This is a genomic window from Bradyrhizobium sp. USDA 4503 (assembly GCF_054055815.1).
This window is the reverse complement of sequence record NZ_JBSRXS010000001.1, coordinates 2324797-3227486: the sequence shown is the minus strand read 5'-3', so window position 1 is coordinate 3227486 and position 902690 is coordinate 2324797. Positions and strand designations below refer to the sequence as shown.

872 protein-coding genes, 5 tRNA genes, 18 pseudogenes and 3 riboswitches (2 of these 898 only partly in view) are annotated in these 902690 nt (G+C 63.3%); of the genes and pseudogenes, 540 read left to right on the top strand and 355 right to left on the bottom strand.

The window, feature by feature from the left end:
- From fliD to ACVMIH_RS15805, 9 genes and pseudogenes are all read left to right on the top strand, one after another.
- Nucleotides 1-470, top strand: the 3' end of a protein-coding gene (fliD, locus tag ACVMIH_RS15845; protein WP_456862468.1) for a flagellar filament capping protein FliD. It extends 1228 nt beyond the left edge of the window; only the last 470 of its 1698 coding nucleotides appear in the window; its start codon lies beyond the left edge, outside the window; the stop codon is at nucleotides 468-470.
- The gene (locus ACVMIH_RS15840; RefSeq protein ID WP_057020582.1) at nucleotides 470-913 is read left to right on the top strand and encodes a flagellar export chaperone FliS; all 444 of its coding nucleotides are present in this window, start codon (nucleotides 470-472) and stop codon (nucleotides 911-913) included. Before fliD ends, ACVMIH_RS15840 begins: the two co-directional genes overlap by 1 nt.
- Nucleotides 914-1016: 103 nt before the next feature.
- Complete coding sequence (locus ACVMIH_RS15835; protein ID WP_433994856.1) at nucleotides 1017-1523, top strand: hypothetical protein; 507 nt, start codon at nucleotides 1017-1019, stop codon at nucleotides 1521-1523.
- A gap of 237 nt (nucleotides 1524-1760) precedes the next feature.
- A complete protein-coding gene (locus ACVMIH_RS15830; RefSeq protein ID WP_057020581.1) occupies nucleotides 1761-2417 on the top strand; it encodes a flagellar hook assembly protein FlgD in 657 nt (218 codons plus the stop codon).
- Nucleotides 2418-2436: 19 nt separating this feature from the next.
- Nucleotides 2437-3727, top strand: a pseudogene (flgE, locus tag ACVMIH_RS15825) (flagellar hook protein FlgE).
- Nucleotides 3724-3978, top strand: a complete 255-nt coding sequence (locus ACVMIH_RS15820; RefSeq protein ID WP_057020579.1) for a hypothetical protein — start codon at nucleotides 3724-3726, stop codon at nucleotides 3976-3978. Before flgE ends, ACVMIH_RS15820 begins: the two are co-directional and overlap by 4 nt.
- Nucleotides 3979-3997: 19 nt before the next feature.
- Nucleotides 3998-4453, top strand: a complete 456-nt coding sequence (locus ACVMIH_RS15815) for a hypothetical protein (protein ID WP_057020644.1) — start codon at nucleotides 3998-4000, stop codon at nucleotides 4451-4453.
- Between the two features lie 27 nt (nucleotides 4454-4480).
- Nucleotides 4481-6256, top strand: a complete 1776-nt coding sequence (gene flgK / locus ACVMIH_RS15810; RefSeq protein ID WP_057020643.1) for a flagellar hook-associated protein FlgK — start codon at nucleotides 4481-4483, stop codon at nucleotides 6254-6256.
- 16 nt (nucleotides 6257-6272) lie between these two features.
- Nucleotides 6273-7181, top strand: coding sequence for a flagellin (locus tag ACVMIH_RS15805; RefSeq protein ID WP_057020578.1), 909 nt, complete (start codon nucleotides 6273-6275; stop codon nucleotides 7179-7181).
- Between the two features lie 12 nt (nucleotides 7182-7193).
- Here ACVMIH_RS15805 and ACVMIH_RS15800 read toward each other — a convergent pair whose 3' ends face one another.
- The 3 genes and pseudogenes from ACVMIH_RS15800 to ACVMIH_RS15790 form a co-directional block, all read right to left on the bottom strand.
- Nucleotides 7194-8150, bottom strand: a complete 957-nt coding sequence (locus ACVMIH_RS15800; protein WP_057020577.1) for a substrate-binding periplasmic protein — start codon at nucleotides 8148-8150, stop codon at nucleotides 7194-7196.
- A complete protein-coding gene (locus ACVMIH_RS15795; RefSeq protein ID WP_229188856.1) occupies nucleotides 8147-8434 on the bottom strand; it encodes a c-type cytochrome in 288 nt (95 codons plus the stop codon). The genes ACVMIH_RS15800 and ACVMIH_RS15795 overlap by 4 nt, the downstream gene beginning before the upstream one ends.
- Nucleotides 8435-8513: 79 nt before the next feature.
- A pseudogene (locus tag ACVMIH_RS15790) lies at nucleotides 8514-10179 on the bottom strand (methanol/ethanol family PQQ-dependent dehydrogenase).
- A 663-nt stretch (nucleotides 10180-10842) separates the two neighbouring features.
- On the opposite strand from ACVMIH_RS15790, the gene ACVMIH_RS15785 reads away from it, so the two are divergent.
- From ACVMIH_RS15785 to ACVMIH_RS15770, 4 genes are all read left to right on the top strand, one after another.
- A complete protein-coding gene (locus ACVMIH_RS15785) occupies nucleotides 10843-11238 on the top strand; it encodes an EF-hand domain-containing protein (protein ID WP_057020575.1) in 396 nt (131 codons plus the stop codon).
- A 335-nt stretch (nucleotides 11239-11573) separates the two neighbouring features.
- Nucleotides 11574-11654 carry a pyrroloquinoline quinone precursor peptide PqqA gene (gene pqqA, locus ACVMIH_RS15780; RefSeq protein WP_009031067.1) on the top strand — a complete coding sequence of 27 codons (81 nt, stop codon included), beginning with the start codon at nucleotides 11574-11576 and terminating at the stop codon, nucleotides 11652-11654.
- Between the two features lie 223 nt (nucleotides 11655-11877).
- Nucleotides 11878-12762, top strand: coding sequence for a hypothetical protein (locus tag ACVMIH_RS15775; protein WP_375167067.1), 885 nt, complete (start codon nucleotides 11878-11880; stop codon nucleotides 12760-12762).
- Between the two features lie 117 nt (nucleotides 12763-12879).
- Nucleotides 12880-13116 carry a hypothetical protein gene (locus ACVMIH_RS15770; RefSeq protein ID WP_057020573.1) on the top strand — a complete coding sequence of 79 codons (237 nt, stop codon included), beginning with the start codon at nucleotides 12880-12882 and terminating at the stop codon, nucleotides 13114-13116.
- A 5-nt stretch (nucleotides 13117-13121) separates the two neighbouring features.
- On the opposite strand, the gene ACVMIH_RS15765 is transcribed toward ACVMIH_RS15770, so the two are convergent.
- The 4 genes from ACVMIH_RS15765 to ACVMIH_RS15750 are packed head-to-tail and all read right to left on the bottom strand — an operon-like array spanning nucleotide 13122 to nucleotide 15888.
- Nucleotides 13122-13475: a hypothetical protein gene (locus ACVMIH_RS15765; RefSeq protein WP_057020572.1), complete on the bottom strand. Its 354-nt coding sequence runs from the start codon at nucleotides 13473-13475 to the stop codon at nucleotides 13122-13124.
- A gap of 40 nt (nucleotides 13476-13515) precedes the next feature.
- Nucleotides 13516-14226 (bottom strand): ABC transporter ATP-binding protein, encoded by a 711-nt coding sequence (locus tag ACVMIH_RS15760; RefSeq protein ID WP_057020571.1) that lies wholly within the window; start codon nucleotides 14224-14226, stop codon nucleotides 13516-13518.
- Nucleotides 14216-14953 (bottom strand): ABC transporter permease, encoded by a 738-nt coding sequence (locus tag ACVMIH_RS15755; RefSeq protein WP_057020570.1) that lies wholly within the window; start codon nucleotides 14951-14953, stop codon nucleotides 14216-14218. The genes ACVMIH_RS15760 and ACVMIH_RS15755 overlap by 11 nt, the downstream gene beginning before the upstream one ends.
- A gap of 2 nt (nucleotides 14954-14955) precedes the next feature.
- A complete protein-coding gene (locus ACVMIH_RS15750) occupies nucleotides 14956-15888 on the bottom strand; it encodes an ABC transporter substrate-binding protein (RefSeq protein WP_168856108.1) in 933 nt (310 codons plus the stop codon).
- A gap of 149 nt (nucleotides 15889-16037) precedes the next feature.
- On the opposite strand from ACVMIH_RS15750, the gene ACVMIH_RS15745 reads away from it, so the two are divergent.
- A complete protein-coding gene (locus ACVMIH_RS15745; protein WP_371852187.1) occupies nucleotides 16038-16379 on the top strand; it encodes a hypothetical protein in 342 nt (113 codons plus the stop codon).
- A 124-nt stretch (nucleotides 16380-16503) separates the two neighbouring features.
- Here the strand turns inward: ACVMIH_RS15745 and ACVMIH_RS15740 are convergent, their stop codons facing one another.
- Together ACVMIH_RS15740 and ACVMIH_RS15735 are read right to left on the bottom strand one after the other, a co-directional pair.
- Nucleotides 16504-17328 carry a quinoprotein dehydrogenase-associated SoxYZ-like carrier gene (locus ACVMIH_RS15740; protein ID WP_057020568.1) on the bottom strand — a complete coding sequence of 275 codons (825 nt, stop codon included), beginning with the start codon at nucleotides 17326-17328 and terminating at the stop codon, nucleotides 16504-16506.
- A 43-nt stretch (nucleotides 17329-17371) separates the two neighbouring features.
- Nucleotides 17372-18298 (bottom strand): quinoprotein relay system zinc metallohydrolase 2, encoded by a 927-nt coding sequence (locus tag ACVMIH_RS15735; protein WP_456862462.1) that lies wholly within the window; start codon nucleotides 18296-18298, stop codon nucleotides 17372-17374.
- A 167-nt stretch (nucleotides 18299-18465) separates the two neighbouring features.
- On the opposite strand from ACVMIH_RS15735, the gene ACVMIH_RS15730 reads away from it, so the two are divergent.
- Nucleotides 18466-19347, top strand: coding sequence for a substrate-binding domain-containing protein (locus tag ACVMIH_RS15730; protein WP_057020566.1), 882 nt, complete (start codon nucleotides 18466-18468; stop codon nucleotides 19345-19347).
- On the top strand, nucleotides 19344-19898 hold the full coding sequence (locus ACVMIH_RS15725) for a PQQ-dependent catabolism-associated CXXCW motif protein (RefSeq protein ID WP_253607696.1): 555 nt from the start codon (nucleotides 19344-19346) through the stop codon (nucleotides 19896-19898). The genes ACVMIH_RS15730 and ACVMIH_RS15725 overlap by 4 nt, the downstream gene beginning before the upstream one ends.
- Before the next feature lie 27 nt (nucleotides 19899-19925).
- Here the strand turns inward: ACVMIH_RS15725 and ACVMIH_RS15720 are convergent, their stop codons facing one another.
- The 6 genes from ACVMIH_RS15720 to ACVMIH_RS15695 form a co-directional block, all read right to left on the bottom strand.
- Entirely contained in the window at nucleotides 19926-20222 is a 297-nt protein-coding gene (locus ACVMIH_RS15720) for a copper-binding protein (RefSeq protein WP_456862460.1), read from the bottom strand.
- 142 nt (nucleotides 20223-20364) lie between these two features.
- The gene (locus ACVMIH_RS15715; RefSeq protein ID WP_076834158.1) at nucleotides 20365-20982 is read right to left on the bottom strand and encodes a hypothetical protein; all 618 of its coding nucleotides are present in this window, start codon (nucleotides 20980-20982) and stop codon (nucleotides 20365-20367) included.
- Nucleotides 20979-21827: an ABC transporter permease gene (locus ACVMIH_RS15710; RefSeq protein ID WP_028336929.1), complete on the bottom strand. Its 849-nt coding sequence runs from the start codon at nucleotides 21825-21827 to the stop codon at nucleotides 20979-20981. The genes ACVMIH_RS15715 and ACVMIH_RS15710 overlap by 4 nt, the downstream gene beginning before the upstream one ends.
- The gene (locus tag ACVMIH_RS15705; protein ID WP_456862458.1) at nucleotides 21824-22645 is read right to left on the bottom strand and encodes an ABC transporter ATP-binding protein; all 822 of its coding nucleotides are present in this window, start codon (nucleotides 22643-22645) and stop codon (nucleotides 21824-21826) included. The genes ACVMIH_RS15710 and ACVMIH_RS15705 overlap by 4 nt, the downstream gene beginning before the upstream one ends.
- A complete protein-coding gene (locus tag ACVMIH_RS15700) occupies nucleotides 22642-23619 on the bottom strand; it encodes a YVTN family beta-propeller repeat protein (RefSeq protein WP_253589711.1) in 978 nt (325 codons plus the stop codon). The genes ACVMIH_RS15705 and ACVMIH_RS15700 overlap by 4 nt, the downstream gene beginning before the upstream one ends.
- A gap of 5 nt (nucleotides 23620-23624) precedes the next feature.
- Entirely contained in the window at nucleotides 23625-24806 is a 1182-nt protein-coding gene (locus ACVMIH_RS15695; protein ID WP_456862456.1) for an ABC transporter substrate-binding protein, read from the bottom strand.
- 146 nt (nucleotides 24807-24952) lie between these two features.
- On the opposite strand from ACVMIH_RS15695, the gene ACVMIH_RS15690 reads away from it, so the two are divergent.
- Nucleotides 24953-25471, top strand: a complete 519-nt coding sequence (locus tag ACVMIH_RS15690; RefSeq protein ID WP_156436536.1) for a DUF3280 domain-containing protein — start codon at nucleotides 24953-24955, stop codon at nucleotides 25469-25471.
- Between the two features lie 186 nt (nucleotides 25472-25657).
- On the opposite strand, the gene fghA is transcribed toward ACVMIH_RS15690, so the two are convergent.
- The gene (gene fghA / locus ACVMIH_RS15685; RefSeq protein ID WP_057020561.1) at nucleotides 25658-26497 is read right to left on the bottom strand and encodes an S-formylglutathione hydrolase; all 840 of its coding nucleotides are present in this window, start codon (nucleotides 26495-26497) and stop codon (nucleotides 25658-25660) included.
- Between the two features lie 30 nt (nucleotides 26498-26527).
- A complete protein-coding gene (locus ACVMIH_RS15680) occupies nucleotides 26528-27148 on the bottom strand; it encodes a response regulator transcription factor (protein ID WP_016847801.1) in 621 nt (206 codons plus the stop codon).
- 181 nt (nucleotides 27149-27329) lie between these two features.
- On the opposite strand from ACVMIH_RS15680, the gene ACVMIH_RS15675 reads away from it, so the two are divergent.
- Nucleotides 27330-28694 carry a histidine kinase gene (locus tag ACVMIH_RS15675; protein WP_456862453.1) on the top strand — a complete coding sequence of 455 codons (1365 nt, stop codon included), beginning with the start codon at nucleotides 27330-27332 and terminating at the stop codon, nucleotides 28692-28694.
- Here ACVMIH_RS15675 and ACVMIH_RS15670 read toward each other — a convergent pair.
- Nucleotides 28691-29125, bottom strand: a complete 435-nt coding sequence (locus ACVMIH_RS15670) for a YkvA family protein (protein ID WP_456862451.1) — start codon at nucleotides 29123-29125, stop codon at nucleotides 28691-28693. The two genes, ACVMIH_RS15675 and ACVMIH_RS15670, sit on opposite strands and share 4 nt — an antisense overlap.
- 30 nt (nucleotides 29126-29155) lie before the next feature.
- A complete protein-coding gene (locus ACVMIH_RS15665) occupies nucleotides 29156-30130 on the bottom strand; it encodes a helix-turn-helix domain-containing protein (protein ID WP_016847804.1) in 975 nt (324 codons plus the stop codon).
- A 420-nt stretch (nucleotides 30131-30550) separates the two neighbouring features.
- On the opposite strand from ACVMIH_RS15665, the gene xoxF5 reads away from it, so the two are divergent.
- From xoxF5 to ACVMIH_RS15630, 7 genes are all read left to right on the top strand, one after another.
- Nucleotides 30551-32356: a lanthanide-dependent methanol dehydrogenase XoxF5 gene (gene xoxF5, locus ACVMIH_RS15660; protein ID WP_028336921.1), complete on the top strand. Its 1806-nt coding sequence runs from the start codon at nucleotides 30551-30553 to the stop codon at nucleotides 32354-32356.
- A gap of 123 nt (nucleotides 32357-32479) precedes the next feature.
- Nucleotides 32480-32962 (top strand): c-type cytochrome, methanol metabolism-related, encoded by a 483-nt coding sequence (locus ACVMIH_RS15655; protein ID WP_038376554.1) that lies wholly within the window; start codon nucleotides 32480-32482, stop codon nucleotides 32960-32962.
- 49 nt (nucleotides 32963-33011) lie between these two features.
- Nucleotides 33012-34121, top strand: coding sequence for an S-(hydroxymethyl)glutathione dehydrogenase/class III alcohol dehydrogenase (locus ACVMIH_RS15650; RefSeq protein ID WP_024580243.1), 1110 nt, complete (start codon nucleotides 33012-33014; stop codon nucleotides 34119-34121).
- 33 nt (nucleotides 34122-34154) lie between these two features.
- Nucleotides 34155-34718, top strand: coding sequence for an S-(hydroxymethyl)glutathione synthase (gfa, locus tag ACVMIH_RS15645; RefSeq protein WP_016847312.1), 564 nt, complete (start codon nucleotides 34155-34157; stop codon nucleotides 34716-34718).
- 137 nt (nucleotides 34719-34855) lie between these two features.
- Complete coding sequence (locus ACVMIH_RS15640; protein WP_456862449.1) at nucleotides 34856-35809, top strand: hypothetical protein; 954 nt, start codon at nucleotides 34856-34858, stop codon at nucleotides 35807-35809.
- A gap of 310 nt (nucleotides 35810-36119) precedes the next feature.
- Complete coding sequence (locus tag ACVMIH_RS15635; RefSeq protein WP_456862447.1) at nucleotides 36120-37259, top strand: epoxide hydrolase family protein; 1140 nt, start codon at nucleotides 36120-36122, stop codon at nucleotides 37257-37259.
- Nucleotides 37260-37325: 66 nt separating this feature from the next.
- Nucleotides 37326-39044 carry a metallophosphoesterase family protein gene (locus ACVMIH_RS15630; protein WP_456862445.1) on the top strand — a complete coding sequence of 573 codons (1719 nt, stop codon included), beginning with the start codon at nucleotides 37326-37328 and terminating at the stop codon, nucleotides 39042-39044.
- Here the strand turns inward: ACVMIH_RS15630 and ACVMIH_RS15625 are convergent.
- Nucleotides 39041-40075: an AI-2E family transporter gene (locus tag ACVMIH_RS15625; protein ID WP_456862443.1), complete on the bottom strand. Its 1035-nt coding sequence runs from the start codon at nucleotides 40073-40075 to the stop codon at nucleotides 39041-39043. The genes ACVMIH_RS15630 and ACVMIH_RS15625 overlap by 4 nt on opposite strands.
- An 86-nt stretch (nucleotides 40076-40161) precedes the next feature.
- Nucleotides 40162-40626, bottom strand: a complete 465-nt coding sequence (locus ACVMIH_RS15620) for a GNAT family N-acetyltransferase (protein WP_456862441.1) — start codon at nucleotides 40624-40626, stop codon at nucleotides 40162-40164.
- Nucleotides 40627-40916: 290 nt separating this feature from the next.
- Here ACVMIH_RS15620 and ACVMIH_RS15615 point away from each other — a divergent pair, with 290 nt between their 5' ends.
- Nucleotides 40917-41549 (top strand): invasion associated locus B family protein, encoded by a 633-nt coding sequence (locus tag ACVMIH_RS15615; protein WP_057020553.1) that lies wholly within the window; start codon nucleotides 40917-40919, stop codon nucleotides 41547-41549.
- A 694-nt stretch (nucleotides 41550-42243) separates the two neighbouring features.
- Here ACVMIH_RS15615 and ACVMIH_RS15610 read toward each other — a convergent pair.
- On the bottom strand, nucleotides 42244-43038 hold the full coding sequence (locus tag ACVMIH_RS15610; protein ID WP_456862439.1) for a class II aldolase/adducin family protein: 795 nt from the start codon (nucleotides 43036-43038) through the stop codon (nucleotides 42244-42246).
- 192 nt (nucleotides 43039-43230) lie between these two features.
- On the opposite strand from ACVMIH_RS15610, the gene ACVMIH_RS15605 reads away from it, so the two are divergent.
- A complete protein-coding gene (locus tag ACVMIH_RS15605) occupies nucleotides 43231-43563 on the top strand; it encodes a hypothetical protein (protein ID WP_057020551.1) in 333 nt (110 codons plus the stop codon).
- Nucleotides 43560-44570: a glutathione S-transferase N-terminal domain-containing protein gene (locus ACVMIH_RS15600; protein WP_057020550.1), complete on the top strand. Its 1011-nt coding sequence runs from the start codon at nucleotides 43560-43562 to the stop codon at nucleotides 44568-44570. Before ACVMIH_RS15605 ends, ACVMIH_RS15600 begins: the two co-directional genes overlap by 4 nt.
- Nucleotides 44571-44609: 39 nt before the next feature.
- Here the strand turns inward: ACVMIH_RS15600 and ACVMIH_RS15595 are convergent, their stop codons facing one another.
- From ACVMIH_RS15595 to ACVMIH_RS15575, 5 genes are all read right to left on the bottom strand, one after another.
- Nucleotides 44610-45239, bottom strand: coding sequence for a DsbA family protein (locus ACVMIH_RS15595; RefSeq protein WP_456866492.1), 630 nt, complete (start codon nucleotides 45237-45239; stop codon nucleotides 44610-44612).
- A gap of 507 nt (nucleotides 45240-45746) precedes the next feature.
- Nucleotides 45747-47669 carry a flavin-containing monooxygenase gene (locus tag ACVMIH_RS15590; protein WP_057020549.1) on the bottom strand — a complete coding sequence of 641 codons (1923 nt, stop codon included), beginning with the start codon at nucleotides 47667-47669 and terminating at the stop codon, nucleotides 45747-45749.
- Nucleotides 47670-47678: 9 nt separating this feature from the next.
- Nucleotides 47679-48452 (bottom strand): SDR family NAD(P)-dependent oxidoreductase, encoded by a 774-nt coding sequence (locus ACVMIH_RS15585; RefSeq protein WP_057020548.1) that lies wholly within the window; start codon nucleotides 48450-48452, stop codon nucleotides 47679-47681.
- On the bottom strand, nucleotides 48449-49093 hold the full coding sequence (locus tag ACVMIH_RS15580; protein WP_456862436.1) for a TetR/AcrR family transcriptional regulator: 645 nt from the start codon (nucleotides 49091-49093) through the stop codon (nucleotides 48449-48451). The genes ACVMIH_RS15585 and ACVMIH_RS15580 overlap by 4 nt, the downstream gene beginning before the upstream one ends.
- Complete coding sequence (locus ACVMIH_RS15575) at nucleotides 49090-50586, bottom strand: AMP-binding protein (protein ID WP_456862434.1); 1497 nt, start codon at nucleotides 50584-50586, stop codon at nucleotides 49090-49092. The genes ACVMIH_RS15580 and ACVMIH_RS15575 overlap by 4 nt, the downstream gene beginning before the upstream one ends.
- Before the next feature lie 171 nt (nucleotides 50587-50757).
- Between ACVMIH_RS15575 and ACVMIH_RS15570 the strand changes: the two genes are divergently transcribed.
- The 10 genes from ACVMIH_RS15570 to ACVMIH_RS15525 all read left to right on the top strand — a co-directional run bounded on the left by ACVMIH_RS15570 (nucleotide 50758) and on the right by ACVMIH_RS15525 (nucleotide 59709).
- Nucleotides 50758-52017 carry an ABC transporter substrate-binding protein gene (locus tag ACVMIH_RS15570; protein ID WP_456862432.1) on the top strand — a complete coding sequence of 420 codons (1260 nt, stop codon included), beginning with the start codon at nucleotides 50758-50760 and terminating at the stop codon, nucleotides 52015-52017.
- Nucleotides 52018-52115: 98 nt separating this feature from the next.
- Complete coding sequence (locus ACVMIH_RS15565) at nucleotides 52116-53018, top strand: branched-chain amino acid ABC transporter permease (RefSeq protein WP_057020545.1); 903 nt, start codon at nucleotides 52116-52118, stop codon at nucleotides 53016-53018.
- Nucleotides 53015-54043, top strand: a complete 1029-nt coding sequence (locus ACVMIH_RS15560) for a branched-chain amino acid ABC transporter permease (RefSeq protein ID WP_057020544.1) — start codon at nucleotides 53015-53017, stop codon at nucleotides 54041-54043. Before ACVMIH_RS15565 ends, ACVMIH_RS15560 begins: the two co-directional genes overlap by 4 nt.
- Nucleotides 54040-54819 carry an SDR family NAD(P)-dependent oxidoreductase gene (locus ACVMIH_RS15555; protein WP_057020543.1) on the top strand — a complete coding sequence of 260 codons (780 nt, stop codon included), beginning with the start codon at nucleotides 54040-54042 and terminating at the stop codon, nucleotides 54817-54819. The genes ACVMIH_RS15560 and ACVMIH_RS15555 overlap by 4 nt, the downstream gene beginning before the upstream one ends.
- Nucleotides 54820-54821: 2 nt before the next feature.
- Complete coding sequence (locus ACVMIH_RS15550; RefSeq protein ID WP_057020542.1) at nucleotides 54822-55580, top strand: ABC transporter ATP-binding protein; 759 nt, start codon at nucleotides 54822-54824, stop codon at nucleotides 55578-55580.
- Nucleotides 55577-56293 (top strand): ABC transporter ATP-binding protein, encoded by a 717-nt coding sequence (locus ACVMIH_RS15545; protein ID WP_038383499.1) that lies wholly within the window; start codon nucleotides 55577-55579, stop codon nucleotides 56291-56293. The genes ACVMIH_RS15550 and ACVMIH_RS15545 overlap by 4 nt, the downstream gene beginning before the upstream one ends.
- 110 nt (nucleotides 56294-56403) lie before the next feature.
- Nucleotides 56404-57603, top strand: a complete 1200-nt coding sequence (locus ACVMIH_RS15540; protein ID WP_057020541.1) for a CaiB/BaiF CoA transferase family protein — start codon at nucleotides 56404-56406, stop codon at nucleotides 57601-57603.
- 16 nt (nucleotides 57604-57619) lie between these two features.
- A complete protein-coding gene (locus tag ACVMIH_RS15535; protein WP_057020540.1) occupies nucleotides 57620-58396 on the top strand; it encodes an enoyl-CoA hydratase/isomerase family protein in 777 nt (258 codons plus the stop codon).
- Nucleotides 58396-58851 (top strand): MaoC family dehydratase, encoded by a 456-nt coding sequence (locus ACVMIH_RS15530; RefSeq protein ID WP_016847346.1) that lies wholly within the window; start codon nucleotides 58396-58398, stop codon nucleotides 58849-58851. Before ACVMIH_RS15535 ends, ACVMIH_RS15530 begins: the two co-directional genes overlap by 1 nt.
- A gap of 3 nt (nucleotides 58852-58854) precedes the next feature.
- Nucleotides 58855-59709 (top strand): HpcH/HpaI aldolase/citrate lyase family protein, encoded by an 855-nt coding sequence (locus ACVMIH_RS15525; protein WP_057020539.1) that lies wholly within the window; start codon nucleotides 58855-58857, stop codon nucleotides 59707-59709.
- Between the two features lie 77 nt (nucleotides 59710-59786).
- Here the strand turns inward: ACVMIH_RS15525 and ACVMIH_RS15520 are convergent, their stop codons facing one another.
- From ACVMIH_RS15520 to ACVMIH_RS15510, 3 genes are all read right to left on the bottom strand, one after another.
- Nucleotides 59787-60938: an OpgC domain-containing protein gene (locus ACVMIH_RS15520; protein ID WP_057020538.1), complete on the bottom strand. Its 1152-nt coding sequence runs from the start codon at nucleotides 60936-60938 to the stop codon at nucleotides 59787-59789.
- 164 nt (nucleotides 60939-61102) lie between these two features.
- On the bottom strand, nucleotides 61103-61378 hold the full coding sequence (locus ACVMIH_RS15515; RefSeq protein WP_456862427.1) for a hypothetical protein: 276 nt from the start codon (nucleotides 61376-61378) through the stop codon (nucleotides 61103-61105).
- A gap of 161 nt (nucleotides 61379-61539) precedes the next feature.
- On the bottom strand, nucleotides 61540-62178 hold the full coding sequence (locus ACVMIH_RS15510; protein ID WP_057020536.1) for a LexA family transcriptional regulator: 639 nt from the start codon (nucleotides 62176-62178) through the stop codon (nucleotides 61540-61542).
- 127 nt (nucleotides 62179-62305) lie between these two features.
- On the opposite strand from ACVMIH_RS15510, the gene ACVMIH_RS15505 reads away from it, so the two are divergent.
- The 4 genes from ACVMIH_RS15505 (at nucleotide 62306) to ACVMIH_RS15490 (ending at nucleotide 65859) form a co-directional block, all read left to right on the top strand.
- Nucleotides 62306-62866, top strand: a complete 561-nt coding sequence (locus tag ACVMIH_RS15505; protein WP_057020535.1) for a GcrA family cell cycle regulator — start codon at nucleotides 62306-62308, stop codon at nucleotides 62864-62866.
- 94 nt (nucleotides 62867-62960) lie between these two features.
- Entirely contained in the window at nucleotides 62961-63533 is a 573-nt protein-coding gene (locus tag ACVMIH_RS15500) for a DUF6456 domain-containing protein (protein ID WP_057020534.1), read from the top strand.
- Between the two features lie 343 nt (nucleotides 63534-63876).
- Nucleotides 63877-64299, top strand: coding sequence for a GFA family protein (locus ACVMIH_RS15495; protein WP_026193083.1), 423 nt, complete (start codon nucleotides 63877-63879; stop codon nucleotides 64297-64299).
- A 297-nt stretch (nucleotides 64300-64596) separates the two neighbouring features.
- Nucleotides 64597-65859: a CaiB/BaiF CoA transferase family protein gene (locus tag ACVMIH_RS15490; protein WP_057020533.1), complete on the top strand. Its 1263-nt coding sequence runs from the start codon at nucleotides 64597-64599 to the stop codon at nucleotides 65857-65859.
- A 249-nt stretch (nucleotides 65860-66108) separates the two neighbouring features.
- On the opposite strand, the gene ACVMIH_RS15485 is transcribed toward ACVMIH_RS15490, so the two are convergent.
- Nucleotides 66109-66267 (bottom strand): hypothetical protein, encoded by a 159-nt coding sequence (locus tag ACVMIH_RS15485; RefSeq protein ID WP_225645895.1) that lies wholly within the window; start codon nucleotides 66265-66267, stop codon nucleotides 66109-66111.
- Nucleotides 66268-66319: 52 nt separating this feature from the next.
- Between ACVMIH_RS15485 and ACVMIH_RS15480 the strand changes: the two genes are divergently transcribed.
- Nucleotides 66320-66502: a hypothetical protein gene (locus tag ACVMIH_RS15480; RefSeq protein ID WP_016847357.1), complete on the top strand. Its 183-nt coding sequence runs from the start codon at nucleotides 66320-66322 to the stop codon at nucleotides 66500-66502.
- A gap of 25 nt (nucleotides 66503-66527) precedes the next feature.
- Here ACVMIH_RS15480 and ACVMIH_RS15475 read toward each other — a convergent pair whose 3' ends face one another.
- From ACVMIH_RS15475 to ACVMIH_RS15460, 4 genes are read right to left on the bottom strand one after another with little or no spacing between them, the layout of a single operon-like run.
- Nucleotides 66528-66848: a cupin domain-containing protein gene (locus tag ACVMIH_RS15475; protein WP_057020532.1), complete on the bottom strand. Its 321-nt coding sequence runs from the start codon at nucleotides 66846-66848 to the stop codon at nucleotides 66528-66530.
- On the bottom strand, nucleotides 66845-67585 hold the full coding sequence (locus ACVMIH_RS15470; protein WP_229188818.1) for a YqcI/YcgG family protein: 741 nt from the start codon (nucleotides 67583-67585) through the stop codon (nucleotides 66845-66847). The genes ACVMIH_RS15475 and ACVMIH_RS15470 overlap by 4 nt, the downstream gene beginning before the upstream one ends.
- 40 nt (nucleotides 67586-67625) lie before the next feature.
- On the bottom strand, nucleotides 67626-68918 hold the full coding sequence (locus ACVMIH_RS15465) for an MFS transporter (RefSeq protein ID WP_057020530.1): 1293 nt from the start codon (nucleotides 68916-68918) through the stop codon (nucleotides 67626-67628).
- A complete protein-coding gene (locus ACVMIH_RS15460; RefSeq protein ID WP_082654035.1) occupies nucleotides 68918-69652 on the bottom strand; it encodes a hypothetical protein in 735 nt (244 codons plus the stop codon). The genes ACVMIH_RS15465 and ACVMIH_RS15460 overlap by 1 nt, the downstream gene beginning before the upstream one ends.
- Before the next feature lie 42 nt (nucleotides 69653-69694).
- Between ACVMIH_RS15460 and ACVMIH_RS15455 the strand changes: the two genes are divergently transcribed.
- The 3 genes from ACVMIH_RS15455 (at nucleotide 69695) to ACVMIH_RS15445 (ending at nucleotide 72360) form a co-directional block, all read left to right on the top strand.
- Entirely contained in the window at nucleotides 69695-70714 is a 1020-nt protein-coding gene (locus ACVMIH_RS15455; protein ID WP_018272820.1) for a GlxA family transcriptional regulator, read from the top strand.
- Between the two features lie 165 nt (nucleotides 70715-70879).
- The gene (locus tag ACVMIH_RS15450) at nucleotides 70880-72013 is read left to right on the top strand and encodes an alpha-hydroxy acid oxidase (RefSeq protein ID WP_057020528.1); all 1134 of its coding nucleotides are present in this window, start codon (nucleotides 70880-70882) and stop codon (nucleotides 72011-72013) included.
- 143 nt (nucleotides 72014-72156) lie between these two features.
- The gene (locus ACVMIH_RS15445; RefSeq protein WP_057020527.1) at nucleotides 72157-72360 is read left to right on the top strand and encodes a hypothetical protein; all 204 of its coding nucleotides are present in this window, start codon (nucleotides 72157-72159) and stop codon (nucleotides 72358-72360) included.
- Between the two features lie 13 nt (nucleotides 72361-72373).
- Here the strand turns inward: ACVMIH_RS15445 and ACVMIH_RS15440 are convergent, their stop codons facing one another.
- Nucleotides 72374-72559, bottom strand: coding sequence for a hypothetical protein (locus ACVMIH_RS15440; protein WP_018272817.1), 186 nt, complete (start codon nucleotides 72557-72559; stop codon nucleotides 72374-72376).
- A 218-nt stretch (nucleotides 72560-72777) separates the two neighbouring features.
- On the opposite strand from ACVMIH_RS15440, the gene ACVMIH_RS15435 reads away from it, so the two are divergent.
- Nucleotides 72778-73131 carry a phasin gene (locus tag ACVMIH_RS15435; protein ID WP_016847366.1) on the top strand — a complete coding sequence of 118 codons (354 nt, stop codon included), beginning with the start codon at nucleotides 72778-72780 and terminating at the stop codon, nucleotides 73129-73131.
- Between the two features lie 27 nt (nucleotides 73132-73158).
- On the opposite strand, the gene ACVMIH_RS15430 is transcribed toward ACVMIH_RS15435, so the two are convergent.
- Nucleotides 73159-73419, bottom strand: a complete 261-nt coding sequence (locus ACVMIH_RS15430; RefSeq protein ID WP_057020526.1) for a hypothetical protein — start codon at nucleotides 73417-73419, stop codon at nucleotides 73159-73161.
- A 213-nt stretch (nucleotides 73420-73632) separates the two neighbouring features.
- Here ACVMIH_RS15430 and ACVMIH_RS15425 point away from each other — a divergent pair, with 213 nt between their 5' ends.
- Nucleotides 73633-73935 (top strand): hypothetical protein, encoded by a 303-nt coding sequence (locus ACVMIH_RS15425; RefSeq protein ID WP_057020638.1) that lies wholly within the window; start codon nucleotides 73633-73635, stop codon nucleotides 73933-73935.
- A gap of 102 nt (nucleotides 73936-74037) precedes the next feature.
- On the opposite strand, the pseudogene ACVMIH_RS15420 reads toward ACVMIH_RS15425, so the two are convergent.
- A pseudogene (locus tag ACVMIH_RS15420) lies at nucleotides 74038-74223 on the bottom strand (hypothetical protein).
- A gap of 714 nt (nucleotides 74224-74937) precedes the next feature.
- Here ACVMIH_RS15420 and ACVMIH_RS15415 point away from each other — a divergent pair.
- The 9 genes from ACVMIH_RS15415 to ACVMIH_RS15375 all read left to right on the top strand — a co-directional run bounded on the left by ACVMIH_RS15415 (nucleotide 74938) and on the right by ACVMIH_RS15375 (nucleotide 80345).
- Nucleotides 74938-75099, top strand: coding sequence for a hypothetical protein (locus tag ACVMIH_RS15415; protein ID WP_156436535.1), 162 nt, complete (start codon nucleotides 74938-74940; stop codon nucleotides 75097-75099).
- Nucleotides 75100-75354, top strand: a complete 255-nt coding sequence (locus tag ACVMIH_RS15410; protein WP_456862421.1) for a hypothetical protein — start codon at nucleotides 75100-75102, stop codon at nucleotides 75352-75354. It abuts the gene before it with no gap.
- Nucleotides 75355-75569: 215 nt separating this feature from the next.
- Entirely contained in the window at nucleotides 75570-75839 is a 270-nt protein-coding gene (locus ACVMIH_RS15405) for a hypothetical protein (RefSeq protein ID WP_057020524.1), read from the top strand.
- Nucleotides 75840-76469: 630 nt separating this feature from the next.
- Nucleotides 76470-76706: a hypothetical protein gene (locus ACVMIH_RS15400; RefSeq protein ID WP_456862419.1), complete on the top strand. Its 237-nt coding sequence runs from the start codon at nucleotides 76470-76472 to the stop codon at nucleotides 76704-76706.
- Nucleotides 76707-76710: 4 nt separating this feature from the next.
- A complete protein-coding gene (locus tag ACVMIH_RS15395; RefSeq protein WP_199805365.1) occupies nucleotides 76711-77004 on the top strand; it encodes a hypothetical protein in 294 nt (97 codons plus the stop codon).
- Nucleotides 77005-77086: 82 nt separating this feature from the next.
- Nucleotides 77087-77515: a GNAT family N-acetyltransferase gene (locus ACVMIH_RS15390; protein WP_057020523.1), complete on the top strand. Its 429-nt coding sequence runs from the start codon at nucleotides 77087-77089 to the stop codon at nucleotides 77513-77515.
- 406 nt (nucleotides 77516-77921) lie between these two features.
- Nucleotides 77922-79097: an acyl-CoA dehydrogenase family protein gene (locus tag ACVMIH_RS15385; protein WP_456866490.1), complete on the top strand. Its 1176-nt coding sequence runs from the start codon at nucleotides 77922-77924 to the stop codon at nucleotides 79095-79097.
- 10 nt (nucleotides 79098-79107) lie between these two features.
- Nucleotides 79108-79662, top strand: coding sequence for a flavin reductase family protein (locus ACVMIH_RS15380; RefSeq protein WP_456862417.1), 555 nt, complete (start codon nucleotides 79108-79110; stop codon nucleotides 79660-79662).
- The gene (locus ACVMIH_RS15375) at nucleotides 79659-80345 is read left to right on the top strand and encodes a TetR/AcrR family transcriptional regulator (protein WP_057020520.1); all 687 of its coding nucleotides are present in this window, start codon (nucleotides 79659-79661) and stop codon (nucleotides 80343-80345) included. Before ACVMIH_RS15380 ends, ACVMIH_RS15375 begins: the two co-directional genes overlap by 4 nt.
- 6 nt (nucleotides 80346-80351) lie before the next feature.
- Here ACVMIH_RS15375 and ACVMIH_RS15370 read toward each other — a convergent pair whose 3' ends face one another.
- Both ACVMIH_RS15370 and ACVMIH_RS15365 read right to left on the bottom strand, forming a co-directional pair.
- Nucleotides 80352-81227 (bottom strand): polysaccharide deacetylase family protein, encoded by an 876-nt coding sequence (locus ACVMIH_RS15370; RefSeq protein ID WP_456862415.1) that lies wholly within the window; start codon nucleotides 81225-81227, stop codon nucleotides 80352-80354.
- Between the two features lie 12 nt (nucleotides 81228-81239).
- Nucleotides 81240-82337, bottom strand: coding sequence for an LLM class flavin-dependent oxidoreductase (locus tag ACVMIH_RS15365; RefSeq protein WP_456862413.1), 1098 nt, complete (start codon nucleotides 82335-82337; stop codon nucleotides 81240-81242).
- A gap of 169 nt (nucleotides 82338-82506) precedes the next feature.
- On the opposite strand from ACVMIH_RS15365, the gene ACVMIH_RS15360 reads away from it, so the two are divergent.
- The 8 genes from ACVMIH_RS15360 to ACVMIH_RS15325 all read left to right on the top strand — a co-directional run bounded on the left by ACVMIH_RS15360 (nucleotide 82507) and on the right by ACVMIH_RS15325 (nucleotide 90987).
- Nucleotides 82507-83388: an FAD binding domain-containing protein gene (locus ACVMIH_RS15360; protein ID WP_456862411.1), complete on the top strand. Its 882-nt coding sequence runs from the start codon at nucleotides 82507-82509 to the stop codon at nucleotides 83386-83388.
- A complete protein-coding gene (locus ACVMIH_RS15355) occupies nucleotides 83385-83870 on the top strand; it encodes a (2Fe-2S)-binding protein (protein ID WP_229188835.1) in 486 nt (161 codons plus the stop codon). Before ACVMIH_RS15360 ends, ACVMIH_RS15355 begins: the two co-directional genes overlap by 4 nt.
- Nucleotides 83867-86257, top strand: coding sequence for a xanthine dehydrogenase family protein molybdopterin-binding subunit (locus ACVMIH_RS15350; protein ID WP_456862410.1), 2391 nt, complete (start codon nucleotides 83867-83869; stop codon nucleotides 86255-86257). Before ACVMIH_RS15355 ends, ACVMIH_RS15350 begins: the two co-directional genes overlap by 4 nt.
- 67 nt (nucleotides 86258-86324) lie before the next feature.
- Nucleotides 86325-87578 carry an ABC transporter substrate-binding protein gene (locus ACVMIH_RS15345; RefSeq protein WP_456862409.1) on the top strand — a complete coding sequence of 418 codons (1254 nt, stop codon included), beginning with the start codon at nucleotides 86325-86327 and terminating at the stop codon, nucleotides 87576-87578.
- 53 nt (nucleotides 87579-87631) lie between these two features.
- Nucleotides 87632-88516 (top strand): branched-chain amino acid ABC transporter permease, encoded by an 885-nt coding sequence (locus ACVMIH_RS15340; RefSeq protein WP_038377831.1) that lies wholly within the window; start codon nucleotides 87632-87634, stop codon nucleotides 88514-88516.
- A 9-nt stretch (nucleotides 88517-88525) separates the two neighbouring features.
- Complete coding sequence (locus ACVMIH_RS15335) at nucleotides 88526-89512, top strand: branched-chain amino acid ABC transporter permease (RefSeq protein WP_310880002.1); 987 nt, start codon at nucleotides 88526-88528, stop codon at nucleotides 89510-89512.
- The gene (locus ACVMIH_RS15330) at nucleotides 89509-90279 is read left to right on the top strand and encodes an ABC transporter ATP-binding protein (protein WP_456862407.1); all 771 of its coding nucleotides are present in this window, start codon (nucleotides 89509-89511) and stop codon (nucleotides 90277-90279) included. The genes ACVMIH_RS15335 and ACVMIH_RS15330 overlap by 4 nt, the downstream gene beginning before the upstream one ends.
- A 3-nt stretch (nucleotides 90280-90282) precedes the next feature.
- The gene (locus ACVMIH_RS15325) at nucleotides 90283-90987 is read left to right on the top strand and encodes an ABC transporter ATP-binding protein (protein ID WP_310880003.1); all 705 of its coding nucleotides are present in this window, start codon (nucleotides 90283-90285) and stop codon (nucleotides 90985-90987) included.
- Between the two features lie 36 nt (nucleotides 90988-91023).
- Here ACVMIH_RS15325 and ACVMIH_RS15320 read toward each other — a convergent pair whose 3' ends face one another.
- Nucleotides 91024-92175 carry a zinc-dependent alcohol dehydrogenase gene (locus tag ACVMIH_RS15320; protein WP_456862405.1) on the bottom strand — a complete coding sequence of 384 codons (1152 nt, stop codon included), beginning with the start codon at nucleotides 92173-92175 and terminating at the stop codon, nucleotides 91024-91026.
- A 194-nt stretch (nucleotides 92176-92369) separates the two neighbouring features.
- Here ACVMIH_RS15320 and ACVMIH_RS15315 point away from each other — a divergent pair, with 194 nt between their 5' ends.
- The 5 genes from ACVMIH_RS15315 to ACVMIH_RS15295 are packed head-to-tail and all read left to right on the top strand — an operon-like array spanning nucleotide 92370 to nucleotide 96922.
- Nucleotides 92370-93377 (top strand): ABC transporter substrate-binding protein, encoded by a 1008-nt coding sequence (locus ACVMIH_RS15315; RefSeq protein WP_456862403.1) that lies wholly within the window; start codon nucleotides 92370-92372, stop codon nucleotides 93375-93377.
- A 38-nt stretch (nucleotides 93378-93415) separates the two neighbouring features.
- Nucleotides 93416-94231, top strand: a complete 816-nt coding sequence (locus tag ACVMIH_RS15310; protein ID WP_456862401.1) for an ABC transporter permease — start codon at nucleotides 93416-93418, stop codon at nucleotides 94229-94231.
- Between the two features lie 4 nt (nucleotides 94232-94235).
- The gene (locus tag ACVMIH_RS15305) at nucleotides 94236-95021 is read left to right on the top strand and encodes an ABC transporter permease (protein ID WP_456862399.1); all 786 of its coding nucleotides are present in this window, start codon (nucleotides 94236-94238) and stop codon (nucleotides 95019-95021) included.
- The gene (locus ACVMIH_RS15300; RefSeq protein ID WP_456862397.1) at nucleotides 95018-96082 is read left to right on the top strand and encodes an ABC transporter ATP-binding protein; all 1065 of its coding nucleotides are present in this window, start codon (nucleotides 95018-95020) and stop codon (nucleotides 96080-96082) included. The genes ACVMIH_RS15305 and ACVMIH_RS15300 overlap by 4 nt, the downstream gene beginning before the upstream one ends.
- Before the next feature lie 3 nt (nucleotides 96083-96085).
- Entirely contained in the window at nucleotides 96086-96922 is an 837-nt protein-coding gene (locus ACVMIH_RS15295; protein ID WP_456862395.1) for a phosphodiesterase, read from the top strand.
- 217 nt (nucleotides 96923-97139) lie between these two features.
- On the opposite strand, the gene ACVMIH_RS15290 is transcribed toward ACVMIH_RS15295, so the two are convergent.
- Entirely contained in the window at nucleotides 97140-97292 is a 153-nt protein-coding gene (locus tag ACVMIH_RS15290; RefSeq protein ID WP_225645868.1) for a hypothetical protein, read from the bottom strand.
- Here ACVMIH_RS15290 and ACVMIH_RS15285 point away from each other — a divergent pair.
- Together ACVMIH_RS15285 and ACVMIH_RS15280 are read left to right on the top strand one after the other, a co-directional pair.
- A complete protein-coding gene (locus ACVMIH_RS15285; protein WP_229188843.1) occupies nucleotides 97282-97953 on the top strand; it encodes a Crp/Fnr family transcriptional regulator in 672 nt (223 codons plus the stop codon). The two genes, ACVMIH_RS15290 and ACVMIH_RS15285, sit on opposite strands and share 11 nt — an antisense overlap.
- Nucleotides 97954-98073: 120 nt before the next feature.
- Nucleotides 98074-98355: a hypothetical protein gene (locus ACVMIH_RS15280; RefSeq protein ID WP_456862393.1), complete on the top strand. Its 282-nt coding sequence runs from the start codon at nucleotides 98074-98076 to the stop codon at nucleotides 98353-98355.
- A gap of 64 nt (nucleotides 98356-98419) precedes the next feature.
- Here ACVMIH_RS15280 and ACVMIH_RS15275 read toward each other — a convergent pair whose 3' ends face one another.
- The 3 genes from ACVMIH_RS15275 to ACVMIH_RS15265 all read right to left on the bottom strand — a co-directional run bounded on the left by ACVMIH_RS15275 (nucleotide 98420) and on the right by ACVMIH_RS15265 (nucleotide 101371).
- Nucleotides 98420-99514: an amidohydrolase family protein gene (locus ACVMIH_RS15275; RefSeq protein WP_456862391.1), complete on the bottom strand. Its 1095-nt coding sequence runs from the start codon at nucleotides 99512-99514 to the stop codon at nucleotides 98420-98422.
- 103 nt (nucleotides 99515-99617) lie between these two features.
- A complete protein-coding gene (locus tag ACVMIH_RS15270) occupies nucleotides 99618-100610 on the bottom strand; it encodes a Bug family tripartite tricarboxylate transporter substrate binding protein (RefSeq protein WP_229188845.1) in 993 nt (330 codons plus the stop codon).
- A gap of 23 nt (nucleotides 100611-100633) precedes the next feature.
- Nucleotides 100634-101371 carry a cyclase family protein gene (locus ACVMIH_RS15265; protein ID WP_456785452.1) on the bottom strand — a complete coding sequence of 246 codons (738 nt, stop codon included), beginning with the start codon at nucleotides 101369-101371 and terminating at the stop codon, nucleotides 100634-100636.
- Between the two features lie 112 nt (nucleotides 101372-101483).
- Here ACVMIH_RS15265 and ACVMIH_RS15260 point away from each other — a divergent pair, with 112 nt between their 5' ends.
- Entirely contained in the window at nucleotides 101484-102290 is an 807-nt protein-coding gene (locus ACVMIH_RS15260; RefSeq protein WP_456862388.1) for an SDR family NAD(P)-dependent oxidoreductase, read from the top strand.
- On the opposite strand, the gene ACVMIH_RS15255 is transcribed toward ACVMIH_RS15260, so the two are convergent.
- Together ACVMIH_RS15255 and ACVMIH_RS15250 are read right to left on the bottom strand one after the other, a co-directional pair.
- Entirely contained in the window at nucleotides 102287-102994 is a 708-nt protein-coding gene (locus ACVMIH_RS15255) for a molybdate ABC transporter substrate-binding protein (RefSeq protein WP_057020499.1), read from the bottom strand. The two genes, ACVMIH_RS15260 and ACVMIH_RS15255, sit on opposite strands and share 4 nt — an antisense overlap.
- Before the next feature lie 40 nt (nucleotides 102995-103034).
- Nucleotides 103035-103955 carry a tripartite tricarboxylate transporter substrate-binding protein gene (locus tag ACVMIH_RS15250; protein WP_375166682.1) on the bottom strand — a complete coding sequence of 307 codons (921 nt, stop codon included), beginning with the start codon at nucleotides 103953-103955 and terminating at the stop codon, nucleotides 103035-103037.
- A 205-nt stretch (nucleotides 103956-104160) separates the two neighbouring features.
- Between ACVMIH_RS15250 and ACVMIH_RS15245 the strand changes: the two genes are divergently transcribed.
- The 3 genes from ACVMIH_RS15245 to ACVMIH_RS15235 all read left to right on the top strand — a co-directional run bounded on the left by ACVMIH_RS15245 (nucleotide 104161) and on the right by ACVMIH_RS15235 (nucleotide 108315).
- Nucleotides 104161-105231 carry a substrate-binding domain-containing protein gene (locus ACVMIH_RS15245; RefSeq protein WP_038386991.1) on the top strand — a complete coding sequence of 357 codons (1071 nt, stop codon included), beginning with the start codon at nucleotides 104161-104163 and terminating at the stop codon, nucleotides 105229-105231.
- A gap of 125 nt (nucleotides 105232-105356) precedes the next feature.
- Complete coding sequence (locus tag ACVMIH_RS15240) at nucleotides 105357-107456, top strand: molybdopterin oxidoreductase family protein (protein WP_456862385.1); 2100 nt, start codon at nucleotides 105357-105359, stop codon at nucleotides 107454-107456.
- Nucleotides 107457-107535: 79 nt separating this feature from the next.
- Complete coding sequence (locus tag ACVMIH_RS15235) at nucleotides 107536-108315, top strand: enoyl-CoA hydratase/isomerase family protein (protein ID WP_057020636.1); 780 nt, start codon at nucleotides 107536-107538, stop codon at nucleotides 108313-108315.
- A 248-nt stretch (nucleotides 108316-108563) separates the two neighbouring features.
- On the opposite strand, the gene ACVMIH_RS15230 is transcribed toward ACVMIH_RS15235, so the two are convergent.
- The 3 genes from ACVMIH_RS15230 to ACVMIH_RS15220 all read right to left on the bottom strand — a co-directional run bounded on the left by ACVMIH_RS15230 (nucleotide 108564) and on the right by ACVMIH_RS15220 (nucleotide 112867).
- Complete coding sequence (locus ACVMIH_RS15230; RefSeq protein WP_057020496.1) at nucleotides 108564-108992, bottom strand: GlcG/HbpS family heme-binding protein; 429 nt, start codon at nucleotides 108990-108992, stop codon at nucleotides 108564-108566.
- Nucleotides 108985-111963 (bottom strand): FAD-binding and (Fe-S)-binding domain-containing protein, encoded by a 2979-nt coding sequence (locus tag ACVMIH_RS15225; RefSeq protein WP_456862383.1) that lies wholly within the window; start codon nucleotides 111961-111963, stop codon nucleotides 108985-108987. Before ACVMIH_RS15225 ends, ACVMIH_RS15230 begins: the two co-directional genes overlap by 8 nt.
- 151 nt (nucleotides 111964-112114) lie before the next feature.
- Nucleotides 112115-112867: a GntR family transcriptional regulator gene (locus tag ACVMIH_RS15220; RefSeq protein WP_456862381.1), complete on the bottom strand. Its 753-nt coding sequence runs from the start codon at nucleotides 112865-112867 to the stop codon at nucleotides 112115-112117.
- Nucleotides 112868-112999: 132 nt separating this feature from the next.
- Here ACVMIH_RS15220 and ACVMIH_RS15215 point away from each other — a divergent pair, with 132 nt between their 5' ends.
- The 10 genes from ACVMIH_RS15215 to ACVMIH_RS15170 all read left to right on the top strand — a co-directional run bounded on the left by ACVMIH_RS15215 (nucleotide 113000) and on the right by ACVMIH_RS15170 (nucleotide 125048).
- The gene (locus tag ACVMIH_RS15215; protein WP_456862379.1) at nucleotides 113000-114202 is read left to right on the top strand and encodes a pyridoxal-phosphate-dependent aminotransferase family protein; all 1203 of its coding nucleotides are present in this window, start codon (nucleotides 113000-113002) and stop codon (nucleotides 114200-114202) included.
- Nucleotides 114203-114247: 45 nt separating this feature from the next.
- Nucleotides 114248-115531, top strand: coding sequence for an MFS transporter (locus tag ACVMIH_RS15210; RefSeq protein ID WP_456862377.1), 1284 nt, complete (start codon nucleotides 114248-114250; stop codon nucleotides 115529-115531).
- Nucleotides 115532-115659: 128 nt separating this feature from the next.
- Entirely contained in the window at nucleotides 115660-116853 is a 1194-nt protein-coding gene (locus tag ACVMIH_RS15205) for a pyridoxal-phosphate-dependent aminotransferase family protein (protein ID WP_456862374.1), read from the top strand.
- 48 nt (nucleotides 116854-116901) lie between these two features.
- Nucleotides 116902-117699, top strand: coding sequence for an enoyl-CoA hydratase/isomerase family protein (locus ACVMIH_RS15200; RefSeq protein WP_456862372.1), 798 nt, complete (start codon nucleotides 116902-116904; stop codon nucleotides 117697-117699).
- Between the two features lie 334 nt (nucleotides 117700-118033).
- Complete coding sequence (locus ACVMIH_RS15195; RefSeq protein WP_456785505.1) at nucleotides 118034-119278, top strand: IS4 family transposase; 1245 nt, start codon at nucleotides 118034-118036, stop codon at nucleotides 119276-119278.
- Between the two features lie 363 nt (nucleotides 119279-119641).
- Nucleotides 119642-120619 (top strand): Bug family tripartite tricarboxylate transporter substrate binding protein, encoded by a 978-nt coding sequence (locus tag ACVMIH_RS15190; RefSeq protein WP_370144256.1) that lies wholly within the window; start codon nucleotides 119642-119644, stop codon nucleotides 120617-120619.
- A gap of 259 nt (nucleotides 120620-120878) precedes the next feature.
- Nucleotides 120879-121754, top strand: a complete 876-nt coding sequence (locus ACVMIH_RS15185) for an S-methyl-5'-thioadenosine phosphorylase (RefSeq protein WP_456862370.1) — start codon at nucleotides 120879-120881, stop codon at nucleotides 121752-121754.
- 40 nt (nucleotides 121755-121794) lie between these two features.
- The gene (gene mtnA / locus ACVMIH_RS15180; RefSeq protein ID WP_456862368.1) at nucleotides 121795-122895 is read left to right on the top strand and encodes an S-methyl-5-thioribose-1-phosphate isomerase; all 1101 of its coding nucleotides are present in this window, start codon (nucleotides 121795-121797) and stop codon (nucleotides 122893-122895) included.
- Nucleotides 122896-122971: 76 nt separating this feature from the next.
- A complete protein-coding gene (locus tag ACVMIH_RS15175; RefSeq protein WP_456862366.1) occupies nucleotides 122972-123514 on the top strand; it encodes a tripartite tricarboxylate transporter TctB family protein in 543 nt (180 codons plus the stop codon).
- A gap of 22 nt (nucleotides 123515-123536) precedes the next feature.
- Nucleotides 123537-125048 (top strand): tripartite tricarboxylate transporter permease, encoded by a 1512-nt coding sequence (locus tag ACVMIH_RS15170; protein WP_456862364.1) that lies wholly within the window; start codon nucleotides 123537-123539, stop codon nucleotides 125046-125048.
- A 55-nt stretch (nucleotides 125049-125103) separates the two neighbouring features.
- On the opposite strand, the gene ACVMIH_RS15165 is transcribed toward ACVMIH_RS15170, so the two are convergent.
- Nucleotides 125104-126297 carry a CaiB/BaiF CoA transferase family protein gene (locus ACVMIH_RS15165; RefSeq protein ID WP_456862362.1) on the bottom strand — a complete coding sequence of 398 codons (1194 nt, stop codon included), beginning with the start codon at nucleotides 126295-126297 and terminating at the stop codon, nucleotides 125104-125106.
- Between the two features lie 298 nt (nucleotides 126298-126595).
- On the opposite strand from ACVMIH_RS15165, the gene ACVMIH_RS15160 reads away from it, so the two are divergent.
- The 7 genes from ACVMIH_RS15160 (at nucleotide 126596) to ACVMIH_RS15130 (ending at nucleotide 134419) form a co-directional block, all read left to right on the top strand.
- Entirely contained in the window at nucleotides 126596-128149 is a 1554-nt protein-coding gene (locus tag ACVMIH_RS15160) for a lipopolysaccharide biosynthesis protein (protein WP_456862361.1), read from the top strand.
- Nucleotides 128150-128151: 2 nt separating this feature from the next.
- A complete protein-coding gene (gene asnB / locus ACVMIH_RS15155) occupies nucleotides 128152-129990 on the top strand; it encodes an asparagine synthase (glutamine-hydrolyzing) (RefSeq protein ID WP_456862359.1) in 1839 nt (612 codons plus the stop codon).
- Nucleotides 129991-129993: 3 nt separating this feature from the next.
- Nucleotides 129994-131088: a glycosyltransferase family protein gene (locus tag ACVMIH_RS15150; RefSeq protein WP_456862357.1), complete on the top strand. Its 1095-nt coding sequence runs from the start codon at nucleotides 129994-129996 to the stop codon at nucleotides 131086-131088.
- A gap of 147 nt (nucleotides 131089-131235) precedes the next feature.
- Entirely contained in the window at nucleotides 131236-132030 is a 795-nt protein-coding gene (locus tag ACVMIH_RS15145) for a methyltransferase domain-containing protein (protein ID WP_456862355.1), read from the top strand.
- Nucleotides 132031-132075: 45 nt separating this feature from the next.
- Nucleotides 132076-132645 (top strand): acyltransferase, encoded by a 570-nt coding sequence (locus ACVMIH_RS15140; protein WP_057020481.1) that lies wholly within the window; start codon nucleotides 132076-132078, stop codon nucleotides 132643-132645.
- On the top strand, nucleotides 132635-133486 hold the full coding sequence (locus ACVMIH_RS15135; RefSeq protein ID WP_057020480.1) for a class I SAM-dependent methyltransferase: 852 nt from the start codon (nucleotides 132635-132637) through the stop codon (nucleotides 133484-133486). Before ACVMIH_RS15140 ends, ACVMIH_RS15135 begins: the two co-directional genes overlap by 11 nt.
- A 15-nt stretch (nucleotides 133487-133501) precedes the next feature.
- Complete coding sequence (locus ACVMIH_RS15130; protein WP_456862353.1) at nucleotides 133502-134419, top strand: NAD-dependent epimerase/dehydratase family protein; 918 nt, start codon at nucleotides 133502-133504, stop codon at nucleotides 134417-134419.
- Here ACVMIH_RS15130 and ACVMIH_RS15125 read toward each other — a convergent pair.
- Entirely contained in the window at nucleotides 134386-134793 is a 408-nt protein-coding gene (locus tag ACVMIH_RS15125) for a hypothetical protein (protein ID WP_456862351.1), read from the bottom strand. The genes ACVMIH_RS15130 and ACVMIH_RS15125 overlap by 34 nt on opposite strands.
- 60 nt (nucleotides 134794-134853) lie before the next feature.
- Between ACVMIH_RS15125 and ACVMIH_RS15120 the strand changes: the two genes are divergently transcribed.
- The 25 genes from ACVMIH_RS15120 to wecB all read left to right on the top strand — a co-directional run bounded on the left by ACVMIH_RS15120 (nucleotide 134854) and on the right by wecB (nucleotide 165550).
- Complete coding sequence (locus ACVMIH_RS15120) at nucleotides 134854-135600, top strand: glycosyltransferase (RefSeq protein ID WP_456862349.1); 747 nt, start codon at nucleotides 134854-134856, stop codon at nucleotides 135598-135600.
- A 170-nt stretch (nucleotides 135601-135770) separates the two neighbouring features.
- A complete protein-coding gene (gene asnB, locus ACVMIH_RS15115; protein WP_456862347.1) occupies nucleotides 135771-137585 on the top strand; it encodes an asparagine synthase (glutamine-hydrolyzing) in 1815 nt (604 codons plus the stop codon).
- Between the two features lie 8 nt (nucleotides 137586-137593).
- Nucleotides 137594-138685: a glycosyltransferase gene (locus ACVMIH_RS15110; protein WP_456862345.1), complete on the top strand. Its 1092-nt coding sequence runs from the start codon at nucleotides 137594-137596 to the stop codon at nucleotides 138683-138685.
- Nucleotides 138682-139899, top strand: a complete 1218-nt coding sequence (locus tag ACVMIH_RS15105) for a glycosyltransferase family 4 protein (RefSeq protein ID WP_057020475.1) — start codon at nucleotides 138682-138684, stop codon at nucleotides 139897-139899. The genes ACVMIH_RS15110 and ACVMIH_RS15105 overlap by 4 nt, the downstream gene beginning before the upstream one ends.
- A 138-nt stretch (nucleotides 139900-140037) precedes the next feature.
- Nucleotides 140038-140679, top strand: coding sequence for a winged helix-turn-helix transcriptional regulator (locus ACVMIH_RS15100; protein ID WP_028343100.1), 642 nt, complete (start codon nucleotides 140038-140040; stop codon nucleotides 140677-140679).
- Nucleotides 140676-141200, top strand: a complete 525-nt coding sequence (nusG, locus tag ACVMIH_RS15095) for a transcription termination/antitermination protein NusG (protein WP_245311782.1) — start codon at nucleotides 140676-140678, stop codon at nucleotides 141198-141200. Before ACVMIH_RS15100 ends, nusG begins: the two co-directional genes overlap by 4 nt.
- 118 nt (nucleotides 141201-141318) lie before the next feature.
- Nucleotides 141319-142260 (top strand): Gfo/Idh/MocA family oxidoreductase, encoded by a 942-nt coding sequence (locus tag ACVMIH_RS15090; RefSeq protein WP_050383810.1) that lies wholly within the window; start codon nucleotides 141319-141321, stop codon nucleotides 142258-142260.
- Nucleotides 142257-142853: an acyltransferase gene (locus ACVMIH_RS15085; RefSeq protein ID WP_082654031.1), complete on the top strand. Its 597-nt coding sequence runs from the start codon at nucleotides 142257-142259 to the stop codon at nucleotides 142851-142853. The genes ACVMIH_RS15090 and ACVMIH_RS15085 overlap by 4 nt, the downstream gene beginning before the upstream one ends.
- A gap of 87 nt (nucleotides 142854-142940) precedes the next feature.
- Nucleotides 142941-143747 (top strand): ABC transporter permease, encoded by an 807-nt coding sequence (locus ACVMIH_RS15080; protein ID WP_082654030.1) that lies wholly within the window; start codon nucleotides 142941-142943, stop codon nucleotides 143745-143747.
- On the top strand, nucleotides 143734-145251 hold the full coding sequence (locus ACVMIH_RS15075; RefSeq protein ID WP_063790179.1) for an ABC transporter ATP-binding protein: 1518 nt from the start codon (nucleotides 143734-143736) through the stop codon (nucleotides 145249-145251). Before ACVMIH_RS15080 ends, ACVMIH_RS15075 begins: the two co-directional genes overlap by 14 nt.
- 8 nt (nucleotides 145252-145259) lie before the next feature.
- The gene (locus ACVMIH_RS15070; RefSeq protein ID WP_199805362.1) at nucleotides 145260-146714 is read left to right on the top strand and encodes a hypothetical protein; all 1455 of its coding nucleotides are present in this window, start codon (nucleotides 145260-145262) and stop codon (nucleotides 146712-146714) included.
- A 201-nt stretch (nucleotides 146715-146915) separates the two neighbouring features.
- Nucleotides 146916-147833 carry a class I SAM-dependent methyltransferase gene (locus ACVMIH_RS15065; protein ID WP_057020470.1) on the top strand — a complete coding sequence of 306 codons (918 nt, stop codon included), beginning with the start codon at nucleotides 146916-146918 and terminating at the stop codon, nucleotides 147831-147833.
- Between the two features lie 91 nt (nucleotides 147834-147924).
- Nucleotides 147925-149871 (top strand): asparagine synthase (glutamine-hydrolyzing), encoded by a 1947-nt coding sequence (asnB, locus tag ACVMIH_RS15060; protein ID WP_057020469.1) that lies wholly within the window; start codon nucleotides 147925-147927, stop codon nucleotides 149869-149871.
- 78 nt (nucleotides 149872-149949) lie between these two features.
- Complete coding sequence (locus ACVMIH_RS15055; RefSeq protein WP_082654027.1) at nucleotides 149950-151548, top strand: glycosyltransferase; 1599 nt, start codon at nucleotides 149950-149952, stop codon at nucleotides 151546-151548.
- 15 nt (nucleotides 151549-151563) lie between these two features.
- A complete protein-coding gene (locus tag ACVMIH_RS15050; RefSeq protein WP_156436533.1) occupies nucleotides 151564-152757 on the top strand; it encodes a glycosyltransferase family protein in 1194 nt (397 codons plus the stop codon).
- A 21-nt stretch (nucleotides 152758-152778) separates the two neighbouring features.
- Nucleotides 152779-154689, top strand: a complete 1911-nt coding sequence (gene asnB, locus ACVMIH_RS15045) for an asparagine synthase (glutamine-hydrolyzing) (protein ID WP_456862339.1) — start codon at nucleotides 152779-152781, stop codon at nucleotides 154687-154689.
- 22 nt (nucleotides 154690-154711) lie between these two features.
- Nucleotides 154712-155950: a glycosyltransferase family 4 protein gene (locus ACVMIH_RS15040; protein ID WP_310880036.1), complete on the top strand. Its 1239-nt coding sequence runs from the start codon at nucleotides 154712-154714 to the stop codon at nucleotides 155948-155950.
- A gap of 61 nt (nucleotides 155951-156011) precedes the next feature.
- Nucleotides 156012-157025, top strand: a complete 1014-nt coding sequence (locus ACVMIH_RS15035) for a class I SAM-dependent methyltransferase (RefSeq protein WP_035632531.1) — start codon at nucleotides 156012-156014, stop codon at nucleotides 157023-157025.
- Between the two features lie 143 nt (nucleotides 157026-157168).
- Nucleotides 157169-159085, top strand: coding sequence for an asparagine synthase (glutamine-hydrolyzing) (asnB, locus tag ACVMIH_RS15030; protein WP_456862336.1), 1917 nt, complete (start codon nucleotides 157169-157171; stop codon nucleotides 159083-159085).
- 117 nt (nucleotides 159086-159202) lie between these two features.
- Nucleotides 159203-160486 carry a nucleotide sugar dehydrogenase gene (locus tag ACVMIH_RS15025; protein ID WP_456862335.1) on the top strand — a complete coding sequence of 428 codons (1284 nt, stop codon included), beginning with the start codon at nucleotides 159203-159205 and terminating at the stop codon, nucleotides 160484-160486.
- Between the two features lie 8 nt (nucleotides 160487-160494).
- Entirely contained in the window at nucleotides 160495-161511 is a 1017-nt protein-coding gene (locus tag ACVMIH_RS15020) for an NAD-dependent epimerase (RefSeq protein WP_456862333.1), read from the top strand.
- A 36-nt stretch (nucleotides 161512-161547) separates the two neighbouring features.
- Nucleotides 161548-162495 (top strand): NAD-dependent epimerase/dehydratase family protein, encoded by a 948-nt coding sequence (locus ACVMIH_RS15015; RefSeq protein WP_057020459.1) that lies wholly within the window; start codon nucleotides 161548-161550, stop codon nucleotides 162493-162495.
- A 14-nt stretch (nucleotides 162496-162509) separates the two neighbouring features.
- The gene (locus ACVMIH_RS15010) at nucleotides 162510-163442 is read left to right on the top strand and encodes an NAD-dependent epimerase/dehydratase family protein (protein ID WP_057020458.1); all 933 of its coding nucleotides are present in this window, start codon (nucleotides 162510-162512) and stop codon (nucleotides 163440-163442) included.
- Between the two features lie 2 nt (nucleotides 163443-163444).
- The gene (locus ACVMIH_RS15005) at nucleotides 163445-164503 is read left to right on the top strand and encodes an NAD-dependent epimerase/dehydratase family protein (protein WP_057020634.1); all 1059 of its coding nucleotides are present in this window, start codon (nucleotides 163445-163447) and stop codon (nucleotides 164501-164503) included.
- Nucleotides 164504-165550 (top strand): non-hydrolyzing UDP-N-acetylglucosamine 2-epimerase, encoded by a 1047-nt coding sequence (gene wecB / locus ACVMIH_RS15000; protein ID WP_057020457.1) that lies wholly within the window; start codon nucleotides 164504-164506, stop codon nucleotides 165548-165550. It begins immediately after the preceding gene.
- 47 nt (nucleotides 165551-165597) lie between these two features.
- Here the strand turns inward: wecB and ACVMIH_RS14995 are convergent, their stop codons facing one another.
- Nucleotides 165598-166992: a hypothetical protein gene (locus ACVMIH_RS14995; protein WP_057020456.1), complete on the bottom strand. Its 1395-nt coding sequence runs from the start codon at nucleotides 166990-166992 to the stop codon at nucleotides 165598-165600.
- A gap of 465 nt (nucleotides 166993-167457) precedes the next feature.
- Between ACVMIH_RS14995 and ACVMIH_RS14990 the strand changes: the two genes are divergently transcribed.
- Genes ACVMIH_RS14990 through ACVMIH_RS14980 form a run of 3 tightly spaced genes read left to right on the top strand, consistent with a single transcriptional unit; the run spans nucleotide 167458 to nucleotide 170099 of the window.
- Nucleotides 167458-168519, top strand: coding sequence for a Gfo/Idh/MocA family protein (locus tag ACVMIH_RS14990; RefSeq protein WP_050383792.1), 1062 nt, complete (start codon nucleotides 167458-167460; stop codon nucleotides 168517-168519).
- Nucleotides 168516-168983 carry an acyltransferase gene (locus ACVMIH_RS14985; protein WP_057020455.1) on the top strand — a complete coding sequence of 156 codons (468 nt, stop codon included), beginning with the start codon at nucleotides 168516-168518 and terminating at the stop codon, nucleotides 168981-168983. Before ACVMIH_RS14990 ends, ACVMIH_RS14985 begins: the two co-directional genes overlap by 4 nt.
- Before the next feature lie 18 nt (nucleotides 168984-169001).
- Nucleotides 169002-170099, top strand: a complete 1098-nt coding sequence (locus tag ACVMIH_RS14980) for a DegT/DnrJ/EryC1/StrS family aminotransferase (protein ID WP_057020454.1) — start codon at nucleotides 169002-169004, stop codon at nucleotides 170097-170099.
- 35 nt (nucleotides 170100-170134) lie between these two features.
- Here the strand turns inward: ACVMIH_RS14980 and ACVMIH_RS14975 are convergent, their stop codons facing one another.
- The gene (locus ACVMIH_RS14975; RefSeq protein ID WP_141343003.1) at nucleotides 170135-170665 is read right to left on the bottom strand and encodes an HAD family hydrolase; all 531 of its coding nucleotides are present in this window, start codon (nucleotides 170663-170665) and stop codon (nucleotides 170135-170137) included.
- 104 nt (nucleotides 170666-170769) lie between these two features.
- The gene (locus tag ACVMIH_RS14970) at nucleotides 170770-171993 is read right to left on the bottom strand and encodes a phenylacetate--CoA ligase family protein (protein WP_057020453.1); all 1224 of its coding nucleotides are present in this window, start codon (nucleotides 171991-171993) and stop codon (nucleotides 170770-170772) included.
- A gap of 95 nt (nucleotides 171994-172088) precedes the next feature.
- Here ACVMIH_RS14970 and ACVMIH_RS14965 point away from each other — a divergent pair, with 95 nt between their 5' ends.
- On the top strand, nucleotides 172089-173240 hold the full coding sequence (locus ACVMIH_RS14965) for an AGE family epimerase/isomerase (protein WP_456862328.1): 1152 nt from the start codon (nucleotides 172089-172091) through the stop codon (nucleotides 173238-173240).
- Nucleotides 173241-173304: 64 nt separating this feature from the next.
- On the opposite strand, the gene ACVMIH_RS14960 is transcribed toward ACVMIH_RS14965, so the two are convergent.
- The 4 genes from ACVMIH_RS14960 to ACVMIH_RS14945 form a co-directional block, all read right to left on the bottom strand.
- Nucleotides 173305-174144: an ABC transporter ATP-binding protein gene (locus ACVMIH_RS14960; RefSeq protein ID WP_038380790.1), complete on the bottom strand. Its 840-nt coding sequence runs from the start codon at nucleotides 174142-174144 to the stop codon at nucleotides 173305-173307.
- 166 nt (nucleotides 174145-174310) lie between these two features.
- Nucleotides 174311-175594 carry an ABC transporter substrate-binding protein gene (locus ACVMIH_RS14955; protein WP_050383787.1) on the bottom strand — a complete coding sequence of 428 codons (1284 nt, stop codon included), beginning with the start codon at nucleotides 175592-175594 and terminating at the stop codon, nucleotides 174311-174313.
- Nucleotides 175595-175654: 60 nt separating this feature from the next.
- Nucleotides 175655-176728 carry a branched-chain amino acid ABC transporter permease gene (locus tag ACVMIH_RS14950; protein WP_057020451.1) on the bottom strand — a complete coding sequence of 358 codons (1074 nt, stop codon included), beginning with the start codon at nucleotides 176726-176728 and terminating at the stop codon, nucleotides 175655-175657.
- A 3-nt stretch (nucleotides 176729-176731) separates the two neighbouring features.
- Complete coding sequence (locus ACVMIH_RS14945) at nucleotides 176732-177625, bottom strand: branched-chain amino acid ABC transporter permease (protein WP_057020450.1); 894 nt, start codon at nucleotides 177623-177625, stop codon at nucleotides 176732-176734.
- Between the two features lie 107 nt (nucleotides 177626-177732).
- Here ACVMIH_RS14945 and ACVMIH_RS14940 point away from each other — a divergent pair, with 107 nt between their 5' ends.
- Nucleotides 177733-178098 (top strand): endonuclease domain-containing protein, encoded by a 366-nt coding sequence (locus ACVMIH_RS14940; RefSeq protein WP_057020449.1) that lies wholly within the window; start codon nucleotides 177733-177735, stop codon nucleotides 178096-178098.
- 62 nt (nucleotides 178099-178160) lie between these two features.
- Here the strand turns inward: ACVMIH_RS14940 and ACVMIH_RS14935 are convergent, their stop codons facing one another.
- Together ACVMIH_RS14935 and ACVMIH_RS14930 are read right to left on the bottom strand one after the other, a co-directional pair.
- Nucleotides 178161-180089 (bottom strand): long-chain fatty acid--CoA ligase, encoded by a 1929-nt coding sequence (locus tag ACVMIH_RS14935; RefSeq protein ID WP_057020448.1) that lies wholly within the window; start codon nucleotides 180087-180089, stop codon nucleotides 178161-178163.
- Complete coding sequence (locus tag ACVMIH_RS14930; RefSeq protein WP_028338338.1) at nucleotides 180086-180907, bottom strand: ABC transporter ATP-binding protein; 822 nt, start codon at nucleotides 180905-180907, stop codon at nucleotides 180086-180088. Before ACVMIH_RS14930 ends, ACVMIH_RS14935 begins: the two co-directional genes overlap by 4 nt.
- A 399-nt stretch (nucleotides 180908-181306) precedes the next feature.
- Between ACVMIH_RS14930 and ACVMIH_RS14925 the strand changes: the two genes are divergently transcribed.
- The 4 genes from ACVMIH_RS14925 to ACVMIH_RS14910 all read left to right on the top strand — a co-directional run bounded on the left by ACVMIH_RS14925 (nucleotide 181307) and on the right by ACVMIH_RS14910 (nucleotide 185242).
- Nucleotides 181307-181981, top strand: a complete 675-nt coding sequence (locus tag ACVMIH_RS14925; RefSeq protein ID WP_028343069.1) for a Crp/Fnr family transcriptional regulator — start codon at nucleotides 181307-181309, stop codon at nucleotides 181979-181981.
- Between the two features lie 140 nt (nucleotides 181982-182121).
- Nucleotides 182122-183222, top strand: coding sequence for a GDP-mannose 4,6-dehydratase (gene gmd, locus ACVMIH_RS14920; RefSeq protein WP_456785415.1), 1101 nt, complete (start codon nucleotides 182122-182124; stop codon nucleotides 183220-183222).
- Nucleotides 183203-184147: a GDP-L-fucose synthase gene (gene fcl / locus ACVMIH_RS14915; protein WP_057016737.1), complete on the top strand. Its 945-nt coding sequence runs from the start codon at nucleotides 183203-183205 to the stop codon at nucleotides 184145-184147. Before gmd ends, fcl begins: the two co-directional genes overlap by 20 nt.
- Before the next feature lie 117 nt (nucleotides 184148-184264).
- Nucleotides 184265-185242 carry a tripartite tricarboxylate transporter substrate binding protein gene (locus ACVMIH_RS14910; RefSeq protein WP_456862325.1) on the top strand — a complete coding sequence of 326 codons (978 nt, stop codon included), beginning with the start codon at nucleotides 184265-184267 and terminating at the stop codon, nucleotides 185240-185242.
- 97 nt (nucleotides 185243-185339) lie between these two features.
- Here the strand turns inward: ACVMIH_RS14910 and ACVMIH_RS14905 are convergent, their stop codons facing one another.
- Nucleotides 185340-186185 (bottom strand): uroporphyrinogen-III synthase, encoded by an 846-nt coding sequence (locus tag ACVMIH_RS14905; RefSeq protein WP_057016735.1) that lies wholly within the window; start codon nucleotides 186183-186185, stop codon nucleotides 185340-185342.
- A 135-nt stretch (nucleotides 186186-186320) separates the two neighbouring features.
- Here ACVMIH_RS14905 and purU point away from each other — a divergent pair, with 135 nt between their 5' ends.
- Entirely contained in the window at nucleotides 186321-187184 is an 864-nt protein-coding gene (gene purU, locus ACVMIH_RS14900; protein ID WP_057016734.1) for a formyltetrahydrofolate deformylase, read from the top strand.
- A 56-nt stretch (nucleotides 187185-187240) separates the two neighbouring features.
- On the opposite strand, the gene ACVMIH_RS14895 is transcribed toward purU, so the two are convergent.
- Nucleotides 187241-187519, bottom strand: coding sequence for a hypothetical protein (locus tag ACVMIH_RS14895; protein ID WP_057016750.1), 279 nt, complete (start codon nucleotides 187517-187519; stop codon nucleotides 187241-187243).
- A gap of 378 nt (nucleotides 187520-187897) precedes the next feature.
- Here ACVMIH_RS14895 and ACVMIH_RS14890 point away from each other — a divergent pair, with 378 nt between their 5' ends.
- The 6 genes from ACVMIH_RS14890 (at nucleotide 187898) to ACVMIH_RS14865 (ending at nucleotide 193805) form a co-directional block, all read left to right on the top strand.
- Nucleotides 187898-189079: an ABC transporter substrate-binding protein gene (locus ACVMIH_RS14890; RefSeq protein WP_057016733.1), complete on the top strand. Its 1182-nt coding sequence runs from the start codon at nucleotides 187898-187900 to the stop codon at nucleotides 189077-189079.
- A 209-nt stretch (nucleotides 189080-189288) separates the two neighbouring features.
- Nucleotides 189289-190158, top strand: a complete 870-nt coding sequence (locus ACVMIH_RS14885) for a branched-chain amino acid ABC transporter permease (RefSeq protein WP_057016732.1) — start codon at nucleotides 189289-189291, stop codon at nucleotides 190156-190158.
- Nucleotides 190159-190165: 7 nt separating this feature from the next.
- Nucleotides 190166-191197, top strand: coding sequence for a branched-chain amino acid ABC transporter permease (locus ACVMIH_RS14880; protein ID WP_456862323.1), 1032 nt, complete (start codon nucleotides 190166-190168; stop codon nucleotides 191195-191197).
- The gene (locus tag ACVMIH_RS14875; RefSeq protein WP_057016730.1) at nucleotides 191194-191946 is read left to right on the top strand and encodes an ABC transporter ATP-binding protein; all 753 of its coding nucleotides are present in this window, start codon (nucleotides 191194-191196) and stop codon (nucleotides 191944-191946) included. The genes ACVMIH_RS14880 and ACVMIH_RS14875 overlap by 4 nt, the downstream gene beginning before the upstream one ends.
- Nucleotides 191939-192655, top strand: a complete 717-nt coding sequence (locus tag ACVMIH_RS14870; RefSeq protein WP_057016729.1) for an ABC transporter ATP-binding protein — start codon at nucleotides 191939-191941, stop codon at nucleotides 192653-192655. The genes ACVMIH_RS14875 and ACVMIH_RS14870 overlap by 8 nt, the downstream gene beginning before the upstream one ends.
- Nucleotides 192656-192686: 31 nt before the next feature.
- Nucleotides 192687-193805, top strand: coding sequence for a cobalamin-independent methionine synthase II family protein (locus ACVMIH_RS14865; protein WP_016840262.1), 1119 nt, complete (start codon nucleotides 192687-192689; stop codon nucleotides 193803-193805).
- Between the two features lie 129 nt (nucleotides 193806-193934).
- On the opposite strand, the gene ACVMIH_RS14860 is transcribed toward ACVMIH_RS14865, so the two are convergent.
- Entirely contained in the window at nucleotides 193935-195668 is a 1734-nt protein-coding gene (locus ACVMIH_RS14860) for a caspase family protein (RefSeq protein WP_456862321.1), read from the bottom strand.
- Nucleotides 195669-195865: 197 nt separating this feature from the next.
- Between ACVMIH_RS14860 and ACVMIH_RS14855 the strand changes: the two genes are divergently transcribed.
- The 3 genes from ACVMIH_RS14855 to ahcY all read left to right on the top strand — a co-directional run bounded on the left by ACVMIH_RS14855 (nucleotide 195866) and on the right by ahcY (nucleotide 200032).
- Nucleotides 195866-197221 carry a hypothetical protein gene (locus ACVMIH_RS14855; RefSeq protein ID WP_016843649.1) on the top strand — a complete coding sequence of 452 codons (1356 nt, stop codon included), beginning with the start codon at nucleotides 195866-195868 and terminating at the stop codon, nucleotides 197219-197221.
- Between the two features lie 60 nt (nucleotides 197222-197281).
- Nucleotides 197282-198478 carry a methionine adenosyltransferase gene (metK, locus tag ACVMIH_RS14850; protein WP_057016728.1) on the top strand — a complete coding sequence of 399 codons (1197 nt, stop codon included), beginning with the start codon at nucleotides 197282-197284 and terminating at the stop codon, nucleotides 198476-198478.
- Nucleotides 198479-198604: 126 nt separating this feature from the next.
- On the top strand, nucleotides 198605-200032 hold the full coding sequence (gene ahcY / locus ACVMIH_RS14845) for an adenosylhomocysteinase (protein WP_057016727.1): 1428 nt from the start codon (nucleotides 198605-198607) through the stop codon (nucleotides 200030-200032).
- Nucleotides 200033-200300: 268 nt separating this feature from the next.
- On the opposite strand, the gene ACVMIH_RS14840 is transcribed toward ahcY, so the two are convergent.
- The 3 genes from ACVMIH_RS14840 to ACVMIH_RS14830 form a co-directional block, all read right to left on the bottom strand.
- Complete coding sequence (locus ACVMIH_RS14840; RefSeq protein WP_057016726.1) at nucleotides 200301-201095, bottom strand: IclR family transcriptional regulator; 795 nt, start codon at nucleotides 201093-201095, stop codon at nucleotides 200301-200303.
- A gap of 236 nt (nucleotides 201096-201331) precedes the next feature.
- Nucleotides 201332-203050 carry an FAD-dependent oxidoreductase gene (locus tag ACVMIH_RS14835; protein WP_456862319.1) on the bottom strand — a complete coding sequence of 573 codons (1719 nt, stop codon included), beginning with the start codon at nucleotides 203048-203050 and terminating at the stop codon, nucleotides 201332-201334.
- A 10-nt stretch (nucleotides 203051-203060) separates the two neighbouring features.
- Complete coding sequence (locus tag ACVMIH_RS14830) at nucleotides 203061-204263, bottom strand: ABC transporter substrate-binding protein (protein ID WP_433994802.1); 1203 nt, start codon at nucleotides 204261-204263, stop codon at nucleotides 203061-203063.
- A gap of 351 nt (nucleotides 204264-204614) precedes the next feature.
- Between ACVMIH_RS14830 and ACVMIH_RS14825 the strand changes: the two genes are divergently transcribed.
- On the top strand, nucleotides 204615-205544 hold the full coding sequence (locus tag ACVMIH_RS14825; RefSeq protein ID WP_456862317.1) for an aspartyl/asparaginyl beta-hydroxylase domain-containing protein: 930 nt from the start codon (nucleotides 204615-204617) through the stop codon (nucleotides 205542-205544).
- A 90-nt stretch (nucleotides 205545-205634) separates the two neighbouring features.
- On the opposite strand, the gene ACVMIH_RS14820 is transcribed toward ACVMIH_RS14825, so the two are convergent.
- Entirely contained in the window at nucleotides 205635-205790 is a 156-nt protein-coding gene (locus tag ACVMIH_RS14820; RefSeq protein WP_016843659.1) for a hypothetical protein, read from the bottom strand.
- Nucleotides 205791-206116: 326 nt separating this feature from the next.
- Between ACVMIH_RS14820 and ACVMIH_RS14815 the strand changes: the two genes are divergently transcribed.
- The 4 genes and pseudogenes from ACVMIH_RS14815 (at nucleotide 206117) to ACVMIH_RS14800 (ending at nucleotide 211781) form a co-directional block, all read left to right on the top strand.
- Nucleotides 206117-207814 carry an NAD-dependent malic enzyme gene (locus tag ACVMIH_RS14815; RefSeq protein WP_076825783.1) on the top strand — a complete coding sequence of 566 codons (1698 nt, stop codon included), beginning with the start codon at nucleotides 206117-206119 and terminating at the stop codon, nucleotides 207812-207814.
- 298 nt (nucleotides 207815-208112) lie between these two features.
- Nucleotides 208113-209751 (top strand): annotated as a pseudogene (gene ggt / locus ACVMIH_RS14810) (gamma-glutamyltransferase).
- Nucleotides 209752-210038: 287 nt separating this feature from the next.
- Nucleotides 210039-211385: an MFS transporter gene (locus ACVMIH_RS14805; RefSeq protein ID WP_016842171.1), complete on the top strand. Its 1347-nt coding sequence runs from the start codon at nucleotides 210039-210041 to the stop codon at nucleotides 211383-211385.
- A gap of 21 nt (nucleotides 211386-211406) precedes the next feature.
- Entirely contained in the window at nucleotides 211407-211781 is a 375-nt protein-coding gene (locus ACVMIH_RS14800; RefSeq protein ID WP_229191981.1) for an SPW repeat protein, read from the top strand.
- A 91-nt stretch (nucleotides 211782-211872) separates the two neighbouring features.
- Here the strand turns inward: ACVMIH_RS14800 and ACVMIH_RS14795 are convergent, their stop codons facing one another.
- Nucleotides 211873-212145: a hypothetical protein gene (locus ACVMIH_RS14795; RefSeq protein WP_456862315.1), complete on the bottom strand. Its 273-nt coding sequence runs from the start codon at nucleotides 212143-212145 to the stop codon at nucleotides 211873-211875.
- A 209-nt stretch (nucleotides 212146-212354) separates the two neighbouring features.
- Here ACVMIH_RS14795 and ACVMIH_RS14790 point away from each other — a divergent pair, with 209 nt between their 5' ends.
- Entirely contained in the window at nucleotides 212355-212579 is a 225-nt protein-coding gene (locus ACVMIH_RS14790) for a hypothetical protein (protein WP_057016719.1), read from the top strand.
- A 67-nt stretch (nucleotides 212580-212646) separates the two neighbouring features.
- Here ACVMIH_RS14790 and ACVMIH_RS14785 read toward each other — a convergent pair whose 3' ends face one another.
- Nucleotides 212647-213348, bottom strand: coding sequence for a fumarylacetoacetate hydrolase family protein (locus ACVMIH_RS14785; protein WP_076825777.1), 702 nt, complete (start codon nucleotides 213346-213348; stop codon nucleotides 212647-212649).
- A 152-nt stretch (nucleotides 213349-213500) separates the two neighbouring features.
- Here ACVMIH_RS14785 and ACVMIH_RS14780 point away from each other — a divergent pair, with 152 nt between their 5' ends.
- The gene (locus ACVMIH_RS14780) at nucleotides 213501-214679 is read left to right on the top strand and encodes a dipeptidase (RefSeq protein ID WP_456785405.1); all 1179 of its coding nucleotides are present in this window, start codon (nucleotides 213501-213503) and stop codon (nucleotides 214677-214679) included.
- A 6-nt stretch (nucleotides 214680-214685) separates the two neighbouring features.
- Here ACVMIH_RS14780 and ACVMIH_RS14775 read toward each other — a convergent pair whose 3' ends face one another.
- Both ACVMIH_RS14775 and galE read right to left on the bottom strand, forming a co-directional pair.
- On the bottom strand, nucleotides 214686-216497 hold the full coding sequence (locus tag ACVMIH_RS14775; protein WP_057016717.1) for an ABC transporter ATP-binding protein: 1812 nt from the start codon (nucleotides 216495-216497) through the stop codon (nucleotides 214686-214688).
- A 109-nt stretch (nucleotides 216498-216606) separates the two neighbouring features.
- The gene (gene galE, locus ACVMIH_RS14770; protein WP_456862313.1) at nucleotides 216607-217620 is read right to left on the bottom strand and encodes a UDP-glucose 4-epimerase GalE; all 1014 of its coding nucleotides are present in this window, start codon (nucleotides 217618-217620) and stop codon (nucleotides 216607-216609) included.
- Nucleotides 217621-217752: 132 nt separating this feature from the next.
- On the opposite strand from galE, the gene ACVMIH_RS14765 reads away from it, so the two are divergent.
- Entirely contained in the window at nucleotides 217753-218799 is a 1047-nt protein-coding gene (locus tag ACVMIH_RS14765) for a glycosyltransferase family 4 protein (RefSeq protein WP_456862311.1), read from the top strand.
- Here ACVMIH_RS14765 and waaF read toward each other — a convergent pair.
- On the bottom strand, nucleotides 218781-219845 hold the full coding sequence (gene waaF, locus ACVMIH_RS14760; RefSeq protein ID WP_456862309.1) for a lipopolysaccharide heptosyltransferase II: 1065 nt from the start codon (nucleotides 219843-219845) through the stop codon (nucleotides 218781-218783). The two genes, ACVMIH_RS14765 and waaF, sit on opposite strands and share 19 nt — an antisense overlap.
- Before the next feature lie 135 nt (nucleotides 219846-219980).
- Here waaF and rfaD point away from each other — a divergent pair, with 135 nt between their 5' ends.
- The 6 genes from rfaD (at nucleotide 219981) to ACVMIH_RS14730 (ending at nucleotide 227940) form a co-directional block, all read left to right on the top strand.
- Nucleotides 219981-220961, top strand: coding sequence for an ADP-glyceromanno-heptose 6-epimerase (gene rfaD / locus ACVMIH_RS14755; protein ID WP_456862307.1), 981 nt, complete (start codon nucleotides 219981-219983; stop codon nucleotides 220959-220961).
- An 18-nt stretch (nucleotides 220962-220979) separates the two neighbouring features.
- Entirely contained in the window at nucleotides 220980-222452 is a 1473-nt protein-coding gene (gene rfaE1 / locus ACVMIH_RS14750; RefSeq protein WP_057016713.1) for a D-glycero-beta-D-manno-heptose-7-phosphate kinase, read from the top strand.
- Between the two features lie 8 nt (nucleotides 222453-222460).
- Nucleotides 222461-223741, top strand: coding sequence for an O-antigen ligase family protein (locus ACVMIH_RS14745; RefSeq protein ID WP_229192727.1), 1281 nt, complete (start codon nucleotides 222461-222463; stop codon nucleotides 223739-223741).
- 84 nt (nucleotides 223742-223825) lie between these two features.
- Nucleotides 223826-225739, top strand: coding sequence for a nucleoside-diphosphate sugar epimerase/dehydratase (locus ACVMIH_RS14740; RefSeq protein ID WP_229192728.1), 1914 nt, complete (start codon nucleotides 223826-223828; stop codon nucleotides 225737-225739).
- Nucleotides 225740-225787: 48 nt separating this feature from the next.
- On the top strand, nucleotides 225788-227002 hold the full coding sequence (locus ACVMIH_RS14735; RefSeq protein WP_229192729.1) for a glycosyltransferase family 4 protein: 1215 nt from the start codon (nucleotides 225788-225790) through the stop codon (nucleotides 227000-227002).
- Nucleotides 226999-227940: an NAD-dependent epimerase/dehydratase family protein gene (locus ACVMIH_RS14730; protein WP_057016709.1), complete on the top strand. Its 942-nt coding sequence runs from the start codon at nucleotides 226999-227001 to the stop codon at nucleotides 227938-227940. The genes ACVMIH_RS14735 and ACVMIH_RS14730 overlap by 4 nt, the downstream gene beginning before the upstream one ends.
- 5 nt (nucleotides 227941-227945) lie before the next feature.
- Here the strand turns inward: ACVMIH_RS14730 and ACVMIH_RS14725 are convergent, their stop codons facing one another.
- Together ACVMIH_RS14725 and ACVMIH_RS14720 are read right to left on the bottom strand one after the other, a co-directional pair.
- The gene (locus ACVMIH_RS14725; RefSeq protein WP_057016708.1) at nucleotides 227946-228956 is read right to left on the bottom strand and encodes an MraY family glycosyltransferase; all 1011 of its coding nucleotides are present in this window, start codon (nucleotides 228954-228956) and stop codon (nucleotides 227946-227948) included.
- A 10-nt stretch (nucleotides 228957-228966) separates the two neighbouring features.
- Complete coding sequence (locus ACVMIH_RS14720) at nucleotides 228967-229953, bottom strand: lysylphosphatidylglycerol synthase transmembrane domain-containing protein (RefSeq protein WP_057016707.1); 987 nt, start codon at nucleotides 229951-229953, stop codon at nucleotides 228967-228969.
- A gap of 354 nt (nucleotides 229954-230307) precedes the next feature.
- Between ACVMIH_RS14720 and ACVMIH_RS14715 the strand changes: the two genes are divergently transcribed.
- From ACVMIH_RS14715 to ACVMIH_RS14690, 6 genes are all read left to right on the top strand, one after another.
- Nucleotides 230308-231720: a mannose-1-phosphate guanylyltransferase/mannose-6-phosphate isomerase gene (locus ACVMIH_RS14715; protein ID WP_456862303.1), complete on the top strand. Its 1413-nt coding sequence runs from the start codon at nucleotides 230308-230310 to the stop codon at nucleotides 231718-231720.
- 250 nt (nucleotides 231721-231970) lie between these two features.
- Nucleotides 231971-232987: a Gfo/Idh/MocA family protein gene (locus ACVMIH_RS14710; protein WP_092089548.1), complete on the top strand. Its 1017-nt coding sequence runs from the start codon at nucleotides 231971-231973 to the stop codon at nucleotides 232985-232987.
- Between the two features lie 33 nt (nucleotides 232988-233020).
- Nucleotides 233021-234172, top strand: coding sequence for a DegT/DnrJ/EryC1/StrS family aminotransferase (locus tag ACVMIH_RS14705; protein ID WP_092089550.1), 1152 nt, complete (start codon nucleotides 233021-233023; stop codon nucleotides 234170-234172).
- A gap of 43 nt (nucleotides 234173-234215) precedes the next feature.
- Nucleotides 234216-235745 carry a murein biosynthesis integral membrane protein MurJ gene (gene murJ, locus ACVMIH_RS14700; protein ID WP_057016703.1) on the top strand — a complete coding sequence of 510 codons (1530 nt, stop codon included), beginning with the start codon at nucleotides 234216-234218 and terminating at the stop codon, nucleotides 235743-235745.
- 128 nt (nucleotides 235746-235873) lie between these two features.
- A complete protein-coding gene (locus ACVMIH_RS14695; protein ID WP_456862300.1) occupies nucleotides 235874-238183 on the top strand; it encodes a xanthine dehydrogenase family protein molybdopterin-binding subunit in 2310 nt (769 codons plus the stop codon).
- 100 nt (nucleotides 238184-238283) lie between these two features.
- Complete coding sequence (locus ACVMIH_RS14690) at nucleotides 238284-238730, top strand: c-type cytochrome (protein WP_057016701.1); 447 nt, start codon at nucleotides 238284-238286, stop codon at nucleotides 238728-238730.
- A gap of 106 nt (nucleotides 238731-238836) precedes the next feature.
- Here ACVMIH_RS14690 and ACVMIH_RS14685 read toward each other — a convergent pair whose 3' ends face one another.
- Nucleotides 238837-239259, bottom strand: a complete 423-nt coding sequence (locus ACVMIH_RS14685; RefSeq protein WP_057016700.1) for a CHRD domain-containing protein — start codon at nucleotides 239257-239259, stop codon at nucleotides 238837-238839.
- A 166-nt stretch (nucleotides 239260-239425) separates the two neighbouring features.
- Between ACVMIH_RS14685 and ACVMIH_RS14680 the strand changes: the two genes are divergently transcribed.
- Entirely contained in the window at nucleotides 239426-240355 is a 930-nt protein-coding gene (locus tag ACVMIH_RS14680) for a c-type cytochrome (RefSeq protein WP_057016699.1), read from the top strand.
- A 121-nt stretch (nucleotides 240356-240476) separates the two neighbouring features.
- On the opposite strand, the gene ACVMIH_RS14675 is transcribed toward ACVMIH_RS14680, so the two are convergent.
- Nucleotides 240477-240722 (bottom strand): Lrp/AsnC ligand binding domain-containing protein, encoded by a 246-nt coding sequence (locus ACVMIH_RS14675; RefSeq protein ID WP_016845986.1) that lies wholly within the window; start codon nucleotides 240720-240722, stop codon nucleotides 240477-240479.
- 195 nt (nucleotides 240723-240917) lie between these two features.
- Between ACVMIH_RS14675 and thiD the strand changes: the two genes are divergently transcribed.
- The 4 genes from thiD (at nucleotide 240918) to ACVMIH_RS14655 (ending at nucleotide 244913) form a co-directional block, all read left to right on the top strand.
- Nucleotides 240918-241715, top strand: coding sequence for a bifunctional hydroxymethylpyrimidine kinase/phosphomethylpyrimidine kinase (thiD, locus tag ACVMIH_RS14670; RefSeq protein ID WP_229192315.1), 798 nt, complete (start codon nucleotides 240918-240920; stop codon nucleotides 241713-241715).
- A 251-nt stretch (nucleotides 241716-241966) separates the two neighbouring features.
- Entirely contained in the window at nucleotides 241967-242779 is an 813-nt protein-coding gene (locus ACVMIH_RS14665; RefSeq protein ID WP_026193024.1) for a UDP-2,3-diacylglucosamine diphosphatase, read from the top strand.
- Entirely contained in the window at nucleotides 242776-243867 is a 1092-nt protein-coding gene (locus tag ACVMIH_RS14660; RefSeq protein ID WP_456862298.1) for a glycosyltransferase family 4 protein, read from the top strand. Before ACVMIH_RS14665 ends, ACVMIH_RS14660 begins: the two co-directional genes overlap by 4 nt.
- A gap of 56 nt (nucleotides 243868-243923) precedes the next feature.
- On the top strand, nucleotides 243924-244913 hold the full coding sequence (locus ACVMIH_RS14655) for a threonine/serine dehydratase (RefSeq protein ID WP_456862296.1): 990 nt from the start codon (nucleotides 243924-243926) through the stop codon (nucleotides 244911-244913).
- 137 nt (nucleotides 244914-245050) lie between these two features.
- On the opposite strand, the gene ACVMIH_RS14650 is transcribed toward ACVMIH_RS14655, so the two are convergent.
- Complete coding sequence (locus ACVMIH_RS14650; protein ID WP_456862294.1) at nucleotides 245051-246343, bottom strand: hypothetical protein; 1293 nt, start codon at nucleotides 246341-246343, stop codon at nucleotides 245051-245053.
- Between the two features lie 75 nt (nucleotides 246344-246418).
- Here ACVMIH_RS14650 and ACVMIH_RS14645 point away from each other — a divergent pair, with 75 nt between their 5' ends.
- Complete coding sequence (locus tag ACVMIH_RS14645; protein WP_057016694.1) at nucleotides 246419-247591, top strand: MFS transporter; 1173 nt, start codon at nucleotides 246419-246421, stop codon at nucleotides 247589-247591.
- On the opposite strand, the gene dgcA is transcribed toward ACVMIH_RS14645, so the two are convergent.
- The gene (dgcA, locus tag ACVMIH_RS14640) at nucleotides 247588-248589 is read right to left on the bottom strand and encodes an N-acetyl-D-Glu racemase DgcA (RefSeq protein WP_456862292.1); all 1002 of its coding nucleotides are present in this window, start codon (nucleotides 248587-248589) and stop codon (nucleotides 247588-247590) included. The two genes, ACVMIH_RS14645 and dgcA, sit on opposite strands and share 4 nt — an antisense overlap.
- 141 nt (nucleotides 248590-248730) lie before the next feature.
- Here dgcA and ACVMIH_RS14635 point away from each other — a divergent pair, with 141 nt between their 5' ends.
- The 3 genes from ACVMIH_RS14635 (at nucleotide 248731) to ACVMIH_RS14625 (ending at nucleotide 251621) form a co-directional block, all read left to right on the top strand.
- Nucleotides 248731-249864: an MlaE family ABC transporter permease gene (locus ACVMIH_RS14635; RefSeq protein WP_057016692.1), complete on the top strand. Its 1134-nt coding sequence runs from the start codon at nucleotides 248731-248733 to the stop codon at nucleotides 249862-249864.
- A gap of 2 nt (nucleotides 249865-249866) precedes the next feature.
- Complete coding sequence (locus ACVMIH_RS14630; RefSeq protein ID WP_168855021.1) at nucleotides 249867-250637, top strand: ABC transporter ATP-binding protein; 771 nt, start codon at nucleotides 249867-249869, stop codon at nucleotides 250635-250637.
- 117 nt (nucleotides 250638-250754) lie between these two features.
- On the top strand, nucleotides 250755-251621 hold the full coding sequence (locus ACVMIH_RS14625; RefSeq protein WP_018272595.1) for an MlaD family protein: 867 nt from the start codon (nucleotides 250755-250757) through the stop codon (nucleotides 251619-251621).
- A 222-nt stretch (nucleotides 251622-251843) separates the two neighbouring features.
- On the opposite strand, the gene ACVMIH_RS14620 is transcribed toward ACVMIH_RS14625, so the two are convergent.
- The gene (locus ACVMIH_RS14620; protein ID WP_057016690.1) at nucleotides 251844-257861 is read right to left on the bottom strand and encodes an apolipoprotein A-IV repeat region-like domain-containing protein; all 6018 of its coding nucleotides are present in this window, start codon (nucleotides 257859-257861) and stop codon (nucleotides 251844-251846) included.
- A 383-nt stretch (nucleotides 257862-258244) separates the two neighbouring features.
- Between ACVMIH_RS14620 and ACVMIH_RS14615 the strand changes: the two genes are divergently transcribed.
- Both ACVMIH_RS14615 and ACVMIH_RS14610 read left to right on the top strand, forming a co-directional pair.
- Nucleotides 258245-258622, top strand: a complete 378-nt coding sequence (locus ACVMIH_RS14615; RefSeq protein WP_456862290.1) for an Hpt domain-containing protein — start codon at nucleotides 258245-258247, stop codon at nucleotides 258620-258622.
- 161 nt (nucleotides 258623-258783) lie between these two features.
- A complete protein-coding gene (locus ACVMIH_RS14610; RefSeq protein WP_016841525.1) occupies nucleotides 258784-259104 on the top strand; it encodes a 2Fe-2S iron-sulfur cluster-binding protein in 321 nt (106 codons plus the stop codon).
- Between the two features lie 6 nt (nucleotides 259105-259110).
- Here the strand turns inward: ACVMIH_RS14610 and ACVMIH_RS14605 are convergent, their stop codons facing one another.
- Nucleotides 259111-259572: an acyl-CoA thioesterase gene (locus ACVMIH_RS14605; protein ID WP_076825837.1), complete on the bottom strand. Its 462-nt coding sequence runs from the start codon at nucleotides 259570-259572 to the stop codon at nucleotides 259111-259113.
- 164 nt (nucleotides 259573-259736) lie between these two features.
- On the opposite strand from ACVMIH_RS14605, the gene ACVMIH_RS14600 reads away from it, so the two are divergent.
- Together ACVMIH_RS14600 and ACVMIH_RS14595 are read left to right on the top strand one after the other, a co-directional pair.
- Nucleotides 259737-260765, top strand: coding sequence for an NAD(P)/FAD-dependent oxidoreductase (locus ACVMIH_RS14600; RefSeq protein WP_057016688.1), 1029 nt, complete (start codon nucleotides 259737-259739; stop codon nucleotides 260763-260765).
- Between the two features lie 138 nt (nucleotides 260766-260903).
- On the top strand, nucleotides 260904-261470 hold the full coding sequence (locus ACVMIH_RS14595) for a DUF2147 domain-containing protein (RefSeq protein ID WP_057016746.1): 567 nt from the start codon (nucleotides 260904-260906) through the stop codon (nucleotides 261468-261470).
- A gap of 166 nt (nucleotides 261471-261636) precedes the next feature.
- Here the strand turns inward: ACVMIH_RS14595 and ACVMIH_RS14590 are convergent, their stop codons facing one another.
- Both ACVMIH_RS14590 and ACVMIH_RS14585 read right to left on the bottom strand, forming a co-directional pair.
- The gene (locus ACVMIH_RS14590) at nucleotides 261637-263604 is read right to left on the bottom strand and encodes a hypothetical protein (RefSeq protein WP_456862288.1); all 1968 of its coding nucleotides are present in this window, start codon (nucleotides 263602-263604) and stop codon (nucleotides 261637-261639) included.
- A gap of 101 nt (nucleotides 263605-263705) precedes the next feature.
- Nucleotides 263706-264782 (bottom strand): lysylphosphatidylglycerol synthase transmembrane domain-containing protein, encoded by a 1077-nt coding sequence (locus ACVMIH_RS14585; RefSeq protein ID WP_028337716.1) that lies wholly within the window; start codon nucleotides 264780-264782, stop codon nucleotides 263706-263708.
- Between the two features lie 617 nt (nucleotides 264783-265399).
- Here ACVMIH_RS14585 and ACVMIH_RS14580 point away from each other — a divergent pair.
- Complete coding sequence (locus ACVMIH_RS14580) at nucleotides 265400-266788, top strand: MFS transporter (protein ID WP_456866488.1); 1389 nt, start codon at nucleotides 265400-265402, stop codon at nucleotides 266786-266788.
- Between the two features lie 147 nt (nucleotides 266789-266935).
- Nucleotides 266936-269338: an EAL domain-containing protein gene (locus tag ACVMIH_RS14575; RefSeq protein ID WP_229191182.1), complete on the top strand. Its 2403-nt coding sequence runs from the start codon at nucleotides 266936-266938 to the stop codon at nucleotides 269336-269338.
- 14 nt (nucleotides 269339-269352) lie between these two features.
- On the opposite strand, the gene ACVMIH_RS14570 is transcribed toward ACVMIH_RS14575, so the two are convergent.
- Nucleotides 269353-269787, bottom strand: coding sequence for a hypothetical protein (locus ACVMIH_RS14570; RefSeq protein WP_168855013.1), 435 nt, complete (start codon nucleotides 269785-269787; stop codon nucleotides 269353-269355).
- A gap of 82 nt (nucleotides 269788-269869) precedes the next feature.
- On the opposite strand from ACVMIH_RS14570, the pseudogene ACVMIH_RS14565 reads away from it, so the two are divergent.
- Together ACVMIH_RS14565 and ACVMIH_RS14560 are read left to right on the top strand one after the other, a co-directional pair.
- Nucleotides 269870-270473, top strand: a pseudogene (locus ACVMIH_RS14565) (hypothetical protein).
- Nucleotides 270474-270559: 86 nt separating this feature from the next.
- Nucleotides 270560-270916, top strand: coding sequence for a hypothetical protein (locus ACVMIH_RS14560; protein ID WP_156436156.1), 357 nt, complete (start codon nucleotides 270560-270562; stop codon nucleotides 270914-270916).
- Nucleotides 270917-271006: 90 nt separating this feature from the next.
- On the opposite strand, the gene ACVMIH_RS14555 is transcribed toward ACVMIH_RS14560, so the two are convergent.
- Nucleotides 271007-272350 carry an aminotransferase-like domain-containing protein gene (locus ACVMIH_RS14555; RefSeq protein WP_456862286.1) on the bottom strand — a complete coding sequence of 448 codons (1344 nt, stop codon included), beginning with the start codon at nucleotides 272348-272350 and terminating at the stop codon, nucleotides 271007-271009.
- A 182-nt stretch (nucleotides 272351-272532) separates the two neighbouring features.
- Here ACVMIH_RS14555 and ACVMIH_RS14550 point away from each other — a divergent pair, with 182 nt between their 5' ends.
- A complete protein-coding gene (locus tag ACVMIH_RS14550; protein ID WP_456862284.1) occupies nucleotides 272533-272769 on the top strand; it encodes a DUF1127 domain-containing protein in 237 nt (78 codons plus the stop codon).
- 294 nt (nucleotides 272770-273063) lie between these two features.
- Complete coding sequence (locus ACVMIH_RS14545; protein ID WP_456862282.1) at nucleotides 273064-275604, top strand: sensor domain-containing protein; 2541 nt, start codon at nucleotides 273064-273066, stop codon at nucleotides 275602-275604.
- Between the two features lie 247 nt (nucleotides 275605-275851).
- Here ACVMIH_RS14545 and ACVMIH_RS14540 read toward each other — a convergent pair whose 3' ends face one another.
- Nucleotides 275852-278353 (bottom strand): arylsulfatase, encoded by a 2502-nt coding sequence (locus ACVMIH_RS14540; RefSeq protein ID WP_456862280.1) that lies wholly within the window; start codon nucleotides 278351-278353, stop codon nucleotides 275852-275854.
- A gap of 403 nt (nucleotides 278354-278756) precedes the next feature.
- Here ACVMIH_RS14540 and ACVMIH_RS14535 point away from each other — a divergent pair.
- Nucleotides 278757-278873 (top strand): annotated as a pseudogene (locus ACVMIH_RS14535) (transposase); the annotation flags it as partial.
- A 128-nt stretch (nucleotides 278874-279001) separates the two neighbouring features.
- On the opposite strand, the gene ACVMIH_RS14530 reads toward ACVMIH_RS14535, so the two are convergent.
- From ACVMIH_RS14530 to ACVMIH_RS14520, 3 genes are all read right to left on the bottom strand, one after another.
- A complete protein-coding gene (locus ACVMIH_RS14530; RefSeq protein ID WP_456866486.1) occupies nucleotides 279002-280642 on the bottom strand; it encodes an arylsulfatase in 1641 nt (546 codons plus the stop codon).
- A gap of 13 nt (nucleotides 280643-280655) precedes the next feature.
- Nucleotides 280656-281654 (bottom strand): formylglycine-generating enzyme family protein, encoded by a 999-nt coding sequence (locus tag ACVMIH_RS14525; protein ID WP_456862279.1) that lies wholly within the window; start codon nucleotides 281652-281654, stop codon nucleotides 280656-280658.
- A 354-nt stretch (nucleotides 281655-282008) separates the two neighbouring features.
- Entirely contained in the window at nucleotides 282009-282374 is a 366-nt protein-coding gene (locus tag ACVMIH_RS14520; RefSeq protein WP_456862277.1) for a hypothetical protein, read from the bottom strand.
- A 483-nt stretch (nucleotides 282375-282857) separates the two neighbouring features.
- Here ACVMIH_RS14520 and ACVMIH_RS14515 point away from each other — a divergent pair, with 483 nt between their 5' ends.
- Nucleotides 282858-283949, top strand: a complete 1092-nt coding sequence (locus ACVMIH_RS14515) for a SphA family protein (protein WP_456862275.1) — start codon at nucleotides 282858-282860, stop codon at nucleotides 283947-283949.
- Here the strand turns inward: ACVMIH_RS14515 and ACVMIH_RS14510 are convergent.
- Genes ACVMIH_RS14510 through ACVMIH_RS14490 form a run of 5 tightly spaced genes read right to left on the bottom strand, consistent with a single transcriptional unit; the run spans nucleotide 283895 to nucleotide 288675 of the window.
- Entirely contained in the window at nucleotides 283895-284224 is a 330-nt protein-coding gene (locus ACVMIH_RS14510; RefSeq protein ID WP_199805218.1) for a hypothetical protein, read from the bottom strand. The genes ACVMIH_RS14515 and ACVMIH_RS14510 overlap by 55 nt on opposite strands.
- Nucleotides 284225-284773: a hypothetical protein gene (locus ACVMIH_RS14505; RefSeq protein ID WP_141340719.1), complete on the bottom strand. Its 549-nt coding sequence runs from the start codon at nucleotides 284771-284773 to the stop codon at nucleotides 284225-284227.
- A gap of 25 nt (nucleotides 284774-284798) precedes the next feature.
- Nucleotides 284799-286727, bottom strand: coding sequence for a DUF3604 domain-containing protein (locus tag ACVMIH_RS14500; protein ID WP_456785380.1), 1929 nt, complete (start codon nucleotides 286725-286727; stop codon nucleotides 284799-284801).
- Nucleotides 286724-287734, bottom strand: a complete 1011-nt coding sequence (locus ACVMIH_RS14495; RefSeq protein WP_456866484.1) for a HupE/UreJ family protein — start codon at nucleotides 287732-287734, stop codon at nucleotides 286724-286726. Before ACVMIH_RS14495 ends, ACVMIH_RS14500 begins: the two co-directional genes overlap by 4 nt.
- 56 nt (nucleotides 287735-287790) lie before the next feature.
- A complete protein-coding gene (locus tag ACVMIH_RS14490) occupies nucleotides 287791-288675 on the bottom strand; it encodes a peptidylprolyl isomerase (protein WP_456862273.1) in 885 nt (294 codons plus the stop codon).
- 277 nt (nucleotides 288676-288952) lie between these two features.
- On the opposite strand from ACVMIH_RS14490, the pseudogene ACVMIH_RS14485 reads away from it, so the two are divergent.
- Nucleotides 288953-289255, top strand: a pseudogene (locus ACVMIH_RS14485) (IS5 family transposase); the annotation flags it as partial.
- Nucleotides 289256-289612: 357 nt separating this feature from the next.
- Here the strand turns inward: ACVMIH_RS14485 and ACVMIH_RS14480 are convergent.
- The gene (locus tag ACVMIH_RS14480; RefSeq protein ID WP_016840840.1) at nucleotides 289613-290038 is read right to left on the bottom strand and encodes a universal stress protein; all 426 of its coding nucleotides are present in this window, start codon (nucleotides 290036-290038) and stop codon (nucleotides 289613-289615) included.
- A 157-nt stretch (nucleotides 290039-290195) separates the two neighbouring features.
- The gene (locus ACVMIH_RS14475) at nucleotides 290196-290738 is read right to left on the bottom strand and encodes a SixA phosphatase family protein (RefSeq protein WP_456862271.1); all 543 of its coding nucleotides are present in this window, start codon (nucleotides 290736-290738) and stop codon (nucleotides 290196-290198) included.
- Between the two features lie 95 nt (nucleotides 290739-290833).
- Between ACVMIH_RS14475 and ACVMIH_RS14470 the strand changes: the two genes are divergently transcribed.
- The 5 genes from ACVMIH_RS14470 (at nucleotide 290834) to ACVMIH_RS14450 (ending at nucleotide 298738) form a co-directional block, all read left to right on the top strand.
- Nucleotides 290834-292330 (top strand): NAD(P)/FAD-dependent oxidoreductase, encoded by a 1497-nt coding sequence (locus tag ACVMIH_RS14470; RefSeq protein ID WP_456862269.1) that lies wholly within the window; start codon nucleotides 290834-290836, stop codon nucleotides 292328-292330.
- 76 nt (nucleotides 292331-292406) lie between these two features.
- Nucleotides 292407-292907, top strand: a complete 501-nt coding sequence (gene msrB, locus ACVMIH_RS14465; protein WP_456862267.1) for a peptide-methionine (R)-S-oxide reductase MsrB — start codon at nucleotides 292407-292409, stop codon at nucleotides 292905-292907.
- Between the two features lie 183 nt (nucleotides 292908-293090).
- Nucleotides 293091-294923, top strand: coding sequence for a flagellar hook-basal body complex protein (locus ACVMIH_RS14460; protein WP_057016673.1), 1833 nt, complete (start codon nucleotides 293091-293093; stop codon nucleotides 294921-294923).
- 46 nt (nucleotides 294924-294969) lie between these two features.
- Entirely contained in the window at nucleotides 294970-296847 is a 1878-nt protein-coding gene (gene flgK / locus ACVMIH_RS14455; protein ID WP_168855002.1) for a flagellar hook-associated protein FlgK, read from the top strand.
- Nucleotides 296848-296854: 7 nt separating this feature from the next.
- Complete coding sequence (locus ACVMIH_RS14450; protein ID WP_456862265.1) at nucleotides 296855-298738, top strand: flagellar protein; 1884 nt, start codon at nucleotides 296855-296857, stop codon at nucleotides 298736-298738.
- 136 nt (nucleotides 298739-298874) lie between these two features.
- Here ACVMIH_RS14450 and flbT read toward each other — a convergent pair whose 3' ends face one another.
- A complete protein-coding gene (gene flbT / locus ACVMIH_RS14445) occupies nucleotides 298875-299306 on the bottom strand; it encodes a flagellar biosynthesis repressor FlbT (RefSeq protein ID WP_028337700.1) in 432 nt (143 codons plus the stop codon).
- A 227-nt stretch (nucleotides 299307-299533) separates the two neighbouring features.
- Nucleotides 299534-299686: a hypothetical protein gene (locus ACVMIH_RS14440; protein WP_159109478.1), complete on the bottom strand. Its 153-nt coding sequence runs from the start codon at nucleotides 299684-299686 to the stop codon at nucleotides 299534-299536.
- Between ACVMIH_RS14440 and ACVMIH_RS14435 the strand changes: the two genes are divergently transcribed.
- The 3 genes from ACVMIH_RS14435 to ACVMIH_RS14425 all read left to right on the top strand — a co-directional run bounded on the left by ACVMIH_RS14435 (nucleotide 299673) and on the right by ACVMIH_RS14425 (nucleotide 301809).
- Nucleotides 299673-300842, top strand: a complete 1170-nt coding sequence (locus ACVMIH_RS14435) for a flagellin N-terminal helical domain-containing protein (protein WP_028337699.1) — start codon at nucleotides 299673-299675, stop codon at nucleotides 300840-300842. The genes ACVMIH_RS14440 and ACVMIH_RS14435 overlap by 14 nt on opposite strands.
- 207 nt (nucleotides 300843-301049) lie before the next feature.
- Entirely contained in the window at nucleotides 301050-301415 is a 366-nt protein-coding gene (gene flaF / locus ACVMIH_RS14430) for a flagellar biosynthesis regulator FlaF (RefSeq protein WP_016846762.1), read from the top strand.
- A 28-nt stretch (nucleotides 301416-301443) separates the two neighbouring features.
- Nucleotides 301444-301809 (top strand): hypothetical protein, encoded by a 366-nt coding sequence (locus ACVMIH_RS14425; RefSeq protein WP_016846761.1) that lies wholly within the window; start codon nucleotides 301444-301446, stop codon nucleotides 301807-301809.
- An 18-nt stretch (nucleotides 301810-301827) separates the two neighbouring features.
- Here ACVMIH_RS14425 and ACVMIH_RS14420 read toward each other — a convergent pair whose 3' ends face one another.
- The 4 genes from ACVMIH_RS14420 to ACVMIH_RS14405 all read right to left on the bottom strand — a co-directional run bounded on the left by ACVMIH_RS14420 (nucleotide 301828) and on the right by ACVMIH_RS14405 (nucleotide 304378).
- A complete protein-coding gene (locus ACVMIH_RS14420) occupies nucleotides 301828-302214 on the bottom strand; it encodes a hypothetical protein (RefSeq protein WP_076825676.1) in 387 nt (128 codons plus the stop codon).
- Between the two features lie 160 nt (nucleotides 302215-302374).
- Nucleotides 302375-302878, bottom strand: a complete 504-nt coding sequence (locus tag ACVMIH_RS14415) for a hypothetical protein (protein WP_076825674.1) — start codon at nucleotides 302876-302878, stop codon at nucleotides 302375-302377.
- Between the two features lie 19 nt (nucleotides 302879-302897).
- Complete coding sequence (gene flgJ / locus ACVMIH_RS14410) at nucleotides 302898-303254, bottom strand: flagellar assembly peptidoglycan hydrolase FlgJ (protein ID WP_168854999.1); 357 nt, start codon at nucleotides 303252-303254, stop codon at nucleotides 302898-302900.
- The gene (locus tag ACVMIH_RS14405; RefSeq protein WP_038385504.1) at nucleotides 303254-304378 is read right to left on the bottom strand and encodes a flagellar basal body P-ring protein FlgI; all 1125 of its coding nucleotides are present in this window, start codon (nucleotides 304376-304378) and stop codon (nucleotides 303254-303256) included. Before ACVMIH_RS14405 ends, flgJ begins: the two co-directional genes overlap by 1 nt.
- A gap of 268 nt (nucleotides 304379-304646) precedes the next feature.
- On the opposite strand from ACVMIH_RS14405, the gene ACVMIH_RS14400 reads away from it, so the two are divergent.
- Nucleotides 304647-305060, top strand: coding sequence for a flagellar assembly protein FliX (locus ACVMIH_RS14400; protein WP_057016669.1), 414 nt, complete (start codon nucleotides 304647-304649; stop codon nucleotides 305058-305060).
- 51 nt (nucleotides 305061-305111) lie between these two features.
- On the opposite strand, the gene ACVMIH_RS14395 is transcribed toward ACVMIH_RS14400, so the two are convergent.
- Complete coding sequence (locus ACVMIH_RS14395) at nucleotides 305112-305498, bottom strand: winged helix-turn-helix transcriptional regulator (RefSeq protein ID WP_456785375.1); 387 nt, start codon at nucleotides 305496-305498, stop codon at nucleotides 305112-305114.
- 104 nt (nucleotides 305499-305602) lie between these two features.
- Here ACVMIH_RS14395 and ACVMIH_RS14390 point away from each other — a divergent pair, with 104 nt between their 5' ends.
- The 3 genes from ACVMIH_RS14390 (at nucleotide 305603) to ACVMIH_RS14380 (ending at nucleotide 307834) form a co-directional block, all read left to right on the top strand.
- Complete coding sequence (locus tag ACVMIH_RS14390) at nucleotides 305603-306214, top strand: NAD(P)-dependent oxidoreductase (RefSeq protein WP_456785374.1); 612 nt, start codon at nucleotides 305603-305605, stop codon at nucleotides 306212-306214.
- A gap of 209 nt (nucleotides 306215-306423) precedes the next feature.
- The gene (gene dksA, locus ACVMIH_RS14385; protein ID WP_170991616.1) at nucleotides 306424-306789 is read left to right on the top strand and encodes an RNA polymerase-binding protein DksA; all 366 of its coding nucleotides are present in this window, start codon (nucleotides 306424-306426) and stop codon (nucleotides 306787-306789) included.
- Nucleotides 306790-307027: 238 nt separating this feature from the next.
- Complete coding sequence (locus ACVMIH_RS14380) at nucleotides 307028-307834, top strand: phytanoyl-CoA dioxygenase family protein (RefSeq protein WP_057016667.1); 807 nt, start codon at nucleotides 307028-307030, stop codon at nucleotides 307832-307834.
- A gap of 30 nt (nucleotides 307835-307864) precedes the next feature.
- On the opposite strand, the gene ACVMIH_RS14375 is transcribed toward ACVMIH_RS14380, so the two are convergent.
- Nucleotides 307865-308293, bottom strand: coding sequence for a winged helix-turn-helix transcriptional regulator (locus tag ACVMIH_RS14375; RefSeq protein ID WP_156436155.1), 429 nt, complete (start codon nucleotides 308291-308293; stop codon nucleotides 307865-307867).
- A gap of 98 nt (nucleotides 308294-308391) precedes the next feature.
- Between ACVMIH_RS14375 and ACVMIH_RS14370 the strand changes: the two genes are divergently transcribed.
- Both ACVMIH_RS14370 and ACVMIH_RS14365 read left to right on the top strand, forming a co-directional pair.
- Nucleotides 308392-309420, top strand: coding sequence for an SDR family oxidoreductase (locus tag ACVMIH_RS14370; protein ID WP_057016666.1), 1029 nt, complete (start codon nucleotides 308392-308394; stop codon nucleotides 309418-309420).
- 108 nt (nucleotides 309421-309528) lie between these two features.
- Nucleotides 309529-310314 carry a 2-keto-4-pentenoate hydratase gene (locus ACVMIH_RS14365; protein WP_057016665.1) on the top strand — a complete coding sequence of 262 codons (786 nt, stop codon included), beginning with the start codon at nucleotides 309529-309531 and terminating at the stop codon, nucleotides 310312-310314.
- Nucleotides 310315-310426: 112 nt separating this feature from the next.
- On the opposite strand, the gene ACVMIH_RS14360 is transcribed toward ACVMIH_RS14365, so the two are convergent.
- On the bottom strand, nucleotides 310427-311179 hold the full coding sequence (locus ACVMIH_RS14360) for a carbonic anhydrase (protein ID WP_057018635.1): 753 nt from the start codon (nucleotides 311177-311179) through the stop codon (nucleotides 310427-310429).
- A gap of 779 nt (nucleotides 311180-311958) precedes the next feature.
- On the opposite strand from ACVMIH_RS14360, the gene ACVMIH_RS14355 reads away from it, so the two are divergent.
- From ACVMIH_RS14355 to ACVMIH_RS14335, 5 genes are all read left to right on the top strand, one after another.
- The gene (locus ACVMIH_RS14355) at nucleotides 311959-312282 is read left to right on the top strand and encodes an ArsR/SmtB family transcription factor (RefSeq protein WP_057018634.1); all 324 of its coding nucleotides are present in this window, start codon (nucleotides 311959-311961) and stop codon (nucleotides 312280-312282) included.
- Complete coding sequence (locus ACVMIH_RS14350; RefSeq protein WP_057018633.1) at nucleotides 312279-312710, top strand: SRPBCC family protein; 432 nt, start codon at nucleotides 312279-312281, stop codon at nucleotides 312708-312710. The genes ACVMIH_RS14355 and ACVMIH_RS14350 overlap by 4 nt, the downstream gene beginning before the upstream one ends.
- A gap of 199 nt (nucleotides 312711-312909) precedes the next feature.
- On the top strand, nucleotides 312910-313143 hold the full coding sequence (locus ACVMIH_RS14345) for a hypothetical protein (protein WP_057018632.1): 234 nt from the start codon (nucleotides 312910-312912) through the stop codon (nucleotides 313141-313143).
- 72 nt (nucleotides 313144-313215) lie between these two features.
- Nucleotides 313216-313647 (top strand): DUF1801 domain-containing protein, encoded by a 432-nt coding sequence (locus ACVMIH_RS14340; protein ID WP_057018631.1) that lies wholly within the window; start codon nucleotides 313216-313218, stop codon nucleotides 313645-313647.
- A 34-nt stretch (nucleotides 313648-313681) separates the two neighbouring features.
- On the top strand, nucleotides 313682-314179 hold the full coding sequence (locus ACVMIH_RS14335; protein WP_057018630.1) for a GNAT family N-acetyltransferase: 498 nt from the start codon (nucleotides 313682-313684) through the stop codon (nucleotides 314177-314179).
- 30 nt (nucleotides 314180-314209) lie between these two features.
- On the opposite strand, the gene ACVMIH_RS14330 is transcribed toward ACVMIH_RS14335, so the two are convergent.
- The 7 genes from ACVMIH_RS14330 to flgF all read right to left on the bottom strand — a co-directional run bounded on the left by ACVMIH_RS14330 (nucleotide 314210) and on the right by flgF (nucleotide 319218).
- A complete protein-coding gene (locus tag ACVMIH_RS14330) occupies nucleotides 314210-314530 on the bottom strand; it encodes a hypothetical protein (RefSeq protein ID WP_057018629.1) in 321 nt (106 codons plus the stop codon).
- A 153-nt stretch (nucleotides 314531-314683) separates the two neighbouring features.
- Complete coding sequence (locus ACVMIH_RS14325) at nucleotides 314684-314977, bottom strand: hypothetical protein (protein WP_026193017.1); 294 nt, start codon at nucleotides 314975-314977, stop codon at nucleotides 314684-314686.
- A gap of 95 nt (nucleotides 314978-315072) precedes the next feature.
- Entirely contained in the window at nucleotides 315073-315405 is a 333-nt protein-coding gene (locus ACVMIH_RS14320) for a hypothetical protein (protein ID WP_371852101.1), read from the bottom strand.
- Between the two features lie 427 nt (nucleotides 315406-315832).
- Nucleotides 315833-316585, bottom strand: a complete 753-nt coding sequence (flgH, locus tag ACVMIH_RS14315) for a flagellar basal body L-ring protein FlgH (protein WP_028337175.1) — start codon at nucleotides 316583-316585, stop codon at nucleotides 315833-315835.
- A 5-nt stretch (nucleotides 316586-316590) separates the two neighbouring features.
- A complete protein-coding gene (flgA, locus tag ACVMIH_RS14310) occupies nucleotides 316591-317646 on the bottom strand; it encodes a flagellar basal body P-ring formation chaperone FlgA (protein WP_168854987.1) in 1056 nt (351 codons plus the stop codon).
- 2 nt (nucleotides 317647-317648) lie between these two features.
- Nucleotides 317649-318437, bottom strand: a complete 789-nt coding sequence (gene flgG, locus ACVMIH_RS14305) for a flagellar basal-body rod protein FlgG (protein WP_028337173.1) — start codon at nucleotides 318435-318437, stop codon at nucleotides 317649-317651.
- A 16-nt stretch (nucleotides 318438-318453) separates the two neighbouring features.
- Nucleotides 318454-319218, bottom strand: coding sequence for a flagellar basal-body rod protein FlgF (gene flgF, locus ACVMIH_RS14300; RefSeq protein ID WP_057018627.1), 765 nt, complete (start codon nucleotides 319216-319218; stop codon nucleotides 318454-318456).
- 382 nt (nucleotides 319219-319600) lie between these two features.
- Between flgF and fliL the strand changes: the two genes are divergently transcribed.
- Genes fliL through ACVMIH_RS14280 form a run of 4 tightly spaced genes read left to right on the top strand, consistent with a single transcriptional unit; the run spans nucleotide 319601 to nucleotide 322583 of the window.
- Entirely contained in the window at nucleotides 319601-320089 is a 489-nt protein-coding gene (fliL, locus tag ACVMIH_RS14295; RefSeq protein ID WP_057018626.1) for a flagellar basal body-associated protein FliL, read from the top strand.
- Between the two features lie 18 nt (nucleotides 320090-320107).
- Nucleotides 320108-321310 (top strand): flagellar motor switch protein FliM, encoded by a 1203-nt coding sequence (gene fliM, locus ACVMIH_RS14290; RefSeq protein ID WP_057018625.1) that lies wholly within the window; start codon nucleotides 320108-320110, stop codon nucleotides 321308-321310.
- On the top strand, nucleotides 321307-321774 hold the full coding sequence (locus tag ACVMIH_RS14285) for a DUF6468 domain-containing protein (protein ID WP_168854985.1): 468 nt from the start codon (nucleotides 321307-321309) through the stop codon (nucleotides 321772-321774). The genes fliM and ACVMIH_RS14285 overlap by 4 nt, the downstream gene beginning before the upstream one ends.
- On the top strand, nucleotides 321771-322583 hold the full coding sequence (locus ACVMIH_RS14280) for a MotE family protein (RefSeq protein WP_057018623.1): 813 nt from the start codon (nucleotides 321771-321773) through the stop codon (nucleotides 322581-322583). Before ACVMIH_RS14285 ends, ACVMIH_RS14280 begins: the two co-directional genes overlap by 4 nt.
- A gap of 40 nt (nucleotides 322584-322623) precedes the next feature.
- On the opposite strand, the gene ACVMIH_RS14275 is transcribed toward ACVMIH_RS14280, so the two are convergent.
- Nucleotides 322624-323931: a glycosyltransferase family 87 protein gene (locus ACVMIH_RS14275; protein WP_245311611.1), complete on the bottom strand. Its 1308-nt coding sequence runs from the start codon at nucleotides 323929-323931 to the stop codon at nucleotides 322624-322626.
- A 253-nt stretch (nucleotides 323932-324184) separates the two neighbouring features.
- On the opposite strand from ACVMIH_RS14275, the gene ACVMIH_RS14270 reads away from it, so the two are divergent.
- A complete protein-coding gene (locus ACVMIH_RS14270; protein WP_156436343.1) occupies nucleotides 324185-325402 on the top strand; it encodes a glycosyltransferase family 87 protein in 1218 nt (405 codons plus the stop codon).
- A gap of 12 nt (nucleotides 325403-325414) precedes the next feature.
- Here the strand turns inward: ACVMIH_RS14270 and ACVMIH_RS14265 are convergent, their stop codons facing one another.
- Nucleotides 325415-325543, bottom strand: a complete 129-nt coding sequence (locus ACVMIH_RS14265) for a hypothetical protein (RefSeq protein ID WP_274612881.1) — start codon at nucleotides 325541-325543, stop codon at nucleotides 325415-325417.
- A gap of 161 nt (nucleotides 325544-325704) precedes the next feature.
- Entirely contained in the window at nucleotides 325705-326673 is a 969-nt protein-coding gene (locus ACVMIH_RS14260) for a phosphatase PAP2 family protein (RefSeq protein WP_057018620.1), read from the bottom strand.
- 368 nt (nucleotides 326674-327041) lie between these two features.
- Here ACVMIH_RS14260 and ACVMIH_RS14255 point away from each other — a divergent pair, with 368 nt between their 5' ends.
- Complete coding sequence (locus tag ACVMIH_RS14255) at nucleotides 327042-330851, top strand: tetratricopeptide repeat protein (protein WP_456862264.1); 3810 nt, start codon at nucleotides 327042-327044, stop codon at nucleotides 330849-330851.
- A 12-nt stretch (nucleotides 330852-330863) separates the two neighbouring features.
- Here ACVMIH_RS14255 and ACVMIH_RS14250 read toward each other — a convergent pair whose 3' ends face one another.
- Complete coding sequence (locus ACVMIH_RS14250) at nucleotides 330864-331673, bottom strand: glyoxalase superfamily protein (RefSeq protein WP_433994830.1); 810 nt, start codon at nucleotides 331671-331673, stop codon at nucleotides 330864-330866.
- 336 nt (nucleotides 331674-332009) lie between these two features.
- Here ACVMIH_RS14250 and ACVMIH_RS14245 point away from each other — a divergent pair, with 336 nt between their 5' ends.
- The 6 genes from ACVMIH_RS14245 (at nucleotide 332010) to ACVMIH_RS14220 (ending at nucleotide 337190) form a co-directional block, all read left to right on the top strand.
- Nucleotides 332010-333326, top strand: coding sequence for an ISNCY family transposase (locus tag ACVMIH_RS14245; RefSeq protein WP_456862262.1), 1317 nt, complete (start codon nucleotides 332010-332012; stop codon nucleotides 333324-333326).
- Nucleotides 333327-333527: 201 nt separating this feature from the next.
- Nucleotides 333528-333764 carry a hypothetical protein gene (locus tag ACVMIH_RS14240; RefSeq protein WP_057018325.1) on the top strand — a complete coding sequence of 79 codons (237 nt, stop codon included), beginning with the start codon at nucleotides 333528-333530 and terminating at the stop codon, nucleotides 333762-333764.
- A gap of 25 nt (nucleotides 333765-333789) precedes the next feature.
- Entirely contained in the window at nucleotides 333790-334755 is a 966-nt protein-coding gene (locus ACVMIH_RS14235; protein ID WP_057018326.1) for a LysR family transcriptional regulator, read from the top strand.
- 87 nt (nucleotides 334756-334842) lie between these two features.
- Nucleotides 334843-335553: an SDR family NAD(P)-dependent oxidoreductase gene (locus ACVMIH_RS14230; protein ID WP_057018327.1), complete on the top strand. Its 711-nt coding sequence runs from the start codon at nucleotides 334843-334845 to the stop codon at nucleotides 335551-335553.
- A 22-nt stretch (nucleotides 335554-335575) separates the two neighbouring features.
- Nucleotides 335576-335827 carry a tautomerase family protein gene (locus ACVMIH_RS14225; RefSeq protein WP_038385470.1) on the top strand — a complete coding sequence of 84 codons (252 nt, stop codon included), beginning with the start codon at nucleotides 335576-335578 and terminating at the stop codon, nucleotides 335825-335827.
- Between the two features lie 121 nt (nucleotides 335828-335948).
- The gene (locus tag ACVMIH_RS14220) at nucleotides 335949-337190 is read left to right on the top strand and encodes a YbfB/YjiJ family MFS transporter (RefSeq protein WP_456862260.1); all 1242 of its coding nucleotides are present in this window, start codon (nucleotides 335949-335951) and stop codon (nucleotides 337188-337190) included.
- Here the strand turns inward: ACVMIH_RS14220 and ACVMIH_RS14215 are convergent.
- From ACVMIH_RS14215 to ACVMIH_RS14200, 4 genes are all read right to left on the bottom strand, one after another.
- A complete protein-coding gene (locus ACVMIH_RS14215) occupies nucleotides 337187-338338 on the bottom strand; it encodes an aminotransferase class V-fold PLP-dependent enzyme (RefSeq protein ID WP_456862258.1) in 1152 nt (383 codons plus the stop codon). The two genes, ACVMIH_RS14220 and ACVMIH_RS14215, sit on opposite strands and share 4 nt — an antisense overlap.
- A 55-nt stretch (nucleotides 338339-338393) precedes the next feature.
- Nucleotides 338394-339281, bottom strand: a complete 888-nt coding sequence (locus tag ACVMIH_RS14210) for a hypothetical protein (RefSeq protein WP_456862256.1) — start codon at nucleotides 339279-339281, stop codon at nucleotides 338394-338396.
- An 87-nt stretch (nucleotides 339282-339368) separates the two neighbouring features.
- Nucleotides 339369-340121, bottom strand: coding sequence for a flagellar type III secretion system pore protein FliP (fliP, locus tag ACVMIH_RS14205; protein ID WP_063709685.1), 753 nt, complete (start codon nucleotides 340119-340121; stop codon nucleotides 339369-339371).
- Nucleotides 340118-341059: a flagellar biosynthetic protein FliO gene (locus tag ACVMIH_RS14200; RefSeq protein WP_456785358.1), complete on the bottom strand. Its 942-nt coding sequence runs from the start codon at nucleotides 341057-341059 to the stop codon at nucleotides 340118-340120. Before ACVMIH_RS14200 ends, fliP begins: the two co-directional genes overlap by 4 nt.
- A 359-nt stretch (nucleotides 341060-341418) precedes the next feature.
- Here ACVMIH_RS14200 and flgB point away from each other — a divergent pair, with 359 nt between their 5' ends.
- The 9 genes from flgB (at nucleotide 341419) to ACVMIH_RS14155 (ending at nucleotide 349662) form a co-directional block, all read left to right on the top strand.
- On the top strand, nucleotides 341419-341829 hold the full coding sequence (flgB, locus tag ACVMIH_RS14195; RefSeq protein ID WP_028337153.1) for a flagellar basal body rod protein FlgB: 411 nt from the start codon (nucleotides 341419-341421) through the stop codon (nucleotides 341827-341829).
- Between the two features lie 39 nt (nucleotides 341830-341868).
- Nucleotides 341869-342294 carry a flagellar basal body rod protein FlgC gene (gene flgC, locus ACVMIH_RS14190; protein WP_018272466.1) on the top strand — a complete coding sequence of 142 codons (426 nt, stop codon included), beginning with the start codon at nucleotides 341869-341871 and terminating at the stop codon, nucleotides 342292-342294.
- A gap of 26 nt (nucleotides 342295-342320) precedes the next feature.
- Nucleotides 342321-342632 carry a flagellar hook-basal body complex protein FliE gene (fliE, locus tag ACVMIH_RS14185; protein WP_057018333.1) on the top strand — a complete coding sequence of 104 codons (312 nt, stop codon included), beginning with the start codon at nucleotides 342321-342323 and terminating at the stop codon, nucleotides 342630-342632.
- Nucleotides 342633-342777: 145 nt separating this feature from the next.
- Nucleotides 342778-343041, top strand: coding sequence for a flagellar biosynthesis protein FliQ (fliQ, locus tag ACVMIH_RS14180; protein ID WP_016844766.1), 264 nt, complete (start codon nucleotides 342778-342780; stop codon nucleotides 343039-343041).
- 18 nt (nucleotides 343042-343059) lie between these two features.
- On the top strand, nucleotides 343060-343830 hold the full coding sequence (gene fliR, locus ACVMIH_RS14175; protein ID WP_016844767.1) for a flagellar biosynthetic protein FliR: 771 nt from the start codon (nucleotides 343060-343062) through the stop codon (nucleotides 343828-343830).
- Between the two features lie 11 nt (nucleotides 343831-343841).
- Nucleotides 343842-344915, top strand: coding sequence for a flagellar biosynthesis protein FlhB (flhB, locus tag ACVMIH_RS14170; protein WP_057018335.1), 1074 nt, complete (start codon nucleotides 343842-343844; stop codon nucleotides 344913-344915).
- 142 nt (nucleotides 344916-345057) lie between these two features.
- Entirely contained in the window at nucleotides 345058-347628 is a 2571-nt protein-coding gene (gene cckA / locus ACVMIH_RS14165; protein ID WP_456866483.1) for a cell cycle histidine kinase CckA, read from the top strand.
- 242 nt (nucleotides 347629-347870) lie between these two features.
- A complete protein-coding gene (locus tag ACVMIH_RS14160) occupies nucleotides 347871-348833 on the top strand; it encodes a Tim44 domain-containing protein (RefSeq protein ID WP_456862254.1) in 963 nt (320 codons plus the stop codon).
- A gap of 151 nt (nucleotides 348834-348984) precedes the next feature.
- A complete protein-coding gene (locus ACVMIH_RS14155; RefSeq protein ID WP_018272461.1) occupies nucleotides 348985-349662 on the top strand; it encodes a hypothetical protein in 678 nt (225 codons plus the stop codon).
- 119 nt (nucleotides 349663-349781) lie between these two features.
- Here the strand turns inward: ACVMIH_RS14155 and ACVMIH_RS14150 are convergent, their stop codons facing one another.
- A complete protein-coding gene (locus ACVMIH_RS14150) occupies nucleotides 349782-350189 on the bottom strand; it encodes a DUF3606 domain-containing protein (protein WP_456862252.1) in 408 nt (135 codons plus the stop codon).
- A gap of 153 nt (nucleotides 350190-350342) precedes the next feature.
- Between ACVMIH_RS14150 and ACVMIH_RS14145 the strand changes: the two genes are divergently transcribed.
- A complete protein-coding gene (locus ACVMIH_RS14145; protein ID WP_456862251.1) occupies nucleotides 350343-351050 on the top strand; it encodes a glutathione S-transferase in 708 nt (235 codons plus the stop codon).
- A gap of 101 nt (nucleotides 351051-351151) precedes the next feature.
- Here the strand turns inward: ACVMIH_RS14145 and ACVMIH_RS14140 are convergent, their stop codons facing one another.
- On the bottom strand, nucleotides 351152-351508 hold the full coding sequence (locus ACVMIH_RS14140; RefSeq protein WP_057018339.1) for a GFA family protein: 357 nt from the start codon (nucleotides 351506-351508) through the stop codon (nucleotides 351152-351154).
- Between the two features lie 9 nt (nucleotides 351509-351517).
- Nucleotides 351518-352192 carry a methyltransferase family protein gene (locus ACVMIH_RS14135; protein WP_456785354.1) on the bottom strand — a complete coding sequence of 225 codons (675 nt, stop codon included), beginning with the start codon at nucleotides 352190-352192 and terminating at the stop codon, nucleotides 351518-351520.
- A 146-nt stretch (nucleotides 352193-352338) separates the two neighbouring features.
- Between ACVMIH_RS14135 and ACVMIH_RS14130 the strand changes: the two genes are divergently transcribed.
- From ACVMIH_RS14130 to ACVMIH_RS14120, 3 genes are read left to right on the top strand one after another with little or no spacing between them, the layout of a single operon-like run.
- Nucleotides 352339-352665, top strand: a complete 327-nt coding sequence (locus ACVMIH_RS14130; protein WP_028339820.1) for an ArsR/SmtB family transcription factor — start codon at nucleotides 352339-352341, stop codon at nucleotides 352663-352665.
- Entirely contained in the window at nucleotides 352665-352964 is a 300-nt protein-coding gene (locus tag ACVMIH_RS14125) for an SRPBCC family protein (RefSeq protein ID WP_456862249.1), read from the top strand. Before ACVMIH_RS14130 ends, ACVMIH_RS14125 begins: the two co-directional genes overlap by 1 nt.
- A 29-nt stretch (nucleotides 352965-352993) precedes the next feature.
- Nucleotides 352994-353104, top strand: coding sequence for a hypothetical protein (locus tag ACVMIH_RS14120; RefSeq protein WP_456862247.1), 111 nt, complete (start codon nucleotides 352994-352996; stop codon nucleotides 353102-353104).
- Here ACVMIH_RS14120 and ACVMIH_RS14115 read toward each other — a convergent pair whose 3' ends face one another.
- Nucleotides 353105-353566 (bottom strand): hypothetical protein, encoded by a 462-nt coding sequence (locus ACVMIH_RS14115; RefSeq protein WP_016844779.1) that lies wholly within the window; start codon nucleotides 353564-353566, stop codon nucleotides 353105-353107. It lies immediately after the preceding gene.
- Nucleotides 353567-353669: 103 nt separating this feature from the next.
- Nucleotides 353670-353987 carry a Kazal-type serine protease inhibitor family protein gene (locus ACVMIH_RS14110; RefSeq protein WP_057018342.1) on the bottom strand — a complete coding sequence of 106 codons (318 nt, stop codon included), beginning with the start codon at nucleotides 353985-353987 and terminating at the stop codon, nucleotides 353670-353672.
- Nucleotides 353988-354218: 231 nt separating this feature from the next.
- On the opposite strand from ACVMIH_RS14110, the gene ACVMIH_RS14105 reads away from it, so the two are divergent.
- Together ACVMIH_RS14105 and ACVMIH_RS14100 are read left to right on the top strand one after the other, a co-directional pair.
- Nucleotides 354219-355874, top strand: a complete 1656-nt coding sequence (locus tag ACVMIH_RS14105; protein ID WP_057018343.1) for a fumarate hydratase — start codon at nucleotides 354219-354221, stop codon at nucleotides 355872-355874.
- A 9-nt stretch (nucleotides 355875-355883) separates the two neighbouring features.
- On the top strand, nucleotides 355884-356555 hold the full coding sequence (locus tag ACVMIH_RS14100) for a DUF429 domain-containing protein (protein ID WP_456862245.1): 672 nt from the start codon (nucleotides 355884-355886) through the stop codon (nucleotides 356553-356555).
- Here ACVMIH_RS14100 and ACVMIH_RS14095 read toward each other — a convergent pair.
- From ACVMIH_RS14095 to ACVMIH_RS14075, 5 genes are all read right to left on the bottom strand, one after another.
- Nucleotides 356552-357496 (bottom strand): SH3 domain-containing protein, encoded by a 945-nt coding sequence (locus ACVMIH_RS14095; protein WP_456862243.1) that lies wholly within the window; start codon nucleotides 357494-357496, stop codon nucleotides 356552-356554. The genes ACVMIH_RS14100 and ACVMIH_RS14095 overlap by 4 nt on opposite strands.
- A 19-nt stretch (nucleotides 357497-357515) precedes the next feature.
- Nucleotides 357516-357812 carry a hypothetical protein gene (locus tag ACVMIH_RS14090; protein WP_028337138.1) on the bottom strand — a complete coding sequence of 99 codons (297 nt, stop codon included), beginning with the start codon at nucleotides 357810-357812 and terminating at the stop codon, nucleotides 357516-357518.
- Nucleotides 357813-357930: 118 nt separating this feature from the next.
- Complete coding sequence (locus ACVMIH_RS14085) at nucleotides 357931-358485, bottom strand: inner membrane-spanning protein YciB (RefSeq protein ID WP_456862241.1); 555 nt, start codon at nucleotides 358483-358485, stop codon at nucleotides 357931-357933.
- A gap of 46 nt (nucleotides 358486-358531) precedes the next feature.
- Nucleotides 358532-359107 (bottom strand): hypothetical protein, encoded by a 576-nt coding sequence (locus ACVMIH_RS14080; RefSeq protein WP_176936999.1) that lies wholly within the window; start codon nucleotides 359105-359107, stop codon nucleotides 358532-358534.
- A gap of 243 nt (nucleotides 359108-359350) precedes the next feature.
- On the bottom strand, nucleotides 359351-360754 hold the full coding sequence (locus ACVMIH_RS14075) for a carotenoid oxygenase family protein (RefSeq protein WP_456862239.1): 1404 nt from the start codon (nucleotides 360752-360754) through the stop codon (nucleotides 359351-359353).
- A gap of 112 nt (nucleotides 360755-360866) precedes the next feature.
- On the opposite strand from ACVMIH_RS14075, the gene ACVMIH_RS14070 reads away from it, so the two are divergent.
- Complete coding sequence (locus ACVMIH_RS14070; RefSeq protein ID WP_225164241.1) at nucleotides 360867-361592, top strand: TetR/AcrR family transcriptional regulator; 726 nt, start codon at nucleotides 360867-360869, stop codon at nucleotides 361590-361592.
- A 178-nt stretch (nucleotides 361593-361770) separates the two neighbouring features.
- On the opposite strand, the gene ACVMIH_RS14065 is transcribed toward ACVMIH_RS14070, so the two are convergent.
- Nucleotides 361771-362343, bottom strand: coding sequence for a hypothetical protein (locus tag ACVMIH_RS14065; RefSeq protein ID WP_229190930.1), 573 nt, complete (start codon nucleotides 362341-362343; stop codon nucleotides 361771-361773).
- Between the two features lie 195 nt (nucleotides 362344-362538).
- Between ACVMIH_RS14065 and ACVMIH_RS14060 the strand changes: the two genes are divergently transcribed.
- Nucleotides 362539-363210 carry an SET domain-containing protein gene (locus tag ACVMIH_RS14060; RefSeq protein WP_057018454.1) on the top strand — a complete coding sequence of 224 codons (672 nt, stop codon included), beginning with the start codon at nucleotides 362539-362541 and terminating at the stop codon, nucleotides 363208-363210.
- A gap of 19 nt (nucleotides 363211-363229) precedes the next feature.
- Here ACVMIH_RS14060 and ACVMIH_RS14055 read toward each other — a convergent pair whose 3' ends face one another.
- Both ACVMIH_RS14055 and ACVMIH_RS14050 read right to left on the bottom strand, forming a co-directional pair.
- Nucleotides 363230-363520, bottom strand: a complete 291-nt coding sequence (locus ACVMIH_RS14055; RefSeq protein WP_057018349.1) for a DUF6522 family protein — start codon at nucleotides 363518-363520, stop codon at nucleotides 363230-363232.
- Complete coding sequence (locus tag ACVMIH_RS14050) at nucleotides 363517-363951, bottom strand: RrF2 family transcriptional regulator (RefSeq protein WP_057018350.1); 435 nt, start codon at nucleotides 363949-363951, stop codon at nucleotides 363517-363519. Before ACVMIH_RS14050 ends, ACVMIH_RS14055 begins: the two co-directional genes overlap by 4 nt.
- An 83-nt stretch (nucleotides 363952-364034) precedes the next feature.
- Here ACVMIH_RS14050 and ACVMIH_RS14045 point away from each other — a divergent pair, with 83 nt between their 5' ends.
- The gene (locus tag ACVMIH_RS14045; protein ID WP_456862237.1) at nucleotides 364035-364496 is read left to right on the top strand and encodes a group III truncated hemoglobin; all 462 of its coding nucleotides are present in this window, start codon (nucleotides 364035-364037) and stop codon (nucleotides 364494-364496) included.
- A complete protein-coding gene (locus tag ACVMIH_RS14040; protein ID WP_199805292.1) occupies nucleotides 364493-364651 on the top strand; it encodes a hypothetical protein in 159 nt (52 codons plus the stop codon). Before ACVMIH_RS14045 ends, ACVMIH_RS14040 begins: the two co-directional genes overlap by 4 nt.
- Nucleotides 364652-364706: 55 nt before the next feature.
- On the opposite strand, the gene ACVMIH_RS14035 is transcribed toward ACVMIH_RS14040, so the two are convergent.
- Together ACVMIH_RS14035 and ACVMIH_RS14030 are read right to left on the bottom strand one after the other, a co-directional pair.
- Nucleotides 364707-365105 (bottom strand): hypothetical protein, encoded by a 399-nt coding sequence (locus ACVMIH_RS14035; protein ID WP_253623708.1) that lies wholly within the window; start codon nucleotides 365103-365105, stop codon nucleotides 364707-364709.
- A 32-nt stretch (nucleotides 365106-365137) separates the two neighbouring features.
- A complete protein-coding gene (locus ACVMIH_RS14030) occupies nucleotides 365138-365362 on the bottom strand; it encodes a hypothetical protein (protein WP_456862235.1) in 225 nt (74 codons plus the stop codon).
- A gap of 94 nt (nucleotides 365363-365456) precedes the next feature.
- Between ACVMIH_RS14030 and ACVMIH_RS14025 the strand changes: the two genes are divergently transcribed.
- From ACVMIH_RS14025 to ACVMIH_RS14015, 3 genes are all read left to right on the top strand, one after another.
- Entirely contained in the window at nucleotides 365457-366281 is an 825-nt protein-coding gene (locus ACVMIH_RS14025) for a helix-turn-helix domain-containing protein (protein WP_038385984.1), read from the top strand.
- 62 nt (nucleotides 366282-366343) lie between these two features.
- Nucleotides 366344-367009, top strand: a complete 666-nt coding sequence (locus ACVMIH_RS14020) for a DsbA family oxidoreductase (protein ID WP_057018354.1) — start codon at nucleotides 366344-366346, stop codon at nucleotides 367007-367009.
- 86 nt (nucleotides 367010-367095) lie between these two features.
- A complete protein-coding gene (locus ACVMIH_RS14015; protein ID WP_057018355.1) occupies nucleotides 367096-367734 on the top strand; it encodes an NIPSNAP family protein in 639 nt (212 codons plus the stop codon).
- Nucleotides 367735-368012: 278 nt separating this feature from the next.
- Here ACVMIH_RS14015 and ACVMIH_RS14010 read toward each other — a convergent pair whose 3' ends face one another.
- Together ACVMIH_RS14010 and ACVMIH_RS14005 are read right to left on the bottom strand one after the other, a co-directional pair.
- The gene (locus tag ACVMIH_RS14010; protein ID WP_456862232.1) at nucleotides 368013-369197 is read right to left on the bottom strand and encodes a GNAT family N-acetyltransferase; all 1185 of its coding nucleotides are present in this window, start codon (nucleotides 369195-369197) and stop codon (nucleotides 368013-368015) included.
- Between the two features lie 164 nt (nucleotides 369198-369361).
- Nucleotides 369362-369814 carry a hypothetical protein gene (locus ACVMIH_RS14005; protein WP_057018357.1) on the bottom strand — a complete coding sequence of 151 codons (453 nt, stop codon included), beginning with the start codon at nucleotides 369812-369814 and terminating at the stop codon, nucleotides 369362-369364.
- A 159-nt stretch (nucleotides 369815-369973) separates the two neighbouring features.
- Here ACVMIH_RS14005 and ACVMIH_RS14000 point away from each other — a divergent pair, with 159 nt between their 5' ends.
- The 3 genes from ACVMIH_RS14000 to ACVMIH_RS13990 all read left to right on the top strand — a co-directional run bounded on the left by ACVMIH_RS14000 (nucleotide 369974) and on the right by ACVMIH_RS13990 (nucleotide 373874).
- A complete protein-coding gene (locus ACVMIH_RS14000) occupies nucleotides 369974-370201 on the top strand; it encodes a hypothetical protein (RefSeq protein WP_456862230.1) in 228 nt (75 codons plus the stop codon).
- 129 nt (nucleotides 370202-370330) lie between these two features.
- Nucleotides 370331-371779, top strand: coding sequence for a caspase family protein (locus tag ACVMIH_RS13995; protein WP_456862228.1), 1449 nt, complete (start codon nucleotides 370331-370333; stop codon nucleotides 371777-371779).
- A 70-nt stretch (nucleotides 371780-371849) separates the two neighbouring features.
- Nucleotides 371850-373874 carry a pyrroloquinoline quinone-dependent dehydrogenase gene (locus ACVMIH_RS13990; RefSeq protein ID WP_456862226.1) on the top strand — a complete coding sequence of 675 codons (2025 nt, stop codon included), beginning with the start codon at nucleotides 371850-371852 and terminating at the stop codon, nucleotides 373872-373874.
- A gap of 400 nt (nucleotides 373875-374274) precedes the next feature.
- On the opposite strand, the gene ACVMIH_RS13985 is transcribed toward ACVMIH_RS13990, so the two are convergent.
- Complete coding sequence (locus tag ACVMIH_RS13985) at nucleotides 374275-376830, bottom strand: hypothetical protein (RefSeq protein WP_456862224.1); 2556 nt, start codon at nucleotides 376828-376830, stop codon at nucleotides 374275-374277.
- A 1187-nt stretch (nucleotides 376831-378017) separates the two neighbouring features.
- Here ACVMIH_RS13985 and ACVMIH_RS13980 point away from each other — a divergent pair.
- Complete coding sequence (locus ACVMIH_RS13980; protein WP_050387706.1) at nucleotides 378018-378311, top strand: HdeA/HdeB family chaperone; 294 nt, start codon at nucleotides 378018-378020, stop codon at nucleotides 378309-378311.
- 139 nt (nucleotides 378312-378450) lie between these two features.
- On the opposite strand, the gene ACVMIH_RS13975 is transcribed toward ACVMIH_RS13980, so the two are convergent.
- From ACVMIH_RS13975 to ACVMIH_RS13960, 4 genes are all read right to left on the bottom strand, one after another.
- A complete protein-coding gene (locus tag ACVMIH_RS13975; RefSeq protein WP_456866482.1) occupies nucleotides 378451-378753 on the bottom strand; it encodes an integrase core domain-containing protein in 303 nt (100 codons plus the stop codon).
- Nucleotides 378754-378879: 126 nt separating this feature from the next.
- A complete protein-coding gene (locus ACVMIH_RS13970; RefSeq protein ID WP_456862221.1) occupies nucleotides 378880-379443 on the bottom strand; it encodes a helix-turn-helix domain-containing protein in 564 nt (187 codons plus the stop codon).
- A 267-nt stretch (nucleotides 379444-379710) separates the two neighbouring features.
- A complete protein-coding gene (locus ACVMIH_RS13965) occupies nucleotides 379711-380175 on the bottom strand; it encodes a PaaI family thioesterase (RefSeq protein ID WP_456862219.1) in 465 nt (154 codons plus the stop codon).
- Nucleotides 380176-380208: 33 nt separating this feature from the next.
- Complete coding sequence (locus ACVMIH_RS13960; RefSeq protein WP_456862217.1) at nucleotides 380209-381684, bottom strand: amidase; 1476 nt, start codon at nucleotides 381682-381684, stop codon at nucleotides 380209-380211.
- A 218-nt stretch (nucleotides 381685-381902) separates the two neighbouring features.
- Here ACVMIH_RS13960 and ACVMIH_RS13955 point away from each other — a divergent pair, with 218 nt between their 5' ends.
- The 3 genes from ACVMIH_RS13955 to ACVMIH_RS13945 all read left to right on the top strand — a co-directional run bounded on the left by ACVMIH_RS13955 (nucleotide 381903) and on the right by ACVMIH_RS13945 (nucleotide 382841).
- The gene (locus tag ACVMIH_RS13955) at nucleotides 381903-382034 is read left to right on the top strand and encodes a hypothetical protein (protein ID WP_057018364.1); all 132 of its coding nucleotides are present in this window, start codon (nucleotides 381903-381905) and stop codon (nucleotides 382032-382034) included.
- A gap of 176 nt (nucleotides 382035-382210) precedes the next feature.
- The gene (locus ACVMIH_RS13950; RefSeq protein ID WP_076828393.1) at nucleotides 382211-382513 is read left to right on the top strand and encodes a hypothetical protein; all 303 of its coding nucleotides are present in this window, start codon (nucleotides 382211-382213) and stop codon (nucleotides 382511-382513) included.
- Between the two features lie 97 nt (nucleotides 382514-382610).
- On the top strand, nucleotides 382611-382841 hold the full coding sequence (locus ACVMIH_RS13945) for a hypothetical protein (protein ID WP_016848527.1): 231 nt from the start codon (nucleotides 382611-382613) through the stop codon (nucleotides 382839-382841).
- Nucleotides 382842-382951: 110 nt separating this feature from the next.
- On the opposite strand, the gene ACVMIH_RS13940 is transcribed toward ACVMIH_RS13945, so the two are convergent.
- The 3 genes from ACVMIH_RS13940 to ACVMIH_RS13930 form a co-directional block, all read right to left on the bottom strand.
- The gene (locus ACVMIH_RS13940) at nucleotides 382952-383155 is read right to left on the bottom strand and encodes a hypothetical protein (RefSeq protein ID WP_028337111.1); all 204 of its coding nucleotides are present in this window, start codon (nucleotides 383153-383155) and stop codon (nucleotides 382952-382954) included.
- A 1028-nt stretch (nucleotides 383156-384183) separates the two neighbouring features.
- Nucleotides 384184-384423, bottom strand: a complete 240-nt coding sequence (locus tag ACVMIH_RS13935) for a hypothetical protein (protein ID WP_028337110.1) — start codon at nucleotides 384421-384423, stop codon at nucleotides 384184-384186.
- A 702-nt stretch (nucleotides 384424-385125) separates the two neighbouring features.
- Entirely contained in the window at nucleotides 385126-385362 is a 237-nt protein-coding gene (locus ACVMIH_RS13930; RefSeq protein ID WP_063790118.1) for a hypothetical protein, read from the bottom strand.
- Nucleotides 385363-385793: 431 nt separating this feature from the next.
- Between ACVMIH_RS13930 and recA the strand changes: the two genes are divergently transcribed.
- Nucleotides 385794-386882 (top strand): recombinase RecA, encoded by a 1089-nt coding sequence (gene recA / locus ACVMIH_RS13925; RefSeq protein WP_028337774.1) that lies wholly within the window; start codon nucleotides 385794-385796, stop codon nucleotides 386880-386882.
- 144 nt (nucleotides 386883-387026) lie between these two features.
- Nucleotides 387027-388013: a hypothetical protein gene (locus ACVMIH_RS13920; protein WP_456862215.1), complete on the top strand. Its 987-nt coding sequence runs from the start codon at nucleotides 387027-387029 to the stop codon at nucleotides 388011-388013.
- A gap of 39 nt (nucleotides 388014-388052) precedes the next feature.
- Here the strand turns inward: ACVMIH_RS13920 and ACVMIH_RS13915 are convergent, their stop codons facing one another.
- From ACVMIH_RS13915 to gcvT, 4 genes are all read right to left on the bottom strand, one after another.
- Nucleotides 388053-388484: an acyl-CoA thioesterase gene (locus tag ACVMIH_RS13915; RefSeq protein WP_225164343.1), complete on the bottom strand. Its 432-nt coding sequence runs from the start codon at nucleotides 388482-388484 to the stop codon at nucleotides 388053-388055.
- A 177-nt stretch (nucleotides 388485-388661) separates the two neighbouring features.
- Entirely contained in the window at nucleotides 388662-391535 is a 2874-nt protein-coding gene (gene gcvP / locus ACVMIH_RS13910; protein ID WP_456862213.1) for an aminomethyl-transferring glycine dehydrogenase, read from the bottom strand.
- Between the two features lie 23 nt (nucleotides 391536-391558).
- Nucleotides 391559-391924, bottom strand: coding sequence for a glycine cleavage system protein GcvH (gene gcvH, locus ACVMIH_RS13905; protein WP_057018368.1), 366 nt, complete (start codon nucleotides 391922-391924; stop codon nucleotides 391559-391561).
- A 19-nt stretch (nucleotides 391925-391943) separates the two neighbouring features.
- A complete protein-coding gene (gcvT, locus tag ACVMIH_RS13900) occupies nucleotides 391944-393089 on the bottom strand; it encodes a glycine cleavage system aminomethyltransferase GcvT (protein ID WP_168854950.1) in 1146 nt (381 codons plus the stop codon).
- A 141-nt stretch (nucleotides 393090-393230) separates the two neighbouring features.
- Nucleotides 393231-393319, bottom strand: a riboswitch (glycine riboswitch).
- A 202-nt stretch (nucleotides 393320-393521) separates the two neighbouring features.
- On the opposite strand from gcvT, the gene alaS reads away from it, so the two are divergent.
- Entirely contained in the window at nucleotides 393522-396209 is a 2688-nt protein-coding gene (gene alaS / locus ACVMIH_RS13895) for an alanine--tRNA ligase (protein WP_456862211.1), read from the top strand.
- An 11-nt stretch (nucleotides 396210-396220) separates the two neighbouring features.
- The gene (locus tag ACVMIH_RS13890) at nucleotides 396221-397471 is read left to right on the top strand and encodes a cyclic nucleotide-gated ion channel (RefSeq protein WP_456866480.1); all 1251 of its coding nucleotides are present in this window, start codon (nucleotides 396221-396223) and stop codon (nucleotides 397469-397471) included.
- Nucleotides 397472-397563: 92 nt separating this feature from the next.
- Here the strand turns inward: ACVMIH_RS13890 and ACVMIH_RS13885 are convergent, their stop codons facing one another.
- The 3 genes from ACVMIH_RS13885 to ACVMIH_RS13875 all read right to left on the bottom strand — a co-directional run bounded on the left by ACVMIH_RS13885 (nucleotide 397564) and on the right by ACVMIH_RS13875 (nucleotide 401270).
- Nucleotides 397564-398070 carry a DUF3455 domain-containing protein gene (locus ACVMIH_RS13885; RefSeq protein WP_456862209.1) on the bottom strand — a complete coding sequence of 169 codons (507 nt, stop codon included), beginning with the start codon at nucleotides 398068-398070 and terminating at the stop codon, nucleotides 397564-397566.
- 30 nt (nucleotides 398071-398100) lie between these two features.
- A complete protein-coding gene (locus tag ACVMIH_RS13880) occupies nucleotides 398101-399315 on the bottom strand; it encodes an NADP-dependent isocitrate dehydrogenase (RefSeq protein WP_016848511.1) in 1215 nt (404 codons plus the stop codon).
- Nucleotides 399316-399542: 227 nt separating this feature from the next.
- Nucleotides 399543-401270: an alpha/beta hydrolase family protein gene (locus tag ACVMIH_RS13875; RefSeq protein ID WP_456862208.1), complete on the bottom strand. Its 1728-nt coding sequence runs from the start codon at nucleotides 401268-401270 to the stop codon at nucleotides 399543-399545.
- 349 nt (nucleotides 401271-401619) lie between these two features.
- Between ACVMIH_RS13875 and ACVMIH_RS13870 the strand changes: the two genes are divergently transcribed.
- Entirely contained in the window at nucleotides 401620-402819 is a 1200-nt protein-coding gene (locus tag ACVMIH_RS13870) for a TrmJ/YjtD family RNA methyltransferase (protein WP_456862206.1), read from the top strand.
- A 338-nt stretch (nucleotides 402820-403157) separates the two neighbouring features.
- On the opposite strand, the gene ACVMIH_RS13865 is transcribed toward ACVMIH_RS13870, so the two are convergent.
- The 3 genes from ACVMIH_RS13865 to ACVMIH_RS13855 form a co-directional block, all read right to left on the bottom strand.
- A complete protein-coding gene (locus ACVMIH_RS13865; RefSeq protein WP_456862204.1) occupies nucleotides 403158-404003 on the bottom strand; it encodes a class I SAM-dependent methyltransferase in 846 nt (281 codons plus the stop codon).
- Nucleotides 404004-404191: 188 nt separating this feature from the next.
- Nucleotides 404192-404428 (bottom strand): hypothetical protein, encoded by a 237-nt coding sequence (locus ACVMIH_RS13860; RefSeq protein ID WP_456862202.1) that lies wholly within the window; start codon nucleotides 404426-404428, stop codon nucleotides 404192-404194.
- 178 nt (nucleotides 404429-404606) lie between these two features.
- Nucleotides 404607-405299, bottom strand: coding sequence for a glutathione S-transferase C-terminal domain-containing protein (locus tag ACVMIH_RS13855; RefSeq protein ID WP_456862201.1), 693 nt, complete (start codon nucleotides 405297-405299; stop codon nucleotides 404607-404609).
- 190 nt (nucleotides 405300-405489) lie between these two features.
- Here ACVMIH_RS13855 and ACVMIH_RS13850 point away from each other — a divergent pair, with 190 nt between their 5' ends.
- The gene (locus ACVMIH_RS13850) at nucleotides 405490-405936 is read left to right on the top strand and encodes a YybH family protein (protein WP_456862199.1); all 447 of its coding nucleotides are present in this window, start codon (nucleotides 405490-405492) and stop codon (nucleotides 405934-405936) included.
- A 99-nt stretch (nucleotides 405937-406035) separates the two neighbouring features.
- Here ACVMIH_RS13850 and ACVMIH_RS13845 read toward each other — a convergent pair whose 3' ends face one another.
- Nucleotides 406036-407274, bottom strand: coding sequence for an ABC transporter substrate-binding protein (locus ACVMIH_RS13845; RefSeq protein ID WP_456862197.1), 1239 nt, complete (start codon nucleotides 407272-407274; stop codon nucleotides 406036-406038).
- A gap of 245 nt (nucleotides 407275-407519) precedes the next feature.
- Between ACVMIH_RS13845 and ACVMIH_RS13840 the strand changes: the two genes are divergently transcribed.
- A complete protein-coding gene (locus ACVMIH_RS13840; RefSeq protein WP_456862196.1) occupies nucleotides 407520-408248 on the top strand; it encodes an SDR family oxidoreductase in 729 nt (242 codons plus the stop codon).
- A gap of 16 nt (nucleotides 408249-408264) precedes the next feature.
- On the opposite strand, the gene ACVMIH_RS13835 is transcribed toward ACVMIH_RS13840, so the two are convergent.
- The 3 genes from ACVMIH_RS13835 to ACVMIH_RS13825 all read right to left on the bottom strand — a co-directional run bounded on the left by ACVMIH_RS13835 (nucleotide 408265) and on the right by ACVMIH_RS13825 (nucleotide 410306).
- Nucleotides 408265-408876 (bottom strand): diguanylate cyclase domain-containing protein, encoded by a 612-nt coding sequence (locus ACVMIH_RS13835; protein WP_456862194.1) that lies wholly within the window; start codon nucleotides 408874-408876, stop codon nucleotides 408265-408267.
- Complete coding sequence (locus tag ACVMIH_RS13830; RefSeq protein ID WP_456862192.1) at nucleotides 408870-409481, bottom strand: hypothetical protein; 612 nt, start codon at nucleotides 409479-409481, stop codon at nucleotides 408870-408872. Before ACVMIH_RS13830 ends, ACVMIH_RS13835 begins: the two co-directional genes overlap by 7 nt.
- Nucleotides 409482-409640: 159 nt before the next feature.
- Nucleotides 409641-410306: a TetR/AcrR family transcriptional regulator gene (locus tag ACVMIH_RS13825; protein ID WP_456785334.1), complete on the bottom strand. Its 666-nt coding sequence runs from the start codon at nucleotides 410304-410306 to the stop codon at nucleotides 409641-409643.
- 255 nt (nucleotides 410307-410561) lie between these two features.
- Here ACVMIH_RS13825 and ACVMIH_RS13820 point away from each other — a divergent pair, with 255 nt between their 5' ends.
- The 7 genes from ACVMIH_RS13820 (at nucleotide 410562) to cynS (ending at nucleotide 417408) form a co-directional block, all read left to right on the top strand.
- Nucleotides 410562-411104 (top strand): OsmC family protein, encoded by a 543-nt coding sequence (locus ACVMIH_RS13820; RefSeq protein ID WP_456862190.1) that lies wholly within the window; start codon nucleotides 410562-410564, stop codon nucleotides 411102-411104.
- Nucleotides 411105-411140: 36 nt separating this feature from the next.
- Entirely contained in the window at nucleotides 411141-412292 is a 1152-nt protein-coding gene (locus tag ACVMIH_RS13815; protein ID WP_253589901.1) for an acyl-CoA dehydrogenase family protein, read from the top strand.
- A gap of 125 nt (nucleotides 412293-412417) precedes the next feature.
- A complete protein-coding gene (locus ACVMIH_RS13810; protein ID WP_057018379.1) occupies nucleotides 412418-413296 on the top strand; it encodes a sulfurtransferase in 879 nt (292 codons plus the stop codon).
- Nucleotides 413297-413403: 107 nt separating this feature from the next.
- Nucleotides 413404-414795, top strand: a complete 1392-nt coding sequence (locus ACVMIH_RS13805; protein ID WP_456862187.1) for an ABC transporter substrate-binding protein — start codon at nucleotides 413404-413406, stop codon at nucleotides 414793-414795.
- A gap of 160 nt (nucleotides 414796-414955) precedes the next feature.
- Nucleotides 414956-415795, top strand: coding sequence for a nitrate ABC transporter permease (gene ntrB, locus ACVMIH_RS13800; protein WP_456862185.1), 840 nt, complete (start codon nucleotides 414956-414958; stop codon nucleotides 415793-415795).
- 193 nt (nucleotides 415796-415988) lie between these two features.
- Entirely contained in the window at nucleotides 415989-416900 is a 912-nt protein-coding gene (locus ACVMIH_RS13795) for an ABC transporter ATP-binding protein (protein ID WP_456785331.1), read from the top strand.
- A 19-nt stretch (nucleotides 416901-416919) separates the two neighbouring features.
- The gene (gene cynS / locus ACVMIH_RS13790; protein ID WP_456785330.1) at nucleotides 416920-417408 is read left to right on the top strand and encodes a cyanase; all 489 of its coding nucleotides are present in this window, start codon (nucleotides 416920-416922) and stop codon (nucleotides 417406-417408) included.
- A gap of 67 nt (nucleotides 417409-417475) precedes the next feature.
- Here the strand turns inward: cynS and purB are convergent, their stop codons facing one another.
- The 3 genes from purB to ACVMIH_RS13775 all read right to left on the bottom strand — a co-directional run bounded on the left by purB (nucleotide 417476) and on the right by ACVMIH_RS13775 (nucleotide 421107).
- Nucleotides 417476-418906, bottom strand: a complete 1431-nt coding sequence (purB, locus tag ACVMIH_RS13785) for an adenylosuccinate lyase (protein WP_456862183.1) — start codon at nucleotides 418904-418906, stop codon at nucleotides 417476-417478.
- A 166-nt stretch (nucleotides 418907-419072) separates the two neighbouring features.
- Nucleotides 419073-419963, bottom strand: coding sequence for a hypothetical protein (locus ACVMIH_RS13780; RefSeq protein ID WP_225647254.1), 891 nt, complete (start codon nucleotides 419961-419963; stop codon nucleotides 419073-419075).
- 316 nt (nucleotides 419964-420279) lie between these two features.
- Nucleotides 420280-421107 (bottom strand): isocitrate lyase/PEP mutase family protein, encoded by an 828-nt coding sequence (locus ACVMIH_RS13775; protein WP_456862181.1) that lies wholly within the window; start codon nucleotides 421105-421107, stop codon nucleotides 420280-420282.
- Nucleotides 421108-421219: 112 nt separating this feature from the next.
- Here ACVMIH_RS13775 and ACVMIH_RS13770 point away from each other — a divergent pair, with 112 nt between their 5' ends.
- The gene (locus ACVMIH_RS13770) at nucleotides 421220-422164 is read left to right on the top strand and encodes a LysR family transcriptional regulator (protein WP_057018384.1); all 945 of its coding nucleotides are present in this window, start codon (nucleotides 421220-421222) and stop codon (nucleotides 422162-422164) included.
- Between the two features lie 29 nt (nucleotides 422165-422193).
- On the opposite strand, the gene ACVMIH_RS13765 is transcribed toward ACVMIH_RS13770, so the two are convergent.
- On the bottom strand, nucleotides 422194-422517 hold the full coding sequence (locus ACVMIH_RS13765) for a DUF1476 domain-containing protein (RefSeq protein ID WP_050387668.1): 324 nt from the start codon (nucleotides 422515-422517) through the stop codon (nucleotides 422194-422196).
- A 349-nt stretch (nucleotides 422518-422866) separates the two neighbouring features.
- On the opposite strand from ACVMIH_RS13765, the gene purC reads away from it, so the two are divergent.
- The 7 genes from purC (at nucleotide 422867) to ACVMIH_RS13730 (ending at nucleotide 428458) form a co-directional block, all read left to right on the top strand.
- Nucleotides 422867-423634, top strand: a complete 768-nt coding sequence (purC, locus tag ACVMIH_RS13760) for a phosphoribosylaminoimidazolesuccinocarboxamide synthase (protein WP_016843454.1) — start codon at nucleotides 422867-422869, stop codon at nucleotides 423632-423634.
- Between the two features lie 15 nt (nucleotides 423635-423649).
- Complete coding sequence (gene purS, locus ACVMIH_RS13755) at nucleotides 423650-423892, top strand: phosphoribosylformylglycinamidine synthase subunit PurS (RefSeq protein WP_092088518.1); 243 nt, start codon at nucleotides 423650-423652, stop codon at nucleotides 423890-423892.
- Nucleotides 423893-423903: 11 nt separating this feature from the next.
- Nucleotides 423904-424158 (top strand): hypothetical protein, encoded by a 255-nt coding sequence (locus tag ACVMIH_RS13750; RefSeq protein ID WP_456862179.1) that lies wholly within the window; start codon nucleotides 423904-423906, stop codon nucleotides 424156-424158.
- Complete coding sequence (gene purQ / locus ACVMIH_RS13745; protein ID WP_057018388.1) at nucleotides 424155-424856, top strand: phosphoribosylformylglycinamidine synthase subunit PurQ; 702 nt, start codon at nucleotides 424155-424157, stop codon at nucleotides 424854-424856. Before ACVMIH_RS13750 ends, purQ begins: the two co-directional genes overlap by 4 nt.
- A 63-nt stretch (nucleotides 424857-424919) precedes the next feature.
- On the top strand, nucleotides 424920-425879 hold the full coding sequence (locus tag ACVMIH_RS13740) for a tripartite tricarboxylate transporter substrate-binding protein (protein WP_057018389.1): 960 nt from the start codon (nucleotides 424920-424922) through the stop codon (nucleotides 425877-425879).
- Nucleotides 425880-426009: 130 nt separating this feature from the next.
- Nucleotides 426010-427614 carry an ABC transporter substrate-binding protein gene (locus tag ACVMIH_RS13735; RefSeq protein ID WP_456862178.1) on the top strand — a complete coding sequence of 535 codons (1605 nt, stop codon included), beginning with the start codon at nucleotides 426010-426012 and terminating at the stop codon, nucleotides 427612-427614.
- Nucleotides 427615-427861: 247 nt separating this feature from the next.
- Nucleotides 427862-428458, top strand: coding sequence for an invasion associated locus B family protein (locus tag ACVMIH_RS13730; protein WP_456862176.1), 597 nt, complete (start codon nucleotides 427862-427864; stop codon nucleotides 428456-428458).
- A gap of 42 nt (nucleotides 428459-428500) precedes the next feature.
- Here the strand turns inward: ACVMIH_RS13730 and ACVMIH_RS13725 are convergent, their stop codons facing one another.
- The gene (locus ACVMIH_RS13725; RefSeq protein ID WP_057018461.1) at nucleotides 428501-429478 is read right to left on the bottom strand and encodes a DMT family transporter; all 978 of its coding nucleotides are present in this window, start codon (nucleotides 429476-429478) and stop codon (nucleotides 428501-428503) included.
- Between the two features lie 235 nt (nucleotides 429479-429713).
- Between ACVMIH_RS13725 and pstS the strand changes: the two genes are divergently transcribed.
- On the top strand, nucleotides 429714-430700 hold the full coding sequence (pstS, locus tag ACVMIH_RS13720; protein ID WP_456866478.1) for a phosphate ABC transporter substrate-binding protein PstS: 987 nt from the start codon (nucleotides 429714-429716) through the stop codon (nucleotides 430698-430700).
- 77 nt (nucleotides 430701-430777) lie between these two features.
- On the opposite strand, the gene ACVMIH_RS13715 is transcribed toward pstS, so the two are convergent.
- The 3 genes from ACVMIH_RS13715 to ACVMIH_RS13705 form a co-directional block, all read right to left on the bottom strand.
- The gene (locus tag ACVMIH_RS13715; protein ID WP_057018393.1) at nucleotides 430778-431788 is read right to left on the bottom strand and encodes a methyltransferase; all 1011 of its coding nucleotides are present in this window, start codon (nucleotides 431786-431788) and stop codon (nucleotides 430778-430780) included.
- Nucleotides 431789-432036: 248 nt separating this feature from the next.
- The gene (locus ACVMIH_RS13710; protein ID WP_057018394.1) at nucleotides 432037-434271 is read right to left on the bottom strand and encodes an alkaline phosphatase family protein; all 2235 of its coding nucleotides are present in this window, start codon (nucleotides 434269-434271) and stop codon (nucleotides 432037-432039) included.
- Between the two features lie 250 nt (nucleotides 434272-434521).
- On the bottom strand, nucleotides 434522-435001 hold the full coding sequence (locus ACVMIH_RS13705) for a PaaI family thioesterase (RefSeq protein WP_057018395.1): 480 nt from the start codon (nucleotides 434999-435001) through the stop codon (nucleotides 434522-434524).
- A 172-nt stretch (nucleotides 435002-435173) separates the two neighbouring features.
- On the opposite strand from ACVMIH_RS13705, the gene purL reads away from it, so the two are divergent.
- Nucleotides 435174-437405, top strand: a complete 2232-nt coding sequence (purL, locus tag ACVMIH_RS13700; RefSeq protein WP_456862173.1) for a phosphoribosylformylglycinamidine synthase subunit PurL — start codon at nucleotides 435174-435176, stop codon at nucleotides 437403-437405.
- Between the two features lie 104 nt (nucleotides 437406-437509).
- On the opposite strand, the gene ACVMIH_RS13695 is transcribed toward purL, so the two are convergent.
- Both ACVMIH_RS13695 and soxR read right to left on the bottom strand, forming a co-directional pair.
- The gene (locus ACVMIH_RS13695) at nucleotides 437510-437770 is read right to left on the bottom strand and encodes a GlsB/YeaQ/YmgE family stress response membrane protein (RefSeq protein WP_016843463.1); all 261 of its coding nucleotides are present in this window, start codon (nucleotides 437768-437770) and stop codon (nucleotides 437510-437512) included.
- Nucleotides 437771-437877: 107 nt separating this feature from the next.
- Nucleotides 437878-438354, bottom strand: a complete 477-nt coding sequence (gene soxR, locus ACVMIH_RS13690) for a redox-sensitive transcriptional activator SoxR (protein WP_057018397.1) — start codon at nucleotides 438352-438354, stop codon at nucleotides 437878-437880.
- A gap of 131 nt (nucleotides 438355-438485) precedes the next feature.
- Between soxR and ACVMIH_RS13685 the strand changes: the two genes are divergently transcribed.
- Both ACVMIH_RS13685 and ACVMIH_RS13680 read left to right on the top strand, forming a co-directional pair.
- Nucleotides 438486-439601: an efflux RND transporter periplasmic adaptor subunit gene (locus ACVMIH_RS13685; RefSeq protein WP_456862171.1), complete on the top strand. Its 1116-nt coding sequence runs from the start codon at nucleotides 438486-438488 to the stop codon at nucleotides 439599-439601.
- 33 nt (nucleotides 439602-439634) lie between these two features.
- Nucleotides 439635-442715, top strand: a complete 3081-nt coding sequence (locus ACVMIH_RS13680; protein WP_456862170.1) for an efflux RND transporter permease subunit — start codon at nucleotides 439635-439637, stop codon at nucleotides 442713-442715.
- A 99-nt stretch (nucleotides 442716-442814) separates the two neighbouring features.
- Here ACVMIH_RS13680 and ACVMIH_RS13675 read toward each other — a convergent pair whose 3' ends face one another.
- The gene (locus ACVMIH_RS13675) at nucleotides 442815-443999 is read right to left on the bottom strand and encodes an acyltransferase family protein (protein WP_057018399.1); all 1185 of its coding nucleotides are present in this window, start codon (nucleotides 443997-443999) and stop codon (nucleotides 442815-442817) included.
- Nucleotides 444000-444186: 187 nt separating this feature from the next.
- Here ACVMIH_RS13675 and ACVMIH_RS13670 point away from each other — a divergent pair, with 187 nt between their 5' ends.
- Nucleotides 444187-444360, top strand: a complete 174-nt coding sequence (locus tag ACVMIH_RS13670) for a DUF1328 domain-containing protein (protein WP_024582607.1) — start codon at nucleotides 444187-444189, stop codon at nucleotides 444358-444360.
- 123 nt (nucleotides 444361-444483) lie between these two features.
- Here the strand turns inward: ACVMIH_RS13670 and ACVMIH_RS13665 are convergent, their stop codons facing one another.
- Nucleotides 444484-444843, bottom strand: a complete 360-nt coding sequence (locus tag ACVMIH_RS13665; RefSeq protein ID WP_057018401.1) for a DUF427 domain-containing protein — start codon at nucleotides 444841-444843, stop codon at nucleotides 444484-444486.
- A 187-nt stretch (nucleotides 444844-445030) separates the two neighbouring features.
- On the opposite strand from ACVMIH_RS13665, the gene ACVMIH_RS13660 reads away from it, so the two are divergent.
- Together ACVMIH_RS13660 and ACVMIH_RS13655 are read left to right on the top strand one after the other, a co-directional pair.
- Nucleotides 445031-445267, top strand: coding sequence for a BolA family protein (locus tag ACVMIH_RS13660; RefSeq protein ID WP_016843470.1), 237 nt, complete (start codon nucleotides 445031-445033; stop codon nucleotides 445265-445267).
- Between the two features lie 33 nt (nucleotides 445268-445300).
- Nucleotides 445301-446482 (top strand): low temperature requirement protein A, encoded by a 1182-nt coding sequence (locus ACVMIH_RS13655; protein WP_456785320.1) that lies wholly within the window; start codon nucleotides 445301-445303, stop codon nucleotides 446480-446482.
- Nucleotides 446483-446491: 9 nt separating this feature from the next.
- On the opposite strand, the gene ACVMIH_RS13650 is transcribed toward ACVMIH_RS13655, so the two are convergent.
- The 3 genes from ACVMIH_RS13650 to egtB are packed head-to-tail and all read right to left on the bottom strand — an operon-like array spanning nucleotide 446492 to nucleotide 449188.
- Nucleotides 446492-446887, bottom strand: coding sequence for a DUF4345 domain-containing protein (locus ACVMIH_RS13650; protein WP_076828465.1), 396 nt, complete (start codon nucleotides 446885-446887; stop codon nucleotides 446492-446494).
- Between the two features lie 25 nt (nucleotides 446888-446912).
- Nucleotides 446913-447881, bottom strand: a complete 969-nt coding sequence (egtD, locus tag ACVMIH_RS13645) for an L-histidine N(alpha)-methyltransferase (protein WP_057018404.1) — start codon at nucleotides 447879-447881, stop codon at nucleotides 446913-446915.
- A gap of 53 nt (nucleotides 447882-447934) precedes the next feature.
- The gene (gene egtB / locus ACVMIH_RS13640) at nucleotides 447935-449188 is read right to left on the bottom strand and encodes an ergothioneine biosynthesis protein EgtB (protein ID WP_057018405.1); all 1254 of its coding nucleotides are present in this window, start codon (nucleotides 449186-449188) and stop codon (nucleotides 447935-447937) included.
- Between the two features lie 292 nt (nucleotides 449189-449480).
- Between egtB and grxD the strand changes: the two genes are divergently transcribed.
- The 4 genes from grxD to ACVMIH_RS13620 all read left to right on the top strand — a co-directional run bounded on the left by grxD (nucleotide 449481) and on the right by ACVMIH_RS13620 (nucleotide 453060).
- Nucleotides 449481-449813, top strand: coding sequence for a Grx4 family monothiol glutaredoxin (gene grxD, locus ACVMIH_RS13635; protein ID WP_168858985.1), 333 nt, complete (start codon nucleotides 449481-449483; stop codon nucleotides 449811-449813).
- Nucleotides 449810-450361 (top strand): O-acetyl-ADP-ribose deacetylase, encoded by a 552-nt coding sequence (locus ACVMIH_RS13630; protein ID WP_456866476.1) that lies wholly within the window; start codon nucleotides 449810-449812, stop codon nucleotides 450359-450361. Before grxD ends, ACVMIH_RS13630 begins: the two co-directional genes overlap by 4 nt.
- Nucleotides 450362-450410: 49 nt before the next feature.
- Nucleotides 450411-451694, top strand: a complete 1284-nt coding sequence (locus ACVMIH_RS13625) for a serine hydrolase domain-containing protein (RefSeq protein WP_456862168.1) — start codon at nucleotides 450411-450413, stop codon at nucleotides 451692-451694.
- A gap of 103 nt (nucleotides 451695-451797) precedes the next feature.
- Nucleotides 451798-453060, top strand: a complete 1263-nt coding sequence (locus ACVMIH_RS13620) for a serine hydrolase domain-containing protein (RefSeq protein ID WP_456862166.1) — start codon at nucleotides 451798-451800, stop codon at nucleotides 453058-453060.
- Between the two features lie 51 nt (nucleotides 453061-453111).
- Here ACVMIH_RS13620 and ACVMIH_RS13615 read toward each other — a convergent pair whose 3' ends face one another.
- The 6 genes from ACVMIH_RS13615 to murI form a co-directional block, all read right to left on the bottom strand.
- Complete coding sequence (locus ACVMIH_RS13615) at nucleotides 453112-454179, bottom strand: threonine aldolase family protein (RefSeq protein ID WP_456862164.1); 1068 nt, start codon at nucleotides 454177-454179, stop codon at nucleotides 453112-453114.
- Between the two features lie 92 nt (nucleotides 454180-454271).
- Nucleotides 454272-454889, bottom strand: coding sequence for a 30S ribosomal protein S4 (gene rpsD, locus ACVMIH_RS13610; RefSeq protein ID WP_057018409.1), 618 nt, complete (start codon nucleotides 454887-454889; stop codon nucleotides 454272-454274).
- Nucleotides 454890-455158: 269 nt separating this feature from the next.
- Nucleotides 455159-455944, bottom strand: a complete 786-nt coding sequence (locus ACVMIH_RS13605; RefSeq protein ID WP_168858982.1) for an acyltransferase — start codon at nucleotides 455942-455944, stop codon at nucleotides 455159-455161.
- 119 nt (nucleotides 455945-456063) lie between these two features.
- Nucleotides 456064-456453, bottom strand: coding sequence for a cupin domain-containing protein (locus tag ACVMIH_RS13600; RefSeq protein WP_168858981.1), 390 nt, complete (start codon nucleotides 456451-456453; stop codon nucleotides 456064-456066).
- Nucleotides 456454-456744: 291 nt separating this feature from the next.
- Complete coding sequence (locus ACVMIH_RS13595) at nucleotides 456745-457521, bottom strand: HpcH/HpaI aldolase family protein (RefSeq protein ID WP_057018410.1); 777 nt, start codon at nucleotides 457519-457521, stop codon at nucleotides 456745-456747.
- 60 nt (nucleotides 457522-457581) lie between these two features.
- Nucleotides 457582-458379 (bottom strand): glutamate racemase, encoded by a 798-nt coding sequence (murI, locus tag ACVMIH_RS13590; protein ID WP_456862162.1) that lies wholly within the window; start codon nucleotides 458377-458379, stop codon nucleotides 457582-457584.
- Nucleotides 458380-458563: 184 nt separating this feature from the next.
- Here murI and ACVMIH_RS13585 point away from each other — a divergent pair, with 184 nt between their 5' ends.
- Both ACVMIH_RS13585 and ACVMIH_RS13580 read left to right on the top strand, forming a co-directional pair.
- Nucleotides 458564-459136 carry a cytochrome b gene (locus ACVMIH_RS13585; protein WP_456862160.1) on the top strand — a complete coding sequence of 191 codons (573 nt, stop codon included), beginning with the start codon at nucleotides 458564-458566 and terminating at the stop codon, nucleotides 459134-459136.
- On the top strand, nucleotides 459133-460173 hold the full coding sequence (locus ACVMIH_RS13580) for an agmatine deiminase family protein (protein ID WP_456862158.1): 1041 nt from the start codon (nucleotides 459133-459135) through the stop codon (nucleotides 460171-460173). Before ACVMIH_RS13585 ends, ACVMIH_RS13580 begins: the two co-directional genes overlap by 4 nt.
- A 55-nt stretch (nucleotides 460174-460228) precedes the next feature.
- Here the strand turns inward: ACVMIH_RS13580 and ACVMIH_RS13575 are convergent, their stop codons facing one another.
- The 3 genes from ACVMIH_RS13575 to ACVMIH_RS13565 all read right to left on the bottom strand — a co-directional run bounded on the left by ACVMIH_RS13575 (nucleotide 460229) and on the right by ACVMIH_RS13565 (nucleotide 463610).
- Nucleotides 460229-461401, bottom strand: coding sequence for a M20 aminoacylase family protein (locus ACVMIH_RS13575; protein ID WP_076828489.1), 1173 nt, complete (start codon nucleotides 461399-461401; stop codon nucleotides 460229-460231).
- A gap of 168 nt (nucleotides 461402-461569) precedes the next feature.
- Nucleotides 461570-462238 (bottom strand): response regulator, encoded by a 669-nt coding sequence (locus tag ACVMIH_RS13570; RefSeq protein ID WP_456862156.1) that lies wholly within the window; start codon nucleotides 462236-462238, stop codon nucleotides 461570-461572.
- Between the two features lies 1 nt (nucleotide 462239).
- Nucleotides 462240-463610 carry a histidine kinase gene (locus ACVMIH_RS13565; protein WP_456862154.1) on the bottom strand — a complete coding sequence of 457 codons (1371 nt, stop codon included), beginning with the start codon at nucleotides 463608-463610 and terminating at the stop codon, nucleotides 462240-462242.
- 244 nt (nucleotides 463611-463854) lie between these two features.
- Here ACVMIH_RS13565 and ACVMIH_RS13560 point away from each other — a divergent pair, with 244 nt between their 5' ends.
- From ACVMIH_RS13560 to ACVMIH_RS13530, 7 genes are all read left to right on the top strand, one after another.
- Complete coding sequence (locus tag ACVMIH_RS13560; RefSeq protein WP_057018416.1) at nucleotides 463855-464637, top strand: MotA/TolQ/ExbB proton channel family protein; 783 nt, start codon at nucleotides 463855-463857, stop codon at nucleotides 464635-464637.
- Nucleotides 464634-465308, top strand: a complete 675-nt coding sequence (locus ACVMIH_RS13555; protein WP_026192978.1) for a hypothetical protein — start codon at nucleotides 464634-464636, stop codon at nucleotides 465306-465308. The genes ACVMIH_RS13560 and ACVMIH_RS13555 overlap by 4 nt, the downstream gene beginning before the upstream one ends.
- Nucleotides 465301-465909 carry a hypothetical protein gene (locus ACVMIH_RS13550; RefSeq protein WP_016843143.1) on the top strand — a complete coding sequence of 203 codons (609 nt, stop codon included), beginning with the start codon at nucleotides 465301-465303 and terminating at the stop codon, nucleotides 465907-465909. Before ACVMIH_RS13555 ends, ACVMIH_RS13550 begins: the two co-directional genes overlap by 8 nt.
- Nucleotides 465910-466532: 623 nt before the next feature.
- Nucleotides 466533-466667, top strand: a complete 135-nt coding sequence (locus tag ACVMIH_RS13545) for a hypothetical protein (RefSeq protein WP_016843141.1) — start codon at nucleotides 466533-466535, stop codon at nucleotides 466665-466667.
- A complete protein-coding gene (locus ACVMIH_RS13540; RefSeq protein WP_076828498.1) occupies nucleotides 466664-467257 on the top strand; it encodes a TetR family transcriptional regulator in 594 nt (197 codons plus the stop codon). The genes ACVMIH_RS13545 and ACVMIH_RS13540 overlap by 4 nt, the downstream gene beginning before the upstream one ends.
- Nucleotides 467258-467364: 107 nt before the next feature.
- Nucleotides 467365-468105 (top strand): metallophosphoesterase family protein, encoded by a 741-nt coding sequence (locus ACVMIH_RS13535; protein ID WP_438072549.1) that lies wholly within the window; start codon nucleotides 467365-467367, stop codon nucleotides 468103-468105.
- A 5-nt stretch (nucleotides 468106-468110) separates the two neighbouring features.
- Nucleotides 468111-469589, top strand: coding sequence for a serine/threonine protein kinase (locus ACVMIH_RS13530; RefSeq protein WP_456862152.1), 1479 nt, complete (start codon nucleotides 468111-468113; stop codon nucleotides 469587-469589).
- Nucleotides 469590-469602: 13 nt separating this feature from the next.
- Here ACVMIH_RS13530 and rpe read toward each other — a convergent pair whose 3' ends face one another.
- On the bottom strand, nucleotides 469603-470304 hold the full coding sequence (rpe, locus tag ACVMIH_RS13525) for a ribulose-phosphate 3-epimerase (protein WP_456785311.1): 702 nt from the start codon (nucleotides 470302-470304) through the stop codon (nucleotides 469603-469605).
- A gap of 252 nt (nucleotides 470305-470556) precedes the next feature.
- On the opposite strand from rpe, the gene ACVMIH_RS13520 reads away from it, so the two are divergent.
- Nucleotides 470557-471348, top strand: a complete 792-nt coding sequence (locus tag ACVMIH_RS13520; RefSeq protein WP_456862150.1) for an EF-hand domain-containing protein — start codon at nucleotides 470557-470559, stop codon at nucleotides 471346-471348.
- A gap of 158 nt (nucleotides 471349-471506) precedes the next feature.
- Here the strand turns inward: ACVMIH_RS13520 and ACVMIH_RS13515 are convergent, their stop codons facing one another.
- The 7 genes from ACVMIH_RS13515 to ACVMIH_RS13485 all read right to left on the bottom strand — a co-directional run bounded on the left by ACVMIH_RS13515 (nucleotide 471507) and on the right by ACVMIH_RS13485 (nucleotide 478304).
- Nucleotides 471507-472502 (bottom strand): P1 family peptidase, encoded by a 996-nt coding sequence (locus ACVMIH_RS13515; RefSeq protein WP_456862148.1) that lies wholly within the window; start codon nucleotides 472500-472502, stop codon nucleotides 471507-471509.
- A gap of 181 nt (nucleotides 472503-472683) precedes the next feature.
- Nucleotides 472684-473802, bottom strand: a complete 1119-nt coding sequence (locus ACVMIH_RS13510; RefSeq protein ID WP_028339917.1) for a branched-chain amino acid ABC transporter substrate-binding protein — start codon at nucleotides 473800-473802, stop codon at nucleotides 472684-472686.
- A 166-nt stretch (nucleotides 473803-473968) separates the two neighbouring features.
- A complete protein-coding gene (locus ACVMIH_RS13505; protein WP_028336790.1) occupies nucleotides 473969-474703 on the bottom strand; it encodes an ABC transporter ATP-binding protein in 735 nt (244 codons plus the stop codon).
- Nucleotides 474700-475092 (bottom strand): endonuclease domain-containing protein, encoded by a 393-nt coding sequence (locus ACVMIH_RS13500; RefSeq protein ID WP_229190542.1) that lies wholly within the window; start codon nucleotides 475090-475092, stop codon nucleotides 474700-474702. The genes ACVMIH_RS13505 and ACVMIH_RS13500 overlap by 4 nt, the downstream gene beginning before the upstream one ends.
- A gap of 128 nt (nucleotides 475093-475220) precedes the next feature.
- Entirely contained in the window at nucleotides 475221-476054 is an 834-nt protein-coding gene (locus ACVMIH_RS13495) for an ABC transporter ATP-binding protein (protein WP_141339995.1), read from the bottom strand.
- Nucleotides 476051-477376: a high-affinity branched-chain amino acid ABC transporter permease LivM gene (gene livM / locus ACVMIH_RS13490; protein WP_057018422.1), complete on the bottom strand. Its 1326-nt coding sequence runs from the start codon at nucleotides 477374-477376 to the stop codon at nucleotides 476051-476053. The genes ACVMIH_RS13495 and livM overlap by 4 nt, the downstream gene beginning before the upstream one ends.
- Nucleotides 477377-477386: 10 nt before the next feature.
- Nucleotides 477387-478304, bottom strand: a complete 918-nt coding sequence (locus ACVMIH_RS13485; protein ID WP_076828509.1) for an ABC transporter permease subunit — start codon at nucleotides 478302-478304, stop codon at nucleotides 477387-477389.
- Nucleotides 478305-478672: 368 nt separating this feature from the next.
- Between ACVMIH_RS13485 and ACVMIH_RS13480 the strand changes: the two genes are divergently transcribed.
- The gene (locus tag ACVMIH_RS13480; protein ID WP_456862146.1) at nucleotides 478673-478843 is read left to right on the top strand and encodes a hypothetical protein; all 171 of its coding nucleotides are present in this window, start codon (nucleotides 478673-478675) and stop codon (nucleotides 478841-478843) included.
- 70 nt (nucleotides 478844-478913) lie between these two features.
- Here the strand turns inward: ACVMIH_RS13480 and ACVMIH_RS13475 are convergent, their stop codons facing one another.
- Together ACVMIH_RS13475 and ACVMIH_RS13470 are read right to left on the bottom strand one after the other, a co-directional pair.
- A complete protein-coding gene (locus tag ACVMIH_RS13475) occupies nucleotides 478914-479672 on the bottom strand; it encodes a hypothetical protein (protein WP_092090100.1) in 759 nt (252 codons plus the stop codon).
- Nucleotides 479673-479682: 10 nt separating this feature from the next.
- Nucleotides 479683-479883, bottom strand: coding sequence for a hypothetical protein (locus tag ACVMIH_RS13470; protein ID WP_456862143.1), 201 nt, complete (start codon nucleotides 479881-479883; stop codon nucleotides 479683-479685).
- Between ACVMIH_RS13470 and ACVMIH_RS13465 the strand changes: the two genes are divergently transcribed.
- A complete protein-coding gene (locus ACVMIH_RS13465) occupies nucleotides 479852-480379 on the top strand; it encodes a hypothetical protein (protein WP_076828512.1) in 528 nt (175 codons plus the stop codon). The two genes, ACVMIH_RS13470 and ACVMIH_RS13465, sit on opposite strands and share 32 nt — an antisense overlap.
- Here the strand turns inward: ACVMIH_RS13465 and ACVMIH_RS13460 are convergent.
- The gene (locus ACVMIH_RS13460; protein ID WP_456862141.1) at nucleotides 480359-480751 is read right to left on the bottom strand and encodes a carboxymuconolactone decarboxylase family protein; all 393 of its coding nucleotides are present in this window, start codon (nucleotides 480749-480751) and stop codon (nucleotides 480359-480361) included. The two genes, ACVMIH_RS13465 and ACVMIH_RS13460, sit on opposite strands and share 21 nt — an antisense overlap.
- A 174-nt stretch (nucleotides 480752-480925) precedes the next feature.
- Here ACVMIH_RS13460 and ACVMIH_RS13455 point away from each other — a divergent pair, with 174 nt between their 5' ends.
- The gene (locus ACVMIH_RS13455) at nucleotides 480926-481954 is read left to right on the top strand and encodes an IS110 family RNA-guided transposase (protein WP_057016162.1); all 1029 of its coding nucleotides are present in this window, start codon (nucleotides 480926-480928) and stop codon (nucleotides 481952-481954) included.
- Between the two features lie 484 nt (nucleotides 481955-482438).
- Here ACVMIH_RS13455 and pcaD read toward each other — a convergent pair whose 3' ends face one another.
- Together pcaD and ACVMIH_RS13445 are read right to left on the bottom strand one after the other, a co-directional pair.
- On the bottom strand, nucleotides 482439-483221 hold the full coding sequence (gene pcaD, locus ACVMIH_RS13450) for a 3-oxoadipate enol-lactonase (protein WP_456866474.1): 783 nt from the start codon (nucleotides 483219-483221) through the stop codon (nucleotides 482439-482441).
- 83 nt (nucleotides 483222-483304) lie between these two features.
- Nucleotides 483305-484660, bottom strand: a complete 1356-nt coding sequence (locus ACVMIH_RS13445) for a 3-carboxy-cis,cis-muconate cycloisomerase (protein ID WP_456862139.1) — start codon at nucleotides 484658-484660, stop codon at nucleotides 483305-483307.
- 210 nt (nucleotides 484661-484870) lie between these two features.
- On the opposite strand from ACVMIH_RS13445, the gene ACVMIH_RS13440 reads away from it, so the two are divergent.
- The 9 genes from ACVMIH_RS13440 (at nucleotide 484871) to ACVMIH_RS13400 (ending at nucleotide 492347) form a co-directional block, all read left to right on the top strand.
- Nucleotides 484871-485317, top strand: coding sequence for an SRPBCC family protein (locus tag ACVMIH_RS13440; protein WP_016840413.1), 447 nt, complete (start codon nucleotides 484871-484873; stop codon nucleotides 485315-485317).
- Nucleotides 485318-485472: 155 nt separating this feature from the next.
- Nucleotides 485473-485958: a (2Fe-2S)-binding protein gene (locus ACVMIH_RS13435; protein WP_028336799.1), complete on the top strand. Its 486-nt coding sequence runs from the start codon at nucleotides 485473-485475 to the stop codon at nucleotides 485956-485958.
- Nucleotides 485959-485994: 36 nt separating this feature from the next.
- Nucleotides 485995-486801, top strand: coding sequence for an FAD binding domain-containing protein (locus ACVMIH_RS13430; protein WP_057018428.1), 807 nt, complete (start codon nucleotides 485995-485997; stop codon nucleotides 486799-486801).
- A gap of 48 nt (nucleotides 486802-486849) precedes the next feature.
- Nucleotides 486850-487755 (top strand): AAA family ATPase, encoded by a 906-nt coding sequence (locus tag ACVMIH_RS13425; protein ID WP_456862137.1) that lies wholly within the window; start codon nucleotides 486850-486852, stop codon nucleotides 487753-487755.
- Nucleotides 487756-487860: 105 nt separating this feature from the next.
- On the top strand, nucleotides 487861-489063 hold the full coding sequence (locus ACVMIH_RS13420; RefSeq protein ID WP_456785306.1) for a vWA domain-containing protein: 1203 nt from the start codon (nucleotides 487861-487863) through the stop codon (nucleotides 489061-489063).
- Between the two features lie 28 nt (nucleotides 489064-489091).
- Entirely contained in the window at nucleotides 489092-489415 is a 324-nt protein-coding gene (locus tag ACVMIH_RS13415) for an XdhC family protein (RefSeq protein WP_018272401.1), read from the top strand.
- Nucleotides 489416-489417: 2 nt separating this feature from the next.
- Complete coding sequence (locus ACVMIH_RS13410; protein WP_456785305.1) at nucleotides 489418-490119, top strand: XdhC family protein; 702 nt, start codon at nucleotides 489418-489420, stop codon at nucleotides 490117-490119.
- A complete protein-coding gene (locus tag ACVMIH_RS13405; protein ID WP_141339988.1) occupies nucleotides 490116-491720 on the top strand; it encodes an NTP transferase domain-containing protein in 1605 nt (534 codons plus the stop codon). The genes ACVMIH_RS13410 and ACVMIH_RS13405 overlap by 4 nt, the downstream gene beginning before the upstream one ends.
- A gap of 276 nt (nucleotides 491721-491996) precedes the next feature.
- Entirely contained in the window at nucleotides 491997-492347 is a 351-nt protein-coding gene (locus ACVMIH_RS13400) for a DUF4189 domain-containing protein (RefSeq protein WP_371852140.1), read from the top strand.
- Between the two features lie 45 nt (nucleotides 492348-492392).
- Here the strand turns inward: ACVMIH_RS13400 and ACVMIH_RS13395 are convergent, their stop codons facing one another.
- Nucleotides 492393-493610: an NAD(P)/FAD-dependent oxidoreductase gene (locus ACVMIH_RS13395; protein ID WP_057018433.1), complete on the bottom strand. Its 1218-nt coding sequence runs from the start codon at nucleotides 493608-493610 to the stop codon at nucleotides 492393-492395.
- Nucleotides 493611-493920: 310 nt separating this feature from the next.
- On the opposite strand from ACVMIH_RS13395, the gene ACVMIH_RS13390 reads away from it, so the two are divergent.
- Entirely contained in the window at nucleotides 493921-494331 is a 411-nt protein-coding gene (locus tag ACVMIH_RS13390) for a DUF2000 family protein (protein WP_456862135.1), read from the top strand.
- Between the two features lie 28 nt (nucleotides 494332-494359).
- Here the strand turns inward: ACVMIH_RS13390 and ACVMIH_RS13385 are convergent, their stop codons facing one another.
- On the bottom strand, nucleotides 494360-495112 hold the full coding sequence (locus ACVMIH_RS13385) for a bestrophin-like domain (protein ID WP_456866471.1): 753 nt from the start codon (nucleotides 495110-495112) through the stop codon (nucleotides 494360-494362).
- Between the two features lie 387 nt (nucleotides 495113-495499).
- Between ACVMIH_RS13385 and ACVMIH_RS13380 the strand changes: the two genes are divergently transcribed.
- The 6 genes from ACVMIH_RS13380 (at nucleotide 495500) to ACVMIH_RS13355 (ending at nucleotide 501662) form a co-directional block, all read left to right on the top strand.
- A complete protein-coding gene (locus ACVMIH_RS13380) occupies nucleotides 495500-496234 on the top strand; it encodes a TetR/AcrR family transcriptional regulator (RefSeq protein ID WP_456862133.1) in 735 nt (244 codons plus the stop codon).
- Entirely contained in the window at nucleotides 496231-497016 is a 786-nt protein-coding gene (locus tag ACVMIH_RS13375; protein WP_038388292.1) for an HlyD family secretion protein, read from the top strand. Before ACVMIH_RS13380 ends, ACVMIH_RS13375 begins: the two co-directional genes overlap by 4 nt.
- On the top strand, nucleotides 497013-497972 hold the full coding sequence (locus ACVMIH_RS13370) for an ABC transporter ATP-binding protein (RefSeq protein WP_057018437.1): 960 nt from the start codon (nucleotides 497013-497015) through the stop codon (nucleotides 497970-497972). Before ACVMIH_RS13375 ends, ACVMIH_RS13370 begins: the two co-directional genes overlap by 4 nt.
- A gap of 18 nt (nucleotides 497973-497990) precedes the next feature.
- A complete protein-coding gene (locus tag ACVMIH_RS13365) occupies nucleotides 497991-499154 on the top strand; it encodes an ABC transporter permease (protein ID WP_229190555.1) in 1164 nt (387 codons plus the stop codon).
- A gap of 112 nt (nucleotides 499155-499266) precedes the next feature.
- Entirely contained in the window at nucleotides 499267-500580 is a 1314-nt protein-coding gene (locus ACVMIH_RS13360; protein WP_456862131.1) for an adenylate/guanylate cyclase domain-containing protein, read from the top strand.
- A 164-nt stretch (nucleotides 500581-500744) separates the two neighbouring features.
- Complete coding sequence (locus ACVMIH_RS13355; protein WP_456862130.1) at nucleotides 500745-501662, top strand: PhzF family phenazine biosynthesis protein; 918 nt, start codon at nucleotides 500745-500747, stop codon at nucleotides 501660-501662.
- Here ACVMIH_RS13355 and ACVMIH_RS13350 read toward each other — a convergent pair.
- Nucleotides 501659-502120 (bottom strand): DUF488 domain-containing protein, encoded by a 462-nt coding sequence (locus ACVMIH_RS13350; RefSeq protein WP_057018441.1) that lies wholly within the window; start codon nucleotides 502118-502120, stop codon nucleotides 501659-501661. The genes ACVMIH_RS13355 and ACVMIH_RS13350 overlap by 4 nt on opposite strands.
- A gap of 10 nt (nucleotides 502121-502130) precedes the next feature.
- Nucleotides 502131-502964: a DUF72 domain-containing protein gene (locus ACVMIH_RS13345; RefSeq protein WP_456862128.1), complete on the bottom strand. Its 834-nt coding sequence runs from the start codon at nucleotides 502962-502964 to the stop codon at nucleotides 502131-502133.
- A 139-nt stretch (nucleotides 502965-503103) separates the two neighbouring features.
- Here ACVMIH_RS13345 and ACVMIH_RS13340 point away from each other — a divergent pair, with 139 nt between their 5' ends.
- From ACVMIH_RS13340 to ACVMIH_RS13310, 7 genes and pseudogenes are all read left to right on the top strand, one after another.
- Nucleotides 503104-503475 (top strand): hypothetical protein, encoded by a 372-nt coding sequence (locus tag ACVMIH_RS13340; RefSeq protein ID WP_456862126.1) that lies wholly within the window; start codon nucleotides 503104-503106, stop codon nucleotides 503473-503475.
- 67 nt (nucleotides 503476-503542) lie between these two features.
- Nucleotides 503543-503749: a hypothetical protein gene (locus ACVMIH_RS13335; protein WP_057018442.1), complete on the top strand. Its 207-nt coding sequence runs from the start codon at nucleotides 503543-503545 to the stop codon at nucleotides 503747-503749.
- A gap of 248 nt (nucleotides 503750-503997) precedes the next feature.
- Nucleotides 503998-505131 (top strand): glycosyltransferase, encoded by a 1134-nt coding sequence (locus ACVMIH_RS13330; protein ID WP_456785296.1) that lies wholly within the window; start codon nucleotides 503998-504000, stop codon nucleotides 505129-505131.
- A gap of 7 nt (nucleotides 505132-505138) precedes the next feature.
- Nucleotides 505139-506641, top strand: coding sequence for a glycosyltransferase family 39 protein (locus tag ACVMIH_RS13325; protein ID WP_456862124.1), 1503 nt, complete (start codon nucleotides 505139-505141; stop codon nucleotides 506639-506641).
- Between the two features lie 78 nt (nucleotides 506642-506719).
- Nucleotides 506720-507414, top strand: a pseudogene (locus ACVMIH_RS13320) (DUF899 family protein).
- A gap of 426 nt (nucleotides 507415-507840) precedes the next feature.
- Nucleotides 507841-508983, top strand: a complete 1143-nt coding sequence (locus tag ACVMIH_RS13315) for a DUF2778 domain-containing protein (protein WP_430641164.1) — start codon at nucleotides 507841-507843, stop codon at nucleotides 508981-508983.
- A gap of 122 nt (nucleotides 508984-509105) precedes the next feature.
- Nucleotides 509106-510602 (top strand): AMP nucleosidase, encoded by a 1497-nt coding sequence (locus tag ACVMIH_RS13310; protein ID WP_168858042.1) that lies wholly within the window; start codon nucleotides 509106-509108, stop codon nucleotides 510600-510602.
- Between the two features lie 23 nt (nucleotides 510603-510625).
- Here ACVMIH_RS13310 and ACVMIH_RS13305 read toward each other — a convergent pair whose 3' ends face one another.
- Complete coding sequence (locus ACVMIH_RS13305; protein WP_168858043.1) at nucleotides 510626-511219, bottom strand: cysteine hydrolase family protein; 594 nt, start codon at nucleotides 511217-511219, stop codon at nucleotides 510626-510628.
- 123 nt (nucleotides 511220-511342) lie between these two features.
- Here ACVMIH_RS13305 and ACVMIH_RS13300 point away from each other — a divergent pair, with 123 nt between their 5' ends.
- The 6 genes from ACVMIH_RS13300 (at nucleotide 511343) to ACVMIH_RS13275 (ending at nucleotide 518679) form a co-directional block, all read left to right on the top strand.
- Nucleotides 511343-512182 (top strand): LysR family transcriptional regulator, encoded by an 840-nt coding sequence (locus ACVMIH_RS13300; RefSeq protein WP_057018447.1) that lies wholly within the window; start codon nucleotides 511343-511345, stop codon nucleotides 512180-512182.
- 204 nt (nucleotides 512183-512386) lie between these two features.
- A tRNA-Phe gene (locus ACVMIH_RS13295) sits at nucleotides 512387-512458 on the top strand.
- 2 nt (nucleotides 512459-512460) lie between these two features.
- Nucleotides 512461-512527, top strand: a tRNA-Ile gene (locus ACVMIH_RS13290).
- 338 nt (nucleotides 512528-512865) lie between these two features.
- Nucleotides 512866-514017 carry a slipin family protein gene (locus ACVMIH_RS13285; protein WP_168858044.1) on the top strand — a complete coding sequence of 384 codons (1152 nt, stop codon included), beginning with the start codon at nucleotides 512866-512868 and terminating at the stop codon, nucleotides 514015-514017.
- Between the two features lie 225 nt (nucleotides 514018-514242).
- Nucleotides 514243-517605 carry an adenylate/guanylate cyclase domain-containing protein gene (locus ACVMIH_RS13280; protein ID WP_456862121.1) on the top strand — a complete coding sequence of 1121 codons (3363 nt, stop codon included), beginning with the start codon at nucleotides 514243-514245 and terminating at the stop codon, nucleotides 517603-517605.
- Between the two features lie 279 nt (nucleotides 517606-517884).
- Nucleotides 517885-518679 (top strand): Crp/Fnr family transcriptional regulator, encoded by a 795-nt coding sequence (locus tag ACVMIH_RS13275; RefSeq protein ID WP_229193328.1) that lies wholly within the window; start codon nucleotides 517885-517887, stop codon nucleotides 518677-518679.
- A gap of 18 nt (nucleotides 518680-518697) precedes the next feature.
- On the opposite strand, the gene ACVMIH_RS13270 is transcribed toward ACVMIH_RS13275, so the two are convergent.
- The 4 genes from ACVMIH_RS13270 to groES all read right to left on the bottom strand — a co-directional run bounded on the left by ACVMIH_RS13270 (nucleotide 518698) and on the right by groES (nucleotide 521865).
- Nucleotides 518698-518895 carry a hypothetical protein gene (locus ACVMIH_RS13270; protein WP_057018449.1) on the bottom strand — a complete coding sequence of 66 codons (198 nt, stop codon included), beginning with the start codon at nucleotides 518893-518895 and terminating at the stop codon, nucleotides 518698-518700.
- Between the two features lie 40 nt (nucleotides 518896-518935).
- On the bottom strand, nucleotides 518936-519151 hold the full coding sequence (locus tag ACVMIH_RS13265) for a hypothetical protein (protein ID WP_028352345.1): 216 nt from the start codon (nucleotides 519149-519151) through the stop codon (nucleotides 518936-518938).
- Nucleotides 519152-519864: 713 nt separating this feature from the next.
- Nucleotides 519865-521505 carry a chaperonin GroEL gene (groL, locus tag ACVMIH_RS13260; RefSeq protein WP_076830236.1) on the bottom strand — a complete coding sequence of 547 codons (1641 nt, stop codon included), beginning with the start codon at nucleotides 521503-521505 and terminating at the stop codon, nucleotides 519865-519867.
- Between the two features lie 45 nt (nucleotides 521506-521550).
- Nucleotides 521551-521865 (bottom strand): co-chaperone GroES, encoded by a 315-nt coding sequence (groES, locus tag ACVMIH_RS13255; protein ID WP_021077770.1) that lies wholly within the window; start codon nucleotides 521863-521865, stop codon nucleotides 521551-521553.
- Nucleotides 521866-522260: 395 nt separating this feature from the next.
- On the opposite strand from groES, the gene ACVMIH_RS13250 reads away from it, so the two are divergent.
- Together ACVMIH_RS13250 and ACVMIH_RS13245 are read left to right on the top strand one after the other, a co-directional pair.
- Complete coding sequence (locus ACVMIH_RS13250; protein ID WP_026192965.1) at nucleotides 522261-522551, top strand: usg protein; 291 nt, start codon at nucleotides 522261-522263, stop codon at nucleotides 522549-522551.
- Between the two features lie 100 nt (nucleotides 522552-522651).
- Complete coding sequence (locus ACVMIH_RS13245; protein WP_057019108.1) at nucleotides 522652-523218, top strand: cupin domain-containing protein; 567 nt, start codon at nucleotides 522652-522654, stop codon at nucleotides 523216-523218.
- 305 nt (nucleotides 523219-523523) lie between these two features.
- On the opposite strand, the gene ACVMIH_RS13240 is transcribed toward ACVMIH_RS13245, so the two are convergent.
- Nucleotides 523524-524486 (bottom strand): HWE histidine kinase domain-containing protein, encoded by a 963-nt coding sequence (locus ACVMIH_RS13240; RefSeq protein WP_246786681.1) that lies wholly within the window; start codon nucleotides 524484-524486, stop codon nucleotides 523524-523526.
- Between the two features lie 391 nt (nucleotides 524487-524877).
- On the opposite strand from ACVMIH_RS13240, the gene ACVMIH_RS13235 reads away from it, so the two are divergent.
- Together ACVMIH_RS13235 and ACVMIH_RS13230 are read left to right on the top strand one after the other, a co-directional pair.
- On the top strand, nucleotides 524878-525267 hold the full coding sequence (locus tag ACVMIH_RS13235) for a response regulator (protein WP_057019106.1): 390 nt from the start codon (nucleotides 524878-524880) through the stop codon (nucleotides 525265-525267).
- A 5-nt stretch (nucleotides 525268-525272) separates the two neighbouring features.
- Nucleotides 525273-525683, top strand: a complete 411-nt coding sequence (locus tag ACVMIH_RS13230; protein WP_168858046.1) for a response regulator — start codon at nucleotides 525273-525275, stop codon at nucleotides 525681-525683.
- Nucleotides 525684-525732: 49 nt separating this feature from the next.
- On the opposite strand, the gene ACVMIH_RS13225 is transcribed toward ACVMIH_RS13230, so the two are convergent.
- A complete protein-coding gene (locus ACVMIH_RS13225; RefSeq protein ID WP_456814566.1) occupies nucleotides 525733-526044 on the bottom strand; it encodes a hypothetical protein in 312 nt (103 codons plus the stop codon).
- Between the two features lie 348 nt (nucleotides 526045-526392).
- On the opposite strand from ACVMIH_RS13225, the gene ACVMIH_RS13220 reads away from it, so the two are divergent.
- Both ACVMIH_RS13220 and ACVMIH_RS13215 read left to right on the top strand, forming a co-directional pair.
- Nucleotides 526393-526533: an MGMT family protein gene (locus ACVMIH_RS13220; RefSeq protein ID WP_456862119.1), complete on the top strand. Its 141-nt coding sequence runs from the start codon at nucleotides 526393-526395 to the stop codon at nucleotides 526531-526533.
- Nucleotides 526466-526624 carry an MGMT family protein gene (locus ACVMIH_RS13215; RefSeq protein ID WP_456866468.1) on the top strand — a complete coding sequence of 53 codons (159 nt, stop codon included), beginning with the start codon at nucleotides 526466-526468 and terminating at the stop codon, nucleotides 526622-526624. Before ACVMIH_RS13220 ends, ACVMIH_RS13215 begins: the two co-directional genes overlap by 68 nt.
- Before the next feature lie 95 nt (nucleotides 526625-526719).
- Here the strand turns inward: ACVMIH_RS13215 and ACVMIH_RS13210 are convergent, their stop codons facing one another.
- Nucleotides 526720-527976, bottom strand: a complete 1257-nt coding sequence (locus ACVMIH_RS13210) for a NupC/NupG family nucleoside CNT transporter (protein ID WP_456862117.1) — start codon at nucleotides 527974-527976, stop codon at nucleotides 526720-526722.
- Between the two features lie 116 nt (nucleotides 527977-528092).
- On the opposite strand from ACVMIH_RS13210, the gene ACVMIH_RS13205 reads away from it, so the two are divergent.
- Complete coding sequence (locus ACVMIH_RS13205; RefSeq protein WP_456862115.1) at nucleotides 528093-529316, top strand: MFS transporter; 1224 nt, start codon at nucleotides 528093-528095, stop codon at nucleotides 529314-529316.
- Between the two features lie 365 nt (nucleotides 529317-529681).
- On the opposite strand, the gene ACVMIH_RS13200 is transcribed toward ACVMIH_RS13205, so the two are convergent.
- Nucleotides 529682-530443, bottom strand: coding sequence for an SDR family oxidoreductase (locus tag ACVMIH_RS13200; protein ID WP_016846385.1), 762 nt, complete (start codon nucleotides 530441-530443; stop codon nucleotides 529682-529684).
- A 12-nt stretch (nucleotides 530444-530455) separates the two neighbouring features.
- The gene (locus ACVMIH_RS13195) at nucleotides 530456-531217 is read right to left on the bottom strand and encodes a hypothetical protein (RefSeq protein ID WP_057019101.1); all 762 of its coding nucleotides are present in this window, start codon (nucleotides 531215-531217) and stop codon (nucleotides 530456-530458) included.
- A 297-nt stretch (nucleotides 531218-531514) separates the two neighbouring features.
- Here ACVMIH_RS13195 and ACVMIH_RS13190 point away from each other — a divergent pair, with 297 nt between their 5' ends.
- Entirely contained in the window at nucleotides 531515-533125 is a 1611-nt protein-coding gene (locus ACVMIH_RS13190; RefSeq protein WP_456862113.1) for an ABC transporter substrate-binding protein, read from the top strand.
- Nucleotides 533126-533313: 188 nt separating this feature from the next.
- Here the strand turns inward: ACVMIH_RS13190 and ACVMIH_RS13185 are convergent, their stop codons facing one another.
- Together ACVMIH_RS13185 and ACVMIH_RS13180 are read right to left on the bottom strand one after the other, a co-directional pair.
- Entirely contained in the window at nucleotides 533314-533607 is a 294-nt protein-coding gene (locus ACVMIH_RS13185) for a GYD domain-containing protein (RefSeq protein WP_456862111.1), read from the bottom strand.
- Between the two features lie 352 nt (nucleotides 533608-533959).
- Nucleotides 533960-534178: a hypothetical protein gene (locus ACVMIH_RS13180; protein WP_057019099.1), complete on the bottom strand. Its 219-nt coding sequence runs from the start codon at nucleotides 534176-534178 to the stop codon at nucleotides 533960-533962.
- A 221-nt stretch (nucleotides 534179-534399) separates the two neighbouring features.
- Here ACVMIH_RS13180 and pdhA point away from each other — a divergent pair, with 221 nt between their 5' ends.
- From pdhA to ACVMIH_RS13165, 3 genes are read left to right on the top strand one after another with little or no spacing between them, the layout of a single operon-like run.
- Complete coding sequence (pdhA, locus tag ACVMIH_RS13175; protein ID WP_083715114.1) at nucleotides 534400-535446, top strand: pyruvate dehydrogenase (acetyl-transferring) E1 component subunit alpha; 1047 nt, start codon at nucleotides 534400-534402, stop codon at nucleotides 535444-535446.
- On the top strand, nucleotides 535439-536419 hold the full coding sequence (locus ACVMIH_RS13170) for an alpha-ketoacid dehydrogenase subunit beta (protein ID WP_057019116.1): 981 nt from the start codon (nucleotides 535439-535441) through the stop codon (nucleotides 536417-536419). Before pdhA ends, ACVMIH_RS13170 begins: the two co-directional genes overlap by 8 nt.
- A 20-nt stretch (nucleotides 536420-536439) precedes the next feature.
- Nucleotides 536440-537537 carry a dihydrolipoamide acetyltransferase family protein gene (locus tag ACVMIH_RS13165; RefSeq protein WP_456862109.1) on the top strand — a complete coding sequence of 366 codons (1098 nt, stop codon included), beginning with the start codon at nucleotides 536440-536442 and terminating at the stop codon, nucleotides 537535-537537.
- Between the two features lie 30 nt (nucleotides 537538-537567).
- On the opposite strand, the gene ACVMIH_RS13160 is transcribed toward ACVMIH_RS13165, so the two are convergent.
- The 4 genes from ACVMIH_RS13160 to ACVMIH_RS13145 all read right to left on the bottom strand — a co-directional run bounded on the left by ACVMIH_RS13160 (nucleotide 537568) and on the right by ACVMIH_RS13145 (nucleotide 541745).
- Nucleotides 537568-537993 carry a carboxymuconolactone decarboxylase family protein gene (locus ACVMIH_RS13160; protein ID WP_057019097.1) on the bottom strand — a complete coding sequence of 142 codons (426 nt, stop codon included), beginning with the start codon at nucleotides 537991-537993 and terminating at the stop codon, nucleotides 537568-537570.
- A gap of 184 nt (nucleotides 537994-538177) precedes the next feature.
- Nucleotides 538178-539020 carry a transglutaminase family protein gene (locus ACVMIH_RS13155; RefSeq protein ID WP_168858053.1) on the bottom strand — a complete coding sequence of 281 codons (843 nt, stop codon included), beginning with the start codon at nucleotides 539018-539020 and terminating at the stop codon, nucleotides 538178-538180.
- Between the two features lie 191 nt (nucleotides 539021-539211).
- Entirely contained in the window at nucleotides 539212-540156 is a 945-nt protein-coding gene (locus ACVMIH_RS13150; protein ID WP_057019095.1) for an alpha-E domain-containing protein, read from the bottom strand.
- Nucleotides 540157-540326: 170 nt separating this feature from the next.
- A complete protein-coding gene (locus ACVMIH_RS13145) occupies nucleotides 540327-541745 on the bottom strand; it encodes a circularly permuted type 2 ATP-grasp protein (protein WP_456862107.1) in 1419 nt (472 codons plus the stop codon).
- 225 nt (nucleotides 541746-541970) lie between these two features.
- Here ACVMIH_RS13145 and ACVMIH_RS13140 point away from each other — a divergent pair, with 225 nt between their 5' ends.
- The 3 genes from ACVMIH_RS13140 (at nucleotide 541971) to ACVMIH_RS13130 (ending at nucleotide 544034) form a co-directional block, all read left to right on the top strand.
- The gene (locus ACVMIH_RS13140) at nucleotides 541971-542723 is read left to right on the top strand and encodes a competence/damage-inducible protein A (protein WP_076830204.1); all 753 of its coding nucleotides are present in this window, start codon (nucleotides 541971-541973) and stop codon (nucleotides 542721-542723) included.
- 6 nt (nucleotides 542724-542729) lie between these two features.
- Nucleotides 542730-543257 (top strand): xanthine phosphoribosyltransferase, encoded by a 528-nt coding sequence (gpt, locus tag ACVMIH_RS13135; protein ID WP_057019092.1) that lies wholly within the window; start codon nucleotides 542730-542732, stop codon nucleotides 543255-543257.
- A 153-nt stretch (nucleotides 543258-543410) separates the two neighbouring features.
- Entirely contained in the window at nucleotides 543411-544034 is a 624-nt protein-coding gene (locus tag ACVMIH_RS13130; protein ID WP_456862105.1) for a hypothetical protein, read from the top strand.
- Between the two features lie 16 nt (nucleotides 544035-544050).
- Here ACVMIH_RS13130 and ACVMIH_RS13125 read toward each other — a convergent pair whose 3' ends face one another.
- Entirely contained in the window at nucleotides 544051-545073 is a 1023-nt protein-coding gene (locus tag ACVMIH_RS13125; protein ID WP_456862103.1) for a methionine synthase, read from the bottom strand.
- 99 nt (nucleotides 545074-545172) lie between these two features.
- Between ACVMIH_RS13125 and ACVMIH_RS13120 the strand changes: the two genes are divergently transcribed.
- The 4 genes from ACVMIH_RS13120 (at nucleotide 545173) to ACVMIH_RS13105 (ending at nucleotide 548621) form a co-directional block, all read left to right on the top strand.
- Nucleotides 545173-545877, top strand: a complete 705-nt coding sequence (locus ACVMIH_RS13120; RefSeq protein ID WP_076830192.1) for a glutathione binding-like protein — start codon at nucleotides 545173-545175, stop codon at nucleotides 545875-545877.
- A gap of 99 nt (nucleotides 545878-545976) precedes the next feature.
- The gene (locus tag ACVMIH_RS13115; RefSeq protein WP_028342912.1) at nucleotides 545977-546588 is read left to right on the top strand and encodes a 2-hydroxychromene-2-carboxylate isomerase; all 612 of its coding nucleotides are present in this window, start codon (nucleotides 545977-545979) and stop codon (nucleotides 546586-546588) included.
- Nucleotides 546588-547565, top strand: coding sequence for an NADPH:quinone oxidoreductase family protein (locus ACVMIH_RS13110; RefSeq protein ID WP_456814560.1), 978 nt, complete (start codon nucleotides 546588-546590; stop codon nucleotides 547563-547565). Before ACVMIH_RS13115 ends, ACVMIH_RS13110 begins: the two co-directional genes overlap by 1 nt.
- A gap of 129 nt (nucleotides 547566-547694) precedes the next feature.
- Nucleotides 547695-548621 (top strand): ketopantoate reductase family protein, encoded by a 927-nt coding sequence (locus tag ACVMIH_RS13105; RefSeq protein ID WP_456862101.1) that lies wholly within the window; start codon nucleotides 547695-547697, stop codon nucleotides 548619-548621.
- Here ACVMIH_RS13105 and ACVMIH_RS13100 read toward each other — a convergent pair.
- The 10 genes and pseudogenes from ACVMIH_RS13100 to ACVMIH_RS13055 all read right to left on the bottom strand — a co-directional run bounded on the left by ACVMIH_RS13100 (nucleotide 548618) and on the right by ACVMIH_RS13055 (nucleotide 561320).
- Complete coding sequence (locus tag ACVMIH_RS13100) at nucleotides 548618-549304, bottom strand: esterase/lipase family protein (RefSeq protein ID WP_456862099.1); 687 nt, start codon at nucleotides 549302-549304, stop codon at nucleotides 548618-548620. The genes ACVMIH_RS13105 and ACVMIH_RS13100 overlap by 4 nt on opposite strands.
- Entirely contained in the window at nucleotides 549301-550191 is an 891-nt protein-coding gene (locus ACVMIH_RS13095; protein ID WP_018272348.1) for a crotonase/enoyl-CoA hydratase family protein, read from the bottom strand. Before ACVMIH_RS13095 ends, ACVMIH_RS13100 begins: the two co-directional genes overlap by 4 nt.
- Before the next feature lie 141 nt (nucleotides 550192-550332).
- On the bottom strand, nucleotides 550333-551751 hold the full coding sequence (locus ACVMIH_RS13090) for an amidase (RefSeq protein ID WP_456862097.1): 1419 nt from the start codon (nucleotides 551749-551751) through the stop codon (nucleotides 550333-550335).
- Nucleotides 551744-552916 (bottom strand): M20 aminoacylase family protein, encoded by a 1173-nt coding sequence (locus tag ACVMIH_RS13085; RefSeq protein ID WP_016846360.1) that lies wholly within the window; start codon nucleotides 552914-552916, stop codon nucleotides 551744-551746. Before ACVMIH_RS13085 ends, ACVMIH_RS13090 begins: the two co-directional genes overlap by 8 nt.
- Nucleotides 552917-552922: 6 nt before the next feature.
- Nucleotides 552923-554442 (bottom strand): annotated as a pseudogene (locus tag ACVMIH_RS13080) (M81 family metallopeptidase).
- Between the two features lie 222 nt (nucleotides 554443-554664).
- Nucleotides 554665-556314 carry an ABC transporter ATP-binding protein gene (locus ACVMIH_RS13075; protein WP_253608010.1) on the bottom strand — a complete coding sequence of 550 codons (1650 nt, stop codon included), beginning with the start codon at nucleotides 556312-556314 and terminating at the stop codon, nucleotides 554665-554667.
- A gap of 141 nt (nucleotides 556315-556455) precedes the next feature.
- Entirely contained in the window at nucleotides 556456-557343 is an 888-nt protein-coding gene (locus ACVMIH_RS13070; protein ID WP_456785277.1) for an ABC transporter permease, read from the bottom strand.
- 3 nt (nucleotides 557344-557346) lie between these two features.
- The gene (locus ACVMIH_RS13065; protein ID WP_028336105.1) at nucleotides 557347-558288 is read right to left on the bottom strand and encodes an ABC transporter permease; all 942 of its coding nucleotides are present in this window, start codon (nucleotides 558286-558288) and stop codon (nucleotides 557347-557349) included.
- 160 nt (nucleotides 558289-558448) lie between these two features.
- Nucleotides 558449-559807, bottom strand: a complete 1359-nt coding sequence (locus ACVMIH_RS13060) for a D-amino acid dehydrogenase (protein ID WP_456862095.1) — start codon at nucleotides 559805-559807, stop codon at nucleotides 558449-558451.
- A 65-nt stretch (nucleotides 559808-559872) separates the two neighbouring features.
- Nucleotides 559873-559987, bottom strand: a riboswitch (glycine riboswitch).
- A 3-nt stretch (nucleotides 559988-559990) separates the two neighbouring features.
- Nucleotides 559991-560097: riboswitch (glycine riboswitch) on the bottom strand.
- Between the two features lie 92 nt (nucleotides 560098-560189).
- Entirely contained in the window at nucleotides 560190-561320 is a 1131-nt protein-coding gene (locus ACVMIH_RS13055; RefSeq protein WP_456862093.1) for a M20/M25/M40 family metallo-hydrolase, read from the bottom strand.
- A 265-nt stretch (nucleotides 561321-561585) separates the two neighbouring features.
- Between ACVMIH_RS13055 and ACVMIH_RS13050 the strand changes: the two genes are divergently transcribed.
- Nucleotides 561586-563205, top strand: coding sequence for an ABC transporter substrate-binding protein (locus ACVMIH_RS13050; protein ID WP_057019080.1), 1620 nt, complete (start codon nucleotides 561586-561588; stop codon nucleotides 563203-563205).
- Between the two features lie 70 nt (nucleotides 563206-563275).
- Here the strand turns inward: ACVMIH_RS13050 and ACVMIH_RS13045 are convergent, their stop codons facing one another.
- Complete coding sequence (locus ACVMIH_RS13045) at nucleotides 563276-563419, bottom strand: hypothetical protein (protein WP_156436404.1); 144 nt, start codon at nucleotides 563417-563419, stop codon at nucleotides 563276-563278.
- 72 nt (nucleotides 563420-563491) lie between these two features.
- On the opposite strand from ACVMIH_RS13045, the gene ACVMIH_RS13040 reads away from it, so the two are divergent.
- Nucleotides 563492-563911 carry a hypothetical protein gene (locus ACVMIH_RS13040; RefSeq protein WP_156436403.1) on the top strand — a complete coding sequence of 140 codons (420 nt, stop codon included), beginning with the start codon at nucleotides 563492-563494 and terminating at the stop codon, nucleotides 563909-563911.
- Between the two features lie 61 nt (nucleotides 563912-563972).
- Here the strand turns inward: ACVMIH_RS13040 and ACVMIH_RS13035 are convergent.
- Nucleotides 563973-564059: transfer RNA gene (locus ACVMIH_RS13035), tRNA-Leu, on the bottom strand.
- A gap of 224 nt (nucleotides 564060-564283) precedes the next feature.
- Between ACVMIH_RS13035 and ACVMIH_RS13030 the strand changes: the two genes are divergently transcribed.
- The gene (locus ACVMIH_RS13030; RefSeq protein ID WP_283070599.1) at nucleotides 564284-564718 is read left to right on the top strand and encodes a twin-arginine translocation pathway signal; all 435 of its coding nucleotides are present in this window, start codon (nucleotides 564284-564286) and stop codon (nucleotides 564716-564718) included.
- A gap of 39 nt (nucleotides 564719-564757) precedes the next feature.
- On the opposite strand, the gene ACVMIH_RS13025 is transcribed toward ACVMIH_RS13030, so the two are convergent.
- Entirely contained in the window at nucleotides 564758-565960 is a 1203-nt protein-coding gene (locus ACVMIH_RS13025; protein WP_456862090.1) for an FAD-dependent monooxygenase, read from the bottom strand.
- Nucleotides 565961-565967: 7 nt separating this feature from the next.
- The gene (locus ACVMIH_RS13020) at nucleotides 565968-566213 is read right to left on the bottom strand and encodes a zinc-finger domain-containing protein (RefSeq protein WP_018272338.1); all 246 of its coding nucleotides are present in this window, start codon (nucleotides 566211-566213) and stop codon (nucleotides 565968-565970) included.
- Nucleotides 566214-566447: 234 nt separating this feature from the next.
- Between ACVMIH_RS13020 and ACVMIH_RS13015 the strand changes: the two genes are divergently transcribed.
- Both ACVMIH_RS13015 and ACVMIH_RS13010 read left to right on the top strand, forming a co-directional pair.
- Nucleotides 566448-567581, top strand: coding sequence for a hypothetical protein (locus ACVMIH_RS13015; RefSeq protein WP_456862089.1), 1134 nt, complete (start codon nucleotides 566448-566450; stop codon nucleotides 567579-567581).
- 57 nt (nucleotides 567582-567638) lie between these two features.
- The gene (locus ACVMIH_RS13010; protein WP_076830251.1) at nucleotides 567639-568391 is read left to right on the top strand and encodes an alpha/beta fold hydrolase; all 753 of its coding nucleotides are present in this window, start codon (nucleotides 567639-567641) and stop codon (nucleotides 568389-568391) included.
- On the opposite strand, the pseudogene ACVMIH_RS13005 reads toward ACVMIH_RS13010, so the two are convergent.
- Nucleotides 568392-569771 (bottom strand): annotated as a pseudogene (locus tag ACVMIH_RS13005) (hypothetical protein); the annotation flags it as partial.
- A 195-nt stretch (nucleotides 569772-569966) separates the two neighbouring features.
- Here ACVMIH_RS13005 and cysE point away from each other — a divergent pair.
- Both cysE and ACVMIH_RS12995 read left to right on the top strand, forming a co-directional pair.
- On the top strand, nucleotides 569967-570794 hold the full coding sequence (gene cysE / locus ACVMIH_RS13000; RefSeq protein WP_076830155.1) for a serine O-acetyltransferase: 828 nt from the start codon (nucleotides 569967-569969) through the stop codon (nucleotides 570792-570794).
- A gap of 193 nt (nucleotides 570795-570987) precedes the next feature.
- Nucleotides 570988-571200: a DUF3126 family protein gene (locus ACVMIH_RS12995; protein ID WP_021077729.1), complete on the top strand. Its 213-nt coding sequence runs from the start codon at nucleotides 570988-570990 to the stop codon at nucleotides 571198-571200.
- Nucleotides 571201-571318: 118 nt separating this feature from the next.
- Here ACVMIH_RS12995 and ACVMIH_RS12990 read toward each other — a convergent pair whose 3' ends face one another.
- Nucleotides 571319-572029 (bottom strand): hypothetical protein, encoded by a 711-nt coding sequence (locus ACVMIH_RS12990; protein WP_168856765.1) that lies wholly within the window; start codon nucleotides 572027-572029, stop codon nucleotides 571319-571321.
- Between the two features lie 219 nt (nucleotides 572030-572248).
- On the opposite strand from ACVMIH_RS12990, the gene ACVMIH_RS12985 reads away from it, so the two are divergent.
- Both ACVMIH_RS12985 and ACVMIH_RS12980 read left to right on the top strand, forming a co-directional pair.
- Entirely contained in the window at nucleotides 572249-572578 is a 330-nt protein-coding gene (locus tag ACVMIH_RS12985; protein WP_028336117.1) for a DUF6949 family protein, read from the top strand.
- A gap of 192 nt (nucleotides 572579-572770) precedes the next feature.
- A complete protein-coding gene (locus ACVMIH_RS12980; protein WP_057019072.1) occupies nucleotides 572771-573301 on the top strand; it encodes a gamma carbonic anhydrase family protein in 531 nt (176 codons plus the stop codon).
- 4 nt (nucleotides 573302-573305) lie between these two features.
- Here the strand turns inward: ACVMIH_RS12980 and ACVMIH_RS12975 are convergent, their stop codons facing one another.
- A complete protein-coding gene (locus tag ACVMIH_RS12975) occupies nucleotides 573306-573578 on the bottom strand; it encodes a hypothetical protein (protein WP_057019071.1) in 273 nt (90 codons plus the stop codon).
- 87 nt (nucleotides 573579-573665) lie between these two features.
- On the opposite strand from ACVMIH_RS12975, the gene ACVMIH_RS12970 reads away from it, so the two are divergent.
- The 3 genes from ACVMIH_RS12970 (at nucleotide 573666) to ACVMIH_RS12960 (ending at nucleotide 575160) form a co-directional block, all read left to right on the top strand.
- Nucleotides 573666-573980 carry a hypothetical protein gene (locus ACVMIH_RS12970; protein WP_057019070.1) on the top strand — a complete coding sequence of 105 codons (315 nt, stop codon included), beginning with the start codon at nucleotides 573666-573668 and terminating at the stop codon, nucleotides 573978-573980.
- Nucleotides 573981-574135: 155 nt separating this feature from the next.
- Nucleotides 574136-574639: a hypothetical protein gene (locus tag ACVMIH_RS12965; RefSeq protein WP_057019069.1), complete on the top strand. Its 504-nt coding sequence runs from the start codon at nucleotides 574136-574138 to the stop codon at nucleotides 574637-574639.
- Between the two features lie 371 nt (nucleotides 574640-575010).
- Nucleotides 575011-575160 (top strand): hypothetical protein, encoded by a 150-nt coding sequence (locus ACVMIH_RS12960; protein ID WP_156436402.1) that lies wholly within the window; start codon nucleotides 575011-575013, stop codon nucleotides 575158-575160.
- Nucleotides 575161-575618: 458 nt separating this feature from the next.
- On the opposite strand, the gene ACVMIH_RS12955 is transcribed toward ACVMIH_RS12960, so the two are convergent.
- The 3 genes from ACVMIH_RS12955 to ACVMIH_RS12945 all read right to left on the bottom strand — a co-directional run bounded on the left by ACVMIH_RS12955 (nucleotide 575619) and on the right by ACVMIH_RS12945 (nucleotide 577493).
- Nucleotides 575619-576110, bottom strand: coding sequence for a hypothetical protein (locus ACVMIH_RS12955; RefSeq protein ID WP_225160275.1), 492 nt, complete (start codon nucleotides 576108-576110; stop codon nucleotides 575619-575621).
- A gap of 189 nt (nucleotides 576111-576299) precedes the next feature.
- Nucleotides 576300-576830 (bottom strand): bifunctional 3-hydroxydecanoyl-ACP dehydratase/trans-2-decenoyl-ACP isomerase, encoded by a 531-nt coding sequence (fabA, locus tag ACVMIH_RS12950; RefSeq protein WP_057019113.1) that lies wholly within the window; start codon nucleotides 576828-576830, stop codon nucleotides 576300-576302.
- Between the two features lie 33 nt (nucleotides 576831-576863).
- Nucleotides 576864-577493, bottom strand: coding sequence for a TetR/AcrR family transcriptional regulator (locus ACVMIH_RS12945; protein WP_057019067.1), 630 nt, complete (start codon nucleotides 577491-577493; stop codon nucleotides 576864-576866).
- Between the two features lie 99 nt (nucleotides 577494-577592).
- Between ACVMIH_RS12945 and ACVMIH_RS12940 the strand changes: the two genes are divergently transcribed.
- Nucleotides 577593-577931: a hypothetical protein gene (locus tag ACVMIH_RS12940; protein WP_057019066.1), complete on the top strand. Its 339-nt coding sequence runs from the start codon at nucleotides 577593-577595 to the stop codon at nucleotides 577929-577931.
- Between the two features lie 290 nt (nucleotides 577932-578221).
- Here the strand turns inward: ACVMIH_RS12940 and ACVMIH_RS12935 are convergent, their stop codons facing one another.
- From ACVMIH_RS12935 to ACVMIH_RS12915, 5 genes are all read right to left on the bottom strand, one after another.
- A complete protein-coding gene (locus ACVMIH_RS12935) occupies nucleotides 578222-578836 on the bottom strand; it encodes a transglutaminase-like cysteine peptidase (protein WP_026192955.1) in 615 nt (204 codons plus the stop codon).
- 333 nt (nucleotides 578837-579169) lie between these two features.
- Nucleotides 579170-579787 (bottom strand): PilZ domain-containing protein, encoded by a 618-nt coding sequence (locus ACVMIH_RS12930; RefSeq protein ID WP_057019065.1) that lies wholly within the window; start codon nucleotides 579785-579787, stop codon nucleotides 579170-579172.
- Nucleotides 579788-579844: 57 nt separating this feature from the next.
- Nucleotides 579845-581464, bottom strand: coding sequence for an FAD-dependent monooxygenase (locus tag ACVMIH_RS12925; RefSeq protein WP_082653942.1), 1620 nt, complete (start codon nucleotides 581462-581464; stop codon nucleotides 579845-579847).
- A gap of 273 nt (nucleotides 581465-581737) precedes the next feature.
- Nucleotides 581738-582697 (bottom strand): acyl-CoA desaturase, encoded by a 960-nt coding sequence (locus ACVMIH_RS12920; protein WP_456862086.1) that lies wholly within the window; start codon nucleotides 582695-582697, stop codon nucleotides 581738-581740.
- 161 nt (nucleotides 582698-582858) lie between these two features.
- Nucleotides 582859-583536 (bottom strand): hypothetical protein, encoded by a 678-nt coding sequence (locus ACVMIH_RS12915; protein WP_141343026.1) that lies wholly within the window; start codon nucleotides 583534-583536, stop codon nucleotides 582859-582861.
- Nucleotides 583537-583624: 88 nt separating this feature from the next.
- Here ACVMIH_RS12915 and ACVMIH_RS12910 point away from each other — a divergent pair, with 88 nt between their 5' ends.
- The 4 genes from ACVMIH_RS12910 to plsY all read left to right on the top strand — a co-directional run bounded on the left by ACVMIH_RS12910 (nucleotide 583625) and on the right by plsY (nucleotide 588726).
- Nucleotides 583625-584776 carry a zinc-binding dehydrogenase gene (locus tag ACVMIH_RS12910; protein WP_456862084.1) on the top strand — a complete coding sequence of 384 codons (1152 nt, stop codon included), beginning with the start codon at nucleotides 583625-583627 and terminating at the stop codon, nucleotides 584774-584776.
- Between the two features lie 119 nt (nucleotides 584777-584895).
- On the top strand, nucleotides 584896-586839 hold the full coding sequence (locus ACVMIH_RS12905; protein WP_456862082.1) for a patatin-like phospholipase family protein: 1944 nt from the start codon (nucleotides 584896-584898) through the stop codon (nucleotides 586837-586839).
- Nucleotides 586840-586897: 58 nt separating this feature from the next.
- A complete protein-coding gene (locus tag ACVMIH_RS12900) occupies nucleotides 586898-588037 on the top strand; it encodes an amidohydrolase/deacetylase family metallohydrolase (protein ID WP_141343029.1) in 1140 nt (379 codons plus the stop codon).
- Between the two features lie 35 nt (nucleotides 588038-588072).
- Nucleotides 588073-588726, top strand: coding sequence for a glycerol-3-phosphate 1-O-acyltransferase PlsY (gene plsY / locus ACVMIH_RS12895; protein WP_076830239.1), 654 nt, complete (start codon nucleotides 588073-588075; stop codon nucleotides 588724-588726).
- Between the two features lie 296 nt (nucleotides 588727-589022).
- On the opposite strand, the gene ACVMIH_RS12890 is transcribed toward plsY, so the two are convergent.
- The 4 genes from ACVMIH_RS12890 to ACVMIH_RS12875 all read right to left on the bottom strand — a co-directional run bounded on the left by ACVMIH_RS12890 (nucleotide 589023) and on the right by ACVMIH_RS12875 (nucleotide 593715).
- Nucleotides 589023-590216, bottom strand: a complete 1194-nt coding sequence (locus tag ACVMIH_RS12890) for an aspartate kinase (protein ID WP_141343030.1) — start codon at nucleotides 590214-590216, stop codon at nucleotides 589023-589025.
- Nucleotides 590217-590255: 39 nt separating this feature from the next.
- Nucleotides 590256-591377 (bottom strand): hypothetical protein, encoded by a 1122-nt coding sequence (locus ACVMIH_RS12885; RefSeq protein ID WP_456862079.1) that lies wholly within the window; start codon nucleotides 591375-591377, stop codon nucleotides 590256-590258.
- 454 nt (nucleotides 591378-591831) lie between these two features.
- Nucleotides 591832-593220: an alpha/beta fold hydrolase gene (locus tag ACVMIH_RS12880; protein ID WP_057019060.1), complete on the bottom strand. Its 1389-nt coding sequence runs from the start codon at nucleotides 593218-593220 to the stop codon at nucleotides 591832-591834.
- A gap of 261 nt (nucleotides 593221-593481) precedes the next feature.
- Entirely contained in the window at nucleotides 593482-593715 is a 234-nt protein-coding gene (locus ACVMIH_RS12875; protein ID WP_057017590.1) for a DUF1127 domain-containing protein, read from the bottom strand.
- Nucleotides 593716-593853: 138 nt separating this feature from the next.
- Here ACVMIH_RS12875 and ACVMIH_RS12870 point away from each other — a divergent pair, with 138 nt between their 5' ends.
- Nucleotides 593854-595416 carry a winged helix-turn-helix domain-containing protein gene (locus ACVMIH_RS12870; protein WP_057017589.1) on the top strand — a complete coding sequence of 521 codons (1563 nt, stop codon included), beginning with the start codon at nucleotides 593854-593856 and terminating at the stop codon, nucleotides 595414-595416.
- Between the two features lie 666 nt (nucleotides 595417-596082).
- Here ACVMIH_RS12870 and ACVMIH_RS12865 read toward each other — a convergent pair.
- Nucleotides 596083-597680, bottom strand: a pseudogene (locus tag ACVMIH_RS12865) (ABC transporter substrate-binding protein).
- A gap of 315 nt (nucleotides 597681-597995) precedes the next feature.
- Here ACVMIH_RS12865 and ACVMIH_RS12860 point away from each other — a divergent pair.
- From ACVMIH_RS12860 to coaA, 5 genes are all read left to right on the top strand, one after another.
- The gene (locus tag ACVMIH_RS12860) at nucleotides 597996-598454 is read left to right on the top strand and encodes a hypothetical protein (protein ID WP_141341559.1); all 459 of its coding nucleotides are present in this window, start codon (nucleotides 597996-597998) and stop codon (nucleotides 598452-598454) included.
- Between the two features lie 254 nt (nucleotides 598455-598708).
- Nucleotides 598709-599569, top strand: coding sequence for an FAD binding domain-containing protein (locus tag ACVMIH_RS12855; protein ID WP_141341576.1), 861 nt, complete (start codon nucleotides 598709-598711; stop codon nucleotides 599567-599569).
- A gap of 4 nt (nucleotides 599570-599573) precedes the next feature.
- Nucleotides 599574-600056, top strand: coding sequence for a (2Fe-2S)-binding protein (locus ACVMIH_RS12850; protein ID WP_057017586.1), 483 nt, complete (start codon nucleotides 599574-599576; stop codon nucleotides 600054-600056).
- Nucleotides 600053-602311, top strand: coding sequence for a xanthine dehydrogenase family protein molybdopterin-binding subunit (locus ACVMIH_RS12845; RefSeq protein ID WP_141341556.1), 2259 nt, complete (start codon nucleotides 600053-600055; stop codon nucleotides 602309-602311). The genes ACVMIH_RS12850 and ACVMIH_RS12845 overlap by 4 nt, the downstream gene beginning before the upstream one ends.
- A gap of 225 nt (nucleotides 602312-602536) precedes the next feature.
- Nucleotides 602537-603469, top strand: a complete 933-nt coding sequence (gene coaA, locus ACVMIH_RS12840; protein ID WP_076831663.1) for a type I pantothenate kinase — start codon at nucleotides 602537-602539, stop codon at nucleotides 603467-603469.
- Between the two features lie 120 nt (nucleotides 603470-603589).
- On the opposite strand, the gene ACVMIH_RS12835 is transcribed toward coaA, so the two are convergent.
- Complete coding sequence (locus tag ACVMIH_RS12835; RefSeq protein ID WP_057017584.1) at nucleotides 603590-604534, bottom strand: ornithine cyclodeaminase family protein; 945 nt, start codon at nucleotides 604532-604534, stop codon at nucleotides 603590-603592.
- Between the two features lie 159 nt (nucleotides 604535-604693).
- On the opposite strand from ACVMIH_RS12835, the gene ACVMIH_RS12830 reads away from it, so the two are divergent.
- Nucleotides 604694-605434: a bestrophin-like domain gene (locus ACVMIH_RS12830; RefSeq protein ID WP_456862076.1), complete on the top strand. Its 741-nt coding sequence runs from the start codon at nucleotides 604694-604696 to the stop codon at nucleotides 605432-605434.
- Between the two features lie 259 nt (nucleotides 605435-605693).
- Nucleotides 605694-606080, top strand: a complete 387-nt coding sequence (locus tag ACVMIH_RS12825) for a COG4315 family predicted lipoprotein (protein WP_456862074.1) — start codon at nucleotides 605694-605696, stop codon at nucleotides 606078-606080.
- A 167-nt stretch (nucleotides 606081-606247) separates the two neighbouring features.
- On the opposite strand, the gene ACVMIH_RS12820 is transcribed toward ACVMIH_RS12825, so the two are convergent.
- A complete protein-coding gene (locus tag ACVMIH_RS12820; RefSeq protein WP_057017581.1) occupies nucleotides 606248-606829 on the bottom strand; it encodes an HdeD family acid-resistance protein in 582 nt (193 codons plus the stop codon).
- Between the two features lie 245 nt (nucleotides 606830-607074).
- On the opposite strand from ACVMIH_RS12820, the gene ACVMIH_RS12815 reads away from it, so the two are divergent.
- Nucleotides 607075-607296 (top strand): dodecin, encoded by a 222-nt coding sequence (locus ACVMIH_RS12815; RefSeq protein WP_026192947.1) that lies wholly within the window; start codon nucleotides 607075-607077, stop codon nucleotides 607294-607296.
- 343 nt (nucleotides 607297-607639) lie between these two features.
- On the opposite strand, the gene ACVMIH_RS12810 is transcribed toward ACVMIH_RS12815, so the two are convergent.
- The 4 genes from ACVMIH_RS12810 to ACVMIH_RS12795 all read right to left on the bottom strand — a co-directional run bounded on the left by ACVMIH_RS12810 (nucleotide 607640) and on the right by ACVMIH_RS12795 (nucleotide 612632).
- Nucleotides 607640-608200, bottom strand: a complete 561-nt coding sequence (locus ACVMIH_RS12810) for a GNAT family N-acetyltransferase (RefSeq protein WP_141341544.1) — start codon at nucleotides 608198-608200, stop codon at nucleotides 607640-607642.
- Between the two features lie 18 nt (nucleotides 608201-608218).
- The gene (locus ACVMIH_RS12805) at nucleotides 608219-610576 is read right to left on the bottom strand and encodes an Orn/Lys/Arg family decarboxylase (protein ID WP_456862072.1); all 2358 of its coding nucleotides are present in this window, start codon (nucleotides 610574-610576) and stop codon (nucleotides 608219-608221) included.
- Between the two features lie 106 nt (nucleotides 610577-610682).
- A complete protein-coding gene (locus ACVMIH_RS12800; RefSeq protein WP_456862070.1) occupies nucleotides 610683-611834 on the bottom strand; it encodes a DJ-1/PfpI family protein in 1152 nt (383 codons plus the stop codon).
- A gap of 201 nt (nucleotides 611835-612035) precedes the next feature.
- Nucleotides 612036-612632, bottom strand: a complete 597-nt coding sequence (locus ACVMIH_RS12795) for a tetratricopeptide repeat protein (RefSeq protein WP_456862068.1) — start codon at nucleotides 612630-612632, stop codon at nucleotides 612036-612038.
- Nucleotides 612633-612889: 257 nt separating this feature from the next.
- Here ACVMIH_RS12795 and ACVMIH_RS12790 point away from each other — a divergent pair, with 257 nt between their 5' ends.
- Entirely contained in the window at nucleotides 612890-613276 is a 387-nt protein-coding gene (locus ACVMIH_RS12790) for an ester cyclase (RefSeq protein WP_456862066.1), read from the top strand.
- Nucleotides 613277-613304: 28 nt separating this feature from the next.
- Here the strand turns inward: ACVMIH_RS12790 and ACVMIH_RS12785 are convergent, their stop codons facing one another.
- Nucleotides 613305-615038 (bottom strand): adenylate/guanylate cyclase domain-containing protein, encoded by a 1734-nt coding sequence (locus ACVMIH_RS12785; protein ID WP_456862064.1) that lies wholly within the window; start codon nucleotides 615036-615038, stop codon nucleotides 613305-613307.
- A gap of 129 nt (nucleotides 615039-615167) precedes the next feature.
- Nucleotides 615168-615722, bottom strand: a complete 555-nt coding sequence (locus ACVMIH_RS12780) for a PAS domain-containing protein (RefSeq protein ID WP_057019672.1) — start codon at nucleotides 615720-615722, stop codon at nucleotides 615168-615170.
- A 486-nt stretch (nucleotides 615723-616208) separates the two neighbouring features.
- On the opposite strand from ACVMIH_RS12780, the gene ACVMIH_RS12775 reads away from it, so the two are divergent.
- Together ACVMIH_RS12775 and ACVMIH_RS12770 are read left to right on the top strand one after the other, a co-directional pair.
- Nucleotides 616209-617006 (top strand): rhomboid family intramembrane serine protease, encoded by a 798-nt coding sequence (locus ACVMIH_RS12775; RefSeq protein ID WP_057019671.1) that lies wholly within the window; start codon nucleotides 616209-616211, stop codon nucleotides 617004-617006.
- 191 nt (nucleotides 617007-617197) lie between these two features.
- Entirely contained in the window at nucleotides 617198-617626 is a 429-nt protein-coding gene (locus tag ACVMIH_RS12770; protein ID WP_057019670.1) for a CBS domain-containing protein, read from the top strand.
- A 3-nt stretch (nucleotides 617627-617629) separates the two neighbouring features.
- Here the strand turns inward: ACVMIH_RS12770 and ACVMIH_RS12765 are convergent, their stop codons facing one another.
- Complete coding sequence (locus ACVMIH_RS12765; protein WP_057019669.1) at nucleotides 617630-618676, bottom strand: patatin-like phospholipase family protein; 1047 nt, start codon at nucleotides 618674-618676, stop codon at nucleotides 617630-617632.
- Nucleotides 618677-618954: 278 nt separating this feature from the next.
- On the opposite strand from ACVMIH_RS12765, the gene ACVMIH_RS12760 reads away from it, so the two are divergent.
- On the top strand, nucleotides 618955-620031 hold the full coding sequence (locus tag ACVMIH_RS12760; protein ID WP_028342693.1) for a hypothetical protein: 1077 nt from the start codon (nucleotides 618955-618957) through the stop codon (nucleotides 620029-620031).
- Nucleotides 620032-620209: 178 nt separating this feature from the next.
- The gene (locus ACVMIH_RS12755) at nucleotides 620210-622693 is read left to right on the top strand and encodes a putative bifunctional diguanylate cyclase/phosphodiesterase (RefSeq protein WP_456862062.1); all 2484 of its coding nucleotides are present in this window, start codon (nucleotides 620210-620212) and stop codon (nucleotides 622691-622693) included.
- Between the two features lie 109 nt (nucleotides 622694-622802).
- Here ACVMIH_RS12755 and ACVMIH_RS12750 read toward each other — a convergent pair whose 3' ends face one another.
- Both ACVMIH_RS12750 and thrS read right to left on the bottom strand, forming a co-directional pair.
- Entirely contained in the window at nucleotides 622803-623366 is a 564-nt protein-coding gene (locus ACVMIH_RS12750) for a nitroreductase family protein (protein ID WP_057019692.1), read from the bottom strand.
- 84 nt (nucleotides 623367-623450) lie between these two features.
- A complete protein-coding gene (thrS, locus tag ACVMIH_RS12745) occupies nucleotides 623451-625499 on the bottom strand; it encodes a threonine--tRNA ligase (RefSeq protein WP_456862060.1) in 2049 nt (682 codons plus the stop codon).
- Between the two features lie 227 nt (nucleotides 625500-625726).
- Here thrS and ACVMIH_RS12740 point away from each other — a divergent pair, with 227 nt between their 5' ends.
- On the top strand, nucleotides 625727-627025 hold the full coding sequence (locus ACVMIH_RS12740; RefSeq protein WP_456862058.1) for an ATP-dependent Clp protease proteolytic subunit: 1299 nt from the start codon (nucleotides 625727-625729) through the stop codon (nucleotides 627023-627025).
- Nucleotides 627026-627131: 106 nt separating this feature from the next.
- Entirely contained in the window at nucleotides 627132-628268 is a 1137-nt protein-coding gene (locus tag ACVMIH_RS12735) for an MFS transporter (RefSeq protein WP_456866466.1), read from the top strand.
- Nucleotides 628269-628349: 81 nt separating this feature from the next.
- On the opposite strand, the gene ACVMIH_RS12730 is transcribed toward ACVMIH_RS12735, so the two are convergent.
- The gene (locus tag ACVMIH_RS12730) at nucleotides 628350-628517 is read right to left on the bottom strand and encodes a hypothetical protein (protein ID WP_016843922.1); all 168 of its coding nucleotides are present in this window, start codon (nucleotides 628515-628517) and stop codon (nucleotides 628350-628352) included.
- 149 nt (nucleotides 628518-628666) lie between these two features.
- Nucleotides 628667-628978: a membrane protein insertion efficiency factor YidD gene (gene yidD / locus ACVMIH_RS12725; protein WP_057019665.1), complete on the bottom strand. Its 312-nt coding sequence runs from the start codon at nucleotides 628976-628978 to the stop codon at nucleotides 628667-628669.
- A gap of 282 nt (nucleotides 628979-629260) precedes the next feature.
- Between yidD and ACVMIH_RS12720 the strand changes: the two genes are divergently transcribed.
- Nucleotides 629261-630184, top strand: a complete 924-nt coding sequence (locus ACVMIH_RS12720) for a COG3904 family protein (protein ID WP_057019664.1) — start codon at nucleotides 629261-629263, stop codon at nucleotides 630182-630184.
- A 126-nt stretch (nucleotides 630185-630310) separates the two neighbouring features.
- Here ACVMIH_RS12720 and ACVMIH_RS12715 read toward each other — a convergent pair whose 3' ends face one another.
- Nucleotides 630311-630757: an iron-sulfur cluster assembly scaffold protein gene (locus ACVMIH_RS12715; RefSeq protein ID WP_057019663.1), complete on the bottom strand. Its 447-nt coding sequence runs from the start codon at nucleotides 630755-630757 to the stop codon at nucleotides 630311-630313.
- 240 nt (nucleotides 630758-630997) lie between these two features.
- Between ACVMIH_RS12715 and folE the strand changes: the two genes are divergently transcribed.
- From folE to ACVMIH_RS12665, 10 genes are all read left to right on the top strand, one after another.
- Complete coding sequence (folE, locus tag ACVMIH_RS12710) at nucleotides 630998-631678, top strand: GTP cyclohydrolase I FolE (protein WP_016843918.1); 681 nt, start codon at nucleotides 630998-631000, stop codon at nucleotides 631676-631678.
- A 28-nt stretch (nucleotides 631679-631706) separates the two neighbouring features.
- The gene (gene hisI, locus ACVMIH_RS12705) at nucleotides 631707-632135 is read left to right on the top strand and encodes a phosphoribosyl-AMP cyclohydrolase (protein ID WP_057019662.1); all 429 of its coding nucleotides are present in this window, start codon (nucleotides 631707-631709) and stop codon (nucleotides 632133-632135) included.
- A 202-nt stretch (nucleotides 632136-632337) separates the two neighbouring features.
- On the top strand, nucleotides 632338-632949 hold the full coding sequence (locus ACVMIH_RS12700) for a c-type cytochrome (RefSeq protein WP_082190604.1): 612 nt from the start codon (nucleotides 632338-632340) through the stop codon (nucleotides 632947-632949).
- Nucleotides 632950-632962: 13 nt separating this feature from the next.
- The gene (locus tag ACVMIH_RS12695) at nucleotides 632963-634213 is read left to right on the top strand and encodes a c-type cytochrome (protein WP_057019661.1); all 1251 of its coding nucleotides are present in this window, start codon (nucleotides 632963-632965) and stop codon (nucleotides 634211-634213) included.
- A gap of 115 nt (nucleotides 634214-634328) precedes the next feature.
- Nucleotides 634329-634508, top strand: a complete 180-nt coding sequence (locus ACVMIH_RS12690; RefSeq protein ID WP_016843914.1) for a hypothetical protein — start codon at nucleotides 634329-634331, stop codon at nucleotides 634506-634508.
- Nucleotides 634508-635071 carry a cupredoxin domain-containing protein gene (locus ACVMIH_RS12685; RefSeq protein WP_057019660.1) on the top strand — a complete coding sequence of 188 codons (564 nt, stop codon included), beginning with the start codon at nucleotides 634508-634510 and terminating at the stop codon, nucleotides 635069-635071. Before ACVMIH_RS12690 ends, ACVMIH_RS12685 begins: the two co-directional genes overlap by 1 nt.
- A complete protein-coding gene (locus ACVMIH_RS12680; RefSeq protein WP_456862057.1) occupies nucleotides 635061-636686 on the top strand; it encodes a cbb3-type cytochrome c oxidase subunit I in 1626 nt (541 codons plus the stop codon). The genes ACVMIH_RS12685 and ACVMIH_RS12680 overlap by 11 nt, the downstream gene beginning before the upstream one ends.
- Nucleotides 636683-637474, top strand: a complete 792-nt coding sequence (locus ACVMIH_RS12675; RefSeq protein WP_316398052.1) for a c-type cytochrome — start codon at nucleotides 636683-636685, stop codon at nucleotides 637472-637474. The genes ACVMIH_RS12680 and ACVMIH_RS12675 overlap by 4 nt, the downstream gene beginning before the upstream one ends.
- A 92-nt stretch (nucleotides 637475-637566) precedes the next feature.
- On the top strand, nucleotides 637567-638571 hold the full coding sequence (locus tag ACVMIH_RS12670; RefSeq protein ID WP_456862054.1) for a transglycosylase SLT domain-containing protein: 1005 nt from the start codon (nucleotides 637567-637569) through the stop codon (nucleotides 638569-638571).
- 162 nt (nucleotides 638572-638733) lie between these two features.
- Nucleotides 638734-639915, top strand: coding sequence for a DUF2336 domain-containing protein (locus ACVMIH_RS12665; RefSeq protein ID WP_141341505.1), 1182 nt, complete (start codon nucleotides 638734-638736; stop codon nucleotides 639913-639915).
- Nucleotides 639916-639983: 68 nt separating this feature from the next.
- On the opposite strand, the gene ACVMIH_RS12660 is transcribed toward ACVMIH_RS12665, so the two are convergent.
- The 3 genes from ACVMIH_RS12660 to ACVMIH_RS12650 all read right to left on the bottom strand — a co-directional run bounded on the left by ACVMIH_RS12660 (nucleotide 639984) and on the right by ACVMIH_RS12650 (nucleotide 642002).
- The gene (locus ACVMIH_RS12660; RefSeq protein ID WP_016843908.1) at nucleotides 639984-640562 is read right to left on the bottom strand and encodes an Hpt domain-containing protein; all 579 of its coding nucleotides are present in this window, start codon (nucleotides 640560-640562) and stop codon (nucleotides 639984-639986) included.
- A gap of 9 nt (nucleotides 640563-640571) precedes the next feature.
- Nucleotides 640572-641117 carry a response regulator gene (locus ACVMIH_RS12655; RefSeq protein WP_028336173.1) on the bottom strand — a complete coding sequence of 182 codons (546 nt, stop codon included), beginning with the start codon at nucleotides 641115-641117 and terminating at the stop codon, nucleotides 640572-640574.
- Nucleotides 641118-641222: 105 nt separating this feature from the next.
- Nucleotides 641223-642002: an NAD kinase gene (locus ACVMIH_RS12650; RefSeq protein ID WP_253639530.1), complete on the bottom strand. Its 780-nt coding sequence runs from the start codon at nucleotides 642000-642002 to the stop codon at nucleotides 641223-641225.
- Nucleotides 642003-642165: 163 nt separating this feature from the next.
- Here ACVMIH_RS12650 and ACVMIH_RS12645 point away from each other — a divergent pair, with 163 nt between their 5' ends.
- Entirely contained in the window at nucleotides 642166-643782 is a 1617-nt protein-coding gene (locus ACVMIH_RS12645) for a S10 family peptidase (RefSeq protein WP_456862053.1), read from the top strand.
- A gap of 277 nt (nucleotides 643783-644059) precedes the next feature.
- On the opposite strand, the gene ACVMIH_RS12640 is transcribed toward ACVMIH_RS12645, so the two are convergent.
- Nucleotides 644060-644956: a DUF2189 domain-containing protein gene (locus tag ACVMIH_RS12640; RefSeq protein WP_456814525.1), complete on the bottom strand. Its 897-nt coding sequence runs from the start codon at nucleotides 644954-644956 to the stop codon at nucleotides 644060-644062.
- A gap of 546 nt (nucleotides 644957-645502) precedes the next feature.
- Between ACVMIH_RS12640 and ACVMIH_RS12635 the strand changes: the two genes are divergently transcribed.
- From ACVMIH_RS12635 to ACVMIH_RS12600, 8 genes are all read left to right on the top strand, one after another.
- A complete protein-coding gene (locus ACVMIH_RS12635; RefSeq protein WP_076831602.1) occupies nucleotides 645503-646336 on the top strand; it encodes a cytochrome c oxidase subunit II in 834 nt (277 codons plus the stop codon).
- 83 nt (nucleotides 646337-646419) lie between these two features.
- Nucleotides 646420-648195 carry a cytochrome c oxidase subunit I gene (gene ctaD, locus ACVMIH_RS12630; RefSeq protein WP_057019653.1) on the top strand — a complete coding sequence of 592 codons (1776 nt, stop codon included), beginning with the start codon at nucleotides 646420-646422 and terminating at the stop codon, nucleotides 648193-648195.
- On the top strand, nucleotides 648192-648896 hold the full coding sequence (locus tag ACVMIH_RS12625; RefSeq protein WP_057019652.1) for a cytochrome c oxidase subunit 3: 705 nt from the start codon (nucleotides 648192-648194) through the stop codon (nucleotides 648894-648896). Before ctaD ends, ACVMIH_RS12625 begins: the two co-directional genes overlap by 4 nt.
- A gap of 14 nt (nucleotides 648897-648910) precedes the next feature.
- Nucleotides 648911-649633 (top strand): heme-copper oxidase subunit III family protein, encoded by a 723-nt coding sequence (locus ACVMIH_RS12620; protein WP_057019651.1) that lies wholly within the window; start codon nucleotides 648911-648913, stop codon nucleotides 649631-649633.
- Between the two features lie 8 nt (nucleotides 649634-649641).
- Nucleotides 649642-650049, top strand: coding sequence for a cytochrome C oxidase subunit IV family protein (locus ACVMIH_RS12615; protein WP_050384760.1), 408 nt, complete (start codon nucleotides 649642-649644; stop codon nucleotides 650047-650049).
- Nucleotides 650050-650189: 140 nt separating this feature from the next.
- Nucleotides 650190-651098 carry a heme o synthase gene (locus tag ACVMIH_RS12610; RefSeq protein WP_057019650.1) on the top strand — a complete coding sequence of 303 codons (909 nt, stop codon included), beginning with the start codon at nucleotides 650190-650192 and terminating at the stop codon, nucleotides 651096-651098.
- A gap of 450 nt (nucleotides 651099-651548) precedes the next feature.
- Complete coding sequence (locus tag ACVMIH_RS12605; RefSeq protein ID WP_168856726.1) at nucleotides 651549-651713, top strand: hypothetical protein; 165 nt, start codon at nucleotides 651549-651551, stop codon at nucleotides 651711-651713.
- Between the two features lie 150 nt (nucleotides 651714-651863).
- Complete coding sequence (locus ACVMIH_RS12600; RefSeq protein WP_057019648.1) at nucleotides 651864-652301, top strand: DUF5658 family protein; 438 nt, start codon at nucleotides 651864-651866, stop codon at nucleotides 652299-652301.
- Nucleotides 652302-652379: 78 nt separating this feature from the next.
- Here the strand turns inward: ACVMIH_RS12600 and ACVMIH_RS12595 are convergent, their stop codons facing one another.
- From ACVMIH_RS12595 to ACVMIH_RS12585, 3 genes are all read right to left on the bottom strand, one after another.
- Nucleotides 652380-652886, bottom strand: a complete 507-nt coding sequence (locus ACVMIH_RS12595) for a hypothetical protein (protein ID WP_245311720.1) — start codon at nucleotides 652884-652886, stop codon at nucleotides 652380-652382.
- 24 nt (nucleotides 652887-652910) lie between these two features.
- Complete coding sequence (locus tag ACVMIH_RS12590) at nucleotides 652911-653120, bottom strand: hypothetical protein (protein ID WP_156436474.1); 210 nt, start codon at nucleotides 653118-653120, stop codon at nucleotides 652911-652913.
- A 134-nt stretch (nucleotides 653121-653254) separates the two neighbouring features.
- Complete coding sequence (locus ACVMIH_RS12585) at nucleotides 653255-654136, bottom strand: LysR substrate-binding domain-containing protein (RefSeq protein ID WP_057019646.1); 882 nt, start codon at nucleotides 654134-654136, stop codon at nucleotides 653255-653257.
- A 181-nt stretch (nucleotides 654137-654317) separates the two neighbouring features.
- Here ACVMIH_RS12585 and ACVMIH_RS12580 point away from each other — a divergent pair, with 181 nt between their 5' ends.
- The 14 genes from ACVMIH_RS12580 to ACVMIH_RS12515 all read left to right on the top strand — a co-directional run bounded on the left by ACVMIH_RS12580 (nucleotide 654318) and on the right by ACVMIH_RS12515 (nucleotide 668505).
- Nucleotides 654318-654779, top strand: coding sequence for a (2Fe-2S)-binding protein (locus ACVMIH_RS12580; RefSeq protein WP_057019645.1), 462 nt, complete (start codon nucleotides 654318-654320; stop codon nucleotides 654777-654779).
- 3 nt (nucleotides 654780-654782) lie between these two features.
- Nucleotides 654783-656960, top strand: a complete 2178-nt coding sequence (locus ACVMIH_RS12575; protein WP_456862051.1) for a molybdopterin cofactor-binding domain-containing protein — start codon at nucleotides 654783-654785, stop codon at nucleotides 656958-656960.
- Nucleotides 656961-657047: 87 nt separating this feature from the next.
- The gene (locus tag ACVMIH_RS12570) at nucleotides 657048-657449 is read left to right on the top strand and encodes a hypothetical protein (protein ID WP_057019643.1); all 402 of its coding nucleotides are present in this window, start codon (nucleotides 657048-657050) and stop codon (nucleotides 657447-657449) included.
- Between the two features lie 99 nt (nucleotides 657450-657548).
- On the top strand, nucleotides 657549-657950 hold the full coding sequence (locus ACVMIH_RS12565; RefSeq protein WP_057019642.1) for a FixH family protein: 402 nt from the start codon (nucleotides 657549-657551) through the stop codon (nucleotides 657948-657950).
- An 11-nt stretch (nucleotides 657951-657961) separates the two neighbouring features.
- Nucleotides 657962-659404 carry an efflux RND transporter periplasmic adaptor subunit gene (locus ACVMIH_RS12560; protein WP_456862048.1) on the top strand — a complete coding sequence of 481 codons (1443 nt, stop codon included), beginning with the start codon at nucleotides 657962-657964 and terminating at the stop codon, nucleotides 659402-659404.
- Nucleotides 659401-662568, top strand: a complete 3168-nt coding sequence (locus ACVMIH_RS12555; protein WP_057019641.1) for an efflux RND transporter permease subunit — start codon at nucleotides 659401-659403, stop codon at nucleotides 662566-662568. Before ACVMIH_RS12560 ends, ACVMIH_RS12555 begins: the two co-directional genes overlap by 4 nt.
- Nucleotides 662569-662695: 127 nt before the next feature.
- Nucleotides 662696-663148, top strand: coding sequence for a hypothetical protein (locus ACVMIH_RS12550; protein ID WP_456862046.1), 453 nt, complete (start codon nucleotides 662696-662698; stop codon nucleotides 663146-663148).
- Between the two features lie 77 nt (nucleotides 663149-663225).
- A complete protein-coding gene (locus ACVMIH_RS12545; RefSeq protein ID WP_456862044.1) occupies nucleotides 663226-663537 on the top strand; it encodes a hypothetical protein in 312 nt (103 codons plus the stop codon).
- A gap of 9 nt (nucleotides 663538-663546) precedes the next feature.
- Nucleotides 663547-664974, top strand: a complete 1428-nt coding sequence (locus ACVMIH_RS12540; RefSeq protein WP_456862042.1) for a TolC family protein — start codon at nucleotides 663547-663549, stop codon at nucleotides 664972-664974.
- A 12-nt stretch (nucleotides 664975-664986) separates the two neighbouring features.
- Nucleotides 664987-666342 (top strand): multicopper oxidase family protein, encoded by a 1356-nt coding sequence (locus ACVMIH_RS12535; protein WP_456862040.1) that lies wholly within the window; start codon nucleotides 664987-664989, stop codon nucleotides 666340-666342.
- Between the two features lie 41 nt (nucleotides 666343-666383).
- The gene (locus ACVMIH_RS12530) at nucleotides 666384-666857 is read left to right on the top strand and encodes a cupredoxin domain-containing protein (protein ID WP_057019639.1); all 474 of its coding nucleotides are present in this window, start codon (nucleotides 666384-666386) and stop codon (nucleotides 666855-666857) included.
- 29 nt (nucleotides 666858-666886) lie between these two features.
- Nucleotides 666887-667189, top strand: a complete 303-nt coding sequence (locus ACVMIH_RS12525; protein ID WP_057019685.1) for a copper-binding protein — start codon at nucleotides 666887-666889, stop codon at nucleotides 667187-667189.
- 198 nt (nucleotides 667190-667387) lie between these two features.
- Nucleotides 667388-668080, top strand: a complete 693-nt coding sequence (locus tag ACVMIH_RS12520; RefSeq protein WP_456866464.1) for a cation transporter — start codon at nucleotides 667388-667390, stop codon at nucleotides 668078-668080.
- Nucleotides 668081-668226: 146 nt separating this feature from the next.
- Entirely contained in the window at nucleotides 668227-668505 is a 279-nt protein-coding gene (locus ACVMIH_RS12515; RefSeq protein WP_057019637.1) for a hypothetical protein, read from the top strand.
- A 181-nt stretch (nucleotides 668506-668686) separates the two neighbouring features.
- Here the strand turns inward: ACVMIH_RS12515 and ACVMIH_RS12510 are convergent, their stop codons facing one another.
- Nucleotides 668687-669235, bottom strand: a complete 549-nt coding sequence (locus ACVMIH_RS12510; protein WP_141339741.1) for a tetratricopeptide repeat protein — start codon at nucleotides 669233-669235, stop codon at nucleotides 668687-668689.
- A 283-nt stretch (nucleotides 669236-669518) separates the two neighbouring features.
- Between ACVMIH_RS12510 and ACVMIH_RS12505 the strand changes: the two genes are divergently transcribed.
- The 5 genes from ACVMIH_RS12505 (at nucleotide 669519) to ACVMIH_RS12485 (ending at nucleotide 673549) form a co-directional block, all read left to right on the top strand.
- Nucleotides 669519-669839, top strand: coding sequence for a His-rich protein BRANT (locus ACVMIH_RS12505; RefSeq protein ID WP_225160213.1), 321 nt, complete (start codon nucleotides 669519-669521; stop codon nucleotides 669837-669839).
- 230 nt (nucleotides 669840-670069) lie between these two features.
- A complete protein-coding gene (locus ACVMIH_RS12500; RefSeq protein WP_456862038.1) occupies nucleotides 670070-670495 on the top strand; it encodes a hypothetical protein in 426 nt (141 codons plus the stop codon).
- Nucleotides 670496-670856: 361 nt separating this feature from the next.
- Nucleotides 670857-671573 (top strand): outer membrane protein, encoded by a 717-nt coding sequence (locus tag ACVMIH_RS12495; RefSeq protein WP_057019633.1) that lies wholly within the window; start codon nucleotides 670857-670859, stop codon nucleotides 671571-671573.
- Nucleotides 671574-671823: 250 nt separating this feature from the next.
- The gene (locus ACVMIH_RS12490; protein WP_057016162.1) at nucleotides 671824-672852 is read left to right on the top strand and encodes an IS110 family RNA-guided transposase; all 1029 of its coding nucleotides are present in this window, start codon (nucleotides 671824-671826) and stop codon (nucleotides 672850-672852) included.
- Between the two features lie 457 nt (nucleotides 672853-673309).
- Nucleotides 673310-673549, top strand: a complete 240-nt coding sequence (locus ACVMIH_RS12485) for a DUF6719 family protein (RefSeq protein WP_026192929.1) — start codon at nucleotides 673310-673312, stop codon at nucleotides 673547-673549.
- 57 nt (nucleotides 673550-673606) lie between these two features.
- Here ACVMIH_RS12485 and ACVMIH_RS12480 read toward each other — a convergent pair whose 3' ends face one another.
- Nucleotides 673607-673858, bottom strand: coding sequence for a hypothetical protein (locus ACVMIH_RS12480; protein WP_076831552.1), 252 nt, complete (start codon nucleotides 673856-673858; stop codon nucleotides 673607-673609).
- Nucleotides 673859-674352: 494 nt separating this feature from the next.
- Here ACVMIH_RS12480 and ACVMIH_RS12475 point away from each other — a divergent pair, with 494 nt between their 5' ends.
- From ACVMIH_RS12475 to ACVMIH_RS12465, 3 genes are all read left to right on the top strand, one after another.
- Nucleotides 674353-674721, top strand: a complete 369-nt coding sequence (locus ACVMIH_RS12475; RefSeq protein ID WP_456862037.1) for a hypothetical protein — start codon at nucleotides 674353-674355, stop codon at nucleotides 674719-674721.
- Nucleotides 674718-675566, top strand: a complete 849-nt coding sequence (locus ACVMIH_RS12470; protein WP_456862036.1) for an alpha/beta fold hydrolase — start codon at nucleotides 674718-674720, stop codon at nucleotides 675564-675566. The genes ACVMIH_RS12475 and ACVMIH_RS12470 overlap by 4 nt, the downstream gene beginning before the upstream one ends.
- 101 nt (nucleotides 675567-675667) lie before the next feature.
- Nucleotides 675668-676828, top strand: coding sequence for a DUF2652 domain-containing protein (locus tag ACVMIH_RS12465; RefSeq protein WP_456855816.1), 1161 nt, complete (start codon nucleotides 675668-675670; stop codon nucleotides 676826-676828).
- A 35-nt stretch (nucleotides 676829-676863) separates the two neighbouring features.
- Here the strand turns inward: ACVMIH_RS12465 and ACVMIH_RS12460 are convergent, their stop codons facing one another.
- The 9 genes from ACVMIH_RS12460 to ACVMIH_RS12420 form a co-directional block, all read right to left on the bottom strand.
- Nucleotides 676864-677397 carry a hypothetical protein gene (locus ACVMIH_RS12460; RefSeq protein WP_076831546.1) on the bottom strand — a complete coding sequence of 178 codons (534 nt, stop codon included), beginning with the start codon at nucleotides 677395-677397 and terminating at the stop codon, nucleotides 676864-676866.
- 134 nt (nucleotides 677398-677531) lie between these two features.
- Nucleotides 677532-677852 carry a hypothetical protein gene (locus ACVMIH_RS12455; RefSeq protein WP_456862035.1) on the bottom strand — a complete coding sequence of 107 codons (321 nt, stop codon included), beginning with the start codon at nucleotides 677850-677852 and terminating at the stop codon, nucleotides 677532-677534.
- Nucleotides 677853-677900: 48 nt separating this feature from the next.
- Nucleotides 677901-678080 carry a hypothetical protein gene (locus ACVMIH_RS12450; RefSeq protein ID WP_141339738.1) on the bottom strand — a complete coding sequence of 60 codons (180 nt, stop codon included), beginning with the start codon at nucleotides 678078-678080 and terminating at the stop codon, nucleotides 677901-677903.
- Nucleotides 678081-678135: 55 nt separating this feature from the next.
- Nucleotides 678136-678324, bottom strand: a complete 189-nt coding sequence (locus ACVMIH_RS12445; protein WP_141339737.1) for a hypothetical protein — start codon at nucleotides 678322-678324, stop codon at nucleotides 678136-678138.
- Nucleotides 678325-678498: 174 nt separating this feature from the next.
- Nucleotides 678499-678744: a hypothetical protein gene (locus ACVMIH_RS12440; RefSeq protein ID WP_076831538.1), complete on the bottom strand. Its 246-nt coding sequence runs from the start codon at nucleotides 678742-678744 to the stop codon at nucleotides 678499-678501.
- 68 nt (nucleotides 678745-678812) lie between these two features.
- A complete protein-coding gene (locus ACVMIH_RS12435; RefSeq protein ID WP_168856709.1) occupies nucleotides 678813-679046 on the bottom strand; it encodes a hypothetical protein in 234 nt (77 codons plus the stop codon).
- A gap of 14 nt (nucleotides 679047-679060) precedes the next feature.
- Nucleotides 679061-679318 (bottom strand): hypothetical protein, encoded by a 258-nt coding sequence (locus ACVMIH_RS12430; protein WP_028335372.1) that lies wholly within the window; start codon nucleotides 679316-679318, stop codon nucleotides 679061-679063.
- A gap of 588 nt (nucleotides 679319-679906) precedes the next feature.
- Nucleotides 679907-679981: transfer RNA gene (locus tag ACVMIH_RS12425), tRNA-Thr, on the bottom strand.
- Between the two features lie 162 nt (nucleotides 679982-680143).
- Nucleotides 680144-680614, bottom strand: a complete 471-nt coding sequence (locus tag ACVMIH_RS12420; protein WP_456862033.1) for a hypothetical protein — start codon at nucleotides 680612-680614, stop codon at nucleotides 680144-680146.
- A 194-nt stretch (nucleotides 680615-680808) separates the two neighbouring features.
- Between ACVMIH_RS12420 and ACVMIH_RS12415 the strand changes: the two genes are divergently transcribed.
- The 3 genes from ACVMIH_RS12415 (at nucleotide 680809) to ACVMIH_RS12405 (ending at nucleotide 682906) form a co-directional block, all read left to right on the top strand.
- Entirely contained in the window at nucleotides 680809-681549 is a 741-nt protein-coding gene (locus ACVMIH_RS12415) for a sulfite exporter TauE/SafE family protein (protein WP_057019619.1), read from the top strand.
- 365 nt (nucleotides 681550-681914) lie between these two features.
- Nucleotides 681915-682388: a hypothetical protein gene (locus tag ACVMIH_RS12410; protein WP_057019618.1), complete on the top strand. Its 474-nt coding sequence runs from the start codon at nucleotides 681915-681917 to the stop codon at nucleotides 682386-682388.
- A 95-nt stretch (nucleotides 682389-682483) separates the two neighbouring features.
- Nucleotides 682484-682906 carry a hypothetical protein gene (locus tag ACVMIH_RS12405; protein WP_194295396.1) on the top strand — a complete coding sequence of 141 codons (423 nt, stop codon included), beginning with the start codon at nucleotides 682484-682486 and terminating at the stop codon, nucleotides 682904-682906.
- A 60-nt stretch (nucleotides 682907-682966) separates the two neighbouring features.
- Here the strand turns inward: ACVMIH_RS12405 and rlmB are convergent, their stop codons facing one another.
- On the bottom strand, nucleotides 682967-683791 hold the full coding sequence (gene rlmB, locus ACVMIH_RS12400) for a 23S rRNA (guanosine(2251)-2'-O)-methyltransferase RlmB (RefSeq protein WP_057019616.1): 825 nt from the start codon (nucleotides 683789-683791) through the stop codon (nucleotides 682967-682969).
- 309 nt (nucleotides 683792-684100) lie between these two features.
- On the opposite strand from rlmB, the gene ACVMIH_RS12395 reads away from it, so the two are divergent.
- Nucleotides 684101-684186 (top strand) — tRNA-Tyr (locus tag ACVMIH_RS12395).
- A gap of 15 nt (nucleotides 684187-684201) precedes the next feature.
- Here the strand turns inward: ACVMIH_RS12395 and ACVMIH_RS12390 are convergent.
- Entirely contained in the window at nucleotides 684202-684660 is a 459-nt protein-coding gene (locus ACVMIH_RS12390) for a hypothetical protein (protein ID WP_456862031.1), read from the bottom strand.
- Between the two features lie 359 nt (nucleotides 684661-685019).
- Between ACVMIH_RS12390 and ACVMIH_RS12385 the strand changes: the two genes are divergently transcribed.
- From ACVMIH_RS12385 to ACVMIH_RS12365, 5 genes are all read left to right on the top strand, one after another.
- Nucleotides 685020-685226: a helix-turn-helix domain-containing protein gene (locus tag ACVMIH_RS12385; protein WP_456866462.1), complete on the top strand. Its 207-nt coding sequence runs from the start codon at nucleotides 685020-685022 to the stop codon at nucleotides 685224-685226.
- Between the two features lie 226 nt (nucleotides 685227-685452).
- Nucleotides 685453-687195 (top strand): hypothetical protein, encoded by a 1743-nt coding sequence (locus ACVMIH_RS12380; RefSeq protein WP_456862029.1) that lies wholly within the window; start codon nucleotides 685453-685455, stop codon nucleotides 687193-687195.
- Between the two features lie 822 nt (nucleotides 687196-688017).
- Entirely contained in the window at nucleotides 688018-688929 is a 912-nt protein-coding gene (locus ACVMIH_RS12375) for a response regulator transcription factor (RefSeq protein WP_456862027.1), read from the top strand.
- Between the two features lie 284 nt (nucleotides 688930-689213).
- Entirely contained in the window at nucleotides 689214-689777 is a 564-nt protein-coding gene (locus ACVMIH_RS12370; protein WP_456862025.1) for a DUF5625 family protein, read from the top strand.
- 30 nt (nucleotides 689778-689807) lie between these two features.
- Entirely contained in the window at nucleotides 689808-699341 is a 9534-nt protein-coding gene (locus ACVMIH_RS12365) for a calcium-binding protein (RefSeq protein WP_456862023.1), read from the top strand.
- 192 nt (nucleotides 699342-699533) lie between these two features.
- On the opposite strand, the gene ACVMIH_RS12360 is transcribed toward ACVMIH_RS12365, so the two are convergent.
- Together ACVMIH_RS12360 and ACVMIH_RS12355 are read right to left on the bottom strand one after the other, a co-directional pair.
- Entirely contained in the window at nucleotides 699534-700166 is a 633-nt protein-coding gene (locus ACVMIH_RS12360) for an alpha/beta hydrolase family protein (RefSeq protein ID WP_456862021.1), read from the bottom strand.
- A complete protein-coding gene (locus ACVMIH_RS12355; protein WP_456862019.1) occupies nucleotides 700163-701170 on the bottom strand; it encodes a hypothetical protein in 1008 nt (335 codons plus the stop codon). The genes ACVMIH_RS12360 and ACVMIH_RS12355 overlap by 4 nt, the downstream gene beginning before the upstream one ends.
- Before the next feature lie 432 nt (nucleotides 701171-701602).
- Here ACVMIH_RS12355 and parS point away from each other — a divergent pair, with 432 nt between their 5' ends.
- Nucleotides 701603-702082 (top strand): type II RES/Xre toxin-antitoxin system antitoxin, encoded by a 480-nt coding sequence (parS, locus tag ACVMIH_RS12350; RefSeq protein WP_456862017.1) that lies wholly within the window; start codon nucleotides 701603-701605, stop codon nucleotides 702080-702082.
- Between the two features lie 235 nt (nucleotides 702083-702317).
- Here parS and ACVMIH_RS12345 read toward each other — a convergent pair whose 3' ends face one another.
- From ACVMIH_RS12345 to ACVMIH_RS12320, 6 genes are all read right to left on the bottom strand, one after another.
- A complete protein-coding gene (locus tag ACVMIH_RS12345) occupies nucleotides 702318-702488 on the bottom strand; it encodes a peptidoglycan-binding protein (RefSeq protein WP_456862016.1) in 171 nt (56 codons plus the stop codon).
- A 602-nt stretch (nucleotides 702489-703090) separates the two neighbouring features.
- The gene (gene hxsC, locus ACVMIH_RS12340) at nucleotides 703091-704266 is read right to left on the bottom strand and encodes a His-Xaa-Ser system radical SAM maturase HxsC (RefSeq protein WP_456862014.1); all 1176 of its coding nucleotides are present in this window, start codon (nucleotides 704264-704266) and stop codon (nucleotides 703091-703093) included.
- Nucleotides 704257-705732, bottom strand: coding sequence for a His-Xaa-Ser system radical SAM maturase HxsB (gene hxsB / locus ACVMIH_RS12335; RefSeq protein ID WP_456862012.1), 1476 nt, complete (start codon nucleotides 705730-705732; stop codon nucleotides 704257-704259). Before hxsB ends, hxsC begins: the two co-directional genes overlap by 10 nt.
- The gene (locus ACVMIH_RS12330; protein ID WP_456862010.1) at nucleotides 705729-706031 is read right to left on the bottom strand and encodes a hypothetical protein; all 303 of its coding nucleotides are present in this window, start codon (nucleotides 706029-706031) and stop codon (nucleotides 705729-705731) included. Before ACVMIH_RS12330 ends, hxsB begins: the two co-directional genes overlap by 4 nt.
- Before the next feature lie 428 nt (nucleotides 706032-706459).
- Nucleotides 706460-706696: a PLP-dependent transferase gene (locus ACVMIH_RS12325; protein WP_456862008.1), complete on the bottom strand. Its 237-nt coding sequence runs from the start codon at nucleotides 706694-706696 to the stop codon at nucleotides 706460-706462.
- 368 nt (nucleotides 706697-707064) lie between these two features.
- Nucleotides 707065-707487 (bottom strand): hypothetical protein, encoded by a 423-nt coding sequence (locus ACVMIH_RS12320; protein ID WP_456862006.1) that lies wholly within the window; start codon nucleotides 707485-707487, stop codon nucleotides 707065-707067.
- A gap of 566 nt (nucleotides 707488-708053) precedes the next feature.
- Here ACVMIH_RS12320 and ACVMIH_RS12315 point away from each other — a divergent pair.
- From ACVMIH_RS12315 to ACVMIH_RS12305, 3 genes and pseudogenes are all read left to right on the top strand, one after another.
- The gene (locus ACVMIH_RS12315) at nucleotides 708054-708296 is read left to right on the top strand and encodes a hypothetical protein (RefSeq protein WP_456862004.1); all 243 of its coding nucleotides are present in this window, start codon (nucleotides 708054-708056) and stop codon (nucleotides 708294-708296) included.
- 227 nt (nucleotides 708297-708523) lie between these two features.
- Nucleotides 708524-708709: pseudogene (locus ACVMIH_RS12310) on the top strand (helix-turn-helix domain-containing protein); the annotation flags it as partial.
- 15 nt (nucleotides 708710-708724) lie between these two features.
- Nucleotides 708725-709432: a substrate-binding domain-containing protein gene (locus tag ACVMIH_RS12305; protein ID WP_456866460.1), complete on the top strand. Its 708-nt coding sequence runs from the start codon at nucleotides 708725-708727 to the stop codon at nucleotides 709430-709432.
- Between the two features lie 276 nt (nucleotides 709433-709708).
- On the opposite strand, the gene ACVMIH_RS12300 is transcribed toward ACVMIH_RS12305, so the two are convergent.
- Nucleotides 709709-710596 carry a thioesterase family protein gene (locus ACVMIH_RS12300; RefSeq protein WP_456862002.1) on the bottom strand — a complete coding sequence of 296 codons (888 nt, stop codon included), beginning with the start codon at nucleotides 710594-710596 and terminating at the stop codon, nucleotides 709709-709711.
- A gap of 363 nt (nucleotides 710597-710959) precedes the next feature.
- Here ACVMIH_RS12300 and ACVMIH_RS12295 point away from each other — a divergent pair, with 363 nt between their 5' ends.
- Nucleotides 710960-712057, top strand: a complete 1098-nt coding sequence (locus tag ACVMIH_RS12295; RefSeq protein WP_456862000.1) for a pyridoxal phosphate-dependent aminotransferase — start codon at nucleotides 710960-710962, stop codon at nucleotides 712055-712057.
- A gap of 599 nt (nucleotides 712058-712656) precedes the next feature.
- Nucleotides 712657-713571: a LysR family transcriptional regulator gene (locus ACVMIH_RS12290; protein WP_456861998.1), complete on the top strand. Its 915-nt coding sequence runs from the start codon at nucleotides 712657-712659 to the stop codon at nucleotides 713569-713571.
- A 256-nt stretch (nucleotides 713572-713827) separates the two neighbouring features.
- Here the strand turns inward: ACVMIH_RS12290 and ACVMIH_RS12285 are convergent, their stop codons facing one another.
- The 3 genes from ACVMIH_RS12285 to ACVMIH_RS12275 are packed head-to-tail and all read right to left on the bottom strand — an operon-like array spanning nucleotide 713828 to nucleotide 716969.
- Nucleotides 713828-714745 (bottom strand): efflux RND transporter periplasmic adaptor subunit, encoded by a 918-nt coding sequence (locus tag ACVMIH_RS12285; protein WP_456861996.1) that lies wholly within the window; start codon nucleotides 714743-714745, stop codon nucleotides 713828-713830.
- 20 nt (nucleotides 714746-714765) lie between these two features.
- Nucleotides 714766-714969, bottom strand: a complete 204-nt coding sequence (locus tag ACVMIH_RS12280) for a DUF1656 domain-containing protein (RefSeq protein ID WP_456861995.1) — start codon at nucleotides 714967-714969, stop codon at nucleotides 714766-714768.
- The gene (locus tag ACVMIH_RS12275; RefSeq protein WP_456861993.1) at nucleotides 714966-716969 is read right to left on the bottom strand and encodes an FUSC family protein; all 2004 of its coding nucleotides are present in this window, start codon (nucleotides 716967-716969) and stop codon (nucleotides 714966-714968) included. The genes ACVMIH_RS12280 and ACVMIH_RS12275 overlap by 4 nt, the downstream gene beginning before the upstream one ends.
- Before the next feature lie 65 nt (nucleotides 716970-717034).
- On the opposite strand from ACVMIH_RS12275, the gene ACVMIH_RS12270 reads away from it, so the two are divergent.
- The gene (locus ACVMIH_RS12270) at nucleotides 717035-717343 is read left to right on the top strand and encodes a hypothetical protein (protein WP_456827700.1); all 309 of its coding nucleotides are present in this window, start codon (nucleotides 717035-717037) and stop codon (nucleotides 717341-717343) included.
- Between the two features lie 203 nt (nucleotides 717344-717546).
- On the top strand, nucleotides 717547-718443 hold the full coding sequence (locus ACVMIH_RS12265) for a LysR substrate-binding domain-containing protein (protein WP_456861991.1): 897 nt from the start codon (nucleotides 717547-717549) through the stop codon (nucleotides 718441-718443).
- 56 nt (nucleotides 718444-718499) lie between these two features.
- Here the strand turns inward: ACVMIH_RS12265 and ACVMIH_RS12260 are convergent, their stop codons facing one another.
- Together ACVMIH_RS12260 and ACVMIH_RS12255 are read right to left on the bottom strand one after the other, a co-directional pair.
- Nucleotides 718500-719426 carry an RNA polymerase factor sigma-32 gene (locus tag ACVMIH_RS12260; protein ID WP_456861989.1) on the bottom strand — a complete coding sequence of 309 codons (927 nt, stop codon included), beginning with the start codon at nucleotides 719424-719426 and terminating at the stop codon, nucleotides 718500-718502.
- 802 nt (nucleotides 719427-720228) lie between these two features.
- Nucleotides 720229-720675 carry a PaaI family thioesterase gene (locus tag ACVMIH_RS12255; RefSeq protein ID WP_456861987.1) on the bottom strand — a complete coding sequence of 149 codons (447 nt, stop codon included), beginning with the start codon at nucleotides 720673-720675 and terminating at the stop codon, nucleotides 720229-720231.
- On the opposite strand from ACVMIH_RS12255, the gene ACVMIH_RS12250 reads away from it, so the two are divergent.
- From ACVMIH_RS12250 to ACVMIH_RS12200, 11 genes and pseudogenes are all read left to right on the top strand, one after another.
- Nucleotides 720674-720979 carry a hypothetical protein gene (locus ACVMIH_RS12250; RefSeq protein ID WP_456827697.1) on the top strand — a complete coding sequence of 102 codons (306 nt, stop codon included), beginning with the start codon at nucleotides 720674-720676 and terminating at the stop codon, nucleotides 720977-720979. The two genes, ACVMIH_RS12255 and ACVMIH_RS12250, sit on opposite strands and share 2 nt — an antisense overlap.
- Before the next feature lie 127 nt (nucleotides 720980-721106).
- Nucleotides 721107-721367: pseudogene (locus ACVMIH_RS12245) on the top strand (acyl-CoA dehydrogenase family protein); the annotation flags it as partial.
- A 47-nt stretch (nucleotides 721368-721414) separates the two neighbouring features.
- Nucleotides 721415-723205: an acyl-CoA dehydrogenase gene (locus tag ACVMIH_RS12240; protein ID WP_456861985.1), complete on the top strand. Its 1791-nt coding sequence runs from the start codon at nucleotides 721415-721417 to the stop codon at nucleotides 723203-723205.
- A 116-nt stretch (nucleotides 723206-723321) separates the two neighbouring features.
- Complete coding sequence (locus ACVMIH_RS12235; protein WP_456861983.1) at nucleotides 723322-723780, top strand: PaaI family thioesterase; 459 nt, start codon at nucleotides 723322-723324, stop codon at nucleotides 723778-723780.
- Between the two features lie 54 nt (nucleotides 723781-723834).
- Nucleotides 723835-724659 (top strand): isocitrate lyase/PEP mutase family protein, encoded by an 825-nt coding sequence (locus ACVMIH_RS12230; RefSeq protein ID WP_456861981.1) that lies wholly within the window; start codon nucleotides 723835-723837, stop codon nucleotides 724657-724659.
- 7 nt (nucleotides 724660-724666) lie between these two features.
- Complete coding sequence (locus ACVMIH_RS12225) at nucleotides 724667-725281, top strand: N-acetyltransferase family protein (protein WP_456861979.1); 615 nt, start codon at nucleotides 724667-724669, stop codon at nucleotides 725279-725281.
- 96 nt (nucleotides 725282-725377) lie between these two features.
- Nucleotides 725378-726631 carry an ABC transporter substrate-binding protein gene (locus ACVMIH_RS12220; RefSeq protein ID WP_456861977.1) on the top strand — a complete coding sequence of 418 codons (1254 nt, stop codon included), beginning with the start codon at nucleotides 725378-725380 and terminating at the stop codon, nucleotides 726629-726631.
- A gap of 134 nt (nucleotides 726632-726765) precedes the next feature.
- A complete protein-coding gene (gene cysK, locus ACVMIH_RS12215; RefSeq protein WP_456861975.1) occupies nucleotides 726766-727695 on the top strand; it encodes a cysteine synthase A in 930 nt (309 codons plus the stop codon).
- Between the two features lie 435 nt (nucleotides 727696-728130).
- The gene (locus tag ACVMIH_RS12210; RefSeq protein ID WP_456861973.1) at nucleotides 728131-729036 is read left to right on the top strand and encodes a LysR family transcriptional regulator; all 906 of its coding nucleotides are present in this window, start codon (nucleotides 728131-728133) and stop codon (nucleotides 729034-729036) included.
- Nucleotides 729037-729487: 451 nt separating this feature from the next.
- Complete coding sequence (locus ACVMIH_RS12205; protein ID WP_456861971.1) at nucleotides 729488-730030, top strand: N-acetyltransferase family protein; 543 nt, start codon at nucleotides 729488-729490, stop codon at nucleotides 730028-730030.
- Between the two features lie 218 nt (nucleotides 730031-730248).
- Nucleotides 730249-731829, top strand: a complete 1581-nt coding sequence (locus ACVMIH_RS12200) for a fatty acyl-CoA synthetase (RefSeq protein ID WP_456861969.1) — start codon at nucleotides 730249-730251, stop codon at nucleotides 731827-731829.
- Nucleotides 731830-731861: 32 nt separating this feature from the next.
- Here the strand turns inward: ACVMIH_RS12200 and ACVMIH_RS12195 are convergent, their stop codons facing one another.
- Complete coding sequence (locus tag ACVMIH_RS12195; protein WP_456866457.1) at nucleotides 731862-733103, bottom strand: MFS transporter; 1242 nt, start codon at nucleotides 733101-733103, stop codon at nucleotides 731862-731864.
- Nucleotides 733104-733340: 237 nt separating this feature from the next.
- Here ACVMIH_RS12195 and ACVMIH_RS12190 point away from each other — a divergent pair, with 237 nt between their 5' ends.
- The 17 genes from ACVMIH_RS12190 (at nucleotide 733341) to ACVMIH_RS12110 (ending at nucleotide 751882) form a co-directional block, all read left to right on the top strand.
- Nucleotides 733341-733943: an antibiotic biosynthesis monooxygenase family protein gene (locus ACVMIH_RS12190; protein ID WP_456861967.1), complete on the top strand. Its 603-nt coding sequence runs from the start codon at nucleotides 733341-733343 to the stop codon at nucleotides 733941-733943.
- 233 nt (nucleotides 733944-734176) lie between these two features.
- A complete protein-coding gene (locus tag ACVMIH_RS12185; RefSeq protein WP_456827687.1) occupies nucleotides 734177-734551 on the top strand; it encodes a cupin domain-containing protein in 375 nt (124 codons plus the stop codon).
- Between the two features lie 114 nt (nucleotides 734552-734665).
- Entirely contained in the window at nucleotides 734666-735925 is a 1260-nt protein-coding gene (locus tag ACVMIH_RS12180; protein ID WP_456861966.1) for an aminotransferase-like domain-containing protein, read from the top strand.
- Nucleotides 735926-735983: 58 nt separating this feature from the next.
- Nucleotides 735984-736175 carry a hypothetical protein gene (locus tag ACVMIH_RS12175; protein WP_456827685.1) on the top strand — a complete coding sequence of 64 codons (192 nt, stop codon included), beginning with the start codon at nucleotides 735984-735986 and terminating at the stop codon, nucleotides 736173-736175.
- A 195-nt stretch (nucleotides 736176-736370) separates the two neighbouring features.
- On the top strand, nucleotides 736371-737405 hold the full coding sequence (locus ACVMIH_RS12170; protein WP_456861964.1) for an alpha/beta fold hydrolase: 1035 nt from the start codon (nucleotides 736371-736373) through the stop codon (nucleotides 737403-737405).
- 411 nt (nucleotides 737406-737816) lie between these two features.
- Nucleotides 737817-739199, top strand: a complete 1383-nt coding sequence (locus ACVMIH_RS12165; RefSeq protein WP_456866454.1) for an aminotransferase-like domain-containing protein — start codon at nucleotides 737817-737819, stop codon at nucleotides 739197-739199.
- A 91-nt stretch (nucleotides 739200-739290) separates the two neighbouring features.
- Nucleotides 739291-741036: a cytochrome c biogenesis protein DipZ gene (locus ACVMIH_RS12160; protein ID WP_456861962.1), complete on the top strand. Its 1746-nt coding sequence runs from the start codon at nucleotides 739291-739293 to the stop codon at nucleotides 741034-741036.
- Nucleotides 741037-741157: 121 nt separating this feature from the next.
- Complete coding sequence (locus ACVMIH_RS12155) at nucleotides 741158-741898, top strand: response regulator (RefSeq protein WP_456827682.1); 741 nt, start codon at nucleotides 741158-741160, stop codon at nucleotides 741896-741898.
- Between the two features lie 26 nt (nucleotides 741899-741924).
- The gene (locus ACVMIH_RS12150; RefSeq protein ID WP_456861960.1) at nucleotides 741925-743220 is read left to right on the top strand and encodes a HAMP domain-containing sensor histidine kinase; all 1296 of its coding nucleotides are present in this window, start codon (nucleotides 741925-741927) and stop codon (nucleotides 743218-743220) included.
- Nucleotides 743221-743523: 303 nt separating this feature from the next.
- A complete protein-coding gene (locus ACVMIH_RS12145; protein WP_456827680.1) occupies nucleotides 743524-743955 on the top strand; it encodes an acyl-CoA thioesterase in 432 nt (143 codons plus the stop codon).
- Nucleotides 743956-744267: 312 nt separating this feature from the next.
- Nucleotides 744268-745920 carry a long-chain-fatty-acid--CoA ligase gene (locus tag ACVMIH_RS12140; RefSeq protein ID WP_456861958.1) on the top strand — a complete coding sequence of 551 codons (1653 nt, stop codon included), beginning with the start codon at nucleotides 744268-744270 and terminating at the stop codon, nucleotides 745918-745920.
- Nucleotides 745921-746346: 426 nt separating this feature from the next.
- Nucleotides 746347-746721 (top strand): nuclear transport factor 2 family protein, encoded by a 375-nt coding sequence (locus ACVMIH_RS12135; protein WP_456827678.1) that lies wholly within the window; start codon nucleotides 746347-746349, stop codon nucleotides 746719-746721.
- Between the two features lie 227 nt (nucleotides 746722-746948).
- Nucleotides 746949-748157 (top strand): NADH:flavin oxidoreductase/NADH oxidase, encoded by a 1209-nt coding sequence (locus ACVMIH_RS12130; RefSeq protein WP_456861956.1) that lies wholly within the window; start codon nucleotides 746949-746951, stop codon nucleotides 748155-748157.
- 136 nt (nucleotides 748158-748293) lie between these two features.
- A complete protein-coding gene (locus ACVMIH_RS12125; protein WP_456861954.1) occupies nucleotides 748294-748938 on the top strand; it encodes an FMN-binding negative transcriptional regulator in 645 nt (214 codons plus the stop codon).
- A gap of 136 nt (nucleotides 748939-749074) precedes the next feature.
- Nucleotides 749075-749875 carry a shikimate dehydrogenase family protein gene (locus ACVMIH_RS12120; RefSeq protein WP_456861952.1) on the top strand — a complete coding sequence of 267 codons (801 nt, stop codon included), beginning with the start codon at nucleotides 749075-749077 and terminating at the stop codon, nucleotides 749873-749875.
- Between the two features lie 60 nt (nucleotides 749876-749935).
- Nucleotides 749936-750994 (top strand): NAD-dependent epimerase/dehydratase family protein, encoded by a 1059-nt coding sequence (locus ACVMIH_RS12115; RefSeq protein WP_456861950.1) that lies wholly within the window; start codon nucleotides 749936-749938, stop codon nucleotides 750992-750994.
- Nucleotides 750995-751099: 105 nt separating this feature from the next.
- Nucleotides 751100-751882: an enoyl-CoA hydratase-related protein gene (locus tag ACVMIH_RS12110; protein WP_456861948.1), complete on the top strand. Its 783-nt coding sequence runs from the start codon at nucleotides 751100-751102 to the stop codon at nucleotides 751880-751882.
- A 426-nt stretch (nucleotides 751883-752308) separates the two neighbouring features.
- On the opposite strand, the gene ACVMIH_RS12105 is transcribed toward ACVMIH_RS12110, so the two are convergent.
- Nucleotides 752309-752434, bottom strand: a complete 126-nt coding sequence (locus ACVMIH_RS12105; protein ID WP_456861946.1) for a hypothetical protein — start codon at nucleotides 752432-752434, stop codon at nucleotides 752309-752311.
- A gap of 568 nt (nucleotides 752435-753002) precedes the next feature.
- Here ACVMIH_RS12105 and ACVMIH_RS12100 point away from each other — a divergent pair.
- The 14 genes from ACVMIH_RS12100 (at nucleotide 753003) to ACVMIH_RS12035 (ending at nucleotide 766638) form a co-directional block, all read left to right on the top strand.
- Nucleotides 753003-754166: an ABC transporter substrate-binding protein gene (locus ACVMIH_RS12100; RefSeq protein ID WP_456861944.1), complete on the top strand. Its 1164-nt coding sequence runs from the start codon at nucleotides 753003-753005 to the stop codon at nucleotides 754164-754166.
- An 87-nt stretch (nucleotides 754167-754253) separates the two neighbouring features.
- A complete protein-coding gene (locus ACVMIH_RS12095) occupies nucleotides 754254-755135 on the top strand; it encodes a branched-chain amino acid ABC transporter permease (protein WP_456861942.1) in 882 nt (293 codons plus the stop codon).
- A gap of 10 nt (nucleotides 755136-755145) precedes the next feature.
- Nucleotides 755146-756051, top strand: coding sequence for a branched-chain amino acid ABC transporter permease (locus tag ACVMIH_RS12090; RefSeq protein WP_456861941.1), 906 nt, complete (start codon nucleotides 755146-755148; stop codon nucleotides 756049-756051).
- Nucleotides 756044-756787 carry an ABC transporter ATP-binding protein gene (locus ACVMIH_RS12085; RefSeq protein ID WP_456861939.1) on the top strand — a complete coding sequence of 248 codons (744 nt, stop codon included), beginning with the start codon at nucleotides 756044-756046 and terminating at the stop codon, nucleotides 756785-756787. The genes ACVMIH_RS12090 and ACVMIH_RS12085 overlap by 8 nt, the downstream gene beginning before the upstream one ends.
- Complete coding sequence (locus ACVMIH_RS12080; protein WP_456828449.1) at nucleotides 756787-757509, top strand: ABC transporter ATP-binding protein; 723 nt, start codon at nucleotides 756787-756789, stop codon at nucleotides 757507-757509. Before ACVMIH_RS12085 ends, ACVMIH_RS12080 begins: the two co-directional genes overlap by 1 nt.
- Entirely contained in the window at nucleotides 757506-758453 is a 948-nt protein-coding gene (locus tag ACVMIH_RS12075; RefSeq protein ID WP_456827667.1) for a branched-chain amino acid ABC transporter permease, read from the top strand. Before ACVMIH_RS12080 ends, ACVMIH_RS12075 begins: the two co-directional genes overlap by 4 nt.
- Before the next feature lie 32 nt (nucleotides 758454-758485).
- On the top strand, nucleotides 758486-759394 hold the full coding sequence (locus ACVMIH_RS12070; protein ID WP_456861937.1) for a branched-chain amino acid ABC transporter permease: 909 nt from the start codon (nucleotides 758486-758488) through the stop codon (nucleotides 759392-759394).
- Complete coding sequence (locus ACVMIH_RS12065; RefSeq protein ID WP_456861935.1) at nucleotides 759387-760121, top strand: ABC transporter ATP-binding protein; 735 nt, start codon at nucleotides 759387-759389, stop codon at nucleotides 760119-760121. Before ACVMIH_RS12070 ends, ACVMIH_RS12065 begins: the two co-directional genes overlap by 8 nt.
- Complete coding sequence (locus tag ACVMIH_RS12060) at nucleotides 760109-760741, top strand: FixH family protein (protein ID WP_456861933.1); 633 nt, start codon at nucleotides 760109-760111, stop codon at nucleotides 760739-760741. Before ACVMIH_RS12065 ends, ACVMIH_RS12060 begins: the two co-directional genes overlap by 13 nt.
- Before the next feature lie 168 nt (nucleotides 760742-760909).
- On the top strand, nucleotides 760910-762559 hold the full coding sequence (locus ACVMIH_RS12055; RefSeq protein ID WP_456861931.1) for an L-lactate permease: 1650 nt from the start codon (nucleotides 760910-760912) through the stop codon (nucleotides 762557-762559).
- 76 nt (nucleotides 762560-762635) lie between these two features.
- A complete protein-coding gene (locus ACVMIH_RS12050; protein WP_456861929.1) occupies nucleotides 762636-763820 on the top strand; it encodes an alpha-hydroxy acid oxidase in 1185 nt (394 codons plus the stop codon).
- A 39-nt stretch (nucleotides 763821-763859) separates the two neighbouring features.
- Entirely contained in the window at nucleotides 763860-764243 is a 384-nt protein-coding gene (locus tag ACVMIH_RS12045; RefSeq protein ID WP_456827661.1) for a hypothetical protein, read from the top strand.
- A 189-nt stretch (nucleotides 764244-764432) separates the two neighbouring features.
- Nucleotides 764433-765374: a 2-dehydropantoate 2-reductase gene (gene panE, locus ACVMIH_RS12040; RefSeq protein ID WP_456861927.1), complete on the top strand. Its 942-nt coding sequence runs from the start codon at nucleotides 764433-764435 to the stop codon at nucleotides 765372-765374.
- A gap of 88 nt (nucleotides 765375-765462) precedes the next feature.
- A complete protein-coding gene (locus tag ACVMIH_RS12035) occupies nucleotides 765463-766638 on the top strand; it encodes an isovaleryl-CoA dehydrogenase (RefSeq protein ID WP_456861925.1) in 1176 nt (391 codons plus the stop codon).
- 157 nt (nucleotides 766639-766795) lie between these two features.
- On the opposite strand, the gene mmsB is transcribed toward ACVMIH_RS12035, so the two are convergent.
- Nucleotides 766796-767686: a 3-hydroxyisobutyrate dehydrogenase gene (mmsB, locus tag ACVMIH_RS12030; RefSeq protein ID WP_456861924.1), complete on the bottom strand. Its 891-nt coding sequence runs from the start codon at nucleotides 767684-767686 to the stop codon at nucleotides 766796-766798.
- A 579-nt stretch (nucleotides 767687-768265) separates the two neighbouring features.
- Between mmsB and ACVMIH_RS12025 the strand changes: the two genes are divergently transcribed.
- Nucleotides 768266-769945, top strand: a complete 1680-nt coding sequence (locus tag ACVMIH_RS12025; protein ID WP_456861922.1) for a methyl-accepting chemotaxis protein — start codon at nucleotides 768266-768268, stop codon at nucleotides 769943-769945.
- A 70-nt stretch (nucleotides 769946-770015) separates the two neighbouring features.
- Here ACVMIH_RS12025 and ACVMIH_RS12020 read toward each other — a convergent pair whose 3' ends face one another.
- Nucleotides 770016-770831 (bottom strand): acyl-CoA thioesterase, encoded by an 816-nt coding sequence (locus tag ACVMIH_RS12020; protein WP_456861920.1) that lies wholly within the window; start codon nucleotides 770829-770831, stop codon nucleotides 770016-770018.
- 738 nt (nucleotides 770832-771569) lie between these two features.
- A complete protein-coding gene (locus tag ACVMIH_RS12015; protein WP_456861918.1) occupies nucleotides 771570-771791 on the bottom strand; it encodes a hypothetical protein in 222 nt (73 codons plus the stop codon).
- Nucleotides 771792-772080: 289 nt separating this feature from the next.
- Here ACVMIH_RS12015 and ACVMIH_RS12010 point away from each other — a divergent pair, with 289 nt between their 5' ends.
- A complete protein-coding gene (locus tag ACVMIH_RS12010) occupies nucleotides 772081-772731 on the top strand; it encodes a TetR/AcrR family transcriptional regulator (protein ID WP_456861917.1) in 651 nt (216 codons plus the stop codon).
- Between the two features lie 63 nt (nucleotides 772732-772794).
- On the opposite strand, the gene ACVMIH_RS12005 is transcribed toward ACVMIH_RS12010, so the two are convergent.
- Complete coding sequence (locus ACVMIH_RS12005) at nucleotides 772795-773508, bottom strand: helix-turn-helix domain-containing protein (protein WP_456861915.1); 714 nt, start codon at nucleotides 773506-773508, stop codon at nucleotides 772795-772797.
- Between the two features lie 388 nt (nucleotides 773509-773896).
- Here ACVMIH_RS12005 and ACVMIH_RS12000 point away from each other — a divergent pair, with 388 nt between their 5' ends.
- Nucleotides 773897-774682, top strand: a complete 786-nt coding sequence (locus ACVMIH_RS12000) for an alpha/beta fold hydrolase (RefSeq protein ID WP_456866452.1) — start codon at nucleotides 773897-773899, stop codon at nucleotides 774680-774682.
- A gap of 800 nt (nucleotides 774683-775482) precedes the next feature.
- Here the strand turns inward: ACVMIH_RS12000 and ACVMIH_RS11995 are convergent.
- The 5 genes from ACVMIH_RS11995 to ACVMIH_RS11975 all read right to left on the bottom strand — a co-directional run bounded on the left by ACVMIH_RS11995 (nucleotide 775483) and on the right by ACVMIH_RS11975 (nucleotide 781450).
- Nucleotides 775483-776004, bottom strand: a complete 522-nt coding sequence (locus ACVMIH_RS11995; protein WP_456861913.1) for a hypothetical protein — start codon at nucleotides 776002-776004, stop codon at nucleotides 775483-775485.
- Nucleotides 776005-776426: 422 nt separating this feature from the next.
- Entirely contained in the window at nucleotides 776427-777890 is a 1464-nt protein-coding gene (locus ACVMIH_RS11990; protein ID WP_456861911.1) for a tetratricopeptide repeat protein, read from the bottom strand.
- A gap of 465 nt (nucleotides 777891-778355) precedes the next feature.
- The gene (locus ACVMIH_RS11985) at nucleotides 778356-779621 is read right to left on the bottom strand and encodes a DUF4238 domain-containing protein (RefSeq protein WP_456861909.1); all 1266 of its coding nucleotides are present in this window, start codon (nucleotides 779619-779621) and stop codon (nucleotides 778356-778358) included.
- Nucleotides 779622-779730: 109 nt separating this feature from the next.
- Nucleotides 779731-780498: a tyrosine-type recombinase/integrase gene (locus ACVMIH_RS11980; protein WP_456861907.1), complete on the bottom strand. Its 768-nt coding sequence runs from the start codon at nucleotides 780496-780498 to the stop codon at nucleotides 779731-779733.
- A gap of 34 nt (nucleotides 780499-780532) precedes the next feature.
- On the bottom strand, nucleotides 780533-781450 hold the full coding sequence (locus ACVMIH_RS11975; RefSeq protein WP_456861905.1) for a LysR family transcriptional regulator: 918 nt from the start codon (nucleotides 781448-781450) through the stop codon (nucleotides 780533-780535).
- 118 nt (nucleotides 781451-781568) lie between these two features.
- On the opposite strand from ACVMIH_RS11975, the gene ACVMIH_RS11970 reads away from it, so the two are divergent.
- The 21 genes and pseudogenes from ACVMIH_RS11970 (at nucleotide 781569) to ACVMIH_RS11870 (ending at nucleotide 798623) form a co-directional block, all read left to right on the top strand.
- On the top strand, nucleotides 781569-781931 hold the full coding sequence (locus ACVMIH_RS11970; RefSeq protein WP_456861903.1) for a DUF485 domain-containing protein: 363 nt from the start codon (nucleotides 781569-781571) through the stop codon (nucleotides 781929-781931).
- Nucleotides 781928-783520: a solute symporter family protein gene (locus tag ACVMIH_RS11965; protein WP_456861901.1), complete on the top strand. Its 1593-nt coding sequence runs from the start codon at nucleotides 781928-781930 to the stop codon at nucleotides 783518-783520. The genes ACVMIH_RS11970 and ACVMIH_RS11965 overlap by 4 nt, the downstream gene beginning before the upstream one ends.
- Nucleotides 783521-783541: 21 nt before the next feature.
- Nucleotides 783542-783805, top strand: a pseudogene (locus ACVMIH_RS11960) (tautomerase family protein); the annotation flags it as partial.
- Nucleotides 783806-783862: 57 nt separating this feature from the next.
- On the top strand, nucleotides 783863-784087 hold the full coding sequence (locus ACVMIH_RS11955; RefSeq protein ID WP_456827648.1) for a tautomerase family protein: 225 nt from the start codon (nucleotides 783863-783865) through the stop codon (nucleotides 784085-784087).
- An 836-nt stretch (nucleotides 784088-784923) separates the two neighbouring features.
- Nucleotides 784924-786135 (top strand): oxidoreductase, encoded by a 1212-nt coding sequence (locus ACVMIH_RS11950; RefSeq protein ID WP_456861899.1) that lies wholly within the window; start codon nucleotides 784924-784926, stop codon nucleotides 786133-786135.
- 94 nt (nucleotides 786136-786229) lie between these two features.
- Nucleotides 786230-786436, top strand: a complete 207-nt coding sequence (locus ACVMIH_RS11945) for a rubredoxin (protein WP_456861897.1) — start codon at nucleotides 786230-786232, stop codon at nucleotides 786434-786436.
- Between the two features lie 72 nt (nucleotides 786437-786508).
- The gene (locus ACVMIH_RS11940; protein ID WP_456861895.1) at nucleotides 786509-787153 is read left to right on the top strand and encodes an FMN-binding negative transcriptional regulator; all 645 of its coding nucleotides are present in this window, start codon (nucleotides 786509-786511) and stop codon (nucleotides 787151-787153) included.
- A 244-nt stretch (nucleotides 787154-787397) separates the two neighbouring features.
- A complete protein-coding gene (locus ACVMIH_RS11935) occupies nucleotides 787398-787538 on the top strand; it encodes a hypothetical protein (protein ID WP_456861893.1) in 141 nt (46 codons plus the stop codon).
- 28 nt (nucleotides 787539-787566) lie between these two features.
- Nucleotides 787567-787950 (top strand): Rid family hydrolase, encoded by a 384-nt coding sequence (locus ACVMIH_RS11930; RefSeq protein WP_456861891.1) that lies wholly within the window; start codon nucleotides 787567-787569, stop codon nucleotides 787948-787950.
- 108 nt (nucleotides 787951-788058) lie between these two features.
- Nucleotides 788059-788265, top strand: coding sequence for a hypothetical protein (locus tag ACVMIH_RS11925; RefSeq protein WP_456861889.1), 207 nt, complete (start codon nucleotides 788059-788061; stop codon nucleotides 788263-788265).
- Entirely contained in the window at nucleotides 788262-789482 is a 1221-nt protein-coding gene (locus ACVMIH_RS11920; RefSeq protein WP_456861887.1) for an NAD(P)/FAD-dependent oxidoreductase, read from the top strand. Before ACVMIH_RS11925 ends, ACVMIH_RS11920 begins: the two co-directional genes overlap by 4 nt.
- A gap of 450 nt (nucleotides 789483-789932) precedes the next feature.
- Nucleotides 789933-790688: an ABC transporter ATP-binding protein gene (locus ACVMIH_RS11915; protein ID WP_456861885.1), complete on the top strand. Its 756-nt coding sequence runs from the start codon at nucleotides 789933-789935 to the stop codon at nucleotides 790686-790688.
- A complete protein-coding gene (locus tag ACVMIH_RS11910) occupies nucleotides 790681-791427 on the top strand; it encodes an ABC transporter ATP-binding protein (RefSeq protein ID WP_456861883.1) in 747 nt (248 codons plus the stop codon). Before ACVMIH_RS11915 ends, ACVMIH_RS11910 begins: the two co-directional genes overlap by 8 nt.
- Nucleotides 791428-791457: 30 nt before the next feature.
- Nucleotides 791458-792675, top strand: coding sequence for an ABC transporter substrate-binding protein (locus ACVMIH_RS11905; RefSeq protein ID WP_456861881.1), 1218 nt, complete (start codon nucleotides 791458-791460; stop codon nucleotides 792673-792675).
- 93 nt (nucleotides 792676-792768) lie between these two features.
- Complete coding sequence (locus ACVMIH_RS11900) at nucleotides 792769-793656, top strand: branched-chain amino acid ABC transporter permease (protein ID WP_456861879.1); 888 nt, start codon at nucleotides 792769-792771, stop codon at nucleotides 793654-793656.
- Nucleotide 793657: 1 nt separating this feature from the next.
- Nucleotides 793658-794677, top strand: coding sequence for a branched-chain amino acid ABC transporter permease (locus tag ACVMIH_RS11895; protein WP_456861877.1), 1020 nt, complete (start codon nucleotides 793658-793660; stop codon nucleotides 794675-794677).
- 154 nt (nucleotides 794678-794831) lie between these two features.
- The gene (locus tag ACVMIH_RS11890) at nucleotides 794832-795605 is read left to right on the top strand and encodes an SDR family NAD(P)-dependent oxidoreductase (protein WP_456861875.1); all 774 of its coding nucleotides are present in this window, start codon (nucleotides 794832-794834) and stop codon (nucleotides 795603-795605) included.
- Nucleotides 795606-795607: 2 nt separating this feature from the next.
- Nucleotides 795608-796639, top strand: a complete 1032-nt coding sequence (locus ACVMIH_RS11885) for a phosphotransferase (RefSeq protein ID WP_456866450.1) — start codon at nucleotides 795608-795610, stop codon at nucleotides 796637-796639.
- 19 nt (nucleotides 796640-796658) lie between these two features.
- The gene (locus ACVMIH_RS11880; protein ID WP_456861873.1) at nucleotides 796659-797366 is read left to right on the top strand and encodes a CoA transferase subunit A; all 708 of its coding nucleotides are present in this window, start codon (nucleotides 796659-796661) and stop codon (nucleotides 797364-797366) included.
- Between the two features lie 2 nt (nucleotides 797367-797368).
- Nucleotides 797369-798007, top strand: a complete 639-nt coding sequence (locus tag ACVMIH_RS11875) for a 3-oxoacid CoA-transferase subunit B (protein ID WP_456861871.1) — start codon at nucleotides 797369-797371, stop codon at nucleotides 798005-798007.
- Between the two features lie 253 nt (nucleotides 798008-798260).
- Nucleotides 798261-798623: a hypothetical protein gene (locus ACVMIH_RS11870; protein ID WP_456861869.1), complete on the top strand. Its 363-nt coding sequence runs from the start codon at nucleotides 798261-798263 to the stop codon at nucleotides 798621-798623.
- Nucleotides 798624-799178: 555 nt separating this feature from the next.
- Here the strand turns inward: ACVMIH_RS11870 and ACVMIH_RS11865 are convergent.
- The 3 genes from ACVMIH_RS11865 to ACVMIH_RS11855 all read right to left on the bottom strand — a co-directional run bounded on the left by ACVMIH_RS11865 (nucleotide 799179) and on the right by ACVMIH_RS11855 (nucleotide 802078).
- Nucleotides 799179-799613 (bottom strand): cupin domain-containing protein, encoded by a 435-nt coding sequence (locus ACVMIH_RS11865; RefSeq protein WP_456861867.1) that lies wholly within the window; start codon nucleotides 799611-799613, stop codon nucleotides 799179-799181.
- 83 nt (nucleotides 799614-799696) lie between these two features.
- Complete coding sequence (locus tag ACVMIH_RS11860; protein WP_456861865.1) at nucleotides 799697-800716, bottom strand: LLM class flavin-dependent oxidoreductase; 1020 nt, start codon at nucleotides 800714-800716, stop codon at nucleotides 799697-799699.
- Nucleotides 800717-800866: 150 nt separating this feature from the next.
- Complete coding sequence (locus ACVMIH_RS11855) at nucleotides 800867-802078, bottom strand: YbfB/YjiJ family MFS transporter (RefSeq protein ID WP_456861863.1); 1212 nt, start codon at nucleotides 802076-802078, stop codon at nucleotides 800867-800869.
- Between the two features lie 109 nt (nucleotides 802079-802187).
- Between ACVMIH_RS11855 and ACVMIH_RS11850 the strand changes: the two genes are divergently transcribed.
- Nucleotides 802188-802769, top strand: coding sequence for a TetR/AcrR family transcriptional regulator (locus tag ACVMIH_RS11850; RefSeq protein ID WP_456861861.1), 582 nt, complete (start codon nucleotides 802188-802190; stop codon nucleotides 802767-802769).
- Nucleotides 802770-802923: 154 nt separating this feature from the next.
- Nucleotides 802924-805479, top strand: coding sequence for an ATP-binding protein (locus ACVMIH_RS11845; protein WP_456861859.1), 2556 nt, complete (start codon nucleotides 802924-802926; stop codon nucleotides 805477-805479).
- A 476-nt stretch (nucleotides 805480-805955) separates the two neighbouring features.
- Here ACVMIH_RS11845 and ACVMIH_RS11840 read toward each other — a convergent pair whose 3' ends face one another.
- Nucleotides 805956-806759, bottom strand: coding sequence for an SDR family NAD(P)-dependent oxidoreductase (locus tag ACVMIH_RS11840; RefSeq protein ID WP_456861857.1), 804 nt, complete (start codon nucleotides 806757-806759; stop codon nucleotides 805956-805958).
- A gap of 180 nt (nucleotides 806760-806939) precedes the next feature.
- Here ACVMIH_RS11840 and ACVMIH_RS11835 point away from each other — a divergent pair, with 180 nt between their 5' ends.
- Nucleotides 806940-807395 (top strand): winged helix-turn-helix transcriptional regulator, encoded by a 456-nt coding sequence (locus tag ACVMIH_RS11835; RefSeq protein WP_456861855.1) that lies wholly within the window; start codon nucleotides 806940-806942, stop codon nucleotides 807393-807395.
- A gap of 906 nt (nucleotides 807396-808301) precedes the next feature.
- Here ACVMIH_RS11835 and ACVMIH_RS11830 read toward each other — a convergent pair.
- From ACVMIH_RS11830 to ACVMIH_RS11810, 5 genes and pseudogenes are all read right to left on the bottom strand, one after another.
- Nucleotides 808302-808424, bottom strand: coding sequence for an SDR family oxidoreductase (locus ACVMIH_RS11830; RefSeq protein WP_456861853.1), 123 nt, complete (start codon nucleotides 808422-808424; stop codon nucleotides 808302-808304).
- 89 nt (nucleotides 808425-808513) lie between these two features.
- Nucleotides 808514-808861 (bottom strand): annotated as a pseudogene (locus ACVMIH_RS11825) (SDR family NAD(P)-dependent oxidoreductase); the annotation flags it as partial.
- Nucleotides 808855-809019, bottom strand: coding sequence for an SDR family NAD(P)-dependent oxidoreductase (locus ACVMIH_RS11820; RefSeq protein ID WP_456866448.1), 165 nt, complete (start codon nucleotides 809017-809019; stop codon nucleotides 808855-808857). The pseudogene ACVMIH_RS11825 and the gene ACVMIH_RS11820, both read right to left, overlap by 7 nt.
- 159 nt (nucleotides 809020-809178) lie before the next feature.
- On the bottom strand, nucleotides 809179-809757 hold the full coding sequence (locus ACVMIH_RS11815; RefSeq protein ID WP_456861851.1) for a cupin domain-containing protein: 579 nt from the start codon (nucleotides 809755-809757) through the stop codon (nucleotides 809179-809181).
- 184 nt (nucleotides 809758-809941) lie between these two features.
- Nucleotides 809942-810502 carry a TetR/AcrR family transcriptional regulator gene (locus tag ACVMIH_RS11810; RefSeq protein ID WP_456861849.1) on the bottom strand — a complete coding sequence of 187 codons (561 nt, stop codon included), beginning with the start codon at nucleotides 810500-810502 and terminating at the stop codon, nucleotides 809942-809944.
- A gap of 138 nt (nucleotides 810503-810640) precedes the next feature.
- Between ACVMIH_RS11810 and ACVMIH_RS11805 the strand changes: the two genes are divergently transcribed.
- The 5 genes from ACVMIH_RS11805 to ACVMIH_RS11785 all read left to right on the top strand — a co-directional run bounded on the left by ACVMIH_RS11805 (nucleotide 810641) and on the right by ACVMIH_RS11785 (nucleotide 817199).
- The gene (locus ACVMIH_RS11805) at nucleotides 810641-810850 is read left to right on the top strand and encodes a hypothetical protein (RefSeq protein ID WP_456861847.1); all 210 of its coding nucleotides are present in this window, start codon (nucleotides 810641-810643) and stop codon (nucleotides 810848-810850) included.
- A gap of 194 nt (nucleotides 810851-811044) precedes the next feature.
- Nucleotides 811045-814239: an efflux RND transporter permease subunit gene (locus ACVMIH_RS11800; RefSeq protein WP_456861845.1), complete on the top strand. Its 3195-nt coding sequence runs from the start codon at nucleotides 811045-811047 to the stop codon at nucleotides 814237-814239.
- Nucleotides 814240-814394: 155 nt separating this feature from the next.
- Nucleotides 814395-815438 (top strand): efflux RND transporter periplasmic adaptor subunit, encoded by a 1044-nt coding sequence (locus ACVMIH_RS11795; RefSeq protein ID WP_456861843.1) that lies wholly within the window; start codon nucleotides 814395-814397, stop codon nucleotides 815436-815438.
- A gap of 118 nt (nucleotides 815439-815556) precedes the next feature.
- Nucleotides 815557-816297 carry an alpha/beta fold hydrolase gene (locus ACVMIH_RS11790; RefSeq protein ID WP_456861841.1) on the top strand — a complete coding sequence of 247 codons (741 nt, stop codon included), beginning with the start codon at nucleotides 815557-815559 and terminating at the stop codon, nucleotides 816295-816297.
- 50 nt (nucleotides 816298-816347) lie between these two features.
- Nucleotides 816348-817199 (top strand): haloacid dehalogenase type II, encoded by an 852-nt coding sequence (locus ACVMIH_RS11785; protein ID WP_456861839.1) that lies wholly within the window; start codon nucleotides 816348-816350, stop codon nucleotides 817197-817199.
- Between the two features lie 244 nt (nucleotides 817200-817443).
- Here the strand turns inward: ACVMIH_RS11785 and ACVMIH_RS11780 are convergent, their stop codons facing one another.
- Entirely contained in the window at nucleotides 817444-817917 is a 474-nt protein-coding gene (locus tag ACVMIH_RS11780) for a MarR family winged helix-turn-helix transcriptional regulator (protein ID WP_456861837.1), read from the bottom strand.
- Nucleotides 817918-818359: 442 nt separating this feature from the next.
- Between ACVMIH_RS11780 and ACVMIH_RS11775 the strand changes: the two genes are divergently transcribed.
- From ACVMIH_RS11775 to ACVMIH_RS11760, 4 genes are all read left to right on the top strand, one after another.
- Nucleotides 818360-819667, top strand: coding sequence for an MFS transporter (locus ACVMIH_RS11775; RefSeq protein ID WP_456861835.1), 1308 nt, complete (start codon nucleotides 818360-818362; stop codon nucleotides 819665-819667).
- A gap of 88 nt (nucleotides 819668-819755) precedes the next feature.
- Nucleotides 819756-820595, top strand: coding sequence for an alpha/beta fold hydrolase (locus ACVMIH_RS11770; protein WP_456861832.1), 840 nt, complete (start codon nucleotides 819756-819758; stop codon nucleotides 820593-820595).
- A gap of 144 nt (nucleotides 820596-820739) precedes the next feature.
- Nucleotides 820740-821672 carry a haloalkane dehalogenase gene (locus ACVMIH_RS11765; RefSeq protein ID WP_456861830.1) on the top strand — a complete coding sequence of 311 codons (933 nt, stop codon included), beginning with the start codon at nucleotides 820740-820742 and terminating at the stop codon, nucleotides 821670-821672.
- 55 nt (nucleotides 821673-821727) lie between these two features.
- Nucleotides 821728-822120: a hypothetical protein gene (locus ACVMIH_RS11760; protein ID WP_456861829.1), complete on the top strand. Its 393-nt coding sequence runs from the start codon at nucleotides 821728-821730 to the stop codon at nucleotides 822118-822120.
- Nucleotides 822121-822339: 219 nt separating this feature from the next.
- Here the strand turns inward: ACVMIH_RS11760 and ACVMIH_RS11755 are convergent, their stop codons facing one another.
- From ACVMIH_RS11755 to ACVMIH_RS11735, 5 genes are all read right to left on the bottom strand, one after another.
- Entirely contained in the window at nucleotides 822340-822933 is a 594-nt protein-coding gene (locus tag ACVMIH_RS11755; protein ID WP_456861827.1) for a DUF1127 domain-containing protein, read from the bottom strand.
- Between the two features lie 129 nt (nucleotides 822934-823062).
- On the bottom strand, nucleotides 823063-823788 hold the full coding sequence (locus tag ACVMIH_RS11750) for a response regulator (RefSeq protein ID WP_456861825.1): 726 nt from the start codon (nucleotides 823786-823788) through the stop codon (nucleotides 823063-823065).
- Nucleotides 823789-824327: 539 nt separating this feature from the next.
- Entirely contained in the window at nucleotides 824328-824936 is a 609-nt protein-coding gene (locus ACVMIH_RS11745) for an NIPSNAP family protein (protein ID WP_456861823.1), read from the bottom strand.
- Complete coding sequence (locus ACVMIH_RS11740) at nucleotides 824933-826384, bottom strand: amidase (protein ID WP_456861822.1); 1452 nt, start codon at nucleotides 826382-826384, stop codon at nucleotides 824933-824935. Before ACVMIH_RS11740 ends, ACVMIH_RS11745 begins: the two co-directional genes overlap by 4 nt.
- Before the next feature lie 499 nt (nucleotides 826385-826883).
- Nucleotides 826884-827567: an ion channel gene (locus ACVMIH_RS11735; protein ID WP_456861820.1), complete on the bottom strand. Its 684-nt coding sequence runs from the start codon at nucleotides 827565-827567 to the stop codon at nucleotides 826884-826886.
- A 382-nt stretch (nucleotides 827568-827949) separates the two neighbouring features.
- On the opposite strand from ACVMIH_RS11735, the gene ACVMIH_RS11730 reads away from it, so the two are divergent.
- Both ACVMIH_RS11730 and ACVMIH_RS11725 read left to right on the top strand, forming a co-directional pair.
- Nucleotides 827950-828759 carry a hypothetical protein gene (locus ACVMIH_RS11730; protein ID WP_456861818.1) on the top strand — a complete coding sequence of 270 codons (810 nt, stop codon included), beginning with the start codon at nucleotides 827950-827952 and terminating at the stop codon, nucleotides 828757-828759.
- A 14-nt stretch (nucleotides 828760-828773) separates the two neighbouring features.
- Nucleotides 828774-828992: a hypothetical protein gene (locus ACVMIH_RS11725; RefSeq protein ID WP_456861816.1), complete on the top strand. Its 219-nt coding sequence runs from the start codon at nucleotides 828774-828776 to the stop codon at nucleotides 828990-828992.
- A 343-nt stretch (nucleotides 828993-829335) separates the two neighbouring features.
- On the opposite strand, the gene ACVMIH_RS11720 is transcribed toward ACVMIH_RS11725, so the two are convergent.
- The 6 genes from ACVMIH_RS11720 to ACVMIH_RS11695 form a co-directional block, all read right to left on the bottom strand.
- Complete coding sequence (locus ACVMIH_RS11720) at nucleotides 829336-830649, bottom strand: DUF2130 domain-containing protein (protein ID WP_456866446.1); 1314 nt, start codon at nucleotides 830647-830649, stop codon at nucleotides 829336-829338.
- 285 nt (nucleotides 830650-830934) lie between these two features.
- On the bottom strand, nucleotides 830935-831144 hold the full coding sequence (locus ACVMIH_RS11715) for a KTSC domain-containing protein (RefSeq protein ID WP_456861814.1): 210 nt from the start codon (nucleotides 831142-831144) through the stop codon (nucleotides 830935-830937).
- A 150-nt stretch (nucleotides 831145-831294) separates the two neighbouring features.
- Entirely contained in the window at nucleotides 831295-833040 is a 1746-nt protein-coding gene (locus ACVMIH_RS11710) for an ATP-binding protein (RefSeq protein WP_456861812.1), read from the bottom strand.
- A 27-nt stretch (nucleotides 833041-833067) separates the two neighbouring features.
- Nucleotides 833068-834282 (bottom strand): SIR2 family protein, encoded by a 1215-nt coding sequence (locus ACVMIH_RS11705; protein WP_456861810.1) that lies wholly within the window; start codon nucleotides 834280-834282, stop codon nucleotides 833068-833070.
- A gap of 100 nt (nucleotides 834283-834382) precedes the next feature.
- Nucleotides 834383-835084 (bottom strand): antibiotic biosynthesis monooxygenase family protein, encoded by a 702-nt coding sequence (locus tag ACVMIH_RS11700; RefSeq protein WP_456861808.1) that lies wholly within the window; start codon nucleotides 835082-835084, stop codon nucleotides 834383-834385.
- A 946-nt stretch (nucleotides 835085-836030) separates the two neighbouring features.
- On the bottom strand, nucleotides 836031-836195 hold the full coding sequence (locus tag ACVMIH_RS11695; RefSeq protein ID WP_456861806.1) for a hypothetical protein: 165 nt from the start codon (nucleotides 836193-836195) through the stop codon (nucleotides 836031-836033).
- Nucleotides 836196-836714: 519 nt separating this feature from the next.
- Between ACVMIH_RS11695 and ACVMIH_RS11690 the strand changes: the two genes are divergently transcribed.
- On the top strand, nucleotides 836715-837320 hold the full coding sequence (locus ACVMIH_RS11690; protein ID WP_456861804.1) for a Uma2 family endonuclease: 606 nt from the start codon (nucleotides 836715-836717) through the stop codon (nucleotides 837318-837320).
- Between the two features lie 124 nt (nucleotides 837321-837444).
- Here ACVMIH_RS11690 and ACVMIH_RS11685 read toward each other — a convergent pair whose 3' ends face one another.
- Together ACVMIH_RS11685 and ACVMIH_RS11680 are read right to left on the bottom strand one after the other, a co-directional pair.
- The gene (locus ACVMIH_RS11685) at nucleotides 837445-837981 is read right to left on the bottom strand and encodes an endonuclease domain-containing protein (RefSeq protein WP_456861802.1); all 537 of its coding nucleotides are present in this window, start codon (nucleotides 837979-837981) and stop codon (nucleotides 837445-837447) included.
- An 18-nt stretch (nucleotides 837982-837999) separates the two neighbouring features.
- Complete coding sequence (locus ACVMIH_RS11680) at nucleotides 838000-838494, bottom strand: hypothetical protein (protein ID WP_456861800.1); 495 nt, start codon at nucleotides 838492-838494, stop codon at nucleotides 838000-838002.
- A gap of 970 nt (nucleotides 838495-839464) precedes the next feature.
- Here ACVMIH_RS11680 and ACVMIH_RS11675 point away from each other — a divergent pair.
- Together ACVMIH_RS11675 and ACVMIH_RS11670 are read left to right on the top strand one after the other, a co-directional pair.
- Nucleotides 839465-839674: a Myb-like DNA-binding domain-containing protein gene (locus ACVMIH_RS11675; protein ID WP_456861798.1), complete on the top strand. Its 210-nt coding sequence runs from the start codon at nucleotides 839465-839467 to the stop codon at nucleotides 839672-839674.
- A gap of 710 nt (nucleotides 839675-840384) precedes the next feature.
- Nucleotides 840385-840969 carry a helix-turn-helix domain-containing protein gene (locus tag ACVMIH_RS11670; RefSeq protein ID WP_456861796.1) on the top strand — a complete coding sequence of 195 codons (585 nt, stop codon included), beginning with the start codon at nucleotides 840385-840387 and terminating at the stop codon, nucleotides 840967-840969.
- 398 nt (nucleotides 840970-841367) lie between these two features.
- On the opposite strand, the gene ACVMIH_RS11665 is transcribed toward ACVMIH_RS11670, so the two are convergent.
- Nucleotides 841368-841676, bottom strand: coding sequence for a hypothetical protein (locus ACVMIH_RS11665; protein ID WP_456861795.1), 309 nt, complete (start codon nucleotides 841674-841676; stop codon nucleotides 841368-841370).
- 427 nt (nucleotides 841677-842103) lie between these two features.
- Between ACVMIH_RS11665 and ACVMIH_RS11660 the strand changes: the two genes are divergently transcribed.
- The 6 genes from ACVMIH_RS11660 to ACVMIH_RS11635 all read left to right on the top strand — a co-directional run bounded on the left by ACVMIH_RS11660 (nucleotide 842104) and on the right by ACVMIH_RS11635 (nucleotide 849542).
- Nucleotides 842104-843168: a Rieske 2Fe-2S domain-containing protein gene (locus ACVMIH_RS11660; RefSeq protein ID WP_456861793.1), complete on the top strand. Its 1065-nt coding sequence runs from the start codon at nucleotides 842104-842106 to the stop codon at nucleotides 843166-843168.
- 37 nt (nucleotides 843169-843205) lie between these two features.
- Entirely contained in the window at nucleotides 843206-843490 is a 285-nt protein-coding gene (locus ACVMIH_RS11655) for a hypothetical protein (protein WP_456861791.1), read from the top strand.
- A 256-nt stretch (nucleotides 843491-843746) separates the two neighbouring features.
- Nucleotides 843747-845954 carry a molybdopterin-containing oxidoreductase family protein gene (locus ACVMIH_RS11650; protein ID WP_456861789.1) on the top strand — a complete coding sequence of 736 codons (2208 nt, stop codon included), beginning with the start codon at nucleotides 843747-843749 and terminating at the stop codon, nucleotides 845952-845954.
- 131 nt (nucleotides 845955-846085) lie between these two features.
- Complete coding sequence (locus ACVMIH_RS11645) at nucleotides 846086-847744, top strand: long-chain-fatty-acid--CoA ligase (RefSeq protein ID WP_456861787.1); 1659 nt, start codon at nucleotides 846086-846088, stop codon at nucleotides 847742-847744.
- Nucleotides 847745-847883: 139 nt separating this feature from the next.
- Nucleotides 847884-848075, top strand: a complete 192-nt coding sequence (locus ACVMIH_RS11640) for a DUF3311 domain-containing protein (RefSeq protein WP_456861785.1) — start codon at nucleotides 847884-847886, stop codon at nucleotides 848073-848075.
- Nucleotides 848076-848081: 6 nt separating this feature from the next.
- Nucleotides 848082-849542: a sodium:solute symporter family protein gene (locus ACVMIH_RS11635; RefSeq protein WP_456861783.1), complete on the top strand. Its 1461-nt coding sequence runs from the start codon at nucleotides 848082-848084 to the stop codon at nucleotides 849540-849542.
- 246 nt (nucleotides 849543-849788) lie between these two features.
- On the opposite strand, the gene ACVMIH_RS11630 is transcribed toward ACVMIH_RS11635, so the two are convergent.
- The 4 genes from ACVMIH_RS11630 to ACVMIH_RS11615 form a co-directional block, all read right to left on the bottom strand.
- A complete protein-coding gene (locus ACVMIH_RS11630) occupies nucleotides 849789-850250 on the bottom strand; it encodes a MarR family winged helix-turn-helix transcriptional regulator (protein WP_456861781.1) in 462 nt (153 codons plus the stop codon).
- A 505-nt stretch (nucleotides 850251-850755) separates the two neighbouring features.
- Nucleotides 850756-852081 (bottom strand): acetamidase/formamidase family protein, encoded by a 1326-nt coding sequence (locus ACVMIH_RS11625; protein ID WP_456861779.1) that lies wholly within the window; start codon nucleotides 852079-852081, stop codon nucleotides 850756-850758.
- Between the two features lie 218 nt (nucleotides 852082-852299).
- Complete coding sequence (locus tag ACVMIH_RS11620) at nucleotides 852300-852716, bottom strand: organic hydroperoxide resistance protein (protein ID WP_456861777.1); 417 nt, start codon at nucleotides 852714-852716, stop codon at nucleotides 852300-852302.
- Nucleotides 852717-852812: 96 nt separating this feature from the next.
- Complete coding sequence (locus ACVMIH_RS11615) at nucleotides 852813-854150, bottom strand: epoxide hydrolase family protein (protein WP_456861775.1); 1338 nt, start codon at nucleotides 854148-854150, stop codon at nucleotides 852813-852815.
- A 359-nt stretch (nucleotides 854151-854509) separates the two neighbouring features.
- On the opposite strand from ACVMIH_RS11615, the pseudogene ACVMIH_RS11610 reads away from it, so the two are divergent.
- The 4 genes and pseudogenes from ACVMIH_RS11610 to ACVMIH_RS11595 all read left to right on the top strand — a co-directional run.
- Nucleotides 854510-854638, top strand: a pseudogene (locus ACVMIH_RS11610) (transposase domain-containing protein); the annotation flags it as partial.
- A 345-nt stretch (nucleotides 854639-854983) separates the two neighbouring features.
- Nucleotides 854984-855478, top strand: a complete 495-nt coding sequence (locus ACVMIH_RS11605) for a hypothetical protein (protein ID WP_456861773.1) — start codon at nucleotides 854984-854986, stop codon at nucleotides 855476-855478.
- Between the two features lie 388 nt (nucleotides 855479-855866).
- The gene (locus ACVMIH_RS11600) at nucleotides 855867-856595 is read left to right on the top strand and encodes a hypothetical protein (RefSeq protein WP_456827620.1); all 729 of its coding nucleotides are present in this window, start codon (nucleotides 855867-855869) and stop codon (nucleotides 856593-856595) included.
- 131 nt (nucleotides 856596-856726) lie between these two features.
- Nucleotides 856727-857482 (top strand): DUF3800 domain-containing protein, encoded by a 756-nt coding sequence (locus ACVMIH_RS11595; protein ID WP_456827619.1) that lies wholly within the window; start codon nucleotides 856727-856729, stop codon nucleotides 857480-857482.
- 43 nt (nucleotides 857483-857525) lie between these two features.
- Here the strand turns inward: ACVMIH_RS11595 and ACVMIH_RS11590 are convergent, their stop codons facing one another.
- On the bottom strand, nucleotides 857526-858002 hold the full coding sequence (locus tag ACVMIH_RS11590; protein WP_456861771.1) for a hypothetical protein: 477 nt from the start codon (nucleotides 858000-858002) through the stop codon (nucleotides 857526-857528).
- Nucleotides 858003-858556: 554 nt separating this feature from the next.
- On the opposite strand from ACVMIH_RS11590, the gene ACVMIH_RS11585 reads away from it, so the two are divergent.
- Nucleotides 858557-859393: an IS5 family transposase gene (locus ACVMIH_RS11585; protein ID WP_076824982.1), complete on the top strand. Its 837-nt coding sequence runs from the start codon at nucleotides 858557-858559 to the stop codon at nucleotides 859391-859393.
- 134 nt (nucleotides 859394-859527) lie between these two features.
- Nucleotides 859528-859710: a hypothetical protein gene (locus tag ACVMIH_RS11580; RefSeq protein ID WP_456861769.1), complete on the top strand. Its 183-nt coding sequence runs from the start codon at nucleotides 859528-859530 to the stop codon at nucleotides 859708-859710.
- Here ACVMIH_RS11580 and ACVMIH_RS11575 read toward each other — a convergent pair.
- The gene (locus ACVMIH_RS11575) at nucleotides 859667-859771 is read right to left on the bottom strand and encodes a hypothetical protein (protein ID WP_456828446.1); all 105 of its coding nucleotides are present in this window, start codon (nucleotides 859769-859771) and stop codon (nucleotides 859667-859669) included. The genes ACVMIH_RS11580 and ACVMIH_RS11575 overlap by 44 nt on opposite strands.
- 302 nt (nucleotides 859772-860073) lie before the next feature.
- On the opposite strand from ACVMIH_RS11575, the gene ACVMIH_RS11570 reads away from it, so the two are divergent.
- Entirely contained in the window at nucleotides 860074-861210 is a 1137-nt protein-coding gene (locus ACVMIH_RS11570) for a DUF2235 domain-containing protein (RefSeq protein WP_456861767.1), read from the top strand.
- A 474-nt stretch (nucleotides 861211-861684) separates the two neighbouring features.
- Here ACVMIH_RS11570 and ACVMIH_RS11565 read toward each other — a convergent pair whose 3' ends face one another.
- The 5 genes from ACVMIH_RS11565 to ACVMIH_RS11545 all read right to left on the bottom strand — a co-directional run bounded on the left by ACVMIH_RS11565 (nucleotide 861685) and on the right by ACVMIH_RS11545 (nucleotide 866644).
- Complete coding sequence (locus tag ACVMIH_RS11565; RefSeq protein ID WP_456861765.1) at nucleotides 861685-863193, bottom strand: hypothetical protein; 1509 nt, start codon at nucleotides 863191-863193, stop codon at nucleotides 861685-861687.
- 523 nt (nucleotides 863194-863716) lie between these two features.
- Nucleotides 863717-864301, bottom strand: a complete 585-nt coding sequence (locus tag ACVMIH_RS11560) for an anthranilate synthase component II (RefSeq protein ID WP_456861763.1) — start codon at nucleotides 864299-864301, stop codon at nucleotides 863717-863719.
- On the bottom strand, nucleotides 864298-865692 hold the full coding sequence (gene pabB, locus ACVMIH_RS11555) for an aminodeoxychorismate synthase component I (protein WP_456861761.1): 1395 nt from the start codon (nucleotides 865690-865692) through the stop codon (nucleotides 864298-864300). The genes ACVMIH_RS11560 and pabB overlap by 4 nt, the downstream gene beginning before the upstream one ends.
- A gap of 81 nt (nucleotides 865693-865773) precedes the next feature.
- Nucleotides 865774-866097: a Dabb family protein gene (locus tag ACVMIH_RS11550; RefSeq protein WP_456827611.1), complete on the bottom strand. Its 324-nt coding sequence runs from the start codon at nucleotides 866095-866097 to the stop codon at nucleotides 865774-865776.
- Between the two features lie 442 nt (nucleotides 866098-866539).
- The gene (locus ACVMIH_RS11545; protein WP_456861759.1) at nucleotides 866540-866644 is read right to left on the bottom strand and encodes a hypothetical protein; all 105 of its coding nucleotides are present in this window, start codon (nucleotides 866642-866644) and stop codon (nucleotides 866540-866542) included.
- A gap of 310 nt (nucleotides 866645-866954) precedes the next feature.
- Between ACVMIH_RS11545 and ACVMIH_RS11540 the strand changes: the two genes are divergently transcribed.
- The 6 genes from ACVMIH_RS11540 to ACVMIH_RS11515 all read left to right on the top strand — a co-directional run bounded on the left by ACVMIH_RS11540 (nucleotide 866955) and on the right by ACVMIH_RS11515 (nucleotide 871985).
- On the top strand, nucleotides 866955-867242 hold the full coding sequence (locus ACVMIH_RS11540) for a helix-turn-helix domain-containing protein (RefSeq protein ID WP_456861757.1): 288 nt from the start codon (nucleotides 866955-866957) through the stop codon (nucleotides 867240-867242).
- Nucleotides 867243-867443: 201 nt separating this feature from the next.
- The gene (locus ACVMIH_RS11535; protein ID WP_456861755.1) at nucleotides 867444-868232 is read left to right on the top strand and encodes a hypothetical protein; all 789 of its coding nucleotides are present in this window, start codon (nucleotides 867444-867446) and stop codon (nucleotides 868230-868232) included.
- Between the two features lie 318 nt (nucleotides 868233-868550).
- Nucleotides 868551-869042, top strand: coding sequence for a hypothetical protein (locus ACVMIH_RS11530; protein WP_456861753.1), 492 nt, complete (start codon nucleotides 868551-868553; stop codon nucleotides 869040-869042).
- A gap of 1237 nt (nucleotides 869043-870279) precedes the next feature.
- Nucleotides 870280-870522 (top strand): hypothetical protein, encoded by a 243-nt coding sequence (locus ACVMIH_RS11525; protein ID WP_456861751.1) that lies wholly within the window; start codon nucleotides 870280-870282, stop codon nucleotides 870520-870522.
- 193 nt (nucleotides 870523-870715) lie between these two features.
- Complete coding sequence (locus tag ACVMIH_RS11520; RefSeq protein ID WP_456861749.1) at nucleotides 870716-871456, top strand: hypothetical protein; 741 nt, start codon at nucleotides 870716-870718, stop codon at nucleotides 871454-871456.
- Nucleotides 871457-871757: 301 nt separating this feature from the next.
- Nucleotides 871758-871985 carry a hypothetical protein gene (locus ACVMIH_RS11515; RefSeq protein ID WP_456861747.1) on the top strand — a complete coding sequence of 76 codons (228 nt, stop codon included), beginning with the start codon at nucleotides 871758-871760 and terminating at the stop codon, nucleotides 871983-871985.
- A 166-nt stretch (nucleotides 871986-872151) separates the two neighbouring features.
- Here ACVMIH_RS11515 and ACVMIH_RS11510 read toward each other — a convergent pair whose 3' ends face one another.
- A complete protein-coding gene (locus ACVMIH_RS11510) occupies nucleotides 872152-874290 on the bottom strand; it encodes a recombinase family protein (protein ID WP_456861745.1) in 2139 nt (712 codons plus the stop codon).
- Nucleotides 874291-874677: 387 nt separating this feature from the next.
- Between ACVMIH_RS11510 and ACVMIH_RS11505 the strand changes: the two genes are divergently transcribed.
- Entirely contained in the window at nucleotides 874678-875415 is a 738-nt protein-coding gene (locus ACVMIH_RS11505; protein ID WP_456861743.1) for a hypothetical protein, read from the top strand.
- Here the strand turns inward: ACVMIH_RS11505 and ACVMIH_RS11500 are convergent, their stop codons facing one another.
- A complete protein-coding gene (locus ACVMIH_RS11500) occupies nucleotides 875416-875634 on the bottom strand; it encodes a hypothetical protein (protein WP_456861741.1) in 219 nt (72 codons plus the stop codon).
- 215 nt (nucleotides 875635-875849) lie between these two features.
- Between ACVMIH_RS11500 and ACVMIH_RS11495 the strand changes: the two genes are divergently transcribed.
- Nucleotides 875850-876044, top strand: coding sequence for a hypothetical protein (locus tag ACVMIH_RS11495; RefSeq protein WP_456861739.1), 195 nt, complete (start codon nucleotides 875850-875852; stop codon nucleotides 876042-876044).
- Nucleotides 876045-876540: 496 nt separating this feature from the next.
- On the opposite strand, the gene ACVMIH_RS11490 is transcribed toward ACVMIH_RS11495, so the two are convergent.
- From ACVMIH_RS11490 to ACVMIH_RS11475, 4 genes are all read right to left on the bottom strand, one after another.
- Entirely contained in the window at nucleotides 876541-876807 is a 267-nt protein-coding gene (locus ACVMIH_RS11490) for a hypothetical protein (RefSeq protein WP_456861737.1), read from the bottom strand.
- 100 nt (nucleotides 876808-876907) lie between these two features.
- Nucleotides 876908-879034: an AAA family ATPase gene (locus tag ACVMIH_RS11485; RefSeq protein WP_456861735.1), complete on the bottom strand. Its 2127-nt coding sequence runs from the start codon at nucleotides 879032-879034 to the stop codon at nucleotides 876908-876910.
- A gap of 203 nt (nucleotides 879035-879237) precedes the next feature.
- Complete coding sequence (locus ACVMIH_RS11480) at nucleotides 879238-879630, bottom strand: hypothetical protein (RefSeq protein WP_456861733.1); 393 nt, start codon at nucleotides 879628-879630, stop codon at nucleotides 879238-879240.
- A 717-nt stretch (nucleotides 879631-880347) separates the two neighbouring features.
- A complete protein-coding gene (locus ACVMIH_RS11475; protein WP_456866444.1) occupies nucleotides 880348-880575 on the bottom strand; it encodes a helix-turn-helix domain-containing protein in 228 nt (75 codons plus the stop codon).
- 388 nt (nucleotides 880576-880963) lie between these two features.
- Between ACVMIH_RS11475 and ACVMIH_RS11470 the strand changes: the two genes are divergently transcribed.
- From ACVMIH_RS11470 to ACVMIH_RS11440, 7 genes are all read left to right on the top strand, one after another.
- Nucleotides 880964-881224 carry a BrnT family toxin gene (locus ACVMIH_RS11470; protein ID WP_456861731.1) on the top strand — a complete coding sequence of 87 codons (261 nt, stop codon included), beginning with the start codon at nucleotides 880964-880966 and terminating at the stop codon, nucleotides 881222-881224.
- Nucleotides 881205-881486: a BrnA antitoxin family protein gene (locus tag ACVMIH_RS11465; RefSeq protein WP_456861729.1), complete on the top strand. Its 282-nt coding sequence runs from the start codon at nucleotides 881205-881207 to the stop codon at nucleotides 881484-881486. The genes ACVMIH_RS11470 and ACVMIH_RS11465 overlap by 20 nt, the downstream gene beginning before the upstream one ends.
- Nucleotides 881487-882481: 995 nt before the next feature.
- Nucleotides 882482-883708, top strand: coding sequence for a hypothetical protein (locus ACVMIH_RS11460; RefSeq protein WP_456861727.1), 1227 nt, complete (start codon nucleotides 882482-882484; stop codon nucleotides 883706-883708).
- A 1181-nt stretch (nucleotides 883709-884889) separates the two neighbouring features.
- Nucleotides 884890-885426: a 30S ribosomal protein S5 gene (rpsE, locus tag ACVMIH_RS11455; RefSeq protein ID WP_456866442.1), complete on the top strand. Its 537-nt coding sequence runs from the start codon at nucleotides 884890-884892 to the stop codon at nucleotides 885424-885426.
- Nucleotides 885427-885545: 119 nt separating this feature from the next.
- Nucleotides 885546-886898 carry a hypothetical protein gene (locus tag ACVMIH_RS11450; protein ID WP_456861725.1) on the top strand — a complete coding sequence of 451 codons (1353 nt, stop codon included), beginning with the start codon at nucleotides 885546-885548 and terminating at the stop codon, nucleotides 886896-886898.
- Nucleotides 886899-887414: 516 nt separating this feature from the next.
- Nucleotides 887415-888338, top strand: a complete 924-nt coding sequence (locus tag ACVMIH_RS11445; protein ID WP_456861724.1) for a hypothetical protein — start codon at nucleotides 887415-887417, stop codon at nucleotides 888336-888338.
- Nucleotides 888339-888799: 461 nt separating this feature from the next.
- Nucleotides 888800-889090, top strand: a complete 291-nt coding sequence (locus tag ACVMIH_RS11440; RefSeq protein WP_456866440.1) for a hypothetical protein — start codon at nucleotides 888800-888802, stop codon at nucleotides 889088-889090.
- Nucleotides 889091-889261: 171 nt separating this feature from the next.
- Here ACVMIH_RS11440 and ACVMIH_RS11435 read toward each other — a convergent pair.
- Both ACVMIH_RS11435 and ACVMIH_RS11430 read right to left on the bottom strand, forming a co-directional pair.
- Nucleotides 889262-889402 (bottom strand): annotated as a pseudogene (locus tag ACVMIH_RS11435) (IS66 family transposase); the annotation flags it as partial.
- A gap of 34 nt (nucleotides 889403-889436) precedes the next feature.
- A complete protein-coding gene (locus ACVMIH_RS11430; protein WP_456861722.1) occupies nucleotides 889437-889679 on the bottom strand; it encodes a hypothetical protein in 243 nt (80 codons plus the stop codon).
- A 99-nt stretch (nucleotides 889680-889778) separates the two neighbouring features.
- Here ACVMIH_RS11430 and ACVMIH_RS11425 point away from each other — a divergent pair, with 99 nt between their 5' ends.
- Nucleotides 889779-890018, top strand: coding sequence for a hypothetical protein (locus tag ACVMIH_RS11425; protein WP_456861720.1), 240 nt, complete (start codon nucleotides 889779-889781; stop codon nucleotides 890016-890018).
- 25 nt (nucleotides 890019-890043) lie between these two features.
- On the opposite strand, the pseudogene tnpC reads toward ACVMIH_RS11425, so the two are convergent.
- Nucleotides 890044-890679, bottom strand: a pseudogene (gene tnpC / locus ACVMIH_RS11420) (IS66 family transposase); the annotation flags it as partial.
- Between the two features lie 191 nt (nucleotides 890680-890870).
- Entirely contained in the window at nucleotides 890871-892403 is a 1533-nt protein-coding gene (locus ACVMIH_RS11415) for an integrase arm-type DNA-binding domain-containing protein (protein ID WP_456861718.1), read from the bottom strand.
- Between the two features lie 1098 nt (nucleotides 892404-893501).
- Between ACVMIH_RS11415 and ACVMIH_RS11410 the strand changes: the two genes are divergently transcribed.
- Nucleotides 893502-894572 carry a glycosyltransferase family 87 protein gene (locus ACVMIH_RS11410; RefSeq protein WP_456861716.1) on the top strand — a complete coding sequence of 357 codons (1071 nt, stop codon included), beginning with the start codon at nucleotides 893502-893504 and terminating at the stop codon, nucleotides 894570-894572.
- A gap of 40 nt (nucleotides 894573-894612) precedes the next feature.
- On the opposite strand, the gene ACVMIH_RS11405 is transcribed toward ACVMIH_RS11410, so the two are convergent.
- Both ACVMIH_RS11405 and ACVMIH_RS11400 read right to left on the bottom strand, forming a co-directional pair.
- Nucleotides 894613-895473 (bottom strand): sterol desaturase family protein, encoded by an 861-nt coding sequence (locus ACVMIH_RS11405; RefSeq protein ID WP_245311717.1) that lies wholly within the window; start codon nucleotides 895471-895473, stop codon nucleotides 894613-894615.
- A 164-nt stretch (nucleotides 895474-895637) separates the two neighbouring features.
- On the bottom strand, nucleotides 895638-896564 hold the full coding sequence (locus ACVMIH_RS11400; protein ID WP_057019614.1) for a LysR family transcriptional regulator: 927 nt from the start codon (nucleotides 896562-896564) through the stop codon (nucleotides 895638-895640).
- Nucleotides 896565-896682: 118 nt separating this feature from the next.
- Between ACVMIH_RS11400 and ACVMIH_RS11395 the strand changes: the two genes are divergently transcribed.
- The 3 genes from ACVMIH_RS11395 (at nucleotide 896683) to ACVMIH_RS11385 (ending at nucleotide 900817) form a co-directional block, all read left to right on the top strand.
- A complete protein-coding gene (locus tag ACVMIH_RS11395; RefSeq protein ID WP_057019613.1) occupies nucleotides 896683-898038 on the top strand; it encodes an MFS transporter in 1356 nt (451 codons plus the stop codon).
- 33 nt (nucleotides 898039-898071) lie between these two features.
- Entirely contained in the window at nucleotides 898072-899316 is a 1245-nt protein-coding gene (locus ACVMIH_RS11390) for a metal-dependent hydrolase family protein (protein WP_057019612.1), read from the top strand.
- 310 nt (nucleotides 899317-899626) lie between these two features.
- A complete protein-coding gene (locus ACVMIH_RS11385) occupies nucleotides 899627-900817 on the top strand; it encodes an adenylate/guanylate cyclase domain-containing protein (protein WP_076831515.1) in 1191 nt (396 codons plus the stop codon).
- 72 nt (nucleotides 900818-900889) lie between these two features.
- Here ACVMIH_RS11385 and ACVMIH_RS11380 read toward each other — a convergent pair whose 3' ends face one another.
- Entirely contained in the window at nucleotides 900890-901090 is a 201-nt protein-coding gene (locus ACVMIH_RS11380; RefSeq protein ID WP_057019610.1) for a hypothetical protein, read from the bottom strand.
- Nucleotides 901091-901429: 339 nt separating this feature from the next.
- Nucleotides 901430-902690 carry the 3' portion of a chloride channel protein gene (locus ACVMIH_RS11375; RefSeq protein WP_057019609.1) on the bottom strand. Its footprint extends 53 nt past the window's final position, so the window shows 1261 of its 1314 coding nt (coding positions 54-1314); its start codon lies beyond the right edge, outside the window — the gene reads right to left on this strand; the stop codon is at nucleotides 901430-901432.

Sequence of the window (902690 nt, the reverse complement as noted above, 5' to 3'; positions counted from 1 at the left end):
TCAGCGTGGTCAATACCGGCACGTCGCCGCAATCCTTCACGCTCGACCTCACGGTGGACTCCACCGGTACGCTGACCGGAGCCTCGGTCGGCGGCGACAGCTCCGGCTTTTCGGTGGTCGGCAACACCATCATCGGCAATTCAGGAACGATCTACGCCGGTATGGCCTTCACCTATACGGGCTCGACCTCGCAATCGATCACGGTGACATCGTCGTCCGGTCTGGCGACGCAGCTCTACCAGCTCGCGCACACCAGTTCCGGAACCAGCGGTCAACTCCAGACCATGATCACCAACTTGCAGTCGCGCGACACCAACCTGCAGTCCCAGGTCAGCGACATTCAGAGCAATGCGGCGACGTTCAAGGCTCAGCTGCAGGTTCAATACGCCAATTACCAGGCGGCCATCGAAAGCGCGAACAATACGCTGGGCTACCTGAAAGCACTCCTAGACGCAGCATCGAGTAACTAATGACCCAGAACGCGACCGCCTGCCACGCCAACAATGCCTATCGATCCGCCGCGGTGGCGGTGCCGCCGCTGAAGGCGGTGGTGATGCTGTGCGACGGCGCGATCACGCTGTTGCAGAAGGCGCTGGACGCGCACGAGGCGAAGCGCTTCGAAGAGGGGCACATCTATCTGACACGGGCGACCGCGATCCTGCGCGGGCTGAGCCACAATCTCGATTTCACCCGTGGCGGCGCGACGGCCGATCGTCTCTACCGCACTTATAACGCCCTGATCATGGCGTGCCTGCGCTCCTATGGCCGGCCGCAGGCCAGGGAGAATTTCCGGCGCATCATCGCGAGCCTGGCGGAACTGCGCGACGCCTGGAAGTTCGTCGAGGCGACCGCCGGCAAGGCCGCCAAGGCCAGGGCACTCGACATGACGCTCGAATCAGCCGCCGGCCGCTGAGCCCGGAGAGGGCCGCGAATCACCCGGCGAGGGCGCTTAGCTGGCGCAGCAAGGGCCTGGGCGGGCGCTCCCGGTTGGGGAAAATAGCCATGCGGCAAGCACCATGCTGGACCTGATGCGGCAGCGGCGGAAATTGATTTCCGCCGTCCCGCGAATGCTTTATGACAGCCTTGGCGACGAGGCTGGATCTGCGCGCGCGATGGACGTTGCGACATTCGAAGACCTGATCGACCGGCTGGGGGAGGATCTGTCCCGCTGGCCCGACGATCAACGTCTTGCCGCCGTCCAGCTCCTGGCATCTTCGGCCGAGGCGCGGACGCTCTACGAGGAGGCGAGTGCGGTACGCGGCGGGCTCGCGGCGCCGCCGGTTCGCGCACCCAAGGGTCTTGCCGACCGCATCGTGACCGCGGCGGTGAAGTTGCCCCAGAAGCCCGCTTCGGGGCCGGCCTCGGCTGACGATCAGCCGAACGATGCACAAGCACCGGGCCGATCCGCACAGCAAGGCAAGGTGCTGCCGGCGCTGCTGCTGGCCCTTTGCCTGTTGCCCGCATTGACGCCGCCGGCGTTGATGCTCGGCGAGCCGGATCTGCCGATCAGCCTCTCGCTCTAAGACGTTCCGCATTGCCATTGCAGCTGTCCGCGTGCCTTCGCGGCGAGATGCTTGCGCGCGCCTGCGAGCCATGAGCCCGCAACGGACACGGCAAATTCTGCCGATTCATCAAGTGATTCCGGGCGGATGAATCCGCGCCTGAAATCGGCGCGTCATCCGTTTTATCTGCGAACGACATCACGACCCCAATGTTCCACCGCGTTCCGTCGCGCATCCCGCGGCGAAGAGAGCCTTGTCATGACCGTTTCCTCGGCAACTGCTGCAACTTCCACCACGTCGAGCTCGTCGTCGAGTGCGTCGATGGGGATGAGCTCGACCGATTTCCTCAACCTTCTCGTCAGCGAGCTGCAAAACCAGGATCCGCTGAACGCCACCAGCACGACCGACTTCATCAACCAGCTCACCTCCTACGCCAACTTCACCGAGCAGCAATCGACCAACGCCAGCATGACGTCGCTGGCGAGCTCGTTCTCGAGCCTCGTGACGCTCAACTCGGTCAACTATATCGGCCACACCGTCGAGGCGAAGACGAACACGGCGGAGCTGACCAACGGCTCGGCGACCTTCGGCTACTCGCTCACCTCGGCTGCGTCCAACGTCGCGATCACGATCCAGGACTCCTCGGGCAACACGGTGTGGAGCGGCAAGGGGACCGGAACCGCCGGCTCCAACACCTTTACCTGGAACGGTCAGACCTCCGACGGCACCCAGCTCAAGGACGGCGGCCAGTACACGATTCAGGTGACTGCGACCGACTCCGCCGGAAACTCGCTGCTCAGCTACACCACGATGACGGGAACGGTGACCGGCATCGATGCCTCCGGCTCGACGCCCTCGCTGCTCGTGAACGGCGTCCCCGTCAGCGCCGCCAACATTATCGGCGTCACGTCCTGATTGCCTCCGGAGTCATATCATGAGTCTTACTGGTGCTCTTTCCTCAGCGATCTCGGCGCTCAATGCGCAGAGCCAGTCGCTGGCAATGATTTCCGACAACATTTCCAACGCCGATACCACGGGCTACAAGACTACGTCGGCAATGTTCCAGGATCTGGTGACGGCGTCGAACAGCGCCACCTCATACACGTCCGGCGGCGTCACGGTGTCCGGCCGCGCCAACATCACCCAGCAGGGCTTGCTGTCCGCGACCACCAACGCCACCGACGTCGCGGTTCAGGGAAGCGGCTTCTTCGTCACAACCAACGCGACGTCCGGCGGCACCACCTCCTATACACGCAACGGCGCGTTCACCACCGACAATCTGGGCTATCTCGTCAACAACGGCAATTACCTCGAGGGCTGGCGCACCGACGCTGACGGCAACATCGTCGGCAATGCCTCTGCCGCGAGCCTCGGACCTATCAACACGCAGGTGGCGTCCACCAGCGGCAGCGCCACCACCAAAACCACGGTCGCGGCGAACCTGCCGGCCGATGCCGCCGTCGGCGCGACCTTCAATAGCTCGATGACGGTCTACGATTCGCTTGGCACGGCGAGCACGATCCAGATCGACTGGAAAAAGACCGCCGACAACAGCTGGCAGGCCAGTTTCGAGACGCCAAAGCTCGCGTCGGACTCCACGACAGACAGTGCCAGCGCGATCACCGATACGGTGGATATCACCTTCAACAGCGACGGCTCGCTCGCCTCGACCAGCCCGAGCCCTCCCGTCATCTCGGTGACGGGTTGGAAGGATGGGGCGGCCGACAGTTCTGCCGCCAACGGCACGGCCATCACGCTCAATCTCGGTACGGCCGGCAAGACCGACGGCCTGACGCAGTATTCATCGGGCGAGACCACGCCAGCCGTCGATCTCACCAGCATCACGTCGGACGGTCTGCCCTATGGCAAGCTGAGCAGCATTTCGATCGGCAAGGGGGGCGTGGTCGACGCCACCTACTCCAACGGGCAGACGATCGCGATCTACAAGATTGCGGTCGCGACCTTCAGCGACCCCAACGGATTGAGCGCGGCTAGCGACGGCATGTTACTCCGCGACGGCAGCTTCCGGCAACGCCACGCTGCAGACCTCGGGCACCAACGGCGCCGGCACGATCTACGGCAGCGAGCTGGAGTCGAGCACCACCGATACCAGCGGCCAGTTCTCCAACATGATCTCGGCGCAGCAGGCCTATTCGGCGGCCTCGCAGGTGATCACCACAGTCGACAAGATGTTCGATACGCTGATCTCGGCGGTGTCGCGATGATGACCGAAAAGCAAAATGACCGCTTGCTGGTCAGGCTTCAGCGGCTGAAGGCGAAGGCCGCTGCGGTCCGGCCGGACGATCGCGCGCAGCTTCGTGCGTTGCTCGACGATGTCGGAACGTTGCGGGACCAGCTAATGCGCGAATGCGCGCGGCTCGACCATGAACTCAACCGGGCCGCGGTCCGGGTAACGGCAATCACCGCGTACGGGCGCAGCGCACAATCGGTTCGCGCCCTGCGTCGCGGACACTAGCTTGAACGGGAGCGATGACATGACACCGGAACGCAACATCAAGATCAATCCCGCGGGAAATGACGAGCGCGCAAGGTCGTTGATCGCGCTGATCGACAATCTGATCGCGATCGTGAACGAGGAGAATGTCGAGCTCGCCAAGGGCTTGCCGGCCTCGCGGCTGAAGCAGGTCGACGAGAAGCATCGACTTGCCACCCTGTTCGAGCAGTGTGTGGCGGAAGCGGTCGGCAAGACGGCAAATCTCAACGTCCAGGACCGCGTGCTGCGCGAGCAGCTGATGGACCGGATCGTGAAGCTGCGCATGGCGATGGACGAGAATGTGATGCGGCTACGCGCTGCGATCGATGCCAGCAATCGTAGGATCGAGGCGATCATGCAGGCGATCCGCGAGCAGATCGCCAACGTATCGCCTTATGGCGCCGGCGGTCGTCGCGTCACGCCGGCGATGTCCTATGGCACCAACGTGCGGGCCTGATCGGGCCGGCGCCGGAGGGAGTTGGTCGTGTCGTCGCTCGATATCGCACGAAGAATCGCATTCAGCGGGCTGTCAGCCACGCAGGTGCAGATCAGCGTAGCTTCGGCCAATATCTCCAATGCCGACACCAAGGGCTATACCGCGAAGACCGCCAACCAGAGCAGCAGCGTCACTTCCGGTGTCGGTACCGGTGTCACGATCACGGGGATCAGCAGCGCGGTCGACGAGCTGCTCCTGAAGTCGCTGGTCGGGGCCGATTCTGATCTCGGCGCCGCCGATACCACCAACAGTTTTCTGACCGAGCTCCAGCAGCTCTATGGCAGCACCTCGAGCTCGGACAGCTCCACAACGGGCACCTCGCTGGCCAACACGATCGCGGCATTCGAGTCGGCGTTGTCGTCGCTGGCGAGCACGCCGAGCAGCGCGTCGCTACAATCGAACGCCGTCAGCGCGCTTGCGGCGATAACGACGCAGCTGCAGCAGACCTCGAACGGCATCCAGACGCTGCGCTCCAATGCCGACCAGGACATCGAGTCGTCGGTCACCGATATCAATTCCGACCTGCAGCAGATCTCCGACCTCAACAAGCAGATCAAGCAGCAGGCGGCAGCCGGGCAGTCGACGGCCGATCTGGAGGACCAGCGCAACAGCGCGCTGCAGGATCTCGCGTCGATGATGAATGTGAGCTATTTCACCACGTCGACCGGCGATCTGCAGGTCTATACCGGATCGGGACAGGCGCTGGTCGATAGCACGGCGCATCCGCTGAGCTATACGGCGCTGCCCAGCGTCACGGCGTCGACGACGTACAGCGCGGGATCGTCAAGCGGTTTCAGCGGCATCTCCGTCAACGGCGTCGACATCACCTCGCAGATCTCCTCGGGCAAGGTCAGCGCGCTAATCACGCTGCGCGACCAGACGCTGCCGGCGGCGCAGTCGCAACTCGATGAGCTGGCCAGGCAGCTTGCCGCGAGCGTCAACGCGGTGTCGAACCAGGGCACGTCGGTGCCGCCGCCGGCCAGCCTCACCGGAGCCGCCACCGTGAGCAGCACGACGCCGCTGTCGGCAACCGGCACGGTGCGCATCGCGGTTGCGGACAAGAGCGGCAATATGGTGTCCTACCAGGATCTCGATCTGTCGTCCTACGCTACGGTCGGTGATCTCGCCACCGCGATCAACGGCATCTCGGGGCTGTCAGCTTCGGTCGATGCCAACGGACACTTGTCGATCTCGACGACCACATCCGGCAACGGCGTTGCGATCAACGAGATGACGAGCGCGGTCGGCAGTGCGGCTCAGGGCTTTTCGGATTACTTCGGGTTCAACGACCTGATCACGGGGACCGGCGCGTTCGACATCGCCGTTCGCAGCGACATCCTCAATGGCTCGGCGGCGCTGCCGACGGCGACGCTCGATGCGTCGTCCACGCTGACCGCCGGAAACTCGGTGCTGTCGCCGGGCTCGGCAACGGTGGTGAACGCGCTCTCGAGCGCGCTGACGGGGGCGACCAATTTCGGCATGGCCGGCGGCCTCGGCGCGACCACAGGCTCTTTCACGGACTACGCGGCCGCTATCGTCGCCAACGCCGCTGGCAAGGCGACCCAGGCGTCGGCGGTCTACACCGCCAAGCAAACCGCGCAGTCGACCTATGCGAATTCGCTGTCGTCGCAGTCTGGCGTCAACATTGACGAGGAATCCGCAAATCTGAGTGCGTTGCAGAACAAATACGCCGCCGCGTCCCAGATCATTACCGCCATCAATGCCATGTTCTCGGCGCTGATGACCGCGATGAGCGCCAGCTGAACCCGAGGCCGTCGTCATGATGATGCGCGTTGCCACCTTTGCACAGTCGGACCAGATGATATCAAACGCGTTGCGGGTGCAGGCGGTGATGGCCAACGAGCAGGTGCAGGAGTCCTCAGGGCTGCAATCCGAGGATTTCGGCGGCTACGGTTCCGGCGCCGGGCGCGTCATCAATTTGCAGGTGTCGGTGACGCGCGCGCAGTCCTATATCGATGCCAGCCAACTCGCCGATAACAAGGTGCAGGTGATGTATTCGGCGGTCGGGTCGATGACCGACATCATCACGCAGCTGCGGACCCAGCTCAGCGCGGCCACCACCGGCAGCAGCACGGCGACGGCATCGGTGATCAACTATGCGCAGCAGGCCATGGCGCAGATGCAGGAGCTGCTCAACACCCAGTATGACGGCGAATATGTCTTCAGCGGCACCCGCACCAACACCGCGCCGGCGGACCTGTCGAGCTATGGGACGGGCACCGGATCGCTGACGACATCAGACACCAGCTACTACAAGGGCGACGGCGAGATCGCGTCCGTGCGTGTGTCGGACAGCCAGTCGATCTCGTACGGCGTCACCGCCGACAATCCAGCATTCGAGCAGGTCATGCGGTTGCTGAAATACGTCGGCAACAGCACGACGCTGTCGTCGAGCGACATCACGCAGGCGCTCGACCTCGCGAGCAATGCGCTGGATGCCACATCCACCGTGCAGGCAAAGTTGTCGGCCGCGGCGTCGCAGATCGAGACCGCCAGCACAAACCAGAGCGATTACCAGAATTTTGCGAAAACGCTGTCGACGGACCTCACCAGCGTCGATGTCGCGGCCGTGACGGCACAGCTTTCGACCTATCAGGCGCAGCTGACGGCGTCCTATTCGGCGATCTCCAAGATCCAGAGCATGAATCTGGCGAGCTATTTGCGATAGCTATCGCCGGCATCACCGGTTCAGAATCTTCAGCCAGACATCGCCGAGAATGATCGGCTCGCGCGGCGGAAGCCAGGTGAGGCCGGCGGCCTTGCCGAGCTCCGCGATGGTACCCTTGGCCTGCAGGTCGGTGAGGACCTTGTTGACAGATTCCAGCAGGACCTTGTCGGTTTCGAGCGCAACGTAACCGCGGTTGGCGCCGATCGGATAATAGTAGCCCGAGGCCGTGATCCTGGTGTCGGGATGTTCAGCGCGGTAGGCGTCGAAGCGGCGCAGGTCGAGCAATGTGGCGTCGAATTCGCCGCGTTCCAACTCTCCGAGTAGGTCGCTGCGCCCCGGAACGAGGTGCGTGATGTCGTCGATCAGCTTTCCCTTGTCGAAGGTCATCAGGATGGCGTCGCCCAGCGTGCCGCTTTCGATCGTCAGGCGAAGGCCGGCGAGATCGCCGATATCGCTGATCTTGCGCTCCTTGATCTTGTCTTTGGCCTTGGGACCGAGCACGACGGTCATCGGCGAATAGATGTAGGGCTGGCTCGGCGCCAGCACGCCGATCGGGATCCGCCGGCGGCGATCCTCGCGGGTGGCGCCGTCGAAGTCCGGCAGCTTGGCCGTCGTGACGCCGGGCGCCTTCAGCGAGTCCGTGGTAAGCGCGTAGCCGCCGACCAACGAGCAGCGCCCGTCCGACAGCAGCGCATTGGCTTCGAGCGCCGGGCTTGCGGTGTCATCGAGCTTGCTTTCGAACCACTGGATCTCGAGCTTGCGGCCGAGCCGCCCGGTTATTGCCTGCGCGAGCGCAACGTCGAAGCCCGAGGCGGGCTTGCCGCGATGATGCACGGAAAACGGCGGCAGGTCCTCGTCGAGACAGACTCGGAGCGGCTCGTCGGCCGCGCGTGCCGCGGTCACGCCGGCAAGCGTCGAGATCAGTGCGAAGCCGAGAGCGGCGGCTAGCGCCGCGGTCCAGGCCCTCATGGCTTTCTCCGGCTTGCGACGAAGGCCCAGAGATCCGATATCTCCTCGTCGCTCAGGATGTCGCCCCACGGCGGCATCTTGCCGTTCTTGCCCTGCTTCACCGTGGTGACGAACCGTGTCTTGTCATCGGGATGGGTACGAAGGTCCGGCGTGACCGTGCCCGAATTGACCATGTTCGGACCATGGCAGTGCGAACACTTCTGGGCGTACGTGACTTTGCCCTTGTCGATCGTGGCCTGATCGCCGTCGGCATTTGCTTGCTGTGCGATGGCAGGCATCGTCATAGTCGCGATGCCCGTCATCGCGGCGGCGGTGAACACCGCCGCCGTCCAGATCGATACTGTCTTCACGTGCGATCCGCGCTCACTGCTTGACGGCGAAGACCCAAAGGGACCCGCCCGTCGGCACTTTCGCAAGGCGCTCGTCGCCGGAGAAGATCGAGTACACTCCGCCGTAGCCGCTGGTAACGGCGATATACTGAACGCCATCTTGCTGCCAGGTCACCGGCTGGCCTTCGATGCCGGAGCCGGTCTGGAAGCTCCACAGCTTCTTGCCGTTCTCGGCGTCGAACGCATCGAATTCACCGGTCAGCTGGCCGGAGAACACGACGCCGCCGGCGGTCGAGAGCACACCCGAGAAGCGCGGGATGTCGCTCGCCACCTCCCACTTGCTCTTTCCAGTCATGGGCTCGATGGCCTTGAGATAGCCGCGCGCTCCGTTGGGCCAAGCCCAGGGATCGGTGAGGTCCATGCCGAGATACCATTCGCCCTGCTTGTAGGTCGCGGGCTCGGCCTTGTAGTTGCCGCCGATATTGAGCGTATTGGCGTAGGCTAGGCCGGTCTGCGGATTGTACGACATCGGCTCCCAGTTCTTGCCGCCAAGGATCGACGGTTGCACCAGGACTTTCTTGCCGTCGCGCGCATCCTTGGAGATGTCGGTCTCAATCGGACGGCCGGTTTTCAGATCGATGCCGCTCGCCCAGTTGACCGTCACGTAAGGATTGGCCGCGAGCAGCTTTCCATTGGTGCGATCGAGCACGTAGAAGAAGCCGTTGCGGTTGGCGTCCATCAGCACCTTGGTCGGCTTGCCCTCGACGGTCATGTCGGCGAGCACCATCTCGGCAACCGAGTCATAGTCGAACGGGTTGTTCGGCGAGAACTGGTAGTGCCACTTGATCTTGCCGGTCTTTGGATCCAGCGCGAGCACCGAGCAGGTGTAGAGGTTGTCGCCGGGACGTACCGCCGAATTGAACGGTCCGGGGTTGCCAATACCCCAATAGACGGTGTTCAGCTCGGCATCGTAGGAGCCGGTGATCCAGGTCGATCCGCCGCCGAGCTTCCAGGTGTCGCCCTTCCAGGTGGTCGCCACCGGGTTCGTCCGGGGACGGGATGGTATGGGTGCGCCATAGATGCTTGCCGGTTGCGGGATCCCAGCCGTCGATGAAGCCGCGGGTGCCGAACTCGGCGCCCGAGATGCCGGTGATCACGACGCCGTCGGCGACCAGCGGGGCCACCGTCATCGAGTAGCCTTCCTTGATATCCGCGGCCTTCTGGCGCCACAGCTCCTTGCCGGTCTTGGCATCGAGCGCGATCACATTGGCGTCGAGCGTGGTGCGGAACACCTTGCCATCGAACAGCGCCGCGCCGCGGTTGATGATGCCGCAGCAGACGATGCGCGGTGTTTCGGCGGGATATTCGACCTTGGTCTTCCACACCTGCTTGCCGGATTTGGCGTCAATCGCCATCGTGGCGTTGTGCGTGGTGAGATAGATGGTGCCCTGGTAGATCAACGGCTGCGATTGCTCGCTGCGATCGTCGGCGAGACTGTAATTCCAAACGGGAACGAGATTCTTGACCGTGTCCTTGTTGATCTGGTTCAGCGTCGAGAAGCGCTGAAGATTGTAACCCATGCCGTAATTGAGAACGTTCGAAGTATCAGTCGCCCCCTTGACCAACTGCTCGTTGGTCTGGGCGCTTGCACCATACGATGCAAGAATCACGAGGCTTGCGGCCAGCGCAATGCGTCTCATCCTATCCTCCCAATGAACCTTTTTCGCACGCCTATTCCTGACGTTGCGGACGGAACCATCCGCCTGAAACCAAAACGGGTCAATACGAAAACGTGAACGAGCGCCCGCTAACCGCAAGAGACTGATCGAAAGCGTCAGGTCTTTCGCAGATGCGTTCGTGGCTTGCCGCGTGGAATACGCTACACCAGCGCGGCCCGCCGTGATGCCGCGGCGCGAACGGTCAGCTGGACGGCGTCGGAGGACAGACACTCGGCCGCGGTTTCGCGCCCCGCTTGTCCGGCGGCACATTGCAATTATCGATACGCTGCTCGTCGGTCCATTTGCGGCCGAGCCGTTCCTTGCCGGTGAGAACGCGCTGCTGGACCGCCTCCGCCGATGGGGCAGGGTGCCGGGTCTGCGCGGACACGGGCGCGATAAGACCGAATGCAATGAGGCAGCCCAATGCGTTCTTGCAAATGCTGGTCATGGGTCACCTCGCTCGTTGTGGTGCAATCGAGAGCGCCACAGATGGCCCGTGAGGCAACCGCTTTCCACCCGAATCCCGACAGGATTTCGCCGCATACACGAACCGTGGGAAGCCCCGCTGAAGCTGCTATGGTAGGGTAGGGTCGGATCGCAGGCGCTCCGTGTCTTCGCCGGAGCGGCACTTACGGGAGACGAACGATGATTTCGCGCCGATCGCTTGCTCTGACTTTGGCCATGGCCGTCCTGTCGGCGCCCGCCCTGGCGGCCGGCCGCAAGGGCGCGCTGAAGATGCTCGACCCCGATAATGACGGCACGGTCGACCTTGCCGAAGCCAAGAAGGCTGCCGCCAATCTGTTCGCGAAGCTCGATCCCGACCATGACGGCACGCTCGACGCGCGCGAATTGCGTGGACGGCTGACCGCGAAAGAACTGGCCGCTGCCGATCCCGATCACGACGGCACCCTGACGCTCGACGAATATCTCGCGGTCGTCGAGCAGCGCTTCAAGGCCGCAGATCCCGACAATGACGGAACGCTGGATGCGAAGGAGTTGAACTCGCGCGCCGGCCGGGCCCTGCTGCGCCTGCTCAAATAAGTTGCCAGCCGGCGAACTTTGCCGGGCGGATTTGCCGGATATTGACGCAGAATTCCGCGCATAACAAAAAAAGTTGCGATTTCGCTCTTGGGCAAGACGCGGCTGGATGAATCGGGTCTCCTTACCCACGCGTCGCCGCCCGGCAGCCGGAAAATGCCCGACAGATCAGTGTCGGAGTTCCCAATGCCGGGCAGATGTCAGCGAGCCGTCGTCCGCTTCGGCATGTCCAGCAGCGAAGTCGGGTCCTTACCCGGCCGGCTTGCGCCCTGGAAAAGGCAGCCCTAGCTTGCCGCGCGGCGCGAGGCTTGCGCCAACTTATGACTTGGGAGAAGGAAATGGCCTGGAAAACACCGAAGATCGTCGAAGTGCCGGTGGGCATGGAAATCAACATGTACGCCTGCGCAGCGCGCAAGTAATCTTAAGACAAGTAACGCGAGACAGCCTGCCCGGCTCGTGCAGCGCGCTGCATCGAGCCGGGCAGGCGTCTTTTGTCGAACGTGTCTTTCTCGGGCGCTGCGGCCGCTCGGACAGCTTCTCTCATACCCTTCCCACAAGACCTTGAGACCGACACCACCTGCGCGATTGGCGGGCCTAGCTGCTTTGTCCTACAGTGTGGCCTGAGGCGGTGGTGCGGGGACGATGAATCCAAAACTCAAGACCGGGCGTTGGGCGGGGATGCTGTGCGCGGCGATTGCCGGCATCGCGGCGGTGTTGCCGCCTGGCGCATATGCCGAGGACTTTGATACCGAGCACATCTTCGGCTTCATGATCGGCTCCGACGTGGGCAATGTCGGTGAGCGCGAATTCCAGAGCCAGACCACAGGGCGCTTCGCCAAGGACGGCGGCCGGTATCGCACGCTCAATCAGGAAATGGAGCTCGAGCTCGTGCCCGCGCAGAATTTTCGTGTCGAGCTCGGAACGTCATTCGGCGCATACGACATCAACCGCGTTCCGGGTCTTGACGATCGGCGCCAGCTGTCGTGGCAGAGCGTCTCGGTCGATTTCCGCTATCGCTTTCTGAATCGCGAGACGGCGCCCTTTGGCATGACGGTCGCGCTGGAGACGCGTGCCGATCGCGTCGACGAGACGACGGCCGCAGCCGTCCGTAGTTATGGCACCGAACTCACGGTCGCGTTCGACCGCGAGGTGATCCCGAATTTTGTCATCGCGGCCCTCAACCTAAGCTATGAGCCCGAATGGACGCGCACGCCGCGCACCGGCGCTGCGGATCAGGATGCCACCATCGGTGCCGCATTCGGCCTGATGGCCAGGGTGAAGCCGGATATCCTGATCGGCGGCGAAGCGCGCTATTTCAGGAAGTACGAGGGAATCGGCCTGGATGAACTGTCCGGGCAGGCGCTGTTCATCGGACCGACCGCCTATTTCCAGCTCTCCGAACGTTCACGCCTGACCGCGACCTGGAGCGTCCAGGCCTGGGGGCAGCGGGCCGGAAGCAATGCCGCCCTCGACCTCGTCAATTTCGAGCGCCATCAGGCGCGGCTGGTGTACGGTTTGAACTTCTAGAGCGTGAAGCCTCCCGGACCGGGTTCCCCAACCTCTCACGGGGCTGTGAAACCCGGACGTGGCTGATTACGTATTTCGCCGTGTTATCTATTGCATGAGCACGCTTAGGGATCGCGCATGAACCCGATTGATCTGATCGTCACGGTATGTGCCGTGCTGTCGCCCGCCACCTGCGAGGAGCAGCATCTGGTGTTCAACTGGAACGGCTCGCTGCAGCAATGCGCCATGGCCGCGCCGCCTTACATCGCGCGGTGGGTCGGCGAACATCCGAAATGGACCGCGGTGCGCTGGCGTTGCGAATATCCGCACCGCAACGATCGGGCCGGCGCGGGCGGCGAGCTGCCAGCGGGTTAGCCTTCCTATTTGTTGCAGTCCTTCAAGTCCTTGTCGGATACCGAAAACACGGCGTCGGCCTTGATCTCGATGTCGCGAACGAAGCACTGCCTGGCGCCGCTGTAGCCGACCTTGGCGTCGTAGCGGCCGGGCTCGACGCCGGTGATCCGCAGGCGCTCGTCATGGTCGACTTCCTTGTCCTTGTCGTTGAGCGTCTGGTTCGGACCCCACTCGTTCTTGCCTGCCGGCGACAGCGCGAAGCTCGAAATCGTGGCGCTGGTCAGATTCCACAGCCGAATGCCTTTGCCCTTGCTTTGGGCGAGCACCGTCGCCGGCAGCACAAGCGACGCAACACCAACAGCGATCAACGCGCGCGACATCCAGCCTCTCCTTTATGCTTCGTCCAAGGATGACGGCGTCTCACATATTTGCAAGGTCCAACTGTGAGAGTTGCCGCTTGATTTCGTCGATCTCGGGTTCGCCGCGCGTCGCGCGTGGTGTGGCAATGGTCTCGACGTGGAGGATTCGGGCCGGCCGCGATGACAGGAAGAACAGGCGATCGCCGAGGCGAACGGCGTCGTCGAGATCGTGGGTGACGAGCAAGGTCATCATTTTCCGGCTCGCCACCAGCGTCGCGACCTGGTCGCGCAGCCGCCCCGCGAGCGCATTGTCGAGCGAGGCCAGCGGCTCATCGAGGATCAGGAAATCGGGCTCGATGGCGAAGGCGCGGGCCAGCGCGACGCGGCGGGCGAGGCCGAGCGACAGCTCCGCGGGAAAATGGTTGCGGTGCGCGCCCAGTTCGAGCACCTCGAACAGCGCAGAGAGCGTGCTGTCGTCGACATGCGGCGCGGCCAGCCGCACATTTTCCTCGACCGTGCGCCAGGGCAACAGCCGCGGCTCCTGGAAGACCATGCCAAGGCGCATGCCCGGCGACTGCGCGACATGGCCCCGGTAGTTGGCGTCGAGCCCGGCGAGGATCCGGAGCAAGGTGCTCTTGCCGCAGCCTGACGGGCCGAACAGCACGCCGACCTCGCCAGCGTTCAGCGTGAAGGTGACGTTGTCGAGCACGTCGTGCCGCTTCCCGGCCGCGCTCTCAAAACTCTTGCCGGTGATATTGACTTCAAGCTGCACGGAGCCGCCACCGCGTTAGCCTGGTTTCAAACGGCTGCACCAGCAGGGTTTCGATGATGAGCACGACACCCGCAAAGCTCAGCGAATAGGCAAGCAGCAAGGGGATGTCGAACAGCTGGAAGGCAACCCCGATCTCGAAGCCGACGCCGTTCGGCCGGCCGAGATATTCGGCGACCAGCACGATCTTCCAGACTAGCGAGAGCCCGGAGCGCGCAGCGGCCGCGATGTAGGGCGCAAGCTGCGGCAGGATCACATGACGGAAGGCGCGGCCGCGCGGAAAAGAAAACGCTGTCGCCATTTCGTCGAGCGCAGGGTCGAGCGCGCGGGCGCCCTCGCGCAGGGTGACGACGGCGGTCGGCAGCTTGTTGATGGCGATGGCGGCGATCGCGGCGACCTCGGTCAGCCCGGCCCAGATGTAAGCGAGCACGATGACGACGAGCGCCGGCAGGTTGAGCAGCAGGATCAGCCAGGGATCGCCAAGGCGATTGGCAAGCGAGACACGGCCCATCAAATAGCCGATCGCCGAGCCGAGCGCCATGGCAAGCGTGAAGGCCAGCGCGACCCGGGCCAGGGTTGCGCCGAGATTGACGAACAGCGCGCCCGATCGGGCTTCGGCGACGAGCACCGACAGCACCGCCGGCGGCGCCGGCAGCTTCGCATCGCCGATCAGCAGCGAGGCGATCCACCAGGTCGCGATGAACAGCGTGAATGAGAGGAGACGCAGCACCGCTAGTCTCCCGGGATCGCTTGGTAGAAGGTGCCGGGATCGAGCTCGGTTGCCGTGCCGACCAGATCGCGGCCGCCGAGCTGCGCCAGCACCCGGTAGAGCACGCGCGCATCGGCCTCTTCGTCCGCGATCGGACGGCGCGGGATGCCTTCGCGGTAGCGCTCACGATAGGCATGCAGGGTTGCGGGATCCTGCGCGCCGGTGAGCGGCGCGATCGCGTCCCATTCGGCATCCGAGGTCGCCAGAATCTCTTTCGCTGCGCGGGTCACCGCGATGAAGCGGGCCACCAGATCCTTGTTGGCATTGGCCCAGGCTTCGTCGAACACGTAGCCGATCATGGCGATGCGGCCCTTGCTGCCGAGCTTTTGCAGGATCTCTTCCATCCCGGCGAGCCGGCGAAAGCCCTTGGCTTCGAGCGCGGCGCAGAAATTCCAGTAATTGAGCGTCGCGTCCATCTCGCCGCCGAGCGTCTTGGCGGCGAGCAGCGGCGGCGCGCCGTAGACGATGGTCGCCTGCGACTTCAGGTCGACGCCGTCCTGCTTCGATGCGGCTTGCAGCAACAGCCAGTTCTTGTCGATCGCCCCGCCGGCAATAGCAAGCTTCCGCCCCTTGAGGTCCGCGAGCGTCTTGACCGGCGAGGAGGCCGGGACCATCACGGCGCCCAGCGCGCTCGAATAGGGATAGAATTGCAGCTTGGCGCCGAGCGACCGCTCGCGCGACACCCAGGGCCAGTCCGATACCATCACGTCGGCCGTGCCGGCGCGCAGCGCGATCTTGCCGGCCTCGGGGCTGGCCAACTCGACGACGTCGATCGACAGATTGGCCTTCTTGTCGAGACCATGGGAGCGAATGACGGCCAGTTCCCAGGCCAGCGTTCCGGTCTTCTGCGCTGCAACGCGGATGGTCTGCGCGTAGCACGAGGTGCCGAACTGCATGACCGCCAGAACTGCCGCAGCCAACACCGTGCGTACAGAGATGATCATCGTTTCTTGAGCCACTTCCCCGAATGTTTTCTTTTCTGATCAACATCCATAGCATAGCTTGCGGAAAGAGAAGAGGAAGCAGGACCATGGCAGGAGCTGGCATGCTACGACCGATTGTCGCCATCCTGGTGCTGGCCGGGACGGCGGTCAGCGTGCGGGCCCAGGAGATCAACGACTATCCGACCTCGGCGCGGGCGGAATATGTGTTCGGCTGCATGAAGGCCAATGGCGAATCCCGGCAGTCGATCGAGCAATGTTCCTGCTCGATCGACGTCGTCGCCTCGATCATCCCCTATGATCGCTATGTCACCGCCGAGACCGTGCTGAGCATGGCGCAGGTGCGGGGCAATCTGGGCGGCCAGTTCCGCTCGTCCGAGCAGGCCGCGAACGCGCTTAACGACCTCAGGCGCGCCCAGGCCGAAGCCGAAGTCAGGTGCTTCTAGAGCATGATCCGGAAAAGTGCGAAGCGGTTTTCCGGAAAGATCATGCTTAAATACCGGGCTAAGGCGCGATAGCGATCCAACCTGATCTCATTGCATTTTGCGTCCGTCGTGAGATCGCGAGGCGTCAGGTGCCGGGATTCTCGACCTTCCATTCGTGCTCGAAGATATGCCCTTCGGTGTCCTTGGCTTCGGCACGGAAGCGCTTGGCGCCATTCGAGACGTAGGTGAAGCGGATATTGGGATCCTCGGAAATCGAGATTCCGCCCTCCATCGCCAGCACCGGACTGTCGTCCTGCCAGATGTGCAACTCGTTGACGAAGAAGGCCGGGATATAGAGCTGCGTGACCTGGTCCATCTGCAGGCCTGAATTATTCGGATGCCCGATCATGATCTGGGCTTCCCGCGTGCTGGTCGCAGGTCCCTGTTCGGACTTGGTGAATTGCCGGTAGCGCATCTGGCCGAGGCGGTTCTTGGCTTCCTCGACGTTCTTGCCGGCGGGCGCTGAGCAGCCGCCGGACGCCTTGACATAGACCTTGCTGACATAGAGCTTGCCGTCGCTGAGCTCCGCGACGGCGTGCACATTGGTGTAGTTGTTGACGCGGACACGAGTCGAGATCTCGGTGACGTTGGCGGCCGGCCCCAGCGTGAACTTCGCGGCCATCGGCGCCGGATTCTCGTCGATCACAAGCGTGATCGCGACGACGCGGCGGCTGTCGCTCGGCTGCAGCTTGGTGCGCAGCGTCACTGGCACGATCGCGGCGTCTTCCGCGCGCATCGGCATCTCGATGCCGATGACATCATTGCCGTCATTCATCGGGCGGCTGCTGAAGATGTCCTGGACAAGACCCGGCCAGGGATCATAGGCCTCCGCGGCGGACGCAGCCGGTGTGCCCAGCGCGATCGTGAGCAGGCTTGCGATGCAAAGCAGGCGGGCGCGATGTCCGGTCATGTTCGCGAAATCCTATGCAGCCGCGTAAGTATAGGACGAACAGCTATTCCCATTCAATTTCCGAGAATGCTGCAGTTGCGTTGCGGGCGTTGTAATCGTCGAACAATTGCCAGCGCGGCCGCTCGGCGGCTGCCGCGTGCTCCGCCGCGGCCGTGATCGGCTTGCCGCTTGCGACCAGTGCGCGCACGTCCGCGGCCAGCACCCCAAGATAACGCCGCTCGTCGGCAAGCGCGGCCGGCCACGCGCTCACGGGCCCGTGACCGGGAACCACGCGCTCGGCGGAGATCGCCATGAGTTCGTCGAGCGCACGCAGCCAGCCCTTGAGGCTGCCGTCGACCACGGGAATATGGATGAGAAACACCATGTCGCCGGCGAACAGGGTGCTGGTTTGCTCGTCGAGGACCGTGAGGTCGTTATCGCTATGGGCGGGCGGCCACGCCTTCAGGGTGAGGGCCCGGCCGCCGAGGTCGAGCCTCAGCGTGTCCGCGACGAGCACGGTCGGGGGGATGATCTTCACCTCGTCGATCAACGCGTCGCCCATGCTCCGGCGAAACCCGTCGAGGTAGAATTGTCCGCGCGCGGCCAGCGCGCGTGGCAGGGACTTATGGCCGACGAAGCTGGTCCCGTCGCCGACGAAAGCCGCATTGCCGAAGCTGTGATCCGGATGCGCGTGGGTGTTGATCACGTAGCGGATCGGTTTGTCGGTACGGCTGCGGATCGCGGCGAGCAGCTGTCGTCCTTCGCGGACGCTGCCGCCGGTGTCGATGACGGCGACGGCGCTGTCGCCGATCACGAATCCCACATTGGCGATTGCGCCTTCGTTCTCGCGCGTCATCAATGCGGTGACCCCGGTGTGAACGAATATTCCGGGAGCGACTTCGCTTACAGGCAATTCCACCTCTTGCGCCCGCGCTATGGTCGGCGCCCAAAGCATCAGGAGCAGCGCAAGCACCGAACCGCCATGAGCCATGTTTCCGCCTCAGTTACTCCGCGACGCGCGATCGATGTCGTCGCGTTCCAGTTTGCGCTGCAGCAAGCAACGCGGCGTGGTCGCGATCATTATTCCTGTTGCACGTCATGGTACGCCGGGCAATTGCTGGATGGCGGCGATCGATCCGATCAAGAGGAGACCGCGTAATGAGAATTGTCGGATGCCGTCCTGTTCTGCTCGCGCTTGTCGGTTTCATCGCCTGTCTGGCCGGCCGCGACATCGCACGCGCGCAGGTCAACGATCAGGGCGAACTGTCCATCGAGCTCATCGATGCCCGCGTGCTGCGCATCTGTGCCGATCCCCGCAACCTGCCGTTCTCTAACGACAAGGGCGAGGGGTTTGAGAACAAGATCGGCGAACTGCTGGCCGGAAAGCTGCAAAAGAAGCTCGACTACATGTTCTTTCCGCAGGCGACCGGCTTCGTGCGGATGACGCTCGGCGCGCATCGCTGCGACGTGATCATGGGCTTTCCGCAGGGCGATGACCTCGCGCAGGGCACCAATCCCTATTACCGCACAGCCTATGCGATCGTCGCCAAGCCGGGCAGCGGGCTCGATGAGGTCACGACGCTCGAGGACCAGCGGCTGAAAGGCAAGCATATTGGCATCGTGGCGGGAACGCCGCCCGCGACCAACATGGCCATCAACGGCCTGATGACCAATGCGAAGCCTTATCCGCTGATGATCGATACGCGGTACGATTCATCGGCCGAGGCGATGATGAACGATCTCGCCAAGGGCGAGATCGACGCCGGCATCCTGTGGGGGCCGATGGCGGGCTTTTACGCCAAGAAGGCCAACCCGCCGCTGCGCATCACGCCGCTGGTCAAGGAGACCACGGGACCGAAGCTGATCTATCGCATCGGCATGGGCGTGCGGGCGTCCGACCAGAACTGGAAGCGCCAGCTCAATCGCCTGATCCAGGAGAACCAGCCCGAGATCAACAAGATCCTGCTCGACTACGGCGTCCCGCTGCTCGACGAGAACGACCGTCCAATCGGGCCGGAGACCGCGACCAAATCACCATGATCAGGCTTGCGGCCATGCTTGCGGTGATGCTCGTCGCCGCTTCGCCTGTCCGCGCGCAAGACCCACCCGCAGAGCCGGAGGGCTATCGCACCGAGGACTACCGCGCTCCGGTGCCGGTGACGCTTGCCGGCGCACGGGTGCTCACCACCGCGGAAGCGGAAGCGATCTGGCGCGACAAGTCCGCCGCCTTCGTCGACGTGCTGCCGCGTGCGCCGAAGCCAAATCTGCCCGCCGGCACGGTGTGGCGCGAACGGCCGCACCTCAACATTCCCGGCAGCATCTGGCTGCCTGACACCGGCTACGGCAAGGTCGCAGCGCCCACGGAGGACTACCTGCGACGCGGGCTCGTCCGCGCCTCAGGCGGCGACGCCACCAGATTGCTCGTGATCTACTGCCAGGAGAATTGCTGGATGTCGTGGAACGCGGCCAAGCGCGTGCTGTCCTACGGCTACCGCAACGTGGCGTGGTATCCGGAGGGAACTGACGGATGGGAGCGTGCCAAATTGCCGCTGGCGGATGCCGAGCCCGAGCCGCGCGAGGGAGAGCAGTAAGCCCGTCCTCGCGCGCCACGCGGGCCGTTACTTCTGCTTGTCGAGCTTGTTGATGGTCTTGCCGCTGTCGCTGTCCGTTGTGGTGAACGAGACCTTGTCACCGGCGTGGAAGGCCTCCAGCGATTGTCCCTTCGGCACCTTGTATTCCTGGATCGCGCCGCCGGACGCGCCCACTGTGCCGCCTTGCGTCTGCTGGATCGAGATGGTTCCACTCAGTCGGTCAATCTTGGTGACCATTCCCGACATGGATTGCTGGGCCAAAGCCGCTGCGGTGACCAGGCTCGCGGCGGCAAGGCTGGTCATGACGATCTTGGCTGCTTTCATGGAGGTCTCCCAAGTTCAGATATAGTTGGAGACAACGAGCGGGCAGTGCAGTTTGTTCCGGATCGGCGTGGCCCAACAGACTGTTACCCAAAAGACCGTCAAAACGGCGCGTTGACGATCCCGGGGCGTTCGGTCGCAGGCCTCAATCGAGCTCCTGCTGGATGGTGCGGCCGAGCGCGAACAGGCGCTGATCGATCGCGGTCGGCACCTCGCAGACGAATTTCACCACGCGCCCGCGGTCCTCGAAGATGCGGGTCTCCCAGACCAGCTGGTTGCCGAGCTCGTCGACCTTGGCCTGATCCGGCGGTGTCGCGTCCTGGAGCGCCTGCAGCTTGAGCGTGTCGTCGCGGATCTTCTCCGCGGCCTCGCGCTGCTTGCGCATCACGCGCTCGAGCCCGTTCATGACCGAGGCGCGCTGTCCGTTCAGCGTATCGAACAGACCGGCAAACAGCAGTTTCCCCGCATTCGCCTTGTCGGCCGCGGCCGCTGACAGGAATTCGGTGATTTCCTTCTGCGCTTCTTCGAGCGGAACGCGGCGCGCCGCGAGCTTGATTGCGAGCGCGCTGACTTTCGGGTCGTCCTTCCACTTGGTCTCGGCATCGCCGAGCGGCGGCCCGGCCCAGACTGCGGCGAGCGAGATCTCGGGCACCTTGGCCTGTTGGCAGGGCCAGTCCGGATAGCGCGGGTCGGCAGCCGATGCGGCCTGGTTCGACAGAACCATCGCGAGCAGCGCGCCCAGTCCTGTTCGCCAGCCTGTCATGCCTCGCCTCCGCCGGGTCCGCGGCGCACCAGGCCGCGCGATGGATCGTAAGCCAGGATCGCGCCGATCATGAAGACGACGGTGCAGCCGCCGACCACCGCGAGCGAAACCCAGTTCATCTTGCCGTACAGCGCAAACCGGATCAGCTCCACCGCATGCGTGAACGGATTGCACTGGCAAATATAATACAGCATCGGGCTGCCTTCCTGCACGCGCCACAGCGGGTAGAGGGCCGACGATGCGAAGAACATCGGGAAGATCACAAAGTTCATCACGCCGGCGAAATTTTCCAGCTGCTTGATGCTGGCCGAGATCAGCATGCCCAGTGCGCCGAGCATCAGGCCCGACAGCACCAGCGCCGGAAGCACGGTGAGGTAGCCGATGGTCGGCGGCGCGATGTCCCAGAACCACGCGATGACGAGGAAGGCATAGACCTGGAGCAGCGACACCGCCGTGCCGGCGAGCAGCTTGCAGAACAACAGATAACCGCGCGGCAGCGGGCTGACCAGCAGCGTGCGCATGTTGCCCATCTCGCGGTCGTAGACCATCGACAGCGAGGACTGCATGCCGTTGAAGAGCTGGATCATCGCCATCAGGCCGGGCGCGATATAGACCTCGTAGAGGATGTAGGTCTCGTAGGGCGGAATGATCGAGATACCGAGCACCTGCCGGAAGCCGGCCGCGAAGATGAACAGCCAGACCAGCGGCCTGACCAGCGCCGACACGAAGCGCTCGCGCTGATGCAGGAAGCGCAGCGCCTCGCGCCACACGATGCCGTTCAGGCAGACGATGTATTCCGACAGCGAGAAGCCGCTTCGCTCAGGCGTAACCGTCGTGCTGGTCATGACGGCGGTCTCCCCGCGAGTGTTGCCGTTCCGGTCAGGCGCATGAACGCGGTGTTGACGTCCTGGGCGCCTGCGTCCGCGATCACCCGTGACATCGGGCCGTGCGCCAGCATTCGGCCCTGATGCAGCACGACGAGGTCGTCGTTTGGCATGATCTCGTCGAACAGATGCGTCGCCCAGAGCACGCCGATGCCCTGTTCGGTGACGAGCTGCCGGACATGGTCGAGAATGTCGGCGCGCGCCTTGACGTCGAGCCCGACCGTGGCCTCGTCGAGCAGCAGCAGCCGGGGCCGGTGCAGCAGCGCGCGGGCGATCTCAAGCCTTCGCATCTGGCCGCCCGAGAGATCGCGCACCTTGCTGACGGCGCGGTCGGCAAGCCCGATGCGGCCGAGCACCTCGGCGCTGCGCAGCCGCGCCTCGCGCCGCGAGATGCCGTGCAGCGCGGCGTGATACAGCAGATTCTGCGTCAGCGAGAGGTCGAGATCGAGCGTGCGCGGCTGGAACACCACGCCCATCAGCCGCAGCGCTTCACCCGGCGTCCGGCTGATATCGTGGCCGAATATCTTGATCTGGCCGTTCTGGATGCCGAACAGCCGCGTCACCAGCGAGAACAGCGTGCTCTTGCCGGCGCCATTGAGACCCAGCAGCGCGGTGAAGCTCGCAGGCTGGACCGTGAAACTGACATCGATCAAAGCGCGGCGCGGACCGTAGCTGTGGCTGACATTGCCGATCGACAGGGCCGGCTGCACGGCCGCGGCTGTTTCAGGGCCTGCATCCGGCGAGAGCTGGTTCGCGATATGGGCGTCGGTTGAGGTCATGGCTGCGCGATCGTGATCCCCCAGGGCAGTTCGCCGACCTGAATGGTCTTGATCACCTTCTGGGCCGAGACGTCGATGACCGAGACGTCGTTGGAGACGCCGTTGGTGACCAGCAAATATTTTTCGTCCGGGGTGAAATCCATGTGCCAGACCCGCTGGCCGACCAGCAGATATTTGAGGACCTTGTGGGTCACACCGTCGACGACAGCGACGCGGTTGGCGGGGCCGAGCGCAATGAATGCGGTCTTGCCGTCCTTAGTCATGCCGATGCCGACGGGCTGGATCGCCTCGTTGCGCAGGCCCGGAATTTCGAAGGTGATCTTGCCGGTCACCTCGCGCTTGACCGGATCGATGATCGACACGGTGCCGCCGATCTCGGAGGAGACCCACAATTCGGAGCCGTCACGCTTGAACTGGGCGAAGCGCGGTCGCGAATCGACCAGCACATTGGCGACGATCTGGCGCGTCGACGTGTCGATGAAATGCGCCATGTTGGTGGTCTCGGAGGTGTTGATCAGGATCTTGCCGTCCGGGCTGATCGTCATGCCCTCAGGCTCGACGCCGACCTGGATGTCGCCAATCCGGGCGCGCTTTTCGAGGTCGATCACGGTGACCGTGTTGTCGTTCTCGTTGGCGACATACATGGTCTTGCCGGCGGCATCCTGGGTGAACAATTCAGGGTCGGGACCGGAGGGCAGGGTGTCGACGATCTCCTGGGTCTTGGTATCGATCACCTGGATCGTGTCGTCGTCGCCAACCGCAACCATCACGAACTTGCCGTCGCGCGAGAACTCGATGCCGCGCGGCCGCTGGCCGACCTTGATGGTTTTGGTCACCGTCCAGCTGCCGGTGTCGATCACCGTGACGGTGTTGCCCTTCTCGTTGGAGACGTAGGCAACGAAGGCGGACGCCGGTGTCGCGGCAAGCCAAACGAGCATCCCGGTCAACAGACAGCGGCGCCACATGCGTTTCATCTCCCTCACTGCAGCTTGCACTTCGTTTCAGGCCGGTCAACTCCGAGCGTGTCGAGTTCGGAGACCTGATGCAGGAAACCTTCCTGCGGCGAGACCGAAACGACCATACGACCATCGGCCAGCAGGATCGGCTGGCGGAGCTGCAGATTCCAGTCTCGCAGGGTCAATCGTGTGCCCTTGAAGGCGGCAATCGAGAAATCCTTGCCCTTGAGGAAGGCGATGACCTTCTTGGGGTCCCCCGAATTGGTGCGGGATGTGGCTTCCCCGATCATGCGCGCGGCGGTCCAGGCCTGCATGTCGAGTGCGGTCATGCGGCGCATGTTCAGCTTGACGAAGCGGTTCTGGATCTGGACCGCGCCCCACTGGTCATGCGCCGCGTCCCAGCTGGTCGGCACGAGGCCCGCCGAGCCCGCCACCGGACGCGGGTCCCAGGTGCGATACGGCAGATAGTTCGCGAACACCTCGCTCTCGTCGGCGGCGACCAGCACGTCGTAAGCCGGCGCCTGCTGGGTGAACACCGGCATCTGGCGCTGGATCAAGGTCACGCCGCTGTCGGTGCGGCGCGCGCCGCCAGTGTCCTCGAAGGTCCGTTCCTGGACGATCTTGGCGCCGAAGCGGGTCGCGGCGCGGCGCAGCGCGTCGGCGTAAAGCTTGTCCTGATCATGCGAGCCGACCACCAGCAGCCAGCGTTTCCACTGCTTCCACACCAGATATTGGCCAAGCGCATCCGCCAGCATCGAGCGGGTGGGTGCGATGTGGATGACATTGACGCGGCAGTCCTGCTCGCGCAGCCGATCGTCGATCGCGCCGGCATTGAGCAGCACGGTGCCGCGGTCGCGCAGCGCGTCGGCGACCTTGAGCAAGGCGTCGGCGGGCAGGTCGGTGATGATATAGTCGTTGCGTCCGGCGAGGTCGGTCGCGACCTTGGCGACATCGTCGCTATCCTTGACCTTGACCTTGTCGAGCACGAAGCGCTGGTTGAGGAATTTGCCGGTCGTGTTGTTGTCCTCGATCGCAAGGCTCGCGCCTGCGATGCCGTCATTGTCGGCGGGCTGCTCGACCAGCGAGAGCGTCGATTTGACGCCGGCATGACCGAGATAGCCGATATGAACCTCGACGGGATCAGCCGCCAGCGCGCAGGTCGCCACCATGCTGAGCGCGATCGTGCCGATCAGCCATCGCAACATAACTCCTCCCGCAGTCTTTTTTCACTCGGCATGGCGTTCGGAAATCCGGCCTCCATGCTGTTGACTTGCAAGATGCCGGAATTGGCCTAGCTTGCAACCCCGCTTTTTGTCGTTGCGACGTTACAAATTACGATTGGTTCACAATCATGAGATCAGCGTTTGCCTTCGCCGTTTCTTTGCTGGTGGTGTCTGCGGCGGCAGCGCGCGCCGAGCCGCCCAAGCTCGCGGTGTTCGACCTCGAGATGATCGACACCAGCCTGCAGGGGGAAGTGAGCGGGCCACGCAGTGATGAGCAGGCGCGGCTGCTCCGGGCCGGCGATCGGGTGCGCAAGGAGCTCGCGGACTCCGGCAAGTTCCGCGTGCTCGACATCGCGCCGGTCAATGCTGCGGCGCATGGCAGCAATCTTCAGGCCTGTGGCGGCTGCGATGTGAAGCTGGCCGGCGAGTTGGGCGCTGATCTCGTGATGACGGGCGTGGTGCAGAAGGTCTCCAACCTCATCCTCAACATCAATCTCTATTTGCGCGACGTGCGTAGCGGGCAATTGCTGGCGGCAGCGAGCGCCGACATGCGCGGCAACACCGACGAATCCTGGTCGCGTGCCACCGACTACCTCGTGCGCAACCGCCTGCTCGCGCCGAACTACGGCGTGCCGAAGGCGCAGTAGCCTGCGCTCACGAATGGACCTCCCTTATCCTGAGGTGTGAGCTTTGCGGCGCAATTGCGCCGCTGAGCGCGCCTCGAAGGATCGGCTCGGTTACAGCCACACGTAGCAAATTCGGGCCGTGAATCCTTCGAGACCGGCCGCTTCGCGGCCTTCTCAGGATGATGGGATGAACGGACTGCGTGACGCTCACGCCTTCAGCCGCGCGGCGTGCCAGCGCAGATGATCGGCCATGAAGGTCGAGATGAAGTAGTAGCTGTGGTCATAGCCCGGCTGACGCCGCAGGGTGAGGGGGATGTTGGCCTTCTCGCAGGCGGCCTTCAGGAGTTCGGGCCGCAGCTGCTCGGTGAGAAAGCCGTCGGCATCGCCGTAGTCGACCAGCAGATCGGAGAAGCGGGCACCGTCCTCGATCAGGGCGACGGCGTCGTGCTTGCGCCACGCTTGCTTGTTGCTGCCGAGATAGCCGCCGAGCGCCTTGTTGCCCCATGGCACCTGCGACGGCGCCACGATCGGCGCGAACGCGCTCGCCGCCCGATAACGATCGGGATGGCGCAGCGCCACCGTCAGCGCGCCATGGCCGCCCATGGAATGACCGAGGATCGACTGCCGCGTCGTGTCGACCGGAAATTGCTCGGCGATCAGCTTCGGCAATTCCTCGGTGACGTAGCTCCACATTCGGTAATTGGTCGCGAACGGCTGCTCCGTCGCATCGACGTAGAAGCCCGCGCCGAGCCCGAAATCGTATGAGTTGGCGGGATCGCCGGGGACGCCTTCGCCGCGCGGGCTGGTGTCGGGCGCGACGAAGATCAGGCCGAGCTCGGCGCATGCCTGGCGGAATTCGCCCTTCTCGGTGACGTTGGCGTGGGTGCAGGTCAGGCCCGACAGGTAGGTGACGACGGGCAGCTTGGCGCCGGCCGCATGCTCAGGGACGAACACCGAAAAGGTCATGTCGGTCTTGGTCTCGCGGCTTGGATGCCGATAGACGCCTTGCGTGCCGCCATGCGACTTGTTCTGGGAAACGGTCTGCATTGTCGTATTCCTCTTGGTTGGAGCGCTGCGTCAGGCGACGCCGCTCTCGATCGCCAGCCGCACCAGCTCTGCCGAAGTGCGCACGCCAAGCTTCTGGCGCATGATCGATGACGTGTTTGCGACCGTCTTGTATGATGAATGCACCAGCCAGGCGATCTCCGACAGGCTCTTGCCTGAGCTGAGCAGGCGCAGGATCTCCATCTCGCGTGAAGTGAGCTTGGAGAGCGGATTTTGCGCAAAGCCCGGCCGCGCAAACGCCACGTTGCGCGCGATCGCTGGCGGCAGATAGACGCCGCCATTGCCGACCTCGCGCACTGCTTCCACCAGATCGTTGGGATCGCCGGTCTTCGAAACGTAACCCTTGGCGCCGATGTCGATGGCGCGGGCGGCGAACACCGGGTCATCGTTCATGCTGAACATGATGAGGCGCGCAGACGCATCATGCGTCAGGATGCGGCGCGCCAGCTCGAAGCCGGAGACCGTCGGCAGGTTGATGTCGATCACGCAGAGATCGGGCTTCTCCGCGACGAACGCCCGTTCGCCGCTTTCGGCATCCGCGGCTTCCAGCAGCGTGATCTCGGGATCGTCGGCGAACACGGTGCGGCAACCGGAGGCAACGATGGGATGATCGTCAACGATCAGAATGCGCATGGCGTTGTTCCGGCGACCTGCTTCGATTCACTCATCATCACATCGGTTTGCGCGAAGGACAGGTCGGTTCCGACCGGTTGTGCACCTCGTGCGGGATTGCGATAGGGTGCGATTAGATAGCCGGGCAAATTTGGCTGTCAACGATCCTCTCGGAGGAGGGATCGCGGTCGGGGGCAACGTCATGTGGCAAAAGCTATCCTTGCGCGCACGGATCAACCTGCTGCTGGCGCTGATCCTGGCGCTTGGCCTCGGCATCAATATTGCGCGGCTCGTGCTGGAAGCGGGACCGCGTGTCCAGGCCGAGGACCAGAGCGTGATCCGCCTGGCGCGTGAATTCGTTGCGACGATCGTGGCCGGTCTCGACGAGGCGCCGGATCTCGATGCGCGGCTCGACCAGATCGTCCAGGACCTCAGCCGGCTGCGTCACGTGAGCATCACGCGGCAGGATGGCGCGACCGCAAAATCTCCTGATCGCCCCGAGGACGCCGGCGATCAACGCGCTCCGCCGCAGTGGTTCGTCGCGCTGGTTCATCCCGAGCAGACCTCGGTGCGGGTGCCGATCTCGGTGCACGGCAAGCCGCAATCGCTGGTCATCACCTCGCATCCCGACGACGAAATCGCCGAGATCTGGGACGGCATCGTCACCCAGCTCGAGGTCGGCTCCGCGATCGCGGTAGCGCTGCTTCTGGTCACCATGCTGGTGGTCGGCCGCGCGCTGGCGCCACTGGAGGCACTGTCGCAGGCCATGACCGGCATCGAGGCCGGGGATTACGATGCCCGCGTCGAGCCCGGCGGATCGCCGGAATTGGCCGCCATCTGTGCCAAACTGAACCATCTGGCGGCGACCCTTGGCGATGCCGTCGAGGGCAAGCGGCAGCTCGCCGAGCGCGCGGTCTCGCTGCAGGATTCCGAGCGCAAGGAGATCGCGCGCGAATTGCACGACGAGTTCGGGCCCTATCTGTTTGCCTTGCGCGCGCATGCCGGCGCGCTAACCCGGCTGGCGGAAGTCGAAAAGCCGGACCCTGCGGCATTGCGCAAGCACGGCAACGCCATCCTCGAGCAGGTCAACGCGCTCCAGCAGTTCACGCGCCGGATTCTTGAGCGATTGCGGCCGGTCGGCCTGGCCGAGCTCGGGCTTGCGGAAGCGCTCGGCGCGCTGGTGCGGCTATGGAGCGAAACGCACCCGGAGGTGGAGATCGAGAGCCGCATCTCGCCGGCGCTCGGCGATACCGGCGAGATGGCCGACCTGACGATCTATCGCATCGTCCAGGAAGCGCTCACCAACGTATTTCGCCATGCCGGCGCGACGGCGGTCGATATCACGATCGAACCGGTGGACCGGCAGGCCGGCCTACGCGGCAGCCGCGACTGCGCGTTGGTGCGGGTTCGCGACAATGGCCGTGGCTTGCTAAGGGATCACAGGCTTGGCCGCGGATTGACCGGGATGCAGGAACGAATCCTCGCGCTCGGCGGCACGCTTAGCATCAATTCCAGCGATGATGGCGTGACGGTCGAGGCGCTCGTGCCAAAGGCCGCACGGTCCTAGACGATTGGCTGTCGCCAATATCTGAAAGCCGCCCAAGCCAGCGCCACTGCGCCGGCGATCCAGAGCGCGACGATCGCGATCATTCCCGCCCGGCTGGTCGGACGCTGCAAGACGGCGCTCGCCTTGGCACGGCATTCCGTCATCACCTCGTCCGGCACGAGCGAGATCGCAAGCCAGATGCCGAGCGGCAGCAGGATCAGATCGTCGAGATAGCCGATCACCGGAATGAAATCTGGGATCAGATCGATGGGAGACAGTGCATAGGCCGCGACGGCGACGGCAAGGACCTTGGCATACCAGGGTACGCGCGGATCACGCGATGCGAGATACAGCGCAACGCTGTCCCGCTTGAGGTTGCGCGCCCAAACCTTGATCGAGGACAGCTTGATTGAGGACAACTTGGTTGGAGAAAGTCTGTCGGCGGACGGCATGGCGCAACGCCTGCGCGTCGGATGGAACCGCTATTCGAGCACCACATCCGCCGGCATACCGCCGTGCAGGCCCTTGTGGACGGAGGAGGGCGCGATGCCGAAATACTTCCGGAAGACGCGGCTGAAATGCGACGAGCTCGAGAAGCCCCAGGAGAACGCGACGTCCGTGATGGTCTTGCCGTTCTGGGACTCCAGCTCCTGCCGGCAGTTCTGCAGCCGGGCCTTCCAGATGTAGTCGCTGACCGTCATGCCGCGATCGCTGAACAGCATGTGCAGATAGCGCTTCGAGCAACCGAGCGCCGCGGAAATGCGGTCGATGCAGAGATCCGGATCGCGCAGATGCTCGCGGATGAAGCCCTGGGCACGCACATAGGTGGCCTCGGCGCTGCCGCGGTCGAACATGGCGCCGGTCTCGCGCAGCGGCAACAGCAGCAAGTCGATCAGCGCATCAGCCACGCCGACGGCGTTGACCGGCGTCAGCGTCGGTGCCTCGCCGAAGGCGGCATGGACGAAATCATAGGCGATGCGGCCGGTGCCGTTGCGCGCCGACAGCTTGCACGGCGCCATCTTGGAGAGCTGGAAGCCGCGCTCCTTGAGCAGGTCCTTTGGAACGATGACAACCTCGTGCCGCGTCAGCGACGGGCTGATGATGGTGTGCGGACACGACACGTCGTAGGCGAAGCAGTCGCCCGGCATGATGTCGAAGTGCAGGCCGTCTTGCTCGAAATGCGAGACGCCGTGGGTCTGGAACACGATCTTAATATAGGGGTGCTCGCTCAGCTTGATGCGCGAGATGGTATGCGCGATCCGGTGCTGGCTTGCCTCGATCTGACACAGCTTCAGGCGCGATACCGTCGTGAAATTGACCCGGGCTTCGAGCGAGGATCCTTCCAGCGCATCGACGTCGAACTGGCCGCAAAGGTCAGTGAGCGCATCCGACCAGCGCTGAATCTGCCGCTTGGGCGTCAATCCGTTCGTGCTGAGAGAATGGACTGTATCGGACATCTTTCCAGCCACCGATTCGATCCCCACGTGACTGCTCACCGAGCTTAAGTCTGGCCCGGGATGATGCGCCTTCTCCCTGATTCTGAATAGCTTAGGGAGGCGGCGGGATTTCTTCCCGGTTAATGTCGGGTGATCCTCCGACTTAGTTCTGGGCTCGTCAAGCGCAACCTTAGCACGCGTCAATCTGGCATCCGGATCGCGCCGGCCGCGATTGATGCCTTGCAACATGAAGCAAGCTTTCCAGCCAATTCAGGGCCGGGCGACAAAAATCTGACGAAGCTTCGCTTTTGAGCAAACGGCTCTTCTCTTTTGGGCAAGTCAGCGCGCTTCGAGAGGACTACGACTGGGGCACCAAAATGGAAGAAGTGGGGCCGTTTCGGCGGAAACCCTTGAGCTCTTGAACCTGGGAGGAAATCCACGATGCGCAAGATGCTTTACGCGACCGGCCTTGGGGCAATGGCGGTATTTGCCGCCGGAGCGGCCAACGCCAATGACGAACTCCACAAGATGTCGCAGAACCCGAAAGACTGGGTGATGCCGGCCGGAGACTACGCCAATCAGCGTTACTCCAAGCTGAATCAGATCAACGCCTCGAACGTCGGAAAGTTGCAGGTCGCCTGGACGTTTTCGACCGGCGTGCTGCGCGGCCACGAGGGTGGCCCGCTGATCATCGGCAACATCATGTACGTCCACACCCCGTTCCCGAACAAGGTCTATGCTCTTGACCTTTCGCAGGACAACAAGATCGTCTGGAAGTACGAACCGAAGCAGGATCCGAACGTCATTCCGGTGATGTGCTGCGACACGGTCAACCGTGGCGTTGCCTATGGCGACGGCAAGATCTTCCTGCACCAGGCCGACACCACACTGGTGGCGCTCGATGCCAAGACCGGCAAGGTGGAATGGACGGTGAAGAACGGCGATCCCAGCAAGGGCTCGACCGGTACCTCCGCGCCGCTGGTGGTCAAGGACAAGGTGCTGCTCGGCATCTCCGGCGGCGAGTTCGGCGTCCAGGCTCATGTGACCGCTTACGACATCAAGACCGGCAAGCAGGTCTGGCGCGGCTTCTCGGAAGGCCCGGATGACCAGCTCCTGGTCGACGACAAGACCACCGAGCTCGGCAAGCCGATCGGCAAGGATTCGAGCTTGAAGACCTGGCAGGGCGATCAGTGGAAGATCGGCGGGGGCGCGACCTGGGGCTGGATCTCCTACGATCCCGAACTGAACCTCGTCTATTATGGGTCGGGCAATCCCTCGACCTGGAATCCGAAGCAGCGTCCCGGCGACAACAAGTGGTCGATGACGATCTGGGCGCGCAACCCGGATACCGGCGTCGCCAAGTGGGTCTACCAGATGACGCCCCATGACGAATGGGATTATGACGGCGTCAACGAGATGATCCTCTCGGATCAGACGATCGACGGCAAGGCGCGCAAGCTGCTGACGCATTTCGATCGCAACGGCCTCGGCTACACGCTCGATCGCGCCACCGGCGAACTGCTGGTCGCCGAGAAGTACGATCCGAAGGTGAACTGGACCTCCGGCGTCGACATGAAGAAGGACTCGCCGACCTATGGTCGTCCGAAGGTTCTTGATGCCGCGTCGACCGACAAGGCCGGCGAGGACGTCAACGTCAAGGGCATCTGCCCGGCAGCGCTCGGCTCGAAGGACGAGCAGCCGGCAGCCTACTCGCCGGACACGCAGCTGTTCTACGTGCCGACCAACCACGTCTGCATGGACTACGAGCCGTTCAAGGTGAGCTACACCGCAGGTCAGCCCTATGTCGGCGCGACGCTGTCGATGTATCCGCCTCCCGGTGAGACCAACATGGGCAACTTCATCGCCTGGGACGGCAAGACCGGCAAGATCGTGTGGTCGAACAAGGAGCAGTTCTCGGTCTGGTCGGGTGCGCTCGCGACCGCCGGCGGCGTGGTCTTCTACGGCACGCTGGAAGGCTACCTGAAGGCTGTCGACGCCAAGACGGGCAAGGAGCTCTACAAGTTCAAGACCCCGTCCGGCATCATAGGCAACGTCACCACCTATGAGCATGGCGGCAAGCAGTACGTCGCCATTCTGTCGGGTGTTGGCGGTTGGGCAGGCATCGGCCTCGCGGCTGGTCTGACTGATCCGACGGCCGGTCTCGGTGCAGTCGGCGGCTATGCCGCGCTGAGCAACTACACTGCGCTCGGCGGAACGCTCACCGTGTTCTCGCTGCCGCAGCAGTGAGCTGAGCAACCTCGTTCCGGCGCATGGAGCGATCTCCATGCGCCGGTCCGTCTTCAATCTGCACGCGAGGATATGCTTTTGCGTAAGATCTGGTTTGTGAGTGCTGCGATCTTTGTCGTGGCAATGGGTGGAGTTGCCTCCGCCGAGGACGCTGGCGACCCGACCGCCGTCAAGTCCGAGGACGGCAAGTATCTCGACAAGGATGGAAACCCGACGTTCAAGGTTACGGCCGACGGCACGACGGACTGGTACACCTACTCCGGCTATCGCCGCTATCATTCGGAGTGCCATGTCTGCCACGGCCCCGACGGCATGGGATCGACCTATGCGCCGGCGCTGGCGAATTCGCTGAAGACCATGAGCTACGCGGATTTCATGGGCGTGGTCGCGAGCGGACGCAAGAACGTTTCCACGGCGCAGGAGAACGTGATGCCGGCGTTCGGCGATAACCCCAACGTTGCCTGCTACATGGACGACCTCTATGTCTACCTGCGCGCCCGCGCCAATGACGCGGTTGGGCGTGTTCGGCCGGCCAAGCACGAAGACAAGTCGGAAGCCTATGGAAAGGCGGAAGACGCCTGCATGGGGCACAACGACAAGAAGTGAGCCCGTCCGTGCGAACGAGAAACCTGTTTGACGTTTTGTGGAGACCAAGATGAAGACCCGCGCCGCAGTCGCATTTGAAGCAAAGAAGCCGCTTGAGATCGTCGAGCTCGATCTGGAGGGTCCCAAGGCCGGCGAGGTCCTGGTCGAGATCAAGGCGACGGGCATCTGTCACACCGATGCCTACACGCTCGACGGCTTCGACAGCGAGGGCATCTTTCCCTCGATCCTCGGGCACGAAGGTGCGGGCATCGTTCGCGAGGTCGGCGCCGGCGTGACGTCGGTCAAGCCGGGCGATCATGTGATCCCGCTCTACACGCCGGAATGCCGGCAGTGCAAAAGCTGCCTGAGCCAGAAGACCAATCTCTGCACCGCGATCCGCGCCACCCAGGGCAAGGGCGTGATGCCCGACGGCACCTCGCGCTTCAGCTACAAGGGCAAGACGGTCTTCCACTATATGGGCTGCTCGACCTTCTCGAACTTCACCGTGCTGCCCGAGATCGCGGTGGCCAAGATTCGCGAGGACGCGCCGTTCGACAAGAGCTGCTACATCGGCTGCGGCGTCACCACCGGTGTCGGCGCGGTCGTCAACACCGCCAAGGTGACGCCGGGCTCCAACGTGGTCGTGTTCGGCCTCGGCGGCATCGGCCTCAACGTGATCCAGGGCGCCAAGATGGTCGGCGCCGACAAGATCATCGGCGTCGATATCAATGACTCCAAGGAGGCTTGGGGCAAGCAGTTCGGCATGACGCATTTCGTCAACCCGACCAAGGTGGGCGGCGACATCGTCCAGCACCTGGTGGGCCTGACCGATGGCGGTGCCGACTACACCTTCGACTGCACCGGCAACACCAACGTGATGCGGCAGGCGCTGGAAGCCTGCCATCGCGGCTGGGGCGTCTCGGTGGTGATCGGTGTCGCGGAGTCCGGCAAGGAGATCGCGACCCGGCCGTTCCAGCTCGTCACCGGACGGGTCTGGAAGGGCACGGCCTTCGGCGGCGCGCGCGGCCGCACCGACGTGCCGAAGATCGTCGACTGGTACATGGGCGGAAAGATCCAGATCGATCCGATGATCACCCACGTGCTGAAACTCGACGAGATCAACAAGGGCTTCGACCTGATGCACGAGGGAAAATCGATCCGTTCGGTCGTCGTATTCTGAAATCAAAACACCAAGCACTAGGAGGATAGGTCAATGACTGTTCATATCCACCCGTCGGTCGACAATGGCGTCAAGCAAGGCTCCGGCAGTTTTGCCGGCGGTACGCTGGTCTGCAAATGCGCGGACAAGCCGGTCAAGGTCGGCATCAAGGGCGACGTCGCCCACAACCACGCCTGCGGCTGCACCAAGTGCTGGAAGCCTTCGGGCGCCACCTTCTCGGTGGTCGCGGTGGTGCCGCGCGAGAACGTCACCGTGTTGGAGAACGGCGACAAGCTGAAGATCGTCGATGCCGCGGCGGTGATCCAGCGCCATGCCTGCACCGGATGCGGCACCCACATGTACGGCCGGATCGAGAACAAGGGCCATCCGTTCTATGGCCTCGACTTCATCCATCCCGAGCTGTTCCAGGAGTCCGGCTCGGCAGCGCCCGGATTTGCCGCCTTCGTGTCGTCGGTGATCGAGTCCGGCGTCAAGCCGGCCGATATGGCCGGGATCAGGTCGCGGCTCAAGGAGCTTGGGCTCGAGCCCTATGACTGCTTGTCGCCGCCGCTGATGGATGCGATCGCTACCCACGTGGCGAAGTCCAAGGCGGCCTGACGACGGCACCGTGACAAAGGCGGCCTGACCGGCTCGCCTTGACGAGATCCTGCGCCGGCAGAGGGTTTGCCGGCGAGGGATATGCTGGTAGTACCCGTGACCTTGAACCTTGCATGCCCTGCGGACGACCACAGGGCATGCATTTTATTTTCCGCTTTGCCCTCGTCCTTTCCCCGATCCTGCTGCTTTCGCCGGCCCGCGCCGCGTCACCGGAAGACCGCTATATCGCCGCGCGTGACGCTGCGATCGCCAAATTCGCCAAGCTGTCGAACGACAACAAGATCAATGAGGCCGTCGACAAGGCCGAGGTGGCCGCGCGCGACGAGCTGAAGGGGCAGCTGACGGCCATCCTGTCCCAGCCCGCCCGGCCGGGCTTTGCTCCGGCCCAGCTCAACCTCGACACTCTATATAAGGGCGATACGGGGTTCGGCATGCTGGACGGCCTGCGCTTCGATGCCGACACCGGCAGGGACGGGGCAAAGATCGGAGAAAAACGCGCCGACGGCAGCTTCGTCGAGCCGAAAGCCCATATCATCGTCACCACCGAGCCTCTGTTCACGCGCTGGCTGCACGAACACAAGTCCTGGTGGGACAAGGGCAGCAAGAACGTGCCGCAGCAGGTCGATGCCGCCCTGAAGTTCGAGGGCCTCTACACCCAGGCGATCTCGACCGATGCCGCGGTGGTCAATTTCGACGACCTACCGATCGCCAAGCCGGCGTCGGCCGCCCTGGCTTACGGCTTCCTGGCCGGCCGCACCCAGGATTCGTTCCCCGACAAGGCCGACGAGGTGTTCGTGGCGGCGCTCGCCGGCGGCAAGATGTATGTCGCCTATGGCGAGATCGAGCCGGCGGTGCAAGTGCCGGCCTGCACCGCGATCCGAACCGACTACAACAAGAAGGCCGATGCGGCGGCCGAGAGGCTCGAGCGCAAGCAGATCACCAGGCAGGCCTATGACAAGCTCGGTGACCTGTGCCAGCAGGGCGAGGATGCGTTCAAGCGCTGCTTCACCGAGCGCGCGCCGCAACAGCCGGCCTTCGCCGCGGCCACCAGGCAGGCCCAGGCGCTGCTCGAGGTGGCGATCGGCAAATAGCTCGGCGAGCTATTGACCAGCGGCAATCCCAACTTCAGCACGGCATCTTGTCTGTCATGGATGCTAATCAGATAGATTGCCACAACAAGCTCCGTCCTCTGCGACATCAGCGCTTCGATCGCCTGCGCGTGATGTCGATCTATTGTGGCCGATGTCTTAGCAAGATCGCGGTGCCGATGATGGTTCTTGTCGTCAGATTTCGCGGCTAGTCGTGCAGGGTTCGTGCAGGCGGGGTTTGCGGCGCGGGGTTTGATCGGCGACCCGCGCCAGCCTATCTTCCCCGAAAGTTCAGCATCCCCGTGGAGACGCCATGACCGCCATCAGCCCGTTCCGCATCGCCGTCAGCGACGATGTCCTCGAGGATCTGCGTAATCGGCTGCGCCGGACCCGCTGGCCGGAAGCCGAACTGGTCGACGACTGGAGCCAGGGCGCGCCGCTGCAATGGATCAAGGACGTCTGCCACTATTGGGCCGAGACCTATGACTGGCGGCAGCGCGAGGCGCGGCTCAACCGCTTCAGCCAGTTCACCACCGAAATCGACGGGCTCGACATCCACTTCATCCATGTCCGCTCGAAGCATCCGGAGGCGCGGCCCTTGATCATCACCCATGGCTGGCCGGGATCGGTGGTCGAATTCCACAAGGTGATCGAGCCGCTGACCGATCCGACCGCGCATGGCGGCCGCGCCGCCGATGCCTTCCACGTGGTGTGCCCGTCATTGCCGGGCTTCGGCTTCTCGGCCAAGCCTATAGCGACGGGCTGGGGCGTCGACCGGATCGCGACGGCCTGGGCCGTCCTGATGCAGCGGCTCGGCTACGCCATCTATTTCGCGCAAGGCGGCGACTGGGGCTCCGCGGTCACGACCGCGATCGGCGGGCAGGATGCTGCACATTGCGCCGGCATCCACATCACGCTTGCGATGTCGACCCGGCCCAATGTCGAGGGGCAGCCGACGCCGGAGGAGACGAGGGCGCTCAACGGCATCAAATATTATGCCGACTGGGATTCCGGCTATTCCAAGCAGCAGTCCACGCGGCCGCAGACGCTCGGCTATGGCCTGACGGATTCGCCCTGCGGGCAGGCGGCCTGGATTCTCGAAAAGTTCTGGGCCTGGACCGATTGCGACGGCCATCCGGAAAACATCCTCAGCCGCGACGAACTGCTCGACAACGTCATGCTGTACTGGGTCACCGCGACGGCTGCGTCATCGGCGCGGCTCTATTGGGAAAGTTTTGGGCCGGACAAGCGAACTCCGCACAAGGTGAGCGTGCCGACCGGCGTTGCCGTGTTCCCCAAGGAGATCGTCACGCCGGTCCGCAAATGGATGGAGACAAATTTCACCAACATCCAGCACTGGAGCGAGATGCCGAAAGGCGGACATTTCTCGGCATTCGAGCAACCCGAGCTGTTCATCGGCGAGGTGCGCGAGTTCTTCGGGAAGCTGCGCTAAGCCTGACGCGTATGTTGGTCTGAAGCGGTTTGTGACAGAATGCGCCGTGCAACGGAGGACGTCGGCGTGCTGCTTGATCCCCGCCTCGGCGACTTTGAGGACAATGCCGCCAGCCCGGAACAGCGTTCGTTGTTCGCGATCTTGGGTAGCCTTCTGGTTGAGATAAGCCCGGCGAAACTGTTGTTCGCCTGGACGGTCTCGCTTCTGCTTCCGGGCGTACTGCTCGGCCTTGCGCCACTTGTCGCATCCGCCTGGATTTCGAGCCTTTCGCAACACGCTCTTGCCCTGTCCGAAGTGGGCGCCGTGCTGATGCTGATTGTGATCGCGGCCTTGGGATGGCTCGGCGGACGACCGCTGCTTCAAATCGCCGAAACAAGCTTCTGGTCGCTGAACGCGCTCGCGGTCCAACCGAGTTATGCCTTCACGCGCGAGGCGCTGGGCCATCTGGCGGAGCTGCTTTGGCGCACCGGCGCAACTCCTGCTTCTCGCACGAGGCTGCGCCGCGGTTGCTCGGTCGGCGCCGGCATACTGCTCTCCGCGGGGGCGTCATTGATCGCGGCCCTGGCCTGGCCTGCCTCGCAATGGACTGCGACCGTCAATGACCTTGTTCTGATCCATTGTCTGGTGTTGCCGACGTTCGCGAACGCCGTAGTGCTGGTGTCCTGCTATCTTGCGGTCGCATCACTGGCCTGGAGCGTGGCCGACGCCAGTATGGAACAACCGGCCGACCTGGCCGGATTCGACGCGACGCCGTCCGGAGGCCGCTGCTGGCGCGTTGCGCATCTGTCCGATCTTCACGTGGTCGGTGAGCGGTACGGCTTCCGCATCGAAAGCGGAACCGCCGGTCCGCAGGGAAACGAGCACTTCAATCGCGTGTTGGCTCGCCTTGCCGAAATTCACACCATTGATCCGCTCGACCACGTGCTGATCAGCGGCGATATGACGGACGCTGGTCGGCCCGGCGAATGGGCGGAATTTCTCGATGCATTGGCAGGTCATCCCGAGCTTGCAGCACGCACCATCATGCTCCCGGGCAATCATGACGTTAACGTCGTGGATCGTGCCAATCCTGCGCGCCTCGACCTGCCGTTCAGCCCAGGCAAGCGGCTACGGCAGATGCGTACCCTGTCGGCGATCGCGGCCGTCCAGGGCGATCGCGTGCGCGTCATCGACGGTTCCGGCAAACCGTCGGCCACGCTGAACCAGGCGCTGGCCCCTTATCATGATCGGATAACACAATTTGCGCAGCACGGGGGCGTGCGCCGCGCAGCGGCGCTCCGTGGCCTGTTTGATGATCAATTCCCAATGATCCTGCCGCCGGACCAGGACGGTGGCCTCGGGATCGCCATTCTCAACTCCAACGCCGAAACCCACTTCTCCTTCACCAACGCGCTCGGTTTGGTTTCGGAAGCGCAAACGCGGCGGTTGGAGGCTGCGATCCGTCATTTTCCGACGGCATGCTGGACCATCGCGCTACATCATCACGTCATGGAATACCCCATGCCGGTGAAGACATTTGCCGAGCGCATTGGGACAGCCTTGATCAACGGCAGCTGGTTTGTACGCAGGTTGCAAAGGTTTTCCGATCGCTCGGTGGTGATGCACGGTCACAGGCATATCGATTGGATCGGTACATGTGGTGCGTCGAGGATCGTCTCGGCCCCGTCGCCGGTGATGGGGGCCGACGATGCAGCCAGCTATTTCTATATCCACAAGATGATGGTCGGCCCGAACCGGAAGCTCTGCCTCGCCGAGCCCGAGCGGGTTGAGATTGCCGCAAGCTAGGACGCTTCCGGTTTGTCTTGGTGCGATCCGCCACACAGATCGGCTATCCATGCGGCCGACGGACTTTCGGCACAGAAGGTCAGAATAGCGAGCGTGATCGGTACGCCGATGAAGGTCCCGAACAAGCCCCAAAGAGAGCTCCAGAAGAAGATCGCAAACAGCACCAGAAACGGCGAGATCGACAATGTCGAACCGGCCACCCGCGGTTCGATATAGCTGCCGACCACGAACTGGATGACGTTGAGACAGGCGAACACGCCAAACACCGCGGGCCAGCTCTCGAACTGCGTCATAGCCAGCAGCGTGGGGAACAGCGTCGCGATGAAAGGACCGACGAAAGGAACGTAGTTGAGGACAAAGGCGATCACGCCCCATTCGAATGCGAATGGCAGCCCGGTCACAGCGGCGAACAGGCCGACCAAGAGACCCGTGACCGCGCTCATCTGCGTCCGCACCAGCATATATTTACGAAACTTGGCGGCCGTCGCTTTGCTGCCCTTGAGCAGGACGCGGGCAGCTGTGCGATTCTCCAACCGCTGGATTCGTTGACCAGCGTCTTCGACCTCGAGAAGTCCCAGCACGACATAGACCAGCGCGATGAGCCAGAAACTCAACGTGGTGTTGACGCGCCCCGTGACGTATTGCGTGGTGCGCAGCAGCCAGCCGACATTGAAATGCTCCGCCCAGACGCCGGCGAACGAGACGCCATGGCCGTCGAGCCAGATCACCGCGGCATCGTAGAAGGCCTGATACCGCGCCGCATCCGCGATCAAGGAGCGCCCGACGCGGCCAAACCCCCATGCTGCCAGCGAGGCAAACGCGATGCAGGTGGCAACCGTAACAACGACAGTGATGGCGAGTGCGAGGAGCTTCGGCAGCCACGACTGAAGCCGTTGCTGAACGGGCCAGACGATCGCGATGATGAACAGGGCGGCCGCAAGCGGGGCGAGCACGCTGCGCGTCTGAGCCACCGCCGCAATGACCAGCACCGCGGCGATGATGCCGGTCGTGATCTTCAACCCGCCAGCCATCCTTGGGTTACCCGATCTCCGTGAACGCAGACATTGTCAGTCTGTCTCGTCGCGCGACAAGACCGGAAATGGGACTTGCGGCGCAGCTACAGCAATCCTCGATAGATCCCCGGCGCGGAGCCTTCGATGGCCACTGCGCCGACAGCTTTCGTATAGAATTCCGCCGGCCCGACGCCGCCGATGATGGCGTAGCCGAACCCCTGGTGCTTCATGTCCTCGAGGCAGGCAAACAGCAGCGCCTTGCCGATTCCGCCGTGCTGCGCCTTCGGCGCGACACCGGTCGGGCCAAAGAAGTTGCGACAGGCTGCGTCGTGGCAGGCAAATCCCACGATCTTCTTTTGCTGGATCGCGATGAAGCAGGAGACCGGTTGGCGGCTGAACGCGACCTCGGCTTCGCTGGCCCACGCCTCGCTGAATGTCTCCCGCACCCAGGCCACGACCTTGTGCTTTTCAGGCGCGAGCGCGCGGCGCATCACAATTCCGACCTTGAGCAATCGATCATAGGCGGGCCGGGAATCGGGCAGGGCGTAGAGCTTGACGAGCATGTCCATCCGGCGAGCTTAGTTGAAAACGCGTCCCGCGGGCAAATCACGGGAGCAAGGTGACGGCGCCGGACTACCATTTGCGTTGTCGCTTGTTCGCGGTCGTCCTGACTTCACGTGCAATTGCCCAGAATACCCGCCGCAGAATGCAACAATCGCGACAATTACACCGGCAGCGATCAGCTCTTGCATATCCGCGGTTCTCCAAGTAGACGTATCTCGTTTGCGTGGGAATTATACCCACGAATACGCCGAAGAGGCAAATCGGTTTCGGGACGTAACGAGGCGGAGTGAATGCAATGGTGACGGTCAGCGCAGCAGACAGGCGTCTTCGGGCGATCGTTGCTCTCGTCGTCATGGTCGGCGTCGGTTCGGCGCAAGCCGCCCGAACTCCCGATGTGTCGGATGCGAGTGGGAGCACCGTCTCCATGCCGATCGACACACGGAGCCAGACGTCCGCGATGGACGGCGTAGTCCGCGCCGTCCAACTTCCCAAGGGCGCTTCCGCGATCAGCGAGACCTACGGAGACTGGATCGTCAAATGCCAGCTCGACGGCGGGGCCAAGCTGTGTACCCTCGGGCAGACACAGCTCGCCAAGGAAACCAATCAGCAAATCTTCGCCATCGAACTGATTCCCAGGGACGGAAAGGCCGAAGGCAACATCTTGATGCCGTTCGGGCTGAAGTTCGACGCCGGGGCCGTCCTCAAGCTTGACGGCAAGGATCTCACACAGACGCGCTTCTCCACCTGCACGGCGCAAGGCTGCTTGCTGCCGGTATCCTTTCCCACGGCCGTGACCGACACCATCAGCAAGGCCAAAATGCTCACCGTTGCCGCACAGAGCATCAGCAACGGGCAGGCTGTCGTCTTTAACGTCCCCCTCAACGGCTTCGCCGCGGCGCTGGAGCGCACCATTCAGCTCGGAAGCTGAGCGGCACGACGCTCCGTGGTCCACCGCACGATGGCTGCGACAAATCACCCCGACGGGCAAAATCCCGCTTCCGTCGTCGGGCAAATCAGTGATCCAATTCCGCCCGTCTCACCCGATTGAGGGGCGCTTCGCGGTCGTCATGAACGCGGTGTGAGATGCGGTGGACGCCGAGCGTGGTACTGACGAGAGCACGCGAAGCGGACGGCGAAGTCGTGTGGTCCTGACGCCCTAGCGGCAGGTGTCTTTTCCGATTGCGCAGTGCGCGTTGCGAAGACGGTGACAAAAAAGCCCAGTCTCGCCGGGGAGAGCACGAAATAAGCCGTAGCCCATCGCGCAGGGAAAGCCGGATTGCTCCGGTTACACCTGTGGTCCTACCCCCGAGCTTTCTACCCATTGCTCGGGGCCCATGGGTGCGATCGGCACCCGGCTTTCCCTGCGCCCTCTGTTCAAGAGAGGGCGGAACGAAGAGCAAAGCTCGGGCGAAACACGCCGCGAGAATGCGGATGTGTGACCCACAGATCGTGCAACAAATTTCAGCGTCGCCCCCGGCGAAGGCCGGGACCCATTGCCACGAATGCGAATTGTTGCGCGACGCTGGGGCCACGGCCTGTTTTTCAACAACGCTACCCTGTGGTTATGGGTCCCGGCCTTCGCCGGGACGACGAATGGAGAAAGCCTGCGCCGGCTTTCGCTTTCAATCCCGATACGATGGATCCGCCCGGTCGAGCTTGCGCAGCAGCGCGGGCCAGGCGAGTTCGCCGTTGCGGGCGGCGCGGCCCGGCTTCGGCAGCATCCGCTCATAAGTGTCTTCGAGGATATTTTGCGGCGGATAGATCAGCTTGGTGTTGCAGGACAGCGCCATCACCTGGGTCTGGCAGGCGCGCTCGAGGCGGAACAGCACGTTGAAGGCGGCGGGCACGGTACGGCCGACGACCAAGAGGCCATGATTGCGCAGGATCATCGCCTCGTTGTCACCGAGGTCGCGGACCAGGCGTTCGCGCTCGTCGACATTGTCGGCGATGCCCTCGAAGTCGTGATAGGCGATGTGCAGGAAGCGCATCGAGGTCTGCGCCAGCGGCAGCAGGCCGCATTCCATCGCCGAGACCGCCATGCCGGCCGGGGTATGGGTGTGCGCGACGCAATCCATGTCGTGCTTGGCCATGTGGATGGCGCTGTGAATCACGAAGCCGGCGACATTGACGTCGTAGTCGGTCGCGTTGAGCAGCGTGTTGCCCTCGACGTCGACCTTGATCAGGCTGGAAGCGTCCATCTCCTCGTACAGCATGCCGTAGGCATTGATCAGGAACTGGTCGCTGGTGCCGGGCACGCGGCAGGAGATGTGGTTCGCGATCATCTCGGTCATGCCGTACATCGCCGTGAGCCGATAACAGGCGGCAAGATCGACGCGGGCCTGCCACTCCTCGGCGCTCACCTGCTCGCGGACGGATTTGACGACCTTGATCGCGGGCGAGCTGACGGGGGGATTCATGGCGTTCTCTCCTCGAGATATCTGCGGGACCAGGGCCCGATTGTTGCGGCGGACCATAGCAGAATCCGCGCGGCGGCAAGCTGCGCTGCGCCTCCGTATTTGCAGGTCTGGCGGGCAAAAACCGAATGCGGAGCGGATTGGCGCGCCGCGCCTTCAATGCCACAATGCGGAAAACATCCGAGGCGCACCAAAATGAGCGATCGCTATGGCCAGTTCTGGGTCTGCGTGCGCTTCGGCCGCGACAATGTGCTGATCCTGTCCACCTATCTGGTGCAGGTCATGGAGCCGTTCTCGCTGAAGGCCCTGGTGCCCGACATCGGCGCCTTCGACGTGATGGCGATCAAGTCGCGGGTCCATTTCCGGCGCGGCTTCGACGACAATGGATTTGCCAAGACGATCCTCCTGGTCGAGCCCGACGAGCCGTTCCTCGGTACCACGCGTCTCGACAAGCTGCCGTACAAGAACGTCGATCTCGCGCAGTTCTATCCGTACGGCAATCCGGCATTTTCGGAGGTATCGTCATGACGGAGAACCGCTATCGCCTGATCGGCTCGACCGCCTCGCCCTATGCGATCAAGTTGCGCGCGCTGATGCGCTACCGCCGGATCCCACACGACTGGGTGATCATGACCAAGGCGCTTCGCGAGGCAACCGCGCATCTGAAGCCGATGCTGATCCCGGTGCTGCAATATCCCGACGGCAGCTACCGCGGCGAGACCACGACGCTGGCCTATGATCTGGAGGCGCGACATCAGGGACGGTCGGTGATCCCCGAGGACAGGGCCATCGCTTTCATCTGCGATCTGCTCGAGGACCTCGCCGACGAATGGGCGGTGAAGCCGTTGTTTCTCTATCGCTGGTGGGATCCGGAAGATCAGGCCTATGTCTCGCGCTGGGCCGGCGAGGAGTGGTCGACATCGGAGGCCGAGGCCGGCAGCCGCGAGGAAATCGAAGAGTTCCGGCAGCGGCAGATTTCGCGCATGGTCATTCTCGGCGCGACGGATGAGAACAGACCGCTGCTGGAGGAGAGCTACCGGCGGACGCTTGCAGCGTTCGAGCCGCATGTCGGCATGAGCAACTATCTGTTCGGCAGCCGGCCGTCGCTGGCGGATTTTGCCTGGTTCGGCCAGCTCAGCGAGATGGCGACCGACCCGACCCCGATGCGGATCATGCGCGAGCGCGCGCCGTTCACCGATCACTGGGTACGGCGGCTCGACGATGCATCAGGTGTCGAGGGTGACTGGTATCCTCGTGAGCAGGCGCTTGGCGGGTTCGTCGAGGCGCTGCTTCGGATCGCCGGCGAACTTTATCTGCCGTTCCTTGCGGCCAACGCGGATGCCTTCGCCAAGGGCCTCGAACGGCTCGAGATCAACGTCTGGGGACTGCCCTACGCGCTGGCGCCGTTCAAATATCAGGTCAAATGCCTGCAGCAGCTGCGCCAGAAGTTTACTGCGCTCGATGCCGGCGATCGCGCGGCGTTGAAACCCGTGCTGGAACGCACCGCGTGCTGGGCGATCCTGAACGGAGGCTGATCGATCAGCGACGATAGGCCGATTCGAAACGGTCGGCGCCTACGTCCGGTGCCGGCCGCCAAGCGCGATCGCAATCGTCTCCGGCTGCTTGATCCGCTCGATCAGCATATCGATGCGGTCGCCGCCCCAGAACAACTCGCCGTTGAACACCATGCTGGGCACGCCGAACACGCCGAGGGCTTCGGCCTCGTCGATGATGCGACCATGTTCGGCGCGGGCAGGGCCGCGAACATAGGCCTCGAAGGCGTCGGCGGAACCACCGATCGCCGTGATCACGCCGGCTATCTCCGCCAGCTCGTCGATTTCCAGCTCGTGGTTCCAGAATTTCCGGAACACCGTATCGTGATAAGGCCGGAACAGCCCGTGACGCTGCGCGAACAGCATGCCGGCGCTGGCGTAGAAGGCGTCGTAGATCCGGCGCGGCCCCTTCATGGTCAGTCCCTGCGCGTTGGCGAACCGGCGCGCATCCATGTAGGCGTAGCGCACCTTGCGCCAGAAGTGCGGTGTACGCTCCTCGACCGTGCCCATGAATTCGGGAATGCGCAGCGTGTAGGGCAGCCATTCCAGCTCGACGCCGTATGTCTCCTCGAGTTCGAACAGCCGCTTGTTGGCGACATAGGCATAGGGAGACTTGTAGTCGGTGTAGATTCGGACCCGCGGCTTTTCCATCATCATTCCCCATCTCGTCGCGACAATTGTTCCCGATCCCGTGCGGTGGCGCAATGCGGCGTGACGAAGGGGAGATCGCGGGCAAACGAACGGGCCCCGGTGCAGTCAAGCATCGCGGGGCCCTGCTACTTCGTTTTAGCGAAGGATGTCTGGTATCGACCAGTCGTGTTTCGGGACCTAAAAGCGCGTGGCCTTTGCGCTCCTGTCCTGCGGATATGTTCAGATTGTCGGTGGCGCACGCGGCTAGCAGCTGCTGTTTGCCTCAACGTGCACCGAGACCTTGCCGCTGAGCAAGGTCGCTGGCTTGCGCCGGTGGCGTCATGCTCCTCTCCAAGGGGTGGTCCGACGGACATCTGTCCGCTTCTGCTGCCTGACGGCCGATCCCATAATCGTCCATCAATTCCTGCGACGCGAGGAGCAAGCGCTCCAGCACCCCAACAGGTGCAGTCAGCGAAATGCTGCGGCAGTTATGGCCATCTGTCAAGTTAACGAACGAGGGAATTCAGGTCAGGAGTCCTGTCGCGACTTGGTCGTTCGATATTGGGTGAAGTCCGGATCGTGCGTCATCTTCCAGTAGTCGACGAACCGCCACGGCATCGCCGAGAACACCCGGCCGCTTCTGTTGCGGTAGTAGGTCGTCATGCCCGGATGCGTCCAGATCAGTTGCTCGTGCTCGGCGTCGACGTCGCGGATATACGCGTCATGCGCGTCGGGATGCACGTCGATCGCGGCGATGTCGTTCTCGATCATCTCGACAAGGCAGGCGGAGATGTAGCGGCTCTGGCACTCCGACTGGAAGATGACGCTGCCGCCATGCGCAGGGCCCGAATTGGGACCGAGCATCAGAAACAGGTTGGGGAAATCAGGCACGGTGAGGCCGAGATAGGCGGTCGGATTGTCGTCGCGCCAGGTCTGCTTGAGGTTCTTGCCGTTACGCCCGGTGATGTTGAGCCGCGCCGCCATCTCGGAGACCTTGAAGCCGGTCGAGATCACGACGACGTCGTGCTGCCGCGACGTGCCGTCGGCCGTGACGATTCCGTGCCGATCGAAATGGTCGATCTTGTCGGTGACCAGCTCGACATTCGGTTTGGTCAGCGTCTTGAACCAGTTGTTGTCGAGCAGGATGCGCTTGCCGTAGGGCGGATAGGTCGGCATGCATTTCTCGATCAGGTCGGGGCGATCCTTCAGCTCGGACAGGATGAAGTCGGCGAGCTCCTGGCGATGCCGGTCGTTGCCCTTGTTGACGGCGCGGTCCGGATGCGGCCAGGCCGGATCCTTGCGCAGGAACGGCAGCAATCCGTCGCCGTAACGCCAGAACATGTTGAAGCGATACCACTGCACATAGAACGGCAGATGGGCGAGCAGCCACTGCGCGCCTTCGGTGATCGGATCGGAATAGCCCTTCACCGGCCGCGCCCACTGCGCGGTGCGTTGGTAGACGGTGACCGAGGCGACGCGGTCGGCGATCGACGGCACCAGCTGCATCGCGGTCGCGCCGGTGCCGATCACGGCGACATGCCTGCCGTCGAGCTTGATATCATCGGACCACAGCGCCGAATGAACCTTCAGACCGGTGAAGGCCTCGTCTCCCTCAAAGCGGGCAGGCAAGGGATCATTGAGCTGGCCGATCGCACTGACCAGCGCGGTGGACTCGAAGGTCTCTTCGCCGCGGGCAGTCTTCAGCGTCGAGATCCAGCGCCGCTTGCCTTCGTCCCAGCGCGAGGCTACGAGCTCGGTATTGAGGCGGACGTGCTTGCGAATGTCGTATTCGCGCACGACCTTGAGCAGATAATCGAGCAGCTCCTGGCGCTGCGCGAAATAGCGGGTCCACGGATTGCGCGCGCCGAACGAGAAGGAATAGGAGTGGTTCGGCGTATCGACGCCGCAGCCGGGATAGCGGTTGACGTACCAAGTGCCGCCGATCTCGTCCTGCCTCTCGACAATCGTATAGGGGATGCCGAGCCGGCCGAGCGCGACGCCAAGCGCGATCGCGCAGACGCCGGCGCCGACGATCAGCACATGCTGCTGCGCCAGCTTCTCGCCAGAAGGGCGCTCGCGCCAGCGCGCGTCGCGTGGGATGAAGCCCATCTCCTCCCGCATCAGCGGCGCATATTCCGGCGCGACATTGTCGCCGAGCGTCGCGCGCATCATCCGTAGCATCAGCTCATTGCCGGGATCGGTGATGACGGGCTTCGGGGTGCCGTTCGCGAACAGGTTCAGGACCGCCGCGCGAATCTCGTCCTGGATCTCCTGAGGCACACCGGCGTCGGGATCCGGGATCAGACGGACGTCGCGCTTCGGCTTGTAGGGCGGCTCGAGCCACTTCTCGTCGCCGGTCATATGCACGAGCACCATCAGCAGCACGCGGATGTCACCCTCGGCGATGGCGGAGGACAGATCGAGGTGTTTGCGCGGAAGCTCGATATTCATGCGTTGTCCTCAGCTGCGTGGGGCTTCCGGCAGGCCGCCATAGGCGGCCCAGGTGGTGCCTGCAATGTAGCCGGCATCGACCGGCAGGTTGATGCCGGTGATGCCGCTGCTCTGCGGCGAGAGCAGCCATGCGATCGCCTGCGCCACTTCGATCGGCTCGACCAGCCGGTTCAGCGCGGTCGGCCGTGCCAGCAGATCCTTGTTGAGGGCGCCCGATGCGATGCCGGCCTCGAGCGCTGCCGTGCGGGTGAAGCCGGGCGACACCGCGTTGACGCGGACGCCGGAACGCCCCCATTCGGCGGCGAGCGTCTGCGTGATCTGGATGACGCCGGCCTTCGCCGCGGTATAGGCATGGATCGGGCCCGACGTCATGCCGGCCACCGAGGCGACGTTGACGATCGCGCCATGCCGCCGCTTCGCCATGCCGATGCCGACGCTGCGCGCGACCAGGAAGGTGCCGCGCAGGTCGATATTGACCTCGCGGTCCCATTGCTCCATCCGCACCCGTTCGATCGTGTGCATCTTGCCGAACACGCCGGCGGCGTTGACGAGGCCGCTGATCGGACCATGCGCGGTCTCGATATCGGCAATGCCCGCGACAACGGCGCTCTCGCTCGCGACGTCGAACGGCGCCGGCCACAGCACGGCGGCTGTTCCAACCAGCGGCTCGGGCGCGATGTCGACGATGACGACGCGATGCCCCTGATCGGCGAGCAGTGTCGAGGTCGCCGCGCCGATGCCGCGGCTGCCGCCGGTAATGAGGATGGTGCCCTCAGCGCTCATGACTTTCTTCCCTTGTCGCTGGTGGTGAACAGGCCGCGGGTGACCAGCTTTTGATAGGCCGTGATCACATAGTCGGGCACCGCGGTGACGCCGCGCTCGGAATAGGAATAGCGGCGGCTGAGATAACCGCGCGCGCCCATCAGCACCTGGACGATGGCCTCGAATTCCTCGTCGCTGAAGGCGTTGGTCGCGCCCGCAGCCCGCGCGCGTTGCAGGATCCGCACATACGCGCTCGAGATGTTGTCAAAATGCTTCTGGTAGCCGATCGGCGCGAAGAATTCGGCCTCGTTGAGGATGCGCAGGAATTCCGGCACCTCGCGGATGAAATCGAAGAAGGCGCCGAAGCGCTCGACCTCCTGCCGGGCCTCGCTCGCGGCGCCGGTGCGCGCATAGATGAAGCGGACCATGTCGAGGCCGATCTTCGGCAGCAGCTGGTCAAGCAGCTCCTGGCGGTTCTCGAAATGATTGTAAAAGGTGCCCTGCGCGACGCCGGCGGCTTCGGTGATGCGCGCGACCGAGGCTTCGGCATAGCCGTATTTGCCGACGACCTTGGTCGCGGCGTCGAAGATCCTCTGCTTGGTCCAGGCGTTGCGCTCGACCCGGTTAAGTTTTGTCACTTTGGCGGATGTCGCTTGCGTCATGCGGTGGCCTCGAGTTCGGCACGGAGCACGCGTTTGAGCACCTTGCCGGATGGATTGCGCGGCAGGCTGTCGCGGATGACGAGCTGCCGCGGCACCTTGAAACCGGCGAGCCGTGTCCGGCAGTGGTCGGTGAGACTGGGCAGGTCGAGCTTGGCGTCGTCGGCCAGCACCACGATCGCGACCGGCTTCTCGCCCCAGCGCGGGTCCCGCAGGCCGATCACCGCGACCTCGCGCACTTCAGGCATTTCGTAGATGACGCGCTCGACCTCGGAGGAGGCGATGTTCTCGCCGCCGGAGATGATCATGTCCTTCTTGCGATCGGTCAGATACAGGAAGCCGTCGTCGTCGAGATAGCCGACATCGCCGGTACGGAACCAGTCGCCGAAGAACGCGGATGCGGTCTTCTCGGGATCCTTCCAGTAGCCCTGCGTGACCTTCGGGCCGCGCAGGCAGATCTCGCCGTTCTGGCCGGCCGGCAGGCGCTTGCCGGCATCGTCGCGGATGTCGATCTCGACATGGGCGATGGCGCGGCCGGTCGAACCGATCTTCTCGATCTCGCGGCCCGCGTCCATGAAGGTATCGCCGCCGCAGCTTTCGGTGAGGCCGTAGGCATCGATGTAGCGCGCGTTCTTGAAATAGTCAGAGAAGGCGCGGATGCGGACTTCCGGTGTCTTCTCGCCGCCGCCGATCGCCCATTGCAGGCTGGAGACGTCGTAGCGCTCGCGGTTCGGATGAGTGAGGAGGGCCGTGGTCATGACCGGCGCGAACCACGCCGCGTTGAGCTTCTCGCGCTCGATCGCGGCGAGCGCAGGTTCAGGCTCGAAGGTGCGGTGAATGCACAGCATGCCGCCATGCCAGAGCACCGCGATGCCGGGCAGGTCGAGCGCGCCGACGTGATAGAGCGGACCGACGACGAGCAGCCGCGTGTCGGCGTTGAGCCCGAGCACCAGGGTCTGGTCGGCGGATTTCCAGTAGATGTTTTCGTAACTGAGCATCACCCCCTTGGGACGATCCGTCGTGCCCGAGGTGTACATCAGCCGCATCAGGTCGCGCGGCCCGCGCACATGGATCGGCGCCGGCGCGATGTCGGGCGCAAGGTTGGTGACGCTGGACTGCGCGACCTCATCGAGCAGCACGACCGGCGCGCCGCCGGTTGCGATCGCGGCAAACTCCTCGTCGGCGACCAAGAGGCGCGCGCCGGAATTGCCGACGATGTAGCCGACCTCATCGGCCGAGAGGCGATAGTTGATCGGCAGGAACACCGCGCCGATATGGCTGGTCGCGAACGCCAGTTCGAGAAAGGCCGTGCTGTTCTTCATCAGCACGGCGACGACATCGCCGGGCGCGATCCCGCGCCCCGCGAGCCAGCCGCCGACCTGCCGGATCCGCAGATCGAAGTCGGCGTAGGAGACGTCCTCGCCGCGATATTTCAGCGCACAGCGGTCCGGAGTCCGCCGGGCATGAAATGCGATGAAGCTGGAAAGGTTGATCATTTGCCGCCCGCGGGGCCGATTCCGGCGCCGTTTTCTCCCTAGATGAATTATGAGTCGTAATTCATCTTTGGCTTGACGTCACCCCCCTTGCTCTGAAAACATCGTGGTCATGGAGACGAAACGATCTCCGGCAGGGATTTTGGGAACGCGAACCCGACAGGGAGGGGAATGATGAATAGGACCCGGAAACCGGGCATCACCCGGCGCTCGACGCTTGCGCTGATGGGCGCCGGTGCGGTGAGCTTTGCCGCGCCATGGGTGGCGCGCGCACAGGCCAAGACGATCAAGATCGGCATGCCGACCATTCTGTCGGGCCGCGTCGCGCAACTCGGAACGTCCTCGCGCAACGCAGTGCTGCTGGAGGTCGAGAAGGTCAACGCCGCCGGCGGCCTTGCCGGACGGCAGATCGAGATGGTGATCCGCGACTCCAAGGGGCAGCCGCAGGAAGCCGCGCGCATCGCGCGCGAACTCGTCAACACCGACGGTTGCGAGATGCTGCTCGACGGCGAAGCGTCCTCGGGATCGTTCGCGGTTCACGAAGTGGCGCGGGATCTCGGGGTGCTCTGCATCCACACCTGCTCGGAAGCGTCGTCGCTGACCGCCGATCCCAAGCAGCACATCCCGAACGCCTTCCGCTGCGTGCGGCAAGGCATTCACGACTCGATCGTCGGCGCCAGCTACGCGGCAGGGATCGCCAAGGCCAAGGGCCTGAAGAAATGGGCGACCTGTTCGCCCGACTACGCCTATGGCCGCGACACCACCGGCGAGTTCGTGCTGTACCTGAAGAAGTTCGCGCCCGACGTCGAGATCATCAGCGAGTCCTGGCCAAAGCTGTTCCAGCCCGACTACACCGAGGTGGTGACGAAGATCCTGCAGGCCAAGCCGCAGGCGCTTTATTCGTGCCTGTGGGGCGGCGATCTCACCTCCTACATCGACCAGGCCAACATCTACGCGATGTTCACCCAGATGGAGGTGTTCGCGGTCAACATGGCCGACTACACCGCACTCACGGTGGTGAAGAACCTGCCCAAGGGCATCCACTCCGGCGATCGCTATATCAAGACCTTCCCGCCGACGCCGGAAAATGCGGCCTGGGGCGATGCCTACAAGGCCAAGTACAACGAGTATCCGACCAACTGGTCGTGGCAGAACGCCACAGCGGTCATGTTCCTCAACGAGGCCGTCAAGAAGGCGAACTCGACCGACGGCAAGAAGGTCGCGGAGGCGCTCACCGGCCTCACCATCAAGTGCCCGTTCGGCGCCGACGGCACTGTCACAATGCGCGCCGACGATCACACGCTGGTCGGCTACGCCATCGGCTGGGGCACCACGATCCCGCAGGAGCCCTACGTGCCTGATGTGAAGGCCGGAGACTGGAAGACCATCTTCGAGCTCGAAGCCGAGTGGAAGAAGAGCAAGGGCTACACCTGATCCGCGTGTGCGGCGGAGGCGGCAATCTGCTGCCTTCGCCTCGCATCTGATGTTTGTCGCGCGCCGACGTTGCGGCCCGCCGTGATGGATGATTTTCCGTGGACCTCGACGCGCTCGCCAGTTGCCTCGCCAGCCCTGCCTGCCTGGTGACGCAAACCACCAGCGGCCTGATCATCGGCATGCTGCTGTTCCTTGTCGCCGTTGGGCTGACGCTGATCTTCGGCGTGCTCAAGGTGGTCAATTTCAGCCACGGCGCCTTCTATATGTTCGGCGCCTACTTCGCGATGACGGCCTATCAGCTCACCGGCAGCTTCGCGCTGGCGATGCTGAGCGGCGCCGTCGGCACCGCGATCCTCGGCCTGATCTTCGAGCGCGTGTTCATGAGCCGGGTTTACGGCCGCGACGTCTTGATGCAGCTCCTGGTCTGCTACGCCTTCGTGCTGATCTTCGACGATGTCGTCCGCATGATCTGGGGGCCTGAATTCAGGTCGATGGGCATGCCGGCCGCGTTCCAGGTGCCGCCGCTGTTCATCGCCGGCGGCGTGGTGCCGCCGTACTATCTGCTCTTGATCGGGGTGGCGCTCGCCGCGGCCGTTGTTCTCGGCCTGGGGCTGGCGCGCTCCAGGATCGGCAAGGTGATCCGTGCGGCTGCGCATAATCCCGGAATGGTTTCGGCGCTCGGGATCAATACCGGGCTGATCTATGGTGGCGTATTCGCGCTCGGCGGCATGCTGGCGGGACTGGCGGGAGCGCTTGCCGCGCCAGTGCGCTCGCTGACGCCGGGCATGGGCTTCTCGGTACTGATCGAGTCCTTCATCGTGACCGTGATCGGCGGCATGGGCTCGATCCTCGGCGCGTTGATCGGCGCGCTTTTGATCGGCCTGATCCGCTCCTTCGGATCGCTCGGCTTCCCGCTGTTCACCGAGGGGCTGATGTATCTGTTTATGGTGATTGTGCTGGTCTCGCGCCCGACCGGGCTGTTCGGCAAGGAGGTCGCATGACCGAATTGCAGGCCGGGCAGGGCACGCAGTCCCTCGATGTTGCCCGGATCGACGCCAGGCCGCAGCGGTACCGCGATGTGCTGATCGCGCTCGTGGCCTTTGTCCTGCTCGCGCTGCTGCCGTTCATCTTTGGCAGCAAGCAGCTGCTCGACTTCGTGATCCGCTGTGCGGCCTATGGATTGTTCGCGACGTCGCTCAACCTTCTGGTCGGCTACACCGGTTTGATCTCGTTCGGCCACGGCATGTTCTTCGGCCTCGGTGCCTATGGTTTCGGGCTGATGATGCAGAAGACCGGCGTGCCGATCCCGGTGGCCTTCGTCGCCACGCTGGCGATGACCCTGGTCGTCGCCGTCGTCATCGGCGCGATCTGCGTGCGGCTGAAGGAGATCTATTTCGCGTTCGTCACGCTGGCATTCCAGATGCTGATTCACTCGACCATGCTGTCGTGGCAGTCGCTGACCGGCGGCGACCAGGGACTGCGCGGCGGGATCCCGAGGCCGCCGTTTCTCGGCATCGATCTGTCGAATCATCTACATCTCTACATCACGAGCTGCGCCCTGCTGGTGATCGGCCTGCTGCTCATGCGCCAGATCGCGCAATCGCCGTTCGGCTACACGCTGCGCATGATCCGCGACAACGCCACGCGGGCGAGCTTCATCGGCATCGATGTCTGGCGCGCCAAGCTGACGATCTTTGTGCTCGCCGCGCTGTTCGCCGCGACCGGCGGCATCATCATGGCGCTGTTCGTCTCCGGCGCCTATCCCGAGTTCGCCTATTGGACGATCTCGGGCGAGGGCATCTTCATCAACATGCTCGGCGGCGTGACAACCTTCCTCGGACCGATGGTCGGCACGGTGCTGCTGCTGATCCTCAACGATACCGTTACCCGCCTGACCGAGTATCACGGCATCGTGCTCGGCATTGTGATCCTGTTCTTTGCCATCGGCCTGCGAAAGGGCCTGATGGACTTTGTCGTCGAATGGTTCGCGCAGCGTCGCGGAGAGCCCGGGGAGCGCGCGCCATGACTGCACAGACGCGGATCAGCGTCGTTACCGGCGGCGCCAGCGGCATCGGCGCTGCGTGCGTGCATGAGCTCGCTGCGGCCGGCGATCTCGTCGCCGTCGTCGACCGCGACATCGCCAAGGCGCAGACGGTTGCGGCGGAAGTCGGTGGCAAGGCGTTTGCGGCCGACGTGGCGGACGAGCGCAGCGTCGAGGCCTGTGCGGCCGCGATCGAGCGCGACTGCGGCCCGGTCGCGGTGCTGGTCAACAGCGCCGGCATCATCCAGGTGCCGGTCCGGCCGCACGAGCTGCCGATGACCTCCTGGGACGACGTCGTGCGCATCGACCAGCGCGGGACCTATGTCGCCTGCGTTGCCTTTGCGCGGCAGATGATCGCGCGCAAGCGCGGCAGCATCGTCAACATCGCCTCGATTGCCGGCATGCGCTCGATGCCGTTGCATGCCTATGCGCCCGCCAAGGCGGCGGTGATTGCCATCACCGAATGCCTCGCGGCCGAATGGGGGCCGTCCGGCATCCGCGCTAATGCGGTGTCCCCTGGCTATACGCTGACGCCGGCGTTAAAGAATGCCATCGATCGCGGAGAGCGGAATGTCTCGGCGCTGGCTGCCAATGCAGCACTTCGCCGCCTCGTCGACCCCTCGGAGATCGGCCGCGTCGTCGCATTCCTGGCCTCCGACGCGGCCTCGGCGATGACGGGCGCCAACGTGCCGGTCGATTGCGGCTGGCTTGCCGGCACATCGTGGAGCACGTATGGCGGTCTACGGGAGGCGAGTGGCTAGCCATGCTAGAGATTCGCGGACTCTCGAAATCCTTTGGCGGCGTCAAGGCGACCGACAACGTCTCGCTCGACTTCGCCGACGGTTCGCTCACAGCCGTGATCGGTCCCAACGGCGCCGGCAAGAGCACATTTTTCAACCTGATCACGGGCGCGCTGCAACCTGATGCCGGGCAAATCTTGCTCAACGGCGTCGACATGGCGGGCAAGGCCCCGCCGGAGATCGTGCGCCATGGCATCGGCCGCGCCTTCCAGGTCGCGAGCATCTTCCCGTCGCTGACGGTGGAGGAGACGATGCTCGCTGCAGTCTGTGCCGATCAGCGCCGCGCCGGCGTGATGCATCGCCGGTTTCCGCTGGCCGAAACGCGCGACCGCGCCGAGCATGCGATGGAGCTGCTCGGCCTTGTCGGTAAGCGCAACCGGACCGCGGCGACGCTGTCGCACGGCGACCAGAAGCTGCTCGACATCGCGCTCGCGCTGGTGCTCGAGCCCAAGGTGCTGCTGCTCGACGAGCCGACCGCGGGCATGGGCACCGAGGAGCGCTGGCGCATGATCGATAAGGTGCGCGAGCTCTGGGAGAAGCAGAAGATCACCGTCGTGTTTATCGAGCACGACATGGACATCGTGTTCAAGATTGCGCCCCAAATCGTCGTGCTGTGCTACGGCCGGATCCTGGCGACCGGGACGCCGAACGCGATCCGCAGGAATGACGCCGTGATCGAGGCCTATCTCGGCAGCGACGACCACGCGGGAGCGGTGGCATGAGCGCGCAGCCGGTGGTGCAGGTCGAGGACCTCGACGTCTATTATGGCACCAGCCAGATCCTGTTCGGTGTCGGCCTGTCGGTGCGGCAGGGCGAGACCATGGCGCTGCTCGGCCGCAACGGCGCCGGCAAGTCGACCACCATGAAAGCCATCATGGGGCTGGCGCCGGCGCGCCGCGGCAAGGTCACCCTGCGCGGCCAGGTGGTCTCCGGCATGCGGCCGCATCACATCGCGCGGGCCGGGCTCGGCTTCGTGCCGGAAGACCGCCAGATCTTTCCCGAGCATACCGTCGAGGACAATCTCGTCATCGGCCAGAAGAAGGGGCCCGATGGCGAGGACGAGTGGTCGATCCGCCGTGTCTATGACGTGTTCCCGCTGCTTGAGCCGTTGCGACACCGGATCGCCGGAAGGCTGTCCGGCGGCGAGCAGCAGATGCTGGCGATCGCCCGCACGCTGATGGGCAATCCGGTGCTGCTGCTGCTGGATGAGCCGAGCGAGGGGCTGGCGCCGATCATCGTGCAGCGCATCGGCGAGCTGCTGCGGCAGCTCCGCGGCACCGGTGCCACAGTATTGATCGCCGAGCAGAACATGCATTTTTGCCTTGGCCTTGCGAGCCACGCGACGGTTATCGACAAGGGACAGATCGTCTACACATCCTCCATCGAAGAGCTGAAGGCCAACGACAACATCCGGCAGCGCTATCTGGCGCTGTAGGGCATGATCCGGGAAAGGCGCGCAGCGGTTTTCCCTCGCGACAAGCGCGCAGCGGTTGCGCCGGGATCATGCCCCAAGGACAAGGCTCTTCGACAGCGATGGGAGGACAAATGGCGGGCAAGCTGACGCCGACGCATGAAGCGCCGTATCGCGGGCTGAAGGTACTCGATTTCGGGCAGGGGATTGCCTCGCCCTATTGCGCGATGCTGCTCGGTGTCTACGGCGCCGACGTCATCAAGGTCGAGCCGCCGGAGGGCGACTGGTCGCGCTATCTCGGCACGACCTACGGCAATCACACAACGCTGTCGGCGGTCTACAACCGCGGCAAGCGCAGCCTGTGCCTCGACATGAAGCACAAGGACGGGATCGCCATCGCGCAGCGGCTGGCGCGCGAGGCCGACGTCCTCATCGAAGGATTTCGCCCGGGTGTCGCCGAGCGGCTCGGGCTCGGCTATCAAGGCCTGTCGCGCGACAATCCCGGCCTGGTCTACCTGTCGGTCAGCGGCTTCGGGCAGAGCGGCCCGTACGCCAAGCGGCCCGGCTCGGATTCGGTGGCGCAGGCGTTCTCGGGGCTGGTCTCGGTCAATGTCGGCGCCGATGGCGTGCCGCATCGGGTCGGCACCACGATCTCCGACGTCGTCACCGGCGTCTATGCGTTCCAAGCCATCGCCACGACGCTGTTCGCGCGCGCGACCGTCGGCACCGGCCGCTGGATCGACGTTAATCTCTGCCAGTCGACGTCGGCGCTGCTCGGCCACAAGGTGGCGGAGTTCATCCTCGAGGGCGGCGCGCCGCGCGCGCTGAACGTTCCGGCCGGCACCTACCAGACCCAGGACGGCTGGATGATGGTCACCCTGGTGAACGAGCCGCAATACAAGCGGCTATGCGGTGCGATCGGCCGTGAGGACCTCGCCGGCGATCCGCGTTTTGCCGACTTTGCCCGCCGCGCCGATGCGGCCGACGCGCTGATCCCGCAATTGCGCGAGGTGTTCCTGACCCAGGCGACGGACGCCTGGCTGACCCGTCTGCATGCGGCTGATATCATCGCGGAGCGGATCCTCGATCCCGGCGAATGGCTGCGCAACGTCCATGTCGAGGCGACCAGGGCGTCGGTGCGCCAGGACACACCCGGCGTCGGCGCGGTCTACACGCCACGCACGCCGGGGATCGCGGGCCTGTCCGAGGATCACCTTTGCCCCGCACCTGACGTCGGGCAGGATAGCCGCGCGGTGCTGACAGAGGCCGGATTTGACTCCGCAGAGATCGACGGCCTGCTGCTCTCGGGCGCCGTGCGGCAGGCCAAGAGCTAACGGGAGGCAACACATCATGAGCACCGACCTCGTTCGTTACTCGGTCACCGACCAGATTGCGGAGATCGTGCTGGATCGCGCGCCGGTCAACGCACTCAGCATTCCCCTGATCGATGCGCTGCTGGCGGCGCTGGCGAAAGCGCGCGATGACGACGCAGTGCGCGCCGTCGTCATCGGCAGCGCCCATAAGGTGTTTTGCGCCGGCCTCGATCTCGACATCGTCAGGGGCAAGCCCGCGATCGAGACCAAGACATTCCTCGAGCGGCTATACTTCGCGTTGAACGATACGCAGTATCGCATGGGCAAGCCGACCATTGTGGCGATCGATGGCGCGGTGCGCGCCGGCGGCATGACGATCGCGATCTCCTGCGACATGATTGTCGCGGGCGACGGCTCGACATTCGGCTATCCCGAGATCGATGTCGGCCTGATCCCGGCGATCCATTTCGTGCAGTTGCCGCGGCTGGTCGGAAAGCACCAGGCATTCGGCCCGCTGTTCCTTGGCGAGCCCTTCGATGCCGCGACCGCCTTTCGCATGGGGCTGCTCAGCGAGGTGGTGCCGAAGGGCACCGCGCTCGCGCGGGCTCGCGAGATCGCACGCAAGCTGGCGGCGAAATCGCCAATCGTGATGAAGATCGGCCGCGACGCCTTCATGCGCGCGGTCGATGCCGATTTCCGCCGCTCGGTGGAAAACACGGCGGAAAGCTTTGTTGTGGTCGCATCGACGGAAGATTGCCAGGAAGGGCTCAATGCGTTCGTCGAGAAGCGGACGCCCAACTACAAGGGACGGTAATGGCTGGATTGTATTTCGAGGAGTTCGAGATCGGACAGGAATTCCATCACGAATTCAGCCGAACCGTGACCGAGATGGACAACACCATGTTCAGCCTCCTGACCATGAACCCGCAGCCGTTGCATATCGACGCGCATTTCTCCGAGAAGACCGAGTTCGGCCAGCGACTGTTCAACAGCCTCTATACACTCGGCATCATGATCGGCATGAGCGTGTACGACACGACGTTGGGAACCACCGTCGGCAATCTCGGGATGACCGACGTCAAGTTCCCCAAGCCGGTGTTCCATGGCGACACGCTGAAGGCGCACACCAGGATCATCGGCAAGCGCGCCAGCAAGTCGCGGCCGACCCAGGGCATCGTCGAGTTCGAGCACACCATGACCAACCAGCGCGGCGAGGTGGTGGCGAGCTGCCGCCGCACTGGCCTGATGCACTGCAAGCCGAAGGCGTAAGCGATGCGATCGTTCCTGTTCGTTCCCGGCGACAGCACCCGGAAATATGAAAGCGCGAAGAAGACCGCAGCCGATGCGCTGATCCTCGACCTCGAGGATTCCATCGCGCCGGACCAGAAGGTGGTTGCGCGGGGCATCACGCGCCAGATGCTCGATGCGCGCAATCCGGAGCAGAAGCTTTATATCCGCGTCAACGCGCTCGACACCGATCTGACGCTCGGCGATCTCGCCGCCGTGATGCCCGGCAAACCCGATGGAATCGTGCTGCCGAAATGCGCCGGTGCCGCCGACGTCAACCGGCTCGCGCTCTATCTCGACGCATTCGAGGCCGCCTCTGACATCGCGCAGGGCACCACCCGGATCGTGACGGTCGCGACCGAGACGGCGCGGGCGGTGCTGAAAATCCTCGATTTCGAGAACATGAGCCCGCGGCTGTGGGGCATGATGTGGGGCGCGGAGGATCTCGCGGCCTCGCTCGGGGCAACGCGCAACCGCAGTGATGGCCGCTATCACTCGCCCTTCATCCTGGCGCGCGATCTCTGCCTGATCAGCGCAGCCGCCGCCGGCGTCGTCGCGATCGACACCATCGCGACCGACATCAACGATCTCGATGCTTTGAAGGCCGAGGCGGTCGCCGCGCGCCAGGATGGCTTCCTCGCCAAGGCCGTGATCCACCCCAAGCATGTCGACGTCGTCAATGCGGCCTTCATGCCAACGGATGAGGAAATCGCATGGTCGGAGCGGGTGATCGCCGCGTTCGCCAATAATCCATCGGGAGTCGCCAAGATGGACGGCAAGATGCTGGACAAGCCGCATCTGCGCGCCGCCGAGAAGATCCTGGCGTCGCGCAGGAAATAGTCGGGGAGGCGGGCTCGATACCGCGATGTTGCGCGATAGCGAGGCGCGGCTGCGGCGGTCGCTGGCGATCGCAGGAATCAGGAATGAGCGACGGCCGACTTGCCGTCCTGCTGCTTCGACCACGAGACGTAGTAGGCGACGGCCGTCATCGCCGCGATACCGGCGATGCTGACCGCGACCTGCCTTGCCAGTGAGTATGGGCCCGTAATCAAGATCAGGTGCGCAGCGAATGAGAGGAAGACGCCTGCACAGAACACGGCCAGCCATTCCTCGCCGCACTTGATGATCGGCTGCAAGGCGGGAGATCGCAGGTATTCCCAATCGCGCGGCACCAGCCAGCTGAACAGGAATGTCAGGACCAGGAAGTGCAGGATGCGATGAGGCGCGACATCCTCCCGGTCGTTTGGCGGCAGCATATCGCTCAGTCCGCTCGGCATCATTTGCGCGAGCGCCGGGATATCGCTGCTCGAGACGATCGTCAGGGCGAACAGCAGATACAGCAACGCCATGGCGCGCAGCGCGGGAGCAGCCTGCATCGCGCGGATCGCGGGCGCATATCGCGTGCCGATCAGCGCGAGCCAGCCGCCCATCACGAACAGCAATTGCCAGCAGAACGGATTGAGGTACCAGTCTCCATACGGATATGACGACAGGTTCCAGTCGAGCAGCCGGCCGGCGGCATAGAGGGTCACGGACGCGACGACCGTCACGTTCGGCACGTACAACAGCCCGAACACGATGATGGGCTGGAACGCCATCAAGGCAATGGTGAGTTGCAGCACGTCGAGATTGAGCGGCTTGGCCTGCAGGAACAGGCCGTAGATCAACGTCCGGATCGGGTGATCGATGAAGCCGGTGATGTTGAACTCGCTGATGATCTCGGGCGCCGCGGTCCGGGTGGCCACATAGCTGATCAACTCGACATAGATCACGAACAGAACGATATAGGCGGCATAGAGCTGCCATACGCGCTTGAAGATGCGGGTTGCGGCCACCAGGAATCCGCGTTCCAGCGTCATCCTGGCGTAGATGAGCGTCACGGCGTAGCCGCCCACGAATACAAAAAGGTCGGTTGCGCCGCTGAAGCCGAAGTTGCGCATGGTCAGCGCGCCGACAACGTTGTGCGGAATATGGTCCAGAAACAGAAACCAGTTTGCGATGCCAAGTAGCAGCGCGATCCTGAGATCGCCATCAGCTTTCGCGATCTCGGCGTTTGTTGTCGAAGTCATCTGAAGCTGAAATTTGCCGGCCCGAGAAACGAATCGCTAGTCTAGAGGGAACCCGCGCCTGGTCCGAATAGACTTTGCGTGAACCCTATCTAGTCTGTTTCGGGTTCCGGCCAAGTGGCCGGCTCAAGAAAGATCACGTTTTCGCAATCAACTCGTGAGCGGTGTCAGACCGGCTCGTGTTTGCGCAGGTCGCGGGCGTGATCCAGCGTATTGGCTTGCAGGTTCGCGCCGGTCACGGGGAGCTCCGGCAGGGCGGCCTCGGCCAGCACGTCGTCCGTGACATCCTCGACCGAACGCTCGGCAATCTCGTGAATGAAGCTGATGTTCGTATATTCGCCCGAGGCGATTCGTGAGACGACGTCGCGTCGTGTCATTTCGGGATCGACGATCGCCTCGCGGCCACGGCGGCCATAGTCGATCATCACGACGAAATACTGCATTGCCTGATCGTTCGATGTTCTGACTGTCACCGAGCATTATTTCCGATAATCGGAAGTATGTCAAGGTGAATTGTCGAAAACCGAAATTCAGGCATGCATGGCCGGACCGATTCGTCCCGAAGGCGTCCGAATCGGTCCGGCCGGTCCCTGAAGCAGCGCGGTTACTTCTCGGACGATCGCCCGCCCTGCGTCCGGGCAGATTTGCGACCCTTCGCCACCGACTTGCCGCGCAGCCTTTCGATCTGGCCGCGAGGCAGGGTGACGCAGATTTCGCCGATCCATTCGAGCTTTACGCCGTTGATCGGCTTGGCATTAAAGCTCTTGAGGTTGACGGTGCCGGACGAACTGCCGCGTTCGATCGTCTTCAGATACCGCTCGCCGCTCTTCAGCCGGACCGCAGCTTCCTCTCCGTAGAAGCTCGACAGCGGATAGCGCTGCTCGCGATACACCACGATGACGTCGCCGTTCTCGTATTTCGGCAGCATCGAATCGCCTGAGACCTCGAAAGCGACGGTCTCCTCCGTCATCGGGAATGGAAGCTCGATTTCGCCGAGACCCTCCGGCGGGACCTGTTCAAGCTCCGGCTGGATCGAGGCGCCGGCGCCGACCCGGCCCACGATCGGCACCGAATTCAGCTCCAAATACTCCATGATCGGGGCAATCTCGGATGCCTTAATCAACCTTATTCCCGACAGGATTTCGGAGACCGCCCCGGCCCGAACCCCCATCGCGCGGGCAAGCCCGCCTTTGCTCTTCCCAGTCTTTTCCAGTGCTCGTTCGATCAGCGCCGCGTCCAGCATGTTTCATCCTTTCCCAAACCCGGAGATACTATATCCGTTACGATTATCAGAAACAAGCTTGACTTTTTCTTCGGAATATCGGAAGGTATGCGAGGCGCCGGCGGAATGACAGAAACGGGAATTTGGAATGGAAATGATGAACTGGCTGCCGGAGCATTCGGCAGCCCTGCAGGATCTCCGCGCCCGCGGCTTGTCCTATTCGGAAATCGCTGACACGATCAACGCTACCTTCAATACGGCCTATACGCGCAACGCGGCGCTCAGCCGAGCGCAGCGCATGGGGTTGGCGGGCCTCGAAAGGCTCGAGCCGTCCCTGCCGGGGCACCTCGATCCGCCCAAACCGTCCCTGCCGGAGCTCCCAAGGATCGGGCGGCTGCGTGAAGGGCACACTGAACTGACGCCGGATCTGCTTCGCGGGCCAAAGATCTTCACTGAAACGGTAGAGATGCCGCAGCTTCGTTGCGCGGCGGTCGTGCCGCGGCATCTTTCGCTGCTCGACCTCAAGCCCGGAGACTGCCGCTATCCCTATGGCGGAGATAGCGACGGCGAGACGATGACCTTCTGCGGTCATCCGTGCCGGTCGGGCTCGAGCTACTGCACCCCGCATTTTCACCTGAGTCGCGATCCTGAGGCCACGGCGAGGCCGGTATTGAGCGCCGCCTGGCTTCAAGCCATCGGGGCCGGTTGAGGCAATTCATCACCTGACCGACGGATATCGGTCCGCAACCGCGATCGCGCGGAAGCCTCCGCGCGCCCATCACCAGACATTTTGGAGGTTACCAATGCCGCGAGCCAAGCGCCGGAAGCCGTACGATCCCGCTGGAGCGCACGATCGACGTGCCCAGGATCTGCCCTTTAATGCCGAGGTGGCGACCGTCGACGTCGACAATCCCCTTGCGCTCGAGCCCGGCGAGAAGATCGTTGCCTTTCGCTCGATCCGCAACGATCCGCTCGGCCGGTTGCACGCGCACCGCCAGATCGACGATACGCAATATCGGAGTGGCCGGGCGTTCCAAAACGACTGGGAAAAGGCCGAGCGCGGGCCGCGCGCGGTGGATACGACACGCGAATTCGTCGATGGCGGCCTGCGACGCGAGCCGATCACCGAGGGGCAGCGCCAGGCGACGCTGCGCCTGAATCGCGCCGAGCATGAGCTCGGCGCCGACGGTTCGGCGCTGGTGCACGACGTCCTGATCCTCGGCATGACCATGGAGCAGGTTGGACAGCGGCGCGGGCTGCGCACGCAGCGCTGGCAGGACTATTTTGCGCGGCGTCTCAAGGAATGCCTGGATCGGCTGGCACTGATGTACGGGCTTGCGACGGCAGGCAGGGTTCCGGTGAAGGACCGTCGCTGATCTGACGCGGTTTGTCGCGCAGGAAATCCGGCACGGCAGCCATCATCGCATGACTGTGCATTGCCTCACACTGAACTCCTTCCTTGTGCGGTCGGGATTGGGCCCGGCCAAGGCTGTGAAGATGGTCGACAGCGGCGCGGACTCTCATGTAACTTCCGTCGCGTCGACGACCTGCCTGCATTCGAGGCCTCTCGCGCAAGGGAAGGGTCTGGTACGTCCACGCAAGGGAGTTCGCCGCGGCTACGCACGTGTCTACATCTTCTCTGCATCACGAACACCACGAGCAACGTGGATCGATGCCGACGCGGAGCTCAATCAAAATAACCCAAGGGAGAAACGACCGATGAATCACACTGGAAACTGCTTTTGTGGCGCCGTCGAACTCAAGGTCAGCGGAGAGCCTGAGGCAATGGGCTATTGCCACTGCCGTTCATGCCGTTCCTGGTCCGGCGGTCCGGTGAATGCGTTCAGCCTCTGGAAGCCCGAGGCGGTCGAGGTCACCAAGGGCGCCGACCACATCGCGACATTCGAGAAGACCGCGATGAGCCAGCGCAAATATTGCACAAAGTGCGGCGGTCACCTGATGACCAACCACCCGACGCTCGGGCTCGTCGACGTGTTCACCGCAACGATTCCGACGCTGAAATTCAGCCCAGGGGTTCACGTCAACTATTCCGAGGCAGTGCTGCAGATACGCGACGGCCTACCGAAGTTGAAGGATTTTCCGGCTGAGTTCGGCGGCTCCGGCGAAATGATCGCCGAATAGCTCGAACGCTCCCCATCACGAAAGCGGGTGGCGGCGGGCGTGCCGCCACCCGCCTGCGTATGGGCTCCGCGCCCCACAATTCGGCATCCGGCAGGCTTGCTTCGTATGCGAGGCGTCCGACAATGTCGGCGGCCGCCGGGTCGTCTTTTGGGCCATCGACAGCCATGTCGGACGAAGGTCCCGCCCTGCAAAATCCGGGTTTGGTTTTGCTGACGAGCTTCCGCTAAAAGGCGAGCGGTGCCGGTCTTGGCAGGGACCGTCGTATTTCGCCTGACAAAATAACAGAGGAAGCGTCAGATCATGACCAGACCAGAATTGCCGGGGCGCGCGCCGCGCGGGGAGGGAGTTCCGACGGCGCTCGACGGCCTGCTGGTCGTCGACTTCACCCGCGTCGTGGCCGGCCCGGCCTGCACGCAAACGCTGGCCGACTTCGGCGCCGAAGTCATCAAGATCGAGAATCCGGACGGCGGCGATGACACGCGCGCGTATGAGCATGCTGAAATCGGCGGGGAGAGCGCAGCGTATCTGAGCCTCAACCGCAACAAGCGCGGCATTGCGCTCGATTTCAACAATCCGGTCGCGCTCGAGGTCGCGCGCGCGTTGATCGCCAAGGCCGACGTCGTGGTGGAGAATTTCTCCGGCGGCGTGATGAGGAAATTCGGTCTCGATTATGCGTCGGTGGCCCCGACCAACCCGCGGCTGATTTATTGCTCGATCTCCGCCTACGGCCGCAAAGGCGATTTCGCGCTGCGCCCGGGCTTCGACCCGATCACGCAGGCCGAAAGCGGCTTCATGTCGCTCAACGGCTTTCCGGATGGCGAGCCGGTGCGCACCGGGCCGCCGATCGTCGACATGGCAACGGGCATGTCGGCCTGCAACGCCATCCTGCTGGCGCTGATTGCGCGCGATCGGCTCGGTCGCGGTCAGCAGGTCGAGGTCGCATTGATCGACACCGCGGTGTCAATGACCGGCTTCTACGGCATGGCCTATCTTATCAATGGCAACAATCCCGGCCGTTTCGGCAACTCTCCGAACGGTTCGCCGACCGTCGGCGTCTACCGGGCCTCAGATGGTCCGCTCTACATGGCCTGCGCCAATGACCGCCTGTATCGCCGGCTCGTCACCGACGTGCTGGAACGCCCGGATCTCGTCACCGACCCCGAGTTTGCTCACCGCAAGGCGCGCACGGCCAACAAGGAGAAGCTGCGCGCGATCATTGCGAGCGTGTTTGCGGGCGACACGCTCGAGAACTGGATGGCGAAGATGAAGAAGGCCAACATTCCGGTTGGCTATCTGCGGACGGTCGAGGAGGGGTTCAACGCGCCCGAGGTGCGCGACCGGCATCGCCTGAGCAGGATTACGCATCCAACCGCCGGCACGGTTCCGAACATCGAGTCGCCGGTCAATATGAGCCTGACGCCGAGCGTTGATCCCGTTGCGGCTCCGCTGCTCGGTCAACATACGAAGGACGTGTTGAGCAAGACGCTTGGCTACGACGACCGGCGCATCGCCGCGCTGGCCGAAGCCGGCGCGTTTGGCAAGGCAGGCAACACCGGCTAGAGCCTTTTCCGTGCCGATGGAATCGGAACGGGGCTCTGGATTCTAGTTTAGACGCGTTTCCTTGACGCGAACCGGTATCCGCTTCGCTCGAAAACGCTCCAGCGTGCTCAACCTGCACAAAAGATCAACTATTCGCAAAACAACCTGATAGCAGGCGAGAGGAAAGCCTCTCGCCTGGCGAGATGTCTTTCAGGCGTCGCGGGCCCCGGCGCGTCGCCGGCGGCCTTGGAACTGGTCCGTTTCGGGAACTCAGTTCGGCTTGCTGCGCAAGTTGTTCCTTGGCATACTTTCAACTTCCTCGGGCTCCGCCCGATCAATCTCGAGGCGTGCCATCCGGAGGATGAGGGTTGCCGTGGTGAGGCCGAGGCGTTCGGCCTCTTGTGCTGCGGTGTCGACCTTCTGGGCCAAGCCTTCACGCTTACCTGGGTATGCCATTCGTAATCCTCACTTAAGGTGCGAGATGAAAAATCCCACATACGTTGCAGAGCTGCAGAAGAAGCTCGGAGCTCCATCGAGCGAAACACTGGAAAGCCTGCGATTGTTGAAGGCTTTCCTTCGACTTGCGCCCGACCAGCGTTCCGAGGTCATCGAGCTGGTCGAACGTTTGGCGGTTGAGCCGCCGCGCGATCCCTCACTGTCCTGAGGTGCTCGCAAATCCTTCCTGTGCGTCAGTTGCTCATCGGCTTGGCGGGTGTTTGCGTCGCGATCACGTAGATTGCGCCGCCCTCGAGCGCTTCGGATTGATGCCGGGTACCGGCCGGCAGCAGGATGGTATCGCCGGCGCCGACCACCCGCTCGCCACCATCCCAGATGAAGTGCAGCCGGCCGCTGATGATCATCAGGATCTCGTCGACCGGATGAGTATGGAATTGATGCACCTTGCCGGCCGCATCATGCTGCAGTTCGACCGAGCCCTGGGCCGGGAGCAGGTTCAGGATCTCAGGGTCGATGGCAAATTCAGTCTTCGTGCCTGCGATGATCTGGGTCATGCTGCCTGCTCCTTGTTCGCGATCGGTGGCGTCTTGTTTTGCGCGAGCTTGGCGAAGGGGCAGCCCGAGCTCGCATTGTTGTCGTCGTGCAGGAAGTACTGCAGATACTCGCGGCCGTCGGTTGCGCCGTAGCGGCCAAGAAGCGGAGAGGGGCTCGCGCTGTCGTACGGGATCAGGCGCTTGCGCACCTCCGCGAACGCGGCGTTCGCAGCCTTCTCCGTCCCGAGGATCTTCTCGAACACCCAGCGCGGCTGGAACGTGAGCATGAACGCGCTGGACCGGCGGCTTTGCCGCATCACATGCGCGGGCGTCGTGCAGACCACGAAGATCGGCTCGCCCGCAAACGAGAACTCCCACATCGGATGGTCGATCTGTTCCGGAATCTCTGATGGCCACGGGTTCTTGTCTAGCCGTGCGAGCTGGTCGAGCGTCAGCCACATCTTGCGATAATAGGCATCGAGCGTCTGCACCGGGCGGGGCCGCGTGAACACGATCAACGAGGTGTTGGGACCGAACGAGCGCGCCTGCGAGACATATTGCCCGAGTTGCTCGCCCAGCACTGCCACATCATACGGATCGAGGAAAAGGTAGCGGAGCTGGTCCTGGCGATGTCCGGTCACGCCGAACACGCAAGGGAACGGCCTTGCCTCGCTGCTCATCTGCGCTTCAAACTCGGAGAACATCACGCTCTGCCAGCTGCTGACCGGAAAGTTTGACGCGACTTCGCCTTTTCTCAAGAACAAGCGCTCCATAACACCCCCTACACTCATAACCACGCTAACGAGCTATCAACTTGCTTCTCATCAAGAGCGGCCCGGCAATGCCGGGCAGCGACATGAGAAGCAGAATGACAATCAAGGCGCTGTAGCCGCCGTCGCCGATCGCGGCCGTGTTGTGTACGGCGTCGGTCCCCGAGGCGTTGCTGGCGGCGAGCATCGCGAAGCCGATGATGGGCTGCGAGATGCCGGCGAAAAATCCGGCGGCAGTGGTGTTCACGGATGCGCCCACACCGATCAGATCGGCGGTGTAGAGCTTCTTGACGCATTTCAGCACCAGCGGAACGGTGCCGCCGGCGACGAGCCCCAAGGCAGTGAATATGACGGTGACGTAGGCGAGTCCAAATGTCTGGGCGATCGGAGGCAGCAGCATCGCGATCAGCAGCATGCGCAGCACGCAAATGCCGATCAGCGCGCGATCGAGCGCCGCCGCGGCGCGATCGGCGGCGTGACCCAGGAAGATCGAGCCGAGCGCATTGCCGATCATGAAGGCGAGCAGGGGCGTGCCGGCGGCTGTCGGGGAGATATGGAAGAAGTGCGCGACCATCGGAATGCCCCAGACGCCCGACAGCGTCGTCACCACCGCGAAATGCGACGCAAACGTCATTGCGCAACCCCAGTTCGCGACATGGGCCAGCGATTGCCGCGCGGCGAGCACCACGCCCTTCAGCGTCTTGTTGCTGTGCGAGGCCGGATCGGGCTTGAGCGCGAGCTTGGCGAAAGCGAGGTTGGCGAGGCCAATGCAGGCGATGAACAGGAAGCAGGCCCGCCAGCCAAAGCCTGAGACCGCGGCTGCAAGCGGCGTGGTCGCGATGACGCCACCGACATAGCCCGAGACCTGCGAGATGCCCGACATCATGCCGAATCGCTCATCCGCGAAGCTCTGTGCCACGAGCTTCAGGAGTGCGGTAAAGACCAGCGCATCACCGCAGGCGACGATCAGGCGCGCAACAAAAACGTCGAGCAGGTTCGGCGCCAGCGCGAACGCGGCGCTGCCGAGCGAGGAGGCGATCATGCTGACGAGGACGACGCGCTTGACGCCGTAACGGTCGACCAGAAGGCCTGCCGGAATCTGCATCAAGGTGTAGCCCCAGAAGTAGCTTGAGGCGAGCATCGCAACACCGGCCGCGTCGGTGTTGAAGTCGTGCATGAAATTGAGGCTGACCGACTGCGGCGATACGCGCTGCAGGAAGGCGATGGCGTAGGCGATGGCCACCGCCGTCCACGCGAGATAGGCGCGATCGGTGAAGCGCGACGTCGGGGCATAAACAGCTTGTTGTCCGAGCATCGACATCACACCCTCGCGTAACCCACCGAGAAAAGGGCATCCGCAGAATTCGGAATCTTCCGCGACATCGCGGCATCGACCAGCGACGCGGTGCCATGATAGGCCTGCCGATGGTGCTTAATGTGGCCGTAAGCGCCACGCATGATCATGTCGGGCAGTTCGAGCGGCTTGCCCGGATAGAGCGAGGTGCACATCTCGATACAGGCCGCCTGCAGGGCGAGATCCTGCGTATCGTCGAGCAAGGATGGAGTCACTTTTTCGCAAATCTTAGCGTTCGCTGCCCAGACGATCGGGTTGCGGGTTCGCCAGCCGTAGAGCACGTTGCCCTCGGCTCTCGCGGCGGCGCCGGAGCATTTCAGGACTTCCGATGTGAAGAATCCGTAGAAGCCGCGGCCCTGGTGCGCCGGGAGCACTTCCGTGCCGCTGCGATAGATTCCAAGTCCGGCCGACATCTGCAGGACGCGGTAGACCGAGAAGGCAATGAGGCCGGACCGATCGTAGACAAGGATCAGGCTATACTTCTTGTCGAAGGGCGAGGAGGTTGTTGTCCAGTGCGGCTCGGTGGCCTGCCAGTTGACGGCAATGATGGCGTTCATGGCGTCCATCAGCGGCTGACGGTCACAGGCTTCGACCCGAGAGGCATCGGGTAGACTGTAGATCGCGTAATCCGTCCAAGGCGATTTGATCGCCTCGTATCCGCTGCCCAGATTTCGCGGCATGGCAGAACTCCAGAATTCCATTGCGAGCTATACAGGGCAGCCTCGAATGGCTTAAAGGACAATATGCCCTCGAAAACTGCCAAAGCGCCCCGGCCAGAGCCGCGCGACAAGAAAGCAACGCGGCGGATCGCGATCGTTGCCTTTCCGGGTGTGACCTTGCTCGACATCTCGGGACCGGCGCAGGTGTTTGCAGAACTGGAAGCGATCGAGCTGCCGGGACCGGACTACTCGCTATCCTACCTGTCGACCTCCGGCGGGTTGGTGCCGACCGATGTCGGCATGATGATCGACACGGCGCCGATCGACAGTATTGCGCCCGCCGAGGTCGACACGCTGGTGATCCCCGGCGGACCCGGCATCTGGAAGATCCGCAACGACGCGAAGTTGATGAACTGGATCGCGGAGGCGCTGCCCAAGGCGCGCCGTATCGCGTCGGTTTGTCTTGGCGCATTTGCGCTGGCCTGGACCGGGATTCTGGACGGCAAGCGGGCGGCAACGCACTGGCGTTATTGTCCCCGTCTGCAGGATAGCTTTCCCAATATCCGGGTTGAGCCCAACGCGATCTTCGTCAAGGACGGACGCGTCTGGTCATCGGCCGGGGTCAGCGCCGGCATCGATCTGGCACTCGCCATGATCGAGGAGGATTTCGGCCACACCATCGCGCTCGATGTTGCGCGCAGACTTGTGGTGTTTCTGAAACGGCCGGGCGGTCAGAGCCAGTTCTCGACCGTCCTTGCCGCCCAGGCATCGGACGTCGAGGGACGCTTCAGCGCGCTGCACGCCTGGATCATTGAGAACATCACGAGCGACCTCAAGGTCGAGACCCTTGCGGAAAAGGCGGGGATGACGCCGCGCACCTTTGCCCGGACCTATGTCAGCCGCACCGGCATGACGCCCGCAAGCGGCGTTGAGGCGCTGCGCGTGGAGACGGCGCGCTTGCTGCTCGAAAGCCGCCAGATCGGCGGCGTGGTCGAGGTCGCCAAGCGCGCGGGATTTGGCGATGACGAGCGAATGCGGCGGGCCTTCCTGCGCCACCTCGGCGTATCGCCGACCGAGTACCGAAACCGGTTTTCCGGCAGCTAGCTCGCCTCGGGCGAGGCCGTCTGAACGCGGACCGCTTCGCGTCGGAAGCCGATCTATCTCACGAGCGAATAGCTGGCCTTCGCTGGCAGGATTCGCGGCTCAAGGTGGTAGCTTTTCCGGTTTGTCTGCGGCTAATGTGCCGGCCAAATCGGGAGAAGAAACACCATGAATGACGGGACCCCCATTCGACAGGCGCGCAATGTCGAACTCGGCGCCAGCGGCGAGGAATTCCAGAACCTGCACGAATTCGCGCGAAAGGCCCGCGCCAAGCTGAATCAGAACGCCTGGGACTACATCGTCGGCGCCTCGGAGACCGAGACCACGATGCGCCGCAACAGAATGGCGCTCGACGAGATCGCGTTCCGGCCGCGCGTCCTGCGCAACGTCATCAACGTCGATCCTTCTACCGAGGCATTCGGACGCAAGCTCCGGCTTCCCGTGATGATCGCCCCGGTCGGCGCGCTCGAGATCTTCGATCCGGATGCGGGCGCGGCCGTCGCGCGTGGAGCGGGAACGTTCGGCGCGGCGCACATGCTGAGTTCGGTTTCCGAGCCCGGGCTGGAGAACACCGCCAGGGCGGCACCGGATGCGCTTCGCATCTTCCAGCTCTATGTGCGCGGCGACGATGCCTTTGTCGAGGATGTGGTCAGCCGTAGCATCGACAACGGTTACGCCGCGTTCTGCCTCACGGTGGACACCGCCCATTACAGCCGGCGCGAACGCGACATAGCCAAGCGCTATGTTCGCGAGAGCCGCATCCGCGCCACCGGCGGCGATTTCCAGAAGGGTCTGGAATGGCGGACGGTGAAGCTGATCAAGGACAAGTTCAAGATTCCACTTATCCTCAAGGGGATCGCCACCGCCGAAGACGCTAAGATCGCGCTCGACCATGGGGTCGACTGGATCTACGTCTCAAATCATGGCGGCCGACAGCTCGACCATGGCCGTGGGTCCATGCATGTCCTGCCCGAGATCGTTCAGGCGGTCGCGGGCCGTGCCAAGATCATGGTCGACGGCTCGTTCTGCCGCGGCACCGACATTGTGAAGGCGATCATTTCGGGCGCTGATCTTGTCGGCATCGGCCGCCTGCAATGCTGGGCGCTCGCCGCAGCCGGCGAGGCCGGCATTGTCCGGATGCTTGAACTGCTGGAGGACGAGGTGATCCGCTGCCTCGGTCTGCTCGGCGTCACCAGCTTTGCCGAACTGGACAAATCCTACCTGCATCCGGCGATGCCGACCAATCTGCCGAGCGTGTTCAGCGCATTCCCGCTTCTCGATATCGATCCCTACCGCTACTGAACCGCTGCGAGCAAAGCATGAAGCGTCGGCGCGATCGAGGCATTGTGCGCCTTGATCGCGCCAGCCGCCATCTATCTGTGGTGTCCATGAAGCCGCCGTGGCAACGACAAAGTCTGATCCAAATGCCGCACTAGTCGAGGTGGATGGCAAATAATCCATTCGCGGAATTTTCACTCGAGCGCGCGATCGGCTTGCGCTGGACCTTGCGAGATATTCAGGCCGGCAGGCTCAAATTGTCACCGGTCAGCGACGAGGATCTGCACGTCCTCGCTGAGCTCGGTCTGGTCGAACTGCATGACGACGAGCCCGGGCTGACCGAGGCGGGGGCCGCCGTGCTGAGCGACTGAACAGGCGCGCAGCCTAGCGCGCGTTCAGGAAGCTTTCACCGGAATTGCAAGGCGTGCACTGATAGGTCAGCACGTCGTAGACTTGGTCGCGCGGCTCGATCAAGGCAAGCCGCATTTGCGTGCCGCACTTCATGCACGGCATCTCTATGCTGGTCTTGAACCGGGTGCAGGTCGGTGTCGGACGAACGGCGCGCAGCATCGGATCCCCTTATTCCCCAGAGACGCGAACGCGACCGACGAAGAAGCCGAATCACTATGCCACAGTGCTGACATGATTGGAATCGGCTGTCGGTCGCGGCTAGGTAATTTTTCCTCAATTGGCCGGAGCGGATGGGGTCTTCATAGCTCGCGATCCGGCGCTGACGCCGTCACAATCTATGCTAACGTCGCCGGACGCTTATTTCAGGGGGCGCGATCATGATTGAGCCGAAGCTTGAAGTTCCCGCCGAGTTGCGCGATCTCGCGGAAAAGACCATCGACCAGGCCGAACAGGCCTTCAGCCTGTTCTTTGATGCCGCGAGCAAGTCGATGACGTCGATGCCGGGCGCCGGTACCGAGATCTCCAAACAAGCGCTGTCGTTCACCGAGCAGAACATGAAGGCGGCGTTCGAGCATGCGCGCAAGCTCGTGCACGCTACGGATCTGCAGGAGGCGATGCGAATCCAGTCGGAGTTCCTGCGCAGCCAGTTCACCAATGCCGGCGAACACATGCGGCAGATCAGCGGTAGCGTGATGTCGGCGACCAAGGACGCGACGAAGGGCAAGTTCTAGGACGGCGTTCGCGGGCCCATCGACGCTTTAGCGCCGGCGCGCGACGGCAACGCCGAGCAGAAACGCGACGAACAGGCTTGCGAGCGGCGCTTCGCGCGTGACCGCACTCACGGTGGCCAGGGCTCCGCCCGGTCGGCGCGAGGTCGCGATGGCATCGCTGAAGCGATCGGCGGCCGCTCGGAGTCCATCCGACACCTCCGTGATCGTACGCGAGACGTCCGTCGCGGTGTCGATCGCTCGTTCACCGAGTGTGGGTTGAAGCGGGAACTCGGGTGTTTCGGAGCTCATGTGCCGTGCCGCGATTTATTGAGGGCCAAGTGACCGACGTCAGGTGACCGACGCCTTCGCTATCCGCACGTCTTGAACGGCGGTGGCGGCCACATATCCCAGAAATTCCGCAGCGGCGGATTGGTTCCACCGACATGCCTCGCGTTCACATCGGGGAACCGGAAACTTACGCGCGGGTCGCGGCTTGTTTCCGTGGAGGAGGCGGTGATGACAATGCAGGCGCATGGCATTGCGGATGGCGGTTCGGTCAAGCATCGAAATCGGCATGGTGGCACGCCGCTGTTGGTCGCGGCCGTGGTTGCGATCCTCGGCGTGCTCGGCATGCTAATCGTGGATCACGGTCCGTGGAACAAGCCGAACGTGCAGCCGGCCGCTTCGGCCAACTACTCAACGACCGGCGAGGCGGCGCGCGCGGCTGGCGCAAAGGTCATACCGACCGAGCCCAAGGCACCGATCGAGCCTGATCCGCCCGGCCCAAAGCCCGCTCATCCGGCAAACCCGAGCACGCCGCAATAGATGTGGGCGTTCGTGGGATCACATCCCGACGCAGGGCGGAGGAATTTGACTCGTCGGGCAAATCGGCGGAACAAGATCATCGTCGGAAATATCGCGGGATGATCAGCGAATGCTGACCAGCATGCCCCACGCTGCTGCAAATCCCGCACCGACGAGAACCAGCACCGGACTATCGCAGAAGATGCCGCCATACTAGCACATGGTGGCACCGAGAGAGCCGATCTGATGATGGCCCGCGGCGTAGAACAGGCCGGACAGGACCGCGAGCACGGCAGCAACGAAATACATCGACGCTTCCTCCTTGCAATCAAATTCGGCGCGGGTCAGTTCGACCGACGCAAGCCAAAAACTGAATTGATGTCGATCCAAATATTGTGAGCTGTCCGCTTGACGCGTCGGGCAACTCAACGGCACACTGACATCATCGCAGTGAGCATAGGCGCTTGGCGCCGGCCTGCGCTGCGATTCCGGATCAATGCTCAAACTTTTCGCTCAAGGCGGTTTCTCACCGTCGAAGCCGACACACCGCATTTTACCGATCGCATTCAGCCCGAAAAAAGGGTTTGACACGTCGGGCAACTCAGGGGCATAATCCGAAAATCAGAAATTGTTGAGCCCGCGCGGAGCAATCCGCGGCGGGCTTTTTGTTTGCCGTTTCACCAATCGGACGGCGGCCGCACCGTCACGACGCCACATCCTCCCAGCCCGTCGCCTGAGCGTCGCAAGCGTGCCGCCGTCCGAACCCTTTGAAAAGAGCAACGAATTGGCCGGTGCGCGCGAACGCGCCGGTCCTGCGGCGCGGCGCATGCCGGCGCCGCCCGCGGCCCCACTCGTCAGGGATAAGGTTCGCGCCCCAAAGATCGCCGCCCGTGCGCGATCTGCCGCACATTCATTCCATGGCCGCATCGCGCGCTGACGGCCGATCAACGAGGTTTGCATGACCGCCTATCTGATATCGCTCGCGCTCGCGGGCCTGGTTGCCGTCGCGTTGTGGGAGCTTGCATGAGTGCCGAGATCATCCAGTTCATTCCGCGCCCGCATCCCAAACGGGAGCAGACGGACTTTCCCACGATCGCATTTCGCTCCGCGTTGCCCGATCCCGAGACGAATTGCATCGACACGGCGCCGAGTGAATACCTCCCGACCGATTGGCAGGAGAAATGAGTGGCCAAAACGATTACGCAGATACGCTCGCTTGCCCGAAGCCATACGCGAAGCGCACTCAACGCTTTAGTCGGCGTGATGCGGTCGACCAGCGCAACCCCGGCTGCCCGCGTTTCCGCTGCCAACGCCATCCTCGATCGCGGCTGGGGTAAAGCGCCGCAGGCGATCGAGAACGGTGACAGAGGGCTAGAGCTTGTGCACCGCATCGAACGGATCATCGTCGAGCCCGAAGAAGTCGAAGACGAAAATACCTGAGAGGCGAGGGCGCAATCCTCCCTGAGGCGGAGCGCTCGATCTGCCTTTGTCCGATGTCTGTTCGAATACGTTCAATCACTTCACCGCTAGCGGCCGGACCACTGCTGTCGCCGCTCGCGGTACCGTGCTGCAGAACCGCCCTACCAGGGCACGGATCAGCATGATATCTATCATGGCGTGCTTCGCGCAAAAAGTGCTGCTATGGCGAGAGTCTGATGTGGATCGTCGCGACGGCTGTTGAACTGCTTGTATTGTTCTTTGTCGACCTCGTTGGTTACAACGTGGCGCGGTTTGTCCTGCCACTTCTTTCGTTAGGAAGAATTAGCGTGGCGCCCGGCATGTCGAACGACCAACGAGAGTTCGGCTGGCTCGGTGCCAGGCGTGACGGGCTCGGAAGAGTAGAGCTGGGGGCGAGCGCTGCCGGCGGAATTGGGCTTATTATCTGTGCTCTCTGTTTAGCGGCGGTCTTGTTCTTCGTGCGCTGATGTAATCGTGTGGCCGATAAGGGTCTCGGCGGAAGTGCCGGCGATGGCATTCGTTGCGATAAATCGCACGATGTTCGCAGCATTTGATCGGATTGGCAGTCTGTTGCGCCGGTCTTGCGGTGGTTCTGCGTTCCGTCCGTCGGTAGCCCCTCCCAAGCGAGCAAATTCTGAAAACACTCGACAACGATAAGACGTCTTCCCGAAATCGCGCATGCGCGGGCCAAATTCACTCGGACCAATTCGGGCGGACCTCGAGCCAAGGCTGAAAGCACTCATGTGGCAGTTGATTCTGGAAGAAGTTGCTCGAGAACTTGAGAGGAGGGCTGCCCAATGGGCGGGACGAAAGGTCTTCCGCAAAACTGTAGATGGGGGCGAGCCGAATAAGCCTGAAGCATATGCCGACAGGATCAAGAGCCTCGGGCTCCCATCGATGGACGGCCTATGCCGAGTCCTCCGTTGCCGCCGTCGGTCTTTCGCTTTCCGGACAATTCCGATATTCCGGAGATGGATTTCAATAATTGGCTTGCCAGTCTGATCAGGCCGCGTGCTCGTCAATGACAGTTCACGGCCGACGATTGCAGCAGGGCAGCTGCCCGGCGCTCAAGCGGTCTTGCCTCATCGAGAGTAGTCTTGTCGATCCTGAAAATTCCAACCGCAAAGGTGTTCGAGCCGCTGCTTCGGCCGGCGCGATACAAGGGGGCATTCGGCGGCCGAGGCTCGGGAAAGTGCGTCGTGTGGGACAAGGTTCTCGGTCTTGGGACGACGCCGCAGCTCGCGGGAGACGTAGGCACCTGGGCTGGCATGATCATGGGCTTCTATTTTGGAAAGCGCACGTTCGAGAATGTCGCACGCATCATTCGACGGTGACCGCATGTACGAAGCTGATGTCAAAGCGATCGTGATGGAAACGTTGATCGAGCAAGATCGGGTACGACGAAGCGATATCGACGCCGTGGTGGTCAAGACTATTGCGACTGTTTTGACTTCATTCGGCTTTGAAGAGGGAGACCGACGCGAGCTGCGCGCCGATTTTCAGCACCTCCGGCGGTGGCGACGAAGTGTCGAGCAGGCGCAAAGCTATACATTCAAGGCGGTGATCACTGTGATTGCCACGGGTTTTCTCGGAGCGGTTTGGTTGGGCATCAAGGCCACGCTCGGAAAATGACTCGCAGAGTACGGAGCCGATCGATGTCCTTGGACATAGATCTGGGCGCCTAGGCGGACAACAGAATTATTGAGGCGCATAAATGTATCGGATACGCGAGGTCGAAGCCCAGGACGAAGCGGTGGCGGACTCGCTCGCCGAGCTTCATCAGCTGATATTCTGCGACGGGACCCGTGTACCGGACTTCGAGCAAGGATATTGGTGGATTGCGTTCCGTGGAGCGAAGCCAATCGCATTCGCGGGTGTCATTCCTTCAACCTATGTTACAAATGCTGGATATCTGTGCCGCGTTGGCGTCGTGATGCCGCACTGCGGCCACGGCCTGCAGGTGCGGCTTACTCGCGCGCTGGAAGCACGAGCGCGGCGTGCCGGCTGGAAGGCGATCGTTTCGGATACCACCGACAACATCGTCTCGGCCAATAATTTTATCCGGCAGGGGTATCGGCTCTTCGAACCTGTCTCGCCCTGGGCATGGCAGCACACGCTGTACTGGCGGAAGGAGCTCGTCTAAATCCTGCAACGCGGTTCGGGTTGTTGCGAACAATCGATGACGTGGAGCGCCCGGTGGCTTCGGCCACCGGGCTTTTTTGCGTTTCTGGCCATGGATAGCTCCCTTTGGCAAGCCGCGGTCGTAACGGGCATCGAATCTTGGGCGTGGGGATGCTAGAATGCGTCTGTGCAGTGCGAACGAAGCATCGCTGGAAGCGTTTCCTCAAATGGGCGCCCGGCGGCAGTCGTGGATCCTGAGCCTTGAATTGGCGGAATGCAGGCTTGCGCGTCTTGATCTCTGGTGATCGATCGATAAACTGAGTTAACGGCTCGATCGCACGCGCAAACGTCTTGGAGATCGAACGAAGGAAGAGACCATGGTTGAGGTTGGCCGCGGGCTCGACACGAAGGTACAGCCAGGCCCGGATATGGATCGCTATTCGGTCATGGTCGCACGAGCCAGGGCACTTGTTCCGGCTTTGCGCGAGCGGGCATCGTGGACCGAAGAGCTGCGCAGATTGCCGCCGGAGACCGAGCGGGATTTGCTTGATAGCGGCCTTTTCCGGATCCTGCAGCCCAAGCGCGTCGGAGGCAGCGAGCTCGACTATGTTGCGCTGGTCGACTGTGCCGATGCCCTCGGGCAGGGAGACGCCTCGGTCTCCTGGAATTTTGCCAACCTTGCAAGTCACCACTGGATGCTGGCTATGTTCGCGCCCGAAGCGCAGAGCGCGGTATGGGGAGAGTATCCGGATGCGCTGATCGCGTCCTCCTTTGTCTTCCCGGCAGGTCGTGCGAGGAAGGCCGGCGGCGGATATGTTCTGAGTGGTCATTGGCCGTTTTCGTCCGGGGTGGAATCCTGCGAATGGAACATGCTCGCGAGCGTGGTCGCCTCGGATGATGAGGCCGATGGTGTCGAGTATCGGCTATTCCTGTTGAACAGACGGGACTACAGCATCGACGACACCTGGAATGCGGCTGGTTTGCGCGGAACGGGATCGAACGACGTGCGGGTAACCGACGCATTCGTTCCCGAGCATATGACGGTTGCCGTCAGCGATCTTGCGGGAGGTGCGACGCCGGGCAGTATCGTCAATCCGAATGCGCTCTACATGCTTCCGGTCTTTTCGTTGTTTCCCTATGTGTTGTCCGGGGTTGGTTTGGGAAATGCGCAGGCTTGCCTTGATGACTATGTCGAGATCGCGCGACACCGCGCTTCGACATATAACCGGGCCAAGGTCGGGGACCTGCAAAGCACACAGATCAAGATCGCCGAAGCGTCGGCGAAGATAGATGCCGCGCGGCTGATCATGCGCACCAACTGCGTTGAGACGCTTGCGGAGGTCCGGCGTGGCGATATCCCGGGCATTGCAGCGAAGACGAAGCTTCGGCGCGACGGTGCGTTCGCGGTCAATTTGTGCACCGAGGCGGTGTCTCTTCTATTTGCGGCGGGCGGCGCACGCAGCCTGTTCACCTCGGGAGCGTTGCAGCGCCAATTCCGCGACGCGCATGCGGTGAATTCGCATCTCGCGTTCAATTTCGACGCGGCGGGCACTAATTACGGGCGGGTGGCTCTGGGGCTGCCGTCTGAAAATCTGACGCTTTGAGGTTAGCCGGATGTCCGACTCACCCAAACATCCGCTGGATCCCGCCAGTGAGCTCGCAAGCGATAGTTCGGCGATCGACCCCCGTGATTTCCGCAATGCGCTCGGTACGTTCGCAACAGGTGTGACGATAGTCACCGCGATGTCGGCTGAAGGACGGCCCTATGGAATTACTTGTAATTCCTTTGCATCGGTGTCGCTCAACCCGCCACTGGTGTTGTGGAGCCTGGGCATGTTTTCGCAGGGGCTGCCGATCTTCCAGAATGCCAGCCATTTTACGGTCAACGTTCTGGACGCGTCGCAGCAGGCGCTGGCGATGCAGTTTGCCAGATCGTCGGACGACAAGTTCGCGGGTGTGAGCTGGACGCCGGGTCTCGGGAATGCTCCCGTGCTCGCCGATGTGGTCGCGAATTTCCAATGCCGTGCCGCCAACCGCTACTATGGCGGGGATCACGTCATTTTCCTGGGCGCGGTGGAGGCCTACGCCTATAACCGGAACAGTCCGCTGTTGTTCGCGCGCGGAGGTTTTGGCCGGTTCCAGGTTGACGGTGGTGACGAGACATCATGAATCGAAAGACGCCCGTCAAGCGTGTTCGTGCCAAGCAGAGGCGACTATCAGCTGTCGATCGTCGCAGTGAATTCGTTACCAAGGCGACCGAACTATTTGCGGAGGAGGGATTTGGCGGCGGCACGCGCGCCCTTGCTCACAAGCTCGGCGTGACGCAGCCGCTGCTTTACCGCTACTTTCCGAGCAAGGACGATCTCATCAAGGAGGTCTACCGCAAGGTATATCTCGAACCGCTTGAGATCGGCTGGGAGAAGGTGCTCTCGGATCGGTCACGTCCGCTCCGCGTGCGGCTCCAGGAATTTTACGAAATCTATACCGACGCGATCTTCAACCGAAGATGGCTCCGGATCTATCTTTACTCCGGCCTGAAGGGCCTCGATATCAATCGCTGGTATGTTGGCATGGTCAAGGACAAGATCCTGACGCGCATTCTCAGGGAATGCCGCCACGACGCCGGCCTCGCGACGCAAGGCAGGCCCAGCGCCGCAGAACTCGAGTTGGCCTGGGTGTTTCACGGCGGCATCTTCTATTATGGCGTACGCAAGTACATCTACGAAGCGCCTGTCCTCGAGGACAAGGCGCAGATGATCAGTGATGCGCTGGATATCTTCCTCGCGGGATTTGAGAGGATGGCCGAGAGCGCGACCGATCGTCGGCGGGCGCCGATCAAGGTCGTCGGCTGACCCGCGCTACATTGTCGCCATCTGACCCCGATACCAATCGCCGATCTCGCTTGCCGTCATGAGGGCGACGCCGTCATGGCCGATGACGTAGTCGAGCAGGGCCTCCAGGTACTTGATGCGATGCGGCACGCCCGTGATGTAGGGATGCACCGAGATGGCCATGATCCGCGCGTTCTCTGCGCCCTCGAGGTACAGCCGATCGAACTGGTCAGTGCAGCGCGTCAGGAACTGTTCCGACGGAAGGTGTTGCAGCGCGTGAATGACGATGTCGTTGGTCTCGACCGAATAGGGAATCGTCGTCACGGTGCCGTGCGGCGTGGCGATGTCCTGTGGGAGATCGTCAATCACCCAATCGGCCACGTATTCGATCCCGTTGAGGCGCAGGACATCGAGCGTTTCTTCGGTTTCGGTCAGGCCCGGGCTTTCCCATGATCGCGGCGGCTTGCCGGTAAATCCAGCAATCGTGTCGACCGCGCGCTTGATTGCGTCCGCCTGGTTCTCGACCTTGTGCATCGGGCCCTGAACAAACCCGTGTCCCATGAATTCGAATCCCGCCTCGCGCGCCGCCGACGCCACACGCGGATAGCTGTTGCAGACGTTGGCGTTCGCAGCCAGCGTCACCGGTATCTTTCGATCGGTGAGGGCTTTGAACTGTCGCCAGAAGCCGGCGCGCATGCCGTACTCATGCCACGACCAGTTCGGCACGTCGGGCAGCAGGGGCTGGCCCATCGGTGGGCTCAGCACGGTGCGTGGCATCGCATACTCGATGCGCCATTCCTCGACATTGAGGATAACCCACACGGCAAGCTTCTTGCCGTCAGGTAATGTCAGTTTCGGTCGGTCGACCTGCGCCTGGTACGGAATGCGATCAGTAAAGGCCATGTCGAACCTCCTTCACGTCGATGATCCGGCAGCGGTGGCATTGATCCGCGGCAGGACCTTCTCGGCCATCAGGATCATCGATTGACGGCCAAGCTCGCGGTCTTTCCAATCCTTGCCGGCGTAAAGCAGGGTTCCAAAAGTGCCAATCTCTTCCTCGAACGCCAGCAACTGGTCAGCTACGCTTTCGGGCGTGCCGTAGATGATCAATTTGTCGCAGATCGATTCCAGTGTGACCTCAGCGTCGGCTTGATCCCGTCGCGTCTTGAACAACTCGAGCCGGCCGCTGCGCTTCAGCTTCGTGAACAACTGGTGATAATAGTACACGTACGGACTGTCGGGCGACGTGGCATAGGCCTTCGCGGTCGCTGCATCCCTTGCCACGAACACGCTCTTGGCGACACGCCAATTGGCAGGCTCGGCTGCCCGGTTCACGCGCGCGCAACCCTCGACATATTTCGGCCAGTGACTCTTCACCCAGGCCGGCATCAGGAAGTTGGCCGAGATCGGATCCCAGCCGCGCGCCGCCGCCTCCGTGACGCCCTTTGAGAATGGCGCAACCGCGGTCACCACGATTGGCGGGTGAGGGGCCTGCAAGGGGCGAGCGACGATTCCCTGGCCGATATCCTCGATCAGAGTCCTTTTGACCGAAATGTTCCAATATTTGCCCTGCAAATCATAGGGCGGCTTACCGGCCCAGATATCAAGAACCTGATTGATGGCCTCGAGGAACATGGCATTACGGTCGGCATCGAGATTGCCGAAAACCTCCGCGTCGGACAGCAATCCACCAGGACTGATTCCAAGTATGAAACGGCCGTCAAGCATGTGATCAAGCATGGCGACAGCCGCTGCGACTGCTGCCGGATGCGTGTTTGGCATGTTGATGGTGCCGGTTCCAAGCTTGATCTGCTTGGTTGCGGCTGCGAGCCAGGCAATGAAGGCGATGCTGGAGGTGATGTTCTCGGCCTTGTCGGTGACGTGCTCGCCGACATACGCCTCGGTGAACCCGAGCTCATCCGCGAGCAGAAAAGCCTCGCGATCCTCCCGTAGCGATTGCCGCCAATCCTTGTCGAGAGGATGGATCGGCATCGTAAAAAAACCGAGCTTCATGATCCGCCTCCCCGCGATTTGAACTTTAGTTGGCAAGGAACCTGCGGCCTTCCCGAGGCGAAGACAAGCCCTGCCACACAAATAATCACTCGATAAACAAGCTTGACCTTTGAAGAGGGCGGCCCTCTAATCGGGCAAACCAAAATTGGGCCCGGGAGGCCACGCCCACATGAAAGCCGCGGCTTTCGCCTACGCCCGCGCGACCAGCGTCGTGAACGCGCTGGAGTTGCTCGCCATGCACGGCGACAAGGCGAAGGTTCTGTCGGGTGGTCAGAGCCTGATGCCGGCGATGAACCTGCGGCTCCTGTCTCCGGACATTCTGGTCGATATCGGCGGCCTCGCCGAGTTGCGCGGCATCACCGTGAGGGGAGACGTGCTGGTCATTGGCGCGCTGACCCGGCACGTCGATCTGCTCAGATCGCCGGAGGTTGCACTGCACGCGCAGCTGTTGCGCGATGCCGTTGCCCACGTTGCCCATCCCGCAATTCGCAATCGCGGAACGATCGGCGGTAGCCTCGCTCACGCCGATCCTGCCTCGGAGCTGCCGGCCTGTGTTGTGGCGCTTGACGCCACGATCGTTGTTCGGGGCTCGGCCGGCGAACGCCGGATTACTGCGACGGAGTTTTTCAGGGGAATCTATGAAACGGCGCTGCTGCCGGACGAGTTGCTTGTCGCGGTCGAGGTGCCGGTCGCAGGCCAAGGCTCGACATTTTTCTTTCAGGAATTCGCCCGGCGGCATGGCGACTACGCTGTCGTTGGTCTCGCCGCCCGTGCTGTTGTTGCAGCCGGCGGGTTCTCAGCTCTTCGGCTCGGCTTCTTTGCTGTTGGCGATCGGCCATTGCTCGCAGCGGCCGCCGGCAAACTGATCGATGCCACGGTAACTCCAGCCTTGCTCGCAGAGGCGGCGGCCGCATTGGCCGATGAACTCGATCCACAGGAGGACCAGCAGGCGACCGCGGCCATGCGTCGACACCTCGCAACGGTCTTGCTCCGGCGCTGCGTGGCAGCATTGCTCGCACGGCCAGAACTGGAAACGGGAGTCGGCAAGTGAACGCTCCGGTGCCGGTCTCGCTTCTGGTCAACGGCGAACCCATCGACGCCTTCGTCTTGCCGCGGCTCAATCTTGCTGATTTCCTCCGGGAGAATCTCAAACTGACCGGAACCCACGTTGGGTGCGAGCACGGCGTTTGCGGTGCCTGCACGGTCCGACTCGATGGCGAGATCGTTCGCTCCTGTCTGATGCTGACGGTCCAGGCGCAGGGCGCGTCAGTTGAGACAATCGAGGGGCTGTCTGACAGCGGTGAAATAGCCGATCTTCAGGCGGCATTTCGCGAGCGCAATGCATTGCAGTGTGGCTATTGCACGCCTGGGATGCTGATCACGGCGCAGGACCTGCTGAAGCACGTCTCCGTGCCTGATCGTCGAGCAATCCGCGAGCATCTTTCCGGCAACTATTGCCGCTGCACGGGCTATCAGGCCATTGTTGATGCGGTTGAGGCGACAGCCATCACGCGCGCGGAGCGGGGCGTATGACGGTGACGCGGGCGCCAGCAGACGCGCTTTCGGTGCTTGATCGCCCGAATTCCTACATCGGCAAGACCGTACCGCGGCCGAACCTCGACAGGTTGCTGCAGGGGCGGGGCCAATATGTCAGTGATCTCGAATTGCCGCGGATGGCGCATGTGGTTTTTCTACGGTCGCCACATGCCCACGCCAAAATCGCAGCGATCGACGCCGACGCGGCAAGGCGCATGCCCGGTGTCGTTTCCATCGTCACGGGTCGTGAACTTGAAGCGGTCATCAAGCCGTGGGTCGGGGTGCTCTCGCACCTGAAGGGACTGAAGTCCGCGCCGCAGCACGCGATCGCGGTCGACCGCGTGTGCTGGCAGGGCGAGGCCGTTGCAGCGATTGTGGCGACCAGCCGTGCTGCAGCCGAAGATGCCATGGAGCATATTTCAGTCGACTACGAGGAGCTCGAGGCGGTCACGGACATGCGAGCTGCGCTTGACCCGGCAGCTCCCGTCATTCATGCCGCGCTCGGCGACAATCTTGCCTTTGAGCGGACGCTCGACGCCGGCGACGTCGATCTTGCATTGTCGGGGTCCGAACTGGTCGAGGCCGACTTCGTATTCGGGCGCCACACCGGCGTGACACTTGAGCCGCGGGCCGTCGTTGCCGATTGGAATGCGGCCGAGGCACGGCTCACGATCTATCAGGGCACGCAGGCGCCCCATATGGTGCAGAACATCGCGGCGCTGCATCTTGGGTTAAGGGAAGCGCAGGTCCGGGTGGTCTGCAAGGATGTCGGCGGCTCGTTCGGCATCAAGGTCCATATCTACGCCGACGAAATGGCGACCTACGCGCTGTCCAAGCTGTTGCGCCGGCCGGTCAAGTTCGTGGCGGACCGCGTCGAGAGTTTCAACACGGACATCCACGCCCGCGATCATCGATGCAGGGGACGGATCGGCGTCAGGCCGGACGGTACGATTACGGCCTTCGAGATCGACGACCTGACGGGGATCGGCCCGTATTCGATGTATCCGCGCACCAGCGCCATCGAGGCCAATCAGGTGGTCAATCTGGTCGGTGGGCCCTATGCCACGGCGAACTATCGGGCGCGGGCGCGCGTCGTCTTCCAGAACAAGAACGTGATGTGCCAGTACCGGGCGGTTGGACACCCGATCGCCTGTTCGGTCACCGAAGGCCTGGTCGATCTGGCGGCAGCGAAGATCGGCATGGACCCCGTCGAAATCCGGCGGCGCAATCTGATCGCCGACGATGCCTATCCGTGTGCATCACCCTCGGGCATGAAGTTCGAGCAGCTCTCGCATCACGCCTCGTTGACCAAGCTGCGTCAGATGATGGATTACGACGCGTTGCGCGCTGAGCAAGCGGCCTTGCGCGCCAGAAACGTCCATCGCGGCATCGGAATCGCGAGCTTCATCGAGGTGACCAATCCCAGCGCTGCCTTCTATGGTGTGGGCGGCGCGAAAATCTCGTCGCAGGATGGCGTTGCAGTTCGGCTCGACGCGCAAGGGTCGGTGATCTGCCAGACCAGTATCACGGAACAGGGGCAAGGGTCGGAATCGCTGACGGCCCAGATCGTCGGCAGCGTGCTTGGCGTTTCGATGGAACGCGTTCGCGTCATCCTGGGCGACACCGACAACACGCCCTATGGCGGTGGCACCTGGGCCTCGCGCGGTGCCGGCATCGGTGGCGAAGCTGCATTGCAGGCAGCCAAGGGTCTGCGAGAGAACATTCTGAACGTCGCCGCGGCCATCCTGCAATCGACGCCGGACGGGCTCGATATCGTCAACAACACGATCGTCAATGCCGACGACGGCGCGCCGCGCATCGAACTGAACGAGCTGGCGCGGATCGTCTATTTTCGGCCCGACACCCTGCCGCCCGGCATCCAGCCCGAATTGATGGCGACCCGGCATTTCGTTCCGCGCCAATATCCCTTTGCGTTCACCAATGGCGTTCAGGCCTCATGGCTTGAGGTCGATACCGGGACCGGGTTCGTTAAGCTGCTGAAGCATTGGGTTGTCGAAGACTGCGGCACCATCATCAACCCGCAACTGGTCGAGGAGCAGATCCGGGGCGGGGTCGTGCAGGGGCTCGGCGCGGCGCTGTTCGAGAAGTGCATCTACGACGAACGCGGTCAGCTGACCAATGCCAATATGGCGGACTATCTGGTCCCGATGTCCGGGGAGATGCCCGATATCGAGGTCGGCCACGTGGTGTCTCCGACGCAGGAATCGGAGCTGGGAGCCAAAGGGGCAGGGGAGGCGGGGACGGCCGGTGCGGCAGCGGCGGTTGCCAACGCGGTCAATGACGCGCTCCGGCCGTTTGGCGCAACAATTACCGAGATTCCGCTCACGCCTCAGGTTATCCTGACCGCCTTGGGACGGATCTGAGCGGAGACGTTCCGGGCAACGATAATACGATAAGCAAAACGCAGACAGTTCTTGGGGAGGAATAGTCATGACGAAGAAGGTCACCAAAGCTGGATCGATATCACGGCGTCGTCTGCTGACGACGGCAAGCGCCGGCGCCGTTCTCGCCGTCTCGCCTATTCGCATCAATCTGCTTCAGGCCCAGGAAGCGCCCATCAAGATCGGCTTCCCGGTTCCTTTGACCGGTCCATACGGCGCCGAGGCCCAGGACCAGGTGCGGGCGGGTCAGCTTGCTGTCGCCCAGTTCAATGATGCCGGCGGTCTCAACGGCCGCAAGGCCGAACTCGTCGTGCGTGACGACAAGCTGAATCCCGGTGAGGCGGCGACACGGACCCTGGAATTGGTCGAGAAGGAAAAGGTGAATTTCGTCGTCGGCAGTCTGTCCGCGGCGGTTCAGCTCGCGATCAACAACGTCACCAAGGAGCGCGGCGTCATCTTCAATTCGATTAGCCAGTCCGACGCCATCAACGAGGCGGCAGATTTCAGCAAATACACGTTCCACGAAGCGCTAAACCCGCACATGACGTCAGGGGCGGTCGGTCGCTACGCCTTCACCAAATTCGGCAAGAAGGTGGCGTTTCTCACGGCGGACTATGCTTACGGTCACGAGATGGTTCGCGGCTTTCTCGAGGTCGGCAAGGAGTTCAACATAGAGAATCTCGGTGACATCCGCCATCCGTTAGGAACGACTGATTTCTCGACCCTGCTGCCACGTCTCCAGGCGCTGAAGCCCGATATTCTATGCATCAGCAATTTCGGCCGGGACCAGCAAATCGCACTGAAGCAGGCAACCGACTTCGGCATCAAGAAATCGATCCAGATCATCGCGCCGCTGCTGTCGCATGCCAGTCGCGTTGCGGCGGGCCCCCAGGCATTCGAAGGCGTCGTCGGGGGCTGTTCGTTCTTCTGGGGCATCGAGGACAAGTTCGCCTCGACCAAGGCGTTCAACGACGCGTTCCGCAAGATGTATGACGGCAAGTTGCCTACCGACTACGGTGCGCTCGGCTATGGCGGTGTTCGGACGGTGCTCGAGGCGGTCAAGGGTGCGGGCAGCGTGGAGACCGACAAGGTCGTCGCGGCGTTGGTGGCTCTGAAGTACGACTACTACAAGGGGCCGCAATACTATCGCAAATGCGATCACCAGTCGGTGCAATCGGTGCTCGTAATCAAGTCGAAGTCCAAGGACATGAAGAACGAGTCCGACGTCTTCGAGGTTCTATCGACCGAAGAGCCTAACGAGAAGAACCTGCGTACCTGCGACGCGCTTGGCCACAAGAGCTGAGCCATGCGCCGACGCGCACCGCGGGGCGGTGCGCGTCGTGCTGAGGGGGACAAATGGCGGGCCTGAGCTTTGACCTGATTGCACTGCAACTATTCGCCGGGCTGGCGCTCGGTGCCATCTACGTGCTGTTTGCGATCGGCCTCTCGCTGATCTTCGGGATGTTAACCGTCGTCAACTTCGCCCATGGCGCCTTCTACATGGTCGGCGCCTATGTCGGGCTGTACCTGATCTCGATCGGCGGCAATTTCTGGCTCTGCTTGCTGGCGGTACCGCTTCTGATCGGGCTGTTCGGCCTTGCCGTCGAGCGCGTGCTGATCCGGCCGCTCTACGGTCGCGGCATCGATTATCCGCTGCTGCTGACCTTCGGGCTGAGCTACGTCATGGTCGAATGCGTACGCATTGCGTTCGGCAAGACCGGTTATCCCTTCGATACGCCCGAGCTTCTGCAGGGGGCTGTCAACATCGGTGTTGGATATTTTCCGCTCTACCGCTTGTTCGTGATCGGCGCGACGGCCGTCGTCTTGTTGGCGCTCTGGCTGTTCCTCGAAAAAACCAGCTTCGGGCTCATTATCCGCGCCGGCGCGCGCGATCCGCAAATCGTCCGCGTCCTTGGGGTCGACGTTTCCAGGGTCTGGTTGATCGTGTTCGGGATAGGCACCGCGATTGCTGGCTTTGCCGGGCTGTTGGCTGCGCCGCTTCAAGGCGTCATTCCCGAGATGGGCGGCACGATTCTCGCCGAGGCTTTCGTGGTGACGGTCGTAGGAGGTATGGGTTCGATCGGTGGCGCCGTACTGGCGGGCCTCCTGGTCGGTGTGGTGGTCAGCATGACCTCGCTGTTTGCGCCCGAGATGGCCAAGGTCTCGATCTTTGCCCTGATGGCGATCGTCCTGATCGTTCGTCCCCAAGGCTTCTTCGGCCGCGCCGGATTGATGAGCTGAGAGCCAAGGATGACCGGAGCCACCGAATCCGTCAAACAGTCTCGTGCCACGACGGGCAGTTGGTACGAATTCGCAACTCGGCATCGCGCCAGCATCGTGGCCGCGGTGATCGTGATTTTCCCGTTGGTGATGCCGTTCACGGCCCTCGCGGTGAACATCCTGATCTATGGATTGTACGCCGTCGGCTTCAACCTCGTGTTTGGTTATCTCGGTCTGCTGTCGTTTGGTCACGCGGCGCTGTTCGGAACCGGTGCCTACCTCTGTGGCATCGCCATCGTGCATTTTGGCTGGCCATGGTATGCGGCCATCGCGGCCGGGATCGCCGGCGGCCTGTTGATGGCATCGTTGATTGGCGTGCTCGCGATCAGGACCCGCGGCATCTACTTCGCGATGGTAACGATGGCGCTGTCGCAATGTGTCTACTACCTGTTCTATCAGGCGGTTGACCTGACCGGTGGCGAAAACGGCCTCCGCGGCATCAACGTCCGCACCATCGATCTGTTCGGCTTGCGGCTCGACTTCATCAATCCGATGATCCGTTACTATGTCATCGCGGCTTTTGTGATTGCCGCTTTTTTCGTGATGTCGCGCATTCTTGCCTCGCCATTTGGCGCCGTCATTGAGGCCGTGCGGGAGAATGAGATGCGCGCCCGCGCGTCAGGCTATGACGTAACCAAGACCCGATTGCTGACCTTCGTCTTGTCTGGCGGCTTCTGCGGTCTCGCGGGAGCCTTGCAGGCGCTGCATCTGTCGATCGTTCCGATCGAGATCCTGCACTACGAGACGTCGGGCCTGGTCGTGATGATCGCATTGCTGGGCGGTATGGGAACATTCTTCGGACCAATGATCGGCGCCGCCGTCTTCCTGGTCCTGGAGAACGTGGTCTCGGTGTGGACGGTTCACTGGCAACTGATCGTTGGCGCCATTTTCATTGCCTGCGTGCTGTTCTTCCCCGCCGGCATCTGGGGCACACTGATCGCGCGAGGCAGGCGATGAGCGCCGCGGAAGGCCAAACCAAAGAAATCATTCTGCGCACCAGGGGCGTCGGCAAGACGTTCGGGAAGTTTGTTGCGCTGAACGATCTCTCGGCGGAGTTTTCCCGAGGAGCGATCACCTCCATTATTGGTCCGAACGGGGCCGGCAAGAGCACCTATTTCAATTTGCTGTGCGGCGCGTTTGCGCCCACTAAAGGCAGCGTTGAATTCGAGGGGAAGGATGTCACCGGCCTGCCGCAGCACCGCTTTGCGCATATGGGCATCGCAAAGTCCTTTCAAATCACCAGCGTGTTTCCGCAGCTCACGACCCGTGAAAACATCCGCGTCGGTCTGCAGGCGCTGGTGTCGAGATACGATATCTGGCGTCCCCGCGCGCGCCTGACCGAGCTGGTCGAGCGGGCGGACGAGCTGCTTGCCCTGGTCGGATTGTGGGAATCTCGCGAACGTGCCGCCAAGACGCTGGCCCATGGCGAGCAGCGGGCGCTGGAAATCGGCATGGCGCTTGCCAGCCAACCCCGGTTGCTGTTGCTGGACGAGCCGACGGCCGGCATGAGCCCGGAGGAAACCCGGACCATGATGGATCTGATCGTGAAGCTCGCAAAGGAGCGTACGGTCATCCTCGTCGAGCACAAGATGAAGCTGGTGCTCGGGATCAGCGATCGCATCCTCGTGCTGCATCACGGAGAACTCCTCGCCGAAGGAACGCCGCAGGAGGTCCGGCAGAACGAGGCGGTGAAGCGGGTCTATCTCGGCCAGCGGGAGCATTGACGAATGTTGCAGATCGGCAAGCTCAATGCGTGGTACGGTGCAAGTCACGCGCTGCAGGACATCACTCTCGACGTGACCAAAGGCGAGATCGTCTGCCTGATCGGCCGCAATGGAGCCGGCAAGACGACGACGCTGAAATCGATCATGGGGTTGATGGGACGAACGCGCGGCTCGGTCACCTTCAAGGGCAAGGAGCTGCTGAGCCGGCCGGCGCATGTGCGCTTCGCGCTGGGACTTGCCTATGTTCCCGAAGAGCGGCGGATTGTGCAGGGATTGTCGGTCCGGGAAAATTTGCGGCTCGGGCTGGTGGCGTCGCCGGCGAAGAAGCGGGAAGCCGAGCTGATCGACGAGATCGCGATGATATTCCCGCGGCTGGCCGAGCGCATGGACCAGGAGGCGGTCACGATGTCCGGCGGCGAGCAGCAGATGCTGGCGATCGCGCGGGCGATGATCGCAAAGCCCGACCTGATCATGCTGGATGAGCCTTCGGAGGGCATCATGCCGGTCCTGGTCGACGAGATGTTCGAGCTCTTCCGCAACATGAAGGCGCAGGGAACGACGGTGCTGCTGGTTGAGCAGAACGTCGAGCTCGCGCTTGGCATCGCCGATCGTGCCTACGTCCTTGATCAGGGGGCGGTGGTGCACCAAGCGTCGGCGCAGGCCCTGCTGGCCGACGACGAGATCAAGGAACGATATTGTTCGGTGTGAACGGGCTGTCCGGTCTCCCGCCGGCGCGAACGGACCTCACTCCGCAGCGCGCGCGATCGCGTCGGCCTTGCGAGTGGTGACGACGACCTTGATCGCGTCATCCACGCGATCCCGTGCATATCTGAGCGCCGTCGGCAGGTCTTCCAGCGGAAACGTATGCGTGTGGATCCTCGTCGCGTCGAACCGCTTCGCCGCCATCAATTCCATGGCGCGGTGAGTGGCGCTGCGGCCCTCGCCGCGGATCCCGTAAGCATAGATGTTGTTTCGCACGAGATGCGCGATGTCCAGCGTCGCAGCCTCGTGCGGGAAGGCGGCCAGACAAATCTTGCCGCCACGATTGGTCATGTGGATGGCCTGGTTGAGTGTCGCTTCGGTGCCGGCACATTCGACGACATAGTCCGCACCGATCCCCCCTGTTAGTTGCTTTACGACCTCAACGGCGTCTTCGTCGTTGATGTTGATGACGCGGTCGGCCCCCAGTTCCTGGCCGATCGCCAGCCGCTTGTTGCGCGTGCCGGTCAAAATCACCGGACTTGCGCCAAGCGCCTTGGCCACAGCAACTGCGAGAAGTCCGATCGGCCCCGGGCCGATCACCACGACGCTCTCGCCGGCCACCAATCCTCCCAATTCCGTCAAGCCGTACATCGACGTGCCCGCGGTCACCACGAGCGTCGCCTCCGCGTCGCTCATGCTATCCGGTACACGCGCCAGCGTATTGATGTGGTTGACCGCGTACTCCGCGAATCCGCCGTCGGTCGTAAAACCATTGGCGCGGTGGCCCTTCTCCGGCTTTCCATAGTTGAGACAGGACGTGTACATGCCCTGGCGGCAGCGTTTGCATTGACCGCAGCCGGCATGGATCTCGACGCTGACTCGCTCACCGATCCTGAATTCGTCAACGTCCGGTCCGAGTGCGGCGACCGTGCCCATGTATTCGTGGGCTGGCGTGAAGTTCTTGTTGAAGGGCAGGCCGCCCTGAATGCTTGCCGGCGACCCGGCATGGATAATTTCGAGATCGGTGGCGCAGATCGCAACCGCGTCGATGCGAACCAGCACCTCGGCACGCGACGGGATCGGCGTCGGCTTTTCGCGAAGCAGGAGCTGATCGGGGGCACCAAGGACCCAGGCCGTCATCAGGTCTGGGACGGGAAGATCGGGCGATGTGCTGACGCCGGGCGGCTGGTACATGGGCGCTTCCTCTTTTGGCTCGCAGCCTAGCGCGAAACGACGGGCTGCCGTGAGCGCCCGATGGTCGGCATCGGGGCCGTTGCATTTGCTGCACGGCAGCAAGCGCGTCGCAAAACATTCATACGCGGCCTATACTTGGTCGCCCGGTTGATGTTGAAATCCTCATTGCATCCTCTCCCAGACCGGAGCCTCCCATGAAGACCGTCCGCCTTGTCCTTGCGTTGCTGGCGCTGATGCTGATCGCGCCGTGGCAATCCGCCAGGGCGGCCGACGTGATCTGCTACAATTGCCCGCCGGAATGGGCGGATTGGGCGTCGATGCTGAAGGCGATCAAGGCGGATCTCAACTACGATATCCCGCACGACAACAAGAATTCCGGTCAGGCACTGGCCCAGATCCTGGCCGAGAAGAGCAATCCGGTCGGCGATATCGGCTATTTCGGCGTGACTTTCGGCATGAAGGCCAAAGCGCAGGACGCGCTCGAGCCTTACAAGCCGGCGCATTGGGATCAGGTCCCGGCCGGCCTCAAGGACGCGGATGGCTACTGGACCACGATCCACTCCGGCACGCTCGGCCTGTTCGTGAACAAGGATGCGCTTGGCGGCAAGCCGGTGCCGGCCTGCTGGAAGGATCTCCTGAAGCCCGACTACAAGGGGGTGGTCGGCTATCTCGATCCATCGTCGGCGGCGGTCGGCTATGTCGGCGCGGTCGCCGTCAATCTGGCGCTCGGCGGCTCGCCAGGCAACTTCGATCCGGCGATCAGCTTCTTCAAGGAGCTGCGCAAGAACGATCCTATCGTACCCAAGCAGACGTCGTATGCCCGCGTCGTCTCCGGCGAGATGCCGATCCTGTTCGACTACGACTTCAATGCCTATCGTGCGAAATATTCGGAGAAGGGCAACTTCGAGTTTGTGATTCCCTGCGAGGGATCGGTGGTGTTTCCCTATGTCGTTGGTCTCGTGAAGAACGCGCCCGACAAGGAGAAGGCCAAGAAGGTGATGGACTATCTCTTGTCCGACAAGGGGCAGGCGATCTGGACCAATGCCTATCTGCGTCCGGCCCGTCCGATCGAGCTGCCGGCTTCCGTGAAGGGGAAATTCCTCCCCGACAGCGACTACGCCCGCGCCAAGAGCGTCGACTGGGGCGAGATGGAAAACGTGCAAAAAGCCTTCGTCGACCGCTATCTCGCCGAGGTTCGCTGAGGCAATATGGTGCCCTTCGCCGGGGCACCATTCTTCCGATGTCGCAAAAATCCTTCGTTTGGCTCTGCCTGCTGCCGCTCGCGGTCGTGACCACGGCATTCTTCCTGCTGCCGATGGCTCGGCTGGTGGTTGCGGGTGCCGAAGGACCGCACGGGCTCGCCGGATATCTCGCCATCCTGACCGAAGTTCGTTATCGCGCGACGCTGATCAATACCGTGCTCCTGGCGGCGGCAACGACGGTCGTCACGCTGATCGTGGCGACGATAGCCGGAATGTTTCTGCAGCGGCACCGCTTTCCCGGGCGAGCCGTGCTGATCGCGATGCTGACCTTTCCGCTGGCGTTTCCCGGCGTGGTGATCGGCTTCATGATCATTCTGCTGGCCGGGCGGCAGGGCCTGATCGGCGACCTGTCGAACCGGATCTTCGGCGAGAAGTTCGTCTTCGCCTATTCGATCTACGGGCTGTTCCTCGGCTATCTCTACTTCTCGATCCCGCGCGTGATCCTGACCATCATGGCGGCCGTGCAAAAGCTCGATGTCGGTCTGGAGGAAGCCGCGCGTTCGCTCGGCGCCAGCCCCTGGGCGGTCCAGCGTGACGTCGTGCTGCCCGCGCTCGCGCCGGCCTTCGTTGCGTCCGGCGCGATCGCATTTGCGACCGCTATGGGGGCCTTCGGGACTGCGTTTACGCTGGCGACGAATATCGATGTGCTGCCGATGCTGATCTATACCGAGTTCACGCTGGCCGCCAATTTCGCGACCTCGGCCGCCCTGTCGGTGGGACTTGGCCTGATCACCTGGCTCATCCTCGCGCTCGCCCGCTCGTTCAGCGGCGGCGCGGTCGCGGCGGCCGGGTGAACGCATGCGCGATCGCTTGATCTTCACCGGCCAGTTCATCTTCACGCTGCTCGTTGCCGCCTTCCTGGTGGTCCCCGCGGGGCTGTCGATCTCCGCCGGCGTCACCGTGAATTATTTCCGAGGCATCCAATCCGGCGTGACCCTGCAATGGGTCGCGCAGGTCTGGGAGCTCTATGCCGGCACCATCCTGCTCTCCTTCGTGATCGCATTCGCGACCCTTGCCGTCACGCTGCTTGCCGGTGTTCCCGCAGCCTACGCGCTGCATGCGCGGGGAGGCCGGCTTGCGCGCATCGTCGAGGAGATCATCACATTGCCTTTGGCGATCCCCGGGCTTGCGATTGCGCTTGCATTGCTGCTCGCCTATGGCAGCTTGGGCGACTTTCGCCGTTCCTGGCTGTTCATCCTGGTCGGACACGTGATCTTCACCATACCGTTCATGGTGCGGTCGGTGATGGCGGTGTTCGCGACCGTGGACATCAAGACGCTGGATGAGGGGGCGGCTTCGCTGGGGGCGTCGCCATGGCGACGCTTCCGCGACGTCATCGTGCCGAACGCACTGCCGGGAATTCTCGCCGGCGCGTTGATGGTGGTCACGCTGTCGCTCGGCGAATTCAACCTGACCTGGATGCTGCATACGCCGTTGACGAAGACACTGCCGATCGGGCTCGCCGACAGCTACGCCTCGATGCGGCTCGAGGTGGCGTCGGCCTATACGTTGATCTTCTTCGTGATGATCATTCCGCTGCTGGTCGCGATGCAGCTGCTGGCCGACAGGGATCACAAGCGATGAGCACGGCCGGGCATGGCGCAGCGGTGCGGATCGAGGCGTGCGGTAAGACCTTTGCCGACGGCACGCGCGCGCTCGATCCCGCAACCCTCGACATTGCGCGTGGCGAGACGCTGGTGCTGCTTGGGCCGTCCGGCTGCGGCAAGACCACGATGCTGCGCATCATCGCAGGGCTCGAGCTGCCGGATGTCGGCGGCAAGGTCCTGTTCGACGGCAAGGACATGACCTCGGTCCCGATCGAGCGGCGCAATGTCGGGATGGTGTTCCAGTCCTACGCCCTGTTCCCCAACATGACGGTGGCGGACAATATCGCCTACGGGCTGAAGATCCGCGGTGTTGCCAGGGGCGAGCGTGCCGCGCGCGTCGCCGAGCTGGTCGCTCTGACGAACATCACGGGATTGGAGAATCGCCGCATCGACCAGCTTTCGGGCGGCCAGCGTCAGCGCGTCGCATTGGCGCGCGCCGTCGCGATCCGGCCCGGCATCTTGCTGCTCGACGAGCCCTTGACCGCGCTCGACGCCGCGCTGCGGGACCGGCTGCGCGGCGAGCTCAACCGGCTGTTGCGCGCGCTTGGGATCACGACGATCTATGTCACCCACGATCAGGCCGAAGCCATGGAATTGGGCGACCGGATTGTCGTGATGCGGAAAGGCGCAATCGCCCAGATCGGCACGCCGCGCGAGGTCTACTTCGCGCCGAAGGACCGGTTCGTGGCGGAGTTCATCGGAGCGGCGAACATTGTCGAGGCTCCGATCGAGAACGGCGTGTTGATCCTGCCCGGCGGGCGACTGCCGATCGAGGGTGGCGCGACGACCGCGAACGCGACCGTCATGATCCGCCCCGAAACCATTCGCGTGACGGAGGCGGGCGAGGGGATACTCTCGGGACTCGTCGATTCCGTCAGCTTCATCGGCGACCGGCAGCGGCTCGTCGTGAGTGATGCATCGAGCAAGCCGCTCAATGTCGACGCTCCCAACACGATTCAAGCCAGGATCGGCGATCGTGTCGGGCTTTCGATTGCGCCCGACGCTGTCCGTCTGCTTCCCTCCGAACCACGAGATTGATCGATGCCGTCGAAACCGGTCCTCATCGCCCAGATTTCCGACCTCCACATCAAGCCGCCGGGAGCGTTGGCCTATGGCCGGGTCGATACCGCGAAGGCGCTTGAACGCTGCGTGGCCGCGCTCGGCGCATTCGAGCCGGCGCCCGATTTCGTCGTCATCTCGGGTGACCTTGTCGATACGCCGTCGGTCGAGGAATACGACTATCTCAAACGACTGCTCGCGCCGTTGCGCGTTCCGTTTGCCGGAATTCCCGGCAATCACGACTCGCGTGCGTGGATGCGCGCCGCGTTTCCTGCCGCACCCTATGTTCACGCGGCAGGCCCGCTCGACCAGCAGATCGAGGTGAATGGCCTCGATCTGCTGCTGCTTGACTCAAGCGTTGCCGGGAAGCCTCATGGCATGCTCGAACCGTCGACACTGCAATGGCTGGACGCGACACTGGCGGCAGCAGACCGGCCCGCGCTGCTTTTCCTGCATCACCCGCCGTTCAAGGGCGGTATCTGGCACATGGACCGCCAGGATCTTTTCAATGCCGCAGAACTGGCAGCAATCATCAGGCGTCACCCGCGGGCGCGTTTGATCGGCTGCGGGCATGTGCATCGTGCCATGCTGACCTCCTTCGCCGGGATTCCCGTGACATTGTGCCCCGCGCCGAACCATGCGGTCGACCTTGACCTCGGACAGCTCCGCGAGCCATCGTTCAAGGTGGAACCGCCGGCGTTTCACGTGCACACGTGGTTTTCCGGGCCGGATTTTGGACAGTTGGTCACGCACCAGGTCCCGATCGGTCAGTTTGACGGGCCGCATCCGTTCTTTGGGCCAGACGGCAAGCTGCTGTGAGTTGGCCGCGTTGACCCCTCGTACAGACGGATCCACCAGGCGAGATTGTCGCGGATCGGCCGAGCATGTCAGATCAAGGGCAGCCCGCAGCTGCAATTGAGCGTTGCATCGACGCAGATTTATTCCAAATTGTACCTTGGATGCCTTCTGTCCCAACTGCGCCGGCCCGGACCTTTGTTGCTGTAGGGCCCCGGGGGGGCTATACTTCCGTCTGCTTTCATTGATCGATGGCTTTGTCGGCGTCCGCTGTGCTGGCGGGCCGATTGAACGCAACACAATCAGTCTGGATCACGATGACCGGTGCGTCGCCCATAGAACGAACTTCCGGCGCGCCGTTGTTTTCGAACAACAAGCTGTCGGTGTTGCGCAAGCATCCCTATTTCGCCGATCTCGAGCCCGAGGCATTCGATCAGCTCTGCCGCTACGCCAAGCACACCACGCTGAAGCGGGGCACGACGATCTTTTCCAAGGGCGATCCGGGCACCAGCCTGATTGCGGTGATCTCGGGCACGGTCAAGATCAGCATCTCGTCGCCGGATGGTCGCAACGCGATTTTGAACCTGATCGAGGCCGGAGAGATATTCGGCGAGATCGCGCTGCTCGACGGCTTGTCGCGGACGGCCGATGCCACCGCCAACACCAATTGCGAGCTGTTCGTCATTGACCGGCGCGAGTTCATTCCGTTCGTGCGCAGCCAGCCGACGCTTGCGATGAAGTTCATCGAGCTGCTTTGTGAAAGACTGCGCCGGACCAGCGATCAGGTCGAGCAGGTCATCCTGCAGAACTTGCCCGGCCGTTTGGCCAGCGCGCTGCTGCGCCTGAGCGACAAGCACAAGCCGCAAGGGCGCACCATCTCGATCACCCAGCAGGAGATCAGCGAGATGGTCGGGATGACGCGCGAGAGCATCAACAAGCAGCTCCGCGCGTGGGCGATACGCGGTTGGGTCAGGCTCGAGCATGGCGCGATCGTCGTGCTGAAGCCCGAGACGCTGCAGGAGCTGGTCGACGCCGGGGCGAACGACGGCGAGTAGTCGCGCCGGCTGCCCGGTCGGTCGCGCATTTCACGAAACGGTGAGCTGAACAAGGCCTGTGAAGCCATTCACATCGGCCTTGCGTGCGCTGCGGTAAGTGACGCGTCAGGGGAGCACAATATGGACAAATCCATGCAGAGCTCTTTCGACAAGCGACGGCAGGACCCACAGCACAATTACCAGAGCTTCAGCATCAAGCTTGTCGCGTTGCCGGTGCTCGTCGTCGTTGCCTTGATCGGGATGCTGGTCAGTCATCCGGCGGCGGTCAGATGGATATCGGACGCGGCGCAAGCCGAGTTCGTCGGAACCGACACCGTCTACACTGATCCGATACCCAATATCGCGCGGGTGGCACCAACGATTCGGCCGGGCAGCGAGATCAGGACGGTGAAGGCCTACTGATCGTTGACGCTGTCGTTGCGCGGCAAGGCGCGACGACAGCCGCTTGTCCAGCAGCAAGCCGTCCTCACGCGGCTACGCCAAGCAGCTTTGCTGCGGTCCGCCCGAGAATATTGGCCTTGTCATCGTCGCTCAGCGACAACGAGGCGAAGATGTGGTCGACCGGTGCCAGTTGCCATGGATAGGGATAGTCGCTTCCCAGCACGATCTGACCGGCGCCAACCTGGGCGACGAGGTGCCTGATCGCCTCCGGCGTGAAGATCAGAGAGTCGAAATAAATCTGCTTCAGATACTCCGCCGGCGCCTTCTGGAGCTTGATCTCCGGATTGCATCCCTTGGGTCCAACCAGACAGGCATGGTCCGAGCGGTCGGCGTACGAGCCGAGATAACCGCCGCCATGTGCGGCGATGATTTTCAGTCCCGGGAAGCGATCGAGCGTGCCCTCGAAGATCAAATGGGAGAGTGCGATCGTCGTCTCGAGCGGATTGCCGATCGTGTTGCCAAGCCACCCATTGCCGGAGAGCCGCTTGTTGAGCTCGGGCACGCCCTGCGGATGGATGAACAGGGGGACGCCGAGTTCCTCGGCCTTGGCCCATATTGGATGAAACTTCGGATTTGAGAATTCGGTGCCATCGACGACACCGCCGATCGCCGCGCCCTTCAACCCCTGCTTTTTCACCGCCGTCTCCAGCTCCTGCACCGCAAGGTCCGGTGCCTGCAGCGTCAGCGAGGCGAAAGCCGCGAACCGGTCGGGCTTCGAGGCACACAGTTCGGCGAGCTTTTCATTCTGGATTTTCACGATCTGCGCGGCAAGGTCGCGGTCGCGGTCGTACCAGAACGGATTGATCGAAAGCACCTCCATGTCGACGGCCTGCGCGTCCATCGCAGCCAGCCGCTTGTCGATCTCGACAAAGGCCTCGGAGGCGCCGTTGACCGGCGGCAGTTGATATTTTCCGGCGTCCGCGCCGAGCAGCGCGCCCGCCTCGCGGAAATGGCAATGCGCGTGAATGTCGATCGTCTTGACACGCTTGCCGTTGACCGTGACCGGCAACTGCTGGCGCGATTGCTGCGCATTTGCGTTGTGGACGAGCCCGCAGCCGCAGAACACGATGCCTGCCGCCGCCGTTGCTCCCGCTTTCAGGAAATCCCGCCTTGTGGCCATGACGATCGCCTCCCTGGTTGTTTTGTTATGGACGGGGAGCGTAGGGATGCTGGCTAGTGCTCGCAAGATCACACGCTGTGCGTGTCGCGCAATGTTGATCTGCTCAGACCGGCTTGATCCCCGCCTTTGCGATGATGTCGCGCCATTTCGGCACTTCGTCCGCAATACGCCTGCGCATGCCGTCGGACCCGTTCGCAAGCACCTCGAAGCCGTCGTTGCGCAGCTGTTCCGCGATCTTCGGCGTCTTCAGAATCTCGATCGATTTCGCCGACAGCAACGCGACAAAGGAGGAGGGCGTATTCGCAGGCGCGAGAAAACCCTGAAAGGTGTCGGAGACGAAATCCCTGTAGCCGAGCTCGATCATGGTCGGCACATCAGGCAAATCGAACCATCGATGGGTTCCGGTGACCGCCAATGCTTTCAATGCCCCTGACTCGATGTGCGGATGGGCAGGCGGAAGCGCCGCGAAGGCGACCTGGGTCGTTCCGCCCAGGATCGCCTGGATGGCGGGACCGGCGCCCGAGAACGGCACATGTGTCATCTGGAGCTGGCCCATGATCTTGAGCAGCTCGCCGGCGAGATGAGGCGTCGTCCCGAGGCCTGGGCTGGCATAGTTCAGTTCGTCCGGGTGGACCTTAGCGCGTGCGATCAGCTCGGCGATTGAATTGATCCCGAGCTTCGGATCGACCAGGATCACGTTCGGTGACGTGCCAAGCTCGGCAATCGGCGCGAAGTCCCTGACCGGATCGTACGGGATCTTGGCGTAGAGGCCGGGATTGACGACGTAGGCGCTCGACGTGATCAGGAGCGTATAGCCGTCGGGCTCGGCATGTGCGGCAATGCCGATTCCGATATTGCCACCGCCACCGGGGCGGTTCTCAACCACGATGGTCCCGCCGAGCGCTTCGCCAAGATGGGTGCCGAGGATGCGGGCCATGATGTCGGTCGGTCCGCCCGGCGCAAACGGCACGATGACCTTGATCGGGCGTTCCGGGTAGCCGGCGGCCTTGGCCTGCCCGGCAAGACCAGCGATCGCAAGCGCGCTGCACCCTTTCAGGATCGAACGACGCGAGGGACCGGCGGATCTACCTGTCATCGGATATGCCCCCGCATCACGATCTAAAGGTCGAATACCGCTACGGCGCGGATCGGCGACGCCGTCCCGTCGCGCCATTTCATCGGCAGACCGATAAAGGTGAATTGCCCCTGGCCGAGCAGGGCTTCCAGATTGCACAGGCTTTCGATGTGGGTGATGTCGAGATCGAGGCAGGCCTTGTGGACGAGCAGGTTCTCGTCGCTGTCGGGACCTGGACGCATCGAGTCGATACCGAAATGAACGATGCCTTGTTGCGCCAGCCACTCGGTCGCCGCGACATTCACGCCGGAATTGTCGGTCGCATATTCCTTGCGCGGAAACGTCCGGGCATGGTGGCCGGTGCAGAGCAGGACGGTGCCGCCCATCGGGATCGGTTGTCCGGCCTTCGTCACGGCAGTTTCGAGGTCGGAAGGGGTGATCTCGGCACGCGGCGCAATGTGGCGAAGGTCGAGACAGATGCCCGGTACAATGCACTTTTCCAGCGGATATTCATTGATCGGTATGCCGCTGGGGCCGAAATGCCGTGGCGCGTCGATGTGGGTTCCGCCGTGGTCAGGCATCGAGATGAACATCGATGCCAGACCATAGACGTTTCTCGATTCCGCCAGGGCTTCCTCGTGGTTCTTCCACATCCCGTGCATGATGGGCGGATGGCCGGGATAGCTCGGCGTGCGGTGATAGAGCTCTCGGCTCAGGTCAATGATCCTCACGACGGGTGCCCTTTCTTGACGGAGCTGGCGCAGGCGCGCTTCTGCCCACAATGCTGACGCGTTTGCCACGCTTGCGCAAGATGGCGCTTGCCCTCGGTGTCGAACCTGAAGCAAATCGGGAAAGTGTTGCATTCCGGCATGCGTCGCCGAAGGGAGGATTCACGTGACCGACTATTGCAAGCTATTCGATCTCACCGGCAAGACCGCCGTCGTGCTGGGAGCGGCCTCAGGAATCGGCAAATCCTCGGCCGAAGCGCTGGCCTCGCTCGGCGCGCGCGTGCTCTGCGCCGATCGCGCACAGGAAGGCGCGGAGGCAACGGCCGCTGCAATCCGGCAGCAGGGCGGATCGGCAACGTCAGCCAGCTGCGATGCGGCCGATCGTGCCGACGTCGAGGCGCTGGCGGCGAGGGCGCTGGCGGAATTCACGCGGATCGACATCGCGGTGACGACGCCGGGACTGAATATCCGCAAGACCATCCTCGATTACACCGAGGAGGATCTCGACCGCGTCATCAACCTCAACGTCAAGGGCACGGTCTGGTTCTTCCAGGCGTTCGGTCGCACCATGGTCAAGCAACAGGGCGGCAGCCTGATTGCATGTTCCTCGGTGCGTGCCGTGACCATCGAGCCGGGACTTGCAGTCTATGGATCGACCAAGGCGGCGATCGGCCTTCTGGTCAAGGGCTTTGCGTCCGAGGTCGGGCGATCCGGCGTTCGCGTCAATGCGATCGCGCCGAGCATCGCGGAGACCGCATTGACCGGTCCGTTCAAGCAGCGGCCCGATATCTACAACCTCTATGCCGGTCATACGGTGTTCAATCGCTGGAGCAGCGCCGACGAGGTCGCGACCGCGGTCGCCTACCTTGCATCGGACGCGGCGAGCTATGTCAGCGGCAGCACGCTGTTCGTCGACGGCGGCTGGACCGCGGTCGATGGACCGCCGACCGGTCTCACGCAGCTGGCGCGCTAGGTTGCGTCGGAAACGAAGCCAGCCTGGCTGCGGGCCTGAGACGTTTCCGGCGACGTCAGTAGCGCGATCAGGCGTTGCGCCTGCGATGCCGACGATGCCTGCGTCGGGATCGCAGCCGTATACATCGTCGCGAGCCCGCATTCCGACGGCAAGGCGCCCGACAGCACGACGCCAATGGTGCTAATGATCTCGGTCGATTGCGTGCAACCGATCGGCTGCCGGTCATTGGACTCCGCCAGATGCCGCATCGCGGTCGCGCCATTCGGAAAGATTCTCAGTCGATCCGCGACGACATCAGCGATGCCGAGCTGCGCCAGCAGCTTGGCGACATGAATTCCGGCCGTCGACGCCTTCGTATCGGGCACGAAGATCGCGTCCGCCGCGAGCAACGCCGCACGCAGGCTGACCGCGTCGTCGGCGCTGACCAACCGATCGCCGGCCCGAACTGCGAGGGCGGTTTCAACCCGGCCGATGTCCGTGATCGAGCTGCGCAAGACCAGCCCTTCGTCGGCGAGCTTCGCGATCAGAGCGGCGGTCAGGATGACGATGTCGGTCGGTACGCCGGCGCGCAATCTGTCGGCCATGGCGCCGACCGCGCCAAAATCGCCGGCAATGCCGAGGCCGGTTTCAGCTTCAAATGCTGGCGCGAGGCTGCGCACAAGGCCCTGCGCCGCACCGCCGCTCAGGATGTTCAACGTCTTCATGTGCACTGTTCCTTCGCTCGCGGTCTTTGCCGCTGCGCGCTTACTGGGGCTTGTCCAGCCTTTTGACGACGCCTGCCCACTTCACGATATCGGCGCGCAGGAATGCGCCGAACGCCTCCGGCGTCATGGTCATCGGCACCGCGCCCTGCGCGGCCCAGAGCTTCTCGAGCTCCGGCCGCCTGATCGCCGCATTCACCGCCGCGTTGAGCTTGTCGACTATCGGCTTCGGCGTGCCCGCCGGAGCCATCAGGCCGAGCCAGATCGTCGCCTCATAGCCGGACACGCCCGCCTCGATCACCGTCGGAACGTTGGGCAGCACCGTCGAACGAGTCTTGCCGGTCGTTGCGAGCGCTCGCACCTGGTTTTCGGCGACATTCGGCGCCATCGCGGGAACGGCATCGATCATCATCTGGACCTGGCCGCCGATGACGCCGCCGCGGGCTTCGCCGCTATTGCGGTAGGGCACGTGCACGACGTCGATCCCGGCCATGGCTTTGAACAGCTCGCCCGCCATGTGATACGGCGTGCCCTGACCTGACGAGGCATAGTTCAGCTTTCCGGGCTGGGCCTTTGCGAGGGCGATGAACTCCTGCAAGGTCTTTGCCTGCACGGCGGGGTGGACCACGATCACGAGATCCGAAGTGTTCAACGACGCGATCGGCATCAGGTCGCGCATCAGCTCATATTTGCGCTGCGGTACCAGCGATTCGTTCGCGGTCTGGGTGTTCGACATCATCAGGAGGGTGTAGCCGTCGGCCGGTGCCTTTGCGACCTCGAGCGTGCCGATCACGCCGCCGGCGCCGGTGCGGTTTTCCACCACGAAGGGCTGGCCGAGGCTTTCCTGCAAGATGCTGCCGATTTGTCGCGCGACGACGTCGGCCGGACCGCCGGGACCGAAGGGAACGATGATCCTGACCGGCCGTGCAGGATAGTCTTCGGCGTCAGCATATGAGCCTGACATGGACACGGTCAGCAACGCCGCGACAAACACCAAGGCGTATCGCAGGCTCACCATTGACTGAATCCCCCAACTTTAGTCTTGTTTCTTGATCAGAAGTCTAGCTGCAACTTGAAGCTTCTGTCGACGACAGACTCCGTTTTCGCGCATTGGAATCAGAGCGGGAGGACGGTGTACTCAAACTTCGCCATCGCGTGCGGGGAATCATATGAGGAAACATCCTGGGCTATCGCGCCGCGACATGCTGAAGGGCTCGGGCGCCGTGCTCGCTGGGGCCGCCCTTTCGACGCGCGTGATGGCCGCCGCGCCACCTGCGGAACCGGTGACGCCGACGTTGATCGAAGCGGCGAAGAAAGAGGGGCAGGTCGTCTACTACACGTCGACCGATCTGCCGGTTGCCGAGAAGCTGGCAAGGGCATTTGAAGCCAAATATCCCGATATCACCGTGCGCGTCGAGCGCACCGGCGCCGAGCGCGTGTTCCAGCGGGTCGGCCAAGAATACTCCAGCAACATTCATGCCGTCGACGTCGTCAATTCCTCCGACGCCGCGCATTTCATCGTGTGGAAGCGCGACGGCATTCTCGCGCCCTATGTTCCGGAGGAGGTCGCGAAATACTACCCCGAGGAGCATCGCGACGCGGACGGGCAATTCGCAAGCTTCCGGGTCTGGTTGTCGATCATTGCCTACAATACCAATCTCGTGAAGGCCGAGGAGGCGCCCCAGAGCTTTGCCGATCTGCTCGATCCGAAATGGAAGGGCAAGATCGTCAAGGCGCATCCCGGCTATAGCGGCACCATCATGACCGCGACCTATCAGATGCAGCGCGATCTCGGCTGGAGCTTCTTCGAGAAGCTCGCCAAGCAGAACATCATGCAGGTGCAGTCCTCGACGGATCCACCCAAGAAGCTCGATCTCGGCGAGCGTGCGGTGATGGCCGACGGCAACGAATACAACATCTTCCAGATGAAGGAGGCCGGCCGCCCGGTCGAGCCGGTCTACGCCACCGAGGGGTCGCCGATCATTGTCGGCCCCAACGGGATCTTCAAGGACTGTCCGCATCCGAATGCCGCCAGGCTGTTCCAGTCGTTCGCGCTCGGGCGTGAGGGCCAGCAGCTCAATGTCGAGATCGGCGGCCTCAGATCCGTCCATGCACAGGCCAAGGAGAAGGCTGGACGCAGGCCGCTAAAGGACATCAAGACGATGAAGGACGATCCGGTGGCGGTGGAGCGGGAAGGGGAATCGATCAAATCGCACTACACCCGCATCTTCCGCGTCTGATGGGACGGCTCAGGCCAATAGCTGCCCGTCCGGGCGCCTGCCGCATGGCACGTGCCCGGATTTCGCGCCGGCTGGGTCGATAATGCCCCTCGGCGGAGGCGGCATTTGATGTTACCAATTTGGCCATGAACCAGCATGCCAAGGTCGACATCCGCCATTCCACCTGTCCGCACGACTGCCCCTCGGCATGTGCGCTCGACGTCGAGGTGATCGAGGGACGCTCGATCGGGAGGGTGCGCGGCTCAAAGCAGCAGACCTATACGGCCGGTGTGGTCTGCGCCAAGGTGGCGCGCTATGCCGAGCGGATTCATCACGCCGAGCGGCTGATGTATCCGCTGCGCCGGACCGGCCCGAAGGGCTCCGGCCTGTTCGCGCGGATCTCCTGGGACGAGGCACTGGACGAGATCGCGGCGCGCTTCGACGCGGCCGAGCGGGAGTTCGGCGCCGAGTCGGTCTGGCCCTATTACTACGCCGGCACGATGGGGCTGGTGATGCGCGACGGCCTCAACCGGCTGTCGCATGTGAAGAAGTATTCGCGCTTCTACGGCACGATCTGCGCAACCATCGCGCGCATCGGCTTTGCCGCCGGGACCGGCAAGATCGCCGGCGTCGATCCGCGCGAGATGGGCGTCTCCGACCTCGTCGTGATCTGGGGCACCAATCCGGTGAACACCCAGGTCAATGTGATGACGCATGCATCCCGCGCGCGCAAGGAGCGCGGCGCGAAGATCGCGGCGGTCGACGTCTACAACAACGAGACCATGAAGCAGGCCGACATCAAGATCCTGCTGCGGCCGGGGACGGACGGCGCGTTCGCCTGCGCTGTGATGCATGTGCTGTTCCGCGAGGGATTTGCCGATCGCGATTATCTTGCGCGCTATACCGACTGCCCGGACGAGTTGGAGGCGCATCTGAAGACGCGCACGCCGGAATGGGCTTCAGCGATCTCGGGCGTGCCGGTCGACGAGATCGAGGCGTTCGCGCGGCTGGTCGGGACGACCAAGCGCTCGTTCTTCCGTCTCGGCTACGGGTTCACTCGTAGCCGCAACGGTGCCGCCCAGATGCACGCTGCCTCGTGCATCCCCGCGGTCACCGGTGCCTGGCAATATGAGGGCGGCGGCGCGTTCTTCAACAATGCCGCAATCTGGCGTTTCGACGAGTCGATCATCGAAGGCCACGACGCGATCGATCCCTCGACGCGGGTGCTCGATCAGTCCAAGATCGGCCGCATCCTCACCGGCGACCCCGAAGCGCTGCGCGGCGGCGGGCCGGTCAAGGCGATGCTGATCCAGAACACCAACCCAATGACGGTGGCGCCCGAGCAGGCGCTGGTGCGCCGGGGCTTTGCGCGCGAGGATCTGTTCGTCGCGGTGCACGAGCAGTTCATGACCGAGACGGCGCAGATGGCCGATATCGTGCTGCCGGCAACGATGTTTATGGAGCACGACGACCTCTATTACGGCGGCGGTCATCAGCACATCTCGGTCGGCCCGAAGCTGATCGATCCGCCCGGCGAGTGCCGCTCCAATCACGAGGTGATGCAGGGGCTCGGCCGCCGCCTCAACGCCGTGCATCCCGGTTTCGACATGACGCCGCGCCAGCTGATCGATGCGACGCTGAAGAAGAGCGGGCACGGCGACATCGACACACTCGAAGCCGAGCTGTGGCGCGACCTGCAGCCTGATTTCCGCACCTCGCATTATCTCGACGGCTTCGCTCATGCCGACAAGAAGTTCCACTTCAAGGTCGATTGGGGCAAGGTGCCGGTCGGCACCGGCGGGCTGATGGGGGCGTGGGACAAGATGCCCTCGCTGCCCGACCACTGGACCATCATTGAGGAGGCGGATGCGCAGCATCCGTTCCGGCTTGCGACCTCGCCGTCCCGCAGCTTCCTCAACACCAGCTTCAACGAAACGCTGTCGTCGCAGGCCCGCGAGGGCGCGCCGACCGTGATGATCCATCCCGACGATGCGGCTGATCTCTTGATCGCCGATGGCGACGCGGTGACGCTCGGCAACATGCGCGGCGAGACCACGCTGACCGCGAAACTGTTCGACGGCGTTCGCCGCGGCGTGCTGATCGCCGAGTCGATCCATCCGAACAAGTCCCATATCGGCGGGCGCGGCATCAACATGCTGACCGGGGCGGAGGCCGTCGCACCGCTCGGCGGCGCCGCGTTCCACGACAACAAGGTCTGGGTCCGGAAGGCATCGACCAGCGGATAAATCCTGCTTGCAGTCGGCGCCGATCCTGCCGCAAATGTCGGCTGACGACGGCACACGGGCAAGAAAACAGGCAGGAAACATGACCGACAACAGCGTTCTTCTCGAAAAGCGCGGGCAGGCGTTCTGGATCACCATCAACCGCCCGGACAAGCGCAACGCGCTCAATGCCGCTGTGATCGCGGGTATCGCCAAGGGCTATCGCGAGGCGCATGACGACAAGGACGTCCGCGTCATCGTGCTGACCGGCGCGGGTGACAAGGCGTTCTGCGCCGGCGCCGATCTGCAGAACAGCGGCGCGGCGTTCTCGATGGATTTCTCGCGCCCTAATGTCGATTATGCCGACCTGTTGCGGCTGTCGCAGAACGCGACCAAGCCTGCGATCGCGCGGGTCGGCGGCGTCTGCATGGCCGGCGGCATGGGACTGTTGTGCATGACCGACATGGCAGTCGCGGCCGATGGCGTGATCTTCGGTCTGCCCGAGGTGAAGGTCGGCGTGTTCCCGATGCAGGTGCTGAGCCTGCTGCAATCGATCGCGCCGCCGCGCCTCGTCAACGAATGGGCGCTGACCGGCGAGCCGTTCGATGCCAGGTCCGCACAGGCCGCAGGTCTGCTCAACTATGTGGTGCCGGCGGCCGAGCTCGACGCCAAGGTCGATTGGCTGATCGGGCGCATCGTCGACAAGTCGCCGACGGCGATCCGTCGCGGCAAATACGCGATGCGGGCGATCGCCTCGATGTCGTTCGATGAAAGCATCGCCTACACAGAAAGCCAGATCGCGCTGCTCGCGATGACCGAGGACGCCAAGGAAGGCCTCAAGGCCTTCGGCGAGAAGCGCAAGCCGACCTGGACCGGCCGCTGAAGCATCATCGTGCCGCTTCACCTCGCCCGCATGCGGCCGCCGCAGGGGCGCACTATCAAATATCGAAAAACAACCCCATGCAAAGGAGCCGACGGCGGCCGGCGTTCGACAAGGCAACTTGACACGTCGGGCAAATCAGTGCTTTATTTCCATTATCCCGAAATCGTGCGCTCCTTGCTCGCAACGGCCCGTCTGCGGGGAGAGCCGGAACGCATCACGCGATGCGTTCCGGGTAGGTCGGCTGAGCTCTAGCCCGCGTTGGGCTTCAGGCCGGCGGCTTCGATGCCGGCCACGGCGCAGATCTCGTCATTGTCCGAGGTGTCGCCGCTGACGCCGACGGCGCCGAGCAGGGTCGTGCCGTCCATGATCAGGACGCCGCCGGGGACCGGCACCATCCGGCCCTGCGCCAGCGTGTTCACGGCATCGACGAAATAGGCCTGCTCCTGCGCGCGCTGAAACAGCGCCCGCGATCCCATCCCGAGCGCAAGCGCGCCATAGGCCTTGCCATGGGCGATCTCGGCCCGCATCAGGCTGGTGCCGTCCTGTGCCGCGGTCACCTTCACCGCGCCGCGCGCGTCGAGGATGGTGACGACCAGCGGCTTCAACTTCTTCTCGACGCCCTTGGCGAGCGCGGCATCCAGAATCTTGCGGGCAGTATCGAGCGTAAGCTCAGCCATGGGCCTCTTCCTTTATCGGCAATGATTGGTCGGATTTCGATGTCGCACGTTTCAGGCTCATCGCCAATACGCTGGCGACATGCAGCGGCGTGCGCCCGCTGCCGTCCTTGATCTGGTGCCGGCATGAGGTCCCGTCGGCCACGATCAGCGTGTCCGGATCGGCGCTGCGGACCGCGGGCAGCAGCGACAGCTCGGCCATCTCGATCGAGGCCTGATAGGTGTCGGCGCCATAGCCGAACGCGCCGGCCATGCCGCAGCAGCTCGACTCGATGGTCTTGACGTCGAGGCCCGGCACCAGGCGCAGCACCTTCTCCACCGGCTTGAACGCGCCGAAGGATTTTTGGTGGCAATGACCATGCACGACGGCCTTGCCGGCGACCGCGCCGAGCGGCAAAGCGAGGCGCCCGGCCTCGGCCTCGCGCACCAGAAATTCCTCGAACAGCAGCGCGTGCGCGCTGACCGTCTTGGCGGCCTCATCCGAGCGCAGCGACAGCAGCTCGTCGCGCAAGGTCAGCAGGCAGCTTGGCTCGAGACCGATGATCGGCACGCCGCGGGCCGCGAACGGGACGTAGGTCGCAACCAGCCGGTCAAGCTCGGCACGGGCCTGCTCCACCAGTCCGGCCGACAGGAACGTCCGCCCGCAGCACGGCGGCCGTCCGCCGTTCGATGGCCTCGGCAGATGCACGCGATAGCCGCCGGCGACAAGCACCTCGATCGCGGCGTCGAGATTCTCCCGCTCATAGCCGCGGTTGAACGTATCGGCGAACAGCACCACTTCGCGGCCGTCCGCCGGACCCAGCACCTGGGCGTCGGGCCGGAACGTGTCGCTGCGAAATTCCGGCAACGCGCGCTTGGCGCTGATGCCGGCGAGCTTCTCGAACAGGCCGCGCAGCAGCGGGCTGCGGTTGCGCCAATTCGCGACCGGCGCAAGGCGCGAGGCGAAATCGACATAGCGCGGCAGATAGCCGACCAGCCGGTCGCGCAGCGACAGGCCGTGCGTCGCGGCGCGCGCGGCGAGCACCTCGATCTTCATCTTGGCCATGTCGACGCCGGTCGGGCATTCATGGCGGCACGCCTTGCAGGAGACGCAGAGCTTCAGCGTCTCCATCATCTCGTCGGAGGCGAGCGCGTCCGCACCCAGCTGGCCTGAGATCGCCAGCCGCAACGTATTGGCGCGGCCGCGGGTGACGTCCTTCTCGTTGCGCGTGGCACGATAGGACGGGCACATCACGCCGCCTTCGAGCTTCCGGCAGGCGCCGTTGTTGTTGCACATCTCGACGGCGCCCTGGAAACCGCCGCCGGCGCCGGGATAGGCCGACCAGTCCAGCACCGTCTTCATTTCGCCGACGCGATAGTCCGGCGCGAAGCGGAACAGCGAACGGTCGTCCATCTTGGGCGGATCGACGATCTTTCCCGGGTTGAGCGTGTTGGTCGGATCGAAGCGCTGTTTGACCTCGCGGAAATCGGCCACGATGCGCTGCCCGAACATCGCTTCGTGGAATTCCGAGCGCACCAGGCCGTCGCCGTGTTCGCCGGAATGCGAGCCCTTGTATTCGCGCACTATCGCGAAGGCTTCCTCGGCAATGGCGCGCATTGCCTTGACGTCCTTCTCGAGCTTGAGATTGAGCACCGGGCGCACATGCAGGCAGCCTTCGGAGGCATGCGCATACATCGTGCCGCGGGTGCCGTGCCTCGCGAACACGGCATTGAGCCGCTCGGTGTAATCGGCGAGATGCGGCAGCGGCACCGCGCAATCCTCGACGAACGAGACCGGCTTGCCCTCCTGCTTCATCGACATCATGACGTTGAGGCCGGCGGCGCGGAAATCGGCGATGCCGGTTTGCAGCGCGGGCTCAATGATCTCGACCACGCCGCCCCATTTGCGCTGCGGCTTGTCCCAGCTGAAGCCGAGGTCGGCCATCAGCTCGCCGAGTTGCTTGAGGCGGGCGAGGTTGTCGGCTTGGTCCTCTTCGGCGAACTCGACCACCAGGATGGCGTCCGGATCGCCGCGCACCGCCGCCGAGATGATCGGCTGGAACATCGCGATCTCGCGGCCGAGCGCGATCATGGTGCGGTCGACGAGCTCCACGGCAATGGGCCGCAACTTGACCAGATGCTGGGCCGCGTCCATCGCCTCGTAGAAGCTGCCGAAATGGCAGACGCCGAGCGCCTTGTTGCGGATCACAGGCCACAGCTTGAGTTCGACCTGCGTCGTGAAGGCGAGGGTGCCCTCCGAGCCGACCAGAAGATGCGCCAGGTTGTTCGGCGCGTTGCGCGGCACCAGCGCGTCGAGGTTATAGCCGCCGACGCGGCGCTGCACCTTGGGGAATTTGTCGGCGATCTCGAGCGCCTCGCGCTCGCCGAGATCGAGCATGTCGCGAAACAGCTTCAGTCCGCTGTCGGACGAATTGACCCGCGTCAGGTCGCGCGGCACCTCGCCGAAATGCAGCAGCGTGCCGTCGGCGAGCGCGGCATCCATCGACAGCGTGTTGTCGCGCATCGTGCCGTAGCGCAGCGAGCGGCCGCCGCAGGAATTGTTGCCGGCCATGCCGCCGATCGTGGCGCGCGATGCGGTCGAGACGTCGACCGGAAACCACAGCCCGTGCTTCCTGAGCTGCCGGTTGAGATCGTCGAGCACGATGCCGGGCTCGACCACGCAGGTCCGATTATCGATGTCGAGCGAGATGATCCGGTTCAGATGCTTGGACAGGTCAACCACGATGCCGTCATTGACGGTCTGGCCGCATTGCGAGGTGCCGCCGCCGCGCGGGGTGACGATCCGCCCGGCGTCGCGGACGATCGCGAGCGTCCGGAGCGCCTCGTCGACGGTTCGCGGCACCACCACGCCGGCCGGCATGATCTGGTAGAACGAGGCGTCGGTCGCGTAGCGGCCGCGGTTGAAGGCGTCGAAAAACACGTCGCCGGTCAGTTCGGACCGCAGGCGCTGTTCGAGCGAGGAGACGTTCTTCATCCCAGATCCGATGTGATCCATGATACGACAATGAGTTGCTCATGGATTATGCATTCTCTCGACGTGAGAATTACATTATGAATTCATAATGGGCAAGGATAGCTGCATGGGCAAGGATAGCTGCCCTCCAGCCTTCCTTTAGCCGACCCCTTTAGTCGTTCTGGGGCGTCGTCTCCAGGTCGCCGTCCGGCCTCTCCGCGAGGTGATCGATGGCGGCGGCCCGCTTGTTGCGCAGGTGCTGGAACAGGATGTCGCTGAGCTCGCTTGCCGCGCGCCGGCGCAGCGCATCAAGGATCGCCTCGTGCTCGCGCATCGCCTCGGCCCAGCGCTGCCGCTTGCGGGCGAAATTGGCGGAATAGCGCACGCGGCGGATCCGGCCGGCGAAATTGGCGTACGCGGCCTTCAGCGTCTCGTTGCGCGCGGCCGCAACGATGCTCTCGTGGATTTGCTGGTTCGTCTGGAAATAGCCGTGCATGTCGCGATGCAGATAATGGCCGTACATCTCGTAGTGCAGGCGCTCGATCGCGACGATTTCCTCGTCGGTGATGATCTCGCATGCCAGTCGTCCGGCGAGGCTCTCGAGCCCGGCCATGACGTCGAACAATTCCTCGAGGTCGCGCGAGCTGAGCCGGCGCACCCGCGCGCCGCGGTTGGGCAAGAGCTCGATCAGGCCCTCGGCGGCCAGCACCTTGAGCGCTTCGCGCAGCGGCGTCCTTGAGATACCCAGCATCTCGCAGAGCTGCCGCTCGGGAACGCGGGCGCCCTCGGGAATGTTGCCCTCCACCACATAGTCGCGGAGCCGCAGCAGGATCTCGCCGTGTAGCGAGGCCTCCTGGCGGTCGCCGCCGTTGCCGGCGGCTGGCGGGGTGATTGGAACCCCGGCTTCGGGAATCGCGGATTTCATATTCTGAACAATAATTTGCCGGCGCGGTCGCGTCGATGCTCTCGATCGAATACCAAAATTGGATTGAAAAGACAAAAAATGAATGCAAAATAGCTCGTAGAGGAGCCGAAATCCGGCGATTGGGAGGTTCTCATGCATCAAGGGCGCCATTTTCTGCAGATTCCAGGGCCGAGCCCGGTCCCGGATCGCATTCTTCGCGGGATGGATATGCCGGTCATCGACCACCGCAGCGCCGAATTCGCCGCGCTCGGCCGTGCCGTGCTCGAGGGCAGCCAGAAGGTGTTTCAGACCAGGGGTCCCGTGGTGATCTTCCCGTCGTCCGGGACCGGCGCTTGGGAGGCCGCGATCGTCAACACGCTGTCGCCGGGCGACAAGGTCCTGATGGTCGAGACCGGCCACTTCGCCACGCTGTGGCGGCAGATGGCCGGCCGCTTTGGCATCGAGGTGGATTTCATGGCCGGCGACTGGCGCCGCGGCGCCGACCCCGCCCAGATTGAAGCCAGGCTTGCCGCGGACACGGCGCACAGCATCAAGGCGGTGATGGTCGTCCACAACGAGACCTCGACCGGCGCGACCAGCCGGATCGCCGACATCCGTGCCGCGATCGACCGCACCGCGCATCCGGCGCTCCTGATGGTCGACACCATCTCCTCGCTGGGCTCGGTCGATTACCGGCACGACGAGTGGAAAGTCGACGTCAGCGTCAGCTGCTCGCAGAAGGGCTTCATGCTGCCGCCCGGCCTCGGCTTCAATGCCATCTCGGAGAAAGCGCGCGCCGCGTCGCGCACCAACAAGATGCCGCGCTCCTATTTCGACTGGGAGGAAATGCTGAAGCCGAACGCCAAGGGCTTCTTCCCCTACACGCCGGCGACGAACCTGCTCTACGGGCTGCGCGAGGCGATCGCGATGCTGCTGGAGGAGGGGCTCGACAACGTGTTCGCCCGCCATCAGCGGCTGGCCGCCGCGACGCGCGCCGCCGTCAATCAGTGGGGACTCGAGGTGCTGTGCCAGGAGCCTTCGGAATTCTCGCCGGTGCTGACCGCGGTGATGATGCCGCCCGGCCATGATGCCGATCAGTTCCGCAAGGTCGTGCTCGACAATTTCAACATGTCGCTCGGTGCCGGCCTGTCGAAGGTCGCAGGCAAGGTGTTCCGCATCGGTCATCTCGGCGAGTGCAACGAGCTGACGCTGCTTGGCGCGCTGACCGGCGTCGAGATGGGATTGTCGGTCGCCGGTGTGCCGCACCGCCCGGGCGGCGTCGAGGCGGCGATGAAACTTCTCGAACAGCGCGACCAGCGCAATACACCGCCGCATCTGAAAGTCGTCGGCACCTAGCAGCCAGCGCGTCAACAAACTCAAAAAAATCGCAGGGGAGGGGATATGAGGCTTCGGTTCAAGGCCACCCATGTCGTGTTGGCCATGCTCTGCGTGATGTATTTCATCACCTATGTAGACCGAGTGAACATCGGCACCGCGGCCGGCGAGATCCAGAAGGAGCTCGGCCTGTCCAACACCGAGCTCGGCCTGGTGTTCTCGGCCTTCGCTTATCCATATCTGCTGTTCCAGGTGATCGGCGGCTGGGTCGGCGATCGCTTCGGGCCGCGCCAGACCTTGTTCCGGTGCGGCATGATCTGGGCCGCGGCGACCATCATGACCGGCTTTGTCCATGGCCTTGTCGCGCTGTTCGTCGCGCGTTTCGCGCTGGGGTTCGGCGAAGGCGCGACGTTTCCGACCGCGACGCGCGCGATGCAGTACTGGACGCCGGCGAACCGCCGCGGCTTCGCGCAAGGCCTGACGCATTCATTCGCGCGGCTAGGCAATGCCATCACCCCGCCGGTGGTCGCGCTGCTGATCCTCTGGCTGACCTGGCGCGGCGCATTCGTCGTGCTCGGCGTCGTCAGCCTGATCTGGGGCATCGCGTGGGTCTGGTACTTCCGCAACGAGCCGCGGGACCATGGCTCGATCACCGCGGCCGAGCTTGCGACCTTGCCGCCGCGTCCGCCGGGCGAGCGGCCGAAGGTGCCGTGGGGACCGCTGCTGCAGCGGATGTGGCCGGTGACGCTGACCTATTTCTGCTACGGCTGGTGCCTGTGGCTCTATCTCAACTGGCTGCCGCTGTTCTTCAAGAACAACTACAGCCTCGATCTGAAGAACTCGGCGCTGTTCGCATCCGGCGTGTTCTTTGCCGGCGTCGTCGGGGACAGCATCGGCGGCGTCATCTCCGACCGCATTCTCGAGCGCACCGGCAATGTACGGCTGGCGCGACTCAGCGTGACGGTCGTGGGCTTCGCCGGCGCGCTGCTGTCGCTGATGCCGATCCTGTTCGTCCACGACATCACGGTGGTGGCGCTCTGCCTGTCGGCCGGCTTCTTCTGCGCCGAACTCGTGATCGGGCCGATGTGGTCGATCCCGATGGACATCGCGGCGAAATATTCCGGCACCGCCGCCGGGATCATGAACACCGGCTCGGCCTTCGCGGCCATCGTCTCGCCGCTGGTCGCCGGCTTCGTCATCGACGCCACTGGAAACTGGTACCTGCCGTTCCTGATGTCGATGGGCCTGCTGCTGGTCGGCGGCTTCTCGGCGTTCCTGATGCACCCCGAGCGGCCGTTCGAGGAGACGAACGAATCGGTGGTGCCGGGCAAGGTGGTGGCCGCCGAATGAGGCGCAGCAGGCCCGGCGGAGCGCCGTCAGATATGCATGACGGACCCCCGCCGGGCCTAGGACAAACCCGGCGAATAGTGATATGCGAGCGGCTCACCACGACCAAGACGAGACCGGGAAAGACGCTCATGACCGTGCATACTGGAAGGCATTTTCTGCAGATTCCGGGACCGACCAACGTGCCGGACCGGGTGCTGCGGGCCATGGATATGCCGACCATGGACCATCGCGGTCCGGAGTTTGCCGAGATCGGTTTCGCCGTGCTTTCCGCGATGCAGCGCGTGTTCCGCACCAAGCAACCCGTGATCATCTACCCGTCGTCGGGGACCGGTGCCTGGGAGGCCGCGATCGTCAATACGCTGCAGCCCGGCGACAAGGTTCTGATGTGCGAGACCGGCCAGTTCGCCGTGCTGTGGCATGGCATTGCCGACAAGTTCAAGCTCGACGTCGATTTCATCTCAGGCGACTGGCGCCACGGCGCCGACCTCGAGCAGATCGAGGCCAGGCTGTCCGCCGACAAGGCGCACAAGATCAAGGCGGTCTGCGTGGTCCATAACGAGACCTCGACCGCCTGCGTCACCTATCCGCGCGACGTCCGCAAGATCCTCGACACGCTGAAGCATCCGGCGCTCTTGATGGTCGATACCATCTCCGGCCTCGGCTCGCTGGAATATGAGCACGATGCATGGGGCATCGATGTCTCCATCGCCGGCTCCCAGAAGGGGCTGATGCTGCCGCCCGGCCTCGGCTTCAATGCCGTGTCCGAGAAGGCGCTCGCCGTGGCCAAGGCCAATCCGGGCATGCGCTCCTATTGGGATTGGCAGGAAGTCATCAACATCAACAAGGCCGGCACCTGGCCCTATACACCGGCGACCAACCTGCTGTTCGGCCTGCGCGAGGCCGTGAAGATGCTGGAGGAGGAGGGCCTGGAGAACGTCTTCACCCGCCACAAGCGCCACAGCGAAGCGACCCGCGCGGCGATCAAGGTCTGGGGCCTCGAGACACAGTGCCAGGAGCAGGGCGCACACTCGCCGGCGCTGACCGCGGTGCGGGTGCCCGATGGCCACGACGCCGACCACTTCCGCAAAGTCGTGCTGGAGAATTTCGACATGTCGCTCGGCACCGGCCTCAACAAGGTCAAGGGCAAGGTGTTCCGGATCGGGCACATCGGGCACTTCAACGACCTGATGCTGATGGGCACGCTGTCCGGCGTCGAGATGGGGCTTGATCTGGCCAATGTGCCGCATCGCAGCGGCGGCGTGCTGGCGGCGATGGAGGTCCTGAAGGGCCGCGACGCCGCGCAGTCGAAGGCTGTCGCTTAAAAAGGCTGTCGCCTGAAATCGAATCGCAAACAACAGAAAGAGCGAGACATGAACGCGCCCGTCAATTCGACCGAAGACCTGATCTATTCCGTCGAGGACGGGATCGCGCGCATCACGTTCAACCGGCCGCAGGCGCGCAATGCGCTGACCTTTGCGATGTACGAGCAGATGGCGGCGATCTGCGAGAACATCAATCAGGATCACTCCATCAAGGCGCTGATCATGACCGGCGCCGGCGACAAGGCGTTCGCCTCGGGCACCGACATCTCGCAGTTCCGGGCGTTCAAGACGGCGCAGGATGCGCTCGACTATGAGGCGCGGATCGATCGCGTGCTGGGAACGCTCGAGCAGTGCCGCGTGCCCGTGATCGCGGCGATCGCCGGCGCCTGCACCGGCGGTGGCGCCGGCATCGCCGCCTGCTGCGATATCCGGATCGGCACCGAGGCGACGCGGATCGGCTTCCCGATCGCCCGCACGCTCGGCAACTGCCTCTCGATGTCCAACATCTCGCGGCTGGTGTCGCTGATCGGTCCGGCGCGGACCAAGGATCTGATCTTCAAGGCGCGCCTCGTCGAGGCGCCGGAAGCGCTGGCGCTCGGGCTGTTGAACGAAGTCGTCCCCGATGTGGAAACGTTGCAGCGCCGCGCTACCGAGACGGCGAAGCTCGTCGCCGGCCACGCGCCGATCACGCTCGAAGTGACCAAGGAGGCGGTGCGCCGCATCCGCCGCACGCTGTCGCGCGAGGAGGGCGAGGACCTGATCCTGCGCGCCTATATGAGCGAGGATTTCCGCGAGGGCATGGACGCCTTCCTCAACAAGCGCGCGCCCAACTTCAAGGGCAAGTGACAGCGGCTTCAGGTGCCGTCGCAACCACAGTTATCCATTGTTGAGCGATGCTGGAGCGACGGTTCTCGTTCACAACTTCCGCCGCGGAGTATGGGTCCCTGCTTTCGCACTAGCGTGTCTACACGGTTTTGGGCGCGACAGATTGACTCGGTGCAGCAAGAAGTGGCGTCTCTGCAGCATGTTGTATGATTCTCTCACTGGCGCTTTGATTCGAAGGAGCGCCAGCGATGCAGCCGGATTTGTCTTTGGGTGAGTTCGGGGACGTTCGTCTCGACAAAAGGGGGCGACGCTTCTCCGGGCTATGCTTTGCACGCGCAGCGTCTGCTTGCGCCAGATGGCCCGGGGCGATTGGGCTGCCAATATGGCGTTCTGGCGGTTTGTGAACAACCCCCAAGTCACGATCGATAAATTGATTGAGGGCTGGAGCACGCAGACGCGGACTGCGGTCAGCGGGCGTCATGTGCTGGCGATCCAGGATACGAGCGAGGTCAAGTTCCAGACCCAGGCGGGACGGCGGCGCGGGCTGGGCAAAGTCGGCAAGGGCAATGCTCGCGGCGTGCTGTTGCATGCGATGATGGCGGTGGATGCCGACAGCGGGGTCTGTCTTGGCCTTACTGGCGGCAACGTTTGGACGCGCAAAGGCAAGGTAAAAATCCCGCATGAGCGGCGCGCCTTGGCCGACAAGGAGTCGGCGCGCTGGGTGACGGCCGCCGAGCAAGGCCGCGACGTCCTGGCAGATGCCCGCATGATCACCGTCGTCAACGACCGCGAGGGGGATTTCTTTGCTCACTGGGCGCTGACGCCAGCTGAGAATGTCCATCTTCTGTCGCGTGCCATGCACGACCATGCGCTGGTCGATGGCGACACACTTTATCAGGCGGTCGAGCGGAGCCGCTTCTGCGACAACGCGGTGATCGATCTGCCGCAGCGAATGGATCGGCGCGGCCGGCAGGCCCATCTCTCGATGCGCTTCGGAACCGTCGTGCTCAAGCGGCCGCAGAGGCCCGGCGTCACCGACTTGGCGGAGGGCATCAAACTCAGCTTCGTAGAAGTGGTCGAGTTGCATCCGCCGAGAGGTGCGGAGCCCATTCGCTGGCTGCTCCTGACCACTCATCCGGTCGCCACCGCTAAAGACGCCTGGCAGATCGTCTCCTGGTACCGCCAGCGCTGGATCATTGAGCAACTCTTTCGCTCGCTGAAGAGCCAGGGTTTGCGCATCGAGGATAGTCAGATCGAGAGCGCCGAAGGCCTGATCAAGCTCGTGGCGGTCGCCACCAGAGCGGCATGTATCGTCATTCAACTCGTTCAGGCCCGCAACAGTGGCGAAGAATTGCCGGCTGAATTTGTCTTCACCGCAGAAGAGATCGAGACGCTCAGGGCCATCAACAAAACCATGAAAGGTCGCACCGAGCTTCAGAAAAACCACCATCGCCCCAACACCCTTGCTTGGGCGGCATGGATCATCGCAAAACTCGGCGGATGGACCGGCTACGCCTCCCACCGTCCACCTGGACCAATCACCTTCCACACCGGAATGGCCCGCTTCCAAATCCTCGCAAATGGCCCGACAAACGTGTAGATGCACTAGTGCTTTCGCAGGGACGACAGCGAACAAGCTGTTTGAAAGTTGAATCAAAACTCACCCCGTCATCCTGAGGTGCGAGCCTTGCGGCGCAATTGCGCCGCTGGGCGAGCCTCGAAGGATGCACGGCCCGGCTGGTGGCCGTCGATCCTTCGAGACGCGCGTTCCGCCCTCTCAGGATGACGGGACTGTTGCAAAGCGGTTATGCGAAACGACGCACGCACCTCATTCCAAAGTCATAGGCCATGCGGCAGTTCGCGGCTTGAACTCACCTTCATTCTCGGCACAATGACGCGAGCTCGCCACCTCGCAGGTTTTGCCAAGCCGAACAAATAGATAGGGAAGAAACACGTGGGACAGATTGTAAAAACCACGGCTGCAATCGCGGCCCTCTTGCTAAGCACGCCGGCCTTTGCCGGCTGGGAGCCGAGCAAGCCGGTCGAAATCGTGGTCGCGGCCGGTGCCGGCGGCGCCTCCGACCAGATGGCGCGCATGATGCAGGCGGCGATCCAGAAGAACAATCTGATGAAGCAGCCGATGGTGGTGTCGCTGAAGGGCGGCGCGTCGGGTGCGGAAGCGCTGATGTACATGAAGTCCAGCGAGGGCGATCCCAACAAGGTGCTGATCGCCTATTCGCTGATCTACATGCTGCCGCTGTCGGCCAAGATTCCGTTCAACTGGCGCGACCTCACCCCGGTGTCGGTGATCGCGCTCGACCAGTTCGTGTTGTGGGACAACGCCTCCGGTCCGAAGACCGTGAAGGAGTTCATCGCTGCCGCGAAAGCGGCGAGCGCGCCGTTCAAGATGGGCGGCACCGGCTCCAAGCGCGAGGATCACGTGCTGACCGTCTTCATGGAGCAGAAGACCGGCGCGAAATTCTCCTATCTGCCGTACAAGTCTGGCGGCGAGGCCGCGACCCAACTGGTCGGCGGTCACACCGAGTCCAACGTCAACAATCCCAGCGAGAACCTCGAAGTCTGGCGCGCCGGACAGGTTCGTGCGCTCTGCGTGTTCGACAAGGAGCGCATCTCCTACAAGACCAAGGTCACCGACACGCAATCCTGGAACGACATCCCGACCTGCAAGGAAGAGGGGCTCGACGTGCAGTACCTGATGCTGCGCGCGATGTTCCTGCCGGGCAAGGTCACGCAGGAGCAGCAGGCGTTCTATGTCGACCTGTTCCAGAAGGTGACGCAGACGGCTGAATACAAGGACTACATGGAGAAGCAGGCGCTGAAGCCGATCTTCCTCACCGGCAAGGACATGGTCGAGTTCCTCGAGGATGACGACAAGCAGAATGCCTCGCTGATGAACGCGGCAGGGTTCGTCGCGAAGTAGCGGATCCGCTGTCGTTCCGGGGCGATGCGAAGCATCGAACCTCAGATGCGCAATTGCGCATCGGGGAATCTCGAGATTCCGGGTTCACCCTTCGGGTGCCCCGGAATGACTGGGCCGGCTGCTTTCCTGTTAGCTTGGAATTGCCTTGCAAGTGGCAGCGGCGCGGTGATTACTGCGCCGCAGTATGGCCGAACGTCCGGCGAGCCCGATCGGGCTCGGTCACCCCTCCGGCGCCGTTGCGGGACCGTGAGGAGCGATCATGACCAAAGCCGTGTTGGGGATCATCGGTGGATCCGGCATCTACGATCTGCCGGGCCTGGAAAATGTCCGCGAGGAGGCGATCACAAGCCCCTGGGGCGAGCCGTCGGCGCCGCTCCGCCGCGGCGAGATGGCGGGACTGCCGATCGTGTTCCTGCCGCGCCACGGCCATGGACACGCCCTGTCGCCGTCCGACATCAACTATCGCGCCAATGTCGATGTGCTGAAGCGGGCAGGGGTCACCGACCTCGTCGCACTGTCCGCGTGCGGCTCGTTCAAGGAAGAGCTGCCGCCGGGCACTTTTGTATTGGTCGACCAGTTCGTCGATCGCACCCACAAGCGCGAGAGCTCGTTCTTCGGCAAGGGCTGCGTCGCGCATGTCTCGATGGCGCATCCGGTGTCCCCCTTGCTGGCGAGGCATCTCGCCGCCGCTGCCCAGGCCGAAGACATCGCGTTCGCCCGCGGCGGCACCTACCTCTGCATGGAGGGGCCGCAGTTCTCCTCGCTCGCCGAAAGCCTGACCTACAAGGCGCAGGGCTATTCGGTGATCGGCATGACCAACATGCCGGAAGCCAAGCTCGCCCGCGAGGCCGAGATCTGCTACGCCAGCGTGGCGATGGTCACCGATTTCGATTGCTGGCATCCGGCCCATGATGCCGTGACGGTGCAGGATATCATCCGCGTGCTGAATTCGAATGCGGAGAAGGCAAAGGCGCTGGTCGCGCGGCTGGCGCGGGATTTCCCGCGCGAGCACGAGCCGTGTCCGGTCGGTTCGGATCGGGCACTGGACACCGCGCTGATCACGGCGCCCGCGGCCCGCGATCCGCAGCTGCTGGCCAAGCTCGATGCCGTCGCCGGACGGGTGTTACGGTCGTGAAGAAGTCCTCCAGGAGCGCGCGACGCGAAGGGCGTAGGACATGAAAGTCGATGGACGACATTTTCGCAGCATCTGGCCCGAGCCCGACGGCTGGTCGGTCGGCGCGATCGATCAGCGCCGGCTGCCGCATGAATTCATCGTCGCCAAACTCACCACAGCGGACGAGGCCGGCGAGGCGATCCGCTCGATGCTGGTCCGCGGCGCGCCGCTGATCGGCGCCACCGCAGCCTATGGCGTGGCGCTTGCGATGCGCGCCGATGCCTCCGACGCAGCGCTCGAGCGCGCCGGCAGGATGCTGCTTGCGACGCGGCCGACCGCGATCAATCTGAAATGGGCCGTTGACGAGATGCAGCGCGCGCTGGCGCCGCTCGCGGCTTCGGCCCGCGCCGAGGCGGCCTATGCCCGCGCGCGCGAGATCGCCGATGAGGACGTCGAGATCAACCGCGAGATCGGCCGTCACGGGCTCGGCCTGATCGAGACGATCGCCGCGACCAAGAAGCCGGGCGAGGTGGTGAACGTCCTGACGCATTGCAATGCCGGCTGGCTTGCAACCGTGGATTGGGGAACGGCGACATCGCCGATCTACCAGGCGCACGATCGCGGCATTCCGATCCATGTCTGGGTCGACGAAACGCGGCCGCGCAATCAGGGCGCCTCGCTCACCGCCTGGGAACTCGGGCACCACGGCGTGCCGCACACCGTGATCCCCGACAACACCGGCGGACATCTGATGCAGCATCGCATGGTCGATCTCGCGATCGTCGGGACCGATCGCGTCGCCGCCAATGGCGACGTCTGCAACAAGATCGGGACCTATCTGAAAGCGCTCGCGGCCCACGACAACAGCGTGCCGTTCTATGTTGCGCTGCCGTCGCCGACCATCGACTTTAGTATCGATGACGGCGTCAGGCAGATTCCGATCGAGCAGCGCGCGGCCGACGAGGTGACGCACCTCACGGGACGCACGGCGGATGGCCGGATCGAGACCGTGCGCGTGGTTCCGGACGGCTCGTCGGTGGCCAATTTCGGCTTCGACGTCACGCCGGCGCGGCTGGTGACCGGATTGATCACCGAGCGCGGCGTTCTCAAGCCGGAGCGTGCTGCACTTGCGAGCGCCTTTCCCGAACGTTCCACCGTTTAGCTGAAGGCTGCATTGACGGTGGTTGCATCGGCACGCTATCCCAATCGTTGCCCTCGCAACCCAGACCGTCTCATCCATGTCCACTACCGAACTTGAGATCGTCGTCGACGATCCGACCGCACCTGAAGATAACTCGCCGGCGGTCGTCAGCACCGGCGTCGTCGACGTCGTCGTGTCGCTGCTTCTGCTTGCGCTCGCCGTAGTGCTCGGCTGGGACAATTGGCGCACCGGCGCGTCGTGGGACTCGACCGGTCCGCAGCCGGGCTATTTTCCGTTCTACCTCTCGGTCATCCTCGGCAGTGCGAGCCTCTATGGTCTCGGCGCGGCCTTTCTTTCGCGCCGGGAAGCCGCCGAGACCTTTGTCACCCGCGCCCAGCTTCGCCGGGTGATGGCGGTGTTCGTGCCGACGTTGCTGTTCTGCCTCGCCACCCAATATCTCGGCCTCTATGTCGCGAGCTTTCTCTTGATCGCTGGCTTCATGCGCCTCGTCGGCAAGATCGCGCTGTGGAAGTCGCTGCTCACCGCCTTCGTCTTCACCGCCGCGATGTTCATAACGTTCGACGTCGCGTTCGACGTCATCATGCCAAAGGGGCCGCTCGAAGCGGCTCTCGGCCGCTAGCGAACCGACAGGATTTCGAAACATGGAAGCTTTCGGTCTCCTGCTGCACGGCTTTGCCGTCCTTCTGACGTGGAAGACGCTGCTGTTGATGATGGTCGGGCTGGTGCTCGGCATCTTCGTCGGCGTGCTGCCCGGGCTTGGCGGCCCCAACGGCGTCGCGATCCTGCTGCCGCTGACCTTCACGATGGACCCGACATCGGCCATCGTGATGCTGTCGTGCATCTACTGGGGCGCGCTGTTCGGCGGCGCCATCACCTCGATCCTGTTCAATATCCCGGGCGAAGCCTGGTCGGTCGCGACCACGTTCGACGGCTATCCGATGGCGCAGCAGGGCAGGGCGGCCGAGGCGCTCACCGCGGCGTTCACCTCGTCCTTTGTCGGTTCGCTGGTCGCGGTGCTGCTGATCACCTTCCTGGCGCCGATGATCTCATCGTTTGCGCTGAGGTTCGGCCCGCCGGAATTCTTCGCCGTCTATCTCCTGACCTTCTGTTCCTTCGTCGGCCTCGGCCGCGAGGCCAAGCACAAGACGGTCATCTCGATGTCGCTCGGGCTGCTGCTCGCCGGCGTCGGCATGGATACGGTGTCCGGGCAGTTGCGCATGACGTTCGACTCCGCGGAGCTCTTGCGCGGCATCAACTTCCTTGTCGCTGTCATCGGCCTGTTCGGCATCAGCGAGATCCTGCTCACGATGGAGGAGCGCCTCGCGCTGCGCGGGCACGCCGCCGGGATCAGCCTGCGCGTCGTGCTCTCGGTGTGGAAGGATCTGCCGAAATACTGGGTGACGCTGCTGCGCTCGTCGGTGATCGGCTGCTGGCTCGGCATCACGCCGGGCGGCGCGATCGCGGCCTCCTTCATGGGCTACAACCTCGCCAAGCGCTTCGCCAAGGATCAGGAGAGCTTTGGCAAAGGCCGGATCGAGGGCGTGTTCGCGCCAGAGACAGCCGCGCATGCCTCGGGCACCTCGGCGCTGTTGCCGATGCTGGCGCTCGGTATTCCCGGCTCGGGGACCGCTGCGATCCTGCTCGGCGGCCTGATGGTGTGGGGCCTCAATCCCGGTCCGCTGCTGTTCGTCGAGCACAAGGATTTCGTCTGGGGCCTGATCGCCTCGATGTATCTCGGCAACGTCGTCGGCCTGGTGCTGGTGCTGACCACGGTGCCGATCTTCGCCTCGATCCTGCGCGTTCCGTTCGCGGCCGTAGCGCCGATGATCGTGGTGTCCTGCGCGATCGGCGCCTATGCGATCCAGAATGCGATGTTCGATATCTGGCTGATGCTGGGCTTCGGCGTCGTCGGCTACGTCTTCAAGAAGATCGGGATCCCGCTCGCGCCGTTCACCCTGGCATTGGTGCTTGGCAACCGCGCCGAGGATGCGTTCCGCCTCTCGATGATCGGCTCCGGCGGCGACATGAAGGTGTTCTGGTCGAACGGCCTGGTCGGAACCATCACGACACTGGCGATCGTGCTGCTGTTCTGGCCGGTGATTGACAAGGCGTTCGTCGGGCTCGGACGAATGTTGCGGCCTGCACGGGCGTAGTCGCGGTCCGGGATCGGGCGACCTCGAACCGCTAGGCGTTGGTGGTTTGATACCGTCAAACCACCTTGCGCTGACGGAGCTCGGCGATCTCATCCTTGCCGAAGCCGAATTCGGCCAGCAGCTCGTCGGTCTGCTCGCCGAACTCCGGCGGGCGGGCGGCCATCCTGCTCGGCGTCCGCGACAGCGTCACCGGCTGGCTGACCAGCTGGATCTGCCGGTTCTCGTCATTGGGCACATGCTGGGCCATGCCGAGATGCTTGACCTGGGCATCCTCGAACATCTGGTCGATCGAGTAGATCGGCCCGCACGGCACGCCCGCGGCGTTCAGCTCCTGCACCCAGGTCTCGGTCGATTTCTTCTCGGTCAGCGCGTCGATCCTCGCATTTAGCGCGTCACGGTTCTTCGAGCGCGCCGGCGCGGTCGCGTAGTCGGGATCGGTGATCAGCTCGGGCGCGCCGATCGCCTGTGCACAACGCTCCCAGATCCGCCCGCCGGTCGTGGCGATGTTGATGTAACCGTCGGAGGTCTTGAACACGCCGGTCGGGATCGAGGTCGGATGGTTGTTGCCGGCCTGCTTGGCCACTTCCTTCTCCATCAGCCAGCGCGCCGCCTGGAAATCCAGCATGAAGATCTGGGCCTGCAGCAGCGAGGTCTGCACCCACTGGCCTTCGCCGGATACGTCGCGCTCCAGCAGCGCTGTGAGGATGCCGATCGCACAGAACAGACCCGCGGTAAGGTCGGCGACGGGAATGCCGACCCGCATCGGTCCGCCGCCGGGCGCGCCGGTCACCGACATCAGGCCACCCATGCCCTGGGCGATCTGATCGAAGCCCGGGCGCTTGTGATAGGGGCCGTCCTGGCCGAATCCGGAGATGCTGCCATAGACGATCCGCGGATTGATCTTGCGGATGCTCTCGTAATCGATGCCGAGCTTGGCCTTGACGTCCGGCCGGAAGTTTTCGACCACGACATCAGCCTGTTCGGCCAGCCGCTTGAACACCTCGAGCCCCTTGGGGTCCTTCAGGTTCAGCGTCATGGCGCGCTTGTTGCGATGCAGGTTCTGGAAATCGGACCCGCCGCGCGGGCCGCCCGGCTGCTCGCCACCGCTGTCCTCCAGAAGCGCATCGATCTTGACGACATTGGCGCCCCAATCGGCGAGCTGACGCACGCAGGTCGGCCCAGACCGGACCCGGGTCAAATCCAGCACGGTGAAACGGGACAGGGCTTGGGATGCGCGGGGAAAGGGCATTGAGACACCTCTTGTTGGGCGGGCTGCCCGGGGCTTGAGCCCATCTGCCATAGACAATTTGGCAGGCCTTTCCAACTGTTACCCGGATCACAAACAGGGCCGGAAACAACCAGCCATGGTTCCGCGGAGATCGGCTCCTGCATTTGCCGCGGCCATGGCCCGGACCCACGCCTCCCCGCCGTCCGCCAACCCTCGACAATCACCGCGCCGGCTGCTAGCCCGTCGCCATGCCGAATGGGGTTTTGCCCTTACGGAAGAGGCACTTGAGGCGTATCGGAGCGATGGACCGAAAGCGGGCATGGCGGTGAAAAAGGGTCCATCCCATCTGCTCGGTAACTCGGCATGGAACGCGACCGCCTTCGCGGTCGCGGTGCTGCTCAATCTCGCGATCCTACCGTTCGTGATTTTCCGGCTCGGTCTCGCCGCGTTCGGTGTTGCGGGTCTGGTGACGGCCTGTGTCGCGCCGGCGCTGATGTTCAGCAATGCGCTCGGCCTTTCGACGGCGCGCGAGCTCGCGCAAAGGTTGGAACCGTCCGATCGCGACATGGCGCGGCGATTTTTCGCGACCGCTCTGGCGCTTGCCATCGTCCTTGGCGGCCTGATCGCGGCGTTGCTTGCCTTTGCCGGCGCGCCGCTGGCACGGCTGGGATTCCACCTCGGCGGCCCGGCCGCCGACGACCTCGGGCTCACCTTCGCATTGGGCGGTGCCGGTTGGCTGTTCCAGTGCCTGTTCGCCGTCTTCCTCTCGCTGTTCACGGCGCGCCAGGACTATCGGCGGATCGCGTCGATCAGCATCACGGGCACGGTGGTGACGACGATGTCGATGCTGCTGCTGATCCCCTACGCGCCGCGTGCCTCGACCTTCCTCGGCTGTCAGGCCTTGGGCTTTGCGACAAATCTCGTGATGGCGTTCGCCTGGTCGCGCCACGCCTTCAGCGACTGGCTGGCGAGGCCGGCGCTCGATCGCGGCGCGCTGCGTGCGCTGGTCAAGCTTGGCGGTTGGCAGTTCGCAGCGCAAAGCGGCGCGCTGTTCGCCGGGCAGGCGGACCGCTATCTGCTCGGCGCGCTGCTGCAGCCGCAATTCGTCGGCTTCTACAGCGTCGCGCAGCGGCTGGAGGAGGCGGTCTATATCGGTGTGCTGAAGATCGGCGAGATCTTGTTCCCGTTCTTCAGCACCCTGCAGAGAGAGGATGACGATCGCAAGGTCGACCTCCTGCTGCGCTCGTCCTGGATTCTCAATGTGCTTGCCGCGAGCGCGCTGGGCGGCCTGATCCCGGTCGCAGGCGCATTGCTGCATCGATGGACCGGTGCCGAGGTCGCCGCCGAGGCCCAGCTGGTGCTGGTGGTACTCGCGATCAGCGGAATATTGGGGTCCAGCGCCAATGTGTTTGCGTTCTATCTGCTGTCGCAGGGGCGCTCCAGTTCCAACGCGCTGATCTCGCTCGTCACGGGCATCTTCACGCTGGCGACCAGCGCCGTCGCGCTGCCGTATTTCGGCTGGGAGGCGGCCGGTTGGAGCTCCTGCGTCGGGATGGTCGCCCAGATGGTGATCACCGTGCTGTTGCTGCGGCGAACCTTCCGCCTTTCAGGTATGTGGTCACGGATGTTGCATTTCGTATTGATTCCGCTCGGCACGGGAGTAGCCATCGCGCTGGCGCTGCGTTCGCAGCTCGGCCACGCGTCATTCGACCACGCGCCGTCATGGTGGTATGTGGTGTCGCTCTACGGCGTGTCGGCGGCGGCCATCTTTGTCGCCGCCGTTGCCGCGTCGCAGCTCGGTCCCTATCGCGCCGTGTGCTGGCGGGATCTCCGCGTCATCAGCAGTCGCTTCCTGCCCTTCAAGGCCATCTAGACATGTGCGGCATCGCAGGCATCGTCAATCTGCGCGGCGCTCCCGTGGAGCCGGCCGACATCTCGCGGCTCACCAATTTGATCGCGCATCGCGGTCCGTTCGGCGAGGGCACCTGGTTCAATGCCAAGCGAAACGTCGCCTTCGGCCATCGTCGGCTCGCCATCATTGATCCCGGTGAGGGCGGTTATCAGCCGATGGTGTCAGGCGATGGCCGCCATGTGATCGTCTACAACGGCGAGATCTACAACTTCCTCGAATTGCGCCGCGAGCTCGAGGCGAAGGGCGCGGTTTTCCGCAGCCAGTCCGATACCGAAGTGATCCTTGCCGCCTGGCAGGCTTGGGGCGAGGACATGCTGCTGCGCTTCAACGGCATGTGGGCGCTGGCGATCTACGACACGGCCACGGATGATTTGTTCCTGGCGCGCGATCGCTTCGGCATCAAGCCGATGCTGTATGCGTTGTCATCCGAGCGCTTCGTGTTCGCGTCCGAGCAGCGCGCGCTGGCGCGGAGCGGGCTGGTCGAGACGTCGCTCGATGTCGATGTGGCGCGGCGGCTGTTGCTTGACCCGTTCGGGATCGAAGGCAGCGAGCGGACCCTGTTCGCGCAACTGCGCCGCCTGCAGGGCGGCCACTGCATGTGGTTGCGCCAGGGGCGTGTGCAGGTGCGCCGCTGGTGGCGGACCGTGGATCACCTGCCGGCGATTCCGGATACCGAGGCCGAACGCGTCGAGCGCTTTCGCGAATTGTTTCAGGATTCCGTCGCGCTGCGGATGCGCAGCGACGTTCCGATCGGGACCTGCCTGTCCGGCGGCTTCGATTCGTCCGCGGTGATCTGCGCCATGGCGACCCATGAGAAGGCCGGCATGGGGCCGCGTGACTCCACGGCCTGGCGACACGCCTTCGTCGCGACCTTTCCCGGCGCCAGCAATGACGAGCGGCCGATGGCGGAGGAAGCGGCCGCGTGGGCCGAGGTGGCACCGAGCTTTCTCGAGATCGGGCGCTCCGACGCGCTCACCGACCTTGACCGCATCCTCGACGACAATGACGACGTCTATATCGGGCTGCCGAGCGCGCCGTGGTTGATCTATCGCGAGCTCCGGCGCCAGAACGTCACCGTGTCACTCGACGGCCACGGCGCGGACGAATTGATGGGCGCCTACCTGCAGGAGGGACAGTCGGCCGCATTCCGGATCCGGAACGCAGCAGCCGCGCTCACCTCACGATCGCAGCTGGCGCAGCGCGGCATCGACTTCCTGCGCGCGCAGATGATCAGGCGCGAGGGGCACTACTTCCTGCGTGGAGGCGCTACGGCCGCGCCCGCGCCGCTGCCGCTGGTCGCCGAGGATGACGAATTGCCTGATACATGGGGCGCGTTGAACCGGCGCCTCTACCGCATGTTCCATTCGACCACGCTGCCCACCATCTTGCGCAATTTCGACCGGCTCTCGATGGCGCACGGGATCGAGGTCCGCATGCCGTTCATGGACTGGCGGCTGGTCACCTACACGATGGCGCTGCCGGAAACGAGCAAGTCGGCGGATGGCCTGACCAAGGTGGTGGCGCGGCAGGCGATGGCGAACCTGATGCCCGAAACCATCCGCACGGCGCGCCGCAAGGTAGGCTTCAACTCGCCGATGCCGGAATGGCTGAACGGGCCATTGGCGGGTTGGACAGCAGAGCTGCTCGAGCGGAATGTTCCGGCATTCGCCGAGTTCGTCGACGAGGCGCCCCTTCGAAAGGCGGTCGGCCGCTTGACGGCGTCGCAGAGCTGGGATTGGAAGAGTGTCGGCCGGATCTGGCCTTATTTGAACATGAAATGGATGTTGGCAAGGCCCGCGTAACCAATGCGTCTGTTCCAGAATAGCGGTCTCTATCCGTCCTATTTGCCGAGGCTGAACCAACTCGCGGCAAAGGCGTCAAGTTTCGACGCGCGCCGCGACGTGTTCCTGCATGATCGGTTTGGCGCCGCGCATTTTCTCAAGCCCGTGCTCGACGGCGCAGCTGAAGCCTTCTTCACGAATGGCGACGATGAGGTGCTGCAGCGCCAGTGGGCACGTGAGCAGGGCATGAAGGAAGCGCCGACGCTCGAGGCCATTCTGCTCGCGCAGATCGAGCATCACAGAACCGAGGTGTTCTACAATCTCGATCCGGTGCGCTATCCGAGCGCGTTTGTCGCCAAGCTTCCCGGCTGCGTGAAGAAGACGCTGTGCTGGCGCGCCGCGCCTTCCGGAAATGCCGATCTCACCGCCTATGGCGCGGTGCTTGGAAACTTCCCTTCGATCCTCGAGGCGTGGCGCAGCAAGGGGTGCCGGGCGGAGCTCTTCTTTCCCGCGATCGACCCTGTCATGGAGCAGTACGGCCACGGCGAACGGCCGATCGACGTGGCGTTTGTCGGTGGATATTCGCGGCATCATAGCGCGCGGGGCAGGACGCTCGAACAGGTCGCCGCGCTGGCGGCTGATCGCAAGATCGTGTTCTGCCTCGATGCGTCGCGGCTGACACGGCTCGCTGAAAGCGCGGTCGGTCGATTGCTGCCGCTGCGCAAGCACCGGCGCCCCGACGCCATCGCGCGAATCGCGAGGTTGCCGCTGTTCGGCAGGGACCTCTACGAGCTGTTCGGATCGGCGAAGATCGTGCTCAACGGCGCAATCGACATGGCCGGCAACGATCGCGGCAATATGCGCTGCTTCGAGGCGATGGGTTGCGGGTCGCTGCTCGTGTCGGATGCCGGCAACTATCCGGAGGCGATGCTGGACGGCGTCACGATGCGCACCTACGACGCTCCCGAGCGGGCCGCTGAGGCGATCTCAAGCAGCCTGCAGGATTGGCCTCAATGGGCTGGGGTCGCCGCCTCCGGCAGGAGCCGCGTGCAGGAGACCTACAGCAAGGCCTCGCAATGGGCCCAGTTTATCGACCTCGTCGCGCGGATTGAGCCGTGATAGAGCGTTTTCGAGCGAAGTGGGCGCCGGTTCGCGCAGGGAAAATGCGTCAAAACAACAATCTGGAGCCCCGTTCCGATTCCATCGGAACGGAAAAGGCTCTAGACGGTGCACAGGGCCGGCCAGCGGGCGGGCGATCGGGCCGAGATGATGTCTGCAAGTGACTTGATGCATCAGCTGAAATGGGTGGCCGACGGGCTCGCCGTGCCGCTGTTCAAGCTGCGGCCGCGGCCGTTCGGCCCGGGCTATCAGACGGTCAAGCGCGATACCATCACTGCGGCCATCGATGCGGGCCTGCTTCAGGCAGGAAAGGAGCTTCCGCCTGGCTACGGCGTCGCCATGGACGAGCGCGTGGTGGAATATCCCTGGGTCTATGCCCGATTGAACAATGTCGGCAAGATGCTGGACGCGGGATCGACATTCAACCACGATTTCCTGCTGCAGCGTCCGCCGCTGCGCGGCGCGGATCTCACCATCATGACGCTGGCGCCGGAGAAGCGGTGCTATTGGCATGACGGCTATTCCTATGTGTTCGGCGATCTTCGCAACACGATGTTCGGCGATCAGGTCTTCGACACCGTCGCCAGCATTTCGACGATCGAGCACATCGGCCTCGACAATCAGATGCTGTACACGGGCGATCCGCGCGACGCCGAGACCGATCGCGACGGCTTCGTTCCGGCGGTGCGGGAGTTCAAGCGCATCCTCAAGCCCGGCGGGACCTGCTTGATCTCGGTGCCGTTCGGCAAGCGCGACAATCTCGGCTGGTATCAGGTGTTCGATCTTGCCATGATCGAGCGGATCATCGAGGCATTCGGCGCGACATCTCACCATGTCGATTATTTCGGCTATTCGCGGCAGGGCTGGTCGCGCCAGAGTGCCGAGGCGCTCGCCGACGCGACCGTTTTCGACGTCCACACCCGGCAAAGGGCAGGGCAATGACCTTGCGGCGTCGTCGCGCGCCGTCGCTTGCCTGCAGTTGACGGCATGAATGTCGATTACCTGATCCAGCGCCTGATCGGTCGCGCGACGTGCCGGCTGCAGCCGGACGCGGCGCTCGGCCGCTATGCCAGGATCAGAAACATCCGCGGCGATTCCGACAAGATCGTCGTGGGCCGCAATAGCCGCATTCTGGGTGAACTCCTGACCTTCGCGCATGGTGGCGAGATCAAGATCGGCGAATGGTGCTATGTCGGAGAAGGAACCCGGATCTGGTCGGCGGCGTCGATCGAGATCGGCAACCGCGTCCTGATCTCGCATTCGGCGAATGTCTTCGACAATCTCACGCACCCGCTGCGGGCGGCCGAGCGGCACAAACAGGTCCAGCAGATTTTCACCCGCGGGCATCCGAACGATATCTCGCTTGATGAGAGTCCGGTCAAAATCTGCGATGATGCCTGGATCGGCGCGAGTGCGATGGTCTTGCGCGGGGTGACGGTGGGCCAGGGTGCCATCGTCGCGGCCGGCGCGGTCGTGACCAGGGATGTCGCGGCGTTTTCGATCGTGGCGGGCAATCCGGCCGTATTGGTGAGGGAGCTCGGGCCCGATGAGCGGTGAGCGCAAGTTTACCACCTGGGAGGATGCGGTGGTCTGGCTGCGCAATCAGCCGGATCAGCGCCAGCTTGTGCTCGATGCATTCTACGACGATCCGCTGGCCGGCGCTGCCGAACGCTATTTCCAGAGCTCCGAGTGGCAGGCGGTCGCTTCGCTGCTGGCCGGCCGGTCCGGCACCGCGCTCGACGTTGGCGCCGGCCGCGGCATTGCGAGTTACGCGCTCGCCCGAACCGGCTTTGCCGTGACGGCGCTCGAGCCGGATCCGAGCGCAATCGTGGGAGCGGCGGCGATCCGCGATCTGGCAGGGCAGACGCAACTGCCGATCCGGGTGGTCGAAGAGTTTTCCGAGCGGCTGCCGTTCGCCGACGCGGCGTTCGATCTCGTCTTCGCCCGCGCCGTGCTGCACCACACGCGCGATCTCGAGGGAGCATGCCGGGAGATGTTTCGCGTGCTGCGGCCCGGTGGCATGCTGATCGCCGCGCGCGAGCATGTCATCAGCAAGGAGACGGACCTTCCCCAGTTCCTCGCGCAGCATCCGTTGCATCATCTTTACGGGGGCGAGCATGCCTTCCTGCTCGATCGCTACACCGGCGCGCTGACCGCCGCAGGCTTTTCCGCGATCGACACGTTGGCGCCGCTGCAAAGCCCGATCAACTTGTTTCCCTATACGCTGGAGACCCTGAAATCGGCGATCGTGACCAGGTTGACGCAAAAGGTTCCGGTGGCGCCGCTGTGGCGAACCGCGTTCGCGTCACGCCTTGTGTTCGGCTCGCTGCTGTCGATGGCGGAACGCTTCGACAATCGACCGGGCCGGCTCTACTCCTTTGTCTGTCACAAGGCCTGAGCGATGATCGTCTGGGTGACAGGCGCGAATGGGTTCATCGGCCGCCATCTCGTGCATGAGCTGGCGGGAGCGGGCCACGCGGTGCACGGCGTCGGGCACGGCGCACTCGATGCAGCGGAATCCCGGCGGCTTGGTTTGCAGAGCTGGATCAACGGTGAAATCGACGCGGCCAATCTCAACGCGCTCGCCGCCGCGCACGGGCTACCGGCGCAGATATTTCATCTGGCTGGCGGATCGTCGGTCGGCATCTCGATCGAGCGGCCGTTCGAGGACTTTTCGCGGACCGTGGCGAGCACCGCGCGGCTGCTCGAATGGCTGCGCGGATCCGCGCCGAACTGCGCGGTGATCGCGGCGTCAAGTGCGGCCGTCTATGGAGCCGACCATGTCGGCCCGATCGCTGAAAGCGCAATCGCAACTCCGATGTCGCCCTATGGGCAGCACAAGTTGATGATGGAGCAATTGTGCGGGAGCTACGCGCAGTCGTTTAGCATCCGCTGCACGATCGTGCGGCTGTTCTCGGTCTATGGACCCAATTTGCGCAAGCAGCTGCTCTGGGACATCTGCTCGCGGCTGGCGGCCAAGGAGCAGGTGCTCACGCTTGGCGGGACGGGAAACGAAATCCGCGACTGGACCGACGTGCGTGATGTCGCAAGGCTGCTCGCAAGCGTCGCAACACCGTCGTCGCAGGCGGCCTTCCGGGTCATCAATGGCGGGTCGGGCCGCGGGACCAGCGTTGCCGATATCGCGGCCGGCCTCATCCGGCAGTGGGGCGGCAATACCGTTGTGCGGCACTCGGGCGTAAGCCGGCCCGGCGATCCCCTGAGCCTGTTGGCCGACGATGCCGTGCTGCGTCAGATCGGGTTCGATTGGCGCATTCCGCTCGATCAGGGCCTTGCCGACTACGTGGCCTGGTTCAAGGGGCAGGCTTCGTGACGCCCCGCCCATTGCGGTTCGCGTTCAGTCACATTTCGCGACGGCTTTGGGCCGGCGGCTACAATTATCAGCGCAATCTGTTTGCGGCGCTTGCCAGGTTTCTGCCCGGCGAATTCGTTCCGATTGTCTTTGCCGGGAACAGGGCCGAGCAGAATGAGCTCGCGGAGCTTGCCGCAATACCGGGTGTCGAGGTCGTTCGATCGGACGCGTTCGATGGACAGCCAGGGTTGGCCGCGGCACTCGGGCTTGGTCTGGATCGCGGCGCCGCAGCGGCGTTTCGAGGCGCCGGGATTGATGTCGTCGTCGAATCGGCACGTTTCTTTGGTTGGCGGCTCGCGCATCCAGCAGTGGCATGGATTCCGGATCTGCAGCACCGCTCTCTGCCGCAACTGTTTCCAACGACGGCACGCTGGCGCCGCGAGCTTGGCTTTCGCATGCAAATCGCCTCGGGCCGAACCATCATGCTGAGCAGCGAGAGCGCGCTGCGTGATTTCAGGAGTTACTATCCAGGCGCAAGTAACAAGGTCTGCGTCGTTCGCTTCGCAACCCAGCCGCCGGTCGCGGTCCTGAACACGGACCCGGCGGAAGTGATCGCGGCATATAATCTGCCGGCGAACTATTTCTATCTGCCCAATCAGTTCTATCGCCACAAGAACCACCAGCTCGTCGTCGACGCCTTGACGATCCTGAAGGGGCGGGCGATCGACGTGGTGATCTGTGCATCCGGCAGCAAGGAAGACCGGCGCGAGCCGGGCTATTATGATCTGGTCAACTCCGAGATCCAGAAGCGCGGCCTTGAAGCGCAGTTCCGCCACCTCGGTGTTATCCCGCTGCCGCATGTCTACGCGCTGCTGCGCGCTTCAACGGCGCTGATCAACCCATCGCGCTTCGAGGGCTGGAGCACCACCGTCGAGGAGGCGAAATCGTTTGGCGTTCCGATGATCCTGTCCGACATCGACGTGCATCGGGAGCAGACCGCGGGTAGCGCCCGCTATTTCGGCGTCGACGATCCGGTCGCGCTGGCGGACCACCTGATGCAGGCCGCGCAGGAAGCCCACGGACCCATCATTCGGAACGTCGTTCCGCACCAGGACGACAACGTCAGCGCGTTCGCAGCGAGTTTTGCGGCGACAATGCGACAGGCGGCAGGTCAGGATATCGCTGAACCGATCGAAACATAGACGTTAAGTCAGCTCGCGCGAGCGCTCCTTCACCCGGTGAGGTTGACGTTCATCGCGTGAACGGGTTAGAGGTGAGCTCAGGCGCCGGATGGGATTTCAAGCCATAGCGGCTCGAATGCGTTTCCTGTCGCATTGTCCACGAAACCCAAGCGGATATAGGTCAGTCACTCGTGTGCGGCATATTCGGCCTAGTCGCCAAGAACGGGCTCGTTGATGCTGATCAAGTCGATCGACTGACCGATCTCGTCGCTCACCGCGGTCCGGATGGACGCGGAGTGAGGGTCAATGGCGCGGTCGGGTTAGGGCACCGGCGGTTGGCCATCATCGACTTGACCGACGACGGCGCGCAGCCGATGCGCGATCGACTGCTCCCGATTTGGATCACCTACAACGGTGAGATCTACAACTATCTCGAGCTTCGTGCAGAACTCGAAGCGCTCGGTCACGTCTTTCATACCGCCTCCGACACCGAGGTCTTGCTGGCGGCCTATGTCCGCTGGGGCGAGAAGTGCCTCGACCGTTTCAACGGCATGTGGTCGTTCGCGATTCACGACGAGCGCGACAATACGCTGTTCTGCGCGCGCGATCGTTTTGGCGTAAAGCCGTTCTACTTCGCAAACACGGCGACGCAGTTCGCCTTCGGCTCGGAAATTCGCCAGCTGCTTCCCCTGATCGGGCGTTCGATCGCGGACGACGATCTCGTCAGGGATTTTCTCGTCTGCGGCTTGAGCGATCACACTAGCCGGACCTTCTTCAAGGGTATCGAGAAGCTGCCGCCCGGACACAAGATGCGCGTCGACGTGTCGACAGGCCGGATCGAGATCGAGCGCTATTATTCGCTGGCGCCTCGTTTGGCCGTGGCGAACGAACAGGATGCGGCCAGGTTGCTGGCGGAGCTGCTCGACGATGCGACGCGCCTGCGCCTGCGCTCGGATGTTCGCGTCGGAACCTGCTTGTCGGGAGGTTTGGACAGTTCGAGCGTCGCGACACTGGCCGCAAGGCACTACGCGTCGTCCTCCAATGGTCGCTTCTTTGCCATCACTGCGGTGAGCGAGCAGGCAGCGAACAACGAGGAAGCCTACGCGGCCGACGTCGTGGAAAAGGCCGAGCTGAACTGGCTGCGCACCAAGCCGAGCTATGAAGATTTCGCATCGACCGCGGAAGCCTTGCTCGAGGTGCAGGAAGAGCCGTTCGCTGGTCCCTCGATCATGATGCAATACGAGGTGATGAAGACGGCGCGCGCGAACGGCGTGATTGTGCTGCTGGATGGTCAGGGGGGCGATGAGACGCTGCTGGGCTATCATCGCTATTATGCGGCGTGGCTCCGCGACCAGCTGGATCGCTCCGGTGTAAGGGGATTCCTCTCCGCCTTCCGCGCGGCCACACAGGCTGGCGTTTCGGCTCAGCGCTTGCTGATGTACCTGTTTGGCGCCAGCTCGGCGGTGCTGAGGGCCACATTCTACCGTTGGCGATACGCCTTCCTGAAGAACCCGGACCTGCCGGAGTGTCTTCGCCGTTTTGCGCGGGAGACGCGGGACGCGCAGGAAATGCAGGTACTGGAGATCACGGAGACAAATCTGCCGATGCTGCTCCGTTTCGAGGACAAGAACTCGATGCGGTTTGGGATCGAGACGCGATTGCCGTTCCTGGATTACCGATTTGTTGAGTTTGCGTTGAGCTTGCCGACGCGCATCAAGTTGAACAATGGGTGGACGAAGTGGCCGCTTCGTGCGGCCATGCAGGAGGTTCTTCCGGCCAGCATCTCCTGGCGCAAGGACAAGATCGGTTTCGCCGCGCCCGATCAGCTATGGCTCAATCGACACTCGCCTGCGATGTATGAAAAGGTGGCCGGCAGCGCACTGCTTGCCCGGTACGTGAACATGGCTGCGGTGAAGAGGAAATTTCACCGGCTCGACCTCGGAATGCGCTGGCGGCTCTATTGCGTGGCGCTTTGGGCTGAGCGCTTTGGGGTTGAAGCCCCATGAAGATTTGCATGTTGTCGAGTGTCCATTCGGCCGATGACATTCGAATTGTCGAGAAGGAGGCGCGGAGCCTCTCCGAGGCCGGTCACGACGTGACTGTCGTGGCGCGATCACCCCGTCCGAGCGATCCAGGTCGCATTGAATTCAAGTTGATCGAGGTGCCGCCGGTTCCCCGATGGAAGCGCCCGTGGGTCGCGGGACGAGCGGCACTTGCGCTTGCCCGCGCGACCGGCGCGGATGTCGTGCAATTTCACGATCCTGAACTGATACCGTTCGCGCTGCGGCTGAAGAGCCGACGTTGCAGGGTGATCTACGATGTCCACGAGGACGTGCCGGCGGACATTTATTCCAAGCGGTGGATTTGGTCCTGGATGCGGCCGGCTGTGGCGCGCACGATGGAAGTTGTGGAGCGGAGCGCCGCGCGCCGCTTTGATGCGATCGTGGCTGCGACACCGGCCATTGCCGATCGCTTTCGCTCCTATGGTGCGGCCGTCACGTTGGTGCGAAACACCGTGCGACTGGACGAATTCATCGAGCCGACGCCGACGACGAGGCGCCGTCGGCAGGCGGTTTACGTGGGCCGGACGAGTTTCGATCGCGGGTTGGTCGAAATGGTGGAGGCATGTGCCGCGGTGCGTTTGCCGCTCGTGCTCGCCGGAAGCATCGGCCGCGAAGAACAAGCCTGGCTTGAGAAATCTTCCGCCGACGTATCATACCGGGGCAGGCTCGGGCGGGGCGAGATAGCGGCGCTGCTGAACGAAAGTCTCATCGGGCTCAATCTGCTGCTGCCCGAACCGAATTATCTGCTGTCACTGCCAACCAAGCTTTTTGAATACATGGCCGCCGGGCTGCCTGTCATTTCAAGTGACTTGCCGAAATCAAAGGAGATCGTCGAGGCGGCGGGCTGCGGATTCGTCGTGTCGCTCAACGATCGCGCAGCGCTGCTGAACAGCCTGTCCATGCTCGCGGATGACCCGGAACGGGCGATCCGATTGGGGCTGGCGGGACGGGCGGCGGTCGCCGGGAATTTCAACTGGCAGCTTGACGCGGTGGAGCTCAACGGACTCTACCGACGATTTGCCTCGCTCGGGGCCGCGGCATGAACATCTGGATGCTGCATCCCTTTGCAGGAGGTCCGGGCCTGGGCCGCCACTATCGTCCGTTCTGGCTTGCCGATGCCTGGAGACAGATGGGGCATCGGGTGCTGGTGGTCAGCGCCGCCTTCCATCATCTGCACAGGCAGCCGCGCGTTCCGGGGCCGCAGCGGATCAACGACGTCGACTTCTGGTTTCTCGACACGCCGCGTTATGCCGGCGGCAGCCTGGGGCGGCTTCGGAACAACCTGAGCTTTGGGCCGGCTTTCCGCTCAGCAGCGTCTGCAATCGCCGCGCAGTTCGGCAAACCGGATCTGATGATAGCGTCGAGCCCGCATTTGTTCTTCATCTCGGCGGCAGATCAGATCGCGCGGCAGTTCGATGCCAGGTTCTGGCTGGAGGTCCGCGACCTCTGGCCGGAGAGCATCGTGGCGCTTGGAATGACCCCCGCCTGGCATCCGCTGATGAAGGTGCTCGGCTGGAAGGAGCGCTCGGCCTATCGCGCGGCAGATCGCGTGATCTGTCTGCTGGCCGGGGCTGAAGCGCATATGCGCGCGCGTGGCTTGCCGCCTGGCAAGTTCACGTGGATCCCCAACGGAGTGTCCGACGGTGAAATACAGGGCGCGCTGACGATCGAAAATCTGGGTCACCCTTTGATCGATCGCATCAATCTGTTGAAGCGGCAGGGCAGGCGCGTCGTTCTCTACGCCGGCGGCATGGGCCCTCCAAATGCCGTGGAGGCCATTCTCGACGCGGCTTCCATCCTCGGCAAGGCAAACCCCGAGATCCATTTCGTGATGATCGGTTCAGGCACCTCGAGGGACGCGTTGAGACACCGGGCGGTCACGCTTGCCAATGTGGAGTTTCACGATGAGGTCGATCGATCGGTCGTGCACGGCATGCTGCATGCTTCCGATTGCGCGGTCGTGGCCTTCCACAACAACGCGCTCTATCACCATGGCATCAGCCCGAACAAACTCTTCGACTACTGCCTGTTTGCCCCGCGGAGCGTCATCGCGTGCGAGGGCAGGGCGCTCGCGGGGCTTGAAAAGCTGGTGACGTCTCGATGCGCACCGGACGATCCGCCGGCGCTCGCCGAGTCCCTGGTCGCGGCGCTGAATGGCCCGGAGCGCTCGCGGGACGATCGGATCGCCATAGCCCGGCAGTACAGTTACTCGGTGCTGGCAGCGCGATACTTGACGCCTTCGGGCGACCACGCCTGACATTTGGTGGGGATGAGATGTTGGCTCCTCAGATAAATTCCTTTTATAAACAATGACTTGCATTGTTCATTGCGTGAACGATTTGGCTTGACGTTCATCGCATGAACGCGCTAATGCACGCATTGCAGGAATGGGCGCATGGCAAACACACTCCCGACGGACGACAGAGACAGCGATCGACTTGTGCTCGGTCTGCTGACCTCCGTTGAAATCGACGGGGCGCGCTCGCAGCGGCGCATCGCGGCGGAACTTGGAATCGCACTTGGCTTGGTCAATGCCTATTTGAGGCGCGCCATCAAGAAGGGGTTCGTCAAGGTTGGTCAGGCGCCGGCCCGTCGATATGCCTATTACCTCACGCCCCAGGGCTTTTCCGAAAAATCAAGGCTCACCGTTGAGTTCCTCTCTTCGTCGTTTTCGCTCTTTCGAAGAGCCAAGGAAGAGTATTCGCGCGTGTTCGATCGCGCTCAGGTGCTGGGCTTCAAGCGAATTGTTTTTGCCGGGAAATCCGATCTTTGCGAAATAGCCATCCTGTGCGCCGTGGACAGCCCGGTGTCCATCGTTGCTGTTGTCGATGCCGATGAAGCTGCGTCACACTTCTTCGGGATCGAGGTGGTGCCGTCCTATGCTGAAGTGGCCGAGCCGTTCGACGCGGTCGTCGTTACGCATCTCAACAAGGCCAGGGATGTGTTCGATCAGGCCGTCGATATGTTTGGGCCGGAAAGAGTATTGACGCCGGACCTGTTGGGGTTGCGTCCGCCTGGGGTGCAGAGGGTGGAATGATGGCAACGGAAGCGCAGCTCGGCCTCAGCTGGTATGTCGTGCAGACGCACGTCAATGCCGAAGTGAAGGCGGCGGCCAATCTGGTCCGCCAGGGATTTGGTGTCTATCTTCCGCGCTACCAAAAGCGCCGCAGCCATGCGCGCCGGGTCGACGTCGTCGCGCGGCCGCTGTTTCCGCGCTATTTGTTTGTCGCCATCGATCTCGCAACGCAGCGGTGGCGCGCTATTCAATCGACACTCGGTGTTTCCCATCTGGTCTGCTTGCACGGCAGGCCGGCGTCGGTGGAGAACGCTGTGGTCGGAGCGTTGAAGGCGCGAGAGGACGAGGCCGGTTTCATCGCGCTTTCGCGTCGGTCTCCCTTTTCGCCCGGAGACAAGGTGCGGATCACCGAGGGGGCGTTCGCTGATAGTCTCGCGCTGGTCGAAGGCGTCAGCGATCATGAGCGCGTCGCGGTTTTGCTCGACCTGTTGGGGCGCAAGGTGCGTGTGCTGGTCGGCGCCAATCTGATTGCCGCGGCCTGACGGCGTCTGCTGCTCGCAGGCGTGGTGGTAGAGAAATCCGGCTCGGGGTGGTGCTCGATTCACCCCGAGTGCGGTAGCTTGGAAAAATTGAACTTCGTTGGGAGGCGTGAGAGGTCAGATGCATTCGTTTGCGTTGATAGGAGCAGCCGGTTATGTGGCGCCGCGTCACATGCGGGCGATACACGCGGTAGGCGGGGATCTGAAGATCGCCTACGATCCAAATGACTCAGTCGGCATTCTGGATAGCTATTTTCCCAATGCCCACTTCTTCACCGAGTTCGAACGATTTGACCGCCACGTCGACAAGCTGCGGCGGCGCGGCGAGAAAATCGACTACGCGTCGATCTGCTCACCCAATCATCTGCATGATGCGCATTGCCGCTTCGCCCTGCGATCAGGAGCCGACGCAATTTGCGAGAAGCCGCTGGTTCTGAATCCATGGAACATCGACGGTCTCGCCGAGATAGAGCAGGACACCGGCCGTCGCATCTCGACAATCCTGCAGCTGAGGCTTCATCCTGCCATCATCAACCTGCGGGAGAAGTTCGGGACGAGCAACAAGCGACACAAGGTCGAGCTCACTTATATCGCCTCACGAGGCCGCTGGTATTACACATCCTGGAAAGGCGAGGATGCCAAGTCGGGAGGCGTCGCCACCAATATCGGTGTGCACTTCTTCGACATGCTTAGTTTCGTGTTCGGTTCGGTCAAACGCAACGAGGCGCACCTGCGCCAGCGCGAACGGGCGGCCGGATTCCTCGAATGCGAGCGGGCCGACATCAGCTGGTTTCTGTCGGTAGACAGCAATGATCTGCCGCCTGACGTCCAAGGCAAGAAGACGACGTTCCGCTCGATCACCGTGGATGGCGAGGAGGTCGAGTTCTCGGAGGGCTTCACGGATCTCCATACGCGGAGCTACCAGGAGATTCTGGCAGGGCGCGGTTTCGGTCTCGACGACGTGCGGGCTTCGATCGAGATCGTGTCCGCCTTCCGCCAGGCGCCATTGACCACCGGGCATGAATGGCAGCATCCGTCCGCGCGTGGGGCGTCGTCCAAATGAGCGAGATGAAGGATGATCCGCGATTTCCGGGCGTGCTGATCCACGCATCCAGCTACGTGGACGATGGCGTGATCATCGGGCGAGGCACCAAGATCTGGCACTTCTGTCACGTGCTTCCCGGCACCGTCATCGGTCAGAATTGTTCGATTGGACAAAATGTCATGATCGGGCCGCGCGTGAAGATCGGCGATGGATGCAAGATCCAGAATAATGTGTCGCTCTACGATGGTGTCGAACTCGCAGACGACGTGTTTTGTGGTCCGAGTTGCGTGTTCACCAACGTCAACAATCCGCGTGCCGATGTGTCGCGCAAGGACGAGTTTCGCAGCACACCCGTCGGGCGTGGCGCCAGTATCGGTGCCAACGCCACCATCGTGTGCGGCCATTCGCTCGGCGAATATTGCTTCATCGGCGCCGGCTCTGTCGTGACGAAGAATGTGCCGGCATTCGCCTTGATGATCGGCAATCCGGCGCGACGGGCCGGCTGGATGAGCCGAAGCGGGGAGCGGCTGGGCGCTGATCTGGTCTGTCCGCGAACCGGCGAGAAATACACGCTCGATTCGTCGGGGGCGCTCGGCGCTGACGCCGGCTAGCGTCGTGCAATTCGAGGAAGTCGATCGACGGGTCAGATCGAGGCCCAAGGAGCTTCTTCTCCACCGCATCGATGAAGCTGATGGAAAATGAAATACTCATCAAATCTGAATGTTTTTCGACTTCTTTCGATCTACGGAGGGCGCGTCATTGAGGGGGTGGCTCACGACGTGCGCCAACGTTATCTTGGATCGGTGGTCGGCATCGGTTGGGCAGTCCTGCTGCCCGCGATGCAGCTAAGCATCTACGCCGGATTGTATGCCTTCGTATTCAAGGTCCGCCCCAGCGGTCTCAATGAGTGGGGCTACATCCTGCTGGTCTTCTCCGGGCTCGTTCCGATCATGGCCTTCAACGAAGCGCTCACGAGCTCAATTTCCTCGGTCTCTGCAAACAAGAATCTGCTGCTCAACACCGTGTTTCCCGCGGAGTTGATCCCGCTGCGATCCGTGGTGGCGGCGCACTTTCCTCATCTGTTTGGTCTCGCAATCACGCTCTGCCTGGGCTTCGCTCTTGGGCGGACCGATTGGAAAGCCATCGTGCTCGTTCCCGTGTGCTGGCTCCTCCTGTTGATGTTTGCGACTGGAATTGGATGGATACTTTCGCTTGTCTCGTTGGTTGCGAAAGACATTCAGCAGGTCATCGGACTGGTTCTTATGGTCATGATGATCATCAGTCCGTTTGCCTATACTCCGGAGATGGTTCCGGGTGCCATGAAGCCGCTGCTTCTCCTGAATCCGCTTTCCTACTTCGTGCTGACGTTTCAGCAGCTCATCTGCTACGGCAACTGGCCCGACCCCCGCATTTTTGGCGGCGCAGCACTGATAGCGATCACGAGCTTTTTGGTGGGATATTCGTTCTTCCAGCGCGCAAAGGGTGTGTTCTTTGACTACGCTTGAGCAGTTCGCGATCAAGTTCGAAGCGGTTTCCAAGATCTACAAGCTCTATGGAAGTCAAGGCGACCAGCTGGTCGACGTTCTTGGCCTGCAGCGCTTCGGATTTCGAACCCGACAACAGCCGAAGATTTTTCCCGCGCTCAGCGACATTTCGATCTCGGTGCCGCGCGGCCACAGAATCGGGATCATCGGGCGGAACGGGGCGGGAAAGACCACGCTGTTGAAGCTGGTCTGCGGAAATTTCGCACCGACACATGGATCGGTGTCGGTGAATGGGGAAGTTCAGGCGCTGATGGCCGCAGGCCTCGGATTTCATCCGGAACATACCGGACGGGAAAACGTCGAAGCTTCATTGCAGTACAACGGCCTTCGCAAGGACGAGTATCGGGACGCAGTCGAGGGAATCATCGAGTTCTGCGAGCTCGGTGACTTCTTCGATCAGCCGATCAAGACCTACTCGTTGGGCATGCTGGCGCGCCTGATGTTTGCCGCCGCAACCGCGATCCGGCCGGAGATATTGATCGTCGATGAAGTCCTCGGCGCTGGAGATGCTTACTTCGTTGCCAAATCGAAGGCCAGGGTGGAAACCCTGGTGCGAAGTGGCTGCACGATGCTGCTTGTTTCCCACTCGATGCCGCAGGTACTCGAGCTGTGCAGCGAAGTGATCTGGCTTCATGAGGGCAGGATCCGCATGCAGGGGGATGCCTTCGCAGTGGTGAAGGCCTATGAAGAGTTCGTGCACGGCGGGGGCGATCAGCGCGTTCAGGCGCCGGTGGCTTCGTCTGCGGCCGGTGACGATGGCGCAGCGGCAAAGGTTGCTGGTTCAGTGTCGCTGCCAGCGCGGTCAGAAAAGCCCGCGGATGGCAAAACAACATTCGATCGGGAAGTCCTGTTGCAGGAGCCGCATTTCGCTCCGCACGCGACGGCAGCTGTTTTTCCGGTGATCGAGCCGCCCCGGGACTTCAAGTTTGTCGCGCGTGGTGGGCTATCGAGATGGGCATCAAGCGGCGATTTGAAGTTGTCCGGATTTACGATGGTCACGGAGCGTGGAGAGACCAACAGATTGATGGCGCTGGCGCCGGCCAAGATGATGCTGAATGTGGTTGCCTGCGTGGATGGGGACTTTGAGTGCCGATACGGCATCGTCGTGCTCGACTATCTGGGAGCATGCCGGGCAAAGCTCATAAGTCCCCCCGACAAGTTTTCCGCGACGAAAGGACAAGAACGCTGCGTGGAAATGCTGTTTAATCCAGTGCAGCTCGGGCCGGGTGAATACGTTGTAAGTCTCAGTATCCATGGAGCCGATCACCTGGCGAGATTCAACGGCACCGTGCGTCATGACTTGTTGTCGCGAAGCTTCGATCTGATCGTTGAGGTTCAGGAATCCCTGGTTGACGTTTCCGCGGACTTCTTTCATTCGGCGGAGTGGCAGTTCGCTCCCGATCCGGACTCTGGTTCGAGCTTGAATCCGGAGGCTCGGCATTTGCTGGATACCGAGATTCGATGACGGGTCGAGTGATGCGGGTTCTGGTAGCCTATTCGGCTGCCGCGAATGTTGTCCCAACGACATTGGAATACCTTACCGCGCTGAGGGACCTTCCCGGCTGCGAAGTCCAGTTCGTTCATTGCACGGACGATGCGCGGCTGAACTTCGACATCAATGAATTCGATGTCCTGATTAACAGCTACAGTGCGCGGCTCTGTTTCGACTGGTACTTGAACCCCGATTACGTACGAGCCGTTCTGTCGTTTCGCGGCCTGAAGATCGCAATAGCGCAGGACGAGTACGATCGGACAGGTGTGCTGCGGAGTGCGATCAGGCGCCTCGGCTTTCACGTTCTGCTTACGAGCGTTCAGAAGGAGTTCTGGCCGCTTGTGTACCCCGCGATGCAGCTGCCGGGTGTTGCCTTGAGGCAGGTGCTGACGGGATACGCGCCGGCCGCACATCCGGATCGCCGGATCAAGCCGCTGGCTGATCGACCTTTTCCGATCGGTTATCGCGGCCGCCAAATCGGTGCGAGGTATGGACGGCTCGGCTTTGAGAAATTCGAGATTGGCCGCTACATGGCCGCGCTTTGCGATGAGCTGGGCCAGCCGCACAACATCAGGACTGATGAAGCCAGTCGAATCTACGGCGAGGACTGGTTCAACTTCATCGGTGACTGCCGAACGATGCTTGGCAGCGAAAGCGGAAGCAACGCCTTCGATTTCGACCAGGAGCTTGAGCGGGAGATCGAGCGATTCCGGGCCCTGCACGGCCGTGCGCCTGAATATCCAGAGCTGACTGACTTCCTGGCGCCTTTCGAGCGGCCATTTGATACCGGACAGGTCTCTCCGCGTGTGTTCGAATGCGCTGCGATGATGACGCCGATGATTCTCTTTCGGGGACGCTATTCCGATGCGATCGTTCCGGATGTTCACTACATCCCGTTGGAGAAGGATTTCTCGAACGCCCGCGATGTTCTGGCAAGGCTCGACAATTTCGAGTCCCTGCAGGGTTATGTGGAACGAGCTCATGAACATCTGATTGCATCTGGTAACTACAGCTACAGTGCGCTCACTTCGGTGATCGCTTCCGCGATCGAAGAGCTTTATCCAAGTGTTGTCGGAGATCCCGAAAGGCAACATTGGCAGTCGGTTGCGCAGCCGTGGCGATCTCCCCACGATCCGCAGGATCCCTACACGGTCGCGTTGTCGGAGGTGCCCACCGACGCACCCCAATTATCGGCCTATCTCTCTGCCAAGCAGGAACATCTAAGGCAGCTGCTCGAACCGAGGAGCGCGCCGCAAAATGATGATGTGCCTCAAGCCGTGGATGATACTCCGCATGCCGAAGGTGATGCTCATCAGGCGGCGGAGCCGGCCGATCCGGATATTAATCCGGTCGGACCGATAGGGAAAATGTGGAGAGCGGTGCCTGGAAGGGTCAGAAGCCGGGTCAGTCCGCTATTGGCGTGGTTGGCGAGGTAATCTCTCTGATGGCTACCGGCAAATGCCGAAAGGCGCTCATGTCCGAGCCGTCTGGGTTTGTTGGCGTCGAGGTGGTGGATCTCGTGGCCGGTAATTTCGCTGAAGGGCCAACCAAAGTGATACGGCAGGCGTTTGACGTTTTGGGTCTCTACGTCAATTCGGTAGGAGCTTAGATCAATGTTGAGGCGAATAGGAGCATCTTTGGCGAACAAGTTTAAGGGCGGCCGCACGGTGCTTGCAGCTGCGACCTCGCCTCACACCGAGGCCGATCCTTCCTCCGAATCTTACTGGAGCGACTTCAACGTCACGCTCCATAAGAAATTCTCGTCGCCGGCGGAGTCGCTCGACTATATGCATTGGCGAAACGACCAATATGTCGACTACATCAAGTTTCTGCCGGTTTCGTCCCACGATGGCGAGGTGATCGTCGACTATGGTTGCGGTCCGGGTCACGACCTGGTTGGGTTTCTAACGTATTCCCGCCCTGCGGCCGTGTATGGCATGGACATTTCCCGTCCGTCGCTGGCGGAGTCGGCGGATCGCCTGCGCGTTCACGGCTATGATTGCAAGCTTATCCACGTATCGGAAACCGACGATCGCATCCCCCTTGATGATGGAACGGTCGATTACGTGCACTGCTCCGGAGTGCTCAATCACGTCCCGAGCCCGGAGAAAATTCTGAAGGAGTTTCGGCGAATCCTGAAGCCGTCGGGATATGCGCGGCTGATGGTCTACAATCGCAACAGCATCTGGGTTCATCTGTTCGTTTCTCACGTCTTGCCGGCGAGCGACCCAAAATATCGCGGTCTTTCGCGTGAGGAAGCCTTCAGGCGATCCACCGATACCTTCGACTGTCCGATAAGCCGAAATTGGACGTCGCAAGAGATGAATGAGCTTGCGGGCATTTCGGGGTTCAGTGCCAAGCACCTCGGGAATGCGGTTTCCATCTTCGAAATGTCGTTGCTGCCGCAGCGGTTCACGCCGATGATGGATCGATCCTTCGACGCTGAAAGTCGTCAGTTTCTTTCCAGGCTGGAATTTGATGCCAGAGGTGTGCCGTATGTCGACGGACAGGCCGCCGGAATTGACGGCTGCTACGAGCTTCGGAAAGTGGGATGACATACTCCGTGTATTCGAAGACCATTTCCATGGCTCGCTGCGGTAGTCGCGCGAGTGGGCCGAGCGTCCTGATTCAGATGTCGTATCGCTGATGTGCGGCATATTCGGCGTGTTTGATCGCGGTGGCTTCCGCATGCCACCGAGGGATCTCCTCAAGGGGTTGTCCGTTGCTGCGCACCGCGGTCCTGACGGAGAGGGTGCCGTCTGGTTCGATACGCGACAGGGCAGGGGGAAAGTCATTCCCGACGGTGATTTGTCTGGAAATGGAGATGAGGCCAATCTCCTTCTTGCGCACCGGAGGCTTGCCATCATCGACCTGTCGGACTCCGGTCATCAGCCGATGGCGTCCGATGACGGGCGACTCTGGATCACCTACAACGGCGAGATCTATAACTATCTTGAGTTGCGCGCCGAACTGGAGGGGCGCGGGGCTGTATTCCGCTCTCATTCCGACACGGAAGTCATTCTTCGAGCCTATGAGGCATGGGGACCTGATGCTTTCACCCGCTTCGTCGGAATGTGGGCGCTCGCAATCCTCGATCTTCGCCAACGTCACCTGATTCTGTCGCGCGATCGTTTCGGGATCAAGCCGCTTCACTATGCTGCCGTCGGCGACCGCCTTGCGTTTGGTTCGGAGATCAAGCAACTGCTTGAAGTCCCGTGGGTGCCACGGACGCTCAACACCCGGGCGGTGTACGATTATCTTCAGTACGAGATTTCAGACGTCAGTGACGAGACGTTTTTTGCCGGTATCAGCAAGCTCCGTCCTGGAAGGACGCTCGTATTGCCCCTGGACCAGGGCGGGCTGGACGAGCGGCGGTACTACACCCCCGCCGCGGGTCCCGTGCTCGAGGGCATTTCGCCGGAAGAGGCGGCCCGACGATTCCGCGAACTGCTTCGCGAAAGCGTTCGCATCCATCTACGCGCCGATGTGCCGGTGGGTACCTGTCTTTCGGGCGGACTGGACAGCGGCGCCATTGCGGTGCTGATGCGGGATATTTCACAAGAATCGCAATTGCCGGTCGAGAGGCACGCGTTTAGCTGCCACTTCGACATCGCCGTAGCGAATGAGTTGGAATTCACCCGGCAGAACATGGCTGCAGCCGAGGTGCAGCCGCATTTCATTGAGCCGGGCGACAGGGACATTGAGGCGGACCTGCAAGCCCTCATATGGCATCAGGACGAGCCCTTTGGGTCGACCTCCATCTTCGCGCAGTGGTCGGTGTTTCGCTTGATACGTGATAGGGGCGTGAAAGTGGTGCTCGACGGGCAGGGGTCGGACGAGATGCTCGGTGGCTACGCGAGCACTGTACCGCACTTCTTCCTGGAGATGGCTGCGAAGGGGCGATTCCTGAAGGTATTGCTTGAGAGCTGGCAGTGGTCCCGCATGCAAGGAACACCTTGGCATACGACTCTTCCATGGAGCCGGCTGCGCGGGATATTCGCCGCCCTGGCTGGCGGGAAATCGCCACCAGCGAGCGCGCCTCAGCTCCCCTGGATGCGGGCGGATTTCGAACGAGCATGTGCTGACGCATCGCGGACCAGATTGCAGTCTTTTGAGACCGAGTGGGACGCCAAGGCGCCATTCGCGAGCGTGCTTCGCCGCTTCTTCTTCGAGAGCAACCTGCCGGCGCTGCTGCGCTTCGAGGATCGGAACTCCATGGCTTTCTCGGTTGAATCCAGGGTGCCGTTCCTCGATCATCGTTTGGTTGATTTTGCATTTGCGCTTCCGTCTGACATCAAATTCCGCGGCGGCTACGCGAAGCGTGTGCTGCGTGACGCGATGGATGGAATTCTGCCGGAACCTGTCAGGATGCGCGCTCGAAAGATGGGCTTCGCAACGCCGGAGCTGCACTGGCAGACAACCGTGTTGAGTCCTCTCATCTCGGATGCCGTAAGCTCGGATGCTCTTGCCGATTTCATCGACCGCGACGGCGCCCGCGCCGCTTTCTCGAATATCAAGGAAGCTGGCCGTCTCGACTTTTTGCCTTGGCGTTGGCTCAATCTCTATATGTGGCGGAAGCAGTTCAATGTCTGATCGCTCTCACGCATTTTCGTTTCTTGTATCGTGGAAGCCTGGACTCCCGAACTGCCTGATTGCTGGGTGAAGAATCGGATGAAGGACGTGGACCGCAGGCCCGTTGTTGTTTCGCTAACGCCGCTACCATTGTCGGCTGACAGCCGGACGCTCAAACAAGTCACCTCCGTGCATCGGTTTGGATTCAAATCGATTGTTATCGAGGGGGCGCCGAGCCGCCTCGCCGATGAGGCAATCCCGTTCGAGATCATTTCGATCGGCGCCCGCGCTCAGCCTCAAACGTCCACTGAGGCTGCGCCAGTCGCGGCCGAAGCGGTCGCAGCTCCACACCCTGTGGCTGAGGAGAAACTAGCTGCCGCTGCTCCAGATCCCGTAGGAATTCAGGATATCAAGAGCCTGTCGATACTGCAGCGATGGCCTGTTGGCCGGCTTGCCCTTCGTATTCCAGGCTTGAGGCGTGTCGCGCGCGCCCTGCAGCGCAATCTTCTTCGAGCACTTGTTTCCCTGAAGGGAGGCAAGCCGCTTCAACAGCGTCCCTCTATCGCGCAGATCATTTTCGCTCTTCCCTACGCGATGATCCTGCTTGCCAGGGAAGTCGTGGGGTGGTTGCCCACTCGAATTCTTCCTGCTGGAATCTCCCAATCACTCCGTGCTGCTGCCATCAACCCTCTGGCCTTCGCTAACTATCTCGCGACATACCTTGATCAACACGTCTTTAAGGTCCTTTCCGTCACTCCTCGTGCCGATCTCTACTATCTTCACTCATTCTATCAATTTCCTGCGGTTTTCCTGCTCTGCCTTCGGTATCGAGCAAGGATGATCTACGACGCACATGATTTCTATCAGCATCAAAAGGAAGACCCCACTGTCTCTTCCTATTGGAAGAAGTGGGTGATTCCGTTCGAAGGCGCGATTGAGGCCGCATGTATCCGGTTTGCCTCCGACATCGTGACGGTCAACGAGGGTATCGCAGCCTTGATGCGCGAACGGTTTCGGTGCGAGCCGGTGATCCTGCGCAACGCGCATGATTTCCGGTTGGATCGTCAAGTTCCCCGGACAATCCGCGACGCGATTGGTCTCGCGCCGGAAGCGTTCCTCGTCGTGTTTATCGGAAACTATAAGTCGGGCATGACCCTCGAAGGCGCCTTCGACGCCTTGGTATCCCTGCCGAAGCACGTTCATCTCGCATTCCTTGGCGGACGCTATCCTGATTGCAATGACGCGCTCGCGACGCGTGGCCTGGAAGGCCGCGTGCACTTCGTCCCGCCGGTGCTGCCACAGGAAATCGTTCCCGTTGCTGCGTCAGCCGACGTCGCGGTCCTGCTCTATTTCAAGAGGACTATCCAATATCCCAACATCCTGCCGAACGGCTTCTTTCAGTCGGTGGCGGCAGGGTTGCCGCTGGTTTATCCCGATCTCGAGCAGATCCGACGCGTTGCCGAGCGCCACAAGCTTGGAATCATGGCCAATGCGCAGGATGCCAACGAGATCAGATCAGCGCTCCAGCTGCTGGTCGAGAATGACGAAGTTCGCGAGACCTTTCGGGAAAATGTTCGGGTAAGCCGTCAGGAGCTTTGCTGGGCGTACGAGGAGCGAACGCTCGAGCCGCTTCTTAATCGACATCTCAGCAAGTCGGCTCCAAATGTGTCGCGCATTGAAGACAAAGTTGCGCACTGACCGAGAAGTAACAAGGTGACAAAGAAGAAAGTTCTTTTCCTCGACCAGAACGGAACCGGGAAGGTCGTCCTGACGGCTGCGACGGTGCTGCGTGGTGTTTTTGGCGTAAAGGCAGGTGCTCAGCCTCCCGGCCCGCTCCAGCGCAGTGCACTGGTACGCAACCTCTATGCGCATTTGTATGACTTCAACCAGCGCCTCTCATACGTTAGGGACTGGCGCGATGCGTTTTGCCGGTCTCCCAAGCTCGATGTAACGGTTTGCGACATCAACAACCTGGTCGATCTTGGACGCCATCTGCTGCGCATTCGATCTTACGATCTCATCATCGTGTCTCATGTCGCGGCCGGCGACGACCTGTCGCTGATTAGCCGAGCGGCTCCATTCCTGGCCCGGCGCGCTTGTCCCATCATAGTATTCCTTGGCAACGAGTATGATCTGCTCGATCAGAAGCTCGAGTTTTGCCGGGAGGTGAAAGCCGAATTCCTCTGCAGTCAACTTCCCATTGCGGCGGCCGAATATCTCTATGGCGGGTTGGAAGGAACGCGCATCCTTGCGACGCCGCACGCGCTCAATCCTTCCGTATATTCACCGCAGCCTGAGGCGCGTCGTGATATCGACGTGGGGTTTGTCGGTGACATCTATTGGCCCTTTGTTGGAGATCGAGAACGAACCGATCTGATTGGGTATTTTGAAAAGCACGGCGAGGAGCTGGGCATTCGATGTGACATTCGAGGTGGCCGCTCGTCGCGAATGCCGCGCGACGATTGGGCTGCCTTCCTCAATCGCTGCCGCACCTTGATCGGCGCGGAATCTGGGACCTACTACCTCAATGAAAAAGGCGCGCTTCTCGATCGCGCCAGAACCTACAACCTGAAGCAGAACCAGGATGCCAGCTTCGAGGAAGTGTTCGAGAAGTTCTTTATTGGCGTCCCCCGCGGCGTGTCGGGCAAGAGCATCTCGTCAAGGCACTTCGAAGCGATTGGTACCAAGACCTGCCAAGTCCTGATCGAAGGAGGCTATAACGGCATTCTCAGGGCCAACGAGCACTATATCCCCGTGCGGTCCGACCTGTCGAACGTCGACGAGGCTGTCCGTGCGCTCCGGGACGAGACGCATTGCCGCGAGATTGCGGAACGTGCCTATGATTTGGCGATGTCCGGGCACACCTACGATCATCGCGTGGCCGACATTTTGGCACGCGCTCTTTAGCCAATGGGCAGATAATTCAAGATGTGCGGAATCGCGGGAATCCTGAATTTTGATCGGCAAAGGCCGGTTGATCGCGAACTGGTCGTGGCGATGACAAGAGCTGTCGCCCACCGAGGTCCGGACGCCGAAGGCATATGGGTGAACGGCCCTGTGGGGCTGGGACACCGTCGCCTTTCGATCATCGACCTCTCGGTGGCCGCCGAACAGCCGATGGTTTCCGACGACGGCCAGGTCCGCATTGTCTACAACGGCGAAGTCTACAACTTCGTCGAGCTGAGGCGCGAACTGCAAAAGAGAGGCTATGCCTTCCGAACCTCGTCCGATACCGAGGTTATTTTGCAAGCCTATCGATGCTATGGCGTGGACTTCCTGACGCGGTTGCGGGGCATGTTCGCGCTGGCGATCTGGGATGCCGGGCAAAGGACGCTGCTGCTCGCACGCGACCGGATCGGGATCAAGCCGCTCTACTATCATGTTGGCCAGGACTCCGTATCGTTCGCATCGGAGTTGAAGTCACTTCTGGCGGACCCGCGCACGCCGCGTGAGGTCGATCAGGCGGCGCTGGCGGACTTTCTTCATCTCCTCAGCATTCCGGATCCGCAATCAATTCTGAAGGGAGTTCGGCGGCTCGAGGCCGGTCACGTGCTTATCGTTCGCGGACGCGATGTGCAGGACCGCGAGTACTGGAGCGTTCCCTTGCCGACCGCTCCGCGCGCTCTTTCACTCGCCGACGCTTGCGCTGAATTCGATGAGCGTTTTGGAAGCGCCGTTCGAAGCCATCTTGTCGCGGATGTACCGGTGGGGGCTTTCCTCAGCGGCGGGGTCGACTCGAGTTCGGTCGTCGCCTTGGTAGGGCCGCAGGCCAGCGCCGGCATGCGAACCTTTTCTGTCGTATTTCGCGGAGATGAGGTTTTCGACGAGGGACCTTATGCCAGGGCCGTGGCGGAGCGCTATGGCACCGCGCACCGGGAGATAGACCTCGGCGCGGAGGCGGGCGACTTTCTTCCCGCGATGGCGTGGCATTGTGATGAACCCTTTGCCGTGTCATCGGCGCTCGGGATCTACTTTCTGGCCAAAGCGGCGAAGGACGACGGAATCAAGGTCGTTCTGACGGGCGACGGCGGCGACGAGGTGTTTGCCGGATACACTTGGAGGCACCAAGACTTCGTCCCGCTGCTCGGACAAAAATACGGCCCCCTGCAGCGGCTTCTCGCTCGGACTGGAGCCATCGGCAATCGAATTGCTCCGGGCCACCGGTTGTGGCGCGCAATGAGCAGGGATCAGCGAGAGTCGGGGCGCTATATCGACAGTTATGCGTGCTTCCGAGACATGGACCTCGTGGATTTTGTGCACCCTGATCTCTGGCCTCATCTAAAGCAAGGGTGGTCGAACAACATCACGGCCCAACACTACGATGCGACGATCGGTCAGCCGGAGCTGACGCGCAAGCTCTACACCGACATGAAGTCATCGCTGGTCAGCGAGATGCTAACCAAGGTCGACAGGCTCACAATGGCCGCTGGCGTTGAGGCGCGCGTTCCTTTTCTGGATCACGAACTGGTCGAATGGGCATTCTCATTGCCGGGCGATCTCAAGATCAAGGGAAGCGAGGGCAAATTGATCGTGAAGAAAGCCATGGAGTCGCGTCTGCCAACCGACATCCTCTACCGCCCCAAGGCAGGCTTCAATCTGCCGCTCGGCAAGTGGCTACGGACTGGGCTGAAGGACATGGTGTATGATCTGCTTTCGCCAGCGAGCGTCGCACGCCGGGGATATTTCAGGCCCGATGTTGTCTCGACCATGGTGGATCGTCACATGAAAGGCGGCGACGATATCGGCAACCGGCTGTTCGTGCTGCTCATGCTCGAGCTTTGGCACCGGCAAGTTCTTGATCCCGGCCATTCTGCAATGGCCGTCGGTTCGGCGGCCTAGCGGGACGAATGTGGCAGCCTCGATGACCCGTCCGTTGAAGATCCTGGCGATTGGTTACGCTACGAGCACCCACGTCGTGAACCGGGTGCGCTGTTTCTCCCCCTTGGGGCACAAGGTCTACCTGCTGAGTGCTCCTCCCGCCGCCGGACTGACCGAAATCATAGAACTCACGCCGTCTGTTCGCCCTGGACAGGATGAATGGATCTCGCGCCTTGTGCGTTTGGGCAGCAAGCTGGCCCGGCGGGATCTGAGTGGACTGTCCGATATGGCACGGCTGTTCTTCGATTTTCGTCGTCTCGTCAGGACGACAAACCCGGACGTCATCCATGTGCATTACGCATATAGCACCTGGGCGTGGCTGGCAGGCGCTCTGGGCTTTCGACCTCTGGTTGTCAGCGTCATGGGGGGCGACGTCCTCTACGAAGAGCAGGGGGCGCCGACGCGACGCGGAATTGCGTTGACCAAGAGGCTCTTTGCGGTAGCCGACCGCATAACGGCAAAATCCGACTTCCTGATCGGCAAGCTCAATGAGCTCGGCGGCTACGGCAGCAAAGCGACGCGCGTGGTGTGGGGAGTTGATCCGCAGCAGTTCCGGCCGATGGATGCGTCAGCGCTTCGCGCCGAATGCGGAATTCCGGAAGGCGCCCGGGTCGTGCTCAGCCCGAAGATCCTTCAGCCGTTCTATAATATCGATGTCCTTGTCGAAGCCATGGCGTTGGTGGTCAAGCGGGTTCCGTCGGCGCATCTCGTTGTCACGGAATATGCTGCCGATCCGCAGTACCGCGCCGAACTCACGGCGCGGATTGAAGCGCTCGGCCTCGCGCGCCATGTCAGCTTTGTTGGCCGCATCCCCCATGACCAGATGCCGATGTTCTATTCCATTGCGGAAGTTGCTGTCGGAATCCCGCGCTCGGACGGCCTGCCGCAGACGCTTCTTGAAGCGATGGCCTGTGGGGTTCCAAACGTTGTCGGTCGGCTCGATCGCTATGGTGAGATCGTCAAGGACGGCGAAAGCGTGCTGTTTGCCGACATCGATCCCGCTGATGTCGCCGACGCGATCCTTCGCCTGCTCGAGGACGAGGCCTTGCGTGAGCGTATCGCTGCCAGGGGGCGGGCTATCGTGGTCGAACAGGCCAACTTCCCCATCGACGTGAAGCGTGTCGAGGCGATGTATCGGGAATTGGCCTCGAAGCCTCGAAAGCGCGCCTTCTATCGTCCGCTCATGCTGGTCGATGTGGTCCGCTATTGGCTACGCGTCTGACATGAACTTGCGCCCCCACTCCTGGACTCCCGACCTTATTTCAATTGGATAACTCGCCAGCATGAAGCCGATCGTTCCACTCATCTGCCCTGAGACGGGTGAATCACTGCAGCCATTGCCGATGTCCGACGACATCTCCAACCAGACAACGGCGCTAAAGGCATCCGGTGGTCGTACGTATCCCGTCGTCGGAGGTATTCCGCGCTTTGTTGCGCCGGAGAACTACGCCGCAGCTTTTGGGCTGCAATGGAAGACTTTCCGCAAGACCCAGTTGGACTCCTTTACGGGAACGTCGATCAGCCGGGATCGGCTGGAGCGATGCCTTGGCGGCTTCGATGCTGTTCGTGGCAAGAAAGTCCTGGAGGCAGGTTGCGGCGCGGGGCGGTTTACCGAGGTGCTGCTGTCGGAAGGCGCGGAAGTGTTTGCGTGCGACCTTTCGACCGCGGTCGAGGCAAACCTGGAGAACTGCGGGGGAAAGCCGGGCTATTTCGTTTGTCAGGCCGATATCCGCGCTCTTCCGGTTGCACCTCAATCATTCGATGTCGTGATCTGTCTTGGAGTCATCCAGCATACCCCCGACCCCGATGAGACCATCAGGGCCCTTGCGGCTCACGTTGCCCCGGGCGGGCTTCTGGTGATCGATCACTATCGATACAGTCACGAGGACATGACCAAGACGCGCCAGCGGCTGCGCAAATTCCTTATTCGGCAAGATGCAAAGCTTGCGATGAATTTCATCAAGACGCTCGTTGCGGTCCTGTGGCCCTTGCACCGCCTGAGTTGGCGCTACCGGAAGCTTCCGCTCGGCAGCAAATTTCGGCAGGCCGTCCTGTACTACTCGCCCGTTCTTGACTATCACGACTATTATGGACAACTGGGACCCAAGCTGCTCTATGCTTGGGCTGTCCTGGATACTCATGACGCGCTCACCGACCGGTACAAGCACAAGAGGTCGACAGAGCAGATTGCGCAAGCGCTCGATGCCATCGGACTGGTTGGAGTCGAAGCGAGCTACGGTGGGAACGGCGTAGAGGCGCGAGCTCGCGCGCCCGAGCTGTCTCCCGGAAGAAGTTGAGCTATCGGGTGTGGCCGCCGCGCCATGCACAGGGGTAGCTTTCGAATCTCAGGACACTGCTTTCATGGCGTGGGATTGATCGGTCCGGCGCAACCGTGTGATTGCGCCCATTTCCTGAATTCGAAATAGCTTAGGGTTATCGTATGTGTGGAATTGCCGGCTTCCTGTCGCTAGGCTCCGATCCCTTTCCCAAGGGAGAGGCAGCGCTGCGCGCAATGTCCTCGTTGATCGGTCATCGCGGTCCCGATGGGGCCGGCGAGTGGACATCGAGGGACAAGCGCGTGGGCTTCGTGCACCGACGGCTCGCCATCATCGATCTGTCGACGAGTGGCGCGCAGCCGATGATTGCGCCAAACGGCACCGTCATCACGTATAACGGTGAGATCTACAACTACATCGAACTGCGCAACGAGCTGTCGTCCGGATGGACGTTTCGCTCGACGTCAGACACGGAAGTGATCCTCGCCGCCTATGACAAGTGGGGAGACGATTGCGTTTCTCATCTGAGGGGGATGTTCGCATTCGCGATCTGGGATGAGAGAAGGCAAAGACTGTTCGCCGCACGAGACCGTTTCGGGATCAAGCCCTTCTATTATACGGAGCAGGACGGCACTCTGTTCTTTGCATCAGAGGCCAAGGCCTTGTTGCCCCTGTTGCCTGAGATCCGCACTGACTCGACCGCGCTCGCGGAATATCTGACATTCCAGTATACGATCGGTGCGAAGACGCTCTTTGCGCATGTCAATGCACTGCTGCCTGGGCATGTGTTCACCGTCGACAACGGAAATGTTCACGTTCAACGCTACTGGGACGTGCAGTATGTCGTCGATTTCGACCACAGCCCGAGATATTTCGAGGAACGCTTCAGGGAGTTGATCGCCGACTCCATGAATGTCCATTTGCGGGCTGATGTCCCGATCGGCGGCTACGTTTCGGGAGGGCTCGACTCGAGCCTCGTCGCCCTTCTGGCTTCGAGTCACGATCATCGCAATCGTCTCGCTTTTCACGGCCGCTTCACGGAATACCCGGGGTACGACGAGAGCCACTATGCGCAGGAAGTGGCCAACCGGGCGGACATGACGGTGCATATCGCAGATATCACCGCGGAGGATTTCAGACGCTCGCTGAACGATGTCATCTACCATCTTGATTTCCCGGTTGCCGGCCCGGGATCCTTTCCGCAATTCATGGTCTCCGCGCTCGCGGCGAAGCATGTGAAAGTCGTGCTCGGTGGGCAGGGCGGGGATGAGCTTCTTGGTGGTTACGCGAGATATCTCGTTGCCTATTTTGAGCAGTGCATCAAGGCCGCCATGGACGGTACGTACCGGGAAGGAAACTACGTCGTTACGATCGAGTCCATCGTTCCGAATCTTGGCCTGCTGCGCGAATACAAGCCGATGATCAAGGAGTTCTGGCGCGAGGGATTGTTCGACGATCTGGACAAGCGGTATTTCAGGCTTGTTGACCGCTCCACCGACATGGTCGGTGAAGTCGATTGGAAGTCGCTCGACAAGCCGCGTGTCTTTGAGGCGTTCCGCGAAATCTTTAACAACAAGGACAATGTGAGGAAGGAAGCCTATTTCGACAAGATGACTCACTTCGACTTCAAGTGCCTCTTGCCGGCATTGCTGCAGGTCGAAGATCGAATGAGTATGGCGCACGGGCTCGAGAGCCGGGTGCCTCTACTCGATCATCCCCTGGTCGAGTTTCTGGCGACGGTGCCCGCCGACGTGAAATTCAAGGGCGGGCAGATGAAGCAACTGATGAAGACCGTCTATCGAGATATCTTGCCCGAGGGCATCTTGAAGCGGCGGGACAAAATGGGCTTTCCGGTTCCGCTGAAGGAGTGGTTTGAAGGGACGCTTCAGGAGTTCGTGACGGATATCTTCGATCAGCAGCGAGCGCGCCAGCGCGATCACTTCAACAGCGGCGTGGTGCTTGCGAATTTTCAGAGTGCTTCCCGCTTCTCGCGCAAGACCTGGGGCCTGTTGTCGCTGGAATTGTGGCACCAGCGCTTCCATGACCGGGCTGCCGAATTCAGGGCCATGGTTCGATCGTAGTCAGACCGAACGCAGAAACCCGGGTGATGTTTGACAAAGGCGACTGCCATGTTATCGCATCATGCCGAATGCTCTCCATAGGCTTGGGGCCGCGCCAAGCTTAAATCAGGATCGAAAATGAGACACGGACGCAACATCGCTGTAATTGGGTTGGGCTATGTCGGTTTGCCTGTAGCCGTGTCGTTTGCACGATCGGGCGTGCCCGTGGTCGGGTTCGATATTGACCAAAGGCGCGTTGCCGAGCTCACGGCTGGTAACGACAGAACGCGAGAGGTTGAGGCGCATGATCTGCGTCAGCCGTCGCTTGTCTTTTCATCCGATCTCGAGGCAATGGCGGGCTCCGATTTCTATATCGTGACGGTGCCCACGCCGATCGACGAGGCGAGACGGCCAGACCTGGGCGCCATGATCTCCGCATCGCGATCAATCGGCCGCGTGCTGAAGAAGGGCGACATCGTCGTCTATGAGTCAACGGTCTATCCTGGCGCCGTCGAAGAGGAATGCATTCCGGTCCTGCAGGCGGTATCGGGGCTTAAGACGGGCGAGGACTTCACGGTCGGCTATTCGCCGGAACGAATAAACCCGGGCGACAAGCAGCACCGGTTCGAAACCATCTCCAAGGTGGTTTCGGCACAAGATCAGCGCACGCTCGATGTCGTTGCCGAAGTTTACGGATCGGTGGTTACGGCCGGTATTCATCGCGCGCCGACCATCAAGGTGGCAGAGGCAGCGAAGGTCATCGAAAACACCCAGCGCGATTTGAACATCGCCTTCATGAACGAGCTGTCGCTGATCTTTCAGGCTCTCAACATCGATACTGCCGATGTGTTGTCCGCCGCACGGACCAAATGGAACTTTCTGCCGTTCCAGCCAGGGCTCGTTGGTGGTCATTGCATCGGTGTTGACCCGTACTATTTGACTTATCGCGCAGAGAAGGCCGGCTATCATCCGGAGGTTATTCTCGCGGGTCGGCGGATCAATGACGGCATGGGGCAGCGGGTGGCGCGAGAGTGCGTCAGGGGACTGCTGCGACGCAAGGCGCAAAGCGGTGTGGTCACGGTCCTTGGACTCACATTCAAGGAGGACGTCCCGGACACACGGAACTCGCGGGTCGTCGATATTGTGCGCGAGCTGCAGTCGTTCGGCTTGGTGGTGCAGCTGCATGATCCTCTCGCAGATGCAGCCGATGCCGAGGAAGAATACGGAGTCAAACTCCTGCCGCTCAACGAACTGCAATCGGCGGATGCCGTCGTTCTGGCGGTAGCCCACAACGAATACGCGACCGGCGGGTGGCCGCTGATCCAGCGGTTGCTGACCGATGGCAATGGTCTGGTCTACGATGTGAAGTCGACGCTTGATCGTGGCTCCAGGCCGGCCGGCATTGAGCTGTTGCGACTTTGAGTGCGAGCATGTCCAGCAAGGCAGTTCTTGTCACCGGGGCAGCCGGCTTCATCGGTTTCCACGTCAGTCAGCGCCTCCTGTCGGAAGGCCATGACGTGGTTGGCGTTGATAGTATCAACGACTACTACGATCCCAGTCTCAAGCTGGCGCGCCTGGATCTGCTCAAAAGCAATTCCCGTTTCAGTTTTGAAAAGCTCGATCTCGCTGATCGAGGGAAGGCGAAAGCGCTGTTCGACCGGTGTCGCTTTGCCAAGGTAATTCATCTGGCCGCGCAGGCCGGCGTCCGATATTCAATCCAAGATCCGCACGCGTATGTCGACGCGAATATGCAGGGCTTCCTCAACATCCTGGAGGGGTGTCGGCACAACGGTTGCCAACACCTGGTTTACGCGTCGTCATCCTCGGTCTATGGCGCAAACTCCAAGCTCCCGTTCTCGACCGAAGATGGCGTCGATCACCCGATCAGTCTGTACGCGGCTTCCAAGAGGGCAAACGAGTTGATGGCTCATTCCTATAGCCATCTTTACCGCCTTCCCACGACGGGGCTGCGTTTTTTCACGGTCTATGGCCCATGGGGCCGTCCTGATATGGCGATGTTCATCTTTGCCAGATCCATTCTGGCTGGAGAGCCGATCCGGCTCTTCAATCACGGTCGAATGCGTCGGGACTTCACCTATGTCGACGACGTCAGCCAGGGCGTCGTTCGTCTCATCGATCGAGCGCCGCAAGGCCTCCAGGATTGGAACAGCGACAAACCCGACCGAGCGACCAGCAGCGCCCCGTGGAAGATCTACAATATCGGGAACAACAAGCCCGAGGAACTGACACATGTCATCTCGCTCCTCGAGAAGGAGTTGGGTAAGGTGGCGGTGAGGGAGATGCTGCCGATGCAGCCCGGCGATGTCGAGGCGACCTACGCCGCCGTCAAGGATCTTGAGCGGGATATCGGCTTTCGCCCGGCGACACCAATCGAGGAAGGTGTCGCGCGCTTCGTCAAATGGTACCGGGACTACTACCGGATTTAGCAACAGTACCTGACTCTCTCAAATCTGGGTAATCGGATGAAAATCTTTGTCACCGGCGGCGCCGGCCAGGTCGGATCAACCGTCATCGATATGTTCTTGTCGCGCGGCGACGAGGTGGTTGCGATCGACAACTATACGACCGGCCGGGCCGACAATCTGACCAAACATGAAAACCTGACCTTGGTCGAAGACACGATCGCGAATGCCGACGTGATCAATCGGCTGTTTTCAGATTTTCGGCCCGAGATCGTCGTTCATACAGCGGCCTCCTACAAGGACCCGGAGGATTGGGGAGCCGATGCTCTGGTGAATGCTGTCGGCACGGCAAACGTCGCGAAGGCCTGCAAGACCTTCGGCGTATCTCGCCTGATCTACTTTCAGACGGCGCTTTGCTATGGCACCAAGCCGCTGCAGTCCCCGATCCCACTCGATCATCCGATCAATCCCGTCAATTCGAGCTATGCCATCTCGAAGACGGCTGGCGAGAACTACGTGCAGTTTTCTGGCGTGGATTGGGTCACTTTCAGGCTCGCCAACGTAATCGGGCCAAGAAATGTATCCGGTCCGCTGCCGATCTTCTATGGCCGGTTGGCGAAGGGACAGAAGTGCTTCGTTACGCCGGCCCGGCGGGACTTTTGTTACGCGGGTGATTTGGCAAAGGTCGTTGTCAGGGCCGCCGATGGCGTCGGTCGCGGCACCTATCATTTTTCCTCGGGCAAGGACGTCGCGATCAAGGAGCTCTACGACGCAGTCGTGCGGGCAATGAAGATCAATGACTATCCGGAGCCCGAGGTTAAGCCGCTTGGTCCGGATGATGCCGCTTCCATCCTTCTGGACCCCGAACGCACCTTCAAGGACTTCGGCGCAGTTGAGTTCACTTCGCTCGATGAGATCGCCCGTCTGTCGGTTGAGCGCTGGCAGCGGGAGGGCGTCGTCGGTGGCTACACACACCTGAAGGAAGCGCGTGCGGAAATCCGCACCTGATCGGATCAAGTTCGATGCGCATCATTATCACCGGCGGGGCGGGGTGCCTCGGCTCGAATCTTATCGAGCACTGGTTGCCGCAGGGTCACGAAATTCTTGTCATCGACAATTTCGCGACCGGCAAGCGTGAGGTCGTGCCCGCGCTTCCCGGCCTAAATCTCGTCGAAGGTTCGATTGCCGATCGTGATCTGGTGGCGAAGGCCTTTGCCGACTTTGCCCCAACTCACCTGGTACATTCGGCCGCTTCCTACAAGGATCCGGCAAACTGGCGCGAGGATATCGCGACGAACGTCGAGGGGACCGCGAATCTGATTGAATTCGCGCGGACCGCGGGTATTCGCCGGGTCATAAATTTCCAGACCGTCTTGTGCTATGGGCGCCCCGAGAGCACGCCTATTGCCGTCGAGCATCCGCTGCGGCCGTTCACGAGCTACGGCATTTCAAAGGTCGCCGGCGAGCAATATCTGGCCATGAGCGGTCTGCCTTTCGTTTCCCTGCGCCTTGCGAACGTCGCCGGCCCGCGCCTCGCAATCGGTCCGATCCCGACCTTCTACAAGCGACTGAAGGCGGGGCAGGCATGCTTCTGCACGGCAGCCTACCGGGATTTCCTCGATATGTCCGATTTCGTCGCCGCAGTGGACATTGCGATGGGCGACGGCGCGCCGACCGGCATCTTCAACGTATCCAGCGGAACGGGACATTCCATCAAGGACGTATACGATCTGGTCCGATCGCATCTTCAGTTGCCGGCCGATCCGGATGTCAAGGTGGTGCCTGTCGGGGAAGATGATGTTCCCTCCGTGGTGCCGGATCCTACCAGGACGCAAGAGATCCTCGGCTGGAAGGCAAGGGTTTCGTTTCAAGAGACAATTCGGCGGCAGCTCTCGTGGTACGACGCCCACGGAGTGACGGACGTCTACAGTCACCTGGCTGCACCTAAGGGGTGAAGATGAGTTCTTTCAATGGAGCCACCGTCCTGGTCGTTGGCGGGGCTGGATTTGTCGGATCAAATCTCGTCAAGAAGTTGCTCGAGCAGGCACTAGCTCGAGTCGTCATAGTCGACAACTTGTTGTCGGCTGACATTTCAAATGTACCAGACGACCCACGGGTCGAATTCATTCGGAACTCCATCACGGATGACGCAGTTCTTGCGGCGTTGCCGGGAAATCTGGACTACGTGTTTCACCTCGCCTGCTATCACGGCAATCAGTCGTCGATCGCCGATCCGCTCGCGGATCATGAGAACAATACGCTCACAAGCCTGAAGCTCTTTGAAAGGCTCAAGAGCATTGGCTCGTTACGGAAGGTTGTGTACGCCGCCGCAGGCTGTGCCGTGGCCGAGAAGACCTTCCAAGGCGCCGAGGCGACGCGAGAGGATGCGCCGGTTTCTCTGTTTCACGACAGTCCGTACTCGATTTCGAAGTTGATCGGCGAGATGTACGGCAACTACTACTTTGCGCGATATAAGCTGCCGTTCGTGAAGGCGCGCTTTCAGAATGTTTACGGTCCCGGCGAGATCCTTGGCGCCGGCCGCTGGCGCGGAACGGTGCATACCGTATGGAGAAACGTTACGCCGACTTTCATATGGAGAGCGTTGCACGACGAGGCGTTGCCGGTTGAGAACGGCGGGATCGCATCTCGTGACTTCATCTATGTGGAAGACATGGCGAGAGGATTGATGGCGTGCGCGCTTTCGGGCGAGCCCGGCGAAATCTACAATCTCGCCTCTGGCGTCGAAACCAGCATTCTTGAACTGGCGACCCGCGTGAATTCGATCGTCGGCAATGTGACGCCGATTGCGCTGACGCCGGCGCGGGATTGGGACAGGTCCGGGCAGCGCTTCGGCGATCCGGCCAAGGCACGTGAGAAACTCGGCTTCGTCGCGACCGTGGCTCACGAGGATGGTCTTCGGAAAACCATCGATTGGACGCGCGCAAATCGCGAACGCATCATCGGCTGCATGCGAAGTCACGTTGCGCAGCTGCCCGATGTCGCAAGGTATTCCTGAATGCTGAAGATTCTCACGGTTGTCGGCGCCCGTCCGCAATTCATCAAGGCGGCGGCCGTCAGTCGTGCGATCCGCGAGACCGACGGACTCACGGAAGTCATGGTGCATACCGGTCAGCATTTCGACCCGAACATGTCCGACGTGTTCTTCGAGGAGCTGGATATTCCAAAGCCGCAGCATCATCTCGATATCCATGGCGGTGGTCACGCCGACATGACGGGACGTATGCTGATTGCGATCGAGCCTATCCTGCTTACGGAAAAGCCCGACTGGGTTGTCGTCTATGGTGACACCAATTCGACTTTGGCCGGCTCGGTCGCGGCGTCGAAGTTGCACATTCCGGTCGCGCACGTCGAAGCGGGGCTTCGTTCGTTCAATCGCCGGATGCCAGAGGAAATCAATCGGCTGGTAACCGACCATCTTGCCACGTTGAATTTCTGTCCGACGGCCGTGGCCGTTGCCAATCTCGCCGCCGAGGGCGTAACCAAGGGCGTACATCACGTCGGCGACGTGATGTACGATGCGACCTTGTTTGTAACAGACAAGGCCGAAGAAAGTTCGACCATACTCACCAGTCTCGGGCTGGTCCCGAAGACATATTCACTTGCCACGATTCATCGCGCTGAAAACACCGACGACCGGGAGCAGCTTCTGGCCGTCGTGCGGTTTCTGCAGGATCAGTCGCAGAAATACCCCGTTGTTCTACCGCTGCACCCGCGCACCCGACAGGCGACTTTGCGTATGGGAGTTGCTCTCGACGGCCTGAAGATCATCGATCCGGTCGGCTACTTCGATATGGCCAAGCTTCTGCACAACGCAATTGAAGTCTATACGGACTCGGGAGGCGTCCAGAAGGAGGCCTATTTCCATCGCGTGCCATGCACCACGCTGCGTGACGAAACCGAATGGACGGAAACGATTTCCCACGGCTGGAATCGGCTCTGGATGCACCCGGCGCAGGCCGTTCGGCGCGAGATAGAGGAATACGGGACCGGTCGCGCGGCTTACAATGTCACGCGCTTGTTGAGTTCTGGCGGCTTGCCTTAGGTTGGTCGAAGCGGACTGCTGAAACTTCGTAGCCTCCGCTGCTCGATTCAGTTCAGGACCACCGGCTGCAAGCTCGCATCCTGGTTGGCACCGTCACTTTGCAGACGTTCGCTCGACGCCGTCGTCGACGCTGCCGTCTGGCCGAATGCTGACCGCGGCGTAATGTACCAGAGCAGGAACAGCAGACCGGTGCCGTTCGTCAGCAGAGCGGTCGAAAGCGGCACATTGAGGAGGACCTGGGGGAGCAGCCCCGCGGAGAGCAGCACGAATTGCGACGGCAATCCGGACGACAGGCGATTGCCGAGAGCAATGATCAGGCCGCAGCCCAGCGCGGATACCGGGGCGAGCACGAGCCCGACCGAAGCGACGCCTTCGGTGGCGAACAGTGAAGCATTAAAGGCGCCGAGATCGTAGGCCTTGGCCATGACGGCCCATATTGGCTCATCATAGGCGCAGGCAACCACGAGCTTCAACGCGTTGATCTGGCAGAAATGGGTCAGCGGGTGCGCCGAGAAGTAGTTGTTGTAGACTTCAAGGGCGAGCGACGGGATCGCAACCATCCTGGTGTTGACGGTGCCGAAATAAACCAGTGCGGGCTTGATTGGCAGCACCTCGGCCTTGACCAGGAAGAACAGGATAGTGCCGATCAGGATCGGCAGGAAAAACGACAGGATCGTCGTGACCCTGGCCTCAGCCAGCTTGCAGATCAGCGCGAGAAACAGCAGCCAGACCGGAGCAAACAGCGCCATCTTGGTCAGCATGATCGGGTAGAACATCAGCATCAGAAGCAGAGCGGCTCCTGCCTGCCAGATCCGCTTGCTGGCGACGAAGCAGGCAAAGGCGAACGGCAACAGCGCGTTCGAGACGATCCAGACCGCATATCGCAGGACGCCCGGCAACGCGAGCTCCGCGCGATATTTGTAGATCTCGGCGAGATCGACCAGCTTGAGGTTGTAGAGAGACCCGATGCCGATGATCGCGACTGAGGCAATCAGGATGACGGAAGGCATCATGTGAAAGGCGCGCGCCGGCATGACGACAGCCTGCCGTACCGGCGCGGTGATGAACAGCACGGGGGCGAGGAATGCGAGCGCCGAAAGCACGATCGAGGCGAGCGCCAGGCGATGATCGTAATCGAGCACCGAAAATTCGATCAGCCAGAGATACCCCAGGACCATGATGTAGAAGTAGAAGCCGACGAGATAGCCAAAGCTGAAGCGACTGATTGCGAACAGGATGACGAGGGGACTGAACGCCAATACGTTGACGATTGCGGATGCCAGGTGTGCCTTGTCGAAGGCGATGACACCCGGGAAGGAATCGATGATCGTGATGCAGTACAGCGAGATGCAGCAAACCACGACGTGGGCATAGGCAAGCAGGGCAAGCTTGGCCTGGTGCCATCCGAAACCGGGCTCCAGCTGAATAATGCGATCGTTCATTCTCACCTACCGCCGTCTCGGGCTGCGCTTTTGGACCGTCTCGTGGATAGTCATCGTATTCGGCAGACCAACCCACGATCGCCAACGATGCCGCCTTTTGAGCCAGCGGCATGGCACGACGCCGATAAGACGACAAGAACTATGCTGATCCTTCATCCTATTATTCCTGGTTAATAGCGCAAATGCCGCTTGTGCTCGGGGCAGGGGAGCCGTTGTCCCTGATCGGATCGCCGTTACCCGGCGAGGCTTGTCGCAAGGACCTTTGGCACGCTCACAAAGGCCAAGCGCGCCGAGGCCGCGCGAAATCGTGGTGCCGCGGCTGCGCCGCCTGACTGGTGCATGGCCTTGCCTTACCCCGAGTTTTCTGGGTAATGGACGTTGTCGCGCGGCTCGCAAGGCCGCTTGTTCCCTCGGCTCTTCGGCCGGCTGCAATGGCCGGCCACGAGACAAGACAGGGCCTGTTGCATGATCAGATTTGGCCTGCTCGGATGCGGGCGTATCGCCAAGCGTCACTCCGATCTCCTGGGTGGCAATCACATCGAGGGAGCGAGCCTGGTCGCGGTCTGCGATCCGATCCGCGCACGCGCCGATGCGGTTGCCGGGAAGTTCGGCGTTGCGGCCCATTACGACATGGACGAATTCCTGGCGCGGAAGGACATCGATGCCGTCGCCGTGCTGACGCCGAGCGGGCTGCATCCCGCGCATGTGATTGCCTGCGCCAAGGCCGGCAAGCACACCGTCGTCGAGAAGCCGATGGCGCTGCGGCTGCAGGACGCCGACGACATGATCCGGGCCTGCGATCAGGCCGGCGTCAAGATGTTCATCGTCAAGCAGAACCGCTTCAACGTGCCGGTGGTCAAGGCGCGCGAGGCGCTCGACGCCGGCCGCTTCGGCAAGCTCATCCTGGGGACGGTCCGGGTGCGCTGGTGCCGCGACCAGGCCTATTACGACCAGGACGATTGGCGCGGCACCTGGGCCTATGACGGCGGCGTGCTGACCAATCAGGCGAGCCACCATGTCGACATGCTGGAGTGGTTCTTCGGCGACGTGGTGAGCGTGCATGCGCGCGCGGCAACGGCGCTGGCCAATATCGAAACCGAGGATACGGCCGTCGCAACGCTGAAGTTCCGCAACGGCGCGCTCGGGATCATCGAGGCGACCACCGCGGCGCGCCCGACCGATCTCGAGGGCTCGCTCTCGATCCTGGGTGAGAAGGGCACCGTCGAGATTTCGGGCTTCGCGGTCAACCAGATCCGGCACTGGCGCTTTGTCGACGAGCTGCCGTCGGACAAGGACGTCGTGGAGAAGTTCTCGGTCAACCCGCCCAACGTCTACGGCTTCGGCCATCAGGCCTATTATCACCATGTGGTCGATTGCCTCGAGAACCAGCGCGCCGCGCTGGTCGACGGGCTCGAGGGCCGCAAGAGCCTGGAGCTGATCTCGGCTCTCTATGAGTCGATCGAGACCGGCGAGGAAGTCGCGCTGCGCTTCACGCCACGGCTGAGCCGGCTGGGCGTCGTTTCGTGAACCGGCCGGACGTGCATCAGGCCAGCGTGCGCGATGTCGCGTTCGGCGAACGCGTCAAGATCGTCGAGCCGTGCAACCTCTACGGCTGCAAGCTCGGCGACGACTGCTTCGTCGGCCCTTTCACCGAAATCCAGAAGGGCGTGATCGTCGGGGCGCGCACCCGCGTGCAATCGCATGCCTTCGTCTGCGAGCTCGTCTCCATCGGCGAGGACTGTTTCATCGGTCACGGTGTGATGTTCGTCAACGACACGTTCTCCACCGGCGGCCCGGCGCGTGGACGCAAGGAGCTGTGGCGCGAGACGGTGATCGGCAACCGGGTGTCGATCGGCTCCAATGCGACGATCATGCCGGTCAGGATCGTCGACGACGTCGTCATCGGCGCCGGATCGGTGGTGACCAAGGACATCACGACGCCTGGCACCTATGCCGGCAATCCGGCGCGCCGGCTGCTGACGAGCCAATAGGGCAATAGGGGAATATCGATGGCGGTGCCGTATGCCGACCTGCAACTGCAATATCAGTCCATCAAGGGCGAGATCGACGCTGCGATCGCCGGCGTGATCGGCGACAACGCCTTCATTCGCGGCAGCTATGTCGACGCCTTCGAGCGCGAATTTGCGGCGGCGGCCGAGGTCGCTCATTGCGTGTCCTGCGCCAACGGCACCGACGCGCTTTACCTCGCCATGCGGGCGCTGAAGGTGAAGCCGGGCGACGAGGTGATCACGACGGCGCATTCCTGGATCTCGACCGCGGCGATGATCACCCATTCCGGTGCCACCGTCGTGTTCTGCGACACCGACGAGGCGACGTTCACGATCGATCCGGCGGCCATCGAGGCCGCGATCACGCCGCGGACGGTCGGCATCATCCCGGTGCATCTCTATGGCCAGCCCGCGGACATGGACGCGATCATGGCGATCGCGCAGAAGCACAAGCTGTGGGTGATCGAGGATTGCGCCCAGGCCCATCTCGCGCGCTACAAGGGCCGCATGGTCGGCACCTTCGGCGAGGCCGCGACCTATTCATTCTATCCCGGCAAGAATCTCGGCGCGATGGGCGATGCCGGCGCGGTCGTCACCAACGACGCGGCGCTCGCCGAGCAGATGGCCATGCTGGCGCGCCATGGTGGACTGGTGAAGCACCAGCACCACATCGAAGGCATCAACAGCCGGCTCGACGGCATGCAGGCTGCGATCCTCTCGGCCAAGCTGCCGCATCTTGCCGCCTGGACCGAGGCCCGGCAAGCCGCGGCCGAGGTCTATGATGCCGGCCTCAACCAGATCGAGGATGTCGTGGTGCCCGAGGTCGCGCCGGCACGCAGCCACGTCTATCACCTCTACACGATCAGGCATCCGCGCCGTGACGCGCTCGCCGCCCATCTCAACGCCAACGGAGTGCAGACCGCCATCAACTATCCCACCGCGCTGCCGTTGCTGCCGGCTTATGCGCGGTTCGAGCATCGGCCGGAGCAGTTCCCCAACGCGCATCGCGATCAGGGCCGGATTCTCTCGCTGCCGATGTTCGCCGAGATCACGCGCCAGCAGCAGGACGAGGTCATCGAGCTGATCCGGAAGTTCTGATCGCGATCGCGGCCACGCGCCTGACGCTGTGGTCTTCAGCTCCCGAGCAGCAGAGGCCTCAGGAACTTTTCCAGATTGGAGCCTGAGAACAGGTAGCCCTTCAGCCCGGCGGCACGTGCCGCCTCGAGATCCGTCGGCTGATCGCCGACCAGGAAGCTGCGTTCGACGTCGACCGGAAAGCGTTCCAGCAGATCATTGATCATGCCCGGCGATGGTTTGCGGCGGTGGCTGACCTGCCGATATCGTTCAACCGTCCCTTCAGGATGGAACGGGCAGTATTCAAAGGCGTCGATATGCGCGCCGATCCTGCCGAGCTCATCGGCCATCCAGTCGTGAAGCTGCCGCACGTGTGTCTCCTCGTAGAGACCCCTTGCGACGCCTGACTGGTTGGTTACGACGAACGCAAAATACCCCATGTCGTTGACGGCCTTGACCGCCTCGCGCGCGCCGTCGATCCAGACCAGTCTGTGGCTCTCGAACAGGTAACCGATGTCCCGGTTCAGGACGCCGTCCCGATCGAAGAACACGGCCGGCCTTCGCGGCTGATCTCCGGAAGCGCTGCTCATGAGGTGATGATCCGTCCGTCTCCACGGGGCACGAGCTAGCTCAATAGTTCACAACGCCGCGCGCGACAAATCCGGACGGGTCAAACGCCGGGTGATCTCAAGGCCTATCGCTCGTCCGCAATCACCTTGCCGTCGTTCGGCAGCGAGCCCGGACCGACCAGCTCGACGGTGCCGCCGAGCTTTGTCACGGCACGCAGCGTTGCCGCGACCTCGCTCTGCAGGGCATCCGCCGCCGAGGCGCATTCGGCTCTCAGCGTCATCGCGTCGGCCTCGCCGGCGCGCGTGACCACGAGGCGCAACCGTCCGAGCTCGGGATGGCGCCTGCCGATCTCCGCGATCTGCTCGGGGCGCACGAACATCCCCTTCACCTTGGTGGTCTGGTCGGCGCGGCCCATCCAGCCCTTGATGCGCATGTTGGTGCGTCCGCACCGACTCGCGCCGGGCAGGGCGGCGGTCAGGTCGCCGAGCGCGAGGCGTATCCAGGGATGGTGCGGATCGAGCGAGGTCACCACGATCTCGCCGACGTCACCCGGCGCAACCGGATCGCCGGTGCCGGGCTTGACGATCTCCAGGATGAGATCCTCATTGACCATCATCCCCTCGCGCGCCGCGGTCTCGAACGCGATCAAGCCGAGATCGGCAGTGCCGAAGGCCTGGTAGGCCTCGACGCCGCGCAACTTCATCTCCTCCTGCAGCGATTTCGGAAATGCCGCGCCTGAGACCAGCGCGCGCTTGATCGAGGATACGTCGCGGCCGGCGGTGGCGGCGGCGTCGAGCAGGATCTTGAGGAAGTCCGGGGTGCCGCTATAGCCGACCGGGCGATAGGCCTCGATCAGCTCGAATTGCTGCTCGGTATTGCCGGGGCCCGCCGGGATCACCGCACAGCCGAGCGCCCGCGCCGAGGCGTCGAAGATGAAGCCGCCGGGGGTGAGGTGATAGCTGAAGGTGTTCAGCACCACATCCCCCTCGCGAAAGCCCGCCGCAAACAGCGCCCGGGCGCCGCGCCAGGGATCCGCCTGGCGGCCCTCCGGCTCGAAGATCGGTCCGGGCGAGGTGAACAGCCGGGCGAACGAGCCGGGCGTGTCGGCCACGAAGCCGCCAAACGGCGGGGCGGCCTTGTGCAGGGCCGGCAGTTCCGACTTACGGAGCACCGGCAGCCCGGCCAGCGCCTCCCGGCTGGTGACGGAGGCGGGATCGGTGCCTCTCAGCAAATTGGCATAGGCGGGCGCTGCCATCGCCTTGCGCAGCACCTCGGGCAGCCGGGCGAACAACGCGGCCTCGCGCTCGGCCGGATCGCGCGTTTCAAGGGCGTCGTAATGGTCGGTCATGGCAGGTCCTTGGGAGGATGTGCGCGGGTTGCGTGCCGGTCCGCCCGTGCTATCAGACGGTGACCGCTGACATTGGGACGGTTCCAGGGAGCACGATGGCTGAGGCAGAGAGCGTTGCGGCGGACAAAGCCGCCGACGTCGTCGCGAGGCTGAAGCGCCGTATCATTGGCGAGGCCCTGCCGCTGTGGTCGACCGCAGGCTGGGACAGCAGCGCCGGCGGCTTTGTCGACCGGCTGCACCACGACGGGACGGCCGACCGCGCCGCCCCGCGCCGGATCATGGTGCAGGCGCGCCAGATCTATTGCTACGCCAAGGCGGCCCAGCTGGGCTGGTATCCGGAGGGGCGCGCGGTCGCGCTGAAGGGGCTGGACTACCTGCTGGCCAAGGCCAGGGGGCCGGACGGCCGGCCTGGCTTCGTCTACAGCCTGACGGCCGAGGGCGGCGTGCACGACCCGCTGCGCGACACCTACGGCCACGCCTTCGTGCTGCTTGCGCTCGCGACCGCCTACGGCCTCGACCAGGACGCCCAGATCCGCGCCGAGATCGACGCGCTGCTGTCGTTCCTCGATACCCAGCTGCGCTCGCCCCATGGCGGCTTCCACGAGGGTCTGCCGCCCTCGATGCCGCGCCGGCAGAACCCGCAGATGCATCTGTTCGAGGCGATGATCGCCTGCTTCGACGCGACCCACGATTTGTCGTTCCAGAACCGCGCCGGCGATTTCTTCGCGCTGTTCCTTGCCAGCCTCTACGACAAGCAGACGCGCACCCTCGGCGAATATTTCGAGGAGGACTGGTCGAAGATCCCGCCGGTCAGCGTCGAGCCCGGGCACCTCGCGGAATGGGTCTGGCTGCTGAGGGGATTTGAGCGGATCACCGGCTGCCCGACCGGGCGCCCGCGCGGCGAGCTGCTGGCGTCGGCGCTGCGCTATCGCGACGCGGCCACCGGCTGCCTGGTCGACGAGGGCGACGCCGCGGGCAACATCCGCCGCCACACACGTCGGCTGTGGCCGCAGAGCGAGCTGGCGAAGGCCTGGATCGCGCAGGCCGAGTCGGGCGAAGCCGGCGCGGCGGACGAGGCGCGTGCGGCGCTGGTGCTGCTCGAGCGGCACTATCTCGGCCATGCCGTGGCCGGCGGCTGGTACGATCAGTTCGACCGCGACGGCAATTCGCTGGTCGCCACGATCCCGGCGTCGTCGTTCTATCATGTGCTTTGCGCGGTCACTGAAGCCGAGCAGGTGCTCGGATAGAACCGCCTTCCTGGTCTGACGCGTTTTCTGCACACGCAACTCCGCCCGAAAACGCTCGCTATCCTCACAGCCAGCGCTTGCGCCGCTTGAAGCTCTTCAGGTTCTTGAAGCTCTTGCGCTGGTCGCCGGCGCCGCCGAGGTAGAATTCCTTGACGTCCTCGTTGTCGCGCAGCTCGTCGGCGGAGCCGTCGAGCACGACCTTGCCCTGTTCCATGATGTAGCCGTGGCTCGCGACCGAGAGCGCTGCGCGGGCATTCTGCTCGACCAGGAGGATCGTGACCCCAAGATCGCGGTTAATCTCCTTGATGATCGCGAACACTTCCTTGACGAGCAGAGGCGACAGCCCCATCGACGGCTCGTCCATCAGGATCATCTTCGGACGGGCCATCAGCGCGCGGCCGATCGCGAGCATCTGCTGCTCGCCGCCGGAGAGATAGCCGGCGAGGCCGGTCCGCTCCTTCAGGCGCGGGAAATACTTGAACACCATGTCGATGTCATCGGAGACCTCGCCGTCGCGCCGGGTGAAGGCGCCGAGCCGCAGGTTCTCCAGCGACGTCATGTCGGCGACGATGCGGCGGCCTTCCATCACCTGGAAGATGCCGCGGCGGACGATCTTGTCCGGATCGATGCCGTTGATGCGCTGGCCCTCGAACAGGATCTCGCCGCGGGTGACCTCGCCGTCCTCGGTCTTGAGCAGGCCGGAAATCGCCTTCAGCGTGGTCGACTTGCCGGCGCCGTTGGCGCCGAGCAGCGCCACGATCGCGCCCTTCGGTACCTCGAGGCTGAGGCCGCGCAGCACCAGGATGACGTCGTCATAGACGACCTCGATGTTGTTGACGCTGAGCAGCGGCGGCGGCGGGACTGCCGTCGGCCCCGGGCGGGTGGCTTCGAGGGTTTCGTTCATGGCCTGTGTTACCCTTCGACGTCATTGCCGGGCATAGCCGTCGAAGGACGGCATCGCTTCCGCTCGCCTTTGACCCGGCAATCCATCGATCGGAATACGTCTTCGCTTGATGGATGCGCGGGTCGAGCCCGCGCATGACGATGTGTGGACGTGTTCGGCTGCCGCCTCACCACCCAAACCATTCCGGCTTGCGCGGCAGGTCGACGGTCTTCACCTTCTCGAGCTTGATCGTGCCCTTGCCCATCAGGTCGTTGATGTCGCCATCGGTCGCGCCCGAGACCTTCGAGCGATACAGGTCGACCTTCGTGGTCGGGCGGTGATCCTTTTCGGTCCAGGTCGACGGATTGCAGACGCCGTCCATGCCGGCCGGCACCCAATCCTTCTTCTGGTAGAAGCCCTTGGCGACGTTCTCGCCGGTGGCGCCGCCGTTCTTGGCGGCCCAGTCGAGTGCTTCCTTCAGATAGAGCGCGCTGCAGACCGCGGCGATGTAATGCACCGGCCGATAGACCTTGCCGGACGGGTCGGACATCTTGGAGATTTCCATCACCGTCTTCATGCCGGGCGCGTTGCCGCCCCAACTCACCGCCGTGCGGAGCGGGAAGATCACGCCGTCGGCTGCATCGCCGGCGGTCTTGGCCGCGTTCTCGTCCATGCCCCAGACATTGCCGAGGAACTGGACATCGACGCCGGCGGTCTTGCAGGCCTTCAGCACCGAGATGTTGGAGGCCGCCGTGTTGCCGAGATAGGCATAATTTGCGCCCGAGCTCTTCAGGCTGAGACACTGCGCCGAGTAGTCGCCGGGCGACAGCGCGAACACCAGCGGCGGCAGCACCTCGAAGCCGAGCTCGGTCGCCAGCGCTTCACCGGCCGCCTTCGGTGCGTTCGGATACGGATGGTTGGCGCCCATGTGGACGAATTTCGGCTTGCCGGGCTTGCCCTTGGCCTTCCAGTCCTCCGCAGCCCAGGTCAGCATCGCGCGCATCGAGTCCGAATAGCTCGGGCCGTAGAAGAAATTGTACGGCGCGGGCTTGGCCTTGCCGCTGGTGCCTTCCGGATCGGTCAGCGCCGCGGCGTAGGAGCCGGAGATGTCCGGGATCTTGTCCTGCGCCAGGAAGCCGGTGAGGGCCTCGGTATCCGCCGTGCCCCAGCCCATGATCGCCGCGACCTTGCCGTCGGGCGCCGACCACTTCTTGTACAGCGCGATGGCGCGCGGCACCTGGTAGCCATAATCGTTGCTGTCGACATTGAGCTGCTTGCCGCCGATGCCGCCATTCTTGTTGACCCAGGCGAAGGTGTCGGCGACGCCCTGGCCATAGGGGGTGCCGACGTCGGACGTGCCGCCCGAGAGGTCCTGCAGATGGCCGATTGCGATCTGCGCCTGCGCGGTGGCGGCCGCGCTGCTGATCAGCAGCGCAACGGAGACCGAGCTCAAAAGGGATCTAATCGTCATTTTTGCTTTCCTCCTGCTTATTCGTTGAACCGAATTTTGAGTTGCGTTCCGTGCCTTGCGTCAATGCGAGAACGGGTAGAGCTTCCAGTAAGCCTTGATCTGCCGCCAGCGATGCGCGAGGCCGTCGGGCTCGAACATCAGGAAGCCGATGATGATCAGGCCGATCGCGATCTCGCGCAGGAAGGTGATGTTGTTGTTGAGCTGCAGCGCCTTGTCGATGGCGCCGCCCTTCAGCCAAGCGCTCAGCCATTCCATCGATTCCGGCAGCAGCACCACGAAGGCCGTGCCCATCAGCGTGCCCATCACCGAGCCGGTGCCGCCGATGATGACCATCGCGAGGAATAGCACCGAGCGCTCGATGCCAAAGCCTTCCTGCGAGACCACGAGCTGATAGTGCGCGTAAAGCGCGCCGGCGATGCCGGCAAAGAAGGCGGCAAGCCCGAATGATAGCGTCCGGTACTTGGTGAGGTTGATGCCCATGATCTCGGCCGAGAGATAGTGATCGCGGATCGCGACCAGCGCGCGGCCGTCGCGGGTGCGCATCAGATTTGTCACGAGCAGGTAGCTGATCACCATATAGGCGAGCACGACGTAGAAATACTGCCGGTCGCCGCGCAGGGTGTAGCCGAAGATCGAGAACGGGTTGGCGCTGGCCGGCACCGAGCCCCCCGAGAACCATTCGGCGCGCGAGAAGAAGTCGAGCAGGATGTACTGCGCCGCGAGCGTCGCGATCACAAGATAGAGCCCCTTCAGCCGCGCCGCTGGCACGCCGAAGATCAGGCCGACCAGCGCCGTGACGACGCCGGCGAGGGGGATGGCGAAGAACACCGGGATCGGCGCGTTGTTGGAGATGTAGGCCGAGGTGAACGCGCCGAACAGGAAGAACGCGGCGTGGCCGATCGAGATCTGGCCGGTGAAGCCGACCAGGACGTTGAGGCCGAGGGCCGCGATCGCGAAGATGCCGATCTGGATCGCGATCGAGAGCAGGTAATTGGACAGCAGCATCGGCGCGAAGCAGGCGAGCACGATGCCGAGGATCGCGAAATTGCGGCTGGTCGCGGTCGGGAAGATCGTGGTGTCGGCCGCATAGCTGGTGCGGAAATCGCCCGAGGGGATGAGTGTGCTTGTCGCCATTGATCAGACCCGCTCAATATCCTTGGTGCCGAACAGGCCGTACGGCTTGATCATCAGGATGATGATCAGGACGTAGAATGGCGCGATCTCGTAGAGATTGCCCCAGTGCAGGTACTGGCTGTCGACATACTGGGCGACGTTTTCCAACAGCCCGATGATGATGCCGCCGAGCACGGCGCCGCCGACCGAGTCGAGCCCGCCCAGGATCGCGGCCGGAAACACCTTGATGCCGTAGGCGGAGAGGCCGGACGACACGCCGTTGACCACGGCGACCACGACACCGGCGACCGCCGAGACCGTGGCCGAGATCGCCCACGCCATCGCGAACACGTTCTTGACGGAAATGCCGAGCGACTGCGCGACCTGCTGGTTGAAGGCGGTGGCGCGCATCGCAAGGCCATATTTGGAGGCGCGGAAGAACCAGGCCATGCCGACCATCATGGCGAGCGAGACCACGAGGCTCATGACATAGACGGTCTGGATCTGCAGCCCGAACAGGCTGACCGACTGGCTCTGGAACACGCGCGGGAACGGCTGCGGGTTGACGCCGAAGATCCACTTCAGCGCGGCCTGGAACACCGTCGACAGGCCGATCGTCACCATGATCACGGAGATGATCGGCTCGCCGATCATCGGACGCAGGATCATGACCTGGATCGCGATGCCGAAGATGAACATGAAGACCAGCGTGATCGGCATGCCGACCCAGAACGGCACCTGATACTTCGTCAGCAGCGCCCAGCACACCCAGGCGCCGACCAGCAGCAATTCGCCCTGCGCGAAGTTCACGACCTGTGTCGCCTTGTAGATCAGCACGAACGACATCGCGACCACGCCATACAGCGTGCCGACCACGAGGCCGTTGACGATCAGCTGGATCAGGAACTGGATGTTCATATGCTATGCTGAGCTGTTCGCCTCGCCCCGCTTGCGGGGAGAGGCCGGCGCGCGCTGAGCGATGCGAAGCATCGTCCGGAGCGCGACGGGTGAGGGGGAGCCTCCGCATGCGCGGTGCTGATGAGACCAAAATCAAACGCGCAAGGAAATTGCGAAACGCGTCGACAGATGCTGAAGGGACGCTCTGGTACCGGCTTCGTGCCCGCAGGCTGAATGGCTACAAGTTTGTGCGACAGGAGCCGATTGGGCCTTACATCGTCGATTTCATCTGCCGCGAGCGCCGTCTCGTGATCGAAGTGGATGGCGGGCAACACGCCGACAGTCAACCCGATGCTCTTCGCGACAAATGGCTTGTCGATCACAACTACCGTGTCTTGCGCTTCTGGAATAACGAAGTGTCCAGCAATTCGGTTGGTGTTCTCGAAACAATCCTCACCGCGCTTGCGGAGGCTTCCCCTCACCCGGATCGCTGACGCGATCCGACCTCTCCCCGCAAGCGGGGCGAGGTGAAGGTCAGCGCGTGTCGCGGAGAACATCATTCCGCGGCCTCCGCGAGCACGGCGCGGCCGAGGTCGACGACCTCGAGCGTGGTGCGGACGCGCTGGGTCGAGCCGTCCTGGAAGCGGATCACCGTGTCGACGGGGATGCTGGCCTTGCCGCGGTAGATCGCATCGATGATGTCGGCGTATTTCTCGTTGATGACGCCGCGGCGGACTTTTCGGGTCCGGGTCAGCTCGCCGTCATCGGCATCGAGCTCCTTGTAGAGCAGCAGGAAGCGCGAGATGCGTTGCGCCGGCGGCAGGGAGGCGTTGACGGTCTCGACCTCTTTCTTGAGCAGCGCATAGACTTCGGGCCGCGAGGACAGGTCGGTGTAGGTCGTGAACGAGATCCGGTTCTTCTCCGCCCATTTCGAGATGATCGAGTAGCGGATGCAGATCATCGCGGCGAGCGCGTCGCGGCCGGCGCCGAGCACGACTGCTTCGGCGACATAGGGCGAGAACTTCAGCTTGTTCTCGATGTATTGCGGCGAGAAGCGTTCGCCGCGCGAGGTCTCGGCGAGATCCTTGATGCGGTCGATCACGACAAGCTGCCGGTTGTCGTTGTAGTAGCCGGCATCGCCCGAATGCATCCAGCCGTCCTTGATGTCGGCGACCGAGGCTTCGGGGTTCTTGTAATAGCCGTGGAACATGTTGGGATGCCGCACCACGATCTCGCCGACCCCGTTGACGTCGGCATTGTCTATGCGGATCTCGATGTTGTCGGCCATCGGCACGCCGGTGGTGTCGGGATCGACCTTGCCTTCAGGATGCAGCGTGTAGGCGCCGAGCAGCTCGGTCTGGCCGTACAGCGTGCGCAGCGGCACGCCCATCGCCTGGAAGAACTTGAAGGTATCCGGTCCGAGCGCCGCGCCGCCGGTCGCCGCCGAGCGCAGCCGCGTGAAGCCGAGCCGGTCGCGCAGCGCGCGGAACAGCAGTTGGTCGGCGAAAACAGAACGCTTGCCCTCGGCAAGCGCCGCCAGCCCGGTCTTCATGCCGAGGTCATAGAGCCGCTGCTTGAACGGCGAGGCGTCCATCACCCCGGCGCGGACGTCGGCCGCAATCGACTCCCAGACCCGCGGCGCGAACAGCACGAAGGTCGGCGCGATCTCGCGGAAATCGTGCATCATGGTGTCGGGCTCTTCGACGAAGTTGACCTTCATCCGGGAGAGCAGCCCTTTGCCCAGCGCGTAGATCTGTTCCATGATCCAGGGCAGCGGCAGCACCGAGACATATTCGTCGTCCGGTCCCTTCGGATCGAAGGCCAGATAGGTCGCGCAGTGCCGCAGCACGCGCCCGGCCGAGAGCATCGCAAGCTTCGGATTGGCCGTCGTACCCGAGGTGGTGCAGAGGATCGCGACGTCCTCGCCATCAGTGGCGTCGACCAGCCGCTCGTACAGGCCAGGCTCGCGCGCGGCGCGGTCGCGGCCCAGCGCAACGAGCCTACTCGCCTCCATCAATCGCGGATCGTCGTATTTGCGCATGCCGCGCGGGTCGGAATAGACGATGTGCTTGAGGTGGGGCACGCGATCGGCCAGGCCGAGCATCTTGTCGACCTGTTCCTCGTCCTCGGCGAAGACCAGCTTGGCCTCGCCATGGGTCAGGAGGTAGGCGGCTTCCTCGTCCAGCACGTCGCGATAAAGACCGAGGCTCATCGCGCCAATCGCGTGGGCCGCGATCTCGGCGGCGACCCAGTCCGGCCGGTTGTCGCCGATAATGCTGATCACGTCGCCGCGGCCAAGCCCGAGTTCGACCATGCCGAGCGCGAAGTCATGGCTGCGGGTCTGGTAGTCGTTCCAGGTGAATTCGCGCCACAGCCCGAAATCCTTCTCGCGCAGCGCGATCTCGCTGCCATGCTCCTTGGCGTTGAGGCGCAGCATCTTGGGAAAGGTGTCGGCCTGCGCGGCGCGACCGGCATAGTCCATCATGCGGCGCTCTCCCGCACCGCCGGCTTGTCGTCGGGATCGACCAGCGCCTCGTCCTCTTCGCCGAGATAGGCGCGCTTGACATGGGGATCGGCGAGCACGGTGGCCGGATCGCCCTCGGCGATCTTGCGGCCGAAGTCGAGCACCATGACGCGGTGGGAGATGTCCATCACGACGCCCATGTCGTGCTCGATCATCATCACCGTCATGCCGAACTCTTCGTTGAGATCGACGATGTAGCGCGCCATGTCTTCCTTCTCTTCGAAGTTCATGCCGGCCATCGGCTCGTCGAGCAGGATCAGTTGCGGCTCGAGCGCCATCGCGCGGGCGAGCTCGACGCGCTTGCGCAGGCCGTAGGGCAGGGTGCCGGCGGTCGCCTTGCGCACCGATTGCAGATCGAGGAAGTCGATGATCTCCTCGACCTTGCGCCGGTGCTCGAGCTCCTCGCGGCGCGCGCCGGTCAGCCAGTACAGCGATCCCGTGATGAAGTTGTTCTTCAGGAGGTGATGGCGGCCGACCATGATGTTGTCGAGCACGCTCATGTGGTGGAACAGCGCGAGGTTCTGGAAGGTCCGGCCGATGCCGAGCCGGGGCCGCGCGTTCGGGTTGAGGCCGGTAATGTCCTGGCCGCGATAGAACAGCTGGCCTTCGGTCGGCCGATAGCGGCCGGAGATGCAGTTGACGATCGAGGTTTTGCCGGCGCCGTTCGGGCCGATGATGGAGAACAGCTCGCCCTCGTTGACGCCGAAGCTCACCTCGGTCAGCGCGCGGACGCCGCCAAAGCGCAATGAGACTCCGCGCACCTCGAGACTATTGGCCACCCTGTTCCCTCCAGATACGGGCGCTTTGGCGCGCTCTTTATCTTCACTTCGATCTTACACTTCGATCTTACATGGGCCGCCGAAGGGAGACCATCCGACTAATGATGCCGGCGTTCGGGAGATCGCTCGCCCCGATCGCCTGCGTCATGCGCGGTAACGCCGCACCCGCCTGCAAGCCCGTCCCCTCGCGTCGTCCGCCTTCAGCGATCCTTCAAGGCGCTGCGCGACGTTACGCGATGTGGCTCTGAATACGAGAAAGCGATAGGTTGAATTGTCATGTGCCCGACATTTGGTCAGGAATTTTCGCTGGCATTCCAGGCCTCGGGTCCTTGGCTCGCGCACGGCGTTGCTGCGGTGCAATATCGTTGCAGTCTCTTGGGGTAGGACGCCGTCGCTAGAATGATTGCTGCTGATTACCTGAGGCGCATCGCGGCCTGGTCGCGCGAACTGAGCGAGCAAGAAATCGAAATCGCGCGCGCCGGCATTTCCGAGAAATCCTATCGCGCCAACGAATTCATCTTCATGCGCGGCGACAATTTCCAGTACTGGACCGGCATCGTCACCGGCCTGGCGCGCATGGGCATCGTCTCGCGCGGCGGCAAGGCGGCGAGTTTCGCGGGCCTCACCGCAGGCGCGTGGTTCGGTGAGGGGACGGTGCTCAAGAATGAGCCCCGGCGCTACGATGTGGTCGCGCTGCGCGACACGCGACTGGCGATGATGGATCGCCGGACCTTCGTCTGGCTGTTCGAGAACAGTGTCGGCTTCAACCGATTCCTGGTCGGCTCGCTCAATGAGCGGCTCGGCCAGTTCATCGCGCTGCTCGAATATGGCCGCACGCTGGACGCCACGGCGCGGCTGGCGCGCTCGATCGCCTCGCTGTTCAATCCGATTCTCTATCCCGACCTGACGCTGCACCTCGAGATCACCCAGGAGGAGATCGGGGCGCTGTCGGGAATCTCCCGGCAGAACGCCAACCAGTGCCTGAAGCGGCTCGAGCGGGAAGGGCTGTTGCGGCTCGAATATGGCGGGGTGACCATCCTCAACCTCGACCGCCTGCGGCACTATGGCGAGTGACGGGTTCCGGGCGCATTGAGGCGTTTTCGCAGACCTAAAGTCCTGATTTCAAACGATTAAGCCATTAGACTTGGAGCAGGCTGGATGCTACAGACCGGCCTCGTCGGGATCGCGCGGTTTTCGCGCTCTCTGGAGATGACATGGCGGTTAAGGATTCGGCGGCTCAGGACTCAAAGCGGCGCGTTGCGCTGATCACCGGCGTGACCGGGCAGGACGGCGCGTATCTCGCCGAATATCTGCTCGGTCTCGGCTACACCGTGCACGGGATCAAGCGCCGGTCGTCCTCGTTCAACACCGCGCGCGTCGACCATCTCTACCAGGATCCGCATGCCGGCAACGTGCCGTTCCTGATGCACTATGGCGACATGACGGATTCGACCAATCTGATCCGCCTGGTGCAGCAGATCCGGCCGACCGAGATCTATAACCTCGCCGCCCAGAGCCACGTCCAGGTCAGTTTCGAGAGCCCGGAATACACCGCCAACGCCGATGCGATCGGCGTGCTGCGGCTCTTGGAGGCGATTCGCATCCTCGGCATGGAAAAGGAAACGCGGTTCTACCAGGCTTCGACCTCGGAGCTTTACGGGCTCGTGCAGGAGGTGCCGCAGAAGGAGACCACGCCATTCTATCCGCGCTCGCCCTATGGCGTCGCCAAGCTCTACGGCTACTGGATCACGGTGAACTACCGCGAGGCCTATGGCATGTTCGCCAGCAACGGCATCCTGTTCAACCATGAGAGCCCGATCCGCGGCGAGACCTTCGTGACGCGCAAGATCACCCGCGCCGTTGCCCGCATCGAGGTCGGCCTCGAGAACAAGCTCTATCTCGGTAATCTCGACGCCAAGCGCGACTGGGGCCACGCCCGCGACTATGTCGAGGGCATGCACAGGATCCTGCAGGTCGACGAGCCCGGCGACTTCGTGCTCGCGACCGGCGAGACGCGGTCGGTCCGCGAGTTCGTCGAGCTGGCGTTTGCCGAGGTCGGCCGCAGCATCGAATGGCGCGGCAAGGGCGTCGAGGAGGTCGGTCTCGACAGGGCGTCCGGCAACACCCTGGTGCAGATCGATCCGACCTATTTCCGCCCGACCGAGGTCGATCTTCTGATCGGCGACGCCAGCAAGGCGCGCGCCAAGCTCGGCTGGGCGCCGAAGACGCCGTTCGCGCAGCTGGTGAAGGAAATGGTCGCCAGCGATCTCGTCGAGGCCAGGCAGGACGCGGCCAATGGCAAGCACGGCGTTTGAGCTGAAGGGCAAGACCGTCTTCGTTGCCGGCCATCGCGGCATGGTCGGCTCGGCCCTGATGCGCCGGCTGGCGCGCGAGGAGGCCGATCTACTGACGGTGTCGCGCAGCGAGGTCGATTTGCGCGACCAAACCGCGGTCAACGCCTGGTTTGCCGCGAAGCGGCCGCAGGCCGTGTTCCTCGCCGCCGCCAAGGTCGGCGGCATCGTCGCCAACAACATGCTGCGGGCCGAATTCCTCTACGACAATCTGGCGATCTCGAGCAACGTGATCCAGGCGGCGCACGCCAATGGCTGCGAGAAGCTGATGTTCTTCGGCTCGTCCTGCATCTATCCGCGCCTGGCGCCGCAGCCGCTGCGCGAGGATTCAATGCTGACCGGCCCGCTGGAGCCGACCAACGAGCCCTATGCCATCGCCAAGATCGCCGGCATCAAGATGGCCGAGGCCTATCGCAGCCAGTACGGCGCCGATTTCATCAGCGTGATGCCGACCAATCTCTACGGCCCCGGCGACAATTATCACCCCGAATACAGCCACGTCGTCGCCGCGCTGATCCGCCGCTTCCACGAGGCCAAGGTTTCGGGCGCCGGCAACGTCGCGGTGTGGGGCACCGGCACGCCGCGCCGCGAATTCCTCTATGTCGACGATCTCGCCGACGCCTGCATCCATCTGATGAAGACCTATTCATCGCCCGAACTGGTCAATATCGGCACCGGCGAGGACATCACCATCGCCGAGTTCGCGCGCGTCGTCGCGGCCGCCGTCGGCTATCGTGGCGAGATCAGCTTCGACACATCGCGCCCGGACGGCACGCCGCGCAAGCTGCTCGACGTCGGTCGGCTGGCGAGGCTCGGCTGGCGCGCCAGCACCTCGCTCGAGGATGGCATCGCCCTCGCGTACCAGGCCTATCTGCGCGAGACGAAGTGACGCGGTAAACCTCCCGCCTTCCGACTGAGAATATATGTCGGCTTGGCGACGCTGCGCGGCTAGGATGCGCGTGCCCGAGCGTGCCGCAAGAGCCGCCAGTGCGTCGGAGGAGATATCATGAAGGTTCTACGCCGCCAGTTCCTGCAACTTGCAGCCGCTACGGCTGCGCTTCCGCTCACATTTGGAAAAGCGGTTGCCGAGGCCTATCCGACGCGGCCGGTTCGCCTCGTGATCGGCTATACCCCCGGCGGTTCGGCGGACCTGACGGCGCGCCTGATGGGGCAGTGGCTGTCGGAAAAGCTCGGGCAAGCCTTCATTGTCGAGAACCGGCCGGGCGGCGGGACCAACATCGCCACCGAGCAGGCGCTGCGCGCGGCACCCGACGGCTACACGCTGCTGCTGGTCGCGCCGGCCAATGCGATCAACGCGACGCTCTACCAGAAGCTGCCGTTCGACTTCATGCGCGAGATGGAGCCGATCGCGGGCATCATTCGCTTTCCCAACGTCGTGGTGGTGCACCCCTCGCTGCCGATCAAGTCGATTCCCGAATTGATCGCCTATGCAAAGGCCAATCCCGGCAAGCTCAACATGGCGTCCTCAGGCAACGGTTCGACGATCCACATGTCGGGTGAACTGTTCAAGATGCTGACCGGCATCAACATGCAGCACGTGCCCTACCGGGGCGGAGCGCCGGCGCTCACCGATATGCTGTCCGGCGTGATGCAGGTGATGTTCGACAATCTTCCGACCTGCGCCGAGCACGTCAAATCCGGCAAGCTGCGCGGACTTGCGGTCACCAGCACGACCCGTTCGGACGTGCTTCCGGACCTGCCGCCGGTCGCCGACTTCCTGCCGGGCTACGAGGCCAGCGCCTGGTACGGCCTCGCGGCGCCGAAGAACACGCCGCCTGAAATCGTCGACAGGCTCAACAAGGCCGTCAATGAAATCCTCGCCGATCCCAAGGCCAAGGCGCGGTTTACCGAGATCGGCGCGATCATGCTGCCGGGCTCGGCTGCCGACTTCGGCAAACTAGTGGCCGACGAGACCGAGAAGTGGGGCAAGGTGGTCAAGTTCGCCGGTGCCAAAGTGGACTAAAGCGCGATGAGATTCGGTCGAATCGTCATCGCACTTTAACTTGTTGTTTAAGCATGGTCTTCCCGGAAAACCGCTTCCCACTTCTCCGGATCATGCTTTAGCTTCGCGCCGTCGCGCGCGGTGGATTTTTTGAAAGCGCCGCCGCCATCGCCGATATCAGCGGCCGCATGAAGAAGGCGTCTTCGGCCGGGTAGATGTCGGTGCGCAGGCCGTGGGATTTGAGCTCGTCCGATACCGCCGGTCCGACGGAAGCGATCGGTGTACGCTCGAACCCCTGGCGTAACCTGTCCTCGCAACCGCGCGCCCGTGCCACCTCGATGAGCCGACGGACCTGGCCGAGATTGGTCAGCGCGATCGCGTCGATGCGGCCCTGCGCCATCTCCTCGATCGCGGTGACGATGTTGGCGTCGGCGGCCTGCGCATCATAGACATAGGGCAGCACCGTATCGACCTCGGCGCCCTGTGCCTTGATCGCGCCGATCAGGGTGGCGTGATCCTTGTCCGGATAGAGCTGCAGGCCGAGCCGATGGCCGGCGAGGTCGAGCTTCGACAGCATCTCCGCGACGCCTTCCGACGTCGGCTTCTCGGTCGTCATTTGCGGCTCCAGGCCGATCTCGCGCAGCGCCCGGCCGGGCTTGGGGCCGCGGGCGAATTTGCGCGCCTTGGCGAGGCCATCGACGAACTCCCGCTCGACGCCGATCTGGCGCACGACCTTCATCAGCCGGCGCAGGCCTTCGCCGGTCATCAGCACGAGATCGTCGAGCGGCCGTTCGATAGCGCGGCGAATCCAGGCCTCGATCGGCGCCGCATCAGGCGCATCGTGGATGGTGAACATCGGGCATTGCAGCACGTCGGCCCCCTGCTCGGCGAGCAGGCGGGAAAACTGCGCCTCCTCGCGCGTCTCGAGGATCAGGATGCGGTAGCCGTTCAGCCGTTCAGCCATGATGGTCCCTAACAAACATTGTCGTCATTTGTTCGATTTGACCCCCGCGCCGGGATTGGCGCAAGGCCGCCTGCGGTGTAGACGAGGGCCGAAAATGACCGTTCCACCAATCTGCTCAAGCTTTGGTCAATTGGCATGCCCGACCATCAATTCGTTTTGACCCTGTCCTGTCCGGATCGTCCGGGGATCGTCTCGGCGGTCTCGACGTTTCTTGCCCATAACGGCCAGAACATCCTGGACGCCCAGCAGTTCGATGACGTCGAAACCGGCAAGTTCTTCATGCGCGTGGTGTTCACCGCGGCCGACCTCGCGGTCGAGCTCGCGGCGCTGCAGACCGGCTTTGCCGCGATCGCCGAACGGTTCGGCATGGAATGGCAGATGCGCGATCGCGCCAGCCGCCGCCGGGTGATGCTATTGGTGTCGAAGTCCGATCACTGCCTGGTCGACATCCTCTACCGCTGGCGCACCGGCGAGCTCGAAATGATCCCGACCGCTGTTGTCTCCAACCATCCGCGCGAGACCTACGGCTCGCTCGATTTCGGCGATATCCCGTTCCATCATCTGCCGGTGACGAAAGAGACCAAGCGGCAGCAGGAAGACGCGGTGTGGCAGCTGGCCCAGGATACCAAGACCGACCTCGTGGTGCTGGCCCGCTACATGCAGATCCTGTCGGACGAGATGTCGGCACGGCTGTCGGGCCGCTGCATCAACATCCATCATTCCTTCCTGCCGGGCTTTAAGGGCGCCAGGCCCTACCATCAGGCGCATGAGCGCGGCGTCAAGCTGATCGGCGCCACGGCGCATTACGTCACCAGCGATCTCGACGAGGGGCCGATCATCGACCAGGACGTCGAGCGTATCAGCCATCGCGACACGCCTGAGGATCTCGTGCGCAAGGGGCGCGACATCGAGCGCCGGGTGCTGGCGCGCGCGATCCGCTACCATCTCGCCGATCGCGTCATCCTCAACGGACGCAAGACCGTGGTGTTCGTGGACTGATCCGCACTTCGCTCGCCCGTACAAGGCGATGCGGGCTTTGCCGGCCGACCGTGCGCTCAGCGTGCCGCGTCTTGCGGTGCCGTTGCCGGCTTGGCGTCGTCGCCGCGCTGGGCCGCAGGCATCAGCCGCTTGCGTTCCCGATCCTGCATGAACTTGTCGTATTCGGGGGTGCCCGGCCGCGGCGGCGCATCCGCCGGCAGGCCGCCGGCCCAGGATGGAATGGTATCGGCCATGCCGGCCGAGAGCTTCTGGTTCATGGAGCTGCATCCCCCGAGCGCGCCGGCCGCGAGCGCGAGGGCAGTTAGGACAGCGAGGGGACGCGAGACGATTGGCATGGGAAGCAGGATACAGCCCTGGTCTTTACGGATGATGATCTCGGGCGCGACCGTTCGGCTGCAATTGTGCTTGTTTGTTGACATTGTCGCTGCGTTTGTACGGTCGTACAAATGAATCGAGTCGGCGGCGGCCTTGAATGCGCGAGACCGGCTCTCGCGGAGGCATTGAGTCTGGTGGAGTGATATTGGTATCCTGATACTTGTCTCCGCAGCTAGGCCCGATCGCGTCGCGCGCGGCACACGTCCATCGTCCGATTGACAGAGGGCACGGGGAGACGCCTTGTCGCGTTGCGGCTTGGCCGTGCATGCTTGAGTTAAAACAAGGCAAGAGCCGGGACCAAGGCTCGATGCAGAAGAACGGAAGGGGGAGGGACGTCGATGTTCAATCGTCGCAAAATGTTGCTGTGGGGCGCCGCTTCGGCCGTGCTTCCCGGGTTGTGTGCCAGCGTGCCGGCGTGGGCGGACGACGTCGTCAAGATCGGGCTGATCCTGCCGATGACCGGCGGTCAGGCATCGACCGGCAAGCAGATCGATAACGCCATCAAGCTCTACATGCAGCAGAAGGGCGACACCGTCGCCGGCAAGAAGATCGAGATCATCCTGAAGGACGACGCCGCGGTGCCGGACAACACCAAGCGGCTCGCGCAGGAACTGATCGTCAACGACAAGGTCGATTTCATCGCCGGCTTCGGCGTGACGCCCGCAGCGCTCGCCGCGGCGCCGCTGGCGACGCAGGCCAAGATCCCGGAAGTCGTGATGGCGGCCGGCACCTCGATCATCACCGAGCGTTCGCCCTATATCGTGCGTACCAGCTTCACGCTGGCGCAGTCCTCCACCATCATCGGCGACTGGGCCGTGAAGAACGGCATCAAGAAGGTCGCGACGCTGACCTCCGACTACGCGCCCGGCAACGATGCGCTGACCTTCTTCAAGCAGCACTTCACGGCCGGCGGCGGCGAGATCGTCGAAGAGGTCAAGGTCCCGCTCGCCAATCCGGACTTCGCGCCGTTCCTGCAGCGCATGAAGGATTCCAAGCCCGACGCGATGTTCGTATTCGTGCCGGCCGGGCAGGGCGGCAACTTCATGAAGCAATATGCCGAGCGCGGGCTTGACAAGAGCGGCATCAGGGTGATCGGACCGGGCGACGTCATGGATGACGATCTGCTCAACAACATGGGCGATGCCGCGCTCGGCGCGGTGACGGCGCATCTCTATTCGGCGGCGCATCCGTCCGCGATGAACAAGGAGTTCGTCGCCGCCTACAAGAAGGCGTTCGGCAACCGCCCGGGCTTCATGGCGGTCAGCGGCTATGACGGCATCCATCTGATCTACGAGGCGCTGAAGAAGACCAATGGTGCGACCGACGGCGACAAGCTGATCGAGGCGATGAAGGGCATGAAGTGGGAGAGCCCGCGCGGCCCGATCTCGATCGATCCGGAAACCCGCGACATCGTGCAGAACATCTATATCCGCAAGGTTGAGAAGGTCGACGGCGAGCTCTACAATGTCGAGTTCGCGACCTTCGAGGCCGTCAAGGATTCCGGCAAGACCAAGAAATAGCCTCGTCATCGGCGGCGTGCGATCCGGCCCTCACCACGTCATGCCCGGCCAAAAGCGCGAAGCGCGTCTTCGCGCAGGTGTGCCGGGCATCCATGTCTTTCTTCCCGGCGAGCAGAAAGACGTGGATGGCCGGGACAGGCCCGGCCATGACGATGACCTTGACGTTCGAGCTGTTGTTCTTGTTGCGTCCTCGCGGCTAAGCTGACTCCATGGCCTCTATCCTCACCAACCTGTTCGACGGCGTCGCCTACGGCATGCTGCTGTTCGTGCTTGCCTGCGGGCTTGCGGTGACGCTCGGGCTGATGAATTTCGTCAACCTCGCGCATGGCGCCTTCGCGATGGCCGGCGGCTATATCTGCGCCGTGCTGGTGAATAATTCCGGTTGGCCGTTCTTCGCAGGCCTGCCGCTCGCCTTTGTCGGCAGCGCCGTCATCGGCATTGCGCTGGAGCGCACGCTGTACCGCCATCTCTATAGCCGCAGCCATCTCGATCAGGTGCTGTTCTCGATCGGTCTGGTGTTCATGTCGGTCGCGGCGGTCGACTACATCATGGGATCGTCGCGGGTCTTCATCAAGCTGCCGGCGGCGCTGGAAGGCCAGATCGACCTGTTCGGCGTCGGCATCGGCCGTTACCGGCTGATGATCGTGGTGATCTGCGGCCTGCTCACGCTAGCGCTGCAACTGATCCTCGCCAAGACCCGGTTCGGCAGCCGGCTGCGCGCCGCGGTCGACGATCCGCGCGCTGCGATCGGGCTCGGCATCAACGTGCCGCAGGTGTTCGCCTTCACCTTTGCGTTCGGCTGCGGCCTCGCTGGCCTCAGCGGTGCGCTGAGCGCGGAGATCCTCGGGCTCGATCCGTATTTCCCGCTGAAATTCATGATCTACTTCCTGATCGTCGTCACCGTCGGGGGCTCGTCCTCGATCACCGGACCGTTCCTGGCGTCGCTGCTGCTTGGCATCGCCGATGTCGCCGGCAAGTATTACGTGCCGAAGCTCGGTCCCTTCGTGATCTACACTGTCATGATCGTGATCCTGCTCTGGCGTCCGAACGGCCTGTTCGGCCGTACCGCGGCACGGTGAGGCGGTCATGGCGGCGCTATCAGACGTTTCCACCCACGCGATGGCCAGCGCGCGCTGGCGGGTCAGCGAGGTCGCGTTCTGGGCGCTGGCGCTCGCCTGCGCCTTCCTGTTCCCGTCGCGCTATTTGATCATGACCGACATCGTGCGGCTCGGCTTGTTCGCGCTGTCGCTCGACCTGATCCTCGGCTACGCCGGCATCGTCTCGCTCGGCCACGCGGCCTTCTTCGGCGTCGGCGCCTATTCGGCCGGCTTGCTGGCGCTGCACGGCATCATCAACGAGCCCGTGATCGCACTGGTCGCCGCCGGCCTGGTTGCGGCGGTGCTCGGCTTCCTGACCAGCTTTCTCGTCATCCGCGGCGTCGACCTGACGCGGCTGATGGTGACGCTCGGCATCGCCCTGCTGCTGGAAGCGCTCGCCGAACGCTTCTCCAACATCACCGGCGGCACCGACGGGCTGCAGGGCATCGAGATGCAGCCGATCCTCGGTCTGTTCACCTTCGACATGTTCGGCAAGACCGGGTTCTTCTACTCGCTGATCGTGCTGTTCATCCTGTTCCTGCTCGCGCGACGCGTGGTGCATTCGCCGTTCGGCCTGTCGCTGCGCGCGATCAAGAACAATCCGCTGCGCGCGGCCGCGATCGGCGTGCCGGTCAACCGTCGCCTGATCGCGGTCTATACGCTCGCCGCGTTCTATGCCGGGATCGCCGGCGCGCTGTTTACCCAGACCACGGCGCTCGCCTCGCTCGACGTGTTCTCCTTCGAGCGTTCCGCCGACCTGATGCTGGTGCTGGTGATCGGCGGCACCGGCTATCTCTATGGCGGCCTGATCGGCGCCGTCGTGTTCAAGATGCTGCAGGAGCTGTTTCAGAGCATCACCCCGCAATACTGGCTGTTCTGGATCGGCCTCGTGCTGGTCGTGATCGTGCTGGTCGGCCGCGCGCGCATCCATCGCTGGGTGCTGTTCGTGCCCAACCTGATCATCCGCCAGTTCGCCGGCCGCAAGGCCGCCGTTGCCGTGCCGGAGAACGACGCGTCATGACGATCGCGCTGGAAACACGTGGCCTCGAAAAATCCTTCGGCGCCCTTCGCGTCACCCGCGATCTCTCGCTCAAGGTGATGCAGGGGGCCCGCCACGCGCTGATCGGGCCGAACGGCGCGGGCAAGACCACCGTCATCAATCAGCTGACCGGCGTGCTGACGCCGAACAGCGGGCGCATCCTGCTCGAAGGCAGCGACATCACCGGCCTGTCCGTCCACAAGCGGGTGCTGCGCGGGCTGTCGCGCACGTTCCAGATCAACCAGCTCTATCCCGACCTGACCCCGCTCGAAACCATCGGGCTTGCGGTCTCCGAACGGATGGGCCGCGGCGGCGACTGGTGGCGGCGGATGGGAACGCGGAGCGACGTCAACACCGAGATCGCCGAGATCCTGTCGCGCTTCCATCTGCTCGACGTGATGACGGAGCTCACCTCGACCTTGCCCTATGGCAAGCAGCGCCTGCTCGAGATCGCGGTCGCGATCGCCGCCAAGCCGCGGGTGCTGCTGCTCGACGAGCCCGCGGCCGGCGTGCCCGAGAGCGAGCGCCACGATATCCTGGCGGCGGTGGCGGCATTGCCGGGCGACGTCACGGTGCTGCTGATCGAGCACGACATGGACCTCGTGTTTTCCTTCGCCGACCGCATCTCGGTGCTGGTCAATGGCGGCCTGCTCACCGAGGGTGCCCCCGATGAGGTCGCGCGCGATCCGCAGGTGAGGGCGGTCTATCTCGGCGAGGCCGCCGATGCCTGAGCTTCTTTCCATCCAGGGCCTGCGTGCCGGATACGGCGAGGCGGTGGTGCTGCCCGACATGTCGCTGGCGCTTGCGGAGGGTCAGGTGCTCGCGCTGCTCGGCCGCAACGGTACCGGCAAGACCACGCTGATCAATTCGATCGTCGGCATCGTCAGGCGCCTCAGTGGCAGCTTCGCGCTCGCAGGCCGCGACATCACGGCGATGCGGGCCGACCAGCGCGCCCGCGCCGGGATCGGCTGGGTGCCGCAAGAGCGCAACATCTTCCGCTCGCTGACGGTGGAAGAGAACATGACCGCGGTGGCGCAGCCCGGGCCGTGGACAGTCGAGCGGGTATACGAGATGTTTCCGCGGCTGCAGGAGCGGCGGCGCAATTTCGGCAACCAGCTGTCCGGTGGCGAGCAGCAGATGCTGGCGATCGGCCGCGCGCTGACCCTGAATCCGAAAGTGCTGCTGCTCGACGAGCCGACCGAAGGCCTCGCGCCGATCATCGTTGAGGAATTGTTAAAGGCGATCGGAACCATCACGCGCTCGGGTGGCATCTGCTCGATCATCGTCGAGCAGAACGCGCAAAAGATTCTGGGGCTGGCCGACCGCGTTGTGATATTGGAACGCGGCACGATCGTGCACGATGCCGCAAGCAGCGCGCTGAAAGCCGATCCCTCCGTCCTCGAGCGCCACCTCGGCGTCTCCGGGGCCAAGGCACATTAGAAGGCACATGAGAAACGTCCGGGAGTTGACCATGCAGCGAACCAAGCCTCCGTTCCGCGCCGACGAGGTCGGCAGCCTGTTGCGGCCGCCGAAGATCAAGGAGGCCCGCGCCAGATTGGAGAAGGGCGAGATCTCGGCCGACGAACTGCGCAAGGTCGAGGACATGGAGATCGAGAAGGTCGTGCACAAGCAGGCCTCGGTCGGCCTGAAGCTTGCGACCGACGGCGAGTTCCGCCGCTCCTGGTGGCACTTCGATTTCCTCAGCCATCTGACCGGTTGCGAGCTGTTCCATCCCGACATGGGCATCCAGTTCGCAGGCGTGCAGACCCGGCACGATGCCATCAGAGTGATCGGCAAGCTGGATTTCTCCGATCATCACCCGATGCTCGATCACTTCCGCTTCCTGAAGAAGTACGCCGACCAGGCGCATGTCACGCCGAAGATGACGATCCCCTCGCCGGCGGTGCTACATTTCCGCGGCGGCCGCAAGCTGATCTCGAAGGAGGTCTATCCGGACCTCGAGGAATTCTATCAGGACCTCGGCAAGACCTATCGCAAGGCGGTCAAGGCGTTCTACGATGCCGGCTGCCGCTATTTGCAATTTGACGACACGGTGTGGGCCTATCTGTGCTCGCAGGAGGAATTGCAGAAGTCGCGCGACCGCGGCGACAATCCGGACGGCCTGCAGGAGATCTACGCCCGCGTCATCAACTACGCGATCGCCGACCGTCCGTCCGACATGGTGATTACGACCCATGTCTGCCGCGGCAATTTCCGCTCGACCTGGATCTCCTCCGGCGGCTACGAGCCGGTCGCCGAGACCCTGCTCGCCGGCACCAATTACGACGGCTACTTCCTCGAATATGATTCCGACCGCGCCGGCGGCTTCGAGCCGCTGCGCTTCCTGCCCAAGGGCAACAAGGTCGTCGTGGTCGGTGTCATCACCTCGAAGTTCGGCGAGCTCGAGAAGAAGGACGACATCAAGCGGCGGCTGGAGGAGGCATCCAAATTTGCCCCGATCGAGCAACTCGCGGTGTCGCCGCAATGCGGCTTCGCCTCGACCGAGGAAGGCAACATCCTTTCCGAGGAAGAGCAGTGGGCCAAGCTCAGGCTCGCGGTCGAGGTCGCGAACGAGGTGTGGGGGAAGTGACGCGTTAGCGTCATTCCGGGATGGTGCGCGAGCACCAGACCCGGAATCTCGAGATTCCCCGGGGCGTAATCGCACCCCCGAGGTTCGACGCTGCGCGTCGCCCCGGAGTGACGCTGTCCCGTCGCACCGTCACTGCTCCGCCAGATAGACCTCGCCGAGCAGCGAGGAGTTCGACCACGGCACCTGCTTGCCCTTGGTCGCGGCGACGACCTCGGCGCGGACCCGGGTCAGCATCTGCTGCACCTCGAGGCCGGGCGTGCCGACATGGCGCGACAGCGCCGCCGAGAACGGACTGTTGGCGCCTTCGCCGTCGAGCGCGACCTGGCCCGGCGCGGTCGCAAACGCGATCAGCGTGCCGGCGCCGAGCGTCGAGCCCGATCCGAGCGAGGCGGGCGCGGCAAGGCCGGAGCCCGCTTCGATGCCGCGGCTTGGACCTGCGGAGGCCAGCTGCGGTGCTATCGGATTGTTGCGGCAGGCATCGAGGATTAGGATGTTGGTGCGGATCTGGTCGTCGAGCCCGGCCATGATCGTGTCCATGTCGACCATCGCGTCGGTCATGCGCGCGCCCGCCCTGAACTCGATGTCGACCGGCACGAGATAGTTGCGGCCGTCGACCTGCACGCCGTGACCGGCATAGTAGACCACGGCGATCTGCGACCGCGCCGCCTCGCGCAGGAAATCGTTGATCGTCTTCTGCATCGTGCCGCGATCGAGATCGAGCCCCTCGGAGACGGTGAAGCCGATGTCGCGCAGGCTCCTGGCGATGGCGCGCGCATCGTTGGCCGGATTGGGGAGCGCCTTGACATGCGCATAGGCGCCGTTGCCGACCACCAGCGCGAGGCGTCGGCCGGTTGCTGCCGCCGGGGCCGCCGCGGCGGGCGGCGCCGGTGCCGGTGTCTTGACGGAAGCGGCCGGTGGCGCGGCCGGGCTGCTCTCGGCGGCCGGCGCTGCCGCGGTCTTGCGCGGTGCCGCGTCGGCCTCCTTGAGCAGCGCGAGCCGTACCTTCGCGGTGGCCTGGTTGGCCTTGCTGCCGGCATCGGATGCCACGCCTTCGAGCACCGAGGCGTAATCTTCCTTGGCATGCGCAGCATCACCCTTCGCTTCATAGCTGAGGCCGCGCTGGGTATAGGCCGAGATCAGCACGCTGCCGGGCGGCGTCATGACGTTGACGGGCGCCTTGGCTTTGGCGAGCCGGATCGCTTCCGTCGTGTCCGCAATCGCGCGCTCGATCTCGCCCTTGGCGCGCCAGATCACGGCGCGGCTGATCAGCGGCTGCGGCAGCGATGGGTCGATCCTGACCGCCTCGTTGATGTCGGCGAGCGCGCCGTCGAGATCGCCGAGCGCCCGCTTCGAGGCGCCGCGGTTCTGATAGGAGAAGGCTGACTTCGGACCGGCCTTGATCGCGGCGTCATAGTCGGCGATCGCCTTGGCATAGTCGCCCTTGCTGCGATAGGCGTTGCCGCGGTTGTGAAAGATGATGCCGCTCGGCGGCCCCAGGCGCAGCGCATCGTTGAAGTCGGCGATCGCGATGTCGTACTCGCCTTTGTCGAAATAGGCTGAGCCGCGCAAATTGTAGACGGCGGTGCTGGGCTTGAGGCGCAGCGCCTCGGTGGCGTCGGATATCACCTGGGCGTAGTTGCCCTTCTTGTTCCAGCCGACCGCGCGCCAGAAGTAGATGGTCGCGAGCTTCTCGCCGGAAAACACCTTCAGCGCGATGATCTTGGTGCAGGCGTCGATCATCTGGTCGGCCGGCGTGGTCCCGGTCGTGCAGAGCGGGCCGAGCTGGGAGCGCGCCTGGGCGAAACAGGGCGCCGACCAGAGCAAAGCGGCAAGGAGGGTGGGGATCAGGAGCAGGCGGCGCATCGGTCATCCGGGGTAAGGCCGTCATGGCGATCGACGACGGCAGGGCGGTCCAAGAGACCGGTCCAGGGGGCGGTCCATGACTGTTTGGTGATCGGGCAGCAGAGGGGGTTCAACTGGTGGGAAAATGGTGATAAGACGCTGCCAGTCATCATTTCTGCCCACTCTCGTCCCACTCGCCGCTGCCCACCCAAGGCGCCATGAAGAACGACGAAATCCTCAGCCAGATCACGGATTTCTGCCGCCGCTCCGACATGGCGGAGACGACGTTCGGCCGCCGTGCCGTCAATGACGGCAAGCTGGTGTACCGGCTGCGGGAGGGCAAGCGCATCACGATCGATACGCTCGACCGTATCAACGCCTTCATCGCGACTTCGACGCCGGGCGGCGTGGCGCCGCCGCGGGGCCTCGTGGTGCCGCCGGAAAAGCGCGATCCGCGGGGCAATTTCCGGTTTTTCGAGAACCGCCAGCGCTATTTGCTGTTCGTCCACACCTGCAGCGAGAAGCGGGTGATCGCCGACCGGGTTGCGCTGGAATTGGCCGCCATCCATCCGCGGCCGCCGGCGCTGCGGGTGTTCGATGCCGGAATGGGCGACGGCACGGTGCTGGCCCGGGTCCTGCGCGCCATGCATGGCCGCTTCCCACATATGCCGTTCTATGTCGCCGGCAAGGAACTGAGCCTGGAGGACGTCCGCCTCACCCTCGACAAGGTCCCCGACCGCCTGTTCGAGCATCCGGCCAGCGTCTTCGTGTTCACCAACATGTATTACGCCGAGGCGCCGTGGCTGACGCCCAAGAACTCCGCGGCGGCCGCCAGCATGATCTGGCACGAGGTAGCTCTGCGGGGAGCGTCGTCGGGTGAGTTCGAGGCCCAGATCGCCGAACTCGGTCCGTTCCTGGAGCAGAACTGGCGCGCCAATCTCAGCCCCGGCAATGCGATGCCGATCTATGAGCGGCCGGTGGCGCTGGTCCTGTACCGGGACGATCACCGGTTCCTGCTCGATTCCATCATTCCGCGGGCCGGCCGCACCGAAGCCAATTTCGATCTCGTGATCGCCTCGCAACCTTACCGTGCCAAATCCTCGGTGAACTTCCGCGCCAAGCGGATCATCGCGCCGCTGGCCCGCGCGCTGCGCGGCGGCGGACGGCTGATAGGAATCCACTCCCACGGCGGCGATCCCGGGCTTGAAATGATTCAAGCGGTCTGGCCCGGAGAAAATCCTTTCGCCGTCAGTCGCCATGAGATACTGCGCGCGGTGAAATACGAACTGGGCTCCGCCGGCCGCGAGCTGAACTTCAACGCCTACGCCGATAACCGTTCGATCTTCCGATATGATATGGAAGCGCTGCCCAATGAGGTAACCGGCTCGATCGGAACCTCGACGGCCTTTGCTGCGTGGAATGCGGCGGTGTATGTCGCGCAGATCGAAGATGAGCGGTTGACCGAAACGACCGAAAACGGACGAGCTCTCGAGGCCACACGCGAAGTTCTCCGCAAACACAACGGGCTGTGGTTCTACGACGAATCCTACGTCATCTCGCGGCGACGAGACTGACATGCCGGGGACATATTCACCAACCAACGTCGGACTTCGACTTAACAAGGGGTTTGCTTGATGCGCGCGTCTTACCTGTTCACCAGCGAGTCGGTCTCGGAAGGCCATCCGGACAAGGTCTGTGATCGTATTTCGGATGAGATCGTCGATCTGTTCTATCGCGAGGGACCGAAAGCGGGCATCGACCCGTGGCAGATCCGCGCGGCGTGCGAGACGCTCGCGACCACCAACAAGGTGGTGATCGCCGGCGAAACGCGCGGCCCGAGCTCGGTCACCAACGACCACATCGAGAGCGTGGTTCGCTCTGCAATCAAGGACATCGGTTACGAGCAGGACGGCTTCCACTGGAAGAACTGCGACATCGAGATCCTGCTGCATCCGCAGTCGGCCGACATCGCGCAGGGCGTCGACGCGCTGCAACCGGGCGAGGTCAAGGAAGAGGGTGCCGGCGACCAGGGCATCATGTTCGGTTACGCCACCAACGAGACGCCGGACCTGATGCCGGCGCCGATCTTCTACGCCCACAAGATCCTGCGGCTGATCTCCGAAGCGCGCCACTCCGGCCGCGAGAAGGTGCTGGGTCCGGACTCCAAGAGCCAGGTCACGGTGCAGTACGAGAACGGCAAGCCGGTCGGCGTCCGCGAGATCGTGGTCTCGCACCAGCATCTGGTCGAGGACCTGTCGTCCAAGCAGATCCGCGACATCGTCGAGCCCTACGTCCGCGAGGCGCTGCCGAAGGAGTGGATCACCGACAAGACGATCTGGCACATCAATCCGACCGGCAAGTTCTTCATCGGCGGTCCCGACGGCGACTCCGGCCTGACCGGCCGCAAGATCATCGTCGACACCTATGGCGGCGCGGCTCCGCATGGCGGCGGCGCGTTCTCCGGCAAGGATCCGACCAAGGTCGACCGCTCGGCCGCCTATGCCGCGCGCTATGTCGCCAAGAACATCGTCGCGGCCGGTCTTGCCGACCGCTGCACGCTGCAGCTCGCCTATGCCATCGGCGTGGCGCGTCCGCTGTCGATCTACATCGACACCCACGGCACCGGTAAGGTGTCGGAGGATCAGCTCGAGAAGGCGGCGGCCAAGGCGATGGATCTGACGCCGCGCGGCATCCGCAGCCATCTCGATCTCAACCGCCCGATCTACGCGCGCACCTCGGCCTACGGTCATTTCGGCCGCACGCCCGACAATGAGGGCGGCTTCTCCTGGGAGAAGACCGATCTCGTCGAGCAGCTGAAGCGCGCGCTCTGATACTTGCGTCATTCCGGGTCGCTCGCGAGAGCGAGCGAACCCGGAATCCCTAATCATCACCTCGAGATTCCGGGTTCGCCTCTTCGAGGCGCCCCGGAACGACCCGTTCAACAACAGGACGCTCAAATGAACGCCCCCACGAAGCCCGGCTTCACCGACTACATCGTCAAGGACATTGCGCTCGCCGATTTCGGCCGCAAGGAGATCTCGCTAGCCGAGACCGAGATGCCCGGCCTGATGGCCACCCGCGAGGAGTTCGGCCCCAAGCAGCCGCTGAAGGGCGCGCGCATCGCGGGCTCGCTGCACATGACGATCCAGACCGCGGTCCTGATCGAGACGCTGGCCGCGCTCGGCGCCGACATCCGCTGGGTCTCCTGCAACATCTATTCGACCCAGGATCACGCCGCGGCCGCGATCGCCGCCGCCGGCATTCCGGTGTTCGCGATCAAGGGCGAGACGCTGACCGAGTACTGGGACTACACCGCGAAGCTGTTCGACTGGCACGGCGGCGGCACGCCGAACATGATCCTCGATGACGGCGGCGACGCCACCATGCTGGTGCATGCCGGCTACCGCGCCGAGCAGGGCGACACCGCCTTCCTCGACAAGCCGGGCTCCGAGGAAGAGGAGATCTTCTACGCGCTGGTCAAGCGCCTCCTGAAGGAGAAGCCGAAGGGCTGGTTCGCCGAGATCGCCAAGAACATCAAGGGCGTCTCGGAAGAGACCACCACGGGCGTGCATCGCCTCTACGAGATGGCCAACAAGGGCACGCTCCTGTTCCCGGCGATCAACGTCAACGACAGCGTCACCAAGTCGAAGTTCGACAACCTCTATGGCTGCCGCGAGTCGCTGGTCGACGGCATCCGCCGCGGCACCGACGTGATGCTGTCGGGCAAGGTCGCGATGGTTGCCGGCTTCGGCGACGTCGGCAAGGGCTCGGCCGCCTCGCTGCGCCAGGCCGGCTGCCGCGTCATGGTCTCCGAGGTCGATCCGATCTGCGCGCTGCAGGCGGCGATGGAAGGCTATGAGGTTGTGACCATGGAAGACGCGGCGCCGCGCGCCGACATCTTCGTCACCGCCACCGGCAACAAGGACATCATCACCATCGAGCACATGCGCGCGATGAAGGATCGCGCCATCGTCTGCAACATCGGTCACTTCGACAACGAGATTCAGATCGCCGCGTTGCGCAATCTGAAGTGGACCAACATCAAGCCGCAGGTCGACGAGATCGAATTCCCCGACAAGCACCGCATCATCATGCTGTCGGAAGGCCGGCTCGTGAACCTCGGCAATGCGATGGGTCACCCGTCCTTCGTGATGTCGGCCTCCTTCACCAACCAGACGCTGGCGCAGATCGAGCTGTTCGCCAACAACAAGGACAGCAAGTACGCCAAGAAGGTCTACGTGCTGCCCAAGACCCTCGACGAGAAGGTCGCCCGCCTGCACCTCGCCAAGATCGGCGTCAAGCTGACCGAGCTGCGCAAGGACCAGGCCGACTACATCGGCGTCAAGCAGGAAGGTCCGTACAAGTCGGATCACTACCGCTACTGATCCGCGCCCGCAGCGATCGATCACGTGAAGAGCCCCGGCATCGCCCGGGGCTTTTTGCTGGGGTGACGCATGCAACAGATGGGCCGCCTTCGCGGCGGAACGACGCTCTGACGTCGCCAAATACCCCGTCGTCGTCCCTGCCTGGTGCGCAATTGCGCACTAGGCAGGGACGACAGCGAGTCTGTTGCACGACTGGATCATACGTCAGCATTCTCGCGACATGAATGTCCGAGCTTTGCGCTTCGTCCCGCCCTCTCACCTCTTGGCGTCACTCCAACGCCCGCGCCGTGCCGTGCCCCAGTTGCCGTGAGATCTCGCCCGCACAATCGCGCAGCGCAGTTGCGATTGCGCTGTCCCAACCGGCGTCGAAGGTGCCCTCCGGCCCCATCGCGGTGATGACCAGCGCGACGTGGCCGGCGTGATCGAACACCGGCGCGGCGAAGGCGTTGACGCCGGGCAGGGGATCGCCGATCGCGCGCGCCAGCCCGCGGCTGCGGACCTCGGCGAGGATCTCGGCCGTTTTCGCGTCCGCCGGCGGACGCTTCGGATTGTAGCCGACACCGAGGCGATCGAGGCCGCTCTCGAGCGCGGTCCTGATCGCGTTCGGCGGCATGAAGGCGGCGAAGGCGCGGCCGGTCGCGGTCTCGAGCAGCGCCACCACCGATCCAACGCGCATCGCGATGTGCACCGGATGGCTCGGCTCCTCGAGCCGCACCACGGTCGCGCCGTGGGTGCCCCAGACCGACAGCGACACCGCGTGATTGATGCTGTCGGCGAGCGCTGCGATCCGCGGCGTTGCGATCCGCACTGCGGACTGCCGGCGCAGGCTGATCAGGCCGAGCTCGAGCGCCAGCGCCCCGATCTCGTAACGGCCAGTGGTCTCGTCCTGCTCGATCAGGCCGATGCGGGAAAAGCTGACGAGATAGGGATGCGCCTTGGCCGGCGGCATGCCGGCTTCGCGCGCGAGATCGCGCAGCATCATCGGTTCGCCGCTGCGGGCCAGCGCGCGGAGCAATTCTCCGCCGACCTCGATCGACTGTATGCCGCGGCTCTCTCTCGTCATGTGGCCCTGTTTGGGTTCGCGCGTTCGCACTTAGCAGGAAACCTTGCCGTCCGCGAGACGTCGATCTGCGCGGAAGTCGTTGTGAGTGACAGGTCCCCACCCGTCATCCTGAGGAGCCCGCGAAGCGGGCGTCTCGAAGGATGCACGGCCAGCTGGTGGCCGATCCATCCTTCGAGACTCGCTCCGCTCGCACCTCCAGCGACAAAGGCGAAGCCTTTGCGCGGGGATGACGGTACTCACAACTTGCTTCTCTCCGCCGCCACGCCGGCGATGTGCTTGCCCGCGATGTAGCCGAAGGTCAGCGCGGGCCCGAGTGTGATGCCGGCGCCGGGATAGTTGCCGCCCATGATGCTCGCCATGTCGTTGCCGGCGGCATAGAGGCCGGCAATCGGCTGGCCGTCGGCGTCGAGCGCACGGGCATTGGCATCGGTCCTTATGCCGGCGTAAGTGCCGAGATCGCCGATCACCATCTTGATGGCGTAGAACGGCCCGTGCTGGATCGGCGCGATGCAGGGATTGGGCCCGTGCAGCGCATCGCCCTGGTAGCGGTTATAGGCACGCGAGCCCTTGCCGAAGGCGGGATCGCGTCCCTCCGCCGCGGTGGTGTTGAACTCCGCGACGGTCGCCTCGAGCGCCTTGGCGTCGATGCCGGCCTGCGCGGCGAGCTCCGCCAGCGTCGCGCCGCGCTTGAGATAGCCGGTCTTCAGATGATGGCCGAGCGGCATGGGGCGCGGTGGCACGCAGCCGAGGCCGTATTTGCGCAGCGTCTCGTGATCGCAGATGAGATGCGCCGCGATCTCCTCGCCGGGCTTCGCCGCCTTGATCATCGCCTGCACGAAGTCGTGGTAGGAATTGCCTTCATTGGCAAAGCGCCTGCCGTCGGCCATCACCGCGATCACGCCCGGCTTGGCGCGATCGATGAAATGCGGCATCACGCCCTTCGAGCCGTCCTTGCGCGTCGTGACCGAGACCGGCACCCACGCCGCGGCGTTCGGCAGCGAGTCGTCGACGCGGCCGCCGGCGGATTCCGCAAGACGCAGGCCGTCGCCGGTGTTGCCGGTCGGGCCCGGCGAATAATGTTCTTTTCCAGTGGGGGCGTGCGTAAACATCTTTTGCCGTCGCGCGACGTCATGCGGAAAACCGCCGCAGGCGAGCACCACGCCACGCTTGGCGTTGACGCGGATCGTGCGCCCTTCACGCACGACGACCGCGCCGCGCACCACGCCGTTCTCGACGATCAATTCGCGCACCGGCGAGTTGAGCCAGAGCGGGATCTTGAGGTCGAAGGCGGATTTCGCCAACCGTCCGGCGAGCGCGTTGCCGTTGGTCAGCGTCATGCCGCGGCCGTTGCGCATCACGTCGATGGCGTGCTTCGACAGCCGTTTGGCGACATAGGCCGCCGAGGTCAGCGACCGGGTCGCGCGCATGAAATGCACGATCTCCTTGCCGGAGCCGAGCATCATGCCGAACACGGTGAGCTCGGGCAGGGGGCTGCCGAGATCCTTGAGAGCGTCGCCGAGCTCGTGGGCGTCGAACGGCCGCGTCACCATCGAGCGGCCGCCCTGCGCGCCGCCCGGCGCTTCCGCATGATAGTCCGGGAAGGTCAGCGGCATGTCGAAGCGTACCGCGGTGCTGGTGGTGAAGAAGTCGACCGCCTTCGGCCCCTCGGTCAGGAACGCATCGACGCGGGCGGCGTCAAAGCTGTTGCCGGCCTCGTGGCGCAGATAGGTTTTGGCCTGATCGGGGCTCTCCTCGATGCCCCAGGCCTTGGCCAGCGAGGTGCCGGGGATCCACAGCCAGCCGCCGGAGCGCGCGGTGGTGCCGCCGAACCGCGGCTCCTTCTCGACCACCAGGACCTTGAGGCCGTGATGGCCGGCGGTGACCGCCGCCGACAGCCCGGCGCAGCCGGAGCCGACGACCAGCGCGTCGCAATCATAAGCTTCTTCGTTGGCCACGCGATCGATCCTATTTCTTGAGCAGCGGGCACTTCGACTCGGAGACCGGACGATAGGCGTCCTCGCCCTTCACCGTCTTGACGATGTCGAGATAGTCCCACGGTTCCTTGGATTCCGAAGGCTTCTTCACCTTCGCCAGATACATGTCGCGGATCACGCGGCCGTCCTCGCGCAGCTTGCCGCCATGCACGAAGGTGTCCTCGATCGGCAGCTCGCGCATCTTGGCCATCACCGCCTTCGGATCGTCGGTGCCGGCGGCCTGGATCGCCTTGAGATAATGCAGCACCGAGCCGTAGACGCCGGTCTGGATCATGGTCGGCATCACATTGGCGCGGGCGTAGAACTTCTTCGACCAGGCGCGCGTCTTCTCGTCCATGTTCCAGTACGACGCCGTCGTCATGTAGGTGCCTTGCGCGGCGTTGAGGCCGATCGCATGCACGTCGGTGTCGAACATCAAGAGCCCGACCAGCTTCTGGCCGCCCTGCACGAGGCCGAACTCGCCGGACTGCTTGATCGAATTGTCGGTGTCCTGGCCGGCATTGGCGAACGCCACCACGTCGGCCTTCGAGCTCTGCGCCTGCAGCGCAAAGGAGGAGAAGTCGGCGGTGTTGGTCGGATGCTTGACGCTGCCGAGCACCTTGCCGCCCATCTCGTTGATGAAGCGCGTCGCGTCCTTCTCGAGCTGCTGGCCGAAGGCGTAATCCGCGGTGACGAAGAACCAGGACTTACCGCCTTCCTTGATCACGGCCGAGGCCGTCACCTTGGACAGCGCGTAGGTGTCGTAGGCGAAATGCACCGTGTTGGGGCTGCACAGTTCGTCGGTCAGCGAGCTCGCGCCGGGACCGGACAAGAGCGCGATCTTGTTGCGCTCGCGCACCATGTTGTGCACGGCGATCGCGATGCCGGAATTCGGGATGTCGACGACCGCGTCGACCTTGCCGTTGTCGAACCAGCCGCGCACGACCTGCACGCCGACATCGGTCTTCATCTGGTGGTCGGCGGAGATGATCTCGATCGGCTTACCGAGCACGGTGGGGCCGAATTCCTCGACCGCCATCTTGGCCGCCTCGACCGAGCCCGGGCCCGAATTGTCGCGTCCCCAGCTCGACAGGTCGGTCAGCACACCGATGCGCACGACGTCGTCGGAAACCTGGGCGTGAGCGGCCGTGGTCATCGCCGCGACAATGGCTGCCGCCAAAAACTGTCTCATCATTCCTCCCTTTGGATGTCCGCGTTCTTCGGCGGGTCACCTCAGGATTAGTAATTGCCTAATCAGTTTGTCAATGGCGAATTCGATGTGTGAATAGTGTCATAAAGTTGGCACCAGTGCGGCGCGACGCTTCACATTTGGTGAGCGAACGCTTACATGGCTGGTCCGGGACGGCACCGCGGCAACGATTCCGGCTCATTTGCCAGACCGCGCCGCAGTGCCGTCACTATGAAACAGGGGAATTTTCGCGGACGGCGACGCGTTTCGCCGCCCGGACTGGGCCGCCCGTCAGGGGAACGGCTCCTGCTGGGCGGGGCATGAAGAGCGTCGGCGGGCAGCGATCATACACGGATCATGTTGAGACAGCTCTTCGCGCCGCAGCTCGTCATTCTTTACGTGCTGGTGGCCTCTACGCTCTACGTCCACTTCCGCGGCAAGCAGCGGTTGCGCTTCGCCCGCCAGCTCGGCGATCACTCGACCTACCTCGCGCCCTACAATGTGCTGATGTATGCTGGCTCCGCCGTGCCCAACACGCCGGTGATTCCGGTCGAGCAGTTTCCCGAGCTCAAGAAGCTCTCCGACAATTGGGAGACGATCCGCGACGAGGCCACGCGCCTGTTCGACGAAGGCTTCATCCGCGCCGCGGCCAAGAACAACGACTGGGGCTTCTATTCCTTCTTCAAGAGCGGCTGGAAGCGCTTCTATCTGAAATGGTACGACGACTTCCTGCCGTCGGCGCGGACGCTGTGCCCGAAGACGGTGGAGCTGCTCAACTCGATCCCGAACGTGCATGGCGCGATGTTCGCGATGCTGCCGCCGGGCGGCAAGCTCGGGGCGCACCGCGATCCCTTCGCCGGCTCGCTGCGCTATCACCTCGGACTCGTGACGCCGAACTCGAACCAGTGCCGCATCCTCGTCGACGGCGTCGAATGCGTCTGGCGCGACGGCGAGGCCTTCATGTTCGACGAAACGTTCATCCACAGCGCCGAGAACAAGACCGACGTCAACCGCATCATCCTGTTCTGCGACGTCGAGCGCCCGATGAAGTTCGGCTTCATGACGGCGATGAACCGCTGGGTCAGCCACAACATCGTCAAGGCGTCGGCGACCCAGAACGTCGACGGCGAGCATGTCGGCGCGCTGAACAAGGTGTTCGGCAAGCTCTACGAGATCCATCTCGCCAGCCGCAAGGTCAAGGAGTGGAATCGGAACGTGTATTACACGCTCAAATATTCCGCGATCGCGCTGATCCTCGGCCTGATCGTGATGTCGGCGCTGCACTGATTGCAGAGGCGTTGCCGCGTTGAAAACAAAAGCCCCGGAGCATGCTCCGGGGCTTTCTGTCTGGGACGAGAGCTGTGAGGCGGAACAGCGTCAGTCGCGCTCGAAAACCTTGGCGCCGGGGTAGATACGCCTGGCGTAGGCGACGACCCACTCGCGGTCCTGGGTCTCCAGGAACGGAGTTCGGATCTTGCACGACCCGACGATAAGGTGCCACAGGCCGTTCAGCTTCTGAATGTTGACGATCATCTGAGTGTTCCTCGAAACCCGCGTTCCAGTCGACACCTGCTACCCGTGACAGTCTTGCGATTGACGGCTCGGAGCAGTGATCCTGATCACGCTGGAGTAGCCGCGAGTGTAAAAATCTCTCGCCATCGCTCAACTGTACGGGCGTAAGCACGGGCCATCACAAGGAATAAGGCGGGCTATACCAAGGTATGTTGGTGTCGGTCCGCAGCTGCAGCCGCAGCGTTCGGGGCCGTTCAACTTTGCGCGGCGGCGCGCCTTCGCACTCCGATCCGTTACATGGGCGTGATAACGTCCGATCTGGCGTTTCGCATTGAGGGGACCTTGCCATGTCGGAGTCATCAGGAGCTTTTGCGACCACTGCGCTGAGCGGCTACGAGCTGCTGGCCGATCCGCAGCTGAACAAGGGCACGGCGTTCTCCGAGGCCGAGCGCGAGGCGTTCGACCTGCACGGCTTGCTGCCGCCCAATATCTTGACGCTGGACGAGCAAGTCTCGCGCCGCCTCGAGGCGCTCCGCGGCTTTGAGACCGACATCGAGCGCTATGCCTTTCTGCGCGAGCTGCAGGACACCAACGAGACGCTGTTCTACGCGCTCCTGGTCGGCAACCTGGAAGAGCTGTTGCCGATCGTCTACACGCCGACCGTCGGCGAGGGCTGCCAAAAATTCAGTCGGCTGTTCCGCAAGCCGCGCGGGCTGTTCCTCAGCATCCCACATCAGCACCGGATCGACCGCATTTTCGCCCATCCGCGCTTCGATCACGTCGAGGCGATCGTGGTGACCGACGGCGAGCGCATCCTCGGCCTCGGCGACCAGGGCGCCGGCGGCATGGGCATCCCGATCGGCAAGCTCGCGCTCTATACCGGCTGCGGCGGCCTGCATCCGGCAACGACGCTGCCGATCATGCTCGACGTAGGCACCGACAATCCCGATTGCCTCGCCGATCCGCTCTATGTCGGCTGGCGCAACGAGCGCGTCCGCGGCCAGGCCTATGACGACTTCATCGAGGCGTTCGTCGCGGCGGTGGTGAAGCGCTGGCCGCGCGTCCTGCTGCAATGGGAGGACTTCGCCAAGAACAACGCGACGCGCATGCTCGAGCGCTATCGCGACCGGCTCTTGACCTTCAACGACGACATTCAGGGCACCGCGGCGGTGGCGACCGGCGCCTTGCTCTCCGCGATCAACGTCACCGGCGTGCCGCTCACCGAGCAGCGCGTCGCCGTGCTCGGCGCGGGCTCGGCCGGCTGCGGCATCGCCAGCCTGATCCGCGCCGCGATGGTCGATGCCGGCCTGTCCGAGAGCGAGGCGGCGAAGCGCTTCTTCATGGTCGACCGCGACGGGCTGCTGCTCGAGGGTATGAGCGGGCTCGCCCCGTTCCAGCTTCCGTTCGTGCAGAACAGGCAGGCGATCGCGGGCTGGCAGCTCAGCCATCCCGACAAGATCGCGCTGCTCGACGTCGTGCGCAACGCGAGGCCGACGGTGCTGATCGGCGTCTCCGGCCAGGCCGGCGCTTTCTCCGAACCGATCGTCCGCGCGATGGCCGAGTGCAACAAGCGGCCGGTGATCTTCCCGCTGTCCAATCCGACCTCGCGCGAGGAGGCGACGCCGGTCGATATCGAGGCGTGGACCGAGGGGCGGGCGCTGATCGGCGTCGGCAGCCCGTTCCCGCCGATCATGCGCGACGGCGCGCGCTTCAAGGTCGACCAGACCAACAACTCCTACATCTTCCCGGGGGTCGGCGTCGGCGCGCTCGCGGTCGGTGCCAGCCGGGTCAGCGACGGCATGTTCATGGCCGCCGCCAAGGCGCTGGCCAGCGTCTCGCCGGCGCGCGACAACCCGAAGCACAATCTGCTGCCGCCGGTCAGCGCGTTGCGTGACGTCTCGCAGACCGTGGCGCTTGCGGTCGCGCTGCAGGCGCACAAGGAGGGATTGGCGAGGGACGTTCCGATCGACCAGGTCGAGGCGCGGATTCACGCCAAGGTCTGGACGCCGCGCTACGTGCCGTACCGCCGCAGCGATCGGGCTTAGAGCTCGGCGCGGCGGCGCGGCGCGATCTTCCGCGCCGCGCGCGGGCCGCATCGATTTTGCGACCATCATGATCGGGGTGGGCCGGGCTCGACCCCGCTCGCGTCTACTCGACGGGCTTGACCGAAGTAAGAATTTCCTTCAATCTTGGTATGCCAAATGCCAGTGGCGATCCTTCGGGGATTTGGACGTCGCGGTGTCCGCAGCCCGCGATCGCACAACATCGACGCAACGAGGAAACGGGGAGGGAAGTCGAATGGCCAATCTTGGCATGTCGCGCAGGGAGTTGCTGATCGGGTCCATGCTCACGGCGGTCGCCGCGGCGGCGCCGCGACCGCTCCGGGCCCTCGACAATACGGGCGCGCTGGCGCGATCGAAGACTGGCATGGTGACGAGCCCGCACGAACTTGCCACGCAGGCAGGGCTCGAGGTGCTGCGCAAGGGCGGCAATGCGATCGAGGCGGTCATCGCCATCGGTGCCACGCTGTGCGTGACCTATCCGCATTTCAGCGGCCTCGGCGGCGACAGCTTCATGGTGATCAGCGACCGCAAGGGAAATGTGCGGACGCTGTCCGGTGCAGGTCAGGCTGCACTCAACCTGCCGAACTACAGCGGCTCGGTCCCGATCCGGGGGCCTGGGTCGGCGCTGACCGCGGCCACGACCGTCGACGTCTGGGACCAGGCGTTCGATTTCAGCCGCAAGTCCTGGGCCGGAAAGCAGAGCTGGGCGTCGCTGTTCGAGCGCCCGATCGAATACGCCGGCAAGGGCTTCCCGGTCACGCCGTCGCAGCGCTTCTGGCAGGACATGGAAGCGAAGAACCTGAAGGACTGGCCCGACATCCAGCGCATCTTCATGCCCGCCGGCCGGATGCCTGAAATCGGCGAGCCGCTGGTCCAGCCTGAACTCGCGAAATCGCTGGAGATGCTGGCGGCAAATGGCGGGCGTGATTTCTACGAAGGAAAGCTCGCCGCGCGCATTGCGGCCGGACTGAAGCAGATCGGCTCGCCGCTGACCGCCGACGATCTGGCACGCTGCCGCGCGCGCGACGAGACGCCGTTGCGCGTCGGCTATCGCGGCGGCGAGCTGCTCGGGCTGCGCCCGCCGACGCAGGGTCTCACGACACTCGAGATCATGGGTATCCTCGACCGCTTCGAGCTCGCGAAATATCCGGAAGGGAGCGCGGACTACTATCACCTGCGTGGTCGAAGCGGTGAAGCAGGCCTTCATCGACCGCAGCCGCTACATCGGCGATCCGGAATTCGTCGACGTTCCGGTCAATCAGCTGCTCTCGGCGAGCTACCTCGACGCGCGCGCGAAGGCGATCAACCTCGAGAAGGCGATGCCGTGGCCGCACGTGTTCAAGAAGGGCGACACGGTTTATCTCGCCGCGACCGACCGGGACGGCAATTGCGTCAGCATGCTGCAAACCGTCTACTACGATTGGGGAAGCGGCATGGTGGCCGGCGACACCGGCATCATCTGGCACAACCGCGGTGCGTCGTTCAACCTCGACCCGGCGAGCCCCAACTGCCTCAAGCCGGGCAAGCGGCCGTTCCACACGCTCAATCCGGGAATCTACCTCAAGAGCGGACGGCCGCATCTGCTGTACGGCACGCAGGGAGCCGACGGGCAGCCGCAGACGCTCGCGGCGGTGCTGACCAGGCTGATCGACTACAACATGGATCCGCTTACCGCGCTGTCGCGACCGCGCTTCCTGCTCGGCAAGACGTTCTCCGATGCGCGCGACAGCCTGAAGCTGGAGAAGGATGCCGGTGAAGCGGTGTTCAAGGCGCTCGCCGGGCGCGGCCACGAAATCAGTCCGATACCGGCCCAGAGCCCGCTCGCGGGACATCCGGGTGCGATCCGGATCGACGCCGACGAAAGCATCACCGGGGCGCATGATCCGCGCAGCGACGGGCGGGCGCTCGGGCTGTCATGAGACGAAGCGCGGCAGATTGACGAAGCCGCCCGGCGGCTGCCGCATCCGGCAGCCATCTGCGAAGCATGGTCCCCCCCGGTGGGCGAGCGGTGGCGGACGACGCCCTCGACGCGTTGCGATCTGTCGCTCGCCATGGCCGACTGAAGGCCGACTAAAGTTCAAGCCTCGACGGTCCGTTCCGGTGGAACTTTCCGGCGCGCCTTATCGTTTGTGCTCAAACAAACCACAGTCAATATCCGTCCGGGGGCCTGTGCGAGGGAGACACCTCCATGGCAAGATTTGGCCCAATGCTTGGTCTGACCCCCGGCCTCGACGCCAACCGGCTCACACCATCCGAGCATCAGCTGCAGATGCGCCGTGCGGTGATCGCCTCCACCGTCGGGACCGCGATCGAGTGGTATGACTTCTTTCTCTACAGCACCGTCACCGGCCTGGTGTTCGCAAAACTGTTCTTTCCGCATTCCGATCCCTGGGTCGGCACGCTCGAGGCCTTCGCCATCTATGCGGTCGGCTTCGTCGCGCGGCCGATCGGGGCTGCGATCTTCGGGCACTATGGCGACCGCATCGGCCGCAAGTCGACGCTGATCGCGACGCTGCTGTTGATGGGACTGGCGACCGCGGCGGTCGCATTGGTGCCGACCTATTCCAGCATCGGCATCTGGGGCGCGGTGATCCTGACCGTGTTGCGCTTCATCCAGGGCGTCGGCGTCGGCGGCGAATGGGGCGGCTCGGTGCTGATGTCGATGGAATGGGCGCGCAACGATCGCTCCCGCGGCCTGATCGCGTCATGGCCGCAATTCGGCGTGCCCTGCGGACTGTTCCTCGCCAATCTCGCGGTGCTGGCTTTCAGCCAGATGTCGGGCGACCAGTTCCTGTCGTGGGGCTGGCGCATTCCGTTCGCGCTCAGCATCGTCCTGGTCGGTGTCGGCCTCTACATCCGGCTCGGCATTCTGGAAACGCCTGTGTTCAGCAAGCTGCTGGCCGAGCGTCAGCTCGACCGCACGCCGATGCTGACGGTGATCCGCGATCATCCGAAGGAGATCCTGCTGTCCGCCTTCGCGCGGATGTCCGAGCAGGCGCCGTTCTACATCTTCACCGCCTTCGTGTTCTCCTACGGCGTCGGAACGCTGCACGTGTCGCGTGACTTCCTGCTGACCGCGGTGCTCGCGGCCTCGGTGCTGTCGTTCGTCTCGATCCCGCTGTGCGGGCACATCTCCGATCAGATCGGCCGCAAGAACATGTACATGATCGGCGCTGCCGTGACCGGCGTATTCGGCTTCATCTATTTCGCGATGCTTAACACCGGATCGGAAACGATCATCTTCCTTGCGATCTTCCTGTCGCTGATTCCGCACGACATGCAGTACGGCCCGCAGGCGGCCCTGATCGCAGAGAGCTTTACTGGTCGCCTGCGCTACAGCGGCGCCTCGCTAGGCTATCAGCTTGCTTCCGTGATCGCCGGCGGTCCGGCACCGCTGATCGCGACCTGGCTGTTCGGCACGTTCCATTCGGCGACCGCGATCGCGGCCTATATCGCGGCTTGCGCAATCATCACGCTGGTCGCGACCGCGATGATGACCGACTACACGGGCAGGGACATCAATGCGCCCGAGGCGCATCAGCAGCGGGTTTGAGTAGCAAGGGAGCAATCGATGATGAAGTGGCGAAAAGAATCCGCGCTCGATCTCTATAACCTCATCGCAGCGATTTTCCTGCTCGCTGCGCCGTGGCTGTTCGTGCGGGCCAATCCGACGGCGGCGATCGATCTCAGGATCAGCGGCGCGGCGATCGCGATCATGTCGCTGGCGGCGATCGTCGCGTTCTCGATCTGGGAAGAATGGATCAACCTGGTCGTCGGATGCTGGCTGATCGTCTCGCCGTGGCTGCTCGGCTTCACGCATACCCGCGCGATGCATTTTGCCATCGCCGCCGGCGCGGTGGTGGCATTCATGGCGCTGCTCGAGCTGTGGCTCGAATACGAGAAAACGCATTTCGGCCCGGCGGCGCCGCAGGCCGCCGAAAGGCAGTAGGATCCGCCGCCGGCGAGACCGAGGGGTGTGGCTCCTTGTCTTTGAGCATGACCTCCTCGGAAAACCGCTCCGCGCTTTTCCGGATCATGCTCTAGCAGCCGCGGCAAATCCCCTTGATCTTGCGGTCGACGATCGCGTCCTCCTGATCGATGATCTGCTGCGATGTCGATGTCGTCGCCGGAATATCGGCGGCGCGCGGCTGGCGATGGCCGACCGGCGCCGACCACGGCCTGCTCGCGGTTTCGTTTGACGCGTAGGCGCGGGGCTGCTGGACCGCCGCCTGTGCGAAGCAAGCGGTCGCCATTGCCGCGGACATAATCGCAGCCAAGCCAAGTCGTACGGCGGGTCGTTGAAGATCGATCATGAAAACCTCCATATCGTCGTCGCCGCGTTTTGCGCGCGGCCTTGATGACATGGAGTGCCCCGGTCGTTCCGGTATTCCCCGCTCCATCCGATGTGATCGGGCGCTCGCGGCGCGGTGATCGCGCGTGATGAAATAATTTCGGGGCGCTCGCGGTCCTTGATCACAGGAGCCGAGCTAGGTCGGCTTCACCCACCGTACGGAGAAATCCCATGACCAAATTGACCCTCGCGGCGCTTGCGCTGGTTGCCGCAGCCGCCTGTTCGGCGCAGGCGTCGGCCGCCGGCAACAACGCTGCGGTGCGGCGCGCCAATGCTTCGATGACGACAACGACGGTCAGCAGCAAGACCACCGATTGCGTGCGCGCGCCGAAGGTTGGATCGTTCGCAACCGCTCCCTTCACCGAGCCGCCCTGCATGCCCGGCACGATGCGCTGATGGCGCACAGCAAAAAGCCCCGGACCTGAGGTCCGGGGCTTTGGGCCTTGCCTCGTTCCTGAGGCGGTTATTCCGGCTTGCCGATCGTCACCGCGAGCTTGCCGACGCCGTCGACACCGCATTCGAGCTTGTCGCCCACTTGCAGCTGCGAGACGCCCGCGGGCGTGCCGGTCATGATGATGTCGCCGGCGGCGAGCTTCACCTGCTGCGAGAGCTGCCAGATGATTTCAGGCACGTTCCAGATCAGCTCGGTGAGGTCGCCCTTCTGGGCTTCCTTGCCGTTGACGGTGAGCCAGATCTTGCCCGCGGTCGGGTGGCCGATCTTCGCGGCCGGCTGGATCGCCGAGCACGGCGCGGAATAGTCGAACGACTTGCCGATCTCCCAGGGCCGCTCCTTCTTGCGCGAGGCGATCTGCAGGTCGCGGCGGGTCAGGTCGATGCCGACGGCATAGCCGTAGACATGCTCGAGCGCCTTGTCGGCGGGAATGTTCAGCCCGCCGCTCTTCATCGCCACCACTAGCTCGACCTCGTGATGCAGGTCCTTGGTCAGTGGCGGATAGGGGATGATCGCGCCATCGGGCACCAGCATGTCGGCATGCTTACCGAAGAAGAACGGCGGCGCGCGCTCGTCATTGCCCATCTCCCTGATATGCTCGAGATAGTTGCGGCCAACGCACCAGATGCGGCGGACCGGATAGGTGCCGGATTCGCCGACGACGGGAAGCGAGGGCTGCGGGGGAAGCGGAATGACGGTGGATGCGGCGTTCATGAACGGGTCCCGGAGGGTTGAAGAGGGAGCGCGGGCGGTATTTACGCGCTTACGCCGCTCAGGGCTAGTGGCCGCGGCTGCATCCGGCGCAGAGGTGAGGCCAGCTTTCCGCCGAGCGCAGCCGCCTTTGGTCGACAAAGGCGGTGGTGTCCATGAGGAAATGGCTTTCGATCGGCCTGGCGCTGGTCGCCGCGGTCCTGATCGCCGCCGCCGTTCGCTTTTTCACGGTCGTCCCGGAGCGGATCGACCGGGCGCAGAACAGGGTCCAGCGCGTGGCGCTGGATATCACGCCCGCCGCTACGGCCCTGCAGGCGTCGCTCGACGTGGCGGACATGCATGCGGACAGCCTGCTGTGGAAGCGCGACCTGATCGCGCGATCCGATCGCGGCCATATCGACCTGCCGCGCCTGATCGAGGGACACTACGCGCTGCAGGTGTTCTCGTCGGTCACCAAGTCGCCCAAGGGCCAGAACTATGATGCCAACGGCGCCGACACCGACACCATCACGAACCTCGCCATCATCGATCTGCAGCCGCCACGGACGTGGTTCTCGTTGCTGCAGCGCTCGCTGTGGCATGCCGAGAAACTGCGGAGCTTCGCCGAACAGTCCGCCGGACGGCTGCGCCTGATCGCAACGCCGGCCGACCTCGATCGCCTGCTCGCCGACCGCAAGAGCGGCGCGACGGTGGTTGGCGGCATGCTCTCGATCGAGGGTTTGCAGGACATCGAGGGCAATATCGCCAATCTCGACGTGCTCTACGCCGTCGGATTCAGAATGGCCGGTCTCGCTCACTTCTTCGACAATGATGTCGCGGGCTCGATGCACGGCGTCGCAAAGGGCGGACTGACGCCGCTCGGCCGGCAGGTGGTGCAGCGGATGGAGGCGATGGGCATGATCGTCGACCTCGCGCATGCGAGCCACGCGGCGGTCGCCGAGGTGCTGGCGATGGCGACGCGCCCGGTGGTCTCGAGCCATGGCGGCGTTCAGGCGACCTGCAAGGTCAACCGCAACCTCACCGACGACGAAGTCCGCGGTGTCGCGCGGACCGGCGGCGTGGTCGGCATCGGTTTCTGGCAAGGCGCGGTCTGCTCGCTCGATCCGAACAACGTGGCGCGGGCGATCGCGTATGTCCGCGACCTGGTCGGGATCGACCATGTCGGCCTCGGCTCGGATTTCGACGGCTCGACCACCACGGGCTTCGATGCCAGCGAGATCGTCGCCGTGACCCAGGCGCTGATGTCGCGCGGGTTCTCGGAGGACGACATCCGCAAGGTGATGGGTGGCAATGTCCTGCGCGTGCTGCGCGCAGGCATTGCCCGGAGGGGATGACAGGCTCTAGCCGGTGGCGCTGATCGGCGCCAGCGCCAGCGGCGACGGGTCGTGGTGGTGCTGCAGGCGGAAGAACGAGGCGTAGCGGCCGCCGCGGCGCAGCAGCTCCTCGTGCCGTCCGCGCTCGACGATCTCGCCGCCCTCGACCACCAGGATCGCATCGGCATGCATGATGGTGTGCAGGCGGTGCGCAATCACGATTGTGGTGCGGCCCTGGCAGAGATGCTCGATCGCTTCTTGCACCTGCTTCTCGGACTCCGAGTCGAGCGCGGCGGTGGCCTCGTCGAGCAGGATGATCGGCGCGTTCTTGATCAGCGCGCGGGCGACCGCGATGCGCTGGCGTTGCCCGCCGGACAGCTGGGTGCCGTGCTCGCCGACCGGCGTGTCGTAGCCGAGCGGGAAGCTCATGATGAAGTCGTGCGCGCAGGCGGCCTTGGCGGCGTCGACGATCTCTTGCTCGGTGGCGCCCTGCTTGCCGAAGGCGATGTTGGCGCGGATGGTATCGCGGAACAGATAGACGTCCTGTCCGACATAAGCGGTCTGCTGCCGCAGCGACTTGCGCGATACTGACGAGATCGGCTGTCCGTCGATCAGGATGTCGCCCTCGCGCGTCTCGTAGAAACGAAGCAGCAAGGCCAGCACGGTGGATTTGCCGCCGCCGGAGGGGCCGACCAGCGCGGTCACCTTGCCAGGCTCGGCCACGAAGCTCATGCGGTTCAGCACCGGCTCGCCCGGCCGATAGGCGAAGCTGACGTCGCGCAGTTCGATCTGCGCCTCGGAGAGTTTCAGCGCAGGCTTGCCGTCATCGGACTGTTCGCTCGCCGGGCTATCGACCACCTCGAGCAGCATCCGCGCGCCGACCAGCTGGCTGTTGAGGTCGATGTTGAGCCGCGCCAGCCGCTTGGCCGGCTCGGTCGCCATCAGGAAGGCGGTCAGGAACGTGAAGAACTGGCCCGGCGTGGAACCGAGCGCCACCACGCTGTAGCCTCCATACATCAGGCAGCCGGCGACCGCGAAGCCGCCGAGCATTTCCATCAGCGGATTGGAACGGTTGGCGACGCGTGCCATCTTGTTGGCATTGCTCTCGACGGTTGCGATGTGCTCGTCGATCCGCTGCTGCATGGTGCCTTCCAGCGTGAACGCCTTCACGGTGCGGATGCCCTGCAGCGATTCCTGCATCGTCTCCATGATGTCGGCGGTGCCGGTGAACTGGTTGTAGGCGAGCCCCTTGATCCGCTTCACCAGCCTGCGCAGCATCAGCATCGCCGGCGGCACTGCCACGAGCCCGATGAACGACATCAGCGGGTCCTGCCAGACCATGACGGCGACCATGCTGATCAGCATCAGGAAGTCGCGGCCGATCGCATTGACCAGCATGTTGAGTACGTCGGTGATCGACTTGGCGCCGGCGGTCAGCCGCGCCAGGAATTCCGACGAGTGCCGCTGCGAGAAGAAGCCGATGCTCTCGCTCATCAGCTTGGCGAATAGCTGCCGCTGGTTGCTGGCGAGGATGGCGTTGGAGATCTTGTTCAGGATCACCATGTGGCCGTAGGTCGCCACGCCCTTGATGAACAGCAGCACCACCGTGATCCCGGCGAACATCGCGATGCCGGGGATGTTCTTGTCGACATAGGCCTGGTTGATCACCTGGCCGAGCACGTAGGTGGCGCCGGCCGTCGAGCCGGCCGCAACGGCCATCAGGGCGAACGCCGTCAGATAGCGCCGCCAATAGGTAATCCCTTGTTCCATGACGAGGCGGCGAATCAGGATCGCCGCGCCATAGGGATCGTCGGTAATTTTCTTTGGAAACTGGGCCATCCGCGTTCCATTGACGGCGGGCAGCGCCGGCCGTCAGGGTTGCGGGACCTCCTTGCCCGCTTGGCGGGGCTTTTTCAAGCACAATAACTGCTTGATAACGGTTTGTTTTTTAGGCCGATTCCGCCTGTCGCGCGGAGCCCGCGCGCTCCCGGAACAGCTTCTCCTCCCAGGCCAGCGCGTGGCTCGCGATGGTCTCGAGATCATCGTAGCGCGGCGTCCAGTCGAGCAGCGAGCGGATCCTTGTCGTGTCGGCCACCATGGTCATGATGTCGCCGGGCCGGCGCGCGGCGTAGGCGACCGCGAAGTTGCGCATCGAGACCCGGCGCACCGCCTCGATCGTCTCGAGCACGGAATAGCCGCGGCCATAACCGCAATTCATCGTCACCGATTGCCCGCCGGCGCGCAGATAGGACAGCGCCGAGCGATGCGCCTCGACGAGGTCGCTGACATGGATGAAGTCTCGGATGCAGCTGCCGTCCTGGGTCGGATAGTCGGTGCCGAACACGTCGATCTTGGCGCGCTGGCCGGTCGCGGCCTCGACCGCGATCTTGAGCAGATGGGTGGCGCCGATGGTGGCAAGGCCGACGCGGCCCTTCGGGTCGGCGCCGGCGACGTTGAAGTAGCGCAGCACGACGTAGCTCATGCCATGAGCGGATGCGACGTCGTGCAGCATGATCTCGGTCATCAGCTTCGACGAACCGTAGGGCGACAGCGGACGCGTCGGTGCGATCTCCGGCACCGGCACCTGGTGCGGATTGCCGTAAACGGCCGCGGTCGAGGAGAAGATGAAGCGGCTGACGCCGCCCTTCACCGCCGCGTTGAGCAGGCTGCGCGTCGTCATAGTGTTGTTGCGGTAGTAGCCGAGCGGATCGCGCATCGAGTCCGGCACCACGACGGAGCCCGCGAAATGGATGATGCTGTCGATGCCGTGCTGGGCGATCACGCCCTCGACGAGATTCTCGTCGCTGGCATCGCCGATGAACAGCGCCACGCCTTCGGGCAGGAACGCGGAGAAGCCGGTGGAAAGGTTGTCGATCACGACGACGCTCTCGCCGGCATCGACCAGCGCATGAACCATGTGACTTCCGATATAGCCGGCGCCGCCGGTCACGAGCACGGTCATGGATAGAGCTCTCCCGATGTTCTTTAACTGGCGATGCTAGCGGGAGTGCGGTGAAGAGGGGGTTTCGCCGCGGCCCAACTGGCCACTATGCTTAATGTTGCGTATAGGAACTGGCACGAAACGGAGACTTGAGTGCCGATCGAGAACACACCTGCCCGCGAGCTCGAGCTCATCGTGCCCAATCTGCACCGACGCTATTCGGGTGTCACCGCGACCAACCGCATGGTCGCGCCGAAGCTCGCCAAAATGTTCCGCGCAGGCTGGCTCGGCTCGCATCGGCCCGACGGCATCGACGCGATCGGATTCGCCGGTCTCCTGCGGCTGTGGCGGCGCGCATCGCCGCTGATCTGGCATGCACGGCGCAACGACGAGATGATCGTCGGGCTCGCGCTGCGTGTGCTCGGTTGGCCGCTGAAGCTGGTCTTCACCTCGGCCGCGCAGCGCCATCACACCTGGCTGACGCGCTGGCTGATCCGCAACATGGACGCGATCATCGCCACCAGTCCGCTGTCGGCCTCCTATCTGAAGCGCGACGCCACAGTGGTGATGCACGGCGTCGACACCGATCGTTATGCGCCACCGGCCGATCGCGCGGCAGCCTTCGCCGAGAGCGGACTGCCGGGACGCTATGCGATCGGCTGCTTCGGGCGGGTGCGCGCGCAGAAGGGCAGTGACGTCTTCGTCGAGGCGATGTGCAGGCTGCTGCCGCGCTATCCCGATTTCACCGCCGTCATCGTCGGCGCCGTGGTGCCGGAGCAACTGGCCTTTGCCAACGAGCTGAAGCGGAAGATCGAGGCCGCCGGCCTGCAATCGCGCATCATCATCACGGGCGAACTGCCGATCGAGGACGTCGTGCGCTGGTACCAGCGGCTGACGATCTACGCCTTCACCTCGCGCAATGAAGGTTTTGGCCTGACCCTGATCGAGGCGATGTCGGCAGGCGCGGCGCTGGTGGCGGCGCGCGCGGGCGCGGCCGAGTTCGTCGTCGAGGACGGCGTCGCCGGCGTGCTGACGCCGCCTGGCGATGCCGACGCGCTGGTGGCCGCGCTGGAGCCCTTGATGCGCGATCCGGCAGCGGCCGCGGCGATGGGGGCGCGGGCGCGGCAACGAGTTGTGGATAAGTTCAGCCTCGATGCCGAGGCGAACGTGATCGCGGCGGTCTACCGCGCGCTGACCTGAGCCAGCACGCGCTGCGCAATCTCCACGACCTCTTCGGGGGCGATGTCGCGCATGCAGCGATGATCGTTCATGGTGCAGACCGTGCGCTGGCACGGCTGGCACGACAGCTTGCTCCTGGTCTGCAGCACTGTCGCGGCGAGGCCGTTGAGGGGCGCCCAGAGATAGGGATCGGTCGGGCCGAAGATGCCCATGGTCGGCGTGCCGATTGCGGCGGCGATGTGCATCAGGCCGGAGTCGTTGGTCACAGCGACGCTGGCCGCGGCCATCGCAAGAATGCCGTTGCGCAGATCGGTGCCGGTGAGGTCGCGGACCCGCGCGCCGCCGGCTGCCGTGATCTCCTGCGCCAGCGCCTTCTCGCCGGGGCCGCCGACCACCCAGACGTCGAAGCCGCGTTCGGCGAACAGGCGCGCGGCCTCCGGATAATAGGTCCAGCGCTTCGAGGCGCCGACCGAGCCGGGGCCGAGCGCGATGGCGGGACCGCGGCCGAGGCCGTTGGCCTGCCGCCAGCGTTCGATTTCGTCCGCGGGAACCCGAAGCTGCGGCACCGGCCATTCCGGCGGGCGGGCAGTGCCGTCAGGCAGCGCCAAGATTGCGTTCTTGTCGATGAAGCGCGGCTGCTGCTTTTCACCCCATCGCATCGCGTTGATCAGGCCGAACCGCACCTCGCCAAAGAAGCCGACCCGTTCCGGGATGCCCGCCAGCGCCGGTGCGAGAGCGGCCTTCCAGGTCCGCGGCAGCACCAGCGCGGTGGCGTAGTTCCGTCGGCGGAGCTCGGCCGCGAGCGCCTGCTGCTGGGCCAGCGCCAGCCGGCTGCGCGGCAGGTCGGACACGATCCCGGCGCGAACATCGGGCATATAATCGACCAAAGGGGCGCAAAGCCTGGATGTCAGAAGGTCGATCGGCCGGTTCGGCCAGCGCTTGCGGAGCACCCTGACCACCGTGTGGCCGCGCACGAAATCGCCGATCCAAACATAGGGCACCACGAGGATAGGTCTGGTATCCCCGGTATCCTGTGTTTCGATATCAGATATTGAATCGATATTCATTTCTAAATAGGCCAGGGCCGATCGGGCGCGGCCAAGTCGGTAACCGGTTCGCGATGAGAGGTAAAGCCGTCGTTGCCTGTGACGCGGGAGTGGGGCAAAGCTGACGGCTGCAAAGGAATCTGGCGGGATTTCATCATGTTTCTGGTAACCGGGGGCGCCGGTTTTATCGGATCGAACGTCGTGGCCGCGTTGAACGACGCCGGGCGCAGCGACGTCGCGGTCTGCGATCTGCTTGGGCAGGACGGCAAGTGGCGGAACCTGGCCAAGCGCCAGCTTGCCGATGTCGTTCCGCCGGCCGAGCTTGGCGACTGGCTGAAGGGGCGGCGGCTCAGCGCCGTGATCCATCTCGGCGCCATCTCCGAGACCACGGCAACCGACGGCGACCTGGTGATCGAGACCAATTTCCGTCTCTCGATGCGGCTGCTCGACTGGTGCACGGCGAATGCCACGCCGTTCATCTATGCCTCCTCGGCCGCGACCTATGGCGACGGCGAACAGGGGTTTGACGACGACGCGTCGGTCGAGGCGCTGAGGCGGCTGCGGCCGATGAACCTGTACGGCTGGAGCAAGAACCTGTTCGACCTTGCGGTCGCCGAGCGCGCGGCGAAGGGCGAGCCTCTGCCGCCGCAATGGGCCGGGCTGAAATTCTTCAACGTGTTCGGCCCCAATGAATATCACAAGGGCCCGATGATGAGCGTGCTGGCGCGCCGCTTCGACGACATCAAGGCGGGCCGCGTGGTGCAGCTCTTCAAGTCGCATCGCGAGGGCATCGCCGATGGCGATCAGCGCCGCGACTTCATCTATGTCGACGACGTCGTGCGGGTGATGATGTGGCTGATCGCGACGCCGCGGGTCTCCGGGCTGTTCAATGTCGGTACCGGCAAGGCGCGCAGCTTCAAGGACCTGATCGTCTCGGCCTATGGCGCGCTCGGGCTGGAATCGAACATCCAGTATGTCGACATGCCCGAGCAGATTCGCGACAGTTACCAGTACTTCACCCAGAGCGTCGTCGATCGTCTCGGACGCGCCGGATACAATGGCGGTTTCACTCGCCTGGAAGACGCAGTCGGGGCCTATGTGAAGGGCTTTCTCGATCGCGCGGATCGCTATCGCTAGAGCGGATGACGGTGACTGATGTTCGATTTTGAAGCGATCTCGCGTGCCATGTCCGGCCAGACCGTGCTCTGCGTCGGCGACCTCATGCTCGACGAGTTCGTCTATGGCGAGGTGTCGCGGATTTCGCCGGAGGCGCCGGCCCCGGTGATCGCGGTCAGGCGCAGCGAGACCAATATCGGCGGCGCCGGCAACGTCGCGCGCAACATCGCCGCGCTTGGCGGGCGCTGCATCTTCGTCGGCCTGATCGGCGAGGACGCCGCCGGCGCGGTGCTGGCCGAAGCACTGGCGAAGGAGCCCGCTATCGAGACCGTGCTGGTGCGCGACGCCGCGCGTCCGACCACGCGCAAGGTGCGCTTCGTCTCCGAGCAATTTTCGACCCACATGCTGCGCTCCGACTGGGAACTCGCCGCGCCGGCCGCGCCGGCCATCGAGCAGCAGCTGATCGATGCGATCCTGCCGCGTCTTGCGCGGGCCGACATCGTGCTGCTGTCGGACTACGCCAAGGGCGTGCTCACCGCGCGCGTGATCCGCAACGTGATCGACGCGGCGCGCCAGGCGCAAAAGCGCGTTATCGTCGACCCCAAGAGCGCCAACCTCGCGATCTATCGCGGCGCGACCGTGCTGACGCCGAACCGCAAGGAATTCGCCGAAGCGACCCGCAGCCGCGCCGATAGCCAGGACAGCATCGCGCAGGCCGCGCCCGATGCGATGTATCTCGCGGATTGCGAGGCGATGCTGGTGACGCAGGGCGAGCGCGGCATGACGCTGGTGACGCGGGGCGGCGAGTCGATCCATGTGCCGGCGCTGCCGGTCAAGGTGCGCGACGTCTCCGGCGCCGGCGATACCGTTGCCGCGGCGCTGGCGCTGGCGCTGGCGGGCGGCGCCGACTGGGAGGGCGCGCTGCGGATCGCGAGCGCGGCGGCGGCGGTTGCGGTCGGCAAGACCGGTACCGCGATCGTCAAGTCCGCCGAATTGCGCCGAAGGATTCTGCCGCACGCTTCGCTGGCGGCCGAGGAGAAGATCGTCGCGGCCGGCGGCGACATCGATGCATGCCTCGAGGAGTGGCGCAGGCAGGATCTGCGCATCGGCTTCACCAATGGCTGCTTCGACATCCTGCACCCCGGCCACGTCAAGGTGCTGACCGCCGCGCGCGGCGCCTGTGACCGCCTGGTCGTCGGGCTGAACAGCGACGCCTCGGTGAAGCGGCTGAAGGGCGAGGGACGTCCGGTGCAGGACGAGCGCGCCCGCGCCGAGGTGCTGGCGGCGCTGGAAGCCGTCGACCTCGTCGCGATCTTCGAGGAGGACACGCCGATCAATCTGATCACGCAGGTACGGCCGAGCGTTCTGGTCAAGGGTGGCGACTATACCCGCGAGCAGGTGGTCGGCCACGAGATCGTCGAAGCCGCCGGCGGCGAGGTGGTGCTGGTCGAGATCCTGCCCGGCCACAGCACGACGTCGCTGGTTGCGCGGGCCCGTGAGGGCAAGGCGTGAGCGCAAGCATGGCATCCCCGGCAGGTGCCGCGGCGTGTCCGGCCTGGCGCGATCCGGCGCGCTGGCAGACCGCGACCGATGTGGTCGCGGTCCTGATTGCGCTGTCGCTGCCGTGGTCGACCTCGCTGGTCGGCATCTTCGGCGTGGTGCTGCTGATCGCGATTGCGCCGACGGTCGATCTGAAGGCGTTCTGGGCGCTGCTGAAGCGGCCGATCTGCCTGGCGCCGGTCGCGTTGTTTTGCCTTGCGCTTGTCGGCACGCTCTGGTCGGACGCGGCCTGGGGCGCGCGATTCTACGCGGTCGGGCCGACCGCAAAGCTCCTCGTGCTTCCGGTCCTGCTCTATCATTTCCAGCGCTCGGCCCGTGGGACCTGGGTGTTCGTCGCCTTCCTGGTCTCCTGCACGCTGTTGATGCTGATGTCCTGGCTGGTGCTTGCCTATCCGCACCTCGCGCTGCGGGCGCCCGCTCCGGGCGAGCAGGGAGTCTTCGTCAAGAACTACATCGACCAGAGCCAGGAATTCACGTTATGCGCGGTCGCGCTGGCCTATCCGGTCGTGATGCTGCTGCGGACCAAACGCATCCTGCCGGCCATGTTGCTGATCGCGATCGCGCTCAGCCTGTTCGCCAACATGGCGATGGTGGTGGTGTCGCGGACTGCATTGGTGACGGTTCCGATTATGTTCGCGGTGTTTGCGCTGCTCCATCTGCGCTGGCGCAGCATCGCCCTGATCCTTTGCGCGGCCGCTGCGTTAGCCGTGGTGGCGTGGTATGGCTCGCCGCAATTGCGCTCGACGGCGGAGTCGTTCGAGCGCGACTACAAGCTCTACATGCAGCGCAACGAGCCGACCTCGCTCGGCTTGCGGCTCGAATTCTGGCGCAAGTCGCTAGGCTTCTTTGCCGAGGCTCCGATAATCGGCCATGGCACCGGCGCGACGCGGGGCCTGTTCGAGCGCGTCGCGAAGGGCGGTGCGACCCAGGCTTCCGGCGAAGTGATCGGAAACCCCCACAATCAAACGTTGAACGTCGCCGTGCAGTGGGGCATTGTGGGTGTAGCGATACTGTACGCGATGTGGCTCCTGCACCTTTTGCTGTTCCGCGGCGACGGTCTCGTCAACTGGATCGGGCTTCTCGTCGTGGTACAGAATATTTCTAGTTCGTTGTTTAATTCACACATCTTCGACTTTCACGAGGGCTGGATGTATGTGCTGGGCGTCGGAGTTGCGGGCGGCATGGCGTTGAAGGGGCAATTGCGGGCCAATATGGAACCCGAACCTCCTGCTCGTCCATGATCGCTGGCAAGGGCCCTGCAGATACGCTATCAGCCTGCCAATGTCCCATCGCGAACTCCCAGTTGCCGGCAACCCGTCCGTTAGATGACGCGCCTTTCACAACTCACCCTGCGCAATTTCCTGATTTTGGTGCATGACGCGCTCGCGACGACGTTCGCGTTGCTGGCGAGCTTCTATCTGCGTTTCGAGGGCAGCCTTCTCACCGATCGACTCCCGCATCTGCTGCTCATCCTGCCCTGGTTCGTGCTGTTCAGCGTTTTCGTCAGCTATTTCTCCAATCTGACCACTGCGAAATGGCGCTTCACCTCGCTGCCGGACGCGCTGAATATCCTGCGGGTCGCAGCCGTGCTGACGCTGGCACTGGTCGTGCTGGACTACGTCTACTTCTTCACGGGAACGAATTCGCAAAGCCCGGTGTTTCTCGGCCGGGTCACGATCATCCTGTTCTTCTTCCTGGAGGTGTTCGCGCTGAGTGCGTTGCGCCTCGGCTACCGCTATTTCCGTTATTCGCGCACGCGGCTGCATGCCCGATCCGACAATGCCGCGCCGGCGCTGCTGGTCGGACGTACGGCCGATGCCGAAGTCGTGCTGCGCGGCATCGAGAATGGCGCCATCAAGCGGCTCTGGCCGGTTGGCGTGCTCTCGCCGTCGGACGCGGACCGCGGCCAGATGATCCGCAACATTCCCGTGGTCGGCGGCGTCGACGACATCGAGGCCGTGATTCGGGATTTCGAGACCCGCCAGCGGCCGATCAAGCGCGTGGTCATGACACCGTCGGCCTTCGAACCCGAAGCGCATCCGGAAAGCGTGCTGATGCGCGCCAGGCGGCTCGGCGTGATGGTCAGTCGCCTGCCGTCGCTGGAGGGCGGCGACGCGCCGCGACTGACCAACGTCGCCGTCGAGGACCTGCTGCTGCGCCCGAGCCAGAAGATCGACTACGCGCGGCTCGAGACGCTGGTGAGGGGCAAGTCCGTCATCGTCACCGGCGGCGGCGGCTCGATCGGTGCCGAAATCTGCGAACGGGTCGCGACCTTCGGCGCCGCGCGCCTGCTGGTCGTGGAGAACTCGGAGCCGGCGCTCTATGCGGTCACCGAGGCGCTGTCCGCGCGCGACTCCGGCCCCGAGATCGAGGGCCGGATCGCCGATATCCGGGATCGCGAGCGCATCACGCGGCTGATGAGCGAGTTCAAGCCCGACATCGTGTTCCATGCCGCGGCGCTCAAGCATGTGCCGATCCTGGAGCGCGACTGGAGCGAAGGGGTCAAGACCAACATCTTCGGGTCGGTGAACGTGGCCGACGCCGCGCATGCCGCGGGCGCGAGCGCAATGGTGATGATCTCGACCGACAAGGCGATCGAGCCGGTGTCGATGCTGGGCCTGACCAAGCGGTTCGCCGAAATGTATTGCCAGGCGCTGGACCATGACCTGATGACCGAGGCAAAGGGCAGGCCGCACATGCGGCTGATCTCGGTGCGGTTCGGCAATGTGCTGGCGTCCAATGGATCGGTGGTGCCGAAATTCAAGGCGCAGATCGAGGCCGGCGGACCGATCACGGTGACCCATCCGGACATGGTTCGCTACTTCATGACGATCCGCGAGGCCTGCGATCTCGTGATCACCGCAGCGACGCACGCGGTGACGCCGGCGCGGCCCGACGTCTCGGTCTATGTGCTGAACATGGGGCAACCGGTGAAGATCGTCGATCTCGCCGAGCGGATGATCCGTCTGTCGGGCCTGCAGCCCGGCGTCGACGTCGAGATCGTGTTCAGCGGCATCCGTCCGGGCGAGAGGCTGAACGAGATCCTGTTCGCAAGCCAGGAGCCGACGCTCGAGATCGGCGTCGCCGGCGTCATGGCGGCCAAGCCGAACCAGCCTCCGATGTCGACGCTGCGCAAGTGGCTCGCGGCGCTGGAGGATGCGATCGAGAGAGATGACCGTGTGACCATCCGCGCCGTCCTTCAGGACGCCGTGCCCGAGTTCGGATCGAATGCCGCCTGACCGCGCCGTTCTGCGGACGCCGAGACAGGACCGTTTCGAAAGCCATTGATGCGTAGTTCTCGAAAAGTCGTGGTCGTCAGCCAGCACTATCCGCCGGACCACAGCACGACCGCCGCGATCATGTCCGCGATCGCCGAACGGATCGCGCAGGAGTCGGAGGTGATGGTGGTCTCCGGGATGCCAGGCTCGGCGCGGGCGCCGGCGCCCGGGCGGCCCGCCGTCGTCGAGATCAGGAACTGGCTGCCGGGAAAGGCGGCGCTGATCAAGCGCGCGCTGGCCGAGGCGCTGTTCACCGGCCGGATCTTCTTTGCGCTGTTGTCGCGCCTGAAGCGGGGCGACGTTGCGCTGACGGTGACCGCTCCCTTCGCGCTGCCCTATGCGGTTGCCGCCGCGGCAAGGTTGAAGGGGGCCAAGTCGGCGCTGATCCTGCACGACCTGTTTCCCGACGTGCTCGTGATGGCCGGGCTGCTGCGGCCGTCCTCGCTGGTCGCGCGGGCGATGCGCGCGATCAACGCGCTGATGTTCCGGGCCCTGAACGCTGTCATCGTGATCGGCCGCGACGCCGAGAAGCTGCTGCTGCGCTATGGCGGAATGACACAGGACAAGATCAGGTTCATCCCGAACTGGGCCACGCTCGCGCCCGGCAACCGTCCCGTGAGCCCGGACAATCCGTTTCGCACGGCCATCGCCGCCCGCTTCGTCGTCGGGCTGTCCGGCAATCTCGGCTTCACCCACGATCCGGACATCGTCTTCCAGGCCGCGCGGCTGCTGCGTGACGAAGGCGAGATCCATTTCCTGCTCTCGGGATGGGGCATCGGCTTCGCGCGGCTCAAGGAGCTGCAGGCCACCGCGCGGCTTGCCAACGTCACGCTGGTCGACCGCGTCGCGGACAGCGAGCTCGATGCGCTGCTCTCCAGCGCGGACGTCTGGCTCATTCCCTATCGCAAGGACGTCGCCGGCGTGTCGGTGCCGAGCCGGTTCTATAATCTGCTCGCAGCCGGCCGCCCCGTCATTCTGGTCTCCGAGCCCGAGGCCGAGGCCGCGCTCACCGTCAGCGAAAGCCGGCTCGGCTGGGTCGTCACGCCGGGAAGGCCCGATCAACTCGCCGATGCCATCCGCCAGGCGTCGCGATCGCAGGACGCCGCGATGGCCGAGCGCGCCGTCGCGACCGCGCGGAACTTCAGTCCCGAGCGGGCGCTCGCGAGCTACGCTGCGCTGGTCCGGGAGCTGCTATCCAATCGCGATGTGGAGCGGACGGTATGAATGATGGTCGCCGGACGGTTCTGGTCACGGGCGCCAGCGGCTTTGTCGGCCGCCATGTGGTGCCCGTATTGGCGCGCAACGGCTGGGTGGTGCGACGCGCGGTGCGAACGGCGCCGCAGGATGCGAACGACGTGACGATCGGCTCGCTCAGCCCCGTCACCGATTGGAGCGCCGCGCTCGATGGCGTGGACGCGGTGGTTCATCTTGCGGCCCGCGTTCACCAGCAGTCCGACGAACAGGCGATCGAGCTCTACCGCAACGTCAATATCGAGGGCACGCTGCATCTGGCGCGCTCCGCGGCCGCCACCGGCGTGCGCGATTTCATTTTCGTCAGCACGATCCTTGTGCATGGGCGCAGCAATTACGGGCGTCCTCCGTTTCGCGAGGACGATGTCCTGACACCGCGCGGCCTCTACGGAAACTCGAAGGCGGCCGCCGAGGTTGGCTTGAAGGAAATTGTGCCGGGCAGCGGCATGAGGGTGACCGTGATCAGGCCGCCGCTGATCTACGGCGCCGGCGCGAAGGGAAACTTCGCGTTGCTCAAGCGTGCAGTGATCAATCGCATGCCGCTACCGCTCGCGTATGTGAAGAATCGCCGCGCGTTCGTGTCGGCGGAAAACCTCGCGTCGTTCATCTTGCACCGGTTGTCGCACCCGGGAGATGATTTCGACGTGTTCCTGGTGGCTGACCGCGAGCAGGTCTCGACGCGGGAATTCGTCGAGCGGCTGGCCCGGGCGGCGGACACCTCGCCGCGTCTGTTCTGGCTGCCGGCGCCGCTGTTGAAGATGGCGCTCGGGATCAGCGGCCGCAAGGAAGCCTATGACAGCCTGTTCGCCTCGCTCGAGCTTGATCTTTCCAAGATCGCGGGCACCGGATGGCAGCAGCCGATCAGCCTCGACGAGGGGCTGCGGCGCGCGCTGCGTCAAACGGACAGCTGAGACGATCAGAGCGGTCGCGAGAATCGCCGCAGCTGCCAGGCGACGGCGAGCGCGCCGGTCAGCAGCAGCGCGATGTCTACGGTGAGCGAATTGAGGGCAACCGATGCGAATGCGAGCAGCGCCAGCACCGCGTTCAGCGCAAACACCTCGCCGACGACGCGCCACACCGTGAATCCGTTGTCGGTCGCGCGCTGGTAGAAGTGCGAGCGATGCGCGGCCCAGAACGGCTCGCGCCGCGCCATGCGGCGAAACAGCGTGACCGTCGCATCCGTCAAATAGTACAGCGGCAGCAGCAGCGCGGCGGCGAACTGCCGATGCAGGGCGAGCTCGAGCAGGCACCAGCCGAGCAGCAGGCCGATCGGCAGGCTGCCGACATCGCCGAGGAATATCCTTGCGACCGGTCGGTTGAACGGCGCGAAGCCGAGCAGCGCGCCGCACAGCGCTGCCGCGACCAGCGCGGGAGCTGCGGGGAGATAGCCGAAGCTGCCGAGCAGGGCGATCGCCACGGTGATCGGCACCGCCTCGGCCGCTGTCATCAGGTCGAGCCCGTCCATGAAGTTGACGAGGTTCACGAACCAGAGGCCGGCGATCAGCAGCAGGCCGCGTTCGAGCCAGACCGGGCCGGCCGGAACCAGCCTCAGACCATCAGGCGCGGAAAACACCACGGCCGCAACGGCGGCGGCCTGCAGCAGCAGCCGCGGGACGACGGGCAGCGAGCGGATGTCGTCGGCGAAGCCCACCACCGCGATGAACAGGCAGGCCGCGAAGACGATGAAGGGAATCGTCAGGTCCTGCGATCCGGCCAGGACGATGACGATCCCGCCCGCCAGCAGCGTCGCCGCCGTGACCGCGATGCCGGCACCCTGCGGCGTTGGAATACGGTGCGACGAGCGCGCATTCGGCTTCGCCAGTGCCACACGCAGCAGCAGCGGCCGCGTCGCCTGGATCAGGACAGCCGAGATCGACGCAGCCAGGACCGCCGCGATCAATGACAGGAGGATTTCGAAAGCGCTCATTCTGGTCCGGCTATTGCGATCCCGGGACTCGCGATTGCGATCCCGGGACTTCGATCGGTTCTGTGCCCTTGGCGGCCTTTTCCGGGCTCAGGATCCACACCAGGCCGCCAAACACGCCAACCACGAACGATACCGCGCCGAACAACAGCGAGACGTTGACGCCCTCATTGGCGATCAATCCGGCATAGCCGAAGGCCAGCGCCATCGTGGCCTCGCGTACGCCCCAGCCCGCGATCGAGATCGGCATCATCGTGATCAGCATCACCGGCGGCAACAACTGGAAGATCTGGCCGAAGGTGACGGGGGCCGTGATCGACTTCACTACGCACCAGGCGATCACGACGGTCACGACGTGAATGGCGATCGAGAGGGTTGCGACCCTCAATCCGTGCTTGCGGCTGAACAACACCCGGTTCGCGATGACCGCGCAGGCGTGGATGTGATGCGTCGCCCACCATTGCTTCAGCCAGGCCCACGGCAACACGCCGATCAGCAGGAAGCCAAATCCGGCCGCGAGTGCGGCGAGGTCGAGAAGCAGCAACGCCATCCAGCCGTGGGAATCGGAAATCAGCCGATAGCTCCAGGGCAGGGTGGCGGCGATGACGACGGCGAGGGCGATCAGTCCGATCGCGCGATCGACGAAAATGGAATAGGTGGCTGCGCGCCAGCCCGCACCGGCGCGCGCGACGAGCCAAAGCCTCACCGCGTCGCCACCGATCGAGGACGGCAGTGTCTGGTTGAAGAAGGTGCCGATCACGTTGAAGCGCATGGCCTGACCGGTCTCCAGCGGGGCGCCGCACTCCACGCTGATCTCCCGCCAGCGCAACACCCCGAGGAATATCTGCAGGAACGTGACCGCGATCGCGAGGCCGAGCCAGCCCAGGCTCTCGCCCTGGATACGGGAGGCAAGGTCGTACAGATTGACCTTGCGCAGCGAGAAATAGAGCAGCGCGGCCGAGATCAGGATCTTGACGGTCGAAAGCAGGATTCGGCGCATTTCCGTTCGCGCTGCCAGGTTTCAGAATGTGTCAAAAACAGCGCAAAACGCTTTCGCGCGCCCAAATTCGCCGCCTTGGTATGGTTTCCGCGCCGATCTGGCAATACCCGTACTGGTCCCTATTGCGGCAGGCGCGAAGCGGTGGCTAAAGAGGCCGGAACGGGGGAACGGCCGGCCACTCACCGGGGGTTTACGTTACCGGTAAAATCCGACCAGACGCGCGGGGGGCGCGTGCTACTGCTTGGATAGTGCTTCCGAGGCAACAGGGCCGCCGGCCGCGACGGCCCGGGCCGATTTGATGTGTCGTTCGCAGGCGGATACGACAGGACTTGCACGACAGGATTTGAGGCATCGATGGATCGACGAATTATTCCCCTGATCATGTGCGGCGGCGCAGGCACGCGATTGTGGCCGGCGTCACGCGAGGTGCATCCGAAACAGTTCCTGTCGCTGTTCGGGGCCCGCTCGACCTTCCAGGAGACGCTGCTGCGGGTTTCCGACGCCGGCCTGTTCGAGCGTCCGATCGTGATCACCAACGAGGCCTATCGCTTCATGGTGCTGGAGCAACTGGCCGAGATCGGCCGTGAGGCCGACGTGCTGCTGGAGCCGATGCGCCGCGACTCGGGGCCGGCGATCGCGGCCGGTGCGGCGTTCGCGCAGAGCCGCGACAGCGAAGCGATCGTGCTGGCGCTGGCCGCCGACCATCTGGTGCGGGACACGGCGGCCTTCGTCGCCGCGTGCCGCGGCGGATTGGTGGCTGCGGACGCCGGCCGCATCGTGACGTTCGGCGTCAAGCCGGAGCGGCCGGCCACCGAATACGGCTACATCAATCCGGGTGAGGTGGTCGCCGGCGAGGTGCGCGCGGTGGCGAAATTCGTCGAGAAGCCGGATGCCGCGACGGCGGCGGGCTATATCGATGCAGGCTATCTCTGGAACAGCGGCAACTTCATGTTCCGCGCCGGCGTGCTGCTCGACGAGTACCGCAATGTCGATGCGGACAGCGTCGCCTCGGTGGAGCAGTCGGTTGCGTCGGCGGCGCGCGATCTCGGCTTCGTCAAGCTCGATGCGCAGGCCTTCGGCGCGGCGAAGGCGATCTCGATCGACTACGCGGTCATGGAGAAGACATCGCGTGCCGCGGTGGTGCCGGTGGCGTGCGGCTGGTCAGACATCGGCTCGTGGCGTCAGGTCTGGGAGCTGTCGGACAAGGACAGCCTCGGCAACGCCGCGCGCGGCACTGCGGTGTTCGAGGACTCCCGCAATTGCAACGTTTCGACCGACCGGGCGCTGGTTGCGCTCGAAGGCGTCGACGATCTCGTCGTGGTCGCGACCCAGGACGTCGTGCTGGTGTCACGCCAGAAGGACGCCAACGGGCTGAAGCGGCTGGTCGCGAAATTGAAAGTGGCGGCGCCGGAGGTGACCGAGAACCACATCAAGGTGCATCGCCCCTGGGGCTCCTATCAGTCGGTCGACAATGGCGATCGCCACCAGGTCAAGCGCATCGTCGTCAAGCCGGGCGGACGGCTGTCCCTGCAGAAGCACCATCACCGCTCCGAGCACTGGATCGTGGTGCGCGGCACCGCGCAGGTCACCGTCAACGAGCTGATCAAGACGGTGCACGAGAACGAATCGATCTACATCCCGATCGGCGCGGTGCACCGGCTGGAGAACCCGGGCAAGATCCAGCTCGAGCTGATCGAGGTGCAGACCGGCAGCTATCTCGGCGAGGACGACATCATCCGCATCGAGGATGACTATCGGCGCACCTGAGGCGAACGGCCGCGCGCTCAAGACCGAGTCGCGGGCGATGTAACTCTTTGAATCAAAACGTGTCCGGATTTCGCCGTTGGCATTCGCCACATTTGTGACGCCGTGCTATAGCGGCTGCCAACGAAGCGGGTCGTGATTTGCGCCAAAGGCGCGGATCGGGCAGAGGGGCCTTGGTGCTGATTCCCTCGGAGCCGGGATGGCTCCCTGAGAAGCCGGGACAACCGCCAGAACGTTACTTGGGGTCTACGATATGAATGCAAAAGTGTCCGCGGCCGGCGCGAAAGCCGATATCGGCCGCGCATTGCGCGTCGGCGTGATCGGCGCCGGCGTGATGGGCAGCAACCATGCCCGCGTGCTGGCCGGACTGCCCGGGGTGCTGCTGATCGGCATCGTCGATCCGCTGCCGGAACATCGCACCCGCGCCATCGACCTGGTCGGCTGCCGCGCCTTCGAAAGCCTCGATCAGCTGTTCGCCGAGGGCATCGATGCGGTGACGATCGCAGCTCCCACCCATCTGCATCACGAGATCGCGCTCGCCTGCATCGCGCGCAACATTCACATCCTGGTCGAGAAGCCGGTCGCATCCACGGTCGAAGAGGGCCGCGAGATCGTCACGGCCGCCGAGCGGGCCGGCGTCACGCTGATGGTCGGCCATGTCGAGCGTTTCAATCCGGCGGTCGCCGCGATCAAGAAGGCGATCTCGGGCGAGGACATCCTGTCGATCGGCATCACCCGGGTCGGCCCGTTCCCGCCGCGAATGTCCAATGTCGGCGTCGTGATCGATCTGGCCGTGCACGACATCGACCTGATCCGCTGGTTCACCGAGTCCGACATCGTCGAGGTGCAGCCGCAGCTCTCCAGCGCCGTCGCCGAGCGCGAGGACATCGCGCTGCTGCAGTTCCGCACCGCTTCCGGCGTGCTCGCCCACATCAACACCAACTGGCTGACGCCGTTCAAGGCGCGCAACGTGACGGTCGCAACCCGCGGCAAGTATGTGATGGGCGATCTGCTCACGCGTCAGGTCACCGAATGCTTCGGCTTCAAGCCGGACGGCAGCTATTCGATGCGTCATCTGCCGGTCGGTCACGACGAGCCGCTGCGCGCCGAGCTGATCGCCTTCCTCGATGCCGTACGTAGCGGCAAGCTGCCGGCAGTGTCCGGCGACGAGGGCGTGGCGAGCCTCGAGATCGCGATCCGCTGCCTGGAATCGCCCGCCAGACCCGCCGCCTCGACGATGCGCAAGGGACCGCGCCGCATCGCCGGCTGATTGTCATTCATTCAATACGTGCAAAGAGCTTCCATGAACCAGCATATGCAGCTTGAGCCCATTCCCTTCATCGATATCGCCGCGCAGCGCCGGCGGCTCGGCAAGTCGATCGATGACGCGGTCGCACGCGTGCTCGACCATTGCCAGTTCATCAACGGTCCCGAAGTGACCGCGCTGGAGAAGGCGCTGGCGGACTATAGCGGCGCAAAGCATGTGGTCAGCTGTGCGAGCGGCACCGACGCGCTGCTGATGGTCCTGATGGCGAAGAATGTCGGGCCGGGCGACGCGGTGTTGTGCCCGACCTTCACCTTCTGTGCGACCGGCGAGGTCGTGACGCTGACAGGCGCGACGCCGGTTTTCGTCGATGTCGATGAGGAGACCTTCAACATCGACGTCAACTCGCTGAAGCGCGGCATCGCAACGGCGCGCGCGCGCGGGCTGAAGCCGGTCGCCGTGATCCCGGTCGACCTGTTCGGCCAGAGCGCCGATCACGATGCGATCGGCGCCGTCGCCGAAGCCGAGGGCCTGTTCGTGCTCGATGACGCCGCGCAAGGCTTTGGCGCAACCTACAAGAACCGCAAGCTCGGCACCTTCGGGCTCGCGACCGGGACCAGCTTCTTCCCGGCCAAGCCGCTCGGCTGCTTCGGCGACGGCGGCGCGATCTTCACCGACGACGAGGAGCTCGCGCGCACGCTGCGCAGCATCCGCGTGCACGGCCAGGGCTCGGACAAGTACGACAATGTGCGGCTCGGCCTCACCGCGCGGCTCGACACCATGCAGGCGGCGATCCTGCTCGAGAAGCTGAAGATTTTCGACGACGAGATCGCGGCGCGCAACAGGGTGGCGGAGCGCTATTCGCGCGCGCTCGGCAACCTCGTCGCGGTGCCGCGCCTTGCCCCGGGCTGTACCTCGGTGTGGGCGCAATACACCATCCGCCTGTCCGACGGCATCGATCGTGACACCTTCGCGGCGGCCCTGAAGGCGCACGGCGTCCCGACCATGATCTACTATCCCAAATCGGTGCACCAGCAGACGGCCTACAGCCACTATCCGGTCGCCGACGGCGGTCTGCCGGTTAGCGAGCGCCTGTCGAAGGACGTCATCGCCCTGCCGATGCACCCCTATCTCGACGAGGCGACGCAGGACCGCGTCATCGCGGCTGTGCGCAGCGCGCTTTCGGCCTGATAGGAAACTTTTTCAGACCGCAATCATGCGCTAGAAGCAGCGCATGCTTGGGCGCATCTTCACCGTCGGCGGCTATACCCTGCTATCGCGGGTCACCGGGTTCGCGCGCGACATCATGCTCGCGGCGATCCTCGGTGCCGGGCCGGTTGCCGACGCCTTCTTCGTGGCGCTGCGGCTGCCCAATCATTTCCGCGCGATCTTTGCCGAAGGCGCCTTCAACGCCGCCTTCGTGCCGGCCTATGCCCATGTCCATGGCGAGCGCGGCGAGGCGTCGGCGCGGCTGTTCGCCGACCGCATCTTCACGCTGCTGTTCGCCTCGCAGGTGATCCTGCTGGCGGTGGCGATGGCGTTCATGCCGCAGGCGATGAGCATCCTCGCGCCAGGCTTCACCGAGGACGCGGCGCAGCGCAAGCTCGCGATCGAGCTGACGCGGATCACCTTTCCCTATCTGCTTCTGATCACGCTGGTGACGCTCTATGGCGGCATGCTCAATGTGATGCATCGCTTCGCCAGCGCCGCCGCGGCGCCGATCTTCCTCAACCTCGCCATGATGATGACGCTGGCGCTCGCGGCGTTCTTCCCGAGCGCGGGCCACGCCGCGGCCTGGGGCGTCCTGATCTCGGGCTTCCTGCAATTCTTTCTGCTCGCCGGCGACCTCTCGCGCCATGGCGGCCTGCCGCGGTTCGCGCCCCTGAAGCTCGACGAGGACGTCCGCGGCTTCTTTCGCGCGCTGGGGCCGGCGACGTTGGGCTCGATGGGCACGCAGGTGGCGCTGTTCGCCGACACCATCATCGCGACCTTCCTGCCCGCAGGCGCGCTGTCGGCGCTGTATTATGCCGACCGCCTCAATCAGTTGCCGATCGGCGTGATCGGGATCGCGATCGGCACCGTACTGCTGCCGGAGATGTCGCGGCGCCTGAGCGGCGACGATCACGCCGGCGCGATGGCCGCGCAGCGCCGCGCCTTCGATTTCACGCTGCTGTTCTCGGTGCCGTTCGTGGCGGCGTTCCTGACCGTATCCGATCCGATCATGCGCGCAATGTTCGCCCGCGGGGCGTTCTCCAAGGCCGATGCGGCAAGCGCCGGGGCCACGCTCGCGGCCTATGCGGTCGGGCTCATTCCCTTCGTGATGATCCGCAGCGCGGTCGCGACCTTCTACGCCCGCAAGGACACCGCAACGCCGGTGAAAGCGGCGCTGACCGGGGTCGCGGTCAACGTCGCGCTGAAGATCGCGCTGGTCGGCACGCTGGCGCAGGTCGGGCTCGCGCTCGCGACCGCAATCGGGGCCTGGGTCAATCTGCTGCTGGTGCTGATGTTTGCCGTGCGCCGCGGCTACCTCGCGCTCGATCGCGCGCTGATCCGCTCGTTCGGCACCTTCGCGCTATGCGGGGTGCTGCTCGCGGTCGCGCTGTGGCTGACCTCGCATTTCGCGGTGGTGTGGTTCGCGCCGATGCAGATCTTTCGCGATGAGCTGATCCTGCTGCTGCTGATTGCGGTCGGCGTCTTCGTCTACGCCCTCCTGATCCTCACGCTGTTCGGCCGCGGCTGGCTGTTCGCGCTGCGCCGCGTATAGTTTTACCTGTCAAATCAAATGCATAGGAGGCCGCTGTGTGATTGCGCCGCGCGCGGCGGAAAGCGGTTTGCGCTTCGCCGACAACCACGCCAATATGCGCAAAACACACCAAGGCAATTGGAGAGACGATGGCAGCTCCCATCAAATTCGGCGTCGGACAAAGTGTGCGGCGCAAGGAGGACGACGCTCTGATTCGCGGCAGGGGCCGCTACACCGACGACGTCGCACCGTCTCCCGCATTGCACGCGCTGATGCTGCGCTCGCCGCATGCGCACGCGACCTATACGATCGATGCCGGCAAGGCCCGCGGCATGCCCGGCGTGGCGCTGATCCTGACCGCCGCCGACGTTGCAGAGCTCGGCGGGCTGCCGTGCCTGTTCAATCTCGAAACCGATCCGTTCACCGCACCGCCTTATCCGATCCTCGCCAAGGAGGAGGTGCGCCATGTCGGCGACGCGGTGGCCTTTGTGGTCGCCGACACCGTCGATCATGCCCGTGACGCGATCGAGGCGATCGACGTCAAATGGACGCCGCTGCCGGCGGCGGTCGGCCTCGTCAATGCGGTGAAGAAGGATGCGCCGCAGGTCTGGCCGGACAAGCCCGGCAATGTGCTGTTCGATGTCTCGATCGGCGACAAGAAAGCCGCCGAGGACGCGTTCGCCAAGGCGCATGCGGTGGCCGAGATCACCATCGTCAATCCGCGCGTCATCACCAATTTCATGGAGACGCGCGCCGCGGTCGCGGAATACGACGCCAAGAAGGATCATCTGACGCTGACGATCGGCAGCCAGGGCAGCCACCGTCTGCGCGAGATCCTCTGCGACATGATCCTGAAGATGCCGAAGGAGAACATGCGGGTGATCTGCCCGGATGTCGGCGGCGGCTTCGGCACCAAGCTGTTTCCCTATCGCGAATATGCGCTGATCTCGGTCGCCGCGCGCAAGCTAAGGAAAAGCATCAAATGGACGGCCGAGCGCTCCGACCATTTCATGGGCGACGCGCAGGGCCGCGACAATCTCACCACCGCGAAGATGGCGCTCGCCGAGGACGGCAAATTCCTCGGCATGGATGTCGACCTGATGGGTGACATGGGCGCCTATCTCTCGACCTTTGCGCCCTACATCCCGCATGGCGGCGCCGGCATGCTGCCGGGCCTCTACGACATCCAGGCCTTCCACTGCCGGGTCCGCACCGTGTTCACCAACACGGTGCCGGTCGATGCCTATCGTGGCGCCGGCCGCCCGGAGGCCGCCTATGTCATCGAGCGCCTGGTCGATGCCGCCGCGCGCAAACTCGGCATGACGCCGGACGCCATCCGGCGGAAGAATTTCATTCCGCCGAAGTCGCTGCCCTACACGACCGCGACCGGCAAGGTCTACGACTCCGGCGACTTCGTCGCGCATATGAAGCGCGCGATGGAGATTGCCAACTGGAAAGAATTTCCGAAGCGCGCCAAGGCCGCCAGGAAAGAGGGCCTGGTGCGGGGCATCGGCATGGCGAGCTATGTCGAGGTCTGCGGCACCATGGGCGAGGAGACCGCCAATGTGGCGCTCGATCCCAATGGCGATATCTCGGTCCTGATCGGCACGCAGTCGAGCGGACAGGGCCACCAGACCGCCTATGCGCAGATCGTCGCCGAGCAGTTCGGCGTGCCGCCCGAGCGCGTCCATGTGCTGCAGGGGGATACCGACAAGATCGCGACCGGCCTCGGCACCGGCGGCTCGGCATCGATTCCGTCCGGCGGCGTCAGCGTGCAGCGGGCGACGCATGATCTCGGCAACAAGCTGAAGGAGCTTGCGGCGCAGGCACTGGAGGCCGGCGCCGGCGACCTCGAAATCGCCGACGGCCGCATCCGCATCGCCGGCACCGACCGCTCGATCAGCTTTGCCGATCTCGCCAAACGTCCCGGCGGCGATACGTCGAAGATGAATTCGAGCGCGACCTTCGCCAGCGCCGACGGCACCTATCCGAACGGCACCCATCTCGCCGAGGTCGAGATCGATCCCGCCACCGGCATCATCAAGATCGTCAGCTACGTCATCGTCGACGATTTCGGCGTCACGCTCAATCCGCTGATGCTGGCGGGCCAGGTTCACGGCGGCGCGATGCAGGGCATCGGGCAGGCGCTGATGGAGCAGGCGGTGTACAGCCCGACCGACGGTCAGCTCGTCACCGGCACCTTCATGGACTATGCGCTGCCGCGCGCCTCCGACGGGCCGTCCTTCGTGTTCGAGACCCATAACGTGCCCTGCACGACCAACCCAATGGGCGTGAAGGGCGCGGGCGAGGCCGGCGCGATCGGCTCGTGCCCGGCGGTCGTCAACGCGATCGTCGAGGGGCTGCATCGCGAGTACAAGATCGACCACATCGACATGCCCGCCACGCCGGAACGGGTCTGGATCGCGATCCGCGAGGCGCAGCGCCGCCATAATCTCTGATAAATTGTCGCGGGCGGAATGAAGATTCCGCCTGCGGTGTTTTGCAAACCAGGCCGGCCGCAGATCGCGGACCGGGACAAACGGAATTGAGGGTTAGCCGATGAAGCGGATTGTCGTCGTTGTCGCGATGCTGGCGTTCGGTGCCGGTGCAGTCGTTGCACAGCAAGATCAAGTCAAGAAGACCCAGGCCATGATGAAGGACAATGGCAAGAATGCGGGTGCGCTGTCGGCGATCATCAAGGGCGAAAAGCCCTACGACCAGGCGACCGTCAATGCCGCGCTGGCCCAGTTCGAGGATACCGCTAAGCAGCTTCCGACGCTGTTCCCCGAGAGCATGAAAGGCGTCAAGCTGGAAGGCGATTACGCCCCTTCGCCGAAAATCTGGGAAGACAAGGCGGGCTTCGCGCAGCAGTCCGCGAGCTTCGCGAAGGTCGTCACCGATGCCAAGGGCAAGATCAAGGACGTCGATACGCTGAAGGCCGAGCTGGGCGTGATCGGCAAGCAGTGCGGCGGCTGCCACGAGACCTATCGCGTCAAGAAGGGCTGATCGCCATTCCATCAACGAAAAGGGCGGACGCTTTAGGGCGTCCGCCCTTTTTTGTGTCGGCCGTTTCTTATTGGCGTTGCGTCGCGAACGATTACTTCGTCACTTGTTATTTGGTCACCTGGCCGCGGATCTCACCGCCCGGATTGGCCGCGGTGTGGACGTTGACATAGTACTTGCCGGCGAGGAGATCGGCGGCCTGCGCGTCGGTCAATGTTGCGCTGCCTTCGACCGGGCTCGACGTCGCGTTCGGGATCGCGACTGCGACACCGGAATTCTTGCCGGCCTCGGCGGGGCCGTGGAAATGCGCGGCGGTGGCCGGACCCGAGAGGCCGGAATAGGTCAGCTTCCAGCTCAGCTTCTTGCTGGCGGCATCGTAGTCGATGTCGGCGGTGCCGGTGGCGGTGCTGGTATTCGGCGGCACTTCGCTCTTGCTGTCCAGCTTCGCCGTGAACTTCTCGGCAAAGGCAGGACCGGCGAAGGCGATGGCGGCGCCGAGCGTCAGCGTGGCAAGCAAGGTCTTGTTCGACATGGTTCTCTCCCCTTTGACGTCACACGATGGTTGCAATCTTCAAACAGCAGTTTTTCGGATTTATTCCCCAAATGGATCGTGGGTGCGGCAAATTTGATGCGAGCTTGTCCGGCTGGTTGCCATCATACTGGTCCATGAATTGACGCGACCAATGACGGATCGGTGAATGCTGCGACGAATTTTCCTCCTGGCGATTCTGGCCGGCGTAATCGGCTTTGGCGTGTTCTGGTGGCTGACGATCCCCGCGACCGTTGCCGCCGACGCGCTGCCTGCCTATCAGCCTGACCTGGCCAACGGCCTCACAACGTTCAATGCCGGGGGATGTTCCTCCTGCCATGCCGTGCCGAAGCAGGACGACCGCACGAAGCTCGGCGGCGGGCTCGCGATCCCCTCGCCATTCGGCACCTTCTATGCGCCGAACATCTCGCCCGACCCGAACGACGGCATCGGCCGCTGGAGCGAGGCCGATTTCGTCACCGCGGTCATGAAGGGCACCTCGCCATCGGGCGCGCACTATTTCCCGGCGTTTCCGTATCCGTCCTATCAGCACGCCAGGGTCAGCGATGTGCGCGACCTGTTCGCCTATCTGAAGACCTTGCCGCCGGTCGCCGGCAAGGTGCGCGATCATGATTTGCCGTTTCCCTTCAACATCAGGCGCAATGTCGGGGTCTGGAAATTCCTGTTCATGAACGGCAAGCCGTTCATCGCGGATGCAAGCCGCTCGGCGCATTGGTATCGCGGCGCCTATCTCGTCAACAGCTTCGGCCATTGCGCCGAGTGCCACAGCCCGCGCAATGTCCTCGGCGGCATCGTCACCGCGCAGCGCTTCGCCGGTGGTCCGAATCCGGAGGGCGAAGGCTGGGTACCCAACATCACGCCGAGGGGGATCTCGGACTGGAGTGTGAAGGATATCGCCTATTTCCTCGAGAGCGGCCAGACGCCGGACGGCGATAGCGCGGGCGGATCCATGGTGCGCGTGATCCGCAACACTTCGCGACTGTCGTCGTCCGACCGCGACGCGATTGCCGAGTACATCAAGTCGCTGCCGCCGGTCGAGGGACCGCCGAAGCCGGTCAAGAAGGAGAAGGAATTGTAAAGCGGGATGGGTTTGGTTGAATCGGCTCGCCGCGGTTTCGGTTCACCTCTCCCAAGGGAGAGGTGAACTTTCGACGCCGTTCAAGCTCGACCTGATCTCATCATGCTCTCGTGGACGCGTCCTACTTCGCGCCGAACGCCTTGAAGGTGATGATCGTGAGGGTGTCCTGGATGCCCGGGATCACCTGAACCTTCTCGTTGATGAAATGGCCGATGTCGGTGTCGTGGTCGACGTAGAACTTGACCAGGAGGTCGTAGTTGCCCGCGGTGGAATAGATCTCGGACGCAATCTCGGCCTCCGCCAGTGCGTTGGCGACGGTGTAGGACTGGCCGAGCTTGCATTTGATCTGGACGAAAAAAGGAACCATCAAAGTCGTCTCCGGGGATTTCCGCGACTATAGGCCCAAAACGGGCGGCCAAGGCAAGGGGCGAGGCAGGGGGGCAAGGTGAGGCCAACTTGCGGTAAAGTCAGGGCTAACTTGCTGCCGATCGGCGGCCGGGCTAGGACAGGCCATGGTCTTGTTCGTGATGGTCTCATTCGTATCAACCGCCGGTGCTGCAAGATGACGCCGGTCGCGCTCACCATTGCCGGCTCGGACTCCTCGGGCGGGGCGGGCATCCAGGCCGACCTCAAGAGCTTTGCCGCGCTCGGGGTCTATGGCGCCTCCGCGATCACGGCGCTGACCGCGCAGAACACCATGGGGGTCAGCGGCATCCATCCGGTGCCCGCGTCATTCGTCGCCGCCCAGATCGATGCGGTGTTCTCCGACCTCGAGGTCGGCGCGGTCAAGATCGGCATGGTGGCGCAGGCCGACACGATCGCAGCGATCGCCGATGGGCTGAGGCGCTGGGCGCCGCGCCATGTCGTGCTCGATCCGGTGATGGTCGCTACCTCCGGTGATCGGCTGCTTGCCGCCGAGGCGGTCGATGCGCTGAAGGTCCTGCTGTTTCCGCTGGCCTCGCTGATCACGCCGAACCTGCCGGAAGTGGCGGCGCTCTTGAACGAGCCGGTTGCCTCAAGCGAGGCCGACGTCGAGCGACAAGGCAAGCGATTGCTGGCGATGGGATGTCGCGCGGTGCTGGTCAAGGGCGGCCATGGGCACGGCGCCGAGAGCATCGACTATCTGATCGACGCCGAGCACAGCATCGCGCTGGCTGCGCCGCGGATTGCGACCGCCAATACGCATGGCACCGGCTGCTCGCTGTCCTCGGCAATCGCAGCAGGGCTCGCGAAGGGCGAGAGCATGGAGACCTCCGTGCGCAACGCCAAGGCCTGGATCACGCAGGCGATCGCCGAAGCCGATCGCTTCGCCGTCGGCCACGGCCATGGGCCGGTGCATCACTTCCACGGATATTACTGACGCTCTTGTAGCCCGGATTGCGCTTCGCTCCATCCGGGCTACGCATTCGATCGCTTCGCTGTTCCATCGCGCTGTGCAGGCAACACAACGCCTCTTCCCCACAGCCGCGACCGCCGATGTCGCCAGATTGTCGCACGCTGCTGTTATCCGCAGGGAAGGGGCGTACTGCTGATTCTCGTTAACTGTTTGTGGGGCCTTGGGTCGCGGGGATCGTCATCGCCTTGTCACAGGAATCTGTTAGGTGCACAGGCATGGGAAGTGACTCCTTGAGTGAAGAAAGTCCCGAGCGGCACTTTCGCACTTTGTTTATCTCCGATGTCCATCTCGGAGCCCGCGGTTCGCAAGCCGACCGCCTGCTCGACTTCCTCCGTTCTCACGATGCCGACACGATCTACCTCGTTGGTGATATCGTCGACGGCTGGGCGCTGAAGTCGAACTGGTACTGGCCGCAGACCCATAACGATTTCGTGCAGAAGATGCTGCGCAAGGCGCGCAAGGGCGCCAAGGTGATCTACGTCCCGGGCAACCACGACGAGTTCCTGCGCAAATATTACGGCACGCATTTCGGCGGCATCGACGTGGTGGAGAACACCGTTCACACTGGCGCTGACGGCAAGCGCTACCTCGTGATCCACGGCGACATCTTCGATCTCGTGGTGCAGAACGCGCGCTGGCTCGCCCATCTCGGCGACAAGGCCTACGACTTCGCGATCCAGATGAATCGCTTCGTCAACTTCTTCCGCAAGATGTTCGGCGTGCCGTACTGGTCGCTGTCGCAATGGGCCAAGCTGAAGGTCAAGAAGGCGGTGAACTATATCGGCGCGTTCGAGGCGACGCTCGCCGGCGAGGCGCGGCGCCACGGCTGCGACGGCGTGATCTGCGGCCACATCCACTACGCGACGATTCATGACGAGCACGGCATCCGCTACATGAATTGCGGCGACTGGGTGGAGAGCTGCACCGCGCTCGCCGAGCACGAGGACGGCCATTTCGAGATCATCACCTGGACCGACCCGGTGCGCCGGATCGCGCCGGTTCCGCGAGTGACGGCACGCGCTGCATGACGCATATCCTGGTCGCGACCGATGCGTGGCATCCCCAGGTCAACGGGGTTGTCCGCACGCTGACCATGATGGCACAGGCGGCGAAATCGCTCGGCGTCGAGGTGAGCTTCCTGACGCCGGACGAGTTCCGCACCTTCGCGATGCCGAGCTATCGCGATCTCCGGCTGGCGCTGCCCTACCGGGCCAAGGTCGCAAGTCTGATCGAGGCGGCGAGGCCCGACAGCATCCATATCGCGACCGAGGGCCCGATCGGGCTTGCGGTGCGCCGCTATTGCCGCAAGCGCGGCCTGCCGTTCACGACGAGCTTCCATACCCGCTTCCCCGAATACGTCTCGGCGCGGACGCCTGTCCCGGAAGCCTGGGTGTGGCGCGCATTGCGCTGGTTCCACCGGCCGAGCCGGGCGGTGATGGCGGCGACCCCGGCGCTGGCGGCCGAGTTGCGTCAGCGCGGCTTCCGCAACGTGGTGCTGTGGTCGCGCGGCGTCGATACCTCACTGTTCCATCCGCGCGACGTCGATCTCTGCCTGCCGCAGCCGGTCTATCTCAGCGTCGGCCGGGTGGCGGTGGAGAAGAATCTCGCGGCCTTCCTCGATCTCGATCTGCCGGGAACCAAGGTCGTGGTCGGCGACGGCCCGGCGCGGGCGGCGCTGGAGCGGAAATATCCGGACGCCGTGTTCCTCGGTGCTCGTCATGGGGAAGAATTGGCTGAGATCTACGCCGCGGCCGATGTGTTCGTTTTCCCGAGCCGTACCGATACGTTTGGTCTGGTGCTGCTTGAAGCATTGGCGAGCGGCCTGCCGGTTGCCGCTTTTCCGGTCACCGGTCCCCGCGACGTGATCGGCGCGGCGCCGGTCGGCGTGCTCGACGAAGATCTGCGCCATGCCTGCCTGGAGGCGCTCAGCATCCCGCGGCAGGCCTGCGTCGACTTTGCCGCGCTCCACACCTGGCAGGCGTCGGCCCGGGTGTTCATCGATCGCTGCATGAACGTCCGCCCCGCGCCGCCGGACGGCGAGGGGGAGGCGCTCGAATTCGGTGCCGAAGAGCGCCATTTTGTGGCGCTGCCGGCGACCCAGCCGACCTCACGCTAGTCAGGTCACGCTAAAGCGTCTTGCCCGCCAGCCCGGCGCCGCGATACAAATCGCGAATGACGGACACCGTTCTCAATCCACCCGTCGCTGCCGCGGACATCGATGCCGCCGCGAGGGTGGTCGCGCCGTTCGCGGTGCGCACGCCGCTCCTGACCTTCCCCGTTCTCAACGAACGCGTCGGCAGCAAGGTTTTCCTCAAGCCCGAAATGCTGCAGCGGACCGGATCGTTCAAGTTTCGCGGCGCCTTCAACAAGCTCGCCTCGATCCCGCAGGACAAGCGGAGCGGCGGCGTCGTCGCGTTCTCCTCGGGCAACCACGCCCAGGGCGTCGCCGCGGCGGCCAAGATCCTCAACATGCAGGCGACCATCGTGATGCCTGCGGACTCGCCGATCACCAAGCGCGAGCGCACCAAATCCTATGGCGCCGAAGTCGTGCTCTACGACCGCGATCGCGACGACCGCGAGGCGATCGCCAACGGCATTGCCGGCAAGCGCGGCGCGACCTTGGTGCGCCCCTACGACGATCCCTTCGTGATCGCGGGCCAGGGCACCGCCGGCCGCGAGATCGCCGAGGACATGGCTGCGCTCGGACTGACGCCCGACATCGTGGTCGCGCCGGCTTCGGGTGGCGGATTGATCGCGGGCGTTGCGACCGCGGTGAAGGCGAAATATCCGCAGGCCCAGGTGATCGTCGCCGAGCCCGCGGGCTATGACGATCATGCCCTTTCGCTCAAGGTCGGCCATCGCGAGGCGCATGCGGTTGCGCCGCGCACCATCTGCGATGCGCTGATGGCGATGATGCCGGGCGAGCTGACCTTCGCCATCAACAGCAAGCTGCTCGCGAAAGGCGTCAGCGCCTCCGACGACGAGGTCGGCGCCGCCGTCGCCTTTGCCTATCGCGAGCTCAAGCTCGTGGTCGAGCCCGGCGGCGCGGTCGGACTCGCGGCGTTGCTTGCCGGGCGGATCGATGCCAAGGGCAAGAACGTCGTGATCGTGCTGTCGGGCGGCAATGTCGACGCCGACCTGTTCGCGAAACTGGTTGCCTGACACCGGGTTAGGCACAGATGCTGCCGCGGTACATGAGCTGGCTCACGTTGCGCGTGCGGTCCATGGGACATGAATGCTTCGCGCCAGTCGTCGTGCGCGGGTCAAGCCCGGCAATGACAGGATATGAACAGTCGAGGTTACGAGAAGAACGCGATCTTCTCGGCCTGGCTCATGCGTCGGATTGGCGCGAGCGGGTCGTTGGCCGCAACAGTCGGTCTTTTCAGCAGGCCGCTGGCGATGATGGTCGAGCCAAGTGAGATCTCCGCTGCGGGAGCAGGGGCAGGCTCAACGGCGGGCCGGAGAGGCGGCGGCATCACCAGAGTTTCGGCAATCGGCGCCACAGCCACCGGCTCGATCTTGACTTCGGCCCTGACCTCGACCTTCGGCGCGGGCGCCGGTGCAGGCTCGGGCTGAATGGCCGGCGCAACCATTTTGGGCTCGGCGGCCATCGCTTCGGCGACGCGCATCTCCTCGGCGGCGCGCATTTCCTCCGCGATCGCCTCTTCGTCGATCGGATCGGGCGCGCCCATCTCCATCGCGATCAGGTCGAGCACCGCGTCGTCATGGGCGTCGGCCGCCGTTTCGTCGGTGACGCGGGCGAGTTCCGCGGCTTCGGCTTCGGCCAGCGCGGCTTCAGCCTTGAGCCAGGCTTCGCTCGGCTGTAGCGTGACGGCCGTAGCGGCCTCAGTGCCGGGCGCAGCGGCGGGAATCGCGGCTTCGACGATCCGCGCCGCAGCGGCCTCCTGAGGCGGCGCTGGCGGCGTAGCGGCCATATCGAGGGCTGCACCGTCGGCCACCGGTGGCGGCGCGGCGGCCGCCGCCGGCGGCTCCGCAACCGGCGCCTCGGCCACAGCAGGCTCGGCCGCAGGCGTCGCCGCCTTGTCCGGATCGAACTCGCTGAGGCGGCGGGCCAGCGCAGCGAAGCCGGCATCCAGCACAGCCTTGGCGTCGTTCATCGAGACCTCGGCGGCGCCGGCCTCGATCGCGCTGACCTGCGAATCGATGATGTCGCAGATCCGGCCGTCATTGCCGATCTCGCGCAGCCGCCAGGAGATCTCCCTGATCACTCGCACGCCCTTACGCACCGGCGCGAGGCTTTGCTCGAAGCTGATGCCGTCGAGCGCGGCGATGGCGGAGGCCTGGGCGGCCTCGATCGCGCCGCGCAGGGCGGCCAGCGCCTGCGCCAGTTGCTCGTCCCTGATCGCCGCCGCGGCGGCTTGCCGCTGTGCGCTGAGGCTTTCCTCGATCCGCGCCACGGCATCGAGCACCATGCGGGTATCGGCATTGCGGTTGCGCTTGGCGTATTCGCCGAGGAACCAGCGGCCCCGCGAGGTCTCCATGAAGGCCGCGCTGATCGCGGCATAGTCCTCCTCGCTCGGCAGGGCCGCGCGGGCGGATATCGGCGACAGGGCGAATGCTTCTTCGGCCATCACAATCTCTCCGCGCAAATCACTGCGCGTTACGCTAACGATCACCACGATATCGCGCGAATCGCAATTGAATTGATGTCTTCCGAATCACAAATCCCCATTGCAGCAAAGGTTGCATCGCGGCGATTCGCGCGCAGCCTTGCGGCATTCTATGCAACGCTGTTCGGCATGACCGGGGTTCACCTGCCGTTTTTCACGGTGTGGCTGAAGGCGGTCGGCATCGACGCCACCTGGATCGGCATCATCACCGCGGTGCCGCCGGTGACGCGCTTCACCGTGCTGCCGCTGGTCACCGCGGCGGCGGAGCGGCGTCAGATGCTGCGCGGGGCGATCATCGCCACCGGATTCGCCACGGCGTTCGGCTTTGCCGTGATCGGCACCCAGCATCAGCCGTTCGTGCTGCTGGTGATCTATGCGCTGACCTGCTGCGTCTGGACCCCGATGGTGCCGCTCACCGACGCCTATGCGCTGCGCGGCGTCAGGCAATTCGGCCTCAGCTACGGACCGCTGCGGCTCTGGGGCTCGGCCGCCTTCGCGGTCTGCGCGCTGCTGAGCGGCTTCCTGCTCCGCTATGTCGCCGAGGTCGACCTGATCTGGATCATCACGGCCGTGACGGCGCTCGGCGCGCTGGTCGGGCTGACGCTGCGGCCGCTGGGCCGCCCAGGGGCAGCCGCCACACCTGCGGCCGGCGCGCCAAAACTGCTGCGCAATCCCACCTTCCTCGCCATCATCGTATCCTCGGCGCTGATCCAGGGCAGCCACGGCGCCTATTACATCTTCGCATCGATTGCCTGGCAGCAGGCCGGCTTCAGCGGCCTGACGATCGCCTGTCTCTGGGTGCTCGGCGTGATCGCCGAGATCGCATTGTTTGCGGCCTCGCCGCGCTTCACGCTGCCGTCGGCTGTGCTGGTGATGATCGCGGCGTCCAGTGCCGCGGCGCGCTGGGCGATCACCGCGCAGGACCCGCCGCTTGCGGTGCTTGCAGTTGTGCAGCTCGGACACGGGCTGAGCTTCGGCCTGACGCAGGTCGGCATCATGGGACTGATGGTGCATCACGTGCCGGTTCACGTGATGGCGCGCGCGCAAGGCTATCTCACCGCCTGCGGCGGCATTGTCGCGAGCACCACGGCGATCGTCAGCGGCATGGTCTATGCGCGCTTCGGGCTCGGCGTCTACGACATGATGGCCGCAATGGCGGCCACGGGCGGGCTCGTGATGTGGCTGGCGCGTAAGCGTCTCACCGATTAGCCCCAGAGCGCGGCGTCGGGCGGATAGACCAGGCTGCCCTCGTAGCGCAGGCCGTGGTCGCGGTCCTTCGCCAGCAGCAGCGGACCGTCGAGATCGACGAAGCGCGCGGCTTGCGCGATCAGCATCGCCGGCGCCATCGCGAGCGAGGTCGCGACCATGCAGCCGATCATGATCTCGAAGCCGAGCGCACGGGCGGCGTCCGCCATCGCCAGCGCTTCGGTCAATCCGCCGGTCTTGTCGAGCTTGATGTTGACGGCGTCATAGCGGCCGCGCAGGCCGGCGAGCGAGCCGCGGTCGTGCACGCTCTCGTCGGCGCAGACCGCAACCGGCCGCCTGATCCGCGCCAGCGCCTCGTCCTTGCCCGCCGGCACCGGCTGCTCGATCAGGGTGACGCCGGCATCGGCGCAGGCCGCGAGATTGGCGGCGAGGTTGTCCTCGGTCCAGGCTTCGTTGGCGTCGACGATCAGCTCGGATCCAGGCGCCGCCTTGCGCACGGCGGCGATCCGTGCGCCGTCGCCATCGCCGCCAAGCTTGATCTTGAGCAACTGACGATGCGCGGCCTTCGCGGTGGCCTCCGCCATCGCCTCTGATGTCCCGAGCGAGATCGTATAGGCGGTGGTCCGCGGCTCCGGCGCGGGCCGGCCGAGCAGGTTCCAGATCCGTTTGCCGGCGCGTTTGGCCTCAAGGTCCGCCAGCGCGCAATCCAGCGCATTGCGGGCGGCGCCGGCAGCCATCCCGGCCTGCAAGGCGATCCGGTCCATGCCATTGGCGAGTGGCGCCTGTAGGGCCTGGATCGCCTGCAGTGTCGCCTCGGGCGTTTCGCCATAGCGCGGGTAGGGTACGCATTCGCCGCGGCCGGTGAGGCCGCCCTGGCTCACCTCGGCCACCACGACGACAGCCTCGGTCTTGGTGCCGCGGCTGATCGTGAAGGTCCCCGCGATCGGCCAGCGCTCGATCCGACTGCTCAGGGAAATCGCTCCGGGAGGGGTGGAAGTCATTTTAAAGTCTACTATTTCCTGAACCGTAGCTTGCGACGCGCAACCAACTATGGCTGTTTAGCGACAGATTCGACAAGCCGATCCGGCAGCGCCGGAGATCAGCGTTAGCGGCAGCCAGCCGGCTTGAGGGGTGGGTTAGAGGTGAGCGGCGACCCGACACTGGAGCGGATAGCCCAAGGCGAAGGACTGGCGTTGTGCGCGGCAGGCAACTGGACGGCCCGCTTTGCTCCTGCGCTTGAGCGGATCGTCTCCGATGCGGAGAAGCTGCGCGGCAGCCGGCCGCACATCTTCATCGACGTGTCGCAGGTCGCGAGCCTCGACACCTTCGGCGCCTGGCTGATCGAGCGGCTGCGCCGCAGCCTGAGCGACGCCACCGCCGAAGCCGAGATCGCGGGCCTGTCGGCCAATTATTCCAGCCTGGTCGACGAGGTCCGCCGCGTCGGCCCCGCGCCCGGGGTCGTCAGCGACCGGCTGTCGATCTCAGGCATGCTCGAGCAGATCGGGCGCACCGTGGCCGGGATCGGCGGCACCATCATCGGCCTCGTCGACATGCTCGGCGCGGTGCTGGCGGCCGCCGGGAAGGTGCTGATCCATCCGCGCAGCTTCCGCCTGACCTCGACGGTGCATCACCTCGAGCAGGTGTGCTGGCGCGCGGTGCCGATCGTGGTGCTGATCACCTTCCTGATCGGCTGCATCATCTCGCAGCAGGGCATCTTCCATTTCCGCAGGTTCGGCGCCGACATCTTCGTCGTCGACATGCTGGGCGTCTTGGTGCTGCGCGAGATCGGCGTGCTGCTGGTCGCGATCATGGTCGCGGGCCGTTCAGGCTCGGCCTATACCGCCGAGCTCGGCTCGATGAAGATGCGCGAGGAGATCGACGCGCTGCGCACCATGGGCTTCGATCCGATCGAGGTCTTGATCCTGCCGCGCATGCTGGCGCTGGTGCTGGCGCTGCCGATCCTGGCCTTCCTCGGCGCGATGGCCGCGCTCTATGGCGGCGGCCTGGTGGCCTGGCTCTATGGCGGCGTCGATCCGGAGGCCTTCCTGCTCCGCCTTCGTGATGCCATATCGATCGACCATTTCATCGTCGGCATGGTCAAGGCGCCTGTCATGGCGGCGGTGATCGGTATCGTCGCCTGCGTCGAAGGCCTGGCGGTGCAGGGTTCGGCGGAGTCGCTCGGACAGCACACCACCGCATCGGTGGTGAAAGGGATCTTCTTCGTGATCGTGATGGACGGCGTGTTCGCGATCTTCTTCGCCTCGATCGGGATGTGATCATGGCGGAAGAGGACAACGACGCCATCATCCGGGTCCGCGACATTACCGTCCAATTCGGCAACACGCGGGTGCTCGACGGCCTCAACCTCGACGTCAGGCGCGGCGAGATCCTCGGCTTCGTCGGGCCCTCGGGCGCCGGCAAGTCGGTGCTGACGCGCACCATCATCGGGCTGGTGCCGAAGGTCGCCGGCCGGATCGAAGTGTTCGGTGTCGATCTCGACGCCGCGAGCTCGTCGCAGCGCCGCGCCGTCGAACGGCGCTGGGGTATCCTGTTCCAGCAGGGCGCGCTGTTCTCCTCGCTCACGGTGCGCCAGAACATCCAGTTTCCGGCGCGCGAATACCTGCGCGTCTCGCAGCGGCTGCTCGACGAGATCATGGTGGCGAAACTCGTGATGGTCGGCCTGAAGCCCGAGGTCGCCGATCGCTATCCGTCGGAATTGTCGGGCGGCATGATCAAGCGCGTCGCGCTGGCGCGCGCACTCGCGCTCGATCCAGAACTCGTGTTTCTCGACGAGCCGACCTCGGGTCTCGATCCGATCGGCGCCGGCGAGTTTGACGAGCTGGTGCGCACCCTGCAGCGCACTTTGGGGCTGACCGTTTTCATGGTAACCCACGATCTCGACAGTCTTTACACCGCGTGCGACCGTATCGCCGTTTTAGGGAACGGTAAGATCATTGCTGCAGGATCGATCGCCGACATGAAGGCGTCGCAGCATCCATGGCTGCAGCAATATTTCAACGGCAAGCGCGCCCGTGCCGTTGTGGCCTAGCCCATGATCCCGAAACCTGGAGCCGACTTCGGACGAGATCATGCGCCAACAGGAATTCGACGGGCTCGAGCGCAGCCGGCTGCGCGAGGGCCCAAGAGTGATTAACGCGAGTAATTGATGGAAACGCGGGCGAACTACGTCTTGATCGGGGCTTTCACGCTGGCGGTGATCGCCGCCGCGTTCGGCTTCGTGCTGTGGTTCCAGAGCCTGCACACCACCAAGCAGCGCAGCCCCTTGCGGGTGATCTTCGAAGGTCCGGCGTCAGGCCTGCGCAACGGCGGCAATGTCAATTTTAACGGTATTCGGATAGGGGAAGTGGTCTCGGTGAAGCTCGACAACCCGCGACGCGTGGTTGCGCTGGCGATGATCGAGAACAACGCACCGCTCCGCAAGGACACCCTGGTCGGTCTCGAGTTCCAGGGTCTCACCGGCGTCGCCGCGATTTCGCTCAAGGGCGGCGAGGAGGCAGCTCCGCCGGTGCCGCTGGACGAGGACGGCATCCCGGTTCTGACCGCCGACCCGAATGCGCTGCAGGACGTCACCGAGGCGATCCGCGCCACCCTGCAAAACGTCAACCGCATCGTCGCCGACAATCAGCAGTCGGTGAAGAATTCGCTGAAGAATCTCGAGGTCTTTACCCAGGCCTTAGCGCGCAATTCCGAGAAGATCGACAACGTCATGCTCAAGGTCGACGGCGTGATGGGCAAGGCCGACAGCCTGATGCTGGGCCTCAATGCGATCGCGGGCGGCAACAATGGCAGCGAGCTGAACCTGATGGTGAAGTCGATCCGCGAACTCGCCGAGGATCTCGACAAGCGCTCCAACCTCCTGATCAACGACGGCCGCAGGACGCTGTCCGACATCAGCCGCGCGGTGAATAATTTCGACCGCAACCCGAGCCGGGTGATCTTCGGCGGCAGCAACAACGCCGCACCCGAGCCCGCGCCGGCTCCGGCCGCACCGGGGCCGCGGCGGCGGCAATAAAGGGCGAATGGCGAACAGGTTCGCTGCCCTCTGGTCGCACAGTCATTCCGGGGCGGTCCGTAGGACCGAACCCGGAATCTCGAGATTCCGGGTTCGATGCTTCGCATCGCCCCGGAATGACGCTGTCGAGTCTTCGTCGACGCGAATTTTCCAATCCCGCCCAAAACAAAACGGAGGCCGTGAGGCCTCCGTTTCCAATCGCTACTCGCTTACTTCGCCAGCTTACCCCAGCCGTCCCGCGGCGTGCGCGAGCAGGGTGTAGACCAGCCCGGTCTCCGAGGTGAGGTGGCTGCTCAGCTCCTGCTGGCCGCGGCCGTCGCGGGCTACTTCGTCGAGCAGGCGCTCGAACTCCGCGATGTAGCGGTCGACCGTCTGCTTGAAGCCGCGGTCGGCGCGATACTTGCGGGCCACCTCATCGAAGGCCTTCTGGCCGGCCGGCGTGTAGAGGCGCTTGGAGAACGCCTTGTTCTCGCCGCGCTGGTAGCGATCCCACATCTCGGCCGCAAGCGTGCGGTCCATCAGCCGGCCGATGTCGAGCGACAGCGACTCCAGCGGATTGACGGGCTGCTGCTGCGGACGCGGGCGCTGCTGGGCGTCGCGGCTCTGCGGGGCAGGCGGCGGTGCGTCGCTGCGGTTGAGCAGGTCGGACAGCCAGCCGTCGCCGTTGTTGTTGGAGCCTGCCGGGCTGACCGGCGGGGCCTCGGTGCGGCGCGAGCTCGTCATGCCGAGATCGGGCGGCGGCAGCGTCGAGGCGCTGTTGCCGTTGTCCCGCATGCGCACATCGCCGCGGCCGCCGGCGGCAGCCACCGCCGGCTCCTCGTGGCGAACGCTCGCGCGGTTGGTCGAGACCACGTCGAGTCCGCGGCCGTGATGAGCGACGATGCGGTTCAGCTCGGCCAGCGCCTCGATCTGGTCGACGATCACCTTGCGCATCTGCGCGGTGTTCTCGGCGGCCTCCTGCGGCATCTCGAGCACGCCGCGGCGCAGCTCGTTGCGGGTGGCCTCGAGCTCGTTGTGCATCTCGCTCGCCATCTGCTTCATCGCCGTGACCATCGCGGAGAACTTCTCCGTCGATTCCTTGAACATCGCATCGGTCTCGGCGTTGCTCTGCTGGTAGAGGTCGTTCATGGCGTCGACGGTCTGCTGACGCTCGTTCTCGGCCGCCTGGCGCACCGCCTCGAACTGCCTGCTGATCGCAGCCGAACCGGCGCCTGCGGTCTCCGCCACCACGCGGGCGATGTCGCGGGCGCGTTCCTCCGCCGCTCCGAGCGATTCATCGAGCAGCCCGGTGAAGCGCGACAGCCGCTGGTCGAGATCGGTGGTGCGCAGGTCGATGGTCGTGACCAGCGCTTCCAGCGCCGACTTGCGCTCGCTGACGGAGGCCGTCGTCGAGCGGTTGGCCTGCTCGACCACGGCAGCCGCATCAATCAGCGCCTTGCCATGGGTCTCGAACTGGCTCGACAGCGCGCTGAGATCTTCCAGCGCCTTGCCGGTCTTGCTGTTGAACACCGTGAGCTGGTCTTCCAGCGTCTGGGTTGCCACGCCGTTGCGCGAGGTGACGTCGTTCATGGCGGACACGAAGTCGGCCACGCGGGTCACCAGCGCGCGCTCCAGCGAGTTGAGGTTGTCGTGGGCGCCGGTCAACACCTCCTGCAAGAGGATGTTGCCTTCGCGCAGCCGCTCGAACAGCGCGACCGTATCGGTGCGCAGGATCTTGCTGGTCTCCTGCATCTCCGTGACGGCCGAGATCGAGACCTGGCGCGACTGGTCGATCGCCGTGCGCGAGGCCTGCTCGAGCTCCTTGAGCGACTTCGCCACCGCGCCGGTCGCCTGATCGCCGGCCGAGGTGATGTTGCGCGCGACATCGCTGCCATGGGCCGCCATCGACTGCGAGAAGGCGAGGCCGCGGGTTTCGATCGCCTTCAGCGCATCCGCAGTGGCGCGATCCATGTCGCTCGACAGCTGCGTGGTCTTGGCGGTCAGCGCCTCGACCAGCGAGCCGCGGCGGCCGTCGACCATCTGCGACAGACGCTCGGTCTGCTGCTGCACATAGGTGACGATCTCGTCGGTCTTGCCGGTCATCGCCGAGCCGAAGGCGCTGGAGGCCGACAGCACCGAACGTTCGATGTCGGCGGAGGTCGTCTTGACCTTGGTCGAGACCTCGTTGGACATGGTGATCAGCGCGGCCTGCGCGTTCTGCGCCGAGGTCTGGATGTTGTCGGTGGTCTTGACCGTGACCGCACCCAGCGCGCGCTCGATATCGGTCGAGAGCGTGCGGATCTGGGCGGCGGCATCGGCGGAGGTCGCCGCAAACGAGCTCTGGGCTTCGCGGGCGCTGCCCAGGATGGTCTGCGCAGTCTCCGCGCTGGCCGTGGTCAGCGAGCGCTCGATCTCGGCGGAGATCTCGCGGATCTGGCTTGCGGCCTCGCTGGAGGTTGCCACGAACGAGCTCTGGGCTTCGCGGGCGCTGCCGAGGATCGCCTGCGCGGTGTTGGTGCCGACCGAGGTCAGGGTGCGCTCGACATCGACGGCCAGCGACTTGACGTGGTTGGCTGCTTCCGTCGACGCGGTGACGAGGGTGTTCTGCGCCTCGCGGGCGCCGGCCGTCAGCATCTCGACGGTGCCGGAGCCGGCCATCGACAGCGCACGCTGGATGTCGGCGGCAAGCGCCGACACCTTGGTCGCAGCCTCGGTCGACGCGTTGACTAGGGTGCTCTGGGCCTCACGCGCACCTGATGTGATCGATTCCGCGGTGGCGGAGCCGGCCATCGACAGCGAACGCTCCATGTCGGCCGCCAGCGAGCGGACCAGTTCGGTGGCCTCGGTGGATGCGCCGGCCAGCGTGCTCTGGGCCTCGCGGGCGGAAGCGACGACGGCTTCCGCGGTGGCGGAGCCGGCCATCGACAGCGAGCGCTCGATGTCGGCCGACAGCGTGCGGACCAGATTGGTGGCGTCGGTCGACGCGCCGGCCAGCGTGCTCTGGGCCTCGCGGGCGGAAGCGACGACGGCTTCCGCGGTGGCGGAGCCGGCCATCGACAGCGAGCGCTCGATGTCGGCCGACAGCGTGCGGACCAGATTGGTGGCGTCGGTCGACGCGCCGGCCAGCGTGCTCTGGGCCTCGCGAGCGGAGGCGACGATGGATTCCGCGGTGGCGGTGCCGGCGGTCGAGAGCGAGTGCTGCACGTCGGCCGCGAGCGTGCGGACCAGGTTGGCGGCTTCGGTGGATGCACCGGCAAGCGTGCTCTGGGCCTCGCGAGCGGAGGCGACGACGGCTTCCGCGGTCGCGGTGCCGGCCATGGAGAGCGAGCGCTCGACGTCGCTGGCGAGCGACTTGACCTGGCCGGTGACGTCGGTCGACGTCGAGATCAGCGTGGTCTGGGCCTCGCGGGCACCGGTCATGATCGCCTCGGCGGCGGCAGAGCCGGCCATCGACAGCGACTGCTCGACATCGGTGGCCAGCGACTTGACCTGGCTTGCGGCCTCGACCGAGGCGCTGACCAGCGTGGTCTGCGCGTCGCGGGCGCCGGACAGCACGGAGGCTGCGGTGGCGCTGCCGGCCGCCTGCAGCGTGCGCTCGACATCCTCGGACAGCGCCTTGATCTGCGAGGCGACGTCGCCGGAGGCCGAGACCAGCGACACCTGGGCGTCGCGGGCACTGGTGAGGATCGAGTTGGCGGCGCTGGTGCCGACCGCGGTCAGCACGCTCTCGACCTCGGCCGAGCTCAGCTTGAGCTGGTTGCCGACGTCCGCAGACACGGTAAGCAGCGCCTGCTGCGCGGTGCGCGCGCCGGTCTGGATGGTTTCGCTGGTGTTGACCACGAGGTTGGTCAGCGAGCGCTCGGCGTCCTCGACATGGGACTTGATGCTCGACGACAACAGCTCGGCGCGGGACATCAGGTCCTCGCTCGCCTGGCGGCCGCTGCTCTCGATGCGGCCGGCGACGGCCTCGACGCGCGAGCCCAGCAGGTCCTCGAACTGCGCGACGCGGGTGTCGATGTCGCCGGCGATGACGCCGACGCGGCTCTCGATGCCCTGCTGGATGTCGGCGAACCGCGCCGAGATGGTGTCGGTCAGATTCGCGCTGTGACCATTGATGGTGTCGGCGAGGCGGGTGCTGTGGCCGTTGAGGGTGTCGACCAGGCGGACGCTGTGGCCGTCGATGGTTTCAGTGACGCCGTTGATGCGATGGTCGACCGCGGCGATCGCCTGCACGGTGCCTTCGGTCAGGGTGGTGGTGAGCAGGCCAAGCCGCGAGTCGATCGACTGGATCGCCTGGGAGGCGCCGTCGGTCAGCTGGGTCGCGAGCGTGCCGAGATGGCCGTCGATGGTGTCGGTGACCGACTTGGCGCGGCTCTCGAAGGTGACCTCGAGGGACTTCATGCGGCCGTCGATCGCATCATCGAGCGATTGCAGACGGCCGTCGAACGAGCCGATCTTGCTGGCGAGCGAACTGTCGAACGACGACAGCTTGTCGGTTAGCGAGGCGTCGAGAGTGGTGACGCGGCTGCCGAGCGTGGTCTCGAACTGCAGCAGGCGCTGGTCGAGCGAGGCGGTGATCTCGCCGCTGTTGGTGGTGACACGATGGTCGAAGGTGTCGACATAGGTCTTCAGGCTGTCGGCGATGTGCTGGGTCCGCTGGCCCATGCGCTCGACGATGTCGCCGCCGAAGGTCTTCACCGTGCGGTCGAATTCCGAGATGTGACGGGTGATCAGCGCGCCGAGCGTGCCGGAGTCGCGGGCGAATTTCTCGGCGAGCTCGCTGCCATGGTTCTTCACCAGGTCGTCGAACGCGCTCATCTGCAGCGACAGCGAGTCGTGCGCGGTCTCGGTCTGGCCCACCACCTTGGCGACCAGCGAATTGACAGTGACGTCGAGCGCCTCGCTTGCCTTGTCGCCGGACGTCATGATCTGGCCGGCGAGGCGGTTGCCGGCATCGTCGATCTTGCTGACAAGGTCGTTGCTGCGCAGCTCGAGCTCGAGCAGCAGCGAGTCCGCGGAGTTCTTCAGGGAGTCGTGGACCTCTTCGGTGCGGTCGGAGATGCCGTCGACGATGACGGACGAACGCTGCTCGAACTCGCCGGTGATGCGGTCGATGCGCTCGTTGAGCAACTCGTGGACGCGATCGGCCAGATCGACGAACTCGTCATGGACGTGGCCGGTCTTGAAGTTGAGGCTGGTGGTCAGCCGCTCGGAGGCGTCCATCACCGCGCGCGTGGTCTCGGCGCTGGCTTCCTCGAGACGGTCGAGCAGGTCGCCGCCGCGCTCGCCGAGCGCGAGGATCATGTTGTCGCCGGCATGGCTCAGCGCGGTGGTGATGTGCTGGCCGCGCTCTTCCAGCGCGCCGGTGATGCTCTTGGCGACCTCGTCCACGCGCGAGGCGATCGCATCCGAGATCAGCGCGATGTCGTGGCGCAGGTCGATCTGCACGCCGGAGATCGCGCTGCGCACCTGCTCGGCCTGGCCGACCAGGTTGTCGCGCTGGTGGGCGATGTCCTGCAGCAGCGCGCGGATGCGCACCTCGTTGTCAGAATAGGCGCGTTCCAGCGCCGCGACCTCGTTGGCAACGAGGGTCTCGAGTTCGCCGGCGCGCGCGATCGCGCGCTCGACGCCGTCGCCCATCGCCGCGACCTCGCGGCGGATCGCCTGGCCGACCGTCACCATGGAATCGGCGGCGGCGTTTTCCGGCTCGGAGAATCGCATCGCGACCTGCGCCATCGATTGCGCGATCATCTGCATGCGCTGACCGTGCGCGGCGAGGCTGGCGAGATAGTAGAACAGCAGGATCGGCACGGCGAACAGCGCGGCAAGGCCGGCGAGCACCAGGACGCCGGTGCCCTGGGCCATCGAGGCCTGCAGGGCCGGCCAGAACGCGATGGTGAGGATGACGCCGCCCAGCAGCCAGGCGCCGGAGCAGACAAAGAACAGCGTGAAGGCGTTGCGCGCGCGTCCTCCCTGCAGCGTCTGCAGCATCTGGCCGATGGTTTCGCGATCATCATTGGCGGCGCGGCGCGGCGCGCGCGGTTCTTCGATCGGCTCGAACGCGGAACGATCGGTATTACTCGGACGGGACTCGAACGATGTGGCTGAAAAATCGGCGGCGGGCGGCAGGTTCGGCGGCGCGGCGCCTTCGTTGAGGGGACTGCGATTCTCCGCGCCCTGTTCGCTGATGTTGAGGGCTTCCTGGATGGCAGAAAGCGCGACTTCGGTGGGATCTTTGACCTTCTTGGGAGTGTTCGCCATGTTCAGTCTGAGCCCTCTCACTATTTTACGCGTCGGCGAGCCTGCGATCGTCCCCACGCAAGCTCGAAGCCGGTGCCCACAAGCGGAGCGCAAGCCGGCCCCCTGGGGCGGCTTGTCCGCTACATCCGCAAACATCCTATTGGGAGAGCGATGCGAATGAAATGCTTGCGATTAATACTTTCTTAATCATCGTTAACAGCTTTGCGCCATAAGGCCTTATGGGCACTCGAAATTCCGGCTGTAGAGCGCCGATTGTGTCCGGAAATTGTCCAGAATCGGGCGGTTTTGCCGATCATCCCAACAACAATCCGTTAACCAGTTTCGTGATTGGCTGGGCCAACGATCCGCCGGCGAGGGCCCGGCGGAGACGACAGGGACAGGCCATGCCGCTTCACCTCGAACGGGTCGAATGGACGCAATCGCCGCCGCTGGCTCCCGGCGCCGGGCCGATCGACGTCGATCATCTTCAGCGCATGACGCTGGGTGATCCGGGCCTTGAGCGGGAAGTGCTGGCCATGTTCTCGACCCAGTCGGCCCGGATCCTCGGTGAACTGACCGCCTTGCCGCCCGAGGCGGCGACCCATGCCCATACCCTGAAAGGATCGGCGCGGGCGATCGGCGCCTTCGGCGTCGCCGAGGCTGCTGCCCAGCTGGAGACCGCGCTGAGCGGCGGTTCCGATGCGGCCCAGCCGCTTGCCGCGCTCGGCGCCGCGATTGCCGAGGCGCGCACGGCGATCGAGCTGATCCTGGGCCGCTCCTAGGCGTCTGGCGTCTCGGCGGTCCGCCGCGACAGCTTGGGCGGCATCCCAACCGGCGGGCAGGTTTTCGGTCTCCGCGCTAGCGCTGTGCGGACCGACCCGTTATACGACTGCCCGGGACCTTTCCATCCATCGTCCGGCGCATTCCGGCAGCACGAGCAATCATGGCCAAAATCCACTTTATCGACCATTCCGGCGAGAAACGCACAGTTGACATCGAGAACGGCGCGACGGTGATGGAAGGCGCGATCCGCAACGCCATTCCCGGCATTGAAGCCGAATGCGGCGGCGCCTGCGCCTGTGCGACCTGCCATGTCTATGTCGATGAAGCCTGGCGCGAGAAGGTCGGCGCGCCGTCACCGATGGAAGAGGACATGCTGGATTTCGGCTTCGACGTGCGTCCGAATTCGCGGCTGTCCTGCCAGATCAAGGTGACCGACGATCTCGACGGATTGGTCGTGTCGACGCCGGAGCGACAGGCCTAAGATCTCTTATTCGCCGTCCGGATTCACTCCGCGACGGACCCAGCGGCGGAAGTTCTGCTTGACCTCCGCCGGCAGCGGCGTCGGCCTGCGCGTGGCCTCATCGATCATCACCGTGACCGCCTTCGCCGACGCCACGCATCTGCCTTCTGAAAACACCACCTGGTCGAAGGTGGTCGATGTGCGTCCAAACTTGACGAGACCGAGCCCGAGCTCGATCTGACCCGGCCAGTGCAGCTCGGCGCGGAAATGGATGTCGAGGCGCACCATGATCCAGCCGAGCCCCGCCGGCATCAGCCCCATGCTGCGGTCCTTCACCAGCGTGACGCGGCCGGTTTCAAAATAGCTCGCATAGACGGCGTTGTTGACGTGCCCGTTGGGGTCGAGATCGGCAAAGCGCACATTGTCGGACAGGCGGTAGGGAAAGTCTTCCAGGCGCGGCGCATCGTCAGCACGAACAGGGGCATTCACGAGGGGGATCTCCGTCGGTTTCCCGCCCATACAGCCGACTTGCGCAGGCTCGGCAAGGGGTTGCCGCGCCAGCCGCTGTCCCTATTATGCATGTCGCGATCCGGCCCACTTGGCTGGACAGGCGAAAAAGCCGTCCAGTCGATTTCAACTGAAAAGAAGCGGACATGAGCGAAGCGATCAAGACCGATGTGCTGATTATTGGCGCGGGCCCCTGCGGACTGTTCGCCGTGTTCGAACTGGGCCTGCTCGACATGAAGGTGCATCTGGTCGACATCCTCGACAAGATCGGCGGGCAGTGTGCCGAGCTCTATCCCGAGAAGCCGATCTACGACATTCCCGGAATTCCCTTCGTCACCGGTCAGGGCCTCACCGAACAGCTGCTGGAGCAGATCAAGCCGTTCAATCCGACCTTCCATCTCAACGAGATGGTGGAGAGCATCGAGAAGATCGGCGATCCCCTGTTCCGGGTGAAGACCGATGCCGGCAAGGAGTTCGAGTGCAAGGTCGTCGTGATCTCGGCCGGCGGCGGCTCGTTCCAGCCGAAGCGCCCGCCGGTGCCGGGCATCGAGGCCTATGAAGGCACGTCGGTGTTTTATGCCGTGCGCAAGATGGAGCAATTCCGAGACAAGAACATCCTGATCGTCGGCGGCGGCGACTCCGCGCTTGACTGGACGCTCAATCTGCATCCGATCGCCAAGCGCATCACGCTGCTGCACCGGCGCGACGATTTCCGCGCGGCGCCGCACAGCGTCGAGCAGATGCGTGCGCTCGTTGCCGACGGCAGGATGGATCTGAAGATCGGCCAGGTCACGGGGCTCGAAGGCGCCAACGGCCAGCTCTCGGGCGCGGCGCTCAAGGGCAACGACAATGCGGTCTCGACGATCGCCTGCGATACGATGCTGCCGTTCTTCGGACTTACCATGAAGCTCGGCCCGGTCGCGAACTGGGGCGTGGCGCTGGAGAACAATCTGGTGCCGGTCGACACCGCGGCGTTCGAGACCAACGTGTCAGGCATCTTCGCGATCGGCGACATCAACACCTATCCGGGCAAGCTCAAGCTCATTCTCTCCGGCTTCCACGAGGGTGCGCTGATGGCGCAGAAGGCGCACCGCTACGTGTATCCGGACAAGCGGCTGGTGTTCCAGTACACAACCTCGTCATCGAGTCTGCAGAAGAAGCTCGGGGTGAACTGATTTCACTCGGGCAGAGACCAATGCCAGGGGCATGGGCCACTTCCTGCGCGGCTCCTGCGCGGCGCGGGCACTGGAACGCTCCGTGAAATGGCCGTAGTCTGCTTGTAGTCGAGTTGGTCGATTGATCAGGTGATGATGATGCGGAACACGCTATCCAGACTTCGGCTGATCCTCGCGATCGCCACGGCCTTTGCGCTAGCTGCTCCGCTTGCGGCCTCGGCGGCCGACCCGTCGGCTGCCGGCCTGTGGCAAAAGATCGAAGACGGCAAGCCCGAGGGCTGGTTCCTGGTGATCGAGCGCAATGGCCTGTTCGAAGGCATGATCGCAAAGATGTTCTCATCGCCCGGCGACCCGCCCAATCCGGTTTGCTCGAAATGCACCGACGATCGCAAGGACATGCCGTGGCTCGGCATTCCCCTCATCCGCGACATGAAGCGCAACGGGCTCGCCTATGAAGGCGGCAACGTGCTCGATCCGCGCAACGGCAAGGTCTACAAGGCCAAGATGACGTTGAGCGCCGATGGTCAGACGCTGACCATGCGCGGCTTTCTCGGCATCTCGCTGTTCGGCAAGGATGAGGTCTGGACCCGGCTGCCTGACACCGCGGTGGCCCAACTCGATCCCGCGATCGTCGCCAAATATCTGCCGGCGCAAGCCGCCGTGGCGAAGCCGGCGGCGCCGGTGCCCGCGACGAAGCGGCACTAAGGCGCGATGAGATTAGGTTGAATCGTCATCGCGCTTTAGTTCTTTGTTTGAGCATGATCTTTTCGGAAAACCGCTTCGCACTTTTCCGGATCATGCTTTAGCACTTCTCTCTAACGCTCCGATCTGCGCACGCTCGTGCTCCGCTCTTGCGTGGCAGCGTGAGCGTTCAGCGCTGTCCCGTCGGTGCAGTCGGCATCGGCAGTGGCGCGACCGGCTCGGTAATCACTTCGGGCACAGCGGTATTCAACTGCAGCACGGTGGTGGCCGCGGGGACCGCCGCATCGGCCATCGCGGCATGGCCTTCGGCGCTCGGATGCACCGCGCCGCCATACACCGCCGACAGGATGCCCCATGTCGCGTCGTGGATGTCGCTTGGCTGCATCGAGGACGGCAGGCCCTGCGGGTAGGTCATCGCCGTGAAGTAGCTGTCATTGGCGTCGCGGATCCAGCGCGCGCGCGGCAGATAGGCGCGGTATTCGCCGGCGCTGCGGCCGCATTTCAGCGGCTGGTTGGCCGCGGCGACGATGTCCGAGACGAAGCTGTCGCCGTTGGCGGCGAAGCAGTCGCGGTCGAATTCCGGATCGGTCGAGGCGCGTGCGCAGAAGCCATGGCTCGCAAACGCGTCCTGATGCGCATCGACGAAGGTCATGCGATCGGCCTGCGGATTGCGGCAGATGATGCCGGACTGGCACTGCGCGATCGCTTTGAGCTGCGGCAGGAACTCGTTCTGGACGAAGCTCGACACCGACGCGAGGCGGTTGGGATCCGCGTTGAACGAGGGATGGATCTCGAAGCCGGCGCGGCCGCCGGGGCAGGGCGCGCCGCCATTGGCCAGCGCCGGATTGGCATAGGCCGTGTAGATCACGTGCGAGAGATCGCCGCCGACCAGCGGCTTCAGCGCATCGCGCAGCTTGGCAAAATCGGCCGGCAGGTCGCGCGCCAGCGCCGAACGGGCATCGTCGACGCTGGCCATCGAGCCGCCGCGGCTGAACAGCGTGCGCTCGGTCGGCGTGTCGACGATCACGTTGGCGACGAGGCCGGAGAAGTAGATATCGTTGGCGCCGATCGAGAGCAGCACGAGGTCGAGGGTGCGGTCGGGCTGACGGCGCTTGGCGGCGGCGAGTGCCGTGCGCAGCTCCGCGATCTGGCCGTTGACGGTGCCCGAGCAGGTGTTGGCTGTCTTCGTCGGCAGGCATTCCCGCGCCTGCTGCGAGCCGAGCAGGCCGTCGGCGATGGTGGCGCCGGTGCAGGCCAGCGGCAGATAGGTCACCGCAATGTGCGGATATTGCACGGCGAGCGCGAGCGCCGTGCGGGTCTGGTAGCTGTACAGCGACCGGTGACAGGCGGAGTTGAGCCACAGCGCGCTCTGGCGCTGCCAGTTGGTCAGGGTGTCCGGTGCTTCGCAGGCGCGGCCGCCTTTGTAGCCGGCGCGGCTCGGCCGGTAATATTGCGCTCCGCCGAGATAGGAGCGGAAGCAGAACCCCTCGTCGGAGAGCGCAATCGCGCGGTCGGGATTGCCCTCGCCGGATGCGATGCTGTCGCCGAGGCCCGCGATCAGCAAGTCGCGTACCTCGATCTGCGTCGTCACGCGCTGGTTGGCGTCCGAGCCGCTTGCGACGTCGACGGTCGCGACCGTGGTGCGGCCGTAGCGGACGCGCAGGTTGATCGGCTCGGCGCAATCGAATGTCGAGGATTGCGGCCCATCGCCGTCGTCGAACGACCAGGCGCAGGTCGCGCCGACCGGAACCGGCCCGGTGAGCCGAACGACGATCGGATGATCGATCGGCGTCAGATAGCTTTCCTTGACGTTGTCGCGCGTGCAGGGCTCGCTGACGCGGCCCTGCAGGTCGATGCAGAGCCGGTTTACGGTGTTGCGCGCCCAGCCGCGGCCGTCGCTTTGCAGTTCCAGCGTCTGTTCCGAGGCCAGCACGCTGCGGCCAAGCCCGCTCTCGACATGCAGGCGGAAGTCGCGTTCCTCGCGGAACAGGCGGAAGCGGTTGCGGACCTCCCAGGAAATCTGCAGCTGGTTGTCCTGCGCCTCCGTGGCCGATGCGAAGACCGCGGCCAGCGCGCTGCCGAGCAGCACGCTGCAGACCGTCACCCGAAACGAAAATCGAACCAAAAAGCCAATCATGGCGCGGTTTGACGCGAGCGGTACGGCGAAAATAAGAGAAGCGGCCGCGAGGATCGAAAATCCGGGGTCGAGGGCCCGCACAGGGCCGATAACGTTGTCCGTTACCGTTTCAGCTGCCTGACCCGCTGCTGCCGGCTTTCGATCGGTTGCCGCACGGTCGCCGAAGCCGTGCAGGCTTGGCTTAGTCGTTTCCGCTCTTGCCAGGGCTGCACCACGTTGAGCCAGAGCTCGCGCATGCCCATGATCGAGATCGAAATCCCGAACGGGATCAGGAAGTAGAGGATGCGGAACACGACCAGCGTCGCCAGCAATTGTTCCTTGCTGAACTCCGGCAGCGCCACCAGCATCGCGGCGTCGAACACGCCGATCGAGCCGGGGGCGTGGCTGGCAAAGCCGAGCAGCGTCGCCAGGATGAACACGACCGCCAGCGAGACGAAGTCGATATGCGGCTCGGTCGGCATCAGCAGGTACATTGCGAGCGCGCAGAAACCGAGATCGACCACTCCGATCAGGATCTGCAACAGCGTCAACTTGGCCGAGGGCAGCACCACCTTCCAGCCGTTCTGGCCGAGCTCGCGGCGCTTCTCGCCGGTCAGGAGCCAGACGAAATAGGCGCCGATGCCGGCAAGGCAGCCGAGCGCGATCAGCCGGTTCATCGCCGGCGGCAGCAGGTCCATCGCCGACGCCGCCGCCGGGTGCCAGGCCATGCCGAAGCCGAGCACGAACAAATTGCCGAGCCAGAAGGTCAGGCCCGACAGAAAGCAGATCTTGGCGACGTCGATCGCGGAGAGGCCATAATCGGAATAGATCCGGAAGCGGATCGCGCCGCCGGTGAAAACCGTGGCGCCGATATTGTGGCCGATCGTGTAGCTCGTGAAGCTCGACAGCGCTGCGATGCGGTAGGGGACATGGATCTTGCCGATCGTGCGCAGCGCGAAGAAGTCGTAGAAGGTCAGCGTGCAGAACGCCCCGACCACGCAGAGCGCCGCCAGCGCGATCCGGTGCGGCGCGATGTTGGTGAGCGCGGTGAGAATGATGCCGGTATCGACGCCCTTCAGAGTGTGAACAAGCGACGTGATCGCGAACGCGATGATCAACACACTCGCGGCGATCCCGAGCCGTTTCCAGCCGATCTTTTCCTTGAAACCACGCCCGAGCGTGGTCAGCAGCCGAAGCATTCATCCTCCCGGCGGGGCGGCAAATTTCAGTGGGACCCGGTCACGGACGGCGACGGGTGACGGGCAAACGCACCGTACGCGATGACCCATAAGGCAAAACCGATGCGTTGTGCAGCCCTTGACAAGCCAACCTTCGGCCCTCGTCCAGCGTCATTGTCATATTGGCTACATATGTTCTCGCTCTGCGGAATGTGAGTCGCAGGACCGCGATGGGGCCACTGCATGTTCCGCCGTTTCAGGCAGTTTCGTCGGCTTTTTTGCCGATTTTGCGGCCGTCCCGGCGTCGATGCGGGTTCGTTGGCGCGAGGCGAATGGACGATATGCATCAGCATGGGGACGGCTGAGCCGGCTGTGACGTTTACCAAAGTGTGAAGTCGGCGCGCGCATGCGCATGATCCGCCCTGCGCTCGGGCCGGTGAGCCGCGCGAAGGCGGTCCGTAGGTCTATTGAGGCAAAACGCCGCGCAAGCGGGCCGCCGTCGGACAGATCGGCCAGGCACGCGATTTCACACTTCGATCCGTGGCGAAGTGTTGCGGCGAAACGAAGGCCTATGTCTCGCATTGGTTGCCGAGAGCAAGGACAAGACCATGCAACAGACATCCCTGAACGTCCGGCACATGCCGGACCGCCGCGCAACGTCGCATCAGCAAACGAGCGGGCTCGCGGCGACGTTGACGCTCGCCGCGATGAGTCTCGGCTATGGCGTCGTGCAGCTCGACGTCACCATCGTCAACACGGCGCTCAACGCGATCGGCGCCTCGCTCGGCGGCGGCGTTGCCGAACTGCAATGGGTGGTCAGCGCCTACACGATTGCCTTTGCGGCCTTCATCCTGACCGCGGGCGCGCTCGGCGACCGGATCGGCGCCAAGCGCATCTTCATGGCCGGGTTTGCGATCTTCACCGCGGCATCGGTTGCCTGCGCGGTCGCGCCTGATGCGGCGACGCTGATCGCCGCGCGCTGCGTGCAGGGGCTGGCCGCGGCCATCCTGGTGCCGAACTCGCTGGCGCTGCTCCGCCATGCCTATGAAGACGAGAAGGCGCGGGGACGCGCGGTCGGTGTCTGGGCCGCGGGCGCGAGCCTTGCGCTGACCGCCGGCCCGTTCATCGGCGGCGGACTGATCGCGCTGGTCGGCTGGCGCGCGATCTTTCTGGTCAACCTGCCGATCGGCCTCGCCGGCTTGTGGCTCGCCTGGCGCTTTGCCAGCGAAACCACGCGTCATCAGCAACACCGGCTCGATCTGCCGGGGCAGGTCGCGGCGATCGCCGTGCTCGGCACGTTGGCCGGCGCGCTGATCGAAGGCGGCGCGCTCGGCTGGGGCAACCCGTTCGTGATCGCAGGCTTCGCTCTCGCCGCCGTCTTCTCCGTGCTGTTCGTCTGGCGTGAGGCGCGCGCGCCGCAGCCGATGCTGCCGCTCTCGCTGTTCCGCCACCGGATGTTTGCCCTGACCTCGCTGGTCGGCCTCCTGGTCAATGTCGCGTTCTACGGCCTGATCTTCGTGCTCAGCCTCTACTTCCAGCAGGTCAACGGGCTGTCGGCGTTCGCCACTGGCCTCGCGTTCGTGCCGATGCTCGGCGCCGTGCTGCCCGCCAACCTGATCGCACCGCATGTCGCGGAGCGGATCGGCGCGCCGGCGACAATCGCGCTCGGCGCCGCTCTCTCTGCCACCGGATGCCTTGCGCTGCTGTTCATCGGCCCCGGCACGAGTTATCTCGCGATCTGCCTGCAATTGCTGGCCATGAGCGGCGGCCTCGGCCTGCTGGTGCCGCCCCTGACATCGGCGCTGCTCGGCAGCGCCGGGCCACAGCATGCCGGCATCGCGGCCGGGGTGTTGAACGCGACCCGGCAGACCGGCAGCGTGCTCGGTGTCGCGCTGTTCGGCTCGATGGTCAGCCGGTCCGCGGCCTTCATCACCGGCCTGCATGCGGCCCTCGTCATCTCCGCCGGCGTGTTGCTGGCGGCGGCTGCGCTGATCTGGATCGGCGCATGGTCAGAGGCTCGGCGCTGAGACGAACCGCAGCGAGGCATCTCCGCGTTGCCCTGACCCGATCGCCTGCATTCAAGGCTTCTTCACCATGCGTGGAACCTTGCTGCGGTGCGGTTACCGTTCCTACACGAATGCGTCTGTTCTTATAGGTCCATAAAGGGGGCCTATATGTATCGCGTTCTGACCTGTCTCACTTTGGAACATGACTGGCGGTTGGTCGTCCTCGGCGGGGTGATCTGCCTGCTCGCCAGCGCCGTCGCGATCAGCCTGTTTCACCGTGCCCGCGCTGCGCAGGGGCGGGCCCGCGAGATCTGGATCGGCCTCGATGCGGCGGTCGGCGGTTGCGGTATCTGGGCCACCCATTTCGTTGCCATGCTGGCGTACGATCCCGGCATCGAGGCCGGGTACAACATTCCCATCACGCTGCTGTCGCTGGTGCTCGCGGTTGCGATCCTGGCGGTCGGATTGGCCGTCGCCACGCTCGATGGACGCTGGCAGACGGTTGCGGCCGGTGGCGCGATCGTCGGCGCCGGTGTCGCGGCGATGCATTACACCGGCATGCTCGGGCTGGAGCTGCCCGCGCGCATCATCTGGTCGCCCGGCATCGTCGCCTCGTCGATCGCGTTCGGAAGCCTGTTCGGCGCGCTCGCGCTCGTCGTTGCCACCCGTGGCGAACGTTTCGGCACCACCGCCGCAGCGACCGGTCTTCTGACCGTCGCGATCGTCTCGCATCATTTCACCGCGATGGGCGCGGTGACGCTCGTCCCGGATCCGACCATCGTTTCCGGCGGACTTACGGTCTCGCCGCGCGTGCTCTCGTTCATGACCGCCGTTGCGGCCTTCGCGATCCTCGGCCTCTCGCTGATCGCCTCGATCCTCGACCGTCGCGCCAAGACCGAACTTCACAAGCAGAAGGTGGTGCTCGATACCGCGCTGGAGAACATGTCGCAGGGGCTGTGCATGTTCGATGCCGACGGCCGCATCATGCTGTTCAACGAGCGCTACAACGAGATGATGGGGCGCAGTCGCATACCGCTGCAGGGACGCCTGCTGATCGATGTCCTGCAGGACCTCCATTCCATCGGCGAGTGGGACGGCGATCCCGAGGAGTTCTGCAATGCTCTCGTCGCCGAGGCAAAGGCCGGCCACAGCGCGACGCGGATCGTCAGCCGCAACGAGCGCGCGATCCGTGTCGTCGACCAGCCGATGAAGGGCGGCGGCTGGGTTGCGACCTTCGAGGACATCACCGAATGGCAGCAGGCCCAGGAGCAGATTTCACACATGGCGCGGCATGACGCGCTGACCAATTTGCCGAACCGGACGCTGTTTCGCGAGCAGCTCGAGAAGGCCTCGAGACTGGCCAAGCGTTCCGACCAGCTGGCCGTGCTCTGTCTCGATCTCGATCATTTCAAGGAAATCAACGACACGCTCGGACATCCGATCGGCGACGCGCTGCTGCGCGAAGTCGCGCGCCGGCTGGGCGAATGCGTCACCGAGCACGACACCGTGGCGCGGCTCGGCGGCGACGAATTCGCCATCGTGCAGTTCTGCAGCAATTGCGAGCCGTCCGTCGTGTCGTCGCTGGCAAGTCTCGTGGTCGAGCGGATCGCCGCGCCCTACGAGATCGGCGGCCATCAGCTCGTGATCGGCGTCAGCATCGGCATCTCGCTCGCGCCCGAGGACGGCAAGGATCCCGACGAATTGCTGCAAAAGGCCGATCTCGCGCTGTACCGCGCCAAGGCCGACGGCCGCGGCACCTATCGCTTCTTCGAGACCGGGATGGATGCGCGTGCGCAGGCGCGCCGCCTGCTGGAGCGCGACCTGCGGCTCGCGCTCGAGCATGACGAGTTCGAGGTCTACTACCAGCCGATCCGCGATGTCGCGGGCGATCGGATCGTCGCCTTCGAGGCCCTGGCGCGCTGGAACCATTCGCTGCGTGGCCTGATCGCGCCGAACAATTTCATTCCTGTCGCCGAGGAAACCGGGCTGATCGTTCCGCTTGGCGAGATCGTGTTGCGCAAGGCCTGCGCGGATGCCGCGGGCTGGCCCGAGGCCGTCGCGGTTGCCGTCAATCTCTCGCCGGTGCAGTTCAAGAACCCGAACCTGGTGTCGTCGGTGAAGGCGGCGCTGGAAGCATCGGGCCTGTCGGCGGACCGGCTTGAGCTCGAGATCACCGAATCGGTGCTGCTGCAGAACAGCGAGGCGACGCTCGCGGTGCTGCATGAGCTTCGCGGCTTCGGCGTCCGCATTTCGCTGGACGATTTCGGCACCGGCTATTCCTCGCTGAGCTATCTGCGCAGCTTCCCGTTCGACAAGATCAAGATCGACCGGTCCTTCGTCACCGACCTTGCGACACGCGAGGACTCGATGGCGATCGTGCGCGCGGTCACCGGCCTCGGCAAGAGCCTCGGCATCGTCACGACAGCCGAAGGGGTCGAGACCGATACCCAGTTCGATCTGCTGCGTCGGGAGGGCTGCACGCAGGCGCAGGGCTATCTGTTCAGCCCGCCGCGGCCGGCAGCCGACGTCGCCAAGATGTTGCGCAGGACGCCGGAACGGTCGGTCGCCTGAGTTGGAGGGCTAGCTCAGCTCTTGCGCAGGGCAAAATAGGCGCCGCAGAACGCCATCAATGCGCCGAGGCACAGGGCGGCGAGGCCAGCGAGCACGGCGGAAATGGTCGAGACCGTGCTCGGCGCTGACGCGGCCTGGCCGGCACCGGCCAGCATCAGCACGCCGACGACGATCAGGAAGTTACGCATCCGCTGCGGGATCTGGCCGGCCACCGCGCTGTGCATCAGATTGGCGGTGAAGTAGCCGCCCGAAAATCCGACGGTCGCGATCAGCCACCACGCAATCGCGGCGCCCGCCGGCATGAACTCGTGGCTGTCGGAGCGCCACAGGCCGCCGAGATCGAGCCCATAACGCGCGCCGAGCATGTGCACGGCAAGCGCCAGCAGCACGCCGGATATCATCGCGCCGCCGAGGATGAGGTAGCGCGGAAAATAGGTCGTCTCGGGCATGGCTCGCTTGTAGGATAGGCGCGACAGGCTGCGCAAGCTGCGTGTGCGTTTGAACAGGTGGAACGGCGGATTGCCAACAACGTTGCAGGATCGATCGGAGGCAGGCGAGGGCTCGCCGCTGCGCTATGCCTACAAGGCCTCATTGATCGGCTCGGCGCACCAGTTCGAGCTGACCGAGGACGGGCTGGCGTGGCGGATCGCCGGCCGGTCGGGCGTGTGGGACTATGCCGACATCTCCGCGGTGAAACTGTTCGCCCGGTCTCGATGCAGCAGCAGCGGTTTCGCGCCGACATCGACAACGCCAAGGGCGGGCGGATCGCGATCCTCTCGACCACCTGGCAGACCGCGACGCTGGTGGCGCCGCAGGGCCATCTCTACCGCGACTTCATCGTCGAGCTGCATCGCCGGATGCAGGCGGCGGGCAGCAACGCCAGGCTGGTCGGAGGCCTCGGACCGAGACGTACACCGCCGCGCTGGCGCTGCTGGCCTGCCTTGCGGTGGCAATGATCGGATTGCTGCTGACGGCGCTGCTGACCTCGAACTGGATGGGGGCGCTGTTCCTGGTCGGCTTTGCGGCGCTGTTCACCTGGCAGGTCGGCGGTTTCGTCACGCGCAATCGGCCGCGGCGCTACAGCTTCGATCAATTGCCCGATGCGCTGCTGCCGAAGGCGGTTCGCAATCGGTGAAGCGGTTCGCGCGGCCGGACTGTAAGCGGGTTGTAAGCAACGCGCTGTAAACTCGGCGACGGATTTGCTTTTGGCTGGAGCGTCAGATGACAATCCGGACCCCATTTTTGGCTCTGTGCCTTGTGCTCCTGAGCATCCCGCCGGCTCTTTCCAAGGGCAGCGTGGGCAACAAACATGATCCGCTTGATCACAATCACGTCGACAATCTGCCGCCCGACGTGCGGCGATACGTTGCCGGAATTTGCAAGGGAACGCCGGTCGCGCAGCACGACTTTGCGACCTACTCGCCGCAAGAAAAGCGCTGGCGGATAAACCTCGAATATCTGCAGTGCGGCGTGATCGGGGAGTATCGCAAAGGCAACCAGTGCATGGATGTGGACTTCGTAGCCGAGGGCGCGCATTTTCGTCTCGTGAGAAAGACGTATGCGGCCTGTGGCTTTTGATGCCCTGGCGCTCACTGGAAATGGGCCGCTGCGAGTGCCACTCCTATCCAATTCTGGACTGCGGCGCTGCTTCGGAGTGAACGTGCGATGTCACTCCGTCGAGTCAAAATCCTCTTCGGTCGCGCTCAGCATTCCCGCCAGTGTCCGCAGGCCGAGGTCGAGTTGCTCCATCGGCGGTGCGGCGAGTGCGAGCCGCACCGCATTGGGCGCGTGCCCCGGCGTGGCCGCAAAGGTGGTCGACGGCGTCAGCGCGATGTCGCGGCGCGCCGCGGCCGCGACCAATGTCTGCGAGCGCCAATGCGGCGGCAAGGTCAGCCAGAGATGATACGACTTCGGATTGGTCTGGATTTCGAAATCGGCCAGATGCTTGGCCGCCAGAAGCTGGCGGCGGCCGGCATCGATCCGTTTCAGCCGTGACAATTCGGCGGCGGTGCCGTCGGCCATCAGCCGCTGCCCCGCGGCGAAGGCGTAGCCCGACGCGGTCCAGCCGCCCGAGCGCACCGCGGCCATGATGCTCTCGCGCAGCCGCGGCGGCGACACGATGAAGCCGAGCGCAAGGCCCGGCGCGACCTTCTTCGACAGGCTGTCGAGCATGATGCAGCTGTCGGGCGCCAGCGCGGCGAGCGGCGCCTCATCGTCGAGAAATCCGTAGACGCCGTCCTCGATGACGATGAGGCCGAGCTTCTCCACCACGCGCAGCAGCTCGGCGCGGCGTTCGGGCGGCATGGTGATGCTGAGCGGGTTCTGGATCGTGGGCTGGACGTAGATCGCGGAGAGATGCGCCTCGCGATGCGCCTTCTGCACCGCATCCGGTCGCACGCCGTGTTCGTCCATCGCGAGCGGCACCAGCGAGATGCCGAGCCGCGCCGCGATGCCCTTGACGAACGGGTAGGTCAGCGCCTCGACGCCGCAGCGTCCGCCGGGCGGCGCCACGGCGGCGAGCGCGGCGGCGATGCATTGCCGGCCATTGGCGGTGAACACGATCTGGTCGGGATTTGGCGTCCAGCTTTTGCGCGCCAGAAATTCCGAGGAGATGGTGCGTGCCGCCCGCGTGCCAAAGCTGGTCGCCGGCCGCAGCGCGCCCTCGAGCACCTCGGGCCGCTCCAGTCCTTCGAGGCTCTTGGCGATCATCGTCGCCTGGTGCGGCAGCAGCGGATAGTTGAACTCAAGGTCGATGCGGGCGCCGCGCGGCTCGGTCGGGGCCGTGATGCCGCGGCGTGCCTCGCCGGACACGAAAGTGCCGCGGCCGACTTCACCGACTACCAACCCGCGCCGCAACAGTTCGGTGTAGACCCGGCTCGCCGTCGAGACGGCGATGTTGCGGTCATAGGCGAAATGACGCTGCGGCGGCAGCCGGTCGCCCGCCTTCAGCGCGCCGCTGGCGATCTCGGCGGCCACCGCATCCGCCAGCTTCAGATATTCGAACCTCGACATTATTGCACCGAGAGCAATGTTTTACTTGCTCCGAGCAATGTACCGGATCATTTAAGAGGGAACAAGCCCATGATTGCACCGAGGAGTGCGCAAGCAATCCGCGGTCCCGGCGGCGCAGGCTCTGAAACAGCATTTGCGTCAACGGCGTAGCTTTGTCTATGGGCAGCGAAGGAGAGATGACAATGTCAGCGATATCCTCAGCCGCCGCAGCGCCCGCGCGGCCTAGTACATTGGGCGGATTGCTCCGATTGCTCCGAGTGTGGGGCGATGCGCTCGCGACCTATTGGGTGCGCCGCGAGGCGATCAAGATGCTGCGCCAGCTCGATGACCGGGCGTTGCGCGATATCGGACTCTCGCGCTGCCAGATCGAGACCGCCGTCACCGGCGACTTCGACCTGGAGCTGGTGCGGATCCGTTAAGATGCCGGTGCTGCGCTAATGCATGATCCGGAAAAGTGCGAAGCGGTTTTCCCTCGCGACAAACGCGGGACGCGTTTGCGCGGAGGTCATGCTCAAACAAAGAGCTAAAGCGCGATGACGATTCAACCCAATCACGTCGCGCCTTAGGGCCGGGCGCCGACTGCCGGTTGCAGAATTCACCGAAACTACACCAAAAAAGCGGAAGAGCCCCATCTCGTCACCGCCGTCGCTCCAAGGTTGTGACGCTCTATGCTAGCCTGTTAGCTGCGTACGCTAGCGTTGAGTTGGGGACCGATGGCCGCTCGCAAATTGTCGCAAGGGCAGGCCCCGACCCGGGAAGCGCGTCGCCGCTGGCATGAGGAGCGATCGCTGCGCTGTGCGATCCGGTTGGCCCGCATGGGCTACTGGGAGTCGCAGAGTGCCGCCGCGACCGATCTCTGGATATCGCCCGAGCTCGCCGCATTCTACGAATTCGACACCGCCGACGGCTACATCCCCATCGCCACGGTGCGCGAGCGCTATCTGCCCGAAAGCAGGAAGCTCCTGGAGGCGCATTACGCGGCCTGCTGGGCGGAGGGGCGGCCCTATGCGGTGCGGACGAGGCTCCGCAGTTCCGATGGCAGCCTGCTCGACTGCGTGGTGCATGGCGAGCCGGAATTCGACGCGGACGGCCAGGTTCGACGCGTGTCCGGCATCGTCCGCGACGTCACGGAGGAGACCTCCGCGCTGCGGCGCCTGGCGGAGAGCGAGCAACGGCTGGCCGATTTCGTCAGCACCGCCTCGGACTGGTGCTGGGAGAGCGACGCCGAGCATCGGCTGCTGCCCTATCCCAAATCGCTTGCCGGCAATGCGGCGTTCCAGACGGTGGCCGCTGGCAGGAAGGCGCGCTGGGAGCTGACTTATGCGCCCGAGGACGGCGAGGCGATGGCGCGGCACCGGGCCGATATGGAGGCCCATCGCCCTTTTCGCGACTTCACCTATACGCTGATCGGCAAGGACGGCTCGCGCGTCAGCATCTGCACCAGCGGCAAGCCGATCTTCTCCGATGACGGCAGCTTTCTCGGCTATCGCGGCACCTCCAGCGACATCACCCAGCTCAGGGCGGCCAAGGCGCTGCTCGACCAGCGCACGCGGGCGCTGGAGGAGGCCCACCGCCTCGGCAAGATCGGCACCTGGAGCTTCCGGCTGGACAGCGGCCGTACGATCTGGGCGCCCGAGCTCTACCAGCTTCTCGGCCTGCCCGATACGTTCGAGCCGACCGATGAGAACATGGGACCCTATTTCCTGGACGGCGACGCCGACCGCTTCCGGGAGGTGCAGAAACGGGTGCTGCGCACCCGCCGTACCGAGGCCACGGATCTACGCATCCTGCACGCGGACGGCATGCCCCGCGATCTGGCTGTGATCTGCAAGGCGGAGGTTGCCCACGACAAGGTCATCGGCATCATCGGCACCGTGCAGGACGTCACCGAGCGCAAGGAAGCCGAGCGCCAGCTCGAGCAGCTCGCCTACAGCGATCCGTTGACCGGCCTTGCCAATCGCGCGCTGTTCACGCGCCAGCTCGCCGCGCTGACCGAAGGCTGCTCCCAGGGAGGCCGGACCGGTGCGCTGCTGCTCATCGACCTCGATCGCTTCAAGGAGGTCAATGATTCCCTCGGCCATGCCGCCGGTGACGAATTGCTGATCAAGGTGGCGGCTGCGTTGCGGCAGGACTTGGGGCCGCGCGCCTTCATCGCCCGGCTCGGCGGCGACGAATTCGCCGTGCTGGCGGATGGATGCGACACGTCCGACGCCGCGCTGACCGGGCTTGCCGATCGGCTCGTCGGCAAACTGTCCGGCCCCGTCGATCTTGCCGAGGGCGAGGCCTCGGTCGGCGCCACCATCGGCATCGCCCGCCTGCCGGAGCACGGTGCGACGGCGGAGACTGCGGTGCGCAACGCGGACCTCGCGCTCTACATGGCCAAGGAGGCCGGGCGCGGCCGGGCCCAACTATTCGAGCCGGTCTACGCGCAGGCCGTCGATGAAAGGCTCGATCTCGGCCGCCATCTGCGCCACGCCGTGGAGGCCGGCGCCCTCGAGGCCCATTACCAGCCGCAGGTGGACCTGAAGACCGGCCGCGTCACCGGCTTCGAGGCGCTGCTGCGCTGGACCCATCCCGAGCGCGGGCCGATCTCGCCGGCGGAGTTCATCCCGATCGCCGAAAGCTCCGGCCTCATCGTCGACCTCGGCCTGTGGGTGCTGCGCGAGGCCTGCCGGCAGGGCCGCGCCTGGCTGGATGCCGGGCTGCCGCCGCGCTCGATCTCGGTCAATGTCTCGCCGGCGCAGATCTGGAGCGTGGATTTCGAGACCGCGGTCTCGGCCATCCTGGCAGAGACCGGTTTTCCGGCGGAGCTGCTCTGCCTGGAGCTGACCGAAAGCCTGTTTGTGGACCACACCGAGCAACGGATCAGCCGCACGCTGACGGCGCTGTCCGGCTTGGGCGCCCGGCTGGCGCTGGACGATTTTGGCTCGGGCTATTCCTCGCTCGGCTATCTGACGCGCCTGCCTTTCGACTGCCTGAAAGTGGACCGGGCCTTCGTGGATGGCATTTCCACCGCGCCGGAGAAGCGCAAGCTGCTCGGCGGCATCATCGCCCTGTCGCACGGACTGGGCATGACGGTCGTGGCGGAGGGCGCCGAATTGTCCGCCGAATTGGACGTGCTCGGCGGGCTCAATTGCGATTTGGTGCAGGGCTTCGTGTTTTCCCCGCCGATCGCCGCCGACAAGGCGCCGCTGGTGGCCGCCAGCATCGAGCGCGCGGCGCGCCGGATGCAGCCGAAACGGAATCGCCTCTAGGCGAACACCGCTTTGGCCGCATTCTTTGCCCGTGGCGTTGCCTCGATGGTGGCAGCTGACCAATCAGCTGGACCGTGTACTCACAAATCGGAGCTGGATGAGGGGCGCTTGATGTCCGTTCTCACCCTGACAGCCGCGCGAAGGCGGACCTCGCCGGAGGTTCGAGAGGGGCCACGAACGGAGATCGACGACCGGGCGCACTCCAGTTCTTTCTTCCAGGACGCCGCACCCGCCGCATCTTGATCGATCAGTGAACGGCCGCCAACGCCTCTGCCAATTGCTCGTGCAGTCGGCGCTGCTCGTCGGCGCTGAGCTTCGAAGGTTCGAGCACTACGACAAATCTTTTGAGCGTTCCAGTGAAGCGGAACGGCATTTGGTCGGCGTACTCCTCTAGCACAGGTGTTCCGGTATCCTCTCCAACGTCAAATGTTTCGTCCAGTGAGAAGCGAGCAGGGATCGTCTGTGGAACACGACCTTGCGAGACCTGCTTTTCGTCTACTAACAGCGTCGCGGTAGCTCCTTTGCCAATGCCACCGCCGTCGTAGTCGAATTTAACGCGGACGATATGATTGCCTACCGGAAGCCGCTGATCGGAAGCAACTCTGAACTTGTGGTCGGGCTGGTTCGAAACTGCGTAGGCGAAGACAGGCTTGCCGTCCATTACCAGCAGTGCCCAGCCGCCGAAGCGCCCCCCTATTGTCGCCAACGCGCCGTTTGCACCGCCTCGCGGGATGGCGACTTCGGCAGCAATCGTCCATGATTTATTTTTGAAGTCAGGCGCTGAACCCTCCGGAATGCGGATCATTCCCGGATAGTAGACGAACTCGCTCCGTCCGCGGGTGAGACTGGGTCGAATTGCCGGATCAACCCGGGATGCGAAGCTGGAGTCGAGCGGGTAGACATTGAACTTCCGTGCCTCGACATCAAACGCGTCCTGTAGCTCTCTGAGCTTATCCGGATTTTTCGCAGCCAAGTTGTTTGCCTGGCTGAAATCATCATTGACGTTGTAAAGCTCCCATTTGAAGTCATCCGGGTTCGGCTCGTATCCGCTCGTTACCCAAGGCAGGCGAAGTGGTGTCGTGCTCGCCATCCAGCCGTCCTTGTAAATCGCACGATTCCCAAGCATCTCGAAATATTGAGTGCCGTGGCGCGTCGGCGCGGTGGCGTTGTAGAAGGTGTAGACAAGGCTAGTGCCATCCAATGGCTTCTGCTTCACACCATCCAGCATATCCGGCGGTGTGATCCCCGCGGCCTCATAGATTGTCGGCACGATATCAATCACGTGGCAGAACTGGGTTCGCAAGCCGCCCTTGTCCTTGATGCGTGCCGCCCACGATATCACCATGCCGTTGCGGGTGCCGCCGAAATGCGATGCAATCTGCTTCGTCCATTGCATCGGAGTATCCATCGCGTGCGCCCAACCGACCGGATAGTGGTTGTAGGTCAGCGGGCCGCCCAGCTCGTCAATCATCGAGAGCAGAAACGGGAGGCTCTCCGTCACGCCATTGGCGGCGGTAGCGACCTCGTTGGTCGTGCCCTGCTGGGTGCCCTCGGCACTCGCGCCATTATCGCCCATCATGAAAATTACGAGTGTGTTATCCATCTGGCCTGATTGTTCGACGGCGTCGAGCAGACGTCCGATGTTATAGTCGGCGTGTGACAAGGCACCCGCGTACACTTCCATCATCCGCGCATACAGGCGCTTCTGGTCCGCCGACAAGGAATCCCACGCTGGGATCTGTTCCGGGCGGGCGGTGAGATTGGCATCGGGCGGCACAACTCCGAGCTTGATCTGCCTCGCGAGCGTCTCCTCGCGCAGCTTGTCCCACCCTTGATCGAACTGCCCCTTGTATTTCGCGATCCAGTCTTTCGGCGCGTGATGTGGTGCGTGCGCGGTGCCGGTCGCGTAGTAGAGTAGCCACGGCTTGTTGGGCGCGAGCGCGTGCTGCATCCGCATCCAGGCAATCGCCTTGTCGGCCAGATCGCGATCCAGGATATAGGTAGGGTCGCCCAAATAGGGCTCGATTGGCGTCGTGTTCTCGTAGAGCGCCGGGTGCCATTGGTCGCTATCACCGCCGATGAACCCATAGAAGTATTCAAAGCCCAGTCCATTCGGCCACAGATCGAACGGGCCCGCCTGACTGGACATCCAGTCCGGCACATTGTGCATCTTACCGAACCATGACGTGTTGTAGCCGTTCTCCTTGAGTACCGCCCCTACGGAACCGGCACTCTTCGGCACCAGCGAATTGTAGCCGGGATAGCCGGTCGCGAACTCAGTAATGACTCCGCTGGCCACCGAGTGATGGTTGCGTCCGGTGATCAGTGCGGCCCTGGTGGGAGAACACAGCGCGGTGGTGTGGTAACTGTTGTAGCGAAGCCCACTGTCAGCAAGCCGCTGAAAGTTTGGGGTCTGGATAGGCCCTCCAAACGTGCTGGTCGCGCTGAAGCCCACATCGTCAGTCAAGATCAGGAGGACGTTCGGTGCCCCCGCTGGGGCCTCAACACTCTTTGGAAAGTCGGAGACCGAGCCCTTTACCGTGCGTTCGATTTTCCCTGAGAAGGGCGGCTCTGGTCTAGGCAGTACCGGGTCTGTCGCGGCATATGCCGTGCGCGGTTGGACAGTCGACGTGACGACCGATGCCGCAAGGAGTGAGGTGGAGCCGAGCAGACGTCGTCGAGTGATCCCGACTCTGTTGGTAGAGGAGGAAGGACGATTGGACTTCTTGCCTTGTTCGTTGTCGCGCATGGCTGCCTCCTACGAATACCGGCGTGTCTCCGAGATTACGGTCATCCGGCCGTCTCTGGGCGACATCTGTCTCCGAGCGGTCGGCCGCTCGGTAGTCATCGGCCACTGTTCGGGCAGCGCGGGTCCACTGGAACTCGGGCCTATGGTGGCTGCTGTGCAGCGCAACGGATATGCCGTTCGTGGCTGGGATAGCACCGCTGGTCCGTTTCGGGCTTAAACTCGCGGAAGCTACGCAACTTTGGTTGATCTAGATCAATTGATCTCCGCCTTGGGTCGGCGAAGAACTCTACGTGAGTACAATGCGTCCACTTTCGGGTGCATAGCGACCGATCGCCGTCGGTCAGCGCCTCATCGAGCTGACTGCCGAGCCGTGGTTCCAGCGCCTGACCGAAGGCGCCGAATCATGCGCCACGAACTCTCCGACGACGAATGGACTGCCATCGAGCCGATGCTGCCCAACAAGCCGCGCGGCGTGCGACGAGCGAATGACCGCCGCGTCCTCAACGGCATCTTCGTGCGCAATTTCGGAATATTAGAAGAATGTCCCTGAGTTGCCCGACGTGTCAAATCGCCTGGTCGAACGCCGGCCGAAAGGCCGGAGGAGACGGTGTTGGGCGGCATGGACGCCGCCCAACACGATCATGAATCTCATTTCGCCATTGCGGTCCTGGCGGCCTCGATTTTCGCCTTCACGGAATCGAGGTTGAAGCTCGCGCCCTTCTGCATCGGCGGAAACTCGATTGCGGTCATGGCCAGCTTCTCGACCTCCTGTTGGACGAACACGAAGCGCCAGAACTCATATTTGAACCAGTCGAAGTACTGTTGCGCGCCGTATTTGGTCCCGCTATCAGGCCAGCCCGTTCGCTCGAACGGATCCAGGCGAAGGTTGATCAGGTAGGGGACGTCAACCTTGGTTTTTGCGCCCAGCCAGCCATCGGGCTGGTCGATGAAACGATACTTGTAGTCGTCGATGCGCACGGCCCCCAGTTCGCTCTCGCCGAAGTACCAGATTTCGTGTCGATTCGACGGCCCCTTGCCGGTGATCATGTCCATCTGATTATAGCCATCCAGATGGCACTTGTAGGTGCGATCCCCGATTTGCTTGCCCTTCTTCAGTTCTTCGGCAATGTTCGGGTTGCCGGCAGCCGCCAGCAAGGTCGGGAACCAGTCCAGCCCGGAGATGATGCCGTTCTCGACTTTGCCCGCCGGGACCTTGCCCGGCCAGCGGATCATCGCCGGCGCGCGGAAGCCGCCTTCCATGACCGTACCTTTGCTCTGCGCGAAAGGCGTCTGTCCGCCATCCGGCCAAGTGAAGACTTCGGTGCCGTTATCCGTGGTGAAGATGACAATGGTGTTGTCATCCACGCCCATGTCCTTGAGTTTTTTCATGACGAGGCCGACATCGTCGTCGAGTTGCGCCATGCCGGCTTCATGAATCGACCAGCCGTTCTTGGAGTTGCGCATCGCCTCGTACTTCGGCGACAAATGCGTGACGATGTGCATGCGGGTCGGATTGAGCCACAAGAAGAACGGCTTGTTATCGGCCTTGGCCCTTTCAACGAACGACAAGGCGAAGTCTCGGATTTCATCGTCCACCGTTTCCATCCGCTTGGGATAGAGCGTTCCGGCGTCTTCAATCCTCTGCTTGCCGACCTTGCCCCAGCGGGGATCCACGGTGGCGTCGTCCACATTGGTCGCCCACGAATGGATCATGTTGCGCGGGCCGACCTTGTTCAACAGGTCCTGCGGATAAGCAGGGTGGGCCGGATCTTCCATCGCGTCGAGGTGATACAAATAGCCAAAGAACTCGTCGAAGCCGTGCACGGTCGGCAGAAATTCGTTCTTGTCGCCAAGATGGTTCTTGCCGAATTGGCCGGTGGCATAGCCCATGCCCTTGAGCGCGGTGGCAATGGTCACAGCCTCCGCCGGCAAGCCCGTGGGGGCGCCGGCCTGGCCGACCGTTGTCATGCCGGTGCGGATCGGCAGCTCGCCGGTGATGAAGTTGGCGCGGCCTGCGGTGCAACTCGCCTCGGCGTAATAATCGGTAAACAGCATGCCTTCTGCGGCGATCTTGTCGAGGTTCGGCGTCCGGCCGGCCATCATGCCACGATGGTAAGCACCGATATTCCAGATGCCGATATCGTCCCCCATGATGACGACGATATTGGGCCGCTGGCCGCTCGGTGCCTGCTGCGCCTGGGCCAGTGCCTTTTCGACTGATGCGGCGGCGCCTAGTGCGGATGCCGCCGCCAGGCTTGTCGTCGCGAGCAAAACATTTCGACGGCTCATATCGCGTGAGGCGTTATCCTTGTCGTCGCTCATCACTTGCTCCCTTCCTCATGATGCATCGAAAGCCAACATGGCTCGTGGACGTATCCACCGCTTCCGCATGGCGCGCAGCCGGGCGATAGCGACGGCAGTAGTTCGGCGCGCAGAGATGCGAGCCGCCTTTGAGAACCTTGCGGGGAATTTTGATCCTGGGCAGAGACGGATCGAAGCTGTCTTGCTCACGCCCGCCGCGTGGATTGTCCGGAATGCAGCACGCCTTGGCCGCGTCGGCCTCATGTTTGCTGGACCACCAATCTGTCGTCCACTCCCAGACGTTGCCGATCATGTCATGAAGGCCGTAGCCATTCGGCGGGAACGCCATCACCGGCGAGGTGCGCGCGTAACCGTCGCTGCTGAGATTTTCGTACGGAAAAGCGCCTTGCCAGGTATTCGCCATTGACCTGCCGGCGGGCATGAGCTCGTCGCCCCAGGCGAACTCGGCTCCGTCGAGGCCGCCGCGCGCGGCAAACTCCCATTCGGCTTCGGTCGGCAAGTCCTTGCCTGCCCACGCCGCGTAGGCCTCGGCATCGCGATAGGCAATGTGGACCACGGGATGATCGTCGAGGCCGCTGATCGAACTGCGGGGGCCATATGGCCGGCGCCAGTTGGCGCCAAATTTGAAATTCCACCATTGCGACCAGTCGCGCAAATCGACTGGACGCTTCGGTGGCGTGAAAACCAGCGAGCCTGCCTTGAGCATGTGCGGCAGTGCGCCCGGATAGTCCTTTGCGTCAGGCCGCGTCTCCGCTGACGTCACGTAGCCGGTTGCGTTGACGAACTTGCGAAAATCGCGATTGGTGACCGGCGTGCGGTCCATCCAGAAGCCGCTCACCGAGACGCGATGGACCGGCGCCTCTTCGGCATAGTGCCTGTCGGAGCCCATGCGGAACGTGCCGCCCGGAATCCAGATCATGCCCCTTTGGCTGGGCCCATCCGACAGAGGTACGCCTGCCGCAACGCCAACGTCGTGCATGAGCTACTCGCAATGAACGAGTTTTCAAAATTACGATCGCCGCCCCGAGCAATTTCGAGAATCTCTCGGCAGCTTTCTAGCTCGCCGATTCGTCGGGGGAGCGTTTAACGCCTTGGTCAGTCAGAAAGACGATCGAGTATCTGGAGCGCGAGGCCGACTACGCCGTTCGCAGCGGCACAACCTAGAGTATCACGTTGTAGCCGGGCAGCAAAGGTTTGCAATCCGGGCAGCAAAGGCAATCATGCTTGTAACAACTAAGTGTGAAGGCGCGACTACAACCCTGAACATCCTGGATCAAGTCATGAGGACGTCCGATCTATCCCCCGGCAGCAGGCGCCGCGGCGACAGTACGGGTTAGTTTGGAGCCTTTTTCTTTTTGCTCGCGCCCCGCAAAGCTGCTGCCGAGGTCGTGACTGATCCATCAGTCATTTGAAGGCAGGTCAAGAGATCGACATAGCTCGCTTCGCCTATCGTCGCCTCGGCCTCACACTGGGTCCTGACTGCCGGGGAGTACGAAGACCAAATCGGGCTCAGCTGTTCACGCGCTGAGTTCTCATCGCTCAAACACTTGTCTAAACTTTGAGGCAAGCTCAAATTCATCGCCTTGTCGGCTTCTACCGACGCTCTGCAAGTAGCCTCGACGTTGAATTTTGGGACAGCATCGGAAATGGGCGTCAGCAATTGAGTAGCCGCCGCCATGGCCATGATTGCAGGGTGCATGGGATATCCTCTCCAATACCGGGCTGTCCAATGCGAGCCGCCCGTCATCCAAGCCGATCCGCGCCGTGATGCGGCGGATCCAGCAGAAGATTTTCAGCCGTGGCCATAACGACTGGCCCCGTCGTTCAAGAGAAAGCGAATCTTGGGCAACGTCCGAGAAGATGGTCGATAGAAATGGAAGGCGCAGGTCCAAGTCACAACGCCGCGCCTACGAACCTAGCAAGATGAGATGCTTCCAGTAACGCATCCTTCATTTATTGATCTAGATCAATCGAGCCAGGCCGCCTCGTCTTTGCCGAGAGCCCCTGACGGCTATGCAAAAAGTGCCAAGGCTGTGGCGTTATGGACACAACCTTCCAATAAACCTCCGGCTGAACTCAAGTGTGCCGAATTCGCGTGGACGAACGGCGGCGTCAGCTTATTCTTTCCGAGTTTCTACCTCGCCGGAGCAATGGTGGGATCGCGAGAGTCGGGGAATCGGCGATGCGGTACTTTAAACCGAATTTGGGACGCAGATTTTTTTCGCAGTGGCATTTGAGTGTCGGGGCGCTTGCCGCTTTGCTGGCGCTTTTCACCCAACCGGCTCGCGCCGATGAAAATGGCATCAGCTTTTGGATACCCGGATTTTTTGGCAGCCTCGCGGCCGTTCCTCAGCAGGCGCCGGGCTGGTCGGTAACCACGGTTTATTATCACACCTCCGTTTCCGCCGGCGGCGACGTGGCACGGTCGCGCGAAATCACGCTTGGTCGCTTTCCCGCGAATCTAACGGCCAACGTCAACGCGAACGTCAATGCGAATGTGAACCTTGGCCTTGTGGCCGGGACCTACACCTTTGCAACACCCGTGCTGGGCGGTCAGGCTTCTGCCAGCCTGTTGGCGACCTACGGCTCCAACTCCACGTCGCTGGCGGGATCGCTCGTTGGGACATTGACGGGACCGGGCGGCGGCACGTTCCCCTTCTCCCGGTTTGACAGCATCGACAGCTCGCTCATTGCATTCGGCGACCTGATCCCGCAGTTCGCGCTGCGCTGGAATGCCGGTGTCAACAATTACATGACGTACGTTACCGCCGACCTTCCGGTCGGCGCCTACCAGTCGGGCCGCCTGGCGAATCTGGGGCTTGGGCACTGGACAGTCGACGCAGGCGGCGGCTACACCTATTTCGATCCAAAGACCGGGCATGAATTTTCGACGGTGCTGGGATTCACCTACAACTTCGTCAACCCCTCCACCCAATATCAAAGCGGCGTCGACATGCACCTCGACTGGGGCGCATCGCAATTCCTGACCAAGCAGTGGCAGGTCGGCCTCGTCGGTTACCTCTATCAGCAGCTCGGCTGCGACAGCGGCTCCGGCGATCGCGTCGGCTGCTTCCGGTCGCGCGTGGCCGGTGTCGGCCCGCAGGTCGGCTACATTTTCCCGGTCGGAGACATGCAGGGATATCTGAACCTGAAGGGCTATGGCGAATTCGCCAATGAAAATCGGCCAGCAGGCTGGAACGTCTGGCTGACGTTCAATCTTCAGCCCGCGGCGCCAACGCCGCCGACATCCACAAGGCCCAGATTCACGAAATAGCAATAGCGGTGACGCTGCCACCGGTGCCGTGCTGAAGACATGCCGATTAGCGGCGGACCGGGCCAGCAAGCAATGCCTAGCGCGATAAGGGCAATACCGGTCAGTCGCCCGATCGGAATGGCAATACCAGAAAGGTCTTCACCGAACAGCAAATGTCCGACGAGTGACGGAACGATTACCAGGGCAAGGCCGGTTACTGTTTCGGTTATGGCGGCGAAAATCAACGCTTTGTTCAGCGCAGGATCAAGACTGCTGCTGGACTTGACCCAACGCATTTATGCACACCGGCAATAGAACTGCAGAAAGCGCGACACCTCGGTTTCCGTGCCGTAGAGGCGGATGAGGCCGTGTCGGTAGGCGTCGCCTACCGACAAGCGATGGTTGGCTATCTCCCGAACCACGTCCTCGCCACTGATGAGGACGAGTTCGCCGACAGGCGGTGCAGAGACATGAACTTGCGCATGCAGGTCGCCGCCCTCTGGCGTGAAGCGAGTCCATAACATCGGCTCTATCAACAGCAGCGCAAAAGCCATCGGCGCGTTCTCACCCGCCGGTATCCGCAGCTGCTCTCCCAACTGTTCGAGCGATCGCACGGTGCGGTGATAGGCCCAAAGATCGGGCGTACGCGCCGGGGGCGGAAGCCGCCGCTCGCTCACCGCCTGCGCCATTGCGCCCAGGACATGCAGCGCGTCGGGGTAGGTCCAATTCAGCATGCCGCGCGCGAGCGTGACGTCATCGTGGTAACCGCAAGCCGGGGCTTGGGACGGCGCCCAGGCAGCGCACCAGCCGAGCACGAAAACTGCGGCAATCCGGTGCTTTCGCATGAAGCCCTCCGTTTCAGCCCCGGCACTACTTCGCCGGCGTGTACCAGATGGGTGACGTAAAGGCTCGCTCGGTGACCTTCATGGCGGTGCCGGGCAACGGCGTGACGCCGTAGCGTTTCGCGTCGTAGGCGGTCCAGCGCGGGGTCGGAATCTCGATCACCCGGCCGTAGTAGAAGGCCGGCCGACTTGGGTCGAATTCGTGATCTTTCCACACCGTGATGAGCTCGGGCGCGCCGATCGTGTTGGTCCACGTGGCATTCGCCACGTCTACCGTATCGCCAACTGATGGCAGCTTGCCATCGTTGCCGGGCTTGCGATCTCCCGACCAGACGACATCAAAAACCTTTTCACTCACGCTGCCGTCCTTTTCGAGCCAGCCCTTGATGATCTGGTAGCGATCAAGGTTGGCGCCGATCGGGTCCTTCAGCGCGGCGACCAGAAACGTCGGTACCTTTCCCTGCGGCGCTGCGCGCAGGTCGCCGCCCATGGGCACGCCCTTGCTGTAGCCGACCTGGGCCGGCAGGCGATTGTCCGCGTCCTGGGGCACGAAATCCCAGCCCCCGAAGAAGCGCACGATCACGCGGGTGCCGGTGGTGGAGTAGGTCTCCTTACGTTGCATGGCATCCCAAATGGACGTGCGGGTGTTCTCATTAGCCCACACGGCGGCATAGCCGGAGGAGCCGACCTCCCAATCCATGATCTTCACGCCGGTCGTCTTGTTATCGATGAAGGTAGCGCCCATCCGGTGCGGGCTCGGCTCTTGCGGAACGGTCTTGCCGAAGAAGTTGTTCTCCTCCATCGCGGAGAGGGCGGTGTGCGCATCGCTGCCGCTGACGAGGCCGAACTTGTAGGGGTTGATGCCGAGGCGCTGCTCGAGCTTGAGGCCGTTCTTGTAGGCTGAACGTACATACTCGAACTCAAGCATTTCCTTCTTCTTGGCAACACTGCCGTCGAGGTTGCCCTTGTCCCAGATTTCGAACGCAGCGAACTCGTCGTTCGGCGACAAATACGGATGAGACTCGCCGGTGCCCTTGGTCTGTGTGGCCTCGTAGAGCCGCTCCCACTTGGCGCGTTGCTCCGCATAGTCGCGGTCGAGGGCCTTGCCGAAAGCCTCGACCACGGGGAACATCGTTCCGTTGCTCAAATTGCCGTTGTGGGCAATCGCCAGTACGCTGCCGCCGGTCTTGGCTTCGTAGCCTTGCATCCATTTCCACAGGTCGGCCGGATTGTCGCTGCCGTAGGGCGGATACACGGTGAACGGCTCGACCTGGCTCGCCTTGTCACCGTTGTCGCGGTAGATCACGTTGCGATGGAGGTTGTTGCCGCCGGTATTCGAGGTCCATTCGTAGGCGATGAAGGTGGTAAAGCGGCCGGGATCGTTGAACTGTTCAGCAGCCTCGATGGTCTTCTGCCACGCGCCCCGATAGGCACGCGTTCCCGGGAAGTACATCAGGTCCTTCGGAAACGTACCGTGCGAAAACTGAACGATGATATCGATCGCGGCCTCGGCGCCCTGGCCAGACTTGATCATGTCGTACCATTTGCGACCGGTCGGGTCGGCGAGAAGATCAGGCTTACCCGCGAACAGGTCCGGGAAGAAGCCCATGTTGTCGGAATGATCTGTCACCGCAAGCCAATCAAGCGGCCGGGAAAGTTTCACCGGCTGGCCCGTGTTCGAAGTGACTTGTTCGCCGCGGGCAAAGCGATAGGCGTCCTTCGGGTCGAGCCGGGCGCCGAATGCGCCGGCATCCATCGAAAACGAAGTATGCAGGTGCGTGTCGCCAAAGAACGGTCGCGTGGGAAACTCGCGATTCACGTAAGGCGAATAGGCGGGCTTCTGCAGGGATTGTTCGAGCTGATCCTTTTCCGGCGCGCCAACGTCCTGGGCGAATGTTGGCGAGATGAAACAGGCGGCACTCAACCCGGTAACGATCTGCAACACCGTTCGTTTCATGTGTTTCCTCCCCAAAATCGATGAGCCACGTCAAATGCAGCGATACGCTCGATTACCCAAAACATGGCAAGACTCCCGATGGCATAAGACGTCGCGACGCTTGCCCAGCGGATTCTCGATCTGTGAAAACGCAGAAACCAAAAGGAGAGGCACATCGTCGCTGCGATGAACAGCAGCTGGCCGATCTCCACCCCGATGTTGAAGAACAGGAGCGCCAGCGGCACGTGTCCTTCCGGCAGCCCTACCTCGCGCAGCGCGCCGGCAAAGCCGAATCCGTGCAACAGGCCAAAAGTGAACGCGACCAACCACGGCGCTCTTGCCGCCAGGCCTTCACGCCCCTGCTGCAAATGCACGATCTCACCGGCCACAAACACGATGCTCAAGGCAATCACCGCCTCGACCGGAGCAGCCGGCACATGCACATAGCCGAGCGTCGCCAGTGCCAGCGTGATGCTGTGCGCGACCGTGAATGCGGTTACCGTCTTCACCAGCAGCCAGGTCCCGCGGGTGAGGATCAGCAGCGCCAGCACGAACAACAGGTGGTCGATACCGAACAGGATGTGCTCAACACCCAGCCTGAGATAGACGCCGGCGACCGACCAACCGGTCTGCTGCAGGGGTATCATTGCTGCCGGCTCTTGCGGAGTGAGCCGCCGCACCCAGTTGGTTCCGTCAAGGAAGACCATGCGCACCAGGGCGTCTGTCATGGTGTTTTGAAGTCCATCGATGCGCACCGTCTGTCCACGCAACGGAACGAGCGCGCGAAAGCGCCACGTTTGCACGGCGGCATCGACGGCAGCACGCGTCGTCATCGGCGTGAGGTCTTCCGCGCTGCCGGAGAAAGTCGCCGTGAGCGCCAAGCGAAGCTGCCCGCGCATCGGCGTCTTGAACAGGACGTCGAATTCACCGGGCCGCTCTTCGCGCACTTCAAGATAGGAGGGACGAACCTCATGGGCCGAACAGGGCGTCGGCCACGCAAGGCCCCAAGCCGCAAAAATCGCGATCATGGCGAGCTTGACGGAGTGGTGCGCCCAGGAGCGAAGCTTGCGTGAGCGGCGCGCTGTCACGGCTGCCTCGAGGAGGCGGCCGCGATCGGCACCATCAGCGGCTTTAAGGCGTCATCGACGACAAGACGGTATTTCTTGCGCAGTCCCGCGAGATACAGTTCCTTCGTCGTTCTCTCCTCCTCGCTTCTCCACGCCTCGACGACCTGCTCGCGCAGATCGGCAAATGGACGTAATTGGCCTTCTTGCCGGGTCGAAACGCGCACCAGGTGCTGGCCGTACCCTGATTCGATCGGGCCGCTCCAGACACCGGGCTCAAGCGAGAACACCGCCCGTGCAAAGGCGCCGCCGAAAGCCGCGGACACAGACTGCTCGGTCTCGTCGCGGAAATCAGCTTCGAGCAACAAGCGGTCGCCCAAGGCTGCCGTCGAGAGCGCGCCGTCGTCGCGCAGCCGCTGCAATGTTGAGGTGGCGTCCGACTGCGCGTTGGCGCGTTGCTGCGGGCTGAAATAGACCTGCGTGAACGAGATGCGTGCATCGCTGCGGAAGAGCTGGGCATGCCCGGCGTAGAACTGCTGCAATTCGGTATCCGATGGTTCGGCCCGGCGTGCGGTATCCTCAACAAGAAAGGTCAGTTTCTGCGCCAGGCGTCGCCGGACGATCACGTCGTTATCTTCGAGTCCCAGGGAGCGCGCCTCGCGTGCGAGCAGCAGTTCATCGGTGTAGTCCGTGACCAGCCCGCGCAGCTCTTCCGGTGTTGGCTGACGCCGCCACTGAGTGGTCCAGTTTTGTGCCAGCCACTCGATATCGCCAGCGCCGACCTGGAGGGACGGGGTTTGGCCCGCGTTCGGATCTTCCGGCGCGCGATTCATCCAGGCATAAGCGCCGAACAAGGCGGCGCCTGCGATCAAGAAATGAAGCAAAGGCTCTTTCAACAGCTTCATGGTAGCCTCTGTAGCGACCAGCGTATCGCGTCAGGTAAAGGTCGCCTTCACGCCCACATCTTGATCCAGATCAATCGCCCGGCCTCGCGCCGGCGTGTCGCGGAACACAGGCGAAAGCGGGCAATGTCCGCATTGGGCTATTCTCGACGGATTCATCAGCGATTGTCGGCAGGTTGATGTCCGCCTCTGCCCGTAAGCGCCGAACGGGGGCTGAGCCAGGAGCGTTGCGTTTGGCCGGACTCCCGTGATTCAAACTCTCAAACTGCTCGCTCGAATCATGCGCTACGAACTCGCCGACTATGAATGGACTGCCATAAGGCCGATGCTACCGAACAAGCCGCGTGGCGTTCCTCGAGTGAACGATCGACGTGTCCTCAATGGCATCTTCTGGGTCCTCCGATCAGGAGCACCCTGGCGTGATCTGCCGGAGGCGTTTGACCCATACACCACTTGCTACAACCGGTTCGTCCGCTGGCGGCGGGCTGGTGTCTGGGGCCGCATCATAGAAGCGATTGCCGCCGCCCATGATGCCGCTGTCCAGATGATCGACACCTCCATTGTCCGCGTGCATCAAGAATCAAACAATGTCGTCGCGTGGCGACGCGGTACGACAGGCTTGCCGCTAGCTATCTTGCCTTCGTTCAACTCGCGTCAATCAGGCTATGGCTGCGCCTTAATGAGTCCGCGCCCTAGTCCACGTCTGGTTGGATTAAAGCAGGCTGAGATTAGGCTGCGACCGCAAATAGGGCGCGTCCCGTCTCCCGCCTGGGGGCGAGTGGGACGCGGGAGCGATTTCGGAATACTAGAAGAATATCCCTGAGTTGCCCGACGTGTCAAGTTGCCTGGTCGAGCGCCGGCCGCCGCCGGCTACTTTGCATGGGGTTGTTTTCGATATTTTGGCAGCGCCGCCTGCGGCGGCCCTGTAACGCATCCCGCTTTAGTGCCGCACCACCAGCACCGAGCATTTGGCGTAGCGCACCACGTGCCCGGCATTCGAGCCGAGGAAGTAGGTGCGCATCGCCGGCCGGTGCGAGGTCATCACGATCAGGTCGGCCTTCATGGTCGCGGCCTCCTCGAGGATCTCGTGATAGATGCCGCCCTGGCGGACCACGCCCGAGATGCGGGAGGGTGCGATGCCGGATTCGCGCGCGACGATCGCAAGCGCCTCTTCCGACGTCTCACGCTGCTGGCTGTCGAAATCCGCCGGCACGTATTCGGCGAGCATCACTGGCGTCATCGGCAGCACGTTGAGCAGACGCACCGTCCCGTTCCATGTTTGCGACAATGTTGCAGCGGTTGCGATCGCCGGTTTCGCCAGGTCGGTATCGGCGAGGTCGATCGGAACGAGAATGGACTTGTACATCTGCGCCTCCTGTCCGCGATTGGTCTGGAGCCGTTTGGTCCCTGTGCCCGGGACGCGCGCCTTCTTTTTCTTGAAGTCGTTCTGGTATCGACGCGAACCGGTCCCCCTGTCGCGCAGACGTCAATATAGCATGGCCGCGCGGCGCTGTCCGCTTGCGTCAGCTGCGCGAGGCCTGCTTCAACAGCTTAGGGCTGATGAACAGGACGAGCTTGCCGCGCCGGAACGAGACGTCGTTCCAGTCGTCGGTCGCGAAGTCGAAGACGGCGAGCCCCGAGGTCGGCAGATTGTCGCCGAGCGCGCGCTTTGCGGCCTCGTCGCCGCTGCCGGTCAAGGTCAGCGCGAGCTCGTGCATGCCGGGGTTATGGCCGATCAGCATCAGCCGCTTCGGATCGGTGACCGAAGCCATCCGGATCGCGGTCAGCAATTGCACCGGATCGGCGCCGTAGAGGTCCGGCACGAATTCGACTTTCGGCGCATGCCCGGCGCCCCTCAGCACCTCGCGCACGATCTCCCAGGTCTGCCTGGTGCGGACCGCCGGCGAGACCAGCGCCAGATTGGGCAGGGGCGGATGACGGGCGATCCAGCCGCCGATCTCCGCCGCGTCGCGGTGGCCGCGCTCGTCGAGACGGCGGTCCTGGTCGTGCCCCGAAGGCGCGTCGTGTTCGGTTTTGGCGTGACGCAGCAGCAGCAAACGGCGCATGGACTTCCATTCTCGATTCGGTCAGGTCGAATTAATTCTACAGGTTCATGCCCTGGACAAGGTGACAAGCGCCGCAGCGGTCCGTAAGAAACGCCATGAGCGAGAGTTCCACAAGTGCGGCGGACGGCCCCGATCAGGCGGCCTCGCCGTTCCGCGACCGTCTGGCGTTCGACCTCGACGTCGACATTTGCGTGGTCGGGGCCGGGCTGGCCGGCCTGACCGTGGCGCGTGAGGCGGCGCGGCTCGGTGCGAGCGTTGCGGTGCTCGAGGGCCGCCAGATCGGCTGGAACGCCTCCGGTCATCATCTCGGCACCGTGATGCCGGGATTCGGCCTGCCGATATCAGATGTGATCGAGCGCGTCGGCCTCGACGATGCCCGCGAATTGTGGGCGCTATCGAAGGAGGGCGCCGATTATGTCCGCGCCACCGCTACCGAGGATTTGATCCCGGGCATCGAGCCGAGCGATGGCGCGCTGGAAGTCTCCAATGTCGATGTCGGCGAGGCGCTGATCGGCCGCCTGCAGACGCTGGGCGAGGATTTCGCGACCGAGGTCGAGGGCTGGCAGGTCGATCGCGTGCGCAGCGTGCTCAGGACCGGCCGCTATTTCCACGGCATCTATTATCCGAAGGCGTTCCAGATCGATGGCCGCAAATATGTGCACGGCCTCGCCGCGCTGGCGACGCGGGCTGGCGTGCGGATCTTCGAGGAGACGCCGGTCGTCAGCATCGATTTTTCCGGCATCCGCAAACGCATCGTGACGCCGACGGCGCGGCTGCGGGCCAACCATATTGTCCTCGCCGGCAATATCCATCTCGGTGCGCCGTTGAAGCGGCTGTCCGATACGCTGCTGCCGGTGTGGCGCTACGCGGCATTGACCGAGCCGCTCGGGGAGCGGCTGGCGGAGTCCATCGCCTTTCCCGGCTCGGTCGTCGACAGCGACGGCATCGACCATTTCCGTGTCGTCGATGGCGATCGGCTGCTGTGGGCCAGCCCCGAGACCACCTGGGACGCACGGCCGGAGCGCCTCAGCTCGGCGGTGCAGCGCCGCGTCGCCACGGTGTTTCCGCAACTCGGCAAGGTTCCGGTCGCGGAGATGTTCGGCGGCGCGGTCGGCGTTACCGTGCACGGCATGCCGCAGATCGGCCAGTTGCGCCGGGGCCTGTGGGTGGCGAGCGGCTTCGGCCGGCAGGGACTCAACACCTCGGCGCTCGCCGGGCAGCTGATCGCGCGCAGCATCCTGTGGGGTGACGATCGTTGGCGGCTGTTTTCGCCGTTCGAGCTGGTCTGGGCCGGCGGCACCACCGGCCGCGTCGCCGGTCATTTCGTCAGCCTGTGGGCGAGGGGGGCCTCGTCCGTGGCGGGTGTTCTGGCGCGCTACCGCGAGGGTGCGCGTGCGAAGGAGCGCCTGCGCGAGGCGCGGCTCGCCGAGGCCAATCTCAGGGCGGGAACCCGGGGACCCGCACTCCGCCGTCCACCCCCGTCGGCTGTGCGGCCGGCGCGTCCGCCCGCGCCCAGGCAGATCGAGGACGGCGAGGCGCCGTATCCGGATGCCTCGCAAGAAAGTGAGCGGATCTCCGACGGGCGGATGTAACGTCCGCCGGCGGGATTCGTATCTGTTGACGAACCTCGGGGCACGCCCCCTGAGCCGTCCGCACCGGAGATGATTGATGATCGATCGCCGCATCCTGCTTGCTTCCGTCGCCGGTCTGTTGGGCTTCGCCGCCTTCCGCTGGCTCCGCGCCTCGCCGGCGCAGGCCGCCGAGAAATTCGAGATCGAGAAGACCGACGCCGAATGGCGCGCCCAGCTGACGCCGCAGCAATACGAGATCCTGCGCAACCAGGGCACCGAGCGGCCGGGATCGAGCCCGCTGCTCAAGGAGCACCGCAAGGGCACCTTCGCCTGCGCCGGTTGCGACCTGCCGCTGTTCTCGTCCGAGACCAAGTATGAGAGCGGCACCGGCTGGCCGAGCTTCTACAAGCCGCTGGACAATGCGGTCGGCACGACGTCGGACCGCACCTTCGGCATGGTGCGCACCGAGGTGCATTGCCGCCGCTGCGGCGGCCATCTCGGCCACGTCTTCGACGACGGCCCGAAACCGACCGGACTGCGCTACTGCATGGACGGTTTCGCGCTGGTGTTTCACCCGGCGGCGCCATCGGCGACCTGACATTCCTTCCCGGCAATTGTTGCCGCTCCCGGCAAATGTGCCCCGGTCGAACGACCGGGGCATTTTTTTCAAGCGGATGATTTTGTTACGTTTTGTTTCGTGGCACGACCTTTGCGACATGCTCCGCCGATGCGGCCATTCCTGTGATTGCCAGCCGCCGGGAATCGAATTGGAGAACATGTCATGGGTATCTTCGGCGCTCTCACGACGGCTGTCGGTGGCTTGCGCGCAGGGTCGTACGCGCTCGAGAACATCTCCGGCAACATCGCCAACTCGCAGACCACCGCCTTCAAGCGCATCGATACCTCATTCCTTGACCTTGTGCCGCAGACCGCGCTGACCGCGCAACTTGCCGGCGGCGTCACCGCGCAGTCCCGTTCGACCAACTCGGTGCAGGGCGACGTCCAGTCGGCATCGGTCGCGACCTTCATGGCGATCAACGGCAACGGTTTCTTCGCGGTGCAGAAGCCCGGCAGCTTCACCGACGGCGCCCCGGTGTTCGACGGCGTCGACCGCTACACCCGCCGCGGCGATTTCCAGCTCAACAAGGACGGCTATCTCGTCAACGGCGCAGGCTACTATCTCGAGGGCGTGCCGATCGACCCGACCACCGGCAACCCGGCGGGCTCATCGCCGCAGGTGCTGCAATTCAAGAACGACTTCCTGCCGGCGCAGCAGACCACCAAGATCGACTATCGCGCCAACCTCGCGTCCTATCCCTTGACCACCGCGCACGACACCTCGGTTCCCGGTTCCGAGCTGATCCGGCCGGGCGCGTTCAGCAGTGGAAACAATCCGTTGGTGCTGGGCACGCCGGCTGCGCCGTATACCGATTCCGCCATCACCGGCACCGCGCAAAACAACAAGGCGACGCCGTCGGTGGCCATTACCGCCGCGACCCTGCTTTCAGGCGCAGCCGGCACCGATTCGATCAATACCAACTTCAGCGCCGGCTCTGCGGGCCCGCCCGTCGTGCCCGCCGACACGATCACGGTCAACGGCACCGTCATCACCTTCGTGGCGTCGGGGGCGACCGGCAACCAGCTCAACGTCACCGACAGCATCGGAACGCTGCTCGCGAAGATCGACGCGATTACCGGTACCACGACGCCATCGACGATCAGCGGCGGCAAGATCACCCTGCACTCCGGCAAATTGGCCGATCTCAACGTGACGAGCTCGAACGCGACCGCCTTTGCGGCGCTCGGCTTCACCGGGTCGGCGGTCGCGGTTCGCGGCGGCGGCGGCACGGTCGGCACCGGCCAGGTTATCGGCAACGACAACTCGACCTTCCTGAACGAATCCGTCTCGGGCGGCGCCGTCACGGCCTACGACGTGTCGGGTGCGCCGGTGAACCTGCAATTCCGCTGGGCCAAGACCGACAGCTCCTCGCTGGGCAGCGGACATACCGACACCTGGAACCTGTTCTATCAGGTCAATCCCAATGCGACCGGCACGCAGGTCTCGTGGCAGAACGTCAACGTCAACTTCACCTTCGCCTCGAACGGCCAGATGTCGCCGGCGATCTCCTCGGTGGCGCTCACCAATGCCGTCGTCAACGGCGTGTCGCTCGGCAGCCCCGTGATCAATTTTGGCTCCGGCGGCGTGACCCAGTTCGCCGACGCCAACGGCAACGTTCAAGTCAACCAGATCCAGCAGGACGGTTTCCCCGCCGGCCAGCTGCAGTCGGTCAGCGTCTCGACCAACGGTCGCATCGTCGGCAACTACACCAACGGCCGCAACATCGACCTCGCCGAAATCTCGGTGGCGACCTTCAACGGCACCAACTTCCTCAAGCGCATCGACGGCGGTGCGTTCGAGGCGACCGACGAGTCCGGTGCGGCGCTGTTCGGCAAGGCCGGCACCATCGTCGGTTCCTCGCTCGAGAGCTCGAACACCGATATCGCCGACGAGTTCACCAAGCTGATCGTGACCCAGCAGGCCTATTCGGCGAACACCAAGGTGATCACCACAACCAATTCGATGGTGCAGGATCTCCTGAACGTGGTGCGCTGATCGCATCGTTGCTGCACGTGTGAAGAAGTAAAGGCGAGTACACATCATGGGTTTGAGCCAAGCCCTCTCCACCGCGATGTCGGGCCTGCGCGCCACGCAGGCCTCGCTCTCGCTCGTGTCGTCGAACGTCGCCAACGCGGAGACGCCCGGCTACGTCAGGAAGACGCTCAACCAGGTCACCGGCACCACCGGCCAGTACGGATCGAGCGTCCTCATTACCGGCGTCAACCGCCAGCTCGACGAATTCCTGCAGACCCAACTCCGAACCGAGACGTCGGGCGCGGCCTATGCCGACGTCCGCTCGGATTTTCTGGCCAATTTGCAGGGCGTGTATGGCAATCCCGACTCCACCGGCACGATCGAGGACGCCTACAACAAGTTCCTGACCGCGCTGCAGGGGCTGTCGACCAGCCCGGAATCGCAGTCGGCCCGCATCGGCGTGATCAATGCCGCGCAATCGATGGCGCAGCAGCTCAACGCGACTTCGCAGGGAATCCAGACGCTGCGCGCCAACGCCGAGGCCGGCATCAGCGACTCCATCAACAGCGCCAACAATGCGTTGCAGCAGATTGCGCGCCTCAATGTCCAGCTGGCGGCCAATGGCGGCACGACCGATGCCTCGACCGCGGCATTGCTCGATCAGCGCGACCGTTACGTCACGCAGCTCTCGCAGCTGATGGACATCCGTACCGTCACCAACAGCCAGAACCAGGTGAGCGTGTTCACCAATTCCGGCGTGCAGCTGGTCGGCACCGAGGCCGCGACGCTCAGCTTCAACGCCCAGGGCACGATGACGCCCAACACGTTGTACAATACCGACCCGACCAAGAGCACGGTCGGCACCATCACCATCACGTTCCCGCATGGCGGCACCTATGACATGGTGTCGACCAATTCGATTCGCTCCGGCAAGATCGCCGCCTATCTCGAGTTGCGCGACAACACGCTGGCGCAGGCCCAGACACAGATCGATCAGTTCGCGGCCGCGATGTCGAGCGCGTTGTCGGACAAGACGACCGCGGGCACCGCGGCGACGGCGGGGGCGCAGTCCGGCTTCGACCTCGACCTCTCGGGGCTGCAGAACGGCAACACCATCCACGTCTCCTACAAGGACAACACCACCGGCCTCACGCATAATCTGTCGATCATTCGCGTCGACGATCCGAACGTGCTGCCGCTGAGCAATACCGCGACCGTCGATCCGAACGACGAGGTGCTGGGCATCGATTTCTCAGGCGGCATGAGCTCGGTGCTGTCGCAGCTCAACGGCGCACTCGGCGGAACCGGCCTGCAATTCTCCAATCCGTCCGGGTCGACGCTGCGCGTGCTCGACGACGGCGCCGTCAACAAGGCCGATGTGACCGCGGCGTCGGTCACGTCGACGGTTTCGTCGCTGACCTCGGGCGATCCGCACCTTCCGCTGTTCACCGACAATGGCGGACTCTACACCGGCGCGATCACCGCGAACGGCTCGCAGACCACCGGCCTTGCCGCGCGCATCAGCGTCAACACCGGCCTGATCGGCGATCCCTCGCGCATGGTGGTGTACTCGACCAATCCGCAGACGCCGGCCGGCGACACCACGCGCGCCAACCTCGTTCTGAACCAGCTGTCGAACGCCTCGTACAGCTATTCGCCGCAGACCGGCCTTGGCACGTCAGGCGCGCCGTTCACCGGCACGCTGCTCAACTTTGCCAAGCAGTTCATCAGCCAGCAGGGCGAGTCGGCGACCGCCGCCAAGCAACTGGCTGACGGCCAGGACGTCGTGCTGAACACGCTGCAGACCAAGATGGACTCGACCTCCGGCGTCAACATGGACGAGGAGATGGCGCATCTGCTTTCGCTGCAGAACGCCTATTCCGCCAATGCGCGCGTGATGTCGTCGATCAAGCAGATGTACGACGCGCTGCTGCAGCTCACGTGAGGGTAACATGTCGATCGACGGCGTAAGCGGCAGAACTTCCTATATCGGCACCACGATCCTCAACCTGCGGAATCAGCTCAATGACCTGACGACGCAGCTTGCGACCGGCAAGGTATCGACGACCTATGCGGGGCAGGGGCTCGATCGCGGTTTCGCGCTCAGCTTGCGCGCGCAGATCAGCGGCATCAACGCGTTCTCCGATACCGCCACCAATCTCAACACGCGCCTGAGTGTCGCGAACCTCACCTTGCAGGGCCTGTCCGACGTCGGGACCCAGGTGAAAAACGCCGCGACGACGGCGACGCTGACGCTCAACGACAGCGGCCAGACCTCGGGCCAGATCACGGCGCAGGCGGCCTTCGCCAACGCAGTCGCGATGCTGAACAGCCAGTCGGGTGACCGCTATCTGTTCTCCGGCCGCGCGATGGATACGCCGGCCACGGTGTCCGCCGATACCATGCTCAAGGGCACGGCTACCCAGGCCGGCCTCACGCAGCTCATCAATGAGCGCAAGCAGGCCGATCAGGGCGCCGGCATGATGGGGCGCCTGAGCGTCTCGTCGCCGCCGGCGACCACGACGGTCACGAGTATCGCCGAGGACGGTTCGCCGTTCGGCCTGAAGCTCCTTTCGGTGCAGTCGTCGTTGACGGGTGGCGCCACGGTGACGCAGCCGACCGGCACGCCGAAGACCGCTTCGGTCGATCTCGGCGCCGTCAATCCGAAGGACGGCGACAAGATCAAGTTCAACTTCACGCTGCCCGACGGCACCACCGAAGCGATCGAACTCACGGCGACGACGACGAACCCGCCGCCCGCCGGTTCGTTCCTGATCGGCGCCGACACCGCGGCGACGACAGCCAACCTGCAATCGAGACTGACCTCGTCGATCAAGACGTTGAGCGACACGTCGCTGGTCGCGGCGTCCGCGGTGGCGGCGTCGAACAATTTCTTCAATCCGGTCGCAACCGTCTCGGGTGCGGCGGTCAACAACCAGAACACGCCGCCGGCGCCGATCAGCGGCGCCACGGCGCTGTCGGGGACGGCGGGCACCGACTCGCTGTCGACGAGCTTTGCCGCCGGCGATACCATCACGGTGAACGGCACGCCGATCACCTTCGTGGCCTCGGGCGCCACCGGCAACCAGGTCAACGTCACCGACAGCGTGCAGACGCTGATGGCCAAGATCGACCAGATCAGCGGCACCAAGAACCCGTCGACCATCAGCAACGGCGCGATCACCCTGCACGGCGCCGACGGCGAGAGCCTGTCGATCTTGAGCTCCAACACCGCCGCGCTCGGCGCGCTCGGCATCGCCAACAACACCACCGCAGCGCCGGCGCCGCTCAGGGTAGGAGGACCGCCGTTCGACACCGCGACCAACCTGGTCGCGGGCACGCCCGGCAACACCGTCTACTGGTACACCGGCGAGAATGGCCCGGGGTCGGCGCGCGGCACCGCGGTCGCCCAGGTCGATCAGTCGATCACCGTGCAGTATGGCGCGCGCGCCAACGAGCAGGCCTTCCGCTATTTGCTGCAGAACGTCGCGGTGTACGCAGCCGTCACCACCAATGCCAGCAACCCGAATGCGAGCGCGCAGGTGACGGCGCTCGCGCAGCGCGTGAGCGGCAACCTCGCCCCGCAAAACGGTCAGCAGCAGATCCAGGACGTGCAGGCCGAGTTCGCCGGTGCCCAGACCGCGACCAAGGCGGCCACCGATCGGCAGACCCAGCTGAAGGGGATGGCGGAAACGATGCTCGACTCGGTCGAGGGCGTCAATCAGGACGAGGTCGCGACCAAGATCCTGGCGCTGCAAACCAGCTTGCAGGCGTCGTACCAGACCACGTCGATGCTGTATCAGACGACGCTCCTGAAATACCTGCCGATCAGCTGATCGCGCGCTCCTCATCTCCAGCCAGCAAAAAGGCCTCCGCGCGGAGGCCTTTTTCGTTGAGGCGAGTGGGGCTGGAGCGTTTTCAAGCGAAGCGGACGCCGGTTCGCGCAAAGAAAACGCGTCAAAACAAGAAGCTCTACGCGCTCTTGCGTGTGTCGTCCCGCTCGGCGTTCTGCTGGTCGCGCGCGGTTTCCAGCAGCTTCTCTTCGTGTGCGATCAGCTTCTTGGATTCCTTCAGCGCGTGATAGAGGTCGCCGTTGAGGATGAAGTTGTTGACGCTTTCGATGAAGGGCCATGCGCTCGGCATCGCGGTGATGATGTCGCGCACCAGACTGAAATAGGTCGGGTGGTGCGCCATCGGGTCCGGCGATAGATACATCAGCTGCACGGCGAGATAGATCAGCTTCGCCGGCGTGTCCGCGGTCTCGGGCGTCAGGATATCCTTCTCGCGCAGGATCGGGATGCGGTCGCCGTCGATCAGCAGGCGGGCGCGCTGGTCGGTGTTGGTGATCACGCAATTGCCGACGATGATGCGTTCGTTCGGTTTGAGTTCGACCTTCAGGGCCATGACCGTTCTCCTTTGCCTGCAGTCGCGCGATGTCTTCGCTGGCGGAGCGAAGTGGTTCGGCACTGCTTAGCAGCCGCCGTTGCGGGCAGGGGCCGATGCGACAGCGATCCTTTCCCATGATGGTTAATGCTTGGTGAACGAGGGGCGGGCGCTAGCGTCGTTATCTAGCCGGAATTGTCAGTCGTCTCAGTAGTTTTCGGGGCGAACCTCGCCCAATGGCGACAATTTTATTCTTCGGCCTTTGTCTCAAATACCGTGCCGGAGATTTCTTTTTCCTTCGCGGCCAGACCGCAGGATCGGCCATCCGCCCGATCAGAAAGGATTGGAGCGGCTTTTTCCTCAGTTTCACACCAGAAAGGTATGAAAATGTCCGATATCATTCTCTCCTCCTCCGTTCGCCAGAACCTCCTCTCCCTCCAGTCCACCGCCGATCTGCTCTCCACGACGCAGAACCGCCTTGCCACCGGCAAGAAGGTCAACACGGCGCTCGACAACCCGACCAACTTCTTCACCGCGCAATCGCTCGACAACCGCGCCAGCGACATCAACAACCTGCTCGATGGCATCGGCAACGGCGTGCAGGTGCTGCAGGCCGCCAACACCGGCATCACCTCGCTGCAGAAGCTGGTCGATACCGCGAAGTCGATCGCCAACCAGGTGCTGCAGAGCCCGACCGGCTACACCACCAGGTCGCAGGTCACTTCGACTGCGGCGCTCGGCGGCACGTCTGCCAACCTCGTCGACGGCACCACGATCAAGAGCGGTGACGTGCTGGCGATCGCGGCTTCGGCCGGCCAACCCGCCTTCAGCTTCACCTTCGGGGCCAGCACGTCGCTGGCGCAGCTGAACACGTCGCTGGCGGCCAGCAACCTGACGGCGAGCCTCGACAGCTCCAACAAGCTTGTCATCACCACGACCAATGACGCGGCGTCCTCGACGATCGGTGCGGTGACCTTCACCAACACCGGCGGCGGCACCGCGACGTTCAGCGCGGCCGGCACGGCCCCGGTCGCCGACCAGGCCTCGCAGTCGGCGCGTGCCGCTCTGGTGACGCAGTACAACAACACCATCGCGCAGATCACGACCACGGCGCAGGACGCCTCGTTCAACGGCATCAACCTGTTGAACGGCGACAGCCTGAAGCTGACCTTCAACGAGACCGGAAAGTCGACGCTGAGCATCACCGGCGTCACCTTCAATGCCAGCGGCCTCGGACTGAAGGCGCTGACCGCCGGCACCGACTTCCTCGACAACAACTCGGCGAACAGCGTCATCTCGTCGCTGAGCTCGGCGAGCTCCGCGTTGCGCAGCGAAGCCTCGACGCTGGGTTCGAACCTGTCGATCGTGCAGATCCGTCAGGACTTCTCGAAGAACCTGATCAATGTGCTGCAGACCGGTTCGTCCAACCTGACGCTGGCCGACACCAACGAGGAAGCGGCCAACAGCCAGGCGCTGTCGACCCGCCAGTCGATCGCGGTCTCCGCGCTGGCGCTCGCCAACCAGAGCCAGCAGAGCGTGCTGCAGCTGCTCCGCTAAACGCGCCGGCAAGTGCTTCGAGAACGGCGGGGGAAACCCCGCCGTTTTCTTTTGTCTCCGGGATACTACGGTGTCTGTCCATGCCGTCAGAACGACGCATTTCGTAACGCCTGCTAACCATATTTAAAGGCGCCGGATGCATAAATATCGGGCGCTAGAATTGCGTCTTCGCGGCTCGAGAAATCCGCATCCCATCGAGGTCATTGAATGTCGAATGCAGCCCAGGCCTACGCTCGTACCTCCACGACGACGGCGTCCCCACGTGAAATCGAAGCGCAGGCGCTGTTGAAGGCCGCGCGGCAGCTGCAGGAAGTCCAGACGAACTGGAACGGTCCCGACAAGGCGCTCGATCACGCGTTGCTGTTCAACCGCCGGCTGTGGTCGATCTTTCTCAGTGCCGCGCAGGGCGACGACAATCCGCAGCCGCTCGAGATTCGCCAGAACATCGCCAATATCGGCGTGTTCGTGATGAAGCAGACCGTCGACATCCAGATGAATCCGGATCCGGCGAAACTGAAGTCGCTGATCGATATCAACTGCAATATCGCTGCCGGCCTCTCGGGTCGCGGCTGATCGATCGATTCCTGACGGAGCCCTCGGCATGGCCGACGTGTTGAGCATCCTGTCGGCCAACTACAAGGCCGCCGGCCTGACGGTCCCGTCGAAGACGCCCTATGTGGCCGTCGATCCGAACCTCTATGAGGGCAGCTGGAGCGGCAAGTACGCCAACAACAAGTCGTTCAACATCTCGGTGTCGAACGTCGATGGCTTCCGCGCCAAGGTCCACTACCAGAGCGACGGCACCAGCAAGTATCAGGACGTGCTGATCAAGGATGGTGGGTTCCGGATCGGCGATACCAAGTTCGCGCTGGTGCAGCAGGGGACGGCGTTGATCGCCAATGTCGTCACCGATCCGGCCACCGGGGCGACCTATCTCGACAAGGCCTACGCCACGCAGAAGACCTGAGCGGTCGTTGGTCCGCGCCTAGGCGCGGCGATCGGTGGCACGCACCCGCGTCGGCGCGTCCTTGCTGAGATCGAGCGCGTGGAAATAGGCGCGGCGGCGCAATACGGCTTCTTCCGGAAACTGCCTCACCACCAAATTCGTGCGATTGTCGACCACCTGATAGACCACGGCGCGCGCGTCGCGGTCGATGATGACCTGGTCGCTGACCGACGGAGCCTGATTTGAAATCGATGCGTTGACGGCGTCGGGATCGATGGTGACACGCACGCTCGGCTCCGGAGCGGTGACGCTCTGGCTCGCCGGCAGTTCAGTCTTGACCGCCTTCTGCGCCGTATCGCTCGTGGGAGAGACCATCGGCGCCGCGACCGGTGCCCCCACCGGCTTGATGTTGAAATCTGTACTCATGGCAGCCTCGTAGTGCACAGGCACTAGTTTGCTTGAGTCAAATCCCAACCCCTCACGGTCCGCAACTCTACGGGGAACCTCTCAATAGGCTGTTAGAAAACACGCTGAATGCCGCGCTGCCGGGGCGGCGTCGAATTGAGCTAAATTGTAGGCGTAGGCGTCAGAGTGTGCGGCTGATCGCGATCGGCGTCATGTTGCGCGGGCCCGGCGTGGCGCGCTGTCCGCTTGCGGTATAGGTGTTCGGAATGTTGCGGCGCTGCACCTCGGCATTGACGCCGCGCACGATGCCTTCGGAGACGGCGTGCGCCGTTGCAAGCACGGTCAAATTGACCTGCAGCATGGCGCGGAACGTCTCGTGATGACGGCGCAGTGTCGCGAGCAGCTCGGGATCGGTCTGCGACAGCATCTTCTGCATCGATTTCAGATGCTCCACCGCGAGCATGTAGCGCCGCGACAGCTCGGACTTCTGCGGCTCGAGCCGCATGCCCTCGCGGATCTTGCCGGCGCGGACGAACTCGGTCTCCTGCTCGATCACGGCAAGCAGGCCGCTCATCACCTCGGTCAGCTCGTTGGCGAGACGCGCGACGTCCGGCGGCGTCGACGTCGCGGACCGCGCGGCGGGGGCGGATGCTACTGGCCGCGGCTGCTGTGGACGCTGGTTCATCGCGCTGCTCCTTGAAACCCTAGCCCTTGTTCGCCTGCTGCAGGATCAGCGAGCGGAACACTTCGTTGGAAATGCCGACGCCGCCGGCCTTGGCGAAATTCTTCGAGTATTCGTCGGTCAGCATCGACCGCCATGCGCCGGTGCCGACGGTGTCGCCGTACGGGCCATCGCCCTTCAGGCCGGTCGTCATCTGCGAGAACATCGAATTCAGGAACATCGATTCGAAATCGGTCGCGGTCGCCTTCGCCTTGGCGGCCTGCTGCGGCGTCACCTTCTTCAGCGCGTCCTGCAGTACGGGATCGGGGCGGCCGTTGAACATCGGCATCAACGCCTTGTTCGGCATGCTGCCGGTGGTGCTGTTGATCAGGCTCGCCATCACATCACCTCGATGTCGGCTTCGATCGCGCCGGCGGCCTTGATCGCCTGCAGGATGCTGATGAGGTCGCGCGGTCCGATGCCGAGGCCATTGAGGCCGTCGACCAGCTGCTGCAGCGAGACGCCGTCCTTGACCACTGCGAACTTCTTGCCGTCCTCGCTGACGCCGACGCTGGTGCGCGGTGTCACGACTGTTCGGCCGCGCGACAGCGGATTGGGCTGGCTGACCTGCGGACTCTCGGAGATCGAGACGGTGAGATTGCCCTGCGCGACGGCGACGGTGGCGACGCGGACGTCGCGGCCCATCACGATGATGCCGGAACGCTCGTCGATCACGATCTTCGCCACCAGATCGGGATCGACCTGCAGCTGCTCGATCTCGGTCAGGAAGGCGACGACGTTGCCCTTGAACTCCGTCGGGATCGCAAGCTGCACCGTGGAGGGATCGATCGGCTCGGCGGTCTTGACGCCGAGATAGTCATTGACCGCAGCGGCGATCCGCTTGGCGGTGGTGAAGTCGGCGTTGCGCAGCGCGAGGCGCACATTGGGCAGGCGGTTGAGCGCGAACTCGATCTCGCGCTCGATGATGGCGCCGTTGGCGATCCGGCCGACGGTCGGCACGCCGCGCACGACGCTGGCGGCGGCACCTTCGGCCGCGAAGCCGGCGACCGCCACCGATCCCTGCGCCACCGCATAGACATTGCCGTCGGCGCCGAGCAGGGGGGTGACGAGCAGGGTGCCGCCCTGCAGGTTCTTGGCATCGCCGAGCGCCGAGACGGTGACGTCCATGCGCGTGCCCTGGGTGCCGAACGCCGGCAGATTGCCGGTCACCATCACCGCGGCGACGTTGCCGGTGCGGATGGTGGCGCCGCGGATGTTGACGCCCATGCGCTCGAGCATCGCTTGCAGCGATTGCTTGGTGAAGGGGATGTTGTTGAGCGTATCGCCGGTGCCGTTGAGGCCGACCACGAGGCCGTAGCCGATCAGCTGGTTCTGGCGCACGCCCTCGATATTGGCGAGATCCTTGATCCGCGACGTCGCGGCCGCCGGCATGACGGAGGCCGCCAGCGCCAGCAGCGCGGCGCAGGCCACTCCGAACAGATTTGCGATGCGGATGCCAGGCATCCCGATGCTCCCCTCGAACTGAACTCGCGGATCGCGCGACACTCCCATGACGGCGATCCGCCATTAACCATGCGAGCTGCGTGCCACTCTGCTTCGCTTGGGCAATGTGTTGATATATTTATCGAAATTGTCGGGTCGTCATTTTGCTCCGGTTCGCCAGGGAGCGCGAAACTGCCGCGCGGCGGCAGAAATTGCCGGGTCGTTTACGCGCCGTTAACCATAAAACAGCGATGCTCGGCCCATTCAGGCCTGCGGGATCATCACGACGATGCGCATCTACGGACCGAACGGCACCACGCTTGGCACGTCCACCAGCGCCACGCGGCGCACCTCGTCGAGCGGCTTCTCGCTGCCGGATGCGACGACCGCGCAGGAGGAGGTGCGCTCCACCGCGGCGCCGAAGGCCGCCGCCAGCCTCGATGCGCTGCTCGCGCTGCAGGGCGTCGAGGACCCGACCGAGCGCCGCAAGCGCTCGGTGGCCCGCGGCAAGGGCGCGCTCGACGTGCTCGATGCGCTCAAGCTCGGTCTGCTGTCCGGCAATTTCGATTCCTCCACGGTGAACCGGCTGCGTGACGCCGCGGCGAGCCTGAAGGAATCCTCCGGCGATCCCGGTCTCGATGCCGTGCTCGGTGAGATCGAACTGCGCGTCGAGGTCGAGCTCGCCAAGGCCGGGCAATACTAGGCTCCTCCCGATCAACTCACCTGTCCGACGCCGCCGGTGCCTGCAGGTGCCTCAGGCCGCCAGCGCCTTGCGCTGCGCGTCGTAGCGGCGCTGCGCGGCCAGCACGTCCTTCAGATTCCGTTCGGCCCAGTCGCGCAGCGGATCGACGGCTTCGGCGAGCGTCGATCCGAGCGGCGTGATTGAATACTCCACCGTCACCGGCACCGTTGCGATCGCCCGGCGGCGCAGCAGCCCGTCGCGCTCCAGGCTTTTCAGCACCTGCGACAGCATCTTCTGCGAGATGCCTTCGATCGCACGTCGGAGCTGGTTGAAGCGCATCGGCTCGCTGCGCAGCAGCAGCAGGATCAGCACCGCCCATTTGTCGCCGACCCGGTCGAGGATCTGGCGCGTCGGGCAATTGGCGGCATAGGCGTCCGGCTTGAGGCTCATGGCTTTCATCGCGGTTACTCCGGCGTGATCAGGTGAGGCGAGAGTGCCTTCTTCACACCTACATCCTTTTCGCTATCTAGTCACCATTGGAAACCATCAATCGGAGACTTGAGATGAAGATCGCCATCGCCGGCGCGTCCGGCCAGGCCGGCTCGCGCATCACCGCGGAACTCGCCCGCCGCGGCCACGCCGTCACCGCCATCGCCCGCAACCCTGAGAAGATCGCCAGCCTGCCCAATGTCGCCGCCCGCAAGGGTGACGCGAACGACCAGGCCGCCCTGGCCGCGCTGTGGGCCGGCCACGACGCCGCGGTCAGCTCGATCCATTTCCTGGCCAGCGACCCCGCCAAGCTGATCGGGGCGGCCAAGTCATCCGGGGTCGGCCGCTATCTCGTGGTCGGCGGCGCCGGCAGCCTCGAGGTGGCGCCGGGCGTCCGCCTGGTGACCACCCCCAACTTTCCGCCCCAATACAAGGCCGAGGCCTCCAAGGGGGCTGAATTCCTCGACCTGCTGCGCCAGGAGAAGGACCTGAACTGGACCTTCTTGTCGCCCTCGGCGCTGTTCGTGGCCGGCGAGCGGACCGGCAAGTTCCGCCTCGGAACCGACCAGCTCCTGACCGCCGCCGACGGCAAAAGCTCGATCTCCTTCGAGGATTTCGCAGTTGCACTCGCCGACGAAATCGAGCGCCCGGCCCATATTCGCCGGCGTTTCACGGTCGGCTATTGAGGGGCAGGGCCGTCCCCGGGCAGGGCGGATAAGTTTGCCTGTGCAAGGCCTTGGGGGCGGCCCGCCTTTCGCGGTGGCAGATATTGTCTGTCACATGACGTGGCTATATAAGGCGCCGCGCGGAGGAGTTGTGTTCCCTCCGCCTGACAGGGACATGGCTGCCTTTGGAAAAGCTGAAGAACTACCGGCCGACTGAAAAAGAGCCTTTCATGAATGAGCGGCAGCGCGATTATTTCCGCGCCAAGCTGCTGGCCTGGAAGGATGAAATCCTCCGCGAATCGAAGGTCACGTTGCAGACGTTGCAGGAAGAGAACGTCAATCATCCCGACCTCGCGGACCGAGCGTCCTCGGAAACCGACCGCGCGATCGAACTTCGTGCCCGCGACCGTCAGCGCAAGCTGATCTCCAAGATCGACGCGGCGCTCCAGCGCATCGAAGACAACACCTACGGCTATTGCGAAGAGACCGGTGAACCGATCTCGCTGAAGCGGCTCGAAGCCCGCCCGATCGCAACGCTGTCGGTGGAGGCGCAGGAACGCCACGAGAAGCGCGAGAAGGTCTATCGCGACGAATAGTGGCGACGGATCGCCACGGATTGCTGCCGGCGCGTACCGGTTGTACGTTCGCGCCGCCATGATGACACGCACTCTCAGCATCGCTTCGGTGTTTTTGCTGGGCTGATCCCGCTTCCTCCTGGAAGCGCTGAGCGGCCCCACGAGCTTTCGCTCCTGGGATTCCAGTGAAACCGAATGAGCCGGTCAGGTTCCGCGCATCGCGGAGCATCGATGGCTGGCGACAGTTTGAGAGACAATCATGACCCATCGAAACGACGCGCGTGCGCTTGACGGCGCGCAGATCGAGCAATTCATCCAACAGGGCTTTGTCCGGATCGACAGCGCCTTTCCCCGGGAACTCGCCGACCGGGGACGCGCCATCATGTGGCGCGACCTGCCATGCAGCGAGCACGACCCTTTGACTTGGACCCAACCGGTGATCCGGTTGCCGGGGTACGGCGGTCCGCCGTTTCGCGAAGCGATCAACACGCCGCTACTGCACCGGGCGTTCGATCAGATCGCCGGTCCCGGCCGCTGGCGTCCGCGCGACGACATCGGAACCTTTCCGGTGCGCTTCCCGCATCCGGACGATCCCGGCGATGCTGGCTGGCACATCGACGTCAGCTTCCCCGGCGAGGATTGCGACCCGAACGAGCGCAGCGACTTCTCCGCCTGGCGGGCCAATGTCGTCTCGCGCGGCCGGGCGCTGCTGATGCTGTTCCTGTTCTCCGACGTCGGCGAGGACGACGCGCCGACCCGGATCAGGGTCGGCTCGCATTGGCCGATGGCGCGTCACCTCGCGCCGGCGGGCGAGGCCGGGCGCGCACGCATGGTGCTCGACGATGTCGGCGCCGACTGCGAGGTCGCGCTCGCGACCGGCGAGGCCGGCACGGTCTATCTGTGTCATCCGTTGCTGGTGCATGCCGCGCAGAAGCATCGGGGCACGACGCCGCGCTTCATGGCCCAGCCGTCGCTCGCTGCCGGCGAACCATACCGGCTGGAACGTGCGGATGGCGCGTATTCGCCGGTCGAGATCGCGATCCGAAAGGCGCTTGGCATGGAGTGATCGGACGCCGATCTGAAGGCGAGGCGATATTCAGGCCAACCCGGCTCCGAGTATCGCCTCGCTTGCCTCCGCCTGACGGCGCGGGCCGAACGTCTTCGACCATGCCAGCAATTCGCGGAAAGCCGGCGTCAGGCTCCAGGCCGAATCCGTCAGCTCGTATTCGACCTGCAGCGGCTTCTCGGCGAGCACCCTGCGCGCCACCAGGCCGTCGCGCTCGAGCTCGCGCAGCTGCGCAGTCAGCATGTGCTGGGTGATCGGCGCGAGCGCGCGGCGCAGCGCGCCGAACCGCACACCGCCATTCATCAGCGTGAACAGGATCTCGAGCTTCCATTTCCCCCCGAGCGCATGGATCGCGTGCTTGAATTCGATCAGCACATTGGGGTCGGTGGGGCAGCTCTCGCATTCACCGCCGTCACACATATCGCTGGTATTGTTTTCCATACCGGTCTCGAATTTCATCCTACTTGTCCAAGATCAGATAGTGACCAGATGCGGCCTGTGCAGGGCGGGCAGTGCAATGTTGGGCCCATCCGCCGAACCATGAAGAGGGCAGGGACATGAGCACGGTTTTGGTCACAGGCGGATCGGGATTCATCGGCGTGCATACGATTCTGCAGCTGCTCGCCGACGGGCACGCGGTGCGAACGACGGTGCGCAATCCGGGTCGCAGCAACGACGTGATCGCGATGCTGCGCGAGGGTGGCGCGCTGGCGCCCGACCAGGTCGGCTTCGTCACCGCCGACCTGCTGCGCGACGATGGCTGGCGCGAGGCGGCCACCGGGTGCGACTACGTGCTGCATGTCGCATCACCGCTCGGCGCCTATGTGCCCGAGGACGAGAATGAGCTGATCGTCCCGGCGCGGGAAGGCACGCTGCGGGTGTTGCGCGCCGCGCGCGACGCCGGCGTCAAGCGCGTGGTCGTGACGTCGTCGTTCGCGGCAATCGGTTACGGCCATCCGCCGCAGGCGGCGCCGTTCAACGAGACCGTATGGTCCAATCTCGATGGCGAGGGCGTGCAGGCCTATCCGAAATCCAAGACGCTGGCCGAGCGCGCCGCCTGGGATTTCGTGGCGCGCCAAGGCAATGGCCTCGAGCTTGCCGTGGTCAACCCCACCGCGGTGTTCGGCCCGGCGCTCGGTGCCGATTTCTCCGAGTCGATCGGCATCATCAAGGCGCTGCTCGACGGCGCGATGCCGGCGGTGCCGCGGATCCATTTCGGCCTCGTCGACGTCCGCGATGTCGCCGACCTGCATCTGCGCGCCATGATGTCGCCCGAGGCCAGCGGTGAGCGCTTCCTGGCGGTCGCCGGCGAGACCATGTCGATCCTCGGGGTCGCCCGGGTGCTGCGCGCAAAACTCGGCAGCAAGGCGCGGCGCGTGCCGCGGTTCCAGGCGCCGGACTGGATGATGCGGCTCGCCGCACGGCGCAACCCGATGGCCCGTGCCGCGCTGCCGCTGCTCGGCAAGGTGCGCCGCGCGACCAGCGCCAAGGCGCAGCACCTGCTCGGCTGGCGCCCGCGCGGCAATGAGGAGATGATCGTCGCGACCGCCGAGAGCCTGATCCGGCTCGGCCTCGTCAAGGCCTGACGGCAGCTCCCGTGCAGCGTGCTTGCCAGACGCGTCGGCGAGTGCTGAATTGCAGCGAGCAGACGGAGGCGCCACCGCGCCGCCGAGAACACCAGGGAGGCTGCGCAGATGGATCGGGTCCTCGCGGCCGCAAAGGCGATCGCCAGCGCGCGCCGCAGCCGGGCGCCGCTCAAGGCGCTTCCGAAGGACGTGGTGCCGCGCGACGAGGCCGAAGGCTATCAGGTGCAGTACGCGTTGCACGCTCTGATGCAGCCACACGTCGGCAGCCTCGTCGGCTACAAGATCGGCTGCACCAGCGCGGTGATGCAGGAATATATCAACATCCCGCACCCCTGCGTCGGTGGCGTGTTCGAGAAGGTCGTGCATGACAGCGGCGTGCGGCTGCCGGCGGCCGAGTTCGTCCATGTCGGCGTCGAGTGCGAGATCGCGGTGCGGCTCGCCCGCAATCTCGCTCCCAGCGAGGCGCCGTTCACCGCCGAATGGGTCGCGGAAGCGATCGATGCCTACTATCCCGCGATCGAGATCGTCGACGACCGCTACGTCAAATGGGAGACATTGGGCGCGCCGACGCTGATTGCCGACGACTTCTTCGCCGCCGGTTGCGTGCTCGGGGAGGAGGTGCCGCGCATCACCGTGCCCGATTTGCGCGCGGTCGCGGGACGCGCGATCGTCAACGGCAAGGAAGAAGGCCGCGGCACCGGCGCCGACGTGCTCGGGCATCCCCACAACGCGCTCGCCTGGCTCGCCAATCATCTCGCCACTGAAGGCCGTGGCTTGCATGCCGGCCAGATCGTACTGACCGGCAGCCTGGTCAAGACGGTGTGGCTGAACGCGGGCGACACGGTCGTGATGGAGCTCGACGGCCTCGGCAAGGTGGAAGCGGCCTTTACGTGAGGTGACGTTGTGCGAGCCTGCCTCCACATAAGGACGTCGTCCCTGCGAAAGCAGGGACGACACCGAGTGTGTTGCGCGACCTTGACCTGACTTTACTGAATTCACCTGACTTTCAAGTCGCCGGGCGCTTGGCGTCCGTGACCAGTTCGACCTTGCCGTCGGTCAGCCGGTAGACCGCGCCGACCACCCTGAGCTTGCCCTGATCGACCGCGGCGCTGAGGATCGGCGTTGCCGATTTCAGCTTCGCGACGTTGTCGATGACGTTCTGCCTGATGGCGTTGGCGAGCCGGTCGCCTCCCTTGCCTTCGGTCGCCTTCACCGCCGGTGCGATCGCATTGACCAGCGAGGGCAGATGACCGGGCAGGGTGGTGTTGTCCTTCAGCGACTTGATGGCGGCGTCGACCGCCCCGCAGCTGTCGTGGCCGAGCACCATGAACAGCGGCACGTTGAGCACGGCCGATGCATATTCCAGGCTCGCGATGGTCTCGTCGCTGGCAAAATTGCCCGCGATGCGGCAGACGAACAGATCGCCGCGGCCGGTGTCGAAGGCGTATTCCGGTGCGATGCGGGAGTCCGCGCAACTCAGGATGCCGGCGAACGGATTCTGTCCGCCGGCCAGCGCCTCGCGCTCGTGCTTGAAATCATGCCGCCGCGAGACGCCTTCGACATAGCGCAGATTGCCCTTCACCAGCCGCTCCAGCGCCGCGTCCGGCGCCAGCACATTCTGCGGCTTCGGCGGCGATTTGGTTTCCCTGGCGGAAACCGGCGGGGCAAGGGCGAGGCTGGCGGCGGTGCAGGCCGCGGCAGCGAGGAAGCGGCGCCGGGAGGTCTGGGTGGGAGCTGCGATTTCGCAAAGCTGGCACATCAAAAATCTCCGTAAAATTATCCGAGAATAGCAATCGCGTCCGCGCAAAGGTTGTAGATCATGCGCAGTGCCACCGCAACGACACGGTTTCATGCTCGGTCCCTGCTCCCATGTGCAATTGCGCACAAGGCAGGGATGACGGTGAGGACGAGTCGCAATTCAAGATGTCAAACAGCGCGGTGTGATGACCCGCTAAAGCGAAAGCGGGTGATCCAGTATTGCAGAGACGGCTGTGCTTGAGCCGAGCGGCCGCGGCGTACTGGATCGCCCGGTCCCGTCTTCGCCAAGGCTTCGACGAGGCCATGCATCCTTGGCGCGCCGAAGCTTCAGCGGAGGCGGCGAGCCGGGTGATGACAGAGCGGATTCCACACACACACGATCGTCGTCCTGGCGAAAGCCAGGATCCATAACCACCGCACTTGATGATGAGCGGGATCGTGGCCCCAGCATCGCGCAACAACTCTCATTTGGGGTAATGGGTTCTGGCTTTCGCCAGGACGACATGGAATGTGTTGCGCGATCTGTGAGTCAAACTTCCGCATTCTCGCGACATGATTTGCCCGAGCTTTGCTCTTCGTTCCGCCCTGAGTTGCCCGACGGGCCGATCGGTGCCACCGGATAACCTGCGGGTTATGAAAGGCGCGGGCGGTCTTGGTGTGCTATCGCGCCGGAAAACCCCGGGTGGCGCGGCCGCCGTCGAGCCGCCGAAGTTTGCGATTGACTCATCCATAGCTGGTTGGTTATACGTCAATCCATAACCAATGGGTTATTGATCGCAAATGCCTGACGCTCACGACATCCTGTTTCGAACCCTTGCAGACCCGACCCGCCGGGCCATCTTCGAGCGCCTGTGCCGCGAGGGCGAGCAGACCGTCGGCGCGCTGACGGCCCGCGCCAGGATCTCGCAGCCGGCGGTGTCGAAGCATCTCGGCGTGCTGAAGCTGGCCGGGCTGGTGCGCGACCGCCATGAAGGCAGGCAGACCCATTACAGCGCGCAACTCGGCGCGCTGGCGCCGCTGATCGACTGGACCAGCCAGATGGCGGGCTTCTGGCAGAACCGGTTCGACCACCTCGAAGATCTCCTCAAAAGGATGGACCAATGAACAAGACCACCGCTGAAACGCGTTCCGCGATCGTCGAGCGTGAATTTCCTCATCCGCCGGAAAAGCTCTGGCGCGCGCTGACCCAACCGCATCTGATGGAGGAGTGGCTGATGAAGAACGACTTCAAGCCCGAGGTCGGGCACAGCTTCAACCTGCGCGGCGAGTGGGGCGGCGTGCTGGACTGCAAGGTGCTCGCTGTGGAGCCGCACAGGACGCTGTCCTACACCTGGAATTTCGTGCATGCGGATGCCGCCTACAACCTCGAGAGCGTTGTGGTCTTCACGCTGACGCCGACGGCGACCGGCACCCATCTGCGCGTCGAGCAGTCCGGCTTCCAGCCGCATCAGAAGCAGGCCTATGGCGGCGCTCATGCCGGATGGAAGCAGTTCCTCGAGAATCTCGATCAGCTGATGGCGCGGCAAGGTTGACGGTCTCTCTCTCTCGTCATTGCGAGCCAACGGGTCGGCGCATAGCGCCGCCCGATGACAGGCTCCGCGAAGCAATCCATCGTGCCGCATACTCGGATAGATGGATTGCTTCGTCGCTTCAGCGCAAAATTGCTCTGCAATTTTGTCGCGAGCTCCCCGCAATGACGCTGGATCATTCACTCACCAACAGGAGGTCACATTGAACTGGAACAACTGGATCCGGCAATCGCACCGCTGGCTCTCGATCGCCTTCACGGTCGCCGTCATCATCAACATCGTCGCCATGGTCCTGCAGCAGCAGGCGGTCTGGATCGGCTTGCTAGCGCTGTTCCCGCTGATCTTCATGCTGCTCAGCGGCCTTTATCTGTTCGCGTTGCCATATCTGTCGCCGCGGCGTCAGCATGGGGGATCGACGTCCGCGCCCCAAGTGTGATTGCATGACGTGACGACTTGACGTGACGACTTGACGTGACGACTTGGGGCGGATGAGGCGCGAGAGACAGCAATGACGGCATCGGAACGTATCGACCGGATGATCGAGGACCTCACCGACTGGCGCGGCAAGACGCTCGCCAGCCTGCGCAAGAGCATCCTCGCCGCCGATCCTGAGATCATCGAGGAGTGGAAGTGGATGGGCAGCCCGGTGTGGTCGCGCGACGGCATCATTGCGGTCGGCAACGCCCACAAGGGCAAGGTCAAGCTGACCTTCATGTATGGCGCGCAGCTGCCCGACCCCGACAAGCTGTTCAACACCGGCTTCGAGGGCAATGCGCGGCGCGCGATCGATCTGTTCGAGGGCGACAAGATCAACGCCCCTGCGCTGAAGACGCTCATTCGTGCTGCGATCGAACTCAACCAGGCCAAATCCAGGAAATCTGCGAAGAAGCCGGCAAAGAAGTCCGCGGGTACCCGCGCGACCGCAAAGAAGAAGGCGTGAGCTGCGCCGCCATGGTGCTCGCGATCCATCCGCGATGATCAAGACCAGGCTCGCCACATTGTCCGATGCGGACGCCGTCTCCGCGCTGTTGACGGCCAACAACGGGGAGCACGGTGGCATGCTGCTCGGGCAATGGCCGCGCGACGTGATCGAGACGCGCATTGCAAGCGGGCAATCGATCGTCGTCGCGACCGACGATGAGGGCAGACTGCTCGGCGCGCTCCTGACGTCGGAGAAGGGATATGGCGAGGCGCCGCCGGTGCAGGCCATGCTGAAGGCCTGGCCGGGGCGGGCAGATGCGTATGTTTATGGTCCGGTGTGCGTCTCGCGGGACGCGCGCGGCCTTGGCGTGCTGGATGCGTTGTACGCGAAGCTTCAGGCGACGTTCCCCGGCCGCGAGGCAATCCTGTTCATCAGGGAAGACAACCCGCGTTCGCTCAAGGCGCATCTGCGGCTCGGCATGCGCGAGGTCGCGCGATACGACTTCGGCGGCAAGGTCTTCATTGTCCTGAGCGACAGGCCCGACGCGTGAATGCGGCCGTCGCGCTCCCGCGCAGGCAAGCTAGGCCGAGATGTCGACCGCCTGGCCAACCTTGCCGGCGTCCTTCTGGAACGCCTGCTCGATCAGCTCCTTGATCTTCTGCTCGACCGCGGCGCGCTGATCCGGCGTCATGTTCTTGAGATCTTCTTCCGACATGCCCATGCTTTTGAGGATGTTCGCGCGCATCCGGTCCATCGGGCTCATCTGCGCATATTTGAGAAACTTCTGCTCGACGGTGTCGCCGAGCGAGCTGCCGCCGGTGGCGTCGGCGGTCAGCGGTTTCTTCAATGTACCAGTCGTCATGCTGGCGGTGACCGATCCAAGGCCCGAGATCGACGTCATCTGCGCGCGCAGTCCCCATTGCAATGCTGCAATCGTGGAGCAAATGGCGTGCCATCCGTTGCAGCCGTGATTTCAACGGGATCGCGAGGCCGCCATGCGCGCACGACGCGCAGCCGGCAGCTTCTGCCGGGCGAAGTTTGCCGGTTGCGGCCTTCAGGCTATGGTATGCACGATCACTGGACCCGCAACCGCGGTGGCCTGGCCGACCAGCAATGGGCCGAGATTGTCATCGATCCAGGCCAGCGCGCGGCGGTTGGCCTCTTCGGCGCCGGCATGGTTGTTGAAGACGCTGATCGCGGTGACGGTATCGTCGCCGGCATAGACCACGTAATAGGCCATGAAGCCTTCAACGTCGCTGATGATCGGGATTGCGCCTTCCTTGATCCGGCGCGCGAGTTCCTCGGCGCTACCGGTCTTCGCCTTGGCGTGACGGATGGCGGCATACATGCGTTCCTCCTTCCGGTGCATCGATCGGGCTGCGCTTCGCGCATGCGCGATCGTACGCCGGACCGGGTGGCGACGCCATCGGGATTGCGGACAGATTAGCTGAAACGCCTGCTCACGACCGTCGTGCGCCGGCCGGGGAGCTTCGGCAGCCTCGCCACATCCGCGCGCGTAGTCGTGGTCCTTGGGCCGGGGGCGGGCTCCGGCTCCTGTTGCTGCAGAAACAGCGTGGCTTCGAACAGCACGCCGGGGGCCTGCTTGGCCGTGCCCGAGCACACCGCCCGGTTGCCGTTGAACGAGCCGGTCAGCTGCGCCTCGACCTCGTCACATCCGAACACGGTGGTGAACGGGCCGTCGGCATAGCGATGCGTCGTCAGCGTCGCCGTGAAGCGGTCCTGATCGAGCTGGTAGGTGCCGCCATAAATGAACATGGCGTCGCCGCCCGAGATCCTGCCATTTGCAAGCTGGACTATTCCGGTGCCTTCGCCCCGCGGCGTCCGGAACCACGCCGCATATCGTCCGTCTCTTTGCATGACCGTCATACAAACAGAAAACCCTGCGTTGTCGTCTCCCTACGTTGCAAGCGCCGGGACTTCTACTGCGCGCTGCTGCGAGGGTTAACGAACCGACAAGGCGATGGCGCGACTTTCGTGAAGCGGTATCGGACTGGTGCGCGGCGATCGTGCCGGCGCACGCCACCGGTCACAAAAAGCCACGACCCTCGCCAGGGGAGCTAGCGAGGGCCGTGTTGGTACACCGCGCCGCGCCTAGGTTCGCGACGAGATGTGGGAGCTCGTAAAGGTCCTACTCAGGCATGATCCGTTTCCGAAAACCGGTTTCCACTCTTGGATCATGCCGTTAGAAGGGCAGCAGCACGTCGAGAACCTGCTGTCCGTAGCGCGGCTGTTGCACGTCGGTGATCTGGCCGCGGCCGCCATAGGCGATGCGGGCCTGGGCGATCTTCGAGGAATCGATGGTGTTGTCGCTCTGGATGTCCTCCGGGCGCACGATGCCGGCCACGATCAACTCGCGGATTTCGAAGTTGACGCGGATCTCCTGCTTGCCTTCGACCACGAGATTGCCGTTCGGCAGCACCTGGGTGACGACCGCGGCGACGTTGGTCTGCAACGCTTCCTGGCGGTTCACCGAGCCCTTGCCGTCGCTGGAGGCGGTGGAGTCGGCGGTCAGGATGCGGCCGGGCAGGATCTTGTTCGGCTGCGTGATGGTCTGCGAGCCCAGGAAGTTGGTGACGCCCGAATCCTCGGAGTTGGTGCGGCTGCGCTGGGTCTCGTTGGCGATCGCGGCCTTGTCGGTGAAGTTCACCGTGATGGTCAGGATGTCGCCGACGCGCGCGGCGCGCTGATCCTTGAAGAAGGCGCGGGAGCCGCTGCGCCACAGCGAGTTCGGGCTGTAGGAGGCGACCTCGGGCTTCGGCATCGGCATCTGCACCGGCTTGTAGCCGGGCTGGGTGGTCGGATTGTCGATCGACGACAGCTTCGGCTGCTCGCCGATCTGGGAGAGACGGTCGATCGACGAGCAACCGCTGGCGATCGTTCCGAGCGCGAGCAGCGCACCGGTCAGGACGAGGCGGTTGATGCGGTACTGGGACATGAACTTTACTCGGCGTTTGGTGCGACTGAACTCAGCTTGACGGAAGCGGAATTGGATTCGGTGGCGTCGGCGGTCGGCGCCGCGCGCGGGGTCGCGACCGAGATCGAGACCTCGCCGCGGCCGGTGACGACGCCGGAGACGGCACGCTTGGACTGCAGATTCATCACGCTGACGGTGTCGCCCTCGGCGCCGCCATCCATCGCCTTGCCGCGGATCGTCAGGTAGAGGCCAGCGGTGCGGTAGATCAGCGTGACGTTCTGGTCGCGGGTGACGAGATCGGGCTTCGCGAGGTCGGCGACGCGCAGCGCCTGGCCGGGGCGGAGCTGGCGGCGGACCTGCATGCCGACGGCGCTGTCGCGCACCGCCGCGTCGTTGCCGATTTCGGCCTTCGGACGGCGCTCGACGATCACGTCGGAGGCCTTCAACACGTCGCCGCGCTCGACATTGCGCGTCAGCACGGCGGCCTCGATGGTTTCGATCGCGGTTCCGGTGAAGCGCAGCTTCGACGGCGCGGCGCCGGCGTCGTTGCCGATCTCGAAGGTCAGGTCGAAACGCGTCGAGCGCGGGTCGTAGCGCACGGCGATCGGCTGCATCGCGCCGGTATTGGTGGCCTCGAGGCGGATGTCGCCGGGATCGCGGTCGAAGGTCAGCGCGATGTTGCCGGCCCTGCCGAGCCCGTGGCGGCCCTCCAGCGCGCGCGACACCTGCTGCTCGATCTCCTTGCTGTCGATGGTGCGCGCCAGCCGGGTGACGGTGATCTCCTTCAGCTCGCGGGTATCGACGCCGATCACCTGGTGCGAGCGCAACACGTTGAGCACTTGCGCGACCGGCAGCGTGCCTGTCGTGCCGAGGTCCGGCGCGCGGTAGACCGCGACGCTGCCGGCGCTGCCGGCGTTGTCGATGAGGTCGCCGACCCGCACGATGTCGTCGGCGACCGTGATGCTGGCGCGCAGCGTCGGCACCGCGATCGTCTCGCGACGGCTTTGCGCGGCGGACGGCGCCACGGTGACGGCGAGGAGCGCGGCTGCGATCAGGAGTGAGCGGGCGATCATCGACATCATCCTCAGCGGAACAGGTTGGAGGTCGACTGCATCATCTGGTCGGCGGCGGAGACCACCTTCGAGTTCATCTCATAGGCGCGCTGCGCGGCGATCAGGTCCGAGATTTCCGAGACCACCTCGACATTGGCCTGTTCGAGGTTGCTCTGCTGCATGTCGCCGTAGCCGTCGGTGTTGGCGGTGCCGTCCTGCGGCTGGCCGGAGGCCGGCGTTTCCTGGAACAGATTGTCGCCGATCGGCATCAGGCCGGCCTTGTTGATGAATCGGGTCAGGCCGATCTGGCCGATGTTGGTCGATGCGGTCTGGCCCGGCAGGGTCACCGAGACCTGGCCTTGCGCATTGATGGTGAGGCCGGATGCGTTCTGTGGGATCGTGATCGTCGGCTGCAGCAAATTGCCCTGCGCATTGACGATGCGGCCCTGATTGTCCATCTGGAACGAGCCGTCGCGGGTGTAGGTGAAGGTGCCGTCCGGCATCAGGATCTTGAAGAAGCCTTCGCCGCGGATCGCGATGTCGAGATCGTTGCCGGTCGGCGACAGCGTACCCTGGGTCATCATGCGCGGCGTGCCGACGGTCTTGACGCCGCCGCCGAGGTCGATGCCCATCGGCATGATGGTGTTCTGGTCGGAGGCCTGCGCGCCGACCCGGCGCACATGGTCGTAGATCAGGTCCTGGAACGCGGCGCGCTGCTTCTTGTAGCCAGTGGTGCGCAGGTTCGCGATGTTGTTGGAGATCACCTGAACGCTGAGTTCCTGTGCCGCCATTCCGGTCGCAGCTGTATAAAGTGCGCGCATCGGTCAATCCCCTGGATCAGTTCGGCACGTCGGCGAGTTTCTCGATCGCCGATTTGTGCAGGTCGCTCTGCTGCTGCAGCAGCGAGGCGATTTGGGTGTAGGTCCGCGTGATCTCGATCATGCGGCTCATCTCGACGACGGAATTGACGTTCGACTTCTCGATGAAGCCCTGGCGGATCTGGGCCTTGGTGTCCGGCAGAGCCTGCGTGCCTTCGCCCGGCGCGTAGAGGTTGGAGCCTTCCTTCAGCAGGCGCTGGGCCTGCGCGAACGAGACGAGGCGCAGCTTGCCGCGGATCGAGTCGAGACGGGAGGTGCCCTCGAGCACGGTGATGTTGCCGTCGGCGGCGATCGAGACGTCGTGGTCGGTCTGCTGGAAGGTGATCGGGCCGGCGGTGCCGAGCACCTGGTAGCCCGAAGCGGTGACCAACTGGCCGCGATTGTTGATCTGCAGGCTGCCTTCGCGGGTGTAGCGCTCGCCGCCCGGCGTCTGCACCACCAGGAAGGCATTGCCGTCAATCGCGACGTCGAGCGGGTTCTTGGTCTCTTCGGTCGGGCCCTGCGCGAAATCGTGGAAGGTCGCGCGGTCCTGCACGAAGGAGACGCGGCGGTCGGAGGAGGCGAAATTGTCCTCATGCGCGTTCGAGGACAGATATTCCTGGAACAGCGACCGGTCGGCCTTGTAGCCGTTGGTGTTCATGTTCGCGATGTTGTTGGAGACGACATCCATCTGCCGTTCCAGCACCATCTGCTTCGATAGGCCGACCAGAAGCGTATTCTGCATCGGTGGTTCTCCCCTGTGAGGCGATCCGAATGCAGGTTCTCCCAAACCTTCACGCCGGACCCGTCGGTAACCATTGGGTTCTCCCAAACCCTCAGGTTACGCCGTCCTCTCAGCGAAAGCCGTGCCAACTTGGAATAGTGTGTTATTTGAACGGTTTAGTTGTTTTACCGGGTGTGGCCCGGGGCGGCAGAAAGGTCTTGTTGACCATGTTTGCCCGGCAGTTTTTTCCTAGTGGAAGGTAAATCCTAAGCTTCCGTTAACCATTATGACCCCAGTGTTGCCGGCATTGGGGCGCGTGTGCGCCGGCGGCATTTGTATCGCGTCTTCAGGCCAAGGCTGGGGCAAATCGCGTTCGCATCCTTCAGAGTGAAGCGAGCGGACGATGGCGGACGAGGAAAAGACGGACAGCGGCGAGGGCGCGGCCGCACCGAAGAAGGGCAAGCTCAAGCTGATCATTGCCGTCGTCGGCTTCCTCGTCGTGCTCGGCGCGGGCGCCGGCGGCTGGTTCTTCTTCATGCGCGGCCACGGCGAGGAGCAGCACGCCGAAGCGCCGCCGCCGAAGCCGCCGAGCTTCGTCGACGTGCCGGACATGCTGGTCAACCTGGTCGGCGCGCCCGGCGAGCGCGTGCAATATCTCAAGCTGAAGCTCGTGCTCGAGGTCAAGGAAGAGAAGCAGGTCGAGGCGATCAAGCCGGCGCTGCCGCGCGTTACCGACCTGTTCCAGACCTACATGCGCGAGCTGCGCCCGAGCGACCTCAACGGCTCGGCCGGCCTGTTCCGCCTCAAGGAAGAACTGACCAAACGCGTCAACCTGGCGCTGGCACCCAACCAGGTCAACGCGGTGCTGTTCAAGGAAGTCGTGATCCAGTGACGGGGTGGATGTAAAGCCATGGCCGGCAACGACCAGATGGACCAGGACGCCATTGCGGCGCAGTGGGAAGCCTCGCTCGATTCCGAGGATCCCGCGGCGGCCGCGGCGGAAGCCGCCAAGAACGAGCTCACCGAGAACATGGCGCTGCAATGGGCCGCCATGGTCGAGGACGGCAGCCGCGACTTCGGCAGCAAGAGCACCAATGGCGAGCGCGTGCTGTCGCAGGAGGAGATCGACAATCTCCTCGGCTTCACGGTCGGCGACGTTAGCCTCGACGACCATTCCGGCATCCGCGCCATCATCGATTCCGCGATGGTGTCCTACGAGCGTCTGCCGATGCTCGAAATCGTGTTCGACCGCCTGGTGCGGTTGATGACGACCAGCTTGCGCAATTTCACCTCCGACAACGTCGAGGTCTCGCTCGACCGCATCACCTCGGTGCGCTTCGGCGACTACATGAACTCGATCCCGCTGCCGGCGGTGCTCTCGGTGTTCAAGGCGGAAGAGTGGGAGAACTTCGGGCTCGCTACCGTCGATTCCAGCCTGATCTATTCGATGATCGACGTGCTGCTCGGCGGCCGCCGCGGTCAGACCCAGCTGCGCATCGAGGGCCGGCCCTACACCACGATCGAGACCAACCTCGTCAAGCGGCTGGTCGAGGTGGTGCTGTCGGATGCCGAGCAGGCGTTCCGGCCGCTGTCGCCGGTGACCTTCACGATCGACCGGCTCGAGACCAACCCGCGCTTTGCCGCGATCAGCCGCCCGGCCAATGCCGCGATCCTGGTGCGCCTGCGCATCGACATGGAAGACCGCGGCGGCAATGTCGAATTGCTGCTGCCCTACGCCACCATCGAACCCATCCGCAACGTGCTGTTGCAGATGTTCATGGGCGAAAAGTTCGGCCGCGACCCGATCTGGGAAGGCCATTTCGCCACCGAAGTGGCGCAGGCCGAGATCTCGGTCGACGCGGTGCTGTATGAGGCCGATATCCCGCTGAAGGAGCTGATGAAGCTCAAGGTCGGCGACACGCTGCCGCTGGATATCCGCTCCGACGCGCTGGTCTCGGTGCGCTGCGGCAACGTCACCCTGACGGAAGGGCGCATGGGCCGGGTCGGCGACCGTGTCGCGATCCGCGTCACCAAGAATTTGCGTAAACCCCAAACCACCTTCGCGATGTTCGAGAAGGCGGACGAGCGGACCAAGATGATGGAGGCACCATGAGTCATGTGCTTGGACTAGCAATCGAGAGTCTGGTAGCCGTGCTGCTGATGCTGACGATCGGCTATTGCTGGCTGCTCAACAAGCGCCTGCAGCGGCTGAAGGCCGACGAGCATTCGCTGAAGGCGACGATCGCCGAACTGATCACCGCGACCGAGATCGCCGAGCGGGCGATCGGCGGGTTGAAGCACGCGGTCCGCGACGTCAACGAGAACCTCGGCAACCAGCTCGATGCGGCGACGCAGATGTCGGCGCTGCTGAAGAACCAGCTGGCGGAGGGCGACCACGTGGTGCGCCGCCTGTCCAAGATCGCGATGGCCGCGCGCCCGTCCGAGCCCGTACAGGCACCGGCGGCTGCGCCCGCCGCGCCAGCGGCGCCGGCGCCCAGGGTCTCGGCCGCACACGCGGTTGCCGCGGCGGCTGAAGCCTTCACCGAGCGCAGGAGGGCCGGCGGCCTCGCTGCATGAAGTTGCTTCGTGACATCAGAGTGATGCCCGTGGTGCTGGTCGCGATCTTCGGCCTGATGGTGCTGAAGGTCGCCGGCCTCGTGCTCGATGGCGGTTACGTGTTTGCCGACGATACGCCGCCGGCCGGCCCGGCTGGCCCATCTTGGGCGCAACAGAATTTCAACTTCCCCGGCGCCGGCAAGGCGGTGGTGGACAGCAAGATCAAGGCCGATCCCGGCGACATCACGGGATCGGTCGAGCACAAGGACGCCAAGAAGGACGAGGCGCCGAAGCCGGCCGCACCGGCCGCGGAGCCGTCCAAGCCCGATGGCGTCGTCGTCAACCTGGATGCACCGCCGCAAGTGTCGGCATCCGAGCGCGCGATCCTGGAGCGGCTGCAGGCGCGCCGCCAGGAGCTCGAGACGCGTGCGCGCGAGGTCGAGATCCGCGAAAGCCTGCTGAAGGCCGCCGAGAAGCGCATCGAGGCCAAGGTCGAGGAGGCCAAGGCCAATGACGCCAAGACGAATGCCGATGCCGCGGCAAAGGCGGAAGCCGATGCCGCGCGCTTCAAGGGCATCGTCACCATGTACGAGAACATGAAGCCGAAGGACGCCGCAAAAGTGTTCGATCGCCTGGAAATGAATGTGCTCTACCAGATCGCCTCGCAGATCCAGCCGCGCAAGATGTCCGACATCCTCGGCCTGATGCAGCCGGAAGCCGCCGAACGGCTCACGGTCGAACTCGCCCGCCGTGCCGGCGGCGACAAGTCGGCCTCGACCGACGATCTTCCCAAGATCGAAGGCAAGATGCTCACGCCGAAGACGAATTGATGGGAGCTATCGGAAAGTCCGCCAGTTGGCGGTGGCCTGGTCAGCCGTAAGCCAGATCCGACTTAACACCGGGTTGCCTGCATCGCATCCATATCATCGCGATGAGGGTCGCGCACATGAACGGACCGACGGGCACGAGTGCGACCGGATAGGTAAACCCCGCCAGGACAAGCACGCCGAACCCGATCCGTAGTTCGGAGCGATTCGAGAGAAGCGCGCCATGTTCGGCCATGGGCGCGTTCATGAGAAAGATGAGCGCGAGAGCCAGTAGCGCCGTATCGTAGATCGCGAAGTAGGGAGAGACGAGCAGGGTCGCGACGAGCAGGCACGCGGCCTTGACGGCGAAGCTGACGTTGCGGCGCCATATGATCAGCGTCCACGTCGCGGCTGCCGCAGCGACCGCGACGTGCAGTGCCATGGCCGATCCATAGCCAAAACCGGCAAACCGAAGCGCGCCGTAGACGCTCTGCAGTTTGTACCAAGCCAGCGTGCCGGTGAGATGGAACTGCGTCGTTGCGAAGACGGCGGCCTCACGGAACCCCTCAAAAGTGTCCCAGCCGAAGGTAAGCCCGGTAAGCAGCAAGAGCACCGGTGTCACCAAACTGGCTGTGATGAAGACGGTCCAGCGTCCAGTAGCTATCAAAACGAGGGGAAGCAGGACGCCATATTGCGGCTTGAAGATCAGCAGCGCGATCAGGAAGCCGCTGACGATCGGACGCCGGTCCAGCGTCAGCAGAATCGCGCCGAGCAGCGATGCCGCGAGCAGGGAGCTTTGGCCGACAATGAAATCGTACAGGACGGCCGGCACGGCGAATGCGAGCAGCAGTACGGCGAAGCGCGGCCGGATGGCGGAAACAACGAGCGCCCAGCACAGCAGCTTTGCGGTGCTCCAGATCCAGAACGCGGTCGGAAACGGCAGCAGTGCCAGCAGTGCCGCCGCAAAGAGAAAAAACGGCGGGTAGAAAAACGGTATCGGCACCTCGTAAACGGGGAACGGAGCGTCGTTCAAGCTGGGATGTATTTGAATGATCGCTTGCCGCAACCGCGGCCAATCGTAGGCGGTGGCGGCATGGCCATCGAGAGCCATTCTCCCCGCGCTCCAAAAGCATGAAAAGTCGAGCCCGGTCGCGCCGGTACCATCAACGACTTTCGGTAACACGCAGTACAGGGTAAAGCCCAACACGAAGAGGCAGGCAATGGCCAATGCGCGGTCGTATCCGCTGCGCTCCGCACGGGCGCGCACCATTCCAAATCCGTTCATGAAACTGCCAGAAACTAAGAATTGCTTGAAATGTAAGCGGTTGTATACCGCAACTGGCGGTGGCGCAAGCGAGTAGCCGATCTCCATGCGGCGTTGGGTTAATCGCTCGGAGTTCCGCGCATGCCCGGTGGACCGGGGGTAATCCTCTCGATGCAGACGCGGATGTTCGCCGCCTCCGATGATGTGGGCTCGAGGGGGTCTCCGCGAAGCCAAACGCGTATCGACGCCGGGAAGTGTACGCCGGTTATGGTAGCCTTAAACGGTAGCGTTAAGTTGCAACCGATTTGTCATTCTGGAATTGAAGTCGCTATGTCTCAAGGTAGTGTTTCAGGAATTGCCGATGCTGAAAGACATGCCATGGCTCACCGCGCCGCGCGCCCGATTGTACGTGAGTGGCATCGCAATTGTGCTGGTGCTGACCCTCGCGAGGTCGCTTTTGCTGTTTTACCGCGATGGCGGCTATGGCGCGAATAACTTTCTGCTCGGCTCGGACTTTTTGACCTTCTGGGCGGCCTCGCTCCAGGTGTTGGCCGGGCATCCCGCCGAGGTTTATGTACCCGAATTGCATCTGCTTGCGGAAGCTCCATACCTTCGAGAGGGCTACGAGGCGTTCTTCTATCCGCCGACGATGCTGCTTTTGTGCGTGCCGCTCGCGCTCGCGCCGTATTTCGCCTCGCTGTTCGTGTTCATTGGTATGACGGCGGCGTCGTTCGCCGCGGTGATCTGGCGTATCTTGCAAACGCCTTGGTGCCTGGTCGCGATCCTCGCTTATGCGCCGGTCTATCTTAATGCCGTGGCAGGGCAGAACGCCTTTCTGACGGCATCGATCCTTGGGTGCGGTCTCAACATCATGGACCGGAGGCCAAAGCTCGCAGGCGCGATCCTCGGGCTGATGGTGATCAAGCCGCACCTAGCGCTGGCCGTGCCGATCGCCTTGATCGTCACAGGTCGCTGGCGCACGCTGATCTGGGCAGGCATGTCGTCGATTTCGCTCGTCGTGCTGTCCGCGCTGCTGTTCGGCCTGGATACATGGCTCAACTTCCTCGACGTCTCTCACTCGGCCCGTCAGGCTCTCGAGAACGGCGACGTCGAGTTTTCATTGCTGCAGAGCGTTTACGCGACAGCGCGCCTGCTCGGCGCCGGCGTCAACACGGCCTTTATCATTCACGGCCTCGTGGCGCTGGGCATGACGTGTGTGCTGGTCTGGATGTTGCGTCAGAAGATCAGTGCTGCGACTGAACGCTCGATCATCGTGCTCACCTGCCTTCTGATTACGCCGTTCTGCCTGTTCTACGACATGCTCATCATGGCGCTGCCGCTGGCCTGGATGCTCGGCGAGTGGTTGAAGGTCGGCTTTCCGGCCTGGTCGAAAATGGTGCTTGGCGTGGCGTTTCTCGCGCCGATGGTCTTCTACCTACCTGTCCTCTATCAATTGTCGGTCGTGAAGCCGCTGCCTTTTGGTTCTCCGGTCATCATCCTGTTCTGTTGGTTGCTGGTCCGGGAGAGCATGCGGACGCGGCAAGCGGCGCATGGCGAGCGAGAGGTCGCGGCGGTCTGAGTTCGGAGCGCCTCACTCAAGGGCTGCGGGGTCGTCGACCTTCGCCGTCGTCGGCGACCCCTTGGTGTGGCCGATGACTTTCCGGAAGTCGTCGTGCCGCGCGCCGGCTGCTTTCGCCTCGGTGCAGCCGGAGGCGCGCATATCGCAATTCCAGATGTCCGAGGGAATGCCTGCCGTCTTCGCAGCGGCGCTGCCACACGTCGCCGAAGCGCGTTGTCCGAAACGGATAGCCGGTGTGGCTGAAGCGGATGTCCTCCGCCTTCGATGCGGTGGGGCTCAACACCGTCTGACGCCGCCGAAAGTCAAACCGAGACCGAAGAGTCTCCGATCGCCCCTGTGTCCCGAAGAGGGATACGAAGGCCTTTTTGCGTTTCGGCGCCAGCTCGCAGAATCAGAATCGTCGCAGGCACCATTGCTAGGCCGATGATGACGTCGGTGAGATAGTGGCCGCCTGCGGTCAGCGCCGACGCGATCATGACGATGTTCAGCGCCAAATAGGGGATGAACAGGAACGTGCCGCGTGCGGACAGGATGAGGATTAGGCCGAGCGCGGCATGGAATGAAGGGAATTGCACGATGCCTGTGACGTGGCCTAGGTCGATGACGTGCATCGCGCCGGAGCGGATCGCATAGAAGTCTGGCAGGTAGTAGGCGCTCGTCAGCCGCGCGACGCCGTAATGAGCCCACGCCCCCTCTGCTGGCAGCAGCATCGAAAGTGGGATGATCAACAGCAGCGTGACCGCGAAGAGCCGACTGAACTCCCTGGCACGCTTTGCCTGTCCGGTCGCGCCAAGAGCGATCAACAGCACCAAGACTTGAATGACGATGGTGTCGTAGATCAGATCAAGAGCCCAGCCGATTGTCGGGTTCGAAATCTTCGTCCAATCGAAGAATGCAAGCCAATCGAAGCCGAGCGCGCGATCGGTCGCCGCGAGAGTGTCGTCAACGAGAGGAAAGTGGACCGAGGCGACGAGATAGCTCAGAACGATTGCGACGACGTTGAAGGCGGCGAGCCGTGTGGATGTCGCTGCAAAGGATGCCAGATGCCGGTCCGGCTTGACCGTGCTGTAGACGGCGCCGAACGCGATCAGCGCGAGAAAACCCGTGCCCATGACGGGGCCGACCGATATCTGAAGCCCTGACAGACGCAGCCAGGTGGCATCGATCGCGGCAACGGCCGCGATAATGCGCCAAAGACCAGGATCGTGGATGGCTTCGGATTGTCCGGACTCTGCTGATGTCGTCAGCGCCGATAGCGCGGGCGGCCCCATTCCAATCTCACACGTCCAATTTTGCTGGTTCTTGAAAATGGTATCAGGCTATCACTGCAACCGGCGCGTGATCAATAGCGGTGGTTGCGCCGCGGTGGCGGCTTACCCACAGGATTAATTATCGATATTTTGGGGGTTGAGTGGATGTCGGAGGCCCTTTGAGATCCATCCGATCCAGGCGGTCGTCGATGCGCCGATCAAAGCCGGAACCTGGGGCACACAATGCCCCGCGCACACGACAGTGACCCCAAATTAGATCGATGGGTTTGCGTTAACAGGTCCTTAACGTCGCGCGATCCAAGATCGGGAGGCGTGGGCGAGGGCGCTTCGCGCTTGGTATGGCTGGGGTCCCGAGAAAACGTTTCGAGATGGCGCGAACGGCTGCCGCTGGAACATGGTCGCTAGGCCGCGCTTGGGCGCGGACTGCACGTCTGTGCCTGCTTGCCACCGCCCTTGCGTTTACAACCCTCACATTTTCGACCGCGGCGCATGCCGAAGACCCGGTACCCGGTGAGGCGACATTCTCTGCCGCGAACGGCTATGCCCGGCTGGTGCTGAAGCTGAAGGAGGATGTCGAGTCGGAGGTCACGACCGCCGGCTCGATCATCGTGATCCGCTTCAAACGTCCGGTCGATATCCCCGTCGAGAAACTGCAGGATGCGGTGCCCGATTATGTCGGCGCCGCGCGCCGCGATCCCGACGGCTCGGCGATCCGTCTGTCGCTGGCGCGCCGCGTCTCCATCAACACCATGACCGCCGGCGAGCGCATCTTCATCGACTTCCTGCCCGATAGCTGGACCGGCCCGCCGCCGTCGCTGCCGCAGGAGGTGATCCGCGAGCTTGCCGAGCGCGCCCGCGCCGCCGAGCGCCTGCTGCGCATGCAGCGTGCCGCCGACGCCGCCAAGAAGAAGCCGCCGGTGCGGGTTCGCGCGCTGGTGCAACCCACCTTCGTCCGTTTCGTGTTCGAGGTGCCCGACGGGGTCAGCGTCTCCTCGGTGCTGAACGAGCAGAAGTTGACACTGTCCTTCAACTCGGTCCTGACCTTCGACCTTGCCGATGCCAAGGTCGCCGCCCCACCGAATGTCGCGTCGATCAGCGCGCGCGCCGACACGGACACGTCGGCAGTCGACGTGTCGCTGATGGGCGATGTCGACGTGCATTCGTTCCGCGACGAGAAGAACTACATCGTCGACGTCGCCTTCCAGCAGAACGAGCAGCAGGCGGCAAAGCCCTCGCTGAGCTCATTGTTGCCGAAGCGGGGCAAACCGAAAGGCGCGGCGGCGATCGCGCCTGTGACGTCGGAAAGCATCGCCCAGCAGGCCAAGATCGAGATCAAGCCTGAACAGTCCAAAACCGAACCGCCGAAGTCCGAGCCTGCCAAGTCCGAACCGCCGCGCTCCGAGCCGCTCAAGCCGGAGCAAGCCACGAGCGAGCAACCGGCGGCCGCGCCCGCCAAAACGGAGCAGCCCCGATCGGAACCGTCCGATCCCGAGCTGCTGAAAATCGCCGCGGCACCTGCGGCCAACGCCGAGAACGCTGCTGCGCCGACCCCGCCGCACGACGGTGGTGCCGGCTCTGCGGCGGAACAGAACACGGCGCCCGTGACCGACGCACCACGGCCGGTGCCTGCTGTCGCCGCCGCGCCGGCGATGGAAGCGCCGATGGCGGCTGCGGCGCCATCGCCGCCTGCTGCTGAGGCCCGTGCCGGCGGCAAGCCCGCGGTCGAGGCCCAGCGCGACAGCGACGGCTTGCGCGTGACGTTCTCATTCCCCGGCGCGACGCCGGCGGCGCTGTTCCGCCGCGCCGACACGGTTTGGATGGTGTTCGACACGGCTGAGGCAATCGACGTCGATCCGGTCCGCGCCAAGGCCGGCTCGCTGATATCAGATGTCAGCCGGATCGCGCTGGAGAAAGGCCAGGCGGTGCGCTTCCGCCTCAACCGGCCGCAGATGCCGTCGCTCGAAAGCGACGACCGCTCGCGCGGCGTGAGCTGGACGCTGACCTTTGCCGACCGCGTGCAGAAACCGCCATTGCCGCTCACCGTGGTGCGCAACATCTCGGAGCCCTCGCTCGCCAATGTCAGCGTACCGCTCGCCAATCCCGGCCAGCTGCACAGACTGGTCGATCCCGACGCCGGCGATACGCTCTGGGTGGTGACCGCGCCGCCGCCGACCCGCGGCATAATCAAGCGGCAGGATTTCGTCGAGCTCTCGCTACTGGAATCGATCCACGGCGTCGTGGTTCATCCGAACGCGGACGACGTCAAGGCCGAGGTCGGCGCCGACAAGGTGATGCTGGGCCGGCCCGGCGGCCTGACGCTGTCATCGGCCGACGTCGCCGCCGAGCGCGCGACCGCGGCGGTGAAGCCGTTGTTCGATCCGGACGAGTGGCGCAAGAACCAGTCGGACACGTTCCTCAAGCAGCTCGACGGCCTGATTGCGGCGACCGCGTCGGCCAATGCCGAGCAGCTGCCGCAGGCGCGGCTCGATCTCGCCGACTTCTACATGGCGCGCGGCCTGTACCAGGAAGCCCATGGTGTCGCCAATCTGATCCTGTCCGAGAGCAAGCGCGGCAGCGAGACGGCGTCGGTGGTGATGGTGCACGCGGTCGCCAGCATCCTGATCGGCCACCCGGCGCAGGGCCTGAAGGATCTCGCCAATCCGGTGATCGGCAACGGCTACGATTCCCAATTGTGGAAGGGGCTCGCCTTCGCCCGCGAGGGCAAATGGGCCGAGGCGCGCGAGAAGTTCAAGAACGCCGAATTCGCGGTGGCGACGCTGCCGCCCGATTTGCAGCGCATCGTCACCATGGACTCGATGAAGGCCTCGCTCGAGGTCAAGGACTATGCCGGAGCCGCGCGGCGCAAGAGCGATCTCGACGTGGTCGGCGTTCCCGGCGAGCTGAAGCCCGCGGTTGCGGTGCTGCGCGGCCGGCTGGCCGAGGCGCTCGGCCAGGAGAAGGATGCGCTCGACGCCTATCGCTTCGCCGCCAATTCGGCCGATCGCCAGGCTGCCGCCGAAGGCAGGTTGCTGGAGACGCTGCTCAAGCAGAAGCGCGGCGAGATCGGCCGCGACGACGTGCTGAAGGAGCTCGAGCTGCTGTCGATGCTGTGGCGCGGCGACAATATCGAGCTGAAGACGCTGTATGTGCTGTCGAAGATCTACGCCGAGACGGCGCGCTATGCCGACGCCTTCGCGGTGACGCGTGCCGCGACCCGGCTGCAGCCGAACGCGCCGGAATCGCGCCAGGCGCAGGATGCCGCCTCGGCCTTGTTCGTGCAGCTCTACCTCGGCCCCAAGGGCGACGAGATGGCGCCGATCGATGCGCTCGGCACCTTCTACGAATATCGCGAACTGACGCCGATCGGCCGCCGCGGCGACGAGATGATCCGCCGTCTCGCCGACCGCCTGGTCGGTGTCGATCTGCTCGACCAGGCCGCCGACCTCCTGCAATACCAGGTCGACAAGCGGCTCGAAGGCGCGGCCCGCGCCCAGGTCGCGGCGCGACTTGCGATGGTCTATCTGATGAACCGCAAGCCCGACCGCGCCATTGCCGCGCTGCGCTCGACCCGGATCGCGGATCTCTCCGGCGAGCTGCGCCAGCAGCGGCTGCTGCTCGAGGCGCGCGCGCAGAGCGACGTCGGCCGGCACGATCTCGCGCTCGACATCATCTCGAACATCACCGGCCGTGAGGCAATCCGGCTGCGCTCCGACATCTATTGGGCGTCGCGGCACTGGCGCGAGGCGTCCGAGCAGATCGAGCTCTATTATGGCGACCGCTGGCGCGACTTCACCCCGCTCAATCCGGGCGAGAAGGCCGATATCATCCGCGCCGTGGTCGGCTACGCGCTTGCCGAGGACGCCATCGGGCTGTCCCGGTTCCGCGAGAAATACGCGCCGCTGATGTCCGGCGATGCCGACAAGCTCGCCTTCGACTCGGCCAGCAAGCCGGTGGCGACGTCCAGCGCCGAATTCGCCCAGATCGCGCGAATGGCCGCCAGCGTCGACACGCTCGACGGCTTCATCCGCGAGATGAAGACCCGCTTCCCCGACGCCACCGCCCGCGCGCCATTGCCCGATCCGGTCGCGACCGGATCGGTGACTGACAAGCCGAAGGTCGCGCCGGTGAGCGCGCTGCCGGCGATCAAGGGCGAGCGCCGCGCCAGCGCGGCGCCGTAGCCGCGCTGGGTCTCACGGCCCGGCAGACACCCACGCGGTCGAAATGATCCCGGTGGCGTCGAGCGCGATCCGCCAATGCGAGGCGCCGTTGGCGTGCCGCACACTGTAGACATCCTCGCCCTGCGCGCCGACGCCGAGGAAGCGGGTGGCTTCGATCGCGCCGAGGTCGGCGAGGAAAGGCTGCAGGTGTGGCAATTGCTCGCGGGTCGCCGCGGCGAGCGCGGGGGCCATGTCCGCATAGTCGGGCTGTCCCGATGCGACCCCCTCGATCAGGCGGCGGAGCGCGGCCTCGGTTCCTGGAGCCGGCGACTGTTTCTTCACACGCTCTGCGGTGCGATCCGCAATCTGTTTCGCGCTTGCAGCGTCAATGCGCGGCATCGGCTTGTCGCCATTTTGATGCAGGATCAGTGACGTCGCCTGACCGTCAGCCGCGATGACAAAGCTGATCTGCGCGTCGACCTCCCTGGCGAAAAACCCGGTCTGGCTCTCCGCAAAGAACGGTACGGCCCGCTGCCCGGTGAGCTGTACAGCCAAGTGGTGATCCTCGCGCATCACACTGAGGACGGCCTGCTCGCTGAGCTGGTAGAAGCCGGCATAGCGGTCGAGCACCGCGGCAGCGACTGCGATCTCTTGCCGCACGACGTCCGGCGGCGATCGCGGAGCGGAAGCCGGCACATCGGCGGATCCGCCGGCGGCCTGTATCCGTGCCGCCAGCGTGTTCCAGTCGCGCTGGCCGAACAGTTTGGCGATCAGCTCCAGGCTGTCGCTGTGGGTGAGGAGGATCGATTTGGCGCCGAGCGCTTCGCGCAGCGTCTGCGCCATGGCCTTGGCATCACGAAAGTCGCGCATGGGATCAACCTTTGCATCGACGAACGGAGAGCGTCAGGGGCTTGCGTTGCTGACCCGTTCGTGCGGGCAAAGGAAGCCTGAAACATGGCTTGATACCTTCACCGTCCCCGGGTGGGGTGCAAGCGGCGGGTGGTATCGACCCTGCCAAATGTTCGCCGGGGACGAGCATTTTGTCAATTGCAACTGGTTGTGATGTCAGTAGCTCGTGATCTGTCGCCTGTTTGTAGCTCGTGAAGTGTCGTGTTTTCGGTGCTCCGGAACAAGGGGGGCACGATGGGCACGGCATCCATTCACGAGGGTGTACGACGGATGCGGTTTTCAGATTTGCTGGATCGGACGGAGGCGAAGGAACTGACGCAGGAGGCAGCTTCGGAGGTTCTTGGGATCAGTGTTCGGACGTTTCAACGCTGGGCGGAGCGCTATGAGGCGGAGGGCGACGACGGGCTTGTCGACCGCCGGCTGGGGCGTCGTTCGCCACGGCGGGCGCCGGAGGAGGCGCTGGAACGGATGCTTGCGCTGTACCGGGACAAGTACGCGGACTTCACGGTGAAGCACTTCCACGAGCAGATGCAAAAGCGGCATGATTATGTGCTGGGCTATACGGTGACGAAGCTGGCGCTGCACGCGGCGGGGCTGGTGCTGAAGGCTCCGAAGCGTTCGGCGCACCGCAAGAAGCGGCCGCGGCGGCCGCTTCGGGGCATGCTGCTGCACCAGGACGGATCGCGCCACGTTTGGATCGAAGGCCTGCCCGCGAGGGACCTGATCGTCACGATGGACGATGCGACCAGCGAGGTCTACTCGATGGTGCTGGTCGAGGAAGAAGGAACGGCCTCGACCTTCCAGGCCTTGCGCGAAGTGATTGGCGAGCATGGCCTGTTCTGCGCGCTCTACACCGACCGCGGCAGCCATTATTTCCTGACCCCAAAAGCTGGCGAGAAGGTCTCGAAGACGCAACAAACCCAGGTGGGACGGGCTTTGTCGCATCTTGGGATCGAGCATATCGCAGCCTATTCGCCGCAGGCGCGCGGGCGTTCCGAGCGGGTGTTCGGCACCTTGCAGGACCGGCTGCCGAAGGAGCTGCGGCTTGCCGGGATCACGACGGTTGAGGCTGCCAACGCGTGGCTGAAGGCGCATTACATCCCCGGGCACAACGCCGCGTTTGCGATCAAGCCCGAACAGGAAGGCACGGCATTCGTGGCCGACCGGCATGAGGCCTGGCGCGAGGCGCTGTGCGTGATCGAGGAGCGAACCGTCGCCAACGACAATACCGTTGCATGGAACGGTCGGCGGCTGCAGCTGCCGCAGAGCCGGCTCAGACCTCACTTCGTCAAGGCTGTGGTGCGCCTCCATGAGTATCCCGATGGCACCGTCAGCGTGTTCCTTGGACCGCATCGGTTGGCGATGTTTAGCGCCAACGGACAGCAGATCAGCCCCGACGCGCCTCAGCCTGGCGGCGTGCTCGGAGCCGTCAAGGACAAGCCCTGGCGGGCGCGCAAGCGCGCGTCCTTGACCGCTCCTGCGCGCGCCGCCGTCGAGAAAGCGCGGGTCGGGACGGAGAAACGGGCTTCAAGTCGAACAAAGAAACTCACCCACAGGGCTAAAACCGCCACAACAGCCGTGGCATGATCAATCAGGGAAAGCCGTCCCCGCCTTCCGGCTCCCCTGCAAATCAGAAACGAAGGCGACAGATCACGAGCTACAAAAACACGACATCTTCACCCGCTACGGACATTGCAACTGGTTGTGATCGCACGCGTGCTCTCGACATCCTGCCGTCAAATCGGCAACCATGGCGTCCGATGCACAGCGCCGGGAGGACGTCGTTACATGAGCAAGCCGATCAAGACCGAAGCCGAACTGATCGCGATGGCGCGGGCAGAGCTGAAGGCCCATGCCGACTGCCCCGACGGCATCGACATCTCCGTGCTGCGCGACGGCGACAGCTGGGAGTTTCGCGCCAGCGCCGATGACGCCACGGTGGCGAGGCCCGGCTATCCCGAATGCGTCGCGATGCTGGTGCAGATCGGCGACCATCTCAGCAAGCAGTATGACGTGAAGGAGTAACGGCGACCGCGAAGCGGGGGGATCGATGGACCGCATCGACGCCATGAAGGTCTTCGTTGCGGCGGTCGACGAGGGCAGCCTCGCCGGTGCCGGGCGGAAACTGCGGCGCTCGCCGGCGGCGGTCAGCCGGGCGATCGCTTTCCTTGAGCATCATGTCGGCGCCGAGCTGCTACATCGCACGACGCGCTCGCTGAAGCTGAGCGATGCCGGCCAGCGCTATGCGGCCGCATGCCGTCGTATCCTCGGCGAGCTCGAGGAAGCCGATATCTCGGCGGGCGGAGAGCGGTCAGTGCCGCGCGGCACGCTGACCGTCACCGCGCCCGTCGTGGTCGGCGAGGACGTGCTGCGGCCGGTGCTCGATGCCTTCATGACGGACTACCCGGCGGTGTCGGTGCGGCTCGTGATGCTCGACCGCACCGTCAATCTGATCGACGAGGGGATCGACGTCGCGCTGCGCATCGCCCATCTCGCCGATTCCAGTTTCATCGCGATCAAGCTCGGCGAGGTACGCCGCGTGGTCGCGGCATCGCCCGGCTATCTCGCGCAGCATCCGCTGATCGCCGAGCCGGCTGATCTGGCGAAGCACCAGATCATCGCCATGACGCATTTCGGGCTCGACTCCTGGAGCTTCCCGCCGGCCGCGAAGTCGAAGATCGCGCGCGCGGTCCAGTTCATGCCGCGGCTGGTCGTCAACACCGTGCGCGCGGCGGTGGCCTCCGCCAGCGAAGGACACGGCGTCACCCGGCTGTTCTCGTATCACATCGCCGAGGAAATCCGTGACGGGCGGTTGCAGATCCTGCTCGCCGGCGACGAGCATCCGCCGCTGCCGGTGCATCTTTTGGCGCCGCAGGGTCGCTTCGACGTGCCCAAGGTGCGCGCCTTCGTCGATTTCGCGACGCCGCGGCTGAAAGGCTATTTCGAGCGGCTGTCGCGCGAGGCCAGCAGGGCTGGCGCCATTCGTTCGCGCCGCGGAAGAGTGTCTGCCGAATAGCGGGCATTCGCGCGGAAAGCGGATGTATCTAGCTTCCTCTCCATCGAAGCGGCGCTGGGTCGCTTCAGCAACAGATGGAGAGAGAACATGGGTGCAGAGCAGAAGGTTGCCATCGTCACCGGTGCGTCGCAGGGCCTCGGCGAGGCCATCGTCAAGGGCTATCGCGACCGCAACTGGCGCGTCGTCGCCAATTCCCGCAGCATCAAGCCGTCGACCGACAGCGACGTTCTGACCGTCGCAGGCGACATCGGCGATCCCGAAGTTGCCGACCGCATCGTCAAGCAGGCGCTCGGGCGCTTCGGCCGCATCGACACGCTGGTTAACAATGCCGGCATCTTCCTTGCCAAGCCGTTCACCGACTACACCGACCAGGACTACGCGCAGGTGCTCGCGACCAATCTCAACGGCTTCTTCTACATCACCCGGCGCGCCGCCAGGGAGATGGAGAAGCAGGGCTCCGGACATATCGTGCAGATCACGACCAGCCTCGTCGATCACGCCAATAGCAACGTGCCCTCGGTGCTGGCCTCGCTGACCAAGGGCGGCCTGAACGCCGCCACCAAGTCGCTCGCCATCGAATATGCCGCCAAGGGCATCCGCGTGAACGCGGTCTCTCCCGGTGTGATCAGGACACCGATGCACGCGCCGGCGACGCACGACTTCCTCGCCAAGCAGCATCCGGTCGGACGAATGGGTGAAGCCAAGGATATCGTCGACGCCGTGCTGTTCCTGGAAGGCGCGGGCTTCGTCACCGGCGAGATCCTGCATGTCGACGGCGGCCAGAGCGCCGGTCATTAACGAGCACGATCCGGAGAGTGCCATGCCTATCGTCACCATCCAGGTCACGCGTGAGGGGACGGCGCCGGGGGCGTCGTCCACCACGCCGGAGCAGAAGGCTGCATTGATCAAGGGCGCCAGCGAGCTGCTGCGCGACGTGCTTGGCAAGCCGATGGAGTCGACCTTCGTCATCATCGAAGAAGTCGATACCGATAATTGGGGCTGGGGCGGGCTGCCCGCGCTGGACTATCGCAAGAAGCTCGCTGCAGCTGCGGCGTCCAAATCTTCCCGCTGAAGGCTTCCCCCAAACCGAATGTGCATTTCTCCCGGTCGGGAGAGGTGAGCCGTGATCGCTGTGAGCGATTGCTGCGATCGCAACTAATCATTTTTCATGAACGGCCGGAGGGCCTACTGCGATGTCTATGTCAGCCAATGTCGATCACCACCGGCGCCATCACGCCGAGCCGCGCCTCGATGCCGGCGAGCCGCTATGGCTGTCCGCGGCCGCGGGGCTGTGCGCCTCGCTGGTCGGGCTCGGACTGGCGCGCTTCGCCTACACGCCGTTGATCCCGGCATTGATCGCCGCAAAGTGGTTCACTCCGGCGGAAGCGGTCTATCTCGGTGCCGCCAACCTTGCCGGCTATCTCGCCGGCGCGCTGCTCGCCCGCGATCTCGGCGCGCGCATCGGCTCGGTGTGGGCGCTGCGCGGCATGATGGTGCTGGCCGCCATCACCTGCTTTGCCTGCGCGGTGCCGATCTCCTTCATCTGGTTCTTCGGTTTTCGCTTTCTCGCCGGCGTCAGTGGCGGCGTGATCATGGTGCTGGCGGCAACGGCGATCCTGCCGCATACCGCACCCAGCAAGCGCGGCCTGATCGGCGGTGTGATCTTCGCCGGTGTTGGCCTCGGCGTCGCCGCGTCCGGAACACTGGTGCCGCTGTTGCTGCAACAGGGCGTCAAGCAGGCCTGGTACGGCCTTGGCGTCCTGTCGGCGGTGCTGACACTGGTCAGCTGGAAGGCGTGGCCCGCCGAAGCTCCCGCCGCACGTGGCGTGGTCGAGCAGCCCGTCGCGTTGCATGGCCTGCGCTCGCCGCTGGTGATCGCGCTCTGCCTGGAATACGGCCTCAACGCGCTGGCGCTGGTGCCGCACATGGTGTTCCTGGTCGATTTCGTCGCCCGCGGGCTTGGGCAGGGCATCGCGGCGGGATCGCATTACTGGGTGCTGTACGGCATTGGCGCCGTGGTCGGACCGTTGCTCACGGGACACCTCGCCGATCGCGCCGGCTTCGCCGCGGCGCTCCGCGCGGCGTTCCTGATCGAGGCCGTTGCGGTTGCGCTGCCCGCCGTGACGACATCGCCTGCCGCGCTGATCGTGTCGAGCCTGATCGTCGGCGGCTTCACGCCCGGCATCGTGCCGCTGGTGATCGGCCGCATCCACGAGCTGATCCCGCATTCCGCGGCGAGCCAGCGTTCAGCCTGGGCGCAGGCCACCACGACCTTCGCGCTGTTCCAGGCGGCGGGCGCCTATGGCCTGTCGTATCTGTTCGCGCACAGCGGCGGCGACTATGCGCTGTTGTTCGTGATCGGCGCGGCCGGAGTGGTCGTCGCGCTGGCGATCGAACTGTTCGGCGTCGTCGGACTGCGGCACAAGTCCGGCTAACCGCGCAGCGCTTTGGTCAAGACCGCGACGAGGCGATCGACATCGGCCTCGTCGTTGAAAACGTGCGGCGAGATCCGCATCCGGCCGAGCCGCAGCGCGACATGGATGTTCTCGGCGGCGAGCCGCGCGATAAGTTCTTTCGGGATGCCGCCCGCCATGCCGAGGCTCAGGATGTGCGGCGCACGCACGCTGCGCGCCGGCACGTTGAGCCCGAGGTCACGCACGCCGTCCGCGATCCGCTCGTTCAGCATCGCGAGCCGCGCGCTGACGGCCGCGGCGCCCCATTCCGCCATCATCTCGATGCCGATCGAGGCCATCTCCAGCGTGATGAAATGATCGCGCTCGCCCATGTCGTAACGCGTGGCGTTGTCGACATAGGCGAGATCGCCGAAATAGACCGGATTCTCGGAGTTCACGTTGCGGCGGCCGCTGGAGGTCTGCTCCAGCGGCACGCCGTTCTGGTGGCGTTTTGCAATGTAGAGGAAGGCGCGCCCGTAGGGGCCGATCAGCCATTTGTAGGTCGGAAACATCACGGCGTCGGGGTCGAGCCTCGTCACGTCCATCGCCACGACACCCGCGCTCTGCGTCGCGTCGATGACGAACATTGCGCCGTGCTGCCGAAGCGCGGCCTGCACCTTGTCGACGTCGATCATGCCGCCGTCCGACCAGTGCACCGAGGAGATCGAGGCAAGGCCGACCGGCGGCGCGCCTGGCCGCTCGATCGTTGCCAGCACCGCCGATGTCCAGTCGCCGTCGGCGGGCTGGCGCACAGTGTCGACGACGAACCCTTGCGCCTCGGCGCGGGCGTGCCATTCGAGGACCGGCGAGGAATGGTCGTTCTCCAGCACGACGACGCGGGTGCCGCGCGGAATGCTCAGCGCCTTCGCCACCGTCGCGACGCCGTAGCTGATCGCGGGGATCAGCGCGACATCGTCAGGTGCGGCATTGATCAGGCGGGCCGCCGCGCTACGGGCGCGCTCATGCTGACGGCCGGCGAAGCCGGGATCGATGGTCCAGGGCTGGCCTTTGCGTCCGACCGCTGTGCGGCCGGCATCGAGCGTCTTCAGCGGCAGCGGGCTGTAGGACGCCGAATTCAGGTAGCAGACCTCGCGTGGAACATCGAACAGATGACGCTGGGAGGGAAGCATGTCGTCTCGTTTGCTGGAATTTGCGGATCATGACGTGACGCCGAAGAGCGCGCGCTCATCCGTCATACTGGTCCGGCCCCATCGCCCAAGGCGCCTGGTCATAGCCGTTGGCGAAGGTGCGGTTGGTCTGCGCCGGATTGCGATTGACCAGCGGCCGCAGAAACATCGGATGCGTGGCGCTGCGCACCTCGTGCTCGACGGTGAACAGATGTCGGCCGTCGGCCGGATCGACGATATCGCAGAAGCGGTACTGGTATTGATTGTCTTCGCGGGAGACCAGATTGCGTTCGCGCAGTCGCTGGTAGGGGCCCGAGAAGTCCGTGATGTAGATCTGGATGTGATGGCCGTCGAATTCGCCCTGCGCCGCGTCGCTCTCGCGGAATTGCAGATACTGATCCTTGCCGACTTTTGCGCGCGCGACGACGCCATCGCCGTTTACGACGCTGGCGGGGATGCCCAGGATCTCAGGATAGAACCGGCTGATCGCCTCAGCCGTGCCGCGCGGCACCTCGAACTCGACATAGGGCATGCCGAGCGCGATGCGCCCGAACCGTTTGGCGTCCGGTTCAAAGCAGCGTAGCCGGTTGCCCCAGGGGCAGATGGCCTCGACGTGATCATTGCGCTCGCGATAGCTGAACGCGGTGCCCTCGAGCTTGGGCGCGACCGCGGCGAGCCGCTGCAGCAGGGCCTGCCGCCCGGCGATCACGATGCCGGTGTGGCCGCGCAGCACCTGCTGGCGGCCGCTCGGCAGATGAAACTGGCTGCGGCTGACATTCACCCACATGTTGCTGTCGGAGACCATCAGATAGGGATCGCGGGTCAGCCCGATGCCGGCGACGTAGAACAGCGTGGCGAGGCGCTGGTCCGGCACCTGCACGTTGACATGCTCGAGATGGATGGCGTTGCCGAGATCTTCTGCGGCGCGGTCGAATGGCTGCTGCACGGCGCGGCTCCCTGGATGCGGTGACGCGCATGATAGTGCAACGGTGTGGCCGATCCAGCTGACGAGCCATGAATGTTTCGCAGGGCGCTACCCCCCGTAACTCTGCACCAGGCTGCCGGCGACCAAAGCCCAGCCGTCGACCAGCACGAAGAAGATCAGCTTGAACGGCAGCGAGACCACCACCGGCGGCAGCATCATCATGCCCATCGACATCAGGACCGAGGCGACCACGAGGTCGATGATCAAAAACGGCAGGAACAGCAGGAAGCCGATCTCGAAGGCGCGTTTCAGCTCGGAGATCATGAAGGCCGGCACCAGGATGCGCAGCGACATCTCCTCCGGCGTCGCCGGCGGCGGCTCGCCGGAGAGGTCCATGAACAGCTTCAAATCCTTCTCGCGGACGTTCTTCTGCATGAAGCCGCGCAAGGGGACCGAGGCGCGCTGCAACGCGTCCTCAACGCCGATCTGGTTGGCGACCAGCGGCTTGATGCCGTCGTCATAGGATTTCTGCAGCACCGGCCCCATCACGAAGGCGGTGAGGAACATCGCAAGCGCGATCATCACCGAGTTCGGCGGCGCGGTGGCGGTGCCGAGCGCGGTGCGCAGCAGCGACAGCACGACCACGATGCGCGTGAACGACGTCATCATGATCAGGATCGACGGCGCGATCGACAGCACCGTCAGTAGCGCAATCAGCTGGATCGCGCGCTCGGTCACGCCGCCATTGCCGCCGCCGAGATTGATGCTGATATCCTGCGCCATCGCCGGATCAGCGAGGGATCCGGCGGCGATCAGGACAGCGATGAAAAAAACTCTACGCGGGACTGCCCCTGGCCTCACGAAGGATTCTTCGGTCGGCCGAGCAGCGAGGCCATCTCGTCCTCGAGATTTTCGAACCCGCTCTTCTGTCCGCCGGCGGGCGGGGCGGGCGGCTCGCTGCGCTGCGGGCGCGCCGGCGGCGCCTCGGGCGCAACCGGCGGCGCGACGGTCTCGCCGGCGCCGGTCGGGCGGCGCAGCGCCGCTTCGAGCCGTTGCGCCATCTCGGCGAGATTGGCGTCGGCGTTCGATGGAGGCGGTGGAGCTGGAGGCGCCTGCGTTGCAGCCGGCGGCGGCGCCTGTGGAGGCGGTGGCGGCGGCGTCACGGCGCGCTCGGCTGTGCGCAGCGGTTGCGGAGCCTTCGGCGGCTCGGCGGCGCGCGGCGGACGCGGGGCGACCGGCTCGGAGCGCGGCGGCAGGCGTGGCGGCATCGGATCGGGCCGCGGCTCGCCGCGTTCGGGTGTGAAGCCCGCGAGCGGATCGCTGCGACGCTCGGCGATCGGCGGCGGGGGCCGGCGCAGCTCGTCGGCGAAAGAGGGCCGTGTCTGACGCGGCGGCAGCTCCGGCTCGGGAAGGTCGAAATTGTCGGAGCGGGCGGCTTCGCTCTCGTTCCAGGCTGCATCCGGAAGCGGCGCCACGCGCGGCGGCGCGGCATCGGCTGCGACCGCGGGGCGGGTCGACATTTGATCGCGCGCGGGCATCGCGCGGACGATATTCGGCTCGACGACGATATCGGTGGGGCCGCCGATCATCAGGAGATGCTCGATATTGTCGCGGCGGACCAGCACCAGGCGGCGCCGCCCGTCAACGGCAGCAGCGTCGATCACCGCCAGGCGCGGCATGCGCCCGCGGTTGGCGTTGGCCCCGAGGCGGTTTCCGGCGAAGCGGCGGACGAGCCATGCGGTCACGCCGATCAGCGCCAGCACGACAACGAATGCCAAGACGAATGTAATGACCTGCATATTGGAGTCCCCGGCCATCTTGGCCTTCCTCAGCTTTCGCCATCAACGGGCGCGGATTGATAGGTGCGGTTTGCGCAGCGAATCGCGCCCGAGATTCGCCTTATTTCTTAATTCCCAGCGGCTTGCAGCCGGCTGTTCTATTAATAAACCAAGAATCGCTTGTCCCAAAACGACTTCTCAGCGCCCCACGCTGTCTTGGTTTGTGCTGGTTAACGCAGCATTCGTGGCGAAAATGCGCTCGCAGGCCGCAGTTGCGGCGTTCTCCACGGATCCGTCCGGCATTTTAACCACCCGTTAACCATACACCGGGCAAATTCTGCCTACCTCGGAAGAGCCCAGAGGTTAACGGAGCCGCGGCGATGGCCATGAACGATCTCCCGATCCTGTCGGCGTTGCGCACCAAGATGCAGTGGCACCAGGAGCGCCAGCGGGTGCTCGCCGAGAACATTTCCAATTCCGACACGCCGAACTTCCGGCCGCGCGACCTGGTCGAGCCGAAGTTCGACCGGGCCGGCGCCACGGTTGGCGGCGGCGTGGGGACGCTGCCGATGATGCAGACCAGCGCTACCCACATGGCGGCGTCCGGCGCGCCCGACAGCTTCGACAACGATCGCGGCAAGAGCGGGTTCCAGACCCGTCCGGCCGGCAACGCGGTCAATCTCGAGGAGCAGATGCTGAAAGTGTCGGCCAACCAGATGGACTATGCGGCCGTCACCTCGCTCTACAGCCGCAGCCTGCATCTGCTGAAGACTGCGATCGGCAAGGGCTAGAGCAAGGGTTAGCCCGCCTGACGGCGGCAGGAGGATCCCATGGCAGATGGAACAAGCGATTTCGCCCGCTCGATGAGCATCGCAACCTCAGGCCTGCGGGCGCAGGCGGGGCGCATGCGGGTGATCTCGGAAAATATCGCCAATGCCGATTCGACGGCGCAGACCGCGGGCGGCGACCCTTACCGCCGCAAGGTGCCGACCTTCTCCTCCACGCTCGATCGCACGCTCGACGCTCAGGTCGTGGCGCTGGGCCGGATCCGCCCCGACCAGTCTTCGTTCCGGGTCAAGCACGAGCCGGGCAATCCGGCGGCGGACGCCTCGGGCAACGTCAAATATCCGAACGTCAATGCGATGGTCGAAATGACCGACATGCGCGACGCCCAGCGCTCCTACGAGGCCAACCTCAACATCATCAGCGCGACGCGGCGGATGATCCAGCGCACGCTCGACATCCTCAAGTCCTGACGCAACAAGAACAGGGAACGTAAATCATGGCTTCACCGACAGTCGCCGCCAACGCCTACGCCAACCTCGCCAAGATGATGGAGCGCGGCGGCGCCGAGAAGGCCGGGCAGGCCGTCGCCGGCCCATCCTTCAGCGCGCTGCTGAAGGACTCCGTCGGCAGTGTCCTGGAGGCGGGCAAGAAGTCCGACGCGCAGACCATGGCGATGACCTCGGGCAAGGCGAACGTGATGGATGTGGTGACGGCGGTCGCCGACACCGACGTTGCGGTATCGACGCTGGTCTCGGTGCGCGACCGCGTGATCCAGGCCTATGAAGACATCATGAAGATGCCGATCTGACGTCGCTTGCGACGTCATCCCGGGCGATGCGCAGCATCGAGCCTCAGATGTGCAATTGCACATCAAAGATCTCGAGGTTCCCGGTTCGATGCGTTGCATCGACCCCGGAACGACGGTGCAAACAACTGACAGCGAGAACTCAACAATGACCGGCCCCGAAACCCTCGACGTGGCGCGCGATGCGATCTGGACCATCGTGGTGGTGTCGTCGCCCCTGATGGTGGTCGGCCTCGTGGTCGGCGTCGTGGTGTCGCTGTTCCAGGCGCTGACGCAGATCCAGGAGCAGACCCTGATTTTCGTGCCGAAGATCCTCGCGATCTTCGTCACATTGCTGCTGGCGCTGCCGTTCATGGCGGACTCGCTCAGTAGCCACATGATGCGGATTTCATCGCGAATCATCGGCGGTTGATGCACTAATGCCGCAGTCATGCGCATCGATGTCTCCCTGCTGCCGGCGCTGGCCGCGATCTTCGTGCTGGTCTTCGCGCGCGTGGGCGCGATGGTGATGCTGCTGCCCGGTTTCGGCGAGAGCAACATCCCGGCGCGGGTCAAGCTGTCGATCGCGCTATTGCTGACGCTGATCATCCTCCCCCTGCATCGCAACGCCTATCATGTCGACCTGACGTCGATCTCCTCGCTCGGCGTCCTGATGGTGCATGAGCTCATCATCGGCATCGTGCTCGGCGCGACCGCGCGAGTGACGTTGTCGGCGCTCAACGTCGCGGGCTCCGTGATCGCGCAGCAGCTCGGCCTCGGCTTCGTCACCGCGGTCGATCCGACCCAGGGGCAGCAGGGCCAGATCATCGGCAACTTCCTCACCATCCTCGGCCTCACGCTGCTGTTTGCGACCGACAGCCACTATCTCGTCATTGCGGCGCTGAGCGAGAGCTACCGCATCTTCTCGCCGGGCGAGATCATGCCGACCGGCGATGTCGCCGCGCTTGCGACCTCGGCCTTCTCCGCCGCCTTCAAGATCGGCCTGCAGCTGTCCGCGCCGTTCCTGGTGTTCGGCCTGGTCTTCAACATCGGGCTTGGCGTGCTGGCGCGGCTGATGCCGCAGATGCAGGTCTATTTCGTCGGCGTGCCGCTCTCGATCATGGTCGGGTTCCTGATCTTCGGCGTCGTGCTCGCCGCGATGATGAACACCTATCTCGACTATTTCCTCGGCGTCATGCGCCAGCTCGCTCCGATGAATTAGGGGGAGAAGCAGTGGCGGACGATACCGAAGACAAAACAGAAGACCCTACGCAAAAACGTCTCGATGAAGCCCTCGAGAAAGGTGACGTTGCCAAGAGCCAGGAGGTCAATACCTGGTTCGTGATCGCCGGCGGCACCTTGGTGCTGTCGACCTTCTCGGGCTCGATCGGCAGCGGCATCTTGATGCCGCTGCGCAACCTGATCGCCAATTCATGGATGATCCGCACCGACGGCGCCGGCCTGCTGGCGCTGACACAGTCGCTCGGCTACGCGGTGGTCGCCGCGATCGGCGTGCCGTTCCTGTTGCTGGCGCTGGCCGCGATCGCGGGCAACATGGTGCAGCATCAGCTGGTGTGGTCGGGTGAGCAGCTGAAGCCGAAATTCTCCAAGATCTCGCCGGCGGCCGGCTTCAAGCGGCTGTTCGGCAAGCAGGCGGTGGCGAATTTCCTGAAGGGCCTGTTCAAGCTGATTGCGCTCGGCGCCGTGATGGTCGCGGTGCTGTGGCCCGACCGGATGCGGATGGAATCCTTCCTGCGGGTCGATCCGGCCGAGCTGCTGCCCGCCATCACCGGCATGACGGTGCACCTGTTGGCGGCGGTGGTGGCCATCCTCGCTGCGGTCGCGATCGCCGATTACTTCTTCCAGTACCGGACCTGGTACGAGCGTCACAAGATGTCGCTGCAGGAGATGAAGGAGGAGTTCAAGCAGTCGGAAGGCGACCCGCACGTCAAGGGCAGGATCAAGCAATTGCGGGTCCAGCGCGCCAAGAAGCGCATGATGGCCCAGGTTCCGAAGGCCTCGGTGATCATCACCAACCCGACCCACTATTCGGTGGCGCTGGCCTACGACCGCAGCATGTCGGCGCCGATCTGCGTCGCCAAGGGCGTCGACAATCTTGCCTTCAAGATCCGGGAGATCGCCAAGGAGCACGACATTCCGATCGTGGAGAACGTGGCGCTGGCCCGGGCGCTCTATGCGACGGTCGAGCTCGACCGGGAGATCCCGGTCGAGCACTATCACGCGGTTGCCGAAATCATCGGCTACGTGATGCGGCTGAGGCGCGGCTTGTCCGGCCTGCGGCAGTAAGGGGCGGAAAACCCGCTTGAAATGCGCGTAACTTGCGAAATTGCCGCCTGTTGGACTTGCGTTTTCGGGTCCGATTCAGGCACTCAGGGGCGAGGTGGCCGGCCGGTCGCCTTCGTGATGCAGACGAGCCATGTCTCTCCAGATGACCGCCGATAGCAACGATCCTTCCGTGACCGAGCCTTTCGTGGCCCACGGGCCAGCGCGGCGGAACGGCAGCATCCTGCTGGTCGTCCTGATCGCCGCCGGCATCGTCGCGGTGGCGGTCTGGCTGATGACCATCGGCCGCACCGAGGCGCAGCCCTATATTCTCGGCGTGCTGGCGCTGCTCGCCACCGTCGGGCTGTTCAACCTGTTCGCCCTTGCCGCCGGCATCGTCCGCTTCTCCGACCGCGCCACCGATGATCCGGTGATGGCGCGGATCGCCGACCAGGCCCAGGAAGGGCTCGTCGTCACCGACTCCCGCGGCCACGTGGTCTATTCCAACGCCGCCTATCTCACGCTGACCGGCGCGGCCGGGCCGCAGGAGGTCCGTCCGGTCGAGCGCGTCTTCATCGGCAACCCCGACGTCTCCGAGGCCGTGTTCCGCCTTTTGAAGGCTGCGCGCGAGGGCAAGCGGCAGCAGGAGGAGGTCCGCCTCGCCGGCCACGAGGCCGGCCAGGGCCGCTGGCTGCGCCTGCGGGTACGCCCGCTCGGCGAGGGCAAGCGCGATGCGAAATATGCGGTTTGGTCGATCGCCGACGTCACCCGCGACCGCGAGCGCCAGGAAGACGTGTTCCAGGAGCTGCGGCACGCGATCGAATATCTCGATCACGCGCCATGCGGCTTCTTCTCGGTCAATCCGGCCGGCGAGATCGCCTATGTCAACGCCACGCTGGCCAACTGGCTGGACTACGATCTGGCCGAGATCGGCTCGGGCGGCCTGAAACTGACCGACATCGTCTCGGGCGACGGCGCGGCGCTGTTGACCTCGATTGCGGCGGTGCCGGGCGAGGTCAAGACCGAGGTGTTCGACATCGACCTGCGGATGCGCGGCGGCAAGACCGTGCCGGTGCGGCTCTATCACAAGCTCGCTTTCGGCTCCGACGGCGCGGCGGGCGCCTCGCGCACGCTGGTGATTAGCCGCGCCCGCGACGAGCATTCCGATCCGGAGCGCGCCGCCGAGGTGCGCTTCATGCGCTTCTTCGACCATACGCCGATGGCGATCGCGACCGTCGATCGCGGCGGCAATGTGGTCGGCGCCAATGCGCGCTATGCCAAGCTGGCGCAGGGCCTGAACGGCGACGGCGGCGCCGCCAAGTCGATCTTCCGCGCGGTCAATCCGCGCGACCGCGGCCTGCTGATCGCCGCGATCAACCAGGCGGCCGAGGGCCAGGGCGACATCGCGCCGGTCGAGGTGATGCTCGACGGGCCCAAGGAGCGCTTTGCCCAGTTCTTCGTCACCACCGTCGAGAAGGACGAGCGCGACGCCGAGACCGCGATCGTCTACATGCTCGAAACCACCGAGCGGCGCGCGCTGGAGAACCAGATCAACCAGTCGCAGAAGATGGAGATGGTCGGCCAGCTCGCCGGCGGCATCGCGCACGACTTCAACAACGTGCTATCGGCCATCATGATGGCCAACGACTTCCTGCTGAACGCGCACAAGCCGACCGACCCGTCGTTCCAGGACATCATGCAGATCAAGCAGAACGCCACCCGCGCCGCGACGCTGGTGCGGCAGCTGCTTGCATTCTCGCGCCGCCAAACGCTGCGGCCGCAGGTGCTCGATCTCGGCGATGCATTGAGCGACCTCACCATGCTGCTGCGCCGGCTGATCGGCGAGAAGGTCAAGCTCGACCTCGTGCATGGCCGCGACCTGTGGCCGGTGAAGGTCGACGTCTCGCAGTTCGAGCAGGTGGTGGTCAATCTCGCGGTCAACGCGCGCGACGCGATGCCCGACGGCGGCAAGCTCATCATCCGCACCGCCAATGTACCGACCGAGGAGGCCGCCCAGCTCGCCAACAAGGGCATGCCGGCGGCGGACTATGTGAAGATCGAGATCGCCGACACCGGCACCGGCATTCCGGCCGAGATCATCGACAAGATCTTCGAGCCGTTCTTCTCGACCAAGGAAGTCGGCAAGGGCACCGGCCTCGGCCTGTCCACGGTCTACGGCATCGTCAAGCAGACCGGCGGCTTCGTCTATGTCGATTCCGTGCCGGCCGGCGGCACCACGTTCCGGATCTACCTGCCGCGGCATCGCCAGGAGCAGGAGGTCGCACCTGAGGCCCAGGCCGGCAACGGTGCGGCCAAGGAAACCGCCGCCGCCACGGAAGCCGCCAAGCCGAAGCCGGATCTGACCGGGCAGGGCACCATCCTGCTGGTCGAGGACGAGGACGGCCTGCGCTCGCTCAATGCGCGCGGCCTGCGTTCGCGCGGCTACAGCGTGATCGAGGCGGCGAACGGCGTCGAGGCGCTGGAAGCGTTCGAGGAGAAGAACGGCGCTGTCGATCTCGTCGTCTCCGACGTCGTGATGCCGGAGATGGACGGCCCGACGCTGCTGAAGGAAATGCGCAGCCGCAACGCGGAGCTGAAGATCATCTTCGTCTCAGGCTATGCCGAGGACGCCTTCGAGAAGAGCCTGCCGGAGAACCAGCAGTTCGCGTTCCTGCCGAAACCCTTCACGTTGACGCAGCTGGTCGCCGCGGTGAAGGAAACCATGACGGCGAACTAGCCGGTTGCCGCGGCAACCGGCTTTACTTCTCGCAAGTGCGAGGCGAAATTCCGCGGTAACTGTGGTTGAAACCGGGCCTCATCCCGCGGTAGGACGCGCCGTCGCGTCCACAAGGACCATAGTGTCACATCTCCGCGACCGAGGGCCGCAGCCGCGGTTCCCGTTTCCCGCTTCACTTTTAACCGTCCCTGCCCATCTTAGGGGCGTTTCCCCATGCCGGGGAATCCTTTGAGGAAACCAACATGAATTTCTCGCAACGCACGCGTGGAATTGTTCGGGCGATCGCCGTCGCGATGGCACTGGCGCTGCCCGTGATGATGACCGTTTCGGCGGCCGACGCCCGCGTTGGCGGCGGCGGCTCGCGCGGCTCGCGGACATTCTCCGCGCCGCCCTCGACCAACACGGCGCCGGGCTCGGTTGCGCCGATGAACCGCACCTTCAGCCAGCCTGGTAGCCCGAACATGGGCTCGCCGGCGGCGGCAAATTCCGGCGGCCTGTTTGGTCGCGGCGGAATGGGCCGCGGCCTGCTCGGCGGCCTGGCCGCGGGCTTCCTTGGCGCGGGCCTGTTCGGCATGCTGTTCGGCGGCGGGTTGTTCTCGGGTCTCGGCGGCTTGTCGTCGATGCTCGGCCTCTTGCTGCAGATCGGTCTGATCGTGCTCGTGGTTCGCCTTGCGATGTCGTGGTGGCAGCGCCGCAACACGCCGGCGGCCGCCTATGCCGGTGGCCCCGACGTCGGCCCCGGTCCGCAGGCGAACGCCCGCTCGGGCTTCGGCTTCGGCCTTGGCGGCGGATCGAATGCGCCGGTCGAGATCGCGCCTGGCGACTATGAGACGTTCGAACGGCTGCTCGGCGACATCCAGACCGCGTGGTCGAACGAGGACATCGCGAAGCTGCACACGCTCGCGACGCCGGAGATGGTGTCGTACTTCTCGAAGGATCTCGAGGAGAACAAGGCGCGCAACGTCACCAACAAGGTGACCAATGTGAAGCTGCTGCAGGGCGATCTGGCGGAAGCCTGGCGCGAAGGCGACAGCGAGTATGCGACGGTCGCGATGCGCTACTCGCTGGTCGACACCGTGCTCGAGCGCGGCACCGGCCGTCAGGTCGGCGGCAGCTCGCAGCCGGAGGAGGTCACTGAGGTCTGGACCTTCGTACGCCAGCGCGGCGACAATTGGGAGCTTTCGGCGATCCAGCAGACCAACTGATCGGTTGCCGGAGAATGACAGATACAAGGCGCCGCGGCCTCGTCCGCGGCGCCTTTGTTTTGTGCCTTCATTCACATGTCGCGGCGCCGGAATATCCGGAGGGCCTGCGGGTTGATCTCAGCGGACCATAACAACCATCGGGAGGATTGAGATGAAGATCGTTGCGCAGATCGCGGTTCCGGCCTGTCTTGCGTTCGTCGTCGTGGCGGCGCCGCCGGCGGCGGCGCAGACCGCCGACACCAGCTTCTTCCTGACCAGCAACGGCATCGGCAACGGCGGCAATCTCGGCGGGCTCGCCGGCGCCGACAATCATTGCCAGACGCTGGCGCAGGCCGCCGGCTTCGGTGCGCCGAAGACCTGGCGCGCCTATCTCTCGACCCAGGCGGCCGACGGCAAGGCAGCGGAGAATGCGCGCGATCGTATCGGCAAGGGACCGTGGAAGAATGTAAAGGGCGTCGTGGTCGCCAAGGACGTCGCCGACCTGCACAGCGCCGGCAACAATCTCACCAAGCAGACCGCGCTGTCCGAGAAGGGCGAGGTCGTCAACGGTGCCGGCGACACGCCGAACCGCCACGACGTGCTGACGGGCTCGCAAGCAGACGGTACGGCATTTGCGGCCGGCGAGGACCGCACCTGCAAGAACTGGACAAGCAGCACACAAGGCGCCGCCATGCTCGGGCATTTCGACCGCAAGGGCCTGCGCGACGACGAGCCCTCAAAATCCTGGAACACGTCGCATCCCTCGCGCGGTCCCGACGGCGGTTGCTCCCAGGCTGACCTGAAGAGCACCGGCGGCGACGGCCTGCTGTACTGCTTCGCGGCGAACTGAGAGAGCGCATCTGCTTCGTCATTGCGAGCGCACCGACGCAATCCATCCTGCCGTACGCACGGAGCGATGGATTGCTTCGTCGCCTCGCGCCTCGCAATGACGGGATAGTGCGATCGCGCTCAGCTCTTCCTGCGCTTGACGGTCTTCTTTGCGGTCTTCTTCGCAGCCTTCTTTTTCTTCGCGGTTTTTTTCTTGGCCGCGAAATAGGCTTCGACCTTCTTCGAGGAATGTCCGACGGCTGCGACCGCGGTCTTGAGCCGGGCAGGGGTCACCTTGAACTTCTTCGACCAGTAGCGGACCTCGTAGGGCTCGCCGATCGCGATGCGCGCGCGGTCGGCGGCCTTGTGGCGCTGCTCCTTGAAATGGGCTTCCACCTTCTTGGCGGAGTGCCCGACCTTCTTGACGGCGGCTTTCAGCTTCGCCGGCGTGACCTTGAACTTCTTGGACCAGTACGCAACTTCGTAGGACTCGCTCAACGCGATCAGAGCGCGGTCTGCCGCGCCCCGCTTCTTCTTGCTGTCCGCCATAAGATGATCCCTCATCGAAAGATTCGACGTTGGAACCTTAGCAGCCTCCGTGCGGTTCGCACAGGCAGCGGTGCGCGATGGACGATCTGACCGCGGCGTGGCTACGATCGAGGTGAAGCGAACCGATGCGGCGAAGTTTTCGGAGGTAAGTGCATGCACTATCAGCTTTACTACTGGCCGATGATCCAGGGCCGCGGCGAGTATGTCCGCCTCGCGCTCGAGGATGCGGGCGCCGGCTACACAGATGTCGCGCGCGCCAAGGGCGGCATGGGTGCCATGACGAAGATGATGGAAGCACAGAGGGGCACGCCGCCCTTCGCGCCGCCGTTCCTCAAGGCCGGCAGTCTCACGATCGGGCAGACCGCCAATATCCTGCTCTATCTCGGCGCGCGCCACGGCCTGGCGCCGAAGGCGGAGGGCGGAAAGCTCTGGGTGCACCAGCTGCAGCTGACGATCGCGGACTTCGTGGTGGAGATCCACGATACCCATCATCCGCTCGGGCCATCGCTGTATTACGAGGACCAAAAGGCTCCGGCGAAGAAACGCTCCGAGGAGTTCTGGGATTCGCGGGTGCCGAAATATCTCGGCTATTTCGAGGATCTCGTGCAGGCCAACCGAGGTGCGTTCGTCACCGGCCGCCGGCTGACCTACGCCGACCTGTCGCTATTCCAGATCGTGGACGGCCTGCGCTACGCGTTTCCGAAGCGGATGGCGGCATTCGAGAAGAATATCCCGCGCCTGATCGCGCTGCGCGATCGCGTCGCCGAGCGGCCGAACATCCAGACGTATCTGGCCAGCGAGCGGCGGATTCCTTTCAACGAAGAGGGCATTTTCCGGCGCTACAAGGCGCTGGATTTGTGATCGCCGTCATTCCGGGGCGCGAAGCGAACCCGGAATCTCGCGCCACAATCTCTGGATTCCGGGTTCACGCTCCGCGTGCCCCGGAATGACGGCGTGGAAGGCTACCGGCTCCGCCCATCCACCGGCGTCATCGCGATCTTCGACAGATCGATGCCATCGATGCAGCTGACATTCAGCGCCACGATGTCGGTGCCGTCGGGCTTCTTGCCGCGCGCGAACACGTCGACGCCGCAATCGACGCAAAGTTGATGGCGGATCGCATGGCGGTTGAAGAGATATTCCTTGAGGTTCTCGGCGCCAGCGCGAAGCTGGAAGCTCGACGGCGGCATGAACACGAAGTGCAGGCCCTTCTTGGTGCAGATCGAGCAGTTGCAGGCCGTCACCATGGCCATATCGGTGGTGCATTCGAAGCGGACCTGTCCGCAATGGCAACCGCCGGTGTAGGTCTTCTCCGCCATGATGATCCCTCACCACAGCCCGGGCACGAGGCGGTAGCGCACCCGTGCCGTATAATCGGCGTAGCCTGACAATCCCGTCACCAGCGTGCGCTCCTCAATCCGGGTGCGGATCGCAAACATCACGAAGAACACCGGCACGAAGGCGAGGCCCCACCAGGAGCCGAGCGTCAGCGGCACGCCGATGAAGAACAGCATCACGCTCGTATACATCGGATGGCGGACCAGCGCGTAGGGACCGGTCGAGATGACGTGATGGTCGCGCTCGGTCTGCACCTTCACGACCGGCGCGGCGAACGAGTTGGTGCGGAACACCCACAGGATCGCCACGGTCGAGACCAGATACAGCACAAGGCCGAGCACGATCAGCGGCACGCCGTCATTGACGCCGCCAAAGCGCCGCTCGAGCCCCATCGCGACGAACCACAGCACGGCAACGACCAGGAACACCAGCATGAACCGCTTGTCCTCGGTGGGCTGGCCTTCACGCGCGGTGAGGCGCATGCGCTCGGCCAGCAGCCCGGGATCGACCTTGGCGAGCCAGAGCCCGCAGGCCGGGCCGATCACGGCCGAGGCGATCAGATAGACCCACGCGCCGGGCCAGTGCAGCGTACCTGCGAAGGCAAACAGCAGCACGGCCACGGTGATGACGAAGAAGGTATTCTGCAGAAGGAGCTTTGCGATCATGAGCGGCTCCGCGCGATTCCAGTCGTTATTATCGCACCCTTTTCCCGGCAAACATGCGACCGCAGCGATCAACTTTCGGAGCAGGCGAGACGTTCCAGCGTCGCGACTGTATTGACAATCATATAAGCAATTGCTTATATATTTTCATGCCCGCCGCCACGCAGCTGACCGATGTGTTGAAGACCCTCGCGGACCCGACGCGGCGGGCAGTGTTCGAGCGGATTGCGCGGGAAGGCGAGATCGCCGCGACCGGCCTGGTGCAGGGTTCAAAGGTGTCGCAGCCGGCGGTGTCGCAACATCTGCGCGCGCTGCGCGATGCCGGGCTGGTCGCCGAGCGGCGCGAGGGCCGGCATATCCATTATCGCATCGCGCCGAAGGGGCTCGGTCCGCTGATCGACTGGCTCGGCCACTACGAGACGTTCTGGGCCGAGCGCTTCGCAAATCTGGAACGGCTGTTGAAGGAGAGTGAGTGATGGGTGAGACGCACGCGATCACGGTCGAGAAGGTGCTGCCCTACGCGGCCGAGAAGATCTGGCGAACGCTGACGACGAGCGATCGGATCGCGAAATGGCTGATGCCGAACGATTTCGTGCCGGCCGTTGGCCATCGCTTCAATTTCCACACCAAGCCGATGGGCGACTGGGACGGTGTCGTGCATTGCGAGGTGCTGGATTGCGATCCGCCGCGCCTGTTGCGCTACTCCTGGAAGGGCGGTGCTGATACCAATCGGAATACGGCTCGAAGCTCGACACGATCGTCACCTGGACGCTGACGCCGGTCGAGGGCGGCACCCATCTGCGGATGGTGCATGACGGCTTCGTGCTGCCGGGCAACCGCTTCGCCTTCGACATGATGAGCCCGGGATGGGGCCGGGTGCTCGACGCCATCGCGCGCATCACCAGCGAAGGCTGATCACTCGTTGTTGCCGCGGCGAACCGTGATCGAGGCGTCGGTCTTGTTGCGGGTGCATTCGAGGTTGAGGCGGCGATAGCGCATCGTGATGGTGTTGCCGCGCAAGATGCCCATGCGCTTCAGGCAGCGCGAGGTGCCGGTGACGGCGTCGTCCTTCGGCACGGTGAAGATCAGCGCGGTGGCGGAGCCGACCAGGTTGAAGAACTCCGGCTTCATCTTGCGATCGGTCTTGGCGTAGAGCTCGATCGAATAATCCTTGCCGCGGCAGCCGAGCGACAATTCCTTTGCCGCCGGATGCGTGAGGTAGGTGATGTTGGCGGCGCTGAAATTGACCTTCAGTCCGTCGATCTGGCCGGCGAGCTGCTTGGCGATGTCCACGCAGGGATCGGCATGCGCAGGCGCTGCGACGAAAACCGTCGCCAGCGCGATCAGCGCGGCCGGCAGAGTGGAGCGGATGCTCAAAGGCAAGCGTCGGCGCAACGATGCTGTCACGAAATACCCCCCGCGGTATGAAAGTACGCGAAGCTACATGCAGGCTCCCGCGGAGCGCGTCAATATGGCCACGTCAGGACGCGCACCTGCCGTCCTGCGCTTTGGAAGCCCCGGCGGCCCGGCGCTCGCAATCATTGCCATAGGTCTTGCCGTCGCAGCCGCATACGGGCTTGAAGATCTTGTTGCAGATCGTCGGGCGGAACGCGCAGGTGCCGGTCTGGTCGAAGCGGCCGCAGGTCCCGGGCTTGAACTGGCAGAACTGGCCGCGACTGCCGCATTGCAGTCCGGCAAGGCCGCCGCAGGGCCTGCCGAGGCGGGCGGCATCGGCGCCGGTCGGGATCGCGATCAACAAGGCCAGCGCCGCGAACCAGACGAAAAGCGCTGTCTTCATGAAGGTCTCCTGATGGCTTCCTGATGGTTTCCTTGGCCGTTCCGCGGCTTGCCGGCGTTGTGGCAACTTGGGATTACGATGGCATGAAACATAGCACGTGGATTGCCGGTCCCGCGCATGGCTGGAAGGCGGCCCGCTTCCCTTTCCTTTGTCGGAAAAAGGCTTAGAACGGCTCTACATTGCCGGCGGCCCCGCGGCCGGCACCGGCCTTTCGAAACCGACGAGCAGCTCATGAACGCCCCCTCAGCCTTTCCCGACCAGCAGAAGCCCGTTCCGCCCTACAAGCACACGCCTCTGTTCCCGCTTGGTGCCGACACCACGCCCTACAAGAAGGTCACGAGCGAGGGCGTCCGGGTCGAGAAGGTGTTGGGCAAGGACATGCTCGTGGTGTCGCGGGATGCGCTGCGCGCGCTTTCCGAGGCCGCCTTCGGCGACATCAACCACTATCTGCGGCCGGGCCATCTGAAGCAGCTTCGTTCGATCCTCGAGGACAAGGAAGCCAGCGACAACGACAAGTTCGTCGCCTTCGACTTCCTGAAGAATGCCAACATCGCGGCCGGCGGCGTGCTGCCGATGTGCCAGGACACCGGCACCGCGATCATCATGGGCAAGAAGGGATGCAACGTCATCACCGACGGTGACGACGAGGCCGCGCTGTCCGAAGGCGCGCGCGATGCCTACCTGCGCCGCAATCTGCGCTACTCGCAGGTAGCTCCCTTGTCGATGTATGAGGAGAAGAACACCGCCAACAATATGCCGGCGCAGTGCGAGATTTACGCCGAGGGCGATGATGCCTACAAGTTCATGTTCATGGCCAAGGGCGGCGGAAGCGCCAACAAGAGCTTCCTGTTCCAGGCGACGCCCTCGGTGCTGACCAAGGACCGGCTGCTGGCCTTCCTGAAGGAGAAGGTGCTGACGCTCGGCACCGCGGCGTGTCCCCCGTACCACCTTGCGATCGTGATCGGCGGCACCTCGGCCGAGCTCTGCATGAAGACCGTGAAGCTTGCCTCGGCCCGCTATCTCGACGCGCTGCCGACCCACGGCTCGGCCGACGGCAATGCGTTCCGCGATCTCGAGATGGAGCAGGAAATCCTCAAGATGACGCAGTCGCTCGGCGTCGGCGCGCAGTTCGGCGGCAAGTATTTCTGCCACGATGTGCGCGTGATCCGGATGCCGCGCCACGGCGCCTCGCTGCCGATTGGGCTCGGCGTCTCCTGTTCGGCGGACCGCCAGGTGCTCGGCAAGATCACCAGGGACGGCGTCTATCTCGAGGAGCTCGAGCACAACCCGGCGCAGTATCTGCCTGCGGTGGAGCAGTCGCTCGGCGGTGAGGTCGTCAAGATCGACCTCAACAAGCCGATGAAGGAGATCCTGGCGTCGCTGTCACAATATCCGATCAAGACCCGCGTCTCGATGACCGGCACCATGATCGTGGCGCGCGACTCGGCGCACGCCAAGCTGCGCGAGCGGCTGGAGAAGGGCGAGCCGTTGCCGGATTATTTCAGGAACCATCCGGTCTATTACGCCGGTCCCGCCAAGACGCCCGATGGCTACGCCTCCGGTGCATTCGGCCCGACCACGGCGGGACGCATGGACTCCTTCGTCGACCAGTTCCAGGCGGCCGGCGGCTCGATGGTGATGGTTGCCAAGGGCAACCGCGCGGTCGCTGTGCGCGAGGCTTGCAAGAAGCATGGCGGCTTCTACCTCGGCTCGATCGGCGGCGCCGCGGCGAACCTCGCCGAGCACTGCATCAAGAAGGTCGAGGTGGTCGAGTATCCCGAGCTCGGCATGGAAGCGATCTGGCGCATCGAAGTGGTCGACTTCCCGGCCTTCATCATCATCGACGACAAGGGCAACGACTTCTTCAAGGAACTGAATCTCGGTTGAGGATCGGGGTTGATTGCGGTCGGCCTCGACGGGTTCTCCAAGGGCTGGGTCGCCGTCACCATCGACGGCGACCGGCGTACGATTTTCTTTCACAGCGACATCGCGGACGCGCTTTCGCGTTCGTTCGATCGGGCCGGGATCGATATCCCGATCGGTCTGACCGATAACGGCGAGCGCGATTGCGACCTTCTCGCGCGCGTAAGATTGCGCCCGCACATCTCGCGCGTCTTCACCGGCGCGCGGCGCTGGCTGTGGCAGGAGTTTGATGATCCGGATGCGGCGAACGAGGAAGCGCGGCGCCGCGGCCAGACCCGCGTGTCGCGCCAGCTCTGGCACATTGGGCCGAAGATCATGGAGGTCGATGCGTTCGTGCGCGCGAACGCCACGCGCGATATCCGCGAGGTGCATCCCGAACTGGTGTTCCTGCGGCTGAACGGCGATGCGTCTCTGCCGCGCAAGAAGTCGGAGGAGGGCGATGCGCTCCGACGCAGGCTGCTGAAGCGATCAGGCTTCCGCGAGATCGATCGCTGGCTGACGGAAGTTCGGACCGGCACCGGCGCGAAGCGCGACGATGTGCTGGATGCGTGTGCAGTGGCGCTGGCTGCGCGCGAACCATGCGGAAGCGTTCCCGAAGCGCCGCCGCGAGACGCGTACGATCTGCCGATGCAGATCTGGTTCTAGCTGCAGTTCGTCACCTGGTTGGAGCACAGGCTGCGCCACCAGCCGCGCACGCCGTCATGGCTCTCCACCAGCGCCCAGTGCCCGCTGCAGGCGAGGATGCGTTTCGGACCATCGTCGGTATCGAACTCACCGCCGAGCTTGCGCAGCGCCGGCGTCCACCTGGCGTCGACGAAGGGGGCCTGGAACAGCCCGCCCATGCGGGTGTAGCCGTTGGCGTAGCTCGCGCCGACCTTGTTGGCGGCAACCCATCCGCGCCCGGCATAAGGCTTTGGCGCGTTGCGCGGATAGCGCTTGTCATCTTCATAGGCCTTGCCCGGCGGCATCGCGCCTTCGATCAGAAACCAGCCGTCCTTGAACCCGATGATACGAAACTCGGTGAGCCAGCCGCCCTCCGGCGTGTTCTCGGCCCCGCCCATCTTGAGATGGTAAGGCGGCGGCAGCTTGCCGAGCACGCGTGCCTTCACTGACGGCTCCGCGCGCACGTTGAGGCCTGCGACGTCCTTGTCTTCCGACCAGGCGCCGAGGTCGCATGGCTCGGTGCCAGCGGGCAGTGCGTTTCGCTTCGCGTCAAGTTCGGCCTGGCGCGCGGCAAAATCATTGTCCGCCCCGTCGGCATGTCCGGCAGCGATGTCGCTCGGACCGCGCGGCTTCAGTTCAGCCGACAGCGCGCGCGTGCCGTCCTTGCTTAGCGTCACGACCATCATCTGACGCGGCGCGAAGACGCTTGCCGGCGTCTTCGGGTCGTCCGCGCTCGCGGCATAGACCGCGAGGTAGCCGGTGGTACCGGCGGTATCCGTGGTGGAAGAGGTGCCCGCAACATATCCGGTCGGCACCAGCGCGACCGCGCTCGCGCGCCACGCCGGTTCGGCTTCGCTTGCCTGCTGTGCGGAAGCCGTCGCGGCTGATAACGCCATGATGGCAACGGATGCCAGGATGCGCATGCGTGTGCGTGTGCCGCGGTTATGCCCGCGTGCCGGTGAAAGGGAAGCTGCCCATTGGGCCGATGCCCATCTCGCCGGAGATGCCGTCGCCGGAGACCTTGCCGGTGAATTCGAGCGTCAGCGGCATCGGATTGGTGATGGAAACCTTCCAGGCGACGTCGTCGCCGTTCACGGTGCCGTCGAAGATTTCGGTGGAATTGCCCTCGGCGCCCTGCGTGCCGGTGAGCGTGCCGCCGGAGCTTGCCAGCGACAGCGTCGCCTTGCGCTCGCCCATCGGCGTCGTCATCGTGAGATTCCAGTTTCCGTCCACCGCCATTGATGTCTCCCCTCCAGGTAAGGCGCTTTCAAGCGAGATGGCTACCGTTCGCGCGAAGAAAACGCGTGCGCGGGTATAGCCCATCTTGCCGCGCGCGCCTAGTTAGCGGCTGCGGCGATCAGGCGCGGGCGGCGGCGCGCAGCCGGCTTCCGACCAGGACGCGGAAGGTGACATACTGGATCGCGAAGGCGGCGATCTTGGCGCCGACCAGCACCACCGACACGTAGAACGCCCACAGCTTCATGTCGCCGGTCGCCGCGATCGCAATGGTGCCGGCGGCGAGAATGAACATCAGCCCGGCCCAGGCGTAGCCGGCGAGGGTGGCGTATTCCGGAATTGTCTCGGTCACGATCGGCGGCAGATAGCGCAGCATCCAGCCGCGCTTGAGCATGATCGCGCCGATCGCGATGTGGCCGATCGCGGGCTTCGCCAGCACGAAGCGCGGATCGTTGGTGAAAAGCGTCGCACCGCCGAGCACGATCACCAGCCCAAGGATCGCCCAGGTCATGTAGCCGAGCGCCTGTCCCTTGACGCGCGCATAGACCACTTGGGCGATCGCGCCCGCGATCGCAACGCCGGTGGCGATCAGGACATTGTCGGTGGCGAAATAGACCACCAGGAAGACGATGGTGGAGAGGAAGTCGCTCGCAAGCCTGGCAAATACGCTCTTCATCGTGGTTTCCGTTTCCTCGGGATAATGGTTGTGATGATGGCAGCGTCTAGCGTGAGGGCAGCGCGCCGGCCGGCGGCGTCGCGTCCTTGACCGCGCGATAGTGCGGATACCAGTGGGTAAAGCCGACCGCGGCATTGCGTGCGGCGAAGGCGATCAAGAGGCCGGTCCACAGCGGCAGCGCCGGCACGTATAGCACCGCAACGTTGCCGATCAGCATGAGCAGCATCGCGACGGTCCAGGCGCCGGTGATCAGGTAGTTGGCATGGAGGAAGCCGGGCAGCTTCGCGGTCTCGGCATCGACCTGCTCCAGCGCATATTGCCGCGTGAAGGGACGGCCGATCATGATCGAGCCGAGCGACACCAGCAGGATGCCGGCATCGACCGCGATCTTCACCGCGGTGTTGCTCAGCGTCGCATCGACGAAGGTGAGGTAGGAGCCGATCGCGGCGAAGATGACGACCGAACCGACGCCGAGGATCTTGATGCTGCGGCCGCGCGCGACATCGAACGCGATGGCAGCGAGGCAGATCAGGGCGGCACTGAGCAGGCTCACCGTGGCCGAGGTCACCAGCATCAGCATGGCGAAGGCGCCGTAGGGAGCGAGGATCAGGAAGATCGTCATGGTGAGCCTCATCGGCTTTATCTTTACAGTGTAAAGATAAACTAATGGTGGGCAACGGAGGCGTCAAGCGAAATCTTTACAGTGTCAAAATCGTGAGGTGGCAGAAAAATCCAAGATTTGCCAATGGTATAAAGTGGCGACCGCTCGTTTTCGGTCAGCGGCGACAAAGACGTGGATGCCCGGGACAAGCCCGGGCATGACGCGTGGAAAGGCTGGCGCACTGACGTCCGGAGTGGTCGTTGGCTACTCCGCCCCCACCCAATTGCCGTGGAATCCATCCGGCACGCGGTGGCCGAGATGGACCAGCGCGGTCGGGCCCGCTTCGACATCTTGAGCGTTGAACACGGCGAGGTCGCTGCGGTTTTCGCGGGCGCGCCAGACCACCGCAAGCAGCCAGCCGTCGCCTTCTGCGGCGTCAGCGCTGCGCTCGACGAAGACAGGCTCGGAGATCGTATCGCCGGCGGGCAGCAGATAGTGGCCGAGCCGCTTGCCACGGCCGTCGACATGCACGATGCCCGACAGCGCGCCGAACATCGGCAGATCGGGGTTGGCGCAGGCGTACCAGCCGTGATTGCTGGCAAATCCGGCGCGGCGATCGTCGACGCGGGGGAATTCGCCGGTGAGGTCGTCGAGATAGGTTTGCGTGAAGCGGTCGGTGTTGCCGGAGAGGTCGAAGGTCCAGCGGCAATAGCGCGCGCGGTTCTTCTGCGGATCGGTCGGCGAGCCGTCGGGATGACTGAACAGCGGCGCTTCCTCGAACTGCATCACGTCGGCGATGATGCGGTTGCCGTCTTCCCACGCGTTCATCACGTGGAAAACGTAGCAGGTCTCGGCGCGGAACCAGACGATGTCCTTCGATGCGCCACTGCGCTTCATCACGCCGACATAGGCGCCTTTCTCCGGCTCCCAGGCGTACGGCGCCTGTCCGCGCATCGCGCGCTGCATGCTGCCGGTGATCGGCAGGATCGGAAACAGCACATGATTCTCGGTGACGATGAAGTCGTGCACCATGCTGGCATAGGGCGCCTCGAAGCGTTCGAACCGCGTCACCACGCCTGACGAGCTCACCGCGCCGAACGACAGCGCCGGCGTCAGCGGGCCCGCGGCGTTGTAGCCGAAGAACACCATCTCGCCGGTCGCCGGATCGATCTTGGGATGCGCGGTGAACGGGCCTGTGATCGCGCCCTTGTAGTCGCAATAGCCGAGGCGATTGAGCGTGCCGGGCTCGATCTCGGTCGGCAGATGGCCTTCCTCCAGCGCGAGCAGGCGGCCGCCATGGAAGATGATGTTGGTGTTGGCGACGCCGCCGTCGGTCGTGGTCGTGACCGGCGCATCCGGCATCTTGCGGCCGAAGCCGCCGAACAGCGCGCGACCGGCGTCGTGCTCGGCCTGCCATTTCGGCGTGCGGACCCAGCGGTTGCGGTAGCTGGCGCGGCCGTTCTCGAGATGGAAGGCGTGCAGCATGCCGTCGCCGACGAACCAGTGCGCACCCGGCGCCTCGAACTGCGGATTGGGGCCGTTGCGATAGAGCGTGCCGTTCAGCTCGCGCGGCAATTCGCCCGAGATCTTCAGGAACGGCGCGTCGGCTTCGAATGGGATCGGCGCCAGATTGGTGCGCGCCGCGTTGGATGTGACCTGGTCGAGCATTCCGCATCTCCCTGCATTATGATCTTTACATCGTAAAGATATCAGTAGGGATGACGCCGCTGATCGTCAAGCAAAATCTTTACAGTGTAAAAATTGCGACCTATAAGGCCGCATGGCAAGAATCTCCAAAGAAAACAAGGCGACTCGCCCGGCACGGGCTCCGACCCGCCGGGTTGCACGGACTGCGGCAGCTCGTCCGGCCCAACGGCGCCGCGCCAATGACACGCCGTATCACCATGGCGATCTGCATGAGGCGCTATTGAAGGCCGCCGAGCGCGTGCTCGAGCGTGATGGATTGGCGGGGCTGACATTGCGTGCGGTGGCGCGCGAGGCCGGCGTGTCGCACGCCGCCCCGACGCATCATTTCGGCGATCTCACCGGTTTGCTCAGCGAACTTGCGGCGATCGGTTTCCGGCAATTCGGCCTGGCAATGGCGGCTGCGGACGCTTCGGCGGCCACGACGCCCGAGAAGGGCGTGGCGAGCGCCAAGGCTTATGTTGCCTATGCGCAGGCACATCCCGGCATGTACGGGCTGATGTTCCGCAGCGAGCGGCTCGATCATTCGCGCCCGTCGCTGCACGAGGCATCCGAGGCTTCGTTCGCAGGGCTGACCCGCGGCGTCGGCGCCAGCCGGCACGAGCAGATTTCCAAGGAGCAGCTTACGCTGGATCAGGCGGCCGCGATCGCGTCGGCCTGGTCGCTGGTGCATGGTTTCACCATGCTGTTGCTCGACGGACGCCTCAAGACGATTTTGGATCGGTCGCCCGAGGGCACATCCGCGGAAATGCTGTTGACCGCGATGCTGCGATTGTCCGCGGGCCGCTCGGCGCGGCAATAACCAGTGCTGCCCCTGGGCTAGTGTCCCGAATCCGAAGTTCGCATCATTTGCCGCACCTTCGGAGCGAACTTCGGATTCGATAAGGACACTAGCAAACTTATGATTCTAGTGTGCTTTATGAATGCGAAGTTCGTGAAAGTGGTTGCCGCGAAATCGCACGAACTTCGCATTCAGCACACTAGCGCCTCACAAGCGATGTGGTCCGGCCGCTCTGTCCGATCGTCTTCACCGTATCCGTGGCGCATTTGAAATCGCGGGCGAAATCGTCGGCGGCCTGCCGCGCCAGCGCGTTGGCGTTGGAATTGGCCGCGACGTCGACATAGGCGACATGACAGACATCGCCCGGCGGCAGCCGGGTCACCGCGAGCATTGCCCGCGAGACCGGGCCGCCGCGCTTGTCCTGTTCGCTGTTGTCGGCGATCTGCCAGCGCTGGATGATCGCAAACGGCCTGGCGCCAACTGCACGCCATTCGACCCTATCGCCGGTCGAGCTGAACGGGCCGAACCAGGCCTGCGCGGCCGGTTCCCTGGCTGCTGCCTCGCGGTTTCGGCCCACCGAGACCACTTCACGCAGGTCGCCCTCGTTGATCAGCACCACAAGCCCGGATTTTCCCGGACAGACCCTGGTGGTGCTGCCGTCCTCTTCGCTGGGCTTGCCGATCATGCGGCAGGCCTTCGGCGCGGTCGATGTGTAGCTGCTGCTGATCGTCTCGGAGCCGGCATGACCGGGATTTGCGCTGGCAGCCGCCATAAAGACTGTTGCAAAAGCAAGGTATTTCATCGGGGGAAACCTGCGATCCGGACGTTACTTTGTGTCTGACATATGCAATCTGGGGAAGGTTCAATAGACACGCGGGAAACACCTGACAGGCGCGCGGAATCGTCCTAGAAGGGCGGCTTCGCAACTTCTGTCGCGTGCACCCTGCGTGCCGTAACCTCGATCGTCATGCCCACGATATCATCCAACAAGCCCTATCGCGTCGGCCGTTCCCGTACCGGTCTTGGCCTTTTCGCCACCAAGCCGATCAAGAAAGGCACCAAGATCATCCGTTATTTCGGGCCGTTGCTCGACTCGAAGAAGAAGGATGAGGACGCGATCGAGAACAAATATCTGTTCGAGCTCACCAACCGCTGGACCATCGACGGCTCGATCCGCGAAAACGTCGCCCGCTACATCAACCATGCCTGCAGGCCGAACGCGGAATCCGACGTTCGCCCACGCAAGCGCAAGGTGTTCATCCGCGCCATCAAGGACATCGAGCCGGGCGACGAAATCAATTACGACTACGGAACCGACTATTTCAAAGCCTATCTGAAGCCGATCGGCTGCAAGTGCGATGCCTGCGAGAAGAAGCGCAAGAAGAAGCGCGCGGAGGCGAGGGCGGAGCGGGTGCGGCTGAAGGAAAGAGCCGAGCGGAAGGCACAGCGCAAGGCGGAGAAGCTCGCCGAGGAGCGGGCCAGACAGCGGAAGGCGAAGAAGGCTGCCAAAGCAATCGGCAAGCTCGCCAACGGCACGGCGCTGAACGGCAGTCACCTCAATGGCCATAGCCTGATCAACACGGCGGGCAAGAAGGCTGCCTCGTCGAAGCGCGGCACCGCTCGGGCGCTGAACGCCTGATATCCGGGACGAGGTCTCTCTAGCCGCTCGGCCGGTGCGCCGCGCGTGGCAACGGGGAATTGCCGAAATCCAGCGTCGAGCGCTGGATGATCGTGCCGTGCTCGTCGATAACGAGACGGAAACGCTTGCTCCCCGAGAAGAATGTGAGGCGATGGCGCCCCTGATCGGCGTCGAGCCCGCGCTCCGAGCGCGTCGTGATTGCGCCCGAGCGCATCCCGGCCTGCAGCAGCGGAACCGCGATGCCGAGGCCTTCGGCGACGATGTTGGCGTCGACCTCGAACGCGCCGTCCGAGAATGTGATCGTCGTCATGACGCCCTCGCGGGATGGCGGACGGGACGCGGCAGGTAGGCGCATTCGGCGAGCGTCGTTCCGTCGAGCTCGCGCATGAAGGCCTCGCGTGCCGCCGCAAGCTTCGCCTTCAGCCGGCAGCGCGGCAGCAGCAGACAATCTCCGCCATCATCCCTGAAACATTCGACCAGCGCGCTGTCGCCTTCCAGCGCACGGACAACCTGGCCGAGGGTGATGGTCTCCGCCGGCCGTGCCAGCGAAAACCCGCCACCGGCGCCGCGCTGGGTGGCAATGAAGCCGGCGTCGGCAAGGTCGCGCACCACCTTGGCAAGGTGATTGCGGGAAATGTCGAACTCGGCCGCGATCTCGCTGGTCGCAAACGACCGGTCCGGCTCGCCGGCCAGCCGCATCAGGGCGCGGAGCGCAAAATCCGTGAACGATGTCAGGCGCATGGAAGCCCTTCGAAATCAGCACTTGGCGGATCAGCTATAGCAAGCTAAATAGGCATTTGAAATACCTATTTAGGATGTAAGCCATGACAGGAGCAGAGCGCCGCGAGCAGATCACCTCCGGGATTGTCGCGCGGACCGGGATCACCGAGGCCATGATCGAGCAGCTGGTGCACGCCTTCTACGCCAAGGTCCGCAAGGACCCGATGATCGGACCGGTGTTCGAGACCAGGATCAGCAATTGGGAGCCGCATCTGGCGCAGATGTGCGCGTTCTGGTCTTCGGTTGCGCTGATGACCGGGCGCTATCACGGCACGCCGATGGTCAAGCATATGCCGCTGCCGATCGACGCCGCGCATTTCGACCGCTGGCTCGAACTCTTCGAGGCGACCGCGGCCGAGCTGTGCCCGCCTGACGCGGCGGCGCATTTCATCGATCGCGCGCGGCGCATCGCCTCGAGCCTCGAGATGGGCGTCGCCGGCGGACAGGGCGTGATGCTGGCGGTCGGCGAGCGTTACAGGCGAAGCGAAGCAGGAGCAGTGCAATGAGGAACAGGGCGAAGGCGATTGCGCGCGGCATCGACGGCGCGTGGTTTCATCAGGATCAGGCCGATCCGTTTTCCGGCAGCAGCCTGGTGCCGATGCTGATCATCGGCCTGGCGCTGACGTTTGCCGGCATGATCGTCGCGGTCGTGCTGAGCTGACGGAAACGGCCGCCGCGTTTGCCGCGACGGCCGCTCGTCACATCCGGCATTCGAATTACGCCGCGACCGCCTCGCCGCTGCGGCGCAGCCCGACATATTGCAGCTCGGCGAACACGCCGGTGGCGATCGCCTGGGCGAGGATCACGAGGGTCCCGAAGAGGTTCGGCGACACCGCGCCCGACAGCAGCAGCGCGATGCTGGCGAGCGTCCAGGCCGCGTTGCCGACGACCACCAGCATCACCAGCGGCTTCGGCACCGAAGTGCGCGTGCCGAGCCAGCCGACCAGCGCGGTATAAGCGATCAGGAACAGCCCGGTCTCGCGCAGCAGCGCTTCCGGCAGACCGAGCAGTGATGCCAGCGCGCCGGCGTCGAGCACCATGGCTATGGCGGATACGCCGCTGAAGACGGCGTCGGCGAGCAAGGCGCGGCGCAGCAGCTGGGACGAATGGATCATGGCAGTGTCTCCTCTGGTTGGGATGGGGGTGGTCAGCGGAACAGCGACTGCAGCTGACGCCACAGCCGGAGCGGACACAGCGCCTTGCCGACCCTCATCTCGGCCGCATAGACCTGCGCGAACACGAACACGCCGGTCGCGTGCACGAGCGGCTGCGGCATGTTGAGCGAGCGCGCCGGCAGCCAGGTGGCCAGATGGACCAGCCACGGCAGCAGGACGGCGAGGGCGCGGACAAGGGACAGCATCAGCATGGTCATCTCCTGTGCCGTGGAAGATGAGCCGGCCGGCGCGCCAATTCGATTACCTCAGGCGTAATGGAACGGGCGAATTCCGCATGGTAGGTTTTGCACCATGAACGCACATGCATCCATGGCGCGGGCCGAGCCCGCAAAACCCGTCCCGATCGGCGAGCACCTGCGCGAGTGGCGGCAGCGCCGTCATCTCAGCCAGCTCGACCTTGCCGTCGATGCTGAGATCTCGGCGCGGCATTTGAGCTTCGTCGAGACCGGCCGCTCGGCGCCCTCGCGCGACATGGTCCTCAAACTGGCGGAGCGCCTCGACGTGCCCCTACGCGAACGCAACGTGCTGCTGGTCGCCGCGGGTTTCGCGCCCGCATTCCCGCAACGCTCGCTGGATGATCCGGCGCTGAAATCGGCGCGCGAGGCCATCAACCTGGTGCTGAAGGCGCACGAGCCCAATCCGGCGCTGGCCTATGACCGGCACTGGAATCTGGTCTCCGCCAATCGCATGGTGGCGCCGCTGCTCGAGGGCGTGCCGCAGCGGCTGCTCGGCCAGCCCTTCAACATCCTGCGGCTTGCCTTCCACCCCGAGGGCCTCGCGCCGCGCACCGTGAACCTCGCGGAATGGGCGGCGCATCTACTGGAGCGGCTGCATCGGCAATGCGAGGCAACGGCCGATCCGGAGCTGCTCAAGCTCTATCAGGACCTCAAGTCCTATCCGATCCCGGCGCGGTCGGCCCCGATCACCACCGACAACAACGTCGCGCTTCCCTTCAAACTCCGCCTCAATGGCGAGATCCTGAGCTTCATCTCGACCACCATGGTGTTCGGCACGCCGGTCGACATCACGCTGCAGGAACTGGCGCTGGAGACCTTCTTCCCGGCCGATGAGCTGACCGCCGAGCGGATGCGGCAGATGGCAGCCAGTATGAAATAGCGGCTTGTCTCGGGACGCTTTCGGCCTACCTTTGGGGTTCCATTTCCGCCGGGAACCCCGCCATGAGCGATCTGAAGCCGCTTCGTCTCGACATCGTCTCCGATGTCGTTTGCCCCTGGTGCTATATCGGCAAGCATCGGATCGAGGATGCGCTCAAGCTGGTGCCCGATGTGCCGGTCGAGGTGCATTGGCGGCCGTTCTTCCTCAACAACTGGGTGCCGCGCGAGGGCATCAGCCGCGAGGAATATCTCACCGCCAAGTTCGGCTCGGTCGATGCCTACAAGGGCATTGCCGGCCGCGTGGTCGCCGCCGCCAATGAGGAGGGGCTCACCTACCATCCCGAGCTCGTCAAGCGGCAGCCCAACACGATCGACTGCCATCGCCTGATCCATTGGGCCGAGGCCAGGGGCAAGGCGGCCGAGATGAAGCAACGGCTGATGGAGCTGTATTTCCGCGACGGCGGCGATCTCACCGACAGCAACGTGCTGGTACAGGCTGCGGCCGATGTCGGGCTCGATGCTGACGACGTGGGCAAGCGTCTTGCCACCGACGAGGATGTCGCGCTGGTCTCGGCGCAGGCCCAGGAGGCCGCCGAGAAGGGCATTTCCGGCGTGCCGACCTTCGTGTTCGCGCAGAAATACGCGGTGTCCGGCGCCCAGCCGGCCGAGCAGCTCGCCCGCGCCATCCGCCAGGTCTCGGCCGAGATCAACGCAGAGGCTGCGGAGTAGTCCGCAATCCCTATCGAAAGCCCGGCTCATGCCGGGCTTTTTCGTTTGCCCACATCATCCATCGGAAACAATCAGGGGAGACTACCATGATCTATGAGCTGCGCACCTATACGGTCCGTCCAGGCGCCGTCGGCGAGATGGTGAAGGCGGCGAGCACGATCTCGCGCGATATCCGCGCCGACAATTTCGGCAAGCTGGAAGGCTACTGGATCACCGAGATCGGTCCGCTCAATCAGGTCATGCATATGTGGAGCTACGCCGATCTCAACGAGCGGACGCGGCTGCGCGCCGAGCTCGCCAAGAATCCGCGCTGGACCGGCGAGTATATTCCGGTGATCCGTCCGCTGCTGGTGCGGCAGGAGGTGCGGCTGCTCAATCCAATCATCCCGCCGGTGGCGCCGGCGACATCAGGCAACATCTACGAATTCCGCAACTATCGTGCCAAGCCGGTCGGCGGCGCCAAGCAATGGCTCGATCTGATCACCGGCGTGATGCCGGAGCGCGAGAAATACTCCAAGATCGTCGGTCTCTGGACCACCGAGGCCGGGCAGCCCAACGAAGTCTGCCACATCTGGGCCTATCCCGATCTCAACGCCCGCGCCGCCGCACGCGGCAACGCGATGAAGGATCCGGCCTGGCTGGAATTTTTGAGCAAGGGCACGCAGGTGCTCGAGGAGATGCACTCGACCATCATGCTGCCGGCACCGCACTCGCCGTTGCAGTAAGGGGTGGCGCTGGTCGCGCCGCGTTTCCCAATGATGCGCCGAGCGCGAGACAGAGAGGCCGCCGGTTGAGGCGGCCTTTTCGTTCGCCGTCAGGATGTCGCGAGCGCCGGCAAAAAGCCCCATCCGATGTTTCCATCAGATGAGGCTTTCGAAGCAAGGGCGCGCGCCGTCTGAGAACCAGCGCGCCGCAACGCTAGTCGGGCCAGCTGACACCAACCTGACGGCAGCAGTCACTTGTTTCCCGATGTGTCTGCATGCCTACGAAAGGGTAAACCGCATTATCCGGGCTTGCCGCGCCGGCTGCGGATGAAGCGGACGGCGCCGCGCGCCGCTTCGTAGGCGAGTTTGTTCAGGGTTAGCGCGGCGTGAATGGCCGGCACCAGCGGATCGCGGCGCCGCAGGGGCAGCAAGACGTCGCCGATCGCGAAGCGGCCGCGCCAGATCGGGTCGATCATGGGGTGGCCCGGTGCCGCGGTGGAATCGGCCGAATTGATCGCGGGGTCGGCGCAGAGATGGCGCGTCAGCTCCAGCGTCAACTGCGTGCCGGGCGAATGTTTCGCAAAGCGCTCGTCGACGCCGATCTTGAAGAAGAAGGCGCGGTCCTGGTGACGCACCACGATGCCGCCCGCGACCGGCGTGTCGCCCGCATGCAGCGTGATGATCTCGCAGCGGCCGGCTTCGGCCATCGTCGACGTCGCGCGGCGGATGAAGGCCGCATCGCCGGCATGCTGGCTCAGCGCCGTGCCGCGCTTTCCCTTCCAGCCACCGGCTTCGAGGACAAGGAAAGTCTCGAGCGCCGTCGCAACCTCGCGCGGCGTGCGAGCGACATCCAAGCGCACCGCGCCGTGGTCGGACAGGCGATGATGCTGGCGGCGCAGCTCCTTCAGCTTCTTGGGCCCCAGCGCGTCGCGCAACAATTCGTCGGCATCGCGCGTCGCATCCAGCTGGGCGCGCTGGTAGGCGCTCACTATGCGCGGCTGCAACCCGTCTCGTGCCAGCACCGCGCGGATCGCCGCCATGGCCGGTCCCTCGAGCGACATGGTGCGCAGGATCAGCGCATGCGCGCCCGCATTGCGCGCCTGCCGCAGCATCTTGTCCACCGCTTCCTCGGCGGCGTCGCGGTCGAGCAGCGGCGTGCACAGCGTGCCATAGGGTTCGGCACCGACCAAAGCGGGCAGGGGAATCCGGTAGATCCGCCGCATCGGAACGACGGGCAACAGGCCGATCAGTTGCCCGGCATCGCCGGCGGCGCTGAGCAGCGCCGCGCCGGTGCGGCCGCGCGCGGAGGCATCGACCGCCAATTCCCAGTCTGGCTGATAGTAGCCATTGGCCTCGATCGCGCGCGCGGCAAGCGCGCGCCATGCATTGAGCGGCGCGGCCGACAGCGGCGGCAAGGTGCGATCGTCCGTGGCATCCTTGCGCGATGCACGGTGGATCATTGCCCGGTCAGCAATATCGGCCACGTCCCTGTTTCCCCACTCCACGAGGCTGATTGGGCCTTGCGTTCGTCAGGGCAATGCTAGCGGAAAGAAATGGAAAATGCCGTTGAGGCCATCGGGCAATTTGAGCGGTCGTGTTAACGGGCCGTTCAACATGCCGGTGTGCGGCGGCCCGGCCGGCTCAAGCGCTAGGGTTTGGCGCCCCGCTGCGCTTCCGCCGCAACGGTGCTCTCGACCGGCTCGTAAGTCTCCGTCACGCAATTGTCGTCGGCTCCGACCTGCCGGCGATCGAAAATCGAGCCTTCATTGATGAAGACGCGATAGGTCTGCGTCCCCAGCGGCTTGCCGATCACCGATGTCAGTTCGGCGCGCACGCATGCGGTCCAGCCGGTGCCGCGCGGGTCGTGCAGCGGGGCGGAGACCCGCACATGGGTCGGCTGTGAACCGGCCGTGAACACCGAATCCAGCTTGCCCGCGACCAGCCGTTTGACGTCCGGAGGCATCTCGAGCGGCGCCGGCTCCGAGGCCTTGACCTTCAAGGCCTCCGGCCACACCGCATGGCTGTCCGCCAGGCCGCAGCCACTCAATATTAAGGCGGCGCCGGCCAGCAGCGCCGCCAGATGTACTTGTCCCTGTCCCATTCAGCGCATTTAATGTGCCGCCGTCAGGATTGCGCCCCCTGGTGGCGCTGAATTCGCGTGAGGCGGCGCTTTGTCGATCAACAAATGTCGAGCGACAAGTTATCGTTGGGGTAGAGGTATTACCGGATGTTGCTGCGGCGGCGGGGGAGACAGACTGACATGAAACGCTTCACGGTTGCTGCCGTCATCCTGGCGCTGCTCGCGACACCCACCCTGGCCCAGGGCCGGCGAGGGGGCGCTGGAGGCGATACGAAGACGGAGCAAAAGCCCAAGGTCGACGAGAAGGCCTACAAGGCCGCGCTCGATCGGATCCCCGAGCCCAAGGAGAAATACGATCCCTGGGGTGTCACCAAGCCGGCAGCGGATCCGGCCAAGAAGCCGAAATAGCCGGCCTCACCAGGTCTCGGCGGCCATTCGACATTCGACCGGCGTCGGTCGGCAGCACATTTGCCGCAAGGCATGAACCTTGGCCTGACGGCCTCCGACCCATCTTCGATGTCATTGTCGGAGGCCGCCATGCTTCGCCGTTCGCTCCTCAGCCTGATCGTTCCGGCAGCGATCCTGCTCGGCGCCGTGCCGGCGTCGGCGGAAAACCGGCTGGCGCTGGTGATCGGGCAGTCGGCCTACAAGTCGGTGCCCGCGCTGCCGAATCCGGCCAACGACGCCAAGGCTGTGTCGCAAATGCTGACCGATGCCGGATTTGCGGTGACGGCCGCATCGGACCTGTCGCAGGACGAGATGCGCGCACGGCTCAGCGATTTCGCTGGCCAGGTGGCGGCGAAAGGCGCCGATACCGTGGCGCTGGTGTTCTATGCCGGGCATGGCCTGCAGATCGACGGCGAGAACTATCTGGTGCCGGTCGATGTCGATCCGAAGCGCGAGGCTGATATCCCGATCCAGGCGGTTCGGCTCAACGACGTCCTGAATACGCTCACCTCAGTTCCGAGTCGGATGCGCATCGTGCTGCTCGATGCCTGCCGCAACAATCCTTTCCCGGAGCTCAGCAAGACCGCGGGGCACGGGCTCGCCATCGTCGATGCCAGGGTCGGCGCGCCCGGCACGTTTGTCTCGTTCTCGACCTCGCCGGGAGCGGAAGCCGAGGACGGCAGCGGCGCCAACAGCCCCTACACTACCGCGTTGCTGGCCTCGGCCAAGGAGCCGGGCATCCCGATCGAGGACACCTTCAAGCGCGTTCGCCTCGCGGTGAACAGGGCAACCGACGGTCGCCAGACGCCGTGGGACTCGTCCTCGCTCACCGACGACTTCCGTTTCATGGTGGGGACAGCGGCGTCGCCCGCAGTGACGCCGCCACCGGCCGCGGCCAAACGCACGGTCGACGAATGGAAGCGCGAGTTGCAGGGCAAGCCGATCGAGGCCGCGAACGAACTGATGGTGGTCGATGGCTCCGACGAATCCTATGAGGCCTTCGCCGCGATCTTCGCCGGCACGCCGCGCGGCCTGCAGGCGCGCGACTGGCTCGACCGGCATCGCCGCATGGTGGCGTGGAATAACGCTGTTCTCGCCAACACGGCCGCGGCCTATCGCGGTTTCCTCGCGCAATATCCTGACACCGACCTGACAGCGACCGCGCGCAAGATGATCGAACGGCTGCGCTACCGTCCCGATCCGGCGCCCGCCGTCGCGCTCAGCGTGCCCGCGACCAGCGTCGCGCTGGCGGCGCCGACCTGTCCCTGCAACGCGGCGCCGCCGCAACAGCCGCTGCAGCAGAGGGCCAATGCGCCGGTGAAAAAGCGTGCCGATCCCGATCCGCCGCGGCGCGCGGGCAAGCGCCCGCCGCGCGTCGTCGTTGAGGACGACGTCGTGGTGGTGCGCCGTCCGCCTCCAACCGTGGTCTACGAGCCTGCCGGACCGCCGATCGGAATCGGAATCGGGATCGGCATCGGCGGCGGCGGTGGTGGTTATCGCGGCAACTACGGCGGCGGCTATCGCCGGGGTGGATACTGACGCGACGATCGCGTAAATGCTTTCCCGCATGAGATGCGGCGCCCGGTGATCGCATCCTGGGGAGGACGCGATGCGGTCGCTGTTTTGCCTGCTTGCCGCGCTGCTGCTGTGTGGTCAGCCGGCGCGCGCCTGGGAGTATTGGGGCGGCGACCGCGGCGGACAACGCTTCTCGCCGCTGACGCAGATCACATCGGACAATGTCGGCAAGCTGCTGCGCGGCTGGGAATTCCGCACCGGCGATCTCGATACTCGCCCGCCCGAGGTCATGAAGCGCACCAAGTTCGAGGTGACGCCGCTGTTCGTCGAGGACAGCCTGATCCTCTGCACGCCGTTCAACGAAGTGATCGCGCTCGATCCCGGCACCGGTGCGCAGAAATGGCGTTTCGATCCGAAGATCAGCATGGCGCAGCGGCCGGCCAATCGCTTTGTCTGCCGCGGCGTCGCGTACTGGACGGATGATCGCGCGGCGGAAGGCATGGCCTGCAGGTCACGCATCTTCACCGGCACCAACGACAGGCGCCTGATCGCGCTCGATGCCCGAACCGGCAAGCCTTGCGCCGATTTCGGCAACGGTGGCGAGATCAGGATCGACATTGGCATGAAGCTGGAATGGCCGGGCGAGTTCCAGATCACGTCGGCGCCGGTGACGGGACGCGGCGTGGTCGTGGTCGGGTCCGCGATCGGCGACAACCGGCGGGTCGACGCGCCGCTCGGCGCGGTGCGCGGCTTCGATGCGCGAACCGGACAGCCGCGCTGGAGCTTCGATCCGCTCGTGCACAATGGCGTCGAGGCCGGCCACAGCAATGTCTGGGCGCCGATGTCGGTGGACGAGGAGCGCGGCCTGGTGTTCCTGCCGACGACATCGCCCAGTCCGGACTTCTGGGGCGGCAAGCGCCCCGGCAATGACGAGCACGCCAATTCCGTGGTCGCGCTGCGGATCGAGACCGGCGAACTCGCATGGGCATTCCAGACCGTGCATCACGACGTCTGGGACTACGACCTGCCGGCGCAGCCGACGCTGGCGCGGATCGACACCGGCGATGATCAACGCGACGTCGTGATCCAGCCGACCAAGCAGGGCTTTGTCTTCGTGCTCGATCGCGACACCGGCAAGCCGGTGTGGCCGGTCGAGGAGCGCGCGGTGCCGCAGAACGGTGCCGTGGGCGAGAGGCTGTCGCCGACGCAGCCGTTCCCGACCCATGTGCCGCCGCTGCTGACGCAGCGGATGACGGCCGATGATGTCGCCGGTCTGTTGCCGGGCATCGGGAGCCCGGCTTGCGAGAAGCTGTTCGCGCAATCCCGTAATGAGGGCCTTTACACGCCGCCGTCGACGCTAGGCACCGTGATCTATCCGATGACAGGCGGCGGGGTGAACTGGGGCGGCGCGGCGTTCGATCCGGTCAATCAGCTCCTCTACGCCAATGTCAGTCATGCGGCGCACATCGTCACACTGATTCCACGCGACCAGGCCAAGGGCTTCAATCCGCCGCCGGGTCATGAATTCGGCCAGCAGGAAGGGGCGCCGTTCGCGATGTCGCGGGCGCTGGCGAAGTCGGCGGTCGGGTCGCCCTGCAACAAGCCGCCATGGGGCGAGACGGTGGCGGTCGATCTCAAGGCCGGCAAGATCCTCTGGCATTCGTCGGTCGGCACCAGCGAGGATCTCGCGCCGCTCGGCATCGCGCTCAATACCGGCACGCCGCTGGTCAACGGCGTCGCGATCACCGCGGGCGGCCTGGTGTTCACCGGCGCGATGGATGCCTATCTGCGCGCGTTCGATGCCAGGTCGGGAAAGCAGCTGTGGCTCGGCCGGCTTCCGGTGCCGGGCGTCGCCAATCCGATGACCTATCTCTGGAAGGGCGAGCAGTACGTCGTGATCGGCGCCGGCGGCCATTCCGAAGCCGGCACCTCAATCGGCGATAGCGTGGTGGCATTTCGCCTGCCGCGCCAGGGCGAGGGGGTGTCGTTGTGGACCCGCCTGATCGATCGGCCCGGCGGGCGGTTCACCGCCAAGGCTGTGGCCGCCGGTCTCGTGCTCGTCGCCCTCGTTGCGCTGTTCTGGCGCTGGCGGCGGAGCCGCTGCTCGCGATCCGCTTAGGTGCTCGCTGCCGCAGGTGCGCGCCGCCAAAATATCGAAAACAACCCCATGCAAAGGTGCCGGCAGCTGCCGGCGTTCGAAAAGCAACTTGACACGTCGGGCAACTCAGGGTTACTTTTCTACTATTCCGAAATGGTGCAAGCGTCGCCTCGCTCCGCTAAAGCGGGATGAAGTCAGGTTGAATCGGCCTGGCGGCATTCGCTGCATCTCCTCCCGCAACCGGAGAGGGAGCGCAGGTTGTTCGCGGATGCAATTGAACCTGGGGCGTGGACCCGTAAATCCGGGACATCGCTTCCGAGACGAAATGCGGACACGCCGCGCAGACCGCGGGGATGTCACCTTGCGGACCAACTTCGCCGCCTCCGATTGGTCCGGTGTTGGGTGCAGTCCGGACTTCTCATCAACGATCCTCGATCGCCACATTTGACCCATCTCGGACATTCGGTAGGGTTGCCGCGGGCAGGCTTCTCGCACGAGCGTTCGCGCGCCATCGCTCGGGGAGGCTCTGCGGCGTGGCGGCCGGTTTCCACTGCAGGGACACGACCCAGTTGTCGAAGACCGTGTTGAAGCTCCCGGACTGGTACGAGAAGTTCTCGCCCGCCGGCCAAAAGTAGCCGGCATCGGCTGCGTAGGTAAAGAGCGTCCAGGTATGGGGCTTCTTCCAGAACGCGTTGCCGCCGTCCGGGTCCCCGTCGAGGGCGCTGAAGTCGAGGAAGAGCCAGAGAGGTGCATTCTTGGTGCCGAGGTTCGTATCCGGCGAGTTGAACTGCAGCGCGTTCCAGTAGATCCCAGGTCCGGCTCCGGGATCAGCATCGTCCACGAGCTTCTGCAGCCGCCAATAGAAGCTCGCGTCGCCGGTCATAGTGGTCTCGCCGGTGAACGTGATCAGGCCAGCCTGCGGGCCTGACTGGATGATGCCGCTGATCGAGGTGGTCCCGCTGATTGTTCCGCTCCCTTGTAGCATGCCGCCGGGAGCAGGCGAATCGGTGCCGGTCGCTGCAATGGTGACCGGGCCCGAGACCGTCCCACCGTTCATGAACAGTGTGCCCGACTCGCCGACAACAATCGCGCCGGTCACCGTGCCGGCGACCTCCAGCGTCGCCGCGTAGGATACCAGCACCTCGCCGGCACCCGTTGCTGATCCACCGGTACCGCCGGCAATCAGCGTACCCCCATTGACCCTGATCAGACCGGAAAGCATGCGGCTGCTGTCTGCGCTCAGGGTCAGCGTGCCGGGACCGAAGATCGTCAGGCCCGCCGATCCCTCGATGGCGGCTGCGATCTGCGAACTACCGCCGGTAGCATTGGTGTAGATCAGGCCTTCTGCCGCGCCGAACGAAAGGCTCGCAGTAGCGATGCTGCCGCCGTTCATGATGAGGCCCGCGGCGTCGCCGCTCGCCTGGCTTCCGACCAGAATGCTCGCATCGCCGCCCGTAATCGCCCCGCCGTTCACTTCGAGCGCCGCCACCTGCGGCACGCCGCCGCTCTCGACCGCCTGGCTGTCGACGACCTCGTAGACGGCATCGGCCGGAACGTCGTTGATGCTGACATCGGTCGACGACACGGTCGCCGCGCTCGCGAAGCCCTCGGAGGGCGAATAGGTCAGGAACTTGCCCGAGCTGGCCGCGTCGTCGTCCTCTCCGAGAATGTAGGGAGCGACGATCCCGTTCATGACGATGGGCAGGTTTGCTCCCGTTCCTGCCACGAACACCTGTTGCGTCAGCCCAAGCTGGGCCATGCCGCCGCCCGGCACGATAACAAGAGTTCCGCCGGAGTTGCGGACAATGTTCGTCAGGGTACCGTCGTCATTGCCCCCGATTACGACGCGATAGTTGCCGCTTCCGGAAAGTTGCAAGGCGCCTCCCGTAGAGCCGATGACGAACGTCGCCAGAGATCCCGAGGCGATCTGCACATCGACCGTCGCGCCGTCCGAACGAAGCTCGAGTATTCCGCCGTTCGTCACCGTCACTCTGAAGCTGCCAAATGGTGTGCCCGATGTCCGGGTACTTGCCAGCGTCCCCGCGCCTACGGTGTTGTGTCCTATCAGCTGGTTTGTGTTGGTGAGCAGGAGCGTGCCTTCGCCGTATTTGTGCAGGCCGCCCAGCCCGGAGATCGGCGCGACGACGGTCAGCGTGCCACCGTTCGTGTTGATGACCTTAGGCTGGTTGATCGTCCAGGTGCTGGGTTCATATCCGGATGTCGAGGGCAGCGCCGACTGCGAGATCGCCCAAGCTTGCCCCTGCCAGAGCACGGCGTAGACGCCCCACCCGGTGAGCGCGTCGGTGACGACCTGGCTGTAGTCTTCGGAGGGTAGCGGCAGATTTTCCAGCGTCCATCCGCTGGGCATTTGCGCGATCTGGACGGTCTGCGGATTGCTAGACGGGAGGTTGGGTACGTTCTCGAACGAGGCGGGGAAAGCGTTGTTGATGGTGATCGTGCCACCCGTCAGGTTCACCGTGAGCGGCGCGAGGACGTGGCCGCCGTTATTTTCCATGTATCCCTTCGTCGTCTGGGAAACGGAATACCAGCCAACCGCGAAATTGGCCAAGACGATCGTCTGCGGACTCTCGGACACGTTCGGGGCCAACTGATCGGCGAGCCACGCGAGGCCCGGATTAGAAGTGCCCGTCAAATTATAAAGATCAGGCCCGATTCCGCAGGCCGACAGATAGTCGGCCATCCCGCTCGTCATGCCGTCCACGAAGCTGCCGCTCTCGCTCGACGTCCGCATCAAGCCCGCGACCACCCTTTCCAGGTTGATCGCCACGGGGTCGTCCTCGCCGTTGTAGACCACAGGAGCAACCTGCGTGAAGCCGTTTGCCGACAGCCAGTAAAGGCCCATGACCATCGACGTCGGGCCGCAATAGGCTTCACCGTCCCCCGGCAGGCTCTGCCCGAAGGGCCCGAAATCGGTCTGGATGATCGAAGGCGTGCTCTTGATGGGGTCTTTCCACATGGGGCTGGTCCACTCCTGTCCGACAAAGGCCACGGTACGCGCTTGACCCGCAGGTTAATGTCCCGTTAATTGCGGGACACAACTTGTGAATACTTTAGCGTGTCAATACACTCAAAGAGTGTAGAGCGGAATCTTGAAAGTACGCAAGCTGGGTCTCCAGCTTGGCCGGCAGGGACGGCTTAGGAGTTCAAGCGCGGGCGCCGAGCGGCAGCATGTTCATCGTGAGTGGCGCATATCTGCCACCAGCGGCGATGTCCTGCGGCAGGGCCTGATACCAGGTGGTGTCGCGGCCGGTCCGTGTAACGCGAACGTCTACTTCTGAGGCGTGCTGCGAATCCTGGAAGTGGCACCTTTGAGATATGGCGACCGGCTCTGAAGATGTCCGTTCATTGGGGTAGACCGGAAGTACCCGACTGATTGCTAAAACGGCGCCTTTGACCCGAAGCGGACTATCAATGTTTGACGCGCTCGATAGCTAGCGACTGGAGAAGCGAGATGTCGCTCATTTTATGCCTACTCGCCATTGTGCTAATCGGCATTGCCAGATGGGGTTTCATGTCCGTCATGAGCGAGCTGGGAAAGTGGTATCCCCAAGAGCCGGTGGATACGATTTCCCGCAGGTTCGAGGTTGATGGCTTCGTCTGGAGCTCCCGCGCTCCGCGCGCACTGCGCCGCCGGTTTGTTGTGACACAGGCGTGCGCAATCCCTGCGTTTCTGTGCTTGGCGGCACTTGTTTGGCTGAATGAGACAAGCCCTAATGTCCGTGTCTGGGGGACGATAGCATTCTGTTCTATGTCGCTTTTCCTTGCCGGCTCTCTTACCTGGAAGGTCATTCGGCGCGGAGTGTGATCGCGCCATTTTTGAACCGCAGGACTGGTATTGGGCCCTGAGCGGACATTCAACGCAGCATCGCCGATGTCGGCTTTTGAGAGCGACACCGACCTCGCTATCCCCGCTCGCATACACTGGATTCTCGACTACACGCCCTGTTCTCATCACGCTTTAGCGCGGGCGCCGTCGCAAATCAGAAACACGAATTCTCAAGCCGTGCAGCGAAGCGATGTGCGGACTGATTTGCGCGATGCCGTGCTTGCGTTCGATGTAACGCATCGCTTACGAGGTCGCGGACGGAGCCGCCGGGCTTCGGGCGACCGGTTCATTCCAAATCATTGCCCAAGGAGATTGCGATGAAGATCACTGCCTCGATCATGCTTGCCGCGGCGCTCGCGCTGTCGTCGGCACCGGCCAGCGCCACCGTCCTCGATCTCTCGACCATGACCTGCAAACAGTTCGTCGACGGTGGCGACGACACCATCAAGATGGTGCTTGTCTGGATGGACGGCTGGTACAAGGGCGATTCCGACGAGGCGATCATCGACACCGACGTGTTCACCGAGAACGCCAAGAAGTTCGGCACCTATTGCGGAAAGAATCCGACCATCAGCATCGTCAACGCGGCGGAGGCCGTGCTCGGCAAGTAAATCTAGCAGCGTGGTTGGTCTGAACCTTCATGGTGAGACGCGCGATACGCGCGTCTCTGTACGATGCTTCGCATCGCCAGGCGAACCGTGAGGCCGGGCTGGTAGCCTCGTCCTTCGAGACGCCTGCTGCGCAAGCTCCTCAGGATGACGGGATTGAAGGCGGGACAACATGTCCGACGTCGTCCCTGCTTTCGTGTTCGGTCCCGTGTGATTGGCGAGGGCCTGGATTGGCGCCAGGTAGCCGAGGCATTTGAGGCGGGTCCGATTGTAGTCGTGGACGAACTTGGCGATGAAGGTGTCGCGGTCGGCGTGGTTGACAAAGGTACGGCGCGCGCTGCCCCGTTTGTGTTTCGCGGCCAATGGCTTCGGCGATGCGCCGGTTGAAGCGTTCGACGAGGCCGTTGGTCTGCGGATGGTAGGGCTTGGTCAGGCGATGCTGGATGCCGCACTGTCGGCAGAGTTGATCAAAGGGGTGGTCGCCGGAAGGCTTCCCGGGCGGCTTGTTCTTCTTGTCGACGGCGAAGCGGTCGGTGAACTCGGCACCGTTTTCGGTGAGGATAGTGTGAACCTAGTGCGGAAAATCAGCCAGGAAGCGCTTAAGGAAACCGGTCGCGGTCGCTCCGTCCCGCCTGGAATGGACCTCGATAAAGACGTAGCGGGTGGCTCGGTCGATGGCGACAAAGGCATAGCTGGTGCGGCGCTGCAGTGCCGGCAGATACTTCACGTCGATATGGATGAAGCCGATACTGGCATTCTCGAAGACGCCGGCTTTGGGCTTGTCAGGCTTGGCAAGCCGGCTGATGCCGTTGCGCTGCAGGCAGCGGTGAATAGCACTACGGGACAGCTTGGCGTTGATGCATCGCCGCATCACCTCAACGATGTCGTCCAGCGGCAATTGGAGCGATGTCCGTAGTTCACAAACGGCCCTTTCTTCAACCGCGGAGAGGCTGGTCGTGAGGTTCTTCGGCCGGTGCGAGCGGTCTTCGACCGTCGTGCGGCTGCGCCAGCGATAAATCGTGGTCTCGCTGACCCCCAGTTCGGCCGCCAACTGAGCGACCGACTTCCGGCTGCGCTGGATGTAGGCACGTGTCTTCGGCGTCGTCGTGGCGTTCGCGTGCAAGCTCAGTTCCATGACACGAGGCGCTCCCTAACAAAGGCCACGCCTCGTTCTACACCGATTCCATCCAACCAATCTGCAGGGACCAAACACGAAAGCAGGGACCCATAACCACAGGGTTTAATTGTTGAGGAAGGCTGTGGCCGCAGCCCTGCGCAACAATGGTCTTCGGTGGTTATGGGTCCCGGCTTTCGCCGGGACGACACTGAATTTTTGGTGCCGCTCCTCCGCCATACATTCACATCCTTCAGGATGAGATAGACCGGCCATGATGCGAGGGGCCTATCCCGGCAGCATCGCGAAGGCGCTCGACACCATCGCCACCGGTTTGTTGTCGGTGGCGGAGGATAGCGTGACGCGGCCGAAGCTCATGGTGCGGCCGAGCCGGACCACGCGGGCGTCGGCCAGCACGTCGGACGCCGTCACCGCGCGCATGAAGTGCGTGGTCTGGTCGACCGTCGTCATCGGCCGATAGCCCTTGTTGGCCGCGAGGTTGGCGAGCACCATCGCGGTGTCGGCGAACGCCATCAAGGCCTGGCCGCAGACGATGCCGCCATTGCGGCACAACCGCTCGGAAAACGGCATGCGCAGGATGGCGCCGGGCTGCCAGTCGGCATCGCCGCCGGCAGGCGGCGCGATGTCGAACTGCTCGACCGCCAGATTGAGGTCCTGCACCCATGGCGCAAAGACGTCGCCGAGCACGCGTTTCGCGTCGTCGATCCCGAATTCCCCGGCTTGCTGCTGCATGACGTCCCGTTCCTCTGTTGATCCTATATTGCTCTAGTGGCGCGTGACATGCACGCGTGGCGTCTTGCCGTCATTCCACTTGCCGTCGATCGCCCGTTCGATCTGGGCGGCGAGCTGCAGCAACAGCCCGTCACTCGCTTGCTTTCCGATCGCCTGGATGCCGAGCGGCAGGCCGTGCTCGTTGGTCGCGAGCGGCAGCGAGATCGCGGGGATGCCGCAGAGATTGGCGAGCGGCGTGAAGGCGAAGTTGCGCCACAGATTGCCGAACCAGTCCAGCACCGACGGATTGTCGGAGATGGTGAGATATTCCGTGGTGCCGACCTTCGGCGTCGGCAGTGCCGTGATCGGCGTCAGGATGATGTCCCAGTCCTCGAAGAAGGCGCCGAAGCCGCGCGAGGTGGTGTTGAAGACGGCCTGCATGCGGGCGCGATCGGCGAAGCTGAAGTCGCGGCCATGCTCCCAGATGCGGACGTTGATCGGCTCGATCAGCTCCGCCGGCGGCCGCTCCAGCCCGCGCGCGGCGAGCATGTTGCCGATCACGACGGCGAAATTGCCGATGTAGCAGGTGGTCTGCGCCGCGAAGGCTTCCCGATAGTCGATCGACGGCAATGCGTAATCGACCTGATGGCCGAGGCCTTCGAGGAAGCGGCCGACCCGTTCGAGTTCGGCTGTGATGTGCGGCGTCGCGCGATAGTCGCCCCATGTGTGCGACAGCGCGATTCTGAGCCGGCCGGGGTCGCGCGCGATCATTGCGGCATATGGCTCGGGCGAGGTCCAGAACGGCATGAACTCGCCGGGCGCAGGTCCCCGGCAGGCATCGACGAAGCCAGCGGTGTCGCGCACCGTGCGCGACTGGCAGCCCTGGATCGAGACCAGCCCGGTGAGATCGGACAGATGCGGCGCGAGCGAGAACACGCCGCGCGAGACTTTCAGGCCGATATTGCCGTTGACCCCGGCGGGAATGCGGATCGAGCCGCCGCCGTCGGTCGCATGCGCGATTGGCACCGCACCGGCGGCGACCATCGCCGCGCTGCCTGCCGACGAGCCGCAGGTGGTGTAGTCGGTGTTCCAGGGATTGCGCGTGACATAGACCGCGGGATTTTCCGCCGAGCTGCAGACCCCGAACTCCGGCGTCGTGGTGCGGCCGATCAAATTGAGCCCGGCCTTGCGCATCTTCGCGGTCAGGAAGGTATCCGCCGCGGCGCGATTGCCGCGCATCATCAGCGAGCCCATCTCCTGCAGCCGTCCCTTCAGGGTCGGGCCGAGGTCCTTCATCAGGAAGGGCAGGCCGGCGAACGGGCCGTCGAGGTCGGCGCCGTCGCGCGCCGGATCGGCGATCACATCGTCGAACAGCTCGACGACGCCGGAGAGCGCGGGATCGACCTTGGTGACGGCGCTGGCTGCCTGCGACGCCAGCTCACGGGGCGTCAGCTCGCCGGACCTGACGCGCTCCGCGAGCGCCGTCCCGTCGTGCTGCGTCCACTCGTCCCAGCTCATCGCCAAAGTCATTTGATCGATTCCTTTTCTGCTTTGTTGCGCAGTGTAATTTGCGCGGCCGCCCGGTCAAACCAGTGCGCGCCGGCAGCCCGTCCGACGCGTGCTCGCGCTCCGACGCGCACTGCGCTGCGCTCCGACGCGCACTGCGCTGCGCTGCAAGTGCCGTGCCCGGCTTGAAAATGCCCCAGTTTCGGCGCCCAGTCGCCTGCTCGCGAGTGGTGGGGGCGTACATGTTCCGCAGGTTGGTGGTGCTCGGCGGCGTGATTGCGATCGGACTTGCGCTCAGCGGTTGCACGCGCTGCGGTCCGATCTGGGACGACTGGATGCAGTCGCCGAAATCCTGCAAGTCAGACCATCTCTAGGGGCATGATCCGGAAAAGTGGAAACCGGTTTTCCGAAAAAGATCATGCTCAAACAAAGAGATGAGAACATGATGCGATTCCGCGGAAACGCATCGTGTTCGGGGCCGGAGCAGGCGCGCTTGGCGGCGGCTTTCTTGCGGTGATATACCGCCGACGAAAACGCAGGGAGTGTTCTTATGAGAGTTTTGAGCGCAGTTGCGGTTGCGGTGCTGTTGTCGGCGCCGGCCTATGCGCAGATGCCGAACGTCAACCTGATGCCTGAGGTCAAGACCAGGACCCAGGAGGAGAAGGAGCAGGACGCGGTCAGGGACAAGGCCTACAAGGACTCGCTCAGCAAGATTCCCGATGCCAAGGGATCGTCCGATCCCTGGGGCGTCGTGCGCAGCGATCCGCCGAAAGCGGCCGCCCATCCCGCCAAGCCGAAGACCAAGACCGGAAGCTCGGCGCAGCCGGGAAGCGCCGCGCCGCGCAGCCAGTAACGCCCATTCGGGGCGACGTCGTCCGTCTCCCGCAGACTCGGATTCTCCCGCCGCCGCCCCTATATTGGGGTGTCGTCAGTTGGTCCGGAGTTGCGGCATGGTGTCTCGTCCGCGCGATCTCGCCAGCCGGATGGCCGAGCGGCGAAAGCCGGACGACGGCTATCTGCGCGAGACCTTCAGCCTGCCACGCGATCAGGCCCGCGTGAGGGCGCGTGACTTTCTCAAGCGCTACCCGAAGGCGGCCTATATGAGCGCCGTCGAGAGCTGGCGCGAGCTTCCCGGCGGCGACATCGAGTTCACGATGCGGCGGCTGGCCAGCGCGGACTGAAGCGTTTTCGAGCGAAGCGGGCGCCGGTTCGTGTGTTCTAATTTTAATTAGAACCGAAGCTCTGCAGGCCAGCGCGTCAGGGCACCGGGGCGTGCACGATAGAATGTGCCTCAGTCCCCATTGCTGCCGCGGGTCCGTTCCCGCCCCAGATTGTTCAGCTCGCGATCGATCCGCAGTTGCACGCGGCGGATCGCCAGAAGATCGAGCTTTGCTTCGGTCTTGCCCGTGAAGACGCGATCGCCGATCTGGAAGCGCCATTTCCAGACGCCGGCCATCAGCTGAGTGACGCTGAACTCGATGCCCCTGTGGATCATCTGTATCGGTTCCGCGAAGGAAGGGCGGTCGTCGATATTTAAACCATTAGTTGTAGTAATGATCAGCACCCGTAAAAAGATCGTGTGAAAGGCCGCGCCCGTTCGGGCCGTCGTTGTGGATTCCGGAAAGGATTCGTCCGCCGGCAGCGTCGCCACGGAACGGTCGCCAGCCATGTTGCCTGTCCGCGCCGCGCAATTCGCGCTGCTTGGAGCAGGCCAATGTTACGAACGCTGGCGGAACCCGAGTCTTCCGTCGAACGCTACGGAGTTTTTCCAGGGCTCAGGAGGGATACGAAGGTAGTATGCAGATTGTGCCAGCCGTTATCGGACGCCGTCGCGCCTGTCAGGTTAACTTGTTGATTATCAGGGGAACTTCGGGCGCAAGGCGCGTCGCATGGCCGGAACTTTGTTCTTGGCCGGAGAACTACGGAATTTTAAACGGCCCCAACAGGGGGCCGCCAACCCGTCCCGGAGGCGGGTTTTCCTCCAGCAGTCGGGGGGCTACCTGTCTGGCTGGGGGCCCCCAAATAAGGGCACTGCCGGGTCAATTGTTCCAGTAAAGATTCCGCGAGAACAGATCGCGACCCGCAGGAAATTATGGGGCCAGAACATCTGAGGGCCTTCTCAGTAGTCCTACCGAGAACATCGGCTAACCCTTGGTTACGACGGGGTTAAACCCAAGCCGGCCACTCGAAAAATCAAAGCAGGCCATTGTGGATGGAAACAGGCCGGCACCGGTCTGTTGGTGCTGTCCTAGTTGGGACACTCGCTTGGGGAAATCAGGACACTCATTCACTTATGCAAATGCCCTTCCGCGCCATGGAGGTTCTAGCTTCAGGTGGGGGTGTCCAGAATCTTTCCCTACCCCACGGGCGCTCCTCGGCCTCAGCCTCCCTGTCGGGGTGCTGGGGCCGTCTGTTTATGTAGAATCCAGTTCGCTGGGGCCGCAACACTCGGAGCGGTCCCTGCCCAGTGGCGGCGCGGTGAGGCGGCCTCAGCGTTCGTTCCAACGCGCTGGGGCCGTTTCTTCAGGACACCTGATGCCGGCGCACTTCTCCGGCCGCCATGTTGAGAATTGGGATGTGATCGGCGGCCAGCTGTCGCTGAATGAGGCTAACAGCCCATCCCTCCGGGATTGCATCCAGCACTCGGTCAACGGCTTCTTCGCGCGAGGTCGCGGCGAGCCAGATTTGGACCTCGCCGTCATCGGTCGTCACTCGGACTAGATGAACCTCGGTCGCCTGTTGCATGAGCAATAAAAGCGGCATCGAGGGAATCGTTTCAAAAATCTTCGCTTAAGTTAAGCTTGGAACCGCAATTAGGGCGCTATCGCTGACATGCCTACTTTAATGCGGACACGAAGACCGTGGCGCAAGCTCTCTGTATGTTCAGGCTCAGTCACCACGACGGCGTCGAGTACGGCTTCATGGCGTTGGCGGCGATATCGTTCGTAGCGCTCATCGTAGGCATAGGCGCCCTGTTTATGTGATGAGCCTGTCATCTCATGGATGATCCAACCGCCTTGGCCTCAGCGTGTACCGCCTCGCTGGGGCCGTTCTTTGGGCCAAGAAAAATCCCGGCTCGCGCCGGGCTTCATAGTTCAAGCTGACCTGCGAGATAGCGCCGCTTCTCGACTGCCGCGATCTCGAGAGCCTTTCAGCACCTCATTCACGCGACCCGGATTCACGTCATATGTCGCAGCGATTCGACGGGAAGGGCCTGTAATGAAAGAGGCGGCCAAGTGAGGCGGCCTCTTTCTCACATGAATATTGCAATCGCAGCGATAGCAATGGGGTACAGCCCCAGCACCACAATGCTCGCTCTAAAAAGTAGGTCACTGGTCATGACGCAACCTCTGCGTGAGATTGGAATCTAACTCGGGATGACCACCAAAACAAAGTGCAGTTTGTGCCACGCTAGGAAATTAATCGTGCGCTAGATGAGAATAGGCCGTCAACTGAGGTGGCCCTCTACTCTCCCAGCTCTCTGCGGATTCGGTCGCGGTGCTGAACGTGCAAAACCTGGCATGAGTAGAAGTTATCCAGAAGCTTCTTCGCTTCCGCTAGATCGTGCCCGTGATTGGCAAGGTGCTCGATCAGTCCCTCTTGCTCGGCAATGTGTCGTTCGCCTTGGGCAATATGCCGCTCGGCTTGCTCCAGATGGCGAAGCTGCATCTCGCGGTGCGCTATTGTGGAATGGTTCGGCATGGCCGCGCTCCCTTCCTATGCAGGCGGGAGCGCTGTTGGTCTCTCAGCCACCGACGCCTACGGGCAAAGCCTTGGCCGGTGATTATGCTATCGTATCACGTTCCGTTGCCCCCGGTTCGTTCTCTCAAGATTAAATTCCCTGATCTCGGTCAAAGGCGGGACGGGGGTAGAACATCTGGTGGGGTGCCTCGGTAGTCCTACTGAGAACATCGGCCAAGCTACGGTTTCCGTTCGCTTAATCCGAACAAGGACACCCCAAAAATCAAACTAGGATACGGGGACTTAAATACGGACAGTACCGATCTGTTCGAAAGAACATATTGCGAACGCAGAACAAACGTGGTACGAGGTTCCAATCAGCAACGTATTCCACCCGATCTCGTCGCCCGTTTTCCCGCTAGCGAATCCCCGCCATAAGGAGCACATCCCAAATGTCCGCCACCGCACTGCGTATCGTCGAAGGATCCTCCATGGACAAGTCCAAGGCCCTCTCAGCCGCGCTCTCCCAGATCGAGCGCCAGTTCGGCAAGGGCTCGGTGATGAAGCTCGGCAAGAACGACCGTTCGATGGATGTCGAGACGGTGTCGTCGGGGTCGCTCGGGCTCGATATCGCGCTCGGCGTCGGCGGCCTGCCGAAGGGGCGCATCGTCGAAATCTACGGGCCGGAATCGTCGGGCAAGACCACGCTGGCGCTGCACACGGTGGCGGAAGGCCAGAAGAAGGGCGGCATCTGCGCCTTCATCGACGCTGAACACGCGCTCGATCCGGTCTATGCGCGCAAGCTCGGCGTCAACATCGACGAGCTCTTGATCTCGCAGCCGGACACCGGCGAGCAGGCACTCGAGATCGCCGACACGCTGGTGCGCTCCGGCGCGGTCGACGTGCTGGTGATCGATTCGGTCGCGGCTCTGGTGCCGAAGGCCGAGCTCGAGGGCGAGATGGGCGATGCGCTGCCGGGTCTGCAGGCCCGCCTGATGAGCCAGGCGCTGCGCAAGCTCACCGCCTCGATCAACAAGTCGAACACGATGGTGATCTTCATCAACCAGATCCGTATGAAGATCGGTGTGATGTACGGCTCGCCGGAGACCACCACCGGCGGCAACGCGCTGAAGTTTTATGCCTCGGTTCGTCTCGACATCCGCCGCATCGGCGCTATCAAGGAGCGCGACGAAGTCGTCGGCAACACCACCCGCGTCAAGGTGGTGAAGAACAAGCTGGCGCCGCCCTTCAAGCAGGTCGAGTTCGACATCATGTATGGCGAGGGCGTTTCCAAGATGGGCGAGATCCTCGACCTCGGCGTCAAGGCCGGCATCGTCGAGAAGTCCGGCGCCTGGTTCTCCTATGACAGCCAGCGGCTCGGCCAGGGTCGCGAGAATTCCAAGGCGTTCCTGAAGTCGAATCCCGACATCACCGCCAAGATCGAAGCCGCGATCCGGCAGAACTCCGGCCTGATCTCCGAGCAGATCCTCGCCGGCACGCCCGAACGCGACGCCGAGGGCGAGGAGCCGACGGAGGAGTAAGTCTCAATCATTTCGCTGCAAGCGGGCGCTGAGGACGTTGAGTTGCCGACGTCTTCGGCGCCCGTTTGGTTTTGTGTGTCTTTTGTAAAGCAGTTGATCCTCAGCTTGCGGTGCTGATGCCATCGCGCGTAGCCGGAGAGCATCGTGACAAGTCTGATCCTGGCGACAAGTGAACTCGCGAGCTATCGCCTGAGGCAGGCGGGAAGGGCGGACATCGTCGTCGGGTTGAGGCCGCGCTTCGTTTGGGGGAAAATGCCCTCGTCGGATGACCTCACGACCCTGCTGGAACCGCGTTCCGCAAAGCATGTCGATTTCGACACGCACTGGCTCGACTTCGCCAGTTCAAGATGGACCGGCTCGATCGGTCGGGACATTGGGCTTGTCGAGTTGTGCGAGCGTTGCGATAGCGTCGAGCTATGGGCTGATCCCCAGCCGAATGACCAGTTGGTGCTGGCCTGGTTGCTCGACGTGCTCCGCCCGCACCGCCACATCGTAGCGAAGCTCAAGCTGGTCCAGACCGATGTCGAGATCGGCAGGTACCGAGGCGAGAGCTTGGCGAAATGGCGATTGCCTGCACTTGCGGTGACCGATGATCGGCTGGAATTGGCCGGTCGCGCCTGGAATGCCTATCGCGCTCCGACGCCCGAGCCCTGTTTCGACCTTCTCATGCAGGATCTGTCGGCCATCCCGCAGCTCCGCGCGGCGCTGATTGCGTTGCTGGAGGAGCTACCCGGGCAAGACACCGGCCTCGGCGCGTCCGAACTGCGGATGCTGGATCTCGTCGCCGACGGCGAGACAAGCCCACAGGTCCTTTCAAACGAGCTGAACCGGGAACGCGGCGTGTTCGATTTTCAGGAAGCGGAGCTGATCCTGGACCGGCTCGCCTATTCTCCATCACCGGTCCTGACCGGATTCCCCGCGGAGATCGAAGCGCCCGACGATCTGAAGGCCCGAAACAACCGACTCCTGCACAGTCGGCTGTCGCTCACCGATTTCGGCCAGGAAGTGTCGGATCGCGAGCTCGACTTCAGCCAGTACAACACGATCCATCGCTGGTGGGGCGGCACCGAACTGACCAATGAGCGGCTGTGGCGCTGGGACGCCGAGAGCCGCACTCTCGTCGCTCCGTAAGGCTTGTTCGAGCGACGCCAGCACGCGACGTTCTGATCTCTACGCCAGCGCCTTTTCCCGGCTCGCGATCAGCGCCCGCAAATCCTCGGTCACCGCGACCGATTGATGCGTCTTCTGGTCGGTCGCGACCCAGATGATCTCGCCGGTGGCGCGCAGGTCATCGGAGCCTTTGGCGAAGATCGCGAGCGCAAGATTGATCGAGGAGCGGCCGATCTTGGCGACCCGGACGCAGACCTCGATGTCCTCGTCGAACCGGATCGGAGCCTTGTACTCGACGACCGATTTCACGGTGTGGAAGTCGATGCCGGTCCGCGCCACCTCGCCGAGATAGTCGTAGCCGAGCGCGCGGAAATATTCGGTGATGGCGGTGTCGAAATAGGTGAGGTAGTGGGCGTTGAACACCACGGCCTGCGCGTCGACTTCCGAATAGCGGACGCGGAACGGGAAATGGAACCAGAATTCCTCGCGCATGTTTCCTCCTGCCGCGGGCGGGCCAGTCCGTCATTCCGGGGCGCGACGAAGTCGCGAATCCGGAATCCGGAAGTCGTGGATCGAGATTCCGGGTTCTCGCTTCGCGAGCCCCGGAATGACACCGAGTGAATCACGCGTCAGAGACGCAGCACGACGTAGCTGCAACAATGGTGCGCTTTACTCAGCCGCCTGCGCGTAATCCTCGACCGGCGGGCACGAGCACACCAGGTTGCGGTCGCCGTAGACGTTGTCGACGCGGCCGACCGGGCTCCAGTATTTGTCGGACCGTGACACGCCGTCCGGGAAGCAGCCTTCGGCGCGGGTGTAGGCCCGGTTCCAGGCATCGTCGGCGATGTCGTGCACGGTGTGCGGCGCGTGGCGCAGCGGCGAGGCCTCGACCTTCCAGCGGCCCTTCTCGATCTCCGCGATCTCGCCCCGGATCGCGATCATGGCGTCGCAGAACCGGTCGATCTCGAACTTCGATTCCGATTCCGTCGGTTCGATCATCAGCGTGCCCGCCACCGGGAAGCTCATGGTCGGCGCGTGGAAGCCGTAGTCGATCAGGCGTTTCGCGATGTCGTCGACGGTGACGCCGCTGGTCGTCTTGAGCGGCCGCGGATCGACGATGCACTCATGCGCAACGCGGCCGCGCTCGTTGCGGTACAGCACCGGGAAGTGCGGCTGCAGCTGTGCGGCGATGTAGTTGGCATTGAGGATCGCGATCTCGGTCGCCCGCGTCAGGCCTTCGCCGCCCATCATCAGGATGTAGATGTAGGAGATGGTCAGGATCGACGCCGAGCCGAACGGCGCGGCCGACACCGGGCCGATCGCGTGCGCCGTCGTGCCGTCAGTTGTGGGATGGCCCGGCAGATAGGGCGCAAGATGCGCCTTCACGCCGATCGGGCCCATGCCCGGGCCGCCGCCGCCATGCGGAATGCAGAAGGTCTTGTGCAGGTTGAGATGGCTGACATCGGCGCCGTAATCGCCGGGCCGCGACAGTCCGACCTGCGCGTTCATGTTGGCGCCGTCGAGATAGACCTGGCCGCCATGGGCATGCACGATGTCGCAGATCTCGCGGATATGCTCCTCGAACACGCCGTGGGTCGACGGATAGGTGATCATGACCGCGGCAAGGTTGGCGGAGTGCTTCTCCGCCTTGGCGCGAAGATCATTGACGTCGACGTCGCCGCGCGCATCGCACGCGACGACCACGACCTCCATGCCGACCATCGCAGCCGAGGCCGGATTGGTGCCGTGCGCGGAGGAGGGGATCAGGCACACCTTGCGGTGCGGCTCGCCGCGCGCGAGGTGATAGCCGCGGATCGCCAGCAGCCCGGCATATTCGCCCTGCGCGCCGGAATTCGGCTGCAGCGAGACTGCGTCATAGCCGGTGATGTCGCACAGCCATTGCTCCAGCCGCTTGAACAGCGCGTGATAGCCCTTGGCCTGATCCGCCGGCGCGAACGGATGCAGATTGCCGAACGCCGGCCAGGTCAGCGGGATCATTTCGGTGGTGGCGTTGAGCTTCATCGTGCAGGAGCCGAGCGGGATCATCGCGCGGTCGAGCGCGAGGTCACGATCGCTGAGCTTGCGCATGTAGCGCAGCAGCTCGGTCTCGGAACGATGCGTATTGAACACCGGATGGCTGAGGAAGGCGCTGGTGCGCCGCAGCTCCTTCGGCAGCGCCTCGTGCGCGCCGGCCTCGATCTCGGCATAGCTGAGCTTGCCGCCGAACACGCGCCACACCGCCTCGACCGTCTCCGGCGTCGAGGTCTCGTCGAGCGCGATGCCGAGCGTGGTCGCGCCGACGCGAAGGTTGATCTGTTCCGCCTGCGCGCGGGTGACGAGCTCGATCTGCTTGCTACCTGCCTCGACGGTCACGGTATCGAAGAACGCTTCGCTGGTCGGCGCAAAGCCGAGCTTGCGCAGGCCGGCCGCAAGCACGGTGGCGCGACGATGCACGCTGCGTGCGATATGGGTCAGGCCCTCGGGACCGTGATAGACCGCATACATCGAGGCGATCACGGCGAGCAGCACCTGCGCGGTGCAGATGTTCGAGGTCGCCTTCTCGCGGCGGATATGCTGCTCGCGGGTCTGCAGCGCGAGGCGATAGGCGGGCTGGCCACGCGAATCCACCGAGAGGCCGACGATGCGGCCGGGCAGCGAGCGCTTCAGCGTGTCGCGCACCGCCATATAGGCGGCGTGTGGTCCGCCATACCCCATCGGCACGCCGAACCGCTGCGCCGAACCGATCGCGATGTCGGCGCCGAGCTCGCCGGGCGAGGCGAGCAGCGTCAGCGACAGCAGGTCCGCCGCGACGATCGCAAGCGCGCCCTTGGCGCGCAGCGACGCGATGGCAGGCTTGAGGTCGCGTACTGCGCCCGACGTTCCCGGATATTGCAGCAGCGCGCCGAGCACATCGGCGTTGTCGAGCTCGGTCAGGGGATCGCCGACCACCAGCGCCCAGCCCAGCGGCGCGGCGCGCGTGCGCATCACCGCCAGCGTCTGCGGATGCACCTCCTTGTCGACGAAGAACACCTTTGCCTTGACCTGCGAGTGGCGCTCGGCGAGCGCCATCGCTTCCGCCGCGGCGGTCGCCTCGTCGAGCAGCGAGGCGTTGGCGACGTCGAGCCCGGTGAGATCGCAGATCATGGTCTGGAAATTGAACAGGGCCTCGAGCCGGCCCTGGCTGATCTCCGGCTGGTACGGCGTATAGGCGGTGTACCAGGCCGGGTTCTCCAGAATGTTGCGCTGGATCACCGCGGGCAGGATGGTGCCCGAATAGCCCTGGCCGATCAGCGAGGTGAACACCTGGTTCTGCGCGGCGAGCTCGCTCATATGCGCGAGCGCCTCGGTCTCGCTCAGCGCCCGGCCGAGATCGAGCGGCGCCTTCTGCCGGATCGACGCCGGCAGCGTCTCGTTCATCAGCGCCTGCAGGCTCGCGGCGCCGACCGTCTCCAGCATCGCGTTGACGTCGCGCGGCGACGGTCCGATGTGGCGGCGGACGAAATCGGTGGCGGCTTCGTTGATCGGCTTGAAGGGCGCGTTCATGACGTGATCCTCGGGGTGATCCTTTAGGCGGTGTGCGCGGCGTAGGCGGCCTCGTCCATCAGGCCGCCGAGCTCGCCCTTGTCGGCAATCTTCAGCTTGAAGAACCAGGCCTTGCCGCCGGCGTCGGAATTGACCAGCGCGGGCTCGGCGGCGAGCGCGTCGTTGACCTCGACCACCTCGCCGGAGATCGGCGCGTAAACGTCGGAGGCGGCCTTGACGGATTCGACGACAGCGGCGGCCTCGGCCTTCTTCAGGCTGCGGCCGACCTTGGGCAGTTCGACGAACACGACGTCGCCGAGCTGCGACTGCGCATAGTCGGTGATCCCGATCGTGGCGACGTCGCCCTCGATGCGGAGCCATTCGTGGTCGGACGTGTACAGCGTCGTCATGGGGTCGATCCTTTGGCGTTCAGCGTTTGTAGGTATTGGGGACGAAGGGCGTAGCGGCGACTTTCAGCGGCAGCCGCTGGCCGCGCACTTCGGCGAAAACGGTGGTGCCGACGGCGGAAAGGGCCGTGGGCAGGTAGCCCATCGCAACCGGCGCATTGAGGCTCGGGCCGAAGCCGCCCGAGGTCACCTTGCCGATCTGCTCGGTCGAGCCGGCATCGGCGAACAGCGCGGCGCCTTCGCGCACCGGTGCGCGGCCGTCAGGCTTCAGGCCGACGCGTCGGCGCGCAGCGCCATCTGCGAATTGCGCGAGAATTTTGTCGGCGCCGGGGAAGCCGCCGGCGCGGGCGCCGCCGCTGCGGCGAACCTTCTGCACCGACCATTCCAGCGCGCCTTCGACCGGTGTCGTCGTGGTGTCGATGTCATGGCCATAGAGGCACAGCCCGGCTTCGAGCCGCAGGCTGTCGCGCGCGCCGAGCCCGATCGGCAACACGTCGGGATTGTCGAGCAGCGCGGTGACCAGGGCTTCCACCTTGTCCGCGGGCACGGAAATCTCAAAGCCGTCCTCGCCGGTATAGCCGGAGCGCGAGACGAAGCAGTCGACGTCGCCGACGCGGCGCGGACCGGCATCCATGAATTTCATCGAACCGACATCTGCACAAAGTTTCGCCAGCGCCGATTCCGCTTTCGGGCCCTGCAGCGCGATCAGCGCGCGGTCGGCCAGCGAGACGATCTCGCAGGCGTCGGAGAGATTCGCACGCAGATGCGCCTCGTCCTCGGCCTTGCAGGCGGCGTTGACCACCAGGAACAGGTGATCGCCGAAATTCGCCACCATCAGGTCGTCGAGCAGGCCACCGTCATTGTTGGTGAATTGCGCGTAGCGCTGCCGTCCCGGCGCGATACCGACGATGTCCTGCGGCACCAGTTTTTCCAGCGCGAGCGCGGCATCCGCGACCTTGCCGGATTTGGCCTTCAGCACGAGCTGGCCCATGTGCGACACATCGAACAGACCGGCTTCCTTGCGGGTGTGCAGATGCTCCTTCAGCACGCCGGCCGCGTATTGCACCGGCATGTCATAGCCGGCGAACGGCACCATCTTGGCGCCGCGCGCCAGATGCAGCGCGTGCAGCGGGGTCTGTTTCAGCGGGGAAGTTTCGCGCGCAAGCATCACAGGGCCCTCGCGGTTCCCGCCGGGGACCTATTTCCCCTTGAGAAACCTGCAGAAAGCCCCATCTGTCGCTGTGCCTGAGAGTATTATCCCGTCGGCGGACGCATCGGGGCGAACCCCAGCGTCTCTTTCCAGATGTCAGACGTCACGCGGTCCTTTTGCCTGAGAGTTTCCGGGGCGGTTGCTCCTTCGGCGCCGGCGATAAGGCCGGTCTCTCCCGACGTGACTAGGTATAGGTAGGTAGAAAACACGGCGCCACCAAGACTGTCAACGCAGCTGCAGCAACTATCCAATGGGCTTTGTGCTGCCGCGGCAAGCCCATGATCCGCCTGCACAGTTTCTGGACACCGCAGCTGGCAATGTCTAAAAGCGTTCGGCCGGAAAATGACGCCTTTTTGCGGCTGGCCGGCCCCTTTTTCCGATTGGATGAACATGAGCAGCGTCAACGACATCAGGTCGACATTTCTGAACTTCTTCAAGGAGAACGGGCACGAGATCGTGGCCTCGTCGCCGCTGGTTCCGCGCAACGACCCGACCTTGATGTTCACCAATGCCGGCATGGTGCAGTTCAAGAACGTCTTCACCGGCGTCGAGAAGCGCGGCTACCAGCGCGCCACGACGTCGCAGAAGTGCGTGCGCGCCGGCGGCAAGCATAACGACCTCGACAATGTCGGCTACACCGCGCGCCATCTCACCTTCTTCGAGATGCTCGGCAACTTTTCGTTCGGCGATTACTTCAAGGAGCGCGCGATCGAGCTCGCCTGGAATCTGATCACCAAGGATTTCGGGCTGAAGAAGGACAAGTTGCTGGTCACCGTCTACCACACCGACGACGAGGCGGCCGGCTACTGGAAGAAGATCGCGGGCTTCTCGGACGACCGCATCATCCGCATCCCGACCTCGGACAATTTCTGGGCGATGGGCGACACCGGCCCGTGCGGACCGTGCTCCGAAATCTTCATCGACCGCGGCGAGCACATCTGGGGCGGCCCTCCGGGCAGCCCGGATGAGGATGGCGATCGCTTCCTCGAATTCTGGAACCTGGTGTTCATGCAGTACGAGCAGGTGACGAAGGAGGAGCGCGTAGCGCTGCCGCGTCCCTCGATCGACACCGGCATGGGGCTCGAGCGCATGGCCTGCATCCTGCAGGGCGTCGAGAGCGTGTTCGAGACCGATCTGTTCCGCAATCTGATCGATGCCGCCGCGTCTACCCTCGGGCACGGTCCGAACGAGCAGAACGTTGGGTCGTATCGGGTGATCGCGGACCATCTGCGCTCGTCCGCGTTCCTGATCACCGACGGCGTGCTGCCGTCGAACGAGGGCCGCGGCTACGTGCTGCGCCGGATCATGCGCCGCGCGATGCGCCATGCACAGCTCTTGGGCGCGAGCGAGCCGCTAATGCATCGCCTGGTCTGGGCGCTGGTCCGCGAGATGGGCCAGGCCTATCCGGATCTGGTCCGTGCGGAGAAGCTGATCGAGGAGACGCTGCGGCTGGAGGAGACGCGCTTCCGCAAGACGCTGGCGCGCGGCCTGTCGATCCTCGACGAGAAGAGTGCCGGCCTCAAGAAGGGCGACATGTTCGACGGCGACACCGCGTTCACGCTGTACGACACCTACGGCTTCCCGCTCGATCTGACGCAGGACGCGCTGAAGTCGCGCGGCATCAGCGTCGACCAGGCGTCCTTCACCGACGCGATGGAGCGGCAGCGCGTGAAGGCGCGTGCCTCCTGGGCAGGTTCGGGCGAGGCGGCGAGCGAGGCGATCTGGTTCCCGCTGCGCGAGAAGCTCGGCGCGACCGAATTCCTCGGCTACGAAACCGAGAGCGCGGAAGGCGCGGTGACGGCGCTGATCAAGGACGGCGCCGAGGTCGAGAGCCTGAAGGCCGGCGAGAGCGGCGCGATCGTGCTGAACCAGACCCCGTTCTACGGCGAGTCCGGCGGCCAGGTCGGCGACACCGGCGTGCTGACCGGGGAGGGCGTCAAGTTCCGCGTCACCGACACGCAGAAGAAGGCCGGCGATCTGTTCGTGCATCTCGGCACGGTGGAGCAGGGCACGCTCGGCGTCGGCACCACATTGCAGCTCGAGGTCGATCACACCAGGCGCTCGTCGATCCGCGCCAACCATTCGGCGACGCATCTGCTGCACGAGGCGCTGCGCCAGGTGCTCGGCGATCACATCGCGCAGCGCGGCTCGCTGGTCACGCCGGACCGGCTGCGCTTCGACTTCGTGCATCCGAAGCAGATCACGCCGGAAGAGCTCGCCCGGATCGAGGACATCGCCAACGATGTCGTGCTGGAGAATGACGAGGTCACGACCCGGGTCATGGGCGTCGACGATGCCCGCGAGGCCGGCGCCCGCGCGCTGTTCGGCGAGAAATACGGCGACGAGGTTCGCGTCGTGTCGATGGGCAAGGGCGCCCGCGATCACGGCCAGAACGCGCTTGGCTGGTCGGTCGAGCTCTGCGGCGGCACCCATGTCCGCCGCACCGGCGACATCGGCCTGATCTCGGTGACCAGCGAGGGCGCGGTGGCGTCCGGCGTGCGCCGCATCGAGGCGCTGACCGGGCATCATGCGCGCAAGCACGCCAACGACACCATCGTGCTGGCCAAGACCGCGGCGCTGGAGTTGCGCACCACGATCGACGACGTGCCGGCGCGCATCACAGCTCTGATGGAAGAGCGCAAGAAGCTCGAGCGCGATCTGTCTGACGCCCGCAAGAAGCTCGCGATGGGCGGCGGCGGTGCGTCGAACGGCGCCGCCTCGGCCGTTCGCGAGGTCGGCAATGTCAAGCTGCTGGCGCGCGCGGTCGAGGGCGTCGAGACCAAGGATCTCAAGAGTCTCGTCGACGACGGCAAGAAGCAGATCGGCTCGGGCGTGGTCGCGATCGTCGGCGTCACCGAGGACGGCAAGGCCGGCATCGTGGTCGGCGTCACTGCCGATCTGACCGCGCGGTTCAACGCGGTCGAGCTCGTGCGCAAGGGCTCCGAGGTGCTCGGCGGCAAGGGCGGCGGCGGCCGGCCCGACATGGCGCAGGCCGGCGGGCCCGACGGCGCCAAGGCCGACGCCGCGCTGTCGGCGATCGAACAGGCCATGACCCAACAGGCATCGGCCGGCGCCTGACGGAGAGGCTGATCGTGGCGACGGCTCCGCTCAAGCCCACGATCGGCGATCCCGGGCTGCGCGACCGTATCTACGAGCTGCTCGAACGCGATGATCTGCCGCATTCGGGCGGCTTGCGGTTTGCCCGGGTCATCGTCGCCATCATCGCCGTCGACGTGCTGGCGGCGATCCTGGCCTCCGTGCCCGAGATCGACGCGCAGTTCGGCTGGCTGCTGACGACCATCGAGATCGCGGCGGTCATTGCCTTCGCGCTGGAATATGCCGCGCGGCTCTGGAGCGTGGTCGGCCACTCGCTGCGCGACATGACGCCGGCGCGGGCGCGGCTGGAATACGCCTTCTCGGCGCTCGGCGTGATCGACCTGCTGGCCTTCCTGCCGTCGGCCGTCGCGCTTGCGATCGGCGACAAGACCGCGCTGGTGCTGTTCGGCATGCTGCCGTTCCTCAAGCTGGTGCGCTATTCGACCGCGATGCGCTCGCTGCTGGCGGCGCTACATGCCGAGCGGCGCACGCTGTTCGGCTGCGTGGTGATCCTGACCGGCGCCGTGCTGCTGTTTGCCTCGCTGCTCTATGCCATCGAGCACAGGGTGCAGCCGGACAAGTTCGGCACCATGCCGCAGGCGATGTGGTGGGCGATCGTGACGCTCGGCACCGTCGGTTACGGCGACGTCGTCCCGATTACGCCGCTCGGCCGGACCGTCACGGTGGTCGCGATCGTGGTCGGCTTCGCGATGATCGCGCTGCCGGTCGCGATCATCTCGACCGCGTTCGCCGACGAGGTCCGGCGCCGCGACTTCGTCGTGACCTGGGGCATGCTGGCGCGGGTGCCGCTGTTCTCACATCTCAACGCCGCCGATATCTCCGACATCATGCGCTTGCTGCGGTCGCAGACCATCGAGGCCGGCGAGGTGCTGGTGCGGCGCGGCGATGCGGCGTCATCGATGTATTTCATCACCGCGGGCGAGGTCGAGATCGACCTGCCGAGCCAGCTTGTGCGGCTTTCCGACGGCGCGTTCTTCGGCGAGATCGCGCTGCTGCGGCGGACCAGCCGCTCCGGCACGGTGACGGCGACGCGCAAGACCAAGCTCCTGGTGCTCGATGCGCAGGACTTCCATGCCCTGATCGAGCGCATGCCGGCGCTCGCCGCGCATGTCCGGGAGACCGCGGAGGCGCGGCTTGCCGATCCGCTTGCGGCCGGCGGCGACCTGGCCGCCGCGGAGATCGCCCAGGCGCCGCGCGAGACCGACGGCGGCATCCGCGACTAGAACATCATTCCGATTGAATCGGAACGAGGCTCTCGATTCTTCGTTTGGCGCGTTTCTTCACGCGAACCGGTATCCACTTCGCTCGAAAACGCTTAGTCCCGCCGCAGGAACACGTAATCCGCCGAGTAGGCCGCGCCTTTCAGCGCGCCTGATTTGTCGCAGGCGCCGCTGAGCTCGCCGCCCGAGGTGTTGATCCGCTGCACGGTTGCGACGCCGGAGAGCAGGCCGTTCCCGCGGTGGGCGATCACCTCGAGCTTCAGCCAGGGAATATCGGCGGCGGTGGTGCCGGGTGCGCTGCCGGCGGTGCGGGCGGTCACGACACTGCCGTCGACATGCTCCCAGTTCGGACCCGCATAATGCCGGCCGACCGTGCGGCCGTCGGCGATCAGGGTCGCGACCGGTTCGCGGAACGACCAGGCGAGCTTGCCGTCGCTGACCGGCTTGCACTCATAGACCTGCACGCCCTCGGCATGGACGGTGAGGATCTTGGACTCGCCAGGCGCCGCGACGGCGTCGGGCAGGGGATCGGCAGCGAATGCCGCCGACGCGGTTAGCGAGAACGATGCGAGCACGACGGCTCTGACAAGGGCCATGGTCATGCTCGCACCTGTCTTCCCAGGATGACGGCCTCAGGCCGCGATCGCCTTCACGAGGTTGTCGGACACCTTGTCGAGGAATCCGGTGGTCGAGAGCCAGCGCTGGTCGGCGCCGACCAGGAGCGCGAGGTCCTTGGTCATATAGCCCTCTTCGACGGTGGCGACGCAGACCTTCTCCAGGGTGGTGGCGAACTTGGCCAGCGCCTCGTTGTTGTCGAGCTTGGCGCGATGGGCGAGGCCACGGGTCCAGGCGAAGATCGACGCGATCGAGTTGGTCGAGGTCTCCTTGCCCTTCTGGTGCTCGCGGTAGTGGCGGGTCACGGTGCCGTGGGCGGCCTCGGCTTCCACGGTCTTGCCGTCCGGGGTGAGCAGCACCGAGGTCATCAGGCCGAGCGAGCCGTAGCCCTGGGCCACGGTGTCGGACTGCACGTCGCCGTCATAGTTCTTGCAGGCCCAGACATAACCGCCGGACCATTTCAGCGCCGAGGCCACCATGTCGTCGATCAGGCGGTGCTCGTAGGTCAGGCCCTTGGCGTCGAATTCCTTCTTGAACTCGCGGTCGAAGACGTCCTGGAAGATGTCCTTGAAGCGGCCGTCATAGACCTTCAGAATCGTGTTCTTGGTCGACAGATAGACGGGGTAGTTGCGCATCAGGCCGTAGTTGAACGAGGCGCGGGCGAAATCGGTGATGGAGTCGTCGAGATTGTACATCTCCATCGCGACGCCGGCGCCGGGCGCCTTGAACACTTCCTTCTCGATGACGGTGCCGTCCTCGCCGACGAACTTCAGCGACAGCGTGCCCTTGCCGGGGAACTTGATGTCGGTGGCGCGGTACTGGTCGCCATAGGCATGGCGGCCGATGATGATCGGCTTGGTCCAGCCGGGAACCAGGCGCGGCACGTTCTTGCAGATGATCGGCTCGCGGAAGATGCAGCCGCCGAGGATGTTGCGGATGGTGCCGTTCGGCGACTTCCACATCTGCTTCAGGCCGAACTCCTTCACCCGGGCCTCGTCGGGAGTGATGGTGGCGCATTTGACGCCGACGCCGACCTTCTTGATGGCTTCGGCGGCGTCGATGGTCACCTGGTCGTTGGTCTCATCGCGGTATTCCATGCCCAGATCGAAATAGAGCAGTTCGACATCCAGGAACGGGTTGATCAGCTTGTCCTTGATGTACTGCCAGATGATCCGGGTCATCTCGTCGCCATCGAGCTCGACGACGGGGTTGGATACCTTGATTTTTGCCATGACGGGGAGGCCCTCTTGGGAACGGCGCGCTTTTGACGGCGGGGGTGGAAAATACGCCTGCGCTATAGCACCGCCCGGGGGCGGGCGAAAGCGCACCGGTTATGCACTTTCAGCCCATCTTTTCACCGAGAACCGCCATTCTGGACGGACCAGAATAGCGCCTCTCGGCCCTTGTTCTTGACGGGTTTTCTTCACGCGAACCGGTGCCCGCTTCGCTTGAAAACCATCTAAAACGCCGCCTGCGTCGCGGTCCCGGCCACGATGTACCAGGTCACGAACAGGCCCGCGATCAGGGCGCCCGGCAGGCTCGATCCGGTCCGCCGCCAGGTGAACGTCGCGATCACGGCGACGATCGCGAGCAGGGGCACGAACTGGATCGCGACGATGGTCGAGAGCGGCACGAAACCGGGGTCCGGGACCGGGTTGAACAGCTTCCCCGTCAGCCACAGCGTGCCGTATTGCAGCACCAGCAACACGATGAAACCGAACGTCAGCGCCAGGATGTTGGTCAGGTACAGCGCCCCGCGCGGCGCATCCATGGTCGAGAAATTCCGGTGCAGCACGTGCAGCGCCACGACGAAAAACGCCGTGAACGGAATCAGATAGATCAGGAAGATGAGGAATTGCTTCGCGCTCATCAACTTGAGTGCGACGATCCAGAAGCGGAAGTCGATCTTGAAGGCGAGGTCGGCAAGCCACAGCGCGGCGTAGCCGACCGCGACCGAAGCCAGCGCGATCACGATGGATTGACCGACGAGGCCGGCCCGGGTGGTGCGCCTTGGGGCGAAGGGCATCAGCGCCAGCGTGATCAGGCCGTTGATGATGGCCCAGACCAGGATCTGGTTGGTGATGCCCTGCGGCAGGAATGCGCTGGGGGCCACGAAGGTGCCGCCCAGCGCGAAGGCCGGATAATAGGTCAGCGCCGGGATGAAGGCGGACAGGATGAACGCCGTGGTCCAGCGCCGGCCCTTGGCAGCCTCATGCGGCGGCATGGTGCCGTCGGCAACCGCCGGCAGCCGGAGGCGGGAGAACGTCTTGGCTTCCAGCAGCCCGTCGAACGTCCCGATGACAAGGGCAATGAAACCGATGAGGGCGATGAGCGTGCCGATCTCCTTGCGGAACCAGATCTGATCGTCGACCGGGCGCGGGGTGCCGCCCTTCAACGTCTTGGCGAACCAGTCCAGGCTGTAGCCGATCGTTTCATGCGAGATGTGCTCCGCCGGATGGGTCATCGCCGGGGTGTACAGCGCCCGCGCGGTGCCGTTGGCTGGATCGCCATAGACCTTGCCCGGCTCGACCGCGCCTTGGGTGCCGAACAGCGCCCAGAGCTTCGGGCTCGTGGTGACGTCGCGGGTGAGCTGGACGCTCCACATCAGATCGGGGAATTCCTCGTACTGCGCGAACACCAGCGCGGTGTTGCGCGGCCAGTTCGCCGTGCCCTCGGCGGCGAATGGCTTGCCGGTGGACGAGCCCTCCAGCACCATCGACTTGTAGTCGTTGGGCATCGCCGCGGCGGCGGCCAGCACGGTCCAGCCGCCCATCGAATGGCCCTCGAGCCCGATATTCTCCTTGTCGACGAATTGGAGGCTGCGGAGATAGGCAAGGCCGTCAGGTCCGCCAAAACCGTTGGCGAAGGAGGGCGGGTCGCTGTAGCCATGGCCGGTCTGGTCGAGCGCCAGCACGACATAGCCACGGCGGGCGAACTCGATGGCGAAGCCGTCCTGGGTCTCGCGAGAATTGATGTAGCCGTGAACGGCGAGAATGCCGGGCGCCGGAATCTGCGCGGTCGCGTTCGGCGGGACATAGAGCAGGGCACTCATGGTGTTGCCCTTGGCGCCCTTGAACCTGACATCCTCGATCCGGATGCCGCCTGCGGTCTGCGTGAGGTGAGCGAGCAGGCCCCCCGCCACGATCAAGATCAGGCCCACAATCGCCAGCGTCCATCTGCCCCGCATCGTCGTCCCCCCAATGTGCTTTGACCCAAGTGCTTCGACCTAAAGTGCTTCGGTCCAAAGTGCCTCGCCGTTCAACCGGCGTCTCAAGCGTGCCTTTACAGCTTCGCTTTGGTTGTGGTTGATAGCCTATCCGAAGGCCAAGCGCGCACAAGCGGCGGGCCTCGTTCTGTGCGATCGGGATTCCGATTCAGGATTCGCAATCGCCGCTAACCCTGTTATCTGCTTGGAGAAATTGGTCCCGCACAAAACCGGTGCAAAGCTGGTTGCGGGGACCAGTATGAGACTTTGAATCAGCGTCCTCGGAAGCTGATTCAAAATCTTCAGACGTTGAATCAGAAAGTGAACTGAGATGTCCGGCACCGACAAGACCAAGGCAGGGCACGACCTTGCCGGTCCCGTCGTCATCCTGGTCGAACCGCAGCTTGGCGAGAACATCGGCATGGCCGCGCGCGCGATGGGCAACTTCGCGCTGTCGAGGATGCGCATCGTCAACCCGCGCGACGGCTGGCCGAACATTGCCGCCCAGCGTGCCGCCGCAGGCGCCGACCACATCATCGGTTCCGTCGAGCTGTTCGACACCGTCGAGCAGGCGATCGCCGATCTCACGCTGGTGTTTGCGACCACCGCCCGGGCCCACGACCAGGCCAAGCCGGTGGTCGGGCCGGAGGGCGCGGCGGGTGAGATCGTCGGCCATGTCGCGTCGGGCGGCGGCGCCGGCATCCTGTTCGGGCGCGAGCGCGCCGGCCTGACCAATGAGGAGGTCGCGCTCGCCAACCGCATCATCACCTTCCCGGTCAACCCAGGCTTCGCCTCGCTCAATCTGGCGCAGGCGGTGCTGTTGATGGGCTACGAGTGGTTCAAGCTGTCGACCACGGGCACGCTGCCGTTCGCGATGCCCGAGCGGTCCGAGCCGGCCTCCCAGCACCAGATGCAGGCGTTCTTCGACAACCTCGTCGCCGAGCTCGACAAGGTCGAGTTCCTGCGACCGGCGGAGAAGCGCGACACCATGCTGGTGAACCTGCGCAACATCTTCACGAGGATGGATCCGACCAAGCAGGACATGCACACGCTTCATGGGGTGGTGATGGCGATCGCCGAGGGCCGCAAGGGCCCGGCCAAGGGCGGGGTGCTCGACGGCGCCCAGGCGACGCGCTTGCGGGCGCTGCTCGCCGAGCAGGGGCAGGGCGGCGCGACCGCCGACAGCAGCAGCACGGTGCGCGGCCTCGCCCGGCTGCTCCGCCGCAACCCGACCGACGCCGAACGGACCCTGTGGCAGGCGCTGACGCGGGACCGCCGCTTCGCCGGTCAGTTCAAGCGCCAGACCCCGGTCGGCCGCCACATCCCCGACTTCGTCTCCTTCGTGCACCGGCTTGCGATCGAGCTGGTCAACCCGAACGAGAGCGAGGCCATCGGTGCCGACCGTGCCAAGCGCAGAGCCTGGCTCGAGGCGCGCGACTATCGGGTGGTCGACATGCAGGTGGCCGATGTCGAGCGCGACCTCGACGCCGAGCTGGTGCGGCTGGAGGCGGGGCTGCGGCAGGAGCGGTAGCTTACGCTGCCGTTCCGTCCGCGTCGTTCGCGTGGATTCGGGCGCGTAGCTCCCTCCACGTGTCGTCCCGGCGAAGGCCGGGACCCATACGCCGCGGCTTATGTTGTTGAAGGGACCCGTCGTTCCACCGCCACGAGACAATCAGCATTTATGGTTATGGGTCCCTGCTTCGCAGGGACGACACCGAATGTGTTGCGCGATCGTTGAGTCATGCATCCACGTTCTCGCGACTCGCTTCGCCGAGCTTTGCATCTCGTTTCGCCGCTCTGATTACAGAAGGCGCCGCGCGGCGCGGATGGCGTGGTATCTGTCTTCACGATCCAGCAGGCAGCATCTCGCTAGGCGAGTGCCGACACCAGCCACAGACCCACATGCAGGTCGCGGCCATCAGCTCCGAGGCTTGCGGCGAGCGCGTTGCGTACCGCTTCCACGGCGCGATGACGTTGATCGTCCGTGGCATTCTCGAGCAGCGCAGGCAGCGGGCCGGCCTGCGTGATGAAGGCCATGCTTTGCGCGATGTCGCCGCCATCGATCGGCACGTCGGTGGCCTTCAGCGCAATCTCGTGAAACCCGGCCTCGGTCAGGATGCCGCGAACGCGATCCTCGCGCGCGAACGAAAACATCCCGGGCGCCAATGGATCGAGCGGCGGCTGTGGCGGCACGTGCGGTCGGGCCGCCTCGATGGGTACGCGAAACCACGGCGACTCCGGCATGGTGCGAAAACAGACGAACACCAGCCGCCCGCCCGCTTTCATGCCGCTACGGATGTTGGTGAAGGCCCTGACCGGGTCATCGAAGAACATCAGGCCAAAACGCGAATACACCAGATCCGCCCAGCGCGGTTCGAAGCCGTAGATCGTTGCGTCGGCCAGCGCACAGGTCACGTTGCCAAATCCCGCCTCGGCGACACGATGCTTGGCCAGATCCAGCATCGGGACCGAGATATCGACACCCACCACAGCACCCGACGGACCAACAACCTTGGCGAACGCCAACACTGTGTCACCGGTGCCGCATCCGATATCGATGACACGCTCACCCGGCTTTGCCGCCGCGGCACCCAGGCTGACGTTGGTGACCGACGTGAAGACTTCGCTGATCACGGCTTGCTGCGAAACCCATGAGTGCCCCATGGTGCTGTTCCAGAACTCTGCTCCCCGTGGGTTTGGCGTAGGTGTCTGCATTTGATCAATCTCCTGGTGCTGAAAATGGAGTGTCGTCTGAAACAAACTGCACAAAATTCCAGATCGAACGCGAAGCTGAAATCTCCGTACCGGGCATTAGCGAATTGCAGCCGACGTGCTTTGCATCTCGGCTCTAGGCCATCAGGACGTCTTCGCGCGATCCGCATCTGATCGATGCTGGACGGCGCTCAGGTGGTGCATTCATTGCCGCCGCCCTTCGGCTTGGAAATCGGAGGGATGCAGCTACCGAAGCGTGGATCGAGCGGATCGTTGCGCGACCTCATTCTCGCAAAAATATAGAGCGCCGCCAGTGCGAAGGCGCCGAGCAACAGCAGGCCCCATGCAGGTGGCGGACCTGCAACCAAAAGCACTGCTGCTCCAACGAGGACTAACGCGATAATGCCCGAAGACAGTTTTGAAGCCATGACCGGCTCCGCAGTTAGCGCAAGGACGGGATACTACCCCCGAAATCGATCTATTGGCGAGAGGCCGGCTGCGACACGCCAGCGCAGATATTTCCACCTGCGCCGTGGACGGAGCAACGGCCTGTTCGCTCACCGCCGCGAAGGTCACTATCGAGTTAGAGGTTGAGTTCGCCCGGGCTCACGTACTCACTGCCGCGTGGATGGCGCAGCAATGTTGTACCAGGGCGTCGTGCGAGACCACGAATTGCTTCAACGGCGTCTCGATGTCGTAGAAGTAGATATTGGCCACGAAGCCATAGATGCCGGCATCGATGGTCGTCGGCCTGTCGCCATGCACATAGCCACGGCTCGGGATCAGGCTCGCCAGTGCAGCGAGATCGGCGAGCCCGCGGGCCATCGCGGCGTCGGGCTCGAAGCGGCCGATACCCTGGTAATAATAGCGCTGGGCGTTGAACTCCTTGGCCTTCATCAAGCCGTCGTCGGTGAGGGCTGGATGCTCGCGCTTGAGCGCGTCGCGGAATTGGGGCCAATAGCGCGCGTCCTGCCAGCGCGAATAGGACATCACCCAGTAGAGATCGTCGAGCGTCCGCGTGACGAGGAGGTTGGTCGTGCGCTGCGCCGGCGTCAGCGCGGCATCCAGCGTCACGTCATATTTTCCGGTGACATAGGCGAGGATGGTCTCGCTGTCGCCGACAGTGTCGTCGCCGTCGACGACATAGGGCAATTGCTTGCGCGGTGCCTTCGATGCATCGAAAATATGTTCGTGCCGGAACGGCACGCCGGCGAGCTTCAGAAAAGCGAATACCTTCAGACCATAGCCATTGTTGTCGGCGACGCCGAACAACGGCGGATACGAATAGAGCGTGAGCATGATGGCTCGCCACGTTCGAGGTCACTACAGGCTACCTCAGAATCCGTCGGTTGGATACGTCGGGCAGGCAAGCCCGCCTGTTGCGCCGCAACGCCTGAAACGATTGCCTACAATCCGTAGTTGATGTCTTATTGTCGTCCTCGTCCCGGGTCGGGCGATTTTTACGGACATTTTTCAGGGAGGAATTGCGATGCTGCGGACGTACTTCTCATGCCTGTTCGTGACTGCCTTTTCGCTGTCTGCAATGGCCGCCGACGGTGATCCAAAGCAGAAGGCCGAAGCGAATGCTTCCGAATATGCGGCGAGTTTCAACAAGCAGGATGGTGCGGGAATTGCCACGCTGTTCGCGGCCGGTGGCATCCACGTCAATCCCGCGGGGCCGCGCTCCGACATTGCGGAGTTTTATCAAGGCGCCTTCAAGGCCGGGTTCGACCATGAGGAAATCACGGTGGACCAGGCATGGCCATTGGGCTCGGACATGGCGCTCGCCATCGGCGGGTATCGCATCTCGGGCAAGAACCAAAGCGGCGCGCCTATCGAGACAGCGGGCATCTGGACAGCAACTTACGTGACCGAGGGAGGCAAGCTCAAAATTCGCTTGTTGTCGGCGATGCCCAAGCCGCCGCCTCCGAAGTAGCAGGGGCATCCCCATGGATGATACCGCCGCGCGCTTCGGCGCGCGGTTTCGACGAAGCCTACGGGCGCATTTTGCGCCGGCGGTGCACGCCCCGGACGATCAGGCCTTCGAAATGCCGCCGTCGATCACCGGTCCCATCGGCTCGTAGCGCTCGCCGCTGAAGCGCACCAGTTGCAACTGCTCGAGCGGATAATAGTCTGATGGCGAGGTGTTGATCCGGATGCCGGGCAGCAGCATGTCGGAATCGAAATCCTTCAGGTTGGCCGCCTGCTTGATGATGCTTTCGGACGAGACGTCGTCGCCGCACTGCTTGAGCACCTGGACCAGGATCTGGCTGGTGAGATAGCCGGTGACCGCGTAGATGTCGTTCTTGGCGGCGGCCGGATCATATTTGTCGAGGAACGCGCGCCATTTCTGGATGGCGGGATCGCTGTCCCAGGCGGCGTCGACGGGATCCTTCAGGTAGGCGCTCGAAATGATTCCCTTGGAGACGTCGAAGCCCGCGGCCTTCAGCGTCGAGCCGGCGGAGGAGGCGTTGTTGCCGATGTAGTGCGCCGGCTGCCAGCCGAGCTCGGCGATCTTCTTGATGCCTTGGGCGGCGAATTTTGGTGTGGTCATGCTCATGAACACGTTGGCGCCGGCGGATTTGCAGCGGACCACCTGGCTGTCGATGGTCGGGTCGGCGGTCTCATAGGACAGCTCCGCCACGATTGCGGACGTCCTGGCGCCAAGTCCGTCCTTGAAGCCCTTCAGCACGTCGCGGCCGAAATCGTCGTTCTGGTAGACGATGCCGATTTTGGGATCGTGCTGTGTCGACAGCACATGCTGCGCGAAGGCGCGGCCCTCGATCTGGTAGCAGGGCTGGAAACCCATGGTGTAGGGGAAATTCTTGTAGTCGCCGAACTTGGTCGCGCCCGAGGCAATGAAGAGGTGCGGGACCTTCTTCTGGTTCATGTACTTCATGATCGCCGCGTTGGTCGGCGCGCCGAGCGGCGCAAACAGCACGTCGATCTCGTCGCCTTCGACCAGCTTGCGCGCCTGCTCGACAGTCTTGGCCGGGCTGTAGGCATCGTCATAGGTGATATACTTGATCATGCGGCCATTGATGCCGCCTTGCTCGTTGATCATCTTGAAATAGCCGCCGGGGGTGCGGCCGATCGACGAATAGACCGCGGCCGGTCCCGAATAGGCGTCGATGTTGCCGATGACGATCTCGGTCTTGCCCTCCGTCTTGCCTCTGGCGATCGCGGGCCTGCCGAGCAGCAGCGCGGCTGACGTGGCCGCGGCGCCCTTGATGAGATGACGGCGCGATAGCCGGGGCGAACGGTTCCTTGTCATTGTAGTCCTCCGCTTCTTCTTGTTGGCCGTTTTGGCATTATTGGCCGTTTGGCAGCCTCTGACGGGCGTGTCGGCGCGCAGCATTCCACAGCGGTGCTTTGGGACTTGTGTGCAGTCGCTACCATCTGAAATTTTCGCGCGATGTCAGCCGCGGAGGCCGCGTTCCCCCATCCTCGGTTACCGACATGCCGTCCGGGATTGCTATACTGCGGCGACTGTCGTGGTGATCTCAGCAGGGTGGACCGATGGCGAAAGTGTTGGAAGGCAAGGTGGCGGCCGTGACCGGGGCGGCGTCGGGGATTGGACTGGCGAGCAGCGCGGCGATGCTGGCCGCGGGCGCGCGCGTGGTGATGGTCGACCGCGATGCCACCGCGCTGCAAGCGCTCGCCCGCGAGCACGGCGATGCGGTGGTCCCGCTGGTGATCGACCTGCTCGATCCCGCGCAGTGTGCAACCTTGCTGCCCAAGGTGCTCGGGAAGGCCGGCCAGCTCGACATCCTGCACGCCAATGCCGGCATCTATGTCGGCGGCGACCTCGTCGATGCCGACACCGCGGCGATCGACCGGATGCTGAACCTCAACGTCAACGTCGTGATGAAGAACGTGCACGACGTGCTGCCGCACATGATCGCGCGCGGCACCGGCGACATCATCGTCACGAGCTCGCTCGCCGCGCATTTCCCGACGCCGTGGGAGCCGGTCTATGCGTCGTCGAAATGGGCGGTCAACTGCTTCGTGCAGACGGTGCGGCGCCAGGTGTTCAAGCACGGCATCCGCGTCGGCTCGATCTCGCCCGGGCCCGTGATCAGCGCGCTGCTGGCGGACTGGCCGCCCGAGAAGCTTGCGGAGGCCAAGGCGGCCGGAAGCCTGCTGGAGGCCAGCGAAGTCGCCGAGGTCGTGATGTTCATGCTGACCCGGCCGCGCGGCATGACGATCCGCGACGTCGTGATGCTGCCGACGAATTTCGACCTGTAACGGCGAGCGCCGCGCCTCAGGCGGCGCTGCGATCGGTGGCGGGCGCCGGGCTGTGCTGCGTGAGGCGGCGCAGTGCGGCGACATTGGTCGCGACGGAAGCCATCCGGCACCGCGCCTTGCCTTCGGATTTCGCCTCGTACAGCGCGGCGTCGGCGGACGCCAGCAGCTGTTCGGCCTCGGTGCCGTGCTCAGGCGACACCGCGATGCCGACGCTGACGCCGACCTCGGCCGAGATGCCGCCCGCGAGCTGATAGGGCATCGTGACGGCCTGGATGATGCGCTGGCCGGCCGTGAGCGCCTGTTCCGCCGTGACGCCGCTGACCAGCACCACGAACTCGTCGCCGCCGAGCCGTGCGATTACCGCGGTTTCGGGCAGCGCGCGCCGCAGCCGCTCCGCGGTCAGCATCAGCACCTGGTCGCCGGCGGCGTGGCCATAGGTGTCGTTGACCGGCTTGAAATTGTCGAGGTCGAAGAACAGCAGCGCAAAGGGCCTGCCATTCCCGGCGGGAGCCGCCAGCTTCGTGTTCAGCGCCGCGACGAAGCCGGCGCGATTGCGCAGGCCGGTCAGGGTGTCGTGATGGGCAAGATGGCCGTTCTCGCGCTCGGCGCGCATGGTGGCGATCAGCATCTTGTGAGACGGAAGGCCGCCACCGTCATCGCCGTGAGATACAGCGGCACCTGCATGACGACGATGAAGAGCAGCGGCTCGCCGGCAAGGGCCGCGCCCGGAACGATCGGGCCGAGGCTGAGCAGGATCATGGTGCCGGCAAGGCGCGGGGCGCTGAAATTGCGGAAGCAGATGCCGCCGACCATCGCTGCCGCCGATAGCGAAGCCAGCAGCGCAACCACCCAGTCGCCGCTTGCGAGGCTGATCAGGATGCCGAAGCCGACGCTGGCGCTCCAGGCGACTGCAAGCAAGAGATGCAGATCGGTCGGGGTCGGCCGCTGCTCGCGCGCGGCGCGATGCGCAACCACGAGCACGGCGAGGCGCGAGAGGCAGATGACGAGTTCGAGGACGACCCAGGTGATGAACAGCGCGGTCGGCTCGCGGATCGCAATCACGGCTGCGACTGCGACCGTATTGACCGCGCCAGCCGCAAACACCGGCAGCGAGCCGTAGAGATCCCCGATCAGCGCCGCGCGGATGTCGTCAGGGACGCCCGGTCCGGCGTCGGCGAGCCAGCGCGTCACGCCCCAGCGCGGCTGGCTGTATCGTCCTTTTTCGGACTGCATTGTTCTTGCCTCGTACTTTCACCGCGCAACTGACCCGGCCGGACCTAACAGGCGTTTAAGGCCGGCCCCGATCGCGCGGCGTGATTGACGGCAGGTAAACCCGGCGGGCGATCGCGCCGCAGAAATACCGACGCGGGAGGTCGCGATGCGGCCGTTGCGTTACACGGCGAGGAGCTGTTGTTCGGCCGCGCCGCCGGCGCGCTTCGGCTTCTTCGCCTTGGCCGGCGCGAACAGATTGCTGGCGGCAAGGCCCGCGGTGTCGGCGACAGTCGGATCGCACGACACCATGGCCGCGACGATGGCGCCGTCGATCAGAAGCGCGAGCTGGTGCGCGAGCACGGCCGGCTCGGCCGCGCCCATCTCGCCGGCGAGCTTCTCGATATGCGCCAGCACCACCTTCTTGTGCTTCAGCGCGATGTTGCGGAACTGCTTGGCGTCCTTGTCGTGCTCGGCGACCGCGTTGATGAAGGGGCAGCCGTAGAAGCGCTCCTCGGCGAACCAGGTCTTCAGGGCAGGGAAGATCCGCGACAGCTTGGTCTGCGGATCGCCGCCGCCGGCCTCGATCGCGCCGATGAACCATTCGCGCCACTGGCGGCCTTCGCTCTCCAGCACCGCATGCACGAGGTTGGTCTTCGAGCCGAACAGCTTGTAGAGCGTCGTCTTCGCGGTTCCGGCCTCGTCGATGATCGCATCGATGCCGGTGGCGTTGATTCCGTTCTTGCAGAACAGATGGGTTGCGGCGTTCAGCAGGCGCCCGCGCGCCGATTCATCGTCGCCGGCGGTGAACGCCGCGGCAGTTCTTTTCTTCGCAAGCGATTTGGCCATGCACGTCAGTAAATCGGAGCGCGGCAGAATCATCAAGTCGCATCTTCATGCCCCTATCGATGCGCTGAAAATCATCGCGGTCGCGCGCCATTTGCTTGGCGATTGAGCAGCCGCGCCCTGATCAATCCGCAGGCAGCCCCGCTTAAGCGCCTGCGGGATTTCGGCTTTTGATTTGCGGCAGGACTGGCACGCTTCGTGCAGGAAACAGACCGTTCGGTATCCTGACCAATTCCATCGCTCCCAGGGAGAAAACTGATGACCGCTGTCGCCCAGAAAACCGCACTGACCGGCTGCCTCGCGCCGATCGACAGAGGCGGGCTCGAGCAGCTGATTGCCAACGGCAAGGCCAACCCGAAGGTGATCAAGACCTTGAAGTGCAAGACGGTGGCCGAGGGCAAGTTCCGCCACGCCAACTACATCCGCAACCTCGCGCCCTACATCGTCGACGAGCCGCCGGGCCTGCTCGGCGACGACACCGCGCCCAATCCCTCCGAGGCCTCGCTCGCCGCGCTTGGCTCCTGCCTCGCTGTCGGCCTGCACGCCAACGCCGTGCATCGCGGCTGGATCGTCAACAAGCTCGAGCTCGAGCTCGAGGGCGATCTCAACATCACCGCGGTGTGGGGCACCGGCGACGTCAGCGAGAAGCCGGTCGGCTTCACCGACGTCCGCGTCAAGGTCGACATGGAGTGCGAGGGGGTCTCGCAGGACGAGATCGACGCGCTGGTCGCGCATGTGAAGAAGTGGTCGCCGGTCGCCAACACCTTCACCCGTCCCGTCAATCTCGAGGTCAGCGCGTAAGCGCCCGACCGGCAATTCAAGGTGCGGAGATCATCCATGGGTTCACTGGCTTTGTCGCGGGTCGCAGCTCAAGATCCCGCACCGACCATTGCGGACGAGGTTGCCCGCCTTGCCCGTCAGGAGCTGGCGCCGCTCGCAGCCGCGGTCGATGCCGGCTCGGTCTATCCCGGCGAATTCCTGCGCCGGCTCGGCAAGGTCGGCGCCTGGAGCAGCCATGTGCCGCAAGAGGGTCCTGCCGACCTGCGCTGGGCCATCCAGTCGATGGCCGCGCTCGGCGAGGTCTGCGGCGCCACCGCCTTCATGGCGTGGTGCCAGAACACGCTGGTCTGGTACGTCGCCAATTCCACCAACATGAAGCTCGCCGCGCGCTTCGGTGACTGCTTCGCCCGCGGGCGCGCGCTCGGCGGCACCGGGCTCTCCAACCCGATGAAGAGCTTCTTCGGCATCGAGCGGCTGAAGCTGAAGGGCCGCAAGGTCGAGGGCGGCTACATCGTCCGCGGTGCGCTGCCGTGGGTGTCGAACCTCGGGCCCGGCCACTACTTCGGCACGATCTTCGAGCGCGAGGACGAGGGCACCAAGGGCGAGCCGGGCAGCATCGCAAGCGGCGAGCTGGGCAGCACCGTGATGTTCCTCGCCGACTGCTCCGATCCCGCGATCACGCTGACGCCCTGCAAGCCGTTCCTGGCGATGGACGGCACCGGCACCTATGGCGTCCAGTTTCGCGACGTGTTCGTGCCGGACGAACTGATCCTGGCCGAGCCGGCTGCGCCGTTCGTCAAGAAAATCCGCGCCGGCTTCATCCTGTTGCAGGCCGGCATGGGTCTTGGGCTGATGAAGGATTGCATCAACATCATGGACGAGGTTCATGCGCCGCTCGGACACGTCAACCGCTATCTGCCGCAACAGCCGCTGCAATTCCGCGAGCTCCATGCCGAGTTCGAGAAGGAGGCGATGGCGCTGGCAAGCGACCCCTACAATGCCGATGACAGCTACTGGCGCCGCGTCGTCGCACTGCGACTGCGGATCGGCGATGCCAGCGTCGCGTTCGCGCATGCCGCGATGCTCCATTGCGGCGCGCGCGGCTACCTGATGAGCCACCGCGCCCAGCGCCGGCTGCGCGAGGCCTATTTCGTCGCCATCGTCACGCCCGCCACCAAGCAGCTGCGCAAGATGCTGGCGGACGGCTGAAGCATGATCCGGAAAAGTGGAAACCGGTTTTCCCTCGCGACAAACGCGGAACGCGTTTGCGCGGAGATCATGCTCAAACAAGTTCGGGACCACCACAACTGCAACCACAGACAGGAGAGGCTGCCATGACGGACGTTCTGATCACCGCCGGCGAACTTGCCGAGCTCGTCAAGAAAGACCCGTGTGTCATCATCGACACGCGAAATCCGGATGCCTATGCGGCCGGCCATTTGCCCGGTGCCGTCAATGTGCATGACATCTTCACCTTCCTTGCGACCTCGACGCCGGAAGGCATCCACGAGCTGAAGACCAAGTTCGCTGATGCGTTCGGCGCCGCCGGTCTCTCCGGCAAGGAGACCGCGGTGATCTACGAGCAGTCGATGAATTCCGGCTTCGGCCAGTCCTGCCGCGGCTACTACCTGCTGACGATGCTGGGCTATCCCAGGATCAAGGTGCTGCACGGCGGCTTCGATGCCTGGAAGGCGGCCGACCTGCCGGTGACCACCGACGTTGCGGTGCCGGCGAAGGCCGCCTTTGCGATCGTGCCGGAGGCCGGCGATATCATGATCGACGCCAAGGCGATGCTGGCGGCGGTCGGCAAGCCCGGCGTTGCGATCCTCGACGTGCGCGACGTCGACGAGTGGATCGGCGAAAGCTCCTCGCCCTATGGCAAGGATTTCTGCCCGCGCAAGGGCCGCATTCCCGGCGCGGTGTGGCTGGAATGGTACCGCATGATGAAGCCGACCGCCGAGGGCCCGCGCTTCAAGTCGAAGGATGAGATCCTGGCGGAATGCGCCACCGTCGGCATCTCGCAGACCACGCCGGTCTATCTCTACTGCTTCAAGGGCGCGCGCGCCTCGAACACCTTCCTGGCGCTGAAGAATGCCGGCGTGAAGGACGTGCGGATGTACTTCGGCTCCTGGAACGAGTGGTCGCGCGACCCGTCGCTGCCGATCGATGAGGGCTTGCCGACCGCGCCGGTCGTCACCGGCAAGGCGGCATAGAACCTGCATGTTTGTTGGTGTCCGGCGGCGCGAAACGCGGCCGGACGCCGATCAATGAACCGGATCGCGGAGTTCTCCCGCGTTTCGGTGCGACAATGGGGCGCAGTATGTCCATGTCAGATGATCCCTTCGACGCCGCCCGCGTGCTCACGCGATCGGGTTGCGCCTGCGGCTGGCATCGCTCAGCCGCCGAGCATGAGCAGGCCGCGCGCACGTTGCGCTGCGAGCCGGTCGCCGACCTCAGCGAACAGAAGCGTTACGAAGGCATCGTCGCGTCGGCGGTGATGCGGGCGGTGTTTCCGCAGGATGTCGCGCGCCGCGCTTTCCTGAAATCGGTTGGCGCCGCGACGGCGCTCGCCGCGCTGTCACAGTTCTTCCCGCTGAAGACGGCGACGGAGGCGTTCGCCGACGCCGGACCGCCGGAGAAGAAGGACCTCAAGGTCGGCTTCATCCCGATCACCTGCGCGACCCCGATCATCATGGCGGCGCCGCTCGGCTTCTATGCCAAGCAGGGCCTCAACGTCGAGGTGGTGAAGACCGCCGGCTGGGCGGTCATTCGCGACAAGACCATCAACAAGGAATACGACGCCGCCCACATGCTGGCGCCGATGCCGATCGCGATCTCGCTCGGCCTTGGCGCCAACGCCATCCCGTTCACGGTCCCTGCGATCGAGAACATCAACGGGCAGGGCATCACGCTGGCGATGAAGCACAAGGACAGGCGCGATCCGAAGGACTGGAAGGGCATGAAGTTCGCCATTCCGTTCGACTACTCCATGCACAATTACCTGCTGCGCTATTACCTCGCCGAGCACGGGCTCGATCCGGATACCGACGTACAGCTTCGCTCGGTGCCGCCGCCTGAGATGGTCGCCAATCTGCGCGCCGACAACATCGACGGTTTCCTCGCGCCCGACAATATCTGCCAGCGCGCGATCTATGACGGGGTCGGCTTCCTGCACATCCTCTCCAAGGAGATCTGGGACGGCCATCCCTGCTGCAGCTTTGCCGCCAGCCGCGAGTTCATCACGACGGCGCCGAATTCCTTCGCTGCGCTGACCCGCGCGATCGTGGATGCCACCGGCTACGCGGCGAAGGCCGAGAACCGCAAGCAGATCGCGGAAGCGATTGCGCCGGCCAACTACATCAACGCGCCGGTGACGGTGCTGGAGCAGGTGCTGACCGGCACCTATGCCGACGGGCTCGGTGGCGTGAAAACCGATCCGAAGCGCGTCGATTTCGATCCGTTCCCCTGGCAGTCCTTTGCGGTGTGGATGCTGACGCAGATGAAGCGCTGGGGCCAGATCAAGGGCGACGTCGACTACAAGGCGGTCGCCGAGCAGGTCTATCTCGCCACCGATACCAAGAAGGTGATGGCCGAGATGGGCCTCGCGCCACCCGCCACCTCGTACAAGTCGTTCTCGGTGATGGGCAAGAGCTTCGATCAGGCCAAGCCCGACGATTATCTCGCGAGCTTCAAGATCAGGAAATCGTCGTGACGGGCGAGGCTTTCTCCACGGTGTCGTCCCGGCGAAGGCCGGGACCCATAACCCCAACAGCCAGTGATTCGGCACGGCGTCTCCCCGCGTGCCTTATCGCGACGGCACGGCGTATGGGTCCCGGCTTTCGCCGGGACGACGGGTTGAAAGAGTGGGCGCGATGATGCTGCCCCTCCGTCTTCGCGCCGCCATCGTCTCGATCGCGCTGCTTGCCGCCTTCCTCGGCGCCTGGCACCTCGCCACCCGCAGCAGCGGCACGACGGCGGCCATGAGCCCCGAATACGCCAGGCTGATGGGGCTGACCGCGACGCAGGGCAAGTCGGCGATGCCCGGGCCGCTCGATGTCGGTGCCAAGCTGTGGGAGCATCTGAAGCGGCCGTTCTACGACAATGGCCCGAACGACAAGGGGCTCGGCATCCAGCTTGCCTATTCGATCGGGCGCGTCGGGCTCGGCTATCTGATCGCGGTCGTCGTCGCGATCCCGCTCGGCTTCATGATCGGCATGTCGCCGCTGATCAGCAGGGCGCTCGATCCCTTCATCCAGGTGCTGAAGCCGATCTCGCCGCTGGCCTGGATGCCGCTCGCGCTCTACACGATCAAGGATTCCTCGATCTCGGCGATCTTTGTCATTTTCATCTGCTCGGTGTGGCCGATGCTGCTCAACACCGCGTTTGGGGTCGCCGGTGTGCGCAAGGAGTGGATCAACGTTGCGCGCACGCTCGAGGTCGGCACCGTCAGGCGCGCCTTCACGGTGATCCTGCCGGCGGCGGCGCCGACGATCCTGACGGGCATGCGGATCTCGATCGGGATCGCCTGGCTCGTGATCGTCGCCGCCGAGATGCTCGTCGGTGGTACCGGCATCGGCTACTTCGTCTGGAACGAGTGGAATAACCTGTCGATCACCAATGTGATCATCGCAATCCTCTTGATCGGCTTCGTCGGCATGCTGCTCGACCAGGTGCTGGCGCGGTTCACCCGCATGGTGACGTTTCCGGAGTAGCGATGACCGACAGCCGCATTGCAGCCACTTCACCTCGCCCCGCCTGCGGGGAGAGGTCGATCGCGAAGCGATCGGGTGAGGGGGAGTTTCCGCGAGTCTATCTGCCGCCGTGCTCGCGGAGGAAGCCCCTCCCAACCCTCTCCCCGCGAAGAGCGGGGCGAGGGAGCGCAGTCCATTCGTGGAGCTACCGCGGATGACCGACAAGTTCATTTCGATCGAGGGCATTGCGCGGCGCTATCCCGGCGCCGGCGGCGGCGTCACCACGGTGTTCGAGAATTTCTGGCTGTCGATGGCGCGCGGCGAGTTCGGCTGCGTGATCGGCCATTCCGGCTGCGGCAAGACCACGGTGCTGAACATCCTCGCCGGCCTCGACGAGCCGAGCGAGGGCACGGTGATCGTCGACGGGCAGGGGATCGAGGGCACCAGCCTCGACCGCGCCGTGATCTTCCAAAGCCATGCGCTGCTGCCGTGGCGCACCGTGTCGGGCAATGTCGCCTATGCTGTCAGTTCGAAATGGCGCAAATGGGACCGTGCGCGGGTGAAGGCGCATGCGCAGAAGTTCATCGATCTCGTCGGGCTCACCGGCTCCGAGCACAAGCATCCGTCCGAGCTCTCCGGCGGCATGAAACAGCGCGTCGGCATCGCGCGGGCGCTGTCGATCACCCCGAAGATCATGCTGATGGACGAGCCGTTCTCGGCGCTCGACGCGCTGACCCGCGGCACGCTGCAGGACGAGGTGCGGCGGATCTGCCTGGAGACCGGGCAGACCACCTTCATGATCACCCATGACGTCGACGAGGCGATCTTCCTTGCCGACAAGATCTTCCTGATGACCAACGGTCCCGGTGCCGTGCTGGCCGAGATCGTCGAGAACCCGCTGCCGAAGGAGCGCGGCCGCATCGACCTGCACCGCCATCCCTATTACTATGCGCTGCGCAACCATATCGTCGATTTCCTGGTCAGCCGCAGCAAGAGTTTTGACGCCGAGGTGACCGGTCACGATCCGCGCCGCGTGCCGACGGTGCGGCCCGGCGTCGGCGAGCCCGTGATCGTCTCGCCGCCACGCGCCGTCGAACCCAATCCCGCGCAGAGCGCTGCGCGCTGAAGCCCAAGGAGGAAACCTGATGAACCGCGAAGATCTCACCGAGAAGCTGCTCGACATCAAGCGCGAGAAGGGCTGGAGCTGGAAATACATCTGCGAGAAGATCGGCGGCTATTCCGACGTGCTGATCACGGGCGCGATCCTTGGCCAGATGAAACTGACGAAGCCGCAGGCGGCGAATGCCGGAGAATTGTTTGGGCTGTCGAAGGCCGAGATCGCGATGCTCAACGAGGTGCCGATGCGCGGCACCGGCACGCCGATGCCGCCGACCGATCCGCTGATCTACCGCTTCTACGAGATGGTGATGGTCAACGGCCCGGCCTGGAAGGCGCTGATCGAAGAAGAATTCGGCGACGGCATCATGTCGGCGATCGACTTCGACATGGCGCTGGAGCGCGTCGCCAATCCGAAGGGCGACCGCGTCAAGATCACCATGAGCGGCAAGTTCCTGCCGTACAAATATTACGGCGCCAGCGGCAACGTGCCGGAATACGGCTTCAAGGAAGAGTAAGGCGAGGGGGCGAATGGCGAGTAGCGAATGGATTCCTGCCCATTCGCTACTCGCACCTCACCATTCGCTACAGGATCGTGCCCGGGTTGTAGCGCGCCGCCTCAGGCTTGGCCTTGGCCAGAGCCTCGACCTGCTCGGCGAAGAAATCGACCTGGGCGCCGGCGTCGCCGGAGTTGGCGCGACCCTGGTCGAGCACGTGCTGCAACTCGGCTGCGCTCAAGCCAAGACGCTTGTCGGCGGCGAGGCGCTGCAGCAGATCGTTCTGCACGATCTTGCCGGTGCGCAGGTCGCCGATGGCCGCGACGGCATGCTCCTTGATCGCCTCGTGAGCGCCTTCGCGGCCCGCGCCCTTCTTGACCGCTTCCATCATCACCGTGGTGGTCAGCAGGAAGGGCAGATAGCGGTTGAGCTCGGTCTCGACGACGGCTTCGAACACCTCCATCTGGTCGAGCACCGTGAGCAGGGTTTCGAGCAGGCCATCCACGGCGAGGAAGGCATCGGGCAGCATGACGCGGCGGACGACCGAGCAGGAGACGTCGCCTTCGTTCCACTGATCGCCGGCAAGGCCTGCGGCCATCGCGAGATAGCCCTTCAGGATCACATGCAGGCCGTTGATGCGCTCGCAGGAGCGGCTGTTCATCTTGTGCGGCATCGCGGAGGAGCCGACCTGGCCCTTGGCAAAACCTTCGCTGGCGAGTTCGTGGCCTGCCATCAGGCGGATGGTCTTGGCGAAATTGCCGGGCCCGCTGGCGAGCTCGGTGAGCACGCTGACCGCACGGAAGTCGAGGCTGCGCGGATAGACCTGGCCGACGGCATCGAGGGCCTTCGGCAGGCCGAGGTGAACGAGGACGCGCTGCTCGAGCGCGCGCGCCTTGCCGGCATCTCCGTTGAACAGGGTGATCTGATCGAGACGGGTGCCGACCGCGCCCTTCAGGCCGCGGGCGGGATAGGTCTGCAGCACATTGACCAGGCTCTGATGCGCCAGCAGCATCTCCTCGCCGGACATGGCGATGCGCTTGCCGAGCGTCGTGACCTGCGCGGCCACGTTATGGGTGCGCGCGGTGAACGGGATGTCGCGCAATTGCTTCGCGCGCGTGGCAAAGCGAATGAGTGCGGCGATGCTCTTGGTCTCGATGAGCTGCAGCGCGCGGTAGACCTGCAATTGCTCGACGTTCTCGGTGAGGTCGCGGCTGGTCATGCCCTTGTGCAGGTGCTCGTGACCGGCGAGCTCGCAGAACTCCTCGATGCGCGCCTTGACGTCGTGGCGGGTGACGCGCTCCCGCTTCATGATGGAGGCCAGGTTGATCTGGTCCTTGACGCGCTCGTAGCTTTCGATCACGCCATCCGGCACCGCGATGCCGAGATCGCGCTGGGCCTTCAGCACGGCGATCCAGTAGTCGCGTTCGAGGCGGACCTTGCCTTCGCCACTCCAGATGGCGCGCATGGCGGGCGAAGCGTAACGTTCGGCGAGGACGTTGGAAATGTGATCTTGGGACATCCCGCTCTCTTGGCATTGCCTGAGGCTGGCTGCAAGCCGCGACCTGCGATGAATCGTCAGGTCTGGTAACGCTCGGCCGGGCTTGCGGTGCTGGCGCCAGCATACCAGATTCAGGAAGGCGCCGCCTCGGGCAATCCGGGGCGGCGCAGGCATGCTTCGCCCCGCGTCAGAGCGAGAAGGTCACTGCGGCGGGTCCGCAGCTCAGGCCGGCCGTGTTCGGCACGGCCGTGTCGCTGGTCCAGTTGTCCTCGCCGTCGGTCGTCTTGTACAGGAACTGGCCGTTGGGCCCCTGGTGCAGGACGTACAATGTGTCGTTGAACACGACCGGCGCGGCATTGCCGAAATTGCCCGGCGTGTCGGGGACCTGGCGGTCGGCTCCCCAGCTGCCAATGCCGTCGAACCGCTTGAAGAAGAAGAGGCCCGTGGGGTCGTTGAAGAACAGGTAGATCCAGTCCTTGTAGGAAGCCGCGCCCGGACCGTTGCTGAGGCCTTCCGTGCCGGCAACCGGATTGCTTCGCCAGGTGCTGCGGTCGAAGGTCGCGTACCAGAAGCGGTTCATGTTGCCGGGTTCGCTATAGCCGGGCCCGCGGCCGAACACGTAGAGCGTGTCGCCGCGCACGACCGCGGCCGGGGTGTCGACGTTCTGGTAGGCGACGGAGATGAGATGGTTGGTTCCGGATGTGTTGATCTCGGGTCCGAAGCTGGTGCCGTCGTAGGTCTTGTACATCAGGTCGGACTGGCCGGGATTCGAGTACAGCAGATAGATCAGGCCGTCATACACGGCGGCCGCCACTCCGCCGCCGACGCCGGCCATGTTGGGCACCTGGGCTGCCGCCGTCCACAGCTCGCCGTCATAGACCCTGTAATAGAGGGACTGGTTGATCGGATAGAACACATACAGGTTGGTGTTGAAGACGACGGCTGCCGGCGTGTTGCTGATCCAGGTGTTCCCCGGCATCGGGACATCGCCGCTCCAGGCCTCGCCGTTGAAGACGTTCGTAAAAAATTGCGGACTGTTTCCAACGCCCTTGTGCAGGGAAAACAACCAGCTCTTCATTTTGGAAATCCCCCATGGCGACGAGACGCCGCCTCTGATCATCGGTGTAGATTGGATCGACGTGCGCAGGATCGATTGGAATGAACTGATCGTACGCCTGCGCCCGTCGTGTTCTACGTCCGATTCACCGATGGTTGTGTGAAGCTGTTCACTCACCCTGGAGGAGGAGACCATATATGTCGTGCGCAGACTGAGAATCGCGGCCGCGCAAGGCACGCCGCGACGTGAGTGGCGACTTGTCGGAAGACGGATTTCGAGGAGATGAGAGAAGCGCGAATAGCGAATGGATGCTTTCCGATTGGCTATTCGCTGCTTCCTATTCGCCTTTCGCTGCGGCGAACGCCGCCCGGACCTCCTTCACCGGCGCCATGTCGCGGACGAAGCTGAATGCGCCGTTGTCCTTCATCTCGCGGGCACAGCGCAGGAACGCAGCCAGCGCGTGGCGCTGCATCGCGCCGCCGACGCTGATGCGCTTGACGCCGGCGGCGGCGAGTTGCTCGACGGTCAGGGTCGGATCGGCAAAGCCCATCACGAGGTTGAACGGCTTGTTGATCGATGACACCACCGTCTTGATGGTGGCGAGATCGTAGAGGCCCGGCGAATACAGCACGTCGGCGCCGGCGGCTTCGAACGCCTGTAGCCGCTTGATGGTGTCGTCGAGGTCCTTGCGGCCGTGCAGGAAGTTTTCCGCCCGCGCCGTCAGCGTGAACGGGAAGGGCAGCGCCCGTGCGGCCTCGACCGCGGCCTGGACCCGCTCCACGGCGAGCGTGAAATCGTAGATCGGGCGCTGCGGGTCGCCGGTCGAGTCCTCGATCGAGCCGCCGACCGCGCCGGCCTCGGCGGCGAAGCGGATCGCCTCGGCCGCGAGCTTCGGCATGTCGGCGCCGCATTTTTCCAGATCGGCATTGACGGGCAGGTCGGTGGCCTCGGCGATCACCCGGCAATTCTCGATGATCTCATCGAGGCTGACCGTCGAACGGCCGAGCGTATTGGCGAGCCCGAGGCTGGTGGTTGCGAGCGCCTCGAAGCCCATGGATGCGAGCAGCTTCGTCGTTCCGGCGTCCCACGGATTTGGAATGATGAAGGAGCCGGGCCGCTGATGCAGCTCGCGAAACCGTGCTGCCTTGTCCGCCTGGGTGCGCATGTGAACTCCTGCTGTTGTCAAAAGCGACTGAAAGCAGCGATAGGGCGGTTTCGCCCATCAGACAAATTTGTTATTTCTCTCAATATCATCAGCTTTTTGCATGGGAAGAGCGATGGACAGCGACGCGCTCAACACGTTCCTGGTGGTGCATCGGCGCGGCGGGATTTCGCATGCCGCCAAGGCGCTGCACCGCTCGCAGCCGGCGATTTCGCGGCGCATAGCGCTGCTCGAGCAGGAGCTCGGGGTGCCCCTGTTCGAGCGGATCGCGGGCAAGACGCGGCTGAGCGATGCCGGGCGGGTGATGGTGCCCTATGCCGAACGGGCGGTGGCGGCGGCACAGGATGCCGAGAACGCGGTGCGCGCGCTGCTGCGCGACAATTCCGGCCCGGTGGCGCTGGCGGTGACCGGTACCCTCGCCGGCGAGCGGCTCTCGAACGTATTGAAGCGCTTTGCCCGCCGGCATCCGGACGTTGCGCTGACGCTGCGCACCGCGACCAGCGCCGAGGTCAGCGACCTGATCCGGCGCGGCGAGGCGACGATCGGGTTGCGTTACGACCGCGACCGCTCGCGCGACCTCGATTGCGAGGTGCTGTTTGCCGAGCCGCTCGGGGTGGTCTGCGCGCCGGACCATCCGCTGGCGGGACGCCGGGTCGGCAAGCTTGCCGATCTCAGGGATGAGCGGTGGATCGCCTTCCCGGAGGTGCCGGGACGCCGCGAAATCACCGCCTCGCACGTCTTCGCCCTGTTCCTGACGCACGGGCTCGGCGAGGTCGCCTGGACGCCGGTCGACAGCCTGACGGCGCAGAAGCGGCTGGTCGAGGCCGGGCTCGGGATCGCGCTGCTGTCACAAAGCAATGCGGCGGAGGAATTGGGTAGCTCGAGGATCGCGACGATCCGCGTCGGCGATCTCGCCGCAAGTCACGAGGTCGTCGCCGTGACGCGGCATGGCGGCTTCCTTAGCGCCGCCTCACGCCGTCTGCTCGACATCCTCCGTGCCGACTTCACCAAGACGAGGGGCACAAACACGTCGCGCCGGAATGGCGTCCGGCGCGCGTAAAAGTCGACTTGGTAGGATGTCCCGGGAACTCAGCTTCCCGCCTTGACCTGCGCCGCGGCCACCGCCAGCAGTTCATCCATCTTTGCGCGGATATCGCGCTCGGTGGCGGGTTGCCCCTTGGCCGTGAGGTCCTTCAGAACCTTGTGCAGCACGTCATTGTCGCCGGCTTCCTCGAAGTCGGCGGCGACCACTTCCTTGGCATAGGCGCTGGCGGCATCGCCCGTGATGCCGAGCTTCTCGGCCGCCCACAGGCCGAGCAGCTTGTTCCGGCGGGCTTCAGCCTTGAACTTCTGCTCCTCGTCGAGGGCGAACTTCTTCTCGAAACCTTCCTCGCGCTTGTTGAATTCGCTCATGGCTGAAGTTCCAATTCCCTTGCTGAATGAGGACCGCCGCGCGTTGCGGCAGCCCCTGTGCCTGCCTAGATAGGTGGGAGGAATCGGCAAGACAACGAGCCGTTAAGCCGCAGGCAAAACTGGCGGAATCGGCCCTTTATGATAGGGCGGTATAAGTGCCCTCAAGGGGGCACTATCGATTGTGCTGGATGGGCCAATCGGATAGGTTGCCAACAGGCATGGTTCTTGTTCTGTTTCCAGTTGGATTGCCCAGGTTCCAGGCCTCCGCGGCAGCTCCGTCGTGGGTCGTAACCCCAAGTCATCCGGAGCACCCAAATCCATGGATTTCAACAAAACACGGTACATCCCAATGAGCCGTCGACGGCGTATTTATGAAGGCAAGGCCAAGGTGCTTTACGAAGGCCCCGAGCCGGGAACCCTGATCCAGCACTTCAAGGACGACGCGACCGCGTTCAACGCCAAGAAACACCAGGTGATCGAGGGCAAGGGCGTCCTCAACAACCGGATTTCGGAGTACCTGTTTCAGCACCTCAACGACATCGGGGTGCCGACGCACTTCATCCGCCGCCTCAACATGCGCGAGCAGCTGATTCGCGAGGTCGAGATCGTGCCGCTCGAGGTGGTGGTGCGGAACGTCGCCGCCGGCTCGCTGTCGCAGCGGCTCGGGATCGAGGAGGGCACCCAGCTGCCGCGCTCGATCATCGAGTTCTATTACAAGAACGACCAGCTCAACGACCCCATGGTGTCGGAAGAGCACATCACCGCCTTCGGCTGGGCGACGCCGCAGGAGATCGACGACATCATGGCGCTGGCCATCCGCGTCAACGACTTCCTGACCGGTCTCTTCCTCGGCATCGGCATCCGCCTCGTCGACTTCAAGATGGAGTGCGGACGGCTGTTCGAGAACGAGATGATGCGGATCATCGTCGCCGACGAGATCTCGCCGGACTCCTGCCGGCTGTGGGACATCAAGTCGAACGAGAAGCTCGACAAGGACCGTTTCCGCAGGGATCTGGGTGGCCTGCTCGAGGCCTACACTGAGGTCGCCAAGCGGCTCGGCATTCTGATTGAGAACGAGCGGCCGGCCGGTAGCGGCCCGGTGCTGGTGAAGAGCTAAGCTGAAGGGACGACCGTGAAGGCACGTGTGACTGTGACATTGAAGTCGGGCATCCTCGATCCGCAGGGCAAGGCGATCGAGGGTGCGCTGAAATCGCTCGGCGTCGACGGCGTCGCCAGCGTTCGCCAGGGCAAGGTGTTCGACATCGAGCTCGCCGCGACCGACAAGACCAAGGCGGAAGCGGCGCTGAAGGCCGCCGCCGACAAGTTGTTGGCGAATACCGTGATCGAGAATTATGCCATCGAACTGAAGGCGTAAGGGGCGAGCAAATGGCCGACGTGACGATGGAGCTGATGTTCGAAATGATGAAATCGGTCCAGGCGCGTTTGGCTCAGGTCGACGGCAAGATCGATGAGTTGAAGCAGGAAATGCAGGCATCGCGAACGTCTCAGAATGGTATCCGCCAGGAATTTACCGGCGTGTTCCAGGAGATTTCCGGTATTCACGCGACGCTGGTTCGCCACGAAGGGCGTCTTGACCGCATAGAGACACGTCTCGAATTGAACGAAGTACCAACTCCATGAAATCAGCCGTCCTCGTCTTCCCCGGCATCAACCGCGAGCGCGACATGGCGCGCGCGCTCAAGCTCGCATCCGGCAATGAGACCGCGATGGTCTGGCATGCCGAGACCGCGCTGCCCAAAGGCACCGACCTCGTGGTCGTGCCGGGCGGCTTCTCCTATGGCGATTACCTGCGCTGCGGCGCGATCGCGGCGCGCGCGCCGGTGATGGACGCGGTGCGCGACTTTGCCGCCAAGGGCGGGCTCGTGCTCGGCGTCTGCAACGGCTTCCAGATCCTCTGCGAGTCCGGCCTGTTGCCGGGCGTGCTGATGCGCAATGCCGGGCTGAAGTTCATCTGCCGCGACGTGCATATGCGCGTCGAGCGTTCCGACACGCCGTTCACCCGCGGCTACAATGCCGGCCAGGTGATCCGCGTGCCGGTGGCTCACGGCGAAGGCAATTACGAGGCGGACGAAGAGACGCTGAAGCGGCTCGAAGGTGACGGGCGGGTGCTGTACCGCTACTGCTCGCCGGAGGGCGTGGTCGACGAGGCCTCCAATCTGAACGGCGCCGCGCATTCGATCGCCGGCATCGTCAATGAGCGCGGCAACGTGCTCGGCATGATGCCGCATCCGGAAAACCACGTCGAAGAGATCATGGGCTGCACCGACGGCCGCGGCCTGTTCGCAGGCTTGGTCCAGCAGTTCGAAAAGGCGGCGTAATCACCATAGCGTTTTCGAGCGAAGTGGGGACCGGTTCGCGTGAAGAAAACGCGTCAGAATAAAATGCGGCGGTGGTGCGTTGCCGCGGCTGCAGCGCTTCTGCTTGCGACGTCGGCCTACGCCCAGGACTTCGCGAAGCGTCCGATCACGATGATCGTGCCGTTCACGGCCGGCGGCACCTCCGACGTCATCGCCCGCGCGGTCGCCGACCAGATGGGCACGGCGCTCGGCCAGAGCATCATCATCGAGAATGTCGGCGGCGCCGGCGGTTCGACCGCACTCGCCCGCGCTGCGCGCGCCGAGCCGGACGGCTACACCATCGCGATCGGCAATGCCGGCACCAACGCCGCGACCTACACGATCTATCCGAAGCTGCCGTTTACGCCTGACTCCTTCGCGCCGATTGCCGTGGTCGCCAAGACCTTCGGCATCGTCGCGCTGCGCAAGGATTTTCCGGCCAAGGACCTCAAGGAATTCATCGACTACGCCAGGAAGAATCCGGGCAAGGTCAATCTCGGCCATGCCGGCGTGGGCTCCTCGAATTACCTAATCTGCAAGAGTTTTGTTCATGCCGCCGGCATCGACGTGCAGCTGGTCGGCTATCGCGGCGCGGCGCTTGCGCTGACGGACGCGATCGGCAGTCAGATCGACGGCGTCTGCGATGCCGCGGCCTCGGTGTCGCAGGCGATCGACGACAAGTTGGTGAAAGCGGTCGTGGTCGGCTCGACGGTACGGCTTGCGTCGTTGCCGGAACTGCCGACCTCGGCCGAGGCCGGACTGCCCGAGTTCGAGGCGCAGGGCTGGAACGGCCTGTTCGCGCCGAAGGGCACACCGCCCGAGATCATCGCCAAGCTCAACGCCGCCGCGCGCACCGCGGTTGCGAGCGAGGCGGTGAAGAAGCGCTTCGCCGACCTGTCGACCGTCGCCCCCGACGCCAATGAGCTCGCGCCCGAGGCGCTGCAGCAGCTCGTGACCCGCGACGTCGCGAAATACCGCACGCTGCTGGCGGACGATAAGAAGTAGAGGGTCATCGTCGCTGCGTTGGCTCTGCCTTCGACGCGGTCGCCGAGGCGGCGAGCCTTGCGTCAGCCGCTCGCCAGACTGGCCTGAAATTTGCTGGTGATCTCCCGATCGATCAGGACGGGAGCGCATCATGCTCATTCGCAAGGCTCACTGCACGATTGCGTTCCTATGCGCGCTGCTGTGGTCGCATTGGGCGATGGCCGAGACCACGTTGCGCATCGCCATGACGGCGTCCGATATCCCGACGGCCACCGGGCTGCCGAATAACGGCTTCGAAGGCATGCGCTTTCTCGGTTATCCGATCTTTGAAGGTTTGGTGCTGTGGAATCTGAGCGGAACCGACCGCTTGGCGACTTTGCGTCCCGGACTCGCGGAGAAATGGGAACAGGACCCCGTCGACAACAAGACCTGGATTTTCCATCTGCGCCAGGGCGTCAAATTCCACGATGGTACCGATTTCAATGCCGATGCCGTGATCTGGAATCTCGATCGCTACTTCAACAGCGAGAGCCCGCAATTTGAGCCGCCGAGTTCGGCGATGTCGCGGGCGCGGGTCCCGGTGATGGGCAGTTACCGGAAGATCGATGACGCAACGGTGGCGATCTCGACGACGAAGCCGGCATCCTATTTTCCCTATATGGCGGTCTATCTTCTGTTCACCTCGCCCGCCTCATTCGAAAAGGCCGGCCGCGACTGGGCCAAGGTCGCGACGTTGCCGGCTGCCGGCACCGGGCCGTTCCGCATTAGCAGGATTGTGCCGCGGCAAGAGGCAGATCTGGCGCGTTGGGACAAGTATTGGGACACGAGCAAGACAGCGAAGGTCGACAATGTCGTGTTGCTGCCGATCCCCGAGGCCAATTCGCGGCTGGCCGCCTTGCGTGCCGGCCAGGTCGACTGGATCGAAGTGCCGCCGGCCGATGGCGTCGACTCGCTGAAATCCGCCGGCTTCACCATTACCACCGGCTCCTATCCGCATGTCTGGCCGTGGTTCTACAACATCGGCGCCGCCAACAGCCCGTTCAAGGACGTCAGGGTTCGCCAGGCCCTGAACTACTGCATCGATCGGGACGGGCTGGTGTCCCTGCTCAACGGGACCGCAGAGCCGTCGGTCGGCTGGCTCAAGGCCAGCGATCCCGATTTCGGCGCGCCGGTCAATCACTACAAGTTCGATCCGACCAAGGGCAAGGCGCTGCTTGCCGAGGCGGGTTACACGTCGGCGAAGCCATTGGCGTTCAAGGTGCTGATCTCGAATTCAGGCTCGGGGCAGATGCTGCCCCTGCCGATGAACGAATTCCTCCAGCAGAACCTGAAGGAAGCCTGCGGGGTCGATGTGGAATTCGACGTCATCGAGTGGCAGGTGCTCCTGACGGCGGCCCGGGCCACGCCCGACAGCCCAACTTTGCGCGGCGCCATGGCGCTCAATATCAGCTCGCCTTCGTCGGACGCCGGCGTGATGGCGCGCTATTTCCTGGCCGCCAATTTTTCACCGAACGGTTTCAATTTCGAGCAATGGAAGGACGACGAGTTCGAAGCCGCACTCAAGACGATTTCGGAAGCGACCGATCCGAAAGTGATCTCGGCGGCTTACCGCAAGGCGCATGAGCGCCTCGTCGACGATCCGCCCTGGCTCTATATTGTCCACGATCTGAACCCTCGCGCGATGAGTCCGAAGGTGAAGGGTTTTGTGTCGCCCCAATCGTGGTTCGTCGACCTCACGCTGGTCAGCGTGCAATAAGCCGGGGTCCAGCATCGTCGCCCGCATGCTGCGCCCGAGTGCGAGCGAAGCGGTGAAGAAGCGGTTCGTCGACCTGTCGACGGTCGTACCCGACGCCAATGAACTCGCGCGCCGAGGTGCTGCAGCAACTCGTGACCCGCGACGTTGCGAAGGACGACAAGAAGTAGCATTTCCGCGGCGTGCAACGCCCTGATGCGGACACAGTCCGCGACGAGCCTGAGTTCAGGTCTGATCGGGGAAAGCGGCCATGCGCCGTGTGATCTTGCGTTGCTGCGCCGGCATTGCGCTTGCTTGGCTGGTTGCCGGCCCAGTAGCCGGCGAACAGGCTACGTTGACTTATCCCCCCTGGACGAAGTTCTGCATAGCCGACACCTGCATTGTCGGGCGAGAGGGGCGATCGAAGATAGAGAACATAGACTGCGGGGCAGTCGTGGCAGCCGCGCTGATCGCGCGCACCGGAGATTCCAGGAAGACGTTGCGCGTTTTCTTGCCGACCCGGGTGATAGTCGAACGTGGTGTTCGGATCATTATCGATCAGGGACAAGCGATTGAGCGGCCCTACGCGGGCTGCTTTGCCTACGGTTGCACGGCTGACTACGACGCCGGACCGGAAATGGTCGATCAGCTCAAGCAAGCGCATGCGCTCACTCTGGAAGCCTTCGATAAGGCCAATTCGCCGATCAGCCTGACCGTGCCGCTCGCCGGATTCGCTGATGCTTACGATGGACCCGCACAAGGGACGAAGGTCATCGAGGAGGTGCTTTCGGCGGAGGAAAAGCAGGCGAGATCGGAGCGTGCGAAGCGCGCCGAAGAGGAGCGCAAAGCGCGCTGTGAAGCGAGATAGGCGACCGCAAATAGCGGGTCTGTCAGATTCGATGAGCAGCAGCTAAAGCCTGCGCAGCCACCGTTTGACTGCTTCGCCCGGCACCGTCATCGCGGCGACGCCGGCCATGACCAGCACGAGGCCGAGCGCGAGATTCGACGGCACGGATTCCCCGAGCAGGATCACCGACAGCGCGACGCCGATCGGAATGCGAAGATAACCTTGCGCATTCGTCGTCAGCGTGCCGAGCCGCGTCAGGCACATGTAGAACAGCATCAGGCCGAACGCGCTGGAGAAGATGCCCATCACGACGGTGGCGACCAGCGCCTGCGGCGTCGGGTGCAGGGTCCAGGGATGGTCGACGATCAGGGCGACCGGCAGCAGCACGGTGCCGCCGAACAACAGCGAGCCGGCCGCCACGACCATCGGATCATAGTCCGACAGCCGAAGCCCGAAGATCGTGGCGCAGGCGAACGAGACGGTGGCGAGCAGGATCGCGATCTCGGCGAAGATCTCCTTGCCGAAGCCTGAGAGTGCGTCGAGGCCGATGATCGCGACCGTGCCGGCGAGGCCGAGGATCGCGCCGACCAGCTTGAGCAGAGAGGCCGGCTCGTGTCGCGTGATCGCCCAGGTGATGAGGAAGGCGAAGATCGGCGTCGTCGAGGCCAGCACCACGGTGTTGGATGCCGGCACGTAAAGCTGCGCCCAGGTGATCACCAAAAACGGGATCGTGGAGTTGATGGTCTGCTGGAAGGCGAACAGCTTCCAGGCCTTGAGGTCGGTCGGGATGCGGATGCCGCGAATGCGCAGCACGATGAGCAGGAAGGCGGCGGCCACCAGCGAGCGCGCGGAAATGAAGGTGACCGGCGGGATCGAGCCGAGCCCGATCTTGGTGAGCGGGTAGGTCGAGCTCCAGCAGCACGCCAGCGCCAGCAGCAGCGCATAATCGCGCCAGCCGCGCGCGCCCGGCGCCGACGTGGACGAGGTGGGCACTTTCGCGGGAGCCGTCACGCCGCCCGTTTTCGCTGTGCTCTTCGGCACCTTGATTTGGCTCCCTTCGCGCATTGGCGCGCGAAGCAGCAATCTAGCGCGGCGGCGCGATGCAAGGCTAGGGTATTGAATTTACGCCGATATCCCGCTTGGAGGAATTGGTGCGGGCGCGTCTGAGCGACTGAGGCTGGAGGCGTCCCGACGCCTCCGGCGTATACTACCGTTTTGTGACTTGGCCCACACGGGCGTCTGGCTCGTCCTGCTAGCCTCAGCACCATGACGAAGCATTTCAGATTACCGATCATTTTCACTGCGCGTCGTCGCAACGCAATGCTTCGCTGCGGAGACCAGGGGCGCCGGCTCAACCTTCGTGTCGCCGGTGATGGCGAAATGGATCGATGCCTACAAGGCGAAGACCGGCAACACCGTCAGCTATCAATCGGTGGGCTCGAGCATCGGCGTCGGCCTGATCAAGAAGGCCGCCGTCGATTTCGGGACGAGCGATATGCCGCTCGATCCGAAGGAGCTGGACAGGCTCGGCATGGTGCAATTCCCTATCGTGATCGGAGGCGTCGTGCCGGTGGTCAACATCGCGGGCGTCAAGCCCGGCCAGATCCAGTTCACCGGACAGCTGCTCGCCGATATCTATCTCGGCAAGGTCAAATCGTGGAACAATCCGGCCATTCAGGCGGTCAATCCCGATCTGAAGCTGCCGCGCACGGCGATCACCGTCGTGCATCGCCTCGATGGATCGGGGACGACGTTCAATTGGTCGAACTATCTTGCGAAGGTCAGTGCGCGGTGGAAGGCAAGCGTCGGAGAGGGCTCGTCGGTCGAGTGGCCGGTCGGGCTCGGCAGCAAGGGCAACGATGGCGTCGCCTCGCTCGTCGGCCTGATTCCCGGGTCGATCGGCTATCTCGAATACGCCTACGCGCTGCAACGGCTTGACCGGATTTCCTTCGGCCTGGTGCAGAACAGTGCCGGCAATTTCGTCACTCCGGACGCCGCATCGTTCCAGGCTGCGGCGTCGAGTGCGGACTGGACGACGACGCAGGACTTCAACCTGGTCCTCACCAACGCTCCCGGCGAGGACGCATACCCGATCACGGCAACGACCTTCGTCCTGATGCACAAGCAGCCGAAATCGCCCGACGGGTCGGCAACCGCGATCGACTTCCTGCGCTGGTCGTTGCAGAGCGGCAAGCCGCAGGCTCAATTGCTCAACTACGTTCCCCTGCCGGCCACGCTGGTCGAACAGATCGAGCAGTATTGACAGCACAATTTCGAGGCGCTTACGGCGTCGGCAGCGGCGTCCGGAAAGCGGACTGATCGGTAGACCACGCGGATACGCTACTTAAATCCGATCACCATCGAATCCGGGCCAACGAGCGGCTCGACCCGCGTTCGGGAAAATCCGACGTCGCGCATCCACGCCTGACAGTCTTCGCCTGTGTAGTCAAACCCACCGGCGGTTTCGATCAGCATATTCAAGCTCATCAGAAGCCCGAAAGCGTTTTCGCGGCGATCGTCATCGATGATGGCGTCATAAACAATGATTGCGCCACCTTTCGGAAGCGCATCGAATGCCTTGCCGAGAAGCGCCCGTTTCTTGGCAAGGTCCCAATCATGAAGGATGTGACCCATGATGATGACGTCAACCTCCGGCAGCGGGTCCTCGAAGAAGTTTCCTCCCCGAAACCGCACCCGATCCTCCAGCCCGCGCTGAGCGATAAATTCCTCGAACACCGGCTTGACCGCGGGAAGGTCGAAGCCGATGCCGGTGAGGTGCGGATGGTCGTGTGCGAGCGTGGCAGGCACCATGCCCTGAGCCGAACCGAGATCCATGAAAGTCTTGTACTCGCTCCAAGGGAACTTGCCGGCAATAGCATGCGCCGCACCCGCGCTTATTGCGCTCATCGCGGTCAGAAATCCCCGCAACCGATCCGGATCGGCATACAATGCCGCAAATAAGTCTTCTCCTCCGCCCTTGCCCTCGTTCTGCAATTCGCCGCTGCGCAGGGCCTCCGTGAGCGATCCCCAAAAGCCATAGAGCCGGGCATTCGCCATCTCCAGAATGCCTCCGATGTAGGATGGCTTGGCGCGATCGAGATACAGGTCCGTGTCCGGGGTGTTGCTGTAGATGCCGTTCTCGCGCTCAAGCAATCTGAGCGCCACCAGCGAATCGAGGAAGTCGCGGGCCGATCGCTGATGCAACGCAAGCGTCCTTTGCAGCGTCGGCAGGTCGGCGGGGCCATCGGCCAACGTACTGAACACGCCCAGTTCGACGGCGCTCAAGAGCGTTTTGGACGCCCAAAAGCCCAGACCAATCTGCATAATATGTTCCGGTGTTGCCGCGCTCATGACTTGATCCCAATTGGTTGTCACTGCTGGTGCAGCCGGGTGAACATGTCGCCCCTGGTTCGGGCCTGGTGCGCCGGGAGGGTGGCAGGGGTTCACCACGGCGTCATTTCAAATAACGGCGAATAAATTTGATTTTGACACTTCCGTTCGGTGAACGCCAGTGGCGCAGGATTGGCGAGAACGAATCAGCGATGGACGCCGCTCCGGCGTCCATCGCGTGAGCTGTGCCTGAAATGCCGGACCATGCTCTAGCGCAGGACCTGGCCCAGCACCTCGCCGTCGACCTGCTGCGGTGCCGAACCGAGGATCCGCATGATGGTCGGCGCCACGTCGATATTGCGCATGTGCCGCACCACGGTGTCCTTGCGGATCTGCGGGCCCGCGGCGATGAACGTCGCGCTCATCACCGGAAGCTCGGGGTCGTGACCGTGGGCGCCATAGAAGTTCGGCATCGACAGCATGGTGGTTGCCGCGTTGAACGGCGCGTCGCCCTGGCGCGCGACGCCGGGGTTCTGGATGCCGTCGAAATTGTAGCCGGGCGCCATCAGCGCGAACACGTCGCCATAGTCCTGGCCGATGGCCTTGCTGATGCATTGTCCGGTTCCGGCGTCGCATTGCAGCGGCCGGGTCTCGACGACGGTGAAGATGCGTTGGTCCTTGAGTGAGTAGTTGAAGCGGGCATTGGGGTCGACCGCGTTCTTCACCGCGTCAGTGATCTGCGCCACCAGGGTGCGGTAGGTCGCCAGATCAACGGCGCCGCCGAGCTCGCGGTTCTGCAGGTTGATGTAGATGTCGGCGGCGGGGCCGGAGGTGCGGATCCCGACCTTGCTGGTGTCGATCCCGGCGTTGCGCAGGATGTTGGTGAGATTGACCGAGGTGTGGAACGGCGCGAAGCCGTGGTCCGACACCACGATCACGTTGCTGTCGCGGCCCGCCGCATCGGCGATCTGCTTCACTGCCTTGTCGGCCGTCTGGTAGGCGAAACGGATGTAGGACGCGTAGCGCTTGACCTTGGCAGCATCCTGGTTGGCGCCGATCGAATTCGGATCGGTCGGGTTGGTGCCCTGGCGGGGATCGGTCAGCAGGAACTGGTGCTCGGAGCCGTCGGGCTGCTCGATATAGACCATGACGAGGTCGGCGTCCGGATGGGTCTTGATCGCGCGCTCGCCGATATTGGCCTGGTAGCGCACGAAGGTCTTCACCATGTCCTCGAACATCGTCTCGATCTCGACGTCGGAGAAGCTGGTGAAGCCGGGGCTCAGGCGCTCCGGAATGCGGAAGTCGGCCTGCGGACGCCAGAACCCGATGTTGTTGTTGATGTCGTCGACGTCGGCGAGCACAGGCGTATTGCGCGGGATGTAATTGGCGCCGTAGCGGGCGAAGCGCACCACCGAGAGATCGGGAGACAGCGCAGAGACGAAGTACGCGGCACCAACCTTCGCCCCGCTGCCTTCAAAGAAGAACGGTGCGTTCTCGCCGCCGAACTTGACATAGGCCGGTCCGGTCGACGGCGCGTGGAACGGTCCTGCGGTGATGCCGCGGTTGGCGTCGAAGAACACCAGCGTGTCGTAGTTCACCTTGCGATCGTTGGTGGTGTCGATCGCGGCGACGCGGATCGAATATTTGACATCGAGCGTCGAGGCATTGGTGCAGGTCGCGGTTGCCGCGGCCGAGCAGGAGAACGTCTCGATCGGTGCCGAGGTCACCAGCACCGGGCTGAACGAGAAATGGCCGGCAGCCTGCAGGGCCGTCACGATGCTCGGGTCGGCGGTGAAGTCGCCTCGCGACAGCGAGAAGCCCTGGGCCCCGATGCCGCCGAACGCGCCGAACGGGATCGTGAAGTCGGTGATGCGGGTCGGCTGGGCCGGCTGCACCACGGTCTTGTTGATGGAGATGTCGGCGCCGTCGCCGCCGGGCCAGGTCGCCGTGACAACCTTCTTGCCCTGCTGGCGCAGCTGCACCCACAACGGCACCGCGGTCGGGTGCGGCGACGGCCCGAGCGGATTCTCGCTGTAGCCGCCGATCGGCGCCGCAAAGCCGCTGATGCTGCCGGAGATCGGCCCGACGATCGGCTCGAACGTGTTCGAGGGGATGTCGTTGTGGACCGCCGTCGAACCGGTCGCGATGGCAATATGAGACACCGCGGTGAGCGACGGTGACGCCGTCACGTTCTGCAACGCCACCGCGCCGCGCCGGCTCAGCCGGGCGAGGCCGCCGTCGCGCGGCAGTACGCCTTCCTCGATGAATTTCTGGATGAAATCGGGCTTGGCACCGTCAAGCGAGATCATCACCACGCGCGGCTTGCGGCCGTGATGACCGCCGTCATGATTCTGGTCTTGATCCTGATCGTGACCGCGAGCATCGCCAACGCCGCGATCACCATTATCGCCGTCTTGACCGGCGCGCGCCGGAGTTGCAGTCCACACCAGCGATGCGACAAGCGACATCGCCGTCGTAACGGAAACGAACGTCTTCAATTTCATGAGAATGCCCCAATTTCGCTGCGCGAACGCACAAACGGAAACCGTTCAGCAATCTTCGGGGGCTTGCCTGACGCGCATGTGACGCGCGCGCGACGACGCAACGACAGTGCGTCGATGCGTCACAACCGCAGTTCGTATTGCCTCACGCGAAGAACGCGCGTGAACACAACGCGCTAGAGCTGTGCTGTCGATTCAATCCGTGCCGATGTAACGGCTGGATGACGGCGAGCGTCCACAGACGTCACACGCTTTACGCCGTTGCCTGCGCCGGCGCCCTGCGCTTCACCCGCTTGATGGTGCCGGAGAAGGTGAACAGCGGCCGCTCCGCCGATGTCAGCATGCCCCGCACGAAGATCAGCGACATGCCGGCGCGGGTGACCTCGCCGGTGCACTCGATCAGGTCGCCCTCGCGGGCGGCGTCGAGGAATTCCGACGCGAACGACACCGTGACGCCGGGGCCCTGCAGCACCGAGCCGGCGAGCGCGAACAGGCAGTAATCCGCGAAGGTCATGAAGCAGCCGCCGTGGACGTTGCCGGAGCCGTTGAGGTGCTTCTTGCCGACCCGGAACGCGCAGGTGATGCGGCCGTTCTCGTCCATGCGGTGGTAGAACGGGCCGGTATGGGTCTCGAAATTGTCCCGGGTCCAGGTTCGCCAGCCGGCGAATTCGCCCTCGGTTTCGACGTGCAGGTCGGGGCGGCGGTTGAATGCGGTTTTGGCGAGCTCGTTCACGAAATATGGCCTTCAATTATCGGGTTCGGGTCCTTAAATCCGATCCATCCCCATTGTGCAAATCCGGGAGCAGATCCCGGGCCGCGGCCAGCTGCCGCAAAGCTCTGGACAGGCCGGAAATGGGCCCTAAAAGGCCTTTTCGCCCCCGTTCTATCTACCTATTAAGGGTCCCATGAACGCGCCCAAGAACGACGCCAAGAACGAGCCCCAAATCACCCCCGAACTCGTCGCCGCCCACGGGCTGAAGCCAGACGAGTACGAGCGGATCCTGAAGCTGATCGGGCGGGTTCCGACCTTCACCGAGCTCGGCATCTTCTCGGCGATGTGGAACGAGCACTGCTCGTACAAGTCGTCGCGCATCCATCTGCGCGGGCTGCCGACCAAGGCCCCCTGGGTGATCCAGGGCCCCGGCGAGAATGCCGGCGTGATCGATATCGGGGACGGGCAGGCCGTGGTCTTCAAGATGGAGAGCCACAACCACCCGAGCTACATCGAGCCCTACCAGGGCGCGACCACCGGCGTCGGCGGCATCCTGCGCGACGTCTTCACCATGGGCGCGCGCCCGATCGCCTGCCTGAACGCGCTGAGCTTCGGTGCGCCCGAGCACCCCAAGACCCGGCATCTGGTGTCCGGCGTGGTCGCGGGCGTTGGCGGCTACGGCAATTCCTTCGGCGTGCCGACGGTCGGCGGCCAGGTGCGTTTCCACACCCGCTATGACGGCAACATCCTGGTCAACGCCATGGCGGTCGGCCTCGCCGACGCCGACAAGATCTTCTACGCGGCGGCCTCCGGCGTGAACATGCCGATCGTCTATCTCGGCTCCAAGACCGGCCGCGACGGCATCCACGGCGCCTCGATGGCCTCGGCCGAATTCGACGACGCCTCCGAGGAGAAGCGCCCGACCGTGCAGGTCGGCGATCCCTTCGCCGAGAAGCTCTTGCTGGAAGCCTGCCTCGAGATCATGGAAAAGGGTTGCGTGATCGCGATCCAGGACATGGGCGCGGCGGGCCTGACCTGCTCGGCGGTCGAGATGGGCGCCAAGGGCGATCTCGGCGTCGAGCTCGACCTCAGCGCGGTGCCGACCCGCGAGACCGGCATGAGCGCCTACGAGATGATGCTCTCGGAAAGCCAGGAGCGCATGCTCATGGTGCTGAAGCCTGAGAAGGAGAAAGAGGCCGAGGCGATCTTCCGCAAATGGGGGCTCGATTTCGCAATCGTCGGCTACACCACGCCGACCAAGCGCTTCGTCGTCAAGCATGCTGGCGACGTGATGGCCGATCTGCCGATCAAGGAGCTCGGTGACGAGGCGCCGGTCTACGACCGTCCGCACGTCGCCTCGAATGCGCTGCCGGTGATCCGCGGGCAGGACGTCAAGCCGCCGCTCGGCATCGCGGATGCGCTGGAAAAGCTGATCGGCACGCCCGAATTGTGCTCGAAGCGCTGGGTGTGGGAGCAGTACGACCACGTCATCCTCGGCAATACGATGCAGCGCCCCGGCGGCGATGCCGCGATGGTTCGCGTCGAGGACGGACCGAAGGGCCTTGCGCTCACCGTCGACGTCACGCCGCGCTATTGCGAGGCCGATCCGTTCGAGGGCGGCAAGCAGGCGGTCGCGGAAGCCTGGCGCAACATCACCGCGGTCGGCGGCCGGCCGCTCGCGATCACCGACAATCTCAACTTCGGCAATCCCGAGCGCCCCGAGATCATGGGCCAGTTCGTTGGCTGCCTGAAGGGCATTTCGGAGGCCTGCCGCACGTTGGATTTCCCGGTCGTGTCCGGCAACGTCTCGCTCTACAACGAGACCAACGGTCGCGGCATCCTGCCGACGCCCTCGATCGGCGGCGTCGGCCTGCTCGACGACTTCACGAAGTCCGCGACCCTGGCGTTCAAGGCGGCCGGCGAGGCGATCCTCCTGGTTGGCGACACGCAGGGCTGGCTCGGCCAGTCGGTCTATCTGCGCGACGTCTGCGGCCGCGAGGAGGGCGCTCCGCCGCCGGTCGATCTCGCTGCCGAGAAGCGCAATGGCGACGTGGTGCGCGGCATGATCCACGCCGGCACCGCGACCGCGGTGCACGACGTCTCCGACGGCGGTCTTTTGATCGCGCTCGCCGAAATGGCGATCGCAAGCGGCATCGGCGCGCAACTCCTGGCCGCGCCGTCCTCGATCGTGCCGCACGCCTATTGGTACGGCGAGGATCAGGCCCGCTACATCGTCACCGTGCCGGCCGCCGACGCAGGCCTCGTGCTGGCCAAGATGAAGGGCGCCGGCGTGCCCTGCGCGCGCATCGGCACCACCGGCGGCGACGCGATTGCGGTGGCCGGGGAGTCGCCGGTTGCGGTCGAAAGCCTGTCGCGCGCCTTCGAGCACTGGCTGCCGAACTACATGCACGGCGCTGCCGCCTGATTCGAGCGAATCGGGCGCTGCGGCGCATAGCAAAGATCTCAATGGCGCGATGAACCCTTCATCGCGCCATTTCTATTCCGAACGTGATCCCTTCGGATCCTGCCTTATGTCGCGCCGCGGACCGCGCGCCAGGCAAAGATGATGATGCAGGCGCCGATGAAGCCGGCGACGAGATAGCTGAGCCAGCCTCCGCCGAGCGATACGCCGAGCAGACCCAACAGCCAGTTCGCCAGCGCGGCGCCGACAATGCCGAGGATGATATTCATGAAGATGCCGGTTCCGGACTTCATGAACATCTCGGCGAGCCAGCCCGCCAGTCCGCCGACGATGATGGCGGCGATCCATCCAACTTGAGGGTCGTTCATCTCAGGACTCCCTAGGGTCAAGCAGTCCGGCCAGCATACCTGAGAATCACCTGGGGGGATGTGACCAAAGGCAGGTTGTGCGCAACTTGTCGGCCGCGAAAATGCCGTTAGCCCCGCCGCTTGCGCCGCGCCCGGCGTTCGGCCGCGGTGATCAGGATGCGCGGGCCCGGCCCCTGGGCGCCGAGCTTGTCGTCGCAGTTGCGCAGTGGGCAATCGGTCACCGACAGGCAGCCGCAACCGATGCAGTTGAACAGCTTGTCGCGGAGATCGGTGAGATCGTTGATGCGCTGCTCCAGCGTCTCGGTCCAGGCCCGCATCGCGCGCTCCCATTCGCGCACGGTCGGCGCGCGATCGAGCGGTATCGCGGCGAAGGTCTGCCTGATCTCCTCGAGCGGGATCCCGGCGCGCTGCGCGATCCTGATCACCGCGATCCGCCGCAGCACCCCGCGCATGTAGCGCCGCTGGTTGCCGCCGGTGCGCCGGCTCGCGATCAGTCCCTTGCTCTCGTAGAAGTGAAGGGTGGAGACGGCAAGTCCGCTGCGCCGCGCCACTTCGCCTACTGAAAGCTCCTGCGCAAGCGTCATTGCAAATCCTGGATTAGAAGTCCTGCAAGCTGCCAGCCTTGACCTCAACCATACTTGAGGTTCTATATCAGTTGCGGGCTTGCAGGGGCAAGCTTCCGGCCGACACGCCGGGGTTCGTTCTTGGAAGCAATATGCCGTCCGCATCATTTTCGTCGCGCCGCTGGCTCGGGCTTCGTGCCAGGCCGTTCGGCATCACCGTTCTGTTGCTCGCCTGTGCCGCGGCCGGCTTGTTTGCCTGGCGCGCAGGCGGATCCAGCGCCTCGGCCAAGTCCACCGCCGAAGCCCCGCCGACGCCGGTCGCGGCGATGGTGGTGCGGACCGAAACCCTGCCGCGGTCGATCGAGGCGATCGGCTCGCTGCAGGCGGTGCGGCAGGTGATTCTGGCGCCGGAGGTTGCCGGCCGCGTCACCGCGATCAATTTCGATGCCGGCATCGATGTCGCCGAGGGCGCGCCGCTGGTGCAGCTCTATGACGCGCCGCTGCGCGCCGCGCGTGCGGTTGCGGTCTCCAAGGGACGCTTCGCGCAATTGCAGGAGAAGCGTTCGCACAGCCTCGCGCCGTCCGGCTTCGTGACCCAGGAGACGCTGCAGCAGCGGCAGGAAGATCTGAAGCAGGCCGACGCCTCGCTCGACCAGCTCGATGCCCAGATCGCGCAGATGACGATCCGCGCGCCGTTCGCGGGCCAGATCGGTCTGCGCAAAGTCAATCTCGGCCAATACGTCAATGCCGGCGATGCGCTCGCGACGCTGACCGCGCTCGACCAGCTCTATGCCAATTTCACCGTTCCGCAGCAGCGCCTGTCAAATCTGAAGGTGGGAGGCGCGGTGACGATCCGTACCGATGCTTTCCCCGATCGGGTGTTCGAGGCCAAGATCAACGCCATCGAGCCGCAGGTCGCCGAGGACACCCGCAATGTCCTCGTGCAAGCCCTGTTTCCTAATCCCGACCGGCTGCTGCGGCCGGGCCTCTTCGTGATGGTGAACGTCGTGCTGCCGCCGCAGGCCGACGCCATCGTGGTGCCGGTCACGGCGATCCAGACCAGCGCATCCGGCGAGAGCGTGCTGGTCGTGCGCGACAACAAGGCGGTCGGCGTCGCTGTCAAGACCGGGCAACGGATCGGCGAGCGTGTCGTGGTGGAGCAGGGGCTTGCGCCCGGCGATCACATCGTCACCGCGGGCCAGCTCCGCGTCATGCCCGGCGCGGCCGTCCAGACGACCATGGCGGAGACGCCGGAGAAGGGGCGCTGACCCGCGAGCGGTAGGCGACCAAAGGCAAGCATCATGCATTTCACCGACATCTTCATCCGCCGGCCGATTCTGGCGACGGTCGTCAGCCTGCTGATCCTGTTGATCGGCACCGCAGCGATGGTCTCGCTGCCGGTGCGGCAATATCCCAACATGGAGAGCGCGACGATCCAGGTCGACGTCTCGTTCCCCGGTGCGACCCAGGACGTGATGCAGGGCTTCGTCACGTCCGTCATCGCGCAGTCGATCGCGACCGCCAACGGCATCGAGTACATGACCTCGAACTCGACGCTTGGCCTAAGCCAGATCAAGGCCAAGCTGGTGCTCAACGCCAATGCCGACCGCGCCATGACCGAGGTGCTCGCCAAGGTGCAGCAGGTCAAGTACCGGATGCCGACCGGCGTGTTCGACCCTGTCATCACCAAGATCACCGACGGCGCCTCGGCGGTGCAGTACATCGCCTTCACCAGCGACACGCTGACGCCGGCGCAGATCACCGACTTCGCGACCCGCGTGGCGCAGCCGCTGCTCACCTCGGTGCCCGGCGTGGCGTCGGCCGACACCTCGGGCGGATCGTCGCTGGCGATGCGGGTGTGGATCGATCCGTTCAAGCTCGCGGCACGCGGGCTGACCGCGGCCGATATCTCCGCCGCGCTGCGGTCCAACAACGTGCAGGCGGCGCCGGGGCGGCTGCGCGGCGAGATGACCGTCACCAACATCACCGCGGCGACCGATCTGCGCAATCTCGACGATTTCCGCAAGATGGTGATCAAGACCGGCGCCGGCGGCGGAGGCCTGGTGCGGCTCGGCGACGTCGCCACCCTCGAGATCGGCGGCGAGAACTACGATTCCAACGCACGCGACAGCGGCAGGCCCACCGTCTACATCGCGGTGCAGCCGACCCCCGACGGCAATCCCCTGGAGATCGTCGCCGCCACCGCCAAGGTGATCGAGGACCTCAACCGCGTGGCGCCGCCCGGATTGAAGGTCGCCGACGTCTTCAACATCGTGCACTTCGTCAAGGCCTCGATATCGGAGGTGCAGCATTCGCTGGCCGAGGCCATTGCGATCGTGGTGGTGGTGATCCTGCTGTTCCTGGGCTCGTTCCGCTCCGTGCTGATCCCGGTGGTCACCGTGCCGCTGTCGCTGGTCGGCACCGCCGCGATGATGCTGGCGCTCGGCTTCTCGATCAATCTGCTGACCCTGCTCGCGATGGTGCTGGCGATCGGGCTCGTGGTCGACGACGCCATCGTGGTGGTGGAGAACATCCATCGCCACATCGAGGAAGGGCGGAGCCCCGGCGACGCCGCCCTGATCGGCGCGCGCGAGATCATCGGTCCCGTGATCGCGATGACGATCACGCTCGCCGCGGTCTATGCGCCGATCGGCCTCATGGGTGGCCTGACCGGCAGCCTGTTCCGCGAGTTCGCCTTCACACTGGCGGGCTCGGTGGTGGTCTCGGGCGTCATCGCCCTGACCTTGTCGCCGATGATGAGCGCGCAGCTGCTCGGCGAAGCCACCTCGCACGGCCGATTTGCCCGTTTTGTCGAGCATCAGTTCTCAAGGCTGTCGCGTGGCTATGGCCGGCTGCTGGCCGCGACGCTCAAGATGCGCGCAGCGGTGCTGCTGGTGGCATTCGGCGTGCTGGCGGCGATCGTGGTGCTGTTCCTCGGCAGCCAGCGCGAGCTCGCGCCCTCCGAGGACCAGGGCTATGTGTTCACCGTGCTCCGCGCGCCGCAATATGCCAGCGTCGACTACACCACGCGCTCCTCCGACCAGATCGAGCAGCTGTTTCGCTCGTTTCCCGAATACCACGCGAGTTGGTTCATCAACGGTACCGATGGGCAGAACCATGCCTTTGGCGGCATCACCCTGACCGATTGGGACAAGCGCAAGCGCTCGGCCAACGACATCCAGAACCAGCTCTACGGCATGTCCTACGGCGTGCTCGGCGCCAGCGTAACGCCGTTCCAGCCGGCGGCGCTGCCGGCGGCGACCGGCGGCCTGCCGTTTCAGATGGTGGTGCGCTCGGCCGGCGATTTCGCCACCATCTATCAGGAGGTCGAGACGCTGAAGGGGGCCGCATGGAAGAGCGGGCTGTTCGCCTTCGTCGACAGCGATCTTGCCTTCGACAGCCCGACCGCGCGGATCACCATCGATCACGCCAAGGCGGCCGAGGCCGGCGTCAGCATGCAGACCATCGCCGACACTCTCGCGGTGCTGGTCGGCGAGAATTATGTCAACCGCTTCAATTTCTTTGAACGCTCCTACGAGGTGATCCCGCAGGTGCGCCAGGCCGACCGGGTCACGCCGGAAGGGCTCGGAAACTTCAACGTCCGTTCGAGCTCGGGGCAGATGTTTCCGCTGTCGACGGTGATCAAGGTCAACGTCAAGCCGGAGCCGAACCGGCTGCCGCAGTTCAATCAGATGAACGCCGCGACGATCTCGGCGGTGCTGAGGCCCGGCGTCACCATGGGGCAGGCGGTGTCGTTCATGCAGGCGCAGAAGCTGTCGCCGGGGATGACCGTCGACTGGCTGTCGGACAGCCGGCAATATGTCCAGGAGGGCAACCGTCTCATCGTCACCTTCGGCATGGCGCTGATCGTGATTTTCCTGGTGCTGGCGGCGCAGTTCGAAAGTTTTCGCGATCCGTTGGTGATCATGGTCACGGTGCCGCTCGCGGTCTGCGGCGCGCTGCTGCCGCTGTATTTCGGCTTCACCACGCTGAACATCTATACGCAGATCGGCCTCGTCACCCTGATCGGGCTGATCTCCAAGCACGGCATCCTGATGGTGAGCTTTGCCAACGAGATCCAGCACCACGAAGGGCTCGACCGGGTCGCCGCGATCCAGAGGGCGGCCGCGGTGCGGATGCGGCCGGTGCTGATGACGACCGCCGCGATGGTCGCGGGCCTTGCCCCGCTGCTCTATGCCGACGGCGCCGGCGCCGCGAGCCGCTTCGCCATCGGCATCGTCGTGGTGATGGGCATGCTGATCGGCACGCTGTTCACGCTGTTCGTGCTGCCGACCTTCTACATCCTGATCGCCCGCGACCATCGCGCGGCGGCCGCCCCGCGGCTGGAAAGCGTGGCGGCGAGGGGCGAGATCGCTGCGTAGGCGTAGGGTGGGTAGAGCGCAGCGAAACCCACCATCTCGATGCACGGCACGAAAGTGATGGGTTTCGCTGCGCTCTACCCATCCTACGGCTTCATCGAACTAAAGCACGTATCTCGAGCCGGGAATCTTGCGCAACACGGCCGTGACCGCCCAGCTCAGCGCCACGGTGGCGAAGAACGCGATCGCGGCCTTGGCGAAGGCCGGGAGATCCATATCGAACAGCCAGTATTGCAGCCACAGCACGATCGGATAGTGCACCAGGAACATGCCGTAGGCGTCGCCCTGCATCCGGTCGAGCAGCGTCGGGCCCGACGATTTCGATTGCAGGAAGTAGGCCAGGATCGCGAACAGGATCGAGGCGCTGAACAGCACATAGAAGGTACCGTAGATCCCGAGATACCAGCCGGGCAGCGGATCGGGGTTACCGATGATCATGCGCTTGATGTAGATCATCACCCACATCAAACAGTACGGGATCAGCGTGATGCCGGTCCAGAACCAGCGGCGCTCGGTCAGCCGTCCGTGCGCGCTGAGCACGCCACCCTCGAGGTTCGCCGCCCCGATTCCCGCTCCGATGAAGAAATAGGACGCGTACAGCAGCACGCGACTCGCCTGCACCGAAAACGGTCCGAACTCGAACCAGTAGTTCTGGCCGTAATGGACCAGCATCGGCAGGTAGGCGGCGACACTGACGATGACGAGGAACAGCCAGAACTTCGAGGGACGTTGAAATCCCTTGATCGACAGGCGGTTGATCGGATCGAGCAGACGCGGCGACACCCGGTACAGCAGGCTTGCCGTGAGGTCGAAAGCCATCAGGACATAGACGAACCAGATCGGGCCGCTTGGCCACGGCCCGACCGTCATGGTTTTCCACCAGAATTCGGAGAAGCTCAGCCCCGGCGTCGCGCGCAGCGCGATCGCGTAATAGGCGATCGGAATGACCGTGACAGCGCAGATCACGAACGGCAGGCCGAGCCGCAGCAGCCGGTCGCGCAGGAAGATCAGCCATGGCTTGTTGCCGAGCCCCGGCCAGACGAACAGCCCCGACAGGAAAAAGAACATCGCCATGAAGAAGCTGTCGGTGGCGAGCACCACGCAGTCGAAGCCGATCCACGATGTCGGGTCGGTGTGCCCGAAATAGGTGTAGGGGATCACCGCGTGGTGCAGCAGCACGACCAGGGTCAGGAAGGTGCGCGCGCGGTCCAGCGCGACATTGCGCTTGTGGAGCTTCGGTGCTGCCTGGATGTCGACGGCCGGAGCCGCGTGAGCAATCGATTTCATGGTGCCACCAGCCGGGTCTGCACCCTGATGTTGCAATCGGGAACCTGATTCAGCAAGGCCCAATCGGCCGGATGGGGGAGTATCGAGGTCGGTCATCTCGGCGAAGCTGTTTCGTCTTTGGAACTGCGGTCGGGTGCGGGCGTTCTCGTCCGACCTGGCGGACACGCGCGGTTATGAGGAGCGGGCAATGACAATTCTGAAATGGGCGCTGATCTTCCTTGTCGTGTCGATCATCGCGGGTTTGCTTGGCTTCACCGGCATTTCCGCCGCCTCCGCCGACATCGCGCGCTTTCTGTTCTATGTGTTCGTCGTGATCTTCCTGGTGCTCCTGATCCTCGGGCTCACGATATTCAGGGTATAGCTGGGATCGGGGCCAAGCGCTCCCGACGTCATGCCCGGGCCTCGCCCGGGCATTGCCGTTTTGCAGGCTGGGTCAGCGCGCGACCAAAGGCCGGGCGAGGCCCGGCGCTTGCGGCAGGCGACCCTAGGCGACTTCCTCGATCTTTACCTTGTCCGGATAGAAGGCGAGGTGGCCGGCAATCTCGGTCATCGCCGGGAAGGGCTCCTCATAGGTCCAGATCGCGTTGTCCAGCGTCTTGCCGTTGGCCTTGATGCTGAAGTAGTTCGCGTCCCCCTTGTACGGGCAATGCGTGGTCCGCTCGGTGCGGGTCAACAGCTCCATGTTGGCGTCCTGCCGGGGGACGTATTGCACGGCCGGATAGCTCGCTTCCTTCAAGGTCAGCGCATGGGTAGTCTCGGCGATCACGACGCCGTCGGCGATGACGCGGACGCGCTTGGCGTTGGGCGTGATCGTAATGGGATGATCGGGGCCGGGGAGCTTCATGATTCTGCGCCTCTTCTGGTCATTTCGGTGTGATGGCTTGTGACCGATTGATGCAGGTTTAAATCGCTGGGAATGGGAATATAGTGTGCCCGGGATGACCTAGAAGACCCCAAGGGCTAGGTTTTATCCTTAGGTTTATCTGGCCGATCTGGCCCTGATTCGAACGACCTGACGGAGGTGGACTGGGATGCCGATGGACGCCCGTGATATCGAATCGATGATCAAGGCAGCGATTCCCGATGCCGAGGTGACGATCCGCGATCTGGCCGGCGACGGCGACCACTACGCCGCCACTGTTATTTCCGAGTCATTCCGCGGCAAGTCCCGCGTCCAGCAGCACCAGATCGTCTACCAGTCGCTGAAGGGCCAGATGGGCGGCGTGCTGCACGCGCTGGCCCTGCAGACCGGCGTGCCGGAAGGCTAGGGCCCGGCAACGCTGCGGGCGGGGGCCTCAAGCATGGTGGACAATCCGCGTGGCGCGATGTTTCGCGTCATCGTGCCGAACCAGCACAGCCGCGTCACCAATGCCGAGCTGTTCTTCGACCTCGTCTTCGTCTTCGCCGTCACGCAGCTGTCGCATACGCTGCTGCACCACTTCACCCTGCTTGGGGCGGTGCAGGTCACGCTGCTGTTCCTCGCGGTGTGGTGGGTGTGGGTCTACACCACCTGGGTCACCAACTGGCTCAATCCCGAGCTGACGCCGGTCCGCCTGCTGCTGTTCGTGCTGATGCTGGGCGGGCTGTTGCTGTCGACCTCCATACCGACCGCCTTCGAGGGCCGCGGGCTGTGGTTCGCCGGGACCTATGCGGCAATGCAGGTCGGCCGCACCGCGTTCTGGCTGCTGGCGACGCCGCGGCGCCGGACGGCGGTGCGCCACAACGCCATCCGCATCCTGACCTGGCTGTCCTGCTCGGCCGTGCTGTGGATCCTCGGCGGATTCGCCGAGCACGAGACGCGGATGTGGCTCTGGATCGCGGCGCTGACCATCGAATATATCGCGCCGGCCGCGCGGTTCTGGACCCCTGGGCTCGGCTTTTCCTCGATCGAGGCGTGGTCGGTCGAGGGCGGCCACATGGCCGAGCGCTGCGCTGGCTTCATCATCATTGCGCTTGGCGAGGCCATCGTGGTCGATGGCGCGACCTTTGCCGAGCTGACCTGGACACCGGAGAACGTCGCCGCGTTCATCTCGGCGCTGGTCGGCAGCATCGCGATGTGGTGGATCTATTTCCACAAGGGCGCCGAGGCCGGCTCGGATATGATCTCCAAGTCAGAGGAATCCGGCCGCGTGGCGCGGATCGCCTATACCTATCTGCACATGCCGATCGTCGGCGGCATCATCCTCACCGCGGTGGCCGACGAACTGGTGCTGAAGCACCCGTCCGGCCATTCCGATCTGAACACGATCGTCAGCTCGGTCGGCGGGCCCATGCTGTTCCTGATCGGGACCATCCTGTTCAAATATGTGATCCGCAACTTCCTCCAGCTTTCGCACGGCGTCGGCATCGTCGCGCTGGCGATCACGGCCTATTTCGCCCGCGAGATGTCGCCGCTGGTGCTCTCGATCGTCACCACCGCGATCATGATCGTGGTCGCCGCGTGGGAGTCGATCTCGCTGCGGTCGACGGGGGAAGAGGAATAGCGGCGGCCGTTACTTGCGGCCGGCCTTTGCTACCAGGTGCTGCCAATAGACGAACAGCGGTGCGCCGATCACTTCGAGCGCGGTGAAGCCCACGAAGGGCAGCGGCGGCAAGCCGACCATCAGCATCGACAGCAGCCTGCCGATGCCGCCGAGGAAGATGCCGCCCCAGACCACCCGAAACAGCACGCTCTCGCTTTCGATCCGCGGTACCAGCCAGAGCAGCGCGAGGCCGAGACCGAGCCAGACCCCGCCGAAGAAGCGCAGATTGCTGTCGAGCACCGGCAGCGCCGGAACGCCCGCTGAGGCGTAGAGCGGATCGCTGACGCCCAGCATGGTGATGATGCCGGTCAGGATCGGGACCAGGGCGAGCAACGCCGTCGCGATCTGCAGCGGACGCCTGCCCATGATTTGCCCCGTCCTGGTTTGGGCGCTAGTCCGCGACCAGTGCGTGCACCGAGAACATCGTGTTGGCGTCGGTCCAGCTTTCGCGCACCGTCCAGCCCGCGCTGCGGGCGAGCGCGGTGAAGCGCTCGAGCGAGTATTTGTAGCTGTTCTCGGTGTGGATGCTCTCGCCCGGACGGAACGCAAAGGTGTTGCCGAGGATGCGCACGGTCTGCGCCTTGCGACTGATCAGGTGCATCTCGATGCGATGGCGGTCGCGGTTGTAGATCGAGCGGTGCGTGAAGCCCGACAGATCGAAATTGCCGCCGAGCTCGCGGTTGATGCGAACCAGCACATTGAGGTTGAACCGCGCGGTGACGCCGGCCGCGTCGTTATAGGCGTCGTACAGCACGCGCTCGTCCTTCTCGAGGTCGACGCCGATGATCATCTGCGCGCCGTGGCCGAGGATTTTTCGCGCGCTGCGCAGGAAGGCCAAGGCCTCGCTCGGCTCGAAATTGCCGAGCGTCGAGCCGGGGAAGAAGCCGACCTTCGGCATCGTGGCGACGGCCTCGGGCAGCGTGAACGGCGTGGTGAAATCGGCAGCGACCGGGTAGATGCCGAGGCGAGGGAAATCCTTCCGCAGCCCGTCGGCCTGGGCTTTGAGGAAATCGCCTGAGATATCGACCGGCACATAGGCTGCGAATTCGCAATGCTCGAGCAGCAGGCGCACCTTGGTGGTAGCGCCGGCGCCGAACTCGACCAGCGCCGCGCCGTCAGGGATGATCGCGGCGATCTCGTCGCCGCGGTCGCGCAGGATGCCAAGCTCGGTGCGCGTCGGATAATATTCCGGCAGCACCGTGATCTGCTCGAACAGCTCGGAGCCGGTGGCGTCGTAGAAATATTTCGGCGACAGCCGTTTCGGGTGACGGGCGAGATCGCCAATCACGTCGCCGGCAAATACCGATGTCGCTTCGTCGAACGGATACGCTTTGGCCAAAGCGGCGGCATGCACATTCATGATACTCTCCCGAACGCGCTTACCGACGCGTTATTGATGTCGACAGGACTCAATCAGGCATAGTCTGCGAGGCGTAACCCCGTGAATTGCCAGCGATGGTGTGGATAGAAGAAGTTGCGATAGGTGACGCGGCTGTGACCTGAAGGCGTCGCCAGCGACGAGCCGCGCAGCACGAGCTGGTTGACCATGAACTTGCCGTTGTACTCACCGAGCGCGCCTTCGATCGCGCGGTAGCCCGGATAGGGCGAATAGGAGCTACGGGTCCATTGCCAGACGATGCCGTAGGCGTCGTTGAGCAGGCCGGCGCGCGCGGCGACCTCCCATTCCATCTCGGTCGGCAGGTGCCTGCCGGCCCATCGGGCGAAGGCGTCGGCCTCGTAATAGCTGACGTGGCAAACCGGCGCTGACGGATCGATCGGCTGCAGGCCGCCGAGCGTCATGAGCTTCCATTCGCCGTCGATCTCGCGCCAATGGCCGGGTGCCTGCCAGCCCTCGTTGCTCACGGTGCCGAAGCCATCCATCAGCCACAGCGTGGCGGTGGAATAGCCGCCGTCCTTCATGAAGGCGAGCCAGTCGGCATTGGTGACGAGGTTCTTCGCGAGCTTGACCGGGCCGACCAAGGCGCGATGCGCGGGCTTCTCATTGTCGAAATGGAAGCTGTCGTCGCCATGGCCGACGGTGTGGATGCCTTCGTTGAGCGTCACCCATTCCTCAGGCCCGTGCTGCGACGCCGGGAAGCGCCACGTCGGATCGTAGGCCGGCGGGATCGGGTTCTGCGCGAAGGCATGCAGGATGTCGGTGTACATCAGCTCCTGATGCTGCTGCTCGTGATTGAGCCCGACCTCGACCAGCGGCACCAGCGCCTCGAGCGTGTCGGCGCCGGCAGTCTGGAAGAATTTCACCACCTCGGCGTCGACATGGCGGCGGTAGGCGGTGACTTCGTCGGCGGTCGGGCGGGTCAAATGGCCGCGCTGGTGGCGGGCGTGCCGCGGACCGGCGCTGACGTAATAAGAATTGAACAGATAAGCGTAGTCGGGATGGAATGGCGTGTAGCCCTTGACGTGCTCGCCGAGCAGGAACTGCTCGAAGAACCAAGTGGTATGGGCGCGGTGCCATTTGGCTGGGCTCGCGTCCGGCATCGACTGGATCAGCTGGTCTTCAGGCGACAGCGGTGCGGCCCGCCGTTCGGTCTCGTCGCGGACGGCGCGATAGGCGTCCACCAAGCGCTGGGCGAGCGGGCCGGATTCGGAGGATAGTGACGGGGGGACGGCGGGAAGGGCGGCCGCGGCAGAGGCTGGTTTCGTCACAGGGGTCTCCGATTCAATGGAGAGAACGTTGCTTCGGCAAACTGGTTCCCAACGGACAGTTCGTCCTAGATAGGGGCTCCGTTACGGGAAAAAAGCCTCCCCCCGCGATGATATTGGGGCCGTCAGATAATCGCGGCCCATTTTGGGCGCCCGCAGCGCCCGGTGCATGCCAGATTTCCGCCATTTTGCTTTGGATGCACAATGGTTTGAGCTACATATATAGTCAGTCACGGGTTAGAAGGGTGGGCCGGCCCGTCAAGGCCTGAGAGCGCCGCCCCCGAAGGAAGCGAAAATGAGCATCGAGCAATTCATCGACAACGAAGTGAAGTCGAACGACGTCGTGCTGTTCATGAAGGGCACGCCGCAATTCCCGCAGTGCGGGTTTTCCGGTCAGGTCGTGCAGATCCTCGACCACGTCGGCGTCGGCTACAAAGGCCTCAACGTTCTCGAATCCGCCGAGCTGCGCAACGGCATCAAGGTCTATTCGAACTGGCCGACGATTCCGCAGCTCTATGTGAAGGGCGAGTTCGTCGGCGGTTGCGACATCATCCGCGAGATGTTCCAGGCCGGCGAATTGCAGCAGCTGTTTGCCGACAAGGGCATCCCGGTCGACGTGGCTGCCTGACCTTGACGGCGCGCCAGATCGGCAAGGCGCGGCTCGAAGTCATCGTTACCGACATCACGACCCTGCGCGTTGACGCCATCGTCAACGCGGCCAATTCATCGCTGCTCGGCGGCGGCGGTGTCGACGGAGCGATCCATCGTGCCGCGGGCCCCGAGCTGCTCGCCGAGTGCCGCACCCTGCACGGCTGCAAGACCGGCGATGCCAAGATCACCAAAGGCTATCGGCTCCCGGCCAAGCACGTGATCCACGCCGTCGGCCCGATCTGGCACGGCGGCACCCAAAACGAGGATGCGCTGCTCGCATCCTGCTATCGCCGCGGCATCGAGCTGTGCCACGCCAATCAGCTGGGCTCCATCGCATTTCCCGCCATCTCGACCGGCGTCTATCACTTCCCGCCGGATCGCGCCGCCGACATCGCGGTCAAGGCCGTCGTCGATGCCCTGGCCGCCGCACCCGGCCTCGCGCAGGTGATCCTTTGCTGCTTTTCTGCCCAAAGCGGCGAGCTTCATCAGAGGGTCCTGGGGGCCTTTGGCAGCCCTTGTGCCTGATGATACCGCCGCTACACTTCCCCGTGATTTCCGGGGAGGGATAATCCAAATGCATTCATTTCGTTTGACGTGCGCGGCCGCGGCCGCCGCGGTGGTGCTGGCGGCGCCGGCGTACCCGCACACCGAGGGCACCTACGAGATTCCGGCGGGTGCGCATTTCAACCGCGACAAGCTCGCCAAGATCAGCGAGTTCTTCAAGAACGAGGTCGCGACCGGGAAGATTCCCGGCGCCATCGTCTTGATCCAGCAGCACGGCAAGCCGGTCTATCACGAGGCCTTCGGCGTGCAGGATGTGGTCAGCAAGGTGCCGATCACGGACAAGACCATCTTCCGGCTGGCTTCGATGTCCAAGTCGATCACCGCCGTCGTCTCAATGCAGCTGCTGCAGGAGGGCAAATACAAGCTCGACGATCCCGTCTCGAAGTACATCCCGTCCTTTGCCAACGTGAAGGTCGGCGTCGAGAAGAAGGCCGAGGACGGCACCAAAACGCTGGAGCTGGTGCCGCCAAAGCGGCCGCTCACGATCCTCGATCTGATGACGCATACGTCGGGTATCACTTACGGCTTCTATGGCGACAGCCTGGTCCGCAAAGCCTACAAGGAAGCCAATATCTACGGCGGAGATTTTGATCTCGCCGAATTCGCCGAGCGGATCGCCGAGCTGCCGTTGCACAACCAGCCCGGCGCGCTCTGGCAATACGGCCATTCCACCGACATTCTGGCGCGCGTGATGGAGGTGGCCACCGGCGAGAAGCTCTCGGCGATCGAGCACGAAAGGCTACTCGATCCGCTCGGCATGAAGGACACCGGCTTCTTCGTCACCGATCCCGAGAAGCAGAAGCTGATGGCCGAGCCGATGCCGAACGACAGCGACTTCCGGGTCGGCCGGGTCAACGATCCGACCAAGGTCAAGAAATGGGAGTCCGCCAGCGGCGGCATGGTCTCGACCATGGCGGATTATTCGCGCTTCGCGCAGATGCTGCTCAATGGCGGCACCCTCGACGGCAAGACCATCCTGAAGCCCGAGACGTTCAAGGAGCTGACGACCGACCGCGTCGGACCGGGCTCCGGCGTCGAGCGCGACTTTTTCTACTTCCCCGGCGACGGCTTCGGCTTCGGGCTTGGGATCGCGGTGCGCACCGATCCCGGCACTGCGAAGCCACCACCGCCCGGTGATCTCGGCGAGCTGAAATGGGACGGCGCCAGCGGCTGCTATTATGTCATCGACCGCAAGCAGGACTTCTTCTTCGTTCTGCTGGAGCAGACGCCGACCGAGCGTCAGCGCATCCAGCGGACGCTGAAGCAGCTCGTCTATGAAGCCATGGAAAACTAGAGCGTTTTCGAGCGAAGTGGATACCGGTTCGCGTGAAGCAGCGCGTTGAAAAGAAGGGAATGACGGCATGATCCGATTCAGGCGGATCGGCTCATGCGCTTGCATGCGTGGGGGCCGCGCGTTCGTCGCGGCACTCGCGTTCGCGTTGGTCGCAACGATTGCGAAGGCCGGCTCCGCGGGGCCGGCCGTGCACAGCTTCTCGGCGGAGGGCCTCGCCAGGGTCTCCGACTATGTCAGGAACGAGGTCGCGACCGGAAAGATCCCGGGCGCGATCCTGCTGCTGCAGCAGCATGGCAAGCCGGTCTACTACGAGAAGTTCGGGGTTCGCGACGTCGCCACCGAGCTCTCGATGAGCGCGGATACCATCTTCCGCCTCTATTCGATGTCGAAGCCGATCACCACGGTCATCGCGATGATGCTGGTCGAGGAAGGCAAGCTCGCCCTCGGCGATCCGGTGTCGAAATATATCCCGTCCTTTGCCGACATGAAGGTCGGGGTGGAAAAGCGCGGCGATGAGGGCAAGATGGCGATGACGCTGGAGCCGCTGAGGCGCCCCATCACCATCGAAGACCTGATGCGCCACACCGCCGGCCTGCCTTACGGCTATTACGGCGGTGGTATCGTGAACAAGACCTACGCCGATGCCGGCCTGTTCAACAACGATCCCGACAATGCCGAATTCGTGGCGCGGCTCACGTCGCTACCGCTCGCCGAACAACCCGGCACGCAATGGGACTACGGCCATTCCACCGATGTGCTCGGCCGCATCATCGAGGTGATCACGGGCAAATCGCTGTTTCAGGTCGAGAAGGAGCGGCTGCTCGGCCCGCTCGGGATGAACGAGACGGCTTTCTATGTCGCCGACCGGGCGAAATGGCCGCTGATCGCCGAGCCGATGCCGAAGGATCGCACCATCAGTCCGGTCGCGGACGTCCGCAATCCGCGCAAGCCGCTGCGATGGGAATCCGGCGGCGGCGGCATGGTCGGCACCATCGGCGACTATGCGCGCTTCTCGCAGATGCTGCTGAATGGCGGCAGCTATGAGGGCAGGCGCTATCTGAAGCCGGAGACCATTGCGCTGATGGCGAGGGACCATATCGGTCCGGAGACCGGAGTCGTGCGCGACCAGAACTACTATCCCGGTCCGAATTCCGGCTTCGGTCTCGGCTTCGCGGTCCGCACCTCGGTGCCGGCGAACACAGACTGGCCGCTGGGCGAGTATCGCTGGGATGGCGTCGGCGGCACCTTCTTCTTCATCGATCCCGCGGACGATCTGTTCGGCATCTTCATGGTACAGACGCCGTCGCAGCGCGGCCGGATCCAGCAGGAGCTGAAGACGCTGATCTACCAGGCGATGGGACGGTAGAATTCAGCTTCGTAGCCCGGATGAAGCGAAGCGCAATCCGGGCTACGGGAGTTACGCCGCGCGCACGATGTCCCTGACGTGTCCGACCGCTTCCTCGATCATCGCTGCCGTGACATCGAGATGCGTGCAGGCCCTGATCCGGCCGTCCATCATCGCCAGCGTCACGCCGCGCTTGCGCAGCTTGGCGACCATCTTGTCGCCTGATACCCCGGCGCCGTCGGGCTTGAAGAACACAAGGTTGGTCTCCGGCGCCTGCACCGCGATGCCGTTGATCTGCGACAGGCCGCGCGCCAGCGCCCGGGCATTGGCGTGGTCGTCGGCGAGGCGGTCGACATGGTGATCGAGCGCATGGATGCAGGCGGCGGCGCAGACGCCGGACTGCCGCATCGAGCCGCCGAGCCGCTGCTTCCAGCGCCAGACATCGTCGATGAAGGCGCGGGTGCCGGCGATCACGCCGCCGATCGGCGCGCCGAGGCCCTTAGAGAAATCGATCCAGGCGGAATCCCAGCCCGCCGTCATGTCGCGCGGCGTGATGCCGGACGCCACGGTCGCATTGAGCAGCCGCGCGCCGTCCATGTGGGTGACAAGGCCGTGGGCCTTGGCGATACGCACGACCTCGTCGAGCGCCGCCTTCTTCCAGATCGTGCCGCCACCGATATTGGCGGTCTGCTCGACGCTGACGAGCACCTGCGGCGGCTGGTAGCGGGTGCGCGGATGCAGCGCGACCTGGAAGGTCTCAGGCGTGAACTGGCCGTCATCGCCCGGCAGCTGCGTGATCTGGAAACCGCCGAGCGCGGCATGGGCGCCGCCCTCGCGCGCAATGATATGCGCGGTCGCATGCGCCAAAATCTCGTCGCCGGGGCGGCAATAGGCCAGCGTCGCCGCGACGTTGCACATCGTGCCCGACGGCATGAACACGGCGGCCTCCTTGCCGAGCAGATCGGCGACGCGGGCGCAGAGCTCATTGGTGGTCGGATCGTCGCCGACCTGCTCGTCGCCGACCTCCGCCTTCGCCATCGCCTCGCGCATCGCTGGCGTCGGCCTGGTCTGCGTATCGGACAGAAGGTTGATGCGGACGGGCGGGGCCTTGGGATCGGGCCGGGCAGGGGTGTAGTGCATGATGTCTCTCTCGGTCGATATGCCCTGACTTTAGCCAAACAAAAAGGCCCCGGCAAAACCGGGGCCTTTCGGATCTCGCAACGCTGAAGTGGTCAGCGCGAATAGAATTCGACGATCAGATGCGGCTCCATCTGCACCGGGAACGGCACGTCCGAGAGGCCGGGGGTGCGCGCGAACGTCGCGGTCATCTTGGAGTGATCGACCTCGATGAAGTCGGGGACGTCACGCTCAGGGAGCTGGGCCGCTTCCAGCACCGGCGTGAGCTGCTTGGAGGATTCCTTGACCTCGATGAGGTCGCCGACCTTCAGCTTGTAGCTGCCGATGTTGACCTTGCGGCCGTTCACCTTGATGTGGCCGTGGTTGATGAACTGGCGCGCGGCGAACATCGTGGAGACGAACTTGGCGCGGTAGACCACGGTGTCGAGACGGCGCTCCAGGAGCCCGATCAGGTTCTCGCCGGTGTCGCCCTTCAGGCGGCTGGCTTCGACATAGATGCCGTGGAACTGGCGCTCGGAAATGTTGGCGTAGTAGCCCTTGAGCTTCTGCTTGGCGCGCAGCTGCACGCCAAAGTCGGAGAGCTTGCCCTTGCGGCGCTGGCCGTGCTGGCCGGGGCCGTATTCGCGGCGGTTCACGGGGCTCTTCGGGCGGCCCCAGATATTCTGGCCCATGCGGCGATCGATCTTGTACTTCGCCTCACTGCGCTTTGTCATCGCGTCCTCTTTTGCATAGCCGTCGCATCCTGGCGGCCGGCGTTTGTCAGTTTCAGGTTTGAGGAGACGCGCCCTCCTGTGTACCGGCCAAAAGGCCTGTACCGACAGGTCCGCCTCGAAAGCTCGGGGAGGACCACGGGTCGCGAAACGCATCGCGGGCCGAAACCGGCCCGCGAGCAAGGTGGTCTTAAGGAGAAAGTCCGGTTCTGTCAAACAAAACGCAGGGCATTTTGGGCCGAATCGGCGTCAAAATTGGCCAATTTCGTCCGTTAGAGGCGGCTTCCGGCCGCCCGGACCAGCCGGGCATCGGCTTGCGGCCGGCCCGCGCCCAGTTCGGCGGCGATTTCGCCGCCCAGCACCTGCTCGAGGCGGATCAAGGTCTGCGCAATCAGGGCGGCGTCGCAGACCAGATGGTCCCAGCGCACCACCACGTCGACGGTGTGGTCCGGCCTGATCACGCCATAGCTCAACAGGAATGGCCCGGGGCTCAGCGCGTGCAATTCGCCGGGGCCATAGGCCGCGACCGAGGTCACGCCAAAGCTGCCGCAGAAATTGGCGCGCTGCCGGCCAAAATTCATCCCGATCGCCCACGCCAGGCGGCGCAGCGGAAGCGGCAGGCGGGTCAGGCAGAGCATTTTGCGGAACGAGGGGATTTCGTGCAGCGGCGCGGTCTTGGCGCGGCGGATGAGCGCGTCGACCTCGGCGAGCGGCATCTCGTCGGCGGCAGAGACGCGCTCGAACAGCACACAGTCCTCGCCCTTCTCGACGCGCGCAATCGCCACCATGCCGACGCTACGCGGCAACTCGTAGAGGCAAGGCCAGGGCCATTTGACGTGCAGCGTGCGCAAGGTTGGCTCGGTCCTGGCGACCAGCGCGAATGCCTTGACGAAGATGGCGGCCCAGCCCGGTGCCTGCGCCGCACGTGCACGAGCCTCGACGATTGCCCGCACGTTCAGGGTGCGCTTCAGGGAGACCAGCGGCACGCCGGCCGATGCATGCATCAGATCGGCGACGAGACGGCGCGGCAATGAAATCTGACGAAATTTACCGCGCATCCGTTCGGTTCAGTTCCTTAGCAAACAGGCAAAAAATCAAAGGCCCGGCGAGCTCAAATGGTTGCTCGCCGCACCTGAAGCTCAGATGAACCAACTGGTCGGAGACCAAGGGGTTCTGCTCACGGCGCGGGTTTTGCCAACGGCTCGCCGGCCTTGACCACATAGACGCCGAGCACCTTGAGCGGCTGGTCGCCGGACGTCTTGGCGTCGTGCACCGCGCCTTCCGGGATCTGGTAGGAATCGCCCGCCTTCAGCTTCAGCGGCGGCTTGCCGTCGATCAGAAGCTCGAGCTCGCCTTCGAGCACATAGCCGGTTTCAGCGCCGGGATGGGTATGACGCCCCGACGCACCCCCGGCCGGAACCTCGGCGATCGCGGTGACCGTGTTGTAGCCCGGCGGAAAATCGACCTTCTGCAGCGGCGTCCGCTTGATGCCGCTCTGCTGCGCCAAAGCAGCGCCGGCACCGGCAAGGGCAATCACAGTGAGACCAAGCAGTAATTTCCTGAACATGGATTTTCCTCCCAACCCGCAAAACTCTAGCAGCGCGGAATCGCGGCGGAAAGCGGGCGATATGTGATGTGCACTTGCGACGTTGGGATTAGTCCGTTCATCGAACAGCGCGGGTTTGTGCCGCTTATTCATGAGCTACTCAGGCGAACGAGCTGTATCGGCGACACGCATCGTTCACTCCGTCGCAGGCGCGATGAAGGAAGTTGCGCCCGCGGTTTCTTCACGACGTGACTGGAACCTGCTCGCCGGCGGCTGTGAACAAGCGGAGCGCCGCGCGGCCGCGTTTGACGCCTACCGCTTGATCCCCGCGAACGCGGCCGCGATGCCGCGCTGGAACAGCGACCAGTCGAAGCCGAGTGCGAGCGCGAGGTAGCCGCGGTCGATCATCGCATTGGCCTGTTCGGCGGTGCGCGCGACGCCGCCGATCGGCACGCCGCTCTTCATGATGCCTTGCTCGGCGCGCTGCATCAGCGCGACCACTTCAGGATCGTCGGGCAGACCGCGCTTGTTGATCGAGGTGGCGAGATCGCCGGGGCCAATCACTGCGAGGTCGATGCCCGGTGTCGCCATGATCTCGTCGATGCGGTTGACGGCATCGACGTGCTCGATCGTGATCATGCAGATCATGTCGTCGTCAGCGGTCGCCATGTAGTCGTTCATCGAGACGCCCCAGCGGAACGGCGCATGGAACGGTCCCCAGAGCCGGTCGCCTTGCGGCGGATAGCGCACGCTGCGCACCGCCTTCACCGCATCGCTTGCGTTGCAGATCATCGGAAAATTGATGCCGAGCGCGCCGATGTCCATCGGTGCCTTGGCGAGATGCGGCTCGTTGGCGGCGATCCGCACCATCGGCACGCAGGGCGTGCCCGAGGTCGCCACGATCATCGCATGGGCGGTGCCGAGATCGATCGGCCCGTGCTCGAGATCGACGATGATCCAGTCCAGCGACTGCGCCATGATCTGCACGGTCTGGATGCTCGGAATGGTCGCGATCGCGCCGAAGGTTGGGCGCTTGTCGCGCCACGCCTCGCGCAGGCGATTGAGCGGTGTCAGCGGGGCTGCGGTCAAATTTTGGTCCTCCCTCGAAGGAGAGCAGAGGCTAGCAGCGCGTTGTGACGGTGAAAAGGATCAGGCCGGGACGCGGCCGCCGAAGAATGGCGTCAAGGCTTCCGTCAGCGCGTGCGGGCGCTTCGAGGTGAAGATCATCTCGGCGCCGGCCTGGTCGCTCTCGTGGCCGGCAGGGCCGAGCAGGTCGGCGACGCGGCGTGCGATCGCCGGCGCCGGATCGATCCAGTCGACCGGCCAGGGCGCGAGCCTCCTGAGGCGTTCCAGCAGCAGCGGATAATGCGTGCAGGCGAGCACGACGGTGTCGGTGCGGGTGGGGTCGTGGTCGCCATCGCCGACGAAGCAGGGCGCGAGCTCGGCCGCGATATCCTCGTCACGCACGCTCGCGCCGCTGAGGGCGGCCTCCGCCAACGAGGCGAGCTCGCCGGAGCCGACCAGCGTCACCTCGCAGCCCTGCGCAAAGTCCGAGATCAGCTTGCGGGTATATTCGCGCTTCACGGTGCCCCTTGTGCCGAGCACCGACACGCGCTTCGTTTTCGACGAGGCGCAGGCCGGCTTGATCGCCGGCACGGTGCCGACGAAGGGCAAAGGATAGGCGTCGCGCAGATGCGACATGACCAGGGTGGATGCCGTATTGCAGGCGATCACGACGAGGTCGGGCGCGTGGGCCGCGATCAGCTCACCGACCAGCGGCACCACACGGGCGATGATCTCGTCCTCGCCGTGGTGGCCATAGGGGAAAAAGGCGTCGTCGGCGACATAGACGTAATGCGCGTCGGGCCGGGCGCGGACGATCTCGCGGAGCACGGTGAGGCCGCCGAGGCCGGAATCGAACACAAGGATGGTCGGGGGAGTGGACACGCGAAAACTCTATCCGAAGCAGGGTTACCATTCAGTTGTTTTTGGCTATCCGGCCGCTACGGCCGACAAAAGGCGGTAAAGCCGGGAATTTCAGATGGCCTTGACCGATAGCTGCAAGTATCACGGCAAACTATTGCTGCGACGTGTGAAATCCAAAAATGCGGCCGCAAGGGGGCCACGCGACATGATCCGCAATACCGCCGCGAGCTGGGGCTCGCTCGCCCGCGCGTTCCACTGGGTGCTCGGCATCGCCATCATCGGCATGCTGGCCTATGGCTGGTGGATGAACCACGTCCCGGCGCGGGCGGACAAGTTCTTCTACCGCTCGATCCACGCCGATATCGGCTACCTGGTGCTGCTGCTCACCGTGCTGCGGCTGGTCTGGCGCGGCGTCAACCCGACGCCGGCGCTGCCGGCCGAGATGCCCTCCTGGCAGCGGATCGCCGCCCGGGTCAGCCACGGCGCGCTCTACGCCGTCACCCTCCTGGTGGCGATCCTGGGCTGGGCGCATTCCGGCGCCCGCGCCCAGGATTATTCGAGCTTCTTCGGCCTGTTTCACATTCCCCAGATCACCTCGCCCGACAAGGCGGCGGCGGATGCCTTTGAGGATCGCCACATCTTCTTCGCCTATGTCTTGCTGGCGCTGATCGTGCTGCACCTCGCCGCGGTCGCCTTCCACCACTTCGTCAAGCGCGACCGTGTCGCCGCGCGGATGGTGGGGAGGGGCGCGGCGGACCAAGCCGGTTTGTCCACATGAGAAACTCCGCACGGAACGCTGACCGCCGCTGGCGGATGCCGGACGAGAGCGCTTTGCATGTCGCCACCTGGATGGCGTTCGCGCACGACACTAAGATCTGGCGCAAGCAGCGGCTGCTTCCGGTGGTCAGGGAAAACCTCGCCCTGGTCGCGAAGGAGATCGCGGCTCATGAGCCCGTGAACATGCTGGTGCGCAAGGAAGACTACGATATTGCCGCGCGGCTATGCGGTCCTCGGGTGAACCTCGTTGTTCAACCGCTCGACGACATCTGGATCAGGGACACCGGACCGGTCTTTGTAACGAACCCGTCAGGGCAACTCGGAGCCGTCGGCTTCAACTTCAACGGCTGGGGCGGGAAACAAAGGTATGCGCATGATGCCAAGATCGCGGAACGTGTGGCCGAGCTTGCGCAAGCTGAGTTCATCAAGGCCGGCCCGAAGCTGGAGGGCGGCGGCATCGAAGTCGACGGCGAGGGGACAGCGATCATCACCAAAAGCTGTGTTCTCAACGACAATCGCAATCCTGGTTTGACGAAGGATGAATGCGAGGCTGAACTCTTCCGCCTGCTCGGGCTGCAGAAGATCATCTGGCTATCCGGCTGTCGCAACAAAGACGACATTACCGACGGCCATACCGATTTCTATGCGCGCTTCACCAGCCCGGGCGTCGTTGTCGCGGGCCTGGAGATGGATACGTCGTTCGACGATTACGAGGTGACGAGAGAACACCTGGCAATCCTGCGCAAGTCGACAGACGCAAGAGGCCGACACCTGAAGGTCGTGGAGTTGCAGGGACCGTCGACGGTCCGTCCAAAGTACGGAAACGACGACGGCTTCGCCGCCGGCTACATCAATTTCTACGTTTGCAACGGTGCCGTGATCGCGCCGGAATTCGGTGATGCGGCAGCGGACCGCAACGCGCGCGACAAGCTGCGCGACCTGTACCCGGACCGGGAAATCATCCAGCTCGATATCGACGGCATCGCCGCCGGTGGCGGCGGCATCCACTGCGTGACGCAGCAGCAGCCGCGCTTGTGAAAGCTGGCGGCCCGGTCGCGAAGCGGGCGACCGGGCCGTGGCTGCACGAGCGGCGCTAGCCCGCCGGCATCTGCTTCTCGACTAGCCGCACCCAGTAGGAGGCGCCGTGGCCGAGGATGTTGTCGTTGAACTTGTAGGCGGGGTGGTGGCACATCGGACCGTCGCCCATGCCGAGGAAGACGAACGCGCCGGGTCGCGCTTCCAGCATGAAGGCGAAATCCTCGGCGCCCATCACAGGCACCAGATTGTCGTTGACGCGGTCGGCGCCGACCACATCGCGGGCGACCTCGGCGGCGACGCCGGCCTCGCGCGCGTGGTTCAACGTCACCGGATACATGCGTCCATAATCCGTCTCGGCCGAGCCGCCATAGGCCTTGGCGATGCTGGAGGCGACCTCGCCGATCCGGCGCTCGACCAGGTCGCGCACACCGGGATCGAGCGTGCGCACGGTGCCGCCCAGCGTCACGGTCTCCGGGATCACGTTGAACGCGGTGCCGGCCTCGAACATGGTGATCGAGATGACCGCCGATTTCAGCGGGTCGACATTGCGCGATACGATCGACTGCAACGCATTGATGATCTGGGCGCCGATCAGCACGCTGTCGACCGCCTCGTGCGGGGCGGCGCCGGCGTGGCCGCCCTTGCCGTGGACCACGATCTTCAACGTGTCTGACGAGGCCAGCATCGGGCCCGGCGTCGTCGCGAAGTAACCCTCGGGCAGGCCGGGCATGTTGTGCAGGCCGTAGACCTCCTGGATGCCCCACCGGGTCATCAGCCCGTCGTCGACCATCGCCTTGCCGCCGGCGCCGCCTTCCTCGGCGGGCTGGAAGATCACGACCGCGGTGCCGTCGAAATTGCGCGTCTCGGTGAGATATTTGGCGGCGCCGAGCAGCATTGCGGTGTGGCCGTCATGGCCGCACGCGTGCATCTTGCCGGGAATCTTCGAGGCGTAGGCGACGCCCGAGGCCTCCGCGATCGGCAGCGCGTCCATGTCGGCGCGCAGGCCGATGGTCTTTCCCGAAGTGGACTTGCGGCCGCGGATCACGCCGACCACGCCGGTGCGCCCGATCCCCGTCACCACCTCGTCGCAGCCGAACTCGCGCAGCCTGTCGGCGACGATGCCGGCGGTGCGATGGACTTCGTAGAGCAGTTCGGGATTCTCATGGAAGTCATGGCGCCAAGCGGCCATTTCATCCGAGAGGGCGGCAACGCGATTGACGATGGGCATGGGGAGCGTCCGTTCTTGTGAGCTTTGGTGGGCGGGTCAGCGTAGCGTAACCCGCCGACTTGTCACGCGGGAATGGCGTCAGTATCCCGGATGAGCGCAAGCGATATCCGGGGATATGCACAACCAGCCCCTAGGTGTCGCTGCGCTCACCCGGGCTACGGGAACGGGCTACAAATTCGCCAGCCCGCATTCGACGGCGAGGCGGACCAGCTGGGCGTCGGTCCGCATGCCGGTCTTGGCCTTGATGAGGTAGTGATAGTTCTGCACGGTCTTGGTGCTGAGGTTGAGGTTGGCGGCGATCTGCTCCTTGGTGCTGCCGGCGGCCAGCTGCCGGAGGATTTCGATCTCGCGCTCGCCGAGCTGGTCGAGCGCCGATCGGGTCGGCACCAGGCTCTCCAGCGCCAGCACGCGGGCGACGTCGTCGCTCATCGCATGCTCGCCGCGCGCCACCGAGCGGATCGCCGCGATCAGCTCGACCGGTTCGCTGCCCTTGGTGACGAAGCCGCTGGCGCCGGCGCCGAATGCCGCCTTCACCTGGGCCGCCTCGCTGTGCATGCTGAAAACGAGGATGCGCGCGTCAGGGTCGCGCGCGCGGATGTTGCGGATCGCCTCCAGCCCGCTGGCACCCGGCATCGAAATATCCATTACCACCACATCGGGCTGGTGCGACTTGAACGCGCGATAGGCATTGGCGGCGTTGTCGGCTTCGGCCACCACGCGGAAATCGTCCTGATGCTCAAGCACGCGCCGGTAGCCCTGGCGGACGACCGGATGATCGTCCACCAGCAGGATCGAGATGCCCCGAATCTTCGCCGTTGTCGCCGTCACGGTTGTCATCTCAGGCGGCGAGCGGGATTGTGGCGGCGACCGACAAGCCGCGGCTGGCGCGCGCGATCGACAGCGAGCCGCCGAGGGCTGTGACGCGCTCGCTGACGCCGGTGAGGCCGAAGCCCGCGGATTGCGCCACCTTGGCCGCATCGCCGCCGCCATCGTCCTCGACGCGCACCAGCAGGGCGTTCTCGCTTCCGGTGCGCCGCTCGATCCGCAGCACGATCTCGCGCGCCGAGCTGTGGCGCAGCGCATTGGTCAGGCATTCCTGCGCGACGCGATAGGCGGTGGCGGCGACCGTGCCGCTGATGTCGGCAAGGTCGCCCTGCAGATCGAGCTGGATCATCGGCTGCGCCGAGCGCGACCGCCAGCTGTCGACGAGATCGACCAAGCTTGCCTCCAGCCCGAGCTCTTCGGCCGGCGGATGGCGCAGCCGGTTTAGTGTATCGCGCAGGCACGCCATGATGCGGCGCGTCGCTTGCGAGATCATCCGTGCATCCTGCGCAATTTCGGTGCCGGCGGCGTACTTGTCTCCGGCGCTTGCCTCGATCGTGTTGGCGAAGGCGAGGATCGCGGTGAGATTCTGGCCGAACTCATCGTGCAGCTCGCGCGCCAGCGTGCGGCGTTCGTCGTTGCGGATTTCGAGCAGCCGCCTGGTCAGCACCGTGCGTTCCTCCTCGGCAAGCGCGAGGCGGTCGCCGAGATCGCTGACGGCGCGCCCGATCATCGCGAGCTCCATCGAGCGGACGCGCGGCAGCGGCGTACGGTACTCGCCGTCGGCCATGCGCCGCAGCGCCGACACGATCGAGTGGGCGGGCGCCAGCGTGTGCGCGATCGCAAGCGAAGCGAGCAGCGCGATGGCGAGCGCCATCAACAGCGCGACATGGATGTTGTCGAGAATGTGCTGCCAGGCGAGCGCGATCGCGGCGTCCGGATCGGCGATGGCGCGGACGGTTCCCGCGGTCGCGGCGCGGGCGCTGATCGGCCGCTCCACGGTGGCGTGATCGCCGAGTATCATCTGCACGGTGGCCGCGAACCAGCGCGGCGGCGCCTTGCCGATCCCCTTGCTCTGGCCGCAGAGCGGCTTCTCGAAGGCGCCGGCCGGTTCGAACTGCACGCAGATCCCCGGCGCGATCAGGCCCATGGTTTCGATGGTGCGCCAGTCCGGTGCCGGCAGCAATTGCTCGCGCATCCGGTTGCTGCGCAGCAGCAATTCGCGCCAGTACAGCGCCTCGAGCGATTGCGAGACCCGCTCGGAGGACGCCTGCGTGGCGCGATCGACGCTGCGATAGGCGTCGATCGTGGCCCAGACGGTGGCTGCGCCGAGGCATAGCGCGACGATCACGAGCAGGCGGGCGACCAGTTGAAGCACGAGGCGCATGCGATCACTCCACGGCCAGAGCATGATCCGGAACGGAAAGCAGCGGCTGGTCATGCTCAAACGAGAGATGCGATGCTAACAGCACCGCTGTTCCCCGCCAATCGCAAGCATGCGAAGCTATGCAGGTCGGGAAATTTGCCCGACGGAATCTGGGCAGATGTCTTTGGACGGCGCAGGCCGGCTCTGCTCTAACGGAAGGTGAGGTCCGCGCGGAGCCTCACGGAACACAGGGAGCTCACGCAGCATGGATGCCAAGGTCGACGTCGCGGCCGCATCGGCCGGCACGGACGCGGCGGAGCGCAGCGCCCTGCTGCTCTGGATGATCTTCACCGGCCTTTCGGTGTTCGCCGCATTCCTGCTGTGGCGCTACGGGTTGATCCGCCTCATGATTAGTTCCGACCGCACCTACATTTCGAGCGTCATCGCCGTCCTATATATCGTCACCTGCATCCATTGCTTCTGGCGGACGCGGGCGATCGCACGGGAAGGCGAGGTGGCGCGCTCCTGCCGCACCATCCTCGCCGCGCCTGATGGCGCCAAGATCCTTGCATCAGGGGCGCTTGCATCAGATGCGCGCGGCCTGCCCGGCGGGCTCGTCACCGATCACATCAAGAGCCTGGTGCAGAAGGCCGAGGCGCAGGCGAAAGGCCGCATCGACCAGACCCTGCTGCTGCGGACGCTGGCGGACCGGCTGCGCGGGTCCAACGGCTTCGGCGCCTTCGTCTCCGACACGCTGATGAAACTCGGCCTGCTCGGCACCATCATCGGCTTCATCATCATGCTGGCGCCGATCGCTTCGCTGGATGCCGCCGACAAGGTCGCGATGAAATCGTCGATGGGCCTGATGAGCGACGGCATGGCGGTCGCGATGTACACGACGCTGGCCGGGCTGATCGGATCGATCCTGGTCCGGATCCAGTATTACATGCTCGATTCCGCGACCCAGCGGGTGTTTTCCGACGCCGTCGTGCTGACTGAGACGCACGTCACGCCGGCCCTGGAACGTCGCCTCGGTACGCCGTCATGATGGATGAGTTCGGGCTCTATCCGCGTGAGGAGCCGTTCGATCCGCTCGGCGTGATGTTGTTCAAGGCGCTGCAGGTCATCGCTTTCCTGTTCTTCCTGGCGCTGCTTGCGGTGTCGCCGGATTCCAAGGAAGGCAAGATCGAATCCAAGGCGGAGTTCATCATCACGATGGACTGGCCGGACAACCATCCTGACGATCTCGACCTGTTCGTGCAGGATCCGGCCGGCAACATCGCCTGGTACCGGCATCGCGAGGCCGGATTCCTGACGCTCGATCGCGACGACCGCGGCGGCGCCAACGACTTCATCATCGTCAACGGCAAGAAGATCGCCTCTCCGATCCGCGAGGAGATCGTCACGCTGCGCGGCATCGTCGCCGGCGAATACACCGTCAACGTCTCGCATTTCCAGGCCACGACCGGCGAGCCGGTGCAGGCCAATGTGAAGGTGCAGAAGCTCAATCCGACGGCGCAGGTGATCTTCGACGACAAGCTGACCGTCGATCACACCGGCGACGAGAAGACCGCGGTCAGGTTTCGTCTCGACGCCGAGGGCAAGGTGATCAACGTGGACCGGCGGCCGAAATCGCTGCTTGAGACCTTCCGCAGCAGCTGGCGCAACGGCGCCGACATGGATCCGAAAACCGGCGTCAGGGTGCTCCGCCGTGATTAGTCTGCAGTCGGTGATCCTCACGCTTGCGGTCGCATACGCGGTGGTTGGTGCGCTGCTCTTGATCGTGCTGGTCTATGCGCGGCTGCACTGGTCGCTGAAGGCTGTCGTCATCGTCGTGACCAGCGCGTTCTATTTCGTCAGCTTCGGCGGCATGCGCGGTCTGCTCGGCTGGGCGTCCGCGGAAAAATTGCCGGCGAATTTCAAGCTGCTGTCGACGCGAATCGTGGAGCCGCATTCGCTCGAGGGCGACCCGGGCTCGATCTATCTCTGGGTCGAGGAGCTTGACGAGGACAACCGGCCGAGCGCGATCCCGCGCGCTTTCCGCATTCCCTATAGCGAGGCGTTGGCGGAGCAGACCCACACCGCCGAGAACGAGATCAAGGCCGGGCATCCGCAGGGCGGGCGGGCGGCGGATTTCGGCGGTGGCGACGGCACCATCATGGACTTCGTCAGGGAGTACATCACGCCGAAGACGATCGTGGAGACGACAGGCGGCGATTCCACGACGGGGACGTTCGTGGCCCCGCCGGCCGGCGCGCAAGGGTCGGTGTTCACGCCATTGCCGCCGCCCCGGATGCCGCCCAAGGACGAGCAGCAATAGCAGGATGCCTACCCAGAAGGTGGCACAAAAATAGGGATCGGCAATAATCAGTCAGCGGGATGGACAGTAATCATCCGGAATTCCTCAATTCCCTGAAGTGTGTAGTCTTGGGGCTAACCGGGGCTAGATTTCATCCCGAAGCGATTTTCCCGGCAAAGGGGCCGCTGCGTGAAGCGGCCCCTTTCGATTCCGGCAGCAATGTACGGTGAGGGGCCGGCGCGGCGAGGCGGGCTCACAGCACCGTCAGGAATGCGATCGCAAGCACCATCAGCCACCCGACAATGACGAGCGAGACCACCGCGCCCGCGGTGATCTTGGCGATCTCCTTCAAGGTCATTGGCCGGTCCATGCAAGTCTCTCCCGGGTAGCCCCGAGCGAGACATAGGCGCGGATTGGCAGATCGCCCCGGCTGCTCACGGAACGTTGTAGCGCCCGTAAGCCAGGGGTGGGCCTTTCCCGCGGACCCGGCTGTCATTTCACAAAATATTGTCTGACAGATATTGAAATCTGTCAGCGGGATGGTGTATATACTGAACAGCCCAAGGGAGGAGGGCGCCCAGTGGCTGTTCCGGCGTTTGGCCGGGGAGCCGGACTTAATTTGACTACCTCGAAGGACTACCTCCATGACCATAGAAATCTTTCAATTGACCGCCCAGATTCAACAGTGGCTCAATCTTCGCGTCGCTCGCCACTTGGCCGCCCAGGCCGCCAAGTTCACCCGCGGGCAGGACAGCGATAACCAGACGGTAAACGCATGAACGAGGCGGTGGTTTTGACACCCGAGCGGATCCTTGAGGCAACTGAGGATGTCTTGAGGCGCTTCGGGTTGACCAAGGCCACCGTTGTCGACGTTGCCCGTGCGCTGGATGTCAGCCACGGCAGCGTCTACCGTCACTTCCCCAGCAAAGCCTCGCTGCGCGATGCCGTCGCCAAGCGCTGGCTCGACCGCGCCAACGAGCCGCTGTGCAAGATCGCAGCCGGCGAAGGCCCGGCGCCGGAGCGGCTGGAGCAATGGTTGCGCACCGCCTTCACGATCAAGCAGAAGAAGGTCTGCGACGATCCCGAGATGTTCGCGACCTACCTGGCGCTGGCGCAGGACGCGCGCGAGGTGGTGGAAGCCTACAAGGACAAGCAGGTCGACCTGATCGCGAAAATCCTCTCCGACGGTGTCGCGCAGGGCGTGTTCGAGATCGACAATGTGAAGGCGACCGCCCGTGCCGTGTTCGACGCCACCGTCCGCTACCATCACCCGGCGCATGCCGAGGAATGGGCCAAGCCGGAATGCCCGGGGCGGATCGATGCGCTGCTGGCCCTGCTGCTGAAGGGCCTGCGGGTCTGCAAGCCCTAGCTGAGCTTTCTGCCGACATCCCCTGACCACCTGATGCCTTTGGCCCGATTGCGAGCCCGGGGCCGCGTGTGCTTGATATCGGATAGGGATCAGCAACGCGGATCACGATGCGGCTTGCACTGTTCGCCGATATTCACGCCAACCGGCAGGGCTTCGCCGCCTGCCTCGACGCTGCGCATGCGCGCGGCGCCGAGCGGCTGATCTGCCTCGGCGATATCGTCGGCTACGGCGCCGATCCCGAATGGGCCGTCGACACGGTGATGGACCTCGTCGCCAAGGGCGCGGTCGCGGTGCGCGGCAATCATGACAATGCGATCGGCGTGCCGAGCGACAGCATGAATGCCGAGGCGCAGGCTGCGATCGACTGGACCCGCGGCCGGCTCAGCGGCGAGCAGAAGGCGTTCCTTGCCGAGCTTCCGATGTCGCGGGAGGAGGACAATCGGCTCTACGTGCACTCCGAAGCTTCGGAGCCCGCGAAATGGCGCTATGTGCGCGACACCGCCGACGCCGCGCGCAGCATGATGGCAACCGAGCTGCAGATCACGTTCTGCGGCCACATCCATCGTCCCGGCCTCTATTCGATGTCCTCGACCGCCAAGATGACGAGCTTCGTTCCGACTTCGGGCATCGCCGTTCAGTTGCTGCCGGGGCGGCGCTGGCTTGCGGTGCTCGGCTCGGTCGGCCAGCCGCGCGACGGCGATCCCGCGGCGTCGTTTGCGATGTTCGATACCATAAGCCGCGAGATCACCTTTCATCGCGTGCCCTACGACGTCGCAACCGCGGCGGCGCGGATCAAGGCGAACGGCCTGCCGCACTGGCTCGCCGACCGCCTGCCGCTCGGCCGGTGACGCCGATGGCGGCGCTGGCGATGCAGGCGGGCGCCGAGATCGATGGCTTCACCATCGGCGAACGCGTGCACCGCGGCGGCATGGCGACGCTGTGGAGCGTCACCCATCCCGGCATCACCGTGCCGCTGCTGATGAAGGTGCCGCTCACCTCGGAGGGCGAGGATCCGGCCGCGATCGTCAGCTTCGAGATGGAGCAGATGATCCTGCCGCGGCTGTCGGGGCCGCACGTGCCGGCCTGTTTCGGCACCGGCGACTTCGAACGCCAGGCCTATGTGGTGATGGAGCGCATCCCCGGTCAGACGCTCTACAAGCGGCTCGGCGAGCTGCCGATGCCGTATGAGGAGGTGAGGGTGATCGGCGGCAAGGTCGCCACCGCGCTCGCCAGCCTGCACCGGCAGAACGTCATCCATCACGACATCAAGCCGAGCAGCATCATGTTCCGCGAGCGCGGCGAGGCGGTGCTGATCGATTTCGGCCTCTCGCATCACCGGCATCTGCCCGACCTGTTGCAGGAGGAGTTTCGCCTGCCTTACGGCACCGCGCCCTACATGGCGCCGGAGCGCCTGCTCGGCGTCCGCGACGATCCGCGCAGCGATCTGTTTTCGCTCGGCGTGCTGCTCTACTTCTTCACCACCGGCGTCCGCCCCTTCGGCGAGACCGAAAGCCTGCGCGGCATGCGCCGGCGGCTGTGGCGTGACCCCTATCCGCCGCGCGAGCTGAAGGCCGACTATCCGCCCTGGCTGCAGGAGATCGTGCTGCGCTGCCTGGAGATCGACCCCGCCGCGCGCTATCCGACCGCGGCGCAGCTTGCCTTCGATCTCGGCCATCCCGATCAGGTGAAGCTGACGGCGCGGGCGCAGCGGCTGCGCCGCGATCCGCTCAGCACGGTCTGGCGCCGCCGCTTCAATCTCGGCGCGGTGCCGCCGCGGCCGAAGTCCGATGTCGCGGCCCAGCTCGCCTCGAGCCCGATCGTGGCCGTCGCGCTCGATATCGGCGAGGGTGCCGAGGCACTGAACGACACCATCCGCGTCACCGCCGAGCGGGTGCTGTCGACCTCGCCCTCGGCGCGGCTCGCCTGCGTCAATGTGCTGAAGCTCAATCGCCTGGCGATCGACCGCACCCATGACGAGCAGGGCCAGAACAAGCATGTCGACCGCCTGGTGGCGCTGCAGCACTGGGCGCGGCCGTTCGGGCTCGAGGAAGGGCGGCTGACCGTGCATGTGCTGGAGGCGATCGATCCCGCCGCCGCGATCCTGGAATTCGCCGCGGTCAACCTGGTCGACCACATCATCATCGGCGCGCGGCAGAACTCGCAGCGGCGCGCGCTGCTCGGCAGCGTGTCCGCCAGGGTCGCGGGGGAAGCGCCGTGCACGGTGACCGTGGTGCGGCCGTCGCGGCTGGCGTCGCAAGCGGACGACGGCGAGGGCGATGAGGCGGCGGAGCAAGCGGCGAATGCCGCGGCCACGCCGCCCGCAGTGTTCTAGTTTCCCCGGATCGTCAGATCGCCTCGCCGCGTGCCTCGGCCGCCGCATGGCGGATCGCGGCGATGTTGGTCTTGTAGGCCTCGACGGTGCCGCCCTTGAACACGGCGGACCCCGCGACAAAGGCGTTGGCGCCGGCGGCCGCGAGCTGGCCCGCGACGTCGGGCGCAACGCCGCCGTCGACCTCGACGTCGATCGGGCGGCCCGCGACCATCGCCCTGACATCAGAGATCTTGCCGATCGCCGAGCGGATGAAGGCCTGGCCGCCGAAGCCGGGATTGACCGACATGACCAGCACGAGGTCGATCAGGTCGAGCACATATTCGATCGCGCTCGCCGGCGTTGCCGGATTGAGCGAGACGCCGGCCTTCTTGCCGAGCGCGCGGATCGCCTGCAGCGAGCGGTGCAAATGCGGGCCGGCCTCGGCATGCACCGTGATATGGTCGCAGCCCGCCTTGGCGAACGCCTCCAGGTAGGGATCGCAGGGCGAGATCATCAGATGGGCGTCGAAGATCTTTTTGGTGTGCGGCCGCATCGCCTTGATGACGTCGGGGCCATAGGAAATGTTCGGCACAAAGTGTCCGTCCATCACGTCGAGATGGATCCAGTCGGCGCCGGCCTGGTCGACGGCGCGGACCTCCTCGCCGAGCTTTGAGAAATCCGACGCCAGGATCGACGGAGCGATAACGAGGGGACGCGGGGTGAATGACTGAGTCATGTCAGCTGTTCCGGAACACTTCAGGGGGCGACGGGTGAGTCCGCCTAACATGCGGACGCGTGGCGGGCAATGCGAGCGGACGGCGCTTTGCGACCGGAAAATTCTTCCGCCGGCGGCAGCTCTTGCCGGGTGCGCGGAACCCGCTTCGATGCGGGAACGCCTGGTTTTACTGGGTTTTTGCCATGGCACGCCCTTTGCTCAGCCACTGACCAGCGTTTGAGCCGCCAGGCGCGGCCCTGTTGGAGTATTGCCATGCTGTTCGCCCTTGGCGCTGCGTCGTCGGCCATTGACCTTTTGAGCTCGCTGATGTCGTCGAAGTCGACGACCCAGACCGGCAGCTCCAGTCAGGGGGCTAAGACCACCGGCCTGTTCGCCCCTTCGACCGGTACATCGACGTCGACCGGGAGCAGCACCGGCACCGGCTTGGGCAGCGTCTCTCCGCAGATTTCGCCGCTGACGATGGGCGCGCTGATTTCCGCGCAAAGCCAGTCCCAGACCGCGGTTTCAAACAGCCCGACGGCGGCCAGCCGCTCGGATGCGCTCAAGGACCTGTTCTCGCAGATCGATGCCGACGGCAACGGCAAGATCACCCAGTCGGAATTCGAGAACGCGCTTGGCGCCGGCGGCACCAACACGGCGCAGGCCGACGACGTGTTCTCCAAGCTCGACAGCAATGGCGACGGTAACGTCAGCCTCGACGAGATGTCCCAGGCCTTGCAGGGCCACAAGGGCGGTGGCCATCATCGCCATCACATGGCCAGTGGCTCGACCGACGAATCCAGCAGCGGCGCGGGCGGATCGAGCTCCGATCCCTTGATGCAGGCGCTGGACGGCGCGACCTCGACGTCGGTGACCAACAGCGACGGCTCGACCACCACGACGACGACCTATGCCGACGGCTCGAAGGTGGCTATGACGACGCCGGCCACATCCTCCGCGACCCTCAACGCGGCTTCGTCCTACAATATCGTCGAGCAGCTGATCCAGCGCCAGGCGAAGGCGATCTCGGCGCAGGACTTCGCTGCGATTTCGGTCAGCGCTTAAGACGAGACTGGTAATTTCCGTCATTGCGAGGAGCTCGGCGACAAAATTGCAAAGCAATTTTGCGCTGGAGCGACGAAGCAATCAATCTGTCCACATGTGCGGACAGATGGATTGCTTCGCTTCGCTCGCAATGACGGCAGAGCTAGAAGCGCGATGATCTAACCGAATCTGTCCCGCCAGCTCGGTAGCGCGCCGGCGAATGGCAGCGCGGTCGCTGAATGGACGCCGCGGGCGATGGCGCGCGCCACGGTGTTGGCGGCGAGCGCACCGAGCCTGGTGAGGCCGAACAGCGGATCGATCGGCCTGGCGCCGGTCGCGGCGGCAAACACCACGTCGCCGTCGAGCGGGGCGTGCACCGGATAGATCGCGCGCGCCATGCCGGTCTGCGCGATCATCGCAAACCGCCGCGCCTGCGGCTTCGTCAACTGCGCATCGGTCACCACGACGACGAGGGTGGTGTTCTCGACGGCGCGCGCGTCGGCGCCGCCCTTCAGCCGCGCCTTCAGCATGTCCGGCGTGAACGAGGGCGGCAGGCCGCGCCCGCCGAATTCGCCGCCGACCTCGAACGGCGCCGCCCAGAACCAGGGGCCGCTGCCGACCGTGACGCTGCCGACCGCGTTGACCACCGCGAGCGCCGCGACCGTCACGCCGTCGTCGGTCATGTCGGACGCCGAGCCGAGGCCGCCCTTCAGGTTGGCCGTGGTCGCGCCCATGCCGGCGCCGACGCTGCCGAGCTCGAAGTCATCGGAGGCGGCATTGGCCGCCGCGTAGCCGAGGTCGCGATAGGGCGGAAAGCGTCCCCACGCCTTGTTGCCGCCGTTGAGCAGGTCGAAGCAGATCGCGCCCGGCACGATCGGGATCACCGCGTCGCGGATGCGGAAGCCGCGGCCGCGCTCGGCGAGCCAGGCCTGCACGCCGCCGCCGGCGTCGAGCCCGTGCGCCGAGCCGCCGGACAGCGCGATGGCGTCGATTGCCTCGACGACGTTGTGCGGCGAAAGCAGCGCTTCCTCGCGGGTGCCCGGACCCCCGCCGCGGACATCGATCGAGGCGACCGCCGGCCGCTCGAACAGGATGGCGGTGACGCCGGAGGCGACTGTGGGATCGTCGGCATGGCCGACGGCAACGCCGGCAATATCGGTGAGAAGGTTTTTCACGATGGGTCCATCCGCCTGCTGTCCGATCGATCCGGTATAGCAGCCGCGACGGATGCATCAACCGTCGGGCACGGGCGGGCGGAGACGTGCGGTAAGACTTGCAGGCATCCGGCAAACAGAAAAACGCCCCGGCGGATCGGGGCGTTCTCGTATCTCTGATTGGATCAGACGCGAGAGAGGCTCAGGAGCCCTTCGGATTGATCTCGGTGTAGTTGCCCTTGGCGTCCCACTTGTAGACGACGTAATCGATCGCCTTGATGTCGCCCTTGGCGTCGAAGGCCATCTTGCCGAGCACGGTGTCCCACTCGCCGGCCTTGATGGTGTCCATCACCTTCTTGGCGTCGGTCGAACCGGCCTTGGCGACGGCCTGCGTCCAGACCTGCATCGCGGCGTAGGTGTAGAGCGTGTAGCCCTCGGGGTCGATGTTCTTGGCCTTGAACTTCTCGACGATCGCCTTCGCGGTCGGCTTGTTGCGCGGGTCGGGGCCGAAGGTGAACAGCGTGCCTTCGGCGGCGGGGCCGGTGATCGAGGCGAATTCCTTGTCGTTCATGGCATCGCCGGCCATCAGCACGGTCTGCAGGCCCTGGTCGCGCATCTGGCGCAGGATCAGGCCGGCTTCCTGATGGTAGCCGCCGACATAGACCAGATCGATGTTGTCGCGCTTCAGGCGCGAGACGATCGAGTTGAAGTCCTTGTCGCCCTTGTTGTAGGACTCGAACATCTTCTCCTGGAAGCCGGCCTTGTTCAGCGCCTTCTTGGTCTCGTCGGCGAGGCCTTTGCCGTAGGTGGTCTTGTCGTTCAGGATCGCGACGTTCTTGCCCTTGTAGTTCTTCATGATGTAGTCGGCGGCGACCAGGCCCTGCTGGTCGTCACGGCCGCAGACGCGCGCCACGTTCCAGAGCTTGCGCTCGGTGAACAGCGGGTTGGTCGAGGCCGGGGTGATCTGCAGCACGTTGGCGTCGGCATAGGCCTCGGAGGCCGGGATCGAGGACGACGAGCAGAAATGGCCGGCCACGAATGGGATCTTCGAAGAGCCGATCTTTTCCGCGATCGAGCGCGCCTGCTTCGGATCGCAGGCATCGTCGTCAGCTTCCAGCGCGAGCTTCTTGCCGAGCACGCCGCCGGCGGCGTTGATGTCGGCGACCGCTTGCTCGGCGCCGTTCTTCATCTGCCGGCCGAAAGCGGATTCGGAGCCCGTCATCGGGCCCGCGACGGCGATGGTGATGTCTTGCGCGAACGCGCTCGCCGATAATGCGAACGAAGCGCCAAGTGCCAGGCCGATCAGCTTCAGTGATTTCATGAGACGTCCCTCGTGGTCGTTGCCTCTTGCGGAAGGGCCCGGCACGCCGGGCCCCAAAACCGCGGGCATTCTCAGCTGATTTCGCGGCGAAGTCACCGGCAATTTTCAGGCAAATCGACGCTGCATCCGCCGCGTCTTGCTTGCGGGGGCGGCACGGAACGTCAAGCTAGCCGCGGCGGCCGCCTTCCAGATAGGCGGCGCGGATTTCCGGGCGCTGCAGCAATTCGGCGCCGGTTCCGGCCAGCGTGATCAGCCCGTTGACCATGACATAGCCGCGATGGGCGAGCTTCAGCGCATGGTTGGCGTTCTGCTCCACGATCAGCACGGTGAGGCCGTCCTGCCGGTTCAGCGTGCGGATGGCGTCGAAGATCTGCCGCGCGATCAGCGGCGCGAGCCCGAGCGAGGGCTCGTCCAGCATCAACAGCCGCGGCCGGCTCATTAGGGCGCGGCCGATCGCCAGCATCTGCTGCTCGCCGCCCGACAGCGTGCCGCCGCGTTGTGCGACGCGTTCCTTCAGGCGCGGGAACAGCGCGAACACCCGCTCCAGCCCGGCTGCACGTTCGGCCTCGCTGCATTCGGTGGCATCGGCGCCCATCTGCAGGTTTTCCGCGACGCTCATGCGCGGAAAGATCCGCCGGCCCTCCGGCGATTGTGCGATGCGCAGCCGCGCGATCTCGTGGGTCGGCACGCCGGTGATGTCACGGCCGTCGAACTCGATGGCGCCGGCGCGAGCGCGCGGCCTGCCGAAAATCGTCATCATCAGCGTCGACTTGCCGGCGCCGTTGGCGCCGATCAGGGCGACGATCTCCCCGCGATTGATCTCGATATCGACGCCCTTCAGCGCCTCGATCTTGCCATACGCCGCGCGCACGCCGCGCACCGCGAGCAGGGGCTGGGTCATGACTCGTTCCCCTTCTTGGCCGACATGGCGGTGTCGGTTCTCCCTCCCCCTGAAAGGGGGAGGGTTGGGGTGGGGGTTGTCGCCGCTTGCGCCAATCTCTCCATGTGCGTGACCAAGTCGCTCAGCACGCCGTCCAAATTCGACAGCACGTCGTTGTTCCAGTAGCGAACCACGGTGACGCCTTTTTCCGCGAGCCATGCGGTTCGGCGATCGTCGGCCTGCTTCCGCTGCTCGGCATGCTGCCCACCGTCCACCTCAACAGCCAGACCAAGGCGCGAGCAGTAGAAGTCGACGGTGTACGGGCCGATCGGGTGCTGCTTGCGGAAAGAGAAGCCGTTGAGTTGATCGCGACGCAACGCACGCCAGAGGCAGGCTTCCGCATCGGTCATGTTTGCGCGGAGAGATCGCGCCCGTGCCGTCATATCTTTCGTGCGGGAAAAGCGTGACCCCCACCCGCCCGCTTCGCGGTCGACCTCCCCCTTGCAGGGGGAGGTGGGGGGCTTGCTGGCTGCGCTCGTCACGTGCCGCTCTCCATCACGGCGATCGCCTCTTCCTCGTCGGCGCCGAGATAGGCGGCGATCACCTTGGGGTCGTCGCGCACTGTCTGCGGCGTGCCTTCGGCGATCTTGACGCCGTAATCCATGACCACGACGTGATCGGAGATCTCCATCACGACCGACATGTCGTGCTCGATCAGGAGGATCGAGGTGCCCTGTTCGTTGCGGATCGACAGCAGCAGCTCGTTGAGCCCGCCGCTCTCGCGCGCGTTCAGACCGGCCGCCGGCTCGTCGAGACAGAGCAGCACCGGTTCAGTGCACATCGCGCGCGCGATCTCGAGCCTGCGCTGGTCGCCATAGGGCAGGTTGCCCGCGGCATCGTCGGCGCGGTCGAGCAGGCCGACGCGCGCGAGCCAGGTCCGCGCCAGATCGATGGCGCGCTGCTCGGCCTCGCGCCAGGACGGCAGGCCGAGCAGCCCGAGCAGGGTCAGGCCCGAGGCGCGCATCAGCGCGTTGTGCTGGGCGACCATCAGATTTTCCAGCGCCGTCATGCCGGGAAACAGCCGGATGTTCTGGAAGGTGCGCGCCACCTTGGCCTGCTTGGAGATGCGGAAATCGTTCAGCCGCTCGAGCTGGATGGTGCGGCCGTCGTCATGGGCGAGGCGGATCACGCCCCCGCTCGGCCGGTAGAACCCGGTGATGCAGTTGAACACGGTGGTCTTGCCGGCGCCGTTCGGCCCGATCAGCGCGGTGATCTTGCGCCGCTCGGCCGCAAAGGACAGCTCGTTGACCGCGACGATGCCGCCGAAGCGCATCATCAGGCGGTCGACGGTGAGGATGGGGTCGCCGCTCATCCGTGGCCCTCCTTGACGAGGTCGGACGAGATCGCCTGGTTGCGTTCCAGGAACACGGTCGGCGCGCGATGGCCGATCAGCCCGCGCGGCCGCCAGATCATCAGCAGCACCATCGCCATGCCGAACACCAGCATGCGGTATTGATCGAGGCCGCGGAACAGCTCGAAGCCGCCGATCATGGTCAGCGCGGCGAGCGCCACGCCAAGCTGCGAGCCCATGCCGCCGAGCACCACAATCGCCAGCACCAGCGCCGATTCCTGGAAGGTGAAGGATTCCGGGCTGATGAAGCCCTGCCGGGTGGCGAAGAACGCGCCGGCGAGGCCGCCGAACATCGCGCCGGTCGCGAACGCCGTCAGCTTGGTGGTCGTGGTATTGATGCCGAGCGCGCGGCAGGCGACCTCGTCCTCGCGCAGCGCCTCCCAGGCGCGGCCGATCGGCAGCCGCCGCAGCCGGATCGTCACCCAGTTGGTGATCAGCGCCATCGCCAGGATCAGATAGAACAGGAAGACGAGGCGGTGGGTCGGCGAGAATTCGATGCCGAGCTTGGCGGCGAGCCCGTCGTCACCCGCCGTCAGCGGAATGCCGAACATGGTCGGGCGGGGAATTCCCGAGACGCCGTTGGGGCCGCCGGTCAGGCTCTGCCAGTTGATGATGACGAGGCGGATGATCTCGCCGAAGGCGAGCGTCACGATCGCAAGATAGTCGCCGCGCAGCCGCAGCACCGGGAAGCCGAGCAGCACGCCCCAGAACGCCGCCAGGATGCCGGCAAGCGGCAGGCAGACCCAGAACGACAATCCGAAATTGGTCGCAAGCAACGCATAAGAATAGGCGCCGACCGCGTAAAACGCGACATAGCCGAGGTCGAGCAGGCCGGCGAGGCCGACCACGACGTTCAATCCCCATCCCAGCATCACATAGGTCAGGACCAGGATCGACAGGTCGAGAATGTAGCGCTGGTTGTAGAAGATGACAGGCACGAGGAAGGTGAACACCAGGAGCGCCGGCGCCAGCCAGCGGCCGGCGAACGACATCGCCGATTGCACCGGCTTCGGCACGATGCGGTCCTTGTCGACCGGTCCCCACCATTGCCGCAGCAACTCGACGACGATGCTGCCGCCGAACACGGTAGCGACAAGGGCTGCGAGGTCGCCGAACCGCGTCCAGTAGATCAAGCCGCCCTGCGGCCCGGCCTCGGTGCGAATGCCGATCATCAGCGAGAACAGCACCAGCGCGACAAGGGCGCTGATCAGGGCCTTCTTGAGAATGAAGGCGCTGCCCGAGGGCTGCGCGGCGTGCGAGGGGCGGGCTGAGGTCGCGCTCACGAAGTGCCTGTCAGACTTTTTCGACTTCGGGACGGCCGAGCAGGCCGGTCGGCATGAAGATCAGCACCACGATCAGGATCGAGAACGCGGCGACGTCCTTGTACTCAACCGAGAAATAGGCCGACCAGAACGTCTCGATCAGGCCGATTGCGAGCCCGCCGAGCATCGCGCCCGGCAGCGAGCCGATGCCGCCGAGCACGGCGGCGGTAAACGCCTTGATGCCGGCGACGAAGCCCATGAAGAAATCGACCAGGCCGTAATACAGGAGATACATCATGCCTGCGACGGCGGCGAGCGCGGCGCCGATCACGAAGGTCATCGAGATGGTGTAGTCGACGTCGACGCCGAGCAGCGCGGCCATGGTCTGGTCCTGCTCGCAGGCGCGCATGTCGCGTCCGAGCCGGGTGCGCGAGACCAGCCAGGTGAACAGCGCCAGCACGACGATGGTGGCGAGCACGACCATGATCTGGATGTTGGAGAGCTGCACGGCGAAGCCCGACGAGCCTTCATGCAGCGTGTAGCCGCCGGTGATGATCGGCGGCACCGGCTTCACCCGCGCGCCCTGCGACACCTGTGAGAAATTGGTCAGCACGAATGACATGCCGATCGCCGAGAGCATCGGCGCCAGGCGGAATGAATGCCGCAGCGGCCGGTAGGCGATGCGCTCGATGGTCCAGCCGTAGAGCGCCGTGATCGCCATCGAGACCAGCAGCACGATCAGCAGGATCAGGGGGATCGCGGTGAGGCCGAGCGACACCAGCACCAGGAACGAGATCAGCGCGATGAAGCCGCCGATCATGAAGATGTCGCCATGGGCGAAGTTGATCATGCCGACGATGCCGTAGACCATCGTGTAGCCGATGGCGATCAGGCCGTAGATCGAACCGAGCACGAGGCCGTTGATCAGTTGCTGGGCGAAATAATCCATACGCTGCCGTCAGAGCCTGTTCGGTTGAGAACCGACCAGGCTCTCGTGTTGATCTGGACGCGCTTTCTTCACGCGAACCGGTTCCCAGTTCGCTCGAAAACGCTACGTCGAGGGTGACGCGGCGAGGGCCCCGGCAGCCTGATCCGTCGCGTCGTGTCGTTTTCTAACAGTGGAACCCCGGCCGCGGCAACAGCGTGGCAACAGCAGAAAGGGCTTGTACATAACTAGTTTGGCGGATGCGGTTCCGATGTCACAGGGCCGACATGGCCTTGCCTTGCAATGATCACGCCGGAACCCGTGTTCCCGAGCAACCGCGCTTCCGACGCGCGCGTTGTCCCCAGCTTGATGAAAGCAAAGGGAGTAGCTGAATGAGCAACCCAAATCAGAATCCGGGACAGCCGAACCAGAACCCCAATCAGAAGCCCGGCCAGCAGCAGCAGGGCGGCGGCCAGAAGCCCGGCCAGCAACAGCAGGATCAGGGGCCGGCAGGGTCAGAAGCCCAATCCGGAGCGCTAATTCGGACAATTGAGCCGAACTAGCAGGGAGGCCTCGCCGAAAGGCGAGGCCTTCCTTGTTCAGGCTGGACCCTTTTCGCTTGGGCTGTCTTGTTCAGGCCAACTGGTCGGCGAAGCGGCCGCGGAAGGCGTACGAACCGAAATGCGTGAGCTCGCTTCGAAGGTCGAGCCAGATTTCGCCGCCGAGATCGATCCAGCGCCGGCAGAACGCGTAATCTTCGGACAGATACTCGCCGGTTGTCTTGTCGATCATGCATTCGAACAGCGAGACGCGGTCGAGGTCGGCGCGAACCAGGTCGCCGGTGTTCAAGTCGTTGCTCTTGTGGTTCGCCCGATATTTGAGTTCGGGATGGGCGTCGCACAGCCTGACGAGGGCGGATCGCTTCATCATGAGAAAGCCGGTTCCGGCATATCGGACCTTGGCGAAGCCGTCGCCGCGAGATGTGATCTGGTCGCCCTCCCATGTGACGACATAGTCCAGCGAGGATGACGCGAGGTTCTTGCGCTTGGCGTCCGCAGCCCGCTGCACCTTTGCCCAATCGATGTGCTTGAGCGGATAGGCCGCGGCCGAAACATCAGTGCCGCAATCCAGCAGCCGGAAGACGGACTCGGGTTCGAACCCGATATCGGCATCGATGAACAGGAGATGGCTGGCGCCGGATGCAAGGAATTGGTGGGCCAGTTCGTTCCGGGCGCGGACGATCAGCGATTCGTTTCCGATCAGATGAAACTGGATGTCGATGCCCCGGGCGGTGGCCGCAGCTTGAAGCTTCAGGGCGGACAACACATAGGCCATCTTCAGATCGCCGCCGTAGCAGGGCGTTGCGACGAAAACGCGCGTTCTTTCGGTCATTTTACCCCCTTTATCCCCGGCCGGCGCCGATCTTGCGCAGATCCCGGCCTCGATCCGGAATCATCGCATCGCGCTTAACCTTAACAAAGGGTTTAAATTGCTGCCGGCAATTGATCGGCGTTAGCTCGCAAGCTGAACCGTCGCCGGTCTGAAAGGCGCCGGAAGCACGGGAAGCGGCAATGTCGAACAACTGGCGGATCAGCTCCTTCAATGGCGCGCTGCTTGCGGCCTATTTCATTCCGGTCTGGACCATCATCGCCTTCAGCATCATGGTGTCGCCGATCCACGGCCTCTATGAGCGGCCGAGCGTATCGATCGCGTTCTATGCCAGCGACTATCTGCACCTCGGCAAGATGGCGACGGTGCGCCTCGCATGGCTGCTCGCGCTGGCGCGGATCACCGTGGTGGCGTTCTTCGCAGTCTTCCTCGCGATGGCCGCCTTCTCACCGCTGCGCAAGAGCAGCAGCGGCGCCGACGAGGCGCTGGCGGTGGCGCTCTGCCTCGGCAGCGTGCTGAGCTTCGCCAGCATGATGATGGCCTCCAAGGTCGGCGAGGTCGAAGCGTTGCGCATGCATGCGGCCGAGCTCCTGATGCTGCTCGGGACCGCGATCGTGATGTTGTTCGAGACTGCGCCGAAACGGGCCGTCGAGCCGCCCGTCGCCGAGGCGGGCGCGCCTGCGAGCGAGCTATCCCTTCAGCAGCCCTAGCTCGGCAATGATCGCGCCGGCTTCCTTGACGGCGTGATTGGCCGCCGGCACGCCGCAATAGATCGCCTGCTGCAGCACGATCTCCTTGATGTCGTCGGGCGTGAAGCCGCCCTCGGCGAGCGCCGCGCGCACATGCAGGCGGAATTCGTCCCACTGGCCGAGCGCCACCATGGTGCCGATCACAAGCACGCGGCGGGTGCGGTGATCGAAATGCGGCCGGGTCCAGATGTCGCCCCACGCATAGCGCGTGATCAGGTCCTGGAAGTCGGTGTTGAACGCGTTGCGGTTCTTGATCGACTTGTCGACCCATTCATTGCCGAGCACCTTGCGGCGCTGCGTCATGCCGTCGTCGCGGCGCTGATTGTCGTCCATGGATGTCTCCTCATGAAATCGTAGATGGGGTAACGGGCCGGCCGCCCGCTCGCTACGGCGCAATTTGGAAGCGCGCTCGCGAGCGGCCTGTTGGTTGGAAGGCGGTCGTCCCTCAAACTGATGGTGTTCAACGGAGTCGGGCAAGCCCGCTCCAAGCATCATTAAGGGACGACCATGTACCACTATGCAGGAATTGACGTGTCTTTGGAATGCTCGAGCGTTTGCCTTGTCGATGGGACAGGCAAGATTTTGCGCGAGACGAAGGTTGCGAGCGAGCCGGCGGCGCTGATCGCCTGGTTCCGGTCGCTGGGTCTGGTACTGGAACGGATCGGGCTGGAGGCAGGCCCCTTGTCGCAATGGCTGTATGCGGGTCTGCGAGACGCAGGGCTTGCGGTCGAGCTGCTGGAAACGCGGCACGTTCGCGAAGCCTTCAAGTCGATGCCGGTGAAGACGGACCGCAACGATGCCCGCCGGATCGCGCAGTTGATGCGGCTCGGCTGGTTCCGGCCGGTGCACTGCAAGTCGGTCGCGGCGCAGGAGACCCGCGCCATCCTGACGGCGCGCAAGCTGCTGCAATCCAAGCTTCGCGATGTCGAGAACAGCCTGCGCGGCATACTTCGCGGTTTTGGCCTGAAGGTCGGTGCGACCACCGAGCGCACGTTCGCCGGACGCATCCGCGAGCTCGTGACCGGCCATCCCGGACTGGAGTTGGTCGCGGCGGCGCTGCTCCAAGCCCATGCGGTGCTGCTGCGGGAGTTCAAGAGCCTGGACAAGCACACCCAGAAGCTCGCCAGGACGCATCCATCCGCCAAGCTCCTGATGACAACGCCGTCCGTTGGTCCGATCGTGGCGCTCACCTATGCCGCGGCGATCGACGACCCGAAGCGCTTCCGCTCCTCGAAGGCCACGGGAGCCCACTTTGGGCTCACCCCGAAGAAGTACCAGTCCGGTGAGACCGACTACACCGGCCGCATCAGCAAGATCGGGGATGCCTCCGTGCGCGAGGCACTCTACCAGGCAGCTCACGTCATGCTGACCAAGCCGGTCAAGAATTGCTCGGCATTGAAGAGCTGGGCGATGCGGATCGCCCGGCGCGCAGGCATGCGCAAGGCCAAGGTAGCGCTGGCTCGCAAGCTCGCCGTGATCCTGCATCGCATGCTCGCCGACACCAAACCGTTCAACCCGATGACCAAGGCCATCTAGCCAGGAGCAGCAATCGGTTCCGGGCGGGCCACGACACCAGGCTCTCCCCGAGCGAAGTCCCTCCGCTGGGACGATGGATCCGGTCAGGCCGCCATCCGGGAAGTGGCTCACGACCACGCAATCCGTAGATTGGCCGGCCGGCTCCTCAATGCACCCCATCAGGCGACGGCCTTCGCGCCGATCCCGTACAGAAGCAAGTGCCCGGCGAGTGGATGACGCGAAAAGGGATTGACTAACCAAGGCCCGTTACAGAAGCCCGGATGGAGCGCAGCGCAATCCGGGGCTTCAGCGTTGGCCGAAGGACTTGTCCCGGATTTCGCTTCGCTGCATCCGGGCTACGTGCTGATTGTCGCCCATAGAGCATCTTTCCCGGTTACGTCATTCCGGGGCGGTCCGCAGGACCGAACCCGGAATCTCGAAGTTATGGATGCGGATCGAGATTCCGGGTTCGATGCTTCGCATCGCCCCGGAATGACGATGACCGTTACCGTTGCGTCAGGAAGCCGACCACGGCCTCGGTGAAGGCGTGCGATTGCTCGACATTGGAAATGTGCGCGGCATCGAGCAGCGTCATGCTGGCGCCGGGAATGCCGCTGCGGATCATTTCGCCTGCCGACACCGGCGTTGCCATGTCCTGCTTTCCTGCGATCACCAGGGTCGGGCTCTTGATCCTGGGCAGCAGAGCGCGCTGGTCGAGTGTCGACAGCGCCTCGCAACAGGCGAGATAGCCTTCGACCGGCGAGGCAACCAGCATCGCCTTCATGCGCGCCGCAGTCTCTGGCTCGCGCTCGCGGAAATCGGCGGTCAGCCAGCCCGCGATCACGGCGTCGGCGACGGCGGCGATGCCGCCTTCCTTCACTGCCTTGATGCGGTTCAGCCAGTTGGTCGGATCGGGATAGTAGCAGGCGGTGTTGGCCAGGATGATCCTGCCGAATCTCTCGGGGGCGTTGGCGCCGAGCCATTGCCCGACCATGCCGCCCATCGACAGGCCGCACCAGTGCACCTTCTCGATGCTGAGATCGTCGAGGATCGCCAGCACGTCGCGGCCGAAGCGCTCCATGGAGTAGGGGCCCGCCGGCACGCCGGATTTGCCGTGACCGCGGCGGTCGTAGCGGATGACGCGGAACAGCTGCGTCAGCGCCCGCATCTGCGGCTCCCACATCTGCAAGGTGCAGCCGAGCGAGTTCGACAGCATCAAGGTCGGTCCGCCGTCGCGGCCGTCCACCTGGACGTTGAGCAGGCACCCGTCGGCGTTGATCATCGGCATCGTCTTGTCCCTCTCGTCATGCGCTTGCCGGGTCATCTGCGCGAACATGCGCTTCGCGCTGTTGCCCGGCAATGACATCGTCGCTATTTGTCATCCAGTGAAGCCAGCAGGCGGTCGATCAGCGCTTGCGAGGCGCCCTGATAGGCCATCGGCTCGAACAGCTCCGCGATTCGTTTCGCGTCGAGATGCGCGGTGACCTTGGCGTCCGCCGACAGCACCTCGCGCAGGTGCTTCTTCTCCGCGACCGCGCGCTTGCTGGCGGCCTCGATCAGATGATGGGCGTCGCTCTTGCCGATCTTGTCGGCGAGCGCAAAGGCGATGGCTTCCGCCATGATCAACCCTTGAGTCGCATCGAGATTGACGCGCATCCGCGCCGCATCGACCTCGAGCCCCTCGGCGAGATCGACGATGGCGGCGAGCGCGCCCGAGGTCACCAGCATCAGGCCGGGCAAGGTCGGCCATTCCGCATGCCACGGACCGGCGCTGCGCTCATGGTCCTGCACCTGCGCGGCGAAGATCGTGGCGGCAAGATTCGGCGCCATGGTCGCAGCCCCCAGCGCGCTCGCGGCAGCGACCGGATTGCGCTTGTGCGGCATGGTGGAGGAGCCGCCGCGACCGGCGCCCGCCGGCTCGAAGGCCTCGCCGACATCGGTCTGCATCATCAGCGAAACGTCGCGCGCGATCTTGCCGCAGCTGCCGGCGAGGATGGCGAACACCGACGCGGCCTCGGCGATGCGGTCGCGATGGGTATGCCAGGGCGCATCCGGCAGCGGCAGATCGAGCTCTCGCGCAAGGGCGGCGGCGACCGCCAGCCCCTTATCGCCGAGCGCGGCGAGCGTCCCGGCGGCGCCGCCGAATTGCAGCGCCAGCGTCTCGCGGCGCAGGCGCAGCAAGCGCTTGCGGGAGCGATGCAGCGCCGCGGCATATTCGGCGAGTTTGAGGGCGAACGGCATCGGCAGCGCATGCTGCAGCCAGGTCCGCGCCACCACGGCGGTGTTGCGATGGGCGCGCGCAAGCCCGGCGAAGCCGGCGACGGCGCGGTCGAGGTCGGCCAGCAGCGCGTCGATCCCCGCACGCAACGACAGCATGGTCGCGGTGTCGATGACGTCCTGGCTGGTCGCGCCCCAATGCACGTAGCGCGCCGCCTCGGCGTCCGCCCTGGCGACATTGGCGGTCAGGGCCTTCACCAGCGGGATCGCCAGATTGCCGGACCGCGTCGCGGCGTCGGCCAGCGCGGCCAGGTCGAATGATTCGGCCTTGCAGGCGGCGCCGATCGGTCCCGCGCCAGCTGCGGGAATCACCCCGCAGGCCACCTCGGCGCGGGCCAGCGCGGCCTCGAAATCCAGCATGTTCTGCAGCGTGGCGGCGTCGTCGCACACCGCGCGCATCGCGGCGCTCGACAGCATCGGCGCAAGCAGGGGAGAAAGGGCTGTGCTCATGGCCGGCGACCTAACCACTGTCGCGCGTCGCTGCCAATGCCCCGGGGCTGCCTGCATTTTCAACACCGGGGATTGCGCGATTTCGTGAACGATCGGCTTGGCTTGCTGCGGTTGCGAATATGCATCGCTCATCCTCCGAAGGTGCCCTTTCCTTTGCGCCCCGGCTGCTTTACTTGGGGGAAAAGGTTCTAGCGATCGAGGAGGTCCCCCATGGCCATGACAATGACCGGCGAAGTCCAGCTTGCAGCGCCGCGCCAGGCTGTGTGGGACAAGCTCAACGATCCCGAAGTGTTGAAGGCCTGCATTCCCGGCTGCGAAGAGCTGGAGAAGACCGACGAGGGCGGCTTCCGCGCCACCGCCAAGATGAAGGTCGGCCCGGTCTCCGCCCGCTTCAAGGGCAAGGTCACCTTGAGCGATCTCGACCCGCCGAACGGCTACAAGATCTCAGGCGAAGGCGAGGGCGGGGTCGCCGGCTTTGCCAAGGGCGGCGCCACCGTGGGCCTTGCAGACAAGGATGGCGGTACGCTTCTGAGCTACAATGTGGAGGCGCAGATCGGCGGCAAGCTCGCCCAGCTCGGCCAGCGCCTGATCAACGGCGCCGCCAAGAAGCTGGCCGATGAATTCTTTGCAAATTTCGCCAAGGCGGTGCAGGGTTAGCCCCGCCTTTCAGCTGGATTATTCAGGTCCGGCCATGTCCTGGATGGGTGGCTCGAAAGGTTGCCCATCGCGGGGCGCGCCCATATTATGCCGTCTGGAATGATTTAAAACCGCCTGCTTCGCCGATATGCGGTGGCGCAGATAAGAGAGTGCTGATGGCCAAGATTTCAATGATCGTGAACGGCAACCCCGTGAACGCGAATGTCGACCCCCGTACCCTTCTGGTCCAGTTTCTGCGCGAAAACCTGCGGCTGACCGGCACCCATGTCGGCTGTGACACCTCGCAGTGCGGCGCCTGCGTCGTGCATCTGGACGGCAGGGCGGTGAAGTCCTGCACGACGCTTGCGGTGATGGCCGACGGTCACGAGGTCAAGACCATCGAGGGGCTGGCGGCCGATGGCGCGCCGCTGCATCCAATGCAGGAGGCCTTCCGCGAGCATCACGGCCTGCAGTGCGGCTTCTGCACGCCGGGCATGATCATGACCGCGGTCGACCTGGTCCATCGCAAGGGCCACGAGCTCTCCGACGAGGTGATCCGCGAGGAGCTGGAAGGCAATCTGTGCCGCTGCACCGGCTACCAGAACATCGTTGCTTCGATCGCCGCCGGCGCCAAGGCGATGGCGAAGTCGGACCTCGCCTAGTCAGCAATTCATCGCGAGCGCGATCAGGACATTCCAATGTACGAATTCAAATATCACCGTCCCGGCACCGTGCGGCAGGCCGCCAATCTGCTGGTGAAGAACGAGGACGCCAAGCTGATTGCCGGCGGTCACACGCTGGTGCCGGTCATGAAGCAGCGGCTCGCCAGCCCGCCGCATCTGGTCGATCTCTCCCACATCGAAGGTCTCGACACGATCGAGATGAAGGGCCGCTCGCTGGTCATCGGCGCCACCGCCAAGCATGCCGAAGTCGCGAACTCCGCGGTCGTGGGCGAGGCGATCCCGGCGCTGGCCGAGCTTGCCGGCCTGATCGGCGATCCCGCCGTGCGCCACCGCGGCACCATCGGCGGCTCGCTCGCCAACAACGACCCGACCGCCGACTATCCGGCCGCGGTACTGGCGCTGGGCGCGACCATCGTCACCAACAAGCGCCGCCTCAAGGCCGAGGAGTATTTCCAGGGCCTGTTCTCGACCGCGCTGGAGGCCGACGAGATCATCACCAAGGTGATGTTCCCCCTGCCGAAGAAGGCGGCCTACGTCAAGTTCCGCAACCAGGCCTCGCGTTATGCGTTGGTTGGGGTGTTCGTGGCCAAGCGTCCGTCCGACGTGCGCGTCGCGGTCACCGGCGCGGGCTCCGACGGCGTCTTCCGCGTCACCGCGTTCGAGGACGCGCTGAAGAAGCGCTTCTCGCACAAGGTGCTCGACGGCATCGCCGTTTCGGCCGACGGGCTGAACAGCGACCTGCACGGCAGTGCGGAATACCGCGCGCATTTGATCGGCGTTTTGACGCGCCGGGCGGTGGAAGCCGCGAACGCCAAGGACTAAGTACCAAGGCGTGACTTTGCTGACCTCTGTTCGAAGACTGGCTGTTCCATGAGTGCATCGGCGTTACCCACTTCCGTCGATGCGCTCGAGGATCTCCTGACCTCGCGCGGCTATCTCGCCGAGCGGTCGCTCGCGACCGTGACCTATCTCGCGCTGCGCATGGGCCGGCCGCTGTTCCTCGAAGGCGAAGCCGGTGTCGGCAAGACCGAGATCGCAAAGGTGCTGTCGGCGGCGCTCGGGCGCAAGCTGATCCGCCTGCAATGCTATGAAGGCCTCGACGTCGCCTCCGCGGTCTATGAGTGGAGCAGTGCGGCGCAGATGATCGCGATCCGCCTTGCGGAGGCTTCCGGCGATACCGATCGCGACCAGCTCGCCAGCGACATCTTCGCCGAGCGATTCCTGATCAAGCGGCCGCTGCTGCAGGCGCTCGAGCCCGATGTCGCGGGTCCTCCGGTGCTGCTGATCGACGAGCTCGACCGCGCCGACGAGGCGTTCGAGGCGTATCTGTTGGAAATCCTCAGCGACTTCCAGGTCACGATCCCCGAGCTCGGCACCGTGAAGGCGCCGGCGCCGCCGATCGTGATCATCACCTCGAACCGCACGCGCGAGATTCATGACGCGCTGAAGCGGCGCTGTCTCTATCACTGGGTGGATTATCCCACAGCCGAGCGCGAGCTTGCGATCGTCAAGTCGCGGGTGCCGAACATCTCCGTCAAGCTGTCGCAGCAGGTCGTCCGCTTCGTGCAGGCGCTGCGCAACCAGGATTTCTACAAGTCGCCGGGCGTCGCCGAGACCATCGACTGGGCGACCGCGCTGTCCGAGCTCGACGCCCGCTCTCTGACCCCGCAGGTGGTCGGCGACACGCTGGGCGCGCTCTTGAAGTATCAGGACGACATCGCGCGCATGCAGGGCGATGCGTTGCAGAAGACATTGAAGGAAGCGACGAGCGACTAGCCGTCATTCCGGGGCACGCGAAGCGTGAACCCGGAATCTCGCGCCGCAATCTCCAGATTCCGGATCCGCACTTCGTGCGGTCCGGAATGACGAGGCCAAACAACAATGGCGATCAACCACCTCGCGCCTCCGACCGGCCACATGGCCGACAACGTGATCGGCTTTGCCCGCGCGCTGCGGGCGGCCGGGCTTCCCGTCGGGCCGGGCTCGGTGATCGATGCGCTCGACGCGCTGCAGCTGATCGAGGTCGGCCATCGCTCCGATTTCTACGCCACGCTGGAAGCGATCTTCGTCAAGCGCCACGAGCACGCGCTGATCTTCCGCCAGGCCTTTATGCTGTTCTTCCGCGCCGCCGAGGAGTGGAAGAGCATGCTGGATTCGGTGCCGCTGCCGGACCACGCCAGGAAGAAGCCGCCGCCGGCCTCGCGCCGCGTCCAGGAGGCGATGGCGCAGCCGGCGAAGACCGAAGAGCGCCCGCAGGCCCAGGAGCAGGAGCTCAAGCTCTCGGTCTCCGACAAGGAGATCCTGCAGAAGAAGGATTTTGCGCAGATGACCGCGGCCGAGATCGCCGAGGTGACGCGCGAGATCGCCAAGATGCGGCTGCCGCAGGCCGAGCTCGTGACCCGCCGCTACCAGCCGGATGCGCGGGGCCTGCGGCTCGACATGCGCCGCACCGTGCGCAACTCGCTGCGCACCGGCGGCGAGATCATCGACATCCGAAAGCTCGGCCGGATCGAGAAGCCGGCGCCGATCGTGGCGTTGCTCGATATCTCCGGCTCGATGAGCGAGTACACCCGCCTGTTCCTGCACTTCCTGCACGCCATCACCGACGCCCGCAAGCGGGTCTCGGTGTTCCTGTTCGGTACCCGCCTGACCAATGTGACGCGCGCGTTGCGGGAGCGTGACCCCGACGAAGCGCTGGCGAATTGCTCGTCCGCGGTCGAGGACTGGGCCGGCGGGACGCGGATCGCGACCTCGCTGCACAGCTTCAACCAGCTCTGGGCCCGCCGGGTGCTCGGGCAGGGCGCCATCGTCCTCCTTATATCCGATGGACTAGAACGGGAGGCTGATGCCAAACTGGCCTTCGAGATGGACCGATTGCACCGTTCCTGCCGCCGCCTGATCTGGCTCAATCCGCTGCTGCGCTACTCCGGCTTTGAGGCCAAGGCGCAGGGCATCAAAATGATGTTGCCCCACGTTGACGAATTTCGCCCGGTGCATAACTTGACGTCCATCAAGGGCTTGATCGGGGCGTTGTCATCCCCGCCGCCGGCGCACCACCGCAGCCTGATCCGCTCTGTAGCCTAAGAAGCATCCGATTTCACAGGAGGCCGCCATGCTGAACCGCGACGAAGACATCCTGCAGGCCGCCGAGACCTGGCAGAAAGAGGGCCATGGCGTGGCGCTTGCCACCGTGGTCGAGACCTGGGGCTCGGCGCCGCGCCCGGCCGGCTCGAGCCTCGTCATCAATGACGACGGCACCTTCCTCGGCTCGGTCTCCGGCGGCTGCGTCGAGGGCGCGGTCGTGACGGAAGCGCTCGACGTGATCGCGAGCGGCCAGCCCAAAATGCTCGAATTCGGCGTCGCCGACGAGACCGCCTGGAATGTCGGCCTGTCGTGCGGCGGCACCATCCGCGTCTTCGTTGAGAAGGTTGGTTAGCCGTGAAACTCGAGATCCTGAAAGAGCTGAACGCCGAGCGCGCCGCGCGCCGCCCGGTCATCATTGTCACCGACACCGCCAATGGCGATCAGCGCCTGGTCAAGGCCGCGGACATCGCCGCCGATCCGCTGCGCGCCGAGCTCTCAAAGCAACTGCGGATGGGCAAGAGCGGCAATGTCGAGGTCGGGACCAAGAAGCTGTTCCTCAACGTCTACGCGCCGACCGCAAAGCTCGTGATCATCGGCGCGGTCCATATCAGCCAGGCGCTGGCGCCGCTGGCGCGTTCGCTTGACTATGACGTCACGGTGGTCGATCCGCGCACCGCGTTTGCGAGCCCGGAGCGCTTCCCCGACGTGCCGCTGGTCGCCGAATGGCCCGACGTCGCACTGCCGCCGCTCAACGTCGATCACTACACCGCCTTCGTCGCGGTGACGCATGATCCGAAGATCGACGATCCGGCGCTGCTGCACGCCTTCGACCGCGACTGCTTCTATATCGGCGCGCTCGGATCGCGAAAGACCCACGCCAAGCGCTCCGAGCGGCTGCGCGCGCAGGGCGCCAGGGACAGCGACATCGCGCGCATCCACGCGCCGATCGGCCTCGATATCGGCGCGGTGTCGCCGTCGGAGATCGCGGTCGCGATCATGGCCGAGATCACCGCGCAGCTGCGCTTGCCCCCCAAAGAAAAAGAAGAAGCGGCATGAAATTCGGTCCCGCCAGTCCAGCCGACGCGATTGGCGGCGTCACCGTGCATACCCTCCGCCAGGGCGCGCTGGTGCTCAAGAAGGGCACCACGATCGGCCCCGCCGAGGTCGAGGCGCTGACCAAGGCCGGCGTCGACGAGATCGTCGTGGTGCGGCTCGACGAGGGCGACGTCTCCGAGGATGCCGCGGCCGCCAGCATCGCGCAGGCGGTGGCCGGCGACGGCGTCAATGTCGAGCGCGCCTTCACCGGCCGCGCCAATCTGTTCGCGGCCCGTCCCGGTGTGCTGGTGATCGATCGCGCCGCGGTCGACCGTATCAACGACGTCGACGAGGCCATCACCTTCGCAACGCTCGCCGCGTTCAAGCCGGTGGTCGAAGGCGAGATGATCGCGACCGTCAAGCTGATCCCGTTCGGCGTCGAGGGGCGCTTACGCGATGCCGCCGTCGCGGTCGCCGGCAAGGATACGCTGCGGATCGCGCCCTATGTGATCCGGAAGGTCGGCGTGGTCTCGACGCTGCTGCCGGGTCTTGCGCCGAAGGTGATCGACAAGACGCTGCGCGTCACCGCCGAGCGGCTCGCGCCGGCCGGCGCCACCATCATCGCCGAGCGCCGCGTGCCGCATGACGAGACGGTGCTCGCCGCCTCGATCAAGGAATTGCTCGGCTTAGGGGCCGAGCTCGTCATCGTGTTCGGCGCGTCCGCGATCGCCGACCGTCGTGATGTCATTCCTGCTGCAATCACCGAGATCGGCGGCGCGGTCGAGCATTTCGGCATGCCGGTCGATCCGGGCAATCTGCTGCTGATCGGCAGCGCCGGCGGCGTGCCGGTCCTGGGCGCGCCAGGCTGCGCGCGCTCGCCGGTCGAGAACGGCTTCGACTGGGTGCTGATGCGGCTGCTCGCCGGCATCAAGGTGACGCGATCGGATCTCACCGGCATGGGCGTCGGCGGCCTGTTGATGGAGATCGTGACGCGGCCGCAGCCGCGCACGGTGCCGGACACCGAAGGCAACCGCAACGTCGCCGCGATCGTGCTTGCCGCCGGCCGCTCGACCCGGATGGGCGGCCCGAACAAGCTGCTCGCCGAGCTCGACGGCAAAAAGCTCGCGCGCATCGTCGCCGAGCAGGCCCTGGCGTCGAAGGCCTCCGAGGTCATCGTCGTCACCGGGCATCAGGCCGAGCTGGTCGAGCAGGCGCTCGATGGCCTCAAGGTCAAGTTCGTCCGCAACCCGGATTTCGCCGGCGGCCTCGCCAGCTCGGTGAAGGCGGGAATTGCGGCGGTGTCCGACAGCGCCGACGGCGCGATCGTCTGCCTCGGCGACATGCCACTGATCGATGCGAAGCTGATCGATCGCCTGATCGAGACCTTCGCGCCGGACCGCGGCCATCTGATCGCGGTCCCCGTCAGCGAGGGCCGCCGCGGCAATCCGGTGCTGTGGTCAAGGCGCTTCTTCAAGGAGCTGATGACGCTCGACGGCGACATCGGCGCCCGTCACTTGATCACCAAGCATGCCGAGGTGGTCGCCGAGGTCCCGGTCGAAGGCGACAGCGCCTTCCTCGACATCGACACCCCGCAGGCGCTGGAAGCCGCAAGACAGGGCTGAACACTCTCCGCGTCGTCCCGGCGAAGGCCGGGACCCATTACCACCAATCGTTGTTGTTGGTGGGATAGCGGCCAGAGCCTCGCGCAATCATCACCATCGGTGCTATGGGTCCCGGCCTTCGCCGGGACGACGAGTGGATAGAATTCGCTCTCAACCCGTCATTCACCATCTGGAAACGACCCCTGCGTACAGTCCCGCCGGGCTTTGGGGGATTTCCGCTTGATCATTTCGACCGCCGTCGCGCAGCGTCGCGCGTTGACGATTCTCGTCCTGACATTGCTGCTCGGCGCCACGCGTTTCTCCGTGGAAACCTTCGTGCCCAAGGCGCGCGCGGCCGGCGCGTTCGCGGTCGGCAAGTGCGGGGCCTATGGCCAGGCCTACGACTATCCGGCGGAAGGCGCGGCGCGCGCCGCCGCGCTGAAGCAGTGCAAGGGCGATTGCACCACCGTGACCATGAAGCGGGCCTGCGCCGCGCTCTCGATCGACATGAAGAATCCCTGCGGCGCCCATGGCTATGCCGTGGCGCCGAAGATCTCGAGCTCGCTCAATGCCGCGACCAGGAAGTGCTACGACTATGGCGGCAAGGAATGCGTGATCCGCGCCTGGGCCTGCGACGCCAAGGGGTAGGGCAGTCGCCGCAATCCGCCTGGTGGGCAAAGCGCGCTGCCGCGCTCAGACGGCGCCATAGAAGTGCCGGTATTGCCAGGCGGCGTCGCGCTCCAATTGATCTTCGGACCACGATTGGTCTTTGAACCGCATGACCGACATCGGCGATAGATCGATGGGCGGCTTGCCGTCCACGATCCAGGCCGCAAGCGCCTCGCCGACGGTCGGCGAGATCGACAGACCGGCGACGTTGCACCCGCTCGCAAAATAGAAGCCGGTCACGCCGGCGGCCGGGCCGAGAATATGATGGCCGTCGGCGGTCATGGTCGGAATGCCGCCGCGAAACTCCCGCACCTTGGCGGTTTGCAGGAACGGGAGCTGGTCCTTGACCTCATCGGCGGCGGCATGAAGCACACCGATGTCGAGCGGCATGTCCTTGACGTCGAAGCCGGCCCCAAGCGACTGCATATCGAAGAAGCGCGGCGTTTCCTCGTAGACACCCCACAGGAAGCCGCCCTGACACGGGCGGGCATACACCGCAGCATCCATGATGCGGATCATCGGCAGGTCGGCACGGACGCCATCCAAAGGCTCGGTGACGATCAACTGCTGCCGGGTCGGCACCAGCGGCACGCGGATCCCGCTCGCCTCCGCGACCTGCCGCGTCCACGCGCCGGCGGCATCGACGACAACCGGACTTTCAATGACGCCGTTCGCGGTGGTCAAGCCGATCACGGTGCCGCCGACGATGTTGACGGCGCGCACGTCAGTCTTCGGCAACAAGGTTGCACCGTTGGCCGCGGCGGCTGTGGCGAAACCGACGGCAACCTGCGCCGGGTCGAAATACCGGTCGTCGCCGATCCGCATCGCCGCAACGACGCCCGTCGGCTGCAAGAACGGATTGAGAGCGCTCGCCTGTTCCGGAGAGATCAGCTCGACGTCGAGGCCGGTGCTGCGTCCGCGCTCGAAGTCGTCCTCGATCACTTCGGCGTCCTGCGGCCGGCGCGCAACCTTGAGGCTGCCCGAATGCACCCAGTCGAGCGGCTGGCCGGTTTCTTCCGTGAACGCCTCGATCTTGCGGCATGCGTCCTTGATGAGGCCAATCATCAAGTCGCTCTTGCGCGCGCAACTCACCATGCCTGCAGCGCGGGGGGAAGTTTGCGATCCGATCTCATGCTTGTCGACAAGGGCGACGCTGAGACCTCCACGCTTGCTCAGGTAATAGGCTGTGGCCGCGCCCAATCCGCCCGAACCAATAACAACAACATCGGCCTTGCTGATCATGATGCAATGCCCTGAAATATGCTGATGGTCATCGAACGCCCGAAGCCTACTACGCGGCGCAGGAGCTGACTATCGCTTTCCGTCCCGGCGCGGATCTGGCCTTTGCGACGTCGCACGGCTAGCGGTCGACGTGTGGGTTGAGCTTCTTCGCCGCAGCGATATCAGCTTCGCCAGCCGCGACGTCGCCCTTCAGGCGGGCAGGGTCCGCCCGTGGGTTGCTCAAGGAACTAACGTCAGCGCCTGGCGGGCAGATGAGGGATGCGCGGTCAGAACTGGCGTTTGTCGTCAACCTGCGGATAGATTTATCGCCATGCAGTTCGACACCAAGATCGCGGTCGTGATCCGCACCGACCTGGAAGTCTGGCAGAAGCTCAACGTGGCGTCGTTTCTTGCCGGCGGCATCGCGGCTTCCTTTCCCGAATGCATCGGCGAGAGTTACGAGGACGGCTCGGGGACCAGATATCTCTCTTTGATCGGCCAGCCGATCCTGATCTACGGCGCCGACGGGCCTGCGCTGTCGCGGGCGCTGGAGCGCGCGCTGGCGCGCAACGTGCAGCCGGCGCTCTACACCGAGGACATGTTCAAGACCACGCATGACGCCGCCAACCGCGAGGTGGTGAAGGCGGTCGTGCGCAGCGAGCTCAACCTGGTCGGCCTCGCCATTCGCGCCGAGCGCAAGGTGGTCGACAAGATCCTCGATGGGCTGAAGTTTCACACCTAGCGGACAGCGCGCGTGCGCGGTCCGGCGCTTATCGGCTCGCCTCCTTGTCCGGCATGATCTGCAGCAACGGCGTCGGCGCGATCGATATCTGGCCGGTGAATGGTCGATCATGCGCGGCAATCAGCAGAACCGATGTGGCCACGCCGGTCGCGAACAGTTCCATCGCGATGGCGGATCCCAACCGGTTGTCGCAGTGAACAAGGGCAATGACCAATAGCTCGCAGATGGCCTGAAGGTAGAGGCACCACCATTTGATCGAGTCGACTTCGGTCTGACTGACGATGATCCGTTGTCGTCGCGCATCGAGTGCCGAATTCAGATTGGTGATGATCTCGTGCTGCGTCGTCTGCTGGCCCGGGTTTTGCGCGGGCGTTGATACGACAAGGCGCAACGCCGCGGTCAGTGCGGGAGGCGCTGCCTTGAGCGATGCAGCCTGGCGCGCCATCATCGGCCATTCCACGGCGACCGTTTCCTCGACGTAGTCGCGAACGAGGCCGCGCAGGCGCGCCTCCTGCTCCGGCGGCAGGCCGCCGGCGAGCAAGATGACCGCCCGCAACGAACTGGCTTCGCGGCTCACCGCCGCGGTGGCGCGATCGCTGTCACTCCAGACCTGTGCCGCGGTGAATGCGACAAACAGGCCGAAAAGGATGCCGAGCACCGGCAACATGCCGGGAGAGATCGATTTGAAAGACGTTGCGCGCTCCTTGGTCGACAGGATCGCAACGCCTGCGAAAATGAGAATGGCAACAAGGTAGGTGAAGCCGAAGACGATGAAGGCCATCCACGGCACAGAAAGGTTGTGTAGCCAATCGCTCATTGGTGTTCCCCCAGCGGACCGCTTGTATCAAATTCCCCCCAATCTCGCCGGGGAGAGCACGAAGTGAGCCGCAGCGCATCGCGCAGGGAAAGCCGGATTGCTCCAGTTACACCTGTGGTGCCACCCCTGTGCCTTTTTGTTGCACAGGGCCCGCGGGTGCGATCGGCACCCGGCTTTCCCAGCGCCCACTGTTCCCCATAGGACGGAAATAAGCAGCAAATTCGGGCATTTGCGCCGCGAGATCGCGAATCCATGCGCACCCTGAGGGGCCGGGAAGGCCGACAGGAACGCTTCCGGCCGGCAGGCGTTTTCCCTGAACACATTGACAATGACTGACTGGTCAGTCAAATTATGGCCATGACAAAGCGCATCGAAAAGACGACCCGCTCCCGGCTCGCCAAGCGCCGGACCACCGCGATCCGGGCTGCCGCGGCGAGGATCCCGAAGGTGGCCTCGGCAAAGCTGCCCGAGGCCAAGCCTGCTGCGAACCGCGCCGAGAAATCGGCGGAGCGGCGCGCTGCGATCGTCGAGGCGGCGATGGACGAGTTCATTGCGCGCGGCTTCGCCGCGACGCGGCTCGACGATGTCGCCAGGCGGGCGGGCGTCGCCAAGGGCACGCTCTATCTGTACTTCAAGGACAAGGAGTCGATGTTCGAGGAGCTGATCCGCACCGCAGTCGTGCCCTTGGTCAATCGCATGGCCGCGCCGCCCACCATCACCGGCCCGGTGCGCGATGCGGTGGAGAGATTCGCCGAGACCTTCATCCGCGAGATCGTGTCGACCCGGCGCGGCGACATCGTCCGCCTGATCGTCTCCGAAGGGCCGCGCTTCCCGACGATCGCCGACTTCTATTTCCGCGAGGTAGTGTCGAAGGGGATGGCCGCGATGCAGGCGCTGATCCAGCTTGCGATCACGCGCGGCGAGATCAGGCAGCGCCAACTCGCGCAGTTTCCGCAACTCGTCGTGGCGCCCGCGATCGTCGCGGTGATCTGGCAGGGCCTGTTTGCCCGGCACGCGCCGCTCGATGCCCTCGCGATGTTCAAGGTTCATCTCGATCTGATCTTCGGCGAACGGAGCAAGCCATGACCGGCTCGCGCATGATGAAGCTCGTGACCGCAGTCGTGCTGGCGGCGGCGCTGGCCGGTTGCCAGGAGAAGCGTGATCCCGGCTTCCAGGGCTGGGTCGAGGCCGACATGATCTTCGTCAGCCCCGATGAATCCGGCCGCGTCATCAAGCTCAATGTGCGCGAAGGCGACGAGGTCAAGCCCGGCGATCTGCTCTATTCGGTCGACGACGATTTGCAGCGCGCCGATCTCAACCAGAACAATGCGACCCTCGCCAATGCGCGGCAGAGCTATGACCGCGCGGCCTCGCTGCGCGGCACCGGCGCCGGCACCCAGGCCAATCTGGATTCCGCGGTCTCGGCGCTGCGCGTCGCGGAGGCGCGGGTCAACACCTCGCAGACCCGGCTCGACCGTCGCAAGGGCTTTGCGCCGATCGCGGGCTCGATCCAGCAGATCTATTTCCGCGAGGGCGAGATGGTGCAGGCGCAGCGCCCGGTGCTGTCGATCATGCCGCCCGGCAACATGAAGCTGCGCTTCTTCGTGCCGGAGGCCGAGCTGCCGAAGCTTGCGCTCGGCGACGAGGTGAGGGTGACCTGCGATAATTGCGCCGCCGACCTCACGGCAAAGATCTACTTCATCGCCACCACGGCGGAGTACACGCCGCCGGTCATCTACAGCCTCGATGAGCGCAACAAGCTGGTCTATCTGATCCAGGCGCGGCCGAGCCGGCCCGATGTGCTGCGCGTCGGTCAGCCGATCAGCATCTACCTCAATCCCAAGACGCCGGTGGCGGAGCGCAGATGAACGGCGGCTCCACCAGCGCGCGGTCCAACGCACCCTCCATCGCGATCGATGTGAAGGGCCTGACCAAGTCGTTTGGCGGACGCGAGGTCGTCCATGACCTGTCGATGCAGGTCAAGCGCGGCTCGATCTACGGCTTCCTCGGTCCCAACGGCAGCGGCAAGACCACGACCATCCGCATCCTGTGCGGCCTGCTGACGCCCGACAGCGGCGAGGGCACCTGCCTCGGCTACGACATCCGGCGCGATGCCGACAAGATCAAGCGCAAGGTCGGCTACATGACGCAGCGCTTCAGCCTCTACCAGGATCTGTCGGTGCGCGAGAATCTCGAATTCGTGGCGCGGCTCTATGGCATGCCGGACGCGCGCGGCGCCGCGGCCGACATGATCGCGCGGATCGGGCTGAAGGGCCGCGAGGAGCAGCTCGCCGCCAACCTTTCCGGCGGCTGGAAGCAGCGGCTCGCGCTCGGCGCCTGCACGCTGCCCAATCCGCAATTGCTGCTGCTCGACGAGCCGACCGCCGGCGTCGATCCCAAGGCGCGGCGCGATTTCTGGAACGAGATCCACGCGCTCGCCGCCGAAGGCCTCACCGTGCTGGTCTCGACCCATTACATGGACGAGGCCGAGCGCTGTCACGAGATCGCCTACATCGCCTACGGCCATCTCTTGGCCCATGGCACGGTGGACGAGGTGATCGCGGCGTCCGCGCTGTCGACCTGGACGGTGACGGGCGAGGATTTCAACGGCCTGATGGCCGAGCTCACGGACAAGCCCGGCGTCGACATGGTGGCGCCGTTCGGCACCAGCCTGCACGTCTCCGGCCGCGACAAGGCGGCGCTCGAGGCCGCGATCGCGCCCTATCGGGACAATTCGAAGTGGCATTGGCAGGCCAGCGAGCCGTCGCTCGAAGACGTCTTCATCGATCTGATGGGGCGCTCCAAGGATAATTTCCAAGGATAATCTCCAGGGATAATTGCGATGAGCGCAACGGAAACGATCCAGAACAGCGAGGCGAGGGAGCCGGCATTCGGCTTCTGGCGGCGCAGCTACGCGATGCTGGTCAAGGAGTTCATCCAGCTTCGCCGCGACCGCGTCTCTTTCGCCATGATCATCATGCTGCCGGTCATGCAGCTGACGTTGTTCGGCTACGCCATCAACACCACGCCGCGCAATCTGCCGACCGCGGTGCTGACCCAGGAAGACAGCGATCTCGGCCGTTCGATCCTGAAGGCGATGGAGAACACCGCCTATTTCCATTTTGTCCGCGAGGTCCACACCGTCGAGGAATTCGACGAGCTGCTGCAATCCGGCAAGGTGCTGTTCGGCGTCGAAATCCCGCGCGGCTTCGAGCGCGCGGTGCGGCGCGGCGACAGACCGGCGCTGCTGGTCGCCGCCGATGCCACCGACCCGGTCGCGTCGGGCTCGGCGCTCGGCGCACTCGGGCCGCTGGTGCAATCGGCGCTGGCGCATGATCTGCACGTCGGCGATCCCCCGGACATGCCGTTCGAAATCCGCGCCCACGCCCGCTACAACCCGGCGGCGGATTCGCGCCTCAATATCGTGCCCGGCCTGGTCGGGACCATCCTGACCATGACCATGCTGATCTTCACCGCGCTCTCGGTGACGCGCGAGATCGAGCGCGGCACCATGGAGAGCCTGCTGTCGATGCCGATCAAACCGGTCGAGGTGATGTTCGGCAAGATCATCCCCTATGTGCTGGTCGGCTTCATCCAGGCCACGCTGATCATCGCCATCGGCATTGTGCTGTTCGGTGTGCCGGTCCTCGGCAGCCTGACGCTGCTGGCGCTGCTCACCACACTGTTCATCACCACCAATCTGTCGATCGGCTACACCTTCTCGACCATCGTCCAGAACCAGCTGCAGGCGATGCAGCTCTCGATGATGTTCTTCCTGCCGAGCATCCTGCTGTCCGGCTTCATGTTTCCGTTCGCGGGCATGCCGGTCTGGGCGCAATATATCGGCGAGGGGCTGCCGCTGACCCATTTCGTCCGCATCGTCCGGGCCATCATGCTGAAGGGCGCGGCGATGCAGAACCTGCAATACGACACCGCCGCATTGGTCGCCCTGATGCTGTTCGCCATGACGATCGCGGTGACGCGCTTCCGCCGCACGCTCGATTGAGGCTATGATGGATGCCATCAATGATCGTCATTCCGGGGCGATGCGAAGCATCGAACCCGGAATCTCGAGATTCCGGGTTCGCTTCGCGCCCCGGGATGACGGGGTGGGAGGCATGGCGGAATCTTCGGACAAAAGCGGCGCAGCGGCAGACACAACCGTATCCGCCGATTTCCATCACGCCCTGATGCGCGAGGTGATGACCACCGAGCTGCTCCGCATCAAGGTGCTGATCGCTACCGCCGCTGCTCTCGCGGCGATCAGTCTGCTGGTGTATTTCTTTGCGCCCGACGCGGTCAGCCGCGTCTGGCACGGCAACCTCAGCCCCGTCTACGTCTTCTACGTCACCATTCCGCTGATCCTGTTCGAGCTATGGGTGCACGGGGCAATCAGCTGGCACATGCGCAAGGGGCGCGACCTGCCGGTGGTCCGGCGCTACATCGGCGTGCTGGTCGAGACGTCGCTGCCGACCGTCGTGCTGGCGCTGCACATGAACAGCATGGGGCCGCAAGAGGCGCTCGGCTTCGTGGCGCCGCTGATCTATTTCGTCTTCATCATCCTGTCGACGCTGCGGCTCGACTTCTGGCTCTCGACCTTCACCGGCTTCGTCGCGGCGGCCGAGCTGTTCTACATGGCGGTGTTCTTCCATCCCTCGGGCGGCGGCGCGGCCGAGACCAGCATCTACTATCACGCCGCGCGGAGCTCGATCATCCTGATCTGCGGCATGTTGGCCGGCGCGGTCGGCATGCAGCTGCGCCGGCAGTTCGCGGCTAGCATCGCGGCCGCCACCGCGCGCGATCGCATCACCAATCTGTTTGGCCAGCACGTCTCGCCGCAGGTGGTCGAACGTCTGATGACGGAGGGTGCCGGCACCGGCAGCGACATCCGCCGTGTTGCGGTGATGTTCGTGGATTTCCGCAGCTTCACGGCCGGTGCGCGCGCCCGCTCGCCGCAAGAGGTGGTCGACAGGCTCGATGGCGCCTTTGCCGTGCTGGTCGATATCCTCGATCGCCATGGCGGCATCGTGAACAAGTTTTTGGGCGACGGCTTTCTCGCGCTGTTCGGTGCCCCGTTCGAGACCGGCGACGCCGCGCATCAGGCGGTCGCCGCCGCGCGTGAAATGCTCGCCGCGAACGAGCGCACCAACGCGGCGACGAGCTGGCCGCTGCGCATCGGCATCGGCATCCACATCGGCGAGGTCGTCGCCGGCAATATCGGCTCGCCCCGGCGCAAGGAGTACACCGTGATCGGCGACACCGTGAATTTTGCCGCGCGGCTCGAGGCGCTGAACAAGGAGCTCGGCTCGCAGTTTTTAATTTCCTCCGCGGTGCGCGAGGCGCTCGGCGATGACTGCAAGGACGCGGTGTCGCGCGGCGAGATCCCGGTGCGGGGCTACGAGCACCCGGTGCACGTCTGGCAGTTGGGGTAGGCGGCGACGCTCACATGATCCGAGGCAATCACGCACGGCTCCTCAAGCCGCGCGAGCTGCCTGCATGTGACTTGCCCGCGATTGTACCGAGTGCTCTGAAGGGCATCGCTCGGGCCGTGGTACGGTGACGTCATCGGAATGACCGGAGCACGAGGACAAGCAGGATGCAGCGGCGCTATATCACCGTCGACGTTTTCACCGACCGCGCCTTCGGCGGCAACCCGCTCGGCGTGGTGCTCGACGCCGAAGGCCTCTCGACCGAAGAGATGCAGGCGATCGCGACCGAGTTCAACTATTCCGAGACGACCTTCGTGCTGCCGCCGCAGGACAAGGTCAACGACGCCCAGGTTCGCATCTTCACGGTGCGCTCGGAAATTCCGTTCGCCGGCCATCCCAATGTCGGCACCGCCTTCGTGCTGGCAAGCCGGGCCGCGAAGGCGCCGGCGCGCTTGAGGTTCGAGGAGAAGGCGGGCCTCGTGCCGGTCGAGATCCTGTCCGACGGCGGCAATGTGATCGGGGCCGAGCTGACCGCGCCGCAGGCGCTGCAGCGGACCAATGAGGTCAGCGCGGCCGCCGCCGCCGCGTGCCTGTCGCTGACGGCGGCTGATGTGAAGACCGATCGGCACGCGCCGCAGGTCGTCTCGGTCGGGCTGCCGTTCCTGGTGGTCGAGATCGCCTCGCGCGAGGCGCTGAGGCGCGCCCGGCCGGATGCTGCGGCGTTCGCCAGGACGCTGGCCGAGATCGGCCGCGACGTGGTCTATTTCTACACGCGCGACGTGCCGGCGAGCGAGCAGCCGCTCGACCTGCAGGCGCGCATGTTCCATCCGGGCGCCAGCGGCCTGTCCGAGGATCCCGCCACCGGCAGCGCGACCGCGGCTTGCGCGGCGCTGCTCGCCGATATTGATCCCGCGCGCGATGGCGAATTGCGGCTGCGGATCGGGCAGGGCGTCGACATGGGCCGGCCGAGCCTGTTGCTGACGCGCGTGCGCAAGCAAGGCGGCGCGATCACTTCGGTGCATGTCGGCGGCGGCTGCGTGACGATGATGGAAGGGACGCTGAACATGCCGGGCGAGGCAGGCTAGAGCTGCGGTGCCGCCAGGTTCTCGATCCTGACGCCGTCGCGCTCTTCGATGATCTCGGCGATCCATCGACGGTGGCAGTGCTGGTGGTCGCGCTCGTAGCAGAGGATGCAGACCGGGCCGGACTGCTTGACCAGCGCCGACAGCTCGTCGAGCTCTTCCTTGGCCTGCGCCGTCTTTAGGTGCGCCGAATAGATCTTGTGCAGCAGCGCATATTGCCCGCTGCGTGCCGCTTCCCGTCCGCTTTTCGGGGTGCCGAGACCGCGCAGATGGACGTAGCCGATGCCGCGCTCGTCGAGACCGGCGGCGAGCTGGGTCTTGGAGAAGCCGGGCCGGCGCGAGGAGGCGATGGCGCGGACGTCGACCAGCAGCTTGACGCCGGCCTGCTCGAGCTCGTCGAGCACCGCCTTCGACGGCGTCTGCTCGTAGCCGATGGTGAACAGCTTCCTGGCCTTCGCCATCGGTTCTCGCTCACTTCACCCGTTCGATCAGCTCCATCGCGCCGGCCGGCGCGCGGACCTTGCCCTCGTGGATCACATAGGCGAACACGTCGCGGGGCGCCTTCTTGGGCGCGGCCTTGTCGACCTTCGGCAGGTCGTCGGGCTCGCTGCCGCCGGCCCAGTCCTGAAACCGCTTGGCCCAGGCGTCGAGCTGCTTCGGCGGATAGCAGGTCTTCAATTCGTCATCGCCCTTCTGCAGCCGGGCATAGACGAAGTCGCTCGCGACGTCGGCGATCGCCGGATATTTGCCGTGCTCGGCGAACACCACCGGTACCTCGTGCTCGCGAATGAGGGCGACGAATTCGGGCACGCAAAAACTGTCGTGGCGGACTTCGACGACGTGGCGCAGCGCGCGGCCGTCGAGCTTGCGCGGCAGCAGCTCGAGGAACTTGCCGAAATCGGCGCCGTCGAACTTCTTGGTCGGCGCGAACTGCCAGAGCACCGGCCCGAGCCGGTCCTTCAGCTCCAGCACGCCCGAATCATAGAACCGCTTCACCGAATCGCCGGCTTCGGCGAGCACGCGGCGGTTGGTGGCGAAGCGCGGTCCCTTCAGCGAGAAGATGAAGCCGTCGGGCACTTCGCTGGCCCATTTGCGAAAGCTCTCCGGCTTCTGCGAGCCGTAATAGGTGCCGTTGATCTCGATCGAGGTCAGCTTGGAGGCGGCGTAGGACAGCTCCTTCGCTTGCGCGAGCTTTTCCGGATAGAACACTCCGCGCCACGGCTCGAAGGTCCAGCCGCCGATGCCGATATAGATGTTGCCTGCGTCGGTCTTGGTTTTGGTCGCCTTGGTGGGAGCTTTGGCCACGACTGCACTCATCGTGAGGGAGGGAACAGGAAGCAAGACTAATCAAAATAATCGTGATTGGCCAGTTTGCCAGATCGGCACGGCGGCGCTTATCGTCGCTGTCGCTCTTCGCTACGATGCGCCAAAATGGAGAACAACAATGCGCATGCTGGTTGCGGCCGCCCTCTTGATCATGCCCTCCGCCGCCATATCCTCCGCTGCAGTGGCCGATGAGGTCGACGATGCGCACAAGCTCGCGATCACCGGCCGCGACGCCTACTGGAATTGTCTCGCCCGCGAATATCCCCGCGACAGCAACAAGGCGATGTCCGACCAGGAGTTCACCTCGCTGATCGCCAATGTCTGTCCGTCGGAGCGGCAGAACTTCCGTGTGTCGCTGATCGACTTCCTGTCGCTGCAATTTCCGAAGCAGGACGCCGACGCGAATCTGACGACCGCCAACCGTGCGATCGAGCTCGCGCAGAAGGACATCGTGACCGCCTTCACCCGGCGCAGGGCCGCGGCCAAATAGGTTCCCAAATCCTGTTGCGGCCGGCCGATTTTTGATATCAATCCGCGCAGGCGAGGGGATCATCGGCATGAGATCACAATCGACGGCAGGTTTCTTGGGCGCACTGGTCGCGGCCGTCGCGCTGGCGGCGGCGTTCATCTACGGGCCGTCGCCGAGCCAGCTCCGTAACCCGACCCGGTCCGCCGCACAGCCGCAGGCGGCTCCAGCTGCCGAGGCCGCGCCGGCAGCCCCGGCGCCACGCGGCCCGGTGATCCGGGAAGTCCCGAACAACTAGCGCCTCCTGCGCCCCTTGCGGACCGCCTGGGGCCTTCCTATCTTGCTTCCAACGGCGACGTTGCAGCTTCAGGGCTCCGGCGCCGGACGACCACGACATTGATTGGCTGCGCCGGATGTACGCGCGCCCCTTGTTCGTGGTCGTTGGCATTTTCAGGGGTGTTTTGCCCCGTTTTCCCGCTTTCCGAGCGTGCGTTTGGGTCGGCCTGCCTTGGCAGCGGGAGAGGCTGCGGCTATACGCTGGCGCTCATGAACGAAGCCATCAAGCCGAGCCCCGAAACCTCATCGCTGGCAGCAAGCTTGCCGCTGCTTTCGGTGGTCGTCCCGACCTTCAACGAACGCGACAATGTCACGGTGCTGTACCGCCGGCTCGACGCGATCCTGAAGGACGTGTCCTGGGAAGTCATCTTCGTCGACGACAATTCGCCCGACGGAACCTGGGACGTGGTGCGCGCGCTGGCGCGGAAGGATTCCCGCGTGCGCTGCATCCGCCGGATTGGCCGGCGCGGCCTGTCCGGCGCCTGCATCGAGGGCATTCTGGCCTCGAGCGCGCCCTATGCCGCGGTGATGGATGCCGACCTGCAGCATGACGAGACCCAGCTGCCGAAGATGGTGGCGCTGCTGCAGAGCGGCGAGGCCGAACTCGTGGTCGGCAGCCGCTACATCGAGGGCTACAAGGCCGACGGCTTCAACAAGCAGCGCGCCGGTGCCAGCGCGTTCGCCACCGAGATCGCGCGCCGCGCGCTGAAGGTCGAGATCGCCGACCCCATGAGCGGCTTCTTCATGATCCGCCGCGACCGTTTCGAGCAGCTCGCGCCGCAGCTGTCGACGCAGGGCTTCAAGATTCTGCTCGACGTCGTGGCGACTGCGGAGGGCAAGCTGCGCGCGGTCGAAATTCCCTACACGTTCGGTGCCCGCCAGCATGGCGAGAGCAAGCTCGACTCGATGGTCGCGCTCGACTTCCTCGGTTTGGTGCTGGCGAAGCTGACCAATGATCTGATCTCGCTGCGCTTCATTCTGTTCGCGGCGGTCGGCGGGCTCGGCCTGGTGGTGCACCTCACCGTGCTGTTCATCGCGCTCGAACTGTTCAAGGCGCCATTCCCGGAGGCCCAGGCCACCGGTGCGATCGTCGCCATGACCAGCAATTTCATCCTCAACAATTTCCTGACCTATCGCGATCAGCGGCTGAAGGGCTTTGGCATCCTGCGCGGCCTGCTGCTGTTCTATCTGGTCTGCAGCGTCGGCCTGCTCGCCAATGTCGGCGTCGCGTTCTCGGTCTACGACCAGGAGCCGATCTGGTGGCTGGCGGGCGCAGCCGGCGCGCTGATGGGCGTGGTTTGGAACTACGCGATGTCCGGGCTGTTCGTCTGGCGCAAGCGATGACGGCGGCATGAACGCGAGCGAGGCGCGGCTGGCCCGAAACACCGCGCTTGCGGTGTGCGCGCTGGTCGTGTTGCGGCTGGCCGCCGCGGCATGGACGCCGCTGACTTTCGACGAAGCCTATTACTGGATGTGGTCGAAGTCGCTCGCCGGCGGCTATTACGACCATCCGCCGATGGTGGCGGTGGTGATCCGGCTCGGCACCATGATCGCGGGCGATACGCCGTTCGGCGTGCGGCTGGTGTCGATCCTGCTCGCACTGCCGATGAGCTGGGCGATCTACCGGGCCGCCGAGATCCTGTTCGGCGGCCGGCGCATCGCCGCGAGCGCAACGATCCTGCTCAATGTGACGCTGATGGCCGCCGTCGGCACGCTGATCGTGACGCCGGATGCGCCGCTGCTGGTCGCTGCCAGCCTGCTGCTGTACGCGCTCGCAAAGGTGCTGGAGAGCGGTCGCGGCGAATGGTGGCTTGCGGTCGGCGCCAGCGCCGGCGCGGCGCTGCTATCGAAATACTCGGCGCTGTTCTTTGGTCCGGCGATCCTGATCTGGCTTGCGATGGTGCCGAAGCTGCGGCGCTGGTTTCTGTCGCCCTGGCTCTATCTCGGCGGCCTGGTCGCCCTCGGCCTGTTCAGCCCGGTCATCCGCTGGAATGCCGACCATCACTGGGTGTCGTTCATCAAGCAGATGGGCCGCGCGCGGATCGAGGATTTCCGGCCGACCTACATCGCCGAGCTGATCCCGACCCAGTTTGCGTTCGCAACGCCATTGGTCTTCATCCTCGGCGTGATGGGCCTCTACGCGCTCTATCGGCGCCGCGCCGGCGCGCTGGAGGCGCGCGTGCTGGTCAACACGATGTTCTGGACCATCGTCGTCTACTTCACCTGGCACGCATTGCATGCACGGGTCGAGGCCAACTGGTTCGCGCCGGTCTATCCCGCCTTTGCCGTAGCGGCCGCGGTCGCGGCAGTCCAGGTGCAGTGGGCGCCGCGCGAGCAGCGCACGGTCGATTTCTGCCGCCGCTGGGCCGCGCCCGTCGGCGTCGTGCTGTTCGCGCTGCTGATCGTGCAGGCCAACACCGGTTTGCTCTCGGGCTACCGCCGCGACGCCACCGTGCGCAGCGTCGGTGTCGGCTGGCAGGAGCTTGCGGACGAGATCGAGGCGACCCGCGTGCGGACCGGCGCGAGCTGCGTGCTGGCGGCGGATTACGGCACCACGGGCTGGCTCGCCTTCTATCTCCCCAAGGGCACCTGCGTCGCCCAGCAGGGCCAGCGCATTCGCTGGGTCAACATGCAAGAGCCGAGCCCGGCGCAACTGGCTGGCAAGCTGCTCTATGTGCACGAGGTCGAGCAGGCGATGCCGGCCTCGCTGCGCGACAATTTCGCCCATATCGAAACGGTGGCCGAAGCCAAGCGCATGCGGGGGCCGCTGACCATCGAGACCTACGCGCTCGACCTGCTGGAAGGCGCAAAGGGCGAGATCCTCGACCGTTCCCCGCCGCCGGAACTGCAATAAATCCTCGCCGTTGAGTGTCGGATCGTCCGGGTCCGGGTCGTCTTCCAGACAGCCCGTCAACCACGCGAGGTTCCAACCATGACCAGTTCCGCCCTCAAGCCTGCTGCCGAACTCGCCACGACCAATGTCAGGCGCTTTCCCAATGAAAGCGCCGAGTATCGCAGCGCCCGCCAGGAATTGCTCGTCGAAGAGATCGAACTGCGCCGGCATATCGAGCGCGTCGCCGCGCTGCGCCGCGCATTGCCGCCGGGCGGCGAGGTGACCAAGTCCTATGAGTTCATCGGAGAGGCCGGTGCGGCATCGCTCGCCGATCTGTTCGGCGGCAAGCCGACCCTCATCATCTACAGCTACATGTACGGCCCGCAGCGCGAGAAGCCGTGTCCGATGTGCACGTCGTTCATGGGCACGTGGGAGGAGAAGCTGCCCGATATCGAGCAGCGCGTGTCGTTCGTGTTCGTGGCGCGCTCGCCGATCGCACGCCTGATCGAGGCGAAGAAGGCGCGCGGCTGGACGCGTCACAGGATCTACTCGGATGCATCGGGCGATTACACGCGCGACTATGTCAACAAGGATGACAGCGACCTGCCGGGCTACAATGTCTTCACACGCCACAACGGCACGATCCGTCATTTCTGGGCCGGCGAAATGGGGGCGGGCACGATGGACCCCGGCCAGGACCCGCGCGGCGCGCCGGATATGGATCCGCTGTGGACCTTGCTCGACACGACGCCTGAAGGACGCGGCAGGACTGGTATCCGAAGCTCAGCTACTGAGAGATGGTTTTTGCTCGATCCCCGCGCGATTACGGGGCGATCGGCAAGGAAATTCTCCCCTGAATATATTCCGGTATGCCGCGCTGGAGCGGCATACCGGAATGTCCCATGATGGGACAGAAAAGCCGCTTTGGCGGTCCAATGTCATCTTAAAAAAGCCCTACGCCACAGGCACTTCCCGCGCTGCAGGGGATCGCATCCGGTTAAGTCGCATTTAACTAAAAGTCGCCTTAATGGCCGTCTGTGCCCCCGCGCGACGTTGAGCCGAACACCCGTTCGACCCCGCGTCGAGTGAGGGACAAAGGTGGACCTGTTTTGAGCGCCGGGCGTATGGGTACGAGTGCGAGTGCGTATGTTCTTGGGGCGCCAAGCCGCAAGAAATCCTCCCGAAAAATTCTCCCACAGCATTTCCTCGGCAGCGCCGCGGTGGCGGGGCTGGTGCTTGGCTGCGCCTGGACCGTCTACGCCAACATTTTTGCGGCGAGCGTCTATCCGTCGGTGGGTAGTGCGTCGTTCGATGCGCCGGTGGTGAAGCGGCCCGTCGCGGTCGCTGCGCGGCCGACGCCTGCCTTCAACGAGGTGTTCGCGTCCCTGACGCCAGCACCGGCGGCGCCCGCGAAGACCGAGGTCGCGAAGTCGGAAGCCCCGGCATCGTCGCTTATGTTTAACGATCGGTTTGCGGCCGCCTCGCCCGAGGGCGTCGCATCCAGCGTCGTGGCTGACGCTGCATCGCAGATCGACCCGATCAAGCAGGCCGCTGCGCCCAAGGTCGCCGAAGCGGCGAGGGCGGTCGCCTCCGCGGAGCTTGCCGAGACATCGAAGGCGTTGCCGGCGCCGAAGTCGGTCGAGACCGCCAAGAAGCAGGCCGCCGCCAATCTGAAGGTGGCGCTCAACGATCCCGCTGCGGACGTTCAGCCCAAGGGGGCCGATAAGGCGTCCGAGGCGAAGCCTGCCGAGGCCAAGCAGGCTGCGAAATCCGGCGGCGTTCGCGACATGGCCGCGCGCGCCAAGGCCGCGGTGATGTCGATCGCATCGAACGACCGGCAGACCATGGTCGAAAAACTGTGGGGCAAGCGGGAGTCGAGCGGCGGACTGCTCTCCTTCGCTTCAGCCGACGCGAACGTGACCGGCAGCATCCCCTCGACGTTGGACCAGAACCCGATGCTCGGCGGCTCGCCGCCCTATGACCGTCAGACCGCAGTCTACGACATCTCGGCCAAGACCGTGTACCTGCCCGATGGCACGCGCCTCGAGGCGCATTCGGGCCTCGGCTCCAGGCTCGACGACCCCAGGTCCTCGCATCTGAAGATGGTCGGCGTGACGCCACCGCACATTTACGAACTCAAGCCGCGCGAGGCGCTGTTCCACGGCGTGCCGGCACTGCGGCTCAATCCGATCGGCGGCGAGGGCAAGATCTTCAACCGCGACGGCCTGCTCGCGCACACCTTCATGCTCGGTCCGAACGGCGACTCCAACGGCTGCGTCTCGTTCAAGGATTATTACGCGTTCCTCGACGCCTACCGTAACAAGGGCATCCGCCGTCTCGCGGTGCTCGCGCGGATTCAGTAGTCAGAGCGGGCAGCGGCCCACCGCTGCGGCCTGATCGACGTCTGGAACCCGATGCCATAGTCGCTATATTGTGCTGATCCAGGGCGAGTCCAAGCTCGGCAACGGATCTGGTGCAAGCGAACATGTCTCCTACACCCTCCATCGAAACCCCGCCGCCGATCACGACCGAAGCGTTCGTCGATGCCGCCGCGGCCGTTGCCCGCCTCGAAGAGATCTACGTGCGCAACACTGAATTCCTGCGCAATCGCTTTGAGGCCTATGTCAACGGCGCTGTTATCACGACGCGGGTGCGGGCACATTACCCGTTTGTCCGCATCACGACCTCGTCGCACGCGCGGCTCGACTCGCGGCTTGCCTACGGCTTCGTCGCAGGACCCGGCGTCCACGAGACCAGCATCACGCGCCCCGATATCTTCCGGACCTATCTCACCGAGCAGATCGGGCTCCTGATCAAGAACCATGGCGTGGCGGTCGAGATCGGCGAGTCGAACGAATCTATCCCGATCCATTTCGCCTACCGCCGCGACATCAATATCGAGGCGGCGCTGACCATCGCCGACAGTTCGGCGTTCACAAGGTCGCTGCGCGACATCTTCGATACGCCCGATCTCGCCGCGATGGACGATGCGATCGCCGACGGGACCTTTGAGCTGACGCCGGGCGTGCCGGAGCCGCTGGCGCTGTTCCGCGCGGCGCGGGTCGATTACTCGCTGCGCCGGCTCTACCACTACACCGGCACCGACCCGGAGCACTTCCAGAATTTCGTGATCTTCACGAACTACCAGTTCTATGTCGATGCCTTCGTGCAGCTTTCCCAGCAGCGCCTTGCGTCGGGCGAGGCCGGTCTCGAGGCCTTCGTCGCGCCCGGCAATGTGATGACGCACAATGCGCGGCTCGGCGGCGGCATCACCGGGACCCCGTCCGAACGCGTCCCGCAGATGCCGGCCTTTCATCTGGTCCGGCCCGGCTATCGCGGCATTACCCTGATCAATATCGGAATCGGTCCGTCCAATGCGCGCAACATCACCGATCACGTCGCGGTGCTGCGGCCGCATGCCTGGCTGATGATCGGGCACTGCGCCGGACTGCGCAACACGCAGCGGCTCGGCGATTATGTGCTCGCCCATGGCTATGTGCGCGAGGACCACGTGCTCGATCACGAGCTGCCGCTCTGGGTGCCGATCCCGGCGCTTGCGGAGATGCAGGTCGCGCTTGAGGAAGCCGTCGGCGAGGTGACCGGGCTCACCGGCTTCGAGCTCAAGCGGCTGATGCGCACCGGCACGGTCGCCAGCGTCGACAACCGCAACTGGGAGATCAGCGGGCCGCAGGTAATCCGGCGCATGTCGCAGTCGCGCGCGGTCGCGCTCGACATGGAATCGGCGGCGATCGCCGCCAACGGCTACCGCTTCCGCGTACCCTACGGCACGCTGCTGTGCGTCTCCGACAAGCCGTTGCACGGCGAGATCAAGCTCGCAGGCATGGCCAGCGAATTCTACCGTCAGCGCGTCGGCCAGCACCTTGAGATCGGTCTCAAGGCGCTGGAGCGGCTCAAGCAGCAGGAATCCGAACGCCTGCATTCGCGCAAGCTGCGCAGCTTCGCCGAGGTCGCGTTTCAGTAGCACAACGCAGAGCGGGGCGGCCCTCAGGCAAGCGCGTTGCCGCGGGCGATGATCGCGAAGCGGTCGGACAGTTCGGCGAGCGCGACGTCGTGAATCAGCCTTGCGGCAATCGTGCCGCCGACGCCGTCGGGCAGGTCGCGGGTGGCGCAGCTGTCGGCGTCGATCGTGGTGCGGAAGCCGAGATCGAGCGCGGCGCGGGCCGTCGAGCTCACGCACATATGCGTCATGAAGCCGGCCAGCACCAGCTCCTTGCGGCCGGTCGCGGCAAGCTGCGCGTTGAGGTCGGTGCCGGCGAACGCGTTCGGCAATTGCTTCTCGATCACGATCTCGCCCGGCCGCGGCGCCAGCGGCGCGACGATCGCGCCACGCTCCGCGCTGCGGTCGAACAGGCTGCCCGGCTGGCCCTTGTGCGCGATGTGGATGATCGCGGCGCCGCTTTCCCGGGCGCGCGCGAGCAAATTGGCGGCGCGCGCAATCGCCGGGTTGGCGTCGGGCAGCGCCAAGGGACCTGCCAGATATTCGTTCTGGATATCGATCAGCACCAGGCAGCTGTCGCCGAGGCGGGGCGGGGTGAGGTCGATACCGGCAAGCTGCATCAATGTCTTGGCTGACGTCATGGTCGTTCTCCAGCGGATGTATCGCCGAAAACATAGCCCGGGATCGGCCTGCTGTTATGCAGGGATATTGCAGCCGGTGGCTGCGTTATTGCAGGTGGCCGCCGCAGGATGTAGCCTGCCGCCATGAACTGGGACGATCTTCGCATCATCGCGGCCGTCAGGGATGAGGGCACTTACGCGGGCGCCAGCGCGCGGCTGCGCATCGACGAGACCACGGTCGGGCGCAGGCTGGCGCGGATCGAGCGCGCGCTCGGCCTGCGCCTGTTCGAGGCCGTCGATGGCGTCCGCAAGCCGACCCGGCAGTGCGACATGGTGCTCGCGCATATTGAGGCGATGGCCGCGCATGCCGAGGAGATCGGCCGGATCGGCGAAAGCCTGCCTGGTCCGGTCGGGCGGCTGCGCATCGCCTCCACCAGTGCGATCGCCGAGGAGGTGCTGGCGCCGCGCACAAGTGAATTCCTGCGCGCCCATCCGGGCCTGACGCTGCAGTTTCTGACGTCGAGCGACAATGTAAAATTCTCGCGCTGGGAGGCCGATCTCGCGATCCGCTTGCGCAAGCCGGACAAGGGCGACTTTGCGATCTCGAAGCTTGCCGAGGTCAGGTCGTATTTCTTCGAGCCGGCCGCGACGACAGCGGGCGAAGCGATGCTGTGCGCCTATCCCGACGAGCTTGGAGGGATTCCGGAAATGCAGTTCCTGCGCACGAAGCGACTTCGCGCGCGCTGCGTCACCGACAATGTCCGGATCATCCACACGCTGATTCAGTCGCATCACGCGGTCGGCGTGTTGCCGGAGCACAGCTGTGCCGACCTGCTGACCGACCGCCGTCTGCGCGCCACGCTGCTGCCGAAGCGACGCGACGTCTGGCTCCTGGTGCAAAACCATCTCAAGCGCGATGCGGCGACGCGTGTCACCATCGACTGGCTGCGCGCCTGCTTCCAGGATGCCGCGCAGAGGGGGTGAGGTGCCCTCGCAATGACGGGACGTGCCGCGACGCGTGGGTCACAGCAGCGCCCCGTCATGAAAAAATCACACGCAGCCCTCTTGCAACCCGGACGTGCTTCGTCTATTAGCCCGCTCCTTCGCTTCGGCCACGGGTTCGGGCTCGTTGAGATCCCGACTGGCGCGAGCCGCTTTGCGGTGTCGTGTTCCGCCGAAATGAAGATCGCGAGATGAAGCTCATGGTCGAGCGTCGGGGATGAAATCCCGAAGGCATCGGTTCGAATCCGGTCTCTCACAAAGGATAGCTCAGTTGGTTAGAGCAGGTGAATGATACTCATCGGGTCGCGGGTTCGATTCCCGCTCCAAGCGCTCCGTTTCAGCCTGTAAAGCTGATACCTCTGAAGGGGACCGGACGCGCGCTTCAGTCGCAGTCCGGCCGTCCTGCCGCAAGGCATTTCGTCCGAACATCGACACTGTGAGACCGGCTTTGCGCCGCGGTGGATACCGCTTGCGCTGATGCCGGGTGGCTTCGCTCGGCCGCGCGACATTCGTCGCGCGAACGCGCGCGTGCGCCCGTCATCGCGCAAGCCTTAAGCCACGGCCCGCTTGGCTGACAGGAAGCCGCGTTCGCGTCCTCACGTCCTTTGCCAAATGCAACCCGCTCTCAGGCCCATGGGCCTGATGGCAAACGATGGAGGCGTGTCATGACCTGGCACTTCTTGACGACCAATTTGACGGTGAAGGATGGCGAGCGCGCGTTGCTGACGCGCAACGGCCGGCTCGAGCAGGTGCTCGCGCCCGGACGTCACCGCCTGTTCGATCCCCTGCATCAGCTCAAGGCCGAGCTGTTCAGCGTCGTGCGGACCGAATTCCCCGCGGATCGCTTCGCGGTGATCAAGGCCGCGCGGCCTGATCTCGCCGACGAGCTGTTCGAGGCGGTGGAAACCCGCGCGAACGAGATCGCGATCGTCAGCCTCGACGGCCGTCCCGTGCAACTGATGACGCCCTGGCAGACGCGCGTGTACTGGAAGATCGCGACGTCGGTCGAGGTCGAGCGCATCGACGTCACCAGCGATCCCAGGGTCACGGCACGCCACCTCGCGATGATCCAGCCCAACCGGGCCGGCGTCATCACCGAGGCGGTGGTCGAGAACCACGAGGCCGGTCTGCTCACGGTCGAGGGCAAGCTGGTCGAGCGGCTCGCGCCCGGTCGGCACGCGTTCTGGATCGCGGGCCGCAAGATCGAGGTCAAGCGCCTCGATCTGCGTCCCCAGGCGGTCGAGATCACGGCGCAGGAGATGCTGACCAAGGATCGCATCGCGCTGCGCGTAACGCTGACCGCGTTCCGCCGGATCGGCGATCCCGAGCGGGTCGTGGCAACGGTGCCCGACGTGGATGCGTGGCTGTACCGCCTGGTGCAGTTCGCGATCCGCGAGGCGGTGGCCGGCCGCACGCTGGACGAGGTGCTGTCTGCGAAGACGGCGCTCGATACGGAGCTTCGCGACTTCGTCCGCGATCGTGTCGCGGACAGCGGCGTCGAGGTCACCGAGCTCGGCGTGAAGGACGTGATCCTGCCCGGCGAGATCCGCGAGCTGGTCAACAAGGTGGTGGAGGCGGAGCGGGTGGCGAAGGCCAACCTGATCCGCCGCCAGGAGGAGACCGCGGCGACGCGTTCGCTCCTGAACACCGCCAGGCTGATGGAGGAGAACCCTCTGCTGCTCCGGCTCAAGGAGCTGGAGTCGCTCGAGCGTCTGGTCGAGAAGGTCGGCCGCATCGACCTGCATGCGGGCGAGGGCCAGGGCCTCGATGCGCTGCTGACCAAGCTCGTGCGTCTCAAGGCGCCCGAGAGCGCCTAAGACAGAAGGGCCGCCCACGGGCGGCCCTTCGATTTTCTTCGCCGGGACGGACCGCCGGCACCCGTACGAATGTTAGCGTGCAGACGGCTGTAACGGGGCACCGCCACGGCACAGTTCGCATGTCCCGCGCCACGCCGCAAAACAAAGGTGCTACTCCGGTCAGATTGCGATAACGTTCATGCGCCGTGGTCCATTCGGCCAGCCGTCAACCCGTCGGTGAAGCCAGTGCAGCAGATTGCGGAATGGCTCGAGAAGCTGGGACTTGGGCAATACGCGCTGCGTTTTGCCGAGAACGGGATCGACCTCGGCGTTCTTCCCGAGTTGACGGATGAAGACTTCGACAGGCTCGGCGTCCTGCTCGGCCATCGCCGCAAGATGCTGCGCGCGATCGCCGATCTCAATCATGCCGAGCTGATCGCCGCGCCGGTTTCACCGCACGATGCCGAGCGCCGCCACCTCACCGTGATGTTCTGCGACCTGGTCGGCTCGACGGCATTGTCGGCACGTCTCGATCCCGAGGACATGTGGGAGGTGATCCGCGCCTATCGCGCGGCCTGTGCGCAGGTGATCACGACATATGACGGCGCCGTTGCCAGATTTATCGGCGATGGGATCCTTGCTTATTTCGGCTATCCCCGTGCCCACGAGGATGATGCGGAGCGCGCGGTGCGCGCCGGCCTCGATGTCATCGCTGCAATCGGCAAGCTCGAGACCCGCGCGGAAGAGGGCGTTGCGGTACGGATCGCAATCGCGAGCGGGCTTGTCGTGGTCGGCGACCTCGTCTCCGGCGGCGCGTCGGAGGAGCAGGCGCTGGTCGGCGATGCGCCGAACATCGCCGCGCGGCTGCAAAGCCTGGCGGAGCCGGGCGTGGTCGTCGTGGCGGCCTCGACCCGCCGGCTGCTCGGCAATTTGTTCACGCTGCGCAACCTCGGCCGCCGCGAGGTCAAGGGCATCTCCGAGCCGATCGCGGTGTGGGCCGTCGAAGGCGAGCCGGCATCGGAAAGCCGTTTCGAGGCGGTGCGCACCGCGCGCTCGATCGGCTTCGTCGGCCGCAAGGCGGAGATCGAATTTGCGCTGTCGCGCCAGCAACTGGCGTGGCAGGGCCAGGGCCAGGCCGTGCTGATATCGGGCGAAGCGGGTATCGGCAAATCGCGCATCGTGGCGATGCTCTCCGACAGCCTGGCGCCCGGAACACACCGCCGTGTGCGGTATCAATGCTCGCCCTATCACACCAACAGCGCGCTGCACCCCTTTGTCGGCCAGCTCGAGCGTGCCGCCGGCATCAGGTCGGAAGATGCGCCGGAGCAGAAGCTGGACAAGCTCGAAGCCATGCTGGCGCTCGGCACGCAGCACGTGCCCACCGTGACACCGCTGATCGCAGCGCTGCTGTCGATCCCGACCGGCGAGCGCTATCCGCCGCTCGGCCTCAGCCCGGCGCAGCAGCGGCGGCAGACATTCGCAGCGCTGCTCGACCAGCTCGAGGGCCTCGCCCGGCAGCAGCCGGTGCTTGTCGTCTGCGAAGACGTGCATTGGGCCGATGCCACGTCGCTCGAGCTGCTCGACCTCGCGGTCGACCGGATCAGGGGGCTGCCGATCCTGATGCTCATGACGTTCAGGCCGGAGTTCGAGCCGCCATGGGCGGGGCTCGCCAATGTCAGCCTGCTGCGGCTCGATCGGCTCGACCGGCAGGATACGCGCGCGCTGATCGAGCAGGTGACCGTCGGCCGGTTGCTGCCCGGCGAGATGATGGCGCAGATCGTCGAGCGGACGGACGGTGTCCCGCTGTTCGTCGAGGAGCTGACCAAGATGGTCATGGAGTCGGGGCTGCTGGTCGAGAATGCCGGGCGCTATCGCCTCGACAATCCGCTGCCGCCGCTGGCGATCCCGGCAACGCTGCAGGACTCGCTGATGGCACGGCTCGACCGGCTGGCGCCGGTCAAGGAGGTGGCGCAGATCGGTGCCGCGATCGGCCGTGAGTTCTCATATGCGCTGCTGCGCAGCGTGGCAGGGCGCGACGATCTGACGCTTGCCGCGGCGCTTGCCCAGCTCGAAGAGGCCGAGCTGCTGCTGCGCCGGGGCGTGCCGCCGGACGCGAGCTACAGCTTCAAGCACGCGCTGGTCCAGGAAGCGGCTTACGAGAGCTTGCTCAAGAGCCGCCGGCAATTGCTTCACAAGCATATTGGCGATGTGTTGCGCGACAAGTTTGCCGAGATGGCCGAGATCGAGCCGGAAGTCGTCGCCTACCATTTCACCGAGGCTGGGCTCGGCGAGACCGCGCTGGCGTGGTGGCGCAAGGCCGGTCAGCAGGCGCTGAAGCGCTCGGCCTATTGCGAGGCGATCGCGCATCTCGGCAAGGCGGTCGCCATCGCCGATGAACTGCCCGACGAGCCGGATCGGATGATCGGCCGGCTCCATCTGCAAATCGCCTACGGCCGCGCGCTGCGGGGCAGTCTCGGGCACAGCGCCCCCGAGACGGTCGCCGCCTGGACCCGCGCCCGGCAGTTCGCCTCCGATATCGATGATCCGATCGAAATGGCGCCGATCCAGTCGGGCCTCTTCAACGCCTGCTTGACCCACGGCGAGCTCGCGCCGATGCGGGAGTTAGCGGAGGCGATCATGGGCGCAGCGGAGCGGCACCCGCAGTCGCCGGTGGCGACCATCGTCGCGCGCTGGACCAGCGGGGTAACCTGCTGGTTCGCGGGCGAGTACCTGAACGCGGGCATCCATCTCGAGCAGGCCTTCGCGGCCTATGCGACCGAGCCGGATCCGGCAACCTTCAAGGCGTCGACGCTCGACTTGCCGTTCGTCATCATGAGATTTCTCGCCCTGGTGCTTTGGCCGCGTGGCGAGATCGATCGGGCCCGGCAGCTCGCGGGCGCCGCGATGGACGTCGCCGGGAAGCAGCGGGCGCTCGCGCGCGCCAATGCGCTGGTTCACAAGGCCGTCTTCGACGGGCTGTGCGGCAACAGATTGCGCCAGACCGACACGATCCTGGCCCTCGGCCTGGCGCGCGATCACACGATGCCGTTGTATGTCGCCGCCGGAACATATCTCAATGGTCTGGAGAAGTGGCGTGCCGGCGACCGCGCCGCAGGTCTCGCGGAGATGCAGCGTGGCTGGTCGTTGCTTCACGAGAACGACTGCTATCTCTGTGAACCGTTCTGGGGATTGCAGATTGCCGTGGCGAATGCGGAGGCCGGGCATGTCGATGCCGGGCTCGACATCATCAATGAGTTGATCGAGGCGACGGAGCAGTCCGGGCAGCACTGGCTGGATGCCGAACTCTACCGCGTGCAGGCTGGGCTGCTGTCGCATCGTCACAGCCCCGACATGTCCGGCGCCGAGGATGCCTTCCGCCGTGCCCTCGAGATTGCTCGAAGGCAGCAGACCAGGACGTTCGAGCTGCGCAGCGCGCTGGGACTTGCACGTCTTTACAGCCGCAGCGGCCGGGCAGAGGAGATATCGCAATTGCTGGCGCCGGTGCTCGCCGGTTTCGATCCGGCGCTCGACCTTGCCGAGATCAAGGACGCGCAGGAACTGCTCGCGCAGGCGCGTCGGTGGCCGGACCGCCACTCGCGCGCCTCTTGACGGGTGCCGCAGCGAGCGGTCACACCGCGTCCGCCACCTTCCTGCGCCCGCGCAGATAGTGAAAGAGCAGGTTCGGATGTCGCGCGCGGCGCGAGCGATGCGAAACTGGAACTGTTGGGTTCCCGAAGTTCTACGGTGCGACGATGCGCATTTTGCTATTGCGTCCGGCGGCGCATTTGCATCTAACTTTAAGGACGCCGCTGCGGAGAATTCCGCCTTGCGGTCAAACGTTTGGAATATGTTTTTGATCCGTGTTTGAGTGAGTATGCTGTGCGACCCTTGACGTTCCCGCAGGTGAGCATTTCCGGTGGAACTTGTAATCGCCTTCTCGCGACATTGTCGCCGGCGGATCTGGACCTCCTGAGACCCGAACTTGAGACCGTTGCGCTCGAACAGGATGCAGTCCTGGCGCGCGCCGGTGACGAGATCGACTACGTCTTCTTTCCTCACAGCGGCGCGATCCTGTTGATGATCGACATGGCGGATGGGCAGACGGTCGCAACCGGCGTGGTCGGATGCGAAGGGGCCGTGGGCAGTCTTTCGGTTCTCGGAGCTTCGCCGTCAGGCATTACCGCCGTCGTTCGTGCGGCTGGTACCGCCTCGCGGGTTCCGGCGGCGCGCTTTCACGCCGCTTTCGGGCGCAGTCCGGGGATTCGGCAGGCAATCCAGAAGCACGTCAGATCGATGCTGATCCAGTTTCAGCTCGGCTCCGCTTGCAATGCGCTCCACCCGGTCGAGGCGCGGATGGCGCGCTGGCTGCTTCAGCTTCGCGACCGCGTCGACAGCGACGTCCTCCCGCTGACCCAGCAAGCGCTGTCGCAAATCCTCGGCGTGCGACGAACGACGGTGACCTTGCTGATGGGCAATCTGCGCAAGCGCGGTGCGATCAGGTCAGATCAACGAGGCCAGATCGAGATCGACCGGGCGCGGCTATTGGCGGCGGCGTGCGAATGCCATCGCGTCATGCGTATCGAGGCCGAGGAGATCTTCTCGGGCGACAGGGTTCGAACGCGAGGAATGGCGCCGGCTAACGATCCGGGTATCCCGGAAATCGAGGCTGACGACGCCGTGTGAGCGCGTTCCCTGCTGCGATCAGCTTCCCGGCCGCCGATCAAGCTCCCGTGTCGGGGAGGATACCCTTTCGAGCTCCGCAATCTCACGCAGCACCTTTGCGGTCTCGCGCAACTCATTGCGCTTCGGACCGGGCTTCAGCCGTCGTGCTTCATCGAGAAAGTCCTTGGCCTGCAGCAGCCAGGCAGACGTTTCGGTCGAGATCTGTACCTGCGCCATGGTGTCCCTCCATCGCGGTCGTCAAAAGTGGTGGCCACTTTTAGGCCGGTGAACCGCCGCCGCGGCGTCGCCGCACGCGGATGCTCGGCTCGTCGACCCAGGCGTCCCGCGCAAACCAGGCGTGATCCGCGCGGCAAAATGGACAGGGCGTGCGCGAGAAGAACACGGTACTGCGTCGAAAGCTCTCGCGATCGGTCTTGATTCCGGTGGAAATCGCGTGCCCGGTTTGCGGACATCTGACCATCACCATGCCCATGAGCGCCTCCCTCCCATATTGCCTTTTGCTTTTTGCCTGTTGCCTTGCAGAATAGTCCGGCCGGTTGGATTGGCCTGATCGGTGCGCGGGGTAGTTGGGGGGGCATCGCGCACCTGCGGCGGTTGACGGAGCATCGGGCAGTGGGGGCTGCATGCTCTCGTCACTGGGCTTCTTCCAACCGGCCAGGTCCCTCCTTGAACGAATCCTCGATGTGACTTCAACGCCGCTTCTTCAGGCGGCTCGGCTGAAAACCTTGTCGCTTTCGCTCACTGCACTGCCTCCCTCGCAAGTGAAAGCATTCTCCGCAACGCTTGCCCGCGTCACGGGAGCTGACGCTCCGTGCTCAATACAGATTGTTGGAGTGAACTTCGATCTTGTCCCGAAGCTACTGTGGGGGACGAAGATGACGCTGTCGGTTCGGTTTGCGACTCTCGCACGAAATTTTTTTTGAGATTGTCAACTCAGACCAACGTATGTTTACGGAGAGTGTTGTGCATAACCTGCATGCCGTGAGCAGTGTGAGGCGCCTGCATCAGCGCGAGGTTGTGGAAGTATTCGCATTGGCCGCGCTGCGGTAAGTCGCCCGGCGAGCCTGCCCCAAACAAAAACCCCGGCATCGCTGCCGGGGTTTTGCGTTTCGTTGTCGTTGAGCGAGATCCCGGCTCTGCGGTGCACCGCTTCGCGCTGCACCGCGTCCGGGACGACTTCGTCGCTTAGAAGTCCATGCCGCCCATGCCGCCGCCCGGAGGCATCGCGGGGCCGCCGGCGTTCTTCTTCGGCAGTTCGGCAACCATCGCTTCCGTGGTGATCAGGAGCGCGGCAACCGAGGCAGCGTTCTGGATCGCGGTGCGCACGACCTTGGTCGGGTCGATGATGCCCTTCTTGACGAGGTCGGCATAGTCGCCGGTCTGGGAGTCGAAGCCGTAGTTGTAGGTCTTGTTCTCCAGGATCTTGCCGACGATGACCGAACCGTCTTCACCGGCGTTGATCGCGATCTGGCGAGCGGGAGCCGACAGCGCCTTGCGCACGATCTCGACGCCGGTCTTCTGGTCGTCGTTCTTAGTGCGCAGGCCCTTGAGCTGCTCGGAGGCACGGAGCAGGGCGACGCCGCCGCCCGGGACGATGCCTTCCTCGACAGCCGCACGGGTCGCATGCATCGCGTCATCAACGCGATCCTTGCGCTCCTTCACCTCGACTTCGGTCGCGCCGCCGACTCGGATCACCGCGACGCCGCCTGCGAGCTTGGCGAGACGCTCCTGCAGCTTCTCACGGTCGTAGTCCGAGGTGGTTTCCTCGATCTGCGCCTTGATCTGGGCAACGCGGGCGTCGATGTCGGCCTTCTTGCCGGCGCCGTTGACGATCGTGGTGTTCTCCTTGTCGATCATCACCTTCTTGGCGCGACCGAGCATCTGCAGCGTGACGTTCTCGAGCTTGATGCCGAGGTCTTCCGAGATGGCCTGGCCGCCGGTCAGGATCGCGATGTCCTGCAGCATGGCCTTGCGGCGATCGCCGAAGCCCGGAGCCTTGACGGCCGCGACCTTCAGGCCGCCACGCAGGCGGTTGACGACGAGAGTGGCGAGAGCTTCGCCTTCGACGTCCTCGGCGACGATGACCAGCGGCTTGCCGGTCTGCACCACGGCCTCGAGCAGCGGCAGCAGCTCGTTCAGCGAGGAGAGCTTCTTCTCGTTGATCAGGATGTAGGCGTCGTCCATCTCAACGCGCATCTTGTCGGCGTTGGTGACGAAGTAGGGCGAGATGTAGCCGCGGTCGAACTGCATGCCCTCGACGACGTCGAGCTCGGTCTCGAGCGACTTGGCTTCCTCGACCGTGATCACGCCCTCGTTGCCGACCTTCTTCATGGCGTCGGCGAGGAACTTGCCGATCTCGGCATCGCCGTTGGCCGAAATGGTGCCGACCTGGGCGATCTCCTCGTTCGAGGTGACCTTCTTCGAGTTCTTCTGGAGGTCCGCAACGACGGCTTCGACCGCGAGGTCGATACCGCGCTTCAGATCCATCGGGTTCATGCCGGCGGCGACCGACTTGGCGCCTTCCTTCACGATCGCCTGGGCGAGCACGGTCGCCGTGGTGGTGCCGTCGCCGGCCGCGTCAGCGGACTTGGAGGCGACTTCGCGCACCATCTGGGCGCCCATGTTCTCGAACTTGTCGTCGAGCTCGATCTCCTTGGCGACGGTGACGCCGTCCTTGGTGATGCGGGGAGCGCCGAACGACTTCTCGAGCACCACGTTGCGGCCCTTCGGACCGAGGGTGACCTTCACCGCGTTGGCGAGAACGTCGACGCCGCGCAGCATCTTGTCGCGCGCCTCGACGGAGAATTTGACTTCTTTAGCTGCCATCTGAGTTTTTCCTTGAGAGATTTAACCTGGGAGGGAGGGAGGCGCTTAGGCCGCCTTCTTCTTGGAAGCGGGGACGTCGAGCACGCCCATGATGTCGCTTTCCTTCATGATCAGCAGGTCTTCGCCGTCGATCTTGACCTCGGTGCCCGACCACTTGCCGAACAGAACGCGGTCGCCGACCTTGACGTCGATCGGGATCAGCTTGCCAGCTTCATCGCGGCCGCCCGGGCCAACGGCGATGACTTCGCCCTGGGAGGGCTTTTCCTTGGCACTGTCCGGAATGATGATGCCGCCAGCAGTCTTCTCTTCGGCGTCGATACGCTTGACCACGACGCGGTCGTGAAGCGGACGGAATTTCATGCAGTCCTCCTAAACATTTGTAGATGCTGTAGATTTTTGGAGAGTTAGCAGTCCAGTCCAGCGAGTGCCAGACTGGTTGGGCAGGAGATAGGCCAAGCCTTGGCGGCGGGCAAGTGCCTCTAGCAGAAAAATTGGCACTCGTGAGTGCCGCCTGCCAAGAGGATGCCGAGATCATTTCGGCATCCTTAATGCCGCCCAAGAGGGGTTGCCGGGGCTATTAGCAGATGCGGTAAGCTGCTGCCAACGCAAGAAATTTCAACAACCTATTAAACATTTAGGCTTGAGATGGGTTAGTCGCGTGCGTCACATTTCTCTCATGTGAGCGCATCCATTGCCGGTGGTCCGGCGGGGGAGGTCGGCCACCATGTGAATGCGCTCCGTCACAGGAGGTTGGCATGGTCTCGCGAGTTGGTGGGGTTGTTTCCGACGATTTCCGGAAGCAGTTGCTGGGGTACGGGCTGACGACGGCGCAAATCCTCTATCGGATGCCGGATCACCCCTCGTTGCTGCAGACCTATGTCTGGCAGAACTACGACCTGTTTCCGAAATTTCCGGCGCTGCAGGATTTCCTCGCGTTCTGGCAGGCGAAGCTCGAAGGCCCGCTGTTTTCGGTGACGGTGGCGCATTCCAAGCTGGTTAAGCCGGCCGAGCTGCGTGCCGTCGACGGCGTGTTCCGGCTGCATTGATCAGCAAACGTAGCAGGGCGCGGCTCTGCGCCTTTGCTCGCCTCGCGGCGCGCGACTTGTGTTAGCCTCTCTCCGTCACAAAAAGACGGGAGGCGAAACAATGGCCAAGAAGACGGCATCAAGATCGGCAGCCAAGACCGCGGTGAAGAAGAAATGGTCGGGGCTTGGCGCAGGCGCCAAGAAGACGTCCGCGAAATCGTCCGCGCGCAAGACCATCAAGTCGAAAGGCCGCGTCTCGGCGGCCAAGAAGAGCGCGCCGAAAGCTGCGACCAAGGCGCGGCCGAAGCAGCGCGTGGCGATCAGCCATCACCGCGAAGAGGACTTCAAGGCCGACGGGCTGCGCGCCTACGCCAAGTACCGCGACCTCGGCATATCAGCCGCGTCGCATGGTCTCGCCCAGGCGCACGTCATCCGGCTGCAGGGACCGTGCAATCCCGATGAAGTGTCGAAGCTGCACTTCCACGATGTCGACTTCCAGATGGTCTATGTGCTCAAGGGCTGGGTGAAGACCTACATGGAAGGCGAGGGCGAGACGCTGATGCAGCAAGGCAGTGCCTGGACCCAGCCGCCGCGCATCCGGCACATGATCCTGGACTATTCCGACGACGTCGAACTGCTGGAAGTGATCCTGCCGGCCGAGTTCAAGACGGTGGAGCTGAAGGCGTAGTGCTCACGCACTCGTCGTGGCCGGGCTTGACCCGGCCATCCAGCTTGCTTCGCAAGATTCTCCTTGGTCGATGGATGCCCGGGTCAAGCCCGGGCATGACGATTTTCTAGGCTGTGTACCCATAAAACCGTCGGCGTGACTCTACGTCCGCTTTGCCCCGATAGCGACCAAGTTCGTGCGGCAACGCAAGATGTCGCGATGGGCCAACTGCCGACGTTCCAAAGTGAATGAGACCACCAACAGTTATTCTGTCGGCGCTATTGGAGGAGCGGCGTCAAGTAGCCCGAAACAGACTATCCCCGCAATCAGACTGCAAGACGATCCAAAGGAATCGAAACCCTTAACCTGAGCCCGCTCGGTAACCAATCATATTCCACCTTGCCGCCCAGTTGAGCGGCAATGCTGCGCTCCGCAAGCACACTCCCAAAACCCTGTGCCGAAGGCGCAGCAACAATCACTGGGCCGCCTGTCTCCTCCCATTCAAGATGCAAGTCCCCGCCTTGCGTGTCCCATGCGATGTTTATTGAACCGGTTGGTTCCGACAACGCCCCATACTTGGCCGCATTCGTAGTGGTTTCGTGCAGCGCGAGTGCGAGGCTTGTAACGGCCATAGCACCCACGGGGACAGTTGGTCCTCTTACCATGATGCGTTCGCTGGACGCGTCATCTTCATACGGCCGCAAGACCGTTCGCACCACGTCTCCCACCGTCGTTCGCTCGCTATGCGCCTCCGTACCCATGATTCCAGGACGGATTAGGTCCTTGGCCTGCATTAGAGCGTCGAGACGGCCTCGTAACGATTGAGCCATCTCTTGCGGAGTTCTGGCTGACCGAGCGCTCAGACTTATGATGCCGTGGAAAACGGCAAACATGTTCTTTACGCGATGGTTTGCTTCCCGAGCGAGCAACCGTTGGCGTTCTTGCGCAATTACACGTTCGGTCGTCTCACTAACGATGCAGAGTACACCGCCAGTTTCGCCAGCCTCGTTCTGAACTGGAGAATACGAGATGTCGAAATAAACTGTCTCTGGGTAGCCGTGCCGCTCAATGTAGAAGGGGCGGTCCTTCGCGAAGACTGTTTCGCCGGTGTCGAGGACGCGCCTGAGAAGCGGTCCTAAATCGTCCCACAGCTCGGCCCAATTATCGCGTGCTGGTCGCCCAAGTGCCTTTGGATGCTTCTGACCTATCGTAGGAGCATAGGCGTCGTTGTAGAGAGCGACAAATTCGGCTCCCCAAAACAGCACGATTTGTGCTTTGGCCGGCAGCATAAGGCTCACCCGCGCTCCTGAGGTGCGTTGGCCACCCAACGATTGGTCCCAAGCTGGTGCTGGACCAGTCGAAAGACCGGATGAGTGCGGCAGCTTCGCCCTCAGCCCGCGGAAAATCGCCTTTTACTTCTCGAACAGTGCCCATGGCGATCAACAAAGCAAACATTGGAATCGGGAACAATGGCCCACGAAACCCTGATGTCAACAGAGCAACGACGAGATGGGCATAACGAGCTGTCGCAACGGGCCATAAGCAGTCATCAACCGCCGCTGTAGGTCGGCGGTCGGCCGAGAATGTTCCCGCCACGACGCCAAATTAGCAAAAGAACTCAATGGCTTGGAACGTTGTGCCCCTCTGTAGGTTGGCTGACCAGCATCCGAGGAGCCAACGATGGTCCCCCAAGCGCAGCAAAAGAGCGAACGGATCAGGGTTTTGTTCGTGGAGGACGAATGGTTCATCCGATTTGACGTAGCTGAGCAGCTTCGAGGCGCGGGGTTTGAGGTTATTGAGGCGAGGACCGCCGATGACGCGATGGACTACATCTCATCAGGCGAGCGGATTGACGCGCTGATAACCGATATCCGGATGCCCGGAACCCTTGATGGTCTGGAGTTGGCTGGGAAGGTCCGCGTCATGCAACCGATGCTCCTTATCCTCGTTGCCTCTGGAAGCACAGAATTGGAGAGCGCAGCGAGCCGCGTAGGTAGGTTCATCAGCAAGCCCTACGATCCCAAGCAGATCGCGATGCTGATCGCGGAGATGCTCGGCCCGGCGCTGTAGTAAGCATGCAAGCAACAACTGTATTGATCGTCGAGCAGGACGTGCTCGTGCGCCATCCGCTGGCGGAGTACCTTCGTGAGTGCGGCTATCGCGTGATGGAAGCAACTCAACACGATGAGGCACGTGAATGCCTCGAAGGCGGGAAACACTGTATCGAAGTCGCCCTGATCGACGTAGGCGGCCCCACCGGCTCTGGGTTTGCTCTTTCTGCGTGGATACGGAGCAACTACCCAACTGTGAAGACAATGCTGGGCGCGACGGTCGGCAAGGTCCTCGCGCTCGCGGGTGACCTTTGCGAGGAAGGCCCGCAGGCAGCGAAGAAGCTGAATTATCGCCCCGTGTTGGATCACATTCGCCAACTGCTCGCGACCCGGAAGCCGCCGAAAATCACCAGCCGCGATACCCGCGCAGGATAGGTGGCTACAAACAGTGCGCTCATCGCGCTGCCTTCGGAATTCCCCATGATCACCGCTTGTGATGCGCCAATTGTTGTATCCATGATGGCGCGAACGTCGTCCATGCGTTGCTCAAGGGAAGGAGCATCGGAATCCGGTCGGATAGTCCGTCGCCCCTTTTGTCGAATGTAGTGACACGCGCGAAGGCTGAAAGCCGCTGCAAGAATGCCGTATATCCGGACGTTTCGTGCTGAAAATCGACGCGCGAGAACCCACCAAGAACCATGATGATGTCGATAGGTCCTTCACCCATCACTTGACAGGCGATATTGACCTCGCCGCTCAGAGCATATCTGGCTTCGGCTAAGGCGAACTCTGACATCCATTTCGGTCCTCGCGAGACCCGACAATTCTCCTCGGCTGAACTATGGGGGTCAGCGGATAAAGTCACCTCAGAAGTATGGCAATGTCCACAGCGGGTCATTCACGTCGAATCGCATCGAGCGGAGCCGCCGGTCGATGTCCGCAATGCTCCGTTTGCGTCTACGCCGGCACTGCGCGGCAAACGACGCTAGGGGCCTATAGCTGCCCCGCAATGTTAAGACGGCGGCGCGCACTTCGAAACTAAACACCGGCACGTCCGGTCGAATCTTCCGTGCCAACGCGACGCGCTCGTCCAACCGCAAGTAAAATGGCGAAAACCCTCTGAGAAATCTGCTACACTCGATCTATGAAAACCTTTTCAGATAAGGTCCGCGACATCGTGCGCAAGATCCCAAAGGGGAAGGCCATGACGTACAAAGCTGTCGCTGCTAAAGCCGGCAATCCGAAGGCTTGCGCGCGCGGTCGGTGCCATAATGCGCACGAATGACGACCCATCGATCCCCTGTCATCGCGTTATTGCAAGCGACGGCTCAATGCGCGGCTACGTGCGCCCGCGCCGTCGGCCGGCCCAACAATGATCCGCTTGGCAGGGAGCTTCACCGCGTCAGCACCGCCCCGGATTGCGCGGAGCCTGTCATCGCGCGACCCGTTGGCTCCATCCGGGCTACTGCGACTACGGCTGCGTCAGCATCCCCACGATCGCGCCCATCAGGCAGGTCGTCAGCGTGCCCGAGACGATCGACTTCAGCCCGAGCGCGTTGATCTCGTCGCGCCGCTCGGGCGCCATGATGCCGAGGCCGCCGATCATGATGCCGAGGCTCGCGAAGTTCGCAAAGCCGCACATCGCGTAGAGCATGATCAGCCGCGAGCGCGGATCGAGCGCGTCGGGGCCGAGCTTCGACAGGTCGACATAGGCGATCAACTCGTTCAGCACGGTCTTGGTGCCCATCAGGCTTCCGGCCGTGATCGCCTGCGGCCAGGGCAGGCCCATCAGCCAGCACACCGGCGCCATGACGTAACCAAGCAGGCGCTGCAGCGAAATCTTCGCGCCGCCGATCTCCGGCAGCAGGCCGATGATCGCGTTTGCCAGATACACCAGCGCGACCAGCACGAGCAGCATCGCGATGATGTTCATCAAGAGCTCGAGCCCGGCTGCCGTGCCCTTCACGATGGCGTCCATCGTCGACGACACCTGGATATCGGGATTGTCGAGCGATCCGCCGGTGCGCTTGCCGGACGTTTCCGGCACCATGATCAGGCTCACTAAAATAGCGGCCGGCGCGCCGAGCACCGAGGCGATGACGAAATGCGCGGCCGCATCCGGGATCAGCGGCGCCAGCAGCGTGGCGTACAGCACCAGCACCGTGCCGGCGATCCCGGCCATGCCGCCGGTCATCACCAGAAACAATTCGGAGCGCGTCAGCTGTGCGAGATAGGGGCGGATGAAGAGCGGCGCTTCGACCATGCCGAGAAAGATATTGGCCGCGGTCGAGAGCCCGACCGCGCCGCCGACGCCGAGTGTGCGCTCCAGGATCCAGGCCATGCCGCGCACGACAGGCGGCAGCACGCGCCAATAGAACAACAGCGTCGTCAGCACGCTCATGACCAGCACGATCGGCAGCGCCTGGAAGGCGAGGATGAAATCCGAGCCGGGCGCCTTGGGATCGAACGGCGCGGGGCCGCCGCCGACATAGCCGAACACGAAGGCGGTGCCGGCGCGCGTCGCGGCCGCGATCGTGCCGACCGCGTCATTGATCGCGCCGAAGGCCTGCGTCACCAGCGGCACCTTGATCAGCACCAGAGCCGTGACGATCGTGACGACAAGCCCGATCGACGCCTGGCGCAACGACACCTTCAGGCGATTCTCGCTCAGCGCCCAGGCAATCAAGAGCAACGCCACCACGCCGAACGCCGATTGCAACTGCAGCATCACGCCCCCAAGAACTCTCGCGGGATTATGGGCAGGAGCCTCGCGCAGCGCAATGCTGTTGCGCGTTCTCTCTCCTGCCATTGACAAGTTGCAGGCGCTCGGCCACGCAATCATCCATGTCCTCCGCCACGCCGGCCGGCGCTCGCGATCTGCTCGGCCACAGACCGTTCCTGTTCTTCTTGTCGTCGCGCAGCCTGTCGCGCTTCTCCAGCCAGATCGGCGCGGTGGCGATCGGCTGGCAGATCTATGATCTGACCGGCAGCGCGTTCGACCTCGGCATGGTCGGACTGGTGCAGTTCCTGCCGACGGGGCTGTTGGTGTTCGTCGCCGGCCGCGCCGCCGACCGCTTCGAGCGCAAGCGCGTGGTGCAGGCCTGCCAGATCGCGGAGGCGCTGACCGCATTGTTTCTTGCCGGAAGCACTTTTGCCGGCACCATCTCCGAGATCCAGATCTTCGTCGCGACCTTCGTGCTCGGGATCGCCGGCGCGTTCGAGAGTCCGGCGACCGCCGCGCTATTGCCGCTGATCGCGCCGCAAGGCTCGCTGCAGCGGGCGACCGCGATATCGAGCGGCGCGGCGCAGGTCGCGACCATCACCGGACCCGCGCTCGGCGGCTTTGCCTATGCCCTGATGCCGAGCGCGCCCTACGGCATCATGATGGTGTTCTGGCTGTTCGGCGCGCTGCTCACCGGCGGCATCGGCCGGTTGCAGCAGGCGTCGGTGAAGAACGGCGGGTCGTCGGACGACCTGTTTGCCGGCGTCACCTTCGTTCGCAGCAATCCGGCGATCCTCGGCACCATCTCGCTCGACCTGTTCGCGGTGCTGTTCGGCGGCGTCACCGCGCTGCTGCCGATCTATGCGCGCGATATCCTGCAAGCCGGTCCGCTCGGCCTCGGAATCCTGCGCGCTGCGCCCGCGGTCGGTGCGCTCTTGATGACGATGGTGCTGGCGCGGCACACCATCAACCGCCGCGTCGGCATGCGCATGTTCCAGGCGGTGATCGTGTTCGGCGTTGCGACGGTGGTGTTCGCGCTGTCGCACTGGATGTGGCTGTCGGCGCTGGCGCTCGCGGTGCTCGGCGCCGCGGACACGATCAGCGTCGTGATCCGCTTCTCGCTGGTGCAGCTCGCCACCCCCGACGAGATGCGCGGCCGCGTCGGCGCGGTGAACTTCCTGTTCATCAACGCGTCAAACCAACTCGGCCAGTTCGAGAGCGGCGTCACCGCGGCGCTGCTCGGCACCGTGCCGTCGGCCGTGCTCGGCGGCGTCGCCACGGTCGCGGTCGCGCTGCTCTGGATGAAGCTGTTCCCGACGCTGCGGGACGTCGAGAAGCTGGAGTAGGGCGCTTCCCTTACCTCGCCCCGCTTGCGGGGAGAGGTCGGATTGCGCAGCAATCCGGGTGAGGGGGACTCTCCGCGCGTTTGTCTCTCACCATCCTCGTGGAGACTCCCCCTCATCCCGACGTTCTCCCGCGCGCGGGGAGAAGGGGAAGATCAGCCCCGGGCAAGCTTTTCATGATTTCGGAATAATGGAAAAGTATCGCTGATTTGCCCGACGTGTCAAGTTGCCGTGTCGAACGCCGGCAGCTGCCGGCTCCTTTGCATGGGGTTGTTTTCGATAATTTGGCAGCGTGCCCCGGCGCCGGCCGGCCGGGACAAGCCCGGCCGGGCGTCGTGAGGGTCCTGCCGCAAGCAGGGAGGAGAAGATCAGCCCCGGCCGACGAACGGCATCTTGGTCGCCATGACCGTCATGAACAACACGTTGGCGTCGAGCGGCAGGCCGGCCATGTAGGCGACGGCATCGCCGACCGCCTTGGCGTCCATGCGCGGCTCGTGCTTGGTGGTGCCGTCCGGCTGCAGCACGCCGGGGCCGTTGACCATGCGGTCGGTCATCGGGGTCGCGGCATTGCCGATATCGACCTGGCCGACCGCGATGTCATACATGCGGCCGTCGAGGTTGGACGACTTGGTGAGGCCGGTGATGGCGTGCTTGGTCGAGGTGTAGGCGGCCGAGAACGGCCGCGGCGCATGCGCCGAGATCGAGCCGTTGTTGATGATGCGGCCGCCGCGCGGCTTCTGGTCCTTCATGATGCGGAAGGCGTGCTGGGTGCACAGGAACGGCGCGGTGAGGTTGGTGTTGACCACCGCCTGCCACTGCTCGAGCGGCAAATCCTCGAAGTTCACCGGCGGCGCGCCCATGCCGGCGTTGTTGAACAGCACGTCGAGCCGGCCATAGGTCGCCTTCACCTTGTCGAACAGGGCTGCGATCGCGGCCGGATTGGCCATGTCGGCCGAAACGCACAGGCTCTTGCCGGCGGGGCCGAGCTTGGCGGTCTCTTCCAGCATCTCCATGCGGCGCCCGGCGAGCACCACGGTGTAGCCCTTGTCCATCAAAGCGAGCGACGCGGCGCGTCCGACGCCGGTGCCGGCGCCGGTCACGAGTGCGATCTTGCTGGTTGCCTCAGTCATCCGAGTTTCCTCTTACTTGGTTTTTGCTTCGGTTTCGTTCTTGTAGGGTGGGCGTGGAATGTTCTGGTGCGCCGCGCGCAGCGCCGCCGACCAGCGCGAGCGCAGGTCGTGGAAATAGGGCTCGCCGGCCTCGATGCGGTGGTTGAGGTCGGCCTCGCAGGCGTCCGTGCGCACCACCAGCACGTCGATCGGCAGGCCGACGCCGAGGTTGGAGCGCATCGTCGAATCCATCGAGATCAGCCCGGTCTTCAGCGCCTCGTAGAGCTCGACGTCGTAATGCATGGCGCGGTCGAGCACTGGCTTGCCGTATTTGTGCTCGCCGATCTGCAGGTACGGCGTGTCGGTGGTGCACTCGATGAAGTTGCCGGCGGTGTAGACCATGAACAGGCGCATCCGCGAGCCCTTGATCTGGCCACCGAACAGGAACGAGACGTCGAAGGAGATGTCCTCGGCGCGCAGTGCGTCGCCCTCGGTGGCGTGCACCGAGCGGATGGCGCGGCCGATCCGCTGCGCCGCCTGGAACATGGTCGGGGCGTTCATCAGCGTCTCGAGCTCGCCGGTGTCCGGATTTTCCATGCCCTCGGTCAGGGTCGACAGCACCGACTGGCTGATCGCGAGATTCCCGGCGCTGGCGATCGCCATGATGCGGTCGCCAGGCTTTTCGAAGATGTGCAGCTTGCGGAAGGTCGAGACGTTGTCGAGGCCGGCATTGGTGCGGGTATCGGCGATCATGACGAGCCCGTCGCGCACCAGAATTCCGCAGCAATAGGTCATTTAAAGCCCTCAGACGGTCCGAGTTTCTCGGCGGGAAACGTGTAGCCAATTTCGAGGATGCATCCAACCCCAATTCCCCGTGACGGGACGTGCGATGGCCGGTCGCGCGGGTCACCGCCGGTCCCGGCGGTGGTCCGTCCGGGTGCCCTGTTCCGGCCATCGAGGTCGCGAGCATTCCGGTCTCGCTCTGCGTGGCGCGCAGCCGGCAATGATCTTCGCCTTGCGTCGTTGCGAGGGGCGGGGTGTTGTGCTCGACTGCCTGCAACCGACGACAACAAGAAATTTCGGGAGGCGGGAATGTCGTTCAAACTGGCCGCGTGCATCGTGGCATTGGGTTTCGCGGCGCTCGCCGCGAGCCCTGCATCGGCGCAGAAGCAGGGCGGCACCCTGCGGCTCTATCACAACGACAACCCGCCCTCGACCTCGCTGCTCGAGGAATCCACCATCGCCTCGGTGATGCCGTTCGCGGCCGTCTTCAACAACCTTGTGGTGTTCGATCCGGCCAAGGTGCACGAAAGCATCGACACCGTGATCCCCGATCTCGCCGAGAGCTGGTCGTGGGACCAGACCAACACAAAGCTTACCTTCAAGCTGCGGCACGGCGTGAAGTGGCATGACGGTCAGCCGTTCACGGCCAGGGACGTGCAGTGCACCTGGCGGATGCTGATCGGCAAGAGCGAGACCCAAGACGTCAAAACACCGGACTTCAAGCGCAACCCGCGCAAGGTCTGGTACTCGAAGCTCAGGGATGTCAGCATCAATGGCGACGATGAGGCGACCTTCGAGCTGACCGAGCCGCAGCCCGGTCTCTTGGCGCTGCTCGCGAGCGCCTTCTCCGTGGTCTATCCCTGCCACGTGCCGCAGCAGGTGATGCGCACCAAGCCGGTCGGCACCGGGCCGTTCAAGTTCGTTGAGTTCCGGCGCGGTGATTCTATCCGTCTGGTCCGCAATCCCGATTACTTCAAGAAGGACCGGCCGTATCTCGACGAGATCACGGTGCGCTCGATCGACAGCCGCGCCACCCGCATGCTGGCGTTCGCGACCGGCGATTATGACATCACCTTTCCGTCCGACGTCAGCATTCCCCTGATGAAGGACGTCAAGGCGCGGGCGCCGAACGCGATCTGCGAGATGACCTCGACCAATCTGCAGATCAATCTTCTGGTCAACCGCGTCAATCCGCCGTTCGACAATCCGGATATCCGCAAGGCGATGTCGCTGGCGCTGGATCGCAAGGCCTTCAACAGCATCCTGTTCGAGGGCAGCGGGAGGCTCGGCGGCGCGATGCAGGCCAAGCCCGAAGGCGAGTGGGGCATGCCGCCGGAGATCCTGTCGACGCTGATGGGATACGGTCCCGATACCGGGAAGAACCTCGCCGAGGCGCAGGCGATCATGCAGAAGCTCGGCTACAGCGACGCCAAGCCGCTGTCGATCAAGATCCAGACCCGGAACCTGCCGACCTATCGCGACCCGGCGGTGATCCTCGCCGACCAGCTCAAGAAGATCTATATCACGGCCGAGCTCGACATTCTGGACACGCCGCGCTGGTACTCGCGGCTGCAGCGCAAGGACTACACCATCGGCCTCAATGTCACCGGCGTCAGCGTCGACGATCCCGACGGCAATCTGGTCGAGAACTATTCCTGCAACTCCGAGCGCAACTACACCCAGTATTGCAACGCCGAAGTCGACAAGCTGCTGGCGGCGCAGTCGCGCGAGGTCGACAGGGACAAGCGCCGCAAGATCGTGTTCGACATCGAGCACCTGCTGGTCGACGATGCCGCGCGGCCGGTCATCCTGCACTCATCGGCCGGCAATTGCTGGCAGCCCTATGTGAGGAATTTCCATCCGCACGACAACAGCCAGTACAACAATCTGCGCTTCGAGGATGTCTGGCTGGATAAATAACGCGCGGTGGCCCGTTGGCGACGACGTGTGCCGTCGCCCTCGTGCGCTTCGTATCCTTATTTATTCATACGACCAAAGCCGCGGCTGGTCCTGCGCACGCGCGCACTTCCGCGCCGATCGCCGGGGCAAGTTTGCGACGGCGCCCGTCAGTCAGGCCGCGTAGAGATCGATCGGGATATCCGACTTAGCTACGGGAGCTCGGATATCAGCTTGGTCCACTCCGCCTCGGGCCAGGCCCGTGAGGTGCAAGTCCGTATGTTTCCCAGAGAGCTGAGGGCAAGCGCGAGTTTTGTGATGTTGTCGCCGAGCGGTGCTTCGGCGAGGAGAAGGATGTCATGCTCGCCGGAGGTGAGATAGACCTCCTTGATTTCGACACCTAGTGTCTTGGCGAGTTCTTTCGCCGCTCGGCTGCGCTTGGGAGCTTCCTTGACATTACGAATTCCCTGGTCGGTCCAGTCGACCCTCAATATGAATGTCGCCATGTCGTCCTCCAAGGGTTAAGCACTGCCCTTGTCTGCCGCGCGCGCGGCAGGCCAACCTGTTTCATGTTGAAGTTGAGGGAGCGCCACATAAGGCAGGCGCTGCTTTCAGACTGCGATGCCTGCCGACGGCCTGACCGCTGCCCGTTCCTTCAAACGGCGACGTCGGCCCGTCCCGTCCAAGGGCAGCTCGCTGCAGATTACGCCATGTCCCTTGCTCGAGAAAGAGGGCTCCCCGCGTTGTGATCGGGACCGCGGTGGCCTCGCGTAAGCGAGGGCGCCGCGTCAAGATCACACCCTCTGCGCAAGGATGCGGCCGCAGACCTTCGCGCGCCGGGCAGCTATCCGATGCAAGTCAGCTGTGGGTGTAGTCACCGGGTTTCAACCCGAGCGCCTTGACAGCTGCTTCGGGAAGCGGCCCCCACGCTTCGACCGTTTCATTCGGGGCCATCATGTCCGCAATAATTGCCGTGGCCTTTGCCGCGTCTCCTTCAGCCACGAAGAAGACCGAGCGAACAGGCGGGCCGCCGTCCAACGGCGCAGTTGTTACGAGGACAACCTGACCATTTGCCATGCTCTCTTATACCGCAGTCGCGGCGCCGTTCCACGGATCCTGTCGATCGATCCTCACGACCCGGCCGCTGACGCGTGCGCCAAGAGCGATGCTGCCACGGTATTGCATCGTCGCGGCCCTAACACCAAATAATTGAATGTGGGAGGCAGAACCGCTCCAGGAATGAGCGCGTGGCCAGCAAAAGAGCAAACGAAGAGCTCCCCGTCATTGCGCGCTTTGAGGTGCGCCGCCGCAATTACCTCGCGCCCGACGGCTCGACAGAGCGGCCGCTTCCTGCCTTCGCCACCGATGCCAAGCTGCTGGTCGAACTTTACCGGTCGATGGTGCTCTTGCGTCTGTTCGACCGAAAGGCTGTTGCATTGCAGCGCACCGGTCGGCTGGGAACCTATGCCATTTCGCTCGGCCAGGAGGCGGTGTCGGTCGGGATTGCGAGTGCGATGCGGGAGGATGACGTTCTGTTGCCCTCCTATCGCGACAACGGCGCGTTGCTCTGGCGTGGCGTCGCGCTGGAGGAGATCCTGCTGTTCTGGGGCGGCGATGAACGCGGCAATCAATTCTCCGGTCCGGTGCACGATTTCCCGTTCTGCGTTCCCGTCGGATCACAGGCGCCGCATGCCGCCGGCGTTGCCTACGCCCTGAAGTTGCGCAAGGAGCCGCGCGTGGCCGTCTGCATGTTCGGCGACGGCGCCACCTCGAAAGGCGATGTTTACGAGGCCATGAATTTCGCCGGCGTTCACAAATTGCCGCTCGTGTTCGTCGCCACCAACAATCAATGGGCCATATCGGTGCCGTTGCGTCTGCAGACGGGTTCCGAGACGCTGGCGCAGAAGGCCATCGGCGCCGGGTTCAGCGGCGAGCAGGTGGACGGGAGTGACGTGGTGGCGATGCGTGCCGCGGCCGAGGAGGCCATTGCCACTGCCCGCGACGGCAAGGGCCCTCACTTCATCGAAGCGGTCACCTATCGGCTCGGCGATCACACGACGTCAGATGATGCATTGCGCTATCGTTCGGCCGAAGAAGTCCAGGCGCATTGGAAGGAAGAGCCGATCGCGCGCCTCCGGTCCTATCTTGTGGGTCAGAAGATGTGGACCAAGGCGGATGAGGAGCGGCTTGCCGCCGAGTGCCATGAGCGCATCGAGGCGGCGGTGGAGCGCTATCTGAAGACGCCGCCACGCCGAGCAGAAACCATGTTCGACAACCTCTATGCCGATCTGCCCGAGGCGTATGCCGCGCAGCGTCGCGAACTTGCAGGAGAGGACGATGCCTGAACTCACGTTGGTCGAAGCCATCAATCTGGCGCTCGGCCGCGCGATGGCGGATGATCCCGATGTGGTCGTGCTCGGCGAGGATGTCGGCGTCAATGGCGGCGTCTTCCGCGCGACCGTCGGCTTGCAGGAGCGCTTCGGTCCGGAGCGCGTCCTCGATACGCCGCTTGCCGAACTCCTGATCAGCGGGCTTTGCGTCGGCATGGCCGCGCAGGGACTGAAGCCCGTGGGCGAAATCCAGTTCATGGGATTTATTTATCCCTGTCTCGATCAGCTGGTGAACCACGCATCACGGCTGCGCAACCGTACCCAGGGACGGCTCACTTGTCCGATGGTCCTGCGGACGCCGCATGGTGCCGGCATTCGCGCGCCCGAGCATCATTCCGAAAGCACCGAGGCGATGCTGGCCCACATTCCGGGCTTGCGTGTCGTGGTGCCTTCGTCGCCGGAGCGCGCCTATGGACTTCTCCTCGCCGCGATCCGCGATCCCGATCCGGTGGTGTTCCTGGAGCCGACGCGGTTGTACCGCGCCGTGAAAGGCGAGGTCGAGGACAACGGCGAAGCCTTGCCGATGGATCGCGCCTTTGTCGAGAGGGAAGGTCGCGACGTCACGCTGATCAGCTGGGGTGCGATGCTGAAGGAAACGATGGCCGCAGCGGACGCGCTCGCCGACGAGGGCATCGCTGCCGAGGTTATCGACCTCGCCACGCTCAAGCCCTACGATGAAAACACCGTGCTCAGGTCGGTCACAAAGACCGGGCGCTGCGTCATCGTGCACGAGGCCGCGCACACCGGCGGATTTGGGGCGGAGATCGCGGCCATGATCGCCGAGCGCGGACTGTCCTCGCTGCTCGCACCCGTGACCCGCGTCACCGGCTACGACACGATCATTCCGATGGCCCGCCTCGAGCAACGCTACATGCCGTCGGTCGGACGCATCGTGACCGCAGCCCGAAAGGCGCAACAGTACAACTGAACACCGACGGACCTTGTGCCATGAGCCAGTTCACGTTGCCGGACCTTGGTGAAGGTCTTGAAGAAGCCGAGATCGTCACCTGGTACGTCAACGAGGGCGATCACGTCGTGACCGATCAGCCGCTCGTTTCGGTCGAGACCGACAAGGCGGTGGTCGAGATACCGGCGCCGTCGAGCGGACGCATCGCGCGCCTGTTCGGTGCCAAGGGCGATATCGTGAAGGTCGGCGCGCCGCTCGTCGAGTTTGCCGAGGACGCCGGGCAGGACACCGGCACGATTGTGGGCGAACTCGACACCGGCGAGCAACGGCCGGCGCCAGCAACTGCTTCGCCGCCCAGCGGGCAGGGAGCCCAAGTGTTTCCGGCAGTGCGCGCCCTTGCGCGCAAGCTTGACGTCGCGCTCGATCTCGTCGAGGCGACCGGGCCCGGCGGCACCATCACGCGGGCCGATGTTGAGAGGGCGGCGAAGCGGATGTCTCACAGCGGACCCGCCGAGCCGCTGCGCGGCTTGCGCCGCGCGATGGCCCAACGCATGACGGCAGCGCATGCGGAAATCGTCCCCGCGACGGTCACCGATGAGGCCGACATCGACGATTGGCGGCAGGGCGAGGACGTGACAATCCGCCTGGCGCGGGCGATCGCCGCTGCCTGCAAGGCAGAGCCCGCGCTCAATGCCTGGTATCATTCCGATACGGGAGAACGGCGCCTGATCGAGCGCATCGATCTCGGCATCGCCGTCGACACCGGCGGCGGCCTGATCGTTCCCGTGCTGCGCAATGTCGCGGAGCGGAGCGTATCGGACCTGCGGGCCGGACTCGACCGTCTGCGAGCCGACGCAATCGCGCGCGCGATACCCCCGGAGGAACTGCGCGGTGCGACGATCACGTTGTCGAACTTCGGCATGATCGGAGGCCGGTTTGCTAATCTCATCATCGTGCCGCCACAGACGGCGATCGTCGGCGCCGGGCGGATTTCGGAGCGCGTGGTCGCGCTTCGCGGGCAGGTTGCGGTCCGACGCACGCTGCCGCTATCGCTGACCTTCGATCATCGGGTGGTGACGGGCGGCGAAGCTGCCCGTTTCCTGGTTGTCCTCAAATCCGACGTTGAGCGCATTTCGTGACATCACTCATCCGCGAGACAGGCAGGAGCGTCACGGCTCCTGGCTTCGTCCCGCAGGTGCATCGACGAGGAAGGCCTCGTCGACGGGCACGCCGAGCGCCGTGACCAGCCGGTTGGTCTCGGCGGCCATGCCGACGATTGCCAGCATTTCCTGATATTCGGCGTCGGTCATGCCCTTGGCGCGGGCGCTCGCGGTGTGCGAGTGAATGCAGTAGCTGCAGCCGTGGGCCACCGAGACGGCGACGTAGAGCATCTCCTTGACCTTCGGGTCGAGCGCGCCGGGTGCCATCACCTCCTTGATGCTCTCCCAGGTCCGCCGCAGGGTCTTCGGATCATGCGCCAGCGCGCGCCAGAAATTGTTGACGAAGTCCGAGTTCCGCGTCTTGCGGATGTCGTCGAAGACGGCGCGTGCCTCCGCCGGGAGTTCGTCGTCGGAAAGCAGTTTTACGGTGGCCATGGCTTGTCTCGCTGGTTCGGTTTGCAGCAGCGATCATAGCACCCCTGCCGTCATGAGGAGCGAAGCGACGAAGCAATCCATGCCTCCGCAGGCGGTCAGATGGATTGCTTCGCGGAGCCTGTCCTCGGGCGCGCGTTCGCGCGACCCGTTGGCTCGCAATGACAGACGCGGAGAGGGATCAGCCCTACGACTGCGTCTGGCTCTGCCACTGGCCGGGACGGCCGGCCTGGTCGACCTTGACCGCGACCGTCAGCGTCTCGTTGCCGCCGCCATAGCGGGTGCCGCGGACCGGGGCGGCGCCGAGATAGTCGAGGCCGATCGCGACGCGGGCATGGGCGTCGGTCGTGCAAATGCCATTGGCGGCGTCGAAGCCGATCCAGCCGAGATCGGGCACGAAGGCCTCGGCCCAGGCGTGGCCGGCCTGCTGGTTGACCATGCCGTCGGAGCGCAGGAAGTGGCCGGAGACGAACCGCGCCGGAACGCCGCCGGCGCGCGCGCAGGCGATCAGGATGTGCGCGTAGTCCTGGCAGACGCCGCGCTTCAGCGCGAACGCCTCGGCGGCCGAGGTGGCGCTGTTGGTCGGGTCCTCGTCGAAGGTCATGTGCTCGTAGATCTGCACCATCAGCGCGTGCAGGAAACCGAGCACGTCGGCGCCGGCTTCCGCGCGCAGCTCGCGCACGATGGCCGTCATTGCCGGGTTGAGGTCGGTCAGCGGTGTGGGACGCAGGAACAGGCTCGGCGGAAACCGCTCGTCGCTGCCGCGCAGCACGCCGCCGGTATCCTGGGTCTCGATCAGGCCCTCGCAATGGATCGTGAGGTCGGCGATCGAGCCGTGCGTCAGCACATGGGTGACGTTGCCGAAGGCGTCCTCATGGGTGTCGAGCCGGGAATCGGTCGAGACGTCGATCTGCCAATCCGCGACATACTGGCCGTCATGGCTGCCGGGCGTCATCCGCAGAATCTGGATCACGCCCGAGGCCGCCGGCTCGTAACGATAGGTGGTGGTGTGGGCTATCCGCAGGCGCATGGCTCAACCGGTGTTCAATCGGTTTTTTCAGGGCAGGACTGTCATGCCCGGACCCTTCCCGGGCACCCACGTCTTTCTTCCTAATCGGCCGCGAAAGCAAGATGTCGATGGCCGGGACACCCATGCGAAGACGCGCTTCGCGCTTTTGGCCCCGCCATGACGACAATTTGAGCGTTTTTCGGCCGTATCGGTTAGATCAGGTACTGCTTGGTGATGATCTCACCCAGCCGTGAGTTGTCCGCGATGAACTCCTGGATGAATTCGTGCACGCCGTGCTGGAAGATATCGTCCATGTTGCTGTGCTCGAGCCGGTTCCTGATGCCGCGGGCATGGCGTTGCGAGGCGCCCTGGCGGCCATAGGCGACGCCGATCTGGTCGAGGTTGCGCACCAGGTTGCTGTAGCAGCTGGCAAGCGAGCGCGGCAGCGTATCGTTGAGGATCAACAGGTCGGCGATCAGCCAGGGCTTCAGGGTTTCCCGGTAGACCCAGTGATAGGCGGTCGTTGCCGACACCGAGCGCAGGATCGAGGTCCACTGGTAGTAATCCAGCGGGCCGCCGACATGCTCCTCCTCGGGCAGGAGCATGTGATATTTCACGTCGAGAATCCGTGCGGTATTGTCGGCGCGCTCGAGATGGACCCCGAGCCGCGAGAACCAGTAGGCGTCGTTGCGCAGCATGGTGCGGTAGGCCGAGCCGTCGAAACGCAGCGAGGTCTCCTGCACGAAGCGCAGGAATTTGGCCAGCTCCTCGCGGTTGGCGGGACCCTTGTTCCAGACCGCCTGCAGCTCGATCCACGCCGAATTGATGGTGTCCCACATCTCCGACGTCAGTGCTGTCCGTACCGAGCGTGAATTGAGCCGCGCCGCCTCGATGCAGTTCTTGATCGAGGACGGATTGTCCGACGAGAAGGAGAGATATTCGATGACGTTCCGCTCGTCGGCTTCCTCATAGTGGTCGTAGAAGCTCGCGCCGACGCCGGCGGTGAGCAGTGCGGAATCCCACTCATTGGTCTTGCCGACATAGGCCGCGGGCAGCGCCGTGACGCGCAAGGTCGCATCGATCGTGCGCGCCAGATATTCGGCGCGTTCGACATAACGGGCCAGCCAGAACAGGTTTTCGGCGGTGCGCGACAGCATGCGATAGTCCCTACAAGGCGAAACGTGTTTCACCTCCCCCTGAAAGGGGGAGGTCGACGCGCAGCGGCGGGTGGGGGTTTTCTCTCCATTCGGCGTATGCGGCCGACCCCCACCCCGACCCTCCCCCTTGCAGGGGGAGGGAGGGCTCGCGCAGCGCGTTTGGCTTCAAATCACTCACTCAGTATCCAGGTGTCTTTGGTGCCGCCGCCCTGGCTCGAATTGACGACGAGCGAGCCTTCCTTTAGTGCGACGCGGGTCAGCCCGCCGGGCACGATGGTGGTGTGGCTGGAGCCGGTCAGCACGAACGGGCGGAGGTCGACATGACGCGGCGCCAGCCCCTTGTCGGTGCAGGTCGGGCAGGTCGACAGCGCCAGCGTCGGCTGGGCGATGAAGCCTTCTGGCTCGCGCTTGAGCTTGTCGCGGAATGCCTCGATCGTCGCCTTGGTTGCGGCGGGGCCGATCAGCATGCCGTAGCCGCCCGAGCCGTGCACCTCCTTGACGACGAGGTCGGTGAGGTTGTCGAGCACGTAGGACAGATCCTGCGGTTCGCGGCAGCGCCAGGTCTGCACGTTCTTCAGGATCGGCTCCTCGTTGAGATAGAATTTTACGATGTCCGGCATGTAGGAATAGATCGCCTTGTCGTCGGCGATGCCGGTGCCGACTGCATTGGCGAGCGTGATGTTGCCGGCGGCGTAGGCCGACATCAGTCCGGGGACGCCGAGCGCGGAGTCCGGCCGGAAGGTGAGGGGATCGAGGAAATCGTCGTCGACGCGGCGGTAGATCACGTCGACCCGCTTCAGCCCCTCGGTGGTGCGCATGAACACCTCGTCGTTCTTGACGATGAGGTCGCGCCCCTCGACCAGCTCGATGCCGAGCTTGTCGGCGAGGAAGGAGTGCTCGTAATAGGCCGAGTTGTAGACGCCCGGCGTCATCAGCGCGACTGTCGGCTCGGCGGAGGCGCTGTGCGGCGCCACCGACCGCAGCGCCGACAGCAGCTCGTCCGGATAACGGTCCACCGGCGCGACGCGGTGCCGCGCGAACAGGTCCGGAAACAGCCGCATCATGATCTCGCGGTTTTCCAGCATGTAGGACACGCCGGATGGCGTGCGCGCATTGTCCTCCAGCACAATGAAATTGTCGGGATCGGTGCGGATGATGTCGATGCCGGCGATGTGGACGTAGATGTCGTGCGGCACGTCCTGGCCGTTCATCTCCGGCCGGAACACCGGGTTCTGGAAGATCAGGTCCTCGGGGATGACGTTGGCGCGCAGGATGTCGCGGCCGTGATAGATGTCTTTCAAGAACATGTTGAGCGCGAGCACGCGCTGCTTAAGGCCCTTCTCCAGCAGCGTCCACTCGGTCGCCGACATGATGCGGGGGATGACGTCGAACGGGATCAGCCGCTCCTGGGCCTCGGCATCGCCATAGACCGCGAAGGTGATGCCGATCCGGCGGAACAGCAGCTCCGCTTCCTGGCGTCGATATTCGAGCGCATCCGGCGGCGTCTCTTTGAGCCAGCGGGAGAGCTCCTGGTAGGCCGGGCGGAGATCCTCGCCGAGGCCATTCATCTCATCGAACGCGACTGCCATATAGCCCGACTGCCCTCCCAAGCCATGTGACACAGTGCATGACTTGATGGGATGGTAGCAAGGGGCGGGCCAGCGCGATATGCATTGGCTTGCGGCATTTGCTATGGGTGAAGTGGAAGGCCTGCCCGAAAAACCGGCTGAGGTCTGCTTAATTCGGCGGCAAAACCCCGTGACATCAAGGCATTGGATCGGCAATGTCAGGGGATCAAGTTAGGGAATGAGACCATGAGCGAGATCGTCACGGCGGGGATATTGGTGATCGGCGACGAGATCCTGTCCGGCCGGACCAAGGACAAGAACATCGGCTTCATCGCCGAATACCTGACCAACATCGGCATCGACCTGAAGGAGGTCCGCGTCGTCGCCGATGACGAGGCCGACATCGTCTCTGCCCTTGATGCGCTGCGGCATAGGTACACCTACGTGTTCACCACCGGCGGCATCGGGCCGACCCATGACGACATCACCGCCGACAGCGTGGCGAAGGCGTTCGGGGTCGATATCCATCATCACCCCGAGGTGGTGGCGCGGTTCAGGGAGCGCTGGAGCGAGCAGGACCTCAACGAGGCGCGGCTGCGGATGGCCCGGGTGCCCGACGGCGCCGAGCTGATCCAGAGCGCGACCATCCTGGCGCCGGGCTTCAAGCTCGGCAATGTCATCGTGATGGCCGGCATTCCCAGCATCATGCAGGCGATGATGGACATCGTGGCGCCGACCCTGAAGTCCGGCGTGCGGATGTTGTCGGATTCGGTCCGCGCCGACGCGCGGGAAGGCGACATCGGCGGCCCGCTGCGGGCGATCGCGGAAGCCAATCCCGACACCATCATCGGCAGCTATCCGTTCCAGGACGAGAACCAGAAGCCGAACACCAATCTCGTGGTCCGCTCGCGCGATCCGGAAAAGCTCGCCGCGGCGATGATCGCGGTGAAGGAGATGCTGAAGCAAGTGCAGGCCGCGCAGAAGAAGCCGGCGGGTTGAGACGATATGGCTGAACGAAATTCCGAACCGAGTGCACAGGAGCGAGCCGGCAGGCCGTTTCCGGTCTCGTGGGATCAATTCCATCGGGACTGCCGGGCGCTGACCTGGCGGCTCAATGAGGTCGGCCCGTTCCAAGCGGTGATCGCGATCACCCGCGGCGGGCTGGTGCCCGCAGCGATCGTGGCGCGCGAGCTCGGCTTGCGGGTGATCGATACCGTCTGCGTCGCCAGCTACGACCACGACAAGCAGGGCGACCTGAAAGTGCTCAAGGGCATTTCGGAGCAGACTGCCAAGCTCGGCGGCGGCACCGGCAAGGGGCTCTTGATCGTCGACGACCTCGTCGATACCGGCAAGACCGGCAGGCTGGTGCGCCAATTGCTGCCCGATGCGCATTTCGCGACCGTGTACGCCAAGCCGAAGGGCCGGCCGCTGGTCGACACCTACATCACCGAAGTGTCGCAGGACACCTGGATCTACTTTCCCTGGGATACCGCGCTGTCGTTCCAGCCGCCGATCCGCGACGGGGCGGCATGAGGAGTCACCTCGCCCCGCTTGCGGGGAGAGGTCGATCGCGGAGCGATCGGGTGAGGGGGAGTCACCGCGAGTTCATCTCTCACTATCTTTGCAGACAAGCCCCTCACCCCAACCCTCTCCCCGCAAGAGCGGGGCGAGGGGGAAGTAAGAAACATGCCCCTGCAAAACCGCGTCACGCCCACCGGCGACATCGTCGCGACCGACCATCGCGGCACCTTCACCGGCAATCGCGGCATCATCCACGATCCGGCGACGCGCACGCTGCTGAACAAGCGCTGGTCGAGCCCGGCGTGGCTCACCTGCGTCTGCGAGTTCAGGGGACGGCGGCGCGAGGTGATGAGCCGGCAGAGCTGGACCGAGCTGTTCTTCCTCGATGAGGCCACCGCGTTCGCGGCCGGACACCGGCCCTGCTTCTACTGCCGCCGTGACGATGCCAAGTGGTTTCGCAGCTGCTGGGAGCAGGGCAACGGCGTAAGCGATCTCAGCGCCAAGGCGATGGATGCGGTGCTGCACGCCGAGCGGCTCGACCGCGGCAAGAAGCGGCTGCATCCGCTGCCGATGCGATTGCGCGACTTGCCCGACGGGACGATGGTGCAGGCGAGCGGGGAGAGCTACCTCGTCGCCGACGGCGCCACGTTGCGCTGGTCGTTCGCCGGTTACAGCCGGGCCGACGTACCCGAGCCGGCCATGCTGCTGACGCCGCCATCGACGTTGCGCGCCTTCCAGGCCGGCTACCGGCCGGTGTTGCATCCGAGCGCGATGGCCGTTCTGGGTTGATTGGCCGGCGTCATCCTTACGCCAGCCGCTGCCGCGCCAGCTTGGCACCGGCGCCCAGCGCGATCAGCTTGGCTTCCGCGATGTCCCGCCGCATCGGCGCCATGCCGCAATTGGTGGTCGCGATGATGTTGCCCTTCGGCACGTGCTTCGCGACCGCCTCGATCACCTTGACGACGTCCTCCGCGGTTTCGATCTCGTCGCTGGCGACGTCGATCACGCCGGCCTGCACGATCTTGCCGGGGAGTGCCGCCAGCAGTTCGATCGGCACCTTCGAGTTGCGGCATTCGATCGCGACCTGCTGGATCCTGCTCTTGTCGATGACGGGGAAGGTCTCCTCGTATTGCCGCCACTCGCCGCCAAGCGTCTGCTTCCAGTCGGTGTTGGCCTTGATGCCGTAGCCGTAACAGATGTGCACGGCGGTGGCGCAGGTCAGACCTTCGGCGGCGCGCTCCAGCGCCTTGATGCCCCAGTCGCGCACTTGGTCCATGTAGACGTTGAAGGCGGGCTCGTCGAACTGGATCATGTCGACGCCGTCGGCCTGCAACGCCTTCGCCTCCTGATTCAAAAGCTCGGCGAAAGCGAAGGCCATCTTCACGCGGTCGCCGTAATATTTGTCGGCGATGGTATCGATGATCGTCATCGGGCCGGGCATGGTGAATTTCAGCCGGTTCCTGGTGTGCGCGCGGGCCGCACGGGCCTCGCTCTCGTGGACGCGTCCCTTGAGCTGCAGCGGTGCGACCACCTGCGGCACCATCGCCTTATAGCGGTCCTTGCGGATGCCCATCTCGACCTTGTGGGCGAAATCGATGCCCTCGATCCGCTCCAGGAAGCCGTGCACGAAATGCTGGCGCGCCTGCTCGCCCTCGGTGACGATGTCGACGCCGGCATCTTCCTGCAGCTTGACCGCGAGCACCGTGGCATCGCGCTTGGCGCGGGCGAGCTCGGCGCCCTCCGACTTCCAGGGTGCCCACAACATGTTCGGCTCCGCCAGCCATTCCGGCTTCGGCAGCGAGCCTGCGATCGTCGTTGGAAACAGCATGGGTGCCTCCCGTTGGGTTCTGATTGAGGGCCTGTGTGCCATGTCCTAAGGTGGAGGTACAGAACAACAAAAGTCTTTGTGATGGGGAATAGAACGCCGATGATCGATCTGCACTACGCGCCGACGCCGAACGGCTGGAAGATCTCGATCATGCTGGAGGAACTGGGGCTGCCCTACAAGGTGATCCCGGTGAACATCCGCGCCGGCGAGCAGTTTCGGCCCGAATTCCTGGCGATCAGCCCGAACAACCGGATCCCCGCCATCGTCGACCATCAACCGGCCGACGGCGGCGGGCCGTTCTCGGTGTTCGAGACCGGCGCGATCCTGATCTATCTCGCCGACAAGACCGGCCGTTTCCTGTCGCGGGAGTTGCGTGCGCGGTCGAACGTCATCCAATGGGTGATGTGGCAGATGGGCGGCCTCGGGCCGATGCTCGGCCAGCACGGCCATTTCGCGCTCTATGCGGCCGAGAAGATTCCCTACGCGATCGAGCGCTACCGCGACGAGACCGCGCGGCTCTATGGCGTGCTCGACCGCCAGCTCGGCAGGACCGGCGCCTATATCGCCGGCGACGACTATTCGATCGCCGACATCGCCTGCTTCCCCTGGACCATGACCCACAAGGCGCAGGGTTTTACCCTCGACGATTTCCCGAACATCAAGCGCTGGTACGCCACCGTGCGCGCCCGCCCGCAGGTGCAGGCGGGGCTTGCGATCGGAAAATTCGTCAAGGAGCCGTTTGACGAGGAATCACGCAAGAACATGTTCGGCCAGCGTGCGAAGGAATTGGTCGAGAAGAAATGATGCCCGTTATTCCGCGGCGCGACACAGTCGCGAGCCCTGCGCCTTGCGGTGCACCCCGGAATGACGAGAATGAATGTGGAAAAGACAAAGGGAAACGCCATGATCGAATTCTTCTTCGACTGCTCCAGCCCGTGGACCTATCTCGCCTGGCACAACATCCAGCCGATCGCGAAGGAGTTCGACGCTCCGATCACCTGGCGGCCGATCCTGGTCGGCGGCATCTTCAACACCGTCAACCCGTCGGTCTACGCGCAGCGCGAGAAGCCGGTGCCGCTGAAGGCGCGCTACATGAAGAAGGATCTCACCGACTGGGCGCGCTCGGCCGGCCTTGCGATCAAGATGCCGCCGACCGTGTTCCCGGTGAACAGCGTCAAGGCGATGCGCGGCTGCATCCTTCTCGGCAACGAGAAGATGGTGCCGTTCGCCCGCGCGGTGTTCGAGGCCTATTGGGGTGACGACAAGGACATTTCGCAGGATGCGGTGCTGACCGAGATCTGCACTAAACTCGGAATCGATCCGGCGCAATTCCTTGCCGGCATCGGCGACCAGGCGATCAAGGATCAACTCAAGGCCAACACCGAGGAGGTGATGGCGCGCGGCGGCTTCGGCTCGCCGACGATCTATCTCGACAAGACCGACATGTATTTCGGCAACGACCGCTTGCCGCTGATCCGCGAGGCGCTGGCACGCCTCAAGGCGCGGGCCGCCTGATGCCGAAAGCCGTCGTTTGCCGCGAGCTCGGCCCGCCCGAGCGTCTGCAGCTCGAGAACTTTGCCTCGGTGCCCTTGCAGCCGGGCCAGGTGCGCGTTGCGATCCGGGCCGCCGGGATCAACTTTCCCGACATCCTGATGGCCGCGGGCGAGTACCAGCTCAAGCCGCCGCTGCCGTTCACGCCGGGCTCGGAAGCCGCCGGCGATGTCGTCGAGGTCAATGGAGCATCCGGTGTCGCCGTCGGCGACAAGGTGATCGTCAAGATGCGCTTCGGCGCCTATTGCGACGAGACGGTTGCAACGCCGTCGCAGCTCGTGCCGGTGCCGTCGACTTTCGACTACGCGGAAGGCGCGACCTTCCTGGCCGCGCATGGCACCGCCTATCATGCGCTGATCGACCGCGGGCAGATCAAGCCGGGCGAGGTGCTGCTGGTGCATGGCGCCGGCGGCGGCGTCGGACTTGCCGCGGTCGAGATCGGCAAGCTGCTCGGCGCCACCGTGATCGCCGCGGCTTCGAGCGAGGACAAGCTTGCGATCGCCAAGGCGCGCGGCGCGGACCATCTCGTGCTCTATGCGCGCGAGCCGTTCCGCGATGCGGTCAAGCGCCTCACCGACGGTCGCGGCGCGGATGTCGTGTTCGATCCTGTCGGCGGCGAGGTGTTCGAGAATTCGATGCGCTGCATCAACTGGGGCGCACGGATTCTCGTCGTCGGCTTCACCGGCGGCATCGGTCTCGCCCGCACCAATCTGTTGATGATCAAGGGCGCGAGCGTGCTCGGCGTTCGCGCCGGCGAGGCAGTGCGCAAGGATCCCGCACTCGGCGAGTTCAGGTTCAAGGCGCTGAGCGAATGGGCCGAGGCCGGCCGGGTGCGGCCGAATATCTCGCACCGGCTGCCGCTGGAAGACTATGCGAAGGCGATGCGGCTGTTGATCGAGCGCAAGGCGATCGGGCGTGTGGCGCTGCTGACGAGGCCGTGAATCCACAGTGTCCAAATTCTGCAGTGCAGCCAAATGACGCGATGGGCCTGACGTTCAGGGAATCGAACCCGGGTCCGTCGCGTGATATCCTCTGCCGGCTGAGTGTCGTTGCAGGGGGGAGGATATGACATGCGTATCGCTGTGATGGCGGCCGGTGCCCTCGGCGGTTATTTCGGAGCACGTATGGCCGCGGCAGGGCACGACGTGTTCTTTATCGCACGCGGCTCCAACCTCGAGGCGATCAGGAAAAACGGTCTCAAGGTCGAGAGTGTGCTCGGCAATCTTCATTTGCCCGAACCCAACGTGACCGATGATCCAGCCACGGTCGGCCCTGTCGATATCGTACTGTTCGCGGTCAAGCTTTGGGACAGCGAGACGGCAGCCAGGTCGTCTCTCCCCCTGGTCGGACCCCGCACCCGGGTGATCCCGCTGCAAAACGGGGTCGATAGCGCCGAGAGGATCGCCCCGATTCTCGGCGCCGACAACGTGGTCGCTGGAAGTGCCTACATTGCTACGGTGCTGTCCGCGCCTGGCGTCGTCACCCACACGAGCCAGTTCGCGCGCATGGTCTGCGGCAGAACCGACGGTAAGCCCGATGACGGCCTCAAGGCCTTTGCCGACGCCGCTCAAGCGGCCGGCATCGACATCTCGGTGTCCGACGGGATTGACCGCGAGCGCTGGCAGAAATTTGTATTCCTCGTCGGACTATCAGGCGCGACCGCAACGGCTCGCCAGCCGCTGGGGCCTATCCTGGCCGACCCGGATACGCGAGCGTTCTTTTACAGCCTGATGAGCGAGGTGGTGGCGGTCGGCCGTGCCAAAGGCGTTCCCATTCCGGAGAATTTTGCCGAGGACCGAATGAAATTCGCGGAAGCCTCGCCGCCCACCTTCAAGGCTTCCATGCTGCACGATCTCGAACGCGGCAACCGGCTCGAACTCGACTGGCTCGCCGGAAAGGTGGTGGAGTTCGCCCGCCCGCTTGGCATTCCTACGCCAGCCAACAATGCGGTCTATGCCATGCTCAAGCTGCACAGGATGGGTAACGCCCACGCCTAGTCCACCTGACGATTTGTGCTGAATTTCCCCTCTCGCAAGAACGCGATGGTCTGCGCGATCGCATCGGCGTTGCGCACCAGCCAGGGATGCGAGGTGCGGATCACGATGTGATCGGCCATGCCCTCGAGCCTGGTGTTGGTAACCGACACCCGGCCGTCATGCGGTCGCGGCAGGGCCATGGAGGTGATCGGATAGACCGAACGGTTGCCGGCAATGATGCCGGCGGAATAGTCGATCGGCGGCAGCAGCGCGCTGGTCGCGGCATCGCGGCGGGTGACGAGCTGCTGGCCGGCCGGACCGAAATAGGCGCGATAAGCCGCGAGGTTCTTCAGGCGGTCGGCGATCTCGCTGCCGCCGTTCGGTGTGCCCAGCATCACGACGCGGCCGAGCCGCGCCGGGCGATGCCTTGCCAGATAGACGCGCGCCAGAAGACCGCCCATGGAATGGCAGACGAAGTTCACGGAGCCGTCGAGGCTCTCCGCGAATTGATCAAGCGAAGGATGGATGTCCTCGGCCAGCGCGTCGAGCGGCTTGCGCCGGCTGTCATAGTCGAGATTGAGGGTGGCAAAGCCGGCAGCCTTCAGTGCCAGCTCCATCCTGCGAAACGAGCGCGCCGTCCTGCTGATGCCGTGCAGCAGGACGACGCCGTCAAGTGTGAACGCCGCTTGACGCCGTTCGTTCACTTATAGTCGCGCTCTTGCCACCACGGGAAATAGTCGGGCATGTCCGACGACACCTTATTCTTGAACTGCGCGGGGCGCTTTTCCAGGAACGACACCACGCCTTCCTTGACGTCGTCGGAGCGGCCGCGGGCATAGATGCCGCGGCTGTCGACCTTGTGCGCCTCCATCGGATCGTCGGCGCCCATCATGCGCCACATCATCTGGCGGATCAGCGCCACCGACACCGGCGCGGTCTTGGCCGCGAACTCCTTGGCGAGCGCACGCGCGGTCGGCAGCAGATCGTCCGGCGGCACCACCTTGCTGACGAGCCGCCCGGCAAGCGCTTCCTGCGCCGGGAAGACGCGGCCGGAATAGCACCATTCCAGCGCCTGCGAGATGCCGACGATGCGCGGCAGGAACCAGCTCGATGCGGCTTCCGGCACGATGCCGCGCTGGGAGAACACAAAGCCGAAGCGCGCGGCGTCGGAAGCGATGCGGATATCCATCGCAAGCTGCATGGTGACGCCGATGCCGACCGCCGGGCCGTTCACGGCGGCGATCACCGGCTTCAGGCACTTGAAGATGCGCAGCGTCACTTGCCCGCCGCCGTCACGCACCTGCGGATCGCTGTAGTCGACGCTGCCGTCGGCATTGCGCTTGACCGGGCCGCGCCGCGCATCGCGGTCGAACGTGTTGGCGCCGGAGGAAAGATCGGCGCCGGCGCAGAAGCCGCGGCCCGCACCGGTCACGATGATGGCCCTGACGTCGTCGTCCTTGTCGGCTTTGTCGAACGCGTCGATCAGCTCCTGCTGCATCGTGGCGTTGAAGGCGTTGAGCTTGTCGGGCCGGTTCAGCGTGATGGTCAGGATCTGCTCGGCGACCTCGTACTTGATCGTCTCATACGCCATGGGGATGATTTCCTCTCGGTTTTCTTGAATGAACGGCGCTGGCGCGCGTCTCCATCCAGTTAACCCGGCAATCATCCGTTGTGAAGAAGAGGGATGCGCGGGCCTGGCTCCGCGCATCCTGACTTGCGTTGAGGCGCTGCTTTACTTCTTCGGCGGCGCGGGCCACGGCTTCTGCGGGCCGCGCAGGCCTTCGAACGCCTTGCCCATGCCGAGCACGCCGATGTCGTCGAAGCGGCGGCCGATGATCTGGACGCCGATCGGAAAGCCCTTCTTGTCGTAGCCGGCGTTGATCGACAGCGCCGGGTTCTCCGACATATTCCACGGCACGGTAAAGCAGATGTGCTCGAACGGCTTTGCCGGGTCGTTGAGCGGCGCGGCGAACTCCGCCGGGAAGTTCACCACCGGCGATACTGGCGAGATCACGTAGTCGACCTCGCAGAACAATTTCGCGGCGGCCGCGCGGATCGCCATCGTCATGTTGAAGCCGCGCACCACATCGACGCCGGAGAGCTTTGCGCCGGCTTCTGCCCAGTTGAGGATGTAGGGCAGGGTCTTGCCGCGGTCGGCCTGCGACAGTTTCGACAGCTCGTCCCAGGTCCTAGCGCGCCAGAAATTGTCGAGCCCTTCGAGCATCTCGGGCGTCAGGATGCCGTCGATCTCGGTGATGACGGCGCCGGCGGATTCGAACGCCTTCGCAGCCTTCACGACGACCTCGCGAACCTCCTTCTCGACCTTCTGGCCGGAGCCGGCGTCGAGCATCAGCCCGATGCGCAGCTTGCGCGGCGACTTCTCCAGCGCCTTCCAGTTCACCTCGAGCGCCGGCAGGCTCATGCCGTCGCGGCGATCGGGACGCGACAATACGCTCATCATCAGCGCGGCGTCGTCGACGGTGCGGGTCATCGGACCGGCGACGCGGCCGACATAGGGCGGGTCGATCGGCACGCGGCCGAGGCTCGGTTTCAATGCGACGAGGCCGCACCAGTTGGCCGGCAGCCGCACCGAGCCGCCGATATCGGTGCCGAGATGCAAGGGACCATAGCCGGCAGCGCCTGCCGCGCCCGCGCCGGCGCTCGAGCCGCCGGGGTTCTTGCTGACATCCCAGGGATTGCGGGTCAGGGGATGGAACGAGGACAGGCCCGACGACAGCATGCCGTAGTCCGGCATCGTGGTCTTGGAGAAGATCACGCAGCCGGCCTCGCGCAGCCGCGCCGCAGGCGGTGCATCCTTCTCCGCGGGCGTCAGCTTGACGCTCGCCGCGCCCAGCGGCACCGGCTGCCCCTTGGTCGCGACATTGTCCTTGATGGTGGCGGGAACGCCATCGAGCGTGCCGGCCGGCTCGGCCTGCTGCCAGCGCTCGGTCGAGGTCTTGGCGACCTTCCGCGCCCCTTCCGGGTCGTACAAATACAGCGCCTTGATGTGCGGCTCCCAGGTCGCGACCTGGGAGATGATTTCCTCCAGCACCTCGGACGGCGAGAACTGCTTGGCACGATAGCCGGCGAGCAGGTCGACGGCGGAGAGATCGTGCAGCGACGTGATGGCGTCCCTTTTGGGCTTATGCATGCGCACCTGCCGGCATGCGTTTCTCGATGATGCGGGCGAACATGCTGGCGCCGATCGGCAGGATCTTGTCGTCGAGAACGTAACCGGGATTGTGAACGGGCACGGAGCCGTCATGGCCGACCCAGAAATACGCGCCGGGAATGGCCTGCATCATGTCGGCGAAATCCTCGCTGCCCATCTTGGGTGTCGAGCGGGTGATCACCTTGGCCGGATCGACGACGGTGCGCGCGACTTCCTCGACCACGCGGGACTGCTCTTCCTGATTCACCAGCACGCTGAAGCCGTCGCGGATCTCGACCGAGATTTCGGCGCCATATGCCGCCGCAAAGCCGGCGGAGATTTCGCGCATGCGCTTGCGGATCAGCTCACGAATCTCGTCGGAGAAGCAGCGCACCGTGCCGCACATCCAGGCTTCGCCGGGAATGACGTTGTACGCCGACCCGGAATGGATCTGCGTGATCGACAGCACCGCAGCCTGCAGCGGATCGACGTTGCGGCTGACGATCGACTGCAACGCCTGTCCGAGCGTCATTGCGATCACGACCGCGTCCTTGGAACGCTCCGGCATCGCGCCATGGGCGCCGTAGCCCTGGATCCTGATGTCGAAGAAGTCGGCTGCGGCCATTGCCGGGCCCGGCAGGATCGCGATCTCGCCATGGTTGAGGTCCGGCGCGTTGTGCAGGCCATAGACCTCGTCGCAGGGGAACTGCTTGAACAGGCCGTCCTTGATCATGGCGCGCGCGCCGCCGAGGCCTTCCTCGGCCGGCTGGAAGATGAAATGCACGGTGCCGTCGAAATTGCGGGTCTCGGCGAGATAGCGCGCCGAGCCGAGCAGCATCGTGGTGTGGCCGTCATGGCCGCAGCCGTGGAAGCGGCCGGGGATGGTCGAACGCCACTTCAGATTGGTGTTCTCCTCCATCGGCAGCGCGTCCATGTCGGCGCGCAGGCCGATCTTCTTGGTGCCGTTGCCCTTGCCCTTGAGCACACCGACCACGCCGGTGCCGCCGAGGCCGCGATGCACCTCGATGCCCCAGCTCGTCAGCTTGTCGGCGACGATGCCCGAGGTGCGGACCTCCTCGAAGCCGATCTCGGGATGCGCATGCAGATCCCGTCTGATGGCGGTGAGTTCGTCGGCAAAACTGTCGATGCGCTCAATGGTCGGCATGGCTCTCTATCCGTTTGTGCGTGATGGGGAGGTGGGTGTGAAAGTAGGGCCGTTCGGCTTGATACGAATGCCGGGACGCAAATGTTTCCACGGCAGCGTGGCGGTATCGGCGGGCATCGCGCCGGGGGCGGCGCAGATCAAGAGCTTCTCGGCGATCGGCTCGAAATCGGCGCGGAAATGCACCGAGCTCTTGTTGACCAAAATCTTCTGTGCCGTCGGCTCGATGCCGACATAGCGGTACATCGCCTGGTCGGCAAGCTGGGCCTTGTAGGAGCCGACCACGACGCGCACGTCGCCGATCCGCAGGCAGGCCGAGGGGCCCATGTCCATGTCGCGGCCGCCGAAATAGGGACCGGGAGCCACGAATTTGCCATCCGAGAGCTGTTCGACGACAAAAGTCTCCCGGTATGGCGCGTCGCCGGGAATGCCGGACTTGCCGCCGAGCTCGAGCGTGACTGATGCCCCGACACCGGCGCTGTGCGCGGCCTTCGCGGATTGCGGGTCGTAGATCACGCCGGTTGCGGCACTCGCCTTGTTGCGCACCAGCGCGCGCAGCATACCGGTGGTGTCGGAATCGCCACCGGCGCCGGGATTGTCCTGGGTGTCGGCGATGATGATCGGCCGGCTCGCCGCTTTCGCCAGTTCCATCGCCAGCCGCACGCCTTCGTCGGGCGAATAGATCCGGCCGTCGAAATCGTCCTCATGGCTCTCGACCAGGGCGACGACCTTGTCGGCGGCGGCATCCGCATCGGCCTGGGTCCGGCCGTACGCGAATACGCTCGGCCCGCAATCCCTGAAATCGGCGGCCGGAAAACCCGGCGCAAACGACAGTGTCGGCACCGCGTCGCTCTCGAGGGCGGCGAGCTTTTGATAGATGCCCTTGGTCGGCTGGTCGTTGGTGCATTGCCAGCTGATCGGGATCAGGAACGGCAATTGCCGGAAGGCCTTTGCGAAGCGCTGCCTGGTTTTGAGCATCAGCGCCAGATGCCGGGCGCAGGCGCGGCCGGTTTCGGCCATATCGACATGCGGATAGGTGCGGTAGGCAATCAGCGCATCGGCATGCTCGATCATCTTTGGCGAGACGTTCGCATGCAGATCGAGGCTCGCCACCAGCGGCAGGTCGTTGCCGATCGCCTTGCGCACGCGGGCCAGCGTTTCGCCTTCACCGTCGTCATAATGCTCGGTGACCATGGCGCCGTGCAGGTCGAGATAGACGGCATCGATCGGTCCGGCCGCGGCGATGCCGTCGACCATTTCCGTCACGATCCGCTCATACGCATCCTTGCTGACATGCGCCGACGGGCTCGCCGCGGCGAAGATCGTCGGCACCAGCTCCCAGCCATTGGCTTCCGCCGCCTCGACAAAGCCGGCGAGGCCGACATTGATCTTGCGCATGACCTTGAGCACGTCGGCGCCATGCGTCATCGACGGCCAGCCGCCGCCATGCACGAAATCGTCATAGGTTGCCTTCGTCGGTGCGAAGGATTGGTCTCGTGCAGGAAGCCGCCAACGGCAATGCGGGTCATCAAGTCGGTCTCGATACGTTTCTTCGATCATGATGCGATCATAACGACGCGCGTCATGATCTCATCTCGTTGGTTGGAGCGTGATCTCCGGGGAAGACCGGCGTCCACCTTCAGGGCCACGCTCTAGCGCGCGACGTTAAGCGTGTCGTCGCGCCCAGCGCAAGCCGGGGAGCACCAGCGGATTTGCATGCCCTGTGGGCGGAAAGGCTTGAGGCTAAAGACCTAGGCCGTCGCCACAATGCCTTCCGAAACGGGGCGGAAGTTGGCGAAGTCCCAGCCGCGTCCGGGCGCCGCATCGAGCAGCGCGCGGGTATAGGCTTGCTGCGGATTGGTCAGCACCTCGGCGGCCGGTCCCTGTTCCACGACGCGGCCATGCTGCATCACGGCGACGTCGTCGCAGATTTGTGCGGCGACGCGCAAATCATGCGTGATGAACAGCAGCGCGATGCCCAGCCGGCGCTGGATTTCGTCAAGCAGATCCAGAACCTGCGCCTGCACCGAGACGTCGAGCGCGGACACCGCCTCATCCGCGACGAGCACGTCGGGATCGAGCGCCAGCGCGCGCGCGATCGCGATGCGCTGGCGCTGGCCGCCGGAGAACTGGTGCGGATAGCGCGAGATCGCGTCGGGCGGCAGATGGACGAGCTCGAGCAGCTCGCGCGCCCGCGCCAGCGCGTCCTTGCGCGGCATGCCATAATTGACCGGGCCTTCCGCGATGCTCTCGCCGACGGTGACGCGCGGATTGAGCGAGCGGTAGGGATCCTGGAAGATGATCTGGATCTTCTGGCGATGCGGCTGCAACAGCCGGCGCGACAGGTCGGAGATCTCGCGGCCGGCGAGGCGTACCCCGCCCGAGGTCGGATCGATCAGGCGGACGATGCAGCGCGCCACCGTCGACTTGCCGGAACCGCTTTCGCCGACGATGCCGAGCGTGCGGCCCTTGCGCAGAGTGAGCGTGACGTTGCTGGCGGCGGCGACCTCGCGGGCTTTGCCGTACAGCGACCGCTCCCGGTAGACCTTGCTGAGCTCGTTGGCTTCCAGCACCACGGGCTCGGTCGTCTCCGGGCGCGGCGCGCGCGGCACCAGGCTCGGCACCGAGGACAAGAGGTTGCGGGTGTACTCCATCTTCGGATTGCGCAGCACGTCCTGCAGCGGGCCGGTTTCGACCAGGCGGCCGTGCCGCATCACCGCGACGCGGTCGGCGATCTCGGCCACCACGCCCATGTCGTGGGTGATAAACAGAACCGCGGTGCCGTGATCGCGTTGCAGGTCGCGGATCAAGGTGAGGATCTGCTTCTGGGTGGTGACGTCGAGCGCGGTGGTCGGCTCGTCCGCGATCAGGAGCTTCGGCTCCAGCACCAGCGCCATCGCGATCATGATGCGCTGGCGCTGGCCGCCCGACAGGCGGTGCGGGTAGGAGGAGAAGATGCGCTCCACGTCCGGCAGCCGCACATGCTCCATCATCGCCAAAATCTTCTGGCGCCGTGCGCGGGCATCGAGATCTGTGTGGGCGCGCAGCACCTCGTCGATCTGGCGGCCTACCGGCACCACGGGATTGAGCGCGGTCATCGGCTCCTGGAAGATCATCGCCATCCGCGTGGCGCGGAGTTGCCGCAGCCGCCGGTCGCTGGCGGTGAGCAGTTCCTCGCCGACCAGTTTGACGCTGCCGCCAGACGGCACCAGCGTGCCCTTCTGCTGCAGGCCCATCACGGTGAGCGATGTCACCGACTTGCCCGAGCCGCTTTCGCCGACCAGGCACAGCGTCTCGCTTTCACGTACCTGCAGCGAGAGGTCGTCGATGATGCGATGCGCATCCGCCTTGCGGCCGAGGCCGACGACGAGATTGCTGATGTCGAGGACGACGTTGGTCATGTCAGGGTCTCTTGGCGCTGCGAAGGAATTTACCCACTGTCATTCCGGGATGGTGCGCCAGCACCAGACCCGGAATCTCGAGATTCCGGGTTCGATGCTTCGCATCGCCCCGGAATGACGGCTTCAGAAGAGCTGAAGCCGTCACTTGCCCTCACGCTGCTTCATGCGGGGATCGAGCGCGTCGCGGGCGGCGTCGCCGATCAGGTTGACGCTGAGAATGGCGATCGAGAGCAGCAGCCCCGGCCAGAAGATCAGCGACGGCTTGACCTGGAAATAGGCGCGGCCCTCGGCCATGATGTTGCCCCATGTCGGCGTTTCCGGCGAGATGCCGGCGCCGAGGAACGACAGGATCGCCTCGGTCAAGATCGCGGACGCGCAGACATAGGTGCCTTGCACGATCAGCGGCGCGATCGTGTTCGGCATCAAATGCCGCCACATGATCTTCGGCAGGCTGCTGCCGAGCGAAATCGCGGCCTCGACATAAGGCTCCTCGCGTGCGGTCAGCACCACTGAGCGCACCAGCCGCGCCACGCGCGGGATCTCGGGGATGGTGATCGCGACCATCACGGTCCAGATGCTGGCGCCCGACAGCGACACCACGGCGATCGCGAGCAGGATGGCGGGGATCGCCATCAGGCCGTCCATCACGCGCATCAGCACCGCATCGACCCAGCGGAAGAAGCCGGCGACGAGGCCGATCAGAAGACCGATGGCGATCGAGCAGACGGCGGCGCCGAGCCCGATCACCAGCGAGATCCGTGCGCCGTAGATGATGCGCGACAACAGGTCGCGGCCATAGGCGTCGGTGCCGAGCAGATATTGCGCGCTCGACGGCTTCAGCCGCTGCGACGGCGTCAGCAGCAGAGGATCATGCGGCGCAAGCAGCGGTGCGAAGATCGCCATCAGGATGATGAGGGCGAGGCTGATCGTCGCAACCGCGATGATCGGCGTCGACGTCAGGAAGCCGAACTTGACGCGGAACGGCCGGGTGACGGGAAGCGAGGATTCGGGAAGGGTTTCGATCGCCATTGCTCAGTACCGGATACGAGGATCGAGCAGGGTGTAGGCGAGGTCGATCAACAGATTGACCGCGACGTAGATACCTGACGTCAACAGGATCATCGCCTGGATCACCGGATAGTCGCGCGCCAGCACCGCATCGACGGTGAGGCGGCCGATGCCGGGCAGATTGAACACGCTCTCGGTGACGACGACGCCGGAGATCAAGAGCGCGAAGCCGGAACCGATCACCGTGATGACCGGCACGGCGGCGTTGCGCAGCGCATGGCGCAGCAGCACGCCGGTCTCGCCGATGCCCTTGGCCCGCGCCGTGCGCACGTAATCCTCGCCGAGCACATCGAGCATCGAGGCCCGCGTCATGCGTGCGATCAGCGCGACATAGATGAAGGAGAGTGTGCAGGTCGGCAGGATGAGGCGCTGGAAGAACGGACCGAAGCCGGCCGAGATGCTCTTGAAGCCCTGTACCGGAACCCAGCGCAGATCGATCGCAAAGATCTGGATCAGCACATAGCCGATGACGAACACCGGCACCGAGAAGCCGAGCACGGAAAGCCCCATCACGAAGCGGTCGATCCAGGTGCCGTGCTTCCACGCCGCGATCACGCCGAGCGGCACCGCCACCAGGATCGAGAGGATGATGGTGGCCAGCGCGACCGAGATCGAGGGCTCGAGGCGCGGGACGATCATTTCGAGGATCGGCTTGTTCGAGATCAGGGAGACGCCGAGGTCGCCGTGCAGCAACTTGGCGATCCAGGTGTAGAACTGGATGTAGATCGGCTCGTTCAGACCAAGCGAGGTCCGAATGCGTTCGAGCTGTTCGGGCGTCGCGTTGTCGCCGGCGAGGATGGCGGCCGGGTCGCCCGGCGTCAGCCGCAGCAACAGGAACACGAACAGAGCCACCACGCCCATCACGGGAATGGCGGCGAGGATGCGGCGAAGCAGATATCCGAGCAAATTTGATCCGTTGGGTTGTGGTCGATGAAGTCCCCAGCGGGACCGTTGCACACCAGACCGTAGCACAGATGGTAGCAGACTCACGGTAGAACTTGAGCAAGTCCCATGCCATCGGTGCTGCGGATTTTGCGGTGCAGCTAATCAGTCCTGTTGGCCGCGATTATTCCTCCGGTGAAGTTCGAAGCAGTCCACTGGAAGGTGGATTGATTTCAGCTTTGCGCGCGTTGGCAGGCACGTCGAGCCCGGCACCGAACGTCGGCGCCATCGGCGGCGTGTCGAGGTCGCGCCAATCGTCGATCGCCTGGGCCACCATCTGCGCCGTCGCCGCCGACAGTGTCCAGCCGAGATGACCGTGGCCCGTATTGTAGAACACGCCCGGAATCCGTCCGGCGCGAACCACCGGCATCATGTTCGGCATCATCGGGCGCAGGCCCGCCCATGGCACGACTTTCGACGTGTCGATCTCCGGGAAATGATGCCGCACCCAGTCCACCAGCGGTTGAATGCGATCGGCGCGAATGTCGCGGTTGAAGCCGTTGAACTCGGCGGTGCCGGCGACGCGGAAGCGGTCGGCGCCGAGCCGGCTGGTGACGATCTTCGCAGCTTCATCGAGCAGGCTGACGGTTGGGGCGGCATTCCGGCTTTGCGGCGCATCGAGCTGCACGGTGATCGAATAGCCCTTCACCGGATAGACATTGACGCGGTCGTTGAGCAGGCTGGCGAAGTGGCGGCTCGCCACGCCGGCGCAAATCACGATCCCGTCCGCCTGCAGCTGCTGGCGCGTCGCGACCGCAGCATCATGTGAAGCAGCTTCGTTCCAGCCGATGCGGAAGCCGTCATCGCCGTGTGCGATCGTGTCGACGTCGGCTTCATGGACGAAGCTCGCGCCACGGCGGATGCAGGCGTCGGCAAGCCCACGCGTGAATTTGTGAATATCGCCGGTCGCGTCCGACGGCGTGAAGAAGCCGCCATAGCAGGTTGTCTGCAGCACGGGTTCGATGACGCGGATCTCGTCCGGGGTCACCGGCCGGCGGTCGAGCCCGCCTTGCTGCAGCAGCGCGTTGACCTTGAGGCCGGCTTCGAAGCCGGCCCTGTCGTGATAGACGTGCAGGATGCCGCGGCGTTCGAGATCGAAGGCGATGTTTTCGCGCTCTGCGATCGAGAACAGATGCTTGCGCGCTTCGATGGCGAGCTTCGTGGTCTCGATGGTGTTGCCGCGATAGCGCGTGATGTGGCCTACGAACTCGCCGATCCAGGAATATTTGTGCCAGCTCGGCTTCGGGTTCATCAGCAGCGGCGCGTCGCTTCTCAGCATCCAGCGCAGCCCCTTGAGGATGGTCGCGGCGCTGTTCCACACCTCGGCGTTGCTGGCGGAGAGTTGTCCGCCATTGGCGAACGAGGTTTCCATCGCGGCGTAGCGATGCCTGTCGAGGACAGTCACCTTGTAGCCGCGTTCAAGCAGGGCATAGGCCGTCGTTACGCCGGTGATGCCGGCGCCGATGATCGCGATGTGTGGCATGATAGTTGTCAGGCTCCCGTGGGTTAGAGTCGCCGAACCGCCGGTGAAACCGGCATCGGCGCCCCATCTGTCACGGTACCTGAGAGCTTGATCCGCATCGGGCTGTGGCCAGAAGCGAACTATCCCCTTCGGTGGACGTCATGGCCCTTGATGTGCGGCCATGTTCGTCTCTCTCCAGATCGTCCTGACGATACAGTCCTTTTGCCTGAGAGTTTCCGGGGCGGTTGCTCCGTCGGCGCCGAAGCCAACAACACGATTGTTGTCGGTTCGATCTCTCCCGCATCGTCGCGTTGGACGGCCGGACCGTAGGCGAAGCCTTAAAAATGGACAAGGCTAAATTTCGATCCGGCAGTGCCAACGTGTTGTGCAGTGCAAATCGATGTCAGTCCAGCGTCGCCAGCAGTGCCGCCATCAGGCGGCCGCGTTCGGCGAGGCTGTCGACCTCGATGTGCTCGTTGAGCGTATGTGCATCGGCGCCGCGAACGCCGAGGCCGTCGAGCGTGGGGATGCCCATCGCGCCGGTGAAGTTGCCGTCCGAGCCGCCGCCGGCGCTGCCGTGCGGCAGATCGAGACCCATCGCTGCCGCAAGGCCTTTTGCCTTTTCATAGAGCGCCATGGTGCCCGCATCGGGCTCCCACACCGGGCGGGTGACGCCGCGCGTCACCTTGAAGGTCACGTCGTTGGCGGTGCCCGACAGTGCCAGCATGCGCTCGACGCCACGGTCGAGATCGGCCTGGCGCTTGGCCATGCTGAGCGCTTCGCCGGTGCAGGTCGTCGCGACGCAATTGACCCACTGGCCGCCATGCACGATGCCGACCGAGAACGTGCAGTCCTCGGTGGTCATGCCGTCGATGGCGATGATCTGCCGCGCCATCTCGCGGATCGCGGAGCGGCCGGAAGACAGCGTTGCGCCGGCATGGCTGGGCTTGCCGGTGGCTTCCAGGTTGAAGCGCGCGATCGCATAGCGGCCGGTGACGACGCCGTTGTTTGGACGGCCGGGCTCCGGCACCAGCACATATTTGTTGCGCGCGGCTTCCGCCTCGATGATGTCGCGCGTCGACGGCGTGCCCACCTCTTCGTCGGGGGTGAACAGCACGGTGATCGGCAGCGGAGTCGTGAAGAAGGCGCGCGCCAATTGCCTGATCGCCTCGATCGACAGGTAGTTGCCGCCCTTCATGTCGAAGATGCCCGGCCCGAAGCACTTGTTGCCTTCGCGCCGCCACTTCAGCTTCTCGATGGTGCCGACGGGGTGAACGGTGTCCAGATGGCCGGCGATCAGGATGCCGGGCTGGCCTTGTTTCGGATGGGGAAAACGGGCGCGGACGCAGCCCGCGAAGCCCTGGCGTCCGGCGATGCGCTCGATCGTCGCACCCATGATCGCCATCTCGCGGGCGGCGAGATCGAGCATGCGTTCGACCGCGGCGGCGTCCCAGGTCGGGCTTTCGCATTCCACCCAGCTGCGCAGGCCCTGCAGCATCGTTTCGGAATCAAAGGGGAGATTGGCGGGGTTCATCGTTGTTCTCTCTTGTTGTTCTGACGGCGCCGGCGTCGCGCGCGCGTTACGAAAATCTCAGCCGACGATTTTGTAAAGCCAAAATCTGGCGCGCGGCCTCATTCGTTTGTGTACGTCCGATGCGACCTGAAACCGATTGACGCGCTTGGCGCTTGGTGCAAGTCTCGATTTCACAAGCCATACAGCATGTTAGTTCGCCTAAATAACGAACCACATGCATAACGAATAAGCCGGCTTTGACCAGTTACACGTCAGGAGAGATTGCATGTTCCCTATCTCGCGTTGGAAACACCGCACGCTAGCGGCCGCGTTGACGGCGCTCGCGCTGTCGTTCGCGCCGCAGGAATTGTCATTCGCGCCGCAGGCGATGGCCGCGGGCAAGACCATCACCGCGGTGATGCACTCGGATCTGCGCGTCATCGATCCGATCATGACCACGGCCTACATCACCCGCGATCATGGCTACATGATCTATGACACGCTGCTGGCGACGGATTCCAATTTCAAGATCCAGCCGCAGATGGCGGACTGGAAGGTTTCCGACGACAAGCTGACCTACACGTTCACGCTGCGCGACGGTCTGAAGTGGCACGACGGCGCGCCGGTCACCGCGGAAGACTGCGTCGCCTCGCTGCAGCGTTGGGGCAAGGTCGACGGCATGGGCCAGAAGCTGATGGACTTCGTCGCGAGCCTGGAGGCGACCGACGCCAAGACCATCACGCTGAAGCTGAAGGAACCCTACGGCCTCGTGCTGGAATCGATCGGCAAGCCGTCATCGCGCGTGCCGTTCATGATGCCGAAGCGTCTGGCCGAGACGCCGCCGGACAAGCCGATCCCGGAACAGATCGGCTCCGGACCGTTCAAATTCGTGCAGGCGGAATTCCAGCCGGGCGTGAAGGCGGTCTATGAGAAGAACAAGGACTACGTGCCGCGCAAGGAGCCTGCGAGTTGGACCGCGGGCGGCAAGGTGGTCAAGGTCGACCGTGTCGAGTGGGTCACGATGGCCGATGCGCAGACCGCGGTGAACGCGTTGCAATCCGGCGACATCGATTTCATGGAGAACCTTCCGTTCGACATGCTGCCGGTGCTCGAAGCCAATCCGGATCTCAAGATCGACGTCCTCAACAAGTTCGGCTTCCAGACCCTCGGACGCATGAACTTCCTCTATCCGCCGTTCGACAATCCGAAGGTGCGCCGGGCTGCGTTCCTGGCGATGAACCAGAAGGACGTGCTCGACGCGCTGGTCGGCAACGCCAAGTACCAGAGGATCTGCGGCGCCTTCTTCGTCTGCGGCACGCCGCTCGAGACCGACGTCGGGGCCGAAACGCTGGTGAAGGGCAACGGCCTGGCGGAAGCCAAGAAGGCGCTTGCCGCATCCGGCTATGACGGCACCCCCGTGGTGATCATGGCGCCGGGCGACGTCACGACGTTGAAAGCCCAACCGGTCGTGGCTGCGCAGCAGTTGCGCGAGGCCGGCTTCAAGGTCGACCTGCAGGCCACCGACTGGCAGACCGTGGTGACCCGCCGCGCCAGCCAGAAGCCGCCGAAGGAAGGCGGCTGGAACATGTTCTTCACCAACTGGGTCGCGGCCGACGTTTCCGATCCGATCGTCAACGCGTCGATCACGGGTCGCGGCAAGAATGGCGGCTGGTTCGGCTGGGCCGAAGACCCGAAGATCGAGGAGCTGCGTGACAAGTTCGCGCGCGCCGGCTCGGCTGAGGAAAAGAAGAAGATCGCCGCGGAAATCCAGACCGAGGCCTACGATCAGGTGATCTACGTTCCGCTCGGCCAGTACACCATTCCGAGCGCATGGCGGAAGTCGCTGACCGGTGTGCTCGACGGCCCGGCGACGCCGATCTTCTGGAATATCGACAAGTCCGAGTAAGCTTGCGGCTTGACGCAAAAACAAATGGCCGGGACTTGTCCCGGCCATTTTCTTTTCGCGCTGTCGCGTGTCAGGTGTGGCTGTCGCGGAGCTGCTCCAATCCGTCGCTGAGCGGTGGTCCGCCTTGTGGTGCGTGCTGCGGCGGGGAGGGGCGCTCCTTGCGCTGATCGGGTTGGTCGGTTGCGCGCTGCGCGGATGGATCGTCGTTCGGCATCGTCATGCTCCAATTGCGGCATGACAACGAATACGCAGTGCACGGGTTCCGAACCGGCGACCGCTAATCGCCGTGATCTGGTCTCATGCTGCTCGGGCTCGACAGGCTCGTGAGCTGCGTCGGTCCGATGTCGGTTCCGCTCATCCAGACCGCCGCTCCAGCGGCAAACGCGAGCAGTCCGTACACCATGATCGCGCCGCGGATCCATCGCCGGTAGATCGCGCGGTCGTCGGGCGCAGCGTTGCGGAAATTCTGGGCATTGAGCCCGTTGCTGCAATGAGCCGCATCGTCGCCATGCTGGAGAGTAAAGGCACCATGATCGCGCGCCGTTTCGCTGGCAATCCGATTGCCCTTCGCAATCCGATTGCAGTTTGCAATCTCCATCGCCGATCTCCGACCAAAATTGATTTCGAAATGCAACAGCCGCGAAAATGCGCGGCCGGAATTTCCAATGCGGGTAAGACTACGACAGTCAGCGATCGCGGCGTGTGAACTGCGCCACAGCCGGGAAACACGACGCCGGCCCGCTCGGGTGCGCGTGGCATGCGAAGGTTGGTGCGGGCGGTGGGACTCGAACCCACACGACGTTGCCATCGAGGGATTTTAAGTCCCTTGCGTCTACCAGTTCCGCCACGTCCGCGTTGCGCCAGGCGCGCCGATTTCTAGCGCGTTTGGGCGCGGAGTGGAATTGTCATTATCCGGTGCTAACAGGTGAGCTTTCAAAGGCTTAAGCGGCGGCCCGCAATTCCATTTGCCTCGGCGGCCGGGCATTGGGATAAGCAGCGCGCCCCCGCGATTGAGCCTCAATCCGGACACCGGTGGCTGCTTTAGGCAATCTCAACACTGTCCGGTTAAGAAAGCTGAATGTCCGTTCGTTTCCCACGCCGCCTGAAGCTGTCGCGCGCGGCGGCCGTCATCGCGCTGCTCGCCTCGGCTGCGGGCGTTTCCGGCTGCGCGCAGATCGGCGACACCGTGCCGTCGGCATTCGCCGATCCCGCCAAGTACGAGCTTTATGATTGCAAGCAGCTCGAGAACGAGCGCAGCAATCTCAAGACCCGCGCGGCGGATCAGGAAAAATTGATGGCCAAGGCGGAGACCGGCGTCGGCGGTACTGTCGTCTCCGAGATGGTCTATCGCAACGAGCTGATCTCGATCCACTCCCAGCAGAAGCTGGCGGATGAGGCCTGGCGCAAAGGCAGGTGCCATGAAAGCACGCCGGACACGCCTGCGGCCGCGGCCCCCGCTACCCCCACGCCGGCGGCGAAGGGCCCGCGCGCACCGCGAGGCCTCGTCCACTAAGCTTGCGTTTCCAGACGGGTCGGTCGTGATTGGCCGAGCTCAGGCGCGCCAGTCGTAAATCCAGTCCTGCCGCGCCAGCATCCGCTCCGGACCGATGGCGCGGATCGCCAGATCGCGCGCGATCGCCGCCGGCCCGCGCAAATGATAGATGCGGCCCTGCTGTCGCGCCAGGCGCTGCACTTTCAGCACGCGCCCGCGCCGCACCCGTGCGTAGCGCGTCAACGCGGCGGGAATGCCCGCGGTGTTTTCCCCGGTGCTGTCGCTCAAGGCCTTGGCGAGCACGGCCGCATCCTCGATCGCCATGCCGGCGCCTTGTGCGGCAAACGGCAGCATCGCATGCGCGGCATCGCCGAGCAGCGTCACCGCGCCTTCGCTCCAGCGACCGATGTCGGGCAGGGTGAACAGCGCCCATTTGCGCCAGCCGTCGACCGCGTCGATCAGCACCCGCGCTGTCGTGGGCCAGCGCGCGGTGGCGAATGCACCCTTGATCTCGTTGATGTCGCCGGGCTCGCTCCAGCCCGGCCGGTTCCAGGTGCCCGATACGATCGCGACCACGTTGATCTGGCGTCCGGCCGAGATGGGATAGGCGACGAGATGTGCGTCCGGTCCCATCCAGAGCTGCACGCGCGGTGCGGTGTATTCACGCGGCAGGGCGGTGGCGTCCAGCGTGCCGCGCCAGGCGATCAGGCCGGAGAATTGCGGCTGTACATCCGGAAACAAATGCCCGCGCACCGACGACCAGATGCCGTCGGCGCCGATCAGCGCAACGGCCAATTCCTCCTGCCGTGAATTGCCGCGGCGTTGCACGACGGTGAGGCCTCGCGCATGCTTGGTCACATCCTCGAACTGGCAGCCGAGCCGCAGATCGATATCGGGATGGTCGCTCGCGGCGGCCTGCAGCGCCGCCTGCAAATCGGCGCGGTGGATCACCCAATAGGGTGCGCCGGCGCGGAACTCGGCGGCCTGGCCAAGCGGCATCCGTGCGATCTCGCCACCGGCCCGCGCGCTCAGGATGTTGACGGATGCAGGCGTGACCGCGCGCCGCGCAAGCGGTTCCTTGAGCCCGAGCTCGACCAGGATGCGGCTGGCATTGGGAGAGAGCTGGATGCCGGCGCCGGCTTCCTCGAGCCGTTCGGCCTTCTCCAGCACGACGACGCGAAAGCCCTGTGCCGCCAGTGTCAGCGACGCCGTCAGTCCTCCGATCCCGGCGCCTGCAACGATGACGGTTCGCGTCAGCGCCACGGAGCGGTCAGGCGACCTTGTCTTTCAGCACGCATTCCGGCGGTCGCGCTTCGCCGGCCGCGAGGTCGGATGCGAAGCGATAAAGCGTCGAGCAGTACGGGCAGATAATCTCGTTGTCATTGCCGAGGTCGAGGAACACGTGCGGATGGTCGAACGGCGGGTTGGCGCCGACGCACATGAACTCCTGCGATCCGATTTCGATCACCGAGACACCGGCATCGTTATGGAAGTGCGGGACGACGTGGTCGGACATATTCTCACCTTGATGGCAACGATGGGCAGACGCAATCAACAGCATGCGGCATCGCGAAATGCCGCGCACCATACTGGCGGGATCAGTTGATTCCTAGAGCCCCGATGGCTCATTTGCTCATGCAAATTCGACACAATCTTGTCGTCCCAGAGAAGCCCTCCTTTGGTCGGAGCCGTTGTGTCGCAAAAACGGCACACTATCTCCAAGGCGAATAAAACTAGAGGTTTTATCGGAATGAATCGGGTGCGCGTCAGCTTGGCGGTGGTCGGCGTGGCAGCAAGTGCTGCCGTGGGCGCGGCTATTTGGCCGCACGCCCGTGACGCCGGCACCGTGCTGGCGGCGCGGGACGATCCCGCTGCGCTCGCCGACATCAGGCTCAATTCCGTGCTGCGCAACAACCCGGCGTTGATCGCGGACAATATCGAGGCGGCACTGGCTTCCGGCGATGCCGACCTTGCGGCCAGCTTTGTCGAACTCGCCGGCGAGAAGAGCATCGCACTTAGTGACGATCTCACCAAGCGCGTCGATGACGCGCGCGCCGAGCAATCATCCAGCATGCATTACGCCAAGGGCTTCGCCACCGGCCTGGTGACCGGCAATGCCGACGATGTCGCAAGCCTGTCCGGCACGGTCGCCGGCGACCTGTTCGTATTCGGTGATGTCCGGGACGTCGTGCGCGAGGGCAAGCACCTCGTGATGGGCGAGGACACCGACCAGCTGGTGCTCGGCCTCGCGGCCGCCGGGCTCGCGGTGACCGCGGCCACCTATGTGTCGGTCGGCGGCGCCGGGCCGCTGCGCGCCGGGCTGACGCTGGTCAAGGATACGCGCAAGGCCGGACGGCTGAGCGAGGGGATGATCGAATGGGCCGGGCGTTCGACCCGCGAGATGGTCAACCAGCCGGCGATGCGAGAGGCGGTCGCATCCGGCTCGGTGCTGCGGCCGGTGCAAACCGCAACCGCGATCCGCGCGGCCTTCCGCGCCGAGAAGGCCGGCGCGCTGGTGCGCGTCGCCAAGGACGTCGGGCGCATCGGCGAGGCGGCCGGGGTTCGCGCTGCGCGGGATACGCTGAAGGTCGCCGAGAACCCGAAGGAGATCGCGCGGGCGGCGCGGATCGCCGAGGTGAAGGGCGGCCAGACCCGCGCGATCCTGAAGCTGCTCGGCCGCGGCGCGCTGCTGCTGGCGGCCGGCGCATTCAATCTCACCATGTGGCTGTTCGGCGCGCTGCTGGCGCTGTTCGGCTTCCTGTCGTCGATCAAGGCCACCACCGAACGGGCCACCGCCTGGTGGCTCAGACGAAGCAAGGCGCTGCGCCTGAAGCGGCAGATGGCCGCTCAGGCCAGCTTGGCGAGTATGCCCGCCCAGGGTTAGGCTTGCGGTCGCCTGTCGATCGCCAATCGCAAATCCCAAGAACAAACGGAATGGATGATGCCGAGTTTCCATCACGGCGATGTTGAAATTGCCTTTATCGACGAAGGCGCGGGCGAACCGATCGTGCTGGTGCACGGCTTTGCCTCGAGCAAGAACGTCAACTGGATCTACCCGACCTGGGTGTCCGATCTCGTCAAGGCCGGCCGTCGGGTGATCGCGCTCGATAATCGTGGCCACGGCGAATCCGCCAAGCTCTACGATGCCGCGCAGTACGAGATCGCGACCATGGCCGGCGACGTGATTGCGCTGATGGACCATCTCGGAATCGCGCGCGCCGACATCATGGGCTATTCGCTGGGCTCGCGGATGACCGCGATCCTGGCGCGAGAGAATTCCGATCGGGTGCGCTCGGCGATCCTTGGCGGGATCGGCATCGGACTGATCGAGGGCGGCGGCCCCGGCGAGGCGGTCGCGCTGGCGCTGGAGGCGCCGTCGCTCGACGATGTCACCGACCCGGTCGGCCGTACCTTCCGCGCCTTTGCCGATCAGACCCGCTCCGACCGCCGCGCGCTCGCCGCCTGCCTGCGCGGCTCGCGCCGCCTGATGACGCGCGAGGAGGCGGCCGGCATCCGCGTGCCGGTTCTGATCGCGGTCGGCAGCAAGGACGAGATTGCGGGCTCGGCGTCAGCGCTCGGCCGGATCATTCCGGGTTCGGAGGTGCTCGACATTCCGAACCGCGATCACATGCGGGCGGTCGGCGACAAGGTCTACAAGACCGGGGTCACCGACTTCCTGTCGCGGCGAAAATAGATCGTCGGCTTCATCCCTGGCGAAGGCGCGCGCGGCCGCGATCAGCACCACGAAGGTCGCGACCCACACCATGCGCGCGCCGTAGCGGTCGTGCGGTCCCGAGATCACGCCGCAGACAAAGGCATTGCCGAGCAGGGCGAGCGTGACTGTGCCCGCCAGCAACGTCAGATCGTCGAGCCGCCGCTGCCACAGTCCTCGGCCGAACAGGATGACGACCAGGAGCATCGAGCCCAGCGCGACCGGCACGTGGATGCGGTTGATCGCGGTGAAGTCGAGGTGCCAGCGTTGCTGCCGCGCCGCGCGCATCGGCCGGACCTGTTTGGGAATGTAGCGCTCGATGATGCCGTAGGTATGCGGGATCCAGCCATTAGCGCCTTCGCCTGTCGCGACATGCATGAGCTGGTCGGCGGTTGCCGTTAGCGCCGCCTTTGCCTGCCATTCCGGATATTCGGCCAGCGAGCGCAGCACGATGGTGCCCATCTCGTCATTCAGTCCCTTGAAGCGGCCGAGCGTGTTGAACATGCTGTGGCCCCACAGGAAGTCGTCCGCGGTCGGCGGCAACTCGTTGCGATAGGGGCAGAGCTTCAGCTTCTCCGTCGCGCAATGATCGTGCAGGTATTGCGCGACGATGCCATCCTGCAGCATGCGGCCGAAGGCGACGCCATAGCCGCCGGGCGTCCAGGCCAGCTGTCCGGACAGCGCAAAGTTCGCCGCCAGCAGCATCGCCGCGCCGGCGACGGTGGTCAGGCTGCCTTGCACGAGGCCCGCGAACGGGATGCGCTGCCCGAGCCATGGACGCAGCATCCAGCCGACGCAGCACAGGCCGAGCAGCACCGCCAGCGTCGCGCTGTGCGTGGCGGCCGAAAATGCGATGAACCCGAACAGCACCGCCTTCTCCAGCGTCGAGATCCGTTCGCCGTGCAGGATGAGGATGAAGAGCGCGAGCACCGAAAGGCCGGCGAAGATGTCGGTCAGCAGCATGCTGGCCAGCCAGGGCAGGGCGGTGGTTGCGATCAGCGCGAGGCTGATCGCGATCAGCCGGACCGGCCGGGCGAGGCCGAGCACGCGCAGCGTCAGCTGCAGGATCCACAGCGTCGCCAGGGTCTGGATGCCGAGGTTGAGCCAGAAATCCGATGTCTCGCCGACATGGAGGTAGATGCCGAATACCGTGGACCGGCTCGGCACCAGGTAGCCCTCATACCAGCGCGCCAGATAGCCGCCGGTATCCCATTGAAGCAGCGGATAGCCGTTCCAGAAGGCAGGGGCGAGCAGCAGGAGGGGGATGGCAATGGTCGCGATCCAGACCGACCGCGCGTCGGTCAGGCGGGTACCTAAACTCCGGGTATTGATGATGTTTCCCCCTTTATTGGGGCCGACCATGCCCAAAACCACACGGGGGACGAAATCCGCCAATAGTTGCAGAAGCACGGCTTGATTTCGGCAAAATCCCGACCAATTCCCCTAGACGCCGGCCCGGGGTGTTCGGCTGGGGTTTACCGTACTGAGCCATCCCGGGACGCGCTGGGTCCATCGTGCTATAACGCACATCAGAACAACCGAATTGCGAGAGCAGCTATGGCAGTTCATCAGGTCAATCCGCAGGGAGGCAAGCTTGCGGCGCTCGATCCGATCTGGGATCGAATCCGCGGCGAGGCGGAGGACATCCTGCGGCGCGAGCCGGAACTCGCATCCTTCATCTATGCGACCGTGCTGCATCATGAGCGGCTGGAAGATTCGGTAGTCCATCGCATTGCCGAGCGGCTCGATCACGCCGCGCTGTCGGGCGATTTGATCCGCCAGACCTATGGCGAGGCACTGCGCGATGAGCCCGATATCGGCAACGCGTTCCGCGCCGATCTCGTCGCCGTCTATGACCGCGATCCGGCGACCTCGCGCTTCATCGATCCCTTGCTCTACTTCAAGGGCTTTCACGCGCTGCAGACCCACCGTCTCGCGCACTGGCTCTATCAGAAGGGCCGCAAGGATTTTGCCTTCTACCTGCAGAGCCGCTCCTCGGCCGTGTTCCAGACCGACATCAACCCGGCCGCGAGGATCGGCCGCGGCATCTTCCTCGATCATGCCACCGGTTTCGTCTGCGGCGAGACGGCGGTCATCGAGGACGATGTCTCGATCCTGCATGGCGTCACGCTCGGCGGTACCGGCAAGGAGAATGAGGATCGCCATCCGAAGATCCGCCACGGCGTGCTGATCGGCGCCGGCGCCAAGATCCTCGGCAATATCGAGATCGGTCATTGCGCGCGCATCGCGGCCGGCTCGGTCGTGGTCAAGCCGGTGCCGCACAACGTCACGGTCGCGGGCGTGCCGGCGAAAATCGTCGGCGAGGCCGGCTGTGCCGAGCCGTCGCGCACCATGGACCAGATGCTCGGCGCGATCGGGCTTTGATTTCACTCGCTTTCTGATCGCGGCGCGTTCCTGACCGAAGTGGGCGCCGGTTCGCGTGAAGAAAACGCCACAAAGCACAAAACGAGAGTCGTGTGCGCAACATCACGTCGCCAAAGCCTGAAAAGGCTCTGGCGATCTTTGCCGTCTCGTCCTAAAACTCCCCCGAAAATCATCGACCCGATTGGAGACGGCCGTGGACGTTCAGGAAGTCAGGAAGCTCGACGCGTATCTCAAACGCGTGTTCAGCAATCCCAAGATCCGCGTGGTGCCGCGGCCCAAGAAGGACGACTCGGCCGAGGTCTATATCGGCGAGGAGTTCATCGGCGTGCTGTTCGTCGACGACGAGGACGATGATCGCTCGTTCCAGTTCCAGATGGCGATCCTGGAAGAGGATCTGGCCGAGTAAGGCGGAACAGCCTCGCCTTCACACTTCGTTACGACGAACTCGCGACAAAATTGCAGAGCGATTTTGCGCTGGAGCGACCGTCCTTCGCGGACACGTCGCTCCGCTTGCAATGACAGTGTCATCCCTTCGCGCTGTGCATCTGCGCGGAGAGACGGTTCATCGCGGTGGCGATGTCGCGCCACTGCGCGAGCCAGCTGCGCGGAAAGCGAAAGATCAGGTCGGCGCCGTCGATGCGCCGCTCACTCAGGCACATGCCGGGCGTCGAGGTGTCGCGCGTGCAGCGCGCGGTCAGCTGCGGCTCGCTCGCGGTGAACAGGTCCTCGCCGCCATAGGGCGTGCCGTCGCGGAACGCGCGCGCCGTCAGGCCGTCATCAATGTTTGCGCGCTCGTCGAGATAGCGCGGATAGATCGTGCGCAGGCGCATGTCCGGCGCGAGTGAATCGTGGTGCGCCGCGATCGATACGAAGATCCTGTCGATCGGCTGCACCTTGTCATCGACCGTATCGGCGCTGTAGTGCTTCGGCGCGGCGGGCGCGTCCAGCGACGGATAGAGGAAGCTCAAATCGACGCGCTCCTGCGGCCCGGAGTGGCGCTGGATCTTCATGCGCACCGCCATCGTCGGCACGTTGAACAGCGTGCCGCCGACGCTCACCGGCAGCCGCGACGGATCGCTCGGCGGGATGGTCGTGTAGGTCGGCCACAGCAGATAGGCGACCAGCGCGACCGCGCCCGCCGCGATCACCGCCGAGGCGATGATCGGAACGAGATGCGCGCGCGGGTTGCGGCGGGTGTCGCGGGCGAGATGCTGGGCGGTCGAGAGAAGCGTCATGAGCGAGGCTGAGATCAGGTCGGGAGTGGCCGAATCATCTGCCGAATATGCCACGTAGCGGGGAATTTCCGTACGATTCCAATGGAATCCGGGACCGAATGGCCATGCGCAAACGCCGCGCCTGATGTGTCCGGTTAACCTTTCCTTAAGGATGATGTGGCGGCAGGCTGCCAATTCTGCGAAGCAGGGCGGGTGGCCTGTTGCGTAGCGGAAGTTCCGATGTCGCCCGATACCTTGAATTCCCTGTTCTCGCTCTTGATCGGTTTCGCGCTCGCGGGCGCGCTGGCCAACGGTTACCAGGCGATGGCGGAGCGCCCGGCCGGTTTCGGTCTGCTGCAGGAGGGCGCGGCGCCGAAGACCTTCGCCGCGGTCCCGTTCCTCGTCTTCGCCGCACCGTTCATCATCATGCGCAACACGCTGCGCGGGGCGCGCATCGAGCGCCGCCGCTTCGAATTCGTGATGATGGCAACCGTCATCTCCGGCTTCTGGAGCCTGATGTCGGGCACCTTCTTCGTGATGACGCTGCGCGCTGCGGGCGTGCTGGCCTGATCCGATCATGATCCGCGGCCGATCACGGTCGCGCTTGCTTGAAACCATGTCGGCCGTCGTGCCAAGGTCTCCTGCGATCAGGGCTTCGGTTCTGATTGAATCAGAAGCCGAAGCTCTGGATTTTCGTTTCGACGCGTTTTCTTCACGCGAACCGGTGTCCACTTCGCTCGAAAACGCTCCAGGGAGACCTCAATGGCGATCTACGAACTCGACGGGCAGGCGCCCGATCTTCCCGCCGACGGCAGCTATTTCATCGCCGACAATGCCGTGGTGATCGGCAAGGTCCGCCTCAAGTCCGCCGCGAGCGTCTGGTTCGGCGCCGTGCTGCGCGGCGACAATGAGTGGATCGAGATCGGCGAGGGCTCCAACGTCCAGGACAATTCCACCCTGCACGTCGATCCCGGCTTTCCCCTCAGCATCGGCAACAGCGTCACCATCGGCCACAATGCGATCGTGCACGGCTGCACGCTGGAAGACGGCGTGCTGATCGGGATGGGATCGATCGTGATGAACGGTGCGCGGATCCGGCGCGGCAGCGTGGTCGGTGCCGGCTCTGTCATCACCGAGGGCAAGGAGTTTCCGGAAAATTCCCTGATCATCGGTGCGCCCGCCCGCGTGGTGCGTACGCTTGACGCGGCGCAGGCCGAAGCGCTGTCGCGGCCGGCGAAGTCCTACGCCATCAGGGGCCCGCAATACAAAACGGGACTGAAGAAGATCGGCTGAAGCTTCAGCGCTTGCGGCCGCGCTTGCGCGCGGCGTTCGGTGCGGCGGGGCGAGGCTTCGCTGCGCCTTGCGGTCTCGTTGCCTGTTGAAGTCTTGTTGCTTCCTGAAGTCTTGCGCTCTTGCGCAGCGCATCCTTCAGGTCGATCGGAATGCCGTGCTTCTTGAGCAGGTCGGCGAAAGCTTCGTCGGCGAGCTCCTGCAAGGTCGCCATCCGGTCGCGCCCGAGTTGCTTCAGCTTGTCGAAAGTGTCGTCGTCAAACTCGATCAGCTTGCGCAAATTGCATTGCTCCCAAACTGTATTGCTCCAACGCCTGCGGGAACCGGCGTTTTGCGGACTCGTTGACGTCCGCAAGGGAGAATTGCCATGCGCAAATTATCTGTCACCACCGCGCTCGCGACAATCGCGATTGTGCTGACGCCCGCGGTTACCGTCGCCCAAGGTACCGGGAGCGGCGCCGGGACCGGCAGCCCTTCGTCAGCCAGCCCGACATCGCCGCAAGCCACGTCGCCGCCGGCCGGGACCAACAGCGCCGGGACCGCGCAATCCTCCGGCGGCCCCAATACCGGCAGAGGCGTTACCACCGGATCGGCAACGACGACCGAGAGCGTCGACAAGGCCATCGCCGACGAGAACGAAAAAGTCGAGCGCCGTACGAAAGGCATCTGCCGCGGCTGTTAACTTCTGACGGCCGTGCTCTGATGAACGCGGGTCGCGCAGATGTGAGCGCGACATAGGCGCGCGGTAGAAGCCGCGGTCCTAGATTGAGCTAGCATACGCAGGACGCGGCGGAGGAGGCTTGAAAACAAAGCCTTTGAAAAAAGGAGTAACGGGTGATGTTGCGTAAAACGATGATTGCCTTGCTGGCGACGGCCTCGGTCGGTCTGTTCACCGTCGATGCTGCGTCGGCACGCGGTGGCTTCGGTGGCGGCGGCTTTCATGGTGGTGGCGGCTTCCGCGGCGGCGGCGGATTTGGCGGCTTCCACGGCGGCGGCGCTGCATTCCGGGCGATGGGCGGAGGCGGTGGCTTCCGGTCGGCTGCGATCGGCGGCGGCGGTTGGGCCGGCCGCGGCTGGCACGGCGGAGGCTGGCGTGGTGGCGGCTGGAACGGTGGCTACTATCGGCGCGGCTGGGGCTATCCGCTCGCGGCGGCAGCGGTCGGCTTCGGGCTGGGCTATGGCGCCTACGATTACTATGACGGCTACTACGGCAATCCATACTACGCCGGCTACGGCTATGACGATGGCTACGGCTACGGTTACGGCGGCTGTTACGTCGTTCGTCGCGGCGTGATGACACCGTATGGCTGGCGCGTTCGGCCGGTGCAGGTTTGCGATTGATCCATTCGCTCGCGCATGGCCGGTCCGTTCGCTCGCCATGCTGATGGTCTTGCAATGATCGGCGCGGCCGGCGTTTCGATGCCCGGCCGCCGCGTTCTCTGTCGCGCACTAGCGTGCTGAATGCGAAGTTCGTGCGATTTCGCGGCAGCCACTTTCACGAACTTCGCATTCATAAAGCACACTAGAATCATAAGTTTGCTAGTGTCTTTATCGAATCCGAAGTTCGCTCCGAAGGTGCGGCAAATGATGCGAACTTCGGATTCGGGACACTGGTATGCAGCTTGCACCGCCTTGCAGCAGTCCGTGCGTGAGCGCGCCGCGAAAACCAATGGTCCGGCTGCGATTGAAGCCGGGCCCAGAGGACATCCAAGATGCTGACCATTCCGGACCTGACATTGCTGCTCATGGTGGTTGTTGCGAGCCTTGCCGTTGCGCTGATCTACATGCTGCGCGAGCTCGAGCCGAAGCTTGCTCGGCTGCGACTGCGAGGTGGTCGCGTCTTGCGCGATCGCACCGAATAGGGCGGCAATTCCGTTCGCCGCGGCTTTGGCCGCGGTGACGCTGCGCATACAGAGTCGTCAGCCGAGCACGCCGTATTTCTTCAGCCGGTCTGCATCTTTCGCGCGGCGAGGGCCGCCTTCGGGATCTCGAGCCGGAGCTTTCCTGCCGGGCGGTCCCGAGCGGGATTCAAGGACCCCAAAAAACAAGGCCGTCGACGTAGTATACCGTCAACGACCTTGCCAGCCCCGGATATTGAAATCGGCTCACGCCATCCGGTCATTCGAAGATGACTCGGATTCGAAGGCCGATATGTGAACCAGTTCACAAAGTCAGGATTAATTCACGGTAACGGGCACTCATGATCGGCCGCCGCCGGCAGCCCTCGAGCGCGAAAGTTCCCCGTTAGATGATGATCTTGCTGGGGATTTGGCGCATTTTTATGGCTGGTTACCTTGGGTGGGCGGGGTCTGCGGGCGCGTCAACCACGCGACCTGTGGCGCTTCCGGTTGGCGCTACGGGTGGCCTTCGAGCGCTTGCGCGGCGCGGGCTCGGCGGCCGGCTCGTTGGCCTGCGCGCTCGCCAGCGATTGGCGCAAACCCTCGACCTGTTCGGTCAGCGCGGCGACCTGGTCGGAGAGCCTCTTGGCATCGGCCGCCTGCAAGGCGAACTGCTTGCGCATGGTCTGCAGCTGGTCCTGTACCTCCTGCAGCTGGTCGATGGATTCCTGCTGGGTCGCCTCCATGCCCTTGGTCTTTTCCACCAGGGCCTCGGAGACCTGCGCGGTCCGCGCCTGCAACTGCCGCGCGGCCACCATGCGGTCGGTCTCCGGCACGTTGCCGGTGTAGGCACGCCACAGCGCGATCGAGCCGATTCCGAACAGCACGAGCACCAGCGCCACGGCGCCGATCGCGATCGGCTGCACGCCAATCAGGCTGCTGGCTTGTGAATTCCGGGGGGCAAGTTCGACCATGCGACCAACAACCGGACATCAATTGAAAGGTTCGAAATAGCACAAACCCCGGCGCGGGCAAAACCGGGGGGTGTGTAGACCACTGCGGCAGCAGCGAAATTTGTATCATATGTTAGTTTTCGGCCGTGCTGCCCGGCCCGCTCGAGGCACGATCGGCCTCTGGCCGACCCGAACTCAACCTCCCCGAATTCAGCCTCTGGGCGCGATCAGGCCGACCCGCATGTCCTTTGCCAGATAGACGCAAGCGCCGTCTGCGAGCACCCGGCCGTCGGCGATGCCCAGCACCAGCCGGCCGCGCCTGGCCTGGCGTATGTCGACCTCATAGCGCACCAGCCTGACATCCGGCGTGATGTGCCCCCTGAACTTGACCTCGCCGACCCCGAGCGCGCGGCCCTTGCCGGGCGAGCCCGACCAGCCGAGCCAGAAGCCGATGATCTGCCACATGGCGTCGAGGCCGAGGCATCCGGGCATCACGGGGTCGGCGGCAAAGTGACAGGCGAAGAACCAGTGGTCCGGCGCAATCTCGAGTTCGCCGGCGACGTGGCCCTTGCCGAACGCGCCGCCGTCCAGGCTGATCTCGGTAATGCGGTCCATCATTAGCATCGGCGGTGCCGGCAGCTGCGCATTGCCCGGGCCGAAATAGCCGCCTTCGCTTGAGCGCAGCAGATCCAGCTTGCTGTAGGACGATTGCGGTGCGTGAAAATCGTGCGGATTGAACAAGATGGCCATCGATGTTCGGGTTCTGGCTGAAGCTTAGTTGCGGCTGCGCCGCGTGGCCCTTGGCCGCGCGGACAGGGGTTTGGCGGGTAAGCGCAGCGCGGCGGCCATGAAGGCCCAGATGTCGCCGGTCAGCCTTGCCGGATCCGGCCGTCTTTCGCTCGTGAGCGCGCCGATCAGCGCCTGGCGGATGCCGCCGATCATCAGCGCGATGGTGAGGTGAGGGTCGATGCCGCCGGGCACGATCCCGTCGCGCTGGGCCGCTTCGATCATGCGGGCGCCGGCGTCAAGCTGCCGGCCGGTGAAGGCGGTCTCGACATCGAGCACCTCGGGCGCGCGGCTGAGCGGTCCGATCACGAGGGGCGCAAACGGGTGGCCATAGTGAAAGGCGACATAGGCGCCGATCCGCTCCTTTTCCCGGTCCGCCCAGTCCGTGGCGGACAGCTTGGCACCGCCGAACGCCGCCGCATCAAGTTGTTCATAGAAGCCTTCGACCACGGCGGCGATCAGGCCGGCCTTCGATCCGAAGTGATGGTAGGCGAGCCCGACCGAGACCTGCGCCCGCCTTGCGACGGCCTGCATCTCGAGGTGCCCATGGCCCTCGATGAGCTCGGCCTGCGCTGCCGAGAGCAATCGTTCCCGTGTCCCGAGGCTCGCCGCGTCCATCGTGGGCCCATTCGCTGAATTGAATTCAATTCAATCTCGTCGATGCTAGTATGTCAAGCCGCCGACGCGGATGACAAAGCGAGCCGGTGAAGGGATGCGATGGCGTTTGCGATCAAGATCGAGATCCGAAATCCGCGGGCGAAGGTGTTCACCTTCACCGCGCAGAAGACCATGTATGGCGGCAAGCACATCGCGGCCGACGACGTCGTGTTCGTGTTCGCGAGCGAGAACGAGGGCGGCAGCGGCCTGATCGCCATCACGGTCAGACGCACCGCATCCGCGGCGCGGCTGCTCGGGCGCGACCAGCTCAAGCGCTTCAAGGATTGGGGCGATGGCCGGCCCGAGACCGAGCTGAACTTCAAGTTCTATCGCCAGGCCACCAACAAGATCGTCGGCATCTCAGACGAGACCGCGGCGCTTCTCGAGCGGTTCTTCTAGTGTCCCGAATCCGAAGTTCGCATCATTTGCCGCACCTTCGGAGCGAACTTCGGATTCGATAAGGACACTAGCAAACTTATGATTCTAGTGTGCTTTATGAATGCGAAGTTCGTGAAAGTGGCTGCTGCGAAATCGCACGAACTTCGCATTCAGCACACTAGGCGTCGATCGACGCCGCTCAAAAAAGGTGCGGCCACCCTTTGGGGGAAGGGTGGCCGCGCGCGAACCGGTCTGGGACGGGGAGGGGTGGGGATGTGACCGGATCGCGAACTCGAAATTTCCTGTTCTGCTCAGCGCGAGCTTGCCGTTGCAACTGCAGGGCGGTTGTCACCGAGCGAGACCCACACATTGGGATCGCCCTGCGACTGCCGCTTGACGAAGCGGTAGCCAGTGTCGGTCCAGGCGACGATGCTCTCGTTCTGGTTATCGAGCACGAACTCGCCCTTGTCGGTCTTCACCGTCAGCACTGCGTGGCCTTCGCCCTTCTTGTCGCGGACCACCGTGATCAACAGCGCCTCGCGGGGCCAGCCGGCGTCCATCAGCATCTTGCGCTTCAGGAGCACGTAGTCCTCGCAGTCGCCGTAACCGTCGGATGGCAACGACCATTTCTCGATCACGCCCCAATGATCCATGTCGGTCATCGGCTTGATGGATTCGTTGACCCACTTGTTGACCCGTACGAGGTCCCGCCAAGCGGTCTGCGACAACACGATGTCGCGTGGTTGCGTCGCGCCGCCGCGGCATTCGCCCGGATTGTCGGCACAGAATTCGACCCAGCCGATCGGCGAACGCGCAACGTCACCCAGGCTGGCGTAGACCACGTCGCCGGCCTTGGCCGACACGCACGTCGCAAACAGGATGGCGGCAACCGCCAAACCTTTCCCCTGTCCCCTGAACCCAAACATCGTGGCCCCCGTTCTTCTTGTTGGGACCACGTTTCGCACAAAGCTTTTGCGCCGCCGCTAAGTACGCAAAGTAGATTTGACGCGAATACTGGTAAAAGCTGCGGCGAATTCGAACTGTACTTGAATCTAATTCGCGTAAAATTTGAAACAACTGCAATTGATTCAAATTTTATGCATTAACGCGGCAAGCGCTGCGCCAGCGCGGTTTGTTGCGCCAAACGCTGGGGCCGTTAACCGCCGATTTTCATCGGGCCAAACGCGCGGAAGGCGGCCACCGGTGCACCGGTGGCCGCCTTCGCGGGCTAAAACAGGGGTCTTGAGCGCTTTTTCGCTTTACCTCGCGGTAACGCTCTCTTCGAGCGTTTCCGCCGATTGCTCGTGGACGAACTCGAGCGCGAAGCCTTCCTCGAGATTTCGCACCACGCGGGACTGTACCCGCCCGAGCATCACGAGCGATTTCAGCGGCGGGCGGTTCTCGGCAGCAATCGCAGCACCGGACAAGGAAAGGTCGATGATGCGGCAGGTCATCCGCGTGCCGTCTTCCTGGGTCAGCAGGGCGATCGGGTTGCGCGGCACGATACGGTCGTGGCGGCGATCCTCGGGCAGATTGAGGATGTCGCGGTTGGCGAGCCAGGTCAGCTGTGCGGCGAGCTTGTCGCGCTTGCGTGCGGTGGCGCCGATCGTCATCGCAAAGCCGTTGTCGATGATGCGGGTGATGCGTCCCTCGACCCGGCCGATATGGTCGAGATAGGCGATCACACGGTCGCCGACATTGCCGATGCCAGGCGCCAGCAAAGCGAGGCCGCCGGGCGACATGTTGATAATCTGGCAGGGAAACTCGCGCCGGTCGGGCAGCATGTAGCGGCCGAGCAGGTGCACCTTGACGCGCTGGAAGCGCCGCCGCTCCTCGGCTACGGGGACGATGGTAGTTTTCTTCTGTGCAAACGACATCACGACAAACCCGGCCACCGTCCATTCGGAGCCCCGACGACCCTAAGGCTGATAGGGTTAACGGGGCGTTACGGTTGAGGCGGGGAACCCGCACACGGTGCAAGAGAAGTGTGAGTGGAAGGGGCAGGGCCGCGCATCAGGTTCGCCGAACCACCGCGACATGACCTGAGCGGCTTCATCGAGGTGGGGGGCGGTGTCGGCGGCCCATGCGACGAAGCCGTCGGGGCGTACGAGCACGGCATTAAGGCCCAGCCGATCCCGCGCCTCGCATGCGACATAGCCGATCCGCCCATGCCAGCGATCGGCAAGCGTTTGCTGGGGCGCGCGCCGATCAAAGTCCAGCAGCAGGCCGCGACCATCCCTGAGCAGCTCGCCGAGCTTAGCCCCGCAGGCGAGCTCGAAGTCGGGCGCGCTGCGGCCCGCCAGCGGATGGTTGCTGCCAAGATCGTAGCGCAGCGTAACGCCCCACACGCGCTCGGCAAAGTAGGTCGCGCCGTCTGATGTCGCGATCAGGTCGCGGATGATGGCTTCGAGCGCGCGCGAACTTCGGCTTGGCCGCATCAGCGCGACCTGGGCGCGCGACCAGTCCAGCACCTGCGCGCCCACCGGATGCCGCTCACGCGAGTAGCTGTCGAGCAGGTCCACCGGTGTGTCGCCGCGGATCGTGGCCGCGAGCTTCCAGCCGAGGTTCATCGCATCGCCAAGCCCGAGATTGAGCCCCTGGCCGCCGAGCGGAGAATGAATATGCGCGGCATCGCCCGCGAGCAGCACGCGGCCCTTGCGGTAATCCGTCGCCTGACAGGCGCGATCGGTCCAGGTGGTGGCAAGCCGGAGCGCCGTCAACGTGATGTCCGTGCCGGAGACGCGGCGCAGCACCGCCTGCACGTGCTCGCGCGTGATCGGCCGGGTTCGGTGGAAGGCGCCGCCGTCGAACTCCACCATCGCGATCGTGCCGGGCCGTGCGTAGGTATACATGCCCGTCGGCGTGTAGTGACGGCCGGTGCGGAGCTTGTCCGGATCTGATATATCGACCTCGACCGAATAGCCGGTGAACTCGGGATCGGTGCCGACGAATTCAAAGCCGCCGGCCTTGCGCACCATGCTGCGGCCGCCGTCACAGCCGACCAGCCAGCGTCCGCGGAAAGTCGCGTCCCCGGCGCGAACGGTGACGTCGTCGTCCGACTGATCGAACGCATCGACACTCAGGCCGCGCCTGATCTCAACCCCCATCGCGGTTGCGCGCGCGGCGAGGGCGGATTCGAGCGCCTCCATCTCGACCGCCATGCTGGTGCCTGCCGGGCTCGGCAGACGAAACGGCCATTTCGACGTGTCGAGATCATCGTGAAAGAACTGGATGCCGGCAAAATGGCCGGCCGGGCGGCGCGGCTGTTGCATCCAATGCGCGCCATTCGATGCGCTGCTGCCCGAGCCATCTCTTGCGTGCTGTCGTGCCGCGATGTCATCCAGCATCCCGCGACGATAGAACGCCTCGATGCTGGGCGCCGAAAGGCCGCGCATACCGAAGGGCAGCCGCTTCAGCGGCGAGTGCGCCTCCGTGGCCTGCTCCAGCACCAGCACCGAGCACCTTGCGAGCCGCAGCTCGCAGGCGAGCATCAAGCCGACCGGGCCGGCACCGGCAATCACGACATCATGGGGAAGGGGGCGGCTGGCGTGCATGAACTGCTCCTTTGTCGGTGTTCGACCGGAGCGGTTCGTCGGGTTGAGAACCACACGGACGAACATTGGGCGCCTGGACTGCGTCCGGTGTTCGTCGTGGGGATCTCATGCACGAGGCAGGAGACCAGAGCTTTCGTTTTCGAAAGGTCTTTCGTTCCAGAAAGGACTTCGATCCGAAAGGACTTGGGCTTACCAAACCAAGTCTGCCTTTTCCGACGCGGCGCATATAGCTGCGTGGCGTTCGATCCGCAACGGAAGATGCGCGGCTGCGGATTACTGGAACAATGCGCGGCCGCGATGTCGCGGCGCGACCGCATCGGCGTTGCCTGGTTCGTCGACGCGGCGCGCGCCCGGGCGGGGCGCAAGATCGTCCGGCGTCTTGATGTTGCTCGCGAGTCCTGCGGCTTCGAATGCCTTGATCAACCACCAGCCGAGGTCGATCTGACTCGGCAGCAGCCCGAGCTTCGCGGAGCCGGGATAGGCGTGGTGATTGTTGTGCCAGCTTTCGCCCATGCTGATCAGGCCCGCGATGCCGACATTGTAGCCCTGAGCCGCGACGCCTTCGATGATCCAGGTCTGTCCGCCCTTGCGATGCGAGTAATGACCGATCAGCCAGTGACCGGTGACGCAGACGGCGACGCGGACGCAGATGCCCCAGACCAGCCAGCTCCACGAGCCGATCGCGAGGAACAGGATCGCCCAGGGCAATTGCTGCCACATCCAGGTCCGCTCGACGAAGGCGTAGAAACGGTCATCGGCGAGCCGCCGTTCGAGCCGGAATTCGGGCGGGTGTTTCAGCACCAGCGTGCAGTGCAGTTGCCACCACGCGTCGCGCCAGAAACCGGCGCGGTGGCAGGAGTAGTCGTGGCACGCCGTCTGGCGCTGCGCCCAGTCGCGGAAATCGTGCAACCGCACCATGCCGTAGGGGCCGGCCATCCCGACCAGCGTGCCGAGATAGACGCAGAGCCGCTCCAGCCACAGCGGACAGTCGAAGCTCGCATGGATCAGGCGGCGGTGCATGCCGACTGAATGCCCGAAGCACAGCGTGATCGCGCTGGTGATGATGAATAATGCGAACGCGCTCCACGTGAACAGCAGCGGCCCGAGGACGATCGCGACCGCGGTCATGCTGCCAAGCCACAGCGACTTCGCCGGCGCCCATCGCACGCGCCCGTCCAGCGGATCGGTGCTGGCGTCCACGAAGATTCGCTCCGAGCCGGGTTGCGGCTTCATTCCGTCACCTGAGGTTGCATCGCAGGTTGCGGTGAAGCGATCGTCGCTGTCAATCGGCCGCGCACGTCCGTCATGTCGCAGCCCATATTGGCGTCTGCGGCGGATTCACGTAGGTGACGGCGCCCGGCGGATACGGGGTGTGCGGAAGCGGCGCGGTGAGGTTATTTGGCCTCGGCGTCCATTTCCGGTTCGACAGCCGTTTCCGGTTCGACTGCCGCCGCTGGTGGTTCAACAGCCACGGCTTTCAGCATCTTTCGTTTCGCCGCGCGGACCTCAATCTGCAGCGGCGGCTGATAGGATTCGCTCGGCGGCACGAAGACGAAGGCATGGTGTCCATCGCCCTTGTTGAGCTTGAGAAGATCGTTGCGGAACTGATCGGCGACGACTTCGCCAACGAGATTGCCGTTGAAGTAGATATCGATCGCGACCCTCTTGTCGGGGTGTTGGTTGTACAGCGCCCAGCCGGAAATCCTTTTTTCGTTGACGACGTCGACATGGCCGGTGATCTCGCCATACAGACTCTCGATGCCGGCCTCGATCACCTCGAGGTCGCTCCTGTAGATCGATCTCGTCACATCGAAGCTGAAATTCGCCGTATCGACGCATTGGTCCAGCAAGCCCTGTCGATGCTCCTTCATCCGTTGCAGCGTGTCCAGTTCGCCCAACTTGACGTACATGCCGACGATACCTTCGATACCAGGATTCATGGTGTCATTCCCCGCAATGCTACCAGCCAATTCGCCCTCGGCTGCTTTCACAATCGATGCCTCCTTGCGGAAAATACTCCGCCAGGACGAGAAGCGCCTCGTTCCGCCAAGGTCTGTCATCAAGACCTTCATGACAGGCCTTCATGACATCCCAATCGTCCTGACTTAAAGTCGGCTCGGCCGAACCCGGCCCAACGACAAGGACAGGGAGAGCGAACCGATGGAGCAGATCCGCGTCTGCACGCATGATGGACCTGGAGCCAAGCCGGTAATCCGGACAGTGCCATGGCCGGAAATCGGCAAAAAGGCGGCCTTGATCAAGGTGGGTGCCTGTGGCGTTTGCGGAACCGATCTGCACATCCTGAAGGGACATTGGCCGAAGCCGTTGCCGTGGCCGTTCACGCTCGGCCATGAGCTCGGCGGCATGATCGTGGAATGCGGCGCGGAGTTCACCGAGGATTTCATGAGCAAGCCGCTGCAGGTGGGATCGAAGGTGATGATCCCGCCCTTGATGCCGTGCGGCCGCTGCTACTACTGCATCCATTATCCCGAGAGCGCCAACAAATGCCTGACGCCGGTCTATTACGGCCGCTATCTCGGTTTCGACAAGGCGCCGCACATGTGGGGCGGCTGGGCTGAATATGTCTATGTCGATCTCGACATGCTGCCCGGCACCAAGATCTACAAATTGCCCGACGACATGTCGCTGCGGCTTGGCGCGCTCTCCGAGCCTCTGACCTCCTGCATCCGCGCCTTCAACCGCGCCACCCGCGCCGGCGGCTTCAGCTGGGGCGACACGGTGGTGATCCAGGGCTCGGGGCCGATCGGCATCCTCGCGGTCGCCGCTGCGCAGGAAATGGGCGCGGGGCGCGTGATCTGCGTCGGCGCGCCGGAGGCGCCGCGCCTTGCGCTGGCGCGCAAGTTCGGCGCCGAGGCGACCGTCGATATCGAGCAGCTCAAGACGCCGGAGCAGCGCATCAAGGCGGTGCGTGACATCGTCGGCGGTTTCGGCGCCGACCTCGTCATGGACTGCTCGGGCCACCCGACCGCCGGCCCCGAGGGCATCGAGATGCTGCGCGACGGCGGCACCTATGTCGAGATGGGGCAGTTCACCGATGCCGGCTCGATCAACACCTCGTGGCACCGCATCTGCACCAAGGATCTCAACGTGCTCGGCTCCTGGGGCTTTACCGGCAACGACCTGCCGCTCGGCGTCGACATGCTCTACCGCACGCGCAACAAATATCCCTGGCTCGACATGCAGACGATCTATCCGTTCACCGAAGACGGCGTCGCCCGCGCGGTTGCCGACGCAATGGCGATGAAGACGGTGAAGTCGACCATCGTGCCGTGGCCGGAATTGGTCGGGTGAAGCAGATCGCGGATGCTGCAAATCCTGCTGCAGTGCTCCCAAGGATTTGTGTTCAGGGTGCGGCCGTTTGGGCCCTGATATCGCTCGCCGGGACGATGGCCCGGCGCTAACATCGGATCATGCATTCGAACCGTGTGCCGCCGAGCGCGACGTTTGCGTGGGGAAACGTATCCGAGGACTTCGCGCTGTTCAGAACCCTCAGCGCGGAGCAACGGCTGATCGCCTTTGGCGCAATGACCCGGCGCGACCTTGTGCGCGGCGAGCTGCTGGTCGAGCAGGGCGGCGCCTCCGACGCGCTGTTCCTGGTGCTGCATGGCGCGCTCGCGGTGTACCGGACCAGTCATCCCGAGCCGATCGCGGAACTTCGCGCCGGCGAGCTGGTCGGCGAGATCGGGTTCTTTGCCAACATCCCGCGCACGGCCAACGTGATTGCGATCCGCGACACCAGCGTGCTGGTGTTGACGCGCGCCGCCTATACGACGCTGGCGCGGGAAACGCCCGAGATCGTCGAGGCGCTGCTGGCTGCGCTCGCGCGGCGGTTTGCCACCGAGACCGCGCGCCTGTTGCCGCTCCGGGCGTCGCCGAAGGCGCGCACTGTCGCGCTGATCCCGGGCGGACGGGAACCCGTGCCTGCCGCCTTTGAGCACAGGTTGCGCGAAGGCCTTGCCGCTGCGGGTGCCGAGATCGTCGACCTCGCGCGGGTCCAGGCGATGTTTCCGGGCCGCGCGCTCGACGCATCCGAGGTCGCCGACTGGCTCAACAGGATCGAGTACGACGCGCCGCTGGTGGCCTATTTCGGTGGTCCCGACGCATCGGAGTGGGCGCGCAAAACCATCCGCCAGGCCGATCTTGTCGTGTTCGCCTGCCGTGGCCATGCGCCGACGCCCGATCTGACCGAGATCGAACGCTTCGCCTGCGCCGTGCATCCGGCGTCGACGCGGCGTCTCGTCCGGGTTCATGACGTCAGGCGCCACGAGGTCAGCGGCACCGCGGCGTGGCTGGCGCGGCTGCCCTGCTTCATGCATCATCACGTCGCGCTCGAGGACCAGCTCGACATCGACAGCCTGGTTCGCTTCCTGTGCGGTCGCGCCGTCGGATTTGTCGCCGGCGGCGGCGGCAGCCTCGGCACCGCGCATGTCGGCGTCTACAAGGCGTTTCGTGAGCGCGGCGCGATGTTCGACATCTTTGTCGGCACCAGCGTCGGCTCGGCGATGGCGGCGGGCTTTGCCAAGAACTACGACGCCGAGCATCTCGAGCGCGGCACGCATGAGATCTTCGTCTCCAGTCGCAGCTTCCGCCGCCCGACCTGGCCGCGCTACGCCTTGCTGGACCACAAGGCGTTCGATGCCGCGCTCGCCGATCAGTACGGCCACAATTGCCGGATCGAGGACTGCTGGCGGCCGTTCGCGGCGGTCGCGACCAATCTGTCGACGCACAGTCTCGAATTGATCCGCACCGGTCTGCTGTGGCACGCGGTGCGGGCGTCGAGCGCCATCCCCGGTCTGCTGCCGCCGTTCTATACAAGGGACGGCTCGATGCTGGTCGACGGATGCCTCGTCGACAACGTTCCGCTGGCGCAGATGCACCAGATGAAGAGCGGACCGAATCTGGTGGTCCATTTCGGCGACCCGGCAACCGAGATGTTCGACGTCGACTATGCCGCGCTGCCGGGGCGACTTGAGCTGCTTGCGTCGCTGCTGACGCCGTTCCGCAAGAAATTGCTTCCGGCCGCGCCGAGCGCCGTCAACGTGCTGTGGCGAAGCCTCGTTGCGCATCAGCGCTATGATACGCTGCCGACCACGCCGCTCGACATGGTGATGCGTCCCCCGACGCCCGACGGCATCGACGTCACCGATTTCGACCGCCATCAGGAAATCTTCGAATCCTCGTACCGCTGGGCCCGCGAGATCATTGCTGCCTCGGAGGCGGCGCATAATCCCGCCATTGCGGCCATCGTCGCGTCGGCCAACGAAGCGGACAAGGGATCGGACATGGTCGCCGACGAGGGCGCGGATCGCGCGACAGCGACCGCGCCGGTTTCTGAGCAGGCCCGGGTCGGTTGAGCGGCTTGCGGGCGCCGGCGAAGTCGACCATCGTGCCGGACCGAATCCGGAGAACACGATGCCTTTCGATTTGATCCTGCGCGGCGGACGGGTGATCGACCCGTCGCAGAAACTCGATGCCGTGACCGATGTCGGCTTTGCCGCGGGCAAGGTCGCTGCGCTCGGCCGTGAGTTGCAAGCCGATCCCGCCACCGAGGTCCGCGACGTCTCGGGGCTGATCGTCTCACCGGGCATCATCGACCTGCACACCCATGTCTATTGGGGCGGCACCTCGCTCGGCATCGATGCGGAGGAGTTTTGCCGCAACTCCGGCGTCACCACCTCGGTCGACACCGGCAGCGCCGGCCCCGGCAACTTTGCCGGCTTCCGCAAGCATGTGATCGAGCCGAGCCAGGTCCGTATCCTCGCCTATCTGCACGTCTCGCACGCCGGCATCTTCGGCTTCTCGGATCGCGTGATGGTCGGCGAGAGCGAGGAGCTGCGGCTGATGAATCCAATCGATGCGGCGCGCGTCGCCGACGAGAACCGCGACCTGATCGTCGGCATCAAGGTGCGGGTCGGCCTGTTCGCCTCGGGCACCTCGGGGCTGGTGCCGCTCGAGATCGCGCTCGAAGTTGCCGAGCAGGTCGGCATGCCCCTGATGGCGCATATCGACCATCCGCCGCCGAGCTATGAGGAGGTGCTCGCGCGCCTGCGTCCGGGCGACGTGCTGACCCATGCGTTCCGTCCGTTCCCCAACACGCCCGCGACCGCGCAGGGCACGGTGAAGAAGGTCGTCCTGGAGGCGCGCGAGCGCGGCGTGCTGTTCGACATCGGCCATGGCAAGGGCTCGTTCGCCTTCAAGACGGCGCGCGCGATGCTCGCCAACGGCTTCTATCCGGATACCATCTCCTCCGACATCCATCAGCTCTGCATCGACGGCCCGGCATACGACCAGGTGACGACGATGTCGAAATTCCTCTGCATGGGAATGCCGCTGCCGGACGTGATCGCGGCGTCCACCGTCAATGCCGCGATGGCGTTGCGGCGGCCGGAGCTCGGCAGCCTCAAGCCGGGCAGCGTCGGCGACGCCACGCTGCTCTCGGTCCGGCAGGGGACGTTCGACTATGTCGATGTGGTCGGCGAGCATTTAACGGGCGATCGCAAGATCGCATCCGAAGGCGTCGTGATCGGCGGACGCTGGTGGCATCCGCGTTAGGATTGATCGCCGCCGCGGGCATCGAGGTGACTGGCATGATCTTCTGGATCGCGGGTGTGGCTGGACTGGCGATCGCCTATCTGCTCGGTTCGACGCCGACGGGGTATCTGGCGGGGAAGTTGCTGAGGGGCATCGATATCCGCCAGCATGGCTCCAAATCCACCGGGGCAACGAACGTATTGCGAACCCTGGGGAAGTGGCCCGCATTGGCGGTGCTCCTTGTCGACGTGCTGAAAGGCGTAGCAGCAATCCTGTTCGCCCGCTGGTTTTATCCCTGGTTGTACACCTTGCCATCCGTCACGCCGCCGGCAGCGCTTGATCCGCAAACCTGCGTGTCCTGGGCTGTCTGCCTGGCCGGACTGGCCGTGTTGCTGGGGCACGGCCGTTCGATCTGGCTGAATTTCACCGGCGGCAAATCCGCTGCGACCGGGCTCGGCGTGTTGCTGGCGATGTCCTGGCCGGTCGGCCTCGGCGCTGCGGCGGCCTTTGGCGCTGTGGTGGCTGTCTTTCGGATTGTCTCCCTCGGCTCGATGCTGGCGGCATTGACGGCGATCGTCCTCGTCTGCGGCCTGGAGCAACCGTTGCCCTATCGCTTGCTGGTGATCGCAGGCGGCATCTACGTGATCGTACGCCATCGTGCCAACATTCAGCGGCTGCTGGCCGGCACGGAGGCGCGGCTCGGGCATTGATAAGTGGTTCGGATTTCCTCAGGGAAGGCCGGTCGATCAATCCGATGATCCGGCCTCGATCGCTCCGGAGCGAAGCCGGTACCGGTTCGCGTTAAGAAAGCACGTCAAAACAAGAGTCTAGAGCCCCGTTCCGATTCAATCGGAACGGGGAAGGCTCTAGTCGGCGACGACCGGCCCGAAAGGCTGCCATCGCTCACCGGTGAAGCGCATCATCCGGAACTCCTTCACCACGCGATAGTCGGCGCGGCTGGTATTAATGGCGAGGCCGGGCAACGTCGTCCCTTGCCAAATTTCAACTAGATCAGCGAATGCAAGGCCATGACCGCGGCCTCACGGCTCTCCACCGGAACAAAGAAGCTTACCGAATGCGATGACAAAACATACTTGTCGGCGATGATTCCGTGACGTTGCAGAATCTGAACCGCCTTGTATGGCAGGTCCGAGGAAATGCCGCCGAAGCAAGTGAGGCTGACCGAACTCAGCGTCTCGCGCTGTTTGCGCAGGTCTTTGCTCCGATCCAGTGTGCGCAGCAACGCGTCGAGTGTTTCCGAATCGCAAGTCATCATGATGCGGGTTTTTTCGGCGGTGAAAGCCGAGGCGAGGAGTTGCGGCCAAGGCAAGCCATTTTGCTGGAGATGCTGCGCGAACTTCTCAAAGCCTTGATTGAGGTCCGCCGAATCGATCTCCACATGCTCGATGCGAGCCATCGAGTTGACGGCCAGGACTTTTCCGTTCTCCATGTCTGCGACCTCCTTCATCACTTGCGTGCTGTGTCGCGCGCCGCCCCACTTTCTCAGGACCAAAGGCACGTTTTGGCTGTGGGCCAGCTCCACGCTGCGAAAGTGCAGGACTTTGGCGCCCCAGAAGCACATTTCGGATAGGGATGCGAAATCCAGCTGACGCAAGGGTTTTGCGTCCGCGACGATGCGCGGGTCAGCCGAGCAAACTCCGTCGACCTCCTTGATGATCTCGCAGCACTCCGCCTTGAGCGCCGCAGCCATGGCGACCGCGGTGGTATCGCTGCCACCTCGGCCAAGCGTCGTGATTTCCTTGGTCAGCGGGTTCACGCCCTGAAAGCCCGCCAAAACCACGATGCGTCCACGATCGAGTTCTTCGCGCACGCGAATGGGCCGCACGTCCAGAATGCGTGCGGAGGAATGGGACCCGTCGGTCATGACACCGGCCTGACTGCCGGTAAAGCTGATCGCCGGCACGCCGAGATCTGACAGCGCCATGCTCATCAAGGACATGCTGATGCGCTCGCCGGTGGTCAAGAGCATATCGAGTTCGCGGCGATTGGGGTGCGGGCTGACCTGATAGGCCATCCTGACGAGTTCATCGGTGGTCTTGCCCATCGCTGAAACGATCGCCACGACACGATGACCACGGCCATGCAAATCGGCGACACTGCTCGCGGCCGCGCGGATTCTTGCCGGTGTTTCGAGACAGACGCCTCCGTATTTTTGCACGATGATAGGATTGCTAGGCATTGTTGCCCGCGTCGTGTTGGAAGGCGCAGCTGAACCCGATCAGATCGTTCTCCCCTTCGACGCCTTTGCGGTCTTTGATCGTTTTGCCACAACCCGCACAGCGCCCCGGTCGCGCTTCTTGCGATCCGCTTCCGCGTGCTGAGCTTTCGTCCCGCCGCGGTGAGCGGCGTATTCCTTGCCGTCGATCGGCGCGACATGTGGTGGATCTCGATCGAGATACGGTCGCCCGATTCCAAAATCCGGTCCACGCGCATCGATCCATTTCCAAAGGGCCTCGGTGGAGACCCAACGCTCCGCCCGCGTCGCGCCTCTGACGCTCACGACATCGACGGCAAGCCCGTGGCCATAGCCGCCGCGGAAGCTCCCGCCATGGTATGACTTGTCGGACGCCGCCTTCAGGCCGCTCGCGATCGATTGACGGTAGTCATCGCGGAACGCGCTGGTGATGCCGGGCGCCAACCCGGCCTGCTCCGCCGCGTAGAGCGCGTGAAACAGCTTGAGTTTGAAGCTCCGATCCACCCCTCCAATCACGTAGTCGATCATCGGCATGCCCATTCGCTCCGCCGCCTTCGGATCCTTCCACGTGAAATCGTTATCGACGCGCCTGGTGAACGTCCTGGTGACAGTCACCGTCTTGCGCTTCTTCTTGACGGTCACTTTCCGCTGCTCTTGTACGCTGATGGTGTCTTGCTTCGGCGTCCGCTGGTAGAGCGCCCACAGGTACCGGTCGATGCAGATATCGACGACGAGGCACTCCTCGAAAATATCCAGGGGTCTCGCGGCCTCCTCGGTGTCACCAGACACTGGAGGCGGGCTCGCCGTCGCCGCTTGCACCGGCGATGTTTCGACCGGCAGCGTCTGCGACGAATCCGGCAAGGCAGCCACGACGATTGACTTCGGCTCGCTCGAGGTTGCTGTCGCATCAGGGGGCGTCGCCGGCACCGATTCAACCGCCATCGCCGCATCGGCGTTGGCGACAGCGTTACCCATGACGCCTGCCTGCGGCGGGGCCATCGTGTCGGACGCCGGCCCCGTTAGGGATTCTGCAGCCATCGCTGCTTCAGCATTCACTTTGCTGACGTTGTCGACTGCCGTGGCCTGTCGCGTATCAGCCAGTTCGGCGTTGGCGGCGAGAGATGGTGCGAGGTCCTCGATGGACACTGCGCCGCTGTTCCCGATGCCGGCAGAGCCGGCAAGCCAGGCAAAGAGCCAACCTGCGAGAACGACCGTCCCGCACAACTCCGGAGTCGCAATTCGCCGCGGGTTCATCACCCCGTAGCCCTCCAAAGGCTCGATCCGAGCCCTGTTGCACCGCCCAGCACGCGACGGCATCGATCATTCGGATCAAAATGGAAATGCGCAATGGGCGGAAGCCGTAGGCGCTACGCTTTTCCAGAAAGTGTTGCCCGACCGCAACGCGCGGCCGCGAGCAACCCGGCACGGCGCGTGCTGCTGCGTTCGGTGATTCACCTGCGCTCGAGCTTTGATTCCCATTTTGGGTCAAAAGCCGCCCATAGCGACCGAGCCGGGTGACTGCCGGTTCACCTCGAAGAGCCGACGTTCGCGATCGTCATGCAGACCGTCAGCTATGCGCCAAAACCGGAAGTGCTCGCATTCACCCCATTTCTAAAAATTGCCTTACCTCCTCGAGAAATTGGGCCATTCCGGGATCGTTTTCCAACAGTACGTGATTTTTGCCAGGGAGAGATACAAACCTCGAACCAGGAATAGCTGCGGCTAGGCGGCGGCCTTCTTCTATGGGCTGCATAATTTCTTCTCGGGCATGTAAGACGAGCGTGGGTACAGAAACTTCGGGCAATAGCTCAGTAATGTCGAAATTGCTCACTGTCTCGTAGTAGCGAACAGCGTTCTCTGGCGAGGTAGATTTTCGCTGCATGATGTTGAAGGCGGCTGCCTGTTCAACGGTCGCTGTCGGAGCGAGCTGTGATGTCAGCAATTGTCTGAAAGTTGGCTCATCTGAATTCCAACCCACTCGTATTAACGTTCTAGTGGCATTGTAGCGATCGAGGTCTGCTTCGGTCACGGATGGCCGCTTGCAGCGTCCGGTAGCGAAACCTCCATAGAGGATCAACTTTGATACACGGTTTGGGTAGCGGTTTGCGAAAGCCACACTGACCGCGCAGCCTTGTGAATAGCCGAAGAGTGGAAAACGTTCCAACCCGGACGCATCAACAACAGCTTTTAGATCAATCACCCAAGCATCAAGCGACATTTCACTTACGTCCCAATCGGACAAGCCGCTTCCTCGTGCGTCGTAACGAACGAGAGTGTTTCGCCTCGCAAGCTCTACCAGCATGTGGCGGTAAATTGGCAATTCCCAATCGAGCTCCAGATGGCTAAGCCAGTTTGCGGTTTTTACCAAAGGCGGCCCGGTCCCAACTCGCGAGTAAGCCAGTCGCACACCGTCAATTGATCTACAATATTGTACCTGCTGGGCCGAGGGGACGCTCCGACTAGCGTCGACCGCCTCGTTAAGTACGGCAAAATAGATGTCCACCGGTCGCTCGATATTTTTCAGTTTTTGCAGACCCCGCGACGCAAAAGAGACATCGATCTTGCGATCCACCTGATCATAGACGACAGCTGATACGCAAATTCCACCAGGGTCACAAATACCTTCCAATCGCGCGGCGATGTTTACACCGTCCCCGAAAATGTCGTTGTCATCGAATATGATGTCACCAACGTGGATGCCTATACGAAATTCGATACGCCGATCCTGTGGCCCATTAGGATTATGCTCAGCCATGCTACGTTGGATTTCAACTGCACTGCGGATCGCATCGACTGAGCTGCCAAACTCAACCAACATACCGTCGCCGGTCGTCTTGACGATACGGCCTCGGTGAGAAGCTATAGACGGATCAACGATCACTTTTCTGACGGTCTTTAAGCCGGCGAGCGTCCCTTCCTCGTCAATTCCCATCAGGCGGCTGTACCCAGCAACATCCGCCGCCAGCACGGCCGCCAGCCGTCGTTCCATCCGTTCGCCCGTCAAGGACTTGCTCCCAGATTGGTGATTTCGGCATCAAAGCATATTGGGTTGGCGTCGGGCTAGGTCCCATATCGGCTGTGGGTCAAAAGCCGTCCACGGCGGCCGAGCCAAGGGACTTCCGGTTACTCTCGAAGAGCCGACCTTCCCGGTGGTCATGCAGACCGTCAGCTTAGGGGCCAAAAGCCGACTTCATCGACTTTCCCCGGCAGATCTAAGGCAGCATCGCCCCGTCCGGCCAAACTAGGGCAGCTATAATGTGAAACGCGGATCGGCTGAGAGCGCCGATCGGGCGACGTAGTCGAGTTCGCCCCGTGCAATCCCGATATCCATCAACTCTCTGTCGCTCAGATCATCCAGCGCAGCACGCAGCCTCTCGCGTTTGCGCCACTCACGAAATGCATTCCAATATGCCTCGAGGGGACTGTAAAACTGCCGCCTTGCCGTTGCTGGTCCAAACTCACTGGTTCCGTGGATGGTGTTCATTGGAATGTCCAGGTTGGTCTATTTCTGCCAAGCGAGATTGCGGGCACATCCCCTGGCGCGCTTAACAGTTGGCTTACATTTCCCTTACGGGCAGCTTATTCTTGGGGTTTCAGAGGTGGCCGCGAGAGGGAATGCAGCTTGCGTTTTCTTTTTGAGGATTACGCATTGGATACCGACAGGCGCGAACTGCAGCGCGCAACGGAAGAGGTCGTTGTCGCACCCCAAGTATTCGACCTGATTGAATACCTGATCCGGAACAGGGAGCGCGTCGTCAGCAAAGACGACCTCGTCGGCGCCGTTTGGAAGGGGCGCGTCGTCTCGGATGCCGCGCTAACGACTCGCCTGAACGCCGCCCGGAGCGCAATCGGCGACACGGGCGAGAAACAGCACTTGATCAAAACATTGCCGCGCAAAGGTTTCCGCTTCGTTGGCGCAGTGAAGGAAGACCGGAGGCCCGCAAATGAGACGATTGGCCCAATTGAGCGAACCGGCGAAGCGCCGCCGCGCCTATCCATCGTCGTGCTACCCTTCGCGAACCTGAGCGGTGATCGTGAGCAGGACTATTTCGCGGACGGTATAACCGAGAGTCTGACCACGGACCTGTCGCGCATCGGTGGTTCATTCGTAATGGCACAGAACAGCGCCGTCTCATACAAGGGCAGAGCTGTCGATGTCCGCCAAGTCGGCCGCGAATTGAATGTTCGCTACGTGCTCGAAGGCTCAGTGCAACGCAGCGGCAAGCGACTTCGGATGAATGTTCAGCTGATCGATGCCAGGAGCGGCCAGCATCTTTGGGCCGATCGCTTCGAGAAGCCTGTCGTCGACCTGTTCGATATGCAGGACGAAATCGTGTCGAGGCTCGCCGGTGCATTAGGTGCCCAGCTCATCGAGGCTGAGGCGCGACGAGCCGAGCGTACGCTGCATCCCGATGCGATGGACTTGTACTTCCAGGGCCGGGCCTGGTTCATGAAGGGGATTAGCCTTGAATGCGTGACGCAAGCGCGGGGCTTCTTCGAACGCTCGCTGGAGTTCGATCCCGGCAACGTCGAAGCAATGATTGGTCTGGCAAATGTTGATACGGTAGTTGGAGGTAGCTTTACGACGGATGATGGGCCCGCGCGGCTTGCGGCGGCCGAGGCGATGATGAACAAGGTATTGTCGATTAGGCCGAACAGTGCCTCAGCCCACATGGCTCGGGGTTGGGTCCAGACCTTTACGAACCGGGCCGCCCAAGGCATCCGTGAGTTCGAACATGCGTTGGCGCTGGCTCCGAATTTGGTCCACGCTCATGCTGCCCTTGGTTTCGCCAAATCCTACATAGGTCGCGCTACCGAGACCGAAGGCCATATACTCGAAGCTTTACGGCTCTCTCCTCGCGACGTTTTCGCTTACCAGTGGGCGTGTTTTGCGGGCGTGGCCAAGCTGCTGCTTGGTTCAGACGTCGAAGCCGTCAGTTGGCTGCGACGAAGCACCGAGGCGAACCGTAACTTTCATCTCGCTCATATATCGCTCGCCGCTGCCTTGGCCTTGACCGGCGCGCTCGATGAGGCGCGAACTGCTGCGAGAACGGGACTTGCGCTCAACTCAGGTTTCACCATTCGTCGCTTGCTCGCAGCTCAACAAAGCGACAATCCAATTTACCTTGCCGGGCTGCAGCGCTTGTGTGAAGGCTGGCGCCTCGCTGGCGTGCCGGAAGGGTGATGAGCGCTTCGGGCCGACTTCGGTGCTTTACTGCCCTACGTCGGCTTTGGGCTCAAAGTGCGACATCTGGGCCTTCGGGGCCGGTATCAGTTGTACTCTCGTATCCGGACATCTCCGCGATGGCCCGGAGGTCAGGAACGATGACAGAAGCCGACATCTGAGCTGGCCTTCGGCACGTCTGCGTTGGTTGGCTGGACAATCGAACTACCCACCAAGCGAACGGAAACTCAATTCCTAGTTGCTTTCGAGCTCCTGTAGTCGACAACGGAGTTCGTTGTCGACAGTTGCTGCATAACGGCTGTCACTTTGATACCAGTCGGGAGCAAAGTCGGTGCATCGTAGTCTCATCTCGATCGCCTTGTGGCTATTCTTCTGCATGTCTACTGCAAGGCTGCTTCGAGAAAACGGACTGGAATAGGACGAGCTATCCTTTCGCGTGTGGGAGCGCGCGCTGAACGAGGATAAGACGACGACGCACATGCAAGAGGCGTTTGCGCGATTTCGGAATATTGGAAATATATCCCTGAGTTGCCCGACGTGTCAAGTTGCCTTGTCGAACGCCGGCAGCCGCCAGCTCCTTTGCATGGGGTTGTTTTCGATATTTTGGCCGCGCGCAGCTGCGGCGGTCGCTTGGGGGCGAAGGGGGTCTGCGGACAAGCCGATTGCTTATTCGGTCTTGTCGACGTTCCAGAACACCGGCGGCGCCGGGCCTTCCAGCACGCCGGTGAGCGATTTGCGCCAGGCGCTCGGCAAGCGGAACTGGCCGAGCGGGATATAGATCACCTGCTCGTAGGCTTGCTTTTGAATCTCGACCGCGACCTTCTTCTGCTCTTCAGGGGAGGTGGCGCGCGCATAGGCGTCGCGCATCTGCTCGAGCTTGGCGTCTTCGGGCCAGCCGAACCAGGCCCGCTTGCCGTTCGCGGCGATCTGGTTGTTGACGATCGGGTTCATCACCTCGGTCGCGCCGGTGAAGGTGAAGAACAGGTTCCAGCCGCCTTCCTTGGGCGGCTTCTGGCTGGCGCGGCGGCTCACCACGGTCTGCCAGTCCGTCACCTGCGCGTCGACGTTGAAGCCGGCCGCGCGCGCAACAGCTGCGCCGCGACCGTCGGCGGCCCTTTCAGCGTCTGCACGTCGCCGGGGATCATGATCACGACGGGCGTGCCGTCGTAGCCCGAGGCGGCCAGCGCCTTCTTCGCCTCGGCCATGCCGTTGCCCTTGATCAGCGTCTCGGCGCCGGCGTCGCTGGCGAGCGGCGTGTCGCAGGCGAAATAGGAGCCGCAGATCTCGTAATATTTCGCGTTGCCGACGGTGGCGTCGAGCACGTCCTTCTGGTTCATCGCCAGGAATGCGGCGCGGCGGACCTTGGCGTTGTCGAATGGCGGGTGCAGGAAATTCATCCGGCCCTCGATCTGGAAGCCGAACTTGTTCAGCACGGCCACGGTGAGGTCGGAGTTCGCCTCCAGCACCGGCAGCAGGTCGACCGACGGCTGTTCCAGGAAGTCGATCTCGCCGGATTGCAGCGCGTTGATTGCGGTCTGCGCGTCGGGCATCGTGACCCATTCGACGCGATCGACCTTCGCGACCTTGCCGCCCGACAGCCAATCCGGCTTGTCCGTGCGCGGCACGTAGTCGGCGTTGCGCTCATAGACGGCCTTCACGCCCGGCTGGAATTCGGCGCTCACGAACTTGAACGGCCCGCAACCGATCTGCTCGGCGATCTGCTTGCCCGGCTGCGTCTCCGCGAGCCGCTTCGGCATCATGAAGGCGACGTAGGAGGAGGGCTTTGCCAGCGACTCCAGCACGAGGCCGTACGGTTCCTTGAGCTTGAGCACGATCGTCTTCGGCCCGCTCGCCTCGAGGGAAGCGGTGAATTCGGCCAGCTTCTGCGCCATGCCGTCGACGGCGGTCCAGCGCTTCAGCGAGGCGATGCAGTCCTCCGCGGTGACGGGCGCGCCGTCATGCCATTTCAGGCCGTCGCGCAGCGTGAAGGTGTAGGTGAGCTTGTCGTCCGAGATCGTCCACTCCGCCATTTGCGGGCGGACCTTGAAGCTCGAATCGATGCCGAGCAGCGTGTCGTAGACCATGTAGCCATGGTCGCGGGTGATGTAGGCGGTGGTGAAACCGGGATCGATGATGCGCAGGTCCGAATGCATCACGGCGGTGATGGTCTTGCCCTTGCTCGCGGCAAGGGCGCGCGATGACAGGATGGCTGGCGGTACGCCGGCCGCAAGCTTGAGGAGCGTTCTGCGCGAAACTTCGACCATTCGCCGTCTCCCGATCTGCCCTTGCGCCGGCATGCTTCACTAATCCGTTGTTGAAAGCAAGCAAGAGCCGCGCCATCGCGTTTGGTCCGGTTGCGAGGTTGCGCAGCCGTGTGCGCTCGCTGCTTGAGCACGTCGCCGAGCAGGCGTTGGTTCCGGGCTTCGCCGCTCGGCACGTCCCGACGAGGTTGAGGAGGACTTAACCGGCTGCTGACACTTGTATCGCCTGGGTTAGCCGGGGTTGGACACCTTTCCGGTAGCTTGTTTGATGAGTGTTCGGCGGTCGAACCGCCGCGTCCCTTTGAGAGGCAAGACGCCATGCGCCGCGGTCTGCTCGTTCTTCTCGTGTTCGTCGGCATGGCGGTGTCCGGTCAGGACGTACGCGCCGCGGAGTTCGGCACGCGATACAGCTACCAGCAGCTGCAGGACCTGACCGAGAAGGGTCCCAAGGGCGAAGCCCTCGCTTTAGGCTACGTGAGTCTCACGCACTCCTTCATCCTGCCCTACAAGATGACGGGCTATTATGCCCTGATGGTCAAGGGCTCCGGCAAAGACCTCAACGGCCGCCCGCTCAACGTTTACCACGAGCTCTCGCAGGAGAAGATCGAGCAGATGCAGCGTGCCGGCGCGCTGCCCAATCCGCTTCCCCCTTACCGGCGCACGATCTTCGAACACATGTTCGGCTATGTGTTGTGGTGGTGCATTCCGGCGGCGCTGCTCATCATCGGGATGTTCTCGATGCTTGGGATCGGCTCCGGCAAACGCGGTCAGGCCTGACCGATCTGGTTGGCGGCCTCGTCGCGGCGGGTCGCGAGCGCGCCCCAAAGCAAATGCCGCGCGCCGCCGCCGGCACCGCACAAGTCCGCATCCTGCATAGGAGCCTGCGCTTCCTGCCGCACCTCGCAGGCTGTTCGGACCCCGATCCGCCGTGTAGGCTCGCGATCTGCCGGCCAGCAATCAATAAGGCCACATCCCGCAAATCTTAAGGGAACAAGCAGTCGAGGGAGACCGAAAGAACCGTCATGACCGATATCCGATACGTAGCACCGCGCACGCTTGACGAAGCGATTGGCGCATTTGCTGCCGCCGGGAGTGCCGCCCGCATTATGGCAGGGGGCACCGACTTATTGGTGCAAATGCGCTCCGGCCTGGTGCGGCCGGGACTGATCGTCGACATCAAGAAGATCGGCGAGATGACCGAAATCAGCGAAACCGCCGATGGCGGTTTCCGTGTGGGTGCGGCCGTCTCCGGCATGGAGCTCGCCGAGCATGCGCGCTTTGGCAAGGTATGGCCCGGCGTGCTCGAGGCCGTGAACCTGATCGGCTCCAAGCAGGTGCAAGGCCGCGCTTCCGCCGGCGGCAATCTCTGCAACGGCTCGCCAGCGGGCGACAGCGTGCCGGCGATGATTGCGGCGGGTGCCGTCGTCACCGTGCAGGGTCCGAACGGCCGGCGGGACATGAAGGTTGAGGATGTGCCGGCCGGACCTGGCCGCACCAACCTCAAGCCGGGCGAGATCCTGGTGAGCTTCACCTTGCCGCCGCGGCCGAAAGGCTCGGGTGACGCGTACCTGCGGATGATCCCGCGCACCGAGATGGACATCGCGGTGGTCGGCATCGGCGTCAGCCTGACCTTGAAGGATCGCGTCTGTACCGCGGCCCGCGTCGGCCTCGGTGCGGTGGCACCGACCGCGCTGCTGGTTGAGCCTGCCGCCCAGGCGCTGATCGGCTCGAAGCTCGACGATGCCGCGCTCGAAGCCGCCGCTGCCGCATGCCGCGCCGCCTGTCGTCCGATCGACGACAAGCGCGGCACCATCGCCTACAGGACCAAAACCGCCGGCGTGCTGCTCAAGCGCACCGCCGCGATCGCCGCACAGCGCGCGGGAGGACACTAGCACCATGGCGAAACTGCACGTCACCACCTCAGTCAATGGCGAGCCGGTCGAATTCCTGTGCGAGCCGTACGAGACCATGCTCGACGCGCTGCGCGGGCAATTGGGGCTCACCGGCTCGAAGGAGGGCTGCGCGTCCGGCGATTGCGGCGCCTGCTCGATCACGCTCGACGGCCGCCTGGTCTGCTCCTGCCTGATGCTCGCGGCTGAGGCCGAGGGCCACGAGATCGGGACCATCGAGGGCATGGCCAGAGGCGAGAAGCTGCATCCGTTGCAGCAGAAGTTCCTCGAGCACGCCGCGCTTCAGTGCGGCATCTGCACCTCGGGCATGCTGGTCGCCTCCGAGGCGCTGCTCGCCAGGAATTCAAACCCGACCGAAGAGGAAGTCCGCTTCTGGCTCGCCGGCAATCTCTGCCGGTGCACCGGTTACGACAAGATCGTCCGCGCGGTGATGGAGACCGCGGCTGAAATGCGGGAGGCTCGCCCATGAACGTCGTCAACAACAAATGGATCGGCCAGCGCACCATCCGGCCCGATGGCGTCGACAAGGTGACCGGCCGCGCGGCGTTTGCCGCCGACACCACCATGCCCGGCATGATCTGGGGCAAGGTGCTGCGCAGCCCGCATCCGCACGCCCGCATCAGGTCGATCAACACCGCCAAGGCCGAGGCGCTGCCCGGCGTCAAGGCGGTGGTCACCGCGCGCGACATCGTCGACTTCACGATCGAGAAGGGCGCCGTCATGCTCGGCATCCAGGACATGCGCTGGATGTGCCGCAACGTGATGGCGCGCGACAAGGCGCTGTTCCCCGGCCATCCCGTCGCCGCCGTCGCCGCGACCACGGAGGCGATCGCGACCGAGGCCTGCAAGCTGATCGAGGTCGACTACGAGGTGCTGCCCTGGGCGATCGAGATCGACGACGCGCTGAAGGCTGATGCGCCGATCCTGCACGAGTTCAACAAATTCGACGGCAAGCCCTCGAACATCATGGGCCGCCTCGAATCCAAGAAGGGCGACATCGCGCAGGGCTTCAAGGATGCTGAAGTCATCATCGAGCGTTCCTTCACCACACGCCCGGTGCATCAGGGCTATATCGAGCCGCATGCCTGCCTGATCTCGGTTGCGGCCGACGGCAAGACCACGATCTGGTCGTCGAGCCAGGGCCAATTCATGGTGCGCGCGATGACCTCGATGCTGACCGGCATCCCGCAGAGCGACATCCGCGCCATCCCCGCCGAGATCGGCGGCGGTTTTGGCGGCAAGACCATCGTCTATCTCGAGCCGCTCGCCACCCTGCTCGCCAAAAAATCCGGCCGCCCGGTGAAGATGGTGATGACCCGCGAGGAGGTGATGCGCGCCACCGGGCCGACCTCGGGCTCGAAGAGCACGGTGAAGATCGGCGCGAAGAAGGACGGCACCATCGTCGCCGCCCATGGCAGCTTCTATCTGCAGGCCGGCGCCTTCCCGGGTTCGCCGATCCGCGGTGCGGTCGGGTGCAGCTTCGCGCCCTACGACATCCCGCATGTGCTGTCGGAGGGGTTCGACGTCTGCTCCAACCGCTCCAAGGTCGCGGCCTATCGCGCGCCCGGCGCGCCGATCGGCGCCTATGCGGTGGAATGCGTGCTCGACGAGCTTGCCGAGGCGCTCAAGATGGACCCCTTGGCGCTGCGGCTGAAGAACGCGGCGAAGGAAGGCACCAAGGCGGCGCACGGCCCGGTGTTCCCACGCATCGGCTATATCGAGACGCTGGAAGCCGCCAGGAACCATCCGCATTATGCCGCGCCGCTCGGCAAGCTGCAGGGCAGGGGCGTCGCTTCCGGCTTCTGGTTCAATGCCGGCGGTGAATCCTCCGCGCAGGTCAACATCACCGAGGACGGCAACGTCGTCGTCACGACAGGGCACCCCGATATCGGCGGCTCGCGCGCCGGCATCGCCAATATCTGCGCCGAGTTGCTCGGCATCGACTACAAGCGCGTCTCCGTCATCATCGGCGACACCCAGACGGTCGGATTCTCCAACCTCACCGGCGGCAGCCGCGTGCTGTTCGCCTCCTCGATGGTGGTGACGCAGGCCGCCGACAAGGTGATCGCGACCTTGCGCGAGCGCGCGGCGAAGGTCTGGGAGATCGACCCTGAAGCCGTGAAGTGGGAGAACGGCGCCGCGCATCCGGTGAGCCCGAATGCCGGCCAGTTCGAACCGCTGACGCTCGCCGACCTCGCCGAGAAGGCGCCGTCGCAGGGCGGTCCGATCGGCGCCAGCGTGCAGCTCAACACCCAGGGCGCCGAGGGCGGCTTCGGCACCCATATCTGCGACGTCGAGGTCGATGTCGATCTCGGTATCGTCCGCGTCATTCGCTACACCGCCGTGCAGGATGTCGGCCGCGCCGTGCATCCGAGCTATGTCGAGGGCCAGCTGCAGGGCGGCGTCGCGCAGGGCATCGGCTGGGCGCTGAACGAGGAATACATCTACAACAAGGACGGCAAGGTCGATAATCCCGGCTTCCTCGATTATCGCATGCCGGTCTGCTCCGACCTGCCGATGCTCGACTGCGCGCTGGTCGAGGTGCCGAACCCGAAGCATCCGCAGGGCGTCAAGGGCGTCGGCGAGGTGCCGCTGGTGCCTGTGATGGCCGCGGTCGCCAACGCCGTCCACAACGCGCTCGGCAAACGCTTCTACAGTCTGCCGATGTCTCCGCCGAAAGTGTCGGAGGCGCTGGACGCACCGACGCAGCAGGCCGCGGAGTAGGGAGCGTAGGGCGGGTTACGCCAACGCAAACCCGCCCTACGGTTCTACTACGGTCGCCGCGTAGCCCGGATGAGCGAAGCGATATCCGGGGGGAGACCGGCCCCGCATGTCGCTGCGCTCATGCGGGCTACTCGTTGCCATCGCCGCCGCAAAGGGCGATTGACGTAACCGGCATTGCCTCGGCAAGATCGATCGGACGCATCAGGCTCACCGTGAACGGCTGAGATGACCCACCCCGACGAGCTGTCCGCCTACATGATCTTCGGCCGCAGCGATTGGGCGGCCTTGCGCGCCAGCACGTCGCTGACGCTCTCGGACGCCGATCTCGCGGCGTTGCGCGGCTTGAACGAGCCGATCAATTCCGCCGAAGTCAGCGACGTGTATCTGCCGCTGACGCGCTTGTTGAACCTGCATTTCGCGGCGGCGCGCAACCTTGCGCACGTCAAGGCGGAGTTTCTCGGCCGCCCGGCACGCCGTTCGCCCTACATCGTTGCATTGGCCGGCAGCGTCGGCGTCGGCAAGAGCACCTTTGCCCGCGTGCTGTGCGCGCTGCTGGCCCGCTGGGCCGATCATCCGCGGGTCGAGCTGGTGACGACCGACGGCTTCCTGCATGCCAACGGCGTTCTCGAAGAGCGCGGGCTGATGCGGCGCAAGGGTTTTCCCGAGAGCTACGACCTGCCGCGCATGCTGCGATTTCTCGCAGCGGCGAAGGCGGGCGAACGCGAGCTCGAGCTGCCGGTCTATTCGCATCTGATCGGCGATATCGTGCCGTCGGAACGCCAGGTCATCCAGCAGCCGGACATCCTGGTCTTCGAGGGCCTCAACGTGCTGCTGGCGCGCGGCACGGCGCCGGTGGTGGTGTCGGATTTCTTCGACTTCTCGATCTATCTCGATGCCGATGAGGCCGACATCCAGTCCTGGTATGTCGAACGCTTCCTCAGGTTGCAGCCGACAGCGTTCCGGAATCCCGCCTCCTATTTCCACCACTACAGGGACCTGCCGCCGGGTGACGCGCGCGAGGTCGCGGAGCGGCTGTGGCGCGAGCATCATCGCGCCAATCTTAGGGAGAACATCTTGCCGACGCGGACGCGGGCCGACGTCGTGCTGCGCAAGCGCGCCGATCACTCGATCGGCGAGGTCTGGCTGCGCGAGACGTAGAAGTAGCCCGGATGAGCGAAGCGATATCCGGGGGAGGCTGATCCCGCATGTTGCGGAGCCCGTCATCGGGCGCGCATTCGTGCGACCCGTTGGCTCATGCGGGCTACAGAACAGTTCCGCTTACCGCAGCTCCTTCCCCAGCTGCGCAAGCACCGTCTCGCAGGTCATCAGATCCAGATGCCCGCCGCCGGCGTTCTTGAAGAAGGTGATGTCGCTATCCGACAGCCGCCCGGCGACCTTGCCGCCGGCGAGGTCGTAGTGGTCGCCGAGCACGTCGCTCTCGGTGATCGCGCCGCTCGCGATCGGTTGCAGGATGTCGCCGACGCCGTCGAAGGCGGATTCGCGGCGGTCGACGAAGATGCGCGAACGCCGCGCCGCCTCGTCGTCGGACTCGCGGGTCTCCGGGGTGAAGCCGCCGACCAGATCGAGATGGGTGCCGGGCCTTAAATTGGCGCCCTTGACCAGCGGCTCGCGCGAGCGGGTGCAGGTGGTGATGATGTCGGCCTCGCGTGTCGCGGCGTCGAGATCGGTGACGGCCTTGGCCGCGATGCCGTCGCCTTCCAGCAGCGCGGCGAGCTCCTGGGCGCGTTCAACTGTCCGGTTCCAGACCCGCACCCGTTTCAGCCGCGGCCGCACGGTGCGGTGGCCGCGCACCAGCCAGCGGGCCATCTCGCCGGCGCCGACCACCAGCAGCGTCTCGGCATCCGGCCGCGCCAGGTGTTTCGCGCCGAGGGCGGAATCCGCGGCGGTCTTCCAATGGGTGATCTCGGCGGCGTCCATCACAGCGAGCGGCCGCCCGTCGTTGCCGTCGAACAGCACGCAGACCGCCTGCACCGCCGGCAGCTCGCCGTGGGCGAGGTTGCCGGGAAAGCTGGTGTAGAGCTTGGTCATCATGAAGCGGCCGGCATCGACCGCGCTGCGCGTCACCAGCTGCTGGCCCTTGTCGTCGCCGAGATAACCGTCGTGCACCGCGATCTTCGGCCGCCGGTGCGCGGCCTCGATCGCCTCGATCAGGACCGGGAAGCTCAGGACGCGGTTGACCTCGCTGTCGTCGACGATATGCACGTGGTATCTCCTCTGGAGCGCCCCTCGCGCTCTCGCCGGATGTCCCCCAAATCTGTGCGGACTGGATAGCGCGTGGGGGCGGCTAGTCAACCGGACATGCACCGCCGGGCGTCCCTTGCTATCCTGCGGACCTGATTCTCTCGCAGGTTTTCGCAAGCCGTGGTTGCATTCATCGTCGCCGTCCTGATCTTCATCCTGCTCGGCGGCGCCGCGCTTGCGACCATGGCGATCCATGTCCGGCTCGCCGATCATCACCGCAGCGACGAGACCAATACCTCGGTACGCCTGGTCGCGACGCTGTTCGTCACCATGCCGTCGCTGCTGCTCGGCCTGATGATGAACAGTGCCGCCAACACCTATGTGGCGGTCGATCGCAATCTGCATGTCTTCGCCACCGACCTCATCCTGCTCGATCGCAGCCTGCGGCCGCTCGGGCCGAGCGCCGACGAGCCGCGCAAGCGGCTGCTCGCCTATGTCGAGCAAGTGCTCAAGGATGTTCCGATCTCAAGGGCAAGCGCGGTGTCGGAGTGCCTGCTCGACGAGGTCGGCACCAGTCTCCGCGAACTGCGGTTCGACGACGAGCAGAAGGTGGCGCTGTGGAACGACGCGCGCTCGGTCTATCGGCAGGCAGTGCAGCAGCGCTGGACCTTTGTCGAGCAGTCCGACGGCTCGTTTCCGTCGCCGCTGATCTGCATCCTGGTCGGGTGGCTGACGCTGATGTTCGCCACCCTCGGCTTTCGCGCGCCGCGCAACGCAGTGGTGATCTCGACCACTGTCGCCGCCGCGGCGTTGATCTCGGCCGCGATCTATCTGATCCTCGAAATGAGCACGCCGTTCTCCGGCCCGATCCAGCTCTCCGACCGCCCGCTGGTGCGCGCGGTCGAGGAAATCAGGCGGTAGCACATTCGGTGTTGTAGCCCGGATGAGCCAACGGGTCGCGCGAACGCGCGCCCGATGACAGGCTCCGCGATATCCGGGGCGGCTCCCGCATGTCGCTCCGCTCATGCGGGCTACGGGACGGTATCGGCACACGCTCCCGGCTTTATTCCCCTCGCATTGATCGCCGTCCCGAAAATTCTTCGCGCGCCATCAGCGGAATAGTGCGTGCCCTCCGGCGTCCTTACGCATGCAAGCTATTTGCATTCGAACAGGAGACATCATGAAGACATCGATCTCGCTCGCGCTCGCCACCGCCATGTCGCTTTCGCTCGCCTCGACCGCCTTTGCCGCGCCGCCGACCAAGACCGGAACCACTGCGAAGGGCTCCATCCTCACCGACGCCAAGGGCATGACGCTCTACACCTTCGACAAGGATTCGGAAGGCAAATCGGCCTGCAACGGCCCGTGCGCGACGAACTGGCCGGTCTTGAAGGCGGACGCCAGCGACAAGGCCGAAGGCGGCTACACCATCATCTCGCGTGACGACGGCTCCAAGCAGTGGGCCTACAAGGGCAAGCCGCTCTATACCTTCGCCAAGGACCAGAAGGCCGGCGACATCACCGGCGACGGTTTTCTCAACGGCGCCTGGCACCTCGCGCAGCCCTGAGGCTTGCAGGTGGATTGAGGGTATGGCGGGTTAGCGCAAGCGTAACCCGCCATCTCTCCGCGCATGAAACGTGCGGCGCGTCACGCGGAGCTTGCCATCGGGCCGCCCTGCGAGCGGACCCGTTGGCTAACCCACCCGTCGATCGTGCCTGAGGCGACGATCGCGCCTCACGCCCTGCGCTTCAGCGCCATGCCCATGCTGATCCAGCTCACGCCGGCGCAGATCAGATCGACGCTGAGGAAAATGCCGAGCACGTAGAGGCTCGACACCGGCCAGCGCGCCAGGATCATGGCGCCGAGCACCAGCGTGATCAGGCCGGAGATCGCGACCATTCCCCACGGCGCTTCCGAGTTCATGCCGAACGCGAGGAAGATGCGGACGATGCCCGACACCACCAGCGCGATGCCGAGGAACAGCGTCAGCGTCGCCGCGGCGAGCAGCGGGTTCTCGAAGGTGATGAAGCCCGCCACGACATAGAGCGCGCCGAGCAGCAGCCAGAACAGGAATTTGCCCCAGGTCTTGAACTGGAACGCGTTGATGATCTCGGCGACGCCGGCGACGATCATCATGGCGCCGACGAACAGCACGCTGACGACGGTGGCGAAGAAGACGCTGCCGAAGGCGAGCACGCCGGCGATCAGGTAGATCACCCCGAGGGCGACGATCCAGCCCCACTTGGCGCGGAGGTTGGAAAGCCCGGATCCGAGGCTGTGAGGAGGTGTGGCGGGTGAGCTGGACGCAGTGGACATCGTATCGCTCCCGAATACTTGATGAAACCATGCTACCATAGGTCAAGGCCCGGACAAGGGCGGGTGCGCAGCTGGCACGAAATGCATGCTGGCACCAAAGGCGCCGCGACACGTTTATTCAATTCGTCCGGCGTGTTGCCGCGCAGCATTCGTCGGTTTTGACGATGGCCGGCCCGCATCGGACGATGGACTGTCCGAACCGCAGCGCAAGCGGTCCGGATCGCGCATCCACAGAGGAGGTCGACATGCCCGCCACGCACGACAAGGATCACGTCTACAAAATCCTGGAACTGGTCGGATCATCGGACAAGAGCATCGAGGCGGCGATCGAGAACGCCGTGAGCCGCGCGTCAAAGACGATCCGGGAAATGAAGTGGTTCGAGGTGGTGCAGACGCGGGGCCATATCGAGGACGGCAAGATCCGGCACTATCAGGTGGCGCTGCGGGTCGGCTTTACGCTGGAGTAGGGCGTTCAGGTCGCTTGCGCCTTGCAGCCTGCAGGATTACTCGGGACCCATGGGTGCGATTGGCATCCGGCTTTCCCTGCGCCCTCTGTCATCAGAGCGGCGAAACGAAATGCAAAACTCGCGCTGCAGAGGCCGCGAGAATGCCGGTGTATGACTCACCGGCCGCGCAACACATTCGCTGTCGTCCCGGCCTAGTGCGCAATAGCGCACGGGGGGCCGGGACCCATAACCACCGAAGGTGATTATTGCGCGACGCTGGGGCCACAGCCTTCCTTGCCAATCCAATCCTGTGGTTATGGGTCCCGGCCTTCGCCGGGACGACGAATGGAAAGTGTCGTGCCCATCACCGTCGCGACAGCGGCGCGGGGGGCGGCGGGGCGGTGGCGCCGGCGGCGAGCGAGCGCTGCACCATCATGGTGTCGGACCAGCGGCCATAGCGATAGGCGACACCGGGCAAATGCCCGACGCGGGCGAAGCCGAAGCGGTCGTGCAGCGCGAGCGAGGCGGCGTTGTCGCTGTCGATGTAGCCGATCATCTGGCGGAAGCCGGCGGCGGCGCAGGTGTCGATTAACTCCTGCAGCAGCCGGCCGCCAACGCGCTGGCCGGTGAAGCGGTGATGCACATAGATCGAATGCTTCACCGTGTAGCGGTAGGCCGGTCGCTTGCGAAACAGCACGACATAGGCATAGCCGACCACCTCGCTGTCGCAGATCGCGACGAGGTGGGGCAGGCGGGTGTTGCGCAGATTCTTGCGGCGGTCGCGCAGATCGTCGGGCTCCGGCGTGCCACTGTCGTCGACGCTTTCCTCGACGCCGCGGCGGATGTGGTGGCGGTAGATCGACAGCATGGCGTCGACGTCGCTGTCGCGGGACGGGCGGACGGTGATCTTGTGATCATTCTCCATTGTGTTGCGTCCGTTCGCCTATTCGGACACGACATAGGTGTAGAAGCGGACGCGGCCGGAGTCGTCGATCTCCTTGTAGATGCCCTGGACCTCGACCTCGAAGCCGGGGAACGCATTGAAGCTCGCTTCGAACACCTTCAGATAATCGATCATCGGCTTGCTGCGTTCCGACAGCCGCTCGCCGGGCACGATGGTGGCGATGCCGGGCGGGTAGACCACGAACGGCGTCGCGGCGATACGGCCGAAGATCTGGTCGATCGGCAGATAGTCGACATCGTTGCGCACCAGATAGCGCGAGGCCTCGCGCGGCGACATCGCGATCTCGGGCAGGTGCTCGGGCATGAACTGTCTGGCCTGCAGCGCGCTGACGCCGGCATCGCGAAAGAAGCGGTGCATGTCGCCGCAGAGGTCGCGCAGCCGCACCCCGGCATAGCGGCCCGGACGGCGGCGGTAGAATTCCGGGATGACGTCCTCGAGCAGCGCGTTGTCGTCGTGCAGCTTCTTGAAGGCGACGAGCCCGGAGACCAGCGTGCCGGCCTTGCTGGCCTCGACGCCGGGCGTCAGCAGGAACAGCAGGGAATTGAGGTCGTTCTTTTCGGCGACGATGCGGTTCTCCCGCAAATATTGCGCCACCACCGGTGCGGGGATGCCGTGATCGGCATAGGCGCCGGTGGCGTGATCGAAGCCCGGCGTCAGCAATGTGAGCTTGTTCGGGTCGGTCATCGCGAAGCCCGCGGTCAGCTCGGGAAAGCCGTGCCAGGTCTCGCCGGGACTGAGCTGCCAGTAGGACGGATTGGTCGCGAGCTGATCGGTCGAGATCGTCTCCCAGGCGACATTGTGCACGCCGTTCTCGCGCGCGACGTCGGGGATCTTCACGCGATCCGGCACGAACGGCTCGAAGAACCAGCGCCGCTCGGGGCGCGTCTCCTTCTCCTCGAACTCGCGCTTCACGGCGCGGATCTTCTTGCGCAGCTCGATGCCGAGCCGGATCGTGTCGTCCCACAAAACTTCGCCGGAGCGGCCCTTCATCATCTGCGCGCCGACATCGAGCGAGGCGAACAGCGGGTAGAACGGCGACGTCGAGGCGTGCTGCATGAAGCTTTCGTTGAAGCGGCGATGCTCGACCCGGCGCTTCTGGCCCTTGATGTGGCGGTCGCGGATGTGGATCTGCGAGGCCTGCGAGAAGCTCGCGAGCTGCTTGTGGGTCGATTGGGTCGCAATGATGCCGGGCGCCTCGGGGCCGAGATCGGACAGTCCCATGGCGAAGCGGCCGGCATAGATCGGGTGGAATTTCATGAAGCCGGCCCAGGCCTCGTCGAACAGGATGTAGTCGCAGAGATGGCCGATCCGCTTGAGGATCATCTCGGCCGAGTGGATGGTGCCGTCATAGGTGCACTGCTCGACCACGGCGACCCGGAACGGACGCTCCTTCTTCCAGGCGTTCTCGTCCTTGACCAGCGGGTGCTTGCGGATATGGTCGCGCAGCGTGCCCTCGTCGAGCAGGTCCCAGCGCATCGGCCCGATCAGGCCCCAGGCGTTGCGCACCGTCGGCACGTAGACCGGGATGCCGCCGCCGATCAGCAGCGCGCCGTGATGCGCGGCCTTGTGGTTGTTGCGGTCGAACAGCACGAGGTCGCCGTCGGTGACCAGCGAGCCGAGCGCGACCTTGTTGGAGGTCGAGGTGCCGTTGAGCACGAAGTAGGTCTTCTCGGCGCCGAAGATCCGGGCCGCCTCCTTCTGCGCCCGCAGCGCCGGCCCTTCGTGGGTGAGGAGGTCGCCGAGGTCGAGCACGGAATTGTCGAGGTCGTCGCGGAACACCGCTTCGCCAAGGTGTTCGACGAACACCCGTCCGATTGGGCTGCGGCTGTAGAACACGCCGCCATTGTGGCCCGGGCAGGTCCAGAGCTGGTTGCCTTCCTCGGCATAGTCGACCAGCGCGCCGAAGAACGGCGTCTTCAAATTCTCGGCATATTGCTTCAGCCTGGAGATCAGGTTCTTGGCGATGAAGGGCGGGGTTTCCTCGGACAGGAACACGTAGCCGTCGATGAAATCGAGCACCTCGACCGGCAGGTCCTCGAACCGCTTGCGCCGGATCAACAGGATGATCGGGAAGTCGAGGCCGCGCCGGCGCATCAGGTTGATCAGCGCCGCGGTCTTGCCCTCAAGTCCCTTCTTGCCCCAGTCGACCACCATGCAGCCGATCGCGGCGTCGGTCTGCACCGCGATCTCGGCATCCTCCAGCTTGCGGGCGCGAACCACCTCGAAGCCGGAGCGCTCGATCTCGGCGATGATCTGGTTGAAGCGGATGCCCTCGAGGTCGTCGGCCTCGAACACCGGCGCAGCGAACAGGAAGTTGAAGCGTTTGAAATAGTCCATGCGTGTCCCCGAACTGGTCCGGCGCTGACGTGTCGGCACAATTCATGACAGGCAGATGACAATGGGGCGGATGGAGGATCGAATACGTTGTTGGGGACGCAATCCCTCACTGCACGGCGTCAGCCCGTGGATATTCGAGCTGCGCGGCGACGAAATCGGCCGTATCACGGCCATAGCGTGTCTCGATCCCAGCAAGCGCCCGGTCGAGCGCCTGCGCGGGCGGCGCGGTGCCGACCGCGGGCAGCAGACGATCTGCGGACCAATCCGGCGCCACGACTTGCGGATAGACGCGCAGGCCGTTGCGGGTCGTCACCGCGTCGCCGGTCGCGGCGAACGTCACGGCATGCGAGCGGTAAGTGCGCGACCAGCTGTCGGCGACCAGCGCCAGCGAGACCTCGTCGACGCCCGGAGCCAGCGCGAGGCCGAGCTGTTCCCGGTTCCAGAACGCCAGCGTGTTCCGGATGGCGGTCGACGCGAAGGGACGCGTGAACTTGAAGGCGTTGCTGTCATGCCGCGCGTCCCAGCCGGGCAGGCCGATCTCGCGCGCGACGGCCTCAGCCCTGGTACGGCCGGCGATCGCCTCGATCAGGGTCAGCGACATCGGCATTGACGCCGAAATCCCCGTCGTCGTCGCGACGCCGCGGTCGACCACGATGCGGCGGTCGGCGACGTAGCGGATCTCAGGATGTTTGCTGCGCCAGTTCTTCAGGTAAAACCAGTGCGTGGTGGCGCGCCTGCCGTCGAGCAGGCCGGTCGAGGCGAGCACCTTGGCGCCGGCGCAGACGGCGACGATCACGGCGCCTTTCTCCGCCTGCTGCCGGATCCATTGCATGACCGCCGGATCGTCGTCGCGGCTCATCGCCGGCACGATGACGTAGTCGGCGCCGTCGCCATGTGCGGCATCGAATGCGGCGATGGTCGCATCAGGCTCGACCTTCAGCACCGGGAATAGCGCGACCGGACCGGGTCCCGTCGCCAGCGTGACGACATCGGCAACATCGGCGCGCTTGAGGATGCCGTAGGGCATCAGATAGTCGGTGGTCTCGGTCATGTCGTTGATGCCGGGTATCGCGATCAGCGGGCGCGACCGCTTCGGCGGCTTCAGCGCCGCGAGCATCGCGTCGTGCTCTTGCGTCGCGATCGGCGGCGGAACGCGGAACGCCGATGCGGCGGGCAGGGTGAAGAGCCAGATGCCGCCGATGATTGGAACCAGCGCGGCAACGGCGATGCCGCTCCACGCGAGAAGCCGCCAGGTCATGATGATCGATCTCAGAATATCCGCGTGCGTCGCCCGGCACGCAAGCTACTCGCTGGTCACGTCGACCAAAACGGCGAAATTCCCGCAAAAACGGACACGCGAACAACGCGGCTCACAGGCATAGCCCGGACGAGCGACAGCGACATCCGGGGCCGGTCCTTCCCCGCATGTCGCTCCGCTTATGCGGGCTACGCGACGCGCTCAGTAGACGAGGTTCGTACCCGGCGGCTTTTCCAGTGCCGCCGCCAGCGTCCGATACTCTTCGCATTCGGTGCCACAGATCTCGGCGATCCGCTGCAGATGATACTGCGCCTGGTCGCGGTTTCCCTGTTCGATCTGCCACAGGCCGTAGTAGTTCCACGTCAGGACGTGGTTCGGATCGGCCTTGAGCGCACGTTCGTACCAGGCTTGCGATTGCTTGTAGTCGCCGAGCTTGCGATAGGAGTAGCCGATCAGGTTCGCGACGTTCGGCTGATCATCGCGGCCGAGTGCGTGCAACTGATCGATCGCGGCGGCGTAGTCGTTGCGTTCGTAGATTGTCGCATAGGCCGCGCGATAGCCGTCGCGAAATGCCGGGTCTTCGAAGCCGGACTGCTTGACGGGTTTCTTGACCTTGTGCGTGGTCTTTCTGTCCTTCTGCTGGGGATAGGACGGCGCGGGAGTGCCGTAGCTCGACCCGTATGGGTCGCCACCACCGCCGCCGCCGCCACCTCCGCCGGCCGCGACGGCGGTCTGCGGTGGGAACAGAATGATCGGCGCTGTCAGGAATGCCGCAAGCATCATCGGTGACTTGATCATGTACGCCTCCGATTTGACAAGGACAGTTATTGACCTGAAGCACTAACTCCCGATCGCGGGAGACATTCCGCGCGTTTTGAGAAATTGTTTGCCGAAGCGGCAATCGCACTGTCTCTTCGGGACGTCGCGCTTTCACGTGCACGCCGGCTGAGTGTTTCGTTCGCGCCATCGGACATCGGAGTCGAAACTGACATCGGTGTTAGAATCACACGCAAATGCTCAATGGCCATCTGGACCCGCGGCAAGGAGGACGATCGATGATGAAAACGGACCTCGCCGAGATCTACCGGAACTACATTGCCTGTTTGAATCGCCAGGACTGGCCGCAACTCGGTCAGTTCGTTGACGAGGATGTGTGCCACAACGGCCGGCGGCTCGGGTTATCCGGCTATCGCGCGATGCTGGAAGGGGACTTTCGCGACATCCCGGACCTTCGCTTCAACATCGTTCTGCTGGTGTCGGATGCGTCCCATGTCGCGAGCCGGCTGGCGTTCGACTGTTCGCCGAAGGGCGCGTTCCTCGGTCTCGGCGTCAACGGCAAGCGCGTCTCGTTTGCCGAAAACGTGTTCTATGAATTCCGCGACGGGAAGATCGTGCAGGTCTGGTCGGTGATCGACAAGGTTGCGATCGAGGCCCAGCTGTAGCGGCGGAGCCTGGATGAGCGTGACGCCGCTACTTCCGCTCCGGATGCCAGGCGCCGTCCCAATCGGCCGCCGGCGGATCTTGCCTGAACGCTGCGACGCGCGCCTTCATGGCGATCGACGGGCCGTCGCCGGGCGCCGCCGCCAGCGCCGCGGCGAAGGCTTGCTCGGCGTCATCCCAGCGGCGCTCGCGATAGGCGGCGAGACCGTCCGCGTAACGCTGCCGCAACTCGGTCTGCGCCGGCGTCAGTTCGTCCTTCTTGCCGAGGATCTCGAACACCGCGACCGGCTGGGTCTGCCCCATCACCACGAGGCGGTCGATCTCGCGCAGCTCGACGGTTGCGGCGCAGGCCGCGGCGGTGGCCTCCGAGATCAGGCTGCGGCTGCCGTAGAACTTGTTGGCGCCTTCCAGCCGCGAGGCGAGGTTCACGGTGTCGCCGAGCACGGTGTAGCTCATCATGAACTCGGAGCCGATGCTGCCGACCAGGGCCTCGCCGGTGGCGATCCCGATCCGGATGTCGCAATCGGCCGGAATCACGCGGACGCCGAGCAGTTCCGGCAGATCCTTGCGCAGCTGGTTGACCTGGCCGATCATGTCGATGGCGGCAAGCGCGGCCAGATGCGTCTGCTCGGCCTCCTCGACGAAGGGCGCGCCCCAATAGGCCATGATGGCGTCGCCGATATATTTGTCGATGATGCCGCGATGCGCATGGACCGGCGCCGACATCGTCGACAGGTAGAGGTTCATGATTTTGACGAGGCCGCTCGGCGTCACGCCCTCGCTCAGGCTGGTGAAGCCCTTCATGTCGCAGAACATCACCGTCATGACGCGGCGCTGTCCTTCGGTCGCGGCGATCGCGGGCTGTTCGAGCAGGCCCTCGGCGATCCGCGGATTGATGTAGCGGCCAAACGTCTCGCGGATGCGCTGGTTGTGCCGCAGCGTCTCGATCATGCGGTTGAAGGCGGCCGACAGCTGGCCGATCTCGTCCTGGGTCGTGATGGTGATGGCGCCGTCGAGGCGGCCGGCCTCGACCTCGCGGGTGCTTTCGAGCAGGCGCATCACCGGACGCGTGATGCCGCTGCCGACCAGCATCGCGAACACGAAGCCGAGGATCGCGGCAATGGCGGTCACGACGCCGGAGATGATGATCGCCCGCTGCTGGGCACTCATCACCTTCGCGGCGGCCGAAGCGACCTGCGCCAGCATGTCGGCACGGATGCCCTCGATCCTGGTGTTGAAGTCGTCGCGCAGGGCGTCGGCGCGCAGCGTGGTCGCTTTCGCCGCCGCAAAGTCCTTGGCGTCGATTTGCTCGAGCAGCGTCTTGTTCTCTGCGTTCAGGCGCATCAACAGGTCGTTGACGGCATTGTCGATGCGGTCATCGAGGCGTCCGAGCGCGGCGTTGTCGGATGGCGTCGAAGGATCGGCGATGATCGCATCGATCAGCGTGCGCGCGGCGTCGGCCTCGCGCTTGATCAGGGGCTCGATCTCGTCGAAGGCCTTGCGCGCGCTTTCGTAGCCGGAGTCTTCGCCCGGCGCCTGCATCTTCGCCATCATCATCCGGCGCATGGCGAGCGACCGCTCCAGCGCGCGGATGTTGACGCGGGCGAGGTGGCCATAGGCGGGGATGTAGCGGTTGGTGAGCTCGTCGAGGAGATGGCCGACCTGGCCCGCCATCACCATCGACAGCAGCGAGGTGACCACCGCGAGGATGATGAGTCCCGCGGCAATGCCGACGATCTTCTGCCTGATCGAATTCCGAAACATGCCCAACCCGGCCGCAGCTGCAATGAGCGGGTCCACCCCGCCGTGGCGGCCAGACAGCTAATAGAGTTCCGCGGGGCGCGGTGCAAGCGACCGGCGCCTGCCATCCCATCCCGAGGCGGGCGCCGGCGGCTAGCGCAGGCCTTCGTAGACCATCAGGCCGCGCGCGATGGCGAGCTTGCGCAGGGTCCGCGGCACGAACCGCTCCTGGGGATGCAGGTAACGCCACGAGGTCAGCACCAGGTCGTGCAGCCGGCCGACGTCGTCCTCGAACGGGGCGAGCAGGCCGGTGAGGCTCGCCGGCATGTGGACGCGGCTCGTGAAGGGCAGCAGCAGCAGCTCGAGATGCGCCTTGGCGCCGCTCTCGGTCGTGGCGGTGATGCCGGCGATGGCCGGCAGGGTCTCTTCGACGACGCAGGTGATGATGTCTTCGATCTCGCCGCGGCTCGCACCGGTGAACAGGGCGGAAAAGCTCCGGTTCTTGAGGTCGCAACCGAGCAGGGCGGAGGTGCGGGTGCCGGCGACGCGGAACGGAAATCGGGTCTCGCCGTCATAGGACAGCACGAAGATGTCGGACAGTAGTTCGCGTACCGCGGACGGCTCGAACTCACTCCGGTCAGGTGCACGTGCGGTGCCGCGCTTCGCATTCCAATATGCGAAGAACTCGCGGCTCGAGCTGTGTTTCATCTAAACCTTGCCCGGCACCTGTCTCGGCGGGACACATCTGTCCCGGTTTTGCTCAGGCGCCTTCCCTTCTCTGTTGTGCAGGGAAGGCTGTGCAGCGTCCATGCCGTGGCCGCGCTTTGGGCGGCTTATCGGCAGCTTTGTGTTGTTAACGTAAATTTAACTATGTCCTTGGCCCCCGCGGAACCAGTGGGTAGGGTCCGCGCGTTCCCGTTCGCGCCGGCTGTCCCAAGCGCCGGCGCCTTTGGTACACAGGTGGCGTCAAACAGTTTGGTCACCGTGCGGGGAGGGGTGGGGATTTTCTCCCGATCCCTCCGGGGCACGAGAAGACCAGCAGACCAGGGAGGGCGTTCTCAGCGCCCTCCCTTTTCTTTTGTCCCGATTCCGCACTGCGCGACACCTGGTGTCCGATTTTGGGATTGTGCACTTGCACAGGGGTGCGAAAGCCGCCTATCTCTGATCCACCGCCGCATCGAGGTCGCCGACCCCTTGGACTCCCATCCCGAATCCCCGCTCGCGCCGCCGCCGGAGGCGCCGCGCGAGCCGATCCTGACCTTGCCGCCGGCGCTCACCGCCTACATCCTCCTGATCGCGGTGATTCATCTGCGGGTGCTGCTGCCGCCGGAGCTGGAGAACTGGACCATCGACGTCTTCGGCTTCATCCCGAAGCGCTACGATTCGACGCTGCTCGACATCACCTTTCCGGGCGGCGAAGGCGCCAAGGTCTGGACCTTCGTCACCTATTCGCTGCTGCACGCCAACCTCACCCATATCGGCTTCAACGTGCTGTGGTTGCTGCCGTTCGGCAGCGCGCTGGCGCGGCGCTTCGGCGCGCTGCGTTTCTTTGTCTTCATGGCGGTGACGGCGGCCGCCGGGGCGCTTGCGCATCTGTTGACCCATGAGCACGCGATCGCGCCGATGATCGGAGCGTCGGCTTCGGTGTCGGGGACGATGGCGGCGGCGATCCGCTTTGCCTTCGTGAAGGGCAGCTTCCTGTCGTTCAGCCGTGGCGATGCCGAGGCGGCGGCCAAGGTGCCTGCGCTGTCGCTGTGGCGGGCGCTGCGCAACGGACGGGTGCTCGCCTTCCTGGCGATATGGTTCGGCGTCAACATCCTGTTCGGCGCCACCTCGCTGTCGCTCGGCGGCGAGGGCGCGAGCGTCGCCTGGCAGGCGCATATCGGCGGCTTCCTCGCCGGACTGCTGCTGTTCTCGTTGTTCGATCCGGTGCCGCGCACGCGGGACGATGCTGCAGATGCGTCGTCGGTGGATCAGTCGGGGCGCGTCTGATCGCCGCTTGCGGCCTGGATCGAATTCCTCCATCATCTTTGTGACGCAGAAACAAAGCGGGCCGACAAATCGAGCCCTGCTACTCGCCGCGCCCCGGAACCGAAATCGGCGCGGAACTGTTGATTGAAGACTCTGGCGAACAGGCTCGGCTCCGCTCAAGCGGGGCGCGAGCGGATTCAGGGAGGCCGACAATGACGGTACGTTCCATTCTCGATGCAAAAGGCCATCAGGTCATGAGCGTCGCGCCCGGCGCGAAGCTCTCGGCCGCGGTCAAGCTGCTCGGCGAGCGTAGGATCGGCGCGGTGCTGGTGATGGAGCAGAGCCGCATGGAGGGCATCCTGTCGGAGCGCGACATCGTGCGCGTGCTCTCTGAGCGCGGCGCGGGCGCGCTGGACGAACCGGTCAGCGCGGTCATGACCAAGAAGGTCGTGAGCTGCCGCGAGTCCGATACGGTCAGCGGCATCATGGAGATGATGACCACGGGGAAATTCCGCCATCTTCCTGTCGTCGAGGACGGCAAGGTGGTCGGGCTGATCTCGATCGGCGACATCGTCAAGCGGCGCGTCGAGGAATATGAGCGCGAGCAGGAGGCGCTGCGCGACTACATCAAGACCGCCTGAGCGCTACTTGCCGGTGCTGCCCGCGCCGCTCGACGGCGGCGCCAGGATGTCGATTGCCTCCTCGATTGCGCTGATGGAGCGTTCGGCGGCGCGTATCCCGTGCGCGATCAGGTCGTCGGCGCGGTGGAAGTCGAACCAGCCGATCTGACCGACCCGCGGCGAGATCAGCATGTCAGGCGGATCGCCGGCAAGGCGTGCGCGGGTGATGCGGTCCTGCATGATGTTGAAGGCGTCGACCATGACGCTCGAGATGCCGGGCCGGCTGGCGCTGCCGAAAAACTCCCGCTTCACGGTACGTTCGGCGGAGAAGAAGCGGCCAAACCGGCGCTTCGGCGGCTCCGGCTCGAGTTCGGCCTCGGCGGTCACCGCAACCGTCACCTCCGGCGCGGCGGACGGGCCGTGATTGTAGATCGTGGTCGAGTGCGCGAACACGTCGCTGGAGAGGTTCGCCGCAATGACGATCTCGGCGCCGAGCGCGCGCGCGGCCGAGACCGGCACCGGATTGACCAGCGCGCCGTCGACCAACCAGCGGTCGCCGATCAGGACCGGCGCGAAGATGCCGGGCAGGGCGTAGGAGGCGCGCATGGCGTCGACCACGCGACCCTGGGTCAGCCAGATCTCGTGCCCGGTGCGCACTTCGGTGGCGACGCTGGCGAACTTGACCGTGAGGTCCTCGATCATGACCTGGCCCAACGCAGCCTCGATCTCGGCGGCCAGCTTGGCGCCGCGGATCAGGCCGGAGCCGTTGAGGCGGATGTCGAGGTAGCCGAGCACGCTGCGCGGCTGCAGGCCGCGCGCCCATTGCTCCAGCGTCTCGATATGGCCGGCCGCATAGGCGCCACCGACCACGGAGCCGATCGAGGTGCCGACCACTACATTGGGGACGATGCCGTGGGCCAGCAGGGTCTTGATGATGCCGATATGGGCAAAGCCGCGCGCGGCGCCGCCGCCGAGCGCAAGCCCGATGACCGGCCGGCGAACCGTTCCCAAGCCTACCTTGTCGGGGCCGTCGGAGCTCTTGTGGCCTCGGCCCATCCAGCTATCCAACACGACAAATCTCCTGCCAGCGCGAGACTAGGCTGCGCAGCATGGCTGCGCCAGCGTCGTCCGTCTTCATGGTTAGTCCCACAGGCACGATTCATGCCCCGGGTAGTCCGCGGTAGGCAGGGAATGTGACTGGACCGCGACGATAGGGCTAACATCGGCTTGATCGCGCGGTTCCAAATGGCGGACACCGCCCACCCGGACTGTGACAAAGCCTTGGACGCCCCCTGGATCCCCTTGGACGAAGGCTTGAATTTGCCGCGTTTTCGTTGAAAAGCATGATGATGACTTCGAGGGGCAACGGCATCGGCGGATGCGGACGGGGCATGCGGCTCCTTCCGCTGTTGACGCTTGCGGCATTTTTGCTCGCCCTGATCCCCGGTTCCGTATCTGCACAGTTCTTCAGCGACCGGCCGCCGCCGATTCCGCCCGCCTCGGTCCCGGAGGTGCCGTCCGGTCCGGCGCTCAACCTGGCGCCGCCATCGGGCGGCGGTTCAGGGCCCGTTCTGCCTGGTCCGCTGAACCAGCCGACCATCGTCCAGCCGTCGATTGCGACCGTGCCGCCGGTGGTAGCAGCGCCGCCGGCCGGGTCGCCGGCCGCGGGGCAGGCGGTGCTGTCGCTGACGGCGCGGTACGGCAAGGACCTGCCGGTCATCAATGCCGGGCTGGTGTGGCGGGTGTTCGCCGACAAGCCTGACGACAACGGTACCTACAAGCTGGTCCGCGAAGAGCGCGGGGCGACGCCCAACGTGGTGCTGCCGCCCGGCAACTATGTCGTCCATGTCGCGCTCGGCCTCGTCAGCGCAGTGCGCGCCGTCAGCCTGAAGTCGGAGACCGACCGCGAGTCCTTCGTGCTGCCGGCCGGGGGCCTGCGGATCGAGGGTCGGGTCGGCAGCAGCAAGATCCCCGCCAACCAGATCTCGTTTGCGATCTACAAGGGCAGCCAGTTCGACGGTTCGGACCGTGGACCGATGGTGCCGAACGTTGCCGCCGGCGACGTCGCGCTGCTGCCCGAGGGCACCTACTACATCGTCTCCAACTATGGCGACGCCAACTCGGTGGTGCGCTCCGACATTCGCGTCGGGGCGGGCAAGCTGACCGACGTCACCGTCACCCATCGCGCCGCCGTCATCACCCTCAAGCTGGTCAGCGAGCGGGGCGGCGAGGCGCTTGCCAACACCGCCTGGTCGGTGATCACGCCGGGCGGCGACGTGATCAAGGAATCGATCGGCGCGTTCCCGCGCGTCGTGCTCTCCGAGGGCGAGTATCGCGCGATCGCCAAGAACGAAGGCAAGGTGTTCGAGCGCCCCTTCAATGTCGTCAACGGTGTCGATGGCGAAGTCGAGGTCGTGGCGCGCTGACGTCCGGCCGGTCCTGCATTTCATGCAGCTGTCATAGTCTCTAATGTGAACTAACCATCGCGCGGATTTGAGCCGTCATAATCGCTCGCGGCGATACCGGGCCTGCCTATTTTTACATGACGTTAAGCCGCGGCATGACTTGGATGCCGTGGGGACTAGTGTTTGCGTGGGGCGCGCCATGGTCATGGCCAACAAGAAATCAGCTAAAGCATCGGCCAAATTCAATTCCGAGATGTTCGCCGACGTACCGGTTCTGCAACGCAAGTGGCAGGCCGCGGTCCGTCCCGGCGAAAAGCTGCCGCACTATGAAGACGTGATGCTCGGCAGTCTCGGCCGGCTCGCGGATCATATCGTGCTGCTGCGGAGCGTCGATGGCATGCTCAGCGTCTCGCATGCCGGCCGCTATGTCCAGACATGGCTGAACGACGAGCGCTGGGACATTCCGCTCAGCGCCCTGCCGCCGGATTGCGCCACCGCGTTGACCGAAGCGGCCGCAAACGCGCGCGAGAACTGCCGGCCCTATCTGGCGTCGGCGCATTGCGTCCGCGACGGGCTGGTGCGGACCTTCGACGTGCTGGCGCTGCCGACGCGGTCGCGCTGGGGCGGTATCCTGGTCGGCGTCTATGTCAACGAGCGCAATGCGCAGTACAATCTGCTCGATATGATTTTCTCGGCCACCGACGAGGGCGTGCTGTCGCTCGCCGCGATCCGCGATGCGCGCGGCGAGCCGGCCGACTTCCAGATCGTGCATCTCAACCAGGGCGCCGCAAGGCTGCTGATGCAGCCTGCGACCGAATTGCTGTGGCGCCGGCTCAGCACCGGCGGCAATCCGCTTGCGGCGTCAGCGGTGATGAGCCGTCTGCGTGGATTTGTCGGCGGCGGCCCGGGCGGGCAGTTCGAGATCGACAGCGGCGATCGCTGCCTGCGGCTCGGCGTCACGGCGTTCGGCGACATGCTGTCGCTGACCGTCTCCGACGTCACCGCGCTGAAGCAGCGCGAGCTGTCGTTCCGCCTGCTGTTCGAGAACAACCCGATGCCGATGTGGGTGTTCGACGCCGGCACGATGGAATTCCTCAGTGTCAACGACGCCGCCGTTCAGCATTATGGATACAGCCGGGAAAAGTTTCTCGGCATGACGCTGCGCCAGATCTGGCCGGTGGATGAGTGGAGCGTGCACAGCGCCGCCTTGCGCGAGATCGGCGACGTCTATCAATCGAGCCGCGACTGGCGGCACATCAGGGCCGATGGCAGCGAGATCCACGTGCTGACCTTCGGGCGCAAGGTGGCGTTCGAGGGCCGCGACGGCTATCTGGTCGCGGTGGTCGACATCACCGAGCGCCGCGCCGCCGAAGCGCGGATCGCGCATATGGCGCACCATGACGGTCTCACCAATTTGCCGAACCGCGATTTCTACCAGGAGCGCCTGCGCGAGGCGCTGGAGCGCGGCCGGAGCGGCAACAAGCGCGTCGCGGTGATGTGCATCGACCTCGACCTGTTCAAGAACGTCAACGACTCCTTCGGGCATCCGATGGGCGACCGGCTGCTCAAGCTGGTGGCGGAGCGGCTGCTCGAGGTGGTCCGCGACGACAATGTGGCGGCCCGCCTCGGCGGCGACGAATTCGCGATCGTGCTTGCGGCCGACGTTTCGCCGAACGAGGCGAGCGCTTTCGCCGAACGGTTGATCGAAGCGCTGAGCGCGCCCTACAACATCGACGGGCTCGAGGTCGTGGTCGGTGCCAGCGTCGGCATCGCGCTGTCACCGGGTGACGGCACGACGTCGGAAGAATTGATGCGCAATGCCGACATGGCGCTGTACCGCGCCAAGTCCGAGGGCGGCGGCGTGCACCACTTCTTCGAACCGGAGATGGATCAGCAGGCGCAGAAGCGCCGCGACATGGAGCGCGATCTGCGCGCGGCCTTCAGCAACGGCGAGTTCGAGCTGCACTACCAGCCGCTGGTCGACATCGCGGCCGACCGCATCTCTGGCTTCGAGTCGCTGCTGCGCTGGCGGCACCCGCACAAGGGCATGGTCTCACCTGCGGAGTTCATCCCGGTTGCCGAAGACATCGGCCTGATCGTCGCGCTCGGCGAATGGGTGCTGCGCGAAGCCTGCTCGGAGGCGATCAAGTGGCCCGCCGACGTCAAGGTCGCCGTCAATCTGTCGCCGGTGCAGTTCCGCAGCCGCAATCTGGTCCAGGCCGTGATCTCGGCGCTGGCGCATTCCGGCCTGTCGGCGCGGCGGCTCGAGCTCGAGATCACCGAGTCGGTGTTCCTGGCGGAAACCGAGGCCAACCTCGCGATCCTGCATCAGCTGCGCGAGCTGGGCGTCAGCATCTCGATGGACGATTTCGGCACCGGCTATTCCTCGCTGAGCTATCTGCGCAGCTTCCCGTTCGACAAGATCAAGATCGACCGCTCCTTTGTGAAGGATCTGGCGCGGCGCTCCGATTGCCTCGCGATCGTGCGCGCGATCTCGGGCCTTGGCCGCAGCCTCAGGATCACCACGACCGCGGAAGGGGTCGAGACGACAGACCAGCTCGACTGGTTGCGCGCCGAAGGTTGCAACGAGGTGCAGGGATTTCTGTTCAGCGCGGCGCGGCCGGCCGGCGAGATCGCGGCCTTGCTGAGCGGCTTTGCGGAGCGTGCGTCGAAGGCGGCGTAGTCGTCATGCCCGACAATGGCGAGGGCTTTTGTAGCCCGGGTGAGCGAAGCGACACCCGGGACGAGTGTCCCGCATATCGCTCCGCTCATGCGGGCTACAAGGCTGTACCCTAGAACCGCGTCACGATATCCGACAGGGCCGGGCGCGGGCGGTCCTCGCTCGGCCTAGTCGGGGTGCCGATGTGAATGAGCCCGGCGAGCTTCTCGTCCGGCTTCAGGCCGAGGCCGTCGAGCACGTCGCGGTCGAAGGCAAACCAGCCGGTCAGCCAGCAGGCGCCGTAGCCGAGCGCGGTCGCCGCGGTAACGATGTTCATCGCGCTGGCGCCCGCCGACAATTCCTGCTCCCACGGCGGCACCTTCGGGTGCGGCTTGGTGAAGGAGACCACGCCGATCACCAGCGGCGCGTCGGTCAGGCGCTTCTTCTCGACCTCGATGTCGGAGGCCGGCGCCCCGGGATTCTTCCGGGCGAAGACCTTTGCGATCACGTCGCCGGCCCGCGCGCGGGCATCGCCCTCGAACACGATGAAGCGCCAGGGCGCGAGTTTGCCGTGGTCAGGCACGCGTGCGCCGATCGTCAAAATGGTCTCGAGCTCGGCCGCGGACGGGCCCGGGCCGGTCATCTCGCGCGGTTTCATCGAGCGGCGCGTCTTCAGGAGTTCAATGGCATCGGGCACGGAAATGTCCTTCAAGGGGAGTCGTGCCCCCAAGATGGGGACACGACCAAGCCAATGAAAGCCAGTTTAGACCGATTGTGAAGATCAGGCGACGGATCGCGCCCGCTTCACGTCGGGCGGCGTCGCCTCATCCACCAGCGCGGCGATCGCCTCATCGGTCGGCATCACGGTCTGCCGCTCGCTGCCGAGGCGGCGGACCGAGACCGAGTGGGTCTCGGCTTCCTTCTTGCCGACGACGAGCAGGGCCGGGATCTTGGCCAGCGAGTGCTCGCGGACCTTGTAGTTGATCTTCTCGTTGCGCAGGTCGATCTCGACCCGGAGCCCGGCGCGGCGCGCGGCGGCCGCCACCACCTTGGCGTACTCGTCGCCTTCGGAGGTGATGGTCGTGACGACGAGCTGGGTCGGCGCCAGCCAGAGCGGGAAGTTGCCGGCATAGTGCTCGATCAGGATGCCGATGAAGCGCTCCATCGAACCGCAGATCGCGCGGTGCACCATGACGGGTGCCTTCTTCGAGCCATCATGATCGATGTAGAACGCGCCGAACCGTTCCGGCAGGTTGAAGTCGACCTGGGTCGTGCCGCACTGCCAGTCGCGGCCGATGGCGTCGCGCAGCACATACTCGAACTTCGGTCCGTAGAACGCGCCTTCGCCCGGATTGATCTCGGTCCGGATGCGGTTGCTGCCCTTGGCCTTGATCTCCGACAGCACCGTCGCCATCACGCGCTCGGCGTGATCCCACATCTCGTCGGTGCCGACCCGCTTCTCCGGCCGCGTCGAGAGCTTGACGGTGAGCTCGCCGTCGAAACCGAAATCGGCGTAGGTCGACAGGATCAGGTCGTTGATCTTGAGGCACTCGTCGGCGAGCTGCTGCTCGGTGCAGAACACATGGGCGTCGTCCTGGGTGAAGCCGCGCACCCGCATCAGGCCGTGCATCGCGCCCGACGGCTCGTAGCGATGCACGACGCCGAACTCGGCGAGCCGCAACGGCAGGTCGCGGTAGCTCTTCAGCCCGTGCTTGAAGATCTGCACATGGCCCGGGCAGTTCATCGGCTTCAGCGCGAACCAGCGCTTGTCCTCGGCCTCGTCGCCGGCGGACTGCGCCGCGAACATGTTCTCGCGGTACCAGTCCCAATGGCCCGAGGTCTCCCACAGCGCCTTGTCGAGGATCTGCGGAGCGTTGACCTCGTTGTAGTCGCCGAGCAGCCGGCGCCGCATATAGGCGATCAGCTGCTGGAAGATGGTCCAGCCCTTGGGGTGCCAGAACACCACGCCCGGGCCTTCCTCCTGGAAGTGGAACAGGTCGAGCTCGCGGCCGAGCTTGCGGTGGTCGCGCTTCTCGGCTTCCTCGATCTGCTTGAGATAGGCGTCGAGGTCTTCCTGCCTGGCGAATGCCGTGCCGTAGATGCGGGTCAGCATCGGATTGTTGGAATCGCCGCGCCAATACGCGCCCGCCACCTTCATCAGCTTGAAGGCGTTGCCGATCTTGCCGGTCGAGGTCATGTGCGGGCCGCGGCAGAGGTCGAACCAGTCGCCCTGGAAGTAGATCTTGATCGGCTCGTTGCCGGGAATGGCGTCGACCAGCTCGACCTTGAAGGCCTCGCCCTTGTCGCGGAACACCTGCTTGGTCTTCTCGCGATCCCAGACTTCCTTGGTGAACGGCTTGTCGCGCGCGACGATCTCGCGCATCCGCTTCTCGATCGCGGCAAAATCTTCCGGGGTGAACGGCTCGTTGCGGAAGAAGTCGTAGTAGAAGCCGTTCTCGATCACCGGGCCGATCGTGACCTGGGTGCCCGGCCACAGCGACTGCACGGCCTCCGCCAGCACATGCGCGGCATCGTGCCGGACCAGTTCCAGCGCGCGCGGGTCTTCGCGGCCGATCAGCTCGATCTTGGCATCGGCCTCGATCGGATCATTGAGGTCGGCAAGCGTGCCGTCGAGCGCCATCGCGACGGTGCGCTTGGCGAGCGAGGGCGAAATGCCTTTGGCGATGTCGAGACCGGTGGTCCCTCTCGGGAAATCGCGCCTCGCTCCATCAGGGAAGGTGAGGGCGATCTTGTTCACGGGTTCTGCGGGTTTGAGGTTAGAGAGGCTGTACTGGAATCCGGATTCGGATTTGGGTGGCGTTTCTGCCATGGTGACTCCTGTAGCTCACTCCTGCGAACGAGCGCAGGTAAGCGGAAAGCAGCGGTATAGCAGGGGATTTGACGCCTGCAATCCGGCAATATCAAGAAAATGGGCCACCGGCCGCACGGATTTGAACAAGGCTCGGCTGCAGGCGACGCCACGGATCGTTGCGACGCTGCCGATCATCGTCTAACGTCCGGCGTCCGTTTTCCGCCATCGCGCGATCCGCAAGGTTCATGTTTTCCCGTCTCCTGTTTTTCGTGGCGTTGCTTCTGATCCCGGGCGTGTTGCGGGCGGAAGAAACACCGGTCCAGAAGGCCGGATTTGCGAAGAAGCTGACCATCTATCTCGCCCATGGGCCAGCGAACGCCTGCGGCGCCGGCTGCGATCGCTGGATCGCGATCGAAGGCGAGATCGATCGGGAAGCCGCGCAGCGGATTCGCACCTTCCTGTTTGCCGTCAAGGACAGGCAGCTTCCGATCTACCTTCATTCGCCGGGCGGAAACGTCGAGCAGTCCTATGGGATCGCGCGGTTCCTGCGCGCGCACAAGGCAATCGCCCGGGTCGGCCGTACCGTCGTGCCGGCCTGTTCCACAGGCGCGCAGATCGACGCCGCCTGCCTGAAGATCAAGGCTGCCAAGGGCGAGGTCGAGGCCGAGCTCGCCACGCGCAACGCGATGTGCGTCTCGGCCTGCGCCTATCTGTTCCTGGGCGCGACCAGCCGCGAAGTGGCGCCCGATTCGGTGCTCGCGGTGCATAACTCCAAGCTGATGTTCGTCGTCCACGGGCATCCGCCTGCGCAGGTCGTCGCGGACTTCAGGCGGCGCGAGATGGTAAGCGCCGATCGCGACCGCAATGTATTCCTCGCGGCGATGGGCATCAGCCATGAGCTCAGCGACCTCATCAAGTCCGTGAAGTTCGAGGACCTGCACGTGCTGACGCGGCCGGAGCTCTATCGATTCGGCATCGATACGCGGCCGCTGCCGGAAACCCTGTGGGCGGTGGAGAAGGAGACACGGCCCTACGTTCGCAAGATCGTGCAGCAGAAAAGGGCCGACGGCAGCGCGTTCCGCATGATGGAGTGGCGGCTGTTCTGCGAGAGCAAGGATCGCGGGCGGCTGATGTTCGTGCGCGAGTTCGAGGAGGGGGCAGCCGGCAAGAGCACGGTGCTGATGATGGCCGGCGCGACCAAGACCGTTGCATTCGGCCGGTCGGCGCGGTTCGGCAAATACGAGGTCTGGAGCGAGGCGGTGACCTCGGACACCGTCAAGGCGATGCTCGCGGCCCCGCATCTGCAGATCGGCGAAAGCCCGCCGGCAGCCGACGCCAAGCTTGACGCCAAGTCTGACGTCAAGTCAGACACCAAGTCCGGCCTTGCGACATTCGATATCGGCACCATCGGGCTGGAGCAGGGGTGGACGCAGCTTCTGGCATCGTGCCCGGCAGCGACCGCCGGTCCGAAGCCTGCGAGCCCGTTGCCGGCCGCCGCGTCGCCGAGCGTCAGCGCCGTGCCGGCGGCGTCACCGTCGCCATGAGCGCAAGAGGCGCCGTTCGATCAGGTGCCATGCATTTAGATGCAGTTGCATCGATCTCGGAGTCTGCTAACACCGCGGCGTGAAACGCTTCGCCCCCACTGCATTGATGCTCGGCAACATCGTCACCGGCTGCTCGGTGCTGGCGCCGGCCGGCATGCTGGCGGAGTTGTCCGACGGACTCGGCGTCACGATCCACACCGCGGGTCTCCTGATCACCTTCGGCGCGATCGTGCTGTGCGTGGGCTCGCCGGTGACGGCGTGGCTGACCAGCCGGATCGAGCGGCGGGCGCTGCTGATGGCGACGCTGCTGGTGCTGACGCTGACCAATGCGGCATCCGCCTTCGTGCCGAACTACGACAGCCTCCTGATCATTCGGCTGGTGATGCTCGCGGTCGGCGTGCTCTACACGCCGCAGGCGGCGGGCACCGCGGCACTGATCGTGCCGGTGGAGAAGCGCGGCAGCACGATTGCCTACATCTTTCTCGGCTGGTCGCTCGCCGCCGCGATCGGGCTGCCGCTGATCACCTTCATCGCAAGCCGCTACGGCTTTCGCGCGACCTATGGCGCGATCGCGCTGACCGGGCTCGTCAGTTCCCTGCTGCTGTGGTGGCGGCTGCCAGGCGGATTGCACGGCGCGCCGGTTGATCTCCGAACCTGGGTCGATCTCGGCCGCAATCCGATGGTCATTCTGCTGCTGTCGATCACGACGCTGCAGATGTCCGGCCAGTTCGTGGTGTTCACCTTCATGGGGCCGCTGCTCGCCAAACTGACTGGCGCCAATGCGGACGCCGTCGGGATCGTGTTCGCGCTCTACGGCATCTTCGGGTTCGTCGGCATCGTGATCGCAACGCGCGTGGTGGATTCCTGGGGCGCCTGGAGGACCTCGGTCCTGTTCACCGTGCTACTGCTCGCAGGCGTCGCCGGCTGGGCGCTGAGCGCCGGCGCCTACGCCCTGATGGCCGCCTCCGTCGCGGTGTGGGGCCTCGGCTTTGCATCGACCAATTCGATGCAGCAGGTACGCCTGGTCGGTGCGGCGCCGGCGCTCGCTTCGGCGTCGGTCTCGCTCAATACCTCGGTGCTGTATATCGGCCAGGCCATCGGCTCCGCGATCGGCGGCTTGCTGTTCGCCCGCGAATGGCTGCACAGCGCAGGCTACGTGGCTACGGCCTTCGTCGCGGCGGCGCTCGCGGTCGTGGTCGTCACGCGGCCGCGACGGACGGCCGCCACCGCCGCAGCCGAGTGAACGGTTGGCTTTCACGTTTGTGTTCGCGAGAGCATCCCAACAACGATCCGCGTGCGGAACATCAGGGAGCTCGACTGCGCGTCACCACCTCACGCTTTGGCTGGGCACGATGAACGCCGTCGTGCTCGGCTTGTTCGGATTGTGGGTGAAGTAGCCGTAGGCGGCGACGATCACGACGAGCAAGGCAAGCACGGCCAGCAAGTCGATCTGCCGGGGATCATGACCGTTGTGGCTGATTTTCCAGCGCATTGTTGTTTCCTCCCCAAAGGGGGCAATGAAACAATGCGCCAACTATCGCCACAGTTCCGCCGGGCAGCAATGCGCGCTGCGCTTGGACGTGCCGCAGCAACCGATCAATTGTCGTTGACGCCGCCGCGTCAACCGTTGTTGGCGCCGCGTCAGCCTTCGTTGACGCCGCGCCAGCGGCCATAGCGCCAGGGCAGGTACCAGCGTGCCCCGCGCGGCTTCGTGAGCGGGACATTATCGATCCCGGATGTTCCCCAGGGCTGGCAGCGCAGCAGCCGCGCCAGCGTCATCCAGCCGCCGCCCCACAGGCCGAAGCGTTCGATCGCCTCGTCGCCATAGACCGAGCAGGTCGGCAGATGCCGGCAGTTGTAGCCGACCAGCGGCGACAGCGTGTGCCGGTAGATCCAGATCAAAGCGCGGCCGAGGTTGCGCGGCAAGCGGCGCATGGTGCTGGCACAGTCCATGCATCGTGGATGGTGTGTCGTTGAATGGTCTGTCGGCGGCATACGCAAGTATGTACGTAGTCTTGCGGGGGTTCCAAGCCAAGGAACTGTTTTCTTGCAGATATTTACGCCACAGTTCGTTATTATTGCACAGCACCGATGGCGCTGCAGCAAGGGCTCTATGGACGGTCCGGGTCAGCAACGCTACCGTTCCCATAACGCGCCGCTGACAGAATCGTGGCGCATTGCCATGGGGCCATTGCCACCGCTCGCATCACCAAGGGCTTGGGGGAAGGAACCAAATTGAGGCTCGTCAAGTCGCTCTCGTTGCGCAGTTGGGCGCTTACCGGCGCCGTTGCTCTTTGCTTCGCGGTTTCCGGCACCGCCGCCATGGCGGGCGGTTCCGCGCAGGCCAATTCGACCCTCGAAGAGCGCAAGCTGCCGATGAAGTTCAGCTGGATCGCCTGCCAGCCGAATTGCCGCGGCTGGGTGTCCGCGGTCGGCATCATCACGGCCGATAGTCCCAGGGAATTCGACGAGTTCGCGCGCGGCCGCCAGCTCAACGGCGCCACCATCGTGCTCGATTCCAGCGGCGGCTCGGTCAACGACGCGATCGCGCTCGGCCGCCGCTTCCGCGGTCTCGGCGTGCTGACCACGGTCGGCACCAGCGTCGTCAATCAGGCCGCGCAGGGCGGCCGCGCGAGCGTTCTGCCCGATGCTTATTGCGAGTCGATGTGCGTGTTCCTGCTGTTGTCGGGCAAGACGCGCTACGTTCCGCCGGCCGCCCATGTTCGCGTACATCAGATCTGGATGGGCGATCGCGCCGACGACGCCAAGGCGGCGAGCTACACCGCGCAGGACCTGATGATCGTCGAGCGCGATATCGGCCGTCTTGCCAAATACACCTTCGATATGGGCGGCGCGGGTGATCTGCTGGCGCTCTCGCTCAGCGTGCCGCCGTGGGAGGACCTGCACGAATTGTCGGCGGCCGAATTGCGGCTGACCAATCTCATCACCACCGATGCGGTTGCCGACGTGCTGCCGCGGCAGGACAACAGCAAGGACAACGCTATTCCCGTCGCCGAGGCGAAGCCGAAGAACAACGATCGCTTCTTGAGCAGCGCGATGGAGGGCGAGGCGTCGCAGGCGAGAGCGACCAAGACCGCCGAGGTCGTGGTGCCGACCGGCGGCAGCGCAGCGCCGGCGCCGGTCCAGCCCGCGCAGTAAGAACGCACATTGTCGCGTCGTTCCGGGACGCGTAAGCGGACCACAGATGCGCAATTGCGCATCGGGGAACCTCGAGATTCCGGGTTCGATGCTGCGCATCGCCCCGGAATGACCTGACATGCAATTTTACGCCGGCTGCTTCGCCTTGGCCTCGATCTGGCCGATCGCATCGACCACGGCATCGAAGGTCAGCAGGGTCGAGGCATGGCGGGCCTTGTAGTCGCGCACCGGCTCGAGCAGCGCGATATCGGCCCATTTGCCGCCCTGCGGGGGCTGGCCGTTTTCCTTCAGCATCTTGCGGACCGTCTCGCGCAATTCGCGCAGCTCGTCCGCGGTCGAGCCCACCACCCGGCTCGCCATGATCGAGGAGGAGGCCTGGCCGAGCGCACAGGCCTTCACGTCATGGGCGAAATCCGTCACCACGGGACCGTCCATCTTGAGGTCGACCTTGACGGTCGAACCGCACAATTTGGAGTGGGCGGTGGCGCTGGCGTCCGGGTCGGCCAGCCGTCCGAGGCGCGGAATATTGCCGGCCAACTCGATGATCCGCTTGTTGTAAATGTCGTTCAGCATGGGGACAGATGCCTGGTTCCGGCGGTGCCGGGCGCTCTTGGCGGCTGGGTTGCACCGTCCTATATATGAACGGCAACGCCGGAAACATAGCCCGGCCATGCAGCCACCGCGGCCCACCTGCGCCGCGGCGGTGCTACAATTGTGGGACTCAGGCGCCCGGCGGTCGAACCATCCGCCCCGTCTGCCCGGTGACACATCCGGACCAAGGTCAAATCCGAGGGCCGGTCGAACGGAGAAGACATGGACGCCTTGATCAAATCGATTCGCCCCAACAAGCCGGCCGACGCGAAGCCCGGCGAGCTCGACCCCTCAGAATTCATGACGGCGGCCGTCCGCGCCGACCAGCCGCGCCCGTCGCGGGCGGAGGCGGAGGACGCCGTGAAGACGCTGCTCGCCTATATCGGCGAGAACACCGGCCGCGAGGGCCTGCTCGACACGCCGCGCCGCGTTGTCGAGGCCTATGACGAGCTCTATCAGGGCTACCACCAGTGCCCGGCCGAGGTGCTGAACCGCACCTTCGGCGAGACCGCCGGCTACGACGATTTCGTCCTCGTCCGCGACATCGAGTTCACCTCGCAGTGCGAGCATCACATGATGCCGTTCTACGGCAAGGCGCATATTGCCTATACGCCGGTGGAGCGCGTCGTCGGCCTCTCCAAGCTGGCGCGGCTGACCGATATCTTCGCCCGCCGTCTGCAGACCCAGGAGCATCTCACCGCGCAGGTCGCGGCTGCGATCGACGAGGTGCTGAAGCCCCGCGGCGTTGCCGTGCTGATCGAGGCGGAGCATACCTGCATGTCGGTGCGCGGCGTTGCCAAGCATGGTGCATCGACCTTCACCAGCCGCTTCACCGGCATGTTCCGCGACAATCCGGCGGAGCAGCAGCGTTTCCTGTCCCTGGTGCGAGGACCGAACCGGTAACCTCGCATTTTCCTGAGCGAGGTTTTCCGTGTCCGCAGCGACCCACGATCACGACCGCGAGGAGGGGCTGGCCTTCCAGCCCAAATTCGACGCGGCAGGCCTTGTGACCTGCGTCGCGACCGATGCCGCGACCGGCGATGTGCTGATGGTCGCGCACATGAATGACGAGGCCCTGCGCAAGACGATCGCGACCGGCGAAGGCTGGTACTTCAGCCGCTCGCGCAATGCGTTGTGGCGCAAGGGCGAGAGCTCGGGCCAGACCCAGCGCGTGGTCGAGATCCGGATGGATTGCGATCAGGACGCGGTGTGGATCAAGGTCGAGCAGATCGGCGCCGCCTGCCACACCGGACGGCGCTCCTGCTTCTATCGCGCGGTGAAGGACGAGGGCGGGCATGTCAGCCTGTCCTTTGTCGACGCCGAGAAGCTGTTCGATCCGGCGCAGGTCTATCGCAAATAGATCATTGATCTGAATCAAGTACAGCGCGGCGAAGTCGTGTACTTCGTGGCCCCTGTTACGCCATGCGCAAGCCGTTGCGCATAGTCGTCTCTGGGGGTGAACTGTGGCGCATCGCCTGATACCGCTTCTTGGGTTTCTTGCCTGGGCTGTGTGGCCGATCGGCGCGGCGCAATCGCAAACCACCGAGCGTGCGCCCGATACAATGGCCGCGCGCGTCCTTGCCTGTGCGCCGTGTCACGGCGCCGAAGGCGAGGGCACCAGCGACGCCTATTTCCCGCGGCTGGCCGGCAAGCCGGCGGGCTATCTCTACAACCAGCTCATCGCATTCCGGGATGGACGGCGGAAATATCCGCCGATGAACTACCTGCTCGAGTTTCAGACCGACGATTACCTGAAGAAGATCGCCGAATATTTCGCCTCGCTCAGGCCGGCATTTCCGCCGCCGGTCCCGCCGGTCGACAGCAAGGAGATTCTGGCGCGCGGCGAGACGATCGTGAAGAACGGCGATCCGCAGCACGGCATTCCGCCCTGTTCGGCCTGTCATGGTCCTACATTGGGGGGCATGGAGCCCGGCATTCCCGGCCTGCTTGGCCTGCGCGCCGCCTATATCAGCGGCCAGCTCGGCGGCTGGCGCTACGGCACGCGGACCGCGTTCGCTCCCGATTGCATGCAGATCGTCGCGAGCCTGCTGACGGAGGACGACGTGAAGGCGGTGGCAGCCTACCTGTCGTCGCGTCCGGCGCCGGCGGATCCATCCTTCGCGCCGCGAGGCAGCCTTCCGATGCCGCTCGAATGCGGCAGCGAACCGCATTGAAGGGATCGTGCCGATGTCGCGAACCTTAACAGGACTGCTTGTCGGACTGATGCTGGCACTGTCGCCGATTGGGGCATCGGCGCAGCAGAAGGCGGCCGATCCGGCCGTGCTCGCCAAGGGCGAGTATCTCGCACGCGCCGGCGATTGCATCGCCTGCCACACCGCGCGCGAAGGCAAGACCTTCGCCGGCGGGCTGCCGATGAAGACGCCATTCGGCACGCTCTACACGTCGAACATCACGCCCGACCCGCAGACCGGGATCGGCACATGGACGTCGGATCAGTTCTACCAGATGATGCACAATGGCCGCTTCCCCGATGGCGGCCTGGTCTATCCGGCGATGCCGTTCGCCTCCTATACCAAGGTGACGCGCGAGGACAGCGACGCGATCTACGCCTATTTGCGCACGGTGCCGCCGGTCAGGCAGCTCAACAAGCCGCATGACCTGACATTCCCGTTCAACAACCGCTCGCTGATCATTGGCTGGCGCACGCTGTTCTTCAGGGAAGGCGAGTTCAAGCCTGATCCGACGAAGTCGGCGGAGTGGAACAGAGGTAACTATCTGGTCGAGGGGCTAGGGCATTGCGGGATGTGTCATACCCCGATCAATGCGCTCGGCGGCAGCAAGCAGTCGCAGGCCTTCGAGGGCGGCCTGATCCCGATGCAGAACTGGTACGCGCCGTCGCTGACCTCCAACAAGGAGACGGGGCTCGGCGACTGGACGATCGAGGAGATCGTCGACTATCTGCGCAAGGGCGTGTCCGCCAAGGGCGCCGTGTACGGACCGATGGCCGAGGTCGTCTACAACAGCCTGCAATATCTCAATGATGATGATGCGCGCGCGATGGCGGTCTACCTGAAGGGCCTTGCGCAGGGCGGTCCTCCGGAGAAGGCGTCGACTTCGCTACCGTCGGCCGAGAGCAGTCTGCTGCTGTCCTTTGGCAAGTCGATCTATGACCGCGACTGCGCAAGCTGTCATGGCGCGACCGGGCAGGGCATGCCGCCGGATTATCCGCCGCTTGCCGGCAATCAGTCGATCCAGATGGTCTCCGCGGTGAACCCGATCCGGATGGTGCTCAATGGCGGGTATCCGCCGGGCACGTCGGGCAATCCGATGCCCCACGGCATGCCGCCGTTCGCGCAGAAGCTGTCGGATGACGAGGTCGCGGCTGTCGTGACCTACATTCGAACGGCTTGGGGCAATCGCGGCGAGCCGGTGTCGGCGCGGCAGGCCAACGAACTGCGGGCAGCAACGCTGAACTAAAGCATGATCCGGAAAAGTGCGAAGCGGTTTTCCGAAACGATCATGCTCAAACAAAGGAGCTAAAGCGCGATGACTAGTCAACCTCGTCTCGTCGCGCGTTAAGGGGAGCGCGATCATGATCAACTCGTCTTCGCCGCAACCGCCGGCATCGGGCTCGGAAGACGATGATGTCGAGACCATCGTACGCGCCGGTCCGGGCGGCGCGGTCGCGGTCGCGGGCATTGCGACGGCCGTCGTGGTCGGGTTGTGGTTTGCATTCTATCTACTGGTCTTCCTGCCGCGGAGCGTTCCCTGATGGCGAGCGAGACTGACCACAGCCTCGGCGAGGCCGTTGCCGCACGGATCGAGCGGCGCTGGGCGACGCTGTCGATCGTCATTGTCGGCGTCCTGGTCGGCATGGCGACCTATATCGGCATCCATCAGGCGACGATGCCGCAGGGCCGGGTCGAAACCGCCGATCCCAAGACGCTGCATCTGTCGGGCGAATTCGTCGAGAGCAATCTCGGCAGCGAAATGCTGGCCGACGGATCGGTCACCGTGCGTGCGATTGGCCAGCAATATTCCTTCACACCGCAATGCATCGTGGTGCCCGCGGAGACGCCGATCACCTTCCGCGCCACCAGCGCCGATGTCGTCCACGGTTTCCTGATCGAGGGCACCAACATCAACACGATGCTGGTGCCGGGCTACGTCACCGACCTGCCGGTGCGCTTCAAGGCGCCGGGCGATCACGTGATGCCGTGCCAGGAATTCTGTGGCATCGGCCACCAGGGCATGTGGGGCAAGGTCAAGGTGGTCGACAAGGCTGCGTTCCGTGACATGGCGGCAGCGAAGCGGAGGCTGACCTGTGTTGATTAACAAGCGGCTGATCGCGGTGCATTTCTGGCTTGCCTTCATCGTGTTCGGCGTCGCGCTGGTGCTCGGCGCCTGGCAGATGTTCGTGCGCAGCCCGTTGAACGCCTGGCATTTCAATCCGGAATTCTATTATCGCTCGGTCACCGCCCATGGCTCGGCGATGGGATACGTATTCCCGACACTGATCGCGATGGGATTCGGTTACGCGATCACCGAAGCCTCGCTCGAGAAAGAGCTGGTTGGACGGCGCTGGGCCTGGGTGGGCTTCTTCCTGGTTGCCGTCGGCGCCGTTGTCGCGATGATCCCGGTGTCGCTCGGGCTCGCCTCGGTGCTCTACACCTTCTATCCGCCGATGGTCGGCAATCCCTTCTATTACATCGGCGTCGTCATGGTCGTGGTCGGCTCATGGATCTGGGTCGCGCTGATGGTGACCAATTTCGTGATCTGGAAGCGCGAGAACCCGGGCAAGCCGGTGCCGCTTGCGATGTATGCCAATGTTACGGGCTCACTGCTCTGGGGCTGGACCGCGGTCGGCGCGGCGCTTGAGATCCTGTTCCAGATCCTGCCCGTGGCGCTTGGGCTGAAGTCGACGATCGATGCGGGGCTGGCCCGTGTCTTCTTCTCCTGGACGCTGCACGCCATCGTCTATTTCTGGCTGATCCCGACCTACATCGCCTATTACACGATCTTCCCGCGGGCGATCGGCGGCCGGCTCTTTAGCGACCCGATGGCGCGGATTTCGTTCATCCTGTTCGTCGTGGTGGCGATGCCGATCGGCGTGCATCACCTGTTTGCCGATCCGCAGGTCGGCGCCGGATTCAAGTTCATGCACTCCGTGTTCACCGGCCTCGTCGCGCTGCCGACGCTGCTCACGGTGTTCACGATCTGCGCCTCGGCGGAGATTGCCAGCCGCCTGCGCGGTGGCCGCGGCGCATTCGGCTGGATCGGCGCGCTGCCATGGTCCAATCCGATCATGCTGGCGACGGCGCTGTCGCTGGTCATGCTCGGCTTCGGCGGCGCCGGCGGTCTGATCAACATGAGCTATCAGCTCGACGCCACCGTGCACAACACGCAGTGGATCACCGGCCATTTCCACCTGATCTTCGGTGGCGCCATCGTGATCATGTATTTTGCCATCGCCTATGATCTGTGGCCGCATCTGACCGACCGTGCGCTGGACAGTTTTGGCCTGATGCGCACGCAGCTCTGGCTGTGGTTCATCGGTATGATCGTGACCACCTTCCCGTGGCACTATGTCGGTATTCTCGGCATGCCGCGCCGCATGGCGTATTACGACTATGCCAACCCGGCGATCTCGCCACAGGCCTTGTCGGTCACGATGTCGGCGATCGGCGGGCTCATTCTTCTGATATCGGGCCTGCTGTTCCTGCTGGTGCTGATCCGCGGGCAGTTCGGTGCGCGAGGCGAGGCGGGTGCGTACCGCTTCGCGGTGCCGTTGCACATGCCCGCGCGGATTCCGGTCGCGCTCAACTCATTCGGCCTGTGGCTCGCGTTGATGGTCGGTCTCACCGTGGTGAACTATGGTTTCCCGATTGCGCAGTTGATGGCGCTGAACGAGACCAGCGTGCCTGCGGTCTATGTCGGAGCAGGCCGATGAGCGACCAGCCGCTGTTCTCGCTTCGCAATCCGTGGTTCGGCGCCAGCGTCGGCATCACGGCCGCCATCGCCGTGCTGTCGGCCGTCGCCGGCCTGATCTGGTTGCCGCTGGCGCAGCCCAACCTGAAGCTTGCGGGGGTCTGGGATGCGATCTGCAGCGCGGCCGGCGTTCCGCGTGCCGCCGTGCAGGAGCCCGGCATCAAGCCGGATTTCAAGACGTCCAATGTCATCATGACGTCGGAGATGCTGACTAAGGCAGATCAGGTCTCGATCGGGCGGGGCGCAACGCTGGCGCAGCGCTGCGCGATCTGCCACGGACCGCAGGGCGTCAGCGACGCTCATTCACCGAACCTCGCCGGGCAATTTGCCGCGGTGACGTACAAGGAGCTGAATGACTTCAAGACCGGCGCGCGGGTCAGCGTGGTGATGAGCCCGTTCGCAGCGGCGATGAGCGATCAGGACATGAAGGATGTCGCGGCCTATTACGCCTATCTGCCGCGGGTGCCTTCGAACAATCTGGATACCGGGCGTCCCGCGCCGGCGATCGTGGTGACGGGCGCCCCGATGCGCAACATCGCGCCTTGCGGCTCCTGCCACGGCGATGTCGACAACAAGGCGGGAAGCCCCTGGCTCGGCGGCCAGTCGGCGGTCTACATCAAGGCGCAGCTCGAGGCCTTTGCATCCGGCGCCCGCCGCAACGACATCAGCCAGCAGATGCGCAACATCGCGCGCCAGATGACGGCCGAGGAGATCGACCAGGTCGCGCACTACTACGAGGCCCAGCCCTGAACCGGCGCTATTAACGCGCCATTAACCATAATTACGGCACCTTGATGGAACATGGGTGCCGATTGCCGGCGCCCGGCAAGGCACCCGGACAGATGGCGGTCGACCTCTTCAATGCGACGGCTTCGGCAGGTGTCGATTCCTCGCGCCTGAAGGTGGCGAGCTCGATCAAGCAGGCGGCCGCGACCACCGGCACGAGCTTCGAATATCTGCTCACCACCGCGAAGATGGAATCCAATTTCAATCCGCGGGCCGGCGCCACGACGTCGTCGGCGCATGGACTTTATCAATTCATCGACCAGACCTGGCTCGGCACCGTCAAGGAGGCCGGAAGCCAGCTCGGCTATGGCCAGTACGCCGACGCCATCACCAGGAATTCCGACGGCAGCTATTCGGTCAGCGATCCCTCGGCGCGCGCCGCGGTCATGAAGCTGCGCGACGATCCGGACGCGGCGTCCTCGATGGCGGCGGTGCTGACGCAGTCCAACAGCTTCAAGCTTACCGGCAAGCTCGGCCGCCGTCCGACCGATGCCGAACTCTACATGGCCCATTTCATGGGCGTCGGCGGCGCCGGCAAGCTGATCTCGAGCGCCGAGGACAGCCCGAGCGCCAATGCGGCCACGATGTTCCCGAAGGCGGCGGCCGCCAACCAGTCGATCTTCTACGACAAGTCGGGCAGCGCACGCAGCGTCAGCCAGGTCTATTCGGTGCTGACCACGCGCTACGCCGCGGCCGCGAACTCCCAGGATACGCGCACCGCCTTCGCGGCGGCGGGTGGCGACACCATGTCGCCTTACGCGATCGCAGGCGCCGCGCCGACGACAGCGCTGACCATGGATACCGCGTCCTATCTCTCGACCTTCCCCGACTCCCGGTCGGCGACGCCCGTCGCTGCGACCTCGGCCATCGCATCGGCACAGTCGGCGCCGACCTTCCGCTCGCTCTACCAGGCCGGCGATCGCTCGGAGCCGATCTCGCCGGCGGTGCAGGAGCTGTGGGGCAATTCCGCCTCGCTGACGTCATCGGCGACGCCGAAGGTCCGCGCGCCCGGACGGCTCGACCTGTTCAGCGATCCGAGCGGCACCTACAGCAACGGCTAGCGCTGTCTTGCTGCGCGCGCGAAGCCGCGCGCCGTTGCGGCTTTAACGAAACGTCAATAATCCCAAACGTTTATGGTGAACCCTTTGTTAAGCGTCATGGTTTATTTTTCCTTGCGTGGCGTCGTATGTCGATGCCGTTTCGTTGCGTAAGCCGGAAGGACCATGATCGTTCGGCAGTTTATTAGTTGGATTAGGACCGCTCCAGCAGGTGAGCGAGCAGAGGCGACACGGGCGTTGGCCCGGGCCTGGCTCATCTCGGATCTCACCGAGGACGACCGCATCGCAGCTGAAGGCGCGCTGCTGATGCTGCTCGACGACCCGTCGCCGCTGGTGCGGCAGGCGATGGCCGAGGTGTTCGCGCGCAGCGCGGACGCGCCCGCCGCGATCGTGCAGGCGCTGTCGGCCGACCAGCCGGCGATCGCGCTGCTGGTGCTGGAACATTCACCGCTTCTGATCGATGCCGACCTCGTCGACATCGTCGCCACCGGTTCCGACGAGATGCAGTGCGCGATCGCGCGCCGCATCAATCTGCCGGCCTCCGTCGCCGCCGCGATTGCCGAGGTCGGCTCGGCCGCGGCCGCGCTCGAGCTGATCGAAAATCCTTACGCCGGCCTCGCGCCGTTCTCCTGGGATCGCATCGTCGAACGCCACGGCCATCTCGCCGCCATCAGGGAATCGATGCTGCAGCTGGAAGACCTGCCGTCGGCGACGCGGCTGGCGCTGGTCGCAAAGCTCTCCGACACGCTGGCGCAGTTCGTCGTCACGCGAAACTGGCTCGGTGCCGATCGCGCCGACCGGATTGCCGGCGAGGCCAGGGAACGCTCTACGGTGAACATCGCCGCGCGCGCCTTCGGCGACGACATGCAGAACCTGATCACGCATCTGCGCGCCACCGGGCAATTGACCGCCGGGTTGATCCTGCGCGCGCTGCTGTCGGGCAATCTCGATCTGTTCGGGGCGGCGCTCGCTGAACTCTCCGGACTGCCCTATGGCCGCGTCTCCGCGTTGTTGAACGACCGCGGCGGCAACGGCCTGCAGGCGCTGCTGCGCCGCGCCGGCTTGCCGGAATCCACCTACGCCGCGTTCCGCGTCGCGCTCGAGGCCAGCCACGAGGTCGGCTATGTCGACAGCGGTGACGGCGCGGCGCGGCTGCATCGCCGCATGGTGGAGCGGGTGCTGACGCATTGCGAGACCGATCATTCGGCGGCCGAGCCGCTCCTGATCCTGCTGCGCCGCTTTGCGACCGAATCGGCCCGCGAGGACGCACGGATGTTCTGCGAGGAGCTCGCCGCGGAAGACGCCATCGCGGTGCTGCCCTACGACGACGATCTCATCGCGGCCTGAGGGCCGCGCTTCCTTCCCATCGATGGATGCTTGAGTGGGCTGCGCAACGCGAGCAGCCGGCCGCGCGGCTATTCGCCGGGCACGATGCTCGGCGCGAGGATCGCCTCGAGGTGTTCGGGACGGTCGCGGTTGGCGTGGGTCAGGAATTCATCGGCGATGCCGCGGAGCTGCTTGCTCAGCACGCCGGCGACGACCGCGGTGTCGAGCTTGGTGCGGTTGCGCACGATCGCCTGCACGGCGTTGATGTGGTGGGCGATCAGCTGCGGCGGCACGGCGCCGAGATCCGGCGCGTGCTCGATGATGCGGCACAGGCTCTCCGCGGCTGCGGCGGCCGACGGATAGCCGAATGTCGCGGCATCGCCCTTGATGTCATGCGCGGCGCGGAACAGCTCCTCGCGCGTCTTGTCGCTGAAGCCCTCGCGCAGCACGGTGGCGTGCGCGGCGGAGAGGCGGTCGGCCTCGATCGTCATCCACTCCTTGAACTCGCCCGACAGCCCGGCGAGCGCCTTTTCGGCGCGGCCGACCGGATCGTCGAGATCGCTCTCGGGGACGCGCAGCAGCATCTTGCGCAGCGGATTGGGCTGCGTGATCACGTGGTGCGTGCCGAAACTCTTGACTTCGATCGTCCCGGGTTTGTCTTTCGCCATGGCGGTATCCTAGATGGCCGAGCGCGCCTTTTCGAGCAGCGATGGCTGTTGCAGCACCTCGACCTCGCCGCTGCCGCGGCGTTCGGGGCCGATATAGGTGTTGGTGGTGTTGCGGCGGCGGTCGGGGCCGAAATAGGTCTTGGTCTTGATGAACGGGCGCGGGTTGGCGACCACGTTCATGATGCGCTGGTAGAGGCCCTTGGCCGAGATCGGCTTGGCCAAGAATTCGGTGACGCCGGCATCGCGCGCCACCGTGACGCGACGCTTCTCGGAATGCCCGGTCAGCATGATGATCGGCGCGTAGGGATTACCCTTGGATTCCGGCTGCCGGATCATCTGCGCAAGTTCGAGCCCGTCGAAGATCGGCATCGACCAGTCGGTGATGACGATGTCGGGCACGTAGTGCGTGTACATCTCGAGCGCGGTGGCGCCGTCCTCGGCCTCATACACCTCGCGCGCGCCGAACGAATGCAAAAGCGTCCGCAGGATGCGGCGCATGTGCGGATTGTCGTCGCAAATCAAAAATCGCAGCTTGTTGAAATCGATGCGATACATGGTCCGGCCCTGATAGGGCATACCGGGCCAATGCGGTATTACCCGACGTTAACCATATCCCGCCCGGGGTTAATGATTGGTTGCCGGGCAAGGAGGCAGACGCCGTCAGTAGCCGAACTGCTCGCGCAGGATGCGTTCTTCCAGCGAGTGGCCGGGGTCGAACAGCATCCGCATCGCGATCGTCTTGTCGGACAGCACCTCGACCCGGCGGACGTCGCGGACCTCGTCATGGTCGGCGACCGCGGCGACCGGGCGCTTCTCGCCCTCGATCACCTCGATCACCACGAAGGCGGAATTCGGCAGCAGCGCGCCGCGCCAGCGCCGCGGCCGGAACGCGCTGATCGGGGTCAGCGCCAACAGCGCCGCGTTGATCGGCAGGATCGGCCCCTGGGCGGAGAGGTTGTAGGCGGTCGATCCGGCCGGCGTCGCCACCAGGATGCCGTCGGCCATCAGCTCGGGCATCCGCTCGTGCTCGTCGATCAGGATGCGCAGCTTGGCGACCTGGTAGGTCTGCCGGAACAGCGCGACCTCGTTGATGGCGTGATGCAGATGCACGGCGCCGTGGATGTCGGTCGCGCGCATCAGCAGCGGATTGATCAGCGACTCCCGCGCGGCGGCAAGCCGGGTGCGCAGATCATGCGTCGAATATTCGTTCATCAGGAACCCGACGGTGCCGCGGTGCATGCCGTAGATCGGCTTGCCGCTGCGCATGTTGGCGTGCAGCGTCTGCAGCATCAAACCGTCGCCGCCGAGCGCGACCACGACGTCGGCATCCGCGGGTAGATGGTTGCCGTACATTGCCGTCAGCTGCTCGAGCGCCGACTGCGCTTCCACGCTCGCGCTGGCGACGAAGGCGATCTTGTCATACCGCTTGGAGCTGGCCATTCGCTCACGAACTCGTTTGGCACGGAACACGCCGCGCTCGTCTATACATCCCGGGCGGCCTTGTCGAGATGGTCCGGGAACGGACCGCATGCCACGCCGGCGCCGCCAAACTAGCGCAGTTTGTTGCTGGATTGCGTAAATCGGGGCGCAGGGAGTGAACGATATGGCTAACAGTCTTGCGACACGGCTCGCCGCGGCGTTGCTGGTGGCCTGTCTTGCGACCGTGGCGCGAGCCGACGATGACGTCCCGCAGCCATCGCCGTCGCCGAGCGCGCAGGCCCCAAGCGGCCAGAACCCAAGCGGCCAGAGCCCAGGTGGCCAGAACCCGAGCGGCCAGAAGGGGCGGGCAGGACGCGGCGGCGAGGCCGGCTCCGGCGCCAGCGCTGCGGCCAGCGGCTCGACCGCCGAGCAGCACCGCCTGCCGCCGGACTCCACGACCAAGCAATCGGTCGCGCTGCCTTCCCGCACGCTGAACTTCAGCGCGACCGCGGGCTCGATCCGCGTGTTCGACGACAAGGGCGAGCCGCTCGCCGACATCGCCTATACATCCTACCAACTCGACGGTGCCGAGAAGGCGAATCGGCCGGTAACCTTCCTGTTCAACGGCGGTCCGGGCTCCGCGTCGGCCTGGCTGCAATTCGGCAATGTCGGGCCGTGGCGGCTGCCGTTCGACGGCGCGGTGTCCTCGGCCGCGCCCGAGCTGCAGGCCAATGCCGATACCTGGCTCGATTTCACCGATCTCGTCTTCATCGACCCTGTCGGCACCGGCTACAGCCGCTTTGTCACCACCTCGGAGGAGGCGCGCAAGCGCTTCTTCACCGTCGACGGCGACGCCAATTCGGTCGCGCTGGTGATCCGCCGCTGGCTGGAGAAATACGACCGGCTGACCTCGCCGAAATATCTCGTCGGCGAAAGCTATGGCGGCATTCGCGGGCCCAAGGTGGTGCGCAATCTGCAAATGCAGCAGGGCGTCGGCGTCCGCGGCCTGGTGCTGATCTCGCCGGTGCTCGATTTCCGCGAATATACCGGCTCCAGCCTCCTGCAATATGTCGCAAGCCTGCCGACCATGGCGGCGGTCGCGCGACAGGCAAAGGGCCCGGTGACGCGTGAGGATCTCGCCGACGTCGAGAGCTACGCGCGCGGCGATTTCCTGCTCGACCTCGTCAAGGGGCAGGCCGACACCGAGGCCACCACGCGGCTCGCCGACAAGGTCGCTAGCCTGACCGGCATCGATCAGGTGGTGAGCCGCAGGCTCGCCGGCCGTTTCGACATCGGCGAATTCCGCCGCGAGTTCGATCGCAAGAACGGCAAGGTGACCGGCCGCTACGACGCCTCCATCGAGGGCTTCGATCCTTATCCGGATTCCAGCTATTTCCGTTTCAACGATCCGTCCGGCGATCCGCTGATGGCGCCCTTGACCAGCGCCGCCGTCGACCTCACCACGCGCAAGCTGAACTGGCGGCCGGACGGCTCCTATCATCTGCTCAGCGAAAGCGTGAACAAGGCCTGGGAGTTCGGTCACGGCATCAGTCCGGCGGAGTCGGTGACGCAGCTTCGCCAGGCGCTGGCGCTCGACCCCAACCTGAAACTCCTGGTCGGCCACGGCCTGTTCGATCTCGCCACGCCGTACTTCGCCTCGAAGATCATCCTCGATCAGTTGCCGGCCTTCGCGGGCCCGGGCCGCACCAGGCTCGCGGTCTATCCCGGCGGCCACATGTTCTACTCCCGCGACGGCTCGCGCCAGGCGTTCCGCAAGGAGGTCGAGGCGCTGATGAGGTAAGGGGATGTGGTGGTGTGGATTGCGCCGTCGCTGCAAATACGGTCGTCGTCCTGGCGAAAGCCAGGACCTATAACCACCAAATTCGATTGTGAACGGGATCGCGGCCCCGGCGTCGCGCAACAAATTCCGTTTGGGGTAATGGGTCCTGGCTTTCGCCAGGACGACATCGATAGTGTGACACGGCCGACATCCACCTTCGTCGTCCCGGCCCCCGTGCGCAATTGCGCACTAGGCCGGGACGACACTGAATTGCGCGACATGCTTCGCGCGAAAACGCTTAGCGCTCACGGCTCCACGGGAAGAGGGAGGCCGGGAAATCGGCCGCGTAGCGGTGACCGATCGGCGGGCGGGGCTCTTCTTGCGGAGGATTCCGGTCAGGCTCGACCACCTTCCTGTAAAGATGCCAGGTCGCATGACCAAGCACCGGCAGAACGACGCAGAGACCGACGAAGAATGGCAGTGAGCCCACCGCCAGCAATACCGCAACGATCAATCCCCACGCGGCCATCTCAATTGGATTCATCATCACGGCCCGTATCGAGGTGCGGATCGCATCGATCGCGGTCGCATGACGGTCGAGCATCAGTGGAAAGGAGACGACGCTGACGCATAGGGCAATCAAGGCGAAAAGGAAGCCGACGCCGCATCCGACGATGATGAGCGACCAGCCTTCGGGCGTCGTCAACACGCGCTTTGCGAAATCAGGGATGCTCGCAGCCGGCGCATAACCGAACGTCATGATGTAGATCGCGTCCGCGGTGGCGATCCAGACCCCGAACAGAACGAACAGAAGAACGCCAAGTTCGAACATGGCGCCGAACGACGGTGCGCGCAGCACCTGCATCGCATCCCAGGCTCCTGGCTCCTCTCCGCGTTCGCGCCGTCGGCTCAGTTCGTAGAGGCCGAGGCCGGCGAAAGGACCGATCAGGGCGAAGCCGGCGGCGAGCGGAAACAGCAGCGGCAGCACCGAATAGCCAAGCACAAGTCTGAACAGGACAAGTCCGAGCACGGGATACATCACGCACAGGACGATTGCGTGGGTCGGGATGGCCTTGAAGTCTTCCCAGCCGAGGCGCAACGCGTCGCCCAGGTCGGAAAGGCTGATCTTGCGAACGACGAAGGCGGTAGAGACGCCAAACAATTGCAGCTTGGGTCGTGCGAACACCGTGGTCATGGTTCCGGTCTCCTTGCTTGTGGCCGCAGGGGAACGGAGCGCCATCAACACACGCACATCCGCCTCATGCGCGAAAATCGCGACTGAGTCCGGCAAATCAGATTCAACCAGAAGGAGCTTGCCGGACGACGTCTGTCGCAACCGGTCAAGTAAAACTAGTCCGATGCGCGGCAGAAGCAAGGTGGCGAATGCGGTCGGGAGAATTGTGCAGATGCACAAACGAGGTCTTGCGATGCACCATGCGATTGGGGAGGGCCGATCAGTGTTCGCGGCATCCAATGCATTCCCGCCAACACGCGCCGGACAGCGGCGGGCATTACTCCTCTATTGACGTCTGGCTCGATGGGTACCATGTTGATGCTTGACGCCCCCAGCTCCGATGAGGTTGCGGCCGTGACGTTGAGTTTTTGTCATGTCCCAGCATCGCGACCGGCAGAATGGGCGAGGCAAAAGCCACGGTGATGGTGAACGTGAGACCATCCCTCTGACGTGAGCTCCGCCCTTTCGTTCGTCTCCGCAGCCTTCAATGGCAAGGAGGAATGAGGGATGGCTGTAGCGATTTTACTGCTCCTGGTTGCCGTCGCCTCGGTGCTGTTCCACCTCTACAGCCCCTGGTGGTGGACCCCGATTGCCTCGAACTGGAGCTATATCGACCACACGATCAACCTGACATTCTGGATCACCGGAGCGGTGTTCTGCGCGGTGATCGTGTTCATGGCCTATTGCGTCCTGCGCTTTCACCACACCGAGGGACGGCGCGCCCACTACAATCCCGAGAACAAGAAGCTCGAATGGTGGCTCAGCATCGGCACCGCGATCGGCGTCGTCGCCATGCTGGCGCCGGGCCTCATCGTCTGGCACCAGTTCGTCACCGTTCCCGCCGACGCGACCGACGTCGAGGTCGTCGGACAACAGTGGATGTGGAGTTATCGGCTTCCGGGAAAGGACGGCCGGCTCGGCACGTCAGATGCGCGCCTGATCAGCTCCGACAATCCACTCGGGTTGAATCCCAATGATCCGAACGGGCAGGACGACATCGTCGTGCAAAACGAGGATCTGCATCTGCCGGTCGGGAAGCCGGTGAAGGTGCTGCTCCGCTCGATCGACGTCCTGCATGATTTCTACGTGCCCGAGTTCCGGGCGAAGATGGATATGATCCCTGGCTCGGTGACCTACTACTGGCTCACGCCGACCCGGACCGGAACCTTCGACGTCCTCTGCGCGGAGCTTTGCGGTGCCGCGCACGCACAGATGCGCAGCAAGGTCGTCGTGGAAGAAGAGAAGGAATATCACGCGTGGCTGGACAAGCAGCACACGTTCGCCGCCTTGTCCGGCCAGCGCAACGTCGCGAAGGCCGCGTACAAGACTGGCAGCGAATGAACATGCCGACGAGGATCGGCCGGATGTTCGGCCGGAGATGAAGTGAACTCGTCGCTGAGCGGAAGACCAAGGAGGGTATTCCGATGGTCGATATCCCGTTTGATGAGGTCGCAGGCATCCCGCCCGCCGAAGTAGGTGAGGTCGAGCTCTATCATCCGCACAGCTGGTGGACGAGGTACGTCTTTTCGCAAGACGCCAAGGTGATCGCCGTCCAGTACTCGATCACGGCGATGTCGATCGGAATGGTTGCGCTGGTGCTGTCGTGGATGATGCGGCTGCAACTGGGGTTTCCCGGCACGTTCTCCTTTATCGATGCCAACCAGTACCTTCAGTTCATCACCATGCACGGCATGATCATGGTGATCTACCTGCTCACGGCGTTGTTCCTTGGCGGCTTCGGCAACTACCTCATCCCGCTGATGGTCGGCGCGCGGGACATGGTCTTCCCCTACGTGAACATGCTGAGCTATTGGGTCTACCTGCTCGCGGTGCTGGTGCTGGCCGCGACGTTCTTCGTGCCGGGCGGGCCGACCGGCGCCGGTTGGACGCTTTATCCACCCCAGGCGATTCTCTCCGGTACCCCCGGGCAGGACTGGGGCATCGTTCTCATGCTGGCCTCGCTGATCCTGTTCATCATCGGCTTCACGATGGGCGGGCTCAATTACGTGGTAACAGTATTGCAGGCCCGCACACGCGGCATGACCTTGATGCGCATGCCCTTGACGGTGTGGGGCATCTTCACCGCGACCGTGATGGCCCTCCTGGCGTTCCCGGCGCTGTTCGTGGCCTCGGTGATGCTGCTGCTGGACCGCCTCCTTGGAACCAGCTTCTTCATGCCGACACTGGTCGAGATGGGCCAGCTGACCAAGTATGGCGGCGGCAGCCCGATCCTGTTCCAGCATTTGTTCTGGTTCTTCGGCCACCCCGAAGTCTACATCGTCGCGCTGCCGGCGTTCGGCATCATCTCGGATCTGATCAGTACGCACGCGCGCAAGAACATCTTCGGCTATCGCATGATGGTCTGGGCGATCGTGGCGATCGGGGCGCTGAGCTTCGTCGTGTGGGCGCACCACATGTATGTCAGCGGCATGCACCCGTATTTCGGGTTCTTCTTCGCCACCACGACGCTCATCATCGCGGTCCCGACCGCGATCAAAGTCTACAACTGGGTGTTGACCCTTTGGCGCGGTGACATCCATCTAACTGTGCCGATGCTGTTTGCGCTCGGCTTCATCGTCACCTTCGTCAATGGCGGCCTGACCGGGCTGTTCCTCGGCAACGTTGTCGTCGACGTTCCACTGTCGGATACGATGTTCGTCGTCGCGCACTTCCACATGGTGATGGGGATTGCGCCGATCATGGCCGTGTTCGGCGGGATCTATCATTGGTATCCGAAGGTCACCGGGCGGATGCTCAATGACGCGCTCGGACGCTTCCACTTCTGGGTGACGTTCATCGGGGCCTATGCGGTGTTCTTCCCGATGCACTATCTCGGCCTGCTCGGGATGCCGCGCCGCTATCACGACATCGGCGAGACCTCGTTCGTCCCGGCCTCCGCCCATGACCTCAATGCGTTCATGAGCGTGGCGGCGCTGATTGTCGGCTTCGCTCAGCTCGTCTTCCTGTTCAATCTGGTCTGGAGCCTGTTCAAGGGAAAAGAGGCGGGCGGCAATCCCTGGGGTGCCACCTCGCTGGAATGGCAGACGCCGGAGACCCCGCCGGGGCACGGCAACTGGGGCAAGGAGCTCCCCGTCGTCTATCGCTGGGCCTACGATTACAGCGTGCCCGGTTCCGCGAGGGACTTCATCCCGCAGAATGAACCGCCGGCCAAGGTGCTGGCCCAGGGAGCCCATCCGTGAGTGCCATCGTCCTGTTCATTGCTACGATTGCAGCGATCGCGGGATGGTGGCTCTCGCAGCAACGGCTGGCCGCCAAGCCGTGGCTGGAGCAGGGCATTGCGGTGGATCTTCGCGGCGATCTCGGCTCTTCGGTGCCGGCGGCGAAAATCGGCCTCGGTGTTTTTCTCGCGGTGGTCGGTTCGCTGTTCGCGCTCCTGATCAGCGCCTACTCGATGCGCACCACCATGGTGGACTGGCGCGAGTTGCCGCTGCCGAGGCTGGTGTGGTTCAACACCGGCGTCCTCGTCATCAGCAGCATGGCGCTGCAATGGGCGCTGATGGCCGCGCGCCGCGACGACCATGAGGGCCTGATCGCGGGCCTGTTGGTCGGCGGTGCATCGGCCGTGATGTTCCTGATCGGGCAGCTCGTGGTGTGGCAGCAGCTCAAAATCGCCGGCTATGCCATGGCGTCGAATCCGGCCAATTCCTTCTTCTATCTGATCACCGCGCTCCACGGGCTGCACCTGACCGGCGGCCTGGTGGCGCTCGGCAGGGCGACCGTAAAACTGTGGCGTGGCGCGCCGATGACGCAGATGCGCCTGAGCGTCGAGCTTTGTACCATCTACTGGCATTTCCTGTTGTTGGTCTGGCTGGTCCTGCTCGGTCTGCTGACGGGCTGGACAGACAATTTCGTCGACATCTGTCGCCAGTTGCTCACCTAGCGAGGCAGGAAGCGATGACCGAAACCACACTCGCAACCCCCAAGGCGCTGCCCGGAACGATACCCGGATTGCGCGGCATCGCCGCCGACTGGGCCTCGGACCAGCGCGCGTTCAAGAACGTGTCCTGGGGGAAGGCCATGATGTGGATCTTCCTTCTGAGCGACACCTTCATCTTCAGCTGCTTCCTGCTGTCATACATGACGGCGCGAATGTCGACGACCGTGCCGTGGCCCAACCCCAGCGAAGTATTCGCGCTCAATATCGGCGGTCAGCACATCCCGCTCATCCTGATCGCGATCATGACCTTCATCCTGATCAGCAGCAGCGGGACGATGGCGATGGCCGTCAACTTCGGTTACCGCCGGGATCGCGTCAAAACGGCAGCCTTGATGCTGGCCACCGCGGCATTTGGCGCGACGTTCGTCGGAATGCAGGCTTTCGAATGGACCAAGCTGATCATGGAGGGCGTGCGGCCCTGGGGCAACCCGTGGGGCGCACCGCAATTTGGCGCTTCCTTCTTCATGATCACCGGCTTCCACGGCACCCACGTGACCATCGGCGTGATCTTCCTGATCGCCATCGCGCGAAAGGTTTGGCGGGGAGACTTCGACGTCGAGCGGCGCGGCTTTTTCACGAGCCGCAAGGGCTATTACGAGATCGTCGAAATCATGGGCCTGTACTGGCATTTCGTCGATCTGGTCTGGGTGTTCATCTTTGCCTTCTTTTATCTCTGGTGAGGTCGCGCATGACAGAAGCAGCGGTACATGTGGAAGGGCAGGCAGCACAGCATGCGCTACACAGCTATGTGCATGGTGCGGTGGCATCGGGCGCCGCGCATGCAGAGGGCCAGCAGCACCCGATCAAGCTCTATCTCGTGGTCTGGGGATGGTTGTTCGTGCTCAGCACCTGCTCCTATCTCGTCGACTATTTTGGTATCCACGGCCACCTGCGATGGTCGCTGATCCTGCTGTTCATGGTGCTGAAGGCCGGCCTGATCGTCGCTGTGTTCATGCACATGGCCTGGGAGCGGTTGGCGTTGGCCTACGCCATCCTGTTGCCGCCGGTGCTGGTGCTGGTTTTTGTCGGGATCATGATGTTCGAATCCGACTATACGCATCTGCTTCGGGTGATGTTCTTCGCGTCAGCAAGCTAAGAAATGGACGGCCACGACCGCGTGGGTCATGCTGGACAAGGCAAAGCGTCCTGAAGGCGGAGGACTCGCCACATCGTCCGGAACCCTGCGAAGCAGGCCTTTGGCCGATGGCTTTTTCGAACCGACGAGGAATTAGTCTCGTGCAAATCAATCGTTCAATTCTTCGCCGGAGTTATGCCAACATCGGAGACTACGTCGCACTGACGAAACCGCGCGTGATGTCGCTGGTCGTCTTTACCGCACTGGTCGGTCTCATGGTCGCACCAGGCGGCATCGATCCCTTCACCGGTTTCGCTGCTCTTCTCTGCATAGCCGCGGGAGCTGGCGCCGCAGCTGCGCTCAATATGTGGTACGACGCCGACATCGATGCGGTGATGGCGCGTACCGCCATCCGTCCAATTCCCAGCGGCCGCGTATCGCGCCCGGAAGCATTGGCTTTCGGATTGATGCTCGGCACGTGCGCCGTCCTGGCTCTCGGCACCTTGCTGAACATGGCCGCTGCTGCGCTGCTTGCTTTCACTATCTTCTTCTACGTCGTCGTCTACACGATGTGGCTCAAACGCCGAACGCCGCAGAATATCGTTATTGGCGGTGCCGCCGGCGCGCTCCCTCCGGTGATTGGCTGGGCTGCGGTCACGGGACATGTTGGGCTCGAGCCGCTCATCCTGTTTCTGATCATCTTCCTCTGGACGCCACCCCACTTCTGGGCACTGTCGCTCAATCTTGCTGGAGAATACGCCCGTGCCGGTGTGCCGATGTTGCCGGTCGTGGCTGGCAAGACAGAAACAAAGCGCCAGATTCTTCTCTATTGCGTGCTTTTGGTTCCGATCTCACTGCTGCCTTGTGCGCTGGGGTTCGCGGGAGCCGTCTACGGCGCGGCCGCGGCGACGCTGGGAGCGATCATGATTTTTCTCGCATGGCAGTTGCGCCGGAGCGACGACAAGGAAAGGCGGCCTGCTCGTCGCTTGTTCGTGTTTTCGATGCTCTATCTGGTCCTGCTTTTTGGGGGGCTGCTGATGAATGCTGCACCCTACGCTCAGTCCCACTGACTGGACGCATTCGAATCGACAGCCGCTGGGCGTTGTTCGGAAAAATCGAATATTGTTGCCGAGCGGGCTTGCGCTGCCGGGCAGCTCAGTGATTGAAGTTCGCAGGCACCCGCCAGGGACGGCCCTAGCGCTCGTCCCGCATATATGGACTTCGCTGGGAGACGAGTCTCAAGTCTTGGTCTGCCGACATCGTCTGGAGCCCGTGCATATGTGGCCCGCTCGCCGGGTTGCCCAACAGGATCCAGGCGATGGCGCCCGTGGCCAGCATTCCGCCGCAAATAACCAAAAGGTCCCGCCTCATCGCGCGTCCTCCGTATGCGGCCATTTCCAAGCATAAATCAGGCCAATCCATTTGGGCCCGGGCAGGTGCGGCGCACGGGATAGCGTTGGACAAGTAGGACAGGCTCGCCCTAAGCTTCGGCCGTTGCAGCAACCAGGCGCGGTTCAAGAATGGACTGGTCCTACTATCTCGGGGGCACTGCCATTGTCCTGCTCCTTCTTGCCTATCGGCTGCATGGCGGGCTGTTTAGGAAGAATTCACGGCGGGACGAGAAACTAAATCGACTGATTGATGAACGCATCGGACGCTTGGACCTGAAGCGCCGCAACGATTGAACCGCCCTGAAGCGGCACCTCGAGGCCAACGCAACGCCACTCTCCGGAATTATCCTCACGGCGACGGCAGAGCTACCTTGGTCTCCCGAGATGACCATCTCGGCAGATGATGCTTTTTTGTGATTTGAAAAGAGATATTTGAGCAATCGAATGAAGGTCTGGGTCTATACCGACACAAGCAAGCCCGTTGGCGAGCCGGAGCATCTGAAGATTTTCGCGACCAATGATGCCGCGCAGTCGTGGTTCAAGCGAAACGTCCCGGGGGGCGCCGCATTTGCTTACGAGATTATTCTGGGGCCACGTTACCTCGCCAAGACGCTCCTCGTGCTGTCCGTCCTGCTTCTTGGCATCGCCGATCTCTACACCACCAACACGATCCTGAATCTCGGCCTCGGCGAGTTGAACCCGTTCATGCATGTCGCTCAGACATGGCTCGGCCCCTGGTGGCTTATTCCGAAGCTCGGTCTGACCTATTTCATGATGTGGCTGCTTTGGCGCAGCAACAACCCCTACAATATCGCGATCGTGGCGGCGTTTTGCTCCACGCCCGTACTCAATAATCTTCTGATCATCGCAAGCACGAAGTAGCGAGGAACACCAGTGGTGCCTCCGCCAGGGCAGGCGCGAGACATCGCTGGCTTCATATCGGTTCGCTCGCTACGGCGATTACTGGCAGTAGTCCCAGAATCCTTGCGTGCGGGACTGATCGGTATAGTACCAGCACATGCCGGGCGCCGGCGCGGCACCGGCCCATGCCGCGGCCGTTGCCGCCGTCACGACCCCGATGGCAGCGCCGGCTGCGATTGCGCCGCCCCTTGGCCAGTAATACCGGCCCGGACGCGCCCATCCGCCGCCTCCCACCACCGTCCGGCCGCGAACCGCGACGTTGCCGCGGGGCCCGACGACGGCGGTGCGGCCGCGATAGGCGCCACCGCGCGGCCCAACGGCTGCGCCACCACGGTGAACGACGGCACCGCCGCGGGGACCGACTGCTGCGCCGCCACGGCGGCCGGCCGCGCGGACTGCAACGACGTCGGATGATTGCGCGACGTGATTACCGATCGGCATCGCGCCGAGCAGCGCTGCGGACGCCGACTCAAGCGGTATTGCCGCAATGATCGAGGCGGTGAGGATGGACGCTGCAAGCATCGTAGTACGCTTCAAGTCAAGCATCAGTGTATCTCCTGCTAAATTCGGCTACGTCCACCGGTCGATCCGGTGGGCGCGGCGCTGTCCTCCGTCGATCAGCCCGCTGTACTCGATGCCGTCCGAGTTCGAAAAGACGAGACTGCCCGAGAGATGACCGCTGGACATCTGGGTCGAGTCAAGGCCCGCGCCGCGAACGGCGTCGCTCGGATCTTCAATTCTCGAGATGGGAAGGCGCGTCCAAACCTCGGCAGGCAGCATGTCGCGCCTCACTTGAACGGAAGCCGCCCGGCATCGGCGCGACGGCCTCATTGCACATTCTCATCCTACGCGCTCCGTCGCGATGTCACAACCTTGGCCAGTCGCGTTGAGCGGTTTGGCCGCGGCGATCTGTCTCAGCCGTACGTCTCCACGATGAAGTCGATCAGCGCGCGCAGCTTCGGCGTCATCTTGCGATGCTTCGGCCACAGGATCTGGCGCGCGCGGCTCTGCGTCGTGTAGTTCGGCAGCAGGACCTGCAGCCGTCCCGCGGCGATATCGTCGGCCAGCAGCTCGTCGCGCATCAGCACGATGCCGGCGCCCGCCAGCGCCGCATAGCGGATGCCGAACGCGCTGTTGATGAAGAGGCGGCTCGCGACATCGACATGCACTTCGCCCTCCGGCCCCGAGAATGTCCATCGCTGCCCGTCCGACCAGCCGGGGTAGCGCAGGCATTCATGGCGGGCGAGATCTGCCGGATGGGTCGGCGTGCCGCGTTCGGCGAGATAGCTCGGCGCGGCGCACACCACGCCTGTATAGGGCGACAGCGAGCGCGACATCATGGTGGAGTCGGTCAGCGTGCCGACCCGGATCGCCGCATCCAGCCCTTCCTCGAGCAGATCGACCATCCTGTCGCTGAGGATGAGGTCGACCGAGACTTCCGGATATTTCTTCATGAAGCGCACCAGCGCGGGCGCCAGGCTGTACGACCCGAAGGCGACCGAGGTCGCCACGCGGAGCTTGCCGCGCGGCGCGCTGAGCGCCTCCTCGACCAGCGCATCGCCGGCCTCGGCCTGTTCAAGCAATTGCTTGCAGTGATCGAGATAGCTGCGGCCGAGCTCGGTGAGGCCCTGCCGCCGGGTCGACCGGTTGATCAATTGCGAGCCGAGCCGGTCCTCGAGAAATCGGATATGCTTGCCGATCATGGTCGGCGACATCCGCAACTCCTTGGCCGCCGCGGTGAAGGAGCCGAGATCGGCGACGCGGGCGAACACGGACATGCTGGTCAGTCGATCCATGATTATAAACCAATGGTTATTTCACTGCGCATCAAGGCGCTACTTATTGGGTGCTGGAACTATATTTATTACCATAAGTGAGCAATCGGCGCGATGATGCGTCCGATTGCTTCGAAATGCTGCCGATTTCGCCCGGAGGGACGCAATCTCGCCGGAGCCTGAACCAGACAGGAGTGTCACGATGCCCTTCCAGATCACGATCAATGGGACCAGTCATTCGGTCGATGCCGATGGCGACACGCCGCTGCTCTGGGTGCTGCGCGACGTGCTCGGCATGACCGGCACCAAGTTCGGCTGCGGCATGGCGCTGTGCGGCGCCTGCACGGTGCATCTCGACGACACGGCGGTGCGCTCCTGCATCACGACCATCGACAGCATCGGCGACTCCAGGATCACGACCATCGAGGCGGTCGGCATGACGCCGGCGGGCAAGAAGATCCAGGACGCCTGGCTCGCGCATGAGGTGCCGCAATGCGGTTACTGCCAGTCGGGGCAGATCATGTCGGCCTCCGCGCTGCTCGCGGGCAAGCCGAAGCCGACCGATGCCGATATCGATGAAGCGATGTCGGGCAATATCTGCCGCTGCGGCACCTATGTGCGCATTCGCGAAGCCATCAAGCAAGCCGCGCAGTCGGGAGGTTGAGCCATGACGCTGATCGACAATCTGTCTGAGCGCGCTGCCGACCTGTCGCGGCGCAATTTCCTCCGCGCCGGCGCGATCGCGGGCGGCGGTCTGCTGCTCAGCGTGAGCCTGCCGTTCGCGGGCCGCGAGAGCGAGGCGGCGGCCTCCGACGGCTTCGCGCCGAACGCCTTCGTCCGGATTGGCGGCGACGGCAAGGTCGTGTTGACCATGCCCTATGTCGAGATGGGGCAGGGCACCTACACCTCGATCCCGATGTTGATCGCCGAGGAGCTCGAGATCGGCCTGACGCAGGTCCGGCTCGAACACGCGCCGCCGAGCGACAAGCTCTACGCCAACCCGCTGCTCGGCGTGCAGGCCACCGGCAATTCGAACGCAATGCGCGGCGCCTGGCAGCCGATGCGGAAAGCCGGCGCCACCGCGAAGGCGATGCTGGTCGCGGCCGCGGCGAAACGCTGGAACGTCGAGCCGGGGACATGCCGCGCCGAGAACGGCGAGGTGCATCACGCGGCCTCCGGACGCAAGCTGGGTTACGGTGAACTCGCGACTGACGCGGCGCAGATGCCGGTGCCGGAGAATGTCACGCTGAAGAGCCCGTCCGAGTTCAAGCTGATCGGCACGCCGGCCAAGCGGCTCGATACACCCTCCAAGATCAACGGCACGGCGGTCTATGGCATCGACGCACGGCCGCCCGGGGTGAAGGTCGCGACGCTGGCGCAGTCGCCGGTGTTCGGCGGGCGGGTGAAGCGCGTCGATGATGCGGCGGCAAAAGCCGTCAAGGGCGTGCGCCAGATCGTGACGCTCGACGACGCCGTCGCGGTGGTGGCCGACCACATGGGGGCGGCGAAGAAGGGTCTGGCGGCGCTCACGATCGAGTGGGACGAGGGCCCTCACGCCAAGCTCGCCACATCGGACATCGCGCGCGAGCTCGAAGCAGCCACCACCAAGCCGGGCACGGTCGCGCAAAATATCGGCGACGCCGACAAGGCGATGGCGGGCGCGGCGACGAAAGTCGAGGCGACCTATCAACTGCCGTTCCTCGCCCATGCCACGATGGAGCCGATGAACTGCACCGTGCATGTGCGTTCCGACGGTTGCGAGATCTGGGTCGGCAGCCAGGCGCTCTCGCGTGCGCAGGCGGTGGCCGCGAAGGTGCTGAACATGCCACCGGAGAAGGTGGTGGTGCACAATCATCTGCTCGGCGGCGGCTTCGGCCGCAGGCTCGAGGTCGACGGTGTCATTCGCGCCGTGCAGATCGCCAAGCAGGTCGATACGCCGGTCAAGGTGGTGTGGACCCGCGAGGAGGACATCCAGCACGACATGTACCGGCCCTACTGGTGCGACCGGATTGCGGTCGGCCTCGATGCATCTGGCAAGCCGGTTGCCTGGAACAACCGCTTCGCCGGCTCGTCGGTGCTGGCGCGATGGGCGCCGCCGGCGTTCCGCAACGGGCTCGATCCCGACACGACCGAGGGCGCGATCGATCTCGTCTACGACATTCCGAACTTCCATGTCGAATATGTCCGGGTCGAACCACCGGGCATTCCGACCGCGTTCTGGCGCAGCGTCGGGCCCTCGCACAACGTGTTCGTCACCGAAAGCGTGATCGACGAGCTGGCGGCGGCGGCGAAGCAGGATCCGGTCGACTACCGCCGCGCGCTGCTCGGCAAATCGCCGCGCGCCAAGGCGGCGCTCGAGCTCGCGGCGGCCAAGGCAGGCTGGGGCGGCAAGCTGCCGGCCGGGCGCGGACGCGGCGTGTCGCTGCAATTCGTGTTCGGCAGCTACCTCGCGCAGGTCGCCGAGGTCGAGGTCGCCAAGGACGGCTCGGTCCGTGTCCACCGCGTCGTCTGTGCGATGGATTCCGGCACCGTGGTCAATCCCGACACGGTGCAGGCGCAGCTCCAGAGTGGCATCAATTTCGGCGTCACGGCGGCGCTCTACGGCGAGATCACGCTCAAGGACGGCCGCGTCGAGCAGAGCAATTTCGACAGCTACCAGATGCTGCGCATCGATCAGGCGCCGGCGATCGAGGTCCATATCGTGCCGAGCACTGAGCCGCCGGGCGGCATGGGCGAGACCGGAACCTCGGGCATCGTGCCGGCGATCAGCAACGCGATCTTCGCGGCGACCGGCAAGCGGCTGCGCAAGATGCCGGTCGATCCGGCGACCTTGAAGCAGACCTAGGGGCGAGTGAGAGCCTCCCCCGGGTGCTGGCGCGATCGTGAAGCCGGACGGATTTGCGCCGTGCACTGATCCGTGCGAGAAGCGGGCATGCATCTGAGGCGGCTCGCCAATCTCTGGATTCTGCTGCTCGTCGCGGCCGGGCTGTTGCTCGCGCCCGTGGCGCCGGCATTTGCCCGGATGATGCCGGATGCCTCCGCCGCTGCGATGCAGGCGATGCCGGACGATCACGCCATGTCTGGACAGGCGATGTCCGAGCAGGCGCTGGCCGACGACATGCCGTGCTGTCCGGACCAGGGCAAGAGCAAGGGCTGCGACGACTGTCCGTTCCTCGCGCTCTGCATGTTGAGCGTTTCGCTGCCGGTGCCCGCCGGCGCCATGTCGCTGATCGAGCGCGATCCGCTGCGCAGCCGGATCGCCGCCCATGACGACAGTCTGCTCGACGGCCTTGGCGCCAAACCTCCCGACCATCCGCCTCGAACCACCGTCTGACGGGCGCGCCAGCGCCTGATCGCTGACGCGTGCGCCAATGGCGCGCGTGCCTTTGCATGCCGCTCACGCGGCTCATCAGACGTATCGAGGATCATCACCATGAAGTCTTTCCACCTGGCGCGCGCCACCGCCGCCGCGCTGATCGGCGTTGCCGTGACGGGCATGTCTGCCCACGCCGAGATCAAGAACTACGAATTCCAGCTGGTGCAGCCGACGGTCAAGGCGGGTGCCGATCGCATCGTCACGGTGCGGCTGGTCGACAAGACGAGCGGGAAAGCCGTGCCCGACGCGGTCATCTTCTCGACCCGGCTCGACATGGCACCCGACGGCATGCAGGAGATGGCCACCAAGGTGACGCCGATGCCGGGCACCGAGCCCGGCACCTACCGGTTCAAGGCGACCTTCGGCATGGCCGGGCGCTGGCAATTGTCGCTCGGCGCCAAGGTGCAGGGCGAGACCGGCGCGGTCGAGAAAAAGCTCGTCGTCACGGCCGAGCAATGAGCCGCCGAGCAATGGGCGCCTTAACATGGGCCGGCGCTGCCGCTGCGATCGCGGCAGCGGCAGGCGCCGCATGGATCGGCCGCAACCTGCCGCCGCGGCCGGTGACCGCTGCGATCGTCGCCGTCGCGCGGGCGGCGGAGACTGCTGCGCCGATCTACTACCGCGATCCCGACGGCAAGTCGCTCTATTCGGCGACACCGAAGAAGACGCCTGACGGGCGCGACTATCTGCCGGTGTTTGCCGATGACGACGGCGGTGCCGGCGGGCCCGGGCAATCGGCAGACGTGAGCGCGCCCGCCGCGAAAGGCGAGCGCAAGGTGAAATATTATCGCAATCCCATGGGACTTCCCGACACCTCGCCGGTGCCGAAGAAGGACTCCATGGGGATGGATTACATCGCCGTCTATGACGGCGATGACAGCGACGACGGTTCGATCACGCTGTCGCCCGGCAGGATCCAGCGCAGCGGCGTCAAGTCCGAGCCCGCGCAGATGCGCCGCATCCGTACGCTGGTCCGCGCACCCGGCACGATCCAGCTCGACGAACGGCGGGTGTCGGTGATCGCAATGCGCGCCGAGAGCTATGTGCAGAAAGTCGCCGACGTCACGACCGGCAGCCGTGTGACGAAGGGCCAGCCGTTGATGGAGATCTACAGCCCGGCAATATCGTCCGCTGCGGCCGAATATGTCGCGACCATCACGTCGAAGGCGACTGCGAACATCGAGCCCTACGGACGCGGCTCCAAGCAGCGGCTGACCAATCTCGACGTTCCCGAACCCGTCATCGCCGAGATGGAGAAGAGCCGGACCGTTCCGATCGCGATCCAGTGGCTGTCGCCGCGCGACGGCATCGTGCTGCAGCGTGCCGCCATCGAGGGCATGCGCGCGCAGCAAGGCGACGTGCTGTTTCGGATTGCCGACGTCTCTGTCGTGTGGGCATTGGTCGACGTTGCCGAGCGCGATCTCGGCAATATCGTGGTCGGGCAGAACGTGACCGTACGCGCGCGCAGCTATCCCGGCCGCAGTTTCGTCGGCCGGATCAGCGTGGTCTATCCGCAGGTCAACAAGGAGACGCGCACCGCGCGGGTGCGGATCGAATTGCAGAATGCCGACCTCGCGCTGCTGCCGGACATGTATGTCGACGCGGAGATCGACACCGGCAGCCCGGCGCCGGTACTTGCGGTAGCCGATAATTCCATCCTCGACACTGGCAGCCGCCAGAGCGTGCTGATCGACCGCGGCAACGGGCGGTTCGAGCCGCGCGAGGTCAAGCTCGGGCGGCGCGGCGAGGGCTATGTCGAAATCCGCGACGGCATCGCCGAAGGCGACGCGGTCGTGACATCAGCGACGTTTCTGATCGATGCCGAAAGCAACCTGAAGGCGGCGATCAAGGGCTTTGCCGAGGCCGGTGCTGCCCAGGCGGGCGAGGGCGACAAGACGGGAGACCGGCGATGATTGCCCGTGTCATCGCCTGGTCGGCGCGTAACCTGCTGCTGGTGCTGTTCGGCACCGGCTTCGCGGCAGCCGCGGGCCTCTACGCGCTGCTGCATCTGCCGCTCGATGCGATCCCCGATCTCTCCGACACCCAGGTCATCGTCTACACCGAATATCCCGGCCAGGCGCCGCAGGTGATCGAGGACCAGGTCACCTATCCCCTGACCACGGCGATGCTGACGGTGCCGAAGTCGAAGGTCGTGCGCGGCTTCTCGTTCTTCGGCGTCTCCTTCGTCTATGTCATCTTCGAGGACGGCACGGATATCTACTGGGCGCGCTCGCGCGTGCTCGAATTCCTCAACGGCGCGGCGTCGCGGCTGCCGGCCGGCGTCTCACCGACCATCGGGCCCGATGCGACCGGGGTCGGCTGGGTCTACCAGTATGCCGTGATGTCGAAAGAGCTGAACCTTGCCGACACCCGCACGATCCAGGACTGGAACCTGAAATTCGCGCTTGCCAGGGCCGAAGGCGTGGCCGAGGTCGCCAGCGTCGGCGGCTTCGTCAAGCAGTACAATGTGATCCTCGATCCGCAGCGGATGCGCGATCGCGGCATCACCATGCAGCGGATGCGCGACGCGATTCGTGCCAGCAACGCCGATGTCGGCGGCCGCACCGTCGAGCTCTCCGAGTTCGAATATGTCATCCGCGGCAAGGGCTATCTGAAGGACATCAACGATCTCGGCAACATCGTGCTGAAGACCGATAGCGGCACGCCGGTGCTGCTGCGCGACGTCGCCCGCGTCGAGCTCGGCCCCGACGAGCGGCGCGGCATCACTGAACTGAACGGCGAGGGCGAGGTCGCGAGCGGTATCGTGCTGCAACGCTTCGGCGTCAACGCGCTCGACGTGATCGAGAACGTCAAGAAGCGTTTCAGGGAGATCGCGAGCAGCTTGCCGAAGTCGGTCGAGATCGTGCCGGTCTACGACCGGTCCAATCTGATCTATGCGGCGATCGACACGCTGAAGCGCACATTGCTGGAGGAGAGCGCGGTGGTCGCGCTGGTCTGCATCCTGTTCCTGCTGCATGTCCGCAGCGCGCTGGTCGCGATCCTGATGCTGCCGGTCGGCGTCTTGATGGCGTTCGGCGCGATGAAGCTGCTCGGCATCGGCTCCAACATTATGAGCCTCGGCGGCATCGCGATCGCGATCGGCGCCATGATCGATGCGGCGATCGTGATGATCGAGAACGCGCACAAGCACCTGGAGCGAGCCGAGCCCGGCAGGTCGCGGGTCGCGATCCTGATCGAGGCCGCGGCGGAGGTGGGGCCGGCGCTGTTCTTCAGCCTGCTGATCATCACCGTGTCCTTCATGCCGATCTTCACGCTGGAATCGCAGGAGGGGCGGCTGTTCTCGCCGCTTGCGTTCACCAAGACGTTCGCGATGGCGGCGGCGGCGCTGTTGTCGGTGACGCTGGTGCCGGCGCTGATGGTGATCTTCGTCCGCGGCAGGATCGTCCCCGAGCACAGAAATCCGATCAACCGTTTCCTGATCTGGATCTACCGTCCGGTCATCCACGCCGTGTTGCGGGCGAAGACGCTGGTGATCCTGCTGGCGCTCGGCGCCGTCGCCGTCTCGATCTGGCCGGCGCGGCAGCTTGGCACCGAGTTCATGCCCGACCTCAATGAGGGCACGCTGCTCTATATGCCGACCACGCTGCCGGGGATTTCGGTGACCAAGGCGGCCGAGCTGCTGCAGATGCAGGACCGCATCATCCGCAGCTTTCCGGAGGTCGCCTCGGTCTACGGCAAGGCCGGCCGCGCCGCGACCGCAACCGATCCGGCGCCGTCGGAGATGTTCGAGACCATCATCAATTTGAAGCCGAAACCGCAATGGCGCGCCGACCTCACGCTCGACCGCCTGATCGCCGAGATGGACAAGGCGCTGCAATTCCCCGGCGTATCCAACGCCTGGACCATGCCGATCAAGGCGCGCATCGACATGCTCTCGACCGGGATCAGGACGCCGGTCGGCGTCAAGGTGATCGGTCCCGATCTAGCCGTGATCGACAAGCTTGCGCGACAGGTCGAGCAGGTCGTGCGTGGGGTGCCCGGCACCTCGTCGGCCTATGCCGAGCGCAGCCTCGGCGGCTACTATCTCGAGATCACGCCGAATCGTGAGGCCTTGTCGCGCTACGGCATTGCGGTGCAGGACGTGCAGGACACCATCGCGACCGCGCTCGGCGGCCAAAGCGTGACCACAACGGTCGAGGGACGCCAGCGCTTCACCGTCAACATGCGCTATCCGCGCGATTTGCGCGACAATCCGGGCGCGATTGCCAGCGACATCCTGGTGCCGATGCCGGCGGGCGGCGCGGTGCCGCTCGGCGAGGTCGCCGACATCGCGCCGGCGCACGGGCCGACCACGATCCGGACCGAGAACGGGCAACTCGCCACCTACATCTATGTCGACATCCGCGATCGCGATCTCGGCGGCTATGTCGCGGACGCGCAGCGCGCGGTGCAGGCCGGCGTGCAGTTTCCGCCCGGAACCTACGTGGACTGGAGCGGGCAGTACGAATATCTCGAACGCGCCGCGGCGCGGCTCAGGATCGTGGTGCCGGTGACGCTGTCGATCATCTTCCTGCTGCTCTACCTCAATTTCCGCTCGGTGGCGGAGACCATGATCGTGATGCTGTCGCTGCCGTTCGCGCTGGTCGGCGGCTTCTGGCTGATGTGGGCGCTCGGCTTCAACCTGTCGGTTGCGGTCGCGGTCGGCTTCATCGCGCTCGCCGGCGTTGCCGCCGAGACCGGCGTCGTGATGCTGATGTATCTCAACCAGGCGCTGGGCGAGATCACCGCGCATCGCGCTGAGGAGGGACGCACGATCGATCGTGACGACCTCAATCGCGCGATCATCGCGGGCGCGGTCGAGCGCGTCCGGCCGAAGATGATGACGGTGGTCGCCATCATGGCCGGGCTGTTGCCGATCATGTGGAGCACCGGCACCGGCTCGGAGATCATGCAGCGCATCGCGGTGCCCATGATCGGCGGTATGATCTCGTCGACGCTGCTGACGCTGATCGTGATTCCCGCGATCTTCGCCGTCGTGAAGGGCATCAAGATCGAAGCGAGAGTGTCGGCACCCGAAGTTGCTTCCTGTGCCGCGCGCCAGCAGGCAAGGATGTGATGGAAACATGACGCCTGTTGGTAGTTTCAAATCGGATTGAGTGATACCCCAAGGGGGTATATAGCTGATGGCGGTTTGCAGCGAGCTGATTTGCGGTTAGCTTGCGGCGGTCGGAGATGCGAAGCGGGTGCTGGTGCGATTGACGAGATCAGGGCGGTTGCGGGCGGGATGTTCCATCATCCTGGCCTATCTGTTTTGCGTGCTCGCGCCGTCCTTCGCGCTTGCATTCGGGGCGCCGTTTCCGTGCCTGACCGATGAGGTGCAGCCCGTCGCCGCGGCGCATGTTCACGCGGCGTCGATGGCGCATGCCGAAGCCGTCACGCACGATCATGCCGCCCACGATCTTGGCGGCATGCACATGCAACACGCAGCCGATGATGCTGCGCCGCCTGTGAAGCATAGCCACGACGGCAAGAGTTCGCCGGGGCCGTGCTGCGCGCTGATGTGCGTGTCGGCGCTGCCGGCCGATCTTCCATTCGTCGCTGCTCCCTTGCACCCGATCGCCACGCGTCTTTCCGAGGCTTATCAGAGCCTGCGGAGCGAGGCGCCTCCGCGCCTCTATCGTCCCCCCATCGCCTGATCGTTCGCTGACATCGTGGCGGTGCCGCACGCTTGCGTGCGCACGCCTGTTATTCATCGGATGATCGGGACAGATCCATGTATTCGCATCTCGGGGCGAGGCTCGCCGCCGTGGCCACCAGGCTTGGCAACAGGCTCGGCCGGCGCGCGCCACCCACATTGCTGTCGCGGATGGCCGCCGCCATCCTCGCATCTGCGTCGCTCGCCGGCTGCATGGCCGACGGCCGGCCGGTCGCCGTCGCAGGCGATCCGGCAAATCCGGAGGCGGGGACGGCCGCCGTCGGCTACCGCTCGACGATCGCGCCCTACAGCAGCCTGCGTCCGGCGACGCCGTTGCCCTGGCGCGAGCGCAATGACGGCGTGACGCCGCCGGCCAAGCCGGACCAGTAGGAGGGCGCCATGCGACATCGGATCATCGTGCCGATCCTGCTGCTTGCGTCATCCGCGCTCGTGGGATGCGCGTCGTTCTCGCCCGACACCGGCATGGGCGTTGTCTCCGAGGTGACCGAGCAGGCGATCGGCAAGGACGTCGCCTTCGTGCGGTCGGTGGATGAGGCCGCGACCGTCGACGCCGCAGTGAAGCGGCTGCTCGCGCGCAATTTGACGGCGGATGCCGCCGTGCAGGTTGCGCTCTTGAACAACAAGGGGCTGCAGGCCGCCTATAACGAACTGGCGCTGGCGGAGACCGATTACGTCGCCGACAGCCTGCCGCCGAACCCGACCTTCTCGGTCTCCCGCATCAGCGGCAACGGCGCCAGCGAGGTCGAGCGGCAGGTGGTCGGCGACATCCTGGCGCTCGCGACCCTTCCGGCCCGCTCCGAGATCGCGCGCGAGCGCTTCCGCCAGGCGCAGCTCAAGGCCGCGCTCGCCACCTTGCGGCTTGCCGCCGAGGTGCGGCGCAGCCATGTCGCGGCGGTGGCCGCGAACGAGACGGTCGCGCTGCTGACGGATGCGAAGGCGACCGCGGAGTCGACCGCGCAGCTCGCGAAAAAGCTCGGCGAGACCGGCGGCATGAACAAGCTCGACCAGGCCCGCGAGCAGGTGTTCTACGCCGAGATCACCGCCGACCTCGCCAGCGCGCGGCAGAATGCGGCGAGTTCGCGCGAGCGGCTGGCGCGCCTGCTCGGATTGTGGGACGGCGATCTCGGCTTCCGGATCCCCGGCAAGTTGCCATTGCTGCCGAAGCGGCCATTGGAACAGCCGTCGATCGAGATCGCGGCGGTTGGCCATCGCGTCGACCTGCAGATCGCGCGGATGGAAATCGTCGCGCTCGCCAAGGCGCTCGATCTCGCCGAGGCGACGCGTTTCGTCACGCTGCTCGACGTCGCCGGCATAGACAGGCGGACGCACGATCCCGAAGCCCCGCCGTTCAGGGAGCGCGGCTTCGACGTCCAGTTCCAGATTCCGATCTTCGACGGCGGCGAGGTGCGCGTGCGCCAGGCGGCGGAGATCTACCGCCAGGCGATGAACCGCCTGACCGAGAAGGCGATCAACGTCCGCTCCGAGGCGCGCGACGCCTACCGCGTCTACCGCTCGACCTACGACATCGCGCGCCATTACCAGCGCGAGGTGCTGCCGCTGCGGCAGATCATCATCGAGGAGATGCAGCTGCGCTTCTCCAGCATGCAGGTCGACGTGTTCGCGCTGCTGACCGAAGCGCGGCAGCGGCTCGCCTCGCTGCGCGCGGCGATCGACGCCAGGCGCGACTTCCTTCTGGCGCAATCCGAGCTGCAGACCGCGATCAACGGCGGCGGCTCGGCCGGCGCAGCATCGACACCGTCTTCCATCGCCTCGGCCGCGCAGCCCGCGGCCGGCGGCGGTCATTGAATGGAGCAGCACATGTTTTCACGACGAGGATTTCTGGGTAGCGCGGCGCTGGTCACGGCGAGCGCGGTCAGCGGCCGCGTCCAGGCCGCCGCCATTCCCGAAGCGCCGACCATGGACAAGGTGGTGATGCAGCCGCCGCTACATCCCGCCAGCGGGCCGGACTACCGGCCGGTGGTCACGCTCAACGGCTGGTCGCTGCCGTGGCGGATGAACGGCGACTGGAAGGAATTCCATCTCGTCGCCGAGCCCGTGGTGCGCGAATTTGCCGACGGCATGAAGGCCAATCTCTGGGGCTATAACGGCCAGGCGCCGGGGCCAACCATCGAGGCGGTCGAGGGCGACAAGGTCCGCATCTTCGTCACCAACAAACTGCCGGAGCACACCACGGTGCACTGGCACGGCATGATCGTGCCGTCAGGCATGGATGGCGTCGGCGGACTCAACCAGCCGCACATCAAGCCGGGCAAGACCTTCGTCTACGAGTTCGAGATGAAGCACAGCGGGACCTTCATGTACCACCCGCATTCCGACGAGATGGTGCAGATGGCGATGGGCATGATGGGCATGTTCATCGTGCACCCGCGCGATCCGGCATTCCGGCCAGTCGACCGCGACTTCGTCTTCATCATGAGCAGCTACCTGATCGACCCCGGCACCTATCTGCCGAAGGTCAATGAGATGACCGACTTCAACATGTGGACCTGGAACAGCCGCGTCTATCCCGGCATCGATCCGATGCCGATCCGTCTCGGCGACAGGATCCGCGTGCGGATCGGCAACCTGACCATGACCAACCATCCGATCCATGTGCACGGGCATAATTTCGCGGTGACCTGCACCGACGGTGGCTGGGTGCCGGTGTCAGCGCAGTATCCGGAGACCACGACCGACGTGCCGGTCGGCGCGGTCAGGGCGTTCGACATGCTCGCCGACAATCCGGGCGACTGGGCGTTCCACTGCCACAAGTCGCACCACACCATGAACGCGATGGGCCACGACGTCAGAAACTTCATCGGCGTGTCGCGCCAGGATCTCGCCAAGGCGGTCGGCAAGCTCGCGCCCGACGCCATGGTGATGGGATCGACCGGCATGGCGATGGGCAACATGGAGATGCCCGCGCCCGACAACACGCTGCCGATGATGACCGGCACCGGACAATTCGGGCCGATCGAGATGGGCGGCATGTTCACGGTGATGAAGATCCGCGAGGGGCTCGGCCGCGACGATTACGCCGACCCCGGACCGTACAAATATCCGCCGGGCACGGTTGCCTATGAGGTCGAGGCGCCCGCCGCCGAGCCCGCGCGCCAGCCGCCGGTGGCGCCCGGGCGAAAAGGCAAGCCATCGATGAAGGGAATGAAGATGTAGCGGATCCAGCTCACTCACCAACGACAAGCATCAAACACAGAATGGAGAATCCAGTGAAGCAACTCACCAGCATCGGCATCGCGCTGATTGCGCTGTCGGTCACCGCAGTGCCGTCGCGTGGTCACGAGAAGCACGGCCACGAATCCTATTCGGCCGGCGAGCCCGGCGATCCGAGCAAGCCCTCGCGCACGGTCGAGGTCGAGATGAAGGAGATGGAGTTCACGCCGTTCCGCATCGAGGTCAAGCGCGGCGAGCAGATCCGCTTCGTGATCCGCAATGCCGGCACCGAGGATCACGAATTCCTGCTCGCGACCACCGAAGAGAATCTGAAGCATGCCGAAGTGATGAAGAAGCATCCGCACATGGAGCATGACGATCCGAACGGCGTTCGCCTCGCACCGAAGAAGAGCGCGGAGATCGTCTGGAAATTCACCAAGGCCGGAACGTTTGAATATTCCTGCCTGATCCCGGATCACCGCGACTACGGGATGAGCGGCCGCGTCATCGTGAAATGAAACCAGCAGCGAAAGAAAGCACAACAATGATGAACAGGATGATCCAACTTGCCGGCGCCGGCGCATTCGCGCTGGCTCTGACCCTGGGCGCGGCGCTCGCGCAGGCCGCCGCGATCAATGGCGAGGTTAAGAAGATCGACGAGGGCGCGGGCAAGATCACGCTCAAGCACGGTCCGGCCAAGAGCCTTGGCATGGACGAGCCGATGACGATGGTTTACCGGGTCAAGGATCCGGCGCTGCTGAAGCAGGTCAAGGTCGGCGACAAGGTCCGGTTCGAGGCCCAGGAGGGCGACGGCGGCTACACCGTTACCGCGATCCAGAAGGCGAAGTGAGGCGACGGCCCGCATCAGCAGGTTGGGCTGTCGGCTGAACGCAGCCGGCAGCCCTTGAACCCGCGACGCATGATCGCCGGAGCTGTTCCGGATGGATCGGCTTGAACGCGTTGCGTGGCCGGCCTTATCCTGTCGTCTGCAAGGACGAGCAATGAACGATTGCTGCGGGCAGAATGCTGCGCACCACCGCCGCTGACGCTGCCGGTCAAGGCCGGCGTGCGGGCAGGGGACCGCGACCGCGCGGCCGATTCGTGCGGCTGCTCGGGCGGCGTTCCGGTCTTTGACGGCCTCGATCCGCGCTACAGGCGCGTGCTCTGGACGGTCATCGGCATCAATGGCGCGATGTTCCTGACCGAGATGATCGCGGGTCAGCTTGCCGGATCGCAGGCGCTCAAGGCCGATGCGCTCGACTTCCTTGCCGATACGGTCACCTATGGACTGAGCCTTGCGGTGATCGGCGCCGGCCTGCGCGTGCGCGCCTCCGCCGCACTGTTGAAGGGCGCGTCGCTGAGCTTGATGGCGCTGTGGGTGTTCGGCTCGACCGTCTACCAGACGTTCGCGCTCGGCGTGCCGAAGGCCGAGGTGATGGGCGCCATCGGCGCGTTGGCACTCGCGGCCAATCTAGGCTCGGTTCTGCTTCTGCTGCCGTACAAGGACGGCGATGCCAATGTCCGCTCGGTCTGGCTCTGCTCGCGCAACGACGCGATCGGAAACCTCATCGTGATGGCGGCGGCTCTCGGCGTGTGGGGATCGGTCTCGGCCTGGCCTGACCTTGCCGCCGCCACCGTGATGGCGACGATATTCCTCACCTCGTCGGTGCAAATCCTGCGGCAGGCATGGGCCGAATATCGCGAGGCGGCGCTACGCAGCCCGTCAGCAGCGCATGGCTGAGGAAGCCGCAAACGCCCGGTGCTTCCTGCGACAGGCCGCGCCAAGGCGGAAATTTGCCGCGCATTTACCTTAAATCATGGCTCCGTGGGAACGTCCGTGGCAGCGGCGCGTTGCTGTGCATCATTCGAGCGCAGAAGGCCCCCTCCATGACAATCAACGCGGCAATACTGATGGCGGCATTGGTGCTATCGGGAACCGTGTTGGCGCAAAGCTCAGGCCCTTCGGCCGGCTCGGCGGGGGCCGGGCAGGCCGCCAACGTGACCACCACCGGCGAGGCGCTGAACAGCGCCAAGAAGACCGGCAACAGCGGGCCGCCGGTCGAGAAGGCCGCGCGTCCGGCCAAGCCGGATGCCGGCGCCGCGGGCAACACGGTGGGGGCGAGCCGCCCGCAAAAGCCCGATCGTCGCCTCGAGCATTATCCGTAATCTCCATCCGTAACGATTATGCTGATCCGTGGGATGGGTGGAGCGAAGCGATACCTATCACCTCTGATCCGCGCGGAAGCAGGATGGGTTTCGCTGCGCTCCACCCATCCTACGGCGCAGCAAAAAGCCGGCGCAGTCGTCGTGACCACGCCGGCTCGATGTAGGAAGCGGTTGCCTTAACTCAGTAAACCAGGCCGGTGCCCGGGGGCTTCTCCAGCGCTGCGGCGAGCGAGCGATATTCGTCGCTGTTGGTGCCGGCGAGCTGGGCGATGCGGTTCAGGTGGTACTGCGCCTGATCGCGGTTGCCCTGTTCGACCTGCCAGAGGCCGTAATACTGCCAGGTGCGCACGTGGGCCGGGTCGGCCTTCAGCGCGCGCTCGTACCAGATCTGCGAGACCTTGTAGTCGCCGAGCTTGCGATAGGAGTAGCCGATCAGGTTGGCGACGTCGGCGCGATCATCCTGGCCGAGCGCCTTCAGCTGCTCGATCGCGGCGGTATAGTCGTGCTTGTCGTAAATCGTGGTGTAGGCGGCGCGATAGCCGGCCAGGAACTTCTGATCGTCGATCGCGGAGCTCTTGTCCTTCTTCGCCTTCTTGCCCTTGCTGCTGCCGCTGTCGGAAGCCGGCGGCGAGGGATTGTCGCTGCCCGCGGCATAGGCCGAGATGACCGGCCCGGAGGCGAGCGTCATCGAGAGCATTGCGAGGCCCAAAAACTTCGTCTTCCTGCTCATTCCTGGTTGCTCCTGATCGTTCCTGATCGTGCTCGGTAATCCTACACCGAAGCCTGATGACTTGAACACCCAGGGGTGCAGAACATTCCCGGCCGATCCCACGATTGCGTGATCCTGCTTTTCCGGCGGAGAGGAGAACATGACAGAGATGTCATGCACATGAATGAAGTCCGTCAGGGTCCTTCAGAACGGGTTCAGTGCGCGGCCCATAAGGTCACGTGCATTGATCGGTGAGGCCGACCATCCGGCCGGAGAACTCTCGATCCCGACGAGGAGGACCATCATGCTGAAGACGATTTCCGCCGCGCTGCTCGCCATGTCCGTGATCGCAGCGCCCGCGCTCGCCGCCGAGACCGGCAAGGCCGCAACGCCCGCGCCGGCGACCACGACTGCCCCGGCAACCAAGGCCGCTCCCGTGATCAAGAGCGAGCAGCTGCCGTCGAAGGTGCGCAACGCCAACGCCAAGATGCACCACAAGCACTATCGCCATCACCGCCACCACAAGCACATGGGCATGCTGAAGGTGAAGTCGCCGAAGCATGCGACCAAGCACGTCCACGCGAAGGTCGCGACCAAGCACGTCGCGCCGGCCAAACGCGGCTGACCCAAGCGCGGTTGAATCTGATCCGAGGGGCGTAGTTTCGATCCACATTGCCCCGCTGCGCCTTTTGGATGCAGAACCGGCCCGTCCGTCCATTGCTTCCCCAATGGCGACGGGCCGGAGTGCGTCTGGCTCCGGTTGTGAACCCGGGCGAAGAATAACCGAGTTGCGAATTCCCTTCGGCCGCCCGGCGGTTTATGAGACGCCTCCGGGGACTCAGGGAACAGCGTCGTTTGCGGATTTCATCACAACTGGCAGCCATCCTGCTGCTCTCGCTTCCGCTCGCCGGCTGCCTCACCAGCGACGACGGCGGCGGGCCGACCACCTTCACCGATGACCGGGGCGTCGCCAACCAGCCATTCCCGGACCGTTACCGCGACCAGATCGTAGCCTTCATGCGGACCTATCTGAACAATCCGGTCGGGGTCCGCGAGGCTGCTATCGCCGAGCCGGCGCAGCGCACAGTCGGCGGCCGGCTGCGCTACGTCGTGTGCCTGCGCTACAGCGCGAAGGATACCGACGGCAATTACCGCGCCGCCCGGGAGCGCGGTGTCCTGTTTGTCGACGGCCGGCTCGACCGCATCCTCGACAACCCCGCCGAGCCCTGCGCCGGCGCGTCCTACGCGGCATTTCCGGAACTGGAAAAGATGCCGCGCTAAGGCATGATCCGGAAAAGTGTGAAGCGGTTTTTCCGAAAGGATCATGCCCGAACAAGAAGCAGGAGCGCGATCTGATCGCGCTTCTGCGCGGCGGCTTGTCGCAAGCCTGATCGAAACGTTAGCGAAACCGATCACTTTTCGGGGAGCGTTGAACTTCACTTTAGCCGTCTGCGACTTACATCCAGCCGAGATGCGGCTGCTTAACCGGTGAAAAAAAACCTTCTGTGCCAGGGAACAAACGGGCGTTGTTGCGACCCTGTCACAGCTCGGAAACATCACGGGTGCGGCATTGCCCCAAAGCAACCTAATTGAGGTCACGTTGTTTGGCTTTACAGCGCAGCGTTAGTAACGGGGATCAGAAATGAAGAAGTTTTTGCTCGGCACAGTCGCGCTGGCCGCCCTTGCGGGCCCTGCGTTTGCGGCTGACATGCCGGCCCGCACCTATACCAAGGCACCGCCGCCCTATACCGCCCCCGCCGTCGTCTACAACTGGACCGGTTTCTATATCGGCGGCCATGTCGGCGGCGCGTTCACCGACGGCAACAACCTGATGGGCAGCGACGCGCGCTTCATGGGTGGCGTGCAGGGCGGCTTCGACTATCAGTTCGCCCCGAACTGGGTGATGGGCGCCGAGGCGCAGTATTCCTGGCTGCCCAGCTCCTCGAACAATGGCGTGCTGCTCCCGGGCGGAACGCTGGTGACCGGCAATACCGACCAGATCGGTTCGGTGACCGGCCGCCTCGGCTACACTTGGGGGCCGGCGCTGCTCTACGCCAAGGGCGGTTATGCCTGGCGCGACAACAACAACATCACCGCGTCGGTCGGCGGCGTGCCGGCGTCCTTCACCACCGATGGCGGCCACAAGGACGGCTATACGGTCGGCGCGGGCCTCGAATACATGTTCGCCCCGAACTGGTCGGCGAAGGCCGAATACCAGTACTACAATTTCGGCAAGACCAACTTCACCAGCGGCCCGGCCGACCTCGTCGGCACGAGCTTCCGGAACGACGAGCACACCGTCAAGCTCGGGGTCAACTACCGCTTCGGCTGGGGTGGCCCGGTCGGCTCCCGCTACTGATCGCGGCTTCATCACATCAATGAAAGGCCGGCCTTCGGGTCGGCCTTTTTGTTGGCCAGCCGCTCGCCCCGGAATGACGACGGATGCGGTGAACCCGTAGATGGGGTAACGGGCCGGCCGCCCGCTCGCTACGGCGCAATTTGGAAGCGCGCTCGCGAGCGGCCTGTTGGTTGGAAGGCGGTCGTCCCTCAAACTGATGGTGTTCAACGGAGTCGGGCAAGCCCGCTCCAAGCATCATTAAGGGACGACCATGTACCACTATGCAGGAATTGACGTGTCTTTGGAATGCTCGAGCGTTTGCCTTGTCGATGGGACAGGCAAGATTTTGCGCGAGACGAAGGTTGCGAGCGAGCCGGCGGCGCTGATCGCCTGGTTCCGGTCGCTGGGTCTGGTACTGGAACGGATCGGGCTGGAGGCAGGCCCCTTGTCGCAATGGCTGTATGCGGGTCTGCGAGACGCAGGGCTTGCGGTCGAGCTGCTGGAAACGCGGCACGTTCGCGAAGCCTTCAAGTCGATGCCGGTGAAGACGGACCGCAACGATGCCCGCCGGATCGCGCAGTTGATGCGGCTCGGCTGGTTCCGGCCGGTGCACTGCAAGTCGGTCGCGGCGCAGGAGACCCGCGCCATCCTGACGGCGCGCAAGCTGCTGCAATCCAAGCTTCGCGATGTCGAGAACAGCCTGCGCGGCATACTTCGCGGTTTTGGCCTGAAGGTCGGTGCGACCACCGAGCGCACGTTCGCCGGACGCATCCGCGAGCTCGTGACCGGCCATCCCGGACTGGAGTTGGTCGCGGCGGCGCTGCTCCAAGCCCATGCGGTGCTGCTGCGGGAGTTCAAGAGCCTGGACAAGCACACCCAGAAGCTCGCCAGGACGCATCCATCCGCCAAGCTCCTGATGACAACGCCGTCCGTTGGTCCGATCGTGGCGCTCACCTATGCCGCGGCGATCGACGACCCGAAGCGCTTCCGCTCCTCGAAGGCCACGGGAGCCCACTTTGGGCTCACCCCGAAGAAGTACCAGTCCGGTGAGACCGACTACACCGGCCGCATCAGCAAGATCGGGGATGCCTCCGTGCGCGAGGCACTCTACCAGGCAGCTCACGTCATGCTGACCAAGCCGGTCAAGAATTGCTCGGCATTGAAGAGCTGGGCGATGCGGATCGCCCGGCGCGCAGGCATGCGCAAGGCCAAGGTAGCGCTGGCTCGCAAGCTCGCCGTGATCCTGCATCGCATGCTCGCCGACACCAAACCGTTCAACCCGATGACCAAGGCCATCTAGCCAGGAGCAGCAATCGGTTCCGGGCGGGCCACGACACCAGGCTCTCCCCGAGCGAAGTCCCTCCGCTGGGACGATGGATCCGGTCAGGCCGCCATCCGGGAAGTGGCTCACGACCACGCAATCCGTAGATTGGCCGGCCGGCTCCTCAATGCACCCCATCAGGCGACGGCCTTCGCGCCGATCCCGTACAGAAGCAAGTGCCCGGCGAGTGGATGACGCGAAAAGGGATTGACTAACCAAGGCCCGTTACAGAAGCCCGGATGGAGCGCAGTGTAATCCGGGGCAGCCGATCCGACGAACGAAGTGCCGGATTTCGCTCCGCTCCATCCGGGCTACGACCCCACATTCACCTGATGTTCAGGCCTGATCGTGCAATGCAAAAAATAATTCCTGCATTGCACGGAACTTTCATCGTGCTGCGCTATTATGCGATCGCCGGGCTGGTGGACAAACGAACATGCGTAGTTTTGCGTTAGGGCTGATCCTCTCTGCGGTCTCCGTGCCGTGCCTTGCCCAGACTATCCTCAAATCCGAACCGCTGGCGCTCGCGCCCTACGAGGTCGTGTTCGTGCAGGACGCGTCCTGCTCGGCTGGCAAGGTGCTCAAGGTGACCGGCGCGATCCGGGGTCTGCATCGGCGGAAGATTTGCGTTTCGCTCGCCGCCGAACAGGCCTCGCTGGCGACGGCCACGCCGTAGGCGCGGGCGACCGCACCGATTGGCCCGCCGCTGCGCGCCGGCCAGCCTGCCGTCTGATCAGTTCAACCGCGGCTCCAGGCGTGCTTCGCGATCGGCATCGGCCTTGTTCTTGGCCGGATCCTCGTTCGGCTCGAGCTGACAGGGCCGGATTTCGTAGTCGTTATCCAGCACCGGGCGCGGCGCGGACTCCTCCTCTCCGGAGATGGCATCCACCACCAGGCCGGATTTCCTTGCCAGTGTCCAGACATCCGCCTCGGTCGGGTAGGCCTTGCTCAGCTTGGCGTCCTGATAAAACAGCGCGTACGGCATTCGTCGTTCCCCAAACAACCGACAACGCCAGCCCCCGTTTTGGGTTTCAGGCAATATCGCCGTTCCGGTCACGGAACCGTGAGCGAGCATCCGCGGCAAGCATCTGAAAATATGAGTCATTTCGGTTCTTTCGCGGAAGGGCCTTGAGTCCTTAACGGGTGGTAAACCCCCGAAAAAAGAATCCCCGGGACTCTCCGGGTAGAATCGCCGGATGCTCCGGCCCATGAGAGCAATCCACCAGCCCCCTTACGAACGCGTGCAGCTCGCGCTTGCGGTTGCGCTGCTCGCGGCCTGCGCCGCCAATGTGGCGCTGGTCTGGTCCTGGCTTTAGATCTCCCGGCTCTCGCCAAAATCTGTATGTGGCGGCCACGCGAAAACGCCGGAGCCGCGCGGCGCCGCTGGCGATTGACGGCACCGGCATTCCTCCCATCATTGCCGGCAGAACAAGCGCCCGCTGCGCCCTGCGCGGACGGGCCGCGATCGGGGGAGCTGATATGATCGACACGCTGAAGGAACGGGTCAACGGCGACGCCGGCCTGGTGCGGCGCGGCCGCTACCTCACCACGACATTCCTGCTCGAGATCGGCGCGCCCGCCTGGCTGATCGCGATCCATGAGGGCCGGATCGTCGCGGTGACGAAGGGCCCGTTCGTGATGCCGTCGTCGTCGTTTGCGCTGCGCACCTCGCAGGCGGAGTGGGACCGGTTCTGCGAAAAGCGGCCGCCGCCGGGCTCGAACGACCTGATGGCGCTGATCAAGCGCCGCGTGCTGAAGGCTGAGGGCGAGCTGCAGATCTTCATGGCGAACCTGCGCTACTTCAAGGAGGCGCTCGGCAAGCTGCGCCGCGAGGGAGTGGCCGCATGAGCGCCAGGTTCGAACCGATCGTCGGCCGTTACATGCATCTGGAGCTGTTCGGCCGGGCCCACCGCGTCTATGTCGAGGAGGCGGGCGAGGGCACGCCGCTGCTCTGCCTGCACACCGCGGGCGCGGACGGGCGGCAACATCGCGGCCTGATGAACGATGCGCGCGTCACGCGCAACCATCGCGTCATCGCCTTCGACATGCCCTGGCACGGCAAGTCGTCGCCGCCGCAGGGCTGGCACGACGAGGAGTACCAGCTCACCTCCGCGCAATATACGACCATGATCCTGGCGGTGATGGACGCGCTCGACCTCGACAGGCCGATCGTGATCGGCTGCTCGATCGGCGGCCGGATCGCGCTGCATCTCGCGCTCGAGCATCCCGAACGTTTCCGCGCCATCATCGGCCTGCAGGCCGGCGCGCATGTCGATCCCTATTACGACCTGAATTTCCTGCACCGGCCGGACGTGCATGGCGGCGAGGTCGCCGCCGCCATCGTCTCGGGCCTCGTCGGCCCCGACGCGCCCGACAAGGAGCGGTGGGAGACGCTGTGGCATTACATGCAGAGCGGGCCCGGCGTGTTCAAGGGCGACCTCTATTTCTACAAGGTCGACGGCGACATCCGGGCCCGCGTCGCCGAGATCGACACCAGACGTTGCCCGCTGTTTCTGTTGTCGGGCGAGTACGACTATTCCTGCACGCCGGAAGAGACGCTGGCGGTGGCGAACAGCATTGCCGGGGCTGAGGCCACCATCATGAAGGGCCTCGGCCATTTCCCGATGAGCGAGAATCCGGGCGAATTTCTCACGCACCTGCTGCCGGTGCTGGAGAAGATCGGCGGCCGCTAGCGCACGCCCGGGGTTGCTTTGGTCCTCGACCTCGGGCGGCGCGGTATGACAGACTGCGCGTCCGCCCGATTGGGCGTGAACCGGTTGCGCAGGAGGTCCCCATGCTTCCGAAGGCTGAAGCGGCCTATTTCGCGATTGCCGACATCTCCGGCTATACCAACTTCCTCGCGGCGGTCGAGCTCGACCATGCGCAGGATATCATCGCCGATTTCATGGATACGGTGGTGAAAGCGCTGCGCCCGCCGTTCCGCCTCGCCAAGTTCGAAGGCGACGCCGCGTTCGTCTACACCACCGCCGAGACGATCGACGGCTCGCTGCTGCAGGACGCGATCGAGGGCGCCTATTTCAAATTCCGCCGGCGCCTGCGCAGCGTGCGCCAGGCCTCGACTTGCGAGTGTCAGGCCTGCGTCGCGATGGGCGATCTCGATTTCAAGTTCGTTATCCATCATGGCGAGATGGTGAAGCAGAAGATGGGCGGCAGGGAGGAGCTCGCCGGGCGCGACGTCATTCTGGTCCACCGGCTGCTCAAGAACACGGTTGCTGAGAAGATCGGCGGGCGCGCCTACGCGCTCTACAGCGACGCGGCCATCCGCGCGATGGGTGTCGACCCGGTCGCGCAGGGTCTCATCGCCCATCGCGAAACCATCGACGTCATCGGCGACGTGACGCTGTGGGCGCGCGATCTGGAAGCGGCGTGGCGGCAGGAAGACGCGCAAACCCGGATGCAGGTGACGCGCGACGATGCCTACGTCATGCTGGAATTCGACATCGCCGCGCCGCGGCAGACGGTTTGGGAGTTTTTCACCGTGCCCGGGCAATGGCAGAAATGGTGGGACGCCGACACCATCGTCGAGGATTCCGGCAAGGGACGACGCGGTCCCGGTACCAGGAACCACTGCATGCACGGCAACCATACCGTCGTTGAGGAGATGCTCGATTGGCGCCCGCCCGATTATTTCACGGTGGGCATCACGCTTCCGATTCCCGGCGCGCCGCGGATCGTGATGACTCGCGCCGTTCTGGACGGTCCAAACGGAATGACGCATCTGGAGCTGCGGGTCGCCAAACCTAAACCAAAGGATCGAGAGTTCGTCGACGGCGCCGCAGTGAAATACGCCGAACGCATGACCAAGGCGATCGCCGGCTTGCGATCCATGCTGGAAGGGAAGCAGCCTGCCCTCGATGCAGTGGAGGAGCCGGCGTTGACGCGATCGAGCGGACGCTTCCTGACCGAGCCGGTGAAGTCGGGCGCGCGCGGCTGATGCCCAACGCACGGTCCGGGTCTAATGGGGCTGCGTTACTTGCCCGAGCGCGGCAGCTCGTCGATCGCAGCGCGGACCTTGGCCATGGTCGTGGTGCAATATTCCTCGCGCTCCTTCAGGAAGCGCTGCTGCTGGGCGCGGAAATTCGCAACCCGCTCCCGCACCTCGGATCCGAAGTCGCCGCTGATGTCGAGCCTGGCAAAGTGCGGCAGCTGCGCCGGTTGAGGCGGAACTTCGACGACCGTCACCGCCAAAGGCGACGGAGCGGGGGGCAGGCCCTCGATCACGGTCGGCGCCGGAAGCGGAGGCGGTACGACCGCAGCCCGCACCTCAGCCTTGACGCTGAGCGTGGCGACCGCCTCGGCCAAGGCCTGTTCAGCGGCGATCGGCAACGCGGCGGCGGGGGCAGGTGTAGCGGCAGGCGGCGTGGCGGTCGGCTGGGCGGCAGGCGCCGCCGCCGTCCGTGAGGCAGGCGCCGGAAGCTCGGCGTCGGGCAGCTTGCCCTTCACCGACTGTACGAAAGCCATTGTCTGCGCGATCAGGAGATCGCGTTCTTTCATCCACTTCATGGCGCACCCTGAGCGCGCGGATTCCAGCAAAGCAACCGCGCGGAATCAAGCGCTCGCCATCATGATGGTTGACGAAGACGCCTGTTTGGTAGGCGCGGTGACATAATTGTGACACGCCGCGCGGGCGTGGACGGTCAGCGTTGACGGGGATTGGTGTTCGGGACGAACGGGGTACCGACGATCCGGACCCGGGTCTGGGCCAATCCCTGATCCGATGCCGACGCGTGATTCGCAGGCGGTCGCAGCGCGGGGTTCGCCGGCGCGGGTGCCGGATCCAGCAGGGCGACGAGGCCGGCCGCGGCCACGCTGAGCAGCGTGAACGTGCCCAGAAGCAGCAAATTGCGGTCGGATTCGCGGACCCTCATGCGAGGAAAATCGCGTGAAAGGGCATAACGTTCCGAACAAATCCTCAGGGCGTTGTCGAGCGGATTTGGCCTCACCTTGAGGACGAGCATCAGGAGAGGACGAACCGGTAAGCCGTCCGGAACGGGGCGGGGGCCAGCCTAATGGGCCGCTACCGCAGCGGGTACCTGCTCGATGCTGCGGGCCTCGATCAGGTCGGCGTAGCGGCCATATTCCTCGGCCATTTCGAGCAACTTGTCGCGCACCGCGGCGTCGGTCACCTGCCGGGCCAGCCGTCGCGCCTGATCGGATTGGAAGCGGTAATGTGCTGTGTCGGACATGGTGGCGGCTCCTCACATATCTGTAAGGGCCACCCGGCAAAGGTTCATCAAGGCGTCATTGCAGCGTCGGTGGACGATCCGCCGGGGGCGCCGACGTGACCGGCCCCGTCTTGTCCTCGCGGACCTCGACTTCGAACCAGCCCATCTCCTTCAGCTCGCGTGCCTTCTTCTCGGCCGCGTCTTCGCTGTCGCGCTTCAGCACGATTCGGCTGGTGCCATCTCGGGCAAGGATCAAATAGGTCATTGGCAGAGTCCCACCCCGCATTCTGCATACCCCGTTTGGGGCCGCAAGAACAGAAGCAAGGCGAGGGATGGGTGATCCTACGGGAAGGATCCCACGATTCCTGCCAGGGGAGTGTCGCAGCGGCTTTCCGAACCGGCCCCGCGGCGCAGCGCCAGTTCGGAAGGGCGAGTTGCCTCAGCGCTTCACCACCACGTCGATGTGGCGGTTCCTGTCGTCCCACCGGCCGCTCTGCAGGCAGCTCTCGCGGTAGCTGTCGCAGATGGCGAGGTCGCCGCCATGGGTGCGATTCCAGGTCTTGCAGGTCGACGCGATGTAGGTGCAGGTGCATTTGCCCGACGCGCATTGGCGCTCGACAGCGGTTTCGGCGGTGGCCGCCGAAATGGTGGCGGCGAAGGTTGCGAGCAAGATCAGCAATCTCATGGTGATTCCTCAAAATGGTGAAGTCTGGTCGGCGATAATTTCAGGCCGATCAGGATTGGCGGTGTGCCTTAGCGTTGGGTGCAGACGAAGCGGGTGCCGATCTTCGTCGTGCCGGTGGCCCGGCTGCCCTTCTTCGCGACAGGATAGTTGTTGCCGTTCGGGAAGCCGGTGAGATGGATGTAGGCGCTATCGCCGCCATCATACGACCCGGAGATCAGACCCGGGGCGGAGCAGGTCCAGCCTGCGGCGCTTGCCGGGATGCAGCCGATGGCAAGGAAGGCAAGGGCGAGTCCGATTTTCATCTCACCCTCGAGCATCATCGATAGCCCGCGCTGAAGTTATGGTCGCGAATGCCGATCGCCTTGGCCTGTGCTGCGGACACCCGATCCCGACACTGGATGTATCTCAGGACCTGCGCGTCGGTGCCTGCGGAGTGCGCGCGCCACATATCGAGATTGAAGCCGTTCTTGGCCATGCAGGCCTGGGAGTGAGGGCTGTCATTGCGCTCCCTGGCGCTCGCCGGAGCGACGGCCAGTGTGGACAAGACAATCGCGGTGCAGAAAACAATCTTCATTTTGAAATTCCCAAAGATGAAAGTGCCGGAACAATAGCCAGCGGGAACAAAATCACAAGTAGTCGTTGCGAGATGACTCAACGTTCTCGCTAGCGCTTCCTGCAAAACATTGCGAAGCGCAGGGTCGTTGCATTGGCTAGCGGTGAGCGCGATCGACGACGTGGCACTCCCGGCGACCGGAATACTACGGCTCGCTCTGTACATTGTGGGCAATCAGGCGATGCGCTTTGATTGAATCGCGACGACGTGTTCGAATCGCACCGGGAACGACGCGGCGTAGGCCGCGCATATCTGATGGAGGACGCGATGCCCAGGCACTTCGGTTTGAAGGCAGCATCGGCCGCAGGACGGTCGGCGTTCACGGGGTCATCAAGGGATTTGCAGCAGCGGACTGCTTCGGCGTCGGCATCGAAGAAGCATGCTCTGGACAGCGCTGCAGCGTCGAAGCACGCTTCCCCATGCTCGGAACTGCCGTATTCGCCTGCGAGCTGGCGGGGCTGCTGCGGTCGACGGTCGATCTCGGCAGACTGAAGCTGTGTCGCGGCGGCCAGATGGCGGAAATCCAAGCCAGCGGAAATCCAAGCCAATTGGTGCCGGCTGAGGGGATTGAACCCCCGACCTTCAGTTTACAAAACTGCTGCTCTACCGCTGAGCTAAGCCGGCGAATTGGGAATGATTTGCGCGCTCGAATAGCAGACTTGGCGCGCCAGAGCCAGAACCAAGGCTTGAACCGAGCAGGCGAGAAGCGATCGCGCCCCCGTATCGGCCCGACAGCAAAAGGCGGCCCGCGGGCCGCCTTTTGCGCCGTCGGCCTAATCAGCTGAGCTACTGGCAGGGATGCTGGCGGCCGTCGCTGCCGCGGAACCAGGTGCCGGGGGTGCAGACAAAGCCGTTTTGCCGGGCATATTCGGCGCCGCCGATCGGGGCGCGGGCATATTCGGCGCCGCCGATCGGGGCGCGGGCATAGTCGGGGCCGCCGAACGGGGCGGTGGCGACCGCAGCCGCCGTGCCGACCGCGCCGCCGACGACGCCACCGGCCACGCGGGCCGCGGCGTCGACAGGCGCGAACGGGCCGGGGTCATAGCGGTTGTAGCTGCCCTGCCAGCCTCGGTCCCGCCGATCGATGCGCTGGTGATAGGCGGTGCGGGTGGTGGCCGGTGCCGTCGCCTGGCATCGGGCGTCCGGCCAGGCGTTCGAGCAGCGCGCGGGGGTGCCGATCGTCTGTTGCGCCATCGCCGGGCTCGCCAGCGCCGAGGCGAGCAGGGCTGCTGCGCCGAGGATTTTGAATTGTGTCATGCGAAATCTCCTCTCGTCGTCGAGAGCTAATCTCGCGGTGCCGCGCCTGTTCCAGCGCGGCCTTGCCCTGTGTTCAAAGCAGTGTGAAGTTCACCAGGCTCGTGCGCATGATGCGTTCCGGAGCATGCTGCCTTTGACGAGAATTGCGTGTACAGCGGTGAACGGACTGATGTCGGTGCCGACGCGGGGGATTGATGTTCGGAATTTTGAGTCTTGGCTTTCTGCTCGGCATGCAGCATGCGCTGGAGCCGGATCATATCGCGGCGGTATCGAGCATCGCGGCCCGCCGCAGCCATGTCGGTGACATCGTCAAGCACGGGCTGACCTGGGGACTTGGCCACACGCTCACTTTGTTCATCTTTGCCGGCGCCGCGATCCTGCTCGGGCGCGCGATCCCGGAAACGGTCGCACAGCCGATCGAGACCGCGGTCGGTATCATGCTGGTCGGCCTCGGCGCGCATGTGTGGTGGCGGCTGTGGCGCGACCGCGTGCACTTCCACACCCATTCGCACGGCGACGGCACGACGCACTTCCACGCCCACAGCCATGCCGGTGAAGCCGCATCCACCGTGGCGCTTGCGTCCACCGTGGCGCGTGCGTCCACCGTGCCGCACGTCCGCGCCGCGCACAGCCATGCGCACGGCTTCCGCTGGCGCACGCTCCTGGTCGGCCTGATGCACGGCATGGCCGGCTCGGCGGCGCTCCTGGTGCTGACGGTGTCGCAGGCCCCAAGTCCGGTGATCGGGCTCGGCTATGTCGCGCTGTTCGGCATCGGCTCCATGATCGGCATGGGCGTGCTGTCCAGCGTGATCGCGGTGCCGCTCGCAGCCTCGGCGCGCTGGCTGACCTGGGCCAATCGCGGCCTGCAAATGGCGGTCGGCGCGGTCACGATCGCGATCGGCGTCCACGCGATCGTCGAGAACGCCTTCACCTGACGGGTAGGCGGCTTCCCGAAGCAAGATGACGTTGCGTCGATTTGAGCGACAGAGTCTGCGTCACCTCGCCCCGCGTGCGGGGAGAGGTCGGAACGCATCGTCAGATGCGTTCCGGGTGAGGGGGACTCTCCGTAAACGTAGCTATCACCGTATCCGCGGAGCCCCTCACCCCAACCCTCTCCCCGTAAGAACGGGGAGAGAGGGCACTTCGGCGCCCGTTAACGATTTCTGATTCCGCACGGCCGCATTGACCGGATGCCGATGCTTACGCGTTAGGCTTACCGGCAGTTTGGCCGGCGTCCTTAACCCTTCCGCCAAGCCGTTGGATTAGGTTGTGGTAGAACAATTCGGGACGCTGGGTGAACATGCGCGCAAGTCTTGCGCTGGCGATATTGGCTGCGATGAGCTCGACGGCGCTGGCCGGCGGCGGCTTCGACATTGTCGTGCCGGTGCGGCCCGGCGTGCCGATCATCATTAACGGCGTCGACGCCTCCTACGCCGTGGTCGAAAGCGCGATGGGGCTCGCTCGCAACGAGTCGATGGTGCCGACCGTCTATGGCGGCCGCCCGATCGATCCCCAGCCGAATGTCGGCCACTATTATCCGAGCCTCGGCCGCATGCCGGGTTACGGCCGCCTCGAGATCGAGCCGCCGGCCAACCGCCGCCTGCCCAAGCCGGCCGAGAGCTACCATCAATCGTGGGGCGCGGAATCGGCTCCGCTGCCGGCACAGTCCAACGTGCCGGTCGATCCGCCGCCGGTGATCTACGCGCCGGAGTTCAACGGGCCGCGGCCGCTGCCGCGCCCGTTCCCGCGGCCACCGCGACCCCGAGGATTCTGACATCGACTGCCCGAAATCAAGAGCCCCGCGAAACGGGGGTCCTGAATAGCCATCAAGAGCTACGCGACGAACAGAGAGACCTACAGGAGAGAGTAATGCGTCAAATGATCAAAGGACTGATTGCGGCGGTGGCCGTCATGCTGAGCGCGCCCGCAATGGCGTGCGGTTTCAACCCTTGCGGCTATTCCGCGCCCGTCGTGAATTACGGCTGCGGTGGTTGTGGCGGTGGCTACTATGGCGGCTACGGCTACGGCGCCGTCGAACGTCTGCCCGACCCGGATGCCGCTTATCCCAGCGCGGCGCAGCAATACTATTACGTCAACCAGGGACCGACCTACACCGGTCCGGGCAACTGGGCACCGCGTCCGTACTACCGCGAAGGCTATGGTCGCCCGTATTACGGCTATCGCCGCTATGGCTACCGTCACTACGGTTACCGCCATCACTACGGCTATCGTTCGCACTACGGCTATCGCTACGGCCGCTACGGCCATCCGGTGCTGCGCCGCTACTATTGATCCGATCGTCAGTTCGAGACATCAGCGCCCGTTCGCGTCACGCGAGCGGGCGTTTGTCGTTCACATCAGCCCGAGCCGGCTGGTGCCGATATAGAGCGCGAGCACACAGGCGTTCGACACGTTGAGGCTCTTGATCTCGCCGGGCATGTCGAGGCGGGCGACGAGGCGGCAGGTCTCGCGCGTCAATTGCCGCAAGCCCTTGCCTTCGGCGCCGAGCACCAGCGCGAGCGGCGCTTGCAGCGCGGCCTTGCCGAGATCCTCGGTGCCCTCGCTGTCGAGGCCGACGGTCTGGAAGCCGCGCTCGTTCAACTCGTTCAGCGCGCGCGCCAGGTTCTGCACGGTGACCATTGGCACCAGCTCGAGCGCGCCGGAGGCGGACTTCGCCAGCACGCCGGTCGCCTCCGGGCTGTGACGGGCGGTGGTGACGATCGCCTTCACCGCGAACGCCGCGGCCGAGCGCAGGATGGCGCCGACATTGTGCGGATCGGTGATCTGGTCGAGCACCAGCACGATGCCCTCCAGCGCCAGCGTGTCGATGCCGGGCGAGGGCAGGGGATCGGCCTCCGCCAGGAGGCCCTGATGCACCGCATCGGGGGTGAGGCGCCGGTCGATCTCGCTGGGCCGGACGATCTCGGGGGTGACACGGGTCGCGATGTCTTCGTCGGCGAGGCGCTTGGCCGCGTTCTCGGTGAGGTAAAGCTTGCGGATATGGCGGTCGGGGTTCGCAAGCGCGGCCGACACCGTGTGCCAGCCATACAGAATCACCGGCCCGTCGGAACCGGATTCGCGTTCCCGCCGGGCCGGCGGGCGGCCGAATTTCGGCCCTTTTTGGAAGGGCTTACCGCCCTTGCCTCGGAAATTGGGTTTGCGGTCGCGATCGCTCATGTGAGGCTTGTGTCACGGCTCCTGAATATTGGCAATTTTACACAGCGTTTTCGAGCGAAGTGGGGGTCCGGTTCGCGTGAAGAAAGCGCGACAAAACAAGAATCTAGCCGCAAGACTCGCTACTTTGGAACAGAGATCGCCCGAGCCTGCAAAAGTATCCCAATTAGATGGCTGGCTTGGTTGACTTTGGGGACCGCCTTCCCCCATAAACGCGCCCGACCGCGCACCCGCTTCGGGTCGGCCGGTTATCAGCGTCATTTCGATGACCGGTCCGCCGCCACTCGCGCGGCCGGTCTGATGCTGTTGGACGGGGGAGTGTCCCGAGTGGCAAAGGGAGCTGACTGTAAATCAGCCGCCTCATGGCTTCGCAGGTTCGAGTCCTGCCTCCCCCACCATATATTTAATTGAAATCATTGGTGTATTTTTTGCCCTAGCTTGCTTCGCAAGGCGTTCGCGCTTGACCCAGCGCGCTGGGTCAGCGCGGGGTCAAAGGCCGCAATGGCATTTTCGAATCCTTGCTCCAGTGAGACGTTGTCCACCGATATTCGAATCCTTGGACCAATGAGGAGTGTCCACTGTGTATTCGAATCCTTGAAAGACGGAACCTTCGCGCCCTGCCAGAGCTCAACGAGGCGACCGCATTTCGGATCGATTTTTGACCGGCGGCGCAGCGCGGATGAGAGGATGACGGGCGAGGTCATATCGCCCTCGATGGCGCAGGCCAGCACAGCGGAAAGAGCAGCATCGACCTCGACCGCGCCGATCACGTGCTTCTTCAGTTGTCGGATGGAGACCGCGATGCTGGCGGTCGCACTGCCTCGGATCGCGGTCGGCCAATCCTTGTCGGAGATCGCTTGAATCTCGATCAATGTCCTTCGCAGGCGCCGAAGGTCGGTTCTCGAGTACGAACCTGGCGCGCGAGTTCGCCACCACTTGGCGGGCGACTCGAACAACGTAGTTGGCAGGGGAACGATTGCTGGCGTCTGCTCTCTTCGCGTTGTATGCTGGTGGATGTTTTCGGAATAACCGAGTTTGTGAGCGATTGCCGACATGCGTGATTTCCCCAAGAGTGAGTACGAGACGAGCGACCTCAGGCCAAAGCAGGACGGAGTGGGATTCGACGCGCGAATCCCTCCGTCGGATTTGATTTGAGGGTGAAGTGGAGGCGACTAAATCCTTTGGAAGAATTTGGGGCTAGGCTTCGGTACGACGCCTCGCGGGCGAGCGGCTGCGGGCGGCACGGGCCTGGCTCAGGTGGAGCCAGGATGATCTGTCCGCGCGTGCCGGAGTTTCGAAGAGTTCAATTGCGGATTACGAGACAGAAAAGTCCCTGCCATACTCAGGGACTCTGGCTAGTCTGCAGCGAACGATTGAGTCAGAAGGTATTCAATTTAAGTTCGATGGGCTTGTGCCGAAAGGGATCTCGATTCCTTGACGCTTCATTGAAGGACTGAGCTCGCCGGAATCCGTTAAGCCAACTCCCGAGCGGCAAGCCTTCCTATTTCGTATCGTTTCAATCAGTGCCCCACTCGCGTCGATCCCCAACCCCATCTTACGGCGCTGCCGAACTTGTCTACGGCATTGATGCCTTTGGCAAGATTCGACATGTTTCCGAGGTCGAGCGAGGCTTCGCCTGCCGCTGCACTTGTCCCGCATGTGGAGTGCCGCTCATTGCAAGAAAAGGCGACGACAATGTCCACCACTTTGGGCATCAGGCTTCGTATGCGTGTGCCAATGCGCCGGAAACAGCATTGCATAAGCTCGCGAAAGAGATCGTCTCGACAGAGCGTCGGCTGGTAGTTCCCGAGGTCAGAGCCGAATTCAACGGTAAGGCTGTCATCCTTCATCGGAGGCGGCTCGTTCTATTCGACAACGCGGTCGAAGAAGCGCGGCATCTCAAAGATCTGGTGCCGGATCTTTATGTCGAGCGCGACGGACACCGCCTGCTGGTCGAAATTTACGTGACGCACGCGTGCGACGAATTGAAGCGCATCGAACTGAAAAACCAAGGAATCGCTGCGGTCGAGATCGATCTGTCACGTCTTCCAAGGGATGCGTCGCGGTCCGAGGTTGAAGAAGCTGTTATCGAGAAGGCGAGGCGCATTTGGCTCTTTCACCCCAAAATTGACTCTGAACTGAAGGCCATGCGCGCGAGACATCTTGCGAAGGAGGACGCACGACGCCGCAAGTTCGAGAATGAAGTTGCGGATTGTCTGCGGCGGTACGACGTCGGTTTGAATGAGTTGGTTGGTCGCAAGGTCAAACCATTCGATCAGGGCGGAGAATTCTTTCGAATGGGACTGGGGTCCCATATCGGGTGCGCGGTGGGCGGCGCCGGTGCGTTTCGTGTAACTGAGCGGGAATGGCAGTATCGGGTCCTCCGCACCTTCCTTCCAGCGGACGCAAAACGGTCCTCTTATCGGCACCTAGCAATTTTCGAATGGCTCAAGAAGCGAGGCTTGATAAGAGCCGTTTTCGACTACGTCCATCCCGATCTCGAGGACGCCGCGCGCAAGCGAAATGATCAATTTCGCAGTCCCTATCGCGCGATCGAAGCGTATCTTGATGAACTCGTCGATCGGGGCGTGCTCCAGAAAATTCGGGCATATTCGCTGTCAACAAGCGTGTTTGAAAGGCTGCTCGGTCTTCGTGCAAGCGATCAGCGCAAGGAATCCCGCAGAACGGACCTTTTCGAACGCATCAATAAGATACTGGCGGTTCTGCCTGATCACGAACGAAGTGAGTTTTCCATCGACGCTTGGCTTACATTGCCTCAGGAGGGGGGGCTATCGTTCGGTAGCGCGATTGAGGCTGACGATGACAACTTCGACAAGATGATTGCGACACTTCGCAAGATCGAGGCGATGATGTTCCGGAAGGGGCCGTCAGTTCTACAGACACTTCATTTGCCGGTTGACCGGGAGCAAGAGCGCCAAATGAACGCACGGCAACTGGAAGCCGAGGCGAAGGAACAGAAAAAGGCGGAAGCCTTACGCATAGCCGCCGAAGAGCGAGGGGAAAGACTCCGATCCAATGCCACGGCGCACGGAGACGAGTGGGCCGCTTGGATTGGAACGGAGCATCCGCATCTCCGCGGGATGACGCCGTTAGCGACCGCAATTTCCGGAGAGGACGGAGTACTTCAGGCACTCCGCCTCTTGCGGGACGAGGTGGATAAACGCGCTCGCGAATGGGCAAAGGTCAGGGAAATCGAGGGATGGCGATCAGCCCTCGAGGCGGAGGTCTCCACGATCTTGGGAGGTGCTGCGCATCCCTTCCTGAATTCACCATATCCCCTGGGATCGAGCGGTAGGAAGTTCAGGCCAAGAGACTATTGCGTGTCGAAAGCGACATTCGCAGAGTGTGTCGACCTCGCCAGGAATGTACTCAAACGGCGGCGGTAGCATTTGACACGAGGTGCTTCGGGCACCTTGAGACCACCGAGATCGATCATCAGTTTCGCCGAACGGCGTGATGCGTATCGCATTTGTGCGGCAGCTTAATGATCCGGGCGTCTTTACCGGTACGACGCATGTGCCATTTCAAGAGTGCCCTCCGTTGCGGGTCTCGATGATCCCGTCGACAGTTGCGCATATCTCGCGTCACCGCCGGAGTCCCGAGCGCGGCGACCTTAGCTGATACTCATATCGTTAGCCGTTTGAGACCTATGCGCCTCGAACTTTCACCGCTCCTTCGGTCCTGCCTGCGCGGACATCCGTGGTATCATTGCCGTGGTCTGTCGGCTCCGTGGAGCTGGGTGGCTGCAGGGCGGGACAATCCTATCGGTGTGGAGAGAGCTTGTTCGGCGGCCGTGCGTCGTGTGCTCTGACGCGCGGAACCGGGTGAGTTTGACTGGTGAGACGCATCGCAAAGCGATGTCGGAAAGTTTGAGTTAACTGATGGATCTGCGCCATACTGTCGCAGTCTTGGCGCGGCGAGTCGCATCCCGTCAGTCTCGTGGGGCTTGCCTCACTGGAGAATAATCGGAAAACCTGTCGATTACGTGTTTTTTTGAATCGCGGAGTGCGTCGACACTTGAGCGGTAGCATCCATCCTGCCTGAGCATCGTGCTTTCTCCATTGAGAAACAAAAGAAACCGTTTGCAACGTGCGGCAGCACCTTCTACCAATTGCAGGCTACCGTTGTCTTTGTCAGGGCTTCGGCTAGGTCGCACGTTTGACTATCGACGCGAGTATGCCTCGCGCCTATGGCGGACCGGCGTGCGGATGGTCGAGATTCCTGCATCCCACCTGTTCGAAGACGAATCTTCAAAAACCGGTGGGACGAAGCCTATCCAAGATTTTGGATCACGATGCCACGTCGGCGCAGGCATCGTGTCCGAGGTGCAGACCGGAACCAGGTTGCCGATTGGTCTAGAAGCGATGGATACGGAGGTTCTACACTTTGATGTAGATCTTGGAGCATGGATGCGAGCGCTTAGTGCGCTTCCAACCGGGCCCTTTACCGAGGCAGACGTTCGGATATGGCTTGAGGGACCGCTGCGCAAGTTCTTTCCCTTTGAGCGGTTCATCTGTTCATATGGTGACCTGTCGGGGGGACGGATTCAAATTCGCTCCTTGTTGTCGTGTGGCTATGCCCCTGATTTCCTCGCTAGCATAGAGCGAACGTTCGACCTTACTGAGCGGGGCAGTCTCGCATGGTGGGTCGGAAATCGTAAGGCCTTCATTCTCGATGCGACCGGCGGGTTCGATGAAGCTGGCAATCCGATTCCAACCAGCCAACAGGAGCGCGACGAAATTCAGCGCTTCCAACTGGGGACCGTCGCGGCGCATGGAGTGGTGGACCCGTTCGTCAATACGGGGACATATGTCAGCTTCTCGGGCGTACCAAACGCAGCACCCGGCGGCACGTTGGCGTCGCTGAATCTGATTGCGCCTATCGTGCATACATTATTTCTAGCCACAAAGCCGATGGTTGGTTCGGAGGTCGGAAGGTTCGGATTAACCGATCGACAGCGGCAGCTGGTCAATCTTGCTCTCGAAGGCTTATCCGACAAGGAAATTGCATCGCGCCTTTCAATTTCCGACAACACCGTCGGAAATCATCTCAGGGCGATATACGCTCGCCTGGGGATCAGTAGACGAAGTCAGCTAATCGCTGCTCTCAAGATGAGATAGCACGAACGTGCTATCGCCAGAATCCACAAAAATGCGATGAACTGACGCCTGGGCAGGCATAACCCAAAGGCGGGAGGCGATGAACGGATCGATCTCTAGACTTCGGCCATTGGAAATGAACTGGGCGTCGCGGATGAAAATCTCCAGCCCTATCGCTGTCGCTTGGAGTGTTGTCGATCTAATGAAGCGGAAATTCTTCGTTTCACTACGATACGTTCAGGTTCCGCTTCCAGGCGCGAGCTTGCGCCTATTAGAAACAATCAGTGGGCGTTGAGGCCAACAAGATGAAGCGGCTCGCCATTGCAGCGATCATTGCTTCCGTAGCTCTCGTTGTAGTGGGCGTGAAGAGCTGGGAGATTGCGGTAAGCTGGCTTTTAGGTATTGCCCCTCGCGAGCACCACATTGGCGCCACATACGGCGATATTCCGCCGCTGCGCGTGCCAGCACATCTGGAGCAAGGTGTGCCGATAGAATTCAGGGCTCGAATTACCAGCAGTCGTAACTATGAACTGAACCTTCTCGTCTACTTCGGTAGCAAAGAAGAGCGGTCCGTAGTCGAGCGCCTAATAGGCACGCGGCATGTTGCGCCGGGCGAGATAACACAGCCAGTGAGCGAGATGCCGACAACAGTTCGCGTCGTCGTTCGAAACCAAAGCGGGCACGAATTATCGGACCAGACGATACATTCAGATGGACGTCTGATGACGGCGGCCGATTACCTCGGTCGAGGCCTCGCGGTGCTCCCTTTGGATGAAGGTACCTACTTCATCAGCGTAACGCCACTGAGGGACGTTCCGGCCCTGAGGTCCTTTCGTGTCGAATTCGAACTGAACGCACCACCTGCGTGAGTGTTTCACTGGGAAACAAAGGCATCAACCATGGCTACGCTTACTGTCAAAATTGCGCCCATCGGTACGGAAACGGCGCACGGCCCGTCCGTGGTGGGACACATTTGGCTTGAGCTGACAGATTCCGCAGGCGTGACGACGAGCTACGGATTTCATCCGTCCGTCGATGGGAAGCCTCACTGGGACGGTGTCGTAAGACACGATGACAGCACAGTCTACAGCTCGACGTCGTTCGATCGGACAATTTCGCTGACGGAGCAGCAATTCCAAACCTTGCAGGACTTTGTGCAGAACCCCGGGGACCACGGGTTCTCCATGGAATATGATGGGCTCTATAACAGCTGCATAGACTTTGTATTCAATGCCCTCGGACAGGTAGATTGGGGCATGGGTTGGTGGGCTGGATGGGGCGGGGAAGGCGTGCTCCTTCCAGATTGGTGGCTCAACAAATGGTGGGTCTCCACTTCGCTGTTTCGCATCGAGTACAGCGGGTATTTTGAGCCGTTCCGCGAGAAGTTTGGTCTGATCATGGCGCAAATGGTCGCCTCGCCATTGTTTTTGGTCAAGCGAGATCCGCTCATCCTTGACCTCGATGGCGATGGGATCGAACTCTCATCACTGTCCGACTCCTCCGTCCATTTTGACTACAATGGTGACGGATTCGCTGAGAAGACCGGATGGATATCTGCTGACGACGGAATCTTAGCAATCGACTACAATGGCGACGGGGTTATTAACAGCGGTCTCGAGCTCTTCGGGTCTTCTACCCAAGATGGATTCGCAGTCCTCGAGAAACTCGATAGTAATGGTGATGGCAAAATCGACGCCCAAGACGTTGATTTTGCAAAATTGCGAATTTGGCGCGATCTAAACCAGAACGGAATCACCGACGCAGGGGAACTGAAAACGCTTACTGAAACGGGCGTCGCTTCGATATCACTCCAGCGCGAACCGGTAGATGGCACAAATCAGGGGCATCACGTTGGCTTCGGGGCTAACTTCATTCGTGCCGACGGTTCGATTGGCACCGTTCAGTCCATTTATTTCCAGACCGACGGTCAGCAGTCCGTCGCTGATCATACGCCCGATTTTACCCCGGGAGACGGGGTCGATAAGCTGCCTTTGTTGCAAGGGTCTGGCCTTATCGACAGTATCGCCTACAAGGTGACGAACGACGCAGACTTCCGTGTCTCGTGGACGGCGCTCGCAGACAATGCTGCGACATTGACCGGAACTGAATTGCGGGAAGCATTCCAATCTCTATTGTTGCAGTGGGCCGGTGTGGCGACAATCGATTCCGGGAGCCGGGGACGGTTTGTTGATGCGCAGCATCTCGCTTTTGTCGAAAAGTTCTACGGAAACACCTATCGAGAGATCGTCGACGGAGAGGAGTGGACCACATCTCCAAGTGAGTCGGACGCCGGGGCAAATGTCGAAGCCGCGTTCTCGCAAATTGCGAGCGCGTTGGAATTGATGTTCCTCGCTCAAGTTCCGTGGAGTTTGGCGGCACGCGGTGTCGTGACGAACGACATGGTGAATAGTCCGTTTCTCTATTTTAGTATGCTTGATTTCAATACGTATGCTCCAGATGAAGCTCAACCAACTACACCGTTCAATATTGGCACGGTTATTGACTTCATTGCGGCCTTTGCGCCGGCTGCAAACGGAGGTGCGGTCGAATATCTCTCCAAGGCTCTAATTGGTCTTGATGGGATCGTTCAGTTGGCATTCGGCGGTGATCGTGCTGCCTATTTGGCGACTGTGCTGCCTCACCTGGCGGCAATAGCGGACCCGGTCGTGCTCGGCGTTGCGGTCCATATTGTGGACGGTACAGCCTTGCTCGGGCATGGGTCCGCGGAAGCCATCAATGGCACCAACGCGGACGACGTTGTATTCGGCGGCGGTGGTGGGGACGTGGTCGACGGAAGTGGCGGTAACGACATCTACGTCTATTACAAGCATGAGGGCAATCTTTGGATTAAGGACAGCGGCCCGGCAACAGACAGCGACAAGCTCGTACTCACCGATCTCAACTCCGCTGATCTCAGCTTTGTGCGCATTGGCAACGATCTCCTGATCAAGATCACCGAAACCGGCAAGTCGGTCGTGGTCGAGAGCTTCTTCTCGGGGGAAGGCATTGAGGTCCTGCGCTTTGCCGATGGCACGGAATGGAATCGTACGCAAATAAAGGGGGCCAGCGTCTTCCAGGGGGACGGTCACGGCAACCAGATCAGCGACTCGTCGTCGGATGATGTCATCCATGGCGGGCGCGGCGACGATTCCATCCAGATCAGCGGCGGCAATGATACGATCCTTTACGGCAAGGGCGATGGGTACGATGTCGTCACCGACTCGTCCAACTCGCTCGCTGATCATGACAGGCTGGTTCTGACGGACCTCAATTCGAACGACATCGAGCTCGCGCGAGTCGGCTGGCATCTCGTTCTGACCGTGAAGGCGACCGGCGAATATATCGATTTCACCAATTTCTTTCCGTTCGACAGCGACTGGAACAGGTACGCGCCCAGTATCGACGAGATCAAATTCGCCAATGGCGAGTCCTGGAACAGGGCCCAGATCCAGCAGAGCGCCTGGTATCGTGGAACCGATCAGAGCGATAGCATCACTGCGTCCAACCTGAACGATACGATCGAGGGCGGCAAGGGCGACGATTTTCTTGATGGGTGGGCCGGTAGCGACACCTATGTCTGGAACAAGGGAGACGGTAACGACCAGATAACTGATTCAATGTCGAGCTCGACCGACGTCGATACGCTCTGGCTGCAGAATGTCACGACGGATGACGTTTCCTATTCTTATCAGGGCAAGACGCTGCTCCTGACCATCAAATCGACCGGCGAGATCATCACGGTTCAGAGCTTCTTCGCCGGTGTGTCCGATCTGCTCACCGGAGCCGGTGACTACGGATATGGCATCGACGTCATCAAGTTTGCCGATGGCAGCTCCATCGACCGGCTGCAGATCATGCACAACGCCGGTGCCGAATATCTCGGCATGAAGCCCGAAGTGTCCAGCTTTTCGATCCAGTATCTGGGCCTGGTGTGGGCGATGTTTGTCGACGAGTTCGGCCATAGCGGCAACATCGCTGGACAACATGCGTCTGGGATCGACGATGTCTGGAATGCGTATGCCTATGGTGGTCCAGGCGGCATGCTCGGTATTCCGGGACAGTATCAGCCGAATCCCTTCAACGGCGGCGGCAAGAATTTCCTCAACGGAGGAGACGGCAACGACATCTTCGTTGCCGGTGGCGATCAGGACGTCCTGAGCGGCGGCGGTGGCGACGATATCCTGTTCGGCGACTTCATGGACGAGAATGTCGGCTACGGTAACGACGTCATCGATGGCGGCAACGGCAACGACGCGATCTATGGCGGTCCGGGTATGGACTTTATCGACGGCGGCAGCGGCGACGATTACCTGTCCGGCGGGAGCGGCAAGGACTACATTTTTGGCAACCTTGGCAACAACACGTTCGTCGGCGGATCCGGCGACGATGTCCTCTACGCCACCCAGGCGGGCGCCTCCGGCAACGACACCTACATCTATGCTGTCGGTGACGGCAACGACATCATCTTTGAAACGAGCAACGTCAATGCGCCCGACACGAACGACGCTCTGGTTCTGACCGATATCGCCTCGTCAGATGTCGAGCTTTCCCGCTCCGGCTCCGATCTTCTCATTCGCATCAAGGCGACCGGCGACATCATCACGGTCGCCTCTCATTTCGTCGGTCGAAGTGCCGACAGCGACACTGCCGGTGCTGGGTTGGAGTTCATCCGCTTCGCCGACGGGGAGTGGGGTCGAAAGCAGATCCGCGAGGCCGCCTGGGTTCGCGGAACCGATGGCCGCGACGTACTCAGTGACTCGAGCGTTGACTCCAGCACGTTTGAAGGCGGCAAGGGCGACGATGTGCTGCTGGGCGGACAGAACAACACCACCTTCATCTACAAGAGCGGTGACGGCAGCGATATCATCAACGATGGCACCACCAATGCGTTCAGGCCGCTATCAGTCGACATGCTGAAATTCACTGACCTCGGCGTTGCGGATCTCGAATTCTCCCGCTCCGGAGACGATGTGCTGGTCAAGGTTCTCGCGACCGGCGATGTCATCACGCTGGTTGGCCAGTTTCGCGATGGCGTCACCGCTACCGGCGTCGGCATGGAACGGGTCCAGTTTGCCGACGGGACCGTCTGGGACCGGCAGCAAATCCGCCAGCAAGCCTGGTTCAGGGGCACCGACGGCAAGGATGCCATCCAGCTCTCCAGCGCGTTTGACGACACAGTCGAGGCAGGCAAGGGCAACGACATCATCTATTCCGGTGACTATGTCGGGAGCGGCAGTGATACGTTCGTTTACTCGCGGGGCGATGGCAACGATGTCATCAGCGAGCAGTCGAAGAATGTGTTTGCGTCGCAGGAAACGGACGTTCTGCTGTTCAGGGACATCGATGCCTCCGACGTGATTCTGACCCGCTCGGGCAACGACCTGCTCGTCAAGATACTGTCGACCAACGAAACCATCACCGTGCTCGGCCAGTTCATCGACGGCCTCGGCGAGGCCGGGGGCACGGGGCTTGAGGCCATCAAGTTTGCCAATGGTGATCAGTGGGGACGTCAGACGATCCTCAGTGTCGCCATGAGCATGAGCCCGTTCATCGTCGGCACCAGGGGCAATGATACGCTGATCGGAGCGTGGACTTCGCAAAACATCTATGGCGAGACCGGAAACGACACCCTGGACGGGCGAGGCGGCAGCGATCTGCTCTATGGCGGCGCTGGCGACGACAGGCTGATCATCAGCGTCAGCGCTCCCGGCGATCTCGTGACCGCGGATGGCGGCGTCGGCACGGACACACTGGATCTGTCGGGGTTCGGCGCCGCCGCCTGGGTCGATCTTGTGACCAACGGCGCGGAGGTCCGGACCAGGGACCAGGGCGACCTGTCGAGCGGGACGTGGCGCGATGTTGCCGAGGTGGCCCGGGTCGAAAACATCACCGGCACCGCGTTCTCCGATCAGATCTCGGGCGATGCCGGCGACAACGTTCTCATCGGTGGCGGCGGAAATGATACCCTCGATGGCCGCTCCGGCAACGACATCCTGCTCGGCGGAAGCGGCGACGACAATCTGACCGGCGGCATGGGGGCGGACGTCCTCGACGGCGGCGACGGCGCGGATGTGCTGAGCGGCGGTCTCGGAACGGATCTGCTGATCGGCGGTGCGGGTAACGACGTGCTGACGGGCGGAACCGAAGCAGATGTCTTTGTCCTCGGCGCCGGCTCGGGTTCCGACACGATCACCGATTTCGTGGCCGGGACCGGCACGGACCACGACGTGATCAGGTTTGATCGCACGGTGTTCTCAAGCTACGCCTCGGTTCTCGCAGCGGCGAGCCAGGTTGGTTCGGACGTCGTTGTTGCGCTGGCGGGCGGCGACAGCCTTACATTGCAGAACGTCTTGCTGACCGATCTGACCGCCGACAATTTCGAATTCCGACGCCTGGACAACGTGGCGCCCACGGCGGTCACGGTGACGGGCGGATTGGTGAGCGAGAATGCCACCCCAGGTACGGTGGTTGCGACGCTGTCGGCGGTCGATGGCGGCGATATCGGGGCGCATAGCTTCAGCATTGTCGGTAACGACGACTTCTTCGAGATCGTCGGCAACGAAATCCGCGTCAAGAGCAGCGCTGTCATCGACTACGAGCGGGGTGCCCAGCATCAGCTCACCATCAAGGTCGCGGATGATGACGGGCTGTCGCTGACGACGACGATCGCAGTGAACATCCTCGACGAGGTCAAGGTCTACACCGGGACCGCCGGGGACGACGTGCTGTCCGGCGGTTCGGGGGCGGATATCCTGATCGGCGGGGCGGGCAATGACCGGCTCGTTGGCGCCGGCGGCTCCGACGAATATCGCTACAACAGCGGCGACGGCCGCGACCGCATCATCGATATCGGTGGTGCTGTCGACACCGACCGGCTCGTGCTCGGCACCGGGATCGCTCCGTCGCAGGTGGTTGTCGCGCGTTCGTCGCTGGGCAATTCCGACGTGGTGCTGCTGCTCGCGAATGGCGAGACTATCGTCCTCCAGGATCAACTGTCGACTGCGTCGGGCGTCGGGCTCGAGGAGATCAAATTCGCCGACAACACGACATGGAACCGCGCTGACATCTTGGGGCGGCTGGACAATCATCTGATCGTAGGCTGCACCGGCATCGAAGCGCTCACTGGAGGTCAGGGCGCCGATATCTTCATCGCCGGTGCCGGCAATGAGACGTTGAGCGGTTATGGTGGCAGCGACACCTATCGCATCGGTCAGGGCATCGGTGACGACGTCATTGTCGAGGGCAGCGAGGAAGGCACCGACAGGATCGAACTGGTCGGCCTCGACAGCGACGATGTGCAATTCCTGCGCAGCGGCACGGACCTCGTTATCAGGATCCTTGCAACCGGCCACACCGCGACCGTGCGTGGCCAGTTTGGGGTGTCATCCGCGGGCGTGGAGCAGATCGCCTTCGCCGACGGGACCGTGTGGGACCGGACGCAGATCATCCATAACGCCGTGACGTTCGGATCGGCTGGCAACGACACGGTGGTGGGCACGCCGGGCGACGACGTTCTGCAGCTCGGCGGCGGCGACGACGTGATCAACGCCAGCGCCGGTAACGACACGATCATCTATTCGCGCGGCGATGGCAACGACACGATCAACACCGGGGCCAACGCGCCGGACCAGGTCGATGTGCTGCGCTTCACCGATCTCAACGTCGATGATCTATCGTTCATGCGCAGAGACAACGACCTTGTGATCAAGGTTCGCAGCTCGGGCGAGACGATCACGGCAAAGCAACAGTTTACGACCGTAACCGATGATTGGGGGATCGGCCGCATCCAGTTCGCGAACGGCACGATATGGGACAAGGCGGCGATCGTCGCGGCGGCTGTGATCACCGGCACGGCCTCCGGTGAGACCGTCAGAGGCACCGACGCAGCCGACGTCATCGATGGCCTGGGCGGCAACGACGATTTGCGTGGCGGCAATGGCGGCGACACCTATCTCTACCGCGCCGGGTCGGGCAACGACACGATTTACGAAACGTCGACCGATAACGGGATCGACGTCGTCAACCTGATTGGATTGACGTCCACGGACGTGACTTTCCGGCGCAGCGGCGGTGACCTGTTAATCACCATCGTTGTAACCAGCGAAGTGCTCAAGGTCGTCGACCAGTTCAACGGAACTGGCGGCGTCGAGCAGATCGTGTTCGCGAACGGAGCGAGCTGGGACCGCAACCAGATTCTGGAAGCGGCTTCATTCGTTCCCGGCACCAACGGCGATGACACATTGCGTGGCACCACCGGAAACGAGATATTTCTCGGCGGATTGGGTAACGACTATCTCAACGGCACCGCGGGCAGCGACACGTATATCTATCGGCTCGGCGACGGCAACGACACCATCTACGACGGATCGTGGTCGACGCCGGATATCGATGTGCTTCGCTTCACCGATCTGAACGCGTCGGATCTCAGCTTTACGCATTCAGGCACGTACCTGATTGTCACGGTCAACGCCAACGGCCAGACCGTGACGGTTCAGGATGAGTTCAACTCAAGTGGCGGTGTCGAGCGTATTGAATTTGCCGATGGCACATCCTGGGATTTCGCAGCGATCACCGCCAATGCCTGGTTCCGAGGCACATCCGGCGATGACACGTTGCGCGGGACCGGGGGCAACGAAATCTTCTTCGGTCTCCTGGGCAACGACTACCTGAATGGCGCCGCCGGCAGCGACACCTACCTCTATCGGCTCGGCGACGGCAACGACACCATCTACGATGGATCGTGGTCAACGCCGGATGTCGATGTGCTTCGCTTTACCGACCTCAATGCGTCGGATCTCAGCTTCTCGCGTTCAGGTACGTACCTGATCGCCACGGTCAATGCCAACGGCCAGACGGTGACGGTTCAGGATGAGTTCAACGCAAGTGGCGGCGTCGAGCGCATTGAATTTGCGGACGGCACGTCGTGGGATTTCGCGGCGATCACCGCCAGTGCCTGGTTCCGCGGCACGTCGTCCGGCGACACCTTGAACGGAACGAGTGGCAACGACACCTTCGTCGGCGGCCTCGGCAACGATACCCTCAGGGGCACCGCCGGAAGCGACACCTACATCTACCGGCGCGGAGACGGCAGCGACATCATCAACGATGACTCCGGCTCGACGGTCGATATCGATGTGCTCCAATTGACCGATTTGAATGCGTCAGATCTGACGCTGAATCGCTCCGGGACAAGCCTGATCATGGCCGTCAACGGAACGGGACAGGCCATCACGGTTCTGTACCAGTTCTATTCGCAAACCGCGAATTGGGGGATCGAAAGGGTTGAGTTCGCCGACGGCACGTCCTGGGACCTCGCGGCAATCATCGCCAATGCCTGGATCCGCGGCACGGCTGGAAACGATCAATTGAATGGATCGAGCGGGAACGACATCTTCTTCGGTGATCTCGGCAACGATAATTTCAGTAGCGGCCCGGGCAGCGACACGTACATCTATCGCCTGGGAGACGGCAACGATTACATCAACGACGAATCGGGCTCGACGACGGACGTCGACGTTGTCCACTTCACCGACCTTAATGCCTCGGATCTCACGTTCAGCCGCGTTGGCGTGAATCTGGTCATGACCGTCAATTCGAATGGTCAGACGGTGACGATCGATGAGCAGTACTATTCGACGTCCGCGAACTGGGGCATCGAGAAGATTGAGTTCGCAAACGGCGAGACCTGGGGGCTTGCGGCAATCAACTCCGCCGGGTGGATACGCGGCACGGCTGGCAGCGAAACGCTGACTGGTACCATCTGGAACGATACGTTCCAGGGTGGGCTTGGCGATGACACCTTCAACAGCGGTGCCGGAAGCGACACCTACGTGTATTCGCGGGGCGACGGAAACGACTACATCAACGATGAGTCCGGCTCAATTGTCGATGTCGACGTCCTTCGCTTCACGGACATCAATCCGGACGACCTGACAGTGAGCCGTGTTGGCGTCAATCTGGTTGCGACCGTGAATTCAAACGGTCAGACGATCACCATCGATGAGCAGTTCTATTCCCAGAGCGCCAATTGGGGCATCGAGAAGTTCGAGTTCGCGGACGGTAGCTCGTGGAATCTGCAGACCATCAACGCGAACGCCTGGTATCGCGGCACAGCTGGCAACGACACGATGACCGGTTCATCGTGGAACGACACTATCGCGGGCGGTGAGGGCAATGACGTGATGTCCGGCGGAGCCGGAAACGACACGTTCGTCTTCCGCGCCGGGCTGGGGCAAGACACTGTGACCGATTTCACGCCGGGGTACGACGTGATCGAATTTCGTGATGGGCTCTTTTCGGATGCCGGGTCGGCCCTGGCCACAGCTACAGCTTCAGGCAGCGACACTTTGATCAGTATCGATGCCGGGGATAGCATCCTGCTCAAAAATGTGAATCTCGCCACGCTAAGCCAAGCCGATTTTCATATCGTGTAGATTCGCACAACGTCGATCCTGAACAAACGTTGTTCGATTTGGTTACTCTGGCAGGTCAATCGTTTCCAGCGAAATGGACATCGATGAGGTTTTATGGATACGCGCGTCCAGCCGTCGTCGCGACCGCGATGTGCCAGCACGACAGGCCCGCGATGGAGGCGATGAGTGGCAGTTGCGGGTGGTGTGGAGTGTCTACCCCGACAGCCCGGGTATAAGTTCGCCACCGGTTTCGACCTTGAGGGTCGAGCCGGTTAAATCCGCTTCAACAGGCTGATATTTGCCGCCGAGGTGTTTGGCGAGGAAAGCCTCGGTCACCGCGTAGAAAGCCAGCTTGTTCTCAGGTCGTGCGAAGCCGTGGCCTTCATCGAGAAACGTTATATAGGTAACCGGAATCCCGCGCTGCTTGAGTGCTGCTACCATTTGCTCGGATTCGGCTGGAACGACCCGAACATCCTTCATGCCCTGCGCGATCAGGATCGGGGCGCGGTCGATATGACTAAGCGGCGATCGTTCAGCAAGAAACGCGCGCCCCTCCTCGGTGTCGGGATCGCCCAAGCGCTTCTTCCAGATGCTGAACCATGATCTCCAGTAAGGAGGTATGGTTGCCATAAAAGTCACCAGGTTGGAAATGCCGAAGAGATCGACGATGCAGGCGAATACGTCGGGTGTCTTGGTCGCGGCCGTCAGCGCGGAGTAGCCGCCATAGCTGCCGCCATAGAATCCGACGCGCTTTGGATCGGCGATACCCTGCTTGACGGCCCAATCAACGGCATCGATCAAGTCGTCGTGCATGCGGCCACCCCACTCGCGGTCGGCCGCCTTCACGAATGCTTCGGCCAGTCGAACTCCAGCTTCTCTGCCCAAGATCCCCGGATGAGATCGTAACTACTGGACCCTTTCTTGAATCTCAGGGTCGGCTGATTTCGTACAGTGGTGTACTCCACCTTGTAGTAGATGCTGTTGAGCTCGTGGGTGAAGAACCGGTTGAACTTGTCTGCGTTCGCGCGGGTGTAGAAGAGAGTTAGATCCTGTAGCCTCTCCTTGAACCTAACAATCTTTGCCTCGGCATCCCTCAGAATGACCACCGCTGCGTGGCGCTGCTGTTCGGACATTCCGACGATAAAATCCAGCGCGTCTTGGCCGTAGGAGTCGGACGCGACCGAAGTCAGTGACCGATGGATATCGTCCAGCTCCTTCGTCGGGTTGTAGTCCTTGTGGACGGCGATATGACCGGTGAACGTCCCGAAAGTGTGATCACGACTCTCAATGCCGTCCTTGCCGCGTCCCTTGAACCCTGAGGGGCCGTAATAGTCGTCGTTGTTCTCCTGTGACTCGTCCCGAATGATCTCGGTCAACGTGAGTTCGCCGCCGTGTTGCTGCTTCATCTTGCGAAGCTGGTCATGGACTTGTGGCAGGGTGTTACGGATTTTGCGGTAGGCCCTGATGGCCTCAAATGCCACCTGCTTAAGGGTGTCCAGGACCATCAGCTTGGGGCCAACCAGCGGCAGCGCTTCCAGAAGATAGCTCTCCTCGCTGTCGCGCTTCTCGCGCCATTTGCGCTCCTTCTCGGCCTCGGCCTGAACATCATCGTTAGCGCAGCAATTGCCGATGAAGGCGCAGAACTGAAGGTCCGGAAACCAGACCAGCGAGCCGGTCAGGAACCGGTTCGGCGTGCACATCGGGCAGGGGCAGTGATCGCCCTCCGGCCGCTTGGTGCCGTCTACGGTGATGAGATGCTTGAGGACGCGAAACCGGGCGTCCTTGGGGATCTGGTTTCGATACAGGGACTCGATAAGCTCCGGCTGGGCGGTCCCCTTGATCCGCGCCACCGTCTCGTCGATCCAGATGCCTGTCGGCCGTTCACTAAATGGCCGCCAAGGAAGGTTAGGCTTTGAACTCGAACCCTTTACGCCATGCGACTTACGGTCGCTTCTGGACATAAATGCCCCTATGAGAACGAACCCAGAAGACTCATTTTGTTCTTCTTATTGAGCCGCCAAGCTCAACCAAAATTGCGAATCAGGTGGGTATAATTAGTATTGGAACAAGAGGGGTGGCGCAAGATTTTGTAGGTGACTACCCCCGCCGGTCCCACTTGTTCACAGGGGCGAGCTACTTGTAATTGCGGTGTGGTATTGTTCAGAGAGCTGGAAGCAGGGGCGTAATTCCGTGAATGGGCTTCCATCTATTGCGACGGCCGCGAGCTCGCCATCGCAGCGACGAATGATACGCATCAGGGTGCTGGTATCGGAGGGCAAAACATGGCCGCCGAGAAATCGGTCTTGAAGGGACCTGGCAATGATTTGCAGTCCGTAGCCGATTTGCTCGGCGGGCCGCGCATCCTGGCGCGTCACATCACGAGCCCCTTGGACGTCCACGAATTGCTGGTGAACGGACTGCCTGAATCCGCGTTGAACCACCTTGTCCAGGGCCTCCTCGTGATCCACAAGACGAACTCGCTGGAGAAGGCCATAGGAGTGAGCCTTCGCGCTTTTCTGCGGCGCAAGGGCGCTCCGGCGAAGTCGCTCAGCCAGGAACAAAGCGGGAGGGCCTGGAAATTCGCAGAAATCCTGGCCAAGGCCACGGGCGTGTTAGGCTCGCAGGAGGAAGCAGAGCAGTGGCTCGAGCGTCCGGCTATCGGTCTGAACCAGCGCCGCCCGATCGATTTGCTCGCCACGCCGGTCGGCATCGATCTCGTTCAACAACACCTCGAACGCCTTGCGTATGCCGTCTATGCCTAACGGCACGGTAAACGGCAGTCTCTCCAATCAAGCTAGATGTTCGTCGTCGTCAGGATGGTTCGAGGCTGCATCCGGCCTCGTAGCCTTCAAAGAAGAGTTCTTCGTCCGATTCTCTCGCCATCGCTATGTCCGTCTGGGTTCTACACGAGCAATATTGCTCTTGGTTCGAGGTTTGCGCTTGAAAGATGAGGTCAATACTCTGCGCCATCGTGACGTCGATCTCGCTTCTGCGTACTCAATAGACAATCCCAAGTCTTGAGAGAGTTGTGTTGTCCATCGTGCCAGTCTCGGGCAGCCTGTTGACGATCTGAAACGCTCGCAATGCGTTACGCAACTCGTCTGTCAATCTGCCATCAATTGCGCCTGCAAACAGACCGCGCGCCTTCAGCTCCAGTTGGACACGCATAACCATGATTTCCGGCCTGTCTGGCCGCGTCACCGGGACTGTGCGACTCATAGGTGCAGTTGTGGTCGGTGCCGGCGACGTTCGTGGCACGAGTTGCAATGGTTGCGCGGGGGCATTGGCCGGTGGTGGCGCTGGCGGCGGAGACGCTGCCCTTGTAGGTGCCACCGGGGCGGCTGGTGGGACGGTGGCTGGCGCTGGTGCAGTCGGGGCTTGTGTCGTCGGAGCTCCGACGGCCGCGGGAGCGGACGGCGTTGGCGTCGGACTGGCCGCCGGAGGCGGGTACGCAGCCGGTGGGGTGTATACCGGCGGTGAGTAGACGGATGACGGCGGCGTATAGTAGCCACCTCCTCCCGAATAGTGGCTGCTGTGGCTCGAGTGGCTGCGATGGCTGGAATGGCTTCTATGACCTGCATAAACATTGGGGCCATCGATGTAGTTCGGTCGTTCAAACGTAAGCGGCGAACCGCTGCCTCCCGATCTCTCGTCCGGCACAATCTGATTGTCTGCGACAAGCGCATTGGCCTGAGACCACACGGTTACAGTCGCTGCTGCGGGCGCCGTCCATGCCAGCACGTCGCGAATGAAGCGCTTCCAGTCGCGGATCATGCCGGGACTCCGTCGCGGAGAGGCCGTGCGACGCGATCGCGCCACGCGCGGTCGGCAGATCGGAAGAAACCGGAGCAGTTAGGCTTGAATCGGCAAGCGCCGCACGCATCGGCGTATTCGTTCTTCCAATCAGATATGCTCTGGCGAGCAAATGGATGCAGGTGGCTATCGAGAAGACACAGCGGAATATTGTATACCGACACGCGCATCCCGGCCCGATGGAGGATATCGACGCCCGGAGATATCTGCCGACCAAGAAATTCGGGGTCCACGTACAGCGTCGCCATGTTTTTTCGTGCGAAGCCCATTGGCTCCATGCCCATTAGCGCGACGTGTCGGGCGAAGGGGAGGTTGCGCGTGATGAATTCGCAAAGATTTGGCAGATGGGAGAGCGACATCGCGTGCAGGACGCTTCTGATCTCGACGTCGTGTCTGAGTTCAGCCAAGTTGTAGAGGCCGTGCATAGTCTCGGAGAATGCACCGGAAGCGCCCACGATTTCGTCGTGTGCCCTCGATGAGGCGGCGTAGAGCGGTACTGCCCACGTGACCCGTCCGCGGACGTCGCCAAACTTCGCAGCAAAGGAGGGATTGGCGAATTGCCGACCGTTTGTGAGGACGTGGAGGCGAGTCGTAGGCAACTTCGCAGCCGCGGCATGAAGAACTGAAACCAAGTGATCGCCCAAGAGGGTCGGTTCGCCACCGGTGAGCCCGAGCACATCTTGGTCTCGATCAATCAGATCAAGCAGGTCGAGGATTTCAGCTACGCGCCATGAGTCGTCGCCGTCCCTTGGAGGCTGGCTGCACATCACGCAGAGGCTGTTGCATCGTTCGGTCATAAACAATGAGTTCGCGTTTGCGCCTCGTCGGAATAGGATGTTGATTCTGCCGTCCATCTGGACCCGGATCGCGTCGCCTGCGCCAACCGCCTGCGGTACGGTCAAGCGACGCAGATTCGGCACAAGATCACCCGTCGTATCGTTGCCGAGTATCGCGCCGCCGAAGCCAAGTGCTCCGAGCGCTGCCAGATCCGCCTCCGGACCGCTTCTGAGATCGATCAAGACCCGCGCGGGAAGCGTCTGGAGTGTCAATGCCTCGCGCAGGTCCAGAACCTTATAGAGGCCTGCAGGCAGGGAGACCGATTTCTCGGCGCGAAGATGAAGGGTCAGAGACATTGTGCTCGACCTGGTTCTGATATGCTATCATTGCCGTGAACCCAGCGCATAAGCGTTGCCATGGTTGACGGATCTGCTTGTCGTATCAGGCCAAACAGGAAGTCGAACAAGCCGAGATGTCGGCGGCAATGGTCGCTGAAAGTGCGGTGGCCAACGGGGTCGCCGACTTCCGCCAACGTACGTGCGGGGTCGGGTCCGCAATATGGAACGAATGCGCAATCCGCGCATCCAGGCAGCGATTCTGCCAATCCGCTCGCAGCCAAGATATTCATTGCCTGCGAATCCATCAGGTCGTGGTAAGTCTGATGGACCGATCCCATCCGAAGGGACTGGTCACCCATCTCGGCGAGCATTCGCCCCTCGTCCGACGCATACACGTGCCCATCGTAGTTGTAGACGATCGTTCCAAGGCCAGCTCCGACGGGGGAACGGAGATCGACGTAGCCTGTAGGATAGTGAGTAAAGATGGCCCTCAGCAGTAGCGAGGCGTAAACTTCCTCGATCCTCTTACCTGTTGAGTTCAGCTCGAGGATCCGATGAAAAGCGCGACGGTAGAAGGTAAGAAAGGCATTCGCATCGTAACTCATTCTCGCGGATGATCGTGCTGCGAAGCCAAAGGGACTCAACGGACGTAAGAAGATCGACCGGAATCCCAATCGCACGTATTCATCCACGATTGCCTCTGGCTCGGCGAGGGAAGTCTTTGTTAGCGTGGTCAATGCGCTGACGCTCTCGTGGCCCAATGCGTTTCGCGCTTGCGAGAGTCCGTGGAGCGTCCGCGCAAGGGAGTCTCGACTGGGCAAAGGTCGATTTCGGTCGTGAATTTGACTTGGACCATCGAGTGACGTTGAAATGTGAAAGGCGTGGCGCCGAAAAAACTCGAGAGACTCGGGTGTAAGGTGGTGGAGTGTCGATGTGATCGTATATCGAATTCGGCGAGCATCGCCTAAATTCCGGGCTTCGATGAGTTCCACGATCTGCCGAATACGCTCGAAGGCAAGTAGAGGCTCGCCTCCCTGGAATTCGACCGTCAGGTCACGTGAGGGACTCTCGAACATGCGGTCTACCGCCGCCGCGGCAACTTCAGCGGGCATTCCCGCCTGTCCAATGCGCCGGGATACTTGGCAGTAAGTGCAAGAGTGATCGCACGCCAGCGTGACGACGAAGATATGGAGAGCCGGACCTCCCTTGAGGAAAGACTTTCGCGTCCGCAGTTTGGTGGCAAGTAAGCGCACCGCAAGGGCAGGGTCTCCGCGCGAAATGATCTGCTTGGATTCAAGGCTATCGGCGACCTCCGCTTCCAGAGGCTGCAGCTTCGCTAGACCCCGAAACTGAGCCTCATTGAGGATGGAGAATTCACCTACTTCCGAGGTGACAAGGACCGCGTCGGAAATCTCGGGAAGCCTGCGGAAGCGAAAAGGCAGGAGGTCGTAGCTGATCTCCAGAGGGCGGATCCTTGCGGTCATTCGGCTTTGACCGCGTGCGCTTCCGCGAAAGCCGTTGCCCAGATAAGATCGCGGAGGCCTCCAGTTCGAGCCTCAATGTCTTCCCTTACGGCGAAGTCGATAGCGGCAGACCGGAAACGGCTCTCGGCATCGGCTTGAGTTAAGCTGGTTGTGCATGCGACTAGATGTCGCGCACGCTCATTCTCGATCCGGAAGCAGCCGATGTCGGCAAGCGAGTAGCACGCCCTTGCCAACGATTGTGCGGTATGAACGCCTGCGTCGAAGGACATCTCGAATGTGATTTTGGCTTTATCGTTCAAGCCGTCAACCTCTCTCGATCTTGTGCAAGTCTGATACCCGCACAAGTTGCCTCGGCTCGGCGGTAGCGTCGACTACGACTTTCGTGGGGAGCGCTGTTCACCGAGATGCGCAAATCGACTGCTTCGCCGCAGCGCACCAAGAACGGTCAAACGGTCCGAAGCATCCAGCAAATCTCCGTACACGCCTTTGGTTTAGGCTCCAAGGCCGAGGCGGATGTCGTCGAGCAGCGTGCTGATCTTCCGCTCGTGCACCAAACGACGATCAGTCAAAGCAATCCGGCCCGTAACCAATGCGGAGCAATTAGTCGTCTGTCGGGGTGCCGAACGACGTGGAATAGAGGATGATGACGAAAGTTGAGAGCTAGGACTCGTCCGCTGTCAAAGCGTGCCGGGAGGGCGACTTTGACTGTCCACGATAACGCATCTGATCAGGTCGTTCTATTGCTCACTTCAGGACAAACGCTGAAGGCTTGCGCGACCACGTGGTCACCGGCGGCGACTTGTGACAGGACCGCCGTCGTGATCGCGCCCATGCCCGACGCGAACATCATGCCGGCTTCCGCGCCTTCCAGATCGGCGATGACCTTCGCAATTCGTGAGCTCGTGACATTGCCGTGGCGGGCATAGAACTGATCGTTGAGCGGTTCCTCGGCCTTGCCGGGCAAAGTCCGAGCTATCGTCCGCGTAGTAGGTGACAGATTGCGTGATCGCCGGGGCGACCCCGTAGTTTGCCTCCAGATTGCGATCGATATGCAGGGCCCGGGTTGATGGCGCGTAGGTCTTGTTTCTCAACATTGGCATCTCCACGGTGAAAAGGGCAGGCGCTTGGACTTCCTGGGCCAGGCGTCCTGAGCAATCCCGACCGCCGCCGCGGCGGCAAATCAGCGACACATGCTGACCCGCTCCGGTCCCATCCAGAGCTGGAGACAGCGCAACAGAGCGTTCGTCGCCGCCGCCGCTGACGTGGGATAGCGATCTGCTAGGCGGTGGCGCGGCTCACGTCCGAACCAAGGCATCCGGATCGGCAAACCCGCTAGCTTCCGACCCAGGTCCACTGGATCAGGATCGCCGCAATGGCGGCCGTCGTACCAATCGATCCAATCATCAGGAGGGCTTGAACCACGATCTCCTGCCAATGTTGTGCCGCTACGCCACCGCCAGCGATCGGCAACGTCCGTCCGGTTGCCCAGGCGGCGCTCAGAGTCATGCCAACCGAGACGACGTAGAGCGAAACCCACAACAGATGGGCCGTCGGCACCGACCAGCCACTCCAAAACCGCAACTGCGGCCACAACAGTCCGACGGCGACGAGCGCGATGCCGCTCTGCATCGCGGTCACGTGGGCGGATAGACCCAGACGGGGGCTTGCAAACGCTGGTATGCCGAAACCCAGGAGCAGGCCAATCAGAAACAGAAGGACGCCCGTGAAACACAGCGTGCCGGGAATTGCGACCATGGACATTCTCCATCCAGGGGCTTGTTGAAATATCGACCGCGAGTCCGCAATTACCGACTGAAAGTCGGTTTGTCAAATCGACATGAACGCTATTTGGCGAACGTTTGTCAGCAATGATCTTGCCGTCGTCACGAAAACTGCCCGGCAACATGAGCTCAAGCACTCCTTACATCGTGGTCAACGACTGAAGGCGGCCTCGATTGCCAATGCGAACCCACCTTCTTGAAGCTGCTCGTTGACAATTGCGACCCGAAGAAGGGTCTTGAGTGCTATGAAAGCGTCAAGCCCAAGAAGCCAAAACGCGAAGCTTGCTTGCCGCGGTCGAGCCGCGAGACCGCTAATCTGTGCCTGCTGTGGCGGCCGGGGCGTCCCACGCGCCAACAAGGCGTTCGGTCGTTGGGCCAAACTGTCCGCGCGAATGATCAGTACAGCAGATGCAGGAAATGCAGCCGGCGGACTTTGCGGTGCGTTGAACTCTCCCATTCTAACAAGTGTTCTTCTAGCTTGTGCATAGTTTCGTTAGCCGTTCAGTTGAAGCGCCATTTTCCCAATTTAGGTGTGTGTGGATGCGCAAGCCATCCGATTGGGGTTTTGATCACGTCATTCTTGGCTGTCGCGAAGGCAGGAAAATTGACGATCAAGGGCAAGCACCTGGAGTGATCATTTTGCACTCAGCCGCCACATCGGGAATGCGGGTCGACGACGCTCGCGCGGCGCTCTCGAACGGAAAGTCGCGATTTCACACGGCCTTGAAAATTCGTGAACGGAATTTTCCTTTGGTCGGCAGCTTCGAGTATCTCTTTCCTTAAGTAGACAACTCCGTTGGCCTCAGGCTTTTGCAAAGGGAGCGAGTGAATGACCACGCTTAACGCTGTTTCGGCCATGCTAATCGTCGGCTGTGTCGACTAGATCATCGTGGAGAATGTGTCATGGCTCAATCGTGTCTTCTGAAACACACCCCGAACCAGTACTCGTGGTGAATAGCTTTCTTGGGTGCAGGACGACTGTTTTGCCTGCGGGATGCGTGTGAACTCGCATGGGTCAACCATTCGACTGGGACTTGATTAGATCCTTTCTGGCCGTCGCGAGATCTGGAAGGCTCACGGTCGGCGCGAAGCACCTGCGAATGGACCACTCTACTCTAAGCCGACGCATCTCGGCCCTCGAGAGGCTCCTTGGTGTCAAGCTTTTCGATCACAACGTCTCCGGATATGCGCTTACGGCCCACGGAGAGCAATTGCTCCTTCGCGCGGAGACAATTGAGAGTTCGATCTTCTCGCTCGATCATCAATTCGGTCAAAGCTCTCGGATATCTGGCACGGTGCGAATTGGAGCGACTGATGGGTTCGGCACCACGATCCTCGCCCCAGAAATTGGCAAGCTGGCGGCCGCTCATCCCGAGCTCGAGATAGACATCCTCGCCGTGCCGACCGTTTTCAGTCTCTCGAAGAGGGAGGCGGACATAGCGGTAGCCCTGGCTTGTCCACCGCGTGGTCGACTTCACGCACGCAAGCTGACCGACTTCGAATGGGGCGTGTATGCAGCGAAGACGGCACCGGAGCTTTGGGAGAGCGCCGTGAGGCTGGATGACCTAGCAGGACGTCCGTTCATTGGGTACATCGAAGATCTAGTTTACACGCCGGAGCTCGATTATCTGCGGAAGATCTCCAAATCGATTGTACCCCGCGTTCGCAGCTCGACTCTGATTGCGCAATGGCAGGCGACCGCCGCCGGAGCAGGTCTCTGCGTGCTGCCCTGCTTTATTGCTAACTCGGATGAACGTCTCGTGCGGGTGCTGCCTAAGGAAGTCTCATTTAGCCGGACTCTCTGGATGCTCGTTCATTCGGATATCAGAGATACCGCCCGCATTCGGCTGACCTGCAATTTCATCGTTGACGTGGTCCGACGATCTCGCGATCGCTTTCTACCAAACCTCTTGTCTTGAAGTTAGTGACGTTGATCGTGGCTTACTCACCGGCAGTGCACTCGGCTAGACAGGCCTGTTCCAGCGCTCTACGGTAGCGAATGGTGCAATTAAGCGTGCGTCGTCGTTCCCCCGAGCCAAGAATGCAACATCGGTGCATCACAGTGAGAGCTCATGGCCTCGTCGCGCTCAAGCGGAAGCAAACCAAACATGCAGCTGCGACGATCCAATTCGCGAAAGTGAAAACCACTACACTTTCGCACACTATTTACCGGGCGGGATCTATCGATTCACGGGTTAGATAAAGATGGCAATGTCCTGCCGCGCGTGAGCGACGGCCCTGCCGCTCGCGTTCCAGATAGTCATCGCTTGGCTGGAATAGCCGTCGGCAGCATTGTCGGCGCTGGCCTCGATCAGCCACCAACCGTCGGATGTCTCCAATTGGTCTGTCAGCACATCGATCATCCAGCTGACTGTACTGAGCGGCGCAATTTGTTTGGATAATACCAGGGCCGCGGGCGGCAGGGCGTCAGCGACCGCCACCAGGCCAGTAATCGATTGTGGCGCCGAGCCGCGATGGCGTAACCACACTTGATAGTTCGGGTTGGGCGAGCCATCGAGTGGCAATGCGCCGCCGGCCCGCAGACAGTCGAAGTGCTGCGTGACCAACGGAGCGCGACTATCAAAGAACGGCTGACATAACTCTCGATCTGGCGTCTGCGGCGCCATCACCGGTGGGTGGTGGATGGCTGACGAACGTGCGCTGCCGAAGCACAATGTGGCGCGCGTCGCGAGCCCCGCGGCGCCGCTGAGGTCAACACCAACGAACGTTGTTGAACTGCCTTGACGCAATATTGCGGGCCGAACGCTCAACAACCCGGTAGCCGGGCCAACAAAGGTGAATTGCGCCGATCGCAACGGTGGCAAATCCGCGTATTGACGCAGCGTGGATTCTACACAGATCGCAGCCGAAAGGCCTCCAAAGGTCGTGCGCCCCTGTAGCCAATCCTCGCTTACCGCGATTTGGTAGGTGTCTCCATCGGCACGGAGCCCTGTCAGCAAAGTCAAAAGATCTATCATGATGGCTCCATTGGAAGTCTCGTGGTCTTCGACACTACCAGCAAAATGAGCGCTTCGAAGTGAGACAGTGTGCACGTCGAAACGCGAAAAATTCTCATCCGTCATACGGGCCGCCAGAGAACGCAGAATGAGTAGGCGGCGCGGCCTTTGGTGCGCGGCTCCGCGTCGCCGCGCGATGACGCGCAAACCTCAAGTGTCAGAAAGGATGGTCGCGCTTCACAAGCGTGAGAGAAAGTGTCGGTGCGCAAAACGCGCGTTCAAATTGGAAAAGTCAGCATACACAGACCGCCGCGAATTCGGCAGGATTCGCGGGCGACGTCCGTTGCTTCAACGAAGCGTTCAGGACGTGGTGTCGACCTCGACTGCAAGCCAACGGAGGTCTCGCTAACCGCCACTCCACGGCCACCTGGGATCTGGTGCACTCCCATCGTGGCAATCAAGTGCAGCACAAAACATGAAGAGTGAAGAATGAGCATGACGCGACGTGACTATCTTACGGCAAGCGGTATCGCCATCGGTGGGCTTGCAGCATCGGCCGCGCGGGGTAGCGCCCAAGGCGACGGCACAGGCCTACGCGCGAGACTATCTTTCAATGAAAATCCGTTCGGACCTTCACCATCCGCACTAGCAGCCATGCGAGGACAATCCGGAAAGCTATGCCGATACGTCGATGGGAGTGCTGATAGTCTCACTCCGGCGATCGTGACCCGCGAGAATGTTTCTGCCGAGCAGATTGTGCTTGGCGAGATACTTGAAGCGCTAGGCCTATTTCTGGCGGAACGTGGTCCAAGCGGAGGTGAGTTCATCTATTCGGAACCTGGCTATACGGCATTAGTGGACGCCGTCGCTGGCGGGGCCGTTGTCATTGGCGTCCCGTTGAACCAAGAGCTTCAGAACGACCTTCCTGCCATTGCATCTAAGGTCGGTGCGCGAACGCGGGCCGTGTACCTAGTCAATCCGCACAATCCGTCCGGGACTGTGAGTGACGCCGCCATTTTCAGGAGCCGTGTTCGGGAAATGTCGAGGCTCACCACAGTTATTGTCGATGAAGCATATTTGGAGTTTGAGCCAGACTTCGTTCAACGAACCGTCGTCGACCTTACGCGCGCCGGCGAGAACGTAGTGGTGTTCAGGACGTTTGGCAAAATCTACGGGCTGGCCGGTCTTTCGGTTGGCTACGCCATAGCACCAACGAAGCTCGCAAATGAACTGAAGCGCGCCGGAATTGGTACCGCGGGCACGCTTACATGGCCGGCTCTAGTAGCTGCGACCGCGAGCCTGGCGGATCGAACGTATATTCGTGCCACTCGAACGCGCGTTATCGCTGAACGGAACAAGTGGAATAATTTGTTTCGGGCTTTGAAGCTACGGCACTCCGACTCGAGAGGAAATTTCGTCTTCTTTGAGACCGGTAGGCCACACTCTCAGGTGGCTGCAGCGCTGCGGACCAGAGGCATCGAAATTGGGCGTTCCTTTCCTCCGTTGGATCGGTGGGCGCGCATTTCGATCGGATTGCCCGACGAAAACTTGGTGGCAAGGCGCGCCATCGCCGAACTCCTCGGTTAAATGTCGAAGTAGAGGACGTAGAGGCGGACAGAGTTGGTGTGTGGGCTCGGGCTTATGATCCTTGTAATCCGCGGCGTTCAACCGCGGTGGCAGCTCTGCAAATGCCAATTCGTCCGCATTGCGGGAGTAGTGCGCCATCGATGAACTCGAAATAGTTGCCTCGCTGCGACGTTTTGCTGCGGGGTTAGGGTGAGGTTGCGCCGGAAGCCCGCGCGCGTCGGAAGGGGTTCCGGATGTCGGCCGCGTCCACGTGGTCTAGCAGGACTTTGAGGAAGTCCGGCGTTCCGACGAAGCCCGGCGGCTTCAACGCAGCCGTCACTTCATTGGTTCGTATCACCGACGTTCGACGAGCGAGCGCGCCACTTTGCGCCTGCTGCCCCGCTCGGGCGTCTCACATTCCAACGAGGTGCTCGGTCGTTCGGCCAGAACTGTCCGGGCGAACGATCAGTACAGCAGATGCAGGAAATGGAGGCGGCGGAATTGCGGTACGTTGAGCTCTCCCTTACTATTCGGTGTTCGTTCACAACTAGCCTGTGCATAGTTTCGCTGGCTAGACAGTTGAAGCGGCATTTTTCCAATTTTGGTGTGTGTGGATTCGCATGGTGCAGCCGTTCGATTGGGATTTGATCAGGTCATTCTTGGCTGTCGCGAGGGCCGGAAAATTGACGATCGGGGCCAAGCACCTGCGGATTGATCATTCCACACTCAGCCGCCGCATCGCATCACTGGAGAAATGTCTTGGAGCGAAGTTGTTCGATCACAGCGTTTCCGGTTACTCGCTGACGCCGCAAGGCGAACAACTGTTAGGTCGCGCTGAAGCGATCGAGAGCTCAATCTTCTCGCTTGATCGTCAGTTCGGTCAGCGTTCGCGAATTTCCGGCGCGGTACGGATCGGGTCGCCGGACGGGTTCGGCACAACTGTGCTGGCCCCAGCGATCGGTAAGCTGGCCGCGGCACATCCCGAGCTCGAAATTGACCTCGTTGCGGTCCCGGCCGTCTTCAGCCTGTCGAAGCGAGAGGCGGATATTGCACTTGCGTTGGCCTGTCCTCCGAAAGGCCGGCTTCACGGGCGCAGGCTCACAGACTTGGACTTTGGCGTGTATGCCGCGAAGGCTGCGCAAAAGTTCTGGGAGGGAGTCAAAAGCCTGGATGATCTCTCAAGTCTGCCATTCATAAGCTACATCGAAGATCTGATCTATACGCCGGAACTCGATTATCTTCCAGAGATCTCTAAGTCGATCACGCCACAGATCCGAAGTTCGAGCCTCGTGGCGCAGTGGCAGGCGACCAGGGCCGGGGCCGGCCTCTGCGTCTTACCTCGCTTTCTTGCGGGGCACGACGACAGCTTGATTCAGGTGCTGCCGAACGAGGCGGTGTTCAGTCGGACATTATGGATGATCGTGCATTCTGACATGAAGGACATGGAGCGCATTCAGATCACATGCGACTTTATTGTCGAAGAAGTCAAACGCTCGCGCGATCGATTTGTGCGATGTATCCCTTCCGCTCGTTAGGATCTGCGCAGCGAGAGCGGTGGGGGATGCTCGTGGTCTCGGAGCCGTTGACGCGTCGCGGCGAGTGCAAGATCATGTGATGCACGTGCTGTCCGTTGAGTTGGCTTGTGATATTCCACCTAGGCAGGTGCCGCTGGTCGTCTCCTCCTTATTGTGCGTGACGTTGGAAGCGGGGCAGCCGTTGTAGCTCTGAATCGCGCTATCAGAGCAGCGTGCATTGGTGTCGCCGAGTGTGTGGCGCTCGGTTGATGGCTCCTTAGTGGCTAGGTCGAAGCTGGACCGTGGCGCTGGTGCCGGCGACCAGGCGTACGCCTTCGGGGACGTGATGGATGGCGATGCGGACCGGGACGCGCTGCGCCAGCCGTACCCAGGCGAACACCGGATTGACGAAGGCCAGTCCTTGGTGGTCGGGCTGTGCGTTGTTGACGGCGATGCCGCGCGCAATGCTACCGACGGTGCCCTGAACAGTCTGATCATATCCCATCAGCTTGATTTGAGCCGGATCGCCTTCCTGTAGCGTGGCAAGCTGTGTTTCCTCGAAATAGGCATCGACCCAGAACGAGTTCGCGTCGATCACTGAGATGACGTTGCGGCCAATCGTGACATAATTGCCTGATCGGAGGGTGAGGTTCGTGATCCATCCGGTGACGGGAGCGCGAATCTCGGTTCGCGAAAGATTGACCTTTGCCTGATCGCGCCTGGCAAGGGCTTGTTGATACTGGGCGTCGGCGGCCAGCGCATTCGCCTCGCGGCCCTGCCTGTCCTCGGCGGAGACGGCAAGATCGCTCAGCGCGCGCCTTCGTTCGGCCTGTTGCCTGGCGTTCTCGGCGGTCGCCTTCGCCTGCTGGACTGCCGCCTCGGCCGTCTGCAAGGCTAGGCGGTAGTCAGTAGGGTCGACCTCCATCAGCAAATCGCCCTGATGAACGAACTGGTTGTCGCGAACATGAAGGCGGATGACGCGTCCGGCGACTTCCGGTGCAAGCGTCGCGACGTCGGCGCGGATTGTTGCGTCGCGGGTCGATGGTGCGGCGACATAGCAACGCCAGGAAGCGCCGCCCAAGGCGAGTGCAATTGCAGCCACCGCAAATGTCGCGAGGAACGCTTGGTAGTTTCGGCGCGAGGGAGCATCGAGAAGTGGGAACGGAGGCCAAGGCATTTCGTGGTTTGCTTCCATATGGGGTGGTACCTCAATGCTTAGAGCGCGATGGCGAGGATCATGGCTGAAAGTATGATGACGTAGGTGGCGGCGACGAATAGCGCGGGATGCCAAACATGGCGCAAGACGCCGTACCGTCGGATCGCGTGAAACGTGGCCATGGTCACGAGCCAGGCCAGCACGAGCAGTATCCAGGCCGGGTCGACGTAAACGTCGGCCAGGTTGAAGTCCGCGAGAGTCATGATCGAGCCGGACCAAAGCAGTCTGCCTGGCGGCTAAGTGCTTGTGAAATAATGAGAATGGAACTGCGCGCGCGGAGCGCGGTTTGCCGCAACCCTGTGCTGGTCCCGGCGCTGATCGTGGCATCCAGTCGTGCAAGCTGCGCCGTCGCTGCAACTCCATCACCCTGAGCGATGTTCGCCAAGGCCGGCGTGAGGCCCGCAGCGAGCCCGAGCCATCCGGCGCTATGGCGCAGGTGAATGATCTCCTTGCCAACAGCGAGAACCGCGAGCACCTGAGCGCGTTGCACCGCGGTTGCTTGTTCTGGCATGCTGCGGAGTGATCGAGGAACATGGCCGTCGCGCCGTTCGAGGCGGGATGCGGCCGCAAGGGCGCGCAAATCCTTCAAAGCACGTGGAACCAGCCGGCGCGTGCGACGCGCTGGTGATGCGGACGGAATAATCCGAAAGGCCACCGCGGCCAGGCCACAACCGCCTACAATGGCCACGGCTGAATTGAAGAATGACGCAGCATCGTAGCTCGTCAGGTTGACCGGCTGCAGGAACGCGAAGAAGTGGCCGACCATCGGACTCACCAGCGCGGCCCCGCGCGGCCGCGCCATCAAGGCACCGATTGGCACTAGGTAGACGCCGACCGCGAGGCTGAGCCCGGCAAAGCTTTCGATGTGCGGGAATATCGCGAACAGAAGAACTGCAGCGCAGGAAACCGACAGGAAATTGCCGCCAACGATACCCAATGCCCCGGAATACGCCTGTTCGCCTCGGGTCGACATCAGGACGACAGTTATCGTAGCCCAGGTGACAGCGGTCGCGCCGCTTGGCCACGCGGTTGCAATCCAGAGCGCAGCGACTACGCCGATTGCAAGCAAGGCGCGGGTGCCGTTGATGAGGGCGGCCGTCCAATCATCGAGGGTCGGAGAGGCGATCCTGTGCGCGCGGGAACTGGAATTGCGGGGGAAACCGCTGAGGAGCGCGCGTGCTTCGATGGCGCTCGCGATACCAGCGAGCACCTCGGCGGACTTGTCGGCGAGCAGACGCAGCGACGGTGTGTCCGCATTCAGCGCAGCGAGCCGTTCGATTGATCCGCGGCAACGCTGATGAACGGCGATCGCGTGGTCGAGGCGCCGTCCTGAACCGGCACTTTCGGAGATAGCGCTGGGGAGGCATCCCAGGATCACGGATATCTCCATCTGGGCGCGACGACAGCGCGATCGGGAAATCAGGTTTGTCAAAGTCCAGCAGTCCAGGATTGCTGTGCGTAAGCTGTCGGCGGCGCTTCGCAGTTCACGCGAGTGATGCCGAACCACCGCGTCCGCAGCGATCGACGTATCTATCAGCGCATCCAAGGCGGTGACCTCGCGGAGCAAGCGGCTGGCTGCTAAATCATTGTCGGCGGTAGACGGTCTAACCGTCTGGACTGCCTCGACAAGCGACTTGCTCAGTTCGCCGGTCAGTCTGGAGAACAGTGAGGCCAGCTGGCGCCGGGCGGGGCGCAGATCTGTGCCGGCGAAGACAACGGCTGTACAAGCGACGCCGATGCAGATCTCGGCGACACGGTCTACGGAGATCAAGAAGATGCCCGCATCCAGGCTACCGATCGCGCGGAGCTGTTCGCCCGCGATGATTGCCATCGTGTAGCCGGCAAGAGCTGCCGCATATGCCGTGTAGTTGCGCAACAATGTCGCGGCGAGCGCGCATGCTGCCCCCCACAACGACAGGGCGGTCAGCAGCACGATACGGTCTTGCGGAAGGCTGGCCGCCATCAAGACGGTCGCGACGGCACCTGTGATGGTGCCGATCATTCGGAACCAGCCCTTCTGCAGCGATGCGCCTAATTGCGGCAGGCAGGCAATTGCGGCCGATGTCGCCGCCCAATACGGACTTTCAAGTTCGAGCTGAAAGGCAATATAGAGCGCAAGACATGTCGATGCCCACAGGCGAAGGCCGAGGAGTAGCGCAGAGTAATGGGGCGAGAAGTCCCGGTCTCGTCCTGCTTTATGCATGCAATCCTCATTGTCGTGCGCGACGAAGTGTCAGTCGGCTCGGCCAGCGAAGCGGCCATGCTCATTTGATTGCTGCGGTGAACGCAGCGGCGACCGTGCTTGGCTGGCTGACCAGCCGAGCTTTGCCGAATATGCAAGATGGCGAGAACGGCTACGAACAGGAGCGCATGGTCAAGCCGAGTCCGCCGTTGACGCGCGACGTACCGCCAAGTACCAGCGGACGCCTGAGAGCCGTTCCTCGCTCCCTGAATGACGCGATGAGCCATCGTGCGACTCACCGTGCGCCGCATGCGCTCGAAGATGACGCGGCCGATGACGCGCCATGTCAGGGCGATCAGAAGGCCGAGGGGACCACCGATATGCGTGTCGACTAATAGCAGCATCAGTTCGGTTTCTGCCCAAAGCATGATCGCTAATGCGACCTGCAACGGGATTCGGTAAGTAGCGCGCCACAGTGAAGCTATGGAATTGCGCGGGGTCATCTCGTGGTTTCAAGCTCCACCGAGATGCATAGTGTGTGACGGGATCATCGTAAAATGAGTTGATCGACTTCGATCTAGTCCGATATGGAATGTGAATGGACATTCGAACACTGCGCGCATTCGTCGAGGTCGTGCGACAGGGTGGCTTCTCGCAGGCCGCAAAGGTGGTTTTCGCGACCCAGTCGACGGTCAGCAAGGCGGTGAAGCAGCTGGAAGACGAGACGGGCGTGCGGCTGTTGGATCGGGCGGGCCATCGCAGCACGCTGACATCGGCGGGGGAGATCGTCTATCGCCACGCGCTTCGCATCCTTGCGGAGCGTGAAGATCTTGTCCGCGAACTGGACGAGGTCCGCGGAATGCGGCGCGGTTTACTGCGGCTTGGCCTGCCTCCGATGGTGAGCAGCGTCCTGTTCGCGCCGCTTCTGGTGATCTACCGGGAACGCTACGCTGGCATCGAGATCCAGCTCGTCGAGACGGGCATTGATCGGTTGGCTGAGAGACTATCGGCCGGTGAGATTGACTTTGCGGCGTCGACGCTGCCGGTGCACGACGAGTTCGAGTGGCAGGCCGTACGGCACGAGCCTATGATGGCGCTGCTGTCGGCAAAGCAAGCCGCCGGCCGCGGCAAGTCCATCAATCTGAAGGACTTGGAGCCGATGCCATTCATCCTCTTCGAGTCCGGCTTTGCCATAAGTCGGCTGGTGGTTGATGCCTGCAGGGCAGCCGGCTTCGAACCGAAAGTGTCAACACGCAGTAGCCAGCTTGACTTCGTCGTCAAGCTCGTCGCGGCCGAAATGGGAATTGCGTTTCTGCCGAAGACCGTTGCTGAGCAGCAGCGTAGCGCCGGCTTGCGCAGCCTGCTGCTCACCAATCCAAGCATTGACTGGAATATCGCAATGACTTGGCGCCGCGAGGCTTATCTGTCCCATGCTGCCAAGGCCTGGCTCGCGCTGGTACGCGAACATAGCGGTGGCGCTGCGACGTGCGCATGAAGCGCGTGCGTTGGCGTTGCTCTGCTTGCAAATGCGGCCGCGGGTCAAGTTCGGCGTCAGAGCAGCGCGCGTCGCGCGGCGCGTTTGACCTTTTCGAAGGCGCAGGCGTCGATCTGACGAACCCGTTCGCTCGACAGCGATAGTTCCTGCCCAAGCTGTTCCAGCGTGGGACGAGGTTCAGCCAGGCGGCGCGCCATAAAGATCCGCCTCTCTCGGGTCGTCAAAACCCGAAGGGACTGATGCAGGGCATCCGTTCGGCGTTGTCGTTCGTCGCGCTCGGTCAAGAGCGCCTCTGGATCAGGCGAGAGGTCGACCAGCAAGTCCTGCCATTGTTCGTCGCCCTGTCGGCCGGCGGTCACGTTGAGGGACACATCACGACTGAGCCGGCCATTCATCGCGACGACGTCAAGCACGCTGGTCTTCAGTTCGTTGGCGACCAAGGCGGCCAGCTTGGGCGTTAGATTGCTGTCGTCACGTGCGAACCGCCGCATTTGGCGTCTGAGTCCGAAGAACAGTCGGCGCTGCCCGGCGGTCCCCCCAATTCGGACCAACGACCATGAACGGAATAGGTATTCACGCATTGTAAACCGGATCCACCAACGGGCGTAGGTCGAGAAGCGGGCGCCGCGATTGGCCTGAAAGCGCATCGCAGCCTTGATCAGACCGATCGTCGCTTCCGAAGCCAGGTCGGCTTCCGGCAGTCCATAGCGCTTGTATCGGCGGGCAATTCCAGCCGCGAACGCCAGGTGGCTGGTGACGAGAATATCGATCGCAGCTCTGTCACCTTGGTCGTGCCATCTGCTGGCGAGCTCCTGTTCCTCCAGCGGTTCAAGATGCCGGGCTGCTCGGCTGGCTGAGCGGAACGGCGCAGGTGGCTTGGCGGCTTGGGACGGCGATGGCGATGATGGCGGGACCTCCGGTGGGTCCGACGCCTGAGGCGCCGACCGAGTATCGCGATCGGAGGCAGCGATTTGACGGGGCATAACTGGCTTTCACCTGCTTTGACAAGGAGGGAGGCAAACCAGATAGTCGTGCGCGCGGCGGCCGTAAAATGATTTGCCTGAATGCCGTCAAGTCGCATCCGGAATACGCCCAGTCATCGGTGTGCCATGGCAGTGCGCGCTGAACCTTTTGTCGCATCATGGTCAGTCGCGTGAACGGGAGACGTGTCTGCGAGGCGCGGCGTGGGCGAGCTCCGCGGCCGCCGCTGCCATAGGACATCAATGGATCACATGGCGTTGAAGACACGTGATTGAAGCGTGTCTGTTGAACGCGCTCCGCGGTCATCTCTTTGCGTAGGAAGCCAGCGCGTCTGGCTTATCTTGATGGAGAAAACAGCATGACGACATCTTACGTCTCGAAGGCCTTGCTCACGGTCCTTGCGTTTCTGGTGGGCACAGCCACGGCCTGTGAGGCCAGGTCGGCTGCCCCGCGGTCGGAGAGGGGCACCCGCTCCAGCGTCCTCGCGTCGACTATTCGTCCGCAACAGGATTGCGTCCGCGCTCCTCGCGTCGGCGCCTTCGCGACGGCGCCTTGGACCGTCCCGCCCTGCGAGCCGACCGATCGCGCTTATCGAAGTGAACTCGATGCAGGACACGGCGCTTACCGATGACGGACGCAAGGACCTGCCGCGATCGCTGGCCATCGACCGTGAACGATCGCCTGACGCCAACCTAATGGCGATCGGAGTGGCCGCCGCGCCGGCTTACAGAGGTTGAACCGCGGAATCCGCCCGCGCCCCAGAGCAGGGAGCGGGCGGGCTCGGTCAGCCAAGTCTGGCGCGACTCAATCGTTCGGCGTCGGCCACTCGTTCGGCTTTGGAACGACGCGGAAGGTGGCGTTTGCCCGCGCGATGACCTTGTCGTCGGCCTTGGCAAGGCACTGCGCAAAGCAAAGTGTGCTTCCGGTCTTGATCACTTCGCCCTCGACCGAAAGCCACTGGCCGATTTGGCCGCTGCCGATGTAGTCGACAGCCATTGAGACCGTCACGTAGGACGTGCTCCAGTTGGTCGCCTGACCGCAGCTGTAGCCCATCGCGTTGTCGGCCAGCGCGGCAATCAAGCCAGCATGGGTAAATCCACGGGCGTTGGTGTGCGGTTTCGCAATCCGCAGGCCGATGGTGACGGAGTTGTCGGTTCGCTTCGAGTAGACCGGCTCCCATGGGTCGCTAAATGGCGCCTTACGGAAATGAGGTTCGAAGCCTTCTGGCACGTCTTCGGAGAGATCTGTCATGAATGTCGGACTCGCAGATGATGAGTTGGTGATTGTTGTCGATGTAACCGGTCAATTCCACTGCGTACAAAGTTTGAAACGTAGTTTGAGCGCGTGCGGGGGTGACGAGAGATGGTGCGAGTGTGCGCACATCGAAATTGGGAAAATTCGCATACATGTCGACAATCACTTCGTGTCAGATAGTGAGTCGAACAAGGCTGATCGAACAGCAATGTGCGTTGAAGAGGTGCAAGCCCTGACGCGCGGCGATTGTGTTGCAGTCGCGCCGTCCGCTGTGCGTTTCGACGCCGTCGCAGGCACCTGATTGGCCCAAGACACCTAGCTAGGCCGCGCGCAGCGATGGCGCACGCAGATAGCCCGTGTCGGCTACGCTGAAAAGGAGATGAACGATGGACGTGGCGATGCCAGGCGAGGCAGTGGCGTCGTTTGGCTTGAGGCGCGCCGCGAGCGCTCTCGATCGCAGGGACGCAAAAGCGACCGAGCTCTGCGCAATGGCGAAGCGGTTCGCGACCGACGTCGGGTTTAAGGTCGCAAATGACGCGCTCCAGCTCCACGGCGGGTTTGGTTATCTCGCCGAATACGGGGTCGAGAAGATCGTCCGCGATTTGCGCGTTCACCAGATCCTCGAAGGCACCAACGAAATCATGCGGCTCATCATCGCGCGCAAACTCTTGAATGGAAGCTCGCGATAACTTCCTGTGAACAACGTCATCGACGACTGAAGTCCAAGAGGATCTGAATGACCTATACCGCACCGCTTGCCGACATACGGTTCACCTTGCGCGAGGTCGCAGGCTTGGGGCGAGTAACGAATTTGCCCGGGTATGAGCACGCGACCGAGGATACGGTCGATGCGATCCTCGAGGAGGCGGCCAAATTCGCCCGTGCCGGCATTGCACCTCTCAATCGCGAAGGCGACAGAGTGGGGGCGCGGTTGGAGAATGGTGTGGTTCGAACCGCACCGGGCTTCGCCGCTGCCTACAAAGAGTTCGTCAATGCCGGCTGGAATTCACTGCCGTTCGATCCAGAATTCGGCGGCCAAGGCATGCCGTGGCTGTTGGCAACGACCGTCCAAGAGATGTGGCAGGCCGGCAGCCTGAGTTTTGGGCTGGTCATGCTGCTGACTCAGGGCGCGATCGACGCGATCTATCATCACGGCTCGGCCGAACAAAAGGCGACGTTCCTGCCGCGGATGATTTCGGGTGAGTGGACCGGGACGATGAATCTGACCGAACCGCACGCTGGCTCGGACCTCAGTCAGCTCAAGACCCGAGCGGTGAAGAACGGCGACCACTATCTGATCACCGGTCAGAAGATCTTCATTACTTATGGCGAGCACGACATGGCCGAGAATATCGTGCATCTGGTCCTGGCGCGCACGCCCGACGCCGAGCCAGGCGTGCGGGGAATCTCACTTTTTGTGGTGCCCAAATTCCTCGTCAAGGCCGACGGCAAACTCGGTCATCGCAACGACCTTCGCTGCGTCTCTCTGGAGCACAAGCTCGGCATTCATGCCACCCCAACCTGCGTCATGTCCTATGGCGACGATGGCGGTGCCACGGGCTATCTGATCGGCGAGGAGGGCCGCGGACTTTCATACATGTTCACCATGATGAATAATGCGCGCCTGCTCGTTGGCATTCAGGGGGTGGCCATCGCCGAGCGTGCCTACCAGCAGGCGGCTGATTTTGCCCGCGCGCGGGTCCAGTCGAAGGCGGATGGAAGCGCAGACCCGAAGCCCGTCGCCATTGTGCAGCACCCCGACGTGCGGCGCAGCTTGATGACGATGCGCGCTAAGGTCGAGGCAATGCGCGCCCTGGGCTATTACGTTGCGGCCGGGATCGACAGCGCCTTGAAACTGCCGGACCGGGAGGCCGCGCAGCGGACGCAGGAGCGGGTGGATCTGCTGATCCCGATCATGAAGGCGTGGTCGACGGATCTCGGAAACGAAATCGCGTCGATCGGACTTCAGATCCATGGCGGGATGGGGTTCATCGAAGAAGCGGGTGCCGCTCAGCACCTGCGAGATGCCCGCATCCTGCCGATCTATGAGGGAACCAACGGCATTCAAGCGCGCGATCTGGTCGGTCGGAAGCTGTCGAAGGATGGCGGCGAGGCGATGCGGCATCTGATTGACGACATGTGGACCCTGACCGACGAAATGGAGACCTGCGCGAACGAGCATATCGTTGCGATCCGCAATGGCATGATGGCCGCGGCAAATGTCCTTGGCAGCGCCACCGAGTGGATGGCGAATGCGGCGAAGGCGGATCTACTATCGGCGCTTGCTGGCTCAATGCCGTTCCTCAACCTCGCGGGTGCTGCGATCGGCGGCTGGCTGCTGGCCAAGGGAGCGCTGGCGGCGCATGGCAAGCTGCTCGCGGGTGACGGGGATCTCGGCTTCCTGGAAGCGAAGATCATCACCGCGCGATTCTACATGGACGTGATTCTTCCGCCGGAGCTTGCGCGGCTTGGTCCGCTCAAGGACGCAGGACGTACCGTATTCGCCCTCACGGAAAACCGGTTCTAACGCTCACCGGGGAATGCGATACCGCCATTGACCGGCTCGGTCACCGGATAATGCAGACAATGGATATCAACTACGAAAGTCGATCAATGAAGCCTCAATTGCAAGGAGACGTCGGCGTGGTCACGCTTGACACGCTGGTGGCGGAGGACGGTCTGTCGTTCTTGCGCGGCATGCTCAAGGGCCGGCATCCGCGCGCACCCTATTCCGAAACCATGGACATCAATCTAGTGGCGGTCGAGCCCGGGCGTGTCGTATTCGAGGGGAAGCCGTCAGCGCCGTTTCTCAATCCCGTTGGGACCATCCAGGGTGGCTGGGCGTCAACCATCCTCGATGGCGCCATGGCTTACTGCGTGCATTCCACGCTCAAGGCCGGCGAGAACTACACCACGCTCGAAATGAAGATCAGCTTTGTGCGACCGGTGTTTCCGGCGACAGGCCTGGTCCGATGCGAGGGCAAGGTCATCCACCGCGGCAACAGGACGGCGACCAGTGAAGGCGTCCTGCTCGATGAGCAAGGCAAGCTGCTCGCGCATGGCAGCGAGACTTGTATGATCTTTCCAGCGGCGACCAAATGAGCGGTGACCGCGGCCGTCGGGACGCGTGGCCAGGGCATTGATCGGAGGGTTTGGGTGGTGGGAGCGAACGAATACAAGAGGAGGGAGCTGGCGATATGCTTCGCGCAGTTTCACAGACAGCAGCAGCCGCTGGTCCTCATCAATGCCTGGGATGCCTGGTCGGCCATCGCGTGCGAGGCTGCAGGGCACCAGGCCGTAGCCACCAGCAGCCATGCCGTCGCGGAGTCGCTCGGGTTCAGAGACGGACAGATCGTTTCGCGCCAGGCCGTGGTCGCAAGGGTCCGGGAAATCAGCCGGGCAGTCTCGGTGCCGTTGTCGGTGGATTTCGAGGCGGGCTTTGGCGAGACGCGGCGCGAGGTTCAGGACAGCGTTCAGCTCGTGATGGATGCGGGAGCCGTCGGGATCAATCTCGAGGACGGACTGCTGCACGGACAGCGTATATTGGCGAGCGCCGAACAGCATTGCGAGCGGATATCCTGGGTTCGAGCGGCCGCCGACGACCGCAACATACCGCTGTTCATCAACGTGCGCTTTGATGGGCTGCTGCTTGCAAAAACTCAGACTGATGCTCTCGTCGATGAGGCAATACGACGGTCCAAGCTCTACCATGAGGCGGGTGCCAGCGGGCTTTTCGTCCCTGGGCTCACGCAGTTGGATTTGATCGAGAGATTGAGCGGATCCATTGCGCTGCCGTTGAATGTCATGATGTGGCCCGGCTGTCCATCGGTCGGTGAGTTGACGGCCGCAGGGGTGAGCCGCATCAGCCTCGGAGGCTGGCCGTTCGAATTTCTCCGCGACACGTTCCGGCGCACGCTGAAGGGCTTTGCGACCGATCCATTTTGCTACTTTGGACATGTCGATCGGCCTTCGAAAGCATGAGATGGAGATGACAGCGGCGCCGCGGGAGCACAGCCTGCGGGAACCGAGAAAGGCCCCTGAAGTGTCATTTGGCAGGATGGCCGGCCCAATTCGCATCCGGGTAGCCGGGCCCGGCGATCGCGAGGATCTCCAGGCGTATGTCCGGTCGTTATCGGGGCAGTCGCGCTACAACCGCTTCTTGAGTGCGTTACCGGAGCTGCCGGCGTCGGAGCTTGAACGCTTTGTCAATGCCAGCGACGGCACCGGGTTCACGGTGGTTGCATCGATGGCGGTCGAAGGGCGCGAGACCATCGTTGGTGAGGCACGCTACCTGTTCCATGTCGACACGTCGAGCTTTGAGTGTGGGCTATCGATCGGCGATCCCTGGCAGCAACATGGCATCGGCAGCACGCTCGTGCGCAACCTGGAGGATCGCGCGGCATCGCTCGGTGCAGTTTGCACGTTCGGCGATTCGCTTCGCTCCAACAAGGCGCTGATCGGGTTTGCCCGCAAATGCGGCTATGCGGTCTCGGCAAGCCCCATCGGGGTTCAGCTGGTCCGGTTCAAGAAGCGGATTGATGGTCTAGGCGAGCCTGCAGGCTCCGCGACGGAGCTACGCGGGCGAACTGTTCGGCTTCGATAGCGTGCACATCGAAATTCGAAATATTCTCATACATCCGTCGGCCGGCCTGATGTCCCATGCTGCGATTACGTTGGATGTCTTGAGGAGGGGACCTGGATGCTGTCGCGAGCGGGCGCGGGGCTATGTATTGTACTTTCCATGATCTGTGGGCCATGCGATGCCGTTGACGCGGCGAAGGCGTCTGGACAAGGCGTTCGAATCGGCGTTCTGACCGACATGTCGGGCACCTATGCCAACGCATCCGGGACCGGGGCGGTAGAGGCCGCAAGGATGGCGGTGGAGGATTTTGGCGGCCGCGTGTTTGGTGCGCCGATCGAATTGGTCGTTGCGGATCACAAGGACAAGGCCGACGTCGCGCTTGCGAAAGCGCGCGAATGGTATGGCGTCGGCGGCGTCAATGCGATCTTCGGTCTGACGACGTCGTCAGTTGCGATTGCCGTGTTCGAAGCGACGAAGGAGCAACGCAAGATCGCGGTCGCGGCGGGGGCTGTCTCTTCCGATCTCACCGGGATGTTCTGTTCTCCCTACGGCGTTCAATGGGCATATGATACGTCCGCGCTGGCCGTCGGCACTGGCAGCACCGCAGCGCCCTCCGGGCGGAAGTCTTGGTTCTTCGTGACGCTCGACTCGCCGCTCGGGCATTCGATCGAAAGCGACACCGCCAGAATGGTCGCGGCCGCAGGCGGCAGTGTGGTCGGCACGATGCGGTTTCCGACCGCCTCAACCACGGACTATTGGCCGCTCTTGCTTCGGGCTCGGCAATCCAACGCGGACGTGGTCGCCTTGGCTGCCGGGACTGACGGTGTGACCAGCTTCGCACGGCAAGCGCACGAGTTCGACCTTGCTGAGGGGCGGCACCAGAGGCTGGCCTCCCTGCTGCCTCAGCTGACCGATGTCGACGCGATGGGCCTGAAAGTCGCCCAGGGCATGGTGCTCACCGACGCATTCTACTGGGATCGGACCGATCAATCGCGCGCCTGGTCCAAACGCTTCTTTGAACGCCGGCACAGAATGCCGACAACAATGCAGGCGAGCGTGTATTCCTCTATCAGTCACTATCTTGCAGCTGTTGCGGCCGCAGGCAGCGTCGAGGCGAATGCTGTCATGCGAAAAATGCGCGAGATGCCCATCCACGACATGTTCGCGGACAATGGACGCATCGCGCCGGATGGTCGGATGATGCATGACATGTACGTCATGCAGGTCAAAACACCGCAAGAATCCGGCTATCCTTGGGACTATTACAAGATCTTGAAGACCATTCCGAGTGGCCAGGCATTCCCGTCGCGAGTCGAAGGTCAATGTCCGCTGCTGCGCGGACCCGAGCGCCCTCCGGACATCGGTGGATGAACTGTACTTGGCCATCTCGAGGTACAGTAGACCCGGATTGTATTGGTCTGTAACTGGCGGGTGCGGCCACATCGCGAGATACTTAGGGCAGGGATCTCAACTCGCCGTCGGACGAGCGATGGAGCGCACTTGCCATGATTTACGAGGACGTCACGCGCACCATCGGTCAGACGCCTTTGGTTGCGCTGAACCGTTTGGCCGCCGGTCAGCAGAGCCGGTTGCTTGCCAAGCTCGAGATGCGAAATCCATGCGGCAGCGTCAAGGACCGGGTCGGTCTGGCGTTGATCGCGGACGCAGAGGCGCGCGGCCTCATTGCGCCAGGTGCAACTATCATCGAGGCGACCGCCGGCAATACCGGGATCGGGCTCGCGTCCGCCGCGGCCGTCAAGGGCTACCGTCTGATCCTTGTGATGCCCGAAGCGATGTCCGAGGAGCGGGCAAAGCTGCTCCGCCATCTCGGTGTGGATGTGAGACTGACGCCTGGAATTCTGGTGGCTGACGCCGTTCGACGGGCCAAAGAGCTGCAACAGGAGATTCCAGGTGCTCTGTTTATCGATCAGTTCAATAGCCGGGCCAATGTCGAGGTGCACAGACGGACGACGGCCGAAGAAATTTGGGCCGATACGCGCGGTGAGGTCGATGTCTTCGTCGCAGCTGTCGGAACCGGTGGCACGCTGATGGGCATTGGCGGGTTACTGAAGGAGCGCCGGCCTGGCGTTCAAGTCGTCGCCGTCGAACCGCAGGCCTCGGCGGTGCTGTCGGGCGGCAGCGCCGGGCAGCATCGGATTCCAGGGATCGGCGTTGGCTTTGTACCGCCGCTGTTCGACCGAAGTCTGGTCGACGAGATTGTGTCGGTATCGAACGAGGATGCGTTTGCGGCGGCGCGTCGGCTCGCCCGGCGTGAAGGCATCTCAGCCGGTGTATCGGCGGGCGCAGCAATCCATGCCTCTCTCACCGTGCTGAAGCGGCCGGCGATGGTCGGGAAGACTGTCGTGGTTCTGTTGGCTGACACCGGTGATCGCTACGCCAGTTCTGGCCTGTTCGATGATGCGTCGCCGGCCTAGCGTTGCAAGCGTGGGCATGCGCGCCGCAGGCAGATAGCCGGACAACATGCCGCATCGGGGGTGCTCTGATCGCGCGTGAAGCGGGATCGCCAGATGCTGCGCTGCGCCGTCGGAGCGAGGCCGTGGTTCCGACAGCGGCAGCCTGCGTCACCTGCGGCGTGAGGGGTGAAGGCTAACCGGTTGAACAGACGGACATAAGCGTCCGTCCAGAGGCACTGCCTTCGGCTGCAATTATGAGAGTAATTCTCTGCACCACGCACGCAGTGAGGGTGGGCATTCTCCAGGCGAACGGATCTGTGTTGACCGTCAGTAGACCCGCCTCATCCCATTCTGACCTCCGATGCCGTCATGCCACTGTCGTTCACGGACTTGTGTAACGACGATTTGAATGCATAGATGACGGCAATTCTCCGTCTTGGATGTGTGTGAATTCGCATGGGGCAACCCTTCGATTGGGACCTGATAAGATCTTTTCTGGCCGTGGCAAGAGCCGGAAAGCTGACCGCCGGCGCTCAGCAATTGCGCATCGACCATTCGACGCTGAGCCGCCGAATTGCTTCACTCGAAACGGCGCTTGGAACCAAGCTGTTCGATCATAGCGTCGCCGGCTACTCGCTGACGCCGCAGGGCGAGCAATTGCTCGAGCGCGCCCAACTGATCGAATCCTCCATCGTCTCGCTTGATCAACAATTCACGCAAAGTTCACGCGTGTCCGGCGCGGTGCGGATCGGCGCGCCCGACGGCTTCGGAACGACGGTTCTTGCGCCGGCGATCGGAAAGCTCTCGGCTGCCCATCCCGAGCTCGAGCTTGATATCGTTGCCATACCACGGGTGTTCAGCCTCTCGAAGAGAGAGGCGGACATCGCAGTTGCCTTGTCCTGTCCGCCGCGGGGCAGATTGCACGGACGCAAGCTGACAGACTTCGAGTGGGGCGTTTATGCCGCCAAATCCGCTCCGGAGCTTTGGGAGAACGTTCGGAACCCGGATGACTTCGCGCAACTCCCCTTCATCAGCTACATCGAGGATCTAATCTACACGCCGGAGATCGAGTATCTAGCGGAGATATGCAAGTCGATCGAGCCTCGTATCCGGAGCTCGACATTGGTTGCCCAATGGCACGCGACGGCCGCAGGAGCCGGGCTTTGCGTGTTGCCTTGCTTCATTGCCAACGCAGACGAGCGCTTGGTTCGCGTACTCCCGAAGGACGTCGTGTTGATGCGTGAGCTCTGGATGATCGTGCATTCCGACATGAAGGACATCGCGCGCATCCGAGTGACCACCGATTTTATCGTCGATCTGGTTCGGCGGTCACGCGATCGCTTTCTCCCGAGTGCCCCCTAGAATCCGAAGTCGCGTCAGGCTTGGCGCCGATCTGGCCTCGACCGTCACCGTTTGCCGGCGTGACCGCGTTCGCCCGCTCTCTGAGCTGACCCCTTCAAGCTACGCGACGGCAGACTGAAGGGACGAAAGTTCAGGCGCGGATGGCCTCCGCGCATTGGGTGCAGCCGCGTGATGGCATGCACATCGAAATTTGAAATTTTCACATACATTTTTCGGAGGGCTGGGGTCAGATAGTGCGCAATGCGCAAACCAATGCGCAACGGAGTCTTCGATGGCACCGCCCCAACCGGCGATCGCCGCCGCTCCGTGATCAGAGGCTTGGGAGATGAAACGCTTGTTCGGCTTGGACGCCCGTGTGTCGGGTGGAGACCTTTGTCGCTCAGTGGGCAGACCCTCGTCAGCGGCGCACAGCGCCGCTGGCCGTGCGCTTGCGGGAAAGCTCGACAAGTCAATGAAACAACCAGCCTTCCTGGTGATAGACAGCAGCGCGGTCGACTTGCGCCTGGCTCGACCGAGTGATCGTGAGATCCTGAGCAACTATTTTAGCTCACTCTCGGTGCAATCTCGCCACAATCGCTTCCTCGGCGCGATGAGCGAGCTGCCGGCGCGGGAGCTGGACCGCTTTGTCAGTCCCAGCGAGAAGAACCTTTTCACTGTGCTTGCAACGGCGACCATCGATCAGTCCGAGCGCATCGTGGGCGAAGCGCGCTTTGCGGTGTATCCGGAATCCGAAAGCGCCGAGTTTGGATTGTCGGTGGGCGACCCATGGCAGCATCTCGGTATCGGACGTGCCCTGGTGCAAGACGTCGAAGTTCGTGCAGCGTCGTTGGGGGCAAAACGGGTTTACGGCGATACTTTCTATTCGAACCGGACGGTCGTGGCTCTTGCCCGCCGGTTTGGCTACGTCGCAACCGCCAATCCCGGTGACTGGAGACAGGTTCGGTTTGAAAAGACTCTTCCAGGACCGCAGGCAAGTGCCTGTGCAAGGCGCTAACTTGCCGTGCCGCCTTTGGCGCCGTCGTCAAACACGCAGGTCACTCAAGTCTATTTGATTCTACTCCAGCCGTTCTGGCGCAAGCGGCATGCATCGTCCTGGTCGTGATGGCGGCCACCATATTGTTTTCTTCCGATCACGCGATGTGAGCGCCGTGATCGGCCGAAGTACGTGATCGTCCAAGGATAGTTCAAAGTGATAATCATGGAAGGAAACCAATGAACGTCGATCAGCCGCGGCTTTCGTCACATTTCATGCAAGCGCGGCGGAACAGCATTGGCGATGCGCTGAGTAGGGCGGTCCGGCGATATGGCGAACGGACGGCGCTGGTCTACAAGGACCGTCAATGGACGTTTTCGGCGTTGGTTCTGGCCGCCGATCGGGTTGCCAGCCGTCTGGTCGATGCGGGACTGAGCAGTGGTGACAGGGTGGCGGCCTATGGCGGCAATTCGGATGCTTTCCTGGTTCTTTGGCTGGCATGTACGCGGGCGGGATTCATCCACGTTCCGATCAACTACGCCCTGGTCGGACGCGAGCTGAGCTACATTCTCGAGAACTCGGACCCGCGCGCCTTGTTCGTCGATCCGGACCTCGAAAGCCGCGTGCGGGGAGCGTGTACAATGCTGCCGAACCTGCAGATCGTGGGGACGCTCACTGGCGAAGCCGATTTCGACGTCCTCGGCACCGCGCAAGACAACGTCATCGTGCCGGCGGCCGAATTGGGCGCTGCGGTCCGGGACGACGACGTCGTGCAGCTGCTCTACACGTCGGGCACGACCGCAGCGCCGAAGGGCGCCATGATGACCCATCGGGCATTGTTGGCCGAGTACACCAGCTGCATCGTCGAGCTCGAGTTTCGCGACACCGATCGATGTCTCGCTGCGCTGCCGCTGTACCATTCGGCACAGATGCATGTGTTTACGATGCCCCAGCTTCTGGTCGGCGCGCAGACCCGTCTGATCGACGCGCCGCAGCCGGAATTCTGTCTTCGATTGATCGAGGAGCATCGGATCACTTCGTTCTTTGCGCCGCCGACGGTCTGGATTGGCTTGTTGCGGAGCAGCGATTTCGATATTCGCGACCTGACATGCCTGAAGCATGTTTATTACGGCGCCTCGATCATGCCGGTGCCCGTGCTTGCCGAGTTGCGGGAGCGTCTGCCGGGCGCCCAGCCGTTCAACTGCTATGGCCAGAGCGAGATCGGACCACTGGCAACCGTGCTGCGACCCGAAGAGCACGAGCGGCGACCAGCATCGGCTGGCAGGCCCATCTTCAACGTACAAACCCGCATCGTCGACGGCAAACTCAACGATGTCCCTCCGGGCACGCAGGGCGAGATCGTGCACAGATCGCCGCAGCTGCTCGCGGGCTACTGGCGAGAACCGGAGCTTTCTCAACAGGCCTTTGTCGGCGGCTGGTTCCACTCCGGTGACATCGGCATCGTCGACGAAGAGGGGTACATCACTGTCGTCGACCGCGTGAAGGACATCATCAAGACCGGGGGCACAATCGTCGCAAGCCGCGAAGTCGAAGAGCAGATCTTCACCCATCCATCGGTTCGCGAGGTCGCCGTGGTCGGATTGCCGCATCCGAAATGGATCGAAGCGGTCACGGCCTTCGTCGTCCTGCGTGATAGCGCGCGGGCCAGCGAGGAGGATATCATCGCGCACGTTCGAGGAACCTTGGCATCCTTCAAGCAGCCGAAGCGGGTGGTGTTCGTGCAGGAAGTGCCGCGCAACACCGCCGGCAAGATCCTGAAGCGCGAGCTGCGGCAGGCACATGAGGGACTGTACAAATAGCGGCCACGCCGGGCTCTGCGAAGCCCGGACGATCAGCGCAGTGCGCGAACCAGCAGGAACGGCAACATGCCAAGCACGACGCACACCAGCGCAAAGGCCAGCAGCGCGTTGTAATTCCCGGTTGAGTCATGGATCAGGCCCCCGATCCATGATCCGAGCGCCGAGCCGAGCCCACTGCCGATCGCGATCGTTCCGTAAATTGTCCCGACGTGCCGGCCGTGGAAGATCTTCAATGCGGTCGCCGTCAGCAAGGGGCCGCGGGAACCGATCATGCTGCCGAAGCAGACCACGAATCCGGTCAGGATCCAGATGCTCGGATAGAGCTGAAGCAGCCAGAGCAGCGCGATGCCGACGATTGAGAGCGCGTAGCTAAAGAGCACCGATTGGCGACGGCCGATCCTGCCATCGAGCCAGGTGATGGAGAGCATGCCGAACAGCAGCACCACGCCGCTAAACCCCCATGCGGTCGCGGCCTGAAGAGGTGGAAAGCCGACGTCGATCAGGTAGGCGACGATCTGCGCGGCGATCGAATACATGCCGATCGCAGTGAAAAAGAACGTCGCAAACAGTGCCCAGAACGCATGATGACGTACCGCCGCTGTCAATGTCCAGCCGGCCTCTGACGGATCGGCTGTGGGGGCTTTGACGAGGCCGGGTGCACCGGCTGCGAATGTGCGCCAGGGCAGCAGCAACAGCAACGGCAGCAGCACCAGCAGCAAAGCGTAGCCATAGGCCTGATAGGCGCCGCGCCACCCCAGCCAATCGATCAGGAGCTGTGAAACCGGCAGCATGACCAGAACACCGGCGCCGGTGGCCGAATAGATGATGGCCATTGCGGTCGGCAGTCGTGGACCGAACCAGCGACCGAGCAGGATTGATCCGGGCACGACACCTGTCGCAGCGATGCCAAGGCCAATGCACAAGCCGAGCGCGAACTGCAATTGCCATAGCCGCTCGGCGAACGCGGCCCCGATGAAGGCACCGCCAAGCGCGACAAGTCCGACCGCAAAGACGCTGCGAGGCCCGGAGCGGTCGAACAGCCTGCCGACAAAGGGAGAGACTAGGCCCCCCGTCAGCGCCGCCAACGAATAGATCGAGACGACCTGGCCACGGTCCCAGCCGAAGTTGCTCGAGATCGGAAGCAGAAACACCGTGAAGCTCTCACTCAGGCCGCGACCGAGCGCGGCGAGGATGAAGCTGATCGCGAGGACCACGATTGCCAGTGTGTTTGCAGAATGCGCGTGATGCAGTCGAGCGTTGCACGGTTTGTCCATGCCGCGGATAGAGCCCGACTCGATCACGGAGTACACCTCCAGTTTGCGGATGCCGCTATGCAGGTTGAGGAGAACGGAGCGGATCGCTGCAGAGGACGGCGTGGACGCCTGGAGCCCGTATCTGTTCGATGGCAATACAGTCCGTCGGAGTTGCTCGCAACTGTCACTGTTCTCGCATGTGTGCCTTATCGGATCAAATTGGCGAGTCTGAGCGAATTGATATCCTGGGATGTGTGATTGATCGTCCAGCTGTTAGAAGTCAGCATCGCGGAGCGCCATTTTGACCGCTATCTGGAGCTCGCAATCGCGCTGAAGCCGAAGTTGGAAGCGATGCCTGGCTGTATCTTCATTGATCGCTTCAAAAGTCTATCGCGTAAGAACGTGCTGCTGTCATATCAGATCTGGAGAGATGATGCGTGTCGGACCGCGCGCAGAGCCGAGGACCATCACCGCGCTCGTACGACAGACCGCAAGAAGATCTTCGCCGGTTACCGCGTCCGGGTCGCCCGGATGGTGGATGACGTCGGGCCCGGCCGCCAAGATTGGCAAGCTGCACGGCAAGGGATGGCATGCGGCGATCCGGAAGGACCTATGCCGAGGTACGCGGTCGTGGCTGAAGCCATACATCCAGAGCTACGCGCTGACGTGCGAGAGCTCTGTGAGTCTTACCAAAGTGTGTATCGCGGCGGCCGCTTCGTGCACTTGGCTGATGTGCGCGACGAGCAGGCCGGGCGTGACCTCGGCCAGCAGCTTTCCGAAGGCTCAGCGATCGAATCTTCCCACATTGTCAAAATCATCCGCGACGACGGCACGATCGAACGCGATGCAGCGCAGCCGTGAGCTCGCACAGTGCCGCGATCGGCCTCGCCGGATATTTAGACTCGTGCGCTGGCGTCAGATCGTGTGAATCCGGCATCGACCGTTGGTACATGCGGTGACTGCGGCGCTCGGCTGTTCCGCAAACTGTGTGTGTCTTGCATGCAGTACAGTACGCCGGAATTGGCTTTGACTGTCGGCTTGCGGGAGAGCGAAAAGGGGGAAAGCTGACTACTGCGAAGCAAAGGAGATAGCTGATGAGCGCGTTCAAATCGCTTGCTGACATGAAGCCGTTGCCGATCTGGGGCGGCATTCTCGCGCGCGTATGCCAGGGCCGCGAGATGACGTTCGCCGTGGCAGAACTCGATCCGGGGGCTGCTGCGACTAGACATCATCATGCAAACGAGCAGGTGGGACTGGTGCTGCAGGGGGCGTGCGACTTCGAAGTCGGCGGTGAACGCCGGCAGCTGAAGGTCGGCGACACCTACCTTATTCCGTCGAACGTGCCTCACGAAGCCATCGCCGGCCCGGAAGGCTGCGTTCTGATCGACGTCTTCGCACCGATCCGCGACGACTGGGCGCGTCACGAGCCGCAGTCGCCATGCACGCCGAAATGGCCGAGCCAGAGTTAGGGTGCCCAGCATCACTAGCTGGTGCCAATTGAATTAGAAGCCGGCACATCCGGTTCCAGATCAACACCGAATATCGCCGCCTTCCCAGGCGGCGGCCCAAGAGCGGAATCGGCAATGAACCTCATGAAGCAGGACGTCGTCAGCAGGCATCTTCGCGCTCCCTTCGCGGAGTGGCTATCGCATACCAACGATCTGACCAGCCGCTTTGTGGGGGCAGGGCGCATTCCCGGACTGATCAACATCGCCGGCGGCCTACCGGCACCAGAGGTGTTTCCGATCGAAGAGTTGGCGGCGCTCGCCCAGGCGGCGGTGAGGGAGTTTCCGCTGGATACCCTGACTTATGGTCCGACCGACGGCCTCCCGGAGCTCCGGGATGCCATTGCGGCACGCTTCAGTACCGAGAATTTGTGCCTGGACCGCAGCAATGTGTTGATCACCGCTGGCGGAACCCAAGCGCTGGATCTGATCGGAAAAGTGCTGATCGAACCAGGCTCGGCGGTGGCGGGCGAATTTCCAATGTATGCTGGCGCGCTAGACGCGTGGCGTCCGAGGTGCCCGACATATCGGCAAACGTCGTTCGCGACAGACGCAGCGAGAATTTCTGCCCCCGATGCGCGGTTCATCTACACGGTGCCTAATTTTTCGAATCCGACCGGCAGGCTGGTCGATCTAGACACTCGTCGGGCCCTGGTCGAGGTCGCGCATCGTGAAGGGATCTGGATCGTCGAAGACGATCCTTATGGATCGCTGTACTATGACCAGCCGGCCCTGCCGGGCCTGCTCGAACTGTCTGCAGAATTGGCGCCTCGCGATGGCTATCGCGGGCCGGTGGTATATCTTGGCACGCTTTCCAAGGCGCTGGTGCCCGGGTTGCGTGTGGGTTGGGTGGTTGGATCGCCGGACATCATCGAAGCCCTGAAATCGGCCAAGCAGGGCGCTGATCTGTGTTCAAACGGAATGGCGCAGCGCATCGCTCTGGCCGCCATGCAAAACGGCCTGATCGAACGGCTGCGTCCGCGGATCGTGAATCTGTACCGTGAGAGGCGAGATGTGCTCGCCACCGCGATGGAAGAGTATCTTGCTGACTGGTTCGACTGGGAGGTGCCGGTTGGAGGCATGTTCATCTGGGGCGTCGCGCGTGATCTGTCGCTCGACACAGATCAGTTAGTGTCGGCAGGGATGGACGCAGGGGTCCTGATCGGACCTGGCAGCGCGTTCGATCCCCACGGACGGGATCGCAGCGGCATCCGGTTGAACTTCACGGCGAATTCTTCAGACCGCCTGGATGAGGCGGTCAGGCGGCTTGGCGTTGCGGTCCAAAAGTCACGAGGTGCCGGATCGGGCGGTCGCCTCGCACCTTCGAATGTCGCGTAGTGAAATCGGTCAAAGATGGCGGCGTTCCGCCATCTAAGTGCAGGCCCCGCGCCGTTTGATGGTGCGCGAGCTCGCCGAAGCGCAGCGCCCGATACAGGCCATCGCGCAAGTGGCAGCATCCAAGATCCGCGATGATTGCCGTCTTGTACGGTCAAGCCAAGGCGCGCGCGTCGGACCATTTCAGTTCATCGCGGCGCTCGCCTTAATGGCGTTCGACCCTGGCGGCCTCACCTCGGTGGCCTGGACCTAGTGTTTTGCTCATGGCCTTGGTCCCGAGACAGGGGGCGCGCCAGGAATCCGACAACAGCACGAAGGATTCTTGTATCGAAATGTGTCGAGCGACGGCGTTGGTACATGAACATTCAAATCGCCCGTGAACCAAAACACTCCTGATACATAGCGCTGGTTTGTATTCGCCATATCTCATCGACGCAGGAAGTGGTCTATGTCAGAATCTGTCAACGAACCAAGGCGCAAATTGCTGGGAGCCACCGCCTTCGGCCTGGTCGCGGCACAATTCGGCGCGGCATCGCCGGCGCTCGCGCAGTCCAAGCCGATCCAGCGCGCGGCGTCATCGTCCGCATCCTTCGCGCCGCTGAAGCGCGTCAATGCCGGCGTCCTAAGCATCGCCTACGCCGAGGCGGGCCCGGCCGATGGTCCACCTGTGCTGCTCCTGCATGGTTGGCCCTACGACATTCACTCCTTTGTGGATGTCGCCCCGATCCTGGCGAATGCCGGCTACCGCGTGCTGATTCCCTATCTGCGCGGCTATGGTGAGACCCGCTTCCTGTCCGCGGACACGCCGCGCAATGCGCAGCCGGCCGCGGTCGCGACCGATGCCATCAACTTTCTCGATGCGCTCAAGATCCAGAAGGTTCTCGTCGCTGGCTTCGATTGGGGTGGGCGAACGGCAAACCTGATGGCGTTCCTGTGGCCGGAGCGCTGCAAGGCACTGGTTTCGGTCAGCGGCTATCTCGTTGGCAGCCGCGACGCGCTGCAGAATCCGCTGCCGCCCAGCGCTGAGTATCCGTGGTGGTACCTGTTCTATTTCACGACCGAGCGCGGTAAGGCGGGGTACGCGAAGTATACCAAGGACTTCAATCGGCTGATCTGGCAGCTGGCGTCACCGAAATGGGCCTTCGACGCCGCCACGTTCGACCGCTCCGCAACGGCGTTCGAGAATCCCGACTTCGTGCATATCTCGCTCTACAATTATCGTTGGTACTTCCGTCTCGAGCCCGGCGAGGCCAAGTACGACGCGCTCGAGAACAAGATCGCGACGTTTCCAACGATCGGAATTCCAACGATCACGCTGGAAGGCGACGCGAACGGCGCGCCGCACGCCGATCCTAAGCTCTATGCCAAGAAATACACCGGCAAATATGAGCACCGCAACATCACCGGCGGCATCGGCCACAATCTTCCGCAAGAAGCGCCCGAAGCCTTTGCCAAGGCTGTCATGGATGTCGACAAGGCCTGATCGGGCGAACGAGTTCGTCGTGGTCCCAAAGCTGTACAGGGCTGTCCCCGCTTCTGATCGGGGACGGCAACGGTGAGACACCGCAGTGTGCAGTCGCGCCCAGTCTGGACGGGCGGATCGTTTGGTCCGATGCAGCTAAGTTGTTGGCTTGGCGCGGCGCGCGATGCAAACGTCCAAGCGCCTGCTTCCAACTGATGACTGAAACCGCCGCACGGCCATGAATGCGAATTGTTGCACGCCGATATGTGGATTAATGCACGGAAATGCACGTTGCAGCCGGCTATCCGGCGCGGGCGGTCACCCTTAAGAAGGGAAATTGGATCCGTAGTGTCCCGGCACACCGCGGGAAGTTCGCGCAGAGTCGGACGCGTACGATCCGATCAATCCGTACCGGCCTTGAGTAACGTACGCATGCTTGACAGCACGAAGGCGCCGAGCCGCATCCAGATTGCGACTGCTGCAATTCGGCAGAAGATCACAGCTGCGCCTGGTGTCAGGCTGCCGTCTATTCGTCGCTTGGCGGCACAGCTGAAGGTCTCGAAATCGACCGTCGTCGAAGCCTATGACCGTCTGGTCGCCCAGGGGGAAGTCGAGGCACGGCCGGGATCAGGTTTCTTTGCCGCCACGCGCGTCCGCCCCTTCAAGCTTGCAGAAGAACGACCGCAGCGCGACCGCGCCATTGATCCGCTCTGGATCATGCGGCAATCCCTGGCGATGCATGGCGATACTTGGCAGCCCGGCTGTGGCTGGCTGCCCGATGATTGGCTGCCAGGTGAGATGCTCCGCCGCATCCTGCGTACCGTTGCCCGCAGTGAAGAAGCCAATCTGACGGCCTATAGCCGGCCCCAGGGATTTCGGCCCCTGCGCGAGCAGCTCGCACGCCGCCTGATCGAACGCGACATCGCTGCCGATCCCAGCGAGATCCTGTTGACCGATTCCGCAACGCGAGCCATTGACTTGGTCTGCCGCTTTCTGCTGCAGCCAGGCGACACGGTACTGATCGACGATCCCTGCTATTTTAACTATCAGTCCACGATGCGGGCGCAGCGCGTTAAGCTGGTCGGCATTCCCTATACGACCAATGGGCCCGATCTCGAGCACTTCGCGGCCGCCTGCGTCGAGCACCGTCCCAAGCTCTATCTGACGACCGCGGTGCTGCACAATCCGACGGGAGCCAATGTCAGTGCGGGAACGGCGCATCGTCTGCTCAAGCTGGCTGAGGCGCACGATCTGATCCTGGTGGAAGACAGCGTCTATACCGACCTCGACGCAAAGCCGGCGCCGGGGCTCGCCGCGCTCGACGGCTTCGAGAGGGTTATCCTGATCGGAAGCTTCTCGAAGACCATGACCGCCGCGCTTCGATGCGGCTTCATCGTCGCAAGAGGCGACTGGATCGAGGGGCTGACCGACCTTGCGCTTGCGACCAGCTTCGGCATCAACGACCTGGCCGCGCAGGTGACCCACGGCATGCTGATCGACGGCAGCTATCGGCGCCATCTCGACGGTCTGCGTCCTCAACTCGCGCGCGCCATGGCCTCCACCGTCCAGCATCTGAAGCGATTGGGCTTCACGCTCTGGATCCAGCCCGATGCCGGAATGTTCCTGTGGGCGCAACTGCCGGACGGCCTGCAGTCCGCCGATGTTGCCATACGCGCGCTCGACCGCAGGATCGTTCTGGCGCCTGGCAACGTCTTCAGCGTCACACAGACCGCAGGCCCTTATTTGCGATTCAACGTGGCTCAATGCGGCGATGCCCGCATGTTCGATGATCTTGCCGAGCTGTTGCGCGGTTAGGGTCCGTGCATCAACCGGCATCGCCATCAATCATCCGACAGCGCCTTCGTCCTCGAGGCGGCGCGCGGCTTTCTAAACAGGTGGTCAATCTATGATCGTGTTCGTTTTGGCCTACCTTGGCGGGATCCTGACCATCGTGAGCCCCTGCATCTTGCCTGTGATTCCTTTTGTGTTTGCACGGGCGGATCGGCCGTTTCTCCCGAACGGCTTGCCGATGCTAATCGGCATGGCGCTGGCCTTCGCAGCCGTTGCGAGTTTCGCGTCCGCTGCCGGAGGGTGGATCGTCGCCGCCAATCAATTTGGCAGAGCCGCAGCACTTGCTTTGCTGGCCGGTTTCGGTCTGACGCTGATGCTTCCGGGATTGGCTGATCGGGTGATGCGCCCCTTGGTGAGGCTTGGTGCACGCATGTCAGGCTCGGCGGACAAGCCGGGCGGTGACGGTATCATCGCGCCGTTCGTTCTCGGCATTGCCTCGGGGCTGCTCTGGGCACCCTGCGCCGGGCCTATCCTTGGTCTGATCCTGACAGGGGCCGCATTGCAGGGCACCAACGCAAGGACTGCGGCTCTGCTGCTGGCCTATGCCGCGGGCGCCGCAACCTCGCTTGGGCTCGCGCTGCTGGCGGGCGGACGCGTCTTCGCGACCATGAAGCGGCTTGTCGGAGCGGGCGAATGGATCAGACGGTTCGCGGGCCTCGCCGTGCTGGCTGCGGTCGCTGCGATATTGCTCGGACTGGATAGCGGAATTCTGACCAAGCTATCGGTCGGAAGTACGACCGTGCTTGAGCAGGCGCTGCTGGACCAGCTGCATCCGCAACGCAAGCCGGGCGGCGATGGCGCGACCGTTGCGCGGACCGAAGATGATGCGGCCGATCTGCCGGCCGAGGGCCTGCTTCCCTCGCTGTCAGGTGCGCAACAATGGCTGAACTCGCCGCCGCTCTCCTTCAGCGGGCTCAAAGGCAAGGTGGTCCTGGTGGATTTCTGGACCTATTCCTGCATCAATTGCTTGCGGTCGCTGCCTTACGTTCGCGCATGGGCGGACAAGTATCGCGACCGCGGACTGGTCGTAATCGGCGTCCATGCGCCGGAGTTCGCGTTCGAGCGTAATGTCGACAACGTCAAGCGTGCCGTTGCGACCCTCGGCATCAGCTATCCAGTTGCGATCGACAATGATTATCGGATCTGGCGGTCATTCGAGAACCAGTACTGGCCCGCACATTATTTCATCGATGCCAATGGCAGGGTGCGGCATCATCATTTCGGTGAAGGCAACTACGCCGAGTCCGAACAGGTCATCCAGAGACTGCTTGCGGAAGCTGGAAACCGCGGCGTTCCGAAGGAACTGGTATCGGTCACGGGATCTGGCGTAGAGGCGGCGTCCGACGGCCGTGACGTCAAGTCGCCCGAGACCTATGTCGGCTACGACCGAGCTGACAACTTCCAATCGCCGGGCGGCGTGGTGCAGGACGAAAGCCACGTCTACACCGCCGGGCAGCAACAACTCAACGGCTGGTCGCTGATCGGCAACTGGACTGTCGGCGCCGAGCGCGCGCAACTCAATGCGCCGCAAGGCGGCATCGTATACCGGTTTCATGCGCGCGATCTGCATCTGGTGCTCGGGCCCGCGGCCGATCGCCAGACGATCCGCTTCCGCATCACCATCGACGGCAAACCACCCGGGGCCGATCACGGCACCGACGTCGATGCCGCCGGCGATGGAGAGGTCACGACGCAGCGCCTGTACCAATTGGTGCGCAGCGCCGGCGGCGCCTCGGACCGGACTTTCGAGATCCGCTTTCTCGATCCGGGCGTGCAGGCTTACGCGTTCACTTTTGGCTGAGGCGTCTTGCCGATGGTCGCTTCAAGGTCGGCAGCACGTATGCGCGAAGATGCAGAATGATGGGCCTTCTGATTGGGCGGGCGCCAGAGTCGCCCTCGCGCGAAGCGCAGAGGGGGAGTAAATGGATCATATCGACCATATTCTGATCGTCGACGACGACAGCGAGATCAGAGATCTCGTTTCCACCTATCTCAAGCGCAACGGCCTTCGTGTCACCGCGGCGGCCGACGGCCGGCAGATGCGCGCGTTTCTCGACGGCGATCGCGTCGATCTCATCGTGCTTGATGTCATGATGCCGGGCGACGACGGGCTGGTGCTTTGCCGCGAGTTGCGGGCAGGCAAGCATCGAACGATACCAATCCTGATGTTGACCGCGCGGACCGACGAGACAGACAGGATTGTCGGGCTCGAACTGGGCGCCGATGACTATCTGGCGAAGCCGTTTTCAGCGCGCGAGCTGCTGGCCCGCATCAAGGCGGTGCTGCGTCGCACCCGAATGCTGCCGCCAAATCTGCAGATGACGGAAGCCGGGCAGCTGCTAAGCTTTGGCGACTGGCAGCTCGATACGGTTGCGCGCCATCTGTTGGACAAGGAAGGCACCGGGATCGCGCTCAGCGGCGCTGAATATCGTCTGCTGCGCGTCTTTCTCGATCATCCCCAGCGCGTTCTGTCCCGCGATCAGCTGCTCAATTTGACCCAGGGGCGAGAGGCCGATCTGTTCGATCGGTCGATCGATCTGCTCGTGAGCCGGGTCCGGCAGCGACTGCGCGACGATGCGCGTGAGCCCGCCTACATCAAGACCGTGCGCAGCGAAGGCTACGTCTTCGCCGTCCAGGTCGAGATCAAGGCGTCGCGCGGATGAGATCGCTGCGACAGCTCTGGCGCGACATGCATCTGCCGAGAACGCTGCGCTGGCAGCTGTTTCTCATCCTGTTCGCCGGCCTTGCCATCGCACATATCCTGTCCTTCGCTGTCGTTTTTATGGAGCGATATGTCAGTGCCGAGGCGATGATGCTCGACAGCCTTCGAACCGACGTAAGGCTCGCGATCGCCGTGCTCAACCGCCTTCCCGCCGGCGAGCGCAAGGCATGGCTGCCACTGCTTGCCCGACCCAACTATCGCTATTTGTTGGGGACCGGCGTGCCGGACGTGCGGGAGTTCGCCGATCGCATCACCGAGGCCGCGGGTATCATTCGGATCGAAGCCGAACAGGCCGCTCCCGTCCAGATCAACCGGGTCCCAGGCCCGGTGCGGCGCTATCAGGCGCATCTCACCTTGCGCGATGGAACGCCGATCGCCATCCTGATTACGCCTGAGATCAGGCGGCTCGCTCCATGGCTCCCCTATGTGCTGGCCGCCCAGCTGCTGCTGCTGATCCTTTGCACCTGGCTTGCCGTCCGGCTTGCGATTCGGCCGCTGCTGCGCTTTGCCGATGCCGCCGAGGCGCTGGATCCCGGCCGAAAGGCAGGGCGGCTCGACGAAAGCGGCCCTGTAGAAGTTGCTTATGCGGCGAGCGCATTCAACAAGATGAATGACCGGATCGCGCACTACCTTGCGGATCGCGTCCGGATCCTGGCGGCGATCTCTCATGATCTCCAGACGCCGATTACGCGCATGAAGCTGCGTGCCGAAATCGCCGACGACAGCCCGGGGCGGGACAAGCTGATCAGCGATCTGTCGGAAATCGAGCGGTTGGTGCAGGAGGGCGTGACATATGCCAGAAGCGCGCACGGGAACATCGAAAAGCGAAGCCGAATTGATCTGGCCGCATTCCTGCAGAGCATCGTGTTCGACTATCAGGACACTGGAAAACCCGTCCATTACGCGCCGGACGTCGGCGTCGTCGCGCTCACTAGACCGCACGCGCTGCGCCGGATCCTCACCAATCTAATCGACAATGCATTGAAGTTTGCCGGCGACGTCGAAATCGATCTGGATCAGACCCGCTCGGGGGCCGTGCGCATCGCAGTCCTCGACCGCGGGCCCGGCATTCCGGAGGACGAGCTGGATGCCGTGTGTCAGCCCTTCTACCGCCTCGAGCAATCGCGCAATCGCGACACCGGGGGCACCGGGCTTGGGCTCGCGATCGCACAGCAGCTGGCGCAGGCGATCGGCGGGACGCTTGTCCTGCGCAATCGAGTGGGAGGTGGACTGGCGGTCGAACTGACGCTGTCGGCAACATGAGTGTGCGGCGCGGCCGAGCGGCGCGGCGCCGGTCCGTTCAATTGCGACCTGCTGCACATCCGAATTGGGAAATTTCTCATATTGCGAAGGTGTGCAGGCATGCCAATGATGCCGGTCAATCAACGAGATGGGCAGCATGCGTCGGTCGTCTTATGCCGCGCCTGTAGGCCTTGTCCAAGACCGCGGTGAACGACAATCGCAAGTCTCGCTGTGAAACTGAGTCCAGGGTGTCCGGCCAAGAAGGCCGCTCGCGCATGCGACATCGGGAACCATGGTCGGTCTTCATAGTCGGGAGAAGTGCGAATGAGTGATGAGGTGAACTACCGCGGCATCTGCTACCCATGGCAGTGCGATCACATCGGCCACATGAACATCATGTGGTATGTCAGCAAGTTCGACGAGGCAAACTGGAATTTTCTTGCGCGTCTCGGGCTGACATCGAGCTATGTGCGAGACTCGGGGTATGGGCTGGCCGGCGTCCAGCAGAATCTGTCTTACAAGCGCGAGATGCATCCAGGGGATCTGATCGAGATCAAGACCCAACTTATCGAGGTCCGCGAGAAGACGCTGCGCTTCCGTCACGAAATGCGCGATGTCGAGACCGACGAGGTCGCTGCGATCTGCGAGATGACCGCCGCGCATCTCGACAAGAGCACGCGTAAGGCTGCACCTTGGCCTGAAGCCGTGCAGCGCGCCGCGCAGAAGCGCCTCGCGTCACAGCCAAATTCGGCCTGAAGATTGTCGGCTGGTGCTCAACAGGCCGCGGGGCAGCGATCCAATTGTCGTCGTTGCCTCGCGAATGCTGACTTCGAAAGCAGCTTGGCAGCACGTGCTTGGCGCCATGCGGTGATCGTCGCGTGGCGCAGGAATCGGATTCGCCATTCTGAACAGGTTTCTCAGTTTCCAGGCGTGTGAACCAGTCTTCCCGAGGACAGCCTGCCATTGGCTCCGCGCATCTGGATGCCGTCGGTCCGCCTCCAAGGGCGAAGTAGGCGGTGACGGTCACGATTACGAAAAGCGATATTGGGGGGAGATATGCTTGGACTTATGATGGACGCGCCGTTGCTGGTCTCGTCGATCTTGCGACACGCGGAGGCATATCACAGCACGACTGAAATCGTCTCCCGTACCACCGAGGGACCCATCCACCGCTACTCCTATGCCGACCTCGCAGGTCGTTCGAAGCAGGTCGCGAACGCTCTGCAAAAGATTGGCCTCAGGCAGGGAGATCGTGTCGGAACGCTGGCTTGGAACGGCTATCGGCACATGGAGCTCTACTTCGGCATATCGGGGTCGGGCTTTGTGTGTCACACGATCAATCCCCGGCTATTCCGCGAGCAGATCGCTTTCATCATCGCTCACGCTCAGGATCAGGTTCTATTCACCGACCTCACTTTCGTCCCGATTCTAGAGGCGATGGCGGACACCCTGAAGGGTTTGAAAGCCGTCGTCGTCATGACTAATGCGGCCAACATGCCGCAGTCGGACAAGCTGCCTGGTCTTGTCTGTTACGAGACGATGATCGCTGACGAGTCGGAGGCGTTTGACTGGCCGCTGCTTGATGAAAATGCAGCGTCCGGGCTTTGCTATACGTCCGGGACCACAGGCGATCCAAAGGGGGTCCTGTACAGCCATCGATCGACCGTTCTGCATGCCATGTCGGTTGCGCTTCCCGACGTCATGGCGCTGTCCGCCACCGACGCTGTGTCGGCCATCGTACCGATGTTTCATGTTAACGCTTGGGGAATGCCGTACGCCGCAGCGATCGTCGGCGCCAAGCTCGTGATGCCGGGACCGAAGCTCGATGGCGAGAGTTTGCATGGCTTGTTTGAGCAGGAAGGCGTGACCATGACGGCTGGGGTTCCGACCGTCTGGCTTGGTCTGCTGGACTGGATGGAGGCGCATGGCAAGACGTTCACGAGCCTGAAGCGGGTTCTGATCGGCGGTTCGGCGGCCCCGCCGGTCATGATCACGCGGTTCAAGCGCCTCGGTGTGGATCCCCGTCAGGGCTGGGGAATGACCGAGACCAGCCCGATCGGGCTTGCAGCGGCGTTGAAGGCCAAGCATCAGGCGCTGTCCGCAGAACAGAAGCTGCCGCTCGAGGTCAAGCAGGGACGACCGCTGTTCGGGATGGAGTTTCGTGTAATCGGATCTGACGGTAGGTCCGTCCCGCGGGATGGCAAGAGCTTTGGCGCCCTGTCGGTACGGGGACCATGGGTGGCGGCGCGCTACTTCAACAGTGATCCCAGCGCGGCGCACGAAGTTGAGGGATGGTTCAACACCGGCGACATCGTGACCATGGACGATGACGGCTTTGTCCAGATCGTCGACCGCACCAAGGACGTAGTGAAATCTGGCGGCGAATGGATCAGCTCAATTGAATTGGAAAACATTGCGCAAGCGCATCCATCCATCAAAGAGGCGGCCGTCGTCGCCAGACCTGACGAGCGGTGGGGAGAGCGTCCTGTTCTTGTCGTCCAACTCAAACCCGGCGCAAGCTTCTCCAAGCAGGATCTGAAGGAGCTATATACCGGCAAGATCTCGAAGTGGAGCATTCCCGAAGATGTCATCATCGTCGCCGAAATGCCGCATACCGCAACGGGAAAGCTACTGAAGCGGGAAATTCGAGAGATCGTACTCAGGGAAAGCAGCGAGCGTTCGCCGGACAAGGTCGTTGCCAAAATAGCTGACCAGAGCTGATGCTTACTCCGTGACAGGAGGCTATCATCGGAGCACTCGGGGCGACAGTTTCCGATGCTCGCGATCAGTGTTATCGGCGAAGCGCCTATAGCGTTCTCCCAGAAGCACACGAGAGTTGCGACCCGACACAGCGCTTCCGCACAGCCAGGGCGAATAGCGGATAACGCGCGCCTGCACAAATCCCGTCAAACGGAGCTTCGCTCGGAGTTCTTGCTCGGAGTATGAGAAGGCGCCTTCTCGATCGCGCAACCGTACGTGCAGTGATGCCGTACAGTCCGGTCAGAATCCGTGGCGCTGTTCGTAGCGTTCCGCGCACACTGCCTGTTAGATAAATGATCGCCCTCCGCAGTCGCGGGAATGTCGACGGACATAGCTTCAGCTGAAGCGGGCTGAAAGATGATTGCTACATTCCTGAGAGGAAGTGCCATGACGTACGACCGATCCACCGTAGAAGCGGTGATCAAAAGCTACTTCGACGGCGTATACGAGGGTGACGCCGACAAGCTGGCCGCGATTTTCGATGCGAGGGGAGAACTGCGCTGGCTAGAGAATGGCGAGCTGCAGGTCTTGGCGGTGCCGGAGTGGCTTGATCGCGTTCGTAAGCGGCCGTCCGCGAAGGCGGAGGGGAAAGAGCGCGATGATTTCGTCGTCACCATCGATCGTTCCGACGAGTCCACGGCCTTCATCAAGGTGCGCTGCCAGCTGCCGCCTCGCTATTTCACCGACTATCTGATTGCGTTGAAGCTGAAGGATGGCTGGAAGATCATCTCGAAAACCTATCGCTACGACCTGCGCGAGTAGTTGGCTCGCGGCGAGTGCGAGCTCCGAAAGCAATCGAAGCACCGCGGGCGTCGTTCGGAAGTTCCAAGACTCCAAACCATCAGCGAACGGCTGTCACTGTGCGAGAATGCGCACATTTGATTTGGAGTATTTCACGTATATCTCTGCAGAGGCTTGGATAGACTTCTGCAGAGGCTTGCTGTCACATTCTGGAGTCGGATTGCTGCCGCATAGGGGGATGGACGTGAATGAGCGATGAGTTGCATCGTGGCAACGGGAGCAATCGGCCGTTGTTGTTTCAGCCACTCAAAATTCGCGGGCTTGAGCTAAAGAATCGTCTGGCCGTACCGTCGATGGTTCAATTTCAAGCGGGGCCCGGCAACACGTGCAGCGATTTTCACCTTGTGCATCTCGGTCGCTTTGCGATGGGCGGCTTCGGTCTTGTATTCGTCGAGGTAACGGCCGTCGAAGAGCAGGGGCTGAACAGTGAGCACGACCTCGGGCTTTGGAACGACGCACAAATAGAATGCTTCAGGCGGCTGACGGCGTTCATGAAGCGCCACAACACTGCCTCCGCAATTCAGCTCAGTCACGGCGGCCGAAAGTCGGCGACCCATTCGGCCATAAAAGGATTTGGGCCGGTGACCGAGGAGGATGCGAAAGCCGGTCATAAGCGCTGGCTGCCCGTCGCGCCGTCGGCAATTCCGGTGGCGGAGGGGTGGCAGGTGCCACGACAACTGACCGTGGACGAATGCAGGGCGATGGTCGACACGTTTGTTGCATCGGCCAAGCGGGCGATTGCGGCCGGATTCGACGTGATCGAGATTCTCATTGCGCATGGCTATTTGCTGGGTTCGTTCGTGTCGCCAGTCTCCAATATGCGCAACGACGAGTATGGCGGTGACCGTGGCCGGCGTATGCGCCTGCCGTTGGAGATCGTCGAGGCCGTACGCCGTGAGATTCCGGAATCGATGCCGCTCTTTGTCCGCATCTCGGCGGTCGATGGTGCCGTCAACGGATGGAATATGGATGACACCGTTGCCCTTTCGCATGAACTCAAGATCCGCGGTGTCGACGTTGTCGACATCTCATCAGGCGGCATCAGCCGTATTGGTGGGGCATTAAGTGAGCCGGTGCCGCGCAGCCTTGGCTTCCATGTCCCCTATGCCGAACGTGTTCGCAAAGAAGCCGAAATCAAGACCATGGTTGCGGGTATTATCCTGGAGGCGCAACAGGCTGAAGCGATCCTGCAGAACGGGCAGGCCGACGTCATTGGGGTCGCTCGGCAGGCGCTCTTTGACCCCAACGTTGCGCACCATTGGGGATATGATCTCGGGATCAACTTGCAGTTCGAGGATTGGCCCTATGAGCATGGTTTCTGGCTAGAGAAAAGGAAGCACACCATCAAGGACTACGCAACGGCTCGCGGGGAGATCATACGAGGCGCGCAGCCCTAAAATGAGCTCGGCGAATTTCCTGAAGATTGGGTGTTCCCCGATTGTGGAGCCGCGAAGAGTTTAAACCAAGTCGCCATCGATCCTGAACGCTCGCGACAGACCACATGCTCTCCAACTTACGCTTGACGGAGTTCTCATGTACATCCCCTCGATTTTTGAAGAAACACGCCCTGAAGTTCTTCACGAGCTGATTGAGAAGTATCCATTCGGCGTTCTGTTTACTTGCGGCAAAGGAGGACTTGACGCGAGCCATATCCCGTTCGAACTCAACAAGGATCAGGGACCATTCGGTGGGCTGCATGCCCATGTGGCGCGAGCAAATCGCCTTTGGCAGGATACGGTCACGGGTGACGAGGCTCTAGTCGTCTTCCAGGCGGCCAATGCTTACATCTCGCCGGGCTGGTATCCGAGCAAGGTTGAGACCGAAAAGGAAGTGCCGACTTGGAATTTTCGCGTTGTCCACGCTTATGGACGCATAACGATCCATGACAACGACCGCTACTGTCGTGGTTTGGTCGCAAGGTTGACACGAACCCACGAAGCTGGACGGGCCAAGCCCTGGAAAATGACGGACAGTCCAAAGGACTTCATCGATAGTATGCTGAAGGAAATGGTGGGGGTTGAGATCGAAATCACCCGCCTCATCGGCAAGATGAAGATGGGTCAGAACAAGCAGCTGAGGGACATTATCGGGGCAAGTCAGGGGCTCAAAGCGCAGGGAGATGACGAGGTCGCCGACGTAATGTTGTCCTATGCGAGTCACAAGATTGAGCATAGCTGACCCTACGTGCATGGGCTTGTGACCTCACCCGGCATATCGAAGGTGCTGGAGGCGCTTGCCTTGCGCGCTCGGAGCTTAACTCCTGTCGGCGTTCAAAAGGCCATCGAAAAGTCAATGCCGTTCCCGGTCTAAGTTTATGGCGACTATCAACGGACATACCTCTGTATTTGGAATTTTGGGAGACCCCGTGCGGCACGTGCGGACCCCGCAGGCTCTCAATGCGCTATTTGATGAGCGCAACTATAGCGGTGTTCTCGTGCCCATCGAAGTTTCTTCGGGCGAGCGCTTGGCGGAGGCGGTTGCATCTTTCAGGGCGTTTCGGAATTGGGGTGGTTTCCTTGTGACCGTGCCACACAAGACGGCTGTGGCGGGGTACTGTGATCGATTGAGCCGGAGAGCAGAAGTGGCCGGTGCAGTCAATGTCGTAAGGCGCGAGGCTGATGGCAGTCTGACCGGTGACCACCTCGACGGCGTCGGCTTTGTTGGAGGGCTACGTCGTTCCGGGATCGATCCGGCCGGCTGCAAAGCATTTTTGGCGGGCGCGGGTGGCGCCGCGTCAGCGATTGCATTTGCGCTTGCCGAGGCCGGTGTTACTCAGCTCACGATCGTTAATAGATCTCGTGAAAAGGCAACTCAGATTGCTGTGCGCATTTCGAGTGACTTCCCTGGGGTGGTGATCGCGACCCAGGGAAAGGTCGGCGGGCACGATCTTATCATCAACGGCACGTCGCTCGGCTTGACTGATTCCGATCCTCTGCCGATCGACGTGGCCGAACTTCAACCAGGGATGCTTGTGGCTGAGGTCGTCATGAACCCAGAAATAACGCCCCTGTTGCGCGAGGCCGCTGCACGCGGCTGTCAGATTCATCCGGGTGTCCGAATGCTTGAGGGGCAGTTGCAAGCCATCTTTTCATTCCTGACAGCCGTGGCGCCATAGGACCAGTCCCGAAGAACTCGTCATCGTCGATGAATGCTGCACACCGTCACGGGAAAGCCATTGAAGCGGGAAATCCGCGAGATCGTGCTCAACGCCTTGGTGTGTTCGCCGAACGAGGCGGTCGCCAATGACCAGCGCAAGCTCCGCCTCGTTTGCTTCGGAGCATGCAACTGCGCCTCAAGCTCTCGATATGACAGGCGCGACCCAGGCAGGAGTTGGTGGAACATGAAAATATTGATAACCGGTGGCGGCGGCTTCATTGGCGCTTGGCTGGCCAGGCGGCTGGCGGAAAAGGGCAACCAGATCCGGGTCTTCGAGGCCGGATCGCCGTCGCCGCCCTTTGTGAAGATCGTCGGTTCGCTGCGTGGCGCGATCGAATGGACCGTCGGCGATATCGCCGATGCACCGACCGCCCACGCCGCCGCGGCCGGGTGCGGCGCGATTGTGCATCTGGCCGGCATCCTTGCACCGGCATGCCAGGCCGACCCCATCAGGGGTGCGATGGTCAATCTGATCGGTACCCTCAACGTCTTCAACGCGGCCATTGCGCTCGGCATCAAGCGCATCGTGTTCACGTCGAGCGCCGGCGTGTACAATCCGAATAACGAAGCGGCGCCGCTGCCGATTACGCATTACGGGGCCTTCAAGCTCGCATGCGAAGGCAGCGCACGCGCCTATTGGCTGGACCATGGGCTGGCGAGCATCGGCTTCCGGCCGTTCATCGTCTATGGCTATGGCCGGGAGACCGGACTAACGGCCGGTCCATCGCTGGCCTGCAAGGCCGCCGCGCAAGGTCAGCCCTACACGATCCCCTATGTCGGGACGGCGGGGTTGATCTATATCGACGACGCCATCGCGGCCTATGAGGCGGCGTTAGCGCGTGAACCCTGCGAGGCGCTGATCTTCAACCTGCCGGGCGAAGTGGGGTCGAACGACGACGTCGTTGCGGCCATCCAAGCCGTGGTCCCGAAGGCCAAGATAGATGTCCGCGGCCCGACGCTTCCGTTCGCGCAAGACATCGGCGAAGGCGAGTTGCGTCAAGTGTTTTCCGGCCTGCCGGCAACGCCATTGAAAGACGGCATTCGCCGGACGATCGAACTCTATGGCGAAAACGCATAAGCGGCCACCCGCTGACCGTTGGATTGAAACGACGAACAGTGTGGTCGTCCTACCCGATAGAGCTGGCAGAGTTCAGCCAATTGAACAAAATGGAGTATCCAAGCCATGACTGACTGCGTCCGTGTCGAATGCGAGGCCGGTGTTGCGCGTGTTATCTTGAGCCGGCCTCAAGTCAACAATGCGCTCAATGAGGCCCTGGTCGACGCGTTGGCGTCCGCATTCAAGACGCTCGCGGCAAATGACACGATCTCCGCGGTGATCTTGATGGGCGAGGGCAAGAGCCTCTGCTCAGGCGCAGACGTCGACTGGATGCGCAGGGGAGGCGCGCTAAGCCGGGATCAAAGCATCGAGGAACTGATGCGTCTCGGGCAGATGATCGAGGCGCTCGATCGGATGCCGCAGACGACGATCGCGCGGGTGCATGGACCGATCTATGGCGGGGGCGTCGGGCTCGTGGCTGCGTGTGATATCGCAATCGGTGTACCAGAAGCCACGTTCTGCTTCTCGGAAGTCAGGCTCGGCATCACCCCTGGCATGATCAATCCATTCGTCCTCCGCGCGATCGGCAAACGCAACGCCAGACGCTACTTCCAAAGCGCCGAAGTGTTCGATGCCAAGGAAGCATCGCGGATCGGGTTGCTGCACGAGATCGTCGACGCAAACGAGCTGGACGATCGCATCGGCCGCCTCCTCAAGCAACTGAGGGCCGCCGCTCCAGGAGCCCGCGCGATCGCCAAAACGCTGCCAGGCGTGTTGGCCGACCGGCCGATTGACCATGTGCTGTTGTCGGAAATTGCAGTGCTGGTCGCCGATCTTCGTGCGCTCCCCGAAGCTCAAGAGGGCCTCTCGGCCTTCTTGGAGAAACGCAAGGCGCCCTGGGTCAAGTGAGTTCATGTCTCTGGCAGTTGCGATCCGCCGCCAACGGAAGGGGGCGGTCGGTCGCCGCGCGGTCTCGAATCCAGTGGGAGCTGACCGTGGCTTGTCGAGATGGTAATGACGCTGCGCTCACCGCTCGACTGACCAACAGCTGCGCCTGTGCTGGTGCCGGTCGGCGCCTCCCGTCGCAGTTTCGCGGCACCTGCTTGTGCAGCGCTTTTCGCGGCGCAACTTAGGTCTGAGCCGAGAAAGTGGTTGGGGCGCTTTCCGCCTTGGAGGCGACGGAGCAGCCGATCAACTGGCCGATAACTGATTGGCGATGCCGAACAGGTGGTTTCCGTCACGGCTGGCGAGAGGCGCCTTGCGATCTGAACGCCGTATCGCCATCCACGCTCGGAGCGGGCATATCGGCAAGTGATCGTGATCTGTGATCACGATCTAAGGCATGAATCGGCTGGCGAGGATCGCTCCCAGGAAGAAGACAATCGCCAACGGCGTCACATAGTCGCGCCGCAGCAGGAACCACAGCGCCAGTAGTCCGCAGATTACTAACGCAGCGGTCATTCGGCCGTTCTCCGTTGAAGCCATCCCGCACCAATCGGCCCTCCCTCTGCTGCCACGCGTTGCGGCCGGTCATCTGCCGACAGCCTGCGCGCCCGGGTCCTGGCCGAACTTGATTCGATGGAAAGGCACTGGGGGCGAAAGCGGACGTCAGTGTGTGGTGGCCGTCGATCGGCTGAGGCGATCGAAGCATTGCGTGCGTCACGTTTTCGGAACGGCTGGGTGGGGCTCGGCAAGTGTGTGTCGTAACGCCTTTGATGCTGCAGGAACCAAGCTCCAAACGCGGCGCCACAACAGCCGTGGACGAAGCAACGCCGTCCGCAGAATGCGGCGGAATTGCCGGCGCGTGGTGCGGCGGGAGACCGGTTTTCGAATTATCTCGGACATCAGCTCAGATTTCATCACCATTGGACGCACACTGAATGCGGGATTTTTCGCGTATGCAGGCTGGAGCTTTCCGCCTAGCGAAACACGAAGGGGATGCTGTCAACGAGGCACCCGTATTCAGGAGGAAGCCACTATGCGAAGATCCGCACTATTATTCTGCTCTGCGCTTGTCGCGACGGCGGGCTTGACCCAAGCGGCGGCCGCCGAGGAGCGTATCGTCCACATCGATGGGTTCGGCGCCAAGTCGGGTGTTGTCCGGTCGCTCGGCATCAACAGCGAAGCCGCCATGCGGGCGGCCGTCGACCTGATCAACAGCGAGGGTGGGGTCAAGCTGGCCGACGGGGCGACCGGCAAGATCAAGTTCGAGTACTATGACGATCGCTGCGTCGCCGAAGAGGGCATCTCGATTGTGCGCCGCATGGCGGCCGGTCCAACCTTGATCGGTGTCGGCCCGAGCTGCTCGAACGTCACCGAGCCGCTCTATGGCATCTTGCAGAAGAAGGTCGGCGACAGCAAGGATTCCGGTCTTCAATTCCCGATCTTAACCGATGTCGCGATCAAGATCGGGCTCGCCAAGATCTCGGAATGGTCGTTCCGCAACGTGCCCAGCGAAACCGAGATGTATACGTCGCTCTACAAATGGGTGAAGCAGACCCATCCGGAGCTCAAGACGATCTATGCGGGAGTCGAGGAAAATTTCTCGCACAGTCGCGCATCCTGGTACGCAGTGCAGAAGGAGGCCGCGCCTGCCGCCGGCTTCGAGATCAAGGGCGAGACCAAATGGCTCGTCGACGACACCAACTTTGCGCAGCAGGTGCGCGAGATCAAGGCGGCGGCACCGGACGCGCTCGCGGTCGTCGCGCACTCGTTCACCACCTGCGGCCTGCTCAAGGAGATGGATCGGCAGCACGTCAAGGTGAAGATGCTGGTCGGTCTGACCAGCTCGGCGATCCAGGAGACGCTGACCAATTGCGGCAAGGTCGCCGAAGGCCTCACGATCCCGACCAGCTTCGCGCTTCTGACGCCGGCTGCCAAGGCCGCCAATGAGCGCGTCGCCAAGTACAACGGCACGCTCGATATCCATTCCGCCGGCACCTATGAGGCGATGTTCATCCTCAAGAAGGTGATCGAGGAGCAGGGCGTCATGGCCAAGCCGGACACCGTGCAGGCCGACCGCGAGAAGATCCGCAATGGGCTCGCCAGCCTGAAGACCACCGATGGATTGCTCGGCACGATCGACCGCACCGCCGATCGCGAAGCGGTCAAGCCGTATCTCTACATCGCGGCAAAGGACAGCAAGTGGGTCGTGATGCACGACCTGATCAAGACCAAACAGGCAGCGAACTAATCCTCCGCGCTGCCGATCATCCGGACCGCGGTCGCAACGCGCGGTCCGGATGACTTTCGGATCAAATGTCAGACGGTCTGCGTGCCTATGGGAATCGTCGATTATATTCAGACCATCATCGATGGTGCGCTGTTCGGTTCAACCTATTCCTTGATCGGCATCGGTTTTACGTTGGTCTTTGGCGTAATGCGGCGGATCAACATGGGCTATGCGAGCACGTCGCTTGCCGGCGCCTATTGCGGTCTGATGGGGCAACATCTGCTCGGCTTGCCGCTCTGGTGGGCGTTTCCGCTGTCGATCCTTGCATCGGGCCTGATCGGCTATCTGGTCTATCTGAGCTGCTTCCGCTTCATCCCGCAGAGCTCGCCCCTGGCCAGCCTGATGGCGACGGTCGGCGTTCTGCTGTTCGTCGAGGAGATGATCGTGCGCGCAACGGCCGGGACGCCGCACAATTTTCCCGCCATCTTCGAGGGCCGCTCGATCGAGCTCGGCGCCTTCATCCTGCGCGCCGATCTCGTTGGGGTATTTCTGATCGGTCTCGTCGCCATGATCCTTTTGATGGCGGTGCTATACCGCACCCGGCTCGGCATCGCCACGCGGGCGGTCGCTCAACAGCCGATCGCAGCTCAACTCTGCGGCATGCAGCTCCAGACGGTGAATGGGCTGACATTCGTCATCGCCGGGCTGCTCGGCGGTGTGGCAGGCGCCATGACGGGCGCGGCGGTCGGCATCTTGTCTCCGCTGATCACCATTCCGGTGACGGTCAAGGGCCTTATCGTCACCGTGATCGGCGGGCTCGGCAGCATTCCCGGTGCCATCATCGCCGGAATCCTGGTGGGGGCGTTCGAGAACCTGTTTCAGGCGCTGCGCAGCGTGTCCGAGCGCGACATCTACGTCATGCTGCTGCTGTTCGTCTTCCTCGTGCTGCGACCAGGCGGAATCGTCTCTCCGGCGCGCGGCCGAGACTAGGGAGGGCGAGGTGGACTTCTACTATAGTCTCGCGCAGATCATCGGCTTCCATGCGCTGCTCGGCCTGTCGGCCTATGTGGTGCTGCTGACCGGGCAGGTCTCGTTCGCGCAAGGCGGCTTCTTTGCGATCGGGGCCTATGTGGCCGGCATGCTGACGGTGCTGGCGGGCTGGCACATCGTCCCGGCGATCCTGGCGGCGGGGGCGATCGCGGCGCTGGCGGCGTGCCTGGTCGGGTTTCCGGCGTTGCGGGTGCGCGGTCTGATGCTCGTGGTCGCGACCCTGGCGTTCGGGGAGGCGGTCCGGCTCTTCTTTTTCAACCTCGATTATCAGATCGAGCAGGGTGGCACGAAAGTCGGTCCGCTCGGCGGCGAGGGCTTTCGTCAGATCCGCTGGTTCCCGGAGCACGGCTGGACCACCTTCGACGTGATGCTGTTCGTGCTCGTCGTGGTCGGTGTGGTGATTGCTGCGCTGTGGTGGATCGACCGCAGCCGGCTCGGATCGGTCCTGCGCGCCGTTGGCGAGGATGAGCTCGCGGCGCAAAGCGTCGGCATCAACCTGACTGCGGTCAAGGTCTCCGCAATGACGATCGGCGGCTTCATTGCCGGCGTCGGCGGCGCGCTCTATGCGCACTACACGACTTATATCGAGCACACCAATTTCAGCGTCCTGCTGGCGGTGTTTGCGATCGCCTATCCGATCCTCGGTGGGCTCGAGAGCGTCTTTGGCACGCTCATTGCCGTGATCTTCGTGCAGGGCGTCCTGGTCGAGGGGCTGCGCTCCCTTGGCGATTGGCGCAGCCCGCTGTTCGGTGCCTTGATCGTGCTGGCCATGAACCTGCGGCCGAAGGGATTGATCGACGGTTCGTTGCTGCGTCGGCTGGCGCGGCTGCTCAGAACGGAGCGGCGTCATGCTTGAGGTTCGTGGCTTGGCCAAGCATTTTGGTGGGGTGCGGTCGGTCGATGGCATCGACTTCACGATCCGGCCCGGCGAGGTATTCGGCCTGATCGGTCCGAACGGCTCGGGCAAGAGCACGATCGTCAACCTGATCAGCGGCCTGTATGAGCCGACCGGCGGGCAGATCCTGTTCGAGGGCAACGATATCGGCCGTGTGCCGGCGCATCGTCGCCTCTCCTTGGGATTGGCGCGCACGTTCCAGAACATCCGCCTGTTCTCCAATTTGACGGTCTGGGAAAACCTCTGGATGGCGGAGAACGCGCCGTCGCATCGCACCGGCGGCTTTCTCAAGCGCTGGATCGGTGGACGCAAGGAGGCGAGGGACCGCATGAAGCGCGCCCTCGAGTTCTCGGGCTTGGCGCATCGCGCGGACGATTTTGCCGGCAGCCTGGCCTTCGGCGAGCAACGCCGCCTGGAGCTCGCGCGGGCGCTGGCGGCAGAGCCCAAACTGCTGCTGCTCGACGAGCCCGCCGCCGGCATGAACGCCGAGGAAATCGCCGAGCTCGACGAGCGGATTCGGCTGCTGCAGAAGGAGAGCTACACGATCCTGCTGATCGAGCATCACATGGAGCTCGTGATGGCCGTCACCGATCGCATCTGCGTGCTCAATTTCGGCCGCAAGATCGCCGAGGGCACCCCGGTCGAGGTGCAAGCCGATGCTGCCGTGCGCGAGGCTTACCTGGGAGCGGCAGCATGATGCTCGAAGTCTCCGGTCTGGTCGCCGCCTATGGCGCGATGGAAGCCCTCAAGGGGGTCTCGCTGTCGGTCGCCTCCGGCGGCATCACCTGCCTGCTCGGTCCGAACGGGGCCGGCAAGACCACGCTGATGTATACCATCGCCGGCATTCTCAGGGCACGCCGTGGTTCGGTGCGCTTCGGCGGCGCGGAGTTGGTCGGTGAGAGCGCCGATCGCGTCGTCGGCCGCGGCATCGCCCTCGTGCCGGAGAACCGATTGGTGTTCCCGCAAATGACGGTGGTCGAGAACCTCGCGGCGGGGGCCTTCCTGCGTCGCGACCGCGCCGAGATCGCAGCTGATCTCGACAGGCTGCTGCAGCGGTTTCCGATTCTGAAGGACCGTCGCGGCCAGCTGGCGGGCACGCTGTCGGGCGGGGAACAGCAGATGCTGGCCGTGGCCCGCGCACTGATGAGCCGGCCGAAGCTGTTGATGATGGATGAGCCATCTTTAGGGCTGGCTCCACTGATCGTCGAGCAGATCTTTCGCACCGTCGAGGAGCTCAATCGGGACGGGATCACGATCTTCATGGTGGAGCAGAATGCGCATCTGGCGCTCAATGTCGCGCACAGCTTCTTCTTGATGGAGCAAGGGAGAATAACGTTCGCCGGAACGCCCGGCGAGGTCGCGCAGGAGGATGTCACCCGCCGTGCCTATCTCGGCAGCGCCAGGTCGTCCGCGTCATGACCGCCGACTGGCACAGCCTGGGATCGATCGGCGAGGTCCTGCAAACGCTGATCAGCGGCCTATCTGCTGGCGCTGCCTATGGCTTGCTCGGGGTCGGCTTCACGCTGATGTTCGGCGTGATGCGCCGGCTCAACCTGAGCTACGGCGCGACGCTGATGTTCGGCGGCTATCTCGGTGCGCTGATCGCCGCTTGGATGGGCGCCGCGCTCTCGGGCGTCGCGCTCGCCGTCCTGGTTGCGATCGTCACCGTGGCCGGCGCAACGCTCGCCGGGCTCTATGTCGAGCGCCTGTGCTTCGCGCCGCTGCGCAGCCGCTCCGGCGTGGCGGCGATGGTATCCAGCTTTGCGGTCTGGATGCAGATCGAGGAACTGACCGGCCTGATGCTGCCGGCACATGGCAATCCTTACCCCGAGCCGTTCAGTTTCGAGGTCCTGCATGTCGGCGGCGTCTCGGTCCGGCCCGAGCACCTGCTCACGATTGCGGTCGCGGCCGGCGCCGCCGCGCTGCTGCGCTGGATCCTGGTGCATTCACGGTTCGGCTTGGCGCTCCGCACCTTGAGCGACAGCGAGGCCGCGGCGCAGGCCGTGGGCATCGATGCGCGCGTCATCACGCTGCTCGGCTTCCTGACGGCCTCGGCGCTGGGCGGCATCGGCGCCTGGCTGGTGCTGATGGCCGATCAACAGGTGACGCCGATGTTCGGCATGTGGTCGACCGTGAAGGGGCTGGTCGCGATGATGCTGGGCGGCCTCGGCTCGATCTCGGGCGCCGTGCTCGGTGGCCTGCTTCTCGGCGTCGTCGAGGCCTTCGGCCAAGCGCTGTTCGGCCCGCAGGTCCGCGATCTCATCACCTACGGCCTGCTGTTCTTCATCCTGATCGTGCGTCCAGGCGGCATCAGCGGGCGGGCGGCGTTCGACCTGCACATGATGGCGGACGAACGTCTCTGACGAGGCGTCGGCGCCCAAACGCGGAGGAGACGATGAACGATTTCATGGTCGGGTTGATCAGCAACATCGGCATGATTTCATTCGTGGCGCTGTCGGCCTACCTGCTGCTGATCGCAGGCTACATTTCGTTCGGCCAGCAGGCGGCCTTTGGTCTTGGTGCCTACGCGGCCGGCGTCGCCACCGCGGTTTGGAACTGGCCGCTCGCCGCCGCGCTCGCGCTCGGCGCGCTGATCGGCGGACTGGGCGGCGGCCTGGTTGGCTTCATGACGCGGAAACTGCACGGCCTGTATTTCGCGATCGCGACCCTGGCATTTGCCGAGCTCATCCGGGTCCTCTTGGAGCTGTGGCACTATCAGCGCAGCGGCGTCGGCGGCGAGCTGGTCGGACCGGATGGTACGAACGGCTTCAACGGCATCCGGCGCGCCTTCGAAGAAGGCTGGGATCCACAGGCCTTCATGATCCTGATCTGGGTTCTGCTCGGCGCGACGGTGCTCGGATTCATCGCCTTTGAGCGCAGCCGCGCCGGCGTGGCACTGCGCGGGGCGGGGACGGACCCGACCTTGGCGCGGCTGCTGGGCACCGACGTGGCCCGCCTGCGCGTTCTGGTTGCGGCCGCGGCCGGCGCCGTCGCCGGTCTCGGCGGCGGGCTCTACGCCCATCTGAACACCTATATCGAGCCGCGGCTGTTCGACGTCATGCTGGGAATGCACGCGCTTGCTTACGGGCTGATCGGCGGTCTCGGTACCGCGTTCGGGCCGCTGATCGGCGTTCTGATCGATATCGGCATCCTGGAGTCGAGCCGTCTGTTCCAGGGCTGGCGCATGGTGGTGTTCGGCGGCCTGGTGGCGCTGCTGCTGATCTGGCGGCCGCGCGGTCTGCTCGATGAAATCGCCGTTCATCGCATCGGTGCCTTGCTGTTCTCGGCGCGCCGTCATGCTTGAACTGACCAACGTTCAGGTGCAGCACGGTGCCACGGTCGCGGTGCGCGACGTCTCGCTGCGCGTCGCCGCCGGCGAATTGTTGGCGCTTGTCGGTTCCAACGGCGCCGGAAAGAGCTCGCTGGCGCGGGCCATTTCCGGCACGCATCGGCCGGTGCGGGGTGGCATTCGATTTTCCGGCACGGACATCGCACGGCTCGATGCGCCGGCGATCAGCGCGCTCGGCCTGACCCATCTGGCCGAAGGCAGGCCACTGGCGCCGACGCTCAGCGTCCGCGACAACCTGTTGTCGGGCGCCTACCTGCTGGGCTCGATGGCGCGTGCCCGGCTGCGCCTCGCAGAGCTGCTGCCGCTATTTCCTGCGCTCGCCGAACGACTGGAGCGGCCGGCAGCCACGCTTAGCGGCGGCGAGCGGCAATGGCTGGTGGTGGCGAGGGCGCTGATGGCACGCCCGAAGCTGCTGCTGATCGACGAGCCGACGCTGGGCCTAGCGCCGCGCGCCGCGCGCGAGACCCTTCAGCTGGTGGCCGACCTGCGCAAATACGGAACCGGGATCCTGCTGATCGAGCAGAACGCCGCGCTCGCGCTCGGCGTCGCCGATCGCGGGCTCGTTATGAACGGCGGACAGATCATCGCGCAAGGCGCGCCGCGCGATCTGCTCAGTGATCCAGCCCTGGCGCTGTCCTATCTCGGCGCAGCAAAACCCGGCACGGTCCCATGCGTGACATGACGCGAGGCGCGCGCGGCACTGCTCCTCGTTGGGAAAAGTGCGCACACACCGAATGTGGAAAATTTCGCGTACACAGACGCCGCCCCATTGGGCAGGATTTTATCGAGATCAATAAAGGGTCGATCGGTCTGCGATCGATCTTCAGGGATGAAAAGCTCATGCTGAAGTCAAAAGCGTCGCCACGCGCGACATCGAATGCCGGCGTGGTCCGGTGCCGAGGCGCGATCGGCATGCTCGTGCTCGTGCTCGTGGGCCTTGTTGCGGCCAGCTCGGCCGCGTCCGCGCAGGCGCAACGGCTGAGCGCCGATCTCGCCTGTCGTCCGACCGAGCAGGCGCTGACCTTTCTCTGCACGGTCAGTGCCACGAGCGACGGCGCTGCGATCGATGGTGCGCAAATCACGCTGACCGCCGACATGCCGTCGATGCCAATGGCGCACAATGTCAGCCCGGTGAAAGCGCAGCCCGTGCCTGGCCAGCCAGGCAAGTATGAGGGGCGGATGCGGCTCGGCATGCTCGGTGAGTGGGCGGTGAAGATCCGCTTCGAATCCCCACGGCAGGATGTCGTGGTGCGCAAGCTCGTGTTCGAAAAGGACAACGTCTCGGCTGGCGGCACGCATTGAGGCCGCGGCACGGCAGAGCGTCACTGCGCGCGCGCCAGCGCTGAATTCGCCTGATCGCCGCGTCTCATCAGGCCAGCCCGATCGGCTGCTGGCGCACCGAAACAACTTGTCAGATCAAACGCGTCCACGCGCGGCGTTGGACGCTGGTTGCAACCGGAGGAGGATCTTGTGACGACGTGGGCTCAAGTTTATGACCCGTTCAATAACCCATGGCTATCGACCGCGGCAGCGGCGCTGCCTGTCGTGGTGCTGTTGGGCGCCATAGCGATATTCGAGATCCGGGCGCACTGGGCGGCTCTGATTGGGCTCGCGACCGCCATCGCGGTCGCCGTTCTTGGCTTCGGCATGCCGGCGTCGATGGCGGGCATGGCGGCGGCCTATGGCGCCGGGTTCGGCCTGCTGCCAATCGGCTGGATCGTCATCAACATCATCTTCCTCTACCAGCTGTTGAACGAGAAGGGCGAATTCGCGGTCCTGCAGCAATCGATCTCCTCGATCAGCGACGATCGGCGGCTGCAGCTCCTGTTCATCGCATTTTCGCTCGGCGCCTTCTTCGAGGGAGCGGCCGGCTTCGGCACCCCGGTTGCCGTCACGGCCGCGATGCTGATGGGCCTTGGTTTCTCTCCGCTCGCGGCATCGGGTCTTTCCCTGATCGCAAACACGGCGCCGGTCGCCTTCGGCGCGCTCGGATCACCGGTGATTGCGCTCAGCGCCGTGACCGGCCTCGATCTGCTCGAGCTCAGCGGCATGATCGGCCGGCAGCTGCCGCTGTTCTCCTTCATCGTCCCGTTCTGGCTGATCTGGGCCTTCGTCGGCTTCAAGCGCATGCTGGAAGTGTGGCCGGCGATCCTGGTCGCGGGCGGATCGTTTGCGGTGCCGCAGTATCTGGTCTCGAACTATCACGGCCCTTGGCTCGTCGACGTGGTGTCGGCGATGGTGTCGATGGCCTGTCTTGCCGCGTTCCTGCGGGTCTGGCGGCCGAAGAATCCGATGAAGGAGATGCCGGCGCGCTATGGCGTGCCGACGGAGCTGTCGGCGGCAGCTGCAAATGTCAACAAGGGCGCAGTCATCAAGGCGTGGATTCCCTGGGTGATCTTCTCGGTCCTGGTATTCGCCTGGGGAACCCCTCAGGTCAAAGCCTGGCTCGACAGCATCTGGGTGCTCAAGCTGCCAGTGGCCGGGCTGCATAATCTCGTGCAGAAAATGCCGCCCGTCGTCGCGAAGCCGGCGGTCGAGGGCGCGGTCTACGTCTTCAACCTGCTGTCGGCCGCGGGCACCGGCATCCTGCTGTCGGCGATTATTTCCGGATTTCTGGTCGGCTACAGCCCGGCCGGCCTGCTGCGGATGTATGGGCGCACGCTGTACTTGACCCGGTATTCGCTCGCGACGATCGCCTGCATGCTGGCGCTCGGCTTCGTCACCCGCTATTCGGGGACGGATGCGACCTTGGGGTTGGCGTTTGCCAAGACCGGCGCGCTCTATCCGTTCTTCGGTGCCTTGATCGGCTGGCTCGGCGTTGCCTTGACTGGCTCCGACACCTCTTCGAACGTGCTGTTTGGCGGATTGCAGCGCGTCAGCGCCGAGCAGATTGGTGTCAGCGCGGTGCTGATGGCAGCCGCAAACAGCTCGGGCGGCGTGATGGGCAAGATGATCGACGCGCAAAGCATCGTGGTGGCCTCGACTGCGACCAAATGGTACGGCCACGAGGGCACGATCCTGCGCTTCGTGTTCTTCCACAGCCTGGCGCTGGCCGCGCTCGTCGGCCTGTTGGTGTTCGGCCAGGCCTATGTCTGGCCCTTGACCACCCTGGTGCGTTGAACGGGGCGGGGGCTGGCGGCTCGCCGGCCAGCCCCCGCATCGAGGATGGCGGGCTGGACTGCCATGAGTGAGATGGATGCGACTTCATCAGTGCTGCAATTTTGACGATTTCCGGGAGCTTGCACGACGCAGGCTGCCCGGGCCGATCTTTGACTACATCGACGGCGGCGCCGACGACGAGACGACCTTGCGGCGCAATGCCGCGAGCTTTGATGACTGCGACCTCGTGCCCAACATCCTGCGGGGTGTCCGCGACATCGACCTGTCGGTGACGGTCATGGGCCAAAAGCTCGCCATCCCGTTCTATTGTTCGCCGACCGCGCTGCAACGGCTGTTTCACTACGATGGCGAGCGCGCGGTCGCCGCGGCGGCGGCAAAGTACGGGACGATGTTCGGCGTATCGTCGCTCGGCACGGTCAGTCTGGAGGAACTGCGCAGCGCCCATGATACGCCGCAAGTGTTCCAGTTGTACTTCCACCGCGATCGCGGCCTCAACCGTGCCATGATGGCGCGAGCCAAGCATGCCGGCGTTCAGGTGATGATGCTGACGGTGGACAGCATCACCGGCGGCAATCGCGAACGCGACCTGCGCACCGGCTTTACCATTCCGTTCCGGCTGACGCTTGCCGGCATGCTGCAGTTCGCGATCAAGCCGGCCTGGGCAGTCCAGTACGCGACCCACGAACGCTTTCGGCTGCCGCAGCTCGACAAGCATGTTGACATGGGGCGCGGCACCATGTCGGTCGGCCGCTATTTTACCGAGATGCTCGATCCAGCCATGGATTGGGACGACGTCACCGAGATGGTCAAGACCTGGAATGGTCCGTTCTGCCTGAAAGGCGTGATGTCGCGCGAAGACGCAATCAAGGCCGCCGATATCGGTTGCGCGGGGATCATCCTCTCCAATCATGGCGGGCGGCAGCTCGACGGCTCGCGCAGCGCGTTCGACCAGCTCGCGGAGATCGTCGACGCTGTCGGCGATCGGATCGATGTCATCATGGACGGCGGCATTCAGCGCGGCACCCACATTCTCAAGGCGCTGTCGCTCGGCGCCAAGGCGGTCGGGGTTGGCCGCTACTATCTCTATCCGCTCGCGGCAGCCGGACAGGCCGGCGTCGAACGGGCGCTCGGATTGCTAAAGGCCGAGCTCGAGCGCGACATGCGGCTGTTGGGCTGCACGCGCATCGATCAGTTGTCGCGCGGCAATCTGCGTTTTCGCCATCCGTCATCGCCATTGCAGCAAGCGGACGTGCCAGGGTGACGCGCGGCGGCGGCGCACAGTCCTAAGGGGAGCCCAGCCATGCGTGGCCTGACCATGTTCGCCGTCGTCCCGGCAGTGATAGCGGCCATGCCGAGCGCGGTGAGATCGGCGCCGATCGACGTGACGTTTTCCTGCAGATCGTCGCCGCAACCGGCCGTCTATCGCTGCCACGCGCGGGTAACCGACAGCGCGACCGGCTTTCCGCTCTGCATTCACGGCGCGACCGTCGAACTAGCGCCGTCGTCGGGGCCGGCGCCGCAGGAGGCGGTGAGGACCGAGCTCAGCACCGACAGTGCTGGAGAGATCCGCGAGATCGAAATCAAGCTGCCGAACCCCGGATCTTGGCAGCTGCTGGTCCGGACCAGTGGGGCGACGATCGTCAAGCAGGTTGAGTTTCGGCCGGACGGGCCGGCGGCGCGATAGCTCCGTACGTGTTGGGAAGCCGGTACAGTACGGCGAATCCTGGCGTTGTGTATCTTGCAAGGTTCGCCGAGCCGCGTAGTCGAACATCCAGGCGGATCTTGCGCCTGCAACGCGTCGGCTGGCGCCGCCGCGGGCGGCTTGCCCCGCGCATCGGGCGCGCCGAGGCCGTGACGACCCTGAAAGGACAGCATGCGTATTCTGGTCGTGGGGGCGGGAGCGGTCGGAGGCTATTTTGGCGGCCGGCTGATTGAGGCCGGGCGCGACGTCAGCTTTCTGGTCCGTCCGCGCCGTGCGGCGGAGTTGGCGGCGTACGGGCTGGTGATCAAAAGTCCGCATGGCGATGTCCACGTCCGGCAGCCGCAGACGGTTTGCGAGCACGAGATCATCGCGCCGTTCGATTTGGTGCTGTTGAGCTGCAAAGCCTATGACCTCGACGAGGCCGTCGGCGCCTTTGCCCCGGCGGTCGGCCCGCACACGACGATTGTTCCGCTGCTGAACGGAATGCGGCACCTCGACACCCTCGATCGCGCCTTCGGTGGACAGCGCACGCTGGGGGGTCTTTGCACCATCGTCGTCGGTCTCAACCCGCGGCGGGAGATCGTGCAGCAGCACCCGCTGCAGTCCCTGGTTCTTGGTGCGCGCGTAGGACAGGAAAGCGAACAGGCCCGTTCCGTGCTGGATGTGATGACGGGCTGTGGCTTCGATGCCGCGGTCAGCAGTGATATCGTGCAGGACATGTGGGAGAAATGGGTCTTCCTCGGAACCTTGGCGGCATCGTGTTGCCTGATGCGGGCGCCGATGGGCGACATCGTCGCGGTGCTGGACGGCCGGGAGTTCGCTGTCGCCGTCTCCGAGGAATGCAGGGCGATCGCGGTCGCCGCCGGGCATCCACCGAGAGCGGAGTTCGTCGCGCGGCGGATGTCGCTGTTGACGGAGGAGGGATCCTCGTTTGCTGCGTCGATGTTGCGGGACGTCGAGGCCGGTCATCGCGTCGAAGCCGACCACGTCATCGGTGATCTGATCGCGCGGGGCTATGCGCTTAGCGTAGCGACGCCGCTGCTCCGGATCGCCTACACGCATCTGAAGGTCTACGAACATCGAACGGCACATCGCGGCGATGGCGGAAAATGACCAGCCGCGGACAGCTCAATGCGTTGCGAAGGCGCCGACCGACGGCGCCAGCCGTGCGAGTGATTTCGAGTGACGATGGAGAAGGAAGATGGGACATTTCACGACGTTGAATTTTTCTGTTGGCGAGGCGGTCGAACTGGTGCGGGACACCGCCAATCGGGTGGCGCGCACCGAGATAGCTCCTCGGGCGGCGAGCATCGATCGGGAGAATCTGTTTCCCAAGGACCTCTGGCGCAAGTTCGGTGAGGTCGGTCTGCTCGGGCTGACGGTTGCCGAGGAGTACGGCGGCACCCGGCTCGGATATTTCGCGCACATGGTCGCCATGGAGGAGATTTCGCGGGCATCGGCCGCGGTCGGGCTGTCCTACGGCGCGCATTCCAACCTGTGCATCAATCAGATTCATCGCAACGGCACCGCGGAGCAGAAGCAGAAATACCTGCCGAAGCTCGTGTCCGGAGAGCATGTCGGGGCGCTCGCGATGAGCGAGGCGAACGCCGGATCCGACGTGGTCAGCATGAAGCTCCGCGCCGTGAAGAAGGGGGATCGGTACGTTCTCGACGGCTCCAAGATGTGGATCACCAATGGCGGTGACGCGGACACGCTCGTGGTCTACGCTAAGACGGATGTCGATGCCGGTCCGGCGGGGATTACGGCCTTCATCATCGAACGGGGCTTTGCGGGGCTGAGTTTCGGTGAGAAGCTCGACAAGCTCGGAATGCGGGGTTCCAACACCTATCCGGTGTTCTTCGAGGCGTGCGAGGTTCCGGCGGAGAACGTCCTCGGTAGCGTCAACGCCGGCGTCAGGGTGTTGATGAGCGGCCTCGACTATGAGCGGGCCATTCTCTCCGCGGGGCCGCTCGGCATCATGGCGGCCTGCATGGATGCCGTGATACCCTACATGCATGAGCGCAAGCAGTTCGGTCAGGCGATCGGCGAGTTTCAGCTGATGCAGGGTAAGATCGCCGACATGTATACGACCTGGCAAGCCTGTCGCGCCTATTGCTACGCGCTGGGCCAGGCCTGCGACCGCGGCGATCATTCGCGTACCCTGCGAAAGGACGCCGCCGGGGTCATTCTCTATGCCGCTGAGAAGGCGACGTGGATGGCCGGCGAAGCGATTCAGGCGCTTGGCGGAAACGGCTATGTCAATGAATTTCCCGTGGGACGGCTATGGCGCGATGCGAAGCTCTACGAAATCGGCGCCGGCACCAGCGAAATTCGTCGTATGTTGATTGGTCGTGAACTTTTTGCCGAGACAGCCTGAGCTGTCGAATCCGTGTTTTTGGCGAGGGCAATGCGCTCGTCCTCGGTCGTGGTAGTGCGGGAAGCAACCGACCGGCTTACAAGGATGGCTCTACGAGGGTAATGCCGGCGTGAAGTCAAGGGAGTAGAGCCGCGACCTAAGACATTTGCCCTATGGTTCATACGCCGGTGTATCGGGTTAGAGCCCGTAGGTGTCGAATGACGCCGGAAAAATCGGTAGCGCCGTGACCTGCCTTTTCAAACTCGTCATATATGTTTTCGGTATGCCAACCGAGAGGTGTGAAGACGCCGGCTCGGCGTGCGGCATCCTGGGACAGATGCAGATCATTGAGCATCGCGCTGGTGGCAAGGCCCGGCCTATAGTCATTGTTGGCTGGCGAACTCGGCACAAGTCCAGGCACCGGGCAATAGTGTGACCAGCACTGGCGGGATAAAATGTACACAACGTCGAAGAGTGCCCGGTGTGAGAGGCCAAGTTTTTCGCCGAGGGAAAACGCCTCGCTAACGGCGATCATTGATGTACCAAGGAGCATGCTGTTGCATATCTTGGCCGCCTGACCGGCCCCGGGTTCCCCGCAATGGACAACAGTCGTCCCCATGGCGCTCAGGATTGGCCTCGCGGACCGAAAGGCATTCTGGTCGCCGCCGCAAAAGAAGGTCAGGTCGCCTTCCTGAGCGCTCAAATGGCAACCAAACGCGGGCGCGTCTATCGCTCGCAGACCGTAATGAGCAGCTACCTTATGAGCTCGCTTGGCGCTATCGACGGAGATTGTCGAGCAATCGATGAGCAGGGCGTTCTCTTCCAGAACCGGCAAGACTTCGTTCCACGCTCTTTGGACCTCAGCGCACGTCGGCAACAGCGTGATAACGGCATCTGCCCCGCCGCCCGCCGCTGCTGCGTTATCTCCGACGTCGGCGCCGATGGCTCGGGCCTGATCGCGAGCGGATTCGGAAGGGTCAAAAGCGACGACTTTATAGCTGGCCCGAAGTAGGTTCGATATCATCGACAGGGCGGAGGTACCGAGACCTATGAACGCGACGGTCGTCATCTCCCTCTTAATCTCCTTCGATATTGCCGTTCTTGGGGTACCATCGTCGGATCAACGAATGCAGCTGGTACCCCCCACTCTGAGTGGTGTGCCGTTCGGAGCTAGGATACGCCGTCGCTTTCAAATCCATTCGAATGCAGTTACCGAGCCTCAACGCGCCGAAAATAGCGGCCCGGCGCTGTCGACCGGGCCGCTAGTGGGTCCATAGTGGAGGGCGTCGGGAGTGTGAAGCTGCCCCCACTAAACATGAACGACTAAGGACCGGTAGCAGCCTCATCAAGAGCAGATTCTTGCGCTTCCGGTGTGCAAGAATTCGTATCGTCATCGGCTATGATGCCTCCGAAGCGCGGACAAATCCGTCGATCCGTCGTCATACACTTCTCAAAAAATCAAACACTTAGCCGTCGATCATGTTCGCTCTGCGGGGGCTCGAGCAGCGGCAGAAGTCTTCGTAGTGCGTGGAGTTCACCCCCGATTGTATGGCGATCAGTGCCAAGCACATTAGGAGCTATTTCATCAATTGATTTCAAGCTTTTTGGGTTTTGCGCTTGATGCAACGCTCGCGTCTCAAGGTGGTTCATGATGTTCGGTCTGCGAATCTCTACCAAGCTTCTGATTATGGCTGGCTTGTCGATCCTTGGCATCGCCACGGTTGCCGTCGTTAGTCTTTCAACTCTCAGAGATGCGCTCCTCGAAGATCGGAAGAGCAAACTCCATGACGTTGTCCTTCTTGCCAGGCAAGCGATAGAGGCCGACTATCAAGTGTCCAAAAAAGATGGCTTGCCGGACCAGGAAGCGCTCGAGCGCGGGAGAGCGCTGTTGCGTACGCTGCGCTTTGGTCAGGATGATTATTTTTACGCCCTCAGTTCTGAAGGTGTCGTACTGGCGCATCCCAACCGGAATGTTGAAGGTAAAGATTTGTACAACGCGCCAGACTCGAATGGCGTCTTCTACGCGCGGGACCAAGTCCTGTCTGCCTCGAAGGGAGGTGGTTTTGTTGCGTATCGCTTTCCGCGAGCGAGCGGGACCGAGCCGCAGCCGAAGATTTCTTATGCCGTTGTCTTCAAGCCCTACAACTGGACAATTGGCGGCGGTATCTATCTCGATGATGTCGATGCAATCTTCCAGCGGCAACTATGGTGGATTGGAGCAATCGTTCTGGTGACGTTAAGTCTCATACTCTCGATGTCGCTGGTGCTCGGGCGCAGTATCGTTGTTCCAATCCGAGGAATGACAGCTGCAATGCGCGGAATTGCTGCCGGTGACACCGCTACGGTTGTTCCAGCACAAGAACGTCGCGATGAGGTCGGTGCGATGGCACAGTCTGTCCAGGTTTTTAAGGAGAGCATGATTGAAGCGTCGCGCCTGCGCAGCGAGCAAGATGAGCTGAAAAGCCGCACAGAAGCCGAGAAGCACGAATTTCTCGATAGGATGGCCGGCGATTTCGAGCAGAGCGTTCGCGGTTCACTCGATGTTCTAAGCGGCGCAGCGACCGAACTGCGCGAGACATCGGGCAGCATGTCGTCCACTGCTGATGCAGCGACTAAGCAAGCGACGACAGTTGCGGCGGTTGCCGAACAAGCATCAAGCAATGTGGCAATGGTGGCTGCAGCTACTGAAGAATTGGCCTCATCGGTGGCCGAGATTGGACGTCAGGTCGCGGAGTCGGCTCGCGTGGCTGGTCGGGCGGTCGAAGAAGCACATCGGACCAATGCAACGGTCGAGGGCCTTTCGGCCGCAGCTCAGAAGATCGGCAACGTTATTAGCCTAATCAGCGATATCGCAGGGCAAACAAATCTTCTGGCGCTCAACGCGACGATCGAGGCCGCCCGCGCCGGAGAGGCAGGTCGGGGGTTTGCCGTCGTCGCCAGCGAAGTCAAATTGCTGGCAAGTCAGACAGCCCGCGCGACGGAGGATATTTCGGCTCAGGTCATTGCGATGCAGGGGGCTACATCCGAAGCCGTCCAGGCCATCGAACGAATTGGAGGGACGATCGGTACGATCAACGAGATAGCGACCCTCATTGCGGCGGCCGTAGAACAGCAGGGCTCGGCGACCAAGGAAATTGCGCGGAATATTCAGCAGGCTGCGCATGGTACCGGTACTGTTTCAGGCAACATCATCGGCGTGACGCAAGCTGCAAGCCTAACCGGAGCGGCCGCTGAGCGCGTCTTGGTATCGGCGGAAGAGCTCAATCAGCAGGCGGACGGACTAAGGACCAAGGTTGACCATTTTCTCTCGAGTATCCGAGCTGCGTGATTGACGCGAAGCGTTTGCGGATGCGAACCGCTCTTTGTACCTCGTCGCAGCCCGATAGACTGGCGGAGACCTACCCGCTTACCACGAGGGACTGGCTGCCGCCCGTTGCGATCAGCTCGCCTTTGGGGCTCCAAATGCGGCCGCCGCCGTGAATCAGTCCACCACCAGCATGATCGGCGTGGGCGTCGATCAGCACCCAGTCGTAGTCGAGGGCTGGCTGGTGAAGCCAAGCCGCGAAATCAAGGCTCGGCGCCGTATAGCTCGGAGACTGCGGCAGGCTGCGTTCGAAGGTCGGCCATTGCATGCAGTCGAGCAGGACCAGCGATCGCGTGGCCTCAACAAATGGATCGCCACCCGCGTCGAAATCGATAAGCCGCTGCCAGACACATTGGCGCGGTCCATGGGGATTGCGCGCATGTGGCGGATAGACGTCCACGGGGCGGCTTTCGATGTGTGCCCAAAACGGATACGTCACGTAAGGCGTCGGGACATACTCTTTGAAGGGCTTCAGGACGTCCGGCCTTGGCACATCGGGCATTCTGGGATGCGTTTGTTGCGGCCCCACACTGCGATCTGTGGTCCAGATCTGAGCCTGGAGGCACAGCCGATCGCTTTGCCGCATTTGAACGTTCAGGCACCAAGCGCTGCGTCCTTGACGGACGGGCGTTACGACCAGTTCGACTTCCTCGAAGCGCGGCGAGGACAGAAACTGGCAGGAATAGGTGACCGGTCGGTGTCCCGCGGGCGCGACCAGGCCGGCTGCCCGCATGGCGATCGCCGCAAGATAGCCCCCGTTTGGTCCCCAGAGACCCCATTCCTCAGTCAGCGCAATGGAAAGCCGGTCGCCATTACGCGTGACGGCCGTATCTTCAGCAAGCGAACCCAATGTGTCCCCCCTAGCGGCTCACTTGCCGCGAAACCAGTAAGCCATTGTTAAAGCTGCGCTCCGCGACTTCGAGCGTCCGATCCCATACGAGAGGCTTCCCTTCCAAGCGCATCCTTCCAAGAACGTTCTCTTCCAAGCGCCTCTCTTCCGAGAGTTGTCGGCTGCCCACAAAGCACTCCATGTCGTGCGATCGCCGTGGTCATAGATCCCTCCATCCGTGGCATGGATCCGCACCACCAAATATGTGAATTTTTCCAAAATAGAGGTGCAGATATCGGCTCTCGATTCCGCCACCGCGGTCGCCCATTAATCGCAGCTCACCGAGACTGCTCTCGACGGAAGTCGCGCGCGTCACATAGCGTCATGTTCGCCCAGAGCGGGCTCGCACTCAAACCGCGAGGAAGCAACCAACTGATGAGCTCGAGCACCAGCCTGCGCCCGAAAGCCGTAGCCTCCAAGCCATGGACCGTCCATGACGATGCCGCGCTGAAGCGCGCCTTGTTTGCCGGGCGCGACTTGGCCGTGATCGCGGCTGATCTCGGACGAACCATCGCGGCGGTACGATCCCGGGCTCATGCGCTCGGCTTACTGGCTCGCAGAATTGGCAGCAGGCGAACCTGACCAAGGCGGATCGTGAAGGCGTGGCAGAGCAACACCGGGCGATGACGTCGGGCGCCACATGCCATCGTTGCGGAGCATCGCGAAACGCCGCACGCGCCTGCTTGATCGGCGACCAATTCAGTTCACATAGGTAAGTGCACCGCGCTCCTTCATCTCACGCGCTGCACTGGGGAAGGCGGCCAACGCTTTGAAGGCTTGCGGCCGTTTGCCGGTCTCGTCCAGATCGGTGCAGCAATGAAGCAACTGCTCCGCGCGCGCCGTCAGCGTTAACAGGAAGGGAAGGGGCCGCGCTTTCTCGACCGTGGCCTGCACCTCGTTCGATCGTGCGGGTGAATTCATAGATCGGATGGTCCCGCTTGCCGGACGAAACCTCAATCGAGCCGCCGACCGCGCGGGGGCAGACAGGAACGAACTCAGACGCAAAAAACTGTACTGCTCTCTGATCCGGTACACTCGCTACGCTCCACAAATACACGCCCATCTGCTCTCATGCGGCGATGTTATTTTTGAAGTAGGCAGATAGTTCGGATACAACGGTGCGGGTTCTTTCCATCAACCTGCCGCCTGGTTAGAGAATCCGGGTCGCGGCAACACTTCCGTCGGCTGACCATTATAGGTATCACACTCAATGCCGACCCATGCCGCCCGCAACACGCGCAGCACCTACCATCATGGAGATCTCCGCGATGCCCTGGTAAAAGCCGCGATGCAGGCAGCGGAGCGCGGCGGCCCCGAAGCCATCAACATCAGCGCACTCTCCAAGAAGCTCGGCGTATCACAGCCGGCTCCTTACCGGCACTTTGCCGACCGTGAGGCACTGCTCCAAGCAGTGACCGCCGAAGCCTTTCGTCAGTTCAACGCGTTGATGCGCGAGGCCATTGCAGGCGCCTCGCCGCGTTCAAAGCTGTCACGCTTCGCGCGGGCTGCCCTCGACTTCGGCCTGCAACGTCACGGCATCTACCGATTGATGTTTGCGTGCCGTACCATGGCCTGCGCGCCGGAGGACAACGAGCTGCATCAGGCATCGCGCGAGACATTCGACCTGCTTCTCGAAGCGCTGGAGTCGCCTGCGGCCGGACGTTCGCGCGAGCGACATGCGTTGCAGATCTGGGCTGCACTGCACGGCGTCGTGATGCTCGACGAGCAGGGCCTGCTCGCCGGCAGAGCCGCTCACGTCATGCGCGAAGAGCTTCTCGACGACTTCGTTGCGCAGGTCAAATCGGCCTGCCGTTCGCCGTCGAAGCGGCGGGAAAGACCGGCTAGAACTCGCCACCTCTAGAGGGAGCTACTGCCGCGGAATCATCGAGCTAGCTTGTTCTCGGGCAACGTCAGTTGCTGCCGATCATCGAGAGGTGCCGTGAGTCTGCTGACTTAGCCGCCGTCTTGTGAACCGATTGCGGTAGGCTGTTGGGCTGAAACCCGTGTTGCGTCTGAAGGCACGGCAAAAATTCGCTGAGTTAGAGAACTGCAGCCGATTTGCGATGTTGTCGATGCTTTCCTGTTCGCATGATAGCAACTCGCGGGCACGGTCTAGGCGAAGCCCGCTGAGATATTGATACGGTGTCTGTCCTGTAGCGACCTTGAAGGCTCGTACAAAATGATAGCGGCTCAGGCACGCTGTCTTTGCAATATCTGCCAGTGATGGCCTCTCCTCGATGCTGCCGTTGAGGAAATCCAGTACTCGCGTTAAGCGTGCCGAATCCAATCCGCGCATTGAATTTCTGCCGGAGCCGCCAGTCATATTCGCGCGCTGGATCCGGCGCGAGATTCGGGCGATGAGCGCATCTTTGAGTGTGTCGAGAAGTAACTCTCCGCCTCCTGTTTCTTCAAGAAGTTCCTCGGCGATCGCTGCTCCGATCTGCGCAACGAGCGGGTCGGGGATTCCACCCAGATACGGCCAGTCAGCGAATGTGTCCGCGGCAATTTGGTTCGACGTCTCTGGTCCATATGTTATGTAGAGGTGAAGTATTTTGACGTTGCCAGCCTTTGATTGCAGGTAGTCATGTCCCTGCCTTGGCGTCGAAGCGCTGGATGCTGCTGTTGCCTCGCCGATCAATCCGAGCGCAGCCGTCTATGACGATAGCAACTTCCGTGACGGATTGAACGAAGGCGTCAATAGCGGACGGTCGATGAACGCGGAGTTCGGCGTAACCTCCGCGCCAGAGTCGGCTAGCAGTAGTCGCCAGCGGCACGTTGCCGGCGGCGTCGTATTTGTCACCGAGATTCGAGCTGTTCGATGGTGAGGTCATTTCATCCATCAATACGCCGGCAGCGCGTTGCTGCGCAGGCTCCGGATTGAAGATTACGCAATGGGGAACAGAAAGACAGCAACGCGAGAATACTGCAAGGGTGCTACGCTGAGTAGAGTGGCTTCGAACCTGCTCCCGTGTTTGGCGGGACGGTCGAAAAATAAATCAAACGTACGGGAAACGCCAATGCCTTTTCTGAATCTGCCGTTCCATCGCCTGCGCTACGAAGACACTCAGTCAAATAAGCCAGCGCTCATTTTCTGCCATGGCTTCGGCATGCGAGCCGAGATGTTTGCATCGCAGCTTGCGGAGTTTTCCGCGTCGCACCGCGTCATCACTTGGGATCAGCGAGGACATGGCGAAAGCCCAGCCGGCCACGCCTTCACCCTTTGGGATTCGGCAAAGGATCTGCTGGCGCTGATGGATCATCTTGGAATTGACCAGGCTGCTATCGTTGGCGCGAGCCAGGGAGGGTTCGTTGGGTTGCGGACGGCGCTGCTGGCACCTCGGCGGGCAGCGGCGATAGCAGTATTCGGCTCATCGGCGGACGCCGAGAGCGAAGCAACCAAAGCGGCCTACTATCCGCTGTTTCGGGAATTCAGGGCTTCAACCATTTTCGATCCGCCAGACGCGGTTATCGAAACCATGGCCGCTATCTGTTTTGGCGGTGAGTTTGATGGAGCGGTCTGGAAACGAACATGGCAGGCTTGGAACAAAGATCAGTTTGAGTTGGCGTTCAATGCGCTGATTGGACGGGATAGCATCGCTGAGCAGATCGGCGCTGTGCGCTGTCCGACACTTGTCATGCATGGGACCAAGGACGTCGCTTTCTCGGTCGACATCGGGCAGCGTATTGCCCAAAGAATTCCGGATGCCGAATTTGTCGCAGTGGAGGGCGGGCAACACTTCCTGAGCCTAACCGACTCCGATGCGGTCAACTCCACGCTGCGGAGTTTCCTCATACGTCACTCAGGCCGCTGATCCTGAGCTGCTGTTGCTGACGTTGCTGACGTTCAGCATATTGGCCAGCTGACGCAGATAAGTGCAGCTGGGTCAGGCCTACGGCCATCAAGGTAGTTGGTGGTCGTTCATCGTTCAGTGGGCATCAATGGCGTTGCCAGCATCAATGCTTGCGGACCCGTCAATCTTAAAGCAGCGGGCATTTGTCCGCTGCAGCCCACGAGCGTGGATTGTTAGAACGAAACCGGCCGTTCCTCGGGGCAAGGGATGATCAGAACCACTGGCGGGTTTTTGCGGTTAGAGTTGGCGGCTCCAAGCATCCCGCTCGTTACCACCGCTCGCCTGCATTATCGGTCCGCTCGAGGGCATCCACGATGACAGGCGTTGTCCGAGGGCACTCCAGACGGCCCCCGAAAGCCTTGGCCTCAAAGGAATGGACCGTCCAGGACGACGCAGCCCTGAAGCGCGTGGGGGTTCGCGGGGCGCGACTGGGCCGTGATAGCAGCTGCCCCAAGACGAAGCATCGCGGCGGTGCGATCCGGGGCTCATGCACTCGGCTTTCCGGCCGGCAGAATTGGCAGTAGGCGAGGCTGGGAGCCAGCTCTGACAAGAATGAACGGCTTGGATCAGAGCAAGTTCTACCGATCTTCGCTGGATACAATCCCGGCATCGCGCTCAAGTGCGGGACTTTCGCCGGCCGGGCGGCAGGTCGGTGGCGATTGTCGCCCCTGAGGCGGACCATGAAGATTCGTCCCGCAAGCCTGTGGGCGCGTGGCGCATCGCTAAGCGGGATTACGGTCGCCCGTCGAACCGAACGCGAGCTATGAGGTCGAATCGTGCTGAAGGCGCGTGGTTAGATCGCCGATAAGCGACGTCACGAAGGTGTTTTCGTAAGCGGATATCCGGTTGAAGCTAATCGGTCCGCCGGCCCGAACGAGGAGACCACCGTGGGTGACGGCGGCATCACTGGTGCCGTCCTGAGGTTTTGTCTGCAGCTCGCCGAAAGCGCCTTCGAGCTGAGCGGTCGTTGACGCATCCAGCTCTCGATTCGCCTGCATTGCGACGAGTAGCGCTTGGTAAGCGCTTTTAGGATCGCCACCTGAACCGGTTTCCTCCGTGGCAGTGAAGGTCCCGTTGGTCTCGCCAATGTAACTCTTGTAGGTCAGCGTGTCGGTCGCGGTGCCATCGCCGTTGACCTGCCGATTGATCATGAGTTCGAAGGCATTTCCATAGGCTCCGGTCGTGAGCATGTTCGGGTCGTTCGGGTTCTTGCCTTTGCCCGCGCCGGTGGGGTCAGAGCCCGCAGTCCAATTGGCTGGAACGGTATAACTTACACGGGTCATGTCCTGTTGCCTTCCGAGACTTCAATTTGCACGGCGTATCGAGCAATTCGCATGCCAATGAGCAGGGGGCTGATGTACCTCGATTTTTCGTTCGGCGATGCGCGCTCGGTCCGCTGCTGGCGCTCCACCGTGGAAAAAATTGCCGGGCGAAGTATTTCCACCGGCAAGCTTAACCATCATGTCCGCTGTTGCCGGACGACATCGTAGCAGCAGGTGGCGAACCGATCGGCCTGGCGAACACTCGCTTTACTTGGTCCACCTCCAAGTCGTGTGGTCCTGTAATCCAGCATTTTTTGTTCGCCCGCGCCAAATAAAATGGTTGAAAAATCAATCTCTTGCGCAATTGCGTCAGCGCGCCGGCGAAAGCCGGCCAAAGGCCGGGCCCGAATGGGCCCTAGATCATTCATACTCGTGTGCGTCCCTCACTCCGGCAATCCGGCTTGCCTAAGCGCGCCGTTCATCTTCTCGATGTATTCGGGCTGGAAGCAGTACATGCGGTAGAAGCTGTCCGCCTCGTGGATGCTAAAGTCTGGCCTAAGCTTTAATAGCTTTGCTACTTCCGCTTTGGCCTCGTCGATCCGACCGAGAAACGGTAGGGCATATGCCTGATCGAGATGACTCAGCCAAAATCCTTCAAGGTAGCCGTGCCGAAAATCCTCGACCGATTGTTCGTATTCGCCTCTCCACCAATGGCGTTTGGCCGGCGCATACCACCAAGCAAACGAAGCACTTGGGCCTGCTAGTCGGATGCCCTTTTCAGCCATTGCTGCGCCTTCATCCCAGTCGCCCATAAATGCAAGCTGGTTGCCCAGAGCTCCAAGCGACCGAGCGTCGTTCGGATTGAGCGCGATAGCTTTCCGAGCCTCTTGTCTGTAGAGATCGAGTTGACACTTGGTACTAATTGCAAGGGCGTAGGCCCTTCGGACGTATGCATCATCCGGCGCAAGCTCCACCGCGCGCGCGGCGGTACGCACAATCTCCTCATTCAAATAAAGCCGCTTGTCCGAGTGGTTGACTTGGTCCATCGGCAAGCCAGCCGCGAGAAACCTCTGCATATAAAGTCCGACCGAACGTGCAGCTAATGCAAGCGCATTGTTCGGCTGCTGATCTGTCAGTTGTTTCGAGCATTCCAAGCCCTTGAGAACCACCGCCGACGAGCCGGTCGCGCCCGCTGTTAGCGCGTAGACGATACATTCATATGGGCCGAACTCAGCGACATCCTTGTGTTGCAGTTTCGCGAAATCTGCGCTCATGATTGGCCCGGGATAGCCTCCAATCTGAGCAGCGGCGACATCTCCGATTTCATAGGCATCGGTCTCCGTTTGCACTCCCTGGGCGCTCGCGTCGAAAGACCTCGACCATAGCTCCGAGCCGGTTTTCAAATCGGCAATCTGAATGTTGGCACGTGCTCCGTCGCCTGAAGGACGAACCTCGCCGGTCACAAGATAGTCAATTCCGGCCTTCCGGGCCGCCTCGATTGTGTTTCCGTCCTTCGATAGGTTGGCGGACAGCGCGCGGGGAGTAACACGTAACGTGCTGAACTTACCAAGAGAGGACGCAACCTGTTGCGTCACGATGTCGGCGAAGGGATCGAGGGCCGTCGCCTTGGCCGGGTTCGCAAAGGGCAGTACCGCAACTGCCGGTCCTTTGGTGACAATCAACGACGGTGACTGCGCAGGCGCCGAGGCGTCGCTGCGTGTATGACTGTATAGGACGTCCCACGCGCGCCAATAGCCGGCGAGCCCTCCGGCAACGGCACCGACCGCAGCGATTGACGCAAGGATCGTCCCGAACTTCTTAAAATGCTGTCGCGTGCGAGCAACGACTGAGATGGATATGCCCGCGCTCAATTTCGGGGCATTTGCGGACTGATCTGCACCGTCCATCGTCCTCCCCCAAATCCCATCAGGGTATCGACGGTGGATTAGGCTGTCCAGATAGATGGCGATCTAGATTGGTATGCCCGCAGTGCAGCGTGGCCCGTAGGTTTACGGGGAAGCTTTCAGGCTCAACCGTCGCCGTGCGGCGCCTGGTTCGCTCAAACCGAATGCAAGGCGCGCTTATCAGTCTGCTGCGTCTCGGCGCCGCCCTTTGCCCCGCCCTCGGCGCGGATCGAATTCTTCCGTGGTGCCTAACGTTACGCGAGTGGCCGTCGAGGTCGGTCCGGCTTGAGGGTGCGACGGGCACCGGAGGCGCCCACCCATCGGCTACATGGACTTGGTTCGCCCGCGCTTAATCTCGCCGTACATGTCAATCTGCCACGACGGTCGGCCCTCTCGTTGAAAGCGGTGCCAAAGCCATATGTGGCGTCACCTTCGATTCGTTCGCCGATCACCTAGCAATGTTCAGATTCAGTCTCTAATGGCGAATTCGACCTCTCTAAGTATTTCATCAAATGAACCGCCCTCCATGATTTGCTCATCAAACCGGAATTCCGCGTGAGAGATAAATTCCTTTTCTGCATGTTTGATGAGAAGCCCAGAAATGCGGCGAGCAAGTAGCTCATCAGCACAAAGTTGCAGTGGGACAATACGCTTTTGGGCTTCTCTGCCTGGCAGTGTCACAAAGCAAACTCGCGGCGTCAGGGGCGTGATCAAACGCAATCCATCGCCTAAATCACGGTACACGCAGAATGTGTCCGGTAGGACAAATAATGGCAGAGAGGCCTTCACGAGTGCCCACCGGCTCCACGTAACCGGGTGCGCTAACTGATGATATATGTCGTTATTTGAGTAGAGCGTCTCGTACGCCTTCCGCATCATCTCACGGTCGATGTGGCCGAGCTCGATCCGCTCTGTAGAGAGGGTGTGGTGCAAGCCCTTGATGAAGGTTGGATTGCGCAAAATCTGAATGATCAGAAATCCAACAAGTGCATTGCGCTGCGGCTCATTCAACGGCTTCCACTCAAGAAGCATCTGGATCGGCGTCTTTGCATCGCCTTCAAGCAATCCAAAATAGGCCTCAAGCCGATCGCTGTAGAGGTTGGACTGATAACCCCATTTTCCGAAGCTGCGAGATGCCGACGACCAGCCATCATTGACGCGTCGCCATCGCAGGACCTGTCCGTCAATTGCCCAATAGTCACGGATGAACGAGCGAGGGATAAAATGATTCTTCTCTACTCTCTTTACTGCAAGTTTGCCGATGCGGGGGGTTGCCTCGCGTTCCAACGCCTTTTTCGATTTTGGCCTCCAACGCTCTACCACTCGCTTACGCCAAACGTGCTCATAGGCCAACTGAGCAGTGCCGCTGATAGCTGCCGCTCCTTGCGGTCCCAGGCACTCTTCACGTTCCCGCTCGATATCCACTACAGTTGGATCACGGTTCGACAATCGCTTTTCGGCCACGCGATGTCCGATCCAAAGGGAAAGCTTTGCAAGCTCCAACACCATCTCTTCGCGAAGATTAATATGAAGAGGCTCTGCGTCGGTGCCGGCGAGGTCCATCACTTCGCTAACAATACGATGCACGACCTCGTCCCAGACTTCCGCAAGTGGGTCGATCACCTCAAGGGCCGCTCCTGGGAAGAGCTTTTGAACAGCGGCCCGGGTTAGCGGCGGATAGACCGGCTTAAATGGAATTTTGGGCTGTGGCTCCGTTGGGGATGTCATGATCATCCAATTATATCAACGTCGAGGATTTTCTAAACCCGTAGTTGAGGAAAGAGCCCTTGGGAATGGACGCTCGGTGATCAGGCAGCGACGTTCAGCTCTGTGTCAGACCGCTTCATTGGCGTGGTGGTGCTAATGATCCGCCGTAATTCCGTGGCGACGCCATCGAGTACCGCACGCTTCTCCTGCATGCGCGCGCGCTATGAACGTAGACCCGGCCGGTGACGCTGGGCACGACGGCCTCGGTCTTCTTCACCGCGGCATGGTCGAGGCACTTGGCAATGGCGGCGTCTTCAAAGCCGAGATCGTCGGCCAAGGTCGCAGCTGTCCGGCGCAGGTCGTGTGGCGTGAATGGCTTGAGGCCGAGCAGCGCGCAAATGCCGGGCGTCTTGACCTTGCCCTTGGCCTTGGGGCCGCGTAGCGCGGTCGCCATTGCCGTGCGGTTCATCGGCTGATCGCCGAGCGGACTGGCAAAGACGTATTGCTTGTTCGAGCCTCTAAGGGCCTCCTTAATGATCTCGACCGCCAAGTCAGACAGGGGCTGCTGGATCACCCGCCGCTTCTTCACCCGCTTCAACGGCACGTCAAAGCGGGGGAACTCTCCGTCGAGATCGAACAATTCGTCGCGGCTGGCGCCCAGCAGTTCGCCGGATCGCAGCATGGTGACCAACTCGAACTTGAGTGCGAGGCAGGTCCGGCGATGCCAAGGCATGTCATCCCGGTCGAGGTCGTGCCACAAGGTCCTGATCTCATCCTCGGACAGGACCCGCGTGCCCGGATGCTCCGGATCGAGCTTCGGCAGGTTGACGCAGGGGCTGGTGGTCACGTAGTCGCGGCCCGCTTCCGCCGCCCAGTTGAACAGGCCTGAAGCGGCACGCCGCATGTGGCGGGCATTGGCGATCGACGGCTTATCCAAGCTACTTTGCGACCTTGATCGCAAGCCGGCGCTTCTCACCTGTATGAAGGTCACATGACCAGGCATGACTGCGGATCGTTGTGATCATGCGTGAGATGTGATCGATCGCATCGATGCCAGGCATCCATTGCAGTCCGATAGTTCGCTTCGCCTCGAAATCGCGGATCGGAACGCCCACCACACCCGGCATGTGAAAGAGTGCCGGCATCAACGCCACCCCAAGGCCGGCAGCGACCAGCGCCAGCGCGCGGTCGTCCTGATCGGTTCGGTAGACGACCTTGGTCTTGATCGCGCGCGCAACCAACAGATCGGTGGTTGCCCTGAACGTCTCGCAACCGGTCCGCAAAATGAAGCGCTCTCCGTGCAGATCGGCGAGCCTGATGGATCGGTCTTTAGCGAAAGGGTGGTCGGCTGGGGCCATGCACACGTAAGGCTCGACAAAAAGCGGCAGCGTCTCCGTGGGCTCGCCCGCTGCCAAGCTGGTGAGGGTTAGATGCAATTTCTTTTGCGAAAGTCGCTGCTGCAGCTCTTCGCGGGTTCCCTCGATCAGCTCTACGCCTACATCGCCACTGCTCCTGCCAAACGCTGCCATAACGGCGGCGACATGGACAGTTGGGAGCGTGCGAAGGGCACCGACGCGGATGGTCTCGGTCCCACCGAGATTCTTCAGCTCGGACTTGATATGCGCACAAGCCGATAGAACCTCCCGTCCAAAGCGCAGCAGCTTCTCGCCTGCCGACGTCAGGGTCACCTGGCCCTGACGCCGGTGCAGCAACTGTTGCCCGAGCTCCTCCTCGAGTTTGCCGATCGATGCCGAAATCGCGGGCTGCGATACAGTCGCGCGCACCGCTGCCTTGGTGAAACTTCCGGTCTCGGCGACCGCAACGAATTGTCTGATTTGGTAGAGTTCCATGGCCATAAACAGCATCTATAGGAAGGATAAGTACAAACGATTTCATTTATACTTGAGGGGCCGATAGGTTCGCAACGTCAAAAGCATCGGAGCGCGTCGACGCTGCCGAAGACGGGGAGGACACATGGCTTTGGCAGAAGACGCAATACCCGCTTCACTAGCTATCGAGGTGGGCGCAGGCAGGGACGTTCCGGCGGTCGTCGCCCGCATCGAACGCGCGAGGAAAGCTCTCGTCAGGCCGCTGTTCGCTTTTTCAACGGCGTTCTACCTGATCGGGCTCTTGGTGCTGGCCTATCTTCCTGACGTCGTCGCGTTCCAAGTCTTCGGCTCGATCAACGTGGCCTACCTTCTGGCGCTTGCTCAGTTCATCATGACCTTTGCAGTGGCCTATATCTATGCGCGGCGAGCCAATCGGCTGATCGATCCAATGGTCGAAGCCGCGTTCGAGGCCGTTGCCAATGCCCGTAAGTCAGGTGTGGTGCTATGATCGCGTCCGCGCAGGGGCAGTGGCTCACTTCTATCTTCTTCCTTCTCTTCATCGCGGTCAGTCTTGGTCTCACCTTCTGGTCGATCCGGAGGTCGCAGAGCGCGTCGGGCTTCTACGTGGCCGGCCGCAACCTGACCGGTTGGCAGAACGGGTTAGCCCTGTCTGGCGATTACATGTCGGCTGCATCCTTTCTGGGCATCGCTGGTCTTGTGTCGCTGTTCGGGTTCGATGGACTACTCTATTCGTTCGGTTTCATCGTCGGGTGGATCTTGATTGTTCTTCTCGTCGCCGAGCCGCTGCGTAACTCCGGCAAATATACGCTCTCAGACGTGATGGCGTACCGTCTCCGGCCGCGGCCTGTCCGCGCCGCGGCGGCGGTGTCGTCCGTGACGATCAGCCTGTTCCATCTGTTGGGCCAGCTTGTCGGCGCGAGCGCCATCGTTTCGCTGCTGCTCCCGATCGATGCCAGTACGTCGATCATCGTGATCGGTTGCCTGATGATCAGCTATGTGCTGTTTGGCGGCATGGTGGCGACAACCTACGTTCAGATCGTCAAGGCCATTCTCGTCTTCGCGGCAACGTGTTTCCTCACCTTCCTGCTGCTGAGCCGCTTCGATTTCAGCGTCAGTTCACTGTTGTCCGCAGCCGCGTCCGCGAGCGGCAAGGGAGAGGCGTTTCTGTCGCCAGGACTCTATTTCACGAACAAGCTCGATCTGATCTCGCTCGGCGTCGGCCTGGTGCTCGGCACGGCAGGCCTGCCACACATCATGATGCGCTTCTATACGGTGCAGGCCGCGAAGGATGCGCGGGCGTCGGCAAATTGGGTAATCGCAGTCGTGGGCGTCTACCTCGTCATGACGACCGTGCTCGGATTTGGCGCCGCCGCGATCGTTGGTCACGACAAGATCGTGGCAGCGAGCAAGGCGGGCAACAGTGCCGCGCCGCTGCTCGCGCTCTACCTCGGCGGCGGAAGCGGGACGTTTGGCGGCGAGATGCTGGTCGCCTTCATCTCGGCGGTCACCTTTGCGACGATTCTCGCCGTCGTCGCCGGCCTCCTGATCGCGGCTGCTTCCAACGTCTCGCATGATCTCTACACTCACGTTCTAAAGGCTGGCGTGAGCAATGAGAAGAACGAAGTCGTCGCGGCACGGGTCGCGACGGTGGCCGTAGGCGTCATCGCAATCGGTCTTGCGCTCTACGCCAAGACCCTCAACGTCGCCTTTTTGGTTGGACTTGCCTATGCCGTGGCCGGCAGCGCCAACCTGCCTGTGATCCTCTATTCGCTCTACTGGCGTCGTTTCAATACGGTTGGCGCCATGTCGGCCTTGACGGTCGGGTTGACTTCGTCGGTTGGCCTCGTGCTCGTCAGCCCCGCTGTGATTGGCGCGAAGGGATTGATCATGACCGATCTTCAGCCGCTGATCAGCCTGACCAATCCCGGGATTATCAGCATTCCGCTGGGTTTCCTGGCCGGGTGGTTGGGCACGGTGCTGACCGCGCGAGAGCCGAGCAGTGAAGACAGTTTCGTCAGCCTGAAAGTGCGCGCGCTGACGGGATACGGTGCCGAAGTCAGCACCAAAGCGCATTGACCCAGAGGCGACAGGAGACCGCAAGTGCCGATCATTACATGTGACATCCGCAATGGCCGAACCAAGGAACAAAAGCATCAACTCGCCAAGCAACTCACCGAGGCGATCGTGGAAGCGACCGGGTGCGGGATCGAGAATGTCTTCCTGGTGATGCGTGAGATGCCGGGCTTCAATTTTGTCGACGCCGGCGAGCATGTCCCGGATTACGTGCCGGGCCCGGACGGAATGGATCTCGCCGGATACGAGCAGATCAAGAGCCGCAAGGAGCGGGGGCAGCACAGCTGACGCCGGGCCGACGTAAGACCTACAACCATCTTGGACGACATAAAGCAGGAGACCACAATGCCTTTCATCTCATGTGACCTGGAAACAGGTTTGACGGACGCCGAAAAGCGCGCGCTGGTGACGAAGATCACCGAGATCACGCACCGCTGTATCGGCTCGGCGATGGAGCACATCAACGTCGTTTTGCGGGAGCATCCCGCGAGCAATATCGGAGAAGCCGGGCAGGTCGGCCGGGCGTTGATCTCTGGCCGCAAGAAAGGTGCTGGATCGAAGGCTGCCTAGGCTTGCGAGCCCGGACATCGGTCTAATGGACGACGAATGGCTCGCACCCGGTTGCGGGCCATTTCCATATCCAGGCGGCGGCACCACAGCAGCGCAGGCCAAGGTCCTGACCGGCTCCTGCGCCGTGTCCTGGTGGGGCCGATACGGAATCGGTCGATCTTTGGTGGATAAGGCCGACAATCACGCACACACACTCTCTCTCTCGCTTACATCAGCTCGGCCGGCAGTATCGCAACGTCGAGATGCGGCTCATGGATGGTCAAAGCATCAGTCCTGGGAGGGCGGCCTACGCCATGAGGGGCGTTCTCAATTACGTGGGTCGAATGGTGCCCAGCTTGTGAAGCGGCGTCGACCTCATCAGACAGCTGGAGCAACGTCGAGAATCATGGCGCGCTTCGACGCGGAAGACAGGGGGCTGTTCGCGAAGATCGGCCGATCCGAATGGTCGTCGTCTGCCGGAGCGCTCGAGGGACGTGCGTCAGTAGACCCGGTCGGAAGATGATTGCGCCATTCTCAAGGTGACTTGCTATGACGTGTGAGCCGCCCGCGGCTTGAAGCCGTGAGAGGGATGGTCGGAAGCTCGTCTCGAAATCGTACCGCTATGAAATGCGCGACTAACACGGTCCCGGCAAGGTACGAGTTGCGTAGGCGATCGAAGCGTCAAGGGCGTCTGAGAGAGTTCCCGAGGCGGCAAACGCGGGCGAGCGGCAGGCATCGTGCGACAGCACGCACATTTGATTTGGAATTTTTCGTGTGTACCTCTGCTGCGGATTGCTGTTCACATTCTGCAGCTGGCTGCTGTCACATAACGATGATGTGGGGAAGGATGTACGTTAATGAGCGATGAGTTACACCGCGGCAACGGAAGCAACCGGCCGTTGTTGTTTCAACCACTCAAAATCCGTGGGCTCGAGCTCAAGAATCGTCTCGCTGTGCCGTCGATGGTTCAATTTCGAGCAGAACAGCCTGGCAACACGTGTGGCGATTTTCACATTGCGCATCTCGGCCGTTTTGCTCTGGGCGGCTTCGGTCTTGTATTCGTCGAGGTAACGGCCGTCGAGGAGCAGGGGCTGAACAGCGAGCATGACCTCGGGCTTTGGAGCGACGCGCAGGTGGAATGCTTCAGGCGGCTGACGACATTCTTGAAGCGTGAAAACACCGCTTCTGCAATTCAGCTCAGCCATGGTGGCCGAAAGTCCGCGACCCATAAGGCGCAGCGGGGGTTTGGGCCGGTGACCGAGGAGGATGCAAAAGCTGGTCACAAGCGCTGGCTGCCCGTCGCGCCGGCGGCCATTCCGGTGGGGGAAGGTTGGCAGGTGCCACGACAACTCACCGTCGACGAATGCAAGGCGCTGGTCGGCACGTTCGTTGCCGCGGCCAAGCGGGCGGTCGCGGCCGGATTCGATGTGATCGAAATTCTCATGGCGCATGGCTATTTGCTGGCTTCGTTCGTCTCGCCAATCAGCAACACGCGCGACGACGAGTACGGTGGTGATCGCGCAGGGCGTATGCGCCTGCCGCTGGAGATCGTCGAGGCCGTGCGGCGTGAGATTCCAGACTCGATGCCGCTATTTGTTCGCGTCTCGGCACTCGACGGCGCTCCCAACGGCTGGGATATGGATGACACCGTTGTCCTTGCGCGGGAACTCAAGATCCGCGGTGTCGATGTTGTCAGCATCTCATCTGGCGGCATGACCCAATATGGTGGAGCGGCAAGTTCGACAGTGCCGCGGAGCCTTGGATTCCACGTCCCCTATGCCGAACGTGTTCGCAAAGAAGCCGAAGTCCCGACAATGGTTGCGGGTATTATCCTGGAGGCGCAGCAGGCTGAAGCGATCCTGCAGAACGGACAGGCCGACATCATTGGAGTCGCTCGGCAGGCGCTTCTCAACCCCAACGTCGCACACCATTGGGGACATGATCTCGGGATCAACGCCGAGTTCGAGGATTGGCCCTATGAGCATGGCTGGTGGCTGGAAAGACGGAAGCACACGATGAAGGACTTCGCAGGGCCTCGTGGGGAGATCCTACACCGCGCGCAGACCTAAACGAGTTCAATAAGAGTGTCGACGTAGAAGCCGCCAAGCGGACCGTTAGCGCTCGGCACGCCAAACATGCGTCGCAAAAGAAAAGGCACTCCTCATGAACAACGAAAACGCGCCGTTGGATGACGTCGAGTCGACGTATAAGACGTGGAATTGCCTGCTATGCGGCTTTGTCTACAGCGAGCGAGACGGCTGGCCTGATGAGGGCATTGCGCCTGGGACCCGCTGGCAGGACGTTCCCGAGGATTGGGTGTGCCCCGATTGTGGAGCCTCGAAGAGTGATTTCGTGATGGTCGAGATTTGAACCAAGTCGTTATTGATCCTGAACGCTTGCGACAGGCCGCATGCTCTCCAACTTACGCTCGATGGAGTTCCTATGTACGTCCCATCAATGTTTGCTGAAAATCGTACCGAGGTGCTTCACGAACTGATCGGGGAGTATCCGCTCGGCATTCTCATTACTCACGGCAAGGGAAGGGTTGACGCGAACCATATCCCGTTCGACCTCAACAAAGATCAAGGACCGTTCGGTGGGCTGCACGCCCACGTGGCACGAGCAAATCCACTCTGTCAGGATATTAGTACGGGTGACGAGGTTCTAGTCGTCTTCCGGGCGGCCAATGCCTACATCTCGCCCGGATGGTATCCGAGCAAGATTGAGACCGCAAAAGAAGTGCCGACTTGGAATTTTCGGGTTGCTCACGCTTACGGACGCGTAACGATTCATGACAACGACCGCTACTGTCGTGGTCTGGTTGCCCGGCTGACACGAACCCACGAGACTGGACGGGCCAAGCCCTGGAAGATGACGGACAGTCCAAAGGAGTTCATCGATAGTATGCTGAAAGAGATGGTGGGGCTTGAGATCGAAATCACCCGCCTCATCGGCAAGTCGAAGGTCGGTCAGAATAAAGCGTTGAGGGACGTCATCGGGGCAAGTCGCGCGCTCAAGGCGCAGGGTGATGACGAGGTAGCCGACGCAATGTTGTCCTACGCGAGCCAGCGGATCGAGCAGAGCTGACGTCGACCCGAAAGCGGTCGCCGACAACAACCTCACAGTGGATGCAGGTGTTCAAAGTCCGCTCATTGGGTTTGAGACGGAGAACTACCGTCGCGCGCTATAGTCGTATTGGGGCAGCTCTCCGGTTGCCGAGTGACGGAAGATCTCGTCTCGCGCGCGTGCGGACACGGCTGACAGTTGTGAGTCGAAGTCAGTGCGGGTCGCGACACACGATCCGAGATGTCCACCTAAGGAGGACGACCCAGTGCTGATCCGCGATGCTTGCTGTCGGGCCGATCCGGATTTGATCCAGCAGGCTGTAATCTACGACGTCGAGCGGCTTCTTGGCTGGACCGCGACCATCAACGACATGGCCACCGCTTGTGCCATCGAGCGAGCTGCCTGATCTCTTCCCAAACTAATAGAGGAACGTCATGCCTATTGAAATGATCACTCCGCCCAATCCGCCGCCGCTCGCCCTTTATTCGGCTGCCACCAAGGCTGGTGGCTTCATCTACGTATCTGGCACGGTGGCAAGTGGCCCGAAGGGTGAGGTGCTGGCAGTGGGTGATGCCCGCGAGCAGGCTCGCCTAGTCATCGAATCCATCAAGGCGACCATCGAAGCCGGAGGTGGTACGTTGAAGAGCGTCGTGTTCAACCAGATCTTCCTGAAGGATCTAAAGGACTACACAGCTTTCAATGAGGTCTATCGCGAATACTGGACCGACCATCGTCCGGCCCGTTATTGTATTCAGGCCGAGCTGGTCCGGCCGGAATTCCTCGTCGAGATAGCGACCACGGCGTACGTCGGACCATGAGCTTGGCGGCTGCCGAAGCAACGGAGCTCGTGGTCGAAGGAGCAGCGTTCGAAAACCTCTTCTGCGGAAGCTGGCGGTCATGGGCTTCGTTCCTCGAGGCGGCCGTACTTGTTCGATCATATCCTCCGGATCGGCGGACCCCTGCTGTCGTGGAAAGTCGCCACCAGGAATGTGCAGCCCCAGGACCTTGAGGTGCTCGCTCTTGATCCGGACACCGGCGCCGTGATCCAGGACCAGGCAAGCCAGCACCAACATGAGAAAAGAACAGGTGACATGGGGTATTCCTGTGTGTTCGCAGCGGAATTGAATCGATGACAAAGGGACCGGTCGTGATCGCCGGCGCCGGCCATGCGGGCTTTCAGCTCGCGGCTGCGTTGCGCCAGAATGGCTTCGCCGAACGTATCACGCTCCTGAATGACGAAGACCACCTGCCGTATCAACGGCCGCCACTATCGAAAGCCTATCTCAAAGGGACCGGCGGACCGCATACGCTGATGTTCCGGCAGGAAAACTTCTACCGCGACCAGCACATCGATCTCATTGCCGATCGCGCCACCTCGATCGATCGGGCCGCACGTAAGGTCGCGCTCGCGTCTGGCCGCTCGCTGGACTACGGCCACATCGTGCTGGCGACGGGCGCGCGCAACCGGCTGCTGGATATTCCGAACGCCAACATCGACGGCGTGCGCTACCTGCGGACGCTCGAAGAAGGCGAAGCGCTGCGGCACCGCGTCGCGTCCGGTCAGCGTGTCGTCGTCATCGGCGCAGGCTTCATCGGGCTGGAATTCGCTGCCACCGCGCGGGCCAAGGGGCTCGACGTCGACGTGGTCGAACTCGGCACGCGGGTGATGGCACGGGCGGTGACCGCGGAAATCTCCGAATTCTTCCAGGGACGGCACGCCGCCGCCGGCATTCATATTCATCTCGGCGTGCAGCTCGCCAGCATCGACGCCGACCAGGGCAGAGCCACCGGCGTCAGCCTCAGCGACGGCCGGCGTCTGCCGGCGGATTTGGTCGTGATCGGCGTCGGCGTGCTGCCCAACGTGGAGCTCGCGGTTGAAGCGGGACTTCCGGTCGCGGCCGGGATCATTGTCGACAGGCATCTTGCGACCGCCGATCCGAACATTTCGGCAATCGGCGATTGCGCGCTGTATCCGAGCCAACGGTTCGGCGGTTCGATTCGGCTGGAGTCGGTGCAGAACGCGACCGATCACGCACGTTGCGTCGCGGCGCTGCTGACCGGAACTGCCAAGCCCTATGATGACGTGCCGTGGTTCTGGAGCGAACAGGGGGCGGACAAACTGCAAATGGTCGGACTGACCGCCGGCTGCGACCAGGTTGTGGTCCGCGGCGATCTCGCCTCGGGGGCCTTCTCGACGTTCTGCTACAAAGACAGGACGCTGCTCGGCGTCGAATCCGTCAACCGTGCCGGCGACCATTTGACGGCCCGACGCTTGCTGGCGGCCAATCGGTCGATCACGCCGGCGCAGGCGGCTGACATCAGCTTTGATCTGAAGAGCGCGCTGAGCTGAGACAGGATAGCGCCGCAAGCTCTGCGGCCGGCGGCGTCGCATGCGCGGCGTCCGTCCGCGTCATGCGGATCGCTGCCGCTGCACTGGCCGCAGTCAGCGTGGCGCGGATGGCCATGACATTGACGCGCAGCGCGGCGAGCAGACCAACACTGTACCGGAGGGATCGTCGGCCTTCGCCGCGCGCTGCTGGCGATCGTGGAGCCGGTCGTCGATCAGCGTCAGTACGCCGAAGGTGGTGAGACGCAAGGCCCGGCGGTGTGCTCACATTTTAGGCCTGTCCGCCTAATGCGTTCGCGATTTTCGTGCACGCCAGAATTGGAATGATTCACATATTTGACTTCACGCGATCGTGTTAGCTCAGGGGCTGGGGGGCTCGCGTAGCTTGCGTCGGATCGGCCAGTGGTCGCGCGCGATGGGACTCGCTGCGACGACTCAATGGGGGATGTTTGTTTGGTCGATGAGTGCATTCTTGAGGCCCGTGGATTGACCAAGGAGTTCACGGGCTTTCACGCCGTTCGCGATGTTTCTCTGAAGGTGCGCCGCGGTTCTATTCACGCGCTGATCGGTCCGAACGGGGCCGGCAAGACCACGTGCTTCAATCTCCTGACCAAGTTCCTGCAGCCGACGGCCGGGCAGATCCTCTACCGGGGACAGGATATCACCGCGATGAAGCCGGCGGACGTCGCGCGGCTCGGGCTCGTCCGCTCGTTCCAGATCTCGGCGGTGTTTCCGCATCTGACGGCGCTGGAGAACGTACGGGTCGCGCTGCAGCGTCAGCACGGTTCGTCGTTCGATTTCTGGCGGTCCAAATCGGCTCTCGACCGCTTCAATCCGAAGGCGCAGGAGTTGCTCGCCGATGTCGGCCTGAGCGAATTTGCCGACACGCCAGCGGTGGAAATGCCCTACGGCCGCAAGCGGGCGCTGGAGATCGCGACCACGCTCGCGCTCGATCCGGAGATGATGCTGCTGGACGAGCCTATGGCCGGCATGGGCCATGAGGACATCGACAAGATCGCGGCGTTGATCAAGCGCATCTCGGCGAAATACACCATCCTGATGGTCGAGCATAATCTAAGCGTGGTCGCCGAACTTTCCGACATCATCACCGTGTTGACCCGCGGGCAGGTGCTCGCAGAAGGCCAATATTGCGAACTCACCAAGGATCCGCGCGTCAAGGAAGCCTATCTTGGAGCCGGCCATGGTTGAGGTGAGGACGGCGGCCAAGCCTGACGCGCAGGCGAGCGGCGCCCAGGTGTTGTCGGTGAACGATCTGCAGGCCTGGTACGGCGAGTCGCACGTCCTGCACGGCATCAACTTCCATGTGAACGAGGGCGAGGTGGTCACGCTGCTCGGGCGCAACGGCGCCGGCAAGACCACCACGCTGAAGTCGGTAATGGGCATCATCGGCAGGCGTTCCGGCTCGGTGCGGTTCAAGGGCAGGGAGCTCGCGCAGGCGTCGTCCGACGCCATCGCGCGGCTCGGCGTCGCGCTGTGCCCGGAGGAGCGCGGCATCTTCGCAAGCCTCGACGTGCGCGAAAACCTTCTGCTGCCGCCGATCGTCGCCCCTGGCGGGCTCTCGCTCCCCCAGATCTTCGAGCTGTTTCCCAATCTCAAGGAGCGGCTCACCAGCCAGGGCACCAAGCTCTCCGGCGGCGAGCAGCAGATGCTGGCGATCGCGCGGATCCTGCGTACCGGCGCGCGCTTCCTGATGCTGGACGAGCCGACCGAAGGGCTAGCGCCCGTCATCATCCAGCAGATCGGCCACACCATCGCGCGGCTGAAGAAGGAAGGCTTCACGATCCTACTGGTCGAGCAGAACTTCCGTTTCGCAGCCACCGTTGCCGATCGCTACTACGTGATCGAACACGGCAAGATGATCGACGGCTTCGCCAATTCCGAGCTCGAGGCCAACATGGACAAGCTCCACAGCTATCTCGGTGTCTGAAATCGAAATGCATTCATTAAAGGAGTTAGAATGAAACGGCTCTCCGCACTTCTGCTCGGCGCGGCACTTTCGGTCGCGGCTGCGACCGACGCCTTCGCGCAGGACAAGACCGTCAAGATCGGCGTGCTGACCGACCTTTCCGGCCTGTATTCCGATCTCGGCGGCGCCGGCTCTATCGTCGCCGCGCAGATGGCAATCGAGGATTCCGGCATGGCCGCGAAGGGCTGGAAGATCGGACTGATCTCGGCCGATCACCAGAACAAGCCTGACATCGCCACCAGCATCGCGCGGCAGTGGATCGACGTCGAGAAGGTCGACATCCTGATGGACGTGCTGAACTCGGGCGTCGGCCTTGCGGTCAACAACGTCGTGAGGGAGAAGAACTCCATCATGATCAATACCGGCGCTGGGACGTCGGACCTCACCAACGCGCAGTGCACGCCGAACACGATCCACTGGGTCTACGATACCTTCATGCTCGCCAACAACACCGGCCAGGCGCTGGTGAAGGCCGGCGGCGACACCTGGTACTTTCTCACCGCCGACTACAATTTCGGCCACACTCTAGAGCGCGACACCACCGCCGTGGTGCTCGCCAATGGCGGCAAGGTGGTGGGCGGCGTCAAGCATCCGCTCAACACCCCGGATTTCTCCTCCTTCCTGCTGCAGGCGCAGGCGTCCAAGGCCAAGGTCATCGGCCTTGCCAACGCCGGCGGCGACACCACCAACGCGATCAAGCAGGCGGCTGAATTCGGTATTGTCGCCGGCGGCCAGAAGCTCGCCGGGCTCTTGCTCTTCATCACCGACGTGCACTCGCTCGGCCTGAAGGTCGCGCAGGGGCTGTACCTGACCGAGACCTTCTACTGGGATCTCAACGACGGCACCCGCGCCTTTTCCAAGCGGTTCTCCGAACGCATGAAGACCAAGGCGATGCCCTCGATGGCCCAGGCCGGTGTCTATTCCGGCCTGATCCACTATTTCAAGGCGCTCGACGCGATGGGCGCCAACCCGCACGACGGCACCAAGGTGGTGGCCAAGATGAAGGAGCTGCCGACCGACGATCCGCTGTTCGGCGAGGGCAGCATCCGTGCCGACGGCCGCAAGCTGCACCCGGCCTATCTGTTCGAGGTCAAGAAGCCCGAGGAATCCAAGGGGCCGTGGGATTATTACAAGCTGATCGGCACCACGCCTGCCGACCAGGCCTTCCTGCCGCTGTCGAAGAGCACCTGTGCGCTGGTCAAGAAGTAACAAGTGAAGGGCGGTTCGCCGGCTCGCAGCCGGCGAACCGTGCTCCACGGACGAGGTTGCGTCCGCACCAACGAGTTGGCGAAAGATCGATCGATGCAAGCCCTCTACGCACAGCTTCTGGTGGGACTGATCAACGGCTCGTTCTACGCGCTGCTCAGCCTCGGCCTCGCCGTGATCTTCGGCATGCTCAACATCATCAACTTTGCGCATGGCGCGCTCTACATGATGGGAGCGTTCTGTGCCTACTTCCTGCTGGGCCTGTGCGGCATCGGCTACTGGTGGGCGCTGATCATCGCGCCGATCGCGGTCGGCATTTTCGGCATGATTTTGGAGCGCACCCTGCTGCAATGGCTGACCGGGCTCGACCATCTCTATGGCCTGTTGCTGACCTTTGGCATCGCGCTGATCGTGCAAGGCATCTTTCAGAACTATTTCGGCTCGTCAGGGCTGCCCTATGCGATTCCGGACTATCCGCAGGTCGGCGGCTGGCATGGCCTGCAGGGCGGCATCAATCTCGGCTTCATGTTCCTGCCGATCTACCGCGGCTGGGTGGTGATCTTCTCGCTCGCGGTGTGTCTTGCGACCTGGTACCTGATCGAGAAGACGCAGCTCGGCGCCTTCCTGCGCGCCGCCACCGAAAATCCCACCCTGGTTCGCGCCTTCGGCGTCAACGTGCCGCGCATGATCACGTTGACCTACGGGCTCGGCGTCGGCCTGGCTGCGCTTGCCGGCGTGTTGGCGGCGCCGATCAACCAGGTCCGGCCGCTGATGGGGGCGGATCTCCTCATCGTGGTGTTCGCGGTGGTGGTGATCGGCGGCATGGGTTCGATCATGGGCTCGATCGTCACCGGCTTTGCGCTCGGCGTGATCGAGGGACTGACCAAATATTTCTACCCCGAGGCCTCCAACACCGTGGTCTTCGTTCTGATGGTGCTGGTCCTGCTGGTCAAGCCGACGGGATTGACGGGAAGGGCGATCTAACATGACGACGTTGACCGACGATACCCCACCGATCGCACCGCGCGTGGTGCGCGAGGAGATGATCGTATTTGTCGCGATGGCAGGGGCGCTCGCCATGGTGCCGTGGAGCGGCATCTACCCGTTCTTCGTGATGCAGGCGTTGTGTTTCGCGCTGCTGGCCTGCGCGTTCAACCTGCTGATCGGCTTCGGCGGCCTGTTGTCGTTCGGCCACGCGATGTTCCTGGGGACGGCGGGCTATGTCACGGCGCATCTCTTCAAGGTCGGAATGATCTCCGTTCCATGTTGGGGTGGCCATTGGATCGTCATCCCGCTGCAGCCCTTGTCGCCGGAACTCAGCATCATCGGCGGGATGCTTGCCGCGGCCGTGCTGGCGTTGATCACCGGTTACATTTCGATCCGCCGCCAGGGCATCTACTTCTCGATGATCACGCTCGCACTGTCGCAGCTACTCTACTTTGTCTACCTGCAGACGCCGTTCACCCACGGTGAGGACGGCATCCAGGGCATTCAGCAGGGCATCCTGTTCGGATGCATCGATCTCTCCAAGCCGACGGTCCTGTATTACGTCGTGCTCGTCGGCTTCCTCGGAGGATTCCTGCTGATCTTCCGCAGCATCAATTCGCCGTTCGGCGAAGTGTTGAAGGCGATCCGCGAGAACGAGCCGCGCGCGATCTCGCTCGGCTACAAGACCGACCAATACAAGCTGCTGGCCTTCATCCTGTCCGGTACGCTCGCAGGTCTTGCCGGATCGCTGAAAGTGTTCGTGGTGCAGAATGCCTCGCTCACTGACGCGCATTGGACGATGTCCGGCGAAATCGTGCTGATGACGCTGGTCGGCGGTCTCGGCACCATCTTCGGGCCGGTGTTCGGAGCTTTCATCATCGTCGCCATGCAGCAATATCTCGCCGATTTCGGTCAATGGGTCTTGGTGATCCAGGGCGTCATCTTCGTTTCCTGCGTGCTGGCGTTCCGGCGCGGCATCGTCGGCGAGATCGGCCATTTCCTGCGACAGTCGCTATGAGGACCGTTCTCTCGATGAATTGGACTTCGATGGCGACGAAGGGCCGACGACGCGGGGGCCGTTATCAATCGTCGATCCGGTCCGAAAAAGGCTGCGGCTGGGCGATCGTGGCGGCCAGAGCCGGCGAAGCAGGCGCGGCCGCAGGTGTGAGGGCATGACTGACGCATTGCAACGCTTCCGCCTCGAGGGCCGCGTCGTCCTCGTCACCGGCGCCTCCAGCGGGCTTGGTCGCCACTTTGCGCATCTCCTGGCCGGCGTCGGTGCGCGGGTTGCGCTCGCGGCGCGGCGCGTCGACCTGCTGCAGGCTTTGGTCGAGAGCATCACCTCGGCCGGCGGCGAAGCGAGGGCGCTGGCGCTTGACGTGACCGATAGCGCCAGCGTGCGTCATTGTTTCGATGAGCTGGCGAGCTGGGGAGCGCCCGACGTGGTGGTGAACAATGTCGGCGTCACCACGACTCGTGCGCTGCTGGAACAGACCGAAGACGATTTCGACGCCGTGATCGAGACCAACCTGAAAGGGTGCTGGCTGGTGACCAATGAGGCTGCGCGGCGCATGGTGGCTGCGGGGCGCGGCGGCAGCATCGTGAACATCGCCTCCATCCTGGGCGAGCGCGTGGCCGGTGGGGTGGCCCCCTATGCGATCTCGAAGGCTGGCGTGGTGCAGGCCACCAAGGCCGCCGCCCTTGAGCTCGCCCGCTATCGCATCCGCGTCAATGCGCTGCTCCCAGGCTATGTGATCACTGACCTCAATCGGGCCTTTTTGACCAGCACGGCCGGAGAGAAGCTGCGTGCGCGCATTCCAAGCCGCCGCTTCGGCGAGCTGGCCGACCTGGATGGCCCGTTGCTGCTGCTCGCCTCCGATGCGGGCGCTGCGATGTCGGGTACGACCGTCGCTGTCGATGGCGGACATCTGGTGAGTTCCCTGTGAACATGTCCCAGGCCGCTCGGCAAATCGACGCGCTCACTGGTTTTTTGCGGAAACGGGGCCTGACCGGCAACGAGCCGCATTTGCTCTCCGCTTTGTCGGGCGGGCAGTCGAACCCGACCTTCCGCCTCGAGGCCGGCAGCCGCCAATATGTGGTGCGCAAGAAGCCGCCAGGACAGCTCATCGCCTCGGCTCACGCCATCGACCGCGAGTATCGCGTGATGGAGGCGCTGCAAGCCAGCGGCGTTCCGGTGCCGCGCCTGTTTGCCTATTGCGAGGACGCAACGATCATCGGCACGCCGTTCTACGTCATGGAGTTTCTGGAAGGGCGCGTGCTGGGCGATCAGTCGCTGCCGGGTATGGCGGCGCCGGAGCGAGGCGCCATCTACCAGGAGATGGGCCGGGTGATCGCGGCGCTGCACGGCGTGGACCATGAGGCCGTGGGGCTTGCGAGCTTCGGCCGGCCCGGCAACTACTTCGCACGGCAGATCAGTCGATGGTCACGACAATGCCAGGACGCGGCCCTGCCGGTGAACGAGGCCATGCACCGGCTCATGGCTTGGCTGCCCGAACAGATTCCGGCCGGCGATGAAACCACCCTGGTGCATGGTGACTACCGGCTCGACAATCTGGTGTTTCACCCGAGCGAGCCGCGCGTGATCGGCGTTCTGGACTGGGAGCTGTCGACCCTCGGTCACCCGCTGGCGGACTTTTCGTACCACTGCATGTCCTGGACGATCCCGCCGCGCTTGTGGCGCGGCATCGCCGGGCTTGATCTGGCGACGCTGGGCATTCCGACCGAAGCGGAGTACGTGGCGATGTACAGCGATGCCACCGGCCGCGATCCAACGGAGCACTGGCACTTCTATCTGGCCTACAACCTGTTCCGCATGGCGGCGATTTTGTACGGCATCGCGCAGCGCTCGGCCGATGGCAACGCTGCCGCCGCCGACGCGACGGAAACCGGTCGCAAGGCCGGCCCATTGGCCGAACTCGGCTGGCAGTGCGCTATGCGCCATGCAGGCCGGAGCAACTGATACATCTGCAGGATCCATCATGAACAAGCTATATCCCTCCGCCGACGCGGCGTTGAACGACCTGGTGGCCGATGGGCAGCTGTTGGCCGTCGGCGGCTTCGGGCTGTGCGGCATCCCAGAGGCGCTGATCGATGCGCTGATGCGCACCGGCGCCAAATATCTGACGGTCATCTCCAACAACGCCGGCGTGGATGATTTCGGGCTCGGCAAGCTGCTCAGAACAGGGCAGATCAAGAAGATGATCGCGTCTTACGTCGGCGAGAACAAGGAGTTCGAACGGCAGTACCTGGCCGGCGAGCTCGAGTTGGAGTTCACCCCGCAAGGCACGCTCGCAGAGAAGCTGCGGGCCGGAGGCGCCGGCATCCCGGCCTTCTTCACGCGGACCGGAGTCGGCACCGTGGTGGCCGAAGGCAAGGAGCTGCGCGAGTTCAACGACAAGACATATGTGATGGAGCTGTCGCTGGTTCCGCAGGTGTCCCTGGTCAAGGCATGGAAGGCCGATCGATCCGGCAACCTGGTGTTTCGGCGCACTGCGCGCAATTTCAACCCGGCGGTGGCGATGGCAGGCCAGGTTACTGTGGCTGAGGTCGAGGAGATCGTGGAGAACGGTTCGCTCGACCCCGATGCGATCCACCTGCCGGGCATCTACATCCACCGCCTCGTGCTTCATCCGAGCCCCGAGAAGCGGATCGAGCGTCGTACCGTGACGACCGCGCAAGGAGCTTGACCATGGCCTGGACCCACTCACAGATGGCGGCGCGCGCGGCGTGTGAGCTGCGCGATGGCTACTACGTCAACCTCGGCATCGGGCTTCCCACGGCCGTTGCCAACTTTGTCAGCCCCGACATCGAAGTCTGGCTGCAGAGCGAGAACGGCATGCTCGGAATCGGACCGTACCCGCCAGAGGAGCAGGTCGACCCGGACATCATCAACGCGGGCAAGGAAACGGTCACCACCATACCCGGCACCAGCATCTTCGGTTCACATGATAGCTTCGCCATGGTCCGCGGCGGCAAGATCAACTTGTCGATCCTGGGCGCCCTGCAGGTCAGTGAACAAGGTGACCTCGCCAACTGGATGATCCCGGGCAAGATGGTCAAGGGCATGGGCGGCGCGATGGATCTCGTCGCCGGGGTAGGCAGGGTCATCGTCCTGATGGAGCATGTTGCTCGCCGCAAGGACGGCGGCTGGGAAGCCAAGCTTGTCCGCGAATGCAGCTTACCGCTGACAGGCAGGAGCGTGGTGGATCGCATCATCACGGACCTTGCGGTGATCGACGTCACGCCGGCAGGCCTTAGCCTAGTGGAACTGGCTCCGTCCGTCACCCAGGAAGAGGTGCAGGGAAAGACCGGCGCCACGCTGCTCTAGAACGGAGCGCCCGCAACTGGGCCGTCGCAAGACGGGTCATTGCGCTCCCAACGGCTATCGCGGTTCCAAGGCTGTTTGCGGATCCGCTCGAGGCCTCGAGACTGCTCGCCGTTACAGTCTTAGTTAGGAGAACATTTGGGCCAATGGGATAGCGCGTATGATCTGGGGCATCTGGCGCTTCCAACAGGGTGCGCTTTGCGCGACAATACCCAGTCGCACGCATCGTCGGACGACGAACCGGGAGAGCGTAAACATGCTTGTCGATCTGATGACCGAACGACCCATTACGTCCGTCCCCTATCAATCCGAGTATCGAACCTACCTGGCGCGAATGACCGCGGCAGAGATTGACGCAATCAGGGCCGCGCTCAATCAGATGATCGACGGCGACGAGATCCACACCGCCGGCTGGATGCCGGGAAACGACTGGCGCGGAACACCCTTTCAGCCGATCTACGAGAAGGCCGCACGGCACAGTTTCGAAGCGTCGGCCAAGTGTTTCGGTCTGATGGTCTGGGAGGTGTTCATGCAACGTCCGGAGAAGTGGACGTCAGGCCGCTTTGAAAAAGACGGTGAGGACATTGGTAGCCGGACCTATTTTCGCATCCGAGACTGACGGCCTGCGTGACGCTCGCGTGCGAGGTATCGTTAGCCTCTGGGCTGCGACCGGCATCGCGGGCCTCGGTGACGATGGCGCGGCGGCGCCCGGTAGCGCTTAGCCGGTTGATCCAAAACCGATAGCGTTCTGAGGCGGTGAAAGACATGTGTGAAGGGGATGTTGCTGGTATCCAGTAGGATACAAGCTTGCGGGCCCGGTGCCACGACGCAAACCTATGGCTTGAGATGAAAGCAGCTCTTGAGCTCAGTGAATAGATATAGGCACCGGAGCGGCCGTTGATGCCGGGCATCAGATTGCCAAGCTCCAGCTGCTGGCGCGGACCACCAGGATGCTCGCCGCGGCTTCCGCTCCCGCCAGCAAGCTTGAGCGATCGCGCAATCGTCATTTCCGCGCCGGCGCGCAAACTGATTGCGCGAAGCGTGCAGATTCAGAACTGATCGATGCCCATGGCGGGTGTCAGATCTGACTTAAGCGAGAGCAGACGGTGCTCCCATCGGAAACATCGAATGTCCATTCGACGAAGAACTGTCACGCGATCGCAGGAGGCCACGGTTATGGCAGCGGCCCCACGATAGCTTGGTCGTGACGTTCCGCTATGGTTGAGAGTTGATCCCTGTGCTGCTCACGCGGCTCAGGTATGTTATGCAGATCGCGGAAGAATTCCTCGTGGCGGCGCGGCGTGGACATAAGAATATGCCGCGCGTCACGAACGCCGACGTTTGTGAAGCCGTGAATGATGCCCCTTGGAATGATCACGCGGGTGCCGGGGCCGACGGTCTCAGTCATGACGCCGATAAGATACCTTAGTTGGCCCTCGATAACGATGAAGAGCTTGTCTTCGGTCGACGAAATATGAGCCGGCGCGCCGAAGCCGGGCTTGATAGTCATATCCAGAACTGTGAATGGGCAAGGATAGGGGTTGATGATCTTGGCGGCTATTCCTGCAAATTCCGTCGTTTCAAATTCTGTGGTGACACTAGGCTTCATTTTCGCTCCAAGGTTTTGTGAAGGCGACGATTGCCGGCCGGGTCGAGCAAGAAATGGCGATGATGTCGGGAGCCCGTGCTTGCTCAGCCAGCGGCCGGCGCCCCGGGTTCTCGGACAATGTCCCTGCAGACGCGGGCAACGATCTCGTAAGTGCGACGGGCAACAACGGGGTCGCGTATCAGCGTGATGACCATCAGCTCGTTGGCTTGCGTTTGTCGCACCATATCCTCGATACCACATCGCACCCTATCGGGTGAGCCCACGATCGCATAGGATAGGGGTTGCGCAGGTGCTGCTGCCGCTACGGCAGGGTTCGCTGGATCGTCGGTCGACGATCGCACGCTCGACTTTTGAAACCACTGCAGCAGGACAGGCCGGATTTCCGCGAGCAAATCATCGGCTTGACCATCGGTGTCCGCGGCAATGATGAAGGCGGAGATCATCGCATAATTGCGCTGCAGGGTCCTTGAGGGGCGGAAATTTGTGCGATAGGCCCGCAACGCTACCTGCAGGTCATCGGGCGCAATATGCGTCGCATAGGAGAATGGCAGGCCAAGCTTTCCGGCCATTGCCGCCGACGATGGTGACGATCCTAGGAGCCAAACCGGAAGATCCATGCCACGGGAAGGCACGTACGGCGCGTCGTCCGCCTGCCGCTCATCGAGCAATGTCAAAAGCTCGCCGAGGTCGAGCTCAAATCGATCGCGCGCGTCCGGCGGCTTGCGCAGCATCCGGAATATCTCGGAATCTGCACCAGGCCCGCCTGTCGCGCGCCCAATCCCGAGATCAACCCGACCGGGATGCAGCCCCGCCAGCGTTCCAAACTGCTCAGCTATAACCAGCGGTGAATGGTTGGGCAACATCACGCCGCCGGATCCAACGCGGATCGATTTCGTCAGGCTGGCGATGTGTGCGAGCACGACGGCTGGCGCTGCGTTGGACAGGCGTGGGACATTGTGATGCTCGGTAAACCAGAACCGCCGATAATCCAGCGCCTCAGCCAACTGCGCCAGTTCGACTGTGCGGCGCAGCGATTTGCTCACTGTCTCGCCCTCACGCATTGGCGAAAAATCAAGGACAGATACCGGGAGCGGCGTACCCATGGCATGCTCTCTTACGCGTGCAAGGCGACGGCGTAACGATGCCTCGCATCGCATGCACATCTATCTAGACATATGGCAGTCGGAGACTCGCCGGTCGCCACACAGCATATTTCTGCGGGGTTGATGTTGCTTGTGGGAGCAGTCATGACGTCATTTCCGTAGGGACAACGCCTTCTGTCGTGAAGCCAACGCCGCGCCGATGAACAGCGCAAGGGCGGAAACGATCAATCCGCGCTCGAGACCGCCCGGGCCGTCGGCGATCCATCCTACGAGGGCGGGGCCAATGATCTGGCCGAAAGCGAACACCACCGTGAACACGCTGATCGCGGAAGACCATGATCCTTGCGGAAGATTGTGCCGCACCAACACGGTGGTCGATGCGACCGCCGATAGCAGGACCATCCCGAAGGCAAGGCCAGATGCGAACACCACCGGCACCGCCGAAGTCATAGCCGGGAGGATGGAAACTACACCCGCGATAGCGTTAAAGATCGCCAGCGACTCGCCGCCCTTGAAACGATCCAGCATCGGCGCCCACAGGCGCGAGGACAATACGACGGCCACGCCTAACAGCGTGTAGAACAGGGTGATCGTTCCGGCCTGCATGCCCTGCTGCTTGAGCAGTGCGATGACAAATGTCATGTAGGCAATATAGCCAACGCCGAACATGAAATAGCCGGCCAAGGCAAACCCGAAGTCCTTCACGGTGAACTCGGAGTTTGTGGTCTGATCAACGGGAGTTTCACCAATCGCCTTTGCAGGGAGCGCCATGATGGCGGTTGCGAGAAGGCACGCTCCGCCAAGCGCGAACCACGCCCATTGCCAGTCATGCGCGCCGCCCAGTCGTGGTGCGGCGGAAAGTGCCGCCGGTACCAGCAGCGCGGAAAGTGCGATCCCGAAACCTGTTCCGCCGTAATAAAGACCGATCAGAAATCCGGCCTGTTCGCGGTGCATCGAGCCGAGCCGGGTCGCCAGAACGCCGCCGATCACGAAGACTGACGCACTCGCGGCACCTGCGCCAAGGCGGAGCAGGATCAGAGATATTGAGTCGGTTACAACACCCGACAAGAGCAAGAATATGCTTGTCAGAACGGAGCCAATGATCAGCAGTCGCCAGATGCTGTGGCGGCGCATCAGCGCCGGAACCGCCAGCGCGCCAATGAAGTAGCCGAGCGCATTGGCCGTGTTCATCGAGCCAGCCAACAAATAAGACCAGCCAAGATCAGCACGCATGGGCGACAGCAGGAGCCCATAGGACAGACGGGAGACGCCGAGGGCAATGGCGGCAGCCAGTGACAAGGCGAGCGCCGTGGCGATCGGATTGCGCGGAAGGGATGCCGGAAGCGCGGTTTTATATGACATAGGGCCGCCACAGATGGTGGAGTACGATACTTTAGTGATCAATAAATTTCGTGACGACCCTTGTCAATCAAATAGAGTGAATGCTAAATAACAAACAGGAGATCAGAACATGCCCCGGCCGAGAAGCTTCGACATTGATGAGGCGATCAAAGGAGCGACCGCGCTGTTCTGGAAGAATGGCTATCAGGGCACGTCGCTTGCGGACTTGACGACGGATATCGGGATCGCGCCCGCGAGCTTGTATTTTGCGTTCGATAGCAAAGCCGGTCTCTTCAGGCGGGTGCTCAACTACTATTATCAAGCGTACCTTGGCCGCGTCGATGAAAAGGCTTTGAACCAAGCCACGGCGCGCGAAGTCGTTGAGACAATGCTCTATGGGTTGGTGGACCTCTACACGGATAAAGGGCACCCACCGGGGTGTCTTTCGGTCAAATGTTCTCAGGCGTACGCAGAAGAGGCCGAAGTTCAAGACGAACTGACAAAGCTTCGTCACGCCCGCCGCAAACGGCTGGCTTTACGTTTTCGGGTAGCGCAGGAGAGGGGTGATCTGCCGGCAAATGCGGATTCGGACGCTCTTGCACTATTTGCGATTGTCGTCGGTTGGGGATTGGCTTTTGCGGCGCAGACGGGAGCAAGTCGGACGGACCTTCGCCGCACAGTCGAGACTTCGCTCCGTGGCTGGCCGACTTAACAAGATGGCCGTGCAAACTTCACGCACCCTTGAGCGCCGCTCCTCATAGGATCAGCTTGAACCCACGCGCATCGATATCCATTCTACGTTGCAGAAGCAACGCCGCAACTCGCTCCGACGAGCGAGTATTCTTGGGGTTGGGACCGCCTCGGAAGTGACCCTTCTTTCACGCCTGTTCCTGCTCGTCGCTGTCGCGCTCGTACCGGCGATCGCGATCCAAGCCTACAGTGAATTCGGCCGGCGTGAAGCGCGTCAGGTTGAAGTGGAGGATCAGGCACTGAGCCTCGCCAAGCTGGCTGCAGCAAACCAGCAACAAATTGTTCAGGGGATTCACCAGGTCCTGATTGCGCTATCGGAACTGCCGGCAATCAAGGCGGGGGACCGCATAGGGTGCAATTCCTATCTGGCGGCGATGAAGCCGCGCTTCCCAGCGTTCATTACCATCATCGTCGCTGACGTTACGGGCTTGTCTTTCTGCCACACAGACGGAAATCGCCTAGCGGTTGACATCTCCAAACGCACTTACTTCGCGAGCGCCCTCAGGACCGGCTCTTTTACGATCGGAGAGTATTCACGAGGCCTGTCCTCCAAGCAAAGAGTCATACAGTTTGCGATGCCGTTCTACGCCAGCGATGGCAAGATTGGTGGCGTGATAGTTGCAAGTCTTGGCTTGGATTGGCTCGCCGGCTACATCGCTCGAAGCGGCGTGCCTGAGGGCGCGGCTCTCGCGATCACGGACCGCAACGGCATTTTCCTCGCCCGCTATCCTGATAACGACCGGTTCGCCGGAAGAAAAATGGCTGACGGAAAGTCATTGGACCGAACCGGTACGGCCGATGTCGTCGATGTCGACGGTGTAGAGCGGATCGAAGCCTATTCTGCCCTCCAGGATGGCTTGGGCGCCCTTGTTGTCGACTTCGGCCTAGACAAGGCACTGGCTTTCAGGGAGATCCAGCGTCAGACGCTGCGCGACATCTTCTTGATTGTCCTGAGCACTGCACTGGTGTTGCTGCTGACATCGTTGGGCGCCCGGAAGTTCATTCATCGCCCGCTCGGGCGACTGGTTGATGCTGCGAACCAATGGCGACTCGGTAATTTCGATCGGCGAGTGGATATCGGGGGGACCTCCGAAATCGCGCGCGTTGCCGACGCGTTCAATATGATGGCCAATGCGTTGGAGCATCGCGAGCAGGAGTTGTCTAAGGCCAAGGAGGCCGCCGAAGAGGCCGCCGCCCGGATCACGACGATCTTTGAGAGCACCAACGACAGTGTGCTCATCGTCGATCCGAATTGGCGTATCACCTATTTAAATGGGCCGGCCTGGACCCGTTTCGCCGCGGGCAGCGAGATCGTCGGCATGGGACTGTCCGAAGTATTTCAAGATGAGTTCGACCGGGACATCTTGCGCGAGATTGTGGAGGCGATGTCGGAGCAGCGGCCGGCCTTCGTCGAGGCGTTCTGTCCGCGCCAAAATATCTGGTGCGCGATCAATGCATTCGCCTCCAGTCAAGGCTACGCGATCTTTCTTCGCGACATCACCGAGCACAAGCATGCTCTGGAAGCGCGTCGGCAGATCGAGGAACAATTTCATCAGAGCCAAAAGATGGAATCTGTTGGCCAGCTCACCGGCGGTGTTGCGCACGACTTCAACAACCTGCTTACTGTCGTTTCCGGCAACCTTGAACTCATCGAGACCGCGAGGGACGTTATCAAGATCCGGCAGTTCGCTGCGGTTGCGCGGCGTGCCATTGATCGAGGGACTAAGCTGACGGCGCAGCTTCTCGCCTTTTCGCGGCGGCAGACTTTGAATCCAAAACTCGTCGACGCTAATCGCCTCGTCGCCGACTTCCAGGTGCTCATACGGCAGGCGGTCGGAGCCAGCTGCAAGATCGAGCTGCAGACCGAGGATCGATTGTGGCTATGCCACGTCGATCCGTCGCTGCTGGAAACGGCCCTTCTCAACCTGGCGCTCAATGCGCGGGACGCCATGCCGGCCGGCGGCGTACTCGAGATCGCGACGCGGAACGTCGCTGTGGAGGAGGGAGACGTTGGCGGCTGTCTGGCCGGAGAGTATGTCGCGCTGTCCGTCGCCGACAGCGGGTGCGGAATGTCCTCCGATGTCCGGGATCGAGTGTTTGAGCCGTTTTTCACGACGAAAGAGGTCGGCAAGGGTACGGGACTTGGCCTCAGCATGGTTTACGGCTTTGTCCGGCAGTCCAGAGGACACGTGACGGTCGACAGCACGCCGGGCGTGGGAACCAAATTCACGCTGTATCTGCCCAGGGCCGCCCAACGACCGGATGCGGAGCGGGAAACCCGGCAGCCTGAAGTTATGCCGGCAGCCTCCGAGCGCATCCTTGTTGTCGATGATAACGAGGATCTCCTGGAGGTCACCTCGGAAATGCTGACCACTTTCGGATATTACGTTTCCTGCGTTGGAAATGCCGCGGAGGCGCTCCGGCTGCTGCAATCCAGCCAGGAATTTGACCTCCTGTTCAGCGACGTCGTGATGCCAAACGGGATGAGCGGTGTCGAGCTTGCCCGCGAGGCGAAGCGACTAAGACCAGGCGTCAAGATCCTGCTGACGTCCGGGTACGTGAGAGACGAACTGGAGAGGCATAATGCGGTGGATGAGTTCCCCATCATTCATAAGCCTTTTCGCCTCGCAGACCTGGCGCGGCGCCTGCAGGCAATGCTGCGCGAAGCATGATCCGCTTGCGCTTCGACAACGTCGCTCCCGCAGGGACCCACGTCACAAACGTCGCACAGTTCGCTGCAGAGCGCGGAGTTTTGTCACGATCAGAACGCCACCCTGTTTGACCGGATGGCTGGCGCAAGCCTCGACGGTTCGGCGTACGGCGGCTCTTAGTTTGGCCGGTCGTGGTCGGCCGTTCCTTGCGACAGAGCCGTACAACAATAGCAAAAGAGGGACAGAGGCAGCCCTCGAGAACACGTGGCTGCATTGGGGGAGCAGTCGTCGTTGTTCGCTTCGTTTATTGCTGTTTCCGTCGACGGGCATCGTGGCGAAGCATGCGCGGAGCTCAACGATTGATGTTGTCGTTTGCCGTTTGCGCCATATTGGGCGCAAGCCGGCGAGCTTTGGATTCGATCGGAGGAACGCAGCTCGCCGCCCAGGTCGGGTCGGCGGCTGCGTCCGCATTTAGCCGTGCGCACGCGGCCGCGAGCCTAGCTGGCAGCTTTGGTGTAGCGCTCCGCGGGAACGGAGCGAGAAAGGTTCTGGAACAGCGCATGGCGGGCTTGGTCGAACTCATCCCATTGCGCTTTGTCGGCCAGAGACGGCGTGGTGGCGAACTCGCCCTGGTCGAAGCCGGCAAGGGCAGCATCGACCATGGTCTCCGCCGACATCACCATCTCCTTCGGAAGGTTCTCGACGGGCATGCCGTTGTTGGCCCAGCTATCGGTTGCGACCACCCCCGGCAGCACCACTTGGATTCGTACGCCCTTGTCGGAAAGCTCGTTTCTCAGGGACTGGCTGAAGGCCAGGACGAAGGCCTTAGAGGCGCTGTAGACGCCGTTCAACATCTCTGGGCCGATGGCCACACCTGAAGAGAGATTGATGATTGACCCGCCGCCGCGCTCGACGAACTTGGGCGCGGCGGCGTAAGTGAGCCGCATAAGGGCATCGATGTTCACTGTAACGACGTTGCTCATCGCGTCGACATTGGAGTTGAGCAGCGGGGCCACAGGACCGAGGCCGGCATTATTAACGAGGAGTGAGATGCGCGTGTCGTTGCGCAGAATATCTTCGACGCGGCCGAGATCTGCACGGTTGCCGAGATCGACGGCGTAGGTCTCGACCTGGCGGCCCGTTTCGCGCCTGATCCGGTCAGCGATCGATTTCAGGAGCTGTGCGCGACGGGCGACGAGTATGAGGTCATAACCGCGGCGCGCGAGCCGGTCGGCATAGACGGCCCCGATGCCTGCGGAGGCGCCGGTGATAAGCGCGAAGCCCTTGTTTTCCTGGGTCATTTATCTCTCGTGGTTGGGCGGGCAGCACGGGCGTCCTCGCCGAGGTTCCGGGGAGTTCCGGCCTATGGCAACGGTGGCAGCCGACGGGTCGGAAGGTTTAAATTTGCAACCTCTCGACAGAAGGGGGGCTTGGTTTAAATTTGCAACCCACTTCTAGGTGTGTAATGCAAGGAGATGTTCGTGAAGGGCAGGAGGACGGACCTCAGCCAGAACGCGTGCGCGGCGTCCCGCGCCCTCGAGGTGTTCGGCGACTGGTGGTCGCTGCTCATCGTCCGAAATGCCCTCTTGGGCATGGAAAAGTTCAGCGGGTTTCAGAAAAGCATTGGTCTGGCAAAGAACATCTTGTCGCGGCTGAGGAAGCTGGTCGATGGCGGCGTGCTTCAGCTCGTATCTGATGAGGCGTCGCCGAACCGCCACAAGTATCTTTTGACCGATAAGGGCAAGGCTTTGGCCGTGGTGATCATGGCGATCTGGCAGTGGGGTGAGGAAAACTGCTTTGATCCGGGAGAATCTTTGCCGTTGCTGATCGATAAGGCGTCCGAATTGCCGCTGGCTAAGCTCGAGATCAAAACGGCCGATGGTCGTGTTGTGGATCCGCGCGAATTGCAGATGAGCCTAGTCGAACGGCCATCCTGAGCCTGACCTCGAAGGTTGCAGGGCGCGCCGCGCCGCCAAGACCCGACGGCGTCTCCGACTCCTTCAGCATTTGTCTGCTGCCGCGAAGGCATCAAGCGTACGAGTGCTGTACAAATGGTTGCCCCACCATCTGCCAAGGCGTCGAAAACGCTGAACCACATCAGTGGATTTTCGGAAGATGTGCCTCAATGCTATTTAGCGCACCGACACGATTCGGACATGGGGCCTACGCCTTCGGAAGGCGAACGCTGTTGTATCCAGCTGATCTACCTGGATGTCCGATTTCCTGCTGGCAAGAGATGTCTTCGTGTCTGCCGCAATGGTCCATTTTGTGGAAAAGCATAATATGGTCCGGTCAAAGCCTCTTGCTTGCCGAGGATTCACTGCCCCCGGGGCACGTTCAAAGCACATCGACGAACCGAGCAAATGGTAAAGGGTTGTCACCACTCTTCTTACTAAGGTCTCCACGCGTGCGAAGCGGGCATGGCAGCCAAGGCCGCGGCTTCGTGTGTGAGACATTCATTGCGTTGAGGGTCCCACCGTTGCCGAGCCGATGGTCGTCATTGCTGTTACGAAGTTCGCATTAGCAATCGCTACTGCCTCGCGTCGATCTCACAAGGTTGCGAAAATTTGCGCGGCACGGCCAGGCAACGGTGGGGGCGGAGCTTTCCACAAGCAGTTGCGTGGCGACCGTGACGGCTAATACTGTACCAGCCGAACGCTGCGCAGTAGGTCGGGTATATCCCGGTAGAAGTTCAAAATCCATTGCGTCTTCACTAACGGAGTATCGTAGCGCGTTGGATCGTAAAGAAGGGCCGGGGGCTGCGTTCTGCGCGAATTCGTGCTTTGGCGCCTCAAAGGACCGCGTGCGCAGTTCAAGCTCGCCGATCTCAACGAGGAAAAAGATCAGCCGACCAAATATCCGCCGTCGATGGGCAGGCCGACGACGCCGTGGACCATTGCGGCGCTGTCTGAGAGCAGGAATGCGATCGTGGCCGCGACTTCGGCGGGCTGGGCGACACGCCCCATTGGTGTCCGGTCGAGCCCTGAAGCTTGGTCGGATTGGGCCAAACCTTCCTGAACATCTCAGTATCGGTGACGGTAGGGTGGACCGTGTTTACCCTTATGCCCCAGCGCCCGAGTTCGAGGGCCATAACCCGCGACATGTCGTCGAGGGCGGCCTTGGAGGCCGCGTAATCGGCGTGCCCAGGCGCGCCGGTCAGGGTTGCTAGGGCCGAGACGTTGATGATGACGCCTCGATCATTTCGCGCAATGAGGCTCCTGGCCAACTCTTGGGAGAGATCATCGACACCACTGTATGAAGAGTCATCATCTCGTTGAACGCAGTCTCGGTCGTATCGAGGAATGGCGGGAGGCCGGCCAGCACAATTGACGAGCAGGTCGGCCGGAACCGATTGCTTTGCGGCATCACGAGCCATCGCCGGATCAGAGAGGTCGACTACGATTGATCGGCATCCGATCTCCTTTTCAAGGCTTGCAAGATCGTCCCGACTCGACCGATCGCGATGATCGAAGCGCCCTCACGGGCGAGAAGCCGTGCGGTTTCCCGCCCGATCCCTTTGGTAGCGCCAGTCACGATCGCGATCCTTCGGTCAAACTGCATGCTCAATAGTCGTTCCTCGTCTTCGACCGGCACGCCGCCCAAATTAACGCTCGTATCTGCGCTCCGGCTGTTACCGTTTGCCTACGTGTGGCGAGAAAGATGTTTCAGGCGTAACGAAGCCGCTCATACGGCTTGCGGACATAGTGCGGTCTTCCCTCGTCAGCCGCTACCTTCCCGCGATTTGCGCAGGATGGTGTTGGTGTGTCCATGCTGGGTGATGTCGATAACTAGAAGCCGTGTCGGCTCCTGTCCTTCACTGGCACCAGTATGCCAGCGTCCCACCGACTCCACCACGAAGTCCCCCGGCCGATACGTCTTGCTTTGACCGGTCTCTGTGTCGGTCACGCGCAGACTTCCCGACAAGATGTAACCGTATCGAGGATACGGATGCTCGTGCTCCGGAAGGTGCGCCCCAGGGGAAATTTCGAAGATCGACGCTGTCAACTCGACACCTTTGTTGGGCAATACGATCTTTTGCCCCGCCGACGTAGTCATCGTGGAGAGCAATTTCCTGACCGTGACATCCGTTTGCTGATGCCCATCCGTTTGCTGCTGAGCGTAGGCTTGTGAAGTCACCGATGCCAACAATCCGACGACGAGGCATTTCAGCCTGTGGGGCAGTGTAATTCTGCACCATGGTTGGCACATCGCGGCCAACAGAGCTCTGGCGGATCTAATCATCTTGAACGTCTTTCTGTTTATGGTGATCGCATCGAGGATGCGAAGCGATTTAGCCACCAGAGGATTGCGCGCAAGGCTTCAAAATTCACACTACGGTGTACCTTGCGTGACGACCTCGATCGTCATTTCAATTGAAGCTTTGCGGGAGTCAGAGCTTAGCTTGCCACGGCATCATAGAGATGAAAGCAGCTCAAGTTTTCGCTATCGTGGAAGGCCGGGCTCATCCACGAATGATCGGCATTCAGGTGGGAATCAGACCGGATCCGCGAAAGCTATCGATCAGCACATCGAACAGCTTTAGGTCTGCACGGCTCCGCGCCATCAGTTGCGCGCCCGCAACGGCAGCGAAGATTGCGCGAGCCCGAGTCTCACGCTTGCTGGCGGGGACAGAAGCCGCGGCGAGCATCCTGGTAAGCCACGCCACGTTGACATCGGCGAACGCCTGCACTTCCGTCTTCACGGTGTCGGGCAGGTCGTCATATTCGGCCGCCATGAAACTGCAGAGGCACATTCGGTTGTCCTGCTCGAGCGACCGGCGGAAAAGGCCTGGATAAGCTCGCAGTGCCTTTCGCGGATCGCTGTTCACCGTTGAAAGAGCTTCAAGATTCGCCGCCGCGTCTTGCCAATAGCGCTTTGCTACCGCAGCTCCGAGCTCAGCCTTGCTAGGGAAGTGGTGATAGATGCTCGCAGCCTTGATGCCGACCTCATTCCCGATGTCGCGGAAGTTCAGTCCGGCATACCCGTGCGCCTGAGCCTTCCTGCGCGCCGCAACAAGGATCGCTTCTCTCGCGCTTTCGCTCATCACCATCACCTCAACTTTTCTCGACCAACTGTTAGGTAGGGTTGAAACCTCAAACCTGCAATATTATCAAAATGAGCCTACCAAGTGACAGGTAAAGCCGCTATGCCCAATTGTGTGACTTATGTGGACGGCGCGTGCATGGCCAATCGCATTGCAAGACGAGGAATCTCGCCCGTTGCCATGCAAGCTCATTTCGATCGGACCGCTGAGGTCGAAATGTACAAAGAATTCCGGCGGATCATCGGCGATGCAGCTTTGGTCGAACGTTGCCGGAGGTTGCGTGCGATTGCCGAAGACTCCGGTTTTCCGAGCGAGTTGATGCGACGCCAGGGTGATGGCGATGGGTGAGGTCGGGTCGGGCGTTAAAGTCCATCCGTTAGAACAACGACGGTCAGTCCGCGCCGGAGATTGACAAATCAGCAGCAAAGCAGCGCAGGCGAGGAGTTTGGCTCGCCAGCGGTCGACTGTTTGCGGGCGGAGTGGCCGGTTCGCTGGTGAGATTTACGACTGAGTGTCGCGGCAACTTCGAAGGGGAGCCTGTCATGTGGCTTATCAAGATTGCTCTTAGCCGGCCCTATACTTTCATCGTCATGGCTGTCGCGATTGTGATCATGGGTCCACTGACCATCATGAGCACGCCGGTCGATATCTTTCCAAGCATCGGCATCCCTGTCGTCAGCATGATCTGGACCTATGCGGGCCTGCCCGCAAAGGAGATCGCCAACCGCATCAGTGCGAATTTCGAACGCGTCGCTCCGGTCGTGGTCAGCGGCATCGAACACATTGATTCCAGTAATCTAAACGGCGTCGGCGTCAGCAAGATCTACTTCCAGCCCGGAGCCAACATCCCGCTGGCGACAAGCCAATTGGTCGCCGGCGTCACGTTCTATTCGAAATTCTTCCCGCCCGGCACGACTCCGCCGCAGATCTTGAATTACAACGCGGCCAGCGTCCCAGTTCTTCAGCTCGCCCTGTCCAGTAAGACAATGACCGAGCAGACCCTTTACGATACCGGAAACATCTACGTCCGCAGCCAACTGTCCGGCGTGCCCGGTTTGTCGCTGCCCTATCCCTACGGCGGCAAACAGCGTCAGGTTCAAGTCGACCTTTATCCGCAGCAGCTTCAGGCGTTCGGGCTGTCCGCCCAGGATGTGCAAAACGCGATCATCAGCCAAAACCTTATCATTCCTGCGGGAACGCAGAAGATCGGCACCTATGAATATGTGATCGGTCTGAATGGCGCGGCAGTCACTATCGATGATCTCAATAACTTGCCGGTCAAGCAAGTCAACGGTTCGACGATCTATGTCCGCGATGTGGCTCATGTGCGCGACGGCTCGCCACCGCAGACCAATTTGGTGCGATTGAACGGCGAACATGCCGTACTAATGACAGTCCAGAAGACCGGTAGTTCCTCGACTTTACAGATCGTTCATGATGTCAAGGCCAAGCTTCCAACTATCCAAGCTGGCGGTCCCGAAGGACTAAAGATCGATGCCGTCGGCGATCAATCGGTCTTCGTGAACGCGGCCGTGTCCGGCGTGATCCGCGAAGGCCTCATTGCGGCGGCGCTTACCGCCACCATGATCCTTCTGTTCCTCGGATCCTGGCGCAGTACCTTGATAATCGCGGTCTCGATCCCGCTCTCTGTGTTAGTTTCGATCATCGCCCTTTCGTTGTTCGGCCAGTCCGTCAACCTCATGACGCTGGGCGGATTGGCCCTCGCGGTAGGCATCCTGGTCGATGATGCAACGGTCGCCATCGAGAACATCAATGCGCACCTCGAGCGAGGCGAACCGGTTCGGGATTCCGTACTCAACGGATCTGCGGAGATCGCGGCGCCCGCCTTCGTCGCGACCCTTTGCATCTGCATCGTCTTCATGCCGATGTTCTTCCTGTCCGGCGTGGCGAGCTATTTGTTCGTACCGATGGCAGAGGCTATCGTCTTCGCAATGCTGGCGTCCTACGTTCTGTCGCGAACGCTGGTACCGACCCTCGCCAATTTGATGTTGAAGCCGCAGGTGTCGGGAGCGGAGACGGCCCGTTCGAACGCTTTAGCGCGCCTCCAGGCCGGCTTCGAGCGCAGGTTCGAAGCCATGCGCGAAAGTTATCGTCATGTTCTGTCCGGTGCAGTCGCGCGCCGAGGCTTGTTCATCCCGGTCTTCCTCGGTGCGGCTCTGGCGTCGGTGCTACTGGTTTTTACACTGGGATGTGATTTCTTTCCCTCGGTGGACGGCGGTCAGATTAAACTACATGTGCGTGCCCATGCCGGAACCCGCGTGGAGGAAACCGCGCGCATCGTCGATCAGGTCGAAGAGGAATTGCGGCGCACGATTCCCGCGACCGAGCTCAGCGGCCTCGTCGACAACATCGGCCTCCCTGTCTCCGGCGTGAACCTGTCGTATAGCAACTCCGCTCCGACGGGGCCGGCGGATGCTGATATTCTGGTGAGCCTTGCGGCAAAGCATCACCCGACCGCTGATTACGTGCGACGCCTACGCATACGGCTACCGCAGACCTTCCCGGGTGTGACATTCGCCTTTCTGCCCGCCGACATCGTGAGCCAGATCTTGAATTTTGGATCGCCCGCACCGATTGATGTGCAGATCGTCGGGCGTGACATGGCGAGCAATGAGGTGGTCGCCCAACGTCTTCTCCAGAGAATTCGCAAGATCCCGGGAGTTGCCGACGCGCGGATTCAGCAGGACCTCGACGCTCCCACGTTCACCGTTGCGGTCGATCGCAGCCGCGCAAGCGACGTCGGTTTGACGCAGAAGGATGTCGCGAACACGATGCTGATCGCCTTGGCCGGAAGCTTTCAGACGGCGCCTACATTCTGGCTGGACCCCAAGAGCGGCGTATCCTATCCGATCGTCAGCCAGGCTCCCCAGACCGACCTGCAGACGCTGGATTCGCTCCGCAACACGCTCATCACGGGCAGCCCCGGATCGCACGGTCAAATACTCGGTGGCATCAGCACGATTAAGCGTGACGTCCTGCCCTCGGTCGATACCCGCTACAACGCCCAGCCTGCGATGGATATTTACGCCACCAATGCCGACCGTGACTTTGGTAGCGTTGCCAACGATGTCCGCGAGGCTATCGGCGAGATTACCAAGGCTGGGCTGCCACGGGGCGTCACAATCACCCTGCGCGGCCAGGCCGTCATCATGACCGCATCCTACGCCGGACTCCTATACGGACTCGGCTTTGCTATGCTGCTGGTTTACCTGCTGATGGTGGTGAACTTCCAGTCCATGCTGGACCCGTTCATCATCGTCACGGCGCTGCCAGCGACCATGGCGGGCATAGTCTGGATGCTGTTTCTCACCGGGACCAATCTCAGCGTTCCAGCTTTGACCGGCGCCATAATGAGTGTTGGTGTCGCAACTGCCAACAGCATTCTGGTCGTGAGCCTGGCACGCGACCGCCTCAGCCAAGGAGACGAGCCGGCCGTTGCCGCTATCGCGGCCGGATTCGGTCGCTTCCGCCCAGTATTAATGACTGCGCTTGCGATGATCATCGGCATGCTGCCGATGGCGCTCGGACTAGGCGAAGGTGGCGAGCAGAACGCGCCGCTCGGCCGCGCCGTGATCGGTGGCCTGATCGTCGCGACGATCGCTACCCTGACCTTCGTGCCCGCGGTCTTCGCTCTCCTGCACGGCCCGCGACGCCCCCTCAATCCGCCGACGGCCTTCGATAGCACGGCGACCTCTCTGAACACACCTTCCGAATGATTGAGCTTCCCATGACCCAACTGCATTCCCAAACCGTATCAGCTACTTCCGGCCGCTCTCGAGCGCGCGTTCTATTGGTCAACATCCTCAGGGTCTTGGGCGTCGCGGCGCTCATCCTACGGGGTCTCGAGACCCGGAGAGCCGGTGAGGCCGCCGTGGAGCGGCAGAGCGCAGCTAGCGCCATCACAACTGTGATTATCACCCATCCGAAGTCTGGACCTGCTCTCGAGGAGGTGGTTCTGCCCGGGCAGGTCAAGGGTGAAATCGAAACGTCCGTCTATGCCCGTACCAACGGCTATATTCGCCTTTGGAAGACGGACATCGGCTCGCACGTCAAAGCCGGCGAGCTTCTGGCGGTAATCGACTCGCCTGAGGTTGACCAGCAGCTTCTTCAGGCGGAGGCCGATCTCAAAACTGCGCAGGCAAATGCCGATATCGCACGACGGACATCCGATCGCTACGCGCAGTTGGTAAGCACGCTTGCTGTCTCCCGCCAGGCGGGTGACGATCGCGAAGCTGCGGCGTTGGCAAGTGCCGCCCAGGTCGCGGCGAACGAAGCCAACGTAAATCGCCTCCGCCAGCTTCAAAGCTTCGAGCAAGTGGTCGCTCCCTTCGCCGGGGTGATCACCGCACGCAACACGGATGTCGGTGCCTTGATAAACGCCGGCGGCAACGAGGGGGCAGCGCTCTTTCACATCGCGGCAATCGACAAGCTTCGAGCCTATGTCGACGTTCCGCAGAACTATGCCAGCAGCATTCGGACCGGAACCAGAGCCAATCTGCAATTTCCGGATAGGCCCGGCAAGTCGTATCCGGCGACGGTCACACGGACCTCTTCGGCCATTGATATCCAGGCGAGAACGCTCCAGGTCGAACTCGATATCGACAACAGTTCGGGCGAGTTCTTTCCAGGCAGCTTCGTCCAGGTGCATTTTCAACTGCCCCCGGTCGGACAAGGGCTTCGGCTCCCCGTCAACGCCCTGTTATTCCGGGCCGAGGGTGTACAGGTCGCCGAAGTAAGCCGGAACGGCAAGGTTGTTCTGAAGCCGATCACACTTGGCCGCGACTTCGGAGATACGATCGAGGTTCTCACCGGCGTCGAGCAATCCGAATCGGTGGTCGTCAACCCTTCATCCGCCATCGCGAGCGGTGATCAGGTCCGCGTCGCCGCGACGGGTGAATCTCATGCGGGATCGTAGCTCTCGCACCCAAGGATAGGGGACACGGGCAAATCGGTTCAATGAGAGAGCGCGGGCAGGCGTCTGCCGGCATGTCAACGGGATAGGAATTTTCCAATCCCTACATGAGAGGCGAAGAATGGCACACATCATCATGGTTCACGGGTCGTGGAGCGGCGGCTGGATGTGGGATCGGGTCATCCCGATCCTGACTGCGGCTGGCCATCGCGCCGAGGCTCCAACCTTGCTGGGCGCAGATCCGGGAGGGAGCCGATTTCCGTCCCAGCCGATCGGCGCCTGGGCAGACCAGATCGCGGCTCGAGTCCGCGAAGCAAAGGGGCCGGTTGTGCTTGTTGGCCAGAGCCGCGGCGGGTTGGTCATTAGTGAAGTCGCCGAGCGAGTGCCGGAGCGTGTCGGGTATCTGGTCTACGCCGCGGCGTTTCTGCTCCCGGATGGAGCGTCCCTTGCTGGAACGATTCAGAGCGCACACCCCGGCGCAGAGCCGATCTTCAGTGTCGACACGGCGACCGGTATGACCGCTGTTCTTCCGGAAGCCCTGGCGAGAATCTACAGCAAGACGCCGGCGCACTGGATTGAGGTTGCGCGGGCAAAACAATGCTTCGAACCTCTCGCAGCGATTGCGACCCCGATCTCTGTTAGCGACGAGCGCTTCGGCTCCGTGCCTAGAGCCTACATCGAAGCGACTGAGGACCAGATTATGCCTCTATCTCTCCAGCGCGCGATGCAGGCGCGGTTGCCCTGCGACCCCGTTTTCACCATCGAGTCCGATCATGTGCTGCCCTCTTCAGCTCCTTATGAGTTGGCCAAGCACCTCGTTGAAATCGCCGACAGGGTCGACCATCCAGCTAGGCTGCGCTGACCCATATTTCAGAGGATCGCTATATCCTCGCCCTTACAGAAGAGCAGAAAATGAATGCAGAACGTGACAATACCGAAACTCGCTCCGTCAGCCGGCGCAGCATCGTGGGCTTCACCGCAGCCGCAGCAGTGTTGCCTGCTTCGATGCTGATCGAAGCTGCACAAGCGGAGATGGCGGCGCCGCCTGATCCGATAGGCATCAAAGCGATGACTTTTGATATTCAGGGAACATTGTTCGACTACTATCAGCCCTTCACACGCATCAGTAACGCCTTGAATGATCGCAAGGCACGACGTCTAGATTGGTCGGGCTTCCTTGAAGATTGGAATGCGGCCGCACTTTCGATTATTCGGGCCATCATTGACGGCAAGCGGACATGGATCGCGCCTAGGGAGGTCTTTCTCGAGGCGCTCGATGGAGTGCTATCGTTACGCGGACTGACTAGCCAACTCGATGAAACTGAACGCTTGGAACTGATGTCTGTCTGGGGCCAGATGGTGCCTTGGTCCGACAGTGCGCGAGGCGTCGTCCAATTCAAGCGTAAGGTTACGGTAGCCGCCCTCTCCAATGCAGGAACCGCTGGCGTAATTGCGCTCGCCAAGCGTGGTGGGCTACCGTTCGATGCAGTGCTTACCGGCGAACTCGTTCATTCCTACAAGCCCTCTCCCGAGGCTTATCAGGCCGCTTCGACCTACCTCGGATTTCCGCCGAGCAAGATCATGATGGTGGCCGCCCATAAATTTGATCTGAAAGGCGCGAAAGCAGCCGGATTTAAGACGGCGTACATACCAAGGCCACTCGAGACAGGGCCGGCAACGAAAGTCGACCGATCTCCGGAACCGTATATTGATGTTATTGCAGGCGACCTGATAGATTTGTCCCAAAAGATTGGTCTCGGGTGAATCTTGCGGGCAAGCTCAGGGGCAGGGCGTTCGCCTGCTCATCTGAGGTATCAGCCATGTGCGCGTCGCCAACGGCAAAAGCGTTGAGTTGGGAATCACGCGACTAAGTCGCCGGGAGTACTCGGCGTGAGGGTATTCCACCCTGGTCGCGCGATGCCAGCGAGCAATCCGAACAGCAACGGATTGGTTCACCACGCCATATCGTGGCCCAGCGTCTACGACGCGCGTGCCAATCGGCTCTTCACTAATCGGTCGCAACGGCCGCTTCAAAATCGCTCGAAAACTGATCCGAAATCAAAAGGTCGATCGCATCACGAAGTGCCTTCGATCGCGCAGCTCCAAAACTCTTTTCAAAAGCCCGCTGCGCCTCTTCCCATAGACGGTCAGATTGCTTGACGCGCGCTTTCCCTGCCGTCGTCAAAGACACTAAACGATTGCGTCGGTCGTCGGGATTTACCTTCATCGTGACCAGCCCGTCACGAATAAGCGGCTTAAGGGTATGCGCTAGCCCGCCCGGGTCCATGACGAGCGCCTCGGCGAGAGTGCCGATTCCCGCCGGTTCAGCCCTTGCGATCTGAGTCAGAATTGCGCGTTGCGTTGCCTTCAGACCACACGGGGCGAGAGCCGCGTCATACAGCTGCGAAACGCGCCTCGTTGCCTTGCGCAATGCGGTGCAGTGGCATCGATATCCGACGTGAGACTTCGATTGCGCGGCCATTTTAGTCCCCATTAGCTTGGGAAAGCCCAGATAAAACTTCCACAGCTAACTATAAGCATATGCAGATGATTTTCAAGTCGGGTCGGCAGGGCGCCGCGTCGAAGACTCCGACCGTCGATTCGTACAGCTTCTCTGCGAACGTCGCTCCGTTCGTCGCCTCGCGTCGAAATATTGAAATCGAGCAGATTCAACGGACGAAGCTCGAGTAGGCGGCCGATCGGAAATTATCAGCATATGCAGATAAATTGACTCCTGCATTTTGCGGTGTTATTCCTGAGCGAAGTCGAGGTGGAGTGCGCTCAAGCCAAGAGGCGTAGAGCGTGTTCCTACGGCGGAGCCAGGACCGAGCGGCGCGTGCGGATCGCGATGATCTGCTTGAGTTCGTTGGCGGGAGTATGCCGGCCGTCGGCTTCCGCACGAAGTCATTCGACAGGAGATCAAATTGGAAACAATCGAAGTAAAAGGGCGCAGCCCTTTTCATTATGCGTGGGTCGTCGTCGGCGTAACGTTCTTGACGTTGCTTGTCACAGCCGGCGCCATGTCGACACCTGGGCTGCTTCTGGTTGCCTTTCAGAAGGACTTTAACTGGTCGACTGCAACGATCTCGACGGCGCTCTCGCTGAGACTCGCGGTTTTCGGGCTCATGGCTCCGTTTGCGGCAGCTCTTATGCTTCGTTTCGGCCTCCGTACCATCATGCTCGTCGCGGTCGCCATAACGGCTGCCGGCGTAAGCTTGACGGCGCTCGTGAGCCAGTCGTGGCAACTCACCTTGCTTTGGGGCGTCGTCGTTGGTGGCGGAACCGGAATGACTGCGCTAGTTCTCGGCGCCACTGTCGCCAACTCCTGGTTTGTGCAACGTCGTGGCCTCGTCCTCGGCCTTATGACTGCAAGCTCGGCGTCGGGGCAATTGCTGTTTTTGCCACTTTTCGCCCGGATCAGCGACGAGTATGGCTGGCGGGCACTTGTCGTAGTAGTCGGATGTGCTCTTGCTTGTCTGCTGCCCGTGATCGCGGCGTTCATGCGAAATCGTCCCTCCGACATCGGTTTGACGCCGTACGGAGCGCCTCCCGGCAGCAAAGTCGAAGTTCCTGCGACGCCGACGGTAAATCCGGTCGTCATGTCCTTCAGAGCTTTGCAGGGTGCTGCGCGGTCCAAGAACTTCTGGCTGTTGTGCTTTGGCTTCTTCGTTTGTGGCCTCAGCACGTCGGGTCTCATCGGCACGCATCTTATTGCGGCCTGCGGAGATCACGGCATCGCCGAGGTAACGGCAGCAGGCATGATCGCGCTCATCGGACTGTTCGATCTATTCGGTACGGTCGGTTCAGGATGGTTGTCCGACAAATTCGACAATCGCGGTCTCCTTTGCATTTACTACACCGGTCGGGGGCTATCTCTGCTCTTTCTGCCGATCGCATTGGGCGTCGACCTGTGGACTGTCTCGTTATTCGCCGCGTTCTACGGTCTTGATTGGTTCGCCACCCTGCCGCCGACGATCCGGCTTACGACGAGCAACTTCGGGCTGTCCTCGGGACCGCTGGTTTTTGGCTGGATGTTTGTCGCGCATCAGATCGGCGCCGCGATAGCGGCTTATGGCGCTGGCGTCACGCGGACACTGGAGGGCACTTATGCCCCGGCTTTCGCGCTGTCTGGAGTGCTGTGCATCGTCGCAGGCATCGCCTGTCTACTAATCGGTGATCGCAAGCCCAAAGCCGAGCCGGAGCTTGCTCCTGCGATGGGGTCGGCGGCCTGATTGATCTGCGCCGGCCTTGTGGGGCCGGACGGGACCAGGCACTAGTCGTAAAGCTTGTCCGGCGTAAGAGATGCTACAAGGAGACGGGATGCTCGAAACCCACGGGACCGCGCCTACGCGCTTCGTAGAGGTGAATGGCGTAAGGCATGCGTTCCGGCGCTGGGGCAAGCCGCGTTCCGTGCCCCTACTGCTCATCTCACACCTCCGTGCCGGGATGGATCACTGGGATCCAGTGATGACCGATGGGCTAGCCGAGAATCGCGAAGTCATTCTGTTTAACGGTCGCGGCGTCGCAAGCTCCGAAGGCGAGGCGCGTAACACAATTGAGGAGATGGCGGACGATATTGCGGCATTCCTTGTGGCGATCAGCGTCGAGAGGGCGGATGTCGGTGGGTTTTCCCTCGGCGGCATGCAGGTTCAGGAACTCGCTCTGAGGCACCCGCAAGCGGTCCGAAAGCTGCTGCTTCTGGGGACCGGACCGCGAGGTATGTCCAAGAGTTCAGATCCTAGAGTTCCACTGGTGGCGTCAAAGTCCGTATGGACGGCCGAAGACATATCGTTTCTGTTCTTTGGCCCGTCTAACCGCGCGAAGGCGGCGGGGCGCGCCTTCTGGGCCCGTCGGCACCTGCGGGCCGACCAGGACCCGCCTTGTTCGCCTGAAGTCGGCAAGGCGCAATTCGAGGCCGGACAGGTCTTCAAGCGGCCGATCGATGGTGACGCGCCGTTCAGGCACCTCAGGGCTATCGCGCAGCCGACGCTGGTTGTGAACGGTATCGACGACATCATGATTCCTGCCATCAATTCATTTCACTTGGCCGCGAACATCCCGCTTGCCCATCTGGTGCTCTACGAAGATGCAGGACATGGAGCGCATTTTCAGTATCCCGAGCGCTTCCTGAAACTCGCGATCCAGTTTCTAGACGAGTGATGGAACGGCGGCATCGTCCTCATCCAGGGAAACAAAGAGTATGAGTACAGCGAAAAGTGACCTCCGCCCCGCTGCCGGTGTCGCCTTCGCGCGATCCCGGCATAGGAAGGCTTGCCCGACCACGATCACAAGGATGATATACCAATGCTGAGTGCCGATGAACTGCCTAAGCGCATCTGCCAGGTCGACGGCAAGCGCATGGCGTATGTTGAGCTAGGTGAAGGTCAGCCAGTCGTCTTTCTGCACGGCAATCCCGCATCTTCGTACATCTGGCGCAATATCATGCCTATCGTGGCCCCACATGGCCGCTGCATCGCACCTGACCTGATCGGCATGGGCGATTCGGAAAAGCTCGAGGGCGACGACCCGATGCGTTATGGCTTCTTACAGCATCGCCGGTTTGTCGAAGGCTTCCTAAAAGCGATTGGTGCAACCCAAGAGGTCGTCCTTGTCGGCCAAGACTGGGGCGGAGCCCTGGCTATGGACTGGGCCAGTCGTCACCGGGATTCGGTCCGTGGAATCGTCTACTTTGAGACTATCGTGCGCTCGCGCAGTTGGAGCGAGATGGACCAGTCTGTTCGGGACATGTTCGAGCGTCTAAGATCTTCCGAAGGCGAGACGCTGGTCCTTGGTGATAATCTGTTCGTCGAGAAGTCGTTCTCCGAGAGAATATTGCGGCGCCTATCGGACGCTGAGTGGGCGGCATATCGTCGTCCCTACATCGATCCTGGGGAGGATCGGCGTCCTACCCTGACATTTCCGAGAGAGCTTCCCATTGATGGCGAGCCACACCATACAGCTGAGGCTGTGAAAGCCTACGGGGATTGGATGGCGATCAACGAAGTGCCGAAGCTTTTCATTAATGGAGATCCTGGTGCGATCATCACTGGGTCCATCCGGGACTTCTGCCGAAGCTGGCGCAATCAGGAGGAAGTGCGCGTCAAGGGCAAGCACTTCCTGCAGGAGGATTCTCCGCTGGAAATCGGTGAGGCGATCGCGGATTGGCTGAAGCGTTTACCGCGGCTGGACTCCGTTGGCGCGCGAACCAGCGCCGTACGCGGAGCGCTTCGCCACTGACGCGATCGCCTTGTCGCCCGTAACAGGCCGTCCTGTTGTGAAGAGGAAATGAAACATGCCGTATCTGCATCTAAACTTGGCCAGAAAGTATTCCTCCCAGACGAAGCGCGAACTCGCGACGCGTCTGTGCCAGATCTATTCTGACGTGATGCAGACGCAGTCGTGGCGTCCGAACGTGGGCATTGCGGAACTTGGAGAGGACAATTTATTTCATCTTGGTCCGGACGGACTGGAGTCGATCACGATGGTGCTGGTCGAGATCCGCCGGGGACGGCCGCTTGATCAACGACTTGAATTGGGGCGACGTCTCGTCGATATTTGCAGTGAGCTCTTGCAAGTCGCCAAACGCACAGTGCTTGTCGAATTCACGGTTCACAGCGGCGACGAGATATTGCGCAATGGTAATTGGGCAACCGACTGGACCGCGGCGGAAGCCTCCGAGCAATAGGGCCGGCCCGGAAGGGCATCATCACTACCAGGCGCTCACCAAATCTTCCTCTCTATGAATAGCCCTTCGTTCTCAGACTGACGAGGCCGAGGCCGCGCACGTTGCTTCTCAAGGCGATTCGCTCCTTTGGCGCGAGGCCCGCCATTCCGCCTGCGCGAGATGACGGAATGGCTAGGCACTCTGGCAGAAGCTTAGAGATAGGGCCTAAGATGGGCAGCGTTAGCAATCATGGCAGTACCTGACGACCCGCTCGATATCCGCTCGTCCATGGATGCCCAGATCCCGCAGGGTCCGATCATCGAACTGCGACAAGGCGGCCACCGCCTGCTTGATCTCCCGCTCCCGTCGCCAGTTCGCCCAAAGCGTCATGATCATCCTGCCAAGCGAACCCAGCGGGCGGGAATGGCGCGATGAGCGGCCGTTACCGCGGCCGTACTTATCAATCTCGACGACATTGCTGTCTTCCAACGGTCTCGGGTCGTTCTGCCAATGGGCCGCGGCTCCATTCAATCCCGGACTCGTATGGGCTCGGAATATCTCCACCGGAAACTCGGCGGTCGGATGCAGCGATGCTCCATAGTGGGCAAAGCTCTCTATGACGAATTCCAACGTCGCCTGCCACGGGCTGGCGAAGGGCGAGCTTACTTCCGCTACCGGCGGCAAAGAGGGCGGATTATTCCAAACCGCACGAGCAGGGTAGGAAGGATGAGGCGATTGGTCGTGAGATCGGGCGCCGTTCCCGGCTTCGCCGATCACGCTCTGGGATCGCGGAACGACGGGATTCACGCTCGGGGAGGCATTCTGCATCGGCATTTGATATCTCCTGCATAATGTTTGCAGGAGGCAATCTGCGGATCTGCTGTTACGCCGTCGTCACGATCATCCGGAAATATGGTCACAACTGCAGCCGATAGAAATCGATAGATGGTTCATGAGACTTCCTCAGAACGGCTCGACCGGCACAGCGAAGACGTAGCCGACGCCGCGCTCCGTCTGAATAATGCGTGGTGCGTTCGGTTCCGTTTCGAGCTTGCGGCGTAATCGCAACACTTGAGTGTCGATGCTGCGGTCAAATATGTCTCCATGAACCCGGGTTGCTTGGAGAAGATGCTCGCGTGTCAACGGGCGCTGTGGGGCCTCAAGAAACGCCAGCAGCAACGCATACTCGCCCTTGCTCAAGGCGACCGGATTGTCATTCGGATCCATCAGCCTGCGGCGACGACGTTCTAGCCTCCAGCCGTTGAAGAGGTAGCCTCCCTGTTCTGGATCACGCACGCGGGCCGATCGGCCCATTTCTTGGCGTCTTAACACGGCGCGCGAGCGCGCAAGTAGCTCCCTCAGGCTGAATGGCTTGATTATGTAGTCGTCGGCGCCGAGCTCAAGGCCCACGATGCGATCGATCTCGTTCGGACGATGACCAGTCATAATGATAATAGGCACATCCGAATGTGAGCGGATTTCACGTAACAGATCCAGCCCATCGTCACGACCGAGGCTGAGATCAAGAATGATCAGGCTCGGCTGTGTTTCCTTGAGGAGGCGTTGTAGTTCAGCTCTATTGGACGCGTGCCTCGTCCGCACATTATGTTCTTCCAGATATCTGACCACGGTCTGCCGTAACTCGGCATCATCATCAACGACGATAATGTGACCTACATCTTCTACCATAGAGAGTCTCGTGAATTTGTCGCCAATGCCGGACCATAGACATATTCGGGAGCGTGAACTGCAATCCTTTGGCGCCCTCGGTGAAGATAAAGGCAGACCTCAATCAGGGTCCATTTTCGGCCGATCGAGTACCGCGGATATGCGAGAACGCAGACTCAGCCACATGCAGTCCGCATGTATCGATGAAGCACAGTTACACGTCTCCTGTCATATATCGACATAGTCGCTCGTCTGCCGTCTGTGAAAAGTCGCCAGATCGTGATGGGTTGTGATCGTGACTATTAGTTCTTGAGAATATGCTCCGCGTATTGCGCTGCGAGCGGGTCTGGACTACGACTGTTTGACATTGCCGTTGCATTCCGGTGCTCGTAACCGCCCGAGCGAAGGCTTTTACCGACCGCGCCTGCTTCGATGAGGCCGATGGCGATGTGATTTGCTTTTGCCGACGTCCCGGGAAACCGCATCAACGCCGTCCCGGAATTTTGACGAGGCATGCCATAGCATGGTTCGCCTCGCCGCGGACTAGCCGCGCCGGCTGGCTATCCGTCTTCCGGCATCGCAATGACTGAGACCGCCTCGAGGACATTTTCCGGTCCACCCCTGGGCGGCCATACGCCAGCTGAAAAAGCAGTGCTACGCAGCGATGCACGCTGCGCAAGACTTTCGAACGCCCAGATATGCGTGATCCGAGGTGGTCCATCGAGCGCGTACATGTTGAGTACTAAGTGGTCTGTGTACTCCTTCGCCGGTATGATCGCAGCCTCCCACCCCGCAAGCGTTGGCGGCAATCCGCCCGGTTTCAGCTTGTAAGTGCGGAACTCGTATATTTCGTCGGAAGCGCTTGGGCGCGCCGGCGGCAGGAAGGGAAAGCGCTGGTAGCTGGTCATCTCCAGCGCCGTGATAAATTGCCCGGCGTTGAACGGGTTGGCGCTCATCAGGGCGCGACGCCGCTCTCGATGCAGCGCGTCGAGTGTATCGAAACCACGCAGGATCAGAAGCCGTCCAAGCGTGCTGAACTCCGACCGCCAACAGCCCAACAGTGTACCGGCGGTGCCCGGCGCCGCGACCCAGTCCCGCGCGGCCTTCGCCACTTCTGAAGTCCCGAGCATCGGGCAGGCGAGGGTTGTGAGTTCGTAGAATTCGCTCATCGCTCCACGAGCTCCGCGAGATGTCGAGTCATGCCTTTTCCCTGTCCGGGGTGAAGGTTGCGGACGGGGCTTAGCTCCTCGAGCAGCGACGCCACCTTGAGCACAGTGGATTCCGCCAACCGGGAGGAGACGATCTGCACGCCGATCGGAAGACCATCGCGGCTTGTTCCGAACCGCATCGACAAAGCCGGCATCCCCGTCAGACTAAACGGCGATGTGGCACTCATCACGTGGAACGGAGAAACCGTTTTGCCGTCGATCACGAGGTCGGCGAGACCATGCTTCGTCGCGGGGAACGGGGTCACCGCGCAGAGCAGCGCATCATATCTCTGGAAATAGTCGGCGAAGCTGTCGCGGAGGCCCTCGATCGCCTGTTCGGCGGCGATGAAGTCGCTGATGGACGTGTCAGGTGTGTCGAGGATCAATTTGGCATGCCTGAAGATCTGGGCTTCGTGGCCAGCGGTGACCTTCGCGAATTCTGGCCGGGATTCCATCTGTTGGAGCTGCCAGAGGACGCTATTGGCATCAGTCCGCTCCAACACGGGTAGCCGGACTTGCTCGACGTGGCAGCCGGCATTGCTCAACGCGTCAGCGGCTGCTTTTATGGTGGCGACGACTTCGGGATCGATTGGTCCGAAGAAACCGGGTGAGGCCAGGTAGCCGACGCGAAGCGGGCGGTTCGATGCCACGCCGGCGCCCGCATCGAGGCCGGGCGAACTGATTGAGAATCCGTCGGCGCCATCTGGGCCGGCCATCAAGGAGTAAGCAAGCGCCACATCGCGAACCGAGCGCGCCATCGGACCGATGTGCCAGAAGCGACGCGGCACCCTGGGCCAGTGGCCTGTCATCGGCAGTCGACCGTGAGTAGCCTTGAACCCGACGACGCCGGTGTGCGCTGCCGGGCCGCGCAATGAGATCGAGAGATCACTGCCGACGCCGAGAGGCGACATGCCCGCCGCGATGGCGGCGGATTCACCACCGCTCGATCCGCCCGGGGTGTAGTCGAGGTTCCAGGGATTGTTGGTTCGGCCCGTCAGGAGATTGTCGGTTTCGATTGAGTAGGAAAACTCCGGCGGGTTCGTCTTGGCGATCAGGATGGCGCCAGCGGCCTTCAGCCTCGCTACAACGGTGGCATCGGTGTCGGGCACGCGTCCTTTAAAGATTGGCGAACCGCGCTGTGTCAGCACGCCCGCAGTGTCGATGCCGTCCTTCACCGTGAACGGAACGCCATGAAGCGGACCCAATCGCGCGTGCGACTTGACCGCTGCCTCTGCTTTCCTCGCGGCATCCAGTGCGCCGTCAGCCACTGTCACAATAGCGTTCACCTGAGGATTGAGGTCGGCGATGCGATCGAGGTGCGCCTGCATGACCTCGACGGGCGAAAGCTCCCGGGTGGCAATAAGCTCGGCGATGTGCCTAGCGTCCAACTTAACAATACTGTCAGTCATGACCCTGTCCTACCTGTCATTTGGTAGGTTGGAGGTAGCTTTACCGAGTGCGGGCGTCAATGCCTACCTGCCAATTGGTTGGTACACATTGAGGTGATCCACTGTGAGCAAAAGCGCTAGAGAAACGATTTCGCTACCGGCCGAGGACAGCTCAAGCGCATGGATAGACCGAGGTGCAGGTGCTCGCCGACGTCGAGCTGAGCGTCAACGACGATTGGCCCGCGGATGAAGAGAAACTTCGGGCCCCGGCAGGCCCAGGTCCGGACGGGCAACTTCCTGACAGGTTGCCCTATCCAATGAAGGTTCGGCTGTACGGCTGCGGAGCCCAAGCACAACACGCCGGCCGCGATGATCAACCAAGGGGAGCAACGAGCAATATCTGGTCCGGGATAGCCTGGCGCGTCAGTGTTTCCTATTGGTTGGGCTTGTCGTGAGGGGCTAAGGCGGCCAAGAATCGGGAAGCGGAGCCAGCGATGCGTAGGGGGCGGCCGCTCGGGTTTCACGCTTGGCGATCATGCTCTCTGATCAAGTTGGCGAGGATCGAGAAGAAAAAGACGGAATATGCGACGCCTGCCAGGATTTCCGTCGAGACCAAAATCTTGGTCGCCTGGTGAAGAGGGAGGACGTCTCCATATCCAACCGTCGCGATGGTGACGATGCTGAAATAGATCGCGGTCGACAGGTCGAGCGGCTTGGGGGTGAACATGTCCGGCGCGGCCATCGCGATGAACTTGTAGATCAGCGCGTAGCCATAGATCGTCATGAAGTAGGAAGCGATCGATAGTCTCAGAAGTCCAGCTTTGGTGATGGGAAGCAGGAAGTACGGCTTCAGCAGCGCTTCACTATCGAAGCTGAGTTTAACAGACGTGTGCTGGCTGATAGCGGATTCCAGCGCCGTGTTGATGCCGGTGAATGTGGCCCGCCATCCGGGATGCTCGAGGCGCAAATCATACAACTTGATGACCGCGCGGATTGTGCAGAGCAGCGTGATGGACCAAAGCAGGGTGAACGCAAAGGCACCCAAAGGAGCCAGCACGGGCGAGAAGCCGTCGGCCTCCTTGATCGTATTGTAGGACGCTGTATATCCGGGCAGGACCATCGCGACGATCAGCAGCACAGCAACGGCGACCTTCGCTACGCGCTGGTGCCAGGAGGGATTGCTTCCGGCATTGTCGATAGGCATATCGGCATTCCTTCTTCCCGGGTTGCGCGCCCCACGCGAGCTTGACAACATCGGGCGCGTCCGTCGCAAGGTCCACTCTGCCAGGCAATCCCATTGTCGTCTCGCCGACGTCAGCCGATCGGGACACATCTAGCCGGCGGCTTGGCTGGCGCTCGATCCCGGACGGCCATAATCGACCGGGCGGGCGCCTGCGCCAAGACGTGCGGCCGGGCAGATTCCAACATCGCGGGTCGGTCGACCGGTCGGGCGGATACGTTTCCAGCGTGTGTTGCACGACTGATACACGCGTGAAAAATTTAGGAGTTGTCTCGATCGTCGATTGCAACCGGCGGGCCCGGCGATCTACGCTGCGCATATTGGGATTAAATTATAGGAGCATCACGTGAGGACCAGCAATTTTCTGCTGGCGCCATTGCTTTCGGCTGCCTTGCTACTCGGAGGCTGCGGCCTCGCCGTTCCAGAATTGCAGGATTTCGGGAGTAGAGACCAGCAAATCGTCATGGTCCAGGAAATCGTTCACAACGTCAATTGCGAGCTCCGGCAGGCCTTCAACGAGCTGCACGACAAGCAAGGTCCGACCTTCATGGACGGGTGGGGCGTGTCGATCCTGCTGGACTTCGATATCACCGAGAAGTCCACGGTCGCGCCATCGGCGACCTGGTCGCCGATACCAAGCCCGACCGTGATCCCGACACTTGCTGGCGGGGTATCGGGTTCATCGCAGGCCGAGCGCGACAACAAGATGCATGCCTTCGTCACGGTCGGAGAGCTACTCAAGGCTAAGCGCTGTGACTACCGGAAGGGCGGCTTTATGCTGATGCAGGACAATTTGAAGCTCACCGAGTGGCTGTTCGATGCCTGGACGGTACAAGCAACGAAACAAGCCGATTTCACCAGCGGAGGGCTGCCAGCCGACGTGCTCTATCACGAAGTGAAGTTTGAAGTCGACACGGGGGCAAATGTGACGCCGTCGTTCAAGTTGAGATTAGTGGACGTGAACGACAGCGGCCCGTTCTTCTCGACCAGCAGAAACAGAGTGCATGATCTGCAGATCACGCTCGGACCCACGGATCAAGGCAAGGGACCTTCAAAGAAGGTCGGCCCGAGCCAAGCCGCCGCGAACGTTGCGTTGGCGGCATTGATTGGTCGATCTGTCGGAAGTGCGGTGAGAACCGCCCTTAGGCCCAATTAATTGCGGAGTCGAACATGGCGAAGAAGAAGAAATTGGCAGATCTTCATCCTAAGAACGAATACATGTGTACGCGCGGCGAAGACTCGTGCCTGCTCTGGCAATGGGATGATGCCGACAATTGGTACACGAAATTTGTGGGGACGTGCGATTGCAGCGAGTGCCACGGATTTCTGGAGGCGAACAAGCACGCCGTGGCGCTTGCTGGTGCTCTTGAGAACGCCAAAAAGGGCTAGCTTGGCCGTCGCCGTCTCGCTTCGCGCTCCCGGCGTTTGAGCTGGCCTGCGTTTCGATGTGTGGTCTTGTCTCGGTCTTCAGCCGCGCGGCGAAGCTCGAACAGGACGTCAGGTTTGGTGCGTTGGGGCGCCGACTATTTTCGGGGAGAGCCACGCGGCGAGCAGCGATCTTGCGTTTGCTGCTCGAGATGTGTCCGGGACCTGCGGAGCGATGGTCACTATGCGATGCTTGAGCGATTAGGCCTTTGTGTCAGTAGGCCGTTGTGTCAGTCGACCGGTTCGGTTTGGGCCACGAGATAGCCCCTTGTCTGCCTCGAGCGAGCGGATCGATCGTCTCTCGGAATTATCCGACCTTGCGCTCTTCCTCGAACGGTTGCTCGAGCAGCGGCATATCGAGGCTCGGGATTTCCGGCATGGCCTTGCCGGCAATGGCCTGCAGATCTCCGACCATGCCGACCGTGGACTCGATGACCGCCAAGATCTGGGTTTCACGTTTGGCCCACTGGCGCCCCATGAACTTCCGCTCCTTGTCGAGATCCTCACGCATGTCGTTGAATTTCTCGACCACGGCGTCCACCCGCTGGCGAAACTTGGTGCCGGTCAGATACTGATAAGCCTGCTCCATCTTGGATTGCTGGCCTTGTTGGACCAGGCGAGAGTTGCTGACATCGATCAGCGCCTGACGAAGCGCAACGACCACCGGTACCGCGCAACGGGGGTGGGTGACCCAGACCCCGTCGATCAGATCGAAATGCTCGATATGCTTGGGCAGCGCCTGCGACACGATGAGGGCAACGTCGGCTCCGCTGCGGCGCTGATCGTCGCGCAATTTGGCGAGCCACCCATCGCTCCAGGCCTTCGTACGCTTGGACTCCCACAGGATGACGCCAGCCGGCTGGCCGATGGCGCCATTGACCTGCTGTACGACGTCGGCGCCGAGTTCCCCCTTGCCGACCGGCTCGATCAGATCTGTCGGGAAACGGGTGCGGAGCATGCCTTCGAGCTCGAGCTCGAGCGCCTCGCCCTGGGATTGCTGCGATCCCTGTTCGGCCTTCCGCTTCAGCTCTTCGATCGTGCGCGTCATCGATTCGATGGTCTGGTCCTTCTCGGCGACCCGCAGCCGGGCAGCTTCGTCGGCTTCCTGCTTCGCCTTGAGCTGGATGCCTTCGAGCGACGCCTGGACGCGCTTCTCGATGGTCAGATCGAGCTCACGCTTCTCTTCGTCGAGCGCGCGCTGCTTGCGGATGACATCGGCATGGGCCTGCTGCGCTTCGGCGAGCTTCGTGTTGTTGGCTTCAAGCGCTTGCCGGAGCTCCGTCACCTCGTTGCTGCGGGCCTGCAGCTCCGCAGCGGCTGCCTCGCGGGCCTTCTTGGATTCTGCGGCGACCAGCTGTCCGCGCTCGGCCGCCAGACGGCTCGCGACCTGATCCTCGATCTGCGCACGTTCCTTCAGAATCTGCTCGCGGTCCTGGCGCAGGGCCTCGGCTTTGCGAGCTATCTCGGCATCCTTGCTCGCCAGCTGCTCCTGAAACCGCTTCCGCGTTTCCGCGAGCAGGGGGGCGGCGAGCGACTCGGTCAGGTGGATCTCGTGGTTGCAATTCGGACAGCGCAGCGTGGGCTCATGCGAGACCCCGATTGCGGTTGCTTGAAAGCTCATGAGACCTCCTGGTACGCTCGCCATGGTGCCGAAACGCATCCGAACCGGCCAGCCTTGCGGGGCTAGAATTGCCGCTTTACCTCGATTTCCACATAGTTGTTGCCGCCGGGAGAGTTTCTCGCCGGCTTTTCCACGGTAAACCCCAGCCATGCGCCTGATGGGCGGATCGCGTCGCCATTTGAGCACCTTGGGCGATCCAATTTGGGAGCCGGCAACCGCGCCAACTCAGCGGACACGCCGGTTCCAATTGCACGGCGCATCCAAGCGCTTGGGCGAACCGAAGGGCTAGACCCGGGCGTAGCGGTAATGGCCCTTCAGGTTTGAATTGATGAAACCGCCGATCGAGGAGGCGCGCCAGAGCTCGTCGTAGAGCTGCTGCGGGACGTCGAAATATTGGTAGACGGCACCGGTCTTGAATTGAACCTCGAGAATCCGGCTATTTGGATCATAGCCGACTTCGGCCACGTTTGAGGATGTGACTGGATCCCGTCTCACTTCGCGTCTCCTGATTTCATCTGCTCCGTGTCGATCGGCTCGACATGGACGTTGTTTGGCCGCGGATTTTGTCGTCGCCACAGCTCGACGGCTTCGGAATAATTTGCTGGATCTCGTTTCTGATTCCAGCCGCCCGGGCCCTCGTAGCCGTCAGCCTCTGACCCTGCCACAACCACGTTCGGGTCCGAACTGTCTGGCCGCCGGTTCGAGCCGGGAGGATTGATCAGTGTGCGGATCGGCAGATTCACTGCTTCTCCGATGATCATGGCTTCGCCGGTTCGGAGCACCGGTAACATGGCGAACAGTCCATCCAGGTTGTCGGAGGCTGCGCCTTTGACGTGGTTGCGATCTTCTGGCGTTGGTGAGCCGCAGCGCGAACAAGGTCCCGCACTGCGACAGGATGGTCTGGTCGATTTCCGCCGGCCGCTGGCTGACCAGCATCATGCCGATCCCGTATTTGCGGCCTTCCTTGGCAATTTTTCTAACCGCCGCCGAGGCGATCTGCTTTTCGCCGAGATAGGCGTGTGCCTCTTCGAGGACGACGAGGAGTGGGCGTTCGCGGCCGCCTTCCGGAATGCTCCTCGCCCAATACAGCGCCTCGTAGCAAATGCGTAGGACCGCACCGACGAGCTCCGATTGAATCGATGGCGGGATGTTCGACAGGTCCAGGATGGTGATGGGACTGCGATCACCGAGCCAATCCGCCAGCAGTGTGTCGAGGTCCTGGTCGGTGGTACCGTCCTCAGCTGGGCAGTACGGTCCGGGCCTCAGCAAGAAGTCAAAGCGTGGATCGCGAATTTTGGAGCCGAGGGCGTCCATTTGTCGGCTGATCGACAAAGGCGAACGGGTGTGTCGGATCTTTTCCGGGTCACCCTTGACGTCTTTCGCGGCGCGAAACCGTGGCGGGATGCCTCGGATGGCGCTGCCGTCTTGAACGGGCTTGGCGGTTTTGGGATCGAGTTCGAGCGCCCATGTGCTTCTCGATTGAGCTTGCCCGTCGCGCTCGAAATGCGTCGACCGCATCTCGCAGTGCAGATCGAACCACAATTTGTGGATACTGAACGGCACCGGCGTATCGACACTCAAGGTGTCGGCATTGACCCCGGGTCGGGCCTTGGCGCGCAGGCTATCGAGCTTGAGCGCCATGATCTGATCAATAACCGCGCCGCGATCAGCCGCGTTCTCGATGGTGCCCAATGTGATCGGCAGCAGTTCGTCGAGCGTCATCGCCCAATACGGGATGTAGAGGGGGCGCTCTCCCTTGCGATGGTCTGCGTTGATGCGGAAGACGGCGGCGCGATCCTGGAGCGCCCGACCATATTCCCCGTGGATGTCGATGACCAGGATGCGGGCGGATGGATAGCGGGCGCGGTCCGACAGCGCGGCCAGCAATCCGGCGACCGTGGTCGACTTGCCCGATCCCGTGGTACCCAATACGGCGCTGTGGCGCGTGACGAGCTTGTCGATCTCTACCAAGGCAGGGATGCTGCTTGCGCTGGCGAGCTGCCCAACCTGCACGAAGCGATCGTCGTTCGGACGCCCGTAGATCGTGCGAAGATCGGTCTCGGTGACCAGGTGTGCGGTGTCGCCGACGGTCGGAAACTGCGAGACGCCTCGGTCAAACCGTGCGCCCGGTTGACCTTCCCCGACCAGCTGGACGGTCATCCATCGATTGCCGTGGATTTCCACCTCGGCGAGGCGCTCCGGGACCGCACTCGCGCCGACCTGCGAGATCACGCCATAAAGATTGGCGAATCCGAGCGGAATGCGAACGAACCCGCCGACCTGGCCGACCCGGTAGCTCTGGCCTTCGATGAAGCTCAGTCCGGAAACCGTCTCGCTCCCGAGTTTTACGCGAACCGTGGCACCGCTGACATCTTCCACGGTGCCGAGCAAGGTTGGATCTGTCCGAGGCATGGCAGCTCACCTGGTCTCGGTGATCGAGTTTGCAATCAGGCGCAGGAAGTCTCCGAATTTCGCGAAGTCACCGAGCTCGAAGGCGCAGGGGCGCGGCGCATCCGCATCCGTGCCGACAACCTCTGGCGCAACTGTGAAGATGTTGGCCAAGGCGGAGGGATCCCGGGTCGGCATCGTGAGCCAGCCGGCCACCTGCCTGCGAATGACCGCCTTGTCCTTAGCCATGAGCGACAGGTTTGAGTTCTCGGTCGCGAGGTTCACGGCCGCCGGATAGCCTGAGAGCGGGCCGTACAGGACCGCAAAGCAGGCGGCCGACGGATTTGAGCGCAGGCAGTCGACCAGCGCTTCATTGATGTGTTCATCGCCGAACGAATATCCCAGCACGAAGAGCGCCACGGGACGCTCGCCACGCTTGAGGAAGTGCTTCAGGCGGTCCGCCATGACTACATACGGCATCCGGCGGCTCTCGTCGTATTTGAGATGCGACGGATGAATTAGAAGCTCGTCGCCGGCGTACTCGTGCTCGGTGCGGAATACGGCCTTCGATGTCTTGTTGAACCTCCAATTGATAGAGCCGTGGAGTTTCCAGACGCGCGCCCACCTTTCGGGAGCTTCGCCATCCTCGATCGCCTTCTGATCGAAGAACGGTCGTGCCGAGCCGACAAACCCGTCGAAATAGGGCACCTCGAGATGCTCTAGGGCCTCCTCGAGCAGTAGATCGTAGTTCGTGGTGAACACGTCCGTCGAGGGTGATCGATGACGGCCGATATATTCGGCAAGCGCGTGGTAGGGTGTGGAAGGAGGGGGGAGCGATCGGGTCACCCTCAGCCGTATCGCGTTGCAGATGTGCTTGTCGAGAACCGTCAGTTCCTCAGCGGACAAGCCCCGAACCCCGACCTTGCCGGCGACCTCCCGAAACTGCCTCACCCGGTTGAGCATCAGCTCAACGTTCGGAGTGTCGATGTCATCCTCCTTGAAGACACCCAACAGCTTTGAGTAAGGACCCTTGGCCTTCTCATCGGTGGTCAGGAGTCCATCAATATATGACGTCAGCCCCCGAATGTCGGGAATGATCGACGAGAATCCAGAACCCGCTTCGTCTTTGACCATTACGGCGCAGGGGCATCCGGCACCGAGCAGAAATCCGACGGGAAGCTTGCCGACAGCAAGCGTCTGCCGCAACTGCGACACGCATTGATGGGCGTCGTGCCCGAAAGCCATGATCCCTGTCCTCGTCCTATGTGCCGTTTCGATCGCGATTGTGCTGCGATCGTGGCACAACCGTCAAGAGAGTCACGGGCGCCATGCACATTGCGGTGAGCTATGCTTGCCGCGATCTTCGCTCGCGCGGCAAGTTCGGTGCTTGTTTGATCGTCATGAGAGTACCGCCCGCCTCCGGTCTTCCACCGCCACCGGCGGATAATACTGCGGAGCCTCCGCGCGGTCGTACATGCCGTAGTCGCGCATGACCTCGAAGATACGGATGTGTTCTGTCGCTGGATCGGAAAGCAGGCGCGCCGAATTCCAGGCCGGACGCAAAATCCGGCAGATCGATCAGATGGGCGAAGCGAGCGGTGCGGTACATGCTTTCAAAGGAATCGTGCCGCCATTCGGTCGTGACCGGCAAATCGGGGCTCGTCGACTCCGAGGCGATAACAAAACTCGCCGCACGGCGGGCAGGATCATTGTAGGGCGTACGTCGCTCAGACTTCCAGATCGACCGGTCGGATCGGACCTCATGAACGATCTGGGAGATCCGAATTCGGTAATCGGTGAAGATTTCCTCTCGTCTGATGGTTTGAATCGCGTGATGGCGCTCCTCGGCCCGCCATGCGGTCAACGTTCCTTCGTCCAGCCAGACTTGATAGGAGAGGAGAAGGTTCTCGCGTGTCAGGCTCTTGAAGCGGTCGATGAAAAGACAGCCGTCCATTTCATCGAGTCTGGGTCTGAGTAACGAGGCCAGGTTCATATAGCGATCGACATGCCCGTTCCGGATCTGAACCTCGAAAAACTGCGAAATCATTCCTCTCAACTCTTTGGATCGGCCGATTGAGCGCGCCTCTGATTCGTGGCCGAATCGGTGCACATCAAGTCATCATTGAAGCCGGTCTGACGCCAGTGACGACGTCAGCGCGTCGAGCGGACTGTACTGGTGTCGTGTAGCGTACGGCTGGAGTGATTCTTGAAGGGGCACCCGCAGCACGCAGAACAGCGCGGTCGTGCACCCTGCGATAGCACGCACTTGAAAATGGGAAAAAATCCAATCGGTTACGCTGGCCCCGCAGACGACGAGTTGGCCGGGTCCTAATCCCGATCATGGTGTTGTTCGAGACGATCGAAAAGCCCCTGAGACAGTCGCGGTGAAATAAGTTGCGCGGACGTCAGGCACGAGATCCAAGTCCGACGAACGTCAGGCGATGTCATTGCGGATGCCGTTGGGAGAGCTGGGCAGCGGTATCGCGAACGCGCCGCGTCGATGGGATCGTGATCGAACTCGTCGCTCGCAGGACTTCGACCGCGACTGATGGCATTGTCACGCGGTCAATTGGCCTCCGGACGCGGTCCAGAAATCCGCGTCTTCGAAGAGCCATCTCCGAAGGGGAGGCTGGAACGTTCCCTGCTCTCCTCAATAAGGCGATCGCCTATTCGCAGCGGCGCGCCAGGAGAGGGTATTTGTTGACCGCCGGTGCATGCGACAAGAGTGGGATGGTGTGGGAGGGGGAAGGGCGAGCCGGGGCGAGCTGCAGATATGCGCGTCGCGCACCGTCAGTTTGTTCAGCGGGCAGACCCCGAAGGGCGCCGTTCGCCCGCAGTCACTTAAGCCTTGGCCTGCGGCCTGTCGAAGCGGCGGGAACCACGGTCCGACATTCTCAAGGTGGACGGTTGCCGATGCTTGATGTAGGTCATGGCGGATAAGCATCTTTTTGAAACATCAGGCGTTAAATTCGTACGTGCCGTGCCGCGAGCATTTATTGATGTACGATGTCTATCTGAACGGACGAAAGGAAATCCTTGTCGTCGCACGAGGAAAGGATCTTCCGGCCGAGGTCGGTGGGAGCTGGCGCATGAAGAAGCGCCGGGTTCGGGTCGTGAGTGATGAGATCCGCGATGACGTTGAGCGGCGTGGCTACCATCAAAGGAGCCTCGATGCGTCGCCAAGACGTCCCAAGAGTCGACTCAGGCCGCTCAGCTCCTGAATCGCTGAAGTTAAATGGCATGCGAAGGCGCACTCATGGCCTCGTCCCGCTCTGCGACCTCGCCGCCCGCGAAAAGACGAGCGTGTCTGGTCGAGGAATTACTCCACGGATGGCTGGAGGGGGCCCACAAGCTCAAGGGATGGCCCTCTCAATCAAGTTCAACCGCATCGTCTAAAGGAAAACGCCGCCGTCGCCGACGGGTTTTTGCGCCCTACAAAAGTAGAGGACGTTTTCGACAAGACGGGCACCGCTCGCCGGGGATCGCTAACGGGAATGGTTCGGCCGAATTTGCCCCGGATCTGCGGCGTCACCACGTTTCCCGGGATGGGGCTGTTAGAGTAATCTTTGCCATTCCTGGCCGTAACTGTCACGATCACACCGGGTCCGAGGGTCTGGGCGGGCTTTTCTATTGCACCAAGCGGTTTATATTGCAGGGGCGAAGATCTGGATGGCGCAATGGGTATTCCCGAGCACGACAAGCTCTCGATAGACGATTTTTTCGATGCCATTTCCGGCAGCGAGGTCCGCTATGAGCTCGTAGGCGGCGTAGCCTATGCTATGGCCGGCGCCAAAGAAGGGCACAACGTCATCTGCAGCAACGTCCAGACAGCCTTCGTTCCGGCCGGGAAGAAGAAAGGCTGTCGTACCACATCGAGCGACACGGCCGTCCAGACCGGGCCGGATACGATCCGATATCCCGACGTCGTGGTCGATTGTGGTCCGCCCAATGCGTCCGCAATGACGGCCTCCAATCCGACCCTGATCGTCGAAGTCTCCTCGCCAGGCACCGCCGTCTTCGACTACCAGGAGAAGCTGGGCGAATACCAAAATTTGAAGAGTGTCGACACGGTTATTCAAATCGAGTCCGAGATTGCGTTCGTTAAGGTTCATCGACGGCAAGAGGACGGAAAGTGGACCGAGGAAAAGTTCGAGGAATTTGACGTCGCCATTCCACTTCCGACGCTGGGCACATCCATCACGCTGAATGAGATCTACGATACGCTCGATGTGAGGCCTCGACCGCGTCTCCAGGTCGTAAGAAGTGACCATACTCCTCGTTAATCTGCTGCAGCATGTTCTGAGGGCGATCGGCGAGTCCGAGTTGAGGCCTCTTTGCGTAGCAGGGCCAACGCGGCGTCGTCAGACCGAGGCATTTTTGCCGAAAGCTCGGTGCTTCAAGCTGCCGCTACTGCAACGCAGCGCTGACACATGCGGCAAGCGCCTGACGAACGCAGCAGTCTACGTCTCCATTTATCTCTGAGCCTGAAAAGCGAATCAGCCTAATCCCGGCCTTCGAGGCCGCCACTTCTTTCAATCTGTCATTGGCCTGCTGCTGCGGTGTCGAGTGGAAGTCCTTTCCATCGCACTCGACAAGGATGAGTGGCTTGGTCTGCCCTCTCGCGAGAACGGCAAAGTCATACCTGAACCGTTGAAGCGGGTACTGCGGATACAAGACGAGATCAGCCTCCAGCCTCGCGCCGATCGCAAATTCCCAGCCTAATTCTTCGCACACCGGCCTCAGCACCAATGCTAGCTTCGCGCCAAATATCGTTTCTATCGGGCTCTCGGTCACGCCTGACATGGCAAAGCTCTCAACAGCACTCTCGACAGCCTTTACCAGTGCCATGCTGAGAGGCATGAATTCGCGCGTCGGCGCGTCGTCCGGATCACGTTCGTCGGGCCGGACAATGGCAGATCTGAAATTGGAGAAGTCATCGACCACTTGAGGACTCGTTGCGTATTACATGTAGTCTTCCAGTTCGCCCAATCGCTTGCTGCATCGCTTTAGTCGCAGCAAATCATTGTTACGCAACTCGCCGACGCCGCTCCGCCAAAGGCGCTCGATGAACCGCTCGTCATCCTCGTCGACGAGTTCGGCGCGAGCCTCGTAGCAACGATTGATGAGGTTTCTGACGCTGACGCCCCCAATATCCCGGTGCAACTCGGCTGCGTCGCGAATTTCGAATAGTTTTTCAGCTTGCAATGTCGTGAGACGGAAGTCGCGCAAAGCAAGCAAGGCTTGTGCGCGCTCCTTACTGAACTTGAAATCTTTTCGCTCCTCACGCGAGAGCGACATGATTTCCGCCGATTGCTCGGCAATGTCTCGGAGGAATGTCAACTCCCATTCCGAAAAGACACTTTCCGCCGTCTTGGCCAAGGCGAGCAGGCTGAGGGCAAGATTTCGAACCTTCGCCGGATCGCTGCTAACAGCGTGCATCTCGCGGTACGACGCCATGTGTGTAACCTGTGGATAACCTGTCGATAAGGCTGTGCGACTCAGGTACAGAACCTGAGGATAGGCTGGCTTGCCTGCCGCAAGCAGCCGTTTCGTCGGTTTATCCACGGAGAATTCAGAGCCCTCGAGGCGCGTAATCTGGCCTGCTTGTCAATTCGAGCGGCCGCGCCTCGACGCCATTGGTGCGATATCTTCGGCGTTCGACCCGCCGATTGACCGAGATGATCCGGCTTGGACCTTCTGTTCGGCATGGGTCGATACCTGACAAATTGTTCTTATATCGCGCGCGTGGCATCGGCGCTCGCCGACTTGACGGGCATTGGCGAGCCGCCCGTCATCTGTGTGAGGGCGAAGCCGCTCACTGACGAACAGCCACCTTTGTCAGGAGGGACGGCCGCACTGCTGTGGGTAGGGATTCATCATTCGGCGATGCCCAGTGCCCTGAGGCGCGATCAAGAACAACAGCTATTGGCCCCCTCGATTGGTAGCGCCCACGATGCAATTGATCCGGGCCACGCGAGGCGTGAGGCCCGAAGGTGCTCACGCAAGGTGAGCACGGGGCGAACGGCAGCAGCATGCCATGCGGGCGTTTTGATCCTTTTCAGGCGTACAGCGGTGAGCGCTTCCGTTTGAACCGTCGAGCCGGACTGCCGAGGCGTAAGCGCTGGATTGGAAGAGTGCTGGCGCCGGTGGCGCGGTCTGCGCGTCGTTCATTCGAATTCTTGCACGCCGGAGACGCAACAATGTGCGGTTGATGCGTCGGAGATTGCTGGTTACTCGGTCGCTACTCTCCTCGAACTCCTCAGGTGTCCTCCATCGCCATGCTGAAATCGGGGTACGACCCGAGGAGGTCGTCCCGTCCAGGCTGGCCATTGTTTTTCGACCAGTCCGTATCTTCCAGGCGCAATCAGCGCGCTCGACGAGCCGCGGCGCGCCGGCTCGTATCGGATGCTTTTGGGAAGGGCGATCGATGCCGAAGCCGAAGCCTTGGACAGCAGAAGAAGAGCGACGATTGCTTGAGTTACGCCGCGGCGGACTGAAGTGGATTCGCATCGCCGCGGAGCTCGACAGATCCGAAGCGTCCGTCGTCGGCCGCTATCTGAAGCACCTGAAGAATAGGCGGCCAGAGACCGTGCCGGAGCAGGGCAACTTGCCGAAGGCATGCAAACGGCAGCCCTGAGAGACGATTCAAGCTTATACTGAAACGACCAATCACTCTTAGCGCAAGAAGACGAGAAGGCAGGCGTAAGCCCATCGCGGGGAGGCCGGCTTTCGAAGCGCCCTAGCGACGAGGAGAGCGAGCTTGCCAGTGCCGGGCACGTTCTTTGTTCGTCTTGCCGGGTTGCAGAGATCGGAGCCGAGCGAAGAACTAACAGCGTTGGCGCACTCTGCTTGTGGTTCCTTCGAATTCATGCACGTCGGAGGCGCAACATTGCACGGTTGATGCGTGCCGGATTGCTGGTTACTCCGTCGCAGCTCTCCTCGAGCTCCCTAGGTGTCCTCCAACACCTTGGACCACTAGCGGCCTGGCTGGGTCTCTGCCAGGCCGCCTTTCTTTGTTGCGGCGGCATTCGGGCCTTGGCGTGTGGTAAGCTCGTAGGAGCGCATCGCCCTAGAGTGATTCCACCAGAATTACCGTGACAACACCCGCGCGAAAGCCGCGGATGATGCCGACGATCAGATTGCAGGCAGCGCCAAGACCTCGCGCAGGCATCCGACACGCGCGGTGACAGGGTGCGGAGCGAGCAAGCCAGCCGCGGTGAGCCGGCAAGGTCTCTACGTCGCTGGATCGATGATACCAGCGCGCTGTTCTCTGCGGTCAATGTTCTGTTATTCTGTCGCCGGGCAGTCGCCAAATACAGGCCCGCCATTAATCGAACTCGGGAAACCATGATTACGCAGAGCCAACGTCGAACAGCCACCATCGCCGCGATCCTCGACGGTGCACGCAAACTGTTCGCTTCGCGCGGCTTCGCCGAAACCAGCGTGGACGCGATTGCTTCCGAGGCCGGCGTAGCCAAGGGGGCTGTCTACCATCATTTCTCCTCCAAGGAGGAGATCATGGATCAACTGGTCGATGCCGTGCAGGCTGATTTCGCCGTCGAGGTCCGCAAGGCGGCACGGCGGGGCAAGGATCTGGCTGACAGTTTCTCCCGGGGGGTCCTGAAATATCTATTGATCGCCACCGCACCTGCCGCGAAGCGGATCCTGTTCGTCGATGGACCGGTGGTCCTGGGTTGGGAGCGTTGGCGCGCGATCGATGATCGCCACTTTTCGGTTCTCGTTCGCGGCGCACTGGAAGCGCACCTCAGAGAACAGGGAATGCGCGAAGGCAAGGTACAGGCCATCGGCCAACTCGTCGCCGGTGCGTTGCTGGAGTCAGCGTTAGTGTGCGCGACCTCCGACAAGCCCGAGCGCGCAGCGCGCGACATGACAGAGGGATTGATGCATCTATTGAGACCTCTGCTCAGGTGAGCTGCGCGTCACGGCCGCTCCATCTGATCATTGGTGGGTTTGATACGGCTTGTCATTAAATCTGCTTGTCGATCGTGCAGCCACCAGCGATGGTGCTTCGATCCTGCGCGTTGAGCCGCTGGCTCCTCGAGGCGAACGCGTCACATGTCAGGTGCTTTTAGTTTGATCGATGTGATCAAGCGAAGCTGGCAGATCGACGACACGTGGCCCTCACGGCTTTGAAGCGATCGCGAGAAGCGTGATCGCGCGCTCCGGCGTGCCCCAATCAGCCGATAGCTCGACAGCGCTGCGGTCGCCGACGTGTCCTCACGAGCGGTTCTGCGATGGTGTCGCAACAGACTGGCCATGGAGAATTGAAACAGCGCAGCGAATCTGAGCGCGTGCGTTCTGACCCATGCCTATTCGCCGTCCGGATCGAACGCCGTCAGCGCGCCGCGCGGTCGCGCGTCGGTGTTTTGTTCAATTCGAAAGCAAGGCGCGATAATCGATGGCATTGAAATGGCGACGAAAATTCCAAGGAAACCGACCTTGAGTCGGTCGAAACCGACCCGTGGTCTGTTTGTTGATTGGTGCACCTTTGAATTGGAATAGTTCGCATGTTCCGATCGGGTGCTGCGTGTTAGGTCTTGAGCAATATCTGGCGATGCCAGGAGGAACGATGGTGCCGCGAGGCGACACTGCAGGGTCGGAACGGCGGCCTGCAGCAAGCCGCCCGGTCGCCAAGGGGGAAACGGGATGAACCAAGATGGTCTCTGCTCCGGCAGAGGGACCTGCTTGCGAGCCGCGTCCAGAGCCTGCGTGTCGGCAAGTTACATCGAGATGCCAATCAGAATGCAGGGCAGGCCCATATCACAGGGATTGGGATCGGCTGCGCTCGTGTTGGATTACTCCAAGCAGCCAAAACGCACGAGCCGCCCGGCAAATGACCACGCAACAATTGGCCGCTCCGTGATCCGCGTGAGTGGGGTGCGGCGGGATCGCGCGGAGCTCGCGTCCTGGGGAGGGTGCAGATGATGCGCGGTACACGCGCTGCGAGCCGACTTCCAACGGGTGTCTCAACTACCAACCGAGGAGAATGGAATGACGTTGCCGTCTGCGAATGCAATCGGAGCCAGTCAAGCCGCGCTGAAGCGAATGGCCGACCGAGATACGCCGTTCGTCAAGAATGCTTGGTATCTCGCCGCCTATGGGGAGGAGGTCGGGCGTGAATTGCTTGCACGCACCGTGCTTGGCAAGAAGCTTGTGTTTTACCGGACGACAGCAGGCGTCCCGGTCGCGCTCGACGACCGGTGTGCGCACCGATCCTTTCCCTTGTCGAGGAGCACGCTCGACGCCGACACCATCGTTTGCGGCTACCATGGCTTCCGCTATGACGCCGAGGGAAATTGGGTGGAGGTACCGTCCCAACCCAAATGCCCGAAAGGCGTCGGCATCCGGTCCTACAAGCTCGTCGAGCAAGGACCGCTCATCTGGATCTGGATGGGCGAGGTGGCAGACGCCAATCCGTCGCTGATTCCCGACCTTTCCTGGATGCACTCCGCAGACTGGGAGTGGACCAAGGGTCAGATGGACGTCAAGGGCAACTACATTGGCTTGCACGAAAATCTGATCGACCTGACGCATTTGAGCTATCTGCACGCCAACAGCCTGGGCTCGCCGGAATATGCCCGTGCGCCGTTCAACGTTGACCTGTCGGACACCACCTTTGCGGTGGAACGGCTGGTCACTCCGGTGAAGCTTCCGCCGATCTGGAGCCAATCTACCCCCCTTGGCGACACCAAGACCGGCGCGCGCTTCGCCCGCTCCGAATTCGTCTCGCCGGCGCTTCACCTGACCAGCGCGCGCATCTACGATACGGCTCATCCCGAACATGAGCGCAGGTACTACGGCCTGAAAGTGGCGCACCTGATCACGCCGATCAACAATGGCGAGTGCCGTTATTTCGCGATTATCGGGCGTGATTTCGCGCTGGGTAATGTTGAAGTCCGCGACTTCTTCCACAACAGCCTCTACGCCATCCTCAACGAGGATCGCTACGGGCTCGAGTTGATCGAGCCGATTGTGGCTGAGCGTGACGAGGAGTTCTTCGAGGTGTCGGTGGCGAGCGACGCGGCGGCGGTCGCGATGCGCAGGTACATCAAAACGCTCGCGCTGCAGGAGCAGGAGGCCGGCAGGCGTCCGGCGGTCGCGGCCGAATAGTCGAAACGATGATCCAGTCGACAAGGTCGAGCGGGGAATGCTGATGACGGTCTGTTTGCGCTTTCAATTGGCAGATTGGGGCCGAGCCGACCTGCTCGATCTTGAAGCCCTGGACATCATCGACGCGTGTCGCTCGGATGCCAGCGACACGTGGCGGGCCAAGATCCTCAATGCCAGCGGTCGGGTCGCAGGCATCGAGACGGTGGCGGACGATGGGCCGCATAGGGCCGTCGTCGAGCTTCTGTTCGATGAAGCCGAAGATGCCGCGCGCATCAGACGGAAGTTCAAGTCCCGTCTTGGAGAATCCCTGACGGGTCCTTGAAGAATGACTTGTGGATGGATGCGGTTGATCGGAGGGCGGGCGCTCGAGCAGCGGTGTTGATCCGGGACCTCGATAGCGATCGCTCAGCGATCGCATCGACTGGATCGATGATCGCGGCGAGCTGACCGCAGACGCGCGGACGAACGAGCGTCCGGCCAAGCGCGGTTGCCGGGCTGGAAATGAACGATGGAAGTGCCGGCCGCGCGGCCAGATCCGGGATCGGGGCGGGCGAGCTGGTGCGAGGAGGGTGGACTGCATGGGCGCGAAGAAGGTGCTTTGCTCAAGCTGCGATATCTATTGTCAGGTGCTCGTCGAAACGAATGATGACGGTACGCTGAAGATCAAGGCCCAGGATCCGCGGCCAGGGTGGGCCAACATCTGCATCAAGGGGGTCCACGCACCCGAGGGCTTCGATCATCCCGACCGTATTCGCTATCCGCTCAGGCGGGTCGGAGAGCGAGGCTCGGGACGTTGGCAGCGGGTATCCTGGGACGACGCGCTCGATGACATCGCGTCCCGGCTCGGACAGATCATCGCGTCGGATGGGCCGGAGGCGTTTGCCGTCTCCGAGAGCCCGTGGAACGTTCAGAGTGGCAACGGCATGTCGCGCCGCTTCATGAACCTGCTGGGCGCCCCAAACTGGATGAGCGGCATCGCCTTGTGTTCCGGAAACACCGCCGCAATCAACCGAATGGTCTACGGCTGGTACCCGTTTCCTGACTACTCGAAGACCAACTGCATTGTGCTGTTCGGCCACAATCCATGGAAGCACAGCTGGACCCCGATCCACAATTCGATTCGCCAGGCGCAAGCGCGTGGCGCCAAGCTGATCGTCCTTGATCCCCGCAAGAGCGAGAATGCCGAAGTGTCCGATCTCTGGCTTCCGCTGCGAGCCGGGACGGACGCCGCAATGTGTCTCGGCTGGATCAACGTGATCATCGACGAAGGGCTCTACGACGCCGAATTCGTCGACAAATGGACCGTGGGCTTCGATGCGCTCAAGCGCCGCGCGCGCGAGTATCCGCTCGAGCGGGTGGCCGCGATCACCGGCGTCGCGGCCGAGACAATTGCCGAAGCTGCGCGGCTGTATGCCACCTCAGGGCCGGCGATCATCCCATGGTCGCCGATCACCGATCAGCAGCGCAATAGCACGTCGGCGATCCGCCTGCAGTGCACGTTGCGCGCCTTGACCGGCAATATCGATGTTCCCGGAGGCGAGATCCTGCACGGCTACCACCCGACCGTGATCAACGACTCCGAGCTCGAACTGCACGAGGTGCTTTCCGGGCGGCAAAAGATGAAGCAGCTTGGTGCCGATACTTTCCCGGCATTTACCTATCGAGGCACCGCCCCGCTCGGAGAACCCACGCGGCGCGTCTGGGGGCATGAATACGCAAATATCGTTGCGGGCAGCTACATGGCCAACCCGACCAGCGTCTTTCAGGCGATGTCCGAGCAGACGCCGTATGCGGTCAAGGCATTCCTCAGCGTGGGCAACAACACGATGATGAGCTTTGCCAACATGCAGCTGATCTACCAGGCCCTGATGAAGCAGGAATTGGTCGTCGCCTTCGAGCATGTCATGTCACCCACGGCGCAGCTGGCCGATTATGTCCTACCTGGCGACAGCTGGCTTGAGCGCCCGGCGCTCTCGGACAGCTTTGGTTGGACCTCGGCGATGCGCTCATCGCAGCAAGTGACCGCTCCGCAAGGCGAGTGCCGCAACGTGTACGATCTGTGGAAGGGGCTGGCCGACCGAATGGGCATTGGCCAGTTCTTCCCCTGGAACAATGTCGGCGAAGTGCTCGACTTTCGCGTTGCTCCGATGGGCAAGACGTTTGACGAGTTTGCGCGCGATCACGCAGTGCATATGGAAAGGCTACGGTTCAGGAAGTACGAGGCAACGGGCTTTGCCACGCCGTCCGGCAAGGTCGAATTCTACTCCAGCATTCTGGAGGAGCTCGGCTTCGATCCATTGCCCTATTATCGCGAGGATCCACCGGCCGACGACCGCTTCCCGCTGACGGCGTTCACGGGAGTGCGCGAGCCGGAGTTTTTTCAGACCGGTCAGCGGCATATCGCGTCGCTGCGAGCGCGCAACCCGGAACCTCGGGCTTTCCTGCATCCCGTGGACGCCGCGGCGAGCGGTATCCGCAGCGACGACTGGATCGAGGTGATTACGGAACAGGGCCGCTGTGTGGCGAAAGTGGCAATTCAACAGAGTATGCCGAAAGGATTGGTCCGCGTGCCGCACGGCTGGTGGAAGCCCGAGACGCGGCAGGGGGCGGATTATCTCAGCGGTGCGTGGACACATGCTGATGCGCAGATTTGTCCTGACCGGCCCGAGTATCTCGATCGGGAGCAGGGCATTCCGCATCTGCGCGGCATTCCCTGTGCCGTCAGGAAGGTGGCGGCGCCACTCGATGACTTGGCGGTCGAGCAAATGTTGCAACCTGCCCAGTAGTTCTCAGCTTCGTGGTGACATTCCCTGCGGCGAGGGAGGGCAGGACTTCCGAAGGTGCCACGCCCTGCAGCGTCGCGGGCGACGCTTAGACTGAAGCTCGTTCATTTGCGAACAATAAAGTGGGAGCAATTATGCTCGGAATGATGATGAATACCCCGTTGCAGATCTCGGCGATCCTGCGACACGCGGAGGCCTATCATGGCGCTACGGAGATCGTCTCCCGCACCGTCGAAGGGCCGATGCACCGTTATACCTTTGCCGATATGGCCAAACGGGCCAAGAAGGTCGCCAATGCCCTGCAGCGCTTTGGCCTCGAACGAGGTGATCGTGTCGCAACGCTGGCCTGGAACGGCTATCGACACCTAGAGCTCTATTACGCGATATCCGGCTCTGGTTACGTGTGCCATACCATCAACCCCCGTCTCTTCAGCGAGCAGATTTCGTTCATCATCAGACATGCCGGCGACAAGGTGCTGTTCTCTGATCTCACCTTCCTGCCGATCCTGGAGATGATCGCCGACACATTGAAGGGGCTGAAGGCCGTGGTGATCATGACCGACGACGCGCATATGCCAAAGTCGGCGGTGCTACCAAACCTTCTCTGCTTCGACACGCTGATCGCCCAGGAGCCCGACGAATACCAATGGCCGGTGTTCGATGAGAATACGGCATCGGGACTGTGCTACACCTCCGGCACGACCGGCGAACCGAAGGGTGCGCTCTACAGCCACCGGTCCACCGTGCTGCACGCTTTGGCGCTGAGCCTTCCCGACGTGCTCGCGCTGTCGGTGCGCGAGGTGATAGCGCCGGTCGTGCCGATGTTCCATGTCAACGCATGGGGCATACCCTATGCCGCGCTCGTCACCGGAACGAAGCTCGTGTTGCCTGGTCCGAAGTTGGATGGCGCCAGCCTGTACCAGCTGTTTGCGGAGGAGGGCGTTACCGTCACGGCCGGCGTGCCGACGGTTTGGCTCGCGCTGCTGGACTGGATGGATGCGAACCAAAAGGAGTTTGGATGCCTGCGGCGCGTGTTCATTGGCGGGGCCACGCCAGGGCCGAACATGATGAGCCGCCTGCACGCCAAAGGAATAAGCCCGCACCAAGGCTGGGGCATGACCGAGACCAGTCCGATCGGGCTCGCCACCGCCCTCCTGCCGAAGCACAAAGCGCTGCCGTTCGAACAGCGGATCGCGCTGGAAGTCAAGCAGGGCCGGCCGGTGTTTGGCATGGAGTTTCGCATCGAAGGGGCGGATGGCAGGCCGATTGCCCGTGACGGAAAGAGCTTCGGCTCGATGCTCGTGCGAGGTCCATGGGTCGCCGCCGGCTATTTCAACAGCGAAAAAACCGCGGCACACGAGGTCGAGGGCTGGTTCAACACCGGCGACGTCGTCACGATGGATGAAGACAGCTTTGTCCAGATTGTCGATCGCACCAAGGACGTGGTGAAGTCCGGCGGCGAATGGATCAGCTCGATCGAGCTTGAGAACATCGCTCAGGCGCATCCTGCGGTCAAGGAGGCCGCTGTCGTTGCGCGGCCCGACAAGCGCTGGGGAGAACGGCCCGTGCTCGTCGTCCAACTGAAGCCTGGCGCGACGTTTTCGCGGGCAGATCTGACCGAGCTCTACAACGGTAAAGTCTCCAAATGGAGCATTCCCGACGACATCGTCGTGCTCGACGAATTGCCGCATACCGCGACTGGCAAGCTTCTCAAGCGGGAGATCCGGGAGATCGTGCTTGACAGATTTGTTGGCCGCTTGACCCCAGATGATGTCGTCCATGAGTTCCCTTGAACGATCGACCGCGGCCAGGCCGACCAGTCAAATTTGCCGGCAACGGGCCCGACCGGGCGCGCAGCATGTCGGGGAAGGGGCCGCCTGAAATCATGATGGTACCAAAGTCGAGAGGGCCGGCTGGTCTTCGGGAGGGACTATGAGGACGTTTCTTGTGTCGTTGTTGGTTTTGGGCGTGCTGCTTGGGGCAACCGTTTTCAATCGCGTCACGCCATTCGTGCTAGGGATGCCGACATTTTTTATGTGGGCCCTGTTGAACGTTCTGTTCACGTCGGTGATCATGTTTGTGATTTTGCGCATCGATATGGCCGCTGGAAAGATCGAAGAGTAGCTTTCGATGAATGCATCAATCGCAATTATCTCCGTCGCATTCGTTGGAGCCGTGGTGGTCGGCCTTTTGGCGCGTGGCGGTCGCAAGATGGGTCTTGAGCAGTGGAGTGTTGGGGGCCGTGGATTCGGGGCTGCGCTTGTCTTCGTGCTGCTTGCCGGCGAGATCTACACTACGTTCACTTTTCTGGGCGCCAGCGGGTTCGCGTACGGGAAGGGGGGAGCCGTACTGTATATTATGACCTACAGTTGCCTAGCCTTTGTCTCATCGTACTGGCTGCTGCCTCCTATATGGCGGTTTGCTAAGGAGCATCGCCTCTTAAGCCAGCCAGACTTTTTTGTGCAAAAGTACGATAGCGAGTTGCTGGGTGTGATCGTTGCAATCGTCGGCCTGGTCGCGACGATTCCCTATCTTGTCCTACAGTTCAAAGGGCTCGGCATTATTGTCGAAGTTGCCTCGTCGTCGGCCTTCTCGCCCGCCGCAGCAATAGTCATCGGCGCTGTGGCAATGACGACCTACGTCGTGGCGTCCGGGGTCCATGGCTCTGCCTGGAATGCATCAATCAAGGACTGCATGATCTTCCTTACGTCTGCCTTCCTTGGGATCTATCTTCCCTATCATTACTATGGCGGCATCGGGGCGATGTTCAGCGCGATCGAGGAAGCCAAGCCGGGCTTCTTGGCGCTGTCGGTCCCTGGTACGGGTCCCGTGTGGTACTGTTCAACGATAGCCATCTCGGCGCTCGGCCTGTACATGTGGCCGCATACATTCGCTTCAATCTATACATCGAGGTCGGCGGTGACGTTCAAGCGTAACGCAATCTACATGCCGCTTTATTCGTTGGTCATGCTCTTCTCGATGCTGGTTGGTTTCGCGGCCATCCTTCGGGTTCCTAACCTGACCGGTGGTCAGATAGATCTCGCGTTGCTCAAGCTTTCCGTGGCCACATTTGATCCTTGGTTTGTCGGCGTTATTGGTGTCGCCGGTGTTCTCACGGCGCTGGTGCCGGGCTCGATGATGCTGATCGCTGCGTCGACATTGTTCGCTACAAATATCTATCGAAGGGGATTTCCAAATACGTCGGATGAATCCGTGTCGGTGGTCGCAAAGTGTGCGGTACCTGTCATTGCGGCGATAGCTGTATATCTAACGGTCAATGGGGGAGACAGCATCGTTTCTCTGCTGATCATGGGCTATAGTATTGTAACTCAACTATTTCCAGCATTGGCTGCCAGTCTGCTTGCGAACAATCCGATTCACCGAAGTGCCGCCGCCGCAGGAATCGTTGCGGGCGTGATCACCGTCGCAATAGTGGTCACCTTCAAAATCAATCTGGCAGTCCTCATCCCGTGGGCACCGCCCGAGGTGCAAGACATAAATGCTGGGTTCATTGCACTGGGCGTCAATCTCGCCGTTACGTTCAGCTTGAGCGTGCTTGTTCGGCGGCGGACGGTAGTTGCGTTGAGTTGATCAGTGTGTTCACAGCTCTCGAAGAGGTAAGGACAAACTTGGGGTCGCTGAGCAGTTGACCGGTCCTACGCAAACGAGCGCCAGCTATCACCGAGAAACGTCATCGCTGCGATTTCTGACCATGTTTGGTCACTGTCCGACCCGCTAGGTGACAAAATGGACCAAACGAGACGTTGGGCGCGTTGCCTGCGGTAGCTGGTCGACCGCCAACGACCTGACCTCTGTCTTCCCACGGACATCGAACTTCTATGGCTTTGCGGCCTTCATCAGATTGTTTCGAAGCCGGGCGATAGACTTTTGCAAGGCGGCGAACTCGTCAGGGGGAAGGCCTGTGGCGCGAAGTGTAAGCTCGCCGTATCCAAGTCCCTTCTCGCGCAGCTGACGGCCGCGTTCGGTCAAGAACACGCGAACGACGCGCTCATCATCATGATCCCGTATCCGACGCACATATCCCATCGCCTCCAGGCGCTGCAGCATAGGCGTCATCGTGCTTGGCTCGACGAACAGCTTTTCGCTGAGCCCCTTAACGGTTTGTCCGTCCTCCTCCCAGAGCGAGATGATCGCAATGTATTGCGGGTAGGTGACTCCAAGTTGTTCGAGCACTGGCCGATAGACCCGCGAATACGCGAGGTTGGCCGAATAGATCGTAAAGCACAGGAAGTCGGCCAGTTGGTCGGCTTCAGACCTCTTTTTCGGTTTGCGGCTCAATGACCTCTTCCCCTAACGATTTGGACAATAACCACACTTGCCTTCCGTCCATTCCTAAATTGCATACGATAATAATAGTTATGAAATCAATGAAAGAGGCCAAAGGCCGAGATGGGCTATGGATGCGATGAGGCGATTGGGGGACATCGGCGGTGCTGGTGTGATTGCGGGCCCGTAGCTGTCAGGCGCGCCGGAACCCGGGTTCGATGAGCGGCTCGAGCGCCAACCGCGGACGGCGGTCTGGCTGGTCTACCGCGAATCCGAGACCCGAAACGAGGGGAGCCGCATCCGCAACGCTTTGACGCATTGGCCGCGCGGCATTCCTGACGTCCATCCGCCTCACGACCATGGCCCGGGACGGCGCACGCGCGGGGCCAGGGCAGCCGATCGATGCGTTTTGATCGCCTCCGCGCTGTGGTCAGAGGCGGGCCTCCAGGGCAAGTCAACGCGACTGGCACCGGCCGGCGCACCGCGTGGATGCGCCGACACCTCGCAGGATTGATCGTCAGATATCGTAGAGGCCTCTGGCGAAGGCGCCGAGACCCTTTGCGTCGAGCAGTTTGAGCGGGGCACGAAACGTGACGCGCACGACGCCTGGATGTCTACCGATCTCGATGGCGCCTGCCATTGTCGCCCGATTCATGACCTCGGGAATGCTCAGCCCGAGCAGGCTGGCCGCTCGTTCGAGGCCGTTATTGGTAGCCTCGTTGAGATTGGCGCCAGTGCCGATGAACGTGACCGGCGCATCCGCCTCGATTTCGGCCACACCCTTCTGGCGCGCAAGCGCGTGGGCGCGGCGGCGCTCGTCGTCACTGAGCGGGCGCGCAAGGAAGGGCAGGTCTTCGGCAACCGGAAACAGGATCGGGCCATCGATATTCAAACCCTTGATCACGCTCACTTCCAGCGTGACGGTTCCAGCCACGTCGCAGGTGTGGCCGGCGATCTCGCCGTCACCCTGCAGTGCATGCATGTCGCCCATATAGACGCCGCCTCCAGGTACCTTGACCGGACAGATCAGGACAGCGCCTCCGCGTACGGAGTTTACGTCGAGGTGCCCATCAGTCTTGTGCTGTACGAGCTCCGCGGGCGTCAGGGCGTAGATGTGGGGCGCGCCGAGCAGGAATGTCCCAAAATCCCCGGCATTATGGGAGTCGGGCATTGCTTTCGACGGCGTCGTGCCAAGTTGTCCCAGGAAGGGCCGAAGACGCGTGACCAGTCCCACCAGGTCTGCTGGCGCGAAGGTCAGGATCGGGTGCTGGATCGAGGCATCCGGCAATGCCATCAGGCGATCAGCATCGACGGCCATGGCATTAGCCGCCGACTTGTCAACCGTGACGCCGATCCGGCGCTCGTCATCAAACGCAATGGTATAGCCATTGGCAAAGGTGAATGGTGTCGCATCGGCGCCGCATTGCGTGCAGCGGATGGCGGTCTCGCCAATGCCGTCGATGCGCGTACGCGGCCAGTTCGTGCCGCATCCTGGACAGACGGCCGCGCAAAACGGATCGCCGTTGAAGCGCCCAGACATAATCTTGTCGTTGCCCGATGCGGTCGCCGCCGACGTCACCACGAGTGATCGAATCCGGATGGCAATCGCGTCGCCAACATCTGCGCCTTCGACGGCGACCGGCCGGGTCACCTCATGGCCTCCCCGGATCGCCGGGGTGATCATCGGCCCCCAGCAGCCGGGTGCGGTGTTCGCGATGATGACACCGCCGTCGGCGACCGGGCCGAGCATGCGTTCACCCGGATCAAGAACGCCGTTGGTCAATTCATTGACAAACACAGTACGGGCGGCAACCCTCGTGGCTTGCCTCACTTTCTCGAGCATATCGGCGTCCTCACTATTGGTGCAGCGCAGGCTGCGGATTGCGTTTTGATGCGGGGCAGGCTGTCGTGCCGGAACATGAGCCGCGGCGGCGCTCCAAATGGGCGGCATTCGGCGGAGCCGGCAGGGCGGCTCGCGAGCTGCGCGCGCCACGAGCAAGCAAGCCGTTCCACCTCCCTCAGACCGATCGCGCGCCCCGAGGGAAGTGGCACCAGTTCGGATCAGATGAGATTGATCACGACGTCGATATTGCCGCGGGTTGCCTTGGAGTACGGACAGATCTGGTGGGCGCCGTCGACGAGCGTCCGTGCAACCTCCCTTGGCAGGCTCGGAAGACTGACGTTAAGACGCGCCTGCAACAGAAAGGCGCCGCCAGTAGTGCCGAGGTCTACTTCTGCATCGACGCTCACATCGGCCGGCAAGGCAACCTTTTGTTCGCGCGCGACAATGCCCATAGCGCCAATAAAGCATGCCGACCACCCGGCCGCGAACAACTGCTCAGGATTGGTGCCCTTGCCGGTGCCGCCAGGCGGCGACAGCTTGATGTCCAGGTGACTGTCGGAAGAGCACGCCGTGCCGTCGCGGCCGCCGGTCGTGCGGGTCTTGCCGGTGTAAACAACATTTTCAAGTCGGGTCATTTTGGTCAGCTCTCGATTGATCTATATTCGAAGGTAAGGAGTGGTTTCAGTCGACGTGGATCCGTCGTGTCCTGAGCTGCGCGCGAGCAGGCGTCTTCACCGCGAGGCGTCGCGGAGCGTCCTGAACGAATCCCGGACCTCCTGCACGAAGAGCTTCGGCTGTTCCCACGCCGCAAAGTGTCCACCCTTCTCGAGCCGGTTGTAGTGAATGAGGTTAGGGAACGCCCGTTCTGCCCAGCTGCGCGGCGCCGCGTAGATCTCGTCGGGGAACACGCTTACGGCGACCGGAATTTTGACACCCTTCGGCGCAAAGAACGCGAGCTTGTTTTCCCAGTACAGCCGAGCCGACGAGACAGCGGTTTTGGTGAGCCAGTAGAGCGTGATGTTGTCGAGCACGTCGTCGCGGCTCAGGCCCTCCGGCACGCCATCGAAGACGCGACTGATCAATTCCTGGCTGCGGGCGTCGTGATCGAGCATCCAGGCAGCCAACCCAATCGGCGAATCCTCGAGCGCGTACAGCGTCTGCGGCCGGTTCGCCATCTCCTGAGCGTAGCCGAGGCCATGCTTGTAGAAGAAGTCGAGCTGATCCCAGGCATGCCGCTCATCTGCCGAGAGACCTGACGGTGCGGGGGAGCCCAGCTGGAGCGCCTTTGCAACCTCGTCCGGGACGGTTGCGGCCATGTTGGTATGAATGCCGGCGAGCTCGGGCGGCGCGAGCAGCGCCATCTGCTCAGTCACGGCGTCACCCCAATCGCCACCCTGGGCGACGAAGCGGGTGTATCCGAGCCGCTTCATGAGCGTGATCCACGCCCGCGCGATGTGAACCGGATCCCAGCCGGTCGCGATCGGCTGTCCCGAGAACCCATAGCCTGGCAGGGAAGGCACCACGACATCGAAGGAATCGGAGGCGCTTCCGCCATGCGCCTGCGGATTGACCAGGGGATCGACGATCTTGATCTGCTCGATGATCGAGCCGGGCCAGCCGTGAGTGATGATCACGGGCAGGGCATTCTTGTTTTTCGATCGAACGTGGATGAAGTGAATATCCGCCCCGTCGATGTTGGTCTTGAACTGCGGCAAGGCGTTCAGCCGCGCCTCGACTTTGCGCCAGTCGTAATTGGTCGCCCAGTATTGCGCGAGCTTTTGCATGGTCGAAAGCCGCACGCCCTGCGATGCGTCGGTTTCCACGGTTGGCCACCGTGTGGCGCGTATCCGGCTGCGCAGGTCTGCGAGAGCGTTCTCGGGAATTTCGATGCGGAACGGGCGGATTGCGTCGGTGTTGGACGCCCCGAGCGCAACGGGCGGGAGCAGGGTAGCCCCGATAGCAGAGGTGATGCCGGCGGCGGCAAAGCCCAGTAGCTGGCGGCGCCGGTGATTGATCGACTCGGCATTGGCCGAGGCTGAGCGCGCGGCGGGTTCAGCACGATCTTGCATTCGAGTTACTCCACGATAGCTTGGATCATAATCATTATGATACTAATCAGACTCCGATCACGCTATGCAAGCGATTAATGCTTCGTTTCATAATTATTTTAGAGCGGCCTGCGCCCCGTTCTGAAATGACAGGCGGCTGATCAGCCCCGCCTAGGCCGCTCCTTTAAATCCGCATTTGTGGCAGATGCCCGATAATCGGAGACCAGTGTTGATTTGTTCTACCAACGCGGGCGGGCCTCGGCGGGGAACGGTGAACGTCCGCGCTGGGATGAATGCGGTGACTCGCGGCGGCCGCCACACGCAGCTTCTGCAATCCTCTGAGAAGAGCCGGCTACAGGCCAATTGCGGACACGCCTACCCTGATCGAGACCTGCAAGATGAACGACGTCGATCCGCAAGCCTGGCTCGCTGACGTGGTGGCCCGGCTTCCAGATCACCCCGCAAACAGAGCCGCCGACCCACTCTCTTGGAATTGGAAGGCGAGCCGACACTCCAAAGCGGGGCTGCCGGCTGAGCGCCACGGTAGACCGGCGCGCCTGCCAAGGGGCTGGCCGGATGCGTACGTCCGATATCACCGAACAACCGGTCCAACGTGTCGGAGCGTACGAACTGAATGGGGAGCGCGCTGTGTGAAGCGAAACCAAGGGCCGAACGGGAGAAGGCACGTGCAGCGGAAGATCAGTTTGTCGGATCTCTTCTCCGCCCAGTCCGAAGTACACGGGTATGATATCAATCCAGAAACTTGTCGGTCGGGCACGCGTGCCCTGACGGCTGCCCTAGCATCGTCGCTCGGCCCGGCAGCAACTTTCGCATGAGAGGAGGCACGACGGCGTATGCCCAGGACAACACCCCACGATTACTACGACGCTTTCGTTAGCCCCAACTACGATGATTATCGGCAGCTGCCTCAGGATATTCGACGAGGTTTTAATGCCTGCGTTTCCGCATCGCAGTTAGCCGATATCATGATTGCTTACTATGAAGTCGAAGATCCGACGCGCATCGCGACTTGGAAGAGAGCGACCAACCGCCAAACATTGCGAGCCTTGCGGATCGATCTCTGTAACAGGGAGCCATATTTCACGACGGTCCAGAGCGCAGCGACCGCATATAAGCACCTGCACGCAAGGGGAGCGCACTACGATATCAGTACAGCGGGCTCATTGGAGAGTGTTTCGATCGATCCGGATGGGTCGCTTTCTATCGAAACCACATATGACGGGCCGGACGTAATCGTGCGCCGGCGGGACGGTTCCGAAGTTTCGCTGACGGCTGCGCTTGAAGCTGTGGTTGAGCGTCTTTGGCCGTCAGTGCTCCGTGTTGGTTAGTTAGGTCCCTGTGCTCACGCCGTCGCGCCCCGCTGCGATGGAGTATTTGCCATCCGGCGATCGCTTCATCGCTCTTCAAAGCGGTTTCCGCTGCGCCAGATTGTTCACCCGAGTTCTGTTCATATCGGCCATTGCCTGCTTTCCAACGTGGTCAGCGACCCGCAAGGGCAGGGACGTTCCATGTTGGTCTCCGTGGGTAGATTTCACCATCGCAACATTGCGAGTCATCAGGTTACGGCGAGCTTCCAAAGCCCATCACACGCCGATATCCCTCGTCGCTGCCCTTGGGAGGTTCGCCACGATGGTGAAAAGGTTGAAGATGTTTGGTGTGGGTGAAGCTTGCGCCGCTTCGAGGGTTTCGTAAAGTGCGACGAAACCGGGGGGATTTATGGCCGAGAAGTGGTTTTCAAATCGGGGGCAGTTGATTGAAATCGGAATTGCGGCTGCCGCCCTTGCACTGGGCGTTTATGCTTCGGACTTGCCTGTAAGGCGCGGGTGGGAAGGATTTGTGGCCATTTGGCCGATTTATGTTTTTCCGCTCGCCGCTTTGGTTCTTGTCCACCTCAGTATGCGTGGAATGTCAAAGAAGCTCGATGAGATTTCTGCGGCTAAGTCGCCTGTGGAAAAGCCGGTCGAGAGGCAGGTAGAGCCAGCAATTGAGGCAAAGTCGCCAACTTCACTACTCGACCTCGTTAAGTTGCCAGACTCGAAGTGGCTTCTGGACGACGCCAACATCGAGACAGTTTGCGTAAGTGTTGGGAGCTATTGGGAGACGGGTGCTACCTATAGTTCGAACAAACTTCGCATCTCACCTCTCGCTATCGATGGCGAGCCAGGAGAACGCAAAGCGGATGTTGGCTTCAAGTACGGTGGGATCGTTTTCCACGGCGGGGAGCACGTCACCGAGATTTCGACAAATCGGTTTATGATGCCGATAGCAACGTCCGGCTTCCAAAGCGAGGAACGGATGGTTTATGAATACAGCTTTTCAGACGAGCACGTTCAGTTTCTTGCTATTCGGGTCGATGGCGTCGACTCGCATTCACAAGAGGTCATTTTTCAAGTTGCACGGGTACGTGTTAGCTTCCGCGTGCCGCGCTCCTCCGACCCAAAATAGCTTTGTGCGAAATATTTCGGCGGAGCGCTTGAAGTATACGATTTGCGCTCGCACGATGAGTCTAATCGGGCATGATCCGACACCAAGTTGAAAGGCTTGCCAATAGCAGCTTTTCCGTGTGATTTCAGCAAATGCTCAAGGTCTATGTGGACGATAGCAGTGTAGGTGCAGAGCCCATTTCCGTCCTCGCAGGATGGGCGGCAGACGAGAAGGCTTGGGCGAGTTTCGAGAAGGAATGGGCGGCAGCCTTGGGAATGTCACCGCGGCTCGAATACTTCAAAGAGGCCGAGGCCAACGGCCGGCGTGGGCAGTTTGCCGGTTGGAGCGATCAATCTTTCAGTGATCGGATGCACCTGTTCACTCGCATCATCGCGGATCATAAGCTCGTGGGCGTGGTGTCCGCTGTCCCAACCAAGCTTTTCACCGACATCTTTGCGAATAATCCCGACAAAATCCTACGCTACCCCTACTACTTCATGACGTACGACCTCGTGTCGAGGTATGCGCTTTGGCTGGAAGCCGTCGGATATCAAGACAAGGTCCAGTTCATTTTCGATGAGCAGAAAGGTCAACAGGAAGCGATAGAAACCTCGTGGCGGCGCACATTTGAAACTGATTCCGGTCGGATGAAAGATATCATCACCGAGTACCCGATATTCCGTAGCGATCGGTCTGTCATGGCGCTCCAGGCCGCTGATTTCAGCGCCGGGTATCTTCGACGTGATCTCGTTGAGCATTTGGGCGGTAGAGAGCATGTTGTCCCGCCCTGGATATCCAACATGGAAAAGACCGAAATCCTCGGCAAGTTCTGGGACGAGGATGCGCTCATAGAGTATGCGACGATTCACCCCGAGTTTCGGGAGAAGATGAGAAGACTGCAAAGCTGAACCGTACGCTTGCGAAGCCAATCGCCTTGCGGAGATCGAGCCGTTATGGCGAGGGCGTATAGGTCGATTTCATGGAGCCGAATACAAGCGGGTCGAAAGCGGCTTCGATATAAGGAAACAGCTTCACCATATGCAGGCAGCCCACGCCTAGAGCGCTGCTGGCGAACTCCAAAGCAAAGCCAGCGGTGGCTCGCGGTGCGCCACTGTCATTTGCAAAGATCCGGTTCACGCCAGTGCGAGTGAATGCGAGCCCCATCGAGTGCGCATGGGAAGATAGGTACTTGTAGATACCTCCGGTCGTTGCATCGCCCCAACCAAAGGCCAGCATTTCCTGATGGCGTCCGGTGACGAACATGTCTTTGCCGCTGAGTAGGTTTTTCTTCTTCGCTTGTGGAAGGGCTTGAAAGGCGGGATTGTTCTCCAGCTTCGTTCTCAACTCCTTGAGAAGCTTCTCGGGTGGTCCTTTTTGCGTAGGGTCTAGACCGGTCAAAAATTGACCGCGGTTGATGTTGGATGACATCCTTTCTGCATTCCCACTCATCCGGGGAGAGGTCATCGTTTGTGAAGTAGAGCAGGACGGCCATATTCTCGATTAGGGCCCGCGATAAAGCGGCAATGGACGCATGGTCAAGGTAGACCGCGTTGTTTGCTTTCTGGGGGTCGAATAGCCGGATCAAGCTTTCGGCCGTAAGGCAGCCGCGAAGAAAGAGCCATGTCGTATATCCGCGGCTCGGCTTGGGCATGTGCACGCCCACTTTATTACTGATGAACTGCGCTTGAGCGGTGATCCATTTGAACTTCGTTTTCTTGTCGTTGAAAAACTCTTCGGCCTCCCGGTCATTCTTCGAAGGCTTCTTGACCTTAGGCGTGGCCATTGTTTTCAATCTTCCGAAGCTGAGGCATAAGCACCTAACAGGTGCAGTACAGGTGAGCTTCCCGAATAAAGAGAATCAGTTCAGAATAGGCAAGAGCGGCAATCCCGCTAGGCGTCCTAAGAGCCTGACTGAAAAATGGGTGAGTGATCTCAGTGGGGTGTGATTCCATCGGATTTGCAAAGATTCGAGGGAGAGCACGATGCCCTGGACCAAGATCACTCGGGAGCAATATCGGCGGGACGATCTGCGTTATGCAAGCGATATGACCGATGCGGAGTGGGCGGTGATCAGACGCCTGTTGCCGCGAGCGAACCGGCGCGGCCGGCCGCGTAAGACGGAGCTGCGTCGTGTGATCGAAGCGATCCTCTATATCGTTTCGACCGGCTGCCAGTGGCGGGCGTTGCCGCAGGAGTTCCCGCCCTATTCGACGGTGCAGGGCTATTTTTATAGATGGCGGGATACAGGCCGGTGGCAGAGGATTGTCAGCGTGCTTGTCCGACGGGCGCGAAAAAAGCTTGGACGGACACCGAAGCCGACGGCAGCCGTGATCGACAGTCAAAGTGCGCCAACCACGCAAGCTGGCGGACCGCGCGGCTACGATGCAGGCAAGCGCATCTACGGCCGCAAGCGGCATATCGTGACGGATACCAATGGCCTCCTCCTTGGGGTTCATGTTCATCCGGCCAACGTTCAGGACTGCCATGGCGCCGTACCGCTGCTGAAGAACGTGCGGATGAACTTCCCCCGGCTGCGCCACGTCTTTGCCGACCGGATCTACCGCGGAAATCAACTCCTCGACGCGCTCTCAGACTGCGGTCCATGGACTGTCGAGATCGTCGAGCGGCCTCAAGGCGTCAAAGGCTTCCAGCTTCTGCCGAGGCGGTGGGTGGTTGAACGCACATTCGCTTGGTTCGGCAGATGCCGCCGCCTCGCCAAGGACTTCGAGGCGACGGTGGCAACCGAAGCTGCCTGGCTGCTGATTGCACACATCAGGCTCCTGACCCGCAGACTCGCGGCTGCAGCTAAGGTTGGGTGATTTATGAGTCAGACTCTAAGGAGTCTGTGAGCCCCAAGGCCGAGCTTCAGAAGCTCATGGACATCGTTCTGAAGGGTGAAATCAACCCGCTCACCGATCTGCCAGAGGATATGCCGGCAGGGCGCTAGGTCGCCTTGAACCTGGCTCTCGCTGCCGTGGCGGATAGCAAGCTGGAAGCCATGAAAGCTGTGGTCGAGCATCTGGACGGCAAGCCAGCCCAGTCGCTGAACGTCGGCGGGCAGGATGACAACCCGGTGCAGGTCGACGGCACTCTCAAGGTTGTTTTAGTGAGGCCGCAGGAAAGCTCCAATGATTGAGCCACGAAATAAGCTTGATCATCGACGATTTGCCGATACCCCACGCACCGGAGACCCCGATCGATATCGGACGGCCTTTGGCCTGGACGATGATCTGGCCACGGTTTCGGCGACACCGGAAAAATTCAGGAAATCACGCTCGGTCTCGTTGTCGGGCCGCGTGGTCGCCTCACGCAGGGGCACCTCTCCGGTTGTAACTTTCCGGTCCCAAATGCCTAAAATTTAAAGCGTCGCCCACATTTAGTATTGGCACGGAAATTTCCAATACATGTTGCACCAGCCTGCAACCCTATGTAGAAGGGCGCACGCGGCTCGCTTACCCCGGTGGCTGCAGCATTTTTTTAATATCTTTCAGAGGCTTGCATGAAGAAGCTCGCGATCTACCTCGACGGCACCTTCAACACGCTCAACAACAATACGAACGTCTGGCGGTTAAAGAGCCTGACGGCGGAGACCGCCGACCAGCGCGTCTATTACTCGCAGGGGGTCGGCACGATCCGCGGAGAGGTCGTGCGCGGCGGCGTCGCCGGCTACGGGATCGACGACGAGATCATCCACGCCTACACGTGGCTGATCGAGAACTTCGAAGACGGCGACGAAATCTTCATCTTCGGCTTCAGCCGTGGGGCTTACACGGCCCGGTCACTTTCCGGACTGATCAGTAAATGCGGAATCCTGCGGCTCGGCGCACCGCTTTCGATCGAGCAACTCTACGCCCGATATCGGCTTTACGTCGCGCCGACGATCAGGTCGCTGCTCGGAAATCCGTTGCCGACGGACGCGTCCCTCGAGGAGAAATGGCTGACGAAATATTCGCGGCCGACGAAGATCAAGTTCATCGGGGTCTGGGACACGGTCGGCTCGATGGGCATTCCCGCCACAAGTGCCGAAGCCAAGGTCCACAAGTACCGCTTCCTCGATACACATCTGCGCCTCGATAACGAATACGCCTTTCATGCTCTGGCACTCGACGAACATCGCGCGGACTTCGATGCGACTTTCTGGACACGGACCGTGAAGACCGGGGAGGCGGGGGCGCCCGAGCGTACTCTCGAGCATGTCGAACAGCGCTGGTTTGTTGGCTGCCATGCGAACGTCGGCGGCGGCTACGCGAGCGATCCGCTGTCCCAGCGCCCGCTCGTCTGGCTCATGGACAAGGCCGGCGCTCTGGGCCTGGCCTATCGGGACAAGGTCGAGATCGACGTGACCGAAATAGTCCCGGCGATCAACGATTCCTACAGCGAGTTCGGAAAGGGGTTCTATCACTACTTCTCGAAGCGGTTTTTTCGTTCCGTCGGCATCGCGCCTGAGAAGGGAACGGCGGCAACGACGTCGCGCATCAACGAGACGATCGATGGTTCGGTGTTCGACCGCTGGCGTGCCGAGACGTCCTACCGTCCGCAGAACCTGGTCGCGTGGGCTGAGGCGAAGAAGGTCGATCCAGCGAAGCTGGTCGGCGCCGTCATGGCGGCCGATCCCAAGGTCGGCGTGCCGCAATAGGTCATGACGCCGGCGACCGAGCGCGCGGTATAGGCGCGGCGGCGGTGGATTGCCTGCCTGCCGGTGCGGTCTAGGCCGCCGTCCTGACCGAGCTTCGCCGAATTGTCGGCATCGGCCCCTGCAGGACCTGACTGTCGGGGGACAGCACGGACCGAACAACGTCGGTGGAATTTCTCCGCGCCCGATCTTCGCATTCCATGGCGTAGGCCTCCGCGAGCGCGGCGTCGCGCGGCGACAACATTGCCGCAACCCGGCGCGCCTGCTCCGCCCGGGTCGTCCAAGCCCCGCCATTACCCCAGCTTGCGTTGCTCGTCATTGGAATCACCCCTTTGTCCCAAGTAGAGTTGACCGCCGGGAAGGCGGAATCTCAATTCTTGAAAATGGCCGTGAATCGAGTCCGTCTGTACCGATTCGTCCGCCGCGGGCCGGCCAATCGAGCGCGGATTTAGACCGCTTTTGGACCGGCATACCCGGCTAGGCGCTGATTCCAAGCGACGGTTCGAGCTTCTGTCGGTCGACGGCCCGCCCGCTGAATTCGGTGAAAAGCTTTGCCGCCCCTTTGGCTTTCTCGAGGTATTTCGCGTAAGCGACCGCGCCGGCCCGATCGATCGCGCCTTGCAGGGTCATTGCGGCCGCGCTCACGGCGGAGCCGGAAGTCAAGGACGTGGTGAATGCGGCCTCGCGAAACTCCGCCTCGGCTGCTCGCAGGTCGGTCAACACGGTATTGAGCTGAGAGGCGCCGGTCGGTGAAGCCAGCTTGCCCGCGATGTAGACGACCTGGCTCAATCCCAGAATGCCGAGGATGTTCTGGGGCACCGTAAAGGACGACAGTTGCGAGATTCCGCCGATGAAGAGGGCGCCCCCGACTGCAGCCGTAAAGAGCAGGCTTTGAAAGCGGTAGACGTCGAAATTGCCATCGCTGGAGATCAGATCATAGAACGTCGGCTGCGCCGCGGCGCGGATAGCAGGGCCATCGTACCATCCCTTATTGAGGAGCCATGCCTCATTGGCCGGTTCGATGGCTGTCTTCGTTGAATCCGCGCCCTTGGCCATCGCCGCGCCGATGCCTGAAATCCCAAGCAACTGCAGAACCGTCGTCGACAGATCGGACAGGATGCCGATCCGAAGCACCACGAAAGCCAGCATTCCAAAAACCAGGATTGTGAAGAAGAACACCTGGAAAGCCGACAGGCTGCCACGATTATCGGGGCCGGCGGTGATGCGGATCGGATTCCAGGCTTGCGCGCCGCGGAGCGGTTGGCCGGAGACATACATGAAGGCCTTCGCCGCCATGAAATAGGCCACGATCACGATCAGCACGGCAACCACGACGCTGGACAGCAGCGGGCTCACATAGACCGGCATATATGAAACATTAAACGGCCTTCGCGTGTTGTCACATTGATAGATGTATAGGTTGCGTTTAGTCCAGAATCCGGCTGCGCCCGCGGGAACATCGACCGAAACGATCGTGTCACCGGCGCTTAGCAGGCGCCGTGCGACCAGATCATCGGTATCACCGGCTCTGCGCGCGCGTGCACCATGCCGGCTGTCATCGCGGGGCGAGCTGTTATCATCAATAATGAGCGCGAAATAATGAGCGTCGGAGTCAAGCGAGCTGGTGAGCCCGAAATCGACAAGACTTCCTGCAGGGATGAGGCTTCCGTTGTAGATAATCGCCGGACTGTTTGCCGTGTTGGCAAGCTTTCGGAAGACCTCGCCACCGGCACAGTCGGGGACCGGTTTGCGCGCTGCCCTGGCGGCGTCCTTTACGCTTGCCGGCGGCTGCGCGGTGCTGCTCGCGGCGGCAGCCGCGCTGCCCTTGGTCGTTGCCGGCGTTGTAGGTTCGAGCGAGACATCGGGGGCTGCGGCTCTCGACGGGCCAAACACCACAAGACAAGCGATGAGCGCGATGGTTCCGATCAGGCCAATCGATTTTTGCCGCCCGACCGTGATCGGGGCGGTTCTTGCAACGTCGATCAACGCTCGTCTCCAATGAAAAAGCAATGCGGTAATGAAACTACCTTAAATAGTATTGACACCGGCCTGCGCGAGCGAGCAAGACCAGCCGTGACGGCGACAGTTATGCACAGAAATCCCCACACGATGCGTGTCGACCATGGCTACTCGCCGAACCCTTGAGGCGGCGGTGGTGATGGTGGTGGAGATCGGCGTGGAGAAGCACGGGACCTGGACGTCCGATCGCACTCGCGATGGAATGGAGCGTCCCCGTCTTACACGTCAGCGCTTTTGATTACTGACCGTCTCGGCGCTGACGCCGATCCTACGACGATACCGCGAGGGTCCTCGGACGCCACGATCTCTTCGAGCGCCATTCATCGCTTTAGCTTCGCTTGCAGGCCCTTCCACCCGGTGACTGCGTGGCCTGAGGCAGAACGGCTGGCCGTCCGCCGCAACAAAAAAGTAGAGATCAGCTAACCTTTCGAATCCGTGTGTTCGGAACAGCGCTTACCTCAATTCTTTCTAATTGAATGACAATTTTTGTTTACGGGCATGACGCGTCTACGAGGCGTAGGAAGTTGCTCAGCAACCGGTGGCCCTGTTGAGTCAGTATCGATTCCGGATGGAACTGCACGCCATATGTGGGCTGATGATGATGCGCGAGAGCCATGATCTCGCCCTCGTCCGAACGTGCTGTTACCACGAGGGGGCATGGGCATGATTCATCAAACTCGACGACGAGGGAATGGTAGCGCCCCACACAGAGCGGCGACGGAAGCTCTTCAAACAGTTTTTGGCCGTCATGCATAATGCGGGCGGCTCGTCCGTGCATGGGTCGCCGCGCACGCGCGATCCGCGCTCCAAAGACGCTGCCAATACATTGGTGTCCCAGGCAGATGCCGAGAATCGGGACGCGACCGGAGAGCTCACGAACGATCGCTGTGGAGATTCCGGCTTCGACTGGTGTGCAGGGGCCCGGCGAGATCACCACTGCGCGAGGCTTTAGCCGGATAAGATCACTAATGCTGATCGCGTCGTTCCGAATGACCTCCGTCCGTTCCCCAAGCTCTCGAAAGTAGCGGGCGACATTGAAGACGAATGAATCGTAGTTGTCGATGATCGCAATCATGACACGATTGCAGGCTCGGTATGAAACGCCTCGAAGATGCGCTGCGCCTTAGCGAGCGTTTCCTCGTATTCGGCGTGAGGCTCCGACAGCGCCGTGATCCCACCACCCGCATGAAAGACCGCCAAACCGTCGTTAATCGTTACGGTTCGGATCGCCACGTTGGTATCCATGCGCCCGCTGAAGCCGATGAAGCCAATTGCTCCGCAATAGATCTCTCGCGCAATACGCTCGATTTCCGTGATGATTTCCATCGATCGCACCTTAGGGGCTCCGGTGATGGAGCCGCCCGGAAAGCAAGCCTGCAACAGAGTGACGGCGTCTTGGTTCGCGGCGAGGACGCCGGTCACAACTGACACGAGGTGATGCACGGAAGCATAGGATTCAAGGTCGCAAAGCATAGGGACGTCGACCGAATGAGCAGTGCAAACGCGCGACAGATCATTGCGCAGGAGGTCGACGATCATGGTGTTTTCGGCGCGATCTTTATCAGACGAGCGTAGGAATGCAGCGCGGCGCTGGTCTTCCATCGGATCTGCCGAGCGCGCGATCGTACCCTTGATAGGTCGCGTTTCGACCTGTCGTCCGTCGAGCCTGAGGAATCGTTCCGGCGAGCTAGATGCAATTGTCAGCTTGCCGTAAAGCAGCAGGGCCGCAAAGGGCGCAGGGTTTAAGGAACGAAGCCGGCAGTAGAAGGCCAGAGAGTCAAATGCGGCCGACAGCCTGGCGCTAAAGCGCTGGGCGATGTTGGCCTGAAAGATGTCTCCCGCCAAAATCAAGTCGATGACGCGCCGTACCTCAGCGATATAGCGCTCGCGGCTGAAGTTCGAATGCCATGCACTCACTTCGTTGCCGGAGTTAGTCTGAAGCGACTTCGGGCGGGCAAGCAGGGCCACCAGTTCATCGGCTCGGCGTCGTGCGCGCTCATTGCGATGCGCCGGATCCTGCTCTGGCCAGCCAGTCGAAACGACCCATAACCGATCGGCACTATGGTCAAAGGCGAGCACCACGTCATAGAAATGTACGATCGATTGAGGGAGCCCAAGACCAGGCATTGCGGGCGGCGGCAGTCGCTCCAGTGTCCTGTTCATATCATAGGCAAAGAAGCCGGCGGCGCCCCCCTGGAACGGAGGAATACCGGGGTGATGACCCTGGGGATATCTAGCAAGGAGGTTGCGAAGAGCGCACCATGGATCGCCAGCGAGGGCCTCTCCGTTGCACGACGCCTGTCCGTTCACAACGATGAACGTGCTGAACGGATCGCAAGCCACATACGAATAGCGCCCCAGCGACTCATGCTTCGCGGCGCTATCGAGAAACGTCAGGTAAGGCCGATCTGCGAGAGATCGCATCGCGGTAACGGGTTCGATCCAGTGCAGCTCGCTGATGTGCATTGGCTTTGGCTTATCTATAACAGCGCGCTGGAAGACCCGGACTTGTGCTTCGTCGCATTCAACTGGCGCGACGGGCGAGACTCAGCTCGTCTTCACCGTAGGAGCGAAATGCGCGTCCGCCGAGGTATTGTAGTCGGCCGCAAACCGGAGTTCGCGGAGTGGCCGTACCCGCTTGATCGATTCCTGGTAAAGTTCGTGAGCTTTGAAAGCTGCGAGTTCAGTCTCGCCGTCGAACTCACCGTAGACGACAACGTCGATGTCGTTGCCGACCTGATCGGTCTTTCGGTTGCGGGCCACCTCAAGCCGGCGCGCATGCGGGATCGCGGTGAGAACCGAGAGACCATCGATCATTTGGTCGATGTCTGCCTTGTCTTTAGCAGTGAACAAAACAATGTGACGGATCATAGTTCGCCTTAGAGACATGATGTTGGTCGCATGACTAGCTTGCGATCAAGCCCAGCGCAACGCCAACGTCGCTAAAAGGCTCCGTGCCTGCGACGAGACTTGACTGCGTTTTGCGGCGACAAGCGCCACAAGAGCAGAATCCCTTCGAGTTTTCCGCAGAGGTCCAACTTCCCCAGCGGCGGTACGACCCGCTCCCAAGGGGCTTGGCACAGTCGAAAGGATATCCGTGCGCAGAGATGTAAGGGCTCATTGTCCGGAGCTCAGCTCGAGTTCACACAATGCATCCAACTACACGAATTGCGGCCGGCGCTCCACAATTGTCGATCGCGCGCGTATCCTTGACGCAGCCATTGACGAAGAAAAGGCGAACGCAAGCACCGCGTGGCGTACGGTGAGAGGGCCGAGCTCGGATCGAAGATGACGCCGACTGCGCCAACCGCTGTCAGTCCGGACAGCACGATCTGGCCGAGTTTGATGTGGCATACCCCTCGGCCACCTTCTCATGGGTCTTGTGCGTGTAGTCGTAGCGTCCAAAGCTCTCGCGCACCTGACTTTGGAAGGCGAGCGCTCCGGCTCAGCCGGGATAGAGGGGGCCGAACACCTGTCTCTATTTCTGCCGTCGGAAGATTGGGCTCTGGCTTCTTGCGCCCTTTGGTCGCGTTAGGATTGAATCGGCCAAACTTGGTTTCGGTTTTGGCGTGATCGGTTTCAATATTTGGACCATCCCGCCCGCTGACGACCGGTCGGCCGATCCCGTTCCGTCTCTCGCGCACGGTCCGGAGCGCCTACACGTTATTGCGTATTTTAAACGCTAAAGCGTGTGGCGCGTCGGGATCACAAATGCATCATCCTGATGGATGAGGCGGCGCAATCCGATTCATGTGAAGCGACAGCTTGCCCGCAACTTGCGACGGTTGCGGCTCGAGCGGTCATGGTCGCAGGATGATCTGGCGGCGGAAGCGAACGTGCGTCAAGCGCTGGTCAGCGCCATGGAGGTCGCCGCCGCCAACCCCACCCTGGAAACGCTGGACAAGGTCGCAGCCGCGCTTGGCGTCGGGGTCGCAGACTTGCTCGCAGTGCCTGCCGCTAAGCAGAGGCCGGTAACACGGCGCGATTTGCGGCCGCCGGGTCGGGCCGGGCGGTGACTGCGCGTCCCGGGACCGTTCGGAGTTGAAACCGTTGTGCCGAACTGGCGCTTGAAAGCTGCTGACGGAAGATGCACCCTCCGAATCGGCCGTCTCGCCGGACCTGCCGCAGGGTCAAAGTGGACATTTCAATTGCCTCGGATCGACCGTCATATTCGGGTCGGTGCGTAATCTGCGGACATCGACCATCGATATGAAAAGGTGGATCCGTTGACCGCGATACCTTTGACTGAATCTGCCCTGACGTGCGTGAAGCGCGCGGTGAGGCAGGACTATCCGAACCACAAGTCATCCCATCTGACCGAGGCGATTGCGGCCGCGTGTGGCTTTGCAACACACGCTGCGCTGCGCGCCCGCATGGCGGGGCGCGCAGCGGAGCATCCGGACTTTGCGTTGCTCCAGGAGTTGCCGTTCCTGAGTCGGCTTGCGGCGGTAACGGGCGTTCCTATGTCGGATAAGGACCTCCCTGGATTTTCCTTCGACCGTCTCGTCTACGAGGGAACGGACGTGATCCGGACCGCGTCCAAGGGGGCCGCCAAGGTGAAGTACGGCGGGTCGAGCCGGCGGCGGGCCTGGCGCAACGTAATGGTGGCCGGGATCAATGCCGGCATCGAGCAAGGTCTGTTCACACCGCGTGCCGGCGAGAACAGCTGGTCTGCGCCGGATCCACGATGTGACGGTTGCACTTATCGTTTTACGATCGAGGGAATTCCGGCGATTGCGAGCGTCCACGACGCAGGCTGGGACGAACTGTCAATCCACGTTGCGTTGTGGCCGACTGCCGAGGGCGAACGCTGGGTCCGAACCGCGTACGGCGGCAACTTCGCGGGTGAGGTCTTTGCATCGGGTTGGCTTGAGCGGCGTGACGGGTCGTGGCTGCAGGTGGGAGATGACCCGGAGCTTAGTTGCCGAAAGCGGCGGCTGGCTCAAGTCGCGGCGCTGAATATCCGTCCCACGGGCTACGCGGATCGCGGCAGCTTCAAGCTCTAACTGGGGACGAGGGAACGGGCCGTCTGAGAGGCGCGTGCGGGTTTTCGAACGGTCGTTCGCGAGGGATAGCTGCAGACCTCCCGCCCGGTCATCAGCGGGTCGTTCGGCTCTATCGCCCGCCGCTTTTCCTGCTGCAATAATACAGTTGTGGAGAAGTCCGCCAGAGGGAAGCTAACTTCGTTAGTTTCCCTCTGGCGTTTGGGACTTGCCGCTCCCGCGATTACGATGCGAGGACAGAACGGATCGCCAAGGTTTCGATCGATCAAGGCTTCGATGCGCGAAGGCGAACCCAATTGGTGACAACCAGGAGAGTGAGCCATGTTGACCGAGACGTTGGTGCGGGACGATATCAAGAATTTTCTCAAGCGGCTGTCCGTCGCGATTGAACTCGATCAGATCAACGTCGACGCGCTGCCGCCGGAGAGCTTTTTGATCGAGTACGACGACGACATGTGGCGCGCATGGCGACACGAGCATCGTGTTCATATTGAGAAGTTGCTCGATACCGCGGATATGATTCCGCCGGTCATGTTGTGGCAGTTAACGGGAGTTGCGATCCGTCATGAACCCGAGCTTGTCGGAACCGCGTTGCTCGAATTGTTCGCCGAGGTCGCAGCTGGCGGCTGCGCGGATCTTGGATCGGCCGAGATGTTCTTTGGCGTGCTGATCAGACAGATGCGCGGACAGCGCAAACGCAGTTCCCGTCGCGAAAGCGCTCAGGCATCGATGTTGCAGTGGCTGCCCGCCACGGATCCGCTGCGAATTGCCGAGGATCCTGAATGTGGATACGAGCTGTCACAGATTCAGTAAGCGGAGCGGGGACGATTGTCGTTGGTCGACAATCGGCGCCGAAGGACGGTGTCGAAGGTCGACGAGGTCGTGCCGCGCGGGCGCGACCCGTTCACCGTTCGAGATCGTCGACCGGATCACCCCGGATGCTCGCGCGACGCCTTGTCGGCGTCGTGGCCGTTCTCGTTCTGGTAGAAGGCGTGCTTTTTTGCGAAATGTCGATCAGTCCTTGAATAGCGATCGAATCCTTGCCGCCAGGAAAGGATCCGGCCGGTGTGCAGCGGTGCGTTCGCTCCCCTCGTGGTCGTCGGGAGCGGCTCCGCCGGCCCGAGGTCGGCGCGTGTCCGAGCAGTGTGCAAATCCTTGGGGGTGGGCGCGCCGCAGGGGCGGGACGTCGCGACTGTGCGTCGTGACGGCTGCAAGGATTCGGGAGGTGCCGCGGCATCGTCGGTTGCGGCGCGGCCGGCGGGCAAGTTTGGCACGGTATGTGTTCGCCGGCGCGCGGACACGTCGTTGTGCGAACCGCGGGCGATGCGCTGAGCGGCGTTGAGGCGCGGGCCTATGAGGGGCGCGCAGTTCTGCTCGAGGCGCGTGTCGCGTGGCGGTGTCAGCGTCGCCTGCAGGTCGATTTTTTCCGAAATGACGGCGGCAATCGGCGGTCCTGATGGTCATCACATTTTCGCGAGGATCGCGAGCATCGCCCTCTGACTGGTCGCGGGCAGGCGCGTCGGGCGCCGGTCGCAGGCATGCGGGCCCCGTCGGATGCCTCGGCCAGGTCGCGGCTGCGTCTCGCGGGCAAGACGCCAGCGGCCGGTCGGAATGGAAGCAGATGTTCGACGGTGTCGGGTTTGGCGTGTGATCGTGGACGAGCCCCAGCGTGTTCCGCGGGGAAGGGCCCCTGATCGATCGAATAGGTTGGCGCCCGCAACCGGGGTCGAACTGGCCGCCTCTCGGGGGTCAGGCCGTCGCCGGACTTGCAGGACCTCTGCGCGGGGCAATATCCGCGCCAATCTTGCGGTTAGTAGTCCTGCAACAGCTCGGCGAGGAACGATGCCGTAGCGTCCTGAGCATTGCCAGATCTGACGGCGGTCTGAAGATCCGACCCGGGCTCGCGCGGTTGGGTCGCACTGCTAGACGGTTTCGGCGGCCTAGTTGCGCGCTCGGTCTATTGCGTCGCGCGCGCGGAGGCGACGTCGGCCCGCTCGATCTCCGCAGGGTCCACCGTCTGGGCGGGGGCGGCGGTGGCGCGTTGTCTTCGGTGTCGAAGATCACGGCCTTTTCGATGGCAGCGTCGACCGCCTCGACGCCCGGTTCCCCGTCAAAATTCAGCGCCGCCAGGAAGCGCAGCGTGGCGTCGTTGGTCCGCAGCTTCTCGGCCATCTTGAAGGTGTCGCGGCCGTCGACGGTGACGCCGTGGCCGACCTTGCGCATGGTCGAGGGCGCCTCGGAACCGATGCGGAGTGTCGTGCGGACGGGGGAAAGCCTCTTTTTTTTGAGCTAGTCGAGAAAGTCTTCGTGCTGTCCACGGACAGCATGAAGACTCCACGCTGTTTCCGGCAAAAAGCCGTTTCGGGATCAGATCCGCCGAGCCGCCGGCAGCAAGCGACACAACCTGTTGATTATTCGTGGAAAAGCTATCCCGCATTCGCTGGAGCGCTACGATGAGGGCGTGGAAACAGCGAGCTAGGGTTGCCATGCAAGCGCTCGGACGCGCCAAGCATGGGGAGCGAGAGGAGGTCCTGGCAAAGGTCGATCGTTCCGTGGATCTGAATACGATTCGACGTGAGATTAAGGGGCTGACTTTCTTGGACACCTTGGGGGAAAAAGATTCGAAGCTCTGCGCTCACCTCCAAGCTTCCTCATTCAACGTCATCGAGGTCTTGGCGCGCTGGTACGATTTCGACCAGCGTGGAGCCGTGAGAGCCGCGGCGAAGGTCGCCTCAGACGGATATTCCTGGGCCTCGCTGCAACTCGCGATGCGGCAAGCGAAGAAGCAACTCAAGGTCCCCACGAGGGAGACCTCAATCGCTCAAGCCAAACCTGAAATCGTAAGGCAGATACATCTGATTTTCGGAAGTGCCATCACCTTGACCGCGATGTCACGGCCAAAAGCAAATCTGCCACCGGTCGATCTCTTACTCAGCATAACTCGATCTGAAGGATATTCCGAGAGCGTGGCAGCTTTGATCGTTGGGCCCTATCGAAATGCCACAATCTATTCCAAGCGCCGCCGTGACGAACTCTTGCGAGCAATGGGACTAGCGTGGATATATGATCACATTATTCTAGTCCTTCCCACAGCGGCCAACTTGCCCGAGTACAAGCACTGGCTCGCGGAATACGTCGGGGGGCAGCTGAGAAGCTCAGGGGACCAAGCGAGCACCGATCAGATCCGACGCCCAAGTGTTCACATTATCAGCATCAACGCTGAGTGAGGCGTCGGGCAAAGTCGGCCCGTGCAGCAGTGAGGTTAGGATGTCGTCCATGGCGATCCGGACGGCATTGGAAGGACTTCGATGCCGATGATAACCACCTTTTCAGGACCATTGACGATCATATCCGCAGTATGGCTTGTGAGCCCGCAGGGATGAGATGCCGGTGCCGCAGGTCCGCGAGAGTGCGTTATTGCGCGCATCGGGGGCGTCCTCGTAACCATTACGAGTTTGGCCCCCGAGTTAGTCGTTCCTATCGCACGGAGCGGTCTATATTATAGGCGGCGAAGGTCTGGATGTTGCCATGGTCCTGAGCACGAGCAGCTCTCGATCGACGAATTTTTCGATGCCATTTCAGGGCGGCGAAGTGCGCTACGAGCTCGTGGACGGCATTGCCTATGCAATGGCCGGCGCCAAAGAAGGGCACAACGCATCTGAAGCAATGTTCAGACGGCTTTCGTCCAGCTCCAAGGCTTGGCGTGCACAGCGGATCCCGCCGGTAAAGGGCGGGGCGTTCGCGTCAAGTAAGTAGGGGACCCGTTTCGCCCGATAGGGAGCGAACTTGTAGGGGACTAACATTGCTCGAACCATTTACGGCAACGCGGACGTGGCTGGAGACAGAGCGGAATCATTGAACATCCCAGCATGTGTCGTTCCCGAGATTGAGATAAAGTATAGCTACGTGTGGTGAAAGCGGCCTATTCGGCCGCTTCCTGAGATGCTAACCGGGCTAGGACGCGTTCCTTGCGTCGGCTGTTCCAATCCAGGAAGCGCCCCCATGGATCCGTCCTCTTTGATCTGGTCGAGTGCAGGCTGAGTGTGATGCCGCGAACCGCGGGCATATCTTCGTTTCTCATGACTTCTTCGACTGCGTCCAAAATCCCTGCATAGCTTAACATCCTTGCCGCAGCCCACACCTGACGACGCGGACCAAATGTCGTCGGCAAATACAACCAGCCGATCTTCGACGTCTTGCAGAAGATGATTCCCTCCACGACGCGTCTAAATTCGATGGGGCTATCAAACTCCTCTATCCAAATGTCTTCGACCGGGAGCGCATTTTGGACCGTCGTCCATTCCTCGTCCGTCAAGGCATGGCTTTTGCGTTTTGCAAGATTGTTCGCTCGTTTTCGCCGTCCCGCGACGCGTGTCTCCGGTTGGTAGCGGAATGTCTCCCCAGAAATATGAGAGATCGGTCCGTCAACCACGACGATAATCTCGTTGGTCGATTTATCTCGGCTAACCCTCATCTGGCCCACGAGTTTTCGGAATACGGCCATCGATCGCGCGGAACTTTCGTCGCAATCGCTGTAGTTCCGCATTGGCGTGAGCTCGCTAAGGAACGACGCAGAGTCCGGCGGAGGCTCCATTTTCCGCGCTTTGGCGATCGATATCTCTGGCAACGAGGCGAGCTTGGTTTCGATCGCTTCGATGCGTGCGCAATAATTTTCACGTTGCGTACGAACAACCTCAGTCGTTAAGCCAGCGGTTATCGCAGCCTGGAAGGTTGCATCGAGGCGGACGAGAATGCTCTCGCGCTCCGTCTTCAACGTTTCTCTCTCCTGATTCATCGCTTTTGCCTCAGCTTCGGCTTTCTCTTCGTACGCGGACTGCATTTGCTTGAGGGCGTCCGGTGTATCGAGCTTCTCGCAGACAAAGCGGATCGTGACGTCTTCCAGCGTATTCATGAGAACTACCGGTGTGCTGCATCGAGGCTTTTGTTCTCTGTAGTATCGAAGCCGCGATAAGCGCGGGCACCTTAGCCTAGCTGTGTCAGTGAGCCGATCATTGGTACAGTACATCGTGCCTCCGCATTCGGCGCAGCGCACCAGCTTGGAAAGCAGGAATTTGGCGGCGGGGCCATACTCTATCTTTTTCGCGTCGAGTTCCTGCAGTTTTTGCCAGTCGTCCAGACTAATGAGCGCCCAGTCCGGTCTTTCCGCGATCGTCCATTGGTCGGCAGGACGCACTTTTCGAGGCACTGTGATCCTGTTGACGTCAGTTTGGATTGGCGTCTGCTCGGTGCGAAAGAAAATGAGAAGTCCGATCAAGAGCGGATTGGTAAGGATCCTTCTGACGAACTCAGGGCTCCATTCCTTTACGGGCGGAGGTACGCCTTCGCGGGCGAGGATGTCGGCAATGCTGTGTCGAGGAATGCCGGATAGGCGCATCTTCACAATGCGCTTGATTACGGCCGCCTGATCCTCTCGATGTCTCATGTCTCCCGGCTGGTGTGGAATTTTCTCCCAGCCGTACGGCGCTCTACCCGGCCACAATCCTCGATTTAGGATCTTCACTCGACCTGACAGCATGAGCTCGGTGATGCGGGTGCGTTGCTCATCACTCAAGAGCCCCGAAAACGCTGCGTGGATGAGCGACCACTTGCCGTGCTTTGTAGAGTGGATTTCCACCCCATACTGGCCGAGCGTCGCGAAAGCGGTCGTCATGATATGAAGTTTGCGTGCCAGCCTGTCGCCTTCCTCAATGATCAGGATGTCGAATTTGCCTTGCCTGGCATCTTCCAACATCTCGTTGTAGCTCGGGCGGTTCGCCGTATAGGCGCCGCTGGCGCCAGGATCGCCGTAGACCTTCACGACATCGACGTTGATCACGACCGCATAGGCTTCCCCTTTTCCGAGTTGACGCTCGAACGAGTAGGGGTCTTGGTGATCGGTCGAGTATCTCAAGTAGATCGCGGCCCGCTTGCGGATGCGAATGGCGGTCGATGTCATCGCCGAAGCTTGGTGCTGGAGCAGCCAAGCAGGGCTAAGTCGCGCAAGCAGATTGGCTTGCGCGTTCTTCGACTTCTCTGACGAGGCGGAGTCGATAGATTTCATGATGTTTTTTCCCCTTTTGGTTCCAATTGCAAAGTATCCGACCCAAATTGGGTAGGAATCCAACGCAAACTGCCGCTCGTTTCGAAGAATGTAAAGCGCTCTGCCGCGGAATTATCCGCTTGCCAGAAACCTGCTGCTGTCGTAGCCGCGCGCGCGAGACAAGCTACGGCTTCCACTCACGGCGGTTCGACATGTCGATCGGTCGCGGATCAATTAGAAACGGAGGCGCAATCGAATCCTTGATCTGGAAATCACTCTGCGGTTCGCGGTAGCTTCCAACCTCTCAGCAGAGATTCTGTGATGGCGGACTGGAAGACCCGAGCCCGCGAAGCTCGAAGCAAGTTAACGCACGCGAAGCACGGGGAGAGGGAAGGAGTGCTTCGGCGGTTGGCCGGCGACAACGACCCGAACACCCTCCGTCGCGCAATATTTGCGCTGACGTATCTCGACGAACTCAAGCGATTGAATCCTTCGGCTTGGAAGATCATCGCCAATTCGCCGCTCTCATTGGTCGAATCTCTGGCGCGGTGGAATTCTTTCGATCCCGCGGGTGCTATGAAGGCCGCGCTAGATGTCATCGATGGACGCTATAAGGTCGCCGACCTTAGAAAGGCTGTACTGAAGGCTCGTGCCGAAGTCGAATCCTTGCCTTATCGCGAGAAGATTAAATTGGAAGCGATCTGGGCAGTGCAGGAGGTCCTTGGAGGGGAGGTCTCGGCACCGGAGGCCCGCTTCAAGGATTCCGATGGGCCGCCATTGGCGTTCCGGTTTCTACGTTCTGTCGGTCAGCCGCCCAAGTTCGAGACTATAGCGGTCCTCATTGTTGGGCCGTATCAGAATGTGCAGTTATACCGGAAACGAAAATACGATTGGCTCTATCGCGCATTTGGTCTTTCCTGGTTCTACGATCACGTTGTAATTCTGCTGCCTGATCCGAATGAACTCGAATCCTACAAGACGTGGATCGTCAATGCGCTGAAGAGAGCAGGGGCGCCGCCGACCGGGGCGGAAGGGCAGGTGCGCAAACCAAGCGTCCACGTCTTCCATCCAAAACTGTCGCTTCCTCCCGCTCTCACAGACGAAGAAGAAGCTGCGATCCAGAGCTTGGGCGCGGTCCGCGAGTAGTCATTTCAGATCGCATGCCGTTGCGCTTTGGCGAATTGATTCGATATCCGTCGCCGCGCGTTGTTCTCCGAGAGCTCGGGCCAATTCGCGCAGCAGGGCTTTCGCATCCTTCACCCGAGCGAAGTCCGCCCGTGCAAGGCCAATACTCCGCTTCTGCGACTCGGGAAAATCGAATGACAGCTGTTGGTGGGAAGTATCGGCAGAATCGTTTGCATTCATGGGGAACGAATCCTTGTTTGCAGAATGAGTCCGCACCGATTTCGGGATTGCTCAGCACGAACATTGACGAAGATGAATGTCCTTGACGGCGGGCATCTTCAGCCCGCCGCTCACCCCGCGTTTTGAAAGTCCATGGATCGGGCCATGAGCTTTGCTCACTGGTGATCGGAGGTGGACTTGACGCCATCCATTTCTGCAAGGATTCGGCGCCACGCGTGATCGCACACGGTAAAGTTGAGCGCTCGGGGCGGGTTTCCGCCAGCGGATTATCACTCTCCGTGACGCTAATTGAGCAATCGCTGATGTCGGCAAAATCGCTGATGTTGCCGATGGTCATTGAGCCGACCGTGCGGCGCGATGCTTCCGCGGCGCCCGGTAAAACCTCGATGGTCACTCTGAACATGTGCTGATCTCCACGGTTGACGGTGTGCGGCGCTGCAGACGGCGGATCCGGCCGCCCGATACCTCAGCGTTTGCTGTGCTGTGCAAGAGCACGCGACGTGCGATCGAGCGCGTCTCATTACGATGGATAGGCAGGTTGCGGTGACTCACAGCCATTTTCCGCGACTTGCCCTGTCTTACGCTGCCCTAACGGGCGTGCTTCCAAGACCTCGTCAATCGCTGCGCGATCCAGATAGCTCTTCGCTTCTAACCGCCTGCCACTGCCCCGACGGCTGCGCGATTTTCGGTCACCAGCTCGCGTGCCTGCGCGGGCGAATCCATCCGCTCGTCGCAGGGCGCGTGCAGCGTATCGCCGCTTGCGCAACAGTGAGTGAGGTCCCGCCGAAATGGCAATCCACGCACAGGGTCGTCAGATCGCCTACGAGCTCGCAGCCAAGCCTCTTAAGTGCGATGGTGGACCTGTCGCTCCACCTCATTTCCGCTTCGTGGATGATGTTGCGCTTTTCACAATCCGGTCGACCCGACACTGTCCATCTCTGCGAGGATCCGCGCGAGAAGCTTCCAGACGCTTTGGTGGCGTGCGTGACGGCGCACGATAAAGTTGCGAGTCTGGGACGGGGTTCCCGCCAAGGGATTTGCGCCCTCCGTGGCTCGAACTGAATAATCGCTGACGTCGGCAAAATTGCTGATGTTGCCGATGGTCATTAAGCCGACCGTGCGACGGAGTTCTTCCGCGCCGCCTGGCAGGATCTCGATGGTTACCCTAAGCATGCTTTGAATCTCCAATATTGATGGTGCAAGGCGTCACGCACGTGCAGACGCCGCGGCGCCCGTACCAGTTTCCGCGCTCGGCGAGAGGACTCGATGCGCGTTACGAGGGAGCCCCAGGTCGCGGCGAGCGGTCGCGACCGTTTTTGGCCGTTTGCTGTCTCGCTCGCTGCCTTAGTGGGTGTGCTTTCAAGAGCTCGTCAATCGCGCCGCGGTCCAGGTAACCGGTCGCTTCTAATCGACCTGCTACGGCCTCGACGGCTGTGCGGTTTTCGGTCACGAGTTCGCGTGCGTGTGCAAGGCATCGATCGAGGCGCTTCACGATCAGAGCCATGATGGACGAATCGTGCATCAACGTTTCGGCGGTCCGGTCCGAGAAGTGTGCCACGCCAAGTGCCCCGAAGCCAAAGCGAAGCTCGAGATCAATTGCTGCACGGGTCGCCCGCGAAAAATCGCTGCCTTCGCCATGGCCGGCCCCGGCTGTCGCTTGCGGGAGGCCCAAGATAACTTCCTCTGCGGCGCGTCCGGCCAGGAGCGCGGTGATGCAATTCTCGATCCCGATCTGGGTCTGCGAATTGGCCAAGGAAACATCGACGTGCGTGCCGCCGCCGTAGTCGAGGATCGTCAGGGCTCGCGGCTCGAACACGGCTAGGGCGACGCCCACGACAAGATGCCCAGCTTCGTGCACCGAAAACGACCGCCTGAGGTTTTTCGGCAGTCCTTCGCGCCCGGACCTGACCTCGTGCAGCACATCTTCGACCACCAGATCGCGCTTGGCTCGTCGGGCACGCGATTTCGCGCGCCGGACCCACGCCTCGACATCGGCGCCGGTCTTTCCTGTGGCTGCAAGGGCGATAGGCGTCAAATCTTGATTGGCCAGGAGATCGGGTCCGAGATGAAAGCGAAAGATGGCTGCGAGCGTTACGGTGTCGGGCGGCTGGATCTCGATCATGCGATCGAGACGTCCAGCGCGACGTACAGCGGCATCGATGTGGTCAGGATGATTTGTCGCCCCGATCACCACAACTCCGGCTCGCTCCTCGATGCCGGCCAGGAGCTCCAGCAGCAGGTTAACGATTTGGGTCCAATACTCCTTGTACTCGGTGGTCAGGCTGGCGCGATCGGAAATCCCGTCCAGTTCGTCTATGAACAGAATGCAGGGCGCGAGTTGGCGGGCCTGTGAAAACGACTCCTTGATCGCGCCGAGCGTGCCGGAGAGGTAAGCGACTGAGTTCCAGTCGGCGACAGACGTGCTGACCAGAGGCACGTTGGCGGACTTGGCGAGTGCTCGCGCATATTGCGTCTTGCCAACGCCCGGCGGGCCAACGAGCAGCAGCCCCTTCTCGATGCAACTCCAGTCGAGGCGACCTGACCGATATTCGCGCAGATCTCCAACTAGGTTGAGCCCCCATTCGCGCGCTTCGCCATAGCCTGCCAGTTCCTCAAGGCAAGGACCATCGTGAGTGAAGAAGCTTTTGGTAGAGACGATCTTTTTGAGCCGATCGAGACAGTCGTCGGGGCTGCGATCGGCGTGAACCGAGAGGGCGAGATCCGAGATGTCGATGGCGCGCACTAGCTCGTCATCAAGTGCAGCCTGAGGCCGCTTGCCAGTCACGGCTTCGATCACGAGGAGGACTGCCGAGGCGTCGAGCTGGTTCAGAGAAAGGTTGTATTCGGCTGCACGAAGCAAGTCGCGCGGGAGGTTCCGGCGCGGATCCGGAGCCACGCCGACAATGGGCGCCCGGGCGTGTAAAGCATCGGCCACGACCGTATTGCCTCTATCCGGCCGATGCTCGCTCGACCCTCCGTCCCGACAGAGCAGCAGGGCAGGGCGGCTATAGCTGTGCCGATCGAACGACCGCTCATCTAGCACTTTTGTATCGCTGCCGAATGCGCAGGTCTTCAAGACCTGCTTGACGAGGGAGACCAGTTCGGGGCGGTGTGTGGCGAACGATACCACCGGGCAGCTGCGACGAAGTTCGCGGGTTAGGCCGTCAACAGGTTCAATTGTCCGAGCGACCAGGATCGCGGCTGCAGCGAGGTCAGCACGGATTGATGTTCGTCGGACGGAGTCGGGTGTGGTCGACAAATCGTCGATCAGCTTCTCGATGGGGTCGTCTAGGTTGCCGTTACGCAACAGCGGTGCGCTGTTCGCGCCGGCCTCCGTTGCCAACATGTCGAGGTAGGCGCGTCCGAGCAGGTCGCGTGGAGACGATAAGTGGATTGTCATTCTCTCACTCCTTGAAGCGTATGGCTTGTGGCTACGGGAGCCACCACGGCGTTTGTGCCGCCTGATCTTGATAAGACTCGACGGCAGGCCGCCTGGTCCCGCACCGACGTGGCAGGTTTGAGGTGCGCCGGCGCAGCCTGTGTCGCCGGACGGTCAGCTTTTGGTACCGCACGGACTGTGCGGCGGCGTTTACGTGATTGACCCTAACGCGGCCGGACGATGGTGCGCGGACCCAAAGGAATCTCACGGAGATCGAGTTCGACGAGAGCCTCGCATGCGAGCGCGCAGACCGCCCCGACAATATCGCAGGTTGGACGGGCGCGTTCTTCGAGTTCAAGGACCGATTGCGGGCCGTCTTCTGCAAGCGCCGCCGCGATCTTCAACCTATTGTGCACGGACACGACGAACCGCTGATAATGCCATACAGCTCGCGCATTCGAGAACAACGGCTCGTGACGGATGTCGAGGGCGTCACGTTCAAGCAAGCGAAGTCCATCGGAACCAAGCATTTCGGCGAGACGGGTATGCTCTTCCTCGGTTCTGCCTGGTCGCGTTTGGCAGACTATGAGCAGATAATCGCCGTCGAACCGTTGCAAGACGACGCCTCTTACCGTGGGCGGCGCACCATACAGGTTCGGAGTCTTCCGATAGTGAATCGTGCGAACCGAAGGGTCAAGGCTCGCTTGGAGGAGCGCGTCACGTTGAAGGACGCTGTCGACGGGAATTGCGACCTTGCATTTCGGGGCGGAGAAGACGGTCGACGTGGCTTTGCGAGGAGAAGGCTGGCCGTACATAGTGCGATGTCCTGATCAGATTGTGGGAGAGCGTTTCTGTAATCAGGACGATGGTGGTCGATGAACATGCAGGGCTCCTCGTCTGGCTTGGCTTGGATCGAGCCGATGTGGCGCGCGAGCTCGACCGATCAGCAACGCGATGCGGGTGCATGCGGAGAGTGATCGCTCGCGGTGAACGTCTCGGAGGCAGCGAATGCCACGCGAACGTTATAAGGTGCGTTGTATTGGGTGAGCTTCGGTGTCCGGCGTTCTGCCGGTTTCGATGCGGCGACTGCGAAAGTCGGCGACGTTTGAGGTCACTTAGTCGAGAGCGTCTGTATCTCTATACGTTAAAGCGTGTCACAAGATTGCGTCAAAGATATGGCGAGTAAGTTTTCTATCTGTAGGTGCAGCACGATTGATCGATCAGAGAGACCCGTATGGATGGTCTCGCCGCAGACACAATGAATCTCATGCGGGCTATCGCATTTGAAGTGAATGCTGCTGTGTGCCCGGTCGAATGCATATCTTGGCGATAAGTCAATCGTCGCGTCGGCGGACTGGAACCCGTTCACCGTTTAGATCAAACAACCTAGCGGGACTGACTTTAAGTGCGATGGCGATCCTCAAAAGCGAGTCGAGGGTCACGTTTGCTTCGCCGCGTTCGACTTGGCTGACCAGCGCTTGCCGAATGCCGGCTTGCTCTGCAAGATCGCGTTGGCTCAACTGGGATGAATGGCGCAGGTCTCTTATCCTGCGAGCCAGCATATCGCGCAGTTCGGACTGGGTTCTGGGAAAGGACTCAGACACTACCACGGCTGCTCCACGAATCCTTGTGCGATGTCCCGGGGTGGGGCGGTGCGGGTATTGTGCCACTTCCGTTGACGTTCCGCCATTGCTTGCAAGCAAGGATTCGATCGCGGGTTAGCTGTATCGCGGTCGGTTCGAAACGACGGATGATATCCGATCGCTTCTTGGTCCAGGCCGAGCCGCAATTGCATGAGGACAGGCTCAAGCGCCTAGGGCCTGCCAGCGCTCTTGCAAGAGAACTTGCAACGGCGTGGGCCGATCGTTCGGCAGGCTATCGCCTGCGGGCAGCACTTCCCGCGAACTTACGATCTTGACGTTCGACCATTTTGTAGATACAAAATAATCCGTGAAGATTATTTGGGACGAACCGAAGCGGCTCGCCAATCTCGACAAGCACGGGATGGATTTCGCTGATCTCAACGAGACGTTCTTCGATACTGCTGTCGTATTGGAGGCCAAGCGTAACCGCTATCGCGCAATTGGCGTGAACGTCCGTGGCGTCATTTCCGTGATTTTCGCGGTGTATGGCAAGGAGGCCGTTAGCATCATCAGCATGCGCCCCGCCAGTAAGACCGAAAGGGAGCTCTATGAAGCGAACCGTCGCTAAGAAACGCTATACAGCCAACGATATGCGCGCTGTAAGCGATAACCCGGAATGGACCAAGCAGGACTTTGCAAAAGCAAAAGCCTTCGACGAGGTCTTCCCAACGATGCGCAAGGGCCGCGGCCCCAATAAGGCGCCGACCAAGAAGCTGGTTTCGCTGCGACTCAGCCAAGTTGTCCTAGATCATTTCAAGGCCGGCGGCCGCAATTGGCAGAGCAGAATTGACGAAACGCTTGTGAAGATCGTGAAGCGAAAAGCCGGATAACCTCATACAAAGGGGTTGTATTTCGACTGACGTTCCGTCGGGGCCGCTTTGGTGCCATTGCGCGATTTAGTGGCGAAAGCTGTGTCCGGGTTAATGTTGTACGCCGCAAACGTCACCGCCGCGGGTGGCGAGAACGATGTCCGGGAGTTTGCAACACATCCTTCGGGCGAGCGGGGCAATAGGTGCCCGGCGGGTGGCCGAGCCGAAAAACGTCGTGACTCAATTGCTACCTTCCGACGTGGCGTCAATCGGCGCTGTCCGTCGCGCAGCTTGCCCGATGAGGATCTTTATTTCTGAATTTCCGATCTGAGCTCCACGCAGGTAGGTAAGCTGCCCTGTCCATTTTTCATCGAGCGTCTGCTCCTGTCGGTTTTCTCGGCGGCCCGGGCGCCCTCGGTCGTCGATTAGGAGTGTCTGAGAGCGACAGGCGCGCCCGAGAGAAAAGGAGGGTGGCAAAAAAGGCTTACGACAAGGGGCGCTAGGGCCGGGAAGCGTCGTCTAGTAGTCGTCCCCGAAGGGCATCTGAGCGGGATAGCGCGGACACATTGAAGTGACCTGTGCGGCATGTTGCGCAGGCCTTGATGAGGATCATGCGGCGCAATTAGCTGTTGTATTAGCACGGGCTATCTTGGCCTGGCGCCTCGATGTCGCCGGATCCCGATTGCCGGAGGCGCCTAGGTGCGCGTCCTGTCAGTATGCGGGGCGGGGAGCTTGTCGGCCGGTCGAATGAAAAAATGAATCCCGGAGCATATATCTTAGGTTGTTTTTGAAGGTTTTGTGTTATGAGGACATCGGGAGGTGTGGCGAACGGCGCGCACGCAATCGCGGGTGGCTTCGGTTTTTGTGGGAAAGCCGCCAGGAGAGTTGCATCAACGCGCATAGAGTTTGGAGCTTTGCGATCTGAAGATGTAGGCTTGCTGAGTTCGATTCGAGGCTTCGAGGCTCTCCGAATGGCACTGCGGATTTCCGGCGATCTATGCAGGCGCCCCCGTGCAATGAGTTCGAACGATCTTGTCCCTTCTCTGATTTTGTATGTTTGCTATCCGAGCCAAATTTGCGTTCGTCAAGTTGTCATGATCATTTTCGATAGGCTTCCATCAGCTGGTTGCCGTCCTCTTCATATCCTCATCGTTGTAGTCGGCGCCGACGCGGTGTCGCCGTTGCGGAACGCGCAGCGATTTTGCCAAGACATCTACGAATTCTGGCGGAGCCAAGATGATGCTGTGCTTGCGAACCGAATGTCCGTAGGCACGATCGATCTATTGGCCAGCGACAGTGGTCAGCTCGGCAACGCCGTTCAAATCCGCCGACCAACCGATACGGTTACTGTGGAACGGCCGAGTTGCGCCAACGTGGTGGCTGCCATTCAGCGCTGGTCTGACCTCGTGGCAAAAAGCGGCGCCGGGGTGATCCACTGGGTCGGTCACGGTCAATTTCGAGGACAGGAGTCAGAAGGCGCTCAAATCCTCTTTACCGACGATCTCGTAGGTGCCGTCCGCAACGGGATCAACTGGTCGATGACCATACATGGCATAAACGGAAAGACGCGTGGCAATCCCGTGTACTGCTTCGTGGATTGCTGTCGGACTACACCGAAGGGGCCAATTAGTTGGTATCCGCACGGTCTAGGTCTTCAGCCGGTGGCTATCTCGTTCAAGGAGTCCGCCCTCGTCTATGGGGTTGGTGAAGGAGGGCAGGGTCTCTGGGACGACGCCGTGCATCAAAACGACCGGGCAGCAACCCTTCATTTCAAGGGAGGACCGCTTGCCACGGGGGCTTTTCTTAAGTGTTTTGAAGGGATTGCGGCGGAGTATGTCGCCGGGCGTTCGTGGCATGACATTCGCATAAGTCGCATGGAAGATGGGGCACGAGGGCTGGCATGCCGATGGATGCACGCTATAGGCTTCGCTCCTCTGACGGACGAGCAGCGGAGAGAGGCCATCTGCGTTGATTATTCCGGAGCGCATCCCACGATGATGCGCACGTTGAAGCCGCAGTCAGTGCTTGACGTTAGAGCGGCAGGTGCGACGCATTGCTCACTTAGCCCGGTGCCCTCCGGTCACTCTGTCGTTGGCACGCTAGTGCCAAATTCTAATCCCTCGCAGTTTGAATTCATCGTGGATTGCGGGGATTACACGGCCGACGTGACGAATGGGACCGGCACGTTCAGCATGCAACTGAGCGAGACGATAAGCATTCCTCATCAACAGGTGGACGTCTAGCGATGGCTCGAACAGATCCAGTTGTTGCGGCTGAATCGACGCCTCCTCCACCGCTGTTGTTTGTGGAGACGTTGGGGCACGACGGAGAAATTCATAGATGCATTGTCCAGGAAGGGGATAGTGCACCTCCGTGGCTAAATTCAGAAGCAAGAATGCGGGTTGCGGCGCCGAATGGTTGCAAACGTGAGGGCAGAATGAAGGGTGCCCTGCACGTGAAATTCTACGACGCGTGCAAGCAAATTCTCGGCGGAAATGCCAAATGGATGCCGAAGGTGTCCGGAGAAATTCCAAACCACAACTATCGAGTTTGGATCGACGGAACGCCGTCGGAAATCGAACGCGGAAGACTGGTTGGTAAATTCATAAAATTTAATATCCCGAAGGAAGCTTCCCGTTCGTATTTGGAGATATCGAACGACAAAGGGCCAAAGATTTTTGCGCCCATAGACGCGAACATTTCAGTCTATGTCGATATTTTGGAGGGAGAGACTGGCTCCTACTTGTGTCCGCGTGTTCTCACGAATTTTACGTTTCCGGCAGCGCTTTGGGCGTTTCGGCGCGCCAGGCTCTATGATGCCGCGGAGGCCGCGGCGCTGAAGGTAGTTGATGGCTGCAAAGAGCAAGACGATCGTGTCGATTGGGCAGTCGCTGCAGGTCAGAGCGCTATTCTCTATCCATCTTTGACGAGGGATAGTCGCGCAAAAATCGTAAAGTGCCTTAGTTGGATATCGTCCAAAAGCCCGGACGCCGAATTATGCTTGGCGTTCATTCGGATGATGGAGAGCAATCAAGACAAAGCAGCTTACCAAGCGATGAAGAACGTCATCGTTAGGCTGGCTACAACTCCGCCCCGCTACGCGTGCACGATGGAACTGCTCGATTCGAACATCGATGTACTAGCCGAGCTATTCAAGGCAGATGAGGAAGGGGCGGCCGCTCTTGACGCCGTCCGTAGCATAGTTCGACGCATCGCCGCGAGTTTTAGTCGAGGAGATGTCAACGTATTTAGAGGTAGTTCTCCAAGTGAACCTGACAGCAAGGCACTCGGGGAAAGCGGCTCAAAAAAAAAGCCTAGTTTGATTGACGATCATTTCGCAGCGCGTCGGCAAGACGATGCCGCTCAAGATGCGCCTGGCCCTAGGCCAACTCAGGTACCCCTAAGGTCGACAAAGCAAGTCCCCCTGCGGAAGGAGCCGCCGGCAGAAAAACCGTCGAGAGGCGATGAGGAGCTCGACGGCGAACTTGTCCATATCAATCGTGTGGCGAAGGTGGTGAAAGGCGGTAAGCGATTCGGCTTTGCCGCGCTGGTAGTTGTCGGCGATCGTCAGGGGCGGGTCGGCTTCGGCCACGGTAAGGCACGAGAAGTCCCCGAAGCCATTCGCAAAGCCACGGAGGCTGCTAAACGCCACCCCAGGCGCGTTGCCCTCCGAGACGGACGCACTTTACACCACGACATTTCGGGCCAGCATGGCGCTGGTCGCGTTCTGCTCCGTTCTGCTCCGGCCGGGACTGGCATCATCGCCGGCGGTCCGATGCGCAAGGTATTTGAAGTCCTAGGGATTCAAGACGTCGTTGCGAAATCGATTGGTTCCTCCAATCCATACAACATGGTCCGCGCAACTTTCGATGCATTGGAACATCTGGAATCGCCTCGTGAAATTGCAGCGCGTCGTAATATTCGTGTCTCGACGCTATTGCAGCGCGCGGCACAACATTAGCATCTGCACGAGGCGAGACCGGTCGATTCAGTCCGCCTCCGCATCTAAAGGCGGCTAAGTTTCATCACTTCGCTTCCGCCACTTACCTGTTACCTTTCGTTCGATCGCAAGAGGGCAAAATGACAAGTCCGCTGGCGCCTGGGCCTTACGCGCTTTCTGGCGTCGAAATGGAATGTTGGATTGTACGATATGATGAGCAGGGGATCTGCTGCTCACCCAAGACTCGGGACGCCTGTCTAGCCAGGATTACCGAGCATAAAGACCGGCCCGTCATTCTGTTTTCCCATGGTTGGAATAACGACTTTTCTGATTCGACCGACTTGTACCGAAGGTTTTTGATAGAGTTCGAAGCAGTGCTGAAAACCTACCCTCTCGGCGAAACGCCTCCGGTTTTCGTAGGAGTGACTTGGCCCAGTATCTGGCTTCCCTCAGACGAAGGTCCTCAAATGGCTGCCGACGGAAGCCACTCGTCGAGGCAGCCGGATTACCAACAGCTTGTCCTCGCGATCGGGAAGAAAATCGGCGATGAATCCCATCGCGCGCGGCTTTACGAATTGCTCGAATCTGAAACGTTGCACGGTGAGGATGTTCGAGAACTTGCGCGACTCATCATTCCAACGCTCCACCTGCACCAGGAGGAGGGGCCTTACGCTGCCGCCGGAGAGGAAGTCGTGCTGGGGGCGCTCGCTACTCTTCAGGGCAAAAGTCAGTCGATAGCGCGAGAATATGATGACGTAGATGATATCGGCCTTGCGGGGGATGGGCCTATACCTCGGGACATACGGACTGCGGGTCTATTGGATTACCTCGATCCCAGGAATGCGATGCGACTGGCGTCACTGTACCTCATGAAGGATCGGGCAGGAACGGTTGGAAGAAACGGCATTGCCTTGTTTCTTACCGATCTGCTGGGCCGTACAGAAGCTCGATTGCATCTTGTCGGGCATTCATTCGGATGCAAGGTCATTCTTGCCGCGCTGGCCGCAAACGCAAAGCCGAGCCGCAAAGTAAGCTCGGTCTTGTTGTTGCAACCAGCTGTCTCTCATCTGAGTTTCGCGTCTGAGGTGCCGGGGCGTGGTCTTCCTGGTGGGTATAGCCGCGTACCGGATAGCGTTGAAAAGCCAATATTCTGCACTTACAGCGCTCAGGATTTTCCGCTCCACACAGTCTACCATTTAGCGATGCTCAGATCTCGAGATTTAGGCGAGATCAAGATGGCTGGGACACGGGCGCCGACATCGACTACGGCTGGAGCCCCTCCCAACGTCTACGCGGCCCTGGGGGGCTATGGCCCGCGGGGCTGTGGCGAGATATTGATCGACCCGATCCCCGATATCGGCGAGCTGTTCCGCTATCAGGCTGACACACGCATCGTTGGTTTGGATGGATCGGCTTGGAAAAGGATCGGCGGGCACGGTGGCATCGCCAATCGCTATACCGCGTGGGCGCTCCGTAGCCAAATGGCGGACTAGTCCCGCCGTCGATCATAAACGAAGCGAGTCCTTTGAACGATGGCAGAGTCGTCCGGGCGCCCTCCAAGTTTGACCGCTAACGCATGGAATGGGCGAGCGTCCGTGGGCTCGCCTCTGCTCTCTGAGACACCGTGGGAGTTGGCGCCAAATTTGTTGCCAGGGAGGATCACGACCCTAGCGGCGCCAGTCTTGTCAGACCAAAGGGACTGGAGAGATCCAGACGTCGGTTGGGGGCTGGTGCTTCCTGACAACGACGCTTTTTCCGTGTCAGCAAAGGCCACAGCGGACGATGCGCCCGAACCGATCCAGCGCCTCGTAAAGAGCCGAGAGAATAGTGTCGTGTTGCGATCGCGTGGGAGCTCGCAGTATCTAAGGAGGTATCACTCTGACGGTACGAACTACGACCTTTCAATTCGCAGTTCGCGATACGGAGTAGGCACCAAGTGCCTACCGCGTTATCTCTTAATTTACGGAAGTCCACGCGTCATTCCGTGGGCGGTCCAATATGCGCTCAATATGTCGACTTATGTCGGGCGGATCGACCTGACGGACGCGCCTCTAGAGCGATATATCGACGCCCTAATGAATGACTGGCGTGATCAGCGATGTGACCCTAGAGCACCTGTTATCTGGGCCGTGGATCATGGAAGCGGGGACATTACCCGGCTCATGGCTCGAACTATCGCCGAAAAGTTGCGCGACAAATTCAACGCTAATGATGATCTGATCGGCCGAAGATTTCTGACCGGAGCGGATGCGACGGCGAGCAATCTCATCAACTCTCTAGTCGAGTTGTCGCCTGCACTGGTAGTTACTACGAGTCATGGAATGACGGGGGCCGTCGATAAGCCAGACCAAATCGCGAAGCAACTCGGCGGTTTCGTTGACTGCAATCATTCCGTAATGACGGGCGAGCATTTCGACGCATGGGCGCCGTCAGGTGCGATTGTATACTCACATGCCTGTTGCTCCGCTGGAGCAGATTCAATTTCGCGATACCAAGATTTATTTCCAAAGGGCAGCTCAGTCGAAGCAACGCTCAATTCGATCGCGACAGCGACGGGGGCGGTCGTCGCGCCCTTGCCAAGACATCTTCTAGGTCTAGAGAGGCCAATCCGGGCGTTCGTTGGGCATGTTGAACCTACATTCGACTGGACACTGCGAGATACGGCGAACAACCAAATGATGACGCATGTAATCAACCGAGCCCTCTGCGAGCGGCTATATCATAAGTATGAACGTAATCCGATCGGCTGGGCAATCGAAGAGGTCTACAACGAGGCCGGCAGTTTCTTTGCTTCCTGGTCGGCCGCCGTAGCCGATGTTACCAAGCAGCTGCCGGGAGCTCGGGACAAAGCGCTCTACGATCAATTGGTCGCAATGGACAGACAGTCGACCGTGATATTGGGCGACCCGACTGTTTCTCTTTGCCCGATGTGAGCTTTATTGATCCTCGGCAGATGCCGCCTAGGTTACTAAGATGCAAAACAGCAGAGCCCCGCGTGAGCCGGGCGCTGCCTCACGTTTGCGACGAAACCGCCCTTGGAGTGGGTCGGATTACAGGCCATCCGGCCATCCCGGAGTCCTCCGGTTAGCTTCTTCGTACGCATCCGGTAAAGACCCTGGCGGATCTGTCGTTTCCGTTTGGTCTGGGTTTGCCGCAAGATGGTTTTGATGTTCAGTCCAGGGTTGGTGGTTCCCTTAGAGTCAAGTTTGGGTCAATCCGAGCCGGATAGCTGTGATCGTGTCTCCATCGGAGTCCTTTGAGGTGATCCCGCAAGCTCGTCCTTGATCCCGTGGGTTCGGCATTTTTCACAGGGCGGGAAAGATTGACGTCTTTTGCGCCATAATGACGTTGAACCCGTTGGCCAAGTCTCTATTTTCAAAGCAGGAGATCTATCATTTTGAAGTCGACCCGCGACAGTCCAAACATACTGGTACAGCCGAACGTCAAGCGGCGTGCGGTCTTGGAAACGGCACAGAAACTTGGTCTGCTCGGTGGCGAAAACCGTCGGATCGGCGGCCGCGTTTGCCAAGATCTGGTGGCAGCTGCGAAGAAAAAATCCGGCATATCGTCCGACACCGAGCTTATCGAGTACGCGCTGGCGGAGGTGGCGCTCGAAGACGACTTCGGCACGAGACTCATCCTTCGCAAAGGCCAGGTCGCGAAAAACGTCGACCTTGAGTTTTGATCTGCTCCGTGCGCTGCGGCGGATCAAGCGGCATCGCACTGCGACCGCGATTCACCGTCGCCATGCGAGTCGTGGAGACGACGCATCTCTGAAAGCTTGCTTGAAAGTATGCATTTGTCATCTTTGCCGGACAGTTGATTGGGCTCAAGCAGCGTGAGCGACGTTCTGCGGAGCCTGTGGGTCGATATCATTGAGCTTGGCGGTGGCGGTAAGGCTGTAGATGGCAGCCGCACGCCGGCCGCCCTCATCGGAGCCGGCGAAGGTCCATTTTTTTCGCCCCACGGCGAGCGCCCGGAGCTCGCGCTCGGCAGCGCGTATCCATCCGAGCTAGGCCGCGGACAGGGGCTCACCGATTCAAGGGGTTGAGGAGTTCCGGGTCTTCCTTGTGCATCCTGATGAGCTCGGTCAGGTTCTCGATGCCGAAGTCGGTGAACGCCATGACCTGGTCGTCACCTATGCCGTAAACCCAGATGACGCCATCCTCTGTGTCCATTCCGTTGGCCACGTCCCAGAGCCAGTCCTCGTCTTCTCCAAGGTCCTTGGCGACCCGACTGATGGTGAAGACGGCATAAACCTTGTTGACGTGCATGGCTATCCTCGCCCGCATCGCTGCCCATCCGGCTCATCGGCTGGACGAACTTCTGCCCTGGAGTTGGACGCCGGCATCAGCACTGTCCTCTCGAGCGGCATGACCACGCACGTCAACAAGGTCCATCACGTCACCACCATTACCAAGGTCGCCAAGGACCTCGGCGAAGATGTAGATTGGCTGTGGGACATCGCCAACGAAATGGAAATCGAGGACGGCGTCATCTGGGTCTATGGCGTCGGAGAAGACGGCGTCCAGGCGTTCACCGACTTCGGCATCGAAAACCTCATCGAGCTGATCAGGTTCTACAAAGAGAACCCAGGACTGCTCAAGCGCTAACCCTGCGGCCTACGCCGAATGGATACCTCCTGACGCACAGGCGCTCCTGTGGAGCAAGACCGTTGATCTCACGTTCAATGGCGAACAGGACATCGATGCGCTTGATCGCCTCGGCCGCGATCGGCGCCTTGCTGAGCCGCGTGAGATCAAAGAACTTTCGTCTGCCGTGCGCCCAGCACGCGGCCTCGATGATCGGGCCGTCCTTGCGATTGGCCTCGTAGAGCCTGCCGAAACCGGCGTAGGCGTCGGCCTGCATCAGTCCGGCATAGCCGGCCAGATGCTGCTCCGGATGTGCACCGCCACGATCGGGCGAGTAGAAGAACACGGCCGCCGGCGGATCTGGGCCGGCAAACGGACGGTCGTCGCGCACGTAAGTCCAGAGCCGGCCGGTCCGGGTCTTGCCCTTGGCCAGGACCGGCACCGTGGTGTCATCCGCGTGGATGCGCTCGGCGGCGAAGATGTGGCTCCGGATCGCATCGACCAGAGGCATCAGGGTTGCCGCGGAGGCACCTACCCAGTCCGCGAGCGTCGATACGTCGAGGTCGATGCCTTCACGCTGGTAGACGTCGCTCTGACGATGAAGCGGCAGGTGCAGGCCGTACTTGGCGAACAGGACATGGGCCAGCAGCTTGGGCCCTGCACCCGCACGCCCGAAGCGATGGGGATCACCGTAGGCGTCCATCTGCCAGCGCCGCCGCCGGCCTGTATCCACTACTTCGAGCCGTTCGACTTGGGCACTGCGCCTATCACTGTCCATAAGGACAGTTCTCAACAATACGCCTCATTCGGCAAGGCGGCCTTCACCGGACGGATACGCTTCTTCGCCGCGTTGACGTCGGCATTGGACAGCACTCATTCGGCCGCCCGCAGTAGATCGTCTGGTGCGTCGCCAGGAGATACCCACAGCGGCCAACCTCGCTTTTCTCGGAATTTGATACGCCGCTCCAGTCTCTCGTCGCCGTAACGTTTCCGGAATATCTCTTCGAGCATATGATCGCGATCCAATAGCAGCGGATCCTCTGCGATTGCGCGAGCAGCCCAGCTGTCGCACCAGTCGATCCATGCCCGCATCATTTCGCGTTTTCGTCCAATCTGTGGGTCGGAGGAGTAAAACTGGCCAGTCACGTCGTTGGGTTCGATTCCCTCGAGGTGGTCCAGAATGAGCGACGCTTCCCTACGCCTGAATCCAAGATCGCGTTCTCCGTAAGTAGCGAGCGCGTACCGAGCGGCATGGGGAGAGAAGCTGACGCCAGGCATGCATGAAAAGTAGTCGTTGAAGAGGCCAGCCTCCGCATGTCGTCGGTTCGACTTCGTGCGCGTCGCCGCGGGAAACAGCCAACCTTCGCTGCCCTCAAAATCTGAAAGACGATCCAGACGATCGACGGCACGAGCTGCGAATCCAATACAAGGGACAAGATGGGAGCGCTTGCCGCGCTTCGTTCCGCTCTTTCGGAAATAGGGTGGCACGTACCATGCCTCTTCGCCGAGCACCTCCTGATACTTCCGGAAACGCATTCTATGGGCGCCCGTGATCGCGCGCCGGCGCTGGCACGTTCCGATCATCAGCTCAATGCCAAGGCAGATGCGCTCGGGAAAATAGCTTTGTCGTGCCATAACGAGAGCTCGCCCGATCTCGATCTCGGGTGGTGCGTCGCCTTGCTCGTCTTCCGGATCGAATGCTTCTTCCCCAACTTCGATGCGAGTCCGCAGAGGGGCTTGCAGCTTAGCCATTCTGGCATCTTCCACGTTCGTTTGGTCTTGGCGTACGGCTTCAGCAAGCCAATTCCAAAAACGTTTGATTACCCGGACCATGCCCTCCGACATGGATTCGGCTCCGCGCGCGTGGACCTCAGCGATGGCCGCGGCCATCTCGTTCCGTGTGATGGTATTGACCATGCGGTCGTCGAAGCGCGACAGCTCACGGGGTTGCAGCTTCTTGCAATAGTCCCGGTGTGTGGCTTCGCGATTTGCGCGCTCTACGTCGGCCAAAAACTCCTTCTTGGCCTTCTGCCACGTCCAGGAGGGCTTTGGACGCGCCGCCTCATGCTTTAGGTAGGTTTCGACGGATAGGCCGGCGGCACGGGCGGCGAGAAAATTGGCGGGGTTTTGGCCCTTGCGGGCCATTTCGCTGACGGTGTTTGCCAGTGCGCGGGCATCGTCCAGCGACAGGCCCCCAATGCTCTCAGCACCCTCTACGACGAGACCGAGGTCATAGCGCTTTTGGTTGCCATGCAGCATGACCCGCACCGACCAACGGACCGTCGTAGGCTTCACACGCAGCTGTAATCCGTGGCTCTTCGAGTCCGTCTTGTCATACCGCTCCTTGCCCTCGCGCTGATGGCGCAGAGCGGTTCGCACGGTCTTGAGGCTGAGCAACTCTGGCACTTTTCGTTCCGGGTCAAGAGCAGCTTTGTTCGCAAGCTGGGTCAGTCCTGGGTCAAAGAATGTCCAACCTGACCCGGAGTCAAGATGAGGCCCAACGATAGCGCGGGAGGGAGCTGATTCTAGGTTAAGTCTTTGGAATCCTTGGGAAGCTAACTGCGGATCACTTCCCAATCCTTGTGTTTGGAGAAGCTGATTTCCATGACCCAGGGTAACTGTAAATCAGCCGCCTCATGGCTTCGCAGGTTCGAGTCCTGCCTCCCCCACCAGCCTTCGCTCGCTTCGCGAGCTACGGCTCGGCAGGCCGGGAAAACTCCATCGTAGCGAAGTGAGTGAAGGCTGCCACGCCATAGCCCGAAGGGCGACGGCTCGGCGAGGCATGAGGCGCTTCGCGACACACGGCTCAGCAGGCCGGGAAAACTCCATCGTAGCGAAGTGAGCGAAGGCTGCCACGCCATAGCCCGAAGGGCGACGGCGGGCTGTATCGGCGAGGCATGAGTCGCTTCGCGAGCTACGGCCCGGCAGGCCGGGAAAACTCCATCGTAGCGACGTGAGTGAAGGCTGCCACGCCATAGCCCGAAGGGCGACGGCGGGCTGTATCGGCGAGGCATGAGGCGCTTCGCGACCCACGGCTCGGCAGGCCGGGAAAATTCCATCGTAGCGAAGTGAGCGAAGGCTGCCACGCCATAGCCCGAAGGGCGACGGCGGGCTGTATCGGCGAGGCATGAGGCGCTTCGCGACCCACGGCTCGGCAAGCCCGGAAAACTCCATCGTAGCGACGTGAGCGAAGCTAGGCCACAGCCCGCTCATCCATTCGACACCCGCTTCTTCACCCTATCCGCGCAAACAGCTCCAGCCGCCGCCGGCGTTCCGTTGCTCGGCCCGCGAGTGCAATGGTAGATTGCGCCATTTCATGATTGAGCCGTTTCAGAGGATATGAAGAAAATTTTGCACTGGGACGCTTCTGCAGGAGATGACCCGGCGCTGATGGTTGCCTGCGCTGTCTTGCTCGGGGTCTCGATCCTGGTTTCGATACCGGCATTTGTCGGTGGTGGCGGCCAGGCCGGAATCGATTTTTCATGTTTCTGGGGCGCGGGCGCGATGGCGCTCGAAGGCCATGCGGCGGCGGCCTACGATTGGGAGCAGCTGCATCAGCAACTTGTTCTCCGGCTGCAATCCCTCAATCACGCTCCGTATCCTTACGATCAGGTACCGGTTCCGTTCTTTTATCCGCCGGTGTTTTTCCTGGTTGTGGCGCCGCTGGCGCTGCTGCCGTTTCCGATCGCGTTCTGGGTCTGGAGCGCAGCGAAGCTGTCTTGCTGGCTGCTCGTCGTTCATGCCATCCGGCCGCGCTCCGCCGCGCTGCTGCTGGCACTCGCTGCTCCGCCAGTATTCTACGACTTCATTTCCGGCCAAAGCGCACTGCTCGCCGCATCGCTGCTCGGCGGCATCCTGCTGACATTGGACAGGCGTCCGCTTCTCAGTGGAATCCTGATCGCGCTGCTCATCTTCAAACCTCAGTATGGCGTGCTGCTTCCCTTCGTGCTGATCGCCACCGGACGTTGGCGCGTCGTCATCACCGCCGCCCTGGCGATTCCGGTCCTCCTGCTGCTCGCCGGGCTGATCTTCGGTTGGGATACCTTCGATGGATTCCGCGCCGCCGCCACCTTCGCCACGACGCAATTCCACCTCAGCGGCGCGCTGCCGTGGTACAAACTTCAGAGTATCTATGGGCTCTTGAGAGACGCCGGCCTCGGCTACGGTTTGGCGATGGCGGTCCACGTCGCCATCGCATCGGTCGTCGCGATCGGGGTGCTGATCCTGTGGCGCGGCCATGTCAGCTTCGCAGTAAAGGCCGCAAGCCTGCTGGCGGCAACGCCGCTGATTTCACCTTACTTCGCGATCTACGATATGCCGGTCCTGATGGTCGCGCTGGTGTTTCTCATGAACGCCAGCGCGGGCCGCCTCGCGTCGCGTTCGGGTCGAAGCGCCTTCCGGATCGCTGTCAGCGTCGTCTTCGTATTGGGATACGCTTTCCCGTTCGTGCGCACGCCTCTCGGCCCCATGATGTGCGCAACCGTGATCGCGCTGATCTGGACGAGATACCGGCAAGAGGCCGGCGAGACAGCTACAGGCGAGGGATTGCGAAAATCTGCAACCGTTGGAGGCTAGTGTCCTGATCGCGAACAGTCCGCGGCGAAGATCATCACGATCAGCCGTCCTGGTGCGCCGGCGGCGTTGCCGTGCCGGGCACAGCCTCCGCGCCAACCGGGCGCCTGGTGCCCGACGGATCGTCGCGCTTGAGCATCGAGGCCCAGGCGAAAAATGGATAGGCCAAAAGCGCCAGGTATCTCGTGGGCATCGGATGATCGACGCCGAATGCCGTCGGCTTCTGCCCTTCCGGAAGATAGAGGCTGCCGAACAGCACATCGTAGAACGAGAACAGCCCGGCGTAGTTCTTGTCCCTGGCTTCCTGCTCGCTGCTGTGGTGCCAGTGATGAAACTCCGGCGATACCAGGACGTGGCGTAGCGGGCCGTAGCCCAGGCGCACGTTGGCGTGCGCGAGCCAGGACTGCCAGTAGTAGATCGCAAGATAGGTCCCGATCGCCTCCGCGGAGAAACCGAGCGCGAACAGCGGAAACAGCGAACCAACCTTCATGAAGGTCACGTCAAGCGGGTGCTGGTGGATCGCGGCGAGCCAGTCCAGCTCTTCGACGGCGTGATGAACGGCATGGATGCGCCACATGGCGGGCACGACATGCAGGATGCGGTGGGTCCAGTAGACGCCGAGATCCCCGATCACGATCGCGATGGGCGCCTGAGCCCAATACGGGAGATCGCTGACCGCCTGCTTGACGGCCGAGGGCAGGATCGATTGATTGACCAGCGTCGCCAGTGCGATGATCGCGGTCACGCCGACGAACACCAGCCAGCCGTTGAGAAACAGGAAGGCCATATCGGTCGAAAGACCACGCCTGAAGATCTTCTGCTGCCTCGCTGCAAAGAGTTGCTCGAACGGCACGAAGATCAAGGGCGCCAGCAAAAGCTGATATTGTTCCAATAACTCGCGCATTCAAATGGCCACATGAAATGGCGACAGCCTACCACCCCGGTCCCCGATGCCGTCAATCGGAAACCAAACCCGGGTTGTGGGAGCGTTAATCAGCATCCCGTGCCGCTACGGGGATCACCGGTGTCCGGGAGCCGGGTTCGTCCGCATGCCCCAATCCCACCGCGTCACTCCATCCTTGCGAACATCTCCACCAGCGTCTCGCGCAGCCAGCGTTGCGCGGGGACGGTGTCGTTGCGCTGGTGCCAGAACAGGCTGACGATGCGCGGCGGCGCCGGCAGTGGCACCGGCATGGCGTGCAGATGGGGCGCGTGGCGGGACTGGGCGCTGAGATCGCGCGGCAGCACGGCGATCAGGTCGGACTGGCGCACGATCTCGTAGGCGGCATTGTAGTGGTTGACGGTCGCGACCAGATTGCGCGACAGCCCGCGCGAGGCGAGAAACTGGTCGTAGGTCGGCAGCGTCTTGCCGGCGAGGCTGACATCGACATGCTTGGCGGCAAGGAAGCTCCGCGTGTTGAGCCGCTTCTGCCTGGCCAGCGGATGGTCCCGCCGCATCATGCAGGCATATTCGACGGTCCACAGCGAGCGTGAGCGGATCACGGCCGGCGGCTGCTGCGCCTCGTTGACATAGACGCTCAGCACGCAATCGACGCGGTTGTCCTCGAGCCGGTCGCCGATCTCCAGGATGGTGTTGGGCACGGTGTGGATGCGCGCGGACGGCGCCACTTCACTGAAGCGGTTGAGCAGCCGCGGCATCACCAGCGAGGCCACGTAGTCGGACATCGACAGGATGAATTCGGCCTGGGTCTGTCGCGGATCGAAGGCGTCCTCATCGAGGGCGTGGCGGACATGTTCAAGGGCATCGCCGATCGGCTGCCACAGCGCCACGGCGCGCTGCGTCGGGCGGATCCCGCTCGAGCTGCGCACGAACAGGGGATCGCCCAGCGCGTCGCGCAGCCGCGCGAGCGCGTTGCTGACCGCGGGCTGCGTCATGGTCAGCGCGCTGGCGGCGCGCGTGACGCTGCCCTCGGTCATCAGCGCCTCGAAGACTTTCAGCAGGTTGAGGTCGAGCGTGCGGAAGGACACGAGCAATATTCACAAGGGTGATGTGCCAGATAACGATTATAAATTATTCGGATAATATTGGTTTGTCTATCATTCCCCGGCTGCCCCTGTGGCGCGTGCCGCCGCGGGGCGAGGGGGGACTTTCATGTCGATGATCTCGGCGCGCATCGAGCGCCTGCCGTTCGCGCGATTCCACGTGCACCTGCTGCTGATGGGCGGCCTCGGCTATCTCTTTGACGCGATGGATGCCGCCGTGCTGGCGTTCATCCTGCCGGTGCTCCGCACCGCCTGGGGGCTGACCAATGTGGAGACCGGCGTGCTCGGCAGCAGCACCTTCGTCGGTTATCTGTTCGGCGCGCTGCTCGCGGGGACGCTGGGCGACCTGATCGGCCGCCGCGCGGTGATGATGTCGGCGCTCGCGCTCTACAGCGCGGCCTCGCTGGTCAGCGCGGCGGTGGATAGCTGGCCGGCGTTCTTTGCCGCCCGCGTCGTCGCCGGCATGGGCACCGGCGCGGAGAGCGCGATCATCGCGCCTTACCTCGCCGAGTTCGTGGCGCGGCGTTACCGCGGCGCCTTCACCGGCGCGCTGGCGGGCTTCTTCTCGTTCGGCTTCGTCGCCGCCGCCTTGCTCGGCTATTTCATCGTGCCCGCCTATGAGAACGGCTGGCGCATCGTGCTCGTCATCACGGCTATACCGGTCGTGATGCTGCTGTGGTGGCGGAGATCGCTGCCGGAATCGCCGCGCTGGCTGGAAAGCCGGGGCAGGGCGAAGGAGGCCGAAGCGGTGCTCGACCGGATCGAGGCCGGCTTCGCGCGCGAGGGCCGCGCGCTGCCGCCGGCGGTAGCCGAGCCAGCCGCGCCAGTCGCCTCGTCGGGAACGCTGGTGAGCAATTTTGCCGCGCTGCTCGCCGGCCGGCAGGCGCGCATCACCACCATGACCTGGATCATGTGGCTGTCGATCACCTTCAGCTACTATTCCTTCTTCGTCTGGATTCCCGGCCTGCTGGTGCAGAACGGCATGAGCATCACCAAGAGTTTTGGCTATTCGCTCGCGATGTATTGCGCGCAGGTGCCGGGCTATTTCACCGCCGCTTTTTTCAATGAGCGGATCGGACGGCAGGCGACGATTGCGACCTATATGCTGCTCGGCGGCGCCAGCGCGCTCGGGCTCGCCTTTGCCAAGAGCGATGCGGAGATCATGGCGGCCGGCCTGCTGCTGTCGTTCTTCATGAACGGCACCTATGCCGGCGTCTATGCCTACACGGCCGAAGTGTTTCCGACATCGATCCGGACCACGGGGGCGGGGCTCGCATCCGCGATCGGCCGGATCGGCGCGATCGCAGCGCCGATCCTGGTCGGCTACCTCTATCCGAATTTCGGCTTTGCCGGTGTGTTCGGCGTCACCACGTCCGTTCTCCTGATTGGCGCGCTGACCGTCGTGCTGATGGGCGTGCCGACGCGCGGCCGGTCGCTGGAAGACATCGCAAGCGAAGCCGCGTGATCATACGAGCTACGCGCTGACAGGAGACCTTTCATGTCCACCATCCTCTTCAAGAATGCCGCGCTGCTCGATCCGCTGCGCTCCGATCTGCTTGAGGGACACCACGTGCTGGTCGAGGACCGCCTGATCAAGGAGGTGTCGGACCGGCCGATCGAGGCTTCCGCCGATCGGGTCATCGACCTCAAGGGCAAGACGCTGATGCCCGGCCTGATCGACCTGCATGTCCATGCGGTCGCGGTCGAGCTCGATTTGTCGCAGCAGGCGCGGATGGCCAACGTGCTGGTGACGCTGCGCTCGACCATGCTGTTGCGCGGCATGCTGAAGCGCGGCTTCACCACCGTGCGCGATGCCGGCGGCGCCGGCTATGCGCTGAAGCAGGCGATCGACACCGGTCTCACTGATGGCCCGCGGCTGTTCGTCTCCGGCCGCGCGCTCAGCCAGACCGGCGGCCACGGCGACGGGCGCGCCCGCTCGGACTATCTGGCCGACCCGACCTGCTCCTGCTGCGTGCGGGTCGGCGCCATCGCGCGCGTCGTCGACGGCGTCGATGCGGTGCGCAAGGCGGTGCGCGAGGAGCTGCAGATGGGCGCCGACCAGATCAAGATCATGGCGTCCGGCGGCGTTGCGTCGCCGACCGATCCGATCGGCGCCTACGGCTATTCCGAGGACGAGATCCGCGCCATCGTCGCGGAGGCGAGAGCGCGGCACACCTATGTGCTGGCGCATGCCTACACGGCGGAGGCGATCGAGCGGGCAATACGCTGCGGCGTGCGCACCATCGAGCACGGCAATCTGATCGACCTTCCGACCGCGCGGTTGATGGCCGAGCAGGGCGCCTATGTGGTGCCGACCCTGGTCACCTATGAGGCGCTGGCCAATGAGGGCGCGAAGTACGGCCTGCCTGCGGCGAGCGTCGCCAAGATCGCCGACGTTCGCGACGCCGGGCTGCGCTCGCTCGCGATCTACCGCGAGGCCGGGGTCAAGATGGGATTTGGCACCGATCTGCTCGGACCGTCGCAGCGGCTGCAGAGCGACGAGTTCCGGATCCGCGCCGAGCTGATCGGCCCGCAGGCAGTGATCGCCAGCGCGACCATCATCGGCGCCGAGGTGCTCGGCATGGAAGGCAAGCTCGGCCGCATCGCGCCGGAGGCGTTCGCCGACCTGCTGGTAGTCGAGGGCAACCCGCTGCGCGACGTGGGTTGCCTGCTCGGCCAAGGCGAGCACATCCGGCTGGTGATGAAGGCCGGCAAGGCCGAGGTCGACCGGCTGGACGGTTAGGGCGGGAAGGGGGTAGGCTGAATCGATACGATTTCTGAATAATGGAATCGTACCGCTGATTTGCCCGACGAGTCAAGTTGCGGTGTCGCCGGACAGTTGCCGTGTCCGCCGGCACCTTTGCATGGGGTTGTTTTCGATATTTTGGCAGTGCGTCCGTCCTCACCACACCACGCGCAGTGCAGGACAGGGCGGGCATTCAGAGCCCTGACCACCGGTACGCCCGATCACGTTACCGCTGGTGGCGTTGACGTTGCCGGGCAGAAGCACGACATATCGCGTGCCGATCCCACCTGCCGCTCCGGAGCAAGCCATGAACGCCCCCAACATCGAGTCCGTCACGCCGCAGTCTGGCGGCGACGTGGTGGCCTGGCTGACCAACGAGACCCGCGACGAGCGCTTCATCGACAATATCTTCGCCGAGCTTTGCATCCGGTTGCAGGGCAGGGGCATCCCGCTCAAGCGGGCGACGATGAATCTGCTGATCCAGCATCCGCAATGGCTCGGCGCCCGGATCATCTGGGGCGACGGCAAGCGCGAGGCCGAGATCACGCGGGTCGACTACGAGGTCAGGGAGCGCTCGGAATATATCGGCAGCCCGGTCTACGAAATCCACCAGGGCGCTGGCGAAGTGCGCGAGCGGCTCGAACGGGCGCCTGGCCGCACGCATGCGCTCTTTGACGAGATGCGCGCGCAAGGCCTGACCGACTATGTGGCGTGGCCGCTGCTGCATACGCTCGGCAAGCGGCATGTCGTGACCTTCGCGACCGACCGGTCCGGCGGTTTCGATGACGCTGACATCGCCGAGCTGCGCAAGGTGCTGCCGGTGCTGGCGCTGGTCAGCGAAATCCGGATGAAGAACCGCCTGGCGCGGACGCTGCTCGAGACCTATGTCGGCACCCATGCTGGCGAGATGATCCTGGCGGGTGCGACGCGGCGGGGCAGCGGCACCACGGTCCGCGCCGCGATCATGATCTGCGACCTCAGGGACTTCACCCGGATCTCGGACTCCTGGCCGCGCGACGATGTCATCGATCTCCTCAACGACTATTTCGACGCGATGTCGGAGCCGATTGCGCGGCACGGCGGGGAAATCCTGAAATTCATCGGCGACGGTCTGCTTGCGATTTTCCCGCTCAGCGATCCCAGGGCCTGCGCCAACCTGCTGCACGCGGTGTCCGAGGCGCGGCAGGCGATGGCGGCGCTGAGCGAAAAGAACAGCATGATGGGCCGGGCGCCGATGAATTACGGCATCGGCGTCCATGTCGGCGACGTCATGTACGGCAATATCGGATCGCGCAGCCGGCTCGACTTCACGGTGATCGGCCCCGCGGTGAACATGGCCTCGCGGCTCGAGGCTCTGACCAAGCAGTTGGGACGAAACGTGCTGCTGTCGCGCGCCTTCGCCGATCTGGTCTCGCACGATTTCGCGCTCGAGCATGTCGGCGAGCATTTGGTGCGCGGTTTCAGCGAGCCGATCGAGCTGTTTGCCTATCGGGGCTGAGGCTCGATTGGCCAGCGTGACGTGCGGCGCACGCACCGGCTAAGACGGCCCAATGTCCAAAGGCTCCTGCCGTTAAGGAGATCGGCCGGACAGGTTTACTCTCGGTGCGCGCAGTAATTGCTGCTCGGCATAGTTGGCCAGACGATCGTACTCTTCGGCGATCTTCAGAAGATTCGCACGTGAGTTTTGGTATCTGAACAACTCCGCCTTGGCACGTGTCTTGGCGGCTCGATCCCGCCAATAGCCGGCGTTGGTCATGACGTTCTCGACCATGGTGCTTCCCCCTTTCTCAGGGATTGCCCATAGACCAACGTCGCCGCGACAAGTCCGCTCCCCGAGGAACCCGGAACTGGCGTTCACGCATGAAGAGTCACTGAAACATTCCGTTTGTTCCAGACGAAATTTATTCAAGCTGGATTCACACCCGTTATTTTCCGAAACGCCGGATCGCGCGAATCTTCGGATGCTGGGCAGGCTTTTTCATTAAGGAAATTTTTCAAGGCCCAGAGGGTCCGCCCTGATTATCGACACCGGCGGTTCGCCGTGAGCATGGGAATAGGACGGCCCCGGCAACGCGAGATGCCGGGGCCGTTTTCCCTTGGTGCCGGGAATTCAGATCGAGGTGATCTTCTGCGCCGGCGCAGCGCGCTCAACGAAGCCCTTGGCGAGGGCGTGATAGACGCCTTCCTTGCAGATCAGGCGCGAGCTCGCGTGCGCAATCAGGGCCGCGGTCATCAAGGGCACGACCATCGCGTGATTGTCGGTCATCTCGGTGACGATCACGAAGGCGGTGATCGGTGCCTGAACTACGCCGGCGAAATAGGAGACCATGCCGAGCAGCATGATGGCCGACAGCGGCGCGCCGTGAAACAGCGGCGCGATGTTGGAGCCGAGCCCGGCACCGACCGCGAGCGAGGGCGCGAAGATGCCGCCCGGCATGCCGCTGATCGAGGCGAACGTGGTCGCGAGGAATTTCCAGACGCTGAAGCTCGCCGGCAATTGTGCGCCGGCTTCGAGCGCGGATTTGACCTGCTGATATCCCGTGCCATAGATCGCGCCGTCGGACGCAATTCCGCAAATCGCAGCCGCTAATCCGCAGATTGCGGCAAAACCGACTGGATAGCGCTTGATCGCGCTTCCGACCGGATTGGCAAACCCGCGTGCCATTGTGATCAGGATGCGACTGAACAGGCCGCCCGCAAGACCTCCGGCAACGCCGCAGAGCGGGACCGCGAGCCAGTCGGTGCCGTTGCGCAGGGCCGTCGCGCTGGTGCCGAAATACGTATAGTTGCCCATCAGCGCGAGCGAGGTCAGGCCGGCGGCGATCACCGCGCCGATGATCAGGCTGCTGGTTCTCGTCTCGAAGGCACGGCTCATTTCCTCGATGCCGAACACGATCCCGGCCAGCGGGGTGTTGAAAGCGGCCGCGACACCAGCGGCCGCGCCGGCAAGGATCAGGCCGGGCTGGCGCCGCGGCGAGAAGCGGCCGAGCGCAAACATGATCGAGGCGCCGATCTGCACCGTCGGTCCCTCGCGCCCGACCGACGCGCCACACAACAGGCCGAACAGAGTCAGCAGGATCTTGCCGGCGGCAACGCGCAGCGAAACCAGGCTTTCGCGCGCGGTCTGGTCGGTCAGATGGCGTGCGGCGATCGCCTGCGGGATTCCGCTGCCTTGCGCGTTCTGAAAGAAGCGGTTGGTCAGAAACACCGACAGCGCGAACCCGGCCGGCGTGAGCACCAGCGAGGCATAATGGAAACGGGATACCACCGCGCCGAACGCGATCTGCGCCAGATCGGCGAGCTGTGCCAGCGCGACGGCCGCCGCGCCGACCGCAATGCCGCCCAGCAAGAACAGGGCGCGGCGCTGCCAA

Coding starts and splice junctions, on each gene's coding strand:
- ACVMIH_RS14610 (WP_016841525.1), top strand. CDS start 258,784: ATGGCCAAAATCCACTTTATCGACCATTCCGGCGAGAAACGCACAGTT.
- ACVMIH_RS12130 (WP_456861956.1), top strand. CDS start 746,949: ATGAGCGATGAGTTGCATCGTGGCAACGGGAGCAATCGGCCGTTGTTG.
- ACVMIH_RS11900 (WP_456861879.1), top strand. CDS start 792,769: ATGCAAGCCCTCTACGCACAGCTTCTGGTGGGACTGATCAACGGCTCG.
- ACVMIH_RS13425 (WP_456862137.1), top strand. CDS start 486,850: ATGAGTGCATCGGCGTTACCCACTTCCGTCGATGCGCTCGAGGATCTC.
- ACVMIH_RS14795 (WP_456862315.1), bottom strand. CDS start 212,145: ATGATCGATCTTCAACGACCCGCCGTACGACTTGGCTTGGCTGCGATT.
- ACVMIH_RS12485 (WP_026192929.1), top strand. CDS start 673,310: ATGCGTAGTTTTGCGTTAGGGCTGATCCTCTCTGCGGTCTCCGTGCCG.
- cysK (WP_456861975.1), top strand. CDS start 726,766: ATGATTTACGAGGACGTCACGCGCACCATCGGTCAGACGCCTTTGGTT.
- ACVMIH_RS13810 (WP_057018379.1), top strand. CDS start 412,418: ATGACGGACGTTCTGATCACCGCCGGCGAACTTGCCGAGCTCGTCAAG.
- ACVMIH_RS15700 (WP_253589711.1), bottom strand. CDS start 23,619: ATGAAACGCATGTGGCGCCGCTGTCTGTTGACCGGGATGCTCGTTTGG.
- ACVMIH_RS14355 (WP_057018634.1), top strand. CDS start 311,959: ATGCCTGACGCTCACGACATCCTGTTTCGAACCCTTGCAGACCCGACC.
- ACVMIH_RS15310 (WP_456862401.1), top strand. CDS start 93,416: ATGTCGCAAAAATCCTTCGTTTGGCTCTGCCTGCTGCCGCTCGCGGTC.
- ACVMIH_RS14720 (WP_057016707.1), bottom strand. CDS start 229,953: ATGCGCCGAATCCTGCTTTCGACCGTCAAGATCCTGATCTCGGCCGCG.
- ACVMIH_RS15435 (WP_016847366.1), top strand. CDS start 72,778: ATGATTGAGCCGAAGCTTGAAGTTCCCGCCGAGTTGCGCGATCTCGCG.
- ACVMIH_RS13650 (WP_076828465.1), bottom strand. CDS start 446,887: ATGGGCAGGCGTCCGCTGCAGATCGCGACGGCGTTGCTCGCCCTGGTC.
- ACVMIH_RS13940 (WP_028337111.1), bottom strand. CDS start 383,155: ATGATCCACAGGGGCATCGAGTTCAGCGTCACTCAGCTGATGGCCGGC.
- ACVMIH_RS15715 (WP_076834158.1), bottom strand. CDS start 20,982: ATGACAGGCTGGCGAACAGGACTGGGCGCGCTGCTCGCGATGGTTCTG.
- ACVMIH_RS13770 (WP_057018384.1), top strand. CDS start 421,220: ATGGACAGCGACGCGCTCAACACGTTCCTGGTGGTGCATCGGCGCGGC.
- ACVMIH_RS14550 (WP_456862284.1), top strand. CDS start 272,533: ATGTCAGCGATATCCTCAGCCGCCGCAGCGCCCGCGCGGCCTAGTACA.
- ACVMIH_RS13205 (WP_456862115.1), top strand. CDS start 528,093: ATGTCCTCCGCCACGCCGGCCGGCGCTCGCGATCTGCTCGGCCACAGA.
- ACVMIH_RS12650 (WP_253639530.1), bottom strand. CDS start 642,002: ATGGCCAGCTCCAAGCGGTATGACAAGATCGCCTTCGTCGCCAGCGCG.
- ACVMIH_RS13010 (WP_076830251.1), top strand. CDS start 567,639: ATGCCGAGTTTCCATCACGGCGATGTTGAAATTGCCTTTATCGACGAA.
- ACVMIH_RS12440 (WP_076831538.1), bottom strand. CDS start 678,744: ATGAGATTGCTGATCTTGCTCGCAACCTTCGCCGCCACCATTTCGGCG.
- ACVMIH_RS12955 (WP_225160275.1), bottom strand. CDS start 576,110: ATGGTCGAACTTGCCCCCCGGAATTCACAAGCCAGCAGCCTGATTGGC.
- ACVMIH_RS15005 (WP_057020634.1), top strand. CDS start 163,445: ATGAGTTCTTTCAATGGAGCCACCGTCCTGGTCGTTGGCGGGGCTGGA.
- ACVMIH_RS12365 (WP_456862023.1), top strand. CDS start 689,808: ATGGCTACGCTTACTGTCAAAATTGCGCCCATCGGTACGGAAACGGCG.
- ACVMIH_RS15735 (WP_456862462.1), bottom strand. CDS start 18,298: ATGGCTCATGGCGGTTCGGTGCTTGCGCTGCTCCTGATGCTTTGGGCG.
- ACVMIH_RS13110 (WP_456814560.1), top strand. CDS start 546,588: ATGCCGAAAGCCGTCGTTTGCCGCGAGCTCGGCCCGCCCGAGCGTCTG.
- ACVMIH_RS12535 (WP_456862040.1), top strand. CDS start 664,987: ATGTTTTCACGACGAGGATTTCTGGGTAGCGCGGCGCTGGTCACGGCG.
- ACVMIH_RS15375 (WP_057020520.1), top strand. CDS start 79,659: ATGAATCGAAAGACGCCCGTCAAGCGTGTTCGTGCCAAGCAGAGGCGA.
- ACVMIH_RS13030 (WP_283070599.1), top strand. CDS start 564,284: ATGTCCGTTCGTTTCCCACGCCGCCTGAAGCTGTCGCGCGCGGCGGCC.
- ACVMIH_RS11690 (WP_456861804.1), top strand. CDS start 836,715: ATGGGTATTCCCGAGCACGACAAGCTCTCGATAGACGATTTTTTCGAT.
- ACVMIH_RS15305 (WP_456862399.1), top strand. CDS start 94,236: ATGCGCGATCGCTTGATCTTCACCGGCCAGTTCATCTTCACGCTGCTC.
- ACVMIH_RS13385 (WP_456866471.1), bottom strand. CDS start 495,112: ATGGCCTTCATCGTCTTCGGCTTCACCTACCTTGTTGCCATTCTCATT.
- ACVMIH_RS14230 (WP_057018327.1), top strand. CDS start 334,843: ATGGGTGCAGAGCAGAAGGTTGCCATCGTCACCGGTGCGTCGCAGGGC.
- ACVMIH_RS11955 (WP_456827648.1), top strand. CDS start 783,863: ATGCCTTTCATCTCATGTGACCTGGAAACAGGTTTGACGGACGCCGAA.
- ACVMIH_RS11430 (WP_456861722.1), bottom strand. CDS start 889,679: ATGCACGTCAACAAGGTTTATGCCGTCTTCACCATCAGTCGGGTCGCC.
- ACVMIH_RS15025 (WP_456862335.1), top strand. CDS start 159,203: ATGAGACACGGACGCAACATCGCTGTAATTGGGTTGGGCTATGTCGGT.
- ACVMIH_RS15255 (WP_057020499.1), bottom strand. CDS start 102,994: ATGAAGACGTTGAACATCCTGAGCGGCGGTGCGGCGCAGGGCCTTGTG.
- ACVMIH_RS11515 (WP_456861747.1), top strand. CDS start 871,758: ATGGTCCTGAGCACGAGCAGCTCTCGATCGACGAATTTTTCGATGCCA.
- ACVMIH_RS12570 (WP_057019643.1), top strand. CDS start 657,048: ATGCATCTGAGGCGGCTCGCCAATCTCTGGATTCTGCTGCTCGTCGCG.
- ACVMIH_RS13555 (WP_026192978.1), top strand. CDS start 464,634: ATGATGGATGAGTTCGGGCTCTATCCGCGTGAGGAGCCGTTCGATCCG.
- ACVMIH_RS14150 (WP_456862252.1), bottom strand. CDS start 350,189: ATGGCGGACAGCAAGAAGAAGCGGGGCGCGGCAGACCGCGCTCTGATC.
- ACVMIH_RS15650 (WP_024580243.1), top strand. CDS start 33,012: ATGAAGACCCGCGCCGCAGTCGCATTTGAAGCAAAGAAGCCGCTTGAG.
- ACVMIH_RS15805 (WP_057020578.1), top strand. CDS start 6,273: ATGATGATGCGCGTTGCCACCTTTGCACAGTCGGACCAGATGATATCA.
- ACVMIH_RS14325 (WP_026193017.1), bottom strand. CDS start 314,977: ATGTATGCCGCCATCCGTCACGCCAAGGCGAAGACCGGTAGCGCCGAG.
- ACVMIH_RS11650 (WP_456861789.1), top strand. CDS start 843,747: ATGGGCGCGAAGAAGGTGCTTTGCTCAAGCTGCGATATCTATTGTCAG.
- ACVMIH_RS11695 (WP_456861806.1), bottom strand. CDS start 836,195: ATGGTAGCCACGCCGCTCAACGTCATCGCGGATCTCATCACTCACGAC.
- ACVMIH_RS12640 (WP_456814525.1), bottom strand. CDS start 644,956: ATGACCACGGTGTTCGCACGACCCAAGCTGCAATTGTTTGGCGTCTCT.
- ACVMIH_RS13370 (WP_057018437.1), top strand. CDS start 497,013: ATGAACGGCGGCTCCACCAGCGCGCGGTCCAACGCACCCTCCATCGCG.
- ACVMIH_RS15275 (WP_456862391.1), bottom strand. CDS start 99,514: ATGGCCACAAGGCGGGATTTCCTGAAAGCGGGAGCAACGGCGGCGGCA.
- ACVMIH_RS12220 (WP_456861977.1), top strand. CDS start 725,378: ATGCTGTCGCGAGCGGGCGCGGGGCTATGTATTGTACTTTCCATGATC.
- ACVMIH_RS11725 (WP_456861816.1), top strand. CDS start 828,774: ATGGCGAAGAAGAAGAAATTGGCAGATCTTCATCCTAAGAACGAATAC.
- ACVMIH_RS15670 (WP_456862451.1), bottom strand. CDS start 29,125: ATGCCGTCCGCCGACAGACTTTCTCCAACCAAGTTGTCCTCAATCAAG.
- ACVMIH_RS14120 (WP_456862247.1), top strand. CDS start 352,994: ATGGTGCATGACGGCTTCGTGCTGCCGGGCAACCGCTTCGCCTTCGAC.
- ACVMIH_RS13480 (WP_456862146.1), top strand. CDS start 478,673: ATGAGCAACCCAAATCAGAATCCGGGACAGCCGAACCAGAACCCCAAT.
- ACVMIH_RS15370 (WP_456862415.1), bottom strand. CDS start 81,227: ATGGCCTTTACTGATCGCATTCCGTACCAGGCGCAGGTCGACCGACCG.
- ACVMIH_RS14255 (WP_456862264.1), top strand. CDS start 327,042: ATGGCGCGAACGGCTGCCGCTGGAACATGGTCGCTAGGCCGCGCTTGG.
- ACVMIH_RS14460 (WP_057016673.1), top strand. CDS start 293,091: ATGGGTATCTTCGGCGCTCTCACGACGGCTGTCGGTGGCTTGCGCGCA.
- ACVMIH_RS11640 (WP_456861785.1), top strand. CDS start 847,884: ATGAGGACGTTTCTTGTGTCGTTGTTGGTTTTGGGCGTGCTGCTTGGG.
- ACVMIH_RS14725 (WP_057016708.1), bottom strand. CDS start 228,956: ATGAGCGCTTTCGAAATCCTCCTGTCATTGATCGCGGCGGTCCTGGCT.
- ACVMIH_RS13415 (WP_018272401.1), top strand. CDS start 489,092: ATGCTGAACCGCGACGAAGACATCCTGCAGGCCGCCGAGACCTGGCAG.
- ACVMIH_RS12015 (WP_456861918.1), bottom strand. CDS start 771,791: ATGAATTCACCCGCACGATCGAACGAGGTGCAGGCCACGGTCGAGAAA.
- gpt (WP_057019092.1), top strand. CDS start 542,730: ATGGCTGAACGAAATTCCGAACCGAGTGCACAGGAGCGAGCCGGCAGG.
- ACVMIH_RS11780 (WP_456861837.1), bottom strand. CDS start 817,917: ATGGCCGCGCAATCGAAGTCTCACGTCGGATATCGATGCCACTGCACC.
- ACVMIH_RS12080 (WP_456828449.1), top strand. CDS start 756,787: ATGCTCGAAGTCTCCGGTCTGGTCGCCGCCTATGGCGCGATGGAAGCC.
- ACVMIH_RS11765 (WP_456861830.1), top strand. CDS start 820,740: ATGCTGAGTGCCGATGAACTGCCTAAGCGCATCTGCCAGGTCGACGGC.
- ACVMIH_RS13195 (WP_057019101.1), bottom strand. CDS start 531,217: ATGACCTATTGCTGCGGAATTCTGGTGCGCGACGGGCTCGTCATGATC.
- ACVMIH_RS15160 (WP_456862361.1), top strand. CDS start 126,596: ATGGCGGTGAAAAAGGGTCCATCCCATCTGCTCGGTAACTCGGCATGG.
- panE (WP_456861927.1), top strand. CDS start 764,433: ATGCGTATTCTGGTCGTGGGGGCGGGAGCGGTCGGAGGCTATTTTGGC.
- ACVMIH_RS15765 (WP_057020572.1), bottom strand. CDS start 13,475: ATGTCGCGCGCGTTGATCGCTGTTGGTGTTGCGTCGCTTGTGCTGCCG.
- ACVMIH_RS15320 (WP_456862405.1), bottom strand. CDS start 92,175: ATGTACCAGCCGCCCGGCGTCAGCACATCGCCCGATCTTCCCGTCCCA.
- ACVMIH_RS15185 (WP_456862370.1), top strand. CDS start 120,879: ATGACCAAAGCCGTGTTGGGGATCATCGGTGGATCCGGCATCTACGAT.
- ACVMIH_RS14630 (WP_168855021.1), top strand. CDS start 249,867: ATGGCGGAAGAGGACAACGACGCCATCATCCGGGTCCGCGACATTACC.
- flgA (WP_168854987.1), bottom strand. CDS start 317,646: ATGATGTCGATGATCGCCCGCTCACTCCTGATCGCAGCCGCGCTCCTC.
- flgK (WP_168855002.1), top strand. CDS start 294,970: ATGGGTTTGAGCCAAGCCCTCTCCACCGCGATGTCGGGCCTGCGCGCC.
- ACVMIH_RS13880 (WP_016848511.1), bottom strand. CDS start 399,315: ATGGCAAAAATCAAGGTATCCAACCCCGTCGTCGAGCTCGATGGCGAC.
- ACVMIH_RS13445 (WP_456862139.1), bottom strand. CDS start 484,660: ATGAGCACAGCCCTTTCTCCCCTGCTTGCGCCGATGCTGTCGAGCGCC.
- ACVMIH_RS15455 (WP_018272820.1), top strand. CDS start 69,695: ATGCCCTCGAAAACTGCCAAAGCGCCCCGGCCAGAGCCGCGCGACAAG.
- ACVMIH_RS15365 (WP_456862413.1), bottom strand. CDS start 82,337: ATGAAGCTCGGTTTTTTTACGATGCCGATCCATCCTCTCGACAAGGAT.
- ACVMIH_RS15815 (WP_057020644.1), top strand. CDS start 3,998: ATGACACCGGAACGCAACATCAAGATCAATCCCGCGGGAAATGACGAG.
- ACVMIH_RS15820 (WP_057020579.1), top strand. CDS start 3,724: ATGATGACCGAAAAGCAAAATGACCGCTTGCTGGTCAGGCTTCAGCGG.
- ACVMIH_RS14490 (WP_456862273.1), bottom strand. CDS start 288,675: ATGAAGCTGTTGAAAGAGCCTTTGCTTCATTTCTTGATCGCAGGCGCC.
- ACVMIH_RS15720 (WP_456862460.1), bottom strand. CDS start 20,222: ATGAAAGCAGCCAAGATCGTCATGACCAGCCTTGCCGCCGCGAGCCTG.
- ACVMIH_RS12980 (WP_057019072.1), top strand. CDS start 572,771: ATGGCGATCTACGAACTCGACGGGCAGGCGCCCGATCTTCCCGCCGAC.
- ACVMIH_RS12075 (WP_456827667.1), top strand. CDS start 757,506: ATGACCGCCGACTGGCACAGCCTGGGATCGATCGGCGAGGTCCTGCAA.
- ACVMIH_RS13235 (WP_057019106.1), top strand. CDS start 524,878: ATGGTCCCCCAAGCGCAGCAAAAGAGCGAACGGATCAGGGTTTTGTTC.
- ACVMIH_RS14570 (WP_168855013.1), bottom strand. CDS start 269,787: ATGCCCGAGACGACCTATTTTCCGCGCTACCTCATCCTCGGCGGCGCG.
- ACVMIH_RS14735 (WP_229192729.1), top strand. CDS start 225,788: ATGCGTAGTTCTCGAAAAGTCGTGGTCGTCAGCCAGCACTATCCGCCG.
- ACVMIH_RS14775 (WP_057016717.1), bottom strand. CDS start 216,497: ATGGCCCAGTTTCCAAAGAAAATTACCGACGATCCCTATGGCGCGGCG.
- ACVMIH_RS15690 (WP_156436536.1), top strand. CDS start 24,953: ATGAGATCAGCGTTTGCCTTCGCCGTTTCTTTGCTGGTGGTGTCTGCG.
- ACVMIH_RS13310 (WP_168858042.1), top strand. CDS start 509,106: ATGTCTCCTACACCCTCCATCGAAACCCCGCCGCCGATCACGACCGAA.
- ACVMIH_RS14320 (WP_371852101.1), bottom strand. CDS start 315,405: ATGTTCATTTATGGCGGCACCTACCAGCTCGATCAGGACCGCTTCACG.
- ACVMIH_RS14480 (WP_016840840.1), bottom strand. CDS start 290,038: ATGTACAAGTCCATTCTCGTTCCGATCGACCTCGCCGATACCGACCTG.
- ACVMIH_RS15620 (WP_456862441.1), bottom strand. CDS start 40,626: ATGGACATGCTCGTCAAGCTCTACGCCCTGCCCGATTCCCGGCCCGCC.
- ACVMIH_RS15710 (WP_028336929.1), bottom strand. CDS start 21,827: ATGACCAGCACGACGGTTACGCCTGAGCGAAGCGGCTTCTCGCTGTCG.
- ACVMIH_RS15395 (WP_199805365.1), top strand. CDS start 76,711: ATGTACGAAGCTGATGTCAAAGCGATCGTGATGGAAACGTTGATCGAG.
- ACVMIH_RS11615 (WP_456861775.1), bottom strand. CDS start 854,150: ATGCAAGATCGTGCTGAACCCGCCGCGCGCTCAGCCTCGGCCAATGCC.
- flgB (WP_028337153.1), top strand. CDS start 341,419: ATGGCCATGAACGATCTCCCGATCCTGTCGGCGTTGCGCACCAAGATG.
- ACVMIH_RS13380 (WP_456862133.1), top strand. CDS start 495,500: ATGGCCATGACAAAGCGCATCGAAAAGACGACCCGCTCCCGGCTCGCC.
- flaF (WP_016846762.1), top strand. CDS start 301,050: ATGTCGAATGCAGCCCAGGCCTACGCTCGTACCTCCACGACGACGGCG.
- ACVMIH_RS12555 (WP_057019641.1), top strand. CDS start 659,401: ATGATTGCCCGTGTCATCGCCTGGTCGGCGCGTAACCTGCTGCTGGTG.
- ACVMIH_RS12210 (WP_456861973.1), top strand. CDS start 728,131: ATGGGGCAACCCTTCGATTGGGACCTGATAAGATCTTTTCTGGCCGTG.
- ACVMIH_RS11995 (WP_456861913.1), bottom strand. CDS start 776,004: ATGACCCGTGTAAGTTATACCGTTCCAGCCAATTGGACTGCGGGCTCT.
- ACVMIH_RS14970 (WP_057020453.1), bottom strand. CDS start 171,993: ATGACCGACCATTACGACGCCCTTGAAACGCGCGATCCGGCCGAGCGC.
- ACVMIH_RS12590 (WP_156436474.1), bottom strand. CDS start 653,120: ATGCTGCCTGCCGAGGTTTGGACGCGCCTTCCCATCTCGAGAATTGAA.
- ACVMIH_RS14420 (WP_076825676.1), bottom strand. CDS start 302,214: ATGAGTACAGATTTCAACATCAAGCCGGTGGGGGCACCGGTCGCGGCG.
- ACVMIH_RS15795 (WP_229188856.1), bottom strand. CDS start 8,434: ATGACGATGCCTGCCATCGCACAGCAAGCAAATGCCGACGGCGATCAG.
- ACVMIH_RS14470 (WP_456862269.1), top strand. CDS start 290,834: ATGAGCGAGAGTTCCACAAGTGCGGCGGACGGCCCCGATCAGGCGGCC.
- ACVMIH_RS14375 (WP_156436155.1), bottom strand. CDS start 308,293: ATGAAATTCGAGACCGGTATGGAAAACAATACCAGCGATATGTGTGAC.
- ACVMIH_RS13285 (WP_168858044.1), top strand. CDS start 512,866: ATGACCTGGCACTTCTTGACGACCAATTTGACGGTGAAGGATGGCGAG.
- ACVMIH_RS15040 (WP_310880036.1), top strand. CDS start 154,712: ATGACCCGTCCGTTGAAGATCCTGGCGATTGGTTACGCTACGAGCACC.
- ACVMIH_RS14925 (WP_028343069.1), top strand. CDS start 181,307: ATGATTGCTGCTGATTACCTGAGGCGCATCGCGGCCTGGTCGCGCGAA.
- ACVMIH_RS14805 (WP_016842171.1), top strand. CDS start 210,039: ATGCTTGGTCTGACCCCCGGCCTCGACGCCAACCGGCTCACACCATCC.
- dksA (WP_170991616.1), top strand. CDS start 306,424: ATGAATGAGCGGCAGCGCGATTATTTCCGCGCCAAGCTGCTGGCCTGG.
- ACVMIH_RS15480 (WP_016847357.1), top strand. CDS start 66,320: ATGAAAAATCCCACATACGTTGCAGAGCTGCAGAAGAAGCTCGGAGCT.
- ACVMIH_RS15220 (WP_456862381.1), bottom strand. CDS start 112,867: ATGAAATCCGCGATTCCCGAAGCCGGGGTTCCAATCACCCCGCCAGCC.
- ACVMIH_RS13140 (WP_076830204.1), top strand. CDS start 541,971: ATGAGCGAGATCGTCACGGCGGGGATATTGGTGATCGGCGACGAGATC.
- ACVMIH_RS15475 (WP_057020532.1), bottom strand. CDS start 66,848: ATGACCCAGATCATCGCAGGCACGAAGACTGAATTTGCCATCGACCCT.
- ACVMIH_RS12790 (WP_456862066.1), top strand. CDS start 612,890: ATGATGAAAACGGACCTCGCCGAGATCTACCGGAACTACATTGCCTGT.
- ACVMIH_RS13465 (WP_076828512.1), top strand. CDS start 479,852: ATGTCGAACAACTGGCGGATCAGCTCCTTCAATGGCGCGCTGCTTGCG.
- ACVMIH_RS13475 (WP_092090100.1), bottom strand. CDS start 479,672: ATGACCGAAAGAACGCGCGTTTTCGTCGCAACGCCCTGCTACGGCGGC.
- mtnA (WP_456862368.1), top strand. CDS start 121,795: ATGAAAGTCGATGGACGACATTTTCGCAGCATCTGGCCCGAGCCCGAC.
- xoxF5 (WP_028336921.1), top strand. CDS start 30,551: ATGCGCAAGATGCTTTACGCGACCGGCCTTGGGGCAATGGCGGTATTT.
- ACVMIH_RS12035 (WP_456861925.1), top strand. CDS start 765,463: ATGGGACATTTCACGACGTTGAATTTTTCTGTTGGCGAGGCGGTCGAA.
- ACVMIH_RS14625 (WP_018272595.1), top strand. CDS start 250,755: ATGGAAACGCGGGCGAACTACGTCTTGATCGGGGCTTTCACGCTGGCG.
- ACVMIH_RS15020 (WP_456862333.1), top strand. CDS start 160,495: ATGTCCAGCAAGGCAGTTCTTGTCACCGGGGCAGCCGGCTTCATCGGT.
- ACVMIH_RS13340 (WP_456862126.1), top strand. CDS start 503,104: ATGCGCATGCTGGTTGCGGCCGCCCTCTTGATCATGCCCTCCGCCGCC.
- ACVMIH_RS13960 (WP_456862217.1), bottom strand. CDS start 381,684: ATGACTTTGGCGATGAGCTGGGACGAGTGGACGCAGCACGACGGGACG.
- ACVMIH_RS15360 (WP_456862411.1), top strand. CDS start 82,507: ATGAAAGCCGCGGCTTTCGCCTACGCCCGCGCGACCAGCGTCGTGAAC.
- ACVMIH_RS15380 (WP_456862417.1), top strand. CDS start 79,108: ATGTCCGACTCACCCAAACATCCGCTGGATCCCGCCAGTGAGCTCGCA.
- ACVMIH_RS11980 (WP_456861907.1), bottom strand. CDS start 780,498: ATGCGGCGTGCCGCTTCAGGCCTGTTCAACTGGGCGGCGGAAGCGGGC.
- ACVMIH_RS14260 (WP_057018620.1), bottom strand. CDS start 326,673: ATGGGGCCGCCCGCGCTATCGGCGCTGACGACATCAGCAGAGTCCGGA.
- ACVMIH_RS11830 (WP_456861853.1), bottom strand. CDS start 808,424: ATGGGGCGTGTCGCCCAGCCCGCCGAAGTCGCGGCCACGATCGCATTC.
- ACVMIH_RS13845 (WP_456862197.1), bottom strand. CDS start 407,274: ATGACAAGGAACCGTTCGCCCCGGCTATCGCGCCGTCATCTCATCAAG.
- ACVMIH_RS11805 (WP_456861847.1), top strand. CDS start 810,641: ATGGCCAATCGCATTGCAAGACGAGGAATCTCGCCCGTTGCCATGCAA.
- ACVMIH_RS13240 (WP_246786681.1), bottom strand. CDS start 524,486: ATGCTGCCGGCCAAAGCACAAATCGTGCTGTTTTGGGGAGCCGAATTT.
- ACVMIH_RS12135 (WP_456827678.1), top strand. CDS start 746,347: ATGACGTACGACCGATCCACCGTAGAAGCGGTGATCAAAAGCTACTTC.
- ACVMIH_RS14665 (WP_026193024.1), top strand. CDS start 241,967: ATGGGAAGTGACTCCTTGAGTGAAGAAAGTCCCGAGCGGCACTTTCGC.
- ACVMIH_RS13675 (WP_057018399.1), bottom strand. CDS start 443,999: ATGAAATCGATTGCTCACGCGGCTCCGGCCGTCGACATCCAGGCAGCA.
- ACVMIH_RS11405 (WP_245311717.1), bottom strand. CDS start 895,473: ATGCGCGAGTTATTGGAACAATATCAGCTTTTGCTGGCGCCCTTGATC.
- ACVMIH_RS15835 (WP_433994856.1), top strand. CDS start 1,017: ATGCTGGACCTGATGCGGCAGCGGCGGAAATTGATTTCCGCCGTCCCG.
- ACVMIH_RS12010 (WP_456861917.1), top strand. CDS start 772,081: ATGCCGACCCATGCCGCCCGCAACACGCGCAGCACCTACCATCATGGA.
- yidD (WP_057019665.1), bottom strand. CDS start 628,978: ATGGACTGTGCCAGCACCATGCGCCGCTTGCCGCGCAACCTCGGCCGC.
- ACVMIH_RS11885 (WP_456866450.1), top strand. CDS start 795,608: ATGTCCCAGGCCGCTCGGCAAATCGACGCGCTCACTGGTTTTTTGCGG.
- ACVMIH_RS14015 (WP_057018355.1), top strand. CDS start 367,096: ATGATCTATGAGCTGCGCACCTATACGGTCCGTCCAGGCGCCGTCGGC.
- coaA (WP_076831663.1), top strand. CDS start 602,537: ATGACCCACCCCGACGAGCTGTCCGCCTACATGATCTTCGGCCGCAGC.
- ACVMIH_RS15445 (WP_057020527.1), top strand. CDS start 72,157: ATGGCAAATAATCCATTCGCGGAATTTTCACTCGAGCGCGCGATCGGC.
- ACVMIH_RS11810 (WP_456861849.1), bottom strand. CDS start 810,502: ATGAGCGAAAGCGCGAGAGAAGCGATCCTTGTTGCGGCGCGCAGGAAG.
- ACVMIH_RS13605 (WP_168858982.1), bottom strand. CDS start 455,944: ATGCGCGGTAAATTTCGTCAGATTTCATTGCCGCGCCGTCTCGTCGCC.
- ACVMIH_RS11485 (WP_456861735.1), bottom strand. CDS start 879,034: ATGACAATCCACTTATCGTCTCCACGCGACCTGCTCGGACGCGCCTAC.
- ACVMIH_RS15350 (WP_456862410.1), top strand. CDS start 83,867: ATGACGGTGACGCGGGCGCCAGCAGACGCGCTTTCGGTGCTTGATCGC.
- ACVMIH_RS15785 (WP_057020575.1), top strand. CDS start 10,843: ATGATTTCGCGCCGATCGCTTGCTCTGACTTTGGCCATGGCCGTCCTG.
- ACVMIH_RS13365 (WP_229190555.1), top strand. CDS start 497,991: ATGAGCGCAACGGAAACGATCCAGAACAGCGAGGCGAGGGAGCCGGCA.
- ACVMIH_RS12860 (WP_141341559.1), top strand. CDS start 597,996: ATGCGCCGCGGTCTGCTCGTTCTTCTCGTGTTCGTCGGCATGGCGGTG.
- ACVMIH_RS14450 (WP_456862265.1), top strand. CDS start 296,855: ATGTCGATCGACGGCGTAAGCGGCAGAACTTCCTATATCGGCACCACG.
- ACVMIH_RS12540 (WP_456862042.1), top strand. CDS start 663,547: ATGCGACATCGGATCATCGTGCCGATCCTGCTGCTTGCGTCATCCGCG.
- ACVMIH_RS13270 (WP_057018449.1), bottom strand. CDS start 518,895: ATGGCGCAGGTACAGATCTCGACCGAAACGTCTGCCTGGCTGCTGCAG.
- ACVMIH_RS12565 (WP_057019642.1), top strand. CDS start 657,549: ATGAAGTCTTTCCACCTGGCGCGCGCCACCGCCGCCGCGCTGATCGGC.
- ACVMIH_RS13575 (WP_076828489.1), bottom strand. CDS start 461,401: ATGCCCATCGTCAATCGCGTTGCCGCCCTCTCGGATGAAATGGCCGCT.
- ACVMIH_RS14545 (WP_456862282.1), top strand. CDS start 273,064: ATGGCCGCTCGCAAATTGTCGCAAGGGCAGGCCCCGACCCGGGAAGCG.
- ACVMIH_RS14080 (WP_176936999.1), bottom strand. CDS start 359,107: ATGACGATCTTCCTGATCCTCGCTCCCTACGGCGCCTTCGCCATGCTG.
- ACVMIH_RS12175 (WP_456827685.1), top strand. CDS start 735,984: ATGGTGCGCGAGCTCGCCGAAGCGCAGCGCCCGATACAGGCCATCGCG.
- ACVMIH_RS12410 (WP_057019618.1), top strand. CDS start 681,915: ATGCGCGCAAGTCTTGCGCTGGCGATATTGGCTGCGATGAGCTCGACG.
- ACVMIH_RS13395 (WP_057018433.1), bottom strand. CDS start 493,610: ATGATCAGCAAGGCCGATGTTGTTGTTATTGGTTCGGGCGGATTGGGC.
- ACVMIH_RS11655 (WP_456861791.1), top strand. CDS start 843,206: ATGCTGATGACGGTCTGTTTGCGCTTTCAATTGGCAGATTGGGGCCGA.
- ACVMIH_RS14135 (WP_456785354.1), bottom strand. CDS start 352,192: ATGATCGCAAAGCTCCTTCTGCAGAATACCTTCTTCGTCATCACCGTG.
- ACVMIH_RS12805 (WP_456862072.1), bottom strand. CDS start 610,576: ATGGACTATTTCAAACGCTTCAACTTCCTGTTCGCTGCGCCGGTGTTC.
- ACVMIH_RS13750 (WP_456862179.1), top strand. CDS start 423,904: ATGGCCGACGTGACGATGGAGCTGATGTTCGAAATGATGAAATCGGTC.
- ACVMIH_RS15840 (WP_057020582.1), top strand. CDS start 470: ATGACCCAGAACGCGACCGCCTGCCACGCCAACAATGCCTATCGATCC.
- ACVMIH_RS13210 (WP_456862117.1), bottom strand. CDS start 527,976: ATGCTGCAGTTGCAATCGGCGTTCGGCGTGGTGGCGTTGCTCTTGATT.
- ACVMIH_RS12255 (WP_456861987.1), bottom strand. CDS start 720,675: ATGACAGATCTCTCCGAAGACGTGCCAGAAGGCTTCGAACCTCATTTC.
- pqqA (WP_009031067.1), top strand. CDS start 11,574: ATGGCCTGGAAAACACCGAAGATCGTCGAAGTGCCGGTGGGCATGGAA.
- ACVMIH_RS12700 (WP_082190604.1), top strand. CDS start 632,338: ATGGCCGCGCGCGTCCTTGCCTGTGCGCCGTGTCACGGCGCCGAAGGC.
- ACVMIH_RS12265 (WP_456861991.1), top strand. CDS start 717,547: ATGGACATTCGAACACTGCGCGCATTCGTCGAGGTCGTGCGACAGGGT.
- plsY (WP_076830239.1), top strand. CDS start 588,073: ATGATCTTCTGGATCGCGGGTGTGGCTGGACTGGCGATCGCCTATCTG.
- ACVMIH_RS12530 (WP_057019639.1), top strand. CDS start 666,384: ATGGAGAATCCAGTGAAGCAACTCACCAGCATCGGCATCGCGCTGATT.
- ACVMIH_RS13535 (WP_438072549.1), top strand. CDS start 467,365: ATGCGGCTTGCACTGTTCGCCGATATTCACGCCAACCGGCAGGGCTTC.
- ACVMIH_RS13995 (WP_456862228.1), top strand. CDS start 370,331: ATGCTTCGCCGTTCGCTCCTCAGCCTGATCGTTCCGGCAGCGATCCTG.
- ACVMIH_RS14540 (WP_456862280.1), bottom strand. CDS start 278,353: ATGCGCGACAACGAACAAGGCAAGAAGTCCAATCGTCCTTCCTCCTCT.
- ACVMIH_RS14045 (WP_456862237.1), top strand. CDS start 364,035: ATGACAGGAGCAGAGCGCCGCGAGCAGATCACCTCCGGGATTGTCGCG.
- ACVMIH_RS14395 (WP_456785375.1), bottom strand. CDS start 305,498: ATGAAAGCCATGAGCCTCAAGCCGGACGCCTATGCCGCCAATTGCCCG.
- ACVMIH_RS15460 (WP_082654035.1), bottom strand. CDS start 69,652: ATGGAATTCTGGAGTTCTGCCATGCCGCGAAATCTGGGCAGCGGATAC.
- ACVMIH_RS13600 (WP_168858981.1), bottom strand. CDS start 456,453: ATGTTCAGGAAATTACTGCTTGGTCTCACTGTGATTGCCCTTGCCGGT.
- ACVMIH_RS15210 (WP_456862377.1), top strand. CDS start 114,248: ATGAGGCTTCGGTTCAAGGCCACCCATGTCGTGTTGGCCATGCTCTGC.
- ACVMIH_RS14060 (WP_057018454.1), top strand. CDS start 362,539: ATGCCCACGATATCATCCAACAAGCCCTATCGCGTCGGCCGTTCCCGT.
- ACVMIH_RS14435 (WP_028337699.1), top strand. CDS start 299,673: ATGTCCGATATCATTCTCTCCTCCTCCGTTCGCCAGAACCTCCTCTCC.
- ACVMIH_RS14065 (WP_229190930.1), bottom strand. CDS start 362,343: ATGGCGGCTGCCAGCGCAAATCCCGGTCATGCCGGCTCCGAGACGATC.
- ACVMIH_RS14155 (WP_018272461.1), top strand. CDS start 348,985: ATGAAGATCGTTGCGCAGATCGCGGTTCCGGCCTGTCTTGCGTTCGTC.
- wecB (WP_057020457.1), top strand. CDS start 164,504: ATGCTGAAGATTCTCACGGTTGTCGGCGCCCGTCCGCAATTCATCAAG.
- ACVMIH_RS15770 (WP_057020573.1), top strand. CDS start 12,880: ATGAACCCGATTGATCTGATCGTCACGGTATGTGCCGTGCTGTCGCCC.
- ACVMIH_RS14590 (WP_456862288.1), bottom strand. CDS start 263,604: ATGATTGGCTTTTTGGTTCGATTTTCGTTTCGGGTGACGGTCTGCAGC.
- ACVMIH_RS14070 (WP_225164241.1), top strand. CDS start 360,867: ATGGCAAGAATCTCCAAAGAAAACAAGGCGACTCGCCCGGCACGGGCT.
- ACVMIH_RS11950 (WP_456861899.1), top strand. CDS start 784,924: ATGAGCGATGAGTTACACCGCGGCAACGGAAGCAACCGGCCGTTGTTG.
- ACVMIH_RS11425 (WP_456861720.1), top strand. CDS start 889,779: ATGACCACGCACGTCAACAAGGTCCATCACGTCACCACCATTACCAAG.
- ACVMIH_RS14815 (WP_076825783.1), top strand. CDS start 206,117: ATGTCGGAGTCATCAGGAGCTTTTGCGACCACTGCGCTGAGCGGCTAC.
- ACVMIH_RS14360 (WP_057018635.1), bottom strand. CDS start 311,179: ATGTGCCAGCTTTGCGAAATCGCAGCTCCCACCCAGACCTCCCGGCGC.
- purL (WP_456862173.1), top strand. CDS start 435,174: ATGAACGCGCCCAAGAACGACGCCAAGAACGAGCCCCAAATCACCCCC.
- ACVMIH_RS15725 (WP_253607696.1), top strand. CDS start 19,344: ATGATCAGGCTTGCGGCCATGCTTGCGGTGATGCTCGTCGCCGCTTCG.
- ACVMIH_RS12110 (WP_456861948.1), top strand. CDS start 751,100: ATGACTGACTGCGTCCGTGTCGAATGCGAGGCCGGTGTTGCGCGTGTT.
- ACVMIH_RS13160 (WP_057019097.1), bottom strand. CDS start 537,993: ATGGCCACCGTAAAACTGCTTTCCGACGACGAACTCCCGGCGGAGGCA.
- ACVMIH_RS11720 (WP_456866446.1), bottom strand. CDS start 830,649: ATGAGCTTTCAAGCAACCGCAATCGGGGTCTCGCATGAGCCCACGCTG.
- ntrB (WP_456862185.1), top strand. CDS start 414,956: ATGATGCTGCCCCTCCGTCTTCGCGCCGCCATCGTCTCGATCGCGCTG.
- ACVMIH_RS11760 (WP_456861829.1), top strand. CDS start 821,728: ATGCCGTATCTGCATCTAAACTTGGCCAGAAAGTATTCCTCCCAGACG.
- ACVMIH_RS13125 (WP_456862103.1), bottom strand. CDS start 545,073: ATGCTGTTTCCAACGACGATCGCAGGCTCGCTGCCGAAGCCGGAATGG.
- ACVMIH_RS13680 (WP_456862170.1), top strand. CDS start 439,635: ATGCATTTCACCGACATCTTCATCCGCCGGCCGATTCTGGCGACGGTC.
- ACVMIH_RS12845 (WP_141341556.1), top strand. CDS start 600,053: ATGAACGTCGTCAACAACAAATGGATCGGCCAGCGCACCATCCGGCCC.
- grxD (WP_168858985.1), top strand. CDS start 449,481: ATGAGCATCGAGCAATTCATCGACAACGAAGTGAAGTCGAACGACGTC.
- ACVMIH_RS14220 (WP_456862260.1), top strand. CDS start 335,949: ATGTCTATGTCAGCCAATGTCGATCACCACCGGCGCCATCACGCCGAG.
- ACVMIH_RS14820 (WP_016843659.1), bottom strand. CDS start 205,790: ATGATCGTCAACATTCAGAAGCTGAACGGCCTGTGGCACCTTATCGTC.
- ACVMIH_RS12990 (WP_168856765.1), bottom strand. CDS start 572,029: ATGACGCTTCTCTCGACCGCCCAGCATCTCGCCCGCGACACCCGCCGC.
- ACVMIH_RS13540 (WP_076828498.1), top strand. CDS start 466,664: ATGAACGAGGCGGTGGTTTTGACACCCGAGCGGATCCTTGAGGCAACT.
- ACVMIH_RS15105 (WP_057020475.1), top strand. CDS start 138,682: ATGAACATCTGGATGCTGCATCCCTTTGCAGGAGGTCCGGGCCTGGGC.
- ACVMIH_RS15665 (WP_016847804.1), bottom strand. CDS start 30,130: ATGTCCGATACAGTCCATTCTCTCAGCACGAACGGATTGACGCCCAAG.
- ACVMIH_RS12260 (WP_456861989.1), bottom strand. CDS start 719,426: ATGCCCCGTCAAATCGCTGCCTCCGATCGCGATACTCGGTCGGCGCCT.
- ACVMIH_RS14980 (WP_057020454.1), top strand. CDS start 169,002: ATGGCGGTGCCGTATGCCGACCTGCAACTGCAATATCAGTCCATCAAG.
- ACVMIH_RS13955 (WP_057018364.1), top strand. CDS start 381,903: ATGTTCCGCAGGTTGGTGGTGCTCGGCGGCGTGATTGCGATCGGACTT.
- ACVMIH_RS13430 (WP_057018428.1), top strand. CDS start 485,995: ATGTACGAATTCAAATATCACCGTCCCGGCACCGTGCGGCAGGCCGCC.
- metK (WP_057016728.1), top strand. CDS start 197,282: ATGCGCGCGTCTTACCTGTTCACCAGCGAGTCGGTCTCGGAAGGCCAT.
- ACVMIH_RS15595 (WP_456866492.1), bottom strand. CDS start 45,239: ATGGAAAAGCCGCGGGTCCGAATCTACACCGACTACAAGTCTCCCTAT.
- ACVMIH_RS11645 (WP_456861787.1), top strand. CDS start 846,086: ATGCTCGGAATGATGATGAATACCCCGTTGCAGATCTCGGCGATCCTG.
- ACVMIH_RS15510 (WP_057020536.1), bottom strand. CDS start 62,178: ATGCTGGACGCGGCGCTGATCGAACGAGCACTGGAAAAGACTGGGAAG.
- ACVMIH_RS12810 (WP_141341544.1), bottom strand. CDS start 608,200: ATGGAGAATGATCACAAGATCACCGTCCGCCCGTCCCGCGACAGCGAC.
- ACVMIH_RS14995 (WP_057020456.1), bottom strand. CDS start 166,992: ATGAACGATCGCATTATTCAGCTGGAGCCCGGTTTCGGATGGCACCAG.
- ACVMIH_RS11985 (WP_456861909.1), bottom strand. CDS start 779,621: ATGATCATGACATCCCCAACGGAGCCACAGCCCAAAATTCCATTTAAG.
- ACVMIH_RS14825 (WP_456862317.1), top strand. CDS start 204,615: ATGTTGAGACAGCTCTTCGCGCCGCAGCTCGTCATTCTTTACGTGCTG.
- ACVMIH_RS15110 (WP_456862345.1), top strand. CDS start 137,594: ATGTTGTCGAGTGTCCATTCGGCCGATGACATTCGAATTGTCGAGAAG.
- ACVMIH_RS13780 (WP_225647254.1), bottom strand. CDS start 419,963: ATGAAGAGCTGGTTGTTTTCCCTGCACAAGGGCGTTGGAAACAGTCCG.
- ACVMIH_RS11380 (WP_057019610.1), bottom strand. CDS start 901,090: ATGGTCGAGAACGTCATGACCAACGCCGGCTATTGGCGGGATCGAGCC.
- ACVMIH_RS13625 (WP_456862168.1), top strand. CDS start 450,411: ATGCATTCATTTCGTTTGACGTGCGCGGCCGCGGCCGCCGCGGTGGTG.
- mmsB (WP_456861924.1), bottom strand. CDS start 767,686: ATGACGACCGTCGCGTTCATAGGTCTCGGTACCTCCGCCCTGTCGATG.
- ACVMIH_RS11905 (WP_456861881.1), top strand. CDS start 791,458: ATGAAACGGCTCTCCGCACTTCTGCTCGGCGCGGCACTTTCGGTCGCG.
- flgF (WP_057018627.1), bottom strand. CDS start 319,218: ATGCAGAATACGCTTCTGGTCGGCCTATCGAAGCAGATGGTGCTGGAA.
- ACVMIH_RS14520 (WP_456862277.1), bottom strand. CDS start 282,374: ATGCACCCTGCAATCATGGCCATGGCGGCGGCTACTCAATTGCTGACG.
- purB (WP_456862183.1), bottom strand. CDS start 418,906: ATGTCCCAAGATCACATTTCCAACGTCCTCGCCGAACGTTACGCTTCG.
- ACVMIH_RS13335 (WP_057018442.1), top strand. CDS start 503,543: ATGAGATCACAATCGACGGCAGGTTTCTTGGGCGCACTGGTCGCGGCC.
- ACVMIH_RS11870 (WP_456861869.1), top strand. CDS start 798,261: ATGCTTGTCGATCTGATGACCGAACGACCCATTACGTCCGTCCCCTAT.
- folE (WP_016843918.1), top strand. CDS start 630,998: ATGGACGCCTTGATCAAATCGATTCGCCCCAACAAGCCGGCCGACGCG.
- ACVMIH_RS13020 (WP_018272338.1), bottom strand. CDS start 566,213: ATGTCCGACCACGTCGTCCCGCACTTCCATAACGATGCCGGTGTCTCG.
- ACVMIH_RS14400 (WP_057016669.1), top strand. CDS start 304,647: ATGCGCATCTACGGACCGAACGGCACCACGCTTGGCACGTCCACCAGC.
- ACVMIH_RS15450 (WP_057020528.1), top strand. CDS start 70,880: ATGAATGACGGGACCCCCATTCGACAGGCGCGCAATGTCGAACTCGGC.
- ACVMIH_RS13505 (WP_028336790.1), bottom strand. CDS start 474,703: ATGACCCAGCCCCTGCTCGCGGTGCGCGGCGTGCGCGCGGCGTATGGC.
- ACVMIH_RS14620 (WP_057016690.1), bottom strand. CDS start 257,861: ATGGCGAACACTCCCAAGAAGGTCAAAGATCCCACCGAAGTCGCGCTT.
- galE (WP_456862313.1), bottom strand. CDS start 217,620: ATGACCGTGCTCGTGACCGGCGGCGCCGGCTATATCGGAAGTCACATG.
- ACVMIH_RS15085 (WP_082654031.1), top strand. CDS start 142,257: ATGAGCGAGATGAAGGATGATCCGCGATTTCCGGGCGTGCTGATCCAC.
- ACVMIH_RS11770 (WP_456861832.1), top strand. CDS start 819,756: ATGCTCGAAACCCACGGGACCGCGCCTACGCGCTTCGTAGAGGTGAAT.
- ACVMIH_RS12730 (WP_016843922.1), bottom strand. CDS start 628,517: ATGCGCTGGAAAATCAGCCACAACGGTCATGATCCCCGGCAGATCGAC.
- flgC (WP_018272466.1), top strand. CDS start 341,869: ATGGCAGATGGAACAAGCGATTTCGCCCGCTCGATGAGCATCGCAACC.
- waaF (WP_456862309.1), bottom strand. CDS start 219,845: ATGAATATCGATTCAATATCTGATATCGAAACACAGGATACCGGGGAT.
- ACVMIH_RS13220 (WP_456862119.1), top strand. CDS start 526,393: ATGAAAACCTTTTCAGATAAGGTCCGCGACATCGTGCGCAAGATCCCA.
- ACVMIH_RS12280 (WP_456861995.1), bottom strand. CDS start 714,969: ATGACTCTCGCGGACTTCAACCTGGCCGACGTTTACGTCGACCCGGCC.
- rlmB (WP_057019616.1), bottom strand. CDS start 683,791: ATGAGCGATCGCGACCGCAAACCCAATTTCCGAGGCAAGGGCGGTAAG.
- flgG (WP_028337173.1), bottom strand. CDS start 318,437: ATGCGCGCACTTTATACAGCTGCGACCGGAATGGCGGCACAGGAACTC.
- ACVMIH_RS14275 (WP_245311611.1), bottom strand. CDS start 323,931: ATGGAGATCGGCTACTCGCTTGCGCCACCGCCAGTTGCGGTATACAAC.
- ACVMIH_RS12670 (WP_456862054.1), top strand. CDS start 637,567: ATGGCGGTCGACCTCTTCAATGCGACGGCTTCGGCAGGTGTCGATTCC.
- ACVMIH_RS13170 (WP_057019116.1), top strand. CDS start 535,439: ATGCCTGAACTCACGTTGGTCGAAGCCATCAATCTGGCGCTCGGCCGC.
- ACVMIH_RS13820 (WP_456862190.1), top strand. CDS start 410,562: ATGACCGCTGTCGCCCAGAAAACCGCACTGACCGGCTGCCTCGCGCCG.
- asnB (WP_057020469.1), top strand. CDS start 147,925: ATGTGCGGCATATTCGGCGTGTTTGATCGCGGTGGCTTCCGCATGCCA.
- ACVMIH_RS14005 (WP_057018357.1), bottom strand. CDS start 369,814: ATGGGACAGGGACAAGTACATCTGGCGGCGCTGCTGGCCGGCGCCGCC.
- ACVMIH_RS14580 (WP_456866488.1), top strand. CDS start 265,400: ATGCCGGACCGCCGCGCAACGTCGCATCAGCAAACGAGCGGGCTCGCG.
- ACVMIH_RS14525 (WP_456862279.1), bottom strand. CDS start 281,654: ATGCACGACGTTGGCGTTGCGGCAGGCGTACCTCTGTCGGATGGGCCC.
- ACVMIH_RS14340 (WP_057018631.1), top strand. CDS start 313,216: ATGACGGCATCGGAACGTATCGACCGGATGATCGAGGACCTCACCGAC.
- ACVMIH_RS15430 (WP_057020526.1), bottom strand. CDS start 73,419: ATGAGCTCCGAAACACCCGAGTTCCCGCTTCAACCCACACTCGGTGAA.
- ACVMIH_RS11880 (WP_456861873.1), top strand. CDS start 796,659: ATGAACAAGCTATATCCCTCCGCCGACGCGGCGTTGAACGACCTGGTG.
- ACVMIH_RS15625 (WP_456862443.1), bottom strand. CDS start 40,075: ATGGCTGGCGGGTTGAAGATCACGACCGGCATCATCGCCGCGGTGCTG.
- ACVMIH_RS13460 (WP_456862141.1), bottom strand. CDS start 480,751: ATGGACGACAATCAGCGCCGCGACGACGGCATGACGCAGCGCCGCAAG.
- ACVMIH_RS11790 (WP_456861841.1), top strand. CDS start 815,557: ATGGCACACATCATCATGGTTCACGGGTCGTGGAGCGGCGGCTGGATG.
- ACVMIH_RS14125 (WP_456862249.1), top strand. CDS start 352,665: ATGGGTGAGACGCACGCGATCACGGTCGAGAAGGTGCTGCCCTACGCG.
- ACVMIH_RS12450 (WP_141339738.1), bottom strand. CDS start 678,080: ATGTCCGACACAGCACATTACCGCTTCCAATCCGATCAGGCGCGACGG.
- parS (WP_456862017.1), top strand. CDS start 701,603: ATGGCCGCCGAGAAATCGGTCTTGAAGGGACCTGGCAATGATTTGCAG.
- ACVMIH_RS13115 (WP_028342912.1), top strand. CDS start 545,977: ATGATCGAATTCTTCTTCGACTGCTCCAGCCCGTGGACCTATCTCGCC.
- ACVMIH_RS12880 (WP_057019060.1), bottom strand. CDS start 593,220: ATGGAACGACGGCTGGCGGCCGTGCTGGCGGCGGATGTTGCTGGGTAC.
- ACVMIH_RS12595 (WP_245311720.1), bottom strand. CDS start 652,886: ATGCTTGACTTGAAGCGTACTACGATGCTTGCAGCGTCCATCCTCACC.
- pcaD (WP_456866474.1), bottom strand. CDS start 483,221: ATGCCGATGATCAACGCCGACGGGTGCCTGCTCAACGTCCAGGTGGAC.
- ACVMIH_RS14425 (WP_016846761.1), top strand. CDS start 301,444: ATGGCCGACGTGTTGAGCATCCTGTCGGCCAACTACAAGGCCGCCGGC.
- ACVMIH_RS14780 (WP_456785405.1), top strand. CDS start 213,501: ATGAGGAAATGGCTTTCGATCGGCCTGGCGCTGGTCGCCGCGGTCCTG.
- ACVMIH_RS14505 (WP_141340719.1), bottom strand. CDS start 284,773: ATGCGAAAGCACCGGATTGCCGCAGTTTTCGTGCTCGGCTGGTGCGCT.
- ACVMIH_RS11895 (WP_456861877.1), top strand. CDS start 793,658: ATGACGACGTTGACCGACGATACCCCACCGATCGCACCGCGCGTGGTG.
- murJ (WP_057016703.1), top strand. CDS start 234,216: ATGCTTGGGCGCATCTTCACCGTCGGCGGCTATACCCTGCTATCGCGG.
- ACVMIH_RS12915 (WP_141343026.1), bottom strand. CDS start 583,536: ATGAAGGTCTTGATGACAGACCTTGGCGGAACGAGGCGCTTCTCGTCC.
- ACVMIH_RS12025 (WP_456861922.1), top strand. CDS start 768,266: ATGATGTTCGGTCTGCGAATCTCTACCAAGCTTCTGATTATGGCTGGC.
- ACVMIH_RS15315 (WP_456862403.1), top strand. CDS start 92,370: ATGAAGACCGTCCGCCTTGTCCTTGCGTTGCTGGCGCTGATGCTGATC.
- ACVMIH_RS11600 (WP_456827620.1), top strand. CDS start 855,867: ATGGCCGAGAAGTGGTTTTCAAATCGGGGGCAGTTGATTGAAATCGGA.
- ACVMIH_RS15055 (WP_082654027.1), top strand. CDS start 149,950: ATGAAGGACGTGGACCGCAGGCCCGTTGTTGTTTCGCTAACGCCGCTA.
- ACVMIH_RS12920 (WP_456862086.1), bottom strand. CDS start 582,697: ATGAAGCCGCAACCCGGCTCGGAGCGAATCTTCGTGGACGCCAGCACC.
- ACVMIH_RS11850 (WP_456861861.1), top strand. CDS start 802,188: ATGCCCCGGCCGAGAAGCTTCGACATTGATGAGGCGATCAAAGGAGCG.
- ACVMIH_RS14440 (WP_159109478.1), bottom strand. CDS start 299,686: ATGATATCGGACATTTTCATACCTTTCTGGTGTGAAACTGAGGAAAAA.
- gmd (WP_456785415.1), top strand. CDS start 182,122: ATGGCGGTTAAGGATTCGGCGGCTCAGGACTCAAAGCGGCGCGTTGCG.
- groL (WP_076830236.1), bottom strand. CDS start 521,505: ATGGCAGCTAAAGAAGTCAAATTCTCCGTCGAGGCGCGCGACAAGATG.
- ACVMIH_RS13185 (WP_456862111.1), bottom strand. CDS start 533,607: ATGGCGACATTCATATTGAGGGTCGACTGGACCGACCAGGGAATTCGT.
- ACVMIH_RS12645 (WP_456862053.1), top strand. CDS start 642,166: ATGGCTAACAGTCTTGCGACACGGCTCGCCGCGGCGTTGCTGGTGGCC.
- ACVMIH_RS12960 (WP_156436402.1), top strand. CDS start 575,011: ATGCTGACCATTCCGGACCTGACATTGCTGCTCATGGTGGTTGTTGCG.
- fliE (WP_057018333.1), top strand. CDS start 342,321: ATGGCTTCACCGACAGTCGCCGCCAACGCCTACGCCAACCTCGCCAAG.
- ACVMIH_RS15640 (WP_456862449.1), top strand. CDS start 34,856: ATGCATTTTATTTTCCGCTTTGCCCTCGTCCTTTCCCCGATCCTGCTG.
- flbT (WP_028337700.1), bottom strand. CDS start 299,306: ATGGCCCTGAAGGTCGAACTCAAACCGAACGAACGCATCATCGTCGGC.
- ACVMIH_RS14555 (WP_456862286.1), bottom strand. CDS start 272,350: ATGTCGAGGTTCGAATATCTGAAGCTGGCGGATGCGGTGGCCGCCGAG.
- ACVMIH_RS14215 (WP_456862258.1), bottom strand. CDS start 338,338: ATGCTTCCCTCCCAGCGTCATCTGTTCGATGTTCCACGCGAGGTCTGC.
- ACVMIH_RS11660 (WP_456861793.1), top strand. CDS start 842,104: ATGGCCGACCGAGATACGCCGTTCGTCAAGAATGCTTGGTATCTCGCC.
- ACVMIH_RS13510 (WP_028339917.1), bottom strand. CDS start 473,802: ATGAAATCACTGAAGCTGATCGGCCTGGCACTTGGCGCTTCGTTCGCA.
- ACVMIH_RS14415 (WP_076825674.1), bottom strand. CDS start 302,878: ATGAACCAGCGTCCACAGCAGCCGCGGCCAGTAGCATCCGCCCCCGCC.
- ACVMIH_RS15800 (WP_057020577.1), bottom strand. CDS start 8,150: ATGAGGGCCTGGACCGCGGCGCTAGCCGCCGCTCTCGGCTTCGCACTG.
- ACVMIH_RS15415 (WP_156436535.1), top strand. CDS start 74,938: ATGAGTGCCGAGATCATCCAGTTCATTCCGCGCCCGCATCCCAAACGG.
- ACVMIH_RS12170 (WP_456861964.1), top strand. CDS start 736,371: ATGTCAGAATCTGTCAACGAACCAAGGCGCAAATTGCTGGGAGCCACC.
- ACVMIH_RS14990 (WP_050383792.1), top strand. CDS start 167,458: ATGATCAGATTTGGCCTGCTCGGATGCGGGCGTATCGCCAAGCGTCAC.
- ACVMIH_RS14855 (WP_016843649.1), top strand. CDS start 195,866: ATGAAGAACGACGAAATCCTCAGCCAGATCACGGATTTCTGCCGCCGC.
- ACVMIH_RS15745 (WP_371852187.1), top strand. CDS start 16,038: ATGCTACGACCGATTGTCGCCATCCTGGTGCTGGCCGGGACGGCGGTC.
- ACVMIH_RS12945 (WP_057019067.1), bottom strand. CDS start 577,493: ATGGACGCGGCGAGCCTCGGGACACGGGAACGATTGCTCTCGGCAGCG.
- ACVMIH_RS13830 (WP_456862192.1), bottom strand. CDS start 409,481: ATGCAGTCCGAAAAAGGACGATACAGCCAGCCGCGCTGGGGCGTGACG.
- ACVMIH_RS13660 (WP_016843470.1), top strand. CDS start 445,031: ATGCCGATGGACGCCCGTGATATCGAATCGATGATCAAGGCAGCGATT.
- ACVMIH_RS15405 (WP_057020524.1), top strand. CDS start 75,570: ATGTGGATCGTCGCGACGGCTGTTGAACTGCTTGTATTGTTCTTTGTC.
- ACVMIH_RS13420 (WP_456785306.1), top strand. CDS start 487,861: ATGGCGATCAACCACCTCGCGCCTCCGACCGGCCACATGGCCGACAAC.
- ACVMIH_RS14650 (WP_456862294.1), bottom strand. CDS start 246,343: ATGGCCGAAGAAGCATTCGCCCTGTCGCCGATATCCGCCCGCGCGGCC.
- ACVMIH_RS12825 (WP_456862074.1), top strand. CDS start 605,694: ATGAAGACATCGATCTCGCTCGCGCTCGCCACCGCCATGTCGCTTTCG.
- ACVMIH_RS12660 (WP_016843908.1), bottom strand. CDS start 640,562: ATGGCGAAAGACAAACCCGGGACGATCGAAGTCAAGAGTTTCGGCACG.
- ACVMIH_RS12820 (WP_057017581.1), bottom strand. CDS start 606,829: ATGTCCACTGCGTCCAGCTCACCCGCCACACCTCCTCACAGCCTCGGA.
- gcvP (WP_456862213.1), bottom strand. CDS start 391,535: ATGAACGCGCCCTTCAAGCCGATCAACGAAGCCGCCACCGATTTCGTC.
- fcl (WP_057016737.1), top strand. CDS start 183,203: ATGGCAAGCACGGCGTTTGAGCTGAAGGGCAAGACCGTCTTCGTTGCC.
- ACVMIH_RS12850 (WP_057017586.1), top strand. CDS start 599,574: ATGGCGAAACTGCACGTCACCACCTCAGTCAATGGCGAGCCGGTCGAA.
- ACVMIH_RS14390 (WP_456785374.1), top strand. CDS start 305,603: ATGAAGATCGCCATCGCCGGCGCGTCCGGCCAGGCCGGCTCGCGCATC.
- ACVMIH_RS14350 (WP_057018633.1), top strand. CDS start 312,279: ATGAACAAGACCACCGCTGAAACGCGTTCCGCGATCGTCGAGCGTGAA.
- ACVMIH_RS13455 (WP_057016162.1), top strand. CDS start 480,926: ATGTACCACTATGCAGGAATTGACGTGTCTTTGGAATGCTCGAGCGTT.
- ACVMIH_RS12785 (WP_456862064.1), bottom strand. CDS start 615,038: ATGTTTCGGAATTCGATCAGGCAGAAGATCGTCGGCATTGCCGCGGGA.
- ACVMIH_RS14050 (WP_057018350.1), bottom strand. CDS start 363,951: ATGCGCCTGACATCGTTCACGGATTTTGCGCTCCGCGCCCTGATGCGG.
- ACVMIH_RS14030 (WP_456862235.1), bottom strand. CDS start 365,362: ATGACCATGCTGATGCTGTCCCTTGTCCGCGCCCTCGCCGTCCTGCTG.
- ACVMIH_RS11560 (WP_456861763.1), bottom strand. CDS start 864,301: ATGATTGCGATCATCGACAACTACGATTCATTCGTCTTCAATGTCGCC.
- ACVMIH_RS14365 (WP_057016665.1), top strand. CDS start 309,529: ATGGATCGGGTCCTCGCGGCCGCAAAGGCGATCGCCAGCGCGCGCCGC.
- ctaD (WP_057019653.1), top strand. CDS start 646,420: ATGGTCGATATCCCGTTTGATGAGGTCGCAGGCATCCCGCCCGCCGAA.
- ACVMIH_RS14660 (WP_456862298.1), top strand. CDS start 242,776: ATGACGCATATCCTGGTCGCGACCGATGCGTGGCATCCCCAGGTCAAC.
- ACVMIH_RS14130 (WP_028339820.1), top strand. CDS start 352,339: ATGCCCGCCGCCACGCAGCTGACCGATGTGTTGAAGACCCTCGCGGAC.
- ACVMIH_RS11570 (WP_456861767.1), top strand. CDS start 860,074: ATGAAGAAGCTCGCGATCTACCTCGACGGCACCTTCAACACGCTCAAC.
- ACVMIH_RS13670 (WP_024582607.1), top strand. CDS start 444,187: ATGACAATTCTGAAATGGGCGCTGATCTTCCTTGTCGTGTCGATCATC.
- ACVMIH_RS12925 (WP_082653942.1), bottom strand. CDS start 581,464: ATGCACGCCAGCCGCCCCCTTCCCCATGATGTCGTGATTGCCGGTGCC.
- ACVMIH_RS15230 (WP_057020496.1), bottom strand. CDS start 108,992: ATGGCTGAGCTTACGCTCGATACTGCCCGCAAGATTCTGGATGCCGCG.
- ACVMIH_RS14330 (WP_057018629.1), bottom strand. CDS start 314,530: ATGACGTCGATCTCGGGCCTTGGATCGGTCACCGCCAGCATGACGACT.
- fliQ (WP_016844766.1), top strand. CDS start 342,778: ATGACCGGCCCCGAAACCCTCGACGTGGCGCGCGATGCGATCTGGACC.
- ACVMIH_RS13710 (WP_057018394.1), bottom strand. CDS start 434,271: ATGAAATTGAAGACGTTCGTTTCCGTTACGACGGCGATGTCGCTTGTC.
- ACVMIH_RS12415 (WP_057019619.1), top strand. CDS start 680,809: ATGTTCGGAATTTTGAGTCTTGGCTTTCTGCTCGGCATGCAGCATGCG.
- ACVMIH_RS12490 (WP_057016162.1), top strand. CDS start 671,824: ATGTACCACTATGCAGGAATTGACGTGTCTTTGGAATGCTCGAGCGTT.
- ACVMIH_RS14280 (WP_057018623.1), top strand. CDS start 321,771: ATGAAGTTGCTTCGTGACATCAGAGTGATGCCCGTGGTGCTGGTCGCG.
- ACVMIH_RS15300 (WP_456862397.1), top strand. CDS start 95,018: ATGAGCACGGCCGGGCATGGCGCAGCGGTGCGGATCGAGGCGTGCGGT.
- ACVMIH_RS11585 (WP_076824982.1), top strand. CDS start 858,557: ATGCCCTGGACCAAGATCACTCGGGAGCAATATCGGCGGGACGATCTG.
- ACVMIH_RS12205 (WP_456861971.1), top strand. CDS start 729,488: ATGAAACAACCAGCCTTCCTGGTGATAGACAGCAGCGCGGTCGACTTG.
- fliM (WP_057018625.1), top strand. CDS start 320,108: ATGGCCGGCAACGACCAGATGGACCAGGACGCCATTGCGGCGCAGTGG.
- ACVMIH_RS15590 (WP_057020549.1), bottom strand. CDS start 47,669: ATGAATATCGAGCTTCCGCGCAAACACCTCGATCTGTCCTCCGCCATC.
- flgJ (WP_168854999.1), bottom strand. CDS start 303,254: ATGGCGAGCCTGATCAACAGCACCACCGGCAGCATGCCGAACAAGGCG.
- ACVMIH_RS15500 (WP_057020534.1), top strand. CDS start 62,961: ATGCCGCGAGCCAAGCGCCGGAAGCCGTACGATCCCGCTGGAGCGCAC.
- ACVMIH_RS14790 (WP_057016719.1), top strand. CDS start 212,355: ATGACCAAATTGACCCTCGCGGCGCTTGCGCTGGTTGCCGCAGCCGCC.
- nusG (WP_245311782.1), top strand. CDS start 140,676: ATGATGGCAACGGAAGCGCAGCTCGGCCTCAGCTGGTATGTCGTGCAG.
- ACVMIH_RS15600 (WP_057020550.1), top strand. CDS start 43,560: ATGACGGAGAACCGCTATCGCCTGATCGGCTCGACCGCCTCGCCCTAT.
- ACVMIH_RS13405 (WP_141339988.1), top strand. CDS start 490,116: ATGAAATTCGGTCCCGCCAGTCCAGCCGACGCGATTGGCGGCGTCACC.
- groES (WP_021077770.1), bottom strand. CDS start 521,865: ATGAAATTCCGTCCGCTTCACGACCGCGTCGTGGTCAAGCGTATCGAC.
- ACVMIH_RS14745 (WP_229192727.1), top strand. CDS start 222,461: ATGGCATCCCCGGCAGGTGCCGCGGCGTGTCCGGCCTGGCGCGATCCG.
- ACVMIH_RS11385 (WP_076831515.1), top strand. CDS start 899,627: ATGAACGCCCCCAACATCGAGTCCGTCACGCCGCAGTCTGGCGGCGAC.
- ACVMIH_RS13105 (WP_456862101.1), top strand. CDS start 547,695: ATGCGTATCGCTGTGATGGCGGCCGGTGCCCTCGGCGGTTATTTCGGA.
- ACVMIH_RS13655 (WP_456785320.1), top strand. CDS start 445,301: ATGGTGGACAATCCGCGTGGCGCGATGTTTCGCGTCATCGTGCCGAAC.
- ACVMIH_RS13050 (WP_057019080.1), top strand. CDS start 561,586: ATGTTCCCTATCTCGCGTTGGAAACACCGCACGCTAGCGGCCGCGTTG.
- ACVMIH_RS12815 (WP_026192947.1), top strand. CDS start 607,075: ATGCCCGCCACGCACGACAAGGATCACGTCTACAAAATCCTGGAACTG.
- ACVMIH_RS12345 (WP_456862016.1), bottom strand. CDS start 702,488: ATGCGTGTCCAACTGGAGCTGAAGGCGCGCGGTCTGTTTGCAGGCGCA.
- ACVMIH_RS13840 (WP_456862196.1), top strand. CDS start 407,520: ATGGCGAAAGTGTTGGAAGGCAAGGTGGCGGCCGTGACCGGGGCGGCG.
- ACVMIH_RS12160 (WP_456861962.1), top strand. CDS start 739,291: ATGATCGTGTTCGTTTTGGCCTACCTTGGCGGGATCCTGACCATCGTG.
- ACVMIH_RS11890 (WP_456861875.1), top strand. CDS start 794,832: ATGACTGACGCATTGCAACGCTTCCGCCTCGAGGGCCGCGTCGTCCTC.
- ACVMIH_RS11855 (WP_456861863.1), bottom strand. CDS start 802,078: ATGTCATATAAAACCGCGCTTCCGGCATCCCTTCCGCGCAATCCGATC.
- ACVMIH_RS15145 (WP_456862355.1), top strand. CDS start 131,236: ATGATGTCTGCAAGTGACTTGATGCATCAGCTGAAATGGGTGGCCGAC.
- ACVMIH_RS12740 (WP_456862058.1), top strand. CDS start 625,727: ATGTTTTCCCGTCTCCTGTTTTTCGTGGCGTTGCTTCTGATCCCGGGC.
- asnB (WP_456862336.1), top strand. CDS start 157,169: ATGTGTGGAATTGCCGGCTTCCTGTCGCTAGGCTCCGATCCCTTTCCC.
- ACVMIH_RS13130 (WP_456862105.1), top strand. CDS start 543,411: ATGCCCCTGCAAAACCGCGTCACGCCCACCGGCGACATCGTCGCGACC.
- ACVMIH_RS13950 (WP_076828393.1), top strand. CDS start 382,211: ATGAGAGTTTTGAGCGCAGTTGCGGTTGCGGTGCTGTTGTCGGCGCCG.
- ACVMIH_RS14095 (WP_456862243.1), bottom strand. CDS start 357,496: ATGCGCATCCTGGCATCCGTTGCCATCATGGCGTTATCAGCCGCGACG.
- ACVMIH_RS15250 (WP_375166682.1), bottom strand. CDS start 103,955: ATGTCAGGCTCATATGCTGACGCCGAAGACTATCCTGCACGGCCGGTC.
- ACVMIH_RS15390 (WP_057020523.1), top strand. CDS start 77,087: ATGTATCGGATACGCGAGGTCGAAGCCCAGGACGAAGCGGTGGCGGAC.
- ACVMIH_RS13615 (WP_456862164.1), bottom strand. CDS start 454,179: ATGCACTACACCCCTGCCCGGCCCGATCCCAAGGCCCCGCCCGTCCGC.
- ACVMIH_RS11395 (WP_057019613.1), top strand. CDS start 896,683: ATGTCGATGATCTCGGCGCGCATCGAGCGCCTGCCGTTCGCGCGATTC.
- ACVMIH_RS11965 (WP_456861901.1), top strand. CDS start 781,928: ATGATCGCGTCCGCGCAGGGGCAGTGGCTCACTTCTATCTTCTTCCTT.
- ACVMIH_RS11490 (WP_456861737.1), bottom strand. CDS start 876,807: ATGCTTAGGGTAACCATCGAGATCCTGCCAGGCGGCGCGGAAGAACTC.
- ACVMIH_RS12665 (WP_141341505.1), top strand. CDS start 638,734: ATGATCGTTCGGCAGTTTATTAGTTGGATTAGGACCGCTCCAGCAGGT.
- ACVMIH_RS15530 (WP_016847346.1), top strand. CDS start 58,396: ATGGCTGGATTGTATTTCGAGGAGTTCGAGATCGGACAGGAATTCCAT.
- ACVMIH_RS14695 (WP_456862300.1), top strand. CDS start 235,874: ATGGCAGCTCCCATCAAATTCGGCGTCGGACAAAGTGTGCGGCGCAAG.
- ACVMIH_RS15555 (WP_057020543.1), top strand. CDS start 54,040: ATGACTGCACAGACGCGGATCAGCGTCGTTACCGGCGGCGCCAGCGGC.
- ACVMIH_RS13545 (WP_016843141.1), top strand. CDS start 466,533: ATGACCATAGAAATCTTTCAATTGACCGCCCAGATTCAACAGTGGCTC.
- ACVMIH_RS13085 (WP_016846360.1), bottom strand. CDS start 552,916: ATGCCGACCATTGAGCGCATCGACAGTTTTGCCGACGAACTCACCGCC.
- ACVMIH_RS13165 (WP_456862109.1), top strand. CDS start 536,440: ATGAGCCAGTTCACGTTGCCGGACCTTGGTGAAGGTCTTGAAGAAGCC.
- ACVMIH_RS14965 (WP_456862328.1), top strand. CDS start 172,089: ATGGCTGAGGCAGAGAGCGTTGCGGCGGACAAAGCCGCCGACGTCGTC.
- ACVMIH_RS13305 (WP_168858043.1), bottom strand. CDS start 511,219: ATGACGTCAGCCAAGACATTGATGCAGCTTGCCGGTATCGACCTCACC.
- ACVMIH_RS13530 (WP_456862152.1), top strand. CDS start 468,111: ATGGCGGCGCTGGCGATGCAGGCGGGCGCCGAGATCGATGGCTTCACC.
- ACVMIH_RS11670 (WP_456861796.1), top strand. CDS start 840,385: ATGATTACGCAGAGCCAACGTCGAACAGCCACCATCGCCGCGATCCTC.
- ACVMIH_RS12585 (WP_057019646.1), bottom strand. CDS start 654,136: ATGGATCGACTGACCAGCATGTCCGTGTTCGCCCGCGTCGCCGATCTC.
- ACVMIH_RS13375 (WP_038388292.1), top strand. CDS start 496,231: ATGACCGGCTCGCGCATGATGAAGCTCGTGACCGCAGTCGTGCTGGCG.
- ACVMIH_RS14705 (WP_092089550.1), top strand. CDS start 233,021: ATGAACCAGCATATGCAGCTTGAGCCCATTCCCTTCATCGATATCGCC.
- ACVMIH_RS14235 (WP_057018326.1), top strand. CDS start 333,790: ATGGACCGCATCGACGCCATGAAGGTCTTCGTTGCGGCGGTCGACGAG.
- ACVMIH_RS13200 (WP_016846385.1), bottom strand. CDS start 530,443: ATGACTGAGGCAACCAGCAAGATCGCACTCGTGACCGGCGCCGGCACC.
- ACVMIH_RS14530 (WP_456866486.1), bottom strand. CDS start 280,642: ATGAGCCGTCGAAATGTTTTGCTCGCGACGACAAGCCTGGCGGCGGCA.
- ACVMIH_RS13570 (WP_456862156.1), bottom strand. CDS start 462,238: ATGACAACCGTGACGGCGACAACGGCGAAGATTCGGGGCATCTCGATC.
- ACVMIH_RS12780 (WP_057019672.1), bottom strand. CDS start 615,722: ATGAAACACAGCTCGAGCCGCGAGTTCTTCGCATATTGGAATGCGAAG.
- ACVMIH_RS14840 (WP_057016726.1), bottom strand. CDS start 201,095: ATGACGAGAGAGAGCCGCGGCATACAGTCGATCGAGGTCGGCGGAGAA.
- ACVMIH_RS12460 (WP_076831546.1), bottom strand. CDS start 677,397: ATGAAGTGGATGAAAGAACGCGATCTCCTGATCGCGCAGACAATGGCT.
- ACVMIH_RS15515 (WP_456862427.1), bottom strand. CDS start 61,378: ATGCAGTATTTCGTCGTGATGATCGACTATGGCCGCCGTGGCCGCGAG.
- ACVMIH_RS13230 (WP_168858046.1), top strand. CDS start 525,273: ATGCAAGCAACAACTGTATTGATCGTCGAGCAGGACGTGCTCGTGCGC.
- ACVMIH_RS15120 (WP_456862349.1), top strand. CDS start 134,854: ATGCAAATCGCCTCGGGCCGAACCATCATGCTGAGCAGCGAGAGCGCG.
- ACVMIH_RS11700 (WP_456861808.1), bottom strand. CDS start 835,084: ATGATTTCGCAGTTTTTCGAGGTTCAGATCCGGAACGGGCATGTCGAT.
- ACVMIH_RS14515 (WP_456862275.1), top strand. CDS start 282,858: ATGCGGTACTTTAAACCGAATTTGGGACGCAGATTTTTTTCGCAGTGG.
- ACVMIH_RS11550 (WP_456827611.1), bottom strand. CDS start 866,097: ATGATCCGTCACATTGTTTTGTTCACTGCTAAAGACAAGGCAGACATC.
- ACVMIH_RS14655 (WP_456862296.1), top strand. CDS start 243,924: ATGACGGACACCGTTCTCAATCCACCCGTCGCTGCCGCGGACATCGAT.
- ACVMIH_RS14575 (WP_229191182.1), top strand. CDS start 266,936: ATGTATCGCGTTCTGACCTGTCTCACTTTGGAACATGACTGGCGGTTG.
- ACVMIH_RS13060 (WP_456862095.1), bottom strand. CDS start 559,807: ATGCCACACATCGCGATCATCGGCGCCGGCATCACCGGCGTAACGACG.
- ACVMIH_RS12200 (WP_456861969.1), top strand. CDS start 730,249: ATGAACGTCGATCAGCCGCGGCTTTCGTCACATTTCATGCAAGCGCGG.
- ACVMIH_RS15205 (WP_456862374.1), top strand. CDS start 115,660: ATGACCGTGCATACTGGAAGGCATTTTCTGCAGATTCCGGGACCGACC.
- ACVMIH_RS14370 (WP_057016666.1), top strand. CDS start 308,392: ATGAGCACGGTTTTGGTCACAGGCGGATCGGGATTCATCGGCGTGCAT.
- rpe (WP_456785311.1), bottom strand. CDS start 470,304: ATGACTCAGTCATTCACCCCGCGTCCCCTCGTTATCGCTCCGTCGATC.
- ACVMIH_RS15100 (WP_028343100.1), top strand. CDS start 140,038: ATGGCAAACACACTCCCGACGGACGACAGAGACAGCGATCGACTTGTG.
- ACVMIH_RS15090 (WP_050383810.1), top strand. CDS start 141,319: ATGCATTCGTTTGCGTTGATAGGAGCAGCCGGTTATGTGGCGCCGCGT.
- ACVMIH_RS14950 (WP_057020451.1), bottom strand. CDS start 176,728: ATGGCGACAAGCACACTCATCCCCTCGGGCGATTTCCGCACCAGCTAT.
- dgcA (WP_456862292.1), bottom strand. CDS start 248,589: ATGACTTCCACCCCTCCCGGAGCGATTTCCCTGAGCAGTCGGATCGAG.
- ACVMIH_RS13965 (WP_456862219.1), bottom strand. CDS start 380,175: ATGCAGCAGCAAGCCGGGGAATTCGGGATCGACGACGCGAAACGCGTG.
- ACVMIH_RS14240 (WP_057018325.1), top strand. CDS start 333,528: ATGAGCAAGCCGATCAAGACCGAAGCCGAACTGATCGCGATGGCGCGG.
- ACVMIH_RS15140 (WP_057020481.1), top strand. CDS start 132,076: ATGAATGTCGATTACCTGATCCAGCGCCTGATCGGTCGCGCGACGTGC.
- ACVMIH_RS11475 (WP_456866444.1), bottom strand. CDS start 880,575: ATGCTGGCTCGCAGGATAAGAGACCTGCGCCATTCATCCCAGTTGAGC.
- ACVMIH_RS12620 (WP_057019651.1), top strand. CDS start 648,911: ATGACCGAAACCACACTCGCAACCCCCAAGGCGCTGCCCGGAACGATA.
- ACVMIH_RS15775 (WP_375167067.1), top strand. CDS start 11,878: ATGAATCCAAAACTCAAGACCGGGCGTTGGGCGGGGATGCTGTGCGCG.
- ACVMIH_RS12120 (WP_456861952.1), top strand. CDS start 749,075: ATGGCGACTATCAACGGACATACCTCTGTATTTGGAATTTTGGGAGAC.
- ACVMIH_RS11740 (WP_456861822.1), bottom strand. CDS start 826,384: ATGACTGACAGTATTGTTAAGTTGGACGCTAGGCACATCGCCGAGCTT.
- ACVMIH_RS14250 (WP_433994830.1), bottom strand. CDS start 331,673: ATGGCGCAGACGCTGCGCGAAGCGCTCGGCGCCAAATCGATCCTCCTC.
- ACVMIH_RS15280 (WP_456862393.1), top strand. CDS start 98,074: ATGGACAAATCCATGCAGAGCTCTTTCGACAAGCGACGGCAGGACCCA.
- ACVMIH_RS13775 (WP_456862181.1), bottom strand. CDS start 421,107: ATGCGCACCCAGGCGGACAAGGCAGCACGGTTTCGCGAGCTGCATCAG.
- ACVMIH_RS15560 (WP_057020544.1), top strand. CDS start 53,015: ATGACCGAATTGCAGGCCGGGCAGGGCACGCAGTCCCTCGATGTTGCC.
- ACVMIH_RS12480 (WP_076831552.1), bottom strand. CDS start 673,858: ATGCCGTACGCGCTGTTTTATCAGGACGCCAAGCTGAGCAAGGCCTAC.
- ACVMIH_RS12250 (WP_456827697.1), top strand. CDS start 720,674: ATGAATGTCGGACTCGCAGATGATGAGTTGGTGATTGTTGTCGATGTA.
- ACVMIH_RS13740 (WP_057018389.1), top strand. CDS start 424,920: ATGCGGCGGTGGTGCGTTGCCGCGGCTGCAGCGCTTCTGCTTGCGACG.
- ACVMIH_RS12770 (WP_057019670.1), top strand. CDS start 617,198: ATGACGGTACGTTCCATTCTCGATGCAAAAGGCCATCAGGTCATGAGC.
- ACVMIH_RS14105 (WP_057018343.1), top strand. CDS start 354,219: ATGAACGCCCCCTCAGCCTTTCCCGACCAGCAGAAGCCCGTTCCGCCC.
- ACVMIH_RS13915 (WP_225164343.1), bottom strand. CDS start 388,484: ATGCGCGAGGAATTCTGGTTCCATTTCCCGTTCCGCGTCCGCTATTCG.
- ACVMIH_RS15330 (WP_456862407.1), top strand. CDS start 89,509: ATGAGCGCCGCGGAAGGCCAAACCAAAGAAATCATTCTGCGCACCAGG.
- ACVMIH_RS13565 (WP_456862154.1), bottom strand. CDS start 463,610: ATGCGCCTCGTGCTTCAACTGGTCGCCCGCCTGCTCGTGATCGTCGCG.
- ACVMIH_RS15345 (WP_456862409.1), top strand. CDS start 86,325: ATGACGAAGAAGGTCACCAAAGCTGGATCGATATCACGGCGTCGTCTG.
- ACVMIH_RS13495 (WP_141339995.1), bottom strand. CDS start 476,054: ATGAGCGGCGACCCCATCCTCACCGTCGACCGCCTGATGATGCGCTTC.
- ACVMIH_RS14860 (WP_456862321.1), bottom strand. CDS start 195,668: ATGCGCCGCCTGCTCCTGATCCCCACCCTCCTTGCCGCTTTGCTCTGG.
- ACVMIH_RS14830 (WP_433994802.1), bottom strand. CDS start 204,263: ATGATGAGACAGTTTTTGGCGGCAGCCATTGTCGCGGCGATGACCACG.
- ACVMIH_RS12475 (WP_456862037.1), top strand. CDS start 674,353: ATGATCGACACGCTGAAGGAACGGGTCAACGGCGACGCCGGCCTGGTG.
- purC (WP_016843454.1), top strand. CDS start 422,867: ATGAGCCGTCGACGGCGTATTTATGAAGGCAAGGCCAAGGTGCTTTAC.
- alaS (WP_456862211.1), top strand. CDS start 393,522: ATGAGCAGCGTCAACGACATCAGGTCGACATTTCTGAACTTCTTCAAG.
- ACVMIH_RS13095 (WP_018272348.1), bottom strand. CDS start 550,191: ATGGCGTATGAGACGATCAAGTACGAGGTCGCCGAGCAGATCCTGACC.
- ACVMIH_RS12295 (WP_456862000.1), top strand. CDS start 710,960: ATGAGCATGACGCGACGTGACTATCTTACGGCAAGCGGTATCGCCATC.
- ACVMIH_RS12575 (WP_456862051.1), top strand. CDS start 654,783: ATGACGCTGATCGACAATCTGTCTGAGCGCGCTGCCGACCTGTCGCGG.
- ACVMIH_RS15035 (WP_035632531.1), top strand. CDS start 156,012: ATGAAGCCGATCGTTCCACTCATCTGCCCTGAGACGGGTGAATCACTG.
- ACVMIH_RS15655 (WP_038376554.1), top strand. CDS start 32,480: ATGGGTGGAGTTGCCTCCGCCGAGGACGCTGGCGACCCGACCGCCGTC.
- ACVMIH_RS11530 (WP_456861753.1), top strand. CDS start 868,551: ATGTTGACCGAGACGTTGGTGCGGGACGATATCAAGAATTTTCTCAAG.
- ACVMIH_RS13850 (WP_456862199.1), top strand. CDS start 405,490: ATGCTGCGGACGTACTTCTCATGCCTGTTCGTGACTGCCTTTTCGCTG.
- ACVMIH_RS15730 (WP_057020566.1), top strand. CDS start 18,466: ATGAGAATTGTCGGATGCCGTCCTGTTCTGCTCGCGCTTGTCGGTTTC.
- purQ (WP_057018388.1), top strand. CDS start 424,155: ATGAAATCAGCCGTCCTCGTCTTCCCCGGCATCAACCGCGAGCGCGAC.
- ACVMIH_RS14510 (WP_199805218.1), bottom strand. CDS start 284,224: ATGCGTTGGGTCAAGTCCAGCAGCAGTCTTGATCCTGCGCTGAACAAA.
- egtD (WP_057018404.1), bottom strand. CDS start 447,881: ATGAATGTGCATGCCGCCGCTTTGGCCAAAGCGTATCCGTTCGACGAA.
- ACVMIH_RS13560 (WP_057018416.1), top strand. CDS start 463,855: ATGGATGCCAAGGTCGACGTCGCGGCCGCATCGGCCGGCACGGACGCG.
- ACVMIH_RS13825 (WP_456785334.1), bottom strand. CDS start 410,306: ATGGCCAAATCGCTTGCGAAGAAAAGAACTGCCGCGGCGTTCACCGCC.
- ACVMIH_RS14865 (WP_016840262.1), top strand. CDS start 192,687: ATGCAGCGAACCAAGCCTCCGTTCCGCGCCGACGAGGTCGGCAGCCTG.
- fliR (WP_016844767.1), top strand. CDS start 343,060: ATGCGCATCGATGTCTCCCTGCTGCCGGCGCTGGCCGCGATCTTCGTG.
- ACVMIH_RS11920 (WP_456861887.1), top strand. CDS start 788,262: ATGACAAAGGGACCGGTCGTGATCGCCGGCGCCGGCCATGCGGGCTTT.
- ACVMIH_RS14160 (WP_456862254.1), top strand. CDS start 347,871: ATGAATTTCTCGCAACGCACGCGTGGAATTGTTCGGGCGATCGCCGTC.
- ACVMIH_RS12465 (WP_456855816.1), top strand. CDS start 675,668: ATGCTTCCGAAGGCTGAAGCGGCCTATTTCGCGATTGCCGACATCTCC.
- ACVMIH_RS12320 (WP_456862006.1), bottom strand. CDS start 707,487: ATGGTCGCAATTCCCGGCACGCTGTGTTTCACGGGCGTCCTTCTGTTT.
- ACVMIH_RS14090 (WP_028337138.1), bottom strand. CDS start 357,812: ATGGCGGTGGACGGAAACTGGAATCTCACGATGACGACGCCGATGGGC.
- ACVMIH_RS15535 (WP_057020540.1), top strand. CDS start 57,620: ATGAGCACCGACCTCGTTCGTTACTCGGTCACCGACCAGATTGCGGAG.
- ACVMIH_RS14075 (WP_456862239.1), bottom strand. CDS start 360,754: ATGCTCGACCAGGTCACATCCAACGCGGCGCGCACCAATCTGGCGCCG.
- ACVMIH_RS14945 (WP_057020450.1), bottom strand. CDS start 177,625: ATGAACATCCAGTTCCTGATCCAGCTGATCGTCAACGGCCTCGTGGTC.
- ACVMIH_RS12315 (WP_456862004.1), top strand. CDS start 708,054: ATGCGCAAGCCATCCGATTGGGGTTTTGATCACGTCATTCTTGGCTGT.
- ACVMIH_RS13330 (WP_456785296.1), top strand. CDS start 503,998: ATGAACGAAGCCATCAAGCCGAGCCCCGAAACCTCATCGCTGGCAGCA.
- ACVMIH_RS14085 (WP_456862241.1), bottom strand. CDS start 358,485: ATGAAGAGCGTATTTGCCAGGCTTGCGAGCGACTTCCTCTCCACCATC.
- ACVMIH_RS14245 (WP_456862262.1), top strand. CDS start 332,010: ATGCGGTTTTCAGATTTGCTGGATCGGACGGAGGCGAAGGAACTGACG.
- ACVMIH_RS11865 (WP_456861867.1), bottom strand. CDS start 799,613: ATGAAGCCTAGTGTCACCACAGAATTTGAAACGACGGAATTTGCAGGA.
- ACVMIH_RS13250 (WP_026192965.1), top strand. CDS start 522,261: ATGGTCTCGCGAGTTGGTGGGGTTGTTTCCGACGATTTCCGGAAGCAG.
- ACVMIH_RS15245 (WP_038386991.1), top strand. CDS start 104,161: ATGAGGAAACATCCTGGGCTATCGCGCCGCGACATGCTGAAGGGCTCG.
- ACVMIH_RS13440 (WP_016840413.1), top strand. CDS start 484,871: ATGGCCATGACAATGACCGGCGAAGTCCAGCTTGCAGCGCCGCGCCAG.
- ACVMIH_RS13045 (WP_156436404.1), bottom strand. CDS start 563,419: ATGCCGAACGACGATCCATCCGCGCAGCGCGCAACCGACCAACCCGAT.
- cynS (WP_456785330.1), top strand. CDS start 416,920: ATGAACCGCGAAGATCTCACCGAGAAGCTGCTCGACATCAAGCGCGAG.
- ACVMIH_RS14110 (WP_057018342.1), bottom strand. CDS start 353,987: ATGAAGACAGCGCTTTTCGTCTGGTTCGCGGCGCTGGCCTTGTTGATC.
- ACVMIH_RS13055 (WP_456862093.1), bottom strand. CDS start 561,320: ATGAACCCCGCCAATCTCCCCTTTGATTCCGAAACGATGCTGCAGGGC.
- ACVMIH_RS13695 (WP_016843463.1), bottom strand. CDS start 437,770: ATGAACGACCCTCAAGTTGGATGGATCGCCGCCATCATCGTCGGCGGA.
- ACVMIH_RS13190 (WP_456862113.1), top strand. CDS start 531,515: ATGTCGTTCAAACTGGCCGCGTGCATCGTGGCATTGGGTTTCGCGGCG.
- ACVMIH_RS13870 (WP_456862206.1), top strand. CDS start 401,620: ATGTCCGGCACCGACAAGACCAAGGCAGGGCACGACCTTGCCGGTCCC.
- ACVMIH_RS12375 (WP_456862027.1), top strand. CDS start 688,018: ATGGTCGAGATTCCTGCATCCCACCTGTTCGAAGACGAATCTTCAAAA.
- ACVMIH_RS13015 (WP_456862089.1), top strand. CDS start 566,448: ATGAATCGGGTGCGCGTCAGCTTGGCGGTGGTCGGCGTGGCAGCAAGT.
- ACVMIH_RS12420 (WP_456862033.1), bottom strand. CDS start 680,614: ATGACACAATTCAAAATCCTCGGCGCAGCAGCCCTGCTCGCCTCGGCG.
- fliL (WP_057018626.1), top strand. CDS start 319,601: ATGGCGGACGAGGAAAAGACGGACAGCGGCGAGGGCGCGGCCGCACCG.
- ACVMIH_RS14940 (WP_057020449.1), top strand. CDS start 177,733: ATGCGCGGTGCTGATGAGACCAAAATCAAACGCGCAAGGAAATTGCGA.
- ACVMIH_RS11785 (WP_456861839.1), top strand. CDS start 816,348: ATGAATGCAGAACGTGACAATACCGAAACTCGCTCCGTCAGCCGGCGC.
- ACVMIH_RS12655 (WP_028336173.1), bottom strand. CDS start 641,117: ATGTATCGCATCGATTTCAACAAGCTGCGATTTTTGATTTGCGACGAC.
- ACVMIH_RS15505 (WP_057020535.1), top strand. CDS start 62,306: ATGGAAATGATGAACTGGCTGCCGGAGCATTCGGCAGCCCTGCAGGAT.
- ACVMIH_RS14715 (WP_456862303.1), top strand. CDS start 230,308: ATGGATCGACGAATTATTCCCCTGATCATGTGCGGCGGCGCAGGCACG.
- ACVMIH_RS12430 (WP_028335372.1), bottom strand. CDS start 679,318: ATGAAGATTGTTTTCTGCACCGCGATTGTCTTGTCCACACTGGCCGTC.
- ACVMIH_RS11990 (WP_456861911.1), bottom strand. CDS start 777,890: ATGGACGGTGCAGATCAGTCCGCAAATGCCCCGAAATTGAGCGCGGGC.
- ACVMIH_RS13815 (WP_253589901.1), top strand. CDS start 411,141: ATGGGTTCACTGGCTTTGTCGCGGGTCGCAGCTCAAGATCCCGCACCG.
- ACVMIH_RS14730 (WP_057016709.1), top strand. CDS start 226,999: ATGAATGATGGTCGCCGGACGGTTCTGGTCACGGGCGCCAGCGGCTTT.
- ACVMIH_RS13300 (WP_057018447.1), top strand. CDS start 511,343: ATGAACTGGGACGATCTTCGCATCATCGCGGCCGTCAGGGATGAGGGC.
- ACVMIH_RS12285 (WP_456861996.1), bottom strand. CDS start 714,745: ATGGAAGCAAACCACGAAATGCCTTGGCCTCCGTTCCCACTTCTCGAT.
- ACVMIH_RS11465 (WP_456861729.1), top strand. CDS start 881,205: ATGAAGCGAACCGTCGCTAAGAAACGCTATACAGCCAACGATATGCGC.
- ACVMIH_RS13350 (WP_057018441.1), bottom strand. CDS start 502,120: ATGGCGAAGGCCAGGAAGCTGTTCACCATCGGCTACGAGCAGACGCCG.
- ACVMIH_RS14055 (WP_057018349.1), bottom strand. CDS start 363,520: ATGACGACGATCACATTCTCGGACGGCGCGTTCGAGGTCGACGCCAAC.
- ACVMIH_RS14710 (WP_092089548.1), top strand. CDS start 231,971: ATGAATGCAAAAGTGTCCGCGGCCGGCGCGAAAGCCGATATCGGCCGC.
- ACVMIH_RS15165 (WP_456862362.1), bottom strand. CDS start 126,297: ATGCCCTTTCCCCGCGCATCCCAAGCCCTGTCCCGTTTCACCGTGCTG.
- ACVMIH_RS14690 (WP_057016701.1), top strand. CDS start 238,284: ATGAAGCGGATTGTCGTCGTTGTCGCGATGCTGGCGTTCGGTGCCGGT.
- ACVMIH_RS12125 (WP_456861954.1), top strand. CDS start 748,294: ATGTACATCCCCTCGATTTTTGAAGAAACACGCCCTGAAGTTCTTCAC.
- ACVMIH_RS15440 (WP_018272817.1), bottom strand. CDS start 72,559: ATGCTGCGCGCCGTTCGTCCGACACCGACCTGCACCCGGTTCAAGACC.
- ACVMIH_RS15575 (WP_456862434.1), bottom strand. CDS start 50,586: ATGATCAACCTTTCCAGCTTCATCGCATTTCATGCCCGGCGGACTCCG.
- ACVMIH_RS13935 (WP_028337110.1), bottom strand. CDS start 384,423: ATGCCGCTTTTATTGCTCATGCAACAGGCGACCGAGGTTCATCTAGTC.
- ACVMIH_RS14910 (WP_456862325.1), top strand. CDS start 184,265: ATGAAGGTTCTACGCCGCCAGTTCCTGCAACTTGCAGCCGCTACGGCT.
- ACVMIH_RS12095 (WP_456861942.1), top strand. CDS start 754,254: ATGGGAATCGTCGATTATATTCAGACCATCATCGATGGTGCGCTGTTC.
- ACVMIH_RS13225 (WP_456814566.1), bottom strand. CDS start 526,044: ATGTCAGAGTTCGCCTTAGCCGAAGCCAGATATGCTCTGAGCGGCGAG.
- ACVMIH_RS11820 (WP_456866448.1), bottom strand. CDS start 809,019: ATGCAGTTTGACCGAAGGATCGCGATCGTGACTGGCGCTACCAAAGGG.
- ACVMIH_RS14800 (WP_229191981.1), top strand. CDS start 211,407: ATGAAGTGGCGAAAAGAATCCGCGCTCGATCTCTATAACCTCATCGCA.
- ACVMIH_RS14500 (WP_456785380.1), bottom strand. CDS start 286,727: ATGAAACGAACGGTGTTGCAGATCGTTACCGGGTTGAGTGCCGCCTGT.
- ACVMIH_RS15135 (WP_057020480.1), top strand. CDS start 132,635: ATGAGCGGTGAGCGCAAGTTTACCACCTGGGAGGATGCGGTGGTCTGG.
- ACVMIH_RS12290 (WP_456861998.1), top strand. CDS start 712,657: ATGGTGCAGCCGTTCGATTGGGATTTGATCAGGTCATTCTTGGCTGTC.
- ACVMIH_RS14270 (WP_156436343.1), top strand. CDS start 324,185: ATGCTGAAAGACATGCCATGGCTCACCGCGCCGCGCGCCCGATTGTAC.
- ACVMIH_RS12635 (WP_076831602.1), top strand. CDS start 645,503: ATGGCTGTAGCGATTTTACTGCTCCTGGTTGCCGTCGCCTCGGTGCTG.
- ACVMIH_RS11940 (WP_456861895.1), top strand. CDS start 786,509: ATGTACGTCCCATCAATGTTTGCTGAAAATCGTACCGAGGTGCTTCAC.
- ACVMIH_RS15580 (WP_456862436.1), bottom strand. CDS start 49,093: ATGACGCAAGCGACATCCGCCAAAGTGACAAAACTTAACCGGGTCGAG.
- ACVMIH_RS14285 (WP_168854985.1), top strand. CDS start 321,307: ATGAGTCATGTGCTTGGACTAGCAATCGAGAGTCTGGTAGCCGTGCTG.
- thiD (WP_229192315.1), top strand. CDS start 240,918: ATGACGCCGGTCGCGCTCACCATTGCCGGCTCGGACTCCTCGGGCGGG.
- ACVMIH_RS13435 (WP_028336799.1), top strand. CDS start 485,473: ATGGCCAAGATTTCAATGATCGTGAACGGCAACCCCGTGAACGCGAAT.
- ACVMIH_RS13145 (WP_456862107.1), bottom strand. CDS start 541,745: ATGGCAGTCGCGTTCGATGAGATGAATGGCCTCGGCGAGGATCTCCGC.
- ACVMIH_RS15270 (WP_229188845.1), bottom strand. CDS start 100,610: ATGACAGGTAGATCCGCCGGTCCCTCGCGTCGTTCGATCCTGAAAGGG.
- ACVMIH_RS14600 (WP_057016688.1), top strand. CDS start 259,737: ATGAGCGAAGCGATCAAGACCGATGTGCTGATTATTGGCGCGGGCCCC.
- ACVMIH_RS15520 (WP_057020538.1), bottom strand. CDS start 60,938: ATGACTTCGACAACAAACGCCGAGATCGCGAAAGCTGATGGCGATCTC.
- ACVMIH_RS11540 (WP_456861757.1), top strand. CDS start 866,955: ATGAGGCGGCGCAATCCGATTCATGTGAAGCGACAGCTTGCCCGCAAC.
- ACVMIH_RS13970 (WP_456862221.1), bottom strand. CDS start 379,443: ATGGAACTGAGCTTGCACGCGAACGCCACGACGACGCCGAAGACACGT.
- ACVMIH_RS11625 (WP_456861779.1), bottom strand. CDS start 852,081: ATGCTCGAGAAAGTGAGGCAAGCCACGAGGGTTGCCGCCCGTACTGTG.
- ACVMIH_RS14035 (WP_253623708.1), bottom strand. CDS start 365,105: ATGATCCATTCGTCCCAGCTGCTGCGCCGCGCCTTGCTCGCCGACGCC.
- ACVMIH_RS13735 (WP_456862178.1), top strand. CDS start 426,010: ATGCTCATTCGCAAGGCTCACTGCACGATTGCGTTCCTATGCGCGCTG.
- ACVMIH_RS15215 (WP_456862379.1), top strand. CDS start 113,000: ATGCATCAAGGGCGCCATTTTCTGCAGATTCCAGGGCCGAGCCCGGTC.
- ACVMIH_RS14875 (WP_057016730.1), top strand. CDS start 191,194: ATGACGATCGCGCTGGAAACACGTGGCCTCGAAAAATCCTTCGGCGCC.
- ACVMIH_RS12180 (WP_456861966.1), top strand. CDS start 734,666: ATGAACCTCATGAAGCAGGACGTCGTCAGCAGGCATCTTCGCGCTCCC.
- ACVMIH_RS13245 (WP_057019108.1), top strand. CDS start 522,652: ATGGCCAAGAAGACGGCATCAAGATCGGCAGCCAAGACCGCGGTGAAG.
- ACVMIH_RS12515 (WP_057019637.1), top strand. CDS start 668,227: ATGACAATCAACGCGGCAATACTGATGGCGGCATTGGTGCTATCGGGA.
- ahcY (WP_057016727.1), top strand. CDS start 198,605: ATGAACGCCCCCACGAAGCCCGGCTTCACCGACTACATCGTCAAGGAC.
- ACVMIH_RS12070 (WP_456861937.1), top strand. CDS start 758,486: ATGAACGATTTCATGGTCGGGTTGATCAGCAACATCGGCATGATTTCA.
- ACVMIH_RS15240 (WP_456862385.1), top strand. CDS start 105,357: ATGAACCAGCATGCCAAGGTCGACATCCGCCATTCCACCTGTCCGCAC.
- ACVMIH_RS14020 (WP_057018354.1), top strand. CDS start 366,344: ATGAGCGATCTGAAGCCGCTTCGTCTCGACATCGTCTCCGATGTCGTT.
- ACVMIH_RS13265 (WP_028352345.1), bottom strand. CDS start 519,151: ATGGGCATGGTGATGGTCAGATGTCCGCAAACCGGGCACGCGATTTCC.
- ACVMIH_RS12890 (WP_141343030.1), bottom strand. CDS start 590,216: ATGCCTAGCAATCCTATCATCGTGCAAAAATACGGAGGCGTCTGTCTC.
- ACVMIH_RS12800 (WP_456862070.1), bottom strand. CDS start 611,834: ATGACCTGGCGGCTTCTCGCGTGGAGCGGCATCGCCGTTGCCGCGCTG.
- ACVMIH_RS15015 (WP_057020459.1), top strand. CDS start 161,548: ATGAAAATCTTTGTCACCGGCGGCGCCGGCCAGGTCGGATCAACCGTC.
- ACVMIH_RS13715 (WP_057018393.1), bottom strand. CDS start 431,788: ATGAGCGCGGCAACACCGGAACATATTATGCAGATTGGTCTGGGCTTT.
- ACVMIH_RS12940 (WP_057019066.1), top strand. CDS start 577,593: ATGGCGTTTGCGATCAAGATCGAGATCCGAAATCCGCGGGCGAAGGTG.
- hxsB (WP_456862012.1), bottom strand. CDS start 705,732: ATGACCGCAAGGATCCGCCCTCTGGAGATCAGCTACGACCTCCTGCCT.
- ACVMIH_RS14890 (WP_057016733.1), top strand. CDS start 187,898: ATGTTCAATCGTCGCAAAATGTTGCTGTGGGGCGCCGCTTCGGCCGTG.
- ACVMIH_RS15200 (WP_456862372.1), top strand. CDS start 116,902: ATGAACGCGCCCGTCAATTCGACCGAAGACCTGATCTATTCCGTCGAG.
- ACVMIH_RS12965 (WP_057019069.1), top strand. CDS start 574,136: ATGTTGCGTAAAACGATGATTGCCTTGCTGGCGACGGCCTCGGTCGGT.
- ACVMIH_RS13090 (WP_456862097.1), bottom strand. CDS start 551,751: ATGCATAAGCCCAAAAGGGACGCCATCACGTCGCTGCACGATCTCTCC.
- ACVMIH_RS15750 (WP_168856108.1), bottom strand. CDS start 15,888: ATGCAGTTCGGCACCTCGTGCTACGCGCAGACCATCCGCGTTGCAGCG.
- ACVMIH_RS13875 (WP_456862208.1), bottom strand. CDS start 401,270: ATGCGGGGCAGATGGACGCTGGCGATTGTGGGCCTGATCTTGATCGTG.
- ACVMIH_RS12065 (WP_456861935.1), top strand. CDS start 759,387: ATGCTTGAACTGACCAACGTTCAGGTGCAGCACGGTGCCACGGTCGCG.
- ACVMIH_RS12695 (WP_057019661.1), top strand. CDS start 632,963: ATGTCGCGAACCTTAACAGGACTGCTTGTCGGACTGATGCTGGCACTG.
- ACVMIH_RS15830 (WP_057020581.1), top strand. CDS start 1,761: ATGACCGTTTCCTCGGCAACTGCTGCAACTTCCACCACGTCGAGCTCG.
- ACVMIH_RS11500 (WP_456861741.1), bottom strand. CDS start 875,634: ATGAATGCAAACGATTCTGCCGATACTTCCCACCAACAGCTGTCATTC.
- ACVMIH_RS12735 (WP_456866466.1), top strand. CDS start 627,132: ATGCTCGGCAACATCGTCACCGGCTGCTCGGTGCTGGCGCCGGCCGGC.
- ACVMIH_RS12445 (WP_141339737.1), bottom strand. CDS start 678,324: ATGACCTATTTGATCCTTGCCCGAGATGGCACCAGCCGAATCGTGCTG.
- ACVMIH_RS11875 (WP_456861871.1), top strand. CDS start 797,369: ATGGCCTGGACCCACTCACAGATGGCGGCGCGCGCGGCGTGTGAGCTG.
- ACVMIH_RS14000 (WP_456862230.1), top strand. CDS start 369,974: ATGAAACGCTTCACGGTTGCTGCCGTCATCCTGGCGCTGCTCGCGACA.
- ACVMIH_RS14905 (WP_057016735.1), bottom strand. CDS start 186,185: ATGGCTGAACGGCTGAACGGCTACCGCATCCTGATCCTCGAGACGCGC.
- ACVMIH_RS12085 (WP_456861939.1), top strand. CDS start 756,044: ATGCTTGAGGTTCGTGGCTTGGCCAAGCATTTTGGTGGGGTGCGGTCG.
- ACVMIH_RS12435 (WP_168856709.1), bottom strand. CDS start 679,046: ATGAAAATCGGACTCGCCCTTGCCTTCCTTGCCATCGGCTGCATCCCG.
- ACVMIH_RS11450 (WP_456861725.1), top strand. CDS start 885,546: ATGACAAGTCCGCTGGCGCCTGGGCCTTACGCGCTTTCTGGCGTCGAA.
- ACVMIH_RS14960 (WP_038380790.1), bottom strand. CDS start 174,144: ATGAACGAAACCCTCGAAGCCACCCGCCCGGGGCCGACGGCAGTCCCG.
- ACVMIH_RS12145 (WP_456827680.1), top strand. CDS start 743,524: ATGAGTGATGAGGTGAACTACCGCGGCATCTGCTACCCATGGCAGTGC.
- ACVMIH_RS12545 (WP_456862044.1), top strand. CDS start 663,226: ATGTATTCGCATCTCGGGGCGAGGCTCGCCGCCGTGGCCACCAGGCTT.
- ACVMIH_RS11410 (WP_456861716.1), top strand. CDS start 893,502: ATGGCGCTCGAAGGCCATGCGGCGGCGGCCTACGATTGGGAGCAGCTG.
- ACVMIH_RS15170 (WP_456862364.1), top strand. CDS start 123,537: ATGGAAGCTTTCGGTCTCCTGCTGCACGGCTTTGCCGTCCTTCTGACG.
- ACVMIH_RS12140 (WP_456861958.1), top strand. CDS start 744,268: ATGATGGACGCGCCGTTGCTGGTCTCGTCGATCTTGCGACACGCGGAG.
- ACVMIH_RS12370 (WP_456862025.1), top strand. CDS start 689,214: ATGAAGCGGCTCGCCATTGCAGCGATCATTGCTTCCGTAGCTCTCGTT.
- ACVMIH_RS12935 (WP_026192955.1), bottom strand. CDS start 578,836: ATGTTTGGGTTCAGGGGACAGGGGAAAGGTTTGGCGGTTGCCGCCATC.
- cysE (WP_076830155.1), top strand. CDS start 569,967: ATGGCAGTTCATCAGGTCAATCCGCAGGGAGGCAAGCTTGCGGCGCTC.
- ACVMIH_RS15010 (WP_057020458.1), top strand. CDS start 162,510: ATGCGCATCATTATCACCGGCGGGGCGGGGTGCCTCGGCTCGAATCTT.
- ACVMIH_RS15385 (WP_456866490.1), top strand. CDS start 77,922: ATGGATCGCTATTCGGTCATGGTCGCACGAGCCAGGGCACTTGTTCCG.
- ACVMIH_RS13855 (WP_456862201.1), bottom strand. CDS start 405,299: ATGCTCACGCTCTATTCGTATCCGCCGTTGTTCGGCGTCGCCGACAAC.
- ACVMIH_RS14615 (WP_456862290.1), top strand. CDS start 258,245: ATGCCGCTTCACCTCGAACGGGTCGAATGGACGCAATCGCCGCCGCTG.
- ACVMIH_RS12910 (WP_456862084.1), top strand. CDS start 583,625: ATGGAGCAGATCCGCGTCTGCACGCATGATGGACCTGGAGCCAAGCCG.
- ACVMIH_RS12150 (WP_456861960.1), top strand. CDS start 741,925: ATGCATCTGCCGAGAACGCTGCGCTGGCAGCTGTTTCTCATCCTGTTC.
- ACVMIH_RS11745 (WP_456861823.1), bottom strand. CDS start 824,936: ATGAGCGAATTCTACGAACTCACAACCCTCGCCTGCCCGATGCTCGGG.
- ACVMIH_RS14475 (WP_456862271.1), bottom strand. CDS start 290,738: ATGCGCCGTTTGCTGCTGCTGCGTCACGCCAAAACCGAACACGACGCG.
- ACVMIH_RS14225 (WP_038385470.1), top strand. CDS start 335,576: ATGCCTATCGTCACCATCCAGGTCACGCGTGAGGGGACGGCGCCGGGG.
- ACVMIH_RS14955 (WP_050383787.1), bottom strand. CDS start 175,594: ATGACGATTAGATCCCTTTTGAGCTCGGTCTCCGTTGCGCTGCTGATC.
- ACVMIH_RS11510 (WP_456861745.1), bottom strand. CDS start 874,290: ATGAAATCTATCGACTCCGCCTCGTCAGAGAAGTCGAAGAACGCGCAA.
- ACVMIH_RS14870 (WP_057016729.1), top strand. CDS start 191,939: ATGCCTGAGCTTCTTTCCATCCAGGGCCTGCGTGCCGGATACGGCGAG.
- ACVMIH_RS12930 (WP_057019065.1), bottom strand. CDS start 579,787: ATGTCGTTTGCACAGAAGAAAACTACCATCGTCCCCGTAGCCGAGGAG.
- ACVMIH_RS12675 (WP_316398052.1), top strand. CDS start 636,683: ATGAGCGACCAGCCGCTGTTCTCGCTTCGCAATCCGTGGTTCGGCGCC.
- recA (WP_028337774.1), top strand. CDS start 385,794: ATGTCCGCCACCGCACTGCGTATCGTCGAAGGATCCTCCATGGACAAG.
- ACVMIH_RS12165 (WP_456866454.1), top strand. CDS start 737,817: ATGCTTGACAGCACGAAGGCGCCGAGCCGCATCCAGATTGCGACTGCT.
- rfaE1 (WP_057016713.1), top strand. CDS start 220,980: ATGTTCGATTTTGAAGCGATCTCGCGTGCCATGTCCGGCCAGACCGTG.
- ACVMIH_RS14895 (WP_057016750.1), bottom strand. CDS start 187,519: ATGCCAATCGTCTCGCGTCCCCTCGCTGTCCTAACTGCCCTCGCGCTC.
- ACVMIH_RS11595 (WP_456827619.1), top strand. CDS start 856,727: ATGCTCAAGGTCTATGTGGACGATAGCAGTGTAGGTGCAGAGCCCATT.
- ACVMIH_RS13580 (WP_456862158.1), top strand. CDS start 459,133: ATGAGAAACTCCGCACGGAACGCTGACCGCCGCTGGCGGATGCCGGAC.
- ACVMIH_RS12900 (WP_141343029.1), top strand. CDS start 586,898: ATGCCTTTCGATTTGATCCTGCGCGGCGGACGGGTGATCGACCCGTCG.
- flgH (WP_028337175.1), bottom strand. CDS start 316,585: ATGTCCCAGTACCGCATCAACCGCCTCGTCCTGACCGGTGCGCTGCTC.
- ACVMIH_RS12105 (WP_456861946.1), bottom strand. CDS start 752,434: ATGACCGCTGCGTTAGTAATCTGCGGACTACTGGCGCTGTGGTTCCTG.
- ACVMIH_RS13980 (WP_050387706.1), top strand. CDS start 378,018: ATGAAGATCACTGCCTCGATCATGCTTGCCGCGGCGCTCGCGCTGTCG.
- ACVMIH_RS15080 (WP_082654030.1), top strand. CDS start 142,941: ATGAAATACTCATCAAATCTGAATGTTTTTCGACTTCTTTCGATCTAC.
- ACVMIH_RS15195 (WP_456785505.1), top strand. CDS start 118,034: ATGGCCCGGGGCGATTGGGCTGCCAATATGGCGTTCTGGCGGTTTGTG.
- gcvH (WP_057018368.1), bottom strand. CDS start 391,924: ATGACGACGCTGTACACGTCCGACCACGAATGGCTCCGCATCGAGGGC.
- ACVMIH_RS12275 (WP_456861993.1), bottom strand. CDS start 716,969: ATGCATAAAGCAGGACGAGACCGGGACTTCTCGCCCCATTACTCTGCG.
- ACVMIH_RS11945 (WP_456861897.1), top strand. CDS start 786,230: ATGAACAACGAAAACGCGCCGTTGGATGACGTCGAGTCGACGTATAAG.
- ACVMIH_RS12405 (WP_194295396.1), top strand. CDS start 682,484: ATGCGTCAAATGATCAAAGGACTGATTGCGGCGGTGGCCGTCATGCTG.
- ACVMIH_RS11635 (WP_456861783.1), top strand. CDS start 848,082: ATGAATGCATCAATCGCAATTATCTCCGTCGCATTCGTTGGAGCCGTG.
- ACVMIH_RS15425 (WP_057020638.1), top strand. CDS start 73,633: ATGCAGGCGCATGGCATTGCGGATGGCGGTTCGGTCAAGCATCGAAAT.
- ACVMIH_RS13150 (WP_057019095.1), bottom strand. CDS start 540,156: ATGCTGTCGCGCACCGCCGAAAACCTGTTCTGGCTGGCCCGTTATGTC.
- ACVMIH_RS11680 (WP_456861800.1), bottom strand. CDS start 838,494: ATGGCGTCGTACCGCGAGATGCACGCTGTTAGCAGCGATCCGGCGAAG.
- ACVMIH_RS14145 (WP_456862251.1), top strand. CDS start 350,343: ATGCACTATCAGCTTTACTACTGGCCGATGATCCAGGGCCGCGGCGAG.
- ACVMIH_RS14495 (WP_456866484.1), bottom strand. CDS start 287,734: ATGATCGCGATTTTTGCGGCTTGGGGCCTTGCGTGGCCGACGCCCTGT.
- ACVMIH_RS11390 (WP_057019612.1), top strand. CDS start 898,072: ATGTCCACCATCCTCTTCAAGAATGCCGCGCTGCTCGATCCGCTGCGC.
- ACVMIH_RS12225 (WP_456861979.1), top strand. CDS start 724,667: ATGACAGCGGCGCCGCGGGAGCACAGCCTGCGGGAACCGAGAAAGGCC.
- ACVMIH_RS14685 (WP_057016700.1), bottom strand. CDS start 239,259: ATGTCGAACAAGACCTTGCTTGCCACGCTGACGCTCGGCGCCGCCATC.
- ACVMIH_RS13075 (WP_253608010.1), bottom strand. CDS start 556,314: ATGACCAACGTCGTCCTCGACATCAGCAATCTCGTCGTCGGCCTCGGC.
- ACVMIH_RS15175 (WP_456862366.1), top strand. CDS start 122,972: ATGTCCACTACCGAACTTGAGATCGTCGTCGACGATCCGACCGCACCT.
- ACVMIH_RS13620 (WP_456862166.1), top strand. CDS start 451,798: ATGCGTGGGGGCCGCGCGTTCGTCGCGGCACTCGCGTTCGCGTTGGTC.
- ACVMIH_RS15740 (WP_057020568.1), bottom strand. CDS start 17,328: ATGACCGGACATCGCGCCCGCCTGCTTTGCATCGCAAGCCTGCTCACG.
- ACVMIH_RS15150 (WP_456862357.1), top strand. CDS start 129,994: ATGCGTCTGTTCCAGAATAGCGGTCTCTATCCGTCCTATTTGCCGAGG.
- ACVMIH_RS15225 (WP_456862383.1), bottom strand. CDS start 111,963: ATGAAGAACGTCTCCTCGCTCGAACAGCGCCTGCGGTCCGAACTGACC.
- ACVMIH_RS15540 (WP_057020541.1), top strand. CDS start 56,404: ATGGCGGGCAAGCTGACGCCGACGCATGAAGCGCCGTATCGCGGGCTG.
- gcvT (WP_168854950.1), bottom strand. CDS start 393,089: ATGCTTGCGCGCGAAACTTCCCCGCTGAAACAGACCCCGCTGCACGCG.
- ACVMIH_RS15615 (WP_057020553.1), top strand. CDS start 40,917: ATGGTGACGGTCAGCGCAGCAGACAGGCGTCTTCGGGCGATCGTTGCT.
- ACVMIH_RS11755 (WP_456861827.1), bottom strand. CDS start 822,933: ATGCCGATGCAGAATGCCTCCCCGAGCGTGAATCCCGTCGTTCCGCGA.
- ACVMIH_RS12985 (WP_028336117.1), top strand. CDS start 572,249: ATGTCGCCCGATACCTTGAATTCCCTGTTCTCGCTCTTGATCGGTTTC.
- ACVMIH_RS11735 (WP_456861820.1), bottom strand. CDS start 827,567: ATGCCTATCGACAATGCCGGAAGCAATCCCTCCTGGCACCAGCGCGTA.
- ACVMIH_RS15675 (WP_456862453.1), top strand. CDS start 27,330: ATGTGGCAAAAGCTATCCTTGCGCGCACGGATCAACCTGCTGCTGGCG.
- ACVMIH_RS15525 (WP_057020539.1), top strand. CDS start 58,855: ATGCGATCGTTCCTGTTCGTTCCCGGCGACAGCACCCGGAAATATGAA.
- ACVMIH_RS12615 (WP_050384760.1), top strand. CDS start 649,642: ATGACAGAAGCAGCGGTACATGTGGAAGGGCAGGCAGCACAGCATGCG.
- ACVMIH_RS15610 (WP_456862439.1), bottom strand. CDS start 43,038: ATGAATCCCCCCGTCAGCTCGCCCGCGATCAAGGTCGTCAAATCCGTC.
- ACVMIH_RS11705 (WP_456861810.1), bottom strand. CDS start 834,282: ATGGCTTTCGGGCACGACGCCCATCAATGCGTGTCGCAGTTGCGGCAG.
- ACVMIH_RS13795 (WP_456785331.1), top strand. CDS start 415,989: ATGACCGACAAGTTCATTTCGATCGAGGGCATTGCGCGGCGCTATCCC.
- ACVMIH_RS12600 (WP_057019648.1), top strand. CDS start 651,864: ATGAAGGTCTGGGTCTATACCGACACAAGCAAGCCCGTTGGCGAGCCG.
- ACVMIH_RS13120 (WP_076830192.1), top strand. CDS start 545,173: ATGATCGATCTGCACTACGCGCCGACGCCGAACGGCTGGAAGATCTCG.
- ACVMIH_RS13500 (WP_229190542.1), bottom strand. CDS start 475,092: ATGACCGATGCGGAAGCCTGCCTCTGGCGTGCGTTGCGTCGCGATCAA.
- ACVMIH_RS13390 (WP_456862135.1), top strand. CDS start 493,921: ATGCAGTTCGACACCAAGATCGCGGTCGTGATCCGCACCGACCTGGAA.
- ACVMIH_RS11800 (WP_456861845.1), top strand. CDS start 811,045: ATGTGGCTTATCAAGATTGCTCTTAGCCGGCCCTATACTTTCATCGTC.
- ACVMIH_RS12905 (WP_456862082.1), top strand. CDS start 584,896: ATGCATTCGAACCGTGTGCCGCCGAGCGCGACGTTTGCGTGGGGAAAC.
- gfa (WP_016847312.1), top strand. CDS start 34,155: ATGACTGTTCATATCCACCCGTCGGTCGACAATGGCGTCAAGCAAGGC.
- ACVMIH_RS15550 (WP_057020542.1), top strand. CDS start 54,822: ATGCTAGAGATTCGCGGACTCTCGAAATCCTTTGGCGGCGTCAAGGCG.
- ACVMIH_RS14880 (WP_456862323.1), top strand. CDS start 190,166: ATGGCGGCGCTATCAGACGTTTCCACCCACGCGATGGCCAGCGCGCGC.
- ACVMIH_RS13865 (WP_456862204.1), bottom strand. CDS start 404,003: ATGCAGACACCTACGCCAAACCCACGGGGAGCAGAGTTCTGGAACAGC.
- ACVMIH_RS13985 (WP_456862224.1), bottom strand. CDS start 376,830: ATGTGGAAAGACCCCATCAAGAGCACGCCTTCGATCATCCAGACCGAT.
- ACVMIH_RS11520 (WP_456861749.1), top strand. CDS start 870,716: ATGCAAGCGCTCGGACGCGCCAAGCATGGGGAGCGAGAGGAGGTCCTG.
- ACVMIH_RS13485 (WP_076828509.1), bottom strand. CDS start 478,304: ATGGATTATTTCGCCCAGCAACTGATCAACGGCCTCGTGCTCGGTTCG.
- ACVMIH_RS11445 (WP_456861724.1), top strand. CDS start 887,415: ATGTCGACTTATGTCGGGCGGATCGACCTGACGGACGCGCCTCTAGAG.
- ACVMIH_RS12495 (WP_057019633.1), top strand. CDS start 670,857: ATGAAGAAGTTTTTGCTCGGCACAGTCGCGCTGGCCGCCCTTGCGGGC.
- rpsD (WP_057018409.1), bottom strand. CDS start 454,889: ATGACAAAGCGCAGTGAGGCGAAGTACAAGATCGATCGCCGCATGGGC.
- ACVMIH_RS11460 (WP_456861727.1), top strand. CDS start 882,482: ATGAGTTCGAACGATCTTGTCCCTTCTCTGATTTTGTATGTTTGCTAT.
- soxR (WP_057018397.1), bottom strand. CDS start 438,354: ATGACGCTTGCGCAGGAGCTTTCAGTAGGCGAAGTGGCGCGGCGCAGC.
- ACVMIH_RS11840 (WP_456861857.1), bottom strand. CDS start 806,759: ATGACCCAGGAAAACAAGGGCTTCGCGCTTATCACCGGCGCCTCCGCA.
- ACVMIH_RS14595 (WP_057016746.1), top strand. CDS start 260,904: ATGCGGAACACGCTATCCAGACTTCGGCTGATCCTCGCGATCGCCACG.
- ACVMIH_RS11590 (WP_456861771.1), bottom strand. CDS start 858,002: ATGTCATCCAACATCAACCGCGGTCAATTTTTGACCGGTCTAGACCCT.
- ACVMIH_RS12185 (WP_456827687.1), top strand. CDS start 734,177: ATGAGCGCGTTCAAATCGCTTGCTGACATGAAGCCGTTGCCGATCTGG.
- asnB (WP_456862339.1), top strand. CDS start 152,779: ATGTGCGGAATCGCGGGAATCCTGAATTTTGATCGGCAAAGGCCGGTT.
- ACVMIH_RS13360 (WP_456862131.1), top strand. CDS start 499,267: ATGGCGGAATCTTCGGACAAAAGCGGCGCAGCGGCAGACACAACCGTA.
- ACVMIH_RS12045 (WP_456827661.1), top strand. CDS start 763,860: ATGCGTGGCCTGACCATGTTCGCCGTCGTCCCGGCAGTGATAGCGGCC.
- ACVMIH_RS11910 (WP_456861883.1), top strand. CDS start 790,681: ATGGTTGAGGTGAGGACGGCGGCCAAGCCTGACGCGCAGGCGAGCGGC.
- rfaD (WP_456862307.1), top strand. CDS start 219,981: ATGTTTCTGGTAACCGGGGGCGCCGGTTTTATCGGATCGAACGTCGTG.
- ACVMIH_RS13520 (WP_456862150.1), top strand. CDS start 470,557: ATGCTGTTCGCCCTTGGCGCTGCGTCGTCGGCCATTGACCTTTTGAGC.
- ACVMIH_RS14380 (WP_057016667.1), top strand. CDS start 307,028: ATGACCCATCGAAACGACGCGCGTGCGCTTGACGGCGCGCAGATCGAG.
- ACVMIH_RS12525 (WP_057019685.1), top strand. CDS start 666,887: ATGAACAGGATGATCCAACTTGCCGGCGCCGGCGCATTCGCGCTGGCT.
- ACVMIH_RS14560 (WP_156436156.1), top strand. CDS start 270,560: ATGACAATCCGGACCCCATTTTTGGCTCTGTGCCTTGTGCTCCTGAGC.
- ACVMIH_RS15680 (WP_016847801.1), bottom strand. CDS start 27,148: ATGCGCATTCTGATCGTTGACGATCATCCCATCGTTGCCTCCGGTTGC.
- fghA (WP_057020561.1), bottom strand. CDS start 26,497: ATGCAGACCGTTTCCCAGAACAAGTCGCATGGCGGCACGCAAGGCGTC.
- asnB (WP_456862359.1), top strand. CDS start 128,152: ATGTGCGGCATCGCAGGCATCGTCAATCTGCGCGGCGCTCCCGTGGAG.
- ACVMIH_RS15295 (WP_456862395.1), top strand. CDS start 96,086: ATGCCGTCGAAACCGGTCCTCATCGCCCAGATTTCCGACCTCCACATC.
- ACVMIH_RS12300 (WP_456862002.1), bottom strand. CDS start 710,596: ATGACGGATGAGAATTTTTCGCGTTTCGACGTGCACACTGTCTCACTT.
- ACVMIH_RS13860 (WP_456862202.1), bottom strand. CDS start 404,428: ATGGCTTCAAAACTGTCTTCGGGCATTATCGCGTTAGTCCTCGTTGGA.
- ACVMIH_RS14675 (WP_016845986.1), bottom strand. CDS start 240,722: ATGGTTCCTTTTTTCGTCCAGATCAAATGCAAGCTCGGCCAGTCCTAC.
- ACVMIH_RS13945 (WP_016848527.1), top strand. CDS start 382,611: ATGGTGTCTCGTCCGCGCGATCTCGCCAGCCGGATGGCCGAGCGGCGA.
- ACVMIH_RS14200 (WP_456785358.1), bottom strand. CDS start 341,059: ATGCAGGTCATTACATTCGTCTTGGCATTCGTTGTCGTGCTGGCGCTG.
- purU (WP_057016734.1), top strand. CDS start 186,321: ATGCCCGACCATCAATTCGTTTTGACCCTGTCCTGTCCGGATCGTCCG.
- ACVMIH_RS13325 (WP_456862124.1), top strand. CDS start 505,139: ATGAACGCGAGCGAGGCGCGGCTGGCCCGAAACACCGCGCTTGCGGTG.
- ACVMIH_RS13070 (WP_456785277.1), bottom strand. CDS start 557,343: ATGGCGATCGAAACCCTTCCCGAATCCTCGCTTCCCGTCACCCGGCCG.
- ACVMIH_RS11750 (WP_456861825.1), bottom strand. CDS start 823,788: ATGGTAGAAGATGTAGGTCACATTATCGTCGTTGATGATGATGCCGAG.
- ACVMIH_RS15695 (WP_456862456.1), bottom strand. CDS start 24,806: ATGTTGCGATGGCTGATCGGCACGATCGCGCTCAGCATGGTGGCGACC.
- ACVMIH_RS12240 (WP_456861985.1), top strand. CDS start 721,415: ATGACCTATACCGCACCGCTTGCCGACATACGGTTCACCTTGCGCGAG.
- ACVMIH_RS14785 (WP_076825777.1), bottom strand. CDS start 213,348: ATGAACGCCGCATCCACCGTCATTCCGCTTCCCCCGCAGCCCTCGCTT.
- ACVMIH_RS14025 (WP_038385984.1), top strand. CDS start 365,457: ATGAACGCACATGCATCCATGGCGCGGGCCGAGCCCGCAAAACCCGTC.
- ACVMIH_RS12155 (WP_456827682.1), top strand. CDS start 741,158: ATGGATCATATCGACCATATTCTGATCGTCGACGACGACAGCGAGATC.
- ACVMIH_RS15570 (WP_456862432.1), top strand. CDS start 50,758: ATGAATAGGACCCGGAAACCGGGCATCACCCGGCGCTCGACGCTTGCG.
- thrS (WP_456862060.1), bottom strand. CDS start 625,499: ATGGCAGAAACGCCACCCAAATCCGAATCCGGATTCCAGTACAGCCTC.
- ACVMIH_RS15325 (WP_310880003.1), top strand. CDS start 90,283: ATGTTGCAGATCGGCAAGCTCAATGCGTGGTACGGTGCAAGTCACGCG.
- ACVMIH_RS15605 (WP_057020551.1), top strand. CDS start 43,231: ATGAGCGATCGCTATGGCCAGTTCTGGGTCTGCGTGCGCTTCGGCCGC.
- ACVMIH_RS12760 (WP_028342693.1), top strand. CDS start 618,955: ATGACTTCGAGGGGCAACGGCATCGGCGGATGCGGACGGGGCATGCGG.
- ACVMIH_RS14680 (WP_057016699.1), top strand. CDS start 239,426: ATGCTGCGACGAATTTTCCTCCTGGCGATTCTGGCCGGCGTAATCGGC.
- ACVMIH_RS13180 (WP_057019099.1), bottom strand. CDS start 534,178: ATGGCAAATGGTCAGGTTGTCCTCGTAACAACTGCGCCGTTGGACGGC.
- ACVMIH_RS13835 (WP_456862194.1), bottom strand. CDS start 408,876: ATGCTGATCGCCACCATGCGCGCCGAGCGCGAGAACGGCCATCTTGCC.
- ACVMIH_RS14740 (WP_229192728.1), top strand. CDS start 223,826: ATGACGCGCCTTTCACAACTCACCCTGCGCAATTTCCTGATTTTGGTG.
- ACVMIH_RS11930 (WP_456861891.1), top strand. CDS start 787,567: ATGCCTATTGAAATGATCACTCCGCCCAATCCGCCGCCGCTCGCCCTT.
- ACVMIH_RS15635 (WP_456862447.1), top strand. CDS start 36,120: ATGACCGCCATCAGCCCGTTCCGCATCGCCGTCAGCGACGATGTCCTC.
- ACVMIH_RS12580 (WP_057019645.1), top strand. CDS start 654,318: ATGCCCTTCCAGATCACGATCAATGGGACCAGTCATTCGGTCGATGCC.
- ACVMIH_RS12875 (WP_057017590.1), bottom strand. CDS start 593,715: ATGAACACCATCCACGGAACCAGTGAGTTTGGACCAGCAACGGCAAGG.
- ACVMIH_RS15340 (WP_038377831.1), top strand. CDS start 87,632: ATGGCGGGCCTGAGCTTTGACCTGATTGCACTGCAACTATTCGCCGGG.
- ACVMIH_RS14040 (WP_199805292.1), top strand. CDS start 364,493: ATGAGGAACAGGGCGAAGGCGATTGCGCGCGGCATCGACGGCGCGTGG.
- ACVMIH_RS15335 (WP_310880002.1), top strand. CDS start 88,526: ATGACCGGAGCCACCGAATCCGTCAAACAGTCTCGTGCCACGACGGGC.
- ACVMIH_RS11620 (WP_456861777.1), bottom strand. CDS start 852,716: ATGACCCGACTTGAAAATGTTGTTTACACCGGCAAGACCCGCACGACC.
- ACVMIH_RS12795 (WP_456862068.1), bottom strand. CDS start 612,632: ATGATCAAGTCACCGATGATGCTTGCGGCATTCCTGACAGCGCCGATC.
- ACVMIH_RS12060 (WP_456861933.1), top strand. CDS start 760,109: ATGCGTGACATGACGCGAGGCGCGCGCGGCACTGCTCCTCGTTGGGAA.
- ACVMIH_RS13585 (WP_456862160.1), top strand. CDS start 458,564: ATGATCCGCAATACCGCCGCGAGCTGGGGCTCGCTCGCCCGCGCGTTC.
- ACVMIH_RS13665 (WP_057018401.1), bottom strand. CDS start 444,843: ATGAAGCTCCCCGGCCCCGATCATCCCATTACGATCACGCCCAACGCC.
- ACVMIH_RS13355 (WP_456862130.1), top strand. CDS start 500,745: ATGCAGCGGCGCTATATCACCGTCGACGTTTTCACCGACCGCGCCTTC.
- ACVMIH_RS12505 (WP_225160213.1), top strand. CDS start 669,519: ATGCTGAAGACGATTTCCGCCGCGCTGCTCGCCATGTCCGTGATCGCA.
- ACVMIH_RS14585 (WP_028337716.1), bottom strand. CDS start 264,782: ATGCTTCGGCTGCTGACCACGCTCGGGCGTGGTTTCAAGGAAAAGATC.
- ACVMIH_RS12970 (WP_057019070.1), top strand. CDS start 573,666: ATGCGCAAATTATCTGTCACCACCGCGCTCGCGACAATCGCGATTGTG.
- ACVMIH_RS14335 (WP_057018630.1), top strand. CDS start 313,682: ATGATCAAGACCAGGCTCGCCACATTGTCCGATGCGGACGCCGTCTCC.
- msrB (WP_456862267.1), top strand. CDS start 292,407: ATGATCGATCGCCGCATCCTGCTTGCTTCCGTCGCCGGTCTGTTGGGC.
- ACVMIH_RS15705 (WP_456862458.1), bottom strand. CDS start 22,645: ATGACCTCAACCGACGCCCATATCGCGAACCAGCTCTCGCCGGATGCA.
- hxsC (WP_456862014.1), bottom strand. CDS start 704,266: ATGTCTCTGACCCTTCATCTTCGCGCCGAGAAATCGGTCTCCCTGCCT.
- ACVMIH_RS14885 (WP_057016732.1), top strand. CDS start 189,289: ATGGCCTCTATCCTCACCAACCTGTTCGACGGCGTCGCCTACGGCATG.
- pabB (WP_456861761.1), bottom strand. CDS start 865,692: ATGCACATCAGCGAGCTGCACTGGATCGAACCCGTTACCGCGATGCGA.
- ACVMIH_RS14405 (WP_038385504.1), bottom strand. CDS start 304,378: ATGCCTGGCATCCGCATCGCAAATCTGTTCGGAGTGGCCTGCGCCGCG.
- ACVMIH_RS15495 (WP_026193083.1), top strand. CDS start 63,877: ATGAATCACACTGGAAACTGCTTTTGTGGCGCCGTCGAACTCAAGGTC.
- ACVMIH_RS12470 (WP_456862036.1), top strand. CDS start 674,718: ATGAGCGCCAGGTTCGAACCGATCGTCGGCCGTTACATGCATCTGGAG.
- ACVMIH_RS15235 (WP_057020636.1), top strand. CDS start 107,536: ATGACCGACAACAGCGTTCTTCTCGAAAAGCGCGGGCAGGCGTTCTGG.
- ACVMIH_RS15585 (WP_057020548.1), bottom strand. CDS start 48,452: ATGAGCGCTGAGGGCACCATCCTCATTACCGGCGGCAGCCGCGGCATC.
- ACVMIH_RS14265 (WP_274612881.1), bottom strand. CDS start 325,543: ATGCGCGCCTCCGGCTGCACCGAGGCGAAAGCAGCCGGCGCGCGGCAC.
- ACVMIH_RS12195 (WP_456866457.1), bottom strand. CDS start 733,103: ATGGACAAACCGTGCAACGCTCGACTGCATCACGCGCATTCTGCAAAC.
- ACVMIH_RS15545 (WP_038383499.1), top strand. CDS start 55,577: ATGAGCGCGCAGCCGGTGGTGCAGGTCGAGGACCTCGACGTCTATTAT.
- ACVMIH_RS11860 (WP_456861865.1), bottom strand. CDS start 800,716: ATGGGTACGCCGCTCCCGGTATCTGTCCTTGATTTTTCGCCAATGCGT.
- ACVMIH_RS12455 (WP_456862035.1), bottom strand. CDS start 677,852: ATGCTCGTCCTCAAGGTGAGGCCAAATCCGCTCGACAACGCCCTGAGG.
- ACVMIH_RS14645 (WP_057016694.1), top strand. CDS start 246,419: ATGTCTTCCGAATCACAAATCCCCATTGCAGCAAAGGTTGCATCGCGG.
- ACVMIH_RS11970 (WP_456861903.1), top strand. CDS start 781,569: ATGGCTTTGGCAGAAGACGCAATACCCGCTTCACTAGCTATCGAGGTG.
- ACVMIH_RS14975 (WP_141343003.1), bottom strand. CDS start 170,665: ATGAGCAGCGCTTCCGGAGATCAGCCGCGAAGGCCGGCCGTGTTCTTC.
- ACVMIH_RS13885 (WP_456862209.1), bottom strand. CDS start 398,070: ATGACCATGGCCCTTGTCAGAGCCGTCGTGCTCGCATCGTTCTCGCTA.
- ACVMIH_RS15465 (WP_057020530.1), bottom strand. CDS start 68,918: ATGTCGATGCTCGGACAACAAGCTGTTTATGCCCCGACGTCGCGCTTC.
- ACVMIH_RS12050 (WP_456861929.1), top strand. CDS start 762,636: ATGCGACTTCATCAGTGCTGCAATTTTGACGATTTCCGGGAGCTTGCA.
- ACVMIH_RS12685 (WP_057019660.1), top strand. CDS start 634,508: ATGGCGAGCGAGACTGACCACAGCCTCGGCGAGGCCGTTGCCGCACGG.
- ACVMIH_RS13155 (WP_168858053.1), bottom strand. CDS start 539,020: ATGCGCCTGCGGATAGCCCACACCACCACCTATCGTTACGAGCCGGCG.
- ACVMIH_RS14140 (WP_057018339.1), bottom strand. CDS start 351,508: ATGGCGGAGAAGACCTACACCGGCGGTTGCCATTGCGGACAGGTCCGC.
- ACVMIH_RS13685 (WP_456862171.1), top strand. CDS start 438,486: ATGCCGTCCGCATCATTTTCGTCGCGCCGCTGGCTCGGGCTTCGTGCC.
- ACVMIH_RS12690 (WP_016843914.1), top strand. CDS start 634,329: ATGATCAACTCGTCTTCGCCGCAACCGCCGGCATCGGGCTCGGAAGAC.
- ACVMIH_RS13765 (WP_050387668.1), bottom strand. CDS start 422,517: ATGAGCGAATTCAACAAGCGCGAGGAAGGTTTCGAGAAGAAGTTCGCC.
- ACVMIH_RS14935 (WP_057020448.1), bottom strand. CDS start 180,089: ATGATGGACTATGCCGGTCGCGCCGCGCAGGCCGACACCTTTCCCAAG.
- ACVMIH_RS12510 (WP_141339741.1), bottom strand. CDS start 669,235: ATGAGCAGGAAGACGAAGTTTTTGGGCCTCGCAATGCTCTCGATGACG.
- ACVMIH_RS12715 (WP_057019663.1), bottom strand. CDS start 630,757: ATGCTGAACGACATTTACAACAAGCGGATCATCGAGTTGGCCGGCAAT.
- ACVMIH_RS11605 (WP_456861773.1), top strand. CDS start 854,984: ATGCCCAGGACAACACCCCACGATTACTACGACGCTTTCGTTAGCCCC.
- ACVMIH_RS11675 (WP_456861798.1), top strand. CDS start 839,465: ATGCCGAAGCCGAAGCCTTGGACAGCAGAAGAAGAGCGACGATTGCTT.
- ACVMIH_RS12605 (WP_168856726.1), top strand. CDS start 651,549: ATGGACTGGTCCTACTATCTCGGGGGCACTGCCATTGTCCTGCTCCTT.
- ACVMIH_RS12755 (WP_456862062.1), top strand. CDS start 620,210: ATGGTCATGGCCAACAAGAAATCAGCTAAAGCATCGGCCAAATTCAAT.
- ACVMIH_RS11975 (WP_456861905.1), bottom strand. CDS start 781,450: ATGGCCATGGAACTCTACCAAATCAGACAATTCGTTGCGGTCGCCGAG.
- ACVMIH_RS13730 (WP_456862176.1), top strand. CDS start 427,862: ATGCGCCGTGTGATCTTGCGTTGCTGCGCCGGCATTGCGCTTGCTTGG.
- ACVMIH_RS13805 (WP_456862187.1), top strand. CDS start 413,404: ATGTCCATGTCAGATGATCCCTTCGACGCCGCCCGCGTGCTCACGCGA.
- ACVMIH_RS12560 (WP_456862048.1), top strand. CDS start 657,962: ATGGGCGCCTTAACATGGGCCGGCGCTGCCGCTGCGATCGCGGCAGCG.
- cckA (WP_456866483.1), top strand. CDS start 345,058: ATGACCGCCGATAGCAACGATCCTTCCGTGACCGAGCCTTTCGTGGCC.
- ACVMIH_RS13930 (WP_063790118.1), bottom strand. CDS start 385,362: ATGCCGAACCATTCCACAATAGCGCACCGCGAGATGCAGCTTCGCCAT.
- ACVMIH_RS13990 (WP_456862226.1), top strand. CDS start 371,850: ATGCGGTCGCTGTTTTGCCTGCTTGCCGCGCTGCTGCTGTGTGGTCAG.